We start from the raw sequence: 922,746 nt of genomic DNA, 5'->3' as shown, positions 1-922,746 counted from the left end.
CTCTCGGTCTCGTACCCGCAATTGGGTTCGTCATCACTTTATCCGCTCTAACTGATAACAAACTTTCCGGCGAAGAACCGAGTACAACGTAATCTTGAAAGTCGATATAAAACATATATGGTGATGGATTTGCAATTCGAAGTTTCCGGTATAATGCAAATGGATCTCCAATACATTCACTTTGCAAACGCTGGGATAATACAACTTGGAAAATATCTCCGGCCCGAATGTATTCTTTCGCTGTTTCTACCATTGCACAAAATTCTTTTTCAGTTATTGAAGAAGTGAATGATAATATTGATTGTATTTCATTTACTTCCGCTTCTTCTCCCTTTAGCACTTCCTCTTTGTATACTTGCAATCTTTCGTATACTTCTTCATAAGAAGCTGAATCGTCTTCCCTGCATACATATACAAATGACAACTTTTGGCGTAAATGATCGTAAACGGTAAACTCACGATATAGTAAAAGGTGTACTTCTGGAATATTTAATGGATCGTGTAAATCTGCTCCAATGTTTTCATACTGCCGAATGACGTCATAACCAATATAACCAACTGCTCCTCCGCAAAATGGGAATGGACTCTCTACTAGCGATGGTGCGATTACCTCTTCTAACACTTGCAATACGTTACCTTGCAACTTTTCTGTTTGCCCATACATCGTTCGTTCTACTTCTATACCGACGCTTTTCACTTCTCCATATGGATTACACCCTAAGTAAGAATAGCGCCCTTTATCTGGATGAAGCTGTGAGCTTTCTAATAAAAACTTTTTCTTTCCCTTCATACGTCTATATAAAGAAATTGGCGTAATGCTATCTCCTTCTTCTTCAGCGATTACTAAAAATGTTTTTCTTTGTTCTTTTTGCTTCATAAATTCCTCTTTTGTCATCATGCCTTTCACCTCACTCTGAAAAATAAAAAAGTCCCCTACATATCGAAATATGTAGAGGACGATAAATTTACCGTGGTACCACCTCAGGTTGGACGCAAAAGCATCCCGCTTTATTCAGGTACAAAATATATACCTTATCCTTGTAACGGCGGAACCCGGGTTGCCTACTGAAAATAATTGTTCAGCATACCTCTCGTAAGCCCATTCCGTATATGGCACCGCACCGGGCTCCCACCTGTCCCCGGCTCTCTGAAACGTCTCCAATATACGTACTCTTCTTACTTAAACGATTTAACATATTTAATTTTTTGTACACAAAAAGGGAGTACTCATCCTATAGAAAGGACGGGTACTCCCGTGGTGCCACCTTAATTCGTTACGAATGTAACGCACTTTGCCGTATCAAAAAATAATACGTGTCTCTTGTATCGATGAGATCATGTCGCCAAAGCCTACTTCTTTCGTTTCGGTTTGGAAGCTCCGAAGCCCATTCCACATCAATTCCATACTGATTCGCACCAACCATCAGCTCTCTGACATGTTCATCATGTGTACTCTTCTTCATCAACGCTTGCATTTTTTTAAGTTGCACTCATTATAGACCTAACTTTTTTCACAAGTCAATACTTTTTAAAAAAAAATTATTTCTCCCTTCTTTCAATATTATATTGACAAAACAACGTGTTTTTATGTAAATATAATAAATACTCTATTAAAATTAAGGTTTTTTCGTCTGAAATTTATATATTTAAAAAGTAAAACGATGTCAAAAAACGCTTACATTTCTGAAAATTCATATTTGTATATGGATTTTTCAGAATAATCATGATAGATTATAAATATGCAAAATGCATCAAAAGACATGACAAAAGGAAGGGGAACTACATGAGTACGCAGATGTTAACTTTAACTTCTATCTCTATTTACATGCTCGGGATGTTAGTAATCGGCTATTTCGCCTACAAACGAACGTCCAACTTAACAGATTATATGCTTGGCGGGCGTACACTAGGCCCCGCAGTAACAGCATTAAGTGCTGGAGCATCTGATATGAGTGGTTGGCTTTTAATGGGATTACCCGGTGCAATGTTTAGCGTTGGATTAAGTAGTAGTTGGATTGCGATCGGCCTAACACTAGGCGCATACGCAAACTGGCTTTATGTCGCTCCTCGCTTACGTACCTACTCTGAAATTGCAAACAACTCTATTACTATTCCAGAATTTTTGGAACACCGTTTCCACGACAAATCTCACATGCTACGCTTAGTATCCGGACTTGTTATTATGATTTTCTTTACTTTTTATGTAGCTTCAGGACTAGTTTCAGGCGCTGTATTATTTGAAAATTCATTTGGTATGAACTATCATATTGGATTATTCATTGTAGCAGGCGTTGTTGTAGCTTACACATTATTTGGTGGTTTCTTAGCTGTAAGTTGGACAGACTTCGTGCAAGGAATCATTATGGTAGTTGCTCTTATTCTTGTTCCTATCGTAACAATTATGAATGCAAACGGACTTGGACCTGCATTTGATACAATTCGATCTGTAGATCCAACACGTTTAGATATTTTTAAAGGTGCCTCCACTTTAGGAATTGTTTCCTTATTCGCATGGGGCCTTGGTTATGTTGGACAACCTCATATTATCGTACGCTTTATGGCAATTTCTTCTGTAAAAGAACTTAAAAGCGCACGAAGAATTGGTATGAGCTGGATGATTTTCTCTGTTGTCGGAGCTATGTTTACTGGTCTTATCGGTATTGCCTACTATTCACAACAAGATTTGACATTATCTAACCCAGAGACAATTTTCCTTGAGCTTGGAAAAATTTTATTCCATCCACTTATTACTGGATTTTTATTAGCAGCGATTTTAGCTGCAATTATGAGTACAATCTCATCTCAGCTTCTCGTTACTTCAAGTGCTGTAACAGAAGACTTGTATCATACATTCTTTAAACGTTCTGCTTCTGATAAAGAGCTTGTATTTGTCGGTCGTATGGCTGTTCTTGGTATCGCCTTAGTTGGGTGCGCATTAGCGTTTAAACAAAATGATACGATTTTAGCTCTTGTTGGATACGCTTGGGCTGGATTTGGTTCTTCATTCGGACCAGCTATTTTATTAAGTCTATATTGGAAACGTATGACGAAATGGGGCGCGCTTGCTGGTATGATTTCTGGTGCCGCGACTGTTATTATATGGACTCAATTTAAATTCTTAACAAACTTCTTATATGAAATGATTCCTGGTTTCACAATTAGTTTACTAGCAATCATAATCGTTAGTTTACTAACTCAACCTTCAAAAGAAGTTGAAGAGCAATTTGAGGATTTCGAAAAACAACATAGTCATAGTCTATAAAAAAGCTTTGCTGTTATCGTAACAGCAGAGCTTTTTTTATTACAGTTCGACAATCTTCTTCTCAAATTTAACAAATTCTTTATGTTTCGTTAAATTTAACATAACACTACTCCTTTATAGTATTAGTATTAGCACTTATACAGAAAGGGGACTCCAACATGTTAGCAGCTTTCCAGCAACAACACATAAGAAAATTTTCACCTATTACAAATACTTCTGCTTCTCGTTTAAACATTCAACCTAATCCACCCAAAATTTCAATTGCTCCTTCTGTTATTTCAGTTATCGGTGTTCATATGGAAAAAAATAAGTTAAAAATAAAAACTGGGCAAAGTACTGAGTTATCAGCTTCCGTTTTACCAATGCAAGCGACGAATAAAGAACTTATTTGGACCAATATGAATTCTGATGTCATCACAATATATCCAAAAGGTGAAACTGTGACGATTACTGGACAAAGTGCGGGAAGAGCAGTCGTAATTGTTACAACTGCTGAAGGAAAATTTCGTGACCTATGCGTCATTCATGTACAACCTTATATGACAAATCCAAAGTAAAAGAGTGGCTTCGTAGCCACTCTTTTACTTTATTTCAATGTGCGGATTTTTACTTTTCACAAGATTAATAAATTGTTCTTTATTTTTAGGAGAAATAATCTCTGTTTCATATGATCCGTAAACAATTTCTAATCGATCGAATGATAACGCATAAGCCGCTATTGGATTTTTTGTATTGGAAATTCGTTTTATGTCTCGTATAAATATACGCTTTTTAACCGGACCTGATGTAATCATAATTATTTCTTCCTTAACGATATATTTTGTTGAAAACCAACTCCAACTAAACAGTATAGCCAACGGAATTGTAAAAAATAAAAGAAAATATTCTCTCCCTGCAAATATGGGAGCAAAACACGCTCCAATGACAACGAAAAAAATCGGATATAACCATACATCTTTTTTTGATGGAAATTCCACTAAACTTCCTCTCCCTTGATTTAAGTCAATGAATCTCCTCCTCTTCCCTATTACAATGAAAACAACATTAGAATAGGAGGACGTATTATGACTGAGCGAAATTTTGCCTTATTTGCAGGCACTTCTCTTCTTATCATGGCATTCACTGCATTTTTTTCTTACGGTTTTGTTCACGGAAATCTCGTTGTACCAAGTAATGCGAGCACGACACTCCATAATATTCAAACTTCAAGTTCACTTTTCAAAGCAGAAATTTTCGGATGGATTATCATTTTTATTACGGATATTATCGCCTCGTGGGCTCTTTATTTCTTTCTAAAACCTATCCATACTAGCCTCTCATTACTAGCTGCCTGTCTTCGTCTTATGTATACAGCTATACTTGGGATTGCTATATTCAATTTAACATTTGTATTACTTCTTTCCAAAAGCACAGTTGCTAATTCAGAAGCATATACAATGTTATTTCTAGAAGCTTTTGAATACATTTGGTCTGTAGGATTAATCATTTTCGGCTTACATCTTCTCACCTTAGGATACGTAACCTTTCAATCTAAAAACATACCGAAAACTATTAGTATATTACTGCTCATTGCTGCAATCGGCTATATCATCATTAACGTAATGAATACGATGTTTTCACAATATGATGCGATTATTTCCATTCTTAACGTTGTCTTTCAACTACCGATGATCGCAGGTGAACTAGGATTTAGTATATGGCTATTGCTTAGAGGTGGAAAAAACTCTACTGTTTGAGTCGTTTCTTAATTCTACTTAATGATTCTGGCGTAATACCAAGATAGCTCGCTAGCTGATATTGCGGAACACGATCGATTAAATACGGTCGTTTTTGTAATAATGCTTTATATCGTTCTTCTGGTGTCGATGCAATAAATAACGTAAGCTCTTCTTGTACTTCACCAAAATTGTATTCAATCATTTGGCGCGTCATTTCTTCTAACTGTGAATATTTCTTATACATGTCCTTTTCACTATACAGATCGCCAACTACAACTAGACAATCTTCTAGGCACGTTAACGTATGTGGGGATAATTTATCTTGTTTATGATGATTGAAATTTGCGATTGCTTGTTCTTCTGTATAAAAATTTGATGTAACTTCTTTTCCAGATTCATCTATACAATGTTGCCTCACGCATCCTTTTAATACAAAATAACATTTAGACGGAACATCTCCTTGTCTTAAGAGCACTGTTCCTTTTTTATACTCTTCAATTTGTAATTCTTCTACGATCATGCGCTGCTGCTCTTCACTTAATGTTGTAAGATTTGTCATGTATTTCATTAAAATCTCTTTCATTTGGTCTCTCCTTCCCCCACTATATATTATCTTTTTTCATGCTACATGGCGGGAATTCCCCCTATTAATCTGTTTTCTTTTCTGCATGGAACAAAAAAAGAGAAGTTACCAATAACTTCTCTTTTCGTATATTAGAATAAACTCGTTATAATTCCTGTGTATAAGCCGGTTCGTTCACCACATTTTTTGCTGTTCGCTTTTGTTGCTGTAGTAAGAAAACAGATACACCAAACAATACGAGCATGCTACCGATAATTTGCATTGCATTTAATTTTTCTCCAAGTAAGAAGAACGCTAGTATAGATGCCCCAACTGGTTCTCCTAAAATGCTCATTGAAATCGTTGTTGCATTTACGTAATTTAATAACCAATTATTAATGACGTGTGACACTGTCGGTACAATCGCAAGTAAAAGAAAAATACTCCAATCCCACTTCGTATAGCCTGTAAATGGCACTTGAAGTATAACGTTATAAATCGCTATAAATATACCAGCGAAGGCAAATACAGTAAAACTATAAATCCAATGAGATACTTTCTTTACTGTCGTTTGTCCGATAAATAAATAACCGACAACTGCTATTACACTTAAAAAGGATAATATATCCCCATAAATTGCTTGCTCACTTAGCCCTAAATCTCCCCAGCCAATACACATTACGCCTAGTATCGCAATTCCCATCGTCGCAATTGCTGAATAGGTTGTTCTTTCTTTAAATAAGAAAAAACCTCCCACTAAAGATACGATCGGTTGAAGTGCTAAAATAATCGTCGAACTAGCAACTGTCGTATGCTTTAAGGATTCAAACCATAGAAGAAAATGAAGAGCTAAAAAGAAACCAGATCCAATTAAAAATCCCCAATCTTTTATTTGAATCCTACTAAACTCTTCCCGTTTTTTCCAAACGATCGGCAGCATAATAAGTACGATAATCCATAATCGATACATACTTAAAACGGAAGATGGTGCTGAGGACATCTTTGCAAAAACAGCTGCGAATGAAATTGCTATAATGGAAATTGCTAGTGGTAGTGCGATTGATCTTTCTTGTTTCAAATCCTGTCTCCCCTCTCACCTGTAAAAAATCCCACTTCATTATATCCGTTTTCTTTCACAACTTAAATACTAATTTTTTAGATTCTTCGTACCATTATGGTAAAATAGAAATTAAGGCACCTATTAGTGATTATTTCTTTCCTTTTCACTACAAGCGTCGCTCTTACAATCATTACAGTAAATTTTTATTTAGGGGGATATACATGAATCAAACAATAGGGAGAATTGAAGAAATTTCATTTTTTAGTACATCACTTCAAGAGGAGCTTATACTTCTTGTTTATTTACCAGTAAATTACACACCTCTCCATAAGCATACGGTTGTTATTGCACAAGATGGTAGAGATTATTTTCAGCTTGGTAAAGCGCACCGTGTAATTGAGCGCCTTCGCGAAACTGAAGAAATTGACCGCACAATTATTGTCGGTATTCCATATAAAAATGTACACGATCGTAAGGAAAAATATTTCCCAAATGATGTAAAGAATGCTGCTTACATTCGCTTCCTTGCTCACGAGCTTGCTCCATATATTGATGCAAATTATCCAACGTATCAAATGGGTAAAGGACGCGTTTTAATTGGAGATTCTCTCGGCGGTACAGTTTCCTTCATGACCGCACTTATGTATCCGCATACATTTGGTAAGGTCGTTATGCAATCACCATTTGTTGATGAAACAGTCATGAACTTAGCAAAAGATTTCAAAAATCCGGGGGCGCTAGATCTTTATCACGTAATTGGGACCGAAGAAACAGCTGTCAAGCGTACAGACGGACAAGTATCTGATTTCGTAGAACCAAATCGCGAGTTAAATAAACTACTTACAGATAGAAATTTCATCACGCATTATGAAGAGTTTGAAGGGAATCACACATGGAAATATTGGCAAGCAGATTTACCAAAAGCATTTTCTCATATTCTATCAATGAAATAATAGAGAGCGGTATTCAGAATAATTTGATATAATAGATAAAGAGATTTATTCTCAAAATCTAACTAGACTTGCAAAGGGAGGAATTGGAACATGAAATTAGGAATTGTAATTTTCCCATCAAAAATGATTCAAGATAAAGCGAACGGATTACGTAAACGTTATGATCCGCATTACGCATTAGTTCCGCCACATATTACATTGAAAACACCCTTTGAGACGCAAGATGAACAATTAGAATCGATTGTGAATGAGTTACATACAATCGCAAATAAAACGAACCCTTTCACCCTTCATGTTGGGAAAGTCGGTTCATTCGCACCTGTTAATAATGTTCTTTATTTTAAAGTAGAAAAAACACCTGAACTTACTTTCTTAAATGAAGAAATGCATAATGGTTTCTTTACACAAGAGCGCGAGTACTCTTTCGTACCTCATTTAACAATCGGTCAAGACTTATCAGACGCAGAGCACGCTGATGTATTAGGTCGATTACGTATGAAAGATTTCTATTATGAGCAACCAATCGATCGTTTCCACCTTCTATACCAATTAGAAAATGGAACGTGGACTGTACATGAAACATTCCACCTCGGAAAGGAGAACAACTAATTTGCACGCACAAATCGTACAAACGGACGAACAACTAAGTGATGCATTCTCTGTACGTAAGCAAGTATTTGTAAATGAACAACAGGTTTCTGCAGAAGAAGAGTATGATGAGTTTGAAGAGATTTCAACACACGTTGTTATATATGATAATGATGTTCCAGTTGGTGCTGGTCGCTTCCGCATCGTTGATGGAATAGGAAAAATGGAGCGCATTTGCGTACTAGCTTCCCATCGCCAAAAAGGCATTGGCAAAATCATTATGGATGCACTTGAAGCGCATGCAAAAGAAGAGTCTCTACCGAAATTGAAACTCCATGCTCAAACACATGCTGAAGTTTTCTATAAGAAGCTAGGATACGTGACGGCTTCTGATGTGTTTATGGAAGCAAATATCCCGCACGTCGTAATGATAAAAGAATTATAATTTTGTAGCAGGAGGTAGCCCCTCCTGTTTTTTACATTGCTATTTTCTTTTTCTTCCGCTAAAGTTAAATGTTGATGCTATAGTTTTGAAGGTGAATATATGACACAAGAAAAATTTTCACAAAAACCGTTAACACACGCTGGCATTCCGCAAGCGGCGTATCATATTCCGAAAACATCTACCCATTTAATTATGGAAGAAGATGCAGATGCGGCGTATTTCCGCGCTTTAGAACAGCAAGGTGTTTATTTAAATGAAAAACAGTTAGAAGCAGTGCAAACGACAGAAGGACCTGTCCTTACACTAGCTGGTGCTGGAAGTGGTAAAACATCTGTTTTAACAACTCGCGTTGGTTATTTAGTTAATGTAAAACATGTCCATCCGCGAAATATTTTGCTGCTGACGTTTACACAAAAAGCAGCTGAAGAAATTCGAAGCCGTGTAGCGAATTTACCTGGTATGAATCATGCCGCAAGTAGCTATGTCGTTGCTGGTACATTCCACTCTGTCTTTTTAAAATTGCTTCGTAGTCAAGGATATAATCAGCAAATTTTAGCAAATGAAAAACATAAACAAATTATGATAAAGAAAATTTTGAAAGAATTGCGCTTAAAAGACGATTATGATGCCGAAACGATACTCGCTATGATTTCACTTGAGAAAAACAAATTGAATCGTCCGAAAGATGTAAAAGCGAAAACACCGGTTGAACAAGAGTTCAAAGAAGTATACGAACGTTTCGAAGAGGTAAAACAACGACACAATTATATCGATTTTGACGACATCTTATTAGAAATGTATTATATGTTAGAAAATAACGCTCCCCTGCTTACTCAATTACAAGAGCGTTTTCATTACATTGAAGTAGATGAGTTTCAAGATACGTCGTATGCACAATATGAAATTGTAAAATTGTTAGCCACGCCGAGAAATAATTTATTTATCGCAGGTGATGACGATCAAGCGATTTACGGCTGGCGAGGGGCAAGTCACCAAATTATTTTATCTTTTCCAAAGGAATTTGATAATACTACGATTATCGCACTTAATACGAATTATCGATCTAATCCATTTATCGTAGGACTTGGAAATGAAGTTATTAAGCTCAATCAAGAACGTTTTGATAAAGAGCTATATTCTGTTCGTAACGATGGCATACAGCCGTTTTATGCACGACCTGCGACAACTCTTGATGAAGCAAATCAAATTTTGCAACTCATTCAGGAAAAAGTAGATAGTGGTGAACGAAATTATAAAGATTTTTGTTTATTATATCGTACACATTCTGTAAGCCGTTCTTTACTTGATCAGCTTACAATTCATAAGATTCCATTTATTAAACATGGAGCGAGCCAATCGTTCTACGAACATTCTTTAATTAGGCCCGTATTAGATCACTTACGACTCGTGCTTGAACCGTTCCGCCTCGAATCACTTTCAAATATATTACCAACAATGTATATTGGCCGTGATGAGTGCATTTCATTTATTGAACGTGAACAATGGAAATATGGTGAGGGCCGTTTCCCTTCTCTTCTTCATTTTCTATTACTAAACCCAAGCTTGAAACCTTTTCAAGTTAAAAAAGTAAATGAGCGAATCGATTTTATTAAGTTTATAAAAGAACTTGAACCTAAAAAAGCATTGAAAGAAATTATTCATGGTAAAGGAAAGTATTTAGAGTACTTACAAAGTAATGATCGTTCTTCCTTTACGATGCATAAGGACATACAAGAAGAAATGTTAGAAGAATTAATGGAATCAGCAACTCGCTTTACGGATATTCCAGCTTACTTACAATTTATTAACGAGGCCATTCAAGGTCAAAAAGAAATGGAAGCATTAAAAACAATGCCGCAAAAAGATGCTGTATCGCTTATGTCAATTCATAACGCGAAAGGCCTTGAGTTTCCATGCGTCTTTTTACTCGGAGCAAGCGATGGTATATTGCCGCATACTTCTTCTTTAAAAGATGCAAATGACCGTGTGACGGAGACTTCTGAAGCATTAGAAGAAGAACGACGATTACTCTATGTCGCCATTACACGCGCAAAAGAAGAACTTTACATTTCCTCCCCGCAATTTTTCAGAGGAAAGAAACTAGATATATCTCGTTTTCTATATACTACGCAAAAAGATTTACCTGAAAAGACATCCATTAAATAATGGGTGTCTTTTTCCATATCACGATATGTACATCCCCTCTATATAAATTCCCTGTTTCTATCCTGAGAATTAACGTAATATCAACCATATCCCGTTCATATTGTAATAGTGTATGTCAGAACTCACGATAAGGAGTGAACATAATGAGCTGCAATTGTAATGAAGATCATCAACACCATGATTGTGATTTCAACTGTGTATCTAATGTCGTTCGTTTTATACATGAACTACAAGAATGTGCAACCACAACATGTGGATCTGGTTGCGAAGTTCCATTTTTAGGAGCACATAACACTGCATCAGTAGCGAATACACGTCCTTTTATTTTATACACAAAAGCTGGAACACCTTTTGAAGCATTTGCACCATCTGCAAGCCTTACTAGCTGCCAATCTCCAATTTTCCGTGTAGAGAGTATAGATGATGATGACTGTGCTGTATTGCGTGTATTAACTGTAGTTTTAGGTGATGGTACCTCTGTACCACCTGGTGACGATCCAATCTGTACATTTTTAGCTGTACCAAATGCAAGATTAGTATCAACCTCCTCTTGTATTACTGTTGATTTAAGTTGCTTCTGCGCTATTCAATGCTTACGCGATGTTTCTATATAAAACTGAATACTAATTTAAGCATGGATTGGGTGGCAGATGATTCTGCCACCCAATCCATGCTTAAAAGGTATTATTATGTATTTTTTATAAAATTGGGAACTTGTCTAGAACATAGAACCTGTCCTTTTCATTAACTAAAAGTAGAAACAGATAAAGGAGTGAAAAACATGTTCTCTTCTGATTGCGAATTTAATAACATTGATTGTGAGGCGAAACCAGCTAGTACACTACCTGCCTTCGGTTTTGCTTTCAACGCTTCTGCACCTCAGTTCGCTTCACTATTCACACCACTACTATTACCTAGCGTAAGTCCAAACCCAAATATTACTGTTCCTGTGATAAATAATACAGTAAGTGTCGGAGACGGTATTCGAATTCAAGTAGCTGGTATTTATCAAATCAGTTATACATTAACGATCAGTCTTGATAACGTTCCTACTGCACCAGAAGCTGGTCGTTTCTTCTTATCATTAGGTACACCAGCTAACATTATTCCTGGATCAGGTACAGCGGTTCGCTCTAACGTTATTGGTACTGGTGAAGTAGACGTATCCAGTGGTGTTATTCTTATTAACTTAAACCCTGGTGACTTAATTCAAATTGTACCAGTTGAACTGCTTGGAACTGTAGACATCCGTGCTGCAGCATTAACAGTTGCACAAATTAGCTAGTAAAAAGCGGTATTTCTTAATTGAAATACCGCTTTTTATTTTTACAATAAAAAACACTCACCGTAACATGAGTGTTTCATTCTTCATATTGTTTTATTGTATTCTTCTTTTTCCCACAGTTGCATCCCTTTTTTTTCACAAACCCTTGTTGCTGTAACTGTTCTTGATATGCCTGTTGGTGTGCTTGTTGCTGTTGCTGTATGTTATACCACTGCTGTAGATCATATGAATTTTGCCTTGGATTATTGCTCACAGCAAACATCTCCTCTACTGTCAATTCTGTCTATTTACTATATGAACAACTCTTTATTTCCGTTCCCGCATCCTCTTAAACTCCGCTTTTTCTAACATCATGAAGATTTATCCCGATTGGTGCGGGCTGATAATTAGCGAGGGATGCCCCACACTGATTAAACTTTCACTTTATTATTCTCCCATAAAATATCCTGTAATTGTTTCAATGATCGCTGCTGCACCTGCAATGGCTAATAATGCTAGTACAGGCTCTGCAACAATAGGAATCCATTTATATAAAACTAATAAAAAAGCACTAACCCACACACCTGTACACCAATAGCAGCTTAATAATTCTCCAATCCACTTTCTTAATCCTTTCCCTTTCACCTTTGTAAAAGTCGATACACTTCCATCAGGCTCTGTAATCTCTAACTCATCAATAAACGGTCTTCGCAAAAAAGCTGTAATTTTATCATAAACAATAAGACGAGTTAACCTAAATGCAGCTAGCGCAAAAATAAAAAATAAAAGCCAGCTTGTAAATAACATAATTCCACCTTCCCTATCCTCTTTAGCCTATTTAAAAAAAAAGGTCTTAAGATTGTGACCAAATCTCCCCCACTCCAATATCTTATTAATGTAAATACAAACAAGAAGATAAGGAGTGACATTAATGAGTTGTAACGAAAATAAACACCATAGCTCTTCTCACTGCGTAGTTGACGTCGTAAAATTCATCAATGAACTACAAGATTGCTCTAGTTCAACATGTGGTTCTGGTTGTGAAATTCCATTTTTAGGAGCACACAATACAGCAGCAGTAGCAAATACACGCCCTTTTATTTTATACACAAAAGCTGGAACGCCATTTGAAGCATTTGCACCATCTTCAAGCCTTACTAGCTGCCAATCTCCAATTTTCCGTGTAGAAAGCGTAGATGACGATAGCTGTGCTGTCCTACGTGTGTTAACTGTAGTATTAGGTGATGGGTCTCCTGTACCACCTGGCGACGATCCAATTTGTACGTTTTTAGCTATACCAAATGCAAGATTAATCTCGACATCTACTTGCATTACTGTTGATTTAAGCTGCTTCTGTGCTATTCAGTGCTTACGCGACGTTTCTATAGTTAAGTAAACTAAAAAACTATTGGGGTGGTAGAAGCTTTCTACCACCTTTACATATTTAAAAGCCGGCCATATCAATCGATTTGATGTCTTCTATAGATAATCGAATATCTCTCATACTATTTGGTGGCATAATGGATACAATGCCATTACGGTAAGATATAATCGATCCTATATATGAGACGGTCGTCGTTCTTATTCTACATCTTATTTTTGGAATGTAATGAGGACGATTTAATAAAAAATGAATTTTTTCTTCATTATTCATATCCTTAAAGGATTTATTGTAAGGGACCGTTCTCACTTGCTCTTCCTCTACTTTTTCTTCCACCTCCACTTGAGGCTCCTCTCGTGGTTCTTGTTTCTCTTGTTCTACCACTTCTTCCACAGCACTACTTACAATACTTTCATTTCTATTACTTTGCTCTTTTTGATCCTCATCTTCGAAATTCGTTAAAATAATTCTTTTTATTTTCGGTGCAGCGAGTTCTAAATTTACTTGTGCAATATATAACAACGGTTTTCCAACTGTTGAACTTTTATTTTTATTCTTCACACTCGTCCCTCCCACTTCCATACGTAGCTGGATAAATCGTGTACTATTATAGTTATATTCATAACGTGGCTAGAACTTTCGTTAAAAATCGTTCTTTCTGGGAACAATTAAAAAGGACAGTCTCAACGTTTAGAGACTGTCCTTTTTAAACTTTAATTCCTATTATATTTATCCTAAAATATGATATCCTGAATCAACATGAATGTTTTCACCTGTTACTCCGCGTGCTAAATCACTGAATAAGAATACTGCTGTATCTCCAACTTCTTCTGGAGTCGTCGCACGACGAAGTGGTGCGCGTTCCTCAATTTCTTTTAAGATTGAGTTAAAGTCGCCTACACCTTTCGCAGATAACGTACGAATTGGTCCTGCAGAAATAGCGTTAACGCGAATGCCATGTTGTCCTAAATCGTTCGCTAAATATTTCACGCTAGCTTCTAACGAAGCTTTCGCAACACCCATAACGTTATAGTTTTTCACAACGCGCTCGCCGCCAAGGTATGTTAAAGTTAAAATATTTCCGCCTTCTGTCATCACTTTCTTCGCTTCTCTTGCTACAGCTGTTAAAGAGAATGCACTAATATTTTGTGCAAGTAAAAATCCATCGCGAGAAGTATCTACAAATTCGCCTTTTAAATCATCACGATTTGCAAAAGCAATACAGTGAGCAACACCGTGAATTGTACCAACTTCTTGCTTAATAGTTTCAAAGCAAGCTGTAAGTTCTTCATCATTCGTTACATCACAAGGTAATACAAGTGATTCTTGTCCTTCTAATGTTTCCGCTAGTTCACGAACGTTTCTTTCTAAACGCTCTCCTGCATATGTGAATATTAATTTTGCACCTGCATTATGCAAAGAGCGAGCAATTCCCCATGCAATACTTCTTTGGTTTGCAACGCCCATAACAACAAATGTTTTCCCTTGTAATAGTTCCATGATATATCCTCCCAGAAATACTTATACTTGTTATTAGTACCTGATACTATAATTATAGTACCATAAAACCTCTTAAAGGCAAACAAAAAAGTCACTAACATAAATTTGTTAATGACTTTTTGTTTCTATAAAAAACCTTTCTAATCCTTCTTCCCAAGTAGGCATTTGTAAAAAACCATTTAATCGTAGCATGTTATGTTGAAAGATAGAATATTTTGGTCTCGCAGCCGCCGATCCGAATTCTTCAGTTGAAACAGGTAATACATTCACTTTCATATTTGCATACGAAAATATTCTTTGGGCAAATTCAAACCAAGAACATGATCCTCTATTGGATACGTGATACGTACCGTATAAAGAAGTGTGAATGAGCTTATTAATCATCATATTTAAATCTGCCACGTACGTAGGAGAGCCAATTTGATCCGCTACAACAGATATGTTTTCTCTCTCTTTTCCTAATCGTAGCATCGTTTTCACAAAATTATTTCCATACTTACCATACAACCACGATGTACGAACTATAAAATATTTATTATGTAACTCTTTTACGAACTGCTCTCCTGCAAATTTAGAAGCTCCATATATATTTATCGGTGCTGGATTATGAAATTCATGATAGCCATCCGGTTTGTCACCTGGAAATACATAATCGGTACTGACATACACTAACTTAGCCCCTACTAATTGTGAAGCAACCGCTACATTTCGAGCTCCAATCGCATTTATTAAGTAAGCAAGATCCTGTTCTTTCTCAGCACCATCTACCTTCGTATACGCTGCACAATGAACAATTGTATGTGGCTTTATTTCTTGTACCACTTGCTTAATTCGGGATATATTTGTTACATCTAATAACTTTTTATCAAATGGATATATGTCATATTCCTCAGAATTCAACTCTTCTTGTAGTTGCTTCCCTAGCTGACCGTTCGCTCCCGTTATGATAATCCGTTCTTTCATCTACATGCCCCTTACTTTTCTTTTAGTGGTTTCCACCAGTCTACATTGTTTTTATACCATTCCACCGTTTCTTTTAATCCTTGTTCGAACGTATACTTCGGTTCCCATTCAAACTCATTCTTCATTTTTTGTGCATCAATCGCATAACGACGGTCGTGACCTAAACGGTCTGTTACAAATTCAATATCTTTTTTCGTTTTTCCTAAAAGTTTTATAATTTGTTCCACAACATCTACATTTGTTTTTTCGTTATTTCCGCCGATATTATACACCTCTCCTACACATCCCTTATGCAAAACGGTGTCAATTGCACTACAATGATCCGTTACATGCAGCCAATCCCTTACATTCAATCCATCACCATATAATGGTAGTTTCTTTCCTTCAAGCGCATTCGTAACCATTAACGGAATTAATTTCTCAGGATATTGGTACGGTCCGTAGTTATTAGAACAACGCGTTATAATAACCGGTAATTGATACGTTTCATAATAAGATAAGGCTATCATGTCGCTACTCGCTTTACTTGAAGAATATGGACTATTAGGAGCTAGCGGGGTTTCCTCGGTAAACTTTCCTGTTTTCCCTAAAGAACCGTATACTTCATCTGTTGATACTTGCACGAGTTTAATATGTGAATATTTTTTCACTAACTCCAACAGCGTGACTGTACCTATTACATTCGTATCATAAAAAGGAATTGGGTTTTCAATACTACGATCCACATGTGATTCAGCTGCGAAATTTACAATTACTTGCACGTCACGTTCCTTAACAACATGTTCCAGCAGCTCTCCATTTTGGATTTTCCCTTTTACAAATGAGTAGTTAGGATTTTCTTGAATAGACTTTACATTATTTAAATTCCCGCTATATGTTAATGCATCGTAATTAATGATTTTATATGTTTCATAGTTTTTTAACATATAGTGAATGAAATTACTTCCAATAAATCCAGCTCCACCTGTAACTAATATATTCATAAACAACTCTCCTACTTAAAAACTATCTTCATATTCCTGAAGTAATGGTAATATTCGATCCTTATCGGACAAGATAGGATTTGTTACCGGCCATGGAATTGATAATTCTTTATCTTCCCAAAGCAAACCGGAATCGTGATCAGCACTATAATACTCATCTACTTTATACATAACAATTGTATGAGGTACAAGTGTACAAAAACCATGAGCAAATCCTTTCGGCACTAATAATTGCCTATGATTATCCGCACTTAAAATATAACCTCTCCACTTTTTAAATGTAGGTGAATCTTTTCGCAAATCAACGATAACATCATATATTGCACCTTGCATAACTTGAATGAGTTTCGTTTGTGCTTTCGGATTTTTTTGAAAGTGTAGCCCTCGAATCGTCCCCGAATGCGCTGAATAAGATACGTTATCTTGCAGAAATGAATGCGTAATCCCTAACGATTCTAGCATCTTCTTATTATAACTTTCAGTAAAAAAACCTCGCTCGTCTTCAAACAATCTCGGTTCTAACAATTTCGCATCGGTAAAATTTGTTTCTACAACTTTCATATTTTCACCTATTCTCCATTAAACTGTTTCCCAAAGTTTATATCCCGCGCTAACGTATTCGCTCTTTGAAGAGAAGCATGCGTTCCCGCATCAGTCCACCAGCCGCTCATTTCATTATAAGTAAGTACTCCTCGTTTTAAATACCAATTATTTATATCTGTAATTTCAAGTTCCCCTCTTGCGGAAGGTTTTAATTCTTTTATATAAGAAAAGACTTTCGAATCATACAAATAAATTCCCGTAACAGCATAAGAACTTTTCGGCTCATTCGGCTTTTCTTCAATTCCAATTATTTTTCGGCCTTGAATATGCGCTACACCAAATCGCTCGGGATCTTCTACAGATTGAAGCAGCACTTTAGCCCCTTCTTTTTGACTTGTAAACTCTTCAACATACGGGCAAATATCATCTGAAAAGATATTATCTCCTAATATAACTACCATCCGATCATTTCCTACGAAATCTTCACAAAGTCCTAGTGCCTGCGCAATCCCACCCGCCTTATCTTGCACACGATACGTAAAGGATACACCAAACTCTTGACCACTTCCTAGAAAGCTCACAACATCTCCCATATGCTCTTTACCGGTAATAATCATAATATCTGTAATTTCACATCGCTTCAGCTTATATACCGCATGATAAATCATCGGATACCGCCCAACGGGAAGTAAATGTTTATTCGTTACTTTCGTTATTGGATATAATCTCGATCCTGTCCCGCCTGCTAAAATAATCCCTTTCATCCTTCATCTCTCCCTTATGATGGAGATAGCACCTCTTTATAATGTTCCACAAAAATTTCCCGGTATTTCTCATATGTATCCGCATCAAACTCATCTCCGTTGTAATGAATACACCATAGATTTGCTTGATTAGGGATACCAATTAAATATCCAGCCTTTTGAAATTCTAAAGACTGTGACACATCATAGAAATGAAATCCTTGAAACAAATCCTCTCGCCACGGAATATCATACTGCGTTGCCATGAGTAAACCATCGATTGCTTGCACTGACATAAAAGATTGATTTCCATAAAAACCTAGATCCAAATTTAATAATTGATAATTCTGTCTTCTGTACTCAATCACTTTCCCTACTAAATTTTTCCCTTCCCACCATATCCCGTTACTCGGTAAAAACTGAGCACCAGCTACTCCAATTAAACCAAGCTTTTCATTTTCTTTAAAAAGAGAAATGAGGGTACAAAACATATCACGATTAATAAGGTAAGTATCTTGATGTATATATACTTTATATTTCGCCGGATATGAAAGTGCTCGATTGTACGCACTTGCCATACTTTTCGCATCTCGTATCGAAAAAATTTGCACTACATAGCCAGGGGGAACAACAATGTTTCTTATTTGCCTTTCGCATTGCTCGAAAAGCTCTTCATTATTTACACAAACAACAACTAATATTGTATGATCTTTCATTTTGTAGCCCTCTATTCTTCCTTATTCACATCTGACATATAGTTCTCTACAAATACTTTTCTATACTTTTCATAGTTCGTCATATTTACATCGAAATGATAATGAATACACCAAGCATCACGCTGCACAGGGACACCGACTGTATACCCAGCTTTTTTAAATTCAAAAGATTGGGATACATCATAAAAATCAAACCCATCAAATAAGTCCTCTCGCCACGGAATATCATATTGTGTCGCCATCAATAAACCGTCAATACATTCCGCAGGAATAAATGTTTTCGATTCATGAAATGGTTGCTCTAAACTTGCCATATAAAACAAATCGTTCATATAACCAATGACTTTCCCGACAATCCCACGCCCTTCGTTCCATACACCATTTGGAGGAACATATTGGGATCCAACCATCCCAATCATCCCAAGATGTTCATGCTCCTCAAATAATTGAATTAATCCGTATAGAAAGGCTCCATTTATAATAAAGACATCTTGGTGTAAATACACTTTATACTTCGCTGGATGTGAAATGGCTTGATTGTATCCGCTCGTCATACTTTTTGCATTTCGAATCGGCATAAATTGTATAGTATACCCAGGAGGTACTGCCAATTTCAATATATGTCGCGCACATTGTGCATACAATTTCCGATCATTTATACATGTAACAAATAGTATTGTTTTTTCTGCAGCACTCATAATTGTGATTTTTCTGCTTCAATAATATATTGAAATACAACTGTCTCAGCCATGAAGCCACTTCCAAGACGATACTTTTTACAAATTCCATATAACTCTTCAATAAGTGGCTCATATATTTTATGATCAACATATACACGATCTACTTTACTAATAGAATATCCTGCTTTTAAAAACATTCTTAGCATTTCATTAAAAGTAAAGAAACGAATATGCGTTTTATCTAATAATCCATATTCTGTATACGTCCAATTTCCAGCGAGTAAGGGAGCTAATACTGAAATGTGCGCAACGTTTGGTATGCTAGCTAAAATCACACCATTTTCTTTTATATATGGCTTTACTTTCTTTATAACAGCCCACGGATCAAATAAATGCTCTAATACATCCCCGAATATGACACAATCAAATTGTTCCTTCTCATAAGGAAGATCCACTGTTTCTATATCACCTAAAATAACATGATCTAGTTTTTCTTTCGCTTTTTCGGCAGCCTCTGGGAACGCCTCAATTCCTGATACACGTGCTCCATTTTCTTTTATAGCCGCTCCTAATGCACCGCTCGAGCAACCAATATCAAGAACTTCTTGCCATTCCTTTTTTATATGCTTGAATAAATTAGGGTTTATCGCATTATAATAATGTTCAGATTTTTCTTCGTATAAAGAACTTTTCTCCCGATTCATTTCACACACTCCTTATGCAAATTGAATTTGAAATATAAACAAAAGATATTCTACAAAGGATGCCATCTCTATTGGTTGCATTACCGATAATCTAATATATAGCCATTCTACTATCATTAGAATAGCGACAAGTCATTTCCTAAAAATAGAACAAATTACATTTTATATTGTTTATCATAGATGCCTCTAAAATATTTACGGTTATATTCAATCGCAGCATTATTCGGAACATAAGAAGCTGCCAATTCATTATAATAATAAGCTTTATCTTGATCTCCTAATCTGCTATAACAAATACACATTTGTAAATATGGAATCCACGTATAACTAGCCGGACTGTGAAAAGGACTATCCTCTGCTAGCGGCACTTCAGTTGCTAGCTTAAACCAAAATATCGCTTCATTATACTTTTGTTGTTCCATATATATATATCCTATTCTTGTACAATTCTCTCCTCTAGGAATACCATAACGAAACGACTTCGTACAAGTTTCAACTGCCTTCTCCCAGTCTCCTAACTTCGCATAACAATCTCCTAACTTACCACATGCATAAATTTTCTCTTCATGCCATCCTTCCTCTTGATTAAGAAATGTTTCATACAGAAGAACCGCATCGTCGTATTTTTGATTATCCATAGATTCATTACCGTAATAAAATAAATCTCTCGGGCTTAATTCTTCTCCAGCTGCTACAGCATTTTGAAAAATTTTCAAATTACGATTCGTTATTTCTTTTTCTTTCTTATGTGTAATGGCGACATTACTATTGTAAATCTCACCAGAAACAGCTAAATACTCATGCACCTTTCCAAACCATTGAAATTGTTTTTCACGCTTTACAAGTCGATATCTTCTTGTGCAATATAAAGGTTTCCCATTAGAATCCATTACAAGATAATAAGGCATAGAAACAGCGTCAACTTTACCATCTAACTCTCGTTTTAATGTTTTCAGTGATTCTTGAGCTTCCTCTAATAACACATCATCAGCATCTAACCATAATATATATTCTTGCGTTGCTTTTGAAAACGCAAAATTTCTAGCTGCCGCAAAATCATCAACCCACGGAAAATCGTGTATGTTAGAAGTGTATTTTGCTACAATTTCCTTCGTTCGATCAGTGGATCCTGTATCAACTACAATAATTTCATCAACAATTTTTTCTACCGCGTCCAAACATCGATCTATTGTATTTTCCTCATCGCGAACAATCATACATAGACTAATTGTAATTCCTTGCTTGTTCAACATAATCACCCTCTTCCAACTCAATCATATGTTATACATACAATAAACTTTCCATTTTTTTAACTTGTTCAAGCTATTTAAGATTTCTTTTTAATAATTCAAATGTCCGTGTCATTTTCTTGTGATTTTGCATCTACTATATAATGAAAGCTTTATGGAGGTGAATTTATGTCAAATAATAATTATTCAGATGGCTTAAATCCTGATGAATTCTTATCAGCTAGTGCATTTGATCCTAATCTTGTAGGTCCAACTTTACCACCAATACCACCGTTTACACTTCCAACCGGGCCGACTGGACCTACTGGGCCGACTGGACCTACTGGACCTACCGTACCTACTGGGCCGACTGGACCTACTGGGCCGACTGGGCCGACTGGGCCGACTGGGCCGACTGGAGACACTGGCGCAACTGGACCTACCGGGCCGACTGGAGACACTGGCGCAACTGGACCGACTGGGCCGACTGGAGACACTGGTGCAACTGGACCGACTGGGCCGACTGGAGACACTGGCGCAACTGGACCTACTGGGCCGACTGGAGACACTGGCGCAACTGGACCTACCGGGCCGACTGGAGACACTGGTGCGACTGGACCGACTGGGCCGACTGGGCCGACTGGGCCGACTGGGCCGACTGGGCCGACTGGGCCATCTGGATTAGGACTTCCAGCAGGATTGTATGCATTTAACTCTGCTACAGTTTCTTTAGCTCTTGGAATTAATGATCCTGTACCGTTTAACACGGTTGGATCTCAGTTTGGTACAGCAATTTCTCAATTAGACGCTGATACTTTCATCATAAGTGAAACTGGATTCTATAAAATTACTGTTATCGCATATACTGCAGCAGTAAGTATATTAGGTAGCCTTGCAATTCAAGTGAACGGCGTTAATATACCTGGCGCTGGAACAAGTTTAATCTCACTTGGAGCGCCTCTCGTTATCCAGGCAATTACACAAATTACAATAACGCCATCAATGGTTGAAGCTGTCGTTACAGGACTTGGATTATCTCTAGCTCTTGGTACAAGTGCATCCATTATTATTGAAAAAATCGCTTAATTTTTTTACTTAGCAGTAAAACTGATATCAGTTTTACTGCTTTTTCAATTATGAATTCAAGCATGAAACTTTCACTATCTACATAATCATATTGTTGTATGACATTTTGCAGGAGGCACAAATATGGAAAATAAATTTGCTGTTCAGCTTTATCTCGAGTTGTTAAAGAAAACAATTTTATTTGAAATATGGCTAGAGTATGAGCCATACTTACCTGCTTCATTACATATTTCTAAGGAACTTCCATATGAACCAGTTACCGTACCACTTCCTTTATTCATTAAGCAATATGCTGAAAACCATAACTTGAAAATTGTGAAACCAGATGTTTTAAAAAGTGAACGTCAAGATGGGATGGATTGGCCAAGAGCAGCACACAGTATGATCGGCCGGGAACGAATGAATCAATTACATGAAGCACTAGAAACAGTTGTCCGTGAAAATATAGAAGGTGATTTTATTGAAACAGGTGTGTGGCGCGGGGGATCGTGCATTTTTATGAATGGTTTTTTACAGGCAAATAACATTACTGATCGTAATGTGTGGGTTGCAGATTCATTTGAAGGTTTGCCAACACCGAATTTAGAACACTATCCGAAAGATTACGGAGATTATTTACACTCTTTCGATTATTTACGCGTTTCTTTAGAACAAGTACAAGAGAATTTTAGAAAATATGATTTATTAAATGATCAAGTAAAATTTTTAAAAGGCTGGTTTAAAGATACTTTACCAACAGCACCAATAGAAAAAATTGCAATTGCACGCCTTGACGGTGATATGTATGAATCCACAATGGATGGTCTCGTGAACTTATACGATAAAGTTTCTAAGGGTGGCTATATTATTATCGATGACTATGGACTACCAGCTTGCGCAGAGGCCGTGACAGACTTTAGAAATCAAAGAAACTTAAAAGCCCCTATTACTAAAGTCGATGTATTTGGTGTTTATTGGAGAAAAGAATAAGAGAAATTGCAATCGACAGGAGGTTCCATTTACACTCATTATCCTCTCTCACTTCTAACACAATAAAGTAGTCGTTTTAGGAATCTCCTTACATATAACAATCATTTGCTTATTATTCTCTCACTACAAAATGAAATTTCAATTAATAGAGAGACAACAAATAACTGGATAAAACAAATACTGTTCACTTAATTTTCCATCACAAGAAAGGAGTGTACTTATGAGCGAACTTGAAAAAGAACTGACTTTACTTCCCCCTCCCGAACTCGTCCAATATGTAGGTGGCGATTTCAAAAAAGTTGGAAAAGAGTTTCTGCAGCATTTTATTCAAATTGGCGCTTTACAATCAAATGAAAAAGTATTAGATGTAGGCTGCGGTGTCGGACGAATGGCTGTTCCATTAATGAATTATTTAAACGAAGATGGTGCCTATTATGGATTTGATTTGTTTAAAGAGGGTATCACATGGTGCAAAAATAATATTTCAACCATCCGTAACAATTTTCACTTTGAACATATCGACATATACAACCAATTCTACAACCCAAACGGAAAAGAAGATGCTGCCCAATATCGTTTTCCATATGAGGATGAATCATTTGATTTTATTTTCTTAACTTCGGTATTTACACACCTACTCCCAAAAGAATTAGAACATTATGTATCAGAAATCGTACGGGTTCTAAAAAAAGATGGTCGCTGCTTTATTACCTTCTTTTTAATCAATCCAGAATCATCTTATTACTTAAATTCTGGTCTAAGCACTTTAGCATTTCACCATCAAATTGAGAATTGTTATGTTGCCAATAAAGATATTCCTAATTTCGCTGTCGCCTATGCCGAAAAAAATGTTCACACTCTTTTAAATAAGTATGATTTGGAATTAACAAATCAACCTCATTATGGTTCATGGTGTGGCAGAACGGATTCTACGAGTTATCAAGATATTGTTCTCCTAAAAAAACAAACAAAAAAGGAGGGATAACGTGAATTCTTCTCTCGTGTCAATACTTATCCCAACCTTTAATCGCCCACACTATTTACAGATTGCTTTAGAAAGTGCTCTTAAGCAAACGTACCCAAATATGGAAATCATTATAGGAGACGATAGTACAAACGATAAAACAGAAAGATTAATCCATGAACAGTACTTGCCAAACTATTCTAATATAAAATACATACGGAATAGTACCACTTTAGGACAATTCCATAATGATCTTATGCTCTTAAAACAATCTGGTGGAGAGTACATAAATTTCTTAATGGATGATGATTTATTTTATAGCAATAAAATTGAAAGAATGATGACCTATTTCCAACAAGATTTAAATAAAAAACTTGCGCTAGTAACTTCATATCGCAACTGGATTGATGATCATGGAAACCCGACTGAAAGCAATGCTTCGATAAAAGAGTTATATAAAGAAGACACAATTGTAAATGGGAAAGATTTCGGAAATCGTATGCTTATTTCTGGGCAAAACATTATCGGAGAGCCTACCACCGTACTATTTCGAAAAGAATTATTAACGGAATCTTTCGGCACCTTAAATGGCAGAAATTATAATTGCAGTGTTGATATGGCCTCTTGGATTGCCTTACTTTCAAAAGGTGACGCAATGTATATTGCATCGCCTTTAAGCTCATTTCGATTTCATACTGGTCAACAAGTACATCATAAGCTACTTGAAGGAAGTGAAGATTTTCTCCACCTCGTTTTAACAGCAAAAGAGTACGGTTTTTTACAAGATGAAGTCGATTATAGAACAAGTTTATTAAAAGCATATGAATGGTGTATAGGCTCTTTAGAATTTTACAAACAATACCCTAATCTCATTCCAGATGCACATGTTCGTCTTTCACATTGCTTGAATATAATTATAAAAAAGCTAAATACACAATAGCCCAGCATAAGGGAGGAGCTATTCCTCCCTGTTATGTATGACTTCCCACAAATAGTGGAATAAATGTATGAACAGTCTGCTTACATATTATTTTTACAATCAGATCATCACCATACTTATTAGGAGATAGAAAGGAATTCATACAGTGAAAGATCCGAACACTCAATATCAAATAGACTACATATTAATATTCATTTTATTTGCCATTGGGATTGTTAGTTGCTTTGCTATCGCAAGTGCACAAGCTTCTTTACCACCATTTTTACAAAACGTAAATTTTGTATTAAAACAAATCCAATGGTATGCCATTGGATTTATCGCCATTGGTGTTATTATGGTTATTGATTTCGATCGCTATAAACAAATTGCTTGGTATTTATATAGCTTTGCACTCATACTTCTAATTGGCCTAGAACTTCAAGTTCCTGGCGCCGTTACAATTAAAGGGGCTACCGCGTGGTACAGACTTCCAGGAATCGGAAACTTTCAGCCTTCTGAAATTATGAAATTATTTTTGATTATCGTCGTTGGACGAATTATAGTGAATCATAATGAAAAATACCTTTTTCGGACAAGTCGTGAAGATTTCATTTTACTTTTTAAAATATTTGTAGCCAGTTTACCTCCACTACTTCTAATCGCAAAAGAACCTGATTTAGGAAACACAATGGTCATTTCAGCGATGCTTGTAACAATGGTTTTAGTTTCTGGTATACGTTGGCGCTTTATCCTTGGATTAACCTCCGGTATTTTCGCCATAGGCTCTACCTTAACATATATTTATTTCACGCATACAGAATTCTTTAAAGAGCACATTCTAAAAGAATATCAATTAAATCGCTTCTATGGTTGGCTTGCACCTTATGAATATGACGCACAAGGATATCAATTAAGACAAGCATTTTTAGCTACTGGATCAGGAGAGATGCAAGGAAAAGGATGGGAAAATAGACAAGTATATTTTCCAGAGCCACATACAGATTTTATTTTTACAAATATCGCTGAACAATTCGGTTTTTTAGGAGCAAGTGTTATTATTTCATTTTTTTTCTTACTCATTTACCGAATGATCCATATCGCTTTAGAAAGCAATGAACCTTTCGGTAGTTATATTTGCGCTGGTACAATTGGAATGTTTACGTTCCAAGTATTCCAAAATATTGGGATGACAATTGGTTTACTCCCTATTACAGGAATAACGTTACCGCTTATGAGCTACGGCGGGAGTTCACTGCTCACATATATGGTTGCTATTGGATTTATTTTAAACGTACGCTCAAGAACTAAAATCTTTATGTTTAAATGAACCATATCGAAAAACGGTATGGTTTTTTTCTATGTCCATTTTAGATATACTAATGAAAAAATGAGCTGGAGGTTTAAATATGAAATATGACATTATAGGTGATATTCACGGATGCTTCCAAGAGTTTCAAGATTTAACAACGAAACTAGGGTATAGCTGGGATAGTGGTATCCCAATTCATAACGCAAAACGAAGGCTTGCATTCGTTGGTGATATTACAGACCGAGGTCCTCATTCATTACGGATGATTGAAATTGTATGGGAGCTCGTAATAAATAGAAAAGATGCTTATTATGCTCCAGGGAATCACTGTAATAAACTGTATCGTTTCTTCCTTGGACGTAATGTTACAATCGCTCATGGGCTCGAAACAACTGTTGCAGAATATGAAGCATTGCCTTCTAATAAGCAACAAATAATAAAAGAAAAATTCATTACTCTTTACGAACAATCACCGCTATATCACATACTGGATGAAAAAAAATTAACCGTCTGTCACGCTGGTATTCGGCAAGATTACATAGGAAGACAAGATAAAAAAGTAGAAACCTTTGTATTATATGGTGATATTACAGGCGAAAAACACCCTGACGGCTCACCTGTCCGCCAAGATTGGGCGAAAGAGTATAAGGGTGAAACATGGATTGTTTATGGACATACACCTGTCAATGAACCTCGCTTTGTGAATCATACAGTCAATATTGATACTGGTGCTGTATTTGGTGGTAAACTAACTGGACTACGTTACCCTGAGTTGGAGACCGTTTCTGTCCCTTCTTCCCTACCTTTTGTCCCTGAAAAGTTCCGCCCAATTTCATAAAGTGAAACTTTAATCAGTGGGGGTTTTGTTCATCCCCCACTGATTATTAGCCCGCACCAATCGGGATAAATACCTCTACTTAATACAATTCACGATTTGCAGAGGATCATGGTGTTTTCTAGACATATTCCACACTAAAACTAGATAAAGCAATTAAAAAAAGATGTAATAAAGTGCATCTTTTTTTAATTGCACGGCATATACTGTCGCAGGAGGTGACGGAATGAAGAAAAAATCTTCTAAACAAAAAAGAAAATTCCACCCTTTATACCATCCCATGTATGGAATTAACAACTGGTGCAGTATTCGAGCGGCAGCTATAGAAGAAATAGAAGAACAAGAGTCATCAAAAAAAAGCAAACCGAGAGAAAAATATATCTCTTTAGAAAATGCTGTTATGAGGCGAATTATAGATAGCAGGAAAATAAAAGCAAAACAAAAAAAGAAGCTCGCTTCTAATAATGATGAACCTGTGCTTAATTCGGAAAAGATACAAGAAAATATAGAAGAAAACATTCCTGCAGCAATAAAGGAAAAAGTACAACCAGAAATTCCAGCTACTATTATAAATCAAGTAAAAAAAATAAAAGAAGCATTAATCTCGGGCAACGATGTACAAATAGAAAGATCCGCCCCTATTCAGGCTCCTGTACCTACACCTATAAAAAAAGAAAATAACAAAGGAGCTCGTCACGCATATAAAGAAGGACTTCAATCTAAAGCTGATGGAATCGCTTCACATGCAGAAGGGCTTCTTACACATGCAACGGGTCCCTTTTCTCATGCAGAAGGCACAAAAACAAAGGCAACTGGACATAGTTCGCATAGCGAAGGAAGTGAAACGACAGCAGGCGGCTCTTATTCTCATGCAGAAGGAAAACATGCAATTGCTTTGGGCGAAGCAGCACATGCAGAAGGAACCGCAACTATCGCTAACGGATTCTCATCTCATGCGGAAGGAAATCATACATCAACAGCTAATTTTGCAGGCAGCCATATTATGGGGAAATTTGGTACAGCAGAAGAAGCTTATTCCTGGTTTATCGCAAATGGGACAAATGACACTGATTATAATATAGGTGCCAAATGGCTTGCCCATAACGGAGAAATGTATATCGATGGTGCTTCTTACAATGCAGGTGGTACTGATTTTGCACAAATGTTTGAGGCAGCAGATCATAGCCCTATTGATATCGGCTATTTCATTACATTTAGTAGCGAAGAAAAAATTCGAAAAGCTACTTCAAATGATACATTCATATTAGGCATATCCAGCGCTACGCCTGCTCTCATAGGAAATAGCGGTGCTTTAAGTTGGCAAAAACGCTATAAAACAGATAGCTTCGGAAAACGTCAATATACGCGTACGGATACGCAAGAAATACGACCTCTTTTAAATACAGAATGGGATCCAGCTTGTAAGTATATATCAAGAAGAGACCGTACTGAGTGGCTTCCTGTCGGATTAATTGGACAAATGTTAGTACGTGATGACGGCACTTGCGAAACACACGGATATTGTCGTCCGAATGATGACGGCATTGCCACGAAAGCTGAAAGTGGCTTTTTCGTTATAAAACGTACTGGTGAAAATCAAATTTTAATATTATTTCGCTAAAAAAAGGGAACAAAATTCTTTTTATGATAAGAATTTTGTTCCCTTTTAATTGTTATGTAAAGCGTATTGCATATCCTCTGGGATACTTACGGTAAAAGTCATTCCCTTTTCTAAAATAGGATGATAAAACGTCAAAGATGTACTATGCAGCGCTTGACGTTTTATCACATCTCTTCGGCCACCGTATAGATCATCCCCAAGTAGCGGATTTCCTATATATGCCATATGTACACGAATTTGATGTGTTCTTCCCGTCTCGAGCTCAAGCGCTACATGCGTCTTATCGGAAGAACTCTCCATCACTCTAAAATGAGTAACAGCTCTTTGACCATCTTCACAGACAGTTCGCTCGATAATACTATCCGCTTTTCGTCCGATTGGCGCGTCAATCGTTCCTACTTCTTCTAAAATAGTCCCATGAACGATTGCCTCATACGTTCGTTTCACCCCTTTTTGTTGATGCTGCTTCGATAAAAGGTGGTGAACGAATCTATTTTTCGCAATTAACATAAGCCCTGAAGTATCACGGTCTAACCTCGTCACAATGTGCACCGTACTTGCAAGATTTTGTTTATCATAATGATATAAAAGAGCGTTTGCAATACTTCCTGACGGGTGCTCCCTAGACGGAATCGTCGACATATTTGCTTCTTTATTTATAACAAGAACCGCATCATCTTCATATACGATACATAAAGGGATATCTTCCACTTCCATCCCTTCACTTCTTTCCTCCACTGGAAAAAAGATTTGTAACTCTTCACCAGCTTGTAACTTGTGACGAACACTTGTGTGTTGACCGTTTACTTCAATTGCTCCCCCGCGGAACTTTATATCCGTTAAAGCAGCTTTCGAAATCCCTTTTGTTTTCAAAAATTCTCTAACTAAAGTTCCCTCTTCAGCCAGCCCTATATCCCATTTCAATGTAAATCTGTTCAAATATATAAACCCTCTCTATTTATCTGCAACAAACGAGTCACGAACACGTTTCCAGAATGGGAACGGACGGAAACGAACAAATCGTACTTTCTCGTTTGCAACGCGATACTGAATTGATTTCACATCTTGATGAACCATCGTCAAATGATCCACGGTAATTTGCATGTTCATTCCTGCAGCCGGCTTTAAAACGCATGTATGATGCTTCGGCAGTACGAGCGGCGAACCTACCGTACGAAATACACGATTGTTGATAGATGCCATTTCTGCAATTTGAATCGCTTCAATAGAAGGGTGAATAATTGCTCCGCCAAGCGCCTTATTATACGCGGTACTTCCTGAAGGAGTAGAAATACAAAGACCATCTCCGCGAAACGTTTCGAAATACTCTCCGCGTATTTCCACTTCTGTTACTAATGTACCTTCTGCACTTTTTACAGTCGCTTCATTCATCGCCAAATACTGCGACTCTTTACTACCATTCACATAGCGAATAATCACTTCTAAAAGTGGATATTCAACCACTTGGAACGGTGTTTTAGCGATTGCAATCACCAACTTCTCTACTTCCGTCGGTAACCAATCTGCATAGAAACCTAAATGCCCTGTATGTACACCAACAAATGCGGTTTCATCTAATCGATTATAGTAACGATGGAATGCATATAAAAGCGTTCCATCTCCCCCAACAGAAATTACAATATCAGGTTCCTTTTCATCCATTGTAAACCCAAAATCTAACAAGTATTCTTTCATCGTACTTGCTAGTGTATCTGATGATTGATCTCCCTTTGACATAATTGTAAATTTCATCGCCCAACACCCTTTAGTTTATGATTCAGAATCTTTCGTTTCCTGCTTTCGTGAAAAGACCTTTTGCGCTTCTTGAATTTCAAGACGAATGGAAGACATTTCTTCATCTAATAAAAACGCCGCTTCCGCTGCACGTTGTAAGCGTATTTTAATATCTTCAGGAAAACGTCCACTATATTTGTAATTTAAAGAATGCTCAATCGTTGCCCAAAAATTCATTGCTAACGTGCGAATTTGAATTTCAACTAACACTTTTTTCTCCCCCTGTATCGTTTGAACAGGATAACTAATGACAACGTGGTAAGAGCGATAGCCGCTATCTTTCTTTTGCGTTACATAATCACGTTCTTCTACAATGTCAAAATCATTTCGTTTTCGAAGATATTCTACAACAGGCTTAATCTCATCTACGAATTGACACATCATTCGAAGGCCCGCGATGTCCTGCATATCTTCTCTAATTCGGTCTAGCGGTACATTTCTCTTCTCCGCTTTATCAATAATACTTGCAACCGACTTTACCCTTCCTGTTACAAACTCAATTGGAGAATGCTCCGTTAACATTGCAAATTGAGTACGCATTCCTTTTAGTTTCACTTTCAGCTCCGCCACCGCTTGGTGATACGGTGCTAAAAATTCTTCCCAATTACGATTCATTTCAACCACCACCAAAATCAATCCATTTGCTTATAGAAACACTTTTTCTACAGCAGTTACTAGTTCTTCTCCGTAATTTGCATTACCTTCAATATTTTCAACTAAATATTCTACTTCTTCTTTTAATCCTTCTAATTCTATTTCAACATCATTCACGCGAATAAACATCGCTGTATCTTTATTCATCGCTTCATGCATTGCTTCCCAGCATGTATGCGGAATACTTACATAAATGAAAGATGATTCATTTTCTAAGATATATAAAAATGATAAATTGTCTGAGTCTACAAGTACGTGATTACGCGCACTTAACTCCTTTACCTCTATTTCAGTATTTTCCGCACAAAAAATAAGCGCATTCTCTCTCGTTTCTACGCTCTTAACTTGAATTTTATTTTGCATACTCGAACTCCTCCATCTCAACTTCCTGTCTTACTTAACAGTATTATTGTATCATAACATGGACGCAAACAAATAAAACATTGAACCAAATTTGCGAAAAAGCGATAATGTGGAAAGAATTATTTTTCAAAAGGAGCGCATACAATGACACAAGAAATTGAAATTGAATTTAAAAATATGGTTACAGAGGAAGAATTCCAAACATTATGCAAATCTTTTTCTATTGAAGCATTTACAAAACAAGTAAATCACTACTTTGAAACGCCTCACTTCTCTTTAAAAGATGCAGGCTCTGCACTTCGTATTCGTCATAAAGATGGAACTTATACATTAACATTAAAACAACCTGCTGAAATTGGTTTATTAGAAACTCATCAGTCTATAACAGAAAAAGAAGCACAACTTATGATGGAAACAAACACAATCATTCAAGGAACTGTAATGGGTCAGCTACACCAATTACAAATTCCCGTTTCCTCTTTAACTTATATGGGTAGTTTAACAACAGAAAGAGCTGAAATATTATTTGAAGGCGGAACGCTTGTCTTTGATCATAGTTTCTATTACAATCACGATGATTATGAAATTGAATACGAAGTGCAAGATGAAAAGACCGGTAAAGCAGCATTTATAAGGTTATTAAAGCAACATAACGTACCAGTTCGTCATACAAACAACAAAGTAAAACGCTTTTTCCTTGCCAAACAAAACGAAGAGCGCTAAAGTAAAATTTCCATCAGTGAAGAAGAGCTGTACTTACGGCTACATTTCACCTTTTTGAAAAGCAAAAGATTTATTAGCAACATATAGAATAAGTAAAGAATGTTATGAAGGCTGTTTAGTTGCTCTTCATAACATTCCATTGCTACAATAGATATACATTTCATGGAAAAAGGGGTTTATAAAGGATGAGCAAGCAACCGATGACACCATTTGAAGCAATCGGCGGTGAACAATGCATTGCAACATTAGTGGATACATTTTATTCCTATGTCAGTGAACACCCTGACTTATCTCCGATCTTCCCGGATGATTTAACAGAAACTGCTAGGAAGCAGAAACAATTTTTAACACAATATTTAGGTGGTCCTAATTTATACACTGAAGAACATGGGCATCCTATGCTAAGAGCACGCCATCTTCCGTTTGAGATTACTCCAAAACGCGCAGAAGCTTGGCTGTCATGTATGGAGCAAGCAATGGATGATACAGGAGTGCACGGTCATATAAGAGAGTTTGTTTTTGAACGTTTAGCATTAACTGCTCAACATATGGTCAATACTCCAAATGAAACAGGTGAAGTGTAATGGATAAGCAGGAAGCAAAGCATATAAATATGCCTTCTCCTTCCACATGCGAGCATAAATCTGTAGAAGCATATTTATTTATTGATCCACTTTGTAAAGATTGCTGGGATATCGAGCCATTTATTATTAAACTATGGCTTGAGTATGGGAAATACTTCTCTATTCGTCATATAGTAACAGGAAAAGTGGACGGGGCAAACGCTTCCTCACACAAATGGAATAAACCTGCTAATATTCGATTTGTGTGGGAAAAGACAACAAGTTTACAAGGTTTTTCATGTGATGGAAAAGTACATATGCAAGAGGCGTCGTCAACACCGTATTTAGTTTCGATGGCAATTAAGGCGGCGGAGTTGCAAGGCCGAAAAGCAGGTTCGAAGTTTTTGCGAAAACTCCAAGAATACATTTTTCTTGAAAATGTATCAAACCCTGACTGTGAATTATTGCTTACATGTGCTAAAGATAGTGGCATTGATGTAGAGGAATTTAAAAAAGACCTACACTCAGTTAGCGCAAAAAAAGCTTTCCAATGCGACCTAAAATTCACAAATGAGATGCATATTACAGAAATACCTTCCCTCCTATTTTTTCATGCAAATTCAGATGAGGAAGGTATTAAAATCACAGGGATTTATTCCTATGATGTATACGTACAGCTATTAAAAGAACTGGTAAAATGCGAAATTGAGCCAGAACCATTACCTCCTTTAGAAGCATTACTAGAAGCAACACAATTTATTTCTTCAAAGGAAATCTCTTTTATATATGACTGCCCTCAGCAAGAAATAGAGCGTGAACTAAAAAAATTACAACTAAAACGAAAAGTACAAATGATTGAAGTGAAGTGCGAGCGTTATTGGAAATGGATAGCAACAGAAAAAGACCTGGTGTAAACACCAGGTCTTTTTCTTTACGGCTTATAAAAATATTAAAGGGGATGGGAGAAATTTTCACGTTCAAACAAAGGGGTATATGTTTGTATGTGAATTCGTTCACGCTTATTATATTACAAGATTCGACGTCAGATGACAACCCCTTTTGTCGAATTTCACATTTTTGTCACATTCTAAACGTTTTCATTCTTGAATAAGCTATAAAAAAAGCAATTTAGGAGGTTTCCTTATGAAAAAATCTCATATTTTTCTTATCTTTCTATGTGTTATTGTTTCTTTTTTCTTGTATATCCTCTCTCTATTACAAGCTTTCCCTAAAATTATTGCCTTTCCTCTTTTATTCGGAGTTATCGTCATCGCTGTCTCTTATTTCAACTATAGAAAACGATTTAAAGGATTTTAATTACAAAAATCAACTGTAAAACTGCCTTCTAATTTAGAAAAAGTAAGGAAATCCTCCTTATTTTATCGACAAATATCGACAAAAACATTTTCAAACAAAAAAGACGAGGATAAAATCCCTCGTCTTTTCTCATTACTTTTCTTCAAATAATAACGCTTCTAATTCATTTAATTTCTCTTCAAATACTTGAAGTGCCTCTTTCACTGGTTCAGGAGATGCCATATCAACTCCTGCTTTTTTCAACACTTCAATTGGATAATCGGAGCTTCCCGCTTTTAAGAATTCGTTAATGTAACGTTCTACTGCTGGTTGCCCTTCTTCTAAAATTTGTTTAGATAACGCAGTCGCTGCACTAAATCCTGTTGCGTATTGATATACGTAATAGTTGTAATAGAAGTGCGGAATACGAGACCATTCTAAACCGATTTCTTTATCGATTACTAAAGCATCCCCGAAATATTTCTTATTTAAATCGTAGTAGATCTCCGTTAACATATCTGGCGTAACCGCATGTCCTTCTTGTACTTTTTTATGAATGATATGCTCGAACTCTGCAAACATTGTTTGACGGAATACAGTACCACGGAATCCTTCTAAATAATGATTTAATAAATATAGACGCTCTTTTTTATCTTCTGTCGTTTTTAATAAATAATCATTTAGAAGCGCTTCATTACAAGTTGATGCTACCTCTGCAACGAAGATTGAATAATCACCGTATACGTGTGGCTGTGTCTTTCTTGTGTAATAACTATGCACCGAATGACCAAACTCATGAGCAAGTGTATATAAATTATTTACATTATCATGCCAGTTCATTAAAATATACGGATTTGTTCCGTATGCACCAGATGAATATGCTCCGCTTCGTTTGCCTTTATTCTCGTACACATCTACCCAGCGATTTTCATATGCTTCTTTTAAAATTTCAACATATTCATCACCAAGTACGTTTAAAGATTTTAATAACAGGTCTTGCGCTTCTTCATACTTCACATTCATTTTCACTTCTTGTACAAGTGGTGTATATAAATCGTACATATGAAGCTCATCAAGTCCTAGTGCACGCTTACGAATATCAATGTAACGGTGTAATAAATGTAAGTTGTCATTTACCGTTTCAACGAGTTGATCGTATACTGCTTCAGGAATATTATTATTGCTTAATGCTGCTTGGCGAGCAGAGTCATATTTACGAATACGTGCATTGAAATTATTACGTTTCACTGCCCCGCTTAACGTACTTGCAAATGTGTTCTTAAATTTCCCATACGTTTCAAATACAGCTTTGAATGCATCTTCGCGAACACGACGATCATCACTTTCTAAAAACTGAATGTAACGGCCATGTGTTATTTCTACCTCTTCTCCATCCTCACCTTTAATAGATGGGAATTTCAAATCCGCATTATTCAACATACCGAATGTATTACTTGATGCACTCATCACTTCAGATGCTTCTGCTAATAACGCTTCCTCTGCCTCAGATAATACGTGCGGGCGTTGACGTGTAATTTCTTCTAATGCATGCTCATATACACTTAGTTCTCGATTTTCTTGTAAAAATGTTTGCAATGTATCTTCTGAAATAGATAAAATTTCAGGTACGATATACGCTGTGCTACTAGATACTTGTGAGTATAAATTTGTTGCGCGATCATTCAGTGCTTGATACACAGAGTTTGTTGTATCTTGATCGTAACGCATATGTGCATATGTATATAGCTTACCTAATCGCATTGAAATTTCATCTTCATATTGCAATGCCTCAAGCAAATTGTCTGCAGAGTCGCCAAGCTTCCCTTTAAATTCAGTTAACTTTGGCAATAGCTCTTTAATAGCTTGGAATTCTTTTTCCCATTCTGCATCTGTTTGGAAAATATCTTCTAATCGCCATGTGCTTGCTTCTTCAATCTCATTGCGATCTGGTAATGTTTTTGCTTTATTTTGTTCAGACATTCTGTAAGCCCTCCTTTAAATATCTCTACTTAAGTACAATTCTGTTTTTCTTATGTAATTCCTTCACGTTCATTCTTTATTATATCCCCTTTTTCTTCTCTCATGTTGAACTTTGTCTCAAATAGAGATAGCGCATAAGTTAGGCAAATCTCATCATATTTCCTAACTTCCTCCTCCGCCTGTAACATAACTATATTCTTCATTTTTCGGTACGTATAAGTCCCTACTTTATGCAACACGCCTACAAAACATAAAAAAGTCATATATTCAGTAACCGCTACTTTCCATATATGTTGTGAAAAGTACGGAAGTAAGCGCATTTCCGTATTTTTTTTTACATAACTACACACATATTGAAGGGAAATACAATTCCCTACCGCAAGCTCACCTATACACTTCATGTATAGAAAAGCTTGCCATGTAAATGGATTTGTTTGAAAAGCAAACGCGGATGGGAGCGGAACACCGATTTCAGAAGGAAAGCTCGCTGGGGTACATTTATATTGATATAAGAGGCGGAGTAGTGACTTATGATTATAATTCCAGATAGATAGAGCGTTTTGCCGAAAATGGTTCTTTTTTCTCTTCCATTCTTGTCCTAATACCTCTTTTTGGAAAGGAACAGAGGAAAAGAGCATGTCAACAGTAGTCGTATCAGTTGGTAAATAAATAGTATGTGAGAAAGAGACATTTGTAGAAAACGGAGTGATAAATGCGCATTTCATAAACGATTTTTGTTTCGGACAGAAGAAAATAAGAAATGGCTGAGGATAAGATTGTAAGGAGAAAGCCAGAAGTGAGGAAAATTTCATCCAATATGCAGATTGCTTTTTTAATTGATTTCCACCAATGATCCAGATGACCTGTATACCAGCTTGCCAATACGAGTATGTTCGTTTAGAAAGCTGCTCTACGGAGAGATTTGCACATTGATATTCAATCGCAATTTTTCGATCTGCTCTCTCTACGTAAATATCTGGCCGTTGCTTGATTACTGGCAGATAATGCTCTATATCGACATGAAAATCTTGATGTTTTAACCATCTATATAACAATTCTTTACCGTGCATATGATACATAGATTCTGCTTCATAAAAAGTAAGACATGAATCCACTTTCTTATGAGCAAAATGCCAGCTCTTTTGTGTTCCTAATTTCATTTGCACTTCTTTTCCGCAAGCTGTACAAAAGAATTTTTCTCGTTTACGCATTTCGCGTAAACGCTCTTCATCCCGGTTATATAATAGATGAATTTTCTCTCCGTTTTCTCTCCTTGCAATAAACATCCACCATCACACCCTTTCAACTTCTTGTATTCTACAATTTACTACAAATTCCTCTCAAAAAAAGAGATGTCCTAAATTAGGACATCTCTTTCTATAATAAAGGTGATAATAACCGATACGTCGATTCAACAATCCGCCTATGAAGACGTCTCTTATGAAATCGGTCAACATGAATTTCACTGGATTCTTCTAAATCGTCTTTAAAATCTTGAACGAGCTTTCGAATGCTACCTGTATCATATAAAAAGGCATTTACTTCAAAGTTTAAATGAAAACTTCTCATATCCATATTAGCTGTCCCAATTGATGCGAGATCAGAATCCACGATGACAACTTTACTATGAAGAAAACCTTTTTCATATTCATATATTTTTACTCCTGCATCTAATAACTCCGGAAAGTACGATCTTGATGCATAAAAGACAGTCCGCTTATCTGGCTTACTTGGCATTAACAAACGAACATCAATACCAGCAAGTGCAGCTACTTTTAATGCAGATAAAATATCATCATCTGGGATAAAGTATGGTGTTGCAATCCAAATCGATTTCCTAGCTGAAGCAATCATTGCAAAATATAAATGTTTAATTGTTTCCCATTTATTATCCGGTCCACCTCCAACAAGTTGGACTCCGCCCCAATGATCACCCTCAACTGCTTCCGCTTGTAAATATTCAGGTGCTAATACCGCCTCACCAGTCATATAAAACCAGTCTTGAAGGAAAATTAGCTGTAAACTTTGAACTGCTTCACCGCGTAAATATAAATGCGTGTCTCGCCAAAAACCGAAATATTTATCCTTCCCTAAATACTCATCACCAATATTTAATCCACCTACAAACCCTTCATTTCCATCTATAATAACGATTTTTCGGTGGTTTCGATAATTAATTTTATCGTTTAAAATTGGAAAGCGCACAGGGAAAAATGGAATCATTTCTACTCCTGCATCATTCAATTCTTCAATATACGAATTTGATAATTTAAAGCTTCCAACCGCGTCGTATAAAAAACGAACGACAACGCCTTCTTTTGATTTTTTTATTAAAATATCTTTAATTTCTGTACCGAGCTTGTCATCACGCACAATGTAATACTCCATATGAATGTGGTGTTTCGCTCGATTTAACCCATCTAAAATTGCCTGAAACGTTTCGTCTCCATTTGTTAATGTCCTCGTTTCAGTTTGAAATGAAATATTTAAAGCACCTAGTCGATCTGCTAAACGAAATAACAATTCTTGATGCTTATGATTTCGTAAAATCCGTTCTTCGTAATCTTCGTGTCCCTTATATTGTAAAAATGCCTGTTCATCGAGTAATGCCTTCTTTTGGAACATTCTTTTTCTACGAAAATTTTGTCCAAATAAAAGATAAGCAAAGAAACCGAACACCGGAAAAATACCTAGTACGATTAACCACGTAAGTGTTTTAGACGGATGGCGGTTTTCTAAGAAAATAACACATCCAATTAAAAATGCGGAAACCGTAAATAAAATACTAATAATACCTAAAATAGAAACATCCTTTATCCCAATGACATCCGAATAAAATGCTACATCAATAAACATGCGTAATGAAACAAATAATGCGAACAATAGTAGAAAAAAGAAAAGTAGTTTTAACGTGTTTTTCATCTCTTACCTCCTTACTAAGAAAGCCTTCCTATTCTTCATAAAAAAAGCCGATTTCATACTATAGAAATCGGCCTACATTTTAGGAGGGAAATTGTTGCGAATTGTCTCAAGCGCACGCTCTTTCACAACCTGTTTCCCATACTCACTTACACGGTGAATCGTTAAAGTAGATTCTTCTCCATATTCTAAAACAATACTTAAAATACGATCAATTTCTTCTTCATCATGTAGCACTTCATCGAATTCCACATATACATAATATCGGTCCTCAAATGAATGTAATTCATCTTTTATATCTTCAAAGATAAGACGATGACTTAATGAAATAACATCTTCAAAATCATTAAACTTAATTAAAAAGCCAAACGTACCATCTTCATTAAAGTTTGTTCCTACTTGTTCTTCTACCTCTTCCACTAATTCTTGCTGGAATAATGATTCGATGCCTTCATCTAGAGGAATGTCTATAATTTTGTCTACACCTATTGGTAGTTCCAGCTTTTGTCCATCCTTTGAAAGCTCCGCTTTCGTTACAAGTACTTCAATCCCTTTATCGACTGCTTGCACTTGGATCCATAACGGCCCATCGATAAAGAAATCATCATGATCACGAGCTTCGTCCATCATCTCCCAAAAGAGCTCTTCACTTCGTTCGCGATCATACCAAATTTCTTCACGATTAAACCCTCTATCCTCTATATCAATGTACGTAATAAAAAATTTCATCGTATGGTCATTAATTCTTTCAATATCCAAAATACAACGCTCCCTTCCTGCTTAGAATTGTTATGAAGGGATTCCCCACTCATATGACAAAACAATAGATTCTTGTACTCTCATTTTATGATAAGATTCTCCAGAAGGGAAATAAAATCGATTTATTTTACAAAAATAGTTATATACCTATCTGTATTCGACTTTTTACATAAAGTGAAACAATAATCAGTATTTTTTTCATCCTCCACTGATTATTAGCTCGCACCAATCGGAATAAATATACCATTATACTAATTCACTGCTCGCAAAAAATTTGGACATACATTCCCATATTCCCTCGTACACTGTAATAAAGTGAAACTTCTATTAGAGGTGATTATTTTGTCCCTGGGAGCGCGGGATCAAAACTAGACAAACTTTCTTCACCACATACATATATTTCGCTTATTAAAACATCATAAATGGAGGCAGACGAATGGACTTAGAGTTTTTAACATCTGTACTACTGATTGTCGGTATCGATGTTGTACTAGGTGGCGATAACGCAATTGTCATCGCACTAGCTAGCCGAAATTTACCTGAAGCAAAACGAAATAAAGCCATTTTGATTGGTACTATGTTAGCAATTGTGCTACGAATTCTCCTCACGATACTAGCTGTCTATTTACTTGATATCCCATTTTTACAACTCACCGGCGGAATTTTACTTACATTAATTGCGGTCAATTTACTCACTGATAATAACAACGATCTTTCTTCTATCAAAGGAAAAACGACTTTATTCCAAGCTGTGCGTACAATTGTATTCGCGGATCTCGTTATGGGGTTTGACAATGTTATTGCCATTGCAGGAGCAGCTCACGGAAGACTTTCACTCGTAATTATCGGTTTATTCATTTCTATCCCGATTATCATTTGGGGAAGCAAACTTATTTTAATACTCATGGAACGCTTTCCATTTCTCATTTATTGCGGAGCAGCAGTTCTCGCCTATACAGCAGGAAAAATGATTACACATGAAGACAGACTTGCAACGTTTTTTCATCATAATCCTAGTTTTGCCACAAGTATCCCTTATTTGTTCATTTTCACCATTTTATGCATAGGCTTTATCGTTCAACAAGTGCGATTACGTAATGTTAAACAGTAAAAAAAAACCTTCTACTCTATAATAGGTAGAAGGTTTTCATATTATTATAATTAATTTACAAGACGCTGTGCTTCACGTAATTGGAACGTTCTTACTGTACGTGGTAAGAAACGACGGATTTCATCTTCGTTGTAACCTACTTGAAGGCGTTTTTCGTCAATCATAATTGGACGACGTAAAATACCTGGATAGTCACGAATCATCTTATATAAATCTTGAAGTGGTAAAGACTCTAAGTTCACATTCAATTCTTGGAAAACTTTTGAACGAGTAGAAATAATCTCATCCGTTCCGCTTTCTGTCATACGTAAAATCTCTTTAATCTCATCAATCGTTAATGGATCTGAGAAAATATTACGTTCTGTATAAGGAATATGATTTTCCTCTAGCCATAATTTCGCCTTTCTACAAGACGTACAGCTTGGAGAACTATATAATGTTACCATACAAAGCTCACTCTCCTTAAAGAGTACAAATTCTGTACTAATTACAGTTTAAATTTCTAACTTCCGCAATTTTTCGCGATAACTTGTCTTATAGCAAAGTAAAAAATCGCAATTCATGTAAGCAACAATAATTACTTTTAATAAGTAACTTCTATAATCATTATACAATAGTTTTTGCAAGAAATATACAGTGAATTTACTGCTAGTTGAGAAAATTTCTCCGTGTACTCCACTGCTATGCAACATGATTATACTCAGTAAAACTGTCCTTTAACAACGGTCTTCAACCCTTTTGATACTTACTTTCTACAATAATCTTCACTTGATATACAATTACAGTTTCATAATCTTCCCCATTAAAAAGAGAGCGTTTTCTTACCTTTTCCCAACAAAACAATTGAGAAATGTAAGACTCTAAAGGTTAGAAACAAAAAGGAACATTTGTTCTTATTTTAACAAATCTCTTCGCTCATGTCTATATGCTTTCTAAAGTAAATCGAATATTTTTCTGACATTTCTTTCTTTTTTACCATTTATCTCATACAATAAAAATACAGACAGACAAAGGGGGAATTTGCATATGATCGCTTTTTTTACTGATTTTATCATTGTTGCTACCCTCATCATCGGAATAACAGCATTGATTGGTGTCATTACAAATAGCATCGGTGAAAAACTCTTTGGTGGGAAAGAAAAAATGAAGTTTGTTAACAAAAGTTTAGATGTACAATCTGGCTGGAACCAAGTTGGCGGAAAAGGCATTTATAAAAAACGTACGTACTAAAAAAAGCAGGTAATTACCTGCTTTTTTTTGTTATTTTCCTACTGATGCCCATTTGAAGCTTACTTCGCCACCATACTTATGGTTGTACATATCTTTAATTGTTTCTCTTTGTAAATATGCTCTACCACGTTGATATACTGGAACAATCGCAGCGTCATCAAGTAACATTTTTTCTGCTTCAAGTAAGTTTTTCCAACGAGCATTTACGTCGCTTCCATCTTTCTTCGCTTTCATAATAATCTCATCGTACTTCGGATTAGAATACTTCATTTTATTTTGTGCCCCATCAGTTACGAACATATCAAGATATGTAACTGGATCTGGGAAGTCTGCACTCCATCCAGAGAATGACATTACAAAGTCGCCCGCATCTTCTAATTTTAGTTTTTGCGCGAATGGTTGTTGTTTAATTTTCACTGTTAAACCTGGTAAATTCTTTTCTAACTCACCTTTTAAATATTCACCAGTTTTCTTCGATAATTCAACGTCTTCATTTAATAGCTCTAATTCAATTTCGTTTTTACCAAGCTCTTTTTTACCAGCTTCCCAATACTTTTTCGCTTCTTTTACATTTGGTTTTACAATATCTCCATTTTCAACACGGAAATCTTTTTTATCCGGTCCTTTAATGAAATTGTCAGGAATTAATCCCGTCGCTGGCTTAGAACCGTTATTTAATAATGTATCAACGAATGGTTTACGGTCAAAACCAAGAGAAATTGCTTTACGAATATTTTTATTTGCTAAAGCTGGGTCTTTTTGATTTAAGCGAAGGAAGAATACAGATGTATCTTCTACCGTTTTGAAATCTGGTTTTCCTTTATATTTATCGATGAACTCTGCTAATAACGTCGCTCGATCGACTGCGTTTGTTTCATATAAATTAATTGGCGTAGACGTATCTTTTACAATATTAAAGTTTACTTCCTCAAGCTTCACTTCTTTATTGTCCCAATATGATGAGCTCTTTGTCATTTTGAAGCTACGTTCATGTTGCCAATCACTTAATGTAAATGGTCCGTTATAAAGTGTTGTATTTGCTTCTAAACCAAACTTCGCCCCTTGCTCTTTCACATACTTTTCATTAACAGGATAGAAGATCGGATAGACCATTAAATCAACAAGATATGGAATAGAATTATCTAATTCTACTTCTAGTGTATGATCATCAATCGCTTTTACACCTAATTGGTCTGGACTCATCTCTTTTTTATTAATTTTCTCAGCATTTTTTATATCGTACATAATGTACGCCGATTTCGCAGCTGTATCTGGATTAATTGCTCTTTGCCATGCATACACGAAATCTTTCGCCGTTACAGGTTCACCATTTGACCATTTTGCATCTTCACGTAATTTAAATGTATACTTTTTACCGTCTTCTGACTTTTGGAATTCCTTCGCTACACCTGGAACTAATTTATCGTCTTTCCCAAGGCGGTATAGGCCTTCCATCGTATTGTTCATTACTTTTGAAGAAACTGCATCAGCTGATAACGCTGGGTCCATCGTTGGAATTTCTTGTGTTTCAATTAAGTTAATAACTTGCTTCGCACCGCTTTTCCCGCTATCCCCTTTTGCGTTCGCTTGCGGTTCATCTTTTTGGTAGCCACATGCCCCTAAAATCATGCTCATTGCTACTGTTGATGCTACAAAAACTGGTATCTTTTTTTTCATACTTCCACCCTCCAAAAAAAATGTTAGCCCTTTCATTTTCAAACAGAAAGAAATATATATATGTTCTAATAATTCGTATTATACACACAAATATATTCTTTGTATATTTATATTTCTATTTTATTAAAATTTTCTGTTAACACCACGTGCATTTGTAAACGTTTCACACTGCGTTTTTATTGAACTAAAGTGTTAAAAATGACCATTTTTATACTTTTCTAAATTATCAGAGAAAAATAAATTTTATATTCTATAATATCTTGTGCATAATTATTCCTCCTTTTTTGTCATAAAATGAAGGTTTATTCATATTGAAAATATGTAGGCTAAAATAAGTGCAAAGGATATGAAAGTGTGTTACGATACACTTTGCTAAAAATAGATATCGGTAAAGAGGGGACGGACATGACAGCAATTCGCTCAAAAAACGGGCCAACAGAGAAATTAAGTTTATTCTTATTAACATGGCCTATTTTTCTAGAAGTTTTTCTTTTTATGCTGATGGGGATCGCTGATACTTTCATGTTAAGTGCATTATCAGACGATGCTGTATCTGGGGTTGGTGCAGCGAATCAATACCTTCATATCGCGATTTTAGTACTAGAAGTCATAGGAAATGGTGCAGCTATCGTTGTATCCCAATACCTCGGTTCTAAACGCTTTATGGAAGCATCAAAAATATCAGCATTAGCCGTCACATTAAATTTAGTGGTCGGACTCATTATAAGCGCTGGTTTTCTTTTATTTTCAAAACATATGATGATGGCAATGAATTTACAAGGCGATGTACTAACGTATGCACAAAGCTATCTATCCATCGTCGGAGGAGCTATTTTCCTTCAAGCTATTATTAACTCATTAGCCGCAATTATCCGCGTTCACGGCTTTACAAAGCAAGCGATGTTTGTTTCGCTTGGAATGAATATTATTCATATCGCCGGAAACTACGTACTTATTTTCGGGAAATTCGGTTTCCCTGAACTTGGTGTGCAAGGAGCCGCGATTTCTTCCGCTGTCAGCCGGTTAATCGCACTTATCGTTTTCTTCTGGTTACTGTACCGCGTTATGGAATACCGTGTGAAATTACAATATTACTTCACTTTATCAAAAGAATACGTTGGCAAAATTTTAAAGATCGGCATTCCATCTGCATTCGAACAAGTCATGTATCAAGCTTGTCAAATTGTCTTCTTATATTACGCAACATACTTAGGTACGGAATCGTTAGCTGCAAGACAATACGCTACTAACATTTCCATGTTCACTTATTTATTCGCCATTGCTATCGGTATGGGAACAGCTATTATCGTTGGACGCCTAGTTGGCGGAAATGAAAAGGATGAAGCTTACACACGCGTATGGAAAAGTGTACAATGGGCGATTGGTGTAACTTTATTTATGGTCATGCTCGTTGTTACATTCCGCACACAATTAATGGGACTATTTACGGATAATCCTCATATTATCGCTCTAGGGGCAAGCGTTCTTTTACTAAGTGTACTACTTGAAACAGGACGGACGATGAACATCGTCATCATTAATTCACTTCGTGCAGCTGGCGATGCAAAATACCCTGTTTTAATCGGCGCATTCTCCATGGTGTTAATGAGCTTACCACTCGGTTACTTTTTCGCCTTCCATTTAGACATGGGGCTCGTTGGTATTTGGCTAGCGATCGCTATCGATGAATGGACGCGGGCGATTATTATGTTCTTCCGATGGAGAAGTAGATCGTGGGAAAGTTATGCACTTGTTAAACCTGATGAGCAAGATAAGAGCGTTTCTGTTCAAGCGCAATAAAATAAAAGTGTTTCTAAATGAAGAAAAGGCGGCTGATTTCAGTCGCCTTTTTCTTCATTCTCGGAAACTCTTACTTCGCTGTCTTTAAACAGAAAAAGAACTTGGATAAAATCGCTTTATACTAACTTAAGTTTAACTAGTATAAAAAAATAGAGCCATCCTTCTGTAATAGAAGAATGGCTCTACTTTTTTATTGATAGATTTCTTTATATTTCTTATACTCTGCTTCAGAACATAATACAAAATGTCCTGGGCGAATTTCGCGCATTGTTGGCACTTCACTACCATAATCATGCTGCGATGGGTCGTATACGATACGTTTACGATTGCGCTCATAATCTGGATCTGGAAGTGGAATTGCTGATAGTAGTGATTTTGTATATGGATGCATTGGATTCGCATATAACTCTTCACTTGTTGTCAGCTCAACGATTTGACCACGGTACATTACACCAATGCGATCACTAATGTATTTTACCATCGATAAATCATGGGCGATGAATAAGTATGTTAAACCTTTTTCTCTTTGTAACTGTTTCAGTAAGTTTACAACTTGCGCCTGAATCGATACGTCAAGTGCTGAGATTGGTTCATCAGCAATGATAAATTCAGGTTCTACAGCTAGCGCACGAGCGATACCGATACGTTGACGTTGTCCGCCTGAGAATTCATGCGGGAAACGATTCGCGTGCTCTTTATTTAAACCAACTGTATTTAACAGCTCGTGAACACGGTCCATACGCTCTTTTTTACCTTTTGCTAGTCCGTGAATATCAATACCTTCTGCGATAATATCCCCTACTGTCATACGAGGATTTAATGATGCATATGGATCTTGGAAAATCATTTGCATTTTACGGTTGAACTTCTTAAGTTCTGCGCGTGATTTTTTCCCATGTACATTTTCACCATCGAACAACACTTCACCGGCAGTTGCATCGTATAAACGAATGATCGTTCTTCCAGTTGTTGACTTACCACAACCAGATTCTCCTACAAGTCCAAATGTTTCACCGCGGTAAATATCAAATGAAATATCATTAACTGCTTTAACAACACCACCACTCACATCAAAGTGTTGTTTCACATTTTTTACTTCAATTAATTTCTCACGTTGTTTAGTCATGTTGTTCACCTGCTTTCATTTGAAGAATACGTTTTTCAACAACTGCTGGTGGTTTTACTTCTGGCGCTTGCTCATGAAGTAACCAAGTTGCCGCATAATGTGTATCACTTACTTTAAATAAAGGTGGTTCCATTTCAAAATCAATTTTCAGTGCCTGTGGGTTACGTGGTGCAAAAGCATCACCCTTTGGCGGTTTTAATAAGTCTGGAGGCGTTCCTGGAATCGCATATAGCTCGTCCTCTGAACCATCTAAGCTTGGCATAGATGCGATTAAGCCCCATGTGTATGGATGTTGTGGATTGTAGAAAATTTCATCAACAGTTCCAATTTCAACAACTTTACCAGCGTACATAACCGCAACTCGGTCTGCAACGTTTGCCACTACACCTAAGTCATGCGTAATGAAAATGATTGCTGCTTCTGTTTTTTGCTGAATGTCCTTCATAAGCTCTAAAATTTGCGCCTGAATTGTAACGTCTAGAGCCGTTGTCGGCTCATCGGCAATTAATAATTTCGGATTACAAGCTAACGCCATAGCAATAACTACACGCTGTCTCATACCACCTGAGAATTGGTGAGGATATTGTTTTAAACGAGCTTCTGGATTTGGAATACCTACAAGGTCAATTAATTCTAAAGCGACTTTACGTGCATCCGCTTTACTCATCCCTTGGTGTTTAATAAGACCTTCCATAATTTGATTTCCAATTGTCATCGTTGGGTTTAATGATGTCATTGGATCTTGGAAAATCATCGCAATATCTTTACCGCGTACTTGCTGCATTTCTTTTTCCGTTAATTTCGTTAAATCACGACCGTCAAATACAATCTCTCCATTTTTAATACGGCCTGGAGGATTCGGGATTAATCCCATTAGCGCTTTAGAAGTAACTGATTTCCCAGAACCAGACTCTCCTACAATCGCTAATGTTTCCCCTTTTTTCAAATCAAAAGTAACTCCGCGCACTGCTTGTACTTCACCTGCATGTGTATCAAAGGAGACTTGTAAATCTTTTACCTCTAACAATGTTTTCATTTTTACTTCTCCCTCCTCGTTTACTTACGCATTTTTGGATCTAACGCATCGCGTAATCCATCTGCCATTAAGTTGAATGCTAGAATTAACATACTGATGACAACCGCAGGGATGAACATCATGTGTGGATACGTTTGAATTGATTTATATCCATCATTTACAAGAGAACCAAGTGATGCGAATGGTGGCTGAATTCCTAAACCGATGAAGCTTAAGAATGCCTCACCAAACACCGCTGATGGAATTGTAAACATTGTCATTACGATAATTGGTCCCATAACGTTTGGAATTAAGTGTTTCACAATTAATTGTGTATTTGTTGCACCTAATGTACGAGACGCTAATACATACTCTTGGTTTTTTAACTTTAAGATTTGTCCACGAACAATCCGCGACATCCCTATCCAACCTGTAATCGCCATTGCGAGTGTGATTGACCAAATACCAGATCCCATAATGATTACCATTAAAATAACGATGATTAAGTATGGAATACCATTAATAATCTCCATAATACGTTGCATAATATTATCTACTCTACCGCCGTAGAATGCTGAAATACCCCCGTATGCAACCCCAATTACTAGGTCAATTGCTGCTGCTAAAAGAGCGATATATAATGATACGCGTGTACCTTCCCATGTTCTTGTCCATAAGTCACGGCCAAGATCATCTGTACCAAACCAGAAGTACTCTTTAATATCACGTTTTGCATATTGGTCAACACCATATTGATCTGTGCCGTCAAATGGTAACCAATGAATATTTTCAATCACTGGAATTTTCGGTGGCATTTTCGCACGACCTAAATCCTGCTCTTTATAAGAATGTTTACTTACCATCGGTCCAAAAATTGCTAGTAGTACAATAATGCTCAATAATACTAAACCCAACATCGCGCCTTTATGTTGGAACAAGCGTCTTCGTACATCTTGCCAAAACGTTAAGCTTGGACGGGCAATGACTTCATTATCAACATTATTTTGATTGGCTTGTTGAAATAAATCTGGAGATAATTTTTGTACATCTTTCATCATTTTTTCCCTCCCGCTAAACGAATACGAGGATCAATAATTCCGTATAAAATATCGACAATGAAAATAACTACGATGAAGATCGCACTATAGAAAATTGTAGTTCCCATAATAACTGTATAGTCATTCACTGTAATAGATTTAACGAACTGTTCCCCAAGTCCTGGTACAGCATAAATTTGCTCGATAACAAGTGTTCCTGTAATTAATGCAGCAACCATTGGTCCTAAAATTGTTACAACTGGAATTAACGCGTTACGAAGTGCGTGTTTGACAATGATAACGCCTTGACTAATTCCTTTTGCTTTCGCTGTTAAAATATAATCAGACTGCATAACTTCAATTAATTCTGCACGAGAGAAACGTGCGATTGTTGCGATAACTCCCATCGATAATGCAATTGTAGGCATTACTGTAAACTCTGGTCCTTTCCAGAACGCTACTGGGAACCAGCCAAGTTTTACCCCTACGAAATATTGTAGTAATGCGGCGAATACGAACGATGGTACCGACATCCCGAGTACCGAAATAACTGTTGCACTATAATCGACCCACGTATTATTACGAAGTGCCGCAACAATTCCTAAAAGTAAACCGATAAATGTTCCTAATATAATCGCTTGTAAACCAAGTTGTGCTGATGGTCCAATGCGATCCACAATCATGTCTGTTACTGGGCGGTTATCATATTGGAATGATACCCCTAAATCACCTTGCGCTAAGTTACCTAAGTAACGTGCATATTGAACTGGTACTGGATCATTTAATCCATATTTTTCAAGAATGATTTCTTTTTGTGCCGGTGATAGCTTCTCCTGGTTTTTAAGCGGAGAACCCGGTAGTAATTTCATCAAAAAGAAAGTCAGTGTAGTAATTAAAAATAATGTCAAAGCCATGTACACGAAACGTTTTAATACATAACGTCCCATAGTCAAGCACCTCCCCGTTTTTCTCAAAAGCAATAAGATAGTTTAAAATATTCTTACTTTTATTTTTTAAAATAAGAGCATATGCCCATCATAGGCATATACCCTTGTAAACGATGGAAAAAAGATTATTTTTGTTCAACAGATGCCCATTTGTAAGTTAATCTACCACCATAGTTAATTGGGATAATATCTTTTACGGCACCTTTTACCACATATGCTGAACCTTTTTGGAAGATCGGAGTAATAACTGCATCCTCTTTAATTAATATTTTCTCTACTTCTAAAAGGTTGTTCCAGCGAGCTTGTAAATCTTTTGTATCTGTTTTTGCTTTTAGAATTAGCTCATCATATTTCGGATTAGAATATCCTGTTTTATTTTGTGAACCATTCGTAACAAACATATCTAAATATGAGACTGGATCTGGGAAGTCTGGACCCCAAATACCAAACGCCATATCATATTCTTGAGAGTCTTCTAACTTATTTTTTTGTGCGAATGGCTGCTGTTTAATTTTGATCGTTAAACCAGGTAAGTTCTTTTCCATCTCACCTTTTAAGAATTCGCCAATTTTTTTCGCATCTTCATTATCGAAGCTTAAGAATTCTAGTTCAATTTTATCAGTGCCAAGCTCTTTCTTTGCTGTTTCCCAAAGTTTTTTCGCTTCTTTTGAATCCGTTTCAACTAGATTTCCATTTTCAGCACGGAAGTCTTTTTTATTCGGACCTTCAGCGAAATCTTTTCCAACAAATCCGTAAGCACCGATTGCGCCGTTGTTTAAAATAACTTTTGCAATGTTATCACGGTCAAAGGACATTGAAATTGCTTTTCTTAAGTTTTTATTACTCAAATACTTATTATTTTGATTAAATCTTAAGTAGGCAACTCCAGCTTCTTTTCGTGTTTGGAACTCTGGAGTTTGTCTAAATTTATCAACAAATTCCGATGTTAGAGCCGCACGATCAATCGAATTTGTCTCATATAAATTTACATCAGTCGATGTATTTTTCACAATATTGAAATTTATCTCTTCGATTTTAACCGTCTTGTTATCCCAATATGATGGGTTCTTCTTAAATTGGAAGCTTTGTTCATGTTTCCAATCACTCATAACGAATGGCCCGTTATATAATGTTGTATTTGCCTCTAAACCAAACTTATCACCTTGTGATTTCACAAAGTTCTCATTTAGTGGGTAGAACACCGGATAAACCGTTAAATCAATAAAGTAAGGAACGGGATTGTCTAATTCCACTTCTAATGTATAATCATCAATCGCCTTTACACCTAATTGGTCAGCAGGTAATTCTTTTTTATGAATTTTTTCTGCATTTTTAATATCGAACATAATGTATGAATACGTCGCTTTTGTATCTGGATTTACTGCTCTTTTCCATGAATACACAAAGTCTTTCGCTGTTACAGGTTCCCCATTCGACCATTTCGCATCTTTTCTTAACTTAAATATGTATTTCTTCCCATCATCTAGCTTTTGGACATCTTCAGCAATCCCAGGCATTCTCTTTTGATCTTTGCCAGTACGATATAAACCTTCCATCGTATTATTTAATGCTGTTGAAGATGCAGAATCTGATGCTAACGATGCATCCATTGATGGAATTTCAGATAACTCTGTTAAATTAAGAATCTGTTTTCCGTTACTACTACTAGTAGTGTTTTCTTTTCCTTTTGCTTTAGCGTCCTCTTTCTGGTAGCTACACGCGCCAAGCAACATACTTGCCGTTAAAGTTGATGCAAGTATTAACGGTATCTTTTTCTTCATGTTGTGTTGCCTCCCCTAATTGCACTTACTGTACCCTCACTTGTAGAAAAGTAGAATTGAAAGAATAATCTCCAAGTTTCTACAATTTTCATTATACATATAATATGACGATTGTGAATATAGTTTTTTGTTTTTTTGTTAAAATTTTTAATAAAATGTTTATATTTTAAATTTTTTGTAAAGGGATACGGTAACATTGCTACCATCATCTTGAAATTAGAACCTCAATTGCGTATAATTTTCAAAAAATTATTTATATTACTTATTATAACTTTTATAGTATAATAATTCTAGTAATATTTTGACGGAGGGGAATATTTTGAATAAAGTTTTTTTTCATACTTGTATACTATTTTTGGTTGCGATAATCGCTTCTAGTGTGGGCGCATTCCTCGTTTCATCTCATTTTTTGTTGAATTTTGTCAACATCTCATTCTATATTGCATTGTTTTTTATTCTTATAGGTGGTTTTTTATTCATATTTCAAAACGGATTTTTTAACGTAACAATTTACGCATTCCAAAGAGTATTTGGTACGAATAAAAAAATTGACTCTTTAATTGAAGAAGCAGAGGAACCTATCGATAAGAAAGAACGTATTTATAAAACATATTCATTCAAATGGACGTATCCGATTTGTATTACCGGTATCGTACTTGGGTTGTTCTCGATCCTCATTAGCTTTACTATTTTGATGTAGTTTGCAAACACTATTCCATATGATATAATAATCAGCAAAACATTTTGTTATAAAACTTTAGTCCTTTCATATAAAAGGGCTCAGTTAACAATAAATAAATTTATATGTATGCGATGATAAAGAAGAGTACATATTGGGGCAATTTCAGAGAGCTTGTGGCTGGTGTGAACAAGTAATTGTACAGTATGGAATGGGCTTTTGAGCACCAAACCGAACCGAAAGTAGTAGGCTTTGGCGTTATATCCAGACGTTATTATGGATCTTGAGAGATTTCACAGCTGTGAAATAATTAGGGTGGTACCGCGGTCCATTCGTCCCTATGTAATTTGGGATGAATGGGCTTTTTTGTATGCCTTCTCTTCCCCATCGCACATTCAATTTTAGGAGGAATTACTTATGTCAGTTATCTTTTCTGGTATTCAGCCAAGCGGAACAATTACACTTGGAAACTATTTAGGAGCTATGAAGCAATTTACAGAGCTTCAAAATGAACACGACTGTTATTTCTGTATTGTAAACCAACATGCGATTACAGTACCTCAAGATCCCGTACAACTTCGTAAAAACATTCGCAGTCTTGCTGCACTTTATGTAGCATGTGGCATCGATCCTGAAAAAGCTACTTTATTTGTACAATCAGAAGTACCAGCACACGCTCAACTAGGATGGATTATGCAATCAGTTGCTTACGTTGGAGAATTAGAGCGTATGACGCAATATAAAGATAAATCTTCTGGTAGAGATTCAGTTCCAGCTGGATTACTAACGTATCCACCATTAATGGCTGCTGATATTTTACTTTACAACACTGAAATCGTACCTGTTGGTGATGATCAAAAACAACATATGGAATTAACACGCGACCTAGCAGAGCGTTTCAACAAACGCTTCCGTGAAGTGTTCACTGTTCCTGAAATTCGTATTCCAAAAGTAGGAGCTCGCGTTATGTCATTAACAGAACCTACGAAAAAAATGAGTAAATCTGATCCGAATCCAAAAGCAATGATCAGTATGCTTGATGAACCAAAAACAATTGAAAAGAAAATTAAAAGTGCTGTAACTGATTCTGAAGGTATCGTGAAATTTGATAAAGAAAACAAACCTGGAATCTCTAACTTATTAACAATCTACTCTTCATTCTCTGGAAAAACAGTTGAAGAAATAGAAGCAATGTACGAAGGAAAAGGATACGGAGACTTCAAAGGCGACCTAGCACAAGTAGTCGTAGAAGCAATTCGTCCAATCCAAGACAAATATAACGAACTAATCAACTCACCAGAACTAGACGAAATTCTAGACAAAGGTGCAGAAAAAGCAAACCGCGTTGCATTCAAACAACTACGCAAAGTAGAAAACGCAATGGGATTAAGTAGAAAACGTAGGTAACTTATAAAGCGGAGGCAGCTCGTTCAGCTCTGACTGGCTAAGGTTCTTTCGCATAGAAGACGCTTTTTGTCTTCTTATGCGGAAGGTTCTTAGACACGAAGAGCTTGCCGCTGGAGCTAAGTTACAACAAATTAAAAAAACCGCCAATTGGCGGTTTTTTTAATTTACCTTCTGCTCATTTTCCATTTCCCATAACTTTTCAAAAAACGGCTGTCCTTTTACAAGGCGCTCACATAATTGCTCGTGCTTCTCAGACCATCCAGTTTTCGCTTCATCATAAAGTTTAGCCCAAACATCTTCAAACTCCATATGTTGGACCATTCCGTACGCTGATGGATCCCACTCTGTGAACCAATAGCGAATTTCAGCTGGATTTTTCGTTGTATGTAATTGATCTAATGCCATAAATAATAATTGTTTTAACTGTCTTTCTTTACGAGTTAGGCCGTTCATAATGAAAGGCGACGGCGATAAAATATGATGTTCTTTTTCAATCTCTTCCACTTGGAACTCATACTTTTCTGCTTGCACATTCTCTACCATCTCATATACCATCTGTTCTTGACGCGGTATAAGCCTACTTTTTCTAATTGGCACATTATAGCCGATTGAATCAATCGCAATAATTCCTTTTCCATCTGTAACTACAAAACAATATTCTTGTTGCAAACGTTCGTGATTTTTACGAATATAAGCCTTATGATATACGTCTTCCAATAATTTTTGCGGAAGCTCTAATAATTCGTTCTCGATGTAATGATATAATGTGGCATCTACTTTTAATAATGGCACTTGATCTAATAGCTCAATCGTATCATCTTTCCGCCATTCGTAAAAATGACAAACGTTATACCCATTCTCTTCACCTTCAAACCAATTTACCCATACATCATGTAGATATAACATTCACTACCCCTCACTTCACTACTGTTTGTACCAATCATTATGTTCAGTTTTGCTTAACTTTATTCCACTTGAGGAAATATATTCTAATTATTATTTTTTCTTCTATAATATTAAAAAAACAGGAGATAGCTCCCCTGTTTTTCATGAAACATGAAATGTATTTGCTTTATTCAATATTTCTTTCGCATCTATAGATAATAAAGAAAGTGTATTTTCTCCTTCAAATGCTACACAATCTTTCACAATATGAAATCCAAGTGCATAGCCAAGCATTTTCGGATACGAGTGCAGTCCATTTAATAAAACATCATGCTCCCTCGTACCTCTCTTTACGCCTATTCGTTCTTGTATTGAATTCCTCCAATAATAAATAGCATCTTCTTTTGAAATGTAAGTAGTCCACGGTGCACATCTTTTTTCTGTATACCTTTCATACACAGCTTGCTCAGCTAACCCTTCCATAATCATCGTATCAAGTAATGTATACTCTGTTTCTTTCGTCTCAATTTGATGTAACCTACATATATGATGGTATTCATGCGTTAATAAAGCTTTTAGTTCCTCTACTGAATTACGTCCACATACGAATAAGAAAATAACGTGACGCATAGATAAGCCAGCCTTCCCGTTATATTCCTCTTGTACAGTTCGATTGTATGAATCTGATAATAAAATAAAGATAGGGACATCTGGACCTTTTAGCCAACCTTTCAATTTTTCATACTCCATGCTAAGTTCTTTCCAAATTTCTTTCTTCTCTAACTCTTTAATTTCCTGCTCCCCCCGCATTACTGGGCGATACATACCTTTAGAGATTAAAAAGCGATACAGCCTCTCTTTTGGCAATGGAATATACTTTGTAAATTTCTCACAAAGCTTCTCTGGACGTCCATAATACAGATGTAACCATTCTGCCGTTTCAACAACCCCCAACCTTCATCCCTCCTTTTCTTATGTATATGCAAAAAAGAAAGGAACGTAAAGGTGATTAAAAATAAATAAGGTGTCTTTTCGTAATACTTTACGAAAAGACACCTTATTGTACATATTATTTATATGCTTTAAATACTAATACTGCGTTATGACCACCGAATCCTAATGAATTACTTAATACAGCTCGCACTTCTTGATGCCTCGCTGTATTTGGTACGTAATCTAAATCACATTCTGGATCTGGTGTTTCATAGTTAATCGTCGGAGGAATTACTCCGTCTGTAATTGATTTAATAGAGAAGATCGCTTCAACAGCACCAGCTGCTCCTAATAAATGACCTGTCATTGATTTCGTTGAGCTAATCGCTACTTTATATGCATGCTCACCGAAAGTTTCTTTAATTGCCATCGTTTCATACTTTTCATTTGCATCTGTACTTGTACCATGTGCATTAATGTAATCAATATCTTTTGGCTCTAGACCTGCATCAGCTAAAGCTTGACGCATCGCACGAACTCCGCCTTCACCGCCAGGAGCAGGCATTGTAATATGGAACGCATCACCAGTTGCACCGTAACCAGCAATTTCCGCATAAATGTGAGCACCACGTGCTAATGCGTGCTCTAATTCTTCAAGAATAAGAATTCCTGATCCTTCACCCATTACGAAACCGCTACGATTTTTATCGAATGGGCGGCAAGCCGTTGCTGGATCTTCATTGAATGTTAATGCTTTCGCTGAGCTAAACCCAGCGAATGCCATACTTGTTAATGGCGCTTCTGCTCCGCCTGTTATCATCGCATCAGCATCACCGCGCTGGATTACTTTAAACGCATCACCAATTGAGTTTGCTCCAGATGCACAAGCTGTTACAGAGCAAGTATTAATTCCTTTCGCTCCTGTAGCGATTGACACTTGACCTGCTGCCATATCTGGAATCATCATTGGTACGAAGAATGGGCTCACGCGGCGCGGACCTTTTTCAGTAAAAATCTTAAATTGTTCTTCGTATGTTTCCATACCACCAATACCAGAACCAACCCATACACCAATGCGTGGTGCATTTTCTTCTGTAATTTCAAGCTTCGCATCCGCAACTGCCATTTTCGCTGCTGCTACTGCATATTGCGTAAAGCGGTCCATACGGCGCGCTTCTTTTTTATCTATATATTTTTCGACTTCAAAGTCGTTAATTTCTGCTGCTACTTTTGCAGGAATTTGTTCTGAATCTATTCTTGTAAGTCGTCCGATTCCGGATACACCGTTTTTAATGTTTTCCCAAGCTGTTTCAACATCTGTTCCGATCGGTGTAACAGCTCCTAGCCCTGTAATTACGACCCTCTTTTTTTCCATACAAAATACACTCCTTTTTTTCTCTCAGTCCTTATTTACCCCAACGAAGAGCTACTGCTCCCCATGTTAACCCGCCGCCAAAACCGACTAGTATAATTAAATCACCATCTTGAATACGTCCATTTTGCAATTCCTCTACCATTGCAATTGGAATTGAAGAAGCCGATGTATTACCGAACTTTTCAATTGTCATACTCATTTTTTCTTTCGGTAAATTTAATCTTTCTCTTGCAGATTCCATAATACGAATATTCGCTTGATGTGGTACTAAGAAGTCCACATCCTCTTTCGTAAGTCCCGCTTTTTCTAACACGCGAAGACAGGAATCACCAAGTTGGCGAACAGCAAATTTAAAGACTTCTCTGCCGTTCATCATAACATACTCGTCTTGATAAAGATGCTTACCGCCACTTCCGTCCGCTCCTAATTCAAAAGAAAGTACACCTTTTCCTTCCGAAACAGCTCCCATTACGATAGCACCTGCTCCGTCCCCAAATAGTACTGCTGTATTTCGATCGTTCCAGTCTACAATTTTCGATAGTTTGTCACTACCAACTACTAATACATTTTTATAAGTTCCCGTTTGAATAAATTGCTGCGCTGTAATCATTCCGTACATAAAGCCAGCACATGCTGCACTTAAATCCATTGCTGCTGCGTGTTTTGCGCCAATTGCTTCTTGGATTACACAAGCTACTGCTGGGAATGCGCGATCTGGCGTTACTGTTGCCACTAAAATAAGATCGATATCCTCTCCGCTAATCCCGGCATCTTCAAGTGCTTTTTTAGAAGCCTCTACCGCCATATATGAAGTATCTATTGTATCATCGGCAATGCGTCTTTCTGCAATTCCCGTTCTCGTACGAATCCATTCATCAGATGTATCTACGATTTTCTCTAAATCGTGATTTGTGACTACTTTTTCTGGCACATATCTTCCGATCCCTAAAATGCCCACGTTCACATCGCAGCCCTCCGTTTTATATCAATTATTATGACTTGGTACTAATTTTAAAACATAAATGTACTTTTGTCTAGAATATATTTCAGCTAAAAAAATAAGACAGCGTATTACTAACTTTATTTTTCATTAAAAGAAACAGAAAAATCCCTATCCTTTCAAAAGATAAACTTCCCAATACTTTTGACCTTACTCCGCTCGCAACAAAAAAGCCCTTACCGCTTCTATCCACAGCTCGAGCCTCTCTCCCATCAAAAAAGAAGGATTTGGTTTTATTCTTTATCTGCTTTCCCTTCAAAACTAAGACCTTCTCCTCATAACCTTTCCCTTTAACCTCATCATCTCTCTGGTCTTACCTCGCTCGAAATAAAAAAAGGCCCTTACCGCTTCTATCCACGGTTCGAGCCTCTCTTCCATCAAAAAAGAAGGGTTTGGTTTTATTCTTTATCTGCTTTCCCAAGCTCATATGCTTCGCCCATTACTTTCATCAATAGCTCTAACACCGGCTGTGCTTTCTCCATATCAAGTGCAATTCCATTAGAATCTAAAATTGCCTTTGCTTCTGGTAAATGCTTCATTGCGATTTGTAAAAATTGCATACTTTTTTCGTTCATGTAATCTCTTCCTCTCCATTAAAGCTTTTCAATCAATTATCCATACAATAGTGTAACATGCATGCTACCCTTCGTATAACTCTTTATATTTTTTCATATGTGCCAATTGTTTATTTAAACCGAATTCTACTGGTGTATTTTTTTGAATAGAAATAACCTCTACAGCTTCATCCCTTACTTCCATATTTTTGTTATTTACTTTATCATCTGCATGTAAAAGACTCATACCTTTTTCCCATAACTCTTCTTTTCCACTAAGTAAATTATATATACCGAGGTGTTTTACATTCATTCCATTTTCCCATAAATATTCACATACATCTTCAACGTAAAGTAAATCACTTCCTTTTTCTCCATTTATACAACGGCACTCTTTTTCATCAAGTTCTGATAAAATAAGCTGATGATACATCATAAACGACGGTTGCCACGGCCCATATAATGTAGGAACTCGATATGCACTATATTGTAATTCGCCTTTTTTCAACCCTTCTTCCACTTTCGAAAATAGATGTTTGTTTTCGGATTCTTCAGTGCTTCCTATTTCAATAGAAGAAATTAGATTTAACTTTACTTTATTTTTTTCACACATCCTTACGATTCGTTTTAAATATTGTAATATGACCCTTTCATTCCGAAATCCACTTTGCTGATTCGGCTCATACAAGCAAAAATAAACTGTATCGAAACTCTCTTCCTCTACCGATCGCCATCCATCTTCATCCCTTATAGAATAGTACGTAAATAACGCATTCCGCCCAATCAACAATAATTTCTCTTCATTAATTTTTGTCATACTATCAAATTCATCAAAATCAAGACCATATACTTCTACTTCTTCTGCAATCATTTTATTCACAAGGTGATAACCTACAAACGTAAGTGCACCTATAATCAGCACGCGTTTCATACCACCAACCCTTTCCCCTTGAAACAAATAGCTCCTCATTTATGTATATGGGAGCTTCACAATTCTTCTTCATATTTTTTAAAGAAATCAGTCGTTTGTCTAACCATTTTATATTTCACATCTTGCAGATGGAATAAAACAGAAGTATCGCATTGATTGAATTGCCTCATTTTCTCGTATTTACGTAACAATTGTTTTCTTCCTCTTTTTTCCTGTGTTGAGACAAAAACTTTAACAGGTACACAAGACGGCAGAAGCGCAAATGATTTCTTATTTATTTTTGATTCTAATTCTTCTTCTTTGGAATCATACGCCAAACTTAATTCCTTCACTAATCTTTTGTAAAAAAACTTATGCTCTTTCTCAAAATCCACATATTCTGGTAAATCTAAACACGGATTTAACATAACGACAGAACGTATACATTCAGGGTATTTGTTCATCATCTCCAGTGCTACAAGCGCTCCCATACCATCTGCCATAATGTGCATTTTCGCATTCAACGTCTCTTTTCTTAGAACGACATCATACAAACGTTTTGCAAGACGAACAGCTCGATCGTTTCCCCAATGCCTTCCGTATAAGTTAGATGAAAAGACCGTATAGCCTTTTTCAATAAGGCCCTGTAAAAAATAAGCTCTCCCTGCATGCTGTGTCCATAAACTTGTACCATTCTCAATAAAATAGTTATAATCTCCTAGGAGCATAACAGAAAATCCATTTGGCTTTTCCGGTAAATAAATTACACATGGTTCTTTTTCTAAGTAAAAAAAACGTTCCGTAATACTCATTTTTCCCCCGCCTTATTTTCTAAACGTATAAAAGTACTCTTTTATAATGTATGAACAGAATGCAAATTTGCGTTGAAAAATCTACAAATATTTTTCTATATTCTTTTTTCAATTGTGTTACAATAAGGACAGATTGAACGAATAGAGGTGTAAAATATGCGTTTCATTTGGGCATTAATTTGGTCGTTCGCACTTGTACATATGATGAGCTATGTAATCGGCTCTATGACTGGCGGTACATACGATTTTAACCAAGCGTCTATTTTCTCAGTTGTTCTTGCGGTATTAGTATTAGCGATTGCAGCTGCGATTCCAAACGAGCCAGTAGAACAACACTAAAAAAAGAGTCCGGATTTTATCCGAACTCTTTTTTTACTTCACGCGCACGACTAATTCGTTATTTTCTACATCAACCACTACGTGACTATTGTCAGTAATCACTCCTGCAATTAATTCTCTCGCTAATTTCGTCTCAACTTGACGCTGTACGTATCGTTTTAACGGACGAGCTCCGTACAGCGGATCGAATCCAGCTTCTACAACAAATTCTTTTGCAGATTCCGTCAATTCTAATGATATGTGGCGATCTGCTAAACGCCCTTGTAATTCTTGTACAATCTTATCAACAATACCTTTAATTTCATTCCTTGTAAGAGGTTTGAATAAAATAATTTCATCGACACGGTTTAAGAATTCTGGTCGGAAATGTCCTCTTAATTGTCCCATTACAAGTTCTCTTGACTCTTCTTTAATAGAACCATCTTCTTCTAGCCCTTCTAATAAGTGAGCAGATCCAATATTTGAAGTCATAATAATAACCGTATTTTTAAAGTCTACTGTACGTCCTTGTGAATCTGTAATGCGTCCATCGTCTAACATTTGTAATAAAATGTTGAATACTTCTGGATGTGCTTTTTCGATTTCATCTAACAAAATAACAGAATATGGTTTACGTCTTACTGCTTCTGTTAATTGACCACCTTCTTCATATCCAACATATCCAGGAGGCGCTCCAATTAAGCGTGACACTGCGTGTTTCTCCATATACTCAGACATATCGATACGAATCATTTGCTCTTCACTGTCAAATAATGTTTGCGCTAACGTTTTTGCAAGCTCAGTTTTACCAACACCTGTAGGGCCTAAGAAAATAAATGAACCAATTGGACGATTCGGATCTTTAATACCAGCGCGAGCACGAAGTACTGCGTCTGATACAAGGCTTACCGCTTCCTCTTGACCGATAACACGCTCTGATAAAATTTGTTCAAGACGTAATAATTTCTCACGTTCACCTTCAACGAGTTTTGCGACAGGAATACCAGTCCACCTTGAAACAATGTCTGCAATTTCTTCTTCACTTACTTCCTCGCGTAATAAACGATTCTCTTGTTTATTATGTGCACCCATCTCTTCCGCTTCTTTTAACTCTTTTTCGATAGCTGGAATTTTCCCGTGGCGAAGCTCAGCTGCTTTATTTAAATCGTAATTTCCTTCTGCTTCTTCTAACTCACGGCGCAAGCGCTCTAAATGTTCACGTAAGTCACGCACTTTATGAATGTCTTCTTTTTCTTTCTCCCATTTCGCTCTCATACTACTTGCAACTTCTTTTAAATCCGATAATTCACGTTGCAATGTTTTTAGGCGCTCTTGACTACCTAAGTCCTTTTCTTTCCCAAGAGCAGCTTCTTCAATTTCCAGCTGCATAATGCGGCGCGTTACTTCATCTAGTTCTGTTGGCATAGAATCAATTTCTGTTCGAATTGTTGCACAAGCTTCATCAACAAGATCAATTGCTTTATCGGGCAAGAAACGATCCGAAATATATCGATCTGATAAAACAGATGCCGCTACAATCGCGCGATCATGAATATTTACACCGTGATAAATTTCAAAACGCTCTTTTAAACCACGTAAAATGGAAATTGTATCCTCAACAGTTGGCTCTTCTGCTAACACTTGTTGGAAACGTCTTTCTAACGCTGGATCTTTCTCAATATATTTACGGTATTCATCTAATGTCGTTGCCCCGATACAATGCAGTTCACCACGCGCTAGCATTGGTTTTAACATATTTCCCGCATCCATCGCTCCTTCTGTTTTACCAGCGCCGACGATTGTATGAAGTTCATCAATGAATAATAAAATGCGACCTTCACTCTTTTTAATTTCATTTAATACAGCTTGCAGACGTTCTTCAAACTCACCGCGGAATTTTGCTCCGGCCACAAGTGCACTCATATCTAAAGCGAAAATTGTTCTATCTTTTAATCCTTCTGGGACATCTTTTTTCACAATACGCTGCGCTAATCCTTCAACGATTGCTGTTTTACCAACACCTGGCTCTCCGATTAAAACGGGGTTATTTTTCGTTTTGCGTGAAAGAATGCGGATCACGCGGCGAATTTCACTATCTCTGCCAATTACAGGATCAATTTTCCCCGCTCTTACTTCAGCCACTAAATCACGGCCATATTTTTCTAACGCTTCATAAGTTGCTTCTGGATTTTGACTAGTCACTCTTTGATTCCCCCGAACTGTCATTAAAGACTGTAATAAGTTATCTTTCGTAATATAAAATTTTGCGAATAATTGATTTATATCGCCTTTTTCTTCAGAAAAAGCAAGTAATACATGTTCGATTGAAATGTAGTCATCTCGCAATTTCTCCGCTTCTTTTCCTGCTCTTACAAGCAGTTGTTGCAAAGCACCTGTTACATATAATTTCCCTGCCTCTGCCCCGCTTCCAGTTACAGAAGGCTTCTTCTTAATTAAACTTTCTACACCTTGCTTTAACGCTTCTATATCGACATTCATTTTTTGAAAAATACGTACTGTTAATCCGTCTTGCTGCTCTAATAACGTAAGCAATAGATGAACAGTATCTACTTCTTGATGATGATGAGATACCGCTAAAGATTGAGCACTCATAATCGCTTCCTGTGTTTTCGTTGTCATTTGATTTAAGTCCATCTTTACAGCCCTCCAAATGTTTGACTTTCTTTGACCTTTGATTTGATTATACGCCAACTGACTTTTTTATACAATAATTTTGCTTATGTAGTTCAAACTTATTATTGGAAAAAGAAAAAAGTAACATTCATTTTCCTAATCAAAAAAGCCGCAATAACGATTGCGGCTTCTGTTACGGTTTTCTTTTATATGTCCACTGACGGTTATGATTCGTGTTATCTGGAAACTTTTCACCGGCAGTTAATTGTACCATTTGCGGATTTTTCACCATACTTCCCGTTTCACCAATTTCTACGTAAATGCCATCATTTGGCGCCTTTTGCCCTGAACGAAACCTGCGATTTTGTCCCATTTCCATTCTCCTTCCATGACGTCTTGCCTCATTAGTATATCCATTTTAAAAGAAAGCTTTTCTGTCATGTTTAGGAAACAAGTACTACGGTTTACCCATGTACATATATATAATTACACAAGCTTAAGCAGGAATTATTGGCATATTTGTTGAAAAAAAAGAAACCAACCTACTTTAGGCCAGTTTCAAAGGAGAGTCAAACATATACGAGAAGATTACATGTTCATTATAAGTCGCATCATTCAAACAATGTAACCCTTTTCACAAATTGTACATAATGAAAGAAACATTGTTTGAACTTTCTAAAAAGATATTGACTTTTCCTAATTTCCAACGAGAAATAGTAGACACCACAGCGCTTCGCGACGTAAGATGGATATATAGTGAAACTTTCATCTACAGTAGTTTCACCCAGTCTAACCTCTTATTTCTGCATATAAAAAACGGAAATACAGATAGAATCAAAAAATTTATTATAAGAGGTGAAATTATGAACAAACAACATTTAATCGCATTAGACTTAGACGGAACTTTATTAACAGACAACAAAATAATTTCTCCAAGAACGAAAAACACAATTGCAAAAGCAAAAGAACAAGGACATATTGTCGTTATTTCAACAGGGCGTCCATTCCGCGCTAGTTACGATTATTATAAAGAACTTAGCCTTAACACACCAATCGTAAACTTTAATGGAGCTTACGTGCATCACCCTCTTGATTCAAGTTGGGGAACACATCACTCTCCTCTTGAACTTTCAACAGCGCAAGAAATCGTCCGAGCTTGCTTTGATTTCGGCGTGAAAAATGTCTATGCTGAAGTCATCGATGATGTGTATGTCCGTGAAATTGATGAAGATAAAAAACATATTTTTGAATTCGGTTCTCCAAAGATTTTCACAGGAGATTTATTAAATATTTTAAACGACCATCCAACTTGCTTATTAATCGATGCACATGACGAGCATTCTGCTGCAATTCGCCAACATTTAACAGATATGCATGCTGAAGTCATCGACCATAGAAAATGGGGTGCGCCTTGGCCAATTATTGAAATTGTAAAAAGCGGATTAAATAAAGCTGTCGGATTACAAAAAATTTCAGGCCATTATAATATTCCTAAAGAGCGAATTATCGCTTTTGGTGATGAGGATAACGACTTTGAAATGATCGAATTTGCTGGTCATGGAATCGCAATGGGTAATGCGATTCCTGAATTAAAATCACTTGCAAATCATACGACATTAACGAATGAAGAAGATGGTATCGCTCTATATTTAGAAGAGGTTCTTGGATTGTAATCTAAAAATTCCCTGCTTATAGTTTCTCGCCAAACGCTCATACTATTATTAGACGCAAGAGAAAGCGCGTCAATTGTTTTCAGCTAAATAAAGGGGGTTTTTCGAATGGGTAAAAAGAACAAATCAAAGCGTTTTATCCAGCAAGGAGCCGATGCTGTTATGAAGCATGATGCAAGATTCCCGTACAGAGGTACATTAGCTGAGGCAGAAAAAGCGAGAAGTAACTCTTCATTTGGAGGGGTTTAAATGGGGAACTTACTATTCCAACAAGCTAGAGACGCTGTTTCAAGTGCCGTTTCTTGTTCAAGTGGCGCTGAACAACAGGAACTCGTTTATAGAGCAAAAAACTCTTTGCACTCTGCTTATGCAAACTCTTCAACTGCTGAAAAAGTTCAGCTACGTGAAATGCAGGAGCAATTGCAAAACATTACGAATTCGCATTAAAAAAGGAGGACCAGCTTTGGTCCTCCTTAATCTTTTCTAAACAATCCAAACACACCGACCGTTTGCAGTATATTTGTAAATGCACCTGGGTCCACTTGTTTAATAACCCTCTCTAATTCGTACAACTCGTAACGAGTAATAACAATCATTAACATTTCTTTATTTTCATTTGTATAAGCACCTGTTGCTGGTATAGTTGTAATCCCCCTCACTAAGCGAGAGTGAATCGCTTTTCGCACATCTGCCCCGTTCTTTGTAACAATTAATGCCGTAATCTTCACATGACGGGTATGAATCGCATCAATAATTCTCGTTGATACATACAAAGTGACTAAAGTATATAATGCCTTCTCCCATCCATACACGTAGCCAGCAGCGATAATGATAAGTGCATTAAAGAAGAAAAAATACGTGCCGACAGGCTTATCTTTTATTTTTGATAAAATCATAGCAATAATATCTAGACCACCTGTAGAAGCCCCCCACTTTAAAGCAACCCCTACCCCAATCGCTGAAATAATCCCACCAAAAATCGCATTCAATATAATATCGTGCGAAACCGCTCTAACTGGGATAATTTCTAAAAACAAAGTCATAAATACAACACAAAGAAAACTAAAAAATGTAAAGGCCTTCCCAACCTTTTTCCACGCTAAAATAACGACAGGAATATTAAACAAACTAAACAATACCCCCGTAGATATATGAATAGATAAAAAGTCACCTAATATTTGTGACAATAATTGAGACAATCCAGCAAAACCACTCGCATACACTTTCGCTGGTGTTAAAAATAAATTCATCCCAATCGCATTTAATAAACCCGCAATAATTACAACGACTAACTTCTTAATAAGTTCAGTATAATTCAGCTTCAAATCCATTTCTAATCCACCTTTAGTATTCATAAATGCACCGCTATACATAGTCTTTACGAAAAAGGAAATGATAAACATACAACGTTTAGAAATGGAGTTGATACATATGCCACATACTAGCGATAACGACAAAAAAGCACGCGACAATAATGCAAAGCGCACTCAAAAAAATGAACAAGAGCAAAAAAATATTCAGCAAGGAAAACGTGCATATTCTAAGAAAACCGATCACCTTTGATTACATCGTACATCAACGTTAATGTTGATGTACTTTTTTACATTTTACAGGGAAAAAACATTAAAAATTCACTTCATGTTCACTTCTATATTCTACAATAGCGATAACATATTCGGATGAGGTGTTAGCATGAAAGGAAAAAGTACATTCATTATCACTGCACTAATAAGTATATTAATGCTATCTGCTTGCGGACAAAAAAATGACTCGGCCACAATCGCTACAACAACAAACTCAACCATTACGAAGAGCGATTTCGAAAAACAATTGAAAGATCGATACGGAAAAGACACGCTATACGAAATGGTAGCACAAGATGTTATTACTAAAAAATATAAAGTATCTGATGATGCAGTAGATAAAGAAGTAGAAAAAGCAAAAGATCAATATGGAGAACAATTCAAAGCAACACTAGAAAATAATCGTTTAAAAGATGAAGAAGATTTCAAAAATCAAATTAAATTCAAACTTGCATTGAATGAAGCGATTAAACAAAGCGTTACAGAAAAAGATGTGAAAGACCACTATAAACCAGAAATTAAAGCTAGTCACATTTTAGTAAGTAACGAAAATGAAGCGAAAGAGATAAAGAAGAAATTAGATACCGGCACTTCATTTGAAGAATTAGCAAAACAAGAATCTCAAGATTTAGCATCAAAAGATAATGGCGGAGACCTCGGATACTTCGGGGCAGGAAAAATGACACCTGAATTTGAAAAAGCTGCCTACAAATTAAAGCCCGGCCAAATTAGCAATCCCGTAAAATCACCAAACGGCTATCACATTATTAAACTAACTGATAAAAAAGATTTACAACCTTACGATAAAGTGAAAGACTCTATACGTAAAGACTTAGAAGAAGAACGTCTTGCCGACCCTTCCTTCGGTCAAAAATTATTACAAGATGAATTAAAAAAGGCGGATATTAAAATAAACGATAGTGACTTGAAAGATACATTTTCTCATCTTTTTGGGAAAGAGAACTAAAATAAAGCACAATCTTATTTTTTCAAATAAGGTCGTGCTTTTTCTTCAGACTTTTATAATGCCAATTGATGTGATCTAGTTCTGCCTCTACTTCGATTAATATATCTATTAAGTCGTCTTTATTTTACTGAACGCAAAAAGAACTACCTCCTCCCTAATAAACTTAGAGAAAAAATAGTTCTTTTTCATTTATCTTATTTCTTAAAGTAAGTCCAGCCTTCTTCTTGGTAAATCTTTTCTTCTTTCATCAGTTTACCAAGTGCGCGCTTAAAGGCAGCTTTACTCATATTGAAACGTTCTTTAATGTCTTCTGGGTTGCTCTTATCCCAAAACGGCATCGCTCCGCCTCGTTCTTCCATATATGCATAAAGTACTGCTGCATCATCTTCCATTCCTTCTTCTTTACGAGGAAGAAGTGAAATGTTAATTGTACCGTCATCTTTTACGTCAATAATACGACCTGTTACGCGCTCACCGATGCGGACTTGTTCTTTTCTTTCTGTATGGTGTAAGAAAGCACGGAAATGCTCGTCAGTTAGTATGAATGAACCAACTTGAAGTGAGCGATACACACGTCCATTTACGTTTTTATTACGCATAGATGGCGTTGCATCTACGATAATTTCTTGCATATCACTGTCTCTTGCCGGAAGAGCGATTAAACGATCACGATTCGTTAATTTTAACGTACAATATAATTCGTCGCCTTCTTGAGGCCATACTGGCATATAAATTGGAAACTCATCAAGTGGAATTAGTATATCTTTTGATACACCAATATCAACAAACACACCTAAACTAGGAATAACTTCTACAACCTTTACCCAATTCCAATCATGTGTTGTAATAATTGGTTCCTTCATTGTTGCTGAAATACGATTTTGGTGATCAAGGTATAAGAATACATCAATCGTATCGCCTTCTGCAATTTCTCCAGCTAGTTCGTTTTTATGTAGGAAGATTTCTTCCTCTTCGTTTCCAACCATATATCCGATTTCCGTTTCGCGTAAAACAGTTACCTGTTCAATCGATCCTAATTGCAAATACATATTTTTTAATTCCCTTCTCTATATATAAAGTTATCTTTTTTATCATTCCAAACAAAAGTTAATTATAACACGATTTTTCCTTTATTTGTCCAACTGCCCAAAATTCACTATAATTAAATAAAGACTGTATCTATAGGACTATATTCCCCTACGGATGATCCGTCAAAACACTTAAGTTGCAACACTCTATCTAATCGATGTATTTTCCGCTATACTTTAATATGTATATTACATAGCCTATTTAGGTGCATGAAAAGATAGAAATTTATTTGGAGGTGCTAACTATGGCAAAAGAGAGTTCTTTTGACATCGTTTCGAAAGTAGAATTACCTGAAGTAACAAACGCAATTAACATCGCATTAAAGGAAATCCAAAACCGATATGACTTTAAAGGTAGTAAAAGTGATATTAAATTAGAAAAAGAAGTACTTGTTTTAACTTCTGATGACGAGTTCAAATTAGACCAAGTAAAAGACGTTCTAATTTCTAAGCTTGTAAAACGTAACGTTCCAATTAAAAACTTGGACTACGGAAAAGTTGAAACTGCATCTGGTAATACTGTTCGCCAACGTGCAACTCTGCAACAAGGTATCGATAAAGATAACGCGAAAAAAATTAACAACATCATTAAAGAAATGAAATTAAAAGTAAAAACGCAAGTACAAGATGACCAAGTACGCGTAACAGCGAAAAGCCGTGATGACTTACAAGCAGTAATCGCAGCCGTTCGCAGCGTCGACTTACCAATCGACGTACAGTTCATTAACTACCGCTAAGAAAAAAGATCCTCTATCTATACAGAGGATCTTTTCTTTTTAACCGCAATTAAAAAAGCAATAAATAATACGTTCACACCGACTATTAAGGAGATAAACAACCAATTCACACCTGTTTCTTCGCTAACTTTATACACATTCGACTCTTCGCGCTTTAAAACAAGATAAAACTTTCCGTTTTCTTCTCTTATAATTTCGTCTTCTAACAATCCTCTTAACTCTTGTTTTTCACCAATTGCACTTACAGGTAAGGAAACCTTTTTCGTCTCTTTCGTATTATTAATCGCTACTAGTGTTACTTCATCTTTATACTTTCGTTTTAATATACTCATTCCATCTTTATCATATAGAAGTTCAAACGTACCACGTCGTAAAGATGGTCTCGCTTGTCTAAGTTCACCTAGCTTCGTTATGTGCTGCATAAACTTCTCATCAGATTTGAAATCCATTAATCGTCTATTATCTGGAGCATCTCCCCCATCTAATGCGATTTCAGTTCCGTAATAAAAATTCGGTATCCCCGGGGATGTTAATAAGTAAGTGATCGCTAGTTTTAAACGAGACGGTGGGTAATACATATTTTCTTTTGCAATACGTGCAAATCTCTTTGTTTCTTGATTATCTAAAAACGTAGCGAATTCCTCTTCTTTTCCGCTCACATCATATAAAGGTTTCACAGACATATCTGCTTTTGAAAATGACTCTACTATTTTTTTATAGTACTCATTATCTTCCTTTGTCATAATGCGAAAATCTTTCTTTACCTTCTGCAAATCCTTTTGCACTTCATCCCAAAAAGCACGCGGCTTTTTTTCACTATGTATCACATAACTTCCGTCTAAATCAACTTCTTTTATCCACCATTTCATCGAGTCTATTAATTGTTGCTCATTTTCTGCATACGGAAATTGAAAGACAACTTTCATTCCTTTTTGATGAGCCACTTTTACAAGTTCTTTCACATCATTTTCTGTTCCGAAATGTTCATTTACTTTTTGAAAGTTTCGAACGCCTAATCCATCATACTTTTCACTTTCAAAAAGCGGCGAAAGCATAATAGTAGTAAATCCCATTTCTTTTATGTAGTCCAATCTTTTTATAATCCCTCTTATATCTCCGCCCTGATACCCTTCTAAATTACCAACGTCTAACTGTTTGTCATTTTTCGGTTCTCCGTTATTAAAGCGATCAATCATAATGGAATATATAACTTCATCTCGCCATTCCCTTTTTTCTTCCGCAAAAGTATGTACTGGTACAAACAAAATAACAGCTAAACAAAAACAAATGAATAGTTCCTTAGTCCATATTTTTTTCACACGCATCCCCCAAACTTCTAATTGTAAGAATATTATACCAATTATTAGAACAAATCGCATACGTTGATTTTATCCATCCAAAATACCTAATGTTAGATTTTCTAACATCACTTAAAAAGTTTTCTGAATTTTTAGTTGATTTTTCTTTTTATTTCGAATATGATATGAAACATAACAAGACGATGTTATTTTTTCTAACATCATAGGAGGAGAGAGAATGAATACGGGAGATACAGTTTTTATGTTTGTAACGACAGTAATGGTCATGTTGATGACACCAGGATTGGCACTTTTTTACGGGGGCATGGTTCGCAGTAAAAACGTACTCAGCACGACAATGCATAGTTATAGCGCAATGGCTATCGTTTCGATTCAATGGATTGTTATCGGCTATTCTTTATCATTCGGACCAGATTGGCACGGACTTATCGGCAATCTCGATTGGTTCGCTCTAAACGGAGTTACCTACGCACCAAATCCAGACTACTCATCTACTATTCCTCACAATTTATTTATGATGTTCCAACTCATGTTCGCTATTTTAACTCCCGCTTTAATTTCAGGTGCATTCGCCGAAAGAATGCGATTTTCTGCCTTTCTTATTTTCATCCTTCTTTGGACAACAATCGTTTACAATCCTGTCGCTCATTGGGTATGGGGCGTTGGCGGATGGCTGAGAGAACTCGGCGCGTTAGACTTCGCTGGCGGTAATGTCGTTCATATCACATCTGGTGTTGCCGGTCTTGTATTAGCTATTTTCCTAGGAAAACGAAAAAACATAAGCGGCACCTCTCCTCATCATTTACCATTTACAATGTTAGGCGCAGGCTTACTCTGGTTCGGCTGGTTCGGTTTTAACGTCGGTAGTGCATTATCTTTAAATGACGTAGCTTTAACTGCATTTATTAATACAAATATAGCCGCCGCTGCCTCAGCTCTAACTTGGATGCTTTCTGAATGGTTCTTCCAATCGAAGCCGACTGCGATGGGAGCTGCTTGTGGGGTTGTTTCTGGTTTAGTCGCAATTACGCCGGCTTGCGGATTCGTTACACCTTTCTCCGCTCTTCTTATCGGAGCAATTGGCGGTATATTATGCTTTGGCGCTGTCTTCTTCTTAAAAACGAAGTTCGGATACGACGATACACTCGATGCATTTGGATGCCACGGCATCGGAGGAACTTGGGGTGGTATTGCAACTGGACTATTTGCAACCACTACTGTAAACGGTGATGGCGCTAACGGATTATTTTACGGAAACGCAGCTCTCCTTTTCAAACAACTTGTAGCAATAGGAGCAACATATGCATTCACAATCATAATGACGTATGCCATTATTAAAGCGATCAACTTCTTCCTCCCTGTTCGAGTCGATGAGCATGAGGAACATATGGGGCTTGATATTTCGATGCATGGTGAGAAAGCTTATGAGTATACTGAGCGAGTGAACTAAAAAAAGAGAGGCAATCTATTGGTAGTAGATTGCCTCTCTTTTTATTGTACAGGGCGGCAGCATACCCCGCCTTGTATTTTCGTAAATATATCAACGTTTTTTTCAAATATATCGATTTACCAACAAATTCCGACATAACTAAAACGAAAAATACCCTGCATGATTTTACACAAAAAAGACGACCGTTTAACAGTCGTCTTTTCCTATTTATTTCGGAGTATTCCCTACATATTGCGTAATATCAACATTTAAAGCTTGCGCTAAGCGTATTCCATACTCTTGATCTGCACGGAAGAAATTACAAACAGCTAATAATTTCGTGCGCTCATTTACGTCTTTTAAGTCATTTGTTAAGTTTGCAATTAAGTTTTCTTGCTCTTCTTTAGAGAATGAACGGTAACGCTCACCCGCTTGCTTGAAATCATTTGGTTTGTCAATTTTTTCACGAGATACGTAGCCTTCTACTTTCATAGTTGAATCGCGGTAAGTTGGGTCTTCAACTGGATTTTCAGTATGACGGCTCGGTTCGTAGTTTATTGTAGATGGGTTTTGATCCACTTGCATCGCACCATCACGTTGTTGATTACGAACAGCTGCGTATGGGCAGTTTACAGGAATTTGTAAATAGTTTGCACCAAGGCGGTAACGCTGTGTATCTGGGTAAGAGAATAAACGACCTTGCAATAATTTATCTTCAGATGGTTCAATACCATTTACAGTTGCACTTGGAGAGAACGCCACTTGTTCTACTTCCGCAAAGAAGTTTTTCGGGTTACGATTTAACGTCATCGTCCCTACTTCAATTAATGGGAAACGATCTTCTGGCCATACTTTCGTCGGATCTAATGGATCGAAATCTAAAGAATCCGTTTCTTCTAGTTGCATCACTTGTACGTGTAAATCCCACTTCGGATAATTTCCTTTTTCGATTGCATCGAATAAATCACGAGTTGCATGATTGAAGTCTTTTCCTTGCACTTGCTCGACTTCTTTTGCACTTAAGTTACGCACACCTTGCTGTGGCTTCCAATGATATTTAATGTAAACAATTTTACCTTCTGCATTAATCCATTTAAATGAATGTACGCCGAATCCTTCCATTTCACGGTAGTTTGCCGGTGTACCATAATCAGAAAATACCCACGTCATCATATGTGTAGATTCTGGAGTTAACGTCATGAAATCCCAGTAACGATCTGGTGTTTGAACATTTGTATCAGGTGCTGGCTTTAATGAATGCACCATGTCAGGGAATTTAATTGCATCACGAATGAAGAAAACTGGTAAATGGTTACCTACGATATCGTAGTTTCCTTCTTCTGTATAAAATTTAACAGCGAACCCACGCGGATCACGAGCTGTCTCTGGAGAACCTTGGCCATGAATAACCGTTGAGAAACGAACGAATACAGGTGTTTCAGTTCCTTCATTTTGTAAAAACGCTGCTTTCGTATATTGCTTCATGCTGTTTTTCGTTACGAATACGCCGTGAGCACCTGCACCACGTGCATGCACAACACGCTCAGGAATACGTTCACGATCAAAGTGAGCAAGTTTTTCTACTAAATGATAGTCTTCTAACAATACTGGTCCACGGCGACCAGCTGTACGAGAATTTTGGTTATCTCCAACTGGAGCACCTTGATTTGTTGTTAAGCGATTATTTGGATTCATCAGGGGGATCCTCCTCTTTCTTTCATAGTAATTATTATTTATTTAAAATTATTATAAACTAATTATTATTCAAAATTAAATCCTTGTCAACTATTTCCTTTATTTTTTTGGAAGCAATTTCAGCTAAACAATCAATAAATACAGATTGTGAATTGGGCATATTTAGTCTAAAATATGTGCCATTTAATTCATCAGTTACAACTTTACATTCATAATCGGTGTCATATAAAACTTCTAAATCGAGCAATGTGTTTTAAACCTAAGTAACAAACAAATTCATACTCTGTAAACATTTTATTCATTGAATCTGTTAATTTATGCGCCTGCTCTTTCATTATTTTCCCAAGCGGTGAAATTCCACTAATTGCTTTATACCGTCCGATTAAATTTTGGAGCGCTTCTTCAGAGATGGCTTACGCCCATGACGAATGTGAGTATAATAAGCTTCTACATCATCTAATGACTCCGGTGTTCCATATGCCATTACAAGCAAACCTATTTTCTTCTTCGTCATCTATATAGCACCTCAATTTTGGAAATGAGAATCTTTTTCAAGAACATTTGTTTCCAATTATAACAAACAATAATAATTATGTCAAAATAATAATTCTAAATAAGTATTATTTCTAATATGATTCCGAATTTTATATGACAATTTATTTAAGAAAAAGAGCGGCTCACATAAATATAAGCCGCTCTTTCCCTATTCCTTAATATTCACCCCATACTCTTTAAACCAAACATGAATTTGTGCTAAATGAGCTAAAAGTTGAGGACCTGTCATTAATTGACCGAACCACGGTTTTTGAAATGCACTGCCGCCAGACTGGATCAATCCGCTCAATTGCTCCTTATCGAACAATTCATGCAAAATTGAGCCTTTATCCGTTAATAAATCTTGGAGCCATACTGTGACTGCTTTCGTATAGTGCGGGTTATGCGTTTTCGGATACGGACTTTTCTTTCTATACAATATATCATTTGGAAGTAATCCTTCTAAAGCCTTACGCAATAGACCTTTTTCGCGGTTTTTATACATTTTCATTTCCCAAGGAATATTCCACGCATATTCGACAAGTCGGTGGTCCGCAAATGGAACGCGTACTTCTAAGCTTGCCCCCATACTCATACGGTCTTTTCTGTCTAATAATGTTGTCATAAACCATACCATGTTTAAATAAAATAATTGTCGTCTCTTCGCTTCTAATGGGCTTTCTCCCTCTAAAATAGGAACTTCTTGAATGGATTCTTCATAGCGTTGTTGTACATATTGTTGTAAATTTAATTTATTTCTCCATTCTTTCTTCAGAAGTTGTTCACGCGCTTCTGTAGAACGCATCCACGGAAATGCACTTGATTGTAAATCATCTTCTCTATAAAACCACGGATAACCGCCGAATATTTCATCTGCACATTCTCCAGATAAACCGACGACAAAATCTTGTTTTATTTCACGGCAAAACCATAATAATGAAGAATCAATATCTGCCATACCAGGCAAATCGCGAACGAGTACTGCTTCTGTTAAATACTGTGCTAGTTGTTCATTAGAAATGACGCAGCGATGATGAATTGTTTGAAATGTCTCTGTCATTAAATTAATAAATGGTGCATCTGAATTCGGCTGAAACGCATTCGCTTTAAAATATTTGTCGTTATCTTCATAGTCAACAGAATACGTGTGCAATTGACCTTTCCCTGATCTTTCATACTCTTTCGCGGCAATTGCTGTGATAGCACTTGAATCTACACCTCCTGATAAAAAAGTGCATAGTGGTACGTCAGAAACTAATTGTCTCGTAATCGCATCTTGTAATAAAAAACGAGTTTTCTCTACTGTTTCTTCAAATGAATCTTCATGTTTTTTACTTTCTACATTCCAATATCTCCATATGCATAAACCGTCTTTTGAGAACGTCATTGCATGACCCGGACGCAGTTCTTGAATACCAGCATATACACCGTGACCAGGCGTTCTAGATGGTCCGAGGCCAAATATTTCTGACAACCCTTCTAACGTTACTTCCGCCTTCACATCTGGATGCACTAGTATCGCTTTTAACTCTGAACCAAATAATAATCGTCCGCTATCATATTTATAAAAAAGCGGTTTTACACCTAATCGATCTCTGGCAATAAAGACTCGTTCATTTTTCTCATCCCATACTGCAAACGCATATATACCGTTTAAATGATCGACACATTCTTCTTTCCATTCAATATAAGATGCCAATAGTACTTCTGTATCGGAATGCCCTTTAAATGTATAACCTCTTCTTAATAACTCTTTGCGAATATCTTCTGTATTGTAGAGCTCTCCGTTATAGCAAATCGCATAACTCGTTTCGTTTTTTAAACAAGTCATGGGTTGTTTACCACCTTCAGGATCTACAACGATTAACCGTTTATGCCCAAATGCGACGTTCCCTTTAATCCAAACTTTATTATCATCTGGACCGCGTTTCGCTAGCGTTTCCGCCATCTTCGTCACGATGTCCCTTTCCCCTTCTAATGAGCGTTTATAATCCACCCATCCTGTAATCCCGCACATAAGAATCATCCTTCCTAATCTAATATCTGTTTCTGAACGTGCAGTAATCCCCACCCTATGAGTGCGGATACATAAAAACAACAAACTTGACGATAACTAACTATCCATATATGGAATAGCAGTTTCACAGTGTAAAGCGTGTTTTATTGTATGCCCATCTATCTTTAGGTGTGTCTAGTTATAAAGAACGTACGAACTGTCCATAACAAGAATAACTATTTCTATAAAAGGAGAAATGAACTATGATACAACGCAAACATATTTTGTATAACCAACCGCGCGCTCATACAGTCGGTAATGTAGAATATATAAACAAAGAATGGGTATTCTTTGATGATGAAAATGATGAGGCTTTTCTATTAGAAGATATTGCTGAAGATGGTTTTGAAATTTTATATAACAACAATTGGCTACCAGCTCGTTTTTATGAACAAGACATATTACAAATTGCAAATGAACAACATTCTCTCCAAAACGGAGAAATGATACGAATTCGTAAAAAATTACTTCTTAGCTATAATGAATGGCTTGAGGAATTACCTGACTCTGTCTTTACATTATTAACTGAGGCATTACAATCGCTTCATTACTCTTTATATGATTGCATGTATTGTCATAATTATTTATCCTTCTTGCCAAAAGAGGAAGCATGCGAAGGAGTAAATATTCTTTTATTCGATAACGACGAAATGATTTGTACATTGCAGCATCATTTTGTACGCCACTCTTCCTCTAATAAAAATATTTTGCGATTTACGAAAGTAAACGGAGAAGAGTTGCATATTGATGCGACATAAAATAAAAACCACCTTATCTCCCAAATATTTGAGATCATAAGGTGGTTTTATTTTTTATTAGAATACTTGCCAACCAATCGGTAATTTCAGTCCAAGGTAAAATACCGCTACTAGTGCAACAATAAATAATCCCCAAAATGCCCCTGTTGCTTTGTTCTTGCTCATTTTCACAAGAACCATTTCCATTCCAGCGATTACTAATATACCAGCTAGCATTTTCATGCCGTACCACATGTGCATGCTACCTGTTGCCGTCTTCACAATACTCATGTACAACATGAAACCTGTCACAATAATGATGATATACATAAGGCGAAGCCCCATATGTACACCTTTACCTTTTCTTCCTGCTGAATAAAGTGAATACGCAACGAAGAATAAAATTAATCCTAACGCCCATGCTGTAATATGCATATGTACCATCGTATCCCTGCCTCCTCTTTTTCACACTTTTTCACTCTATATGATAACATGTTCATATATTTTCAGGAAATGTTTCGCTTTTTTATATTTAAATGCTATAATATTTAGAGTATTTACAAACTTCTTGTAATAACAAAAGGGGGAACAATCATGATTCAAACTAAGGATATTATCGAACTTACAGACACATACGGGGCAAATAACTACCATCCACTTCCAATCGTTATTTCTAAAGCAGAAGGCGTTTGGGTAGAAGATCCTGAAGGAAACCGCTATATGGACTTATTAAGTGCATATTCTGCAGTAAACCAAGGTCATCGTCATCCAAAAATCATTAACGCTTTAATTGACCAAGCTAATCGAGTGACGTTAACTTCTCGTGCTTTCCATAGCGATCAATTAGGTCCTTGGTACGAAAAAGTTGCGAAACTAACAAATAAAAATATGGTACTTCCTATGAATACAGGCGCAGAGGCTGTTGAAACTGCAATTAAAACAGCTCGTCGCTGGGCTTATGATGTGAAAAAGGTAGAAGCAAACCGTGCAGAAATCATCGTTTGTGAAGATAACTTCCACGGACGTACAATGGGTGCTGTTTCTATGTCATCAAACGAAGAGTACAAGCGCGGCTTCGGTCCAATGCTTCCTGGCATTATTGTAATTCCTTATGGTGATTTAGAAGCGTTAAAAGCTGCGATTACACCAAATACAGCTGCATTCATTTTAGAGCCAATCCAAGGTGAAGCAGGAATTAACATTCCACCAGCTGGTTTCTTACAAGAAGCTTTTGAAGTATGTAAAAAAGAAAACGTTTTATTCGTAGCAGATGAAATCCAAACAGGCTTAGGCCGTACGGGTAAAGTATTTGCTTGTGACTGGGACAATGTAACTCCTGACATGTACATACTTGGTAAAGCACTTGGCGGCGGCGTATTCCCAATCTCTTGTGTTGCAGCAAACAGCGACATTTTAGGTGTATTCGAGCCAGGTTCTCACGGTTCTACATTCGGTGGTAACCCACTTGCATGTGCTGTTTCTATTGCAGCTCTTGAAGTATTAGAAGAAGAAAAATTAACAGAGCGTTCTCTTCAATTAGGAGAAAAACTAGTTGGGCAATTAAAAGAAATTGATAACCCAATGATTACTGACATTCGCGGTAAAGGTTTATTCATCGGTATCGAATTAAACGAGCCAGCTCGTCCTTACTGTGAACAACTAAAAGCAGCTGGGCTATTATGTAAAGAAACACACGAAAACGTAATTCGTATTGCACCACCTCTAGTAATCTCTGAAGAAGATTTAGAGTGGGCGTTCCAAAAAATTAAAGCTGTACTATCTTAATCATAGTGAGGTTGTCCTAAATATAGGACAACCTCTTTCTTTTTTTAGTAGTTTATCGTAAAATAAAATTGAATATTCTGTTTTTGTTAAAAAGGGGGTAACTGTATGCTATTGAAATACGGTAAACACATTAACAATTTAGCTACAATTTTTATTTCTATGACATTCATCGGCTTCATATTATCTACAACTTTACTCAGTCATTATTCAACTCCTAATACATTCACACTACTCAAAACATCATTTTGGGCTGCTGTTTTCCTTACAATTATCGGTTTTGGCCGTGAGAGAAGCGCACTTGCAGTTATGCTAATTGGAATTTGTACTTTAGCATTAATCGGATTGTATATTTTCGCCATCATAGATTACTCCGTTAATCCACGCCCATAGAAAAGAGCTATCTTTTCACAAGATAGCTCTTTTTTCATTTCACTATATTTTTTAACGTACCAATTCCCTCTACTGTAATAACAACTTCATCACCAGCATGTAAAAATTTCGGTGGTGTAAAACCTTTACCAACACCAGCTGGTGTCCCTGTTGCAATGATATCTCCTGGCTCTAATGTCATGCCTTTACTTATAGTTGAAATAATTTCTTCTACTGAAAAAATCATTTCTCTCGTATTTGAAGTTTGCCTTACTTCTCCATTTACCACTGTTTCAATGTGTAATGCATTCGGCGTTCTAACCATCGATTTATGAATTAAATACGGTCCCATCGGACAAAATGTATCGAAACTTTTCCCTAGGAAAAATTGTTTATGTTTTCTTTGAATATCCCGAGCAGTTACATCATTTATAACTGTATATCCAAAAACATGATCAAGAGCTTTTTCTATTTTTATTTGTTTCCCTCGCTTACCGATAACGATTGCTAGTTCACCTTCATAATCAAGTTCATTCGTCGCGTGAGGGTGACCATTAATTTGCTCATCAATTCCAATCACTGTTGTTGGCGCCTTTGTAAAAATCATTATATTTTCAGGGATAGACTCTACTCCGCCCATTTCTACCGCATGCTCACGATAGTTCTTTCCAACACAAAGAATATTTTTTCTCGGCCTTGGAATCGGTGCTAATATTTTCACCTCTGCTAACGGATAATACGCCGATCCCGCATTTTCCTTCGCCCAATTTACAATATCGTACACTTTCTCAAGACATTCGCTTCCTCTTTCAATACACTCTAACATGGTAATTGGGATAGTAACCTTTTCCCCTTTTTGTCTTTGCGCTTCTCTTAAATGTAATACCTTTTCTTCCTCTTCATCCACAATACCTACAAATACTTTTTCTTCTTTCTTCGCCGTTACAAAACGCAACATTTCCACTCTCCATCCTAAAACTCATACCCTATAATTGTATTCGCATCCTTAAGAAAAAAACCTTCTTACACACGCTAATTTTTACAATATTCAACCATTCTTACATTTGTTCCTCATCCGTTATTTGACATAAAATGTAGAAATTATACTTTTTTTAGCGAAGATGTTTCTTTTTTATGGGATTTTTGTATAATATGTACTACATATATACATAAAATTTATTGAGAGATGGAGCCGATTTCAATGTTTGAGCAAGCTATCGAAAAAAAACGCGAAAAAATGATCTATTTTGCTGAACGCTACGGAATGACTTCTCAAAAAACAGTAGATTGTAGCCAGGAATTGGACAGGCTCTTAAATGTTGTTTGGCCTATACATACAGATTGCACACATACTCAAATGTTCGAAACACATACGCAATAACGTATGTGTTTCTTTTATTTCGAAAAAATACACATTTTATTGAAAACGCCCATACAATAGTAGAAAAGAAAATTTTAAAAACGAAAGGTGTTTTGTATGCCAGCTATGGTCGGACATATTCGTATCGTTAATATTGGATCAAGTGGTATTTTTCATATTGGAGATGTATTTGCGATTAGGCCTATTAGTTATTCACGCGCTTTTGCCGGAGCCGGTTCATTTAATGTTGGGGATAACGTCTCTGTCTACAATTATCAAAGCTCAACGACCGTCAATGATTCAGATGTAATTGATCAAGCAATAATTGGTTCGAACTAAAGGGGGCGATTGCATTGAATTTTTATGTGAACCAAAGTATCATCATTAACAGCATTAAAATCGATAGCATTACGACCTCTTCCGTTTTTCAAATTGGAACTGCAGGTAGTATTAAGGCTCTTTCTAAATTCTCAAATTCTGGCGGATTTACAGAACCGCTTCGCCCTTTACATGCGAAAGGACAAATTATTTCCATCAAACCATCAACTAGTTCTTCTTAAGGTATCCTTGTCATAAATATATAGCAGGAATATATTTCCCCTCCCTATTGAAAAGGAGGTTTCACAAATGAATCAAGATATATATACTTACCTACACCAACTTCAACAAGCTCTCCAAATACAGCAGCAAACTATTCTAAACCTTGAAGAGCAAGTTCGCCTACTACAAGAAGAGCTTAATGAGTTAAAAAGTCGTCCCTCCTCTTCTATAGGAAAAGTGGAATATAAATTCGATCAATTAAAAGTAGAAAATTTAAACGGCACTTTAAATATTGGCTTGAATCCATTTTCAACAAAAGGGCAACAAATTGAAGATTTTCAAGTGGATACAGAAACATTAAAAGTAAATCCTGAAACAGAAACAAATCCAGACTTTTATCAAGGTATCCTCCAAGAAATGCATCGCTATTTAGATGAAGAAGCATATAGTCGAATTCTCCATTTTGAACAAGAAGAGAGAACGCCGCTTGATGAGATGTATCGACAAATGATGGTGGATGACATAAAAAAACAGATGGAACATAGACTTCCATATTATTTATCACAAGTTCAATCGTATGAGGGTATTTCCACAGATCCCGATTATTTACGAGACATCATTATTCAAGCGATGAAACAAGATATTGACAAGGCGTTCCTTTCCTTTATTCAACACATACCGGGCAATTTCCGAAAGGAGTGAGTATGCATGAATTTAAATGTTGTAAACCGCGAGTTAAAAGTAGGCCAGATTAAAATGAACGGGGTTTCTTCTTCCGCATTATTTTTAATTGGAGATGCAAACCTTCTCATCCTTTCTTCTATTCTTGATACGCCATTCGAATCTGTTACAGAGGGACCATTTGTACCATTAGTAACAGATGTCCCTCCGACTCCAGGTTGAGGAGAGGAAAAATTATGCTCCGTCATACTTCAATTGTACAAAATGTTTCTATCGTTTCTATGGGGGTTGCAGCTGTCTTCCAGGCCGGGGATTCTAATCAAATAGAATTAAAAAATAGAGCACTTATCGTTCATCGAGAAATCCCTTGTTATATAAAAGGTGAAGGTCGTTTTGATGCGTTTGAAATCTTTACAGATGAGTACATTACAATTCCAAAGCGAACGACAGATGTAAAACTAAATATTGTAAATGAGTGCCCTTTTATTGAAGTAAATGATGTTCACTTGCGAACCCTTTTAAATTCCGCGTGCTTCCAAATCGGCAATGTTGACTATGTTTTTAATAATTCTCGCACGCTACAAATCCGCCAATTTATTACTGATGAACCTTCCTCTAAATAATTCATATAGTAATTAAAAAGCTTAGTAAAGTAGGTGGATGGTATGCCTTCGGTTGTAGGAAATCTTGTCGTTCAAAACAGTAACGGCTCTTTCAACTTAGGAGATTTTTATAACGTGTCTCCGAAAGAAAATACGAAAGCTTATAACGGCTCTGGGGCTTCCAATGTCGGATTTGTCGTCAACACTTTTAGCGGCGTTAGCGCAACAAATACATTTGATTCGGACGTTGCAGACCAAGATCAAATTGGAACAGCGTAAAAAAGAAACAGCTTTAGCTCTATTTTGTGTAGAGCTAGGGCTGTTTCTTTTAATTTTAACATCTTACATATTTACGTTTGAATCCGAGTCTTCCTCTATCAAGTTCTTTATGAATACTTTCGTAAGCATTTAGAAAACTACTTTTCTTGTTATCCCGTTTTAGTTCTACTATGCCTACTTCCTTTGCGGTTTCAACTGCCTTTTCATGTAGCGGCACATATGAAATCCCCACAGTGTTTAGAAAATTATTCATAGCGGATTTCGTACGTTCTGGCGCATCATAAATTGTATTTTTTACAACTTCTAGCATATTGGCAATCTTACTTTCGGAAAATTCATGGTCTTTTCGATTCCCTAAAAGCCAGCAGTAGCAACTCCATCCCGCTGACATTCTTAGTTCGTCACCACTTGCAATCCATTTATCAGCAACGTCTTGTGCAAAATCTGACTCTGATAAAGTTACTGCTACCACATAATCGGACAGCATATAAAAGTACGCCCCATCCATCCAACGATCAAAATCCGATTCTTTCATAGTTTTTGGATCTGCAATAATGCCTGCAAAGTACATCGCATCATAGTTACCTGTAGCATAAAGCTCTTCAGCTAAACTTTGATTGATTTTTATTTTCTTCGCGATTGGTTTCATAGCACCTGTAGCTACGCCAAAAAGTGGCTCCTTTGCACCATTGGATATGTATATTTTTTTAGTTCGTTCCTTGCCGAGAGTTTCAAGCTCTTGCATTACTGTTTCAAAATCCATCGTGTTGCACTTCCTTCCTTAATATTATAATCAATCCGCTTATATTCTTGATCCATCTTTTAAATCGTTTTGTCCATCGATTTACGATTTTCAAAATGGGATTTCGTTATACGCGTTTATCTAGCTAATTAATACCGATTATAAAAACTAATCATTAATGAAGATGCTACTCCCTGCTAATGATTAGTTTTTTTATTTAAATGATAATCCCTTATCTTCTAAAGCCGCTCTCAATTTAGGTAAAGATGCTGGTCCTATACCGTGCAGTTTCAAAATTTCTTTTTCACTATACTTTGAAAGTTCTGCTTCAGTCGTTATTCCATAGTGCTCTAACGCTCGCCTTGCTGGTGCTGAAAGAAGAGAAAGAAAGCCTTCTTTTGGCTTTCTCTCTTTCTCACAGGTTGGGCAAGTTGGACAATCGCTACTTTTGTAGTACTCGTGTCCTTGATCACAAGTTCTTAACGTCGCCATAATCCATAACCCCTTTCTAAGCTCTATTCGTCAATATTTACAACATGATTTCCATCAAAGAAATATAAACATTTCTCTTTCACAGGATGTTTTAAGCTTTTCTCGAGTGCTTTTGCATATAGTGAAAGCTGTACTTTGTATCGGTCTTCTAAAATTGGTTTCGCTTGATCAAATCCGCCTGGGAACTTTCCTTCAATCGTATCTGTTTTAAAGTCGATTAAAGTAATTCCGTCTTCCTCTTCGATCATGCAGTCGATAACCCCTTGGACAAGTATTGATTCGCCTTTCTTCCCTTGCCAATCTTGATACGCTTCTTCTGCTGAAAGCATCATCGTAAATGGTACTTCGCGCTCAACACTTTTTGCTGCTAATACCCTTTTACCTAAGTCACTGTCAAAGAATGAAATTACCTTTTCAATCGCTATTTCTTCAGCTTGTTCAAATGTTAATAGTTCTTTATTTACCATTCTTGCAATTTGTTCTTGAAGAACTTCAATCGTAATTGGTTTCTTCAAATCTACATGCTGCATAACGGCATGGACTGCTGTCCCTCGCTCTGCGTATGTTAGCCCTTTTTTCTCCATAAAGCGCGGACGTGTTTTAATTGGTGCACGAAGTTTTTTAATAAAGGCGTTATCGCTACCTTCTTCAGATTGATAATTTCTCTTTATTTCTGTAACAGACTGTTTCGCACGGTGAGATGTCGCGTCCGCATACCCGTATTCCCACATCAATCTGTCATACACTTCTTCTTTCCGTTCACTTTCTAACGGAACAGCTTTTTTATCGCGAAGCGCTTCTAATAACTCTTGTTTCTCTTCTTGAACCGGTTCTGGTGCAAGTAAATCTTTTCCTTCAACAACTTCCACTTTCCAGCTAGCACTATATTCATAAATTTCGCCTGGAATATTTCCTTGTCCTAATTCAAGAAGCATTTCACTATCACGGTGTCTATATAAGGAAGGTGCAATCCAGTCTAAGTAGCAAGACGCTCCGGCACGAATATGGTCTGGTAATAACCATTCACTATGCTCTCTTGCATCGAGCCATTTTTCCATTTCTTTATTGGCATCTTTAACTGTTCCAATTAAAATTAACTTCTCTTTTGCACGTGTTAACGCTACGTATAGTACGCGCATTTCTTCCGCAATTAATTCCATCTTCATTTTACGCTTAATCGCTAGTTGCGATAATGTCGTATATTTAATTCGTTTACGAGGATCGATAAATTGTGAACCGAAACCGAAATCTTTATGAAGTAAGAAACGCTTCATTAAATCTTGTGTATTAAAACGGCGACCAAGTCCAGCTACAAATACGACTGGGAACTCTAGCCCTTTACTTTTATGAATCGTCATAATGCGAACAACATCTTCTTGTTCTCCGAGGGCTCTCGCCGTTCCCATATCATCTCCGCGTTCTAAAATACGCTCAATAAAGCGCAAGAAGCGGAATAATCCTCTAAACGATGTTGCTTCATATTGTCTTGCACGGTCATATAGTACGCGTAAGTTTGCCTGCCTTTGCTTTCCGGCTGGTAAACCGCCGACAAAGTCGTAATAGCCTGTCTCACCGTACACTTTCCAAATTAAATCAGAAAGAGATTGTTGACGCGCAAATTCACGCCACCCTTGCAGTAAGTTATAAAACCACTCTAATTTATCATGCAGTTCTTGTTCTTCTTCAAGCGGCGCTCCCTTTAAGAATGAGCTCATCACTTCATAAAACGAGCCTTTCTTTCCATGAGCACGAAGCGTCGCAAGTTCTTCGTCATTTAGTCCAACGATCGGTGAACGAAGTACAGCTGCAAGCGGAATATCTTGCATCGGGTTATCAATGACGCGGAATACGTTCATCATAATATTTACTTCTGTCGCTTCAAAGTAACCAGTCGCAAGGTCAGCATATACCGGAATTCCTTGTAGTTTTAACTCTTCCATAATTTGCGGCGCCCATGGCATCGAGCGAAGTAAAATAACGAAATCACGATATTGCACTGGGCGCATACTATCAGTTTTACGATCATACACTTCATAGCCTGAATCGACCATTGCTTTAATACGCTGCGCCATAAGACGAGCTTCAAGCTGCGCTTTTTCTACTTCGGCACCTTCTTCACCGTCTTGCACTTCTTCCTCAGTTTGCTGAATACATAATAGCTCTGCCGCTACATCTTCACCTTCTGGATAGCTAGCACCTAGCTTTAATTCAGCGTCAGCATCATAATCGATTTCGCCGACTTCTTCGCCCATAATTTGTTTGAAAATAAAGTTCGTACCTGCTAGCACTTCATGACGGCTACGGAAGTTTTTCGCTAAGTCAATCTTCATTCCGCCGCCCGATCCTTCTTGTGTGAAACGTTTATATTTTCCTAAGAATAAACCAGGCTCTGCTAGTCGGAAACGATAGATTGACTGTTTTACGTCACCAACCATGAACAAGTTTCCTTCACTCTCAGAATCTTTCGTTACGAATTTAATAATTGATTCCTGTACGAAGTTCGTATCTTGATATTCATCAACTAGTACTTCAGCAAATTTATTACGATATTGAAGTGCTACTGCTGACGGCTTCATTTCACCGCCTTCACTTTGCTCGCTTAAAATTTGCAAACAGAAATGCTCTAAATCTGTGAAATCGACCATTCCTTTATCTCGCTTAATCGCTTGGAAACGCTCTGTAAATACTTTTACAAGCTTCACGAGTTTTTCTAATACAGGATGCATATCTTGAAAATCTCGTAAGAAACTTTCGGGTCTGCGGCTAAATAGCTCTTCTTGTAATTTCTTCACTTCATCTTTCGCTTTATTACGAAGAGAATCTACTTGTTTTACAACATCTTCGTTGTAATCACTTTTTTTAATACGCTTTAACGTTTGCCACGATACATTTTGCATCGCTTCATAAACGCTTGTCCACGATCCACGAGCTGCTGAGGATAACGTTCCAAGTAAAGCTAAATCCGCTTGTAAAGTTTCAACGCGAGGCGCTGGACCATCAGGAAGCATTGCGAGTTCAGTCGCCTTACGAATATGCTTTTCCGCTGTTTCAAGCTGAAACTTCACATCTTCTAATAAGTAAGAAGCGTACACTAAATCTTCAATCGTCTTTCCTTCAACGTCGTATGCTTCTACTAATTTATCAAGCCACTTCTCCGGGTTTGGATGCGCTCTTGATTCTGTATGAAGCGCTAAAATCATTCGTTGTAAGTCATCGTCACTACGGTCACTCGTATAACGATCAACTAGTTCAAAGAAAATACTATTATCTTCGATTCCATATTCTTCTTCTAATATGTCATCTAGCACTTCTTCTTTTAATAACTCATTTTCTGTTTGGTTCGCAATACGAAAACGAGGATCGACATCAAGCATGTAATAATATCCTCTAATAACTTGTAAACAAAATGAATGAATTGTAGAAATGGAAGCTTTATTTAATAAGCTAAGCTGCTTTCTTATATGCTGTGAACCTGGCCCATCAATTAATACTTTTTCTAACGCTTCCCCAATTCGATTTTTCATTTCTTGCGCTGCTGCATTCGTAAATGTTACAACGAGCAGGCGGTCGACATCGACTGGATTTTCCTCACTTATAATCTTTTTAATAATACGTTCAACTAATACCGCTGTTTTCCCTGATCCAGCTGCCGCTGCGACTAAAATATCACGTCCGTTCGCTACAACCGCTTTCCACTGGTCATCTGTCCATTGACTACCTTCTGGTTTCTGAGGCCAATTTTCTATCATTCTCCGCCAACCTCCTCTCTAATTTTCTCCATCGCTTCGCTATCTTTCATATCTTTTAACGTACGGAATTGGTTATCTTCAAGTGATTCATCAAATTGACAAACAGATTTGAAGTTACAGAACGTACATGCCGCTTTATTCCCCTTTTTGTAAGGAGCAATATCAATAACACCTTCTGTAATGTCTTTTCCGATATTTTCAAACGAGTGGTGTACATATTTTTGAAGTACGTTAAACTCTTGTTCACTTGCAATGCTAGAACGCGCACTAAAACTACCATCTTTTTTCAGACCAGCAGAAATAATATCAGAGCTTCCTGTTGAAAGTTTATTATCCATTAAACGCACAACGTCAGCATCTCCTAGTACGAGACCTTTCATTTTAAATTTCTTTAAAATTTCTTTCTCAATTTCTTCTTCAGATGCATCGCCTTTCATCTCAACAATCGGGTTATGAATATGGAAATACAATACACCCGCCGGTGATGCAGTACTGCCCTTTTTCATCCACGTATGTGCATTTGAAGTAACAACATCTAAATACGTTAACATTTGAAGTGCGAGTCCGTAATACACTTCTGTTAAATCTAACGCTTTCGAACTTGATTTATAATCAATAATACGAAGGAACGTACCACTCTCATCTTCCGCCTTATCAACACGGTCAATACGGCCAACTACTTCCATCTTCACACCATTTGGCAACGCAAATTCCATTGGCGGAAGAGATCCAGTCCCGCCCATACCGAACGGTACTTCTAAATCAACTGGTACAAATCCACTCGACTTCGCATGTTCACGAAGAATAAGTGACGTACGGAAAATGATTTGTTGTAGTTTTTGCTTTAAATAGAAATGACGGTTCGAACTTAATAAAATTTGTCTTTGTAATAACGGTGCAATTTCTTCTATTACTAAAGCAGAAAGGTGTTCACACTCTTTTATTGATAAATCCGCCCAAGTCCGATTTTCACGTAATAGCTTGTCTGCAATTCTCTTCAGCGCTGCATGGAATAATTCACCGATATCTGGCGCATCAAGTTTGAAAATATCACGCTCTCTTAGCGATAAACCGTGCTGGGCAAAATGAGCGTACGCACAACGGTTAAATAGTTCCATACGAGAAACGCTTCCCTTAATTGTATCTCCATATAAATCCCTACTTACATCTGTACTTAGTTTCTGTGCACGATTTCGGTAGAATAAACTTGATAACACACGGCTACTTTTTTGCTTCCATTCATCTGAAGTAACGTAGAAGTTATATACGTCCCACCAAAAGTCTAAATTCCCTTCAAATCCGTATCGCTTCCACGTTTGCAGTTGCTGCATGACATAAGACAAAGTTACTTCTGGCGTTGCTACGTATGAAATTTGTTCCGAACGCGATAAGTCATTTACATCATTCGTAATAAACGATTCTTTCACATCAGGGAACATTCTTTTTATTTTCTTAATAAAGCTAGACGCAAGTAACGTCTTTCCTTCTTCATCCGCAAGCGGACAAGAAATGTATAACTTCTCAGATGCTCTCGTCACCATTTGATACATAACGAACTGTTCTTCTAATAAAGTTTGTCTCGTCGTTGGTGCTAATTCGATACCTGCAGCGGTGAGAACATTTCTTTCCTCATCAGAAAGCATACCTTCATCCATAGGCGCTGCTGGAATCACACCTTCGTTTACTCCAATAATGAATGTCGCTTTAATATCTGATAATCTAGAATGATCAATATTAGCAACTAACACTTGATCTAGTGACGGCGGAATGTTCGCAAATTGAAGTGCCTCAAGACCTGTCGACATAACCTCCGTAAACATTGAAAGGGACATCTTCTCTTCGCCAAGCATCTCAACGAACGTATCAAGAAGATTCATCACTTCTTCCCATACTTGCTCATGGTCTGTCGCAAATAAGAAATCTCCATTTTCTTCTGCACGAACACGTAATTCTTCTAGTTTTTTCGGAACGTCAAGCTCCTCTAAAAATAAATATACCGCTTCGCACATTTGCATAACTGTTCCAGCACGCTTCAGTCTTTTTTGCATACGAATAACTGGCGTTCTTACAACGTCGCGAAGTCGATTTATTTTCTCTTCCATTTCACGCTCACTGTCTGTTATCATTTCGCTCGCATCATCAAGAGAACGATAACGACGATACATCCACGGATCTTCAGAAGTCCATCTCTTCCCTTGTACACCGTACGCTAAACAGTAGTTTTCAAACTCATCCATCTCTTCGCGCATCGCTTCTTTTCTTGCATCTAATGGATATAAAAGCTCTGTTTTCACGCAGCGGAATACTGCATCATAACGCCAATTCCCGCTAATAATCTCGAGTGCAGAACGAATACATTCTACTAGCGGATGATGTGACATTGGGCGTTTTTCATCGATGAAATGCGGGATATTATAATCCGTAAATAACGTTCGCATTACGTCGTAATAACTTTCTCCGTTACGAAGAAGGACTGCGATATCTCGGTAACGATAGTCTTCATCCGCCACAAGTCTTCTAATTTCACGAGCTACACCTTCTACTTCAGCTCGTAAATTAGCTGCTGTACTAATTGTTACACTCGCTTCACCATGATACTTTTCATTCGGACGCGCTTCATAATGCGTTTCTAAATGAGCTAATGCTGGAGAATGAAAACGCGGTTGTTCCATAAGTGGAATTGTTTTTTCAATTTCTATTTTCTCTTCACGCGCTACTTGTTTTATTTTTTCATACGTTAACGTCGTTTCATAAAATAAATCTAGTTCATTCACTGGCTGCGCTAACGTTTTTTCATCTATCGTTAATGTTATTGTTACTCTTGTTCCTAATCTCATTAGCCCTCTAACGATTTCTAGCTCTTGAGGAGAAAATGAATGGAATCCATCTATATAAATTTCCGCGCCTTTTACATACTCAGAGTCTGAAAGCTTCTCAATTAATAATTGTAAGTAGTCTTCTGAATCTAAATACTTTCCGATTAAAGCACGTTCAAAATCATCATATAATAACTGTAAATCATACACTTTATTCGCTAGTAGCTTTTGCTCTGCACTACTGCTATGCGTGTCTAATTGTTGCCACATTTCATATACGTTAGACGGCGTCACATTGTAACGTTTAAACTCAGCAATCATACTACCAAGATGTTCAAAGAAACCGTTTTGCTCCGCTGCTTTTTGAAACACAGATAGTCCATCTTTACGAGATTCTACAATTTTACGAAGCAACATATGTACACCAGCTTCATCAATATGAAGACGACTCGCTCCACCAACTTCTTGCAGCACCTTCCACGCTAATCGCGAAAAACTAAAAACTTGTGCCCGAATAGAACCTCTTACATCTTCGCTCCCAATTAACGCCTGCTGCGTTTGGAATGTCATCTGTTCTGGCACAAGATATAATATTGTTTTCCCTCTTGGGCGCTGTTTTAACTCTTCTTGCACTTCGTGTAAACAAAGTGTACTTTTTCCACTTCCAGCTCTACCAATCACAAATCGAAGTGACATGAAACCCCCACCTTTCACTTACATAACGAACGTTAGTTTGCTATCACAATTGTATTATAGGACGATAAAAAAGACAAACATACTCGTTTGTCTTTTCCTTATACTTCATTTTATTATATCAGCCTTTTGAGAAATTCGTTTGTACCTCTTGAATCGGCCAATATCGTAAATCAACTTTACCGACAACTGTATCAGCTTTCACAAAGCCGAAGTGCCTACTATCCCAGCTACCAAGGCGGTTGTCACCAACTACAAAAATAGAACCGGGTGGTACAAACTTTTCTTTCGTTAACTCTTCTAGTTTAAAATCGCCTGTTAATTGCCGTCCATTTGTCTCTTTCTTATACGTCTCTAAATAAGGTTCATCCACGAATTGTCCGTTTATATATAATTTATCATGCTTATATTCGATATGATCCCCAGGTAAACCGATAATTCGCTTTACATAGTCCTCTTTTTTATTCGCATGAAAAACGACGACATCAAATCGATTCAAGTCCCCTACTTGATAACTCACCTTATTCACAACGAGCATATTTCCATCTTGCAATGTCGGCATCATTGACTTCCCCTCTACAACGTACGTTGAAAAGAAAAACGTTCGAAAAAATACAGCTAATAGTACACCAATTAAAATTGTTCTTACCCACTCTAGCCCTTCTTTTTTCAAAGTTTTCTTCATTCGCTTCTCCCCTCGCCCTTTAATGATGAAGCTTGCATTTATAAAGTGAAACTTAATCGGTGGGGGTTTTGTTCATCCCCCACCGATTATTAGCCCGCACCAATCGGGCATTTACGGGCAGTTTGATCTCCCACCTAACTTCTTTGCTTCAGTCGAATTTTTTGGTGGGAGTTTTACTGCCCTCAAATAGCGGGACAAAGAAGACTTTTCCTAATGTAGTTCTAACTTTACTTCAATTTTTTTACCGACATACCATAAAATAAAAATAACAACGCCCACAATAACCGATTTCACCGGCTTATGAATAAATGACACTAAATCATGACCGATATACGTTAAAATAAAGATCATAACAAGCTTTCCAAATGCTAATGCTAGTCCAAACTGTTTTACGCTAATGCGAGATAAACCAGCTACAACGTTTATAAGCGCAGATGGTGTGAACGGAAAACAAAATATAACAAAGATTGGCGCGAACCCTTTTCTTTCAATCCATCCCATCGCTTTTCGCACTCTCTCATGCTTATTTACAAAAGAAAAGAAACGACTTCTTCCAAAGCTACGAATAATGAAAAATACAAGCATTGCACCAATTACTGACCCAATCCATGAATAAAGAAAACCGAACCAAAAACCAAATGCAACAGCATTCGCCAACACAAACACAATGAGTGGCAATGCTGGAATAAGCGCCTCTATCATCGGTAAGCCAATACCGAGAAGCGGTCCGAACGCACGATAACTTTCAACAATATGATCCATATTTTCTGGTGAAAAATACTCTTTGATCGTTTGAAAATCCATTCTACACTTTACCCCTTTACTCTAATTACTACCTCTACTGTATCATTGCTTAAATGAAAGAGGAAATGGTAGATACGACATATGGAGATGTATTTATTAAAGTTTCCATATCATTCGCTAGAATTCCTTCATTATTATGCTATGATAATCTTTCAATATTCGACAAGGTTTGTTGTACGTTTGGTTGTTTGAGGAACAATATTTTTTGATGATTTTTTCGGTAAATGAAATTACACCGGTGATTTTCTGAATACATCGACCACAATTTGATTTTTATCGACTTTCCGACAAAAACAGACAAATAAAAAGGATGAGTCTCCCCATCCTTTCCCTCTCACACTTCGCCTTCCTTCACAAAATACACTTTCTCATATGCTGGTGTTAATTTAGATTCTTCATTTTTATCAATCTCTTTAAAGCAAGGATTTCCTTGTTTTTTCTTACGATCTTCATACTCTGTCCGTAATTTCGCTGTACGATTTTGCTGATTTTCAAAGCTACTTTTTGACATTTCTAGTTTCACAGCGAAACCATTTATAAATCTAATAATAAGATTTCCATCTTTTAATTCTTTATTATCTTCAATATGAAAATGAGATAACCACGCACACTCTTTTCGAGAATAAGAATACGTAGGGAAAAAATAAAGTTGATCTGTCGGGCTAATTGCGATAGGAGCTTTATGTGTAATACGCGTTAACTCCTTCGTTCCTTCTTTTCTTCCAAAGAAACTAGAACCATGCTTCCGGCAACTTCTCTCTATAATATCAAGAGGCTTTTGAAATACGAAAAAAGAATCTTCCATTTCTACAATCCGCGTAACAACTTTCTTTTCTCCTAGAACAACAGGAAGTAAGGCCATTGTATTTTTGCTTACAACATAGTTTTCGACATAACGTTCTACTTTACTTTCCATAGTCTACTGTCTGCTACTACAAATATAGGAAAATGTATATCCTTAGAGTATGTAGTTTTTGCACGCTAAGAATACTTTTATCTATACTCGCTCTTTTGTTAGTAACAGATTTTTCACCTCTCTTTTTTTAATTTTCGATTGCTATTTAATTTCCCTTCTTCATTTCCCTTTTATAGTAGCACCTACGAAAAGGAAATGGTTTACATTCCACGATTCTTTACAAATACTTATAATAAATCAAATATAATATAAATTTGTTAATAATGATATATGAATATTAAAGGAATAATCTGTATAAAAAAAGGATTCTATATACGAAAAAAGAATTTATATCATTTGTAATATGTTTAACACATTCCCCTTTTCATATAATTACAGCAATTAATTTTGCTATAATTAAAATATAAATCAAATATACGAAGGTCTCTCATGGAAGAAAAGCAAGATCATCCAACAATTCAAATGAAAAATAGTAGCATTGTTATCGTAAAAAATTCAGCGAGTATTATATTCGGTTTATTTTTTATTTTACTGTTCTTCGCGAAGCCTTTTCGTAAATCTAAATGTCCAGAATGCAAGAAACGTGAAAAGAAAAAAGCTGTGAAAGAACACTAAAAGGCCTTCCTTTACGGAAAGCCCTTTTACATACTGATTGCCATTTCCTTCATTCTTCTTCATCCTCAAAAAACCTACTATTTTTTCTTCCAAGATTCTCTGTATCTCTTTCAACCTGTAATATGGTTCTTGATCTAAATACCGAGAATGAGACTTCCTCAAATCAATTACCGTCACTTTATCATTTTCATAAGTTTTCGAGTACGCCTTTATTTCTTCAATCGTACTTTTTAGGCTGTCTTTATTACTAATATAAATATCGTATATCTCAACAACAAAAAAAGGATGGCATAAGCCATCCTTTTTTCTATAATAAACTATAAAATTATAGTTTGATTACGTTTTTAGCTTGAGGTCCACGGTTGCCATCTTCGATTTCGAAGCTAACTTTTTGGCCTTCTTCTAAAGATTTGAAACCATCAGTTTCGATTGCAGAGAAATGTACGAATACATCGTTTTCGCCTGGAACTTCGATGAAACCGAAGCCTTTTTCGTTGTTAAACCATTTTACTTGTCCTGTAACTGTCATAATTATTTCCTCCTACGAAAATACATTTTATTTAGTCTTCATGTATAAAAAAAGAATCCACACATTATCAAATTCGAAAAATAAACTAGTTCTCACATACTTTTTCCCGTTTGTTTTCGGCATTTGATAATATATGGATTGCTTAATTTAATTATTCAACTGGTATTATCATAACATACTTAAAATAGAATGTACAATCCTTTTTAAAAATAAAATTTCTAAATTTTATTATTTCTTATAAAATATAACCACACCTATTCTAATAAGGAGGCGTGTATGACAGAAATAATCCCTAAAAAAACATTAAAGAGAATTGAAAAAGATATTGAAAATAACAACCTTGGAAAAGCAAGAGATAGATTACACGGATTAATCACTACTTATCCGAATGAATTAGCACTTAGGAAAAAACTCGGTGACATTTACTTTACATTACAATACCCAGAAATGGCTGGACGGTATTGGTATCTTGAAAAAGAGAAAACAGATGTTATGCACGCGGCATGTCTACAATTTGAAAAATCGATGGGAAACGACTCTTATCATATTGTACGTGCTTTAAAATTCAAAGGAGATCGTAACATTATTACAGGACTACACACCGAACGTCCCTTACAGCCATTGCAGAAAAAAGTGATAGAGGAACTAATTGATGATTATGAAGAAACATGGAAAGACAAACTATTTACATGGGGCTGTCTATCATTATTCGCATTCCTTCTTTTTACTGCTATCGTTGGTATATTCACTATATTGGATTGGATATTTTAAATAGAAGTGAACGTCCCACAATACGACGACAAATAAAATTACATCAACTTTCCGACAAAGTTTAACAATGTCAGCGACGTAATAATAAATAAGAAAAGTGCCCCAAAAATATTTTTTGGGGCACCTACTTATACCTTTATTTCGTAAACTGTTCTTCTTCTGTGGATCCCTTTAGAGCAGTCGTTGATGAAGTACCGCCTGTAATCACTTGTGCTACTTCATCAAAGTATCCTGTTCCTACTTCGCGTTGATGGCGCGTTGCAGAGTAACCGTATTTCTCTGCTGCGAACTCTGCTTGTTGTAATTCAGAGTACGCTGCCATGCCGCGCTCTTTATAACCACGCGCTAATTCAAACATGCCGTAATTTAATGAATGGAATCCAGCAAGCGTTACGAACTGGAATTTATAACCGTACGATGCAATTTCTTTTTGGAAGCTTGCAATCGTTTTTTCATCTAATTTTTGTTTCCAGTTAAAAGAAGGGGAACAGTTGTAAGCAAGTAGCTTCCCTGGATATTTCTTATGAATTGCGTCCGCAAAGCGTTTTGCATCTTCTAAATTTGGCTCCGACGTTTCACACCAAACGAGATCTGCATACGGCGCATACGCTAAACCACGTGCAATTGCTTGATCAAGACCTGCTTTCGTATGATAAAACCCTTCTGGCGTTCTTTCACCTGTAATAAACTCTTGATCAACTGGATCGATATCGCTCGTAATTAAATCTGCCGCATCTGCATCTGTTCTTGCGACGATAATTGTTGGTACACCCATTACATCCGCAGCAAGACGTGCCGAAATTAAATTACGCACCGCTGTTTGCGTCGGTAATAATACTTTTCCGCCTAAATGCCCGCATTTTTTCTCTGAAGATAATTGGTCTTCAAAGTGCACGCCAGATGCACCCGCTTCAATCATCCCTTTCATTAATTCAAATACGTTTAACTGTCCACCAAACCCAGCTTCAGCATCCGCCACAATTGGAACGAAATAATCCGTATCACCGCTACCCTCCATATGCTGAATTTGATCAGCACGTTGAAGTGTTTGGTTAATTCGTTTTACAACAGCTGGCACACTGTTCGCTGGGTATAAGCTTTGGTCAGGATACATATGTCCAGAAAGGTTCGCATCTGCCGCTACTTGCCAACCGCTTAAATAAATTGCTTTTAATCCAGCCTTCACTTGTTGCATCGCTTGGTTTCCTGTTAATGCCCCAAGTGCATTAATATAATCTTCTGTATGAAGTGATTTCCAAAGCTTCTCTGCACCGCAGCGCGCTAACGTATGTTCAATATCAATCGATCCGCGCAGACGAATTACATCTTCAGCTGTATATGGACGTGTTATCCCTTTCCAGCGCGTATCTAATTCCCAGCTTTCCTGCAATTTATCAATTCTTTCGTTTTTCATATGTTCCATCCCCTTTTCTTGTTTCTTATAAAATTTCATAACCCGGTAATGTTAAAAACGGCATGAACTCGTTATTACGAACAAGGTTTGTAAACAGTTTTGTAGCTTCTTCAAATCTCCCCTTATTAAATGCTTCCTTACCAATCTCTCTTTCTATTTTTGCTAGTTCTTCTTCTTTCAATTCTTCCATTAATTTAAAAGTGATATTACGGCCATCACTTAGCTTTCCACCCTCATGACGAATCCACTGCCATACTTGTGCTCTTGATATTTCCGCTGTTGCTGCATCTTCCATTAAGTTATAAATTGGAGCTGCTCCCCGCCCGCTTAACCAAGATGCAATATATTGAATACCGACGTTAATATTCGTGCGAAGACCACCTTCTGTAATCGTTCCCATCGGTACTTCTAATAAATCCTTTTCTGTTACACGTATTCCTTCACGCTTTCTAAAAATTTGATTTGGCGTTTTCATTATGTGATTAAATACTTCCATTGCAACCGGTACAAGTCCCGGGTGGGCAACCCAAGTCCCATCATGACCGTCTAAAGCTTCGCGCTCCTTATCAGCACGCACTTTCTCGAAAGCTGCCTCATTTGCTTCTGGGTCATTTTTAATTGGGATTTGCGCCGCCATCCCTCCGATTGCTGGCGCGTTACGACGATGACACGTTTGAATAACTTTCAAAGAATACGCGCGCATAAACGGCGCTGTCATCGTGACTTGCGCTCTATCCGGAAGTAAAAATTCATTATGATTACGGAAGCTCTTTAAGAAACTAAATATATAATCCCATCGTCCGCAGTTTAAACCAGCAGAATGATCTCTTAGTTCATACAAAATTTCATCCATTTCAAATGAAGCGTGAATCGTTTCTATTAACACAGTCGCTTTAATCGTTCCGTTCGGAATACCGATATACTTTTGAGCGAATACGAAAACGTCATTCCATAATCTTGCCTCTAAGTAACTTTCCATTTTCGGTAAGTAAAAGTATGGGCCACTTCCTTTTGCTAAAAGCGTCTTCGCATTATGGAAAAAGTACAAACCAAAATCTACTAAACTGCCAGACATGTTCTTGCCGTCAACTTGCATATGTTTTTCTTCTAAATGCCACCCTCTCGGACGCACAATTAATACAGCTGTTTTACTATTTAAACGATATTCTTTTCCGTTTTCATTTTTATGTGAGATCGTTCCCTTACTCGCATCTCGTAAGTTAATTTGACCTTCGACAGCATTTCTCCAAGTTGGCGCATTCGAATCTTCAAAGTCTGCCATAAAAAGATGTGCTCCTGAATTTAAAGCGTTAATGACCATCTTTCTATCCACCGGACCAGTAATCTCCACGCGGCGATCCTCTAAATTTTTCGGAAGCTGGGCGATTGTCCAATCCCCTTCACGTATATGCTTTGTTTCTTCTAAAAACGTAGGAAACTCCCCTGCATCAATTCTTTTTTGTTTCTCCACACGCTTTTTTAAAAGTTTCGTGCGGCGTTCATTGAAATTTTCATGCAGTTCCTTTAAAAAACTAAGCGCCTCAGGTGTCAATATTTCGTTGTACGCTGGTAACATTTCTCCGGCCAGTGTAACCCGTGAAGTTTGCGTCGACATATTAGCATCCCCTTTTTAAACTGTCTTATAACAGATTTGATTTTATGTTTTATATTATATAACAAATCTTCGGAAAAGGAAGTTTTTTTTGAAAATTTAATAATTTTTTTACAAAACTGTGTTTATCCATTATGATTTCAAGCAAAAAAAGAGCCAGTGTTATATAACACTGGCTCTTTTTTATAAAGTGAAACTAATAATCAGTGGGGGGGTTGTTCATCCCCCACTGATTATTGGCTCTCACCAATCGGGCTTTTACGGGCAGTTGATCTCCCACCTAACTCCCTCACATTCGCCGAATTTTGAGGTGGGAGTCTTACTGCCCTCAAATAGGGGGATAAATTATTGTTGCTGATCATTTAAAATTGCTTTGTATAGGAACTGTGCATATTGTTCACGTGTTACTTTCATACCTGGCGCAAAGTTACCTGAACCATCACCTGCTGAAATGCCATTTGAACCTACTGCATTAATTGCTTTAGCTGCCCAATGTCCTGCTGGTACATCTTTAAATCCTGGTGTACTTTTCACTTGTAACTCAAATGTTTCCGTTAAAATTTGTGCCATTTCTGCACGTGTTAACGTATCTTTTGGTCTGAAGTTTCCACTACCATCACCTTTAAAGATTTCTAATTCTGTTAATGCTAAAATTTCAATTGGGAACATTGTTGAGTTATCATCAACGATATCTTTATATGTACTTACAAACTCATGATCTTCATCAAAGTATTGGTCCCCATCAATTGTACGGTAAATTAACGCCGCTACTTGCTCACGTGTTACATTATCACCAAAACCGAATCTTCCATCTCCGTAACCAGCAATAATTCCCCAATCTGCTAGATTTTGGATCGCTCCATAAGACCAATGCCCTTTCGGTACATCTTTAAATGTAACAGGAGCAGCTTGTTGTTGTTTCACAGCTACTTCAGCATTTGCTGTAGTACCTTGTCCGCTTAATCCAATTCCACCCATAATTGTTAAAGCTGTTGCTACTTTTAAAATCTTTTTCTTCACTGTATTCTCTCCCTAAAAAAAACATATTTTTTTCTAATATAAAGAATTTATGGAAAAGTAACAATACACTTATCCATATAATGTTTGTCTAATTTGTGAACTGTATTTCACATACTTATCTTTATACTTAATTAACAATAAAGTTACTAAATCGTACTTTTTTCCTATAAAAAGTAACTATAATTAACCTTTTTTTTCCATAAATACTAACCACCGAACTATGAACAGCAGAATAAATATACAGATAAACAATTTAAAATAAGAAAAAAGCGCGTAATTTCCGCGCTTTTTTTAAAGAAATACGCTATATTAATATAATTTTATTTTTCTTGTACTATATTTTTAAAAACTTCCGTTTCATGTTATTCATCTTTCAAATGAAAATTAATAATAGCTTTATTTAAAAATGTTGCATATTGCTCACGTGTTACAACTTTATTTGGTTCAAACTTTCCATTCCCTGTTCCTACTATGACATTATTAGCTTGCAGAGCACTAATTGCATTTTTTGCCCAGTAATTATTTGGTACATCTTTAAATGTATGCTGTTGCTTCGCTTCAAAGGAATATGTCTGTGTAAGAACTTGCGCTACTTCTGCACGTGTTATTGTTTCTCTAGGTCTAAAGTTCCCCTTCTCATCACCTTTAAAAATACCGCGCTCTGTTAATGCTAAAATTTCATTTGGAAACATTGTTGATCTTTCAGAAATATCCTTATAAGGATTTTTTAATGGGCCTTCATGTTTTATATTAAGTGCGCGATACAGTATTGCCGCCACTTGTTCACGGGTTACATTATCACCTACACCAAACTTTCCATTTCCATAACCTAGCATAACTTTATGATACGCCACTTCTATAATATATTCATATGCCCAATGGTCTACTGGAACATCATCAAATACAATCATTTCTGGATATTCTTCTGCTTTTATATTAGGAACATTTGCGCTTACCAATACTCCACCCATAATAGTCGCTGCCGCCATTATACGGAACATTTTTTTCTTCATTGTCCTCTCTCCTTCATTTCCACTTTATTAAAAGTGGAAAATAATAGACTAAATTCTTTTCCCATATTACATATGCTGCATTTGCAAACCGTATGTAATATATTGCATTTTTAACATCTATTATTTTGAAGATTACTAGGTGAGCCAATTCGCTCTCAATTCCAATTGGTATTCTGAATTGCATGCAAATCATTTGAAGAAATATTCTTATCTTTGCGCTCTAGTTTCTCTATTTAATTTTCAAAAAGGATAAACAAAAGCTTTTGCAAAGATGTTATATATACAATATTCTACTATCTACTAATCAAGTCCTTCACTTATAAAAATTTCACTTTATAGACAAAAAAAGCGCAAATATCATATTTGCGCTTTTTTCGAGCTTCATAGATTAATCGTTTACGTAGAATCTATGAAGTGCATTATTTAAGAACTTCGCATACTGTTCACGGGTTACAAGTTTTTCTGGTTCGAATAAAGTGAAACTTTAATCAGTTGGGGTTTTGTTCATCCCCCACTGATTATTAGCTCTCACCAATCGGGCGTTTACGGGCAGCAGGGCTTCCACCTAACTTCTTTGCTCCATCTAAATTTTGAGGTGGGAGTTTTATTGCCCACAAATAGCGGGATAAACCATTACCAGTTCCAACTATAGCTTTATTAGATTGTAAGGTGCTTACCGCATCTTTAGCCCAATGGTTTTCTGGTATTTCAGTAAATGTATGTTTTTCTTTCACTTAGAAAACCTTTATTTCTAAAAACTTCACCTTTCAGACAAAAAAGTACAAGTATAATCTACTTGTACTTTTTTATACTCTTATTTATTCCCATTTCCCTGGTGAATTATAAATTGCTTGTTGTAGAAACTTAGCGAATTGCCCACGTGTAACGAGCATTTCAGGCTCGAACTTACCATCTCCGGTTCCTACTACGACTTTATTAGACTGCAATGCACTAATTGCATCTCTTGCCCAATAGTTTTCTAGTATATCTGTAAATGTATGCGGATGCTTTGCTTTTAACGTATATGCTTTCGTTAAAATTTGTGCTAATTCTGCACGAGTCAATGTTGCTTTCGGACGGAAATTCCCATTTTCGTCTCCTTTAAAAATACCAAGGCTTGTTAAATGTAAAATTTCGTAAGGGAACATTGTTGATTTCCCACTAATATCTCCATATGGATTCTCTTCAAATGGACTTCTTTTTAAATTGAGTGCGCGATGTAGTACTGCTGCTGCTTGTTCACGTGTTATATTATCTTCTACCCCAAACTTACCGTTTCCATATCCATACATAATACGGTGATATACTAAATTCATAATTTCATTATAAGCCCAATGATCATTTGCTAAATCATCAAATTCTAGCATAATATCAGGTGGAGGTGGAGATTGTTGAATTCCATCTGTATTTGCTGAAACAATATTACCGCTAACAAATATCCCCCCTATTAAAGTTAATGATGTCGCTATCTTTAATAACTTTTTCATCTCTCTCATCCGCCTCTTCCTTTATTTTCCTACTTTTATATTGTACAAAAAATAAGAAAATTCTCAATACGTTAGGAGGTAATTTTTTACACTTCATAATACGTATTTTCTTTTACCACCACTTTTTCATCCTTCGTTTTTCGAAAAGTAAACGCCATTCCTACAAATATAAGAATAATCCCTACAATTTGCATACTAGTCGGTCTAAAACCGGTAAAGACCGTATCTAACAAAATTGCAACCGCAGGATCTAAAAACACTAATACCGAAATTAATCTCGTCGATAAACCTCTTAAACTGTCAAAAAACAAGTAATATACAAATCCCGTATGTATAAGTCCTGTCGCTGTGATCATCATCCAGTTCATCTCTGTTAATCCTTGAAACTTCCCGAAGTCTACGAATGGTAGCAATAAAAATATACCCAAAAAAGTTTGTAAAAATGTCATCGCATATGCACTCGTATGCTTAATTCCTTTTCCGAGCAACGTTGTAAATGCATAAAATAAAGCTGCAAGAAGCGCCCACACCATTCCAGACGACATAAGTTTCTCAAGCGACATACTTCCATCTACCCCAGCTACTAAAACTGTACCGATGAAACATATGGTAATGGACAGAACCGCAAATGCTGTTAACCTCTCTTTAAATACAATACTACCAATCATTAATACGATGATCGGTGCAAGATGATATACAGAAATCGCAATTGTAATCGACATGACTTCAAACGCTTTAAATAAAAACACCCAGTTAAAAACGAGAAATACGCCACACGCTAATATTTGCACAATTTCTTTTTTATTCCATTTCTCATTTTTATATTGTCCCGTTGCAAACCAACATAGCGTTAAAAATAAAGTCGCACAAATACAACGAATAAATACTAATTCAAAAGATGGTAAACCCGTTTGGACAGAAAAAAATCCAATCGATCCGAAAATAGACATCGAAAGGATCATTTTTATAGCCGGCATTGATTTTGAATGAAACAAAATATTAACCTCCTAAATATTTAACTGAATATTCTACGTATTATACACTATAATTTTCCAAAACTCGAATCATCCACAATAAAAAGAAGCAGTACACTACTGCTTCTTCTGTTTTTCATATTGTTCAAACGTATGAATTCTTTCGAAAATTGGCGGATGTGTGTATAAGAAAAATTTCACTAACGCAGGTGGATTTACTTGGCTTAAACTTGTTTTTGATAAGTATTGAAAAGTTTTCACACCTGAATTTCCATCTTTCGTCATATCTAAAGCGTATTGATCTGCCGCTCGTTCTTCTATACGAGAGACGTAGTTTGTTGCTGGTTGTGACGCAAAGGATAGTACAGAAGAAATTAAGAAAAATAAAGGTAAAATCGAGAAACATGCCATTTTGGAAATTTGCAGCGTATCTCCCCATTTTCGAATACACATATTTAAAATACGACTAATTAAATACATACCTATAAACGATATGAAAATATAACTCGCAACGCCCCAATATATATGTTTCATTACGTAATGTCCCATTTCATGGGCCATAATAAATAAAATCTCTTTATCTTTTAATTGCTGAAGTGTTGTATCCCACATTACAATACGAAGGTTTTTTCCAATTCCTGTTACATATGCATTTAACGCATTCGTTTTTTCCGACATATTTACTTCATATACATGTTCAGATGGAATATCAGCTTTATCTGCGATCGCTAAAATTTTCGTTTCTAATTCCTTATTTTTCAGCGTTGAAAAATCATTATAAAGTGGATCAATTACAACAGGTTGCACAAACGTTAAGAAAATCGTAAACGGAACAGAGAGCGCCCATCCTGCTAGCCACCATCTCTTCGGAAATTTACGGATGAGCCATAACAGAACCGAAACAATGAGTAACATAGTCGCATAGTTCACCCAAAAATCGATGACATGATCTTTTATCCAGCTTTGTGTGCTTTGCGTAGATATTCCGTAATCAACGGATACTTTACGCCCAATCCATTGCATCGGTAATGCAAGAACTGTTGTTAGTAGTGATAAATAAAAGAAATAAATCGCAACTTGTAAGACATTTATTTTGGTCGTTTCCTTCGACCATTTCTCAAACTTTTTTGAAATACCGAGCACAAGTACAAACAATAAAATAATCCATTCAAGAGGCGTCGCTAAAAAGAACAGTAAGTTTTTCACGCGCGAATAATCTTGGCTTAGCGTAAGCTCCCTCGCATTCATAAAAGTTTCTGGATCTGCACTCGTTCCTTTATACATGTCCGGAATGAGTTCATGATTCCATCCAAATAAATACCAATATATAAGTAACGCAAACCCAACGTACAAAAAAAACGACCACCCAATAACTTTCCTCACGCTATTCCCTCCTCTATGCTGCCTGTCTATTATTATTGTAAGTTCGTACATGCTAAATTAGAACAAGCTTATTATGAGAATTGCTCGAGAGCCTTCTACTTACATAAAAAAACTCTTCTACATAAGAAGAGTTTCACCTACCTTTAGACACTTTATTCGGTTCATGGGATAAGAAATGCACTGGCAAACCGCCTTTTAGATAAAATAAAGAGCCTCTCCTTAAGGAAGTACATCTATTAACAAACTAAAATCTTGCAAAGAAAAAGAACTATATTTCATAATACCTTGTACAGTTAGAAGTAAAATAAGACCCATCACACACATATAATTAATACTTTCTTCATGCTTTTTCTCAGCAACTACTCCGCCCGTTATGCATAAAATCCCTAATAAATGGAGCGCTAAATACATAAAAAAGTAAGCTTCCTCCCAGCGAAGAACAACATTTACTGTCGTAATCAATACTAAACTCAGTACAATCAAATAAAAAAACTTATTTGATGATATTGTTTCATTCATATAATTTTATACATCCCTTTCAAATTTCGAATTAATAATGATTTAGTTTTCATAAAATAAAAGTCCCCATCACTTTCTCAAACATTTTATGAGCCCTAACATAATTCACTTCATTTTTTACATACTGTCTGAAGATGCGCTTCATCATTTCTTCTATAATAAAGCTGACTATTATTAATGTCCCTAACACGATAAAAAGAAAAATAATATTTCCTGTATCATTATTGATGGAAAAGTACTTATATCTAATAGAAGTACAATAATCTATCATTTCCTTCAATATTTTCTCAAACATCTTCTCTACCTTACTTATCTCCTGCTATACTCGAAAAGCTCTTTTCCTTCTCCGCATATATAACAGGCACTTCTTTACTCCAATATTTGCGATTCACAAATAAAAAGATGAGCACTAAGTTTAATCCTGTCATAAAAATAATTAATCCTGGAAAGAATGTCGTATAGTTCGAAAAATCGGCAAAACTCATTATCTTTTCTCTACTTACTAAAAAAGAAGAACTAAGCACAAGCGCATTGTTTAACATATGAATAGCAATTGGCATGAGCAAGCTTTTCGTACGAATATATACGATTGATAGTACGATGCTAAACACAACTGCACCAAGGAAATCAACATGTAAGCAAGCAAATAAAAGTGCTACAACGACCATTGCTATACTAGTACCCCATTTTGCTGCAAAACGCTGCAGTAAAAACCCTCGAAAAACAAACTCTCCGACAATAGGCGCGATAAATACAACCCTAATAAATTGAAATACATATCCCCCAGTACTATCTATAATCGGTTCATGCAAGGCATTCATAATAAAATCTGGTGTAATCCATGCAAAGCTGTACATATATAAAATAAGATAGCCGTAACTAAACATACAAAGCATAATCGCGATGTACAAAACTTGCACTAGGTTAAATGTTTCGTTTCTATTAATAAATAATGAAAATGAAACACGATGCTTTCTATATCCGTAAAAAAGCCATATTATTGGAAGGATATAAAATATAAGCATATTTATAAAAGATGAATTCTGTATATGAAATGTATTTTCTAGCACTTCATTACTACTTTGTGCTATTAAAATTAGTAATGCAAATACAATTAAAAAATATCTAGCTCGCATCGTTTGAAACGGATTCACATTCATCTCCTCCCCATGTTACTTTTATCATATCATTTGAATCTTAATTTTTTGTGAAAGAAAACCTTAAAATTTCCTTAAAAATTCCATAAGTTACAAAAAGATGATATGATATTCGAGGAAATTAGGAGGGATTCATATGTATCACGCAAATATTCTACTCATTGATGATGAAACAGCAATTTTACAATTACTAACTACCATTCTTGAAAAAGAAGGTTTTTCTCATATTACAACTGCAACATCTGCGGAAATAGCCTTATCTCTCACCGAGCAAAACAATTACGATTTAATTATTTTAGATGTAATGCTTCCTGGACAATCCGGTTTTGACATTTGTCCAATCCTTCGCCAAAAAACGGATTGCCCTATCTTCTTCCTAACAGCAAAAACATCTGATGTAGATAAAATTTCCGGATTTTCATACGGTGCGGATGATTACATTACGAAACCATTTAATCCACTAGAAGTAGTCGCTCGTATGAAAGCTCAACTCCGAAGACATATGAAACAAAACATACAAGAACAAAGAATATACTCCTTTTCTTTTGGGAGATTTGAAATTGATCAACATTCTGCGGAACTAACAGTAGATGGAAACGTTGTCGAATGTTCCGCTCAACTCTTTCAACTACTACTATTCTTTTGTGAGAATCCGAACTACGTATTTTCGAAGGAAGAATTATATGAAAAAGTTTGGGGAGCACCTGCCTATAATGGAGATGATAATACTGTTATGGTTCACATTCGAAAACTACGTGAAAAAATTGAACAAGATCCAAGTAAACCAGAATACATAAAAACAGTTCGTGGACTTGGCTATAAGTTCATTACAAAGTAGGTTAAAGATATGAATTTTAATAAACGACTTATAATCCAGTTTATTTTACAACACGTTTTTGTCTTAGTTACGTTACTTATCGCAGTAATTGCTTCTTTTTCTTATTTAATTTTTCTTCTTAATAGTACTTTATATGAACCTAATATTTCTGATTATGATACCTTTACAATCTCCGAATATATTTCTTCTGAAGACAATAACATTACTTTAAAATCTAAGGTAAAAGATTTAATAACAGAAAAGAGTGATTGGCTTCAAATTGTAGATGAAGATGGAAAGGTCCTTTACAACTTTAATACGCCTAACGATGTTCCGACCTCTTACACAAAGACATCCTTACTTACGTATTTACAGAATAGTAACAACAATATTTATAAATTTAACTATTGGGAAATTAAATTAGAAAAGAAACCAGTGATCGTTATTTACGGTGCCAAACTAAAAAGTAATGCATTACTAAAAACGATACAACAAGGACACCCTTCTTTATCATTAAATGAATTTGCATTAACTGAACAAGAAAAACAATTACTTTCTAAAGAAAAAGCAACACTGCAAATATTTAATAACAATGGCGAAGAAGTTTTTTCCTATCCAACTGGGAAGAAAAAAACATTTTCGGCTATAAAAACGGCTCTTAATGAAAAAGAACCGTGGAATTATAAAGAAAATACATCTAGTTTTTACGATTCAAATAGCGGTCATCTCGTCGTTGTATCCGCCCCAAACGCTCATTATTATCCAGATGATGAATTAGATGATATATTTACCAAGAAACTTCTAATCGGATGCAGCCTAATCCTCCTTATTGTGTTTGCTTATTTAGTCATTCTTTCAATTTGGTATGGAAATAAGTTTGGAAAGCCTTTATTACACACGATGCGCTGGCTTAAAAACATAGCCGGAGGAAAATATGAAGAACCTGTTAGTAAAAAAGGCAAACCTGTTCGGTTTCGGCGCTCCGGTAAAGAAAAATGGTCGTTCCGCATATTTAAAGATGTTACAAACTCACTAGAGCACCTTTCTATTACTTTGAAAAAGAACGATGCAATGAGAAAAGTACTGCAACAAACACGTGAAGAGTGGATTACCGGCCTGACGCATGATCTAAAAACACCGCTTAGCTCTATATACGGCTATGCATTATTACTAGAATCGAAGCAATATAATTGGACGGATCAAGACATTCAACAATTTGGCCATGTAATGAAAGAAAAATCTCAATATATGACTACATTAATTGACGACTTAAGCTTAACATATCAATTAAAAAATGATACTCTGCCTGCGCAACACGTAAATGTTGAAATTAATCAGTTCGTCCGAAAAGTACTATTACAATTTATTAATAACCCGACACTACAAAATCAAAACATTGAATTCGTGCCAAGTTCAAGCAAAATCCAATATTTTATTGAAGAAAAATGGTTCCAACGTATTATCGAAAACTTACTCGCAAACGCTGTAAAACATAATAATGAAACGACAAACGTAATCGTAAAACTTTCGCAAAATGCAAATTCATTTACACTATCTATTTCAGATAATGGAAAAGGTATGGATGATAAAACGAAAGAACTTCTATTCGAGCGATATTACAGAGGAACGAATACAGAAGAAAGCAACATCGGAACTGGACTTGGTCTCGCCATTACAAAACAGCTCGTTCATGCCCATAACGGAACGATTTTCATTGATAGTGAAGTTGGAAAAGGAACGACGATTATACTTGTGTTTCCATTTAGTTCGTAGGAAAAGGTGCTTTTATAAAGCACCTTTCTCTTTTCGGAACAGCGCGCTAGTAAATGAAATTATATCGACTTAACTATAAAATACAACAATAGTAGCAACCTATTAATAAAAGAAGACCGTCCAAAAATACCTTTTGAACGGTCTTTCTTTCTATTATTTCTTCTTCACCGGTATCCAAAGTTCAATTTGAGCGAACTCACTTTTATCTGCATGGGAACGTTCATCGTATAGCTCAAACTCATTAACGCCGCAATGTTCGTATCCTGAATGCGGGAACCATTCTGAGAATACTGCATTCCACGTTTGGTGAATAGATGATACCATTTCTTCATGAGGAACTTTCGGCGTTGTAAATACTGCATATGTCGCCGCTGGGAATGTACGCTTTGCAACTGCATTTGGTACATTTTCAAAGTCTGTAACTTCCATTCCGATAATATAAGTGAAGTCCCCTGTTTCTAAATTAAAATCAGTACATAATCCAAGTTCTACCCATTGGCTCGTATCTTTACGATTCGGAATCGTCGTTCCAAGATCTTTTTGTAAATATTCTTGCCAAAATGCTGGAATGTCTTGGTGGTTTTTTCCTTCTTTACTTGTCGTCTTCAGCTCATAACCCGCCATTAAAAATTCTGGTTTATTTACAATACGATATTCCATTTGTATGCCCCCTAAATATGGATTTAATTTTCTTTGTTTTACATTCACTCTATAATACATTGGTGTTTCGATTTCTTGTTTTCGATATTCACTTGGTGTCATTTGAAATAATTTTTTAAAGGCTCTCGTGAACGTTTCGTGAGATTGAAAGCCATGCTCAAATGCGATATCAATAACTTTTTCATCCGTATGAGAAAGTTGATAAGCTGCCCGGGCTAACCTCCTCTTTCGAACATACTCCATTACTGTATCGCCTACTAACGCCTGGAATACACGATGAAAATGCGACTCAGAAAAACCTGCAACACGTGCTAAATTACGTAGCGTTTGTTTTTCCATTACATCTTCCTCAATATAATCAATTGACCTTTGAATTTGTGTTTCATAGCTTTCCATCTCTGTTCACCCGCCTTATATGTATTATGATAAAAGAGAATCCTATCCAATTCTTGACGTTTTTTACTATAATTCCATAAAAATTGTAACTTTTTTATATGTATTTCGTTGTTATGTATGAAGGGAGGGAAATGTAGTGAAACGCAAACAATCATTAGAAGAAATTTACTCCGAGCATATGCAAGATTTATTTCGCTATCTTCTCTCCCTAACCGGAGATTCTCATAGTGCTGAAGATCTCATGCAAGAAACATTTTACCGAATGCTCGTCCATATTGACTATTATAAAGGAGAAGAAATTAGGCCGTGGTTATTTACAATCGCCTACAACGCCTTTATCGATTGGTACCGAAAAGAAAAGAAGTATAAAACAACGCAAATTGAAGAATTCCATTTACCAAACGTGCCAAGTACAGAACACTCTTATTTCGTAAAACATGAGATTACTAGTTGGTTACAAAGTATATCCTCTCTTCCGCTCGAAAGACGAAATGTGTTACTACTACGAGATTACTACGGATTCTCTTATAAGGAAATAGCAGAAATGACTGGTCTCTCGTTAGCAAAAGTAAAAATTGAATTACACCGAGGACGAAAAGAAACGAAAAGCATAAAGGAGTGATACAGATGGGTTGTGCAGAGTTTAAAAAACTGTGGACGAAATACGAAAAAGGAACGCTCACACATGACGAACAAGAACAGTTAGAAAGTCATATAGAAACTTGTGCAGAATGTGAAGCTCATTTAGATGAATTGCTTGCGAAAAGTGAACCCGTAAAGAAAAAATTACCGCCAAAAGATCTTAAAGTTCCTTTTTGGAGAATTAAGTGGAAACATCGGTTACAAACGTTTGGTTTTATATTATCCATTTGCATCGTTATATATATAATCGGCGGGGTATTATCAGCCTTTTATTTTCAAGCTAATAATGATAAAAGGCTAGAAGAAATTAGAGAAGTTCCTTCGCTTGCACTTGAAGCAACTATCCCAAATAGCCGTGTTATGGGGGGCGGAACAAGTGTAGAAGCTTTTTTCCGTACGAACAGCAGCTTCGATTTAGTAAGAACCGTCGGTAAAAAAGAAATGCCACTCGGTACAGTAGAAACAAAAAGCTTCTTATCATCTGTAGATGTCACGAAACAAACTTGGATGAATCCGTTCTATCAACCAAAACTCTTCTTTGTTCATCCCAAAACAAAGCAGGGTGATTATTTAAAGGATTCCTCAAAAAAAGTATGGGATACACTTGCAAAAGTACATGATGGAACAGTTGCAGAAGTAGCAATTTCTTTTGATAAAACTTACACTTTAAAAGAATTAGAACCGCTTTTATATAGCATATTCGAAGCACAAGAACTCCCTCCAACTCCTGTATGGTACGCTTTAGATACAGGACAAGAAAGAAAAAATGTAGATGACTATATCTTACATGGCGGAGAAGCTATAGGATTTCCAGAACATGTAAGATTTCTAGATAGTAACGCAGACAAGTACAAAACGCCAGAAGATCAAGTAATCGAAATGATGCACGTCCTTTCTATCCATAAAAAAACGGTAAGTAAAATAGCAGCACTTCCTGAGAAAGAACTAAACTTAGATAAAGGTTATAAATATGTAAAAGATAACGGCGTAAAAGTATACGGCATTGTCATTACGGGGCCGTCGAAAGAATTATTAAAATTACAAAACTCCCCGCACGTACGTTATGCGACTCTTGGAGATATTGAGGTTTGGAATTGGTTTGATTAGTGAAAATGAAAAGGTTGTGCAGAAAATAGCAGCTATTTTCTACACAACCTTTTTAATAATTTAAAACCTATATTTCACTAACAGAATCCGTGAATAAAGCGTGGAATACGTTAACTTCCCCCATACGTAAACATTCCGTTTCTATATCAGGAATTGCAGTTCTAGCAACCTCTCGTTCTACTCTTACAAATCCTTTTGTATTCATTAGTTTCTCAAATTCACAAATGGTATCCATTTCTACATCAATTGTTTCAAAAGTCCATTCCCTTACATCTTCATCATATGTTGTTTTTAATACGTAGTAATAATAATATTTATCAAGTAAGCTAACAAAAACCCCTAAATCAAGGCGCTCGCCTCTTGATTTTCGTATCCAATCAATATCATCATTTAACATCGGTTCTTTTCCATTTAGTAACACATTATATTCTAGACAATTATATAGGTTTAAATCTGTATAGTCTGACACGTGATAATCACAAAATGTTGACTCGATTAAAGACAAAATTTCCTTTTGAGAGCTTTCGTTTTTTATAAAACTCTCTTTCAAGTCTACAAACTTTTTATGCTCTTTGGACTCCTCGTACAATCCTTCTTCTTTCACAATATTTTTCGGAAAGAATTTGTAAACTGTTTCTTTTAATTCATTCATCATTTCAGGTTTTGCCGTTTTAACCATTCTGTAAATCCTCCTATGCTAAAAAGAATTCTCACCGCAATAAAGAATCATACCCTAAATATGTTATTAATTAACAAATAAGTTATATTAAAATAAGCAATATGATTCAATTCTGTTTTTTTAAAATTTTTCTGTTATAATGGCTGATTCCGAACATTATATTTATCATAATATAAAAATTACAACAAAAAACGACAAAAACCTTTAAATCCCCTTAAAAAAATAACAATACATATATAAAGAACGAAAGATTCTAAAGCGATTATTGAAAAATATATTATTTTTGTCACATTAAAAATTAGTACTTTTTTCACAAATTATTTTTGATGGAAAACTTTATAAAATTTATTTTTTACTATAAAAGGTCTTTCTCTGGTAAAATATTATAGTCTCGTAAAAATGTAACACATTTCCATACGAACAACCCTTTAAAGCGAAAAGGTGTCATCATAATTGATGACACCTTTTCCTATTACAAATAAACTAATTAGAAATCACTTTCACATACATCCCTCTTATCGCCTTTTCATAAGCGATATCGCTCATCTGTCTTATTTTTTCCGATACAACAGACGATCGAACAACTTCACCTTCACGAAGTAATGGAGGATCAATAAGACGCACTTTATTTTTCTGATGTAGATCATACTCATTTCTATCTTCTTTTACTTCTATACTTGGATGAACTTTTCTTAATAAAGCATCTACTTCTTGATCTTTACATAGCCGCAATTTCGTAATAAGCTCATGATCTTCAAGAAGAAAATCATCTGGATGGATTATCTTTTTATGAAGAGCTAATTTTAACGTTTTAGCTAACATATCGTTTCCATAAATATTCATTGGTTTCATAAAGAAATCAATTACTTCTTTGTAATACGTCTTCGTAAACCATTCTGCAATTTCAATATTTTGAAGAACCATTTTCCCATCTACTTCGATTAAATCCTCTAAAAAACTATGAACTTCTTCTAAAGAAATATATCCATATGTAAACATATCCCGTAATGTGTAATCCACTCGGTCTGCACATAATTCTGGCGCAGATTTTTCAAGTAATGTCCACTTCGAATCATCTAACAAAATATCTTCATAGTTATAACCATGTTTTGAAAGAATCGCCGGGATTTCCGAGTTTTTCACGACAGAACTAAATATTTCTTCATGATAACTTTCGTTTTCGTTATCAAAAACGTAATCGATCACATGGGAAAAAGCAGTATGCGATACATCATGTAGTAAGCCAGCAATCTGTTCTTCTACTGAACCACCAAGTTTTTTAATTAACAACATAGCACCAACTGAATGATCAAAACGTGTTACATTCCATTTCTCATTCATTAAGTAACTTGCTCCGGCCTGATGAACCCCTTTCAGCCTTTGCACAGGTTTACTTAAAATTAATTCTTCTAACACTTTATCCACTTTAAACTCACCGTATATGACATCTAATATGATCACTTAAAATCCCCCTTTTCAAGCAGAGTCTTCTTATAGTATCTCTTTTTCCAGAGAGTAAATAAAGAACCTCAATCGAATATTTTGTACCTTTAAATAAAAAATAGAGAGCACTCAGCTCTCTATTTCACAACCCTATTCAAATGTAACTTCAACCTGCACAATCTCAGATCTACTTCCCAGTCTAAGCGGTGGTCCCCAGAATCCAAATCCAGAAGAAACAATTGCGTGGAATGCACCTTTTTGTGCGTATCCCCAGTCTAGTTCGTACATTCTTCTCGTCACAATATGGTTCGGCGCCATTTGTCCGCGGTGCGTGTGACCGGATAATAATAAATCAACGCCGGCGTCCGCTGCTTGTTTTAATTCAAATGGTTGGTGATCCATTGCGATAACAGGAAGCGATTTATCTACCGTACTCATTAGATTTTCAAAGCTTTGACGATCTCGCTCTGTTTTATCCCTTCTTCCGACGAGATAAAAATCATCTTCAATTGTAATGACTTCATCTAAAAGAATACGAATATCAATCTTATCCATCTCTTGTAAAAACTCAGGAACAGCTCTGCCGTAATATTCATGATTTCCTAACACACCATATACGCCTAATGGAGCTTTCATCTGTTTCATGATTGGCCCCATATTTTTTTGAATGAACACACCTGGATGATCATCGATAATATCACCAGGCAGTAAAATAATATCGGGTTTTATTTCATTTACATGACGAACGAGTCTCTTTAAATGAGCAACTCCAGACAGTTTACCGAGATGCATATCAGAGGCCATCGCAATGCGTAAACTTTTACGCCCTCCTACTTTTTTCGGTATGTGCACTTCGTACTTTCTTACTACTGGACTATATGCGTTGAATACTCCATATGCAAAGATAAAGATGAATACGAGTAAAACGACCGTTCCTGTCCAAATAATTGCCGTCTCTTTCTCCACTGAAAACTGTAATAATAAGACGGCAATATCGGCTAACGGCAATAACATAAGCGCGTATTGTATAACCGCAAACCAAATTGAACCGACCGTTCGCAGGAAAGGAAGAAATTTAAACACTTGTACGAGAATGTACGCATATGAAATAAATCCGACTATGAAAGCGTAATATCCCCAAGATTCCCAGCCGAACACCGTACTGAGCCAAACCCATCCGTTCCAGCCGATGTAAAACATGAGTAGTGTGTATACAATTAAAATAGTGAATATATTGAGATAACGAAAATTTTTCACTGCTAGCCTCCTTATTGATTTCTTCTATTATAACTTGTTCTGTGCCTAGAACGTAAATAGTAAGCAAATCAAAGTTATTTTCCTCTTACTTGTGATCCTCATATTCTCTGTGCAAATGTGGATATTTTAGCTGTAACGATGTAATAGGTGATTCTAAAGATTCTTATAACATAGCATTTAAGAAAGTCGTAAGAATATCTTCGTTACCACTCGTACCAAATAACTGTTTAAAGGCAAAATCAATGCGCAAATTTACTAATTGTTTGGACATGGCATTCCTCTCCTTTTATATCTATAACCAGCTCTCGTCTACATTGTACATAAGAATAAGACATTCAAGTAAACAAAGAGATGCGGCCCCTATACATACTCATATAGGGACCGCACCTTATTATTAAATAACAAAATCCTCTGGAATAAACACTTTCACTTCTCTCGGATGTACGTATACAAACTCACCTGTTTGAATGCCTAGCTGTCTAAACTGTTCTTTACTAATTTCTGCTTCTAGATACTCATCTGTTCCGTCGCGCTTCAATTCTACATATACGACAGGGCCAACTGCATGTGAGTATGTTACTTTCGCCGGGATGGCATCTATACTTTGTTTCGTACGATCGATTGATAAGTGATGTGGTCTTACGTATCCCACTCCGTCTACGTTTGAAACGTGCTTATGCTCTGGTGCTTCTAGTTCCACCGATCCTACATTTAGTTTACCTTTATGAACGCGGCCGTGAAATAAATTCACGTTTCCTAAAAAGTCATATACGAACGGACTTGCTGGTTTTTCATATACTTCTTCCGGCGTTCCCATTTGTTCAATGCGTCCTTCATTCATTACAACGATGCGGTCCGCAACGTCTAACGCTTCTTCTTGGTCATGCGTTACGAATACGCTCGTAATTTGAAATTCGTCATGTAGTTTCCGGAGCCATCTTCGCAATTCTTTCCGTACTTTTGCATCAAGTGCACCAAACGGTTCATCTAGCAATAAAATTTTCGGTTCGACTGCAAGTGCCCGGGCTAGTGCGATACGTTGGCGTTGTCCGCCAGATAATTGCGCTGGATAACGTTTTGCGAAACCATCCATTTTTACTAGTTTCAATAGTTCTGTTACTTTTTCTTTTATTACTTCAGCTGAAGGTCGTAAGTTTTTCTTTCTTACTTTTAAACCGAAAGCGACATTTTCAAATACATTCATATGTTTAAAAAGTGCATAGTGCTGGAAGACGAAACCGACTTGCCGGTTTTTCACGTGAATATCAGTTAAATCTTCCCCATCAAAAGAAATCGAACCTCCATCCGCTTCTTCTAGTCCTGCAATAATTCGTAATAACGTCGTTTTCCCAGAACCTGATGGGCCTAATAAGGCAACAAGTTCTCCTTTTGGAATATCTAAATGAATGTCTGTCAGCGCTTGAAATGTACCATATTGTTTTGATACATTTTGAATTTGAATACTCACCGCACTCACTCCTTATTGTCGTTTTTCCATTCTCCATTCAATCCAGTTTTTTATAACGAGCGTAAAAACTGCGATGAGTGACATTAAAGTCGCCACAGCGAACGCTGCTGAAAATTGATATTCATTGTACAAAATTTCAATGTGAAGCGGCATCGTATTTGTAACGCCGCGCACGTGACCAGATACAACGGAAACGGCGCCGAATTCACCAATGGCCCGGGCATTACATAAAATCATGCCGTATAAAAGGCCCCATTTTATATTCGGAAGCGTAACGTGCCAAAACATTTTCCAGCCGCTTGCGCCAAGTGATAGCGCCGCTTCTTCTTCACTTTTCCCTTGCGCCTGCATAACTGGGATTAATTCACGCGCAACGAATGGAAACGTAACAAATATCGTCGCAATGATAATGCCAGGAACAGAGAAGATGAGCTTTATCCCGTGTTCCATTAACCATCCGCCAAGAGCAGCACGAGGTGTGAAAAGTAAAACGAATACTAATCCTGCGATAACTGGTGATACAGCAAACGGCAGTTCAATAAGAGATAATAATACTTGCTTTCCTTTAAACTGAAACTTCGTAATAAGCCAAGCTGCTGCTATTCCGAATATCGTATTCAGCGGTACAACAATTAATGCAACGAGAAGTGTTAACCTGATTGCCAAAAATGCTTCTTGATCTGTTACAGCGGCAATATATACATCAATTCCTCGTTCGAACGCTTTCATAAAAATTGTCACGAGCGGCAGTAATAGAAAGAGAGATAAAAATAAAATTGTTATCGTAATGAATAGAATTGGTACAAATTTAGATTCTTTTTTAACTGATACGCTTTTTACTATTTTCTTTTCTAATAATGTTGGTTCCATTTTCTCCCCTCCTATTCACTTTTCAGTTCATGCCTTCTGCTCCAAGTTTGAATCATATTAATAAATAGTAGGAAAAGGAGAGAAATAATAAGCATCACAGCCGCTACAGCTGTTGCGCCTGCATAATCATATTGTTCTAGTTTCGTCATAATCATAAGCGGTGCGATTTCTGTTTTCATCGGCATATTACCTGCAATGAACACGACAGATCCATATTCCCCTAACGCCCGAGCAAAGGCGAGTGAAAAACCAGCAAGTAGAGCCGGGAATATTTCTGGCAAAATAATTTTCACAAATATTTGAAAGCGTGATGCCCCTAAACTAGAAGCTGCTTCTTCTACTTCTTTATCAATACTTTGCAGCACTGGTTGCACCATTCGAACGACAAATGGTAAGCCAATAAACGTAAGCGCCACAATAATGCCGAGCTGGGTAAAAGCTACTTTTATATGAAACACACTAAATATTTTTCCAATAAAGCCATTTTCCGCATAAAGCGTCGTAAGTGTAATACCAGCTACAGCAGTCGGAAGAGCGAATGGTAAATCGATTAGTCCGTCTAATAACCGCTTCCCTGGAAATGTGTAGCGAACGAGTACCCAAGCAATTAATAAACCAAAAATGGCATTTACGATTGCCGCTGCAAGTGAAGTTGTGAAACTTACTTGATAGGAATGCAACACACGCTCACTCGTTATAACTTGTGCGAACTTCTTCCAGCCTAGCTGCGAAGTTTGAATAAATACGATAGAAAGTGGTATAAGTACGAATAAGCTCATATACAGCATTGTAAATCCAAGAGATAATCCAAACCCTGGTAAGACACGCTTCTTCCTCATATAACGTCACCTCATCCCCCCTTATTTTTTATACATTTGATCGAATACGCCGCCATCATTAAAATGCTTTTCTTGTGCTTTTTTCCATCCTCCAAATAGTTCATCAACTGTAAATAATTGAACTTTCGGAAATTGTGATGCGTACTTTTCTGCTACTTTTTCATTACGAGGGCGATAAAAGTTTTTCGCCGCAATTTCTTGCCCTTTTTCTGAATACAAATATTCAAGATATCCTTCTGCTACTTTTTTCGTTCCTTTTTTATCAACGACTTTGTCTACAACTGCTACTGGCGGCTCGGCAAGTATACTAATCGAAGGTGTTACAATTTCGAATTTATCTTTTCCAAGTTCTTTTTGTGATAATAACGCTTCATTTTCCCAAGCGATTAACACATCACCAATTCCTTTTTCAACGAAAGTCGTCGTTGCCCCGCGTGCTCCTGAATCTAGTACTTCTACGTTTTTATAAATTTGACCGACAAACTCTTTCGCTTTCTCTTCACTATTGTTATATTTCTTCAGTGCGTATCCCCACGCCCCTAAATAGTTCCACCGTGCTCCTCCAGATGTTTTTGGATTCGGTGTAATGACAGACACACCTTTTTTCGTCAAATCATCCCAATCTTTAATTCCTTTCGGGTTTCCTTTTCTCACAAGAAATACAATCGTTGATGTATACGGAGTAGAATTATCCGCAAGTCGCTTCTGCCAATCTTCTGCTAGTTGTTTCTTCTTACTAATCGCGTCAATATCATAAGCGAGCGCTAATGTTACAACATCTGCTTCTAAGCCGTCAATAACGGAGCGTGCCTGACTTCCAGATCCCCCGTGTGATTGCTTTACATTTACTGTTTGACCATGCTTCTCTTTCCAATACTTCGCAAAGTCTTTATTGAAATCTTGATATAACTCACGCGTTGGATCATATGAAACATTTAAAAGTTCGACTGTCTTCTTATCTGTACTTCCTTCAGAATTGTTAGTGGATGTTGCCGAACCACACCCTGACAAAAGGACAAATGCTGATAATAAAACACCTGTACTTTTCATTAATGCTGTCTTACTCCACTGTTTCATATATAAAGCCCCCTTAGTTTGTACAATAGAAAAAGGCACACAATCTATTCACAAAAGTGAACGTTGTGCGCCTTCAGTTTCTCTGATGAGCTTCTATTGTATTCTGTTTGATTTCTTTCCATTTTAATTCCGTAATTCACATGTGTCAACTTGGAATTCGGAATTATTATATAAGAAACTTCATACAAGCTAAAAATCAGCGGGAATAGAATCCCACTGATTTTAGTTTCGATTTATTTCTTTAACTTATCTGTCTTTGCAATAAATTGAGCTGCTTCTGCGCGGCTTACCGATTTATCTGGAGCCCATCCATTATCTGTTCCAACTGAAATATTTTCTTGGATTAAAATGTTCGCATACTTCGTACCCCAATGATCTTTTAAATCAGCAAATTCTTTTGGTAGTTTAATATTTTCATTTCTTTCTAATTTATATGCATTCACAAGCATAGAAGCCATTGATGCACGGTTAATTAGCCCGCTCGGATTAAAGTTACCCTTATCATCACCTTTTACAATGCCAGCTTTTTCAACTGCTGCGATGTATGGTGTAGCCCAATGATTTTGCGCGTCAGAGAATGATGGCTTCGCATCTTTATTAATTTCTAATCCTAAAACAGTAGCTAATATTTTTGCTGCTGAACCACGATCGATATTTTCAGCTGGTGCAAATGTACCATCTGGCTTACCGTGTACTGCCTCTTTGTCTACTAAATATTGAACTGACTCTTGTGCCCAAGTTGGTACATCTGAGAACTTAGATTTCTGTTCAATTGCACTCGCATCGATTTCAAACTGCACTTGATATTTATGATCATATTTAATTGCTGGAATTAATATATGCATTTGCATATTATATTTTTTCGAGAACTCATCGATTTCAAATTGAACAACCTTCGTACCATTATTTGTTTTATCTTCAGAGATCACTTTCACATCATGGAATGTCCCTACTTTATTAGTATCTTCTACTCTAAGGTACTGGAAATAGCTACTATCTTGAATTGTTAACGTAACGATTTTTTTGTCACCTTGAATTGTTACTTTTGCATTTTTTAAATACGTAGAAGCAACAGATGTTTCATTCGTTTGATCTTTATAAGTTTTTAAAATAACGTCATATGTACCATCTGCAAGTTTGCTATTTGCTTTCATTTCAACCGCTGCATCTGCTTTCGCAATAGGTACCATGATACCGCTAAATGGAACTGCTAAAGTTGCTGCTATAACGAATGCATTAATATATTTTTTCTTAATCATTATCAATATGACATCTCCCTTTATATGAATATACCCAACATAACTATCATATTGATAATGATTATCAATGTCAAATAAAAAATTAAACGAATAATACCTATTTATTACACAAATATGCTTTCCGATCATTTTTAAACAATAAATAATGAGCAGTATGCACTTTTCTCTCTAAATAATCTAATGAATACGTACCCGATGGATCCACTAAATCCCCAATCGCCCCTGAAAGGTGATCAATTACCTTTTGCAATGTTTCTAAGTTCTTCTTTTCACTCTCCATATTCATTTCATCCATAATGTCACAAATAAGATATTGTACTTTCCGTAAGCGTAATTCCTTCTGCTCCACGTATATCTCCTCCTTATTAGCAATATTACGTTTTAAATATATGGGCTTATAGCTTAACCAATTCTAAAAAATAACGTGAAACTTTAATGAGTAAGAATTTTGTCCATCCAAACTAATCCAGCTTTTTGGGACAAAAAGATATCCATCTCTAAACATGTAGTCATAGAGATGGATATCTTTATTTTTACACTTGCAATGCCTTCTCTCTCAGAGCTCTTCGTAACAACTTACCAGTTGTATTCTTCGGCAATTCTGTTAAAAACTCAATGCTCATTGGCACTTTATATTTCGCTAAATGTAACGTGCAGTAATGCATAAGCTCTTCTTCTGTTACGCTCGTTTGTTTCAGAACGACGTAAGCTCGCACTGCTTCTCCTAAGTTTTCATCAGGAACACCGATTACGACAACTTCAGCTACCGAATCGTGAGTGTATAATACTTCCTCCACTTCACGAGGATATACGTTATAACCACCAACTAAAACAATATCTTTTTTGCGATCGACGATATAGAAGTAACCTTCTTCATCCATTTTCGCTAAGTCTCCTGTATATAGCCAGCCATCTTTAATTGTCGCCGCAGTATCTTCTGGCGCATTATAGTAACCTTTCATAACGTTAGGGCCGCGAACAATTAACTCCCCAACTGCACCAACAGGTACTTCTTCCCCAAGTTCGTTCACAATTTTATTTTCTACGTGCCAAATATTCGTGCCAATAGATCCTGGTTTACGAGGACGGTCTAACGGGTTAAAACAAGTAACTGGTGATGCTTCTGATAAACCGTATCCTTCTGAAACGATAACGTCAAAACGTTTTTCAAAGTTTTGCAGAAGGGCAACAGGCATTGATGCACCACCTGAAATACAAAGGCGAAGTGTCTTCACATCTTCTGCGCTCGCTTCTTCAAATAAATATAAGTAATTGTACATGGTCGGTACACCCGCAAAAATCGTTGGTTCATACGTGCGACAAATACGGAATACTTCTTTCGGACTAAATTTCGGTAACATTAAAATAGTCGCCCCGTTCACAATCGGCGCATTGACCGCCACTGTTAAGCAAAATACATGGAACATCGGCAGTGCCGCAACGACGCGATCGTCCGCAGTATATTGTAAATACGACGCCACATCGCTTGCATTACTATATAAATTTTTATGTGTTAACATAGCGCCTTTTGGCTTTCCAGTTGTACCTGAGGTGTATAAAATAACAGCTACATCTTCTTCATCTAGTTCAGGACCTTCGTAAGTTACATCTCCAGTTCCTATACAACTAGTAAACGTTTTCATTTTTTCAGTTTCTGTATGAGTAAAATCTGATGAGGTCTCGCATATGATGATATTTTCAAGTGAAGGAAGTCTTGTTGTAAGAGATTGTATAACAGGTAGAAGGACGTCGAGTACGATGATTGTTTTTACATCTCCATTTTGTAATATGTAATGTATTTCGTCTGCTGTATAAATTGGATTAATCGGAATGACAGTTGCTCCGGCTTTCATCGTTCCGTATAAACCTACTAAAAAATGTGGTGAATTGCCTACAGCTAATGCGACATTGTCCCCTTTTCCAACGCCCATTTTTGCTAAATTACTAGAAAACCTAGTGACCACTTTGTTTAATTGGTCATAAGAGACCGACTGATCCATAAATATGTACGCCGGTTTATCCCCCTTCTTTTTTGCCGTTTCAGCCAAAGATTGAACGAGATTCACACAAACCCCACCTTTATAAAATTTAGAATATTTAAAAATTCTAAATTAATTATATTAAAAGAAAATTAAAGTAGCAAGTGATATTCTATTAATCGAATATACATAAACCACTTTCTTCCAGAATACTTTAGTACGATACGAGAATTATATGTGAAAGAAACAGGTACAAACATATAGTTAAACTGTAGCTAAAATCATTGTAGGATAATATGCACTCATCTTTCCCCTAAGTTTTTCACCTTCCTCTTTATTTAAAGCCGTATACTCTCCATACAAATTGAGAGCGTCCGCTCCATTTTCATGCAAGTAGACTGTAACATATAGTGTCGGTAATCCTTTATTGTCTTCATCTATCGACAAGACAACATCTGGCGTTTTACCAACGCTACTAAACGTTTCATTTCTTTTCCATTTCTTATTTTGAAACATAGTTTGTATATCATTTATTTTTTGTTTGTTATTTGTATGCGTATAATATATGACATTATCCTTCGCTGGCTTTCCAATAGACAAAGTCGTACGGTTTGAAGAAGTTTCATCGTTACAAGCTGTCATTCCAATAACGAAGCTGATCAATAATATAAAGTGTATTATCCTTTTCATTTCGATCATCCTCCTTTAATTATATATACTTCCTTTATAATAAAAGAATGTCCTGCTAGTAGATGTTTTTAGGGACGCTTTTAACGGTAAATGAATTCATAATAAAAAAAGCCATCCCAAAAGATATTTCGGGATGGCTTCTTCTTTTAGAAGAATAAATGCAAGAAATCTTCTGTTGTAATATTACCGAAATAGCGTACGATATCTACGCCTTCTAAAGCTACAGTGAATGCATCTTTATCAAATTGTACACCTGTTAGACGCTCTTCAATGTCATGGACATCTAGTGATCCGAAGAAGTCACCGTAAATTTTACATTCTGTTACTGTTCCTTTTTTCACTTCAAGACGAACGTCAACTTGTCCAACTGGGAAGCGGTGTGAATGTTGTAAGTTGAACTTCGGAGATTTTCCGTAGTTCCAATCCCAATTTTGGTAGCGCTCTTCAGAAAGTTTATGGATTTCTTTCCAATCATTTTCTGTTAATTCGTACGTTGGAATTTCTGTTTCACCTTCGAAAATTGTTTCTAGAAGAAGTTGTCTAAACTCTTCTGTCGTCATTTTTTCGTTTAAGAACTCTGTAATATTCGCAACGCGGCTACGGATTGATTTAATTCCTTTTGATTGAATTTTATCCATTTTCACTTTTAGTGCTGATACAACGTGATCGATTTCAGAGTCAAATAGTAACGTACCGTGACTAAACATACGACCTTTCGTTGAGAACTGCGCGTTACCTGAAATTTTTCTACCTTCAGCTAAAATATCGTTACGACCACTTAGTTCTGCATTTACGCCTAATTTACCAAGCGCTTTCGTTACAGGCTCTGTGAACTTTTTGAAGTTGCTGAAACTATCTCCATCATCTTTCGTAATAAAGCTGAAGTTTAAGTTTCCTAAATCATGATATACTGCGCCTCCGCCTGATAGACGACGAACAACATGAATACCTTGTTCTTTTACGTAATCTGCATTAATTTCTTCTACTGTGTTTTGGTTTTTACCAATGATAATGGAAGGTTTGTTAATGTAGAACAGTAAATATGTTTCGTTAATATCTAAATTCTTCACACAATATTCTTCAATTGCTAAGTTTATTCTAGGATCTGTAATCCCTTTATTATCAATAAATAACATCGTATCACCTCATGAGTTCCAAATGTAACCACTATGCGCTAGCGTAATATGGCCACTGAAAATTTGTTTTGCTTCTGTTACTAAATCAGATGGGTTTCCTGTATGCGGTAAGTGCGTTAATAAAAGTTCTTTTACATTTGCATCTTTCGCAATACTTGCCACTTCTGTACTATTCATATGCCCTGCTTTTGCAGCCTCTTGATGTGCATACATATTACACTCACAAATGAAAAGATCAGCATCTTTCGTGAACGGAATAAATTCAGGAATATAACTTGAATCTGCACTGTATACAACAACATCATCGCCAGCTGTAATACGCATCGCAAAGCATGTAACAGGATGAACAGTTTTTAAAAATGAAATGGAGAACGGTCCAATTTGAAGTGTTTCTTCTGGATTGTACGCGATTCCTTTCGTATGCGGTGCATGCGTTAAAGAATGGAATCCATTCTCGTCAAACGTATGACCGTATATTGGTAGTTCCGGTAGTTGCCCCTTTGTCGCACTCGTAATTAATCTTGCATATTGCAGCACCCCAATGTCTGCAACATGATCATGATGATAGTGCGACAATACAACTGCATCTATATGAGATGGTGTTATATATTTTTGAATCTGTGCTAGTACACCACTACCACAGTCTACAAGTAAACGAAAACCATCGTGTTCAAACAAATACCCCGACGTTGCTTCTCCCGCTTCTGGAAAGCCGCCCCAAAAGCCGACAACAGTCATTTTCATATGTATCCATCCTTTCTAAAACCGAGTAGGAATGCTGGTTTTCTCCGTACTTGAGAAAGTTTTTTACTTACATCCTACATTGTTAACTATAATCCATTTCCTAAACTTTTTCATTAATTTTCAACTTTGTTATAAAACAGTTGTTGACTTTTGTTTTTTGTACTAATACAATGATAGTAAGAAATGGAAATGGAGGGATTGACATGATCGATCAACCAATGGAGTTTTTCCGAAATTTACCGACGAAAACTTGTGCTCATTGCGGGAAGGAAATTGATGAGCAGCACGAAGCATACCATAACAAATGTGACGATTGCGTTCACGAAGAATAGTAGTTTGTAAACATAAAAAAACCTAGCAGACATAGTCTACTAGGCTAATAACATCGTATCCTTCATCGTTGAACCTTTCACCAAGAGCTCCAGTTCAAACTCATACAATTCTTTTTGTCGATAATTTTTCGTATGGATTTTATCCATCATTAAGTCGACAACTTTTCGGGCCATCTCGTCGATTGGTTGTTCAATTGTCGTAATACCTGGCTCTGTAATCTGCGCTAAAATTTGATTATCAAAACCGATCACAGCGAGATCTTCTGGAATACTCCAACCATGGCGTTTCGCCTCTGAGATAATTCCAGCTGCAACCTCGTCGCCTCCTGCCAAAATCGCGGTAGGATTTTTTTTGTCCTTTAATACTTCATTGAATATTCGTTTTCCATCATCCCAGGAGAAAGCGTTTTCAAGAAAATCGATCGCTTCCACTTCTCTACTCTTTTCAGTAATAGCGCGTAAAAAGCCCATTTTTCGCTGTTGGCTCACTACTTTCGTTTCGTTGCCACGGCAAAAAATCAGATTACGATATCCTTGTTCTAATACATGATTGGCAGCTATGTATGCACCCTGTGCATGATCGAACTTCACTGTTGGAACATTTGCTTCCTCAATATATTCATTACATAACACGATTGGACCGTGTTGCAAGTATGGCTCCACATTCTCCCATGGATTTTCTAGTGAACATAGAATAATCCCATCTACTTGTTTCGTAGATAATAATTGTAAATACTCCATCTCTTTTTCCGGTAAATATCTTGTTTGACAAATAATCAGTTTATATTTATGTTCAGAAGCAGCAATCTCGATTGCTTCAATAAATCTACTAAAAAAAGGATTTGTAATCCTTGGAACAAGCACCGCAATTGTTTCTGTTTTTTGTTTACGAAGCCTTCTCGCCGCAGAATTAGGAACGAAGCCTAAATGCTTCATTGCTAATTGAACCCTTTTCTTCTTCTCATCTGAAACATATGGATGATTATTGATCACCCTAGAAACCGTTGTCCTTGATAACCCCGCTAATTTCGCCACGTCCTCGATAGTCGACACGAAATTTCCCCCTTTGCATGAAAACGTTTTCTTATCCTGATTATATAGTATATTATTGGAAACTGCAATATAGGTTCTTATGATTTTACTATATTAATATTATACATAGGAAAAAGTCTGTTAATGGCAGGGAATTACATACTACTTTTAGAAGTTCACAATAAGAATATTTATAAAATAAAGGATGATATTTCATGAATCGGACGGATCGTTTATTAGCTATATTAATTGAATTACAAAGAAAACAAACCGTTACAGCACAAAGCTTAGCTGAAAAATTTGAGACAAGTATACGCACTATTTATCGAGATATGGACGCACTCAGCGAATCCGGCGTTCCCATTTTTTCAATGCCTGGTCACGGCTATTCATTAATGGATGGTTATTTCTTGCCACCCATTCAGCTTACGCCGGAAGAGGCTGTTACTCTTTTATTAGGCGGTGATTATATCGAGAAAACTTTCACTTCTTCTTTTTCTGTACATGCGCAATCGGCAAAAGAGAAACTTGAGGTTGTCCTCTCTACTGATCAAAAAAAGAAAGTTGAAGAGCTGCGAGGAACTTTCCGTTTCCTTTCTCCTATATTTTCGCATCAGCAACCCGAGCGAGAACAACTAGAAAACCAACTTTTCTTATTGCAAGAATCTATTCAAAAAGAACAAGCTATCTCTTTTTCTTATCGTAAACCAAGAGAAACTACAAAAATAAAACGGACCGTTCATCCTTACGGTTTAGTCAATATTTCAGGAATTTGGTACATCGTTGCTCATTGCTTACTTCGAAAACAAATACGTAATTTTCGTTTAGACCGTATGGATACATTACAGCAAGAACAAGAATTCTTTACAAAACCGAAAGACTTTTCTTTACAAGACTATCAACCTGAAAACAATCGAACTGTTACGATCCATTTATTATTCCCATCCCATATTGCACATAAAATTGTTGAGTCACGATACTTTTTTATAGATTCATACGAGCATAAAGATAATGGTTTTCATGTCTTTTTGAAATCAAGAAGTATAGATGAAGTATTTCAATGGGTATTAAGCTGGGGGAGCCAAGTGCAAGTACTAGAGCCAAAAATTCTTTCTGAGAAAATATATGATGAAGTAAAAAAAATGTTAAAACTTTAATTTTTTATTTTACTACTGACATAATGTTGTCAGCATCCCTCCTTTATTGTAGGTATTAACAAATACATTTTCTTAAAAAGGGGATACCAATATGAACAGTACTGTTATGTTAGAGAAATTCGAAAGTTTAGCAACGTGTTATGTGAAGGAATTAGACAAATATACGATTGAACAATTTAGAAAAAAACCTTCTGAAGAAGAATGGTCGCTCGGTCAAATGTATAACCATCTGCTAGCTGCTACATATATGCAATTAGATGCAATTGAGAAATGTAAAACTGAAACACCATCTGTAGCTAACAAAAAAACGGATATGGGTGAAAAAGTATATACAATGGGTGCTTTCCCTCCTATACAAATAAAAGTGCCAAATCGCTCTGGATACACACCTGAAAATCCATCATGCAAAGAAGAGATACAGGAGCGTTTTCTAAAATTAATTACAGCTGTAAAAAACATTGAACCAATGCTTGCTTCTATTCCAAATGATTGTAAAGTGGAGCATCCTGGACTTGGGTACTTAAATGCTCCAGAGTGGTTCCAGCTCATTTCTATGCATTTTTCACATCATCTTCTTCAGAAAGAAAGATTGGATCACAGTATTTCATAATTTACCATAAAGAATGAAAGAAGGTGGTTTGGCACATAGCCAAACCACCTTTCTTCATACAAATGAATAAAAATATAATCCAATATACTTTTATTGTAATTTAGATATTTCTTGCATAAATCCAGATATACTTGCTAATGCACTAGTAAAAACGAAAAGCACAATAATGAGAGTGACAAGTTTATTTTCATTTAAATTCGTAATTGTTTTTAAGCCTATTCCTAATAAAACGTAATACCAAATATTAAATATATCTATCCTTTGAGCGATTGCATGTAAAACCATATTATCTGTTGCTATCGCACCTAAACCTGTATAGGACAACTCATATCCACCAAGGGAGAACGCAATCAATCCGTTTAAAAGCATCCCTAATTTTAATACAAAAGATGCATAGATAATGATAGGAAATGTTTCCTTGTAGTTAATATCGACTCCAAAAAAAATCATAATGTTTTTATAGAATATAGGCGCAAAAAATATAGCTACTATTCCACTTACTGTAGAAATTCCAAATGAAGTAAAGAAAGTTATGTATTTTGGAACAGTAAATCCAGTTTTATCATGAAACATACTAAGTGCAGGGTTATGTAAAGAATTCCAGGAAATTAAGGCGCTTGAAATGATAATAAGTAAAATTAAAAGAGTTAATGGGAGGAATATATTTCTTTGATTCCTCATCCTTTTGAATTGTAATGTCGGTGAAGTGAAAATCCCAAAAACCGATGGCTTCCTCGAAAATTCTTCATGCATAAGACTGCTAGCTTGCAAGACAATCCCTCCTTTATCGCTACATTCATCATTTTAATACAGCAAAGATATGAAAACAGGTTCTTACACAATTAGAGCTCTCTATAACATCTCCCACCTCGTCCACTCTTCCCTCGCATTCACACTATAAATATTGTCTTCTCTGTCCATAAACCCATGTATAACAAATTCTCTTCTTATCGTACAAAAATCATCATGATACTGTTTTACGAACGCATTAATTTCTTCTTCTGTATATTGGTTTCCAGCATCCAGCTTTCTAATCAAATGTTCCAATAAGACTAACTTTTTCTTTTTTTGACCTGGAATCGATTTTAAGCGGTCCTCTTTATCAAAAAAGTTGCGAATGGTCGTATCACGAAATTTCATTTGGCTTTCGGTCATTTCGTTCTCCTCCATCAGTTTTTATATTATTAAACTTTACCGTTTTTCTTTATTCTTTTACTTAAAAAATCAATAAAGTAATATCCACCAATTAAAATATAATAGGTTACAATCATTCCCACTATGTCTTTCATACTCGTATATTCTTTTTTATGAAACAAAATCGGAGATAGTGTATAAACTAAGAAGCAGACTAGCGGATATATGATGAAATAGAAGCGAGATTTTTGTCTCATACTATCAACTCCCCTGTAATATGATTCTATTCAAATTGTTGTGATTCCTTTCTTTCGTTTAGGCTACACATAAAATATAGTAAAATTAAGGAAAAGATGCTCTTTGGAAAGTAAGAACCATTCTGAATAATATTCGAAAGACCATACACCAAATATGCAATGTTACATATTTGGTGTATGGTCTTTCTTGCTATAATAATATCCATATAGATTGTATTTTAAATAAAAAAGGATTATATGCAATGAATCAAATTTTAGAGGATGCAAAACAACTATTACATCATGAAGAAAATATTTTATCCACTTTAAGATGTTCACTTACTGGCTATATTATTACACATAATGTCCCTCGTTCCGGAGTGTTACTTGCCACTAATAGGAGGGTTATTTTTTATGGACAATCATTCAAATGTTGTAAAAATGCATTGATTGTGGAATTTGAATATAAAAAAATTCTATCCATAGAGACGAAAAGAACATTCTTTGATAAAAAACTAATATTTTACTATGAAGACGAATATATAACGGTGGGCCAAATTTTAAGCTCGAATATTGAGGGTTTTTTAAATGTAATACAGAGAAAAGAATTCAATAAAGTGAAACTTTAATCCGTGGGGGATTTTGTTCATCCCCCACGGATTATTAGCCTACACCAATTGGGATTTTACGGAATAAAATACTTTTCATCTAAAAGAGAAGTACAGTTCACCTTTCTTACAACTGTATTTCTCTTTCATTTTTACTTCTCTCATCCACACTTCTCTTAATTTACTTATCACTCTCATTCCTGTAACCTATTATTCAAATTGAAAATTTTATATGGAAAATTATGTTACAATTAACTTATACATATTTTGGAGGGAAAATAGTGAAAAAAGCTATTATAGTATTAAGCATCCTATATCTTATTTTAACCGTACATACGGGAGCTGTTCTTTTAGGAAAAGAAGATTATAGAGGTGCTATCAATACATTAAAAGAAACGAAGGAGGTCTCTTCATTTCAATCTGCAAAAGACGGTGTGATTTTATTAAAAGGAACATTAACTACCGCGCAACCTATTACAGAGGAAAAACTTCAAAATAAAGAATTTGCACTTCTTGAAATTAATACGTATAAACGACGAAAAGCAAATTGGAAAAACATTGATACCGAGCAGCATATTGCAAAGCAGCTCTTACTAAACAATGAGGCTCTTCCTGCATTAAAAGAAATCCGTTTTTCGATGGAACCAATTACACTGTCAGGAAAAGATATTTCCACCGAAGATTACTCACTAAAAAAGGATGATACTCAATTAACAATTAAAGGTAAAGGATACCGATATACAGGAATAGAAAACAAATCAGACACTCTTATTTTTGGTATAAAAAAAGGAGATACACTTGAAGGGTATAGTGGTTCTGAAATTCTAATAGGAAAAACAAAAGAGGACATTGCCAGCAACATGAAACTATATACTTTTGCTGAAAGATATGGTCCATTTGTTTGGATTGTAGCTACAATTATTCTTATAAGTATTGTTATATACTTGTTCCGTAAAAATAGAAAAACAAATGAACTTTCTCATCCAATAAAACAAGACCAATAAAAAAGGCACCATTTCGGTGCCTTTTTTATGTTCCTTATTTACGCTTCAACCGATTGATTTTCAGCAACATTTCTAAATTGTCGCTTATGCATCCAAGTTAATGAAGCAATTGTTCCAAGTGATAATACAACGATAAAGATCATGAGTATCCCAATATTTTGCCACATGAAGTTAAAGTCTCCGCTTGATACGACTGCTTTCAATCCTGATACAGAATATGTCATCGGTAACCAAGCATTAAATGGTTGTAAATACTTCGGAATCAACTCTAGTGGGAATGTTCCAGCACTTGTTGTAAGCTGAATAATTAATGTGATGATGGCGATGAAACGCCCTGCATCACCGAATGCTGTTACTAAACATTGAATTAATGAAATAAACGCTAAGCTCGTAACAATACTAAAGAGTATAAAGTATGGAATACTTTGTACTTCTACACCTAACCAGAATAGTAATATGACATCTGCTACTATTGCTTGAATAATACCGACTGATAGTAAAACACCAAACTTACTAATAAACCAACTAAATCCTGATTTTGGAACGCCAACTGTATCACGTAATGGATATACGATTGATAATAGTAATGCCCCAACAAATAAACCGAGTGATAAGAAATACGGTGTAAATCCAGTTCCGTAGTTTGGAACTTCCGCCATTTTCTCCGTCTTCACTTTTACAGGACTTGCAAACATATCATACGTTTTATCCGTACCTTTTACTTCTCCTGTTTTTTCTGCACCTTCACCAAGTTTCTCAGCCAGTTCACCTGAACCGTCGTTTACTTTTACGAGTCCGTCAGTCACTTTTCCAGAGCCGTCTGCTAGTTTATTTACGCCGTCGATTAGCTGTGTTGAGCCAGTTGACATTTTATTTAGACCACCATTTAGAGTACCTATGCCTGTTGTTACTTGACTTGAGCCATCCTCTAATTGCGTTATTCCTCCTGTCATTTGGCTTGCTCCTACAGATAATGTACCTAAACCGCCTGTTACTTGACTTGAGCCATCTGCTAATTGAGTTACTCCATCAATTAATTGACCTGACCCGTTATTTAATTTATCTACACCTACTTTGGCATTACTTAATCCTTCACCAAATCCATGAAATTTGCTTACAAATTCGTTTTGCGCATTCAGTAATTTCTTAATACCCTCCGTTAAAGATTGCAATTTCGCTGTATTCGGTAGTTTGTTTTGCGCATCACTTGTTGTTTGAGTTATTTCACCTTTTAATTGTTTTACTTCTTCATTTAATTTATTTGTTCCACCTGCTACTCCAATAGCTTTCTGCTGAACTGTCGCTGTACTTTTCGCCGCATTTGTTATATATGGTTGTAACTTCTCTTGATATTCTTTTGGTAAACTCTCGATTTGCTTTTGCAAATTAGCTACATCTTGCGCTGCAGTTTTTGCATCTCCTGCTGTTGATTGAGTAAATTCATTTAACTGATTTACGTTTTCTGCAGCTCCGTTCATTTTCTCATTTACAGTATTTAATATAGAAGGAACTTTCGCCTGCATTTCCTCTAAACCTACAACAGAATGCTTTACTGTACTATTTAAATCTTGCAAACCATTTTCAATTTTTTGAGAACCTTCTTCTAATTGACTTTGTCCTCCAACAAGCTTTTCCATACCGTTCGCTAATTCATTCGTTCCTGTTTTTAATTCACCTGATTTATTTGCTAATGTATTCAAACCATCAGTTACTTTCTGAGACCCATCTTGCAATTTCCCTATACCTATCTGCATTTCACCCGTTTTGCTATTTAACGTATTTAAACCTGTTGTTACTTTTCCTGACCCATCTACTAATTTATTAGATCCATCTGCTAATTTCTGAACTCCATCCTTCATCTCCCCAGACTTCCCTTGAAGTGTATGGAGTCCATCCGTCACTTTACTTGATCCATCATGCAACTCACTAGCTCCATCATGTAACTTATTTGCTCCGTCCGCTCCATCTGCTAATCCTTTTGAGACGTCCTTAATGGAATCAAACATTTTCTCTGCATATGTTTTCGTTAACGTGCTTGATACTTCACCTTTAATTTTTTCAATTGCTGTTCCGCCAATTTGTGAAGATAAGAAGTTTAAACTTTCATTTGGAATGTATTCTAAGTTTAATGGTTTCGGATCGTCTTTTAATAACGTTGTAGCGTTACTTGAGAAGTCATCTGGAATACGTACTAACATGTAATACTTTCTGCCTTCCATTCCCTCTTTCGCTTCTCTTTCACTTACAAATTCCCATTTAAAACTTTTATTATCTTTTAAGTTATCAACGAGCCCTTTCCCGACCTCAATTGGTTTCCCATCAAGTTCTGCACCTTTATCTAAATTGACTACCGCAACTGGCAAGTCATCTAGCTGTTCATACGGATCCCAAAAGGCCCATAAAAACATACCCGCATATAAAATCGGTACAAATAAAACCGCAATGATTGGGATTAATATTTTTTTACTTTTTATAATCTCTGCAAATTCTTTACTAAGCAGCTTATGCCATTTCATAATTTATCCCCCTTTTTTAAAATGACCAAAATTCATTTATGGTCATTTTTACCCAAATAAAAAGGCTATATCTGTTCATACATATGCCTTATCCCCGAATTTATACTATGCACATTTTCATCTACATGATTATATTTAACCATCCTCCTTATACGATTGACCAATTTGTTCAATTAGTCATTTTTTATAATAATAAAAGGATTATCTTAATTTGACAATCCTTTTAGTAAATAAAGTTCGAATAATTCTGAGATTTTTTCTTTTTCTAACGGTTCATGATTTTTTTCCCAATCAAAAATAAGCGATACGTATAGGCGAAGCATAATAAACGCTGTAATTTCTGGATCACATTTGCTAATTTCACCTTTTTCAATTGCAATCTCTAAATAAGATTGAATAACAGAAACGATTTCCACATCTACTTGTTGCATCACTTCTTGTACTTCTTTCGTTCCCATATCGCGCTCTTCTTGAATTAATTTAATCATGAGCTGATGTTCTTTTCTAAATTCTAATATGCTATATAATGCTCTATGTACATTTTCAAAAAATGAAATATCTGAACGAATTGCGTCTTTTGCGACTTGCTTCATTTCTGTAATTAAATTAGAAATAATTTCACCAAATAGTTCTTCTTTATTTTTGAAAAAAGTATAAATCGTTCCTTTTCCTACATTCGCTAACTTCGCTACTTGATCCATCGTTGTTGCTTTATAACCGAACGCTGAAAAAGACTTTGTTGCAGCTTCAATAATAGAGCGTTTTCGATCTATCGCCACATCGTCACCTCCAAAAATGACCAATTGGATAATATAGTCAATCAGTACATCTTTGATATTACCACACGCTTACATTCTAGACAAGTTCTCTTTTTTATTATTTCCAGTATAAAAAAATTCCAGTCAAGTTATATAATACTGTCATAGTGTATCAGAAGAAAAGAGAAAAAGAAAAGGTGTTCTTAAGATATATGATTAAACCTTACTTAACGACAACAAATTTCCCTTTTTTCAAATAATCAAATAAAAAAACAAGAAAATCTTTACATTTAATAGTAATATAGAAAATAGACAAGTTTATCAAAATAGTGGAGGCTTTTTCAGTCATGATGCGTGCGCTTCGTTTAAATATAAAGCAAGCTTTTTGTAGTCGTATTTCTTTAATTATTATGTTTAGTGGATTCGTTCTTATTTGTATTTATCACTATTACTATGTAATTCGTTATTTAGGAGACGCAGCGAGTGGACCTATTTCAACAGATATAAAATGGATCGGATTTCGCGACAATGAAATGGATGTTTATTTATTATTAATGCCAGTTATTGCGAGTTTCCCCTTTAGTACAAGTTACAATTCGGATAAGTCAGATGGTTTTAAACCGTTTGTGAGTAAGGGGATTTCTTTATTTCCTTATTCATTAATGAAATATATCGTTACGTTTTTTTGCGGAGGATTACTTTATACATTTCCATTCATCTTATCGTTATTATTTTGCAAATTAACCATTCCAGACGGAACACCTACGATTGGTTCAGGCATCATAAATGCTGATGGAATGTTCGCAAACCTATATTTCGATGCGCCTCTCACTTACATTACTGTATATATCGGAATTAATTTTTTATTTGCAGGTTTAATGGCTCTTTTAGGACTTGCTGCATCTGTATGGTCACAAAAGGACTATATGGCAATTCTCTTTCCATTTGCAGTTGCCTCCATTCCTTACGTCCTGCTAAATACAATATTTCCTTCAATAGGCGGAGCACCTATTCATTTATATGATCCGAAACAACCATTGCAAGGCATGTCACCGTACATTTTAACGATGCAATGTGCTTTCTTCCTTCTCGTTAGCTTATTTATGTATATACAAGGAGTAAAGCGGGATAGAAAAAAATATAGAAGAAGACTGCAAAAAAGAGATCGGTGTAGAAAAGCGTTTCAAGCAATTTCGGACTAAATAATTGAACGAATAAGAGCGTAATTCCCTAAGTTAGCTTAGAGAATTACGCTCTTATTATCATTTACATTTATCAATCTTATATTTTCAATACTCATATAATCCTCTCCCCTTTACGGCGTACCTGCCAATCCCCATAAAATAACGATCGCCGCAAAATAAATCGCTTTAATAGCTACCACTAAACATAATGCAATAATTGCATATTTACTTAATTCTCTTCTTGCACCGATTAAAGTAAAAATAACCGCCAAACTAAACGTTATATAGGAAGTTGCGGTATTCATTAAATAATACATACTATCTAGAGTCTGTGTAAGCCCTGTTATATCAGCTACAAACTGAAGCATGACGATCGTACTAAAAAAAATTGCAAGCTGATTCATTAATTTCCCGTTTATTCGGGCTACCATATGTCTACACCTCCCTGCATCAAAGAATGAATATTCAATCTATTTTACCATAAAAATCCCTAATAATGGAAAAGAACGCTTAGTATATTTCTAAGCGTTCTTTCTCGACTATTTAAGAAGCCTTCTTCAAATCAATTTGAACAAGTACTGGATCGTGGTCACTTACACGTCCATGCTCTTTCATAATGTTTGAGTTTAAGTGCACTGGATCTACAATTGTGTATGGTGCGATGTTGTTTGTTACTAAAATATGATCTAACACTTGTGCATTTCCTTCATGAATGTACGTGTAGCGGTTCTCTTTCGGCACTGTGTTTAACATATTTTTCAAGATTGTTCCTTCTAGTGCTTTTAGTGGTTTAGCGAACTCAAAATCGTTCATATCCCCTAACACAACAACTGGTGCATTCGTGTTCTTTTTCTGAATTCCTTGTACGAAGTGATTTACTTCTTGCGCTAACTGAATTCGTTTTTCTTCACTCTTTAATACGAGCGGCTGCACTTTTCCAAATGGCGTTGCATCTCCTATTTTTGAGTTTAAGTGATTTGCAACGACAACAACGTTTTGTCCTTGGAACGTAAATTCTGCTGCAAGCGGTTTACGTGTACTTTCAAATAATGAACTTTCGTCTCCAATGCGAACAACATTTTTATCAAGTAACTTCGGTACTGCTGCTAATTTCACGCGTGATGGGTTGTAGAAGAAACCGACACGAATATTAGCTCCTGGTGCTCCTCCGTCTAGATTATTATTCGGAGCAATTTCTACATACTCATACTTTGGTCCACGAATTTCTAGAACTGCATCAATGATACGTTTTGCACTTAATGAAGCATCTGTTGTACCGTCATTAATTGATCCATTGTTATCTTGCATTTCCTCTACACCGATAATATCTGGCATTTTTAAATTGTATTTAATAGAATACGCTAACGCTTTTACTTTTTCATCTGTTGTTTCTTTTTTATTCGCCGAGAAATTTTCAATGTTATATGTAGCAACTGTTAACTTATCAAGACGAGGCTGAATATTTGCCCCTACTTGCTTAAATCCGCCGTCCACTACAGATGGTAATTCCGTTATTGGCGCAATGCGGAACGAACCGTAATCATATCCGACTACCCCTGTTATATCTCCAGTAAAAGTATCTCCTACTTTTGCTACATAATCACGAGGTACTTTTACAGAAAGACGTTCTGGGTTTAATTGATTTTCATCTAATACAGGTGTGCCATATTTCGTTACGACTTTATTCCCGCCATTTTCTACTGTTACATATAAATTCCCGTTTTTCTGAGGGGCAATAATTTTTGGCGTTGGCATCGTAACGCGCATACCTTCTACACTTTCATAAAAGTCGATTGCATCTTCATTTGGATCAAATAAACCGAATGCATCATTATCGATAATTTGATCAGGAATTTTCACACCGTTTTCTCCAAGTACAATCGGCGCTGGTAAAGGTTGATCTTTTGCGATGACAGCAACGCGGCTCGCTTTAATTTCCGTCGTCGTTAAATCTGTGTCAAACCTTTCTGCATATCCAGGCCCAACATATTCTTCTACTTCTCCATCAACTTGGACAAGATCTCCTACTGCTACATTCACATCTTTTTTGTATACGTAAATACCTTCAGAAGTAGCTGGATCATTATCCGGCTGATTATCTTCTATATAAAAACCATTTTTATCAAGCACTGTGACAACGCCTTCCACATTGTTTACTTTCTTCCCATTGTAAGGAGAAATATGTGATTTCCCTTGAATATCATGAATACGAACTGGTTCATTTGTTACGATTATAAATGAAAATGTCGAAACTGCTGAAGAAGTAAGCCCTTCTTTTTCAGCGATTGCTTTCACTACACTATTTTCATTCACTACAATTTGTCCGTTATAACGAACACTTTTGTTTGTAGGATTAGAGCCATCTAACGTATAGTAGATTGTTGCTCCTTCTGTATTCGTTGTTAATGTTACTGCTGTTCCTTTTGCAACTTCCCCACCATTTGGTGATGCCACTACATCGCTAACGCGGTTTTGTTCTTCTCCTTGAAACTTATGAGCTGTTACTGATTTTAAACCTGGGCTACCGAAATATAACTCAAGCGTCCCTGTCAACCTAACTTTCTTCCCGATATTTTCAGGATGGTCTTTCACATTTACTGCCAATCTCACATCGCCTTTTGGCAATTGAACAGGCATGATTTTGTCTGGATTCGTTTCGTTTGGCGAATCGGCAATTGCCACGTTTGTGTCGTCAAACTTAGCCGGATCTTTCGTGTATTTAGAAGGACTTTGCGTATACCCAACGATATATCCTTCCACTATCCCCTTCGTTTTCCCTTGCTGCTTAAATACTTGAATTGCTTTTTCTACTGACATAGAAGTAGTTTCTTCCGCCTGCGCTAAAGTTCCAGTAAATGAAAGCAATAACATCAATGATAAAAAGACACTTAATAATTTCTTCACAGCCATTTCCCTCTCCCTATTTCATATTTTCTCAACATTTCTATCATATCAAATGATTCGTTATATAGAACTATATTTCGACAAGTTTTACACAAAATTTATTTAATTTACAAGTTTTCAAACTATAATACAAAATAACTTATATAGGTTTATTGACTAAAGGTATTTTATCCAATAAACAAAACGCCTTCAATATAATTGAAGGCGTTTTGTTTGAAATATTTTAATGTGCGACTAATTTAGTCTCCATTACTTTCTCTAAATGAAATAACACACGTTTCGCCGCTAACTCACCTTGCTCAATACAAGCCGGAAGACCAGAACCAGAGTAAGAACTACCTGCCAAATACACACCTGGCAATTCTTCCTCCATAAATGTTGTGAGCTTTTTCATTCGCTCTTTATGGCCTACTGTATATTGAGGCATCGCTTCTTTCCAGCGGCTTACAATTGTAAACTCTGGATCCTCTGTAATATCCATTGTCTTTTGTAAGTCTTCGAGTACGAGCTGCACAATTTCTTCGTCAGTTTGTTCGACAATCGCTTCATCACCTGGGCGTCCGACGTAACAGCGAAGAAGCGTTTTTCCTTCTGGCGTTGTATGTGGCCATTTTTTGTGTGTCCACGTACACGCTGTAATTGTATAATCACTATTTCTTGATACGACAAATCCGGTACCATCAATATCACGCTGAATTGCAGACTTTTGGAAAGCAAGTGCCACGTTTGCAACTGATGTAGACGGAATGTTACGGAAGAAACGAAACTGCTTATACTGCGCAAACATAGATGGCAATACTTTATGCGGCGTCGTAACTACAATCGCGTCTGCTTCCATTTCTTTTCCGTTACTAAGCGTAATCGTATAACTATCACCAAGTTTTGCAACCTTTTCGATACGAGTGCCCTTCATTATCATATCATTAGGAATCTTCGTTTCAAGAGATTCTACTATAGATTCTAAACCGGTTTTCACAGTTTTAAATATTCCTTTTTTCAATTCAGCCTTCTCTTGCTTTGGAGCGAGCGTACGCATACCGAGTGAAATACTACGGTGCTCCTGTTCAATTTGATAAATTTGAGGGCATGTTGACATTAAACTCATTTCATCAATATCCCCTGCATAAATACCAGATAATAATGGCTCAATTAAATTTTCAACGACTTCATTTCCAAGACGATGCCTGAAAAACTGCCCGAGTGATTGATCAGAAACTGGTTTTGATCTAGGCATTAATAAGTCAAAACCAGCTCTTAGTTTACCAATTGGGGAGAACAATCCGGAAAATAGAAACGGCGTAATTTGCGTTGGAATTCCCATCATTGAACCGCTCGGCATTTTATGTAACCGATTGTTTACGAGAACGAACGATTGACCGGCCTTATTATTTACAAGTTCATCGCCAAGTCCTAATTCTTTCACTAATTTAGCTGCACTCTCTTTTCTTGCTAAGAAAGAATCAGGGCCACGTTCAATTGTAAATCCATCTTTTTGAACGGTTTCAATTTTCCCGCCAAGTTTACCGGACGCTTCTATAAGCAATGCATCTATCGGCAAGTTTTTTTCACGAATTTCTTTTTGTAAGTTATACATTGTTGTTAATCCTGTGATGCCACCGCCGATGATCACAACTTTTTTCCTCAAGTAAGCTCCCCCTTTCTACTTACATTACAGATTCTTTTTTCTTTAATACTACATCTGCTAAACAGTCGATAAATGCGTCCGACGCATTAGGCATTTCGGGACGATAATATTTCGCGCCAATTTCATCCGTTACAACTTTACACTCAAAGTCATTGTCATATAAAACTTCTAAATGTTCCGCAACAAATCCAACTGGTGCATATACGAATGAACTGTAGCCGTATTTTTCATTTAGTTCTCTCGTTAAATCTTGTACATCTGGACCAATCCAAGGGTCTGGTGTATTTCCGGCACTTTGCCAACCTACTGCATAATTTGCTACTTCAGCACCACGTGCAATATAGTCAGCTGTTTCGTTTAATTGATCCGGGTATGGATCGCCGAGTGCGATAATTTTTTCTGGTAAGCTATGTGCAGATACGATTAACACTGCTTTTTCACGTTCTGCTTCTGACATACCGTTATATATACCTTTCACTGCATCGACCCAATACTGAATAAATTTCGGTTCTTTATACCAGCTATCGATGCCGTGAATTGTTAAGTTTCCAAGTTTTCCTGCTTCTTCTTGCGCTCGTCCTACATACGACTTCACGCTAAAAGTAGAATAGTGAGGGGCAAGAACGAGTGCAATTGCATCTTCTATTCCATCTTTATGCATAGCTTGTACTGCATCTTCAATGAACGGTTCAATATGTTTTAAACCAAGATACATGTGGTACTCTACTTCATCTTGTATTTCATTTAAACGTGTCTCTAACTTTTTAGCTTGCTCTAATGTAATAGTAGCTAAAGGAGAAATACCACCAATTGCACGGTAACGCTCTGTTAAATCTTCTAGCATTTCAGGACTTGGCTTTCTTCCTCTGCGAATATGTGTATAGTAACGTTCAATATCTTCTTCTTTATATGGCGTTCCGTATGCCATTACAAGCAAACCAATTTTCTTTTTCATACAGACAATCTCCTTTACTTCGCTAACTGTTCTTTAGAGTACTCATGAATAAATGTAGTTAAGCGTTTTAATGTATCTGGATTTACTTCTGGGAATACGCCGTGACCTAAGTTAAAGATATAACCTGGCTGCTTCATCCCTTGATCTAAAATACCTTTTACATGTTCTTCAATAACAGACCAAGGTGCTAATAAGAATGAAGGATCCATATTTCCTTGTACCGCCTTGTGAACACCACGTGCGCGTGCTTCTTCAATCGGTAAGCGCCAATCTAAACCTACTACATCAAGCGGTAAGTCGTGCCATTCATTCACTAAATGTGCAGCACCTACGCCGTGCATAATCATTGGAACACCCATCGGGCGAACTTCTGCAAAAATACGCTCCATCGCTGGTTTAATAAATATACGGTAATCCGCTACATTTACTGCTCCAACCCAAGAATCGAAAATTTGAACCGCTTTTACTCCTGCGTTAATTTGCGCTTTTAAATATGTAATAACCATATCTGCAAGCTTATCCATTAAAGCGAACCAAGCTTTCGGCTCTGCATACATAAACGCTTTCGTATTATGATAGTTACGAGAAGGACCGCCTTCAATCATATAGCTCGCTAACGTAAATGGAGCTCCTGAAAAACCGATTAACGGTACATCTAACATTTCTGTCGTTAATAAACGAATTGTATCTAGTATGTAAGGTACGTCATCTTCTGGATTGATTTCCCCTAATTTTTCTACATCTTGTAAAGAACGGATTGGACTATCGATAACTGGACCAATGCCAGATTTAATTTCCACATCAACACCAATTGCAGGTAGTGGTGACATAATATCTTTATAAAGAATTGCTGCGTCTACGTTATATTGATCAACTGGCAACTTTGTAACGTAAGCGCACAACTCTGGATTATGTGTAATTTCAAATAAGGAATATTTCTCTTTTATCTTTCTATATTCCGGCTGTGAACGACCTGCTTGACGCATATACCATGCTGGTACATACTCTGTACGTTCCCCCCTACATGCTTTTAAAAATGTCTCATTTATAGTTCTTACCAAGACCCTAGCTCCCTTCCTTACCAATGCTTTTTCTTTAAATATGCTCTATTCCGATATTTATCTTTTTTTACTATACAGCTTGTAAAAACAAAATGCATAACATTATGTACGTTGTTCATTAAATTGACACAAACGTTCGTAAAAACGTTTACTATTTTCACAACATTCTTATTATAGCACAGAGAAAAACTACGGTTTAGCTACTTTTGACTTTTCTCCTTCACGGTTCGTTTGTGTGTTATATGGTACAACGTAAAAACTTGGTTTTGAGAATATATTAATAAACTTCTCCTCATATTTCCCCGTTCCTTTTGCCGTTCCAACGTGAGTATGAATTCCTTTTTCAACTTTATAAATCCGATACATAATTCGCTCATCAGGAAGCGGCGTCCAGCTTAGTTTCATTGCAAATAAACCGAAAGGACTAAATGCTAGTTTTGCTTCCACGTTTTGAATCTTATCTAAACGAATTGGCAGTCCAATTGTTTCAACACCTTTTGGCCTATGAAAACTCGCTTTATCTTGTATGTTTGCTTTCGTTAAAATCTTTTTAAATAACATCGTTGCAGATGCATTTCCATCTTGTAATTGATGCTCTTTATCGGTGCGGTCATAGCCAATCCAAACTGCACCTACTAAATTCGGTGTATATCCAACGAACCACATATCACGCGCACCATTGTCATCATTCGGCAATGAAGTTGTGCCTGTTTTTCCAGCTAAAGCTCCATTATATACGCCAGCTTTCGCCGTACCTTCTTTCACAACTCCTTCAAGCATCTTTGTCATATACCATGCCGTTTGCTTCGAAAAGACTTTCGTTTCAGCTTTTGATGATTCTCCAATAACCGCCCCGTGTCTATTTAATACTTTATCGATAACGTGCGGTTCGATAATATTCCCGTTTGCTAAAAAAGATCGGTACATTTTGACAAGATCAAATGGAGACACACCATTTTTTAGCCCGCCAAGTGCTGTGCTTAAACCTGAGTCCGCAATATGAACATTCCCTTTCTCTAAATATTGCTTTCCCTCATCTACCCCTAATTCATTTAATAAAGATACAGCTGGCACATTTGCTGATTCTAATACCGCATCGTACATCGTCATCTCTTTCGTATACTCATGATTATAATTTCGAGGTTCATAACCTTCAAACGAACTTTTTTCATTCGTTAATAAAGAATATGGATTATATTTCTTCGTCTCAAGTGCAGGTCCATATACGATAAGCGGCTTTAAAACAGAACCAGGCTGCCGCTTTGCAAAAACGCGATTAAGCCCTCTCGGAACATACTCTCTTCCGCCAATCGCGGCTTTAATTCCGCCAGTCTGATTATCCATTAATAAAAATGCACCTTGCGCCCCGTTTTCTTTACCAGGGAAATTTCTCGCATCTTGAAACTGGTTATATGCTACCTTTTGAACTTTTTCATCCATCGGTACGACAAACGTATATCCTCCGCGCAGTACTTCTTGATGCGATAAACCATATAAACGCGCCGCTTCATCTATAACCATATCGATATACGGCATATATGCGAGTTCACGTTCATCTGAATTTTTATAAAGAGCTATTGTTTTCCCTTGGTAACGAACACTATCTTCCGCTGTTAAATAGCCTTGTTTATGCATAAGTGACAAAACAAGATCACGGCGCCCTTTACTCTTTTCTAGGGATAAGTACGGTGAATAGCCATTTGGCGCTTTCGGAAGCCCTGCAAGCATAGCTCCCTCTTCCACTGTTAAATCTTCTACATTTTTATTAAAATACAACTTTGCTGCCGCTTGAATACCATATGCCCCATGACCGAAATAAATATGGTTCATATACATTTCAAGAATTTGCTGCTTCGTATATTTTTGCTCTAATTGAAGAGAAATTGCGACCTCTTTCAATTTGCGCGTAAATGTTTTTTCGCGAGTTAAAAAGACGTTTTTAGCTAGTTGCTGCGTAATCGTACTACCGCCTTCTACCTTCTCTCCAGCTAACGCGTCTTTATAAAGCGCCCGAAATATAGAAGGGTAATCAATTCCTTGATGCTCATAAAAACGAGAATCTTCCACAGCAATAAATGCTTGCTGCACGTACTTTGGAATTTCTTCAATCGGCACGAGCTCTCTATTTTCTACATATAACTTCGTAATTTCTTTTCCTTTCTGGTCAACGATACGTGATGAAGAGTGGAAAACAAGCTGCTTTTCATCCATCATATAGCCACCAGTTAACACAATAAGTTTATAGAGTACAATCGCTACTACGAACGTTGCTACCCCGCCTAATAAAGTCCACTTTGCTTTCTTCATACATCGGCCTTCTTTCCAAATGATGGTACATTTATTATTTGAAAAAGAAGTATCTTTATGTATATAATCTTCGAAGTTTTTTAAGAGAATTGATATAATAGAGACAAACCATAAAGGGGGCATTAAAATGAAGGCTATTATTTCATACGAAACACCTCTAGAACAAGCACATTTCACTGCAAAAAATAACGAAAAAGATATGTTTTATAAAGAAAATACTGAAGAATCTGTAGAATCAACACTTCAGTATGACGTATTAGACGCTGTTGGAGAATTTAAAGGACAATCTGGCTACATCGTTTGTAACAACATTTCTGTAACAGACGAAGGTCGCCCTGTATTTGAAAACCGTTTTAAAAACCGTGCTGGTCTAATCGAAAATGAGCCTGGCTTCCAAGCAATCCGTGTTCTTCGCCCATTAAGTAATGATACATATGTCATCTTAACGATGTGGGAAACTGAGCAAAACTTTAAAGATTGGACAGAATCACGTTCATTCGAAAACGCTCATAAAAAACGCCCTGCACAAGCAGAAGGACAAGCACAGGCTCAGGCGCATCCACATGCAGAACAGCAAAAAAGCATTTTCTCTCGCCCGTCGTTCGTGACTACTTTTGATGTGTTAGTTTAATTTTCGGAGTTCGGAGTCAACGGTATGTGAAATTATATAGGCGATTTTTCGAATATATCGGCGCAACTCGAAATATATCGACTTATCGACAAATGACGACACACAAAAAAGGAAACACCATTACACACCGGTGTTTCCTTTTTCTTTATACCAATTATATATGCGAAGCGCGTCTTCTTTTCGCATATGCTTCACTTCATAACCATGTCCCGCCACCGCTACAGCAGCTGTACATAACTCGTCTTTCTTTTGAAAATAAGATTGATTGTATCCGACCACTTGAATATGCCTTCTTCGCATGATCCCTGTATATTTCGCGAGACCTCGGTGCACCATTACTAACTGATTGTCTCGTATCATATATCCACCACTTTTATATCTAGCGTATGCAAGTATTGTAAATACAATAAATAGCGGTATAAGAACGAACAACGCAGTATGTTGTTTAAAATATATACTCGCACCAGCGATTGGCACAGCGAGCACAGCACTTGTAATCCAGCCCATTACGACGTAACGGCGTAATGCAGCCTTCGGTAAATGAACGATTTCCTCTTCTATTTCATACGGCAACTGTAAATAGGCAAGTAGCTGCTGTACATCTTTTTTCTTCATAAAAGGATGTAACATCACTTCATTCCCTGCGGCTTCTATACTTTGAATGACTTCCACTTCGACAGAGCAATAACCGAAAGGCTGGCGGAGAATTCCTTCTTTCACAGTAATTGCTTGAATGCGGTGGAGCTTTAAGACAAACTCTTTCTTATCAAATAACCCTTGCACAATACGAATTTCATTTCCGTTTCGCTCTATTTTAAAGTTCGCATATTTTAGCGCATAACCAGCTGTCGAAACGACCCACGAAACCGCCATTAAAATCGCGGCCATAACGATTAATTCATATACACCGTTATCCATCACATACGCTTCCACTTTATTTATGAGCCATTCTGGAAGAAATTGATTAAACTCTGTGTAAATAAGAAGTAATCCAGAAAACACTAATCCGAATCTACCAGACGTAATGGAAGCTACTAAAATCTCTTTCATCGTTAACTGATAAATCGTCTTACTTTCTTCTGCCATGGGTACTTCTTCACTCGCAGCGCTTCTTTTTTTATTTAATAAGGCAATCAGTTCCTTCGCTTCATCTTCTTTAATACCAGCTAACATCACTTCCGGCTCACTACCGCCGCCCGCTACTTCTATATTTAATTTCGTAAGCCCAAGCATTTGATAAATGACATTAGAAGATGTACTAATGTTTTGCACACGATCTTTATTTAAATAACTTTCCTTCTTCACAAAAACACCGTGTTTTATATGTAAAATATTATTTTCAACCCAGTATACTTTGAAATACCATTTTACAGCTGAAAAAATAGCCATAATAAATAATACAAACAAAAGAACAAGATGTAAGAAATACCAAGGTTTTACTTCACCATCTGAACGAAATAAAACAAGAAAAATAAAAGGCAACAAAGTCGCAATTCGAATACCTAACAATATCGTGATCGGATGTTGCCTCTTATACACCCTCATCACTCACTTTCGCAAGCTCTCCAATTTGTCTTTTCAACTGTTCTGCTTCTTCTTTCGTTAAACCTGGAATACTATGAGAAGTTGCCGCTGTTGAAATATGTAATTCTGCTAAATTATACTTTCTCATAATTGGTCCTTGCTCAATCGTTACGTGCTGCACACGAATCATCGGAATAAGTACGCGCTTCACAACGAACATTCCCTTTTGAATCTCAATCTCTTCTTCATTTAATCTGTAACTATAATAACGTTGACGTAAATTTGGAAATACAAAATAGTCGAGTGGTATGTATATAACTGCTCCTGTCACTAACAATCCAAACAACCAGCCCCACCAGTTAAAGTTAATCATAAAAAAGAAATACGCAATTACGACTGCTAGTATAACCGCCGCCCCAATTAAAGCATGAATTCTCCACACTTTTAGCATATTAGAATGAATCTCCCTCTCTAACGGCTGCATCTCATCACTCCAATTATATGAATTTATTAATTATATATTAGTTGTTATATACAGTTTTGTAAAATTATAGTTTCTTACATTGTGTCGAGCATTTCTTTAAAATTCCCTTCATTAATGGAATACACCTGAAACTGAATGTAATCTATCTCATTCGTATTAGGGCGAGCGTATGGCAAAATGTTAAATTTAGAAGCAGTTCTTCCTAACATATCTATAATCATTAGAGAAACGTCAATATATTCGAAGTCTACACGGAATACTACTGCTTCTCCCGTAAATTCATACTCTTTAATCGCATCATAAGACTTATTCGCACTTATAAGCGTCACTTTTAATAGTTGGTTTAAATTTTCTGGTTTGAAATTAATCATTTATACAACTCCTTTTTTAATAAAACACTATAAAAATAGTGTAATCTTTTACTTTCATAGCCTCACACATTCATTATATTAAAAATAAAGCTAGTTTTTTATAATTTTTTTGATATAATTACTTACGGGAAAAGGGAAGAATTTTGTCTTCCCTTGTGTTTTTATTTGCATCTAGTACTTTTGCTAGATGCTTTTTTTTATGCTAAAAAGGTACCCTCAAATACTTTGAGGATACCTTTTTCATCAATTTAGTGCATTTCAACAATTGTACCATCTTCGAACACCTTGAATACTCCAGTAAATCCTGCTCCAGCTGCACCTTCTATTTTATATGTCGTACGCACTCTAATTTGATAATATTTCTTTCCATTTTCTACTTGCGTATCCTCTAGCGTGTAATTATATTCTTCTTTATATTCTTTTTTGATATATTCTTTAGCTTTCTCAAAAGTAAATGCATCTTGATTCTTTCCTGTCTCTACCTTTTGATTCTTTTCTGTCTCTACTTTTTGGTTCTTTTCTGTTACTACCTTCTGATTCTTTTCTGTCTCTGTTTTTTGGTTCTTTTCTGTTACTGCCTTTTGATTTTTTTCTGTCTCTGCTTTTTGGTTCTTTTCTGTCGCTACCTTTTGACTCGTTACTGCATCATTTTTTTGTGCCTTCGCTGCTGTCGTTACACTCTTTGCAGTTTTTTCCTCTTCACCAATTTTAGTGATTAATCCTAAAGCCTTTTTATTATATTCTTCAAGGTTCTTGTTATCTTTTGTTTCTGAAACTACCTTATTTAACATCTCTTTCGCTTCTGCATAATTTTTCTTACTTATTAACTCTTCGCTTTTTGTCAGTTGCTCTTCATACTTCTTTTTTTGTTCTAAGATCGCTACTAATGCTGTTCGTTCTTCCTTGGCTTGTTTTATAAGCGTATTATTTCCATTCTTCATGTTCTCTACTTTTCCAAATGACTTGATTGATTCTTCTACCTTTGTTTCTTCTTTTAACTTCACTGCTTCAATCATTACTTTCGTTTGTTCTACAAGCACTGTTGCATCTGAATCATCTTTTTTCTCATCTAATGCTCGTTCAAATGATGATAAAGCATTTTTATATTCTTTATTCGTTAACGCGGTCTTCCCTTCATCCATTGCTTTGTCAAAATCCCCATTACTACATCCAGCTAGCATTAAAAACGTAAGTCCAATTACCGTTAATAACTTTCTCATTTTCTCTCCCCCTATATATAACTAAAACAATAACATCATATGTATAAAAGTCTGTGTAGTAATTAGACTGAAAGTAAATATGTACTGTACATTTCATTTACTATCATTACTTAAAACTCCTAAATAGTTGGTAGTTGGTTTTCTTCTTCTTTTAAGACAGAAAGGAATTTTAATAAAGCCCTTACTCAGAATCTTTACTACACACACTCTTATACACATAGAAAAATCATTTTTCGTTTATAGTTTGCTATTTCTTCAGCTTTAAACATCCTCAGCTAATTGGAATACAAACTATAATCTGTAACATACCGAAAAACAAAAGAAAACAACCCGTAACAAAAGTCACGATTCGTAACTCTTTTGTAACACAAATGTAACATAAGGTTTTTAAACATACAATAGTTTTTTACATTATTTTCCGACATCTATATTTTAAGCGTCAATAAGATACCAATCCTTAGTGTAAATACGGATTCTCCATAAAAGCATACAGGGGATCTTTCCTCATTGTCATCCAGTTGAAAAGTAAACAGTACTCTGAAACGAGAATTTCATACGCTAATAAAAAAAGCCTACTAATTAAAGTAGACTTAAAATAATGCTACCTTTTCGTGCAATTGGTTATCACGAAAAGATGACATGAAAATCTTTAAAGTTATCAAATTAATAGTTTGTCAGTTCACTTTCAGGAGTTTGAATAATAACAGGGTTTTTCCCTGGATCAATCCATCTTAAAATATCAATAACATTTTGTTTATCTACACCTGTACACCCTTCTGTCCATGAAGTAGAAACATGGAAGAAGATTGCGCTTCCTTTGTATGGTGTACGTGATTCAGTATTATAATTAATTACGAATCCATAATCATATGCTGGAATATACATATTTTCAGCTGATTTCCATCTACCTCTTACAGGCTTTTCCTGTAAAGTATTATAGTATGGAGATGTCGAATCATCTACCCAAACGTGATTTTGCGTTAAATTAATAAAGGGAAGTTTCGTACCAGGATTCCCTTGTCTACCGAAAGCTGCACCAATTGTGTATTTTCCTCTTGGCGAACTCATACCACTTTCACTCATCTCAACTGCAAAACCTTTTTTCCCAATATATCCACTTATATTCTTTTGCTCTCTCCATTTCCCATTTGAATTTTCAAATGTACGAACTTGAGCTTGATCCGTATTATAGCCTTTTGTTGTAACTAAAATAACCTGTTGATTATTTTGGATTGTTTTTAAGTTATCAATAACTGTTCGAGATTCATTCATATTCATCCATTGTAGACCTGAACCAGTTCTTATACGCAACCACGTACCTCTTTCTTCAACTACTGTTACCGTTTGCGATGTATATTTTACAAGTACATTCGCTGAGTCCGCTGGATAATCATATGTGAAAAAGTCTCTATTAATATGAATTCTTTTCTCGTTTAATAAGATCCATTTGAACCCTTGATATGTATGGATTTTAACCCAGCCATCTCCTCTTTCTTCATACACTGTGACAGTTTGCGGGGCACCTTCAAAAGCGATTCCTGAAGATAATGATGCATCATGATAAGCAAAGAAATTTTTGGACATCTGAATTTGTTTACGCTTGAACTCTTTATCTTTTGAAGTATCTGTTCGAGCGACTAAACTTACAGTTTCAGCACGAGTAATCGTTTGATCAGGCTTCCAATTATCATTACCATATCCACTTGAAATACCTAATTCAACTAAAATATTTACATATTTCTCGCTCCAATGCTCTTTTAAGTCGTTAAATATTGTTGGAGGATTCACTGTCACTTTCTCTTGTAATTTGTATGCATTTACTAACATAGAAGCCATCGCGCCTCTCGTTAACTTTCCAGTAGGATTGAACTTCCCGTTCCCATCTCCTTTAATAACACCCACTTTTTCTATAGCCGCAATATACGGAGCTGCCCAATGCTTTTTTGAGTCATCAAAAGTAGGCGCTGCCGATTGATCGACAGGAAGGTTCAATATTTTCGCCATCATTTTTGCGGCTGAGCCTCTATCTATCTCTAAATTTGGTGAAAACGTGCCATCAGGCATACCTGACAATACATTTTTATTTATAAGATAATCTACTGATGGCTTTACCCACCCCGGAACATCAGGGAAACTACTTGGAGCTGCTTGTGCTTCATTCTTAGTTACATTTTCCATTTCAGCTAAAGAACTTGAAGAAATAGAAAGAGATCCTACTGCAATCATACCTATCGTTGCTATTTTTATAAGCTTCATATTTATACATGTTCCCCTCTTCTTAATTAAACTAAATTGTAGTACCACGACCTTTTGTGATTCATTTCACAAAATCTATCGTAATCATAAATCGATAAATGTTAATTATAACCTTTTATCCTAAATATTCCAATAGGTGATTTAAAAAGAAAGAATGTACTACCAGTTTACTGTTTATATTAGAAGCGAAAAAATAAGCTAGTTTTTTATATACTTGATATAATTACATATAGGAAACGGAAGATTTTCATTTGTGTCTAGTTCTATTGCTACATGCCATTTTATATTATTTTACATAGTCTCGGGGGATAATAATGAAGAGATTTACTGTTAGCTATATAGCATGTTTACTAGTTTTCTCTATTGTTATGAATGTTTTACCATATGCACGCATTCCAAATTATGCAGATTCATGGGGATCGATTTTGGTATCTATTATTACGGTTTCAATTCTTGGAAGCATCCCTGTTCTTATCGGTTGTTTATTAGGCGAGTTTTGTTATAGAAAAATAAAAAGAAGTCACGAATTAAAGATCGGAGTTCCTTTATTTATATTGTTAGGTATTTCTTACAATCATTTACTCTTTATGTGGTTTAACAACAGAGATTTTCTATCCTTTTATTTAGAAGCTTTTCTGGATACTGGCCTTCCTATTACTGTATCATCTTTATTGTTTTATCTTATAAGACGGCGTTAATTCTCTCATCATTACATAAAAAAATAACCCTCTATGATAAAACATAGAGGGGAGAATTTCTATATAAAAACCTATACCTTATCCTGAAGTGAACCCGAAAACAGAACACATATCAAAACACCTAAACCGTCTGTTCCCTATATTCTTTAGGGGACAAGTGGTTTAGGTGGTTTATTAGAAGCTAGTACCTTCTTTTTTATAATATTCTTTTGAAATCTCTTCATAAAATGCTGCCGATGTCGCGTAGAAATAAGGTGCAGACCATAAGAAACCGATTCCTAAAGTAAGAATACTTAAAATGAACCAGCCAAGGAAACTTAAGCATAGTAAAAAGTAATCCATTTTATGTCCATTCATCATACGGCGACTTTCGGTAATTGCTTGATTCGCTGTGTATTCTGGACGATCATTCAAAATAAAATACGTCATAGAATAAGAAAATGATTTAATAATACCCGGAATAATAAGAAGTAATGTCCATAGCATCAAGTATACATACATTAGTAAATATGTTAAAAACGACTTCATAAGCTTACTTCCATCGCTAAACCATCTAAATAAATCACCAATGCGAGCACTAGTCTCACGGATTACATTTAAAACAAGATAGTAGGCGCCTATTGTTAACGGACCAATAACAAGCATTGCAATAATACTTACTATAAGCGAATCACTTGCTTCTTCCCAACCCCAAAACATCGAGAAAACACCTGTAATTAGAAGTTCAACAGCTCCAATAAGGATTCCAAGTAATAAGGTTGCCCCTACCGCTAATCCCCATTTTCCTTTTAATGCATCAAGTGCTTCTCTTTTCAACTGACTTATCATATATAACCTCCTAATATTATTTCTATATTAGTATACCATTTATATCAAAAATTTCACGAATTTCCCTGAAATAGAAAGGTACTACTTTTTTTCTGATACGTATTGAGAAATGTGAGCTGTATTTGCACCCATATATGAATCAAACTACTCATTTCTCCATAACAAAAAAGCCTGCCTTTCATAATAGGCAAGCTTTTTTAAATTAATCCTCACTTATTCTCTTCTTATACCAATCCTGCATTCTCTCCGCATCTTCTACTCTCGTATGCTCTAGTTTATAATTCGATGATGCACTAGAAAACGTATACGTACATAAACCCGCTCGGCGCTGGAAATATGATTGTGTTTTTTCAATTGATTGGACGTGTCTTCTTCTTACAAGCCCTGTATGTTTCCCAATACTACGATGTATAATCGTAATTTGTTCTCCGTTTACACCGTAACCATTTGTTTTAAATGTTGCGTATCCAAGTGTAAAGATGAGGATAGCTAGCGGTAACAACGCCCACATGATGAAATACTTTTCAAAGTATATGCTTATCCCAGTAAGCGGGACTGCTAGCATTGCGAAGAAAATGAAACTATCAATTAAATAACGGCGCAAGGCTGCTTTTGGTAATGCAGTAATATTTGTATTCAGTTCATATGGCAATTGTAAATGAGCGAGTAACTCTTGCACACGATCTTTTCGAATAATCGGATGCAGCGTAACTTTGTCTTTCTCTTCTCCCAATCCCTTACTTTGAATGACTTCGACTTGCACAGCACAATAACCGAACATCTGACGGAAAATACCTTCTTTTATCGTAATCCCTTGAATGCGGTGTAACTTTAGTACAAGTTCTTTCCTTTCAAGTAATCCTTGAGAAATACGCACTTCATCGTTTTTTCGATTTACTGTGAAATTACCATGTTTTAACGCGTAACCAATTGTAGATATAATCCAAGAAAGGACGAGTAAAATAGCTACCATGTAAATCCAGCCGTATATATCATGATCCATTACATACGACTCTACGCTATTTTTTATCCATTTCGGAATGTACTCATCTACTTGGTGATACACGAAAAAGATTAATGAGAATAATAATCCAAATTGACCGGATGTAACAGATGCTAATAAAATTTCTTTCAAAGTTAATTTGTACTCTGTCGCTTGCTTTTCCTCTGTCATAACTTCTTTTTCTACTACTTCTTCTGATGTTTCTTCTGCTTTCACTTCTGGAGTTGGCTCATTTAGTAAGGAAATAAGCTCCTTCGCCTCATCTTCCGTAATACCAGCTAAGCTAACTTCGGCATCATCACCTCCGCCAGCTGTTTCGATTTGAATTTTCTTTAAACCGAGCATTTGATATAACACGTTTGAACTTGTATTAATCGTTTGAACACGTTCTTTATTTAAGTAGCTCTCCTTCTTCACAAAGAGCCCTTGTTTAACATGTAATACGTTATTTTCAACCCAGTATGTTGTGTAATACCATTTTTCAAACGCTGAAAAAATAGTAAGTAAACCGAATCCAGCGGGAATTAAATACCAAAATGGGAACTTTCCATTTAAACTAAACATGAAAATAAGTAATGGTATAAAGTCTGTTATTTTTAATTCTAATAACATCGTAATGGGATGCTGCCTCTTATACATCCTCATCACTCACTTTCGCTAATTCTGCGATTCTCGTTTTTAACATTTCTGCTTCATACATCGTTAAGCCTGGAATGCTGTGAGAAGTTGCTGCCGTTGCAATATGTAATTCTGCTAATCCATGTTTTCTCATAATTGGCCCTTGTTCAATTGTCACGTGCTGTACACGAATCATCGGTACTAATACGCGCTTTACTACGAAAAGACCGTGCTGAATTTCAAGCTCTTCTTCATTTAATTGATAGCTATAATAACGCTGACGTAGTTTCGGGAATACAAAATACGAAAATGGTGCTAGCGCAACTGTTAACCCAACCATCACATACAAAATCCACGCCCACCAATCAAACTTTATCATAAGGAACAGGTAAGCTAAAATGACGAGAATACCGATCCCTTCTTCAATTACAGCACGAACTTTCCACACCTTGACCATGTCAGGATGAATTTCATTTTTCAATGGATCCATGTAACCACTCCAAATCTATTAATCTAATATATGAATTGTCTCAATCTATATTTTACATAACTTTACATAAAATTGAAAATTTATTATTTATCCGTTTTTTTCTCAGGAATAAAATATCCGAACCAAAGGAGCCAAACTAAACTAATTAATGCGAGCCAACCTTTATCCGCTTGGAAAGCTTCAATCATACCTGGAATTTTATACACTCCCACAAATCCAAGGAAACCGAGCCACCAGTTTTTCTGCATTTTCATTTTTATTCCCCCTCCTTCATTACGTTTTTCACATTTTGAATCCAAATTTCTTTATACTTTAACTGGAATCCTATTAATATGTAATTACTCATATTATCAATAACGAGCGCTAACGTATGCGCGTTTTCTTCAGTTGCATGTTGTGACACAACACCAAGTTCCACACCTTTCTTTAATAAATCGTGGAATCCATTTAAGAAATCTTCTTGTATTTCAAATAAGCGTTTCTGGTACTTTTCATTTCGCGTCGCAGTTACGATGAATTCATTTATAACGCGTAATATGCCTTCTTGACCTCTATACTCCGATAACATATGTAAACCATCTGCGATTAACTTTTCTGCAAAGTTTTCTTTCGTATATTGTTCTTTATCGAAGTAATTGACGAAATAATATCCAGAAAAAATCTCTTCAAATAAAAAATCAACTAGCGCTTCTTTAGACGGAAAATGATAATAAATAGCTGGCTTTGATATACCTACTTCTTTCGCAATCATTGAAAGACTCATCTTCTCAATGCCGTGCTCTGCCATTAGTTTAAATGATGCATCTACAATGTGCTGCGATGTTTGTAAATTTTTTGTCATACTGTACCTCTTCTATTTTTACTTACCGGTCGGTAAATAAATTGTAAAATGAAAATGAATGATTTGCAAGTTAATTAGAGTTTTAAAAGGAACTTCTTCATGAACCTAGAAAAATATAAAGTAAAAACAATGTATAACGATAAGGAGGATTTTCATATGGGATCTGGCGGTAAAGGTGGTAGCGGCGGCGGTGAAGATGGCAAAGATGGTAAGAGCGGTAGTAGTGGGCTTTTATTAATCATTCTGCTCTTTATCGTATTCATTATAATTGGAGCTAGTTATAGTGTGTTTAGCTTCTAAGAAAAGACACAATTCAGTTAGTTATAGTAGCGTAGAAAACTGAAACAGAGATTAAAATTTTCCTTCTTAAGGTTTCTTCACCAGTAAGGGCACACAAAATAGAAAGCCCCGGTTATATTTAACAGCCAGCGCTTTCTATTTTCAGTATTCTTATAATGCTTCATCTATATTTCCAACTCGCACACGTAAATCGTTATTGATCATCCACAATAATATACGCTGTTCGGATTGGCCCATGCACACCTACGACAAGGTTCATTTCAATATCCGCGCTATTTGACGGACCAGAAACGAAGTTCACACAAGCCGGCAAGTTTTCTCCCGCTTTATTTTGATCATGAATCAGTTTTGTAGCTTGGGTTAATCTTGGTACAATCGTACTTTTAGGAACGATTGCAATATATGACTCCGGAAGAAGACTCACATGTCTTCCTTTTAACCCGTCATTAAATAGTACAACGGTTCCTGATTCTGCCAAAGTCATATCACTGAACGTAATGCCAAGGTCAGCAGCTTTCGCAAATGCTATGTCCTCTTCTTTATGTTCTAATCCCCATGTACGAAAATGTGTTGTACCTTTATTGCTGAAACATGGCGTAAGACCATACTCATTAAAGCGCTCATCATTCGAACATATAACAGATTTGATATTCCAACCTTTTATAAAAGACCCCAATGTTTCAACAAGATTTCCCTTTGTTGTTCGCTTTACTTCTGTATGAATGACTTCGCAGTGCTCTATTAACTTTAATACAAGTTCGTCTTGCGCCAGTCCGTCAAAAACAGTCCACTGCGGGGAAAAAGACCAGTTCGGTTTTTCCACTGCTTCTGGACGTTTCCTACCAAGCTTTTCTGATAACTGGAGTAAAAATTCCTCACGATTTTGGATGGCCATCATTGTTCTCCTTTTCGTGTTTTTCAAACCACTCTCGAAACGGTTGTTTTTTCGGAACTGGAAAATCTCTCGCATCCGTCCAAGCTTTTAACGGCCCAATTCCACGCTCGATCTTATCCCCTTTTGCAAGAGGTTTTAATGCATACGGAGCGCTCTTCGCTGCAAAAGAAAATAGTCTAGGACTCTTCACCGCTTTTTCAAAACCTTTCATAGCCACGTTCCAAGCTACAGGTGATTGTTTTTCTTCTACAATGCGGCTGCGATGTTTAATTAATAAGTCATGTAACGGGATTTTCACTGGACACGCTTCTGTACAAGCACCACAAAGGCTAGATGCGTATGGTAAATCCTTATATTCATCATATCCCCCTAAAAGCGGTGTCAACACAGCTCCAATTGGTCCTGGATAAATAGAGCCATATGCATGTCCACCAATATGCCTGTATACAGGACACACATTAATACATGCCGCGCAACGAATGCACTGAAGAACACTTTGGAATTCTGTTCCTACAATATCGGAACGACCATTATCAACAATAACTAAATGAAATTCCTCAGGTCCATCTGTTCCGCCAGGCTCAGTTAATCCTGTAATATAACTTGTTAACTTTTGTCCTACAGAACTTCGGCATAGAAGTGTTACTAAAACATCAAGTTCTTCCCATGTCGGAACAATACGTTCCATCCCCATAACTGTAATCAACGTTTTCGGAAGTGTCGTAGTAAGTCTTGCATTTCCTTCGTTTGCTACGATAGAAATTGACCCAGACTCTGCAACAGCAAAGTTACATCCAGTCACCCCTATATCCGCTGCAAAAAAATCATCACGTAAATACGATCTTACAAACCTCGCCATTTCCGTAGGATCAGATGTTCCAGTATAATCTAACTTTGTTTTAAATATTTCACAAATGTGTTCTTTATCCTTGTGAAGACACGGAACAACAATGTGTGATGGAGGATCGTGGTCGTTCACTTGTAGAATAAATTCAGCAAGATCTGTTTCTAACACTTCCGCTCCAGCTTCTTCAATCGCTTCATTTAAACTAATCTCTTCCGTTACCATCGATTTTGATTTCACAATTTTTTTCGCGTTTTTCTTTTTTACAATCTCTTTTACATATTCCCTTGCGTCTTCTGCAGTCTTTGCGAAATAAACGAAACCACCGTTTTTCTCAATATTTTCACTCAGCTCATATAAATAATAATCAAGGTTTTCTAATGTATGCTTTCGAATTTCTTCTCCTAAAGCTCGCCATTCTTCCCAGTTCCCAAGACTCTCAGTAGCTTTTAATTTCTTGATTCTCAGACCATCTTGCGCTTTCCTGACAGCCTGTCGCATAAATTGATCCCCAATGCCTGTTTTAGTACGCTTATGAAAGGGATCGTTCCCAATTTTCATTCCCATCTCTATATCCCCCCTTGTTTTCGATCTTCATTTAATACTTGAGCAATATGTTTTACATCAATTGGATAACCATTACGTGTTAAACGTCCTTTTATATTCATTAAGCAGCTACAATCCATCCCAATTAACAATTCCGCACCGGTTTCCATAATATGCTTTACTTTTTCCTCAACCATTTGCTCAGAGATTTCTGGCATTTTCACCGAGAATGTCCCTCCAAATCCGCAACAATCATAATTATGCGGCAATGAAACAACTTCCAGTCCCTTTACACACTTTAATAGTTTTTGCGGTGGTTCCTTAATCCCCATTAATCGGCTCATATGACAAGATGTATGAACCGTTGCTTTTTTATGAAGCTCTGCACCTAAGTCTTCTTTCCCTAATACTTCCACAAGAAATTGTGTGAATTCATATGTTTTATTTCCAAGTTCAGTAGCTTTTTTCTTCCACTCCGCTTCACTTTCAGAAAATAAGGTAGAAAACTCGTGAACCATCATCGCGCACGAACCCGATGGTGCCACAACATATTCTGAACTAGCAAAGGTTTCAATCATATGTTTTGCCGCTGTTTTCGTTTCTTTCAAATACCCGCTATTATAGGCAGGTTGGCCGCAGCAAGTTTGGCTTTTAGGAAAATCAACTTCACAGCCTAAATCTTCAAGAATTTCGACGACATCACTTCCGACCTCTGGATAAAAAACATCTGCCACACAAGTGATAAAAATTGATACTTTCATATTTGCACCCCTAAATACAGTAAAGTAATCTCAAGTAACTCTATTTGTATATTATTGGTAAAAAGATGAAAAATATGAATAAAAATAACAAAAAGCACCCTAAATTACACATGTAGGGTGCTTTCTTTTTAATTTCTATTCAGCAATCGCATACGATAACAATTCATCGTCACTTCTCCGAGTCTTTGCAGTAATTGATAGTTCGCATATGCGCCGACTGGGGCACCGATGATTGGAACGAGTTGAAGCATTTTTGCTAAATCGATATAGTCTCGGTATTCTGTTTGGAACTTTTCCCAGTCCATATGATTTTCTTCTTCTGTATCCCACGTTTCAATCGCTTTCCATACTTCTTTTCGGTGATCGTCACTTGAAAAAGCAAGTTGGAAAACGTGAAGAATAAAAAGGCGCTCTTCTTTTTTACTCGTATCAAATCCGTACAATGTTGCTGCATCAAATAAAAATTTTATTTTAATAGTAAGTAATAACGGGAAATCGGCAAGGCCAAGGAGAATACCACCTGCTCCTGTTCCTGCCCCTTCTGCCGCTGCAACTTTTTTGTACTCATCCATTTTTTTACGTACTTCATCATCTCTTCTTTGCAGTGACCAGTTCGTTTCTTTTAGCTTCGGTTTTATGAAGTTTGATCCAGCGCTAATTGTTTGCACCATCATCCGAATCGTTTCTGTTAGTACCTTTTGCACTTTCGCGGGCACTAGTTGTTGCACTTTCACCTGCACTTTTTTAGAGAACCGTGTCATCATAGAAGAATCTTTCATGAATGTAGCTTTCCACTGCTCCAATTCTTTTCTAACCTTCTCTTCATATGTAATCATAGGTTCATTCCTTTCAGTTTAAACGCTCAATTCGTTTCGCCCCGTACTGGTAAACGAAACCGATACTAAATAATATGCTTACGACAAATAAAATGCCGGTCATTATGAAATCTTTCGTCGCAAGTGCAAATATAATTGTAAATACAACGCTACCAATGATAAGAATCGCATTTAATAAAGTAAGGAAATCTCTCTTCTTCTCGTCTCCCCCTACCGGATATAAATCAAGCCAAACTTTCATACGGTGATGTTTCCAAAGGGTTAAGAGCTGGTAGCCGATTAAGTATAAGAAAACAAGGCTTACGATAAAACGTCCATATAAAAATGGGATAAAGTAAAGAATAATTCCCCCAAGAACGAGTAAACGCATATATAATCCGAAATAGTTACCCGATCTTAAAAATGTTCTCGTATATAAGTATAAATATGTACGTTTCTCACCGATCATCGAAAGAATGAAATCAAGCCATTTCCTACGTGATACTCTCTCTTTTAACGCTGGTACATCAACGAACATATTCGCAATGCGGTACAGCAGCATCATTTTTTTACCCTCTTCAGAAATTAAATACTCCCAGTTTAGCGGCTTTCCTTTCACCTTTTGATGCATAACAGCAAGGTATAGCGCCATTAAAAAGACAATTACACCGGTAAAAATGACTGAAGTACGTTCTACAAGGAAGTACACAAATAAGCCGTTTAAGATAAAGCGAATGAACCAATCTGCTTTTTGAACGCTTTGATCTGTTAAAAATGATTTTTCCCACGCTACGAATAAATTCCACGCTTTTACAATGACAAACGCGATTACAATCCATATGTAATTGGCACCTGTTTGTTTCATTTGCTGGAAGTATAACGGGGCAAGCGCAGCTGCTACCATTGCGATTATGTATAACTGAATCATAAACGTAAAGAGAAATGCCTTCGTAAAATAAGGCTTTAACTTTTCTTCAACTGGCAGCAAATACACGAGGTCTGCTTCTTTTAATAACGTTTGGATTGACCCAGCTGTTAATACGAGGCCAAGTAAGACTGCCATAACAATCGCTGTCGGAAACGAAGGTGTTAACGTTTGTAACCATTGCTGGTAATAATACGCTCCTGCTCCGATGATAAATACGAAAATAAATTTCAAATGATCATTAAATACGTATTTACTATATGTACGAACTTCTTTTAGAAAGTGCCGAAATCGTTCTTTCCATAACGCTGTGCTATTCATAATCTTCTTCCTTCGTTAACGCAATATAAATATCATCAAGCGTTGCACCAGGCATATTAAACCCGGATTGAAGTTCTGATAATGTTCCCATCGCTCTCACTTCACCTTGATGCAAAATAATGAATGAATCACAATAGCGCTCTGCTGTCGCTAAAATATGTGTACTCATTAAGATGCCCGCACCACTCTTTTTCATTTGATCCATCATTTGAAGAAGTGATTGAATCGCTAACGGATCAAGCCCAACGAAAGGTTCGTCCACAATGTAAAGTGATGGTTCAACTAAAAATGCACTCATAATCATCACTTTTTGTTTCATCCCTTTTGAGAAATGAGACGGAAACCATTTCAAACGATTTTTCATGCGAAACTCTTGTAATAGTTGTCCTACGCGTTCTTCATATTGTTTTTCATCTACACCGTACGCCATCGCTGTTAATTTCAAATGCTCTTCTAACGTTAACTCATCATATAATACTGGCGTTTCTGGAATGAAGGAGAAACTAGAACGGTACGCTGTCATATCATCACGAATTGTTTTCCCATTAATTGTGACAGTTCCTTTTTTCGGCTCCATTAAACCGATGATATGTTTAATTGTCGTACTTTTCCCGGCTCCATTTAAACCGATCAAGCCAACAAGTTCGCCTTTATTAACAGAGAACGAAACATTTTGCAGTACAGGTCGTTTCGTATATCCTCCTGTAACATTTTCTACACGCAATAACTCGCTCATACGACACCACTTTCTTCATTTATATTCATTCACTTTTGTAAGAAATGTATATATTCATCTTACCAAAAATCATGGTGCACTACATAGTATCGATGCCTTCAAAAAAAAAATTAAATTTCTTGGCATATATTTTTACGAAAGCGGACATCATAATTAGTGAAGAAGGAACACATTGAAAAAGCAACCACCAATTGATGAGTACAACAACATAGTGAAGTCATCATGAAATGGGGTGTCCAAGTTGGACAATGAAATTTACACATAACCAGATAATTTGTTTCATTTTCGAAACGGGGTGTCTCCGAAAGAGCATATACTGTTTTTTAAAATAAACAATTTCATTTTAAAAAAAGATTGCAATTCATTTCACTTGAAAATGGGGTGTCTACGGCAGAAACTTTAGCCGATTTACCGTGCATTTCTTAAATAAATGAGGTGTCTGCGAACCGTAAATTATAAAAAATGCTTTTTCAATCCCTCTTCAGAAAACAGGAAGCTGAGTCAGCTTCCTGTTTTTCGTGTTTGTTCTCCTATGTAATTATGGTAAAATACGGCTAAGACTATTTGAAAGGATGAGATCGATGAATCATACAGCGGACAATTGTATTTTTTGTAAAATCATTGACGGGCAAATCCCTTGCTCAAAAGTATACGAAGATGAACATGTACTTGCATTTTTAGATATTAGTCAAGTAACAAAAGGACATACTCTTGTTATTCCAAAAGTACACAAACAAGACATTTTTGCGTTAACGCCAGAAATCGCATCACATATTTTTGCTGTCGTTCCAAAAATCGCAAATGCAATGAAAGCAGAATTTAATCCAGTTGGTTTCAACCTACTTAACAATAACGGCGAGAAAGCTGGACAAACTGTATTCCACTTCCACCTTCATTTAATTCCACGCTACGGTGAAAACGATGGTTTCGGTGCTGTTTGGAAATCACACCAAAATGAATACACAATGGAAAATTTACAAAACATCGCAAGTACAATTGCAAATAGTGTGAAATAGTGCCACTATAATAAGAAGTAATACATAATAAGCCTATTCCTCTGGCATTTATTGTATGGCTTCTTTCTTCACAAAAAATGCCGGGGGTATGATTTTTTTGTGCATAGCATGTACAAGAGAGAAAAGCTCGCTTTTCTTCCCCTTGTCTTAAAGATATGCACACTTTTATACATCATGAATACGAACGAAAAATAAGGAGGTTTCCTTTTATGTCAAAAGCTAAATCCTTTATTACAGGTGTACTTTGCGGCGGAGCAGTTGCTGGACTAGCCGTTCTTTTCTCAACTCCTTCTTCTGGTAAAGCTATGCGCGGTAAGCTGAAAGAAAAAGGAACTGATATTAAAAAAACATTAGCTGATATTACAGCTGATACGAAGTTATTAAAGCGTCAAATCGTTGAAACTGCTTCAGAAGGTAAAGAAGTATTCCAAGAACTAAAAGACGATATGCATGACACGCTTTCTAACTGGAAACAAGATATTTCTCAAAACAAACGACATATCGAAAAAGAAATTTTAGACATTCAAAAGTCAATTGAGAAACTACAAGAAGCCGTTCCAGAAAAAGCGTAAACATATTCCTGCTTAGTTTTTTGCATATAACAAATATTTTTCATACGAATTGACCTTAACACGGCATATCACATAGATATGCCGTGTTTTTATGCATTTACAATATATGTTATCCCTTAACATGTAAAGACAACACATGTATTCTCGACTCATAAAACGCTTCCATAGTTATGCATGATTTGTATAGAATGTTATTTTTCCGAAAAATTTTCACAATTCTCACAAAAAGACTTTATTAATTTTTATTTTACTGGCATAATAGATAATAATGAAAAAAGAATGTTAAAGTGGGTGAGTAAATGAAAAGTGGAGAAAAAAATTACTCGGTAAAAGAAGCGATGATTTTCAGCCAACGTATTGCTCAATTATCGAAAGCGTTATGGAAATGCGTAGAGAAAGATTGGCAACAATGGATTAAACCTTACGATTTAAACATTAACGAGCATCATATTTTATCAATCGCTTATCATTTAAAAGGGGCTTCTATTTCTGAGATTGCTAAGTTTGGAGTTATGCACGTATCAACGGCGTTTAACTTCTCTAAAAAGCTAGAAGAACGCGGCTATCTTGTATTCTCTAAAAAAGAAGATGATAAACGAAATACGTACATTGAAATTACAGACAAAGGGGAAGAATTACTACTTCGCTTAATGGAGGAGTATGACCCTGAAAATAATTCTGTTTTTAATGGGGCACTTGAACTTCGTAATTTTTACGGTAAGTTCCCAGAAAATATCGAACTTATTGCGATCCTTCGCAATATTTACGGACAGGACTTCATCGATATTTTTGAGAAATCATTAGAGAATATTGAGGAGAACTTTACGGAGACCGATCAAAAATTAGTTAAGAAATAATCTATTTATCCTTTCGCAATCATGCGTAAGAATTCATTCATAAGTGGCACAAATAAGCCCTGCTTTGCTAGCGCTTCCGCAGTTTCGTGTACTTCGAGCTGATGTGGAAGCGCTTTTTCAAATTGATCTAATAGCGCATCAAACAATAGAAGGCCTTCTGCTTTCTCCACTACATATTGTTCGTTCAGTCTTTCACAAAGTTTTAGTATACGTTCAATGTCTTTTTTACGAGCTTTTTTCTTTATGATTAAAGAATAAAATGGACACTTTTCTTCATCAATCATTTTAAATAGTAGGTCTACGTAGTATTCAGCTTGTTCTAGTCTTCTTACAACGTCCATTTTCTCCCTCGCTTCCTAACACAAAGTCTTCTATTTCTGAATTTTGTAACACGAACAAAATATCGTATGATACAATATATAAAGTATATGTATTTTAGCCAAAAGGAGGTCTCGCCTCATGACTCTTATAACCGTTGTTTTTGTTGCATTCGCACTTCTTGTTATATTTTACACGAATTTCATGACACATACACTGTGTGAGCGAAAACAAATATCTGCGAGCCGCCAGCCCGGTGTCTTTCGAGTTATTAATGTATGTATTACCATTCTATTAATTTCTAGTTATGTAGAAATTATATTTCATGGAAAGTGAGGAAGGAAGCCCCTTCCTCATTTTTTTCCTCTATAAGCAAATTATACCTACTATAACTAATAAAATAAACAGTACAAGTAATAAAATAAGTTTTGAATTCATCCCCCATCCCCTCCTCTTTTCTGTATATGCGACATGCGCCCAATATGGTACCCTTTCAAAATCTGACACAAACTGGTTAAAATTTCTTTATCAATAGGAAAACCCGTCGAAATATGATATATTAAATTTTGTACATATTGCTTATACTATGAAATAAACGACACGCATCTAAACTTTATCCTAAAGCCTCGGTAAGCCCTGTTAAGCGTGCTTTTACATATAAAAAAAGCAAAGACATCAGTGAGACTTAATCAGGTTCTTATGAACGAAAATAACCTATCATAAGGCGTTTCTTCATTCGTATGGGATAAATTAAAAATACATAATAGTAGGAGTGTTTATTGAATGAAGAAAGCTATGCTTGCCTTAGCCGCAACAAGTGTAATCGCATTATCAGCATGTGGAACATCATCATCAGACAAAATTGTTACATCTAAAGCTGGTGACATCACTAAAGAAGAGTTCTACAATCAAATGAAGACACAAGCTGGTAAACAAGTACTAAATAACATGGTTATGGAAAAAGTACTTATTAAAAACTACAAAGTCGATGACAAAGAAGTAGACAAAAAGTTCGATGAAATGAAAAAGCAAGTCGGTGACCAATTCGATACACTAATGAAACAACAAGGCCTTAAAGAAGAAACAGTTAAAAATGGCGTTCGCGCTTCATTAGCTCAAGAACAAGCGATTGAAAAAGCAATTACTGATAAAGACTTAAAAGCAAAATTTGAGGACTATAAGCAAGAAATTAAAGCCAGCCATATTCTTGTAAAAGATGAAGAGACTGCTAAAAAAGTGAAAGAAGAACTTGCACAAGGTAAATCTTTCGAAGAGTTAGCGAAAAAGTACTCTGAAGATCCAGGTTCAAAAGAAAAAGGTGGCGACTTAGGATTCTTCGGACCAGATAAAATGGTAAAAGAATTCGATGAAGCTGCTCGTAAGCTGAAAAAAGATGAAGTAAGTGAACCAGTAAAAACACAGCATGGTTACCATATCATTAAAGTAACTGAGACTCATGCTGACGCAACTTTCGATAAAGCAAAAGCTGACATCAAAAAAGAAGTAGTTCAAGAAAAAACACAAGATGCTCAATTTATGAATGATCTTATGATGAAAGAAATCAAAAAAGCTGACGTAAAAGTTGACGATAAAGATTTGAAAGATCTTTTCGAAGAGCCAAAAGCTGACGCTAAAAAAGACGAAAAGAAATAATGAAGTGAAAAAAGCTTGGGTAGCCCCAAGCTTTTTTATTTTGTAGTAGTTTTTTTGCCGATAAATCGATATACTCCCTCACCTTACTCCATTCAACACAAAAAAACCTTGGTTTCGTGCAACACGAAACCAAGGTTTATCTTATTATCATTGATTAAATTAAAAAACTATGGTAAATTAGTACAGAAACGCATTCGTTTAAAATAAAAGAATGTATTTATCCGTATCTTAATTGTACACCAAAACACATCTTCAGTCAACCTCTATTTTCACTTTTAAAGGAGTGCTTACCGTATGAACAAAAAACTTGATCAAGAGCAAAAACGATTGGATAACGTAATAGAAACGATTACGGAGCAAATTGATAAACTGGAAAGCGAAACTGGCAGACGCCGGGCAGAAGTAATCAACATTCGCAAACACTTCTGGGATGATGTTAAAGTTAACACTGATACTTTTGACGATTATCTTGAAACAGTTATCAACTTAAGACAACAAGCTCAGTCACTAGCCGTAACACAAATTACCCATAAGCACACCTTTAATCGACTTGCCGCACTACGCCGTATGCATAAAGCACCTTACTTCGGACGAATTGATTTCAAAGAAGAAGGCGAATCTGGCGCAGAACAAATTTATATCGGGGTGGCTACACTTACCGATGCAAGTGGAGAAAACTTTCTTATATACGATTGGCGCGCACCAATTTCAAGTGTTTACTACGATTATCCACCAGGACCGGCTGAATACAGCACACCAGGAGGCGTAATCTGCGGCAATGTGGAGAAGAAATTACAATATATTATTCAGAATGGCGAGATTGATTCCATGTTCGATACGAGCCTCACAATTGGAGATGAAATTCTGCAACAAGCGCTCGGAAAAGGAACAAACAAACATATGCAAAGTATCGTTGCTACTATTCAGCGCGAGCAAAATGAAATTATCCGTCACGATGAAGGGCGACTACTTATCGTTCAAGGAGCTGCTGGTAGCGGTAAAACGTCAGCTGCCCTGCAGCGAATCGCCTACTTACTATATAAATATCGCGAATGGTTAAAAGCAGATCAAATTATTCTCTTCTCCCCTAACTCTATGTTCAACAGCTACGTTTCTAACGTACTACCTGAACTCGGTGAAGAAAATATGCAGCAAGTTACATTCCAAGAATATTTAAACCATAGACTAAGTAAGTCATTTGATGTTGAGGATCCTTACGAGCAATTAGAATATATGCTAACTGAAACGAATAGCGCAAATTATAAAACTCGAAATGCGAGCATTCGATTTAAAGCATCTACTCAATTTTTCGAGATGATTAGAGCATACAGACAATCTCTTGAATCTTCAGGCATGCTATTTAGAGGAATGAAATTTAGAGGAAAACTGATTGCCTCTGCTAAAGAAATTACAGAGCAATTTTATAATACTGATTCCTCCCTCCGCTTCCATAATCGAATTGAAAAGTTAACAGATTGGCTAAATAAACAAATAGATGCAATTGAAAAAACAGAACTGAAAAAGCCTTGGGTAGAAGAGGAAATTGAATTACTTAGTAAAGATGAATACCAAAAGGCTTATAAATATTTACAGAAAAAAGGCGAGTTTGAAGACAACTCCTTTCATGATTTTGAGAAAGAAACGAAAGTACTTGGACGGATGATTGTCCGTAAAAAATTGAAGCCGCTTCGTAAAGGCGTTCAAACATTGCGCTTCATCAATTTCACAGGCATATATAAACAACTCTTCACAGATGCATCATGGGTTACTGGGGAAAAACCGAAAGAGTGGGATGACATTTGCTCATTAACAGTAAACATGCTCGATGAAGGAAAGCTATATTATGAGGATGCGACTCCATTTTTACTTTTAAAAGAATTAATTGAAGGCTTCCAAACGAATAGATCGATTAAACACGTACTCGTAGACGAAGCGCAAGATTATTCTCCGTTTCAGTTCGAGTTTTTAAAACGTCTCTTTCCTGCCGCAAAAATGACTGTACTCGGAGACTTTAACCAAGCGATATTTGCCCATGCGAGTGAAGCAGTGAATTTCAATACACTTACTAGCTTATACGGACCAGATGAAACGAACGGTATCAACCTAACTCGTAGCTATCGCTCAACAAAACCGATTATTGAATTTACACGTGCTCTCGTACCGGAAGGAGAGAACATTCACGCCTTTGAACGTGACGGTGAGAAACCTACAGTGACGAAAGTTTCTGATTATAGCGAACTGCATGATCGTATCACTTCTAAAGTTGCTGAACTACAAAAACAACAGCACAATACGATCGCAATTATATGTAAATCCGCAGCTGAAAGTGCCGCTGCATACGAGGCACTCAGTCATATCGAGAATATTAAACTTGTGAAAAGTAACTCAGCCGAGTACGAACAAGGCATCGTCGTTATCCCTGCTTATTTAGCGAAGGGTATCGAATTTGATGCTGTTATTATTTACGATGCTTCTAAAGATGTATACAGCGATGAGAGCCTACGTAGATTGTTCTACACTGCTTGTACACGCGCGATGCATGAATTGCAGCTTTATAGCGTTGGTGAGGTTAGTCCTTTTGTAACAGGGGCTGCTTCGGAGAGTTTTGAATGTATAACGAAAACACCTTGATTTTTATCAAGGTGTTTTTTTCATTCTAAATGAAATATCTTTACGTCGATATACACTTAGCACGATCCCCATTAAAAGCGCATGAAATAAAGTTGGTGTTAATCCATAACTAATAAAAGGCAATGATATAGCAGCAATCGGTAATAAGCCTAGGATCATGCCCACGTTATAAATGAACTGAACTACAAAAAGAGTCATTCCTCCAACGAGAAGCAATTTACCATACCGATCATTTATTTTATAAGATATGATTACTAACCTTGCTACAAAAAGAGAAAGAATTAAAACAAGGACCAAGGCAAGGAAATACCCGTAATAGTAAGTCAAACTTGCAAACACAAAGTCAGTATCTGGAGCAGGGATGAACTTTGTATCTCCAGATGTACCAAACCAACCTGCTGACGACATTACCTCTTTTAAACGTACATACATAAACCCTGCGCCCCCTGCATCACGCTCTGGGTTTAAATATCCTAAAAATCTATCCAAATGATATCCTTTTACTGAGGACCAGGAAAAGGATACCCTTATAATCAATAAACAAATTGGTACAATTGTAATAATCAATACCTTTTTCTTTCCTAAATTACTCCACCAAAGCATAACGAATACCATCGTGATATAGATAAAAACCGTTGAAAGAGTTGCTACAGTTAAGAATAAACACAAAGAAAATAAATATAAAACCACAAGATGCATAACCTTTATCCTACTACCATTGAAAATGGAAGCCCAAGCTAGAAAAAAGAACGGCACTGCCATTAAACAGTCAATTGCAATGGGACCAATTTTTATTAACGGTTCGCCAGCCATCGAAGCGTTTGGAAAACAGTATAGCATTAACAGGATAAGTACTCCGATTGTATAAAACAGCCCTCCGAGTCTTTCTAACTTCCGATAATCAATCAGCATCATCCCAAGAGCTGCTACAACACCCAGAATAACAAATATCAACTTATTCATTATTACATCATTCGTATATCCAAAAGCTAAAACTGGCAAAAACCCTAACCCCATAGCAGCCACTAATAAAATAATTAAGAACCAATCAACCTTTGGCTTATGAAGTTTGTTAAGCTCCCGCCCTAATTTAATCGGACTTCCCATTTGTTCCACCGCTTTATTTTCAGCAACTTCCTCACTTAACCCTTTTTCTATCCATGTGCTCTTCGCCTGTTTTAAGTGAAAATCTAGTTCAGTTGCTACAAAGCTCTTTGCTTCTTTTGATTTAATGTGATTGGTAACTTCACTTAAAAAACGCTCCCCTTTTTTGTTCAATTTTATCTCACTCCTGTACTAATCCTTTTAATATAAACCGTGCCTTCGTAGAATCTTTTTCTGCCTTTCGCAGCATCTTGTTTCCTTTATCATTTAATTGATAATATTTCGCTCCTGCATGATCCCAACTCGATTGGATAAAACGATTCTGTTCTAGACGATGTAATACAGTATATAAAAAACCTTCATTTCCTTCGAATTTTCGAATCCCTCTCCCTCGTAGTAGCTGTGACAATTCGTATCCTGTTTTTTCATTACTGAGGAGTTGTAAAATGGCTAACGAGATGTCCTCTTCCTTTTCGTGTGATGCATTGATTTTTTCGCGCACCCGCTTTCGGTGTTGATCAGAAAAACTCAAATGTTTAAACGTTGTATTCTCCATTGATTTTCGCAGGCCTTTTAATCGATCTTCCATTTGATTATTCCTCCAATCCTTTCTTCAAAAGCTCCTTCGCTTTTTTCAGTCTCGTTTTTATCGTGTTTTCTTTCACTTCTATTACAATAGCAATCTCTTTAATTGATAGTTCTTCATAATAAAATAGATAAATGACTTCTCGATATTTTATCGGTAAATTCATTACTGCAGAAGCCAGTTCACGGTCCTTCGCATTTTGAATAACAGTTTGTTCGACACTATCATTTTGAACCCCAATATAAGCAGCTTCATCCTCTGTCACGATCACCTTTTTGTTATACCAACTTTTTATGTAGTCCTTACATTGATTAATCGCAATTCTCCACAACCACGTTTTCACATTCGATTTCCCATTGTATGTATGAAGAGATTTATAACATTTCACAAATATATCTTGCGTTAAATCCTCAGCGACTTCTTTATTATTCACATATGAATACACAAGCTGTAAGACTTCTTGTCCATACTTGTTCATTATTTCATCGATAAGGAGTTCCTTATCTTCTATTTCAAACGCTTCTACCGTTAATTCATCCACATCATTTCCTCCTTCCCATTTATTAGACGACGCACGCCATGGAAAAGTTTTATAAATTCATAAAAAAACGGTTGGAAATGTCCATACCGTTTTGTTCATCCTCTACTATTTAATTTTTTCTAAAACAAAACTTTTAATATTCCCCGCACTTTTTATAGCTTGCGATACGTCTGTTTTATTAAGTTCTTCAAAATAAGGATATTGTAGAAGCAAATTAATAAATTGATTCATTTCAACTCCAATACACTACTACAATTGTTAAGTTATTCAAACGGTATAATAATACTTATTATACCTTTCGTATTCATATCCTGTTAAGCAACAAAAATCTACACTCAGTTAATTTCAGTACACTCTATACAAATATAATAAAACAAAAAACCGCACGAGGGCTCTCCCTCACGCGGTTTATTTTTAAGCTAAAGCAGCTGCTTGCTCTTGTTGATCTACAGGAATGACAGCGTCTGTTAACGCTTTTTCTAATTCAGCTGTGTATTTCATTTGCTCTTCTTTGCTCCAGCCTAGTTTCGCAGCCATGTAGTTGATTACTGCTTCTTTCCACTCGTATACCCAGTGGATGTTGAAGAATACAGCGCCTCTGCGGCGTACGAAGAAGTCAACTGGTTTCACTGTCATTTCGTAATCCATTGCGTATACAAGTGGGATTAGAACGTCTAGCGGCATGTTGTATTCTTTCGCTTCGTCTTTATGTTTTTTCGCTAAGTCAAACAGTACGTCAACGTTAGAGCCGTAGAATTTCGCGAATTTTTCCGCTTGTGCTGTCGTTAAACCATATTTCGTACCTTCGCCTGCTTTTTTCGCAACAAATGCCGGGAATCCGTGTGAACCACTTACATGACCACCAGAGATTGGCATATGTTTCGTATCACTCTTCTTATATGCGCTATGGCCTTCTTTTTGTAATAGATTCGTTACGTAGTCTACTACCATTTCAGCCATTTTGCGGTATCCTGTTAATTTACCGCCCGCGATTGTAATTAAACCAGATTCAGAAGTCCAAATTTCATCTTTACGAGAAATTTCAGATGCATTCTTACCTTCTTCATAAATTAGCGGACGTACACCAGCCCAGCTTGATTCCACATCTTTTTCTGTAATTTTCACGCTTGGGAACATGTAATTAATCGCATTAATGATATATGTGCGATCTTCTGTTGTCATGTGCGGTACAGCTGCGTCTTTATCATAGAACGTATCTGTTGTACCTACGTACGTTTTTCCTTCGCGAGGAATCGCGAACACCATACGTTTATCTGGTGTATCAAAGTAAATTGCTTGCCCTAATGGGAAACGTTTTTGGTCAATTACTAAATGCACACCTTTTGATAACTGAAGTACTTTCCCTTTTTTAGAGTTATCTTTTTCACGAAGTGTATCTACCCAAGGACCAGCTGCGTTTACAATTTTCTTACCGTAAACTTCATACACTTCTCCGTCTAGTAAATCGATTACACGTACACCGCATACTTTTCCATCTTTATATAAGAAACTGTCTACTTTTGCGTAGTTAACAGCTTTCGCACCATGTTCAATCGCTTCTTTCATTACTTCAATTGTAAGACGCGCATCGTCTGTACGATATTCTACGTAGTAACCGCCGCCTTTTAATCCTTCTTGTTTTACAAGAGGCTCTTTATTTAGCGTTTCTTCACGGTTAAACATCTTTCTGCGCTCGCTTCGTTTTACACCTGCTAAGAAGTCGTATACACGAAGACCAATTGATGTACTGAATGACCCGAACGTGCCGCCTGTATGGAACGGAAGTAACATCCACTCCGGTGTTGTTACATGGGGACCGTTCTCATATACGATCGCACGCTCTTTCCCCACCTCTGCTACCATTTTTACTTCAAGTTGTTTTAAATAACGTAAACCGCCGTGTACAAGTTTCGTTGAACGACTTGATGTACCTGCTGCAAAGTCCTGCATTTCAAACACAATCGTTGATAAACCGCGTGTTGCCCCATCTAATGCAATACCAGAACCAGTAATACCTCCACCAATTACGATCACATCTAACTCTTGTTTATTTACTCCATTTAATACGTCTTTACGTTGTTTACTTGAAAATTTCATGGTAATTCCTCCCTTTGATAACGAAAAAAGAGACCACAAGCTCCGCTATAGATTTCGCCTCTATAGCGTGTTGTGGTCTCTCCAAATCTCCTACCGAATTATTAACTTGTCATCATTATAACACTGTTTATGATTATTTGAAAGCTTTAGTTGCTTCAATTGCTTTTTTCCATCCAGCATATAGCTCTTCGCTTGTTTCCGCTTCCATCGTTGGTTCAAAGCGTTTGTCCATATGCCACTGTGCTTTAATTTCGTCTTGGTTTTTCCAGTATCCAACCGCAAGACCTGCTAAGTATGCTGCACCTAAAGCTGTCGTTTCATTGATCACTGGACGCTCTACAGGAACGTCTAACATATCACTTTGGAACTGCATTAAGAAGTTATTCTTAACTGCCCCGCCATCAACGCGTAATGTGTTCAGTTCAATACCTGAATCTGCTTCCATTGCGCATAGTACATCTTTCGTTTGGTATGCTAAAGATTCTAGCGTTGCACGAATGAAATGCTCTTTCGTCGTACCGCGCGTTACACCAAACATAGCGCCGCGTACTTCACTATCCCAGTACGGTGTACCTAATCCTACGAATGCTGGTACAACGTATACGCCGTCAGTTGATTCAACGCGAGAAGCGTACACTTCACTCTCACTTGCATCTTTAAACATGCGCATTCCGTCACGTAACCATTGAATTGCAGAACCTGCTACGAAAATACTTCCTTCTAATGCGTAATTTACTTTACCATCTAAACCCCATGCAATTGTTGTTAATAGGCCATGCTCAGAAGCTACTGCTTTTTCGCCTGTGTTCATTAACATGAAACAACCAGTTCCGTAAGTGTTCTTCGCCATACCTTCACCGAAACAAGCTTGTCCAAATAATGCTGCTTGCTGGTCACCAGCTACACCTGCGATCGGTACATTTTGACCGAAGAAGTGATAATCAATTGTTTCTCCATATATTTCAGATGATTGACGTACTTCTGGAAGCATGCTCTTTGGTACTGTTAACATGTCTAGAAGCTCATCATCCCACTGTAAGTCGTGAATGTTAAACATTAATGTGCGTGATGCATTTGAGTAATCTGTTATGTGCGCTTTACCGCCAGACAATTTCCATACAAGCCATGTATCAATTGTTCCGAATAATAACTCGCCGTTTTCTGCTTTTTCTCTTGCACCTTCAACGTTATCTAAAATCCATTTTACTTTCGTACCAGAGAAGTATGCATCAATTAAAAGACCTGTTTTTTCGCGAACCATCTCGCTATAACCTTTTTCTTTTAACTCATCACAAATTTCAACTGTTTGACGAGATTGCCATACGATTGCGTTATAAATTGGTTTTCCAGTCGTTTTATCCCATACAACCGCTGTTTCACGTTGGTTCGTAATACCGATACCAGCGATTTGTTCTGGCTTCACATCTGCTTCACTTAAGCAAGTTGCGATAACTGCTAAAATAGATCCCCAAATTTCTTGTGCATTATGCTCAACCCAGCCTGGCTTTGGAAAATGTTGTGTAAACTCTTTTTGAGCTGAATGAACGATTTTTCCTTCTTTATTGAAAAGAATTGCGCGTGAGCTTGTTGTTCCTTGGTCTAATGAAAGAATATATTTTTTCATATCAGTTTCCCCCTATGCTACTTTTCTACTATTTGTAGTAGCTCCACTTTTTTTACTTGTCATATAAGAGATTGCTAGTACAATCACAGTTGTAATAATCACATAAATAAGTGCTGAATTTTGTTTTCCTTCAAATACAACTTGATGGAATAATCCTGCAAGTGATCCACCTAAAATTGGACCAACTACTGGGATCCATGCATACTTCCAGTTTGAACCGCCCTTTCCTGCAATCGGAAGGAAGAAGTGTGCAATACGCGGACCTAAATCACGAGCCGGGTTGATTGCGTATCCTGTTGTTCCACCTAATGATAAACCAATACTTACAATTAAGAAACCTACGATAAATGGATTTAAACCATCTGCAAATTTATTTGCTCCAATTGCTAATATACCAAATACTAAAACGAATGTTCCAATCATTTCACTTAAAAGGTTTGTAAATGTGTTCGGAATTGCTGGACCTGTTGCAAATACACCTAACTTTGTTCCTGGATCTTCTGTTTCTTTCCAGTGTGGTAAGTAATGTAAATATACAAGAACTGCCCCGATAATTGCCCCAATCATTTGTGCTGCGATATACATAGGTACATCACTCCATGGGAACGCTCCCTTAAAAGCAAGTCCTATCGTTAAAGCCGGATTCAAATGTGCCCCACTAATTGATCCAACTGCATACGCTGCCATAGCAACCGCTAGACCCCAACCCATTGTAATTACAATCCAACCAGAATCTTTCGCAAACGATTTCTTTAAACTTACACCAGCGCAAACACCGCCACCAAGTAAGATTAACAACGCAGTCCCTATTAATTCCCCTAAAAATGCTGACATAAAATCCCTCCACAATCAATTTAAATGCTTTCGAAAAGTGATAGAGGTAAAATGAATGGCCATTCGTTTTTTTCAAAAGAAAAAGATCCACAGCTTACATGCTTCTATATAATATATATAGAAACAATAAAATGTGGATCTCTTCTTTTCTCCGTCACGTTTATTAACTTGTCTATAATGTTAACCCTTAATGAAAGCGGTGTCAACAGAATTTTTTCACATTTTCGTCACTTTTTTTGGTAATGTTTCCATAATTCTTTTTTCGATGTCGTAATTGCTGTCGCACCAGCATTTAACGCTCTTTCAACGTCTTCTACCGTTCGAATAAAACCACCTGCTAAAATTGGTACACCTGTACGCTCTTTCACCTCAGCAATGACACCCGTTAACGCACCAGGAAGCACCTCTATATAATCCGGCTTCGTCTTTTCTAGCAAATTACAGCTCTTTTCCATTGCGCTAGAATCAATTAAAAAGATGCGTTGAATGGAGACGACACCTTTTTGCTTCGCCTTCATAATTACGCTCGCCTTTGTCGATAATAACCCGTACGGTTTATATTCTTGGCATAAAAACTCCGTCGCATGCCCATCACTTTGTAATCCATGGATCAAATCCACATGTAAAAATACTTTTTTATTATGCTGCTTCGCGAGCGACACAACACTCTTCAATTGACCGACATGAATATCTAAAATAACAATATACTCATACGAACTATGTAATAGCTTCTCCAAATCTTTAATTTGCCTCACTGCCGGCAAAATCTTTTGCTCATGAAATTCCATTCTAAACGTCCCCTTCCTATCTATCCTTTATAGTACACAATTTAAGTGGAAAGAACAGCTAGTGTGGGGGATTTCTTACAAATCTTTCTCTTATCTATATATTTTCTTCAACTTATCAGAAGCCATGCCACCTACAACCATTAATAGGAGCGGTAAAAAATTCATTACATATGGTGCATCTGCGACAATTGTAATGCTTGCTCCTGCAAACTTATTTAACGCCCATACAACGATTTTTGTAATAAATAAAAATACGCCCATCATAAATAGACTATCGAAAAACACCTTCCATTTCGGATACGCTAATTGCTTACTATCCTCAATTACTTTCTGCGTCAACTCTTCATCACTCCTCAATAACTCATCAATTGTAATACCGAACAGATCACTTAAATGAATAATAATTTCAATGCTCGGATAGTTCTTTCCCGTCTCCCATTTCGAAACAGACTGCCTACTTACATGAATTTTTTCAGCCAAATCATTTTGCGACCAATTTCTTTTTTCCCTTTCTTCTTTTAAACGTTCACTAAAAATCATACTGTGTTTATCACCTCTCTATGTCTAGTATGGTCAAATAAATGATGAAGAGTAAAGCTAGTTATCGTTGCATAGGTTGTGCAACTTGTGCGTTACATCTAAAAATGACGCTATGTATCATGTCGATTTCATATGCTTTTCTTCTATAATAATTTCCCGAACAATAATCGTGCTTCTTAACATTGTCGCTTTGTGTCGGTAAGTCGATATCCTATGTCGAATTGTTAATATATTTTAGGAAATAAAAAAGTGGATAACAATACGTTATCCACTATCCTCTAATTATAATAACACCGAATCCTTATCATTCTCCAAAAAGAAAATCGTTTTGTTAATTTCTCAACTTATACTAATATGGATAGCACCAGGGAAATTAATGAAGAAATACAATTAGAACGAACAAAAAACCCTGTAAAATTTATTACAGAGTTTTTTGCCAACTATTTATTGTTTTGCATATCGAATACGAACGTTATCATCCATATGATAAATTTGTAATGTGTTTCCATCATAGTTTTGTAATTTATACATCATACTATCATTTGTTAGCTTTACTTCTTGACCGTCTTTAACTGCTTTTGTTACTTTTAAGGATAACTGGAATGATGGAACATCTACCGCATATGTTCCTGTTAAATAGTTATCTTTATTCGGATAAGAACCGTTCGCATAGGACTCAAATGTTTTATCACCTTTTAGTACTAACGTAGTTTTTATGCCACTACCGTAATCAATACCCCAGTTACCAATAATCTCAGTCCCATCTTTGATGTTCTTCTCCATGTTTCCATAACTAATTCCTAACTCTTCACTTGTACCAACTGTACCTACAAATACCCCCGTTTTAGCTTGGCTTTTATCTGTTTGAGCCTGACTATCAGTAGTTGGGCTTGTCGATGTAGAACTACTTGTTGTACTAGTAGATTTTTCTGTGGCTGTATCACCTTTTGTTTCGGATCTTAACTTATCGAATGTAGGTTTCCAAATACGTTTTGCTTCCTCTAGTTTTGTATTTGCTTTATTTAAGATTTCCTTATCGGTCTCTAAGTTGAAGCCTTTATCGTTGAATAACTTCTCTATTTCACCGAATGTTTCTCTTAGTTTACCTGTCGCTTTTTCAATCTCTTTTTGTTCTTCTTTATGTTTTTGCGGTGCGTAAATCTTCTCTATCTTATCAAATACTTTATAGATGTCTTTAATACTATCTAATACCTCAGCTTTTGATTTACTTCCATTTCTCAAATCTCTTACAGAAGCATCATAGTAATCAAATCGTCTTAACATATCCTGTTCAATATCTAATAAATATTGTGCATAATCTTCATCTAAAACTCGAACCTTTTGAACATCTTTACTTTCTTCTTTCGAATTAGTTGATTTTTCTTTCGTTTCAGCAGCCTTAGATTTACTTGTTTCTTCTGTCTTTTCTTCTTTATTTGCCGAATCTTTTACTGTAACACAACCACTTAATAATATGGCAACTGGAACTGCAGCAGCTATTAGTTTTTTCACTTTCATACCTCATACCCCTTTAAGTAATTTATTCTTAGTTAGTTTTGCTACCGATACTCTTCGCTGCTTCTTCAAACAGTTTTGAGCCTTCTTGTGCTTTACTTAATGATTGATGCATTTTACTCTCGTCTTCTTGGTCTAATGCATCAAAAAGAAGTTGAAAACAATCCGCATACAGTTCCATCGATTGCTTTATCTTCGCTTGTTCTCCCTGTAATTCAGGAGGCGCTTGTAGATTCTTCACTTTCGTTGCAGTTGCCTTTGCTCCACCTAAACTCAGTTGTACTTCACTTTTCTTTTGTTTGTATGATTTTACGTCTGAATCTGCTATTCCTTCAATTAATTTCATTGTATCTTCAATTTGAGTGGCACTGTTTATAATATCTGCCTTGTATCTTTCAACATCTGAACCAGTTACCTTACCAGTTGAAGAATTAGAAGAAGTAGAATTATTTGAAGAAGAACTTTGTTGACTACTTGATGAACTACTGTTTGTATCTTCACCTTTCGCTACAGATAAGCTATCCTCTTTCTTGCTATCAGTTGACTTACTCTCTTTCTCTACCTTTTGCGTTTCTTCTTTCTTTGGTTCGGCTTTCTTACCATCAGTTTCAATTGTAATACAACCACTCAATAACATAACTGGTAACGCTAAACTTACTAATTTCTTTGCTTTCATGATTACTAATACCCCTTTATATGTAAAATTCAGTGCAAACAAGTTAATATACTTAACTAATAAATCCCCCCGAATAATTTATTAGAATCTACTATCCATAGATTTCCTGTATATTCATAATCTTTCCATATATATTATTTTACAGAGAATTACATATTTGGTCAAAGGGATTTATGTAGTCTTCACAGGGAAATTTACTAAACGAAAAGAAATTTTAATCACAAAGAAAAGAAGCTAACAATAAATTGTTAACTTCTCAGCCGAAAGTAAAATATTATCTTTCCTTATCTTCTAATATCTAGGTTGGGATTGAATATTTGTAAGATGAACATCAAACATATCAATGATTTCAAGAAATCTATCAGCTTCACGGAAAACATGGTCTGCTAATAATGGATGAATGATACTCTTTATTTTACATTGCTCAATTAAATCACGTGCTGTTTTCTTAAAATCCCGAAGAGATGTAACCGACACACGATTTTGATCTAAAAATTGATCTAAAAGAGGGACTGTTTGGGATTGTGGTTTCATAGATTCTAAGTCAATTGCTTGATACATCAATTCATCAAAATCATTGCTAAAATTCCGTGCTGTGTCTACAAGTTTTCTTTCCGATGGATCAAGAAGATGACCAATAAATTTAGCATGGTCTGCCATAATCCTTAAAAAGAAAACATTTTCTTTAATAATAGCATCAGGAAGGGCATCTAATTTCCCTTCATTTAATTGTATTAAACGTTTTCTAAAATAGTCAGCTTCCCTACTTGTATGGTCAACTAACAGTGGAAAGTTATTTTGTCCTGGCAATTTACATGTGAGAATTAATCCTAAAATTTTTCTTTTAAATCCCCAAATATTAGTTGCGGCTTGTTGTACTTCTGAATTAAATCTTTTTATTTGCTCAGGATCTGTTTCATTTGTATAGGAATGCGCTATTTGTTCGATATGTTCAAACAATCGATAAAATTGATTAGCCTCTTCAATTAGTTGAGTATCCTCGCATCTAAACCCTAAGCGAAGAAAAAAAGAATGCTCCTTCATGATTCTAGACCAAAAACGAATTTCATTTAATGAACGCTCAACAAACATTACAGATGTAACACCTGTATCAGGATGTAATGATGTTTCATCCCTATGCATTGTTAATCCCCCCTGTAGATACTGCGCTATTTCCATTCTTATGATTGAACATATATATAAATACCATCAATAAAGTTTCATGATGAATATCATATACATGTAAAATTAAGCTTATATAAGCTTAGCTTGATGAACATATACTGCTCCAAAAAAGAAAAAAGGCTACCACCTAGATATAAAGTTCTCCTAGTTGGTAGCCTTTCAAAATTTCTATTAAAGCAACACCGAATCCTTATCACTATCCTGATTCCGTTTCTCTCGTTCTTCTTCTAAGCGCTTCATATATACTTCGCCTTCTTTTTCGATAAAATCATTATCCATCTCTTGCTCTTTTTTCGAAGTATATAAAACCATGTAGCCACTCAATACGATCCCAATGATTACAAGATAAATCCACCATGGTAAAGTTTCCACTTTCGTTCATCCCTTTCCTTAGACAAGCCTTATTAGTTTCACTTTATGAGGAAAGAAGTGGATTTATGCTTAAAATTTTATTGTGGATTCTTCGCGAAGAACGCTTGTACATATTCCATAAACTCGATTGGCTCCTGGCGAAACGGTGCGTGGTATCCTTTTTCAATGATATGGAACGTACTATTTGCAAATAGCTCATGATACAGTTCACCATTTTTCCAAGAAACACTCTTATCGTGTCGTCCCCATATAATTAAAGTCGGTACCTTAATTTTATCTGCTTCCATCGCAATGCGGCGCTCTCTCATTTTCGTAAGCTGATCATAATGCTCTTTATCATCGCGACTATTTTTCACTTCATTTTTATTATAATCCGTAATCTCTGTTACAGTTTGTAAGTCTGTCGATAGTGGCGGCACTTCATAACTTTCTTTTTGCTGGAAAGACTCTATTCCTGTAGAATCCGCTAAAACGAGATGCGTTACTGCATCCGGATATAAATACGCTAAATTTAGAGACATCTCTCCGCCCATCGAATGACCAAGTACTGCGAATTGATCGTATCCGAGTTTCTTCATTAACTTATAATATAAATTCACTTGCGTGGGAAACGAATACTGAAAATCAATTGGTTTAGAAGAACGCCCAAACCCTAAAATATCAACCGCAATAATCGTATGGTCCTTTACAAGTTCCGGATAAATATCACTAAACCCATCTGAAGAACCACCGAACCCGTGAAGCATAAGTAAAGGCGGCTTCCCCTCACCAATTTGCTTAAAGTATATCGTCTGTCCATCAATCTGCGCCATACTCTCTTTCGTATTCAGCCTCATCATCACAGTATCTTTCACTTCTTCAACCTTCGCAATCGGCTTATCAACGAAGTTACATACTATTAATAAAACAAGAACAATACCGCTAATCATATAAAACTTAAACCGTTTCAAAATTCCCGTCTCCTTTCTCTTGTTGCTATTTAAAGTTTTTACATTATTTGGTTGTTTTATGATTGTTTTTAATTGTAACCACTTTAGTTACAATTATATTAAAAAATATAACTCATTTCTATTAATGATGGTTATTTTGTAACTATTATAGTTACATATTTAAAGTAAGTCAATTCTTTTCTCTACATGCTCTAATAACAAAGAAAGAGACTTCATGTTGAAGTCCCTTTCTTTGTTATTAGAGTTGGCTTACTCCGCCGTCGCCTCTATTATCTGCGGGTGCTCCACCTGTATCTCCTATATTAATGTAGTCTGGTCTTGCTGGTGCTCCTCCCGTGTCCCCTATATTAACGTAGTCTGGTCTTGCTGGTGCTCCTCCGTCACCAATATTAACTGCTTGCTGTGTAGTAGTAGAAAAATTAAATCCAAATGAAAGAACCCCTGCAAAAATTAACCCTTTTGCTATTACGCCTACTTTTTTCATTATTTCAACGCCCCTTTTTTTAAATGTTTTTTCTGTGCTTGGTTATTTATATAAAAATATTTACTTGCCTTTACATGGTTTTCTTCTTTATAAAATTGCATAGCTAAAATCTCAGTATACTCTTGAATACACTCCAACAAGCCTTCTTTCTCAAAATATGAAATCCCATTTAAAATAGTGGATTCTAATGATACACTAGACGTCTTTTGATTCATTTCCTTTAAAATTACAAAACGATGCTGAAATTCTTTATTTTGTATCTTATTACATATATCTAATCCTTCTTCAATTAATTCAGCGGCAGTATCGATTTGTCCAATTTTGTAATATTCACGTGCTAATACAAACATTGCTTTGAAATGTTTTGGATTACTTTTTATTACTTCTACTAAATGGCGAATTGCTAAACTCGAAAGGTTTTGATTTGCATATAACCATGCTAAATTATGACGAACCATTGTAATAAATCTTTTATTATCTATCTTTTGAAATACATCTAATGCCAAATCAAACTTCTCTTCGGCTTGCTCATATTGCTTTAAATCAATACAAGCCATTGCAAAAATATTCTCACATAAAGCAATACAAGCTTCATAACCAGGATGTTTTTCATATTCATTTTTTGCTAAACGTATTTGATCAATCGCCATCAATGGTTTATACGTTTGATAAGATAGATATGCAAATCTATAATTAAATTCAGCATGTTCCAACGAAGATGTTATATGTTTAAGTGATTTCCCAGCCTCTTCAAAGTGATTTTGTGACTCAATATAATTTGATATATACATTGCATGAATACCTTTGAATAAGTAATAATAATGTGTTAAAAGTGCGTCATCAGGAAGTATAAGAGTATCAATTTCATCAAAACTATTCTTTGTAATACTCAAACTATCAATTAGCACATGATAACGGAATTTTAATAATGCATGATAAAATGCTGCATACTGATCTTCTTTAATATAGATAACCTTGGACTCTATTTCTTCATTTAGCACTTTTGCTTTAACAACATCTTGTTTTAACATTGAATGATACCAATCATCCAATAAGTGTTTCATTTGCTCCTTCGTTACTACATCTGTTCCCATACCTTCGCATCCCCTTTTCTCCAAACTTACAAAATTAGGATATTTATACAATTATCCAAATTGTATATCACCACCCCTTTTCTATGTATTGAAAAATAATTGTCAGAAAATTTATAATTTAAATGAATTATACCAAATATTTCTATTTAAAAAACTTGAGAAACATTTTTCAGAAAATTTTATAGCCCAAATAAAAAAGCAAGCAATTCCAGCGATTCGCTAAAACTACTTGCTCTTCTACTTATTATTTCTATCTTTACTCTTTAATAAATTCCTTCGTACTTCTCACTGTATCAATCGGACGAACTAATTTTTCGATTTCTTCACGCTTTGGCTCTAAGAACGGAGGTAAAGATAATTTCTCTCCAAGCGTTTCATAAGGCTCATCTCCCATAAAACCAGGGCCATCTGTTGCAAACTCGAATAAAATTTGCGGCGCAACTCTTGCATATAATGACTCAAAGAAGTGACGATTTACATAACCAGATGAAGGGAGTCCAACTCGACTTAGTCGCTCAATCCACTCTTCTAATACAGCGCGATCCTCTACACGGAATGCTGCATGATGCACTGTACCAAAACCTTGTTGCGCTTCTGGAAGAACTGTATTATGTTCTACAATGACTGAGGCACCATTTCCACCTTCGTTTACTTCAAACAAGTAGAATTCTCCTTCTTGAGCAATCTCTTTAAATAATAGAACTTTTTCTAGTACTTCTTTGAAATAACTGAAATTCGCGATACGGATAAATACAGGTCCTAAGCCAGTAATTGCATATTCTAATGGAACTGGCCCGTCTTGCCAAGGTGTACCTGATTCCACCCCTTTATCAAATTCATCTGAGATTAATTGATAGTGTTGATCATCAAAATCAGCGAAAGAAAGAGTTTTCTTACCAAATTGCTCTTTAATTCCTGTATGTTCTACTTCAAGACGGTCAAAACGTTTCACCCAATACTCTAGTGCTGCGTCAGTCGGAACGCGGAATGAAGTTTTTGAAATTTCATTTGTACCGTGTACTCCTTTTGGAACACCTGGGAAGTCAAAGAATGTCATATCTGTTCCTGCACTACCTTTATCATCTGCAAAGAATAAATGATACGTTTGAATATCATCTTGGTTTACTGTTTTTTTAACTAAACGCATTCCTAAAACGTGAGTGAAAAATTCATAGTTCTTTTCTGCACTACTTGTAATTGCTGTAACGTGGTGTATTCCTTTTAATTGGTTCATTTTATATTCCTCCAATAGTTTTAATTTATATTTAACTGTTTTATTTTTGCTCGCTGGTCAACGTAGCATTTGTTTATAAAAGTAATCATTCATTTTACTAGTCAAGTGATAGTTAAAAAAATAATTCACTGTGTAAAACGATTCGTTCGAAAGTAATAATTCCTTTCGTTACTATCACTTTACAACTCAAGTGATTAAAAAGCAAGTAAATTATCTTGAATTCGAGATATTTTTTAATATCTCAGTATTAGTTTAAAATGCTATATGTTTTGTGGCGTAATTATTTTCATATCTACTGGTAATAAAACCTTTTCACTCGCCAAAATAAATAGCCTACAATCAATGAACTAATCATAGGCTATTAAAATTCTTTAATAGTCAAATATCCTTACAATAAATTGTAATTTTAGCGAATAATTAATATTAGTAATTCTCTGTTTCATTAAATGATTTATTTTATATATTCCAAAAATCACTATTTATATCACTGTTATATTTATAATCAACCTTTTCTTTACCACATTTTTCGCACTTATAAATATTAGCTGTCCCAATCTGCCCTGTTTTAAAATTTTCACTATCCTGAGTTTTAATAAATTTATAATTGTGTATACATCTAGGTTCTCTTACTTTATCCATCCATTTTCCTAGCATAAAGTAATCACTCTCCTTAAAAGAATATTCCTAATACAACTCTATATTTAGAATACTCTACAAAAGATTTTCAATCAACGAACACGTTCTCTTGCCTCCCTTGCATCACATGATATGCAAAAGGGTTGTTTTGTTTAAGATCCGTTTTTTTATTGACAACAGATCCTCATCCATTAGCTTTACACGAGCTAATGGAATATAAATTTGCCGTATGATTTACATCTTTTTCTCTCATTATTTCTTTCCTCATCAAGGAATAAATAATGGTTTTTAAAGCTATTTGCAGTGTCTTCCCTTATCAGGGCAATAAAAGATGGTGTGAAAACTTAATTTCACACCATCTTTTTAAACAATTTTATTGTCATGCCACACTTAATGAGGCCATTCTATTCACAATCTTAATTATGGAAAGTTGGCTTATAGAACGAACGATTATCAAGCGCAAAGACACGTTCTGTGTATTCGCCTGGTTTTGTGCGTCCTAATGCGCGGTCCATCATGTTCATTTTTGCATCTAAGTTATCGATGTAGTGCAGAATTTCTGCTTCTTTCACTAATGGTGGTTTTGGGCTACCCCATTCTGCTTTTCCGTGATGGGAAAGGACGATGTGCTGAAGGATTAATACTTCCTCTGCATCGATTTGTAGTTCCTCTGCTGCTTTACCAATTTCGTTCACCATGATAGAAATGTGGCCTAGTAAATTTCCTTCTAACGTATACGTCGTAGAAATTGGTCCAGATAGCTCAAATACTTTACCAAGATCGTGTAAAATAACGCCCGCATATAGTAAGTCTTTATCTAACGATGGGTACAGAGCCGAGATAGCTTTCGCTAAATCTAACATCGATACAACGTGATAAGCTAGTCCAGATACGAACTCGTGATGGTTCTTTGTCGCTGCTGGATATTCTAAAAATTCATTTTGATGCTTATTTAACAAATGTCTTGTTAGACGCTGTATGTTCGGGTTTCTCATTTCAAATATGTATTGCGTAATTTTCTCAACCATATCTTCTTTTTTTATTGGAGCTTTTTCTACAAAGTCTGAGATGTCTGTTACTTCATTCTCATTCGCAACACGAATTTGTTTCACACGTAATTGAATACGTCCTTTATAGTTTAGAATATCTCCAGCTACTTTAACGATTGTTTCCGCTACATATTGTTTCTCAACTTCTGGCGATACGTCCCATAGCTTTGCTTCAATATCTCCACTTGGATCTTGTAAGATTACTGTTAAAAACGGCTTGCCATTGCTTGCGAGACCTTTTGTCGCTGTTTTAATTAACAAGAAAACATCGACTTGTTCACCAACTTCATATTCTACAATTTTCTTTTTCATTCGAATTCCTCCACCAAATCAGTTACTTTTAGTATAGCATACTACAACTCATTTTCTTTACGCTTACGTGTTAATTTTATAATCTCATTTTCTGTAAAATACGTTAATAAATGCGCATGGCATGTAAAGAAGATAACTTGTCTATCTTTCGCAATTTCTTTTATAAGTTCAATCGTTCGATTCGTCCTTACCGCATCAAAATGTACGAAGCTATCATCAATAATAAATGGATAGTCATGCTCAAACGTTTTCGCTAGCGCGAATCGCAATGATAAATATAACTGCTCCGCTGTCGCTTGGCTTAGTTCATGACTGTAAAAACGCATACCATCGTTACGTTCGACAATGAACGGTTCCGCTTCTGACGGTGAGAATATTTTACTATATCTCCCGCCTGTTAAATACACGAAATACTCTTCGGATTTTTGTAAAATACGCGGCAAATGCACTTCATGATAATATTGCTTCGTTTTCGTTAATACTGTCTTTGCGGCCGCATATGCAGCCCACTTCTTCACTTGTTCACGCACTTGCGCTTTTTTCATTTCCCACTCATGTAGTAAATCACCATACGTACTGCCTTCTTCTAAATTCGCAATTTCTATTCGATGCTTCGCAATACGCTCTGTCAGTTCTTTCTCTTGCGCCAGACAGTTTTGCGCGGCTGTAATTTCTTGCTTTAATTTTTCATCATAACCGTCAGCCTCATAATGCTCAGCTAATGACAAACTCGTTAAGCGCTGTTCTAACAAATCAATTTGAGGTAATAAACGCCCCACTTGCTTATCCGCGTCTTCACGTTTCTCTGCCAATTTTCCTGCTTCTAAAAACATCTCTTCATCTGTAGATTCTGCGATATGCCATAACCCATCTCGCTCTACTAGTAGTTGTTTTAATTGCTGCTGCATGAGCTCATATTCTTCTTGCCATTCCGCCAGCTTCTCTTTCAGCTGCTTACAAGTTTGACGCTTCTCTTTTTCATTTTGCATACGACTTTGCGCCTCATGCAAATTACTATACTCTTTACTACCGATAACAGTTTCTAGTTTATGCTCAAAGTGCGAAATCATTTCATACAATGAAGATTTCCGCTCGCCTTGTTTATCTAGCTCACGATATAATTGCTGCATTTTTTCAATACGCTCAAACGCTGGCAATATGTGTGCATACGTATAAAATTCAGGGAACATATAGCGCGTTTTATACGCACCTACTTGTTCTCCTATTTGGAACGTTTCTCTCTCCCATTCCTCATAGGATGAAACGACTTTATCATACGCTCGCTCCATTTGCTGCAACTTATACGACTCACGCTCAAATAGCTTACGAATCTCTTCATCTTTTTCTAACTGATAACGAACAGACATCGCTTCTTCACTTTGTCGTCCGCCAGCACTTTGCTGAAGAGTGAGAAGCTCTTCTTGTAATCCACCCGAAGGATCTTTATATAAAACGAGTGCTAAAACAATCCCTACAAAAACAATCACACTAATAAATAACAGCACGCGGTTATCTATAAATAGACTCGTGAATAAAACAAGCGTGTTAATAAGAAGTAACAGAAGACAAATTCTTTGCCACTGTTTTTTCTTTTGCATAGCCGCCCCTGCTTTTTCCTCATACTTGCGCTTCATTCTCTCTGCGCCCATTCCTAAAAATGCCGCATCCTGAAATGATTTTTCTTTCTCAACTAACGTATTTTTTTCTTCATCAGCTAACATTTGCTGGCCGATTTGTCTTATATTTTCTTCTTGCTCTTCTAATTGCTCCTGAGCCGTTTTAAAACGTTCATCTAGTTGTGCTTTTTGCGATTCTAATTCACGCGCCTTTTGCACAGTTTGCATAATTAATTCTTTCGTCGCTAAACTTATATCAAATGAAAGAACAGTCTCTTGTTCAAAAGTAGCGCCAATTTGTTGCTGTAGTTCTGCGATTTCTTCTTTTATATTCACAATACTTCCCGTCATATCACGCATTTCTTGGCGTGCATTTTCATAAGACATGTGCTGCATACGAAGTTCTTCTACATAATTTTCTTTTTGTAAAAATGCTTCATCTATTTCTGTGGAATCAATTTCTGATTGCACTGTTTCTATCTTTTTTTGAAGTGAATCTACTTGTACTTGCAGCGGTTCTATCTTTGCTTTTACCGCCTCATAGCGCGCCATTCCGTTTACAGGAAACTGCCCGTTCTCGCTTTTCAACACTTTCTCGTGCGCACTCTTTTCAATAACGAGAGGCTCAAGCGCCACTAATATTTCATAGTCTTGCTTTCGTCTTTCGGCTGACTCTTTTTCCGCACGAACAGAAGCAAGTTTCTCTTCACTTTCTTTTAACTGCTCGACTTGTTTTTCATACGTGCCAATTTTCCCTTGCCATTCTTTCATCTTTTCCTCAATTTTCTTCATCTCTTGCAGTGACACGTTAATTTCAGGATTACGACCACTCGGCTTAAAGCGCTGATTCATTTCTTTTTCTAATTTTTTATCTAACTGCAATAACGCATCACTTCCGACTGCGCTGGCCGAAAATAAATAATTGCCGATATCCGCTTCGCCGAGCTGATGAATATTTTGAAGACCATGCATATCAAATGAAAAAACAGAATCAAATAAGCTTTCATTCACACCGCTTAATATATCGTTTAAAATATCTTCGCCGCCAGTTTTCCCGCCTTCAAAATAAACGGTCACCGCGCCTACTGCCGTCTTTGGCAATCGTTCAATTTTCAAACGGCCGTACTTCTCTGTTTGAACAGTCATCGCTCCGCCGTACTTCCCGCCTTCTTTCGGCTCATAACGGCGCTGTCCTCTCGTCGGAAAACCGAATAAAATACTTTTCATAAACGAGCGAATTGTCGATTTCCCCGCTTCATTTTCACCGTACAGTACCGTCAGCATTGACAGATCCATTTCCACATTTTCTAGTTTTCCATAGCCATAAATATGGAGTTTTTCAATTCTCATTTTTCATCCCTCTCTTGCTGGAATAATTGCTCTAAAATAATATTTTCCGCTTCCTTTTGAATCTCTTTCTTCTCTTCTTCCGTAAAAGCTTCAATGCTATTACGCGCTACAGGAGATGTCCAAATGGTGCGCAACACTCCGTCCATATTTGTGAAAGCTTCTAACTCTTTCAGCACACTACCGACGAAATGATTTTCTTCTTTCAAACGTTCAATTTCCGCAAAAGAAACCGTCTCGTTTTTCCACTTCATCGCATATACAAAGTCTTTTCGCTCTTCTCCCGCTGCTAAAATATGAAAAATCTCTTCCACGCGCTTGTCTTCACGCAAATAAGGAGCAAGTGGTCCCTGTCCTGTAAATATGACAGTTAAAAGCGTACCTTCCTCTTCTCTTCTGCATTCATTCATCGCACTTGACGCGCTCGTCATAAGATCATCAACAGTTTCAAGTCCATCAATATTCACTTCTATCTCATCCCACACAACATCCGCCGTATGGAAAAATGAACACTGCGATCCTTGTTTCGTGAGTTCAATAAGGTACGCACCCTTCTCGCCCGTCTCCTTACGATGACGCCCTTGTATATTACCTGGATAAATAATGTACGGCTCTTCTGATAAAATTTCACGTTTATGTATATGGCCAAGAGCCCAATAATCAAACTGCTTTTCCTTCAGCTCACGAATTTGAAACGGTGCATAGCGATTATGCTCTGCATCCCCTTCCACACTTCCGTGAAGCATTCCAATATGAAAAGGCGCATCACTCATTTTCGTATACTGCGCTGTCATATTATCCGTTACCGCTTGCTGCAAATAACTAAACCCGTAAATAGAAGCTACAAGCTCACCATTTTTATAAAATGACTTCTCTTCCACATAAGGCTCCGTAAACACGTGAACATTTTCCGGAAACTCAATCGCTGCCCAGCTTCCCCCTAAATGATCGTGGTTACCATGAATAATAAAAACGGGAATATCGTACTGCGAAAGTCTCTTCATTTGCTCACGCACAAACACTTGCGCCCTCAAACTTCTCGTCTCCGCATCATACAAATCCCCGGCTAGTAATACGAAATCAACGCGCTCTTGAATCGCTTTATCAACAATACGCTCGAACGATTCAAACGTACTCTGCTTCATTCTCTCCCAAACAGACTGTGGTACATTCATCTCCATCCCTTTAAACGGACTATCCAAATGCAAATCAGCCGCATGTATAAACTTCACTTGTTTCACAAATAACGATCCTTTCTATAGTTCAAAAGTTTCATCTTATCCGCATGAACACAAACAATAAATGCTCAATTGGCGAAAACTAGTAATAAGCAGGAAATAAAAAATCCCCCACTGATTAAAGTTTCACTTTACCCCGTATTAACGGGCAGTAGGCAAAGAAGCCAATCTGAAAGTAAACTGCCCATAAATACCCGATTGGTGAAGGCTAATAACTAGTGGGGATGAAAAGACTCCCCACTAGTTAAAGTTTCACTTTATTGTAACACGCAATGTCATATATTTCTTTGCATATTCTAGTGATTTATGCCAAAATAGTTATAAGATTCTGATTTTTATTATTGGAGGGAATTTTCATGGGAGTATACGTTCTAACAGTCTTTGAAAAAGATGGTTCAAAAGCATTAGACGAATCATTCGAGGCAGCAACTGAAAAAGAAGCGAAAGCAAAAGGTGAATCTATTTTACAAGAAAAAGGATTGTATGAAAAAACACATCGCTGCACATCTTCTGCAGGTAAGCTCGTTTTATTCCAGCGCTAAAAAAAAGAAGCGTCATCCGCTTCTTTTTCACTCTACTATATCTTCGTCACACCACGTAAACACCACATCTAGAATGCGATTACCGATACGTACGCGTTTATTCCATTTACCTGTTTGGATCTGATGTTGCAATTCCGCTTTCATCTTTTCCGTCCAGTCGTGAATCGTGTCACTACGGTCGTACGGATATACGCCCGGAAACTCTTCCTGCAGAAGATGCAAGCTCTCTGCATCAAAATGAAAATGGAAGAAGTAGTTTGCTGTAAGCGATGGTTCTTGCAATCGTAAAAAATGATCATCAACTTGCTTTCTATTTCTATAGAAAGTAAAGATATTCACTTTACCGCTCGTAATTTGGTCAATTTGAATTTCGTGCTTCTCTATAATCACGTCTTGCCCACCTCATTATATACTACCCTTAGTATATATGTCTTTTGCAACAAAGTTAACCATTTTCGCGCGAAATTCATTTCCTTCATTATATTACCCGTACCTCCAAGTACAATCAGGACAAATAAACAAAGTTGAAGGGGAGCGATCACATGTATTTCGGAAGCAAAGGTTGGTATGTAAAAGAACTTAAAAAATTAGGGATTCGTACTTACGAAGGTAAAAAACTAGAATCTTATCGTACACATATTTTATCTAGTTTACTTGAGAGAATGAAGAAAGCTTCGGCTTAATAGATGTAGGAAGCGACTACGGTTGCTTCCTTTTTATTTACTAAATAAAAAGGAAATCATCATCCCTTAACTTTACCGTTATACTTCCTTGATAGAAACCGCCCATTATCAACTGAATTTCTAGTACCAAATACTCTTCCAGATAATCATTTGTATATATTTTAAATTCTCCATACTTATTAACTCGTCCGCTTCCAACATACATATCACTACTTGTTATGACAATTGTTGAATGGGGTTCTGCACGGCCCAATATACGATTATTACTATAGTCCAAAGCATCCACATTTATTTTTTGATGAATATTATTAACTGAATCTCTACATTTATTTTCACACAAATTAACATTGCTTTCTTCAGCCCTCGATAGCGCTCGATTCCTACTAGTCTTTTCTGAAGAGAAAGCAACATTCCCCAGCCAACTAAACCTATCAAATGTAGTAATAGGTAGAAACATCTACGTTAACTCCCCCATTCTTCCAATACTTCCATCTCATTTTTTATCAACTACGGTCTTTTAATGAACTTACAGCAATACGTTTTATGTTGGGGTAAAAGAAAATAGCTTTGGTTTTCCATTCAATTTCGCACTGTTAATTTGTACAGAACACATAGAATACTGTTTTTCACCCCAGATGTAATGACAACACCACACAAAAGAAACCACGATCCATTAAATGTAAATCCACCTTCAAATATATTAATAATAATTATGTTGCCAATTATTAAGAGAATCCATGAAATGGAATACTGTTTTCCATTTGTAATATATAAAATTTCATCCTCATAACAGACTGTAATTCCCCCACCTTGCCAAATACCAATAGCGAAAGAAATAAGCGTAACTGCCAGTAACTCTGCTTGTAAATCCCTAGTCATTTGTTGCGGCGCCGTATAAGTAATAATCCCTATCATCATGAGAAAAGTTATAATATCTATCCAGTTTAATTTTCTTTGTTTGCTTTGCAGCCAAATAAAGAAAATTAATACAGGAATTAAAAACAAAGTTTCCATTTAATTATTCTTCTTCCTTTCCTACATTAGAAACGTCTATAATTGTAATGCAATTAGATTGTTCTTAAATCTCTCATACTTTCTGAAGCATAACATGAGAAAGAAATAAAAAAATCGTACAAAAGGGCAAGCCTATAATGTACGATTGGGCATATATAATGTTTTAAAAATGAATTAACTTCCTTTCAATAGATACAGCTACTGCTTCTGACCGTGAATTAACACCTAATTTATTGTATATATTTGTTAAATATGCTTTTACCGTTCGCTCAGCTATTCCCATATCAAATGCAATTTCTTTATTCTTATATCCGCGCGCAATAGCTTTCAGCACAAACAATTCTTTAACCGTTAAGTTATTTTCTGCAACCTTATCAGCATGTACTTCTTTCCTTTTATACTTCACTATCTTTTCCATAATATTTGGTTGTAGTAAAATCTCACCTCGAATAGCCGCTTCCAATGTTCGAAACAAATTCTCTCGATCCGTATCTTTTAGCAAATATCCTTTTGCCCCTAACTCAATTCCCTTTAACATTAATTCATCTTCGTTATAAGTAGTTAATATAATAATCGGCGTATGGTTTTGTTTTTCATTCAAAGCCTCAATTGTTTCTAAACCACTCATTTTAGGCATATTCAAATCCATTAAAATGACATCAGGTTTCTTCTTTTCTATGAAAGAAAGGGCTTCTTCTCCGTTTGCAGCCTCACCTATAATTTGAAATGAATCACTCGTTTCTATTATTAATTTCAGACCTTCTCTTACAACGAAATGATCATCTACAATTAATACGTTATGTTTCATGGCTATCTCCTTCTTTATTTATAGGCACTTGAATATACACTTTCGTACCTTTCATCTTTTCACTCAATATATGTATTTCTCCCTTAATCAATCGAACACGCTCATTTAGACCAATTAAACCATAATGTCCAGGATTCTTACCGATATATCTAGTGTCAAAACCAATTCCATTATCTTCAACTTCAATAGTAAGTTTTTCAAGATCATCGATATATTCAACATTTAAATTTACATCTGCTGCCTGCGAATGTTTTGCGATATTCGTTAAACATTCACTAATTACATATAAGCAGTGCTCTTTTACTACGCTTGAAATATACGGTGGACTTTGGATAGTAAATCTCACATGTATAGACGTAGCTTCAGAAAAACGTTGAATCTCTTCTTTTACTGCTCCATTAAATGAATTAGTAGTATGACGCAAATCATCAATAACCAACCTTGCATCATGTAAAGTTTGTCTCGCTCTTATCATAGTTTGTTTCATAATCTCTTGAGATCGTCCTGTATTCCCTTTTTGCATATGGGCATCTATCGCTTCCAATTGCATAATTAAGCTTGCTAAACCTTGCGCTAACGTATCATGTAAATCTCTTGCCATACGCTGCCTTTCATTAGCTAATGTCAATTCTTCCACTCTCATATATGCAGACTCTAACTCTTGAATATAGCTCTGTATACGATTACGTGCATCAAATTGCTGCTTATTAATATAAGAAAAAGGAATAATAATTGCTAACACTAAAAGAAACATAGAGATAAGAATAGCTAATTTATTCACACCATAATTGATACTAATTGCAGCACAAAATATTGCATACATAAGAGTAAAAACTGCCATTACTTTAAATATATTGTTATAAACATATAAACTTTGGGCGATTAAAATAGGAGTTAATCCAACAAAAATCGCTATCGAAGCATTTGTTGCAATAAACGCAGCCAAAAACACAATGAAAAGTTGTACAAAAAAGAAGTACAACAATTGCCTATTTTTTAATGAACTCGCATACCAATGAAAAATAGTATGAATAACAATGACTATTGTAAAGAAAAAACTATCCATAGAGAAAATATTATTACGAAACTCTAAAAGTACTGAAGCTATATATACGAGTGTAATCCATAAAACAATAAACCTTCTTGGAATAAATACCGCTTCCAATACATTTTTATCCAAATCTATATTTGAATTTATTTTTTTCATATTCGACCTCCACCATTATATTATACAAGATACAGCTTACATTTTGATAAAGTGAAGGCTTTTACATACAGCCCGACTCCCACAAATAGCGGGATAAGTCACTTATTCCTCTTCATCCTCATTACCAAATACAAATATGAATTATTGCATATCGAAATGCATTGATGTTTTTGTAAGCGCTTACTATAATGAATTTATAAAGATTTATTACATCTTACTACTAAAGGAGGCAATCATATGGAAATCGCAATGGCAGTTTTAAACTTTGTAGGTGGAGTAATTCCATTAGTTCAAGAGCTTTTAAAAGCATTCATGTAAGGTTATCATTCAGCAATTATTTATAAGAATTATCATACAAATGATCTGTATATCAAAAACACATTGATACACAGATCATTTGTGTGAGAAAACTTTATACGAGAACTATGTCACCTAGCAGAACAATAATGATACATCTATCTCAAGTTGGAAAAAGACGCTCACAAGGGCGTCTTTTTCTTATATTACTATGTATTCAGGAGAAATCGATTTTTTCAAAATAGATTTTTTATGTCTTATAAACCCTATTGTAGTATCCCAGCTTCAACTACCTAAAAAATAACATTGTCAACCGAACTTAAATTGGTTATTATAAAAGCGAATATAACAGGAGATGAGCAGATGAATATGAACGAAAAGAAATCTTTTTCAAAAGTTTCTCGGCGGAAATTAGTCGATGAAGTGCTAGAACGTCTACAAGAAAAAATCTTTTCTGGCGAGTATGAAGTTGGTGATCGCCTCCCTACAGAGCCGCAATTAATGGAAGAGTTAGGAGTAGGACGTTCAACATTGCGAGAAAGCATAAAGATATTAGTACATGCTGGCATATTAGAAGTTCGACAAGGACAAGGTACTCGTATTGTCTCACTCAATACAACGCAAGATTCATTTGAAAAACGATTGCAAGCAGCTAATATAAATCATGTGTATGAAGCACGAAATATGCTAGATAAAGAAGTAGCGATGTTAGCGGCACAGCGCCGAAGCGACGAGGATCTTTTATACTTAAAAGGACATTTGAATAAAAGAAAACATGCCCTTCAAGAAGGTAATTATGTAGCATACATAGATGCAGACATTCAGTTTCATTTAGCAATTGCAAAGGCGAGCAAAAACGAAGTTCTACTCGATTTGTATCAATCTTTCGTACCTGCCCTTCGCCACATTTTAAGCCAATTCATATTAAATACAGTGGACTATGAAGATAACTCTGACATTCATGAAAAGTTATTCCAAGCTATTTTTAAACAAAATACCGAAGAGGCACGAACATACGCCGTTCAAAATTTGGAGCTGAAATAAGCTCCTTATCTATTACACACAAACATCAGATGATATACTGAATAACATCTGATGTTTAAGAGAGGAGAAAATGAAATTGAAGCATCAAGAACGAACTTATTTGTATATACTAGCACTATTTTTTGTTTCTATTAATTTACGTATCGGAATTACATCTGTTTCACCTGTATTAGAAACAATCCGACAAGACTTAAATATAAGCAATTTTTCCGTTAGCTTTTTAACAGCTATTCCTGTTTTTTGTATGGGGACATTCGCCTTACTGACTGGGAAGGTAATTAGGAAATACGGGGCAGAAAAATCAATTATGGCTTGTCTTATTTTAATCGGCTTTGCAACATGTATGAGAGCTTTTACCTTTTCCATTTCCACATTATTCGCGAGCTCTTTATTTATCGGTATTGGAATTGCACTTGCAGGTCCGTTACTATCAGGTTTTATTAAAGAAAAATCCCCTACGAAAATCGGCTTAATGATTGGCATATATTCAGTAGGTATGGGAACTGGTGCTTCTTTAAGTGCAGGATTAACGATTCCTTTACAACATGTATTAAAAGACGATTGGAATATGGCACTCGCTTTTTGGGGTGTGCTTACTATTATCGCTATTATATTTTGGTATCCCGTTATGAAACGAAAAAAGAATACGAGTACACAAAATAAAAAGAATAATAGCTTGCCTTTAAGAAATAAAAAAGCATGGTTGTTTACAATCTTTTTCGGACTACAATCAGGAATATTTTACTCTATTACAACTTGGCTTGCGCCGGCAAATCAAAGTATGGGTGTGAGTAGCGAACAAGCGGGGACTCTTATAACTGTTTTTACAGTGATTCAAATGATATGCAGTTTTTTAATTCCAACATTAGCGGATATTTATAAAAACAGAGCACTTTGGTTATTAGGAAGTATATGCTTTGTACTCGTAGGTTTATCGCTTATGATTTACCCATTAACCACACCATGGGTCCCTTCTATTTTACTAGGTATCGGGCTCGGCGGCATATTTCCACTCGCTCTCATGCTACCGCTATATGAAACAAAAACTTCAGAAGATGCGAGTGCATGGACTGCTATGATGCAGTCAGGAGGATATATTATGGGCGGATTCATTCCTGTCCTAGCAGGAATCGCTCGTGATTATTTTAATAGTTATACGCAAGTTTTTATTATAATGGCACTTTTAAGCTTCATTTTATTCCTATTAACTTTAGTCATGAATAAAAGGAAAAGAAATGCAGAAGATCTTGTCTCCGCTTAAATTCAAAATGTTAATATATGGTATAATTTAATTAAAAACGAAAGGAGCTTCTAACATGTGGTTCATTTCGGCAATCGCGCCTGTTGTAATAGTTGGTGGAATTGTAGTATTTGTAATTAAAAGATTGGAACATAAATATAAGAACGGAAAATTAGGTAAGAAAAAATCTCAAAAAGCTCAACTGTTATTAGATAGTTTCATACCTATGGGAATGCTTGTTGGCTGTATGATCGGTTTGATTTTCGGTATGTTTTTCCCGGACTTCTCCCTGCTTTCAGTTAGTTTAGGGGCCGGAATAGGCTATTTATTTGGTTATTTCGCCTATGAAATTTATAGTAAGACAGGAGATAATTTTTCATAATCCAAAAAGAATAATCAGGACAGTACATAGTAGTCATATACAATATGTACTGTCCTTTATTTTTGCATCAATGCTATCACCTTGCCTTTCACATCCTATACACCTTTTTTATTGATTTTCCTCTCCTCCCTCTTTTGTATATCCACTTTTTTATTTTCATTGTAAATTCCTCTTAACCACCTTTAAAGTTATCCATATCACTCATTCTCTCCTTACCCCAAATAACAATTTTATTATTTATCATAAAGTTAACACTCTCGTTAAACATATATAAAGATTGTTGTATTTCTTACTTTTCTCCTTGAAAACAATATATACTACATTTGAAATAAGTGGGTACGTCTGCTTATTATCTAAATTCCCGTGCAATACCCCCTCACGAAATGCTAGGAGCAATCCTAGCATTTTTTACAATAACGTTTTGCTTATTTTAAACATATGTACAGTATAGTTTTTTCAGCTTATCCTTTAAGCGGTTATATCATTTTAGCGAGCCAGTACATTCGCCATCATCTTATTTTTTGTACTTACAATACGCCATCAACTCTTCTTCATTTTAACTTTAATCACGAAACAAAAAAATCCCCTTAAAGCATGAGCTTCAAGGGGTGAGCCTGTATTTTTACTTACTTATATACGTACAGCTGTACCACTTACAGCAACCATTAACATTCCATCACGAACAACTTCGTAATCTACGTCAATACCAACGATAGCGTTCGCACCTTTTTGTTTTGCAAGTTCTTTCATTTCATCCATTGCGATATCACGAGCTTCTTTTAGCTTGCTTTCGTAAGAACCAGCACGACCACCGACAACATCACGAACGGAAGCGAATAAGTCGCGGACAATATTTGCACCCATAATAGCTTCACCATTTACAATATCAATATACTCAATAATTTCTTTACCTTGAATTCCAGACGTTGTTGTTACAATCATGACTGACACTCTCCTATAACTTATAATTTTTGATTAGCTTTCTTATGTCTTTATTATGACATGGAACAAGCAACTAATCTATTGAATTACCTTACAGGAGTGTGACAATTTTGTAATAATAAAGCGCCTATTCTATTTAACGAATTCTCCTTCCTCAAGTGTGTGAAGGGCATAGCCCAATGATAGGTGGGAGATGAATTTCGGTTTGGCGTAGCCAAAAGGCTTTGCCTTTTATTGTCACCTTGTATTGGTCGTGAAATACAGAAGAAATGTATTTGATGATGATATGTCGGACTATGCAAAAGACATTTTTGTCCGACTATCTGAAAACTATAACATCACATTAGTTGAATGGAATCATGATGTAGACCATGTACATATCTTATTCAAGGCACATCCGAATACAGAAATGACAAAGTTCATTAATGCTTATAAAAGTGCAAGTTCTCGACTAATCAAGAGAGACTTTCCACATGTGAGAAAGAAACTTTGGAAAGAAATGTTTTGGTCAAAAAGCTTTTGCTTGATTACTACGGGTGGTTCACCGATAGATGTAGTAAAGAAATATATTGAAAATCAAGGAAAAAGTGAGGTGTAGGAAATGTTAAAATCATACAAATATCGTATCTATCCAAATAAAGAACAACAAATGTTTTTCTCAAAAACATTTGGATGTGTTCGATTTGTATACAACAAGATGCTTGCAGATAGAATCAAATCTTATCAAGAATCACAGGATAAACTTGATAAATCTGTTAAATATCCTACGCCTGCACAATATAAGGCTGAATTTCCATTCCTAAAGGAAGTCGATAGTCTTGCGTTGGCGAATGCTCAAATGAAGGACGTTAAGTTGTGAGTAGTTCACTAAAGCGCTTTAACATTAGGATACATAAATGATTCTCTATTTTCTTTCCAATCCTTTTCTACTTCTTTAAAAGTTGGTCGCCCTAACTCTTCCTTGTTTTTCTGTTTATGAAACCATTTCTTTACATACTTCTCCCCATTTTGATTTTGAACTGTACAAAGGAAACTATTACTACTATCCTTTAATATTTTTACAATCACGAAAAGACACCTCTTCCCTTTTTAATATCATAATAGAACTTGATCTTTTACTATAAGCCCTTCCTCTCTTATAGTCATACGACTCCTCGGCCGCGCCAAAGTTGTAAGATCAAAAAACGATATTCACTATGTTTACATTTTGCATAATTGATATGTGAAGTAAATATTATTTAAAGAAATCAGAGTTATAAGCATTATGTTTATCAAATATTTTATAGATTTCTAACTTATCATCTAATTTTGCATCTACTAAAATTAATATATTTCCATCGTAAATGTATTCTTCATATTTCTTAGCATGTTCTTCGGGAATTCCTAATCCGATAAATGCTCCTATTAAACTTCCAGCTCCTCCGCCAATACCGGCTCCTCCAATAGCTGCTGCGATAGGTCCCGCTGCTACGATTGGACCCATTCCAGAAACAGCAAGTATACCAAGACCTGTTAATAAACCACCGAGTCCGCCTGCTACTCCTCCTGCCACAAACCCTGTCGCTGAAAAGATATCCGCTTTATGTGCCGTTTCACTATTCACTTTTTCACCCGATTTTTCTTCCAGATGTTCAATTTCCTTTTGATCCTTCGCAATAGCTGAAATGTTACCCGCCGAGTATCCTTTATCTTTTAATTCATTAATAACGAATGCCGCATCATCAATTGTTCTAAAAATACCTACTATTTTTCTATCTACATCCATAACTATTAACCTCCTAAAGTTTTATATAATGTATCTTTATCTTTCTTCATTTCTGTATACACTAACCTTCTTATTAACATAACCATTTACGAAAAAAGCGAATAGTAAAAGCATTACAAGCGAACTACTTAACAAGTAAATTAAATCAAATGTAATATCAACCATCATTTCATTCATGTATACCAGACTCCTTTTTATTTAAAGTAAAAGTATATTTTTATAGACTAGAAATCTTATAATTCATCTTCAGTCAATCTCTTTGTAGTATATGTATACCCTTCATAACCCTTTCTAAACCTAAAAAACTATAATTATATTTTTTCTTATTTATATGTTTAACATTTTTTAAAACGGGTATGTTTATATTGTTATGCTTACTATACAGAAAGGAATATTTCGATGAATGCAATCCAATCTACTACTATTCTTTATAATGAAACACCTACAATAACGCAGATTCATCATTTTTATGCTTTAATGACAACATTTCAAACTAATCTATTTATAAGTAAACACGGAACACTTACTTCTATTAAAAGCTTAAGCACATTAATATCCTTTTTCCTTACTGTAAAAAAGAGAGAGCTTGTATTATTTATCTTTGAAGGAATAGATGCAAAAAAAGCTTTAAGCACACTCTTTCCTTCTTAAAAGTTTTATTATCCCCCTATTCCCTCGATCGTTACTTTTCATATATGTTTTTATATTTCAAAATGATTTCCTCTATTCAAAACGAGACCCCCTAATACAATAGGGGGATTTCTAGTTTGGCCTTATGAAAACTGATATAATATATATTACGTTTTTCATTCTTTACAATAGAAAACTTTTAATAATCTTGAAGGTAGGAATTTTTAATGAAATCGAAAGCAAAATTTAGTATTCGCTACAAAATTATGGCTGGTTATTTAGTTATGATTTTGTTCTTACTTATTTCTTTCATTATGTTAAACAATGAGATTTCCAATTTACAAAAATCTCGTAATTTTATTATTGATCACGATTTTAAAGTTCTTAATTTAACGAATCAAGTGGAGAAAGAATTGCTAACAATTGAAAATAAAGCGAAAGGATTTATTACTTCTAATAACGCAAATTACGTGCAATCCCTTAACACTGCGGAAAAGGATTACGAAAAACATTATCAAGATCTTTTGGCTCTATTAGAGGATAACCCCTCTCAGCAAGAAAAATTAAAACAGATTAACGAAAATATTAATAGTTGGATTAATAAAGAGATTCATCCATTAATTACAAATCATAATAGTAATAACATACAAGCAATCGACACGACTCAAATTCAGTCATTACAATCGCAGCTAACTAACTTCCGTGGTGTAGAGGAGCAACTAACGAAAAAAAGAGCTGCACAATTAGATACTGAAAATAATAAATTAGAGATTTGGTTATACAGTTTATTGTTCTTACTTTCTTGTATTTCTATTATCATTTCACTCTATATTTCGAATTCCATTACAAAAACGATTAAAAACGTAATTCAAGCTATTAAATCCATTTCTTCTAAAGAAAAAATTACTGAAAGAATTCATGTAAACACGCGGGATGAAATAAAAGAGCTTGCTCATACAACGAACCACCTACTAGACGAAATATCTAAAAGAGAGTGGTTACAAACCGAGCTTGCAGAATTAATTTTAATGTATCAAGGTGTACCTTCTATTGAGATGTTAGGTAAAAAAATTCTTAGTGGAATTATACAAAAAACGCAAACCTCTTGCGGTGCATTCTATGCACGTGAAGAAGTTGAAGAAACTGTCTACTATGTGAAGAAAGCTTCTTTCGCCGATCAAGGTTCTGATATTGGAAAACAATCCATTAAAATGGGTGAAGGTTTAATTGGGCAATGTGCTTTAGAAAAACAAAGCTTTATTCTTCGAGAAATACCAGAAGAATTTCGTTATGTCACTAGCGGTTTATTAGAAATACGCCCTCAAAACCTACTAGTCATCCCTATCTTATTTGAAGATGAAGTGATCGCAGTAATGGAGTTAGTAAGTGTAACTGAGATTTCAGACTTACATCAAGATTTAATTCAACAAACCGTTGATAACCTAGGTCTAACAATCCATAGTATTATGGGACGTATGCGAATTCAAACGCTTTTACATGAATCACAAGCAATGACGGAGGAGTTACAAGTTCAATCAGAAGAATTGCAAACGCAAGCTGAAGAACTACAAATGCAAGCCGAAGAATTACGAACAACTAATGAACAACTAGAGTCTAGAACTGAAGAGGCTGAACAAAAGACAACTGATTTAGAAATTACTAAATCAGAATTAGAAGAAAAAGCAAGCGAAATATTACGTAGTTCAAAATACAAATCAGAATTCCTAGCAAATATGTCCCATGAATTACGAACACCGTTAAATAGTATTTTACTATTATCTGAAATGTTAAGAGAAAATCATGATAACCATTTATCCGATGATGAAATTGAATTAGCAACCGTCATTCATTCATCAGGAAAAGATTTACTTACTCTAATTAATGACATACTAGATTTATCTAAAGTAGAAGCCGGAAAACTAGACGTCATTTTTGAAGCAACGAACATAAGTGACATGGCAGCAAATATGCAGCAAAACTTTTTACATATTGCTGCACAAAAAAATGTCGAACTTACTATTGCAGACAGTGATATTATTCCTGATTTATTTTATACAGATGCAAAACGGATTGAACAAATTATTAAAAACTTATTATCCAATGCATTTAAATTCACGGAAAAAGGATCCGTCTCTTTACATTTCGATTCGATAGAAACAACCAATTTGAGTCATGATATGCAGTCTATAAGTAAAGATTGGATGACAATTTCAGTAAAAGATACTGGTATTGGTATCGCTACAGAACAGCATCAACTCATTTTCGAAGCCTTTCAACAGGCAGATGGCGCAACGATTCGGAAATATGGTGGTACAGGCTTAGGATTATCTATCTGTAAAGAGTTTGCTAGATTATTAGGCGGTTGGATTACGTTAGAGAGTAATTTAGGAGAAGGCAGTACTTTCACAGTATATATTCCTAACCTTCCAAATGGGTTAAATGATATACAGTTATCCAATTTAGAAGTCGCAGCAACGATAGAAGATGTTATTCCTGCTGAAGTTATTGAGGCAACTATAGTTACTCCAGAAACAAATAACGTCTTCCAAGAGAAAACTATTTTAATTGTCGATGATGATCATCGAAATATATTTGCATTACAAAATGCATTAGAAAAACAACATGCCAACATTATTACTGCACAAAACGGCATAGAGTGTTTAGAAATACTAAAAAGCAATACAAATATTGACCTTATCTTAATGGATATTATGATGCCAAATATGGACGGTTATGAAACGATGGAACATATCCGAATGAATTTAGGGTTACATGAAATACCTATTATCGCATTAACTGCTAAAGCAATGCCAAATGATAAAGAAAAATGTTTATCTGCTGGCGCTTCAGATTATATAAGTAAACCATTAAATTTACATCAACTCTATTCGGTAATGAGTGTATGGTTAATAAAATAAGTGAGGTTTAGTTTAAGTGGAAAATAAGTATTATAATTTTGATCCATCCGTAGATATGGATAAGCGTACGAACTTAGAAATTGAATTACTATTGGAAGCGGTATTTAAACTGTCAGGATTTGATTTTCGCCAATATGCTCGCACATCTATTTATAGAAGAATTTGTAATAGAATGCAGCTCTCTAATATCCCTACCATTTCAAAATTAATTGAAAAAGTAATTCATGAGGAAGGGTTTTTAGAACAGTTATTAAATGATTTCTCCATTAATGTAACTGAAATGTTCCGTAACCCTACTTTTTTTAAAGCGTTAAGAGAGCATGTTATTCCTGAATTAAAAAAGTATCCTGAAATTAGAATTTGGCATGCTGGATGCGCAACTGGTGAAGAAGTGTTATCAATGTCCATCTTACTTCACGAAGAAGGATTAAGTGAAAAAGCTGTTATTTACGCAACAGATATGAATACAAATGTATTAGAAAAAGCAAAACAAGGCATCCTTCCGTTAAATAAAATGCAAACTTATACGAAAAACTATTTACAAGCTGGAGGTACACAAGCATTTTCTAACTATTATTCAACAGATAATCGTTTTGCTTATTTTAATCCATCCCTTTTACAAAACATTATTTTTGCACAGCATAATTTAGTAACCGATCAATCTTTTAACGAATTTCATATTATACTTTGCCGTAACGTTTTAATTTACTTTACGAGTAAACTTCAAAACCAAGTACAGCAACTATTTTATGAAAGTTTAGGCCACAATGGATTCCTATGTTTAGGAAATAAAGAAACTCTTCGTTTTTCAGATATAATGCCGCATTATATCCAATTTAATCCTAACGAACAAATCTATCAAAAAATACAATAAAAAGCGTATGAAATCCTATGTTTGGATTTCATACGCTTTTTATTTCGCATTCGTTTGTATCATAATTAGACACATATCATCTGATTGTGTTTTCTTCTGTTCTTCCTTATAAAATCCTTCTATCTCTTCTTCTAAATCTCCCCATTTTCTTTCTGTAAAAGTACGCAACTTCTCTTCAGACTCAAATTCATCATTTGCAATTGATTCAAGAACACCATCTGTAAACAATAATATTTGAGCATTTTTCTCAAAAGGTATGACTGTCTTCTCGACTTTTATTTCATCAAAAAATCCTACCGCACAACTCCCACGATCTAGTTCAATTATATTCTCTTCATCAACTAAAACGTATCCCGAAGGATGTCCTGCATTTACATATTCAATTGTTCTATTTTCTGTATTAACTACTAAGTATATTGCTGTAAAATAATATGGAATATTGTCATTCTCATTATGTAAAAGAGTCATATATTTATTTAAGTCTTTAATGACGAGTTCTGGATCGATTAAACATTTAATCGTTTCACGTAATACAGACGAAATAAACATACAAACTAATGAAGCAGATACACCATGTCCCATCACATCTAATAATATAATACCGTAGCGGTTTTCATCGATTTTATACCAATAATACATATCTCCAGCTAGTTTGAATGAAGGTAAGTAACTTGCTTCAATTTTTATATGATCTTCTCTTAATGGGCTACTTAATAAGTTTCTTTGTACTTGTGTAGCTAAATCTAATTCATTACGAAGATTTTCCTCTTGTTCTTTATGCCAATTTAATTCCGATTTCAAGCGTAATGCCACACGCATACGGGCTAACAATTCAACTTTATTTATAGGTTTCGTAATATAATCCATTGCACCTATATCAAGCGCTTCAGCTAATTTATTCGCATCTTCTAAAGCTGTTACAAAAATAATAGGAATATCTTTAAACTTCTCCTCGTTTTGTAATCGCCTACAAACTTCAAGTCCATCAATCTCAGGCATCATGATATCTAATAGTATTAAATCAATTTCATTATGCCTGGAAGAATCTTTTCCAAAATGGATGTATTCGAAAAGCTCTTGTGCAGAATTAAGCGATACAAGATCCTGATATCCGGCTTGTTTTAAAATTTTTTCAATTACAAAGATGTTAACCGGATTATCATCGACAATTAAAATGGACACAAGTTATTTCCCCTTTTCTTATTTAAAATGTAAATCTATTATCATTTTCTATTTTTCTAGTATTACATACTCAGTTATAAAATAAAAATTTCCTACTCATACGTATCTATACAGCAAAAGAACAAACCCCCTAGAAATGAGAGTTTGTTCTTTCACTCTATAAATTTCCACTATTAATTTAACACCATCGCTTTGTCTTTTAAAAGACGATCTAATTCTTCCATATGATTTGTTTCATCTGCAATCATATCTTCTAACTTTACAACTAACTCTGTCATATTTAATTTCGCTGCCTGTTCTTTTCTCGTTTCATAACGCTTAATTGTTTCATATTCTGATTGTCTAGCGTATTCTAACATTTCTCTAACATCTTTTACTTGTTTCACTGGTAAAGGGATCGTAGTAGGTGTACCACCTAGCGTCTTAATTTTCTCCGCTAAATATAGGGCATGTCCTTGTTCATCACTAATTTCAGATTCAAAGAAAGGTTTTAACACTTGTCTATATATACCAGAAACTGTAGCTGCATTATGGTTGTACATAATAATTGCCGAGTATTCTCCTGCTAAATCTTCATTCAATCCTTCGATTAGTTCTTTCACATCGTGTGACATTTTTATATCTCCTCCTATACTTAATAACTACCCCTTTTCTCATATTTTAAACATAATTATTTAAAATTTTTATGTATCTAAAAACGCTGCTTGCTTCAATTTACTTATCGCTTGTCTTTTAATACGAGAAACGTGCATTTGTGAAATACCTAACCGTTCCCCTGTATCCTTTTGATTTAAATTTTCACCAAATATATAATGAATAACACTCTTTTCCGTATCATTTAATACGTTAAAAATATCCTTTAAAACGAGACGTCTTTCTGTCTCTTCATATCCTTGCTCTACTTCACCTACAGATTCAATTCTCGCTACCGAACTTCCGTCAGATGAATTTTCAACTACATCATCTAAGGAAGATACTCGATAATTATTTTTCGCATCCATAATTTCTAGCACTTCCTCTTCGGATAGTCCTAAATGATCCGCAATCTCTATAATCTTCGGTGAACGTTGCAGTTGATCTGTTAGCTCCTCTATCGCAAGTTTAATTTTCCCGCCTAAATCTTTAATTCGCCTTGGAACATGAATACCCCAAGTTTTATCACGTAAATACTTTTTTATTTCCCCTACTATCGTAGGTATTGCAAACGGCTCAAAAGCATTCCCTATCGAATAATCATACCTTCTTATTGCGCCTAAGAGTCCTAACATTCCTACTTGTATAATATCCTCATGCATCGGCCCACCTTTTGAATAGCGATATGCAATGGAATATACGAGATTTTTATAATGATTAACCAATCTTTCCTGCGCTTCATCACATTGTTTTTGTTGGAATTCTGCAATTAGTTTAATAACGTCTTCTTTAGTAAGATTTGTAGGTTGAGATTGGATTTCCATCATTCTCCACCTGCTCTCTTTGTATATATTTTGTCATTAAAACTGTCATGCCCTCATCATGCATAATTTGTATATCATCCATTAACGTATTTATTAAATATAAACCTAAACCATTTTCCGGCAAATGTTCTACTGGTTTATTAATATCATACGGACCAACTTTACTTTTTAAGGTGCTAAAATCAAAGCTAACTCCATTATCCGCAACCATAATTTCTAATCGATCTTCATATAGACCAAAGACAATTGTAATTTCTCCAACGTCTTCTTTATATGCATGTTGTACAATGTTTGTACATGCTTCACTAATAGCAATTTTCATATCTTCTATATCGTCATAAGCAAAGCCCATTCGATTCGCAACACCAGCCATTGTTAAACGAATAATAGCCACATATTCTGCTTTTGCAGGAATTTTCATTTCTATCTTTTCAAATTTCTCCATCATCCCTAGTCACCTTCTTTCTACTTTTTCAAAATCGGAATTCAAATTTAATATTTCTGTTAGTCCTGTAATATCAAATAATCTTTTTAGTCTTTTAGATACACCAATAAACTCTAATTTTCCATCATTTTTCTTAATTGCTTTTAATAGCGCTATAAAAACGCCTAAACCTGTACTATCCATATAATCTACCTTATTAAAATCTACTACTATATAAACCTCTTTCTCACTTGCAATAGGCATTACCTTATTTTTTAAATCTGATGCCGTATACGCATCAATCTCACCATTAAGTTGTACTGTATAACCTAAATCATTTTGCAAAATATTTATTGCCAAATTCATCATTTCCGCCCCCTTATCTCAAACTACTACTATTTAATTACCCATAAAAATTAGTTTTAAACATATTTTTTCATTTTAATTATAAATAAATTTTCTACACCTTTCTCAGCTTAACACTAAAAAAAATACTACCAAATGTTTAAACCTTATAAATTTGTGTATGTATAATGTATAAACATTATTTTTAGGGGGATCTATCTATGGAAGAGCACAGCTTTAAAAAGGGAGATTTTGTTCAATTTTCTTATCGACACGATCATGCTACAAAATTAATTGGTTCCATTATTAACATACTAACGAATACAATTGTAGTTGATATAGGTAATAGCGAGGACTTATCTCATATAGAACCGAGGCAGGTCGTAAGAATAAATAATTGTAAAAAAGTAACGATAGCTTAATATGTAATCTCAATCAGTGGGGACATCCTCACTGATTCCTATGTAAAATACATAAAAAAGCATCCAAATTATTTTAATTGGATGCTTTTTTATGTATTTTTATCAGTTTATTAACTTTATAGCTACATATAATAAACTTAAGATTACTATTCATTATCATACTTACGCTTTCCGTAGCATTCTAGAAAAGAATGTAACGATTAAAATAAAGACGATTGCACCTAATAAAGCTGGAAGAATAAAGATGCCTCCCCATTCAGGGCCCCAGTGACCAAATAAAGCACTACCTACCCAAGATCCGATTAATCCGGCAATAACATTACCAACTATACCTAAAGGAAAGTCTTTTCCTGTAATCATTCCAGCTAACATACCAATAAGTCCACCTACAATACACGTAATAATAAGTCCCACAATTAGACCTCCTATATATTTTTATAATGGATTTATCAAGCTTTGGCGTTTAACCAAAGCTTGATAAACATGTATTATTCTTTGTTATCCAATCCATCATTTATCTTTTGTTTCACTTTTCCGACTTTTTCTTTTACAGTTCCCTTCGTCTTCTCCCACTTCCCTTCATTTTTCAACTCTCTATCTTCTGTAACTTCACCAATTCCTTCTTTTACTTGCCCCTTTTTCTTTTCAACTTTACCAGTAATTTGTTCTTTTAGCCCGCTCTCACTCATATTTCCAATCTCCTTTTCGTAATAGATTTGTAGATTTAAAGAGTATGAATTTAAATAGAATACGTGCATCTTCTTTCTTGTAACCATTCACCGACTCTTTCTAAATCCTTAACGAATAACAAGATTTTCCCTTCATCCAGTTTTTCTTCATAAAAGTTAGCTTCTTCCTCATTAAGTCCTAACTCTTGCATCTTATTTCTTAACTGATCTCCCGTTTTTTGAAAAACATTAATAATACTTGTCCCAAGTCCCTCTTCTTTTATTCCAATTGTATTCACGTCTGCATTGTCTGCGATTCTATCTGTCCTTTCTTTCTCATGTGTTAATACGTAAATATCTTTTTGGTCTATTCCTTTCTTCACTAGATCATTCGCTGCATTCATGACCTCTTTCTCCGTAATAAATTCATATACAAAAGGTTTACTATACTTCGTTTCCATCTTTAACTTCCTCCTCTAAAATGAATTATTTGTTATATTATATGTAATACACCCATTTTCGAAATGTTAAACATAAAATATGAAAAAAATTATGTGAATTATGATTTTGATAGAGAATGAACCGCATATTTTTCATATATACGCTTCATATTATTCATACGAACATCATTAAAACTAGTAAACATGTCTCCCTATGATTTACAAAATTATCTCCTTACAATAACTACCTAAAATAACAGAAAATTGTTATAATTAAACGTGAGGAGGGATACTATGAAAAAAATCATATCTATATGCGCTCTAACCGCTCTATCTTTCACTTTAATAGGCTGTACAAGCACTTCTACTACAAATAATACTCCAACAACTAAGCAAGAAAATACGAAAAATGCCATTCAATTAAACTCTGCAGACATTACCAACATTGAGATGCTTAGAACAACAAGTAATACTAGTTCCAAATCTCAAACAGATAACGAGGAAATGATACAATCAATCGCTTCAGCAGTCCAAAAAGGAACACCGAAAACAATCACACTAGATCAAAAAAAGAAACAATCTGCGCATTCTACTATAACCGTTACATATAAAGATGACTCAAAAGAAGAGTTTCTTGTGTGGGTTGATAATACGGAACAAATTACGATTGCTAAAGATGAGAAGAAAGATAAAGTAGAAGCTGTAACGGTGAATATTAAAGGCGCTAAGCTAATGAAGGATTTTTTTAAAAATGATAAAACATAAAAGGATCCCCATCAACTTAAGGATTCAAATTTAGCAAAAAATTTTGTTCAGAAATACTATAAAATTCCAGCCTAATAGGTAAGTGGCGAGACCGTATATTATTAAACTTAAAATGTTTCAAATCGAAGGAAGACACCTTATAAGGTGTCTTTTCTTTATTTACAAAAGGACCTGCTCCATTCATAAATGCATAAAGTAAATTGAATCCGTTAAAACACATGAGTGAACCTTTGTTTTCCCCCTCCTATCTAAAGGAGGAACTATTATGGGCTTTGGTGGTAGTTGTGGCGGCTGTGGCTTCGCTGGAGGATTTGCTTTATTAGTTGTATTGTTTATTTTATTAATCATCGTTGGAGCTGCTTGCTTCTGCTAAAAAACTATCGGAAAAGATCCCCGTGCTAAACAAAAAATAAAATAAGCTGTCCATATGGACAGCTTATTTACATAATTATCGTTCTCGGAAGTAAAGTTTTAAAAGTAATTTATCCATAGTGATATTAAAATTACTACTAACAGGGGGAGCACCACATTGCCATCAACCTAAGCTTTTGAGATACCCCCCATAACGAAATTTTCACCTTTTTACAGTTATTTATGAGAATTCAGCTCATTTTTTCGTTTTGGGGAACAATCAATTTCTTAAGTTGATGGGTATGTGATAATGCTTCCATTTGAACAAATTTTCCTTTTCCATACCGATCACACACCTTTTGTAGAGTAATAGTATCAGCATATCCCAGTTTAAGAGGTTACTTACAAAATATTTAGAATTTTTTTGCGAGAATCCTCCGAAATGTAATACGGACTTTAAATATTTTCATTTATAATTCTCTATTTGTCTATACTTTTCATACCGCTGTTGTATAAGCTCTTCCGAGGATAATAGTATCAATTTTTTTAGAGATGATTCGATTACAGATTCAATCACTTTTGCCTGTGATTTTATATCATTTTGTGCTCCACCTTTAATTTCAGGAATGATTTCATCAATAATTCCTAAATGTTTTAAATCTTTTGCTGAAATTTTCATATGTTCAGCAGCTTCTGGAGCATACTTAGCATCCTTCCATAGGATAGATGCTGCTCCTTCTGGCGAAATTACCGAGTACCATGAATACTCTAACATATGGATATGGTTACCGACACTAATGCCAAGAGCTCCACCACTTGATGCCTCTCCAATTACAATACAAACAATTGGCACTTTAAGTGTAGCCATTTCAAATAGATTTCGAGCTATCGCTTCAGAAATTCCACGTTCTTCAGACCCTTTCCCTGGATAGGCGCCTATTGTATCAATAAATGTAATAATAGGGCGATTAAATTTATCAGCTTGTTTCATAAGTCTTAGCGCTTTTCTATAACCTTCTGGATGTGCCATTCCAAAATTTCTTTCTATATTTTCCTTTGTATTTCTACCTCTTTGATGACCAATAACCGTAACGGGCATCCCTTTAAATTTTGCAATACCACCTATCATTGCTTTATCATCACCATATAATCGATCACCATGAAGTTCGAGAAAGTTTGTAAACAATAAAGGTATATAGTCCAATGTCGTGGGCCGGTTACGTAGCCTTGCAATTTGAACTCGTTGAAAAGGTGTAATATTAGAATAAATTTTATCTTGCATTTTATTTAAACGTTTTTCTAATACATGAATTTCTGGCGATAAATCTACATTATTTTCTTTCATAATTTTCTTTAATTCATCAAATTTCTCTTTTAATTCAATAATAGGACGTTCAAAATCCAAACTCATTTTACCCTCCAAATGTTATGATTTACCTCACTCTAATCAAAAGGCTTAGAAATAGAATCAATAAATAATTCAAAACCATCCACAACTATTTTTTGTTCTGATTCTGATAAATTATTGAGAATACTTTGATAAAATGTAATGGATTGCTCTCTTAAGCAATTAACAGTTATGTGACCTTTTTCTGTGAGGTGCAGAAAAAGTTCTCTTCTATTTTTTTCATTTACTTCACGATAAATAAGCCCCTTTTTTACTAACTTATCTACCAATCTACTTACAGTTGAAGTCTCTAATCTAAGTTTATTGGATAGTTGCCAAACAGTTAATTTTTCCACCTCTAGTTCCTCTAACGCCATCATTTGAGAAGTTGGTAAAGGTTTTTCAAATGGTCCATTGGGCAAATTTTGAGATTCAAAAACCCCAGTTATTATAATCATTTTCTTAATATCTGTTCTTAGTTTTAAGGCATCTTCTCTTTTCAAAAAGGTCACCCTCCTACAATTAATGTATCATACATCAATTGTATTATACATGAATATGTTTTTTTCACAAGCTTAACGTAAGCCAATATTACAACATGGACGAGATATTTCTTCTTGTTAAAATGATATAAGTGGATTGTTTTCTACAAATGGCAGAACATCAATTATGTATCAGGGGCCTTTATGGGGTACCGCTCATCGCAATCAAGCTAAGAAAATAAAACTACCCAAAAAACGAAAATTTTGTGATAACTTGTAACAAAAAACTCATAATTTTTTGGGGGAGTTCTGAATTCTTAAGTTGATGGGCATGGGGGAGCACCAACAAAACGCGAATTTCGTACGCTAAGAGATCATCGGTTTCTTACTGTTTAGTTGTTTCTAGTGGTTGTAGAGAGTCTACTGGTGCACTTTCTCTTTTGCTAAATCGGTATTCTCCTAGAAAGTTAATGTGTTCCCACCTTACTGGAGAACTATGTTTTAATAATTCTTCATCAAATTGTTCTTTTTTCTTCAAAGCTTTTATTGCTTCACTTAAATAAATAATATTCCACATACTAATTGCATTAATTAAGAGGTTTAGTGCACTACTTCTTTGAAGTTGATCTTGTAGCACTCTTTCTCGTAATTCACTATGTTTTTCAAAGAAAATAGCGAAAGGCAAGACGATGAATACATTTACAAAGTGACAAAACTGTAAGAATGCACGAATGTTTGTAAGAAAGTTCGATGTTTTCCTTTTTCATTTTTTATTATAGTGAAAAAGAAGAACGAAATATTCTCTTATGTAGGAAGGAAGATAATAATGATTGATCTATTAAATAAATGGATGTTAGAAAGTACAGGCAATTTCAATATCGTTGTAGGACTTACAGCACTTCTATTTTTGGGTTCAGTAATTGCACTTATTATTATTTACAAAAAAATTGGTAAACCATATGAAAGAACAAATCCTATTTATTTAAAAATTACTTCTCGTATGTTTACTACTCAAATTCTAATGAATGCTATATTTATTTCTTTAGTTGGTAAAGATATTGAGAATTTCCGTCAAATCTTTATATTATTTGAAGCCTTTGTATTCTTCGTTGGAGCTATTTATTCGTTTAAATTATATAGACAAGAATTTAAATAATTTACATTTTTAGTTAATTGTATATTCTATACATATGAGGTTAACATAACGTCTCATTATCGGGATTCAATGTATTTAGAAGACTATTAAAAGTCCTCCAGATTGTTTAACTGGAGGACTTTAGTGTTCACATAATTTTTGTTATTAGAAGTTGATTAATATTAGCTTATTTGTCTTATAAGTTAAATTGAGAACAATTAGATCCCCAAATATTCCAGTTCTTTTTGTATGTTATTTAAAGCAAACCTCTCTTGTTTTTGAAAGGAGTTATTTGGTTCGTTTGAAGATAATCTCCAAAGAACTCGTGTATCCTGCCATTGTTAGAGTAAGGACTTGAACAAATTCCCAACCATCTTCAGCATGTTCGGTAATAATACGTTTATAATCTTCTTTAGGTTGCCCTTTCCATCCACCAATTTCGACTTTCACGAATTTGTAATCGTACATATTCTCCCCCCCTTTTCCTAATTGTACCATTTAGAAGAAGCGATGTATTGTACCTTTTTGACTGTATACTCTATACATGTGAGGTTGACATAACGTAACATTATCAGTAGCAAGAATAAGGAGGAACCCTAATCTCACAAGTAAATCTCCTTTTTTTGTTCTATGGATCTATGCATTTTTTTATACATTCCTATCCTGGCGCGGGTTTTCGGGTTCTCGTTTGTTATTGGATTAGCCGAAAAACTGTATAAAATCTTGCATGCTCTTAGCGGGGTGCCGCCAACAAAACGCGATTTCGTACGCTAAGAAAAAAGCCTTGCTACATAGGTAATGTAGCAAAGCTTTTTTAAGTTGTTTAATTCTCGCTCCACTATCGGCTTTGTTAACTAACACTTTAATTATTTTAACAGCCTTTTGTTTAATTCCCACAAAGCCGTTTTGTTACTATCCCATTTTAAAAGCGTTACGGCTTCCTCAAAGCACAGCCATTTATAATTGAAGTGTTCTTTAGATAATTTAATATTTTTTGTAGGAACTTTAACTCCAAAAGAAAATTCTTTTATTACATAAACATCTTCGCCCCAAAGAAATTCACCAACTACATCCTCTACTGGTAGTGAAGACACAGAATCTAGTTTTATATATGGACTTTCTCTTGTAATACCAGCCTCTTCAAATGCTTCCCGTTTTGCTGATTCAATAGGAGTCTCACCATCTTCTCCACCACCAGCTATTCCTTGCCAATAACCATAATCACTTCGATTAAAAATGGCATATTGAATGGAATCGTCAGTTTTTATATAAGGAAATATCAATACTTGATACGGTGCTCTCATTGCTTAACCTCCTTCCGAAAAAATATGAACAATTTATTCACTAACTTGCTATTTTAGTAAATAAAGTATTTGCATTTAAACTTTATAAAACTCAAATGTATTTTTTTCTAAACATATTGTTTCATTGGAATTTTTGATAATAATATCAAAACGTTGACTATATGGATGCATAAACACTTCATACTGAATCCGACGTTCTTCATGAGACTTCCTTAAGTAATTAATATCGGCTCCTCTTTCAATAATATCACGGCTAGACCTTCTCATTAATTCTGTTTCTCCATCTGTATAGAAGTAAATTTTCAAATCAAATAAATTTGGATTAATAAATGCGACACTCATTCCTTCTACAATCGTCACCTTATTTTTCGTAGAAATTAACTCACTTTTTATATAATGTGTATCCATTGTATAAAAATCTAAACCAGCTCTTACCATTTGAACATCTCTTTCTAACGCAGACAAATGATGGGCTGATGGATGACAAGCTGTCATTTTATCATAATGATTTTCATTCTGATATGTATAGTGGATATTTGTATACTTTCGTACATTTGAACTAACAATGTATGGATCTGTATTAATATAACTCACTTTATTTTGATTTAATTGGTTTATGAGCTTATTGGCGAACGTTGTTTTTCCGGCAGCACCGTGTCCTGAAATGCCAATAACAATCTGTTCATCGGTCATACTAATCCAATTTATAATTTCTTGTAATAACTTTTTCATTATTCTCCCCCTGTTACTAATATACCCCCTTATTTACATCATCTTAATATAGAGGTATCCTACTGTAAAATCATGCATGAAGTGAAAAAAATGGTATGATTATCCATCATATCATCTCTATTTTTAAAAAACTATATTAATTTTCAAAGGATTTTATTGTTATTTGGTGTAGTACCACACGTCCATCAAGCTAATATTTTGAAGTGTCCCCAAAACGAAAATTTTATTATTTTACAGTTGTTTATAAGAACTTAGCTTATTTTCTTTGTTTTGGAGAACTACCAATTTCTTAAGTTGACGGATGTGTAAGGCTGCCTCACAAAGAACAATGTAAAAGTAACATCCATAATTTTGCACTCACCCTATTTTACATTTACTCTGATTCTGTCATTTCATCTATATGAATCTGTTTTCCTGTGAATAGTTTGTAAAACAGATGTGTGCGAATATCTAACAATTTATGTAGCGCATGCCATTGGCTCCAATGGTGTGCGTTTTGATTATATATATGTTTGGAGTGCCGGTGGCACTTTTTCTTTATATCCTAATCAAAAAAACGTAGGCTCATGCATACCGATATTCACCTCCTACCTAAAATTGGTATTTCACACCTTCACATTTTTGAGGAATGAGTCTTTTGTCGGAAAACAATAAAATCTTATTAATTTTTATAATTAGTAGAATTTTTATAGAAATAATCTTCTTAATCTATTAAAATTATATCGATTGATGTCAGATTGTATCGTATGATGTCAGATTGTAATAAGGGGAGAGAAAATTTTATGTTGAAAAAAATCATTCCAGTTGCTTTAGCATTAAGTACAGTTACTTTTTCAAGTGTATTTGCTGCGCCTCCAGCTCAAGCAACTACAGAACCAAACCGCTACATAGATGTACAAATGCTCGGTATTAACGATTTTCATGGGCAACTAGACACTGTAAAGAAAATTAACAATAAAGATGCAGGGGGAATCGAGTACTTAGCGGCTTATTTACGTGATCATGAAAAACAAAATCCGAATACATTAAAGGTTCATGCTGGCGATGTTGTTGGAGCAAGTCCTCCTGTTTCAGCATTATTACAAGACGAACCCACGATTGAATTTCTAAATGATTTAAAATTTGATGTTGGAACCATAGGAAATCATGAATTTGATGAAGGTATTGAAGAAATGCACCGCCTTATTTATGGTGGATACCATGAAAAAACAGGGAATTTTAAAGGAGCAAAATTCCCATATGTTGCCGCAAATTTCTATAATAAATCCACCGGTCGTCTATTTTTACCACCATTTACTATAAAAAAGGTACAAGGAGTTCCTGTTGGCTTTATCGGAGTCGTAACAACAGATGTTCCTAACCTTGTTATGCCCACTATGCTAAAGAATGTAGAAATTACAGATGAAGTTGAAGCCATTAACAAATCCGTAAAGAAATTAAAAGACCTTGGCGTTAAATCTATCGTTGTTCTTGCACATAACGGAGGTACAACAGATGAGAACGGCGTAACAAATGGTGATCTCGTCCGACTAGCAAATGAGACTGATCCAGAAGTCGATGTTATTTTTGGGGGGCATAGCCACACCTATGTAAATGGAACTGTTAATAATAAACTTGTCGTACAAGCAAATTCTTATGGAATGGCTTTTGCTGATGTTGATGTAAAGATTGATCGTAAGACAAAAGATATTGTTGAGAAAAAAGCAGAAATTATTACAACCTACCATGAAGGCATAGAGCCTGATAAAAAAATAAAGAAAAAGATGGAGAAATATCAAGAAAAAATCGCACCTCTTGTCAATGAGGTTGTTGGTAAATCTACAGCTCCACTAGATCGAAAACAAAATACGGCCGGCGAATCTACTCTCGGCAATTTAATCACTGATGCTCAGCGTGCAACAATGCAATCCCAAATTGCTCTTATGAACCCTGGTGGTATTCGTAATGACTTAGATGCTGGTGATATTACATGGGGAGAGGTATATGGCATTCAACCATTCGGAAATCAATTAATAAAAGTTAATTTAACGGGTCAAGACATTCGTGATATTTTAAATCAACAATGGCAAAAAGACATAACAAGAATGCTTCAAATTTCAGGGATTCAATACACTTGGGATGCGAACAAGCCAAATGGAGAAAAAGTCACAAGTATTCGCTTAACAAATGGAGAAGAAATTATTCCTTCTAAAACTTACAGCGTCGTTGCGAACGCATTTCTAGCTTCAGGTGGAGATGGATTTGTGTCATTTAAAAATGGGAAAGATGCTGAAACAGGACCAACTGATTTTGAAGCATTAGTAGATTATATAAAACAAGCAAAAGAACCAATTCAGCCTATTATTGATGGAAGAATTCAAAAAATAAATTAGCTTTTCATTAATCTCAAAATACCTAGATTACCTGTTCGCTATACTTTTTAGTGTGCAGGTAATCTAATTTTTCTTGTGTGGGTTTGAAATAAAGTCCTACCGTGGTCAACGGATTTACCATCGATATGCAAAGTACCGAAAAAAAGTAAAGCCAACAAAAAATAACCCCAAAATCAACTTTTATTGTTTATTTTGGGGTTATTTGACGTTTACATTAATTTGGACCGATTTGAATTATCTGGATATACTTTCCACCTACAATACTATATAGCTCTCACATGTTCAGAAAAACGGCTTTTTCTTTTAAAAACTTTGCTTAACGTACGAAATTCGCGTTTTGTTGGCGCTACACCATCCGCCATCAAGCTAAAATTTTATAGTACCCTCAGAACGAAAAACGTGTACATTTCGCCCGCTTTTTATTGTTTTGGGGGCGTTATAAAATTTTTAAGTTGCTGTGTATGGGGTAGCACCAATTAAGCCTTTACGGGTAGTACTACTCCCTTATAATAAGGATATAATAGGACTCTCAACTTTATTTTCTTTTATTGATGAGATCGCTCATTTAAAATTGCATTATATAAAAACTGTGCATACTGTTCACGTGTTACTTTCATATCCGGAGCAAATTTCCCTTCGCCAACTCCTGCTGCAATTTGGTTCGATTGTACGGCACTAATCGCATCTTTTGCCCATGAGTTCTCTGGAACATCGTTGAAATTATGTGGAGCCTTCACATCTAGTCTAAAAGCTTTCGTAATAACTTGAGCCATTTCTGCACGTGTTAATGTAGCTCTCGGTCTAAAGTTTCCTTGATCATCTCCTTGGAAAACCCCTAGCTTAGTTAAAGCTAGTATTTCCTCAGGAAACATTGTTGAATTTTTATCGATATCTCCGTATGGATTTTCATATTTATCTTGTTTTTCTATATGCAAAGTACGGTAAATTAATGCAGCTACTTGTTCACGTGTTACATTATCACCCATACCAAATATTCCATTCCCATAACCTGCAATAATTCCTTCATTAGCTAAATCATGAATTGCATTAAATGCCCAGTGTCCTTGTGGGACATCCTTAAATATATTTCTATTTACTCCCGCATCAATTGTTAAATCATCATGTAAAAGAGTAATAGCATCTGTTACCCCAGTCTCACTTACATTAGAGTCAACTGTCATATCTTGTCCACTTTGCTTTTGCATGAAGACATACCCGGCAGGCTTCTTTACTTGTACACGATATGTGTTTTCTATTAATCCATCAAACAAGTAATGGCCTTCTTTATCTGTTTTTACTTCTTTTAATCCATTCCCATCTTTATTTAACAGTTGAACACGAACGCCTTCCATTCCTTTTTCACTTTGATCTTGAATACCATTTTGGTTACTATCTTTCCATACTCGGCCACCTAATTTGAGCACATTCGCTTTAATAGGCTTAGAATCAGTTGCTTCCCAAATAGGAGCGGTTAATATTGGATAGTTCAAAGCTTCTATTTTTTGCCGCATTTCTTGCGATGCTTTCAGTCCCCATTGATCAAAAAACGGAAGTACATTTTGTTTCGCTACTTTTGATGTATTATAAATAAATGCTTGTATTTTCTCATCATCCGTCTTTGGAAGTTGATCCTTTGGTAACTCTCGATATAGTTTGTGAAGATTTGGATAAAAATCTTCACCATATGCTAAATGAAGTTGCCAAATCATCACAAGTTTTACAAACAAGTCATCAATATTTTTATAGTCTTTGTCTGTTTGTTTTAAGTACGCGAAAGCTTTATCGTAAACCCTCTCTCGTTCTAAACGTGTTGGTTGATTCGGAAATAATTTCTTTTCTGCAGCTAAAGAGTATAAGTTAACTGTAACTTCAGTCATTCCTCTCAAATCATGATTCCACGTCCATGGGTATTGTTGTCTTGCGTGTCCTGCTTCATGCAGTTGTCCCCATTCAAACTTATTTACATCTAAAGCACTTACAATTGCGCCATTATCAGTAGGAAATACGGCTCCATCCAGACTTGCATACATGTACCCACCCGATGTGTTGTTATGAGGATTTTCTACAAAAGCCCAAATGCGGTGAGTTGGACGATGTAACGGATTAGAGTCTGTTTCAGATAATCCTGATATTTTATCTTGTGCTCGAATCATTTCATCATATTTTTTTAATAGAGGAACAGGATCTTGATCCACGATATATTTCTTGGCACTTTCCTGCGTAACAGTAAGTACTGCTTTCTCTGATTTAAGTTGGACAGCATGTGCATCCGGATACTTGTCCATCATCGCAATCCAATCTGCTTTCGTATGCTTTCCTAATTCGAAGAATGGAACAGGGCTCCCACCTTGTGTTACTTTGACCTTAACTGTCCCTGTATCTTGATGGTTATCAAACCCTAATAAACCACCGTTTGGAGAAGAAATCTTATTCATACCAGGAGAAAGATCAATTTCTTTTCCCCATTCTTTATCATATTGATGTGTTCCAATAATCGCTCTAATATTTTTGGTTCCCAATACTTCAATTGTAACCTCTTCATTCGGTTTTACATAAATTCCTGTTGGCATAAATGTTTTTTGCGCACTTCTTCTTTCTCTATCCGCTTCACTCCCAAAATTACCTACACCTGGAAGATCAAACTCTCTCTGTTCATATTTGTTTGTAGTCTGTTCAGCAACTGTTTCAGCATGGGCAGTCAAGCCACTTGTCATTATAGGTGAAAATAATGTAGTTGTCACAATAGCAGACGTCACAAATACTTTCATAGTTTTTTGAAACATGTAATAATTCCTTTTCTGCATATAAATAACCCTTTCCTTTTCAATTCGTTTCATTAAATTTCTTTCGCTGAATGAATGTAATTGATTTCGATTCCGTTTTTTTCTGAATATTAAATAAATTAATATCTGACCGTTCGCAAACCTTTCTATAGTTTGATAAATATAAAACATACCCGAAGGAATACATTCCCATCCTTGATCATAATAAATAATTACGAAAGTTAGAATTTAGGAATGAAACGAACCCCTTTCATTTTTGCTTATTACTACGAACTTAACATCAAAACAGGTCGTATAGCAATAAAAACCTGACAATTTCTGCTATTTTTCGACATTATTCTTTTCAAATTACTAAAATAGTAGTCTGTGTACAACACGTCTATCAACTAAAAAATTTTGAAATCAGTAAAGCGAAAAATGAGGTTCCTTTGCAAAGTTTTATAAGGGGTAGCACCCCATCGCTATCAAGCTAACAAAACAAAATCCCCACTAAAATGAAAAAATACGCTATCCTTTCTGTAGAATCATAGGAAAGGATGGCGTTTTTGTATGTCTATTTCTGTATCTGATGAATTACAACTATTTGCTCAAGAAATTCAAAGCTTCTTATCTCCGAATTTCTTACGAGATCTTGCTAGAGATGTTGGTTTTGTACAACGAACCAGTAAGTACCAAGCAAAAGATTTAGTCGCTTTATGTGTATGGATTAGTCAAAATGTCGCTAAAACCTCTTTAACTCAGTTATGTAGCTGTTTAGAAGCATCAACAGAAGTGCTCATCAGTCCTGAAGGACTGAATCAACGGTTTAATGCCACAGCCGTGCAATTTCTACAACAAGTGCTAGCTGAACTTCTCAACCAAAAGTTATCTTCAACTAAGCTGCTCACTTTTTCATACGCTTCTATTTTCAAGCGTATTCGTATCCTAGATTCAACTGCATTTCAACTTCCTGATGTATTTTCATCTGTTTATCCAGGTGCAGGAGGATGCAGCCATACAGCGGGGGTGAAGATTCAGCTTGAGTATGATCTATTAAGTGGACAGTTCCTACATATTCATACAGGTCCAGGTAAACAACATGATCGAACTTATGGTTCTCTATGTGCCCCAACTGTGACAGCGAATGATTTATGTATCCGTGATTTAGGTTATTTTCACTTGAAAGATCTTCAACATATACAAGATAAAAAGGCTTACTATATCTCTCGTATTAAATCAAATACACGTATTTATCAAAAAAATCCCACCCCTGATTATTTTCAAGATGGAAGAATCAAGAAAGGTACAGAGTATATACAGATAGATATGGAGGTCTTAATGAACTCTCTTCACCCAGGACAAACATGTGAAATATCCGACGCCTATGTAGGAATGATTGATAAAGTACCAACTCGTGTGATTGTTCATCGGCTAACGAAAGAACAACAACAAAAACGATTACAAGATCAAACTATAAGAGAAAAAAAGAAAGGAATGAAGTATTCTCCTCGTAGTAAACGACTCAGTGGCATCAATGTATATATGACAAACACCCCTACAGACATTGTCCCGATGGGACAAGTACATGATTGGTATTCTTTACGTTGGCAAATCGAAATTTTATTTAAAACGTGGAAGTCATTCTTTCAAATTCATCAGTGTAAAAAGATAAAACCAGAAAGATGGGAGTGCCATTTGTATGGACAGTTGATTGCCATTCTACTCTGTTCTTCTATCATGTTTCAAATGTGGCAATTACTTCTTATGAAAAAGAAACGAGAACTGAGTGAGTATAAGGCCATATATATGATTAAAGATTATTTTCTTCTTCTTTTCCAAGCTATACAGAAAGACACCCAAGATCTATCAAAGGTTCTATTTCGCCTATTCAACCTCCTACAGCAAAACGGGCGAAAATCTCATCGATATGAGAAGAAAACAGTCTTTGATATATTAGGTGTCGTTTACAATTGTACCATGTCTGATAATCAAGCGGCTTAATTCAAAAAAGGGAGATTTACTTATGAGATTAGGGCTCCTCCTTATTCTTGCTACTGATAATGAGACGTTATGTTAACTAGACGTGTATGAGATATACAATCAAACAAAATTTTTTCCATTTTTATTCTTATTTTAAAATAGATGCACAATCAAAATTCCACCAACAAATAAGATTGAAAATCCTACGACTATATATAATCCGTTTTTTTGTATTCCTAATATAATTGCAAGATAACTAAAAGAAAAAGCCCATTATGCTAAAACTATGATTTCTAACATCTTCTTTTTCATTAAAAGTTAAGCACCCCAAATCCCCTTAAAAAAGTTGTATTCGGAATATTGTAAAAAAATAAAAAAAAGACCCTACAAGAGGGTCTTTCATCAGCTAATATTAAGCTTTTTGAACATTAGTAGCTTGTAGGCCACGTTGTCCTTTTTCTACTTCAAATGTTACACTTTGTCCTTCGTCTAAAGATTTGAAACCGTCGATTTGGATAGCTGAGAAATGTACGAATACGTCTTCTCCACCTTCACGCTCGATGAATCCAAAACCTTTGTCTGCATTAAACCATTTTACTTTACCTTGTTCCATAATTGTTGCCTCCTAGTGTGGATACCCACACATATGTTACTACCCTTGCTCAAATACCTTAGACGAAAAACAAAATTTATTCTTAATCTCAAACCGAACAAAAATAGGTCTTTCTTAAATTAACATACTTTCTAAAAAATAGCAAATTTCAAAAATAAGCCCTTATGGTAATTAGCTACTAATAGTTGTTACTGGAGAAAAAGTCACTATGATAGTCATCACAGCAAGAAATTTCCAAAGGATCTCAACAATATCATTGGTTTGATTTTTTTCAGACATTCAACAACTGATAAAATTAGCTATTTTCGAGTTAAATTTCACTTCTGATAACGGTAATTATGTAAATGAGCTGTCCATATGGACAGCTTATTGTATTTTTGCTTAGCGTGTTTTTTTTGATGCATGTTGATCGTTTTTATCGTTTTGGAGTAACTCGTCCTTGTTAGCTTGATGGATATGGGGTATTTGCATTTCTTATCTTGATGGCAATGTGAAACTATCCCTAATATAAAAATACTTTGTCTTTACAAATAATACTCAAACATTTTTGCAACCTTTTCTTTCATTTTTTCTTTTATAGATAATTGATTGACGTCAGAGGATGTTACTTGCTTTGAATTTTGTAAGTCTGCATTAATCACTGGTTTTATTCTCGAAATATAGATAGGGTCATGAATATAACAGTTCATTTCTTCATTTAAATGAAACGAGCGTGAATCAAAATTCACGGTCCCAACCATCAATACTTTTTCATCAATCAAAAATACTTTACCGTGTAACACCCCATTTTTATAACCATATACTTCCATCCCTTGTTTTAATGCTTTTCGGATATATGGATATGCTGCTTCTTTAACTAATAGTGCATCCGAATGAGGTGAGAATAGAATTTTGACACGGACTCCCCTCTTTCTTGCATCTACTAATGCGTTCCAAATAGTTCTGTCTTTTGGTATAAAATAAGGTGTTAATATAATGATGGATTCTTTTGCTTGTTGAAACAGCATTGCATAATCTTGCCCAAGTTTTTCTCCACTATAATATGCAGTAAATCGTTGCGAGGTTGCTCCCTTTTCCTTTACCGCATTGTGTATCGGAATCGGTTTCTCTGAGTTTTTATTCCAGTCTAATACAAATTGGTGTTCTAAATCTTGAACTCCTTCTCCTCGTATTTGAAGATGATAATCTCTCCAATAACCAAGTTTTTCTTTTTCCCCCAAATACTTCTTTCCAATGTTGAATCCGCCAATGTAACCAACCTTTCCATCAATAACTGAAATACGACGATGATTCCGATGATCCAAAGAAGAAAAAAGATAAGGGAAAACAGGTTTATTGTAATATGTAAAATGAACTCCTTTTTTAACTAATAATTCTCTTTCCTTTTTCTTTAGTAAAATTCCACCTAACCTGTCCACTGCATAGTATACTTCTACACCTTCCTGACTTTTTTTCCGCAATAGCTCTAGAAACTGATGACTTACTTTATCATCAGCAATAGAAAAAAAGTTAATATGCACGTAATGCTTTGCTTTCTCTATATCTGAGAATAATTGATTGTTTAACTGTTTCCCATCTGTATACATAGTAATATCACTTTGACGCATAGGGTATTGACTAGAATTCTGGCTAAATACCCCATTTTTTTCGGCTATTGTTCTGTCAATTTCCCCCCAAACAAACAGAACTAAACATCCACCGATAAATAAAAAGAGGAATGCTCGGAAAATTCTTCCTATCTTTTTCAGCATATTTAATCTCCTTTATATATTATCGTTTTATTTCTGTTAGTTTTTGTTATTGGGACAAAACTATTCCATGCATCTATTAGCTAAAAAATTCTCCTTTGAATGATTAACTATACAATTTCTCATTCGTATATCCCTAAAATTGGAAATCGTACTTTGATAACAAAATAGGCATTCTATATTTTGAAATACATTTACAAGGAGGAATACTACATGACAGTAAGTACTAAACTTAAACAAACTATCGCTGGATTAAAGAGTGCTCAAGCATGCCTAGAAGGATTTGTTCTTGATACTGATAACAAGCAAGCAAAACAATTATATAAAGGTGCAGCACAACAAACTCAAGAAATTATTGAATCTTTAAATCCTCGTCTTCAACAAATTGAACATGAAGAGCCTCAGTACAAGTAATAACATAATACCTTTCACATAGAATATCGTCCCCATGGAAGAGTGCCCAGCTTAAATAACGATTATCATAATGCTGATTACGATTAAAGGGTATCGCCATATGCCCATCAACTTAAGAAACGGAATACACAATCTGCGTATGCTTTTATGAAACGACTCGTTCAAACTTTTGGAGAACCAACGGTTCTGACAACAGATAAGGCCCTTTCTTTACTTTGTTCACTCAAAAAATTAAAGGTGAATGACTTTTATAAAAGTACTACTCATTCTACAATCAAACATTTCAATAATTACATAGAACAAGATCATCGCTATGTAAAGCGCCGGTTTGCTAAATCCTCAGGATTCTAACACTTCGCATAAATCTGTCCTTATAGGTCAAAATATGTAAGGTATTGTGCTGGAATGCACTTGCCTATTCTAAATAAGGAGTGAGATGAGTGGCTGATAAAAACGAACGTAACCGTGTTGATAATGATACTGGCGAAGCGGTAGGAACTGGTGTCGGTGCTGTCGCTGGAGCTGCTTTGGGTTCTGTTCTTGGTCCACTTGGTACCGTTGCAGGAGCTGTTGCAGGAGGAGCGATGGGTAACAAAGTCGGCGAAGGTGCCGATGAGGCTAATGACAGTGTTGCGAACCGAGAAGATTAGACTTTAACCAAAGTGACACTGAATGAATTGGATTCCCAAAAAGGGAGTCCTTTTTTTTATTAAGTTAATTCAGCTTTTTTAGGTAAATTCCCAGTAAGATTGTGAATCAATTCACTTAAAGTAACGTGTGCGTTAGTTCAACAAGCTATAAGCAGCAATCATAATCATTTTCTTGGTCTTCCGCAATCGGGCGCTATTGCTGAATAAACCTTAGATTATCAATCGACTTTATTGTTATATTTTTGAGTACAGTGAAGTATCTTATATCGGAAATTAAACAACTATATTTTAACCCCGTCCTAAATTTAGAACGGGGTTATGCTTGTTTTAGCTTTTTAAATTTAATAGCACCACCTAAATGGAAGTTTTATCTCGAAACGAAGAGGTAACTCCAATTCTAAAAGAAGGGCCTGAAGTGTTTTGGAGTTTGTAGAGTTGATAGATGCTTTAAAATATGTTTCACCAAGTCGTGATAAACCTTTTACAGCTTATAAGCATATTACTGAAAATTGGGATGATAACTGGGATAGTGTAAATTCACAGTGGAAAAATATAATTGGATGATTATCAATTTCTAGTGTCCAAGGTGAAGCATTCAAGGAAGTTACTAGTACCATAGAAGGTTTCTTTAAGGAACAGGAATGACTATTAAGTCATTCCTGTTTGTTTTTTTGCGGTATCAAGTTAAGAAGCACATTCTTCCCCAAAAATCATAAAAATGAACTTCGGTGCTATAAAAAAATTCCATTTAGGGGGTACTTTAATATCCTAAAATAAAAAATGAGCTAAATCCTCCTAAATAGCTATATAGAGATAAAGTTGTTATTACAACATATTTTCCACTTTCAACTTGGTTGTCATTAGAGTGTTTTTCTACAAAATCAAGGATCCGGACATTAACTTCGTTAGAGAACTCACCATTGATTGCGTGAGATGCATTTTTCCAGTTAACTATATCGATATCTTTAACGTATTTTTTCCCAGTTGCAACTGCTTTTACGGAATTGTGCATTGTACTTTTTTCAGCCATTAATGCAAGCACTGGAACATTGATATTTTTCAAGTCTTCTTTACTAAATAGATCAGGTGCTGGTGTTTTAAGTTTATAGTTACGCATACCCGACTCGATTAACTTAGCGATAGGCTCATCGTCATTTGTTTCTGCTCCTCCAGATACATAGCTTAACATCTTTTGTCTTATAAACTTAGGTACAATAGGGACGGCAGCTGGAATAGATGCAAGAATCATCTTTATGGGCATTTGCGCAAATACAAAGACTGGGTCCAATAAACTAGCCGTAGCAATATGCTCTGAATTATATCTGGCCAAATTCATTGTTGTCCAACCTCCAATGGAGACACCCACGATATGCACTTTTTCTAAACTTAATTCTTCAATTACTTCATTTAACCATTCTGCTTGTTGTTTTTGGTTTTCAATCACCTTCGTTTGCACACTCATTCCAGGTTCACCGAGTAAATCTATCGTGTAAACAGGCCTTTTCTCCCTTAGCCCTTCTAAATTGGGTACCCACATTGGAGTAGATGCACCACGTCCAGGGAGTAAGAGTATTGGCTCCTTATGTTTGTTTTCCTCTTTAGTAAAGTAATAAGCACGAATTGTGCCGTATTTAGTTTTTATATCTTTCGTATCGTTAGGTTTTGGAAGAAGTGCCATTGATTCATCGTAGGCAATTTGAAAGTCTTCCTTTCCTTTTTCAGATGTAAAGTGACCAATCCTATTATCATCTCTATTCACTTGAATTCCTCCTTTCTACAAATATATTGATGAACTTTATCAATATATTCATGACAATAATCCGTTGAAAATTTATCTTCTTTAAGCCAAAATTCTCATTTAGAAAAAAGAAAAGACACCCTAAGGTGCCTTTCTCCGACTTGAACCATCTTAATTTTAATAATATATATTGGACTCCCATCCAATTTTCATTTCACCGTATTTATCCATATTTTTGATCAGGAAAATATGAACAACATAGTATCTTATTACTGCTTGTTCATAGCTTTTATCTGTTCTTCATACACATATTTAGTAGTCATGAAGTCGTTAGGGAAGTCGCTGATTGCATTCTTCATAACGTTTAGTTCTTCCTGGGATTTAAGTTCAATACCATTTAAATGGTCAAACGCCTTAGCTTGTTCCTCTGCTACGTAGTTCTGTGTCATGTAATCATCTGGGAAGTCTTTCTTTGCTTTTTCTTTGACGGCATTCATAGCAGCTGTTTTATCGATATTTTTTACAGGATTTGTAAATCCCGATGCAGATTGTTGAACATCTTGTTTAGGCTGTTCTTTCTTTTCTGGTTGAGCTTGAATATCTTGTTTAGGTTGTTCTTTCTTTTCTGGTTGAGCTTGAATATCTTGTTTAGGTTGTTCTTTCTTTTCTGGTTGAGCTTGAATATCTTGTTTAGGTTGTTCTTTCTTTTCTGGTTGAGCTTGAATATCTTGTTTAGGTTGTTCTTGTTTTATTTCTTTTTTCGGTTCGGCGGGAGCTGTTGTAGCTTCTTCTTTGTTATTTTTCCCTCCAACAACAACAATTACGACAACGGCAATGATAAACCAAAACCACCACTTTGTATAAAACGAGTTTTGCATAATTCGCTTCCTCCGATTATAGGGAATGTAGAATTTCTCATCCAAGCATAACAAAAACGGTTATAACTATTATATCGAATTCTGTCGAACTAAAATAAAAAAAAGAGCGCTTGCTCTCGTCGGGGGAATGGTAAAAGAATTAGTAAGTAATTATCGTGAAGGAGAAGCCGCAGTGGAAGTTCTGGTGAGGTTTTTTACTAAACTACGCATAGGTAGAAAAGTAGATATATATACTTCTCTACCTACCTTAACGTTACTTGATAAGTACTTGTTTTAATTATATATACAAGGAAATTAAACCGGATATAACAATCAATAGAAGGATTACTGCAAGTTTATTTTTAGAGGAACACGCTTGTCTGGGACACCTGGATGGATAACAAAAGCAAGTAAAACCACGATTCCTATAAACACAGCAAAAATCTTCTTTTTATTCATTACTAATCCTCCAAAATGTAAAATTCCCAAAGTTATCATAACAGATGCAATTATGTTCCGTTATCACATTATGTCGAACTAAAATAATAAAAAAGCATCTGAAATAGATGCTTTTTTCATTATCAATACATAAACGTAATCGTCACTAAAGAATATCCTTCTTTCGCATTATACGGCTCAGCTTTATAAGAAACACGGTTCGCTCCTTGCGGATAACCGATTTCTCCAATTACTTTTTTCACATCTTGCAATGCGCCATCCATTGATTGTTTATAAAGAATTTCAATCTTTTCTGACTTTGTGCTATAACGTTGCTGCATTTTATTTTTGAATTCATTATAGTTATTTGCGATATATTCATTTCCTAAATAATTTAACTTTGTATCTTTTAATATTTGCTGATATGCAGGTGTTTTCGTACCACCTGTCGCAATTTTATTTGTTAATGTACTATAATAGTTTGTTGTAGCTTGCGGATAGTCCCCTCGGTTCCACACGTGATTCTTCGCAATTTGCTCATCTGATAAGTTGAAATATGAATACGTTACGCGGCCTTGTACATCTGGCACTGGATCATCAAATGTTGTATCAAGATGGTACCATTTGTTATCGATTTTCACTAAATTCCAAGCATGAGGCTGACCGTCTCCAGTTCCTACTACAAAATGATTCTCAATTCCAGCTTCTTTTAATAATTGATAGGTTAATAGTGTGTAACCTTGGCAAACGGCAGAACGATTCGCGAGTGCCTCATATGCTGTATACGCTTTATAAGACGTATCGTAAGAAACATGTTTTACAACATAATCATGAATCGCCTTCACTTTTTCATGATCATCCATCCCGACTTGAATAATAGAAGAAACGATCGCTTTCGCTTGTTTCATCACATATTCTGTTTGTTCTTTCGTTTCACGATATGTAATATTTAGCGTAAACGTATAATTCCCTGGCGATCCAGATAGTGAGTATGAAACATTCGATCTATTATAATTTGTATACTCATTTTTACTTGCGACTTCTTTATATGCGGTGAAAAGTGTATTCATCACTTCTTCTGTATTACTATTTTTCGTTTTATATGGAAGTGTAATGTTCGTTTCGTACGTATTAATACGTGTTTGCACTTCATTTTTGAATGCTGTTAATAATGTCGCATCTCCTGTATCTTGCACCGCAACCTCAGGCTTTTTATATTTCAATGCATTATATAAAAACTGTGCATACTGTTCACGCGTTACCGTTTTAGCTGGTTCAAATTTCCCGTCTCCTGTACCAGATGCAATCCCGTTTGACTGCACCGCACTAATCGCATTTTCTGCCCAAAATCCATTTGGAACATCATTAAATGTATGTTTTTGTTTAGCTGAAACTTGGAACGCATTTTTAATAATTTGCGCCATTTCTGCGCGGCTAACAGAATCTTTCGGTCTAAAACCGCCATTTCCATCACCTTTAAAAATCCCCAATTTCGTTAACGTTAAAACCTCTTCCGGAAACATTGTAGAACCTAAGCGAATATCTCCATACGGATTATTTAAAGTAGACCCATCTTGTAATACATAACGAGCACCATCATTACTAAACGTACCGCCTTGCTTATTCGGTACTAACACACGATAAATTAAAGCTGCAACTTGCTCCCTCGTCGCAACATCACCAAAACCAAACTTTCCATTTCCATAGCCTGAAATAATATTTTTACTCGCTAAGTCTTTAATCGCAGGATAGGACCAGTGCGATGTAGGTACATCCGAAAAAGTACCCGTTTCAGCAGCTTTCACATCACTGCCATTTGTATATAATAAAGCACCACCAATAAGTGATAATGATGTAATTGATTTTAATAGTTTTATGTACATAATGCATTCTCCCAATACGTCTTCTATTTTTGTTATTTTTTGTCGAAAAATCTAAAAAGAATATGACAAAAGACATTATACAATTAAAAGTTTTCGAAGGATATAATAAATTTTAAAATATGCAAAAACTCATATTGTTATATTTTTCCGTATTAATATTACGCTATTTTACTTACGAATATATAAATAAAAAGGAAAATACTAACGTAACATTCATTATACATAGCGCTTTTTGAGATTTTATCGAAAATGAATTTTATATCTTCCTTTTCTACAATAAAAAGAGAGCTGTCCATAAGTCGGTTTCACCAACTTACGGGGTAGCTCCCTCATAATTTCACCTTATTCTATCGATGAATCCAAACTGCACCTGCAGATTTGTCTTCAGCTTGACCTACTACTTCAAACTTCAATCCTAGTTTCGGCAACTTACGTCCTGCATCTGGAATAGCGCTGTTGATGTACTGCTTAGAATCATCAAATTTTGCAACTCCTGGTAATCCTTTATAGTCAAAGATACCGCGAGTTGGCGAGTCTACTCTCCATGCTGGCGCTTGATCAAATGAGAATGCCGCATCGGCAATTTGATAACGCGTACTGCTCTTCACAGTCGGTTGTCCGTTTAATGTACCTACGATTGCCTCTGGATGAGAATCTACTACTCCTAAGAATCCTTCACCTGGATGAACACCTACCCAGTTATCTGTAAAGCTTTGATCCGCATACCATACAACCATTCCTGTATTAAAGACTGGACCACGCGCATGTTTTAACGCCGTGTCAGAACCAGCGTAATTTCTCCACTCTACGTAGTAGTTATTTTTTTTCTGTTCCAATCCGTTAGATACAGTAAATCCTTTTAACGTCATTGCTGGCCCGCCTTCTGCATCATCTGAGAAAACAACTTTGCCATCTACAGTTAATGCAGCATTATCTAACGCAAATCCTTTATAAGCTACTGCAATATCTGTTAAATACTCAAATTGCAGTTTTACTTTTTTCCCTTTGAATTGGCTTAAATCGTATGATTTATCAACCCACTTACCATCAGTTGTATCCACGCCGCCTTTTACATCTTTTTCGCCCATTCTATCAATACGTGTCTTCGTTCCATCTTCTGCAATCGCATATACGTCAAGGAAATCATACTTCGCTTCAAGTTCATAGAATGCCTTATAATCGAACTTAGCATCCTTTGCATTTGTTAAGTCAAATACTGGTGTCTCAAGTGTTGTATGAATGTCATTTCCTTTTGTACTGTAATAAAACTTCTTACCAAATGCTGACTCGATATTTTTAATATCTTTGTCTGGTAAGTTAACACGAACGATTCCTGGTCGTTTTGATTTTGTAACACTTTGATCTAAATACGTTGCAACACCGACTCCCGTGCGAAGTTTATCATAATCTACCTCAACGATATTCGCCCAGTTACCCTTCATATTCTTTTGGAAAAACTCTTTATTTTGTGGTGAGAAACTTGTTGGCTCTGTTCCTGCAATTTTTCCAGCCCAGCTGCCGCCGCTCATAATAGACCATGACTCAACAGGTTCACCTTGTCCTGAATACTTTGTATCGTACTCATCTGGTAAGCCTAAATCATGACCATACTCATGCGCAAACACACCAACCGCTCCATCTTCAGGCTCGATTGTATAATCGTATGCAGCCATCTTTCCGCCCCAATTTGAAACAGAAGATTTTGTGCCATCAATCGCATATGGTTTTGACCCAAGTTTTGAACGATGAGACCAAATCGCATCATCTTTCAATTTACCGCCGCCAGCTTCTTGACCAACGCCCGCATGTACAACCATTAAATGATCAATAATGCCATCTGGCTCGTTTTTATTTCCATCACCATTTTGATCGTATTGATCAAATTGATCATAATCTGCTAAATTAATTCCTTTTGCTACCGCTGCTTTTAATGCTTCTTTCACAAAATCACGTGGCCCTAAAGGACCCTTATTATCATGGCCAGTTCCTGCATCCGCACCATAATCTGAAGCTTTTCCTGGAACAGTAAGCCATTCCGTTACAGTTCCATCCACTGTGTAGCTGCCGCCAGATTGTTCTTCATAATATTGTTTAAATGTGTTAATCTTCGATCCATCAAATAACGTAAATGGTTCATTACCAAATAACATTTTTTGATAATGTTCACGATTGAAGTCCTTAGAATACATGTATCCTGGCTCTTGATCAATATTGTTATGCTTAAAATCGCTAAATTCTACAAGTAAAACAAGTACTTTATCTTTTCGAACAGCACCGTTGTACTCTTCTTGCTTCGCTGGTGCAGTAGGTACTTTTCCATTTAATTTACTAGAATTCAATCCTGCACCTTGTCCAGCTACTGGCCCTACTGTTGGCTGCTGTGCCTGTTCATTTTCCTTCATTTTTGCATCTTTTACTTTTTTCATAAAATCAGAAGCTTCTTGCGTAAGACTATCTCCTGTCAAGATTTCTTTACCAGGGTTTTCCCCTTTCTTTTTCTCAACATATTTTTCGACAGCCTTTGACGTCTCAGCTTGTGATGCAGATTGATCAATTACACCCCGTTGTTTTAGTGCTTCCGCCAAACGCTCATCCGGTATTAAATGCTCATCTATTGGTAGAGATGGTGTTGGTGTATCAGCATACGCTGCATGACTTCCAAAAGCAAAACTACTACTTAGTACTGCTGCTGTTGCTAAAACTGATAATGGTTTTAACTTCTTATTCTTTTTCAATGCATTTCCTCCCCAGTGTCTGCGAATTATCGTTTTTTTTGCCGATAGCAACATAATATTCTCTTTATAGAGAATATTCAATGTTTTTCAACAATTAAATGTTGAGAAATATTTTTTTGTGCAGGGTGGGATACGTAGGATAAAAAATACAACATAAAAACTGATACTTTTCTTGCTGGTGCAAAAACTCTAAAAACCTTGTAAGTACGCTCTTAAACTTGGACATACTGATACTATTAATTTAGCAAAGGTTTGCACCAGAACCTTATTTTTTAATCAACATTATTTAACTGACTCTACTTGTTTTTCTAATTTTATTCCAAGGAATTTAGCAAGCTCAAGCATACCAAATTGATTAGCTACAGACTCTGCGTCAGAATTATAGTTTGTGTTTGTATTAATATCATACGTATAAATTGTTCCATCCGAACTGCGAATAAATTCAATACCAGCGACAGTAATTTCATTTTCTTTCAAAAATTCTTTGTATTGTTCAATAATTGGCTCTTGGAAGTCCGATATAATTTCAAATTTTGTTGACGACTCTTTCTTACTCTCTTCTCCTACTGGGCAAAAAGCATCGTGAATAGAGCAAGCATCTGCTGGACAAAGCTCAAATCCTTCTGATGTATCTACTTTAACTGCATATACAAACTGACCGCCTACAAACTCACAACGTGTAATATATGGTTCTGGCGCTTCAATATATTGCTGGATTAAAGTAATTCCATCAATGGGTTCTTCAAATGTCGGACCATCCAAATATTGTTCTAAAGTATCAATAGAATGAAAAAGTTGAACACCAAGGCCTTTACCTGCACGGTTATGTTTTGTAATGAATGGCACTTCCCCTAACTCCTTTGCTGCTTTTACTATATTATCACGGCCAACAGCACCAATTGTTTTCGGCACTTGTATCCCAAAATTTCTTAATGCTGCATATTGATTCAATTTACTTACTTCAAGGCGTAATGCACGAGACCCATTAAATACTGTTCGTCCGTATCCCTCTAGCCAAGCAAGAACTCCTTCAGTCAACTCAGGTGCATATCGATGCCCTCTCGTATGTGAAGAAGCACTCATACGGCTATAAAAAACACCTTGGGGAGGTTCTTTTTCTAACGAAAGTGTTCCTTCATTTAAAAACCATTCCTCATAAGGTAACTCCAGTTCTTCCAATCTTTTCACCAAATGATCCGTCCATTCCTTATTCTCATGTAATATGTAAATTTTACTCATTTGTAATCAATTCCTTTCTTTTTGCTTCAACTAATGGCATCACTTTTTCAGAAAATCGTTTCATCTCTTCAAGCTGTGGAGAAAATTGTAAAAGTAATAACGTAACACCCACTTTTTCAAAAGCAAGTATCCTTTCTGCAATTTGTTCTGGTGTTCCGATTAAATTAGGACGTAATCCACGATTAGATACGGAATAATCATTGAGCTTCACTTGCTGTTCCAAATGCGACTTACTAATAAAATCTTGGTAACCCGCATAACCTAAAGCATCGTCTTTCACATCCGTTATACGTCTCCATTCTTCTAATGCCTCTTCTTCTGTATCACGACAAATGACGTAAGCCGCGAGCCCGAATGACTGCAATGGCTCCTCTGTAACTTTCTTTCTACGATTCTTCATATCTTCTATTTTCACAAATACTTCTTCCACTGTTCCCCCATGCATTACATATGCATCCGCGTGATTTACAATGACCTCTTTTCCTCTCTCACTCTCACCACCTGCATAAAGCTTAATTCCTTGTTTCTGCACAGGTTTTGGACTTAAATGTGTATGATGAAGCTCATAAAAGTTCCCTTTATAAGAAAACTCTTCTTCTTTCCAAAGCTCTTTCAAAACTGTTACAAATTCCTCTGTGCGATCATACCGTTCATCATGTGCGGTAAATACCCCGCCGTACTGCTTCGCTTCTTCTTCCCACCATGCTGAAACTACATTTAATGTAAAACGGCCATTACTTAATTGATCGATATTTGCTGCCATTTTCGCTGTAACTGCTGGATTGTGGAAGCCAGGTCTTACAGCTGTCATAATCTCTAATCGATCCGTTACCGCAGCAAGTGCTGCCGCAGTTGTCCACGCTTCTAAACTTGGTGCTGAAACACCTTTTATATCATTTAAATTTAATTCTGCTATAAGTGTTGTTGAAAAACCTAATTGTTCTGCCGCTTGCGCTGTTTGTTTTGCATACTCAAACGTAGGCGGCATAGATTCATCATCTACATTTCGAAGCCATCCCCCAAAAATCGGCAACCAAAAACCATACTCCACTACCTATTCCCCCTTTATCTTTTAACCATAAAAAAAGCTACTCTTAACGAAATAAGAGTAGCCTTCTTGACTAAATGAACCGCCCTTATCTTTCAGGTGTTTTTCACCTGCAGGATTTGGCACCTTTCGTCTAAAACGAGGTTGCCGAAGTTTCATAGGGCCCGTCCCTCCACTTCTCAACATAAGAATTGTTTGATTTCCATTTATTATAATCATCAGAATAATAAAAATCAATCGTTTAATACTTATTTTTCCGATAAACATTAAATGATATATGAAACATCATATTGTTATAGAGATTTATAGGGTATTATGTTGTTTTACTTGCGGATATATAAAGGGCTATGTTGTATCATGTCGAAAACATCATTTATAACCAAGTTGCTTTACTTCTATCTTAAAAACACAGAAAAATAAATATCAATCAAATGAGGTGTTAGTAACATGAAAAATAAACGATGCGAGAATTGTGGTTCTACTACATTTAAAGAAGGAAGGATTGGATCTGCTTATCATGCATATGTTTGTGAGGATGAATCTAGTAGATTCTTTTCAGGAGGGAAACGTTCCAAACTATTAACCACATTTTGTTTAGAGTGCGGTGAGGTGCAATCATTTAGAGTTGAAAAACCGGAGATATTTAAAGAATAAAATAATACTAATTACATATTTACAGTAGGAATGATAACAACGGACGATTTCGCTACAACTAGAGTAAATACACCAATCATATTAATAAAAAACAAGAATAAGGTGTCTAAAGGACCCCCTATTTTGAGCCAATAATGAGACATTATGTTAATCTTATATGTATAGTTGCACAAAATTGAGAAACTTAAGGAGACAGATCAATTTTATGAGAAAATCATTCATATTACTTACTTTAATTCTAGTATTAGTCAGTGTTACGGCTGCTTGTACACAAGATAAAAAAGATAGTGCCGTTGAAAATGGTCCAATAGAAGAACCAACCGCAAAAAATGAAAATGAAGAATTAATAAATTTTGAAGAAAAAGAAGATATGAGCCGCTTGGAACAAGGTATTTTATTAGTTGGTGAGAGTGTTAAAGGAGGCTATTACTTGGCCACCGTTCAAAGTGCATATTTAAATGCTAACAACGATTCCGTCGTTGTTAATGTCTCTGTAAAAAATGTACGAGGTCAAACGATTGGACTATCAGAATTAAAATATAACCTAAAAGATGAAAAAGACGGAAAGGCCTATGAAGGCAAGGTGCTTGACCAAAACCCTTCTGATATACAAGTTAAACCAAATGAAACAGTAGAATTGAAAATAGCTTTTGAAGTACCAAGTACCACAGATGAATATATGTTCTATATTGAAAGCTCTTTAGACCCTCTAGAAACAAACTGGAAAATTGATAAGCTGCAATCACAAAAAAACTAAATCTAAAATACAATATAAAAGTCCCTCTACCTAAGGCAGAGGGACTTTCTAATTACTATCTCAAACTACCCGCAATCTCCGTAAAGATAACTCCAAGTGCATGTGCACCTGCATCTGGATAGCCTAAGCTTCTTTCACCAACTGTACCAGCGCGACCCATACGAGCTACGATTTCTTTCGTATACTCTGCTCCTTTAACCGCTGCTTCTGCTCCTTTTTCAAAGGCAGTTTTCACGTCTACTTCGTTTGAAGCGCTAGCTAACCAAGAATCTACACATGGAGCAAGTGCATCAACAAGCGTTTTATCACCAACTACCGCTCCTCTACCGAATGATCTTTCACCGATAGATTGTATGCCTTGAAGTGCTGCTTGCAGCATTTCAGCGAACTCTTTAGCTGTTAGCTCACGTTTTTCGCCTGCCGCTTTACTAGCTGCGCGGAATGCTCCGCCCCAAATTGGACCAGAAGCGCCGCCGCAATGTTCCATAATAATCATTGAACAACCGTCAAGGAATGATCCAATCGTTACATTCTCTTGTCCTAAAATAGAATGCCACTCACGCTTTAATTGCTTAAATCCTTTTGCAACACTCATTCCGAAGTCGCCGTCACCTGCATGTGTATCTAACTCACAGAACGGTACTTCATTTTTAATAATAATGTCACTCATTTTATCAACGAGATAGATCATGTTATTTAATGTAATGACATTATTTTTAATAACAGCGTGCTCTTCCGCTGTTTCTATTTCGAAGGAAACTTCCTTCTCTTCTACATCTTCAAGCACATTCACGTACTCTACACTTTCAACTGGTCCATCTACTTTAAACGCTGGTGTATTACACTCTTTCGATAACAACGTTTTTAGCTCGTCATCTAACTTCATCACTGTTAAAGACATACCAGCCATATCGATACTCGTCATATAATTACCGACGAATACTCTATTAATTTTAATGTTTCTATCAGCTAATTCTCTCGTAACTGCATTGTTAAATAGGTAAAGTTCTTGCAGTGGTGTTCCGCCAAAACCATTTACTAGAAGCGCGATTTCCTCACCATCTTTTACTCCTAAATCTTTTATTAAATCATTTGTCATACGGTTAGCTAATTCATCTGCTGACAGCGTTTTTTCACGTTTAATACCTGGTTCACCGTGAATACCTACGCCGTATTCCATTTCATCTTCTTCAAGTGTAAAAGTAGGTGATCCGCTCGCTGGAACTGTACAAGAAGTTAATGCTAAACCGATTGTACGCACGTTAGCCGCTGCTTTTTCCGCTACAGCTTTCACCGCTCCTAAATCCATTCCTGCTTCCGCTGCTGCGCCGGCAATTTTATGCACTAAAATAACTCCCGCAACACCGCGGCGTCCTACTGTATACAGGCTATCTTCTACCGCAATATCATCGTCTACTTTTACGTAGTCGACTTCAATTCCATCTTCAGTCGCTAAATGTGCACCGTTTTTGAAATTCATAATATCGCCGCTATAATTTTTAATAATTAATAATGTACCTTTTTTACTAGCTGTTTCTTTAATTGCTTGATAGACCTGAATTTGCGAAGGAGAAGCAAACACATCTCCGCACACTGCCGCATCTAACATTCCTTTTCCGACTAACCCTGCATGCGCTGGCTCATGACCACTACCGCCACCGCTAATTAACGTTACTTTATTTTCATTCATTTCTTTCTTCTTAATAACTTTATATTTTTTCAAAAGCTCAAGCTCTGGATGAGCCATAACCATTCCGTTACACATTTCCATTACTAATGTTTCTGGTTTGTTTATAATCTTTTTCATTGTAGTTCTCCCTCAATTCCTTTAATATATTGTGATATATTTGAAATCTTCTTCTTACTACTCATGTTAAAATGAAAGCGTTTTATAGTAAACGGACAAAATGGACAATCTGTCTAAAGACACCGCTCTCATTTGTAGGTAGGATTTTCATATTACTAACATTCTAGGGATGATTCAGATGACCTCTTCTATAATTTCTAAAAAGATAATCGCGAATTCATTGAAGTATTTAATGGAAACAGAGTCGTTTCATAAAATATCAGTGAGCGATATTATGTTACACTGTCAAATGCGTAGACAAACTTTTTATTATCATTTTAAAGATAAATTCGAACTATTAAGCTGGATTTATAAAGAAGAAACGAAAGAAAATATTATAGACTTTCTTGATTATGAAACATGGGAAAACATTTTCGATTTATTATTTGATTACTTTTATGAAAATCAAAAATTTTACCGAAATGCCTTTAAAGTCATTGAGCAAAATTCGTTTAATCACTATTTATTTGAGCATACGAAAAACTTATATATGAAGATTATTGATGAACTATCCATGAGCTGTAGATTCAGCCTTTCGAATGAGACAAAAAATACGATTGCCTCTTTTTATAGTCACGGCTTCGTTGGGACGATAAAAGATTGGATTGAAAGCAAATGTGAAGTAGATCCATCCATTATGTCTTCTCTCATGAAAAATATGATAAACAATCAATTACTACTATTACTCGAGCAATCAGCAAAGTAATTAAAGGGTGGCAAAAGCAATGAAAAAGATTATGAATGATGTAGAAAATATTGTTCAAGATATGCTGCATGGCTTTTATTTTGAACATAACGAAAAAGTAAATTACGACGAAACACATAACATCATTTATGTAAAAGATATCGCAGAAATGAAACAAAATGTCGCCATTATAAGCGGCGGTGGTAGCGGACACGAACCAGCCGATATTGGCTATGTAGGAAAAGGTATGCTTACAGCGGCAGTAAACGGCAGTATCTTCACTCCCCCTACAGTGGAACAAATTGTGGCGGCAACTCGCTTAATGCCAAAAGATAAAAGTATTTTATTCATCATAAAAAACTTTAAAGATGACGTAGAAAACTTTTTAGCGGCAGAACAAATCGCAAAAGAAGAAGGAAGACAAATTGACCACATCATCGTAAATGACGACGTTTCAATTGAAGATGATGCTTCTTTTAACAAAAGAAGACGCGGCGTCGCTGGTACTGTTTTCATTCAAAAAATAGTAGGCGCGGCCGCTGAGAGCGGTCATTCTTTAGAAGAACTAACAGCACTTGGCCAATCTGTCATCCAAAACTTACACACATTAGGAGTCGCCCTTTCACCTGCAAACGATCCAGTACAAGGAAAAGCTTCATTCACATTAAACGACGATGAAGTCTTTTACGGCGTTGGTATTCATGGCGAAAAAGGTTACCGCAAAGAAGCACTATCCTCTTCTGAAATATTAGCGATTGAACTTATGAACAAACTAAAAAGCATTTATCGCTGGAGAAAAGGTGACAACTTTGCCATCCTCATTAACGGACTCGGTGCGACACCATTAATGGAACAATACATTTTCGCAAACGATATTCGCCGTTTATGTGAGCTGGAAGGCTTACATGTGAAGCTCGTAAAGGTTGGTACCCTTCTCACTTCTTTAGATATGAAAGGTGTTTCGCTCAGTTTGCTTAAAATAGAAGATTCGGATTGGGTGAAGTGGTTGAAGGCGGATGTTAGAGCGAGTGGTTGGTAACAATAAACTAAACATTATGATGATTGAACGTTTAGTAATCAAAAGTACTGACTTATATGAAGAATGTATAAACCTTAGGTATCTGTAAATAAATCGAAGCATACATACTATTTGCAAGTTATCCGCCAGTTTCGAAATGCGGTTATCCAGTCGGAGAAAGGCACCTTAATGTGTCTTTTTTTTATTTTCAAAAGGACCTGCTCAATTATTGCGTAAAAAACATAAAGTAAATTGAATCCGTTAAAATACATGAGTGACCCCTTGTTTTCCCCTCTTATTAAAGGAGGAACTATTATGGGATTTGGTGGTAGTTGTGGCGGCTGTGGATTTTCTGGCGGCTTTGCTTTATTAGTAGTATTGTTTATTTTATTAATCATAGTTGGAGCTTCTTGCTTCTGCTAAACAAACTATCGGAAAAGACACTCTTATATGGGTGTCTTTTCTTTGTAAACTAAAAAGAATGAGAATGAAAGCCTTTGGTCATAATTACGACTAAAGGCTTTTTCTATATAAAAAATGAAACATAGTAAAAATAAAGTACTTACTTAAATTGTTTTTCACTTTACAAACTATATCCAAAAAGTTGGATAGTTCCTTTTACTACTCATATTATTAATAAATAAAGCAATAACTACAATAACAACGGAACCAACTAAAACCGGCGTTACTAAATAACTCCAACTATTTGCTCCTAAAATAACGACAATTGGATCAGCCCCTGCCGGAGGATGCGTTGTTCTTGTTAACATCATAATAGCAATCGACACCCCGACTGCTAAAGCAATTGTCCAATATTCATTCCCAAACAAATGATATATTGATAGACCAATGAAAGTTGAAATCAAATGTCCTCCAATAATATTACGCGGCTGAGATAGCGGTGCATTCCAAACTCCAAACGCTAATACACAACTCGCTCCAAATGGAGCCATTAGTAATTCTGTAGAAGTTATACTCGTTAAATATGTTAAGGTGAGAATTGTTAAAAATCCCCCCAGTAGTCCCGTTAAAGAATCCTTTATATTTACTTGTAATGGACTTCTCCCTTTCCCTTTCATTTTTGCAAAATATCGTACACTTATTGGTTGAGCCTCTTTCTGCTTAGCTGCTGTTATATTATCCATCGTTTTCCTCCTTTATCGCGCTATTCGCAGGGATGGACATCCCACTGACTAAAGTCTCACTTTATTTACCAATAATTATAACCCGAATTAACTAACCTGTAAATATTCATTTTAGAGGTTAGTTAAAAGATACAAAAAAAAAGAATCAACTGCTATAAGCTGATTCCTAAACCTCTTCAGATTTTCGAACCTGAAATTTTGCTACTTTTTTCCGGTTCCCACATATTTTCATAGAACACCATTTTCGTTTTCCACTTTTATCTATAAATAATAAAACACAGTCGGAGTTTGAACACCTTTTAAGAGAAATAAGCTTATTTTCTGCTATTAACGTTAAAGCATCAAATGCAATTAACGATACAAGTACATCCTCAATTTCTCCAACTGGGATAGGTACTAGACGCTGTTCAATGACTTTATATGTAAATGGTGCCTTCTCAATTTGTTTTTCTAAATACGCAATAAAATCATTAGAAATTTCGTGCAGATCAGCAATTGCCTCAAACTGTTTTCTCAGTACTTCTCTTACCTCTAATATGCTAGATGTAACTTGATTCACTCGCTCTTGAATTCCTATAAGTGTTTTTTCATTCCAAAAAGGAAGATTAGCCTTTATTACATGTAGCCATTCTAATACATCTTCATCTGTTATTAATAAATCATAACGTTGTCCACGCCTAACTAACTCTGTATTCACTAAATCTAATGAGAGATTTCCAGATATAAGCGGGAATTGTTTTGTTTCCTGCATGTACTCATCACCTACTCTTTAACCAATCATATTCTAAAGCAATATGACGGTGCAACTTTTTATAAATTCACATCCAGAAAAAAGCCCTATTACTAGAACATCTCATCCACATTTAAAGGAATCTACATATGCCTTCTCCCCTTAAAATCACCAAAACCCATTTACAAATCTATAAAAGTAGATATAATATCCTTATGGAACCTTTATTAATTTATAAAGCATTGTCAAATGAAACAAGATGTCAAATTTTATCATGGTTGAAAAATCCAGAAAACCATTTCGATGAAAAACCTTATCTAGAGCAAGGCCTTAACTTTCAAGTTGGAGTATGTGTAGGAGATATCCAGCTTAAAACTGGCTTAGCCCAATCGGTTATTTCTAGTTATTTATTAACTATGAAAAAAGCAGGACTACTAGACTCTGACCGAATTGGAAAATGGACATACTATCGCCGAAATGAAAAAACAATACGAGAGTTTTCTGAATACGTTCAAAACGAATTATAAAATGAAAGCTAATAATCAATCTGCATACTAATTGATTATTAGCTTTCATACATTCTGCTTTTTTACAGGCAGCAATTATTTTTTTATAAAATTGCACTACCTATAAAGCAAGAAACATAGAAAGGAGAAAATTTTTTAACATATCATATCTAGTTATTTAGATATCTGTTATTGTATTTCAAATTACATAGTCCTGATAATATTGGCATCCAATCATACTTGTAATAATGCTTCTTTGTTAATGAATTTACTTTCAAAATACTGATACGAATGGAGAGTTTTATAAATGAAAAAAGTAAATCCTTTACTTATTCTGACACTCGCAATAGGTGTGTTCGGAATTATTACTACCGAGATGGGTATTGTCGGCGTATTACCACAAATCACTCAAAAATTTGGAATTTCAACTACACAAGCTGGATTTTTAGTAAGTATATTTGCACTAGTTGTTGCTATTTCTGGTCCGTTTTTAATTCTGCTCGTCTCTAGTATTAATCGCAAAATAATTTTATTATCAGCAATTTTCATATTTGTTATTTCAAATATAATCTACGCTTATACAACACAATTTGAAATCATGCTTATTTTTCGTATTTTACCGGCAGCACTTCACCCACTCTTCTTTTCAATTGCTCTTGTAACAGCTGCTAAACTTGTCCCTCCAGAAAAGAGCGGTCAAGCGGTTACAAAAGTTTTCATGGGAATTACTGTTGGCTTTGCTTTAGGTGTACCACTAACCTCTTACCTTGCAGACCAATTTTCACTCGAAATTGCTTTCTTATTCGGAGCGCTTGTTAACACTCTTGCATTCATTGGAATACTAATCCTACTTCCTTCTATGCCTGTTAAAGAAAAAATGTCATTCGGCAAACAAATTCGTATACTCGGCAAACCAGGATTATGGTTGAATATTTTAACCGTCACATTCCTTTTTGCAGCCATGTTTTCCGTATACAGCTACTTCGCCGAGTACCTTGCAAAAGTAACTTCCATGAACGGATCTCTCATCAGTATCATGCTATTCATATTTGGTATCGTTATGATTTTAGGCAATCATTTATTTGGTAGTCTCCTGCAAAAAAGTATAGTAAATACAGTAATATTATTCCCTATCCTATATTCTATTGTTTACATATTGGTTTATTATTTAGGTTCCTACCTTGTTCCAATGATTTTTATCGTATTCATTTGGGGAATCGTACATGCTGGTGGATTAATTGTTGGTCAAACATGGTTAATAAGCGAAGCAAAAGAAGCGCCTGAATTTGGTAATAGTCTATTCGTTTCGTTCTCCAATCTCGGAATTACTTTAGGAACAACTATTGGAGGCTGGTTCATTTCAAACTTAGGTATTCACCAGCTTATTTGGAGCGGATTCATTTTCACACTACTCTCATTTCTGTTAATTATAATAAAACTAAAATTTTTCAATTCTAATAGCCAGGCTTCATTATCAAGTTAGTACATTTTCAGTTTCAAATTTTATAAACTAAAAAGTATAATGATCAAAGCCTTTAGCCATAATTACGACTAAAGGCTTTTTTGTATATAAAGTGAAACTTTACTCAGCGGGGGTTTTGTTCATCCCCCCACTGAGTATTAGCCTTCACCAATCGGGCGTTTACGGGCAGCAGGGCTCCCACCTAACTTCTTTGCTCCAGCTGAATTTTGAGGTGGGAGTTTTACTGCCCGCAAATAGCGGGATAAAAATAAATCTAAAAGGAGCTAATTTTATGGAACATAATCAAAATGGAGTACTTGCTTTAATTGTTTTGTTTTTAGGATTAGTGTTTTTTGTTAGTGGAATGGTTTATCATTTATGGGGTTCTTATTAATTTCAACTTTTAAATAAATAAATAAATAATTCAAAAACTAAAACGTGTATTGTATCGATATGGCATATTCCCAAAAACAACTTAACATGGTAAAATAATATTCGGACGGGAGTCCAATATTATTAAAATTAAGATGGTTCAAGTCGGAGAAAGGCACCTTAGGGTGTCTTTTCTTTTTTGTTAATTAATAGATTTTTCTCTTCTAGGTAACTCTTTAAAATATAAATTTTAATAAAAAAGACGCATTTAGATTGATGCGTCTTTTGGCGATGTCTCTTTTGTGAAATCATATAAAGCTATTGCACCTAAAATAACAAGTATGCTTTCAGGAGCATCTATCAAAATAGTTTTCCAAATTTCTGGTATTACCCATTTAATATCTGCTGCTGTTTCAAGATATGTTTGAAAATAACTGATTGTAAAATTAATTACAGATAAACATACAAATAATGTTAGACAAAATCGAATTAATTTCTTATTTTTAAACATGTAACACCTCTCAAAATTCATTGGATATTCCTACTTTTGGTTTGTTATATACTTACATCCTCATATTTTATTTTAACATACAAAAACCCAAATAAATACAATATGTATATTTGCATATTTTTATATCATATTTACGGTATTCAATTAAATAAGAATTCGCTTTTCCATTCAGGATCCTTTCTATCCTCTTCATTATAATCAAGAAGACACTCTTTCATTATTTTTGTATCTCTCGGTAACCTTTTTTCAAACTTTGACCATCCGTCGAAGATCATTTTGTTTGGCAAAGGACACACAAATCCTGTAATACAATCCCAAAAAGCATCCCAGTTTTCCACGTACAAATCAGGAAACTCAAGCTTCTCTTTAAGAAGTAAATGCAATTCTTTTGCATTATAAATGTTGCTTACATCTATGACAATAATTGATTCATGTTCATTACTCAATTATATATATAAATCATACTTAGTTAAATTGGGTTGATTTTATAAGGAGTCAAAAACCTCTAAATGTTTATTTTATAATTATATAAATAATCCTAACATCTTCAAAAATTGATATAATGATACAGTTATTTATAGCAATCAGGGAGATGTACAACATGAACTATACACATATGCCAAAAGAAATAGGAATGATTAAGCGGACTCCATTCGCTTCAATACCGAAGAAATTCATCGGTATTGGTAATATTGTTAAAAAACAAACAAAAGTGGAGCGCCCTAAATTAGCCCAAGACAAACAAGAAATTATTGAAAACAAGTTACTATGTTCATTTCTTTCTGAAGAGAAGGTATTGATTACTTATTATAGAGATGGTCATTTACTTACTAGATATGTGACTGTAACTGACATAAATCCGATAAAGAATTTAATAACTTGCACTGATGCATCTTATAACAGAGTTTTCCTTAAATTTATAGATGTAATTGATTTGAGATAAAAAACATACAGTTTTTCAAATATATCCAGGAATAAAAATGAAAGAATCTTGTATTCTAGGTTAAATACAGATAGAGAAAAAGTGTAAGTTCTTGTGAGAATTAGCAAGATAAAGGCTGTTTGTTTAGGTTTTGGACTGTCTGTTATGGTTATCGAATTTACAAATACAAAAGAGGAACAGAACACAATAGAGAAAACTAAAGAAGCATTTAGATAATAGTTGAAAACGCCCGATTAAGGACGGCTTCAACTATTATCTAACTTTGATATATTCATACCACCATTTACCACCTGATCAAGTATCCACCAAGTAATCTTATCTAACTCTGTATTAGGTAGGACATCGGTTTGGATATAACATAGTCCAGAAAGTGAATCAACATTAACGCTACCTTTTATTCCTCGTTCTGCCATAGCTTGAATAGCTTCATCTAAGGAGTTAGTATCGAATCCACCTGACTTAACGTATTGATATCCACATTAGAACCGCCGTTTCCTTCACAATTCCCAACAGTTTGTCCCGTTAGAGCGTATAGTCATACCCCCTCCTTATGGTAATTCCTTTTGTAAATCTTTTTATTTAAATGTATAATTGTATGAAAAGTTCTAAAACTTTGAATCGAGGTGAAAAGCATGAGAAGTTTTGGCTCATTAATGATCTCTACTATCTGCTCAATAATCCTTATAATTTGGAATGCCTATTCCTTCTATGATGGATTCACGATGGGACATACGTATTACTGGGTTAATGGCATCGCAGCTGTTATCTTCTTTCTATTCTTTATCGTAAACATGCGAGAGATCTGCAAGAAAAACTATAGAACCTCAGAACAATAGGAGTTGATACATATGTGGAAAAAAATTAAGAATTATAGATTGAGCTTAAAAGATTTAAAGTTCATGTTATGGCTGTTCGGTATTACATGCTTTATATACAGCTACAATTTCATTGTAGGACTTGCTTTTGTCCACAAATTCCAAGTTTATGATTTAGGTGGTGCTATAGCGACATTCGCCGCATTTATGGATACTAGAAATAGGATTAAAAATAAAAATTATAAAGCAGCTTAATATAAAAAGGATCCTTTGCGGTTTCCTTTTTTCTATGTAAAATAAAAAAGCATCGAATTCGCTACTTTAATTGTTTGTTGTTTTCTTCTATTTCTTCTTCATTAAATGATTTTTGTACATTTCTTTTTAAATCCAATCCTTTATAAACAAGTTCCTTGAAATCTTTCATAGATAATGGATCATTCAATACTTCCCATAATCCTATCAATTCTGTATATTTAGGTGCCTCCGTAACATACTCGTGTGATTTAACTGTTTCGAAGTGTCTATGGAATTCCCAATGACATTCTTCGCATAAATAGTAGAACCCGGAACACCTGTCATTTACACTCAAACTATTTTCTGTTCTATGGTTTCCTAGCCCCATTGTTATTCCTCGCTTTCTACTTGTAAATTTCTATTTCAATTGAATATGCAATATTTCATATTTCATTATTGTAATATTTCTTTATTAACTATCACTTTCTAGTTCATCATTAATATCCATTGATAAATCAACGTTTGTAATTTAATTCCTTATATTAAACCCCGACAAGATACTTTTAAACACTTTATTCAAATAATTATATTGGAATTTCTTGTTCTACAAATCTATACGTGTTTTGTGTATTATATAGCAGAAGAGTAAGGTAAGAGTTACTCTTTGCCATTTTAGAAAAGGTTCTGTTGGAGACAACAGGACCTTTTTTGTTCGAATTTCAATAAAACAATTCTTAAATTCCATCTCATTGGAAATAACTATATAATGAAACTGATTAAATATTAGGAGTGCTATTAATGTCTGATATAATCCGTCTCTTAATTATCATGATGATTGCAACCTTTTTATTTTCTTCCATAATAATGGAGTTTAAAAAACCTCAAAAAAGCATGTTTTGGTTCTCAATTGAAGTCTTGTCTCTCCTCGGAGTTTTACTGCTAATAAAGGAATTTTTTATCAATCATATAACATAGTCCCCTGAATAAAATTCAATATTCCGTCAATACTGTAGACAACCGATTAAGTTACTTTCTCCTTGTTCCCCCTTGGAGAACCGAGCAGTTAGCTTTTGCTGACTGTTCTTTTGTTTGAAATTAAAATAGCGTTTTTGTTCCAAATGATGCCCTCATTAATTCGGACACATTTACCATTATTTTTAACAAAAAATTCATGATATCGTTAATTAGTCGAGTACGTCATTACTTGACGATTACTCTTAGGAGCCCCGCAGACAATCGGGGTTTCTTTTATTTAAAGTCATTTTCTCTTTTAGGGTGATATAGTCCTTAAGATCTTGTTAAACCAGTGTAATTACGGTTGGAACTTCATTCTGTTTGACACATATCCCCAGGCTATCTGGACATGATAAAAGATGAGGTGACTGACATGAAGGATAAAATATTAGAATTAGTACCAGGATCGGTAAAAAAATTACTCCAGAAAAAAGTTAAAGATGGAAACCGATGCATCATTGATTTGGTTGTGGATGATGCAACTGCTTATGGATTTGAACCGGAGCAAGTAATCCCCTGTATCATGGCGGGTTATTATGTTTATGAATCTACCACCTATCCCAGTGAAATGGAGGAAGAATTGAAGCTAAACTTGGTTTTTCATGCGGCCAATCGCTCGGCAATGAAGCTTCTGTCTTATGGGAAGTATAAAGCGAAACAATCTGAAAGTGGATGGATGAGATATACAAATCCATAAGGTTTACTTAACATACACTAACTAGCTTGGTGAGCATGAGGCAACGCCACATGCCCATCGACTTGAGATCTTGAAATACCCCAAAGTATTTTGGTGAAAAAAAGCAACATTTAAGTTCCTTATGACATTTTTCTAATATAAGTTGTAACATTGCCTAAACAACAACTACCTTGTGGATTGTTTACTTCACAACCACATCGATTTTCTCTTATGTTTTCGCGAATATGCTCTACTGGATTAGGAGTAAGTCCATTTTCTACATATTGTTTGATTTTTTCTTTTGTCCAATCAAAACAATAGCAAATTGGTGTAGTTGCTGAGTCATCTTTTTGATTTACAGCTACCTTTATGTCCGATACAAAGTATTTTTTATTATTCGTATCAAAATAGACTACATCACAATCTTCGTTTGAACAAAAATAGTGATTTTCTTTAGCATTTAATGTTTCTAATGCCGATGGTTTAAGCAATGATTTTAGTGTAATCAACTTTACATTCTTAGCTTTATTTTTACATGATGGACAATGACCATTATTTTCAATTTTTATTCCTTTAAGGTTACTACAACAATCTTCCATTATTCTCCCACCTTTACAATTTATTATTTTTATAAATATTCTTCTACTTTCTTTTCTGAATCTATTAAAGTTTCGATAATAAGATATTGCATCTGTCTCACCTCATATAAAGTATAAACCCTGTGCCATAGTACAGGGTCAAGGAAAGTATTATTTACTATATTATCGATTTACTTTCTTAAAATAAACTGTCATTATTCAATAAGCCTTTTTCAGCAATATACTCCGATTGCGAAATTCTAAAACTACATTTAGGGCGATTAACCTTTATCACCTCGTAACTCTTTACTACAACGTTTTACAAAAAATACTGTTATTAAAATAATAATTCCTATACTCAAAACAAGTAATTGATCGAGTGCAATCACATCACGAAAAATCCAACGAGAAACAAAACCGAAGCTAGACATGCACACACATATAAAACCAAAATAATTTAACCATCTATGTACATTTTTCATTCTTCCCCCTCCTTAAACTTGCATTTTATCATTCCATCCTGTTTTTAGGTGTGAGTGCTGGCTAGTCGTGTGGTGATACCTCTATATAGGGCTTTTTCTTTTTTCTCAATGACCAATATTATTAAAATTAAGATGGTTCAAGTCGGAGAAAGGCACCTTAGGGTGTCTTTTCTTTATTTTCAAAAGGACCTGCTCAATTATTGCGTAAAAAACATAAAGTAAATTGAATCCGTTAAAATACATGAGTGACCCCTTGTTTTCCCCTCTTATTAAAGGAGGAACTATTATGGGATTTGGTGGTAGTTGTAGTAGTTGTGGCGGCGGCTTTGCTTTACTAGTTGTATTGTTTATTTTATTGATCATTGTTGGAGCTTCTTGCTTCTGCTAAAAAACTATCGGAAAAGACACTCTTATATGGGTGTCTTTTCTCTATAATAAAAAAGCTCTCCATAAAGGAAAGTTTTTAGGTTTTTAGGTTTATACATTCAAGTCATCCAGATTAGTTATTTACACAACACTTTATCACTTTCGGTCTTTAGTGTGAAATACAAATAATCCTTCCGCTACACAAAGCTGCTCAACTAACTTTAATTCCTTAAGTTCAAAACTTATATAGTTAAAAAAGCCGATTAGTGTGTGTTGATTAAAGTTTCACTTTATTTCTTCGCATCTTTCATGCTGTAATATCCTAAATTAATAATAATTAAGAAATACCCACCCATAATTCCAGCAGCAAATGTCCACATGAAATCATGGTGTTCAATTTCATACATAATAATCGCACCGAGTATCGCGGCTGCAAATCGATTCATCATTCCAAGCATCGGTGCTTTTTCTTTTTTTACAATGCTATCTCCGAACTTTTCAATACGCCTCCCTAAAATCCATACGCAGTACATACTAACTAGAAGGCCAATGCTTATCCCTACAAAATGGGCTGAGAAAGGTGTCATAAACCAGCCCAATAACATCACGCCTAGCAAACAATATATTTGTATGTTAAATGATCTTAGTGCCATACGAATCATGTTACGCTCCTTATCTTTCTCATTATATTTCCGTATCATCAATCCCATCTTTCGGACTTCAAGCTTTCCGATATATCTTTTTTAAAATGAGGGAATTTTATTTTACTCACCATTAAATAAGCGAGTATGCATGTGCCAAACGCCACGGAAACTGGATTATTCAAAAAGCATAAAATGAGAAGACACATTGCCGCAAATGGAATGGGCATTCCGATAAATGTCGGAAGTTTGCTTTGTTGCGTGTTAAATCTCGCAAGTCGAAGCATGCCACAAACGCTGTAAGCAAGCGCACATAACATCCCGATGGACTGCAAATCTTTTAAAGCGACACTATATGCAAGAATAGACGGTGCTACACCAAAAGTAACTAAATCCGCAAATGAGTCTAACTCTCCACCTATTTCCGAAACAGCATCAAGTTTCCGAGCGACCATGCCATCAAAAAAATCAAATAACATTCCTGTAATAATAAAAACTGCTCCCAAATACATATCGTGAACGAAAACAGCATAAATAGCCAAAAGCCCACATACAAAATTTGCTATCGTGATCATATTTGGTATGTAACTCATAACAGGATTTTCCTCCTTTCTACTAATCCCTTCATGTAGACTTTCTTACTCATTAGAATCAATAGCCTTCTGTTTTTCTTCCAATATAACTTTATTTATTTTCATTAACGTATCAGTCATTTGCTCTAAAGCATTTATATCGATTTTAGAAAAGTATTTCTCAATTAATACGTCATCTAACTCAGACAACCGCTCTATATACTTACTACCGTTTGGACCAAGTGTAAGGAAATACTCCCGTTTATTATTAGGGTTTACTTGTTTCGAAATCATCTTCTGTTTTTCCAATTTCGATAAAACTTGGCTCACAGCACTTTTCGATATATTAAAAGTACTCGCAATGTTATTTGCTGTCGTGTTTTCATTTAAATTGATATAAAATAGCATGCTCTCTTGCTGCCCTGTAAGACCGAACTCATCCTTTAACTCCTGAAATAGTAAAATGTAGAAGTCATTGTAGGCTCGATTCATTTCATTAATTACTTCTTTATACGATCTAGTCATAGCATTCTTCCTCCAGTCATGCTGTTATTTTATTTCGTTTCAGAATATAGTTTAGTTAACTTAACTAAACTATATTATACCTTTATGTTCGTGTAAAGGGAAATATCGCTCCATCCTTCACTTACCATCTTACAAAAAAGAAGACATCTTAATTGATGTCTTCTTTTTACATGTGACTTTACCCACAAAGTTGCCACTAAAGAAAGCATATCTTTGCCGTGGATTAGTTATTAACCCATAAGCTTGCCGTGAATGCTGTTGGTTTGTAATAAAGTTTGATTAAAATGCTTGGGGTTATTTATTGTTTGTGAATAATTTTTTTAAAAGTTTACTCCTTTTTCTACCTGTGTTTGCCCAACAATCTCGCCCTATTGTTGAATAAGGTTCAATTTCAAACAAATAAAGCCATTAATATTAAATCTTGATAGTCGCCATCCAATTTTACACCCTTTACTTTTCTACCCTCTTCAAAAAAGCCTAGATTCTTATATAACTGGATTGCCCCTAAATTATCCTCCATTACCTCAAGAGAAATTTTTTCAATCTTACTGTTATTTTTAGCCCAATTGATTAGCGTTTCTAGAAGAGCTCTTCCAATACCATAATTTCGATATTCAGGTAGTATGGTCATCGCAAAAGCCCCTTGATGACTAATTTTTTCTTTGTTTCCGTTCTTAAAATCGATTGCACCGACTAACTTACCATCAACTTCAGCAATAAACTTTACATAATTTGGATTTTCATAATAAGCTTTTAACGTTTTTTGAATAGCATCAACACTCGTCTTTTTTACATCCTCAACCGTACTTAGCATGTATGGAGCGTTTATTAAAGCTTTTGAAGCAGAATCTAGCATTCTTTCTGCATCCTGTTCTTTAGCTTCTCTAATTGTTACTGTTTTTCCATCTTTAGATTTATAAGTAAAAACGTTAGTTGATAATATATTACACACACCCTTTCGGAATATAATTAATCGGATTTTTTAACTATTCCAGAATTCTTAAGTAAGAGAAAGTCGTATCACCTTTTTCTGCAATCGATCTCCTTCAACCTAATAACAATTATTTCAAATATTTTCAATTTTGACAAGAATCCATTCCATTATATGGCCCTTTAGTGGAGTAACTTTATTGCTACTCAACAGTTCCTTAATCCGCCTTTCAGTCCAGACCTTCTTTTCACTATAAAAACATCTCTTTAGATAAACAGATTCAAAAGGACAAAACATCACGTCTTTTTTATAAACACCGTGACTTTATTTAAAAGCGGCATTAAAAATATTCTTCAAATCCTAGAAGCATAAGTTTGCCGCAACCAAAAAACATAAGCTTGCCGTTTCGGCAAACTTATGTTCATATCACATTATACTTAAGACTCCAAACTCTCACCATTCGTCTCAATTACTTCTTTATACCAATTGAAACTGTTCTTTTTCAATCTTTTTAATGAACCTTTTCCTTCATTATCTTTATCAACGTATACATATCCGTAACGTTTTTTCATTTCTCCAGTAGAGGCACTTACAAGATCAATCGGTCCCCAGCTTGTATATCCGATAATATCTACCCCGTCTTGGATTGCTTCTGACATTTCCGTCATATGTTTTTGCAAGTAATCAATACGGTATTCATCATTCACTTCGTCTTCACCATTTAATTGATCAATTGCACCAAGACCATTTTCAACGACAAATAAAGGTTTTTGGTAACGATCGTAAAGCTGGTTCGCTGTAATACGGAAGCCTGTCGGATCGATTGTCCATCCCCACTCTGATTTTTCAAGATATGGGTTTTCAACAGAACCAAATACATTTCCGCTCGTTATACTTTTTAACACTTCGGGATCCGTACTTGTTACTCGGCTTGAATAGTAGCTAAAGCCAATATAATCAACGGTATACTCTTTCAAAATGGACTCATCTTCTTTTTCCATTTCAATCGTTAAACTATTATCTTTAAAGAATCGTTTCGCATATCCAGGATATTCTCCTCTTGCTTGTACATCAATGAAGAAGAATGATTCACGGTCTTGCTCCATCGCGCGTAGAACATCATCTGGATTACATGTATATGGATACGTCGCACCTGCAGCAAGCATACAACCAATCTTCGCATCTGGAATAATTTCATGACACGCTTTCACAGCTAAAGCACTTGCGACAAGTTGGTGATGCGCTGCTTGATATTGAATTTGTTTTTTGTTCTCACCTTCTTTAAATGCTAGCCCTGCTCCCATGAAAGGTAAATGCAAAAGCATATTAATTTCATTAAATGTCATCCAATATTTCACTTTATCTTTATATCTATTAAAAATCGTTTTTGCATACGTCTCAAAGAAATTGACAAGCTTTCTACTTCTCCAGCTTCCATACGTTTCTACTAAATGAACAGGAACATCAAAGTGAGCCATCGTAACGACTGGTTCAATGCCATACTTCAACAGTTCATCAAATAAATTATCATAAAACTTTAATCCTGCTTCATTTGGCTTTTCATCATCACCATTTGGGAAAATACGTGTCCATGCAATAGATACGCGTAACGCTTTAAATCCCATTTCTGCAAACAGCGCAATATCTTCTTTATAACGATGATAAAAATCAATTGCTTCATGTGATGGATAAAACTCCCCTTCTACCGGTGTAAATGAATGAATGTTTCCTTTCATAATGTCCCAACGGTTTTCACCAGTTGGTAATAGATCCACCGTCGTTAACCCTTTCCCGTCTTCTAAATATGCGCCTTCCGCTTGATTGGCTGCGATTGCTCCACCCCATAAAAATCCTTTAGGAAAAATAACTTTAGACATATAGAAAAACTCCTTTATATAAGAATTAACGAGGAAAGGCATTGCAAGTTTTAAAGAATACCTTTCTTCGTTTGAACCTGTATGAAATGTAACTACTATTTAACTGCTAACTCTAGTAAAGAATCTCCTGCTTGAATCTTTTCTACTTCAGTTTTTTTAATGCTATATTTATCATAATTTGTAACAACAACTGGTGTTGTCACAATATAACCCGCCTTTTGAATTTCAGCTATATTAAATTCAATAAGTAATTGCCCTTTTTCTACTCTTACTCCTTGTTCAATATGAGAAGAGAAAAATTCGCCATTTAATTTCACAGTATCCATACCAATATGGATTAAAATTTCAGCACCTGAATCCGCCGTAATTCCTACTGCATGATTTGTTGGGAAAAGTGCAGAAATCGTACCTGAAACTGGTGAAAATAACTTTCCTTCTGAAGGCTCAATTGCAACCCCTTCACCTAACGCACCTGATGCAAATGCAGCATCATCAATATGTTGGAGTGGCTTAACTACACCATGAAAAGGACTAAAGATTATTTCATCATCGTTTGATGCAGCAATTTTACCAATTGTTTCAGCTGTTTTTGTAGATGTTTGCTTTTTAGTAAAACCAAATAAGTAAGTAAGAATAAAACCTAATATTAAGGAAACAACCATCGCAATAATTGCGCCCCAAAATCCAGCTGTGATACCTTCTTTCGGACTAATAAATGTTGGAAGCGCAAATATCCCAAGACCACCTGTCATATAAGCTTGCGTACCGAATACGCCAAGTATTCCGCCGCCAATTCCTCCCGCAATACAGCTCATAATAAACGGCTTTTTAAGAGGAAGTGTAATACCATAAATCGCCGGCTCTGTAACTCCGAAAATACCTGAAATAAAAGCTGGAATACTGAGCGTTTTTATTTTCTGGTCTTTCGTTTTCATCCAAACTCCAAGAACAGCCCCAATTTGAGCAAATGAAGTAGCAAATATAAGCGCTAATATAGGATCAATACCATGCACTGCTAAATTATTATAGCCAATCGGGACAATTCCCCAATGAAGTCCGAAAATAACGAGCACTTGCCAGAAAGCACCAAGTACTATCCCTGCTACTAATGGACTTAAATTATAAACCCAAAGTGTAGCCTGTCCTAAAAATTGACCTGCCCACGTCGCAATCGGGCCAATCACAAGAAATGTAACTGGTACAACGATAAGTAATGTGAAAAATGGTACTAAAAATGTTTTCACAACATCCGGAATGACTTTCTTTAAAGACTTTTCTACTTTCGATCCAAAATAAGTAGCGAGAATAATTGGAATAACAGATGACGCATAATTCATTAAAATAACTGGTATTCCTAAAAACGTAATATGAATTGGTGATTCAAACATCGTTCCAGCAAATAGCGTATATAATGGCTCACTTGCTTTTAAACCTGATAAAGCTGGATAAACTAAAGCTCCCCCAATTGCCATACCAATGAAAGGCGATCCTCCAAATTTCTTACTTGCTGTATATCCTAGGAAGATTGGGAAGAAATAAAATAACGAATCCCCAACCCCGTTTAATATTTGATACGTTCCTGACTGCGTACTTAACCAACCTAACGCTACAAATAGTGCATTAAATCCTTTAATCATCCCTGTTGCAGCTAGTACTCCTAAAATAGGAGTGAAAATGCTAGAAAGAATATCTATAAGACTACTCTTTTTCTTCTCACCCGCATTTTCTTCCTCTGTTTCTTGAAACCCTCCAGCAGCAATAACCGCTTTATACACGTCGGATACATGGTTACCAATAACAACTTGATATTGTCCACCGCTTTTCATAACAGTTACAACATCTTCCATACTCTTCAGTATTTCCGTATTCGCTTTACCTTCATCTTTTAACTGAAACCGTAAACGAGTTATACAATGTACAACGCTATTTATATTTTCTCTCCCGCCAACATTTTTCAGTATGTCTTTTGCCAATTGTTCATACTTCATAGTAGTTCCCCTCCTTACAATCATCCCATTTATCATTTATAAAAGAAAAAACCTAAACTAACTCTAATAACGTGATACATACGAATCACTCAATTAGAAGTCAATTTAGGTTTTGCCTGCCAAACAGTAACAATCCCGTCTATTCAATTACATAGTTCATTGCGCTTCGTTACACGATGAATGTGCAACGTTACATACACTTTTTCATCTTTTGAAAGATGACTATTATGTGCTTTTCGTAAGTATGCTTCTATTTTTTCTGTACAACTATATGCTTCATGATACTTACTTCTCACTTGCTCATATAAAAAATCATCTTCGGCCGAATTCAATTCCTTCTGCATTAAACGCTGGGCAAAATATCGTAAATGTGTTACAAACCGACTATAATTAAATGAATTTTCATCTAAGTTCATCTTATAGTGGTACTTTACAATATTTAAAATATCTTGGACGATTTTCGTCATCGCCACCGTTTGCTGCATCGCCGGCTCTCCTTGCTGCGCATTAACGAAATGTAGTGCAATTGACCCTGCTTCATCTTCAGAAAGTCTAAACCCAGTCTCTTCTTCAATCATATTCAAAGCTTGTAGACCAATTTCAAACTCTTTCTGATAAAACCTCTTAATCTCCCAAAGCAAAGTATTTTTGAGATCCATTCCTTCTTTATGCCGCGTTAAGGCGAAACTTAAGTGATCCGTTAATGTAAGATAAATATAATCACTTAAAGCCCCTGGCAAAACTGTCTTAGCAAACTGAATAATTCTCTCTGTAATTTCTAAATTCTGCACAGGAATTTCAGTTAACAATCTAGCAAGTTTCTCTGATAATTCTTTTGTTTCTAAAACAAAGGTTTTTTCTATTTTAGATTCATCAATTGTATCGCCTACTTTTTTCTGAAACCCCAAACCTCTGCCCATAAGTACAACTTCTGTCTCATTATCCTTCATCGTACAAATAACATTGTTATTTAAGATTTTATGGATTCTCATATTGTTCCGCCTTCTTTTTCTTAAAATCACAAAAGGTAATAAAAAAACCTAAACTGATTCCAAAAAACTACATATGTAGCCTCCTTGGATCAATTTAGGTTTTGCCTGCCGAACAGTAACAATCCTTGTAATTATTAACTTACCTTTATTATACACAAGGGGTAAGCGTTTGCAATAATAAATTATTGAAATTTTTTTTACAAAGGAAAAAATGCCTAATCATTTTTCAATTCCTCATTAAATTCCATATAGACCCATTACTGGTTAAAATGTTATAATTAAAACACCCTACATAGTTACTCATGTTCAGGATGAGAAACTAGCGTCTTATTAAGTAATGCGCATAACTTAAATAAACAAGACACTGCAAAGTGTCTTGTTTATTTGCATCAAGTTTCCTTTTTATCCCAAAATCAATATAATAAAATGTAACATTTAATACATATAAAGAAAAATATAGATTTATTAAATCATTATGGCACCCATGAAAGTACTTTTATTTTGGAGGAACAAACTATGAACAAAAAGTTATTAACATCATTATTATGTAGCTCATTCTTATTTGGATTATCAGCTTGCAGTTCACATGATACATCTAGCAGTAACACGAAAAACGAACAGGAGACTTCTAAAGAAACAAAGAATGATGAACTTAGCAACAAGGATCCTCAAAAAGAACTTCCCACCCATGGAGATTCTTCTGATGTATACATATCAATACACTCTGCCGATTCATTAGATGTTATAGGTAATGGAGAAGTTAAAGCACAAGGTGTATTTAAAGTATTAGACGTCGCAGTTTATAATCGTCAAGAGGAACCCATTACACTAAATAACAATAACTTTAAATTAATTGACGGAACCGGAAGAGAATATCACATTTCTAATGAATCTCAATTAGTACTTAAAGCTGCAAATACTGCTACATTTAAATTTGGTGTTCTTAATCCTAATGAAAATTCGGAAGGGAACATTGTATTCGATGTTCCGAAAAATACGCAAGGATTAACTTTGAAAATTAATGGAGATATGCTGGATGAAGGGATCGAGTTAAAGGTGGAATAGTCAAAGAAAATACAAACCGCCTATCACAACTTATACTAACATAACAAAAAGTACAGCCTCTGTATTAACTACAGTAGACTGTACTTTTTCATTTGTGATTTTGTATAACTCACTATAATAGGATTCCTTAGTTCTTTTGAGAAGATGCTCTCCAATCACGAAAAGATGTTGGAAACCCAGAATGTCCACGTTGCTTTGTAACAACTGGTTTCTCTTGAAGAGTAGTTGATTTCTCTTCAGGAATAGTTGGTTTTTCTTCAAGAATACTCAAAGCTGTTTGCATTTTCTCCAGCTGTTCTTTTAAAGCTTGCTGCTCAATCTTTAAATCCGTAAGTAAACGTAATATCATCTCAGAATTAGCCATAACGATCTCCTTTCCCCCAATGCACAGAATAAAATACCATATGTAATAAGCGGAATACTCGTGACAAAAATAAGTTCGTCAACTCTTTTAAAATACCGAGTACTTTTATTTTTTCAAAAGGACCTGCTCAAGTTTATCCGTAAAAACATAAAGTGATATAAATCCATTAATATATGGAGTTTATGGAAGGAGGAGTTAATATGGGCTATGGTGGTAGTTGTGGAGGCTATGGTGGTAGTTGTGGTGGAGGCTGTGGTTTTGGCGGTGGATTCGCCTTACTTGTTGTGCTCTTTATCTTATTAATCATCGTTGGAGCTAGCTGTTGGGGCGGCGGATTCGGCTGCTAATAAGAGGCACTCTTGAGAGTGTCTTTTTTTTATTTCTCAATATAGGGCTAACATATATGTGTTACTATCAAAAGGCGAGATTCCCTAAGCGTAATATAGTAGTTTACCAACTATGAAAGCCACTGTCACAAGAAAACAGTAGGCTTTTATTTTGTTATTTAACAAGATTAAAACATGAATTGCCATTTCTCCTCAGTAACATTTTTAAATTGACATAGCACTTCATGCACCATATACTGTTAACAACAGTATACTGTCATTAACAGTATATATTCCAATTCATTCTAGGAGGTATATTCATGAAGCATACAGGAAGACATACAGGTGCATTTCTTTTGTTATTTTTAGCAGAAGGTGATAACTATGGCGGGCAGCTACTTCAGAAATGTGACGAAGAACTTCCGGTCAATCCAATCGATAGTGCCATCCTTTACCGCACGCTGAAGAAATTAGAAAACGAAGGTGCTATTGAATCTTATGTAAGTACATCAGTTCCAGATAAGCCGAGAAAGATGTACAAAATTACTACAGCCGGAAAAGAACAATTAGCGGATTTTCAAATGGATATTGAGGAAAAAATGAAAAACTTATCATTTTTCTTAGACAAATATAAAGACTTAAAGGAATCTAATCATGATTAATGGCGCTATCCTTTACACTTTGGCCATTATTCTTACGGGGATTTCTTTTATGAAGGATCGGAATAAAACGAAATTTGCCCTATTAAAATCATGGAAAATATTTCGAAACCTCCTCCCTGCCATGCTCTCCATTATGCTTTTCGTTGGACTATCACTTTCTATCTTAACGCCGTCCTTCATCTCTTCCATCATTGGAGAACAGTCCGGGTTCATAGGTATTATTTATTCAGCAATACTCGGCTCCGTTGCACTCATTCCAAGCTTTGTCGTGTTCCCACTTGGTAATACGTTAGTACAGCACGGCGCAGGTCTTCCTCAAGTTGCGGCACTCATGTCTACACTAATGTCAGTAGGAATTACAACCTTGCCGATGGAACAAAAGATATTCGGACGAAGCTTTGCTTACGCTCGTAATGCATCTGCATTACTCATGTCACTCCTATTCTCCTATATCATTTGGGTGGTGATGGTATGAAGGAACTAAAAAGATATCGCTTCTTTTTCATTTTGCTGATTGGACTTATCATTCTAACTTTTATAAACCAATCTTTAGGATGGAGCGCATTACAATTAACAGGGAATAGCATTTTAGATATGTTGTTTCTACTCCCCCCTGTCCTAGTATTTGTAGGGTTACTTGATCAGTGGGTGAAGAAAGAAACACTAATGAAATACATGGGAGAAAAGTCCGGCATATATGGAATATTATTCTCTCTATTATTAGGCGGAATTGCAGCTGGTCCCCTCTATGTTGCCTTTCCGATTGCAGCACTACTATTAAAAAAAGGCGCCAGCATTAGGTACATCGTATTTTTCTTAGGTGTTTGGACAACTGCGAAATTACCGATTATGGTCTATGAATTTTCTTCATTCGGAGCTACCTTTACGCTCATTCACATTTGCTTCGGTCTGTTGTTCTTCTACGTAATGGGCATCGTTTTTGAGAAGTTTTATGATCAACGGCAGTTGTTGCAGTATGATATTACGAAAGAAATGTAAAAAGACATCTTTATCTTGTAAAGATGTCTTTTTAATATGAACCTTAATTTTCGTTCTGTAAAACCCTCGCTGCCTTTACTTCCTTTTTCTCTTCTTTTAAGAACAACGATACGATAAAAGCAATAATGATAAAGATTAATCCAAGTGTAAATGCACCTTGGAATCCTGATGTTAAGCCATTTAACTTCTCTACTGGGTCCATTGGATTTGCGGAGCTTTCCATATACTTAGTTGTTCCTGAAGACATTTTCGAAATAAAGATAGCCGTACCAATTGCGCCAGCTACTTGCTGTAACGTATTAAACAGTGCTGTTCCGTGCGGATATAAATCTGGTGTTAATTGATTTAATCCATATGTTTGTGCTGTCATTACAAACATGAGTCCGACCATTAATACGCTATGCATGACAATAATTTGTACCATTGATGTATCAGGAGTAATGCCTTTAAATAAGAACATTGCAATACCTACTAACACAATACCGGGAACGATAACAACTTTCGGGCTAAATTTATCAAATAGTTTACCTGCGATTGGTCCCATTATGGCGCTAATAATACTTCCTGGAAGCATTATTAGTCCTGATTTAAATGCTGTAACGAGTAAAACTGTTTGTAGGAACATCGGTAATAAAGTCATCGTTGAAAATAACGACATCATCACAATGACGATTAATCCAACTGATATTGTAAACATCGGAACTTTAAATGCTCGTAATTCTAAAATCGGATTCTCAATTTTCAATTGTCGAACGACAAAAATACATAATGAGATAAGCCCAACAAGTAAAGTGCCATACACTTTCGCATCAGACCATCCTACATCACCCGATGCACTAAAGCTATACACAAGCCCTCCAAATCCTAATGTCGATAAAAGGATAGATGGATAATCCACTTTTGGCCTTGTTAACTCTGAAACATTTTGAATGTACTTCATCCCAATCATAATTGAAATGATCACGATAGGAATAACAATATAGAATAACCAGCGCCAATTTAATGAATCCACAATTACTCCAGATAATGTAGGACCAATTGCAGGAGCAGACATCATCACAAGTGCGATTAATCCCATTGTGGCACCACGTTTTTCAGGCGGACAAATAAGTAAAATCGTATTCATTAATAACGGTGAAATTAACCCCGTCGCTACAGCTTGGACGATACGGCCAACTAATAAAATAGAAAATGTCGGTGCGAATCCCGCAATTAATGTACCGACTAAAAACGTTACCATAGCGATCAAAAACATTTGTCTCGTTGTGAGCCATTGCTGAAGTAACGCTGTAATCGGGACTAAAACCCCAACTACTAACATGTAAGCTGTAGAAAGCCATTGAATCGTTGAAGCTGTTACGTCGAATTCTTTCATTAATACAGTTAACGCATTACCAAGTAATGTTTCGTTTAATAATGCAACCATTGCCCCTAAAAGTAATGCAATTAAAATCGGGGTATGTTTCATATTAGAAGTATCAACTTTGCCACTTGCAGGGCTCTTAGTTGTTATATTCATGTATTGATTCTCCTCCTGTTTTTTACTTGAAAATCTTTAAATACACCGGAACACATGTAATATAATATACATATGTAGATTAAAAAGGGAGAATCAATTTAAAGCCATTGTATATTTAATCTACAAAAAAGGAGAATTGTAGATGAACGATAATGAAAAACAGCTTGATTTACGTATTAGACGTACACATAAATTATTGTGGGATTCCTTATTTGAATTAATGACGCAATCAAAACAGAAATATAGTACTATCACGATTAACCAAATTTGTGATCGTGCAATGGTACACCGAACAACTTTTTATAAACACTTTGAAGATAAAGATGCTTTATTAGCATTTGGATTTAAACGCTACAGCAAGATGATTGCTGAAATACCGATTTCAGATCGATTAAGTAAACCATTTCAAGTGATGGAACAATTTCTACACCATGAAGAAATCGGTAAAATATTAGAGACGCAAATGTCTGATGAACAATTTATTAGCCGTACACAGTATTTAAGTCACGAAACGAGAAAACAAGAAATAGAAGCGTTAAATCAACTTTGCAAAAACCATACGATGCCAAATGATTTAATCATTGAATTTTATTCAGGGGCAATCACCTCATTAAGTGCATGGTGGTTTAAAAATGAAAGAAGCGTTTCTGCTGCTGAAATGGATAGGTATCTCCACCAACTTATTAACCGGAATATTTTTCAGTTTGAAGAAGAATAACTTCACCATCAAAAAAACGCCTATATGAAATAGGCGTTTTTTACATACTATTACTTACCGATTTTCTTCAAATCCGAACTTTCTATAATTGAATGAGAATATCCATCTTTCCCAACTCGCACCATAGCTCTTCCCAACTGCTCAGAAGTTATCACACTGCCGAATCGCTTCAACAGAGGATTAAAGGACTTCATCACATCATACATCAATTGATATGATTTCGTTTTTGATTTCACACCATTTGCCGGAATGATCAATCCTGGTCTAAACATATACGCAGATTTGAAAGGTAAACGTAATAACTCATTTTCCGTTCTCGCCCATATCGTACGTCCTGATTCTGTACTATCTGTTCCGCTACCGGATACGTAAATGAATGTCATGTTTGGATTTAACTTCGCTAATGTTTTTGCGGTAGATAACGTTAATTCGTACGTAACTAAAAACGTCGATAAATTTTCGTTCCAAATATTCAGAATTAATATTAAAATAAACAATGGGGATAGGGGTATGGAATCATAAATTATACATAACGAGGGAATAGAAATGAAAATTCAATTAAAAGCTGATTTAATGCTACTACTAGTTACATTTTTTTGGGGTGCATCCATCCTACTTACAAAGCTTGGACTTGATGGCATAGAAGAATATAATTTAATCGCATTACGATTTATTATTGCCTTTCTTTTATCAGGTTTAATATTTTACAAACATTTATTCAAAGTCGATTTTAAAACTGTAAAATATGCTTTTATACTAGCTTCCGTTTTATTTATCGTCTATATTTTCGCGACATTCGGTACAAAGTATACAAGTGTGTCTAATGCTGGTTTCTTACTATGTCTCACAGTCATTTTTATTCCGATATTATCAGCTATATTTTTAAAACACATTCCTGACAAGAAAGTTATATTAGGAATTGTGTTAACGATAATAGGAATTGGCTTATTAACATTAACTAGTGAATTCAAGATCGGTAACGGCGATATATTTTGCATATTGTCTGCCTTATTTTATGCGATTCACGTCATCATTACTGGAAACGTAACAAAACATGTGAATTCAATTGCACTTGGGGTAGTACAACTCGGTTTCGTCGGCCTATTTAGTCTTATTTTTTCATTAGTGATGGAAACCCCAAAACTTCCTAGCACGATCAACTCATGGCTAATCATATTAGCCTTAAGCATATTTTGTACCGCGGTCGCATTCATCGTACAAGTTATCGCCCAGCAATACACGACGCCAACACATACGGGACTTATCTTTTCATTAGAACCTGTCTTTTCAGCAGGATTTGCCTTTGTTTTCACAGGTGAAACGCTCACAGGAAAAGGGTATTTAGGGGCGACGCTTATATTATTGAGTGTGTTGATTGCTGAGATAGATTTTAAGGGGTTGTTGCGGGTTAATTATAAGAAGAATATAGAGTAAACATTTCACTATGATCAATAAACATACCCCAGAAAAATATGAGTTTATATCATTCTCTTCACTTAGATTTTCTTTTAAATGAGACTTTTTTAGATGCTATCTTCGAATAAGGTAGCATCTAAAAAATGTTAAAATAAATTTGCCCCTAGTATCTTCTTATATTTTATGTAGCCTTCATATTTGACCTTTTCTACGTTCTTTGAAGTGAAGATGTTCAAAATTACTTACTGAATATAGTCATACAGATTTTTCGCTAACAATAAACAAGTTACTGTAATGAAAAGAGCACGAACATACCCGCTTCCTTTTTTTATAGCAAATTTGGAGCCAACAATCCCTCCAGCAATTTGAGCAATCCCCATTATAAAACCATACGCATAGTTTACTTGCCCTACATACATAAATATCAACAATGCACCAACATTACTTCCTAAATTAAGAAGCTTCGCATTACCTGCTGCTTTTAAAAAATCATACCCAATAAATAAAAGAGCAAACATTAAAAACGAACCTGTGCCAGGACCTAGAAATCCATCATAAAAACCAATAGCAAAAACAAAAAAAGTAAAGATAATGACGTGTCGACCAGACAATTTTTTACGAGTGGAAATACTACCCCAATCCTTTTTGAATATCGTATAAATAGCAACCGCACCAAGCATGATCAGCATCAATGGCTTCAGTACTTCTGGGTTCATTAAATGAACGGTCCATGCCCCTATTATGGAACCTATGAAAGTGAGTGGAAATAATTTAAACGCCGATTTCAAATCAAGATTACCAGAACGATAAAACACAATATTACTAGTTGCACACCCCATTGTCGACGCTAGTTTATTCGTAGCTACTGCACTTGCTGGATTCAGTCCTGTAAATAATAAAGCGGGTAAGGCAATGAGTCCTCCACCACCTACAACTGAATCAATAAATGCAGCTAAAAATCCAAAAGCAATCAAAATAATTAATACTGATGGGTCTAAATAAAAATCCATACTATTAGCCTCCCCTTTAGTCACTATCAGAATAGTAACTAATAATTTGCTAAATGTAAACAGTTATTGTAACGTTGAAATATAAAAGCAAACATCGGAGGACGAAAAAAGTGGACTACATAGTGCAACAGCTTAAAAAAATTGGTTTTAATGAATATGAAGCTAAATCTTATGTATCTCTTGTTAAACAGGGGCCTGTCACAGCCTACCAAGTGAGTAAGGATTCGGGTATCCCAAGAGCGCGAATTTATGAGATTTTGGGTAACCTTGTAGAAAAAGGAATTGTCATGAAGGAAGAAGTAAATGACACCACTCGCTATTCACCTCTACCGGTTGAAGTCTTTTTACAGAAGGCTCAATCAGAATGGCAGTCTACTTATGAAGTAATCAGTGATTCATTAAAAAAACTAGAAACTTCCGAGGAAAAAACGGATAATCGAGTGATTACTTTAAAAGACAATAAAACAATAATTAGCTACTGTCAGGCATTAATAAAAAAAGCTCAAAAACGTATTGTCATTTCAATGTGGGATGAGATGTATGAAGCGTTAAAAGAGGAACTATCTGAGGTAGCTGATAAAGTTACAGTACAAGGTATTACCCTGCATGTTGAAAATCCCATTAAAAATCTAGAAGCCCATCGTATAACACCTTATACAGAAACTCTGTCTACAGAACATTGGTTTATTTTATCGATAGATTCTAAAGAGATGATTTATGGACCATCACTTGAGGAGCGTAATATTGCTTTTTATACAGATGATCCCGTTCATATATACCTATTAGAGGATTATGTATGGCATGATGTTTTAGTAAATCGACTTGTCCGACGTAGCCAAGATGATTTGGAGCAATGGATTACTACAGAGAGAAAATCCTTCTTTATGGAAAAATAAGAAATATATTCAAAGAATCAAAGAATAAAGCATAAGTTAATGAAATGGAACACTTATGCTTTATTTTATTTGCAAAGTGATACTCCAGTCTTTTAACTATTTCCCTTCCTCAAACCGCCCAAACTCCTTCAAAAATCTCAGCTTAAAACTACCCACAGGCCCATTCCGATGCTTCGCCACATGGATCTCCGTCATCTCTTTCTGCATCGTTTCCTTATCATAATAATCTTCACGATACATAAGCATAATGACATCCGCATCTTGCTCAATTTGTCCCGTCTCTCTTAAATCAGATAAAAGAGGACGCTTATCTTGACGTGACTCTACGGAACGAGACAATTGTGACAATGCTACTATACAAACATTTAAATCACGCGCTAATAACTTAAGCTTACGAGAAATTTCACTAATCTCTTGAAATCGATTGCCCTTATGCTTTGGATCGCCCGTAATAAGCTGCAAATAATCCACAATGACTAAAAGCTTTTTATCCCCATGCTTCCTCTTTAACTTACGAGTCTGCATCCAAATATCCTGCATTGTAACACCTGCTTTATCATAAATCTCAAGCGGTAATTCACCGATCTCCGCAAACGCCTTACTCACCTTTTCCCAGTCTTCCATCGCAAAACGGTGCTTCGGATTTTTCAGCCTGCCTCCTGACACTTCACCTACGCAAGACGCCAGCCTTTTTAACAATTGCTTACTACTCATCTCTAATGAAAACAGCCCAACTGCCGCTCCAGACTTCGCCGCATGCAGTCCAACATTTAACGCAAATGCAGTCTTTCCCATAGAAGGACGCGCTCCAAGAACGACAAAATCACCTTCCTGCAATCCGCACGTCATCTTATTTAACGATGTATAACCAGTCTCAATACCAGTATTCTCTTTCGTATCTTGATGAAGCTCTTCATACAAACCAACTAACGCATCCTTCAAATCAAACTCACATACACAGTCCTTTTCCTCTAACTCACAAAGTTCCGTAATCGTCTCACCAATAATTTTCTCATTCTTCTCCGCAATAAGACGCTCTCCCATCTTGCGCCCAAGAACGCCAGCCTGATACATTTTCCATGCACCTCGAACAAGCCCCTCATAATAAGAGAAGTTGGCAGTTGTAGGCACACCCTCTATTAATGCTATAAAATACTCCATCCCCCCGATATTCTCCAAAAAATTTGGATTCATCCGAGAAACGAGCGTCACAAGATCAATTGGTTGCCCTTCATCTTCAATTTTTCGCATTAACCGAAATATAGACTTATGCACCGGCATAGAAAAATAATGCTCCGTCAAACGGCACTCCTTAATAAGCTCTCCATCAATTAAAAGAGAACCTAACACCGTCTTTTCCGCCTCCACATTTTGAATACTCATGGACGCCACCCGCGTTCAGTTAAGAACCGCTGCAACTCTTCCTCTGACAGCGCATTCTTCTCCCACTCCTCGCACCTCGTCAAAAACTCCTCCGTCTCCCCAGTACTAACAGACGACTCCTTCTTCCTAAACTGAGCAGTATCCGCCTCAACCTCAGACACTTTCGTAAATCCTTTCCCGTGCCACCCTCTCAAAATCCCCTTCACATAAGCAACCGTCCGCTTATTATTCTCATACGCAATTTGAAGAGCCTTCAGCACAAGCTCCTCTGATAAATCAACCATCCACGCACTCAGTTCCTCCACAGTATGAGGAGACAAACTACCGAAATGTTGCTCATAAAAAGAAAACACGCGACTTCCCGTCTCTTCCTCTATAACCTCTTCTTCCGCCTCTTCACAAACCGCATCTGGATCCACATCAACAGCCAAATCACTCGGCATACCGAAATGTGCTAAAAGCATCGGAACATTCAGCTCCTCCTCTACGCACTTCTGAAGAAACATATGTACAAACTCCTTATTCTTCACACCCTTCAGCTCACGAAGCACACACTTCTCCACATTCGTATTCGTCACCGGATTATAACGAAGCCAATTCAAAACGAATAACTCCCGAGTATTCGCATCATAAAGAATCTTCCCATAATCAATGAAGCGCTGCACAAGCTTATCAACAGTCTCCCGATTATAACCCGTCTCCATCTCAGCTAACCGCTTCGGAAAAGGAAAAATCCCACACTGCGTCGTCTTCGAACAAGTCAACAAATACACATAAAAATACCGCTCCTCCGGCGTCAAATCCAAAACAAAATCATCCTGCCAAAAATTCACCTGCACATTACGATACACCGCCATCCCAATTCCTCCCATTCTCATTCAAAAATGAAAAATTCCTCTTTGTACTATATATAGGAAGGAGGGGTGGGTTTTTGGCGTGTTATTTCAAAAAAAATTTTTGACTACTACTACGGTGTTTGTTGTTGTTTTTGTTTTGTTGTGTTTTTTCTTAGTGATTTATTACTTGGTAGGGGCTTGGAAGGGGTATGGGAGGGGCTAGTTGTCGGTTACTTCGATTAGGAAGACTCGATCTGAGAAGCCGCCTCGTTCTTTTGCTTTCTTTTTTCGGATGTTGTTGATTTCTTCTAGTGTTGTGCCTTCGTGTTCGGCTAGGGCGTTTATTAGTTCTAGTAGGTCGGATAGTTCTTCTAGTTTATGAGGTTTTGTTTTTGCTTCGATGTATTCTGTTAGTTCTTCTTGTGTTTTTTTGCAGAGTTCCTCTATGTATTCATCTTCTTTTAGGATTCTTGTTGTGGGTGTTTTTCCGTTAGCTTTTATTATTTGTGGGATTTTGTTTCGGATTAGTTTGTTGTAGGTTGGCATGGGATTCTCCTCCGTTTGGTTTTTCTTCTATTATAATGGAAAAGCAGTTTAACTAGGTGTTAAACTGCTGCATTGCTTCTTTTATATAGTTCTCTTCTTCAGTTGTGAAGAGGGTTGGGAATTCAGATAGTGGGATGTTTGATTATACTTTCTACCTCACTTTGAGATGCATAAAATTGATCCGTTATCTCTTTTATAAAACAATAAATACTTATGCGATTAAATTCTTTTTACACTCCACAAATGTAATTTATTGACGAGAAATATAAATATCAAGCAAAAAACACATTATTTTCTTACTTTGAATTTACAAATCTACTCTCTCTACCTTACAACTAGCATATTCTCTTGCAACCTTTTCGATTGATTGTTCATAATATACATAAGATTCAAGTCTTTTCGTCACTTCAGTAGGTCCTTTAATAAGGTATCTAAGTTTGTCTTGAATAGTAGCCTCTCCTTTAACAAAAGAAATAATTCTATCAATAAAATCATGATTAGAAAACTTGATATTAAACTCTTCTTCCCATGTTTCCCACTGAATCTCTGTTTTTAATTTTTCTTTTGTAATTTCATATTGCTTTGCATGCGCTAATTCATGAGCTATTGTATTCAATATAAAACCTTTGTCATTCCAATATCTCTCATTGATGTCAATAATATTTCCTTTTGGATAAAAAGCTCCTGCAATCCTATTATTATCATTGAAATAACATAGTTTGGGTGATTCTTTGATTTGTAATTCCTGTGAAATGAGTTTAGCTATTTCCTTTAGAATACTCTTTCTTTCTCCATTAGACCAATCATCCAATAATTCTTTAATTTTCAAATCGTTTTGAACAGTACCTAAATTATTCAATTGATAAAAGATACTTTTTTGAAGATTGTTTTGATAGTTTTGCACCAAGTTATCCCAAAATTTTGTAGACATTTTGTTCACTCCTTATTCTTAATTAAAAATTCAACATCTGCAAAAACGTCTATATTCCTACCAAAATGCATTTTATAATCTTTGCCAATATACTTTTAAAACTTTCGATAAGCTCATGCTCTTTTTGTTCTCTTACCACCATTTACTTTCCATACATAAATTTAATCTCTTAAGTTAGACTCATCACTAAGCCTTCGATTCACTTCTAACATTTTCTCATCATCTTTTTCTCTTCTCATCCAATATAACTTATTAGGAATAAGCGCAGCACTTGATCTATTATAAATATATATTGCATCTTGATATTGTCGGCAAAGGTTTATATCTATTTTTATCTGATTGAATGAAAATTTCTTACAGTCAATTCTTATTTCCTCTCCAAGCTCATAAATTTTCTTACTTTGTTTTCTTAATTCCCACCATGTGCTTATTGTATACAGTAAAACCGAGAAAGATGGTAGAAGGAATACCAACAAATAACTTTGTAATGATATATTAATCATGCATGCTAGAACCATTGTACCTATTAAATAAAGCATAGAAACCACTAAAATGAAGTTCGAAAAGTTCTTTTTTAAAGAAACTGCCCACATTAAATTACTTCTTTGGGCTAAAAGCACATTTATCAAATAATGATTTGAATTCATTCCACCATACCAATTGAATAAGGATGATTCGTCTTCTTTATAACCTTTAGCAGATTCTAGAATGTCTTCTGGAGAAATTCTCGAACCTACTAAAGCTTTATTCCATGCAAGATTAAATACATTAGTATCAAACTCTTCTTGAATTTTTGCACCTTTTTCAATATAGTTAATTTCCATTTGCTGAAGGTAATAAAAAATTAGCAGCCAAATTAAGCCTATTACTGAAAACAGAGAAGAAAAGTCCTCCATTCCCCCGTATTGGTTTAATAACGAAAATACTATAGAAATAATAGGGATAAAAATCCCTATTATCATTCTTACTCCATAATATTTCTTTGCCTGATTATAAGTTTGTCTCATCGCTTTTAATAAAAGAATATTTCTCTCTTCATTCTGCCTTTTAAGCATTAAATCACTCCTAATCTTCATACCCTGGGAATTCATCACCAAATACTTTACGCCATTTATCAACCGCTTCTTTATGATCACCTTTTTTTTCTAATTCTATTGCTTCACACACATAATCATAGCAAATGCCCGCTTGATTACTTATTTTCGACTTAGTATCGAAATCTAAATTATTCAAATCACCTTGAATTCCCTTTGGATCATAATGAGCACAATAAATTGACGTTTTCAAATCCCAAAAAAAGTCTCTTATTTCTTCTTTTCTACCTGTCCATGAATATTTACTATCAAAATAATCCAATATAATATTCTCCATTAAATACGACGAAATTTTAGGTGCAGTTGAATTGCAATTCCAGTATTTAATCAGCCTAACAAACCCTAAAACATTACCCCCAAAACTTTGATTCGCATTTTTTGTTCTTTCATTATCAATTCTAGGATCAGTTTTCTTCCATTTCCCACTACCATTTGGAATTATATAGTAGGTTTTACCTTGACTATCTTCGGATGTTATAAAAGCTGGTACTATATCAAAATTCCAATCATAAGATGTCATTTTCAATGTAGCAGCTTCTTGTCTTCTATGAATTTCCGCTTTCTGATACTGTGGAATATTAGATAGAGATTTTTTTATTTTTTCAACAACCTTTATAGAATTTAATTTATTATCAGCATTACATAGCTGTCTTAACTTTTCTATTGATTCAGGAACATTTAATTCTATTTCATCTACTGAGTATTCAGTATAAGTAGTTCCTTCACCTGAGAAAACTAGCAGAAAATCAATATCATCTAAAGGACGTATTTTGGTTCGACGTCTAAAGGAACCAAACCCTTTTGTCTCCTTTCCACTGTAAAGATTCGGGAAATTATCAACACTAGCAGGAAATCCTTTTAATTGTTCGTATAACCAATCCCTACTTGAACGCGCTTTTTCGGTATTATCTTTGTCTAAATCAACAAAATCCTTAATAAAAGTATCAAACCCTATATTTACTGTTTTTACAGCCATAAATAACTCCTCCTAAAAAGACATGAGTATGTCGAGTATAATAATTTTCATAAAATATTTATTGTAAGAAGCTCATTTCCCACTATCCATTCTTCTTGTTTTATTTCAGTGTCTGCTACACGTTTTTATAAACTGGATAGATAATCATACCTTTTGAACAGTCATTTTACAGCCACTCGTATATTGCATGGACACTTTTATTTTTTTCTGCTTAATATAATTGGACAAATCTTTATATCACAAATAATTAAGTATATTAAAAAAACAAAATATTCCACGATTCACTTACACCTTTATGTAACTCTAATCTATAGCCTGCTCATCCAATAAAAGCACTAGTAACTTACAGTACATTTAATCACTCATGCCTTTTGAATAGCTTCAAGAATTATAAGTTATACTTTTTCAAGAAACTGCTATGTAGTTCTTTTAATTTGATACTCTTTATCAAATTAAAAAGTATATTTAATACAAACCGGTTTCGATTCCTTAGCTATACCTTCCAAATTATCAAATGGATTGTTCACAATACGAATATCACCCGTATTGGAATTTACGAGGTACAAATAATAATCTTCTTTAAGTATTTCGGAAGTCTTTAATTCATTTTCACTAAGATAAAAGTGGTTATGAGTGAATGATTTCACTTCAATAAAAGCATCATCAACTTCCGAATTAACTTCCTGAAACGATTTAATATCATATCCTGCAGTTACATCTGACTTTGCAATCAATTTAACCTTTTTTGCTAGATCAGGGCGTCCTATCATTGTTAATCTATTTTTTTCAAATTCTAATGCTATCTTTTCAGCTTTATCACCTAATTGCTTATTCTTCTCTAATACTTTGAAAAGCTCTTCTTCCGTCATCCCTTTGTTAATGAAGTTTTTTAGAAGACTAGTGTATTCTTTATTTAAATAAACTAAATCTTTTTCTTGACTGGCAACGGCTAGTTCAATCATATCTTCTGTAAATTGTTGTAGAGATAAATTAATCACCTCTCTTTTAAAATAAAGGGTACCAAGTGAAAAAAGTGCAAACCAATTTCTTGCTATTGACATATTTTTATCAATATAAATTTTGGCAGCAAATTTCTTTTGCGCAACGGATAATTCATATCTATCCGTTGCATCACTCATCATTTCATCTCCGAATTCGGTTAACCTAATTCCTTCATTTTCTACAGTAATAAAACCATAATCTAGCATATTTAACACAATATCATTATCACTACTAACCACACTATCTCCTAAAATTTTTTCTAAATATAGCCTACTAATGTGCAGGCCATATTTAGAATTGTACCTCCTTATTTCATTTAATCCCCAATTAATTTCCTTAAATAACCTCATATTATTCCCACACCTTTAATTTTGGTAATGTGCTTTAATACCGCATTAAAGTCATCATCCTCACCAAAATCTTTCCCGTTAAATTCACCAGTTGCAACAGGAACATCGTTACTTAATATTTGATTCATTATTTCCTCTTTTATATTCAATCTTTCATCGATTACCTCATCAATCGAATCTTGATTTTCAATAATATAGTATTCTGTCCTAATATTTTCCGGAAGCCCTACACGATGAATACGATCTTTAGATTGCATCCAATGTGCACAATTAAAACTCCTATCCAAATAAATAGCAACGTGACATTCTTGATGCAATGAAACAGCTTCAGCCATAGTTTGTGGATTAGCAATTAAAACGCTAGCTTCTGTTTCTTTAAATGCTGCTATTTGCCCTTCACGTGTCATTTCATCCCCTACATCGTCCGTAGATTCTTTGGGAATTTCACCATATACCTTGAACGTTTTAATTCCATAGCTAGAAAAAAACTTTTCAAGATAAATAATGTTATCAACAAACTCGGTCCAAATTAGAACCCTTCTCCTCTTTCGTAATGTATCGAGTGTTATCTCAACGGTTTTCTTAATTTTTCCAGACATTTCATTTTCATTGTAGTTTTGAATTAAATCGGTTAAAAAATTATCAGAATTTGACATATCTTTATAACTTAATTCCACTAAACTTCCTCTGAGCAATGATGGGTTTGATGAGATTTGTCTTAACCTTGTCATTTTCGCTTTTCGCCAAGATAAATACAGTTGTGAATCTGTATTACTCATAGCAAGAATTTCTTCACTTATATCACCAGTCACCATATCATAGATTTTCTTTTGAATAGGCGACATTTCAACTTTTATTGTTTGAATTGAAAAGGGTGGTAGTCCTAAATCATCTTTTGTTACTCGATGGCTTAGTGCATTAATAATAGCCATCATTTCCCTTTTGCTACCATCATTATGTAATTCTTCAGAATATCGTTTTCTATTTCCTAAGATATGTTCTCCCCCTAATAAAAAAGTGAATTGACTCCAAAAGTCTTTTTCATTATTTGGAGCAGGTGTCCCGGAAGATATCATACGAATCTTCGCGTACTCTGATATTTTCAATACCGAAGATGCCCAAGTCGCTTCCTCTGAAAAGTTCTTTACATAATGACTTTCATCTAATACAACCATAAATTTATGACGCTTAAGCAGTCCTATTACTTTATCAACGTCATTACTTAATGTTGAATGATTTATCGTAAATAGCTCTATTCCTTCAGACTGTCTATAACCGTTATGTCTATTAGAGCCATTTAAGCGAAAAACATATGGCGTAACCCCAAAACAGCCCTTATATTCTGTTTCCCAAGCTTCGAATGCATTAATAGGACAAACAACTAAGATTTTGTCTACTTCTTTCTCCACATACTTCCAATGAGCATACGTAGCATATATCATCGTTGTTTTACCTGAACCAGGACATGAAAAATTAGCACCATGTTTTACAGCTATTGTATGCTTTACTACATTTTCTTGGAAATCCTTTAATTGTCGAGTAAAATACGGAATTTTAATTTGTGTAATTGTAGGATTTTTCTTTATTTCCCTTCCTATATCGATACGCTTCTTATCATCTTCAATGGATTTAGTAGCATTCTCAGCACAAGTAAAAACACCATCAACGTCACAAACTTCGTATCCCCTTTGGTTCAATCTATCTCTAAGCTTTATTAAACTCGGCTTTTTAATAAAATTAAAATCCCCTGTATAAACACCCGTTTTTCTATCAAGCTTAAATCCAGCACTCTTGAACATACTAACAAATAGACCTTTTGATATTTCTGGATACTGATTAGCATCCAGAAATATCAAGTCTTTATTCAGATTTATCGTTAAAACGTTCTTCTGCAACGTCCTGCACCTCCACAACAAACTTATTTGTGGTATCTACTAACTTCTCTAAACCTTGAAGTATTTTTCCATGTCCGTTATCTTCAAAATCAAAAAACGATTGTTGCACATTTACACCTTTAATTTGGCCAATCAGCTTGTTTATAGTTTTTAAAATACTATCATTATCTTTACGAGCTTTAGCTAATTCTTTTGCTATAGATAGATCCAGAAGTAAATCTGTTTCTGATACTTCACCATTATCAATATTTCTTGTTAAAGCTTCATTTACCTTTGCATCAAAACTAGCATAGTAAAGAGTATCACGTATATCTCTGTGTGCAACGACATTATTCTTTTTGTCTAAATTCATTTCCATTAATTTAAAAAACACTTGTTCAGCTTCAAAAGTATCGCCATCTACTTTTTCAATCTTCTTTAATTCCTTAACAAAATCCTTAAAGTGTTCAAGCATATTGGAAACAAGACTATACTCACCTTCTCTCCCGCAATATTCAAGAAACAAATTAATTTTTTCAATAATCAACAAAGAATCTCGTATTTCAGCAGGAGTAACACCATGCTCATCCTTCATTTCTTTTTCGGTTTTGCCGACCTTAATTCCCTGCTCAATCATAAATAAACGGTCAATTCCTTTATATTCCTTTTTAAGGTCATCTGCTATCTGTAAGCCAAATTCAATATCATATAATTCCTTTGGACTTAAAGTTGATGGCAATATTGATACCCTAATAGTCCTTTGGTTTAAAATCATTTTAATTGCACGACGCCTATTCGCATTAATTATTTTTCCGTCCGGCATAATCAATCCTGCATTAAGCTGTCCCTTAATTTTCAGATCATTTTTTAAATCAGTGGTAGCCCCCTCATCAGGAAGTAGCATTTCAATAAAATGTTTTTCATGCTTTGGATTTTTGCTGTCCAGTTTAAAACCAAGCTGTTTTTCAACAGCCAGTTTTTCTGTGAAAATACGACCATTATTTTCATTGAAATATAATCTATTCACCGGTAACTCATATACCGGCATCTCAACGATTTCATTTAAAATCCGATGACGCTCCGTTCCAACTAAAGCAGTTGGATTCTCATCAATATACCGCGCAATCTGATCCATCCGTTCATAACTAAGAATTTTTGATACCATTTTTCATCGCCACCTTACAATATAGTAAATACCTTTTAAACCCATTTTGTCAAATACTATATTTGACTTTGTTTTGTTAAATAGAGTATATGACATTTACACTTCCGAGTCAAATGCTTTTTTATATCTTTCAAAAATTTCTACTCTGGAGGAGAAATCTCGAATATTTTTTGATGGTTTAGTATCATAAAGTGATATTGTTATAGAAAATACTTTTATTAATAATCAAATAGGTTATTTTACATCAAATTACCTTTTTATTAATATATATTTATTTTAAATTAACATACTTTATGATATTTAAAACTGAATTACACGAATTGGAATAGTGTTCAGAATTTAAAGTGATAAAAAACAAAAAAAGCCAGGTGAAAAAACTCTTTTCACCTGACCTTATTTAAAACTTGTATTTATAACTCCCTAACAATTTCTTCATCCAGTATCTCTTTCCTTTTTTTCCAATCCGGCATCAATGCGTAAAGCATTTGATAGAAATTTTCACTATGGTCATTATATTTAAAATGGATTAACTCATGTAAAATAACGTAATCAATACAATATTTAGGTGCCTTGATAAGTTCAGAATTTAATAATATCGTATTCTTATCAATTAAAGCTGAACCCCAACGTGCTTTCATAGTACGAAGTTCCATAAATGGCTTCTTAACACCGTATTTCTGCACAAACGGAAACATCTTGTTAAGAGATTCATAAAATATTTTACGAGCCTTTTGACGATACCATTGATTCATAAGTTTTTCTTTTCTATTAAGATTGTTTGTATCTTTAACAAAAATATAGATAAAGCCGCGAAAATATTTAACCGTCTCTTTTTCTTCAACCGGTTGAACACGTAAGCGATATTGTTTTCCAAGGTACTTAAAAGATTCTCCGCTTATATATTCTCGTTCACTTTGTTTATAAGTTTGTACATTTTCAAAACTCTTTATATTCCTTAAAATCCAAGAACCTTTGCTTTTTACAAAATCATATATAAAATTCAGCGGGACTCTATCATGCGCAGAAACCTCTATAGACATATCAGGTTTAATATTAAGATTTACATTTTTTACATTTTTTCGCCGAATAGTAAATTCAATTATTTTGTTAGCGTACTGCATTTGATGTCTTTCCATGTTGTTCACAACCTTAATAACGTCTTAATGCGACCGTTTTAATTTGCTCAATGATTTTATCAACTGTATCATAATCCATTTCTAAATTGTGTTCCTCTGCAAAATCGAAAAGAAGGTCATCCAAGTCCTGAGCAATACGATTGTGAATTTCAATATTATTATGCCAATCTACTTTCTGGTGTTCTTTAATCACTTGATCCATTTTTATAGCTAAATCTCCAAGAGGATCTACCCCATAACTTGAGGATGTTTCAGTTACTTCACTTATAATATCTTTTGTCACACCATAAAATGCTTGAGCATTTCGATTTTCTTTTATAACTTCTGGATAATCAGCCGTTGATTCACCTTTACGGTAATCTTTCATGATGTTCTTCATTTTGTTCAAATACTCAGCTTCCGAAATTCGTTTATCTTTATATTCCTGAATTGCTTCTTGTATACGTTCAGAAAACTTTTTATAAAAAGCAGGGTTTTCATCCCATTTTGCACTAACACTCTTCGTTAAGCGAGTACGAATAGCGTCTGCTTTCGCTCTTTTTGAATCTAAACGTTCCAATTCTTCTTCAAATGCCTTTTCATTTAGAATATCAACGGGATTTGTAATACGGATAATCTCTTCTGCAGAAATATAATTATCCATTAATTTCTGCATTTTTGCTTCATATTCTTTATGATCAATTGTATCTGAATAACGAAGCTTTACACTTTTACGTAACTCCTGAAAAAACTTCAAATCCTTTTTGTATTTCTGAAGTTCCTCTGGTGGTAAAGCATTATAAACTTTTTCTGATTCTAGGGTAATACCAAGATTTTTACCAAAGTTACTTAAAACACCATAAAATCCTTCTCGACGCTCTTCATCTTCTAACCACACCTCGTATTCTTCAACATCTTGTTTGTTTTTAATAAAGGTAAAAATTTGAAGTAAGTCAGAATGGTATTGTCTTAATGAACCAATAACACTAATCACATCATGTATGGCACCTTCTAAATCTTTTGGATCAAAGTTTTCTAATCCTGCACCTGAGTACATTTGCATTGCTTGATCAAGTTTATCTAGTAAACCTCTGTAATCAACAATAAAACCATAATCCTTCCCCTCATATAAGCGGTTTACCCTTGCAATCGCTTGAAGAAGGGTGTGTTCTTTCATTGGCTTATCTACATAAAAAACAGTAGCCCTTGGAGCATCAAAACCTGTAAGTAACTTATCAACGACAATTAATAAGTCAATTTCATCACCATTAATAAATTCATCTTTGATTGCATCTTCATACTCCTCCGGTGTTCCATAACGCTCCATCATTCTTTTCCAAAAACGTTGTATCTTATCTTTCGACTCTCCATCAACTACTTCATGTCCCTCACGCTGGTCAGGAGGAGAGATGACAACTGCACAATTCAAATCATCAAGTTCCTCAAACGATTCTAGATAACGAATTGCTTCTATTTTACTATTAGTAGCTAACATAGCTTTAAAATTGCTTCCTTGCGTCTTATAATTCTTAAAAAAATGCTCATTAATATCAAAAGCAATCATACTAATTCTCTGATTAGAAGATGCAATTCGTTCAAATTGACTCCACTTTTTCTTCACTTCTTCTTTTTGCTTCTCATTTAGATTGCGAGTGATCATCTTTAACCTGTTATCAATCGCACGCCGATTAACAGATTGATCGACCATTTTCCCTTCATATAAAAGAGGAACAATTGCCTTATCTCGAACACCATCTGCAATCGTATAAGTGTGTATCAGTTTTCCAAATTTAATCATCGTACTCTTTTCTTTTTTCATTAATGGCGTTCCTGTAAATCCTAAGTAACATGCATTAGGGAAAACCTTTTTCATTTTTATATGAAGCTCTCCATATTGGGTTCTGTGCGATTCATCAACTAAAATAAAAATGTCCCTAGATTCAACAGAGGTTTGTTTTGTAGATGCCGTATCGAATTTATGCACTAATGATGTCACAATATCAGTGTTGCTATCATTGATTAGTTCTACCAAATGGCTTCCAGTTGTTGCTCGCATTGCTTTTAACCTTGTATGACGAAAGGTCTTATGAATTTGTTTGTCTAACTCAATTCGGTCTGTGACTACAACCACTTTCGGATTATATTCAAAAAACTCAGAGAGTATGTATTTTGTTAACATCACCATTGTAAGTGATTTTCCCGATCCTTGTGTATGCCAAATAACACCACTTTGGCGATTTCTATTTTCATCTTTTTCTTGAATCGTTTTAATGATTTCTTTTATCGCAAAATATTGTTGATAACGAGCCACTTTTTTTACATCTTTATCAAATAATATAAAAAATTTCATAAACTCTAATAGACGCTCCGGATGGAACAATGAAACGATGTTCTTATCTTGCATGGTTGGCAATCTGCCCTCAATTGCTTTATCTAACCAAGACTCTAACCAATCTTTTTTTTCCTCCTTCCAAACAGACCAAAATTTTTTCGGAGTATTACAAGTCGCATACTTTGTTTCGTTTTTATTTGTAGACATAACAATCTGAATAAACTTAAACAATTGTGGAGCGTAATCTTTTCCTTGGTTACGAATCATTTGACTAATTCCTTGCTCCATTGAGATAGAGGCTTTTTTACACTCGATCACAACAAAAGGAATTCCATTTATAAAAAGTACAATGTCAGGTCTAACTGTTCCACGACCATCCATTCGCTCCACATCAAATTCTTCCACTACATGAAATACGTTATTTTTAATATTATTCCAATCAATAAACTGAATTGTAAATGACTTTTTAGAACCATCTGGTAAAAACTCAGAATAAGTTCTTCCCTTCATTAACGTTTCATAAATAGATTCATTCGTTTTTATTACTCCATTTGTCAGTGGTTCATCCAAATCACGAATGGCTTGTTGAATATTGGAGTCACTAAATTTATAAACTTTCCCTTTGTACTCATAGAAATTAAATAATCTCAATTTTTCTTCCAAAACATCTCTAAGCAACACATTATATAAATTCCCACGTACTCGTTCCGCTTCTTCTGATGAAAGGTATTGATAACCTAATTTTTGCAGCACTTCAATCGCAGGAATTTGACTAATATATCGCTCGTCATAACTCTTTTCCCTTGCCATTCCCACACCTCCTGTTAAAAACATAGAGAAAGAGTAAAGACATTACATCTTTACTCGAATTTTCCCTGTTAAAAGTAATTGCATAAGACCTTTTTTTTGTAAATTTAAATCCTCAAGCTTTTTTTCTAAATATTTTATTTCTTTAATAGACGTTAGTAATATGGACATAATTTTTTCTTGCTCTTTCATTGATGGTACAGGTACTTGAATTTTAGAAAAAGCATTCCATCTCAAGCTCCCTCTTCTATCTACTGAAGCTGACATCATTGTTTCATAAATCCTTCTATAGTTTTCGGTCTTCAATAAAGCAAATAGAAACTCATTATTAATATTACTTTTAGACTTAAATACTGTATACATAGGACTCACTAATCCAAAATCATAGCTCCTTTGCAACCCTATTGATCCTTCTTCAATATGATTAGTTGCATATGCAAATTCATTTTTCGAAACTACTTTATATTTTGATAAATCCGAACTAAAAACTTGTTTCCCAAAATATTTTAAAGAATCTACTAAACCGTCATACTTTGTACATGAAAGAACTATATATTTGTTATTATCCTTATTTACATTAGATACTTGCTGAGCTATTTCTCCGATTTTTAGAAATTCCCAATCCTTAGGGATAATAAACCTTTTAACTTTCTGATACCCTTCAGGTGGTATCCCCTGAATAATCAAGCTATCTCTTTCATTTAATTCCTGATCAGAATACCCCCTTTCGATATCATTCCACCGAACATGTCCCCATAACAACTTTTGTATTAAGCCTTTTCTTTGCTCTTTTTTCTGCTCAATTAGCTTTTCTTCTAGTTCAATTGCCTTGTCCCATGTAGAAAGGATAGAAACAATTTTTTGTTGTTCTTTTAGTGGTGGAACAGCTAGTTTAATCTTCTTGACAATACTGGAGCTTAACCCACTCATTATTCCTCCAACAGATTGTTGTTGAATTTGCTTTATCGTTGGAAAATAGTCTTTAAATTGATGGATAAATAATTCTTTATTAATGACATTTTCATTCAATCTGATTCTTAGTAAATGAGAATCCATAATTCCCCTTTGAATATCCTGTGGAACAATCATTGACTTTCCAATAGTGCCCATCATACTCATTACAATATCACCAGGTTTTATCTCACTACTCTTTAGTAATTCAAATCTTTCCTCATCTACAAATCTGTCACCGATTTGAAAATTCCCTTCAATAATATTTTCCTGACCATACACTTTATATCCATTTTTTGTTAAATACTCTTTTTTTAGGCTACTTCCAAAAGGACCAATTTTAATAGCTCTTTTATCTTTTTCTATAAGCTCCTCAACTGTTGAATATTCCCAATCACTTGGGATAGAACTATTTGAATCGGATCTCTTTATTGCATTTATTATCATTTTTCCACCTACAGTCCCAATTCTTTCAAATACTTTTCCATCTCTGCTTCCACTTCTTGAAGTTCATACTTAATATTGTTTATATTTTCTTTTACTAAATCCATGTCCACTAACTCTTCTTCTTCAAATGTATCAACATAGCGAGGAATATTTAAATTGTAATCATTCTCTTTAACTTCATCTAATGTCGCGACGTAAGAGTATTTATCTACTGTTTCTCTCTTCTCAAACGTTTGAACAATTGTTTCAATATCTTGTTCTCTTAATTTGTTCTGATTTTTCCCTTTTTCATAATTTCTTTCACCAGAAGCATCAATGAATAGAATATCTTTTCGATTTCGATCTTTTTTAAAAAACATGATACACGCAGGGATTCCTGTACCAAAGAATAATCCTTCTGGTAAACCAATAATCGTATCTAATAAATTCATTTCAATAATTTGTTGGCGGATTTTCCCTTCACTTGCCCCTCGGAACAATACACCATGTGGAAGAATTGTGGCCATACGGCCGTTTTCAGCGAGTGAATATAACATATGTTGTACAAAGGCATAGTCTCCCTTTGAACTTGGTGGTACCCCCCATTCAAATCTGCGGAACGAATCCAGACTTGCTTCCATTTTAAATTTCTTATCGTTTGTTCCTTCTCCTGCAAACCCCATTGCCCACTTATCTAAAGAAAATGGGGGATTAGCAACAATTGCTTGAAATTTCATCAACCTTCCATCCTCCAGATGTAAGGGATTTGCTAATGTATCTCCCCATTCAATCTTTGCATCATCTATCCCATGCAGATACATATTCATAAGAGCTAATGAATGCGTAGCACCATTTCGTTCCTGGCCATAGATTGCTACTTTGCTACTTGAAACCTGTTGTGCAACCTTAATTAATAAAGAACCCGAACCACATGTTGGATCATAAATACGGTCGTTTTCTTGAGGTTTTACCAAACGTGCTAATAATTCCGAAACCTCTGCTGGTGTGTAGAACTCTCCTCCCTTTTTTCCTGCATCGGAAGCAAAAAGTCCAATCATATATTGATATGCATTTCCTACAATATCTTCATTCCCTATCTGCGACGGTTTAAGCGATAGTTTATTAAAATCTTCTAATAATGAGCGAAGCATCGCATTTCTTTCACTCGCTCTCCCAAGAATCGCTTCACTGTTAAAGTCAATATTGCGAAAAACATCTCGAAGCTTCCCTGAATTTTCGTTTTCAATATGTTCCAATGCTTTATTAATAATCTCGCCAATTTCAGGATCGTTTCTTTTGCTATATAAATAATCAAATGTAGATTGTTCATCCAGTACAAATCGTTCTCGTGATAAGGCACGCTCAATACGTCTTGCATCCCCATTATATTTTTTTGTATATTCTTCTAAATGCTCTTTATAAGTATCACTTAAATACTTGATGAACAGCATAGTTAAAATATAATCTTTGTACGTAGATGAATCGACCTTCCCCCTAAACGTATCAGCTGCTTGCCACAATACACTATTAATTTTATCTTGTGTTGTTTGTTCAACCATTCCTATTTCCTCCTAATTTGAACCGTTCAATATTTGCTGAGAAATCCCTTGAAACAGTAACTCTTTTTCTTGTATTAACTCCATATAAAGTCTTTTTTCTTTTTGATGAAGCCTGTTTAATTCTATTAATACGTTCTGTTTTGATATAGATACCCTGGCAACAGGGAGTGTTTTAATTACATTTTGATTAGTACTTGGAATACGACTGCCTGACTGAGAGCGCTCTAACTCTTTTTTCACTATAACCGAGTTTAAATACCACGCAAGGTACTCTGGAAGAAACTTTGTCTGATCTACTTTAATAATGGCGAAATATGATGGAATTAACAGCCCACTATGTTGTTTATCAATAAAAACCACCGTATGCGGATGACTTAACCGCATTAATACGTCTCCTTCTTTTGTAAAATAGTGATTGTCTAATTCATCATTACTGACAAACTCTTCGTATATATCATTGTCGATTAGCCCATTATCCGTAATATTTTTTAGAGTAATGAGCTTATATTTTTCCTTTGCATTATAATTAACTTCAGCCTTTTTTCTGCTTAATACAAGTCCTGTCTTTATCTTTGCAATATCACCAAGTTGCACTATTACACCTCCTATCACGAGAAAATCAACCACTTAATCATTGTCAAATACAGTATATAACATTGCTTTTCGGATGTCTATTTCTCATTATTTATAAATACTTTCCTATTAATACGTAAAAACTAAAGGATGACATTTTTATTTTTTATCACTTGTTCTGTAGAATCCAGGTCTTTTTTGATGTATATTTTATCATTTTCAATATATTTATAAACTAACAAATCTCATTTCTTCGACTAGAAATTTAACAAGACAGTGGCCTATTATTCTAGTCTAGTTTTATTTTTCCAATCACTATCAAGTGTATTCATATTTGTATAATTTCCATTAACTCTTCCATCAGCTGACGTTGCCATTCAATATCCGTTCAAATATTATTTCTTTAAAAGTTCTATATTAACAAATTAAAATTATTTACTAACAAAAAAGAGCATATACCCTATATGCTCTTTTTGTGTAACAATACACTTTATCCAACGAATATTTGTCTAATCTATTTTACAATTACATCAACTACTGAATATCCATCATTTTCAAAAAATTCTCCACTTCACCTAAAACTTCCATCGTTCCAGAAATATTAATTATCCCTTCTTCACCCTCCACTCTATAATCCCTCACCACAGCAACAGTCATATACTTCCCATTACCAAATCTAGGTTTCTCTACATTGAAAGAATAATTATGACTTCGTTCGATTAGCGCTTTACTCCACTTATCCCTAAGGTCTTTTCTTCTATCCTTATCGGCAACATGTATTTTAAAACATAAACGTCCTTCTTCTAACTGCAAATACTGCTTACAATTATTATCTTCTTGTTCACTCCACCATAACGCATAGAACCCACCATTCGGATTAGCTACATATCCATATTGACCTTTGATCCCGCGTTGCTTTAACTCCTCATAAAATCCTTCCCAAGCTTCACCTTTCCACTCGCTTAACGGAAGTATATTATATGAATCATATTTTTGATCTATTTCTCTTAAATACAAATAGTAATCTAAAAATATTTGATCTTGAACTCCTCTATCTATATTCTCTTGTAAAAATTCAAGCATATGTTTTCTTGTAAATAACATATATTTTGCGTCAATTACTGTTGAATAATCACTTTGATTCCCTATTTTATAATAGATAGGCAACAGGTCATTTTCTTCATATTTTTTAAATTTTATCATATCTTCATAATAACGTTTCAGTTGATTAGAATGCTCTTTTGTATACGTTTTATCTTCAATTAAAATAGCCTGATTACCATTAATTTCAATGAGTATATCTAAACCTTTAAATTGTTTCGTAATCTTAATTCCTTTAATAACGGCTGGAAAGGTCTTTTTATGTAAGTCATATATTCTTCTAATAAAACCTATACCGGCTTCATGTAAACATTCATCGGTTTCTTTATAGATTGGGTTTGCCCACTCTGCTAGCCAACAAATAAAAGCATCTTGCGACAACTCACTTGTTCCATGTGAAAATAAATTCGGTCTCTTATCCATTATTTAATCCCCTTTGTATCTAAACTCTATTCCCCAACATTCAATACTTCTAAAACTTCCCTAAACAACACCGATCCCCTACCAATAACCAACTCCAAAGGCACCTCTTTAACCACCCCATCTCTCCCTACCATAACAACCCCATTCTCATAATCAACCCAAATCTGAACATCCTGTACATAATAACTCTTAACAGAAGAAGCCTCATCTAAATTACGATGATCCAACTCAACCTTAACTTGCTTCGTAAAACGACGCAGCGTTTTCCAAAGAGTTCGTTCTTCTTTTGATTTCATAAATAGTTCTGGGAGTTCTTGTACTTCTTTTAATAGCGACATAGTTGTTATTGTGTATGTTTGAATACCATATCCTACCGGGCGGATGAGGTGGTCTAGTTTTTTCCATGGATCTAGTTCGAAATGTACATACTCATCGTGCTGTTGCATTTGAATGTGTTTGATTTTTGCCACGTATTGAATACCGCCTTTTTCTCCGTGCCATTTTTTCGGTGCATATAATGCTATGTACTTCGCTTCTTGCCATCCTGGTTTTAGCTGTGTGACTGGTAACTGATATAAACCTTCTTTCCTATATGTTTCATAGTCACTTTCAGTTTTCACGCTGCCCACTAATACTTTTTCTTCTAGTGAGGAGTGCCATTCTTCTTTTGTTCCTCTTGGAAGAATGCCTTCTCTTATAATTTCTTCTGGACTCTTTTCAATGAGATGATCTAAAAATTGTTCAACTAGCCTTGTTGCGTTTGGTAAGAACGGGAAGCCACCGATATTTACTTTTTCTATACTTTTATAAAATGGATGATTCTCATATGCTTCCTCTTGGTTCCATGGGAACAGTACGTACGCCCCGTAAGCAGTTCGTTCAAATGGTCCTTCTTGTTCTACTACTAGTGCATCTCTGTAACGATGCATTGTGTTAATGTCTTCTTCCATCGGGCCAGGGGCGCCATACTTCCTTTTATAATGAGAGCTTTCAGCAAAATCAATTCGATATTTCGCATCAAAAATGTATTGATATTGATAGTTCTTTCCCTTTTTCTCAATAGCGAGCATCGTATCTGGCTTTTGTGTAACTGTTGGTAACCCACTGTTTCTTTTCTGGAAGTAAAGTTCTATTACCTCGTCTGTTTCTGGATGTTTGAACGTTCTTTTTGCAGTTTTACTTTCATCTAGCGTTACATATAAACCATCTTGTTTCACTTGAATAACATCTTGATGGAGCGGTATATATTTTTTTGATAGAATTTGTCCGAGTTTTAAATATGTCCAGTATTCGTATAACCTTGCGACATCTTTTACCGACATTTTAAAGATTTGTCCCCGTAATGTTAAACCTCGCGATAGCATTAGGAAGATTTGATACGCATCTCTATAGCCTGCCGCCATTTGGATAACGAGTGAACAGACTGAGCGATCCAATTTTCCGATTTCTCTCCAAAATGGATCGTTCAATTCATTTTTCATTCGATACTTCATATTTTTCACACGTTCTAGTAAATCTTCATCAGTTACACCACGTGTATATCTAGACTTTGGCTCTAGCGCCTTAAGTAGATCATCTATTTTATGTACGACTCTTTGAATCATCCATTTAACAAATCGATTTTCCAGCGTATCATAAGACACTTCCTTATAAGCTGTAATACCTTTAGTTGGTATACCGTTTTCACCTTGCAACAAGTGTGGTCGCTTTCGTAAATAGTTCATTCCGACAGAATCCAATTTACGAATTTTTTCTCCTCGTACAAGTTGATGCCTAGTCATGAGCGTATGATGCGGTTGTCTTTTAATATGAGAGATCGACTTCATAAATCGCTCAAAGGAATCATTTAAAATACGGTAGAATTCACTCTTCGATGGATTTGTAGCGTAAATTGCAGACGCTCCTAAGTAAGTTCTTTTCAATAGATGAAACGCTAAATTATAAATCTCATCATTTACTTCTTCTAATAAAGCTCTGTAATCATCCTTATAATCAAGTTTTGATGGGAAAACTTCAAATGTAACTGTTAATAAAGTATCTTGATTATCTTTAATTTCAAATGTTGTATTTCCTACTTCATTTGGAAATGAAAGATTCCCCATTAACACATGAAGTGACCCCATTTGAATGGAACTAACTTGCTTTCGAAAGCCCGGATGTTCATGATAAAAGGAAAGCTGTTGGTTATTTTTCGGAACAACAACAAGTTGATAACTTCTATTCTCAAAAAAGATTGGCGGATGTTCATTCCATTCATCTAACCTTTGCAGTCTCGCATCAAATACAGAAACGGATTCAGCCTTCCCATCTACATGAAAATACATCATTTCATCTGCGTTCATAGCGTGATATTCTTTTAAACTCTCGTATTTTTCATGATAAGGATTTCCTTTAATCGTCAATGATAGCTCCTCTGTTTCAATCTTAACTAGCTCTATTTCATTATTAGATCCAGAAAGAGGTGAAACCATCATACTCGAACCTCCTTAACATATGAGACAACTTGTTAGCTGAACGAGGATACTTAGCATATGAAGTGTCACTATTGCCACTATCATATTCTTCATTTGCACATAATACATACAACTGCTTTAATACCTCTTCTGTTCTGCCGTCACTCCCTGCAAGACGCGGTAGAATCTTTTGATATATTTGATAATCAAGTGCTTCATCGAATGACAATAACTTCCCTTGTTCGTTGTATGCCATATAGAAACAAATTTCATCTCGTATACGGTATCCAACTTGAGCACCCACTGATTCCAGTATTTTATTTATTTCTATTAAAATGGTCGATATATTTCTCACTAGATATTCGTTTTCTTTAAAACATTCCTTCAGATGAAGATACTCAGTTTCTAAAGAGCGATTTGAAGCAATTTCAGCTTCCTTCTCTTCTACATCCATTAAGAAATTAAAATAATCTAAGTAAACTGTATTAAACTCAATTGTATTCGCACGATCTAATACTTTCTTACTCAACGGATGTGTCGTTTCATCCATATTGACAGTTCCAATAATGTATACATTTGATGGAATCGTAATATGCTTATTCGTAATTGATTCTGGAAGTACTAGTGATGTAACAATCTTTCCATCTTTCCATTTACGACTTTCAATTACACTTAAAAAATCACTAAAGTAGTACTCCACTCGAGCTAAGTTCATCTCGTCCAACACTACAAAATACGGCCGATTTGGATTTGCATCTGCATTTTCAAGAACTTTAATTAACGGTCTTTCTTGAAACTCCCCTTGAAGATTCACATAGCCAAGCAAATCAGAACTATCACTCCAATCAGGTCGAACCGGAATAAGCGTAAATTGTCCATTCTCTTCCGTTGCCCCTAAACTCTCCGCAAACCACTGAACAATTTTCGTCTTCCCTGTACCTGAAATACCTGATAAAATTACAAACGGCTTCGTCTTTAATGAAAGGAAGAAATTAATAAGATCCTTTTTCTCATAATAGAAACCTTTACTTTGAATATAAGAAGACACATGATCGATAATTGATTGTTGATCTAAATACACTTCTTTCCTCTCATAAACCATTTCATATTTCGTTCCTTCCTCTTTATAAGCAATAAATCCCTCATAATAGCGAAGCATTTCTTCTAGATCCTCTACTAACTCATTTTCACTTGGCATTTTATTAGAATCGTACGAAATATAAGCCGCTGTCGAATTCGCATATCCTTTTGCTTTTGGGCTTGTCCCTAGGGAAATCTCATCATCTTTTTTCACCTTTTGGGACATATGTATTTGCTCGCGAATCTCTTCTTTAATTTTATCCAATTCATCTTTATCCGTTTTAGTTACCCCTTGTGCTATCGTTAAATATAATCGCTCCATATCTTCACTAAATAAATAAACGATATAATAACCACTCTGCGTAGATTTCGTAATGTCTTTATTCATGATCGCAAGCCACGGAACAGCAGCCCAATTTCCTTGTCCAACTGATCCTGTGACAACGTACTGACCATGATCAATAAATGGTAATCTCGTTATTTCGGTTGTCATTTCATTTCTAACAACTGATCCCATTTTATGACCCGCAAATCTTTCTGTTCTTGCCTGTAAATACTCATTCATAACCGTTAAAAACTTTTCACGCAAATTACTGTTCATACTACCGCCCTTTTCCCCATCATCTTTTACATATTGTTCAACAGGAATCCATTCATCATTAATTATTCCTACTTGCTCAAGCCAATCTAATAAGTTCCCTGTACGCCGCTTCGCTACTGATTCAACCATCAAATTATCCCCTAATGAATTTCGGACAATCGTCATTCCAAAATCAACTAGAGCTTCTTTCTTTTCACCCTTTGAATACTTCTCTAACAATCCAAGAACAAATAAAGCATGTCGGAAATATTCTTGTTTTAAAACTAGCTGAGCAATGTAAGCATTCTTATCCTTCGATTGAACATATTCGCTTAGTAGAAGCTTATTCATTTCATGGGATTCATTCAAAAAGCCCAACAACCTTAAATCCTGGCGCGCATTAGATTTCACTCTATATAAACTTTCATCTGTTTGTTCACGTAAAGTACTTGGATTATATGTACCATTCATTATCTCTTCTAAAAAGAGCATGACTTTATCGTATTTTTCGCTTGGTAGGTTATCGGTTTGGAATTCTTCAAATGTAATAGCCTTTTCTCCATTAATCGTTGTTACCATTACAAAAGGTAATACTGCAAATAGCGATATAAGAAAAGCATTCCGTTCCTCTTCTCGTACAAAATCGTTAACATTAACTAATTGAACATTTATTAAATCTCGCCAAAATTGTTGGATCTCTTCCTCATTCACACTAAACTCTAGATCCAACTCTTCTTCTATTCCAATTTCTCTTTCTACATGTACTTCATTATTTTTTATCGTCGCAATCCAATTACATTTACTATCAATGATAGGAGTAATTCGCTGTTTTACTTTAATAAATTCAATCATTATTTTATCTAGCATCTTTATCCCCCGTAACTACAATTAATTACAATTACTGTTATTTTATCAAACTATCAACAAGTAAAAAACATATGACTAAAACGATATCGATTATTCAATGAATCTATCCAAAATAAAAAAGAACCCCTTACCACGCACACTACAGGCATAATAAGAGGTTCTCACATCTTCCATAATAAGGTTTTTGAATTCTTCATTCTTTAAAATCTTTATAAATAATTTTTCACTACTATCCATGCATTCAATAATCCATAACTATCAATCGTATATTATCAAACGCCAGCAACAAATACTACCATTTCCCCTATACCATTATAAGTTTCAAATAATAGCTTCCTGATCTTTTTTACCTACTAATATTAATATTTTCGCTGTTTATACATTTCAGGAATTTCTACATTTTTATTAGAACGTATAACTTTTTTATCCCAAAAATCAATAAGATTTGGAGCGTATCTCTTTCCTAACTTTCTAGCAAAAGAATTTCTTTGTTTTCTTAATCCACTAATATTAGCTCCTATAATCATTAGAAGACCATAGAGCATAATAGTACATATAAGAATTAAAATTGATACTGAGATCATGCCTTTAGGGAATTGACCTATAAAGAGATAATCCCAAATAGAAAGATATACAAAAAGCATAGCAACAAATACAACAAATTGGATTGCTTGAAATAAAATATAGATGAGCTCATGCCATATTCTAACGAAAATATTTGCTGTTAAAGTTCTTTGAAACCAACGGTACTCACCATATAAAGAATCAAAGTTTTTTTCATATTCATACCCTAACATGACTTTTAGACCATATAATTGTTTCCAGTATTCTTCCCAGTCTCCTAGTTCCCTACTCTTTTTGAACTTGTTATAAAGATTTTCAGTTTCAATGAACCAATCAATAATAAATTTATTCCCCAACTTATAAAGATTTGGATTTAATGTAGAAAATTCTTCAAAGAATTGGTCCGTATATTCCTCTCGCTTTTGCGCATCTTCAATTTCAAATACTCGCTTTAGGCTAAAATACATTGGTCCACATACTTCTTTAAGATTAATATCAACTTGCTGAAAAAAACGATTGATCTTCCCACTTCTTTGGCCAGTAACATACCCCAAGGAAGCTGCAATTATAGCTATAACTAATGGCAAATATGAAAGATACTCTTTCATGTGACTCTCCTCTTTCAATAGTTACTTTATACAGTTTCTCCCCCTAAAACGGAACCCCCTCAACCAACTCCAAAACATACCCAGCCATCAACTTCTCCAGCTCTTCCTCTCTACCTGAATGCAAGGAATACTCCCCACCTTCTAGTTTGATCGCAACGCTTGAGAACGGTCCTTCAATTAGAAAACGAAATCCAGCATCCGCATATTTTTCTGCTTCGGCGAACATTTCTCTTTCTTCTGTTAGTTGTTTTGTTTTATTGTAGATGAGTGATTGTAAAATTGTTTTTTCGTATGTTGTGAATGTGTAGGCTTGGCATAGTTCGATTCCTTTGTAGGATTCGTCTATTTTGCCTAGTCGTTCTCCTACACATGCACATAGTGTGAAGAAGGAGCTGTGTTGTTCAAATATATGTTTTGTTCGTAAGTCTTTAAAGAATGGTAAGTACTCTTTGCGTACTTTGACACGTAATGACGTTTTTGTTTCTTCCATATAACTCCCTCCTCCTTATGAATGTTGCGGGATGAACATTGGATGTTCGATAATTTTTGTTACGCTCGGTTCGACGCTGCGAAGTTCGTAATATTTGCCCCAGCATCCTTTTTCTAAGAACATAGCTCTTTCGCGATCGCCAAATTCTCGATCTGTTACGAGTAGTATCCATTGTGAACATACTTCTGGTAAGAAGCTTAATAAGTTCAGTTCATGTTTTGAAGATAAACGACCGAACGGCGTGTCCATGAATAATGGCATTTCTAAGGAAGCATGTCCTCCTGCAACTTGCGCTAGTGCGGTAATAAAGCTTAAGGATAATACTTGTCGCTGTCCTTGTGAAATATTCGCTAGGAAAGAGTGACCGTAGCTGTTTAATACTTCTAATGAATAATCTTTTTTAATTCTTACTTCTTGAATATTCATATTCCCGCTATCATCTAGTAGCTGCTGAAGATTATTTGTTGTTACTTTTTCTAGGTCGGCAATAATAATTTTTTCAAATTCTTTTATCATTTGATTAATTGCCTTTACAGCTTTTCCTGTTTCTTCTTGCTTTTTAGCAAGTTTCGCGTGTACGCCACTTTTCACTTTTAAATCGCGCAGAGCTAGTTCTAATTGCTCTTCTTTACGTTCAAGCTCTTCTATGCTTTCACGTAATTGTTTCATATGCACATCTAACTGTACTTGTTGTTTATGTACATCATTTCGCTCTTTATTTAAAGTAGCTAAATCTTCAATACCTGTATCTGACAGTTGTTTATTTAAGCTTTCAACTTGTTGGCGAATCGTTTCTAATTCGTACTCTTTTTTACTCACTTCATCAAGTTTATATTTTAAGTCGTTTTCTTTATCTTCAAGGAAACCGATTAATTGTATAACGTGTGTTAACAGTTCATAAAAAGCTTTCTTTCCAACGTTACGAATTGCAACTTTTTCTAGTCTCATAATGGATTCGTACTCTTTAGATCCTTCTTGCAGAGCAGTACCACACATACATTTTAAATCGCTCAGTAAGTTTTGAATAAACTCTAAACCGATATCCATTTTTTCTGTTTGATAATCGAGTACGATCTCTAGCTTTGTTTTAACAGAATGAAGAATATCTTTCGCTAATAATAAAGATAGCGTATTGTTAAAACCGACTAAATGTTGCATTGCAGCTCGCTGTTCCATCTGCTTCGTTTGAAGAAGTTCTTCTTGTTGTTTTAATTCTTTAATTTTCTGTGCTTCTTCCTGGAATTGCTCTAATTGCGTAGTTAAATGCTCCAAACGTTGTTCAGCTTCATCTAATTGTACGCCAGTTGTTTCTAGTTCTAGCTTAGCCTTTTCTTTCGCTTCATCATTTTCTAGTTTTTCTTTTAACTTCTTTTGATAATCACCAGAAGAATGTTTTTGTAATTCTTTTAGCACTTGTTTATCAAGAGCTTGTAATACCTCTTGTGATTTAAGTAAGTCATCAATTTTTAATAAATTTTTTATACCTTTTGCGATTTCTTTACGTTGCTGTTCTGACGCTCTTGTAAGGCGCTCGATACGTTCTCCGTCAAAGAAGAAATAGTTTTTCACACGCTCATCTAATATTTCATTTACAAATTGCTGAATTTCTTCTTTATCTGTAATGACACTTCCGTTCGTTACATTTTTTAACTCAGCAGCATGTAATCGCTCAATTTTTTCACCTTTATCATTTTGCACCGCAAATATGGAACGGCTAATAGAAAATTCATTTTGATTATGAAGAAAATCAATTGTTACTGTACAAGTAACACCTTTTTTCTCACCGTCATAATCTTCTTGCAATGCTTTTGTATTCGTTAAAACAATATCGTCTTTTCCATCAGCATCTTGATCTAAATACATATCTCCATATAAACCGAAGAGAAGACCACGGTAAATACCTGTTTTGCCGCGACCATTTTCACCTAAAATGACTGTAACAAGCCCTTCACTATTTACTCCTGCAAACGTAATGCTTTGCGTGTCGTAAAACTGTCTAAAATGATGAAAGGTGATTTTTTGAATTAACATGCTTTACACCTCCTGTATGTCACACTTATATTAAACTATCAATATCTCTATCTAACTTTTTCACTAAAGCTTGTGTAGATAATTTTTTGCGCGTACTCACTAACTCTACCGTCTTCAGCACAATTTTCTTCGTTATATCTTCTTCTTTTTGTAAATACGGTTCAATCTTTTCTTTTAAGTCCTGCTGCAACTTTTACACCTCCACTAAGTGCTTAGAGATAAGCTCATCACCTATTTGAACGAAAGGAGCTTTTCCTTCGGCTAGTAACGTTTCTGTCTCAAATAGCAACTCTCCATCCGCTGAGAATCCGTATTGCATTAGCTTTTTCTTTACATCGCGCATTTTCGCTGATCCACCAAATTCTTTTGCTAATACATATTGGATAAAATCTGTCTCTGATTGAATAGAGCTTGTACGAGGTACGATAATTATTCCTCTTGAACCTAGTAAAATAAACTCTTCATCTCGTTTTAAACAATCTACGAATAAATCAACTGTCCAAGATAAACCTTCATCTAATTCTGGAAGATTTTCGGATAGACATTGTTCTACTAATATAAAGTTTTTATCATTTATTTGCTGTTCTCTCGCTAATACGTCTAATACCGTATTTTTTAATATAAGTTGCTTTTCTGCATTCCATCCAATTGTCTCTTCATGTATATACTCAGCATACATCCCTCTCGTATAGTACAAAATACATTCAGATTTTTGTAGTGCAACATCTAATGCGTTTTCTCGAGCGCCAACTTCATTAATAAGCCAGTCCAATACTTCTTCTCTCGAAACTTCATAACCTTGTTCCAAAATATATTCCTCTACTAATGATGTGACGCTAATGTCATTCAAATCACTAGCATGTTTTACAATATGCGGATAGCGTGGGAATACAAAACGTTCTTCATAACGCGCACGAAGTAAATGATATAATTCATAGCTTGTATGAATCCCATTCGCAATACAATATGATTCAAACTCTTTAAACAATCCACTTATTTGTATATGGTTAAGATTATTCATTTTCCCTTCTATCTGCAGCCCAATTGGTTCTAGGACATTTTCAGAAATATGATCATAGAATTCTAGCAATGTACAGTAACCATGATCACTTTGAATAATATCTTGTGTAGTAGATAAAGTGAAGTCCACCGTAAATGGCTTCCAACCACGATTTACCATAAACTCATCTCTTAGTTCTTTCGCGCTCACTTCATGACCTTTACTTCTAATGAAGTCTCGAAGTAAATCTGCATTTCTTATACTTCCTGTGTTCCCTATTTGAATAATTTTTGGGAACTTTGGTAGTGCAATATAGTCAGAACCATATTGTCTTAATAATGTGTACAACGCATATTCTGTTGGAACGTCATTTTCTAGTAGTACATCTTCATATTGATCGAACAAATATGTAACCGTAATAACCGGCTTTTTCTCTAATTTATCAGCTGCTTCTTTTGCAATTGTCTCGATTAATTCTATATTCGGCTTAACGAAGCTACTGTGAATATAAATACCTCTGCCCCATAAATAAATCGTATCTGAAGCTTCATCTCTCGTACAAATAGCAGGAAAATCTCTTTCGCCATGGAATGAATTTGGCATTATTTCATTTGCCTTCTCATTTAACATCTCATACTCTTTATATACTTCAGCACCATTCGGGAACTGTCTCAATACAATCTCAGCTACATCAATTTTCTTCGCTTTTGCTAATACATATTGATTTTGATCTGTCTGGCGCATTATTTCATTACAAGTATTCCTTACAATAAACGGAGACACTTCTAATTCCGTTGCAACATTCTCGATCATTTCCTCATATTGCTCTTCTTCTAACAATTTCCCTTTTAATCGTTCAGAGAAAATATTAGAAATTTGTCTATCAAATTCTTGTAACTCAGCTTTCGTTAAAGTAGTGAAAAATTGATTATCAAAACAAAGGTATATATCCTCTAACTCTAACATTTCTAAAACTAAGTACTCGTAAAAAGTGTTCTCTGTGAAAATGTCATTTTCCATAAAGTTTCTGTTAGCTTCTAATTTATTTCGGAATAATTGAAACCATACTTCCGCTTTCATTTTAATCTTTCCGACTGAATTTTTAACAATTTGTCGGATTCTTTCACGCGTTACATCATGATTTTGCGCTGTTTCTTCTAATGTTGGGCGCTTTCCATTTAATGTTCCTTCATACCGTTCGTGCATAATCGCAAGAGCTTTCTCGTTTATCTTCAGCTTAGTATGAATACTTCCTGTTTCTATCATTTCTTGCAGCATTTCTTTTAACTGATCTGTTTCGTACTGCACTCTCTCTTCTGGCGTCATAGTTTCGTAAAAACTTTCTTCTAGTTCTCTCTTTTCAGCAACTTCTGCTTTTTCTTTTAAGTGTTGTAAAAATTTCTTCAAACCTAACTCGCCTACACCTTGAAACTTTTTCAGCTCCATTAAATCAAGAGGAAGTTGCTTGTACTGATGAATACCTGCTTCATGCAATTTTTCTATAAGTGATGGACAACTTAAAAAATCTCCGTATTCTAATGATTCTTCCTGTAATGAAGACGGAATTACGACTCGTTCTCCATTTAATAGTACTTCTTCTCCTTGTGTCCCTATTGGCTCAACGACAACCTCGATTTTTTTAGGGCGTCCCATCTGTCCTAACTGACTAAAAAATTTCTCCATCATTTTAGGGCCAACATTACGCATTTGTTCCCGTAAAGGGAGTATATCTTTTGGAAGATCTCCTATCACATGAATCCCCATATTTTTTCGCAATTGTTTAACAAGGGTATTACAGCCTGAAATCAGTTCTAGCGTAATTTCAATATTTCTCATAGAAGCAGGAATTTCTACACATTCCGTTCCCATACAAACTATAAATTCGTCCTCATTTTGTAACTCTTCTTCAAATTTGTGCTGACTTTGTATATTCTCTTCTACGCCACTACTGGGACTGTCGTCATCTGCACCAGACTCCTCCTGCTTTAAACATCCTAAGAATTCATCAAATGCTTCAGCTGTAAGCCAGCGAACTGCAAACACTGGCAGTCCATGTAATTGCTTTATGTTTCGTACACCAAATTTAGCAAATAACTCTGTTAAGAGTTGTGGAAGCTTCTCGCTTAATGCTTCATTTTGTGTAGCATTTATTTCTATTAATACTCGTTCTTGTTCATGAGGCAAGTTTACAAGCTTCGCTAAATTCCCTTGATACTCACAACCTAAAAACCATAACTGAACTGCTAAATCATAAAAAGCTTGTTTATCTATTCGATACCAATCACGTAAATGATCTTCTTTTATCTCTCCAAAAGTGTCTAAATGAAAATGTTCACCAAATGTATAAACTGGGCTCCCTTCATATTCATTCATACGCAATTCAAATAATCGAGAAGGAACAAGCAACTGCTGATCATTCACTTCTCTTTTTTCTACTACTTGCTGCACGACTTCTTTTTCTTTCTCTTGCTCAATTTCTTTCGGCACATCCACTTGCTTCGGTTCTTCTACTTCCTTTTCAGGAGTACTTTCCTTTTTCTTAGGACCATCACTATGATTCCCCATTAAAAACCAAGCTGGCTTACGCTTTGTCACGCGCCCACCTTTAGCTGTGTAACGGAAATAAATTTTACGTAGTTTTAATGGATCTAATACCTCTTTTAATTCCCAACCACCAATTAACCAAAGAGATCCTCCAGCAGCACGTTTATCAATGATTTCTATATCATGACTTTGCAAATAGCTCATTAACTCAAAGTCTTCTTCTAAAATTTCCGTATCAGTTGTTTCTGCTTTTTCTTTAATAACTGGCTCCTGTACTGCTTCCTTTGCAGGTATCTCTTCCTCAATAACCGGCTCTTTTACTTCTTCCTTTACAGGCATCTTTTCTTCAATAACCGGCTCTTTTACTTCTTCCTTTACAGGTATCTCTTCTTCAATAATCGGTTCTTGCTCTTTTGGTTCAGTTACAACTTGTTGTATGACTTCTTTCTCTTTTTGCTGTCCCTGCGTTAACTTGAGTAATGTCTCCTGCATTTCACGGAACTTGGCTTCAAGTGTTTTTTCTACTGTTTCTGCTACAGTTTGTTTAATATCATCTGTATTAACTGTCTGCTCTGTAACAACTTTTGGGCTTGCATATGCTGGTGCCTTAAAATTAACATCTCCGTATAATTCCATGAACCAAACTGCCAAGTCATATGTTAATTTATGAGCTTTTAATGCATCTTCTACACTTCCAAAATTCGCTTCATGAACCGCTTTATTTCCCATCTTGCGAATCCATTCAAATCGGAAATGCATCTCTTCATTTAAAATCCCTTCCCGATACAACTTATGCACAACTTCTACGTGCTTCATTTCGTAATATACTTGAATATCTTCCATTTCCATTACATACTTCGCTAGTTTTTCTGCAAAAAGCCTCGCTTTTGATAGTGCAGACGGAACATCGTTATATACTTGTTTCTCTAATGCTTCTGCAACATCAGCCAACTTCTTATACTTTGGCTGTAAAAAAGAAAATAAAAATCCATTGCTCATATACTCTATCCTTTCTACTTAAAAGTAACTGTTAATTCTTTATATATTTATAAAGGAAAGTCCAATTTCAAGGACCATATACTAAACTATAATTATAGTAATTAAATGTATCTACTATCCTTTTACATTCTATTCCATTATAACATTAAAACCAGCACTAATAACGTCACTTTCAACTGCACATTCTTCCAAAAATATAACAATTTTATTATTATATTTTAATATAATAATAAAAATATTAACGAGCATACAACTCCAACAACTTCCTACCCTCCTCAACAACCTCTTCCCTCAAGCCCCTAGGTTCCATCACTCTAACCGAGGCTCCCATACCCAGAATCCACTTCTTAATCGACTCTTTCCCACTCATCGTTGCGCGAAAGAGGATACTGCCATCATTATTATGTTCTATCTTTTGATTTTCTCCCCAAATGGATTCTGGTACAGATGCAGCGAATGGCGGATAGATGAGCAACTCTACTTCTAATGGTTCTTTCATAAGGCCGAATTTCGGAAATTCTTCTCGAATATCGAAATTATCGGATATTTTATATGTATCATATAAAATTCTAATATCTTTCATTCGAGATAGTTTAAACATACGTTTTTCCTTTTTATCATTACACATAGCTAAGCAATAAAAGAATTCGTTGTAGTGTACAAAGCCGTACGGATCAATAATTCGTTCTGATCTTTCACCAAATCGTTTTTCATATTGAATTTTCACCTTACGCCTTGTAAATAACGCTTCTTGTAGTTGTACATATTTTTGATTTTCATTAGAAAACTCATAATTTGGCTTAGATCTTTGAACAAAATAAATATGACGATCTTTATTCGTTTCAACTTTCCGAACTGCATTCAATTTATCTAACGCTACTTGTGCGTCCTTTGAATAAATATCATTACCTTTTGAAACTAGTTTTTGAATAGAGAATGTTAACGCATCCATCTCTTGCTGAGACATATTTTTAATAGGAAATAACGATGTATTTGAAAGAGAATAACCACCGTCCCTTCCTTTAGTTGTATCAATTTTAATACCTGCCATTTCAATATCATCACGATAAATGCGGACCATCCGCTCTTTTACTTCTAACAACTCCGCTAATTCACTAATCTTCATTTTCCCTCTCGCATGCAGGAGTTCAATCATATATAGACAGTTGCTTAATTTGCTCATATAATTCCTCGTTTCTATTCAGCTATCCTCATTCAAGTATAAAAGAATAGAATCATCTTTTAAATTCTTTCTATATATTCCCCTAAAATATCAATATATTACCCCAAAATGTACACTAGCACATCCCTGACATACACCATCCCTATCAAGATGTTCTGGCAAAGTCTTTGTATTACAAAACTCACACTGCTGATACCGCCTTTTTCTAAAATCAGCAACCATAATAATACTCTCTTGAATTTCCACCGCTTTCTCACTGTCACTTAATTCCTCTAGATGTTCCCATAATAATATATGATGCGTAACCCCTGTCATATCTGGTAAGACAGGACTATTCCATACCAATCTATAAAACCCTATTTCTAGCCCCATTTCTCCTGCACGAATAAACATGTTCGGATCAAAATCCAGCCCTCGAACTGCGAAATCGACATCTAGTTCTTTTAACTCACTAAGCTCCAATTGTTTTGATATAAATTGTTGTATCTCTGTTTTTGCTAATTTCATTAATGAGCAATCTCCTTTATTAAATTAAAACAATTGCCAAGTACATCCCTCTGCACTTGGCAATGCTTTTTAAATATGAACTCCCTCTTCAGCAATGTTTATTAACATTTGAATAACATTTTGACAGTCCGTATCATTAAATAACTCGTTCATAGCCTGTATAACAACATCTTCATCCGACCAATTACTTATATTACTTGTATTTGTGTAAATTCTTGTATACGACGCTTCCGGCCTTTTCGCTGCTTCACTTATTTTTCTCCCTTTACTTTCAAGCCTTGTTAATAGCGCTAATCTCTTTTGTGATTCTAGTGGTCCAATTTCTAGCGTCAGTTTCAATCTATTATCCTTCAAACGTTCAAACCACATAATCGCACAGTTATTTAACCACCAATTCCATTTCGGTGTTCCAAATTGTTCTTCTAGCTTGCGGAACTCCGGCATAATAAATGATGGTAGTCGGTGATGAATATTGTAAAAGCCTTCTTGGAACTTTTGTTCATGGACAAATAATTGAAAAGCATTAGCTAAAGTATCCGCGTCTTCTGTTTGGCTACTCTCTACCGCAACAATTTCAGAAGAATCTTCTTCCCCGTATACAAGCCCTTTTATAGTATCGCCTATAGCTGCCACCACTTGATTAAAATCAGCATTGTTATACATATCATTCATCACACGGAGAATTTCATCTTGATCTGCCCAATCACTTATATTTTCATATCCAGCATAAATTCTTGTATACTTGGATCCAGCTTCTTTTGATTTTTCTTTAATAGTAATTCCATTTTCCTCTAACTTGCATAATAACTTTAATCTCTGTTTGTATTCTAACGGCCCAACTTCAACGATAAGTTTCATACGCCCATCTATTTTTCTTTCGAACCAAGTTATAAGAGCATTATTTAGCCACCACTCATGATTTGGAACTCCAACAATCTCATCAAATTGTTTCCATTCTTCGAAAAGGAAAGATGGAATGCGAATGTGTTCATGGTAGCAATCTTCTTGTATTTGATTTTTCTCTACAAACTGTAAAAATGCCTCTCTCATGATGCTATTTCCAGCTCCATGTATAAAGCGAAGCGTTTCAGCATACTTCTTATAAATCTTACAAAGATCTTCTTTCTCTTCAGCATTCAATTTCTTAACAGCACGTAACAACTCTTTATTAACAAACTTTCCAACTACTTTTCCGTTACCATTTAAGCATAGAAAATCAACAGCGGCCTTATGGCTCTTATACACTGTTAACGCTAGTTCAATGTCTTCCTCATCACGAACAAGTTCCCCCTCTAATATATCAATATAGTAGGAAAGGAAATCTTTTATCGTACTAGACGTATACTCACTATAAATCTCCAATTGCCCTTTTAGGATATTTAATATATCCCCATAATCTAAAGTAAGATACGACTTATGACTTGGCGCGCTACCATCTAAACTTAAAAAGATTGGAATGATCGTATATCCTTCATATTTCTCGCTAACAAAGTTTATGTAATTTTGTAATTGGCCATCCGATTCAGATGACTTATATTTATTTTCAATCAAAATGGCAACCTTTTGCACCTCTGATATTGCCAAAATATCAATTCGTTTATTATTTTTCGTTTGTACTTCGCGGAACACTTCTAAATCTTGAAGAGACTGCTTATGTAACTTAATAAAATTATATTGACCAATTAATTCCTCATTCTCTGCTTTTACAAACGTTTTAGAAAGTATTTTATTTACAAACATAGAACTTAAATGATGATTCTCCATCGGATCCAGCAACCAAGCAATCATATTAGAATGCCTAATCTCAAACTTATCTACCTTCAATATTTTAAAAGGATTAAAACGATTAAATTTACTATGTAACTTCTCAAACTCAATTGAATTATCTAACAGTGATAAAATCTCAAAATTATAATCCATTCCCCACACCGCCGTTTATAAATTTGTGAATCAATTCTCCTGAATAATCATTTTAATAAATTGTTATAAGTAAATTATAACTTATAATGTGGCATTATTTATGTCACATATCCTATTTCTTACAAATGAACATGCATTAATCATTAAATTTAACCATCTCCCCATATTCCCTAACACATTCCTCCAAAAACACCCTACTCTCCCCACTCCCCTTATAAAAACTCTCCCAACCCCGTTCCCTCAAAATCCCCTTCCAACTATCACTCTCAACCATTCTCTTAATAACATCATCCCAATAAGCAACCTCTTCCTCCGTCATATCTTTAGGTCCCATAATCCCTTTCCAGTGCTGGAAGACGACGTCGATTCCTTGTTCTTTCCACGTTGGGATTTCTGGTAGTCGGTCTAGCCGTTTTGGTGCTGATACGGCTAGTATTTTTATTTTGCCGGCTTTGTATTGTTTTTCGGCTTCAGATAGGGTCATGGTTGCGGCGCCTATTTGTTTGTTCGTTAGGGCGTTTATGATTTTTTCTTTGTTTTCGTAGACAAAGAATTCCAGTTCGGCTGGGTTTAGGCCGAATGCTTTGCTTACTTGTACGAAGGATAGGTGGTCGTCGTTTCCTAGGCCGGGGGCAACGCCGATTTTGAAGTTTTTCTTATCCTGTTTTAGTTGTTCCATTAGTTGTTTTGCATTTTCTATGTTTGAGTCTTTTGATACGACAACGACTTCCCAGTCTGACGCGAGTGTTGCAAGCGGTGTGAAGTCTTTATATGTCAGTTTACTGTGGCCTAGTAGGTTGTTCGTTATGAGTAAGCTTGAGTTAATCGCCAGTACGTGACCGCCTTTTTGTTTCGTATATTTCCATCCGACATCACCGCTGCCACCTACTTTGTTTATGACAGTGATTGGTTTTGTGAAGATTTTTTCTTCTGTGAGTGTTTTTTGCATCGCTCGTGCTGTTAAGTCCCATCCTGCTCCTTGAACGTTTGGCGCAACGATTTCTACTTTGTCGATGTTCACTTTATTTGTGTGAGGTTTTTCTGAGGAACAGCCAGCTATTACTGCTGTCATGATCCATATACATAGTAATAATCGTTTTTTCATAACCCCCGTCCTATTCGATACTTTCGTTCTGGTCGTCCGATAATGCCGTATGTGTACTCTACTGTGCATTCGTTTGTCGCTACTAAGTATTCTAAATATCTTCTTGCGGTTGTTCTGGAAGCCCCCATTTGTTCTCCCATTTCTTCTATTGTAATTCCCTCTTCGAATCCTTTTATAATTCCTTTCACTTTTTGCAGTGTTAACGGATCAACACCTGTCGGTAAGTTTTTCATATCTTGTGTTTGCGAAGTGCCGAAGAAGTTATCAATTAGTGCTTGATTTACTTCATTGTTACTATGTAATAATTGCTTCTTTCTTTTATAGTCTTCAATTGTGCGAACAAATTTGTCTAACGTGACCGGTTTTATAAGGTAGTTACTTACGCCATTTCGAATTGCTTTTTCTAGCATATGGTTTTCATTCGCCGCTGTAACCATAATGACGTCAACGTTTGGAAAGTCAGCGTGGATTTTCGGCAATAAGTCTGTACCAATTCCATCTGGTAAATAATTATCTAATAGAAGTAAATCGATTTCTTCCTTTTGTAGTAGTTCCATCGTTTCTTTTGCGTTCAATGCTTTTCCGATCACTTTTACGTCCTTTATTTTTGATAAAAACTCCTCTTGAATTTGCGCTACGCGGAAATCATCTTCTGCAATTGCAACCTTCAACATATGCCCATCCCCCTGTTTGTCATGTACTTTCTCTCAATGTTTTTGGAAGGTAAATTGTAAAAATAGCTCCCCCATTTTTCTCGTTTTGAAATTCAATTGTTCCTTCTAGTAGATCTACCATTTCTTTCACGTTTGCTAGCCCGTAACCACGATCATTTCCTTTCGTTGAAAATCCTTTTTGAAAAATAGTTGCGATTTTTTCTGTCGGTACTCCCGCTCCACTATCTATCACTTCAAACACAATATCGTATCCAATATCCGTAACAAAGAAGGAAACACTCTTTCCCTCTCGTTCACTCACCGCATCAAATGCATTGTCGATTATGTTTCCAAGGATCGTAATAAGGTGTGAAACTTTTATATGGTCTGGTAACGGTTGAAGCGCACTATCTCCTTCAATATGAAAATCAATTTTCTTCTCAGATGCTGTTCCGATTTTCCCTAATAAAATAGCTTGTACTTTCGCATCATGAATTTGATGGAATAAAATATGGTTTTGGCTTTGATGAACATTAGATTCTTGTTGGATAAATTCAATCGCTTCTTTGTAATGTCCTAACTGGAGTAATCCTGATAAGACGAAAAGTTTATTTGTAAATTCATGTGTTTGAGCGCGTAAGTCCTCTGAATACTTTCTTACCTCAGATATTGTGTTAACAAGGTTTTGCAATTCTGTTTTATCTCTAAAACTACATACAACGCCTACCGTACTGTTATTTTCGAGTATTGGTGTCATGTTTAAAATAAACACTTTATCTTGAAACCCGATTTCTTGATCGTTTTCTAGCACTCTCTCCATATTAAACTCCGGTAAAACTTTTGAAATGTGCTGCTGCATATAATCATCATTTACATGTAGCATCTCTTCTGCCGACGTGTTCATCATCGTAATAAAACCGTTTTGATCGATAGCGATAATTCCTTCTTTTATAGATAGTAGTATTGCGCTTCGTTCCCGGTATAGCGCTGCAATTTCATTCGGCTCTAAACCGAGTGTATCTTTACGTATACTACGTGCTAAAAGAATGCCACCAACAATGCCTGCTAATAATACAGCTAAGGAAAAGAGTATAATTTCTTTCGTTCTGCTCAGTATGTTAGATTCAATACCTTTTATTAAAAACTCTACTGTAACGACGCCTACTACTTGATCGTAATCTCCGTTATGAACAATAATGGGTGCCTTCGCCATTAAAGCCGGACCACTTTCACCATTTCCTTCGAGTGTATAATAGCCACCAAAAGTGAGTGCTTCATAGTTATATGGATTGTTACTCTTTGTACCAATCAACTCCGAATTAGAATGTGAATACATAACGCCATAACGATCTTCTATAATTACATAATCTGCACCAGCTTGCTCACGAACTTGTTCCGCAATGGATTGAATGGTACTTTTATGCTCGTTATATTGAAAAGCATCTTTTATAGCTGGCATAAAAGAAAGGGATTTAGCTGTTTGCAGTGCTAACTGCTCCACTTGCCGCTTCGTATCAACGGACTGAATGTAAACAAATATTCCCGCTAATAGAAGAACGACAAATAAAATTAATGTAATAATTAAGCTTACTATTTTCGTTTGTAATGACACTTTACGTGATTTCTTCATACTCCATATCCTTTGATAAAATATTCAAAACTATCAATCTCCTTTTTTCTATTATTATGACAAAACTAATAATGAAGCAACTATTAAAACTCTCCATGTACATAAAGTACAAAAAGAATAAAATTGTCATAATATTGAGATTTCAATTAAAGAACAGTACAATTCAACTACATTGAACGCGCTTTCATAATTATCATTTTATTTATAAGTAAGAGGAGGAATTATTATGGCTCAAGCAAAATCTAACCGAGTCGCCGGCAATATCTTTAAAGGTTCCGTCGGCAATTTAATTGAATGGTACGACTGGTACGTTTACTCTGCTTTTGCTGTTTATTTTTCAGCAGAGTTCTTTCCTAAAGGCGATCCAACGAGCCAATTACTGAACACAGCCGCTATTTTCGCAGTTGGATTTTTAATGCGCCCTATCGGAAGTTTATTAATGGGACGTTATGCAGATCGGCACGGTCGCCGGGCAGCATTAACGCTTTCCATTACAGTTATGGCCGGTGGTTCTTTAATTATCGCCTGTACACCTAGTTACGAAAGCATCGGTATTATGGCACCAATTATTTTAGTTCTTGCCCGTTTACTTCAAGGGTTGTCACTTGGCGGAGAGTATGGAACTTCCGCAACATATTTATCTGAGATGGCTAGTAGTGGACGCCGTGGTTTTTATTCAAGTTTTCAATATGTAACGCTCGTTGCTGGACAGATGGTTGCGTTAGGTGTTCAAATTGTTCTTCAGCAATTACTAAGCGAACCAGATATGAAAGCTTGGGGATGGCGTATTCCATTCATTATTGGTGCGATGGGAGCAGTAGCTGTATTATGGCTTCGACGTACAATGGATGAATCGGAGCAGTTCTCAAATATGGAATCGAAAAACCGCGAAAGCGCAGGAACCGTTCGCGCTCTTATGAAACACCCGAAAGCAGTATTAACAGTAGTCGGCCTAACACTAGGAGGCACTGTCGCATTCTATACGTACACAACATATTTACAAAAATTCATGGTAAACACAGTCGGTCTCCCGAAAGAAGTTGTAAGCTGGATTAACTTTGCCGCACTACTTATATTCGTTGTACTTCAACCAATTGCAGGGCTATTATCCGATAAAATTGGACGCCGCCCACTATTAATGGCTTTCGGTATTCTCGGAACGTTACTAACAGCACCAATCTTCTTCTTTATGGAAAAAACGACAGACCCAATGGTAGCATTTTTACTCATGATGGTCGGCCTCATTATCGTTACTGGTTACACTTCCATTAACGCAATTGTAAAAGCCGAACTCTTCCCAACTGAAATTCGCGCACTAGGCGTAGGTTTACCGTATGCACTAACTGTTGCGATATTTGGCGGAACAGCCGAGTTCATCGCATTATGGCTAAAAAGTATCGGAATGGAATCACTATTTTACTTCTACGTAGCTGGATGTATCGCGATAAGCTTTATTACGTATTGGCGTATGGATGAGTCATCGAAAACTTCGCAGATTGAGGCGGAGCTTAGTGGTGGAGATAAACTAGCTAATAATAAATCTAGTTAAAATTATGTATTCTATGTTCTTCGTTTACCCGAACTCGATTTGCTTTATTTAAAAAAGCATAATTCATTAATATACAATTTAAAAACCTCTACTTATATGTAGAGGTTTTTGTATGACGAAAAAACACATAGTTCCATTGTTATTTTACAAACCCCAAATTCTTCCTCATCTTAAAGTGGAACAAATTTATTACTTAGAGTGTCTAATAAGTGTATTTCTAATATTAGTTGTCCAGATTGGATACAACATATCCCGTTTGACATCTATTTTTATGTATTACAAAAAAGAAAGGACTTATTATTCCCAAAAGTAAAAAATATGTATTGTAATACTACGGTTAAGTATTACAAGTTTAATACTTTTACAGGTGAAGCATTACAAGTAGCAACAAAAAAGAAACACCCCAAACCGTGATTTATCAATCATATAAACGTTTTGGATGTCCTTTAACCTGTGAAATTTTAGCTGCAGTAGTATTGTTACCCTATGCCATCTTTAATTGCATTGGTATTTAGAATACCTAGACAAAATCCATATATTCTTGAAAGAGGTTGAAAATTTATGTTCGTTTTAAACAAGTTCTTTAACATTTTACATTACAAAAAGATTGTGCCTGTAGTATTACTTTCATGTGTATCACTTATAGGCTGTTCCAATAGTAACACTCAATCTGAACCACCTAAACAAACGAATCAAGCTAATCAAATTAAACAAGAAAATACAGGTAATCAATCTTTCGCTAAACTTGAAAAAGAATATGATGCTAAGCTTGGTATTTATGCACTGGACACAGGTACGAATCAAACTGTTGCTTATCATTCAGATGATCGTTTTGCATTTGCATCTACATCTAAATCATTAGCTGTGGGCGCTCTTTTACGCAAGAACTCATTAGAAGCTCTTGATCAAAGGATTACGTATACTCATGAAGATCTTTCTAATTATAATCCAATTACTGAAAAGCATGTTGATACAGGAATGACGTTAAAAGAACTTGCAGATGCTTCTGTTCGATATAGTGACAGCACAGCGCATAATTTGATTCTTAAACAGTTAGGGGGGCCCTCTGAATTTGAAAAAATCTTGAGAGAAATGGGAGATACTGTTACTACTTCAGAACGATTTGAACCTGAATTAAATGAAGTGCATCCAGGAGAAACACATGATACCAGTACACCAGAAGCGATAGCTAAGACACTTCAATCATTTACATTAGGAACTGCACTTCCAATAGAAAAACGTGAACTATTAGTAGATTGGATGAAGAGAAATACAACTGGAGATAAATTGATTCGTGCGGGCGTACCAAAAGGATGGGAAGTAGCTGATAAAACAGGCGCGGGATCTTACGGAACAAGAAATGATATCGCAATTATTTGGCCACCAAATAAAAAGCCGATTGTTCTTGCTATACTTTCTAATCATGATAAAGAATATGCTAAATACGATGATAAACTTATTGCAGACGCAACCAAAGTCGTGTTAAATACCTTAAAAGCTACGGAATAAATGATAATAGGTTAAAAGTTTTCTATTTTAGGCGGGTGTTTTCATCAACTAAAAATTTAATAGTGTCCCAAAAACGAAATTTGGTGCTAACTTGTAATAAAAGGATCATTTTTATTGTTTGGGGATAAATCGTTCTTTAAGCTTGATGGCGATTTGGTGCTATCCCTAAAACATCTGGACTGTAATAGCCAACTAAAAAATGCAAACAAAAAGACCTTTAATCAGTCGTTTTGTTTGCATTTCCTTTTTCTAGAACCACAGAAAAGATAAGTACTATAGTTAACACCATAATAAACCTTACTTCACTTCCATCACTTACAAAAAATGAATACAAAGTATACATTAAAATTAATATTCCATAAATAATTTTGTTCAATGTACTCCCTCCTTTTTGCCTTATATATTTTAGTATAAAAGTTTGATTCAAGCCCTATATCCAAATGAAAATCACCTGTTATATACACAAAGTACTCTTCTCTTGTTAATTTATCTATTTTCACTATATTTATCTATTTTCTTTTTATAACTCAAACTTCTTCGAATCGTACTTTTCTAGAGTTTGCTGCAATTCATTTTGTTCATATGGAATATGTTGATCTGTCTGTACATCTTCAACATTTTCTCCACCTATTAATAATTTCCTGTACTTAAAAGAGTGCCCTGTTAATACTGTTGTAATCATTTTGTATTGCCCTCCTTTTGTTTGATTACTTGTATCATAAAACAAGTATCTGAAGTTGATATGTAGTCTATCTAGAGTGTATGTAAATTTAAAAAATCTCTAATAAAATGTTTATGTTGTAACGTTACCACCAAAACTAGTGCTTCAAACACCATGATTTGAAGAGATAGTCCCTCATGTTCTAGCCTCAATTCCTCCTACAGTTCTATATTCAGTAAAACTAGTTAATCCCTATAATATAAAAAGAGCACCACTTTTTGGATGCTCTTCGTTATAACTATATATTATTTAATTTCCTTCTTTTGTTGGTACCATTTTTCCTTCTTGAGAGTCTGTGCCCTCTGTTCTTTCAACAGTTTTTGCATGCTCTGGTTTTTCAGGGGCTCCCATTTCAAATCCAGGTTGAGAATCTGTACCTTCTTTTGTCGGTACCATTTTTCCTTCTTGAGAGTCTGTACCCTCTGTTCTTTCAACAGTTTTTGCATGCTCTGGTTTTTCAGGGGCTCCCATTTCAAATCCAGGTTGAGAATCTGTACCTTCTTTTGTTGGTACCATTTTTCCTTCTTGAGAACCTGTACCTTCTGTTCTTTCAACAGTTTTTGCGTCTCCTTTAGGAGTTGCTGGCACTGCATCTTTAGGTAAATCAAAGTTTTGTGAGAAAGACGTTGTTCCATCTGCACTTTGTGTAATTACTTGATTTGAACTATCTTCATTTGACTTTAAATTGTCCATTTTCGCATCATCTGCACCTACTGCACCTCCCGCTACCAATCCTGTACTTAAAAGTGCTCCTGCTAATAATGTTTTAATCATTTTTCATTACCTCCTGTTTATTTGTAATATTCATCAAAAAAGTATCTAGAGTTAATGTTTTAGTCATTATCTTTATCTACTTGCTTTTTGATTACATTTAGCATAAGACAAGAATCTATAGTTGATATGGACTGTATCTGGAGATTATGTAAAGAAAAATGGATGATCAATTGTATATCCTAATGGATACTTAGACAAGATTGAAACTTTATATGAGCTTGAACAATTGAGTTCCCCTTTGTTTTTAGGTGTGAGGTTTTTAGCTGGAGTGGAGTGAGGGACTAACCTTTTCTAATTTGAAAGCAAACTTTTATTATTAGTTCACATTCAAAACACTGTAAATAAAGATGTTAAAAATCCGTGAACAAAAAACCACATCTCATTGATGTCCACCCCCTCAGAAATAAAGAACAGATTGAAGATATGAAATGGGTTCTCAAACGTCATTATTCTGAACGAGACTATATTCTCTCCCTTATTGGGATCCATACAGGATTCAGTGTCAGCGATTTACTCCAAATTCAAACAGAACCATAGTAAAGTTAAAACGGAAAAAGAGAAAAGAATTCAAAATCAAAGAGGGGGAAACGAAGAAAGAATGCATGATTAATCTTACTTCTATTTTTGATGAAGTCTATTCGTATACCAAACTCTAGAAAATACCTGGTTATTCCCATCCCGAAAAAGAGATCCATCCATTAGTAAGATCCAGGCTTATCGGCAATTACAAAAAGCCGGAGATTTTGCCGATATAGAATCCATCTGGACTCACACCTGCGGAAAACCTTCGGCTATTGGTTTTATAAACAAACATAAGAAACGTTCAATTAAAAGTTCGTTTTTTTCATGTAAAAAAACATTAGTAATTGGAATAGAACCATTATATTTTTTCAAAAAATCTATAAAATCAGTTGGTAATTTTATCTCACAATATTCCTCAAATGATTCAATTAATTCATCATTTGGTGATTGAAGTTTACTACCATTTTTAATCTTCATTTTGAATTTCATTCCAATATTCAGGAAAAAAACGAAGATTTCGCTTGTTTTGGAAGACCCCTACTTTTAACTTCTGCAACATATACTCCTACAGAATTTGGTTTCCTAATAATGTGAACTATCTCTCCACCCATCATCATATCTAAATACCTTTAGATTCTTTTGCAATGACTATTGCTGATAATTATCTAGGAAAAAAGACTTTAAAACCTGAGATAATGGGAGAAATATGAAATAATAGATAGAGCTGACTTCTATAAGAAGTCAGCTCTATCTATTATTTCAATTCTTTATTTTTTCCTTTTTTAAATTCTTTTTGTTTATCTAGCCAAATATGAATTAAATCTACTAATTCAATCGTTTCTATCTCACAAAAATCTCCCTTACCATCTTCAGCCAAATTGTCTAGGACAGTAGTTGTATCTTTCCGAATTTCTAAACCGCAAATGTTTCCATTTACTACTACGTAATTTTCTTTCCCATTTAAAACACTATGTATTTCTTCTAAAATCCAATCTCCAAACGCAGAAACTTCAACGCCTAAAAAAGTCTCAATAAGTTTAATTTCTTGAGGAAGCCTCATAACTAGTTTTCCATTGGTAAGTACTTCAAAGCTATATGGATATTTCATTACTATTGTACTCCTTTATACTAAAGATAAAATTTATTCCGATGGGAAAGCAGAGATAATTTTCCCATTCCCATCTATATACATGCTAATCCTTATACCCTCTGAACCTATTCCAGAATATGTGTTACCAAATTCATACGTTCTATTATTATATGCTTCATTTATATTATCTACAATCTTTTGTGGGCTCCAATCTTTAGGGAAAAATGTGGAAAATCCTCTATTTCCAGTTTTAGGGGTTCCATTTACTTCTACCCTAGCTTTATAGATGCCTTGATCATTTAATATCTCTTCTGTTCCGCTAATTATTTTTCCAGGTGTATTCTCCAATACTTCAGTATGATAACCCATTGCGTCACCACGCCAATTTATTTCACCCTCTAGGATATGTTTGAGTGTATTTGGTCTAAATTTTTCTGTATGTTGTAAATTAGATATAATTTCCCTATTAGAAAGTGAAGATGTATGATTTTCATCAACAAAATTACTCCCACCGGAATCACTTTCACCCCTAGCAAACTGATAGGTCGACAGTTTTTCTTCAGCTTTTTTAAAATCAGGCGTATCAGATCTAAATCGCAAACTATTTCCACCAGCAAAAGCAAAGCGATCTCCCAATTGTAAATTACTTGTAATATGTGAAATAGCTTGCGGAATCTTATTTTTTGCTAGTTTGGTCACTTTACCCGCTTGACCTAATTTACTTGCTTTACTTAATCCTTTATCACCAATAAGTCCTACTCCAACTTGTGTTAAAGCATAACTTCCCCACTTTGCCCGACTTTCTGCGTCTCCATTTATTACATCATTAATAAATGAATCCGATAATGCATTATACATGGTACTAAGGGTATCAATAGGGTGCAAAGCAGCGTTCCCCATGTTTTCCCACGTTTCCCAATCTCCTAAAGCTTCTATTCCGTCTATTGTATCGCTAACTGCTTGTCCCGTCCCATCTACAATACCGTCCCAAATTTTTTCACCAGTAGATTTTTCAGGTAGCTTACCACACATTTCACCTTTAATTTCTTTTAAAATATATATCAACCTATTAAAAAGCAAATAAAAGAAGACTAAAAAGCAAATAGTAGTCTTCTTTTTCTAATTAAAATATTAAAAACCAAAAAACTAGCTTTTTTGTGACCAATTAGCACAAAATCTCGTTCTGGGGGTACAATAAAATTTTAGCTTGATGGCAATGTGGCGGTAACCCTTTTATAATGATTTTGGGTAAGTTATAAATAGTCTCTACCTATTAATATTGTATAATTCAATAAATTTGTTAAGACTGTCTTCTAATCTCTTAATTGTGTTTGGATACTTTTTCGAATAACCCTCACACATTTTTTTTAAATAATGATAAAGTGTTCGATAATCAATTATTACCTCATCACCACTGTATAATGCAAATTCTACTCCTTCAAATGAATCTCCATTGGCAATATCATACTCATCCAAATCTCCTGGAAAAGTACATGCGCCATATTCCTCTCCAAATCCTACTCCTTCACAAACTGAATTGATTACCTTTAAAAATCTTTCATCATCTACCATATTAAACACTGCTTGTATAGGGAAATGAGTTAAATCTAGTAAATCCTCATCTTTTAATCTAAATTCTCTTTGCATACATATCTCTCCTCGTATATCTTTAATTTATTCTGGAAAAAAAGAAGAGATTTCTCCATCTTTATGGTATCCTCTCCAAGTTATCTCTTTACTGTCAACACCTGTCCATTCTCTTGAAAGAACTCCATCACTAGTTTTTAATTTAGCGTCATTAGCTGCTTCAATTCCACGGTTAATAAATTCCTTATCACTTATAATTTTAGGATCATAAATGGTTTTTGTGAATACTTTATTTCCATACTCTCCTGTAGGAGTGCCATCCATATTTAACTTAGGCATATTGTATTCTACTGTTTTTACACCTGGAATTTTTGAAGGTGATTCACTGACTATTTTTATATCGTTTTTAAAGAACTCTTCACTGTTGTGTGCTCCACCAATACCTCTCCTTCTTGGAACAGAGGGGTCTATGTTTTTAATATGATTTTCTAATTTAGGAGTCGCTTTAAAGGTATTATCGACTTCTTTTTTAACTCCACCACTAGATCCATTAGAAGAAGACTGGAATTTTTGAAGAGTATCCTTACTATTTTGAATTGCATTACGCCCAACAAATACACCATGTCCAACAAGACTAACTCCAGCCGTTGTAGCAGCTGCATCAAATGTAATAGCAATTGGTGATGCTAATCCACCAGTTCCTACTGTTGCGACTAGAGTTAAAAAATTAGAGCCGCCTATGACGGTAAGACCTTCTAGAATTTCTATAATGGATGCCGCTCCTGCTATAACATTTCCCGTGAACCTTCCCGCTTGATAAGTTAACTTGCTTTCTAATTCATCATTATCAGGTGATTCTAGTCCAATAACGCTTTCGAAAGCCGCGCTGCCAGCGCCTTGAAAAAATTCTTTCATAAATTCCCAAGTACTGATAGCTGTTTTTTCATACCATGGTCTATTTGCTTCTTGTTCTCGTAAAGCAATTGCTTTTTCAATTTGTGCTTTACGAGCTTTACTTTCTGTAATTGCTTGAATTGAAGTTGTCCATTCCATATTCAACCCTTGTGTACTAAATGTACCACTTGCAGGACTAAAACCTTTTCCACTTTGTACCTCTGCTAAACCTTGTGCGATACTAGCAGCTAGTTGAAGTGCTGTATCATAATTACTACTAGAAGTATAATTAAATTCATATAGATGTTCTAATTTTTCTTGCAGTTTTTTCCTCATGACAGTAAAAAGATTTACCATAGCATCCATACCCGGGATTGGCATAGCTTGACTAATGGCTTCCATACTTGCTTTCATTCGGTCAATGTCCCGAATCTGTTCTAATATTTCTTGTTCAATGACATCAGTTGAAGCTACCTTTGATTGAAATTGACTTGGAAAAGCATCATTCTGACGGATTAATTCTTCACATAAATAAATGATTCCTTGCGCTAAAGGACGAAAGGTTTGAACAAAAAATGCTTTTGCACTACTATATGTTTGCCCTTGTAACACAGTATCAACTGCAAAAGCGTCAATCGACTGAATGGCTTGTTCCATGCCTTGAATGGTAGCGGTACATACAGCATTCATGCTTTGAGTTTGGCTTTGTACTTCTCCCAAATACATATTTAAACTCATGCATTGACCTCCCTTGCTAATTTTTGTTGTTGATAAGAAAGGTCGTTTTCTAAATCACTAAGGTCTCGTCTTTCTTTAAGCAGCGTTTCTTTTTTGTTTTCCAATTCAAATGTGACTTTTCTTTCAATATGTTTTGCATCTTGATATGTATTCATAAAAAACTGAGACATTTCTCTATCATCATGCCAAGTTCCTAAAATTCGATCAAACAAACGATGGCTTCGACCTCTCCATTCATAAAAATCTGCTTCCGCTTGCTCCTGAATGTGAATCGCGGATTGATTTCGGTCTTGTTCTTCAAATACACTTCTTAACTTTTGATTTACTTGATTGATTTGTTTTTCAATATCTTGACTCATCATATTCCTCCTACCATTTTACCTTTATGTAGGTTGTCACATTAGCGAAAAGTATTGTGAAGTTCGTTATCCATTCTCTCAAACTCTTGGGCTACTGAATGAATATTATCGACCGCTTGTTGAAAGGCAGTAGAAAATTGTTTCGTAAAATCTAACATTTGTTGATTCGCTTCTTGTGCTTTGGAATTAACAGATAATGTTGTACGCGTAGCCTTTGTTATGGAACGACTTGTTGCACTTTGAATCCTATCAGAGGCTGATCCCATTTTCGTAGCAATTTGCGTTGCTGTTTGTAAATTACTTTGAAATTGTCCCATTCTTTCAAACCCTTTCTATAAGTTTTCCAAATGCATCAAAGAAATCTCATTAAATATATATCCCTATCAATATCACTCGCTCTAGGCATGCAATCAAATGAGCCATACAATATAAGCTGTATGGCTCATTTAAAATGCTTGTTATATAGAGTAAAGCAATTTTTATTTCAAACCGAAATTACGTGATAATTCTTCATCATGAGAAGCAACAGCCTCTGCAGTTTTATTCAGCTGCATATTAATTTCTTGCAATAGCTGTGCAAAGTTTTGTACTTTTGGCTTTAATTCATTGAACTGTTGATCAAAACCTTCGAAAGCACGACCTTCCCATTCTCCTCTTAATTCATTTTGTAAGTTTTGTAATTGACGTAAAATATCCTCAATTTGATTTGCACCTTGTCCATATCGAGCCGCTTTCGATTTAAGCTCCTCTGGTGACATACGAATTTGTCCAGCCATTTTCATTTCCCCTTTAATACATAATGAGCAAAATATATATTGGTTAATTTTACTAAATATATTATAATGTATTATTCTGAACTTTTAAATGTTTTATCTTTCTATTGAATATTAGAATATTATCAATTTTAATCATTAAATATTCTACTTTTTCTCGCTTTAATAATTTCCAAAATATAGAAAATAATCCCTAGATCAAATATCTTTTCAGCGTTAGAGATATTATTCCCGAATTTAATAATATAGGTGCATTTAATCCAAATCTTTCATTCTATTAATTAATCTTAATACCCAATCACCCTTTAAATATATTAAGGACGGAATATATAATCTAACATGTCATTAAAATTATATTTGAATATAAGGGGAATTATATGATAAGACATGCAAATATAGACAGTCGCTGACCATTAGTCTACAACCAATCCCACTCTCTACAAAAATATATCAACGATTATTCAATTATATCGATCGTAACTTCGAATATATCAACGTTTCGGCACAACATATCGATTTACTGACAAATTCCGCAAAATTCAGCGCCAAAACCACCAATCAATCCCCCATCGCCCTCAAGCTAAGAAAAGCAAATACCCCAAAACGAAAAAACTGCCGACTTTTCAAAGTAACTAACTCTAGAGAAAGAAAATTTTCATTTTGGGGGTACTTCAAAATTTTATCTCGATGGCATTTGGCGATACCCCTGTTAGCAATGCGTATGTGAATGTAAATTAAGAAGAAGAAAAGACCGCCTACTATAAGCGGTCGATTTTCACTAAGTATTTTTTAATGCTTGTTTTAATGTTTCACCTGTTTGTTCAAGCCATTCTAGGGGAGCTAGTTTTAAAGCAGGAAAATAAATATCTGTATAATATTCAATGAATTCTTCTTTTTTTTCCGTGGATAGATCACTGTTTAAAAATGCAGTTATGTAATTTATAGTATTTTCTATACAAATTTTGTGAGCTTCTTCTATAAATTCGTGTAAGGCTTTTTCTGGTGTTCCCATATCTTGATGGAATGTTCCATCTAAAAAATCACTTAATTCTTCATAAATATAATCTTTATCATTCATAAATAGCCTCCTAAATTTCTATCTGATGGGGAATCCTGTTCTAATATAACTTCCTTCTCCATCTTTTTTTAAGACAATTTTAGCGTTCGTTACCTCTAAAACATCTTCAGATGTTCTTAATATAGATCGACCAATAATTTCATCACCTCTATACCTTAACGCTAAAGTTGGTGGGCTGTATGGATCAGCTAGCCACCTTTCTATTTTACGTATATTTTGAGGATTAGTTAATACTGCATCAGCAACTTTTTGGGCTTTTTCTAAATCATTAAAAGATGAAGACCCAGTGATGTTCTGATCATCTATTAATCGTTGAGCCAATGCCTCATCAGGTATTTCAACATGTCTTTCTATTGAATATTAGAATATTATCAATTTTAATCATTAAATATTCTACTTTTTCTTGCTTTACAAAATTTCATGCAAAAAAGACTACCAAAAGGCAGTCCCTCAAAACGAAATTTTGTGTTAACTTGTAACAAAAAAAGAGGAGTCATCTCCTCTTAATAAATAAACACTATTTAATTTGTTCCTTATACTCATGGTTAACAAGTACATACCATTTTCCTGTATCAAATTTTTCTTTATTAATCACGTAAACTTTATTTTGTCTCTTTACCTCCCCTGGTTTTAATTCCTTAGTAATAGTAGAGGTCTCACCTTTTTCAACCTCATAACTACTAGCTGCCCACACATCACTTTGGTAAGCATTATCATTTTCATCCACTAAATCCACTGATGGTAAAACGGCTAATTTCATCGATTCGTCTGTGATATTTTTCCCTTCTACTTCTACAACAATAAAGACATGTCCATTTTCAGGTTCTTGGAATCCTATACTTTCTTTACCAACCTTATCTCTTTCTACAACTCTTTTTACAGTTACATCAAATTTAGGTGTATGAAAATTCTTGTTTACAGTATACTCTTTTTCTTTTACTTTTGATTTCTCTTTTGTTTGTTCTGTATTTTTCTGCTTTGTATTCTCTTTCGTTTTCGCCTCATCAGTTGTTTGCACTTTCTTTTCTTCTTGTTTAGAATTGGTTTCTTTAGATTCTGAAGAAGTTTTGTCGGATGTATTGCCGCAACCAGATAAATTGAATACTAAAGCGCCACCTAAAATACATGTAGTAAATTTTTTCAACATCTCTTTTTATCCCCCAATAACACGATATGTAAATTCCTTACTTATCATAGCAAAAAATACCATCTTAAATTGTTGCATCTTGTCGAATGATTAAGAATAATCAATTGTTTTTATTGCATATAAAAAAACATGATCTTGATGTAGTACCAAGATCATGTTTTACGTTGATGTTATTTATAAAATACTTTATCCACATTATACTTCGCTTGAAATTCGTTAATCATATATGTTTCGTAAATTTCTCTTTCCATCGGATTTTCTACAATACATACATCAATACGATACACTTCATCACGATGATTTTTAATTGGTGATACATTATCTTCAAAATGCTTTTTAATACGTTGTCTTACTTTGCGTGCTTTCCCAACAAAAAGAAGTTCGTCATTCAAATTATAGTTGAAAAATAAAGAGAAGTATATGATAGGAGATACAAATATAAACAGTCACTGACCATTAGTCTACAACCAATCCCACACCCCCACACAAAAGAAAAAAGCACTAGGTCCCCCTAGTGCTTTCCCCTAAAACAAATGACAAGCTACCTGATGCCCTTTTGCAATCGCGACCATCTTCGGTACTTCCTGCGCGCATTTTTCAGTGGCGAATTTGCACCTCGTTCTGAATTTGCAGCCGGATGGTGAGTTGAGTGGGCTTGGTACTTCTCCCTCTAGGATGATCCGTTCTTTGCCTGTGTTTGTTGGATCTGGTTCTGGCATGGATGAGAGTAGTGCTTGTGTGTATGGATGTGCCGGTTTTGTGTATAGGTCTTCGCTGTCGGCAATTTCTACTATGTTTCCTAAGTACATGACTCCAATTCGGTCTGATATGTGTCTTACCATGGATAGGTCATGTGCGATGAATAAGTATGTGACGCCTGTTTCTTCTTGAATGTCCTGCAGCATGTTTACGACTTGTGCTTGGACTGAGACGTCTAGTGCTGAGATTGGTTCGTCACATAGGATGAAGTCTGGTTTTACAGATAGTGCACGCGCGATGCTGATGCGCTGTCTTTGTCCTCCGCTAAATTCGTGCGGATAGCGATATAAGTGTTCTTCTTTTAGGCCTACTTTTTTGAGAAGGTCTAGAATGATTTCTTTTTGTTCTTCTTTTTCGTAAGAGCCATGAATGTTCATCGGTTCGCTAATAATTTGGAATACGTTCATTGTCGGGTTTAATGATGCGTATGGGTCTTGGAAAATGATTTGCATTCTTTTTCTATATTCTTTTAGTTCACTTTCCTTTAGATCCGCGATATCTTTTCCGTCGAATAGAATGTTACCTGAAGTTACATCGTGTAAGCGAATGATACTTCTTCCTGTCGTTGATTTTCCGCAGCCCGATTCTCCTACCAGCCCGAATGTTTCACCCTTTTTTATTGTGAAGCTTAGGTCATCGACTGCTTTTAATTGCTCTGTTTTTCTGCCGAATAGTCCTTTTTTAATAGGAAAATACTTTTTTAAGTTCCGAACTTCAATTAAGTTTTCTTCATGCATGGGAATCACCTACCGCCCTATCGTTTAGCCAGCACATAGAGCGTCTTCCGTTTCCGATTTCAAAATATGGTGGACGTTCTTTTTCACAAATGTCCATTTTATGTGGGCAACGCTCTGCGAATGGGCACCCTTTCGGCGGGTGTAGTAAGTTTGGTGTTACACCTTGAATTGGAGCTAGTCTTTCTTTTACTCCGTTCGATATTTTTGGCAGAGAGTTTAATAGCCCTTTCGTATATGGATGATTCGGCGATTGGAAAATATCAAGTACCTGTCCTTCTTCCATAATAAGTCCACCGTACATAACGATAACGCGTGTACAGTTTTGCGCAACAATTCCAAGATCATGTGTAATAAGAAGTAACGACATATTCGTTTCGTTTTTTAAGTTTTTCATTAAATCTAGTATTTGCGCTTGTATCGTTACATCAAGTGCTGTCGTCGGTTCGTCCGCAATGAGAAGGTCTGGGTTACAAGACATTGCCATCGCGATCATAACCCGCTGTTTCATTCCGCCGCTTAGTTCATGTGGATATTGTTTTACCCTTTCTTCCGGTGAAGAAAGACCAACTTGTTTTAGCAAATTGACCGCGATATTTTGTGCTTCTTTCTTTTTCACTTTTTGATGCCGAATAATTACTTCCGTCATTTGCTTACCAATTTTCACAACTGGGTTTAATGCCGACATTGGATCTTGGGATATAAGTGAAATTTGATTTCCTCTAATAGAGCGTAATTCTTTCTCCGATTTAGAAAGTACGTTTTCATTTTGAAAAAGAATCTCTCCTTCTTTCACTTTCCCCGGAGGCGTAACGAGAGCCATAACGGATTTCGCCATAACACTCTTTCCGCTTCCCGATTCGCCAACAATCCCAACGACTTCACCCTTTTTCAAACTAAATGAAACGCCGCGAACAGCTTCTACTTCGCCGTCTTCTATGAAAAAAGAAGTCTTTAAGTTTTTTACTTCTAATAGTTTTTCAGACACGCTTTTCACTCCCCCCTCACTTAAAGCATTAGTTCTCATGATGAGCCCCTTTTGGTGCGAAAGCTTTTTTCAATGCTTCACCGATTACGTTAAAACTTAGTACAGTTAATAGAATAAGGAACCCTGGGAAGAGTGTTAAATACCAAGCTTCACCTATATACCCTTGCGCATTATTTAGCATGCTGCCCCAAGAAGAATCTGGTTCTCTAATACCTAATCCTAAGAAGCTAAGTGATGATTCCATTAAAATCGATGTCGCAATTGTTAATGTCGCTGCGATTATAATGGTTGATAAAATGTTAGGAATGATGTGTCTTACAATAATCATGAGTGATTTTTGTCCAGATACTTTTGCGTATAACACGTACTCACGCTCTTTTACAGATAACGTTTCTGCCCTTACGATACGCGCGGTATCCATCCACGTTAATAGTCCGATAATAAGAACAAGCGTTGTAATTCCTGGTTTTAAATAAGCATTTAATAACAGCATTAAAAAGAATGATGGAATTGACATTAAAACTTCAACAATTCGCATTAAGAAGTTGTCTAACTTTCCGCCAAAATATCCGCTAATTGTTCCTACTGCGGTCCCGATTGTAATGGAAACAACCATCGCTAGAAAACCAACAGCAAGGGAAACTCGTCCGCCATATAACGCTCTCGTTAAGTAATCCCTTCCGTAATCGTCTGTGCCGAAAGGATGACTTAAACTCGGTTCTTGTAAACGATCTGGAATCGACATTTTACTAGGATCGTACGGTGATACGAATGCGAAAAGAGACGCGATTGTTAAAACACCCAGTATAATAACTCCCATTACTACAAACTTATTTTTTGTAAAACTATTTTTTATCGTTTGAAATCTCCTATTGTTCATTCCAAATCACCCCCTCATTCGAATGCGCGGATCTACTACGCCATATAAAATATCAGCAATTAAATTACCGAGAATTAACATGAACGATGATAATAATGTGATTGCCATAATAATTGGATAATCAAATCTAAAAATAGCATTTACCCCGAGTGAACCAAGTCCCGGCCATGAGAATACTGTTTCCGTAATGAACGCTCCGCCTACTAAACTTGGAATGGATAATCCGAAGATTGTAATGATCGGTATTAATACGTTTCGAAGTACGTGATTAAATAAAACTGTTTTCTGTGAAGCACCGTACGCATATTGAATTTGTACGTAATCTTCCTCTAATTGCTGGATGGTACTTGAGCGAATATATCTCATATAAACAGAGATGTTTTGGAACGCTAGCACCATGCAAGGTAAAATGCCGTGCTGGACAATATCCCAGAAGGAATCTTGACCGACTGTGCGCATACCCATACTCGGAAGCATGTTCAATTTTAAAGAGAATAAATAGATTAATAGTAACGCGAACCAAAAGACTGGCATTGAGATTCCCACATAGGAGATGAAGTTCACAATGCGGTCAAAGAACGAGTTCTTTTTCACACCTGTAAATAATCCAAGCGGTATTGCGATTACAAATGAGACGAGTAAAGATGATCCCATTAACCCGATTGTTGCGGGTAATCTTTCTGTAATAAGTTCTAAAACAGGACGATAGTTTTGAAGTGAGTATCCAAAATTCCCTGTTAAAATATTTTTTAACCATAAAAAATATTGCACGTAAATCGGCTGATCTAGTCCTAAACTTTTGCGAATACGTTCAACGTCAATCGGACTCATATTCGGCGTTACAAAGTTTCGAACGGGATCGCCCGGCGCTAGTTTTATTAATAGAAAAGAAATAATAGAAATAACAAATAAAAGCGGAATCGCATTTAAAAGCCTCTTTGCAATTACTTTATACACAAACTTCCCCCCTCAAGATAAAGTGAAACTTTAATCAGTGGGGGGTTCATCCCCACTGATTATTAGTTGAACCAATCGGGCATTTACAGGCAGTTGATCTCCCACCTCACTTCTTTGCCTCAGTTGACTTTCGAGGTGGGAGTCTTACTGCCCGTTAATGCGGGATAAAGTGAAACTTTAATCAGTGGGGGTTTTGTCCATCCTCACTGATTATTAGCCCATTAAAGCGGGATAAAGAAGCTGATTTCCACCAGCTTCTTTACTGTTTCTTATTTCACTTCATAGATTTTCGATAGATCTTCAAACATTGTGACAGGAATTGCTTTTGCTTCTTTTAATCCATTAAACTTTTTATCTACTGCAATAACTGCTTTCGGATATGCGATTGGTAGATAAGGTAAGTCTTCTCTAGCTGTCTCTTGAATTTTATGGTATAGTTCTGCGCGTTTCGTTTTATCTGTTTCAACTGCAGCTTCTTCCCATAATTTATCGAAATCAGCGTTTTTATAACGTGCGTAATTGTATTCAGCATTACTTAAGAATAAGCTCTTATATGAATCTGGCTCTGGTCCCATTATGTAACCACCGAATGTAATGTCATATTCTTTATTTTCTTTATCTAAGCTCTTCTCACTTGCCGCACTAGCATCTAATGCATTCAGTTCAACTTGTAAGCCAACTTCTTGTAATTTTTGTTGTGTATAAAGCGCTAAGCTTTCCATAATTTTATTATTCGTTACATACATAACGCGTACTTTTTCTTTATCTTTCACGCCAGCTTTCGCTAATAAATCTTTCGCTTCTTTTTTATCATACTTATAATCTTTAATGTCTTTTGCATAATACATAGCGTCTGGCGTTAAGATTGAATTTGCTGGTTCTGCGAATTGACTAGAAACGAATGCTGAGTTAATCATTTCTTTCTTATCTAACGCATGCGCAATTGCTTGGCGCACTTCTTTTTTCTTCATAAGATCTGTATTTTGGTTATAAGATAAGTAGAATAATCTACCTTCAGGGAATGTCACCATTGAGAAGTTCCCAGTGCTATCTAATTTCTTAAAGTCTTGCGGTTCGATCATCTTCATATTAATTTGACCATTTTGCAATGAAACGTTTGCTGTATTACGGTCTTTTACAACGCGGTACACGACAGAATCTAATTTCGCTTTACCAGCAAAATAATCATCGAATCGCTCTAACGCAACATATTCATCTGATTTAAACTCTTTTAACTTAAATGGACCTGATCCTACAGGTTGTAGGTTTTTCTTACTCTTCACTAAATCTGCTTCACCTTCAAATACATGTTTCGGAATTGGGAAGAAATCGTTCATAACCCCTTCGAAAGATGCACTTACTTGTGGTAATACAAATTGAGTCGTTAGCTCATCCACTTTTTTCACCTCAAGCGGCTTTCCTTTAAAAATAAAGTTTTCACGGCTTGAACTATTTTGCTTCTCATCTAGAATAGATTTGAATGTAAATACAATATCATCTGATGTAATTTTCTTACCATCATGCCATTTCAAATTATCCTTTAATTTTAAAGTCCATGTTAATTGATCCTCTGAAGGCGTAAAGCTCTCAGCAAGAACAAACTTTTTCTTACCGTCTTCCATATGATACAGCGGTGCATATAAAGCTTGCTGTATCGTTAATGACACTCGATCATTCGCATAAAGCGGGTTCATCGTATCTGGATTATCACTAACACCAACTGTTAACGTTCCTCCATCTTTCGGAGTCCCTGATTTACTAGTTCCTGCTTGCTTCGAAGAATCTTTCTCCCCTGAGCAAGCCGCTAATGCAATAAGTAATAGTAGGACAAATGGTAATGCAAACAACTTCTTCTTCATATTTCGACCCCTCTCGACTATTTACACCTATAAGAAAACTCGGAATTAATACCGAGTTTTCTTATAGGTTTTAAATTACCACTACCCGTATGTATTGTCAAACTTTTTTGCAAAGATAGACAGTTTGAAATCTATTAATGAATTCTTGCGATAAAATATATTTATGCGGGGGAGAAAATAAAAAGACCTCGAATAGATGGCCTCGTAAAATGCGTTGAAAAACTAGCAACCTACAGAAAGTTTCTCTGAAATGGTTGTTATATATAATTGAAAATGTAGAATGGGATTAAAGATAAAAAACACTTTTAGGAGGCTCTTATGACATTTGATGAATTGAAAAAAAACAAACCCACAACCCCATGGATTGAGAATGATGAAGATGGCGAGTTTTTCACTGAAGAAAATATAAGTGCAACAAATAAAGTTCTCGACACTTACATTAACAATTTAGAGCTATTGGGAGAGAATCCAACCGAAGTCAAAATAATGCAAGTCGTTAAAGAAGTAGTTGTTAATATAAATGAATTAAATGACGAACATGACTATTTTATCGAAACAATGGAAAGAGAAGATCTCTATGAATTTATCGATACAGCAGCACGAATAGCTGGCTTAGAATCCGAAGAAGATATAACAGAAGAATGGCGGGAATGGTAAAAAAATCTGCATACTTGATATCTAAATTTACTCCTTCATAAAACTTTGTCCCTTATTCTCCAATTGGAAAATAAGGGACAAACAAAGCTAATCAAATACTGATATACATTAAAATCTCCATTCATTTCCCATTACTTTAAAATACAGTTTTTCAAACCCACTAAAATACTTACTATAAATACTTAACATTTCAATATATGTATGAATAACTTGACTTAAATCAAAATGAACACCATCTTTAGCTAAGTCATAGCTATCGTCTAGACTATACAATTCAAAGTATTCCGCCTCCCAATGCACCCCCCTGTTGACTAAAAGTCTAGTGGTGCATTTAATTGATTCTTCAATCGTCAGTTCATGTTTTTTTAGTTTTTCATGAATGACGGAAAGAGTTAACTTAACAGTGTATTCTTCATCAACTGTGCTACTAAACTCAAATAACTTCCCTTCAATATCATCTATCTTTGCTTTAGACATTAAGGATATCTCAATTATTTCATATGGCGGGCTGTCACTTGCTTCAATCAATTTATCACACCATTGAATTACTTCAGCTTTACTCCACAACCCACAGCAAAGCCCTAAGCCATAAATACGAGTTAATTTTCGAACTAAATCCAAGGTTTCTCACCTGCAATTTCTTATATGCATTTTTGTTTAATTTTAACAGAATATATAATACATCACATAATTTCTTTGCAAACACTACACATTACAATCGAGATGCATACGCGCATTATAAACAAAAAGACCACCCAAAGGCAGCCTCACAACTGAATCGTAGTACCCATTCCACACTCCACCGCTTTCTCATACAAATACTTCGCAACGATAATATCCACTACCGCCAAACCAACCGATTTAAAAATAGTAATCTCTTCATCGTTCTCTCTACCAGCTTTTTCTCCGCTTATAATCTGACCAAGTTCGGCGTGGATGTCGCTCGCCTCAAATAACCCTTCTTTTATAGGAACTTGAAGGTCACCTGTTTCTTCTAGTGCTGCTTCTTTTGATTCGACTACTACTTTGTTTGCATTCGCGATGGCGTGGGATGGTAGTTCTTGCATGCTCGGTCTAAATGAACCGACGGCGTTTATGTGGACGCCTTTTTGTAGTTTTTCTGAGAAGACTGGTGTGGATGCATTCGTTGTTGTGATGATGATGTCTGCTTCGCTTATTGCTTCATTTGGATTTGTGTAAACGTAAGCCGGTTTGCCTAATTTCTCTTGTATATATTGCGCGAATGCATAGGCTTTTTCTTCCGTTCGGTTATATAGAATGATTTTTTCGATATCCCTAACGGCGAGTACAGCTTCTGCAATTCCTTTCGCTTGTTCACCTGTACCGATAATGCATAAGTTTTTTGCGTTATGACGAGCTAAATGTTTTGTCGCTACTCCTGATAAGGCACCTGTTCGAATCATCGTTAAGTACGATCCTTCTAAAAGCGCAAGCGGTTCTCCCGTTTTAAAGTCTGATAGCATAACGATCCCGTTTATCGTTTTCTTTCCTATCTTTTTATTATGCGGAGCTACCGTTACTACTTTTAAACCGAGCGCTTCGAGTCCTTCCGCTACTGAAGGCATAATTAATGCGGTATTTTGCTCGTTCGCAAATGGTAATGAGCCACGAATTGGTGTAATCGTTCTTTCTGCTGAAAATTCTTTTAAAGCAAGCGCCGCGTATTCAATGACTTCCTTCATATTTACTAAGTTTCGTTGTTCGTTCGCGCTTATGACTAGCATATCTTTCCACCTCCTCCTCTTATCCTAACAAAAATCCCCGATTCAAATCATCCCTCGGATCTACAACGAACTGATGAAATCCTGTAATAAATGCATTCCCCGTTACTTTCGGAACGACAGCTTCATATGTATCTACCGCTGTTACCGACAATACTTCTCCCTCAAATTGGCCGTCAGTAATGCATTCGTGGATGAACATCTCTCTTTTTTGTAAGGCATCTTTTTCAAAAAGAGTCGCGATTCTTGCGGATGTTCCTGTACCGCAAGGGGAACGGTCTACTTGCCCATCAGCAAAGATCGTTACATTTCGTAAAGTAGCGTCTTTTCCTTTCGGTTCATCTGAGAAAATAACTCCGTATATTCCTTTTAAATCTTCTTCAAGTGGATGTTTTACTTCCATTTGACTTTCAATGTAGTGTTTAATTTTACCGCCCCACGTTTGAATTGCAGCTAAATCTTTAAAATCGACTTTCAAACCAAACTCTTTACTATCCACTACAGCGTAGAATGCTCCGCCAAACGCGATATCTACTTGAAATTCATAGTCATCTATTTTGATAGGAACGTCTTTTTTGTATACGAACGAAGGAACGTTTTCAAATGATACTGACTCTACTTCGCTCCCGTTAAATGTTGCGTACGCAATGACTTCCCCAGCAGGGCTATCAATAATAAATTTTTGTTTTTCACCTGTCACTTCAAACATACCTGTTTCAATTCCAACTGTAATAACAGCGATAATTCCGTGACCACACATCGTACTCCAGCCTTCATTGTGCATAAATAATACGCCAAAATCAGCATGAGGACTTGCGGGCGGAGTAATGATACAACCGTACATGCCGTGATGTCCTCTCGGTTCATACATAAGAACCTCACGAAGATGATCCAAATGTTCCATGCAGTATGCGCGTCTTTCTAATTGCGTTTCTCCCTTTACCTCTGGCACTCCGCCCGTAATAATTCGAAGCGGTTCCCCAGCTACGTGAGCATCAATTGTTGTGTATATTTTACTAACCTTCATTTCTATCTCTCCCCTATATGTTAATACTATTTTCATTGCAAGTATCATGCCAACGCATAGAGTATAAAGTGAAACTTTAATCAGTGGGGGGCTTCATCCCCCACTGATTATTAGCCCACGCCAATCGGGCTTTTACGGGCAGTTAATGCGGAATAAATCTGTATACATTTTTTGAAAAATACACACTACTGTCTACTTTTTTATACAGTAGGTGATTATTAGCCCCAAAACAAAAAAATCCCCCGAAAACTCAGGGGATGATTTAAGCCATAGATTTACGGGATTTGAGTTAAAAATCGAATTTATTCTTCACTCCCCAAGCTTTCCCACTCACTCAAATACATGACATCTTGTTTTACTTTTTTCTTTTCAGGAAGTAAACATAGAAATTCTAAAGAATTGCCGTCAGGATCGTAAAAATAAAGATTTGCACTAGGTGTCCAAGTTTGAACCATAGGCTCGGAAGGTTCAAGACCGAAAGCAGCCCTTGGGTTTATTCCTTTATTAAGAAGCCATTCTCTTGCATGAATGATTTCTTCATAGTTAACCTTGAATGCGAAGTGACTTGTATGGAATGCTTCTTCCGATACTTCCCAAATGCCCAGCATTTGTTCCTTCTTATTTTCTTTATCAAACCAAAAGAAAGCTACACGGCGTTCTTCAATAGTGCGAGCATGAAATAATCCCAGTTTAGTATAAAACTCTTTTGCCACTTCTAAATTTTTTGTTTTAACATGTGTTTCATATAAAGTACCTGGAAACAAAGCATATCCCTCCTTTATATTTTTAGAAATCCTTACTATAAAGCCTACTTTAATAAACTAGAAATAGAAGTGATATCGTATTTTCTTTAAATATTTTTCAATTTCGTAGCCCTAATGCTGAAGAAAAACCATCACTGATTAAAGTTTTACTTTATAAGAAGGGGTTCTTCAAATTCATGATTTACGGTAATATTATCGTTCAAAGTGAGGCGGATTTATGACTCAAATCACTCGGAGGACCCATTACCCATCAAACCCTAACCGCCACCACATCTGGCACTTGCTTAGCAATTTCCTCACCTATCTTTATACTAGCCGTTGCAGCCGGAGACGGTGCATTGCAAATATGCAGAGAATTTACACCAGGGATAATGCAGAAGTCATCAACCATATTTCCGTTTGATAAAATGGCTTGTGCCCTTACTCCTGCATGGGTTGGCACGATATCTTTCTCTGTAAGCTCTGGTATTAAGCGCTGTAAGCTTTTTAGGAATGATTGTTTACTAAATGAGCGCACCATTTCTTTTATGCCTTCTTTCATATTTGGCATCGCCATTTTCCAAAATCCTGTGTATGTCATTGTTTCCATGAAGTCTTTTATGTTGAAGTCTGTTTTCGTATAGCCTTCGCGTTTGAAGCTTAATACGGCGTTTGGTCCTGCATGTACGTCTCCGTTTATCATTCTTGTGAAATGAACACCTAAAAACGGAAATTCTGGATTTGGAACTGGATAGATTAAATGTTTTACGAGATGGCGTTTTTCTGGGACAAGTTCATAATATTCACCACGAAACGGAACAATTTTCATATCTGTTAATATCCCTGTCTTTTTCGCAATACGGTCACTATGTAAGCCAGCGCAGTTAATGAGAAATTTCGTTTTAAATACACCTTGATTTGTCTCAATTGTTACAGCGTCTTTCTTCTCAGTAATACGCTCCGCTGTTGTTCCTAAATGTATTTCTCCGCCGCTTTCTTGAATTAAGCGAGCAAATGCATAACTTACTCCTCTATAATCAGCAATCCCGCAAGATGGAACACGGATTGCCCCAAGTCCCTTTACATGAGGTTCAATTTCAGCTAATTCTTCCTTACCTATCTTTTCAATATGTAAATCGTTTTGTAAGCCTCTTTCATATAAGTTATGTAAAAGAGGAAGTTCGTCCTTTTCTGTAGCGACAATTACTTTTCCGCACATGTCATAAGCGATGTCATTTTCTTCACAAAATTGAACCATAGCTGCATTTCCTTCTTTGGCAAACTTTGCTTTATAACTCCCTGGTTTATAGTAAATTCCAGAGTGAATTACTCCGCTATTATGTCCAGTTTGATGATGTGCAAGTTCCTTTTCTTTTTCAATGATCGCGATTTTCGCACGAGGGAATTTTTTCGTTAAAGCCATTCCCGTTGAAAGCCCAACAATTCCTCCGCCAATAATTATAAAGTCATACATCCTACTTCCCCCTTAATATGATGAAAGGCAGGCCTTTTTTAAGACCCGCCGTACAAACTTATTTAGAAAAACAACCACGTTGACGCATTAGTTCTCTATATAAATCTTTATTTTTTTCAAATGCAGCTCTTCCGTGCATCCAAAATAAGTTATTTAAAAGAACTAAGTCACCAATTGGTAATTTCAATGCATGTGTTGCTGGTGAGTTTTCAACAGAATATGATAAGTCTTTCAAATAGTTTGCTTGTTCAATATTATCTGGATAGGCAAACTGATCAATAAAACAAATACATGGTGCGTTATTCACATCAAAAAATGTTTCACGATAGACGATTTCTTGCGCATTTTTACTTGGTGGTGCTTTATACGTAACCTTAACAGATGCGAGCGAATGATTTCTAAATTTCTGAAGGTCTTCCCAATCGTCTAAATGTAGTAAACGAGATTCTCCGCCTACTGCATTTTGCTCTTCAATTTTCATCATAAGAAGCCAATCTGTCGGCTCATCAACGAATGTACCGTCTGTATGCAGTGTAAACAATCGGTACGCTTGACGAAGGTAAGAATCACTACTATCCGTATCTTTCACATTAAACCTAGCATAATACGTTCCTGTCATTGCATCAAAGTTTGGCTCCCCGATTAAATGTGTTAATGCTGTTGCAAATTTCACGTAGTCTGCTGGATCTGCCGTTTCACCTTGCACCCCAATTGTAAATCCGCCCGTTTCACGGTCATGAACAATGCCGCGAATGTTATCCATAAATGATTGCCCAAAAATCTTTCTCATTCCATCCGCAAGATTAAATCGAGAATAGGGAATGTATTGCAGTAACTGCTCTGAATGCTCTTTTACCTCTTCAAAAAACTGCTTAAGCAATTGCTGTTTTAGCGTAATATGATATAAACGTTTATGCTCTGGATGAGGAGCAATTTCATACCCCTCATATTTCTTTGCAAATTTCATCTTCGTACTTTGTTCTGTAATAATCGACATTTCAATTCCTCCCTAATTTAAATATGAAGAACTTATTGACGTTTTTTACAGACAGTTATCCTTATCTTCTTATGCTGAGATTCGGTCTTACTGCCCTAACATCGAAAAAGCCAGTCATACGCATCCACGACATAAAATCGTAGAAACGTACAACTGGCTCATAATTACGAGTGTTCTTTAATCTCTTAAAGTACAATAATAATAGACAGTTTGTATGAAAATATTTGTAAAACAGGAAAGCAAGATCGAATATAGAGAAGGCTAATTTCTCGTATGGATCTTGTTAATTAAATAATAATTCAAAATTTTCTAACTGTCAATTCGTTTTTTTCTCTACATACTTTACATACTTTACACATTTCACAAATCCCCTTACTTTCCGCACATCCTCTTTTTTTCTTCTCTTGTTTCACAGCTTGAACTTCACTTAATTTTTTCATATTACTTGCCTCCTCAATATAAAAAGCCAGTCGTATCCCGTTAACGGAAATACAACTGGCTCTCGTTTATGGTTGTAAACTAGATAGTTTTTATGGTGTTGTTTCCTCGTACTCTCCTCTAGGCTGTTCATCATTTAAATAACTTACGTATTGGCGATGTAAATCTTTCACCGCACTGACGATAGCATTTTGCGCTTTTCCTTGATAATGGTCCGTAATATCTTGAACGATTTCCTCAATACCATCTTGCAAACTATGTCCTCTCAACATTTGAGCGACGAAGTCTCTACCATGCTCTGTCGCAAGCGTACATGACGCTTCAATAATGACATGATATTTATGATCTGCCTCAATTGTAATTGTTAATGTTTCATACATACTGCGAACAGCCATACCTTTCGGAAGTCTCGAATGTCCTGCCATAAAAAAAGTCCCTTTACGCATATTTCATCCTCCGTTACTATGTTAAGAGCCAGAAAAACAATGTACACATTTGCATTGAATTTTACTACCCTTATCCTTATAGCTCGTACTTCTGCTAAAGAAGCTCAAGTGGAAAGAAGTTTACACTCTTCATTTTCAAACATAAATCTGGGCTTACAGCGGGGCTAATCACTGTCATCCGATAATAAGTTAATCATAATAAAAATAAACTGAATATTCAATGTTTAATTCCGCGAATTTCATGAATAAAAAAAGAAAATTCTCTCGCCCCGGCACATATACTGTTCAAAAGAAAAAAGGAAGTGGTCTCATGTATTACGGAACGAAAGGCTGGTACGTAGCTGAGCTAAAAAAATTAGGTGTTCGCTATCATGAGGGACGAAAACTAGAAAGTTACCGCGCACACGTATTACGCAATTTATTAATCGCACAACAAGAGACAACGAAAGAAGAGTAATTTACTAACAAAACAACTCTCGAGATATATCGTCTATTCAACAAATCCCGTCAAATCTCCCATCTAAACTACCAACTAATCACACATTGATACAAACCAAAAAAAGGTCACCTACACAGGCATGCCCATCAACTTAAGAATTCAGAATCACCACAAAATGAAAAAATAAGCTTTTTTGTCACAAGTGTAGCTTTGTAAAAAAGATTGATTAAAAACATCAAACCTCTATAGATTTCTTAGAGGTTTGATGTTTTCTTGTTGGATATTTATGTTAATCTAACGATAAACATTGTGAAGAAATGTACTTCAACTAACGGGGCAGGTTAGTTGAAGATTGCTTTGACCTTTGTTCAACAATTGGGCCATTTAGTTGAAGATCTCATCAAATAAGTAATGATATTTAAAGGAATAATTCATTCTGATAAAGAACATTAAAAAACGTGATGATAAGGAGGCGATTGTATGGCAAATCATGTAGAAAATCTATATAACTATCATGTATGGGCAAATCAACGGATTATTGATCATCTTAAGACACTTTCTCCTGAGAAATATCAAAAGGAAATGAAAAGTGTCTTTTCTTCTGTTTCAAAGGTTTTATCTCATCTCTATTTGGTGGAATATGGATGGCTTCATACCCTTGAGGGTCAGAGTATGAATGAAGCAATGCAATCTTCATTTCAAATTCAAGAAAAGATTGAGAAACTGCCCATTGAAGACTTAGAAACGGAATTTCATACTTTAACATCCCGGTTTAAAACCTTTTTGAACAGACAGGAAGATATGGAAAAGAGAATAATGTTGGATAATCCATGGGCAGGATTAAGAGAAACAAGTATATCTGAAATGGTCTTACACGTTGTGAATCATGGAACCTATCATAGAGGGAATATTTCAGCTATGTTACATCAGTTGGGTGATTCTTCAGTTATGACTGATTATGCTTTTTATTGGTATTCTTGAAATGTTATTCATTAAGGCTCAGTAAAATAATCAAACTTTTTTATAAAAATCTCATACTTAGCTAAAAAGGGTAACTCCATTTTGATCAATCTTTATTCAAAATGGAGTTTTTGTATTTGTTGTTAAATAAAAAAGGATAATCAGCCTCATAATGGACTAACTATCCTGTAATTTAATAAACGGGTGACCTTTCCTATTCACAAACAAGAATTTGTCTAGAAAATGATCCTTTTCTTGTGATACAGCGATCTGTAATTTCAAATCCTGCTTCATGGATCATGTCGTCCATTGTTTCCATCGTAACAACGACTACCCTTTTTGCAATGCGGCGTGCACTTGAAAGAATGGAGAACTGGTCTTCTGGTGTTGCATGCGTAAATAAGTCGTAGGGCATATCGATAATTGCAACGTCGTAGTTCTCAGTAATTTCCTCGATTGGACCTTTTGTTACTGTTCCTTCAAACCCGAAATGTGCGATGTTTTTTCTCGTTCCAAGAACCACAAGTGGATTTATATCTCTACCAACGATGTTAATCCCCATAGAAAGTGCTTCTACTACTACTGTTCCAATACCGCAGCACGGGTCAATAGCTCGTACTCCCTCTGGGTTTGGTACAGCGATATTTGCGACAGCTCTAGCAACACGTGTGCTCAATGATGTCGAATAACTATGCGGTTTTTTTATGTGATGATACCAAACTGGATCACTTTCTACATAGTGTCCGAAGTACCAGCGTCCTCCAAGAGGAACAATCCCGAATACACGCTCTGGATTACGAACATCCGCTTCTCCTTCAATATGCATACCGAGGTCTCGTTCAATAAGGCGTCTTTCTCCATATTCAATTTTATTTTCTTTACCAAGATCATTGATTTTAACGAAGATAACTTTGAATGTCGCTCCCGCTAAATCAATTTGTTCCACTTGTTCTAAAATGCTTTCTAAGTCGTCCCCTTCATACATAACCTCGACGCGCTCTTTAATAAACGGACTTCTACTCGGAGCAATCTTGACTTCACTTTTTAAAATATTAACGTGAGACTCCATTCCAAAGAACGAGCGCATTTCCAAGTAACATAAAGCACGCTCCTCTTCGCGAAATGCATACGTATATATACATGCAGGTGTTTTACTATGATTACTCAATCTATTATCATCCTTTATCGTTTAAAATTGTTATGATTACAATTACTCGAATACTTTTTCACGTAAAATTAAATGATATCACATGCCCGAAATAAAGAGAAACCTTTATAATTTGTTTTATAAATAAAAAGAGACTGCCTATGGCAATCTCTTTTATTTATTAACGGAAAGAAGATACGTTGTTACCCATTGCTTCGTAGTAATCTAAAATCCCTTGATAAATAGCTTCTGCTGCACTTTGTCTCTGTTCTGGTGTAGCAATTTTATCAGCATCGCTTTTATTATCTACAAATGCTAATTCTGCTAATACAGCTGGCATTGTATTTTCTCTAGTTACGTATAAGTCCTGATGTTTCGCACCACGATCTTTTGTTCCAAGTGCATTCACAAGACGTTTTTGAATTTTTTCTGCTAATAAACGACTCTCTTCTACATTTGGATTCGTTGCTCTTGCTCGTGCTGAATCATAATATAATGTTTCTGTGCCTTGTCCATTTTTCAAGTCAGAACCATTAGCATGGATACTTACAAAAATATCTCCATTATTTTGCTGTGCAAATTCTACACGTTTTTTTAAAGAATCAGGACCACTTGTTCCTGGACGTGTATCATCTGTACGAGTGAATAACACAGTAAACGGTGTCTTTTTCTCAAATATTTTCTGTAATCGTAATGATACATCTAATACGGTTTTACTTTCTTTCTCATAATAACCAGGGTTCCCCGAATCAATTCCACCATGACCTGGATCAATAATAATCGCTTTACCTTCTAGGAAGTTACCTTGCTTCACTGGGTTTAATTGATTTTTATCCACCCATTGGAAACCAGCCCCCATACGGATACGAATCCAGCTATCTTTTTCTTCAATAACAGTTACTTGTTGTGCTTTATGTGTGCCTGCCACTGTAGACGTATGTGAAGCTTCTTGATATGTAGTGAATTCTTGATTAATAGACTCTGTTTTTTCTTGTAATGGTGTCCACTTCTCACCTTTACTTGTTACAACCTTCAACCAACCGTCCGCTCTTTGCTCTTTCACTTCAATCATTTGTGGCTTATGTTGAACGTCAGTAATACCAGATGATAACGATGCTTGATGATATGTAATAAAGTTTCTATTCATATACATTCTTTTCGATGTATTTGTTTTATTTTTATCTGCCATTGCGATGAACTGAGCTGCTTCAGCACGAGTTACAGTACCGTCAGGATTCCAGCCATTTCCTGTACCCATTGAAATCTCTAAAGCTACTAAAATATTAGCTTGTTTCTTACCCCAATGAGGTTCCAAATCTTTAAACTGCGTTGGAAGTTCTCCAATAATTTTCTTATCTAATGAATATGCTTGTACAAGCATAGATGCCATTGATGCACGGTTAATTTGGCTTGATGGATTGAATTTTCCAGTACCATCTCCATTAATTACACCTGCTTTTTCTACCGCAGCAATATATGGTGCTGCCCAATGATCTTGCGAATCTTTAAAAGATGGTTTCGCTTTTGGATCAATTGGTAAGCCAAGAACTGCTGCTAATATTTTTGCAGCTGATCCTTTATCTACTGCTTCCGATGGAGAAAACGTTCCGTCTGGTTTTCCATCAAGCGCTTTTTTCCCTACTAAATAGTCAACCGATTCCTGCGCCCATGTAGGAACATCCGAAAACTTTTTCCCTGCTGCGAAACTACTTACTGGAGATGATAATAAACTTGCGGCTAAAATACCAGCCGCGACTGCACGATACTTCATAAAAAATAATACTCCTCTCAAAAACCATTTATAATAACGCGTAATCTTAATATGCAAATCATAATAAATCCGAACAAAAAAAATTAGTGCGCCTCTATCATTTTATAATACTAGAATTCTGTAGTAAACCTACTTTCTTAATATTGTAAAATAAAATACAATTTAAGTAGTTTTTATACACAAAAAAGTGGCTGATTCATAGAATCAACCACCCTCTCACTATTCTACTATCATTTCTGATAACACATATGCATAAACAAGCGCTTCTGTATGTGCAATCGAGCTTTCATGCGTACGCTCAAATGCGTGAGAAGAATCAATACCAGCTCCAATTAATGCATGTTTCACATCAAATCCAGCGTGAATCGCAGCTGATGCGTCTGATCCGTAGTATGGATAAATATCCACTTTATATTCAATAGCGTTCGCTTTCGCCAGTTCAACTAAATGTTTACGTAAAGCGTAATGGTATGGACCGCTAGAGTCTTTCGCACAAATGGATACTGTATATTCATCAGATGCTTGTCCATCACCTAACGCTCCCATATCAACTGCTAAATATTCTACCGTTTCCTCTGGAATATTTGAGTTTCCACCGTACCCAATTTCTTCATTATTAGAAATTAAGAAATGTGTTGTATATGGCAATGTTACCTTTTCATCTTGCAATCTTTTAATTAATTTTAATAGAATTGCAACACTTACTTTATCGTCTAAATGACGTGATTTTATGTATCCACTCTCTGTAATTTGAACGCGTGGATCAAATGAAACGAAGTCTCCTACTTCAATTCCTAACTCACGTACTTCATCTGCTGAAAAGACACGCTCATCAATACGCACTTCAATATTTTTCTCATCGCGCTTCGCTTCCCCTGCATCTTTGTACACATGGACAGAAGTTTGATGCATTAAAATTGTACCTGTATATTTCTTACCGCTTGACGTTTCAATTTCGCAATATTCTCCTTCTACAGAGTTCCAGCGAAATCCACCAATCATAGATAGACGAAGACGACCGTCAGGCTTAATTTCTTTCACCATCGCACCTAACGTATCAACGTGTGCAGTTAATAAACGATGCTGCTCATCATTCTTTCCTTTAACCGTTAAAATAAGAGCACCTTTATTATTACGCTTCGTCTCTACATTCCACTCACTTACATAATTTTCAATAAAACTAATAATTTTCGCCGTGTTTCCAGATGGACTTGGAATAGAGACAAGCTCCTTAATAAGTTCCATCGTTTCTTTCGTATGATGTGCCATTGTCGTTTCCTCCTCATTTTCTCTACTATTTAGTATAGCGAAATTACGATAAAACCTCTACTCATATAGTTTAATTTTCTAAATTATAATAAAATTCACTTTATCCTAATCTCAATGACAAAAAAGCACCGCATTATCTCCATTAACACTGTGCTTTTTCTATAAAGTGAAACTTTAATCAGCCCGCATCAATCGGGCTTTTACGGGCAGCCCGACTCCCTCGCATTCGCCGAATTTTGAGTTTGGGGTCTTACTGCCCGCAAATAGCGGGATAAAACTACTCTTCCGAAACGTCCATCAAATAAATCCCTCTTGTAAATCCGCCGCGCTCTTCTTCTTTCTGCTTACGAATAAGCTCTACATCTTCCATTGTTGCACCTTCTGCACGCGCTAATGAAATAATAATTTCAAGTGCATCTGCAAGTGAATCTAGCGCATGTTCACGCTCTTTCATCGAAGCAAATTCACGAATTTCTTCTGTACCAATTTTCGCTAACGCTTGTATGTAAGCTTGCCCTGTTAATTTTTGTGCTGTATATGTTTTTCCAGACATCAAAATTTTCTCCGGGACACGATCTCTTACTAACCTGTTATAAGTTGACATCACTTTTCCTCCCACTTTTAATAACACCCAAGCTCTGCTTTATAGAAAAACCACTCTTTTTTCACACAAGCACTTAACATATCAATTCCTGATCCGTGCGCCTTTACTACCGGAAAGAAGTAATGCTCTGGTTCTTCTTTCTTATCGCCGTATAAGGTTTGGTACTCATCAGGAATCGCCTCTTTTTTCACATCCCGTTCTTTCTTCACTTCACCAGAGAAAGCAACAGTTGGATGTCCCTCAAAGAATAATGCAGTCCGTACCGCAAGAGATGGTGTACTATGCAAAGCATAATATGTTAGTAAAATAATAACGATAACACCGATAATTTTCTTCATTTATTACTCCTAAAAAAAGTGCTAACACAATTATACTAAAATGTGTTAGCACTTTCTTCCCTTTATCTCGAATTAACGGGCAGTAAGACTAATAATCCGCGGGGGATAAACAAATCCCCACGGATTAAAGTTTCACTTTATTCCCCTTTAAATGCTGGTAAACGTTTTTCTAGAAAAGCAGCAATACCTTCTTTATGGTCCGCTGTTTGTCTCATCGCATATTGACCACGCTTTTCGAGCTGAAGCGTTTGTTCTAAATTAGAACGATTTACTTCACATAAAATTTGTTTCGTTTGAATCATTGCCTTGATTGGTTTTTGTAACCATTCATTAATTTTTTGCTTCACAGCCGTTTGGAAATCCTCACCGATTACTTCGTCAATTAAACCGATATCTAGCGCTTCTGTCGCTGATAATTTCTTCCCTTCCCAAATGATTTTCTTCGTCATATTTTCACCAACGCGCTTTTGAAGGAAGAAATGGCCGCCACCATCTGGAATTAAAGCGATTCCAATAAAGTTCATCGCAATAACTGATGATATATCTGCCATGACATAATCAGCTGTTAATGCAATACTTAATCCAAGTCCAGCAGTCGGCCCATGAATTGCACTAATAACAAGCTTTGACATCGTATATAACGTCACAACGATTTCAGAAATTGTATTCATGATGCCTTCAAACTTACTTTCATCATTACTTGAAAGCATTGATTTAATATCTCCACCCGCAGAAAAACCACGGCCACTTCCGCACAACACAACAACGTGAACAGAACTTTCCGCCACTTCTTTCAACTTTTGTAATAACTCTTTTAACGTTGGTTCATCTAATGCATTTAAAACCTCTGGACGATTGACCATAACCGTTGCTACGCGCCCTTCATATTTCACAACAACAGATTCTGTTTTACTTGTTACTTCCATTATATATACCCCTCTTTTCAACATAAAGATTATACTTATATAATTATAGAAAGCATGTTAAAAATCCTTCTTTTTTTCTCAATTTTCTGTCTAATAACCTCATAATTTGTATATATCTCCGTATAAAACATACAATTTCGTTAAAAAATATAGAAATTAAAGTCGGTTTATCAATGCTTTTCATCTATTTACCATTACAATGAAATGGTGTATTCTTAAGTTTGATGCAAAAAAACAAATATTGAAATTCATTCGCCTTATTATGTAAATAAGGCTTTTATCCCCATCTCTTGGGTATTGAACTAAAGGAATGAAGAAATGGAGGAATATATGGTTAATAAGTTGAAACAAACGGATAACTACTTCCCGCATTTCCTATTGCTATTCATTGTGTTTCAACCAATTTTAGATTTATTAACGTCTTTTTCAATCTATGTATTACACATGAGCGCAACAGTTGGAATCGTAGTCCGTTTCGCCTTTATGCTTCTTGCATTAGGTTATCTACTTCTTCATAGAAATCAACATGGAGCGAGAAAGTACATTCTCTATTTATGCCTACTCGGTATCGTACTAGCAATTGGTCTTGTAAATAATATGATGATTAAATCCCCAGTTTCATTTGGCGAAGAAGTGAAATTCATTTTAAAGAGCATATATCCAATTGTACTACTGTTTGGATATATTATCGTCTTTAAAGAGTTAAAAAATAAAGAATATGCATTTCATAAAATCATTACATATTTCTTATATGCAACTTTAATTTTAAGCATCACACTGATTATTGCAATGCAAACTGGTACAGATTTCCCAAGCTACCCTCACTCAAAGATCGGTTCAAGAGGTTGGTTCTTTGCTGGAAATGATTTAAGTTCTATTTTTGCAATTATGTTCCCAATCGTAGTGCTCTATTCGATTCATAAAACAACTTCTTTCTCGAAAATCTATTACTGGATTCCAACAATACTTGCGATGTATGCAAGTATTATGGTCGGAACAAAAGTAGGATATGGTGCAATTGTTCTAACGCTTGGCGTGGCACTTTTATTCTCATTCATTGAATATATGGTTCATCGCAAAAAAGAAGGAAAAGGATTCACATATCTCGTAAATACAGTTGTTGCCGCTATTATACTAGGAGGTTTAATTGCCCTTACACCGCATACTCCTATCGCAAAAAATATGGGCATCCACATGCAAATATACGAATACAAAAAATCAGTACAAGAAGAAAAGGATAGAAAAGAAGGAAAAATAATTAAAGAAGATCCTGACGCAGAGAAAAAACATGCAAAAGGTGAACTAACAGACTCTGAGGTCAAAAGTTTAATTTACAGTGATCGCGATAAGTTTTTAAAAGTATACAAACAATACTATAAAGACGCACCACTATCACAAAAATTATTCGGAATGGGCTATGCTGGTAACTATACGGTTAAAATTAAATTAATCGAAATGGACTTCCACGATCTATTCTTCGCATTCGGAATCGTCGGTTTCCTTATTTACTTCATACCATTCCTTTACTTCGGTATTAAATTATTACTCAGCATCATAACAAACTTTAAGAAAATATTAACTGTGAAATATATGCTATTAGCTAGCACCGTTGTACTATCACTTGGAATCGGCTTTATGTCCGGCCACGTATTAACAGCGCCGTCCGTTAGTATTTTCTTCGTTGTTATACTCGCTTACTTAATTGTTGATTTAGAGGCGGAATAAAAAAAGCAGCATCCAAATGGATGCTGCTTTTTCTTTTGAAAGTAATACATGAAATTATATTAATGATTCTACAGAAGATATCGATTTACCGACAAAGTTTGATAAAGCAGCAATCTACAAAAAAAGACTAGATCACATTATGATCTAGCTTTTCAAAATTTCCCTATTGAAAAGACGCCCGAATCTCCTCCAACACCTCATCAATATTATCCTTCGTAATAATAATACCGAAGTCTTTCGGGACGTTGCTATCTTCCTCATTTACAACTTTATGCGCAATCAACTTTCCAACTTCCGGTCTGAAATGATGCCCATCCATATAGTTATCTAAATTCGTTGTAACGGAATTAAGATACATGAAATGGTGCACTTCTCCAAATACATCTACAGCGTCATGAAGCCATTTTTTATAATCTTCCCATCGCCCTGATTGAATCATCGTACGGAACAGAGGCTCTGAAACAGGCGTTGTAAAAATATAAAACTTCGTGTTCGGATTATGAGCCTTTACTGTTCCTAATATTTCTTTCATATTTTGATACTCATAATTCCCACCATAAATCTCTTTACTAAACTTATCTACTTGCGCCGCTATTTGCGCATCACGTTCTTCTTTCGTATAATCGCGCATCGATTTTATATTCTCTCGATTGTAACGGTCAAGATTCGTACTATGATGGGTGGAATTTGCAATTGTATTCTTTGAATAAGTAATCCCGTCCATACTTACATACGATTTAATCGGATACAATAAACTTTGCGCCTGATTAATATACGCTTCTGGTTTATCAAAACCAATTTCCCTATTTTTGTTCGTTCCAAGGAAATCTAAACCAAGTACAATAGACTCGAGTCCACTACCTTTTTGTTCTTTTGCATATTCAATATATGCATCATACTCACGCGGATCTGTACTGCTTACCGCATAATTAAATGCGTTTAACCCGGTGAAGTCATTCTCGTTAATAAAAGTCGTTCTACTACTTCCAAGTATAACTCCATCATATGTAAACGGACGGTACGTTATATAATTTGTTTTCTGTTGTCTCTCGTTAAACCCGTACTGAACATCATTCCACTTATTTTTATGCGGGAATAACCAAAGTGAATCTATATAGCTATTAAATATCCCGACACCTGCCAGAGGAACAAAAACACATACAAAAACGAAAATAAGCCAATGTTTGTTTTTCATATTCTCCACCTAGAAATTAAAGTATAAAAACTCACTAATACTCGTTAAATGTAACACGCTATATACGAGCAATACTGCAGTAAATAAAGCAGTCCATACATTCGGACGGAATGAATCTTTTAACTGAATTGAATTTTTTAAGAAGAAACTAATACATAACGCTCCGAAAATATACGCTACCATTTTTGGATCTAATAAAGAGACATGGTACCCTTCACTAAATGAAACACCGTACTCTTTTAAAAATTGCAGCTTCTCTATTATAAATGCTGGGAATACGCTATTTGCTAATTCGATTCCATTTAGTCCGAACATTCCTTTTAACACTTTCACCGCATCATGCATAGATGTTGCCCTAAAGAATACCCACGTTATATTGATGAAGAAAAACGTAACGAACCAACCAGCAAAGGCTGGCATGCGCCCTCCTGCTTTACTCCATAGGCGATGAATAACAGAAGCCAAACCGTGCAAGAATCCCCAAAAAACAAATGTCCAACCAGCTCCGTGCCAAAGTCCACTTATTAAAAATACAATCATAATATTTACGTATGTACGCGTAATTCCTTTTCGATTTCCTCCTAGAGAAATGTATACGTACTTCGTTAAAAACTGGCTAAGCGTCATATGCCAACGATGCCAAAAATCTTGTATATTCACTGCTTTATAAGGTGAATTAAAGTTTTGAGGTAATTTAATATTAAACATTAAAGCGATTCCAATTGCCATATCACTATATCCACTAAAATCAAAATACAATTGGAACGTAAACGCTAACGATGAAAGCCATGCTTCGACAAATGTTAATGATTGCTGCACATCAAACCCTTCATGTACAAGGGGAGATAATACATCTGCAATACCTACCTTTTTGAAAATACCAACTGCAAATACAAATATACCAAGAACGATATACTTCGATTGCCAGCGCTTTTTACTATCGTCAGCAAACTGCGGCATAATTTGCGCATGATGCACAATCGGCCCTGCAATAAGCTGCGGAAAAAACGTTACAAACAATGCGTAATCAAGAAAATGACATGCCTTCGTTTCACCACGATACGTATCTACTAAAAATGCAATCTTTTGAAACGTATAGAAACTAATCGCAAGTGGTAACGTTAAAGATAATAATGTAAACTGAGTTCCAAATAATGAATTCACATTTTGTAAGAAGAAATCATAATACTTGAAATAACTAAGCATTCCTATATTAAATATTAACCCTACCGTTAAAAGAAGTTTACTCTTATGTTTTACGAGCCTCATTCCGATAAAGTAGTTCACAATGAGTGACACTAACATAAGCGGTAAATATTTCACATTCCAATAACTATAGAAAAATAAAGAGGCCGCAACAAGCCAAGCCTTCGCTAATGTAGCATGTCCAAATTTATTTAATAGAAAATATAAAAGAAATGCTATCGGTAAAAATAAAAAAATAAACTCAAATGAGTTAAATAACACACCATCTCTTCCCTTCCAAACAAATCACACCTTATTCATCTTATCTTATCCAAATAGTGAGTGTCAAAAGGATTCCGCTCCCCTTTTCTTCTATTATATATAATAATCATTTTAATCGAATTATTAACATGATAAAATATTAAAGGCGCTTTTATTTAAAAGAATATATAATAGAAATGTCGGTTTTTTGCACGAAATGTATTTTTGAAAAAAGTGAGGAGAGTCCTTTGGTATTTAGTAGTTCTGTTTTCTTATTTATCTTTTTACCTCTCGTATTATTTTTCTATTTTATAGTGCGTGCCGAGCTACGTAATTTCGTATTACTTGCATTTAGTTTAATTTTCTATGCATGGGGAGAACCTCGATTCGTCCTCTTAATGCTCTTTTCTATTATATTAAACTACTGCTTCGGCCTACTCGTGCATCATTATGATAAACGAAAAAATATGAAATTCACATTTTTAATTATGGCTGTGGTCGGAAATATTTTATTACTTTCTTATTTTAAATATATTTCATTTTTCACAGACATTTTAAACAACGCTTTACATTTATCTATCCAGGTGGAACCTATTCCACTACCAATTGGGATTTCATTTTATACATTCCAAGCGATGTCCTATGTCATCGACATATATCGTAAAGACGGGGATGTTCAAAAGAATCCACTTAACTTAGCACTATATATATCAATTTTCCCGCAGCTTATTGCCGGACCAATCGTTCGTTACAATATCGTTGCTGATCAAATCAAAACGCGCATCCATTCTTTTGAACGATTTACAGAAGGTATCCAAATTTTCGTTTTAGGATTAGCGAAAAAAATGTTAATCGCCAATCAAGTTGGATTTGTCGCAGATAAAATCTTTGCCTTACCACCATCTGAAATGAGCGCTGGAACGGCTTGGATTGGTATTATCGCCTATACACTTCAAATCTATTTCGATTTCTCAGGATACTCTGATATGGCAATTGGACTTGGAAAAATGTTCGGATTTGATTTCCCGAAAAACTTCAATTATCCGTACATCTCGAAATCCATCTCAGAATTTTGGAGAAGATGGCATATTACACTAGGCTCTTGGTTCCGCGACTATATATACATTCCGCTCGGCGGAAACCGTGTATCCAAACTAGCAAATTACCGTAACCTCTTCATCGTATGGGGATTAACCGGTTTATGGCACGGGGCAAGCTGGACATTTATCGCCTGGGGATTATATTACGGCTTTATTATCTCGATTGAAAAAGCTGGATTCGAGAAAATATTAAATAAGCTATGGAAGCCGCTGCAACATGCATATGTACTAATCATCGTTATGATTGGTTGGGTCTTCTTCCGAGCTGATAACTTCGCCTACTCGTTCCAATATTTAAAAGCGATGTTTGGCATAGGGAGGCAATCTTTCATCGATGACAACACAATGCTCTATATACATGAATACATTGTCATATTTATCATCGCCTTTATCGCAGCGACACCAATTTTGAAACGTGTTAAAAACATATTAGAACTTGCACCCAAAACGTATATATTCACGATGCAAGTTGTACGTCCTATATTATTACTAACATTATTTATGGTTTCGATTATGTATTTAATTAATTCGACGTATAATCCATTTATTTACTTCAGGTTTTAACTTATCCCGCTATTTTCCGGGCAGTAAGACCCCCACCTCAAAATTCAGCGAAAGCAAAGAAGTTAGGTTGGGGTCGGGCTGCCCGGAAAAGCCCGATTGGTTAAGGCTGATAATCAGTGGGGGATGAACAAAACCCCCACTGATTAAAGTTTCACTTTATGTAGGAAGGAAAAGTTATTATGAAAAAATTGGGGAACATCGTCCTATTTATCGGTTTTCTCACCATTATCTTTTCATTTGGCATATTATCGCTTCTCAAAACTGACCGAGCAGTTTCGCCCGTTGAAAATCGTCCGCTCGCTCAAAAACCAGCTCTTACAAAAGAAGTTGCCTTAAATGGTAGTTTCTTTAAAGACTTTGAGACATATACAAACGATCAATTAATCGGAAGAGATGATCTCATAAAAAACTATACACTTACCCAAATTAAAATGGGCAAGTCTCTCATTAACGATATTATTCTAACTGATGATAAATGGCTTCTGAAAAACCCTGCTTGGACTACAAAATATAATGAGGTTGACCAAGCTATGCCAGCTGTAAACGACTTATCTCAGTTTTTAAAAGAACAAAACATTGAGTTTTACTTTGCCTTACCACCGTCCAAAACGAATGCATTATCATTTAAATTACCTTCTCATATTCACACATATGCGCAGGAAAATTTAAATTATTTTCTAAATAAACTTCCAGCGGACGTAAAGCCAATTAAACTCATGGAACATTTTAAGAAAAACTATACAAATGAAGAAATACAAAGTATGTACTTTAAAACAGACCATCACTGGAATATGGATGGTGCCTTCTTAGGCTATCAATATATAATGAACACAATCGCGCAACAATCTTCTATATATAAAGGAAAAGAAATAAAAACAGAAGATTACACTCGTACGTGTGCTCCAAATACACATCTAGTCGGAAGCTTTAACAACCAGCTTTACCAACTGATCGATGCGACTGGAGAAAAACTATGCTACTACACACCGAAAGACGGTTTCAACTTTACGAGCGTAGCCGCAAAAGATGTAAATGGCACAGTATATCGCACATTAGATGAACTATACGGCGTAGAAAAACAAAATGATACAACATCGTACGCAGGCTATTATGCAAATGACTATCCAGAAATCGTCATCGAAAATAACAATGCACCAAATGATGTACGAGCTTTAGTCCTAAAAGACTCATTCGCAAACGCAATCGTGCCTCACTTAGCACAAAGCTTCAAACACACATCCATCCTCGACCTTCGTCACTATCACGAAAAGGATGTATATCAATACATTAAAGACAACAACATTAACATGGTATTGTTCGTGTATAGTGATTCGAATTTGAGCGGTGAGATGTTTAAGTTTAAGAAATAATTATTAAAAATAGGTCTCTTTAGAATCCTCTAAAGAGACCTATTTTTTTCGAAACCAAAAACAATCCCCATGTCATAATGACATGGGGATTGCAAATCTAATTATTAGATTTTTTCTTTAATAACGTTGATTGTTACAGCTTTTGTACCATACTCAGTAGTTGGTGCAAGTCTGTCTTTCACAACTTTAAAGATTACTGTACCTTTATCTCCAAACGCAGTTGTTACACCTTTGAAGACATCATTTTTCTCAGTAACAGTTTCGTCAGTTAAGAAGCTAAATAGTTCGTTTCCTTCTTTAGATACTGTATCATTTGATTTAACAGCTGTTACATAACCAAGCGCAACATCGTTACCGTCAAATGTAGCATTGTCGTTACGATCTAGGTAAACTTTACCTTGCTCTGTACCTTCATCAACGATACGTACTTTATGTTCTGTTGAGATGTTTAATTTGATGCCATTTAGAACATCATCTTTATCACTCTTCACAACGTCTAGTACTCTGTCGATATTAACTTTGCGGTTTTCGAATTGCTCAACTTCTACATCTTTAAATTTAACAGATGTAATTTGGATGTTTTCTTGTGTAACAGTAATTGTTGCGTGTCCAGCTGTAGCGCCATCTTTAGTTAAGATAACATCTGTAACACCTGCTTTTTTACCTGTTACTTTTAATGTTTTTCCTTCGATTTTCGCTGAAGCGATACCTTCATTACCTACTCTTAATTCATATCCTGCTAAATCAGCTGCATCAGCATATACGCCTTCTGTAGTGTAATTAGATAATTGATAGTTTACTGTATTTCCAGCACCAAGTGTAGTGTCAGCAGCTTCACCTTTTTGACCAGCTTTAGAAACAAGCTCTAAGCGTGGAGCTTCATGACCGATGTTGCTCTTCGTAACTTCAACATGAAGTGATCCGTAACCTTCACCACTTGCATTTGGATTTTGGAAGTGGATTGTACCAGCTCCAACTTTCGCACCTTTAACTTTAATAGAAGATGTACCGATAGAACCTTCATTTGTCGTAATAACCTCTAATGCAGTTACAGCGCCTGTTTGTGGGAATACTTCTTTAATAGCACCTTCATTCGCACCAAATGGATCGCCGTATTGGTCAGTTGTTACGAATGTCACTGGTAATTCTTTACCATCTACAACTTTTAATTGATCTGGGTTAGCTTTTACAGTTGTAAGTTTACGAGTATCCGTTTTTACAACGAAATCAAATGATTTTGTTACATCGCCCACTTTAACAGTAATTGTTGCAGAACCAGCTGCTTCTGCTTTAATTTCACCGTTTTTAACAGAGATAACACCTGGGTTAGATGATTTTAAGATAATCGCGCTAGGATCAACAACTTTGTTCTCTTTGTTAATTTGAGCAACAACTTTATGGATACCTGCTTTTTCACCAGCAACTAATGTTTTGCTGTTTAATGTGAAGTCTGTTCCACTTAAAGCTTTAGCATAATTTACACCAGCTTTATCTGTATCTACCGCAAATACAACATCTTTAATTGCTGTTGCTTCTGCATCAAGATTTTTCACTTCGATGATACCAGTGTTAGAAACTGTGATGCCGCCACGTTTTGTCACTTGTACTTCAACTTTGTATTTACCTTCGTCGATACCAACTGCTAGTTTACCAGTTGTTGACTCTGCAGTACCACCTTCAAAGATATTTGCTGGAGTACCATCTAATTTATTCGCAACAAATTTCACATCATGACCAGCGATATCTAAATACTCGATATCAGCATTGCCTTTTTCTTCATTTAATTTGAAGACAACTGCTTGGTCTGCACGATCGTCATCGAATGTAAGTTGTTCTACGCGTAATTTTTTCACTTCGTATACATACTTCACATTAAATGAATCGCCTTTTACTTTAACAGGAAGCTCTTTATTTGGAGCGATTTTTCCGCTTAACGTTACAACTGCAGATTTTCCATCTTTACTCGCTTCAAGTGCGATCGCTTTATTTCCTTCAAGCGTAACATCTTCAGCAGTAAGATTGTTTAACCCTGTACCAGTTAACGTTAATTGTGTTGGCTCAGTAGCAGTAACGTTTGTTACTTTCGCAACACTGTTATCTGATTTTGCATATTTTTTATCTGTTACTGCGATAAATTGAGCTGCTTCTGCACGAGATACAGTTTTATTTGGCTCCCATTTGCCACCAGTACCTACAGAGATTCCAAGATTAATTAGGATGTTTGCTTTTTCTTCACCCCAATGTCCTCTTAAATCATCAAATGTTGTAACTAATGTGCCATCTACTTTTTCTTTTAAGTTATAAGCACCTACTAGCATAGATGCGAAAGAAGCACGGTCGATTTTTCCTTCTGGATAGAAGTTATCTTTACCGTCACCTTTAACGATACCTGCTTTTTCAACTGCTGCGATATATTTAGCAGCCCATGTATTTTTAGCATCTTTGAAAGATGGCTGAGCATTTTCATCAACTGGTAATCCTAAAATTTGAGTGAAAATTACAGCTGCAGAAGCGCGATCAATTGCTTCAGCTGGGCCATATGTACCGTCTGGCTTACCTTTGATTGCACCTTTATCTACTAAGTAGTTGATAGAATCTAATGCCCAATGATCAGCTGGAACATCCGGGAATGATTTACCTGCTGCTGCTACTGGAGATACAACTCCTGCTACCATTGCTGCTGTCATTGTACCTGCGATTACTTTTTTGTAAGAGTTAGTCTTTGCCATTTTATTATTTTCCTCCTTTAGGACTATGTGCTACTAGTTTCATATCATATGTAATTTGAAAACTAGTTACTTAAAAAGCCATAAAACAATAAAAATACAAAATATCATGCGAAAAGTAGTTCACATAATAAAATGATACAAACCGTTAAATGTAAATATAAGGTTTAAATACCATTTTTTGAAACAAGTTCATCATACTATACAAAACTATTCGTTATCAAGAACTTTCTCAAAAGAAGATTCGACACATTCTGATAATTCAGTCTTTTTATTGTATTATTAAGATATTAATAATACTAAAATATAGAAATGAACAAACTTTTTTCCTAAAAACTACTATCACCGCGCTTCGTATATTTTTCATATCAAATACACAATTGGAATTATAGCACATATTTCCACTTCATCACCTAAATGTTTTTTACAATAAATACAATTTTCAGACTACATTCGACTTAAATTATCGTAATTCGACATTTTCCACTTCTTTTCGAATGTTTTTTTAACGAAAAAAGGTGTTAATTTACAAAAAATTTACATATTAGTGGGGTATTTTTCTATTTTTGAAAACGCTGTCATTTTATTTCTCAATAAACTAACTATCAATCTTCAAAATATGATCACTTTTTCACAGATTGTTTTATATGAAAATTAGACCATAAAAAAAGAGCCCACATAATGTGGACTCTTTCCATTGAAATAAATTTCAATTAGCGAGCTACTGTTACTGGTTTGAAAGCAACAAGTTTGTTAGCTGCTGTATCAACTGTATTTAAAGTTGCATTATCTTTAAGTTCTTTAGTTTTAAGTGTTAATGTACCAGTTGCTAAGTTAACATCTGTTGGAGCTGTTACTTTAAGTACTACTTCTTTAGCTGCTTTGTCATCAGCTTTTGCTACTGTTAACGCTACACCATTTAGGTCAATAACAAAGTCAGTTGCATCAACGTTCACAGCTTCAGAGAATGTTAAAGTAATTTCTTTAGCGTCAACTTTTGTAATTTTAGCTGACTGGAATTCAGGAGCTTTTGTATCTACAACGTTTAATAATAGGTTTTTCGTACCCATTTTCACTCCGTCTTTGTTTGCAACATTAGCTACTGTAAATTTAACTGTTTCTGATTTTTCGAAAGTAAATGTAGATGGTAACTCAATAACTGCATTTGTACCGTCTAATACGATTAGAGCACCTTCTGGTAATTTAGCACCAGCTAATGTGTAATTGTTTACATTAGAAGCTGATTCAGCTACTTGGCCACCTTTTACTTCTTTATCAAAGTTTACTGTAATTTTATTTGTAGCTTTATCAAAAGCCACGCCTGTTACTGCTGGAGCTACTTTATCTGTTTCTTTTTCAGATTCTTTTTCTACAACTTTCACTTCTTTAGTAAATGCTGCAGACTCATTACCAGCTGCATCTTTTACAAGACCTTTTGTAGCAGCTACTTTGTAGTTACCTTTTGCTGGGAATGTTAATGTAATACCTTTGCTGTTGTCTTTTGCTGCTTCGATTTTCACTTCACCAGTTACATCTCTGCTTGTATCTAAATTGATTACACGAATTTTTCCGTCTTGTTTAGTTACATCTTTATCAAAAGTAAATGTAGCTTCTTTATTTTGATCTGCCACAACTTTAACTAAGTTAGGAGCTACAACATCTTTTGTAACTTTTACTGCTTTAGATACTTTAGTACCTACATTGTTTGCTAAATCTTTGTAGCCAACAAATTCAACTGTAAGATCTGCAGCTGTTTCTTTATCTGTAAGAGCACCCGGTACTGTAACAAGCGCTTTTGTTTTATCTTGATCAAGAGCAATTGTAGCCTCTTTTACTACTGTATTACCTTTTTTCACAACTACTGTACCTTGTGCAGAAAGTTCTTCTGTAAATGTAGCTTCTAATGTAGCTGTACCATTAGCAAGGTCTTTTACTTTAATTTCTTTTACTTCTGGAGCTGTAACGTCTTTTTCTACTTTGTAAGTAGCTTTTCCTTCGTACATTTCCATTGCGTTACCTGATAAATCTTGAGCACCCGTTACGATAACTGAGAATTCTTTACCGTTCTCAAGGTTTAAAGTGTTAGTAGAAGTGAAAGTATTATTTTCAACTTTTCCGTCTACTTTTTGACCATTAACGATTACAGTTACAGCTTTTGCTGTATCTAATTTTTCACTAAATACTACTTTAACTTTTCCGTCTGGAGTAGATACTGTAGATACAGTTGGAGCTACTTCGTCATTAAAGAAGATAACTTCTAATGCTTTTGGAATTTCTTTACCATCAGCAGCTTTTAAGCCTTCAACAGTTAGAACGTAAGCTTCTTTATTTTTAAGTTTTGCATCTCCATCTAAAGTTACGATTACAGATTTTTTATCTTCACCGATTTTTGTAGTAACTGCTGTTGCGTTAGTTCCTTGAGAAAGAGTGAATTTCGCGTTCTTCACATCTTCTTCTTTCACTGTAGCGCCAAGTTTAACTTCGATCTCTTTAGCATTGATTGCTTTAATAGACTCAACTTTAGCTTCTTCTTTTTGTCCGAACTGCTTGTCAGTCTTAGCAATAAATTGAGCTGCTTCTGCTTTAGTTACAGATTTATTTGGCTCCCATTTGCCGCCAGTACCTACAGAGATTCCTAATTCAACTAGGATGTTAGCTTTGTCTTTACCCCAGCTATCTTGTAAGTCGTCGAATTTAGTTTCTGGAGTACCAGTTACTTTAGTGTCTAATTTGAAAGCTGGTACAAGCATTGCTGCCATAGAAACGCGGTCGATTTTTCCGTCTGGATCGAATTTACCTTCACCTTTACCTTTAACTACGCCAGCTTTTTCAACTGCTGCGATGATTGAAGTAGCCCAGTGGTCTTGAGAATCAGTGTAAGATGGTTTAGCATCTTTCTCGATTGGTAAGTTTAAGATTTTAGCCATCATTGTAGCTGCTTCTGCACGAGTGATTTCTTTTTCAGGCTCGAACATTCCTGTGCCATTACCTGCAATTGCGCCTTTTTCTGTTAAGTAGTTAATAGAATCAATTCCCCAGTGATCAGCTGGAACGTCTGGGAATGATTTTCCTGCTGCTGCTACTGGAGATACAACACCTGCTACCATTGCTGCTGTCATTGTACCAGCGATTAATTTTTTGTAAGAGTTAGTCTTTGCCATTTTATATATTTCCTCCTTCAGGAATGTAATACTAGTTCCATAATGTTTTAAATAGATATTCTATTTAATGTTGAAACTAGTAAATATAAATGTAGTTAAGATCCTATATATAGAAATGATTCCATAATACAGAATAATAAACATATTACACCATATTTATCTGAATTTAAATCCTTAAATTCGACAAAAAAGTGAATTTTCGTAATTCTAATGTTCATTTTTTTCGACTTTTATTTTAAATAATCAGATTATAAAATCAGAATATTTAAAATGGACGAAACATTGCGTCAGAACTACGTTTGTACAATATTTATATAACCATTTACAACTATAGCAGAAAAACGCTTGCAATTTCAATATCTAACTATGAAGATATTACGACATTAATCGACAAGACGTTTTTATAACTTTCGACATTATTCTTAAATTCATTTTTTGAACAAAACCGACATCATTATCCAATTATTTTCATGTAAAACGTATTATATCAATATTCTTTATATGCTAATGTTAAGATTTTAAGATAAAAACATACCTACTCCGGAACAACCAAACCTTTAATCTGTTATTTTTTTCGACATCATTCTACATTTTTATGTTTTTTGTCGACATTTTATTTTTTCTTCAATACGCTTCTCTTTCAAACTTTTACTTACATAGCAAAAAAGAACAGGTGATCCCTGTTCTTTTTTCTACTCAATTATTGAATAAAAAGAGGAATGGCCTCTATTCCATTCCTCTTTTTATAGACTCTTTTGCATGTAAGTCATTAATAATATATTTGGACGCTATGGAAATTTGCTCTCGCAATTCCTCTACCCTTTGTCCTAACGTTTCCTGTACATATTCTGTCTGCTCTAATTGCTTAATCGCCATACTATGTAATGTTTCTGTCGTCCAGTCTCCATCCACATTCCCAATAATCGGCTGATTTACTTGTTGTAAAAACGAATCGATCTTTGGATCATATGAAATTCCAATCATAGGCGTGTTTGCAACTGCCGATAATATAAGAGCATGCAGTCTCATTCCTATTAAAAGAGAGCATTCTGATAAAATAGAGATTTTCTCATGAATATCCATTTTATAAGGGAGCATGTGTGCTTCTTCTCCCATCAAATTAATGATATCCCTTGATGCATTTTGATCAAATGGTCCATGCATCGGTACAAATAAAATATGGTATCCCTCTTGCTTAAGCTTTTTCAGCGTATCTGCTAACTTCTTCATATAATCTTCTTTTGCATCCCAGTACCTTACACTAACCGCAACGACCTTTCCTTGCAGCGCATGTTTTTGAAGCCAATCGGATTTCTTTTCTTCTGGCTGACAAGCTAATACTGGATCTGGAACAAGTTCGATGTCTTTCTTAATACCAATTTCTTTTAAGTACAAAAAAGAGTCTTCATCACGTACTGATATATATTCAGCCTTTGATACATGCCATTTCACTAATAAACGATTTTGCTTCTTCGTGATAGGCCCGATTCCTTGGGCGTAAATATAATACGGCTTTTTCAAAAAACGGGCAAGCCGCATAATACCCGTATAGTATAAAATACTCTTAATACTCGTCTTATCTTGTAAGAGACTTCCGCCTCCGCTAATTAAACCATTACTTCTCTTTATTTCTCGGTAAATCGCTCTTATATCCCATCGGTTTACTGCTTCTACACCGTACATTTTTCTTGTATAGTCGGGGTCATTTGAAAGTACAACAAGCTCAAGAGTAGGATCCTCTTCATGTAGCGCTTTAATAATTGATTGCAAAATTGCTTCGTCCCCAACATTATAAAAACCATAATATCCTGATAAAACTAACCGCACTCTTAATCTCCTCCAACATTTCGCAATCAACTCTTTTTGTAATTAAACAAATTGTTATCCATTCCTTGCCGAGAAAGGTTTGATAACTTCAAATTGATTTCTTTCACAAACATCTAACAAGTCATACCCATGTATAATACTGTTCATTTTCTATAATCAACGATTTTATTTACGTAAAAATGGAATTTGTTCTTTCGATATCCAGTTTAGTTTCAATGCACATATGCCATATAACACTGAAGCTATACTTAGCGCTACAGCACTATATATCATTGCTAAAATCCTGGAATCTGTCACATTGATTAATGTAGACCCAAAGTATAATGCTATACCTAAAATACTAGATACTCCAATCACAGCCAAAAATTTCCCTATAGCTATTGGATAGGAAAGATCTTTTCTAATATAAATATGATTTGCGATACAAATCATTATATAAATAATTAGAGTACTATACGCTGCTCCATTTATACCGAATTGGTTTACTAGCGCTATATTTAATACAATTTTTACAAAACTTACACCGATGACAATCCATGCTGCTTGCATCGAACGATTAATCCCTTGCAAGATTCCTATTGATAATACCATAAGTGATGTGAAATACGAGCTACCAATTAAAATAGCTAACATGCCACTTCCTTTTGTATCTGTAAATAATGCAACATTAAGCGGTACTGCAAGCGCCATAAGCCATATCGTTATCGGCATTGTTAAAACGTGCGCAAATTCATTTGTACGTTTTACTGTCAGTTTAGCTAAAGCTATATCTTTTTTTGTTAAAGCAGCTGTTAATAATGGAATTAACGGAAATACTATCGCACTTGCAAATACAACAATTAATTGCGTAAATGCAAAACCACGGCTATATATACCAAATTGTTCCTGAATAGTTGCAGAAGATTCATGTAGCACATGTGGAATTGTTACAGAATCAACTAAATTTAAAACAGGCATCGATAACGCTCCGATTGCAATTGGAATTGAAACACGAAGTATGTTTTTCGCGTTTGTCTTAAAATCTTGTAATGAATATGTTTCGCTCTTATAGCGATACGTGCTTTTCACATATTTCATTCGCAAATATATGAGTGACGTAATAACACCAAAACAAGAACCAATCATTGCTCCGCCTGTTATGATATCACTAGCTTTATTCCAATATACAAATATATAGGCTATTGTTAGCATAAAGAATACGCGTATCAACTGTTCAATTACTTGTGATACACCAGTAGGTATCATATCTCCGAACCCTTGGAAATATCCACGGTACACTGCCATATACGGTGCGATTAATAAAGCAAACGAAGTAACAATTAATGCTAGCCTCGTCTCTTGCCCACCAAGCATATTTGCAATGCCACTCGATCCAATGATAATAATTAAAAATCCGAGCACCCCAAATATAACACCGATAATAGATGCGGACGTAAACAATTTAGCTATTCCGTCACGATCATTCTTTTCATGAAGATCAGCTATTAACTGGGATATTGCTAGCGGGACTCCCGCTACTGATAAAGTTAAGGCTATCATATATACAGGAAAAACAAGGCGAAAAATTCCAAGTACTTCATCCCCTGCTATATTTTGCAATGGAATTTGAAAAAAACTCCCCACTACTTTCGATATAAACGTTGTAACGGTTAAAATCGCAGCGCCTTTTACAAACTTTTTATTCATCTTCTATCTCTTTTCTTTCAATATATAATCTACATAAAATATTAAATCCATATTATTCATTCAACTTGAGAATCATCACTTTATCTCATTTAGTTATCATACCAAATTTCTTATATATTGAATACTCTCTTTCTTTTTATGTTTTAAATATAATATGTGCCATATATATGTTTTTTTATCCAGTATTTTCTTCAATTTACTACTTCTACTTGTTCAGGATAAACATGTGCTATAATGTAGCTATTGTCAGTAAGAGGAGTGTTTACAACATGCTGAATTCGGTAAAGAAATTGTTAGGAGATTCTCAAAAAAGAAAGCTAAAAAAATATGAACAACTCGTTCAAGATATTAATGATTTGGAAAAACAAATGGCTGATTTACCTGACGAAGAATTACGTCACAAAACTGTCACATTCAAAAGTATGCTTAAGGATGGTAAAACAGTTGATGACATAAAAGTAGAAGCATTCGCTGTTGTACGCGAAGCCGCAAAACGTGTGCTTGGATTACGCCATTACGATGTGCAGTTAATCGGAGGACTTGTATTACTAGAAGGTAATATTGCGGAGATGCCAACTGGTGAAGGGAAAACATTAGTTTCCTCTCTCCCAACATATGTACGTGCCCTTGAAGGAAAAGGCGTTCATGTTATTACTGTAAACGATTACTTAGCGAAGCGTGATAAAGAGTTAATTGGCCAAGTCCATGAATTTCTAGGCTTACAAGTTGGATTAAATATTCCTCAAATCGATCCTTCTGAAAAGAAACTTGCGTACAAAGCTGATATTACATACGGTATTGGAACAGAGTTTGGCTTTGACTATCTTCGCGATAATATGGCTGCTTCACAAAATGATCAAGTTCAGCGCCCCTATCACTTTGCTATTATCGATGAGATTGATAGCGTTTTAATTGATGAGGCGAAAACGCCACTTATCATTGCTGGGAAGAAATCAGGTAGCTCTGATTTGCATTATTTATGTGCAAAAGTTATCAAATCATTCCAAGATACCCTTCACTATACATACGATGCAGAATCGAAATCAGCTAGTTTTACAGAAGACGGTATTACAAAAATAGAAGATTTATTTGACATCGATAACTTATATGATTTAGAGCATCAAACTCTATACCATTATATGATTCAATCATTACGTGCCAATGTCGCTTTCCAGCTTGACGTTGACTATATTGTGCATGATGAAAAAATACTACTTGTAGATATTTTCACAGGACGTGTTATGGATGGTCGCTCTTTAAGTGACGGCTTACATCAAGCACTAGAAGCAAAAGAAGGTTTAGAAATTACAGAAGAAAACCAAACACAAGCTTCTATTACAATTCAAAACTTCTTCCGTATGTATCCGGCATTATCAGGTATGACAGGTACCGCAAAAACGGAAGAAAAAGAATTCAACCGTGTATATAATATGGAAGTTATTCCAATTCCAACGAACCGTCCTATTCTTCGTGAAGATAAAAATGACGTAGTATATGTAACAGCTGATGATAAATATAAAGCTGTGCGTGAAGAAGTTCTAAAACAGCATAAGCAAGGACGCCCTATTTTAATTGGGACGATGTCTATCTTGCAATCTGAAACTGTTGCTCGTTATTTAGATGAAGCAAACATAAAGTATCAATTATTAAACGCTAAAAGTGCAGAGCAAGAAGCAGACTTAATTGCAACTGCTGGGCAAAAAGGTCAAATTACAATCGCTACCAATATGGCAGGCCGAGGTACTGATATTTTACTAGGTGAAGGTGTCCACGCCCTTGGTGGATTACATGTAATTGGAACAGAACGTCATGAATCTCGCCGCGTTGATAACCAGCTTAAAGGACGAGCTGGTCGCCAAGGTGATCCGGGAAGCTCTCAATTTTTCCTATCTTTAGAAGATGAGATGCTAAAGCGCTTTGCTCATGAAGAAGTAGAAAAGTTGGAGAAATCACTGAAACCTGACAAAACGGGGCTTATTAATACATCTAAAGTTCATGATTTCATTAACCGTACACAATTAATTTGTGAAGGTGGTCATTTCTCAATGCGTGAATATAATTTAAAATTAGATGACGTAATTAATGATCAACGTAATGTTATATACACACTACGTAACAACCTTCTAAAAGAAGAAACAAATATGATAGAACTTGTTATTCCAATGATTGAACACTCTGTGGATGCAATTGCTAAGCAGCACCTTTTCGAAGGAATGCTTCCTGAAGAATGGGATTTCACTAGTTTAACAGCATCTATTAAAGAAGTTTTAGCGGTTGAAACTTTGCCGCCATTATCTGCGAACGACGTACATTCGCCTGAGGATTTACAAATCGTTTTAAAAGATACAATTTCTAGCTATATCGAACGTGTACAAGAATTAAATGACCATGCGGATTTACAACAATCACTGCGCTACGTTGGTTTACACTTCCTAGATCAAAACTGGGTAAATCACTTAGATGCAATGACTCACTTGAAAGAAGGTATTGGCTTAAGACAATATCAACAAGAAGATCCAACTCGCCTTTACCAAAAAGAAGGTTTGGATATTTTCTTATACACTTACGGTAATTTTGAAAAAGAAATGTGCCGATATATCGCGAGACATTTAGCAGTTCCAGAAAACGTACAATCATGAGGTGAAAATTTATGTTATCATTCCTGAAAAAGGCAAAGAAAAAAGGAAAAGATACTACTGTTTCTAGTAATCAATTATTTGGACAAGAAGAAACTACTTCTCAAAACAAAACGGTAAAGCCAGTTCTTTACTTCCATCCTAGCTGGGGTGACGTAGCACAAGAACAAAAATACATTTATCAATTTTTACATAAAGAATTACCACGTTTACAAGAATATCAAATTTCTTTATCAGGAATTGAAATTGAAAAACGTGATGGCGCATACGATGTAGCTGCATTCATTCGCAGCAGTGTCCCAAAACCAATTTCTTTCGAAGAAGTTACATTACTTCTATTAAACAAAGATAAAAAGCTGTGCGCACGTAAAACATTTAACTTATCTGCACTTGGCGATATTCCTGAAAACGTGAATATGCCTTTCGTATTTACATTTGAGCAAGAAACAATAACGGAAGCTGAACTATCTCAATCAGATTGGGAATTAGCTTTCGAACTTGAAAGTAAGCATCAACTAGATTTAGATCCATCTTGGGAATCTCAGTTACCTGAAGCAAGCAAAGATGCTTTACGTAATTTTGTAGACAATTTAACACCTCCAAATGAAGGTGAAATTAACTTCCTAGGTTTACAAGCCGCACTGAAAGAGAACGGCGATTTACATACAACACTTCTAATTCGTAACGGCTGTAAAGATAACATTCAACTAGAACAACTTCCTCTTCATATTGAAGATGCTTCTGGAGAAGTCGTTGTTAAAGGTGCTTTCACGTTACCGAATCTTGAAATTAAAGCGAATACTACAAAACCGTGGTCATTTGTTTTCCCTGCTTCATCCATCTTGAAACAAAACATGGATTTATCTAGCTGGAAAGCATTTGTACCACAAGACTAATATACAAAAAAGCCTATCCTAAAAGATGGTCATCACACCTTTAGGATAGGCTCTATTTTTTATGTAAAATCTACTTCGTTACTAATAAACGTTCAATATGATACTCAGCTTCTAGTTTACACATTTCATCTACATGCTTTACTTCGCTCTTGTTTAACAGCTCTAATTGTTCTTCGCTCGGCTGCTCACTAATAAGCTCATTAATTTTTTCATTTACTTTCATCGCTAATGCTTGATGGAAATCTGGATGTCCTTTCAACTCGTCATCTACTTTATTAATCCAAGTTGATTTTGTGTATAAATATTGTTTCCACTGTTCAACAAATTGCTGCATATCAAATTTTTCTTCATTCCATTCAATTTCTTTCATATATCTCTCAAAAGAAACAACAATTGATCGTGTAATCCCGATCTTCACTCCATGTGGTAACTGTTTGTACATCAAATATTCCCTCCAGCTTAAAGCTCTTCCTTCTGAATATAAAGGAATCTCAAAATTCATATACTTTCTTATAATAGCACATTGCTAATCTAAGATGTTACTATACTGTGTAGAAAATCAATTGTCAACAGACGTATAACATTTAAATATAATGATTTTATACATAGTAAGCACATATACAAATAATAAGAACCTTCACACTCTATAACGCAATTCATGTGAAGGTTCTTATTGTTATATTGCCTTAACTTTTAAAAACTGCAGTTTCTCTTTTTGCTCATCATTCGCCATCATTACTATCGTCTTTTCAACATGCGGATGTACATGTTCAAGTGTCACACGCACTCCTGCTTTATCCGATTGCTCAACAAAGTTTAATAACGCCATAGCTCCTGATACATCCATATAACGTACATCTTTCATACGCAAACTAACTGGTGACTTCACATCTTGTAAAGAAGCAAAAATACGATCTACTGATAGAAATGAAAGTGGTCCCTGAATCGTATACGTCGCTTCTTTTTCTTTTATAATAGAAGCTTTACGTTCTTTACACTTCACCATGTATATAATGAAGGAAAGAATAATGCCAAACGCAACAGCAACCATTAAATCGAATTTCACTGTCACAACCATCGTCACGAACATAACAATCACATCACCTCTTGGTGCTACATGTGCTTTCTTCATGCTTTCCCAATCAAACATCCCTATGCCAGTTAAAATTAAAATACCTGATAATACAGCAAGCGGAATATATTGTACCACTGAACCGAGTCCCATAATGAAAATAAATAATATGACACTATGCATACAAGCCGACAGTGCCGTCTTCCCCCCGCTTCTTATATTGACGATAGATCTAACAGTTGCACCTGCTCCTGCTAATCCACCGAACAAACCACTCGCAATATTGCCAATACCTTGTCCGATTAACTCTTTATTACTTTTATGACGTGTCCCCGTCACATTATCCATTACGACAGACGTTAATAACGAGTCAATTGATCCTAGTAAAGCAATACTAAGTGCTGGTAATACAAGTGCTAACATGCCATTTGCGTCTAAATTCGGTACGTGAAGAGATGGCATCGCCTCTGGAATTGCACCTATTTTTTCAATCATCTTATTTAAAGAAAGAGTTCCTACAACTGGTAAGTTTACCGTAATTCCTTGTAGCATAGAAGAAAATAACGGCAACGTTACTGTAACACCTACTAATGCTACTAAACTTGATGGAATGGCCTTAATCCATTTTCCAGAAACAATCATTACAATGATCGTTAATAACACAAGCAGAAAGCTATTTTGTACGTGCTTCATTTCACCTAAAATAATAATCAGTGCAATCCCATTCATAAACCCTGAAACAACAGGATACGGAATGTAACGAACGTAAGAGCCGAGCTTACATACACCAAATAAAATTTGAAATAACCCCGCCATCATAAATGCAATAAAACTTGCTTCTAATCCGTGAGTTGCAATAACGCCCGTTGCAATTACTGTAATCGGCCCAGTAGGACCCGTTACTTGCCCCGGTGTACCGCCAAATAACGCCGCAAACAAACCTGCAAAAATTGCACCATACAATCCGACCAGTGCTCCCTCAGACGTTCCCGTTGCAGCAATACCAAATGCAATCGCTAGCGGCAAGGCAACAATCGCAACAGTAAACCCTGCTAAACATTCCTTTGCTATTTTTTGAAACATATAAATAACCACCTTCTTATAAAGTCCATGTTCCATTGTACATCTAAAACAAATCATTCGTTAGCGTATTTATAAAAAACTCTTTACAGTCTCGTGAAGTAAACGTCTACATTTACAAATAGCCTTCCCAAGTCAAACTAAAAAACAGCAATATGACGAATCTACCTTTGGAAACAAACTTGACTATGCTATAATGAACAAATTAAATCTTTTACTATATACTTGGAGGCACTATGCTAACTTTTGAAGAAAAATTATCAATTATTGAATCTTTCCCGGAATTAGAAAGAAAGAACGTATCATTAAAACGCGTAAACTTTCACTTTGAAGAAAGTCGTTTAGATAAAAAGAACGTTGTATATCATTTACACCCAAATGGAAACGGATTTGTATATGCAAACTTCATTAAAGGTTATAGAACAGATGATAAAGGCATGATTAACATCCGCGAGTTTTCAGAAGAAGAACTGCGTTCATTAATTGAAAAAGTAATTGAACGTCTATCACAGGAGCAAGAGGAAATTGTAGCACCAATGGAACCTGCTGCGGAAGAAGAATGGCGTAACGAAGACGGCCATATCCTAACTCTTATTCAAGAGGATGACATGTGGAACGTTTACGCTGGCGTAAACTTAGACGGTACATTCAACTCTTATCCAGAAGCTGCGGAATACCTTGATGAAGAAGGTTTCTCACGCAAGTAATAAAAATGCCTTTCCGAATTTGGAAAGGCATTTTTTCATTATTTTTTCATACCTTTTAACGACTCTCTCAGCACAAATTTTTGCAACTTCCCACTCGCATTACGAGGAAGTTCATCTGCAAATAAGTAATGACGCGGACGTTTATAGTCTGCTAATTCATCACTTTCTTTGCAATACGTTTCTAAATCAGCTTCTGTAATATTTTCATCTTTCTTTACAACAACCGCAACGACACGCTCTCCCCATAGTTCATCGGGCTCACCAAGTACCGCAACATCTAATACACCAGGGTGACTATGAAGAAAATCTTCAATTTCACGTGGATAAATATTAACGCCTCCGCTAATTACCATATCATCCACACGATCTGCGACGAATAAATAGCCATCTTTATCGAAATAACCTAAATCACCCGAGTGATACCATCCTTTATACATCGATTTTGCATTTGCTTCTTCTCGATTATGATAACCAGCCATCATAGTTGGACCGCGCAAAATAATTTCCCCTACTTCATAAGGAGGCAACGTATCATCTGGCTCTGCTGGTCCATCTTCGTTCGGTTTCACAATTCGAATTTCATGGCTAAAGCACGGCGTTCCTGCTGAACCAGCTTTCGTAATTTGATCCTCTTCTACGAGAAACGCAACAACTGGTCCCATTTCTGTCATTCCGTAAATTTGGACAAGATCAATATAAAGACGCTCTTTACATTCCTTCACTAACGCCGGAGCCATCGCAGCCCCGCCATATACACCGATTTTCATCGAAGTTAAATCATACTTAGTTAGATCTTTTTGCAGTAACATATTCCACATCGTCGGTGCTGCAAAAAACGTCGTAATCTTCTCTTCTTGAATGGTATGTAATACTCTATCCGTATCAAAATGATGTAAAATAACATTCTTTCCGCCAACTTGAATGCGCGGTATGATTCCAGCGTTTAACTCGCCGCAATGATATAAAGGCGCTACCACAAGACCGGCGCTATCCCTGTTATATTTTATGAAATACGTACAAATCATACTATGCTCAGCCATATCACGATGGCGATGTAGTACGCCTTTCGGATGACCAGTCGTTCCGCTCGTATAAAGCATAGAACAAAAGTCCATTTCATCGACTACAATATCTACTTTTTCAGCTGATGCTTCATTTACTTTTTCATGGTAAGAACTAGCATAGGAAGGTGCATCGTCTTCCACGTACCAAAAAGACGAATTTGGAAAATCTCGTTCAATCATAGTAACTGTTGATTCGACTGCTTTTTCAAAGACGACTACTTTCGAGGCTGCATCTTGGAGGATATACGATAATTCTTTTGCTTTTAAGCGGAAATTAATTGGATTGAAGATCGCGCCAATTTTCGCACAGGCTAAGTAAACGTTTACAAATTCACGACAGTTATATAGGTAAACAGATACACAATCTCCCTTTCTTACTCCTTCTTTCAATAGAGCTTGCGCCGTTTTATTTATTTGCTCATCCCACTGTTTATATGTCCAACGAATATTTTTTTCTGGTTCTACTAACGCCTCTTTATTCGGATACTTGCCAACTGTCAAATCAAAAATTCTCCCTATCGTCATGTACATGCCAACAATTTCCCCCTTTTCTCTTTCATAAATCTATCATTTCGTCTATAAGTAGACATTGTCCTCTAATAATCTGACTAATTTTTCTGATTATTATCGACATAGTTTTACATATGGACCGTTTGATGGTAAATGAAATTATATCGGCGATTTTTTGAATATATCGAACGCAACTCAATTTATATCAGCTATTTTTCGAATATATCGACTTACCGACAAAAACTGACAATATAAAAAGAGGCTGTTCCAAATCGGAACAACCCCCTTCTTCTTACACGAATAGCTCTTCTAAAATTTTCAGTTTATCTTCTGTATATTTCACGAAGCCATCGTTATATGATTTTGGATCTTTCGGATTCGCAAAGTGTGTAATTGCTCCTGTTTGTGGGTGAACAAATTTACTTGATGCCCCGCAACCAAGTCCGATAATCGATTGTACTTCTTCCATAATAACAATATTGTAGATACTTTCTTGCGTCGGTATTGCATACCCAACGTTTTCTAAGTTACCTAAAATATTTTTTTGACGATATAAATAGTATGGCACGTAATTATGGTTCTTCGTCCACTCTTCCGCCTCATGCATCATCGCAGTAATTTCTTCGCGACCTGCTACTTTATATTTACGTTTGTTTTGCGTCATTTCAGAAGCACGTTTAAATGATAACGTATGAACTGTTAAAGATTCTGGCATTAACTTTTCTGTTTCATCTAACGTGTGCTTGAAGATGTCTAATCCTTCACCAGGAAGACCAATAATTAAATCCATATTAATATTGTTCATTCCCATTTCACGTGCTAAATGATACTTCTCAATCGTTTCTTCTACAGTGTGATGACGTCCAATTGCTTTTAGTGTTTCTTGGTGGTATGACTGCGGATTAATACTAATACGGTCAATATTCCATTTATTTAACACTTCTAGCTTTGCTGGTGTGATCGTATCTGGGCGACCTGCCTCAACTGTTACTTCACGTACATCTTTCACATCAGGGAAAGCTTGGTACATTTCTTCATACAACATATCCATCTCTTCTGCTGTAATACTCGTCGGTGTACCGCCGCCGTAATAAATCGTCGTAACTGTAACACCTTTTTCTTTTAAAAACTTACCAATTTCACGAACTTCATAATGTAACCCGCCTAAGAACGAATCAACTGATCCTTGGCGTCCGTTAATTGCATAAGCTGGGAACGTACAGTACGCACATTTTGTAGGACAAAACGGAATACCGATGTAAATACTTACTTCTTCTTTCAAACGGTATAAATCCGGAACAACCGCTAATTGGCAATCAACAATACGCTGAAGAAGTTCAATTTTCTCTTCATGAATTAAATAACTTTCACGAAGTTCTTTATGCGCTTCTTCTTTTGACATACCATTTTGAAGCAGTTTGTGAAGAAGTTTCGTTGGGCGTACCCCAGTTAATATTCCCCAGCTCTGTTCAAGTCCAGTTAGCTGTTGAAGTACAGAAAGATATACGTAAGAAACAACATGTTTCACTTGCTTCATACGTTCTTTTTCTTCTGTGAAAGCAGATAAATCTTTTGCGAATGTTTCTTCATATACATTTCCGGTTGCAACATCTGTTAAACGAGCCGATGCTGTCACATTACCTTCTATCTGTATATCAACGATAAGATTTGCTTCTTCTTTCTCAAACCCTATCGTGCTCTCTTCAAAAAATAAACCGCCAATATTTTGTAGCGGACGTAAAAAACGATCATCTTGTAACGTTTTAATTGAAATTAACAACATTATCACCTTTTCATTTGCAAACTCTCTTTAGTTTACTTGAAGGGCGTTTGAAGGTCAATACAGAAGGTTTTACCTTATTTCTTCTATTAAAAACTTAAAGGCATAAGAGATAACATTTCTCTTATGCCTTTTATAAACCTATTAGCTATTTTTAATCATAAATCTTAAACGTATTCCTAATAACACCAGAATTACACCTATAAATGGAAGGTAATCCGTATTATGCCCTGTAGCTGGAAGTTTTTGATTATTAGAACCGCCTTGTTCTTTTTCTGGTAAGTTAGGCTTTTCTACTTCTTCGCCTGGGCTTTCTGTTCCTTCACCTGGCTTTTCTATTCCTTCACCTGGTGTTTCTGTCTCTCCACCTGGTGTTTCTGTCTCTCCACCTGGTGTTTCTGTCTCTCCACCTGGTGCTTCTATCTCTCCACCTGGTGTTTCTGTCCCTCCACCTGGTGTTTCTGTCTCTCCACCTGGCTTTTCTGTCTCTCCACCTGGTGTTTCTGTCTCTCCACCTGGTGTTTCTGTCTCTCCACCTGGTGTTTCTGTCTCTCCACCTGGTGTTTCTGTCTCTCCACCTGGTGTTTCTGTCTCTCCACCTGGTGTTTCTGTCTCTCCACCTGGTGTTTCTGTCTCTCCACCTGGTGTTTCTGTCTCTCCACCTGGTGTTTCTGTCTCTCCACCTGGTGTTTCTGTCTCTCCACCTGGTGTTTCTGTCTCTCCACCTGGTGTTTCTGTCTCTCCACCTGGTGTTTCTGTCTCTCCACCTGGTGTTTCTGTCTCTCCACCTGGTTTCTCTGGACCTTTTCCTGTTTCTTTTTCATTGGTAATTTGAAGCTTTATAACTTCTACTTTCTCATTAGAAATCGTAAATTCAATTCCCTTATCAGATAAATTATATCCTTCTGGAGCCTGGACTTCTTTTAAAACGTAATCTCCTGGTTCCAGTTTCTTCGAAGTTGCTTTACCATTTTTATCTGATGTTAATGTGTCTATTTTTATTCCGTCTTTCAGAATTTCAAACACTGCACCTTCTAATTTTTTATCTGTATCATTAGCATCTATCTTTGTAATTTCTACTTGACCTGTGATTTTTTCTTTCACTTTTTCATTCAATACTTCTTGTTTTGCTACTTCATTTGCTACAACATTTACTTTTACTGTAACTTCTACCGCTTTGTAGCCTTCTGGCGCTTTCGTTTCTTCTAACGTATACTTACCTGGCACTAAGTTTTCGAATGTCACAACACCATCTTTATTCGTTGTTTTCGCTTCTCCAACTACTTGACCATTTTCGTTTTTTAGTCTGAATTCTGCGCCTTCTAGAACTTTTCCACTCTCTGCATCCTTTTTGATTACTTGTAAGCTTCCTAATTCTTTCGCATTTTCTACTTGTACTTGTACTACTTTGTTCGCTTCCACAACGACTTCAATTTCTTCTTTTAGTAATTTATATCCTTTTGGTGCTTTCGTTTCTTTTAACGTGTATTTTCCTGGTTCTAATTTTCCAGAGATGACTTTACCTGTTTTATCTGTTTGTAACATCTCTACTTTCTTACCATCTTTATACACTTCAAATTCTGCGTCTGATAAAAGCTTCGTTTTATCGTTTGCATCTACTTTTACGATTTCAAATTGACCAAGGCTCTTACTATTCGTTACTTTTACATCAACAACTTTTTCACCGTTGACTGTTACATGAATTACTTGTTTTGTTAACTCATAACCTTCTGGTGCTTTTGTTTCTTCTAACGTATACTCACCCGGTACTAGTCCTTCTACTTTAACCGTTCCAGACTTATCTGTTGTAATTTTTTCTTTTACAACATTTCCTTTAGCATCTTTCAATGTAAATACTGCGCCTGCTAAACGTTCCGCTTGATCTTTATCATCTGTTTTAATAATTTGTAGAGAGCCCAAGAGTTTTTCATTTTCTGCCTCTACTTTTACTACTTCTTTCTCATTTTGAATTGTTACTTTCCATTCTTTATTTGAAATCTTGTAACCTGCTGGTGCTTTCGTTTCTTTCACTGTGTATTCACCTAATGGTAATTTCGGTAACATCGCTTTTCCACTCTCATCAGTTTTCAACTCTGCTACCTTTTTACCATCTTTATACACAGTAAATTCTGCATCTGATAATAGCTTCGTTTTATCATTCGCATCTACTTTTACGATTTCAAATTGACCCAGAACTTTTTCGTTCATTACTTCCTGTTTTACTACTTCATTTGCTACAACATTTACTTCCACTTTTAATTCTACCGCTTTGTAGCCTTCTGGCGCTTTCGTTTCTTCTAGCGTATACTTACCTGGCACTAAGTTTTCGAATGTCACAACACCATCTTTATTTGTTGTTTTCGCTTCTCTAACTACTTGACCATTTTCGTTTTTCAGTCTGAATTCTGCGCCTTCTAGAACTTTTCCACTCTCTGCATCCTTTTTGATTACTTGTAAGCTTCCTAGTTCTTTCGCATTTTCTACTTGTACTTGTACTACTTTGTTTGCTTCCACAACGACTTCAATTTCTTCTTTTAGTAATTTATATCCTTTTGGTGCTTTCGTTTCTTTTAACGTGTATTTTCCTGGTTCTAATTTCTTAGAGATTACTTTACCTGTTTTATCTGTTCGTAATGTATCTATTTTTTCACCATCTTTATACACTTCAAACTCTGCGTCCGATAATAGCTTCGTTTTATCATTCGCATCTACTTTTACGATTTCAAATTGGCCTGTAGCTTTTTCAGCGATTTTTTTATTCAACACATCTACAGTCACTGTTTTATTAGCAGCTACATCAACACGAACTGAGCTAGATGATAGTTCATAACCTTTTGGTGCTTCAACTTCTTTTAATGTATATGTTCCAACTGGAAGTTGTTTTGATAAAGCTGCACCTTTACCATCTGTAATAATTGTTTCAACAACATTTCCATCTTTATCTATAACATCAAATTTTGCACCTGGTAGAAGTTGACCAGATTCACTATCTTTTTTCAACAATTTAAATTGACCATTCTCTACTTTTTTCGTATTCTTCATAACAATTTCAATTACGTTTGTACCATTAATTGTTACTTTTACTGGTGTATCAACTTTTATATATCCTTCTGGTGCACTTATTTCTTTTACAAAATAGTCACCAAGTGGTAAATCCTTGACTTCAGCAATACCCTTTTCATTCGTTGTAACAGTAGCTACAACATTATTGTCTTTGTCTATAACATCAAATTTTGCATCTTTTAAAACAATGTTTTCATCGTTTGCATCAACTTTTTTAATTTGTAAATTTCCTTTTTCAACTGATGGATTTTTCCATTTCGGCCAGTTAAATTTAAAATTGTGAACCTCAAACCCATCTCTTTGGTGTAATCCCCCAACATAGGCTTGTCCATTAATAGAACCACCCTTTGTCTCTACAACAGCATTTGGAGCAAATACACTTCCTACTACGCCATATCCTTTTGTTGATATTTTTGTAGCATTCGGAAACGCCCAAATTACTTTACTAGCTAACTCAGTAAAAGGTGAATTAGGATCATATGCTTGTGATGTATTAATTAAGTCTGTTGCCATCCCAGTATTTTTCGTATCGTACAAAATTGCACCGCTACCAAAATTCACTTCTTCTGCGTCTGAATAAATAACAATAAAGTCTTTGTTATTTACATTCGGAAGATAAACATCTTTTACATCAAATGTTTTCTTTCCTGTTAAGCCTGAAGAAACATAAATATTAGGATTGTTTACATCCTCTCCGATGCCAAAACTCATATTAGGTTTTGGTTTATCAGTATGTAATTGACTCGCATTTCCAATTACACCATCAACGTCTTTTCTAAATTCTTTGAACTTGGCATCAATCTCTGCTTGCTCTTTATAAGAGATACGGTCATAAGATGACTTCATTGCACCTTCTGGGTCACCATCTTTTGTCATCGCCACTGTTCCATCTTGAATGATTACTTGTCCTGCTCCCGCTTTCGTAAATTGACCACCTAGTAATAATGATGGATATCCTTCATCTTTCCATGTTGCTCCAGCTAAGTTGTTTGCTCCAGTTGCAGCCGCTACGACTGTATAACTTGATGCGTTCATGTTCTTTTGAACAGCCATCGCACCCTCAATATCCGCACTCGTTGCACTATGATCACCAAAAATGATTGCGTTATAATAAGATGTATCGCCTAAACCTTTTAATTCTGTTGTAGCTGCCTCCGCTTTATACGGTAAATGGATTAAAAAATTCATACATACTAACAATATAATTATAAAACTACTGCATATCTTTTTTACTTTTTGACTTAATGATTTCCTCAAGAAATTCATTCCCCCTTTTCAAATTTCAAAAACTTATAACAAGAAGTACATTTCAGATGTACTTAAAACCTATTCATACTAATTTACAAATAATCCATTTAAATAAAACAAAGAAGCTCTACAACTAATTGGCGAAACTACTACAATTCATTTTTGAGATAATACGTGAACTAAACTAACATGCTGAAGTGTTTTTACGTACGGGAGCTCAATAAAATTAACTCGAAGAATATTTCATGTGGTGTAACTATTTTGGCAACATCATCCACTCTACAACAGTTTTCTAAAGTATTCAAGTGAATTGTATGGATTACAGACACAATTCCTCACCTGAAACGCTTTCATTTCTTATTGGAATATTGATTTAAACTTTTCAAATAAAGTCGACAAAAAAACGTAGCCAAAAAGCTACGTTTTTCTTTCATCGTTTCGGTGTATGTTTATGATTCTTTAAAAAAGGAAGCGGGAATTGCTTACGAAAATGCTCTTTAATCATGTACTCTACGCCGTTCTCAGTATTAGAACGTGTAATCCAGTCTGCGGCCTGCTTTAATTCTACAGGAGCGTTCCCCATTGCTACCCCAAGCCCAACATTTTCAATTACCTCTAAGTCTTCTACGCTATCTCCAATCGCAACCATTTCACTAAGGTTAATATTTAAATGCTCCCCAAGTAATTGTAAACCACGTAGTTTTGATACATTTTGAGGGAGAATTTCTATATGTCTTTCATCACACTCGACGTACTCTACATCTTGAAATGCCTTTTTTAACGTATTCATCCCTCTTTCTTTTTCACCTTTCGTATGGAAAACAATATCAATTTTTGGCGCAGCTACTGGATGATCACGCAGTGCATCCCCTAGCGAATCTACAAATTGAACTGGATAAAATAACGGATCTGCGCTTGATAATACAGTACGCGCAATTAAGTTTGGTGTATTTCTCTCACGATTCCCAATTGAATATCGTTCATGAGAAATGCGAACATTACAATCAAAATGCTCTAACACTTGCACAATATTAAAGGTTTTCTCTTCAGATAATCTCCTTTGAGCGAACGGCTTATCTAACGATGCTGAAACGAAAGCACCGCCATGCGTAACTAATATAGAATCTAATTTTAACGCCTTCGCTATTTTATGAGCAGATTGAAAATTACGATTCGTAAATAATGTAACGTATACATCTTTTCTTTTCACAAAGTCAATTGTTTCTCGTATCCCTTTTGCGATTTTTCCGTTGTTGTATAGTAGTGTCCCATCTATATTAAGAGCTAGTAAGCGATAAATCATGTCGCACTCCCCCTCTTCGCTGTTGTACTCTATCCATAATTTATGAAATAAATTTAGTAAATAGAACGAGTTAGAATTACTACTGAAAATTTGGTTTACTATATACATATACAACTGGCAAAGGAGATAGTACAATGCAGGCACCACCTTCTTTTTATGAAGGCGATACATTAGTGGTCGCAAAGAAGTTACTCGGACATAAACTCGTTCATATTGTAGACGGCATAAAGCGGAGCGGAATTATTGTAGAAGTAGAAGCATACAAAGGTCCAGATGATAAGGCCGCTCATAGTTACGGAGGCAGACGGACTGATCGAACAGAAGTAATGTTCGGCGCACCAGGACATGCTTACGTATATTTAATTTACGGCATGTATCATTGCTTTAACGTAATTACAGCAACAATCGGCACCCCGCAAGGAGTTCTCATTCGTGCTCTTGAACCTGTAGATGGAATCGAAGACATGAAACTAGCGCGCTACAACAAAACTGACATTACGAAAGCTCAGTATAAAAACTTAACAAATGGCCCCGGAAAACTATGCCGCGCGCTCGGAATCACTTTAGAAGAGCGCGGCGTATCACTTCAAAGTGATACGTTACATATTGAATTAGTTCCTGAAGAAGACCATTTATCATCCACACATAACATAATAGCTGGCCCTCGTATTAATATTGATTATGCAGAAGAAGCCGTTCACTATCCATGGCGGTTTTATTATGAAAAGCATCCGTTTGTTTCAAAATAAAGAAGCTATCCTATAAGTAAGTGAAACCAACTTATAGGATAGCTCTTTTTTCGTAATTCATCACACGTCGAAAAGCCGAAATCCGGGCTCGGATTTCGGTTTTGTTTCTATAAAAGAAACCGTTGTTCCTCCAACATTGCCAAATACAGCTCATCTCCAAAGAGAAAATCTTAAAAGCATTATTTTTTTAATGCATAATAATTATCCAAATTGAATTTCGACATAATGAAAGTTCCTGTTGGCGTTAAAAGTTGTGACATAGATTGTATGACCTGCGGTAATTTCGCTGGCTCAATAGGATGTGATAACAAAATGTACTGGAATTTTTCATCTGTAAATACCTCATGTAACTTGTCATACTCAGCAGAAGTTGTAGGAGCTACCCTATTTGCAAGAGCTGCTGCTTTTTCATTAATTTCTGCTCCAAATATGGAAACTGCCGGGTAACGCCTTTTCATTTCTAATAAAGTTGCACCACATCCAGCTCCTATATGAAGAATATTCACTTTATCAGGCGCAAATCGATCTACAATTGCTAGTAAATCATAATGAATGTATAAACTTTCACCATAAAACCCCCATTTTTCATACAATTTTATATTATTTTCATGTAAAACTACAGAAAATTTCATACTATCTTCTTTCCATGAGACACTTCCGTAGTGATGAATAAATGTATCTTTACATAAATACAGTTTATATCCTTTTTCAAACATTCTTAGTGACAAATCATCATCTTCATAATTCCCCGGTGTAAATCGTTCATCTAATAATCCAACTTCATCTAACACTGATTTTTTTATAAGCATACAGAATCCGATTAATTTCATACGTTCTTCCCATTTATTTTTATCACTTTGATTATATAAAGTTGCAAACTTCTGCATTCCTTCAATATCTTTATAAAAGGTTGGTATAGCAGTATAGTAAGCGGCATTATTAGTTATGGGCCCTACCGCTCCAGTATCCTTACTTTCATATAAACACCGAATTAAGTTGCTTAGCCAATTTTCAGTTACGACCACATCATTATTCAATAATAGAATATTGTCACCTTTTGCCTCTTTAATTCCCTGATTGCATCCCTTTGGAAAACCCATATTCTCCGCATTTTCCACTAGCATAATATCCGATTGTTTTTGTAACCATTCTACAGTACCATCTGTTGACGCGTTGTCCACAACTATTAACTCATACTCTTGTTCCACTGTATAAGTTCTAATACTTTGGATGCATTCTTTTGTATACTGTAATTGATTATGAGTCAATATAATTATACTTGTGAGCATGAATCAAACTCCTCTCAGCAGCCAAAATGATTATCTAGTATTATTAAATATTATTTTTCCGATAAACTATCAAAATATTTTCTATTATATTCAATGCTCGGATTATTAGGTATGAACAGTGCAGCTTGTTCGTTATGATAAATTGCCTTTTCATATTCTTTTATTCGATCATAACAAATACATAGTTGAATATGCGGCAACCATGTATGACACTCTTCTCGGACAAACGGCGAATCCTTTGGTCGTGGCCCGTCAATTGCTGCATGGTACCAATATATCGCTTTAGAATATTCCCCTTGTTGCAAAAATACACGTCCTAAGTGGCAACAAAGTTCTCCTCTAGGCGTGTCATACGTAAATGATTGCAAACAAGACTGTATAGATTTTTTTAAGTCCCCCAATTCTAAATAACATTCGGCTCTTTTTAAACATGCTTGAATGTTATCTTCAACCCAACCCTTTTCTTCATCTAAAAACCTAGAATACCCCTTAACAGCCTTATCAAATAATCTGTGATCCTTACATTCATTTGCATAATAGTACACATCGCGGGGGCTAAACTCTTTTCCACTCTCAAGATGTTTTTCATATATTTTCAAATTACGATTAGTATATGCTTTTTCCTTTTTATGACTTACCCCTACGTCACTATTTATAAGATTTCCATACACCTCTAAATATTCATGAACAAATCCATACCATTGAAAATTTTTACTTCTGTTGACTAATCGATATCTCCTTAAAGAATGTGTTGGATTTCCTTCTATATCAAAAGTTAAATAATATTTCATAGATACTGCATCCGTACTACGATCTAACGTATGTTTTAACTGCAACAATTTCTTTATATCTTCCGTATCTATTATGTCATCTGCGTCTAGCCAAAGAATATATTCTTTTGTAGCTTTAGAAAACGCAAAGTTTCGTGCCGCTGAAAAATCTTCAATCCATTGAAAATCATAAACTTTCGCGTCGTACTTCTTCACAATTTCTTTTGTAGCATCTGTGGAACCTGTATCTACAATAATAATTTCATCCACAACACTTTTAACCGATTCTAAGCATTTTGATATAGTTTGTTCTTCATCTTTTACAATCATGCATAAACTAATAGTAATGGAGTTTTCCATCATATCCCCCCTATCCTTTTGATGTATATGTTTGGAGAGAAATTTATATTTCTTTTGCTTCAAAATTGAGTTTTCATTTTACAAAAGAAACATAATGAGGCGGTGCAGTGAAATTGGATAGGGGAATTTCACTCGAAGATTGCAAATCAATGAAAAAAACCGAAGCCTGAACAAGACTTCGGTTCTTTATATAGAGAATACATAATTTCGATTCCTTTTTACTCCGCACCTTCCGCGGTCGCAATATCATTCTCTAAGTTTTCTCTTGATAATTCCGCCGCCATAAAATCAGCTGTTTCAGGAAGTGCTAAATGCATATGAGCTTTTTGACAAATTTGGATCGTACAGTTTTCTACAACATAGTCGAAAACATGTCCTCCCCCGCTTCTTTCATCATCAATATAATGTAAGTGGAAACCAGCTACACCAATACCTTGCGCATAATCTGGTGTCCAAAATCCAGCTAGCGTACCTTCTGTATCTTTAAACGAAAAAATCGGTTGTGATTTCGTCACTTCAACGAGCGGCGTATACGGTTTTTCTTGTCTTGGAACAGTTCTCGTTCTAACTTCACGGAACGTTCCATCCATTCGAATACCATAAAATAAGTTTTTACTTGGCATTAACTCATGTAATAATGCTTCCACTTCTTCACGATTCATCGGATGCTCTACCGTATAACTCATTTCTTTTTCAAAAAACGTTACAGTCGCAAAAGGTGTTGTTTCTTCCGGTTCTACTTTTTCCGCTGAACCGTCTGAACGTAAATGGTAAAACTCATTATCAAACGCAATCATTTCACCATCTAATTGATCAAATGTACCGATGCCAAAATCGCCACGTTCTTTCAGTTCCTCAAAGTTAATAACACCATCGTATATACCATCTAATAGCGCAAGCATTGTAGATGTTTGATATACTTCATTACTCATTTTCGTTCTTTTTGCATCAATATCAATTAATTGCGCAACAGTCATCTCACTCATGCCCCCATCAGTTTAATTGGTTTGGTAATAATTTTTCGCTTAATTTAATGTTGTCACGGTAGTCAATTGGAATATCAATAATGACAGGACCTTCTGCTTCTAACGCTTCTCTCAATACACCTTCTAATTCGTCTGGTGTATTGACACGAAGACCTATTGCTCCAAAACTTTCTGCATATTTCACAAGATCAACATCGCCAAACTCTGTAGCTGATGTTCTACCGTATTTCATCATTTGTTGGAACGCAACCATATCATATGTACCGTCTCTCCAAACGAGATGTACAACCGGTGCATTTAAACGTACCGCTGTTTCTAACTCCATCGAAGAGAATAAGAAACCACCATCACCTGACACTGAAACAACTTTTTTACCCGGCTCAACTAAAGTAGCAGCAATTGCCCAAGGAAGTGCAACACCTAACGTTTGCATACCGTTACTAAATAATAGTCTACGTGGTTCATAAGAACGGAAACATCTTGCCATCCAAATAGAATGGGAACCGATGTCACATGTAACGGTTGTATCGTCACTAATTAAAGAACGAAGTGTACGAATGACTTGAAGTGGATGCGTAACACCTTCTGAAGCACGATTTGGAACTTCTGCTTGCTCTGATAATTTCGAGCGTAATCGTTCTAAAACTGCTTCAGATTTCGTATTTAATACAAGCTTCGGTAATTTCTCCGCAATGCTATTTACAGTTAAAGCGATATCGCCAATTAATTCACGCTCTGGTTGGTAATCATGGTCGATATCTGCTTGGTGATCATCAAGGTGAATAATTGTTCTATCGCCAAGTTTATTCCAGAATTTCGGATCATACTCAATTGGGTCATAGCCGATAGATAAAACAAAATCCGCTTCTTCTAGTAAAATATCACCTGGTTGGTTACGGAATAATCCAACGCGGCCGAAGAAATGATCTTCTAACTCACGTGAAATTGCACCAGCTGCTTGATACGTTTCAACAACAGGAAGTTCTGTACCAGCAATTAACTCACGAACTGCTTTCGTTACTTCATTGGTGCTTGCTCTCATACCGAGTAAAATAACTGGTAATTTTGCTGATTTTATTTTTTCTACTACGTATTCAATATGATTTGTGGGAGCGATTCCAAGCTGTGGCTTAGAAAGCGCACCGATAGATTCTACTGTCGTTTCCGCAGTCATAACGTCTTGCGGAAGACTTACAAGTGTTGCTCCTGGATTTGTAGAAGTAGCACTTCGAAATGCATTAGTAAGTGCTTCTGGTACATTATCAGGATGCTCGACTTCTACGCTATATTTAGTGATTGGTTCGAATAATGCAGCATTATCCATAGATTGATGCGTACGTTTTAATCGATCTGTACGCGGAACTGCACCAGCTAAAGCAACAACGGGATCACTCTCCGCATTCGCAGTAACAAGACCTGTCGCTAAATTTGATGTCCCTGGTCCTGAAGTTACAAGACATACGCCCGGTTTCCCTGTTAATCTACCAATAGCAGCTGCCATAAATGCTGCATTTTGTTCATGACGACAAACAATTAACTCTGGTCCTCTTTCTTGCAGTACATCAAATACAGAATCAATCTTCGCTCCTGGAATACCGAAAACATGTGTAACACCTTGTTTAATTAAACAATCAACAACAAGATCTGCTCCTTTTGTTTTTGTTTTCACGTCGTTTGCTTTTACACCTGTACTCAAACTAATCATCCCTTTATTTCATAATGTGTGTAATAAAGATTTTTAATTTCACCTAGTTAATTAACGTAGTGAAGTATTGTTTATCATTATATTACAAATGCATTATTTTTCCAACGATATGAATTTGACAGTTTTTTGACAACCTCTAAGGAATACGCTTACAACCCTTTGTTTATCCTAAAATAATATTTTTATATCTCCTCTAAAAATGCACGAAAAAATTCCATCTAATCACAGTATTAATAAGATTATAGTACCTTGCAAAGAACACTACTAAATGATATATTTGTAAATATTGGAATACCCAGTAATTGGAACGCACCTTATAATTCGTATCCCCCTTTTCAAAAGATAGGATTCTCAGCTGTAATTCATCATTTTATAAAGGAAAGTGATTGTTATGAACAAAAGTGAATTTTTGGAACAACTTAGTTCTTCCCTGCCGAATATGCCTAGTTTAGAAAAGAAAGATATTATTTCAGAGTATGAAACTCATTTTATCAGTGCTAAACAGGATGGGAAATCTGAAGAAGAAATTTCCAGGAAACTAGGAGACCCTAAAACTATTGCTAAAGAACTTAATGTTTCCTATGCAATACAAAACGCGGACAATAAACGAAGCTTCAAAAATATGATAACCGCACTATTTTCTGTTATGAGCTTAAGTTTTTTAAACTTTATATTTATCATTATCGCCTTTTTCTTATTACTCTTTCTATTACCGATTCTTCTAGCACTTATAATTGCCACTCCATTCTTAATCATTTCACCTATTTTATTAATAGGGTTAGGATTTTTTAACTGGTTTCATCAAATCAGTTATTCCAATGTCTATAATGTATTCATAGCTTTTTGCATCGGCTTACTCATATCCGTAATATCTTACCAAATGATAAAACATGTATACTCACTTTTAGTAAAGTATTTAAAATGGAATTTAGCCGTTTTACAAAGATACTAATGAATGAAAAAGGAGATTAAAATGAAGAAATATACTTTATATTCACTCATGTTACTTACAATTTTATTTCTATCAGCTTGTTCAAACAGTGCACAACCTAAGGAAGAAAACGATGTGCAATCTATTAAAGATGTAACGATAAAAATTCCAGAAACTATATTCACTTCCTCAAAAAAGAATGAAACGATTAACGAAAACGAAATGAAACAAAATATAAAAACTTATTTAGATTATAGCGGAGAGTTAGACGAAAACATCGTTCCACTTTCATCATCTATGTCTGACGAGAATGTCACGGAATCCGACCGAGAGAAATTAAAGCAACTAGTAGATTTAGCGCAACAAAATGATGCGAATTTCCATGATTTTATTAGTAACAATACGATCCCTGATGATTACAAAAAACCTTCGAAAGAAATGTATGAATTCATTTCAGCATCTACGGCACTTTCAGTAGAACTAGAGCACGAATTAGACAAAATCGCGCAAGATGGTAACTTATTCAAAACTGATTTTTCTTTTACAAAACGCTTTGAGAAAGTTAATGGTAGGAAGCAAAAAGAAATTGAAAAGTTTTTGAAAGAAAAAAATATTAGAACTGAGTATTTCAACAAGTAATTATATATGTAAAAGAGAAATTGAAAGATACATCATATATCCCCTTCAAAACAGTCACTAACACATGGCTATTTTGAAGGGGATTTTTTTGTGGAAGGACTATCAAATTTCCTACACAAAAAAACGCCCCCATACTAGGAGCGTCTTCTATCATTACGCTTGTTGCGCGCTATATAATTCTTCAAGTGGCTTCATGATAATTTTGTTAACGTCAGTGATAACGATGTTTAAACGTTGCTCAGTTTCCATTAACTTTGTGATTTTTGCATCTTGTTGAATGCGAGCTACAACTTCTTGTGCTTTTTGATTGTCTTCTTCAGTGATTTCTTGGCCTTGCATCATTTTTTGTTGTAAGCCAAGTTGCATCGCGCGGAACTCTTCGAATAAGTTCTTTGACTCTGCATCTCCTTGTACTGCTGCGTAGCTTGCTTTTAATGTTTGGAAATCTTCGTTTTCAGCGATTGTTTTTTGTAATTCATATGCAACATCATGAATGTTTTTTGTCATTTTATTTTTCCTCCTTTAGAAGGCTAGCGCTTTTCGCTCGCACTGCCTTTTAAGTGCGTTTACATACGCACCTCTTCCTACCATATCAAACTATGCAAGAGATGGGAAGAAATTTCACTTTTATTTCTATGCACCCATCTTTATTACTTAAGGAACAAGAGTAACAACCCTTGAATAAATCCAATTGTTCCTCCTAATAACGCCCCTAAATATGTAATCATTTTTAACTCATTTTTTGTAATGGACAATACGAGATCTTCTAGTCTCTCTGTTGAAAATGTAGATACTTCTTGCTGGACAATTTCCGCAAGCTGTAGATTTCCCAATATACTTCCCACATTTTCTGTCCCCCACTTCAAGCCTTTCTCTACTGCGCTAGGGACCACTTTTCCAACGATTGTTTCTCGCACTGGCTCACATACTTGCTGAACAGACTGATTTAAAAATCTACTCACTGTTTCCTCTACTTTAACCGCTGACAATATGGAGTTCACAATCATTTCTTTCTCTACGAACGTTTCTAATTCTTTTACGTCTCTTCCTTTTAACTTTTCCCACTCTTTTTGCAGTACATCAGTTAACAGACGCTCTGTTCCATCTTGTCCTAAAAACTTAATGACTTCCGGCTGCACGCGATCAACTAAACTTACATTCCCTAAAAACATACCAACTAAGTTAAGCAGCGTTCCCCTGGAAGCGAAAAAGTCATCAATCATTTTTGAAAGGCGTTCCTTTCCTTCTTCACTTTCCAAAAAGCTAATTCCTCTTTTTAAAATAAAAGATGCTACATTCGGAATCGCATTCTCTACTTTTTCATGAACAGAATGAGGTAACGCCTGTTCCCATGTATATGTATAGTACTCTGCTAAAAATGCATGAATTTTTTCTGTAATAACATGTTCGATTTTCCCGATCGCCTCTTCTTCTACATGTTCTAAATTCCATTTTTCTAACATATCCCGTAACGACTGTTCATTTGTAATTACTTTATCAACTTCCACTTGTGTCCAGCGAATTAAACTGGTTTGAAAATCTTTATTTGTTAGTTTTTTTCCGATTCCTTCTGGTGTTAACAAATGGTCTACAACCATTTTACCTAATTGAACAGCAAGCTCATCGCGGCGCTTCGGAATTAACCCTGGCGTAAATGGAACCTGAAACTTCCCAATATAAATCGGACGATGAGGACGAAATAACATTTTTATCGCTAAATGATTTGTGTATCCTCCAATAATTGCCCCGAGCCCTGTCGTCATTAACATATTTAACCATATATTCATCACAATCAACCTTTCACTTCTCCAAAACTATAGCATATCATCATACGGACAAAAGTATAATGGTATAAAAACGTATTTGCAATATATAGCTTCGCCTATAATGCAAACATCTTATTACTAAAGGAGTGATTTCGTTGGTTCTTGGTCTTTTAACTTCCGGGCTCCATCACGAGCAAACGTATTACACCGAAATCGCTAAGCGAGCTCGTCTTTATCATAACGTCGTTGCCCAATTCACACCGTTTAGCATTGATTCAAAGACAGATCTTGTTTCTGGTCTTATTTACGATACAGATACAGGAAATTGGATAGATCAAACCTTTCCCATTCCTTCATATATATATGATCGTTGTCATTTCAAAGAGGATGAGGAATTCCAACAAGCAAATGCGATTATTCATTCATTACACAAACGTTCTTCCACTACCTTTTTAAACAACACACTTATTAACCCAAGCGATTTACACAATCTTTTTCTTACTAATAAACGTCTTTCCCCTTACGTACCAAAAATAATAAAAGGAACAGTACAAGGAATTTTTAAATTACTACTAGAAACAAGAGATATTATTATAAGACCAATCAATATACACTCCAATGAAAATTTATATCGGGCCACTTACAAAAATAAAACATTTCATATCGATACAATAAATGAACAACATCATACTTCTACTCAATTCAAACGAACAGATAAATTTATATCATGGTGCAAATCGAACATACACTCATTCCGTTATATGATTCATCCAATGTTACAACCTCCAAATCAACTATCATATCCGATTCATATTCGAACCATTATGCAAAAAAATAAAGAACAGAATTGGAAAGTGCTCGGTCAATTTATACAAAAATCTTCATTCCCAGCACAATTTTTACTTTCAGCAACAGAACGTTCTATGTTACATCCATTTTCTAAAATTAAATATTTACTTTCTCCAACTGGCGTTCAATTATTAAAAGATGCTTTACATGATGTTGTAAATGAAGTGTTTAAAACACTCGATCAGTCCTATTCTTCATTATTTGAACTAGAGCTTTCTACCATTATGGATCAAAAAGGTGCCATTTGGCTTATGTACGTCAATACGATGCCATCTTACGATGTTTATACTAGGTACAACGACGAACTGGCTGAACAAATTTTTCATGGTCCATTAAAGTTTAGCCGATTTACACCATAACGAAAGGAGGAAATCCCCGTTGAAAGAGCACATATATACATTAAGTATTTCAGATGAGCATCCAAATAGTATTACTTTACCTTACGTTTTTTCTATTACACCACCAATTACATCCTTTTTCTTTGGCTTACGTTATATTACATGTGAGAATATTAAAATTCATTATTCATTCACGCGAGAAATTATTATTGGCGAACAGATTGCAGCCGATCTTTTACTACCGCATTCAGCAACAATCCATGCCTTCTTACACAATCAAACCATTGTTTTCGGCCCATTAATCGGGATTTTCACAACTGGCTTTAACGATGATTTTAATTCTCCTTTAGGAAGTCGTTCCATCTCTCTCAGTGAGTTATTAACACCACCATTCACATTGCAGCCATTTGTATTTGTCTTTGGCATTCAACATATAAACTGGGAAGAGGAAACAATTGAAGGGTACTTCTTTCAAGAAGGAAAATGGGTAAAAAACAAAGTCCCTTTACCAAATGTCATTTACGACCGATTACCAAATCGGCAAGCAGAAAATTACAAACCTATCGTAAGAGCAAAAAAACGTTTAGAAAGCGACTATGGGATTCCGTGGTTTAATCCGGGATTTTTCAATAAATGGGAAGTGCATCAACTTTTAATGAAAGAAGATTCAATTAAACCATTCTTACCAAATACAGAAGTATTTCAACATTTTGAACAAGTAGAACGACTTCTCGGTACGTATAAGTACATTTATATGAAACCGATACACGGTAGCTTCGGAAGAAATATTCATCAAATACTCTATTCTCAAACTGATAATTGCTACTATTGTCGTTATCGTGAAAATGAACAAAACAAACTAAGAAAGTATCAATCATTAGAAGCCCTTCTTAACCATGTGTTAAAAGGACATGATTTAAAAAAGTTTATCGTACAACAAGGTATCTCACTGCTCCGCTTCGAAGGGCAACCCGTCGATTTTCGCATTCATACAAATAAAAACCATTTTGGTAATTGGGTAGTCAGTGCAATCGTCGCAAAAATCGCCGGCAAAGGTAGCTTAACAACTCATGTAAATAGCGGCGGTGATACGAAATTACTTCAGGAACTATTTCCTGATTCAACAAAGCAAGTTCAAATTGAAAATAAACTAAAACAAACAGCCTTACAAATCAGTTATGCACTTGATGGGCAAGTAACCGGGAACATTGGAGAAATTGGTTTTGACATTGGTTTAGACACCACGGAAAACCCGTGGCTATTTGAAGCAAATTCTAAACCGGGGCGAACTGTATTCCAAGATGAAAAGTTAAAAGAACAAAGTGAACTTACGCGCCAATTATTTTATGAATATGCCATCTATTTAACTGAACACTCTTTGCGCGACACGAAAGAAAAAATGTCACAAATAAAATCAGGTCCTTCGTCACATACCGAAAACATCCCTTCCCCTATGATTAACTCACAAATACAAAAACAAAAACTTCCACCTCCTTCATAAGGTGGAAGTTTTTTATTTAAACGAGCTTCACTACAACTTCTGTTTCCACATTACATACTCCGCAATAAAAAACATGATTGCAATACTCCTGTGAATTATTATGTGTTAAACCGTCTACTGCACTTAATAATTCTTGATCCATATATGCACTGTAATCGTCTATGTAATCTACAGTTTTCCCATAATCTTGGAGTATACCTTGGCAATTTTGACAAGAATATGTTTGTAATTCTAGCGCGTTGCAAAGCGGGCAAATTCCCATCATGATTCCTCCATACGTTATCGTTTAAAAACAATTAAAAAGCCCTTTTTTTAGATTGAAGAGAGCATCTAGCCGTGCATAGACGCGGTCAGTTCCTTTTTCTGCCCCATCCTGGGTTAAAACAGAACTATGTAGTTGCTCCCGATTTAATTTTCATTTTACTAAGCTTTAATTTTTCTCACTTTAATTACATTTTCGTTTAAAAGCCTCTTTTTTAGATTAAAGAGAGCATCTAGCCGTGCATAGACGCGGTCAGTTCCTTTTTCTGCCCCATCCTGGGTTAAAACAGAACTATGTAGTTGCTCCCAATTTAAATTTCATTTTACTAAACTGGAATTTGTCTCACTTTAACAAATCATAAGTTAAGTAAGCCAAGCTGGTTATACAAAGAAAAAAACGCATATGATTTCGCTCTTAGTTTAGCCTTCTTTCTTAAAAATACAACGATTACTCTTATTTCATAATTTACGAAATGATGAAATATTTTTTACAAAATTTACAAATTATTTTTTTGTATATCTTTCTAGGTAACATCCATACTATGAGTACAAACTTAATTACCGATGGATTAGCGCCAAACGGGGCGATAATCTGGTTCAAATCCAGCTAGTCCAACCAAAAAAATTTTTATAACTCTAAGGAGGATATATTCCTATGGCAAACCAAAGTTCTTACAATCAATTAGTAGTACCAGGTGCAACAGCAGCAATCGATCAAATGAAGTACGAAATCGCTCAAGAATTTGGTGTACAATTAGGAGCAGATTCTACGGCTCGCGCTAACGGTTCTGTTGGTGGAGAAATTACAAAACGTTTAGTTGCAATGGCTGAGCAAAGCCTTGGCGGATTCCAAAAATAAATATATATGGCAAAAAGGTCTCAGGGCATATGCCCTGAGACCTTCCTTAATTTATTGCAACATTTGTAAAAACTTCTTCGTTCGTTCTTCTTTTGGATTTGTAAATACATCTTCCGGTGTACCTTGTTCGACAACGACACCGCCATCCATGAAAATAACACGGTTCGCAATTTGATGAGCAAAGCGCATTTCATGTGTTACAATGACCATCGTCATTCCTTCTTTAGCAAGTTCTTTCATAACCTTTAAAACTTCTTGAACTAGCTCAGGATCAAGTGCTGACGTTGGCTCATCAAATAGTAAAACTTCCGGCTCCATCGCAAGCGCACGAGCGATTCCAACGCGCTGTTGTTGTCCACCTGATAATTGGAACGGATATAAGTCTACTTTATCCGCAAGACCAACTTTTTCAAGGAAATAGTTTGCTTTTTTCTTCGCTTCTTCTTTCCCCATCTTTTTCACTGTAACGAGCCCTTCCATTACATTGTGAATTGCTGTTAAATGAGGAAATAGATTATGGTGCTGGAATACCATACCTGTTTGCGTACGAAGATTTACAATATCTTTCTTCGATACTTTTTGAGAGAAATCGAGCTCTTTATTGCCGATACGAATGTTACCAGCGTTCGGCGTTTCTAACACGTTGAGACAACGTAAGAATGTCGTCTTACCAGATCCAGATGGCCCGATAATAACAACCACTTCGCCCTTCTCAACTGATAAGTCTATATGTTTTAATACGGTATTATCTCCGAAACTTTTTTGTAAATGTTGAATTGAAATCATAAAAACAAAAACTCCTTTTATGAAAGGGTTATTTTAGAGTATAACGTTCTGAACGTTTTTCTAATATTTGTTGCACGATAGATAATAAGAAGCAAATTACCCAATAAATTAGACCTGCTTCAAAATAAACAATTAAAAACTCATAGTTCATTGCCGCAATTTCCTGCGCTTTTCGGAACATTTCTGTTACTAAAATTAACGACGCTAATGACGTATCCTTCACTAAACTAATAAATGTATTCGAAAGCGGCGGAATTGATACGCGTGTTGCTTGTGGTAAAATAACACGTTTCAATGCTTGCGGGTATGTCATCCCAATTGTGTAAGCCGCTTCCCACTGTCCTTTCGGGATTGAAAGGATAGAAGCACGAATAATTTCAGATGCATATGCACCTACATTTAATGAAAATCCAATAACTGCTGCTGTATATGGCTCAACTTCAATATTAAGAGTTGGAAGACCATAGAAAATAATAAATAACTGTACAAGAAGTGGCGTTCCGCGAATGATAGATACATAGATACGAGCAATCCATTGTAAAATACGACTACCTGAAATACGTGCGAGCGCTGTTAACGTCGCAAGTATAATACCGATAATAAATGTAATAAGCGTTAACGGAATTGTCGTAAAGACAGCTTCCTTCAGCATAGGCGCGAAGGAAGTCTGCATAATATCTATCCAAGTAGACAATCGATCTGACATCAATGCGCTACTTAGATACATTTTCACCGAACCATTTTTTCGTTATTTTATCGTACGTACCATCTTTTTTCATATCTTCTAACGCTTTATTTACTTCTTGTACAAGTTTGTCGCTACCTTTACGGAATAAGAATCCACTTTGTGACGCTTCTTTTTCTGTATCTACAATTTTAATTTTTGCATCTTTTTTCGTTTCTAAATAGTTTAACACTGATAATTTATCATTGATTGTAAAATCAACGCGGCCAGAACTTAATAATTCTGCTGCTTGGCTAAATCCTTCTACACCTGTGATTTCCGCACCATTTTTCTTAGCAATATCTGCGTAGTTACTCGTTAAAGATTGCGCTGCTTTTAATCCTTTTACGTCAGCAAATGTAGCAGGTTTATCTTTATCTTTCGCAACAACTAATGCTGCTGAAGAAGAAATGTATGGACTAGAGAAGTCATATTTCTTTTGGCGATCTTCACGAATACCAACTTCGTTCGCAACCATGTCGAAACGTTTTGCATCTATTCCTGCAAGTAAGCTATCCCATTGTGTTTCTTTAAATACAGGCTTTACACCTAAACGTTTTGCAACTTCTTCTGCTAATTCAACGTCAAACCCAGTTAATTTATCGTTTGTATCGTGGAACGTAAATGGTGGATATGTACCTTCTGTACCAATTACAAGCTCACCGCTTTGTTTTATCTTCTGTAATGCATCTTGATTAGCTGTATCTTTTTTCTCTTCTTTACCGCAGCCCGCTACAATCCCAATCGCTAATGTAGTTACTGCAAGCACTGAAAATAATTTTTTCATGATAGTAGTCCTCCAAGTATTCTGATAGGAATTTAAAAACTATATTGATTGTATGCAATTTCGAACAATTTTTCAATGAAAATGTTCTTATTTAGTTTAACCTTTTTCTTCATAATCAAACAAAATGGAAAAATAGCGCTACATACAAAAAATAAGTAACATTTTTTAATATAGCATTTATAAAGAAAAAGGTAAAACAATACCTACTTATTTATAAGTTTTTCAGCCGGTGAAATATATTAACTTCTAAGCGGACAATCCGATCAAAAAAGAACTTGCGAAAATCGCAAGTTCTTCTAAAAATTAAGCACTCTGGTTTCCTTCCATTTGCGTTTTATACATATCGTAATAACGCCCGCGCTTTTTCATTAATTCATCATGGGAACCTTTTTCCAAAATCGTTCCTCTATCAAGCACAATAATTTGATCAGCGCTCTTAATTGTTGAAAGACGATGAGCGATAATAAACGTCGTTCGTCCTTTCTTCACAACTTCTAGTGCTTGTTGAATCATCGCTTCTGTTTCTGTATCAATACTGGAAGTCGCTTCATCTAAAATTAAAATAGCAGGATCAAAAGCAAGTGCCCTAGCAAACGATATAAGCTGACGTTCTCCGGTTGAAAGTGTACTTCCTTTCTCCGTAATTTTTTCATCTATATTGTTCGCAAACCTTTCCGCACCAACATCACGTAACGCCTTCACGATGCGATCTTTTGAAATTTTTTCATTTTCTAAGCTTACATTGGATGCCACTGTCCCGCTAAATAAAAACGGATCTTGCAATACAATTCCCATATGTTCACGTGTTGCTTGTTTCGGCATCTCTGTTACATCATGACCATCAATCGTAAGCTTCCCTTTTTGAAATTCATAAAACTGAAAGAGCACATTCATAATGGAACTTTTTCCTGATCCAGTATGACCGACAAGTGCCACTGTCTCCCCTTGTTTCGCTTCAAAAGAAATATTTTTTAATACTTCATCTTTTCCATTGTAAGAAAACGAAACATTATCGAATTTCACATTTCCGGTTAAGCGAGGCATACGTTCTTCTTCTACTGCCTCTCCCTTTTCCTCTAGCAATTCAAAGACGCGCTCTGATGCAACACGCGATTGCTCTAAGTTAGCAAGTTGGTTCACCATGTTCGTAATTGGCGAGAACAATCTCGTTAAATAATCGACGAAAGCATACAGTATCCCTAGAGAAAGGAGGCCAGAAGCACTTAATGAAGCACCACCGAAATACCAAATTACACCTGTAAAAGCGATGTTTCTTAATACAGACACTAAATTATGCGAAGTTGCTGCATTTAAATTTAAAATTTTATTTTGATATTTAAAATAATCACCATTTAACTCTTCAAATTCCTTCTTCGTTTCATGTTCTTGACGAAATGCTTGAATAATTGGCATCCCTTGAATTGATTCATTCACTGTTCCGTTAATATCCGATAAACGCGAACGCATTTTATGATTGTATACAGACGCATACTTTCTATACATAATCGCCCAAACAATTAAAATTGGGATGATGAGTAAGCATAGTGCCGCCAGTTTTACATCAAGTAAAAATAGCGCAGCGAAAATCCCGATAATATAGATGATACTAGAGACGAATGTCGCAAGCACTGTTACATATAAATCACGAATCGCTTCTGTATCATTCGTTACACGCGAAACAATTTTCCCTGCTGGTAAATGGTCAAAATAACGAATTGGCAACGTTTGAATATGAGAAAAGACGTCTTCCCTCATAATTTGAATAATTTTGTTTGCCGCCTTCTGTAAGAAGAACTGCTTTCCGTATGCAAATAATGATACGACTACTAATAAAGCGAAATATCCACCGCCAAGTAGTAATAACCTATTTATTTCTGGTTTATAAAACGCAAATACTTCTTCTTTCGTTAAGGCTTTCGATTTATACACTTGCACTGCCTTACCACTTTGTACTGTAAGCACATCACCCTTAACAGAACGAGTTCCTTCAAGCGTTATTTTATTCGGTACAAAATAGTACTGAAAACCAACTTGAATCACTCGGACTTCTTTCCCTTTTTGCTCACCTTGTTCAAAGCGATCACTTCGCTTATAAAAGGCGCCATTATATGAAACAGCATCCTCACTCTTTTCTGTTTCATACCAGGGTCTCTCTATTCCAACGATATGCTCATCGATCATCGTTTTTGCGACGAAAGGACCCGCGAGTTCTGCAATAACGAAAACAAATAGCATCGCCATCGCTGCAAAAATCGGCCCTTTTACTTTCATCGCGTATTGAAACAATCGTTTTGAAACACTCATATTTTCACCCCACTATCCGTACTTTCACTTTCACCTTGTTGTCTTTCGAACTGCTCTGCATACCAGCCCCCATTTCGAACGAGCGCTTCATGCGAGCCTTCTTCAATAACCTCACCGTTATCCATAACGAGAATCCAATCAGCATGCTGCACTGCTGACAAACGATGCGTTGTTATAATCGTCGTCTTCCCGCTTCTTTCTGTTCGTATGTTTTCAATAATTGCCGCTTCAGTACGAGCATCAACAGCTGATAAAGAATCGTCCAAAATTAAAATTTCCGGATTTTGAATAACAGCCCTCGCAATCGAAATCCTTTGCTTTTGCCCACCTGATAAAGAAACACCTTTCTCTCCAACGAGCGTTTCTAAACCTTCCGGTAAAAACTCTAAATCCTTTTTAAACGCAGCTATTTCAATCGCTTTTTCAAGTTCTTCTTCAGTCGCTTCTCTATTTCCGAATAAAATATTTTCCTTCGCTGTTTTTGAGAACAAAATGTGTTCCTGAGGTACATACCCAATCCAGCCAAGTACGTTATCATTCGTAATTTTATCTAGCTTCACATCAGAAACCGCAATATCCCCTTCCCCAAGTGGATATTGACGAAGAAGCTGACGAACGAGCGTCGTTTTCCCGCTTCCTGTTTTCCCAACAACTCCAAGTGTCTCTCCTTGTTTTAATGAGAATGAAACATTTTTTAAATTTGTTTCAATTGATGAAGGATATGAAAAAGTAACATTATCAAATTGAATGTAATCTGGCTCTTGTACAACCTTTGGATCTTTCGGATTCTTTACATCCGGTTCATAAGCTAACGTTTCATTTACACGGTCGAGCGACGCATTTCCTCTTTGCATAACATTAATCAATTCACCAATTGCAAACATCGGCCAAATCATCATCCCTAAATAGACGTTAAAAGAAACGAGCTCACCAAGTGTCACCTTTGATTGGAATACGAGATATGCACCGTACACTAAACCAATTAAATAACTAAGACCGACGAGCATTTTTACAGTTGGCTGGAATAATGCATCGATTCTTGCTACTCTCATATTTTTCTCGTATACGTCATCTCCTAAATGATGAAACCTTTCTTGATCAGCGTTCTCCTGTACATACGCACGAATAACGCGTACACCCGCAATTGATTCAAGTACTTTATCGTTCATATCCCCGAACGCATCTTGCGCGACTGTAAATCTTTCATGCAACTTCTTTCCGTATCTATTCATCGCATATGCCATAATCGGAAGCGGTATAAGCGCAGCAAATGTTAACTGCCAACTAATTGAGAAGCCCATCATACAAACGATTGTAAGCATATATAGACTAGAATCAACGAGCGTTAATATACCAAAACCAGCTGTCATCGAGATTGCTTTTAAATCATTTGTCGCTCTCGCCATTAAATCGCCAGTACGATTTTTTTGATAAAACGTCGGTGTCATCTTAAGTAAATGCCCCATAAATTTTGAACGCATCGTTTTCTCGAGTACGAACGCACCGCCAAATAGTTGGTGCTGCCAAATGAAAGTAAGTACATACCCACCAATCGTTACCCCAAGTAAAATAAGAATATATTGCATAATCGCCTCATTCGTTAAGGCTCCCGTTTTAATATTATCAATTGTAATCCCTAACACTTTCGGTGGAATTACCTCTATCACGTTTACAATTAAAAGTACCCCAATTGCAATACTATACCTTTTCCAATGCTCTCTAAAAAACCAGCTTAACTTTAGTAATACTGAAAACAATATAACCTCTCCTTTCTCTTTCTCGTTTGATTCACATTTCTTTATCCGCTATCCAAACCCATCACATTTACATTTCGTAAGCCATACAATTTCATCACATTTTTCCACCTTCCAAATTCTGATTTTTTATAGTAACCACGCAAACAAGGAAAATAAAGTGAAACTTTAATCAGTGGGGGTTTTGTTCATTCCCCACTGATTATTAGCCCGCAAATAGCGGGATAAACAAAAAAAAGCATACCGCCGCTTGACGATATGCAAAGAATGCATAAAAGCGTACGTTACGATATACGCAACGTACGCTTCTCATAAGACGCAAAGGTCCTATATATCCGCACGGGTTGCGTAATGATATGAATGTTTTCCGCCATTTAACAGAGCTAAGCCCATTACATTTACGATTACAATCATTACGCACACCCCCTTCATTTATTTTCCATTTATAATCTTACAACTTTATTGAGTATTCTGTCAATTGTTTTTTTCGCTTTAGAATAAAATAATCTTTTATCACAAAAAATGAAAGTGATGCATTCTACTTATAATTCAGTTTGAAATAAGGGAATCTTCTGTAAGAAAGGGCATACAAAACAAAAAAATAATAAGAAATCGTTTTCACAAACATTTCATTTGAAAAATATTATCAAACCACCTACAATCACCTTATACTCACTCTTACAAGTTGCTATTTTAGGAGGACTAATCATGACAACTAGCAATACGTACAAATTTTATTTAAACGGAGAATGGAGAGAAAGCTCTTCAGGTCAAACAATCGACATTCCATCTCCATACTTACACGAAGTAATTGGGCAAGTACAAGCAATTACTCAAGGAGAAGTAGATGAAGCAATTGCATCTGCAAAAGAAGCTCAAAAATCATGGGCTGAAGCTTCTCTACAAGATCGCGCAAAATATTTATATAAATGGGCTGATGAGCTCGTAAATATGCAAGATGAAATTGCCGATATCATTATGAAAGAAGTCGGTAAAGGATATAAAGATGCGAAAAAAGAAGTTGTTCGTACAGCTGACTTCATTCGTTACACTATTGAAGAAGCTCTTCATATGCACGGAGAAAGCATGATGGGCGATAGCTTCCCTGGCGGAACGAAATCTAAACTTGCGATTATCCAACGCGCACCACTTGGTGTTGTATTAGCAATCGCACCATTTAACTACCCAGTAAACTTATCTGCTGCAAAACTTGCACCAGCATTAATTATGGGTAACGCTGTTATTTTCAAACCAGCAACTCAAGGTGCAATTAGTGGTATTAAAATGGTTGAAGCACTTCATAAAGCTGGCCTTCCAAAAGGACTTGTAAACGTAGCTACAGGACGCGGTTCTGTAATTGGTGACTACTTAGTAGAACACGAAGGTATCAATATGGTATCGTTCACAGGTGGTACAAACACAGGTAAACATTTAGCGAAAAAAGCTGCAATGATTCCCCTTGTATTAGAACTTGGTGGTAAAGACCCTGGTATCGTTCGTGAAGATGCTGACTTACAAGATGCTGCAAACCATATCGTAAGCGGTGCATTCTCTTACTCTGGTCAACGTTGTACAGCTATTAAACGTGTACTTGTACACGAAAACGTAGCGGACGAGCTTGTTGGATTATTAAAAGCGCAAGTAGCTAAATTATCAGTTGGATCTCCAGAACAAGACAGCACAATCGTCCCATTAATCGACGACAAATCTGCTGACTTCGTTCAAGGCTTAGTTGATGATGCTGTAGAAAAAGGTGCAACAATCGTTATCGGTAACAAACGTGAGCGTAACTTAATTTACCCAACATTAATCGACCACGTAACAGAAGAAATGAAAGTTGCTTGGGAAGAGCCATTCGGCCCAATCCTTCCAATCATCCGTGTTTCTTCAGATGAGCAAGCAATTGAGATTGCTAACAAATCAGAGTTCGGTCTACAAGCAAGTGTCTTCACAAAAGACATTAACAAAGCATTTGCAATTGCTAACAAAATCGACACTGGTTCTGTTCAAATTAACGGACGCACAGAGCGCGGTCCTGACCACTTCCCATTCATCGGTATAAAAGGTTCAGGTATGGGCGCACAAGGTATTCATAAGAGCCTTGAGTCTATGACACGTGAAAAAGTAACTGTATTAAACTTAGTTTAATCTTATATGTAGCAGCTGATCTAATATTTAGGTCAGCTGCTTTTTAGTTAAAACCCTCCAGGACCTAATAACGAATTCTTCTCTATAATCTGATTATTACTATATCCATTGACGTATAAAAATACATTTGTTACTCTTAAACATGTTAATTTAATACATAAATCCTCATTCGTATCTCGGTGAGGTAGAGGTTGCAGTCATTAAGAGTATCATTTCAGGAGATGTAGTGGCATTGATGAAGAAATGAGAAAGGAATGATTGCCGAAGTAAGTCGTGTCCACCATACACGCTTGCTGGGTCTGCATTTAATAAGTGCAGAACTGTCACAAACGTTTCGTTTGTGGAGAGCTATCGAGAGGTATGTCGTGGGTTTCTTATAAGATAGAAAGCATGTAGCGGCAGATTACGTGCTTTTTTTGTTTTGTTTGGACCTTCTCTTCCTTATCAGGAAGACATACATATCTCCTCGCTTGACTTGGTTATACTAACTTTGGAGGTATTTTCTATGCAACAAAAAAAATGGGGCTTTTGGGTATTAACAGCTTTCGTTGTCGGTAACATGGTTGGCGCTGGTATTTTCATGGTGCCAAGTACGTTAGCACAAACAGCAAGCCCACTCGGTGTCACTTTAGCTTGGTTAACAACAGGGTTTGGTGTTTTAATGCTAGCTCTTGTTTTCGGTAATTTAGCAATTCGTCGTCCTGATTTAACGACAGGACCACAAAGTCATGCATATGCTTTATTCTCAACACCAAAAAGAAAGAAAATGGCTGGTTTCAGCATGGTATGGGGATATTGGGTTGCAAACTGGGCAAGTAACGTTGCCATTATTACATCTTTCGCGGGATATTTATCGCTCTTCTTCCCAATTATGAAAGATACACGACTACTATTTTCAATTGGCTCTTTCAATATAGAAGTTGGAAAACTAATTACATTTACTATTTGTTCTGTCTTACTTTGGGGAACACATTTAATTTTAACAAACGGTGTAAGCGGAGCTGGGAAGCTAAACTTCTTAGCAACAACAACGAAAGTGACTGGATTCCTTCTATTCATCGTCGTTACGTTATTTGCGTTCGAAGCTTCAAAGTTTGGACAATGGTACACACCAATGATCGATAAAGAAGGCGTATCACACGGTCTACTTTCACAAGTAAACTTAGCTGCTCTTACAACACTTTGGGCATTTATCGGGATTGAATCAGCCGTTCTTTTATCAAACCGAGCTACCTCTCCAAAAACGGTAAAACGCGCAACTGTTGCAGGATTACTTATCACAGTTGCAATTTACTTAGGAATTACAATTTTAACAATGGGTGTACTTCACGTTGATAAATTACAAGCTTCTGAACGTCCATTAGCAGATGCATTAAACGCTGCAATGGGTCATGGCGGCGGGAAACTTATGGCATTACTTGCTCTTACTTCCCTATTCGGTTCAATATTAGGCTGGATTTTATTAAGCTCAGAAGTACCTTATCAAGCAGCAAAAGAAGGTTTCTTCCCTTCCTTCTTCGCAAAAACGAATAAAAAAGGAAGTCCAATTCATTCACTACGATTAACAAACATTATGTCGCAAGTGTTCTTATTCTCAACATTATCAGGAACAATTGCGGAAGCTTATACATTCGTTATTACCGTATCAACACTGGCCTACCTCATTCCATATCTCGTTTCACCAATCTTCCAGTTAAAACTAGTCGCAACTGGTGAAACATATAAGAATGAAATGGGTTCAAGAATTATGGATGGTGTAGTTGCAGTTATCGCACTTTGCTATGCACTATGGGTTATTAAAACCGGCGCATCCGATATAAAAACATTTCTTCTCGGAATTGGTTTATTCGGAATTGGCTTTGCCTTCTATCCATTAATGAATCGTGATCAGAAAAAAAATAAAGAAAAGAAAAACGAGCAAGTTGCGTAACGCAATTTGCTCGTTTTTTACTTTATAAAACATATATAATAGAAAAAAGAGGTGAAAAACATGTCAATCGAATCACTATGGAGCTCTCGCTTTCAACAACATATTCAAAATGCCATCACATACTTTGCACGTATGATTAACGGTTTACTATATAGCTTCATCTTCGTCTCATGTGTAGGTGCATATTATTACGCTAAGTTTCTTAAAACGGATCCTTCTAAAGGAATATCTTTATTACTCATCACGATCGTACTTACACTCATTATAACGAGATGCCAAGTTCGCACATTTATTCAAAAACCGGACGCTGTCTATTTACTTGCATTAGAAGAGAAATTAACATCTTATTTTAAAAAATCTCTTCTATATAATTACATCATTCAGCTTTTCCCGCTTATATTTACGTTCCTTGTTATCGTACCGCTTGCCATGCAATCATTACAACTAACCGTACCTTTCTTATGTACAATCTTTATAATTTTAATGATTCTAAAGGGCTGGAACATATACATACATTGGATGTGGCGTGATAGTTATGAAAAAAGCATATGGTTTATCATTCGCATTGCTTGTAACGCCCTGATCATTTACATGCTGTTTTATACTGCAAATGTGATCGTGTTAGGCGGACTACTCTTACTTCTTGCTTTCCTGCTTCTATACACGAAGAAACAACCTACAAAACGAATACCGTGGGATTACATAATCGAACAAGAAGAAAAAATGGACGTTCGTTTCTATCAATTTGCTAGCATTTTCACCGATGTTCCGCAACTGAATAAGCAAGTAAATAAAAGAAAATGGCTTACAAATTGGATTGAACCTTTATTACATAAAAAACGAGCAACTTTCTTCTATTTACATACACTAGCATTTTTACGCGGTAATGATTATTTCGGTATATATATTCGCTTAGGGTTGATCGGTGCTTTCGCTCTATATTTTATTCCGAATATATATGTAAAAGGTGCTATCGCTTATATCGTCCTATATATGATTTCTATGCAGCTCCGTTCCCTGTGGAAATATTTTTCAGGAAATATTATTGTAGCATTATATCCAATTGATACTGAAGAACGAATGAGTCAATTTCTTAGCTTAATTTTCATATTGCTAAGTATTCAACTCATTGTATTTTCAAGTGTTATACTCATTGCCACAGGGCAATTTTCACATAGTCTTATCATTATGATTATCGGGTTAATCTGGATCAAATTTATTATTGTACCAAAAACGAAGCAACGCGTTTCTTCGTTTTAACGAAAAGAATTATCTTAAAAGCCAAGGAGAAAATAAATTATCTCCTTGGCTTTTTTATTTTTCTTCCTCAAACAAGAATCATTGAAACAACCGATATTTTATGATTTTTACATACAAAAACGATAATACATGTTTACGTCCTAATAAAAAGGGTAGTTATTAAATTAACAGGGCAAAGGAACTGGAGGGAATGAAAAAATATGAATTAAAGTTTCACTTTATAAAAGGCGTTGCTCAAGGACGATTCTGGAACCGATTATATAATATAAGGAGCTGATTGCAATGAGTAAAAAAATTGCTATTTTAATAACGGATTATTTCGAGGACACAGAATACACAGAGCCAGTAGAAGCTTTTAATCAAAAGGGATACGAATTAACAACTATTGAAATGGAAAAAGGTAAAACGGTACACGGTAAACAAGGAAAAAGTGAAGTCGTAATTGATAAAAGTATTGATGATGTTTCTCCAGAGAACTTTGATGCCCTCTTTATACCAGGCGGATTTTCCCCAGATATACTTCGTGCAGATGAACGTTTTGTTCGCTTTAGCAAAGCATTTATGGATGCGAAAAAACCTGTTTTTGCTATTTGTCACGGCCCCCAATTACTCATCACTGCACAAGCACTTGAAGGACGCGATGTGACTGGATATAAATCCATTGAGGTCGATTTGAAAAATGCCGGTGGAAATTTTCATGATAAAGAAGTGGTTGTATGCCAACATCAGCTAGTAACAAGTAGACAACCGGAGGACATCCCAGTGTTTATTGAAGAATCATTGCGTATATTAGGGTAGTTATTAGAGGTTAACCTTTTTATTTGTAAAAAACAAAATTAACACCATATGAAACATTTCTTCATCTTTAATGATTTTTTGAGACAGCCTCTTTTCTCGTCCCAAAATTTCTAATCACTTTTCATAGGCAGTTCTCATATAGTGAAAATGACTATACAATTCCTATCCATAAGTTAAATAATGATTTTACACATATAAATAAAAAAGATAGGAGCTCTATTATGAACAACAATCCGCCTGCAACGCCCCAAAACAACTCAGAAGAAAATAGCCGTGACATTAAATTGCAAACATTACGGGTCATCGGACTCATCGTCCTTATTAGTGGTTATATTCTCGTCGCTCTCTCAGAAGTAGGTGAGCTGAAAACCTTATTAACAAACCCTAACGCCAATCCTGATTTAGCTGAAGTTGATCCGTTTTAAAAATTATATAAAAAGCGAGTCCCAGTATAACTGGTTCGCTTTTATATAGTTTCATCCAATCTGAGAAACATTTCCTTCATTCTGATACTTCTCTTTCCCTATCGCCTTCATAAATAATAAAATACTGCTCATACCAACGATGAAATATAGAGCGCTCATGCCCCAAGATGCAATAAACGAGCCTAGCATAACACCTAATGCCCCATTCATTTTTGCCACTTGAAAGACCATTCCGTTAATCGCCATATATGAACCTCTTGCCTCATCCGGCACCATGTCCGCCATTATAGATTGACGAACCGGCACATACATCATCTCTCCTACAGTTTGGAAAAGCCCTGCAATTAATAAGATCCATAAACTATTGCTCGTTCCGAGTATTGTAAATCCAATTGTGTAAATGAATAAACCTACATATAAAATTTTCAAATCGTTGAAGCTTTTCAGCATTTTAATAAGAAGCGCTGAACATAACACAACTAAAATTGTATTCTCTGCCGATATCCAGCTGAGCATTCGAATACCTGTTAAATCGAATGTAAAACCATTCCCGAAGAAAAAGTGCACCGTTTCAAATTCCTTCTGTAAACGTATCCCTAAATAATTATTAATTTGAAACTCTAACGATAGTGTACATATACTTGCTGCACAAAAAATTAAAAACGCTCTATCTTTCATCACGACTTTATAACTATCTGCCATATCTTTTAATACATTTTTCTTCTCCACCGTTTTTCGTGCCACATACACTTCTTCCATATATACAGCCATCACATATAAAGTAATAACTGCAATAACTGTTAATCCGATAAACAATTGCAATCTATAGTTCTCAAATAGTAATCCGCCAAATATTGCTCCAATCGCAATTGATAAGTTAATAACCCAGTAGTTAATGCTGTACATCACTTTTCGATTTTCAGGTGTACTCACATCTATTAACATCGCTTCCGTCGCTGGATTCATAAGTCCAGATCCTAAACTATTCACTAACATAAACACAAATGTTAGCCACGGTGAATCTACATAATCTGAGTTCGCAACTCCCATACAAGCTATGGAAACGACTTGTATACTTTGGCCGATGATCATTACTTTTTTACGACCGAGCCGATCTCCAACATACCCACCATATAAACCGATAATTAATGCAGCTAGCACATTGATGAGTAATAAAGCACCAGCAATCGCACTACCTAACTTTATTGAAAAGTAAATTGCCATAAATGGAAAAATCATTGTGGATACAGTGCGTGTTAAAAACGAAGTTATAATTCTGATTTTTATATTTCGGTGCATACTCCAAAATCCCATTGTTTCCCCCTCCTTATGCTTATTCATTTTACTTTGAAAAAGAGGAAGAAAAAGGTTAGAATATTCTAAAGAGTTTCCCCTTTTATCCCGCATTAACGGGCAGTAGGACCCCCACTGATTAAAGTTTCACTTTATTATAGAAGGAAGTGTATATATGAAAATTATGGACTATTACATTCGTTTAAGATTACATGCACAAGACCAACAACATATACGAAATAGCTTACAAGAATTAGCGGATGTTTTATATTGCAGTACGAAAAACGTAAAGATTTTATTAAAGAAAATGAACGAGGATCAATTCATTAAGTGGACACCAGGGCGTGGTCGCGGAAATAAAACAGAAATTATATTTGCACATACTTTAGCAGAAGCGATTGAATCCTATACAGATGAACTGTTAACCCAAGAAAAATTAAAAGATGTCTTTCTTCTTTTAAAAGAGCCCCTTCCTCTTGCAATTCAAAAAAAGATAGAAAATAAACTACATCATCATTTTGGATACGAACCTTCAAATGATATGTATGACATATTGAAGATCCCTATATCAAGAAAGATATTACCATTAGATCCCGCTTTTACGGCTGTAACAACAGAGGGTCATCTTATTAACCAAATTTTTGATACATTAGTCATTTATAACGATATTACAGAAAAAATGGAACCACACATTGCACATACGTGGGAATTAAGCGAAGACGGGCTTACGTGGACGTTTCATTTAAGAAAAGATATATATTTTCATAACGAAACTGTTCTAACTTCTAAAGATGTACAATTTTCATTTGAAAGATTGCAGCAAGCTCAATCTCCTTACGCATGGTTAACACAGGAAATTGTTCAAATTGAAACACCATCACCACTGCAAATACGATTTCATTTAGCAAAACCTAACGTTTTTTTCTTACGTTATGTGAGTTCCATGCAACTCGCAATTTTACCGCATGATGCAGTTATTCAAAATCATCACTACATAGGTACTGGACCTTTTAAACTTACTCATTACTCTGAAGACAATATCGTACTCGAAGCGTTCACCCATTATTTTAAAGAGCGTGCGTTATTAGACCGTATTGAATTTTGGGGTATTCCTGATCATTTGCAAATAGATGCTGATTATGAACTACCAAATGAAGAGGAAAATGAAAGGCATGATATACAAATAGAAGAAATAGGTTGTATTTATGCTAGCTTCAACTTTACAAAACCTGGTCCTCATCACGACATTCACTTTCGAAAGGCTTGGAGAGAACTATATGACGTTGAAACGATACTTCATAGCATAGAGGGTAGACGAACAATTGCTGCATCAAGCTTTTTTCCTGAAAGAAGCCGTCAAGTTCCTAACAGGTCCTACTCTTTAGAAAAAGCGAAAGACTATTTAAAAAAGAGCACCTATAATGGAGAAACGATACATATTTATTTCTTCGCATTTAAAGATAGTGCAAATGATGCACATTTCCTAAAAGAACGCTGCGAACAATTAGGAGTACACGTAGAACTTCACCCATTTCTCGTTTCAGATTATATGGATCGTTCTATTGATAAACATGCGGATATTATTTTCATGGGGGAAGTATTTGCTACCGATCATGAAATTGCATTTTTAAATGTATTTAAAAATAAAAGTTGCTTCGTAAATCGATTCATGGACCCACACTATGCAAAACAAATTAATTGTTTACTTGATACCTTTTTATTAGAAGACAATAAAGAAAAACGGTATAAGCTCATGTATGAGATTGAAGAGTTTTTACAAGCTGAAAAAATCATTTTATTTAACTATCACGTTTTAAAAAGAAAAACATATCCTTCTTCTTTAAAAAACGTAACAATTGATTCATTCGGTTGGGCAAATTTTGCAAAGTTATGGATACAGCCATCCCCGCATTAAATACGGGGATGACTGTAATTATTGAATGACTTCTTCTAAATGGTTCTTCAAGTTCTCTAAATACTTCTCAACAGTAGGATTTTTCACCACATCATAACAAGCAAAACTCTTTAACGGACTCATACCAAGAAACTTCTGCACACGATGTAAATGACTAAGTGCTGATTCTAAACTTTCTCCTTCAAAGAACTTCGTCTTATCTCCGAATGCTTTTTCAGGTGCATTCCAAGTTGTAGAAAACATATACTGCTTCTCTTTTAATAAACCACCTGTTCCATATTCATCTGCACCTTTAAAGAACAAACCGTATTCATACACTTCATCCATATATGTTTTAAATAATCCCGGTACACTAAACCAGTAAATAGGTGTTTGATAAATTACAACATCAGCCCATAGAAATTTATCTTGTTCTTCTTTCATACTATATCCATCTTGAATCGTCGTTGTTTTCACATAATGATTCTCACTTAATACAGTTATCATATAATCAACTAACGTTCTATTTAATCGACCTTCTTTCGTACCGTATTTTTCATGTCCATTTATAATAAATATATTTTTCATCACTTTTCTCTCCCTTATTTTATTCCTCAGCTATTAACCCAAGTTGTTGTTTCAGCGTAAGATTATCTTCTAAATGCCAATCTTCCGTTATCTTGCCATCCTTCACATGCAAAATATCAATTGCAAAAAAATTGATTTTCTTATCATTATGAGTTCCTGTAAAAGAAAGACGAGCTGTTACTTTATCACCAACGACTAATAAATCTTCAATCTCGCAATGTATATCAGGAACTACTTTACGAAAGTTTTGCGCCGCAAGCTTTAATCCTTCAGTGCCTTGTGGTCGACCTTTCGGCAGTGTGTTATCGAAAAAATTTTCAGTAACCGTCTGCGGAATAAGCTCCTCTTTACCTGTATCCCAAAATGCATAAAAACGCTGAGCTGCATGCACGATTTCTGTCGCTTCCTTTTTACTTAATGAAGAATCAATTGTCATTGCTTTTGGCTTCGGCATTTCTTTTAATAACTGAATTTCAGTTTTTTGCTCACCACTACATGCTACAAGCACAATACAAATGACAAAAAAACTAAGAAACATAAACAACTTTTTCATACCCATGGAAATCACCTCCTCTTCATACAAACCCTTTGTATTTCGTATTGCTATTGTATATGCACTAACTTCCTATATGGAAGTAGTGATATTTTTTTCATATAGTTACCAAAAAGATAGTTTTGTGATACGATAAGGCAAATTCATTCAAAAAATTTTTATGGAGGCTATTTCCATGAGCAATATAGATCCAGTTGTATTAACGAAAGGTTTACCTGGTATACCTTGTCCTATCGCTAAAACGCTTGACGTAATTAGTACAAAATGGACGTTTTTAATCATTCGTGACCTTCTTATCGAAGGAACTTTACGCTTTAGTAATTTACAAAAATCAATGGATGGGATTAGTCCGAAAACTTTATCGCTTCGCCTAAAAGAATTGGAAACGCAAGGGATTATAACGCGAAAAGTATATCCAGAGGTTCCACCTCGCGTAGAGTACACGTTAACGGATAAAGGAAAGCAATTAGAGGGGATATTTATTGAATTAAAGCGGTTTGGATTAAGTTTATAAACGAAAAGCCCCTTACCATAAAAATAGTAAGAGGCTTTTCGTTATTCACTACATTACTTCGCAAAACTTTGAGCTAGTTGTTTCTCTCTCCACATAAATGTAATGCCGAGACCAACGATTAAAACAACACCTGAAAATGCATATGGATAATTAATGTTTATATCAAATAATATTCCGCCCATCGCTGGTCCTGCGATATTTCCTAAACTCGTATACGTTGAGTTCATACCAGCAACGAATCCTTGCTCTTTTCCAGCTGCTTTTGATAAAAACGTCGTTAAAGCTGGACGAAGCAAATCAAATGCTAGGAAAATAAAGCAAGTAACGAGAAGTACAATCCAATAATTAAAGACTACAGTTGAGACGAATGCTAATACTGCACCTACAATTAAACATATTTGAATTAATACTTTCTCACCGAACATGTCAACCAATTTGCCAAACATAAATACTTGCACAACTACCCCAAAGATGGAGCTAATCGTAATAATTGCAGCAATATCTTTCGGTGTGAAACCAAACTTATGATCAGAGAACAGGCTAAACACAGTTTCATATGCTGATAATCCAAATGCGAGTACAAATACAATAATAAATGCGATTGCATACATTGGATTTAATGATTTCTTTAAATCTCCGATAAAGCTAGATTCTTTCGTATTAGCAGAAATCTCTGCAAGTTCTTCTTTCGTTAACGGCTCTTTCAAAATAAATATAGAAATCACGCATGCAACAAAGGCAATCACTGCTGCCACAAAGAACGGCACACGTATACCGTATTCTGCAATAAACCCGCCGATTCCAGGCCCTATAATAAATCCGGTACTAATAGCCGCTGAAAGATATCCCATCGCCTTTGGACGTTCTTGAATAGAAGTAATATCAGCAACATATGCCGTAACACCCGGCATAATAAACGCGGCACTAATTCCGCCTAACACCCTCGCTGCATAAAGCATCCACACATCTGTACCTAATCCAAAAAGAAGCTCTGAAACACCAAAAATAAATAATCCAATGATTATCATTTTCTTCCTACCGTAAATGTCGACCCAACGACCCGTAATAGGTGAAGTAATAAGCTGCGCCATTGCAAACACTGCAACGAGATAACCCATCGTCTTTCCTGTTAAATTCATATCATTCATAAAGGACGGCATAACCGGAATGATTAATCCAATCCCTAAAAAAGCGATAAATATATTACTCAAAAGAATGATCAATACCATCTTTTGTTCTTTTATCGGTTTCTTCAATTTTTAACACCTCTCCCCGCAGTTCCTCTCAAAAATAATGCCCAAGAAGCTTTTTCTTTATCCTGCTATTTGTGGGCTCACACTGAGTAAAGATGTCCCCACTCATTAGAATTTCACTCTATCCTTCCACACATACATAAACACAGGGTGAATGACTATCATTCAGTTTCCCGCAGAAATGAACCTACCTTTTCAGACAGGTTCATCTTACTACTTCTTTATATGTAGTGCATGTGTTAAAAAATCTAGTACTTCTGCCTTTTGTAGCTCGACTTGCTCATCATCTTTATGATCATATAAATAAACTTGTTCCGCTGCTGATTCAACAAGAGCGATAAATAACTTCGCTGTTCGCTCAGCGTGAACCGAATCACGAATTTCACCTGATTCTTTTGCCTCACTTAAAAAGTCACTTAGCCATATATAAAGAGGCTCATATACAGCTTCCCATTCTTTTATATGTTCAGTTGATGCAAGGCCCGCATACATTAATGCTTGTATTTCACGATATTCAGCTATAAAGGTAAATACTGCATCTATTACTTGCTCAACTTTACTTGAAAAAGGTGAATCGTTCTGTACTTTTTCTTTCACTGCAAGTATCATCTTCTCAACCATCACTTCTGCTATTGCAGGCATAACAGATAACTTAGAAGGAAAATATAAATAGAAAGTTCCTTGTGCAATGCCAGCCAATTTCACGATATCAGAAATCTTCGTTTTTTCAACGCCCTTTTCCTGAAACACTTCAATAGCTGCATAGACAATTTTTTCTTTTTTATTCATCATCTAAACCCTTTCACACGCGTATTGAATGACTGTCACTCATTTTATAAAATAACTAGCTGTACTGTCAATCATCGTGCACTTTTCATAATAAAAATCTCCCAACAAATCGTTAGGAGATTTAACTTTAATATCCTTTACTTATGAAAGAGCCTTTAATCCCGTAACTCCACATACGATAAGAGCTACACTAATCAAACGTGCCTTACTTTTCGATTCACCAAACAGAAACATATTTAATAAAACAGCTCCTGCTGTTCCAATGCCAATCCAAACCGCATAAGCTACACTTACTTGTAAGAACAAGAAAGATGTGTATAAGAATGCAAAGGAAGTTGCAAATCCACCTATATAAATCGCTCCATTTGTTAACGTCTTATCTTTACTATACATTTTAAGGCCTATCACACCGACTATTTCACTAATTGCAGCAAAAAATACGAAAATCCAACCCATTTTTAAGCAGCTCCTTTCACAATTTCTTCCGCGGTTTCTTCTTTATTATCAGCTAATTTTAAACCGATCACGCCCGCTACGACCATTACGATAAAGAATAGCTTTCCTAAACTGAAACTGCCGCCGAAAAGGAATACATCCATTAGGAAAGTACCAACCGTACCAGCTCCGGCAAACACAGCATATACAGTCCCTGTTGCAAGATGTTCGCACGCTTTCGATAGGAAGTAAAAATCAACAGCGATAACTCCTACAATAATGACCCAATGCCACCAAGTATGAGCTGTATTAAAACCAAACACCCAAAAAATTTCAAAGATACATGTTAATATGACATATAACCAAGCTTTATTTTTCATATCTCTCACCTTCTATTATTTACTGACTGACCGTCAGTCATTTTTAATTTAAAAAATATAATCTCACTCTAACTACTATTTAAAAAACCAATATCATCCTCATTTATCCTTATATTTGTTCCGTTATTAAGCTAACTACATATAAAAGTTGCTTATCTACACCCTTTCACAGAAAAAATGACTGAATGTCATTCATAAACATTCTACATGACCAATTGATAAAGTGTCAACACCCGGATTCTATTAACCAAAAAATATTTTGAATTTTTTAAATCCACATGTATATTTCTTAATAATCTGTCAATAATGGTAGTAACATAATATTTTCTCCATTCCCCCCTTGGAGATCCCTTTGAATCGAGCAGTTGCTTTTAGCTAACTGCTCTTTTTTAATTTATCGGCACATTATAATTAAATACTCATAGATAAATTCCAAAACAAAGACCTGTACTCCCTTTTCAACATGCAACAAAGAACGAAATATTTTGTACGCTATTTACTTTTCAACGAGTCTTTGTATGCAATAATTTTATTTTCGAGCATCTTCTCTGTAACTTCTAAATTTTCTCTTTGAATCTGAATAGATTTCCTATGATCTTCTAAGAGCTGTAAACGAGCTTCGGTTGTATGCTCCCCTTCTAAATATAATCTAGCATATTCTCTTATTTTCGCTATCGGCATTTGTGTTTGTTTTAACTTCATTACAAACTGCAACCACTTTATATGTGACTCTTCATACAATCTATTCCCATTTGCATCGCGATTTGCAATTAATATGTTCTCCTTTTCATAATAACGTAATGTATGTGTGCTCACTCCTAATAATTTAGCTACCTCGCTAATTGTATACATAACCATACTCCCTCCGCACGCCATTTACTCTCATATATTTTACTGCCTTATCCAAATTATAAAAAACATTTGACTTAGAGTATACTCTAACAAATACAATCTAACCATGATAAATTAATTTGAATTTAGGAGGCTTTTATATGAAATATACTGTTATTACTGGTGCTAGTTCAGGAATTGGCTATGAATCCGCTTTAGCCTTTGCATCTCGCGGAAAAAACTTAATACTTGTAGCTCGAAGACAAACAGAATTAGAAGAATTAAAATTGAAAATTAACGAAATGCATCCGGAATTGGATGTTGTCATTCGAAGAACTGATTTATCAGTCACTGAAGAAGTTTATAAATTTTATGAAAGTCTACAAAGTTTTCAAATTGAAACGTGGATTAACAACGCAGGTTTTGGTAATTTCGCCTCAATTGCTGAACAAAATTTAAACAAGATAGAAACGATGTTGCATGTAAATATAGAAGCACTAACAATACTATCTTCCCTTTTCGTTCGAGATTATTCAATGACCGAAGGAACACAGCTTATTAACGTTTCATCAGGCGGTGGATACACGATTGTTGCCAATGCTGTTACGTATTGCGCTACGAAATTTTATGTAAGTGCATTTACAGAAGGACTATCTCACGAACTGAAAGAACAAGGTGCAAAACTACAAGCAAAAGTTTTAGCTCCTGGTGCAACTGAAACAGAATTCGCAAAACGTTCATTTAATATTGATGAGTTCCAATACGATAATGTTGTACCGAAATTCCACACTGCAAAACAAATGGCACAATTTATGCTCGACCTTTATGATAGCGATAAAGTTGTAGGACTTGTCGATGGTTCTACTTATAACTATGAGCTTAAAAATCCCATTTTTAATTTTGCAGTAAGACAAACGAATTCAAATTCTTAACAACATCTCATTTCTGATTAAAATATAGATACCCACTATTTCTTAAATAATAGTGGGCCTTTTTTCTCTCTAAAAATTTCATCCAACATACCGTATCATCGCCACCTCATCACAATAATTGACTTTTGGACAATGTCTACAATCAACCCATACTTTCTCTGGCAGCAATTCTTTATTTACAAAATCAAATCCACACTTTTGAAAAAATACTGTTTCATACGTTAAAGAAATCACTCTTTTTACATTTATTTTCGTCGCTTCCTCCATCACATGACTCACGAGCATACGCCCTATCCCTTTTCCTGCATATGTATGCGAAACTACTAACGATCGTACTTCTGCAAGATCCTCTCCTAACACATGTAAACCAGCAACTCCAACGACTTCCTCTCCTTCTTTCATAACATATAAACATTGTAAATATTGATAGAGAGACAAAAGAGAACGCGGCAAAACAACTCCTTCTTTTGCATACATTTCAATGAGATTATAAATTTCTTTCACATCACTTGTAACCGCATTAAAGATTTTCATATTATATCCCCTTGCCCCCAGCATTAATATTTATAACAATGAATGAATTTTAATTCATAATTTCATATAATAATACATCTCTCTTTTCTCTCCGTCAATCACTTTTCTGAATTTTACATAAACAAAAAACCAAGCAACTTAATCGATGCTCGGTTCCTCATTCCGTATCGGCAATACCGTCGAATATTTAATTTCACGAAGTGCTAAACTCGTCTGTATCCGTGTAATCCCTAATTTATTTAGTTTCCTAATAAAAAGCTCTAGTTCCTTACGATCACGATTCGCAACTTTTAATAAATAATCATACTCTCCTGTTAAACAGTGACATTCTAACACTTCAGGCATAGATTCTAATTCTCGTTCTAACACTTCCAGCTTTTCATACTGATGAATATTCGTACTCATAAAAATGAAACATAATAAATCAAATCCAAGCTTTTCTTGATTTAAAATTGCTACTTGCTTATCAATAAAACCTTCCCCATCTAACCTTTTTATTCGTGCATGCATCGCAGCTGGAGATAAATTAACACGGCGTGCAAGCTCTGCATTACTTACTTGTGATTCTTTCTGCAATATATCTAAAATTTTCACATCCAAATCATCAAGCACTTTAATAACAGATGACTCCATCAAAATTCCCCCTTTTTTCTTACCGACGATTATTCGAAGAAACATCTCATAACTTATATAAAACTGAATGTTTTTCTGCAAATAAGATTTCTAACGAAACATTTTATCGAGTTTTTACCATTATACAAAAGAATATATTAGATAATAAAGAAAAATGCTAAAATTATTTACAGTTCATTCTTATTTCAACAAAGGGGTTTTTAGTATGCCTTATTTTTACGTCTTTTTACTATTATTAACAAGCTTATTATGGGGAGGAAATTTTGTCGTTGGGAAATCACTTGTCGATCATGCGTCTCCGATGACACTGACAAGTTTAAGATGGATGATTGCGATTGTTTGTTTATTACCACTCGTATGGTTTAAAGAGAAGAAAATTATTCCACCGCGTGCTGCTATAATCCCGTTAGTAATTATGGGAATTACAGGCGTCGCTCTTTTCAACATTTTTCAATTTTTAGCATTAGAAAAAACATCCGCAACGAATGTAGGTCTTATTTCTACATTGAACGCTATTTCAATTGCATTATTTTCTGTGCTGTTTCTAAAAGAAAAAGTAAATACGCTTCAAATTCTTTCTATGATTCTTTCATTTTTTGGGGTCATCCTCGTTCTTTTAAAGGGAAACTTTGCTCTTTTATTTTCACTACATTTTAATAGCGGGGATTTATGGATGATTGCAGCAGTTTGTATTTGGGGCATTTATTCTGTTTGTAGTAAATGGGCGACAAAAACAGTTACACCGCTAATGGCTACATTATATTCTGGTATTTTCGGCGTTATTTTATTGCTTCCATTTAACATAGGTAGCTTCACTGTTTCCAATATCAACTCTTCCTTCATAACATCACTTTTATATACAGGACTCATTTCAACAGTACTTTGTATGGTGTTTTGGAATATTGGTGTACAGAAATTAGGCGCTACTACATCGGGGATTTTTCTAAATTTCAATCCAATTTTCACAGCTATTTTAGCATTTATTTTCCTTGGAGAAGAACTAACATGGATTCAAATTTTCGGGACAATTATCGTCGTTACAGGGTGCTATTTATTCTCTCATTTTAAAACTGTTTCTCCTCAGACGACTAGAGCTTTAGTACGAAAGCATTCTTAATGAAAAAGCATCGCCACCAAAGTGGCGATGTTTTTATTTACCTTTCATTTCTTTCACATACTGCTTTTCTTCTTCTGGCGATAAACGTTCTGTTGCCTTTCCGGTATCACCACCTTGAATTTCCCACAAAAAGTTATGATCCTCAACCGTTTGTGAAAAGTCTCCTTTCTCCCAACGCTCCAAAGTAGAAAGTAGCTTTGCTTTATATTTAAAATTTGTACTGCTTTCTACTGCGTTCTTCGCACTACGAATTTCCTTATTTGTCATTTCGATAAATCCCCATTTATCAGATGATTTCACTTTTTGATGTACCATCCTATGCATTGTAGAAATAATTTCATCCTCACTAAATTGTGGCTTCTCTTCCGCAACTTTCTTGTCCTGTTGGCTCATCACTTTTTGTGTTTTAAGACTCTTCTCCTCTTCCTCTATATAATTAAGAAGTTTAGTAACACCGAATACAGCTCCTATCGCAATTACAATCATTGTAATTGCCCCTATTATCCATTTTTTCATATTATGTACTCCCCATTCCCCTAATAATTACATAAACAAATGGAATCGCCTGCGCACAGCCGATTCCATTTGTTTCCTTATTTCATTTTAAACCTTCATCGCTTCTCGTACAATGTAACTGTCCACATATTGTTTAAATTTCACTATTTTTCCATTTTCAAGCTGCCATACATGAACAAATTCCGCCTCAAATGATTTTCCCGTCTCTTTATAAACTCCTGAGTAAACACCTTCAGCAATAATCACATCTTTTCCGTTTACTTCATGGTACGTATTTACACTCGCTTTATAATCATCCCATTCTGATCCTAAACGACTAAATACATTTTCCATTATAGCTTCTGTACCTATATACGTTCCGCCGTACGGAAAACCTGCTGCCTCTGTCCACTCTACTTTTTCAGAGAAAGCTTCCGCTAAATGTTTTGCATTTGAAGAAGATGGTCCTTCATATGTGCTTCGAACAATTTCTAAATTTGTTTTTTGCTTCATTATTTTTTCACCCCAAACGCGTTTGCCGCTAAAACAAGTCCAATTTCTAACGCTTTAACGTGCGGGAACCGCTCCTTTATTGCCGTTTGAATTTCTTCATTTGAAGGATTTCCTGCAAGAACTTCATCAAATGCAACTAAATATTTACGAGTATGTTTAATCGCGTCTGCTGTATTTGGTACGTCATAATCACGATGACCCGCTACAACAATTTCAGGATGAAGATTTTCAAGTTCACTTAATGTTTCTAACCATTTATGACGAGCTTCAGCATCTGTTTCTAACGTCCATACGAAAGTATTGTTATAAACGATATCGCCTGTAACAACGGCTTTTAATGATGGAATCCATACATAACTATTATTCGGTGTATCACCTTGCAAACCACCTTTAATGATTAAATCATTTCCCTCTAAAATCAATTTCTCTTCTGTTAATTCCTCTGGAACAATTGGTTGATGAGGAACATTATGCCCAATAGATGGTTTCCACTGTTCCACTTTCTTCTCAAATGTGTTACGAATATCTTCAACAGTATTCCGTAATGCAACAATCTTCGCTTCTGGAAATGCTTCATGTAATACATTTAATCCAAAATAGTGATCTGGATGGAAATGAGTCACATAAATATGAGTTAAATTCTTTCCTGTTTCAATAATTTGAGCTGCTAAACGGTGCGCATCACTTAATAAAAATTGTGCATCGATAAGAATTGCATCTTTTTCTCCGTATACAATTGTGGATGTAACTTGAAATGCTTGCTCAGATCCTGTAAAAACCTCTAAATGTAATTTTGACATGTTATTTCCTCCACTTTTTATTTACTCTTTTATATTCCTTTATTCTTTAAGCTTTATTCTAGTTGTAACTAAGTTAGTTACAACTAGAATAAAAAAATATACGAATCATTTTATTACTAATCGACTTGATGTAATCATTATAGTTACACCAAGTCGTCAAGTCAACACTAAAAAAATAAAATTTACTTCGTTTTCATTACTTTCTCTTTTAAGAAGCGCTCTACATATCCTTCTGCTTTTACAACGAATAAATACGCACCCATTGATAATAATGCAAGATCTAATTCATATCCCGGATTCTTTCCATCTCCTAATAAGCCTGCTGCTCCATTTACCTTTACGATAGCTCCAGCCAAAATAAGAGCGAATAACAATCCTACATACCTCACGCCTAAACCGATAATTAATAATATACCACCAACTAATTCAACTGTTGCTACGCCATATGCAAGACCACCTGGTAAACCGATGCTTGTAAACCATCCTGCTACGTTATCTATACCTGATTGAAACTTTGCTAAACCGTGTGCAAAAAAAGTAACTCCTAATACGATACGAATAATTAAATTACCAATATATTGATTCATTCTGAACTCTCCTTTTTTGTTTTGTTATGGTGAACATTTATTCACAAGACAAAACAATACGGTATTTCTTTTCATTCGTCAAATGCTTTTTTAAAGAAACCAAAAAACATTATCCTTTTTGCAGATAATGTTTTTTATAAAATAGTGCTAATTCAAGCTTTCGCTCTATTACTTAGAAAAAGTTGAAAATTTTTCCCAGCACCTATATAAGACAATAAAGACACATCTTCTTCCATCACCATTCCAACAACATTCACTTTCCTATCTTCAGGTAAATCATTTATAACTATTTGCATTTCACCAGCATATCTACCGTACAATTCATTATCAATTGTAATACTGCCTCGTTTTCTTGAAATTGTATTCATCGGTTGTAATGCAACTTTATTTTCTTCTCTTGATTCGACAGAGCGAATGACATCACGTGCTGGATCTAATCTATTCGTATGCACTTTCTCTACCACTTTTAATACTTCATTTTCATTTATAAATGGCTCATATCCCAGCGGAATAATCCCTCTACTCGCACTTGCTATTTCTTGTACACTTTCTAAACTCCCGCTTATATCGCCAATTAAAACTTTATCAACAGCACAATCTTGCACAAGTTCTAAATATGCTTGAAGCGGGCGCATACTGCGATGTTTTTCTAAAGTTGGTAAACCCTCATATAACGGACCGCGTTTTTCACCATCTCCCGGAATAAATGCCATCGTTTTTATTCCGCACTCATGTAAATATTTATTTTGTTTTTGCAAAAACGACTTTGCTAGTCCTGTTTCTGGACGTGGATAAAAATTATGCCACGCTTCTACACGATCTACTCGTATATTTTCCGCAAGTAACTCTTTCCAAAATGGTTCTGTAATCGTACTCGCATTTAAAGCTACCTTCATCTTATGAGATACACGTGCGATTTCTTTTGGCGTAATACCGTAATCCATTCGTAAACCAGTAATGCCAAAGTCTAATAACTCTTCCACATTTTCATACGTCATCCCTAAATGGTTTAACGATTTTGGAGAGACATCAACCATTAATTCCATTTCATTTTCGAGAGCTTGTTTCCCAAGTATTTGAATTAACTCCTTATACGTATTCGGATCATCTTCTGGAATGTGAAGAGATGTAAAAACAGATGAAAATCCGTTTTCTTTCGCTAGTTTTAACCATGCTTCTTGTTTCTCTACTCGCTCTTTTGAAAGATAAATTGAAACTCCTATCATATAAATCTCTCCTTCTATTAATATAAAAAAAAGAGAAAGGAATCCCTTTCTCTATATGTTTTCTGCCATTTCTTCTTTAAAGCCGAAGAAGTACGTAAAGATGAATCCGAAAATATATGCAACTACTAATCCAAGGAAATATAATAAATATTTATTATCAGCAATTAACGGAATTAATGATAATCCTGATACACCTATTCCGAGTGAAGCCGTTTTCATAACAGCTTGGAATGCACCACCGACAGCCGCTCCTAAACAAGCAGTAATAAACGGTTTCCCAAGTGGCAATGTAACCCCGTATAATAGCGGTTCGCCAATTCCTAAAAATCCTACTGGTAATCCACCTTTAATCACATTACGAAGGCGTTTATTTTTTGTTTTCACATAAATCGCAATTGCTGCTCCTACTTGCCCAGCGCCAGCCATTGCTAATACTGGTAATAAAGGCGTTACGTGCGTTTGATTAATAAATTCCATATGAATCGGTGTTAAACCGTGATGTAATCCGACCATTACGAGAGGTAAAAATGTTCCGGCAAGCACAGCTCCAGCAAATGCTCCGCCAACATTTAAAATTGCATTAATACCGCTTGTAATACCATCAGATAAGAAGCCTGCTACTGGCTGAATCGCTAACATCGTTACTATACTTACAGCTAATACAGTAATGAGTGGTGTCACAATAATATCAACTGCATTTGGCACAGCTTTTCGCACTCGTCTCTCAACTACAACCATAAGCCATGCTGCAAAAATAACTGCAAATAATCCGCCCCGTCCGGGTACGAGCGCTTCACCGAATAATTTTACATTCGCCATCGCTGGGTTGAAAATTAAAATACCTGCAATTGCCCCAAGAACTGGTGTCCCGCCAAATTCTTTCGCTGTATTCCAACCGACTAAAATTCCTAAGAATGTAAAGATACCGCCGCCAATAAGTAGTAGCATTTGTAGCCACGTTGCATTCGGGTCAGCACCTGCGTTTTTCGCAAAGTTAGCAACCCCATTTATAATTCCTGACGCAACAAGTCCCGGAATTAGCGGAATGAAAATACTTCCTATTTTTCTTAAAAAGTTTTTCACTGGTGTATTATTTTTCTTCTTAATCTCTGACTTCATCTCTTGCCCAAGATCTTCAAGGTGGTGATCTGCCACCTCACCAATTCGCAGTCCCGTTAAATCTTCCATCTCAGCTGCTACTTTATTTACTGTCCCTGGCCCAACAACAACTTGAAGCGTTTCATCTTCAATCACTCCCATAACACCTTCAACCTTTTTTAAAAGGTCCATGTTCACTTTACTTTCATCATGAAGCGTTAATCGTAACCTCGTCATACAATGAGCAATGCCACGAATATTTTTTACTCCCCCAAGCTGCTCTGAAATTTCTTTGGCCATTCTCTCTTCTTTCTTCATAATAGAATCCCCCTCCCCAAAGTTTAAAGTGCTTTCTTCACAAATCCTTTCGCACCTTTTAATTTTTCTAGTGCTTCCCCATATTCACACTGTAGTAATATCATAACGATTGCAGCTTTCACATTTCGATCTGCTTTCTCATAACACTCTGTAGCTACTTCATAACTAGCGCCTGTCGCTTCAACAATAATTCGTTTTGAGCGTTCTACCAATTTTTCATTTGTAGATTGAACATCTACCATTAAGTTTTTATATACTTTCCCTACACCAATCATAGACGCTGTAGAAATCATATTGAGTACTAACTTTTGCGCTGTGCCAGCCTTCAACCGTGTTGAGCCTGTTAATATTTCTGCGCCTGTTTCCACTTCCACATTTAGTTTTGCATATTTACTTATTTCAGCATTTTTATTACAGGAAATACTAGCTGTACTTGCTCCCATGCTACTTGCATATTTCAATCCGCCAATTACATAGGGTGTTCTACCACTTGCTGCAATTCCAATAACCGTATCTTTCTCGTTTAATCCAATACTTTTTAAATCTTCTTTTGCTAACTCTTCACGATCTTCGGCACCTTCCACCGCCTTAGTAAACGCTTTCAATCCACCTGCTATAAATCCTTGAACCATGTTATCATCTGTTCCAAATGTCGGGGGACATTCTACTGCGTCTAAAATGCCTAAACGGCCACTCGTACCAGCCCCAATATAAATTAAACGGCCTTCTTCTTCAAAAGACTTAGTAACAATTTGTACAACCTTTTCAATTTCTTCTATTTCATTTTCAACTGCTAACGCAACAGTTCGATCTTCTTCATTCATACTTTGTAAAACTTCTTTTATACTCATCTCATCTAGATTCATCGTTTTCTCATTACGGTGTTCTGTCGATAAATTCTCTAACATATTGCCACCCTCTTCGAAATTATATTTCACACTTTTATTATAACTTTAAGAAACTAAAAATCAATAACTCTTTCTTATTTTATGAAATAAAATTTCACAACATGACATATTTGTGTCAAAGATAATAAAAAAGATGAGTCTCCCCATCTTTTCTTCTACTTCAATTTCCGTAACCGTAATGCTTCTTCTCTCGTCTCCATAAATTGATCTAATACTTTATTACCAATTCGATTGAAAGTAATCACATATAAAGCATCAATCATATTCAGTTGCGTCATTCTCGAAGCAATACTCGCAATGCGATGGTCTTGCTCTACATCTGGCATACAAAGGCGAATGTCTGCCGCTTTATATAACGGAGATGATTGGTCTAGCTTCGTAATCGCAATAACTGTAGCCCCTCGCTTCTTCGCATATTGCGCCATTTCGAGCACATCTTTCGTCCGCCCAGAAGTTGAAATCGCCACAAATATATCTCCCTCTTTTAAATTCGTGACGAGTGGCAACATCATATGAAAATCAGATAGCATCATCGCTGTAAATCCGAGTCGTGTAAATTTATAAGCCCCGTCCATCGCTGGAGTAGCTGAACCACCTACTCCGTAAAATATAACTTTATCCGCATTTACAATACGATCTGCAGCTCTCTCAAGTTCCTTCTTATCTATCGCCGTGACGCTCGCCTCAATTGCAGCTTTATTCACATATGTAACTTTATTAAACAAGTCGTACGGTCCATCTTCCGTATTCATCACTGAAAAATCATTAATATTATAATCAGCAATCGTTAATTCACGAACGAGCGCGATTTTAAATGATTTAAAGCTCCCAATCCCAATCGACTTACAAAAGCGAACAACACTTGCCTCACTTGCGCCTGCATTCGTTGACACTTCTTTCGTCGTTAAGTTCGGAACAATTTCTGCATTCTCCATTATGTACATGGCAACCTTCTTTTCGGCTGGTGAAAATTGATCCATATTACTTTCAATTTTAAATAGTAATGTTGAAGCTTTCACTATTTAACCTCCACTTCTCACGGTTGCGTTCTCTTATTTTCTCTTGCTTCAAGGAGGTAAAAACCATCATCGCCAGGAGGATGAAACACATTTACAATGCGATTTCCTTTTTGATAAACAGTTCTTTCCCCTTCTGTCCACTTCTTTTCCCAACCGTTCATCCAAATCGCAACATTAGGTAAAAAAGCAGTATATTTCAGCTTTTGATCGTACTCACCATCTGCTTCTTCTGAAAAAATAGAAACCGGAAAATCTTTCACTTTTGATTCTTTCCATGCAGTAAATGGTATGCACAATAAAAGGAGTATAATTACACCTATAACCTTCTCCTTAGTAATCTTCACACATTTCTCTCCTCGCCCTAGCATATACGTAGATTTTACCATAATTACAAACCATTCACGCTACATGACTATTGCTTTTTGCGATAAAAAAAGAGCTTACCTACATCAGATAAGCCCTTCCTCCCTATACAAAATACTTCTTCAAAAGTGGCGGCGTAATAATTGTTGTCAATATAACAACAATGACAATAGCTGTGAAATTTTCTTTCGCTAATAAATTTGCCGTAAGTCCATTTGCTGCGATAATAAGCGCTACTTCCCCGCGCGACACCATCCCCGCACCAATACTAATAGAAGATTGTAAGTTAAATCCTGTTAGTCTTGCTCCTAAACCTGATCCAATTAACTTTGTGAAAATTGCGATGAGCGTCATAATGATAATGAACCAAAGCTGGCTTCCGATACCTTGAAATGTAATTTCCATTCCAATACTTACGAAGAAAACTGGTACAAATATCGCATACGCAATCGGTTCAATTTTATGTTCTACTTCATGCTTATACTCTGTTTGAGAAATGGCAATTCCAGCTGCGAATGCTCCAATAATACCTGCAATCCCCATCATTTCACTGTAATACGAAAAAGAGAAACAAATAATAAGAGCTGCACTAATTAATGCTTCTGTTACGCGAAGTGGTACGAGCATTTTCATAATCCATGGAACAACTTTCCAAGAGATGAAAACAATACTTACAAAAAAGATAATTTTCTTTGCAATGACTAGCGTTACATTTACATCTTGTGTACCTAAAAAACTCATCACAAATGCTAATAAAATAACGACAATTACATCATCAAATACAGCTGCACCTAAAATCGTCGTACTTTCTCTCGTATTCATTTTCCCTAAATCTCTTAGTGTTTGAACAGAAATACTAACCGAAGTGGCACAAAGTAATAACCCTAAAAAGATCGCATGCGACTGTAACATTCCAAACGCAAGTCCTGCTAAATACCCACCAAGGAATGGGAAAATAATTCCTCCCATCGCTACTGCGAATGCAGATTTTAAATTACGATTTAACTCTTCTAAATCAGTTTCGAGTCCTGCCATAAACATAAGTAGCAAAACACCAATTTCGCTAAGCTCATCAATAAGTTCTGAACTATTAATAATACCTAGCAAAGCCGGACCGATAATAATACCAACGATTAATTTACCGAGTACAGAAGGCTGGCCAAGTCTAACGCTAATATCACCAGCTAATTTCGTACAAAGTAAAATGACGACAAGTTCAAAATAAAATAACATAGCATCTTCTCCTACTATATAAAGTAAATCTTTTTGTTCCTGCATCTATTTCTGCACATAGTTTCTCCTTACAAGCAGCATTTTATTTGTTAAAGTTTTATTTGACAAAATATTCTGAATTGTAATAAAATTAATCCAGAAATTTCAAAAAACTACATACCATAACTGTACCTTCATTCACTCACGTACTCTTTTCCAATTGGTTCACACTATTCGCAGTTATGGAGATGAAAAATGGGGGGAGAGTCCAAAGTGAAGTCATTATTACGAAAAAAAGCGCTTAGTACTGAATCACCACGGCAGCTAGATCGAACATTAACGGCACTCGATTTAACGTTTTTAGGAATCGGCGCCGTAATTGGGACAGGGATTTTTGTATTAACAGGTATTGTAGCGGCGAAACATTCTGGTCCTGGTATTATGCTATCATTCCTTATTGCTGCATTTACTTGTGCTTGTGTAGCCTTTTGTTATGCCGAATTCGCTTCTTCTATACCAGTCTCAGGAAGTGTTTACACTTATGCATACATGACCGTCGGAGAAGTTGTCGCCTTCATCGTTGGTTGGTGTTTAATGCTCGAATATTTACTCGCAGTTGCAGCGGTAGCTGTTGGCTGGTCTGGATATTTACAATCATTGCTTCAAGGGTTCAATATACACCTTCCCGCCATTATTTCCTCGGCCCCCGGAACGGGAAAAGGTGGTCTCATTGATTTACCCGCTGTTTGTATTTTACTTCTCATTACTGGTCTTTTAAGTTTTGGTATACGCGAAAGCGCACGCATTAATAATATTATGGTCCTTATAAAATTAGCAGTTATTATCGCCTTTATCGTAGCAGGCGCAAAATATGTAAAACCTGAAAATTGGACACCGTTCATTCCATTCGGGTACGACGGTATTATTACTGGCGCTGCTACTGTCTTCTTCGCCTTTTTAGGTTTTGATGCAATCGCAACTGCGGCAGAAGAAACGAAAAAACCGCAGCGTGATTTACCAATTGGCATTATCGGTTCCCTTCTTATTTGTACAGTTTTATACATGATCGTATCTTTCGTTTTAACAGGTATGGTTCCTTATACGCAATTAGACGTTTCTGACCCTGTTGCATTTGCACTACATTTCGTTGGCGAAGATACTATTGCAGGGCTACTTGCAGTTGGTGCGATGACAGGAATGACAACCGTTCTTTTAGTCGTTATGTATGGACAAGTTCGTGTTTCTTATGCAATGAGCCGAGACGGCTTACTCCCAAAAGCGTTATCACGCGTAAATAAAAAAGTTAAAATCCCTTTACTAAACACATGGATTACTGGGGTATTTGCAGCTTTATTAGCAGGACTTTTAGACCTACATTTACTAGCGAATTTAGTAAATATCGGTACGTTAACAGCCTTCGCATTCGTTTGCTTTGCTGTACTTATTTTACGGAAAACTCATCCTGACTTAAAACGCGGATTCCGTACACCTTTCGTACCTGTATTGCCAGTTGTCGCGATTCTTTGCTGTTTATATTTAATGATCAATTTGTCTACAACGACATGGATTAGCTTCGCAGTTTGGCTTATAGTCGGCTTATGCTTCTATTTCTTCTACTCTAGAAAACATAGTCATTTAGCTACTGAAAAAACAAATGATGAGACGAAAAAAGCATAACAAAATAGCTCGCCGATGAAACGGCGAGCTATTTTCATGTTTTATCCCGATTGGTGAGGGCTAATAATCAATGGGGGATGAACACCCCCCACTGATTAAAGTTTCACCTTATTATATTTTTGCGTTAACGATTGTAAAATGGTGAATATACAGATGCAAGCTGTAAATCATGCCCAATTCCCTATCAGTGTAGCGTATTAAAAAACTCCAATACCTACAAATAATAGGAAAATAATGACCTGATATATGAGCTTCTACTTTTGCATAGCCTCCCCCTTTACTTCGTCTCCTTCTTTTTTTTCTTCCACGCATTTACACTATCAAAGAAGAAATTAATAAATAACGTGCCTAAACCCGCTAATAAAAATGTCATTAAAAATAGAACCCATATACTTTTCTCTTTTAAGAAATAATATCCTACAAGGAGCACAACCGCGATCCATACATATTCAAGAATTCTTTTTATCTTTTTCTGTTCCAAATTATTCGCTCCCTTTTTCCATGCTATTTTTAGTATAACAAAAAAGAAGCCTATCATGATAAGCTTCTTTTCTTCTACCTTATTTGTTTATGCTTTTCTCAACAAGTGAAATCGCATGCTCTATCGTACGATTCATCGTTTCTACCTGTGCATCTTTTACTTTCACATCTTTTAACACAGTTTCTGCAACTGTAATTTTTTGACTCAATGATTTCACTGAACCATCCGTTACGTTTGCAGATTGGGCTTTCTTCACTAAAGCTTTGGCTGATTCAATATTGATTTGTAATTTTTCTTTCGGTGTTTTTGGTTGTTCTTCTGCCACTTTTGATTGTACGAATGTTTGGTTTGCTGTTTTTAATTCATTATACATTTGAACAACTTGCTCACCTGTACTTGTCATATTCCCAAACACTTTCTTAGCATTGTCATAGTTTTTTTGTAATTCTTTGAAAGCTTCTTGTGAATATTGGCCTGGTTTTTCACCAAATTCATAAGTACCTGCCAATACTTCTTTCACTTTTCCAATCTCTTCATATAACGTATTTACTTGCTCTAATTTTGTACGATTAGAAAACTCGTTATACGCTGCTACTACTTCTGAAGAACTTAATGCTTTACTATATAATTTTGCTAACGCAATTTGTCCATTTAACGGAATCCCCCCATTTCCGTTGCTGTCTGGATCTGCACCAAGTGCAAATGGTACGTTCGGGTGATATACTTTCCCTTGAGCTGGCTGACTATTTACTTTTTTACCATCTACATAAATTGCTACTTCACTTCCGTTATACGTTCCTGTTAAATGATACGTTTTGTTTGCTGCTAATTGAACGCCAACACGTTTATAGCTTCCGCCAATATGAGCCCATAATTCTACATATCCATTTCCTGTAGATTCAAAACCAATTCCGCCGCTCTCTGTATTTTGTAAAATTCCTTGTCCACGAATTTCATTCATCGAAAATACAGTTTCTAACGTAAATGAATTTGCTACTTTTTCTTTTTGTGCTGCTGAAAATGGAAGATAACCAAATGTATTTGCTTTTCCATTTAATTTCATTACATTTGTTTTCAACGCTTTATCATATTCAATAGATACATTCCCTTTCACATCACCTTTTGTTCCAAACGGTGAGTTATCTTTAAATGTACCATCTAAGAAATTCACATCAAAAATGTCTGCCTTTGGTACTTTCACATTCGGATCAATATTATCTTTTTTCGTAGTAATTTCTGCCGTTAACGGCTGCGCGCTTTCATTGCCAAACGAATCAATCGCAACTACTTCAAGTGTATATGTTTTCCCACCATCTAATCCTGCTAGCGTAAATGTAAGTTCTTTCGGCACTGGATCCCGATAAAACTCTGAGAATGCTAACAACTTATTTTTAATTTCTCCTGTTTGTTTATCCTTCGCCTGTACACGATAAGAGTGAACAAGAAGGTTGTCCACTGCTTGCGGGAATGTTACTGTTGCTGCGTTTTCCGTTACATTTGATACTGATACTTTCGCATCTTTCGCAAAAGATGGCTTTTCTTTATCACGGTCTTCTACATGCGTAAATGTTTCTTTCTTTGATGGCAACTGAATTTTCCATGGCTCGCCTGTCCAAGAATTCGTATGGAAATCACGACGATTAATTGTTACTTCCTTATCATCTACCTCTACTAATAAGCCTTGGCTTAATGCACGAGATTCTGAAGGGATATTCCCTTGCACTTTACCACCTTCAACTTCCATATAACTTACAGAAGATGTGCCAACAGATGTAAAGTCTTTTTGATGAATCGATCTTGGATCATCTAATGGATAATGTGAATGACCTGAAAACGTAATGACTTGTGGGTACTCTTTTAACACTGCATTAATTTTTGCACTATCTTGTGTTCCCCATTCATGACTACCGTACACTGTATCTTTAATATGTTGATGTAAAAACACAAAAATCGGTTTTTCTGGATCATCTTTTTGTGCCTTTGCCATTTCTTCTTTTAACCAATTAATTTGCTTGTCCGAATAATAGCCATGTGTTGTCCCATCCTCTGGAGACATAACAAGGAAATGATACCCTTTTACCACCTTATGATAATAAACCGATTCCATTCCTGTCTTTTCTAAGAAACGCTTCTGTGCTCCCTCTACAGATAAGCCGTTCCAATAATCATGATTACCTAGAGAATTCATTCGTACCGCATCTTTATTTGCATTTTCGTTATACACTTGCATGAAACGATCATATTGCTTTACTGAACCCGAATCAGTAAAATCACCTACAATGACAAACGCATCTTGCTTTGGTGCAAGCGTATTAAATTGCTCAATCGCTCTTTTCCAGCGGAACGTATCATCTGTTCCACTATCTTTAATATGCACATCACTTACAACTGGGAAAACGATTTTCTTCTCACTTGGTGCCTTTTCTTGCTTTTTCTCTTCCGCTTTAACCGACGTACTCCACGGTAATGATACAAATGCCAATACAAATACCATTAATAATCCAATAAGACCTTTTACTTTTCGTAAAGCAGTTCTTTCCACGTGAATCCTCCTCATAATAATTGATTCATTACAAGGGCTATTTTATCTTAAACATATTAATATCGTTTAAATAACAAATGAATTTTATTAGATTTTTGTAAATATACAGTTAATTAAGCATTAAGTCCAACATTACTCGTACTATTGTATACAACCACCTTTTGTCTAAAAGAGTCTGATCATTCTTTTCCCATGTCTATTCACATATAATCTTTTCTATAACATTAATGGTAAGTTAAGCTGTAAGCCTATTAGACAATCTTAATTTTAAAAATTTTCTTCTTTTCTTAACACATCGGCCATGCTTCTACATTTAATAGTAGTAAAAGACAACTTAAAAAGGAGGGGTTGTATTGAAGAACAAAAAAAATATTGGCTGTTTCGCTCCTTTATCTATCATTTGTCCAGACCCTTGTCCACCGCCCCCTCCTCCAAATCCAAGTTGTGAGCGAGTAACAAATGAATTTGCAGGGAATTTCCTCATAACTAACAACACCATTCCCTCTACCAAAGATGCACTACAATCAATGATACTGTGGCAAAGTGATGGGATACTGCTTATATCAGGTACTGTCTCGGTTTACAATAGTACTAGCAGCACTGAAGCAATTACAATTCAAATCATTGGAGCAGTAACCAATATTTTCACTGTGTTTCCTGGCAATACAATATCTTACACAGGTAAAGATTTAAAATCCGTTAGTATTATTAATATACAAAATAATCCTTCACTATATTTAGAAGGCAAGTACTGTTGCCAATTTACATGTTGCTTATAGAATACCAATTTTATTACTTCCTCAATTTAAAAAAGCATACCATTTACGGTATGCTTTTTTTATGAAATTGGATAACGTACTGTAATACAAAACTCGCCTTGATTAACAGTTGTTCCTGTCGTTGTAATTCGAACAGTAGTAAAGTGCCTCACTGTGAAAGTACCACTACTTTGCGGTTGTACAGTAATCGTATCGACTACTGTAGCACCTACTAAAAAATCCACTGTAATCGGATTTGCACCTGTATCATATTTTACATAACCTGAACCGTATATTTCTTGTGTAAGATTATTCGTATAGACAATTTGAGTACCCGCACCTGTAATTGACCAGTCTGCACATACTTGATCTTGCACAAGCGTTTTATTAGAACAACAAGACAAACTGGAACTTCTCATTCCCATTTCAACCCTCTCCTATTCTTCTACGAAAGTGAATAGCGTGTCGTAATACAAAATTCTCCCTGATACGTTCCAGCAGGTGTTGCAGGTAACACAACTTGTATACTATCAAAGCGGCGATACGTAAAAGCAATACTCGTTCCTGGGTTTAATGTTTGTGTATCAATTGTAGCCCCAGCAGAATCAAGTGCTTCTACAGTAATCGGGCCTGGTCCAACATCATATTTAACAAAACCAGTACCAATTACGTTTTGGTTAATATTATTTGTATAGAGAACATTATCAATTGCTGTTGCAACTACAGTAGCAGACCACGGACTACACACTTTATCTTGCACATAATTTTTATCTGGACAGCAAGTTAATGCTGACCCTGAGCACTCACAAGACATAGTTGTTTCCCCTCTCTCTTTTATATTCCCTATATGTGTATGTCCTTCAGAGTCTTTTGCCTGTACTATTCATCTATTTCCAAAAATAAGCACATCATAATTCAAAGTAAAACTCCCACCTCAATACTTTGCTTTACAGCTAAGTTTTGAGGTGGGAATCTTACTGCCCGTTAATGCGAAATAAACTAAATAGATTCAGTTTTGTTTCGTTTTTTCATAAATTTATAGATAAAGATACTAGCCACGATAAGAAGAACGCCTCCTAATATCGGTAACATATATTGTCCAACAACGCCCGCCGCTTTTTCCCAATGCGGACCTAATTTCATTCCAAAATAAATATACAAAGTCGTTAATGGGAACATTGCTACAAATGTATATATGCTAAATTTCCATATGTTCATTTTTGCCATACCACACGGTACAGAAATAAGTGTTCGAACTCCTGGTACGAAGCGTCCAACAAATGCCACAACTGGACCATACTTCGCAAAGAAATCATCTGCTTTTTGAATTTGTTCTTCTTTAATAAAGAAGTATTTCCCGTATTTTATTAATAGAGGGCGACCACCGTAATAACCGAGTGCATATAACGTTAACGGTCCTGTAGTTCCGCCAAGTGTCCCTGCTAATACAGCTAGCCAAAAATTCATATCTCCCTCATATACCCAATACCCAACCATGGGCAAAACTACTTCTGCTGGAATAAATTCAAACGTTAATGCTAACACAACTCCAAAATAAGAAAACTGCTTTAAAAACTCGATTATATCTAAAATAATTTGCTCCATATTTTCAACTCCTATCCTACGTTTACGTTATGCTTTTCTTGTAATTGCACTGGCGCCATCTTTACAATTCGATTCAAAATAAATAACACAATTCCAATATCATCTAAAATACCAATAAACGGTAGGAAGTCTGGAATTAAATCGAGCGGCATCGCTACATAACCAACTAAAAAAGCAATAGATAAAATTTTCTTCTTTATTGAAACCTCTTTTGAAGTAAAAAAGTCAAATAGGAATGGAACAAAACGGCGGACATGGAATACAACTCTTAATCTACTAAAAAGTTTTTTCATTTTCTAGCTCCTCTCTTTGTATACAAAAAGGACCCTACCAAATATGGTAAGGGTCCTAAAAAAGACAATAAGGGGCCTTTACCATTGCTGGTAAAGGTCTCACTAACAACGAAACGTTGCCAATAAAGCCGAGGGTTTCTCCCTGTAATGACGACTTTACTGTAATAAGTTACTCCCCTTTAGATACACAATTTTATACAATCACATTAAGATATTTGGAGGGGCTTGTCAATATTTTTTTCATAATGAAACCTGTTCACATACTTCTATCACTTTTAAAATTTGTCTGCTTGATCTTCCCTACAATCTATTTTTAAAGCGGATTACATTTCGGTATCTCTAACCCTGAGGATTGTGCTAACTTCAATAAATAGTAACACTCCTCCCTCGCCATATGATCCGCCATCCTGGCTGATAATGAACTTAATATTTGCTCAGACAACTCTAATTCTTCTACTTCTCGAAGGAAATGCGAGAATAACTTTAGCTCTAGTGAAACGTCTTTTGTAAACTTCTTCAAAGCTGGAAAATGTTTCAGTTCTGCCCGTAAATAACCTGTCATTTCAACTGCTTTTAAATAAAATTGTTCAAAATGTTTAGCAAACAAATCACTTTTCTCCTTCAATCCTTTTTCCACAACATCTAATCCGCCTGAAATAGAACCAGCATGCCCTGCTGCATCCGTTAACCACGCGAGATGATAGTGTAGTTCATGAAAAACGGGCGGGACTTCTCCCCTCCCTAAGTATTCTAATACTGTTATATATTCCTCCACTTCATTTACCATATGATTAATAAAAGTCGGAGTAAAATGAATCACAATTTTACCTTCCAATTGCTTTTGTATAATATTTAATTTAAATGCTCGAATCTCCTCTGCAGCTTGTTCTGCATCTTTTGAAAATGCAATAAAATTTACAGTATGAATTTCATTTAAAAAGTTCGTGAATTTTTCTACAAAATAGGTGGCTTTCTGTATATCTTCTTTCTCCTGTGGAGCTAAAGCATCTAGTAAAAACTGAGCATGATCCCCGAGAACTTTGAGCCAAAATTTATGTTCAAACAGTGCGCTTTCTTCATACATTCTATCCACGCTATCCCCCCTATGGTTACTCATGCCTCTGATGAAATTTGAAGCTTATAGCAATCTGGATCATAAAGAGTAATTACCACCCCATCCGCATGCTGTTCTTCCGCAAAAGATATTTTGTAAAACTGTAATTTTCTCTTTACTTTTTCCATATCAGAAATTGAAAAGGTTATTAATTCACACGAAGAATTAGCAACCTTCTCACGCCCTCGTAAATTCCGATTTACTACAAAACAAATTCTCGTTAAACCAACGTCATACCAAACACCTGTTACATGTAGTTGAGGTCTCTCCTTGCTTGGTTTAAAGCCTAAAATCCCTTCATAAAAATACAATGTTTCCTTTAAATTTTTTGATTCTAATACGATACATGTTGTAATGCCTTCCATCCTCAACTCCCCCTGTCTCTATTAGTTTTTTATATGAGTCATAAATGACAATTATGTACGAATACAATACATAATAATGGATATTTCATTTATAAAGGAGGGTTGTAACATGGATAAATTCATGAAATCCTACATACCTTATCATGGTCCAAACGATCCTTGTCCTCCAATTGGAAAGAAATATTACTCAACTCCCCCGCACTTATATATGGGTTTTCAACCAACTAATTTACCCCAATTCACACCAAAAGAAGCTTTAAGAAAAGGGACTTTATGGCCTGCTTTTTATGATTATTATGAAAATCCTTACAAAAAAGGAAGGTGAATAAAAACGTGACACAAACATTGCCTGATGAATATTACAAATGGATTGAAGAACTGCAAGAATTAGACTTTGTATTAGTTGAACTTACTCTCTATTTAGATACGCATCCCGACGATACTGCAGCTATAAATCAATTCAACGATTTTTCTTATAAACGAAGAGTATTAAAACAAAAAATTGAAGAAAGATACGGACCACTTCAGCAGTTTGGAAACAGTTATTCTAACGCCCCATGGGAATGGAGCAAAGGACCGTGGCCATGGCAAATATAAAGGAGAGAAACTATGTGGATTTATGAAAAAAAATTACAATATCCTGTTAAAGTGAGTACTTGTAATCCAGCACTCGCAAAATTATTAGTTGAACAGTACGGTGGTGCGGACGGCGAACTGGCTGCTGCTCTTCGCTACTTAAATCAACGTTATACAATTCCTGATAAAGTCGTTGGCTTACTAACCGATATTGGTACAGAAGAGTTCGCACATTTAGAAATGATTGCTACAATGATTTATAAATTAACAAAAGATGCAACACCTGAACAAATGAAAGCTGCCGGATTAGACGCGCATTATGCGAATCATGATAGCGCCTTGTTTTACCATAATGCAGGTGGTGTTCCTTTTACTGCCACTTACATTCAAGCGAAAGGAGATCCTATCGCAGATTTATACGAGGATATTGCAGCTGAAGAAAAAGCACGAGCGACTTATCAATGGCTAATTGATTTATCAGACGATCCCGATATAAATGATAGCTTACGCTTTTTACGCGAACGAGAAATTGTCCATTCTCAACGTTTCCGAGAGGCTGTAGAAATTTTAAAAGAAGAACGTGATAGGCAAATTTATTTTTAATACACATATCCTAGCGATATGTGTTTTTTTACGTTATAAGTGAAATTCTTCCTGCATTAACATATAAATAGTATATTTATTCAATTTTACGCATTATTTTAAAATATTTTTAAAATTCCCTCTTGCTTTCTAGTCATCAGACCTTTAAAATAATAACAGTCAATCGACAAATTATTTGAATTTTCGACAAAAAAACGCTCATTAGGAGGCTTTTCTTTATATGCGTACAACTTTAAAACCAGCGCAAATACTTTCGATTAGTTTATTACTATTCGCAGTTTTCTTCGGTGCTGGTAATATGATTTTCCCGCCTCTTCTCGGTCTTTCTTCCGGAGAAAATATGTGGGTTTCCATTACAGGATTTATTATTACAGATGTCGGTTTATCTTTACTAGCTATCGTCGCTGTTGCCCTTGCTGGTGGTAGTTTTAATACTTTAGCGAGCCGTGTTCACCCAAAATTCGCAGCAGTATTCGCTATCATTATTTATCTTTCCATCGGCCCACTATTTGTTATTCCACGAACTGGAACTGTATCTTATGAAATTGGGATTGCACCACTTTTCCCAGATCAATGGTACTCTATGTTAGTTTTTAGTGCGATTTTCTTTATAGTCGTCTACTTCTTATCGTTAAATCCATCCAAATTAGTAGATCATATCGGAAAAATATTAACGCCAATTTTGCTTGGAATTATTGCAATTATGGCAACAAAAGCGATTCTTTCACCAGGATCATTTGCAGAACCTGTTGGTGACTATAAAGAAATTCCATTTTTCAAAGGATTTCTTGAAGGCTTTTTAACATTAGATGCAATCGGAGCACTCGTATTATCAACGATTGTTGTAAATGCAATTCGTCAAAACGGGATACAAGATAAGAAATCCATTGCGAAATATACAATTATTTGCGGAAGCATTGCGGCTCTTTTCTTAACAATTGTTTACTTCTTACTCGGTTATATCGGCGCTTCAAACGGAAACTTAGGACAATTTGAAAATGGCGGTCAACTATTAGCAACTATTATGTATCAATTTTTTGGGACAAGCGGTAATGTTTTATTAAGTATCGCAATTATCTTTGCTTGTTTAACGACTGCAATCGGTGTTGTAAGTGCATTCGCCAACTATTTCACAACAGTATTAACAAATGTTTCATATAAGAAGCTTGTACTATACGTTTGTATTTTTAGCTTCGTTATTTCAAACTTAGGATTAAGTTTATTAATCAAAATTACATTACCTGTATTAATTATTTTATATCCAATTACAATCATTTTAATTTCCGTATCCTTTATTGATAAATATACGAAACGTAAACCTTCTGTCTATATCGGAGCGATGATTGCAGCATTCCTTATTAGCTGTATTCATGCACTTGATAATGTGGGAATGATACCAAGTTTTATCGCTAATATCGTACACACAATTCCTTTTTACAACTTAGGAATCGGCTGGATCGTTCCAGCAATAATTGGTGGTATAATCGGATACTTTATTCCTCAAACAGCAGCTGAAGGTGAAGTTTCTACAAAATAAAGAAAAGAAGCAAGCATTGATTATGCTTGCTTCTTCTTTATTTTCAAATCGTATGTTTAAAAGTAAATAATTCTTCTTTTGACTGCACAGCAGGTTGTTCCTTTTCTACATCTGTCTTCTTTATCACTCCGCCTAACCTTACTTTCATCATCGCTTCTTCTATGCTTTTTACAATCATATTTCCTGAAAAAATAGTAAGTCCAAAAAATGTAATTGGGACGAGAGGAATCCATGGATGCACTGTTAAAGATCTAAAGTATACTCCAATTAAACCTGACCATTCATGCGTGTAAGAGTCTATTTCTTCTACCGGTCCTAAAAACTTAACAGTTCCGCCAAAGAATACTTCCAGTAACCCTAAGTGGAGTAAAATAGTAAGAGTCTGCGTAAATTGCTGAAGAAATACAAGTATAAACGTCATATAGAGATGTGGAAAAAGATGCTTTATAACAATGTGTCTTCTTGATCCACCTAATATACACGCAGCCTCAATGAATTCTTCGGTTCTCAATTTACGAACTTCCTTCGCAACATACAGTGCAATAACTGGCATCACAAGCATTACAAGTAATACAACTTGAAACGAAGCCCTTTCAAAAAAAGTTGTTGTTTCCTCTCCACTTCCAAAGGTATTCACAGATTGGAGAAAGAAATACGCAATCATAACTGTTGGAATAACTGTAAAACTATCAAAAAAAGCCTCGATTTTTGAAAACCCTCTTTTTATGTACGTTCCGAGTACAACACCAAAAAATACACCTATTACCATTCTAAGTGCCGCAATTAAAATAGATATACCAATCGTCCACTTCGCGCCTTCAATGACTAAATGTAACAGGTCATATCCTTTCCGGTCTGTCCCGAGTAAAAATTGTAATGAAGGTGAAAACGGTGGTACTTCTGGATTTCCATCCGCATCATATTGCAGTGTAACTTGTCTAATGTGCCCACCATTCCATATCGTATTTCCGATGCTCAAAAGAACTAATATGAGAAGAAACCCAATGCTTATCCAAAATCTTTTATCGCGTTTTATATACGTCCACATATTATAATCTCTCCTTCATCGCAGCTGGAATGAGATAATGAAACAATTTGAATAAAATAAAAATCGGAATATAAATAAGCAGCACACTAACGATGAAAACCTCAACCCTAATACCTTCATAAGATTTCAAAAACATAAAAATACCACCCGTATTAAAAATCCATTCTATAATATATAAATTGGATAACATAAAAAAGATATTCGTTTTCGCAAAGAAAAGTGTACTAAGTAACACATTTCGTAAAATATGACGATTTAAAATATGAAAGCGATTCAGCCCTTTCGCCTTAGCAAATAGTACATAATCTTTTTCTAGCTCATTTTCAAAACGAAGCACTAACATTTTTACAAACATAATCGTAGTCGGTATACTCAAACAAAATATTGGCAATCCTCTAATCGACTCGCCTCCAATTGACGCAATTTGAAAAGGTAAAAAACCTGTTTGTTTAAAAAACCATATAACTAAAATTTGTGATACTAAAATAAGAAGAATGTCTGGAATGGATTCTAGGAAGATGAGAAATGATTTAATTCGATGTTGTATACGCGGTGAACTACTCATAATCATATAAACGATACAAAATGCTACAAATAATGAAATGAAAAAAGCGGCCAAAAAAATAACAATCGTTTCTTTATAATGGACAAACAACTGTGGGAATAAAAATTTATCTCTCACATATTGCAAATTGGAGAGATCCATTAAGTTCGCAAATACTTCTTTTAAACTCTTTATGTACTCTGATACATGCAGCTCAAATCCATAAAACAACTTCGGCAGTGCCCCTAAACAAATAATACCCAAAATCGAAATAATAAATTGAATCGTCACTTCCATCCCATTCAAAAAAACTTTTTTGACCACGTTTTCCCTTCTCTCTATATGTAATTTACCCTCTAATTTTATTCTTAATTTTCTGAATTGTAAATATTTATAAGATAAAAAATCACTAGGTTATGATCCTAGTGATTCTTTATGCGCATGCCCTTCTCTTTTCACAAACGGCATATACAAAATAAAACATCCCATAAGCGCAGCTATTTCTAATGAAATGATATAGTAAGGATGCGGCCCTAACATATCGAGTAATGAAGCAGTTTCTGGCTTACGAGCTAAAAACATATAATTACCGCCTGTTTTGTAATTCACAAACGAAACAATTGGAATCAATATATTTAAAAATACCATCGTACGCTTAATAGATTGTAATGTCGGACGATATCCTTCCACCCATGTCATAAAGAGTGGTGCCCAAATGAGCAATATATGTGCGATAAAGAATTCTATAAAGCGAAAATGCGGAAAAGCATATTGCACGTTCGGTGTTAAAATAGCTTGCGATGCACCAATAATCCCTGTAAAAAACACAATCTCATATATTCGATAGCTTTTCGTTACAATCATAATCGATGCTAACAATAAACTAATCGTACATAACTCAAATGGTAATGAAGTGCCTAGCTCAAAAATCCCAGCTTTCCATTCCCACATATGAAGTCCAATCTCACTTCCTATAAATAGAAATGCAATTGCATATCGAACCGTTATATTCCACTCACTTTGACGCAATAAATCTTGGTATTGATACAGAAAAAATATCCCCACCAACATAATAAATAATATAATGACATGTTGCCTCGAGTACGGAATAAATGGTTTTAATGGATGCGCACTAAAATAAGCTTCCATCTTCCTTCCTCCTCTCCTTCATACAATATTATTGTTAGAAAGAAACAACGAGTCAATTCATTTGCTTAAACTAGCTAGGACAACCTCTACCTTACATTTAGATATTCATACCTTACAAAACTGTAAGGTTATTGTAAGCTAAAACGATTTGTCAGATTCTTCACCTCTTTTATACTTAATGTAGATACTAAAACGAACGAAAAGGTGATAAATAGATGAAGAAGAAAAATAAAGTGTTAATTACTAGTGTAGTAGCAATCGGAATTGCAGCTGGATCATATTTTGCATTTGCTGGCGGTAGTTCAGAAGTAGCAATGGCATATAGCGGTTATAAAATTACGGAAAAACAAATTGAAAATGCACAAAAATTTGGCGGCGAAGTTATTCCAAATGGTATTGAAACAATTTCATTCGATCCAACAAAAGGTACGTATGAATTAGCTGTTAAAAAAGGTGATGAAGTGAAAAAAGGTCAGCTTCTATTTAAATATAATGACCCTACTGCTAAACAAGGTGTAACAGAAGCAGAAATGCAAAAGAAAATCGCACAAAAAGAAGTAACATTGTTCCAAAAACAAATTGATGCAGCGAAACAAAAATTACAAAAAGATAAAAATGCAGGCCTTCCCGCTGAAGCATTAAAAGCATCAGAAATTGAAGTTGGGCAATTAGAATCACAACTTGAAATGAAGAAGTTTGAAGTAGAAAAAGCTGATGAAATGATTAAAGTAGCAAAAGAGAAAGTAAACACACTTTCTGTAACGAGTCCAGCCGACGGTGTAATTGATGATATCGTAAAAACTGCTGATGAAAAAACAGGTATGAGTGGCATTACACTTCGTCACGCTGGTCAATTTAAAGTAAAAGGTCAACTTTCTGAATATGAACTTGCTAGTATGAAAGTTGGGCAAGAAGTAACTGTTTCATCAAAAACTGTCGCTGGTAAGACTTGGACAGGAAAAGTAACAGAAATCGGTTCTACACCATTAAAGAGCATGGACGAAAATAAAACTGTTTCTAATTATCAATTCACTGTCACATTAGATAATAGTGAAGAATTACAAAACGGCTTCCATGTTTACGTAACAAGTAAATCTGGCGAAGCAACTGGTACGATTGTTCCGAAAAGTAGCATTGTGAAAAAAGGTGACAAAAATGTTGTCTTCGTTGTAAAAGACGGTAAAGCGAAAGAACAAGCAGTTACTGTTGAATTTGAGACAGATAGCGAAGCAAAAGTTTCTGGAGTGAAAAAAGGAGAGGAAATTATCTCTAAACCTGAAAAAGACTTAAAAGACGGTATGGAGGTTGTCACTCAATGATTAACTTAAAAGGCATCACGAAATCTTTCCAAAATGGTGCAGAGTCCGTTCAAATATTACACGGAATTGATGTAACACTAAACCAAGGAGAATTCACTTCTATTATGGGACCATCTGGTTCTGGTAAATCAACATTAATGAACATTATCGGTTGCTTAGATAAACCAACGACAGGTGCGTACGAACTAGCTGGTCAAAACATTTCAAACATGTCTGAAACAGAACTTGCACATGTTCGTAATAAAGAGATCGGATTCATATTCCAAAACTTTATGTTATTACCGAGACTTACAGCACTTCAAAATGTAGAACTACCTCTTATTTACGCTGGAGTCGATAAAAAAGAAAGACGTGAGCGCTCATTAGCAGCTTTAACAAAAGTCAGTTTAGCTGATCGTGCTACTCACTTACCAAATGAATTGTCAGGTGGACAAAAGCAGCGTGTCGCAGTCGCACGTGCAATCGTAAATAACCCGAAATTTCTCTTAGCAGATGAACCGACGGGTGCACTTGATACGAAAACAAGTACACAAATTATGGATCTCTTTTACGAATTAAACAAACAAGGCTCAACAATCATTATGATTACCCACGATCGTGAAATTGGGGAAGCGGCAGCACGTCAAATTGTAATTCGTGACGGAAATATCGTCCAAGATTGGAGAGGTTAATTTTGAACACGAGTGAAAATATACGCATGGCCCTTTCCTCTATCTTTGCTCATAAAATGCGTTCTATATTAACAATGCTAGGTATTATTATCGGTATTAGCGCCATTATTACTATCATTTCAATGGGTGATGGTACAAATGCAAAGTTTAAAAAAGAGTTAGGCCAAGGAAAAGATACTGAAGTAACGATTTACTACAACAACCCTGATTATGGAACTGATAGTGCCAAAATCACACCTGATATGCTAAAACGTCTTCAAACTGTACCAGGCGTTAAAGATGTTTATCCAGATGTAAGTATGAAAGTAAAAGCATCTTCTGGTTCAAAAGATGTCTCTCTTGATTTAAAAGGTGGAACAGGCGCCTTTATGACAGATTCGAAAATAAAATTAGTTCACGGTCGTGAATTAAACGACAGTGAATTAAACCAAGCAATTCCTGCTGTTATATTAAATGAAGAAGCTTTCAACAAATTATTTAGTGGTTGGGAATCAAATCTATACACAGATGTAAAAGGAAAGCCGTATAAAATAGTCGGTGTATACGAAACGAAAAACGAATTTGGAATGGCTATGCCTGAAGGTTATACATCTCTTGAAAACGCGCCTGTCATTTCAGGAGTAAATGAGTATGACTCTGTAAAATTAACAATGACCTCTCCAACAGAACGTAAAAGTGTAGAAAAACAAGCTGTTTCTGTTTTAAACGACATGAAAGCTCCTAAATTCGAGCACAAATTCGAAGCACAGGACTTAGGTGAATTTACGAAGCAATTAGACGAATCCATCGGTATGATGAAAATGGTATTCGGTGGCATTGCCGCTATCTCCTTACTTGTTGGTGGTATCGGTGTAATGAACATCATGCTTGTATCTGTAACAGAACGTACACGTGAGATCGGTATTCGTAAAGCACTTGGTGCAACGCGCGGTAAAGTATTAACACAATTCTTAATTGAATCTTGTATTTTAACAGGACTCGGTGGTTTCATCGGATTCATGCTTGGTATTTTCTTCGCTTGGATCGTCTCAATCTTTGCCGGATGGCCACTCGTTATCTCAAAAGAACTTGGACTTCTTTCAGTAGGTATCTCAATGCTAATCGGTATTGCATTCGGTTTACTACCAGCAAACAAAGCTGCTAAACTTGATCCAATTGAATGTTTACGATATGAGTAAATAAAAAAACGTAGGAGTTTACACTCCTACGTTTTTTATTTTGTTGAAGGCAAATGTAATTTCATCGACGTTTTGACAAAAATAAGAACCTCTAACTTCTATTATATAAAGTGAAACTATAATCAGTGGGGGTTTTGTTCATCCCCCACTGATTATTAGCCTTCACCAATCGGGCTTTTACGGGCAGTTAATCTCCCACCTAACTTCTTTGCTTCAGCCGAATTTTGAGGTGAGGGTTTTACTGCCCGCCAATAGCGGGATAATTCTACTGCAACTCGCGAACCAACTCATAACGATATCATCCCTTTAAATCATGTTTCTTCTATTATATATGTTTCATGTTGCGATTATCTTTTTATCCTTGCAACTTTCATTTCGCATTACCACTATCCTACAATCCTATTATTGCAAAAATAATATGTAAAAGAACAAATTCAAGGCGTAATTTTTTCCATACTACAACTTATTTTGTAACAATTATATCTCTATTTCATTAAAATCCCCCCTATATATACGACTTCACACACAAGAAGATTATATTTTCATAACTACATTACGATTCAAATAGTTAAATACCCCTTTTTTGTAACGTTATAGAAACATTCAAGTAACACTACTGATACATTATTAATCTATTAGTAATTAAAAAAGTGTTGATTTTATGAATCGTATGTTCTAATCCCCTCAAAAACGCAAAGGAAACGCTATCAGGATATTAATGGAATTATTACAGAATATTAATGCCTCGTTACGAATGCTTTGTAGTTTTGTGTTTTCCGCAAATAAGAAAATAATGGTTGCTATAATGAGGTCAACGAAAACAAATGCAATGGAGGCTATTATGAAAAAATTTATGGGTATAGCAACAGCAGCGGTTTTTGGTCTTGGGATTTTCACAACATCTGCTAAAGCAGAAACAATCGTAACGACTGATGTACTAAATGTACGAGAAAACCCAACTACTGAATCACAAGTTGTCGGAAAGTTATTAGATGGATATAAAGTTAACGTTTTACATACAGAAAACGGATGGTCAAAAGTTAAATTAAATAGTGGTAAAGAGGCTTTCATAAGCGCTGACTACACAAAAGATACTTACTACGTAACAGCAAACGTATTAAACGTACGTGCTGGAGCAAATACAGATTCAGCGATTCTTGGTAAATTGAAAAAAGATGATGTAATCGAAACAACACACCAAGTACAAAATGATTGGATCCAATTTGAATATAACGGCCAAACAGCTTATGTACACATTCCTTACTTAACAGGAAAAGCACCAGTTAAAGTTCAGCCAGTAGTTAAAGCTGAAAAAGTAACTAACGTTCAAGATACAGCTAAAGTTCGTGAAGCAGTTAAAGCCGGGGAAGTAGCTGAAACTCAAGCAAAAGCTAAGGCTCAAGAAGCAACTAAAGCTCGTGAAGCAGCTGAAACTCAAGCAGAAGCTAAGGCTCAAGAAGCGGCTAAAGCTCGTGAAGCAGCTAAAGCTCAAGAAGCAACTGAAGCAGCTAAAGCTCAAGCAGAAGCTAAAGCTCAAGAAGCAGCTAAAGCTCGTGAAGCAGCTAAAGCTCAGGCAGAAGCTGAAGCTCAAGCAGAAGCTAAGGCTCAAGAGGCAGCTAAAGCTCGTGAAGCGGCTAAAGCTCAAGAAGCAGCTAAGGCTCGTGAAGCGGCTAAAGCCGAGGAAGCAGCTGAAGCTCGTGAAGCAGCTAAGGCTCAAGAGGCAGCTAAAGCTCGTGAAGCGGCTAAAGCTCAAAAACCAGCTACACAACAACCTGTTGCAAAAGAAACTGAAACAAGTGCACCATCTTCTTCTCGTGAATTAAGAGTTCAAGCAACAGCTTACACAGCGGATCCACTTGAAAATGGTTACAAAGCAGGAGACCAAGTAAAATCAGCTATGGGTCATAACTTAACAGCTAATCCAAACATGAAACTAATTGCAGTTGATCCAAGTGTCATTCCATTAGGTTCAAAAGTATGGGTTGAAGGTTACGGAGTAGCAATCGCTGGTGATACTGGTGGAGCTATTAAAGGAAATAAAATCGATGTTTTAATGCCAGATAAAGGTACATCAAGTAACTGGGGACGTAAAACAGTTACAGTGAAAATTTTAAACTAATTATTAAAAAAAGAGTTAGTCTCATTATTGAGGCTAACTCTTTTTTTATGATTCTTACACTCTTTCTTTCTCTTGAAAGTAACTAATATTATCCCGAATCCATTTTCTCTCTGACAAAAACAAGTTTCCTCGTTTTTTATATACTTTATCAAACGTCTTTAAAACTTCTTCATGAGTAGCAAACTTATGTAAGAAACGAAGAGCAATGACGATCTCTGATTCATCAGTAGGCTCTACTTCATTTTTACGTCTTCTAGAAACAACTTTAGTTACACGTTCGCTAATTGGTTGAATCGCCATTTCATCTCCATATGCATAAATAGCTCGAACAGCTTCGTATTTCACCATAACATTTCTATCCTTTAAAGCTTCAATATAAACTATTTGTAAGTCCGCTCCCCCTATTTTCGCTAAAACCTCAATAACAGTTGAACGAACATAAGCACTATCGCAATGTAAAAGCTTTGTTAAAGGTAAGATTGATCGCTTTGTTCCAATCTCATATAAAGTGGCACATATATTTACAATATCATCTCGATTCTCTTCCACTGTAAGTAACTTCAATAAAGCATCTTCTGCTTCCAACGATTTACACAACTTTAAAGCGATGACAGCAGAATAACGAACTCCACTATTTTTATGATATATGTAAGGAATAATTTTATGTGCATTGCTTGCTTCAGATAATTTACTTAAATCTATGAGCATGCTATCTAACACCATCCTGCTTTCTTCACTTTCTAACCGATCTATCAAATAATCTGCAATATACATCTCTTTAGTATTTATTGCCAGTCGTGTAATTAAAAAATAAAGATTTGTTTTTATATATACTTTTCGTGCTTCCATTACTTTCTCTTGGAAACAAGAAAAAAGCGATACATCATTTAACTGCCTCGCTTCTTCATACGCACATTGCCGAATACCTGCTTCTTCATCCGCCATCCGCCTTAATAAATCATCTATATACTCTTCCATCTCCTTCTCCCCCGTCCAAGTTAAATCTATCCCTTTGAATTCTATATACGATAGACTACTATTTCAACAGAAAAAAGAGGATGCTATAGCATCCTCTCTTACCTTCCCTATTCCACACAAGTAAACTGTGTCCAAGCTCCTACATAATCTAGTAAGAATAACTCTTCTTCTGCAATTGTACCGACAATATTTTTCCGTTCATCTATTGGCATTTCTTTCAGAATGATTTGTAGTTCACCTTTATACTTTCCAAATAGGTTATTACCAATTACAACTTGCCCTCTTTCCTGTCGTACACTTTCGCGCACTGGGAAGTCATAGTCTTTGTACTTTTTACGTACTTCTGTAGAACGTACCATATACTCTGTTATGTCACCGCGTCTTACGTGTAATTCTTGCAGTGTCGCTCTCTTCTCTACTTCAGTCGCTTCGTCTACAAATTGTACCTTTAGCTGTAACATGTAACGATTTAAGTTTCCTAGTTTCTCTAACTCTTCTTCACTCGCATAAGCATTTCCGATAATAACATCATCAATAAACCCTGTTGCCCATAAATGTTTCGCTTGTACTTCAATTGGTAAGTTACGATGTTGTTCTAACGTACATAATCCGTCATTAATATCCCATGGACCGATGTCAGCTGCATGCGATGTAATAAAGGCTGCACTGCGAATACCATGCTTTTTGAAGCGTTCACTACAGCGAATGAAATAATCATACGGAAGACCAGTAAATTTTTGCGGATAAAAATTGTGGCAACCAATTAAAGCTGATTTATTCGCTTGATGCGAAAGGATATTTTCTAAATAGGCAATATCATTACTTACATTCAGCTCAATTTTTAAGCCATATGGATTATTCGTCATTTTCGCTTCTGTTAACCCGTCAAACCCTACATCTAAACGAATTCCATCTGCACCTAACTCTGCAAAGAATGATAGATCACTATAACTAATACCAAGTTGATCGAATACAGCCGGAGCTACATCTAAAATAACTTCCATATTATACTCTTTTGCATGCCCAATAATTTCTTTAAATTCAGCTACAATTTCCTCTTTTGGACGATTAACAGACAGTAAACAAGTGAATATTCTTGAAAAACCGTGGCGTGCCGCTGTCGAAATGTATGCCATATCTTGTTCTTTCGTTGAATGCTCTGGATAAAGTGAAATTCCTAATTTACGCTCCATGCTTTTGCATCTCCTTCACACGTTGTATTAATGCCATGCTCGTAAATCTATATTTTGCAGATAAACATGTTGCACATAAAATCGTTGGTACGATGATAAAGTACGGTGATTCTAAACTAAATGCCACATAAGCCCCCATTGAACATCCAATAAATAATATCGACACAAGTAGTAAAACTAATAGCGATTTACTTTGTACCCACTTTGAATAATGTGCAATACACTGCCCCGCCACGAATGTAATTAAGATGATAATTGCTCCGAGCATTCTGTTTTCTCCTCTCCTGCTAATTGTTGCTTCTCATACATTTTGAAGAATGGATAGTAAATAACGAATGAGATAACAAAGTTAACAAGTACAAGTACACCAGCCATAATTGTCCAGTCCGTACTAATAATCGCTGCAATTGGCGCTAACATCGTAAATGGCAGCTTCGCCATCATGAGCGGAATCATACCTGAAACAACTGCGAAATATGATACCGTCGTTGTAACTAACGGTGTAATAACGAACGGAATAATTAAGATTGGATTCATTACAATTGGTGCCCCGAAAATAATTGGCTCGTTAATATTGAATAAACCTGGTACGAATGATAATCTACCTAACTCTTTTAAGAACTTAGATTTAGAGAACATAAACATAATTACTAAAGCTAACGTTGAGCCTGATCCACCAATCCATACGAACCATTGAATAAATTGCTCTGTAAATAAGTTTGGTAACTGATGTGCATTTCCTGTAGCCGTGAATACTTCCATATTTTCAAGAATTGCTGAATCCCACATCGGACGGATGATTGGTCCTAAAATCGCTGGGCCATGTATACCGAACGACCAGAAGAACACGATTAAGAATACTGTTAATAAACCGCCGAATAAATTATTTCCTACTAATACTGATTTTAATGGTGCGATTAAATATGTGATTGTTGTGTTTACATCAAATTTCAAACCGTAACGAATACCCCAGAATAAAAGAATAACTACTAAAGTTGGAATTAATGCTGCAAACGAGTTTGCAACTGCTGGTGGTACACTATCTGGTAATTTAATCGAAATATTATGCTTAATCATAAAGTGATAAATTTCTACTGCAATTAATGCTGTCACAATAGCTCCAAATAAAGACGTAGCACTTAATGTCCCTACTGAAATATATCTTCCTGCATCAATAACACCTGGTACAGCTTTTGTTATTTGAATTGGTTCAACTGATGCTAGTAAAAAGGCGAGTACAGATAATAATCCTGCACTTAATTGATTGAGCTGATAAAAGTTCGCGAGTGAGGCCCCTACCCCAAATGCTGCGTATAAAGCCATTAAGCCTACTGTAAATCGGAATGGAATATCTAAAATATGACGAAACGGTGCAATCCACTCCATATATGCATCAATTGGTAAGTTTAAAAAGATAACGAAAAATGACCCGACAATCGTTAACGGTAATGTAGAAATAACTCCATTTCGAATTGCTAATAAATGTCGTTGCCCCGCAATCTTTTGCGTTGTTGGCATAATCTTCTGTTCCATAAAACTCATAAAACCATTCATCGATAACCCTCCCTATGTTCAATCTGACAAAAGTAAAAGTTATAACATTATAATGTTTATATTTAAAAAAATATAATTACGCTAAAACTAATTGTTCAGCTTGCTTAAGTACTTTCAAACCATCACACATACCATAATCTCGCTGCTCTATAATTGCAACTGGTATATCGTATGACTTTGCAAGAAACTCTACCGCTGGAAACAAATACTTCACCTGTGGTCCAATTAAAACAACATCAGCATTTTTTATTTCCAGTTTCACAAGTTCCGAATCAACTGCTTTAATTTTATAATCCTTCCCTTGTTTCTTTGCCTCTTCTTGCATTTTTCTTACAACCATACTCGTTGACATGCCTGCTGCACAACATAATAAAATGTACATATTATACTGTCACTTTCTCTTCCACTCGTTTATGAAGAGTAATAAATTCCTCAGCAAGTTCTTTCACTGTAATGGCATTCATTAAATGATCTTGTGCATGCACTAATAATAAACTTATTTCTGCATGATTGCCTCTTGCTTCCTCTTGAATTAAATCGGTTTGAATACGATGAGCGGATGATATTTCCTCACTAGCAAGTTCCATCTTTTCACTCGCATTCTGGAAATCTCCTTGTCTTGCAAAAGCAATTGCTTCAAGTGCCGCGCTTCTCGCGTTACCACCATGTAAAATTAACGCAAATGGAGTTTGCATATCAGTCATTTTAAATTCCTCCAAGCTATGTTTTTTCTATATTTTCATCTTATTATGAAAACGCATACAATTAAACATAAAAAACTTCCGTTATGTAACGGAAGTTTTAATATACTTTTTCATAATGATAGTAAGATTTCTTGAAAATCATCAACAGCTTGAGCCTGATGCAATTTTTCTATTATAGTTTGATTAGACATAATATCATATAAAAAATCATAAAGCTTTTGTAAATCTTCATTATTATTGCGCTTCACACTAAATAAAATAATAACTTGTACTTTTTTATCTCCCCAGTCAATCGCCTTATCGAGTGTACAAAACATCAAAAATGTCGTATCGCTTAATAATTGCATCGGATGCGGAATTGCCACTAAGTTTCCAACCGCTGTAGGAGATGTGTTCTCTCTCTCCATAACAGAAGCATAAAAGTTTGCGGGTACATAGTTTTTCTCAGCAGCTTTCTCACATAAAAACTGAATAACCTCTTCTTTCGTAGAAGCACTACGATTTAAGAAGATCAAATCTTCCTTAATATATTGCTGCATACTATCATTCACATGTGTAAATAACTGCTTACCAATTGATTTAATCTCTTTATCATCAAATATTGAGTTTACCTTTATAACCGGAACAGGCAAACCACTCGGTATATGAATCGTACTAATAATACAATCTATTTTATCTTTATAAAGATCTTCCACTTTCAATTGATAGTACCCTGTAATACCTACAATCTCTAGTTTATCTCGGAAATGTGATAGAATTTTATATTTCAGTAGTTGTGCACTCCCTTGACCAGTTGCACAAACTAATAAACATCTTTTCTTTTGATTATTTTCCTGCAAGCGGCTCATCGCCCCACCAAAGTGAATGGCAATATAACCAATCTCACTCTCTGGAATGGATTCACCCGTATATTCACCAATTATATCTCCAACGAGAACTGCAATTTCAAAAGCATATGGATAATTTTTTTTCACTTCTGCCAAAAGAGGATTCCTCGTATTTAACTTATATCTCAAACGATTTAATAACGTTTTTAAATGAACACCAAAACCAAATAATAATTCTTCATCGTAATAAAAAGTAAGATTCCGTTCTTCCGCTACTTTGAAAAGAATATGCTGCATGAATGCATATACGTCTTTCCCTAATAGCTCTTCTACATTTTCATAGCGATCTCTCGCTGTAACAGCAGTACTTAATAAATGCATCGTCACATATAAAATTTCTTCTTCTGGAAATTGAAGCTTTAGCTCTGCCCCTAAATTCCCTAAAATCTGTTTCGCAATTTTATATTCTTTCTTTATTATAAGTTCAGATTCCTCTACATGCAGTGCTTGAATGTAATGATCATCCCTGCATCTCTTTAAAGCAATCGCAATATGAATTGATAAATTATCAATTTCTATATCTGATAAATATATCGTTCCTCCCTCGATATACTTTAGTATAACTGAGCGGATGAGAGAAATATGGGGTAACGATAAATATGTGTCCGTCTGCTCATAGTTCTCATGAAACGGAGTATGTTCATACCGCGGTAAACCATATTGTGATAAACAAGAACGAATATTAAATTCTTCTCCTACAATACGTATACCATAATATGGTCTTTTTTCAATTTGTAACTCATAGCGACTACAAATATCCGTAACATCTTTCATAATTAAGTTTACAGTAGATTTACTCACATAAATCTCTTCCGCTAGCTGTGAAAGCTTCACATACCCATCTGTCGTTAAAATACGGTGTAAAATATAAGCTACTCTTTCTTCATAAGAAGTTGGAATCTTTTCTGTCTGTTTTTGAAATACATTTACGCAAAAATCTTCAAACTTCTTAGTTTGTATAATTTCTAGTTCGTACCCATTCCCTCTTTGTGATTCAATTTTCGCTCCGTGTTCTTCCAATATATCATTTAATAATTTTATATCCTTTTGAATCGTCTTCGTTGATACGTGTAAACGGCTCGCTAAAAAAGCTCGATTTAACATCGATTTCTCTTCTAAAAACTCCTCTAAAATGGAAATTAATCGCTGATGCACTTTTGTCATAGCTCTTCCTCTCGCTCTTTATATAAAAGGGAAAAAGCCACTGAAATCAGTAGTTTTTTCCCTTTTATCCCACGTTCATTATTTCTTTAGCGTAAATCCAAACTTATCCCAAGCTTGTAAATAATCTAATAAGAAAATTTCTTCCTCTATAATTCGGCCAACTACATTTGTTTTTCCTGTATTCACCATATCTTTTAAAGCAATTTGCAATTCACCTTTATATTGGCCATATTGCTCATTATCAATTAAAAGATCGCCACGCTTAATTTCACGCGTATTATGCGGTTTAAACTCTTCTTTTTTATATTTCACACGACTTTGTGTAGAACGAATCATATATTCAGATACATCCCCGCGATAAAAATGAGGTTCTTCTAATACGATAATTCTTTCTAAATCTGTTGTTGTATCGTATAGTTCTATATCAAATGTTTGTTTCTCTTTATTTAACGCACCTAGTGCTTGTAATTCTTCTTCTGAAGCATAAGCATTCGCAATAATAACATCATCAATTAATTCTGTTGCAAACAAATGCTTCGCCTGTGTTGTCATCGGTAATTCGCGATGCTGCTCTAACGTACATAACCCTTCTGTTACTGGCCAAGGTCCATATGTTGCATCGAATGATGAAATAAAAGCAGCTGTTCTCATACCGTAATCTTTAAATTGTTTCGAGCATTTAATGAAATGATCGTATGATAATCCTGAATAACGATGCGGATAGAAATTATGACAGCCAATTAAATTTTCACGATTTGGTCTATGACTCATAATGTTATCTACATACTTCGTACCGTTACTCATATTAATCTCAATTTTTAAACCGTATGGATTGTACGTCATAATCGATTCTTCTAATCCTGAGAAACCAACATCTAAACGAATACCGTAAGCACCTAGTTCATGGAAAAACGATAAATCATTATAAGAAATACCTAGTTGCTCAAAAACAGACGGACTAATATCAACCAATACTTGGAATCCTAATGCATTCGCATGAGAAATTATTTCTTTAAACTCTTCTACAATTTTCTCTTTTTCGCCATCTACAGATAATAAACATGTGAATACACGTGTAAATCCGTATTTACTTGCTAATGTTACATACTCTTTATCTTTCTCTACTGTCGAATGTTCTGGATAAATAGAAATACCTAATCGTCTCATATGTACACGCCTCTTTCTTCATCATATTGTAAACCCTTTCAAATATATGTAGCGAAAAAGTATGTATCCCCTTCTCTTCCACTACAATTTGAATCCGCTTTCTTTAAAGAAAAAACAATTTCTATCATTCATAACAACTACTAGTCTATACATCTATACTTTACATCTTTTTTTCATAGTTGTGTAGTCTTTCCACAAATTTGTCAGTTTTTTTGCCTTGAAAATTGTTATACGTTTTCAAGGCACCTTCCTTGACTGTTACGTTGACCACTACATATACTCGAAAGAACAGAGATAAAGTGAAACTTTAATCAGTGGGGGTATTGTTCATCCCCCACTGATTATTAGCCTTCACCAATCGGGCGTTTACGGACAGCAGGGCTCCCACCTAACTTCTTTGCTCCAACCAAATTTTGAGGTGAGAGTCTTACTGCCCGTTAACGCGGGAAAACTTTTATATAGGGGATGAATATATGGGAGAGGCAGTACTCGTAAAACGAGAACCGTTATGGACAAAAGAGTTTATTGCGCTAATTCTAGCAAACTTATGTATGTTTTTAGGATTTCAAATGTTAATTCCAACTTTACCTGTTTATGTGAAAGAAATTGGGGGCACAAGTTCAAATATCGGATTCGTTGTCGGCATGTTTACCGTTGCAGCACTTTTTATTAGGCCGCTAACTGGAAATGCCTTGCAGAAATTCAACAAAAAAATCATTTTAATGATCGGTACCGCTATTTGTTTACTCGCTATGGGCAGTTATCTTTTCGCTTCAACCGTTTTCCTATTGCTTGCCGTTCGAATTTTACACGGAGCTGGTTTTGGTATTACAACGACTACATACGGAACTGTCGTTTCAGATTTAATTCCGCAAGCTCGCCGCGGTGAAGGCATGGGATATTTCGGTCTTTCTGGAACTATCGCCATGGCGCTCGGTCCGCTTATCGGACTTTGGCTTATGCAAGCATATAACTTCACGATTCTTTTTTTATGTGCACTTTCATGCACAATAGTTTCATTAATATTAACGAAACTACTTCAAATCAAAAAATCGCCGCAACCACCACAGCAAACATCTGGTACCTTTCTCGATGGATTTATTGAGCGTAAAGCTTTACTTCCTTCATTATTAATATTATGTATTACATTAATGTACGGGGGAATTGGGAGCTTTATCACATTATTTGCTACGGAAGTCGGGATTGCTGATATCAGTCTCTTCTTTTTATTTAACGCACTTGCAATCGCTGTAACTCGCCCGTTTTCTGGAAGATTATATGATACGAAAGGCCATACATTCGTCATCATTCCAGGAGTTATTATTACGTTTACAGGTATTATCTTGCTGTCGTATACAACTACAATTCCGAGTTTAATTATTGCCGCAGCGTGCTACGGCAGTGGTTTCGGAGCAATTCAACCGGCACTACAAGCATGGATGATTGACCGAGTAGCACCGCACCGGAGAGGAGTAGCAACAGCAACATTCTTCTCAGCATTTGATCTTGGAATTGGTGCTGGAGCGATTATTTTTGGATTCATTGCACACTTTACCAACTATGCAACTGTATATCGATATTCCTCTCTATTACTTATCGCTTTTCTTTTCATTTACATCACAAGCTTACGGAAGCAAAAACAGGGGGATAAAACAAAAGAAAAAGCCGTTGGGTAATGCTAATTGGTTCTTTTTCGAAGTACTTGGACCAAAAAATCATGTATACACATTTGTAAAAAGCAGTGGATTCCTAAAAAAATCACACTGCTTTTTGCATTGTATTGAAGAGTGAACCGCTGTTCTATTTATTCATGTTGTTCGTATGATATTAATATAGAACGAATTGGAGGAAATATTAATGAAAGCAATAGTGTACACAAAATACGGTCTCCCCGACGTTCTTCAACTGAAAGAGATAGAAAAACCTGCTCCTAAGGACAATGAAATACTAGTAAAAATAAAAGCGACAACCGTAACAGCAGGAGATATTCGCTCACGAAGTTTTACGGTTCCCTCTTCTGTTTGGCTACCCGCTCGAATCGCACTTGGCTTTAAGCAACCGAAAAAACAAATACTCGGAATGGAATTGGCTGGTGAAGTTGAATCGGTAGGAAAAGACGTCACACGATTTAAAAAAGGAGATCAAGTTTTTGCAGCTACCCAAGTAAATTTTGGTTCTTATGCTGAGTATATTTGTCTACCTGAAGGTGGAGCAGTGTGCATGAAGCCCTCCAATATATCCTATGAAGAAGCCGCAGCCATCCCAATTGGAGCACGTACAGCTTTGTTTTTCCTTAGGAAAGCTAACGTTCAAAGCGGTCAAAACATTCTTATTTACGGAGCTTCTGGAAGTGTCGGAAGTTATGCAGTACAAATTTCCAAGTATTTCGGCGCAACAGTTACAGGTGTGTGCAGTAGCTCCAATTTAGAATTGGTCAAATCTCTAGGAGCTGACGAAGTAATTGATTACACCACAAAAAATTTTTCTACTACAGACGAAACTTATGATGTTATCTTTGAAGCGGTAAACAAGAGCTCCTTTTCAGAGTGTATTAAAATGTTAAAGGAAGGTGGTACCTATATAAATATCGTTGAACCGTTACCAAGTGCTCAAATGCTCTGGACTAAATTGACAAGTCGCATGAAACTCATATTAAGTCAAAACGCACCTGAAACTTCCGAAGCATTAAATTTCCTTAAAGAACTTGTTGAGAACGATAAAATAAAAGTGGTCATTGATAGGCAATACACTTTTGAAGAAATTATTGAAGCTCACATATATGTTGAAAAAGGACATAAGAAGGGGAATGTCGTCATAACTATGGAGCATAATGACGATTCTAAATAAAGAAAAAACTTTCGGTGCTTTGCATAATTGTTAAAATGCAAAGCACCGAAAGTTTTTAACATAAAAAAGCAGAGCAAATTCATATGCGAATTGCTCTTTTTTATTGTTGCGAGCATCTCAAAAGAAAACAGTTTAAAATAATTTAATCGTTTTTTACTTTCATTAAATAAATCCATTTCAAACCTCCCCCGTTTCCCTACATATTTTTCTAACTTTAATCAAAAAATATGCAAAGAACCATCATCATAACAAAATAAAATTCCAATCCGCATACCCAGTTGGGTAGTTTCCCTTCACCTATTTTTACTATCAATAAATAGTGTGATAAATGTGACTTCTTCACAAAATAGTCATATACCATGCATGAAAACCAATTAAATCCAGGTGTTTCTTTAAAGAATTGTAAACTTTTTATCACTTTGTAAATTTAGTGTAAATTTTACAGACAAACCGTTTACAGTGCCTCAAGGTTTAGTTAATAATTACATCGTACATGAAATTTAAGGAGTGGAATCCGTGGAATACAATATTCAAGATATGATCTTCCAGTTCATTGGTGGATTAGGTATTTTCTTATTCGGGATTAAATACATGGGCGATGGACTGCAACAAGCAGCTGGAGATCGTCTTCGCGATATTCTAGATCGTTTTACAACAAATCCTCTTATGGGTGTACTAGCAGGTATGTTAGTTACTGTATTAATTCAATCAAGTTCAGGAACAACCGCTTTAACAGTCGGACTTGTAAGTGCCGGATTTATGACATTAAGACAAGCAATTGGTGTTATTATGGGTGCGAACATCGGAACGACAGTTACTGCATTTATTATCGGAATTAAAATCGGAGAATACGCTCTCCCAATTATGGCAGTTGGAGCAATCTTACTATTCTTCTTTAAAAATAAAAAAGTACATTCTGTAGGTCAAGTTGTATTCGGTTTTGGTATGTTATTCTTCGGTTTAGAATTAATGAGCGCAGGTATGAAACCTCTTCGTTCTTTAGAGTCATTCCAAGAGTTAATGGTTAGCATGAGTGATAATCCAATTTTAGGAATTGTTGTTGGTACAGTCTTCACTTTAATTGTACAAAGTTCAAGTGCGACAATCGGTATTTTGCAAGAACTATTCGGTCAAGGTGCAATCGATTTACAAGCTGCTCTTCCTGTATTGTTCGGTGATAACATCGGTACGACAATTACAGCCGTATTAGCAGCAATCGGTACTTCAATTGCAGCAAGACGTGCAGCATTAGTTCACGTTATCTTTAATATTATCGGTACCATTATCTTTACGATTATATTGATACCATTTACAAGTTTAATTCAATATTTCCAAACGTCATTAAACTTGAATCCAGAAATGACAATTGCATTTGCACATGGAACATTTAACGTAACGAATACAATCATTCAGTTCCCATTCATTGCTGTATTAGCCTGGATTGTAACAAAAATTATTCGTGGTGAAGATGCATCTATTAACTTCAAACCACAACATTTAAATCCAATCTTTATTGAACAATCTCCAGCTATTGCTTTAACAGAAGCTCAAAAAGAGATTATCCGTATGGCGGAGTTTTCATTAGATGGATTAAAAGAAGCAAACCAATTTTTAAATACACAAGACAAAAAACACGCGAACATGGCTACTCAATTAGAAGGCGCTATTAACAATTTAGATAAAAAAATTACCGAGTATTTAGTTTTATTATCAGAAAAACCACTTTCATCAGCAGATTCTGAGAAGCATTCTGTTTTGGCTGGTGTTGTTGGAGATATTGAACGTGTCGGTGATCATGTAGAAAACCTTGTAGAACTTGTAGATTTCCAAATTTCAAACCGCGTTTCACTATCAGATGAAGCACTAGCTGAATTAAATGAAATGCTTGAATTAACAATTTCAACATTACAAGATGCAATCAATGCTTTAACAAACTTCGATACTGAACTAGCACAAACGGTTATTGCAAAAGAACGTAAAATTGACCAAATGGAACGTGTTCTACGTAAACGTCACGTATTACGTCTGAACGAACGTAGCTGTTCAGGTGATGCAAGCATCATCTACGTTGATATGGTAAGTAACTTAGAGCGTATCGGTGATCACGCTGTAAATATCGCTGATGGTGTTTTAGGTGAACAAGGAAAAGTAAATTTAAAACAATCATTATAATAGGAAAGAGACGCTAATTTAAGCGTCTCTTTTTTCATTTCATCTTTACAACCGTTCTTCCTTTTAACTTTCCTTGCAGTATAAGTGCAAACTTCTCATCTAATTCTTTTAATGTACATTCTTCTGTATAAGATAATAGCTCTGAATTTTTCCACTCACCTGCTAGCAATGCCCACACGTCTCTTCTCACATCTACTGGACATTGAACTGAATCTATTCCTAAAAGGCTAATCCCTCGTAATATGAATGGGTATACACTTGTATTTAATTCATGCCCTGCTACGTTACCACACGTTGTTACACAGCCTCCATACTTAACTACCTTTAAAGAACTTTCTAACATGCTTCCGCCTACAGTATCGACAACCCCAGCGTATATTCCTTTAAGCATCGGTCTTCCTGATTCATCACTCAACTCCGCGCGATGAATCATCTTTTTTGCACCTAAACGTAGCAGCATCTGTTCCTCTTCTATTTTCCCAGTTGATCCTACTACGTTATATCCTAGCTTCGCTAAAATGCTAACTGCTACACTGCCTACTCCGCCCGTAGCACCCGTTACTAAAACATCTCCCATACTAGGCGTAATTCCCGCTCTAATGAGCTTATATACCGATAAGGCAGCTGTAAAACCGGCTGTCCCGTACATCATACTTTCCTTCAAAGACATTTCTTTCGGTAAAGGAACAACCCAAGATGATGGCACGCGAATATATTCTCCGAAACCACCAGAAGTATTCATACCTAAATCATATCCAGTTACAATAACTTGATCGCCTTCCTGAAAGGCGTTATTTTCACTACTAACTACCTCTCCCGCTGCATCGATACCTGGTGTATGAGGATATGTTCTCGTTACACCTTTATTACCAGTAGCTGAAAGGGCATCTTTATAATTTAATGAAGAATAATAAACACGTATTAATACGTCTCCTTCAGGTAAACTATTAATTTCTCTCTCAACAAGATTTCTTTCAAATTGATTATTTTCTTTTTCGTTCACGACAATTGCTCGGAATGATGTATGATTCATTATGCTCTCTCCTTCATCCGTAAAATCTTTCTTTATTATATAAGAAGTATATATACAGCTAATCACATCTTCTTGGCTATATTTCAACAAATCTTACTTCTCTATCACTTTCTCACATTACATATTTTCATTTCTACTAAAACACATTATACTTGTTCTACATCTTAAAAATAAAATATAGAAAATCTGACTTTTTATAAATAAATTGAATTTTTACGAAATGTAAATGATTTGTAATGTTTTTTTTCGCTAAATTTCATTATAATAAGTGGATATGAGTGTCGTATTTCAATTCAAATGAAGGAGTACAAGAAATGGAGCAAAACCCATCTTTGCAAGAAAATACACGCAATAAACCGAAAAAAAGTAAGAAAAAAACAAAAATTATTATAAGCGTCATTCTATTCTTTTTAATAGTAGGTGGCGGTTATACATGGTTTTTAGTAAATAAAGCATCTTCTGCTGTTCGAAATGCCGCTCACGATTTAGCGCGCGGTGATAAATCTGATTTACGTGATAAAGCTGTAAAACCTATTACAAATAACGTCTCTGTCTTAATAATGGGTGTTGATGAAAGCGATGTCCGTGGGAAAGAATATGGTGAAGCTATAAGAACGGATGCACTATTACTTGCAACGTTTAATAAAGATAGCAAAACTGTAAAGCTATTAAGTATTCCACGTGACACGTATACTTATATTCCAGTAGAAAAGAAAAAAGATAAAATTACACACGCTCATGCATTTGGTTCTACTAAAAACGGAAAAGATGGTGGACCACAAGCTAGTATTGATGCAGTTGAAAAATTAATGAATGTTCCCGTCGATTACTTTGTAAAATTCAACTTTAAATCATTCATGAAAATCGTTGATGATTTAGGCGGCATTGAAGTTGACGTACCAGTTGAATTTACTGAACAAGATAGTAATGATAACGCCGATGCAATTCACCTGAAAAAAGGTGTTCAAAAGTTAAATAGTGAAGAAGCTCTTGCTCTTGCTAGAACACGACACGTTGATAGTGATGCGATGCGTGGACAACGTCAGCAACTCGTTATTGAAGCAATTTTAAAGAAACTAACAAGCGTCGGATCCGTAACAAAAGTTGGTAACATCATTGATGATATTAACGGACAATTCGTTACAAACTTAACATTCGATGATATGCTTTCATTCTATAAATATGGAGCAGATTCTTCAATTGAGAAATTACAAATTGAAGGTGAAGATTGTTACATGGCAAAAGGTGATGATACATGTAGTAAGTCAGCTGGTGGTGGCCGAACTTACTACTACAATCCAGATAAAAAAGAATTAGCTAATGTTACAAACGAACTTCGTAGTCACCTTGGACTACCTGCATATACAAAATCTGATTCTGATTCTGATTCGAAAAAAACAAACTCAGAGAAAACAAAAGAATCTAAGTCTGCAAATACGAGTGAACGCGAATCAAGTAACAATGAAACAAATAATAAGAATAACAGTGAAGATACAGAAACATCGTCTAATGACAATGAATAAAGTGAAGCAGTGCTCTATGGAGGTAGAGCACTGCTTCTTTTTAATGCTTTCAAAACAAAAAAATCAGAACTTTCCAACTATCTTTTTTAATATTTTTAAATTATAATAAATAATAGTAATCTATTCCAATTATCAGGGGGCTCATACATATGAAAGCTGCAGTAAAACATAACATTTCAGATTTTAAAGAGTACTTAAAATCAAACGATATATACATGGAAGAAAATATAGATGAAAATGATGGTTCTGTACATTTTTCAGTAGGATTAGAAACAGAAGCTGGCGCAAAAATTCAACTTATCGCTGCTTTCCAAAGCGAACATCCTGCTGTGGATATATACTGCTTCAATGTTGCTCTTGTACCTGATTCAACATCAAAAAATGATATTTTACATGTCATCAATGAATTAAACACATCTTATCGATTTGCAAAATTCACGCTAAACAAACAAAATGCAATTGATATTTCAACATCTCTTGCATTCTCAGAACCAAACTTTAATCCCGCACTTGTCTTTGAACATACGAGAATGCTATATAAACTGGCAAACGATGAGTATAAGAACTTAATGAAAGTTATTTGGGCGTAAATAAAAAGATGGTGCTACAAGAGCACCATCTTTTTATTTCGATATCATATCAACCCACATCTTTATCGCAGTTCCTACAATTAAAGTAGACAATACGTATTGCAAAACTTTTTGATTCACTCTCTTCCCTACTCTCACTCCAAGAGGAGCGGCAAATAAACTTGCTATCGCAACGATAAGAGCCGGAATAACAACTATTTGTCCAGTAATCACTTTCCCAGTAGTAATTCCTATCGAGGAAATAAAAGTAATAGCGATAGATGTTGCTATTGTTGTACGTATCGGTAGTTTTAAAACAACTAGCATAATCGGTACTAAAAGAAATGCACCACCAGCCCCAATAATGCCGGAAACACTTCCTACAATAAACGCTAGCAAACTAGCGAGCCACTTATTGTACGTAATTCCTTCTGTCCCCTTACGATTGCTTCGCTTCGGTATAAACATCATAATAGACGCAATAGTAGCTAGTAATGTGTAAACAACGTTTACAGCATGCTCATTTAATAGATTCGCACTAAAGCTACCTACAAAGCTTCCTATTAATATACTAGCTCCCATATACACAACTAAAGTTTTATCCATATCGTTACTTTTCCTATACGCCCACGCGCCTGCAAAAGTTGCAAAGAATACTTGAATCGCTGTAATACCACTCACTTCATGTGATGTATATCCAGCAAATCCTAGCAATACTGGAATGTATAAGATCATCGGATAATTAATAATTGCACCGCCAATCCCAACCATTCCTGAAATAAATGACCCTATAAACCCAATAATAAAAAGCAGTACTGTTAAACTCATATTGTATCCCCCGCCTTCTAAAAAGAAGGTGATTTAAATAAATAAATTCACATTCCCATCCGAAGCATCTGCTAAATATGCACCTACTCCTGCAAACTCTACCCCTTCCATAATCTCTTCCTCTTTTAACCCTAATAAATCTACTGTCATTTGACAAGCTACAAGTTTAACTCCCTGTTCTTTCGCCAAATCAATTAAATCTGGTAAAGGCATCGCATTATGTTTTTTCATAATACCTTTAATCATTTTTGGCCCCATACCAGCAAAATTCATTTTTGATAATCCCATCTTATCAGCGCCGCGCGGCATCATTTTTCCAAATACTTTTTCTATGAACGTTTTCTTTACTTTCACATGCTCATCTTTCCTAAGGGCATTTAAGCCCCAGAAAGTATGAAAAATAGTCACCTCTTGATCATACGCCGCTGCACCATTTGCAATAATATAAGCTGCCATCGCCTTATCATAATCTCCACTAAATAAAACAATCGTCGTTTTCTTCTGTTGTTCCATGTTGTTCTCCTCCTAATTACCTATGGGGGTATTTAAAAAATTGTGAAATGGCTCAAATTATCTAGCTACACCCGATACTAATTTCCCCTTACAAAGCGTTCATACCGCCTGAAACATTTATAATGCGCTGAAATCCTAATTTCTTTAATACTTTTGCTGCTTGCTTACTTCTCATCCCGCTCTGACAAATAACAATCACTTCCTTATTTTTATCTAATTGATTTGCTCTACTAGCTAACTCATTTAGTGGGATATTCTGAAATCCCTTCATATGATTTCCTCTATATTCACCTACTGTACGAACATCGACAAATTGTTTTCCCTGTTTTCCCACTATACTCTTTAATTCTTTTCCATTTATATTTTGAACACCTTTCACCGGTAAAAAACGCGAAATAACAAACCATGCAGCAAGTACAATGAAAAGCGTACTTAATATTGTATTCATATAACCAACCTCTCCGCCTTTACAAAACTAGTTCTTCACTACGCCTTCTTAATCCAAAACTTCAGTACATCGTCCTCTATATTATGCTTTACTATTTCATGACCGCCTGTTTTTGACCATGCTGGAATATCTTTTACTGATCCTTTATCTGTTACATGTACTTCTAACACTTCTCCAGTTTGTAAAGCATCCATCGCTCTCTTCGTTCTTACAATTGGCATTGGACATGCTAAACCTTTCGCATCTAATACTTGTTTTACATTCATCATCTATTCCTCCAGTTTGTTATTTTATAATGAATCATGAACTGCACAACGATTTGGGCCAATCTCCATTTCACGCTCTTCTTCCACACTCGGATAAATCTTACCCATATTCGTTTGACGAATTTCTTCATAAGCATTCGGCTGAGACGGTAAGTTCTCTGTCACATTTTTACGAAACTCTCCCTCATCAACAATATTTAACCCTACATTCTCCTTAAATAAATCTTGTAAATGCGCACTCACAATGCCTCTGTCGTCCATTTCACTTATTTTTGAATAATGAGCCGGTAAAACAATTAAATCTTGAGACAGTTCCTTATAAAGTTTATATAACGTATTTCGTAAATCACTCACCCAATCTTCAGCCTTCCCAGCAAGATCTGGACGGCCAATTGAATCTACAAATAAAATATCACCTGATAATAAATAGGAATCATCTACAATAAATGATGTACTTCCAATCGTATGCCCCGGTGAGTATAATGCGTCAATTTCAATTTTGGTACCCCCCACCGTAATAACAGATCCTTCAACAAGCGGTTTATATGAGAAAACGACTTCCTCCGCATCTTTTGGAGGTAACCAATACGTACCACCTACTTTTTCAGCTAACCTACGTCCTCCAGAAATATGGTCTGCATGTAAATGTGTATCCATGACATTCGTAATAGTAACACCATGCTCTTCCGCAAAATCTTCATATGCTTCAACCGTTCTGACTGCATCAATAACTGCTGCTTCACCGTTTGAGACGATCATATAAGATAAACAGCCTTTTCCAAGACGGTTAAATTGATATACACTTCCTCCGCCCTGTACATCTCCTACTTTTAACGGCTTTACATATTCACTCCAAGCTTTCATACCACCAGCTAAATAATAAACATTATTGAAACCAGCATCCAACAATTGCTCCGCAACAAACTGCGAAGAACCTTCTTTCGCACATACGACTAAAATCTCTTTCTCTCTCGGCAATTCATCTACAATATGATCTACACCATCTAACAAGTCAAAATAAGGTTTATTTATAGAAGAAACTTGTTTCCCTTCAATTTTCCAATCTTCATAATCCGTCTCATTACGAACATCTAAAATAAACAAATCTCCGAATAAAACTTTCTCTGCAACATCTTTTGCTTGTAACATCTTAATGCCCATTTAATTACCCCCTGAGGTATATTTATATTTAAAAAATTTTATTTTTCTATATTTCCTTGCCACTCTAACATACCTGGAATGACATTTTTCACGTTTGAAAAACCTCTCTCTTTCAACACTTGGCAAGCTACATCACTACGGTTACCAGTTCGGCAAACGACATAAATTGGTTTCGCACTGTCTAACATAGCACTATCTAATTCACCTAACGGCACCGAAATTGCGGATGGAATATGACCAAAGACGAATTCCGCTTCTTCACGAACATCTAATACAGTGCACTCTTCACCACTTAATAATATATTTTGCAATTCCCCATTCGTAATTGTATGAGGATACTTCACAACTTCATTTACTTCATGTTCATGGGATTTTCGTACATAATGCTTTAATATATCTCCCTCTTGTTTCGTTCCAATATATTGATGCCCTACTTTATTTGACCAACTTTGTATATCTAACGTCGATCCTTTATCCGTCGCCTCTATTTCAATAACTTGTCCTGATGCCAATCCTTCCATCGCCTTTTTTGTCTTCACAATTGGCATCGGACAAGCCAAGCCTTTACAGTCTAAATTCATATCAACTTTTATACTCATAATCATTTCCTCCCTAACTATTATACATATACCTGTAGGGGTATAATAAAATGTTTTTGAAAATCTGTCAACACATATGTTTGACAGATTATCGGCTTTTTACAAGTAATTGAACAGCTTCTTTAATTAACTCTTCATTTGAACCATTACCTGTTTCAAACTGCTCGCGCAAACATTGCTCTAAATTTGTTCCAACAACGAGTCCAATTGTACGATCAAGTGCAGAACGGGATGCAGTTAACTGTGTAATAACATCTCGGCAATCTTTTCCCTCTTCCATCATGCGAAGCACACCACGAACTTGACCTTCAATACGTTTCAATCTATTTTTCATATCTTGATTATATTCCACTGTAGATCACCTCCGTAATTATAACTATATTATACATTACTTTGTAACTTTGTATAATATCATATACCCTTAAGGGTATATTGTAAAGTGGTTTATTTTTTTGAAATCTCCTAGAGTATAGTAAAAATGCAAAAGCCACTGATTTTATTGGCTTTTGCATTTCTCAACTACACTGCTTGGTAGTCCAACTAATTCATTTCATTTACGAATCAAGGAATCAACCGTTTTATTATCCTACTTCTTATAACCTCTTTGTAAAACTATAATCCATTTCTCCACCTAACGCTTCAGGTGTATCACCAGTTTCTCTAAAATCATGTGTATAAATTTGTTCAAATGAACCGAAATCTACTTGCTTATAAAATTCGAAACAAGGGAATCCATCATGTTCTCCTTGAATATCGATACTACCATCCTTGTTCACACATACAGTTAATAAATAGTCCACAGGAGGGGCATACACATTTAACGGATTACTAGCGCTTGCACTCATTTTGAATTGCACACCATCAGAATTCCATGAAATATCCGTACACACAATATTTTCAGTACTCGCTTTTCCTGTTCTTTTATTCACAGAACCATCTGGATTTGTGACCTTCTCTGTCGTAATACCCGTGTTTGCATATGAAAACACTTCTTCTTTATAAAAGTCCACTACTACCTCTTGCTCAACTCTAGAGCGCATAGTATTTACCGCATGTGGTGTAAACTCACGTGAATCACCTTCGAATTGGATTACTTTCCCTGTTTGTACATCCTTCCGCGGTTCTGTCCAAGACACTGGAATAAATACACTGGCTCTAATTTTAACGATATTCGTCATAAGAAACACCCCTGTAATTCTAATTTTATATACTGCATACTATTGAATAAAATAGACCACAATTTCAATCCTAGAACCAATAGCTTTCTCTTTTACGTTTGCTACTTCCTTCTAAAAAATAGCGCTATATTTATATCTAGATTTTCGTTTTAAAGCTATATTCCATTTCTCCAGCTAGTGCTGCTGGGGTATCATCCGTTTTCCTGAAATCATGTGTATATATTAATTCAAATGAACCAAAGTCGATTTGTTTATAAAATTCATAGCAAGGAAAACCATCATGTAAACCTTCAACATGCACAGTACCACTTTCATTAACTCGTATAGTCAAAAAATAATCAGCTGCAGGTGCTGCCGCGTTTAACGGATTACTTGCACTTGCTCTCATTTCAAATGAAACTTCATCTTCACTCCATACAATATTTGTACATGCAATGTTTTCTGTACTTGTTTCTCCTTTTTGATACTCAATTGAGCCATCTGGATTTGTAATTTTCACAGTAACGATACAAGCATCTGCATATGTGAAAATTTCTCTTTTATAAAAATCAACAACCACTTCTTGTTCTAATCTTGAACGCTTTGTGTTCACAGCGTATGGTGTAAATTCACGTGCATCTCCGGCATATTCAAACACTCTTCCTGTTGCAGGATCTTTAATAGGTTCCAGCGATGCATATGGTGCAAATATACTCCCTCTAATTTTAACGATATTAACCATGTGAAACCTCCATAATTCATTGATTTTATTTAGATAAATCATTATTTTTTCTATTACCATTATATAGTCAATTTGATTGACTATATCCTGTATAGTACAATAGATTCTACTTATAGTCAATTTAATTGACTATAAGTAAGGAGGTTATATACATGACTCATCAAACACTTAACGAACTAGATCTTACTTCACTTTTATCACTATCCTTCAGTACATTAATTACTGAACTACACGACAAATTAAGTGAATTGGGATTTGAAGATATTAGGCCCGCACACGGTTTTATGTTCAAACGTATCCTTCCTAATGGAGCAACCGGTATAGAACTAGCTGAATATTTAGGGGTTTCAAAACAAGCCATAAGTAAAATGGTAGATTCTCTTGAGAACAGTGGTTATGTCACGCGCCAAACGCATCCTACTGATAAAAGAGGTAAAATTATTGTTTTAACCGAGCGTGGTTTAGCAGTAATGAAAGCAAAAGAAGAAATAGTAGCTGAAATAGAACAACGATGGATTGCAAACATAGGTGCAGAACGAATGCAAATGCTTAAAGAGGATTTAACAACATTCGTTACTAAAGAAAATACAGGAAAATTATCATCGAGCATACGACCTGTTTGGTAAACAAAAACTCCATATAATAAAAAAGAACGGACATAGCATTTCTATGTCCGTTCTTTCCATCACACATACTTCCGATGCACCATCTTCCCATCATAAGAAAACACAACGCCCTTACTCTCCACAATTGATTCCATATGCACTGTTCTTCCCCATAGCTGATGAAGATACGGTAATACTTTTTCTAAGTATTTTAAATCTAACTCAATTCCTTCATAGCTATGTTTAATGTACAATTCCCCATTCTTTAAGTAGTCTCCATCTTCTACTACTAAGTACGGGAAACCTCCATTTGTGCGCATATTTACGAGTTGATCGCGTACATGCTCCCATTCTTTATCAATTACTTTATATTCTTTTCCTTGGCGCTGGAATAAGTACATATCTTCTCTCATTACAAGTTTTTTATTTAAATAGTTTCTTAGGAACGATACATCCCATTCAATTTCCCGTACTTCAAAGATTTTGTCACGACCAGAACCAGGTTTCACACCGCGTCGTTTCATTTCTTCTGTCGGGTTGTTATAGCGCTCTTCAATATCTTCGAACATTTTAATACCGAGGTAGTATGGATTAATACTTGTTTTTGATGGCTGTACGACACCTGCGTTAAGCTTCGCGAATTCGATTGCTTCAGAAGATGTTAAGTCCATTTCACGAAGTATGCGTTGATGCCAGAAGGAAGCCCAACCTTCATTCATAATCTTCGTTTCAAGCTGTGGCCAGAAGTATAACATTTCTTCACGCATCATCGTTAATATGTCGCGCTGCCACTCTTCTAGCTCACGGCTATATTCTTCAATAAAGAGGAGTAAATCTTTTTCTGGCTGCGGTGGGATTTTCTTCTTTTTATGCATATTAGGTCGTTCTCTCTTTTTGTTTCGATCATCTAAATTCCATAAATCATCGTACTGTGATATCTTTTTCTTTTCTACATCCTCTTCTAAATCTTCAATACTCCATGCAAGTTTCGGACGCATAAGCGATGGATCAATATGTTCTTGAATGGCAAGTACGGCATCTAAAAATGTTTCTACCTCTTCTCTTCCATACTTATGTTCATACGCCTTCACACGATCTGCTGTCGCTGCCATACTCTCCACCATATCGCGCTTCGTATTAGAAAAACGAATATTATTTTTGAAGAAATCACAATGTGCTAAAACGTGCGCCACGATTAATTTATTTTGAATTAAAGAATTCGTATCTAATAAAAAGGCGTAACATGGATTAGAGTTAATAACGAGTTCATAAATTTTACTAAGTCCTAAATCGTATTGTAATTTCATTCTGAAAAATTGCTTTCCAAAACTCCAATGCGAAAACCTCGTCGGCATCCCATATGCACCAAATGTATAGATAATTTCCGCTGGACATACTTCATAGCGCATCGGATAAAAATCAAGACCAAATCCAGTCGCAATTTCCGTAATTTCAGCAATCGCATATTGTAGTGCTTTATCATCACTTGCTCTCATTATTTTCCCTCCTTACACTTTCCCTTAAGAAAGTGTATGATAAGGAACAAGCTTTCATGAGGATTGATTGCATAATAAAAAGACACCCTCTAAAAAAACGAGAATGCCTCTTTCTAATTAACCTTCAATGATCTCCATCTTCTCCGTAATCGGTGTACGAGCTTTTCCTTCTGGTGCTTTATCGAAATAGCCGATATGAAGAATTCCAATGATGCGTTGACCTCTTGTTAAACCAATTCCTTCTATAAATAGTGGATTGTAGTTTAATCCACCTGATTTCCAAACGCAGCCTAATCCGCGTTCCCAAGCAAGTAATTGGAAGTTTTGCATAAATGCACATGTTGCAGCGTAATCTTCGTCACGTTGAATTTGACGCGGATCTTCATTAATGTAAACAACGATTTGTGCAGGTGTGCTTAAGAAACGATCAGATAAAGTTTTGCCGCGTTTTGCTCTTTCTTCTTCTGTGAAAGAGTTTAGTACTGCGTCTACTAATTTCTGACGGCCTTCTCCAATGTATAATTTACAATTCCATGGTTCACGGTGTTTATGATTCGGTGCCCATGTTGCGTCGTTCAATAGTTCAATTAATAGCTCTTTTTCTACTGCTTTATTTGTAAATGTACGAACAGAACGTCTTTCTTTAATAACGTTTGCGATGGAAGTATATGTAGTCATATTTTTCTCTCCCTTATTTTTATCTATATGTATAAATCCGTCATTGATATTGATTTTCAATTTCGATTATAACCTAGTTTTTCACTATTAATCAATGTTTTATGTTGGAAAACCATGAAAAACTTCTTTTTATACTGTGAATAAAAAAACTTAACTTGTTCACAAGTTTTTCACATTTTATGGAAATGATATGTGTAAGTTTTCCACATTACCCATCTAGGAGGAGTTTATATGTACAAGAAAATCGCAGTAAGTATGACTATGGCAGCATTATTGTGCGGGATATCTGTCTTTCCTGCTTCCGCTGCCACGCCAAAAGAAGTAACAATGCACCATCATAAGCCTATTTCAGAAGAAGAAATGCAGTCGCTCGAAAAACTCGGCTATAATAAACATGAAATTTGGAAAGCTGCCCACATTGCAAGAATAAGTAAAAAAGAAATTAAGGACGTTTTAGCTTACTATAAGCAAAATAAATCTTGGGAGAAAACAGCCGAGCATTTCGGTGTAGACCCAAGTAAATTGAAAAAGCATCATATGAATAAAGAAACGAAAAAAGCACTACTGCAAAAATTAGCAAATATGCAAAAGTCCACACCAGATGGACTGAAACAAAAAATGAAAGAATATAACATCGGCTTACGCCAACTTACCGTGTTAACAATCATCTCTCAAAAAAGTAATACCCCTCTTGACGATGTACTAAAAATGAAAAAAGATGGGATGGATATTAAACAAATTGCGGAAAAATTAAATGTTAAAAAAGAAGATATACGGGCAGAAATGATTAAATTAGTGAAGTCTATTAAAGAAAAGAAAACAAATTAGCCTGTCAAAAAGGAAGAGATATTCAATACTCTTCCTTTTCTTTATGAACTTTCAATTTTCAAGTATAAATTCCCGTCTTTCCCAAAAACTAACATAAGAAAATGATGTAGTAAGGGGTGAGAAAATGTTTCGTTTATCGTCTAAAAAGAAGAAAAAAACAATCTGTTCCATTCCAGAGTTTATCCATACTATGAAAGAATCGAGTGATTTCGTTTCTTATAACATCGTAGAAGATGGGACATTATGTTTGTTTTACTATAAATCTACGGCTGAATCACTCCTCATTAATCGATTCATTTTAACACCTATAAAAAGAGAATTAGATCACATTGAAAATATAAGTGATATAGCAAATATCGTCACACTTGAGGAGATTATCACTGGCCCTACTATTGATGACATTCGTGAAAAATTATTAAGTGGATATGTACTTATACAACTAAAAAATGATTCTCAAATCGCAGAATATGCACTTATTCGTGCTGAAAGTTCCGTTTTAGGTACACGGCTATATAACGATACTGAAAATGAATATAGTGTCATCGGTCCAAAAGTCGGATTTGTTGAGAATATCGATACAAATATACACTTACTTCGGCGAAATATCGTCACAGAACAATTAGTTTTCAAAGAAGTTATAGTTGGTTCTATATCAAAAACAAAAGTCGTAGTTGCTTACATCGAAGATATTACGAATGAGCAGCACGTTAATACTGCGATGCAGCGCCTACAAGACATTGACTTTGATGTTCCTTTCGATGCAACTATGATTGAACAGTTTATTAGTGATAACAGCAACTCTCCCTTCCCTGTTTTACTTCCTACAGAGCGTTTAGATCGCTCCGTTTATGCATTATTGAATGGAGGAGTCGTCATTTTAACAGACGGTTCACCTTACGCATTAGCTGGACCAGCGACATTACTCGATTTCTTCGTCTCTCCAGAAGATTATTATTTACCATGGATAGCAGGCTCATTTCTTCGAATGGTTCGCTTTTTCGGAGCAGCATTCTCGCTATTTTCATCAGCTATTTATACAGCTGTATTAACGTATCACTATCAAATGATTCCTGCGGATTTACTAGGTCCGATTATTTTTTCAAGAGCTAATGTACCCTTTCCGCCCATTTTAGAAGCACTTTTTTTAGAAATCACAATCGAATTGCTCCGTGAAGCTGGAGCACGATTACCTACAAAAGTTGGACAAACAATCGGCATCGTTGGCGGGATTGTAATTGGCCAAGCATCTGTTCAGGCTGCTTTAACGAGTACCATTTTATTAATTGCAGTTGCTTTATCAGCACTCGCTTCTTTTACAACACCAACTGTAAAAATGTCTTCTACTATCCGGATACTACGATTTCCACTTATTCTTTTAGCTGGTGCATTTGGGGGCTTAGGTCTCATTGTAGGATTCGTACTCATATTAGCTCATTTAATTCGCTTAAAATCACTTGGATCACCTTATTTATTACCTCTATATCCATTTCGCGGTTTAGGAACGGCAGAAGGTCTCTTTCGCTTGCCATTTAGTCAAACTGCAGGACGTGCCTCTTTTCTAAGACCAAAAAAGAAATGGCGCTATGATCCAAACAAAGCGAAAGAAAAACATGATGGTGAAGAGAAATGAAAAATACTTTATTATGCTTTTCCATTATCATTTTAATTTTCCAATCCGGCTGTACACAACCGAATATAGTAGACACACAGCGAATGATTCATATAGGTGGATTTGATATAACGAAAGATAAAAAATTTCGCGGGACAATCTTATATCCCGATTACACAAAAGGCGTTCAATCAAAACCAGAAACTCAGTCAACTACCGCAGATACAATTGAAACAATTTCTTCACTTCTAAACGCCAAATCACCACATACGATCGCTGTAGGTCAAATGCGTGTTGTCCTATTTGGAAAATCATTTGGTGAACGTGGAATTGGGGATGTTATTAACAACTTACAACGTGATCCTAATATTGGCCGAGATGTGCAACTAGCGCTTGTAGATGGTTCAACAGAAGAATTACTTAAACATGTCAAAACGAATGGATCGCTATATCTATCTGATTTACTGGAGCAAAATATAGAAACCGAGACAATCCCTCGGACAGCTTTAAATATTTTTTTATATAACTTTTATTCATCTGGATGCGATCCATTTCTTCCTTATATTAAAGTTGATGAAGACAAGTCTGCTTCCATTAAAGGAATTGCTTTTTTAAAAAAGGATAAAGTGGTTATGTACACAGATAAAAAAGGATCTTTTTTATTAAAACTACTCATTAATCCAACTAAAAATGGTCGTTACGAAGTTCCGATACGTCAAGGTAAGCATAAAGGATTGATCGCTACTCAAAACTTATCCGGGAAAAGTTTTTGTTCTCTTTCCCAAAACGGTGACATTCCGAAAGTTAACATCCACTTAAAGTTAAACGGACTTATAAAAAATGCTCCCGACTGGCTCGATTTAGCAAAGCACGAAAATATAACTTACGTAAAAAAACATGTAGAAAAAACGCTTGAGAAGCATTTAAACGAATTAATAAAACAATTCCAAGAAAAAGAAATCGATCCGATAGGTATACAAGAAGAAATTCGTAGTCATTCAAGAAAATGGACTATAAAACAAATTCAAGAAATGTACCCTAATGTAGACGTTGCTGTTCATGTGCAAATCAATGTCGTGCAATCTGGTATCGGAGAATAGTGAGGTGCTGTAATGGCTGGACAAGATAAAACACATACTGTTTCCCCTTATTTCACATTTCTTTTATTACACTCCCTTCAAATTGGAGTAGGTGTGTTAGGATACCAAAGGATTATTGCGCAATATGCCGGTTATGATTCTTGGATTTCTCTTATTGTTGCGGGCATTGCAACTCATATCGTGCTATTTTGCATGCTTAAAATGTTAGAAAAAGATAATGATTTAATGAATATTCATACGACATGTTTCGGAAAGTGGATTGGAACATTTTTGTCCGTATGCTTTGCTGCATACCTTCTATTATTTTGCCTTACTGTCCTTCGTACATATATTGAAGTCATTCAAGTTTGGGTCTTCCCTACAATTAAACCGTGGAAATTAACTTTATTATTTTTACTTGTGACTTACTACGTAATTAAAGGTGGTTTTCGCTCTGTAACAGGAATATGTTTTTGGGGCGTCGTAATACCGATTTTCGTCCTATTTTTCTTAGTTTTCCCAATGAAATACGCGCATGTCCGTAACATTCTCCCAATTCTAACTCATTCACCTTTAGAAATTCTAACTGCAGCGAAATCATCTGCATTAGAATTTCTTGGATTTGAAGCAATTCTTGTTTTTTATCCATTTATAAAAAAAAAAAAATCATTAAATAAATGGGCGCACGGTGGTATTGCTTTTACAACAATTCTATACGTAATACTAGCCATTGTTTCCCTTATGTACTATAGCCAAGGACAACTACATCATACAATTTGGCCAACATTAACAATGCTAAAAATCATAAAGATTCCTTTTATCCAAAGGTTTGAGTACATCATTATTTTCATGTGGTATCTTATTATTTTACCTAATCTTTGTTTAACAATTTGGTCTTCTTGTTGCATTAGTAAAAGGTCTTTTCACGTACCATTTAAAATTACACTTCCATTTTTTATTGCAGCTATATTTATTTCATCCTTATTTTTCACAAACCGTGAAAGTATCAATACATTAAATACAGTACTGTCTCAAGCTGGTTTATATATTGTATACGCTTATATCCCAATTTTATTTCTATTCCATTCACTACGATGGCGCTTCAAAAATCAGTCGAAAAAATCTTCACCCGACACACCATGATATTTGATACAATTTGGTTAATACATTTGTAAAGGGGACAAGCGAATGAAAAAGTATGTATTTTCTTTACTTGCAGTACTGAGCCTAATTCTTGTTGGATGCGGGAGTACTAGTACAAATGACAAAAAATCTTCTGAATCAAAAGAAGAGCATGACCACGCATCACATACTCAGCAAGCTGATATTCAAGAAAAGACAAAAGGAGTCGACACACTCCCTACCTTCCTAGACAAGCTTGATCCGCAAATGAAAGATATCTACACTGTCGCTGGACAAAATGCAGAGCTATTAGATTGGATTCCATGTTACTGCGGTTGCGGTGAGAGTGTAGGACATAAAAACAATAAAAACTGCTTTATTCGTGAAATTAAAAAGAATGGTGAAGTTGTTTGGGATTCCCACGCAACAACTTGTGTCAACTGCCTAGAAATCGCGGTTGAATCGGCTTCCATGAAACAAAAAGGAAAATCAACGCTCGAAATTCGTAACTATATCGACAATAAATACAAAGAAGGGTATGGCAAGCCAACACCTACGCCAATGCCAAAAGCATAAAAACGAGGAAATCCCTCGTTTTTCTCTTTTCATTCACCTTTTTTCTTAACAAATTCTTTCAAGTGTATTTCTCCTTACTTGTCACACACTATATATAACTCCTCGGTAAGGAGGGTACACAGTGCAAACATATAACGACTATGATAAAGCTCTCTATTACACGTATTGCTGTAATTGGGATAAATTACTCGTTCTCATGGTTCAAACGAACGATCAATTATTTTCTAAGCGTATTGAGCATTTTTTACACGCTTATCAATACAGTAAAGAACTACCAGAAGTTGATAAACAATTGCAGCTCCTATTTCAATATATTGACCACGCATCCCAAAAGTCACATGTAGAAGAAGTAGAGCAAATTCAAATGTAAAATATAGCGCTATTCTCTTTATGAGAATAGCGCTTTTTTAAAATGTTTATATCAATAAAAGTTTCTCCTTATAAAACTTTTATTGATAAACATATTTTTTCTTTCTTTTCCCTACCACTTCATACTATAATTTAGTATGTAACTATTATAAGTGAGGTATAAAATATGGGACGAGAAAAAAAGCAAGAGTATGCTTTATTTGCTGCATGGGGAGCTTCGTTTATTGCTACATTAGGAAGTCTATACTTTTCCGAAATTATGAAATTTGAGCCTTGTGTCCTTTGTTGGTATCAACGTATTTTTATGTATCCATTTGTTTTATGGCTCGGTATCGCTGTAGTAAAGAAAGACTATCGCATTGCAAGTTATTCTTTACCAATCGCAAGTATTGGTGCTTGTATTTCTTTATATCACTATGCAATTCAAAAAATCGCAGCATTTTCAGCTGCTGGGGCAGCTTGCGGCCGCGTACCTTGTACGGGAGAATACATAAACTGGTTCGGCTTTGTGACAATCCCGTTTTTAGCACTTATCGGCTTTATCACAATCGCTGTTTGTAGCTTCATCGTAATTAAAAACAAATAAGGAGATGAAAGAATGAAAAAAATGCTTATATTTGGCGGTATTATTATCGCCTTGTTTGCAGCAATTTTCGCTGTAACACAAATGGAAGAAAAAAATGCTTCAACAAGCCAAAAAATTGATAATGCTACTAGTCAAACAGATGGTTCTGACTACTACACAAATAAAATCTCTCTTTCAGATCTCCAAAAGAATTTAAAAGAGAAAAAAGAAGAAACAGTATACTTTTATCAAACATCTTGCGTTCATTGCCAAAAATTATCTCCTATCGTAGTACCAATGGCTAAAGACTTGAATGTTGATATGAAAGTTATGGATATTGAAAAATTAGATGCTCCTTGGGATGAATATAAAATTAAAGGAACTCCAACAATCATTCATTTTAAAGACGGTAAAGAAGTGAGCCGTATTAGCGGCGAACAACCGGAAGACAAATTAAAAGAGTGGCTTGAGCAAACGAAAAAATAATAAGAAAAGGAAACTCCTTCTATACATGAAATGGGCGTAAAATCCCACACTAATGTATGAGGAGGGGGTTTTATGCCAGAAGTGAAATGCTCTGTTTCCAATTGCTCATTTTGGGGACAAGGTAACCTTTGTCAAGCAAGTGCAATCGTTGTTCAACCTGATGCACAAGAAGCAGGTCAAATTGAAAACAGTTCATATACAAACGCTACTTTAACAAACGAGACGCTTGAAAGTTCTGTAACAACGAGTGTAGAAACGTGTTGTCATACATTTAAACCGAAATATTAACACTTATTCCACCTCATATACGTGAGGTGGTTTTTCTTCTTCTCTTCTTGTTTACGTAACCTTTAATTCTCCCTATAATAAAATTAAAAGTTTTTTATGAATATGAAGGTGGAATACTATGGCTAAAACAATTGTAGATATCGCCAAATTAGCTGGGGTTGCAAAAAGTACTGTCTCTCGTTACTTAAATGGTGGCTATGTAAGTAATAAAACAAAAAAGAAAATTGAAGGTATTATTCAAGAAACGAATTTCTCTCCAAATACATTTGCGCAAAGTTTAAAAGCGAAAACAACAAATTTAATTGGCGTTATTATCCCCCGATTAGACTCCTTTGCTACAACAAAAACACTTATTGGTATTGATAATGCTTTACAGGAAAATAACTACCAGATGCTTGTTGCAAATGCGAATCAAAAAATTGAAACAGAAATTCAAGCAATGGAAAACTTTATAAAGCAAAAAGTAGCTGGCATAATTTTATTAACAAAAACTTTAACAAAAGAGCATAAACACATCATCGCTAATTCTACTACCCCTATTTTATTTGTTGGTCAAGAATATGAGAATCAATATTGCCTCGTTCACGATGATTTTGACGCTGCTTATGAGCTAGGAGCATACGTATTATCACAAGGACACCGCCATATCGCTTATTTAGGAGTAGAAAAAGATGATATTTCTGTTGGTGTAAATCGAAAAAATGGTTTTCAAAAAGCCATTGAAAATTTAGAACCTACTTGCATCGCTTCTTACTACGAAACAACTTTCAAAATAGAAGATGCGATGAAACAAGTACAACATATTTTAGATAACAACCGTCCTACTATTATCGTATGTGCTACAGATAATATCGCTCTTGGAGCCATGAAAGTAATTCATTCTAACCACCTTTCCATACCAAATCATATATCTGTAGTAGGATTCGGTGGATATGATATTTCTGAAATGGTACACCCTAGCTTAACGACAATCGCATTTGACTATGAGCATGCTGGTAAGCTTGCTGCTACTTCCCTTTCGCAGCTTGTTGAAAATAAAACAATCCCTAAAATATTACATTCTCGCTATACATTAAAAATTCAAGAAAGCGTTGACAAAATTTAAAGGCGCTTTATAATAAAATTAAAACCGGTTCCACATTTAAAAAACAGGATTTTCACATCACGTCCCTGTTTTTTATTTTAACCAAAAACGGAACCGGTTCCACAAAATCGAAGTATATAGTAAGGGGGAATTTTTATGGATATGAAACAAATTGCAGCTCAAGTCTTACAGAACATCGGAGGAACAGAAAACATTATTCGTGCTACTCATTGCGCTACTCGCCTTCGTCTTGTACTAAAAGATGAAACAAAAATAAACACGTCAGAAATCGAAAACATTGATGGGGTTAAAGGTGCTTTCGCAACGAATGAGCAATACCAAATTATTTTTGGCACTGGCGTAGTAAACAAAGTGTATGATGAGTTTTCAAAACTAATCGGAATAACTGAACTTGATTCTACGGCATCAAACGATCTTCCTAAGAAAAAAATGAATCCGATTACTCGCCTAGCAAAAACGTTATCCAATATTTTCGTTCCAATTATTCCAGCCATCGTTGCAAGTGGTTTACTTATGGGACTACTCGGAATGTTGAAAGCGTTTAAATTAGTTCCTAGCGATCACCCACTTATCCAATTACTTGATATGTTCTCAAGTGCAGCTTTCGTTATTTTACCTATTTTAATCGGTGTTAGTGCAGCCAAGGAATTTGGAGGAAATATTTTCTTAGGTGCCGTTATTGGTGGTATATTAACTCACCCAAACTTAACGAATCCTTGGACTCTTGCAAACGCAAAACCAACTGTTTTACATTTCCTCGGTATGGATATTGATATGATTGGCTATCAAGGCACTGTTTTACCTATTTTATTATGCGTATACGTTATGAGTACAATTGAAAAAGAACTCCGCAAACGAGTTCCGAACTCTTTAGATTTATTAGTTACACCGTTCTTAACAATTATTATAACTGGCTTTTTATCACTTATTATTATCGGACCAATTGGATATAAAATCGGTGACGGTATTACGTACCTTTTAAATACTATTTATCAATTTGCAGGACCAGTGGCTGGTCTTATATTCGGTGGTCTATATTCAACAATCGTTCTTACTGGCTTACACCATAGCTTCCACGCTATTGAAGCTGGCTTACTTGCTAATAAAGATATCGGTGTCAATTTCTTACTCCCTATTTGGTCAATGGCTAACGTCGCCCAAGGCGGAGCTACTTTAGCAGTTTATTTCAAAACAAAAAACAAAAAAACGAAAGAAATCGCAATTCCAGCAGCAGCGTCAGCATTTTTAGGAATTACAGAACCAGCTATTTTTGGTGTCAATTTAAAACTTGGTAAACCATTTATTGCAGCTGCTATTGGTGGCGCAATTGGAGGCGCTTACGTTGTTTGGATGCAAGTCGCAGCCAATGCATACGGTTTAACAGGTATTCCAATGCTTACAATTGTTGCACCGCTTGGCATGATGAATGTAATTCATTATGTAATCGGCTTCGCTATTGCAGTTATTACTGCTTTTGTTGCCACTCTCATTTTATATAAAGAAAGTAAATAACAACGAGGTAAAAACCTATGTCGAAATATAAAACAATACTGCAATCCAATAAAGAAGAATTACATTCTTTATATACAATTGCAAATCAAGATTCATGGAAACCGATTTATCATATTCATCCGCCATATGGATTAATGAATGATCCTAACGGTGTATCATACTACAATGATGAATATCATGTTTTTTATCAGTGGTATCCATTTGGCCCGATTCACGGAATGAAACATTGGGGGCATGTAAAATCAAAAGATCTTATTAACTGGGAACGAATGCCTGTAGCCATTATCCCTACCGAAAGCTATGAGTCACATGGCGCATATTCTGGTAGCTCTATTATAAAAGATGGGCTTCTTCACTTATTGTATACAGGGAATATAAAGAAACCTAATGATTCTCGGGATGCTAAACAATGTATGGTAACGATGGATTCTCAATATACGATGACTAAGTATAGTAATAATCCTGTTATTGATATGATTCCTGACGGATATACGAAGCATGTACGTGACCCCAAAGTATGGAAAAATAACGATACGTACTATATGTTACTCGGAGCACAACGTGAAAATAAAACGGGTACTCTATTATTATATAAGTCACTAGACCTATACAGTTGGAATTTCCAAGGCGAGGTTAAAACAAATTTAAAAGAGTTCGGATTTATGTGGGAGTGCCCCGACTATTTCCAATTATCAGGGAAAGATATATTACTCTTTTCGCCACAAGGAATCGAAAAAGACGAGGGGAATTTTCAAAATGTATATAATGTCATATATGCAATCGGAAATTTCGATATTGAAAATTTATATTTCCATATTGATTCGTATTACGAAGTTGATAAAGGTTTCGACTTTTATGCCCCTCAAACTTTAGAAGATCAATCTGGACGCCGCCTTTTATTTGCTTGGGCGGGCTCAAGCGAAATAACATACCCTTCTGATGATTATATGTGGGCTCATTGTTTAACACTTCCACGAGAACTAACGTTAGAAAATAATATATTAAAACAAAAACCAGTTTCAGAACTAAAAAAACTAAGAACAACAAAAAAAGAGATTTCAGGTGACATATCAACTGGATTAAACGTACTGGCGACCCTTGGCCATGAATGCTCATATGAATTAATTGTAACTCTTAAAACAGATGATGCGAATAACTTTGGCCTTTCTCTCTTCCATAATGAAGAAGATTCTTTCCCGATTATATTTAACCGTGAAAAAGGAACTGTTTCCATAGACCGAAGCAACTTCCATCACCAATTTGGCGGAGAATATGGATATGAACGCTGTGAAAAAATTGATATTCAAGATACGATAGACCTCAGAATATTTGTAGATAATAGCATCGTAGAAATCTTCTTATATGATGGTTCCACTGTCTTTACGTCTAGAGTATTTCCGCGAAAAGACATTACACATCATATCGCAATCTTTTCAGATGCAAAACTAAACTTTACAATTACACAATATAAACTTAAAAGAGGGATTATATGAGAAATGTTTTTTGTATAGGTGAATTATTAATTGATTTCGTTTGCCGAAACTCCAATGTTTCTTTAGTAGATGGTACTGATTTCGAAAAGAAAGCTGGTGGAGCTCCCGCTAACGTTGCCGCTGCTATTACAAAATTAGATGGACATGCTACATTTATGGGGCAAGTAGGAAATGATCCATTTGGTGATTTTCTAGAACAAACTTTACAACGTGCTCATGTTGACACTTCAATGCTCATAAAAGATAAACAAACAACGCTTGCTTTCGTATCTATCGATAAAGATGGTGAACGTGATTTTATTTTTATGCGTGGGGCTGATGGTCAATACACCTTTAATAAAATTAATTTAGCAAAAATAAAAAGTAATGATCTAATACATTTCGGTTCGGCAACTGCCTTATTATCAAGTCCATTAAAAGAAACATACTTTCAACTATTACAATATGCAAAAGACAATAATCACTTTATTTCTTTTGATCCAAATTATCGAGATGCACTTATTACAGATGTAGAACAATTTTCTCAAGATTGCCTATCCTTTATAAAACACGCACATTTCGTAAAAGTAAGCCAAGAAGAAGCAACGATGCTTTCTAAAGAAACTAATCTACAACAATCAGCACTAAAATTATTAAATTACGGGGCTAAAGTTGTAGCTATCACACTTGGAAAAGACGGTACTCTTCTCGCGACAAAAGAAGCTCAAATCATTGTACCTTCTATTTCAATTAAACAAGTAGATACAACTGGTGCTGGTGATGCTTTCGTCGGAGCGATGTTGTATCAAATTTCTAAAAATGAACAAACGCTTCCTCAAAAATTCACAGATTTAGCCGAGTTTGTCTCTTTTGCAAATAAAGTAGGTGCCATAACATGTACAAACTACGGAGCAATCGCTTCACTTCCATCATTGGCAGAGGTAAAAGCATACGATTAGTCGTATGCTTTTTTACATTCCTTTCCAAACATCATGCATCATAAAAAAGTACAAAATAACGAGAAGGACCGTCCCGCATAAAGTAATGCGCCGATATACACTCTTCTCCCCTTCCCTCGCTTTAACAAATGCCCAAATAAATCCAACGAACAATATTAAATCAATATATGGAACATAAAAGGAGAAGACGAGTAACGCATATAAATACACGATAAATAAACAAGTCGTGATTAAGAAAATTTTAAATGCAAATTCACTTTTCATAATGTGACCGCCCCCCAGTCTGTACTGTATTATATTCAGCAAAACATAATAGTTGCTGTTTCAATTTTTTTATCTCACTATTTACAGGCGCGCGATTGGTATGAAATCATTAAAACCAACTAAACTTCATCACAAATAAGCTACCGCCTATACACGGTAGCTATTATGGAACATTATATTTCTTTTTATATATGTTACTTAAAATCGAATAAGGTAATTGCTCATAACGAATTTTTTCTCCCGTTACATCTACAATATACAAATTGTTTCCTATATAATAGGTTCCATCTTTTCGTTTTGAATACACTGTATATTTTTCATTTGGCAATACCGTTTTTACTTTCGTCAATTGTCCATTTGGTTCTTGCCAATATATATTTACACGATCTACTAACGTAAGCATTCCAATTTGTTCTTCTTCTACTTTACGACCATTCCAACTCACAACCCGATAACCAAGCTTATACGCTTCATATTCGGGACTCGTATGAAAACGAGAAATAATTACTTTCGTCTGTAATTGTACCCGGTCGTATAACCATTGTATGTCCCGATCGTGCATGCGAATACAACCATTCGACTCCCTGCTTCCAATCGTCCATTCCCGATTTGTTCCATGAATTGCATATTCCTTTTTATCTAGACCTAACCACCTCGTACCGAGAGGGTTATTCGGAGCACCCCCAGCTATTTTTTTACGATGGTATTCTTTATTTTTATATTTAGTTATAATACAAAAATTACCCTCAGGCGTCGGGGTCCTGTCTTTTCCTGTCGTTATCGGAAATGTCTTAGTATAGTTTCCATCTTCAAAAAAAGACAGCTGATTCGTCGTAAGGTTAACTAATATTAAATGATCTGTATTAGCAAAAACGCTAGCTGGCAGGCAGAAAAATAGGATTACGATAAACCATACTTTCTTCATCTAAATCCTCCCTAGCACTAACATCATAATAAAGTGAAACTTTACTCGTTGGGGGATTTTGTCCATCCCCACTGAGGATTAGCCTTCACCAATCGAGCATTTACGGACATTTATCTCCCACCTAACTTCCTTGTATTCACCGAATTGTTAGGTAGGAGTCTTACTGCCCGCAAATAGCGGGATAAATACAATTAACTTTACTTTGCTCTTATAAATGAAAACTATCCATTCACAATTACTCCACCATTTACATGCATCATCTGTCCCGTTACATATGCCGAATCACTAGACGCTAAATATACATATGCAGGCGCTAATTCATACGGCTGACCAGGCCTTTGCATAGGAACATTACTCCCAAACTGTGATACTTTTTTCTCATCAAAACTGGATGGAATAAGCGGTGTCCAAATTGGGCCTGGTGCAACACCATTTACACGAATTCCCTTTTGTACTAACGACTGAGATAGCGATCTTGTAAAAGCGACAATCGCTCCTTTCGTTGCAGAATAATCAATCAACGTTTCATTTCCTTCATACGCAACGATAGATGCCGTGTTTATAATTACATCCCCTTGCTTTAAATGAGAGAGGGCTGCTTTTGTAACATGAAAATAAGAAAAAATATTAATACGGAACGTTTTTTCTAGCTGTTCCGCTGTAATATACTCTAGTCCTTGCTGCGGATATTGCTGTGCGACGTTATTCACAAGAACATTTAGCCCCCCTAGCTGCTGGGCGGTCTCTTCTACAATCTCTTTACAATGTTGTTCATTACTCAAATCTCCCGGCAATAATACACAATTCACGCCTTCTTTTTCCACAAGTTGTTTCGTCTCAGTTGCATCTTCGTCCTCATCTAAATAAGCAATCGCAATATTTGCTCCCTCTTTTGCAAAAGCGATAGAAACAGCTCTTCCAATCCCGCTATCTCCTCCTGTAATTAATACATTCTTTCCTTTTAACTTTTCACTTCCTTTATAATTTGGATCTTCAAACTTTGGAAGAGGATTCATTAACGATTCAATACCAGGTTGTTTATTTTGATGTTGTGCTGGCATTGTTAAAAAGTTTTTTTGCTGCGGCATAACTTCCTTCAACTCCTTTCCCCTTATAATGCGCACAATAAAAAAAACTACTTACACATTAAAGAACCGCAATGCACACACAGTTTTACGATTAATATTCGAATTTACGACATAAAATATGAGTTGTTCTAAAGTTTTTATGCAAAACTATTGCAAAATAGTTAAAAAACGAATATTATATATAACTGTTGTGAAAATTATTCGTAAAAAGAAAGGATGTTTATATGTTTAACCTTTCAAAACATAAAACTTCTATTAAAACTGAAATTATGGCAGGTATTATTACCTTTTTAACAATGGCATATATCATTGTCGTAAACCCTGTCATCCTTGGGGATGCAGGTGTTCCGTTTGAACAAGCATTTACAGCTACAATTATCGCTGCTGTTGTCGGAACATTATTTATGGCGATCTTTACTAATTTACCAATCGCAATTGCACCAGGTATGGGATTAAATGCTTACTTCTCTTATTCTGTTGTAAAAGCCCATGAAGGCATGACTTTCGCAATTGCATTCTCTGCTGTATTCGTAGCAGGTATGATTTTAATTTTGTTATCATTCACATCTTTCCGTACGAAATTAATGGAAGTAATTCCTGAGAACTTAAAACATGCACTTACTGCTGGTATCGGTCTTTTTATTGCTTTTATCGGTTTGCGCTTAACGGGAATTGTTACAAAAAATGATGCAAACTTAGTTGGGCTTGGCGATCTTCACTCTGCTCCAGTTCTACTAGCATTAGCTGGCCTTGGAATTACAATTATCCTTATGTCTTTAAATATAAACGGGGCACTATTTATCGGAATGTTATTAACTGGTATTATCGCTTACTTCACAGGTCAATTAACATTCTCAAGCGGCGTTACATCAATGCCTGGATTACCAGAAGGAATTATCGTTTCAAATCCAATTACTGCTGTATCTGATGTAATTAACTACGGATTATACGGCGTTGTCTTCTCATTCTTCCTTGTTACACTATTTGATACAACAGGTACACTACTTGGCGTTGCACAACAAGGTGGATTTATGAAAGATGGAAAGCTTCCAAAAGCAGGACGAGCTCTTCTATCTGACTCATTCTCAGCAACAATTGGAGCTATGTTCGGAACAACACCATCAACAGCTTACATTGAATCATCTGCTGGTGTTGCAGCTGGTGGTCGTACTGGTTTAACAACTGTTACAGTAGCTGTTCTATTTGCATTAGCAGCATTCTTCGGACCGTTAGTGAGCGCTGTTTCTGGCGTTTCAGCTATTACAGCACCATCACTAATTATCGTTGGTAGTCTTATGATGGGCTCAGTTCGCCACATCGATTGGGATACATTCGATGAAGCATTCCCAGCATTTTTAGTAATCTTAAGCATGCCACTTACATCAAGTATCTCAACAGGTATTGCACTTGGATTTATTTCATACCCACTTATGAAAGTGGCAAAAGGACAATTCCGTGCTGTTCACCCACTTGTGTATTTATTCGGGATCTTGTTCGCTTATCAATTAGTTTTCTTACCACATTAAAATCCCTCGTTGTGAGGGATTTTTTATTTACAAAAAAACATTTGACAACAGCATACACTTATGGAATAATTCGAAATAGTTAAATATTCGATGTCTTATCAAGAGCAGGTGGAGGGATGAGCCCTACGAAGCCCGGCAACCGACCCATTTATGGGCACGGTGCTAATTCTTACAACACATTGTGTTGAAAGATAAGAGTAATATGATAAGACGTCTTTTCTATATGAAAAGACGTTTTTATTTTCACTCCCTCCTCTCTTTTCTTAATTTAGGAGGGATTTTTTTATGAAAAAATTATGTTCCACCGTACTCATTATTCTCTTACTCGCATTAACAGCTTGCACAAATGAACAAGATGCTATCTCTTCACAAAAGCAACAAACGGTGAAGAAAGAAACTACTACAGCAGCAAATCATTTACAAACAGAAATTCCAAGCCAAGTAAAAAAGCCATTAAAAATCGCATTAATTATGCAAATGTCCATCGGAACTTTTTCCTCTCAATATATTGAGGGTGTCAAAAAACAAGTCGAGCTATTCGGCGGCAGTGTGCAAGTCTACAATTCTGATAATGATTTAGCAAAAATGGCAGCAAATCTAGATACTGCTATTAATTCAAAAGTTGATGGTATTTTAATTGATCACGGTCGCTCTGAAGCACTAAAACCCGGAGTAGAAAAAGCATTACAAGCGAATATTCCTGTAGTTGCATTTGATAACGACCTACGCTTACCAGGCGTAACGATTATTGATCAAGATGACTATAGTCTTGCATGGAAATCATTAAAAACGTTAGCGGAAGATCTGAATGGACAAGGGAATATCGCCGTCGTATGGGTTGGCGGATTTGCTCCAATGGAACGTCGCAATGTTATCATTGATGCTTTTTATAAACGTTATCCAAATATAAAAGAAGTTGCACGCTTTGGTACCGCTAGTAATAACACACCACTTGATACGCAAACACAAGTAGAGGCTTTACTAAAAAAATATCCGAAAAAAGGTGATTTACAAGCTATTTTCGCTTCGTGGGATGAGTTTGCTAAGGGGGCCGTCAAAGCACTCGAACAAGCTGGTCGTACAGATATAAAAGTATACAGCATTGACTTAAGTAATGAAGATTTACAACTCATGCAAAAAGAAAATTCACCTTGGACTGCTACGGCTGCAACCGATCCAGCTGAAGTCGGTAAAGTTCAAGTGCGTTTCTTATACAAGAAAATCGCTGGTGAACAAACGCCAGATATTTATTCACTAGAACCTTATTTAGTAAAGAAAAATAGTTTGCCACAAGAAAATATAACGATGGATCAATTATCAAAACATATAAACGGTTGGGGAGACTCGAAAGATGCATATTCACCTTGGATGAAAAAATTAGAGAAGGAGAAAAAATGATGACATTCTCTCTTCAAAACATTACACATTCTTATCACATCTCTACCCCTGTACTAGAAAATGTTTCTATTAACATACAAAAAGGAAAAGTTCACGCTTTACTAGGAATGAATGGTGCAGGAAAAAGTACTTTACTAAAAATAGCAACTGGTGAAATTCAACCAGTTGCTGGGAATATAAAAATTGATAATCAGTCTATTTCCTTTACTTCACCACGCGATGCAAAAAAACATGGTATTTCTTTCGTAACACAAGAAGTGGATCACGGACTTATTCCTGGATTATCTGTATTAGAAAATGTACTAATCGATCATTTAGCAATGCAAAATAAAGTACTATTTTCAAAGTCAAAATTAGTCTCACTCGCTAAACAACATTTGCAAACTGTACAGGCTGATTTAAATGTTTCGGAAGATGTTTCAAACTGCTCATTACATGAAAAACAATTACTTCTTATCGCAAGAGCTTTATCCAACAATACAAATTATCTTTTATTAGATGAGCCTACTTCTTCTCTTGGACCGAAAGAAGTTGAAACCTTCGGGCAACTATTAAAAGATTTAACATTGAAAGGAATTGGCATCATCTTAATTTCTCATCGTTTATCAGAGATTCGAAATTTCGCGGATGATGTAACCGTATTACATAACGGTAAAGTTGCACTTTCTGAAGCGATCACAAAGGTTACAGATCAACAAATTGTGGAAGCGATGACTGGAAAACAACTTACACTTCCTATTAATACAGCGCCAAAACGAGGGAGCGAAGAATTATTTAAAGTACAAGAACTTCCATTACACAAAGACCATTCTCCCCTTTCTCTCACCGTACGGAAAGGTGAAACTGTTGTGATATACGGATTAATTGGCAGTGGCAAAACAACACTTGCTGAAACGTTATTTGGTACTCGTCATACTTATCACGCAGAAATAGATGGTCAAACAATAACAATTAAAACACCGCGAGATGCGATTAAAGCAAAGATCGCACTTGTACCAGAGGAAAGAAGAAAACAAGGCGTATTTCTTTCGGAAGATATTATAAGCCACACTAATTTACACCAATCAGGTTGGAGACGAAAGCAAACCGAAGTAAATAATGCTACTACAGCAATTTCTTCTTTCAGCATTTCACCCAATGACCCAAAAGCATTTATTCATTCACTTAGCGGTGGAAACCAGCAAAAAGTCTCCATTGCAAAGTGGCATGGATTCAAACCGAATCTATTTCTTTTGGACGAGCCAACTAAAGGTGTAGACATAGCTGCAAAACAAGACATTTTTCAATTCATTCGTAACATTACTGAAAACGGAAGTTCCGTAATTTACTTCACAGGAGAACAAGATGAAGCACTACATATCGCTGATCGCATTCTTATACTCGCAAACGGAGAATTTGTAGGTGAATACTTACCAGACGAACTATCTCCTGAACAGCTTTTACATTTATCTGAAGGGAGTTATTCCATTGAATCTCGTTCATAAAACAAAAACTAAGAAACTATATTTACCTACTCATCTTTTTTATCAATTTAGTACGATTGCTATCATTATAGGTGTTACAATTTTCTTCTCTATCGTCAACGATTCTTTTTTAACATACAACAATATTAGTGATATTTTACGTTCCATTTCTATCGTAACGTTACTTGCAATTGGTGTTACCTTTACATTAATTGTAGATGGATTTGATTTATCAGTCGGCTCTACCGCTAGTTTAGCAACCATTGCCGCTGCTTCCTGCCTCATTTTATATCGACAAGAACTATTAGTCACACTCCTTGTTCCTATTCTTTGTGGGCTATTAGTTGGATTATTAAATGCACTACTCGTTATCCGAATTAAACTACCAGATTTACTAGCTACATTAAGTATCATGTATATCGTGAATGGACTACACTTAACATTTTCAAAAGGATCTTCTATTTATGAAGGAATGTCTGGTGCCAAAGGACATTTTATTCCATCCTTTTTATTTATCGGTCAAGGTTCTGTGTTAGGAATTCCAGTCCCTGTCATTATCATGCTTATCGTCGTTTTAATTGCATATGTATTTTTAGAAAAAACAACGTACGGTCGTTTCTTTTATATGACAGGTGGGAATCGAGAAGCTGCTAGACTAGCTGGTATTCCTACTGATCGTTACCGTGTATATGCTTATATGATTAGCGGTTTACTTGCCTCTATTGGCGGTATTATTCTATGTAGCCGCGTTGGAACAGGACAAGTTTCAGCTGGCGCCCCATTATTAATGGATGCAGTTGCAGCTGCCTATATCGGTTATGCAATGTTCGGTGCTAAGAAACCAAATGTCATCGGAACATTTCTTGGTTCCGTATTAATTGGAATCATATTAAACGGCCTTACAATGATGAACGTTCCTTATTATGCGCAAGATATCATTAAAGGCAGTATTTTAATTGCAGCTTTAGCCTTTTCATTTATTAAAAAGAAGCGTAAATAAAAAAGTAGCGCATCGAATTCCGATGCGCTACTTTCCTTTTGCAACAATCACACGAACTACTTTCAACGCAAAAAGCAAAAGACCGTTCGCTATTGCTGTAACACCTAAGAAGATTGCTATCATAAGCTCTCCCATTCCGTTATTAAATATAAAAATAATAGAAGAAATGAAAGCCAAAATAAACAAAATGAACGCTGGTATATATTTAATAAAAGGCTTCTCAAATGATCTTTTAGAAAGAAGAAATGTAATTAACAATGTCATAATAAAAACAAAATATACCGCAAATAAAAAAGTCATATGAAAGCCTCCTCTACGACCAAACTACTTAAAAGAGGTTAGAAACCTTTAATATTTCTCATTTACCTGCAATTCTTTACTATACTTTTGAATGAACACTGATGAAATAACCATTACCATTCCTATACTAAAACCAATAAGCTGATCTAATAACATTTCATCATGAATGAACCAGCGCAGTAGAAATACGCCACCAAAAATAAGCAACATTGTAAATCCAGTATGTCTAAGCCCTTTATATACATTTTCCATATGTATCACCTCTCTACATACTTTTATCCATATTATACCATAATCCCAAAATGTATATAACCAACATTCGGTATTGAAACCAATAATAAAAAAGGCTGCAGAGAACTCCTTCTCCACAGCCTAATTATTATTTTTGCAAAAACGCCTGTAAATCTGCAAATTGTCTCTTTGCATCTTCATAGCCTTGCTCATATAAACTTTGTAATTTAGCCGTATCCTTTTCCATACGATCTACTTGAAGCGGCACTTCTGGGCGAATAACAAATAAATTACCAGCTTGCTCTTCTTTTTCAATGTAGTGAAGTGTTTCATTATACACTTCATAACGATTCAGCATCGTATTTACAAGGTTTGGATACTTCTTATAAGCCTTTGCTGCAATCCAACCAAATTTTGATTTTTTCTTCGCGTAACCATGATTTCTCGTCAAAATAACGACTGATTTTTTAAATCCATCTTCCTGTGCTTTACGAACTGGAATCGGATCTGAAATCCCGCCATCTAACAATTGCTTACCTCGGTAGTTTACTGCCGGTGCAATGAAAGGTAATGAACTAGATGCTTGCAATAAATTTAGTGCATCATCATTCGTTCCCTCTTTTTCAAAATAAACAGACTGTCCTGTTTCACAATCAGTTGTTCCTACAAGGAAACGCTCTGGACTATTAAAGTATGTTTCAAAATCAAACGGTACATGCTTTTCTGGAATTTCATGAAAAATGAATTCCATATCAAATAGCTGACGTTTTTTCCACAAGTTTTTATACGATAAATACTGCGGATGTGATGCATAATCAATATTTACTGTTTTATTTCTATTTCTTTGTCTGGAAAGATACGACGCTGCATGACAAGCACCAGCTGATACACCAATTACATATGGAAAATATAAATCTTGTTCCATAAAATATTCTAATATCCCGCCCGTATATACACCACGCATACCGCCGCCTTCTAATACTAACCCCGTATTTTCAAGCATGTTATTCTCTCCTCTTTATATATATTGACTCTTTAATTATTCACTATGTTAAGTATCTTTTTCTATTATATATGAGTTCTTTCAGAAATTATATTGAAAAGGCTTGAAATGGAGGGGGTTTTTCTTCCAATTATATTTCCAAATGACCAGAGACATCCTTTATAAGCCTTTGAATAAAATCTTGCTCTTCTTTCGTATATCCATCTAAAAGTAACAGCCACTTTTCTTCAGCTTGTTTATGCAATTTTTCATGAGCTTTATATATTTCATTTCCTCTTTCCGTTAAGCGGAAGAAAATTTCTTTTTGATTATCTAACATTTGCATTTTCTCAACGAATTGCTTTTGAAACAACTTTGTACAAATTTTAGAGATTGCGCCTTTCGTCATTCCCATTTCTGTTGCAATAGCAGTTACATTCATCAGACCATTTTTTCCGATACACTCGATAACATGTAACTCAGATAAAGACATACCACTTACACCTGTCTCACGAAGAAACTTCTCATTATTTTCTTTCAAATGCTCTTCTTTTTTATGAAAAAGTGTACGAATATCCGAAAGTATTTCCATTTGTTTCGCTGTACGTTCCAATCCATTCGCCTCCTAAGTTTCCAAAGAAACAATTTAACTATATACCATTTTAAAATCATTTTTTCATCTTTACAAGTGAGAAAATCATGTTAAAATTAATTTAGTTTCCAAGGAAACCAAATGACAAGGAGGTTAACATTATGGAAAAAACCAAACTGAATTTCATTTTATATGTTGTCTGTATGAGTGCCTTACTCGGTTCCTTCGCTCAAAATATTTATACACCTATCTTGCCGATGATTCAAAATTCGTTTCATACTTCTCTTTATCTTGTAAATTTAACCGTTTCACTTTTCACATTCGTTCTTGCGGTTATGCAGCTCATATACGGACCTTTAATTGATACAAAGGGAAGAAAATCTGTCCTTATCCCTAGTTTAATCATTAGTACAATCGGCTCAATTGGTTGTGCTTTCTCACCAAACATTTACTTATTTCTATTTTTTAGAGCTGTTCAAGCTATAGGAATAGCGGCTATACCTGTAGTTGCAGCAACGATTATCGGTGATTTATTTGAAGGAAAAGAACGCGGAGAAGCGATGAGCCTTTATCAAATGTTACTTGCTCTCGCACCTGCAATCGGTCCTCTCATAGGTGGCTATCTCGGCAGTATAAATGGCCACTTATCTGTATTTCTTTTTTTATCTACAATTGGCATCATCTTATTAATTATAAACATTTCACTACTTCCAGAAACAAAACCAAATGTAATTGAGAAACCTAAAGCAAAAAAGAATTACTGGCTTATCTTAAAAAATAAAACTGGATTTTCCATTACACTTATTGGCTTTATTCAATTTTGTATATATTTCTGTTTCCTCGTTTTTTTACCTAGCATATTAACAAATATATTTCATCTAAGCGCAAGTGAAATTGGTCTTATGTTTGTACCGATGTCACTTTCTCTTATGTTAGGAAGCTATTGCTACAAATTTTTGCAAAAACATTTCACAACAAAGCAGGCTTTCTTCATCACTAGTTTCTTCAACATTATATGTGTCACTTTATTCTCTTTCACATATAGCATCAATATCCCATCCGTAATTATCGTTACCTCTTTATACGGTTTTAGTATGGGACTTTCTATGCCGACTCACACTACTTTATTAACGGAAGAATTCGTACAAGAACGCGCAACTGCCATCGGTATGTACAACTTCATTCGCTATCTTGGTATGGGTACAGGGCCTATTGTAGGTGGGTTTCTTTTATTTAATCAAAATTACTTTTGGATTTTCTTCCTAGGGGCAATTATATTTCTACTTATAGTTTTACACGCAATGAAAATGCTACATTCCCATGCTGCACAAAGAGCTTAAGAGACCTATAGATGGTCTCTTAAGCTCTTTGATCAGCAACGATATGAATATCAATATACTTCGTTTGTCTCATAATTTCATTTACAATAGAACCTTTTCGTATTTCTTCCCACCGTGTTCTCGCCGATTGCCCGAGTAAAACTTGTGTCACCTGTAGTCTTTTTGCAACTTCAATAATAACATCAGCGGGCTTTCTTCCCTTTGCTTCTTCTAATACAAAGCTCGCATCAAATTGATTCGTTAGCGATTTCCATTCTTCAATCGTTTGCTTTTTGCCAGCTGAAATAGAATCTATATTTTCTCTTTCAACGTTTAACACATACAATTCAGCATTTAGCCGATCAGCCATGCGCCAACCTCTCCGTATTAATTTCTCTGCTGTTGAACTGTATTGTACACAAACGAGAATTTTTTCTTTCACACCGATCGGTTCTATTACTGTTTGGCTAATTTTCTCATCCATATCATCTGCAACTTCTCGAAGTGATAACTCTCTTAATGCCCCTAAATTATTTATCGTAAAGAAGTTTTGTAAGCTTTGTTGAATTTTTTCTTCCTTATATATCTTTCCATCTATTAATCTCTTCCGGAGTACCTCAGGTGTTGCATCAACAAGCTGAATTTCATTTGCTTTTTGTAAAATAAAGTCTGGAATACGCTCTCGTACTTTGACATTCGTAATTTGAGCTACAATATCATGAACGCTTTCTAAATGTTGAATATTAAACGCTGATAATACAGATATACCGGCATCTAACAATTCCTGCACATCCATGTAACGTTTCTTATTTTTCGACCCGGGAATATTACTATGCGCAAGTTCATCCACAACAACAATTTGTGGTGCCCGCTTTATAATTTCTTCTACATCAAGTTCATAAAATACTTTCCCTTTATAATCTATTTCTTTTAAAGGAACTTTTTCTAAATCAGCAATTGCTTCTTCCGTCTCTTTTCTACCGTGTGTTTCAATTAAACCAACTACAATATCAATACCGTCTTTTTTCATCTCTCTTGCATCAAATAGCATTTTATAACTTTTCCCAACTCCAGGTGCAGCCCCTACGTATAGCTTTAACTTTCCGCGATTTTGCTGCCGAATATATTCTAAATACTCTTCTGGCGTTCGCCTTTGAAACGTCGGTTTATAGTCATCCGCATACAAAACACTCACAACCTTTCTTTCGAAACAACGCTACCTCAATCCGTTAGATTGAGGTAGCACTGTTACTATTTCATTAGTTTCTGTAATTCTAAATTTAACTTTAAGACGTTCACGCGATCTTCTCCAAACAAGCCAAGCGCTGCACCTTCCGTTTGATCCTTAATCAATTGATCTAGCTTTTCTTTCGGAATATTCGTTAATTTCGAGATGCGATCTACCTGTACAGAAGCCGCCTTCGGACTAATGTCAGGATCAAGCCCTGAACCTGAATTCGTCACTAAATCTATTGGTACTTCTGTAACTGGAATGGCCCGGTTTTGTTTCTTCCAGTCATCAATACTTTTCTCAACTCGTTTTGCTAAATCTGGATTAGACGGTGCATAGTTATTTGAACCAGATGCTTCTGCTTTATATTCTATACTAGAGACACGTCCATGAAAATAACGTGGATCTGTGAAATTTTGACCGATTAATTTTGAACCAACTACTTCATCTTTATCATTATATATAAGACTTCCATCCGCATTATCCTTCATTACCGCTTGCGCAATACCAGTTACAATAAGCGGGTATACGAGGCCGCACAAAACTAGAAATGTAAAAGTAATACGAATAATTGGTGAAAGTATACTTTGTTTTTTCGCCATCTTTTTTCCCCTCTTCCTTATATGAACAAGCCGACAATCATATCAATTACTTTAATTCCAATGAATGGAACGATAACTCCACCAAGCCCATAAATGAGTAAGTTTCGGCTAAGCAATGCATTAGAACTCATCGGTTTATACGCAATACCTTTCATCGCTAACGGAATTAGTAGTGGAATAATAACTGCATTAAATATTAATGCTGATAAAATCGCTGAAAGTGGCGATGTTAATTTCATAATGTTCAATGCTTCCATTTGCGGAATTGCTAATGTAAACATCGCTGGAATGATTGCAAAGTATTTTGCTATATCGTTTGCAATACTAAACGTTGTTAACGCACCACGCGTCATTAACAATTGCTTACCAATTCCTACAACCTCAATGATTTTTGTTGGATTCGAATCTAGATCAATCATATTCGCTGCTTCTTTCGCAGCTGTCGTACCACTATTCATCGCTAATCCAACATCCGCCTGCGCTAATGCCGGGGCATCATTTGTACCATCACCTGTCATCGCTACAAGTTTCCCTTTGTCTTGCTCTGCTTTAATAACCGCAATTTTATCTTCTGGTTTACACTCAGCAACGAATTCATCTACTCCTGCTTCCTTTGCAATTGTTGCTGCTGTTAACGGATTATCACCTGTACACATAACCGTTTTAATCCCCATTTGGCGCAATTGTTCAAAACGTTCACGCATACCAGGTTTCACTGTATCCTTTAAATATATTAAACCGTAAATACGATTGTCTACTGCAACTACAAGTGGTGTTCCGCCTTCTTTTGAAATCAAATCTGCTTTTTGATTCACATCTTTTGGAATCATCCCGCCTTGCGATTGAACCCATTCAATCACGGCACCAACAGCACCTTTTCTCACTTTCGTTCCATCCTGTAAATCAACACCGCTCATTCTTGTTTCTGCTTTAAATGGAACAAATTCACCTTGTTCTGCAATTTCTCTATTATATGATATAGATTTCGTTTGTACATATTCTATAACAGATCGACCTTCTGGTGTTTCATCTAAAACTGAGCTAATCGCAGCCCATTTTCCTACTTGCTCAATCGTTTCATTTCCTACTGGTAGCAGTGTATGTGCCATCCGGTTCCCGAAAGTAATCGTACCTGTTTTATCTAAAATAATCGTATTAATATCGCCCGCAGCTTCTACTGCTTTCCCTGACATCGCTAATACATTAAACTTTGTTACGCGGTCCATCCCAGCAATACCAATCGCTGATAATAACCCACCAATTGTCGTTGGAATTAAACAAACTAACAATGCTACAAGTACAGCTGTATCAATTTGAAACCCTAAATAGTTTGTAAAAATCGGCAACGTCACAACGACAATTAAGAAAATTAGAGTTAAACTCGTTAATACTGTGTTTAAGGCAATTTCATTCGGCGTTTTTTGACGCGCAGCTCCTTCTACTAAAGAAATCATTTTATCAATAAATGATTCGCCAGGGTTACTCGTAATTACAATCGTAATCTCATCACTTACGACCATCGTACCGCCTGTTACTGAACAAAAATCACCACCCGCTTCTTTTATAACAGGAGCTGATTCTCCTGTTATTGCAGATTCATCTACAGACGCTAATCCTTTAATTACTTCACCATCATTCGGAATCATTTCTCCTTGTTTTACAATAACAACGTCACCTTTTCTCAGATCAGTTGCTGAAACTTGAACAATGTCTCCATTTTCTTTTACAACGTTTGCAAACACATCTTTCTTCGATTGTTTTAAAGAATCGGCTTGCGCTTTACCACGACCTTCAGCCAACGCTTCTGCAAAGTTAGCAAATAAAACTGTAAATAATAGAATAAGAGAAACTGTTATATTAAACCATCCTGGTACACTACTAGAAATACTTGGAAGAAAGGATAAAATTAACGTAATGATAAATCCAATTTCCACAACAAACATAATCGGATTCTTTATCATTACTTTCGGGTTCAATTTCGCAAAGGATTGTTTCATCGCATGTGTCACGATATCACGATCCATCGTTTTCGCTTGTCTAACTTCATCTTCTACAGCATGTATTTGTGACTGATTTACTTGTTTTTCTTTTACTACTACCGGTCTCATCATTTACCCTCCATTACTTCAATATAAGAAATTCTGCAATTGGGCCGAGTACTAACATCGGGAAAAATGTTAACGCACCAACAATTACAATCGTTCCAATAAAGATTCCTCCAAATAAACCATTATCCGTACGGAACGTTCCGACTGTTTCTGGTACTACCGTCTTCTCTTTCAATGAAGCTGCCACAGCTAGCATCGTAATTAAACTGAAATAACGTCCTAAAAACATAACTAAACCAGTCGTAATATTCCAAAACGGTGTATTATCTGCTAATCCTTCAAATCCAGATCCGTTATTCGCAGCTGACGATGTGTATTCATATACAACTTGCGTTAAACCGTGAAAACCGGAGTGAGAAATCGCATCCGTTCCTAAACTTGTTGAAAGAGCTAATGCTGAAAATCCTAAAATAAGTAATGGATGAAATAGAATCGTTACTGCAATTAATTTCATTTCCTTACCTTCAATCTTTTTACCTAAAAACTCTGGTGTCCTTCCGACCATTAATCCAGATATAAAGACTGCAATAATTGCATACATAATAATATTAATAAAGCCCGCTCCAACACCACCGTATACTGTATTCAACATCATATTTACGAGTGGTACTAATCCGCCAATTGGTGTTAACGTATCATGCATCGTATTAACGGCCCCTGTTTCAGCAGCTGTCGTTACTGTTGCGTATAGTGAAGAAAATACTGTTCCAAATCGCACTTCTTTTCCTTCTGTACTTCCTTGTACATGTTCGATACCCATTCCATTTAATGCCGGATTACCATTTAATTCAGATGTAGTAATCGTTATAAATCCGAGTAAAAACACCATAAATAGTGAAACGAAAAGGATACGTCCTTGTTTTTTATTTCCTACCATTCTTCCGTACGTAAATGGAAGTGCTGTTGGCAATAACATCATAAGCATCATTTGCAAAATATTACTCATTTGCCCTGGATTTTCGAAAGGATGTGTAGAGTTTGCTCCGAAAAATCCTCCGCCGTTATTTCCAAGTTCCTTAATGGAAACGAATGATGCAACTGGACCACGTAAAATACTTTGCTTCGCACCATCAATTGTTTGTGCTGTAACCGCCCCATCTAACGTTTGTGGTACACCAAGTGCGACAAAGACTAACGCCGCAATAAATGCGATAGGAAGAAAAACTCTCGTTAACGCTCTCGTAAAATCAACGAAAAAGTTACCAAGTTCTTTTCCAGCGAGCCCTCTTATAAATGCCATAACGATGGCTAACGTCGTTGCTGGTGCCGCAAACATTAAAAATGTAATCCCGATTAATTGTGATAAATAAGATAAACCATTTTCACCGCTGTAATGTTGTAAGTTTGTATCAGCCATAAAACTAATCGCTGTATTAAAAGCGAGCGTAGGCTCCATCCCTTCAATATGCGCTGGATTTAATGGCAATACACCTTGTAATCTGAAAATGAAATATACGACGACAATCATAAATCCATTGAGTAGAACTAATGATAATGCATACTGTTTCCACGTTTGATTGTATCCTTTTACACCTGTAATTTTAAAAATAAGTTTCTCAAAAGGCCCGAATACTTTATCTAGCTTCTTGCTACCTTGAAAGGCTTTCTCTAAATAAATCCCCGTTGGCTTTGCTACTAAAATAAACAAGAGCATTGTAATAACGACTGCAACCCAAATCATAATGAATGATTCCCCCTAATTAAAACTTTTCTGGATTTAATAATGCGTATACTAAGTACACCGTAATCGCTGCAACAATAACCGATAAGGCAATCATCATGATTGCTTCCCTTCTTTCACAACTTTATCTGACCAACTTGCAAGACTTGCCATCGATGCGACTAACCCAACAAAAATACCGATCATTACAACATCTAACATAACTACCCCTCACTTTTGTTAATTTTTACCATCTAGTTATCAAAAAAAGAACACTAAGCTCTACTTAGTGTTCGAAACGAACAACACAAAGTAAACCTCCTCTCTAAACGCTTACGAGGTTAGCTGTCGGATTCGGGCCTAAAGAGTAGCCCTACTTTCAAAATTGAAAGATTCACCCCAAGTGACAATGCACAAAATTGGTTCCCCCGCTCCATTTCTGGAACTCAGCGATTTTAGGTTTTTTTTGGAAATTTTATGAATGATTTATGAGAGTAAATATACTCCTCTAAATTTAACTTGTAAAGGGGTAAATTACTGAAAATAAGAAAATATCCATCTATTTAAGCGTTTACATTAGTTGTTATTAATATTTTTTCATCTGTTTTCTCGTCTTTCCTTTCTTTTTCACAGAAATGATCTTTTAAATACGAAATAAAAAGAGCGAATTACATGAAGTGCATAGCTTGTTGCACTCAGCATTCGCTCTTTTTTCATTCAACCTTTATTCTCCACGCAAAAAAGCACGCAAATTTCTCCCTCGAATATAAACTTGTGATAATTCCGCATGTAACTGCTCATATTCGGTAATATCCGCCTCTAAATACAAAACATCTTTTGATGGTAATATAATATATGGACCTGGAAAAAGAGGATCGAGCACTACCAATTCGTGAACTCTCTCTACCGATATCGCCCAACGATTCGCTATATCTCCTAGTAACAACACTTTCATCTTCATTTCCCCCACCTTATTCAAAAAATAAAAAAGAAATATTATCACAGTTCGTAAACACTACAAATTTAGCTCCAATTGTTTCATAGAGCCTGGCCGGATAGCGTTTATTCTTTGTAACAACAGTAATAGGCGCTTGAAAAGAAAAACGAATGTGTTCTGTGAAGAAACTAACTATCGGAAGCTCATCCCCTAGTAAAATCACCTTCTTAATACGTGTGCAAATACTAGTAAAATCCTTCTCCTTATTACAGCTATAAGCTGATTCAAACCCATACTCTCTAACTTCAGCCGCTATCTCTTCATTGGCTGTAAAAATAATTAACTCATGCTGAAATGCTACTAGCTCTCTTAAACTCTTTACCTTGTTTTTTTCTCCAACACAAATAAGTGTTAGTTCCATGTACCTCATCCTCCTTAGCATAAAAGAACTCAAACATAGATTGATATTCTCCTATACTAATCAGACCGATGAAGTGATGTATCCATCATGGCACCGTCCTCTCTCAAGACGCTTACGAAGTTAGCTGTCGGATTCGGACTTTGAGAGTAGCCCTACTTTCAACATTGAAAGATTCACCCCTAGTGACGACGCACAAATTGGTTCCTCCGCTCCATACATTTGGACTCAGCGTATTACAAAAAATGTATTCTGGCTGATATATTACTCCTGTATTTGGAAAAAGTAAACACAAAAAAAGCCAGTTAACAAACTGGCTTCTCGTATCTTTATACATGCGTCTTATTCAATTTATATGCAAAATGATTCGTCGGCCCATGACCACTTCCAATATTCAATGGCTCTTCAATTGCTATACTAATAAATCGTTTTGCTTCTTGAACTGCCTCTTCCATCAAGTAGCCTTTCGCAAGTCCTGCTGTAACCGCTGAAGCAAATGTACACCCACTTCCGTGCGTTTGCTTCGAAGGAATTCGTTCACTTCTAAATTCAATAAACTGCTCACCATCAAAGAGTAAATCAATTACTTCATTACCTTGATATTCTGCATGTCCGCCCTTCATAAGCACATATTTAGCCCCTAATTCATGCAATACTTTTGCAGCTTCCTTACTATCTTCTACATTATGAATCTCCATTCCAGTTAACACTTCTGCTTCAGGAACATTCGGTGTGACAACAGTTGCTACTGGCAATAAATATTCTTTTAATGCTTGTACTGCTTCTTGTTGTAATAATGACGCACCGCCTTTAGCAATCATAACAGGATCTAGCACAATATTATTCCAGCCAAATTTCTTAATATGCTCTGCCACAATTTGAATAATTTCACTACTAAATAACATTCCCAGTTTCACAGCATCTGGCGTTAAATCCGTACCAATTGAATTCAGCTGCTCCGTAATCCCTTCTAAAGAAACAGGATATACCCCTTGAACGCCAAGCGTATTTTGAGCAGTAATTGCTGTAATAGCCGTCATTCCATACACACCAAGCTCTTGGAATGTTTTTAAATCCGCCTGAATCCCAGCGCCGCCTCCGCTATCAGACCCTGCAATTGTTAAAGCTTTATTCACTTTCATCCCACTCATCCTTTTCTACCCAAAATAGCGATGATAAATTGTTTTCGCTTCGCTTATATCTTTCGTGCCATGTACAAGTACACGGCCATCTTTAAAAGCAACTAATCTCTTTTCTTCAACCGAAAATGATAATAAATATGGATTTACATTCAAATCATTCACGCGATCATTCAGCAATTTTTTATATTGTTCAAAATCCATTTCCTCTTTATGAGGTGGTCTAATTTGAACTGTATTTCTCCCGCATAACACTGCTGTTTTTGAAGTGTTTTCCTTATTTAAATATGGATATACTGCCTGTTCACCACACGATAGACAATTATGTTTACGAAGCTTTCGCACATTCATACATGAATATTCATTTTTCCATACATCAAATGATACAAGCCCATCTCGAAGCGAGTCATAATCTTCTACTAACAGTTTAAGTGTTTCCGTTACTTGATGAGAAACGACAAGAGACACAGCAGGCGATATAATCCCCGCTGTATCACATGTCGCTCCCCCAAGCGGAATCGATTGTAATAAACAAGATAAACATGGCGTTTTTCCTGGAAGAATAGTATAAGAAAGACCGTAACTCCCTACACATGCCCCATAAACCCATGGAATAGAATATTTTTGCGATATATCATTCACAATGAAACGTGTTTCGAAATTGTCAGTCGCATCGATGATTACATCAACATTTGTAACGAGTTCTTCCAACTCTTCAGCCGTTACATCCTGAACGAGAGCTTCTACTCTTACTTCACTATTAACCTCTTCTAGACGTTTTTTTGCCGCTACAGCCTTCGGAAGATTATTCTCTACATCACTCTCTGCATACAATTGTTGTCTTTGCAAATTACTCCAATCGACATAATCACGGTCAACAATTGTTACTTGACCAACGCCTGCTCTTACAAACATCTCTGCGTTTGCACTACCTAATGCGCCTGCACCGATAATAAGTACATGCTTTGTCCTTATCTTTTGTTGCCCTTCTTCCCCAATTGGAGAAAATAGCTCTTGGCGAGAATATCGATTATTCAACTACGCTCATTCCTTCTAAAGGACTACTTGCTGTTGCACAACGTTTACGTGCAATACGACCTGCTTCAAACCCTAATCGTCCTGCCTCAATACCTAATTTCATTGCATATGCCATTTTAATAGGATCGTTCGCTCCAGATACTGCAGTATTTAATAACACACCATCTGCTCCTAATTCCATTGCAAATGCTGCATCAGCTGGACTACCAATACCAGCGTCAACGATAACTGGTACTGTCGCTTGTTCAATAATGAAACTTAAATTTAATGGATTTACAATACCAAGCCCTGAACCAATCGGTGATGCTCCTGGCATAATCGCGTGTACACCAAGTTCTTGTAATTTACGAGCTAATACAACATCATCAGATGTGTATGGTAGAACGATAAATCCTTCTTCTAGTAACATTTCAGATGCCTTTAACGTTTCTACTGGATCAGGTAATAACGTTCTATCATCACCAATAACTTCTACTTTTATCATGTCACAAAGTCCAGACGCTTTTGCTAATTTTGCAATACGAACAGCTTCTTCAGCATTTTTTGCTCCTGCTGTATTCGGTAATAACGTATATTTTTTCACATCAAGTTTCTCTAATAAATTAGGCTGCTTCGCATCGAATATATCCATACGACGTACTGCGAATGTTAAAATCTCAGCCTCAGAAACATCAATTGCCTTTTGCTGCACATCAAAATCAGGGAATTTCCCTGTTCCTAATAAAAGTCTAGAATGAAATGAAAATTGTCCAATGTTTAACATAATCAACCGCCTCCTACGAAAGTTACAATCTCAATTTGGTCCCCATCAAAAACAGATGTATCGTTATGATCATCTTTTTGTAAAATATCTTTATTACGTTCTACTACAACAATTCTGTTATCTAACTCTAAATGTGTAAGTAGCCCAGCTACTGTTTTCACACTCTCTGGTACTTCAATTTGGTTACCATTAATTTTTAAATTCAAACTTCCATCCCCTTTCTAAACCGTTTTAGAAAGCAATGAATCTAGCAAGTGATTCTCCTGCTTTCCTTCTATTAAATCAGCCATATACTGACCAGAAACAGGACTTAATAAAATGCCGTTTCGATAATGTCCAGTACAAGCATATAAACCTTTTATTTCTTCATGCTCTCCCATATAAGGAGCTTCATGATTAGACTGCGGTCTTAACCCAGCCCACGTACTTTCCCATTCTGCTTCTTTTAAAGCAGGCAATATTGTATACGCACGCTCTAATATGGAAGTAATACTTTCTGGTTGTACAGATTTATTAAATGTATGAGGCTTCATCGTTGCCCCAATCACATAACGGCCACCGCGCTTCGGCGTAATATAAAACCTCTCCTGGAAAATAGGAGCTTTCAACAGAGGTTTCCTGCTTCTTACTGCAACAACCTCCCCCTTAACAGGATATGTACCCCAATCACTCTGAAAATAATGTAGCAATTTCGTACTCCATGATCCTCCGGCGATAACGACTTTTTCACATGTGATTACACCTTCGCTTGTCACAATTCCAGTCACTTTATTATTTTCAATACGAATATCAAACACTTCTGTTTGTTCATATATATCAGCTCCGGAAATTGCTGCAGAATGTGCGAATGCTTTCGTAAGCTCTGGTGCAATAACTTGACCATCTTTCGGATAATACACCGCCCCTATAATTGACTCGGAAAGAAACGGCTCTTTTTCCCGTAAATGGTCCCCCGTTAGAAATCGGGAATCTTCACCTGTTTTCTGCTGCCAATCCATAATATGAAGAATTCTTTTCTTCTCATCTTCATTTTGAGCGATGCGATAAATGCCCTTTTCTTCATACCCAATATCGATGCCTGTTTTTTCACGTAAAACTGCTGCAAGTTGTGGAAATATAGCACGGCTTTCTCTAGCAAGCTCAAACAACGGATCATATGCATCCCATTCTGCCTGAACACCGAGCAAACCAGCAGCTGCTTTCGAAGCTTCAGATGCGATTCTTTGCTTCTCTACAATCGCTACTTTATGCCCTCTTTCTGCTAGAAAGTGTGCAACTGAACTACCAATTACACCTCCGCCAATAATCGCTACATCATACTTCTTACACATGTTTTTCCGCCCACTTTCTTATTGATTCCTTATAAGATTTCGCCTTGCTATACGGATTACTACTGCTTATAATCCCGGACATAACAGCAATGCCACTTACACCATTTGCAAGAACATCACCTGTATTTTCAGGGGTAATCCCACCAATTGCAGTTATTGGTATGGATAAACAACTTGCCATATGAGCAATTTCTTCTAATCCTCTCGCTGGCACACCTTTTTTACAATCTGTCGGAAATACATGACCATAAACGAGTGAATCTGCTCCATTTTTAAATGCTACTATCGCTTCATCTAGCGAATGTACTGAATAACCGACATGCAAATAAGAAAACTTTTCTTTTACTAACCTTACATCTGCGCTTCGATATCCTAGCTGAACACGCGGAATATTTAATAGAATAGCAATATCAATTCGATCATTTATCACTATCTTCGATGCTGGAAAGCCTTTCCCCAAAAGACTTTCCACACCTTCATACAATTCCTTCGTACTTTTCTCACGCTCACGAATATGCAAATAATCGATCTCACTCTCAATTTGCATCGCTACATTCACTAACTCTTCGAATGGCATATGGCCATTTGAGATTACATGGAGCTCATTTTTCATATTCATTCGCCTACTTTAAAATGTTTTCAAATAATTCATCGGCTGGAACGATTTCTTTCGTCATTCCTTTGTCTTTCAACCATTTGTTTTGTTTCTCCCATGACTCTTTTGAATCCGATAAGAATGGCTCATCTTTCGTTTCCATCTTCTCTAATAAAATTTTCATACTTTCTTTTTCAACTTCTGGTACAAGCGGGAAGTTTTCTTTTTCTTGATGATTTAATAAAATATTTAATGCTTCATCGGGTTTTTTCTTCATAAAGTCATACCCTTTTTGTGCCCCACGTAAAAAGGCTTGCAATGCTTCTTTATCTTTTTTCAACGTTTTATCACCCGTTACAAACACAAGCTCATGATAGTTCGGTACACCATAATCTGCTGGATTAAAGTATGCTGGTTCATGACCTTCATGACGCATAACAGGTACTTCATGGTTAATGTATGCCCCTGTTACCGCATCCACTTTTTTCGTAATTAATGCTGGTACTAAATCAAAGCCAACATCGACTACTTTCACTGTATCTGGATTACCACCAGCTTCTTTTACCATCGTTTTTAAATACATCTCACTTAAAGGTGTTCCAGAATATCCAACTGTTTTCCCCTCTAAATCTTTTGGCGATTGAATGCCTGCTGATTTCAGTGATACAACATGATTTAACGGTGAACGTACGACAGCTCCAATTGATTTCACTGGAATTTGTTCATTTGCTTTTGCCATGACAACATCTGGTTGATAATACAAACCAACTGTCACTTTCCCTGCTGCCGCTAGCGTTAATGGATCAGTCGGATTAGAAGGGAATTTAATATTCACCTTCACTCCTTCTTCTTTAAAGTATCCTTTTTCAATTGCCGTATAAATAAAGCTATGTACCGCATTCGGGTACCAATCAAGCATTACTGTTATTTCTTTTTCTGATTTATTCTTATCTGATGCCGAGTTACTCGAACATCCTGCAATCATTGCAACTAATAATGTAAACACAAAGATGCGTTTTAATAATTTCATGAATGTTTCCTCCAACTAATAAATTTCTTTTCCAATATGGAAATAAGTATGACGAAGAAAATAGCTAATAATGATAACAATACAATTGGTGCAAATACACCAGCTCCGTCTAACTGCGTCATCATTCTTTTACTGAAATATCCAAGCCCAGCTTGTGCACCGAGCCATTCACCAATCGCTGCCCCAATAACGCTAAGTGGTACCGCAATTTTTAACGCTGAAAAAAAGTAAGGAAGAGCAGATGGCAACTTTAGCTTTAGAAAAACATCTTTTTTCGTTGCACCATATGTAACTAATAGCTCCTCCCATTCTTTTTTCGTACTGCGCAGTCCATCATACGTATTGACCGCAATTGGGAAAAACGTAATTAAAACGGTAACAACAACCTTACTCCAGATGGTATATCCAAACCATAAAACGAAGAGCGGCGCAAGCGCAGTAATCGGGATGGTTTGTGAAGCAACTAATAACGGATAAAATGCTCTTTCCATCCACGTACTCGCATTCATTAACATTGCTAGCCCTACGCCCAGTACGATAGAAATAACAACGCCTATTAAAACGACGTACAACGTTGCAGGTAAATGAACCGTAAATAATATATCTTTCAGCGCCCATATCTTCATTACAATTGCAGAAGGTGATGGCAAAATGTACATCTCATCTACAATTCTTGCTCCTACTTCCCACAGAGCAAGTAAAATTCCACTTAATATTAGGGCAGGTAATAACTCCTTCAAGCGATTCATCATACGAGTACCTGCCTTTGTAACATACTAAGGAGCTCTTCTTTAAGCGCTAACACTTCAGGCTTATATAAATCTTTTCTTGTTCGGTTACGATCAAGCGGCACAATTCGCTCAGTTAAAGTTGCTATCGGTTGATTTTCTACAACCAAAATTCGATTAGAAAGAAACAATGCTTCTTCAACATCATGAGTGATAAATAAAATTGTTTTTTCCCACTCTTTCCATTGTTCAAACAACCATTCTTGCAAAGATGCCTTCGTTAAAGCGTCCAATGCGCTAAACGGTTCATCTAACAATAATATCTCCCCGCCTGTTAATAAAGTTCGGATAAAAGATACGCGTTGCCTCATACCACCAGATAAATCTTTCGGATATTTTTTCTCGTACCCTTGTAAACCAAATTTATGTAACAGTTCTTTCGCTTTTACTTGCGCTTCTTTCTTCTGCACACCTTGGCACTCTAGCGGCAGGGCAGCATTCTCAATAATCGTCCTCCACGGCAAGAGCATATCTTTTTGGGGCATATACCCTACAGGATGACTCTTTGTTTTTGTCAGCTCTATCTGTCCAGTACTTGCCTCTTCTAAGCCTGAAATAAGGCGAAATAAAGTACTTTTCCCGCATCCACTCGGCCCGATAATACTTACAAACTCTTTATCTTGTATAGAAGCATTTAATTCATTGATGATTGGTTTCTCATCATAATGAAAGGAAACATTATGAAACTGTAGTATGTTCTTGCTCCTCAAAACCCCACATCTCCTTACGATAAGCCATATCCCAGAATAAATATTCAAATCGGCTGGAATATAAGAAAATCTCCTCTAATCGGTCTAGCTCTTTCTCTGACTTTCCAACTGCCATTTCATTTAATAAATCTATTAACCAAATACAAAGGTTACCGTATTCTTCAGAACAATATCCTTGAATCCACTCTCCAAAGAACTCATGATCGCTTGCTCCAGGAATATCATTTAAACGCTTTCCGATCTCCCAATAGCTCCACATACATGGAAGTAAAGCTGATATTAATTCTGCAAGTGTGCCATTTTGAGATACAGACATCATGTAATTTGTATAGGCTAAATTTTTAGCAGATGGTTTCGCAGATTCTATCTCCTCTACAGTAATGCCAAGTTTATTTGCATACTGTTTATGGATCGTCATTTCTCCATTTAAAATCCCATCAATTTGCTCTGCAAATTTTGCCATAACTTGTGGATTCGTTGCCTTTACAACCCCAATTGCATATAGCTTTGCATAATCTAACAAATATAAATAATCTTGAATAATATAGTACTGGAATTTGTCTTTTTCCAACGTACCATCCCCCATACCTACTACAAACGGATGATTATGACTTTTCTCCCAAACAGGCTGCACCGTATCAAATAATCTTTCACAAAATTTCATTAATAATTCCCCTTCCTATATATCTATTTATCTCAATAAAAAAACCACTTCTGTATATAAGAAGTGGTTACAGCAAATAAAATTATAATTTATTCGTTGTTCCACTTCCCTTCGCTAGTATTATCTAGATCAGGTGTTGTAAGGGTTAAGGATTATTCCTCTCTCAGCACGAAAAGCACCCCTAGTGGTGTTAATATGAAATTTTCAAATAAAAAAGCCCCGTTTCTATACGCAAAGAAACGGGGACTCATTGTTAATGTCCGAATTGCTTCCCTACGCTAGCATAATCTAGATCAGGTAATAAAAAGGATCAAAGGCTTATGGCCCTACTCTCAGCTGGCAACACCAGCCCTCCTAGCAAACTATAAAATTATCACTGTCAGTATAACATCGCCATAAGACATCATCAACTGTTTTAATTTTCTTAATTAAGAATTAATTCTTAACGTGTTAAACAAATATAAATGCGACCTCACAAATGATATATACAATATTTATATACGAATCTCTCTTCTGACATTATTTTTATTGATTTCATATTACATTTATGTGAATACGACCAATATATTATATCTTTATACTATAATAAAATTACAACTATACAACTAGAGGAGGTCTTTATTACATGAATATGAAAGCCACAGCTTTAACAGCAACTACTATCGCAATTGCTTCTTTACTTCCTTCTATGGGAGAATCCGATATACAAACAGCGGCTGCTAAGCAACCATCTACAGTAAAAACTGGATATGTAAAAATTGACAACGTTGCACTACATCAAAATAGCCATACAGACAGTGCAATAGTTGATACCATTCGATTTAATAGCCCGGTTACTATTCTTGAAACAGTTCAAGATTGGTATAAAGTATCTGTTAACAACAAAACAGGCTATATGAAAAAAGATGCAATTCTATTCAAAAAAAATGTTCAACCAAAGTCTCAATATATCGTAAATGCAAACGCATTAAACGTTCGTTCTGAACCTAATACAGAGTCTTCTATTCTAGATATATTACCAAATGGTCAATTCATTACCATTCAAGGTGAACAAGGAGATTGGTACAAAATATTACATAACGGTCAAATTGGTTACGTACAAAAAACATTTGTATCTAATGGATCCACACCTCTAGTAAAAGGTGTAACAGTACAAGGTTCTCCTTCTTATACTGTTGCAACACCAAAATTAAATGTGCGTAGCAATGCTAGCACAAGTGGCACTCTACTTGGCTCATTACAAAATGGTACACAAGTACAAGTAGTAGAAACGGTAGGTACTTGGTATAAAATTCGTTTTGGCACAGGATACGGATATGTAGCAAAACACTATGTAGTGCAAAATCAACCACAAGCTAAAACAGCTCAACCTGCATCAATTCCAGCAGTTTTCAAATTCCCTACTCAAGGGAAAATCAGCTCCACTTTTGATATGCGCTGGGAGCAAATGCATTATGGTATAGATATAGCAGCACAAGGAAATGTCTCTATTCAAGCTGCTGCTGCAGGTAAGGTTGTGAAATCTTATTATTCGGCTAGCTACGGCAATGTCGTGTTCATCGCCCATCAAATAAATGGGAAATTATATACAACAGTTTATGCTCATATGAAGGATCGCACTGTACAAGCTGGTGATCAAGTACAAACTGGACAATTAGTAGGTCATATGGGAAACACAGGTCATTCATACGGGCAACATCTCCATTTTGAATTACATAATGGGGAATGGAATTTTGAAAAAACAAATGCAGTAAACCCACTGCCATATTTAGTTAGGTAAATTATATGCCACGCAATATACCTCTCTTTATTGAATACCTGGCCTTTTTAGGTTTAATCTGTTGTTTAATCATTTATAATACGAACACTGTATTTTTATCTATTATTATTGCTTTTGTTGCTTTAGAAATCATTATGGAAGCATTACAAATGCGGCTAAAACAAAAAATTGCCCATATTTATAATGTAATTTTTCTTTTAAGTGCTCTTATAACAAATATAATTAGTAATGGTTTTTATTTATCTACCGTACTTCCTGTATTCTTTATAGGTGTTTTATTATTCATAGCTAGATACGTTCATGTTCCTAATAACCAAAAACATGAACAAGAAGCTTAGAAAGAGGAGACACTGTGTACCAATCTTTCAAAGATAATCCAATGAAATATATATTGAATTTATATGAAAAAATGAATACTTTTTTTGGTATACAAGGAAGTTATACTGCACAATTTCTCCTTTATGGAATGTTATTTCTTATCTTAGGTACTTTCTCCTTGCTTTACTAACAAAAAAAGGATCTCACATAAACTTGAGATCCTTTTTAATTTATATTAATTTTTAATATGAAAAATATGGTTTATCCACAAGCATATTTTTCATAAATGAAACTAAGATTATATTTTTTCTCTAAGCTCATTCTTTGTTCATCGTCGCACCAATAGAAAAGAATATCATGAATCGTTGCATAACGCTTATTTTTAAGAAATAGTTTAAAGAATGATGGTAAACAATCATGTAATTGTATAAATATATAATTGCGTAGTATTTCTTCTTTGTATTCAATTCCCTTACAAATATACAGTAATTCTTCACAGTAATATGCATGCTGTGGAACTTGGATCATTTCGAAAAATGGTACATATGATAGTAGCTTTCCAATAAAATGACCATACCGATCCATTACCCCTATCGTCATATGCTCCATCATTTCTTTCATCACATATAAATAATCATCTACATGAGTTGTCTTTAAAGGGTCTAATCGATCGGAAATTTGTGAAAGTACAGCTCTTTGACAAGCTAAAACCGCTTGACTAGGTCCATAATATGATAGGAAGTCTGTACACTTACGATACTTCCGTAATAAGTCATGTGTATATAAATCATACACAAAAGTATTACAATACATTGCCAGACTCATCATATCACTATTTAATTGCTCTTTTGACAGTAGCTTAGCTCGCTTACACATATAAAAGAATGTAAATTCCAATACTTCTTTATGAGATAATAGATGTTTGCAATCTGTTATACATTTCTCATTAAATTTAACTCGATCCCAAATTTCTACATCCTCAGCTGTTAATTCACCAATACGATATTTAATAATTAAATAGTTTAAAGCAACTGCTTTCGTCAAAAGATCCCATGTTTCATACTCCAATGAAGTTCGGACAAATTCATCTAGCCCTTGGGTTATCATAAAAGCATTTGCCTCTTCATACCAACCAATCTCTTGACATAAACGAAGAATACGTACTAGAGTTGGAATTTCATCTTTATGAAACTGCGGTAAATTCTTTACTTTATTCATGCCATATACGATAAATGGCGCTAAATTTTCTTCTTTATAAAATTCTTTTTCTTTCCATACTAATATAGTTCGCTCTTTCCCTTCACCTTTTGGATGACAAGGTACAAGCAAAGAAAATAACTCAGCGAAATCATTTGGTTCTATATATGTATCTGTAACCAAATTCCAATTTGGATCGCCCTGTACAGCCCTCATATAATTCCCCTTCCCTTTTTATCCCGCTATTTGCGGGCAGTAAGACTCCCACCTCAAAATTCTGCGAATGCGAGGAAGTTAGGTAGGAGATAAAACTGCCCATAAAAGCCCGATTGGTTCAACTAATAATTATTTTGGGATGGACACCCCCCAATAATTAAAGTTTCACTTTATCTATGTAGGAAATATTAATTCATTATTACATCATTAACGATGAATATTGTTATATTCAAAATCTATCATAATACTTATATCTCTCAGTATATCATTTTTTCTCTTATTAAAAATCAGGAATGACAAATTAAAAAAAACTGTCAAAAATATTGACGCTATACTTATTATATAATGTCTCAGATACATCACGCTAACATATTAGTTTAATCCGTATATACTAGAATAATGTATCTGATCTTTATAAATAGTTTATTCCGTATGCTCTGAGATTTCACTTAAAGCAAACCCTGCTTGATCATCTGCTGATTTTCTTATAGCTAAATCACCTAGTGCTAGCATCCCAACAAGTTGACCGCTCTCAACAACCGGTAACCGTCTAATTTGATATTGTGCCATTAATTCTGTAGCTTTTTCAATAGAATCATCTGGAGAAACTGAAACAATGTTTGTTGTCATTACATTTGTAATTTGATTAGATCCAGGATGTTTTTCAGCAATCCCACGAACAACTAAGTCTCGATCAGTAACAAGCCCAACAACTTGTTTATTTTCAATAACAGGAATCAATCCAACCGATTCTTCCTTCATTTTTACAGCCGCCTCATATACATTGTCTAATGGTGTACAATGTACGATATGAGTACTCATAAGTTCTCTAACTTGCGTCATTTTTCATCTCCTCCTTTTAATACATACCATAGCTTTTCCTAAATCCCTTTATTTATTTCAGAAAAATAAGGTGATAAAAAGAGGCTTATACATAATAAAAAAGAGTCAGCAATATGCTGACTCTTTTTTTATGACCCGTACGGGATTCGAACCCGTGTTACCGCCGTGAAAGGGCGGTGTCTTAACCACTTGACCAACGGGCCATGGCTCCGCAGGTAGGACTCGAACCTACGACCGATCGGTTAACAGCCGATAGCTCTACCACTGAGCTACTGCGGAATATATATGGTGGGCCTAAATGGACTCGAACCATCGACCTCACGCTTATCAGGCGTGCGCTCTAACCAGCTGAGCTATAGGCCCATACTTTACAGGGGCAGTAGGAATTGAACCCACACTGGAGGTTTTGGAGACCTCAGTTCTACCTTTAAACTATGCCCCTAAATGATGCCGGCTAGAGGACTTGAACCCCCAACCTACTGATTACAAGTCAGTTGCTCTACCAATTGAGCTAAGCCGGCATAAAAAAAAACAAAAAAATGGTGGCTCGGGACGGAATCGAACCGCCGACACGAGGATTTTCAGTCCTCTGCTCTACCGACTGAGCTACCGAGCCAACATAAAATGGCGGTCCCGACCGGGGTCGAACCGGCGATCTCCTGCGTGACAGGCAGGCATGTTAACCACTACACCACGGGACCATTGGTTGCGGGGACAGGATTTGAACCTGCGACCTTCGGATTATGAGCCCGACGAGCTACCGTACTGCTCCACCCCGCGACGATATTATGTTTTAAAAATAAATGGAGGAGGTAGAGGGATTCGAACCCCCGCGCGACTCTCGCCGCCTGTCGGTTTTCAAGACCGATCCCTTCAGCCGAACTTGGGTATACCTCCATGAAGGAAAAATTAATATCTTATTCATTTTTATATGTAACTAAACCACTTTTTAAAAAAATGGAGGAGGTAGAGGGATTCGAACCCCCGCGCGACTCTCGCCGCCTGTCGGTTTTCAAGACCGATCCCTTCAGCCGAACTTGGGTATACCTCCGACATATAAAAAATAAAGTGGAGCCTAGCGGGATCGAACCGCTGACCTCCTGCGTGCAAGGCAGGCGCTCTCCCAGCTGAGCTAAGGCCCCATGTTTTTGGGAAAATCGGGAAGACAGGATTTGAACCTGCGACCCCCTGGTCCCAAACCAGGTGCTCTACCAAGCTGAGCCACTTCCCGTTAATAAAAGCGCGCCCGAGAGGAGTCGAACCCCTAACCTCTTGATCCGTAGTCAAACGCTCTATCCAATTGAGCTACGGGCGCATATGGTGCCGAGGGCGGGGGTCGAACCCGCACGGTGGTCACCCACCGCAGGATTTTAAGTCCTGTGCGTCTGCCTGTTCCGCCACCCCGGCATGTCATACTGAAAATTGGAGCGGAAGACGGGATTCGAACCCGCGACCCCAACCTTGGCAAGGTTGTATTCTACCACTGAACTACTTCCGCAAGACATGTTTGAGTTATTTTATTAAAAGTGCGGGTGAAGGGAGTCGAACCCCCACGCCAAAGGCGCTAGATCCTAAGTCTAGTGCGTCTGCCAATTCCGCCACACCCGCATATTTTTTAAGAAAATGGTGAGCCATGAAGGATTCGAACCTTCGACCCTCTGATTAAAAGTCAGATGCTCTACCAACTGAGCTAATGGCTCTTAATGGCTGGGCTAGCTGGATTCGAACCAGCGCATGACGGAGTCAAAGTCCGTTGCCTTACCGCTTGGCTATAGCCCAATAATTAAGAAATGGTGGAGGGGGGCAGATTCGAACTGCCGAACCCGAAGGAGCGGATTTACAGTCCGCCGCGTTTAGCCACTTCGCTACCCCTCCGACATATATGGTGGAGGATGACGGGATCGAACCGCCGACCCCCTGCTTGTAAGGCAGGTGCTCTCCCAGCTGAGCTAATCCTCCATTTTGCCTGGCAACGTCCTACTCTCGCAGGGACAAGGTCCCAACTACCATTGGCGCTAGAGAGCTTAACTTCCGTGTTCGGTATGGGAACGGGTGTGACCTCTCTGCCATCATTACCAGACTATATTCGATTGAGACAAACATTATTATACTTGATTCACTTAGAAAGTCAATAAGTTTTTTATATTCTCTCAAAACTAGATAACGTTGCTTCATATTATATGGTTAAGTCCTCGATCTATTAGTATTCGTCAGCTCCACATGTCACCATGCTTCCACCTCGAACCTATCAACCTGATCATCTTTCAGGGATCTTACTAGCTTACGCTATGGGAAATCTCATCTTGAGGGGGGCTTCATGCTTAGATGCTTTCAGCACTTATCCCTTCCGCACATAGCTACCCAGCTATGCCCTTGGCAGAACAACTGGTACACCAGCGGTGCGTCCATCCCGGTCCTCTCGTACTAAGGACAGCTCCTCTCAAATTTCCTGCGCCCACGACGGATAGGGACCGAACTGTCTCACGACGTTCTGAACCCAGCTCGCGTACCGCTTTAATGGGCGAACAGCCCAACCCTTGGGACCGACTACAGCCCCAGGATGCGATGAGCCGACATCGAGGTGCCAAACCTCCCCGTCGATGTGGACTCTTGGGGGAGATAAGCCTGTTATCCCCGGGGTAGCTTTTATCCGTTGAGCGATGGCCCTTCCATGCGGAACCACCGGATCACTAAGCCCGACTTTCGTCCCTGCTCGACTTGTAGGTCTCGCAGTCAAGCTCCCTTATGCCTTTGCACTCTACGAATGATTTCCAACCATTCTGAGGGAACCTTTGGGCGCCTCCGTTACACTTTAGGAGGCGACCGCCCCAGTCAAACTGCCCACCTGACACTGTCTCCCGGGTCGATGAGACCCGTAGGTTAGAATTTCAATACAGTCAGGGCGGTATCCCACCAGCGCCTCCACCGAAGCTAGCGCTCCGGTTTCAATGGCTCCCGCCTATCCTGTACAAACTGTACCAAAATTCAATATCAGGCTACAGTAAAGCTCCACGGGGTCTTTCCGTCCTGTCGCGGGTAACCTGCATCTTCACAGGTACTATAATTTCACCGAGTCTCTGGTTGAGACAGTGCCCAAATCGTTACACCTTTCGTGCGGGTCGGAACTTACCCGACAAGGAATTTCGCTACCTTAGGACCGTTATAGTTACGGCCGCCGTTTACTGGGGCTTCAGTTCAGAGCTTCGCTTACGCTAACCCCTCTCCTTAACCTTCCAGCACCGGGCAGGTGTCAGCCCCTATACTTCGCCTTACGGCTTCGCAGAGACCTGTGTTTTTGCTAAACAGTCGCTTGGGCCTATTCACTGCGGCTTTCCGTTAAGAAAGCACCCCTTCTCCCGAAGTTACGGGGTCATTTTGCCGAGTTCCTTAACCAGAGTTCTCTCGCACACCTTAGGATTCTCTCCTCGCCTACCTGTGTCGGTTTGCGGTACAGGCACCTTTTATCTCGCTAGAAGCTTTTCTTGGCAGCGGGGAATCAAAGACTTCGCTCCATAAGGAGCTTCCCCATCACAGCTCAGCCTTCACGATAAGCGGATTTGCCTACTTATCAGCCTAACTGCTTGGACGTGCACAACCAATCGCACGCTTCTTCTATCCTTCTGCGTCCCTCCATTGCTCAAACGATAAAGAGGTGGTACAGGAATATCAACCTGTTGTCCATCGCCTACGCCTGTCGGCCTCGGCTTAGGTCCTGACTAACCCTGAGCGGACGAGCCTTCCTCAGGAAACCTTAGGCATTCGGTGGACGGGATTCTCACCCGTCTTTCGCTACTCATACCGGCATTCTCACTTCTAAGCGCTCCACCAGTCCTTCCGGTCTGACTTCACTGCACTTAGAACGCTCCCCTACCACTGATACCATTGGTATCAATTCGCAGCTTCGGTGGTGTATTTAGCCCCGGTACATTTTCGGCGCAGAGTCACTCGACTAGTGAGCTATTACGCACTCTTTAAATGGTGGCTGCTTCTGAGCCAACATCCTAGTTGTCTAAGCAACTCCACATCCTTTTCCACTTAATACACACTTTGGGACCTTAGCTGGCGATCTGGGCTGTTTCCCTCTTGACTACGGATCTTATCACTCGCAGTCTGACTCCTAAGGATAAGTCATTGGCATTCGGAGTTTGACTGAATTCGGTAATCCGATGAGGACCCCTAGTTCAATCAGTGCTCTACCTCCAAGACTCTTACACTTAAGGCTAGCCCTAAAGCTATTTCGGGGAGAACCAGCTATCTCCAGGTTCGATTGGAATTTCTCCGCTACCCACACCTCATCCCCGCACTTTTCAACGTGCGTGGGTTCGGGCCTCCATTCAGTGTTACCTGAACTTCACCCTGGACATGGGTAGATCACCTGGTTTCGGGTCTACGACCACGTACTAAACGCCCTATTCAGACTCGCTTTCGCTGCGGCTCCGCCTCTTCAGCTTAACCTCGCACGGGATCGTAACTCGCCGGTTCATTCTACAAAAGGCACGCCATCACCCATTAACGGGCTCTGACTATTTGTAGGCACACGGTTTCAGGATCTCTTTCACTCCCCTTCCGGGGTGCTTTTCACCTTTCCCTCACGGTACTGGTTCACTATCGATCACTAGGGAGTATTTAGCCTTGGGAGATGGTCCTCCCAGATTCCGACGGAATTTCACGTGTTCCGCCGTACTCAGGATACATTCAAGAGAGAACGAAGTTTCGACTACGGGGTTGTTACCCTCTGTGACGGACCTTTCCAGGTCGCTTCGTCTACCTCGTTCCTTTGTAACTCCGTATAGAATGTCCTACAACCCCAAGAGGCAAGCCTCTTGGTTTGGGCTAGATTCCGTTTCGCTCGCCGCTACTCAGGAAATCGCATTTGCTTTCTCTTCCTCCAGGTACTTAGATGTTTCAGTTCCCTGGGTCTGTCTTCCATACCCTATGTATTCAGGTAAGGATACCATACCATTACTAGTATAGTGGGTTTCCCCATTCGGAAATCTTCGGATCAAAGCTTACTTACAGCTCCCCGAAGCATATCGGCGTTAGTCCCGTCCTTCATCGACTCCTAGTGTCAAGGCATCCACCGTGCGCCCTTTCTAACTTAACCAAACTAAAATTAAAAAAATATGAGCTACACTGTTATCTAGTTTTCAAAGAACATACATTTAAACTTGAGAGATAGTTCTCTCAAAACTGAACGAAACAAAACAAGTCAACGTTTATTGATGAACTGCGTTCATCAATTCTCCATAGAAAGGAGGTGATCCAGCCGCACCTTCCGATACGGCTACCTTGTTACGACTTCACCCCAATCATCTGTCCCACCTTAGGCGGCTGGCTCCATAAAGGTTACCCCACCGACTTCGGGTGTTACAAACTCTCGTGGTGTGACGGGCGGTGTGTACAAGGCCCGGGAACGTATTCACCGCGGCATGCTGATCCGCGATTACTAGCGATTCCAGCTTCATGTAGGCGAGTTGCAGCCTACAATCCGAACTGAGAACGGTTTTATGAGATTAGCTCCACCTCGCGGTCTTGCAGCTCTTTGTACCGTCCATTGTAGCACGTGTGTAGCCCAGGTCATAAGGGGCATGATGATTTGACGTCATCCCCACCTTCCTCCGGTTTGTCACCGGCAGTCACCTTAGAGTGCCCAACTTAATGATGGCAACTAAGATCAAGGGTTGCGCTCGTTGCGGGACTTAACCCAACATCTCACGACACGAGCTGACGACAACCATGCACCACCTGTCACTCTGCTCCCGAAGGAGAAGCTCTATCTCTAGAGTTTTCAGAGGATGTCAAGACCTGGTAAGGTTCTTCGCGTTGCTTCGAATTAAACCACATGCTCCACCGCTTGTGCGGGCCCCCGTCAATTCCTTTGAGTTTCAGCCTTGCGGCCGTACTCCCCAGGCGGAGTGCTTAATGCGTTAACTTCAGCACTAAAGGGCGGAAACCCTCTAACACTTAGCACTCATCGTTTACGGCGTGGACTACCAGGGTATCTAATCCTGTTTGCTCCCCACGCTTTCGCGCCTCAGTGTCAGTTACAGACCAGAAAGTCGCCTTCGCCACTGGTGTTCCTCCATATCTCTACGCATTTCACCGCTACACATGGAATTCCACTTTCCTCTTCTGCACTCAAGTCTCCCAGTTTCCAATGACCCTCCACGGTTGAGCCGTGGGCTTTCACATCAGACTTAAGAAACCACCTGCGCGCGCTTTACGCCCAATAATTCCGGATAACGCTTGCCACCTACGTATTACCGCGGCTGCTGGCACGTAGTTAGCCGTGGCTTTCTGGTTAGGTACCGTCAAGGTGCCAGCTTATTCAACTAGCACTTGTTCTTCCCTAACAACAGAGTTTTACGACCCGAAAGCCTTCATCACTCACGCGGCGTTGCTCCGTCAGACTTTCGTCCATTGCGGAAGATTCCCTACTGCTGCCTCCCGTAGGAGTCTGGGCCGTGTCTCAGTCCCAGTGTGGCCGATCACCCTCTCAGGTCGGCTACGCATCGTCGCCTTGGTGAGCCGTTACCTCACCAACTAGCTAATGCGACGCGGGTCCATCCATAAGTGACAGCCGAAGCCGCCTTTCAATTTCGAACTATGCAGTTCAAAATATTATCCGGTATTAGCCCCGGTTTCCCGGAGTTATCCCAGTCTTATGGGTAGGTTACCCACGTGTTACTCACCCGTCCGCCGCTAACTTCATAAGAGCAAGCTCTTAATCCATTCGCTCGACTTGCATGTATTAGGCACGCCGCCAGCGTTCATCCTGAGCCAGGATCAAACTCTCCAATAAAGTTAGTTTGTCTAGCATCTAAAAATAAAAATTGACGTTCACGTTGTTTGTTTCGTTCAGTTTTCAAAGAACTTGTCTGCCGCTTCAAAAGCGACTTCATCATATTAACATCTTCATTTTTCGATGTCAACTATGTTTTGAATTTCTTTTTTGTCGTTTTCTGCGTTTCCGCATCAGCGACGTTTATTAATATACCATCATGGTTTTTAAATAACAAGTATTTTTTATAAAAAAAATACAAAAAGTTATCTATCCTACTTTCTTCTATAGAAAGAACCCTTATCCTTTCTACTAAAAACATTCATTTTGATTGTATACAAGTTACTATACACTATCATCAACCAGGCAGTATTTCACAATAACTTCCTAACCTTTAGTCTTCTTCTTTTTTAATTTTATAATTACCATAGTTCTGCTTAAGAAGGACAAATAATCATTTAAATGTAGAGTAACAAAAAACGTGGCCACTATACTAGAGCAAAACTTTAATTCCTGATTTTTCTCTCCAATCAGGAATTTTGCTTCCACAAATAACAAACTTCCCCTCGAAATATTAAATTAAGATTATTGTTAGAATTTTTTTACATTTAATTAATGAAAGATATCCAATTTTTGTTATATAGTAAGAAAGTGCCCACAAAACTATAAATAAACTAATGGAGGAATTATTTTATGGATAGGTTAACAAAATTTTCATTAAAAAACCGAGCCGCTATTATTATCATGGTTTTTCTCATTTCCATACTCGGTGTTTATTCCGGCTCTAAATTACCTATGGAATTTTTACCAAGCATCGATAACCCTGCAATAACTGTTACGACATTATCTCAAGGGCTCGATGCTGAAACGATGACCAAGGACGTAACTGATCCCCTTGAAAAACAATTTCGTAATTTAGAACATATCGATGGCATCACTTCTTCCACACATGAGGGATTATCACGCATCGACATTGCATATACATCCAAGGCAAATATGAAAGATGCGGCACGCGAAGTCGAAAAAACAATTAATACGATTAAATTACCTAAAGATGTAACTAAACCTGTTGTTAGTCAATTAAACACTTCTATGATTCCACTCGCTCAAATTACCATCCAGAAGCAAAACGGATTTTCAAAAGCTGACGAAAAACAAATTGAGAAAGAAATCGTACCACAACTCGAAAGCATTGATGGTGTTGCCAATGTTATGTTTTTCGGAAAATCAACTTCCGAATTATCCATCGTACTTGATCCTAACCAACTAAAAGATAAAAACGTAACATCACAGCAAGTATTAACAGTTTTACAAGGAAAAGAAACGTCCACCCCAGCCGGAGCAATTACCGTTAATAAGGAAGAATACAATCTTCGTGTCATCGGAGATATAAAAAATGTAAATGACATTAAAAATATTACCGTTACACCTCAAGTAAAGTTACAAGATGTCGCTCAAATTGAATTAAAACAACATTACGATACAATCTCGCACATAAACGGGGAAGAAGGAACAGGATTAATCATCATGAAAGAGCCGAGTAAAAATGCGGTTGCAATCGGAAAAGAGATTGATAAAAAGATTAAAGATATAAGCAAGCAATATAAAGATCAATTCTCTATTAAACTTTTAGCTTCAACTCATGAGCAAGTTGAAAATGCTGTTACTAGTATGGGAAAAGAAGTAATCCTTGGGGCAATTGCTGCAACTCTCATTATCTTAATCTTTTTACGCAGCTTTCGAACAACGCTCATCGCTGTCGTTAGTATTCCATTATCTATTTTATTAACACTATTTTTACTCCACCAATCTAACATCACACTTAACATTTTAACTCTAGGTGGCTTAGCCGTTGCAGTTGGACGTCTCGTCGATGATAGTATCGTTGTCATCGAGAATATTTTCCGTCGTTTACAAAAAGAATCTTTCTCTAAAGATATTATTCTCGATGCAACAAAAGAGGTCGCCGTCGCAATTACCTCTTCTACTTTAACAACAGTCGCCGTTTTTTTACCTATCGGTCTCGTATCGGGAGTAATCGGAAAACTAATGTTACCTATGGTGTTAGCAGTTGTATATTCTATACTTTCTTCCTTAATTGTGGCATTAACAGTCGTTCCACTTATGGCTTTTTTACTGCTCAAAAAAACAAAACGTCGCAATTCACATTCTTCACCGCGATATGTCGCTACATTAAAGTGGGCTCTTTCTCATAAGTTTATCATTCTACTCACTTCTTTTTTATTATTTGCAGGATCAATCGCAGCCTACATACTACTTCCGAAAGCGAACATAAAGTCTGAGGATGATACAATGCTTTCCGTTAACATGACATTTCCAGCTGGTTATGATTCTGAAGCTAAAAAACAAAAAGCCTTTGATTTCGAAAAGAAACTACTCTCTAATTCTGATGTAACAGATGTTATTTTGCGAATGGGATCTAGCGCAGAAGATGCACAATGGGGACAGACAACTCAAAACAACCTTGCAACTATATTTGTAGTCTTTAAAAAAGGTTCTGACATCGATCAATATATTAAAGAATTAAAAAAGGATCATACAGCTTTCGAACCAGCTGAACTTGATTATATAAAAACGAGTTACTCTGAATCCGGAGGCGGAAACAACTTACAATTTAATGTAACAGCTACTAACGAAACAAATTTACAAAAGGCCGCTAACATCGTCGAAACAAAACTAAAAAGCATGGATTCTCTTTCCAAAGTAAAAACAAATATAGAAGAATCTAAAAAAGAATGGCAAATTCATATCGATCAAACAAAGGCTGAGCAACTAGGTTTAACACCAGAAGTAGCAGCACAACAAGTATCATTCCTTATGAAGAAATCTCCTATTGGGGAAATCTCAATCAATAATGAAAAAACAACTATTATGATAGAACATAAAAAGGCATCCATTAACAAACAAGAAGATATTTTAAACACAAACATACTATCACCTATTAACGGACCAATTCCTTTAAAAGACATTGCAACTATTTCAGAAAAACAACTTCAAACGGAAATCTTCCATAAAGATGGGAAAGAAACGATTCAAATTACCGCAGAAGCTTCAAGTGAAGATTTAAGCAAAGTAAGCGCAGAAGTAAACAAGGCGATAGCCGACTTAGATTTACCTAACGGAGCAAAAGTAAATGTCGCAGGCGCTACTGAATCTATGCAAGAGAACTTCACAGATTTATTCAAAATTATGGGGATCGCAATCGGGATTGTATATTTAATTATGGTTATCACATTCGGGCAAGCACGTGCTCCTTTCGCGATTTTATTCTCTTTACCATTAGCTGCTGTCGGCGGTATTTTAGGATTAATCATTTCAAGAACACCTGTTGACGTAAATTCATTAATCGGCGCATTAATGTTAATCGGGATTGTCGTTACAAATGCTATTGTATTAATAGAAAGAGTGCAACAAAATCGGGAAAACGGTATGGAAACAAGAGAAGCCTTACTAGAAGCAGGATCTACTAGATTACGCCCAATTATTATGACAGCTATAACAACAATCGTCGCTATGCTACCACTCCTCTTCGGGCAATCTCAAGCAGGAAGTATGGTATCGAAAAGTCTGGCCGTCGTTGTAATCGGTGGTTTGGCAGTCTCAACCGTTCTTACATTAGTAGTCGTTCCCGTTATGTATGAACTATTAGATAAAATCGGGAGAAAAAGACGCTCCCGCAGAAAAATAAGCACTTCTATAGAAACACCTGATATTTAAACCAAAAGGCGTTATCTTCAATTATGAAGATAACGCCTTTTTTATCCCTCTATCTATCCATAATATAATCCATCACTTTTTTACCATACTTCTCTAGCGGCTCTCCAGAATCCACAATAAGATATTCACCATGTAAAGGCCTTTTACTGCCAGCCAGACATTTTTTAAATGCTACCTCTGATTCTACTTTTGTAATTTGACTTATCTTACGTTCACGCGTTTGTAACCTACGATTAATTTCTTCTATATTATTAAGATAACATTCAATATATTTATATGTAGCACCATGTTTCTGACATAAATCTATTCCTTTTTTAACCATCCCTTCATAGAGACATGGACTATCTAATATCACACTGCGCTCTTGTTCCAACAAAAAAACTATCAGTTTCCACTCAATATCATAGGAGACTCCCCCAACAACTGTCGATTCACTCCCTCTTACCGTTAATGATTTTAATAAATGTCCGTAAAAAAACTCCCTGTTTATAAACAGAGAGTTCTTTTACGGACATTTATGCCGCTTTTACCTTCTTCGTCGTTTTACGACTTTTTTTCGCTCCTGTAAAACGCTTGTGTAATACAGATGCTACGAAACGAGAAATGATATTAAAGAGTAATACCATAATAATTAATACAGCTGCAGATTTTGTTGCAATTAACTTCGCATCCGGGATAATCCCTTCAGAGTTTAATTTCCAAATGTGAACAGCTAACGTTTCAGCTGGTCTAAATGGATTTAAAGGATGCGAGGGGCTCGAGAAGTCCGCTGCTGAATTTAAAATAGGTGATGTTAAACCCGCTGTATAAATTAACGCCGCAGCTTCACCGAATATACGGCCTGCCGCTAAAATAATACCTGTAATGATTTGTGGTAACGAAGACGGGATAATGATGCGGGCAATTGTTTGCCATTTCGTTGCACCTAGTCCAAGACTCGCCTCTTTTACATTATGAGGAACTTCAGAAATCGCATTTTCACAAACACGTGTTAAACCAGGCAAATTCAAAATAGTTAAAGCAAGAGCTCCACCCATTACTGTATATCCCCAGCCTGTCATGGTAACAAATACTAATAAGCCAAATAGTCCAACAACAATAGAAGGTAAAGACGCCATTGTTTCAATACATAAACGAACAAAACTTAAAAAACGACCTTGTTTTGCATACTCCGCTAAATATATTCCAGCCCCTAGTCCAAGAGGAATAGATATAATAAGTGTTATAACAAGCATGTAGAAAGAATTGAATAACTGTGGACCAATTCCCCCACCAGCTCTTGTATTGCTTGGTTCTCCGAATAAGAAACTAGGATCCCAAAATCCCCATCCCTTTTGCAGAATTTCGTACATTAAAAAAGCCAGCAAAGCTACAACTAAAGCTGCAACCCCATAAAAGATACCTGTCCAAACTTTATTTACCGTTCTTGCATTCATTATTATCGCTCACCTCTTTGACCAATCGCTCGAATTACTAAAATAAACAGGAATGAAATAACAAGTAAAATCATTGCTAACGTCCATAGCGCATTGTTCCAAGCTGTTCCGTTCAATGTATTCGTCATATCCATTGTCAGAATACCTGTTAACGTTGCTGTTGGACTATATATTCCTTCCGGTAATTTAATCGTGTTCCCGATTACCATTTGAACCGCTAACGCTTCACCAAAAGCACGCGCTAACCCTAAAACTATACCTGTTAAAATTCCTTGTTTTGCAGCAGGAACAATAACTCGGCTAATCGCTTGCCATTTCGTCGATCCTAGACCGTAAGAAGCTTCCAAGTAATCAAACGGAACAGAGCGTATTGCATCAGAGGCAATACTAGCAATAGTAGGTAAAATCATAATACTCAGGACAATAATACCCGCAATTAAACTAAATCCCACTCCACCGAACGAATCCCGTAATAGAGGAACCAAGATCGTAACCCCTAATAATCCGTATACAACTGATGGAATACCAACTAATAATTCTAAAACAGGCTTTAATACTTTATTCCCAAACTTCGGCGAAATTAAATTCATGAATATAGCAAGAGCTATAGCAATTGGTGCACTAATGACAACAGCACCTAACGACACAAGCGTCGAACCGACAATAAAGATGACAGCACCATACGTACCTTGATCAGCATTTGGATTCCATTTTGTCGAAGTTAACACCTCAGAAAACGAGATACCACTTTGCGTGAAAGATTGAATTCCTTTGCCGCAAATAAACGCAATAATAGCTAATGTAATAAAAACAATAAAGATACCGCAAAACGTAACAAGTGATCTACCTATATATTCACTCTTTACGTAATTAATTTGTTTTTTCCCCTTCATCACAGGACAGACCCCACTTCATAGATTGCATTGAACAGGACTGGCCTTGCAGCCAGCCCCATAAAATTTTATTACTTATTTAATTTAGACATTGGGATGTAACCCATATCTTCTACTTGTTTTTCGAAATCTTTACCTTTTACATAGTCAATGTAAGCTTTTGTCGCTTCTTTTGCCTCACCTTTAGTTACCATGTACTCGTAAGACCAGAATGGATATTTACCAGCAGAAATATTTTCAACTTTCGGTTCAGATCCATCAATTTTAACCGTTTGTAACGCACCTTTTTTCTCACCAACCATGTAAGACATTGCTAAGTAACTAACTGAACCTGGAGTAGAGTTAATCGCTTGCTCTACAGCACCATTAGAATCTTGTGTTGTACCAGTTCCATCATTAATCTTCGCGTCTTTCATCACTGTCTTTTCAAAAGTAGCACGTGTACCAGATGAAGCCGGTCGGTTAATTACATTGATTTTTCCATCTTTTCCGCCTACTTCTTTCCAGTTCGTTACTTTTCCAGTGAAGATATCTTGCACTTGTTTTACTGTTAAGTTATCAACTTTTACATCTTTATTTACGACAAGTGCGAATGCGATACCCGCAACTTTGTTATCTACTAATTCTTTTGCTTTTTCAGCATCTTTTATTTTATCTCCAGCTGGAACATCTGAGTTACCAATTTGTACCGCACCAGATGCTACTTGGTTGATCCCAGTTCCACTACCGCCACCTTGAACTTGAATAGAAACTTTTGAATTTTTCTCCATGAATTTCTTTCCAGCTTCCTCCGCAAGAGGTTGAAGAGCTGTAGAGCCAGCCGCTGCAATCGTACCTGATAATTCTTGTTTTGCATCGCTACCTTTAGCAGCTTCCTTATTATCCGTACTTTCTGCTTTTCCACATCCAACTAATGCACCTGCAACAACTAAAGCCGCTAAAGAAAATTTAATACCCTTTTTCATAACCATGTCTTGTACCCCCATTTGGATTATCACTTTTCGAATTCATCTTCTTTCGAACACAAATTCATTGTAGGACAACAATATTATGTGAGTGTTAAGCAATTTTTAAGTTTAAGTAAATAGAGATAACATCCCCTAAAAGCTAGACATTCCAACATTTACAGTTGAAAAAGCCAACAAAACCCACACTAAACACGTAGTATTGTAAATTTAATCTTAACAATGTAAATTCAATGTAAATGATTTTCTGTATTTTTCCCTTTAGGTTAAAACTACATTTACAATTCCCCTATATTTTTAAGCTTTTACACTCTTACTTTAAGAAGAATTCCAGTAATATTTTTCGGTACAACTAAATAAATTGGAACAATTCTAAAAATATTCGAATATTTTTAAAGTACTAATTGACAGCATCATTAAATGTAGTCTACTATATTAGTATCAAAAAGTTTACCTAAGGAAACTTTTTAAACTAAAACTAAAAATATAGAGATGAGGTAACTTTTATGGTATCGGCTAATACTAAACCCCTTTCCGAATTCAGAACAGGGGAATTTGTACAAATTGAGAAGATACAATTAGAAGGAACTATGAAACGACGTTTATTAGATTTAGGCTTTTTTCCTGGAGCGACAATTAAAGTATTACAACGCAGCCCACTTGGAGACCCAGTCGCTTATCAAGTAAGCAACACAACTATTGCACTGCGTAGTGAAGAAAGCTCCCTTATTTTCGGGGTATTAATAGGAGATGATTTCAGATGAGTAACCATCGCATTGCGTTAGCTGGTAACCCGAATACCGGGAAAAGTACATTATTTAATACTTTAACAGGCTTAAAACAACATACTGGAAACTGGACGGGGAAAACTGTTTTAAAGGCTGAAGGGGAATATAAGCATGGCGGAAATATATATACAATAATAGATTTACCTGGAACTTACTCACTGTATTCAAATTCGGCAGATGAAGAAGTAGCACGAGATTATATTATATTTGAAAAACCAGAAGTAACTGTAGTTGTTATAGATGCAACTGCAATGGAGAGAAATTTAAATTTAGCACTCCAAGTGATGGAAATGACAAACGATGTGGTCATTTGTATTAACTTAATTGATGAAGCGGAGAAAAAAGGAATCATTATTGACGAAAAGAAATTAGCAAAATCACTCGGTGTACCTGTAGTGAAGATTTCTGCTCGCAACCGAGTAGGCATTGGTCATTTGCTAAATGTCATCGCTAAAGTAGCAAATAAAAAACTAATTCCAACACCAATTAAAATTACTTATAACGATAAAATCGAAAATATGATTCAGGAATTAGAACCACAAATTTATAAAGTATTCGGTGATACGTATCCAGCACGTTGGATTGCATTACGTATATTAGATGGAGATAAGAATTTCTTAACTACACTTCAAAAACACCATAATGAACCACTTGTAAGGGAGGTTATAATCAATGGAATCTCACTCAGCCAGTAAAGCTCTTCCACTGGACTATATTGTTCAACATGCACAAACACTTTCAAAAGAAGATATACGAGATGATATTGTCGGAGATATTTATCGAACCTCCGCAAGTATATGTAAAGAAGCTGTTCAATATACAAATACCGATAAATTGTATCGTTCTGAAAAACTAGATAAAATTTTCACATCTCCAATCTGGGGATTCCCAATTATGCTCGGTATTTTATCTATTATTTTTTATCTTACAATTGCAGGCGCTAACGTACCTTCTGATATGATCGCTAAGTTCTTTGGCTGGGTAGAAGGATATTTAACATCTTGGTTCCAAGCAATGCATGCACCAGAATGGCTACATGGCATTTTAATACTTGGTTTATTCCGCGGTATCGGTGCTGTTATTAGCGTTATGTTACCACCTATGGCAATCTTTTTCCCTATGTTCGCGCTATTAGAAAACTACGGATATTTACCACGTGTCGCATTTAACATGGACCGCTTATTCAAACGATCTGGTGCACATGGCAAGCAATCTTTAACAATGGCAATGGGATTCGGTTGTAATGCAGCTGCCATCATGTCAACACGTATTATTGAATCACCACGTGAACGTATGCTTGCAATCTTAACAAACAACTTCGTTCCTTGTAACGGTCGCTGGCCTATGTTAATTTTAATGGCTTCATTATTTATGGCTGCTGGTTATACAGGTAGTATGCAAACACTTGTTACTGCTGGCGTTGTAGTTGGAATGGTTGTAATTGGTGTCATTATGACATTAACCGTTTCTTGGGTACTATCAAAAACAGCTTTAAAAGGTGTTCCGACTCACTACACACTTGAGTTACCACCGTACCGTAAGCCAAAAGTTTGGAATACAATTGTACGCGCAACACTCGATAAATCAATATATGTTTTAAAACGAGCTGTAGTTGTAGCTGCCCCTGCAGCTGCATTAACTTGGTTACTTGCTAATATTTTCATCGGTGACACAAGCTTACTTATGTATTTTGTAAACTTCCTAGATCCATTTGCTAAAATGTTAGGACTTGACGGATTTATTCTAGCAGCGTTTATTCTTGGACTACCAGCTAATGAAATTGTTATTCCGATTTTATTAATGTCTTACTTATCAACTGGTGCTTTAACTGAAATAGATGATTTTAATCAAATTAAAAATCTATTCTTAGAACACGGTTGGACTTGGTTAACCGCGTTAAACACAATGTTGTTCTCTCTTCTTCATTTCCCATGTGGAACAACACTAGTTAACATATATAAAGAAACAAAAAGTGCAAAATGGACATTCTTATCGTTCGCAATCCCTACTGTTATTGCCATTGTTGTTACATTCCTCTCTACACAATTGGTACATTGGTTAGGACTTGTATAAAAAACAAAGCATACATAGAAGGTATCCCCCTTCACATATGCTTTGCGCAAAAGAAACCTGAAATTATTCAGGTTTCTTTTTTTCTTTCCACGGCTGCGCTCCATACGTTGTAATTTTTTTATGAATGAAGTATATGGCTCCCGGAAGAACCGCCATTAATATCGTGCAACTAATTCCCAATCCAGTAAACAACTTACATCACCTTATTTCACTCTCTTCGGTAAAGCTGAACCTGAATGTGCAATCGTTGGATGAACATGAACAGTAATTTCAGCATTACTAAAGTATTTTTCACCTTGATCCCAATTCTTATCTATCTTCTTCCACTCTTTATAATTATGTCGCTTATATACTTCCCCTAATGCTAATACATCTACCTTATATTTTTTTTGAACAAGCTTAATCGATTTTTGGATGCGTTTCTCCATTTCCTCCGAAATATCCTTCTCTAAACGCTTTTCATTCAAAACCTTTTTATGATCACTAAAGTGCAACTCGGCCAATGTACCTTCCAGAGATAAGTGAATATTAAACTTTGGTTTTGTAGCATCCGTTGTAGATACTTTAATTTTTCGATGCAGCTTATGAATTTCATATGTAATAAGTTGATTCTTTTTACGGATAGTAAAAAAACCTCCAATTTTTTTACCTATTATATAATTCATTCCTAACGTTTCTTCCCCATTCAAAATGCCTACACACTTATTATCCTTCCCGCGAAACAACGCCGCTCCGTTCATTTGTACCCCTTGTTTTGTTAGTTCGAGAATAGGTAATACGAAACTCTGGTTAGAAATCATCTTTTCCTGTACTTCACCAATTCTTGCAGCCTCAATCATTTGGGCATTTTTCGGAGGATGTTCAGCTAACATATCGATATACTGCGCTGGCAAATTTTCAGGCTTGGCACTCTGCTTTAAAATAGCTTCTGCATTTTTCTTAGAAACGAACAAACGAATATTTCTTCTCATTTCATGATCGCGAATATATACATCTAACGTATTTTGTAAAACATATGGATTCGCTAGTAAATCTTTAGAAAAAATTATCACTTGTATATGCGGAAAGAATAATGAGCGACTAATTTTTTTAGCGATAATTCGTATTTGCTCAAAGACACTATCTGCTTTCGCACTAACATTAATATAATTTTCGCTATCTCCATCCCCTTGTCCACCTTGTTGCGACAATTTACTTGGGAGCACCATCTGATACGTCCCTTTCATAATTGGATTCGATTGTTTTTCCTTCACGATATCGTAAGCCGCCCCTACTACAAATCCCCTTTCTTCTATCTCCTCCAGCTCAGAGCACCCACTAATAGATCCAGCTAAAAACATAATTATTATAATTTTAAGAAGGTGTTTCATTTCCACCATTCCTTCTTTTTATTTTATATACAATAAAAACTAGCAAAGGTGCTGACACAACAAACCCCATATCTATCCAAGCTAAATAAGTCCCATAACTTGATAAATCATTCGAATTGCCAGGTATCATATTCACCATAAAAATAATAGGAGCACTCACAAAAATAAATACGTGTTTCTTCACTTTTGGAAACATAGCACAAAACAATAAAGATGCGACGTCATAATACATTGCTGTAGTGTTATAAATAGTAATAATCCAAGTGGTAAAAAAAATCGCATCAAATCTCTCTAAAAATCCTCCACCAATTTCAATTTCTTTCCCTAGTTCAATTGTTGGAAATGTCAATCCACGTGTTGTCATATACGAAAAAACACTAATACAAGTTACATAAATTAAAATGTATGACAAAACGTTTACTATCACCGCTTTTGCAACTGCCATTGGCGCTTTTTTCGCTGTCTTATCGTTCAACATCACGGCATAAAACAGAGCTACCTCAAATCCGATAAATGTGAAAATAGAATTTTTAACTCCTACAGCATATTGACTGACGTCCGTTTGAAAAGCCGGTAGTAAATTATCTATTTCCATTAAGTTCACATTCAATAAAGAAAGCAGTACGATTGCAATTAAAACGATAGGTAAGAATAAAACGTTTAACCTTAATAGAGCCGCTCTCGACCCCGCTATTCCATAAATAACAACTAATAGGAAAAAGAACGACAATAGTTGTACTGGTGTATCACTAAACAAATACGTTTGTGAAATAATTGCAATCATTCGCGATTCATATGCTGTCAAAGCAGCAAACGTTAATACTAAAATGCTACTAATTGTGTATGCAACAGGCTTCGTCAAATGTGCACTCGTATATTGAACAAAGTTTTGTTTTGGGAATAAAATAGCTACCCTCGTTACAAACCAACCTAAAATTGCACATATCAATCCACCCAAAAGCAAAATAATCCAACCGTCCGAAAATAAAGTTTGCGTAGCAATATCTCGCGGCATAGATAATGCACCTATACCGATAATTGTTGACGATACCGCAAAACCAAGTTCCCGAGATCCAATTTCTTCATCCCCATATTCAAATGGCTTCAATTACTCTCGCTCCTTTGGACGTATTGTAGAATCTTTCGTTTGTAAGTACTCTGGTCTTTCTTTCAACATTGATTTTGGCAAGCGGATCATTTCTTCTTCCCAATCTTTATAAAATGCAGGAGCAATAGGCGTTGTATATGGCACCCCAACACTCTTTAAATTCGTAATATGAATCGCAAGTGCAATAAGAGCTAAAATGATTCCGTACAATCCAAAAGCAGTCGCCGCTAACACAAAGACAAAAAGTAAAATCCGGAACGTAATTGTAATGCTATATACAGGCAGTGAAAATGTAGCAATTGCGGTAACCGCAATAATAATTACTAAAAACGGATTTACAATCCCCGCATTTACTGCCGCTTCTCCAATTACAAGACCGCCTACGATGCCAATTGTTTGTCCCATCGGTTTCGGAAGCCTAATCCCGGCTTCTCGTATTAATTCCATCGTTAATGCCATCATTAACGTTTCTATATAAGCAGGAAACGGTACTCCTTCTCTCGCTCCCGCAATGGAATAAGCTAGTTTAGATGGAATAAGCCCTTGATGATACGATACAAGCGCTACGTACATGGCAGGTAATAAAACAGCAGCGATACCTGATCCCATACGTAACATTCTTAATAACGTTCCAATTATCCAACGCTCATAATGATCTTCTACAGATTGAAAAATATCAACAAACACTAGTGGAGCTATAAGAGCAAATGGTGACCCATCTACTAAAATGGCCGCTTTCCCTTTCGCCAATGCAGCCACTATATTATCTGGTCTTTCTGTATTTAAAAACTGCGGAAACGGCGATAAATTATTATCTTGAATTAATTGCTCAATCGTTCCTGTCTCAAAAATGACATCTGTCACTATTGATTGAAGACGCCGATCTAGCTCGTTTACGATGTAAGGGTTAATAATATCCTCTATATATACTAGGGTTACTTCTTTCTGCGATCGTTTCCCCATAATATAAGATTGAAACCGTAACTTCGGATCACGTAAACCACGGCGAATTAGCATTTTGTTCACATTAATATCTTCATTTAATCCAACTCTCGGTCCACGTATTAAATCTTCTGTCACTGGAGGCTCTAGACTTCTTTTCTCCCAAGCTCTACTATTAACAACAATAGCCGTTTGAATATTATCAATTAATATAACTGTATCTCCCGCTAAAATCGCATTTATAATATCAGGAAACGTTGTTTTCATACCAACTTCTGCGATAGAAATAAAACAATCTAATAACGTTTGAACAATAGCTGCTTCTTTTTGTATTTCTTCATATTGAAGCGTACGAACTACATATTTATAAACATTATCCTTATCTGTTAACCCACATAAAAAAATAACAGCACAGCGGGTTAAACTACCAGCAAGAGCAACTTCTCTAATTGTTAAATCATTAGGTGAACCTAACTCATCTCTAATTTCCTTCATAACTTCAAACAAGTTACCTTTTAGCTCTAACAATTTCCCCACCTAACTTCCTTTTCAACAAGTTTTTAGTTAGATTCCGCTAATAGAAGAAAATATATACAAAAAAGAGCTATCTCTTTTCGAAGATAGCTCTAACATACGAATTACTTTTCTACTATTATATTGTCGGTCTTTACAGATACATTTCTTGTGAATCCACTAACGATAAACATCACAATCATATTCATTAACAATGCGACTATACCTACATTTAAATCTTTTATATATTGCGGAAAACTCGGAAACATCGTAGCTATAGTTGAACCAGATAAGGTAATATATGCGACAATTAACAACCCAATCCCCATTCCTGCAATCGCTCCTTGCTTCGTAATAATTTGACGTGGAAACAAACTACATACAAGTGCAGGGAAAAGTTGCGTAACTATACTGTACCCCATTAAAAGAAGAGCCCCTATCGTTTCTCCCCCTTTAAATGTAAACAATACTGCAACAAGCGTTACAACAGGTACAAATAACTTAGCTACTTTTGCAACTTGTCTATCTGAAGCAGATGGCACCATTGTTCGGTAAATATTTTTTGCTAACAACGTAGATGCCGCCATAACAAGCATGGAACCTGGAACTAATGCCGTTAACACTCCTGCACTACCAATAATACCAATAAACCATGGATCAAACGTTTGAAGAGCCAGACGGAATAATGAAAGATCTACATCCGCTCCCTTTAACCCTGGAACTTGCAAGATAGCAGCAAAACCTGCAAAGAACACAAAAAGCAAAACTAAAGAATAGAGAGGCATAATTGCTGCATTTTTCCTAAATACTTTTTCACTTTTCGCTGAGAAAGCTGAGGCAAATGTATGAGGCCACATATAAAAACCGAGAGCCGTTAATATAATAGTAGAAACAAACCAAGAAATACTCATTCCCTTTTCAGGTAAAGATAAAAAACCTGGTTTTGCAGCTTCTACAGCTTCAAACATCGGTTGAAATCCTCCGTAATAGTGATACGGTAAATATATACCTAAAAACATAACGATAAATAGTATCATAATGTCCTTCAAAGCAGCTGTCCAAGCCGATCCATGTATACCTGAAACCATTACATAAATAGTTATAACAATAGCACCAATCCATACCGCAATAACAGGTGTCACTCTTCCATAGGAAGCTTCCGAAACGATAATTCCTAATCCCTTTAATTGCAAAACAAGATACGGGATAATCGAAATAACACCAATAATTGAAACAATTACCCCAAGCGTCTTACTCCTGTATTTCTTCGCAAAGAAATCTGATTGTGAAATGAGGTTATGTTCTTTTGCATACTTCCAAATTGGAGGCAATAAGAAATACGATAAAATATAAGCTAATGCACCATACCCTAAAATATAAAATGTAGGAGCTCCTTTACTATAAGCCCAGCCACTTCCTCCTAAAAATGTGAACGTCGTATAAATTTCCCCTGCCATAAGGAGAAAAACGAAAATAGTTCCAAATCCTCTTCCTCCAACTGACCATTGTTCTAAATTCATATCTTTTCCATGTTGTGCCCGAATTCCTAAAAATAGTGCGAGAAACAAAAATATAATAATGATAAATAATGCAGTCATTTTACGTCCCCCTTATTAGCAGGATCGAATACGTACACAAGACCCATACAAAGAGACGTAATGAGCACTGATAATAGTACCCAAAATAATAAAAATGGCATCCCCCATACGTAAGGAGTGACCGAATTTGCAAATACTGGTCCAACTACTAAACAAAGAACTGGAATAAGTGCTAGCACGTGTATTTTTTTCATCTCATTCTCCTTTACTTATAAAATTCATAATGGATGATACAAAGACTTCCACTCCAATTGGTAATGCGTCTTCGTCAATTGTAAAACGAGGGTGATGATGCGGATATATAATTCCCTTCTCTTCATTTCCTGCCCCTATAAAAAAGAACGTCCCTGGTGCCTTTTGTAAAAATGCTGAAAAATCTTCCCCTGCCATCGTTGGCTGTAAACGAACAACTCTTTCTCTTCCATACAGCTGTAATGCTGTATGTTCAATAAGCTCTGTAACTTCATAATCGTTCACAACTGGGCGATATCCATATTCATAAGAAAATGTATACTTAGCACCGTAGGATTCTGTAATATGTTTTACAATCCTTTCAAGCTTCTTCTTTGTTTCTTCTCTTAATTCATGCCTTAAACTTCTCACTGTCCCTTCAACCTCCGCTTGTTCCGGGATAACATTATGAGTTGTCCCAGAATGAAATTGCGTAACAGATACTACGAGAGAATCTAACGGATTCGTGAGGCGAGATACAATTTGCTGAATTTGCGAAACTACTTGCGCACCAATGGCGATACTATCAACTGTTTCATGCGGAATTCCAGCATGCCCACCTTTTCCCTCTATCGTAATTTTAAAAACGTCCGGCGCCGCCATCGCAGGACCATAAATTACACCTACTTTTCCAACCTCTAATGACGCCCAAAGATGAGCACCAATAATGTAATCCACACCTGTCATCACTCCCGCTGCGACCATTTCCTCTGCACCGCCTGGAAAGTTTTCTTCTGCATGTTGAAATAAAAAGCGAATCTCTCCTTTAACTTTCTCTCTTTCCTCTACCAACTTATGTACTACACCAAGCAATATTGCCATGTGACCATCGTGACCACACGCATGCATCACACCTGGATATATAGAAATAAAATCAAACTTATTTTCTTCATGAATAGGAAGAGCATCCATATCAGCACGAACCGCGATAGTTTTACCAGGCTGCCTACCAATTAACCTTGCCATTACACTATATTTAGTAGGCCTTGAGACTTCTAAATACGGGATTTCCCGAAGTATGTCGAATACAAATTGAGATGTTTTTTCCTCTTGAAAAGATAACTCTGGATACTTATGAAAATGCCTTCTCCACTCAATCAACTGATTCTTTGATAAAACAAGTTCCTTTGCGACATCCATTTCTCTTCTCCCCTTCTTTACCAAGTTAAATGTTATTATAGCGTGAATCGTTAACTTCTGAAAGAATTTTCAGAATTTTCTATAATGAATATTCAAAAAGAAAAAGCCATCTCAAGATGACTTTTCATTTTATAAAATAGTAATTGCTTGTTTCCCCATTTGCTCCCATGCCTTTTCAAATTCAGCACGAGGAACAGCTTTTCGTGGATTGTTTGCAAGAGGATCATTTACGTATACAAAGTTTTGATCATATCCAATTACTACAACACTATGCTCATAATATGTAATTTTCACTTTACCTGAACTCGTATTCCATGTTTCAAAACTACTTTCGGCTAATGGTTTAAACGTTGTATTAATAATTACCCATACTGGAGAACCAGAACTAATTACTTTATATAGATCTTGCACGTCTCTACCCGTTAAATTAATTACTTTTTCAGGAACATACTTTTCTGCTAAATTAAAAATCGGTTGATTATATACACCGTATCCCGGCTCAGCTTTCGTGTAAATATTTCCAACGAATCCCTCATACGGATTTCCATGCAAACCATCTTGTTTAAATGGAACGCGATGAATTTCACTAGCAAGTTGCATCTTATCTACTTGTACACCTTTATGTTGTAGTAGCATAGTTAAACTTGTCACTTCACAACCTCTAGGTAATTCAGGTAACTGTCTAATAAACGGAACCTCTGTAATCATTGCACTTTCTTTCATCTCAGAGAAAAGGTCTAACCGAAATTCTTGTGCCTTTTTCATAATTTTATCTTTCTCGAAAAAGAACACGACAGCAAATATAATACCGAAAATAAAAATATATTTTAACTTTTTCATCATAAACCAAACTCCATTATATCAATTATTTTAAAGGCACAACTCCTATCATTGTACCTTTCTTCTTACTAGTTTGCTAGAAAGATTCTGTGAATTATTATTCACAAATACCTTTTTTAAAATTCCGATTGTTTGAAATAGAAAGAAAAAATTATATTTTTTCAGAATTTTTTACTAAAAAACAAAATTATTAACCTAGTGAAAGAATCACGTTTCCTTCACTAGGTTAATAAACATTCTAAGGTATTTAGTCATAGTTAGTTTTTCCTTTACATACTCAGTTCACAACAAAATAAACCAAGTATGTTTTTCACCCCCACTAATGATTAAAAGCACCGAATAAAATCTAGTTAAAACATACAAAAAAATATGGGGGGAGGGACATATGAATCAACAAGTAGAACAAGCAGAATTAAAATACCGCACACCACTTTATCCAATAGTTCCAATCGTAGCTTTCTCACTCAATTTCCTTACATTTGTTAGTTTAGCTTTCATTCCAGATCAGAGAATTGCTCTTTATTGCTGGGTTCCATTTATGATCATTTGTTACATTTTATACCGAGTTAAAGTTTCGGAAAGTTGTCACATTTGAGCAAAAAAGAAATATAACTTAGGTAACAAACTGAATATATTAAAAATTCAGTATTTTTCCTTATGATAAGATAATTTTTTTCTATTTATTGGGTATGTTGGTATAACTTTATTTATCTTAAAATTCCCACAATCACGTTTTTATCTGGAAAATAGTTTACAATGTTATCAAGTTACAAATGATATTCACCTTAAAAAGCGTGCATTTGTGTCTATTTTTTAACAATATAACAAAAACTATTGCCATCTATAAATTAATAGGTTTATATTGTTTTATTGGCATAGTTTCAATCCAAGGAGAAAGGAGATTTTCAATCGTGCAACTAAAGAAAGCATTTTGGAAGTTGGCTTCGCTTCTTCCGTTATCATTACTTCTGTTCCTCGGTGGCTGTGATAAAAAACTCGCAGTATTAAATCCGCAAGGACCTGTTGCAAAAGCACAGTATGATTTAATTGTTTGGTCATTCTTGCTTATGTCATTAATTATCGCAATTGTATTCATCTTGTTTACAGTCATCTTGATTCGTTATCGTGAAAAACCAGAGAATATGGACTATGAGCCACCTGATCAACATGGTAACACATTATTAGAAATCATTTGGACAATTATTCCTGTTATTATCGTTATCGCATTATCGATTCCAACAGTTAAAGCAACTTATGCTTCGGAAGAGGTTCCGCAAGAGTCCAAACATATTAAACCAGTTGAAATTTATGTTACATCTGCAAACTGGAAATGGTTATTTAGTTACCCGGAGGAAAAAATTGAAACCGTTAACTATTTAAACATCCCAGCTGGTGTACCAATTCAATTTAAACTGACTTCTGTAGGTCCAATGAATGCTTTCTGGGTACCAGAACTTGGTGGTATGAAGTATACAATGGATGGCATGATCATGGACTTATATTTACAAGCTGACAAACCAGGTTCTTACCTAGGTCGTAGCTCGAACTTCTCTGGTGAAGGATTTACTCACATGGAATTCGAAGTTGAAGCAAAAACTAAAGAGAAATATGATAAGTGGGTAAAAGAAGTACAAGAAACTGCCCCTAAATTATCAGAAAAGAAATATAACGAAATTATTAAACCTGGTGTAGTGGGGCGTATGACGTTCTCTAGTCACCACTTAAGTTATGTAGATCCAAAATCACTTGAATATTGTGATTACAACTACTACAAAAACAAAAAATAATAGCTATTATTCCAACAGATTGGAGTGAACACAGTGAAGCTTGATGAATTTTTTGTCACAGGTGACCCGATTATTTACGGAGCTGACGCTTCTATCGTTCTTGTGACATTAGCGATTCTTTTCGTACTAACAAAGTACAAAAAATGGAGATGGCTTTGGGATGAGTGGTTGACAACTGTTGACCATAAAAAAATAGGGACCATGTATATTATCTCTGCCGTTATAATGTTATTCCGTGGTGGTATGGATGGTTTAATGATTCGTGCCCAGTTAACATTCCCGGAAACAACTTATTTAAACGCTGAACACTATAACGGAATCTTTACAACACATGGTACGGTAATGATTCTTTTCATGGCAATGCCATTCGTTATGGGATTAATGAACCTTGTAGTACCATTACAAATTGGTGCTCGTGACGTTGCATATCCGTTCTTAAATGCTTTAAGTTTCTGGTTATTCTTTGTCGGAGCAATGTTATTCAACATCGCTTTCGTAATCGGTGGTTCTCCAGACGCTGGGTGGACTTCTTACTTCCCAATGGCAGGTACAGAGTTTACTTCTGGTGTAGGAAATAACTACTACGCAATTGCATTACAGATTTCAGGTCTCGGTACGCTGATGACGGGTATTAACTTCCTTGTTACTATCTTAAAAATGCGTACACCTGGTATGAAATTAATGAGAATGCCAATGTTTACTTGGTCAATCTTAATTACAACAATTATCATTATTTTCGCTTTCCCAGTATTAACAGTTGCTCTTGCATTAATGACATTTGACCGTCTATTCGATGCTCACTTCTTTACGATGGCGAGCGGCGGTATGCCAATGTTATGGGCCAACCTATTCTGGGTATGGGGTCACCCTGAAGTATATATTGTTATTTTACCGGCATTCGGTATTTTCTCTGAAATCATTAGTACATTCTCACGTAAACGTCTATTCGGTTACAGTGCGATGGTGTACTCGATGGTTGCAATTTCTTTACTAAGTTTCGTCGTATGGCTTCACCATTTCTTCACTATGGGTGCAGGTCCAGCGGTTAACTCATTCTTCTCGATTTCGACAATGGCGATTTCGATTCCAACCGGTGTTAAGATCTTTAACTGGTTGTTTACACTGTATAAAGGACGTATTCGTTTTACAGTTCCAATGCTTTGGTCATTGGCATTTATTCCAAACTTCGTAGTTGGTGGAGTTACAGGGGTTATGCTTGGAATGGCAGCAGCTGATTATCAATACCATAACAGCTACTTCCTAATTGCTCACTTCCACTACGTATTAATCGCAGGTACAGTATTCGCTATGCTTGCTGGATTCACATACTGGTATCCAAAAATGACAGGTCATATGTTAAATGAACGCCTAGGTAAATGGACATTCTGGATCTTTATGAGCGGATTTAACATCTGTTTCTTCCCAATGTACTTCTTAGGTTTAGACGGTATGACTCGTCGTATGTACACTTACTCTGAAAGTCTTGGATGGGGCTGGCTAAACCAAATCGCATCTGTTGGTGCTGTAATGATGGCTATTGGCTTCCTAATCCTTTGCTATAACGTAATTTGGAGTGCACGTCACGGTGAGCGTGACACAACTGGAGATCCATGGGACGGCCGTACACTTGAATGGGCAACTCAATCTCCTGTACAACATTACAACTTCGCGAAACTTCCTGAAATTAAAGAAGCTGATGCTTTCTGGTTCATGAAAAAACGTGGAGAAACAATTACACCAACAGCAGATGAATTAAAACCAATTCACATGCCAAGTAATTCTGGTGTGCCTATTATTGCGTCTTTATTCTTCGGTCTTGCAGGTTTTGCATTAGTATTTAGCTGGTTCTGGATTGCAGCAATCGGTGGTATTGGTATTTTAGGTTGCTTAATCTATCGTTCATTCGATTATGATGATGGCTACTACGTAAGCGTTGATGAAATTAAAGAAACAGAACATATAGCATGAGAGGTGAAATGACATGGCGGCTTTAGATAAAAGCTTACCTTTGGAATATCAATCCGAGCAAAGCAGATTGAATATCCTAGGATTCTGGATTTTTCTTGGGGCTGAAATTATGCTGTTCGCAACACTTTTCGCCTCTTATCTAGTCCTTGCTGGTCGTACGGCTGATGGCCCAACACCAGCGCAATTGTTTGAAGTTAAAACACTTTTAATTCAAACACTGTTACTTTTAACAAGTAGCTTTACATGTGGGATCGCAATTCACGAAATGCGTAAACACAATCAAAAAGGAATGTTAGCTTGGTTTATCCTGACTTTACTTTTAGGTGCAGGCTTCCTATTCTTTGAAATTGAAGAATTCATTTTGTACGTTGGTGAAGGTGCAACGATTCAAACAAGTGCTTTCTTATCGGCATTCTTCGTTCTTCTTGGAACGCATGGTGCCCACGTAACAGGTGGTATCATCTGGGCAACTTGTGTTATTATCCAAATTTTAAAACGAGGTTTAACACCAGTTACAGCTCGTAAAGTATTTATTATCAGCTTATACTGGCATTTCCTTGATCTTGTTTGGGTCTTTATTTACACACTAGTTTACTTGAACGGGATGGTGGCGTAAATGGGTCAAAATAACAACCAAGCAAACGGGCATGGGCATAGCGGATTCCCATGGTCACACGTTTTCGGATTTATTTTATCGCTTGCACTAACGTTTCTAGCGTTATACGTGGCACTTTACACAAACCTGCCACTTTCAACGATATTAACAACTATCATCATAATGGCAGTTGCGCAAGCGTTATTACAATTAATTATGTTCATGCACTTAAAAGAAGGAGAAGGAAGAATTCAAGTTCTTACAATGATATACAGTTTCTTCGTTGCAGCTGCAACAGTTGGACTTACTGTATGGATCTTCTTCTCAATGTAATTTGCATGAAAAGACTGCTGGGATTCCTCAGCAGTCTTTTTTTATCCCCTATTAACGAGCAGTAAGACCCCCACTGATTAAAGTTTCACTTTATCCCCTCCCCCTATTACATCCACATTACGGAATTAACAACAAAATCATGAAAAATATACTTATTATGACAAATGTTAAGAAAACTCTTTCTTTATGAAATCGAAACCATATCCGTTGCTTTTCTTCCTATTATATGGCTAAATAGTTACTATATTTATTTGAAGGGAGAGAACGCAATGGAACATCATTCTTCTGTTCTATCACTTATGGTTGTCGTCGCAATCGCGTTTTTCGTTCCCCTTTTGTTACAGCGCTTTAAATTAAAAGCACTTCCTGTCGTTGTTGCAGAAATTATCGCAGGAATCTTTGTAGGTAAAAGTGGATTTAACATCATTGAGCCCGATATGTGGCTTCAAGTCTTATCAACACTAGGGTTTATCTTCCTAATGTTTTTAAGTGGTTTAGAAATTGACTTTTCGATCTTTAAACAAAAAGGGAAAAAGAATACGACAAACGAACCGAACACATTCCAAGCAGCAAGCATTATCTTCTTGTTTATTTTCATTTTATCTTATGCCCTATCATTAATATTCGTATGGCTAGGATTCGTAGACAATGCAATGTTCATGACTTTAATTATTTCAACTATTTCTTTAGGTGTTGTCGTACCAACATTGAAAGAAAATAACTTAGGAAAAACCGCAATCGGGCAAATCATTTTATTAGTCGCTGTTATTGCAGACTTAGTTACAATGATTTTACTCGCTATATTCGTCGGATTAAATTCCGAAAGTGGCCAAAGCATGTGGCTTCTACTTCTTCTATTCGGTGCTGGTATTGTAATTTACTTTGTCGCAAGACGGTTTAAAAATATTCCATACCTAGAAAGCTTAAAAGCCGGTAGTGTACAAATTGATACACGAGCTGTTTTTGCACTCATCTTAATATTAGTTGGATTATCTGAATCTGTTGGGGCAGAAAATATTTTGGGAGCCTTTTTAGCAGGTGTACTCGTATCTTTATTATCACCAAATGAAGATATGGTTGAAAAACTTGATTCCATCGGATATGGCTTCTTCATTCCTATTTTCTTCGTAATGGTTGGTGTAAATCTAGAAGTATGGTCTATTTTTAACGAGCCTTCTAGTATGCTAATGATCCCAATTCTAATTGTGGGACTCTTTATTTCAAAACTGTTGCCATCACTCGTCTTACGAAAATGGTACCCACGCAATATCGTACTCGGAAGTGCTATTTTGTTAACATCAACACTTTCTTTAGTTATTGCGGCTGCACAAATCGGTGAAAAGCTAGGCATCATTAGCCCAAGTTTATCAGCATCTCTTATTTTAAGTGCAGTTATTACTTGTATTTTTGCACCTATATTATTTAAAAAGATGTTTCCAAAAGTGGAAACACCAAAACCGAAAGTATCTATTATTGGTGCAAGCAGAATTACCCTTCCGTTATCACTTGATTTAAAACGTGAAGATTATGACGTAACACTATATATGATACGTCAAAATAAAATAAATGATGAGGAAGCGAAATCTCATGACTTCCCTATTGTAAAATTAGATGAGATTACTATTCAATCTTTAATGGAGCAACAAGCTTTCGAAGCAGACCGTGTTGTTGTTGCGACAAGTGATGATGAACAAAACTTATTATTAGCAGAACACGCAAAAGAATTAGGTGTTGAACACGTCATCGCAAGTGTAGAAGATCCCCTTCTACAAGAAAAAGCGACTCAAGAACATATCGCTGTATTCTCGACTATTAACTCTACACGTATTTTATTACGTGCACTTATTGATAAACCGAGTCTCGTTCGCTTGATTACAACAGCAAATGAAACGGTGCGTGAGGTTGAACTACGAAGTAATAAATATAACGGCTTAGCACTTCGTCGCCTTCCGTTTCTAGGTGATGTACTTGTCATTCAAATTTACCGTGGTAATAAAGCATTAATACCACATGGTGATACGAAGTTACAGCATGGCGATACTTTACTTGTAACGGGTTCAAAAGAACATATTGATACAATGAAAAACATATTAGAATAGAAAATGCCCCTCACATAAATGAGGGGCATTTTTTCAATTTCATATGGTAAAATGTTACTATCACATATTATGGGGATGAATCACATTATGTCTATTTCAACTTTAGCTCTCTTATTATTAGCAGAAGTACTCGTCGCCATTATTCTCATCGGTATTAGCATTGAAATTTGTAGTTATGGATGGAAAAAATCGAATGGAATTAAGTACTTTTGTCTCTTAATTTCACTCCTTCTCGGAACAGCTAGCATACTAGGACTTCTCGTTGCACCCGCATATTTCTTCTTACAACTTATAGAAAAAGGCTTATAAGAAAGGATGATATTATGATTACAGTGAAACATATTGATGCATCTGAAACATACTTATTACGTCAAAAGGTTTTGCGTCCCAATCAATCATTAGAAGATTGTAAATACGATTCAGATTACGAAACAGACGCCTTTCATTTAGGTGCATTTTTATATGATGAACTTGTTAGTATCGCCTCTTTCTCTAAAGAAATACATCCTGATTTACAAGCTGGTACCCACTATCGTCTACGAGAAATGGCAACATTACCTAATTTCCGAAACCAGCATGCTGGCAGCTCCTTAATCCGTAAAGCTGAACAAGTCCTCCAAGAACGCGAAGCAAATATTCTATGGTGTAATGCGCGGATTATTACAAACGATTAGGTTTCCATGAGCATGGTGAAATCTTCGAGATTGATCCAATAGGACTACATAAAGTAATGTATAAAGAAATATAAGAAAAGCTTTCTGCATATTGCAGAAAGCTTTTCTTATATTTCATTTTCACTTTTTATTTTTTTCATATATATGTATATAAACAAACTAGGAATTAAAAAGCAAACAAAGATAATAAGTCCTGTTATACTAATTTCCTTTATCGAAATACCTGGTGTTACAATGATACAAATAGCTAACAGTCCAATAACAATCCCTACTGGAATTAATAATAGTTTCATGAAATAACTACGCGATACTCCACCTGTATGCTCATACACTTCCACCGAATTTTTTAAGTTTAAAAAGTTAATAACTATTATCCCGCCCATAAATACCATTAATAAATCCGAAACACTTTCATACCCTGCCCCTTGCAAGACGTAACGGTAAAAAACAATGCCTAGTATGACGACATTTTGTAAGATGAAAGCCAATCTAATATGTTTTAATCCCTCAATCATTAAACGTTCATCTTTCACGATTTTCACCCTATCACTCCTTTTCCTCCCAAAACAAATCATTCAATGTTTTATCTACCGCATAACAAATTTTCAAACATAAATCTAAAGACGGGTTGTATTTCCCCTTCTCAATTAAACTAATCGTTTGCCTTGTAACACCTACTTTTTCTGCTAATTGTTGTTGTGTTAAATCTAACTGAACACGTGCGACTTTTATTTTACTTACAGCCATTCATGTTCCTCCTCTGCCTTTATTGTAACATATATATTCCATTAAGTAATTTATATTTTACGTAATTGATTTGTTTTTTTCACTTTATTATACACAAAAAAGGAGCCTCTCATAAGAAGCCCCCTTTCCTATCTCTATACTATAAGAATAAATGACATCCAAATAAAATTGTAAATAAATATAGTAACGGATGTACTTCCATCCCTTTCCCCTTCACAATTTTTAATACTGGATACACTAAAAATCCAATTGCAATTCCATTTGCAATACTAGACGTTAACGGAATACCAACGAAAATTAAAAATGCTGGTAATGCATCTTCAAATTCATTCCAATTAATATCACGAATGCTTTGTGCCATTAAACTACCTACAATAATTAATGAAGGAGCTGTAATAGCAGCTACACTTGATAAAGACGCGATAACAGGGCTGAAAAATGCCGTTATAATCGTTAGACCAACAACTACAATACCTGTTAATCCAGTTTTACCACCTGCAGCAATACCAGCTGACGATTCAATCGTTGCTGCTGTTGGGCTTGTTCCGAAGATAGAACCTGTCGTTCCGCCAATCGCATCTGCAATAAACGCTTTGCCAAAACGTTTCTCTGTATTATCTGTAATTAAACCAGCTTGTTTAATTAAACCGAGTAATGCACCTGTCGTATCAAATAAAAGTACAAGTAAAAATGAAAATACAACACCATATAATCCATACTGAATTACATCTGAAAAAGCATTGATTGGATTTGAAACGATAATACCCTCTGGTAAATGAGGCATCGCTACAATTTTATCCTCAAACTTCAGTTGCCCCGTAAAGAAGGCGATAATTCCTGTCACAATCATACTAATAAATAATGCACCACTCACACGTAATACCATTAATACTGCCGCTAAAATTAAACCAATTAAAGTTAAAATAACGGCTGGAGAATGAAAATCACCAATCGTAACTAAGTTAGATGGATGATCCACGATAATTCCAGATAGACGTAATCCAATAAAAGCAATAAATAGTCCAATTCCACCTGCAATTGCATGTTTTAAACTGTCAGGAATTGCGATAATTAGCTTTTGCCTAAATGAAGTGAAAGATAATAAAAGAAAAATGATACCTGTTACAAATACTGCCGAAAACGCAATGACATACGTAATCCCCTCTGCCTGTTGAACGACAGAATAAGCAAAATATGCATTCATCCCCATAGCTGGAGCAATAACAATTGGATAGTTAGCTAAAAACGCCATACATAGCGTCCCAATAACTGTCGCAATAATAGTTGCCGTAAACGCTTGATCAAATGGTACACCTGCATCAGATAATATTTTCGGATTGATGACAAGAATATACGCAAATGTAAAAAAAGTTGTGATGCCCGCTAAAAGCTCTCGCTTCACAGAAGTGTTATATTTTTGTAATTGAAACATGGCTATGTACCCTTCCTACACCTGAATTATTATCACACATTCTTTTCTTACTAGTATGTGAGAAAATATAATACTTAATCTTAACAATCAATAAAAAGAAGAGTCAATAAATTCTCTAATAGTGAGAATTTTAAGTTTAAGTCCGACAAGTTCAGATGTAGTACAGTTCATTTTGATTATTTTTGTAGCATAACAGATAGAAATGTTTTATAATTTGAAATAGTTAAATATTTAGGTAGCTCATTCTACAAGGGGGATTCTTCTTATGCAGCACACAAACAAATCTGGAACTTTAAATCGAGGTTTAAAAGAACGACATATTACTTTAATGTCACTCGGTTCGGCTATTGGCGTTGGGCTATTTTTAGGATCTGCTTCTGCTATTAAACTAGCTGGTCCTTCCATCTTACTAGGTTATATGATCGCTGGACTCGTTATTTTTTTCATTATGCGAGCGCTCGGAGAAATGGCAATTGAACAACCGGTTGCCGGCTCTTTTAGTAAATATGCTAATGATTATATCGGCCCACTTGCTGGCTATATTACTGGTTGGAACTACTGGTTCTTATGGGTTGTTACTTGTATGGCTGAAATTACGGCGGCTGGAATTTACATGCAGTACTGGTTCCCAGATATCCCGCGCTGGACTTGGGCACTACTCGCTCTATTATTAATGAGCGCTTTCAACTTCTTATCAGTAAAAGTATTTGGAGAACTTGAGTTTTGGTTTGCTCTCATTAAAATTGTCACAATTATCTGTATGATAGTGATTGGCTTTGGTATTATTCTATTCGGATTTGGAAATGGCGGCGTTGCAACTGGTATTTCAAATCTTTGGGAACATGGGGGCTGGTTCCCAAATGGCTTCTCTGGATTATTGCTTTCCTTACAAATGGTATTATTCGCTTATCTAGGCGTTGAACTAATTGGTGTTACAGCTGGTGAAGCTCAAAACCCGAAGAAAACACTCGCAAAAGCTATCGATAACGTATTTTGGAGAATCCTAATCTTTTACGTCGGGGCATTATTCGTTATGATGGCAATTTATCCATGGAACGAACTTGGCGAGAAAGGAAGTCCATTCGTATTAACATTCCAACAAATCGGCATTGCAAAAGCAGCAGGTATTATTAACTTTGTTGTATTAACAGCTGCACTTTCTTCTTGTAACGGTGGTTTATTTAGTACAGGGCGTATGCTATTTACACTAGCACAACAAAAGAAAGCACCTGAACGATTTGGACGTTTAAATAAAAATGGCATTCCAAGTCAAGGTATTATAGCAACTGCGATTGTTTTACTCGTTGGCGTTATATTAAACTATCTCGTTCCTGCAAAAGTGTTTACATGGCTAACTAGTATTTCAACTTTCGGGGCAATTTGGACTTGGGGTATAATATTAGTCGCTCAAATTAAATTCCGTAAAGGATTACCAACTGAGAAAAAAGACAAGCTAACGTATAAAATGCCTTTACATCCATTAAGCTCTTACTTCTCACTTGGCTTCCTCGCACTTGTACTAGGTATTATGGCGTATTCAGAAGATACACGAATTGCATTAATCATTGGCCCAATTTGGCTTATCGGCTTAGCTATCGTGTATTACATGAAAGGGTTTCATAAGATCGATGAAACACCTAATTCAAAAATTAGTTAAACAAGCTATCCCTTCCTTATTAATTGGAAGGGATTTTTTATTGCCTATATAAATATTTCTCAACAAAATTCACGGTATTTTTACAATTTTTTAATATTTTTTACGTTTTCTGTCTTTATTTTTTCAGAAAAATAAATTACATTATTAAAGCACATATATTTATTATTAGGGGGATTCTTCTATGAAGAATAAAAAATGGATTACATTTTCTTTAGCAACAGCAATTACACTTAGTATGGGGAGTTCGTTCATACCGTCTACTTATGCCGAAAGCTCTGTAGACCCAGCTCCTGAAATTGCTGCAAAGGTTGTAAATCAAAACAATGGGAAGAAAGTATTATTTGATAATACGCACGGTCAAACTGCTGGGACAGCTGACTGGGTTATTGATGGCGGCTTTTCTGATTTCGGAAACGGCATTGCCCAAAACGGATATCATGTAAAAGAACTTCGTAAATCAACACCTATTACATACGACGACTTAAAAAATTACAACGTGTTTATCGTTCCAGAGGCAAATATTCCTTACAAAAAATCTGAACAAGACGCAATGTTACAATACGTGAAAAATGGCGGCAGTATTTTCTTCATTGCCGATCATTATAATGCAGATCGTAATAAAAACCGCTGGGACTCCTCAGAAGTGTTCAATGGATATAGACGCGGGGCATGGGATAATCCAGCAAAGGGAATGTCTAATGAAGAAACAACTTCACAAGCTATGCAAGGAGTAGAAAGCTCTGATTGGCTATCCGATAATTTCGGTATTCGCTTCCGTTACAATGCACTTGGTGATGTTTCAGCTAAAAATATTGTCTCACCTGTGCAATCATTCGGAATTACAACTGGCGTTTCATCTGTAGCAATGCATGCCGGCTCTACCCTTGCGATTACAAATCCAAAACTAGCGAAAGGCCTTGTATATCTTCCAGAAAATCCATCAAAATGGAATAACGCTGTTGATAGCGGCGTTTATAACGGTGGTGGCGTTGCAGAGGGGCCTTATGCTGCTATTTCGAAAGTTGGTCTTGGAAAAGCTGCCTTTATTGGTGATTCTTCTCCTGTTGAAGATGCTTCGCCAAAATATGTTCGCGAAGACTCAGGTCAAACAAAGAAAACTTATGATGGTTATAAAGAAGAAAACGATGCTGTTCTATTAGAAAACATCGTGAATTGGTTAGCGAAACAAGAAACATTTACAAGCTTAGATCAAGTGAGTGGTTTACAGCTTGATGCACCTACAGCTCTACAAACATTTGAACAACCAAGTTTATCAACAGAACCACAACCAGAACCTTGGAGCGCACCAAGTCAAGGTTACCAGTGGTTCAATACAAATACTTTCAAACCAGGTTCATACGGCTATAACGGTGCAGTGACAACGAGTGATTACGTAATTACGCACCCTAGCATTCTACCAAACAATGAAGTGTTCCAAATGAAGATTCAAGTAAATAACTTATTACCAAATACAACGTACAATAATTATTCTTTAGGTATCTTCACAACTGGCGGAACACAGGTGGCAAAAGTTCAAAATACAAATGGCACTTGGCCATCTTCTTTCGGATATAGCAGTGCATTCTCTTTCATCACAAATAACCAAGGATCTGCTGAAAAAATTGTGAATGTACAACTTGATCCAAATACAACTGGACAAGCAACACTTCGTCTACGTCAAAATACGACAGCGAAATATAGTGAAACTGTAACGATTAATAAAAAATAATGAAAAAGGCAATCCGAATATGGATTGCCTTCTTTTCACTTCTCTTCTTTTGAGAAAAACATTCTTGAAATAACGATACCTATACTACCTACGATTAAGAATAACACCGCTCTAATCATCATCGACACCTCTGGTAGGTCGAGAAGGAATAACTTCCCTACTGTTACTACTAATACGACTAATCCAGCATATAATATTTCGTTCATCTGTCTATAACGGCCAAACCAAACTGCAAATAAAGCATATACCATCCATAATAATGATACAGATACGCTAATTATACTTCCATCTGTAGAAAGAACTTCACCGATCCTAGTAATTGTAATAAATACAATAACCATTAACGAGTAGAGCGCTATAGAATAAACATATTTACCTAAACTCGCTAACACTTCTTTTGCTTGTATCATGCAATAATAGAACGTTCCTATTAAAATAATATGAGCGACAAACCCTGCTGAAATGAACTCATCAAACGGGCTAAAAATCGTCTGTACCATTCCAATCGCATAAATCGTTGCACCTACATACAACTTAATATTTTGCTTTACTTTAATAGCAGTAACCATACCGAGGAAACCTTGTAACAATAATACGATCGCTGCATTCACCAAACTATACTCGTATAAAATCGCTAAACTAAATGATCCCATTGCAAAGCCAAATATTAGATTTGAAAATACAGAATGTTTATTCTTCCTATATTCAAGTACAAACATAACAGCATGCACAAATGCACTTATAACTAATCCCCACGTTGTAAATTCAGGAATTTGAGAAATGGCTAAAATAAAGAAAACTGCATTCGCACTAAATATCGCCAATCGTGCTTCTTGTATAAAACTTCTCTCCGAAAACATATGCCAAAATAATAGTAAATGAATTGCACCGTATACAACTGTTAACTGTACTTGCACATTCTCTACTAATATTGACATAACAACAAAGAAGACAAATAGGACAATTGCCGCAACAACATAAGAAATCATATACAAGTACTTATAAAGGTTTCTCAATGCATACCATAATAGGCTAATTGTTAATATCGTCTCATAACTAAAGAAAATATACGTATTAGGAGTCGTACTATTTAACAAGAAAGGAACAAAAAATGCTCCCACCGCCACGAAAATAGCGAGATATTCCGATCTATATCTTTTCGCTAAATAAATCCCTAAAACAACCCATATAATGTTGCAAACAAACGCAATACTTGCAGGAATAAACTCATATAAATAATGTGCCGCAAACGTTGTTAAAATAATTCCCGTAATACTTCCTCCAGCTAATACTAACCCTAACGCTTGCCGCTCTCTTTTAATTTGTATATCTCCTACGTAATACAAACCGGCAGATAGTACTATACCAAACACAACTCGTATCGCTGGTGTCAATAATCCGGCATCTACCCCTGCTTTGAATAACCAAATAACGCCAAGTAGCATAATACCGACAAATATGCGTGGTAACCACGTTTGACAAAACTTTATAATATTAAATGGTTCTGGTTTAAATGCAGATATATCTACTTGTTTCACCTCTGGCTCTTGCATGGACTTCCTCGTCTTAACTACATCTTCTTGTAACTTTTCATTACTTACCGCTTCAATATATTCTTTCTTTTCCTTATTAACATTTTGTTGAACTTTATCTACTTCTATTTTTCTTTGTTTCGCTTTCAATTCATAAAGTGCCTCTTGCATCGTTTCAATTGCCGTTTCGAGTGCTTCTATTTTCTTATTCAAATCCTCCTTCATACGCTCCCCCCTCATCATTCATGTAAAACCTATATATTACCAATTACCTTTATCATACTCTTAGTCTATTCATTTTCAATACTATTTTTCCCAAAAAAGAAAGGTGTTTTCCGAAATAGGAAAACACCTCTTACTTATTTATTCTTATTTATAGCAATACTAACAATTACACCGAGGCAGACACCTACAAATGCCGGAACAATCCAACCTACACCTTCTGAATAAAACGGAAGCATTTTTAGTAGTGGTGTCCATTTATTCATCAGTACACTTTTGTTTAAAATATCAATCGCACTAAATACCGCTACGAGTCCAATCGTTACCGAATATACGTATACATACTTTCCAATATACTTATGGAATAACCCTAAAATAATAAGCGTTAGTGCAACTGGATAAATAAATCCAAGAATCGGTACCGATACTTTTAAAATTTGCGTTAATCCTAAATTAGCTAAAACCATACTAACAAAACTTAATATAAATGCCCAAACTTTATAAGATACTTTCGGAAATACACTTGCGAAAAATTGACTACAAGACGTAACAAGTCCGATGGAAACGCATAGACAAGCGACAGTAAAAATAAGACCTAATAAAACTAACCCACCTTGTCCAAATAATGTAGTCATAACTTGTGCTAACACTTTCGCACCGTTATCAAATGTACCCAATGAACCACTAATTGAACCAACATATCCAAGAATGACATAAATAATAGTTAGTAATAGTCCTGCTCCAATACCAGCAATACTCATATATTTCGCTAAACCTTTATCATCCGCTACACCTTTTGCACGCAGAGCATTTGCAATAACAATCCCAAATATTAAAGCTGCTAACGCATCCATCGTTAAATATCCATCTAAAAATCCTTGGAACATAGGAGCTTGTCCATAATTTCCTGCAGGCTCTTTCACACCGCCTACTGATGTAAACATACTTTTTATAAATATAATAGCAATCATACATAATAATAAAGGCGTTAACACCTTTCCAAACAAGCCCATTAATTTAGACGGTGATAAACTTAACCAGTAAACAATACTAAAGAAAATAGCCGTGTACAATAACAAAACTACGCTACCCGCTTCTGGGAACAACTGACCTGGTCCCATTTCAAAAGCTAAACTTCCTGCACGTGGTATACCAAGACCTGGTCCAATAAATAAGTACACAATACACGGAAAAATAATTGCAAATGAAGAATGAACCCTGCCCGCTAACGTTTGAAAACTCCCTGCTTTCGCAATAGCGATAACACCTAATATAGGAAGCCCTGTTGCTGATATAATAAAACCTAACAATGCAATCCATACATGTTCTCCTGCTTCATATCCAAGGAAAGGTGGAAATATAAGATTTCCGGCCCCAAAGAACATAGAGAATAACATAAGACTAATAAGCAAAATTTCTTTTTTCTGTAACAATTTCATTTCTTTCTCCTTCTTCAATTTCACCTTACATGAAATCAATTCCACAAATAAAAAAATGCGGTAATCCGCTTCCTTACAAAGAAAACATAGTCCATAGTCTATCACAAAAGAAACACCCATTCTATAGCTATTTCCCTTTTCAAATTTCTTCTGAAAAATCAACCTTTATTGACTTATAATAGTTAATAAGGTAAAATATTAATCATACAATACTATTAACTTTGTTTTTTGCTTGTGTCAGGAGGAAAATATTATGGAATCAGCGATACAACTAGAAAGAGAACAACAAAGAAAAAAGAAACATCCTCCAGGTTTATACTTACTCTTCTTTACAGAAATGTGGGAAAGATTTAGTTACTATGGATTACGAGGATTATTAACATTATATTTAACAACAGCTTTAGTAAGTGGTGGTCTTGGGTTTAGTCCCGCTTGGGCACTCTCTATTTACGGATTTTATACTGGTGCTTGTTATTTCACACCATTGATCGGTGGATACTTAACGGACCGTTTTCTAGGCAAACGAAAAGCCATCACAATTGGTGGTATAACAATGGCAATCGGTAACCTTACACTATTTGCCTTGCAAAACCAAGTCGGTCTATACCTCGGATTAGCGCTTATTATTATCGGTAATGGATTCTTCAAACCGAATATCTCTACACTTGTTGGAGAATTATACGAAGAAAATGATCCAAAACGTGATAGTGCATTTACAATTTTCTATATGGGTATTAACGTCGGTTCATTTTTAGCTCCACTCGTTTGCGGATTTTTATCAGAAAATTTATTCAAAACAACAGTAGATGGCGTTGCTCATTTCGGATTCCGTTACGGTTTCTTAGCCGCTTCAATCGGAATGATCATTGGACAAATTTTATTTACAACACTATCAAATCGCTTCCTTGGTGATATCGGTAAAAAACCAACTCGCGATTTGCAAACGGATGCTGGACAACAAACAATAGGAAATACACCGTTAACAAAAAAAGAAAAACAACGTACAACAGTTATCGTCATTTTAACATGCTTTGTTGTCTTCTTCTGGGCTGGATTTGAACAAGCTGGTAGTTCGTTAACATTATATACAAACAAATTTGTAGACCGCTCTGTGTTCGGATGGGAAGTTCCAACATCTTGGTTCCAATCGGTCAATCCGTTATTTATTATTTTACTTGCACCAGCTATTTCAGCATTATGGGCGAAACTGGCAACTAGAAAAAATGGTGACATGAAAATCCCAACAAAAATGGGACTTGGTATGATCTTACTCGGTATCGGTTATATTGTTCTTGTTATCGCTACATTAAAAACAGGCAGTGACGAACATAACATTACAGAAAAAGCAAACTTACTATTTATCGTCTTTACGTATCTTTTCCATACGTTAGGTGAGCTATTCTTATCACCTGTCGGGCTATCAATGGTTAGTGCTCTCGCTCCAGTAAAACTAGCCTCTTTATTAATGGGCGTATGGTTAGCAAGCTCAGGTATTGCTAATATTTTAGGCGGACAGCTTGCAAGCTTCACAACTTCACTTGGATATGCTGAAGTATTCACAGTTATTGGCGCTGTGGCGATCGTTTTAGGTTGTGTTTTATTATCAATTTCTAAGAAATTAGTGAAATGGATGGATTAAAAAAAGATGAGGAAAATTCCTCATCTTTTTTTACGCTTTCTTTCCCTTTTCTATTGCTTGTTCATACAAGCCTTTATGTTCTTTATATTCACTTGGCACGAAACTCTTATAGAAGAACGAAAGCCAGCTGTCTCCTTTTTTATATCCTTCTTCTCGAATTTCCGCTGCCTTTTTATTTGATTTAAATCCTTCAGTAAACCATTTCTTTAATGTTTCATTCTTTTCATACTTAGCAGGAACTTTTAAGTCGTAGTTTTCAAATGCATATGTATATCCAGCTTTTTCCGCTGCCTTTTTAGCAGCCTTATATCCCTTTTCATACGCGGTTTCATATACTTTCACATATGTATCCTTTTCAGTATTTCCAGGTTTCTTTTCAGCTAATTCTTTACCAGCCTTTTCACCAAGTTCCGCTTGTTCTTTTTCAATCTTTTCGGTTCTCTCTTTATTACCTACTTGGAAACCTTCTGCAAAGTTCACCTTAAACTCAGGAGTAATTTGACTATCGTCCATTGCTTCTTGTGTTAACCCTTGCTCTTTACCTTTTTCAAAATGTGCTTTTTTCTGTTCTTCTAAAGACCACGTCGCAGCATACGCAGTTGTGAATGCTTGTTTATATGCGTCTGACTTTCCAGCTACATGTCCTTCTGCATTATTCTTTCCTGCTTTAAAATCTGTCTCTCCACTTTTTTGACCTTCAGCTTGTCCCTTTTCAGCCTCAGCTTTACGCTGCGCTTCCTCTGCCTTACGTGCTTCTTCTGCTTTGCGTTGTTCTTCTGCAGCACGCTGTCTCTCTTCCTCTACTTTGCGCTGTTCTTCTGCAGCACGTTGTCTCTCTTCTTCTGCTTTACGTTGTTCTTCTGCAGCTCTTTGTTTCTCTGCCTCAGCCTTACGCTGTGCTTCTGCTTGTTTCTCTGCTTCTACAGCACCATTATTATTTTGACTAGGCGCAGGACTCGTTGTACCACTATTAGAAGCTGGTTTATTGTGATAATGATATTCCCCGTACTGCAATCCCCATTTTTCACAATTTGTACGACACGTATGTCCACCATTAGCATCTGTACGTCCTGGATGTGCATAAGCAGAAATTGGCGCTACCAATAACGCTACACTTGTTGTTAAAAGAAGTTTTTTTACTTGCTGTTTCACTTTTGTTCCTCCCAAAATCTAGAATCATTACTTTATTATATAAAAATAGAAAAATATTTAAATACCAACTGAAATATTCTTTTATTTCTCAACATTGGATAAAAAAAGAAGGTTCACTCTTTAAAGAGTGAACCTTCTTTTTTCTTTATTTCTTAGCCTTTGTTCCTACTAAATCACCCGTAATAACAAAACGCTTAGAATTATCCTTAACAGATACACATGTAATAAGTGTTATCTCATCTTTCCCATGATCCTCTACAACTTCCCATTTATCAGGAGTCACTTCAGATACACCGGTAACAGTATACTCATACTCATTTGCATTGTCATACAAATAAATTTTATCGTTCTTCTTTAAAGTTGATACATCACTAAATAAAACACCTTTTTTTGACATATTATGCCCTGCAAGTGCATAATTCCCTTGTCCCATTACTTGATTTTCTCTTACAGTTGCCGCACCTGATAATAAATTCTTTTCAGTCGACGCTTTTAAAACAGGAAGTTCTAATGAGATGCTCGGAATTGAAATACGACCGATTACTTGTTTTTTATCTAACGATGCACTCGCTACTTCTGCCAAGTCTGGTTGATTAATTTTTGAAGCATCTACAAATTCTGTATCATGCTTTTCATATTCCATCTTTTGAACAGCTTGTACATTCGCTGTCTGCTTCTTCTCTGCATTATATCCATCATAAAATGGCTTTCCGATTAATACACCACCTACAACAAATAGAAGGATTGCTACTATACTATAAATTCTTTGCTTATTCATATACAATTCCTTTCCGTTACAAAATCTTACTCTATATAAAATGATAAGATAATATTGCTGTATGTACAAGTGTAAGCTGAAAAGAAACCTTCTTGCTTATGCAAGAAGGTTTCTTTTAAACTAACTTATTTCTGTATAGGGATACGTGAAAGACCGTCATTTGAATAAAGAAAATAGAGAATATAATATACAGTGGGTACCCAGGAAGATAGTCATTAATAATAGGCGAAAAAGTTAAAAACCCGACTGCACAAGGTAACACATACCATAACGAAACAAAAGTTGTTCGACAGGCTTTATCCGTAATCGCTTTTTCACGTTCATCTTCTAGTGGAAATAATAATGGATACATCCAAAAAGATAAATTCTTGTATTTTTTCTTTTGAATTCTATAAAAAATTGTAACTATAATAGCTCCAATAAATAATAAAATGAATGGTGCTCCATTAAACCATACTTCAAATGGGAACTTCTCGTTTTTAATTATATCTGCTAACTCTGTAATAACACTATAAAATTCAACAAATGTCCAGCAGGCTAGCGCAGTATAAAGCACGTTTACGATATAAGAAACCCCAATTCTATTCATCCTCTTCCCCCTCCTTATTTAAAACAAATACATCTTCCATCTTTAACTCGAATACATCACAAATCGTCAATGCTAGTAATAATGAAGGAACGTAATCCCCTTTTTCAATTGCTGCAATTGTTTGTCTCGTCACTCCGACTTTTTCCGCTAATACACTTTGTGTAAAATTAAAACGAGCTCTTAATTCCTTCACTCTATTTAAAATGGTAAAATTTACCACCTCTCACTATTATTGTATGATATCCTTAACAAAATGTAAACTCAACTTAACATTATTTTTATAAAAAAATCCAACTTTACGTTTTGTAAAGTTGGATTACGTTTTAGTTTAAAATTGTAACTTTAACACTTCTTCTGCCCCAATTATTAGCTGTAGCTGAATCTGGCATTAATAAATCAATTATATGACCTTTAATCGCACTACCAGTATCTCCAGCAATCGCCGTACCATAATTTTCCACATATACAGTAGAACCTAATGGAATCACAGCTGGATCTACAGCAATTAGTTTCATGTTTGGATTTGCAGTCAAATTATGTCCTAACTTAGACTTTACAATTTCACCCGGTTTATAGCCATTTTCAGATGGATCAGCTGTATAAGCAGTTGCTGTTACATAAAATTCTTTTCCACCTTGAGCTGGTTTTGGATCCGGCTTAGTTGGTGTTGTATCTTTAGCTACAGGCTCTGCCGGCTTAGCTGCCTGTTCTTCTTTTTGCTTAGCTGCTGCTGCCTTCGCTTTTGCCAACTCTTCTTGCTCAGCCTTTGCAGCTGCTTCAGCTTTTGCGCGCTCTTCTGCTGCAATTCTTGCTGCTTCTTGTTCACGAGCAATTGTTTCTTGTACTGCTTTCATATTTGCTTCAACTTTTGCTTTCTCTTCCGCTGCTAAATTAAGTTGGCTTGCAATCTGATTATATTTAGCTTGAACTGTTTGTAAGTTATCTTGACGTTTTTTCAAGTTATCTTGCAAATCCGCTTGTGCTTTTGCTAATTTTTGCTTATCTACTACTAAAGATGCTTCTTTTTCGTCAATTGCTTTTTTATCTTCTTCAATTTGACGAAGATCTTGTTCTTGTAGACGTAAAATTTCTTTATCTGCTTCTAGAATAGTAGTAACTGCGTTCATACGTTGTATGAAATCTGCAAAGTTTTTTGATTCTACAACAACTTCTACTACTAAACTCGTATTTGAGCTATTTTGAACAGAAACCATACGTTTTTTCATAATATCCTTACGAGCAAGGACTTTATCTTCTAAAACGATAATATCTGCTTTTTTTTGTTCAATCTGCTTATGTGTTTCATCGATTTTACGTTGAATAGCAGCTTGATCCTCTTTATTTTTTGCAATTGTATTATTTAAATTATGTAGTTCATTTTCGATACCTTGAATTTCTTTACTAACAGCTTGCTTCTCTTGCTCTTTCTTCTGCATATCTGCATCGTTTTGCTGCAATTGCTGTTGCATGTTGTTAAGTTTCTCGTCGTTTGACTCTGCTTTTACAGCGACTGTACTAGAAAGAACGATAATTCCTGCTAATACTAGACTACTGATTCGCTTAAAATAGTTCATAATCCGACTCCCTTCTTATACAGTTATACATGATTTATTTTACAGTTTGTTTACAGAACCATTAAATACAGTTTATTTTTCATGACAAAAAAAGAGAATTGTGAACAAAATGTAATAGATTCTTAAATATTTAACAATTCCTATATTTAAAAATTATAAAAGATGCTAAAATCCAAATATAGAGAAATTAAAAATCCTAAAGGCGGTTGAATTAAATAAAATGTTTACTCAAAAGAAATCACTCCAACATAAAATTGATCAACTAGAAACTCATATACATGAACTAGAAGCAGAATTAAAACAAAAAGATGTGGAAAAACAAGAAATTATATCTTCTATCCATAATCGTGTAAAAAGCGTTATGCAAGAGCACGAACTTGTAAATAGCCAACATCATACACTCCAAAACTTAATTCAACAATTGAACGCATGCTTTGAAAATGTTTCTACGCGTACTACACATTCCAACGAATTAAATAACGAAATGCTACAAAAAGAGCAAAACTTAATTCAATCTATTGAAGAAATTATCGATTGCTCTAATGAAGGAAAAGAATCCGTTCATCGCTTACTCATTGTAATTAATAGATTAGGTGAACAATCTCAACGTACTTCTAATAGTATGAATCATTTAAGCGAACGCTCTAAAGAAATTGAACAAATTGTAGAAGTGATTCAAAACATTGCAGCACAAACAAATTTACTAGCGTTGAATGCAAGTATTGAAGCTGCACGTGCTGGAGAACACGGTAAAGGATTTGCTGTTGTTGCTAATGAAGTAAGAAAACTAGCTGAAAGTACAGCTGAAAGTACAAAAAACATCGGTAACTTAACGAAAAAAATTCAAGAAGAAATTGAAAAAGCATACGATAACACAAAAGATAATTTGCATTTAGTTGATGAAGGTGTAGAAATGAGCGCCGATACTAACGCTAGAATTGAAAATATTTTAATAATGATTCAAACATTACAAAGTGGCGCTACAAATGTTATTAAAGCTATCGAAAACCAAAAATCTTGTAATGATGATATATTACGAGAATTTGCAAATACACAGCAAATGTTCCAAAAATTAAATACTACTATTATGAATCATATTCATGATGCTGAAAAAGTCGATGTTCAATTATCAAAAAGTCTTCAAGAAGCAGTAGCTTCTCATTAATAATAAAAATCCCTTATACCGGTATAAGGGATTTTTATTATATTTCGAATATTTATTTCTTCTCAATATTCATCCTCTCTTTTGCTATAATGGAAAAGTTGTTTCTTTCGACTAATAAACAAGGAGGTTATTATGGAACAATTTTACTACATTTTAAAATATTTAATTCTTGGTCTGTTCCAAGGGCTAACAGAGCCAATTCCGATTTCTTCAAGCGGTCACCTCGTTTTAGCACAGCATTTGCTAGGACTAAAAATAGAAGGGTTTAGCTTTGAGCTACTTGTTAATTCAGCTTCATTATTAGCTGTATTACTTATTTATAGAAATGATTTAATTCGTCTAACAAAGAATGGTCTATCTTATATATTCACAAGAGCAGAAGATGCAAAATCAGATTTCTTCTTTATTATTTACCTTGTTATTGCAACCATTCCAGCAGGTGTAATTGGAGTTTTATTTAAAGATTATATCGACCACTATTTAAAAGGTGTTAAAATGGTTGGGATTTCCCTTCTTATTACTGCTATCGGCCTTTGGATTATTCGAAACTTGCGTGGACGTAAAAATGATGGCGACCTTTCTATGAAAGATGCAATCATTATTGGTCTAGCACAAGCTTGCGCACTAATTCCTGGTATAAGCAGATCAGGTGCTACAATCGTGGCAGCAATGTTACTTGGTATGAAGCAAGAAACAGCTCTTCGCTTCTCATTCTTACTATACATTCCTGTTAGCTTAGGTGGTTTATTGTTAAGTATTACAGACATTGCAAACGATCCAAATTTAGATACATTATTTGTACCTTATATTGTTGCTTTCATCGCAACATTTGTCATGACATATATTTCATTAAAATGGTTTATGAACATTATGGCAAAAGGAAATTTAAAATACTTCTCTTTCTACTGTATTATCGTAGGTGTGCTAACTATCATTTTCTTATAAAATGAAACTTTAATCAGTGGGGGTTTTGTTCATCCCTCCTGATTATTAGCCCTCACCAATCGGGCTTTTACCGACAGCAGGGCTCCCACCTAACTTCTTTGCTCCACCTGAATTTTGAGGTGGGAGTTTTACTGCCCACAAATAGCGGGATAAAAAACCACTTACTGCCCTCATACAGTAAGTGGTTTTTCCTTATGCATAAACTTTCTTTTCCTGACAATACAAGCGAATAGCATGTGAATTTTTTTGAAATAAATCATGTGTTAAGCGAATAATAATAAAATTTCGTTTTGTATTATCATCATGAACAAAAATCTGTTCCCCCTCTTGAAAACGCCATGTGCTTTCAAAAGTTGTAATATGATCCCCGCTTACCGAAAAAAGCTCATATTGCATATCTAGTACCCTCTCTCAACTTATATAATCACAATATCCTTATATTAGATTTAGTATAACTTAATTCCGATAAAATTTGTAATTCTTTCTATTTCGAAATATTTTAACTTTGTTTTAAACTCCTTTTAGCGCTATAATGATAAACGAATTTTCATTGAAAGGAGCTTCATTTTGACTGCATATTTATTTCCAGTAAAAACAGCTTTTATTTTATTTCCTATTTTAGCAATGTTTCTCTTAATTCCTTTTTTAATATTTAATTATCGAAAATACGGTTATTTAAATAAATGGCGCTCATTTATTTTATACTCATTATTACTCTACTTATTAAATGCCTATTTTCTTGTTATTTTGCCATTACCACAAACGTATGATACTTGTAGCCTACAACCGGCTAATACACAGCACATGCAACTCTCACCATTTTATTTCATACAAGAGATTAGTAATCATACATCGGCAATTTTAACGAAACCTACTACTTATTTCTTGTTATTAAAAGAATCTGCATTTTTACAAGTTGCTTTTAACGTTCTATTAACCGTTCCATTCGGTATTTACTTACGTTATTATTTCCGACGTAGTTTCTTACAGACTATTTGTATTTCTTTTTGTCTTTCACTATTTTTCGAGCTAACACAAGTGACTGGACTATATGGTATTTATAATTGTGCATATCGCTTATTTGATATCGATGATTTGTTTTTAAATACACTAGGTGGCGTAATTGGTTTTATCATTGCACCAATATTTACGTACTTCCTTCCGAAAGCAAACGAGTTAGATAGTCGTATTGATTTGGAAACGAAACCAGTCGGATTCGTTCGTCGCCTTATCGCGATGCAAATTGATTGGATTTTCTTATCTATCGTTGTACCTGTCATTAAAAACAAAGGAAATTCTTTCTTCATTTCTAATATCCAATCTTACACAAATGTATACGAACTCCTTTTCATTACATGTTCAATCTTAATTTACTTTATTATCATCCCATATTTTACAAATGGAAGAACAATAGGGAAAGCGTTGCTTCGCATTTACATTAAAGGACAAGCAGAGCGTATTACACTAAAAGAATTATTCATTCGTTACGGTATATTCTATTTCATTTTAGGTGGAATCAATTACATTCTTTCTAGTAGCTCTATTTTAAATCATACAGAGCCTTTAGTATTACTAGTTATACTGTTATTCCAATTTGTAATTAACGGGCTATTTATTATTCATGTTTTATTACATGTATTTAGCAGTGATAAATTACTATTTTACGAGCGTATTAGTCATACAAGAAATGCAATTACACTTAAAAAAGCTGACAAATACTAATTTGTCAGCTTTTTTTCATAATCGTAAATAACTTTTCTGTATAAGGGCTTAAAAATATTCCTGTTTCATCTAGTGACTTCCTCACTTTTAGAAACGAATGCAATTCTGGATATATATTTTGCAATTTTTCGTACGTTAACGTATGCATTTTCCCCCAATGTGGGCGCCCTTCATACTTTAAAAAAATTTTCTCCACTTCACCAAAATAAGCGGCATACTTCATACCTTTATACATATGAACAGCTATATACGCTGAATCTCTTCCATATGCTGGACTGAGCCATATATCATCACCTCTCACGTAGCGGCATTCAATCGGGAAGTGCACCTTATACTTTTTCTTTTCAATAAGATTTGAAATTTCTTCTACAACAGCCCTCATATACTTTGAAGGGACACTGTACTCCATTTCATAAAATGGAACTGTACGTGATGTAGCGAACACTTCATAGCTTGGTCCAATTATTTTCGTGTTCGGTACAGCCTTAGCTGATAATCGGCTTACTCCTTTACTTATAGAAGGAAACCATTTACACCCTTTAGATAATAAAGAGAACATCCTATTTTCAAGTAACTCCACCTTTAGTTTATGCCATTTCAAATCACTTTCTTTACTCGTTGTTTCGTTTGTAAATTTCACTTGTACTTCATCTGAATAAGGAAAAACGAAAAATTCAAAATGACGATTCTTCTTATATTCTTCTAGTTTGTTCATTACAGTAGACAATGATTGTTTTTCACTTTCATAAACAAGCGAATACGCTGGGATAACCTTCAATTTTATCTTTACAATGATACCTAGCATTCCAAGCGACAACTGAAATGCTTTCCAATATTCGGCGTTCTCGGTTTCTGAACAAACTATACTCTCACCTGTTGATAAAACTGCCGTGATCTCTATAACTTGTGTTGATAAACTCCCAAATGTAACACCCGTCCCATGAGTTCCCGTACTAATCGCTCCTGCAATAGATTGTGAATCAATATCTCCTAAATTTTCTTGCGCATAACCTTTTTCCTGAAGTAACTTCCCTAAATCATGTAGCTTTGTTCCCGCCCATACTTCGGCAACCTTCTTCTCTGCATCAATATTTGCAATGCCCTTCAATTCATCTAAAGAAACTAAAATTTCTTCCGTTTGCACAAGAGGTGTAAAAGAATGCCCTGAACCGACAACACGAATTTTCTTTCCTTTTTTTCGTGCAAGCCCCACAACTTCTACTACATCTTGTATACTTTTTGGATACATCGTATAATGCGGTGTTCCTTCTACATTCCCTGTCCAATTTCTCCATTTTTGTCCCTTTATAGAAAGCATTGTCCATCCCCCCGATATGTTGAATACTCTCCAACGATTTCCCCTTGTTTAATGCGATACAAAACAGGAAAACGCTCACATAACTCTCCAGCTTTACTATGACGAAACAAGATAGAATCTCCTATCGCTACTCGTTCCTCACCGTCATAAAAAATTGGCGTTTGCACTTCACCAGCACCTTCTAACGCTAATAGTCTTGCACCACCCGGCCTCCAAATCTCAGGCTCTTTATCTTTACCAACTGCACCTGAGGCAATATATCCGCCACCTAGGCAAGTATAAATAAAAGGAGCCGGTTTGCGTACAACTGGTAAAGCAAATCCGGCAGCTGGCTGAAATTTTACTTCTTTATAATAGTCAAACAGTTTAGGAGAGTAAAAGGCGGATCCTACAGTAATCTCTGAAACTGAGTTATCTTGCTCAGTTGTTTTTATACTTCCTGTTCCTCCCCCATTTACAAATCTTAGTTCAATACCAAGGTTTTGTATTTCTTTTACGATACGTTCTCTTCTTTCTTTAACCTCTAACACTGATTTCTTCTTTAAATACGAAACAGCTTTACTTTTCATCCATTGATTCGGTATATGATCCCCCACCCCGGCAATTTGAGCTTCATATCCCATTACACCATCTAGTATTAAATATGATGAGCCCTTCACCTTTTCTACTATTTTCAAAGCGCTCTGCACATCTTTTACCGGGGATCTTTTTACACCAAAATGAAATTTCAAAAAACGACTACTCATATCAATATCCAAACAAACGCGAAAACACCCTTTAGACTTCTCAGCAATTTTTTCTAAATAAGTAATATGGTCTTCACAATCCACCATACAAGTTATAATGTGCCCTTGCTTTGTCAGCAAACTAATTTCATGTAAAGCTCTTTCATCATAAACAGGATATCCGAGCAATAAATCATTAAATCCTTGTTCAATTAAAAACAAAGCTTCTCTAGGAGAAAAACACATAATACCTTGAAAGCGATTATTTGCAGCCAAAATCTTTTTTATAATTGGAACAGAGCGTAATGATTTACTCGCTATACGAATCTTCTTATCTCCACTTAACTCTATAATCGATTGAATGTTCCTCTCTAAAGCCACTTCATCTAAAAATGCACACGGTAATGGAACTTCCTTAAAAATTCCTCTATCCACAGTTTTCTCTCCTCTTCTATATATGTCTTATACATATTGGAAAGAAAGAATGATTTTCCTGTTTTCAAATAAAAAAAGTTTCTTCTTTACGAAGAAACTTTTTCAAGGCTACTCTACTTCATAGAAATAGTCGCCTCTACTGGATAATGATCCGAGTAATCATTATATGTATATTCTTTGAGCCATGACGTAACAGTCCATTGTGGCGATTTCGACTGTAACACCTTATTCTCTATATACGATGGATTAGCATGGTCCTTACTTGTAATAATATAATCTAAATACTCGGCAGGGCTATCGGGGAAGTTATATTTCGCAATACTGTTTGTCGTCGCATCCCAAGTTGCAGTATGTCCAGTATAAGATGGAATAGAAGCGTGCAATGTTTTGAACATGGATGCGTACTCTGAGTCACTATTATTCTCAGCATTTATTTTATTCACATTCATATCACCACCAATTAACACATACTCGTTATTTGGTATATTTTTATTTTTAATAAACTCTTGAATTTCTTGTAGCTGTTTTGTACGTACAGATGCTGGCGAAGTTTGTCCACACATATTATCTTCAGCTTGTAAATGTGTCCCAATTACATGAACGAAACGATCATTTTTCTTAACTTTTGTGTATACAAATCCTTTATTTGATAAGTTATCTGGCCCACATCCTTTTTCAAATACATATTGAATCTTTTCAACAATTGGCCATTTACTCACAATAGCTACACCGCCATCTTCAGGGGTCGAAGATGAATAGTTACCTAATGTTTTATCCCATTCGTTTCCGTTACTACGACCTAATACTGCCGTTTGATTTGGATATTCTTTCTTCAAATTTCCTAATAAGCGATTTGAAGCGTTATTATCAAATACTTCATTTAATATAACAACATCTTGATTTTTCATATAATCCGCTGCCCCAATTAAATCAGCACGCTCATTTTGTCCCCAGTTCGGATATAAGTTCGTTGATAGCATGTACACATTATGCGTCATCACTTTTAATGTATTATTTTGATTTATAGACATTTCTGCTTGAGCTGAAGATCCACTATATAAAGCTCCTAAACCAATCCCAAAGCTAAGTACACCTTTTAGCAATTTACCTTTCACGTTTCATACCTCCATGTACTGTGTAGTGATAAAAAGGCCAAATACTCTATTCTGAGATTTGACCTTTTTCAAATATTTAACGATTTCCGTACGTATCAAACCAAAGCTGGATGTATCCAGCAGTAACACGTTGTGCATCCATTAATCGCGTACCTGTCATTGGTGTAACTTCAGCGCGCCATTTATCTGCATATTCTTGTGATACAGCTGCTTTCACGAACCAATCTTTCGTATTATCATTTACAATGCCAGAGTAATCTTGTTTCGCAGCTACTGCCGCTCCATGAATCCAATCTTCTGGATTTGTACCTTTCCAGTTCCAATATCCATTTCCATCCGTTACTTTATAATTATCTTTTATCGTATCTACAAAGTTTTCATATTTAGAATGGAACCCTTGTGGATACGAAAGATTTGTAAAGTTTGCCGCATGCATCGGTTGATTTACATCCCCTAAGTAATGAAGAGATAACCCCAAATAGAAGAATGCTTGTTTCATATCTTTATTTTTGTATGACTCACCTGCTAATTTGAAATATTTAGCTCCAGTTTCCTTTGCCTGCTTTGCAAATGGAATATAAGTTTTTCCATTGTCAGGGTCATAGAAGTGTGAAGCAAATGTGCTATTATCATAATAAGGATTTTCATAGTCAGCAGCATAAATACCGTTCTCTAACTCCGTACGCCATTCATTTAATAGTGCAACTTGATCTTGTTTTACAAGTGTTGTATTACGAGACATAATATCCATTGCACGGTTTACAATCCATAAATGAGAGTTTACGCCTTCTTTATGCTTATCTTCAGCAGACCAGCGGTGAACTATATTTATTCTACTTCCCCCATCATTTTCATGAGCAAATGCAACACTTTGTAACGGAGCTACTAATGTAATAGCTGCTGCTAAAGCAAGAACTTTCTTTTTCATCTGAAATCCTCCATTTTATAATTGAATTATTTTTCATATTTTGTTAGGATCCTACGATGTCTTCCGGTTAACCTATGACTAGAATATCCCACCTTTCACAAAATTTCTATCAATAAATTAAAATATGCAAATGTTCATATCATTATAACTTTATACATAGTGAATATAATGAATGAATACACTTACATTGTAATAAAATATTGTTAAGCTACTGCAAATACTTGTCTAAACTAATGTAAAAAAAGAGTAAAGCGATTAACCGCTTTACTCTTTTTTTCTTTTCGATAATATACTTGGCAGTTGCACATTAACTGCCAATTTATGAATAAATCCAAACACTAATCCAATCCCAATAAATATGTATAAGATTGTAAATACCTTTCCGAAATCAGTTTGCGGACTAAAATTCCCATCACCGACAGTCGTCAACGTAACCACACTAAAATATAGAGCGTCAAGAGGACGTAATCCTTCAACTGTACTATAAAAAATCGTACCAGATGTTAATGTTAAAAATGTTAATACGAATAATACTTGAAATTCTTTATCTTTCCACGCTCGTAAACAAGCTTTTAGCATCCGTTTCAATGTCAACATAAATGAAAGCATTAGACTTCCCCTTCCAAACAAAATACCTGTAGTTAAAGGAAAGTCTATCACCTTTCTGTATAGAAAAAAAGTAGCCCTCTTCTATTTCTAGAAAAGGGCTACTTTTTACTATTCTCTATTATTTAGGTGAAACAAGAATTTTCACTTGTGTTTTATCTTTTACAAGTGCTTCAAATCCTTCTTCAACAACTTGATCTACTGTGATTTTTTTCGTAATTAATTTCTCTGCTTGAATTTGGCCAGAGCTAATTAATTTAATAACAGCTGGGAAGATATGACGGTATCCAAGAATACCGATAACTTCTTTTTCTTTTAGTACAAGATTGTTTGGCGTAATTGTCGCATCTTTTTCCCACACACTAACAATTACAGTTTGTCCTTCAAAGCTTGTACTTTCAATCGCTTGACGAAGTACTACTTCGACACCTGTTACTTCAAAGCTCACATTTACACCTAAACCATTTGTTAAGTTACGAATTTCTGCTAGTACATCTTGAGTAGCTGGATTTAATACATAATCCGCACCTGCTAATTTTGCTAACTCTTGACGTTCTTTAGAAAGTTCTACTGCAATAACAGGAGTTGCTCCTGCTGCTTTAGCTGCTTGAATGACAAGAAGTCCAATTGGACCACAACCAAATACTGCTACAGCTTCCCCTTCTTTTAATTTACTTTGACGTACTGCATGAACTGCTACCGCTGCTGGTTCTACAAGTGCACCTTGTTCATACGTCATTTCATCAGGAATATGGTGGACCATATCTTCTGGTACTACTGTATATTCAGAGAAACCGCCGCCTTCTCCGCCAAGACCGTGGAAAACAAGTTGTTCACAAACATTGTAATGTCCATGTTTACAAGCTTCACATTTACCACAAGAATAAATTGGTTCTACAACGACGCGATCTCCCACTTTATGAGAAGTAACGCCTTCACCGATTTCAACTACCTCACCACTAAACTCATGACCTAAAATAACCGGTGCTTTTACGTGTGTTAATGGGTGCTCTTCTGTTGGAATAAAAATAGGTCCTGCTAAATATTCATGCAAGTCTGTTCCGCAGATACCACACCATTTCACTTTAATCTTAACTGCTCCTGGTCTTACAGTTGGTTCTGGTACTTCTTCTACTCGTACATCGCGTTGATTATGCCAAAGTAATGCTTTCATTTTATACATCCCTCTCTACGTATATACTTAACCTGGTGAAGTTTACCAATCTATTATAATACTTCTATCCATATATTTCAAAAAAACAATCTCAATTCCACTAAATTTTAACAAATAACGTTCAATATTTTGTCACTTTGTACTTTTTTCCACATCTGTTAATGCTAATTTCATTGCGGTTGAAATTAGCATTATGCCATAATAGCATAGGAGAGGTGAATATCGCTTGAAATATTTTATTTACTTTATTGTTATCGTAGCGTTTTTAGATACATTTTCACAATTACCTATTATGAGTACGTTCGCTCAAAGTCTTGGAGGATCTCCTCTTATTATTGGGCTAGTTGTCGGTATGTACTCATTCGCTAATATGATCGGTAATATTATTGCTGGCGCTGCTGTCGATAAATTTGGTGCAAAAAAAATACTTTATATAAGCATGGGACTTACGAGTTTCATAGTCTTGTTATACACCGTTGTTCAAAGTGGTGAACAACTATTAGTTGTGCGCTTTATGCACGGCTTTAGTGACGGATTTTTAATTCCTGCTGCCTTTACGTTTTTATCAAAACAAACAAATTCAGCAAGACAAGGTAAGGCAATGGCTCTATCTGGTGCTGCTGTTGGAACAGCGGCAATTGTAGGACCGGCTTTCAGTGGAATTATGAAAGCAACTGCTGGTATAGAGTGGGTGTTCATCACCATTTCTATTTTAATGGTCCTTGGTACAATCGTATCTCTATTCTTCTTACCAAATAACGTATCAAGAAAAGATACCTCAAGAACACAAATGATGAACAAAGAAGATATGATTGAACTATTGAAATCAGAACCGTTATTGCAAGCATATATTGGTGCTTTCACACTAATGTTCTCACAAGGAATTGTCACTTATATGCTACCAGTGAAAGTTGAGGCATTAGCGCTTAAAGCATCTACAACAGGCATGATGTTAAGTGTATTCGGAATTACCGCTATCCTCTTCTTCTTGCTACCAACAAACCGTATTTACGATCGATTTAATCGTTCCAAACTCATGCTAATTGGGATTGCAGTAATGGCATTCGCGTTATCTTTACTTGGATTATTCGCAACAAAAGGTATGCTCTTTATCGTTATGATGATTTATGGCATTGGATTCGCTATCCTTTTCCCATCGATAAATGCATTACTTGTTGAAAATACGACAGATGATAAGCGCGGAAAAGCATTCGGATTGTTTTATGCTTTCTTCTCATTAGGAGTTGTTGCTGGCTCCTTTACAGTCGGAGCAATCGGGGCATCGCCTAGCGTCAGCTTCGTTATCGGAACTGCATTCTTGTTAACATTTGCTGGAATGATTTTTGTAAGAAGCAAAGTAAAAAAGACAATGATGGGTTAATTCCATCATTGTCTTTTTTTAAAATGCATATTGATATAATCCGTAATATAATGGCAGCGTTGGGATAATACCAATTAATTTGAATATAAAAGGTAGCGGTTCATCCTTCTCTTCATATAAACGTAAAACAAAAACGGCACTCAAAGTCCAAATAACACTAAACAGGAAGATGCATTTCCAAACGAGTGGGGTTACTATCTCTACATCAAAGACAAAACCAAATAGCCCAATCCACGTGATTATAGTCACCACAAAATCAAACTTTTGAATTAGTGTTTGAAACATGCCTCTTACTAGCGAAGTTATAGTTAATATCGCTATAATTACTAAATAAACTTTCCACAACATAATGATAAGCTCCTATTCAACTTTTGACTTTCAACAAGCCGTATTTAATAAACAATATGGCATTATATTTTTCATAAAGATAATACAACGGATAACAAAATAAGAAGAAAATAAGTACAGTTGGTACATCATCTATAATAGAAAAATATTTTACTAGTAATTCCTTAATACTCTCTCCAATCATAATAAACAGTGGAATTATACAAATTGCCGCTAATATTAAACATGGTGTGATCCTCATTTCTTTTAATTTCACCTTACAGTGTGGACACCTGAATGAAAAAGGATGCGGGAGATCAATAATATGTTGTGCAGTAATATTCCCTTCACACTGTGGACATTCAATTATTTCTTTCATTTAGTTCACTCCTTTCTATCCATAAAAAAGAGCCCTATCGAATAGAGCTCTTTGATTGCCGAATATATCACTTTTGTGTATAGCCAAATAACAATGTAAATAAATTAAACTGTAAAGGCAATATTACATTTCTTCTTCTACAAAGAAAGTGTATAAATACCGACGATACTTCGACAATTTCCTCGGAAATATTTCCTTTACCCACATAATTTGATACACTACATATGAACAGACAATTGTATTACATAAGCTAAAATAATAACTTAATGTACAAATTAAAAAGCACACTCTTCATATGAAGAATGTGCTTTTATGTTATTAACGTTTAATCCAAACAGCGCCTGCCGATTTATCCTCTGCCTGTCCAACAACTTGGAATTTAAGTCCAAGGTTTGGAACTTTTCTTCCCGCGTCTGCAATTTGTTTGTTACTATATACTTTTGAATCATCAAAAGTTGTAACACCTTGTAATCCAGAATAGTTAAACTGTCCACGTGTTAATGAATTTGCACTCCATGCGGGTGTTTGATCAAATGAAAAGGCAGCGTCTGCAATTTGCATGCCTGTATTACCATACGCTGGTTTCCCGTTTAAATTACCAACAAACGCTTCTGGATGAGAGTCTACAACACCAAGGAAGCCTTCACCTGGATGTACCCCAACCCAGTTATCTTTGAAACTATCATCTGCATACCAAACGACAAGACCAGTATTATACACCGGACCTTTTCCTGCTTTTAATCCATTATCTGATCCAGCATAGTTTCTCCACTCTAAATAATAATAATGTTGTTTCTTCTCTGTCCCATCAGAAACAACGAATCCATTTAACTGCATTTTAGATGTTCCTTCTGCATCATCAGAAAATACTACTTGTCCATCAACTGTTACATTTACATTATCCATCGCGAAACCTTTATATGTTAAAGCTGGATCTGTAATATAGTCGAATTGTAGTTTCACTTTCTTCCCTTTAAATTGACTTAAATCGTATGATTTATCAATCCATTTTCCATCTGTCGTGTCTTTATCTCCTTGTACTACTTTTTCTCCAACTCTATCAATTAACGTCTTCGTTCCATCTTCTGTTACAGCATGTACTTCGATGAAATCACACTCTGCTTCTAACTCATAATTTGCTTTATAATCGAATTTTGCATTTGTTCCTTTTGTTAAATCAAAGAATGGTGTTTCTAATGTTGTATGCATATCATCTCCTCTTGTACTATAATATGCATGCTTTCCAAACTCCGGTTTAATTGTTTCAACACTTTTACCTGGTAAGTTAACACGTACAACGCCTGGACGATTGGATTTCGTAACACTTTGATCAATATATGTAGGAACTCCTACACCACGCTTAATTTTATCGTAATCTACTTCTAAAATTTTTGCCCAGTTACCACCCATATTTTTTTGTAAGAAATCTTTATTTTGTGGTGAGAAACTAGTTGGCTCTGTTCCTGCGATTTTTCCTGTCCAGCTACCTCCACTCATTAATGACCACGCTTCAACAGGTGAACCAGTTCCAGTATATTTCGTGTCATATTCATCCGGTAAACCAAGGTCATGTCCAAATTCATGCGCAAATACACCTACTGCTCCATCTTCTGGTTCAATTGTGTAATCATGCGCTGCTACTTTTCCACCAAAGTAATCTACATTTGATTTTGTACCTTCAATCGCTACTGGATCTATTGCTAATTTTGAACGATGTGACCAAATTGCATCATCACCTAATTTACCGCCACCAGCTTCTTGACCAACACCAGCATGGATTACCATTAAATGATCAATTACACCATCAGGTTCATTTGGATTTCCATCACCATTTGTATCATATCTATCAAATTGATCAAATTGAGATAAATCTAACCCTTTCTCAGCAGCTGCATGTAAAGCTTCTTTCACTAAATCACGTGCGCCTTTTGGTCCTTTATTATCGTGACCACTACTACCATCAGCACCGTAGTCAGACGCTTTCCCTGGCACAGTTAGCCATTCGGTTACATATCCATCCGTCGTATAACTACCGCCAGACTGCTCTTCATAATATTGTTTAAACGTTTTTACTTTCGAACCATCAAATAGCTTGTACGGCTCATTACCAAATAACATTTTTTGATAATGCTCTCTACTAAAGTCTTTCGAATACATATACCCTGGCGTTTGATCAATATTATTATGTTTATAATCACTAAATTCAACGAGTAATACTAATACTTTATCATTTCGAACCGGTCCATTATATGGCGCTTGCTTTGCTTTAGAAGTTGGAACTTGCCCATTCAATTGATTTTTATTTGGTTCCGGTTTTTGCTCAGGGCTAACATTTTTTTCAGGTTTCTTTACTTTCTCCTTTTCTTCCATTTTTTTCTCTTTTACTTTTTTCACAAAATCAGATGCCTCTTTAGCAGTATCCGCTGGAAGAATTTCTTTATTTGCCTGATCCCCTTGTTTCTTTTCAATATATTTCTCTACAGCCTTTTTCGTCTCTTCTTTAGAAGATGCTGGATTAATTGTTCCTCTTTCCTTCAGTGCTTCCGCTAAACGATCTTCTTGAATTAAATTGTAATCAATTGGTGTTGTAGACACACTTTCTTTTGCTGGCGTTTCTGCGTATGCTAACGGAGCACTCATTACAGCTGAGCATCCGATGATTGTCGCGATCGTTAACGATGACAACACTTTAAATGGCGCTTTTTTTCTCATCTTACTCATCCCCTTGTATCAATCTTAAACTTCAGATAAAAATACGTAATCTATCCTCCCTTGTATAATAAAAGACATGATTCTATAAGCAATAAGCTTTCTGTTATAGAATCATGTCCTCCAGTTTTCTGGTCAGACCCTCTATCTTTTTATGTCGAAATGTGAAAAATAAAGAGTGATTTGTATATATTAAATAGCTTATATTAAAAATTTAAAAGACAATATGCACAATTGCATGAAAATTCTTTCAAACAAAAAAAAGAACCCAAGTTAATTAAACTTGGGTTCTCCATTTCGTATTATTTCTCTTGTGTTTTTTCCCAATCAGCTAAGAATTTCTCAATTCCTTGATCTGTTAATGGGTGCTTCACTAATGAAGCGATTACGTTTGCTGGGATTGTTGCAATATGTGAACCGTTTAATGCTGCTTCTGTTACATGAACACTGTGACGGACAGATGCTGCAATGATTTCTGTTTCAATGCCGTGAATTGCAAAGATTTCTGCGATTTGGCGAATTAAGTCCATACCGTTATGACCGATATCATCTAGGCGACCTAAGAACGGTGAAACGTATGTCGCACCAGCGCGAGCTGCAAGTAATGCCTGCACCGCTGAGAATACTAATGTAACGTTCGTACGAATTCCTAAATCTGAGAATGCTTTTACTGCTTTTAAGCCTTCTGTTGTCATTGGAACTTTTACAACAACGTTTGGAGCGATTTTTGCTAACTCTTTTCCTTCTTCAATCATTTTATCAGCTTCTAAGCTAATTACTTCTGCGCTTACAGGTCCTTCAATAAAGCTGCAAATTTCACGAATACGCTCATGGAAATCTACGCCTTCTTTTGCTACAAGTGATGGATTTGTCGTTACTCCAGCTACTACACCTAATGCATTTGCCTCTTTAATTTCGTTAATGTTTGCTGTATCAATAAAAAATTTCATTTGTTATTCTTCCTTCCTAATTTTCATTTTATATTTATTTATTTTTTCTTAATAAGCTCTAATTCAATCGGAATAAATTTGTCCACTTTTTTACCTTGTGTTATCTCTTTCGCTGTTTCCATCGCCTTCTCTCCGATTAATTCTGGTTTTTGAGCGACTGTTGCTGCCATACGCCCATCTTTAACCGCTTTTACAGCATCATCTGTTGCATCAAATCCAACAACAACCACATCTGTTTTACCAGCAGATTTCAATGCCTCAATTGCGCCTAATGCCATTTCATCGTTATGAGCAAACACTGCTTTTATATCGCTATTTGCTTGCAAAATATTTTCCATAACGGATAATCCTTTTGCACGATCGAAATCAGCTGCTTGTTTTGCTACTACTTTTAAAGACTTATCAGCTACGTTATGGAATCCTTTCCCACGCTCACGAGCAGCAGACGATCCAGGGATTCCTTCTAACTCAGCAACATTTGTTCCTTCACCAACTAACTCCCGAATGTAATCACTAGCCATTTGACCACCTTCTATATTGTTGGAAGCAATATGAGAAACAACTTTACCTGAATTCGCAACCCGGTCTACTGTAATAACAGGAACATTGGCTGCATTAGCTGCACTTACCGCTGAAGCAACAGCATCTGAATCGGTTGGATTAATAACAATTACATCGACACCTTTTTGAATTAAATCTTCAACATCATTTGTTTGCTTCGCCGCATCATTTTGTGCATCAACAGCAATTAATTCAATGCCGCTATCTTTTGCCTTCTTTTCTGCACCTTTTTTCAACGTGACGAAAAATGGATTATTTAAAGTTGAAACAGAAAATCCAACTTTAATAGTTTTATTTCGACCTTTATCGCTAGAATCCTTTGCCCATTCTGGTGGTTCCATTGAACAACCAGCAGTAACTACCATGATGCATGCAACGAGTATCAGTAACCATTTTTTCATGAATTGTCCCTCCATTACGCTTCTTTTCGACGATCAATTAGTACAGCTAGTAAGATTACAAGTCCTTTTACAACTTGTTGGAAGAAAGAAGATACACCTAATAAATTTAAACCGTTATTTAGTACACCAATAATAAGCACACCGATGAATGTACCAACAATCCATCCTCTTCCACCTGAAAGACTCGTTCCTCCTAACACAACTGCAGCAATTGCATCCAATTCGTAAGAAGTACCAGCAGTCGGCTGTGCAGAATCTAACCTTGATGTTAAGATAATACCTGCAAGCGCTGCCAAAATTCCGGAAAGACCGTAAATCATTACTTTAATTCTCGTAACATTAATACCTGATAAAGCTGCCGCTTCTTCATTTCCACCAATCGCAAACGTACGGCGACCAAACGTTGTTTTCTTTAAAATAAAGTACAATACTGCAAAAGCAATCATCATTGTAACGGCTGGCACAGGAATACCAAGGAAATAACCACGGCCAAACATTTGGAACATTAAATGATCACCAAGACCAGTGATCGGACGTCCGTCCATATAAACAAGCGTCAACCCGCGAAAAATAGTCATTGTTGCTAAAGTTGCAATAAACGGAGCTACTTTTCCCTTCGCAATAATGATACCGTTTACAATCCCCATTGCAAGACCTGCTAATAATCCAACTACCATTGCAAGGAACGGATCCATGCCACTTGCCATCATTCCGGCAACAAGTGCACTTGATAATGCTAAAATAGAACCTACCGATAAGTCAATACCCCCTGTTAAAATAACGAAGGTCATTCCAAATGCAATGAGTGCATTAATCGATACTTGGCGCAGTATATTAAATAAATTTGGAATTTCAATAAATGCTGGATTTAAAGCTGTAATTACTACGATAATTAATACTAATCCAATTAAAGAACCAAGTTGTTGTAATACATTCCCCTTCTTAGCCATATCTTACTCTCCCCCTGTAGCTAGTGCCATAATAGACTCTTGCGATGCCTGATCTTTCTCTAAAATACCACCGATTTTCCCTTCATGAATGACGAGAACTCGATCACTCATTCCTAAAACTTCTGGAAGCTCAGACGATACCATAATAACGGCATCTCCTTGCTCGGTAAGCTTATTCATAATAGAGTAAATTTCTTTTTTAGCCCCAACATCTACACCTCTCGTTGGTTCATCTAAAATGAGTAACTGCGGATGAATACCTAACCATTTTGCAATTACAATCTTTTGCTGATTTCCACCAGAAAGAGATTTGACAGCTTGCTCTCCGTTTGCTGCTTTCACATTAAGAAGCTTCATCATATCCTCTGTAAATTGCCGTTCTAAACCTTTATTAACCACGCTTCCCTTTGAAAGACTTTCTAAATTTGGTAAAGCTAAATTTTCACGAATCGAAAAATCTAACACAAGCCCTTCAGATTTTCTATCCTCTGTAATAAAGGCAATTCGTTGTCTAATCGCATCAATTGGACTATCAATTTTTACTTCTTGTCCATTCATGAAAATTTTTCCTGAATCGAGCGGTTCATATCCAAATATTGCTTTCATAATATCCGTGCGACCAGCTCCCATCAAGCCCGCAACACCAAGGATTTCACCTTTTCTAACTTGAAACGAAACATTTTCAAATTTTCCTTTTTTCGTTCCGTTTCGCATTTCAAAAATCACTTCGCCAATTTGACTATTTCGTTCTGGATAACGTTCACCAATACTGCGGCCCACCATCATGCTAACTACTTCATCAAATGACGTTTCTGGAATTAATCTTTTCCCTACATATTCTCCATCACGCAAAATCGTAATAGCATCACATATTGAAAAAATTTCTTCCATCCGGTGTGAAATATAAACGAATGAAACGCCCTCTTTACGCAATTTATTAATAACAATAAACAGAGTTTCAATTTCGCGATCTGTTAATGCTGCTGTAGGTTCATCCATAATAATAACGCTCGCCTTTGTCATTAATGCTTTAGCAATTTCAATAATTTGCTGTTGTCCAACTGATAATTCACCTGCTAGCATAGCACCTCTCACATGTAGACCAAGATCTGCTAATTGTTGCTGGGCAATCGCATTCATTTGACGCGTACGTAAAATGCCCGTTTTCCCATACATTAACTCTTTTCCAAGAAACATATTTTCAGCTACCGTTAAATTCGGTAATATGTTCAACTCTTGATGGATAAATGCAATACCATACTCTTCAGCTTCTTTCGCACTTTTAAAAGTTCGTTCTTTCCCATCAATCATGACTGTTCCACTGTCTTTTTTATATACACCTGTTAAAATCTTCATGAGCGTCGATTTCCCCGCTCCATTTTCCCCCATCAATGCATGGACTTCTCCTGTTTCAATCATAAACTGTGCGTTTTTTAGAACAGGATTACCACTGAACGCTTTTGAAATGTTCTTCATTTCAATATGCATTCTCATCACATCCCTTTATTAAAAAATCACGCCTGCATGTAAAATAACATTCGCATAAGGCGTTGCTTCTCCTGTACGAATAATCGCCTTCGCTCTCTTTGTATGCTCTTTAAATTCCTTATGAGACACATATTCAAATGCTGGCTCTATTAATCGCATCTCAACTTCTTTATTTACCTCTGCATTATTTATAATAACTTCTTCTGCTAACATCACTTTTTCAATTGCCATATCATCAGCAACTACTTGTAATACGTCTAAAAAGCTAGGCTTTCCGATTTCAACTGCTAAATCAATTCGTTTTACTCCATCAGGAATAGGTAACCCGCAATCAGCAATTACAATCGTATCTGTATGTCCAAGTGAAGCAAGGACTGCCGCAATTTCGCTATTTAATACACCGTGCTTTTTCATCCGACAATCACCTGCACTTCACGTACTCTATCTCTCGTTGGCATACCGCCCTGTGCCCCAAGTTTCGTTACAGAAAGACCACCAGCAATATTTGCAAAACGAATTGCCTTTTGAAGTGTTGCTCCTTCAGAAAGCGCAACTGCTAACGCACCGTTAAATGTATCACCTGCTCCAGTCGTATCTACTACGTCTACAGCAATACTTGGAACTTGAACAACTTCCGTTCCGTTATGGAAACGAACACCATTAGACCCTTCCGTCATCAATAGCTTATTTGGATATTTCGCAAGTAACTCTTCAATTGGTGATGTGAAATCATTTAATACGATGCGACATTCATGTTCATTCGGCGTAATATAAGTCGCTTTTTCTAAAATATCTTCTGATAAAAATTGTGCTGGAGCCGGATTCAACATAACTGGAATTTTATGCTCCTCACAAATAGACAGAACGTATTTTACTGTTTCAAGCGGAATCTCTAGTTGAAGAACAACCATATCAGCTTTTACAAGAAGGTCTTTTGAACGATCTACAATCGACTCATTTACAAGAGCATTGGCTCCTTGTACGACAACAATACTGTTATCCTCTTCTGCTAAAACGATATGAGCGATTCCTGTCGTCCTATCTGTAACCGGTACCACATAGTCGATAAAAATGCGTTCGTTCTCCAAATTTTTTCTAACTACTGTTCCGTAATCATCATTTCCTACTGCACCAACCATCGCTACATTTGCTCCTAATCTAGCTGCAGCAACTGCTTGGTTGGCCCCTTTTCCTCCTGGTATCGTATGAAACGCTTCACCAATTACTGTTTCTCCTGCTTTCGGCCGTATTTTTGAAACAGCCACTAAGTCCATTGAAATGCTACCTACTACTGCAATATTTGGCATCTGTCTCATCTCCTTACTTCGTTGTATTTCGTTCTATAATTTCAATCGGTAAACGATAGTGTTTCTCTTCTAATGGATTTCCTTCCATCTGCTCTAACAACAATTCTGTTGCAATTTTCCCCATTTCATAAATTGGCTGTGCAACAGTCGTAATAGATGGATACATCATTTCAGTTAAAGAAATTCCATCGAATCCAATAATTTGTAAATCGTCTGGAATAGAAATTCCCTTTTGAAGTGCAGCCTTTACAACGCCGATTGCAATTAAATCATTCCCAGCAACAATTCCATCAATATGCGGATATTCTTCTAATAATTCCACCGCTACCCGTTCACTATTAGCTGGATCGAATGTACTCTCTGCAATCATATAAGAAAGATTATTTTGCGTAATAACGTCTACAAAACCTTCAAAACGTTCATTAGCTGTGCTCACATCACGCGGTCCACGAATATGTGCAATATGTTTACACCCTTTGTCTATTAATAACTTTGTCGCCGCCTGGCTCCCTGCATAGTTATCTGCATATACAGTAGGAATGCGCTCATTAAACATACGGTCAATCGCAACAACTGGAATAGACAAATTCATGTAATTAACACTATTTTGTGGATTCGTTGCTACAATAAATCCGTCCACATTATTTTGTCTAAGCACATCAATGTATTGCTTCTCTTTTTCTAAATTTTCATCAGAGTTACAAAGTACAACTGTGTAACCTTGCTTATGTGCTACATCTTCTACAGCACGTGCAACTTCCGGAAAGAATGGATTCACGATATTTGGAACAACTAAGCCAATTAAACGAGACTTTTTATTATATAAAGAACGCGCTACTGTACTAGGCTTATAATCTAGCATTTCAATTGCTCGCTCTACTTTCTTTAATGTATCCTCATGGACATATCCATTTTTATTTAACACTCTGGAAACGGTCGCAACAGATACCTCTGCTAATTTTGCAACGTCTTTAATCGTACTCATTCTCTTTTCTCCTCATTTCATGTAACCGTTTACAGAAAATAATATAACGCATTTATAAAAATACGTCAATCATTTCTAACTAAAAAGCTTTTAAGGTTATACTCAAAAAAAGCATCGCCATAAGGCGATGCTTTTTATTACGAATATGATACAGTTTTTTCCTTTTCTTCTACAGCAGGCTCTTCAGCATCTTTTTTACGATCAGACAGTTTAATTTTCTGTAAGAAAATCGTAAAGATAGCACCTACTACGATAAATACCAATCCTGTTAAGAATACAGTATGAAGTGAGTCCACTAAAGAGCTTTTCAAAATTGGTACGATGCTATTAGAAAATGCTTCTGGCATTTGTTTTAATGCCTCTGGACTAAATAGCATAGAATATAAACTTTGTGGATCTGTATGAATCATATCTTTAAATTTTGTTACCATTTGTCCCGCTTCTTTTGGGAATGTGTCTAATACAGGTACTAATTTATTTGTTAACGTTGTGCCTGAAGTATTATTCATAATTGATCCTAAAATTGTAATCCCAAACGTTCCACCGATTTGACGGAAGAATTGACTTGATGATGTTACAACGCCAAGATCTTTTTTCGGGAAGCTTTCTTGTAATGCTAATGTTAATATCGGCATAACAAGACCCATTCCTAAACCGATAACCATCATATAAGAAGTAGCGGTAAGCTTAGTTGTGTGCATATCCATCGTTGTTAATAACCAGAAACCACTAGCCATAATAAGCATCCCTGTAATAATTTGTGGTTTCACACCAATTTTTAATACAAGCTGACCACCAATAATACTCATAACGATCATTGTAATCATCATCGGTGTCATAATCGTTCCTGATTCAGCAGCACTTACGCCTACAATTCCTTGCATAAAGAACGGTACGAACATAATTGCTCCAAACATTCCGATACTCATAAAGAAACCGATCGCATTCAGTAGTGTAAATGTGCGGTTTTTAAAGAAGTGCATCGGTAAAATTGGTTCTTCAGCCTTCGTTTCAACGATAATAAAGCTAACAATACCAATGGCAGCTAGTGCAAATAACCCGATAATTTGCCAAGAACCCCATGCATAATCTTTTCCGCCAAACGTTAACGCAAGTAATAAACTTACAACACCGAGAATCATCGTGAAGATTCCAGCGATATCAATTTTAATTGGTCCTGTTTGTTTATGTGCTTTTAATCCCATTGCAATGAAGATTGTCGCTAAAATACCAACTGGTAAGTTAATATAGAATACCCATCTCCAGTTCACTGCGTCTACAATCCAACCACCAACTTGTGGTCCAATTACAGAGGCAAGACCGTATAGAGCTCCAAAAATACCTTGCCATTTAGCACGTTCTTTTCCCGTGAACATATCTCCGATAATAATCATAGCCATTGGCATCATAATGCCGCCACCAAGACCTTGAATACCACGGAAAATAATTAATTCTGTCATACCGTTTGCCATACCACATAACGCTGAACCAACCATAAAGATAATTAATCCTGCTATATATACGTTACGACGCCCAAGTAAATCCGCTAATTTACCTGCAATCGGTACAACCGTTGTTGATGTTAACATGTAAGCTGTTGTTAACCATGTCATTAAACTTAATCCACCTAGTTCACCGACGATACGCGGCATTGCTGTACCAACGATTGTTCCGTCCAATGCAGCAAATAGCATTGCGATTACTAAACCGATTAACAACAACTTTCTATTCTGATTTTCTTGTTGCTCCATGTAATCTCCTCAATTCCTCTTAGTTTTTCTCTTTTTTCTCTGGTTTCCCGCAAATAATTGTTTCTAGCTTTTCAAAGAGGCGCAACAAATCTTCCCTCTCTTGTAATTCTAAGTGTGAGAAGTACTTTGCAATATGCTCATTACGAGCCGCCATCGCTTCTTCTACTGTAGCTTTCCCCTTCTTCGTTAGCTCAATGACAACAACGCGGCGATCATTATCGTCGTGATAGCGCTCTACTAACCCATGATCAATTAAACGATCAGTCATTACTGTAATCGCGCTCGGTTTCACGTACATTTTCTCCGCCAATTGTGTCGCTCTTGAAGCTCCGTAATGATCTAAAATCTTTAAAATATAAAACTGCGGTGGTGTAAGTCCTGATGCTTGCATTTGTTCTAATAGCTCTGTTTGCATTTTCTTTCCTATAGCGAATGTAAGAGCTTGAATCTTATCAATATGAGTCATATCATTTGGCATGTTATCCACCTCTTATTTAAGCAATAAAATATTTAACGTATTTAAATATTAATCCCACAAACAAAATACGTCAACAACTTTCTTTATAAAAACGTTTACATTCTTGTCACAAAGTTGTATAATTTTCGTCGAAGTTAATATTGACAGTCACGGAGAATCGGAGTATATGGCTATGAATCATAAAGAAGGGAACTTTTTTATATTTCATAGCCTTTTTGTATTCTCTCTGTCTTAAAACGCTTCCAATTAATTAGGGGAGGATTTTCATTTTATGTTTTTCACACAATTATTTAAACCTGCGCCCCACGCAGAACGCTTACCAGCTGATCGCACTGATAGCGAATACCGCAAATTGCGTTTGCAAGTATTCTTAGGCATCTTCATCGGTTATGCGGGTTACTACTTTGTTCGAAAAAACTTTTCACTCGCAATGCCATACTTAATCGAACAAGGCTTTAGTAAAGGGGAACTTGGGGTTATCCTTTCAGCAGTATCTATCGCTTACGGATTAAGTAAATTTCTTATGGGTATCGTATCCGATCGTTGTAATCCTCGCTACTTTTTAGCAGCTGGGCTATTTTTATCCGGTATCATTAATATTATTTTCGGCTCATTTTCTTTCATTACAACGAGCATTATACTTATGTTTGTACTTCAGTTTTTAAATGGATGGGTACAAGGTATGGGATGGCCTCCTTGTGGTCGTACGATGGTTCACTGGTTCTCCATTAGTGAACGTGGTACAAAAATGTCTATTTGGAACGTCGCTCATAATGTCGGCGGCGCGCTTATGCCTTCTCTCGTTACATTAGGCTTATATTTCTTTGCAAATGACTGGAAAAGTATATTTTACTTCCCAGGTATTCTTTCAATTTTGGTGGGGATTTATGTATTAATTACGATGAGAGATACACCTCAATCTTGCGGATTACCTTCTATTGAAGAACATACTGGGGAATATCCATCAGATGAAAAAGTAGCGGACCGTGAACGCGAACTTTCGGTAAAGGAAATTTTATTTACATACATATTAAACAATAAGTTTTTATGGTACATCGCTATCGCTAATGTCTTTGTTTATTTCGTTCGTTACGGCGTTGTAGACTGGGCTCCTACTTATTTAGTAGAAGAAAAAAGCTTTACTCACAGTAGCTCACGTACAGCTTATGCTCTATACGAATGGGCTGGTATTCCAGGTACACTTCTTTGCGGATGGATGAGTGATAAACTATTTAAAGGGCGCCGCGCACCTGCTGGCATTCTATTTATGGTCGGTGTATTCATTGCCGTTCTTGTTTACTGGCTAAATCCTGCTGGGCATCCAATCATTGATAGTATCGCACTTGTTTCCATTGGATTTTTAATTTACGGACCTGTTATGCTAATTGGTCTTCACGCGCTTGACTTAGCACCCAAAAAAGCTGCTGGAACTGCCGCTGGGTTAACTGGGTTCTTCGGTTACCTAGGGGGGGCTACTTTTGCTAGCGCAGCTATGGGCTTTATTGTAGATGGATTCGGATGGGACGGCGGATTCATTTTGCTCCTTGCTTCTTGTGTGCTTGCAATGTTCTTCCTTGCTCTTACTTTAAATACAGGATCTGCTAAATCAAAAGAAGTTTAAACAAAATATAATGTGTAGAAAAATAAACATAAAAATAGCTCTCAGCATTTACTTACATGCTAAGAGCTATTTTTTATTTATCGTTCTTCTCTTGCTATTTATATTAATCATTTCCCTTCTATTCATACGATTAAAACATTTGCTGAAACATCTTTATTAAAACAGCTAACATAACAGATCCAGCAAATCCACCTAAACAAATTAAACTTACCCCTTGGCTATAAGACAAATTTTGAAATGATTTCATACCTTCCATCCTCCCTATATCCCCTTTGATATTCTTATTGTATCAATGGGAAAAATTTCATAACATCGATTTCGCTGACAGCTAACTTACAAATTTGTAAGTTAACATTTTTTTAAACTTATATATATTCTGTCCACATTCTCCCTCTTAATACATCAAAAAAGACCTCGAATTATATCAAGGTCCTGCTTACACTACAGAATATCTCACTTTATTTTATAATCATAACCGGGCATTTCACACGCTTTGCTATTTTATGACTTACACTACCAAGCACCATCTCTTGCAGTGTATTTAGCCCTCTACTCCCAGCAATAATAAGATCTATATCTCCTGTATTTACATATTGAACAATCGTATCTCCTGGATCGCCATGTAGAATCGTAATTTTGTAGGAAATGTTCTCTTTCTTTAATAAACCCTCAATCTCTTTTAATTTATCTTTTCGACTAGCTGATATTGTTTCTAAATCCGTTTGTCCTTGTATAATATCTGACTTTGCCGTTCTATTATCTACTACGTACACAACTTCAACATGTGTTTCTTCGTTAAATTTCGCAATATATGTTGCATGCTCGGCTGCTCGAAGTGCATGTTCAGAACCATCGCATGCTAATAAAATTTGTTTGTACATATGCTGAATCCCCTTTTCGTTATCCTACCCGTATTATATAATAAAGCCCCCTAAAAAGGAGGCTTCTAACTAGCAATTCTCTTATTATAAGTAGCTAAATTCGCAACGAGCTTCGAGCTACGTTCATTTAACCCTGTGATCCTTACTTTCACACCGTTCTGTTCATACTTCATTATAACTTTATCAATTGCCGCTACTGCTGAATCATCCCATACGTGTGCGTTAGTAAAGTTCATCTCAATTTCTTTCACATCTTCATTGTATGAAAAAGCATTTATATACTCTGCCGTAGATGCGAAGAATAGTTGGCCGTGAATTTCGTATATTTTCTTATTTTCAATATACAAATGTTTCACGTGAATCTTTGCCATATTGAATGCAAATAAAACTGCACTAATTATCGTTCCGATAATTACACCTAATCCTAAATTATGTGTAATTAGGACAATCACAACTGTTACGATCATAACAAATGCGTTTCCTTTTGGTACTTTATGAATCGTCGCTACAGAGTTCCAATCAAACGTCCCAATCGAAACCATAATCATAACTGCAACTAAAGCTGCCATCGGAATATGAACAACGTAATCACCTAAAACAAATAGCAATACGATTAAAAAACCACCGGCTACAAACGTCGATAATCTCCCGCGACCACCTGATTTAATGTTAATAACAGATTGTCCAATCATTGCACATCCTGCCATTCCTCCGAAGAAACCAGCAACAACGTTCGCAATCCCTTGTCCACGTGCCTCTTTATGCTTATTACTTTCCGTATGTGTCATATCGTCTAAAACCGACGCCGTTAATAATGACTCTAGTAAACCTATAACCGCTAGCATAACTGAATACGGTAAAATAATTGCTAATGTCTCAAGTGTAAATGGAACATCAGGAATACTAAAGAACGGTAATTCTTTCGGTAAGCTTCCCATATCCCCTACTGTTTTTAACTGTAATCCGCTCATAAGTGCAATGCTTGTCACAATAATAATTGAAATAAGTGTAGACGGAACAGCCGTCGTAATACGTGGAAATAAATATATAATTGCAAGTCCTAATGCGACAAGTGCATACATTTGCCAAGTTGCATTTTTAAAATGCGGCAATTGCGCTGTAAAAACTAAAATTCCAAGTGAATTTAAAAAACCACTCATAACGGATTTAGGAACAAACTTCATAAATGAGCTCAGCTTGAACACTCCAAAAATAATTTGAACAATACCTGTTACTATTGTCACAGCAAATAAATATTGCAAACCGTGATCCTTCACAAGAGTGACCATTAATAATGCCATCGCACCCGTTGCCGCCGAGATCATCCCTGGTCTTCCGCCGACAAACGAAATTGTAACCGCAATACAAAAGGCCGCGTACAATCCAACCGTCGGATCTACACCTGCAATAACAGAAAAAGCTATCGCTTCAGGAATTAATGCTAAAGCAACAACAACCCCTGATAGCACGTCCCCTCTCATATTTGAGAACCATTCATTTTTTATAGTTTGAAACAAAGTAACACTCCTCCACTCTTTTATCATTTGATTTTCTCCATAAGAAAATCAAGGCCGACTGCACGAAGGCTATTATATAACGAGCAAAGGATGTTGTGCTATGTAAAAGTTTCCTAAAGAAAAGACGCTACCTTAGCAGCGTCTTTTCTCATTTCATTAATGTCCACCGTGACCTTGACCACTTTCCTGAACAATTTCTAACCTCTCATCCAATATACCTTGTGTTTCAAATGAAACATCACTACTACTTCCTAATAGGAAACCATGGTTATATGGTCCAAGTGTTGGATCATCTTTAAACTTCGGCTGAATAGTAGCAAGGAAGTCATAAACTGGTTGTGAAGCTTTTCCTTCCTCAAGCAAAACAACAGGGGCATGTTTACCCATATGTGAAAACGGTGCTCCCGCAATTGCTAAGTCTGGTGTTTTGCTTGAAACAAATGACAAACCGTGACCTGGTTTTGTGAATCCCCAGCCAAATTTCGTTTTTTCATCTTTAAATTTCGCAAATGCAACCGAATTTTCTGTTGGAGTCTCCCCACTAATACGCGTTACTTTCCCATATTTACTTAACTCTTTTTCTACTTCTTTCGAAACGATTTTTTCTGGTCCTAACACATATATATTCGCTTTATCTTTTCTCGTCTTTAATGCCTCTATTGTCGCTTCTGGCACTTTATTTTTTTCAGTATATAGAAGAGGTTCTGGCATATGAGAAATCCAATTTACAGCTGGTGTTGTATATAAACGTCCTTCTTCTTCAGACGAACCGATAATAACGCTATTTGGATAATTTCCTGTTATATCGGCATATTCTTTATCAACATCTTTAGCAAATTTAGCTGGGTCCGTTTCTTTTATTTGCTTTACTTTATATTCTTTTAATTGCTCTAGGCTAGATGCCCCTATATCCCCCATCACCATAATTTGCGTTCCATCTTTCGTTCCGAGCGGATTTAATCGTTTTATTTCTTTTAACGTCATTTCGGGTACCTTTTCTTTTTCTATAAATAAAATCGGTCCGTTATTCGGGTGATGAATAAGATCCGCACTTGCAATACCTAATTGCCACTCGTTCACTGGCACTAAAATAATAGCGCCTGGCTGATTCTCTTTATGCGTTGCTGGCCATATCGTTTGCGAAGTTAATACTGCCATTTGCAGAGGATCATTTGTATTTAATCTCGTTACATTTTTTAAACTTGTCGTTAATAAATCATTCGATGCACCTTGATTCATTTTTTTCGGTGCAGTTACCTCCTGATTCATTTTCATTTCCTTTTGCTCTGTTTTCTTCTCTTCTGTAGATTCATGATTTTTATGATCTGTACTCGTTTGTCCGCATGCCGCAAGACCGACTGCTGCAATTATTGTTATCCCCAAAATTCGGATCATCTTTTTCACTATATCGCCTCCGTATTATTCGTTTTCGAGCCAATATTATTACCTAAAATGGAATTTCAACTTTACAATAACAAGCAATTCTGAAGAAATTATGCAGATGCATTATAATCTGCACCATTTCTTCATGATTTTGACTTACAATTTAAGTAATAACTACAAATGCGGAGGTACTCTATGATCGATATACTACTCGTAGATGATGAACCGAGAATGCTTGAATTATTAACGCTTTATCTTACTCCAATCGGATATAACTGCGTATGTGCAGTATCCGGAGAAGAAGCTATTTCACATCTAGAAAATCGAAACTTCAAATTTATTTTACTCGATATTATGATGCCAAAGATGGATGGGTGGGAAACTTGCAAAAGAATTCGATCATTTAGTAACGTTCCTATCATTATGGTAACTGCTCGTGATCAAACGGTAGATGTCGTTCAAGGGTTAAAACTTGGAGCAGATGATTACGTGACGAAACCATTCCACGAAGAGGAGCTCTTCGCAAGAATTGAAGCTGTTTTACGCCGAACCAATCAACATGCACAAATCCAATATCACGGCATTTTATGGGATGAGGCCAAGCATTTCATTTCTGTCCATAATGAAGAACTTCTTCTCACCCCAATCGAATTCTCTTTACTCGGATTATTTTTACGTCATGTGAACTACGTATTAAGCCGTGATCAGCTCATTGAACGAATTTGGGGATTAAATACAAATACAGAAGATAGAACAGTCGATTCACATATTCGTAATTTACGTGATAAATTACGAAAAGTAAATTTCCCCATTGATCACCATTTAAAAACTGTTTACGGAGTAGGATATCGATGGATTGATATTGAAAACTAAGGAGCAAAACGATGAAGCGAATTTCTATTCAACTCGGATTTTATTTTCTAATTGTTACACTTTTAATCGAAAGTGTTCTATTTGTCTTGCTCTATTATAGCCTTGTAAACAATAGAGTGAATGAAGAAATGACTGCTTTATTAAAGCGTGGAAATAGTCACCGAGATGTCCTTGAAAAATATTTTGACAGGCAAACAATCTCCCATGTTGCTTTAATGGAATCCGAAGCTGAAACAACTGTTATTATTACAAATGCAAATAAGGAAATACTAGCTAAATCCAATGAAATAAATACTACTATAAAAAAACATATTGAAGGAATGCAAACACGAACAGATCATGATGGAGCAATTATAGAGAATCATTGGAAAACATCTAATTATATATGTACAGTTAGCCCAATTGTAGTGGCAGGAAAAACGGAAGGCTATGTATATATGTTTCTCGGGACGGAATCAATCGAAGAAATGGTTAACGGGCTCACACGGCAATTCATTATCGCTGGAGTCATTACTTTCCTATTAACAGCCATCACCATTTTTCTATTATCACGTTTGTTAACAAAACCATTGTTACACATGAAACAAGCGACTGAAAAAATGAGTAAGGGCGATTTATCCGTTTCATTAACAACTACTCGAAATGACGAAATTGGTGAACTAGCACAATCTATCCAAACTCTCGCAAATGATTTACATTATATGAAAACGGAGCGAAGTGAATTTCTAGCAAGTGTTGCTCACGAATTACGAACACCATTAACGTACGTAAGAGGTTATGCTGACATTGCATCAAAAGAAAACACACCCCCAGAGCAACGTTTACGATACTTATCCATTATAAAAGACGAGTCTGATTATATTACAAGCTTAGTCCAAGATTTATTTTCACTCGCTCAAATGGAAAAGCATAACTTTTTCATTCAAGTACAGGAAGTGCATTTACACATCTTCCTTACTCGCATCACTGAAAAAATAAATGTGATGTACGGAGAAAAACAAATTAAAGTTGTTTTCACATGTCCTTCCTCACTCTTAGTAAAGCTAGATGAGCAACGCTTTGAACAAGTTATGGCTAACATTTTAAATAACGCGTATAGACATTCAAAAGAACATTCTCATATAAATATTTCTGTTACAGAAGAACATAAACGTATTTCCATTACAATTGAAGATGAAGGCGAAGGTATTCCGCCTGAAGACCTCCCTCACATTTTCGATCGCTTTTACCGTGTTGATAAAGCGCGCTCTAGAGCTACAGGAGGCACTGGTTTAGGGCTCTCCATCGTAAAAGAAATCGTAGAACTACACGGCGGGCATATTACTGTCACAAGTGAAATTGATCACGGATCTTGCTTTACAATTTCATTGCCATCTATATAGAAACACGACTATCATCAATAGTCGTGTTTTCTTATCCTTTAGGACTTTACTTTATAATATAAATTTACGAATTGGCCAAAACGTTTCGTATCCGTTAAAGTTAAATTAATTTCTGGATTCTTTTCTTTAAATAACGGAACTCCAGAACCTAATATGTGAGGTGTAATCGTAACAACATATTCATCAATTAAATTATTCTTAAAGAACTCTCTCAGTAGACTCCCTCCACCGACCATCCATATTTTAGATCCTTCCTGCTCTTTCAACCTTTTTGTAAACTCTAATACATCTTCATTTACAAACTCTACATGTTCGTTTGAACCTTTTTCTGAATTAGAAAAAACATAACATTTTTTATCTAGGTACGGGAATGTTTCCGTATGCTCTATCACATAATCGTACGTTCTCTTTCCCATAATTATCGTATCAATTGTTTCGTACATTTCTGTATAACCGTTGTCTCCCTCACCTTCTGTTTCCATTAACCACTCTAAATCATCATCTTCTTTCGCGATAAATCCATCTAAGCTCGCTGCAATAAATAAAACAATTTCACGTGACATATCTTTTCCTCCTTACAGCTTCTATTGATAAAATCATCTTATAAGCACTATACTAACCATAAAACATGACAACTTATGTCATGTTAAAAAAGAAAAAGGTGATATCCTTGTCAAAAGCAAAACGTTTACTAGACATTCTTATATTTGCTTCTACGAAAAAAACATTTACAGCTCAAGAAATAGCTGATGAATTTAATATTTCCGTTCGTACGGTCCATAGATATATTTTAGATTTAAGTGATATGGGATTACCCATTTACGCTGAACAAGGTCGTAACGGAGGATATAAAGTATTAACAAGCAGCATGCTTCCCCCCATTTTATTTACCGAAGAAGAAGCGGTCTCCATCTTTTTTGCTTTTCAGTCTTTAAGCTACTACAGAGACTTGCCTTTTAACACAGGAATCAATTCCGTTACGCATAAACTGTATAGCTCCCTACAACATGATGCGAAAGCGAAAGTTGATAAAATACGATCTTATATCTCTTTTTGGAATCCGAAGAGAACAATTGATACACCTCTTTTAAACGAAGTATTAACCGCGGCTATTGAAAATAAAAATTTACACTTTCAATACGAATCTAAATCAGGGATTAAAACAAAACATGTTCATCCTATCGGTGTATATGCTCACGATGGTTTATGGTATTTGCCATCCTATGAATTTAGTAGAAAAAAAGTATTACTTTATCGTGTTGATCGCATTCTTTCTATATTATCAACGGAAGAAAATGAAGATACATTCATGAATTTAGAAGAGTGGTTTGCCTCTAACTCTAACGTAGTACACAGTCCTACTCAGTTACATGTTTTACTGACAACAGAAGGCGTACGTCAATGTAAAAGCGTTCCTTACCTTGAAGAGTTCGTTGTAGTAACGGAAGACGGGACAGGACATATACATTCAACAATTGATAAAGGAGAAATCCATTTTATTACGCCTTTATTTTATAGACTTGGAAAAGATGCAAAAGTTTTAGAACCGAAAGAATTAATAGATGGTTTACGCATACGTGCGAAAGAAGTTTTACATATGTATGAAGACTAAAAAATCCCTCTTTTAAAAACATAAAAACGTGAGCGCCCTATTCTCACGTTTTTATGTTTCACTTTACTAATTCAATTGTTTCTGTAACTTTTATACTATCCTTTACAGATTGAACAATTGTGCAATTTTTCACTGCAAGTTGCAGCGCCTTGTCTAATTGTTCTTCTGTAATGTTTTGCGCTTTAATTTTATAGTGCAAATGAAAACTTTCAACTGGTTTTGATAAAGCTTCACTTCTACCAATTTCAGTTTCAATTGTAAACGTATCGTATGTAATACGTTTCTTTTCTAAAATTGTTCGGAAGACAATTGCACTACATCCTGCGATAGAAGACACGAGTAATTGTAACGGTGAATATCCGTTTTCTTTTCCAATCGCTAATTGACCATACGATAAATCCGCCTGTATATCATCGTGTTTGATTGTTAGTTTCATTTGGTGTCTCCATCTCCACTTTCATCGGTTTCTGCCGTTTCTTATTTATATAATAATATATGTAGCAGAAAATGATAAATGGAATACCACAATATAACGCCATTCGTTGTTCTGGAATAAACGCTAAACTAATAACAACGATGCTATTTGTAATTAAAGCTAAAATTGGAACAAGCGGGTATAGTGGTGTTCTATACTTTAAGTCCTCTAATTTTCCTCCGCCTTTTAAATACTGACTTCTAAAGCGAAGTTGTGATAAAGCAATAATGATCCAACTTGAAACAGCCGATAAACCAGCTATAGATAATAAATACATATATACTGTATCTTCTGCAAGGAAACTTGTTAATAAAGATAACGCCGCTACAGCAATCGTTACGACTAACGCTGTAATCGGAATACCACGTTTATTTACTTTCTTGAAAGAAGTTGGTGCCATTCCTTCATTTGCAAGTGACCATAGTATACGCGTTGCTGCATATAACCCTGAGTTCGCTACAGATAGAAGAGCTGTAATAATAACGAAGTTCATAATATCAGCTGCATATGGAATACCGATTTTATCAAATACAACTACGAATGGGCTTTCAATTATCCCTGCTTCTTTCCAAGAAATTAACCCTACTAAAATTGTCATTGTTAAAATGAAGAATAACATAATGCGCCATACTGTATTACGAATCGCACGTGGAATTGTTTTTTCAGGATTCTGACTCTCTCCTGCTGCAATCCCGATTAACTCTGTTCCTTGGAAGGAAAAGTTAACTGTAATCATCGTAAGAAGCACTGCAGCTAGTCCATTTGGGAATAGCCCACCATCACTTACAAAGTTAGAGAAAAGAGGCGCTGCTTCTTTTCCATCGTATGGTAAGAATCCTAGTAATGCGCTACCACCAAGTAAAATGAATGCAATAATTGTAACTACTTTAATACTAGAGAACCAAAACTCTAATTCAGCATAACTCTTCGCTGATATTGCATTTGAAGCATATAAAATAACTCCGAATACGAGACACCATACCCAAACATCAACATTCGGAAACCATCTTTTCATCATTAAACCGATCGATGTTAATTCTAATCCTACTGTTACTGCCCATCCAATCCAGTATAGCCAACCGATCATAAATCCAGTTCCTGGTCCAATAAACTTCGTCGCATACTTTTGGAAAGATCCTGAAACTGGCATTGCTACCGTTAGCTCTCCAAGACAAAGCATTGTTAAATACATAATAAATCCGCCCACTAAATATGAAAGGATCGCTCCCCCTGGTCCAGCCTGATTAATGGTGTAACCTGAACCTAGAAAAAAACCAGTTCCGATTACACCACCTAGTGCGATCATAAATAAATGTCTACTCTTCATCGTACGATGTAATTGCTCATTCGTTGTTTGCTGCATCTTAATCCTCCCCCTACAAGTACCCCTATCTCTTTTTAAAATTTTCTGATAATAAAAATATACACGAAAGCGATTACAATTTCTATATAAAATTAAAACTTTTCTGATAAAACAATATAAAAATTCAAATATTAAGAGCTCGCAATACTAATTTGAGGAAAAAAAGGATTTATAAGGAAAAAACTCTTACATTTTTTTGTAAGAGTTAACGTATTTCTAATCTTCTAGATAAAATTGATAAACCGTAGTTTACAACAAAATACATACAGGCTGCTAGTATAAATGTCGGAATCATATAATTTACATTCTGCCCGCTAATAATTTGAGCATTATGCATAAGCTCTGGCAATGATATAACAACCGCTAATGACGTATCTTTTAACAATGAAATAAATTGACTAACAAGCGGGGGGACCATTCTTCTTAATGCTTGCGGCAAAATAATATGCCAAAGCGCTTGCACATACGTTAATCCAGAAGACCTTGCAGCCTCAATCTGCCCTTTTTCGATAGATAATAGACCGCTTCGAACAATTTCAGATATCATTGCCGCTTCAAATATTGTTAAAGCAACAATTGCAGCTGTTATAATTTCTAACTTCAATCCCGCTTCCGGAAGTGCAAAATACGTAAAAAATATAATTAAAAGTAGCGGTAAATTTCGAATGACTTCCACGATAAAGCCTAATATTTGTGAGACGACAGGTATTTTCGTATAGCGCAATATTCCTATTACACTACCAATAATAAAGCTAAGTACAATTGCTATGAGCGCTACCTCTAACGTTATGAGTAATCCTTTTAATAAAAAGAGGATATGATCACCTGTTATCGCTCCTTTAAAATCCATTTATACCGCCTCCTTTGCTAAGCGTTTTTCTAAATAACGCACTAGCATACTTAGCGGAATTGTTAATACTAAATAAAACATCCCGACAAATATATATACATCAAACGTAACGAACGTCTTCGTTGAAATTAAGTCTCCTTGATACATTAAATCCGTTCCAGCAATAATTCCGAGTATTGAAGAGTTTTTTACTAAATTGAGAAATTGATTTCCTAGAGGAGGAATGACGATTTTCATCGCTTGAGGTAAGACGACATGATACATCGCTTGCGTATAAGTTAATCCTGAAGAACGTGCTGCTTCCATTTGACCTTTCGCGACTGATAAAATACCAGCACGAATTACTTCCGCAATAAAAGCCGCTGTATAAACTGTAAGCGCAACTGTCCCTGCTACAAAACCGTTGAAAGTAATTCCTATTACAGGCAAAGCAAAATAGAAAATGAATGCAATTAATACGAGTGGAATATTTCTAACAAACTCTACATAGGCAGAGCCAATCCAATTCAAAATACGAATAGGTGAAATTCGCATCACTGCCATAACAATTCCTAAAACAAAACTTCCTATTAGTGCAACTACACTAGACATAACCGTATATTTAAATCCTTCTAAATACATATCAATGTTATTCGTTAATATAGAAAAATCAGGCACATATTCTCCCCTCTTTCTTTACAAGAAGAGGATGAGTACTCTCATCCTCTCACTCTTACTATTTATCACGAGAAATAAAGTTTCATTTTACTTCTCTTGTTTTTGACCAATCCATTTTTCATACAATTTATCGTATTCTCCATTCGCTTTCATATCTTTTAATAAACTATTAATCTCTTTCGTTAAATCGTCTGCACCTTTTTGTACTGCAATTCCATACGGTTCATCCGTGAAAATTTCCCCTACAACTTCATAATTAGAATCTTGTTTTGCCATTCCGTAAAGAATCGCATTATCTGTAGTTAAAACATCGCCTTTACCTGCTTTTAACGCTGTAAATGCCTCACTATAATTCTCAAACTCTAATACTGTTGCTTCTGGTGATTTTTGGCGAATGTTATTTGTAGATGTTGATCCTTTTACAGCTAATACTTTAACGCCTTGTTTTATATCATCAATGCTCTTAATATTGCTTCCTTTTTTCACAAGTAACGATTGTCCTGCTTTAAAATATACATCTGAGAAATCTACTTCTTTTTTGCGTTCTTCCGTAATTGTCATTGTCGCAATAATTGCATCAATATCACCATTTTTCAGCATCGGAATACGTGTTTTAGACGTTACTTCTTTCAGCTCTAGTTTCTTTTCATCACCAAGAATTTTTTTCGCAAGTGCCTTCGCGATATCAATATCGAATCCTTCTACTTGCCCTGTTGAAGGGTTTTTCAATCCAAATAAATTCGTATCATTCTTCACTCCAACTACTAACTTCCCTCGCTTCTTAATTTGCTCAACAGCTCCGCCTTGCTTCGTATTCGTTTCTTTCGCCTCGTCTTTTTTCCCCCCGCACCCAGCAACAATAAACACGAATAAACATGAGAATACGATTAGGGTAAACAACTTTTTCATCTTAAGCATGAAATTCCTCCTTTAATGATTTAATACCCGGCTTAAAAATAGACGTGCTCTTTCTTGTTCAGGATTTGCAAAAAATTGTGATGGTGTTGTATCTTCGATAATTTGACCGTCATCCATAAATAAAATTCTATCTGCTACCTCACGTGCAAATCCCATCTCATGTGTGACGACGACCATCGTCATTCCTTCTTTAGCCAGCGCTTTCATAACATCAAGCACCTCTCCGATCATCTCTGGATCAAGAGCGGACGTAGGCTCATCAAATAGCATAATTTTCGGTTGCATCGCGAGCCCTCTAGCAATAGCTACCCTTTGCTGTTGACCTCCGGATAATTGATGAGGATATACACCTGCCTTCTCCGGGATTCCTACTTTCTCTAAATAAACCATCGCTGTTTTTTCTGCTTCTTCTTTTGAAGTTTTATTTACTTTAATTGGTGCTAGTGTAATATTTTGCAGAACTGTTTTATGTGGGTATAAGTAAAAATGCTGGAAGACCATACCAATATTTCGGCGTAATTCATTCATATCTGTTTTTTTATTGTGTACATCTGTATTTTGTACGATTAACTCTCCATCAGTAATCGCCTCTAACTGATTTATACACCGAAGCAATGTACTTTTTCCTGATCCTGAAGGACCAACAACTACTACCACTTCACCTTTTTTCACTTGCACATTAATATTTTTCAAAACTTGGAAGTTACCATAATATTTATTTACATTACGAAACTCTATCACCATACTCCCCCCTCTCCTAAACAAAGCATGTACATTCTTTTTATATTCAAAAATAGGCAAAAAAATAACTTTCATCTTCATTTTGTCCATAAAAAAGAGCAAAGGGATTTCCCTTTGCTCCTTCATTTCTATTCTCTTAAGATACTTCTTCTTTCTTGTCTTTCCCGTATTCATGCTCCCAGAAATCAGCATTTTTAATTCCTAATTTCTGCGGATCGAATACTGGATCTTTTCCTTCTTTTTTCTGCTTTTCATAATCCTTTAATGCAATCAATGCCGGCTTTTGTAATAATAGAATCGCAATAATGTTAACCCATGCCATAATTCCTACACCAATATCTCCTAAAGCCCACGCTGTTGCTGCTGTTTTTACACAACCGTAGAATACAACTCCTAAGAATACAAACTTTAGTACGATAGACATCCAAGGGCGGTCTTTATCACGATTTAAGTAAGCGATATTCGTTTCTGCGATGTAGTAATAAGCCATAATTGTTGTAAATGCGAAGAATAGTAGAGAGATTGCCACGAAACCGTTTCCAAATCCAGGGAAAACAGATTCTACCGCAGCCTGTGTATAACCAGGACCTGGTTGTGCACCATTTAATTTATTGACGATAAAGTTTTTTCCGCTTGCATCAAATACGTTATACATGCCTGTAATAATCATCATAAATGCTGTTGCTGAACAAACAAATAATGTATCAATGTAAACGGAAAATGCTTGTACTAACCCTTGTTTAGCTGGATGCGATACTTCAGCTGCTGCTGCTGCATGGGCCCCAGTTCCTTGCCCTGCTTCGTTTGAATAAATACCACGTTTTACACCCCAAGAAATTGCTAAACCGATAATCCCGCCAAAAGCCGCTTCTAATGCAAATGCACTTTTTAAAATTAACATGAAAGCGTCTGGTAATTTTTCAATATTCATAGCTACAATTACACAGGCTACTAAAATATAGCCAAGCGCCATAAACGGTACTACAACTTGCGCTACGTTAACAATTCGCTTAACTCCACCAAATATAATAAGTGCTAATGCCGCTACTAATACCGCTCCTGATACAGAAGTATTAATACCAAAAGCTGTTTCTAGACTTACAGCAATACTATTCGCCTGAACACCCGGTAACAGCATCCCCGTCGCAAGAATTGTCGCTGCAACGAATACTAAAGCATACCATTTAACACCTAGTCCTTTTTCAATGTAATAAGCAGGACCACCGCGGAATTGCCCTTGATGCTTCGTCTTATATATTTGTGCAAGCGTCGATTCTACATATGCAGAACCAGCTCCTAGAAAGGCTACCGCCCACATCCAAAATACAGCCCCTGGACCACCAAAGGCAACAGCCGTTGCAACACCTGCAATATTTCCTGTTCCAACGCGCCCTGATAATGAAAGTGCTAAAGCTTGGAATGAAGAAACACCCGCATCCGATTTTTCCCCTTGAAATGTAAGTTTCACCATTTCTCCTACATGTCTTACTTGTAAAAACCTTGTTCGAATGGAAAAATATAGACCTACTCCTAAACATAAATAGACAAGTGCTGGACTCCAAACAATATTATTTATCCAACTTACGATAGCTTCCAACTTTCCCCCTCCTTCTTTATAAAGAATATTCAGAATATATATAAAATTATAAGTGTATACCGAATCTATAACAATATTATTTTAATAAAGTAAACATATTTTTGTATAAAAAAACAAAGTATATATTTATTTTATATACTTTGTTCCCTTATCTCTGTATTATGTATTCACTATTGCCTCTTGCTTTATAATTCTTTCATACAACTCATCTGATAACTTTTGAAAATCCCCTGGCATATCTTTCCCCTTAAATTTCTTTTGAATCGTACCGTATAGGCCTATATCACGTAACCGTAAAAATAACGGTAACGATTCATACCAACTATCCGCCAGCCTGTGCTCATATTCGTACCCCTTTCTTAACACTTGTAACTGTTTACGAGCAAATTCCGTCTTTTTCTCCAATGTCCACGGTGTAAAAAGAACAGAGTAATAAAGAACCATTGCCAAATCATGAATGAAGTAATTATAGGCAGCGTCATCAAAATCAAAGATTGTTAGCCCTTTTCCATCATAATGAAAATTACCTGGATGAATATCGCCATGCATAAGGCCAAACGTTTCTCTTTCGATTGGAAGAGCCTTTATTTCATCCATTAATACAGTAGCAATCCCTTTCACCTTCTCATCTTCTAATCCATTAACAATGCTACTTTCATCCTCTTCCCACGTATCACGGTAGTCTGTTTTAGGATAATCCATTGTAAGGCGGTGCAGTTGTCCAATCGCTTTTCCCCACGCTTCAAAGTAAGCATCTCCCCAATAAGGCGATCCTTCTCCTTTTACTTGCTCACCTTGTGCATATGTAAATAAAGACGCGAAAAAGAAAGTGCCATCTTCCGCTCCAATTTCTTCTACAAGGTTTTGAGATATTGAATTACGAGGTCCCGCCACTTTTGCCCCATGCTCTGCAACATACCGTAAAAAATCTAGTTCGGCCTCTACCTCTTTTTTAGACCGATGAGAAGAATGGGTTAAGCGTAATACGTAATCTTCATTATTTTTATCCTTCGCCTTAAAAATATAATTTTCAAAATCACCAAGTGGCTTTTCTTCCACCGTTACATGATATGCCTTTGCTGCTCTTGCTAAAATTTCATTCGTAAAAACACGTTCTACCGCTATTTCCATTTGTATCCCTCCTATATATCTTCTTAATTCGACATAAATGTAAGAAGTACTGCTATGAAATTAAATAGTGCGTGTGCAATCATAGCCGATAAAATAGAATTTGTTTTTTCATATAACCACGCGAATACTACACCGCTTAAAAAATTCACCGGTAATGTGTTATATGTTGGAATATGAACAACGGTAAATATTATTGAACTTATAAGCACACCGCCCCATATGCCATATCTATCACGAAAAAACGTATAAAAAACACCTCGATATAAAATTTCTTCATAGATTGGTGATATAACTGCTGCTCCAATTACCGCGATACAGAACGCATATATTGATTTATCATTTTGGATCGTCTCCGTTTTACTATTTTCGAAAGAAATCCCCAGTTTCTCCATTATCATTAATACTCCAACACTCACTACAATCAAAGAAATAACCGCTACAAATGTCCACAATAAATCTTTCCATGAAAGCTTCCGAATTCCAATATCTTTCCACGACAGTTTATATCTTTTTATGCAAAAAAGATAAACTAAAAATGTAAATATCACTGCCATTATAAGTCCCATTAATACTCCAGCATATAATGAGTTCCCTATTATTTTTAAAGCATAATCATAAAAAAGAGATTCAACCATTACTGGTACAATCAGAAATACAAAAACAAATAAATATAAAATTTCTTTCCATCCCCACATACATTTTAAAGTCATCTACACCATCCCCCTATATCCTATTTTCTTTAGTATAAAAGATGACGTAACGTAACTTTCAAGCTACTTTTTTTCAAATAATCTAAGCATAATTTTCTCACAAAATAAAAAAAGGTTGATTCACTCAATCAACCTTTACACTATTAAAAATTCTATTCCTCAATTCTTCATCAATTCATTCTCATATATAATATTTATCTTTATTTCTCTTCACCTTTTGTCTGCATTGAGTTGAAGGTCCAATTTAACTTCAATGAATCCCCTTGAAATACATTTTGCTCTTCATCGTTATCTACAAATGTGAACATTACGTAGAAAGTATCATCATCACCAGGAGCAAGTCCATTTCCTTCTCGGTCTACAACACCTTTTTGTACAAGATCAGGAATACTTCCGTTTTGCGTAGCTACCTTTAATTCAGATAATGTAGTAGACCAAATTGGAACCTCATTTTTATCCAAATTCCACAAGAAATCAACACGGATATGATCACCAAAATCAGCATTTCCATTATCTCCTTTAGCATCGATTACACTGTAATCTGTCAGAAGTTTCACATCTCCTATTGCTAAGGTTCCTTTGTTTACTAATTGAAAACCACGCTCCATTTCATCACCTGGTTTAATATTGTCGACATTAATAACAACTTCAGGATTAACACTCAAATCTAAAGTACCGGCTGCAAACGTGTTTTGTGATACTTCCTTATCACTAAAATACGCATATGTTCCCCCACTAATTAAAGATAAGCCAAGCGCTGCAGTTACAACACCCATACCAAGTTTTTTCTTAATACTCATTTCACAAGTCCCCCTATTTTTAAAGTTTAAACTACAAACCTTATTTCCAGCTCACAAACAATAATAATTAAGCAACTACCTTGTCCCACAACGAAAGCGAACTAACTTTAAGCTAGTTACTTCATGTACCCAAACGACTATTACTTTTAAAATAACCGGTAATGTTACCGTAAATCATTACCGGTTATTTGTTAGCCAATCTCATTTAATTTTATATTCATTGTCTTATTGCTTTATTTACTCTAGAAGTTTGCCCACTTATTTTTTTGGCTCTAATCCAATGGAACGTAAGATTTTATCTAACGTCACTGGCCCTACATTTTCTTTCGGTTTCTGATTTTCTTTGGCATCTGGACCCTTTTTCAAGAAATTCTTCTCAATAAAACGAATATCTGTTTCATTTACAACACCATCTTGATTGACATCTCCATCTTTTACAGCCACTTTTCCTTTTTCATATGAAAGAGCTGCTATTCTAGCATCTTGAATATCTACCATTTTATCGCCGTTTACATCACCTGCAAGGCTGTCATCCATATCAGCTCTAAAGTTTTGTCCCACTAATTCTCCATCCTGCATTTTCCCTATTTTTGTAGTTAATTTACTATTTAAATGACCTGGCATTTCTACGAAAATGTTATATTCTGTATCACTTACTGGAACACTATGAATTTCAAATTGCCCATTATCATCAACCGTTCCTGTATATTTCTTTCCATCCTTACCAACTGCATACACTTTTGCTCCTAGTTTTGTGTAGTCATTCTTACCTAAATACCCCTCTTCAGTTAAGAACGCTTCTGGTCCAATATATCCTGTAACCATTGCATGTTTCGAAATAATAGAAAAGGATTTATCTTTAAACACAGGAATCTCAACGCCTTCTGATGCACCTGTTTTTGTATAAGAGAATTTATCTACTCCAAATGCTGTTAAATTATTAAAATACTCGTCACTCGTCATCTCGAATGTAACATCTACAAATGGTGCGTCTCCATCTAGACCTTTAAATTCTGTTCCTTCTAAAGATGCACCAACTTTCACCTTGTTTTCCCAGTTTCCTTCTTCATTTATCACTGGATCTTCTAATTTAATATTTAATCCATGTTGTTTTGCATATTCTGCAAGTGCTGGATTTGGTTTAACATCTACAAATTTAAACAACTGTTTACTATAAGGAATCTCAAATGTACCTGACATAAGTTGTTTCACATTATTAAGATTTAAAGTTAATGTAATTTTTTCTCCTAGTTTAACTTTATCCTTGTCATAGCTTGGGACAGCGTATTCCGTTCCCTCTTTAACAAAGACATAGTCTTTAAATCCATTTGCCATATTTGATGCAGTTGCAAGATCATATCCAAATAACCTTAAATTAAGCGGTTCATTGATTTCCTCTGGAAGTACACCAAATTTAAAATCACCATTGGCTTGAATTGTATTCAACCAACCTGACGGAAAAGCAGAGTTTTGGTAATATACAATTTCATTAGTTTTTTGGTCATACTGAAGGCCTTTTGCCTTTAATACATCTATCGTAGAATCATAAATGTTACCATGTACCCATAATGCACGCTGACCATCTTCTTCTTTGAACATAGATTCATTTACCTCATGAACGCCAGGTTTTACATCGGTAAATTTCATTTCAGGTTTGATATTATCAATAATTACGCTATCTCCTTTTGTATAAGGTTTCCCTTCTTTGTCATATCCAATGAAATCAAGTTGGTAATCTCCATCAGGCAACGTAACTCGCTTGTCTCCAATTGGATGATTTGGATCTCCTGTAAACGGGAATACATAGCCACCCATACCATCGAACATGATATATTCAATATTTGGTGTTAGACTGCTAGCATTAATTGTCCCCACAATTCCTAATGCCTTTCCTGTTTTTCGATCCTTCACCACTGCATCGATAGTTTCAAGTGGACTGTTCAATTTAAATGTCAGCGGTGAACTCGGCCTTTCCATAAATGGATGGAAGTTAGATGTATCTGTTGCCATTGCATCTCTCAGCAAATCTACAGATTCAATTCCTTTTTCTGTGAATTTAACTGCAAATGGCACTTGATATACTTCTTTTTCATTTTTTTTATTTGAAATATGAATATATCCCTCATATCTACCAAATTCAGCGTTTTCTGGAATGATAATTTCAGGGCTAATTTCCCCTGATGTACTAGGAGCTACTTTAATAGAATCTTGTACGTTCAGCTTCACACCATTCTTCGCTGCATCTTGCACACCTACACTTGTTGGTGAAAACTCTACTTCTAATTTAAACTCTTTCTCGTCTGTTTTATTGCTGTTCTTAATTAAGACCTTTCGACTATCTTTAATAGGTCCATTTCCCAATTGGTTTTTATACCCGAATGCAATAGACCCTGTTTTTTCTTCAATTTCTACTTCTTCATCATTTACAACGTTTGATGTTTTATCGATAACCTCGATAGCTGTATCTGCATGAACTGCACGATACGCATCAATTCGGCCTGATCCTACCTCAAATACAGAGCGTGCCTCTTTTAAGTCAACTGCAGTATTCATAAGCGCTTCTTTTACTTCAAACGGACTATAGTTTGGATGTTCTTGTAAAATGAGTGCCGCCACCCCCGCTGTATGAGGAGTTGCCATAGATGTACCTGACATACGTCCATACGCTACCGGATAATTTTCTCCATCCTTTGGATCATTAATATATTCAGGAACAGTTGAGAAAATAGAAACACCTGGCGCTACAATATCCGGCTTAATATCATCTGTTTTACTTGCAGGACCGCGAGAGCTGAAATCAGCTAAGTGATCTCCTTCTGTTTTTGTGTTACTCAGTTCTCCAAATGTTAAAGAGACATCTCCTTGGACAGCTTTTGCTTGCAATTTCTCACCATCTGCCTTTGTTAAGCGGAACGATGGAATAGATGAAGTACTTTCCCCAAGGTAACTTGTAATTTCACCATCTACATTGTTATATACAATTACCGCCTTTGCACCTGCTTCCTTAGCATTTTTAATTTTTTCATCGAATGTAATCTCACCGCGCTGGATGAGCGCTAACTTTCCTTGTACATCTTTCCCTTTAAAATCATCTATTTTCCCAAGACCTGTATATACAACAGATAATGATTGACCTTTCAAATCTTCAATCTTATCAGTAAAGCTTTTTCCAAGTAGCATCATTTTATCCACATGTAAATCAGCTGCATCGGCGGAAAATGTCGGGATAGTCATCGCAGCGTCACTTGCTCCAACTGTAATTGGAAGTGCTGCTGCACTAGGTGATCCAAGGGTACCTTCTTCTGGACCACTATTACCTGCCGCTACTACTGTAACAACACCAGCTAACATCGCATTGTTTACTGCAATAGAAGTAGGATATAAAGGATCATTAATAGACGCACCTAATGATAAATTGATAACGTCCATATCGTCTTTCACTGCTTTATCAATCGCAGCAAGAATACCGCTTGTTTGTCCACTTCCATATGGACCTAATACACGATATGAATATAAATCTACATCCGGAGCGACTCCCGTAACTGCATAATCCACACTATTCTTTTTGTCTGCAGCAATTGTCCCAGCTACATGAGTACCGTGGGATGTATAGTATGCACTTCCATCATAAATTTCAGGATATCCTCCAGAATTTTGCCAATCCTTATACGTTGTCTCCATTGGATCAGCATCATTATTAACAAAATCCCATCCTTTTATTGAGTTCGGATCTATTTTGCTTGCATCTTCACCTTGCTTTGCACGATACCCTTTATAAGCATCTTTTAAATCAGGGTGGTTATAATCAATACCTGTGTCCAGTACACCTACCTTAATTCCTTTTCCTGTTATTTTTTCATCATGCAGCTTGTCCACACCAATTTGTGGTACACTATCTGCCATTTTGGGTTCGGCAGCCGTCTTAGCTGTTTCTTTCGGTAAATCAATTTTGACCTCACTATCTTCCCATACGCGCTTAACAATACCAGTGCGAACTAAGTCTTCAATCATATTCGCAGGTAACGAAATCGCTACACCATTAAAAGCATTCTTATATTCTCTTGTTATTTTGGCAGATTTAAAATTCGTCCCTTTATCTTTATTCTTTTGAAGCTGCTCAAACTCTGATTTAAATTCTTTATGAGATGCTTCTACCTTTTGTTCCGCAGTTGAAAGGGCTATTTTTTTCCCCTTAGCTGCTTGTTTTAACATCTCGATTTTGCTAGGTGCTTGCTTAAACTCTACAATCACATTCACATTATCAGGACTTGCTGTATTGATGCCTGGTGAAATAACAAAACCTGGTTTTGTATTTAACGTTTTTAAGGCATTACGTTGTTCCTTTGTAAGACCTTTCAATATAGCATTTGCATCATCAATCCCAGTTAAAGTAGTTGTATTTACCTCTTCGGCCAATACGTTATATGGAATTCCTTGAGACATTAACATACCAACAGTTAGCGTTCCGATAAGTATTTTTCCGAATTTCCCCTTCTTCATAGCGCATCTCCTTATTATTAAAATTATTTTTTCTAAAATAAATCCTCTGATCTCCTATTTAGCATTGGCAATTCTATCAACCTTGAATCTATTTAAAACAATCGAGAATCTCCAACACTACTAATCTTCTTTCTATAAAAGCCCCCATAAATTGTTTCCAACTACAACGATTTACAACATGAATTATTAGTAGCGTTAAGCAATAATTCTATTTTTATTATTTCACATTTTGATTTTTCTGAATATTGAACAAAAGGAGTAATTTTTTTCTAATGATTCTATGCCCAAATAGTACAAAAGAACTACCTTGCCCTTTATTCTTTGTAATATAGAATAAAGAAACACGATAGTTCTTTTAAACATCTCTTATTTAATCCAACGGAACCAATTGATTTCGAACAGCATAAATCACCGCTTGCGATCGACTTTTTACATTTAGTTTTTTAAAAATTTTATTGATGTGAATTTTAACTGTTTTATCACTAATATATAGAGCTTCAGCAATTTCTTTATTACTAAGTCCTTTTACTAATTCAAAAAGAATTTCCTTTTCACGTTCCGTCAGTTCATTTTCATTTGATTCTAATTTCATTTTTTGCTGATGATATGTAATTAATTTTTTAGTCATACGCGGATGAATAACTGAATCGCCTCGATATAACATTCGAATTGCTGCTATTACCTGCTCCGATGATGAATCCTTCAATAAATAACCATCAGCACCAGCCTGAAGTGCATCCATTAAATACTCATCATGTTCATACATTGTAAACACAAGCACTCGGCAATTTGGATAATTTTTTTTTACTAACTCTGTGGCTTCAATCCCATTTTTCCCTGGAAGATTAATATCCATCAAAATACAATCTGGTCTGCATTCTTCTACTTTTCCCAATACTCCGTCCCCAGAGCTAGCTTCTCCAACCACTTTCATATCAGATTCATCCTCTAGTATGCTCCGAATTGCGTCTCGTAAAAAAGCATGATCATCCACTACTAATATTTTAATCATTTTACGCACCCCTTGTTTGTGAATCTGGAATTAATAGTGTAATTTCTGTCCCTTTCCCTACAGAACTATCAATCTGTAAAGTAGCCCCTAATTGTTCAGCTTGTTCATTCATATGTAATATACCATAATGTGGCTCATTCTTCGTTTTAACCATAGACTCAAATAGTGAAAAGCCGACTCCATTATCCTTAACCCTTAAAAGCACGTGCTCACTTTGATAGCTAAGTAAAACATCAGTCTTTTCTGCTTGTGCATGTTTTACAATGTTTTGCAAACTCTCTTGTAATGTATCAAAAATAACTCTTTCTTTTGAAAAGCTGAGTGCACGTGCATGACCTCTTTCATGATATGTAATATCTAGTTCATATTCTTGTTTTAAAGATTTTATTTTACTTGCTATCGCCTGCTTAAGCCCTAATTGTTGTGTCGGATATGGTTTTAAAGCATAAATAGAATAACGAACTTCTCCTAGGCTTCCTCTTAAATCTTTTATACTTTTCTCTACTATTTGCTGCATATCTATTGGTTTATCACGGTATTTTTTCTGCGCGGATTCTAGTTGGTATATCACCCCGGCCAATGTTTGTGCAATACCATCGTGAATTTCGCGTGCGATTCTATTTCTTTCTTCTAAAATCATTCTTTTTTCCTGTTCAGAAATCAATATTCTTGTTTTAACTACGTTAGCTAATTGGTTAGAAAACGTAGCTAACGACTGTACATCTTCCGGAAAAAAACCCGCAGTTCTACTTTTCCCTGCAACAAACATTCCGATTAGTTCATCATTTACAATAAGAGGAAAATATACAAGCGAGCGTATGACGCTATCAAATATTTCATCTCCAGGAGCCGTACCAGTTTTCCAATCATGAAACACAAGATTTTTAGAGATTCCCTCAAACGCCTTGGATATTTCTGAATGATCAGAAATATCCAGACGAACTTTCCCATCTTTCAATAGAAGATTCCAGTTCCCATCATCTTTTGTCCATATTACATATGCTTGTATGCCAAAAAAGCCTTTAAGTGCTTGTTTAATATGTTTCAGGTTCCCTCCGGTTAGTCCACGACTAATTTCTGTCGTAATAAGAAACAGCTCATATAATCGTTCCTTCTCCATCCTTATCCGTACAGAAAAAGAGCTAATAACTGAAATTGCTACAAGTGGAAAAAAGAAAAACAGTACTGTAATCTCGTTTATTTCCACACTATATGTACTAATTAATACATGCATCAGGGCCGCATAAGAGAAACCAAAAGTTTCGCAAAGAAATACCGTTACAGTTTTTTTATACCACTGATAGATTGAATATGGCTGCGGAAGAATTATCATTAACAAATCGTAAAAGCGGTTGTTGAAGAAGCCAAAAAACACGCAAAATAACAACAAAGATATTAAATTTTCATATAGAACTGACATATCTATCTTGTTAATTAATAAAGACATACATTTATTTGAAAACCATTCGGCCAAGATCAAACTAAGCGCATGCTGAGTACTATTAAATAACATTCTTTGTATCGGTGAACGACGATGCAGGTGAATAATTAGCGTTACGAGTACAATAGCAATAATAGTCATATGGATTCCAAACTGCCAACTCATAGCGTAAATTATCGGAAAGGTAAGCGAGCTAGTTCCTCTCCAAAATCGTACAGGAAAATACTCTGCAATCCCCATAAATATTAATAACAATATTAATATCGTTGGATAAGAAGGGATTTTAATATCAAGTAAAGATATGGTTATAGTAATCAAGCCAAGAAAAGAAATAAAATAAAGATAAGAACTAGCAATCTTTTCTCTCATAAAGATAGAATTTACATCCTTCAAAACAACCCCTTCTTTCTTTATAAAACTTCATTTTCTCTATTATCCAACAAAAAACCGGCACTGGCAAAATGGAAAAACCTCCACTAGCCAATCACCGGCTGTGTACTACACCTAAAAAGGCAAGACACAATATTAGTATAAATCGATTCTCATAAATTTCCTATTCATCAAACGATGTAATTATGCATACCGCTAGGCTTATCCTCTATAGTACAAAAGATATATATTAATATCGCTAATCTAATATACGCTTTCTTTCCATCCCTTATATCCTATTTTCTTTAGTATAAAAGATGATGTAACGTAACCTTCAAGCTACTTTTTTCAAATAATCCAAGCATAATTTTCTCACAAACAACAAAAATTAACAGAAACAATTTCAATGTAAAGGAGATGGAAATTATGGCCGAACAGAAAAATTCACAACAAGATAATAAAAAAAAGCATATGTTTCCATCACTTCCGGAAAATATTAATTACATTGAAAATAAGCTCTGTCATTCAGATGATATAAAAAAATTAGATGTCCCTTTCCAAAATGGAAAAGGAACAATTATATATATCGAATCTTTAGCAGACCCAAATTTAATTCATCAATTAGCTCTTGAACCATTATTAACTCGATCGGATCTGTCTTTAGATAAAGCTTTTGCCACATTAAATATGAAAAAAGAAACAAATTTAAATTATGGTGTGCAGCTTTTATTACAAGGTAAATCTTTATATTTTCATGAACACGTCGACAGTTTTTGTATTTTCGAAACAGCTCTATCTTTAAAGAGAGATATAACAGAACCTGATAATGAAGGGATTGTCCGTGGACCGCATACTGGTTTAGTAGAAGATTTAGCAACCAATTTAGCTTCTATTCGTAAACTCATAAAAAGTCCACATGTCGTCGTTAAATATTTCACACTCGGTGAAGAAATGCATACGAAAGTGGCAATTGCTTATATGCAAAACATAGCTAATGACGATCTAGTTACAGAAGTAAAAAGAAGGTTAGAAACGATTAAGACAGATGCACTTATGCCTCCAGGATATATACAAGAATTTATAGAGGATACGTCTTTCTCACCCTTTCCGCAACAATTAAATACAGAGCGTCCAGATAGAGTCGCAGCAAATTTAATGGAAGGACGAGTTGCTATTTTATCTGATGGAGATCCAACTGCACTTATCGTTCCTGTTACGTTATTTGCTTTCTATCAATCACCAGATGATTATAATAACCGCTGGATTGTCGGTTCTTTCATCCGAATGATTCGCTTAGTCAGTTTCTTGATTGCCTTTCTCTTGCCCGCTATATATATCGCAACAGTTGCTTTTCATCCTGATGTGTTGCCGCTCGAACTTGTTTATACGATTAAAGCTTCATTAGAAAAAGTGCCACTTCCTCCTATTTTTGAAGCTCTCTTAATGGAATTAATCTTTGAATTATTACGGGAAGCTGGTATTCGCTTGCCAAGCCGAGTTGGACAAACAATCGGTATTGTAGGTGGTTTAGTAATTGGTGATGCAATTGTAAAAGCCGGTCTCGTTTCTTATACAATGATTATCGTTGTAGCTTTAACTGCAATCTCATCTTTTCTTGTTCCATCAAATGATATGAGTTCCGCAGTTCGGATTCTTCGTTTTCCGTTAATGCTCCTTGCTGCCATATTCGGCTATGTAGGAATATCATTCGGTCTCATTATAACTTTCGTTCATTTATGCCAGTTACATTCATTTCATACCCCCTATCTTTCTCCTGTTGCTCCGATGCGGATAAAAGATATGAAAGACTCTTTTGTACGACTACCAATTTGGTCGTTTTGGGAACGACCACATGATTCAAAACCGAAAAAAATGCAACGACAACATGTAACGAGAGAGGATGAGAACGGTGACAAACACGCAAAGTAAAATTTCACTTGTTCAATTTACCTTTTTCGTTATTCAATGCCAAATCGGAGTTGGTATACTTTCTCTACCAAACCGTCTTCACCCAATAGCGAAAGGTGGCGGATGGATTTCTGCTCTCATCGCTGGTCTTGCAATTCAACTTATTATTTTACTTATGTGGCTTTTCTTAAAACGATTTCCTGATGCAGATATGTATGAAAGTGTTTGTATGCTATTTGGGAATAAGTTTGGAAAACTATTAGGTTTTGCTTATGTTTTTTATTTTACCCTTATCGGTATGACGGTTATGTTAAATGCTTGTAATGTCATTAAAGTTTGGATATTACAAGCAACTCCTTGGTATGCCACCCTCATGCTATTTACAATAGCTTGTTGTTACATAGCTTATAATACGTTCAAAGTCATCGTACGGTTTTACGTCATGGCTTCTATTCTCATTTTACCAATGGCTCTTTTAATTGCCCTAGGGCTTACACGAGCTGATTTTTCTTACATTTTTCCAATTACAGAAGCCGGATGGTGGAATATTATTCAAGCATCAAAAGAAACCATTACAGCTATGTATGGTTTTGAGATTATTCTTATCGCTTTCCCAAAAGTAAACGGGAGTTCTGTGGCAAAACTGAAAGCAATTTCTATCGCTAATGGATTTGTAACTCTTTTTTATACTTTTACTGTTTGGATTTGCTTTATCGTATTTAGTCCAAAACAAGTTGAACTTATTCCAGAGCCAGTTGCTTACTTATTGCGTTCTCTGCATATTGGGATTATAGACCGAACCGATTTACTATTCATCCCAATATGGATGATAACTGTTGTAGCTTCTATTGCTAGTTATTACTGTGCTGCTTCTATAGGAATTGGACATATCTTCAATCTGGCTAATCATAAAAAGGCTGTTCCAATCGTTGGTATTATTGCTTTTAGTGTAGCCCTATTTATAGATACACCTGAAGAATTAAAAGTAATTGCAACTTTTACTGATAAGTTCACGTATATTTTCATAGTTGTCCTCCCTCTTTTATTTCTACTTTATTCAGTAATAAGGAATAAGAAAGGAGAACAGTATGTTCCAAAAAAGAGTTAAATTACTTTTTATATTATGTACTAGTGCATTCCTTTCTGGCTGTTGGGATCAAGAACCATTAAGAGAAGCGAGATTAGCTTATAGCATTGGATATGATATTACGGAAGAAAATAAACTTCAGCAAACGCTTGAACTCGTAAAAAGTTCAAGCGGAGAGCAATCTTCATTCGAGAATGAAATACATTCAGCAAACGGGCATAACATAAGGGATACAAGCGATGCCCTAAAAAAAAATGTGACTGGTAATATTCGCTATTTTAAATATGGTGTTCAATTACTAGGAACCAAAATTCTAAAAAAAGGTATACTCCCCTATTTAGATGTCAGCTTTCGGGACCCAACAAACCCAACTGCTTTAGTAAAACTTATTGCAGTAGATGGTGAAACATCCGAGATACTAGAAAAAAAGAAGGTAGGAAATTTACTAATTGGAGATTTTCTAAAGAAAAAAGTGAAAAGCTTAGAAGATATGAGTGTATTTCCAAAAGAAACTTTAGAAACAGCTGCTACAAAAATGTTAGATCCCGGTAAAGACTTTACCCTCCCTTCTATAAAAATAAAAGGAAAAGAAGTAATTACAAACGGGTTAGCTTTATTTAACAATGATAAATTAACTGGGCATTTACCTTTGAAACAATCTGTTTTATTCGTATTATTAACCGGAAAAATGGGAACAAGTGCCCGTATAACCCAAAAACTTACTAGCGATGAATCAGAGAAGACATCTGATTATTTAACAATGGAAGTTAGTAATCGAAAGTTAAAGCGAGACTTAAAAATAACAACAGATAGAAAAGGAAATGTATATGCTCACATTAAGCTTCAACTAAAAGTTATAGCCCTTGAGGCTCCAAGAGATAATATTTACAAAATGGAAGAAAGAAAAAAATTAAATGAAAAATTATCTAAACAACTTACAAAAGAAGCAAAACAAATAACGAACAGGTTACAAAAAGCAAATTGTGATGCTTTCGGTATAGGTAGAAATCTTATCGCTTATCATCCAGAGTTATGGAAGAAAAAGAATTGGAATAAAGATTATGCAAAGGTAAAATTTAAACCGGAAGTAGAAGTAAAGATTTTATATAGTGGCGTCTTAAAATAAAAAGGTTGGACGCCCGCCGGCATCCAACCTTTTATTTCATATAACGATATACAATTGACTCATACGGTCTTAAGTTAAGATTGGTAATATCTTTACTTGAATCTTTGTAATTTGATAATAATACTTCTTGTTTCATACCATCTAATTGAACATGAACTGGTACAGAATACGTTATTTCTTCTCCATAGAAGTTATTTATAACAAGTAATACTTCATTATTTACAGTACGTGTATACGCCCAAATGCTAGGATGATTTCCATCTAAAATAGCATATTTCCCTTCTGTAATTACATCATACGTTTTTCTAAGTTCTATTAACTTTTTATAATGATAAAATACAGACTCTTTATCTTCTAATGCTTTTTCTACGTTTATTTCTGTAAAGTTTTCAGCCACTGAAATCCAAGGTGTACTTGTTGTAAAACCACTGTTCATCTCTTCATTCCACTGCATCAGAGTACGGGAATTATCACGAGATTTTTGTTTTAAAATCCCGATAATATCTTCTTTTGATAATCCTTCTTCCAGCTTTATATCATATATATTTAACGATTCCACATCGCGATATTGCTCGATGGACTCGAATTTAGGATTCGTCATACCGATTTCTTCGCCTTGATAAATGTAAGGTGTGCCCTGCAACATATGCATAGCTGTCGCTAGCATTTTCGCAGATTCATTTCGGTACTTTCTATCATCACCGAAGCGTGACACAATACGAGGTTGGTCATGATTACACCAGAACAACGCATTCCATCCTCCGCCCTTTTGCATTTCAATTTGCCAATTAGACATAATCTCTTTTAATTTAATGAAATCAAAATTAGCTTGCGTCCACTTATCTCCATTCGGATAATCTACTTTTAAATGATGGAAACTAAACGTCATACTTAATTCATTACGCTCAGGGTTTGAATATTTGATACAATTATCAATTGTCGTAGATGACATTTCTCCAACTGTAATTACATCTTTCCCTTCAAAAACATTTCGGTTCATCTCTTGTAAATATTCATGAACGCGCGGGCCATCTGTGTAATATTTACGCCCATCACTTGTAGCAGTGGTGCCTTCATCACTTAAAAATCTTTGATCTTTTGAAATTAAGTTAATAACATCAAGGCGGAATCCTTTTACACCTTTCTCCAACCAAAAGCGCATCATATCGTACACTTCTTCACGAAGCTTTTCATTTTCCCAGTTTAAATCAGCTTGCGTCTCATCAAATAGATGTAAAAAATATTGCCCTGTTTTCTCATCATATTTCCAAGCAGATCCTCCAAATTTAGACTGCCAATTATTCTTTTCATCACGCCAAATATAATAATTTCGATACGGACTATTCTTATCTTCTTTTGCTTCTTTAAACCACTTATGCTCCGTTGAACTATGATTTACAACGATATCAAGCATGATTTCAATGTCACGTACTTTCGCTTCTTTTAAAAGCTCTTCAAACTCTTCCATCGTCCCGTAAGATGGATCAATGCTGTAATAATCACTTACATCGTATCCATTGTCATTTTGTGGTGATCGGTATATCGGTGTTAACCAAATATAATCCACTCCAAGTTCCTTTAAATAATCTAATTTCTCTGTAACTCCCTTTATATCACCGGTTTCTTTATTATAGTAACTATTAAAGCTCTTCGGATAAATTTGATAGACTACACTTTTATGCCAATCTTTCATGCTTAATTTCCTCCTACTTCTGTTTTACTCGTTTCGCAAATAACCATGTTAATGTAAATGGAATTACTACTGCGATTATCATCCCTACAATAAACATTGGAATCGATTTCGGAATGATAGAAATAAATGCTGGCAATCCGCCAATTCCGATTGCTGGTGCTAATACACCATTTAATGTAATAAATATCGCTGCTATAGCAGACCCAATAATCGCTGCATAGAACGGGAATTTATTTCTTAAATTCACACCGAACATCGCTGGCTCTGTAATACCGAAGTACGCTGAGATTGCTGATGTTGATGCCATACTTTTATCATTTTGATTTTTAGAAATCCAGAACATCGCTAGTGCCGCACTACCTTGTGCAATGTTAGAAAGAGCAATCATCGGCCAAATAAATGTACCGCCGTGCTGTGCAATTAGCTGTAAATCAATTGCAATAAACATATGATGCATTCCTGTAATTACGAGCGGTGCATATAATGCTCCAAATAATACTGCTCCAAGTACTGGTACCGTTTCATATACGCCAACTAATCCAGCCGTTAATAAATCGCCAATATGACGTGTAACTGGACCGATAATTCCTAACGCTAACACACCCGTTACAACGATTGTTGTAATTGGTACAACTAATAATTGAATTGCGTTTGGCACATGTTTCTTTAAGAAGATTTCAACTTTACTTAATACGAATGCTGCTACTAAAATGGGTAAAATTTGACCTTGATACCCTACCTTTTCAATTTGGAATAGCCCTAAAATATCGAAGTACTCAATCTTTTGTCCCTCTAAACCAGTCGCTGCTTTTCCATAATCCCACGCGTTTAATAAGGCCGGATGCACAAGCATTAATCCCATAACAATCCCTAGTATTGGACTACCACCAAAGCGCTTCGTTGCTGACCAACCAACAAGTGCCGGTAAGAATACGAATGCTGTATTGGCCATCATATTAATTAAATCCCAAAGCCCACCTAAGTTCGGATATACTTCTAATAAATTTTTCCCATCAAAAAATAAGTCCTTTGCCCCTAACAGGTTATTAATCCCCATTAGTAAACCTGCCGTAATAATTGCTGGCAAAATCGGCATAAATACATCTGAAAATACTTTTACAAACTTTTGAACTGGATTTAATTTTTTATCCCCTGAACCTTTTACGTCAGCTACTGTCGATTCTTCCATACCTGCAAGCGTTATCAATTCAGCGTATACTCGATCGACATCACCTGGACCAATTACAATTTGAAATACCCCAGCGTTATGAAACGCTCCCTTTACTAATGAAACAGACTGTAATTTATCATTATCTATTTTATTTTCATCTTTTAAAGCGATACGTAGCCTCGTTACACAGTGCGCAGCTTGTTCAATATTGTCTTTCCCACCAATATACTGCAACACTTCTTTTGCTGTTTTACGATAGTCTTTCCCCATATTCCCGTCCCTCTTTTCTTTTTTTGATACCGTTTACACTTACATATTAACTCGTATATATAAGTTAGTCAACACTCATATATATAAGTTGGTGATTTTTTATAAATAAAGAGATGGAACGATTATTTCGCTCCATCTCTTTATTTTCTTCGCGCCACATCCGAAAAGTGAAAAATATCTAAACGGTGACGTGATTCCGTATATTCGAACTGACTCCCATCGTATAAATAAGTAAAGTTTTTTACAACGACAACATAGTCTGTTCCATTTAAATCCAAATACTTTCGGTCATCCTCTGTACATGGTTGCACTTCAATTACCCGCTGTGAATAGCTAATATGTAGCCCTAATTCTTTCTCAATATATTTATAAATCGATGCAGTTGCAATTTCTCTCGTTAATCCTGGAATATATTCCGATACAAAATGGTTTATATCTAAAATTACTTTTTCTCCATCAATATTTCGTACACGTTTAATATGATTTATTTCCGTTTTTTCTTTCACGTTTAATAACTTTGCTACATCTTGTGTCGCTTTCATTTTCTCTATTTCCACGACTTCTGTAATACAATGACGTCCTAGACGTTCATTTTCTTCTTGGAAACTTACAATACCACCAAAGTTAAATTCAATGTTTTTGCGCTTTAATACAAAAACACCTTTTCCATGTATTTTTTGAACATATCCACGCTCTTGCAATAAATCTACAGCTTTTCTTACAGTACCCCTACTTGCCTCATACTGCTTCATTAATTCCGTTTCTGATGGGATTTTACATCCTTCTTTTAATTGTTTATTATCAATAGACTTGCTGATTTCTGTATAAATTTGTTCATACTTACTCATCATCTACAATAGCCCCTTGTCACCTTCTAGTTCTATATGTATTATACCACGCTATACTCTTCTGCCAATCTCTCACTTATTTTCCAGTACAAGAAAACTATAGGTAAATTTTTAGTCTCTAAAACGTATTTTTATAAATTTTTCTTTTCTTTCAAAAAAACATGTAGTATACTAACTTCAAAATCAGAGGAGAAAGGGAGCAAAGAACTATGCTTACTTATACAACAATTGTAGTTACATTTGCACAAAAACATCATCATCATACTTAACCCTTGAAACCTAGCGGAAAAATTACGCGTAGGTACAAGGGTTATTCCCGTTGTACCTACGCTTTGGCAAAGAGCCATGTAGGTATTTTTTATCTACATGGCTCTTTTTTTATTGCCAAAAATGCTAGTAAAAAATGATGTTTAAGCAAAACTTACTACAAAGGAGTTAACAAAAATGGAAACGAAAAAATGGGGATTATGGATTTTAACAGCTTTTGTTATCGGGAATATGGTTGGCGGTGGCGTATTTATGCTCCCAGCAAATTTAGCACACGTATCAGGTCCAATGGGATCTACACTGGCATGGAGTATTACAGGACTTGGTGTATTTATGATTGCACTCGTATTTGGAAATTTAGCAATTCGTAAACCAGAATTAAAAGCAGGACCACAAAGTTACGCCCAAGCAATGTTTACTTCCCAAAAGACAGGTAAAGTTGCAGGATATAGTATGGCTTGGGGATACTGGGCTGCTAACTGGGCTGCTACAGCATCTGTTATTATTTCCTTTGCTGGATATTTATCAACATTTTTTCCAGTTTTACAAAGTAAGCAAATTCTCTTTTCAATAAATGGATTTTCACTAGAACTAGGAAAAGGGTTAACTTTTCTAGTATGTAGCCTTATGTTATGGGGAATTCAATATATTCTTTCTCAAAATATTGATCGAGCTGGAAATATGAATCTTCTTGCTACCATTGCAAAAATTATCGGATTTACAATGTTTATTGTGATTACATTATTCATTTTCAACGCCTCTAATTTCGGAGACGGTCAAACATTTATGAATGAAGCTGGACAACCTATTTCGTTGGGTGGACAAATAAATTCCGCTGCTATTGCAACACTTTGGGCGTTTATCGGTATTGAGTCAGCAGTTATGCTCTCTAACCGTGCAAAATCTCAGCACGATGTTAAGAAAGCTACGATTTTCGGATTAATCATCGCTCTTCTTATTTACATGGCAATTACTCTACTAACAATGGGCGCTCTTCCACAAGACGCTTTAAAAGAGTCTCAAAAACCATTAGTAGATGCATTAAATTTAGCAATTGGTACTAAAGGTGCTTATATAATGGCCTTACTTGCACTCGTATCTTTATTCGGCTCTACTGTAGGATGGATCGTTGTTAGCTCAGAAGTACCTTACCAGGCTGCTAAAAATGGACTTTTCCCTAAGTTTTTCAGTAAAACAAATAAAAAAGGTAGTCCTTCAAAATCATTATTTATTACAAATGTGATGACGCAAATTTTCTTATTCTCAACGATTTCTGGTACTGTTTCAGAAGCATATAATTTCGCTATTGTTGTAGCGACATTAGCATATTTAATCCCGTACCTTGTTTCTACCTTGTATCAGTTAAAATTAGTTATTACGGGGGAAACGTATGATATAATGCCGGGATCTCGAATAAAAGATGGAATCATTACTGCATTAGCATTTTTATATTCCATATGGGTTATTAAAACGGGAACTGCTGATTTAAAAACATTCTTCTTAGGCATTGGTTTGTTTGTATTAGGTCTTATTCTTTATCCAGTTTTAATGAAAGATTCACAAAAAAAACAATAAAAAAGAGAAGCTTTTCGCTTCTCTTTTTTTATTAAAAATCAGTTAATAACTTTTCTTTTAGTTCCCCTATATCTAACGGTTTCGCATAATAAAAACCTTGTACAAAGTCGCAACTCATTGATTTTAATAAACTTTCTTGTTCTACCGTTTCTACCCCTTCAGCAACCACTAATAAATTTAAACTATGGGCGATTTCAATAACCGATTTTACAATCGTTCGCTCTGGTTGTGCATGATCATAATGAAACTCACGAATAAAATTACGATCAATTTTCACAATATCAAGTGGTAGTTGTTTTAAATAATATAATGAGGAATACCCTGTTCCGAAATCGTCTAAAGCGATTAAAATTCCCATACTTCTTAATTCTTGTAATGTAGCGATAATATAATCAAAATGGCGAACAGCAATACTTTCCGTTATTTCTAAAATTAAACGATTCGGAGGAAAACCAGTTCTCCTTAAGATGCTACGTACAGACAAAATAAAACGCTTCTGCATTAATTGTTGTATGGATAAATTCACAGATAACCTTAATCCTTCTTGGTAATCCGGTAATGTTTTAAACAGGCGACACGATTTTTCTAATACCCAATCTCCTAATTTTATAATAAGTCCAGATTCTTCAGCTATTGGAATAAATTCGCTTGGTGAAATAGGCCCTTCTTCTGTCATACAGCGCACTAAAGCCTCAATGCCAGTATATTTCTTCGTTTTCAAATCAATGATAGGTTGTAATGCCACATCTAATTCTTCATCACGAATTGCCTTTTGCAAAGCAAACTCGATTTTCATTCTACGATTTATTTTTGCACGTAACTCATCTGTAAAGAAACACGCCGCATTTCTTCCCTGTTCTTTCGCACTATACATAGCTAAATCCGAATTTTTCAATAGTGTTTCCACGTCTTGTCCATCTTGTGGATATGAACAAAGTCCTAGACTAGCTGAAATATATACTTCATGACCTTCAAGCATAAATGGTGCCTGAAAACATGACAATACCGATGTCGCTAACTGCCGCATCTCATCTTGTGTATGTTCTTTTGTTAACAGCACAAATTCGTCGCCACCTAGCCTAGCCAGAACATCTTTCTCTCCTAACACATAATGCAACCGTGAAGCAACTTCGCTTAAAAGTAAATCTCCTATCATATGACCTAACGTATCATTCACTAATTTAAAACGATCTAAATCAAAGTAAATCATGCCAAACTCTATTTTTTCTGCAATCATCTTATTTACAGTCGTAATTAACTGTAAACGGTTCGGTAAACTTGTTAACGCATCATGATAAGCAAGTTCCCTATAACGACTTTCGCTTAATCGTAATCTTTGTTCTGCTTCTTTCCTACTACTTATATCATTTCGAATTGCAATAAATTGATAAGGTTCTCCCTTTTCATTTAAAAATGGAACAATTGTTGTTTTAACCCAATAATACGTACCATCTTTTGCTTGATTTCGAATTTCCCCCGTCCAGACTTTTCCACTCAAAATACGCTTCCATAGGATTTGAAAAAATGCTTTCGGATGATATCCAGAATTTAAAATGCGGTGATCTTTTCCTATTAGCTCTTCTCTTTTATATTTTGAGATTTTACAAAATTTATCATTCACATATGTAATAAGACCATTTCGGTCTGTAATAGCAACAATTGAAGACTCATCTAATGCTAATTTTAAATCTTGCAATGAAGAGTCATATAATGCATGACCTCTTTGTTCTAGCATGCGCACCTCTCCTTGCTTCCTATCTGACTAAAACACAACTCGTTTCTCTTCATAGAAATAGAGATATTTCATTTTCTAACAATACGCCTTTACATAAAATGAAACTTTAATCAGTGGGGGGGGGTTGTCCATCCCCCACTGATTATTAGCCTTCACCAATCGGGCTTTTATCTCCCACCTAACTTCCTCACATTCACCGAATTTTGAGGTGGGAGTCTTACTGCCCGTTAATGCGGGATAAATCACAATTTTTTTCTAAATAGGCCGATTAAAATAACATAATATTATTTATAAAAAAAAGCAATATGGTGCTGTTTTAATTATAGTAGAAGCTTCTCATCTCTCTACTTATCTAAGCTTATTATACAGTATTCTCTTAAATTCTTTGAATTTGTAAAGTGACAATTTCATCACTATTAGCCCCTGCTCCCTACTAATACGACCTCACACCTAACCTCTTTTATTTCATTAAATGTTAAGATGTAAATCTAACTGCCGATACATAATGAAATAGAGATTAATATACAAAATGCAACGATTCACGAATAATAATATAAAGTGAAACTTTAATCAGTGGGGGTTTTGTTCACCCCAACTGATCACCAATCGGGCTTTTACGGGTAGCAGGGCTTCCACCTAACTTCTTTGTTCCAGCTGAATTTTGAGGTGGGGGTTTTACTGCCCACAAATAGCGGGATAAAGCCAAAATTTGCATTTAACATATTGAATCATAATAACAAAATATTAACATATTTTCACCTTGTTTTTGGAAATATTTTATAAATAAATTATTAAACTAAAAAAGAGGATATCCTCTTTTTTAGTTTAATACTGATATGGTATTTGCTGATAACCCGGGTATGGCATTGGATATGGTGCTGGGTATGTTACTGGGTACGGTGCTGGATAGTAGCCTCCACCTGCCGCACCCGTTAATGCGCCAGCTGTAAGCCCACCTAACATGCCTCCAGCAAAACTTCCTGGGAAAAATCCTCCGCCCCACGAGCCGCCACCCCAGCCCCATCCACCACCGTGATGATGATGATGATCATAATGATTGTGTCCTCCATGGTGATTATGCCCTCCATGGTGATTATGCCCTCCCCCACCATGATGATTACGATAATATCCTCCGTGATTTAGCATATAGTTCATTTCTCTTCCTCTCCTTTTCAATTTCCCTACTTTAATATGTGTTGTATGAATAGTAAGGATACTGTTAATAATCCGTATAGTATGGATAGCAATATCCGCCATAACCAAACGCAGGACTAAGTAAAGCCCCTTCCAGGAAAGAATCCTCCTCCTAAAAATGGAGAATGTACAAACCCACCAAATGGAAGATCGTACATTTTATTCATCCCCTTTTCTATATAAAAATGTAATAATATACTGTATGTAGGACAAATGCGGAAAGCATGGGGGAAATGTCTATATTTTGTAAAAAAAACAAAACACTTTATAATAAGAATGTCAGATTACACCTTTTATATAAGAAGTCTATATTTAAGAAAGATTTGAGGAATTTTATAGAAATGAAGAAACCTATCGTTCAATTATTATTAATATTTACAATCGTATCTATCGTTCTTTTCCTATTAAATACATCGGTTATTTCGTTATATACGTTTGTTGGTGCTCTATGGTCCATCACAATCGTAGGAATTTCATTCGTTATTTTTATCGAAAATAGATCACCCCAAAGTACCTTAGCGTGGTTTTTAGTATTAGCACTTCTTCCTGTTGTAGGTGTACTTTTATACTCTATTTTCGGGCGTAGCCGTTGGAGAAGAAAAAAACATCTTCATCGTTCAGAAGAACAAAGAAAGTTATTCCGCGAAATATTAGAAGGAAGACGACTAGAATTATCACTCACAGTCCCATTACATGAACGTTCTATACATTTAACAGAAGTCCTACAAAAATTCGGAGGCGGGCCTGCCGCAGATAGAACGACAACAAAACTTTTAACAAACGGTGATCAAACCTTTTCAGAAATTTTGAACGCAATCGAGAATGCAAAACATCACATACATATTCAATACTATATTTATAAATCTGATGAGATTGGTACAAAAGTACGAGATGCTTTAATACAAAAAGCAAAAGATGGTGTTATTGTACGCTTCCTTTATGATGGACTCGGAAGTAATACGTTAAGACGACGATTTTTACAACCTATGAAAAAAGCTGGAATTGAAATTGTCGAATTTGACCCTATTTTTTCAGCTTGGTTACTCGAGACAGTTAATTATCGTAATCACCGTAAAATCGTCATTGTAGATGGAGAAATTGGTTTTACCGGCGGGCTCAACGTCGGTGATGAATATCTTGGTCGCTCAAAAAAATTCCCTGTTTGGCGTGATAGTCATTTAAAAATAGAAGGAAAAGCATTGTATAAATTACAAGCCATCTTTCTAGAAGATTGGCTTTATGCGTCTAGTGGATTGAATACTTATTCTTGGGATCAATTTATGAATAGACACTACTTCCCAGGAAAAGAAATTCCGGATGCAGAAGGTGCGGTGCAAATTGTAGCAAGTGGACCAAGCTCAGATGATAAAAGTATTCGTAATACATTACTAGCTGTTATGGGCTCAGCCAAAAAATCTATTTGGATCGCTACACCATACTTTATTCCGGATCAAGAAACTTTAACATTATTACGCTTAAGTGCAATATCTGGCATAGATGTACGCATTTTATATCCTGGTAAGAGTGATAGTATTATTAGCGATCAAGCATCTCAATCCTATTTCACTCCACTTTTAAAAGCTGGTGCTTCTATTTACAGTTATAAAGATGGATTTATGCACGCAAAGATTGTACTCGTTGACGATAAAATTGCAACAATCGGAACAGCAAATATGGATGTACGTAGCTTTGAATTGAATTATGAAATTATTAGCGTACTATATGAATCAGAAACCGTTCATGATATTAAACGCGATTTTGAAGAAGACTTTAAACACTCCACTGAAATTAAATGGAACTCGTTCCAAAAAAGAAGTATCAAAAAACGAATATTAGAGTCCTTTATGCGACTCATTTCTCCTTTACTATAAGCAATCAATGTGATATTGATTGCTTTTTCTTTTATATTTCCCCCTTCTCCTTTTCTTTGCATACCATATTAAAACAAGTTATCATAAGATGTATTACTTTATGAAAATAATGTTAGGTGGGAAATACATGTTAGAACAATTTCATATACATTCTGATTTAAAACAGCAGCTTTCTACAATTCATGAAAAGAATAAACAAGAAGCTGGTGAAAATGCACATTTAATTGGCAAGAAAATATATAAAGCATCTGATAATAGCATTATTGAAGATGCCATTACAGCACTTTTACTTGGTAAAAACATTCTATTAAAAGGGCCAACTGGTAGTGGTAAAACAGTACTAGCGGAAACTCTTTCTTCTTTATTCCAAAAACCAATGCATAGCATTAACTGTTCTGTCGACTTAGATGTAGAAGGTATTTTAGGATACAACACATTACAAACAAAAGACGGCGCATCTGAAGTTACGTTCGTTAACGGTCCTCTTATGAAGGCAATGAAAAACGGTCATTTCCTTTATATTGATGAAATCAATATGGCAAAACCTGAAACGTTACCACTTCTTCATGGTGCGTTAGATTACCGTAAAATGATTACAAACCCATTTACACAAGAAGTTGTATACGGTGATGACGAATATCGCGTAATTGCTGCGATTAACGAAGGTTATGTTGGGACAAGTGAACTAAACGAAGCGTTAAAAAACCGTTTCGTTATTATTGAAGTTCCTTACATTCAAGGTGATACATTAAAAGAACTATTACTATCTGAATCAAAATTAAATGATGTTGCAACAATTGAAAAGTTCGTTGCATTCGCAAGCGATCTTATGCCTTTAGCTCGTGATGGGCGCGTAAGTGAAGAAGCAGCTAGTATTCGTGGCATTATCGATGCATGTGATTTAGGTGTATATATTCCTGTTATGCGTGCAATTGAACGTAGTATTATCGCAAAATTAAACGATGAAACAGAACAAATGACTGTCCGTGAATTAGCAGAAAGTTATTTCTTTGAGGGATAATTCATGAGACAAATTTTTAGTGACAAAAAAATTGATGCGTCGCTGTTTCTACAAATGGAAAACTTAATGTATGCTCTTCTAAAAGAAGACGATGCCTATCTTGAGTATGGCTATAAAGCATACTACGACGAAATTGAAAAAAAGGTTGTCATTAGTCACTTTTGGGATGATCGAAAAGAAGAGGATACAGTAATCGGATTAAAAAGCGAAGTGTTCTTAAAGGCACTTGGTAATAAACATTACTCGGACATGACTTTAATTCGTTCTTATGCGATTGAGTTACAAGAATCGCCGCTAAAAAAGTTTTTAACACAATTATTTGTTCTATTAGAAGATTTACGTGTTGAGGAAATCGTCAAAAATTTACGTCCTGGCACAAAACATATTTTTAAACGCCGAAAAGAAATGTATCGCAATTACTTTGGCTCACAAAATGAAATAAATCGTGTTCGTAACTATCACGGTGATCGTCTATTTTGTCTATGCTATCTTTCATTAACGAGTGATAAATATGAAATGTTTAATAATGAATATTTCGAGCAAATTGAATCAATTTTGCATGAAACATTCCAAGCTCGTAATACGGAAGATATTATGTATATTGTTGAGAAAATTCGCTATCGTTTAGAAGGACTTCTTGAAAGTGATATGCTTAATAATTATTTCGGACATGCACCGCTTTATTTATCTGTGATTGCAGATGAGAAAGACAGTCGCGCTGAAAAATTAGCAAATGATGATACGCAGCTCCTAGATGACGATGATAACAAAAACAAAATGGATGAAAGCTTCTCGACATGGCACCGTGAAAATAAAAACAATGAAAACGAGAACTTTTTACGCTTTGATTTAGAAAGCGGAACAAAAACAAATATGATGGGTGATACTGCTCGTGAATCAGAAGATGGTGACCAAGCACTTGGTTCTGTACAAGGTACTTCCCAAAAAAGTACACAATCTAACTTTGATGGTGCTGATACAGAGGAAGCAAGAGCGTCTCATGCTTCTAGCCAAAACGACGGTGCATACGGCAAGTATAATGTGGGAGCTTCTCATACATTTAAAGAAGCTCGCAAATCGAATCCTGATGAGAAAAAAGATTACCAAGCTATCAAATCAGTCGTTAATAAAGATGTAAAAGAATTAAAGAAAATTATCGAAAAAACAATTGAAAACAAAACGAATGCAAACAGTGATAAATATTACGGAAGGCTTCGTAAGAAATTCCTTCGTATTTATACTGAAAAGCAGCCGCGTATGTTTTATAAAAAAGGACAAGAATCACAAGAGCTCGACGTTGCATTCCAACTATTAGTGGACTGCTCTGGTTCTATGTATAACAAAATGGAAGAAACGAAGAAGAGTGTGGTCCTATTCCATGAAGCTTTAAAATCTTTAAAAATCCCGCACGCTATTAGTGGATTTTGGGAAGATGCTTCTAGTGCTAAACCTGAAGATAAACCGAACGTTATCCATGAAGTTGTTACGTATAAAAACTCAACGTTACCAAACGTCGGTCCAGAAATTATGCAACTTCGCGAAGAAGAAGATAACCGCGACGGGTATATTATTCGTATCGTTTCCGAAAAGCTTGCGAAAAGACCAGAAAAACATAAATTCTTACTTGTCTTTACAGACGGTGAACCTTCTGCACTAGACTATCAACAAGACGGAATTTTAGATACGCACGAAGCAGTCAAACTTGCTCGTAAAAGTGGTATGGAAGTAATCGGCATCTTTATCGAAGAAGGCGAAGCGAAAGAAGCGACTTATCAACTAATGAAAAACATTTATAACCATCACTTCTTAGTTGCAAATCATGCTGAAGATTTACGCCTGAAGATTAAACCATTGTTGAAGAAACTATTACTGAAGACGATTGAATAGAAAAACAGGAGCCCCGAGGCCCCTGTTTTTCTTCGTTAACTTACTTTGTTTCTGGTTGAAACTTGTATGGAATGGAAACTTCTAATAATAATTCGAACCCTCCATCGTAGTATGGGAATCGCTCATTCGCGATTTTTCTATCTACCCACTCGATTGCGGAAATTTCTCCTTCATCTTCTGCACGAAGTTCACCTGTTACTACATTTGCTCGGAATGTAAAAAATAATGCATGATGTCCTTTCTCTTCAAAAAACTTCTCATTTAATGCGACAAGTCCACTGAGTGCGGCAGTTAAACCTGTCTCTTCTTTCACTTCTCTTACTAGTGCTTCCTCTAGTATTTCACCTTTTTCAACAGCCCCGCCTGGCAATGACCAAACGTTTTGTTCTATATTATGTACCATTAATATTTTATCTTTTTCGCTATCGTGTATTAATGCATATACAACATCAACTCTTTGCATGTTGCTTTTCTCCCTTCCTAAAATAATTAAGAGCCAATTCCTAAGAATCGGCTCTTCCTATTAATTCATTACTAACTCAGATGCGAGCTTTTTTTTTAACTTAGCCAGCATATCAGTTGTCATTCTGTCTAAATCATATTCTGCTTTAAAGCCCCACTCTTTCATTGCTGCTGTTGCATCAATAGAGTTCGGCCAGCTATCAGCGATTGTTTGACGAGCTGGATCTACTGCGTAATCCATTGTAAAGTTCGGAATGTGTTTACGGATTGATGCTGCAATTTGCTCTGGTTCAAAGCTCATTGCTGTAATGTTAAACGCATTTCTATGAACTAGTTTATTTGGATCAGCTTCCATTAATGAGATGATTGCTTGTAAAGCATCTGGCATATACATCATGTCCATGTATGTTCCTTCTGCAATGTATGAGGTGTATGTACCTTTTTTAATCGCCTCATAATAAATTTCAACTGCATAGTCAGTTGTTCCGCCTCCTGGAGGAGCTACGTAAGAAATTAAGCCTGGGAAACGTACACCGCGCGTATCAACGCCAAACTTTTGATGATAATAATCACATAGTAATTCTCCTGCTACTTTGTTTACCCCATACATCGTAGTAGGACGCTGAATTGTATCTTGTGGTGTATTATCTTTTGGCGTTGATGGACCAAATGCACCGATAGAACTTGGCGTGAAAAACTTACAGTTTAATTCACGTGCTGCTTCTAATGCATTTACAAGTCCGCCCATATTTAAATTCCAAGCAAATAACGGATTTTTTTCTGCAGTTGCTGAAAGTAAAGCCGCTAAATGAATAATTGTATCTACTTCATTACGCTTTGCAATATCATGTAATTTTTGTCCATCCGTTACATCTAACGTTTCAAATGGACCAGACGTTACTACTTCACTGTCTGTTTCACGAATATCTGTTGCAATAACATTTGATGCGCCGTATACATCACGAAGTTTCATTACTAGTTCAGAACCAATTTGCCCTAAAGAACCGGTTACTAGAATTTTTTTCATTTTTCCCACTCCCCATTTGCAAGCTATTCAAAAGATGTCGTTACTTAAATGATACCCATTTCTTTCCCTACTTTTTCATACTTACGAATTGCTTCATCTAGCATTTCTTTCGTATGAGCTGCTGTAGGCATATTACGAACGCGTCCCATTCCTTTTGCTACGGTTGGGAATACGATAGATTTTGCGTAAACGCCTTCTTCATTTAGACGTTTACTAAATTCTTGTGTTAATACTTCATCACCAATAATACAAGGTGTAATTGGTGTTTCACTTTCTCCAATGTTAAAGCCAAGTTCTTTTAACCCTTGTTTTAAATAGCGACCATTTTCCCATAAACGATCGTGTAACTCTGTGCTTTCCATTAGAATTTCAATTGATCTCATACAAGCAGCTGCATCAGCTGGTGTTAAAGCTGTTGAGAATAAGAATGGACGTGAACGCACTTTTAACCAATCGATTAAGTTTTGTTTCCCAGCTACATATCCACCAATTACCCCAATTGCTTTTGATAATGTACCAATTTGAAAATCAACTTTATCAGAAAGGCCGAAATGTTTTACAGTACCTGCACCTTTGCCAAGTACACCTGAACCGTGTGCATCATCTACATATGTCATTAAATCCAGCTCTTCTGCAATTTCAACAATCTCTGGTAATTTTGCAATATCTCCATCCATTGAGAAAACACCGTCTGTAATAACCATTAATTTATTATAAAGACCTGATTCTTTTGCCTCGATTGCTTTTTTGCGTAAATCTTCCATATCAGAATGCTTATAAACGATGATTTTCGCTCTTGATAGACGACTACCATCAATAATAGATGCATGGTTTAATTCATCTGAAAGAATCGCATCATTTTTATCCATAACAGCTGAAATCGCTGCCATATTACAGTTAAATCCTGATTGATAAGCAATTGCTGCTTCTGTATGTTTAAACTTTGCAATTGTTTCTTCTAATTTAATATGCAAATCTAAAGTACCGTTAATTGTACGAACAGCTCCTGCTCCAACACCGTACTTATGAATTGCACCAATTGCTGCTTCTTGTAAGCGATTATCAGTCGCTAATCCAAGGTAGTTGTTTGAAGATAAGTTAATATATTCTTTTCCGCCAATTGTAATAATCGGTCCATTTGGACTTTCAAGCGGATCAATTACGTTATAAAGCCCCTTTGATTTTAAATCCTCTAAATTTTCTTCTAAAAAGTTTGCAAGTGTTTTACTAGACATCGTGAAGCCTCCCATCGTTCATGTAAGCGGATTATTATCTTAATAGTTCTAATAATCCCTCTACTAGCTTAACACGTTTTCAGAATTTATTATAGAAAAATAGTTTAAAGAAACCGCTTACAATTTTAAATTATAAATGATTCATTACAAGAAATCTATCATTTACTTTTCATATTTGATAGAATTAAAAAAATATTTAGGAGGCTTTTAAAATGGCATTTACTGAATCTGATGTATATAATAACGAATCGTTTTTAGAGCAATATATGCAGCGAAGATATCGAGAAAATAGTCCAAACGAATCCCTTGAAAAACCAGCATTCTTTCAGCTCATTGGCAATGTAACAGGAAAACAAATCCTCGATTTAGGTTGTGGTGATGCTAAATTCGGCGAAAAATTATTAGAACATGGATGCCACTCTTACACTGGTATTGAAGGCTCCGAGCTTATGTATGAAAAAGCTAAAAAACAACTAGAAAATAAAAATGGCACCGTTCATTTTTTAAACCTCAAAGACTACACATACCCTCCTTCTACTTTTGATTTAGTAACATCTAGACTCGCCTTACATTATATTGAACACCTTGATATCATTTTTCAAAATGTGTTTCAAACTTTAAAAACAAACGGAACCTTCACCTTTAGCGTTCAACATCCCGTTATTACCTCTTCATTTGAAAGCTTGCAAACGAGTGGTAAAAGAACTAGTTGGCTCGTCGATGATTATTTCGAAACAGGAAAACGAGTTGAGCCATGGATTGATCAAGAAGTTATTAAATATCACCGGACTACGGAAGAATATTTTACATTATTACAACAAGCCGGATTTACGATTATAAGCTTAAAAGAAGCTACACCAAATCGAAACTGTTTTCAAGATGAAGAAGAATATGAACGACGTTTACGTATTCCCCTTTTTCTATTATTTTCTTGCCGAAAATAAAGTGAAACTTTAATCAGTGGGGGATGTTCATCCCCCACTGATTATTAGCCCGCACCAATCGGGCTTTTACGGGCAGTTGATCCCCCAACCAGCTTCTTTGCTTTCGCTGGATTTTGAGATGGGGATCTTACTGCCCGTTAATGCGGGGTAAAAAAGACGATGAATCCTCATCGTCTTTTTTCGTTATCTCATCGCCTGAACAGCCTCTTTAAGTACACGTCTTCCTCTTCCATGCGGGATACAGAGCGGTGTCCCAAATAACGGATCAGCGCTTATTTGACACTCCATACGGAATACATCCCGAACTAACTTCTGGTCAATAACTTCTTCTGGTTTACCTTGCGCATATATTTGTTTATCTTGAATAGCTACAATGTTGTCTGCATAACGACATGCCAAATTTAAATCGTGCAATACCATAACAATCGTTCTTTGCTCTGTTTCATTTAATTCGAATAATAAATCTAACACTTCAATTTGGTGCGTCATATCTAAATATGTAGTCGGCTCATCAAGCAAAATAATATCTGTATCTTGTGCAAGGGTCATTGCAATCCAAGCACGTTGACGTTGTCCACCTGAAAGGGCATGAACATCACGCTCAGCAAATTCTGTCATACCCGTTGCAGCAAGCGCTTTTTGTACCATTTCCTCATCTTTTTCGGACCATTGCTTCAGCCATGTTTGATATGGATAACGTCCTTGCTTTACAAGTTGTAATACCGTAAGTCCTTCCGGTGCTTGTGGCCCTTGCGGTAAAATCGCCATTTGACGAGCGATTTGCTTCGTTTGCATACTTTGAATTGCTTGATTATCTAACAAAATGTCACCGGTTGTTGGCTTTAATAATCTAGCTAGTGAACGTAATAAAGTTGATTTCCCACAACCGTTAGAACCGATGAAGATTGTAATTTCCCCTTTTGGAATTTCTAAATTCAGCTCATCAATAATAATCGTTTCACCATACGACAGCGTCAAGCGTTTCGTCTCCAATGCTTTTTGCATATTCATCTCCCTTTATGAATTCCGACTTTTATAAAGTAAATAAATAAAATAAGGTGCACCAATTGCTGATGTAAATACCCCTGCTGGAATTTCAAGTGGTGTGAAAACTGTACGCCCAATTAAATCTGCAGCGAGTACTAGAATTGCACCGATAATCGCCGCAACTGGGAGCAATGCACCGTAGAAAGAACCAACTAATCTTCGCGAAATATGAGGTGCCATTAAACCAACAAATCCAATTCCTCCTGCAAAGGCAACTGCCCCGCCAATTAAAGCTGTACTAAGTAACAACATAAATACACGCGACTTCGTTAAAGGAACACCAAGTCCCACTGCTATATCATCCCCTAGCTCTTGTGCATTTAAATGTCTCGCAGCGATAAATGATATTGTCGTTAAAATGAGAACCCACGGCGCAAGTACCATAACATTTTGCCACGAAGAGCCATAAACAGTACCTGTGATCCATACATTCGCTTGACTTGCTTGATAAATTGGTGCTAACAACATAAATAAAGTTGTTGCTGCTTTCGTTAATGCCCAAAATCCAACACCAATTAAAACAAGACTAATCGGTGATAATCCATCATTTTTCCAGGCAAATAAATATACAAAAAACGCTACAATTGTTGCCCCAGCAAAAGCTGCTAGCGGCATATAATGAATGCTTACTGTTAACGCATTGTTTTTATCACTAAATATAGCTAAAAAGAGTACAACTGCAACACTTGCCCCGCCCGTAATTCCGATGATATCAGGAGAAGCAAGTGGGTTTCGAACGAGCCCTTGTAAAATACAGCCCGCTACCGCAAGCGCAATTCCTACGAGGATAGCAATTAAAATACGCGGCATACGAAATTTATTTACAACCATATTTGACATCGCATCACCATTTCCGGTAATCGCTTGCCATACATCATAAGGAGCAATTTTCATATCCCCCATACCTGCACTCGCAAAAAATAATCCTATTAAAACAACTAGTAAACTCAATAAGACGAGACAAGCTCGTTTATACATTAAAAACGAGAGCTCGCCTTTTCCAATACGAAACGGAATATACTTCTTCATTTGCTAAGCCCTCTCTTACGTGCAATATAAATAAAGAATGGGGCCCCGATAAATGCTGTCATAACCCCTACTGGTACTTCTTGTGGCATAATGACATATCTTGCTGCTATATCAGCCAAGATTAATAGTATTGCACCTAACAATCCGCTATAGGGTACTCTCCATCTGTGATCTACCCCAACAAGAGCTCTTGCGAAATGAGGAGTAACGATGCCAATAAATCCAATTGGACCAGCAACCGCAACTGAACCACCAGACAACAGTACAATAATAAGTAACACGAATGATTTCATTAAAATCGTTCGTTGTCCGAGCCCCTTTGCAACATCTTCCCCCATCATTAATGTATTTACTTTCCCTGCCATCATAAAAGATGCAATCCAGCCTATTAATAAATACGGGAATACTGATTGTAAAATCTCTAACTTTCTTCCTTGCACAGATCCGGCAAGCCAAAATAACACTTCTTCAAATGCTTTTTCATTTAATACAAGTAACCCTTGTGTTAATGATGAAAATAAAGCGCTTATCGCTACACCTGCTAATGTTAACTTAAGAGGCGTTGTCCCTTCTTTTCCTAAAGAACTAGAGGCAAATACAAGTACTGCTGCAACTGCCGCTCCTAAAAAGGCAATCCATGTGAAAGCTGATAATGATGTCACGGAAAAGAGTACAATTGCTACAACTATAAAGAACGCAGCGCCTGAATTTAATCCAATAAAATCTGGAGAAGCAAGCGGATTCTTTGTTAAAGTTTGCATTAAACAACCTGCAATGGCTAAACTAGCACCAACACTTGCTGCAATTAACGCCCTTGGTAGACGCACATTTTGAATAATAATATGCTCATTTGAACCATTAAAATGGAAAAAAGCATCTAAAGCTAATTTCCAGCTCGTATTTGTATATCCGAAAATAATGCTTCCCCAAATACAAATAACGACTGCAATGATTCCAACAAGTAATCCAATCCATTTTGCTTGATTTGTTTTTAATAACATGCAGCGTTTCCCCTTCAATGTATAATGATACGTTGTAAGTGTATTTCAACTTAATTCTCATTGTCAACGATAATGAGAACTATTTTCAGTAATATATATTGACAATCCAAAGATAAAGGCTTAATATCATGCTTGCTATTGAAAAATATTCTCAACATGCAGGGGGTACATAATGAATTTCATGCAAAAGAAATCGTTTACAGTATTTGTATTTTTACTAGCTTTTTCACTTCTTTTAAGTGCTTGTGGAAAATCAAATAACAAAGAAGAATCAACAAAAGAAGATAATAAAAAAGAAATGATTACGGTTGAGCACGCAATGGGTAAAACAGAAGTTCCTGCCAATCCAAAACGTGTAGTTATTTTAACTAATGAAGGAACTGAAGCTTTACTCGAATTAGGTGTAAAACCAGTTGGGGCTGTAAAGTCTTGGACGGGTGACCCATGGTATCCGCATATTAAGGATAAAATGAAAGATGTAAAAGTTGTTGGCGATGAAGGACAAGTTAACGTTGAAACTATCGCTTCTTTAAAACCAGACTTAATTATCGGTAACAAAATGCGCCACGAAAAAGTGTATGAGCAATTAAAAGCTATTGCACCTACTGTTTTCTCGGAAACATTACGTGGTGAATGGAAAGATAACTTCAAATTTTATGCAAAAGCTTTAAATAAGGAAAAAGAAGGTCAAAAAGTTTTAGCTGATTACGGAAAACGTATGGAAGATTTAAAAGGCAAACTTGGTGATACAGTAAATCAAGAAATTTCTATGGTACGCTTTATGCCTGGTGATGTTCGTATTTATCATGGCGATACATTCTCTGGTGTTATTTTAAAAGAACTTGGATTTAAACGTCCTGGAGATCAAAACAAAGATGATTTCGCAGAACGTAACGTATCTAAAGAGCGTATTTCGGCAATGGATGGCGATGTATTATTCTACTTCACATTCGATAAAGGCAATGAGAAAAAAGGTTCTGAACTAGAAAAAGAATATATAAACGACCCTCTCTTTAAAAACTTAAATGCAGTAAAGAACGGAAAAGCATACAAGGTTGACGACGTTATTTGGAATACAGCTGGCGGTGTAATGGCTGCTAACTTACTACTAGACGACATTGAAAAACGCTTTGTTAAATAATTTCATTGTAACCAGCTCCCTCTTTTATGGAGCTGGTTTTTTCATTTCACTGAAGTGTCACATTATTTCATTTTGTATTTTTATTCCCGATATGTTATATTATAAAAGTAAATATAGTATATTTTCTCTATATCAGAATAAATATTTTAATCTAAATTTTCTGATTTATCACTATTTTACTTTATTTTAGAATTCAATTACTACATTTGAAAACGCTTATTATCTTGTTTTCAGGGAAAAATATAATAACGGTTGAAGAAAAATAGATTTTTTCATAAATTTTCTTGCTATTTCCATATAATTCTATTGACTTCTAAATATTTTGTGAATTAAAATAATTACATAAATATCCGTTATACAGGATTAGGGGGAAACAAACATGGATGCAGCTTTAAAATTAGACAAAGCTGGAGAGCAACAATCACCAAAAAAACATCCACCAGGATTATATTTGTTGTTCTTTACAGAGGCATGGGAAAGATTTAGTTATTACGGAATGCGTGGCTTATTAGTTCTTTATTTAACAACGAGCTTAGTAAGTGGCGGTTTAGGCTTTGATAAAGCAGTTGCTGTACAGATTTACGGTATTTTCACAATGTTAGTATACTTCACACCGATTATTGGTGGTTGGCTAACTGACCATTTCATTACGAAACGACACGCCATTACCATCGGTGGTATCATTATGGCACTTGGTAACTTTGTACTATTTTCCATGAACACTAAAACTGGACTTTTCTTAGGCTTAGGATTATTAGTTATCGGTAACGGATTCTTCAAACCAAATATTTCGACTTTATTAGGTCAATTATATAGCGAAAATGATTCTCGTCGTGATAGTGCCTTCACTATCTTCTACATGGGAATTAACTTAGGAGCTTTTATCGCTCCATTCATTTGCGGTTATTTCACAGATTATAAATACGGATTCTTAACAGCTTGTATCGGTATGATCATTGGTCAGATTGCCTTTAATTTCTTAGCGCCTCGTTACTTAGGTACAATCGGAACAACTGTTGTCGGTAAACAATCTAAAGAGCAAAACGCAAAAGTAATTGAGAAAAAACCTTTAACACCACAAGAGAAAAAACGTACAGCTGCAATTTTAATTTTAACTTGTTTCGTTGTATTCTTCTGGGCAGGATTTGAACAAGCTGGTAGTTCTTTAACACTTTATACAGATAAATTCGTAGATCGTACAATTGGTGGATTTACAATTCCAACACCTTGGTTCCAATCTGTAAACCCATTGTTCATCATCTTATTAGCATTACCTGTTTCTGCATTATGGATTAAACTTTCAAAAACAAAAAATGGTGATTTAAAAATCCCAACAAAAATGGCATTAGGTATGATTTTACTAGGAGTTGGATATTTAATTCTAACTTTAGCTGTTTTAAAAACTGGTAGCGATGAAGGTAACATTACAATGAAAGCAAACTTACTGTTCATTGTGTTCACTTACATGTTCCATACAATTGGTGAATTATTCTTATCACCAATCGGATTATCTATGGTAAGTGCAATCGCTCCTCTTAAATTAGCATCTTTATTAATGGGTGTATGGTTAGCTGGTACTGGCTGTGCAAACTTATTAGCAGGACAATTAGCTGCTTTCACTCAATCTTTAGGATATTTAGAAGTATTCGCAAGCATCGGTGTTATCGTAATCTTGCTAGGATTAGTACTTCTTATGTTCTCTAAGAAAATTGCACATATGATGGAATAGTAAATAAAAAAGACGCTTCTACAATTAGAAGCGTCTTTTCTATTACATCTCTTCTAAAGCCGTGACATCCACGTGAACGCTCTCTCCTGGGTTGGATACGTCATACACTTGAGCACTACCCTTCTGCTCATCACAGCTCTCAATCCATACGGGGACTCCCTCGTATGTAACATCAATTCTACTTGAAGAAGATAATATCTGTTTCACACGTTTTACATCCATTATATTATTCCTCCTTTGGCTTACAACACTCCTTTCTATCTTTTCATATCCCTTCAGAATATATTCCGTCAATTTAGCACTTCAACCGATAGTTTGTTTCTTTCTAACGCGCTAATATATACGCTCTCAAATCTTCCTATTATTAGATCCTTTCCAAATAAAAAAAGACGTATATTTCACACGTCTTCTTTCCATAATATTCAAAAATTAAGAAAATAATGTTTTTACTACTTCACTTACTTTATCGTTATGAATTTGATAGTACACTTCTAACCCGCGTCTCTCAAAGCGTACTACTTTATTTTGTTTTAATTTCGTTAAATGCTGCGAAACAGTTGATTGCGGAATTTCTAATACCTCTTGTAATTGTGTTACATTACATGTTCCACGCTGCATCAGTTCCATTACTAAACGTAGACGAAGTGGATGAGCTAATGCTCTTAACATCTGTACGTCTTCTTCTGAAATACGACAGTCAAATTGGTTTTGGTTCATAAAATTCCCCTCATTTTCATTTTTTATTTTCTCTTTATTTATTTATATATCTGTTCTTATATTTCCTGTTACGACATAACTTTATCAACCTATAATGCTGAGAAAATTTTCCGACTTTTATCAGCACACAGTTCAAGAAAAAATCCCACCTGATTTTGAATATTATACTATATGATACAATAAAAAAGCAAAACAAAGGGCTAGCAATACTTTGCTTACAAACGTTGTTTTATCAGGCTTTTTGTTATATTTTCACCTTACTGAAATGTACAGTAATGATATTGTAAAATATCGTCCATAATTGATAACCTATCGTAAAGTAATTTGACCATATTTAACCACTTTGTTACGATAAAAAGGAAATTTAAGTAAGGAGGATGATGTAATATTAAAAAATGGTTTATTTTTGCGTTAATTAGCATTGCGGTTGGCTGGACCATTATCAATCACTTCCTATACAAAAAAGAAGATATAGCTTCAAAATCAAACATCCCCATTGGAACTGAAGTTGGCAATGCTGCCCTCGATTTCCTTCTGGAAACAACCACTGGTCAAGAAGTTCGTCTTACAGACTATAAAGGAAAAAAAGTAATATTGAATTTTTGGGCAAGCTGGTGTGGTCCATGCAAAATAGAAATGCCTGATATGGAAAAGTTTTATCACGATACTAAAGATATGGGGATTGAAATTGTTGCTGTAAATGCGACAGCTACTGAAAAAGACCCGAATAATGTAAAACAATTTCTTGAAGAAAACAAATATACCTTCCCCGTCCTATTAGATCAGAAAGGCCAGGCAAGTGCCACATATCAAATCATCAGCATTCCAACATCTTTTGTCATCGATACAAACGGTGTCATTCAATATAAGCATGTAGGACCAATGACATATGAAAAAATGAAAGAATATGTAAATAATTTATAGAAGCGTAATCAAATCAATTTGATTACGCTTTTTGTCTACTTTATGAACAAAATGTTACTTTTAATACTATTATGGAATAATTATACTTTTTCACGTTGACAATAGTGTTGAAGGAGAATATACTAAGCATGTAAGTTGATTGTGAATAGTTTCACAAATAATGTGAATTTCTTCACATATAATGGATAGGAGTTGTCATTATTATGAGTACTTGGACACAAATTTATGACCCATTAAACAATATTTGGTTATCTGCACTAATCGCAGCACTCCCAATTTTTTGCTTCATTATTTGTTTAGTGGGATTCAAAATGAAAGGTTACATGGCTGGGCTTTATAGTGTGATCGTCGCTATTATTCTTGCTATATTTGTTTATAAAATGCCCGCAACTGTAGCTGTAGCATCTGCCGGATTCGGTGTTTTATCTGGATTTTATCCAATTTGTACTATCGTTATCGCAGCTATCTTCCTTTACAAATTAACTGTTAAAACAGAACAATTCAATGTCATTCGTGATAGCATTTCAAGTATTACAAATGATCAGCGTTTACAAGTATTATTAATCGCTTATTCTTTCGGTGCTTTCTTAGAAGGCGCAGCTGGTTTCGGTGTTCCAGTTGCTATTACAGCTGCATTACTTGTAGGTATGGGCTTTAATCCATTAAAAGCAGCAGGTATTTGCTTAGTAGCTAATATCGCTGGTGGTGCTATGGGTGCTATGGGTATTCCAGTTACAGTACCTGCACAATTAACTGGGCTAGATGCATTAACTGTCGGTCGTCAAGCTGTTTACATTTTGCCATTCATTAGCATTGTTTTACCGTTCTTACTTGTTTCAATGGTAGATGGATTTAAAGGCATTAAAGAAACTTGGCAAGGTATTCTTGTAAGTGGTGTTTCTTTCGCAATTACTCAGTTCCTTGTGACTTACTTCTTAGGCGCTGAACTTACTAATATTTTCGCAGCAGTCGTAAGTATGGTCGCTCTTACATTATTCTTACGTGTTTGGCAACCAAAATCTTCTGATAAAGAAGAAAAACAAGAAGAAAAAGAATCTCATACATTCAATCAAATTTTATATGCTTGGTCCCCATTCGTATTCTTAACTGCATTTGTAACAATCTTTAATTTAAAACCAATTAAAGCTTTATTTGCTCCGGATGGTCCATTGGCAAACTTAGTATTTAACATTCAATTCCCTGGTCTTCATAATGCGGTTATGAAAACTGCACCAATTACAAAGGCTGATACACCTTTCGCAGCGATTTTCAAACTAGATGTATTCTCTTCTACAACTACTGCGATTGTATTAGCAATCATCGTTTCACTTATCGTCTACCGTGTAAACGGCAAAATGATTAAAGAATTAATGATCGAAACAATAAAAGAACTAAAAGTTCCAGTATATACAATTTGTAGCGTTATCGCTTTAGCTTACGTAGAAAACTACTCTGGTATGTCATCTACACTTGGACTTGCATTCTCTTCTACTGGTAATGCATTCCCAGTTCTTTCTCCAATCTTAGGATGGATTGGCGTATTCATTACAGGTTCAGTCGTATCAAGTGGTTCATTATTCGCACCACTTCAAGCAGTAACTGCCGATCAGTTAAACATCGTACCATCTACTCTCGTTTCATTAAACGTAGTTGGTGGTACAATCGCAAAAATGGTTTCACCACAATCTGTAGCAGTTGCTTGTGCAGCAGTTGGACTAGTTGGTCAAGAATCTGCTCTATTTAAAATAGTAATGAAATATAGTTTAATCTTCTTAGCTATTATTAGCTTACTTCAACTCAACTCTGTATTTAATATCTTCTAAAAAAAAGCACCGATCCATTTGGATCGGTGCTTTTTACATTACATTTTTTTAGTCTTTAATAAAGAAGCACCAGCAATTTCAGGATGCGTCATTTCGTATGGGTCCAAAATAATATCAAGCTCTTCTGCTGTAAGTACACCATGTTCTAAACATAGCTCCCTAACAGATTTTCCTGTCGCAATTGCTTCACGTGCAATGCGAGAAGCTGCTTCATAACCAATATGAGGATTCACTGCTGTAATAACTCCAACACTTTTTTCAACATATTGCTTAAGCAACTCTTCATTCGCTGTAATTCCCTTTATACAGTATTCACGGAATACACGGAAACCGTTATTCATAATACTGATGGATTGAATTAAATTAAATACTAATACCGGCTCCATTACATTTAACTCTAATTGTCCAGCTTCTGACGCTAAGCAAATTGTATGGTCATTTCCAATTACTTGGAAAGCAACTTGGTTAATTACTTCTGCCATAACTGGATTTACTTTCCCCGGCATAATAGATGAACCTGGTTGACGAGCTGGTAATTGAATTTCCGCCAACCCAACACGTGGACCAGACGCCATAATACGAAGGTCATTTGCAATTTTAGACATATTCATCATACATACTTTTAGTGCTGCAGATACTTCTGTATATGCATCTGTGTTTTGCGTCGCATCAACTAAGTGCTCTGCACCAACAAGAGGGAAACCACTAAAAGTTCGTAAATGCTTCACAACTTGTTCTATATAAGTAGGGTTTGCATTTAATCCCGTACCGACAGCTGTCGCACCCATATTAACTTCGTATAAATGTTGACGAGACTGTTTAATTCTTTTTATATCACGCTCTAGCACTCTGCTATATGCTTCAAATTCTTGTCCAAGGCGAATTGGAACTGCATCTTGCAAATGCGTACGCCCCATTTTAATAACGTGATCGAACTCTTTTGCTTTATCATGAAAAGCAGAGTGAAGTTCTTCCATTGTAACAAGAAGTTCTTCCAGCATCATAAGAGTTGCTATATGAATCCCAGTTGGAAACGCATCATTTGTTGATTGGGCCATGTTCACATGAGTGTTTGGGCTAATTTTCGCATATTCACCTTTTTCGTATCCCATACGTTCTAGCGCTCTATTAGCAATTACTTCATTAGTATTCATATTAATTGAAGTACCTGCTCCGCCTTGAATCGGGTCTACGATAAATTGATCATGGAACTTTCCATCAACAATCTCTTGTGCCGCTTCTGCAATTTCTTGTCCGATATCTTTAGCTAAGTAACCTGTATCTATATTCGCAAGCGCTGCCGCTTTTTTTACAATTGCCATTGCCGTAATGAGTGACGGATGAATGCGGTATCCTGTAATAGGAAAGTTTTCTACGGCACGTAATGTTTGTACACCATAATAAGCTACACTCGGTACTTCCTTTTCACCTAAAAAATCTTTTTCTATACGTATATCCTTCGTTGCTATCATTTTTCATCACCTATACTTTTCATTCTAAATCCTTATCTAAAGAATTCGCCCTATAAAATACGAGTATCATTAAATGAATTCTTCAGTATCCACTTTCACTATATAGCACCTTTTTTGAAAGCGCAAACATTTATTTTTCTATATATACTTTTTATTAAAGTTTATATAATAGAAAATCCATTCATTCTTCTACTTTCTTTATTTCAACTCGCTTAATTTGATGCATATCCTTTTCAAGAACTTTAAAAGAAAAGCCGTGTTTCTCAATAATATCCCCCTCAGCAACGATCTGTTTTTGTACCATAATCCAACCACCAATTGTATCAACATCATCAGCGACCAAATGTATGCCAAATAAATCATTTACTTCGCTAATAAGCACTTTCCCCTCTACAATTTTACACACTTCACTTATATGTTCTATAGGTGGATGCTCATCTTCATCGTATTCATCTCGGATTTCTCCAACAATTTCTTCTAAAATATCTTCTAGTGTAACGATCCCCGCTGTACCACCATATTCATCATATAATACAGCTAATGGAATTCGTTTTCTTTGCATTTGTAATAGCAAATCATGAATAGGGATATTTTCTAACACTTCAATAACTGGCCTTGTATATGGCGTAATCGAGCACCCCTCTTCTCGATTACCATCCATATAACGAATAAATAAATCCTTTACATTAACCATCCCAATAATTTCATCTTTATCTTCACCAAATACGGGATATCTCGTGTACTTTTCTTGTGCGATTATTTTAATATGTGTTTCAAATGGTTCGTCCTCATATAAACCTACAACTTCCGTACGAGGTACCATAATTTCCTTTGCGACTCTATTATCGAATTCAAAAATATTATTTACATATTTAAATTCCCTTTGATTAATCTCTCCACTCTCATAACTCTCAGATAAGATTAATCGTAATTCTTCCTCCGAATGAGCTACTTCATGTTCAGAAGCCGGATGTAATCCGAATAACCCTGTTACAAGCCTTGCAGAACCATTTAAAGCCCAAATAAACGGATACATTACTCGGTAAAAGTAAATAATTGGCTTCGATAATAATAAGCTAACTTGCTCTGCCCTTTGTATAGCGAGCGTCTTCGGAGCAAGTTCACCAATGACAACATGTAAAAACGTAATAACTGCAAAGGCAATAATAAATGAAACTGTACTTGCAATTGCAGGAGATAGGTGTAGTTTTAAAAACAACGGCTCGAGTATATGTTTTATAGTGGGCTCTCCTAACCACCCAAGCCCTAAAGCAGTAATTGTAATACCTAACTGACATGCTGATAAATACTCATCTAAATTCGAAGTTACTTTTTTAGCTGCCAATGCTCCTCGTCGTTTTTCACTAACGAGTTGATCAATACGACTGCTACGCACCTTAATAATTGCAAACTCAACAGCCACAAAAAATGCTGTTAACGCAATAAGGATGGCTACCATCAGTAATTTTAAAATATCCACATATGTCCTTTAGCTTTCTTAGCTAAAGTTACACCTCCTTTAAAAAAGAAGTTTCACTTTAGTTTCTTCATTTATTTGAAAGCAACCCTATATAAAATTCACCAATTTCAAGCCTCATACAATTCTAAAGGCAAGCCATCAGGATCTTGGAAAAAGACAAATTTTTTATCCGTAATTTCATCCATACGTATCGCTTCAGTCTCCACACCGCATTGTTTTAAATGGTTTACAGCTTCTTCTATATTTGTAACAGCAAATGCTAAATGTCTAAGTCCAGCTGCTTCTGGAAAACTTGGGCGCTCAGGTGGACTAGGAAATGAAAATAATTCAATTTGATACTCTTCCCCTACACATAAATCTAACTTATAAGAATCTCGTTCTTTTCTATATACTTCATTTATCGCTTTAAAACCTAATATCCGAGTATAAAAATCCTTTGACAGTTCATAATTCGAACAAATAATTGCAACGTGGTGCACTCTACATATATTCATGCTCTCTCTATTCCTTTCTTTACCAAAGATGCATATTCTCCCTTGAAATGAAAAACATATATAGCAGAATATCTCTTTTAGGGGGCTTACTATGAAATTTATTACTTTTTTCGTGGGACTTATCGTTGTTTTCTTCCTTGCTTATATTGCTAGCAACAATAAGAAACATATTAAATTTAAACCAATTTTTATCATGCTTATTATACAATTAATTTTAACCTATTTATTATTAAATACAGAAATTGGTCTCATACTTATTACGGTAATTTCTAGCCTGTTTACGAGGCTACTTGAGTATGCTGCCAGTGGTATAAACTTTGTATTTGGCGGTCTTGCAAATAAAGGGGAAATGCCATTTTTCCTTAACGTATTATTACCGATTGTCTTTATCTCCGTCTTAATTGGTATATTACAACATTTCAAAATACTACCATTCTTTATTCGTTGGATTGGTTTCTTTCTTAGTAAAATAAACGGTCTTGGGAAATTAGAATCTTACAACGCCATCGCTTCCGCTATTGTCGGCCAATCAGAAGTTTTTATTACGGTTAAAAAACAATTAGCCCAAATTCCAAAACATCGACTATATACACTTTGCGCCTCTGCTATGTCAACAGTATCTATGTCCATTGTCGGTGCCTATATGACAATGATTGAACCAAAATATGTAGTAACCGCACTCGTTCTCAATTTATTTAGTGGTTTTATTATCGTACTCATTATTAACCCTTACGACGTTAACGATGATGAAGACATTTTGGTAATAAAAGGGGGAAAACAAAGTTTCTTTGAAATGCTTGGAGAATACATTCTTGATGGTTTTCGTGTAGCAATTGTCGTCGGTGCTATGCTCATTGGATTCGTCGCATTAATGAGTTGCATTAATGACCTATTCCTCATTATATTCGGCATTACTTTCCAACAATTAATAGGCTATGTATTCGCCCCTATTGCATTTCTTATCGGCGTACCAAGTTCTGAAATTGTCACAGCGGGTAGCATTATGGCAACAAAGCTTGTAACAAATGAATTTGTAGCAATGATGGATCTTAGTAAAATTTCCAGCACTCTCTCTATCCGTACAGTTGGTATTATTTCTGTCTTCCTCGTTTCTTTTGCCAACTTTTCTTCCATTGGAATTATTTCCGGTGCGGTAAAAGGGTTAAACGAAGAACAAGGAAATGTTGTTGCCCGCTTCGGCCTAAAATTACTATACGGCGCTACTCTTGTTAGTATTTTATCTGCGATTATTGTAAGTATTATGCTTTAATTAGGTAAAATTTTATCATTTTCTTATCCCTGTCTTTTGTATACAATAACGAATAGATGTCTTATAAATAATCAATACATCTATTTTTTATACATGTACAATACCTTTTATTTAGCGTAAAATATTTTTTATGTGTTTTAATACGCTTCTAAATGTATACACTTTGATTGTTTTAAAGGAGAAAAAATGATGAAATCCGACATTAACAACGAAACTCGAGCCAAAAAAGGACGCTCAAAGAAAAAGCGCCTACTTTGGTTCATTCTTATTCCCTTACTTATTGTAGCAATGGGAGCAGGAGGCTATTCCTTCCATATATACAGTAAAGCAAAATCCGTCTTAAGCAACGCTTATTCTGAACTCGGCCGAGGAGATAAATCCAGCAAACGTGAAAAAGCTGTTAAACCTATGACTGATAATATTTCTGTCCTGATCATGGGTGTTGATGAAAGTGATATCAGGGAAAAAGGTTACGGAAAAGCGACTCGTACAGATGCATTACTACTTGCAACAATTAATAAAAATGATAAATCTGTTAAACTAGTCAGCATTCCACGTGATTCACGCGTCTTCATTAAATCACGTGATAAATATGATAAAATTACACATGCACATGTATTTGGTGGTGTAGACAGCACAATTGATACAGTAGAAAAATTTTTAGATGTACCAGTTGATTACTATGTAAAATTTAATTTCAAATCCTTTATCAAGATTGTTGATTCTCTAGGTGGTATAACTGTCGACGTTCCAGTTGAGTTCACAGAACAAAATAGTAGCGACGAAGCAGATGCAATTCACCTAAAAAAAGGGCGTCAACATTTAAATGGAGAAGAAGCACTTGCACTAGCTAGAACGCGTCATATTGATAGTGATTATATGCGTGGTCAACGACAACAACTTGTTTTAGAGGCTATTGCTGAAAAAGCCCTATCTCTCAATTCCATTAATAAAATCGGAAGCCTATTAGATGCTGTCGATACAGACTTAAAAACAAATTTAACTTTTGATGATATGATGACTATTGCAAAAAATTCAATGGATTCAAATTTAAAAATGGATAAATTGCAAGTGGAAGGTACTGATAAATATATAGGTGGTATTTATTATTACGTTCCAAACGAAAAGAGTGTTAATGATATATCGACAACACTTCAAGAACATCTCGGTGTTACGAATAAAAATGAGCATAAAAAATTATAATAAAAAGGCTGCTAGATTTTTCTAAGCAGCCTTTTTATTATAATTTTCAACATATTTCTCATGCATATTGTGACAAAAAGAGACAATTATTACAGCAGTGTAACATTTTTTATGAAAACATTACACACGTAGTGAAAATAATAGTATACTAGGACGTACATAATGTTATTTTCATCATTTTTATACAAAAAATGTAATACATATATTTATAAAAATTTTTCTGGGGGGAAATAAATGAAGCTAAGCAAAATACTGATTGGTTCCGCTATTGCTGGTGGCATATTACTTTGTGTTGGCGGTATTGGTGGATATCAATATGTATCCAAATTAAATAATCAACTAAATACAACTGCACTACCAAACACTACATTTGAAGGTATTTCTCTTGATGGAAAAAATAAAGCAGATATTCAAGCCCTTGTTAATCAAAAGATGAATGAATTAAATCAAAAATCTCTTAACTACGTATTCCAAAATGATAAGCAAAATTACACGTGGAAAGATTTAGGAGTAGATTATAAAGAGAAGGATATTGTCGACAATATCTTTAAAGAACAAGAAGGGAACGTAATGAATCGTTACAACATGCGTAAGCAAGCTGAAAACGGTGAAGTAAAACGTGACTATAAATTAACACCACAATTAAATACAACAACTTATGAAACCTTTATAAAGGATAAATATAATGAAACATTAAAAAATCCTGTCAACGCCGAATTAAGTGTTGAAGGCTCTACAGTAAATATTAGCCAAAGTCAAAATGGAGAAAAAATTGATAAAGGAAAATTAACCGATTTAACAAGCGCAGCTATTACTTCTGGCGCACCCGATGTTGTATTACCAGTTACACTAATAAAACCTGAACGTTCTACAGAAGATATACAACAAATGGGGATTAAAGAAGTGATTGCTGAATATTCTACCCCAATGGCTGGCCGTAATGGAAATCAATCCTATAACGTAAATAAGTCAGCTAATACGTTAAGTGGAGTTATTGTAGCACCTGATGAAACGTTTAGTTTTAATGGCCGTGTTGGCGTAACTGATGCTGCACATGGTTATAAATCCGCAGCAGTATATTCACAAGGTAAAGTTATACAAAGTGCAGGCGGAGGCGTTTGCCAAGTAAGTAGTACTTTATACAGCGCAGCTTTAAGGGCAGATTTAGGAATTGTTTCTCGAAGCAATCATTCTATGCCCGTAAATTATTTACCACTTGGGCAGGATGCAGCAGTGGCAGATTATGGTCCGGATTTAAAATTTAAAAACAATACAGGTAAGCATATTTACATTCAAGCATTTTCAAATGGCGGTAGTATTACTACACGTATTTTCGGTACAAATACTGGTAAAAATGTTGAAGTTTCTTCTCAAGTAATTAGTAATACTGGTGATAAAATAACAGCGGTTACGTATAAAAAAGTAACACAAAACGGTGAAGTACTCTCAAATGGACAAATTTCAAAAAGCGTATATAAAAGTGCCCCAAAACAATGAGATAATATCAAACGGACAAATTTCAAAAAGCGTATACAAAAAGGCGTGATCTACTCACGCCTTTTTCTTTTGCAATAATAGTAAAAAAATTTCCAGATGATCTTTCGTTTCTTCTAAAGACCACACACGATTGCCTTGCTTCGCAGCTAATACGCACGCTTCTTCCCACGCGTTCTTTTTCTTCATATTTACTAATTCATCGCGTAATTTCAAAACAATCTCTTCGTCCTCTTGCTCTATAAACTCTTCCATTACGCTTACTATTTCATCCTCATGAATACTTAACGTACAGTACGATTTAAGAAAGTATTGTAATGTTGGATACATATATACTCCCCCCTTTATTTATCTGATGGATAAGAAGTAATAATCTTAAATCCTAGATTTCCTGATTTATCTCTCGCTAAAACAGTAACAGTCTTTACTAGTTTGTCTTTTACATTCATATTTTTCTTTATTACTGTTTTTCCAACTGGGAATGAATGAGTTGTATTCAATACAAGACGAGCCTCTTTAGAGTTTTTCAACCAATCCTGAATTTCTTTATCATGTTGTTTTAAACTATCTTTCACAGCCTTTGTCGCTGTTTCCTTATCATAGTATGTACTTGCCGCTGAAACTTTATCTGTCTTCAAACGATTCTTCAAATCCTCTTCTGATTTGCCTACATGCCTTTCAATCGTATGACCATTTTTAGGTGGCCCTTCCATTTCATCTAAAATATTATCACTAATTTTTTCTACTGATGTAGAATGATCCTCTTTTGGTTTTTCTGTTTTTTGTTCTTTTCCTGCACATCCACTTAAAATCAGCATTAGTGCCAATAAACTACTCAAGAAAAGACTACTTAATCGTTTCATCGTATCACCTCTTCCATGATTATTATCGTAACTCCACTAAAAGTCAATTTCACAAAGAAAAAATGTATACAGTTTTAAAATCCTCATTCATTTTGCTATATTTTCCACCCCCCTTTCATCAAATCACTGTTTTTCGCCCTTTTTAAAATATCCCCCCATGTTTTTATAATTATTTCCCTGATGAAAACACCAATCAAAACACTCCATAAACCCTTTAAATACAGGATTTATGGAGTGTTTTTTAAACAAACTAAATATACCCCTACTTTCATATACCCAATACCTATATAAGGTATAAAAATCCCTTTCTATCAACTGTTTTCTACATTATGTAAATTTGCACTTGCCTATACAATGTAAATATGGTGTAATGCAAAAAAAGATAAAGGATTTTAAAGAATGGCTGAAACAATTCAAAACTTCTTAACAGACTATTATTCAATCGCAATTCCACTTAGTATCTTAATCAACATCATCATCAGTCTTTTAGGTTTTATCCCTAGTATTTTTTTGACCGTCATTAATATACAGCTCTTCGGTGTAACAAATGGCACAATCATTTCGATCGCAGGTGAGGCATTAGGGGCTATTATCTCGTTTTATATTTATCGTATAGGCCTTCAAAAGTTCACTCACGATAAAGTAAATACGTATCCAAAGGTAGAACGCCTTCTTTACGTAGAAGGCAGAGAGGCATTTCTACTCGTCCTATCTTTTCGTTTTATTCCTTTCATTCCGTCCAGTATCGTTACTTTATTTGCAGCTCTAGGCAAAATGTCATTACTCTCTTTCAGTATTGCCAGCACAATAGGGAAAATACCGGCTTTATTGATTGAAGTATATTCTGCATATCATGTCATTAACGGAACAAATGAAGCGAAATGGATTATTACAATCGCAGGTTGTGTTGGATTATTTTATTTGTGGAAAAAATGGAAAAAAAATAAAGAAGGAGCATAGGCTCCTTCTTTATTTTTGAGGTATTTTATTAATAACTATCCCTTAAAGCCTTAGTTTACACCAACAGCACTAAATGATTGCTTAACTGCTGCTACTTCTGCAGAGCTAGCACCATATAAATCAGCTGCAGCTTGTACTGCACCAGCACGTGCTTGACTAAATGTAGTAGATTGCGTGAAATACTGTGTATTTGCACGGTAGTAAATCGCACCTAATTTATCTTTACCGATACCAGTTACAGTTACACCAGAATGCGTACCACCATTTGCTAATAAATAAGCTTGTTTGTTAATAATACCACTGTTTGTATGAACGCCACCGTTATCACTTGAACCAGTGTAACGCTTAGAATAATGGTCTGGGTCACCATATTTCGCTGGATCACTCATAGAACGAAGTGCATCTCCCGCCTGACCAGGTGTATAAATATCTTCACCAATCTCCCAATCTGGGTTACGGTTATCATAGAATTCTACTAAAGTACCAAAAATATCAGAAATTGCTTCATTTAACGCTCCTGATTCATTTTGATAAATTAAATCCGAGCTATTTTCCGTAACAGCATGTGTTAATTCATGGCCAATTACATCAATGCCACCAGATAATGAAGTGAATGTTACACCATCACCATCTCCGTATACCATTTGTGAGCCGTTCCAGAATGCATTATTATACTTACTTCCGTAATGAACTGTTGATTTTAATGGTGCTCCTGCATCATTAATAGAGTTTCTGTTAAATGTAGCTTTATAGTAATCATATGTTTTACCTGCATAGTAATGAGCATCTACTGCCGCTGCATCATACGCTGCATTGAAAACATTATCTGCATCTGCCCATAATGTTCCTGGTAATGTTGAGCGGTTTTTCGCATCATATGTGAAAATTGTTGCTCCGCGCGTATTATCTTGTAAATAGTAAGATGATCCAGATAACGTTGTATTAAGCGATTTCGTATCTCCTAATACACCTTTACCAGTTCCCACTTTATTCGTTCCTGTTACAGGCTTTACAACCGCTTTCGCTTCCTGTTTAGGAGCATCTTGCTTAACTGGTGACTTATCATCATTCGTTACATGATCAAGTTTATTATATTTATTTAACACTTTACCGCTTTCCGCTTCAATGAAATAGTAATAGTTTCCTGGATTGGGCTCTAAGAAGTTTAAATTCACAACGTATGCATATGTCGTTTCTTCACCATTTTGATATACATATAAATCCGCTTTTGGATCCACTTCGTATTTAGGTGTTACTCCTAAATCTTGTTGCGCAATTTCAATTGCTTTTGCGCCTTCAATCTTATTTTTGTTTTTTAACTTTTCCTTCTTGTCTAAATCAGGCGCAACTGTTCCAGACAATACTTTTAAAGAACCATCTTTACTTACGTGAGCTACTTGAGTAGACCCCCATACAGGTACTCCCTCGTAAACTTGTTGCATACGTACTACTGTTGAATCAGTTACAGCATCTTTTTTCACTTGTTTCACTTTGAAAGAATCTTGCGCACTCTTTTCCCCTAGCTTATAATCACCTTTTGCTGCGTTTAAGTAATCAAACACCACAGATTCCGCTTTCTTACCAGTCGCTCCAGTTAGATCACCAGAAATAAACTCAGGTGACTGTACCGTCTCATTGTACTTCTTAGTAGAGAGTACATTTTTAGAATCCGCAAATGCAGAGCCTGTCCCTCCGAACGTAGTAACTGCCATTCCTGTCGCTAACACTAACGCTAAACTCTTTCTTTTCATATAACCTTCCCCCTAATAAAAAATTTTTGAAAAGAGTAGTTTCATATTAGCATTATGTTTTCACTATTAATATACTAAAAATTCAATTAATTTCTTTCTCAAGTGTTGTAGAATTTTGAGGAACAAATATTGAAAAAAACCCTTTCCGTTGGGAAAGGGTTTTTTTTATAAATTAATTTGTTCAACTGTTTTAGCTTCTTGCCCTAGAGTATCCGGCTTCCAAGCATACTGAATATCCAATACTACAGCTGCAATTGCCATAACCACAAATGTTCCTGCAATTAACTTTTTCATACTATCCCTCCTCTTTACTCTTCTAATAAAGTAATCGCTAATTTATAATAGCGATTACTTTCTTTAAAATCTGAGCATTCTTCTAAGTATTCAGCTAGTTCTAAGTATACTTTCTTTAAATCTTTTATATTTTCCTCTGTTTTAAAGAAAGGAACTACTTCTGTTTCTAGAAATTTTTTATAGAGGTCTCTTTCTTCAAAATATTTATATCTTAAATTTAACAATAAATATAACATCCCTTTGTATCTATCATCTTTCCTTGCAGCAAGGATACCTTTTTCAATCCATTCAGCCGCTTCCTCAAGTTCTCCTAATTGAATACACTGTAATGAGAGCTCATACATGGCATCAATATAATTCATATCCTCTTCTTTTTTATACTTTAAGCATTCTATATAATACTCTTTCGCCTTGGCATAATTTTTTTGTCGGTAGTATAGATAACCAATATTATTTAAAGCAATAGAAAGAATATTATCTTTATCAGCAAAAGAAGTTGCTTCTCTTATGATATGATTATAGATTTCCATAGCTTCATTATATTGTTTTTTTCTAGTATAACTAAACGCAATTAAAAACTTACAATTAATTATATTTCTAAATTTATATTCACTTTTAAAACCTTCTAATGCCACATTAGCAAAATATAATGTCATATGGTCTATTTCCATCTGACTATATGTCAATGCCAAATTATAATATATTCCTGTTTCATAATATCCTAACTCTTTCGCCATCGATTCCGTCTTTAACAGATATTCTAATGCTTGCGTATATTTGTACTGCACAGAATATAATAATGCCTTATTATACGTATATAACATCTTCTGAAAAGGCGAGTATTTCTTATACACTTTCTTCAATCCGTCCAATTCTTCTTCAACAGCAGGGAGATCCCGCTTCATCATTAAATAACGTGTATACAGCAGTTTATAATAATTTATAATTTCAAAATCCAACACATGCTTCATTTCACCTTGCAACTCTTCGTATATGCGCTCTACTTGTTGCTTGTCCAAATGAACTAATGCATTCAACCACTCGTCCAACTTCACTTTCACATCTTCTTCTACATCTCTCAAATCCGTCACAGCAATTTCTAGTCTTGTGCAGAGCAATTGTAGAATTTCTTCTGATGCTTCAATCTTTCCATTTTCGATCTTACTTAAGTATGAGACAGAACAAATGCCCTGACATAATTCTTCTTGTGTCATTTTTTGCTGTAGCCGTTTATAAAAAACTTGCTTGCCTATTTTTTCTAATGTTTGTTGCATTGTCCTCCTCCATTCTCATTACCCCACTACTCTAATAATACATAAAATCTAGAGAAATATAAATTGATAAATGTAAATTTTCTAAAAAATATGCATTATTTCATTTTTTTCTCTCTTGACTTCAATCCCCTATTACTTCTTTGCTACGAAAGGGGAAAAATTGGTATACTATAATCAAATTACGGAGGTGTTTTCGCAATGAATCATTATAAAGACGATAGTTACGCCTTACATACAGATTTATATCAAATCAACATGGCTTATACATATTGGAAAGATGGTATTCATACTCGCCGTTCTGTTTTTGATCTATACTTTCGAAAGCTTCCATTCGAAAACGGCTATGCTGTTTTTGCTGGTCTTGAAAAAATTGTAGAGTACATAGAAAATTTCAGCTTTACCGAAAGTGACATCGCTTATTTAGCAGAGCTGCAATTTGAAGAAGACTTCCTTCATTATTTACAAAACATGAAATTTACTGGCACGATTCGTAGTATGCAAGAAGGCGAAGTTGTTTTTAATAACGAACCATTATTACGTGTTGATGCACCGCTTGGCGAGGCACAAATAATTGAAACCGCCCTCTTAAATATTGTAAATTACCAAACATTAATTGCTACAAAAGCTGCACGTATGAAGCATGCTGCAAATAATGATGAGCTTTTAGAGTTCGGTACAAGACGAGCTCATGAGTTTGATGCTGCCCTTTGGGGAACACGAGCTGCCTTTATTGGTGGTTTTTCATCTACAAGTAACGTTCGCGCAGGGAAACGATTTGGCATCCCTGTAGCTGGCACACATGCCCATTCTTTCGTTCAAGCATATCGCGATGAATATGTTGCATTTAAAAAATATGCTGAAACACATAAAAAATGTGTATTTCTTGTCGATACATACGACACATTAAAATCTGGTGTTCCAAATGCGATTCGTGTTGCAAAAGAGTTCGGGGATCGTATCGATTTTTATGGCATTCGCCTTGATAGTGGTGATATGGCATATTTATCAAAGGAGGCCAGAAAACAACTTGATGCAGCTGGATTTACAAACACAAAAATTATCGCTTCTAGCGATTTAGATGAATATACGATTATGCACTTGAAATCTCAAGGGGCAAAAATTGATGTATGGGGTGTTGGTACAAAGCTGATTACATCCTTTGAGCAGCCAGCATTAGGGGCTGTTTATAAACTAGTCGCTATTGAAGATACTGACGGAAAATTAAATGATACGATTAAGATTTCATCTAATCCTGAAAAAATTACAACCCCAGGACTTAAACGAGTTTATCGTATTATTAACCGTGTTAACGATCATGCAGAGGGCGATTATATTGCTTTAGAGTCAGAAGAACCCGGAAAAGAAGAGCGTTTAAAAATGTTTCATCCAGTTCATACATATATAAGTAAATTCGTAACAAGCTTTGAAGCACGCGAACTACATCAAGATATTTTCATTAACGGTAAAAGAGCGTATGAATTACCTAATATATTAGATATTCAAAAGTATAATGAACGCAGCCTCTCACTATTTTGGGAAGAGTATATGCGAACTTTAAACCCAGAAGAGTACCCTGTCGATTTAAGCCAAGAATGTTGGGATCATAAAATGAATTATATTCAAACTGTTCGAGAACAGGTTGAAAAAAACATACAAAAATAAAGTGAAGTTTTAATCAGTGGGGTTTTGTCCCTCCCCCACTTCTCCATTTTTCAATACTATATGGATATTTGTAAAAAATATATTAAAATAATAGGAAGAATATTATATTTTTTGTAAATTTATATATTAAATTATTTAAAAACAAAATAATATTTGATATTATTTTCTTGAGTCAATTTCAACAAAATAACCAATAAAAAAGAGGACGCAATTGCGTCCTCTTTTTTATAAATCTTTTACTCGTAGTACACGCATTGCATTTAATACTGCAAGTAACGTCACACCAACATCTGAGAAGACTGCTTCCCACATTGTTGCAATACCAAAGGCGCCGAGTAATAACACTAACCCTTTTACCCCTAATGCAAATATAATATTTTGCCATACGATGCTACGTGTACGTTTTGCAATTTTTACTGCTGTCACAATTTTTGAAGGCTCATCAGTCATAATAACGATGTCAGCAGCTTCAATTGCTGCATCTGACCCTAAGCCGCCCATCGCAATACCAACGTCTGCCCTTGCTAGTACTGGCGTATCATTAATACCATCACCGACGAATGCAATCTTTTCTTTACCGCGTTTTGCTGCATCAATTTTTTCGATTTCTTCTACTTTTTGGTGTGGTAATAATTCGGCATGAACTTCATCTAAACCTAATTCTTTACCAACAGCTTCCCCGACTGATTTTGCATCACCAGTTAACATGACTGTCTTCTTAATACCTAGTTCTTTTAACTTTTGAATTGCTTGTTTTGAATCCTCTTTTACCTCATCAGAGATAACAATATACCCTGCATATTTACCATCTACAGCAACATGAACTAGTGTACCTACTGTATTCGGTTGCTTAAATTTAATGTTTTCTTTGCTCATTAATTTAGCATTACCTGCGAAAATTTCTTTTCCTTGTACTTTTACAACCGTACCATGACCAGAAATTTCACTATAGTCTTCAATAGCATTTTCATCGATTGATTTTCCATATGCATTTCGAATAGATTGTGCAATCGGATGATTTGAATATACTTCTGCAAATGCTGCATATTCTAATAGCTCTTCAGCTGTGATACCTTCACTAGGCTCCATCTTCGTAACTTTAAAGACACCTTTTGTTAATGTTCCTGTTTTATCAAAAACGATATATTTCACATCATTCAATGCTTCTAAATAGTTACTTCCTTTTACTAAAATACCACTTTTAGATGCCCCACCAATACCGCCAAAGAATCCAAGAGGAATCGATACAACGAGCGCACATGGACAAGAGATTACTAAGAACACTAAAGCTCTATAAATCCAATCGGAGAATGTAGCACCCTCTAAAATAAGTGGTGGAATAAATGCCATTATTGCTGCTGTTATAACTACAACAGGAGTATAATAACGTGCAAACTTTGTAATAAAGTTTTCTGTTGGCGCTTTTTTGCTACTTGCATTTTGTACTAAGTCTAAAATTTTCGATACAGTGGATTCACCAAACTCTTTTGTAACTTCGACAATTAATACACCATTTTGGTTTACAAAACCACTTAATACGTCATTACCAACTTCTACTTCCCTCGGTACAGACTCACCTGTTAACGCTGAAGTATCCATCATTGATGTTCCCTCAACTACTTTCCCGTCTAACGGTACTTTTTCACCTGGTTTTACGATAATATACTCACCAATTTGCACATCTTCTGGTGATACTTGTTTCGTTTCGTTTCCAACTTTCACATTCGCATAGTCAGGACGAATATCCATTAATGACGTAATTGATTTTCGAGAACGATTTACTGCAATACTTTGGAACAGTTCCCCTACTTGGTAAAATAGCATAACTGCTACCGCTTCTGGATATTGTTGAATCGCGAAAGCTCCTAAAGTTGCAATTGCCATTAAAAAGTTTTCATCGAACACTTGGCCGCGAGTTATGTTTCTTACCGCTCTCCAAACGATATCTCCACCTATTAATAAATAAGCAAGGACGAATAATGGAATTGTTATCATTTGCGGTAATCCGGCTAACGCAGCAATTCCTGTCAAAATTCCACCGACTACTAATCGTCCTATCATCTTTTTCACATTTCCATCACCATGATCATGGTCGTGTCCTTTTTCCTCTTCACGAACAACTTTTACATCAGGCTCTAACTTTTGAACAACATTTTTTATATTTTGTACAGTCGATTCAAGTTCTCGTTTATTTGCAACTTCTACTCGTAATTTCTTTGATACGAAATCAACAGTCGCTTCTGAAATTGTTGGCATTTCCTTTACCTTATTTTCAATCTTCATTGCACAATTTGCACAGTCTAAGCCTTCTAATACAAATACTTCTTTTACTGATTTTGTTTTTTGCTCTTCTTGCACTTTAATATGTGGCTCTAATTTTGTAACAAGTTGCTTCGCTTCCGTAACAACTTGATTTTCTTTATTTTGCGGTGTTTCTAAAAGCATCGTTTTTGTTGCAAAGTTTACGGAACAAGATGTTACCCCTTCTATATTCCCAACACCTTTTTCAATTTTCATTGCACAATTTGCACAATCTAAACCTTCTAGCATAAGTTTCTTTTTCACTAATGCTTCTGCCATCGTTCTCCCTCCTCGCTTTTTTATTCTTCCTCGTTTACGTGTTCAAACGCTTGCTCGAAGATATGAATTACGTGTTGATCAGCTAATGAGTAATAAACTACCTTTCCTTCTTTACGGTTCTTTACAAGCTTCGCTTGCTTTAATACACGAAGCTGATGTGAGATTGAAGATTGCGTCATTCCTAATAAATAAGCTAAATCACAAACACACATTTCAGCTTCAAATAATGCATGTAATATTCTCGTACGTGTACGGTCACCTAATACTTTAAATAATTCTGCTACTTTACTTAAACTTTCATCAGTCGGAATTGTTTGTTTTACTTGATCCACGATTTCCTCGTGAATTACCGTTTGAGAACATGCTTCCTGTTGCGTTTCTACTTTATTTTCAGCCATCACAGCTCACCTCTTTATTTGAACATATGAACAACTATTCATATGTCTTATACCTTTATTATATGAGCGTCCATTCATATGTGTCAATGAATTCTCATACATTTTTTAAACATTTCGTTCATATTTCAAAATAAACATATAAATATTCTCCGCATCTATCATGCCCTTCATACAAAAAGGATGCACGAAAACTACCGTGCATCCCTTCTTATTTATCCCGCATTAACAGGCAGTAAGACTCCCACCTCAAAATGCAGCTGGAACAAAGAAGTTAGGTGGGAGATTAACTGCCCGTAAAAGCCCGATTGGTGAGGGCTAATAATCAGTGGGGGATGAAGCCCCCCACTGATTAAAGTTTCACTTTATTAACTTTCACTGCATCCACAATTAACGAAGCAAATCCTAATTTACCATCTTGATTTCTATGATCAAAACGTTTCGATCGATAAATAAATCCACCGTTCTCTTCCCAATCACTATAATGAAACTGGCCATTCTCATCACAGTATTCTAAAAGCTTTACTTGAAAACCTGCTGCTTCAAACATAGATATAATCGTTTTGTAGTTATGTACAATTTTATGACTTGCAGCTGGATGATCTAACGGGCCAGGTCCTCCCACTTGCACACCACGCTGATACTCTTCATTTTGGAAAAATGCATCCGGCACTGCACAGCGAATATATCCACTATCTTCTAAAAACTCATAACAAACTTTAGCTGCTTCTATACCTTCTTCATACGATAAATGCTCCCATACGTGCTCAGCCAAAATTACTGATAAAGAATTAGGCTGAAATTTATTAAGCCACGTTTCTCTTTTTAATAAATGTAATTCTTTTTCATTCGTATGTAACCACCCTGGGTTATTATTATATCCCTCTGCTCCAACGACAACTTTCGTCTCCATCTTTCCACCCCTTCTTATATTCCGACATAAAAATTCGACAACATAACATTGGTCTCCTTTATTTCCCCAAAAGAAAAAGCCTTGCGCGCTCCCTAGACGCACAAGGCTTACTAACTTTATATCCCTTTAATTAGCTTTTTCTAAACTATCTTGCGAACTTCCATCGTCTTTTAAATGACTATGTTTTTTCGAATAAACAAAGTATACAACCACTCCGATTGCTAACCAAACACCGAAGTATATCCATGTTTTTAACGGTAGATTTACCATTAAGAATAGACAGCTTGCAACTGAAATAATCGGTAAGATTGGTACAAGTGGTACCATAAATCCACGTTGTAATTTCGGATGCGTTTTACGAAGAATGATGACAGTTACACCAACCATCGCAAATGTTAATAACGCTCCAATATTCGCTAAATTCGACAATTCTTTTAAATCGATAAATCCGGCAATTAAAGCACTACCAATTCCTGTTAACCAAACTGAAAATGTTGGTGCTTCTGTCTTCTTGTTAATTTTCGCAAAAGATTTTGGCAATAAACCGTCACGGCTCATAGCGAAGAATACACGTGTCGTAGCGTAGATGTATGCGAAAATTACAGCCATAATACCAATTACAGCTCCAATAGCGATTACACCAGCCACTTTATCTTGTCCTACAACTTCTAATACATAGGCCATCGCTTCAGGTACATCTAATTCCTTATAAGAAACCATACCTGTCATAACGAGACAAACTACAACATAAATGATTGTACAAATGACTAATGAAGCAATAATACCAATCGGCAAATCACGTTGTGGATTTTTCACTTCTTCAGCAGAAGTTGCTAATGCATCAAATCCTAAGAAAGCGAAGAATACTGCTGCTCCTCCGGCAAAGACTCCACTTAAGCCATACGGTGCAAATGGTATCCAGTTTTCTGGTTTCACGTAGAATACACCAACTGCAATGAATAAAACAACAATACCAATTTTAATTAATACCATTATGTTATTCACACGCTTACTTTCTTTTGTACCTCGCGATAATAACCAAGTTATCACCAACGTAACGATAACTGCGGGTAAGTTCACCATACCACCTTGCGATGGAATCGTTAACAACGCTTTTGGAATTTCAAGTCCCAATCCACTCACTAAATTATTGAAATAACCTGTCCATCCGCCAGCTACTGCGGCAGTCGTTACGACATATACGGATAGCAATGTCCATCCCATTAAATGGGCAACAAACTCACCAATTGTTGCATATGAATATGTGTACACACTACCTGAAACAGGAAGTGCAGATGCAACCTCTGCATAACATAAAGCTGCAAATCCACAAACAATTGCTGCAATCATAAATGAAAAAATAACTGCTGGACCAGCATCTCTTGCTGCTACTAATCCAGTTAATACTAGAACTCCTGTACCAATTATCGCACCAATCCCTAGCATTGTTAGGTCAAATGCCCCTAGCGTTTTCGTCAAAGTTTTACTTTTACTTTCCCCTAACAATTGCGTAACGGATTTCTTTTTAAATAGGTTGGCCACGATGAATGCCCCCTTTTACCAAGAAGAGCTAAGAGGTATTATCTCTTAGCTCTTATCATGTTGTTTTATATATTGTTCGATTTTGTTTTGTATAATGCTTCTATTAGCAAGATACTGTTTCTGCTTCTAATAATTCTTTAGCACCCTTGTACTCTACACCGTGAGCTTCTGCAACTGCTTCGAATGTTACATAGCCTTCTAATGTATTAATACCTTTTAATAATGCAGTGTTGCCTAGGCAAGCTTCTTTGTAGCCTTTGTTAGCAATTTGTACTGCATATGGTACTGTTACGTTTGTTAATGCAAGAGTTGATGTACGTGGAACCGCACCTGGCATGTTTGCAACTGCATAATGAACAACGCCGTGTTTTTCATAAGTTGGGTTATCATGAGTTGTAATACGGTCAGTTGTTTCGAAAATACCACCTTGGTCAATCGCGATATCTACAACAACAGAACCTTGTTCCATTGATTTAATCATTTCTTCTGTTACAAGTTTTGGAGCCTTTGCACCTGGGATTAATACTGCACCGATTACAAGATCAGATTCTTTTACAGCTTCTGCAATATTGTAAGGATTAGACATTAAAGTTTTTACTTGGTTTCCGAAAATGTCATCTAATTGACGAAGACGTTCTGCACTTAAGTCGATGATTGTTACATCCGCACCTAGTCCAACTGCAATTTTAGCAGCATTTGTACCAGCTTGTCCACCACCGATAATTGTTACTTTACCACGTTTAACTCCTGGAACACCTGCAAGTAAGATACCTTTACCGCCTTTGTTTTTCTCAAGGAATTGCGCACCGATTTGTGCAGCCATACGACCAGCTACTTCACTCATAGGTGCAAGTAATGGTAAAGAACGGTTTTCTAATTGTACTGTTTCATATGCGATAGCAACAACTTTCTTTTCAATTAACGCTTTTGTTAATTCTGGTTCTGGAGCTAAGTGTAAGTATGTGAATAAGATTAAACCTTCGCTGAAGTGTTTGTATTCGCTTTCAACTGGTTCCTTAACTTTCATAACCATTTCCATGTTCCAAGCTTCTTCAGCCGTATCAACAATTTTCGCTCCCGCTTCAACATACTGAGCATCTGTGAAACCAGATCCTACACCTGCGTCCTTTTGAATGAATACTTCGTGATTGTTACGAACTAAATGTACAACACCTGCTGGTGTCATTGCCACACGGTTTTCGTTGTTTTTAATTTCTGCTGGTACCCCAATACGCATAATGAAATGCCCCCTTATAATTAACAGAAAAAAGGAATTCTTTTTTCTTTTTGTAATAATTAATAACTTATGTCCTTATTCTAGCATAACTTAAAAATTATGAAAACGCTAACATACCATTTTTTAAAAGTTTATATATTTAGAATAGTGTAAATATACGAAACATTGATTCCATTGGGTTATTTGTACCATCTCATTATCTACTCTATTTACATTATATCCATTCAAAACGCATAGTAATTATTTATTATTTGACAATAATGTAACAATGCAAAAAAACTAAGTAGTTACGTATACATATACACTTATTACTTTGTACAATACTTTAGAAATATATTCTTTCCATAAAAAAAACAGCTACTAGCATTTAGCCAGCAGCTGGATAGATCATAAATAACTTTGAAAATAGATCTTCTGTCGTCTCGGTAATTTTATCAAACATATCACTTTCACGATCTTCTTGCTCTTTTAACATCTTAATTGTTTCACGTGCGTCTTCAGGATAATCGGTAATGATACCATCCACGTTTAACTTATAATATGCCTTTAAACTTTCCATATCATTTACTGTCCATACGTAAATTGGTTTGTTTAGCTTCCTTGCTTCTTTTACTAATTTCTTATTTAACATGTATTCTTCTGCTACATAAAAATCAACCTTCACATTCTTTAAGTTAGCTCTACTCGCATACAGTATGTATCCTACTTTTATATTTGGATTTGCACGTTTAAACTCTTTAATAAGCGGATAGTGTAACGTTTGAATGACACATTGCTTCTCAAATTCATTATCTTTAATCGCTTTTAATACTTTGTTTACGAAATCTTTTTCGCCACCATGGAGCTTCACTTCAATATTAAGTTTGATTTTTCCTTTTGCCAGCTTAATGATCTCATCAAGTGTACTTATTTGTCCTGAAAACCCATCTTGACTAAGGGTAAGCTGTCTTAACTCCTCCATCGTTAAATCTGACACGTGAACATTAGCATTCGCAAGACGTTTTAGCTTCAAATCATGTATAACTGCTAGTTCACCGTCTTTTGTTTGCAGTACATCAATTTCAGCGTAGTCTGCTTTGGCATCAATAGCCCCCTGCAGAGCTTCTTTCGTATTCTCTACACCTTTTGAAATATAACCACGATGAGCCATAATAATTGGTTCTTTATATGAATTTGAAATAAACGTTACAATGAAGGCAACGACCATTCCGGCAGTAATAATTCCTACAATATATACACCAATAAATTTCCAACGATGTTTTTGGAAGAAACATTTATCTGCTTTTGTTTTCGAATAATCTAATCCTTCTTCTAATAAAACATCTTCAACCGGAACCTTTTGTAAATACAATCGTGTTATTGCCATAATATAAAATGGCGTCACGATAAAACTAAATAAATACAATGTACTCGTTAAAAATACAGACATTGTTGATTCTGCTAATAATGCAAATGTTCCCTGTGGATTTGTAAATTCATACATGCCCCATAGACACAATAAATACATTCCAAAAAATACCCCGTACACAATCCCTATTGAAATAAAAAATCCTACTAAAAAGAATAGTACTTTAAAAAAACTTTCTTTTACTAACGTTGCACTTTTACGTGCTGCTGTGCGAAACGGCTTTTGCTCTAAAACAACAATAGGTAGAACAAAAATCCAGCGAAGGTTCAAATACGCAACTACAGCAAAGAACGTGTAATAACCAACTTGTCCCATCGTTGTCTTAAACAGTTCTCCTGTAATAAAGTTAGGAATTTGAATTTGCGGAATTAATGCCGTTTCATATCCAAGATTTAAAAGAGGTAACAATACGACAGCATATAAAATAAATCCTGGTAAGCAATATGTGAAAAGAGTAGGTAAATACGTTACGGTTTTATATAAAATCGGACGTAATTTCACCTTTTGTCTTTTATGAGCGAAGTACGAAATGATAATAAGCACCGCAAATTCCGTAAAGATAAGAAACAGTGCTAACAATGATAAAATTACGATTGCCAAAATGCCGTATGGTGTCTTTAAAAACGCTAATAATTCATCATTCGTCGCATTTGCATAACCACCAAAATACAATAACTTATTAAAAATGATCCCAAATAGCGGGACAAATACAATCGCTGCTAATAATTTATAAGCAAGTTGAAAGGTTAATACATTCCAAAAAGCAAATCTAACTGTTTGAAAGGAATGTCCCATTACCCCTGGTATAGATAGTCTTTTACGGTGTTGCATATATTCCTCCACATTCTAAAACGATATTTGAGATGGATTCCATATTTCCATTTCCAACCCATCTTTTTAATAATAATATATTCCACTTAACATGAACACTCTTATACATACAATGAAAAAGTGATGGCTACTTGCCATCACTTTTTCATTTACTCTATTTTTTCTCTAACCCTTGACCAAATGCTTTCAAGAAGCTAAAACCGAATGTAATTGCTCTATTGATATCTGGATCTTTTAACACTTTAAAGAAATCCATCACTTTTGTTTTTTTACCACTATTTAATTCCTCTGTTGCAAATTGTAATCCAGTGACTAAACTAGATGTTATTTGTTTCGTTATTTCTGGGTCCACTGAAGATAATGCCTCTCCTGCCCCCATCATATTGTTTAATGCGTTTTTTACTGGTTCACGATTCAATTGTTCAACAGCTATTTTGGAAACATCTTCTTTTGCAGCAAGTAAACTAATTGCTGCATCTAAAATTCCTGCTTTTTGCAACTGCGCTAATAGCCGCATCGTCTCTTCTACTGCTTCTCTATTCTCAGCTAGATCATTTAACAACTCATCTGTTACTTGCTGTTTTTTTTCTTCTTCTGTTACAATCTTCTTTTTAATTAAAGTAATCTCTTTTGCCATTATCTCCGCCCCCTAATTCTGGTCCACAAGTGATACGTATTGTTTTCTTTGCCACTTTCGCTCGATTTCAACACCATTTTGCGGATGACGTTTTTTATCTCTCGGGTTTGAAGATGGTAACGGACGATTTCCTTTTTCACGTAATACGCGCAGTTTCACCATTGTTTGTTTATAAGCTGGTGTACACGTATAAATGTCTGTTGCTGTTCCTGTTAAAATATTGATTGCCTCTTCATTTACTGTCGCATGCATCGGCAAATACAACTCATTTCCAGTTACACGATCTGTAACAAGCGCTTGTACTTTGATTTTTCCAAATGGTGATGCTAACTCTACAAGACCACCATCTTTCACATTGCGTTCTTTAGCAAGTTCAGGTGAAATTTCAACAAATACTTCAGACACTTTAGATAAAATACCAGCCGACTTATTCGTCATATTCCCTTCATGGAAATGCTCTAGCATACGGCCATTATTTAATAGTAAATCATACTCATCTGGTGCTATAACTGGCGGAACCCATTCATCTAGTGATAAACGTGCTAGTTTGTCTGGGAAGTTAAATCCATCTACATATAATAATGGCGTATCACTACCATCATGGCTACCCCAACATAAACTATTCCAGCCTTCTAGACGGTCGTACGTCGCTTGAGAGTATAACGGTGCAAGCGATGCAATTTCGTCCATAATTTCACTTGGACTTCCATAATTCCAGTCTCCGCCCAGTGCACGAGCTACTTTTTGTAAAATCCACCAATCTGGTTTTGAATCACCAAGCGGTTTCAATACTTCGTATAATCTTTGAATACGGCGCTCTGTATTCGTAAACGTTCCTTCTTTTTCTAAGCTTGGTGCTGCTGGTAAAATAACATCGGCGAAACGAGCTGTTTTCGATAAGAACATATCTTGAACAACAAGGAAGTCTAAATTCGCTAAAATATGTTGTACATGGTTGGCATTTGAATCTACTAAAGCCATTTCTTCTCCCATAACATACATACCACGTAGTTTTCCTTCTTCGGCCGCAAGTAACATTGCGATATTATTTAATCCCGGTTCTTTCGGAATGGTAGTACCGTATGCTTTTTCAAATTTCGCACGATGCACATCATCTGAAACAGCTTGGTAACCCGGAAGCCAGTTCGGTAATGTCGCCATATCACAAGCACCTTGTACGTTATTATGCCCGCGTAACGGATACGCACCGGCACCAGGACGACGGTAGTTACCTGTAACGAGAAGTAAATTTGAAATTGCTGCTGACGTTGTACTTCCTCCTGTATTTTGAGTTACACCCATTCCCCAAAGTACACAAGTACCATCTGCTTCATATACCATACGAGCCATTTCTTTTAACTGAGCTTTAGAAATCCCTGTAATTCCCTCAGTATAATCAAGCGTATATTTTTCTAGCATTTTGCTATATTCATCAAAATTCTTTACATTTTCAGCTATGAACTTTTTATCGTGCCAATCTTGATCAATAATGTATTTCGTTATCCCAGCAAGCCATACATAATCCGTCCCTTGACTCGGGTGAACAAATATATCAGCACGCTCCGCCATTTCATGTTTACGAAGGTCTGCGACAATTAGTTTTTGTTCATGTAATTTATGAGCACGCTTCACTCTAGTTGCAAGTACAGGATGTCCTTCTGTTGGATTTGCCCCAACAATAATAACAAGACCTGCCTCAGCAATATCTTTCACTGTTCCAGCATCTCCGCCCATACCGACAGTTTTAAATAAACCGTCTGTTGCTGGAGATTGGCAATAACGGGAACAGTTATCTACATTATTTGTTCCATATATTTGACGAGCTAGTTTTTGCATAAGATAGTTTTCTTCATTTGTTACTTTCGAAGAAGAAATAAACCCAAACGCATCGCTACCATACTCTGATTTAATATGTTGCATATTAGATGCAACAACTTCAAGAGCCTCTTCCCATGAAGCCTCAACAAACATATCCCCTTGGCGAATTAACGGCTTTGTAATACGCTCTTCACTGTTCACAAAGTCCCATCCGAATTTTCCTTTTACACATGTGGAAATACCATTAACCGGTGCATCTGAAACAGGTTGCACTTTTAAAATTTGACGATCTTTCGTCCATACTTCAAATGAACAACCTACACCACAAAATGTACAAACTGTTTTTGTCTTATTAATTTTCGTCTTACGCATCGCGGACTCTACTTCTGAAACTGCTAAAATACTGCTATATCCAGGCTCTACATCTTTTACAAAATCAATCATTGGATTTAGCACATCTGGTTTTAAACCAGTCATAAATCCAGCTTCTCCTAGCATCGTTTTTTCCATTAATGCATTACAAGGACAAACTGTTACACATTGCCCACAGCTAACACAAGACGAGTCATTTATACTCACACCATTGTCCCAAATAACACGTGGACGGTCTAAACTCCAATCAATCGATAAAGTTTCATTTACTTGTAAATTTTGGCATACTTCTACACACTGCCCACAAGCAATACATTGATTTGGATCGTATCGATAGAATGGATGCGACGTATCCACTTCGCATGCACTTACTTTCGGTTCATATGGATATTTCTGTTCTTCAATCTCCATCATATGTACTGTATTATGGACTTTACAGTTACCATTATTGTTATCACATACTGTACAATACAATAAATGATTCTCTAATATTCGATCCATCGCTTCAGTTTGTGCTTCCTTTGCACGTTCCGATTGCCTCTCAATATGCATGCCATCTTCCAACTTCGTCGAACAGGCACGTAGTAAACTTCCATTCACTTCTACAATACATGTATCACAAGTTTGAATAGGATCTACCTCTGGTACATGACAAATTTGAGGATGTTCTAAATTACTTTCGTTAAACAATTGGAGTATCGTCTTTTCACCTGATACGAAAAATTCTTTACCATCAACGGTTACACGGACTGTCTGTTCTGTCATAGTTTCCCCTCTCCTTACAACTAACTGTACAACACAATTATGAATCCGTTTTCATAATTGTGTTGTACATATTTTTGAAGCGCCCTGTTGAAATACTTTCCTTTGGAAGTCGATTCTAGATGTTATAAGGTATAACTACGAAAGCTTGAAAATGTCGCTATTCTACAAATCTATTATATCGTACATATACAATAATAACCAAAATAATCTGCCATCTTCTTGTTAGTAGATGCTTTTGTTTTTTCGATGTTTTATGATAAATATGGGGAAAAATACATATAAAGGGGAATTTAATATGGGGCCTATTCAAGAAACATATACAATTGTACGTTATCAATCTGGTACATTTTCAAAACAAACCGATGAGGTTGTTACGGAATCTCCCATTACAATTAAATTAAATAGCGAAGAATACGTAACAGTTGTATGCACTCCTAATTACATTGAAGATATGGTAACCGGTTTTTTAATTTCTGAAGGAATTATTTCTTCTTATAAAGATATTGAAGAATTATGGATCCAAAAAGAAAACGGAATTGTCCATGTAAAATCATCAAAAATTAATCCGCTCTATCAAACTTTATATAATAAAAGGTACGTAACTTCTTGTTGCGGGAAAAGTAGACAAGGTTTTGTTTTCGTCAACGATGCAGCAAAAGCAAAAAAGTTACATGATATACATATAACTATTACTCCGGAAGAATGTTTTCACCTAATGACTTCCTTACAACAATCTTCAACTACATTTCGCCAAACGGGTGGTGTGCATAATACCGCTTTATGTGATCGAAATAACATTCTTTTATCAAGAATGGATATCGGAAGACATAATGCGCTAGATAAAATATACGGTCATTGTTTACGAAACAATATCTCTGTTCAAGGGAAAATCATTGCGTTTAGCGGACGCATCTCATCTGAAATCTTGTTAAAGGTTTCAAAAATAGGTTGCGAAATTGTTCTATCTAAATCAGCTCCAACTAAACTAGCTCTGCAACTCGCCCACGATTTAGGTATTACCGTAGTAGGATTTATTCGAAATGGATCTTGCAATATTTATACACATCCGGAACGAATCGATGGCTACAAAATAAACGATTGAATACGTAAAAGAAAGTGAAAATTTAATCAGTGGAGGTTTTTTCCCTCCTCACTGATTATTAGCCCAACTAATCGGGCTTTTACGGGCAATCTGACTCCCACGAATAGTTGGATAAAAATGACTCCTTTACAAAGCGGGAATTTTAGTTATAAAAATGTAACATATTAAAACCTTGAATAGTTAATAAAGTTAATATATAATTTCATTACATAAAGTGAAACTATAATCAGTGGGGGGTGTTCATCCCCCACTGATTATTAGCCTTCACCAATCGGGCTTTTACGGGCAGCCCGACTCCCACCTAACTTCTTTGCTCCAGCCGAATTTCGAGGTAGGAGTTTTACTGCCCACAAATAGCGGGATAAATAAAATGAAAACATAGTAGCATAATCTTTTCATTCTTTTACAAATTAAGAAAGAATAGTCACAGAATACATTTAACTAAACTTAATCTTACAAAGTTAATGAATTAAATTTGAATCAATCTAGGAGGTTACAACTATGGAAATTCGCTTATTAACAACAGAGGACGCAGAAATTTATTTGAAAGTTTGTATGGAAGGTTTAACGAAAAACCCTGAGGCTTTTAGCTCTTCTTATGAAGATGTTCTTAAACATGAAAACCCTGTCGCTGCTATGGCAAAGCGATTAAGCAATCCGGATAAGTATACTCTAGGTGTCTTCAAAGATAATGATTTAGTCGGTATTGCTACTCTAGAAACAAAGCCATTTATTAAGCAAGAGCATAAGGCAAAAATCGGCTCCGTTTTTGTTTCTCCAAAAGCGCGTGGTCTCGGTGCAGGACGAGCTTTAATTAAAGCGATTATTGAAAATGCCGATAAATTACATGTAGAACAGCTCATGCTTGATGTTGTTGCTGATAACACTGCTGCAAAAAAATTATATGAGTCCCTCGGCTTCCAAACTTACGGCGTGCAAGAACGGTCCTTAAAACATAATGGCCAATATTGGGACGAAGAGCATATGGTTTTATTCTTAAATAATTAACATTTAAATATAATTTTTCAAAAGCATCTTCTTATTAATTAAGATGCTTTTTTCATTACAACAATGTAATCTTCATGTCACCTTTATCGATCGTTCCAATCCTTTCCATTCGTTATACTAAAAATATAAAGTGAAACTTTACTCAGCGAGGAGGATCCATCTCCCGCTAATTATTAAGTAAACGTATAGCAAGCAATTGATATGTAGAGGAGAATGTAACATGAAACAAAACAAACAAGCTATCTTTTTAATATTTGCTACAGCAATTGTAACTTCTGGATTAGCAATTTTACCTTGGTTTATTATATAGAATACATAAAAAAAGCTTATTGCTTCTTAAGAAGCAATAAGCTTTTTTTCTATTATAAAATCCCGAAAAATTTATTTACACAACTTATCATAATAAGCATAGATACCGCAACACACATTACAACCGCATTACGATCTTGCTTTTCTTTTTGTAAATGCTCTACTTTTTTACTCATGTGTACAATCCCCTTTTAAAAAAAGTGTGAGATAGGAAATTTTTCTTATCCGATGCGAGGTGAATACGAAAACCCTCTCTATCTCACATACACAATAGAATGGAATTGTCATTTTATAAATAAAATGACATGACGTTATGTCGCAACATAGGGTATTTGTGTCGCTACGTTTTCCATTATAAAAAATAGTTGTGCAAAACTAGTGCATTTTTTATGTCAATTGCCCTGATTGAAAAAATCAGCCATCCATTCAATCACATAAAAAGAGTTTTTTATTATTTTCATGTAAACTATACAAGTAGAATGAATAGTTTGGGGTGCACAAGATTATGGTGAAAATTTTATTAGTAGACGATGAAGAACGTATGTTACGATTGTTAGATCTGTTCTTAAGCCCTCGCGGCTATTTTTGTATGAAAGCTACTTCTGGCCTTGAAGCACTAGAATTAATCGAACAAAAGGACTTCGATATTATTTTATTAGATGTTATGATGCCGAATATGGATGGGTGGGATACTTGCTATCAAATCCGTCAAATTTCCAACGTTCCAATTATTATGCTAACAGCTCGCAACCAAAATTATGATATGGTCAAAGGTCTGACTATGGGAGCAGATGACTACATTACAAAACCATTCGATGAGCATGTATTAGTCGCGCGAATCGAGGCTATATTACGCCGTACGAAGAAAGATGGCTTTGTTAGCTTCAATGGTATTGAGTGGGATAAAACGAAACATACTGTTACAGTTTATAATGAAAAAATCTCACTAACTCCTATTGAATTTTCGTTGCTCGGACTATTTTTACAAAATACAAACCGTGCCTACAGCCGAGACGATTTAATCGAAAAGATTTGGGGCTATCAAACAGACATCGAATACAGAACTATCGATTCACATATTCGTAATATACGGGATAAGTTACGCAAAAAAGGATTTCCAGTTGAAGATTACTTAGAAACAGTCTATAAAGTAGGATATAAATGGAAAAGTGAATAATTAATTTGGTCAGTGGACAATAGTTGACCACTGGCCCTTTATATGAAATAAGGTATGGTGAGAAAATGAGCAAACTTTCCCTTAAAGTTGGGACATACTTTTTAATATTAGCTTTATGTATTGAGACAATCGCTTTCGTATCTTTTTATAAGAACCTTTCAAACATACGCATTGAAGAGGAAACTCTTGCTCTTTTAGAGAAAGGAAATCGCTATAGTAAAATGATTAAAAACCGCGCGAAGTGGGGTGCATATTCTAAAGAAAGGCAACTCACAGAAAGCGCTGAACACAGTAAACGACCTAAACGTGCTGTGTACCCCGAGTTTGATATCAACACTGAGGCTGAACACTTAGTTGAATCAGAATTAATTGCTAACTCTGATATAGCTATCATTATAACAGACAATAACGGCAAAATTATTTCTACCTCAGAACCCGTAACGAAAGAAATGCAAAAACAACTTACTTGTAAAACTGAGACTATCCCAGAAGGTGGATTAATCGTTGAAAAAAACTGGAAAAAATCAAAATTCATCTCAACAGTAAGCCCGCTGGAAATTCAAGGATTTCAAGGTAAGTTATATATGTTATTAAAGACATCTTTCTTAGAAAATATGTTACTTAAACTCATGAATCAATTTCTTATCATTAGTGTTTTGACAATTATTTTAACTACTATTTCTGTCTTTGTTTTTTCTCGTGTTATTACAGAACCGCTTATAAAAATGAAGCGGGCGACAGAAAAAATGTCAAAATTAAATAAGCCGATTCAATTAGGAATTAAACGAAATGATGAACTTGGAAGCTTAGCAAAAACGATTGAAGATTTATCTAGTGAACTTACGTATATGAAAAAAGAACGAAACGAATTTCTCGCTAGTGTAGCGCATGAATTACTAACTCCATTAACCTATATGAAAGGTTATGCAAAGGTAGCAAAAAGAGATTCTCTAACGAAAGAAGAACGTGAAGAATACTTACAAATCATTGAAGACGAAACGGATAGTGTAACCGATCTCGTACAAGATTTATTTATGCTTGTACAATTAGAGCAACACCAGTTTGTTATAAAAAAACAAAAAGTAATTCTTAAACCATTTTTAGAACGAATGGTTGAAAAAACAAAAACAACATTAACAAACAAACAAATGCAACTCCATGTACATTGCAAAGATGATTTAGAAGTTTGCATAGACGAAAGACGTATGGAACAAGTTATGTTAAATTTATTACACAATGCTTATCAACATTCACCAGAAAACACTTCTATAATAATACGTGTACTAACCAGTGCGAATACTTTTACAATAAGTGTACAAGATGAAGGTGAAGGTATTCCAAAAGAAGATATCCCACATGTTTTTGATCGCTTTTACCGTGTCGATAAATCCAGAACACGAGCTACAGGTGGAAAAGGTATCGGACTGGCTGTTGCAAAAGAAATTGTAGAACTTCATAATGGTTCTATTGAAGTTAAAAGCGAATTAGAAGTCGGAACAGAATTTATAATTGAATTACCATTTGTATAATATATGCGTGAAATCACCAGTAGTAGTCAACACTACTGGTGCTATTTTATTTATAAAACCAACTATTATAAGCTAAGCTTTTGAAATTATTCTTATTTCAATATAAAATATAGGTACAACTGTCAAAGATTTGGAGGGTGATATAATTGGATATCCATGTATTAACAAAAGACGAAGCAGAAATTTACTTAGAACTTCGAGTAGAAGGGTTAAAACAAAACCCGGAAGCTTTCAGCTCTTCTTATGAAGATATTATTAATAAAGAGTGTGCTATTGAATATAAAGCCCAAAAATTAGCACAAGATGAGAACTATACACTAGGTGCATTTAAAGATGGAGAATTAATCGGAGTTGCAACACTGGAAACGAAACCATATGTAAAACAAGAACATAAAGCGAAAATTGGTTCAGTATACGTGTCTCCAAAAGCACGCGGACTTGGAGCGGGAAAAGCACTTATTAAAGAATGTCTTGAGCTTGCTAAATCTTTAGAAGTAGAGCAAGTTATGCTTGATGTTGTTGTTGGCAACGATGGTGCAAAAAAACTTTACGAGTCATTAGGGTTTAAAACATTTGGTGTGCAAGAACGTTCATTAAAATATAACGGACAATATTGGGATGAAGAGCATATGGTTCTTTTCCTAGATGAAGAAAAATAATAAAAAACATCCTCGCATTTATGAGGATGTTTTTTACTTTTTTATAAACCATGCCTTATTTAATAATTGAATCGCTTTCGCAATTTCTTCTTCTGATAAAATCGCAAATCCAAGTAGCACTATATTTTCAGGTGCAGTACCGTCTTTATAGTACGTAGACACAGGGTATATTTTGATACTATGTTTCGCAGCTTCTTTAATTAATTCTTCTTCCCGCATTCCATTATGCACCTTTAATAAAATGTGCAATCCTGAATCTTCTCCTATCACTTCAACACGATTTGAGAAGTACTTTTCTAGTTCAAAAACAAGTCGATCTCTCTTCTTTCGATAGACGACACGCATTTTATGAATATGTTTTTCCCAATACCCTTCACTTAAAAACCTTCTAATCACTTCTTGATCCATTCTTGAAACACTTTGTGTATAAAATAAATATTGTTGTTGATACTTTTTAATCAATTTCTTTGGTAACACCATATAGCTCATCCGTAATGATGGCAACAATGCTTTAGATAGCGTCCCCATATAAATTACTTTCCCGTCTGTATCTAACCCTTGCAGTGCCGGTATAGGTTTTCCCGAATAACGAAATTCACTATCGTAATCATCTTCAATAATATACCTACCTTCTTCTTTCTTCGCCCATTGTAAAAGCTGCATCCTTCTCGTGATAGGCATAATCATTCCGTACGGAAACTGATGGGAAGGAGTAACAAATACAACGTTCGCATCACTATTCTCTAAATCTACAATACAAATTCCATCTCTATCCAAAGATAACATTTGAGCTCTTTTTTCTCCCTGTTCAAAAACAACCATTTTTCTATGATATCCTGGATTTTCAACTGCATAATTACTTCCCTTTAATAATTGAAACAGTAGTTTCACTAATATTTGTGTTCCCGCTCCTAATACGATTTGACTAGCTGCACAACGCACACCTCTAGATTCATACAAATAGTTCGCAATTTCTTCTCTTAAGCTCCATTCTCCTTGTGGGTGACCAAGAAAGAGCAACTCATTATTATGAGGCTGCCATACGTCATTTATAATTTTCCGATACATATTGAACGGAAAAGCATTTGTATCGACTCCTGTTTGTGTGAAATCAAATTTATAATCCCTCTCCTGAAAGGATACTTCTTCTATTCTCTCTTCGTTTTCTTCTACATGAACCATTTGCTCAACCTTACATACAAAATAACCTTTTCTCGAAATTGACTCAATATAACCTTCTGCAAGTAATTGCTCGTAAGCCGCCTCTACTGTATTTTTACTTACTTGTAAATGTGTTGCTAACTTTCGCTTAGCCGGTAATTTCGTAAAAGATAGAATCGTTCCATCTTTAATTTCTTTTTTTATATACTCATACAACTGCACATACAATGCCTTCTTACTATTCATATTTAAATTAGGCGTTAATTCTAACATAATATCTGACCCCTTAATAAAACTAAAATCTGATACTTTTTACAGTACCAGATTTTATATATAATTCCTTTTATCATGTCACACATAAAAAATCAAATACTAAAGAGGAGATGCATGATCATGAACAAAAGTAGACGTATCGGACTCATTATGATTATTACAGGAGCCACATTATGGGGATTATCTGGACCGATGATTCAATGGCTATTTCAACATACGAACGTATCATCAATTGATTTTTTAACAATTCGCTTGTTGCTTGCAGGAGTATTTATTTTGTCTTTCTTACTAATAAAGAAACAAAACATATTTCAAATTTGGAAACACCCTAGACATTCTATACAGCTTATTATTTTCTCTATTCTTGGCATGCTCGGTGCGCAATACGCCTTTATCGAAACAGTTCATATTAGTAATGCCGTAACGGCAACACTATTTCAATTTCTAGGTCCTGTTCTTATTACAATTTACGTTGCGTTTGAGCAAAAGAAATTCCCTGCTTCTATGCAAATACTCGCAATTATAACTGCTCTAACAGGGACATACTTTATTATTACAAACGGTTCAATTGAAAATATTGTTTTATCTAAAGCAGCTATTACTTTCGGCCTATTAACAGCGATTGGTTTTGCGTTTTATACCCTTCATCCGGCTTCCCTTATTAAAGAATGCGGAACAACTATAGTAATTGGCTGGGGGATGTTAATTGGAGGGATTGCACTGCTTATTTGTAATCGTTCTTTTGGGTGGAGTCAGATTTCGCAAACTTTCACACTTCAAACTTTTTCTATGCTTATTCTTATCATTATAAGTGGCACTCTTTCTTTCCTTCTTTATATCGGGAGTCTTAAATATTTAGCAGCAACAGAAACAAGTATTTTATCTAGCATTGAACCACTTGTAGCTGCCATCGTTTCAATCGCTTGGCTTAATGAATCTTTTGGAGCATATCAATTATTAGGCGGAGTATGTATCGTCCTTTCTGTTATTTTCTTAACAATGCCTCAAAAAGAGAGAGAACCAACCTTTTCAACTGAACAAATATAAAGTGAAACTTTAATCAGTGGGGGGTTCCATCCCCCACTGATTATTAGCCCTCACCAATTGGGATAGAAAATGTCAAAAGAGGTCGTACAAAACTTACGACCTCTTTTTATGATTTAAAGGAATTGTCTCGTCTTCTAGCAAATACAATTACACTAACAATAAAAATTAGGAGTGTGGCACCATGAAAAAAATCGGAACTATGCTACTTTTCTCCTTCCTCATTACTGGCTGCGCGCAATCGCAACCCGATTCAAATGTACCTAAAAAAGAAGTAATAGAAACGTCATCCTCTCAAATTAACGCACCTTCCTTTTTTCACCTTAGTGTCTTAAAAGATGTAAATTGGGAAGAAGCACCATCATTCGTAGAAGGAAAAATACCGTTAAAAGGCATTGAAAGAAAAATTGCAATGGCTGATAGCTCTATTATCGCAAATGAGCAAAATGAAATAATGTGGTTCTTCCTGGATCCTGAAATGCCAACTGGAAAACTATCTATTATCGCGTTAAAACAAGGAACTACAACTCCAACACCAGTACTCTTTCAAAAAGAAACCTCCAAACAAACTTGGACTACTTCAAATACAGTCGATACAACCGTAAAGGAACTCCCTCTCGTAATGTCACTACCTTCATCTGGATTATGGGTATTAAACATATATGTGAATGAAAGATATTATGATCAATTTGTAATCAATGCCGAATAAAGTGACAAAACTGAAACACTTCCTTACAACAATGTAATTTCTACGTCACGTACTTCGATAGGTGGATTATCTCTCTTCTCTTATACTTAAAGTAAGAAATGACGCGAGGAGAGATGAGAGATGAAAAAAATGATAGAAGTGATCGTAGCAGTAACTGAGGTTTTAATAAATGGTAAACAAGTTGCAATGGAGTTAAATAAATAATGAACGGGGCTTGAATAAATTTACACTTCTTCATTATTTTGATTTCTTATCTCAAAAAAAGCAGTGCCTTTTTAAGGCGCTGCTTTTGACTATTTATAACTTGGCATTTTCGTAATCTGTGCCACACCTGAATCAATGGCTGCTTTCGCTACTACTTCTGCAACACTTGGAACAACTCTTTTATCTAATGGATTGGGAATTACATAATTCGCATTACGCTCTTCGTCCGTAATTATGTTAGCGATCCCATATGCTGCTGCTAATTTCATCTCTTCTGTAATATCAGTCGCGCGTACGTCTAATGCACCACGGAATATACCAGGGAACGCTAATACATTATTTACTTGATTTGAATAATCAGAACGACCAGTTCCAACTACAGCAGCTCCAGCTGCTAATGCGTCCTCTGGGAATATTTCTGGGATTGGATTCGCCATTGCAAAAACAATTTGTTTCTCGTTCATCGTCTGTATAAGTTCTTTCGTTAATACGTTTGGAGCAGATACACCGATGAAAATATCAGCTTGATGAATCGCTTCCTTTAATGTTCCACGTACATATTCTCGATTGGTCTTCTTTGAAACTTCGATTTGCGCTTCGTTCATCCATGTTTCACCTTCACAAACAATACCTTCTAAACTAACTAACGTAATGTATTTTGCGCCAGCTTTTAATAATAATTTTCCAATTGCAATTCCTGCCGAACCCGCACCGTTAATAACAATTTTCACATCGTCCATTTGTTTACTTACAACTTTTAATGCATTAATAACAGCTGCTAAAACAACAATAGCCGTCCCATGCTGATCATCATGAAATACAGGAATATTCGTTTCTTCTTTTAATCGTCTTTCAATTTCAAAGCAACGTGGTGCTGCAATATCCTCTAAATTAATTCCTGCAAATGTAGGCTCTAAATTTTTAACAAGGGTAACGATTTCATCCACATCAGTCGTCCCTAAACATAACGGGAAAGCATCTACATTCGCAAATGTCTTAAATAAAATACTTTTCCCTTCCATAACAGGCATAGCCGCTTTCGGTCCAATATTCCCTAAACCAAGTACTGCAGTTCCATCTGAAACAACTGCAACCATATTACCACGTGCTGTATAGTCATAAGCTGTTTCCTCATCTGCCGCAATTGCTTTACAAGACTCTGCTACCCCCGGTGTATAAGTCAAACTTAAATCGTCCGCTGTATTCACTTCTACTTTACTTGTAATTTCAATTTTTCCTACTAATTCTTTATGCAATAACAATGATCTTTCATTAATTTGTTTTTCTAACATACTTATAATCTCCCCTTAATTTGACAAGCTAGCTATATGAATATAGCTAGCTTGTTTGATCATGAAAACATTTTTAATAAAATTGTCGCTGTTACGACCATTGCAGCCCCACCTAAACGCGTTGAAATTTGTGCGAACGGCATTAATTCCATACGATTTGAAGCTGATAAAATAGCAACATCTCCAGTTCCACCTAAACCACTATGACATCCAGTTACAATCGCTGATTCAACTGGATACATTTTCATCACTTTCCCTACAAGAAAACCTGACGCTACCATTGTAAGAACAACCGATGCGCACACAACAACATATCCTACCGAAAGAACTGCTGCTACGTCTTTTAACGGAATATATAGCAATCCTAAACCGACCATTAATGGCCATGTTAAATTCTTTGAAATGAATTTATATAAATGGAATGCTCCTTGCTCCATTTTTGCTGGCATTAGATTAAAGTACTTCACAATTGCCGCTGAAAAAATCATAATGATTGCTCCTGGAATACCGATAAACTTAGAAGCGAATCCTCCGAAAATAAAGAATGTACATGCAATCAATAATCCTGCTCCCATTAATGAGAAATCAATTGGTTTTTCTGTATTTTGCTCCTTTAATAAATCTGCTTGATTGTCTGTTTTTACTAATACACCGTTACCACTAAGCTCAGGTCTCTTCTCACCTAAACGCTTCATATACCCTGCACTCACGATTGCAAACATATTCCCAATAATAGCTGCCGGAATAAGCTGTGATACAAACGTTGCTGATGATTCATTTAAAATATCACTATAAGCTAGCGACAATGGTAAAATCCCTTCTCCGATACCACCACTCACAATTGGTACGATGATAAAGAAAAATGTCTGCTTCATTTCAAATCCAAATAGTGAACCGACTAATAAGCCCACTGCTACAGAAGCTAACGTTCCTACTACTAAAGGAATAAACATACGAACGAAACCCTGCACTAACACTTTACGGTTCATTCCTAAAATACTTCCAACTACTAAACAAGAAATATATAAATATAAAAAGTTCGATTTTTTCATTAACATAGTCGCAGCTTCCATTGAAGCTGGATTCATCCAGTTAAAAAATACAAGTAACGATGGAATAAATAATGAGAGAATTGCTGGACCACCGATATTTTTTAATATTGGAATTCTCATTCCAATATCACCTAAGAAAATACCCATGATCATAATAACTGCAAAACCACCAATCATATCTGCTGGTAATTTATTATATACAGATGCTCCATAAATAATAGCAGCCAATACTACATATAACGGTAAAGGTATAACACCGATTTTAACGTTCATAATTTTAGAAGCGAAAGATTCACTTTTCAATTCATTGCCTTCAGAAAATGATACCGCTTCCACATTTTTTTGAATTCCCATATGGCACCCCCTTGTTTTCTTAATAACAATATTAAAACGCTTTCAATAGTAAAAATAGTTTTTGTAAGTTTTGTAATTGGTTTTGTAATTAAAAAAAGTATAAGCGACTTATAATAAGCCGCTTATACGTAAAAGTCTATTTTATTCCGGTCAATACACCTTAATTTACTCACCGGTCTTCCCACATTTTGATACACCATTTCATTCTCTAATACTCCGATTTCAGTCAAAAACATTACATACTTTCGAATAGAAACTCTCGAAACCCCTACTAATTGCGCCATTTCATCAGTTGTAAATGCTTGTCCATTAAGCGATTCGATTTTCTGCCAAATGAGTTGCAATGTTTGCTTTGTTAATCCTTTCGGAAGCTCTTTATAGTCAAAGGACTCTCTTTTTTCTTTTTGTAAAATTAACGAATCTAATTCCGATTGACTAATTTTTTGTTGTTCTTTCATGAAAGTAAATTTTTCTCGATACACCGTTAATGCTTCCTTAAAGCGTTCAAATGTAAATGGTTTAATTAGATAGTCTACAACTCCATATTGTAATGCTTTTTTAATACTTCCCATATCATGTACAGCTGAAATCATCATAATATCAATTTCTTTTTCTTGGTTGCGAATATACATTAAAAGCTCAAATCCAGTTTCTTCAGGCATAAAAATATCAAGTAATACTAAATCTACTCGTGATTCCTCTAATACTTCTATCGCTGCTTTAACTGAGTTAACTGCATGGACAAGTTCAAACCCTCCCACTTGCTCTAAATAATGCGTATTTAACATCGCAACCATCGGATCATCTTCTACAATTAAAACTTTAATCATATTTGCTTCTCATCCCTACCTTTAGGTATTTCAATTGTTATCGTTGTTCCCTCTCCTAATAAGGAGGAGATGTGAATCTCCCCATTTATTCGCTGTATACTTTCTTTTACAAGATACAAACCATAACCGCGATTATCCCCTTTTGTGGAATAACCTTTTGTAAATAATGCATCCACTGCGTCTTCTTCTATACCTTTCCCCGTATCTTGCACTGTAATAGTTAATGCATTCTGATATTGTATCCCAACTTCAACTTGTTTCTTTTTGCAATGTATCACTGCCTCTAATGCATTATCTATTAAGTTCCCTACAATCGTAATAAGTTCATGAGTAATACTTTCATCATATATTTCCGGCAAGTAAGAATCTTCACTTATAATTAACTTTATATTTTTCTCCCTAGCATAGCTAAGTTTACCTAGTAAAAAACCAGCAAATACTGGACTTTTTATTCTTTTCATAACCCCACCAATTTCATATTGATGCTCTGATACCATACTACTTACATATTTCTGCAATTCTTCATACTGTTTCATATGTGTGAGCCCTAATACGACATGCATTTTATTCATAAATTCATGAGATTGTGCCCGTAACGCTTCCGCATATAGCCTAATACCAGTTAGTTCCTCTGCTAATTTTCTAATTTCTGTTTTATCACGAAATGTTGCGATCGCGCCAACTATTTCTCCTTTTACATATAAAGGAACACGATTTGTGACAATCGTAATTCCGTAAATATTTTGTTCTTCGTTTAATTGTACCTCGCCTGTTTGCAACACTTCTTTTATACGTGAATTTGGCATATACAATTCAACATCTTTACCAATAAAGTCTTCTTCCAGTCCACTTTTTTTAAATAGCCGTTTCGCTTCATTATTTATTAAAGTTACATTCGCCTCTTTATCTACAGCAATAATACCTTCTTTCACCGAAAGCAACATCGTATTTCTTTCTTCAAGAATTTTTGCTATCCTATGCGGCTCAAGACCAAATAAACTTTTCTTTATATGTCTAGCTAGCAATATTGCTCCTATAATCCCAACTAATACTCCAACTCCGACACCAATATAAATAATATGTCTACTTTGCTTAACTCTTTCTTTTACATTATCTGCTGAAATACCGACAGCTACTGCTCCAAGCTGTTCCCCTGTTTCAGAAAATATTGGTACAAACACTCGCATTGAAATACCTAAAGTTCCTTCTGCTAGCGATACATGTTCCTTCCCTTTCAATGCAGGTCCTTCATCTCCCCCAATAAAATGATGACCTATTTTTTGAGGATTTGGATGAGATTTTCTTATTCCATCCATATCCATAACTACAATAAATTGAACACCTGTATTTTTTAATATCCTATTTGTATACGTTTGGATTGCTGAAGTATCTGCTTTCCCAATCAAACCATTGATTACAACTGAATCATTCGCCACAATATGTGCAATTGTTTTCGCTTTCTCTGCCTGGCTATCCTCCGTTGTCCGCTCTACATTATGACTAATTAATATATCTGTAACAAGTAAAGAAAAAATTACAACCGTACAAACTAACAATGTAATCGTTTTCCATAAATCCCATAGTCTTTTTCTTTTTTTCATCCCGTTAATGACTCCCCTAATTACTGAATATAAAAATAAGTAAGGTGATATTATTTTCACCTTACTTATTTGCTGTTATTATACTTTAAATTTACTAGTCATTGCTTGTAGTTCTTCGGCCATCTCAGCTAAGTTTTGCGAAGCCGAACTAATTTCTTCCATCGAATTTACTTGTTCTTCTGTTGAAGCTGCAACACTTTGCATACTAGCTGTATTTTCTTCTGCCGCCGCTGCAATTTCATCAATAGCATTTGTTACTTCGTTTGCATCTCCAGCTATACTCTTCGTTGTTTCTACCATTTGATTAACTTGAGAAACAATATGAGTAGTAGAACTTAAAATTTCTGTAAAACTTACTTTCGTTTTTGTTACAACATCTAAGCCTTGTTGAACTTCCCCACTCACATTATCCATTGCCTTAACAGTATGTTCAATATCAGCCTTAATTTCCGTAATTAAATTCGCGATTTCTCCGGATGACTCTCCTGATTGCTCTGCTAACTTTCTTACTTCATCTGCTACAATAGCAAAGCCTCGGCCCTGTTCCCCTGCTCTTGCCGCTTCAATAGCTGCATTTAAAGCTAATAAGTTCGTTTGAGTAGCAATGTTTTGAATTGCTTCAGAAATAGCTCCTACCTGCTTTGATTTCTCATCAAGAAGTTTAATAATAGCATCTGACTGGGATACCGACCTAGAAATAGACTGCATTTGTTTTGCGGTTTGTTCAACTAAATCTTCTCCCTCTTCAGCTCTTTCTCGCGCATGTAATGAGGAAATAGAAATTGACTCTGCGCTTCCAGTTACATCTTGAATTGCTGTATTTACTTGTTGTAATGTAGCCGCGCCTTCTTCAACACCTTGGCTTTGTGATTCAGCCCCACCTGATACTTGTTCCATTGCAATTGTAATTTGATCTGTCGCATCATTCGCTTGCTGTACGCTCGCTGTTAACTCTTCTGCCGATGCTGCAACATGTTCTGCTGAAAAGCTAATTTGGGTGATCACATCTTGTAAAGACGTAGACATTTCATTAAATGCATTCCCTAGTTTCCCTATATCATCCTTGGAATGGATTGTAATTTTTTCTGTTAAATCTCCCTTACTAATTTTATGTGCCGATTCAGCTATTTGTCGTAATGGCCTTGTAATAGAATTTGTAATGAAATAAATTAATACACTACCAAATGCAATAGCGATAGCTATGACAATCAAAGTCTTATAAAACACTGGACTGGCAGCTTGCATAATTTCTTCGTCAAACATAACTCCAACTATTTTCCATCCTATTTTCTCATTTGTTGTAAAGATTAAATTCTTTTTATCATCTTGTTCTGTATAAGATACATTTCCTTGTTTGTCTTCATAAATTGGTTTAATCCAAGGATCAGTAACCTTTGAACCTGGCTTTCTAGACGGATGACTAACAATTTGCTTATTTTGATCTAAAATAACTGCATAGCCTTTTTCACCAATATTAATCATTTTTGAAACCTTGAGGATGTTATCCAAATTCAAGTTAATACCTATAACACCTTTACCATCTTTTACTTCTTTAGCAATTGTCACTACCATATTTTTTGTAGATGCTGATTGATACGGTGCAGTAACAATTACCTTTCCCTTATTTTCATGCGCTTCTTTATACCATGATCTATCTGTTGGGTTATAGCCATCAGACATTTGAATAAATGGTTCTCTTATAAACTTACCCGTCTGCGTTCCAATATAAATACCTTCTACTTCTGGATGAAGCTTTATATATTGTGCTAACTTCGTTCTTACTATTTCTTCTTGTCCATTTGGATATGTATCCTCTGTTAAGATGTCTGAAAAGTACGTCGCATCAACAAATTTCTCTTCTATATTTTGAGAAATAACAGTATTTAAAACTGAAATATTCTCCTTTGCTTTATCGGTCATTTGATGTTCAAAATTTGTTTTGGCAGTTTGATATGAAACACCACCGATAATAAGTCCTGGTATAGTTAAAATAATAAAAAATGAAATGATTAATTTTTTCTTGATACTCATACTTTTAACCCAGTTAAATATATTTTGCATAATAAGCCTCCTTTATGTAATAGAACACTTGTGTAATTTTATACAATCAACATGTATAAAACAATATATAATGATAACATGTAATTTTTTCGTCAATTATGCATTTTTACATATCCACTTCTCCTAAACATTTTAATCCTAAAAAACAAGAGAACTTTAGCATATATAATAAGCTAAAGTTCTCTTGTTTTTTAACAGCTTCTCTTACAATTCCTTAAATCTTTATCCTTCACCTTATAGTTATATAGTTCATGCTCTTCTTCCTAATTTATTTGGGGTTATTTACATAGCTAATTGCCTGACTCCCCATCTGCACCCATGCCTGTTCAAATTTTCCTCTTGGCACTTTTACATCTAAGCTATCATCGAGGGGATCTCGAATATATACAGATTCCTTATCGTACCCAACAAGTACAACACAATGTTCATTATACGTAATAGAAACATCCCCACTATTTGTTTCCCATGTAGTAAATTCATCTTCATCTAAAGGAGCATATGTTGCATTCGTAATCATGACTACCGGGTGCCCTGCTTTTACACTCTTATAAATTTCTTCTATACTCTTCCCTGTTAAGTCCACAGCTTTATTCGGTAAATATTTTTTTGCTAACTGAAAAAGTGGTCCGTGATATACACCGTATCCGGATTCAGAAAAGGTATAAATATTCCCTACAAATCCTTCATTCGGATTCCCACGTACACCATCTTCCATAAAATTAACTTTTTTTATTTCATTTGCTAATTTCATCTTATCTACAGAAACACCTGCGTATTGTAACATCATCGCTAAACTTGTTACTTCGCAGCCTCTATCTAACTCTGGTAATTGCTGAATTAAAGGCACATTTGATAACATGACTTTTTCATCGTTATTACTAAACTCTATTCGTTTTTGACTTTGTACACTTGAAAATAGTACCCCCTTTACTTTCTCCACATACTTTGTAATTCCATTTGTATATGCACCCCATACCCCTATACATAGTAAGGCCATACATATATACCACTTCCATTTTCGTATCACTCTCACGCCCTTTTTAATTCGTTAAATACGAATAAAACGCATCAGCATCTGTTTGAACCATAGGAACAAACTTAAGCTCTTTTCCCTTTTCAGGTTGTTCAAGATTTATCTTCTCCGCTAAATCTTGAATCTTCAAATTCGTTCTATCCATACCTAGCTCATCTGCTATTTCTATTACCTTTTGCTCATTTATTTCTCTTAATACTTGATATATATCTTTGCCATATAAATCAATATGATATTTTTTTGCTTCTTCCTGTACTTTTTGTTCGTACACTTCTTGTGCTAACTCTTCCATCTCTTTTCCTTGTTGAGCAATACCTAGCTTTTCTGCTTCTTCTCTAACTTTCGTTCCGTAGATTTCTTCCTCAATCTCTTCTATTTCTTTTCCTTCAGTTGAAACACCAAGCTTTTCTGCTTCATTATTAATTTTAATCTTATTAATTTGATCAATTAAACTTACAATCGACGTATTCTCTATAGATATTCCTAGTTTCAACGCTTCTTTCCTCACTTTTGTTTCATAAATTTCTTCTGAAAGAATTCCAACATCTTTCCCTTCTGCCGAGATACCTAATTGATTAGCTTCTCTTCCTACTTCCGTCTCATGAATTTCTTTTTCTAACGTAATTTGTTCTTTCCCATCCGTTTCAATGCCTAACTTTTCCGCTTTTTCTTCCGTATGCATTGCATGTATTTTCCCATCATTTAATTGTTCTTTACTACGCTGCGTGTAATCTGTCTTTCCTTTTGTCATTCCAGAAGGGGAGGCACCCCCTAATATACTTAAACTCATTACTCCAATAGTGAATACCATCATCATTTTCTTTTTCAAGACTTCTTCCTCCCTCTCACGCTTTCTTTTTCCAGCTTTCCCATAATTTTTTTTTATACTATACATAAACTTCATCTCTGTTAGAAATAACCTTATGATTTATCCAGTTCATTCAAAAAAACTTACATCTTTTCTTTCCATCACAAGTTTCCATTATGTAATACATGCTACAAGTTATTCCTTAACTTTCCCTTAAAAAAGACGACCTTGTAAAAACAAGGTCGTCTTCTCACTTATAATCTTTGATTTTTTGGGAAAATCACTTCAAAACAAGTTCCTTCTCCCCATTTGCTCTCTACCGATATTTTTCCATAATGCTTTTCTACAATCCAATTAGCGATTGAAAGACCTAACCCAGCTCCTTCTGACATACTTCTTGCTTTGTCTCCTTGATAAAAACGATCAAATAAATTTGGAATATCTTCTTCTTTAACTCCTATCCCATTATCTTTCACCCGTATACGAATTGAATTACTCGTTTGTGTGCAATCAATTTGAATATGCCCATCTTCATTCGTATACTTCATCGCATTATCTAACAATATGACCATCATTTGATGGATTCTCTCTCTATCACCCATAAACGTTATATCATGTTCTACTTTTAATATCATCGCTTTTTCTTGATAAGAGGCAATTTCTTTATATGGATTTATAATTTCTTCTAACAACTTATCCAGTTCAAATGTTTTCTTATCCATCTCAATTTGATTAGAATCCGAACGTGCTAACAACAATAAATTGCTAACGAGTTTCGATAGCCGCCTACATTCTTTTGAAATTGTAGAGATATCCACGGCTTTTTCTTCTATCGTAGCGGATGGGGACTGGAATAATACATCCGTTTTTGATTGAATAACTGCAAGCGGTGTTCTTAATTCATGTGATGCATCGGAAACGAATTGCTGCTGTTTCTCCCATGAATTTTGAATAGGTATGAGTGCCCTGCCAGCTAGGAAAAAACCGATACCTATTGCACATAGACTGCCTATGCTACAACCTATTATGAGAATTAAAAATAAAGTATTTAGCATTTCTTCTTCAGCTGTTGTATCACGTACAATTTGAACTATTTTTCCATCTTCTTGAAACGCAAACATTCTAAAATATCGTCCTTGCACTTCAATATCTTGCAAATCCCCTACCTTTTTTGGAGAAAACTTTTCCAAATCCCCTTCAAAGTTAGAGCGAAATTTATGGTTATCGCCTTCTATCTCCACTATTTTTCCATTCCAAGTTATTATAGTTATCCGTGGGTCTCGAATTTTGATATTCTCTATACGTTTTCTTGGTGGTGGCATTTTAACATCAAATTTTTCTCTATACTGAGTTATCATTTTTATAGATTGATCCACTTCATTATAAGTACGCTTGTATGTGTACGAATAAATAATACTACCTAATACACCTATTAATAGGATAAATACTAACGAATTCAATATAGTTAGACGAATACGTGTCTTTTGAAACATGCTTCCCTTTCTCATTGTTCTTTTAATATATATCCAATACCACGAACGGTTTGAATATCTTTCTGATAACCGAATGGTTCTAATTTTTTACGTAAATGATGTACATACACTTCTACAATTGCTACTGTCGTATCAGAATCAAATCCCCAAACACGATCAAAAATTTGTTCACGCATTAAAATCTTCCCGCTATTTTGAATGAGATACTCTAGTAGCTCATATTGTTTTAATGTCAGCTTAATACCTTGTCCATCTACTTGAATGTCTTTATCTTTTCCGAACAATTCAATCCCTTTATAGCGAATGGTCTGCTGTGTTGTTAAACTACCACTTCTGCGTAGTAATGCACGAATTCTCGCTTTTAATTCAGGGGCCTGAAACGGTTTAACAATATAATCATCTCCACCAAAGTCCAATCCTTTCACTCGATCTTCTAAAGAATCCCTCGCTGTCAAAAACAGGACTGGCGTTTCAATCTTTTCATCACGTATTTTTTGAATCACTTCAAATCCGTCCATTTCTGGCATCATCACATCAAGCAAAATTGCATCATAAATGTTTTGCAGCGCCAAAAACAAGCCGTCTTCCCCATTCATTGCCGTATCCACTTCAAATTCATCACGTAAAATTTGTACGATAGACTCTAATAACGAGGCATTATCTTCTACTACAAGTAAGCGCATATTCTCACCTTCCACAATCTATTTCAACTCTCTTTATTATTGCATCTCTTCTCTTCATAACGAAATAATGTAATCATATTATGTAATTTCATTTTCAACTATTTCCTTCTAAAGTTTTGCTCGATATAAAATTTTGAACCTTTATTATAAAGGCTCTTTCTTAAATTTTGCTTAATAAAAAATTGAAAGAAATAAGATTCCTCTTATCTCTTTCAATTTTTTACTACATATACCTTTTTACTTGGCAACTCCAAACAATTTAACTGACCACCATACACAGCCCCACCATCAATTCCAATAATACGATTACTACCAAAATACACTCCGCAATTCTCACTACCATGAAGCATTTTTGTTTCCGTATGGCCAAATACAACAACCTTTTCGCCGCTATATCCATTATGAAATTCATTACGGATCCACATTAATGTATATGGTTCAGATTCAGAAACTCGGTTCATCGGCTCAACACCAGCATGTACAAAGATATACTCTTCTGTTTCAATGTAATGATCTAATTCTTGAATAAACGTTACATGTTCCTCTAATATATGAGATTGTAAAATCGGTTTTTGGAAGTTTTCCTCATTAACCGCAATGTCTTCTTCTACAAATCCATAGCTATATAACGTTTTATCTCCACCATTCCTTTTTACCCAATGGTTCCATGAACGTTCCTCATCAGTCGTTAACGCCTTGATCATCATATCTTCATGATTGCCCTTTAGAACGAGGGCTCCCGCTTCTTTTAACTCTTTTACCTTTTCAATTACTGCACGCGCATTTGGACCACGATCTATATAATCCCCTAATAAAATCAATTGATCCTGTCCTGCATCGTATTGAGCTTCTTCCAATAACTGTTCGAACTTTTCTATTTCTCCATGAATATCACTAATAACAAGTATTCTCTTCATTTCTTCCCCTTCTTTCTAAACCATTCTCTTTCTAATTATAGATTAAAACGACAGAAACTTCTGAATCATAATTCGAAATAGCATTTATTACAAATAAAACTATTATCCTTACAACACTGTAAGTCTCTTGTCATCCAATTCGATAGTTGCAATTACTATATTTCTTTATACTAAAAGTAAGAAATGAAACAAAAAACAAGGAGAGATGAGATATGAAAAAAGTGATGGAAGTTGTAGTAGCAGTGGCAGAGGTTTTCGTAAATGGTAAACAAGTTGCAATGGAGTTAAACAAATAATGAAAAGGACAATATTCTTTCTAGACCCTTTACTCATATAAAAGAGATAAGACTTCATCATTTCTTTGATCCCTTATCTCCCAATAGAGAAAGCCGCATCCTGAAAAAGGATGCGGCTTTCTCTTATTTTTGACTCGTACGAGCTGAAATACTAATTGCTCTATCTGTTGTTTTTGCAGCTTCATCTAACGCTTCTTTACTATTTTTCCCGTCATACATTGCTTCTAATGCTTTTACGACTGCATCTCTTGATTCTGGGAATACACTAATTAATGCACCTTGAGTTGCTGGAGATTGCTTCGTTGCTTGTAATTGCTCTACCGTTACTTTTAACTGCGGATACTTTTCATACTGCTCTTTTACTAACGGCTCATTATATGCATCTGGATTAATTGAGAAATATCCTGTTGCAGTATGCCATTTTGCTTGTACATCTGGCTTCGTTAAATATTTCATAAAGTCCCAAGCACCTTGCTGCGTTTCTTCTGAAACCATATTCGTCATCCATAATGATGCACCGCCAATAACAACACCATTTTGTTTCGAATCTTCTGGATACGGAATATACGAAACGCCTACATTAAACTTAGATGCATCAATTAAATCACGAACACCAGCTGAAGAATCTAAATACATAGCAACTTGTCCAGACTGGAACGCAGCACGAATATCATCCCAACTTGCTCCATACTTTCCAAGTGCACCAGCTTTATTTAATTCATCTAACATCCCAAACACTTTTTGACCTTCTTTTCCGTTAAATACCGCTTTCTTTGCAGCATCTTTACGGCCGTTTTCGTTGTCTACATATAAAGCACCTTGTGTCGCTAACAACTCTTCAAAGAACCAACCATAATTCAGCATTGAAAATCCATACTGCTTTACATTTCCGCCTTCTTTAATCGTTAACTTTTTCGCCGCTTCTTTTAACTCATCATATGTTTGCGGAGCTTTCTCTGGATCTAATCCAGCCTTCGCGAAAGCATCCTTATTATAAATTAATACTGGTGTAGATGAATTAAACGGCATAGAATACATTTTTTCATCAACTGAATAATAGTTCGTAATTGCTTTTTCTAATTTTGATGTATCGTACTTATCTTTTTTAATCCAGCTATCGATAGGCGTAATCTTTTTGCTATCAATCATATACTTCGTTGTAATTTCACTCGATTGAACAAGAGCTGGCGCTTCTTTCGTTGCAGACATCGTTTTAAATTTCGTTAAAGACTCTTCGTATGTTCCTTGGAACTCTGCCTTTATCTCGTATTTATTCTGCGACTTATTATAGTCTGCAACAAGCCCATCTAGTACACCTTGTGTTTTTCCACCCATTGCATGCCAGAAACGAATTACAGTTTTATCACCATTCTTTTCAACTGGAGCTACTTTTGCCTGTGCTTCAGGTTTCCCCTCTGTTTTACTATTTGAACAAGCTGCGCCGGTTAATGCCATTGTGGCTGCCATTAAAAGAGCAGCACTTTTTTTCAATAAACTCATCTCAATCCCACCTTTTCCTATGTATGCTTATTTAATTGCACCTTTTGTTAATCCTTTTTGTAATTGCTTTTGCCCTAAAAATAGTAAAATCAACGTTGGAATGACGATAACCGTAACACCGGCCATTACACTGCCCCAATCAGTTGCAACTTCTTGAGATTGAAGCTGCTTTACACCAATTTGAACCGTTCTTACTTTTTCATCAGTGGTTACTAAGAGCGGCCACAAATACATATTCCACGTTGTTAAAAAGCTATATACTCCAAGCGTAATAAAACTCGTTTTACAATACGGAATTACAACACTGAATAAAAACCTTACATTTCCAATCCCTTCAATAAAAGCAGCTTCTTTCAGTTCATTCGGAAGTGTCATAAAATGTTGACGTAGTAAGAAAATACCGAAAGCTGTTGCAAAAAACGGCACCGTCATCCCAGCAAAACTATTAATCCATCCGAAGTTTTGAATCGTTAAAAAGTTCGGTACCATCGTTGCTTCCCACGGAATAAGCATTGTTGAAATAAACAAGAAGAAAATTAAGTTTCTACCTTTAAACTGAAGAAAAACAAAAGCATAAGCTGCTAAACTGGATACGATAAGTTGTCCAAGCATAACAACTGTCGATACAATTAAACTGTTATATAAGTATGTAAAAAGAGGTACTTTTTGAAAAATATTAATGAAATTATCAAAAGTAAATTGAGTTGGAAATAACCTTCTCATTTGAATATCGTCTGGTGTCATAAAGCTTATTAAAAACGCATACAGTACAGGAAAAAACACCATTACTGCACTAATAATGAGCAGCATGTATAATAGGAAATTTTGTTTCCACTGTTTAACGATCATTTATAATGCACCTTTCTCTCAGCAAACTTAAATTGAATCAATGTAGCAATAAAAATGAAAATAAATAATACCATCGCTTGTGCACTTGCTGTTCCAAATTGATGATTTACAAATGCCTCTTTATAAATCGAGTACACAATTAAATTCGTTGCATCATTCGGTCCACCGTGCGTTAAAATATCAATTTGTCCAAAGCTTTGGAATGCACTAATTAACGTTACTGTCACGATAAAAAATAAAGTTGGTGATAGCATCGGTAATGTGACGCGGCGAAGCTTATGTAAATAACTAGCACCATCTATAGATGCACTCTCATATAAAGACGTATCAATATTTTGTAAACCACCTAATATAACTAAAAATGCAAATCCTGTATTCACCCAAACCGTTGTAACCGATACAGAAAACAGTGCCCAGTCCGGACTCGTTAACCATGCGATTGCCGGAAGATTCATAGAGGCTAATATATTATTAAATAACCCTACACTTGGATGAAATAAAAATAGCCAAATCACTGCACTAGCAGCTACTGATATTCCCATCGTTGAAGAAAACAGTACTCGGAATAACCCGATCCCTCTTACTTTTTCATTTGCAATTAATGCAAGAAATAAGGCGAATACAATACTAGTAGGCACTGTATATAAAACAAATAATAAAGTTGACTTTATACTTTTATAGAAAGCAGGATCCGAAAATAAATATTGATAATTTTCTAAGCCAACGAAAAGATTAGCTTCTCCGTGTATATCTGTTAAATAAAAGCTATAGTAGATCGTCCTAAACAATGGATAGAAAAGAAAAATTGAAAATAACAAAATAGATGGCGCCAAAAACAATAATCCTATTCTTAAATCTTTCGTTCTGCCCCATAAACTCTTCTTTTTTGACACTGTTGTTTGAACTGGTAACTTACCTACTTCAATCATTATTTCGCCACCACTTTCAACTCTTCTTCAGCCACCACTTTTAATCGTTCATTCGTATTTTGGTGAAAGAAGCATAGTTTTTCTTGCGAGAATAATAATTTTACTTTGTCACCTTTGTTCAGGAGTAACTGTCCGATGACTTTCGCACTCCAAGTTGTTCCATTTACCGCAAAGTTTAATATAGATTCATTCCCTAATACTTCTACAGATTGTAGCGTAACTTCTTGTCCTTCCTCAGACAATGCAATATGCTCAGGACGCATGCCGATTCGAATTATTCCTTCTGGTAATTGCTTTAACTGTCCAATAGATAATGGAATTTGCAATTGCCCTATATGTAATATGCCTTTTTCTTTATCCACTTCCCCATCATTTATATTCATAGAAGGAGAACCTATAAAACTTGCAACAAATTCGTTTGCTGGTTCGTTATATATATCAAGCGGTGTTCCAACTTGTTGTATACTTCCTTTATTTAAAACCATAATACGATCTCCCATAGTCATTGCTTCTATTTGATCGTGAGTAACGTAAATCATCGTAATTCCTAATCGTTGCTGAATTTCTCTAATTTCAATCCTCATCTGTGCACGTAATTTCGCATCTAAATTCGAAAGTGGTTCATCCATTAAACAAATCGGTGCTTGACTGACGATGGCCCTAGCAAGTGCAACACGCTGTCTTTGTCCACCTGATAGTTGCCCAGGCTTCATTTTGACATATTCCTTCAACCCTACCATCTCAACAGCTTCCATCAATCGTTTTTGTCGTTCTTCTTTCTGTACTTTTCTTACCTTAAGTCCAAATAAAATATTTTCTTCTACAGATAAATGTGGGTATAGCGCATAATTTTGAAATACCATTGATAGATTACGATCTTTTGGCTCTAAATCATTTGCAACATGTTCATTAATAATTAAATCTCCCGAAGAAATTTCTTCTAAACCAGCCAGCATTCGTAATAATGTACTTTTTCCACATCCCGAAGGTCCAACTAAAACAAAAAATTCTCCTCTTTTAATATGAACTGATACGTCTTTAACTGCTGTCTCTTCCGCATTTTTATATACCTTTGAAACATTTTTCAATTCAATCACAAGGTTGCACTCCTTTTTTCTTCTTGTATCCACACTTCATAATGACTCGTTGAAATTGCACTTGCTCCTGCACGAATTGCGATTTCTGCATCCTCTCGCGTTTGAATCAGCCCACCTGCAATAATAGGGAATTTTATTTCCTCCGCTAGCTGTTTAATAATAGAAGGCATAATGCCAGGCATAATCTCTACTGCATTCGGTTTAGTCGTTTTACAATTTTCAATTGATTTTGTAAGAGATAAAGTATCAACAATAAAAATGCGTTGAATCGTTTTCAATCCAATTTTATTGGCATTTCGAATTGTCGATCCCTTTGTCGAAATAATACCTTGTGCTCCGATAACATCTTGAATATATAAAAGTGCTTCCTCTGTGTTCGTATTTAAGCCTTGTATAAAATCACAATGAAGAAATACATCGTGTCCATGTTTCTGTAGTTCATATACACGCTCTGGTAACTCCAGCATTGAACCAGTCATAAGAAAAACTGTTTCCGGTAATTTTTTGTATGTTTTGTACCCTTCCCAATCCTTTATCATCGCAATATAAGGTTCTTTAAACATTTATTCCACCTAGCTTTTCTATTTTTATCCAAACTAAAAACACCTACTTACATAGAACACCTTTCTCCTTATTTGAACTCTAGGGAATAGAGCACACTTAAGAAAGCGGCACGTTATATGTAAGCGGGTGTTCTCAAATGTTCTCTACCCTAGTTATTTTGTTACCTTTACTATATTACGCATTTATTAAGTCAGTTTTGATAAATTGTTAATTAGATGTTAATCGAATGTTAATATTCACCATATTACTTTTACAATAATCTAGATATACGAATAAATCCCAACAGAACACAACAATGTTTAAAATTCAATCAATATGTAAATTCATTCCATAGTTAATGAGTTTTAGTTTTCTCGCCACTGCTTGCGAAGCAAAGTTATCCCAAGAAGTACTATAAAGCGGAATGCGCTTTTCCTCTTGTATTGATAGTGCCCAGGCTGTAACGACATCAGCACCATATCCATTCCCTTGAAACTCCACTAAAGTTTCCACACTTGCCTCAGCAGCTACGGGCGTACTTCTGGCACTGCAACATATAGAAACTACCTTTTCATTTTTTACAATTGCAAAATAAGGTCGCCTCCATTCCATCTGTTCTATTAGATTAGAAAAATTTTCTCGCAAAAGCTCTTTATTCTTCTCTGTTATTTGTATTGTTCTAGTTGGCTTATGTAAATTATTAGGAAACATGAAAGCAGGACCCACCCAAATATTCTCCACCGTTCTCTCTTCATTTAATACTTTAATGATCTTTGCTATCTCAATGTGATTTGAGCATTCTCGAATTAATTTCTCAATCTTACTTATCATTTCACCATGCAGTTTATAATGATACCTCGTTATATTGCCTTCACGAGTTCTGCTAAGAAAAAAACGTGGTGCTTTCAGATTTCCATTTTCATTTACACACTTTATTCTTCCTACTTGATTATGAACAAATAAAACTTCTGCCTGAATTGCTATTAACTCAAGTTCTGAAAATCGCATTTATACCCTCCTTAATTACTATTTGTAGCCTTCTCGATATAGCATCCATCCATTTTTTCAAAACAAAAATCCCATTTAAATACACATTACTGAATCCATCATACTAAAATGACTTCTTCATTCTGTCTATCTAAATGGGATTATTTCGTGCTTTTTATTTCTTCAGCTTGTTATTCCGCCAGTTGTGGTTGCGGCTGTACTACTTCATTCGCTCCAGCTATCCTCAACATATTCGCAATATCTTTAAAACCTCTTTTTTCAGCATATTGCAGCGGCGTAATATTTTCCTTATTGGCCATATTTACATCTGCCCCGTGGTCAATAAGCATTTGAATTACTTTCTTATGACTTTCACTACCATTTCCTAATACAATTACTTCTAATAAAGCTGTTCCACCACGTTCATTCTTATAATTCACATCAATATCTGTATGCTCTAATAATTCTTTAACAACCTCTACATGGCCACGCTCAGATGCAGAAATAAGTGCTGTTCCACCTGACTTAGTCGTTTCCTTCGTATTAACTCCTGCATTAATTAATACTTTTACAATATCCGTATATCCTTCTCTACTTGCATAAAGAAATGGATTACTTTGTTTTTCGTCTTGAATTTCAATATCAGCACCCGCATCAATTAATGCTTTAACTGTCTCTACATGATTTTGATACGTCGCTGCAAGGACAGGCGTTTCTCCGTTGTCACCTTCTACATTGATATTCGCTCCATCTTGGATCAGCTTCATAGCTGTTTCTGTGTCTCCAAGCGTCGCAGAAAGTAGCAACTGTTTGTCCATTAAATTTATACTTTTTTCTTCTTTAGATTCTTCCTGTTCTTTATGCTTTTCTTTTTTCTTTTCGTTTTTCACATGAACCGGTTTTGATTCTGGCTCCTCTTGCTTATCGCAAGCCACTACCGTCATTAAAAGTCCTAATAACATACATAATAAAATTTTTTGTTTTCTCACAACTACAGCTCCTATGAAAGATAATGTTTTCTTAACCATTCCTCCATCACATACAATAACTCTTCTTGAGTACATTTATCCATAAGCCCTTTAGATTCCTTCTTTAATCGGATTATCTTAAACTTATACTATGTTTCTCAACCTATTGGAATGATACGCCTGATGGCCTCATCATTAACATTATGAAGCAATTAGTTTAGCACGTTTTTACCGCATTTGTATATATTTCTAAAAAGTACATAAATGATTGCTTTAGGTTACTATATTCCATTGTAACCGTTCTTCTAAAATTTTTACACCTTTTCTATATTTGCACCTGAGTAATAATAGAAAAAGACAACTATATAGTTGTCTTTTTCTATTATTAATGATGCCCACCGTGATTCCCTGTTTTCGGTTTTCCCATCATCTCTTTATTCATTTCCCATTTATGCTCTGATAGCTCTTTATACGAAAGAACTTTCCCCTTATAGTTAGATACAAAACTCTCTGCATCTTTTTTATTTTTAAATGAAATGACATTATAAGCCATCGGTGTCGTTATTGTTTTATCATATACGTAAGTAGCATCTTCTAACGAAACCCAATCTTTCGAATCATAATCTCGAACAAATTTTTCTTTCGTCTTTTCACCTGAATTGATCTCCATCCATTTATACATGCAGCCAATATCATCAAATTTTAATGCTTTTCCACTCTCCAAAATAATTTCTGTTGTGAATTGATTATCCATTACCCCTATTTGACAAATATCACACTTATCGTTTTTCTCATCAACTGCAACAACTTCTATTTCCTTTTTTCCACACCCTACTATTGTAAATACGAAACATAAACATATAACAAGTACGACATATTTTATCCTCATCAATATTCCTCCCTAAAAACCGTTTACTCCACGAAAAGAATATCAAAAGGTTGTGTGAGATTTGTGAAAAAACAATGTTTTTTTTGTAATATATGGAACAAAAAAGAGATGTGCAGTTACTTCTACACATCTCTCATCATTCACAACCAGTAATTAATAAATCATCTTCCAGCTTAACTAATAATGTGTCCGCATCAATGTTCTGTCCAACTTCTACATTTACTAATCTTATATTTCCACTGATGCCTACTGCGATTTTTTCAATCTCACCGTCATTTTTTCGGATCATCATTAATTTCTCCCATTCATATACGTAAGAGGATTCATTAATACAAATCTCTTCTACTATTCCTGTACATGAACTATAAATCTCTTCTATTCTTGTTTCCATTCAAAATCTACTCCCTACTTCACGCGCTTCTCTTTTTCACCTTATTCTACCATTCTTGTATACAGGTATTTATCTTTTTAAAAATTCAAAATTACCTCGTGAACAAAATGATCAAAATAAAGATTATGCTTCTAATGATGTTATTTCTTTAATTATTTACCATTCGAATTGAACCTTTTATTATAAATAAAAAACCTTTTATCTGAATTTTCGTTTTATATTGAAAGCGCAATCATTTTTTGAGGGGGAGATTACATGGTAGCATTACTTGGATTTGCAATGGTATTCGTCTTTATGTTTTTGATTATGACTAAACGTATGTCAGCCTTAGTAGCATTAATATTAATTCCAATTACTTTCGCATTAATTGGTGGCTTTTATGCCAATATGGGCCCGATGATGTTAGAAGGAATTCAAAAGCTAGCACCTACTGGTATTATGCTTATGTTCGCCATTTTATATTTCGGAATTATGATTGATAGCGGTTTATTCGATCCTGTTATTAGTAAAATTTTAAAATTTGTAAAAGGTGATCCTTTAAAAATTGTTGTTGGTACAGCTATTCTTACTATTATCGTTTCATTAGATGGTGACGGAACAACAACATATATGATTACAGTTTCCGCAATGTATCCACTATATAAACGTCTTGGAATGAATCCACTTATATTAGCTGGGGTTGTTATGTTAGGAGCAGGTGTGACAAATCTTACACCTTGGGGTGGACCAACTGCTCGGGTTATGAGTGCTCTTGGACTTGATGCCTCAGAACTCTTCACACCACTTATACCAGGAATGATTGCTGGTGCAATTTGGGTAGTTTTCGTTGCCTATTATCTTGGAAAAAAAGAAAGAAAACGTTTAGGAATTATGGATGTACAATATTTAAAACAAATGCAAACAATGGATGAGCAAGCTGCGACAGTTGAAGCTGAAATACATAAACGCCCGAAACTGCTATGGATTAACTTTTTATTAACTGCTTCCCTCCTCGTTTGTCTCATACTAGAGATTATGCCGTTACCTGTTTTATTTACAGTCGCTTTTGCTATTGCTGTTATGATTAACTATCCTAACTTAGAACAACAAAAAGAGCGTATTGCGTCTCACGCTGGAAACGTATTAGCGGTTGTTTCTCTCGTCTTTGCTGCTGGAATTTTCACAGGTATTCTATCTGGAACAAAAATGGTAGATGCAATGGCTCAAAGTGTTGTTACTCTTATACCAGATGCACTTGGCCCCCAACTTCCAATTATTACAGCTTTACTAAGTATGCCGTTCACATTTTTCATGTCTAATGATGCCTTTTACTTCGGTGTATTACCTATTTTAACGAAAGCTGCTGCCGCTTACGGAATTAGTGCAGCAGAAATGGGACGTGCTTCGTTACTCGGTCAACCTGTTCACTTACTGAGTCCCCTCGTTGCTTCCACTTATTTATTAGTCGGAATGGCCAAGGTTGATTTTGGTGAACACCAACGATTCACTTTACTTTGGGCTGTTGGAACGACAATGGTTATGTTGATTACTGGAATTGTAATTGGAATTATTCCAATATAAGATGAAACTAGAAAAAACAGTAGAGGAAATGTAATAATCCTCTACTGTTTTTATTGTTGTAAAAATCCCCTATGAAGAAACGCGGAAATACCTTCTTTCTGGCCTTCCCACACTTCCATATATAAGCTCCGCATGCACTTTCTTTCCAGAGATCAAATACTCTAAATAGCGCCTAGCAGTTGATCGGCTTACACCTACCATTGAACTTAGTATCTCTGCAGTAATTCCCTCTTCATTAATAGTTAGCATATGCTTTTTTATTTTTGCTAACGTTAAAGGGTCGATTCCTTTTGGTGCATATTCTACTTGATTTGCCTGCACCCCTCTTTGGGACCATAGATGTTCAATCTGTTCTGAAGATAATTGAGTATTTTTCTTTAACTTCGTAATCTTCTTTTGATAACTTTCTAAACTTGTTTTAAACCGATCAAATGTAAGTGGCTTTACAATATAATCTGTTACTCCGCCTCGTAAAGCATGTCGCACTACATCCGTCTCTGATGCGGCTGTAATCATAATAATATCTGTATCATGCAAATTATGCCTAATATATGTGACGAGTTCAGTCCCTTGCATGTCAGGTAAATATACATCTAATAAAACGAGTTGTGGCTTTACAAACTCTAACCATTCTTTCGCCTGTTCCCCAGTCGTTGCTGTTCCAATTACTTTAAACCCTTCAATTTTTTCAGTAAAACGACGATGAATTTCCGCAATCCGAATATCATCTTCTACAATCAATACTTCAATCCCCTCATTCATTACAATTCGCCTCTCTCTTTCGGTAATGCAATGATAAATAAAGCACCACCTAAATCCCCTTTTTCAATCGCAATACTTCCATTTAAATCTTCCACTAACTCTTTCACTTTCGCTAATCCATATCCACGTTTTTCGCCCACTTTCGTCGAAAAACCTTTATAGAATATACTTGTAATTATTTCATCATGAACACCTTGTCCTGAATCTTCTACTTCAATTAATATTTCTTCCCCAATGTCTGTTACAAACATTCTTACTTTCTTATTATGCTCGTGATTTCTTTCAATTGCTTCAAATGCATTCGTAATCAAATTCCCTAAAATAGAAACAACGTAATTACTCTCAATATGCGGACTTAACTCTTCTAAACTACTTTCCCGATCTAACATAAAATCAATCTTCAACTCTCGCGCCCTATTATAAAATCCAATTAAAATCCCACCTAACCATGGATTTTGAATTCGTTTCATAATAAATTGAACGAACTCTTGATATACTGCCGTTTCCTTATGAATAAGCTCTAAAGCATCTTCATAAGACTCTAATTGAATAAGACCTGAAAGCGTATACAATAAATTGTTATATTCGTGTGTTTGCGCCCGTAATGCCTCTGTATATTGCCGTGTTTGAGATAATTCCGCTGTTAATTGATCCATCTCAGATTTCAAGCGCAAGCTGGATACTACACCAGTTACTTTATTATTAACTTTAATAGGTAGGCGATTGGCAATAACATCCTGCCCCTTTATATTTAATTGGCGATCAAATTGTTCTTCTCCAGTTTGAAGTACATCCAGTATCGATGAATTAGGAATAACATCTAAAATAAATTTCCCTATTATATTTTGTTGTTTATCTAAAGAAAGGATATCGTATGCCGCTTGATTTACTAAACTAACCATACCATTTTTATCGATTACTACAATTCCTTCACGTACAGATTGAATAACTGTACTATGCTCCTCGTATAAAGATGAAATTTCTTCTGGCTCCATTCCAAACATCATCCGCTTAATACTTTTAGCTAAATATACAGAGCCAATTATCCCAATTAACAGACCTGTTATTGTAATCCAAAACACACGCTTTCCATACACTTCTATCGCTCCATGAATATCATCCATTGAAAAACCGACAGATACTACACCAATAATTTCATTATCCTGATTACGAATCGGGACTTTTCCGCGTAGTGAAGGCCCTAATGATCCCGTTGCTTTCGAAACATAAGATTCCCCTTCTAATAGAACCCCTTCATTATCTCCGCCAACCATTCTCTCTCCTATTTTATCTCGCTTAGGATGCGCATAACGAATACCATCTTTATTTCCAACTACAATAAAATCAGCATCTGTTTCGATTCGAATTTTTTCTGCAATTGGCTGAATAATAGAAGCTGGATTTTCTTTTTGAAAAGCTTCCCCGATTTCCGGTATAGCAGCAACTGTTTTCGCAACATACAGCGCTCTTTTTCCGATTTGGTCTTCTACTGTTTCAGATAATATGTAGTAAAATAAATAACTCGTTAACAGCAGTACAACAAGAATAAGTGTACTAATAGTTAATGTAATTCTCGGTTGCAGTTTCAATTTCTTCAATTTCAAAATCATTCCCCTAACATCAATGAAGATAGAATTTAAAGAAAATACAGTCTTTTGTTTTCGTATTTAATCATAACACGATTACTATATATTTCTTCACTTTATCTCATTACCGTTGCCATAAAAAAGAAACGAAGTAAAATGATTACCTCGTTTCTTAACACTTGCCTCTTATACTTTAAACTTGCCAATCATCCCTTGTAATTCTTCCGCCATTTGCGATAGATGAACTGCTGCTGCATTTATTTCATCTACTGAAGCTAATTGCTCTTCAGAAGAGCCCGCGATATTTTGGACGCTTGCTGCGTTTTCTTCAATCGTTGCTGCAATTTCATTAATAGATGCACTTACTTGTTTTGCATCTACCGTCATTTGCTTCGCTACTTCTACCATACTATCAATTTGTACTACTGTATCATTTGTAGATTTCAATATTTCTACAAAGCTTTTCTTCGTTTCATTTGCAACTACAAGCCCTGATTGTACCTCTGTCCCAACTTGATTCATAGAGCTTACTGTTTCTTTTATATCAAATTGTATCTCTTTCACTAGCTTATCAATTTCCGTAGAAGATTGTCCCGATTGTTCTGCTAATTTCCGTACTTCATCGGCTACAATTGCAAAACCTCTTCCTTGTTCCCCAGCTCTTGCAGCCTCAATTGCAGCATTTAATGCTAATAAGTTTGTCTGCTCTGCAATATGTTGAATCACTTCAAGGATTGCTCCAATTTGTTTCGACTTATCATCTAATAAAACAATGACTTTATCTGACTTTGAAACAGACTCATGAATTAATTGCATTTGATTCACAGTTTGCTCAACTAACTTTCCACCATCTTCAGCTTTTTTCTTCGTATACATAGAGGCTGTAGATACTAATGAAGAACTATCTGCAACACGCTGAACTCCTTCTGTAACTTCTTCTAATAATGTTGCTCCTTCTTCAACTTCTCTCGTTTGTATTTCAGCCCCACTCGATACTTGCTCTATCGCCTGTGTAATTTGTTCCGTTGCTTCACTTGTCTGCTTCATGCTAGCTGTTAATTCTTCTGAAGATGCTGCTACATGACTTGCTGAAATATTTATATTTGAAATGACATTATGTAATGATAATGCCATCTCGTTAAAGCTTTCTCCTAACTGCCCAATTTCATCTTTAGAATGAACTGTAATTGATTCTGTTAAATCACCTTCACTAATTTTTTTCGATGATATTACAAGTTGTTTTAACGGTTTAATAATAGAAGCAATTATAAAGTAAATTAAAACCCCGCCGATCATTAATGAAATACCAATAACAGTTATCGTTTTATAGAAAATAGGCTCCGCCGCTTGAATAATTTCTTTTGAAGGCATAATTCCTGCTATTTTCCATCCAGTTTTCTTACTCGTTTTAAAAGTAATATTACGATCTTCACCATCTAATGAATAATGAAAATCACCAGCTTCCTGTTTATAAAATTCCTTACTAAGTTTCTCTTCTAATTTCTCTCCTGGCTTCAGTGTCGGGTGTGCGACTACATTTTTATCTTGATCAAATATCGCTACATACCCTTCCTTACCGATATTAACCATCTTAGAAGTAGTTACAATATCATTGATAATTAAGTCAATCCCGAGAACACCACTTTTATCTTCGTTTTGTTTTGCTAGTGTAATAACAATATTCCCTGTCGTTTTTGACTTATATGGAGCAGTTACAATCACTTCTCCGCTTTTTTTCACTGCCTCTTTATACCAATCTCTTTCTGTAGGATTATATCCTTCGGGCATTTGAATAGCTGGTGATTGAATAAATTGTCCATTACTAGATCCTGTATAGATCGCTTCCATTTCTGGATGTAATTTATTATATTCTTCTAGTTTATTTTGGATGTTTTGAATTTGATCCGCTTGGTAACTTGATTGTGTAAATAATTTCGTAAAATAAGTTGCATCTACTTTTTTACTATCCAATTCCTTATTAATTACATTATCCAAAATTTTTATATTATCTTTCGCCGATTTTAAAATCGTTTCATTAAAATTTGTTTTCGCCTGCTGATAAGACGTCCAACCAATTACAATACTTGGAAGAATTAAAATAATAATAAATGACACAAGTAACTTTGTTTTTAAACTACTACTCCTTAATTTCCTTTGAAACATATTCCTACCCCTTCATACCGTTTTACATGCAATAACTTACGATTAATCTATTTATAAAAATTATAAGATATAAATACGTTAATGAGACTCTTTATTTCTCTTTACTCATCTTTCTAAATTTAAAAGATTATTGCATACATACTTCATTCTATAAAAATTTAATAATTAAAACAATGTATAAAAATGTATATTATTCGAAAGATTATAATTCACAGAAGAACCTCTAGTATCCCACTTACTAGAGGTTCTTTCCATCTTACTATTCTTTAGTTTTTTCTACTTCTTTTTCCTTATCTTCTACTACAGATACAACAGGTTTATCATTTGCTAATTGTTGTACTGCCCCTTTTCCTGCAAACCCTTCTAATAACTCTTTTAAATCAATACCAGAAGAAGCTTTTAGTGTTTCCTGCATTGTTGCCATTAAATCAGTCGCATAGCCTGCAACCTTCCCGGCACCGCTATTCTTACCACCGCCACCTGTATCAACAACTGTAATTTTATCAATATTGCTAAGTGGACTTGCAATTTCTTTCGCATAACTTGGAAGCATTTTAAGAACCATATCCATAATTGCCGCTTGACCATATAGTTCAAATGCCTCTGCAATTTTTTGTTTCGCTTCCGCTTCTGCTAAACCTTTTAATCTGATAACATCTGCTTCTGCTGTACCTTGCGCTTTTTGTACTTCCGCTTTCGCTTGACCTTGCGCTTTTTCAATTTCTGCTTTTGCTAAACCTTCTACACGTACTTCTTCTGCACGTGCTCTTGCTTCTGCTTCAATTTTATATTGATCCGCATCTGCTTTTTTCATTTGTTTTACTTTTTCCGCTTCGGCTGATTGTTCAACAGCATAGCGATCTGCATCTGCCTTTTTCTTTACTTCTGCATCGTATTGCTTTTCACGACGCGCAATCTCTTTTTCTTCTAACTCAATTTGCTTTTCACGCTCAATGATTTTAACTCGCATTTGCTCTTCTGTAACACCTTGTTGCGCTTTCGCTTGTTGTAATTCGTAAGAAAGATCTGCATCTGCACGAGCTTGTTCCTGGTCTCTCTTATAAGATTGTACTTTTAATTCCTTATGTTTTTCAGCTTCAGCGATTTGTGCATCACGCTGGTACTCTGCTTCTTTCGCTTCTTTCTCAGCACGAGCTTTTTCAATTCGTGCCTCTTTTTCACGCTCTGCATTCGCAACTGTTGCATCACGCTTAACCATTGCAATTTGCGGCTGACCAAGTGCATCTAGGTAGCCGTTTTTATCCATTATTTCTTTAATTGTAAAGGAAACGATACGAAGACCCATCTTCTTCAGATCAGTAGAAGCTACTTCATGTACCTTTTGTGCGAATTGCTCTCTATTACTATACGCATCTTCTACTGTCATAGAAGATAAAATAGCACGTAAATGCCCTTCTAAAACTTCTTTTGCTTCTATTTTCAACTCTTCTGTTTCTTTTCCTAAATATTGTTCAGCCGCTGTAGAAACTTCTTCAATTGTCGATCCTACTTTAATAATAGAAACACCGTTTACTGTAATCGGTACACCCTGCTTCGTATACGTATCACGTGTACCAACTTCTAATTTGTAGTTTAGTAAGCTAAGAGGTTCTCCCCTTTGCATAATTGGAACTACGAAAGTACCGCCACCGCGAATAATCTTAATCTTCTTTCCGTCATCAGTGATAACAACATTCTTTCCACCACCAAGCCAGTTCCCTGTCACAATTAATGCTTCATCTGGGCCAACTGTTCGATACTTCGTAATGAATACTAAAATAAGTAGAATTAAAATTGCGAGTAAAACTCCACCGATAATTAATGGAATCGTCATGTAAATTCCCCCTTATAATTTTGGTTTTTTTAAAGAATAAGCGATGTTCTGTACAAGTAAAACACCATCTTGAACTCCCTCAATAATGACCTCGGTTCCTTGTGAAATATCTTTCTTTCCAATTGTTTTCGCTGGTATTGCATTACTTCCAAATGGAGAGGAGATTAACACTTCTCCAAATCCTTCTGTAGGAATTGTCGTAATGACTTCTCCCTTGCGACCAATGAATTCATCCATACGTTGCACCGTATTTTGTTCTGCTTCTGCAATCGGTTTTAAAATTAATATTTTCATTATGAAAACACCGATAAAAGATATAGCAAATGAACCAGCAAAAATAATAGTACTATTAAAGGAAAATAAATATTCTCCTATATAACTAAGTCCACATAACATGGCGAAGAAACTAAGTAGTAAAGTAACAACGGATACAGATCCGCCCCCAAAACTAAATATTGATTCAAATATATCTCCAAAGAAAATATAAATAACAGTGAGTATAGTAGCAATAATAAATCCATATAAATAAATTGTTTCAAGTGGATAACCAAACAAGACCATTTCTTATCCCCCTTTCTTAAACAATCCCTTTTTTTGTTATATGTATGCCCCACCTCTTTCAAAGATTATTGTTCTTAATTTTCAGTTATTTATCTTTTAAAGAAAAGCCTGTAAGACAGGCCTCTAAAAAAGAACAGGAGAAACCTATTGTGACAGGCTCCTCCTAGTAAATAACCGATATATTGTATATCTATATAATATACTATTTTCCACAAAAAGTAAAGTTAAACATACATTGGAAAAGCACTTATTTTACTGATAATGCGTACGCTCCATCGCCATTATCATATTTATATACATACAAGTAATACTTACCTGGTTTTGCATTAAATTTTGCTTCTATATGATTTCCATTAGCTTGACCGTAAGCTGCGTAATTTTGCATATTTGATTCATGGTGAAGTACCCATGTCATCCCGATTCCATGCTCATTTAAAACAGAAATATCGATATCTTTCGCTGATGCCACATTAAATGTATAAACATCGGTGTGATCCCCGCCGATAAGGCTACCTTTTATAGTAGTATTTAGCCCGATACGATTTGCTTCCTCTGGACGATTATTTGGTTCTGATTCTGTTAAACTTCCATCTGTAATCGTAACAGTTGTTTCATTTCTACTCTCTTTACCTTTATCGTCTTTTACTCTTAAGGCTACTTTATAAGTTCCTTCTCTTTCATATGCATGTACTGGATTAACTTCTGTACTTGTACTTCCATCCCCGAAGTCCCATAAATAAGAAACGATTTTTCCATCTTCATCGTTTGATCCATCACTTTTGAATTGAATGCCTTCTTTTACAAGCCCGTTATAAGGTCCGTTTACATTAACCGTCGGGGCTTTATTTTCTCCGTCATCTTTTGCGATACCGTGGAAGACTACATCATATTCAAATTGATTAGAGCTATTCACACGGTAATTGACGAAATATGCTGTAACAGTTTTGTAGCCACTCCATTCTTTTTGCGCCAATTGTTCTAAAGCTTCATTTACTCTTTTACTCATTGCTTTCCAGTCTTCTGACTCACCTTTTGTTACACTACCTGTAAACGTACCTTCTAATGTAAATGTATTAAAGAATTGAGATGTATGCTTTGTCATTTTTGTATCTTTCATAGACAACGTTTCACTAATTTCTTTCTTCACTTCTGTTAGTGCTTTTGGTGCATGTTCAGCTAAATAATCATCTGCTACTTCCGGCACATTGTACTTATCTTGATTATCAATTAACTGCTGCATATACTCTTGATACTCTTTATTTAACTTAGAATCTTTACTTAAAGTCTCACGATACGTATCATAATTTCCCACATCATTCGCACGAATTAAATCTTGAATTTTATCAAACGTTTCAAATTGATGAGTATATAAGTAAGACTGCAATGCGAACGAGTAGTTATAGAAATCCCAAGAACCATATTTAGCAAATAGTGTACGCTCTGCTGTATAACGGCTTGCAGGATCAGATGATAATCCACTAATGATGCTCTTTCTTGGTACAACGTTATTTGTACGAGTAGATCCTGCGAAAAATTCTGCATTCCCTTCTTGGAACCAAGTTAATCTTTCATTTTGATACATATCTCCTCTTCCAAATAAACCGGGAACTTCATATCTCCCTTGAAGATAATGAGTAAACTCATGACGGAATAACTCTTCTAAACTATAAATACTTTGCTCTGGCGTACGCTCATATGTAAAGAATGTCCCTGTCTCTTCAATATAAATTCCACCGTTGTTTGTTTCATATCCATACAATTGTCTATTTAACTGGTATTCGTCTGGAGTATTATAGATTACTATCGTTAATACGTCGTCTGCATTACCTTGTTCTAAAGCTTTGTCATTTCCGATCACACGGTGATATTGCGCTTTTACTTCCTTCGCAGCCCAATATAATCTCTTAATTTTTTCTTCTGACACTTTATCCCCAGTTTTAAATACAATAGATCCATCATCGAATGTATACGTTTTTGGTAAGTATTGCTCTTTTCCTTCTTTACGTATCTTCTCTAAATCTACCGTATTCCCGCTATAATCTTTCCCATTATAGTTTGTTGTAATTTGTTCTACTGCAACAAAATACGACTCACTTAAACGCGGGTACATATGCATTGCCTGTGTAACAACCTCTAATCCTTTATTTGGATTACTATGAAACTTACCTAAACGACTAGCAAAATAAATTCCATTATTAACGAGCCACTTATTTTCTGGCGTTACTTCATTTAAAAGAGCAATACGATTTATTTCATTAATAAACCCATCTACTTTTCCATACCACATCGTTTCATTCGCTTCTTTACGAGCCTCATTTAAGTAAGACTGTATATCATAATCAATGCCTTGCATCATATCGTATACAGCTTGTCCCTTCATACGATCGTCTACATATGCATTAAAATTATCATTATATTGTTTTAAAATATTCGATGCGTATTGCACCGTTTCAACATCACTTGATGCATTACTAATTAATTTTCCGTATGCAGATACGACTGTATCTTGCTCATTTGTTCCAAGCTTAAAGTTGGGATTTTTCGCAATAGCTTTTAACGCTGGTAAACATTTGTCCTGGAAGCTTCTTTCATTTAAGTCGCTTAATTCATTATTATAAAATGCAAGATAAAAAGCTGAACGTAACACTTCAGTAAACGTTTGAATTCCTTTTGAATCATCTTTCGTAAATGTACTACCTCTATGAGCTAATTCGTCTATAATTACTTGCATTTTTCCGTTATCTTTATAAAAGGCTTTTGCATCTTCATTAAACTGGAATAAGTCTGTAATTTGGTGCCACTTAATACTGCCTAACGTTTCAATTAATTCTTGATCATTCATTTTGTTTAAATCAGCCATTGAATAGCTTTCTTTAGCTTGCTTTACTGCCGAGTTCTTCGTAATAGATGCTGGTCGCTGTGAAAAATCTCCTACTTTTAAACGTTCTTGAAATGATAATGTTTCCTCGGCTTTAGAAGCGTGTCCAATCTCATCTACTGGTTTTTCAATTCCAACTGGTTTCGAATGCAATACATTATACGGTACCTTTTCTTCTGCTGATACATTCGTTTGAATTGCTCCGAGCGATAGCGCCATTGTACTAATACTAAGCAACACTTTATTGATCTTTGATTGCTTGTTCATATTATTGCCCCCTATTTATATATTCCATTCAAGAAATTAACATATTATCTAGATGAAATGATATAAAATGCAATATTTCATATTATTTCTTCATACATTTTGAACATATAGTGAACGAAAGGGACTTACAGTTTCCGCTACAGTTGCTCCATTATTTAAGCAATCGAAACATCCTCGTATTAATATCCTTCCCCTATTCAAAAAGCCCTTATCATAAGCATATTTCAACATGAAATTGCTATAATAAGGGCTTCTCAAAAACTTATATAATCATTTTATATAATAATAAGATAAAACGTTATTTATTTCTTAAATAATCTCTTTCTAAATACAAACATACTTAATGCTGAAAGAACAAGTGCTAATCCAGAAAGTAAGGTCGGTGTGTTAGCTTGACCACCAGTTGCTGCTAAAGACTTCTGATTTTCCTCTTGCTTATTAGCATGTTGTTTATTTGAATCTTTTTCTTTCGCACTCTCTTGTCCTACCACTTTTACTGGACCAACTTGATTATTCCCTTTTTGCTCTTGATCCAATCCAGTTGCTGATTCTTTTACCTCTTCTTTTGTACCTGCAACTTCTTTCGCCGGCTCTTTTACTTCTTCTTTTGTTTCTTCAACTTCTTTTATCGGCTCTTTTACTTCATCTTTTGTTTCTTCAATTTCTTTTACCGGCTCTTTTACTTCGTCTTTTGTTTCTTCAACTTCTTTTATCGGCTCTTTTACTTCGTCTTTTATTTCTTCAACTTCTTTTACCGGCTCTTTTACTTCGTCTTTTGTTTCTTCAATTTCTTTTACCGGCTCTTTTACTTCGTCTTTTTCAACTATATTCTGGATAACTGTTCCGTTAAAGCTTATACTAGTTTCATCCGAATCTAAATCAAATTTATATACCTTTTCACCTGGAGTACTCCATTTCATTACTCCGTTATTAAACGTTCCACCCTCACTTGTTAGTTTAATATTCTCAATAGTTTCTCCTTCTAAGTCATATACCGGAACTTGAATCTCTTCATTTACTTTCGCTTCATTTAAAATGATTTTTTGTCTTCCAGCATCAATTGAAAACCATTGACCTAATTGTATTAACGGCCTTACATCACGAATCTCATTTCCAGCTAATTTTAAACTGAGTAGGTCTAACATTGAGCCAAGAACTGATACATCTTTAATATGATTATCCGCAAGGTTTAACCACTGTAAATTTTCCAGTGAAGATAACGGCGTTATATCTTCAATTTTATTATGAGATACATTCACGTCTTTCAATTGTTTCAAGTTTGAAATGAACTCAATATTTTTCAACCCTACTCCTTCTAAAGTGAGATTTTCTAAGTTCGTCATGTATTCTAAACCAGTTAGATCTTTTATCTCTTTTCCTTTTTCTTTTTCTTTTTCTTTAAGTATCTCTAATGTTTTAATCTGTAATAAATCTTCTTTTGTTATAGGGGCATTTAGATTCTCTCTACCAAAATTCTTTTTATTAATATGTTGTTGTAAATTTTTATCAAGAATTACATTTTTACTTTCTGTTTGTTTTTCAACTATACTTTGTATAACCGTCCCATTAAATCTTATTTTACTTTCAGCAGGATTTGTATCTAGTTTAAATTCATATATTTTTTCTCCAGGACTATTCCATTTTATAAATCCGTTACTCAGCGTAGCCCCCTCACTTTTCAATTTAATATTTTGAAGTGGCTCTCCTTTAAAATTGTATACTGGAATTTTTATTTCTTCATCTACGCTTGCTTCATCTAAAAAGATTTTTTGTCTTTGAATATCTATTGAAGTTCGCTTACCCAATTCCTCAACAGACTTTATGTCAGAAATTTCATTCGCTCCAAGATTTATCTCATGTAAATTTGTTAAATTACTCAGTGGCGATATATCAGAGATATAATTCTCTTCTAAATTCAATACTTGTATTTTTACTAATTTAGATAATGATGATATATCTTTTATTTCACTATCAGCAATTTCTAGTTCAATAAGATTACTCATTTTACTAATAGGCTCAACATCACTAATTTTATTATTTCCTATCCATAATAGATTCACATTCTTTAACTTCTCAATACCCGAAAGATTACTAATTTGATTATTTGCTAAGTATACTTCTTCTAACGATAACACTGTAAATAATGGTGTAAGATCCTTTATATTATTACCAATTAAATCTAATATTTTAATCTTTTTCATTTGACTTAACGGTGTAAGATCTGCAATTTTGTTATCTCTTAAAAAGAGCATGTCAAGATTCTCTAGCTTAGAAACGGGTTGAATGCTTTCAATTGGACTAGAGGATAAATCTAAATATTTCAAATGTCTCAATCCCGAGATAACAGATATGTCTGTTACATTAGACTCTCTTAATGTCAACTTCTCTAAGTTTGTCATATATTCTAAACCAGCTATTTCATTTATCCCCTCACCTGAGTATATGGATAATGTTTTAATTTGTAATAAATCTTCCTTCGTTATAGGTTCATTTATATTTTTTCTCTCTAAGTTATATTTATTAATATGCATTTGCAATTGCTTATCTACTATTACATTTCCATCTTGTTGATCCACTGTATCCTCTTTATTTTCCTTTTGATCTTTTGGAACATTGTTTTCTAGATTTAACGCATTTACTTCAAACTGCACCTGGTACTTATTATCATAGGCCATTGTCGGAATATAAATATGCATTTGCATATTATATCTTTTTCCTAATTCTCCAACTTCAAATTGAATAACCTTCGTCCCATTTTTCTTTTTATCCTCTGATATGACTTTTACATCATGGAATACACCAGGAGTATCAATATCCTCTGTTTTCAAGTATTCGAAGAAATCACTATCACTTAACGTTGCCGTTACAATTTTCTTCCCATTCTCAATAGTTAATTTAGGATTTTTTATATAAACAGCTGCCATAGACTCTTCATTCGTTTTATCTTTATACGCTTTAATAACAGCATCATATGTACCATCTTCTAAAGCATGTCCAGTTTTGTTCGCCTCAATTGCTACAGCTGCTAAAGCAGGCGTTGAATACGTAGCAAATGGAAGTGATAACGCCGCAGCGATAATCATCGCATTTATATGTTTTCTTTTAGTTTTTTTCAACTTTACATCTCCTCCAAAATATATAAATCGAAATGTAATCATTTCTCGAATAAATGATAATGATTTTCATTATCGTTGTCAACTAAAAAAATAAAAAGTTTACAAAAAAATAACCCCTTTACAAGGGGTTATGCCATTTTTTCTCCTGATTCTTCTTTAAAAAAGCTCTTCATCGCATGAAATACATCTGCTTTTTGCTTTAAAATATAATATCTGAAATTCTCGTCTTTAATATTTTTATATGCTGACATAAGCGTACTGTGGCGGTTGTACTGATTCACTTCCCCATACCCAAACATATTACATTTTTTCATCAACTCTTCCACAAGCTTTACGCATCTAGCATTATCCGAAGTTAAATTATCACCGTCTGAAAAATGGAATGGATAAATATTATAACGGTCTGGTGAATATTTATTATCGATTAACTCAAGTGCTTTTTTGTATACGGAAGAACAGATCGTTCCACCACTTTCCCCTTTTGAGAAAAACTCTTCTTCTGTGACGACCTTCGCTTCCGTATGGTGAGCAATAAACTCAATGTCTACGGTTTCATACTTTGTGCGTAAAAATCTTGTCATCCAGAAAAAGAAGCTACGTGCCATATACTTCTCCCATATCCCCATCGATCCACTCGTATCCATCATCGCTAATACAACAGCTTTTGAATCTGGCTTTAACACTTCATTCCAAGTACGGAACTTTAAATCTTCTTGGTGAATTGGATGGAAAGATGCTTTACCACGCATTGCATTTCGTTTATATGCAGATATCATCGTCCGTTTCTTATCAATATTTCCCCATAATCCTGTTTTTCTAATATCATTAAATTCAATATGTTCAATCCGGTTTTCATCCATTTCTTTTCTCTTTAAATTAGGCAGCTCTAACTCTTTGAAAAACGCTTGCTCCAATTCTAAAATTGAGACTTCTGCTTCATAATAATCTTCTCCAGCTGCATCTCCTGCCCCTTGCCCTTTTCCTGGTCCCTTCTGCTTTTGACCGCCTGATCCATCTCTTGCAACAACATCACCAACTTTGCTGTCACCGTTTCCTTGCCCAACGTGTTTGTTTTTATCATAATTGTATCTAATCTTATATTCATCTAAAGAACGAATCGGTATTTTCACAACATCCTTGCCATTAGACATAACTATACTTTCTTCTGTTACAAGGTCTGGTAAATTATTTTTGATTGCCTCCTGCACTTTTTCTTGATGGCGTTGTTGGTCGTCATATCCTTTGCGATGGAGGGACCAGTTTTCCTGTGAAATCGTGTAATTTGGTTGGTTTTCTTCGCTCATTCCTTTCCCTCCTTACTGTAATTGTCTTCCCCTATGAACAGCAATCTATAATTTTGTTTTCTAGTGTGCGTAACTAGAATATTTGAAAAATAACTGTTCATCGAAAATCATCCCATAAACATATATAGCGTTTTTCATACAATACTCCGAGCATCCTAAACAAAATTTTGCCACTCACATAATAAGAAAGAAACATTCAGCCGTTGATAAGAAAGAAACACAATGCATTGTTGCACACATTTTCGTTTTGCAACATATTGTATTGTGTTGGCTTTTTTGTATGAATGGTTGGTTACTCTATCATATGCATATTGTAAAAATAATTGACAAGAAATTCATAAAATCGCATCTTAATTTATTATATTCGGACAAGCTATGACATTTTTTACAAATATCAATAGATAACAAAACGCCGCCCCAAGAATAAGAGACAGCGTTTTGTTATCAAACTATCGATTTAACAAACTACCTACATATCGTAACAATTCATTCGCAGATGAAGAATTATAGCCATGCTCATCAATTAAGCGTGCAACAACATCATTGATTTTCTTAAGCTGATTTTCGTCTGGTGTTTTCGTTGATGTTGTAATTTTCACTATATCTTTTAAATCGGCAAATAATTTTTTCTGAATCGCTTCACGAAGACGTTCGTGTGAATTATAATCAAAGCGTTTCCCTTTACGTGCGTAAGCAGAAATGCGAATTAAAATTTCTTCACGGAATGCCTTTTTAGCATTTTCTGAAATTCCAATTTGCTCTTCAATCGAACGCATAAGTTTTTCATCTGGGCTCATTTCTTCACCAGTTAACGGATCACGTAATTTTGATTTATTGCAGTATGCTTCGACGTTATCTAAGTAATTATCCATAAGTGTCTTAGCTGATTCTTCGTATGAATAAACAAATGCTTTTTGTACTTCTTTCTTAGCAATTTCATCGTATTCTTTTCTCGCTAATGAGATGAAATTCATATAGCGCTCTCGGTCCTCACTACTAATTGACGGGTGCTGATCCAATCCGTCTTTTAACGATCTCAGTACATCTAGTGCATTAATAGATGGTACCTCTTTTCGAATAATTGTAGAAGAAATTCGGTTAATGACATAACGAGGGTCAATCCCCTTCATACCTTCATCTTGATATTCGCGTTGCAGTTCCTCTACATCAATCGTATTATATCCTTCTACCGTTTCTCCATCATATAAACGCATCTTTTTAATTAAATCAATATCTGGACGCTTCGGGTCTTTTAAACGAGTTAAAATAGTGAACATTGCTGCAACGCGAAGTGTATGCGGTGCAATATGAACATTGGACACATCACTTTCACGAATCATTTTTTCATAAATATGTTCTTCTTCACTAACCCGTAAATTATATGGAACCGGCATTACAATAATTCGTGAATGCAATGCTTCATTTTTCTTATTTGCTATGAAGGAACGATACTCTGTTTCATTTGTATGCGCTACAATTAATTCATCTGCTGAAATAAGCGCAAATCTTCCTGCTTTAAAATTCCCTTCTTGTGTAAGCGATAGTAAATGCCATAAAAATTTCTCATCACATTTTAACATCTCTTGGAATTCCATCATGCCGCGGTTCGCCTTATTTAATTCTCCATCAAATCGATATGCACGAGGATCTGATTCCGAACCGTATTCTGCAATTGTAGAAAAGTCTAGACTACCTGTTAAATCGGCAATATCTTGTGATTTTGGATCAGAAGGACTAAATGTACCAATTCCTGTACGGCGATCTTCAGAGAAGAAAATACGCTCTACAACTACATCCTCAATTCTTGCCCCATATTCTTGCTCTAGACGCATAACATTTAATGGTGATAAATTCCCTTCAATCCTTACTCCATATTCATCAAAGAAATCATTCCGTAAATGTTGCGGAATTAAATGAAGTGGATCTTCATGCATTGGGCATCCTTTTATTGCAAAAATCGCTCCACGATCTGTTCGTGAATATGTTTCTAATCCTCGTTTCAACATCGTAACTAATGTTGATTTCCCCCCACTAACAGGCCCCATTAATAACAAAATACGTTTCCTAACATCTAATCGTTTTGCAGATGGATGAAAATATTCTTCCACAAGGCGTTCTAAAGCATCCTCTAATCCAAATAGCTGATTACTAAAGAAGTTATATTTTCTTCTACCATCAACTTCTTCAATTCCAGCATCTTTTATCATATTGTAAATGCGAGAGTGTGCTGTTTGAGCCACCCATGGTCTTTCTTTCACAAGCTCCAAATACTCCGCAAACGTACCTTCCCATTGTAAACGTTCTTCTGCTTCCCGATATTGTTCAATTTTCTTTAGAATATCCATTATAGCTCCTCCCCCATCTCCTTGTTCAATCGGATTATTATAAAAGGTATGCTAGGATGTCCTTAAACATTCTTTAAATCAAAACGAAATATATAATAGCGCTATAAAATTCTCTCCAAAATTCAAAGAAAATTCTGTATAATAAAGGTATTAAAGTTTTCACGCTGCTATTCATTGTAAATAAATTCTTTTCTTCTGGGAACCTTACATACATTTCGATTCACAAATAGGATTCGTAAACCGAAAAAGTAAGGGGGAAATTAGTATGAAGTTATTATTAATTTTAGGTGTATCACTCACATTTCTTACAGCTATTTTTACATCTGGTTATAACGATAAGCCAGGTACACAAAAAAAGTGATGTGCTTTTCAGCACATCACTTTTTTTCTTGTTTTTTATACACTATTTAAAATAAATATTTTCCACATCGTATATCGATAAAGGGCGATTATAAAAATAACCTTGTACGATTTTCACATTCTTTTCCTTTAAGAACTGTATTTGTTCCGCCTTTTCTACTCCTTCTGCAATTACATTTAACCCTAGAGTATGTGCTAAATGAATAATTGCAGCCGTAATATTCGTATCTCTTTCATCTTTATATATACCTTCCATAAAAGAACGATCAATTTTTAACGTATCAATCGGATATGTTTTTAAATAACTTAAAGATGAATATCCCGTTCCAAAGTCATCTAAATGAATCTTTAAATTTTGTTCTTTTAACTGCAGTAACACTCTTTTTGATACATCTTTATGTATAAGAGCCCCTTCTGTAACTTCTATTGCTAATAAATGAGGGGGAACGTTGTACTTATTTAAAGCACGTGTAATCATCTCTATTAATGTAATAGAACGAAAATGTCTAGCTGAAATATTAACTGCGATTGGTACAACCTCATATCCTTTATTTAACCATTCACGTATCTGTTCACAAACTTGATGTACTACCCATTCATCAAGTTTAATAATAAACCCTGTTCTTTCAGCAAGTGGGATAAATTGATTTGGCGAGACAAAACCTAGCTCCTTATTCTCCCACCTTATTAAGGCTTCCATACTGGCCATCTTTCCCGTTTCAATATTAATTTGAGGTTGATAATAGAGGGAAAATTCATTTTTCTCTATAGCACGATGTAACTGATTTTCTATTATAAACCTTTGTTCACGTTCACAATCTAATCCACTACAATAAAAATGATAATACCCTTTTCCTTTTTCCTTTGCTTTTTCCAAAGCTGCGTCGACTCTTTGGAAAAGCATTTTTTCATCCATTCCATCTTCTGGGGCCATTACAATCCCAATTGATGCACTCAAATAAACATCCTCTTCTTCTATTACAAAATGCCCACTAATTTTTTTTAATATTGTTTGTGCAACTTCCTCTACGTATTCTCTCGTTATATTTTCTATTAACATAACAAATTGATCATCATGTTCTCTAAATAAATGCATATCTTCTATTTTTAGGTCTCGTAAGCATTCAGTAACTTTTTTTAAGACTTGATCCCCTTCTTTATGACCAAATGTATCATTAATAAGGTGAAATTCATCCAAATCTATAAAAACCAATGCGAATTCTTTATTCTCAGCTAAAAATTCATTTAGCTTATTTGTACATGATATTCTATTCATTAACCCCGTTAACTGATCAAAGTAAGCTAAATATTCTGTTTTCATCTCATTTAATACTTGCCTCGTAACATCCCTCGTAACAATGTACACCCCGACGATTTCACTATTCACAATAATGGGGATTGTCCTCACGGAAATATAAAGTTCATATCCTTCTTTATGAATATATTTCTTTGCAACAATTTGTTTTGCTCTTCCCTGTAAAGCATTTTTAAATATAATTTGAAAAGTTTTTTCATATTCTTTATTTATAAACTGACAAATAAATTGGTCCTTTAACTCTTCATATCGATACCCAAAAATTTCATAAGTCGCTGGATTTGCATATGTAATTCTTCCAATAGAATCTACAGATATAATGGAATCATTATTATATTCTAGTAATGACTTAAATAACATTTGTTTTTCTTCTACTTCCACTTTTTTCTTAACCTGTGCTGTAATATCTCTAGTAATACAAATAATAAACTGACATGTTCCATTTACATCGCATACTGGATTAAGTGAAGATTCATAATGTATATCACCAGTTGGCAAACTAATTACATCACAAAATGTAATTGCTCTCGCTTCTCTCATTACTTTTGCATAGTGTCCTTGCAATAACCTTGCCGTATCTTCTGGTAATACTTCTGCAAAAGTTTTCCCATAACATTCTTTCCCTAGCCTGGCGTGATTCATTCCTATTTTATTCACATAAATATATTTAAAAGTTTCATCATCAATAACTTTCACAATAAACACTAAATCTTGAATAGCATGTAACAATCCCTGTCTTACTAAATCCATATCTATCATACTTAAAAAGGTATTTTGATTATTATATTGTTCCTTCATATTTATCTCAACCCGTCTTATCTATTTTTATTCATATATCTCATTCTATATGAATATGTACCTTTTTTAAAATGTATGATTACATATTTTTTTAAAAAATAAAAAAGCCGCCAAATGGCGACTTTTAATACACGATTTCTAAATCTAATCCTGGATAATTTTGTTGACGGAACGCTTCATAAATTAAAATTGCTGCTGTATTAGATAAATTTAATGAACGTACTTTATCCGTCATTGGAATACGTAAACAATGATCGAAGTTTTCTTCAATTACATTAGCTGGTAATCCATTTGTTTCTCTTCCAAATACGAAATAGTAATCCTTCTCACGTTTGCTATAATCAAATGCTGTATGAGCTTTCTCGCCATACTTTGTTAAATAAAAGAATTCACCATCTTTATTTTTTTCATAAAATTCTTCGATTGAATCATAATACGTAACTTTTACGTGCTGCCAATAATCTAATCCTGCACGCTTTAACATTTTGTCATCCGTTGAAAATCCAAGCGGTCTAATCAAATGTAATTCTGTTCCAGTTGCTGCACAAGTACGTGCAATATTTCCTGTATTTGCTGGAATTTCTGGTTGATATAAAACAACATGTACTCCCACGCGATATTCACCTCTATTTTTTATCTACTACGTATTATACCACTTGAACGAAAAATCTCTACCCATTAATAATATGAAAGAATTTATATTTCATTTGTGGTGTATATTTACTAGAATCTTCATAGTTCCAATAACGCCTGCGGCTATTCGCTGAATGTGCATTTACAAGCGGCATACCATCTGCGTCTTTTGCTACTACAATTGTCGTATGATTCCACCTACCATCATCCTCAAAATCATACGCAATTACATCGCCAAGAATAAGGTCTTCTGGCCTTTCTACTGCTTCTGCTCGAAGCCCTGTTGTAGCACCTGACAAATACCAATAAAAAGAGTGTGCTACAGCCCAGCTCCAACTCCACTGGTTTCCCCTTTGCCACCACCCTTTACGAATGTTAGGATGTCCATTCATCGGTACTTCTCCAGTGTGCAGACATTGTGAAATGAAATTTGTACAATTATCCGGAAAATTACGGTATGCAGAATTGCGATCATCCCACCAACGCTCTGCATATTTCACTGCCTCTAAACGATTATATTGATATGAACCGTATTTTTCTTTCGTGACTTCCCGTTCTAACGTTTCACCTATTCCTATTTCTTCTGACACTTCAAGAGCATAATCATCTATTATACAACTATTTTTTAAACAAACTCGTCGTTTTAATTGTTCCTCTTCGATATAAAATAATTCTTTATGCTTAATTAAATATTTCAAGTGTATTTGATAATCAATTTCTTGATGCTCATTACTATTTAATTGTCTAACGAAAGAAATATCTGCAGTTGCTTTCACTATATGTGCACTACGCTTTTGAAACAATTGTTTCTTTCTCTGTACCATTTGTAACAAATCTACTGCAATACCATCTACATCTGTTCGTTTCTCTGTTATATATGCTAAAAACTGTTGCACTTGCTTTTCAATATTCGCTTTTACAACCATTTCGTTTCCCTCCCATATTACAATATGAAAAAGGGAGATATTATCTACTCTTTTTTCTGTGCTAACAATTCAAGTCCACGATTCATTTCATGAAGAACCTCTTCATCTTTCTCACGTTCCATCGCTTTTTCAATCGCTTCTCCTACTCCATCTCCACCAATTTTCCCAAGTGCCCATGCTGCTGTTCCTCGAAGTACTGGTCTTGGATCATCTTTCATAACACCGATTAAATCAGGAATTGCTGCTGTTTCTTTGAAATGTGCAAGTGCTAAAATAGCATTTCGTTGCAATGGTTTTTTACCTCTCCATGAACCAGACATAATTCCATACTTCTCTTTAAAATCACGATTACTAATTGTTAAAAGTGGTGTTAATAACGGTTTAACTAACTCAGGGTCAGGCTCCATTTCAGGATGGTTATGAAAATCCATTCCTTTATTTTTCGGACAAACAGTCTGACACGTATCACATCCATATATACGGTTTCCTATTTTATCGCGATATTCTTCAGGCAGAAACCCTTTTGTCTGTGTTAAAAATGCAATACATTTCTTCGAGTCCAACTGCCCGCCTTGTACTAAAGCACCTGTAGGACAAATATCAATACATTTCGTACAACTTCCACATTGATCTTCTATTGGCCGATCAGGAGGGAATGGAACATTCGTAATCATTTCTCCTAAGTATACATACGAACCAAATTCCGGCGTAATAATAGCGCAGTTCTTACCACTCCATCCAATACCGGCACGCTCTGAAACAGCTCGATCACTTAGCTCCCCTGTATCAACCATTGATTTCACTTCTATATCCGGCAGCTTTTCGATTAAATACGCCTCTAACTTTTGCAAACGATCTCGTAGAACAAGGTGATAATCTTGGCCCCAAGAAGCACGGCAAAAAATCCCACGTCGTTCCCCTCGTTTACTTAATGGTGCATTTTTTAATTTTGAAGGGTATGCTAAAGCAATCGCAATAATTGATTTCGCACCAGGTAACAATAGCTGTGGATTCGTTCTCTTCTCTATATCAGGCTCTTCGAATCCAGACTGATAATTCAATTGTTGTTGCTGGATTAGACGCTGCTTTAATTCCTCAAATGGTGAAGCACTGGCAAAACCTATTTTATCTATACCAATCGTTTTACTATACGCAATTACATCTTGCTTTAATTGTTCAAAGTCCATTTTCAATCGCCTCCACCGATGAATCCATCCCTTATGTAACGACTATATTGGTTATCAATTCACTTTTGGAATAATATTCTTCACTTCTATTTTCGCATACAATTATGATTTTCAAACATTAAAAAACGCAATGCTTCGTTTATCTTAGAAACGAAACACTGCGTTGATCACAATTTATTAGAAAAACATTAAATAAAATTTGGAGCGGGTGAAGAGAATCGAACTCTCGACCAGAGCTTGGAAGGCTCTTGTTTTACCACTAAACTACACCCGCAAATATGAAAAAAATATAAGATATTGAAATAACTTATGTAAAGTAGTATAGCATGTAAAAAAAATCGAAGCAAGAAATTTATCGAAAAAAGTCGAAAAAGTGATGAGATACCTCATCACTTTTTCAATTCTTTATCAATCGCCTTCTTCATACTATCGAAATCAGGGTTTGCAAGATTCCCATTTATATATACTGAAGGAGCACCTTGAACTTTTAATTTTTGAGCACGATCTGAATCTTTACGTACTTTGTCTTTCATTTCTTTACTGTGTAAATCTTTTTTAAACTGTTCTACATTAATTTTCGGAAGCTTTTCTTTCACAATATTAAGAAGTAATTCTTCTGTAATCCATTCTTCCGTATCTTTCTTTTGATTTTGATAAATCTCATCATAGAAAATCCAGAATGAATCTTGATCTTGTTTATAAATTGCTTCACCGGCAGCTGCACCTAAATCAGAGTCTTTTCCGATAAACGGGAAGTTAATAAAATATAACTGCACTTTACCTTTATCAATATACTCTTCTTTTAATCGTGGTAATACTGTTACATCCCAAGTACGACAAGCTGGACATTTAAAGTCTCCAAATTCAACTACCTTAACTGGAGCATCATCTTTCCCTAAAGATTGTTGCGTAGAATAAGCAAACATCTCATTCCCTTTATCTTTCTTGTCATTTATGATGCTATACACAATCGTCCCGATTACAATCAATACTGCGATAGAAAAAACTATACCAAGAGCCATGAGTTTGTTTGATGATTTCATATACATTCCTCTTTAATTTCATATTCTGTATACATCATTGTACACAATACACATAATATCAATACTTACATAGGTCACGCAATGAACACGCTCACATAAATTACAAAAATACAACGTTTGTGACAATATTGTGTCGCCTTTTGTCACAAATTATTAAAAAAAGAAGCTCCTATGTAGGAACTTCTTTTAACTTACTGCTTTTTCACGGGCATTTTTTAACATGGATTGCTCTGTTTTTATATCATGGCGAATTACTAATTTCTCACTAACTGCTTGCACATATTCATCATGATTTATATACCCTTCTTTCTCCATTAGCCTTAAAACTACATTCCGTCTCTCAACTGCTTTATCATAATTTTGTGCAGGTGAGTAATAAGCCGGTGCTTTTACTATAGCAGCCATCATTGCACTTTCAGCCAGTGTTAATTGATCCACTTTTTTACCGAAGTAAAGGTTTGCTGCTTTTTCAATCCCCCATGCGCCTTCTCCGTAGTAAATATTACTTACATACAATTTTAATATCTCATCCTTTGTGAATGTACGTTCAATCTTTTTCGTATAAAAAATTTCTTTCCACTTACGGGAAAATGTACGTTCATTAGATAAGAAAGCATTTTTAGATAACTGCTGTGTAATCGTGCTTCCTCCTTGCACAACACCACCAGCTTTTATATTTTCAATAGACGCCCTGATAATCGCTATATAGTCTAAACCGTTATGATGATAAAACCTTTTATCTTCCGTCGCAATAAATGCGTGTGTTAATGATTCTGGCACCTCTAACTTAGCGGGTACATGTAATTTACTAATATCACTTCGCTCAATCATTACATTTCCAACGAATAATAATGCAAAACTTAACAATAATAATAATATAATGGCTTTATAAAGAAATTTAGTTAATGGATTTAATGCAACTTTTTGATGATAATTCACTCTAGATAATACTCGTTCTTTCATCTCGAACACCTCTTTTCCACACAGCATATAACTCTTAATTTAAGAATACCTTGTTATAAAAGAATATCCCATCGATTTCTCTTACACCTACCTTACAACATTGTAAGGTGTAAAAATGTATTGTATCACAGTCCCTTTTTATCTACTATTCATATGAAATGTTGAATATACATTTATTTATCACACTATTTATAGGAAGTAGGACTCTCCTTAATTTCACTTTATTCTTTTATTATATCAGTTTATACATTTATACTTTTAAACATCTAGCAATCTAATTATATACGATATATCACTATTATACAGAACTAACGTTCTGCAAATCAATACTAGCTTTCGGATTATCTCGCTATTTGTGTGCAGTAAGAATTCTCCCTCAAAACTTGGCTAAAGCTAGGAAATTAGGTGGTAGTTCTGCTTCCTCCACCAATTATTAGCCTACACTTTATTATTGTGACCTTTTTCTGAAACAGTATACATAAAGAAAAGGTTAGCAATTTGAGCTGTCCTCAAATAACTAACCTTTTCTTTACAACCTTCCTATAAGATTATATGGCTGAACTTCCCATGTTTCGTATGGAATAAAATGCATTGCTTTCATCGCATCAAGTGTCCTTGATTTCATATGAGGACGCGTTATATACTCATCAATGTTCTCTTCGTTTAAAGCAACAAATTTAGCCTCTTGTATTTCTTCAGATTGAATTTTTATTTCACCACTAACATATGCTACTTTAAAAACAACAGCTACAATATGCATAGAAGCATTATAATAAATCCCTGTAACTCCGATAGGCTTCACAGTTAATCCTGTTTCCTCCATTATTTCTCTGCAAACAGCTTGATCGAGCGCTTCCCCTTCTTCTACCTGTCCTCCAGGCATTTCCCACGTATCTGCTCGCCAGTGCACTTTCGTTAAAAGCACCTCATTCTTTTCATTTGTTAAATAACCTGCTACGGCAACAATATGCTTTGGTGTTTTATGCTCCACAGAAATACCTCCTGAAATATGATTATTTAAAATACAAACCTATAACCATATTCCCTAGCAGCTACAAAATACCTTTAATACTTTACCACCTTAATTAACTCCATAAAAAAAGACCCTATCCGTTAAAGGAAAGGGTCTTCTGTCTTATATTATTCCCCTAAGTCTACGTTGTGGTAAACTTGCTGTACATCTTCTAAATCTTCTAATGCATCAACCATTTTTTCAAATTGCACTTGAGCATCTTCAGGAAGTTCTACATCACTTTGTGCAAGCATTGTTAATTCTGCAACTGTAAATTCTTCAACACCAGCACCTTTAAGTGCAGATTGTACTGAATGGAACTGATCAGGTTCAGCATAAACGATAACAGAATCTTCTTCTTCTAGAATGTCACGTGCATCTACATCTGCTTCCATTAAGATTTCAAGAACTTCATCTGATGTTTTACCTTCAAGACCTATAACAGCTGTCGCATCAAACATGTAAGCGACAGAACCGTTTACACCCATGTTACCACTGTTTTTGCTAAATGCAGCACGTACATCTGCTGCAGTACGGTTTACGTTATTTGTCAGTGTATCTACAATTACCATAGATCCGTTTGGTCCAAAGCCTTCATAACGAAGCTCGTCATAGTTTTCTTCTGAACCGCCTTTTGCCTTTTCAATCGCACGGTCAATAATTGTTCTTGGCACGTTGTATGTTTTCGCACGTTCTAATACAACTCTTAACGTTTGGTTTGATTCTGGATCTGGCTCGCCTTGTTTTGCTGCCACATAAATTTCACGTCCAAATTTCGCGTATATACGGCTTGTATTTGCATCTTTTGATGCTTTTTTTTCTTTAATATTGTTCCATTTACGGCCCATACTTTCCACTCTCTTTCCCATTTTAAATCTACATAAAAATATTAATATGAAATATAATGTGTATTCAACACATTTTTAAAAGAAATATAAAAAGTTCATTTTTGATTCATATTACAGACATAATATAAATCACTATCATTTTGTTCTTTCGACAAGTTATATTATACATGAATTCCTAAGTTTATTACGAATTTTAGAATCACATAGCATAATTTAACAAAAAAAACCCTAACATTTCTGTTAGGGTCTTTTTAGGTGACATTTATATAGAGTGCTACCCTTAAAATCCTTTATTTTAAAGCATTTTAAAAATTTTGAGCTTCTTTAAACATGATAAATTAAAATGAAACGGACCAAAATGGAATCATATTAAATAACTGACACCTTTTACTTTCATTTCTCTCCCTTGATTAAATTTATCATATTTCATTTATTACTGTGATGATTTATTTTATTATTTCTCGCTAAACAATAAGAAACAGGGCAAAGCTGCCATGTCCTTTTAAAGATTTGTTATGTAGTATGTTATGAACTATTCATTATCAAACTAAAGTTATTCCTTTTCATTCCTCTACTAATCCCATAATATTTCCTTAATTACTTTCTATTGCTGTATAATTAAAATAGGAAAAAATTTGAAGAAAAGATGGAGGGAGAATTATGACACATTCAAATGAGAAAAAATCACATGGTTTTAAAGGAATAGGAGAGAAGTTAAACCCCAACTATCTATCAAGTGAGATTCATAAAATTGGATGGTCCAATTCAATTTGATTCGTTCCCTAAATTAAAGGAATTAGGGGACTGGTTGAGTACTTCAACGCAAATATGGTCGTGTCACTCAACTATGTACAAGTACAACAGAGAAGAGTTTGAAAAGAAGTTTTTTGAAATTACGAAATTACCAGCTGATAATGTGGTAATTTCAACTGGTGGTATCGGATTTAACTTCATGTCACCAGGGTGGAGAGATTCTCTCTAGAGTGCTCGAAAAAATTCTTGTATATGTAATATTCTACTGAAATTTTATCCTTTTAATACTTCATAGTTTCTTCCAACTGTATCTAAAGTTCGTCACTTACTCACCGCACACTACCCCAACGCACTATTAGTGCTTATTTTGTAGTGTAAAAAAAACACAAAAAAACTCTACACAATTAGTGTAGAGCCTTGATGTTACGCCGTTCGTGATACCGATGGTCGGGGTCGAACCGACACTCCCGAAGGAACACGATTTTGAGTCGTGCGCGTCTGCCAATTCCGCCACATCGGCATAAAAGAAAGGCGGCAACCGGATTTGAACCGGTGGTAAAGGTTTTGCAGACCTCTGCCTTACCACTTGGCTATGCCGCCATATGAAGTTAAAATGGAGCGGAAGACGGGATTCGAACCCGCGACCCCAACCTTGGCAAGGTTGTATTCTACCACTGAACTACTTCCGCAAAAATGGCTGGGCTAGCTGGATTCGAACCAGCGCATGACGGAGTCAAAGTCCGTTGCCTTACCGCTTGGCTATAGCCCACCGAAGTTTTACTTAATTATATGTAAGTATCCATTAATTTATTTGTAATTTTTAAAAAATAAAAATGGGGCGACTGATGGGAATTGAACCCACGAATGCCGGAGCCACAATCCGGTGCGTTAACCACTTCGCCACAACCGCCATGTTGTGTTTATATATTTGGCAGGGGCAGTAGGAATTGAACCCACACTGGAGGTTTTGGAGACCTCAGTTCTACCTTTAAACTATGCCCCTATGTAAAATGGTGGAGGGGGGCAGATTCGAACTGCCGAACCCGAAGGAGCGGATTTACAGTCCGCCGCGTTTAGCCACTTCGCTACCCCTCCGAAACTTACATGGTGCCGGCTAGAGGACTTGAACCCCCAACCTACTGATTACAAGTCAGTTGCTCTACCAATTGAGCTAAGCCGGCATATTTTATTAAAATGGTGGCTCGGGACGGAATCGAACCGCCGACACGAGGATTTTCAGTCCTCTGCTCTACCGACTGAGCTACCGAGCCTTATTAAAATGGCGGTCCCGACCGGGGTCGAACCGGCGATCTCCTGCGTGACAGGCAGGCATGTTAACCACTACACCACGGGACCATTTGGTTGCGGGGACAGGATTTGAACCTGCGACCTTCGGGTTATGAGCCCGACGAGCTACCGTACTGCTCCACCCCGCGATAATATTATTTATATAATTATATGATAAGTGTTAGCAACCACATTACGAGAATGTTTGGTTGCGGGGACAGGATTTGAACCTGCGACCTTCGGGTTATGAGCCCGACGAGCTACCGTACTGCTCCACCCCGCGACAATATTATTCATATAATTTATATGGTGGAGGATGACGGGATCGAACCGCCGACCCCCTGCTTGTAAGGCAGGTGCTCTCCCAGCTGAGCTAATCCTCCAAAAGTGGTGACCCGTACGGGATTCGAACCCGTGTTACCGCCGTGAAAGGGCGGTGTCTTAACCACTTGACCAACGGGCCAAATATTATAAATTCCTTATGGCGGAGAGCAAGGGATTCGAACCCTTGATACGCTTGTGACGTATACACGATTTCCAATCGTGCTCCTTCGGCCAACTCGGACAGCTCTCCAATGGCTCCGCAGGTAGGAATCGAACCTACGACCGATCGGTTAACAGCCGATAGCTCTACCGCTGAGCTACTGCGGAATAATATTGCCTGGCAACGTCCTACTCTCACAGGGACAAGGTCCCAACTACCATCGGCGCTAGAGAGCTTAACTTCCGTGTTCGGTATGGGAACGGGTGTGACCTCTCTGCCATCATTACCAGACATTATTCTTTTGAGACAATCATTATTATAACTTATTCACCCTGAAAGTCAATAAGTTTTTTATATTCTCTCAAAACTAGATAACGTTGCTTCATATTATATGGTTAAGTCCTCGATCTATTAGTATTCGTCAGCTCCACATGTCACCATGCTTCCACCTCGAACCTATCAACCTGATCATCTTTCAGGGATCTTACTAGCTTACGCTATGGGAAATCTCATCTTGAGGGGGGCTTCATGCTTAGATGCTTTCAGCACTTATCCCTTCCGCACATAGCTACCCAGCTATGCCCTTGGCAGAACAACTGGTACACCAGCGGTGCGTCCATCCCGGTCCTCTCGTACTAAGGACAGCTCCTCTCAAATTTCCTGCGCCCACGACGGATAGGGACCGAACTGTCTCACGACGTTCTGAACCCAGCTCGCGTACCGCTTTAATGGGCGAACAGCCCAACCCTTGGGACCGACTACAGCCCCAGGATGCGATGAGCCGACATCGAGGTGCCAAACCTCCCCGTCGATGTGGACTCTTGGGGGAGATAAGCCTGTTATCCCCGGGGTAGCTTTTATCCGTTGAGCGATGGCCCTTCCATGCGGAACCACCGGATCACTAAGCCCGACTTTCGTCCCTGCTCGACTTGTAGGTCTCGCAGTCAAGCTCCCTTATGCCTTTGCACTCTACGAATGATTTCCAACCATTCTGAGGGAACCTTTGGGCGCCTCCGTTACACTTTAGGAGGCGACCGCCCCAGTCAAACTGCCCACCTGACACTGTCTCCCGGGTCGATAAGACCCGTAGGTTAGAATTTCAATACAGTCAGGGCGGTATCCCACCAGCGCCTCCACCGAAGCTAGCGCTCCGGTCTCAATGGCTCCCGCCTATCCTGTACAAACTGTACCAAAATTCAATATCAGGCTACAGTAAAGCTCCACGGGGTCTTTCCGTCCTGTCGCGGGTAACCTGCATCTTCACAGGTACTATAATTTCACCGAGTCTCTGGTTGAGACAGTGCCCAAATCGTTACACCTTTCGTGCGGGTCGGAACTTACCCGACAAGGAATTTCGCTACCTTAGGACCGTTATAGTTACGGCCGCCGTTTACTGGGGCTTCAGTTCAGAGCTTCGCTTACGCTAACCCCTCTCCTTAACCTTCCAGCACCGGGCAGGTGTCAGCCCCTATACTTCGCCTTACGGCTTCGCAGAGACCTGTGTTTTTGCTAAACAGTCGCTTGGGCCTATTCACTGCGGCTTTCCGTTAAGAAAGCACCCCTTCTCCCGAAGTTACGGGGTCATTTTGCCGAGTTCCTTAACCAGAGTTCTCTCGCACACCTTAGGATTCTCTCCTCGCCTACCTGTGTCGGTTTGCGGTACAGGCACCTTTTATCTCGCTAGAAGCTTTTCTTGGCAGCGGGGAATCAAAGACTTCGCTCCATAAGGAGCTTCCCCATCACAGCTCAGCCTTCACGATAAGCGGATTTGCCTACTTATCAGCCTAACTGCTTGGACGTGCACAACCAATCGCACGCTTCTTCTATCCTTCTGCGTCCCTCCATTGCTCAAACGATAAAGAGGTGGTACAGGAATATCAACCTGTTGTCCATCGCCTACGCCTGTCGGCCTCGGCTTAGGTCCTGACTAACCCTGAGCGGACGAGCCTTCCTCAGGAAACCTTAGGCATTCGGTGGACGGGATTCTCACCCGTCTTTCGCTACTCATACCGGCATTCTCACTTCTAAGCGCTCCACCAGTCCTTCCGGTCTGACTTCACTGCACTTAGAACGCTCCCCTACCACTGATACCATTGGTATCAATTCGCAGCTTCGGTGGTGTATTTAGCCCCGGTACATTTTCGGCGCAGAGTCACTCGACTAGTGAGCTATTACGCACTCTTTAAATGGTGGCTGCTTCTGAGCCAACATCCTAGTTGTCTAAGCAACTCCACATCCTTTTCCACTTAATACACACTTTGGGACCTTAGCTGGCGATCTGGGCTGTTTCCCTCTTGACTACGGATCTTATCACTCGCAGTCTGACTCCTAAGGATAAGTCATTGGCATTCGGAGTTTGACTGAATTCGGTAATCCGATGAGGACCCCTAGTTCAATCAGTGCTCTACCTCCAAGACTCTTACACTTAAGGCTAGCCCTAAAGCTATTTCGGGGAGAACCAGCTATCTCCAGGTTCGATTGGAATTTCTCCGCTACCCACACCTCATCCCCGCACTTTTCAACGTGCGTGGGTTCGGGCCTCCATTCAGTGTTACCTGAACTTCACCCTGGACATGGGTAGATCACCTGGTTTCGGGTCTACGACCACGTACTAAACGCCCTATTCAGACTCGCTTTCGCTGCGGCTCCGCCTCTTCAGCTTAACCTCGCACGGGATCGTAACTCGCCGGTTCATTCTACAAAAGGCACGCCATCACCCATTAACGGGCTCTGACTATTTGTAGGCACACGGTTTCAGGATCTCTTTCACTCCCCTTCCGGGGTGCTTTTCACCTTTCCCTCACGGTACTGGTTCACTATCGATCACTAGGGAGTATTTAGCCTTGGGAGATGGTCCTCCCAGATTCCGACGGAATTTCACGTGTTCCGCCGTACTCAGGATACATTCAAGAGAGAACGAAGTTTCGACTACGGGGTTATTACCCTCTGTGACGGACCTTTCCAGGTCGCTTCGTCTACCTCGTTCCTTTGTAACTCCGTATAGAATGTCCTACAACCCCAAGAGGCAAGCCTCTTGGTTTGGGCTAGATTCCGTTTCGCTCGCCGCTACTCAGGAAATCGCATTTGCTTTCTCTTCCTCCAGGTACTTAGATGTTTCAGTTCCCTGGGTCTGTCTTCCATACCCTATGTATTCAGGTAAGGATACCATACCATTACGTATAGTGGGTTTCCCCATTCGGAAATCTTCGGATCAAAGCTTACTTACAGCTCCCCGAAGCATATCGGCGTTAGTCCCGTCCTTCATCGACTCCTAGTGTCAAGGCATCCACCGTGCGCCCTTTCTAACTTAACCAAACTAAAATTAAAAAAATATGAGCTACACTGTTATCTAGTTTTCAAAGAACATACATTTAAACTTGAGAGATAGTTCTCTCAAAACTGAACGAAACAAAACAAGTCAACGTTTATTGATGAACTGCGTTCATCAATTCTCCATAGAAAGGAGGTGATCCAGCCGCACCTTCCGATACGGCTACCTTGTTACGACTTCACCCCAATCATCTGTCCCACCTTAGGCGGCTGGCTCCATAAAGGTTACCCCACCGACTTCGGGTGTTACAAACTCTCGTGGTGTGACGGGCGGTGTGTACAAGGCCCGGGAACGTATTCACCGCGGCATGCTGATCCGCGATTACTAGCGATTCCAGCTTCATGTAGGCGAGTTGCAGCCTACAATCCGAACTGAGAACGGTTTTATGAGATTAGCTCCACCTCGCGGTCTTGCAGCTCTTTGTACCGTCCATTGTAGCACGTGTGTAGCCCAGGTCATAAGGGGCATGATGATTTGACGTCATCCCCACCTTCCTCCGGTTTGTCACCGGCAGTCACCTTAGAGTGCCCAACTTAATGATGGCAACTAAGATCAAGGGTTGCGCTCGTTGCGGGACTTAACCCAACATCTCACGACACGAGCTGACGACAACCATGCACCACCTGTCACTCTGCTCCCGAAGGAGAAGCTCTATCTCTAGAGTTTTCAGAGGATGTCAAGACCTGGTAAGGTTCTTCGCGTTGCTTCGAATTAAACCACATGCTCCACCGCTTGTGCGGGCCCCCGTCAATTCCTTTGAGTTTCAGCCTTGCGGCCGTACTCCCCAGGCGGAGTGCTTAATGCGTTAACTTCAGCACTAAAGGGCGGAAACCCTCTAACACTTAGCACTCATCGTTTACGGCGTGGACTACCAGGGTATCTAATCCTGTTTGCTCCCCACGCTTTCGCGCCTCAGTGTCAGTTACAGACCAGAAAGTCGCCTTCGCCACTGGTGTTCCTCCATATCTCTACGCATTTCACCGCTACACATGGAATTCCACTTTCCTCTTCTGCACTCAAGTCTCCCAGTTTCCAATGACCCTCCACGGTTGAGCCGTGGGCTTTCACATCAGACTTAAGAAACCACCTGCGCGCGCTTTACGCCCAATAATTCCGGATAACGCTTGCCACCTACGTATTACCGCGGCTGCTGGCACGTAGTTAGCCGTGGCTTTCTGGTTAGGTACCGTCAAGGTGCCAGCTTATTCAACTAGCACTTGTTCTTCCCTAACAACAGAGTTTTACGACCCGAAAGCCTTCATCACTCACGCGGCGTTGCTCCGTCAGACTTTCGTCCATTGCGGAAGATTCCCTACTGCTGCCTCCCGTAGGAGTCTGGGCCGTGTCTCAGTCCCAGTGTGGCCGATCACCCTCTCAGGTCGGCTACGCATCGTCGCCTTGGTGAGCCGTTACCTCACCAACTAGCTAATGCGACGCGGGTCCATCCATAAGTGACAGCCGAAGCCGCCTTTCAATTTCGAACTATGCAGTTCAAAATATTATCCGGTATTAGCCCCGGTTTCCCGGAGTTATCCCAGTCTTATGGGTAGGTTACCCACGTGTTACTCACCCGTCCGCCGCTAACTTCATAAGAGCAAGCTCTTAATCCATTCGCTCGACTTGCATGTATTAGGCACGCCGCCAGCGTTCATCCTGAGCCAGGATCAAACTCTCCAATAAAGTTAGTTTGTCTAGCATCTAAAAATAAAAATTGACGTTCACGTTGTTTGTTTCGTTCAGTTTTCAAAGAACTACTTCGTCACTCAATTGCGACTTCCTTATGTTAACATCTTCGTTTTTCGATGTCAACTAAGTTTTTTAAATTTCTTTTTTGTCGTTTACTGCGTTTCCGCATCAGCGACGTTTATTAATATATCACGCAGTATATATAGGGTCAATACTTTTTCTGAAAAAATTTCACATCCCGTTAAAAAACTAAATTAACTATAGAAAAAAATTACTACTCCTCTTTTATAGACATGCTCCTTCCACCTAATCTCTTTCTGTATTTCATCTTAAAAGAAAGCACTACTGTTCTTTAATAAGTGATAAATTTAATCATCACCTTCGTTTTCATAAAATATTCTAAATTGTGTGTTATATTATTCCTATAGGAGTGTGGTGGGAATGGGTATTAAATATTCGAACAAAATTAATAAAATCCGAACCTTTGCATTGAGTTTAGTATTTATCGGCCTCTTCATTGCATACTTAGGTGTCTTTTTTCGCGAAAACATCATTATTATGACAACCTTTATGATGGTTGGTTTTTTAGCTGTCATCGCTAGCACTGTTGTTTACTTTTGGATTGGTATGTTATCTACAAAAACGATACAAATTATTTGTCCAAGCTGCGATAAACCAACAAAAATGCTCGGTCGTGTCGACGCATGTATGCATTGCAATCAACCTTTAACACTTGATCGAAATCTAGAAGGAAAAGAATTTGATGAGAAATATAATAAGAAGAGTTATAAATCATAGGTATATGGAGCTTACAAAACTAAAGAAGTTTCATCTCATTAAAAAGGTGATTTCTTAACTAAGAAATCACCTCTTGTATTTGTTCTTATTAAATTTGATTCTTCACTTAACATTTTAAATCCTCATGAGTCTAACACGATTCCCATATATAATAAAGAAAGAGGTCGACGTATAGCCGTCAGCCTCTTTCTTTATTATATATTACGCCTTATGACACTCTGGACAAACGCCATAAATTTCTAAGCGATGACTATTAATAACGAAGCCTGTCGTTTTTGCAGCTTCCTCTTCAAGCTGTTCCAATCCTCCATAAGGAAAATCAACAATCTTACCACATTTTTCGCAAATCACATGATAATGTTGACTTGTAACATAATCAAATCTACTTGAAGCATCCCCATAAGTTAATTCCTTTACAAGTCCAACTTCTTTAAACACACGTAAGTTATTATAGACAGTTGCAACACTCATATTTGGAAACTTACCTTCTAATGCTTTATAAATGTCATCCGCTGTTGGGTGCGTCATAGATTCCACAAGGTACTCTAAAATAGCATGACGCTGTGGAGTAATGCGTACACCCGTATTTTTCAGCATTTCTAGCGCTTCTTTTAATTCTTCTTTGACCACCGTCATGCACCCCGATTCTATACGGATTATTATTTTATAATTCTTATAAAGAGTGTACTCTTTTTCTTATAAATCGTCAATATTTCTACTATAAGTATGTGGTTTATTTTCGTATATAGCCTTATTCTTATGTATCTTCCCCCATTCCCTATACATTTACATAGAAAAAAGTGCGACATAATCGCACTTGGAATACTATCATCTGAGGAGGTATGCCCTACACTTTCACTTTATGTATCGCAAGAAAATATGTATAGACGCATGCCTTACATATGTATTTTTTCTCCTCATTAATATAGATTTATTTTATATAAGAAAGAACATCCTCAATATGCCCTTTCACTTTCACTTTACGCCACTCATTTACAAGCTCACCGTCTTTATTAATAAGGAATGTAGAACGCTCAATTCCCATGTACTCTTTTCCGAAGTTCTTTTTCAGCTTCCAAACATCGTACAATTCTGCTACTTTATGATCTTCGTCTACTAAAAGTACAAATGGAAGCTCATGCTTCTCAATGAATTTCATATGTCTATTTGCTGAATCTGGACTTACACCAAGTATAACCGTATCCTTCTCTTGAAATAATCCATATGCATCACGAAAATCACATGCTTCAGTTGTACATCCCGGAGTCATATCTTTCGGATAAAAATATAGGACTACATTTTTACCGCGAAAGTCAGCTAAGCGAATTTGTTCTCCGTTACTTCCTTCTAATGTAAATTCTGGTGCCATTTCTCCTACTGTAATCATTGTTATCACTCCTTCTCTTTTCTTTTACTATATCAAATGCGACCTTATTTTTCATTGTCTATTACAGATCTCATCACAAAGGCAAACGGTAATGTATATCCAATTAGCGCTTCTCCAATTGCAATCCATCTTCCGATTCCAATCGGAGCTATATCACCATATCCAACGGACAATAAAGTAACCGCGCTAAAATATAAACATATTTCAACGAGCTGAAAGGAATGAGCACTTAACCTATCCCCATCTTCTTTCAAAACTGCAAAACCCATTTCCTCTAGCACAACATAACTTAATCCAAACGCAATCAGTACCGTTGTATAAATCAAAAACAACGTAGCTAAATTGTACAGCGAAAAGAAACGATTGGAATTTGAATATGAACTCCATAATAATTGGACACTTCTCAAAATAGCGATTGCTGCAATTAATAGAATAAATCCCCATAACATGTCCTCCACCTCGTTTTATATGTATGAGGACTGTAGCTGATTTATCCCTTAGAAACGAACAAGCTTCTATAATTAATTTCCTGCACCACGATATCGTTTAACCCCTTGATTCCAGAGGGTAATTGCAATAGTAAAACAGATAACACCAACAATTGGAGTTGCGAAAGCATAGCTATTCCACTCTGTTTTTCTTAAAAAGTATGCTGCTGGATATACCCCAACAAATGCAAACGGTAAAACAAACGTTAAAACAAAGCGAATAACACGGTTATAAATATCAACAGGGTAGCGTCCATAATTCCCTATGTTATACATAAGCGGCATAATGGAACTTTTCGCATCCGACCAAAAGCCAAAACTTGCAAGCGTAACAAATATCCCGCCGTATACAAGTGCCCCTCCCCCTACCATGAGTAGGAATAAGAAGAAATCATACCAGTAAAAAGATAATTGCAGCTCCATTGCTGCATAACCCATCACAATAATCCCCGTAATAGCTCCAATTAAAGATTCAAGTTCCATTCTTTCTAATATAATTTGAAATAAACTATGAATCGGTCTCGTTAATATACGGTCCATTTCTCCTTTAATAATGTAACGATCATTAAAGTCCCATATATTAAAGAAAGCTGAAAAAATGGCAAACGGTACTAAAAAGAACCCATAAATAAAGATCACTTCTTCTCGGCTCCACCCTTTTAGTGCTTGGGTATGCCCAAACACAACGAGAATGAAGATTAAATTAACAGCTTGTAGTGATAAATCTGAAAGTAATCCGACGATAAAATCGCCACGATACTCCAATTTTGTTTTTATATATTGACTTGCATATTGCAAAAATAATTTTATATATATCATCTCGTCATCCCCCTTGTACGATTAGACGTTTTCTCGCCGTTTTCCACATCAGTACAATTGGAATAATAAGTATAATTGCCCAAATCACTTGAAATAACAAAGCTTCATATAACTTACTTCCTTGTATACCTTCAGAGAAAATCATACTCGGAATATAACTAATTGCTTGAAACGGTAAAAACACCATTGCTTTTTGGGCCCATAATGGATAAAAACTAATCGGTAATAATAAACCAGAAAATAAATCAATCACAACACGTTTTGCATACATAATTCCACTATTATTAAATAAGAAGAATGTAAGCATTCCCGTCATTAAATTTATTTGTGTATTAATGATAAAGCTAAATATTAACGATAAGAAGAAATATAACCACGTTTGAAAATTCGTTGTAATTTGTAATGAAAATAACAATGTAACGATGATCATACCTGGGATTGAAAAGAATGCAAAACGAAATATCCCTTCACCAAGACCTTGCATAACTTTCATTCCTAAATAATTATATGGACGAATTAGTTCTACCGCCACACGTCCTTCTTGAATCTCCATCGCAATTTCTCTATCTATATTATTGAAATAGAAAGCACGTGCCATCCATGCGATCGCAATATACGTAGTCATTTGCGAAATAGATAAACTTTCAATATTCTCTTTCCCGCTATAAATCGCTTGCCATAAAAAATAATACGCACCGATATTAATTGTATAAATTAATATCCCGCTGTAATAATTTGTACGATAAGCAAGCATCATTAAAAAACGAATGCGAATCATTTCAATATACTTACCCATGCTTAATACCTTCTTCATAAATGTTACGAATAATTTCCTCTGTAGACACTTCGTTAATTTTTAAATCTTTAATTTGAAAAGCTTGTACTACTTTAGAAATAAGCATTGAAATAATAATTTCTTCATTCGGGATTTTTGCAACCCACGCATTTTCCTCTTTCGCTTTTGACCAAACGACTTGACTATCTGGCATAACCATCGATAACATCTGATAAGAAACTGGAGCGACAAATTGAAAATGGATTTCCTTCTCTGCTCCCCACTGTGTGCGAAGGTTATTTAACGAACCGTCATACATAATATTTCCTTCATCCAGCATGATAACGCGCTCACATAAAGCTTCAATGTCAGTAATATCATGTGTTGTTAATAAAATTGTTGTTTTATAACGTTCATTCATCTCTTTTAAGAATTCACGTATTTTCAATTTCACAAGAACATCTAGCCCAATTGTTGGCTCATCTAAAAATAATAACGGTGGATTATGAATTAATGCTGCCGCTAATTCACAGCGCATTCTTTGGCCAAGAGATAACTTTCGGACCGGCTTATCTAATAAAGGACCAATATCTAACGTTTCGATTACGTGCTCCATATGTTCCTTATACTGAGCGTCTGAAACACCGTACACTTTCTTCAATAAACGAAATGATTCTTGTACCGCAATATCCCACCAAAGCTGAGAGCGCTGACCAAAAACAACACCAATTGTTCTCACAAATTCTTCTCTTTGTTTATGTGGATTCATTCCGTTCACCGTGATTTGTCCTGAAGTCGGAGTCAAAATCCCTGTAAGCATTTTAATCGTCGTTGATTTACCAGCACCATTCTCACCAATATAACCAACCATTTCACCTTGCTTCACAGTAAAAGACACATCATTTACTGCTGGTACTATTTTATAATTACGATTTAATAAATCGCGAAATGCACCCTTTAATCCCGGACGACTTGAATAGGCTGTAAACTCTTTACGTAACCCTTGTACCTCAATTACCGATTTCATAATCGGACCCCCTTCCTAAATGTCACAACGAATAGTTTACCCAACTGCTCCTTCTATCACAAACAATACGTCTTTTCTAAAAACATGTTAGAATAATACATAGATTTTTGTAAGGAGATGAATTGTAGTGAATTTCACGAAATCAGAAGCATTACATAAAGAAGCTTTAGAACATATCGTTGGTGGTGTTAATAGTCCTTCTCGTTCTTTCAAAGCAGTTGGAGGCGGTTCTCCCGTTGCAATGGAACGTGGAAAAGGTGCTTATTTCTGGGATGTAGATGGAAATAAATATATCGATTATTTAGCAGCATACGGTCCTATTATTACTGGACATGCTCACCCGCATATAACAAAAGCAATTACAACAGCTGCTGAAAATGGTGTACTATACGGAACGCCAACAGCACTAGAAGTAAAATTTGCAAAAATGTTAAAAGAAGCAATGCCTGCATTAGATAAAGTCCGCTTCGTAAACTCTGGTACAGAATCCGTTATGACAACCATTCGTGTTGCCCGCGCTTACACTGGTCGCACAAAAATTATGAAATTCGCTGGTTGTTACCACGGTCATTCCGATTTAGTACTTGTAGCAGCTGGTTCTGGTCCTTCTACTCTTGGAACTCCTGATTCAGCTGGTGTGCCACAAAGTATTGCACAAGAAGTTATTACCGTTCCCTTTAATAATGTAGAAACCTTAAAAGAAGCGTTAGATAAATGGGGACATGAAGTAGCAGCTATCCTTGTAGAGCCAATCGTTGGAAACTTCGGTATTGTAGAGCCTAAACCAGGATTCCTTGAAAAAGTAAACGAACTTGTTCACGAAGCTGGCGCATTAGTAATTTATGATGAAGTTATTACTGCTTTCCGCTTTATGTACGGTGGTGCTCAAGACTTACTTGGTGTAACACCAGACTTAACTGCACTTGGTAAAGTTATTGGCGGCGGACTTCCAATTGGCGCTTACGGTGGTAAGAAAGAAATTATGGAACAAGTTGCCCCGCTAGGACCTGCATACCAAGCAGGTACAATGGCAGGAAACCCTGCTTCTATGGCATCAGGTATCGCTTGCTTAGAAGTACTTCAACAAAAAGGCGTATACGAGAAATTAGATGAACTTGGCGCAATGCTTGAAAAAGGAATTTTAGAGCAAGCTACAAAACATAACATCGATATTACAGTAAACCGCCTAAAGGGTGCATTAACTGTATACTTCACGACAAATACAATTGAAGATTACGATGCAGCCAAAAATACAGATGGTGAAATGTTCGGTAGATTCTTCAAACTTATGCTTCAAGAAGGTATTAATTTAGCACCATCTAAATATGAAGCATGGTTCTTAACGACAGAACATACAAAAGAAGATATCGAATATACAATTGAAGCTGTTGGAAGAGCATTTGCTGCTTTAGCAGACAATAAATAATACTGTCATTACAAGGAAAAAAGAAAGCTTACCTTTCTTTTTTCCTTTTTTCTATTTCATAAATCCCACATTAATAGTATAATTATTCATAATTATCTGTTTTATATTCTTTTAGATCGTTATTATCTCTGTGTACAAGGTGATTTACACCTTAAATAGTAAGATTATTCAATCTTTTAAAAGAGGGGGGATTGACGGATGCTCAATAAAAAAAATACATGGACACCGTCTTTATTTCGAGATTATAGAAATGCAGAACATGATGCGTGTGGAATCGTTTCCGTTATGGAAAAAAGAAGAATTCCTACAAAAGAAAACATCGATCTTTGTATACAATCGCTAGTCAAAATGAATCATAGAGCTGGTTTCATTAATGGCGAAGGAGATGGTATCGGAATTCATATCGACATGCCAAAAGCACTTTGGAATGAAAAACTGAAAAGTAGCGGATATAATCCAACGATTGTGGATCATCCCCACTTTATCGTTGGACATTTTTTTCTAAACAAAAAAGAAAACATTGCTGAGTTAAAAGATTACATTCGTACGCAACTAAACAATGAAAGCTTTACAATTGTTCTCGAAAATGATGATGTAATAAACTCAGATGCACTCGGTCCGCTTGGTAAACAAGAAGAACCTTTATTTTGGCAAATTGCCCTTATCGCCGAAAGTGAAGTTAAAAATATTGAACAAACATTATTTGCTGTAACGATAAAAATAGAGGAAAACGAAGCGATTCACGTTGCTTCATTAAGTCGTGATCATGTTGTATATAAAGTTCTAGGTGCTGGAGATACACTTGTTGCCTATTACAACGATTTACAACACCCACTTATCGCTTCAACTATGACACTAGGACATAATCGCTATTCTACTAATACATTATCTAATTTTTTTCGTGTACAACCATTTAGCATTCTCGGACATAATGGTGAAATTAATACAATTGCCAAATTACGTGATCAAGCCGAAATGATTCATGTACCATTAACTGCAGGGGGAAGTGACTCCCAAGATTTAAACCGCACCTTAGAGACTCTTCTTGTTCAATATAACTACAGCTTATTTGAAGCGATGGATATACTATTCCCACCAATTATTAATGAAATAAAACTATACGAAACAAACTTACAAAACTTATACACTTATATAAGAGAAGCTTGGGGACACTTCGCACAAGGACCAGCTGGCATTGTTTCACGCTATAAAGATGAAGCTGTATTCAGCGTCGATTCCCTTGGCCTACGACCAGTATGGAAAGTAGAAACAGAAAGCTCTTATATTTTCTCTTCTGAACCTGGAGTTGTATCACCAACCGAATATGTAGAAGAACCGAAACCACTCGCTCCTGGAGAAAAGGTCGGATTAAAATGGAATAAACATGATGAACTTGTTCTTTATGAATACGACAAATACCAAATTGAAGTATATAATCGTTTCCAAAAACGAATCGATGTTAGCAATTATCATTTAAACTTATCTATCCCTGAAACAAAAGAAATCCAGGGATTATGTGATTCTGTTCAAGTTGAAACGAAACAGTACGTTTCTTTCGGGTGGGATCGAGAGCATATTCAGCTCCTTGAACAGATGGCAACAAAAGGAGTTGAGCCAATTCGCTCACTTGGTCATGACTCGCCACTTGCTGCACTCGATACGGATAGACGAAATATTGCTGACTTTATTAAAGAAAGTGTAGCTGTTGTTACAAACCCAGCAATTGACCGTGACCGTGAAATTGAACACTTCTCTACACGTACTGTACTTGGAGAGCGTCCAAGTTTATCAAGTAAGATGAAACAGCCATTTGTAGTTGAGATGCTTTCACCAATTATTTTAGAAGGAAGTGTTGCACAATCTATTGCAGAGGAATTGCACACAATTACGTACGAACAACTTATACAGTTGTTCGTTACACATAGCTCTATCGCTACAATTTCTGCTACCTTCAGTCCGTCAGAAACTTTACAATGCGCATTAAATCGAATTAGTTCCGAAGCGATAGCTGCCGTTAACAATGGTGCTTCCCTACTATTATTAGATGACACAAAAGCTCATCAAAATGAACAGTTATGGATGGATCCACATTTAGTTACCGCTAAAGTACATCAAGTATTAAGTGAAAATAAATTACGCCGAAACTGTTCTCTCGTTATACGTTCTGGTGCTCTTCGCTCCTTACACGATATCGTCACGCTATATGGATTAGGAGCAGACAGTATTAATCCATATTTATTGTTCGCGACCGTAAATGATGGATCAAAAACACCAATTACGAATCTGTATAATGCACTTAATAAAGGACTAGAGAAAGTCATTTCAACAATTGGAATTCATGAGTTACGTGGTTACGGCCGCCTCTATTCCTCTATCGGATTACATGAGGAAATCGCAAATATATTACAAATTACGAATTTCTTCGGTTCAAATGATTTAGCTTTTTCACTTGAATCGCTTGCTAAAGATGCAAAATCGCGGGCAGATGATTATAACAACCCTAAAATTAGAATGCGAAAATCATTTCATATATTCCCGCGGATTTGGAAAGCAATTGGAGATGTTGCAAAAGGAAATTCTTATGATGATTACCGCGACAAGTTAAGTGAATTAGAAGACAATAATCCGATTGCAATCAGACACCTTGTTCAAACGAAACAAACAAAGCATGTCGTTCCAGCTGAAGAAGTGTCTATTAGCATTCAAAATCATGATTTACCGTTTATTATTAGTTCCATGTCATTCGGTTCTCAAAATGAAATCGCCTTTCGTGCATATGCAGAAGCTGCCGATCAGCTAAATATGATTAGTTTGAACGGTGAAGGCGGCGAAATTAAAGATATGATTGGCAAATACCCAAATACACGTGGACAACAAGTTGCATCTGGCCGATTTGGAGTAAACGCTGAACTACTAAATTCATCAAATTTAATTGAAATAAAAATCGGTCAAGGCGCAAAACCTGGCGAAGGCGGACATTTACCAGGTTCTAAAGTAACCGCAAAAATTGCTGAGGCACGTAATGCTACAATTGGATCAGATTTAATTTCGCCTTCTAACAACCATGATATTTATTCGATTGAAGATTTAGCTCAAATGATTACAGAAATTAAAACGGCTAATCAACTTGCAAAAGTAGCCGTAAAAGTCCCTGTCGTTCCTAACATCGGAACAATTGCTGTCGGTATCGCAAAAGCTGGCGCTGATTTTATTAACATTAGCGGATTTGACGGCGGAACAGGTGCTGCACGTATTCATGCATTACAACATGTAGGTCTTCCAGTAGAAATCGGTGTTAAAGCTGCTCACAACGCTCTACTAGAATCGGGTATGAGACATAAAGTAGAGATTTGGGCCGATGGTGGTATTCGAAGTGTAAATGACGCCTTAAAAATCATGCTTCTTGGAGCAAACCGTATTGGGTTTGGCACATTATCAATGATTGCAATCGGCTGTACAACTTGCCGTGGTTGTCATCTAGATACTTGCCATGTTGGAATTGCAACACAAATTGAATCTGAAGCACAAGCGAAAGAGCATGGATTACGCCGCTTCGTCCCGCGCGAATTAGAAAGCGCAGTTGCTGGCCTATTAAATTTATTCACCACTTTCGGTGTAGAATTGAAACGGTTAACAGGGCAACTCGGTTATACAAATTTACAAGAAATTGTCGGGCGTTCCGATTTATTAGAACAAGTTCGAGGTCAAGATTTGTTAGAGTTATGTAATTTACTGCAAACAATAGAAAATCCAACTGTTACAACAACAGTATCTGTAAAAGAAAAACAATTTGAAACAGTGCATTCTCCTCACTCAAAAGAATTAGTAGGAGTTGGCGTAGAACAACGAGTTATGGGCGGTTTAGAATCTTGTTATCGCGTTCGCAGTAAATTATATGAAGATACAAAGCTTGAACCACTTACATTAAAGTATACAAATGGCTCTGTTCCTGGAAATGGATTAGGTGCTTACAATAGCGAAAACTTATTTATACACGTAAATGGCGGTGCGCAAGATGGTATCGGTAAAACTTCATTTGGCGGTGGCATTTATATAACGAAAGCAAAAGGTAAAAATGGAACATATTATAACGGATCTGTCGGAAAAGGATTTGGATACGGCGCTCAAAAAGGTGCATTATACGTGCAAGGTAACGCTGATGCTCGTGCTGGCATTCGCCTTTCTGGAGCAGATATGATAATTGGAGGCAGAATTACAAAACCACTCCGCGAAAAAGAACAAGGAAATATCGGAGTATATTCTAATATAAAAGGATTTGCTTTTGAATATATGACAAATGGTCGCGCTCTTGTTTTAGGAGATCCTGGTCCATGGATTTGTGCCGGCATGACTGGTGGTGTTGTTTATTTACATCATGAGCCAAACTTAGGTTTAACAGAACACGCTTTAAAAAGAAGAATTGCTAAAGGTGCAAATGTAACATTGCAGCCAATTAGTAAAAATGGTTTGCAAGATGTGAATGAATTATTATTAGACTACATTCGTGTATTAAATGAGCACGAACAATATGAAGAAGTCGCTTTGTTAACGCCATTATTAGATGATATCCAGCTTCACTTCTATGAAATTATCCCGAAAAAAGAACAGGCGGATCCATCTATTTCAACTGAATGACATGTACAATATTTATTTTCATAAAAAAATTGACGAAGCGAACATCGCATAGTAATCTAGAATAACAATTTGAAACCTGCTGAAATTCAGCAGGTTTTTTTATTAAAGAATAGATGTTTAAAGAGAATTTGGAGAAATTATAAATTGATTGTAATTTATTTATTAAACTTTTTAACGTCACTAAAATATCACTTGCTAACATATTGTAATGAATGTATAGTATCATGTTGTACATTCATTATGACAAGAGAAAGGATATCAATAAGGGTATGAAACTTGGTGCTCGCATTTTAAAAACGGGTATTGCCATTACATTAGCTTTATTTGCTTGTATTTTACTTCAATTACCGAGTCCTGTATTTGCGGGAATCTCAGCTATCTTTGCTGTTCAACCGTCTGTATACCGCTCGTATTTAACTGCTCTTGAGCAAATTCAAGCAAACGTAATTGGTGCTGTATTCGCTATCGTATTTGCTACTGCTTTTGGACATAATCCTTTTATTATTGGATTAACGTGTATATTAGTAATTGCTCTTACTTTACAATTACGCTTAGAAAAAACAATATCACTCGCTTTAGTAACAGTTATCGCCATTATGGAGTATCAAGGCGAAGATTTCTTTAATTTTGCCTTACTTCGATTCGCGACGATTATGATTGGAATTATTGCGGCTTCGCTTGTAAATTTAGTATTTATGCCGCCAAAATATGAAACAAAACTTTACCATCGCATCGTTGATAATACAGAGGAAATTGTTAAATGGATTCGTATGAACAGTAGGCAAGCTTCTGATTTTACAACGCTAAAAACCGATATTGATCGCATGAAAGAAAAAATGATTAAACTAAATCATTACTATTTGCTGTATAAAGAAGAAAGAAGCTATACGAAAAAAATACAATTCGCGAAAATTCGTAAGCTCGTTTTATTCAGACAAATGTTAGCGACAACAAGCCGCGCTTTAAGCACGTTAAAATCATTACATCGCACCGAAAATGAACTGCGCTATATGCCAGAAGAGTTTCAGGAATCTATTCAAAACGAACTTGATTCATTAACGCATTATCACGAACAAGTGTTATTAAAATTTATTGGTAAAGCAAAGAAACAACAATCCGTTGAGATGCTTGATGAAGTTGAAACCGGTAAACAAGAATTGATTGATATCTTTATGGATTATCAAAATAAAGACGATGAGGAAGCATATAAAATATGGTTACACCTCTTCCCTCTTATTTCTTCAATTATTAACTACAGTGAGGAAGTAGAGCATTTAGATTTACTTGTGGATAGCTTCTACACATACCATAAACCAGAAAGCGAACTCCAAATCGAAGATAAAAAAGAAGACGAATAAAAAAACAGCTCCTTTTACGCTAAAGGAGCTGTTTCTGTTATATGCTGAAGTTGATATAGATTGTAATAAAACCCCCTCTTTTTCATTAACTCTTCATGAGAACCCTTTTCTTTTATTTCACCATCTTCAACATAAATAATTGTATCAACATGCGTAATCGTCGCTAATCGATGTGCAATAATAATTGTTGTCCGATCTGCAGCTAACGTTTGCAGTGCCTCTTGAATATATCGTTCATTTTCTAAATCTAAAGCGGAAGTTGCTTCATCTAATATAAGTAAAGACGGATTCTTTAGAAAAACCCGTGCGATTGCTACACGCTGTCTTTGTCCACCAGATAATTTCACACCACGTTCCCCAACGACAGTATCATAGCCCTCTGGCAACTCTGTAATAAAATTATGAATTTGTGCAGCTTTGGCAGCTGAAATCACTTCCGCCTCTGTAGCTTTCGGATTGCCATATAAAATATTAGCCCCGATTGTATCGCTAAATAATAAATTATCTTGTAGCACAATTCCAATATGACTACGTAAATTTCTCATATTATACTTTCTTACATCTATCCCGTCTATATAAACTGCACCTTCAGAAACATCGTAAAAACGCGGAATTAAACTAGCAAGAGATGACTTTCCTCCTCCACTTGCCCCTACAAGCGCAACCTTCTCTCCCGGGCGCATAGTTAATGACAGATTATGCAATATTTCTTTTTCATCCGCATTATAACGAAAAGAAACATTATCAAATATAACTTCCCCATCTAGCCTTTTCGCTTGCACCGCATTTGGCACATTAACAATATCGTATTTTTCATCCAACAATTCAAACACTCGATCCATCGAAGCGAAAGACTGTGTTAATGTTGTAGATGAATTAACAAGGCGACGAAGCGGACTATATAAACTATCCATATATCCAACAAAAGCAACCATCGTACCCAGTGTTAACGACCCTTGAATTACCTCATATGCCGCAAAACCAATAACAAGTAACGGCCCTAAATCCGTTAACGTATTCACTACCGAAAACGTTCTCGCCGTCCAACTCGTATGAGTTAGTGCTTTCGTTAAAAATTCATTGTTTCTCTTTTCAAACTGTCCTCTTTCATACTCTTCTAATGCAAAACTACGTGTCACTTGCATCCCTTGAATACGTTCATGTAAATACCCTTGCATAGTTGCTAACGCTTGCGAGCGCTCTTTCGTCAATTTTCGAAGGCGCCCGAAAAAATATTTCACTGCAACTACATAAATAGGTAAGATTAATAAAGCAACAAAGGTTAATTTTATATTCATAGAAAACATAACGATAATGGCAATAACAATTGTTGCAGTATCTAACCAGACATTCATAAGACCAGTAATTACAAAGTCCTTCGTTTGTTCTACATCATGGATTACACGTGAAATAAGCTCCCCTGTTTTTGTGTTCGAATAATAACGTAAGCTCAATTTTTGCAAGTGCCCAAAAATGTATTTTCGTAAATCGTATAGTATTGTATTGGCAATGCGCTGCGCGAAATATTGACGATAATATTCTATCGGCGGTCTTACTACTGCAAAAATAAAAAAAGCAATCCCAATTGCGGTTATTAATTGAGACGTTTTTTCTTGAAGCGATCCCGTGCCTTGAATAACATCATCAATAATATACTTTAATAACCATGGCATAATAAGCGGGATACCGAACTTCACAAGACCAATAATAATTGTAATAGCAATAAGCCATCGATATGGTTTAACAAATTGTAAATATCTTTTTATACCTTGCACATAATCCCCCCTCTAATAGGACAAACCTGCCGGGAAATTCCCTGCAGGTTTGTTTTAATTTCTGTACATTAAATATCTTTCGTACCACATATCTACGAAATCCGGTGCGAATGGACCTTTTCTTTGATGAATCCACTGTGTTAAATGTGCTACATTTCGTTTTAAAATTGTATCAATAACAGGTGGATACTGCATGATTTGACTATGCTTTTCATACTCATCTTCATCCAAAAGTGTATATGTCATATCTGGATACACTTTAATGTCTAAGTCGTAATCAATATACTTTAATGCTTCAGAGTCATATGCAAAAGGAGAACTTAAATTACAATAATAATATACTCCTTCTTCTCTCAGCATTCCAATTACATTAAACCAATAATTAGCATGGAAGTAACAAATCGCAGGTTCGCGAGTAACCCATGTTCGACCATCTGATTCCGTAACTACTGTACGATCATTTGCTCCGATCACAAGGCTCTGCGTCCCTTTTAAAATTGTTGTCTCTTCCCACATTCTATGAATGGAGCCATTATGTTTATAACTATGTATTTGTACCTTTTCTCCTTCTTTGGGAAATCCCATATATGCTCCCTTCTTTCAACCGCAAATGCTTTTCTTAAGTTGTCTTAACTACCCCTTGAACTGCATTCACTTTTTTTCTATTATAACTTTTTTGTCAAAATTTTAAAACTAAAGCGATAGGACACTTGTTTTCATGAGGAATATAATGAAGTTTGTATTATTGAATACCACATCACTAACCCTTTTAACGAAGGAACATTTCCTATGAATTAGCAATACGTATTTTAGAAGATTAAACGAAGGTATAACAAAAAGAAAAGCCCCCTCACCTCTGTTTAAGAAAGGACTTTTCACCTAAAATCAACAACATATCTCACCCTTAATTTGAAATTATTTTTTCGGTTTCAAAAGATTGAATCACATTATTCGTTTGCTGTTCAAATTTTTCATGCAAAAGTTTTAATGCTATTTCTGTTCTATATATTTCTTGACGGATAAAATGCAATTCTTTTTTATCGCACGTATCCCTTCCACTCATTTCAATTTGCTGATACTTCTCTAAATGTGATTGTAACTTTAAAAGCTCATCCATCGTTTCCAACTGCTCTCCTACCAACTTATCAAAATCGTTCATCACTTACCCCCTTTTTGATTCATTCGCCAGTTATAATTCCTATTACATATTTTCTAATCGTGAACTTCTTTCTCCTTTGACTATATTTGTTGACTTATTAGAAGTTATGTCGTTCCCTTTATTTTCATTACAGTGACACGCACACAAAGAAAACACTTCTCTCGAATTGGAGAAGTGTTTTTCTTTCATTACTCGTTTGAACTAGAAGATTGTGATTGTTTTGCAGCTGATTGTGCATTTTGTTTTTTCACTGCATGCACATCTGTTTCAGTTGCAAACTCTGTACCATAACTAGCATTTGCACTTTGAGCAGCAGAAGCTTGTGCTTTCTGTGCCTCTGATTGTGCGTTCGCTTGTTTTACTGCTTGTACATTCGTTTCAGTTGCAAACTCTGTACCATAGCTAGCATTTGTACTTTGAATGCTAGCACCAGAAGTTGCCTTATTATAACCTTGTTGTTTTTTACTCATCTTTCTCACCTCCACAATCAATAATGTAACCAATTCACTTAGAAGTTATCCCTAATTTTCTTTTTAAAAATTCACGTATATATCTCTTATCACTCATTCAAACTACATATGATGGAGGTGGGAATATGTATACTGGACGTGATATGACTGAGCTAACTATGATTTCCAAAAATGAATGGAAAGAGGATGAATTAGCTTATTTTCATCATTCATTTCAGCAAATTATGCCTTATCTAAATGTAGAGGGACAAACGATTTATAAAGAAGTTGTGAAAGAAATCGAGTCACGGGGCGGATTATAAACGCGTGGATTTTCAACCTCAAAATACAAATTTATTTTCAATATAAAAAAACGTGTTCCAAAGTTCTGGAACACGTTTTTATTATTTATCCCGCTATTCGCCGGGCAGTAAGACCCCACATCAAAATGCAGCGAAAGCAAAGAAGTTAGGTTGGGGTCGGGCTGCCCATAAAAGCCCGATTGGTGAGGGCTAATAATCAGTGGGGGATGAAGAACCCCCCCCACTGATTAAAGTTTCACTTTACTGCATTGTAATTTTCTCAACACACTTTTCGTAAATTGTACGATGTGATTTCGAGAAAGGTAACTGTTCAAACGCTTCTTTCGATACAAACTTTAATGTATCCGTTTCGACAATATTACCTGTTACTTTTCCGTAAAATATGAAGATATCCCAAGTACGATGTGTAAAAGTATGTTGTACATTCATCGCGTATTCATCAATAGAAACTGAGAGATCAAAGCTCTCCTTCATATAATCCGTAAGCTGTTGTTTTTGATTACGAATACCTTCACTTAGTTCAATATTCGGGAACTCCCACATATTAGCCAGTAATCCCGTACTTGGGCGTTTATTAATTACGTAACGGCCATCTTCAGTTTGAAGTACTCCCGCAACGAGCGGTACCATTGTAGGTGCTTTCGCTTTACTCTTCACTGGTAGTTCTTTTTGAACACCTTCAGCATACCCTCTGCAATGTTCACGTACAGGACAAAGTAAACAAGATGGATTTTTCGGTATACAAATTAATGCCCCTAATTCCATCAAACCTTGGTTAAAATAAGATGGATTTTCTATAGAAATAATTTCACGCACAATCTCTTCAAAAACTTTTCTCGTTTTCGGTTTTGCAATATCATCCCACACTGATAAAATACGAGATAATACGCGCATAACATTTCCATCAACCGCTGGCTCTGGTATGCCATATGCAATACTTAAAATGGCACCTTTTGTATATGGTCCCACTCCTTTTAATTTTTCAATTTTCTTTACATCGCTCGGTACTGTCCCGCCGTATACTTCTTTTACCTCTTTTACTGCAGCATGTAAATTTCGTGCTCTAGAATAATAACCTAAGCCTTCCCATGCTTTTAATACTTCTTCATCATCGGCAGTTGCTAGCGCTTCAAGCGTAGGAAACTTCCCCATAAAATTTGCGTAATATGGTTTTACAGCCTCTACCCTTGTTTGCTGTAACATAATTTCTGAAACCCAAACACGGTATGGATCTTTATTTTTTCGCCACGGTAAATCACGTTGTTCTTTTTCAAACCAACCAATTAAATCATTTTGAAACTGTTCTATGTTAAACTCATTTAATATTTCAAGTGTCAAACTTGATCCCCCTCATTTTTTTGCATATACGTACTATTATAAAGATTTTAGGAAAAAATTTAAGTAAGATGACATAGGAAATAGAAGGCAAAGGACTTGAGGTATCGAATAAAAAGAGTTACATTAATAAAAAACGGAGGTGGATTTCTATGGACACAGCCACTCACCTTGTTATGGGCGTTACTCTAGGCAGTTTGGCAACATTAGATCCAGCTATAGCACAAAGTGATATTGGGCCACAAGCAGTGATGCTTGCAACAATTGCCGGTTCCAATATTCCTGACATCGATACAGTTTTAAAATTGCGTAATAACGCTAAATATATAAGAAATCATCGCGGGATTACTCATTCCATCCCTGCAGTGATCCTTTGGTCACTCCTTATAAGTGGCATCTCTTTCGCCTTCTTTTCAGACGCTCCCTATCTGCATCTACTACTTTGGTCATTTATTGCCGTCTTTCTTCATGTCTTTGTGGATATTTTCAATGCCTATGGTACACAGGCATTAAGGCCCTTCACAAAAAAATGGGTAGCGCTCGGCATAATTAATACGTTTGATACTGTCATTTTCTTTATCCATATACTTGCTATCGCCTGTATGCTTGTCGGAGCACATAAAGGGTATACTGCTTTAGCAGCGTATATATTAATGTTTGTTTACTATATCGGCCGCATTATGATGCATCGAAATATTAAAAGTGTAGTATACAAACGTTTCAAAAATGTAGAGAAAGTAATTATTTCTCCTTCTTACAAATTTTATCATTATCATTTAGCCGTCGTTACAACTGAACATTACTACGTAGCAAGATGGCACCGCGGTAACATCCTTGTATACGATAAATTTAATCGCGTACCGTTCCCGAATACCGCCATTATGCAAGCCGCTGTGCGAGATGAAAATATATCTGCTTTCTTATCTTTCTCGCCTGTATATCGCTGGGATATTTTCGATTATGATAACTATTATGAAGTTCGATTTATTGATTTGCGGTATCGAAGTAAAGATTATTATCCATTCGTCGCAATCGTTCAGCTCGATCAAAATTTAAATATTATTAGTTCATATACAGGATGGATTTTCAGCGAAGAGAAACTTCGAAAGAAACTGGAATTGCTTCCACATTAAAAAAAGCGACCTACGTCGCTTTTTTTAATGTTTCAAATGATCTTCTTGATTGATTAAATGGCTATACTTCGGATTATTTGTACGCATTTCATGAAGGCGCCCTCCATGATTATTAACCCATGTTCGTACCACTTGTTCAGTCATTTCCTCACCTTGGTAACGACCTGATTTAGCATAAGTTGTTCGGAAGTCTTCCCACAGTAATTCAACCCATGCACGAGCTTGTGCGTAAGAAAGGTTGTCATTTTTATCTAATAATTCTTTCGTTAATGTTTCATAAATATCATTCATGTTCTATTCTCCTTTTACCTATTTATTCCCTTAATTTCTAAAGGATAGTTTCTTCTATTTTGCACATTCTATAAGTGATACTTCTTAAAGAGGTATCAACTGATAATGAGGGGGCGTTCTTAATGGGTAGACAAGCCGAATTTTGGTCTGAGTCAAAAAACAACAGCAAAATCGACAGTCAACCGAAAGCGAAATCACGCTTCGCTTCGAAACGACCTAACGGCACAATTAACACGCACCCACAAGAGCGTATGCGTGCTGCAAATCAGCAGGAAGAGTAGTACAAATTAAATTCCTACACGAGGTGATAAAGATGAGCTACCGTGACCATTTAGATCGTCGTTCTGAATTATTTAACCATACGTGGACTCGTCCAAAACATGCGAAGGCGCAAGTTAACGGACAGACGCAACAAACCCAGTCTCTCATTATACTGGCAAACGAATGTAAAAAACGCCAATTTTAGAATCTCCTATCTCCTTTAACGCCTACCAAAGATGAAAACCAGAGAGATTCGCTCTCTGGTTTTTATTTTTCTTGTAGCAAGGAAATTGGTATTCCAATCTCTTCATTATCATGTTGCTTATATCCCCAAGCAAATACCCCATTGAAATACGTAATTTTAAATACCACACCAGGTTCTTCTACTAATTCATATGTCTCACCAATATGGAATTTATTTATATCTATCATATAAGCACGAGCCATAGCCATTTTTCTCATTAATACATCGAATTCATTTACAATTCCAAGTTGCTCAGCCTTTACTGCTTGCTCCTTCAAAACCCCAATTTCTTCCCTTAGCTCATGTGGTGTCATTTCACTGTAGCGTTTTGGCGTACCCATCTTATTTCCTCATCCCTCTTCACGTTTCATTTGTAAAAATATATCTATCTCATCAATAGAGAACCCTTTTCGATATAACGCTTGCTTCACCTTATTTTCGAATGTCCAACCATCATACTTCTTATATTTCTCATAATATTTATTCCCATGATAGTGTAACGCTTCTTCTTGCTGTTCGTCATCTTTTTCGTCTTTCAATTCTTCCAAGCAAATTTGAATCACATCTCTAGAATATCCTTTACGAACAAGCATTTCATCTAACTTTAGCTTCATTTGTAAAAATGAATGCTTTTGATAAGATTTTTTCTTCTTTTCTATAAGAAACAAAGCATTCTCCATTTGCTTCTCCTTTGGATACTCTTGTAAACTATGTGTAATGATTAAATCCTGAACACCTTTACTTAATAGCCCTCTCCTAATAACAGTTGGACCTTTTTGATTCACATTACTTTGCGTTCGCACGTATGAAATAGCGTACTCTTTATCATTAATATATCGATCATGTAATAATTTCGAAACGACTTCAGAGATGATGGCCTGTCCCACTTCTTTTTTTCGTAAGAAATCTTCTATTTCTTGTTTTGTTCTCATTTGATAGGATAAATAGGAAATCGCTTGTAAATATGCTTTTTGTACCTCTTCATTGTACAAAATATTCCCTAACGCTACTTCATCAATTTCTAAGCCTTTTTGTAACCCATGTTTCATTAAGATTGATTGATTCACACTAAACCCGTACTCTTCGCCTTGACCTTTATCAATATAAATATTAAATCGTTCTTTCGATCGTTTTTGCACTTCTATTTTTGTAATGACAGTCATACTCTCACCTCTCTATTATTTTAACATAGTCAAGGAACGTTTTTTCTTTTCAAGAATATATATAATGAGGAGGAAATGATTGTGAAAATCGCAATTTCTGGTGGCTCTGGCTTTATAGGCAAATCCCTTTCTAGTTTTTTTATTCAAAAGGGATTTACTGTTTACATTCTTACTCGAAAAAAAATTGCTGAAACTTCACACACTAACCTTCAATACGTACAGTGGACACCGGATTTACAGACCTTCCCTCTCTCCTCTATCGATGTAGTTATTAATCTAGCCGGAGAATCTATTAATAGTAGATGGACAAAAAAACAAAAAGAATCAATTTTAAACAGTAGAATTCAAACAACAAAAGGACTCATTAAACAATTACAAACACTTGAAACAAAGCCACACACATTTATTAATGCAAGTGCCATTGGATACTATGGGACATCTGAAACCGAATCTTTTACAGAACAGCAAGAGACTCCAGGAGATGACTTTTTAGCAAACACAGTATATTTGTGGGAGCAAGAAGCATCTAAAGCCCGCTCCATTGGAATAAGAACTGTCTACACAAGATTTGGAGTCGTATTAGGCGCAGATGGAGGAGCTCTTCCAAAAATGCTACTTCCCTATCAATTATATATCGGCGGTACACTTGGATCTGGAAACCAATGGTTATCATGGATTCATATAGACGATGTCGTTCGCATGATTGATTTCATCATTCACAAAAAAGAAATTGACGGAACTTTTAATATTACAGCGCCAACGCCAATACGGATGAAAGAGTTCGGTGAAATTATTGCCACTATAACTAGGCGACCTCATTGGCTACCTGTTCCTTCATTTGTACTTCGCGCTTTACTCGGTGAGATGAGTATACTTGTATTAGAAGGGCAACATGTATTACCCAATAAAGCTATTAAACATGGATATCAATACACATTTCCAACAGTTAACCATGCATTACAAAATATCCTCTTGCATACAATGTAGTACTTTTAAAATACAGTTTTACGGGTAGTCTATCTCCTCCAAGACTTCTTACTTTTTAAACACCGGAGCATTACTACACGAAAAACCTTTCAGTTACTTTGTCTAAACCTATTCTACACATTACAAGGTGACGGAAATGAGGTCTCTATGAAAATATTGCTCAAACAAGCCATTGTATATCCTATTACATCCCAAAAGTTTCAAGGAGATGTACTCGTTATAGGAGAACGCATTGCCGCGGTCAAACCTCATATTGATACTACTCAGGATATGACCGTTATAGATGCACGAGCTCTTCATCTCTTGCCTGGATTTATTGATGTTCATACTCACCTTGGCCTCTACGATGAAGGTACTGGTTGGGCTGGTAATGATGCAAATGAAACATCCGAAGTTTCAACACCACATATCCGTTCTTTAGACGGGATTCATCCTTTTGATATTGCATTTCAAGACGCTGTACAAAATGGTGTTACGACTGTTCACGTGATGCCCGGAAGCCAAAACATTATCGGCGGTACTACTTGCGTAATAAAAACTGCTGGAACTTGTATAGATCATATGATTATTCAGGAACCTGCTGGTTTAAAAATTGCCTTTGGAGAAAACCCTAAAAAGTTCCATAGTAACGGTACAAAAGAATCAATAACACGTATGGGAATTATGGGGTTACTTCGTGAATCATTCTATGACGCACAACACTACGGGCATGAAGCTGATTTTCGAATGCTACCTATTTTAAAAGCACTCCGCCGAGAAATACCGGTACGTATCCACGCTCACCGCGCAGATGATATCACTTCAGCTTTACGCTTTGCGACAGAATTCAATCTTGATTTACGTATTGAACATTGTACAGAAGGACACTTTATTGTTGAAGAGCTTTCGAAACACAATTTAAAAGTTTCAGTTGGACCTACTCTTACGCGACGTTCGAAAATCGAACTTAAAAACAAAACGTGGGATACTTATCATATTTTATCGAAAAATGGAGTAGAAGTTTCTATTACAACCGACCACCCTTATACACCAATTCAATATTTAAATGTTTGCGCTGCCATTGCAGTAAGAGAAGGATTAGATGAGAAAACAGCGTTGGAAGGAATCACTATTTTCCCAGCTCGAAATTTACGTTTGGAGGATAGAATTGGAAGCATTGATGTTGGAAAAGATGCTGACCTCGTGTTATGGACACATCATCCTTTCCATTATTTAGCCAAGCCTGTACTCACTATGATTGACGGAAAAATAATTTACAAAAAAAATAAAAAAAACTAGTTTATTTTTTTGACTAGATACAGTATTATACGATTATAAACTGAATGAAACCATAATCAATTTGTGTCGTGATTATCATTTTCAAATTGATGAATGGGGAAGGCAAATGGTGCGCCACCAGCGTTAGAAACTGGTTCTAGTGGGTTCGATTCCCACCCCGAAATTTTTTAAAGATTGATATAAAAATTTCGAGGGTGGGTGCTTTTTCGTCATGCTACCCTCGTGTGAGGAGGAGTTAGTGTGTTGAAAAAACGCGACTTACACGACAGCCACGTTCTATACGAATTAATGGTGGATCCTGCTGTCTTCCCTTTTGTGCGTCAAAAGGCCTATTCTTATGAAGAATATTTATTTTTAACGAAACAAACAATCGAAGCCGAAGAGCGTGGAGAATTAATCTCACGCACAATTTTAGATGAATGGGGTAACCCCATCGGCACAATTACTTTATTTGATGTGCAAGAAAAAGCTGGATTCCTCGGAACTTGGCTTGGCAAACCATATCATGGTAAAGGATATAATAAATTGGCGAAAGATTCATTTTTTAGCGAACTTTTCTATGAATTAGATATTGAAACGATTTTTATGCGTATTCGTAAAATAAATATTCGGTCTATTAAAGCTGCCGAAAAACTACAATATGTAAATCTAGCAAACGAAACAAGAAAAGCCGTTTATGATGAAATTAACGCGCATGAAGAAGTATATAATTTATATGAAATTCCAAAAGATCAGTATACACTTGCAACAATGCGAGATACAACATTCCAAGAAGCACACCAATTAAAAGAAGCGTAATCTAAAAATTCAGAAATAATAATCAATCATTACTAGTTTGACATATATGTATATCACCCCATGTCTTTGGAAACGATAGATAGTGACTTTAGGACACGAGGTGATTTGTAATGGATAAAAAGAAACGTGATAAAGCAAAAAACACATTATCTAGTACACAAGAAGTTCTCTATCAGCGAGAATTTCGAAAAGCAGATCGTGCAGCGGGCTATCGCTCAAAAAGTATTTAAAGTGAAACTGAATAATTAGAAGGTTTCCCCCCTAATTATTCAGTTTCATTACATAAGATTTTCCAATGAATTAGCAAAAAAGGTTCCTTATTTATAAGGAACCTTTTTTGTGGACAACCTTATCCACAAAAACCGTAGAATTGTGCATAAATTACAAAAGTATTTTACGAATTCATTTATTTAAATGAATTCTAAACGTGAGAATTGTGGATAATTTTCTAAAAATTGTGGATTATGTGGATATAGCTGTTAATATTCCGATTTTACTGTCTAATGAAAGCGTAATCCTTTGTGGATAAAGTGAAACTTTAATCAGTGGGAGTTTTGTTTATCCACACTGATTATTAGCCCTCACCAATCGGGCTTTTGCGGGCAGTTAATCCCCACCTAACTTCTTTGCTTTCGCTGAATTTTGAGGTAGGGGTCTTACTGCCCACAAATAGCGGGATAAGTTAATAATTCACGTTTATTTTTTTTACAACAATAAAAAAAACCCTCTTTAAATGCTTAAAAGAGGGTTTCATATTAAGTAAAAGATTCGGCAAGAACTGGTGATTTAATAGGTATATGATTCGGCTCTGCATGATTTTCTGCCAAAATTGTATCCACAATATGACCAGCTGGCTCAGGACGATAAATACTTTTCATGGCTTCTTTCATCTGAAGAAGCTTCATATCATCTTGTAATAACGCCTCTGTTTTTGCAAAAACTTCACTATCATCACGAATTACAACTGCAGCCCCTTTTTTTTCAAAATACAACGCATTTTCATTCTCTTGTCCTGGGACAGGTTTATATAAAATGACAGGTACTTGTAATGCAGCTGCTTCGCTTAATGTAATACCACCTGGCTTCGTAATCATACAAGAAGTAACACGGAACAATTCATCAATGTTTTCAACATAACCAAATACTTTTAAAGCATCAGAACCTTGTTCCTGTAGTTCCATTAAATCCTGCTTTAAAGCTTCGTTTTTCCCACAAACGACAACTACTTGTAAGTTTGGTACTGACATAAATGACTGGCATAGCTCTTTTACACTCCCTAGCACACCATGAGCACCTGCTACAATTAGTAACATCTTTTTATCCTTACATAACTGATATTTATTATATATAATTGCTGGATTTATCTTTAGCTCAAAACTGCTACGAATCGGAATCCCTGTTTCAACAATTTGTTCTGCAGGTACACCGATATCAACCATCACTTTTTTCACATGATCGGTTGCTACAAAATAACGATCTACTTCTCGATGGATCCATATTTTATGCACGCAAAAATCCGTTAATACGTTATAAACAGGAATAGAAATACCTATTTGCTTTTTCAATTCTGGTACAGCGATGATTGGAAAGGTATTAATAACAATATCCGGTTTCTCCACCTGTAATAGCGTCTTCAAACGCTTTCTCCCAAAATTCGCATACCAAGATGCTATTTTTTTATCATAAATTTTCTCTACACCATAATAAAACAAACGATATAATTCTTTTCCTACCGTATAGCTTTTTAAATATAAATATTTTGTAATATCGGTTATAACTGGATGTGATTCTCCAAACAAGTCGCATACAATTACATCTTCGATTCCTTTTTTGCGAAATGTTTGTTCTAATGTTTTTGCCACTTGCACATGACCGTTACCGTAATGTGCAGTTAATATTAAAACCTTGGGGTTTTTTATCAAACAAATCCACTCCTAGCTTTTTGTTTCTCCATATTGCATATACGACAATAGGAAAAACATTTTCCTTAAAAACTACATACTCGGATTCTAATACTTTCCTGTTAGCTATGTATCTGTCGTGGATATGCAAAGCATATAAGATTGACCCCTTAATCCTATCTGTGCTCATATCTTTACATTATACTTTCCTATAAGAGCTTTCGCAATAACTTACAAATGTTCTATATTCCATAATACTCACTCTTTTACTTCTTAATTCTTTTTACTATTTTGATTTCCCTTTACAATTATGTAAATTTCTCCGCTTATTCTTTACAAAAATATGGATATTCCCTTTTCAGTATACTCTTTTCTAAATATATACTCTAGATTTTATTATGAAGAAACAAAAAGCCTAACCAAATGTTTAGGTTAGACTGCTTGTAAAATATGTTTTGCATGTTCAACATTTTCTTCTGTCGGTGGATTCACATCCGCAAGTGGATACTTATGTCCAAGTGCCTCCCATTTATAAACACCGAGCTTATGATATGGCAGCACTTCCACTTTCTTAACATTAGATAGACTTTGAATAAAGTTTGATAATTTTTGCAAATCCTCTTCACCATCGGTAACACCGGGAACCAATACATGTCTTACCCAAATTGGTTTCTTTCTATCCGATAAATAACGAGCAAATTGTAAAATGTGTTCATTTGGTTTCCCTGTTAATTTACGATGTTTCTTTGAATCAATATGCTTCAAATCCAATAAAACTAAATCTGTATACTCCATTAAAATATCTAGCTTATTTTGGAATTCTGGTTCTTCAGAATAACAACCGCCAGAAGAATCGATTGTTGTATGGATACCAGCTTCTTTGCACTTTTTAAACAACTGGGTTAAGAAGTCTAGCTGTAATAGTGGCTCTCCACCGCTAACTGTTATACCGCCTCCAGAAGCTTCAATAAATGGAAGGTAACATGTCACATCCTGCATCACTTCTTCAACTGTTATTTCTTTACCTTTACCGATTTCCCATGTATCAGCATTATGACAATATTGACAACGTAATAAACACCCTTGTGTAAATATGACATAACGAATCCCTGGGCCATCAACAGTACCACAAGACTCTACAGAATGTATTCTTCCTTTTACCATGTTACTTCCTCCTTTATTGAAACAGCCTCCCTCCGCTATATATTAAAAGCGGAGGGACACTTTTTTCACTTACATGCTTTCATGCATTGTACGGTTTATTACATCAATTTGTTGTTCACGAGTTAATTTAATAAAGTTAACAGCGTAACCAGATACACGAATTGTTAATTGTGGATATTTTTCAGGATGCTCCATTGCATCCATTAATGTTTCACGGTTAAATACGTTAATATTTAAGTGGTGTCCTTCTTTTATTGCATATCCATCAAGCATAGATACTAAGTTGCGTACTTGTACATCATCTTCTTTACCAAGTGCTTTTGGAATAATAGAGAATGTATTTGAAATACCATCTTGTGCATCTTCATATGGTAATTTAGCTACAGATAATAATGATGCTAATGCACCTTTTGTATCACGGCCATGCATTGGGTTTGCGCCCGGTGCAAATGGTTCTCCAGTACGACGTCCATCTGGAGTGTTACCAGTTTTCTTACCGTATACAACGTTAGATGTGATTGTTAAGATTGACATTGTATGAACAGAATTACGGTATGTTTTATGTTTGCGAATCTTGTTCATAAATGTTTTCACAAGATTTACTGCGATTTCATCTACACGATCATCATTGTTACCGTATTTAGGGAAATCTCCCTCAATTTCGAAATCAACTGCAATACCATTTTCATCACGAATTGGTTTTACTTGTGCATATTTAATTGCACTTAAAGAGTCTGCTACTACAGATAATCCAGCGATACCTGTTGCCATTGTACGAAGAACATTTGTATCGTGAAGTGCCATTTCAATACGTTCATAGCTATATTTATCGTGCATATAGTGAATTACATTTAATGTATTTAAGTATAGACCAGCTAACCATTCCATTGTCATATCGAATTTACGCATAACTTCTTCATAATCTAATACTTCAGAAGTAATTGGTGCGTATTCAGGACCAACTTGTGCTTTTGACTTTTCATCTTTACCACCGTTAACCGCATATAGTAATGCTTTCGCTAAGTTTGCACGTGCTCCGAAGAACTGCATTTGTTTACCAATTCTCATTGCTGATACACAACAAGCAATACCGTAGTCATCACCGTAGTCAGCACGCATAATGTCATCATTTTCGTATTGAATTGCTGATGTTTTAATAGACATTTTTGCACAGTAGTTTTTAAAGTTCTCTGGTAATTGTTTAGACCAAAGAACTGTTAAGTTTGGTTCTGGTGCTGGTCCTAAATTATCTAATGTATGCAAGAAACGGAATGAGTTTTTTGTTACTAACGGACGACCGTCTAACGCCATACCACCGATAGATTCAGTTACCCAAGTTGGATCTCCAGAGAATAGTTCATTATAATCAGGTGTTCTTGCAAATTTCACAAGACGTAATTTCATAATGAAATGGTCAACAATTTCTTGTGCTTTTTCTTCTGTTAAAGTACCATTTGCTAAATCTCTTTCAATGTAAACATCTAAGAATGTAGAGGTACGTCCAAGGCTCATTGCTGCCCCGTTTTGCTCTTTAATTGCTGCAAGATAAGCAAAGTATAACCATTGGAAGGCCTCTTGTGCATTTGTAGCTGGCTTAGAAATATCGAATCCATGAGAAGCAGCCATCTGTTTTAACTCTTGAAGTGCACGCATTTGCTCAGATAATTCTTCACGTAAACGCATTGTATCTTCGCTCATTACACCGCCAGTTAAATTATAATCAGCTTTTTTCGCTTCAATTAAATGATCTATACCATATAGCGCTACGCGGCGATAGTCACCGATAATACGTCCACGTCCATACGCATCTGGAAGACCAGTAATAACACCTGATTTACGAGCCGCTTTCATTTCTGGTGTGTATGCATCAAATACACCTTGATTATGAGTTTTACGCCAGTCTCTGAAAATCTTGCTAAGTTCTTTATCCATTTCATATCCATACGCTTCACAAGCTTGTTCTGCCATACGAATACCACCATATGGTTGTAAAGAACGTTTAAATGGTTTATCAGTTTGGAAACCGACCACTTTTTCAATATCTTTATTTAAATATCCTGGTTCATGTGATGTAATAGAAGAAACAATTTTTGTATCCATATCAAGAACGCCACCGTTTTCACGTTCCTTTGTTGTTAAATCCATTACTTGATCCCAAAGTTGTTTCGTTGCTTCAGTTGCTTCCGCTAAGAAAGAGTCTTCTCCCTCGTAAACGTTTACATTATTTAAAATGAAATCGCGAACATCAATCTCTGCTTTCCATTTTTCACCTTTAAAGTTTTCCCACGCGCTTTTTACATTTTCTAATACTTGAGTCATCCTAATCTCCTCCATTTTTGATTAGTACAGGACTACGTTTTTTTATATAACAGCTTACACACTTAGAATACTACTTTTTTTCGGAAGTGGACGAAATAGTTGTGACATGTTTGTGAAATGTTGAGCAAACTACTACGTACATAGTGTTAACCTCATATAAAACTCTTTAGAATTAACCCTTTCTTTAATTGTATTTTTTTGGTATTCTTATATACGAGTCCTATTTTGTAATATAAGAACGATACCCATTGTAGAGCTGTAATACTCTTATCTCCTAATCTGTTATAGTTTTTATAACAGAGCAAAAAAGTGTACATACGTTGTACACTTTTTTTGTTACCACTATAAAACATCTCTTTTTCTATTTCCATCGTAAAATCCACCACGACTGTTTGTTAATGCAATTAATTGCTCTAATCCTTCTATATGATCACCAATAATTCGAAGGACAGCTGGAGGATGACCTATTTTTGCGAAATGTTCACTGGGACGAATACGGTTCATCTTATCAACATCGACACGACTTACACAAGCGATTTCAAAACCTGAAAGTACAGCTTTCACTTGTGCTACACAAGGTGACAATAATGATTTATACCCTATTTCCTTCAAACAAGTACGACTAAACGCATTAGGTACAGCAATAAGAGAGCCTACTCCTAAATCTTTTCTATCACAAGCTAAATTTACTGCATATTTAAATGCTGTTACAAGATGAAGTGGTACTCTCAAATCTAAATAATGATTTAAATCATTTAATGCGACATCCGTTCCATCTGCAATAGCTTTTGCAAAGGGATATAGCTCACTAGCTGGAATAACAAAGTCACCGTCTATAAATAAAACAATTTCTCCTTTTGCAAAATAAGTTCCAAGCGAACGCCCCACATCGTTTCCAAGTGCTTCTTTATACACAATTGTTGTTGCTCCCTTGTCTTTTGCAATTGTTGCCGTTTTATCGGACGAACCATTTACAACAACGATGATTTCAAAAGGTTCAATTTTGCGAAGCTCTTCTATAACGTTTCCAATTGTTTTCTCTTCATTTTGCACAGGAATAATTACCGATAATTGCTCTCCTTTATACAAATTAGATGTAACGCCCCATCCTTGATAAAAATCTTCAAAATTTAGAGTATGATAGACACTCTCTCTTTTCCTATTTCCATCATAATATCCTCCGCGCCCATCGCTGCCTAATATCCGCTCTGCTACAGCTTCTATATGATCACCTATCATTCGTTTTTCAGATTGAGAAAGATCCGTGCCATATGCAGCATGCTCGAATGGACGAAATTTATTTGGCGTAATAACGTCAATTGCACAATGACGACTAATTCTCCATTTACTTTGTGCTAGGCGTAGATGAGCCACAATAGGATTAACAAAACATTCGTCTCCAATACTTTGCACAACTTCCTTCGTCAGCGCATGAGGTACAGATAATAAAGAATCAATTTTTAATTCTTCACGCTCTAACATTGCATTTAATATTTGGCGCCATACTGTCACGGAGTGCGGTTTTTGTTTCTTTAAAAATAATGCGTCCAAATTATTTAAAACGATGTCCGCCTGATCATGTAAAATCGGATTAAGGAATAATTGTAATTTTGAAGTTTGAATAGCAAAATCTCCATCTACAAACAGTAATACATCACCTATCGCATGTTTTGCACCAACTGCGCGTCCAACGTCGTTACCAAGTGACTCTTTATGCTGGATTACTGTACATCCTAAGCTCTCAGCAATCGCTTCTGTACCATCATTACAACCATTTGCTACTACAATAATCTCTACTGGATTCAATGGTTTTACCGATTGAACCACATCTGAAATCGTATCCACTTCATTACATACGGGAATAATAACTGATAACGACTTAGCCATTGTTTTCTTCACGAAACCATTTAATAGTTTCTTTCAATCCTTGTTCCCACGTTACTTTCGCTTGAAACTGAACAAGTTCTCTTAATTTCGTTACGTCTGGTCTTCTATTTGGAATCTCTTCAAATCCATGTGGATATACTTTCTCAAATGGAACGTGCACAATTTTGGAAATAGACTTCGTTAATTTTTTTATATCTTCCGCTACTACCCTTATATTTTTTTCATTCTCAGAACCTATATTAATAATTTCACCATTTACCTTCTCATCCATTGCACGAATTGTTGCCTCGACCGCATCACTTACATACGTAAAGCAGCGTGTCTGCTTTCCATCTCCATACACGAGAATATCGTCACCTTGCAAAGCCGCACGAATAAATCGTGGAATTACTCCTGCGTACGGACCATCTTTCGCTCTTGGACCATAAATATTAAAATAACGAACAATCGTTACAGGTAAACCTTCTAATGCGTACCCTAAACATAATGTTTCCTCTAACGTTTTACAAATTGCATAACTCCAACGTATTTTGGAAGTTGCACCGTATAAACGATCTCCTTCTTCAGAGAATGGCGGCTCTCCCTTTCCATATACTTCAGAAGTAGATGCAAATACTACTTTCTTCTTCCCTTTTAACGCTGCTTGTAAAATATTTCTCGTTCCATCGAAATTTGTTTCAATAAGCTCTACACTTTTTTCCATTGTAGTTTTGACTCCCAAAATTGCAGCTAAATGAAACACCACATCATGTTGATTCACTAATTCATAAATTGAATTTTTATCTAAAACGCTTATTGAAATAACCCGGAGCTCTTTCATTAACTCATTATGATATTTATTTTTTCCTTTATAGAAGTTATCCACAATAGTAACTTCATAACCTCTTTTCACCAACTCTTCAGCTAAATGCGAACCAATAAATCCTGCTCCACCTGTAATTAAACATTTTTCACTCATACACTCACCTTCTTTACGATTCCACGTGTATCTATTAATCGCTCAATCCCTTTAAAAAGATTCCAATCGATGCTAGAGTGATCCGTTACAATTAAAATACAATTTGCTTGTTTAATTCTTTGTTCATCTAATGGAACAGATTGATATAGTGTATCTCCAATTTTCGCTGTAGAAATATACGGATCATGATATTCTATCTTGTATCCTTCTTTTATTAATAATTGAATAATTGGCAACGCCGGTGATTCTCTCAAATCATTTACATCTTTCTTATATGCAATCCCTACTATTAAAACCGTTGCGGGTGATTGCACCACACCTTTTACTTTCCCGATTATTTTCGCTGGCATTTCTTCATTAATTACATGTGCTGCCTCAATTAATTGACTAATTGCTCCAGCCTTTCTTATTCTCCATTGAAAATATAAAGGATCTACCGGAATACAGTGTCCTCCTATTCCTGGTCCTGGCCAATACGGAGTAAATCCAAACGGTTTTGTAGATGCCGCTTCAAGCACCTCATAAAAATTAATATTCAAACTTTCACAAAGTATATTTAACTCATTTACTAATGAAATATTAACTAAGCGCTGAATATTTTCAAATAGCTTACACATCTCGGCCACTTTCGGAGAGCTAACTGGAACGACTACATCAAATATAGTGCTATACAAATCCTGTACTTTTTGTTTACACTGCTCGGTTTGTCCACTAATAACTTTTGGAATTGTTTCAACTGAATACTGGCTATTCGCTGGATCAATTCGCTCTGGAGAATACCCAATATAATAATCTTCTCCTACCTTTTTACCTGTTTGAGAAATAATCGGAATGATAACTTCCTCCAGTGTACCTGGATATGTGGAGCTTTCAAAAATGAAGGTTTGTCCTTCTTGAAGGTGTTGTTGTATATAATGGGAGGCTGAAACGAGTGCACTTAAATCGGGTTCTTTATTCTCATTAATTGGCGTTGGCACAGTCACAATAACATACTCACTATTTTGGAACTCCGCAACACCTTTATCTGGTGTATTTACTATTAATTTTCTCTCGTTCAATAAATTTTGTAATACGTTAGAAGAAACATCAGGAATATAACTTTCTCCTTTAATTATTGATTCTATCTTCCTAGTATCTTTATCTAATCCAAGTACAGCATGTCCTCTTTCTGCAAAAAGGACCGCTAAAGGAAGGCCAACATATCCTAATCCAATAATGGTGACTTTACTACTAGCACTCATCTATATTCTCTTCTTCCCTTCTCAATTGTAGTATTATATCTCTATCCCTTTCTCCGTCTGTAAAACTCCCGCGCCCATTCGTATGTTGTAATAAATAAGCAATCGCCTCAAGCTGATCACCGAAAATACGATCGAATGCAGGAATTCTTCCATTTACAAACCCATGTTGCTCTGGACGTACTCGATTTGTTTTTATAACATCTACAAATTCCACTGCTGTAATAGAGCATTCTTCTAAAATAGCTTTCATTTGAGCTAATGGTGGAATGATAAGGGAATCATATCCAATTTTCTCTATTACCTTTTTATGCATAGCATGTGGCACTGCCGTTAATGAATTGTTCCATAAATCTGGTCGTTTCGCTACCAAATTCACGAAATATTTCCCCATACTAATTGGATCTGCCGGGTGAAACATATCTAACAAACATTGCAAATCATTTAACGCCACATCATTTCCGTCTTCAATAGCATGCAAAAATGGAATTAGCTTTTTTGCCGGAATAGCAAAATCACCATCAACAAATAAACAAATATCTGCCGTAGCATGCATAGCCCCTATCGCTCGTGCTACATTATGTCCAAGTGCCTTCGCGAATTCAACTACAATAACATTCTCTAGCTTTGCTTGTTTAATTGTCTCGGCATCTGCTCCATTCGCAACAACTATAATTTCATCTACACCTGCCTTTTTCACTTCCTGTATGACAGATCTTATAGTCATTTTTTCTTCTGATACGGGTATAATAGCACTGTATTTCGCTTTTTCCTTTTGTAATAAAACTGGTTTATACTTCCCTATAAACTCTCTATCCCTGTTTCCCTCCGAAAAACCGCCACGTTTACCATATGTTTCGATTGCGTATTGCAAAGCACACAAATGATCACCCATAATACGACTAGTCGCCTTCGGATAAGGAGAACCAGGTGATGTACCCGTATGCACAGGACGAACCTTATTCGTGTGAATTACATCGACCGAAGCCATATCGGCAATATCTACTCCTCTAGACATCGCCATCGCTTGAAATAGTGCTGGATCTGCTAAATTCCACCACCCAAGATTCTCAATAACATCCCGATTCATCGCATGTGGAATTGCGATTAAAGAACCAACAACAAGCTCTTTTTTATTCAAATAACGATTCAACATGAATTTTCCAACTGTCGTATAGTGTGGTCTCATCTTTAAATAAACAGACCATGTTAAATTATTCACAACAATTTGGTGCCCTTGCTGAACTCCTTTCACGAAACGTTGTAGCTCTTTACTCTCAATAACGATGTCACCATCTAAAAACAATACAATTTCACCTTTTGCTTCTCTAGCTCCAATTGCCCTTCCTACATCATTACCAAGAGAATGTTTATAATAAATTACATGGCAACTATGCTGTAATGCGACTTCATTCGTTCCATCTGTCGATCCATTATCTACTACAATAATTTCATACGGCTTCAGCTTCTCCACTTCTACTAAAACTTGTGATAAAGTACTTGCTTCATTATGCGCTGGAATAACAACTGATATTCTCATACTTGTATCACTCTTACCCTTCCAAGCGAACATAAGCAATAATAGGAATACGCACAAGTACATCTTCAGGTGGTCCATAAGAAGGAGATGTACGAACACTTACTGCCCCGTCCGTAACAGATAAAAGAATACCTGCAACAATTTCAACAGCTGTCACAACTTGCACTAATTCACCAACATGGTTACGCAATTCATCAGTAAATAACATATATAAGTCTCCTTTCTTACACTTCTTTCATTGATATAATACTTGTAAATGGTAATAAAACTTCAGTTCCTATTCCTTCTTGCAGCGTTAAGAAATCGTCACCAACTGCTACAATAACACCTATTAACTGTCCAACTGTCACAGTAATTTCTACGTTTTTACCTAAATATTGCTTTGCAATTTCCTTAAAAGGTGATGTATTGCATTCTTTTAAAATGTTACAAATAATAGATTGAAATTGACTTGATTCTATAAACTCTTCCGTAGCTTGCTTAGAATTTCTTTGAATAAATCTCGCAAAGTTTTGTGAAAATAAAAGTCGTTCCACAGCAGGCAGTAACTTGTCATCTAAAAAATAGCCTAATTGTCTATTAAACAGTCTGGATAATTTATGCCAATATTTTCTGAACAGACACATATGCTTCTCCTCCTATTATTTTTAAAGTATAAAAATTTACATCCATACATCTTAATTTATACAAAGCAGACTTTTTTTGTGATAGGTAAGGCATACATTTTCTAAAAGAAATAATTGTTTCAGAGCATAAAAAAAGATCGATAGTTTCCCATCTGTCTTTATATATATATTAATTTTCAATTGTCACAATGGCAGCTACGCCGTAATATACAAAATTCGTTTCGCATTGCGTGCATGATGCTTATGTATACTCATAAACCTCCCATTTTCCATTTATTTCATCATCGAACCGCACATATATTTCCTCAATACAAAAAAGACTATCCAAAAGGATAGCCTCTTACACTTCAATATTCCGCAACATCGTATAAATGTCGTTATTCACTTTACCAAATGATTTAATGTTATTTTGAATGTTAGATAATAAAACCACATATACACTACCATTTTTACTAAAACCATTTAAGCAATTCCAACCTGGCATTACACCGTGATTTGAATAGCTTCCTGGATCTACATACCAGCCAAATCCGTAATCCTTTTTCACAGCTGTAAACATTTGATCATAACTCTCTTTTGAAATTAATTTTCCAGAAAAGAGTGCTTCATTAAATAAATATAAATCATGCGCGCTTGTATATATATCACCGCAACCATATAGTTGTGACATGCTCGGAATGTTAGGTGTTGTCATGTTATTATTCACTATTTTATAACCTGTCGATGGAAACCTTGTTTGCTCTAACGCTTTACCGAAACCAGAATGCTTCATACCAGCAGTAGCAAAAATATGTTGTTTAATATATTCTTCTAATGGTTGTCCACTTACCTTCTCAGCAATGTAAGCAAGTATAGAGTAGTTCGAATCTGAATACTTCCATTTCTCTCCTGGTCCTGCAATACGCTTTTGGTTTCCTATTCGTTTTATCAACTCTTCATGAGAAATATCTTCTTTTCCCTGCTCATATTCCGGAATGCCTGATGTATGTGTTAATAGATGTTTTAACTGAATGCTATTACCTTGAGGAAAGTCTGGAATATACTTTGCAACTGTATCCTCTACTTGTAACTTATTTTGATCTTTTAATTGCATAATAGCAGTCGCCACAAATGCTTTTGAAATAGAACCAATATAAAAGGTCGTCTCTGAATTATTCGGCACTTGCTTCTCTTTATTAGCCATGCCGTATCCTTTATTCACAAGAACTTTCCCATTCTTCACAATAACAGCTGTCCCACTAAATCCCATGCTCTGTAAATATTGATCCAATTGAGCGTTTTCATTAATTTCTTGAGGCGGTCCTTCAGCAGGTTTCTCTATAACTTGCGCCTGTTTTATCTGTTCTTCCTGTTCTTTTTGTTTTCTTTGTTTTTCAGCTTCTTGCCTTTTCACTTCTTCTATCTTTTTTATCTCTTCTCGCTTCTTCATTTCTGCTGCTGCTTTTAAAGTTTCTTCTTTTTTATTATGCGCAACAATTTTTGTATACATGAAATATACAAGTGAAAATAGTAGGACGAGAATGATTGTTCTTTTTATGTATACAATCGGACGACGTACTTTCCCATTAACAGTATTTTTTTCCTGATCCATGATTACCTTTTTCCCCTTATTTACCGATAATTTAATTCATCTACACAAGACTTTCTCCAAATCATTTCAGTAGATTATAGACATTCCATTCTATGTCATCCCTACTTTATCATGCGCTGAACATATTACCAACCTATATGTATAAAAAAGAAAAAGAAAATTTACAAAAGTAAGATTCCCTTTAAAATTTCAACATAATAAAAGAGGATATCCTGTAAAAGACTGGTGTTATCAATCTTTTTGGATATCCTCTTATCTAACTATTTATACGTGTTTTTTCATATCATCGGCAACAGATTCAACATTTGTACCTACGATAACTTGTACACTTGTGTTACTTAATTTCATAACGCCTTTTGCACCTGCGCGTTTTAATGCTGGTTCATTTACTAAACCTGCATCTTTCACTTGTAAGCGTAAACGCGTTGCACAGTTATCAATAACTGTTAAGTTTTCTTTTCCGCCTAAAGCTGCTACGTAAGTTTCACCAATTGAACCTGCAACTGGTGCATCACCCTCTTCAGCTAACTCATCGTCATCTTCACGACCAGGAGTTTTTAAGTCGAACTTCTTAATTAAGAAGTAGAATACTACGAAGTAAATTGCTGCGTAAATTAAACCGATTCCTGCTAGTAACACTGGTTTTGTTGCAATACCAAAGTTTAAGAAGTAATCAATTGCACCGGCACTAAATGTGAAACCATCGTGAATGCCAAGTGATGTTGTTACGAATAAAGATATACCTGTTAACACGGCATGAATACCATATAATAATGGTGATAAGAACATGAATGAGAATTCAATAGGTTCTGTAATACCAGTTAAGAATGAAGTTAATGCTAGGCCACCTAACATACCTGTAACCATTTTACGTTTTTCTGGTTTAGCAGCTGCAATCATTGCAAAACATGCTGCTGGTAAACCGAACATCATAACTGGGAAGAAACCAGTCATAAACATACCTGCTGTTTTATCCCCTGCAAGGAAGCGAGCGATATCACCATTTACAACATTACCTGCTGCATTTGTAAAGTCACCAAATACGAACCAGAAATATGTGTTCATTACATGGTGTAAACCAATTGGGATTAATAGACGGTTTAATAAACCAAATAGACCTGAACCAACTGCACCTAAATTAACAATTCCATGAGCTAATGCATCGATACCATTTTGAATTGCTGGCCAAATTTGTGCGAATAGAATTCCTAATATTAGCATTACAACCGATGTAACAATCGGAACAAAACGTTTTCCAGCAAAGAAACCTAACCATTCTGGAAGTTTAATTTTATGGAATTTATTATAAAGGAATCCTGCTATAACACCGACAATAATACCACCTAAAACTTTCATATCCACTTTAGTCGATAATTCGGCTGCCTTAGATACTTGTGTCATTGTATCTGCAAGCTTAGATGGATCTACATTTGCGCTATTTCCTATTAAATCTTGGACTTTACCTAATTTATCTTGTAATTCTGCAGTAGAATATCCCTTACTAAGTGCATCAATACTGTTTTTCATAACTAGATAACCAATTGCACCTGCAAGACCTGCTGCACCACTACCATCAACTGAAAGACCGATTGCAATACCAATTGCAAAAATAAGTGCTAAATTATCAAAAACCGCTGCGCCGGCCTGTGCCATAACAGGAATATTAAATACATCTGGTTGCCCTAAACGAAGCAATAATCCTGCTGCTGGTAGTACGGCGATTGGAAGCATTAACGCTTTACCAATACGTTGTAAAAACTGCAACATCTTAATTCCCCCTATCAAATTTATGAAATCGTTATCATTATAAGTACGCTTTAGAAAACGCTTTCTATTACATAACCATAATAACATATAGTTGTATAGATGTGTAGTTTTTATTTCCGAACTTTTTATGGATAAATCTCCTATTTCCAAACTGTTATATAAAAGGAAAATTTTCCTTTTATAACACGGAATAATCGAAACTGAAGACTCACTATAGAACATTCAACTTTCGTTTTATCATTCCACTTTTTCATGTTATTATTTATTTCCGAGCATATCGGGAAAAGTAAACTTAGCTAATTCTAAATAGGAGCGTTGGTACTATGCAGTGCATTGAAACAAACAACTTACAGCAGTTGTTAGAACAAGTAAAACCATATACGAAAAAAGGAAAACTTGCTACTTATATCCCCGAACTAGGAAATGCAAATCCAAATGATCTAGGGATTGCCATTTTCCATAAAGAAACAGAATATATCCATGCTGGTAACTCACAAACACTATTTACTCTTCAAAGTATTTCTAAAGTAATTACACTTGCTCTTGCCCTTTTAGACCGTGGTGAAGAATATGTATTTTCTAAAGTTGGAATGGAACCAACTGGTGACCCATTTAATTCTATTATTAAGCTTGAAACAACAAGTTCTTCCAAGCCTCTTAATCCAATGATTAATGCGGGTGCATTAGCTATTACAAGTATGCTAGCTGGTAATGATAACGAGGAGAAGATGGAACGCATTCTTCAATTTGTGCGTGATATAACAGACAATCCTACTATTAGTTATTCTTCTAAAGTTGCCACTTCTGAATTAGAAACAGCTTACTTAAACCGTTCTCTTTGTTACTATATGAAACAAAATGGCATCATCGATAACGATATTGAAGAACTTATGGATTTATATACGCGTCAATGTGCAATTGAGGTTAACTGTATCGACCTAGCACGTATTGGTTTAATCTTTGCAATGGATGGATATGATCCTTATAAAAAGAAACAGATCATCCCTAAACATATTACGAAAATTTGTAAAACATTTATGGTTACTTGCGGGATGTATAATGAATCTGGTGAATTTGCAATTCGTGTTGGAATCCCTGCAAAAAGTGGTGTAGCGGGCGGCATTTTCGGCTGCGTAAAAGGCGAAATGGGAATCGGTATTTTCGGACCAGCTTTAGATGCAAACGGAAATAGTATCGCTGGTTTTAAAATTCTTGAATTACTTTCTGCCCAAGAAGGTTGGAGTATGTTTTAATTTAGAAGTTATCCTGCTATATTGGCAGGATTTTTTATTTCACAAAAAATCCGTTCTACTAGGCATCAACACAATTCAAAAAAACAGTAATAAAAGTTCTCTTTATTATGCATATTTGCTCCCCCCTCCTGAATAATATAGTACAACCTAGCGCTGTATGTGGAGGTGTAAAAGATGAAACTCATATTTCAAATGGAGAAACAACCTGTTCTCGAAAAAACAATTCTTCTTTTTATATTGAGTATTGTAGAAAGTTTGAAACTAAAAGTTGTTTCACTCGATGAATCTCACCGATACATATTCAATTTAGAAGTGCTTGAACTATTAATGGATCGGAACATCGATGATCAAGTATTAGAACTTATTCATTTCGGAATGGGACTTGAAGACATTTACCATGTACTTCCCGAAGAACTTGAGCATAGTATTGAAGAACTGAAATGGCTTTGTATTCAAGTTTTAAGTGAGTACAGTATGCATGATGAAGAATGTGCACAACTAATTGAAGATATACGCTAAAAAGCACCTATGCAGGTGCTTTTACTTTTTTAAACCTTTTTACACCAAAGATTTGTATAATACTTACAATCTTTCATTACCGTGAAAAGATTTCACGTCGATATATGCAATTTTTTAGTGTATTTCCAAGGAAATACTCGAATACTGTTTTCCCTATCCTTCTTACAACAATTGATCAATTCCAATAAGAATTAATAACACACCTGCAATTATAGTTGCCCATTTCCCTAAGTATTCAGCTAAAAATCTTTTACCAACATACGTAAAACCACTAATACAAATAAAACTAAAAACTCCAGAAATACATGCCGTAAGCCAAAGATTTAAATTTGTTACTCCAGCATCAAATCCACCTGCAATATTGTTTATGGACAATGCAACTCCTAAAACAATTGCTTCAGAAAAACTAATTGTTTTAGAACCATCAAAATCTGCTTTTTCTGGATCACGTAAAACCCCCATAAGTACACTACTATCTTTAGATTCTACGGTATCTTTTTGACTCAAGAAAGGCTGACATAAAATAAACACCCCGATTATTCCTAAAACGACTGCTCCAATAATGTTTGCTGTGAACTCTGAAATAAATAATGCGATCCAATTCCCAAAAAATCCAGCTAGTAAAGTAAATAAAAATCCAAAAAATGCGATGATAAAATTGTTAAGCCACGAAATTCGAATTTTACGAATGCCATATGCAATCCCAACACCTGCATTATCTAAATTAGACGCAATCCCGATTAAAAAAATTGAAAATAAACCTGCCGTACTCATCGTACAGTCACCCCTTTTCTCACTTTTCGTTGCATATTATGAAAATGTTGAGCAACTGTGCCTGTCTGTTTCATATACTTGTAATAAATGCTCAACATTTTTTCAACGATAGACAATAGAAAAGGAGTGCCTACATTATGCCCAATGGAAATCCAAATGAGCGGCTCGGTAAATTAATAAAGAAACTGTTAAAGGAGCGTGCTCTATCTATGCGCCAACTAGGAACACTTACAAATATTGATCCTGCAACAATTTCAAGAATAATTAATGGCAAACAACAACCGAAGCAAAACCATTTACAAAAATTCGCAAACTGTCTACAAGTTCCACCGCAATTATTACTTGATGAAATGTACCCTAACTCTCCACACATAAATAAGGAAAAAGCAGATATGTACACATCTCTCGATACAATTCAACAAACATTACAATCCTCTAACCTATTCGACTTCGAATACACAACAACTCGTGTAAAACAAGAACTTGAAAATTACGAGCGCTATGCTCAAACTACTGAAGGCGAAAAACGTATTCACGAGAGTTTCAAAAGTAAAATAGAACAAATTGATAGTGCTGGTCCTTTCATTGAGCAATTAACAAATATGTACCAACAATTTTGTACAGAAACCATTTCAACCGAAGAGCGTGCAATTATTGGGGGTGCCTTACTATATTTCATTTTATCAACAGACATTATCCCCGATTATCTTTTTCCAATCGGCTATTTAGATGATGCGATTGCCGTTGAATTAGCTAAAGAGAAATTAATTGAAATAAAACGAAAAACATAGAAAAATAAAGAACTATTTCAGTTGTTTATGTTCAACTCTGAAATAGTTCACTAAAAAAGCGTACAAGTACATACCTGTACAATTTCAATATACTAATCTATTTTTTTGTATGACACCATTCATATATGAACGCTGTTATTACTTTTGTAAATTCAATTAACTGCTCAACTTCAACTTTCTCATTTATTGAATGAGCTTCTTCTAATGTACCTGGTCCGTAAATAACAGCTGGAATGTTAAACTCACTAAACCATCCGCCATCAGTTACCGTTGCTGACATATCTAAAATTGCATTTTTAGATAAAATAGATTCATGTACTGAACTTAGCGTTTTGACAGCAACATGTTCGCTATCTACTTCTAAAGAAGGAAAAATTTCGCCACGATCCACAATCATTGATTCTCCGCCCCACTTAAATTGTGGTGGGTTCTCTCTTAACCATGGATCTGCTGCTGCCACTTTTCCTAAATACTCTTCTATTTCTTCTATTATTTGTTCATGCGTTTCATTTGGATAAAAATGTACGGTTATCCACAATCGGCACTCATCCGCAATAAATGCCGCATGACGTCCTCCTTCAATAACAGCTGGATTAATTGTTGTTGTTCCAGATGGATAGCCTTCATATGTTTTCATGACTGCCCAATGACGCTCTAATTCTTGTAAGCTTTGGACAATCTTCATCATTTTCTCAATCGCACTCGCTCCAAATAGACGTCCTCCAGCATGGATCATTTGTCTACGTGTTGCATCATGAAACGTTTGCGGGCTTTTCACTGTAATCCATCCAGTAATTACGCCGCCCTGCCCTTGCATATGTAAATTACTTGTATCAACTACTACTGCAAAATCAGCATCATAACCACGCTTACAACATTGAAGTGTCCCTGCTTCTCCTACTTCTTCGCCAATTACCGATTGAAAAATTAAATCTCCAGGTAATTCAATCCCCACTTCTTCTAAAAGCTGAATAGCAAATAAGGCTCCAGCTAGTCCACCTTTCATATCTGCCGCGCCTCTCCCAACTAACCAACCATCTTTTATAAACGGCTCAAACGGCTTTGTTTCCCACGGTTCGTCCTTTGATACTTCTGCAACATCTATATGTCCATTAATAATGAGACTTTTATGTGACTCACTTGCTGTCCCCTTTTTCACTCCAACAACATTCGGATCATTTGGATATACATCCCATTTATCAATACTAAAATTTCGTTTTTTTAGAAACTCCGCTACAAATTCTTGCGCCCCATTTGTATTTCTTGCTGGTGGTGCTGGTGTTTCAAAACGAATTAAAGTTTTTGTAAGTTCTAGTAGCTCCTCTTTTCGTAAATCAATCTGTTCTAATAGCTGTGAAACTTCTCGATTCATTGCTAATTCCCCTTTGCATACGTAGTATGTTTCCAGCTTTATTTTTACAAAAAAAGAGACTGTTTACAATCTTACAGTCTCCAAATTAATCACTATTATAAACTTTCTAATTCGGTTGTATTTGTCTTTTCAGTATGTTCTACTTTACTTCTCTTATTTCTAGTAGCACGATAAAACAGTAAACAAACAATCATAAATGGAATACCACAATACAATGCCATTCTTTGTTCTGGAATAAAAGCCATAGCTACAATTACTGTTAAATTTAACACTAAAGCAAGAATTGGAACAAATGGATACAGTGGTGTTTTAAATTTCAAATCCTTAATATCTCCCCCTTGCTTCACGTATGTCCTTCTAGCTAATAGGTTAGATAAAGCAATAGATGCCCAAACTAATATCGCTCCAAACCCAGCAATAGAAAGAAGCCATAAATAAACTGTATCTTCCGCATAAATACCTGATAGTAATGAGAGACACCCTACAAACGTACTTACAATCAATGCATAAATAGGAACACCGTTTTTAGATAACTTACCAAAAATCGGGCTAATCATTCCTTGATTAGACATAGACCATAGCATACGGGAAGTTGCATATAATCCTGAATTCGCAACTGATAGTACAGCTGTAATAATAACGAAATTTATAATATCAGCCGCATAAGGAATACCAATTTTATCAAATACAACTACGAATGGACTTTCTATCACTCCTGCTTGCTGCCAAGGAAATAGTCCCGCAAGAATAAAAATAGATAGTACAAAGAAAATAAGTATGCGCCAAACTGTATTATTAATTGCCTTTGGGATAGTTTTCTCTGGATTTTCACTCTCACCAGCTGCAATACCAACTAGTTCTGTTCCTTGGAAGGAAAAATTAACTGCAATCATCGTAATTAAAATGGCTGATAACCCATTTGGGAACAATCCACCATAATCAGTAAAGCTAGAAAACATCGGCGCTGGTTCATTTCCTTTCATATCTAAAAAACCAAACATTGCTGCCCCGCCCAAAATGATAAATGCAATAATTGTAATTACTTTAATACTTGCAAACCAGAATTCAACCTCCGCAAAACTTCTTGAAGATAACGCATTAATAACAAAGAGCAATACGGCAAACACTACGCACCAAATCCATGATGATACATCTGGAAACCAACGTTTCATTAATATACTAACTGCAATTAATTCAATGCCTATCGTAGCCGTCCAGTTTAGCCACGACATCCATCCCACTACATAACCCGCTGCAGGTGAAATATGTTTTGTAGCATATGTTTGATACGATCCTGCATCAGGCATCGCAACCGCTAACTCTCCAAGACAGAGCATCGTTAAATACATAACAAATCCACCGACAAGATACGCTACAATCGCTCCTCCAGGTCCAGCTTCATGAATTGTATAACTGGATCCTAAAAAAAGCCCAGTACCAATAACCCCTCCGAGTGCAATCATAAATATGTGCCGACTTTTCAATTCTCTTTTTAATCCCTGGTTTTGATCCATCATATAAATCCCCCCTTTTCACTTTGCAAACCCATTTAATGTAAGCGTTTTTAAAATTCTTCATAGTAAAAATAATTATTTAAAAGAGCAAAAATACATACTACTTATATTAATCACTACCTGTTATTAAAAGGTCATCCCTCACTGTTATTAATAGTTTTTGATCAGCGATAGCTTGTCCTTCTACCACTTCTAATGATTCGATATAACCACTGATTCCCACTTTAATTTCCACCTGCTGCTTATCTATTGTTTCAATTAACGCTAATTTTTCCCACTCATATACGTAAGAACTTTCAGTAACAAATAATTTCTCTACTTTCCCGTAACAAGGACTATACACGCCTTCTATAACCGTCTTCACTTTATAAATTCCTCCCTCTTATTAATTGAAACTGAAACGTTGCATACACTATAAAGATTCATAATCCCCCTACTCTTTAAATTTAGAGATCTTAACTACTATTCATGCAAAATACGTACCAACCTCAATACCTATGTAAAATTAGTATTTCTTACGAAAAAAATCTGCATAACCGCAAAAATTTTCTATCATTTGAAAATTTTTAAGAGAAAATAGCAAAAAAATTTTGCGATTTTATGAGAATTTTAATAAAATTATAAAAAGTCAGTCTTCATAGGGTATAACGAGGAGAAGATAATACATGCATACAGAAGAAATCAATTTTAAAAAGATTATTGAAATGAATGTGCTATACGAAACTTTACTCAATGAACTAGATATTGGGATCCATATTATTAATGAGGAAAGTAAAACGATTATCTATAACCGTAAAATGATGGAAATTGAATCAATGGATCGCTTAGATGTGCTAGATAAAAATCCTTTAGAAGTATTTGCATTTGAAGAAAATAAAAATAGTACTCTTATAGAGGCTTTAAAACTTGGAAAAACAAACAAAAATATAAAACAAACGTATTTTAACAATAAAGGACAAGAGATTACGACGATTAACGATACTTTTCCTATAATAGAAAATGGAAAAATTAAAGGCGCTATTGAAATTTCAAAAGAGATTAGTCATTTAAAGCAAACAATGAAAACGAACCTTTCTCGAAAACAAAATACTAAGTTTACCTTTGATCACATAATTGGTGATTCTAGAGCTATTCAATCGGTCATTACAGAAGCAAAGAGAGTAATACGTACGCCATCCTCCATACTTATCATCGGGGAAACAGGGACCGGTAAAGAGCTATTTGCGCAAAGCATCCATAATGAAAGCCAGCGTTCAACAAAACCATTTATTTCGCAAAACTGTGCCGCTATACCAGAAACCTTAATGGAAAGTTTACTATTTGGTACAAATCGAGGTGCTTTTACAGGAGCAATAGATAAACCTGGTTTATTTGAAGAGGCAAATGGGGGAACTTTGTTATTAGATGAAATCAACTCATTAAGCCCAGCACTTCAAGCTAAATTGCTGCGGGCTATACAAGAAAAAACAATACGAAGAATCGGAGGCACACAAGAAAAAGAAATTGATGTTCGTATTATAGCAACTATTAATGAAGATCCTCTTGAAGCCATAGCACACAATCGATTAAGACAAGACTTATATTACCGATTAAGCGTTGTTACTTTATGTCTTCCACCTTTACGGGAACGAAAAGAAGATATTGCATATCTTGTTCAACACTTTATTGAAAAATACAATATCCAATTTGATCTTAGCGTAAAAGATGTAGATTTAAACGTAAATAACTTCTTCTATAAATACGATTGGCCTGGTAATGTGAGAGAACTAGAACATATAATTGAAGGCTCCATGAACTTAATAGAAGATGAAGATATCATTACAGCGTTCCATATGCCAACGCACTTTCGCGAACTAGCAAAAAAGGAACTGAATATGCAGACTCCGCTAACTAGTCACAATACTGATACGCCACAAACTTTAAAACGTATAATCGAAGAAGTGGAAAAGAAATATATCCATCAAATTCTTAAAGAAAATAAAGGTAATATCTCACAAGCCGCAAAATTTTTAGGATTGAGTAGACAAAACTTACAATATCGAATTAAAAAATTGCACTTACACATATGAAATGAATCTTTCTCCAAGCGCAAAGAAACTGGTAAAATATGTTATAATAAACGTATAATATGCTAGAAAGGGGCAATGTATATGAGTAATGATAAGAAGTTGAAGTTATTACACTACTTAGGTCTTTTCCCTACCATTCTATGTATAATACTATTCATTGATATGAGCAGCTTTCCTCATGCAAAGCTCTTAGGCACAATTAGCGGCTCCTTTGCAGCTATTATGCTTGCTGCTTTTTGGAATTTGAAGCTACGTATGAAGAAAGAGAAATCTTCTTAATTTCAGAGTGCAAAAAAATCGAGCCTTATCAGCTCGATTTTTTTTACTTATTATTAAAATTCAACATTCTCCAAATACAATCCACTCGCCTCAGCAAGACAATTAATTTGATTACGTTGTTTTTCCTCTAAAATGTTTGGAATTGCGTCCGCCTCTAATTGCCCTAATCCAACTTCAATTAATGCTCCAACAATTTTCCGCACCATGTTATGAAGGAATCCGTTACCACTTACTCTAATTTGTACAAATCCTGATTCTTCGGAAACATCAAGTGTATACACTTCTCGAACCATAGATTTTTTCTTAGACTTTGCATTTGAAAAGGCAGTGAAGTCATGTGAACCAACTAAATGTTTCGCAGCTTCTTTCATGCTTTTCACATTTAATTGTTTATTCACGTGCATGCTGTATTTACGCATAAATGGGTTCGTATGCTCTTCATTCCAAATTTTATAAAGATATGTTTTTGCTTTAGAATTGTAACGAGCATGGAAACGATCTGGTACTTCTTCTACACTCGTAATACTAATATCATTTGGTAAATATTGATTTAAATACTTTTTCACTTTATGTTCTACTAACTTCTCATCACTTTGAAAGTTAGCTACTTGATTCAAAGCGTGTACACCAGCATCCGTTCTACTACAGCCGATAATTTCAATTTCTTTTCCGACCATTTCAGATATTATACTTTCGATTTTCCCCTGAATCGTATTGTCATTATTACCAAGACGTTGCCACCCTTTATAACGCGCACCATCATATTGAATCGTCAATTTATAATTGTTCATTATATTCTCCTTACTTCCATTCGCTAAATAAAATATACCCTCACATAGCTCCTGCTTTGTGAGGGACATATCCTTATTGAATGTTACTTTCTAACAAGTTTCACTACATTTTCTACATGCGCAGTATGCGGGAACATATCAACTGGTTGTACATACTCCACTTCATAGCTCTCCATTAATGTTTCCACATCACGTGCTAATGAGGAAGGGTTACAAGACACGTAAACAACTTGTTTCGGTTTCACTTTTAAAATCGTTTCAAGTAATTTATCATCACAACCTGTACGCGGTGGGTCGACAACAATGACATCTGGACGCCAGCCTTCTTTTACCCACTTTGGTAACCATTGTTCCGCTTTACCAGCTTCATACTTTGCATTTGTGAATCCGTGGCGTTTTGCATTTTTCTTTGCATCTTCAATCGCTTCTGGAATTACATCCATACCACGTACTTCCGCTGCATCATTCGCAAGCCAAAGTCCAATCGTACCGACACCACAATACGCATCCACAATCTTCTCGTTTCCTGTTAAAGCAGCTGCTTTTTTCGCTTCATCGTATAAAACAACTGTTTGTTCTGGATTTAATTGGAAGAATGCGCGTGCTGATAATTCAAATGATAAATCACCTAGTGTTTCTTGAATTACTTCTTTTCCAGCTAATTTAAATGTTTTATCACCGAAAATAACAGATGTTTTACGCCAGTTTACGTTTTGCATAATTGATTTAACACTTGGCATTTGTTTTTGCACTTCTGCGATAAATTGATCTTTATTTGGTAATTCTTCTTTTGTTGTAATAAGTGTGACTTGCACTTCCCCTGTTTGAACTGCAGTACGTGTCACAATTGTGCGTACTAAACCTTTTTGTTTTTTCTCATTGTAAATAGAAACATTTAATTTTTCTAATATACGTCTTACAACTTTTGTCGCTTCATTCGTTGCTTTATGCTGAATCATGCAATGAGAAATATCAATTAACTGATGTGAGTTTTGCTTATATAACCCTGTAATAACCTTTTCGTCTTTACGCCCCACTTGCAATTGACTTTTATTACGATAATGCCATGGATTTTCCATACCAAGCGTCGGACGAATTTTCTCTTCCAGACTGTTATTCATGTACTTCTCAAATGCTTGTACAACGATATCACGCTTTTGATTTAATTGTTCTTTATAATCTAAATGCTGCAATTGACAGCCACCACACTCCTCATATACTGAACATGGTGCTTTCACACGATGTGGTGAGGATTTACGAACTTTTTTCACTTTCGCTTCAGCGAAGCCACGCTGAATTTTCGTTGCTTCAGCAACAACTTCTTCTCCTGGTAATGCCCCTGGAATGAAAACAACTTGTCTCTTAAAATAACCAACGCCTTCTCCGTTAATCCCAAGACGTTTAATTGTCACAGGAAACGTTTGACCAACTTCCAACTTACTCTCTTGTTGCTTTTGTATCATTATTACACCTCTACTCTATACTTTTCCATAAATATAACGCTGCATAACTGCAATATGGTTCACACTCTTGTTTCACTTTTTCTAAAAATGCATCATCAGGCTTATTATCTAATTGAAATACACCTTGCACTGCGCGCTGAATTCCAATGTCTGCTTTTGGAAACATATTTTTCCGACCAAGCCCAAACATTAAAAAGTTTTGCACTGTCCATGCTCCAATACCCCTTATTGGTAACAATTGTGCCGATACTTCTTCTTCTGTTTCGTTTTGTATCCTTGCTAAATCTAATTTACCGCCTACAATATGTTTTGCTAATCCTACTATATATTCGGCTTTTCGCTGACTAAACTTCTGCTCTCTCAATTCTTCTATTGAAATGTTTGCTACTCTTTCTGGTGTTGGGAAAAAGAAAACGCCGTTCTTCTCTGTCCCATATCGTTTTACAAATTGATCTGTTAGCACAGTAGCAAATTTCAAATTTATTTGTTGATGAATAATACAGCGAAGAAGACAAGCGAAATAATCAAATTCTAAAATAATTGGAGTATAAGCATATGTTTCAAATAGTGGACGTAATGATGTGTTTAAAAAATGATTTTGTATATTTTGAAACGGTTCATTCCAGTGAAAAATGGATCTCATTCGTTTCATTACTTTCTCTTGATCTCCTGCCTGACTAGAGATCCAAAACTGTGGATTTTGAACAGTACCAATCCCTTGCAAACGAACAACAATCTGTTCTTCGTCTATAAAAAGCGGGACATAAATTACTTTCTCGTCTAATTGAATAACGTTTAACGGGTCGAAAGATAAACGCTTTAGTACTTCCTCAAAATGGTACGGATATTCTAACGTAACATGTTCGCTCCACATACGTTTCCCCATCCTTTTTACACATCATTATAGCATGAGAAAACCGCAAGCATACATGCTTACGGTTGATTGCTTTTTACTAAATCATCTAGGCTTTTAAAATGATACCCTTTCTCGCGCAAATCATCAATGATTTTCGCAAGTGCTTCTGCATTATCTTTTGATATTGCATGAAGTAACAAAACAGATCCTGGATGAATCATAGTCATTACATTATTATGAGCGTATTGCCATCCTCTTTGCTGATCTACTTTCCAATCAAGAAATGCAAGCGACCAAAACACGTTATAATATCCCATGTCTTTCGTAAGCGCTAGCGTTCTTTCACTAAACACGCCTCGCGGAGGGCGTACATATTTCACTTCTTTTTGCCCAGTAACTTTTTTAATCTCTTCCGTTACGCTCGTTAATTCTTCACGAAGTTTTGCATCATTTACTGTTGTAAAATCTGGATGACTCCAAGAATGATTACCAATAATATGTCCTTCATTTTTCATTCTTAATAATAAATCTTTTTGTGTTTTTATATAATGTCCCGTCACAAAGAAAGTTGCTGGTACTTTTTTCTCCTTCAGTACATCTAAAATCTTTCCTGTATATCCATTTTCGTATCCATTATCAAATGTTAAATAAATATCTTTTTTCTTCGTATCTCCTAAATAAAACCCACCATTTTTTTGTAGTAATTCTGTATATAGTTTCCCTGCATCTGGCACCGTTTCATTTTTAGGACGTGGGATTCCCCAGTTATGTGGTGTATTCGTATAAGCAAATGTTGAAACTGGAACAAGTGCCATCATAATTGAAAAAATGAGACCTATATATAACCATTTATATTTCATAAATAGTCTCCTTTCCATATATAATCGTACCTGTAGTTTCTGTTTCCCTGCTTTCTTTCATGCTGAACATGTTTTTCTATATATACCAAAAAAATGCACCTCGAATAATTCGAGATGCACTTCTCTTTACTTAAATACAGGTTCTTTAAAGCTCGCCAATTTTTCAAGTGATGTTTTATCAACATCAGCATGTAGACTTTTACCATGAGAATCCATCGTTACAACTGCTTTAAAACCATCGATACGTAAATGCCACATTGCCTCTGGGATACCGAATTGTAAGAAATCAACATCTTTCACTTCTTTAATACATTCAGCATAATATTGCGCTGCACCACCAATTGCATTTAAGTACACACCACCGTGTTCTTCTAAAGCTGCTAATGTTTTAGCACCCATACCACCTTTACCAATTACAGCACGAATACCGAACTTTTTCATAATATCGCCTTGATATGGCTCTTCACGAATACTTGTCGTTGGACCTGCCGCTTTAATTTGCCAATTATCATTTTCATCTTTCACTACAACTGGACCACAATGATAAATAATTTGTCCCTTTAAATCTACTGGACAATCGTTATCCATTAAATGTTTATGAATCGCATCACGTCCTGTATACATCATGCCGTTAATTGTAACAACATCACCAACACGAAGTTCACGAATTTGCTCTTCTGTAATTGGAGCTTGTAATACGATTTCACGCTGCTCTGTTTGTTCTTGCGCAGCATCTTGCTGAAGTGTATCTTCACCTTCCTGGTACAACCAATCCATAATTTCACCTGTTTCAGGATGAATTGTTACACCAAGACGACGATATGCCCAACAATTATACGCAACAGATACGTAGAAGCTCGCTGGCAAACGATTATATACTCCAACTTTGCAACCTAATAAAGTTGTTTCTCCGCCAAATCCCATCGTACCAATGCCAAGCTTATTCGCATTCTCTAATACGTACTCTTCAAGTTTGTGTAATTCTGGAACTGGATTTACATCATCTAATGTACGGAATAATTGATTTTTTGCTAATTCGTAACCTGATGTGCGGTCTCCCCCGATACCGACGCCGATTACTCCTGCGCTACACCCTTGACCTTGCGCTTGATATACTGCATGAAGAAGGCATTTACGAATTCCTTCTAAATCACGCCCAGCTCGTCCAAGTCCTTCTATTTCACAAGGCAGGCTATATTGAATATTTTTATTCTCACAACCGCCGCCCTTTAAAATTAAACGTGCATCAATGTAATCTTTTTCCCATTGTTCAAACTTAATAACAGGTGTACCTGGTCCTAAATTGTTTCCGCTATTGTCTCCAAAAAGAGAATCAACAGAGTTTGGACGAAGTTTACCATCTTTTGTCGCCCGCTCAAGCGCACTATAGATAGCTTCCTTCACTTTTAATTGATTCACACCAACTGGTGTATAAATTTTAAACGTTGGCATCCCTGTATCTTGACAAATTGGCGAGATATTATCATCTGCCATTTTAATGTTATTCGTAATTGTGCCAAGTGCCATCGCTGAACGAGTTCCTGCATTTTCTCGCTCTTTCGCTTGTTGAATCGCACGACGAACATCTTTCGGTAAGTTCGTTGACGTTTCAACAATTAGTTGATACATGCTTTCTTGAAGCTTTTCCATTGTTACTTCCCCCTCAATTGTGAACGCTACCAAAACGTTATGAAATGAAAATTCCATTGTTATACTCTTCAGCTGTTTATTTATTTCACGCCATTAAAGGTTAAATGAAATTTTTCACAACTTGATTATACCTTTTTTTCTATATTCCTTCTATTATCCGTACAGAAAAAGGCTGCCAATTTTGTAGTGGCAGCCTTTTTAATATATTATTCGTCTTTTTTAAATTGCTCACATTTCAGTTCTAATTCATCTAACATTGCAAGAAGACGATCTACATCTTCTAATTCTACCTCTTCTGGTTCAATCGTATCAATTACTTCAATGAACATATTTAAACGTTCTTTCAAATATACTAGTTGTGAATCTTTACCTTGAATTGCTTTTCCCATGAAGGCACTCTCCTTTTAATTCGAGTTGCTTTTATTATACCGCAAAAATGATTGCTATGGGCATGTAATTTCATCAATTTCGTCACAGTAATTCATTATAATGTAAGCCCTCTCTCTTTTTTCACAAAAAAGTTTCACTTTATAAAAAGCACATATTCTTCTATTATAGAGAATGGACAAATTGTTATTTCAATAGTCAAAGGAGTATTTCATATGACGATATCACAAATAATGAAGCCGATTACTCCTTCTTACGATCCATGGGAAGCGTATATGGACCTTGAAGAGTACGGCAAACTACTATTAACAAACGTTGAGTTTACAACGACGACGTTATGCAATATGCGTTGCGAGCATTGCGCTGTTGGTTACACATTACAGCCGAAAGATCCAAACCCGCTTCCGATGGAGCTTTTATTAAAACGATTAGATGAGATTCCTCATTTACGTTCTTTAAGTATTACAGGCGGAGAACCTATGCTTTCAAAAAAATCCGTCGACAACTATGTAACACCACTCTTAAAATACGCCCATGAACGAGGCGTTCGCACTCAAATCAACTCAAACTTAACTATAGATTTAGCACGTTACGAACAAATTATTCCCTACTTAGATGTATTGCACATTTCACATAACTGGGGAACAATCGATGACTTCGTTGAAGGCGGATTTGCAATGATGGAGCGTAAGCCTACTTATGAACAGCGCGCTAAATTATTTGAAAGAATGATTACAAATAGTAAAGCTCTATCAGAGGCAGGTGTACTCGTATCAGCCGAAACTATGTTAAACAAACGAACTCTACCACATATTGAACATATTCACCGTCAAATCGTTGAAGAAATGGGCTGTAAACGTCATGAAGTTCACCCGATGTATCCGAGTGACTTCGCTAGCACACTTGAAATTTTAACAAAAGAAGAAATTCGAAATGCAGTTGAACATTTATTAGAGATCCGTGATGAAAATGTGTGGATGTTATTCGGAACATTACCTTTCTATGCATGTAGTGATAATGAACACGATTTAGCTACACTAAAGAAATTACATGAAAGTAAAAATGTAACTGTCCGCAATGATCCAGATGGTCGTTCTCGTTTGAACGTAAATATTTTCGATGGAAATATTATCGTGACCGACTTCGGTGATGTCCCGCTTCTAGGTAATGTACAAACAAATACACTACAAGAAGCTTACGACAAATGGTGTGACTCAAAAACAGCAAAATCATTAAGTTGCCATTGTCCTGCCGTGAAATGCCTTGGACCAAACGTTCTTGTAAAAAATAGCTACTATCCAAAAGAAGATTTCTTATCAAAAACATCAAACATTATGTTATAAAGTGAAACTTTAATCAGTGGTTGTTTTGTTCATCCCCCACTGATTATTAGCCCACACCAATCGGGAGTTTACGGGCAGCAGGGCCTCCCACCTAACTTCTTTGCTCCAGCCGAATTTTGAGGTGGGAGTTTTACTGCCCGCAAATAGCGGGATAAATAAAAAACGTCAGCTTATAGGCTGACGTTTTTTATTTCATTGTGCATGCGATGAAGAAACAAATTTAAAAAATAAATGATCATGAATTGGAATAGCGGCTCCGATTCCTTGAGATGTAATATTTTTCACGACAAGCTTTTTTTGATTCCCTTTTAACACAAGGTAGACTTCTCCAAATGTTACTTTTCCTTTTTCATTTACTGCTGGTGTATACGCATATAAATATCCAAGTTGACTTGGACTAATATTATAAACACGCTCATGTCCGGTACCATAACCAATGGTTGTTTTAAATGAAAGTGGCAATTGTACTTTTTCAAGCGCTTTTAGAAGCATCATTTTTTTCACATCTGTAGTATCTTTCATATCTGCTGTTAAATCACCTTCGATTGTCTTTTGGGTTTCTTGCTTATAGCGAAGTGGGTATAAGCGATCCCCTCCGCGATTATCATATACATTTCGATTTACTTGCTTATATTCCCAATTAATCGATGTGTCTATTGACTCATAATTTAATGCCCATTGCCCTAAATAAATTTTCGCTCGGTACCCTACTGCAAGCGGTGCATTCGAAATTGTCGTTTCATTAAACATTCGAATTAAATCTGGGTTTTCAATTTTGATATTTGCTGTTTTCAATAGTTCTTGCGCAAACTTACTTGGCTGTAAACGCGGTAAATCTTGTGCGTCATTTGGAAATGTATTATCCTTTGAAATATTTAAAACAGATGAAGGCATTTTTACTTCTACCGTTGTCTTTGCAAAACTACTGTTAGGAAATAATAAAATAAACGAGACCATGGTTGAAAGACATATGCTGTATACTCGTTTCACCTGTCTGGCTCCTTCCTACGTAAAGGTATATAAATTACTGTATTTAGTGTTTTCCCTCTGAAGCATTGTTATCCCTATTTTTCATAATAAATAAAAACCAATTCCCATAATGACATACGCAGCTAATAAAGTGCCTCCTTCAAACCAGTTTGTATCCCCATCATTTGAAATGGCGATAGTTAAGAAAACAGCTGTAATCATAGAAACAAGTTCTGGTATTGTAAATACTAGAGGCATCTTTTGTGCAAAAAGCATCGAAAGAAGTACTAATACAGGAGCAACAAACATAGCGATTTGTAATGTAGAACCTACTGCAATTTCAACGGCGATATTCACTTTATTTTTATACGCCATAATAATTGCAGATGCATGTTCTGCTGCATTACCAACAATCGCAACGATGATAACCCCTATAAATAACTCTGACCAGCCAAACGACTTTGCAACCGTTTCAAAAGTATGTACGAGTGCCTCTGACACATAAGCAACTGCAAGTGTTGCTATCGCTAAAATGAGTAGCGCTTTAGCTTTGGACCACTCTGGCTCTTCCTCATGCGCTACTTCATCACTTTTATGTTGATATACACCACGGTGCGTAACTAACTTAAATAGCAATGCAGCAAGATACATAATGATCATGATAATAGAAACACCAATACTTAATTGATACGTCTTTCCAGCATCCATCTTCATTGAAAAAATCTCTGGAATAACAAAGGCTACGACAACAGCAAATATTAATAAAGCTGAATTATGTCTTGCATCATAAACATTGAAACTTTGTCTTTTATACTTAAGGCCACCTATAAAGAAGGATAACCCTCCTACCAGTAATAAGTTTCCAAGTACAGAACCAGTTAAGGAAGCTAAAACAACTTCTGTTAATCCTGCCTGGAGTGCAAAAATTGAAATGATAAGTTCCACGGCATTACCGAAAGTTGCATTTAATAAACCACCTATCCGAGGCCCAGAAACAATTGCTAAACTTTCTGTCGCCCTCCCCATAAAACCAGCTAATGCAATAATAGTAATGCAGTATACAGCAAACATAATAGTTTGTGGCCAATGAAGTGTTTTTCCGATTACAGAAAGTGGTACACCTATAAGCGCTACTATGAGAAATATTTTATTAAACATGCTTTTCATCCTTCCATCGTATGTATTTCTCCTCGATATTATTATTATTCATCTCCTAACTTGTCCGATTTCATCACAATTACGTTTAAAAAATCGGATTGAAGAAAACAGTATGAAAGATATTTAAATTATCTTGTCCAGACAGAAAAAATTATGAATTATGAAAAGAGGCTAAAAATATGCACTTAAAAGAAAAAATCGCAACTATTATTCAAGGTCAACGCACTGGTGTATTATCTACTGTACGTAACGATAAGCCACATAGCGCCTTTATGATGTTTTTCCACGAAGATTTTGTACTATATGTTGCAACAGATCGAAATTCAAAAAAGATAACAGATATTGAAAAAAACCCCAATGTACATGTACTACTTGGACGTGAAGGAAAGAAATTAGATGAGGATTACATTGAAGTTGAAGGTATAGCTTCCATCGAAGAAGATCAAACATTAAAAAACAAATTTTGGACTAATAGCTTAAAACGCTGGTTACTCGGTGCGGAAGACCCTAATTACGTACTAATAAAAATCAATCCCGATACAATTTATTACATCGATGGTGCTGGTACGACCGAGCCCGAGTTTTTACGACTATAAAATAAAAACAAGCCCCCTTAGGTGGGCTTGTTTTGTCGAAAGATTCTTCTGAAAAAAACAATAAAATAGGTGGAACTTTCTAAAGATTCTGTTATATAATAGCAGTAACTTAAATAAACTGTATTAAAACAGATTGAGGGGAGAAATTAAAATTGATGAAAAGAGAAGAACGAAAAAACATGATTGAGTTTATTGAAAAGAAAAAAGGGATTGAACGTGACGAATTATTATTTATGACGGATGATGAAGTAGAGCATATTTATAATGTAACGTACTTTTTATATGAAGAAATAGCAGAGTAGTATAATAAACCCCCACCTTATTAAAAATATAGGGCGGGGGTTTATTTCGTTTTTATACATGAGAATGATTTTCATGTATAATAATGTAAGATTGGAGGAGTTTCACTATGAGTTCATGGCTATTATTCGCACTATTATCAGCAATTGCTGCTGCCCTCGTATCTATTTTCGGAAAGATTGGCTTAGATGGAATCGATGCCAACGTCGCAACAACGGTTCGCTCTATTATTATGGCATTATTTATGGTAGGAGTTATTATTATACAAGGTAAATTTCAAAATATCGGTGATGTCCTCCTAAATAAAAAAGCACTGCTATTTATCACATTAAGTGGAATCGCTGGTGCTTCGTCATGGCTATTTTATTTTCTTGCGTTAAAAACAGGAAAAGTTTCACAAGTAGCACCTATCGATAAATTAAGTGTAGTATTTTCCATTATTCTCGCGATGATTATATTAGGTGAAAAGTTAAACTTTATGACCGGTATTGGTGTAGTCTTTATTACAGCTGGTGTATTATTTATTGCTTTCAGCTAAAAAAACCGCTATTATTAGCGGTTTTTTCTTTTCCTTATGTAAATCCACACAATCAATATTACAATTGCCGAAACTAATAAAATCCATATTCCATAATGATGTAAACTATATTCAACAAAGCGCCACTTTTCTCCCAGTTTCCAACCTAAGCCAATAAAAACACTTATCCAAATTAGTGCACCACCGTAAGCATACAAACAAAATCGCCACAATGTTAAATTTGAAACTCCAGCAAAATATGCTGTTAAATGACGTACTCCCGGTATAAAGTAGCCAATCATTAAAAGAAATGGACCGTATTTTTCAAATAAAATATGTGTTTTTTCAATATGATGTTCCTTAATTCTAACTTTCGGACCATATTTTTTTAAAACAGGGAGCCCAAGTTTTAAACCTAATATGTAACTTAATGTAATGCCAAGCATTGCACCTGCCATTCCACTTAAAAAAGCAGCTGTTCCTGACATAACTCCTTTTGAAATGTTATATCCAATAAAAGTCAATAAAAACTCATCCGGTATAGGTAATCCAACAATCCCGCCAGCTAAAGCTATAATAATTCCAAAATATCCATAATGTGCGATTAACTCGCCAATATGTTGTTCCATTCGGAAGACACATCCTATACACGATCGTTATCCCATATTGTGCCCATTCTATCTTTAAGACAAACATGGTATACATATTCACTATACATTGTTTTTATAATGAACTCTACTTCTATTCCATTCCTTAAATAGAGATTTAATCGGTGGTTTTTTATCCATCCCCACTGATTATTAGCCTGAACCAATCGGGATTTTACGGGCAGCAGGTCTCCCACTTAACTTCCTTGCATTCGCTCAATTTTGGAGTAGGAGTCTTACTGCCTATAAATAGCGAGATAAAAAAATAAAAATTCATAGGCTTATTTTTTTGTTACAATAAAGGGAAGTTACTTTTTGCAACGGTTTAACTCTCAAGAAAAATGATATATCTAGCAAAAACATAGTTTGGTCTATATAATGCAACTTCTACCTATTAGAGTAACATGCACCCTTTTACATACAACATCATTTTTCTAAATTATACAGGGGGAACGAACATGACCATTGAAAAACAATTTATCCAAAAGATTTACTATAAAACATTTTTAACAGAAGACTCTTCCATTCCGGTAGCGGAAGTACTCGGTGAAGCATATATAAATGAATCAAAAAATGAATTCTCCAATATATCTAATATTCGCTTTGCACAAGGTGAAGTTTATTTTCAAACTAACGACTTTGAAGCCGCTATATTCAAATGGGAGAAAGTAAATAATGAACTTGCTCTCTGGGCTATGAAGAATATTGCAGATGCTTATTTCGAATTAGATTTCTTGCCAAAAGCAGAAGAAATTTATACATCTATCCAAACAGAAGATACAACTCTTACAATGGAAGTTTCCCTACAACTTCTTTCCCTTTATATAGAGCAAAATCGTTTAGGACTAGCATTTAAGACGATTAGCGAGGCTGTTGCATTTCAACCAGACTATCCAAATATTACTGCAATCGCTCGATCGTTCTATGAAAAACAAGAAGATTGGAATAATGCTATTGAACTCGCTGTTCAAGAAGGAATTCGAACAAAATCATTACACTGGTTCGATACTTTAATCAATTATGTGAACAGAGGCTTTACTAAAAAAATTAAACCTGAGTATTTCTATGAATCTTTAAAAGCCTTATATACAATTGATCAAGTTCAATTTAAAGAGCTTGTTATCTCACTTTGGAACAGCTATGAAAATGAATCATTCCATCTCCCTTGGATTCAAACAATAAATCACCTATTCTTACATGTTGAAGTAGATGCTCATGACGATTGGAATGAAATTTCTACTCGCTATCAAGAGACGTACTTCGAATTGATCACTGGACAACATTTCATGCACGAATTACAAGGACTTGTACCAGATTTATTAACAAATTGGTTTAGTTTAATGAGAGCGGAAGATTCTTTACTTGTCTCCGCAGCAGTATTAGCATGGAATGAAGTTTCACCGACAACTCTAGAATCATTACTCGTAAAAAGCGCAGGTGCCTTACTTTCAAATGCATCAGCTCATGCAAATGTTGATATGGCAGACGTATCAGCATTATTTGAAACGATTGCTGTATGGGCTGAGAAGAATGATGTAGATTTAGGTCATCAATTCACACTACTTGTTCGTGAGTTATACGATTTAACTGTTACACAACTTCTAGTAGCAGGAGCTAGCGATTATGATAAATCAGCCTTTATTAACTCTATACTAGGAGAAAATATATTAAATGAGGCTATAACAACTTCAATTACATTTAAAGATGATAGTCAAACTGAAATAACTGAGCTTACAGAACTAGATATACGAAATATACCAAACTTTGACGAACTTCATAACATACTAGCGGTACCTTCTCAGTCAAAACTAGAAAGAAAATGTATTGAAGTTAAATTACCAAGTAGATTTTTACGAAAAAATAAGTTTTCATTCCTTGTCACACCTACTGTGCATGGACAACTTGACAAAAACAGCTCTCACTTTGAATACTTACAGGCAGCAGATAGTCTCATCTATGTCCTAAATTCAGCTTCACCATTACATGATGAAGAGCTCGATACATTATTATATATTCGTGAGCAAGTACCAAATTTACAAATTAAATTCGTCTTACAAACAATTGATACGAATACTAGTGAAAATATCACGAACAGCATTAAAAAGAAAATACTCGTACATTTCCCAGAAGCACACTTTTTCCCTTACTCTCCTTCACAAGAGAGTAGTGAACAGCTAGGTAACGTAACAGACTCTATTCTTTCTAACCTTACTAAGCGTAACGTGGAAAAAGAACGCATTGAAAAATTATTATGGTTTATCCAAAAAACAATTGCATACCTTGTAAATGAGCGTGTGGAATTAGAAAATACGTTAGTGAAATCCGTTCGCTGGAATAAACATATTTTAGTAAAACTTGATGGTTTTATTAATAATCTTACTGCCATTCAAAAAGATAAAATTCGTTCTATTACAGAATCTTATCTCTTAACGAAAGAAGAGATTACGCAGGATATACATTCTCAAATTCCTGAATTGTTGCAGAGTTGCTCTGACCTCGTTCAAGAAGATAGTGATTTCAAACTGGTCCATGAAGAACTAAATGTAGCAATGAATGAAAGAATTCAAAAACATGTACAGCAAGTGCTTCTTCCTAAATTTACTGGGTCTATTCAAGAATGGATTGAAACTGCTCATAATGAATTCATTCAAGCTCAAGCTTATTTAGATGAAATGAGCGATACCTTTAATAAGCTCTATGAGGAAGAGCGTATTAAACTTCCTTGTGATTTCAAATTACTAGATGACTGGGATAGAGATGTTGCAAGAATGACGAATAGAATTACAGTAGCTAACATCAATATTTTATTACGCTTTACACCGACACAATTTTTCTTAAAGAGTGCAGGGAAATTATTCGGTAATATGCAAAAAAATCAATCTATGCTATCAAATAAATATAAACAATATATTGAAACAGAAGATTATACAGAAGTTGCTCAGATGATTTCAAAACAATTCTTCCTTCAATTTGAAGTATTTGAAGGTGCGCTAGAACGGGATATCATGATGTTCTTTAAAGACCCTCTTAGCATATTGAAACAAACCGTAGAAGCGGCCCAACTTGAAATACAAGAAGATGAGCAAACATTAACAAAGCTAAGAACAAACCCAGAAACTTATCATGATCCTTTAACACTCTTTAAATTGCAATTGTTACAACGAAAATTCATGTTAAATATCGACCAAAATAATGAACATATTGCTTCACAAGAAACAATAAATAAAACACCAACTGTTTAAATAAGAAAAACCAAGCAACTAATTCGCTTGGTTTTTCTTATTTTTAATCTACAATTTTCACATGTTCAAATGGATAATATATCGCCATGAACTTTCCTAATACTTCTGTTCTATCAATGAGCCCTAAGCCGTTCCTACTATCCCTACTAACTAAACGATTATCTCCCATCACAAAAATTTTATTTTTAGGAATTGTAATCGGTCCAAAATCTTCAGTTAAATTGATAAGTAATTTTTCTGCCTGTTTTTTATTATTCTTTAAATACTCTTCATTTTTCACTTGATGATTAACATATAATTGATCATTCTTCATCTCAATTACATCTCCTGGTAATCCAATAACTCTCTTCACATAGAAATTATCTGTCTTCACGACAATAATATCCTCTCTCTCATAACTTTCAAATCTCTTTGCAAGTTTATTAATAATTACTTTATCTCCATCTTGTAACGTCGGCCTCATCGATGCTCCTTTTACAGTCGTAGGGAAAAACAAAAAGATTTTTGCCAAAAACACTAATAAACATGCAATTGCAATTATTTCAAAGAATTCACGCAAACATTTTTTCTTTTGCATCATTCCACCATCTCATCATCTTTTTATTTTTATTATAAGTACTCCGACTGGTTAATTTCCACAAAATTCTGAATTATAACATTAGAATATTACAAATATAAAATAATAATCCCTATAAATTCACTATTTTTATATACTATATTTTCCATCTATCAAACAGGACTTTTCCTATGAAATTTATGCTTAGAAAGTATAAGATACTGCACAAATTAAACAAACAAATATAATAGCATAGCAATAAAAAAGATACTCTCAAAATAGTCTATCAACTATTTTTGAGAGTATCTTTTTATAATCCTACATATACAATACACATCTGCGCTGCGACATATGTAAACCAAATCCAAAGCGGTTCATACTTCAGTTTGCGCCCTCCGATATCTGTCACGCCGATAATAAAATCAGAAATCACAAACAGTAAACCACCAAGTGCTGGTATCCACCATATTCCTATATTCTCGTAATATAAGGCGAATGCAAAACATGCCATTCCTCCAACCCACAAACCGTAAATTAGAGCGCCTATTGTAAAAAGTTTGTCTTGTTTTTCATTTCGAATAAAGAAAAACCACCCTATAATTAGAAAGAGTCCGTATACGAATAAACCGATCCAAAAACCATTCCATGAAATACCTGTTTGTAAAAATGCTTTCACATAGAAACAATGTGCAAGAGCGAAAGTAACCATTCCTCCAATTAATCGATGACCAATTGGAATTAATCCTGCCATAAATAAATCCCCTACAGTTGATAAAGTCATACCGAGTGCAACCCACGTACTGTACTCAGCCGATGGATCTTGTAACCATATCCAAATTGCACTTCCTGTTAAAGAAAAACTAAGAATAAGACGAACTGCTAAAGGTAACGGCATATTATTTCTCGTTCTCTTCGTCTGTCCTATTGCATAAATTGCTCCCATTAAAAAAAGAATAATTTGCCCGACTAACACAATGTAAAGTACATTCATAATATGTTCTCCTCAATAAATGCTTTATTCTATACTTTTTTCGTTACATATATCACGTTCTCCTTTTTCTATGTAAAAAAAGAAGAACAATACTGTTCTTCCATTTTAATCGTTTTTCTGTTCTCTATGCTACTTGTTTTTTTTGCTCAACTTTCTTTTTAACCGGGTTACGATTTACTACAATAATTCCCGCTGCGACACATGCTAAACCAAATAGTACAAAGGAATGGATTGCTTCCCCTAAAATTAGACTTGATAGTAGCACACCAAACACTGGTATAAAGAACATATACATCGAGACTTTCCCTACTTTGTTATACTTCATAATTGTATTCCATATACAGAATCCGGCTGCTGATAAGAACGATAAATATAAGAGCATAAGTATTGCATGTAGATTAAATGTGAATGGCATCATTCCAACTTGAAATGCACCTATACATAGCAACCCAATTGATCCGAAAATCATCTGATATGCTGTCATATACCCAATATCTAATGTTTTACTACCTTCTTTCGCTAATATGTTTCCATACGAATACATCATGGCTGCCCCAAGAAGTAATAAGCTACCTATTCCAAAATGAAATGATAAACTTCCATCACTCGGTACATTCACTAAAATCACACCGCAAAAACCGATAGCTACTCCAATTACTTTTCGCCTATTTAGAGCATCATCTTTATATAAAAAGTGTGCGAGTAAAATTTGAAAGAATGATGATGTTCCTGAAATAATCGCTCCTTCAATTCCTGAGCTGTAACTCATTCCAATATAAAAACATATATATTGAAGAAAAGTTTGAAACAAGCCAATTTGAACTAACTGCTTTCCTGTTCCTTTTTTGAACTTCATATCTTTTCCTAACGCTTTAAAAAATAATAAGAGCATTACACCAGATAAGAAAAAGCGATAGCCAGCAAATAATATTTGTTCCCCGACTTCTTGTGGCTGAATTCCAAGTTCAGCATAGCTTAATTTAATAAAGGGAAATGCGCTTCCCCATAAAAATGTTGCTACTATTGCAGCAATAAACACGCCAATCGGATGGGTAAAAAATTTCTCTGTCTTCAACTTGATGTCTTCCTTTCCGACCTTTTTATGAACAATATTCATATATACCAAAGGAAATGCGAAAACACAAGTTTTCAGTTTATCCCGCTATTCGCCGGGCAGTAAAAGCCCGATTGGCGAGGGCTAATAATCAGCGTGGGATGAACAAAACCCCCACTAATTAAAGTTTCACTTTATACTAAAACAAAAACATATCATCTAAGAAAAACATATGCTATACTATAGAATAACTACAACATAATAACTATTAAAATCAGATTCAACAGAAATGCTGCTATCCATTATGGATGGCAGCTTTCGTCGTTTTATAGGGGTTTCGATTTTGATTCTTTTTCTCAATAAGAATTCGGAAGGAGCGAGTATTAATGAACGCAGAAGTAAAAACATTACAAGCACAAAAAGATATTTCTCATCCCTCTTTATGGGATACATTAAAGAAACATTATGAACTTATATTTGCAATCACATCTGGTATTTTTATTTTAGCTGGTTGGTTATTCACAAAAAATGATGCAATAAGTGCAGGTATTACTTTCTATATCCTTGCTTATGTAATTGGAGGATTTGCAAAAGCGAAAGAAGGTATTGAAGACACAATTGAAGAGAAAGAGCTAAATGTTGAAATGCTCATGATTTTTGCAGCTATCGGTGCCGCAGTTATCGGTTACTGGGCAGAAGGTGCTATTTTAATCTTCATCTTTGCATTAAGCGGTGCAATGGAATCTTATACATTAAGTAAAAGCCAAAAAGAAATTTCAGCGCTTCTTAATCTACAACCGGAAGAAGCATTACGTATTTCAACTGGAACCGAGGAACGTATTCCAGTTGGACAATTACAAATTAACGATATTATTTTAATTAAGCCAGGTGAGCGTGTTCCTGCTGATGGCACAATTCATAATGGTGAAACAAATATTGATGAAGCAGCTATTACAGGAGAACCTATTCCGAATGAGAAAAAATTCGGCGATGAAGTATTTGCCGGCACTGTAAATTTACGTGGTGCTATCGAAGTTAAAATTACGAAGCCGAGCGATCAAACATTATTCCAAAAGATTATTCGTCTCGTTCAAAGTGCACAAAGCGAAAAATCACCATCACAACTATTCATCGAAAAATTTGAAGGAACATACGTAAAAGGTGTGCTGCTCGTTGTTGCGCTTATGATGTTCGTTCCTCATTTCTTACTTGATTGGAGTTGGAATGAAACGTTTTATCGCGCTATGATCTTACTTGTAGTCGCTTCTCCTTGTGCTCTAGTTGCAGCTATTACACCAGCAACTTTATCAGCAATTTCAAACGGAGCGAGAAACGGTATTCTCTTTAAAGGTGGTATTCATTTAGAACGTCTAGCTTCAGTAAAGGCGATTGCCTTTGATAAAACGGGAACATTAACACAAGGAAAACCTACTGTAACAGATGTATATGTTCGAGAAGGCATAGCAGAAAGTGAAGTACTTTCTATTACAGCAGCGATTGAAAGTCACTCTACACACCCTTTAGCAGAAGCGATTGTTAAATATGCAAAACATGCTTACGACATTACGATAAAAAAACCAGAAAACGTTGAAGATGTAACTGGTTTTGGATTAAAAGGAATATTAGAAAACAAAGCTTATAAAATTGGTAAAGCTGATTTTATCGGAGAAGAAATAAAAACATTTCATAATGGCATTTCTGCTTCACTTGAAAAAGAGGGGAAAACTGTCGTTTATATTAGTGATGAGGATGGTATTCTTGGACTGATTGCTTTAAAAGATACCCTTCGCCAAGAAACGATAGCGGCTATTCGTGATTTGCAAAGCATTGGTGTCGAAGCAATCATGATTACTGGTGATAATGAAGAAACAGCAAAAGCAATTGCCAATGAAAGTAATATAAAAGAATATTACTCATCATGTTTACCGGAAACAAAAGTTGAAACGATAAAGCAGTTAAAAGAAAAGTACGGCATAGTCGCCATGGTTGGAGATGGTATAAACGATGCACCTGCCCTCGCTACTGCTAGTATTGGTGTTGCAATGGGTGAAGGAACAGACGTGGCATTAGAGACTGCAGACGTTGTTCTTATGAAAAACGAATTATCTCGTCTCTCTCAAGCAATCCGTTTATCAAAACGAATGAACCGTATTGTGAAGCAAAACGTTATCTTCTCTTTAGCTGTCATTGCAATGCTGATTTGTTCAAATTTTTTACAGTTTTTAGCGCTTCCCTTCGGTGTTATTGGACATGAAGGAAGTACCATTCTTGTAATTTTGAATGGCTTACGATTATTAAAAGGAAATAATTAAAACGGGTCCCTCATAAAGGACCCGCTTTTTTTAATGGTAGCTATTGTGACCGTTCGCACTGCTGCTCGTTTTATGCTTTGGATGCGAACTGCTCTTTTGTTTGTTATTTTTATTATTGTGGTTCTTTTTATTATTACTCATGAAATATCCCCCCTGTTCCCTTTTATTATGGAACAAGAGCTCATTTTTCATTACGGGAATTATTGTCACCCGTTCTATAATGATGGAGTAAACCATTAATTTCACCGCCAAGTAAAATTACCCATCCAGTTAAGTAAAACCATAACATTAAAATAATAATACCACCGAGACCACCATATGTATTAGCGTAATTTGCAAATTTATCTACATAATAGGCAAATGAGTACGATACCACAATCCATCCTATAGTAGCAAATAACGCCCCTGAAACAACTTCTCTTCTCTTTAACTTACGATCAGGCGCAAATGTATATAAAAAGCTAAACAAAGCGATTAAAACGAAGAAACTTGCTACTAAACGTGTAATGCTCCAAACATAAGAAAAACTATCCGATAAACCAATTGCTTTAAACACGGCTGCCCCAATCACTTGTCCAAATACTGGGACGATTAGTGCAAACACGATCATAAAAATTATTGCTAACGTGAACACGATAGATAAAGCTCTTGTTTTAATAAAGGAGCGTGTTTCTGTTACATCATAAGCGCGGTTAAAAGCATTCATAACCGCATTAACACCATTTGAGGCAAACCATAACATCGATAATAGACCAAATGATAATAAACCACCATTTTGCTGATTTACAACTTTATCTACATTTACCTCAATTAAGTTCATCGCATCATCTGGTACATAAACCTCTAATAAACTAAGCACATCCTCTGTTTGAATGGGAATAAAGCCAAGAAGCGTAATTAAGAAAACAAGCCCAGGGAAAATCGCAAGCAAGAAGAAATAAGCGAGCTGTGCTGCTAAGCCCGCTACATCATCGCGCATCGTCCGGTCATATAAATCTTTCCCAAACGAAAAAGTGCGATTTCTTTTTGCTTTTTCTAGAAATTTTCTCATATTTTTTAGACGCTTTTCTTCTCTTCTTTATTTTGCTTTAGCTCAATGTATGCTTCAGTTTTTTTTTCCTCTGCATTTGAGTCCTTCATAAATAATTCACGCGCTTCTTTCATACCACCATCTTCAGCTACCACTGGCTCTTCTTCTGCTTTAAGCTCATCTACCTTTGGAGATACAGCTTGAATTTCAATCGTTTCCGGCTTTTCTACTGGCACAATCTTTTTCTTACTAAACATTTCTTTCGTTTCTTTTAACGTTTCTACAACAGACGGCGTCAATTTTTTAATTTCTGCTACTTTCGCTTTCACTACATTGAAATCAGCAAGTTCGCGTCCTTTATCTGTAACAGTTTGCACTTTTTCTTTTATCTTCGCATTTTCACCAATCTCAATCATCTTTGTTTTTGCTTTTTCTGCCGTATTTTTTACTTTTTCACGGTTTTCTTTCTTTAACATAGATACAGCTACACCTGCAGCTACACCAATCGCAATGTTTCGAGCAATATTATTTTTCTTTGCCATATTCCTTCACCCTTTCATTTCTTATATTAGAAAGTATTACTTTCTAAGCTTCCTCATATTCCTTGTTCATTTCGAATGAAAGCTAATAGCTTTACACACCCTTCTGTTACAAGGTCATACACTTCTTGGAAGTTCCCTGTAAAGTAAGGGTCAGGAACGTCTGTCCAGCCACCGTCTGGAACAAAATCGGACAGCCTACCAATATAGCCTCCAGTTTTACCAAAACTTTTTAAATCCGCTATATTCTTGTTGTCCATGGCAATAATATAATCAAACTTTGTTAAGTCTTCTTTTTCTACTTGCCGTGCTTTAATTCCTTCAAAAGAGACTTCATTTTCTTTTAAAATTTTTTGTGTTCCTTTATGTGGTGGATGACCAATATGCCAATCTCCAGTTCCTGCAGAATCAATGACAATTTTCTCTTCGAGTCCCTCTTTTACGACAAAATCTCGAAAAATTGCTTCTGCCATTGGAGAACGACAAATGTTCCCAAGACAAACAAACAATACTCGGACCATATTTTTGTTTCTTCCCTTCTTGGTGCATTTCTTAATATATATCTATAGTATAAGCAACCAATTATTAATTATAAAGGAAATCCCTACTAATTTAATAGGATTGAAAAGTTTCATTAACGAAAATGATAAAAAAATGTTAAGATAACCTTATGTTATTTTAAAGGGGGACACTTCGGTGGATTTATCCGTGAAATCAGAAGCAAACGTTGAATATATGGTAGAAGCTATTAAAGAAAAATTACGCATGGTTAATGCTGGAGCAATGAGAGCTGCTAGTTTTAACGAAGAAATGTACGAGGACTTACGTGACATTTATGAGCATGTTATGAAACGTGAAACATTCAGTATTAGTGAAATGCAAGCTATTACTGAGGAACTAGGTACATTAATTAAAAAATAACAAAGAGCCTCACGTATGCGAGGCTCTTTTAATTTCAACAAATTCATGACAACTCTTCTCTTTTCCTCATCACATTCTAAAATACTGTACAATGAAAGTAGAATCTCACCTTAGATTTTTTCTCCATACATACTACTCTAAAAAAATTGCCACACTACCATTGCTAACTGTTTTTACTGGGGGTGCTTACTTATGAGCAATTGGTACAGTAAGACGAAAAATCAAACATTAATCGACCTAGAAACAAATGAACAACACGGTTTAACAGATGAAATCGTAAATGAACGTTTAAAGCAATATGGTTATAATGAATTAGCTACCAAACAAAAACGTACTTTATGGCAACGCGTTTTCGCCCAAATTAATGACGTCCTCGTATATGTCCTTATTATCGCTGCCCTTATTTCCGCCTTTGTAGGTGAATGGGCTGATGCAAGTATTATCGCGCTCGTTGTAGTTTTAAATGCCGTTATCGGTGTAATCCAAGAATCGAAAGCAGAACAGGCTTTAGAATCATTGAAAAAGATGGCAACACCTAAAGCTATCGTAAAGCGAGATGGTGAACTAAAAGAAATTCCATCTGAGCACGTCGTTCCAGGTGATATCGTTATGCTTGATGCTGGGCGGTATATCCCCTGCGATTTACGCCTTATCGAAACTGCAAATTTAAAAGTTGAAGAATCTGCTCTAACTGGTGAATCCGTCCCTGTCGATAAAGATGCAGTCTACCACCCTTCCATGCAAAGTGATGAGCAAGTACCATTAGGCGATCAAAAAAACATGGCATTTATGTCGACGTTAGTAACGTATGGACGTGGCGCTGGTGTTGCTGTTGAAACTGGGATGAACTCACAAATTGGCAAGATTGCTACCCTTTTACATGAAGCAGACGATGATATGACACCACTTCAAAAAAGCTTAGCACAAGTAGGAAAATATTTAGGTTTTGTCGCTGTAGCTATTTGCGCTATTATGTTTCTCATCGGTTTTTTACAAGGACGAGATACTTTGGAAATGTTTATGACTGCAATTAGTTTAGCTGTTGCAGCCATTCCAGAAGGCTTACCAGCTATTGTTTCCATCGTTCTTGCAATTGGTGTTCAGCGTATGATTAAACAAAACGTTATCATTCGTAAACTACCAGCTGTTGAAGCTCTCGGTTCTGTCACAATTATTTGTTCAGATAAAACAGGTACATTAACTCAAAATAAAATGACCGTTACTCACTTTTATAGTGATCGCACATACGACCAGCTAGAAAATTTGAATATAAATAATGATGTACACCGTCTATTATTAGAAAATATGGTTTTATGCAACGATGCCTCTTACAGTACCGACTCACAAACAGGGGATCCTACAGAAATTGCCCTTCTTGTTGCCGGAAGCTCTTTTAACATTCAAAAAGATCATTTAGAAAATAAACATGAACGTGTTAACGAATTACCTTTCGAGTCTGATCGTAAAATGATGTCAACTGTACATACGTACGATGAAAGCTACTATAGCATGACGAAAGGTGCAATTGATAAACTTTTACCTCACTGTACCCATATCTTTATAAATAATAAAATTGAGATCTTAACAGATTCTGATAAAAATCAAATATTAGAAGCTGCCGGGTCAATGTCACAAGAAGCCTTAAGAGTACTTTCATTCGCATATAAAAGATACGATTCAAACGATGTGAATATAAATCACCTCGAAGAAAATCTTATCTTTATCGGTCTTGTCGGTATGATTGATCCACCACGCACAGAAGTAAAAGATTCAATTACAGAATGTCAAAAAGCTGGTATTCGCACAGTTATGATTACTGGTGATCATAAGGATACCGCCTTTGCAATTGCCAAAGAACTTGGTATTGCTGAAGAAAAATCTGAAATTATGATTGGAACTGAATTAGATACCATTTCAGATACAGAACTAGCAAGTAAAATTAATCACTTAAATGTATTCGCTAGGGTCTCTCCAGAACATAAAGTGAAGATTGTAAAAGCATTACGTGCTGAAGGAAATATCGTTTCCATGACTGGTGACGGTGTAAATGATGCTCCTTCTTTAAAGCAAGCAGATGTTGGAGTAGCAATGGGAATTACAGGAACAGATGTCGCAAAAGGCGCAGCAGATGTAGTTTTAACAGATGATAACTTCTCATCTATTGTGAAAGCTGTTGAAGAAGGAAGAAATATTTATCGTAATATTAAAAAGTCTATTCTCTTCCTACTTTCTTGTAATTTCGGCGAAATTATAGCTCTCTTTTTAGCTATTTTACTCGGCTGGGCAACACCACTACGCCCGATTCACATTTTGTGGGTAAATTTAATCACAGATACACTGCCTGCATTATCACTCGGTGTTGATCCTGAAGATCCAGATGTGATGAAGGAAAAACCACGGCATGCGAAAGAAAGCTTATTTAGCGGTAGCGTTCCTTTTCTTATTTTCAATGGGGTTGTAATTGGACTTCTTACTTTAACAGCCTTTATCGTTGGGGCAAAGCTCTATACAGGAGATACAAATTTATTTCCTCTCTTCCCAGACCAAATTGATGAAGACGCGCTATTACACGCTCAAACGATGGCATTTGTCGTTCTTAGTTTCTCTCAACTCGTTCATTCATTTAACTTACGTTCAAGAACGAAATCAATTTTTTCAATTGGGATATTTACAAATAAATATTTAGTCTTCTCACTTCTAATCGGTGTTCTTATGCAAGTGTGTATTATCTCCATCCCACCTCTTGCCAATATATTTGGTGTGCATGCATTAACAATGCGAGATTGGGGATTTGTTCTCTTATTAAGTATCATTCCGCTTGTTGTAAATGAAATCATTAAATTATTTAAGAAAAAATAAAAGGCAATGAGGACTGTTCCTCATTGCCTTTTATTTTATTCCGCTATTTGCCGTGCAGTAAAACTCCCACCTCAAAATTCGGCTGGAGCAAAAAAGTTAGGTGGGAGCCCTGCTATCCGTAAACGCCCGATTGGTGTGGGCTAATAATCAGCGAGAGATGAACACCCCCCACTGATTAAAGTTTCACTTTATCCTTGTAATTCTTTTTTGATGTTCTCTGTTAATGTAGCCATGCGCTTGCGGCTTTCTTCACGCTCACGTTTATTTTGCTCTTCAATTTGTTGTGTTTCTTGCATACCTCTTGAAATAATGTTCCAAGTTTCCTCAAGTGTTTCCATCTTAATACTAGAAGAACCTGATAATCTCGCTACTTCCACACTTTGAGTTGCGATATTTTGTGCATTTTTCTTAAGTAATTCATTTGTACGGCGATCAAGTTCAGCCATAGAGTCCGCAACAAGCTTTTGACGTTTCGCATTTACCGCTTGAATGATACCATTTTTAAAGATAGGAATCGTTGTAATAAATGCTGTATTGATTTTACCGATTAATTTATTGTTACCGCGTTGAATCATACGAATTTGTGGTGCTGTTAATAGAGCAACCATACGTGCTTTTTCTAAATCATCAATACGTTGTTCTAAAATTTCAACAGAGTTTTTAAGCGATTCTAATTCAATACCCGCTAACTGATCATTATTACGTATGCGCTCTTCGTACATCGGAACTAACTCTGTATTTAAACGCTCTAATAACATTTCCCCTGCTACTACGTATTTTTCTAAGTCTAAATAATACTTTAAGTTTTGCTCATATAAACCATCTAACGTACCAATTGATTTTTTCATTTCATCTTGATACTTCGTAATTTCTACGTATACTTTATCCATTTCGCGACCCATCGTCTGATACTTACTAAAGATTTGTTCAATCATTTTATCTGCTTTTTTGAACATACGTGAGAAGAAACCACTTTTCTCTTCCGCAAAGTCTTTACTATCAAATCTATCCATAATTTTACCAAGCTGTTTTAATAATTCACCAGAGTCTTCTACTTTCGATAAAGACATTGTATGTAAAATTTGATCAGCGAAACGTGAAATTTCCATAGAAGGTTCTTTTCCGAGTTCAATTAATTCTAATTGATCTTTAATGTCTACTGCGTTATAAATACGTTGCACTTCTGCATCTTGTCTAAGTTGCAAGCGAACATCTTGTGCGGTTTGCTCATTCAATTCTGTTTTCGAATCTAGTACGACTGGGTTATTCATATGGTAGTCTCCCTTTCCTTATAAAAATGGACGAAATAGTCCTTTTATTGTTTGTGATAAATTTTTATAGGCTGATGAACCATGAAATTCAAGATCGAAATTAACTTCTTCAAGCCAATGTGAATCAAATGCTCCTGATTCAATATACGGTTCAATATCGTTTCTCCCCGTTGGATTAAAGTGGAATACATCTACTCCAATTTGATTTAAAAATAGTAATAACACAGCATCAGAACGACTTAATTCTCCGCTCTTCTCATTATTAAATATAACAATTTTCGGTACTTCTTGCGAATAATCAAATTTCTCAAGCTGCTCTAAAATGTTCGGTGGTATTTGAGAGAGTTGTGCGAAAACATACAGTGCTACATCTTGTTTCGTCTCTTTCGCAATTGGTTTACACATTTCACTTTCACACGTATGGATGATTGCTTCTGCAATACCATGTTGTAATCCTTCTGGTAATCGCTTATGTGGCCACCAATGGCTGTTCATAATTAAATCCGGATGTAACTTCCCTGCGCGGTCCAATGCATCTCGATAATGATATTGGAAATTCGCTTTTTGTTCTTTCGTAAACGGGAATGTATTAATCAAGAAACTGTTATCAAATGATGTAACAGCCTTTAATCGCTGAAAATATTCTTTATCATTCTTTGAAACACCTGATATTTTTGCAAATAAAGAAGGAATATAAATATGCTTATTTTCAACAAAGAATGTTGGACGTACAAATGCCTTTTCTTTCGTAATTAAAAAGAGTTCATCGTACGTCGTTTTGAGCGTACGGGCTACAGGTGTATACGAACGGAATTGCCACGGTTTGTATAATAATGAATTATCGTGGTGAAGTACTTGCTCGATTTCTTTTGAAGCTTGATAAGCTACCGTTGCGACGCGTTCACGACGCCGATCAGGAAATGGTTCCAATGAAATACGGCCTGAATGAGATACGACAAAGGTCTTTCCTTCCTCATCTACACTCTCAAATCCATCTTTTCCTTCTGGGTGATAATAAAGCACATCGCAGCCGAGCATAATAAGAAAGTATAAGAAATATATACGACTCTCCGTCGCATCACCGTACCAAACGATACGCGGCATTTGTTTCTTATAATTAATCGTAGAGAACCACTTCGCTACGTAATTTTCACTTAATTTAATCATATCGATTAAGAAACGCCGGAATCCTTCTGTTTTTAAAGATTGATTATGTTGTTTCTCATACAATTTCAATACAGAAATAAACGTCGTATGTATATAATGCTGTAAATCAGGATTGTCTACTTGCGGTAATAGTTGTTTTCCAGACAAATGTGCTACAAGCCTATTTACTGTAAGTCCATTCGGCGCTTCTTGATGTAATGCAAAAACTTCTTGAATATGGCGCAGTTTTTCGGGATCAATCACCTTATTTAAATTTTGTTCATGCAAAACCTCGATCCCTTTTGCTTCATTATAATCAAATAGTTCATTGAAATATTCATCTACATCATTCGGAACACCAAGAATGCGACTTGCTATATAACTAAATTTCATCTCATTCTCTGTCAGTTCATATTGTGGGCGTTTTTCTAAATGCGCTTCAAATTGCTTTAAATCTGATTCATCTTTTAATGCACATGGTTGAAGTGTAAAACGTGAAAACACAACAGTTCACCTCCAAAAACATTTACGTTTTTTATAAAGTCTCTCTTCTATTATAAACTATTTTTAGTTATAAAAAATGGGCGCTCGCATAACGAGCAAACCCATTTCAATTATTTATGTTCATTTTTAGTAGCTGCAACTTCTTCTTTAGCTTGTCCAGAATTCTTCATGTAGTGAAGTATAAATGTTGCTCCAAACGCTATAACTAAAATAATAAAGAACAGCGTATGACTTACTTCAATATGAATGACAGACAGTAGCATTTTTGCTGCAATAATTAAGATTAAAATATATGCTGTCGTTTCAAGTTCTGGAATACGCTCTAACAATTTTAAGAATACGCCAGCAATACCGCGCATCATTAAAATACCGAGCATTCCACCTAATAGTAAAATCCAAACTTCATTCGATACACCAAATGCAGCAAGTACACTATCTACAGAGAATGCGATATCCATTAATTCAACCATCGCAACTGTCCCCCAGAAGACACCGAACATTCTGAAGAGAATACCATTTTGGTTCATACCATGAGCTTCCTCTTCTTCTGCATTACCTTTTCTTTTATCAATGAAGTATTTAACTGAAAGCCAAGCTAAGTAAAGTGCACCTAACACTTTTACCCACCATAATTTAATTAAGAACATTCCGATTCCAATTGCAATAAAACGGAATACATAAGCTCCAATAAGTCCATAGAATAATGCTTTTTTTCGTTTTTCTTCTGGAAGATGTTTTACCATTACCGCTAACACAAGTGCATTGTCAGCAGATAATAACCCTTCAAGTACAACAAGTGTACCTATTAACCCCCAAGATACTGGATCTTGTAACACTTTAATCCACATGTCCAAGTCGAAAAACTGAGCATACGTATCAAGGATTCCTTGCAAAATACTCATCTTACCTTTATCCCCTATTCTTTGCTAGATTTATAGAAAGGTCAAAAAAAGGAAACGAATACCGTTTCCCTTCTTATGCATCCAAGCCATACGCTCTTACAAGCGCACCTAATCCACCTTGGAATCCACTTCCTACTGCACTAAACTTCCACTGTCCATTATGACGATATAATTCACAAAAGACAACTGCTGTTTCAATGGAGAAATCTTCCCCTAAATCAAAACGAAGAACTTCTTCGTTTGTTTCTTCATTTGCTAAACGCACGAATGCATTTGCAACCTGTCCAAAGTTTTGATTACGGCCTTCTCCATCATAAATTGTAACTGTAATAGCAATTTTATGAACATCTGCTGGAACCTTTTTCAAATCGACAACAAGTTGCTCATCATCACCGTCACCTGCACCTGTACGGTTATCTCCTGTATGTAAAACTGATTCACAAGGAGACTGTAAATTATTATAGAAAATAAAATCAGTTTCCTTCGTACATTTCCCGTTCGCATCTAATAAAAAGGCAGATGCGTCTAAATCGAAATCAGATCCACCATCATAAGATTTAATATCCCATCCAAGACCAATTACTGCTCTTGATAAACCTGGGCTTGTTTTAGCTAAATCTATTTTCTGTCCTTTTTGCAATTGAATAACCATATATTTTCACCTCTATATTTTAATTTCAAAAAATATATCCATCAGTAAATACGCGTTTCACCGATGGATATATAAATCTATTACTCTACATCTAAACCAAAGTTATTACATAGAGAACCTAATCCACCTTGGAATCCACTTCCGATTGCATTGAATTTCCATTCACCTGCGTGACGGTATAATTCACTTACTACTACTGCAGTTTCAATAGAGAAATCTTCTCCTAAATCGTAACGAATTAATTCTGCATTCTTTTCTTCATCCATAATGCGTACGAAAGAGTTAGAAACTTGTCCGAAGTTTTGGCTACGGCCTTCTCCATCATAAATTGTGATTGTGAAGCAAATACGCTCGATATGTGCAGGAACATTTTTTAAGTCTATTTTAATTGTTTCATCGTCGCCTTCACCTGCACCTGTACGGTTATCTCCTAAATGCTCTACAGCACCATTCGCACCTTTTGGATTATTATAGAAAACGAAATCCTCTGCTCCTGAAACTTTACCGTTAGCACCTACTAAGAAGATACTAACATCTAAATCGAAATCGCTCTGTCCGTCATAACGATTCGTATCCCAACCAAGTCCTACAAGAACTTTCGAAAGACCTGGATTTGTTTTTGTTAAGTCTACCTTTTGTCCTTTTTTCAATGAAATTGATGCCATATACAATTCCTCCTTGGTTTATCTTATTGGTAACGTGATACAATCTCACTTAAGTTTTTATCTTGTGTTCCTTCTCCAACTGCTGAAAACTTCCATTCGTTTCCGTCTCGATACATTTCCCCTGCAATTAAAGTCATTTTGCCAGCGTAATTATCTGACAAGTTATAACGTGCTAATTCTTCACCTGTTTGTGGGTTTTGAATACGAATATATGCATTGCGAATCATCCCAAAATCTTGACGACGATTTACACAGTCATAAATATTTACAACGAATACTAAACGATTAATACGGCTCGGAACTTTATGTAATTCTACGAAAATTGTTTCGTCGTCACCAGCGCCTTCACCTGTTAAATTATCTCCTGAATGAATGATACTACCACAAGTAGAAAGTTTGTTGCCGAAGTAAACTAGATCATTTTTGTTTAAAAAACGATCCCCTTCTAACATAACAACAGATGCATCACAATCTACACTTGGTTTACTTCCAAATAAAGAAGACAGAAACCCACCTGATTGCCCAATTGGATCCCAGCCTAAGCCAACCTGCAGTTTCGCTACTCTCGGTTGTCCTTTTGTTAAATCAATCTTTTGTCCTTTTTCTAAAATAATAGGCATGAAGTTTCTTCCTTTCTACAAAGCATTTTCCAAATCGGAAAACATTGTATTCTCCTCTTATATTGTAGCATTATTTATCTAATGAGAAAAAGGATAAATTCTCAATTATATGAAAACAGATACTATATTTATTTATACTGATGTAATAAGTGGTAAATAGAACCAATCATTCCTGCACAATTGCCGCTTTGCGCAAGTTTAATCTCACAATTACTATAAATATCTTGATTTAAGTATGTTCCTATCTCTTCCTTCACTTCATTTAAAAAATCATCTCCTCTTTCAGTAATTCCCCCACCAATAATAATCATTTTCGGATTAAAAATATAAGCAAGGTTACTAATTCCAATCGCCAAATGTTTAAAGAAAATCTTCACGGCTTGAATAACACTGCTATCACCCTTATCATATAATTCGAAAATTGTTTTACCATCCCACTCCTTTTCACCTTTATATCTTCGTACGAGATGAATTAATCCCGAAATTGAGGCAACCTCCTCAAAAGTATTCCCTTCTATTAACATGCTCCCCCATTCCCCAGCGCCAAACGAATGTCCACGGTATAACTCCCCATTTATAACAATTGCTCCACCAATGCCCGTTCCAAGCGTAAGCATAATAAAATCGCTTTCTCCCCTCCCTGTACCTTTCCATTTCTCGCCTAAGGCCGCACAATTAACATCATTTTCAATAGATACAGGAACTTTTAATACTTCTTGTAGTCTCTCAACAATAGAAATATTAGCATAACGCGGAATATGATCCACACCTCCCGTTATAACTCCTTTATCAATATCAACAATTCCCGCTGTACTAATACCAATTCCGGAAATAGTATGTTCAGTCATTAACTTTTTTGATAAATATATAAGCTTTTGAACAATTTGTTCCCCGCCCAAGTGAATTTCTGTTGGGACCTTTTTATGTATTAGTACTACCCCTATTTCTGAAACAATTCCATATTTAATTTGCGTACCACCAATATCAAATGCAATATACTCTTTCATCCGTTACCACTTCCTCTACTATTATGAGTGTAAATTCTCCATCACTCTACTATATTCACATTAACTCTTTTCTCCCTTTAGAAATACACCTCCTTTTTCTTATGAAGTGGACTTGTTCAGTGCCCTCCCTTTTTCTATATATAGTTTTTTTGCATAAAACTCTTTTTCCTATGAAATATTACAAAGGGGTGTATTTTAGATGGAACAATAATTTTTTCTTCAGGAGGAAAACAATGACAAAAATCTTCATTTTAGCATCAACACTTTCTTTATCCTTTTTTAGCGGCTTAAATATTGGTAATGCTGCAACTGAAAACTTCAATCCAATAACAAACGCTATTGTACAAAATAACGATAATTTAGCAGAAGGTAATTCAAAAGATAATAATAAACCTCCAGGAAACAATGGTTCTCAGGACGATAGTGGTTCTGACGGCAATGGTTCTGGTGGCAACGGTTCTGGTGGCAGTGGTTCTGGTGGCAACGGTTCTGGTGGCAATGGCTCTGGTGGCAGTGGTTCTGGTGGCAATGGCTCTGGTGGCAGTGGTTCTGGTGGCAACGGTTCTGGTGGCAGTGGTTCTGGTGGCAATGGCTCTGGTGGCAGTGGTTCTGGTGGCAACGGTTCTGACGGCAATGGTTCTGGTGGCAACGGTTCTGGTGGCAACGGTTCTGGTGGCAGTGGTTCTGGTGGCAGTGGTTCTGGTGGCAACGGTTCTGACGGCAGTGGCTCTGGTGGCAGTGGTTCTGGTGGTAACGGTTCTGACGGCAATGGCTCTGGTGGTAGTGGCTCTGGTGGTAACGGTTCTGGTGGCAACGGTTCTGACGGCAATGGTTCTGGTGGCAACGGTTCTGGTGGCAATGGTTCTGGTGGCAACGGTTCTGGTGGCAACGGTTCTGACGGCAATGGTTCTGGTGGCAATGGTTCTGGTGGCAACGGTTCTGGTGGCAGTGGTTCTGGTGGCAACGGTTCTGGTGGCAATGGCTCTGGTGGCAGTGGTTCTGGTGGCAATGGCTCTGGTGGCAGTGGTTCTGGTGGCAACGGTTCTGGTGGCAGTGGTTCTGGTGGCAATGGCTCTGGTGGCAGTGGTTCTGGTGGCAGTGGTTCTGGTGGCAGTGGTTCTGGCGGCAACGGTTCTGGTGGCAGTGGTTCTGGTGGCAGTGGTTCTGGTGGCAGTGGCTCTCAGGGAGGCAACCGTGTTAAAGGCGACAGCAGTTCTCAAGGTGGCAATGGCTCTCAGGGAGGCAACCGTGTTAAAGGCGACAGCAGTTCTCAAGGTGGCAATGGCTCTCAGGGAGGCAACCGTGTTAAAGGCGATAGCGGCTCTCAAAGCGGTAACGCAAAAGATAATGCAACAAAACAAGGCAATAAATTGCCTAATACTGCAACGCATTATCCTGCATCTATTTTAATTGGTCTTTCGACATTCCTAATTGGTGTGTTACTATTTATTCGTCGTAAAAACGCAAAATAAAAAAATCATCCTTCCATCTAAAAATACATGAAACAGATTATAAAGTGAAACTTTAATCAGTGGGGATTTTGTTCATCCCCCACTGATTATTAACCTTCACCAATCGGGCTTTTACGGGCAGCAGGGCTCCCACCTAACTTCTTTGCTCCAGCCGAATTTTGAAGTGGGAGTTTTACTGCCTGGCAAATAGCGGGATAAAACTAAAAAGGACTTTGATTGCATTTTATTATGCAATCAAAGTCCTTTTTGCCATCTAGTAGAAAGAGCATTAATACGCTTTTCCCCAATACACCATCTGCTTCGCTTTTTTACTACAGCAAATACATTCGTCAGCTAAACTTTCTTGTTCGAACGGAATACAACGTGAAGATACTCCAACTTCTTCTTTTAATTTTTCTTCACAAGCTAGTTCTCCACACCACATCGCTTTAATAAATCCTTGCTTTTCATCAGCCGCTTTTTTCATCTCTTCGAAATTCGTCACACTATACGTATTCTCATCGCGAAATACTTTTGCTTTGCTAAATAAAGAATTGTGAATTTCCTCAAGTAGTACTGGAATGCGTTCTTCTAATTGATCCATTGATATAAACTCTTTTTCTTTCGTATCTCGCCTTACAAGTACAACTTGATTCTTTTCAATATCCTTTGGACCAACTTCTAATCTAATTGGAACACCCTTCATTTCATACTCATTAAATTTCCAGCCAGGTGTTTTATTGCTAGCATCTATTTTTACACGTGCAACCTTCTGAATACGTCCTTGCAACTCTGTTGCTTTTTCTAACACACCTTCTTTGTGCTGAGCAATAGGAACGATAACAACTTGTACTGGAGCGACTTTTGGCGGCATTACAAGTCCGTTATTATCGCTATGAACCATAATAAGTCCACCTATCATTCTTGTTGATACACCCCAAGATGTTTGATGTACGTATTGCCATTTACCGTTACGGTCTAAAAACTTAATATCAAATGCTTCAGAGAAATTCGTTCCAAAGTTATGAGATGTTCCTGTTTGAAGTGCTTTTCCATCATGCATTAAACTTTCAATCGTATAAGTTGCCTTCGCTCCTGCAAACTTTTCTTTTTCTGTTTTTTGCCCTTTAATAACCGGAATCGCTAAATACTCTTCACAAAAAGCAGCATATAGATTTAAAATATTTAATGTTTCAATTTGAGATTCTTCTGCCGTTTCATGAATCGTATGACCTTCTTGCCATAAAAATTCAGTTGTACGAAGGAATGGTCTCGTCGTCTTCTCCCAACGAACTACTGAACACCACTGGTTATATAACTTTGGTAAATCATTATATGATTGAACAATTTTTGAAAAATGCTCACAGAATAGAGTTTCAGATGTAGGACGTATACAAAGTCTTTCCGCCAATTTCTCATCTCCGCCATGAGTAACCCATGCTACTTCAGGAGCAAATCCTTCAACATGATCTTTCTCTTTTTGTAATAAACTCTCTGGAATAAACATTGGCATGTACACATTTTCATGACCAGATTCTTTTAATTTTTCATCCATCACTTTCTGCATATTTTCCCATAATGCATAACCGTATGGACGTAAAATCATACAACCTTTCACACTTGAATAATCAACAAGCTCCGCTTTTTTTACAATATCGGTATACCACTGAGCAAAGTCTTCTTCCATTTTCGTAATGGCTTGTACTTGTTCTTTTACCATAGTTATTCTTCCTCCTTTAGAAAATAGAAAAAGCCCGCGTCCCCAAATAGGGACCGAGCTTTGTCGGCGTTACCACCCTGATTCATACACAAAAAAATTGAGTATGCTCTCTTTTTGATAACGGGAATTTCCCGCTGCATATGCAGAACTCAAAGGTAGGTTCCATATCGCCTCTTTAAGAATCTTCCAGCCAAAAGGATTCTCTCTCTGCAAAAAGGTAAGACATGTACTATTCCTTTTTCATCGTTATAACAAAATAAATTTGTTGAATATCATAATATAAATTTTATTTCAAAACAAGAGCCAATTTTCTTATTTTTATACATTATTTTCAATTATCACTGTTTTATACGTAACTTTTCCGAACTATTTTTACAAGTTGATGAGCAACCATACCAATTAGTGTACCAATTAAAACGAAGAAACAAATAAATCCGTATCCCATTCCTTCCCAACCACCAATAGCGATCATTGTTACAGGAAAGAAAGCTAAACAAAGAAGTACTAAACTAAGTGCAAATATAATATCAAACTGTTTGTCTGGAAAACGTTTCTTTAGTAAATATGACATAAAAAATACAAGGAGAACGGTGACTCCACCAATGATGTAAAAGATACCAAATCCATCTAGCCAATCCATAGTATTCCCTCCTTCCATTCATTCCCTTATACTTATTATATGTTTAATTTTTCTGAAAATAAATAACAAAATTTTATTCAAAAATATATTTTTATTACCAGGTATTAATAGTAATATATAAGAATAGGTTTTATATAATCAGGAGGGAAACTTTATGGATAAAGCATTAACAAATCGCGTCATTATTTTATCTTTTGACTGCTTATCAGCTTTAGATTTTCCTATATTACAAAAACTACCTAATTTCCAAACTTTAATAAAAAGGGGCGCAATTGCGAAAAAAGTGGAGCCAATTTATCCTTCTGTAACATATCCAAGCCACTCAACAATCGTAACCGGTAATTATCCTAATAAGCATGGCGTTGTCAGCAATACATTACTTCAACCAGGACGTGAGTCACCAGATTGGCATTGGTACCGAAAGTCCATTAACGGGACAACTTTATATGATGAAGCACGCAAAGCAAATTTAACGACAGCAGCCCTTCTATGGCCTGTTACTGGAAGAGCAAATATCGATTACAATTTACCAGAAATTTTTCCAAATAGACCGTGGCAAAATCAAATTTTAGTTTCATTATTTAGCGGTAGCCCGCTATATCAATTAGATTTAAATCGTCGTTTCGGCCATATACGAAATGGATTGTCACAGCCTGAGCTTGATAATTTCGTCCTTGCTTCTGCCGTACATACAATTCAGACGAAAAAGCCTAATGTTATGTTTGTACATTTTACTGATTTAGATACTCAAAGACATTACCATGGCTTCGAGTCTGAGGAAACAGTAGCTGCAATCCACAGACACGACGAACGCCTCGGAAAAATTATCCATACATTAAAAGAAAGTGGTATATACGAAGAAAGTACAATTATTGCACTTGGTGACCATAGCGCTTTAAGTGAAAACAAAGCAATCCAATTAAATGTCCTATTCTGTCAAAAAGGGCTTATATCCGTAAATAAACGTGGAAAAATACACGATTGGAAAGCTTATTGCCAAAGCTGTGATGGATCTGCCTACGTACATGTAAAGGATAAAAATGATACTGAAACGATTAAAGAGATTCAACTTCTTCTTGAAGAGCTTCTTCAGGATAAACAAAATGGAATTGAATTTATTCTGCACGATGAAGATGCAAAAGAACGTGGCGCTGATGGTAATTGCTTATTTATGCTAGAGGCCATGGAAGGTTATTACTTCATTGAAAATTATACAGGTGATTTCATAAAAGAAATTAATAAAGAAGATGTTAATTCTAGTAAGAAATATACATTTGGAACACATGGATATTCCCCAACAAAACCTAACTATGAAACAATTTTTATGGCTGCTGGGAAAGGCATTCAAAGCGGCGTTACAATTCCGTATATGAGACTGATTGATGAAGGTCCGACTATCGCTAGGTTACTCGGTTTGCACTTAGGTGAAACAGACGGCGCAATTGTAGAGGATTTACTTCAATTGTAAAGAACTGTGTATATATGTAAAAGTTATGTAAAAATCATCACTGTTTCTCTTTTTATAATTTTTATTTTTGTACACTGTTAGTAGAAGAAATTTAAGGGGGAACATTATATGAAAAAAATGTCCAGACAAGAAAAAAGCTGGATATTGTACGATTGGGCGAACTCGGTATATTCGCTCGTCATTACAACTGCATTATTTCCAATTTACTTTAAAGCAGCTGCAAAAGAAGCTGGACTATCTGGCGCAACTTCAACAGCCTATTGGGGATATGCAAACTCGGTCGCTACACTTTTAATTTCTATACTCGCTCCTATTCTCGGCACAGTTGCTGATTATAAGGGATTTAAAAAACGATTTTTCACATTCTTCTTTGGACTCGGTATCGTATTTACAAGTATGCTAGCAATTGTTCCAACATCTCAGTGGTACTTATTACTAGGATGCTATATGCTCGCATTAGTTGGCTTTGCTGGAGCAAATATTTTTTATGATGCATTTCTAGTAGATGTTACCTCTGGAGATAGAATGGACCGAATTTCTACGCGAGGTTTTGCATTAGGTTACATTGGGAGCACAATTCCTTTTATCGGTTGTATTGCTCTTATTATTCTTGCTCAAAAAGGAACTATCCCCTTATCAGTCGGAATTGCTAGTCAAATTTCCTTTGCAATAACAGCTCTTTGGTGGGGACTATTTACGATACCAATGCTAAAAAATGTAGAGCAAACACACTATATTGAACGTCATCCAAGACCAATTGCAATGAGCTTCAAGCGCCTTGCTAATACGTTTAAAAATATTAAAGAATATAAAACTGTATTTATGTTCCTAATAGCTTACTTTTTCTACATTGATGGGGTAGATACAATTATCACTATGTCTACTGCTTACGGAACAGATCTCGGTATTAGTGCAACCAATCTATTAATCATCTTATTTGTAACACAAATTGTCGCTTGTCCATTTGCTTTATTATATGGAAAACTATCGGAAACATTTACCGGTAAAAAAATGCTATATGTCGGCATTATCATTTATATCATTATTTGCACATATGCTTATTTCTTAAAAACGACGTTTGATTTCTGGATTTTAGCAATGTTAGTTGCTACTTCTCAGGGCGGGATTCAAGCACTTAGCCGTTCTTATTTCGCAAAACTAGTACCGAAAGAATCTGCAAATGAATTCTTCGGATTTTATAATATCTTTGGTAAATTCGCAGCAATTATGGGTCCGGTATTAGTAGGTGTCACAACACAATTAACAGGAAAAACAAACGCTGGTGTCCTTAGTATTATTGTCCTATTTATTATCGGTGGATTCTTATTAACTAGAGTACCTGAAAATGATACGTCCGTTACACCACCTAATCCGAAAACTAAAACAATATAAGAGAAAGATCCCCTTCACACAAGAAGGGGATCTTTCTCTTATATTTTTAACGATAACGCCCTACAATTAAAAACTCTAAAGCTTGTACAAAAATAGTTTATCGACAGTTGTTCCTAATACTTCTGCTAACCGGAATGCTAGTGCTAAGCTTGGATCATATTTATTATTCTCAATTGCATTTATCGTCTGTCTTGATACGTTACACTTATCCGCTAATACACCTTGTGAAATATTATTTGCAGTGCGCAATTCATAGATTTGATTTTTCACACCGTTTCCTAACCTGTAAAATCGTTTTTACATCATCAGTATATAGTTGGGGCATGTCATTGTCAAAAGATTGCCACAAGAAAAGGGAGCAATTCTGCTCCCTTACAATAGCTATTTCGAAACTAATCAATTCGTCATTTCCTCTCGATTCACAATATCTTCTTTCTTTATTTGCATACGTAAAACCGGACCTATCGCAAATAAAATAAGTGCCATTGCTATACAAAATACAGTAACTAGTGAGGTCATCTCCTTCAATCCTCCAGCTAGTGAAGTTCCAATTAACATTGCCCCCATGAACAGTGGTAAAATCGTTCCATTTACTCTGCCAATCATATTTTCTGGTACAAGTTGAATCATAAGCGTACCGACAACGATATTGACACAGGCTAAACAAATACCTGTTCCAAATCTCATGAAACTAGTAATCCAAAATGATGTAGATAACCCTTCTACTAAAAATGACATCGCTAATATGCTCATACCGAATACAAACATCTTTTTCGGATTCACTTTTGAAGCGAAAACTGCAGCAACAATACCACCAATTAACATACCGATTCCATCAGCTGCGGCTAAATATTGAACGGCTTCTTTTTCCATTCCAAGCCGTTCTATTACAAGAAACACTTCTAATGGATTCGTTAGTCCAACAGCTAAGCCCATAATGGTGAAAGTGATCGTAATCATACGTAAATTTTTCGTATGAAGAACGTATTTCCAACCTTCTTTTATATCATTTTTTAATGAACCTCTCGCCACTTGCTCTTGTTCCACCCATTTTGGTAAAAATGAAAGAGCGATAGCAGATAACAAAAATAAAATAATTAAGCTATATAGTGACGTAAATAAACCAAGTTGTGTGTACACAAGCGATCCTACCACTGGTCCAAAAATCATAAATAGCGACTGTAATGTTTGATTAAATGCAATCGCATTTGCTACCTGTTCTTCTTTTACATAGCGTTTAAATATACGCGAAGATGATGGCTGAGAAAACTGACCTACAATCGCGGAAATGAGTGTTGCAAAAAATATAGCCTGCCAATAATCCAGCTTTAACAACAAGACAATTCCTACAATAGACAGTACACTTAATACATCTCCAGCAACCATCGTTCTTTTCGGATTCCAGCGATCAGCTAGCGCCCCACCGATAAACGAGAAAATAAAAATAGGTGCATATTCCATAACCGATAATAAAGAAACTGAAACTGGATCATTATTCGTTCGCTCCATTATGAAATACAAAAGAGCCATATTTCTGATCCAAATTGCAAATTGTTGTAAAATATCAGATGCCATAACGAGCATAAATGCTCGGTTTTTAAATAAAGCGTTCATTTTCATTCCCCTTTCATAAACCGACCGTTCGGTCTAATTTATTTTGTAAGAAAAGCAACTGACCTATTATTCAGCTGCCATTCCTTTTAACAATACATCTATTGCCTTTTTATAAATACGTTTCAGCTCTTTATAATCTAACTCGTAGTAAAGTACTCCAAGCCCCGATAATAATCCATTCACAATATACATAAGATCACGCGTATCATCTTCTTGAAACTCTCCAGACTGTATACCTGCTTCAATTAATTTCTCAACCATAACATATGATTCTCTAGTTAAAGCTAACAGTTCATCCAGAATTTCTTTACTTACAACTTGGCTCATAGAGAATTCCTCTATTGCATTTGAAATGGGTTGCTGTATGTCCTCTACATAATATTCCGCGAGACCATATAGTTTTTCAGTACTAGTACTATACAACTTCTCTTTTTCATTCCATTTTTCAAGCCAATCATACGTATGCTGTTTCACTACAAATAAAAATAATTCTTCTTTACTTTTAAAGTGATAATAAATGCTTCCTTTACTTCTCTCTGTAATTTCACAAATCTCTTCCATAGATGTAGCTGCATAGCCCTTCTGTGAAAACAGACTTTCTGCTTTATAGGCAATTTCTTTCTTTATCTCTTCTGCGCTTCTTCTCATATTCACACCTCTTTAAACCGACCGTTCAGTCTAATAATAACAAATAAAAAACCTCTATCGCAAGAGGCTATACTCCTTATTTAAGAAAACGTACTTTCAAACCACATTCGAATCATATGTATTATTCCAAATTTAAATCCTCATTTAGTAAGAAATACGGTTCCCTTTTCATTTCCCCTAGCATGTTAAAAATATTTAATCAAACGTTTGTTTAACTGTTTTTATGCATATGTAAGCCAACTAATCAAACGTTTGTTTAAAAAGAAATACGCCCCCTATAAGGCGTATTCTCATCAATCACCACCGCCTCCACCACCGCAGCTACCTCCACTATCTCCACCAAAAGAACCTCCGCAATCATGTGAACCGCCATCGTGCGAGCTATCATTATCCGATCCAGCAAAGAAAAATAATGGTGATGAGCTGTTGGATGAATTATGAATGTTATTTTGTTTTGTAAGATTTACCTTCTTTTTGTTTGATCGAACTGCTGTTACGATCGTTCCAACTACAACAAATAATAGTATGACAATAATAAATTCCATATAAAAGCCTCCCTTAATCTTCGAATAATTGAATGGTTCTCTCTAAATTTTCAAGTGAAATGAAGCGCGATTCACGAAGGATCTCTTTTCCATTATAAAATAATAAAACTGTTGGCCCTGTAAATACTGCATATCGCCCCGCAATCTCTTGCATGTCTTGTAGTAATATTTCTACTTTCTCTACGTAATCATAATTCTCTAATACGCAATTTACTTTTCTTAACATAACATCACAAACACCACAATTTTCCGTTTTAATAAACAGCAGTACTAATTGTTGTCCTTCAATATATGTCGCTAATTCTTCTATCGTTTCAAATGTATTCATCTTATCCCTCTTAGCGTAATTTACGAAATACTTTACCCTGATACATACGAAAAGCTGAACTATCTTTAATCTTTCTCTTTTCCATTACCTGCTGAAAACGCAGCGTTTTTGCTGTTAACTCTTCTTGTAATTCTTTTCTCTCTACTTCATCATAACAGCACGCAATTAAGTCTTCTATTTTTAATATATCTTTTTGTAGTTCCATTTCTGGTGGAATCATACCTGCATTTTTCAAGATTTTATAACTCATTCTAAGTTCTGGAGGTACCATTGAAAGGTCTTCTAATTGTAGTGGTTTTCCTTTCCCCGGAATATGATCGAGATCACCATTCCGTATTGCTTGTCGAATTTTTTCTTCAGCAATGTTCAAAAAGACATCCACACCATTCGCTCCTTTACATATTTTTACTATTATTTTACATGATATTTTCTCATCTTGCTACGCTATTACAAATTGACTTTATACAATTTTTTCTCAAATTTAATTACAAGGAGCCTTTTCCTCCCTAATCAATATTTTATTTTCATGTGTAGTCTGTATTAGAGCCATTTAATATTGAGAAAATCTTTGTGAATCCAATAAAGCGTTTACACCAAATCTTGCATTTGCTACGATTTAATCACCCCCAGCTCCCTTGTATAGACTTCGTGATGTCTGATCATTTTTATCTAGACGTTTCATACGTCTAGATTCACTTTGGTTTATTGGCGCATGCCTTTAAATATATCTTTTATTTTGAAAGGAGAAATGACTATGAGATCAAAAAAATTCACGCTGCTATTACTATCCCTACTACTTTTCTTACCTCTTTTTCTCACAAACTTTATTACTCCAAATTTCGCATTAGCAGATTCACCAAAGCAAGGTCAAAAAATTGTTGGGTATTTTCCTTCATGGGGCGTTTACGGACGTAATTATCAAGTTGCAGACATTGATGCATCAAAGCTAACTCATTTAAACTATGCTTTCGCTGATATTTGCTGGAATGGAAAACATGGAAACCCTTCTACTCACCCCGATAATCCAAATAAACAAACGTGGAACTGTAAAGAATCTGGTGTACCACTGCAAAATAAAGAGGTCCCTAATGGCACTCTCGTACTCGGTGAACCATGGGCTGATGTCACAAAATCTTATCCGGGATCGGGTACAACTTGGGAAGATTGTGATAAATATGCCCGCTGTGGAAATTTCGGAGAACTGAAACGATTAAAAGCTAAGTATCCTCACTTAAAAACAATTATTTCAGTTGGTGGCTGGACTTGGTCTAACCGCTTTTCTGATATGGCCGCTGATGAAAAAACAAGAAAAGTGTTCGCTGAATCTACAGTAGCTTTTCTTCGCGAATATGGATTTGACGGCGTTGATTTAGACTGGGAATACCCGGGTGTTGAAACGATTCCTGGTGGTAGTTATCGTCCTGAAGATAAACAAAACTTCACCCTTCTGCTTCAAGATGTTCGAAATGCATTAACGAAAGCTGGTGCAGAAGATGGTAAACAATATTTACTAACAATCGCGTCAGGTGCAAGCCAACGTTATGCGGATCATACAGAGCTAAAGAAGATTTCTCAAATACTGGATTGGATTAATATTATGACATACGATTTCCACGGTGGATGGGAAGCTACTTCTAACCATAATGCTGCACTATACAAAGATCCAAATGACCCCGCAGCGGATACGAAATTTTACGTAGATGGTGCGATAGACATTTATACAAATGAAGGGGTTCCAGCGGATAAACTCGTATTAGGTGTACCTTTTTACGGACGTGGATGGAAAAGTTGCGGAAAAGAAAATAATGGGCAATACCAACCTTGTAAACCAGGTAGTGACGGAAAGCTCGCTTCTAAAGGTACTTGGGATGATTATTCTACCGGTGACACAGGTGTGTACGATTATGGTGATTTAGCATCTAATTATGTGAATAAAAATGGTTTTGTTCGCGGATGGAACGATGTAGCGAAAGTACCTTATTTATATAATACGACTACAGGAACCTTTATTAGCTATGATGACAATGAATCTATGAAATATAAAACAGACTATATAAAGACAAAGGGTTTAAGTGGCGCAATGTTTTGGGAACTAAGCGGGGATTGCCGTACAAGTCCAAAATATAGTTGTAGTGGACCAAAATTACTTGATACGCTAGTAAAAGAATTACTTGGTGGACCTATTACTCAAAAAGATACTGAACCACCAACAAACGTAAAAAATATTGCTGTTACAAATAAAAATTCAAACTCAGTTCAATTAAACTGGACTGCATCTACTGATAACGTAGGCGTTACTGAATATGAAATTACTGCCGGAGAAGAGAAATGGAGTACAACAACAAATAGCATTACAATTAAAAACTTGAAACCTAATACAGAATACACATTTTCAGTATTAGCAAAAGATGCTGCTGGTAACAAATCACAACCTACTTCTATTCTTATAAAAACAGATGATGCTAACACAACACCTCCTGGTGGAAATGGCAATGCTACCTTTTCAGTCACTTCAAATTGGGGAAGTGGTTACAACTTCTCAATTATAATTAAAAATAGCGGAACGACCCCTATTAAAAACTGGAAATTAGAATTTGATTATAACGGCAATTTAACACAAGTTTGGGATTCTAAAATTAGTAGTAAAATAAATAATCATTACGTAATTACGAATGCAGGATGGAATGGTGAAATTCCTCCTGGTGGATCAGTTACAATCGGAGGGGCAGGAACAGGCAATCCCGCCGAACTTGTAAATGCATCCATTAACGAAAACTAAACGTAACCTCCATTAATTATTTCACTAAAGTTTGAATTTAGGTTTGAGTGCTCTATCCTAAATTCAAACTTTTAATTTTATGAAAAATCACAATTCATATTACAATAACCTATTATAATTATATTTAGTTTCTAATATGAAGTTCGCGTGAAGTTCATCTGAATTTTACATGAATTTCCTTTAAGTTCTATTGTCTTCCCATACTAATCACATTATCCTTTACATATAGGAATCATTTCCATTCCATTTCAAACTATCTATATATATAAAAAAGATAGTAGCCTATTAGGGAAAGGCATCTAGTATTATTATAAATATAACCAAAGAAAAAGAACTCTTATGGTGCGCTTATAAGCGCACCATAAGAGTTCTTTTTCATACAATTCTCATTTGAGAGTTCTCGAAAATCATGTTAATCACAAAGAAAAGGCATTAACTCATAAAAGCTAATGCCTTTTCTTTGTGATTATTGTTAAACGTTCCATTTTTCGATATTCCATATTTTCGTTATCCATGCTTCATAGAAAGAGGGCTCATGTGAAACAATTAAAACTGTACCTTTATATTGTTTTAACGCTTCCTGTAAATCCGTCTTAGTCTCTGTATCCAAATGGTTAGTTGGTTCATCTAAAATTAAAACATTGCTTTTAGTTACGATAAGTTCGCATAATCGTACTTTTGTTTGTTCTCCTCCACTTAATAACTGGATAGGTTTTAATACATGTTCTTCTTTCAATCCGCACTTTGCTAATGCTTGTCGGATTTCTTTTCTTGTCATATCTGGTCTCCCTGCCCATACTCTTTCTAGTGCAGTTATTTCTGAGGAAAATTCCTCTTGTGCAAAATAAGCGGGTTTTACTCGTTCCCCAACAGAAACTGAGCCGCCTAACGGTTTTATTTGTCCTAGTAATGTTTTTAACATTGTTGTTTTTCCAATCCCATTATGACCAATAATCGCAATCTTTTCCCCTTTTTTCACTTGAAAATCCAATTCCGGAAATAACGGTTCACCATAACCAATTTTCAGTTTCTCTACCTGTAATATACGGCTCACTGGCTCAGTATAAACATTAAAATCAAAACGGGCGCGAGGTACATCGTTAACCTTTTCAACCTTTTTCATTTTCTCTAATACTTTTTCACGACTTTTCGCTTGTTTCGCTTTACGAATTTTATTTTTTTGAATAAAACCCTCTAAATGTACAATTTCTTTTTGTTGTTTCGCATACGCCGCTTGTAATTGTTTCCTTTGTAATTGATAACTTTGCAAAAAGGTTTCATAATCTCCCGCATAGCGCTTAACCTTTCGTTCGTCTAGATGATAAATAACATTCGTAATATTGTTCAAAAATATTTCATCATGCGAAATGATAATATAAGCTTTTTCATACATTTGTAAATATGATTGCAACCATTCTATATGTGCTGTATCTAAATAGTTAGTTGGCTCATCTAATAATAAAACATCCGCTTTTTCTAAAAGGAGTTTCCCAAGTAACAACTTTGTCCGCTGACCACCACTTAACTTTGAAACATCCTTTTCCAATCCTATTTCAAACAAGCCTAAGCCTGTTGCTACTTCCTCAATTTCTGTATGAATTTGATAAAAATTAGAATTCTCCAATATAGTTTGTAACTCTCCATACCTTACTAACAATTTCGCTACTTCTCCTGCTCCAGCCATCTCTTCTGTAAGTTTTAACATGTCACGTTCCAACTCATACAGGTTAGAAAACGCACTTTGCAAGTATTCTTCAATTGTTATGCCTTCTTGTAAATCTATATGCTGTTGCAAAAAGCCAATCTTCACATGTGGAAACCATTCAATTTTCCCATCATCATGTATAAGTTCTCCCGTTAACAAGCGTAATAATGTTGATTTTCCAATTCCATTTTTCCCTACTAGCCCAACATGTTCGCCCTTTAATAATCGAAAGCACGTATTATATAAAATGGTTTTCTCACCATATGAATGACTTACATTTTCTACTGTTAATATACTCATCTTTTCTCTCTCCTTTTCTTATGATCCATAAGCTAAATAGAGAGAACAACAGTATAAAGCCTTATTTAGTTATACATATAAAAATGGGTAAGGTGAATACACCTTACCCATTACATATTATCGTAAGAAAGGATTAAGGTTCTTTACCTGCTGTCTTCAATTTAGCTTCATCTTTAAAAATGGGCAGACTTCTCCCGTATCAAGCTAAAACCATTTGAAGAACAGTTGATAAAGTCATTTTATCCTTTCACTCCTTTAACGTTTGTTATATTAAGAGTATAAATCACTCTGTTATATTCTATTCTCTACTTTTTCTTTTGTTCCTTCTTCCAATTTATCCGATGTTAATGAACCCACTATTTCCCCTATAGATTTCATCTTTCTCCTTCAATAGAAAAAAGCCTCTTAACAGCAATTATACAAAAAACTGTTAAAAGACTTTTTTCTATTTTTTCATGTAAGGAGCCAATACTCTTAAAATTTCTTCCTTATCCTTCTTTAACTCAAGAGATGTTAACATATCCATCGTTCGCGGCCTAGGTAATTCCACTTGGACCTCGCCAACTATTGATGCTGGTCTTTGAGATAAAATAAATACGCGATCAGAAAGTAAAATTGCCTCATCTAAGTCATGTGTAACCATAACAATTGTTTGCTTTTCTTGATGCCAAGAATTTAAAAGCCAACTGTGTACTTCCATTTTTGTAAATGCATCTAATTTTCCAAAAGGCTCATCCAGCAGCATAATTGGCTTTTCACATAAATACGTACGAAGGAAACTAATTCTTTGACGCATTCCACCTGATAACTCATCTGGATAATGATCTGCGTATTCATCTAGCTCAAATTGCTTTAATGCTTCCATTCCTTCTGTCAGCCTTTGTCTTTTAGGCTTCCCTTCGATTTCCAATGGAAGAACGATATTTTGCAAAGCCGATCGCCACGGTAGTAATAAATCTTGTTGCGGCATATAACTAACAACATCTTGTTTTTTTACATACTCCTCGTTATAAAACACTTCTCCGCTCGTTGGCTCTTCAACACTTGCAATCATATTTAATAATGTACTTTTTCCACAACCACTCGGACCTACAAAAGAGACAAACTCTCCCTCTTGTATAGACGCACTAATATTTGCTAATACATTCTTTCCATCGAAAGCTTTTACAATATCTTTTATTTGTAATCCACTCATTTTTCACTTGGAAGGAATTCATTTGTAAAGGCATCTTTTACATCGATTTTCTTTTTAATAACTTTGTTGTCATATAAGAAATTCATGTAATTCGTCCAAATCTCTTCCTTCTGTACTCCCCACGCTTTTGCATCATCTTGATACTTTGTACTTAACCACTTTTGGCTTTCTTGTACTAATTCTTTATTCACATCTGGAACAGCTTTAATTAAAATATCCGCAGCTTCTTTCGGTTCTTTAATTGCAAAATCATAACCTTCTGTCGTTGCCGTCATAAATTTTTTCACAAAATCTTTATCTTGCTTCGTATGTTTTTCACTTGTAATAATAACAGGACTATAGAAATCAAGCGCTGGATCTAAGTCTTTTACCATAATTGTATTTAACTCTTTTCCTTGACGCTTCGCTTCAATTCCATCCCATCCATAATAAATCCATTCAAAGTCTGCATCACGACCGATTGATTTAAAGAAATCTGTTTGTCCAAGAATAATTTTTTCAACTTTATTAAAATCAGCTTGATGTTTCTCCATAATCGTCTTTAACGTCGCTTCTTCTGCTGGTCCCCCCCAGCCGCCATAACGTTTACCTTCAAAATCTTTCGGTGACGTCATATTATCTTTTTTTAGAGATGCAAAAGCAGAGGTATTATGCTGAATAATTGCACCAACAGAAACAACTGGGATTCCTTCAACACGAGCTAATGTTACATTTTCTTGTGCGCTTATCGCAAAGTCTGCTTTCCCAGAAGCAATCATCTGCTCTGCCGTTACATTATCACCAGGCTGGATAATTTCTACATCAAGCCCTTGCTTTTTGTAATAATCTGTCGTTTGCGCTACATATAAGCCAGTATGATTCGTATTTGGAAACCAATCTAAAACGACTTTTACTTTTTTATCTTTACTTGAACTTTCTTCTTTCTTCGCCGGATTACATCCAGCAACAGTTACTGCTAATAATGCAGCTAACATAATTTTTAAACCTTTTTTCATTTTCTGCCGCCCTTTCTGTATATCCATGGTGCTGTTATTCTTGCCATAAATTCAACAATAAAGTACAGACATAATGTCACCATGACGATAATCGCTGCAACACCAAATACTCGAGCCGTTAAAAAGGATTTTGTTGCTCTTGTAAGCATAACTCCTAATCCTTCGCTGGCACCAAGCCATTCCCCAATAATCGCCCCCATCACACTATATGTAACAGCAATTTTTAAACCTGAGAAGAAGTATGGGAGTACTGCTGGAAACTTTACTTTCTGGTAAACTTGCCATTTCGTTGCCTTCATTGTTTGTAACAGTTTCAGCATATTTTTATCTACCGTTTGGAAACCTTCTAAAATGCTAAGCGCAATTGGGAAGAAACAAACAAGAATAACAACCATTACTTTTGGCAACATTCCGTATCCAAACCAAATAATAAATAATGGTGCGAGCACAACGATTGGAATTGTTTGCGAAATAACGAGCAATGGATTCATTAAAATCCGAAATAAAGGGATGACATCCATAATGATAGCAATACTCGTCCCAAGTAAAATTGCAAAAAACAACCCAATTATTACTTCCTGTAACGTTTGCACTGTATTCGGTAATAGTAAATCTTTCATTCCAATTAACTCTTGCACAATTGCAGACGGCTTCGGTAAAATCCACGGCTCAATTTTAAATAATGAAACAGATCCTTCCCATATAGCAATGAGAAGGATAAGCCAAATTGTTGTGATTATTTTAGATCGCTTCTGGTTTTGCATATTCATCACGGTACTTCCAAACTTTTTCGTCAATCGTTACGCCTGTACTTGGACGATAGTGAATTTTAATAGAAGTGATTACTTCTTCTGCTCCAGCATCGACGCAAGCTTGTTGCGCGCGTTTAATGACGTCAAGAAGTACATCTAATTCTCCTTCCAACGTTGTTTCCATTGCCCCTACTTCATAACGAACTCCCGACTGTTGTACAACTTCAATTGCTTTATCAACAACGGAATACACATCTTTGTTCTTCGCTTGTGGTACTACTGAAAATGAAATTGTAACTTGTTGTGACATAATAAAACCCCCCTTACAAAATATGGTTTCAAAAAAAGAAAAGGCTTTCCTACCATGTAGGAAAGCCTTGTATACAAGTTATTCTATAATAACTTATGCTACATCACTTTAAAGTAACTCCCTACGCTGGCATTATCCAGATCAGGTTGAGGGTCGATGTATACTTACATCCTCTCAGCCAATTGGCTCCCCGGTTCTTAATTCGTTTTCATTGTAGCATGATTTATTTTATTGAACAAACAAAAGCATGCATAATCACTTCATTTAACTTTTGAATTCCCCAATTAACTCTTGTAACTCCTGTGAAAGCCAACTTAAAGAACTAGCTAATTCAGCAATATCTTGTACAGACATTTCCTGTTCTTTCATACTTTCTTGAACATTACTACTACTATTCGCATACTTATTTGCGATAAGTGATAGTTCATTTACAACACGAACAATATTTTGGCTATTTTGCAATATATCACTTGAATTGCTAGAAACAGCTCTAACTTGATTGGTAACAGTTTGTGCTGATTTCGAAATTTTTTCAAAGAAAGCACCACTACTTTCAACAAGTTTAATTCCTGATTCTACTTCTTTTGAAGCTTTTTGCATTGAAACAACAGCTTCTTCCGTTCCAGCTTGTGTTTCCCCAATTAATTTTGCTATATCTTTTGCTGATGCTTCCGTCTGCTCTGCTAATTTACGCACTTCATCAGCAACAACGGCAAATCCCTCTCCAGTTTCCTCAGCACGTGAAGCTTCAATAGTAGCATGTAAAGCTAGCGAATTAGTTTGATTTGAAATACCTGTAATTTCAGTTACAATATCACTAATTTCTTTTGATCTTGCTTCCAAAGAATAAATAATAGAAGATAAATCTTGTACTGCATTTTGTATTATGTTCATTTGATTAATCGCCTGTTTAATAACACCATTTCCTTTTCCTGAATGATGCTCTATACCTTCAGACTCTTTCACCATTTGTTTTGCAGCATTCGTTATCTCCTCCATCTTATCTTCCATTTCATATACAATACCTAAATACTGTGGTACTGAAGTTTCTTGTGACTGGGCGCCAGCTCTTAACTCAACCATAGAACTTACGATTTCTTGAACTGCCATGCTATTCTCTTTCGTACTCACTGACAATTCTTTTGAAGATGAGGAAACCTGTTCTGCTGTCTGCTTCACTTTATCTATAATTCCTTTAAACTTCTCGATGGTATTATTAAAATACGCATTAATAATACCAATATCATCTGGTCTTTCCTCTAATTTAATACTTAAATCACCTTCACCGACTTTGCGCAACCCTTCACGTAAATCCCGCAATGGAGCAAGTGCGTTACGTACGATTAAGAATTGAATAACAGTTGCAATTAAAACAGAAATACAAATAAACATTAAACCTTGTATAATGAATTTTCCCTTTGTAATAGGAACAATAGAGGCATCTACATCGGTTGCAACAATTGCCACAATATTATCTTCTCCATCTTTAATTGGCTCTAATATCGTTACCCATGATCCTAATGCGTCTTCATATACTACTGTCATGTTTGCTTTTTTCGTGCTCATTACCTTATCATATGCTTTCATCCAAAGATCTGGTTGTTTATAATAGTCCCCTGGCTTTACTTCAACAACATTTGCTAAGTCTGTAGACAAGTCGACGATTTGTAACTCACCTTTTTCATTTTCTTTTGCTCCAACAATATACGTTTGTCCAACACTGTTCAATTCTTCCGTTGATTCATCTAATTTCTCTGTTAACTTCTCTCTCTTTTCTCTTTCTGCCGTTGGATCTTTTGCAACATCTCTCACTATTTCTGCGTCTAATTTATGTAATACCGTATCTCCTGTTTCAAAAGAATGCCTTTCAAATATAGACATCATACTATTTTGAAACATGTTAAAACTTAACGCCCCCATACTACCAACAAGCGTCAAAATAACTAATACAGTTAACAATACATTTTTTTGAAGAAATGATAGCTTGTGCCAATACTTTCCCATTAACATCACCTTTCTAAATTAACTTAGTATAAAGTAAAACTATTAAAATATAAACCTCATCAACAAATGATAACAATTCTCATTTGTTTACAAATAAAAAAAAGACCAATGAAAAAGCATTGGTCAAAACCAACCCTATCCGTCCGGTAACTGGCTAGCATAGTCATTTGACCTTAGCCCCTGTAGTTTTGCGCCCTCATGTTTCCATCAGTTTGCCTTTCTCGCTGAACGAGTTGAACGATATGGGAGTTCTATGAGAATTTAAATATTCTCTTTCAAAGATTACAACATAAAAATTAAAATGTCCACTTATTTAGAGATTTAAATATGAAGTTTTAATGTATTATTTTTTCGAAATAATTTAACAAAGTTCGTGAATGTTACATTTCTTGTGTTATATAATAAAAAACGTATACAACACAAGGATTATTCCGGATATTAATTTAATTTTCTTTCAAATTAAATTATTCGAATATATCTTAACTTACGAATTTCGGAGGTAGTTTATCATGTTTTGGCTACAATTTCTTACGTTACTACTCTGCATTTTTATTGGTGCACGCTTAGGCGGAGTTGGTCTAGGAGTAATGGGTGGCGTTGGTATGGCAATACTTGTTTTCGTCTTCCACTTACAACCTACAGCTCCTCCTATTGATGTAATGCTTATGATTTTAGCCGTAATTACAGCTGCCGGTGCTTTGCAAGCTGCTGGAGGAATGGATTACCTTGTCTACCTTGCTGAGAAAGCATTACGAAAAAATCCAAAGCGTATTACATTTTTTGCTCCTATTGTTACTTATTTATTCACGCTATGCGCGGGAACTGGTCATGTCGCTTATTCTGTACTTCCCGTTATCGCCGAAGTATCTCGCGAATCAGGAATTAGACCTGAACGACCAATGTCAATTGCCGTTATCGCTTCCCAGCAGGCAATTACAGCTAGTCCAATATCGGCTGCAACAGTTGCACTTTTAGCAATGTTAGCCGACTATAAAATCACCTTGTTAGATATTTTAAAAGTCAGTATCCCTTCTACTTTTATTGCTTGTATGGTAGCTGCATTCGTTGCTAGTAAAATGGGAAAAGAATTAAATGAAGACCCTGAATACTTGAAGCGATTAAAAGAGGGAATGATCCCTAAACTTGAAGAGAAAAAAGAATTTGCGGGTGTAAAAGGCGCTAAATTATCAGTTATCCTTTTCCTAGTAGGAACTTTCCTTGTCGTACTTCTTGGTTCATTTGAAGCCCTTCGTCCGGGATGGATGGTTGACGGGAAGTTAGCTCGTCTTTCCATGCCAAACACAATTGAAATGGTCATGTTAACCATTGCTGCTCTCATTATTATTTTCTGTAAACCAAATGTGGAAAGCATTGTAACTGGTAACGTCTTTAAAGCAGGCGCAACAGCAGTTGTTGCTATTTTTGGTATCGCTTGGATGGGAGATACTTTCTTCAACGGAAACTTAAATATAATTCAAGGATCAATTCAACACTTAGTGACAAGTGCACCATGGCTATTTGCTATTGCACTATTCATTCTATCTATTTTACTGTATAGCCAAGCAGCAACAGTTCGTGCTTTAGTGCCACTCGGACTATCACTTGGTATTCCGCCGGCATTACTTATTGCGATGTTCCCTGCAGTAAATGGATATTTCTTCATTCCAAACTACGGGACAATCGTTGCTGCAATTAACTTTGACCGTACTGGTACAACAGGAATTGGTAAATATGTTTTAAATCATAGCTTTATGATTCCGGGCCTGATCGCAACCTTTACTTCTATCGGAATTGGAATGCTCTTAATTTCAATTATGTTTTAAATAAAGTGAAACTTTAATCAGTGGGGGGTTTTGTTCTTCCCCCACTGATTATTAGCCCGCACCAATCGGGCTTTTACCGGCGTAAGACTCCCACAAATAGCAGGATAAACGAAACAACTCATTTTGCGACTCTACAAACTCTTATTTACTTCCTCAACTAATTTCTTCGTACCTTCATACGCAGATTCCGCTAAGCTAATCGCTGAAATAACTGAAACACCATCCGCACCCGCTTCTATAACAGAAGCTGTATTTTCAATTGTAATCCCACCAATCCCAACGATCGGTATTGTAATCTCTTGTTCCCTAAAATACTTTAGACCTTCCGTTCCTTGAACCGCTTTTGTATCTTTTTTCGTACTCGTCGGGAAAATTGGACCAACTCCTAAATAATCAGCTCCATTTTCAATCGCCCAGCGTGCTTCTTCAATTGTATGTGTAGATACACCAACAATTTTATCACCCATTTTTTCACGAACAGAAGTAATTCCTTCATCATCTTGTCCAACATGCACGCCATCTGCATCTAACTCGAGGGCTAGTTCCACATCATCATTTACGATGAATGGTACACCGTACTCCTTGCAAAGCGCTTGTAGTTCTTTCGCAAAATCAATACGTTTCTCTCCCGTTAAAGCCCCTTCTCCCTTTTCACGAAGTTGAAAAATTGTTATACCACCTTCTAGTGCATCTCTCAATACTTGTAGTGGCTCCTTCGTACAATTGTTACTTCCCATAATAAAATATACTGGTAATAACCTAGACATTTCATCCATTGTAATGCGCGACATCTAGTTCCTCTCCTTACTGTATAACCTCAATCTTTCCATACTTCTCAATATCATCTGAAGTTGTATTCGCTAACTGATTTAAAAATTCAATTTGAAAGCTTCCTGGTCCATTCTCTACTGTTTTCGAAGCCGCTACTTCTGCTGCTACTCCATAGAATGTTAATGCGGCTACTGCTGCCTTTACATAATCCTTTTCTACCGCTACAAATGCTCCTATTACAGAAGTTAGTAAACAACCTGTTCCAGTAACTTTCGTTAAAATAGGATGGCCATTTCGAATAAGAATAGTTCGCTCTCCATCTGTAACAACATCTTCTTGTCCAGTAATTATCGCAACTGTATTTAATTCATCCGCTGCCTGTTTTGCAATATTTAAAACATTACCGTTTCCAGTACCAGCATCTACACCTTTAATTTCCCATTTCTCATTAATAACGTTAGCTATTTCAGCCGCATTTCCGCGGATAACAGCTAAATCGATTTCAGCTGGAATATATCTCGCAACTTCTGTTCGATAAGAAGTTGCTCCTGCCCCAACTGGATCAAACAATACTGGTACATCATTCTTATTTGCTGATTTACCAGCAAGTAACATCGCTTCTACCTCTTCAGGACGAAGTGTACCCATATTTAAAACAAGGGCTCCCGCAATGCTAGCCATTTCTGCTACTTCTTCTTTTGCATACGCCATTATAGGTGATGCTCCTAATGCTAACAAACCGTTTGCTGTAAAATTTGTTACAACAACATTTGTAATATTATGCACGAGTGGATTAGACTCTCTCACCAAATCCACTACTTTACTAATTTCTTTCATATTCATCCTTTTCATCTCCTAACTATAGTAATGGGAGATACACAAAAAGGCACTTTGCGCGTACGCAAAGTGCCTGAACATGTGCTTTTACACTCTCCCTACGCTGGCATTATCCAACAGGTTCAAATGGTCAATGACGGACTAGTCATACTCTCAGTTTGCATCCACAAACTCCCATGTGTTTATTATTCATCTACTTCAAAGTCTACTCTTATTCTAGTAAAATAACAAGTTCTTTACTTTTATAGAATGATAGAGATCAGAACTCTCCTGGTTCAACCATTCTTCGCCTTTATATAAGTAAAACTCTCACACGTATATTTCACCACAAATAACTCAAACCGTCAGCAAGACTGAATAGAACAAAGATGTATGCTATATTTAACGTATGGAAATTTGAAAGGATGTTTTTAAATATGGCAAAAAGTATTGTAATTGCTGAAAAACCTTCTGTTGCACGTGATATCGCACGTGTACTGAAATGTGATAAAAAAGGGAACGGCTATCTTGAAGGTAGTAAATATATTGTTACTTGGGCTTTAGGTCATCTCGTTACATTAGCTGATCCAGAAAGCTATGATGTGAAATATAAACAGTGGAATTTAGAAGATTTACCAATGCTACCGGAGCGTTTAAAACTAACCGTTATTAAACAAACAGGGAAACAGTTTAACGCTGTAAAAAGTCAGCTTCTTAGAAAAGATGTAAATGAAATCATTATAGCTACTGACGCCGGTCGTGAGGGCGAGTTGGTCGCACGCTGGATTATCGATAAAGTTAAAATGCAGAAACCGATTAAACGTCTATGGATTTCATCTGTTACCGATAAAGCAATTAAAGATGGCTTCGCAAATTTAAAACCAGGAAAAGCATATGACAATCTATACGCTTCAGCTGTCGCACGTTCAGAGGCTGACTGGTATATCGGACTTAATGCGACTCGAGCATTAACTACTCGCTTTAATGCCCAACTAAATTGTGGTCGTGTTCAAACACCTACTGTAGCCATGATTGCAAGCCGTGAAGATGAAATCAAACATTTCAAAGCTCAAACTTACTATGGTATCGAAGCTCAAACAGCTGAGAGATTAAAGCTAACTTGGCAAGATACAAAAGGAAATAGCCGTAGCTTTAATAAAGAAAAAACTGATGCAATCGTGAACAAAATTAGTAAGCAAAATGCTACTGTTGTAGACATTGATAAAAAACAAAAGAAATCGTTCGCCCCTGGTCTTTACGATTTAACTGAGCTACAACGTGATGCGAATAAAATATTTGGTTACTCTGCGAAAGAAACATTAAACATTATGCAAAAATTATATGAACAGCATAAAGTTTTAACGTACCCTCGTACAGATTCACGCTATATTTCATCTGATATTGTCGGAACACTTCCAGAGCGTCTGAAGGCTTGCGGAGTTGGAGAATACCGTCCTTTAGCACATAAAGTATTGCAGAAACCTGTAAAATCTAATAAATCATTTGTTGATGATAGTAAAGTAAGTGATCATCACGCAATTATTCCAACAGAGAGCTATGTAAACTTCTCAGCTTTCACAGATAAAGAACGTAAAATTTATGACTTAGTTGTAAAACGTTTCTTAGCTGTTTTATTCCCGGCCTTTGAATATGAACAACTAACATTGCGCACGAAAATTGGTGACGAAACGTTCATCGCACGCGGAAAAACGATTTTACATGCTGGTTGGAAAGAGGTTTATGAAAATCGATTTGAAGATGATGATGTAAGCGATGATGTAAAAGAACAAATCTTACCTCGCATCGAAAAAGGCGATACATTAAACATAAAACTAATTGTCCAAACATCAGGTCAAACGAAAGCACCTGCACGTTTTAATGAAGCAACATTACTTTCAGCGATGGAAAACCCAACAAAATACATGGATACGCAAAACAAACAACTTGCTGACACGTTAAAGTCAACTGGTGGATTAGGTACTGTAGCTACACGAGCTGATATTATCGACAAGTTATTCAATTCGTTCTTGCTTGAAAAACGTGGTAAAGATATTCACATTACTTCAAAAGGCCGTCAGTTACTTGATTTAGTGCCAGAAGAACTGAAATCTCCTACACTAACTGGTGAATGGGAGCAAAAGTTAGAAGCTATCGCTAAAGGAAAATTAAAGAAAGAAGTATTCATTTCAGAAATGAAGAACTATACGAAAGAAATTGTTGCTGAAATTAAATCGAGTGATAAGAAATATAAACACGACAACATTTCAACGAAGTCTTGTCCAGACTGTGGTAAACCAATGTTAGAAGTAAACGGTAAAAAAGGTAAAATGCTTGTATGCCAAGATCGCGAATGTGGTCACCGTAAAAATGTATCCCGCACTACAAATGCACGCTGTCCTCAGTGTAAAAAGAAACTAGAACTTCGTGGTGAAGGAGCAGGCCAAATTTTCGCATGTAAATGTGGCTATCGTGAGAAACTTTCTACATTCCAAGAGAGACGTAAAAAAGAATCCGGCAGCAAAGCTGATAAACGCGACGTTCAAAAATATATGAAACAGCAGAACAAAGAAGAAGAACCATTAAACAATCCATTCGCAGAAGCATTAAAGAAATTAAAATTTGATTAAACAAAAAGGTTCCTACCACTATCGGTAGGAACCTTTTATTTTTAATGAATAATTTTACTTCCTTTTGCGTTCTCAACAAACTTTTCACTTGATTTGTTAATTGGTGTTTTCAGTAATAACGCAGCCACAATCATAACTACTACGAAAACACTTAACACAAGTAAATCTCTAGTTACTATATCCCAAAGCATTCCGCCAACTGTTTCACGAATTGCACTAATTGCATATGTGAATGGTAAGAACGGATAAATTGCTTGGAAGAACGGTGGTGTCATTTGAATTGGGAATGTTCCGCCTGATCCCGCTACTTGCAGTACAAGTAAAATGATCGCCATCGATTTCCCAACGTTTCCGAAAATAGAAACGAGTGAGTATACGATACAAACAAAGACTCCCCCAATAAATAAACTAAATAACACAAACCAGAACTTATCGACTACGTACGTACCGAGTAAGAATATATCTCCCATTGATACGATAAACGCTTGTGAAAGACCTATCGTTAAGAATGTTAATAAACGTCCGAAGTAAACTTCATGGCTCTTATAATTCGCGCCCTCTTCGTGTACTTCTACCGTTAATAATGAAACCATTAATAATGCGCCTACCCATAATGCAAGCACTGTATAGAATGGTGACATTGCTGAACCGTAGTTCGGCATTGCAAATAATTTATTCTCTTTTAAATTTACTGGATTTGCAAAGTAGTCACTTTGCTTTTCAACATCATTCTTTAATAAGCGTATGATGTCTTTTATATCCTCTTCAGATTCAAAATCACGAATTTTATCTGCTAATTCTTTAATCTTTTTCTCAGTCTCCGGCATTTCAGCTTTAATGTCTGCTAATTTCTTTCTACCGTCTACTAAGCCTTTGGATGAATCTTCTAGTAATTTTTTAACATCTGGAAGCTTTTTGTCTGCATCATTTAAAATTTGAGTTGTATTTTTCGACATCTCTTTTGTACGAGCAATTGCTGTGTTGAAGCCTGGTACAATTTCTGCATCATACGTCGATAATACATCTGCTAATTGAGCTGATCCGCCTTTCGCAGCATTGTTAATACTTTCAATTACATCTTTTGTCGGTTTCTGGCCATTGTTAAGAAGTGTAATCCCCTTATTCGTTGCCTCTACACCTTTTTGTAAGCTGCTTTTCGCTTTGTTTAATTTTGTAATTCCATTATTAAGGTTTTTATCACTATTTACATCCGCTAAAACCTTATTTGTACTTTCTAGAACTGGAATCATATCATCAATCAAACCAATTCCAGATTGGAATTGACCATTTAAGCTATTTAAAGCTACTTTCGTTGAATCTAAACCGTTAACACCTCTATTTTGTACATCTTCTTTCGCTTTTTGTAAATCTGCTTTTGCACCTTCAAGGCCATTTTTTGCTTTATCGTAATCTGCTTTTGCATTGTCATATGCTGCATTTGCATCAACTTTAGCTTGATCTACTGTACTAACTGCTTTTTGATAATCTGCTACAAATGTTTCATTATAATCTTTTTCAGCTCGATCGATTAAAGCATTTGTTTCATTTAGTTTCTGATTGATTCCATCTCGTACATCTTGTTTTACTTCTTGACCTGTGCTAATCAAATCATTTAAACGTTTAAATCGATTATTTAAATCTTGTTGTCCATCTTTAATAGCTGTTAAATGCTCTTTTCTTGTTTTAAAGAAATTTTGCCCAAACTCAGTTTGAGCTCCTTGCTCTAAACGAGCCATAACATCAATTACATAAGAGAGATTGTCAATATGCGTTTGAAGATTATTAGATATAGTTGAAATATTTTTCTTAGCTATCTCTGGGTCAACGCTCCCATTTTGCAATCCATCCATAACACTTTGTGCATAAGCTGTTCCTGCACGGGATGAACTTAAAACATTATTGACTGTTTGATTAATATTTTGCGCTATATTTTTATAACCATCACTATTCAACTTAGAAAGGTCCGGTCTTGCAGGGAATTCAGGTAATCCATTCATTCCAGACAAATCAGGAATATTTAAGTCTACACCTGGATTCATTAAAAAGTCAGTAAATGCAGCTGCACTATCCATAACGCCTTTTGCTACTACTAAATCATTTCTTATCGTTCCTGGAGCATTCTTTAATGTTTGATCTTGTCTTGCAAAGAACTTATCTAAATTTGCCAACGCTTCTTGCCCATCATTTATTACACTCTCTACAACAGGTAGATCTTTTTGTGCTACTTTCACGATATCTTCCGCTCGAGTTGCATCATCTAACGCCTTATCCATAAGTGTATTCATTTCTGGGAACTGCGCTTCTAACTTAAATACAAGATCTTTTACCTTCTCGATACTTGGTAAGTTAGTTTCTAAATCGATTCCAAGGTCATTGAAGATTTTAAAAATCTCACCGTTTGCTGTTTTAACAAAGTTTTTACTAACCTCTTCTGTAAGACCCGATGCACCTTTAGCTGTAATCTTCGGTGCAATGGCATTCACCTTTTCATTTACATAGTAATCAATTTCCGGCTTCTGTGGATTTTCATTCAAGACTGTTGCAATCTTTTCAGAAAAATCTTTTGGAATAGTAATACTTGCGGAATAATCTCCACGCTCTACTCCATAAATTGCTTGCTTTTCATCAACAAACTTCCACCCGAAATTTTTGTCCTTCTTAAGTGAATCTACAATTTCTTTCCCGATGTTAATATCTTTCCCTCTTAAATTTGATCCAACATCTTGGTTAGAAACTGCAATCTGGATTCCTTTCGTATTTCCGTAAGGATCCCAAGAAGCTTTGATGTTAAACCATGCATATAACGATGGTAAAATCATTAACCCTAAAACAATAACAATTGCAGCCCAATGTTTGGCTACATTCCGTAAATCTGTCTTATAAATACGCCAAATCTGTTTCATATAAGCAATCACCTAATTATATATTTTTCTTTCTTTGGAAAATGATACATACATTTTGCAATTATATCACTTTCTACAGCGTGGATTAAACGAAAACATACTATTTTTCCCATTAAATATTTCACTTACTTCATTATATAACGAAGTAAAAAAAGTATGCATACAAAATGACCAAATTAGTTTTACATTCAATAATAACAAATATATAGGAAATGTCATAAAAAATACAAGTATTTTCTCTTGGGAATACTTGTATTTATCAAAAAACCCTCCCAGCTTTTCATTATCTGTGAGGGTTTCTTCTATTATATATCTAATTGTACTTCTACACCGAAATGATCAGAAATTACATTTCGATTTGTTCCATTAAAAATGACTTTTGAAGAATTAACTGTTTTACTTCGATTGCTTAATATTAGGTCGATTCGTAAGTTTTGTTTATTTTCATCCCAACCAGCAATCTCTCCTTGGACAGTTGTTCCTTCATCCTTCTCTATCGCTAGTTCATATGTGTCATATAAACCTTTTTGCATCGTATACTCATAACCCTCTCCTTCCAAACGAGCATTGTTATTAAAATCACCCATTAAGAAGGAAAGTTCATTGCTATTTACACGCTCCATTAAACGATCAACTTGGTCTTTGAATGATTCTTCTTCATCATTCCACCAACCGAGATGGCAAGAATAAAACGTTATATTCTTATCATTATAAGCAATTGTTGCACTTACAATTTTGCGTGTTTTCCAATACGTTGTATCCTTATTTTCTGAGACAAAGAACGTATCTTCCTTTACAATGTTATGCTTTGTTATAATTGCTAATCCTTCTTCGTACACATCATATCCAATATGAGAGAAATCCCAAATAATATTGTATTCTTTTACATTTAATGCTCTTAACTCTTCTAGCAGTAAAAGCCCAAAATTATCTTTTTTCTTGTTACCGCATACATTTTCAGCTTGTATAGACTGACTTACTTCTTGCAATGCGATCACATCATAATCTTCTTCTTGAATTGCTTTAGCAAGATACTTTATTTTTTCAATTTGATTCTCTTCTTGCCAAGAGTGACAATTTAAAGTTAGCAATTTCATATTATTACGCACCTAACATATCTTGAATGTCTGACTTTAATACGTCAGCTTTCGGGCCATATACGGCTTGTACACCTTTATCTTTAACAATAAGTCCTAAAGCACCATTTTGTTTCCATTGTGCTTCTGGTGCAACAACATCTAAATCTTTTACTGTTATACGTAAACGTGTCATACAAGCATCTACGTCAGCAATATTATCTTTTCCGCCCAATAAATCAATAACTTTTGTTGCTAATGAACCATCTTGTACATTTCCTGTTCCTTCTGTTGACTCATCTTCATTATCAATATAGTTACCTGCACGCCCTGGCGTTGGTAAATTGAATTTTTTAATTAAGAAGTTGAATAACGTAAAGTTAAGGCCGAAGAACACTAATGAAACAATGACAAAGTTGATTAAATCTCTCGTTAAACCTGCATTGATCATCATTGGTGTACGTGTAATTAACTCAATAAATCCAAATGCATGAACACGTAAATTAATTAAATCCGCTAATGCGAATGCAAGTCCTGTTGTAATTGCATACACAACATATAATACTGGTGCAATAAACATGAACATGAATTCAATTGGTTCTGTTACACCTGTTAAGAATACTGCTAATGCAGCTGATAAGAACATTGGTTTATATTTTGCACGTTTTTCTTTATCAACATTACGGAACATCGCAAACGCAATCCCCATTAACGCTGCCGTTGAGCCGATAACTTGTCCAGCTTTGAAACGAGCTGGTACAACGTTATTTAATAAATCGTTATATGCTTTCGTATCTCCATTTGCTAATAAGTTATTTAAATCTGTAATCCATGCAAGCCATAACGGATCTTGTCCCGCTACAATTTGTCCAACCTTTGAGCCAGTTAACATCGTATATGTTCCGCCTAGCTCTGTGTAGTTCATCGGAATTGTTAACATATGATGTAATCCAAATGGTAATAATAAACGTTCTAACGTTCCATATACAAACGGTGCAATAACTGGTGCACTATCTTTAGATGCTGCAATCCAGCGACCAAATTCATTTAATCCACTTTGGATAAATGGCCATACAAGTGATAATACAATCGCAGTGACTGTAGACCAAACAATTACAACGAATGGTACGAATCGTTTTCCATTAAAGAATGCTAATGCCTGTGGCAGTTTATTATAATTGTAGTATTTGTTATATAAAGTAGCTCCTAAGAAACCTGTGATAATCCCTACGAAAACTCCCATGTTTAATGCTGGTGCACCAAGTACAGAAGTAAAGTAATCTTTTACAAGTAAATCTCCTGCTAAAAATGAAGAAACTGTCGCTTTTGAATCCGTTAACATTTGAGCGTTTACGCCAAATATAGCTCCTGTAATTCTGTTTGTTAAAACGAATGCTAATAGTGCTGCAAATGCACCACCTGCTCGATCCTTCGCCCAAGATCCCCCAATTGCTACTGCGAATAAGATGTGTAGATTTGTAATAATTGCCCAACCGATGTCTTCCATTACTCGAGCAATGGTATGAACTGCGTTAACATCCCCAGCAGACATCCCAATTAACTTACCGATGGAAATCATTAAACCAGCTGCTGGCATTACAGCTACAACAACTAGTAACGCTTTCCCGAACTTTTGCCAAAAATCAAAAGACGTAATTTTCATCTGTTTTTCCTCCCCTTTATTTATAACAACATAATGATTTAAATTATAATTTCTGTTCCTCTTATGAAAACGATTCCTTATATCCCTTTTTCTCTTTTCCTTTTGTTACGCAACCGTTTTCATAAATCTATTTTAATAAAAGCGTTTTCACATTGCAATAGAAATTTATTTTTTTTCATAAAAAAAGATGCTCAAGGAGCATCCTTTTTTATTATAAAATGCGATAAACCCTTGTTTCATAAGGTTTTAACGTGATTGTAGTTACTTTTTCATGTTCCGCAACTTCATAGTTATTTAAAAGCAAACGTTTGCGTTCTAGTGCGAATAAAGGCTCATTATACACAACTTCCTCTTTTGAGATATTACTAATTACAATGACTTTTTCATCCTGTAACGTACGTGTATATGCATAAATTTGTGGATCGTCTTCTAATAGTAAATCGTACGTACCGTAGTTCAGTACATCGTGCTCTTTTTTCAAGGCAATCATTTTCTTATAGAAATTGAAAATAGACTTTTCTTCATTTTTTTGCTTTTCAACATTAATTTCTTTGTAATTTGGATTCATGCTAAACCAAGGTGTACTTGTTGTGAAGCCAGCATTCATTTCATCGTTCCACTGCATAGGTGTACGTGAATTATCGCGGCAAGAAGCCCATATAATTTCCATCATATCTTGATGTGATACGCCCTCTGCAATTTTCTCACGATATAAATTTTTAATTGCTACATCATCGTAATCTTCAATATTTGGGAACTGAACATTTGTCATACCAATTTCTTGTCCTTGATAAATAAACGGTGTGCCGTGCATAAAGAAATACATCGCTCCTAAAGCCGTTGCACTTTCACGCCAATATTCTTTATCATTTCCCCAAGTAGACACAATACGTGGCTTATCATGATTTTCAATATATAAAGCATTCCATCCCTTATTTTCTAAACCTTTTTGCCACTTTGTTAATACTTTTTTCAACTCAACAACATCAAGATCTTTCTTCTTTTCTGCATCCCATAAGCTTAAATGCTCAAATTGGAATACCATATTGAATTTACCATTCTCTTCTCCAACCCAAAGATCAGCATCTTCAACTTTCACACCATTTGCTTCTCCAACAGTCATAATATCGTATTTAGCAAATGTGTTTTCTTTTAATTCTTCTAGTAATGGCTGAATACCATTTACATTCATATGTTTGTCAAAAGAAGGCACATACTTTAACCCTTTTGGGTTTGGCATATCCTTGAGGCCATCTTCTTTTTTTATATGACTAATCGCATCGACGCGGAAACCATCAATACCTTTATCAAGCCACCAATTAACAGTATCATATAAAACTTCACGAACTTCTTTATTCTCCCAGTTCAAATCTGGTTGTTTACGCGAGAATAAATGTAAATAATATTGCTCTGTCACTTCATCATATTCCCATGCAGAACCATTAAAGATACTTTCCCAATTGTTTGGTTCCGCGCCGTCTTTACCATCCTGCCAAATATACCAATCACGCTTCGGATTGTCTTTAGAAGAACTTGATTCAATAAACCATGGATGTTCATCACTTGTATGATTAATAACTAAATCAATAATAAGCTTCATGTCACGCTTATGAACTTCATCTAGTAGCATATCAAAATCTTCCATCGTACCAAATTCATCCATAATATCTTGATAGTCACTAATATCATAACCATTATCGTCATTAGGTGATTTATACATTGGACAAATCCAAATTACATCTATACCTAAATCTTTTAAATAATCCAGCTTTGCAATAATCCCCTGTAAATCTCCAATACCATCACCATTTGAATCCATAAAGCTACGTGGATAAATTTGATAAGCGACAGCTTCTTTCCACCATGTCTTATTCATACTAATTCTCTCCTTTTGCATCCCATCGGATTTTTTATGCAAACGTTTTCGTAACACTATCATAACAAAATATGAATAGTTTGCAACTGTTTTCATTGAACTCTATGTAGTTTCCTTATTCTTATGCCTTATTTATTTCTCACAAAGATAAAGTGAAACTTTAATCGTTAAGGAGATGTCCATTCCCCGCTGATTATTAGCCCTTACCAATCGAGCTTTTACGAGCAGCCCTATCTTCTTTGTTTCAGCCGGATTGTCTTACTGCTCGCAAATAACGGGATAAATCTAACCCTTCTCTTCTTCTCGTCCCGTCCATGCGTGTTAAATACACTCTTCATATACTAATACAAGCTCATATTATTTCAGAAAGGAGATATAAATTGAAACAAACAAAATTAACTGGTCGTATCGTCGTTCCCTCGGATCCTAGGTATGACATAGCCCGAATAAATTTAAATTTAAGCATTCCAAAATTTCCTTGTATTATTGTTTTTTGTCAAAATAAAAATGATGTGTGTAACGCCTTAAAATGGGCACGTGAGCGTCATATACCATTTCGCTTAAGAAGTGGACGACATAGCTACGAAAATTTCTCTCTTTTAAATGGCGGGCTTATTATTGATGTGAATGAAATGAAGCAAATTACGGTTAGTACAGGAAAATTAACAGCAACAATTGAAGCGGGTGCAAATCTTGGCACTGTGTATAAAGAACTTTGGAAATATGGTGTTACAATACCAGCTGGCACAAGTGCAAGTGTCGGAATTGTGGGGTTAACACTCGGCGGTGGCATTGGCATGCTTTCACGCTTATTTGGACTAACATGTGATCAATTAGTAGAAGTCGAAATGGTACAAGCGTGCGGGAAATTTGGTGCAAAAATCATTCGTGCAAATGAACAAGAAAACCCTAACCTATTTTGGGCATGCCGTGGCGGTGGCGGTGGAAATTTCGGGATTATTACTTCCTTAACCTTTCGAGTCCACCCTATTAAAAACGTATCAATTTTCTCACTTACATGGGAATGGAAAGACTTTATTGCTGCATTTCAAGCTTGGCAAAACTGGGCACCTTATATAGATGAACGTCTCACTTCATCAATTGAATTATTCTCTAAACAACGAAATAAAATCGAGGTGAAAGGTGAATTTGTCGGCTCTCCTTCTGAACTCTATCCTCTATTATCTCCTCTTCTTGAAACTGGTAATCCTTCTCTCTTTATAGATGAAGTCCCGTATATAAAGGCTGTTCAATTCTTTAATAGCGGCAATATTCCTGAAAAATTCAAACGCTCTGGTTCCTACGTATATAAACCTATCCCTCTTAAAGGTATTCAAATCTTACAATATTTTCTTTCTCATGCACCAAATAAAGATGCGAGTATTTGGCACCAATCACTCGTAGGTGCTGTAGAAAACATTTCGCCTAATGAAACAGCTTATTTCCACCGCAAGGCAATTATTGCTCAAGAATATATTACTTCTTGGAAATGCAACGATGAAGAAAACCGAAATATACGCTGGGTTAAAGATTTACGGGAAAGCTTAGATCCTTACACACTGGGAGACTATGTCAATTGGCCCGATATCGACATAAAAAATTGGCAAACTAGTTATTATGGCTCTAATTTTCAAAGGTTGCGTAAAGTGAAGACAGCATATGATCCTTGTAATGTTTTTCGTTTTCAACAAAGCATTCCTCCTTTCCATACGTAAAAAGGAAGAACAGAATTCTGTTCTTCCTTTTTACATTGAAAATCGTTCAATTGTTTGTTTTAAATCCGCTGATTGCTTCTCTAAGTCTTTTAATAATTGATCGATTGCTATCATATTTTTAGACTGTTGTAATGTCACACGTGCCACTTCTTGTGAACCAGCTGACGTTTCTTCCGCAATTGCTGCTACAGCCTTTGTTTGTGCTCCTGTTTGATGAATGTGACTCGCTTGTTCATTCATATAACTACTAATTTGCTTAGTTGCATCGGCTACTTCCATAACACTTGATGACATTTCTTTTAAAATTAATTCTGTAGCTTCTCCGCGTTTCGCCTCTTCTTTAGCTGTCTTCACCTGCTCTGTCATTTTCAATGCGACTTGCTGTACTTCATCTTGCATATCCCGTAATAACTGCGATATATTTCTTGCGGAATGATCACTTTCATCAGCAAGTTTACGTACTTCTTCTGCTACAACCGCAAAGCCCCTTCCATGCTCTCCTGCACGAGCTGCCTCAATAGAAGCGTTGAGTGCTAATAAATTCGTTTGACTAGCAATCTCACTCACAACAGAAACAATATGTTCAACTTGTTTCATTCGCTCTTCTAATTTCTGTACATTTTCCATCGAATCTTCATTTTCTCTCGCCAATGTTTGAATACCTTGAATTAAAGAAGTAAAGACACGTGTACTTTGTCCTAAAGCTTGAACCATTTCTGAAGACAACTCGTCAGACTGTTTTGCTTTTCCTTCTACTTCATTTGCAATAGAAGTCGTTGTATCAACAGTAGAAACGATCGCTTGAATCGATGCTGCTGATTGCTCGGCACCGGAAGAAATCTCCGCAAGAGTTTCAGACACACCTTGTGCTTGCTTTGTCGCTTCACCTGTTTGTTTTCTAATTTGCTGAACTTGATTATTTGTATACGAAAATGTAGTATCGATATTTTTTACCATGCCCCTTAAGTTCCCTAGCATCATATTAAATGCAACACTTAAAGATTTAATCTCATCATCGGTCTTTGGCAATGGGACATCTTCACGAATATCACCTTCAGCCGCTTTCCTTGCTGCTTCTTCCAACTTTCGAAGTGGTTTAATTAAAAATATTGCTGCCCCATACGCTAAAATTCCAGACCATACTACACCTAATAACATAACGATAATATTATAAACAGTTTGACTTACATAACTTTGAAAGTAATCATATATAACGTAAATGAAAATTAAACTTGTTGAATATGTAATGAAAGCTAAAACTGTAGTAAATAACATAAGCTGTATACGCAAGCCAAAGGAAAATGTTTTTCTTTCTTTTCCCATCTCTTCTTTCCCCCTTCTTATAAGCAATATAAGTACTACCTATATATTATTATCCATATTTTCGTTATAGAAAGATATAAGGATTTTAAAAATCATTATTTCTTTGAATATTAAATCCCCCTGAAAAAAATAAAGGATTCTGACAATTTATGACTAATAACAGAAATAAGGGGCAACATTTGTAAAATATATTTTTGACTGGGGGTTTTGTATGATTCAAGTTCGAAATCTAGTAAAATCATTTGGCTCACTTGATGTTTTAAAAGGAATTGATTTAGAAGTAAAAGAAAAAGAAGTTGTTGTTTTAATCGGTGCCAGTGGTTCCGGCAAAAGTACATTACTTCGCTGTCTTAACTTTTTAGAAATGTACGATGAAGGTGAAATTCACTTACAAGGTGAACGAATTGATCCGAAGCATTCAAATTTAAACAAAGTCCGTGAAAATGTCGGTATGGTTTTTCAACACTTTAACCTCTTTCCTCATATGACCTCACTAGAAAACATCATAGAAGCACCTATTCACGTAAAAAAATTGGAGACAGCAGACGCGAAGGATGTTGGGAATCAACTCCTACAAAAAGTCGGCCTACAAGATAAGGCGGATGTAACTCCTCACCTACTTTCAGGTGGTCAAAAACAACGCGTTGCGATTGCACGAGCTCTTGCTATGAACCCTAAAATTATGCTATTTGATGAACCTACCTCAGCCTTAGACCCTGAACTCGTTGGAGAAGTATTGCAAGTTATGAAAGAACTTGCCGAAGAAGGAATGACAATGGTTATTGTTACTCATGAAATGAATTTCGCAAGAGATGTAGCTGACCGTGTCATCTTTATGGATGACGGGAAAATTGTAGAGGATGCTTCGCCAGCGCAATTTTTTTCCGCTCCATCGCATGAACGGGCAAAGCAATTCTTACGCAACGTTTTATAATGTAACTTCTGTTTCAAACGTAAAGAAATACATTCATACGGTGCACAACTAATTGTCCAAATAAAATATCTCCATAACATATTGAAAACCATCCGTATGATCAATATATAGGAGGGGTTTTATGAAAAGAAAACTATTAACCATTGTTGCGAGTATTACATTATTTACATCCTTCATACTAGGAGCCTGTAGTAAGGAAAGCTCTACTACTTCATCTAATAGTAAAAAGGAATTTCGTTATGCTATGAGTGGTTTATACAAACCTTTTAACTATAAAGAAAATGACGGGAAACTTGTCGGTTTTGATGTAGAAATAGGTGAAGCTCTCGGGAAAAAGATGGGAATGAAACCTGTTCCTGTTACAAATCCTTGGGAAACATTGATTCAAGGACTACAATCAAAAAAATATGATGTGATATTAGGAAGTATGGCTATTACAGAAGAGCGATTAAAAGCCGTGAATTTCTCAAATCCATATTATCGCTCTGGTGCACAAATTTTTGTAGCTAAAAAGAATACATCTATCTCTTCTCCAGAGGACTTGAAAGGTAAAAAAATAGGTGTTGTAAAAGCAAGTACTTTCAAAACCCTTGTTGCAAAATATACAGATCAAATTACAGAATATGATAGTGATATTACTGCACTTATGGACTTAGAACCAGGACGTGTAGACGCAGTTATTACTGATCAAATGGTTGGTCTTCGTATGATTAAAGAAGGTAAATCCAATATAAAAGAAGCTGGAAAACCGTTAAACCTTGATGAAATGGGAATTGCTATTCATAAAGACAATAAAGACATGGTCGAAAAGGTAAATAAAGCGCTAGATGAAATCATTAAAGACGGCACGTATGAAAAAATCAGTAAAAAATGGTTTGGGCGTAATATTCTTGGAGAAGAAGCAAAAACGAAGTAAGTTATCTCTTCAAAGTTTCAATAAATCATGCCCCACTAATTAAAGTTTCACTTTATGTGGGGTATTTCATTCTCTACTAAAATCCATCCAATATGAGGTGACACACATGTTTGAAATCTTTATCTCTACCTATCCGACACTCTTAAAGGCTACTATTGTCACATTACAATTAACATTAACCTCCCTAGTATTCGGTTCATTAATTGGATTATTATTCGCGTTCTTTCGAATCTCTAACAATAAAATTTTAAATAGTATTGCTCATGTATACATCGCCATTATTCGTGGTACACCTTTAATTGTTCAAATTGCTATTCTCTATTTTGGGATTACATCCGTTGTTGTTTTCACCCCTTTTTGGGCAGGAGCAATTGCTTTAGCAATTCATAACGGTGCATATATTACCGAAATTTTCCGTGGATCTATTCAATCCGTTGACCGGGGACAATTGGAAGCTGCTCGCTCTTTAGGTATGCCTTATCCTTTAGCGATGCGCCGGATTATATTACCACAAGCATTTCGCCTATCTCTTCCCCCTCTAGGGAACCAATTTATTATTGGATTAAAAGATTCTTCACTTGTCGCTTATGTAGGAATGTCCGAATTATGGGGATCTGGTTTATCAATTGCCGCAGGTAACTTCCAGCAATTAGATACATATATCATTGTTGGTGTATACTATCTCGCACTAGTTCTTCTATTTACTTATCTTGTTAGTCTTCTAGAAAAACGACTACAACGAAAAGAAAATAACTCTGTCCACGTCAAGACTAAGAACAAGAAAGAAGTCTCTTTATAACAAAAAGCAAGCTCTAAGAGAGCTTGCTTTTTCATCGTAAGATATGTCTATTATTGATTTACTTTTTTTATAGTCTCTTTTTCCTCTATATGTTCCTCACGATATGAAATATTATGAGGATCCAATCCATTTCCTAAAGAACCATAGAAATGCTCCCTATGCGGATCAACTAATTCACTTCCGTGATAATACACACGTGGTGTATTCCAAAGTGCTGCCAAAGCTTTTGTCATCGGCATTTCGTGATAGCGTTCCGGCCACATTTCTTTAATTTTATCTTTTACTAATGGATAGTATTTAGAACTCATAGCAGGAAACAGATGATGTTCTGTATGGTATGAGAAATTGAAATGTAAAACGTCTACCCAGCGCGGTACTGTTACTGATAAACAGTTTGCTAAAGGATCATTTACTGGAACAATAGGATTTAAGCGGTGATTTGTTGCGATATACGCCATTACAATAAAGTTAGCAATTAACAACGGAATCACGTATGCAAAGAACCACTTTGTAGGTCCCATAATAAACAATAAACTAATCCAAACTGTCCAGGGCAAAAGAAGTTGAAGCCATACAGATTTTTGATTGGATGACTTAAATTCTTTTATAAAATGAAAGAACATTCGAGTCGAATGTAACGTAAATTGAATTGTTAGTGACAGGAAACTAAAGAATGAACGTACATGAAGAGGCATGCGATATACCCAACTCAAAAACTTACTCTTTTTCAGTTTCTCAAATGTCGGCCATGCATCTGGATCATTCTCTTCATGCTGTGTGTGAACATGATGCGTTGCATTATGCCACTTTCTCCAAAGTTTTGGGCCAGTTGATAATGGCATAAATGCTATCGCACCTAAAAAATCACGAAGCCATGCCTTTCTTACAACTGTTCCATGTAAAATTTCATGTCCTAAAAATCCAAGTGAAGCAAAACATAATCCAAGAACAATTGCAATTCCTAGATTTGCCCACACATTCAATTCAAATACACCGATTGTTATTAAACCAGCCAATGCCACAAGTAAATAAGCCAGTCCACCAAATAATCGATTAGGAACTGGTTTAAATGCTTTTTTCGGCAAATGTGGTGCTACACGTGCTGCATACCACCCAAACGTATGAAGCTCCTTCATCCTTTTGCCCCTTTCTTATGCCGCGCCCCGCGCAACTTGCATATATCAATTCTTGCTTCCAGATTGATTTTACTACGTGATCCAAAAAGCATTTATCATAAGGAAAATATACTCACTCTATCGTCACTTAATTTTCGCTTTTATTATCAATGAAAAACATTTCTCTTTTTACTCTCTATCAACCTTTCCACATGATGAATCATAACAATAGAATTTCTATATTGTCAACAACTTTTATGACCTAGTAATAAAAGTTGGTTATATTTTTATAATTATACTTTATTTCACTAAAGAAAAAGCATAGATTTCATAAGGCTTTATCAGGTATATATACATATCCACTTAAACAACATAGACTCTATCTTATTCAAGAACTCTCTATGTAATCAACAAATGGAATCACTTGAATTTAGCTTTATATAAATCCTACTTCTTCATACTGCCCCAATAAAATAATTATATTAAAATATTTTTTCTTTCGTTTAGTAAGAATAGAACGCTACGAAAACAACATACATGAATTCCATATAATATGGAAATATTAAAAGGAAAATTGTTCTAATTTGGAGGTTTTCAAAATGACAGATGACACATTTCCGCAGTTACCATCATCCTATTGGATTGAATCTACTCAATTTCCTACTTTTCCTCATTTATCCGAAAATATAAAGACAGAAGTTGCTGTTATCGGAGCTGGTATTACAGGCATTACCACCGCCTATTTACTCGCTAAAGAAGGAATGAAAGTCGTTTTAATTGATTCTGGTTCTGTTTTAAATGGAACAACTGGGCATACAACCGCAAAAGTAACAGCTCAACATGATCTTATTTATGATGAATTAATAAACAATTTTGGTGTCGAAAAAGCCAGGCTTTACTACGAATCAAATAGTAAAGCTCTACAATTCATAAACGAGACTGTACAAACATATAAAATCGACTGTAATTTCACAAATGAAGATTCGTATTTATATACAACTACCAATAATGGCCTGCGAAATTTAACGAAAGAATATGAAGCCTATCAAAAATTAAATATTCCTTGTGACTATGTTCAATCCCTGTCGATTCCTATTCCCGTACAATCTGCACTTGTGATGAAAAATCAAGCGCAATTCCATCCCCTCCTTTATTTAAAAACACTTTTAGAAAAGTTTGTGGAAATGGGCGGAAAAGTTTATGAGCAAACAACAGCCATTGATGTGGAAAAAGGAGATTATCCACAAGTTATTACAAAGGGTGACCATCGCATCACTTGTAAATATATTGTCTCTTGTTCACATTTTCCTTTTTATGATGCTAATAGCTTTTTCTTTACGCGAATGTACGCAGAACGCTCCTATGCCCTCGCAATAAAAGCAAAAACGGATTATCCAGGGGGCATGTATTTAAGTATCGATGATCCAAAACGCTCCATACGTTATACGACAAGCAATGGAGAAAGGTTGATATTGATTGGCGGAGAGAGCCATAAAACAGGCCAAGGAATTAATACGATGCTTCATTATGATGCACTATATTCCTTTGCTGAATCTACTTTTGGAGTAGATGAAATTCCTTATAGATGGTCAGCGCAAGATTTAATCACGCTAGATAAACTCCCTTATATCGGACATATTAACGAAAGGAATCCAAATATATTTGTGGCAACTGGATATCGTAAATGGGGAATGACGACTGGAACTGCAGCAGCTCATTTACTGAAGGACTCCATTCTAAAAGTCCACAGCCCATATAAAGAACTGTTTGCACCATCACGCTTTCATGCAAATCCGGATATAAAAACTTTCCTCTCTCAGAACATTGATGTTGCTAAACACTTAATTGAAGGAAAAATTGAAACCGCATTACGTAAGCCAGAAAATCTTGAAGTTGGCGAAGGTTCTGTTGTACATGTCAACGGTAAACGAGCAGGTGCTTATAAAGATAAAGAAGGAAAATTACATATCGTCGATACAACTTGCACACACCTCGGCTGTGAAGTTGAATGGAATAGCGGTGATTGTACTTGGGATTGCCCTTGTCACGGTTCCCGTTTTTCAATTGATGGGGATGTTATGGAAGGTCCAGCAGATCAACCATTAAAGCGAGTTGATAACGAATAAAAAACAAAGAAGTTCAACGGGAATCCTGTTGAACTTTTTTATTTTTCATGACACCTTTTCATATAAATTTCGACATACGCAGGGAAATATTAACATTAAATAAAATAATATATTCATCTACAAATAAAAGGAGTGAATACTATGCAACCTTCTGCTCCACCTCATCTAGAATCTACAGAAACTATCTTTTCAAGTTCTATTACAAAACTTGTTGTTTTTATTTGTTGGCTAGCCATTCTAGCTGACGGATATGATTTAGGTATTTACGGCGCCGTTCTGCCAAAGCTCCTAGAAGACAAAAGCTGGGCACTATCACCAGCCCACGCTGGAACAATTGCCAGCTATGCTTTATTTGGGATGTTTATTGGTGCTATTCTAGTTGGAACCATTACAGATCTAATTGGACGAAAATGGACACTTATATGCTGTTTAGCCCTTTTTTCTATCACAATGGGCTTAGCTGCAATTGCTCCTTCTCCTGAATTATTTGGGTTATCTCGATTTATCGGAGGAATCGGATTAGGCGGTGTTATCCCAACGGCTTCAGCACTTACTGTTGAATATTCACCAAAAAAACGGCAATCTTTTATTTATGCTCTTATGTTTACCGGCTATCCTTTAGGTATCGTGTTAGGCGCTATTTTATCCATGTTTATGCTAGAAGATTTCGGATGGAGAATTATGTTTGGCATCGGAATGATTCCGCTACTCCTCATTCCTTTCATTATTCGTTATTTACCTGAGTCCATTCAATTTTTATTATCGCGAAATCGACAAGAAGAAGTGAATAAAATTCTTAATCGCTTTCAAATTGAATTCCATGTAAAAGATGAAATTCCTGAAACACCATCTAATATACAAAAGAAAAATGGATTTCTTACGTTATTCTCAAAAGATTACATAAAAGCAACACTACTTTTTTGGCTCACTTATATAATGGGAATGTTTTTAATATACGGTTTAAATACTTGGCTACCACAGATGATGCGCCAGGCAGGATACCCTCTTGGATCTAGTTTATCATTTCTACTTATACTAAATATTACTGCAGCTATCGGTGCATTATTTGCTGGGGCGATTGCCGATCGTATAGGAGCAAAAATTGTTATTAGTATCTCCTATCTTATGGCAGCCATATGTATTGGACTATTAACAATTAAACCATCTGTTACAATCATTTATCTTTTAATTGGTCTTGCTGGAATTGGATCAGTCGGTATTACTCAAATATTAAATGCTTATGTAACACAATACTTCCCATCACATATACGAGCTACCTCCTTAGGCTGGGGACTTGGACTTGGCCGAGTTGGTGCGATTGCTGGCCCTATTCTTGTCGGTATTATTATGACAATGCAATATGACTTGGCGTGGAATTTTTACTTATTCTCCTTTGCAGGTCTTATCGCAGCTATATCTGTTTTCTTTATTCCTACAAAATAAAGTGAAACTTTAATCAGCCCTTACCAATCGGGCGTTTACGGGCAGTTGACCTCCCACCTAACTTCTTCGCTCCAGCCGAATCTTGAGGTGGGAGTCTTACTGCCCGTTAATGCGGGATAAAAAAGAGCACAAACTCATTTGTGCTCTTTTTCATATACTTCAAACAATATATCTCGAAATAATGTATTCAAACTCTCAATATCAATCCCTAATCCCTTTTCAATCCCTTTCACGTATTGCTGATAATAATCAATTTGTTCTTCTAAAAATTGATTTAACGCCTGAACTTTCAATCCAACATCTAATTCCGTACCCGCTTTTTTCTTTACTAACAACTTCTCAATCTCATTCAATACACTACGTTCTATAGATAGTTCTATAAGTAATCGGTCAAATTCTACTGGAGGTAATGTCCCTTTCTCTTCTAGCCACTGACAAGCTAAAATAGGACGTAATACATAAAAGTACTTTTTCAACTTTACATTTTCACCTTGCAAAAATTCACGATAATTTTTTGAAGCCATATGTAAGTAATGATATATCGTTGCTTTTGGATCAAAATTCTTTTCACTCTTTTGCTGAAGCTGCTCTGGAAAGTTAGAGTTTTTCGAATAAAAAATTGGTGATCGAATCCACTCAAGTAAAGCTGGATTTGACTTCGCGAATAGTTGCAATGCCTTTTTAATATCCCAACCACTTATGTCTAAATCATCACTAATTGGATATTCGATTACATCACGCTTATCATGGATTGATAAATACCATTCTACAGGGTGTATATAAACAAACCTAACATCATAATCACTATCTTTCGATGGAAACCCCCACGCCCGACTCCCTGATTCCACAGCGAATAAAATTTTCACACCATTCTCTTTTTCAATTCGCTCTAGTTCTAATTCAATTTTCTCTCTCATTTCATACCATCTCCATTTTTTGATTATTTCCCTGGGAATTCGACAAATATACGACTAATTTTACTATATACCAAAACAGCTGTCAGACAATTTCTGACAGCTCAATAAAGCACTTATTTTTTCTTTTCAATTACAGTAGCAGTAATTCGTTCAAACTCTTTTTGAATTTCCTCTTTATATGCATCCACTTTTGAAAAATCCATAGCAGCAATATAAATTCGTTCTAATTTATCACGAACTGATTTTGCTTTTGCTAAGAAAGACATTGCCTCATTCATTTTTGCTTTATATTGAATGGAAACGTCACGAATTTCTGTAGCATACTTCTCATCCGTCCCTGGTTTAACAATAAGAGTATACATATCTATAATCTCATCACCTTCGCGACTTGGAAAATATTCATGTGGTGCGGTACTATCAAAAATTGCAAATCCTAATTCTCTTACGATAACCATATCAAGACTATTCGGGTCAAACCCGCAATGATATACTTCAACGTCAAAACCTTTTTCTTCTGCTGCCTTCGATAACTTTTTAAGCATTGTTGATTTTCCAGAACCCGGGCGTCCTTTTATAAAATAACGATGTGGTAATCCTTCTGTTAAATTAGGAACAAAATCAACTGCTCCTTTCGGTGTAGCAGCTCCTAAAAAACGATGTTTCACAATCGATTGTTCTCCCTTTTTATCTGCAAATAATTTCTGAATTAGCTGTTCTGTTAGTTCATTTGCTTTATTAAAATCAATGTTATTAATATATATTTTCTCCCACTCATCATGTATAACTAACGCCTCTTTAAAACATCCGTAAGCAGATTTGAAAGCCTTGCCCGCTTCTAATACAAACCGTTCAATTTCTAACTTCTGCTTTCTTAATTTATCTGAGTCCCAAGCAACTCCTAAATTTATATACTCTTCAATAACTCCTGGCATTTTCGGCTCAATAACATGCGGTGATGTTCCATCAACAATTCCTACTTTTAATTTCGGAATAATCACCCCATCAACTGACTTATTATCAGAAGAACAATGCAAAAGTTCAATATCATATCCTTTTTCAACCCATTCACGCCCTATTGCCTTTATTAAAGAAGATTTTCCCGTTCCTGGGCCTCCCTTTAAAATAAACAACCTGCCTAGCCCCTTCAAATTCTCTTCGTATAAGCTGTGAAATCCTCTAGCTGTATTTCCACCGGCATAATAATTTAATACATTCCCTGTCACTGCACTCACTCCTTCGCAACAGTCTACTTACATAAGCTACAATATGCGAGCAACTTTATTTGGGTGAACACCTAATTTGTATTGCACGAAAAAAGGAAATGAATTACAATTTAAATATCACAAATATTGCGAATTTAAAACCGAATAAACCTTTATCAAGAGAGGCAGAGGGACCGGTCCTTCGAAGCCCAGCAACCTCAGTTTATGCAAACTGAATAGGTGCTAATTCCTGCAAAATGCATTGCATTTTGGAAGATAAAACTCAACTAGTATGTAAAGCTCATCTTTCTTGATTATGAAGGATGGGCTTTTTATTATTTGAAAAAAATATATTGGAGGTATGTAAAATGAAAGTAATTGATCTATCACAAACGTTTGAAAATAATATGTCTCAATTTCCTGGAACACCAAAAATCCAACTAGAAGCCATTACAAGCGTTGAAGAAACAGGTTATCAAGTTACGAATTTTCATTCTGTCGTTCATGTTGGTACGCATTGTGATGCGCCTGCTCATTTCATTTCAGGCGCAACCACTATTGATCAATTACCCCTAAATCAATTTGTAGGCGAAGCTGTTCTTATCGATGTGACTCATGTTCAAGAGCGAAAATTACCTAAGGAAGTATTACATACTGTCGACATAAAAGAAGGCGATATTGTCATTTTCCATTCCAATCTATCTAATAAATGGAATACCGAAGCTTATGAGAAAGAAGCGTTTTATCTTTCCGAAGAATTAGCTGAAGAACTAGTTCAATTAAAAGTAAAATCTGTCGGTTTAGATTTTATTTCTCCTGATGAGGTAACGACAGAAACATCACCGATTCATCACATACTGTTAGGAAATAATATTTACTTAATTGAAAACTTAACAAACTTAGATGCCATTAAAGCGAAACGATTCTTTTTCTCAGCAGCACCTTTAAAAATTAAAAATAGTGACGGTGCTTTCGCAAGGGCATTCGCTGTTATTTTTTAAACATGGTCTACAAAAAAAGCAAAGATCACTTTTGACCTTTGCTTTTATATTTTTTATTTAAGTTAAAAAAGAATTGCTCCACCCTTGGGCGTATCCAAGCTAAATAATCTTTATCTTTCTTCTTTGTACAAGCTATCTCTTCTCCATCTACCATTTCGACAAGTTCTAGCTCTAACAGTTGCCTCGTAAATGCTACCATATTTACTTCTTCTGCTGGATATTCTTCTTTTAATTTCTCCTCAATTTCTCCCAATAAAAAACCGTCACGCATCATTGCTAGTGCATCAATCCAAAGTGGCGGCATTTCATATGTCTCTCCTGTAATCGTATCTTTTACAATATAGTTCTTTTGCTCTTTTCGAAATTGAATCGTGTGTAAACATACAGTCGAATTTAATGTTAATTCCATCATACCACCCCTTTCATCATATCCGCATAGAAAAAAGGATGCGCGTGCACCCCTTCTTTTCTTTTCATAACACTACTGAACCGTTACATGAGCTAAAAGCTCTATGTCGATATTTTCCTCCATTATAAACGAAGTTTTTTATAAAAAAAACCCTTCTTGAAACATTTTATAAAATGTTTATATTTACACAACAAGAACACTTTTCTGAAAAGTAATTTCGTCTAATGCACTACACTGTTGGTAAATAAATTTCCACTTTCGTTCCTATCCCCATACTACTTTCAATCGCGATACTCCCTTGATGTTCTTCAATAATTTTATATGTAATCATTAATCCAAGACCTGTACCATTCTCTTTTGTTGTATAAAAAGCTTTTCCGATCTTTTCTATTTTCTCATTTTCTATCCCAAGACCTTGATCTTCAACAGAAATACACAAGTTCTCTCCAGCTTTTTCATATGCCAGAATCTGAATATTCCCGCCTCCTGGCATCGATTCAATTCCATTTTTGATGATGTTTAACAACACTTGTTTTAATTGCTTATCATCACCATTTATAACGGGTAAATTTCCATCTACTTGCAAATTAAATTTCACTTTATATTGAGTCGCATAGCTTTCCATTAACTGTACAACATATAAAAGGATTTCCCCTATATTACACCATTCATAATTTGTTGGTTTCGGTTTTCCTAATAACATCAATTCACTAACAAACCCATTAATTCTCTCAATTTCTTGCAGCATAATCTCATAGCTCATCGTATCTTCAGGATTTCTTTCTTTTTGAATTTGTGTAAATCCTTTTAAAGCTGTTAATGGATTTCGAATTTCATGAGCGATTGTTGTAGACATAGTCCCAATAACCGCTAAATTTTCTGTCTCTTCCATACTGTTCATCATCTCAACAACTGTCCTTACATAAGATTGAAATCTCTTTAATAAAGAATGCGAAATGATGAAAAAGAATATACATAATACAAGCGGAATCACAACTTTTACATCTTGTAATATCAAAGTAAAAAATACATATTTTCCAATTACACTACAGGACACGAAATAAAAATATTTTCTGTTCACGAAAATCGGTGCAAATAAAATTAAAAATATTTCAACCATATTTCCATTTTCAAAAACACGATCACTGTGTAAATAAATCATTAAGTTATTAATAAGATCAATAAGCATATACCCAATTAAAAATAAGTATTTCACAAAATATACATAACCTTGTTTTTGAAGATATATTGAAATAGGAAATAAAGATATTACTAATATATATACACCTATTCCCATACCACCTTCTGGCCACCCTACCCTTGCTTCATTAATATTCATAGCGGGATAAATAAAATAATAGATAACGTCATATAAAAATAATATAATATAGAATAATAATATAAATACTTTTAAAGCTTCTCTTTCTTCATAAATCAAGCTCTTGTATTTGTTCATATAAAAACTCCTCTTGATCAATACAAAAAAACATTTCAAGTATTATCTCTTTAAATTATAATTATGAAATTGCTTTCAGGGCAACATGTAACCTTCTAATACTAAAAGGAAGGAGATACATCTCCTTCCTTTTCAGTTACAATTTATATCCATCTTACCCTATCATTTAGCAATCCATCTGTGAAATTATTATGTCCTACTACAAAATCCTTCATATATAAATTTAAATATTCCCCATACTTACTTTCAGTATTTAATAATAATTCTTCTACATAATAAGCGCCTTGTCCAAAAGTATCTAACAGTAAACTACATAAGCCAGCATAAATTCCACACCCTACTTGGAAGTACGTCGCATTTGTTTTATATTTTTGAAAAACTTGGCTACTATTCATTACATTATACATGTATGTCTCATTATGTTCATAAACGAGTAACACACCGACTAAATCTTCTCCTATAATATCATCTTCTGCTGGATTAAATACTTTACGATTCCAATTCCATAAATCTTCCACTTTGTCTAAGTTCTGTCTAATTAAGTTTGTTGTATACTCATTGATCCGATAAAGAAAACCCACTTCCATATTAAAAGATTTCCCTAAAATTAAAACTTCTTCATGTGGCATTAAGCAACCATAAAATTCTTTTTCACCTAACTTTACTTTATACTCTGAAGCATATACATCCTCATAAAAGTAAAGTGGACGATGATGACTCATATACATAGGATAACTCCATATCGCTTCATCAAGAAAACGCTCAACTGCCCATGATGCATAAAGTGTATGAGGTTTTATAAGCTCTTTATCATTCAAAAATGAATTATCATGTTCTACAATATAGCATGCTCGCGGCTTTTCATTTGGACGTTCTTTCATAAGCTCAACAACCATCCATTGAACAACACCAGGATTCATACCTGAGCCTATAATCGCTCTTGTATTTGTAAATGTTTCTTTCTCCTTCTCAAACCTCGTATACCTTTCCGTAAGCTGAAAACCAAGTAAACTATCGTCTTGATCTACTGCCTCATTTTCCAAAGCCGAATTAATATAACAAATGCCAAGGTCATTACAACAACTCAGTACCCTAATTGTATCTGCACCTGAAACATCAATAACAACCTTCGTTCTTTTTTCCTTTAAATGATGTTTAAATTTGACTACATCTTGAAGGTTTATTTCATATAAAAAAAATTGCTCTTTCAAATTTGGAAACAACTCATCATAATAACTTTTATCTTTTTGTTTTATATCCACCAAATGGAAGTTCACATTCTTTATCACTTCATAAATTGGATCTTTTTCATTTACTACCGCTTGATTCAAAATTGCTAACACTGCTTTTGCTGCTCCACCCGCACTGCCAAGTAATGTAATCGAAAACGAATCTGGAAACTGCTCCACAAACAAAACCCCTTTAATAAAGTAGTTGAGCAGCACTTCCTCAAAAGTGAGTTGAATACACAAAAAGGTAGCTCGTACACCTTTAGTACAAGATTGCCCCTTCAAAGATCACACTAACATACCTATATGATATTCAATTCATTTTCCCCCTCATATCCAAATCGAATTAAACAAATAGGCTCGACCTTTTCTTCCCTATATATAAAAGAAAAAGCCAGCCCTCTCAACTAGTCTACGGACAATGGACAGATTTTACATGTTGAATATTTACATACATTTTTGCATCACGTGCTTTTAATATTTCAATATGCCCTTCATCAATTTTCGCCATCTTTCCGATTTTGTTAGATTCTTCACCTAAATCAAACACCATAATTTTCCCAGACATTTTAATAAGCTGTTCTTCGAACGTTCTCGCTAAAGTAATATTTAATGGATTTACGGGGAGTTCATTTTTATTGAGGGAATAAGGGACTTGGTTCTCTTTATAAGGAATTAGCCATTTCAAATGCTTTAAAGATATATATACCGTTTTATAAACTGGACTATAAAAAACAATATAATCGTTCATTACACTTGTAACATAACCGTGTATCGGAACATTTCCTGCCACATAAATTTCTGTAAAAATCCCTTTAGATGTGATTAATACTTTTCTCAAAGAAATTGAAGGTGATTCCCTCTTAATTACAGAGTCCACACCAGGCTTTAATATTTCTTCATCATGCTCTCTTAAAAATTTATAATATTGGATATGGTATAAAGATATATATACATAGTCTTGTCCATTGTAAAGAACAACAATATCATTCCCTACATCAATTAATATACCTCTAAACTTTCTTTCACCGATTAATTTAACGTATATATTTTCCCCAATGTTCTTGTTTAACTCATTCATCTATATCCTCCTTTCTATGAAATTGCGCTTTTCTGTCTTCCATTTCAAAAAAATAATCAGGGGCAATGTTCCGTCTTTTAATAGTAAGAATTCTTTTTCATATACCGCGAAATTATTGCAGCAAAATATGAAATCGTTCTTCACTTTCAATCATAATGCCCCTTTTATTTATTAAACATTATTCTTCTTCATTCTTTTTGTTTTTAACTATTTGACTCACACTCTTAATATGAGAATTAATTATATAAATGACCTCATCACCGTTTACTAGTGTAATACTTCCATCATGTATATCACTTAATAAACCTTCCACACACTCTGGTCCACCACGATTAATCTTTATCCATTTATACTTCAAGTCATTTAATACATCTAAAAAAGTATCTTCATCAGCATAGAAATATGAACCATATTCTCCCGGTGCTTCTTTCACTTTCCTAACTAGACTCTTCACATGTTTCAACTGGTAATATACTAATTCTCCAAGAGGCAATTGTAGTGTAAGGTAATCTTTTCCTAATGATACGAGTACACCTACTCTACTTTCTGGTCCGCGAAGATTTACTTTTACATTTTCACCGACTAAACCTTTAATTTGATCACAGCATAATACACTCTCCAATTTTGTACCCTCCTTTCTTATTATCTTCCTCTACTTGATTGTCTTTGTGCACGAGCGCGACTTGAATTATTACTGTTTTCATTACTTTTCTCATCGCTACTCTCATCACTATTCTCTCCACTTACTGGTGCATTATAATTAACACTCTTAATATGAGATAGTGCAATTAATACCACTTCTTCTTTTATAATTAACGTTACATAATCGCAAGAAACGTCTTGTAAAATACCTTCAACTTTCTCTGGACCACCACGATTAATTTTCACCCAGCGGTATTTGAAGCCTTGAAGTAGCGTTTCAAAGTCTTCTGCACTGTCTTCTTCCGACCATACAGAATCACCTATCCCACCATCTTTCGTATTTTTTGTAATGCTTTTCAGATGGCGAAGCTGGTAGTAATGGTACTCTCCTTTTTCATTCTGTAATACGACGTAGTCCGTACATACTGACACTATTATTCCTTTTTGAGATTCCGGTCCACCTCTGTTTACTCTTACATAAGATCCAATTAATTCTTTCAAAAAATCCCAATGAAATAAACTCACGAGAAAACCCCTTCCATTAATTTATAAGCTTTTGCACTGATAGTATATGTATCTGTACAGGTTACGTTCTCTATGTTTGTCCCCTGTATAAAAAAATATGCTTTTAACTAATAGTACTAATCCCTATAAAATCTTCTTTCCCTTAAAGTAACTCTGGGATTTCGGATGACTTTTTCATCCCTTAATATAAAAAGCCCCCGTATTAAGATACATTTCTGCATATCTTAATACGGGGGCTTTTATAAATTTAATCTTCGTCTTTAACATCCATATCTTCTGGAATTGGTTCGTTTAATATTTCTTCCACTAACTGCTTATATTTCTCCATTTGTTCTAAATGTGTATTAAACTGTTCCTTGTTTATTAAATATTGCTCTCCATCAAACAGTGCACGAATTTTCTTTTGCTGAATTAAGTCTTCAACATACGATTTTGGTAATTTCAAATACTCCGCAGCCTCTTCTATCGTTATATACAATGTGTTCATTCCTTTATTATTTTTTCATATATATACTGTATCTTACTTTATTTTTGTAAACAAATAAAAAAGATTTTGTAAATACAAATTAAAAAGCAGGTAGATGCATTCCATATATTGTATAATAGTATAGTAAGTATTTTTTTAAATATAGAATGGTATTACCCATTTACACAAAGGAGAGTTAACATATGGCTACTCGTCACATCATTACAATGTTAGAAAAAACATTACAAGTTGAAACAGAAAACACAATTTCTCATCTATCTAATTCTTTATCCGATCGTATTCTTTCACAAAGTGCAGCAGTACATGAAAACAATTGCTATCATACAATTGGCGAATGGTACAAAAATCATTTCTTATTCCAACAAGATGATTTCCTTTGGGCTAAATACGTTTTCTATGACGCATATTGTGAGTCTATAAAAAAACAGGGTCATCTTACAAAACGCGTTCGTCAAATATTAGAATCATTAGCTCGAAAACATGGAAAACAATACATTGCGTCTATACTAAATATTCCATTTCCTAATGAACAGGAAAAAGGGACAGCATAATTTAATAATGGTCCGCACAAACCAACTATAGATTCATTGTTCCCTGGAAATATTTACAAATAAAATGTTCAAGTCTTTGTGTTCCCTTTTTATAGAAATACATTCATATGACATGAACTAATGAAAACGGTGTCATGAAAATGATTGAAAATATAGTAAACAGGAAAAACCCCATTTGTATCTCTCGTCCATAGAAATAGAGATGTAAATGGGGGTATACTTGTTCCTTTATTATTTCATCATCTGCTTAATCAATTCTCGATTTCTCTTCTTAAATACTTCATTATGGGAAGAAACCATTCCGTACTCACTTGCATCAGGTTGAATAAATTGTTTCGCTTTATTCACAGCGTTTCCAGCATCTTGGAATGCCCCTGCAATTAAATGTAATTTCCCGTCATGCTTTAAAATATCTCCAGCAGCATATAATCCATCTACAGACGACTCACTATTTGCATTACCTGCAATATAAAAATTATCTATAATTGCAACATCTAGCTCACTATTTTCTAATAATGTTATATCACGTTCATATCCATGATTAATAATAACTTCATCGATAGATAAATGAGAAATCTCTCCTGTTTCATGATTTGTTAATTCTACATATTCAATCGCTTCATGGTTATCACCAGCAATTAATTTTGTAATCGATGTATTAAAGAAACATTCTGCCGAACTGTTCATAAGTTGTTTTACTTGTGCTTCATGACCAGATAATTCTTCTTTTCTATATGTTAAATAAACTTTTTTCGCAATCGGTTCTAATTCATTTGCCCAATCAATTGCAGAGTTCCCTCCGCCTGAAATAATTACCGTTTTATCTTTGAAACGTTTTAACGATTTAACTGTATAATTTAAATTTGAGACTTCGAATCTCTCAGCACCTTCAATTGATAACTTTTGTGGATTCAATATACCACTCCCAGTTGCGACGATCACTGTTTTTGAAAAATGTTCTTCCCCAGAGCTTGTTTTCAACGTAAAAATACCCTCTTCATTACGAATAATTGATTCTATTTTTGTATTCAATACAACTTCAGGCTGAAATGTTAATCCTTGTTGTACAAGTTGCTCAATTAATTTCTCACCAGTGACCGGTAATAATCCGCCAATATCCCAAATCATTTTCTCCGGATAAACATGTATTTTTCCACCTAACTGTGGTTGAAATTCTATTATTTTCGTTTTCATCTCTCTTAGTCCACTATAAAAAGCTGAATAAAGCCCTGCAGGTCCTCCGCCTATCACAGTTACATCAAACAATTCTTCTTGATTCATTCGTGTCACTCCTCAGCTACTAATAATTGATTATCATTCTCAATAAAATATAACTTGTTTTTATAAATTTTACAATCAAAATCACTATTGACAATACACCTATATAAAATTATAGTATTTAAAGAATCAATAGTGATAATCATTATCAATTTGTTAATTATTAGCAACTGTGAGATTACATCTTCTTCTATTACTATGGTGAATACTACATGGTAAAATCTCAAGTTCAAGATTGTTAATAAGACTTTTGTATTACCACTAACTTTTCAAAAGATCAAAGCTAAACAATTTATTGTATATCACATATCATCTATCAAAAGGAGAAAGACGATGAAAAAATTATTTATTTCACTAACAGTTCTGTTCGTCCTTGTTATGAGTGCTTGTAGCAACGGTTCAACAGACAAGAAGAACGACGCAAAAGGTAAGAAATCAGAAACAATTACATACCAATCTGAAAATGGTAAAGTAGAAGTTCCAGCAAATCCACAACGTGTTGTTGTCCTATCATCATTCGCTGGTAACGTAATGTCATTAGGTGTAAATCTTGTTGGGGTAGATTCATGGTCTAAACAAAACCCACGTTTCGATAGCAAACTGAAAAATGTCGCTGAAGTATCAGATGAAAATGTTGAAAAGATTGCAGAATTAAATCCAGATTTAATCATTGGTTTATCAAATATTAAAAATGTTGATAAGTTAAAGAAAATCGCTCCTACTGTAACATACACTTACGGAAAAGTTGATTACTTAACACAACACTTAGAAATCGGTAAATTATTAAATAAAGAAAAAGAAGCAAAAACTTGGGTTGATGATTTCAAGAAACGCGCACAAACAGCTGGAAAAGACATTAAAGCGAAGATTGGTGAAGATGCAACAGTTTCTGTTGTTGAAAACTTCAACAAACAGCTTTACGTATACGGCGAAAACTGGGGCCGCGGAACAGAAATTCTTTACCAAGAAATGAAATTAAAAATGCCTGAAAAAGTAAAAGAAAAAGCTTTAAAAGAAGGATACTACGCATTATCTACTGAGGTATTACCTGAGTTTGCTGGTGATTACTTAATCGTAAGTAAAAACAAAGATACTGATAACTCATTCCAAGAGACAGAATCATATAAAAACATTCCAGCAGTAAAAAATAATCGTGTATATGAAGCAAACATGATGGAATTCTATTTCAATGATCCACTTACATTAGATTTCCAACTAGACTTCTTCAAGAAGAGCTTTCTTGGTCAATAATACAAACATGAGGAATTCTTAATTTAAGAATTCCTCTTCCTTTATTCTATGAAAAGAAAAGATGTGAAACGAATGAAAAAAGAGCAAGACAACCTACGTTCCAACGCTTTTACATACAAATTAATTTTGAGTATCATTGCATTCTTTCTTATTTTTATGTTTGCAATGGTGTTAGGCGCTGCAGATACTTCTATAAAAGACGTATGGTTAGCACTTACTTCCTCTGCTAAAGGAGATAAGCTATCCATCCTTCGTGAAATACGTTTACCACGTGAAGTTGCTGCTATTTTTGTAGGGGCTGGACTCGCTGTTTCTGGTGCAATTATGCAAGGATTAACGCGAAACCCACTTGCCGATCCTGGATTACTTGGCCTAACTGGTGGCGCAAATGCTGCACTTGCACTAACACTTGCCTTCAATCCTTCTATAAGCTACCTTTACTTAACACTAGCTTGCTTTATCGGTGCTGCAATTGGCGCTATTATGGTATTTGGAATTGGCATGGTGAAAAAGGGCGGACTTTCCCCTCTTCGAATTGTATTAGCTGGTGCTGCTGTTTCAGCATTTCTACTTGCAATCTCAGAAGGTGTTGGCATTTACTTTAAAATTTCACAAGATGTATCAATGTGGACGGCTGGGGGCGTAATTGGAACGAGTTGGAGCCAATTAAAAATTATTATTCCGGTTATTTCAATAAGTATATTTATCGCTATCTTACTTGCAAAGAAATTAACAGTTCTTAGTTTCAGTGAAGAAGTTGCTGTTGGACTCGGTCAAAAGATTATCGTCATTAAAACAATTTTATTTATCATTATTATCTTGCTTGCAGGTGCTTCTGTAGCGCTTGTCGGAAACATGGCATTTATCGGCTTAATGATACCTCATATGGTTCGTCCAATCGTTGGACCAGATTACCGTTTTGTTATACCGATGTCAGCGATCGCTGGTGCTTCCTTTATGCTGCTCGCAGATACAATCGGACGTACAATTAACGCTCCGTATGAAACACCAGTTGCTGCAATCGTCGCAATTGTAGGATTACCATTCTTCCTATTTATTGTACGTAAAGGAGGAAGAACTTTCTCATGATGCAATCTATTCTAAAGAAACAACGCCTTATCATACTTGCATTACTCATACTTACCATCACAACAATTGTAATTGGAATGGGACTCGGTTCTGCCGCTCTCTCCTATGACAGATTAATCCCAACACTTATGGGACAAGGTTCATTTAAAGAAGAATTCGTTTTATATTCTTTAAGGCTACCTAGAATCGTCATTACATTATTAGCCGGTATGGCACTCGCTTTATCAGGTGCTATATTACAAGGTATTACCCGAAACGATTTAGCTGAACCTGGTATTCTCGGCATTAACGCTGGTGCTGGGGTTGCAGTTTCTGTTTTCTTTCTATACTTCCCGATAGACGTAGGTTCATTTCTTTACCTACTACCAGTCGTTGGATTTATCGGTGCGTTTCTAACAGCTGTTCTAATTTACGTATTTTCATATAGCAAATCCACAGGCCTTCAGCCAATAAGATTAACATTAACCGGCATCGGTTTTTCCTTTGCACTATCTGGCGCGATGATTGTACTTATTTCATCTGCAGATCGTATGAAAGTAGACTTTATCGCTAAATGGATTGCCGGAAACATTTGGGGAGATGACTGGACATTTGTTTTAGCAATGCTTCCTTGGCTAATCGTATTAATCCCATTTGTTTTCTATAAGGCAAATAGATTAAATATACTAGCATTAAACGAGCCAGTAGCAATCGGTGTTGGAATTGAAATTGAAAAAGAACGAAGATACTTATTAATCGCAGCCGTTGCACTTGCTGCCGCTGCTGTTTCCGTAACAGGAGGCATTAGCTTTATCGGACTTATGGCTCCTCACATCGCCAAATCTTTAGTAGGTCCAAGGCATCAAATATTCATCCCTATCGCCGTTTTAATCGGCGGATGGTTATTACTACTAGCGGATACCATTGGACGAAATATCGTCGAACCTAGCGGTATTCCAGCTGGTATTGTCGTTGCTTTAATTGGTGCACCTTACTTTATGTATTTGTTATTGAAGAAGGCATAGAGAAACACCCTCAAGATTTTTTTCTTGAGGGTGTTTTCATTTCATTTTACTGCTGCCCATACCCTTCAAACTTCTTCGCCAAATTCTCCATCTCGTCTTCTGGCAGTAATTTCGGTTCTCCGACACTTTTCGTTTGATAATAAATTTGAGCACAAAACTCTATTTCTTCTGCAATAGTAAACGCCATTTTTATATTATTCGCTCCGGCCATTAAACCATGGTTCGCAAGTAAAACTGCACGGCGATCAATCATGCCCTCGAAAGCAGCCTCTGCTAATTGCTCCGTACCAAATGTTTCATACGGTGCACAGCGTACATTCGGGCCTGCAAAAGCAATTAAATACGATACTGCAGGAAGTTCCCACCCTAATGATGCGATTGTCTTCGCATAAGGAGAATGTGTATGCACAAGCGCATTTATATCTTCACGATTTCTATAATAGATAAGGTGCATATCTAATTCGCTTGATGGTTTTCTCTCTCCTTCTATCACTTCACCATCTAAATTCAATATAACTACATCTTCAGGCGTCGTTTCATAATAATCTAGACCACTTGGGCTAATTGCAACAAGACCTTGTTCACGATTGAAAATACTAATATTACCGCCAGTCCCCTTTGTTAAACCACTAGAAATCATTTTCTTTCCGTACGCTACAACTTCTTCTCTTTCTTTTTGCAGTAACATATACATCCCCCTAGTAAGAAACTTATGATGACTATTTTTCTAAAAACTATCTACTTATTGAAATAACTTTTTTAAATTCTCCATAAACGGTGCTCTCACAATTCCTTTTTCCGTAATAATCGCTGTTACATTTTCATATGGCGTGACATCAAATGCCGGATTGTATACTTTACTTTCTTGAGGAGCAGAGTATTGTCCGAAACGATTGATCACTTCAGAAGCATCCCTTTCTTCAATTGGAATTTCTTTTCCTGTCAGTGTTTTCAAATCAATTGTCGGCGTTGGTGCTGCTACATAAAACGGAATGTTATAATATTTAGCCAAAATCGAAACACCTAATGTTCCAATTTTATTTGCTACATCCCCGTTTGCTGCTACACGATCACATCCAACGATTACTGCATCGATTTTCCCTTGTGACATGACCATTGCCGCCATATTATCTGTAATGACCGTTACATCAATTCCCGCTCGCTGCAGTTCTAATGCCGTTAACGTTGAACCTTGTAATCTAGGGCGTGTTTCATCGGAATAGATTTTTAAGTCCCATCCTTTTTCTTTCGCTAAGTACATTGGAGCTGTCGCAGTTCCATACTTAGTCGTTGCTAACGCACCTGCATTACAATGCGTTAATACCCCCATGCCATCATGGAATAATGTTAATGCATGTTCTCCAATTTGACGGTTAATTTCTTCATCTTCTCTATGAATCTCTTTTGCTTCTTCTAATAATCTATCTTTCAACTGCGCAATTGATAAGTGAGCATTCTCTTTCGCGACACTTTCCATTCTTTCAAGCGCCCAAAATAAATTTACTGCCGTCGGTCTTGATGTCGCTAAGTATGCACATACCTTTTTTACTTCCGCTATGAATTCTTCCGCCGAACTTTCCGCAACTTCCTTTACTCCTAAATACACACCGTAGGCTGCTGAAACACCTATTGCCGGCGCTCCTCGTACTTTCATTACTTGAATCGCATCCCACACACCCTCAGCCGTTTTAAAAGATTCATAGACTACTTCGTTCGGTAATACCGTTTGATCCAATAACACTAAAGCATCATCTTTCCACTGAATTGGTATTAATTGCTCTGCCATCATCTTCTCCCCTTATTTCGCACTATGCATTGACTGTTTTTTTAACGTTTCTACAAAGCTGCTACCTGTTTTATATTGATTCGCTTGTAAAATAAACTTCTTCGCTGTCTGAAGACAAATTCGCTCCGCTCTAGCACGCGCCTCTTCATTCTCAATACAAGTCATATCCTTTACCTTCGCTAGACCAACAATACGACGAATTAACTCAAGACCCGTCACTGCAGCTGTATCCTCTAATACAGATTGTAAATAAACTCGGTTAAAGCCTTCTTCCTTCGCCATAATCTCTGTCACATGAATATCCCAAGCGTCTAAAAACTTCTTCTTAAATAAATCAATTACATCTAGCATGGTAGATTCTATCCAGTTCATATATGTATCTTTCTCAATACCAGATTGCATCACTGCATCTGCATTCACCCATGCAAACATTAAATTCGCCATTATATTCCCAACGTCATATCCCATAGGTCCATAAAAAGCAAATTCAGGATCAATAACCTTTGTAGAATCACTTTTTACAAAAACAGAACCAGTATGTAAATCACCGTGAAGTAGCGCTTGTGCATTCGTCATAAACGAAAACTTAAGTTTTGCTACTTCCATACGAAGCTCTTTATCACTATAAATATGCTCCCTAATCCATCCTTCATTTAATTGAAACAATTCGTTGCGTTTATTATGGTTTGTGAATGGCTCTGAATATACGAGGTCCTCTGTAATCTCACATAACTCAGGATTTATATAATTCTTCACGAGTTCCTTCTTCTCTTTATGATTCATTACAACATCTGATGTTAATAGAAGGGTATTTACCATAAAAGTAGTTAAATCATCAGCAAGCCTCGGAAACATTTGATGATTTATGAGTGCTGTACGCAATATTGTGTGATCTGATAAATCTTCCATCACGCAACAATTCATCACACTATCAAACAAATATACATTTGGCACGAGTCCAGATGCTAACTCTCCTTCTAATCGCAAAACATCTGATTCTATACGGATTCGATTCGTCGACAACTTAAACTCATCTGAAATACGCGCTGTATCCCCAGCTTGCTTTACAATGACAGAAATGTTCTTCTGTTCATCCCAAACGCGGAACACATAATTTAAATTACCATCACCTATTTCTTTACACTTTAGCCCCTTTGCATGCTCGAACTTAGGTAATTTCTCTTGCACATATGCAATCACATCTTTAGCTTCCATTAAAAAATACTTCGTGAACTTAGACATGGTTTCCCCTCCACACTAAATGTAAACGTTTTCTAAAAGCCGTAAAAAATAATAGACTGAAACTTTTTCAATCTATACTATATCTTCTCTATTGCAATACATATCTCGCTTTTATTATATCTTGTTAGAAATGAGCGTCAATGTTTCTATTTCTCATTGCAATATACTTCTTATTATATATATTTATGATGACAATAATTGTTCACAAAGATTCCGATACATTTTGTTTTATTTATTGCACAATTCTTTGTAAAATAGAAGTAAGCAGTTCCTTTTCAAATCCACAACTTCTAAGAAATATTTCCTTCCTAAGAATTTATACTTACACCATGTCTCTAACATACACACTACTCTTTCAAACACTCATTGAAAATTTATGACTTGAAAATTACCTTTTAATTCCCTAGCAGCCTTAATTGAGAATAAATATTAATTAAATTGGTATAAAGTTGGTTTATTCTCTTGACAAAATAACCACTTCTATATGATAATTAATATCGAATTAGAATTATTATAGTTAATTAAAAAATATATTTTATGAGCAAACTAATTTCCGATGCTCAAAACCAACCTTTAGGAGGAATTTTAATATGTTATTAATCGGCACAGAAGTAAAACCGTTTAAAGCTAATGCTTACCATAATGGAGAATTTATCCAAGTTACTGACGAAAGTTTAAAAGGAAAATGGAGCGTAGTTTGTTTCTATCCAGCAGACTTCACATTCGTTTGTCCAACTGAACTTGAAGACTTACAAAACCAATACGCAACTCTAAAAGACTTAGGCGTTGAAGTATACTCTGTATCTACAGACACTCACTTCACTCACAAAGCATGGCATGATAGCTCAGAAACTATCGGCAAAATCGAATACATTATGATTGGTGACCCAACTCGCACAATCACTACAAACTTCAACGTTTTAATGGAAGAAGAAGGTCTTGCTGCTCGTGGTACATTCATCATCGATCCAGACGGCGTTATCCAATCTATGGAAATCAATGCTGACGGTATCGGCCGTGACGCAAGCATCCTTGTTAACAAAATTAAAGCAGCTCAATACGTACGTAACAACCCAGGTGAAGTTTGCCCAGCTAAATGGCAAGAGGGTTCTGCAACACTTAAACCAAGCCTTGACCTTGTAGGCAAAATCTAAGGAGTTCGATCAAAATGATACTAGATGCAGATATAAAAACACAACTATCCCAATACCTTCAGTTAATGGAGAACGATATTTTACTTAAAGTAAGCGCAGGAGACGATAACGTATCTAAAGATATGTTATCTCTAGTAGATGAATTAGCTACTATGTCATCTAAGATTACAGTAGAAAAAGTTGAACTAGAGAGAACACCAAGCTTTAGCGTAAATCGCCCTGGTGAAGACACTGGTGTCGTATTCGCTGGTATTCCATTAGGACACGAATTTACTTCATTAGTGTTAGCTTTACTACAAGTTAGTGGACGTGCTCCAAAAGTTGAACAAAAATTAATCGATCAAATCAAAAACATTCAAGGCGAATATCATTTTGAATCTTATATCAGCCTAAGTTGTCATAACTGTCCTGATGTTGTACAAGCTCTTAACGTGATGAGCGTTCTAAACTCTGGTATTACACATACTATGATTGATGGCGCTGCATTTAAAGAGGAAGTAGAAAGTAAAGACATCATGGCAGTACCAACTGTTTACCTAAATGGCGAATCTTTCGGAAGCGGTCGTATGACACTTGAAGAAATTTTAGCTAAAATGGGTAACGGTCCAGATGCATCAGAGCTTTCTGATAAAGATCCATACGATGTTCTTGTTGTTGGTGGCGGCCCAGCTGGTGCAAGTGCAGCAATTTATGCAGCACGTAAAGGCATCCGCACTGGTATCGTTGCTGAGCGCTTCGGTGGTCAAGTAATGGATACTATGGGTATTGAGAACTTCATCAGCGTAAAACGCACTGAAGGTCCTAAGCTAGTAGCAAGCCTTGAAGAGCACGTAAAAGAATACGACATCGATGTAATGAATCTACAACGTGCGAAACGTTTAGAGAAAAAAGAACTTATTGAAGTGGAACTTGAAAACGGCGCTATTCTGAAAAGTAAGAGCGTAATCGTTTCAACAGGTGCTCGCTGGCGTAATGTTGGCGTACCGGGTGAAGCTGAGTTCAAAAACAAAGGTGTAGCATACTGCCCACACTGTGACGGTCCATTATTCATCGGAAAAGATGTAGCAGTTATCGGCGGTGGTAACTCTGGTATTGAAGCAGCTATCGACTTAGCAGGTATTGTTAATCACGTAACTGTTCTTGAATTCATGCCAGAATTAAAAGCTGATGCTGTATTACAAGAACGTCTTAACAGCTTACCAAACGTAACTGTTCTGAAAAACGTTCAAACGAAAGAAATCACTGGTACTGATAAAGTAAACGGTATTTCTTACATCGATCGTGAAACTGAAGAAGTACACCATGTTGAATTACAAGGTGTATTCGTTCAAATCGGTCTTGTGCCAAACACAGACTGGTTAGGCGAAACAGTTGAACGCGTTCGCGGTGAAATCGTAACAGACAAGCACGGCGCTACAAACGTACCAGGAGTGTTTGGTGCAGGTGACTGTACAAATAATCCGTACAAACAAATCATCATCTCTATGGGTTCAGGTGCGAATGCAGCTTTAGGTGCATTTGATTACTTAATCCGTAACTAATTATATAGACGTGAGTTTTAAAAAAGCAGGTGCCAAGGCACCTGCTTTTTTTATAATCCTAATGTATAAACTAAAAATCTCTCATTCCCATTCTTCTCATAAGCACCCGGCAATCTAACCTCTCTCTTCAATTCAAACGCAGTCTGGTTCTCTAAGAAGAAAATATAATCTTCAGAAGGATAGTATAAAATAATATCCACTTCCCTCTCTATTTCCTCTACCGAAAGCAAAATGTTATTCACTACGTTCATAAACACTTGTACAGAAAATGGATTGAAGAAATAAAACCGGTTATCACGTGGATCAATCTCATATTCCTGCGCTAAACAACATTCAAACCGAATTTTATCTTTACTGTTTCTCACTTTTCGCGCATAACGATCACGATTATCCATTGCTTCTTTATAAAACTCTTCATTCATTTCAATTCCAACCGCTAATGCATCGCACTTATGGTGCATGTAAAAATTCAATCTCCCTTTTCCGCACCCAAAGTCTACAATTCGATCGCTACTTGTTATTTCATATTGATTCAATAACTCATCTAATCCGCTATATGGCGTCGGTTCATAACGGTGATAATGCATAGACTTATTAAATCCTTTTTGCTCGCCGACAGTTTTTATATTTAATACAGCATCGTAATATTGTTCGTTCATTCGTTTGCTCCTATTAAGAAATATTACTATTATTATACACCACGTACTGAATGCTCATTTTTATCAAATTAATTGGTACGTGAAATTATATTATCGCGAAATCGAATATATCGACTTAACAACAAATTCCTACCAAAAAAACAGGAGCTTTCTAGCCCCTGTCTTCTAATACTTTCAATACAGTTTGTTTCAATATTTCTACTCCATCCATTATACAGCTATGATCAAACTTCATATACGGATGGTGTAATCCAGGTTGTAAGTTCGCCCCTAGTCCAAGCATGACAGCTTTTAAATGGGGTCTCTTCACTGTATAGTAATGGAAATCATCGCTTCCTGTCGTATACAGTGGTCCAGTACATCCCTCTTCCCCGTACACTTCAAGAATGCCTTTCCGCATGAAACGCTCAGCTTCTTCTGACACTTCAGCTCCTGGTGCGAGATCAATCCACTCATAAGAAAGTTTAGATCCCATTGATTCAGCTGACTGAATTACTTGCTCTATTTTTCGCTTCAATTCATCTAGTAATATGTTATTTTCTGCTCTTACATCTAAACTAAAGTGCCCGTTACCTGGAATAATATTTAGATTATCACCACCAGCTTGGCATCTCGTCATCTTAACAGAATAAGACGTCTGCGGCGGTAACCATATATTTTTCAATCCAATATTGATCATCGAAATGACATCAATTGCATTTATACCTTGATGTGGGCGTGCCCCGTGTGCATCATCTCCATGAATCATCCCTTCTAAAAATGCTGCAGCTCCGTGACGAATAGATGGGGCTGCTTGTTTCAAAGGCAGTTCTTCAATCGGCCTTAAATGAACACCAAATAAGAAATCAGCATCATCCACGGCGCCCTTCTCTACCATCTTTAAGGAACCATTTCCTTTTTCCTCTGCCGGCTGAAAAATAAATCTAACAGTACCACTATCCCATCTCATATTTTTCAATTGTAAAATAAGGCCCATCACAATTGTCATATGAGCATCGTGGCCGCACGAGTGATTCGCTTTAAATTCTCCGTCTACTTCTTGCCATAGTGCATCCATATCAGCACGAATCGCGATAACTGGATTCCCTCTTCCGATTTCAGCAATCACGCCAGGGCAATCATCAAATATTTTATATGAAATTCCTTCTTCTTTTAGAAAGTTAGTAATATAAGCTGTCGTTTCATATTCCTTCCAGCTTACTTCAGGGTTTTCATGTAAATGCTGAAAAATTTCAGTTAAACGCTCTTGTAGTTCTAATGTTTTCAAAGCTTCATTCTCCTTCCCCTAATTACAAACCATTCAGATTAATTATACTTATGAAAAACAGATGTTTTTATGAACATATTGAATTTTAAGAAAAAAGTCAATTGTTTATTTTTCAATACCGTTAATACCCGATTTCAACTCATCTTATAAAGATATCCATACAAATAGAAGATTCGATATTTTCTGTTTTTATATTGACGCTTACATCTATTTTTAGTTATTATAACTTAATAACGTCTATTTTGCGACAATTCTAAAAATACAAACATACATAATGAGGAGGCAGTTTATGAAAAGAGAAATACCTTTTGGCATAGCAATAATCCCTATTATCATTACAGTTGCAGTTATGATGGTTACAATTGTTGTATTAGAACAAAGCCCTCACGTCCCACTTATTATCGGTACAACCGTTGCTTCGATCGTCGCTTGGCGGTACGGTTACAAATGGAATGACATTGAAGAATCGATGTATAAAGGAATTCGCCTTGCATTACCCGCTATCGTTATCATTATTCTTGTAGGTTTAACGATCGGTGCTTGGATTGGCGGCGGAATCGTCGCTACTATGATTTATTACGGCTTAAAACTTTTAACTCCATCACTATTTTTAGTTTCAATTACAATTATTTGTTCTATCGTTGCATTAGCAATCGGTAGCTCTTGGTCTACAATGGGAACAATCGGTGTTGCTGGAATGGGAATTGGCCTAAGTATGGGAATCCCAGCTCCAATGGTTGCCGGTGCTATAATTTCCGGTTCTTATTTTGGCGATAAAATGTCACCGCTTTCAGACACGACAAACTTAGCCGCAGGATTAACAAATACAGATTTATTCACACATATTCGTCACATGTTATTTACCACAATTCCAGGTTTAATTATTACTCTTATCGTCTATGCTTTCTTAGGAAGAAGCTTCGGCGATAACAATATCGATGCAAAAAGCATCGATCAAACGTTACAAGTATTGCAACAAAACTTTGTTATTTCGCCTTTCCTATTAATTATACCCGTAGTCGTTATGGTATTGGTCGCTAAAAAAGTCCCTGCTATACCAGCTATTCTCGTAGGTGTTATTTTAGGATTCTTATCACAAGTCTTTATTCAAGGTGGCTCTGTCTCATCAGCTGTCGGTGCACTCCAAAGTGGATTTGTCATAGACACTGGAAACAAGCTAGTAGATGAACTATTTAACCGTGGTGGCTTAAGCTCTATGATGAATACAGTTTCTATGACAATTGTCGCTATGACTTTCGGCGGAGTACTAGAACATACTGGCATTCTTCGCTCAATTGTAAATCAAATTTTAAAATTAGCGACATCATCAAAAGGACTTATCGCTTCTACCATCGCATCTTGCTTTGCAACGAATCTTACTTGCTCTGAACAATATATTTCGATTGTTGTTCCTTCAAGAATGTATGCAAATGCGTACACAGAAAAAGGACTACATTCTAAAAATTTATCCAGAGCATTAGAAGATGGTGGAACATTAACTTCTGTTTTCGTACCTTGGAATACATGTGGTGTATTTATACTCGCAACACTTGGAGTCGGTGCATTCGAATATGCTCCTTATGCTATATTGAATTTCATCGTACCTATTATCTCAATCATTTATGGTATAACTGGATTCACAATTACGAAGCTATCTGATATTGAAAAAGCAGACCTACTGAAAAAACAAAAAGCACAACTAGAAGCTTAAAATTTTTGAAACGAATACAACGGTAAATTCAGCTCATATATTGCACGAGGGCGCCCTTGTTGATAGGGCATTTCCTCGCCGCAAATATTGGCATATCTGTAATCAACTAATTTCTTTAACAGCCTTTCCGTCGATCGCCGAGTCACTTGTAAGTACTCAGAAAGATCCGCCGCTGTAAATTTCAATGATGGATGCGATTGACTAAACTGAATAATTTTTGACAAGTTTGCAGGACTAAGCTTCGTTTCCTTCGCTATTTTCATTAATTCAGGATTATCGTTTTTTAAACTTTGTACTCTCTGTTCTTTCGGGAACGGACCAAATAATTCTTTATCACTTGTTAGTATATAAAAGCAGCTTTCTATCGGATTATTCTTTGCGAAACCTCGAGCGATTTTTGCATTTTGTTCCGCTTCATTTACTGTTTTTCCGTAACCAAATCCAATAGATACTGCGCCTTCTATATTCATAAATAAACGGTCTATCGTATTTGTTTTTATACTCAATTCAATATCACCACGAGTTGTATACAAAATAAAAGTCATTTCATCAACTTGTTTAAATGAACCACGTAATTCTTTTGAAATTACATTTAATTGTTCAAGCGAGCTTTCTTGTAACTCTATAAAGGATATAATACAAGCACCAACAGTAGCTGAATGGCTTTTTGCTAACTCAGCTTTTATTTTTGCATCTTTTAACCCATGTATAATTGATTGCGTTGGATCTATCATACGCTCTGAAGGAATGCCTATTTTTTGAAGTTCGTCGTAGACAGCGTGAATACTAGTTAAAGCTAAATCAACCTCTCCAGATTGATATTTAGCTAAATGAAAATCAATGATTCTCTTAATTTCATCATTACTCCATAACATATTTTCATAATCCATCACTTGCGGCGTTTCTTGTAGACCGATGTCATGGAACACATTTGTAATAAACGAACGATCTACTAAATCAATTGAAATTTTATGAGGTTGAATACTTTGATGGTATATTATAGAAAGGAGTGAAGATGCGACAGTTGTCTCGTCTTGCTGCAAATATACACTTGGAATTGGTAATTGTTCTCTTATTTCTTTTGCCATATAATAAGGTAGGGCACCCGAGAAAAAGATAGCATCACAAGGTTTTAAACGCTTTAATAGTTCAGAAGATTCTGCCGGATGAAGGTAAATATATGGATCAATCTCTATTTCTTCTAGTTTATGAGCAATAGGTAAAAGATTCTCCATAAACTCTTTTGAACCGACAACTGCAATTTTTATCATCATTTTCTCTAACTCCTTATCATTAATTAACGACTATTTAACGTCAACTATATCAAATGTACAAAACCATTGTAAACAGGAAGGGGTCTTTATTCAATGAAAATTACAGCTATTCATCTTTACGCAATTCGTTTACCACTTCGCGATCCGTTTGTTATTAGTTATGGTTCTTATTCTGATATGCCTTCTATTATCGTCAAAATGGAAACAGATGAAGGCATTATCGGTTACGGTGAAGGCGTTGCTGATGATCACGTTACAGGTGAATCATGGGAAAGTACTTTCCATGTTTTAAAACATACACTAGCTCCTGCTCTAATTGGGAAAAATCCAATGAATATCGAAAAAATACACGATATGATGGACAATACAATTTACGGTATTCCTACTGCGAAAGCTGCGATTGATATCGCTTGTTTTGATATACTGGGTAAAAAACTAAATCAACCTGTATATCAATTAATTGGAGGACGCTACCATGAAGACTTTCCTGTCACTCACGTCTTAAGTATTGCAGATCCAGAAGACATGGCTGAAGAAGCTGCCTCTATGATTCTAAAAGGTTACCAATCTTTCAAAATGAAAGTCGGTACAAATGTAAAAGAAGATGTAAAACGAATTGAAGCTGTACGTGAACGTGTAGGAAATGATATCGCGATTCGTGTTGATGTAAACCAAGGATGGAAAAATAGCGCAAACACATTAACAGCACTTCGTTCATTAGGTCATTTAAACATCGACTGGATTGAACAACCTGTTGTAGCGGATGATATTGATGCAATGGCTCATATTCGTTCGAAAACAGATCTTCCGCTTATGATTGATGAAGGACTAAAAGGCTCTCGTGAAATGCGCCAAATTATTAAATTAGACGCAGCTGATAAAGTGAATATAAAACTAATGAAATGCGGCGGCATATATCCAGCTGTAAAACTCGCTCATCAAGCTGAAATGGCAGGCATTGAATGCCAAGTTGGATCCATGGTCGAATCATCTGTTGCCTCTTCCGCAGGATTCCATGTCGCTTTCTCAAAAAAAATCATTACTAGCGTCGAGCTAACGGGACCATTAAAATTCACGAAAGACATCGGAAACTTACATTACGACGTACCATTTATTCGCTTAAACGAAAAGCCGGGACTTGGCATTGAAATAAACGAAAATATATTACAAGAACTAACCGTCTTTCAAGACGTTGTACGCTAAAGGAGGACTAACGCATGACGATTCTTTACGAAGGAAAATTAAAACAAAACAACGATTCATTTCACGTTACATTACTATCTTTAGAACATATGGAACAAATTTTATCATTACAAAACGTTATAGTTGAAGCGCTAGAAGATAAAGGTCGTTTACAACCACTCTCGCTAGAAGAATTTCAATACATTCTAGAAGGAAACGGCATGATGATCGGGGCGTTTATACAAAACGAGCTCATCGCATTTCGTGCCCTACTAGTCCCTCCTATCGACGATGAACATTTAGGGCTTGATATTGGTCTACCAGAAAGTCAGCTACACCGCGTCATCTATCAAGAAATCTCAAACGTTCATCCAAACTGTCGAGGAAATGGCATGCAAAAAATATTAGCCACAGTCATCATGGATGAATTACAAAAAGAAGACAGCCAGTACGACTATGTTTGTTGCACCGTTGCACCTTTTAACATTCCGAGTTTAAAAGATAAATTTGCGCAAGGGATGGAAATTGCTGCACTGAAGGAGAAGTATGGCGGTAGTATGCGGTATGTTTTTGTGAAGGAATTGCGTAAGGACACAGAAAGAGATTGGACGAATGTTAAAAGTGTTCCGATGAGTGATGTTAGTGAAAAGCAAGCGTTACTTTCAGAGGGGTATCGTGGGTATGCGATGGAGAGAATAGACGATACTTTCACTGTGAAGTTTGGACGATAATCTATGTACAAAGAGAACCCTAATTCATTAGGGTTCTACTTTATTTCATTCCACAATCTAAAGTAATAACTAAACCGTCATCTTCCAACTAGATAACGCTAACCAGTTTTCCATTTCCTTATAATCAGGCATTATCTTCCCGACAAGACGCCAAAAAGAGCGATCATGATTTAAATGAACCATATGACACATTTCATGAACAACTACATAATCAATTACCCTTTGAGGTGCCATTGCTAGCTTCCAATTAAACGTTAACTGTAGATTTGAATCACAAGTTCCCCACGTACGACTACTATCTGTAATACGAATAGAACGTGGTTTTGTTTTAAAATTACTTTGATGCGCTTTAATACTCTTCTCTACTAATGCTTTGCACTGCTTATAGTAAAATCGTTTTAAAGCCTGCTGGATTTTCTCATCCTTAAGCTCATTCACATAAATGTGTAGCTTATCCCCTTCAAAAACTGCATTGTCTTGCGTAATACTTGCATCTTGAGAAATCTGTATCGGATACGTATTCCCTAAATACAGAAAGCCCTCGCCTTGATCATAATCCTTTTCCTGTGGACCAAGCGCTCGCTCCTGCATTTCCTTACGTGTTTTCTGAATCCAATCCCATTTCTCCTCTAGCAGCTGGACTAAGTATTCAACAGGTGTTCCCTTTGGAGCTTGCACTTCCACATTTCCGTACGAATCTACAAAAAGACGCACCGACTTTTTCTTCTTATAAGTTATATGAAAATTAATTGTCTCACCTAAATATGTATGTACCATTTCATCACCTAGTGTATTATTTTACAAATAAAAAAGAATAGGACACAAACGCCCTACTCTATCTATTATATCATTTACTGCTTTAACAAACTTATTATCCTCTATACTTTACAGCCAATCCCTTAATGAAATTCCTTGCGTATCTATCGCCGCACTCTTTGTAATGCTTATGGCCTTTCTTTCTTAATAAAGCGCCTAATTCTCCTTTTGTTACGATAACTCCTACGCTGTCTAATATATCAAGCACATCTTCACTCGTTAAAGATAGTGCTATTTTCATTTTCTTTAAAAGAAGGTTATTGGCACTCTCCTTGCTCTGTACAGGTGCCGGTTGCCCTGGTTTCGGATCTTGCTTCCCTCTTTTTAAAGTAATAAATCCATTTAAAAATGCCTCTAGCATCATCATGTCGCATGTTAATACGTACTCATCTTCGATTACATCATCATTTTCAGCTTCATGTTGTGGACTTCTCTTTACTTTTGTAAGCATATCAAGTACGTCCTCTTTCGTTACTTCCATCCCGCCAAGTTCAAAGATTTCTACCATATCTATATCTCTTATATCTAAAGCGTATCTTACTCTTTTTAATATATCGTTGTTGCTCATTGCCATTGTATTTCCTCCTGAAATGTTGATTATAGTAATGCTTTTAGCATGTATAAATTAATATCGTTAAGTTATTACTTTAACATTTTAGAGGTAGGTTTTGTAGTCTTAGGTGGATTAATGCTTTTGGGGATGATTTTAAAACAGCAAAAAAGGATGGGATAATCGCGCAAAATTACGGATGGGGATTTACTATTAATTAACACACTTAAAAATGGACTAACCTGATATAGGTTAGTCCATTTTTATGCAACTCTAATTTAGTGGGCAACTCAAACATGAATGTTACGCAAAATTCAGGTGAAATATATTGATTGTGTTTACTTAGGTTTTCCATTTTTATTTGTGGTACGGTTCACCGTAACTAATCTAAATGAGGTTATTGTTCATTATTTTCATAATTAAATTTAACAAAAAAGGTAGTGCCTTCCGAGCCTGTTTGAATTTCTATTTTCGCATTATGCCGGGTAGCAATAGCATAACATACGCCTAATCCCAATCCAGTTCCATTATCTTTGGTCGTGTAAAATGGAGTACCCAGTTTCTCTAATACTTCAGGCCTGATACCTTTTCCTTGATCCCGCACTGCAAGCACCACACAATTTTGACATTCCTTGTAGGTGCTAATGGTTAGAATTTTCCCTGTGCTCATCGCTTCTAAGCCATTACGGTATAGGTTTATTAATAATTGCCGTATCTCATTACGATTTAAAAGTAATTCTGGAATGTCATTTGTATCGACTTGAATATATTTATTTTGATTATACGTATCAATCTTTATTAAAGGAATAATATCGTGGATAATTGAATTTAAATCTAACATCTGCAAATCCGATTTCTTTGTATTACCCATTGAGAGAAATTCAGTAATAATAGAATTGGCACGGTCAAGTTCTTCAATCATTAATTTAAAGTACTTATTATGTTTCTCATAGGTGTGCTCTTCTTTTAATAACTGCAAAAACCCTCGTACTGTTGTCATTGGATTTCTGATCTCATGGCTGATACCTGCTGCCATTTGTCCTATTAAATCTATGTTGGATAACCTTTTCAATTCCTGCTCATATTGCTTTTTTTCCGTTATGTTTTTAAAAATACAACAAATACCATCATCATACGGGTATGCAATAACTTCGTGCCAATATTCATCAGAGATAGAAAAAAATTCGAAATGAACTGTAATTCGCTCTGACATTGCACGATGAAATTCCTTATACATAACTGCGTCGACGCTACTCGGGAAGACCTCCCATATATTCTTACCTAATACATCTTTTGCTGTTTTTCTTTGTGGAAAATATTGATGCTTATTTACGTACGTGAATTCCCATTTATTATTCAAAGTAAAGAATCCATCCGTAATAATTTCAATCACACTTGTAACTTTTTCATTAGCAGCAGCTAGTTCCCTCGTTCGCTCTTCCACCATGCTTTCAAGTTGATCCATATATAACAAGTTTGAAAACGTAGGAGCTGTGGCATCAACGATAGATTTTGCCAGTTGAATTTGGGAATTATCGTAATTGTGAGCTTTTCCCTCTTTGCCCACGACGATTACCCCTAATACTTCTCCCATTGAAACCAATGGAATCATCAGTAGACCCTTACTATCTATATTTTTTGTTTGAATAACCTCTTGGATCTTGGCTTCATAGCTTTTCTCCATCCAATCCGCTTCTGTCCAATCACAGTCCTTGCTTAACTTCGTTGTTTTAATCGTTGTTTTGTCTATCGGGTCTAAAAGGTGGGCAGCCATGTTTTTACTCTCTAAAATCTGTCCTAAGTAAAAAAAACATTTATCAAAACTCTCCTGTATCGAGGAACACATTGATAACTCACGGGTAACATCTAGTAACAGCTGCTTCTCGGCAATAAGGTTTTCCTTTTGTCTTAAATTATTTGCGTTTTGAATTGCGACCGCAGCCATATTTACATAAGCTTCAACACTTTGAATTTCTGAATCTGTTAAGTTCATTGGAGCTCCATAATCAAATAAAAAAACCAGACCAAATAACTCTTGCCCAAATGAGATAGGCAGGGCTAATAAGGACTTAATTTTGAACGCATCAACTGGTCTCGGATCCGGCCGATGATCCTTTGAGGTATCAGGGATAGAGATGGTTTTTTTGGTTTCAATAACTTCTTTTGCCAGTAAGTCTATTTCAGGATCAATTACCTGAGTATCGAGCGTTACGCCATTTATGGTCTCTGGTTTTCCTGCAAACCCTCTAAATGTTCCATCTTCCTGGGGTAAATAAATTCCAACAGCGTTGCACCTAACAATCTCCTCTGATATCGCCATTGTTACACGCTGCAATACTTCACGTAGTTCTAATTTTGTATTTATTATTTTTGTTATATTCGCGAGCCTAGAATATCTCGTCTGATCACTTAACATTCACATAGCCTCCAAGTTATAGGCATAATAAAATAAACATGATAATATCAGTGAAAATCAAGACCAACCTGCCATTTTCAATTTTCTCCTGTATTCTTTTCTTACCCTTGTTTTACATAGAATACCTCACTTACTTATGATACGGTTCACCTTAATTAAAATGGAACAAACACTCATAAAATCGCTACACCCTATCCCCTCTAACTTTCAAAAGTTACACTGTTTCACTATCTCCATCCTTATCAACACTCGCCTCAAACTTATCAAGCAACGCACGCACTTCATCAGTTGATTTCGTGTTCATCAATTGATTTCTTAGTTCAGCAGCTCCAGGGAATCCTTTTACATAAATTTTGAAGAAGCGATGAAGCCCTGTGATTGAACGTGGTAGTACTTCTGCATATTGATCTTGAAGGTCAAGCTGCAGTCTTAAAAGGTCAAGGTGTTCTTGACTGCTATGCTCTCTCGGTTCTTTTTCAAAGGCAAACGGATTTTTAAAGATTCCTCGTCCAATCATAACGCCATCAATACCGTATTTTTCTGCAAGTTCCATTCCAGTTTGACGGTCAGGAATGTCTCCATTGATTGTTATTAGCGTATTTGGTGCGATACGGTCACGTAATTTTTTAATTTCCGGAATTAGTTCCCAGTGCGCATCTACTTGGCTCATTTCTTCTCTTGTACGTAAATGAATAGAAAGGTTTGCAATATCTTGTTTAAAAATGTGCGTTAACCAATCCTCCCACTCGCTTAACCCTTTAAAGCCAAGTCGTGTTTTTACGCTGACAGGTAGTCCGCCCGCTTTTGCTGCTTGAATAAGTTCTGCCGCAACGTCTGGACGTAGAATAAGACCACTACCTTTTCCTCTTGATGCTACGTTCGGTACAGGGCAGCCCATATTAATATCAATACCTTTAAATCCTAACTCTGCCATACCAATACTCATTTGACGGAAATATTCAGGATTATCTCCCCAAATATGCGCCACTATCGGTTGCTCATCTTCTGTAAAAATTAAACGGCCACGTACACTTTTCATACCTTCTGGATGACAATAGCTATCCGAGTTTGTAAACTCTGTGAAGAATACATCTGGGCTACCAGCTTCACTTACTACGTGACGGAAAACAACGTCTGTCACATCTTCCATTGGTGCAAGTACGAAAAATGGTCGTGGTAAATCATTCCAAAAATTATCTATCATTTCAAATTCAAATCCTCTCAATATGAATACAATTTCAAACTCTCAATTTAAAAATATAAAGCCAAATAGCAAAAGTACATTTGGACATTTATATTTTGTGAAAATCAGCAATATTCATTTTAACTAAAATCGTTGCTGAATGGTATTTTTATAAACCAAAAAGCAGATGGTATAGATTTTTCTATATCAACTGCTTTTTTATTATACCAACTTAAGCCAAGTCACACACTCTACATGAGTCGTATGCGGGAACATATCAACAGGCTGTACTTCCTGTGTTTTATATCCGCCTTCTTCTAGCACTTTTAAGTCGCGTGCTAATGTTGCTGGGTTACACGATACATATACGACGCGCTTTGGCTTCATGTCGATGATTGTGTTTAGTAATGCTTCATCACAGCCTTTACGCGGTGGGTCTACGACCATTGTGTCGGCGATTACGCCTTCTTTGTACCATTTTGGAATGACTACTTCTGCTTCTCCTACGCCAAATTCAGCGTTTGTCATGTTGTTTAGTGCTGCGTTTCGGTTTGCGTCTTCGATTGCTTCTGGGACGATTTCAACGCCGTACACTTTTTTCGCTTTTTGTGCTAGGAATAAGGAGATTGATCCAATTCCGCAATAGGCATCAATTACTGTTTCGTTACCATTTAATTTTGCGTATTCTAACGTTTTATCGTATAGCACTTTCGTTTGTTCTGGGTTTACTTGATAGAATGAACGTGCTGAAATCGCGAATTTAATGTCACCGATAAAGTCATAAATATATTCTGATCCGTACAGTACTGTCGTTTTGTCTCCGAAAATAACGTTTGTACGTTTCGTGTTTACGTTTTGAACGATTGATTTTACTTCTGGGAATTTCGCTGCGATTTCTTCAATGATTGCTTCTTTATTTGGCAATTCAGCTGTACGTGTAATAAAGACAAGCATAATTTCCCCTGTTACTTGTCCGTAGCGAGCCATTACGTGGCGAAGTGTTCCTTTGTTACGCTCTTCATTATAAGCCGAAATACCGTGCTTTTCACAAATACGTTTTACTTCTTGAATTAATGTATCGTTTTCTTCCGCCTGAATTAAGCATGATTCCATATTAATGATGTCATGCGTTCCTTGACGATAGAAACCAGCTACAAGTCCACCTTCACGTTCTCCAATTGGCACTTGTGCTTTATTGCGGTATACCCACGGGTTTTTCATTCCAAGTACAGGATGAACAGGAACATCACTTAATCCACCGATGCGCTGCATAACGTCACGTACTTGTTTTTCTTTCGCTTTTAATTGTCCTTCATATGTTAAGTGCTGAAGTTGACAACCTCCGCACTCGTTGTACACGGGGCATTCTGCATCTTTACGATATGGACTTTCTTGATGAAGCTTCATTAAACGACCAAACGCGAAATTTTTCTTCACTTTAATAATTTTAATTTGCGCTTCCTCACCTGGTAATCCGTTTTTTACGAAAATAGGATATCCCTTCACTTTCGCAACACCGGCACCATCATGTGTTAAATCTTCAAACACTACATCTATAAACTCGTTTTTTTCAACTGGTGGCGTCATTTTTATACTCATTTTCCGACCTCTCTTTTTCATAACACTGCGTTACATTTTATCATACTTATATGGTCTATTTCTATTGGAAGAAAAAAAGCTATTGACGATAGTTCTCTAGTAATGTTACGCTACTACTAATTTAATACGGACGATGTTACCTCATATATAGTCGATAATATGGATCGAGAGTTTCTACCCGGCAACCTTAAATTGCTGGACTATGGGGAAAACTAATGAATATTAGCCTATGTATAAAAAAGACTCCTATTGATTAGCTTTCTCTCATAGATGAAAGTGAATCCATAGGGGTCTTTTTTTATTTTTCAAAAAGGTCAGACATCTTACGTATGACATGAAACTTCCATTACTTTATTTTTAGTAATATAACGAGCGTTTTATGTAAAAACTTTATACGAACTTCTGAAAGGGGCAACTACATGCAATATGTAATGAGCATTATCGGTATTCTTGTCGTTTTAGGTTTATGCTTTGCTTTGTCAAACAACAAAAGTAAAATCAACTTCCGTGCAATTGCTATTATGATTGGTTTCCAAATTTTAATCGGTTGGTTTATGTTTGGCACAAAAATTGGTCAACAAATTATCATCTTCATTAGTAAAGTTTTCAACAAACTAATTAAACTTGGTACGACAGGTGTCGATTTTCTCTTTAATGGAATTCAAAGAGATTTTGTCTTTTTCTTAAATGTATTATTAATTATCGTATTTTTCTCAGCACTACTTTCTATCTTTAGTTATTTAGGTGTTTTACCATTCATCGTTCGCGTTGTCGGCGGTGCAATTTCAAAAATTACTGGTTTACCACGCGTTGAATCATTCCACGCAGTAAACTCTGTATTCTTCGGTTCAAGTGAAGCGTTAATCGTTATTAAAAACGATTTACAGCATTTTAATAAAAACCGTATGTTTATCATTTGTTGTTCTGCGATGAGCTCAGTTTCTGCTTCTGTTACAGCATCATACGTAATGATGTTAGATGCGAAATATGTACTAGCAGCTCTTCCACTAAACTTATTCTCAAGCTTAATCGTTTGTTCGTTATTAACACCAGTTGATACGAAAAAGGAAGATGAAGTGATTCAAAAATTTGATAGAACTCTATTCGGAGACAGCTTTATCGGCGCAATGATTAACGGTGCGCTTGATGGTTTAAAAGTAGCTGGTATCGTTGCCGCATTAATGATCGCCTTTATCGGTGTTATGGAAGTTGTAAACTACGTAATTAGCGCTGCTTCAGGTGCAATGGGATATGCTGTTACTTTACAACAAATCTTCGGTTATATACTTGCTCCATTCGCATTCTTAATGGGTATCCCAACTCATGATATTATCCCAGCTGGTGGTATTATGGGTACGAAGATTGTATTAAACGAGTTTGTAGCAATCCTTGATTTAAAAGGCGCTGCTGCAACATTAGATCCACGTACAGTTGGAATCGTTACTGTATTCTTAATTAGCTTTGCAAGTATTAGCCAAATTGGTGCAATCGTTGGTACAATCCGTGCCCTTTCTGAAAAGCAAGGAAGCATCGTATCAAAATTCGGTTGGAAAATGCTATTTGCATCGACACTTGCTTCTATTTTATCTGCAACAATCGCTGGATTGTTTATTTAATAAAAAATCACCTTACTTGTTTAAGTAAGGTGATTTTTTGATTCTTTATGAAACCGAGTGAAATTCGACCGCTTCTTCTGTATTGATAATCCTATCTTTATATATACCTTTTATTGAAATATAAATGATAGATTTGTTTATGTTTTTTAACTTTCCTAATGAAAAATGATAAAGTAATCCATCGCTTTTTAAGGTCCACATCTTCCCACTCCATGGCCCAGTAGCTTTTTGTTCATCCGATGCCTTTATTTCACCTTCATATTCACACTCTCCAAAAGGAGTTTTAATTGTATTCTTCTCTGTATCAATTCGAATATTTTTAATTAGTTTCAAATTCTCATCAGAGAGAATTTGAATTTCATGGTCTTTCTTTTTAAAAAAGAGTTTTCCGTCTTTTGTATTTATATATTCTGCATTATTCATTTCATCTATCATAAAATCATATTCTTCTTTTGTAATACCCAAGTTTTGATGATAAGGAAAAGTTTTTTTCGGGATAATTTCTTCTTCTGCATACTTCAAATACCAATCTAAATTATTTGTAATGCTAGCGCTCATCTTATTTCCGATTTTCTCCAATTTCTCTTTTATCCCATAAGGAAATTCTAGCGTCATAATATCCGCCGTAACTTCCGCATTCATAAGGCGTGATGGAATATACTCCTCCACACTATTCGCTTTACTCACTTCACTTTGACAACCGACTATGAATAGCGATATGAAAAGGATATATACTAGTTTTTTATATTTCATTTCTGTTCTCCACTCCGTACATCATTCTTACTTACATTTATAGCGGTTCTTATTATAGTCCAAGATCCTGATATTTTAATAGAAACTACTCTACATATGCAAAATTGCATATTAATAAACCTTTCTCTTACTTTAAAATTAACTTGAATCATTTACCAAAATATACAAATCACAAATGAACAATGTTATAATTTGTAAAAAATATATTGGAGGATATTATGAAAGCTCACGCCCTTTTCGACTTCTTACACTTACTAGTTTTAAGCATGAAAAGCTATTATGTATGGGGAATGCCAATCTATGTATTCATTATCCCTCTTATTTTTGTAGTAGGTTATATCATTATCAAATCAAATAAGAAACGCAAGAATACCTCTATTCAAAGTCACTAACCTACCATTCACCTAAAAATGATATGATGAACAAGGGTATATCCCCACCTCTCTTATAGCGGTGGGGATTTTAATGTAAGCATGCAACATAATACACAATAGAAGGTGATTTTATGAGAAAATACGCAGCGATTGCTTTATGTACATCTGCTATTCTAGTAGGCTGTAATACTAGCAATGTAAGCCAAGAACCTAAAAAAGAGAAAAAGGTACAAGAGTTCAAAAAACAAGAAGAGACGGTGCGGGAACAAGGTAAAATTTCTTATAATCCAATTACGCACGAATCTACAAACGCAAATATTCATATTACAGACATAAAAGATTCTTTAACCGAAGTACAATATAAAATTTGGCGCACTGCTGATGGAAAGGAAAGTGCTAAATCCTTTTCTTCTAAAGAGAAAAATCAACAATTTACACTTCCCTTTGATATAAAAGAATTTGAAGGAAAACGCGGTGAATATCAAATTGAAGCTACAGGAACAACAGAGGGCGGAAAAACTATTCCACTTACGAAATCTACTATTACTTTCGAGCAAAAAGTTCCTGTTCTTATGTACCACGCAATTGATGATTATCATGGACAAGGTATTAAAGATTTATTCGTATCACCTGCTAACTTTGAAGCACAAATGAAGTATTTAAAAGAAAATGGTTATACTTTGTTAACGTTTGAACGCTGGGGCGATATAAATAAAGTAAACAAGCCGATTTTCGTTACATTTGATGACGGTATGAAAAATAATATGAATGCATTTCATGTTTTACAAAAACTAAAAGACGATACATTTAAACCAGCGGCAACAGAATATATGATTGTTGATAACGTTGATGTAGAAGGAGCTCTTTCTACATCTGAAATAAAAGAAATGGTTGATTCAGGTATTTTTTCTGTACAATCTCACACAGCAACACACGCAGACTTGCCGAAAATTACAAACTATGATGAAGAGTTAAAAGGATCAAAAGAAAAGCTAGAGAAAATAACAGGTAAGCCTGTTATCGCAATTGCTTATCCATTCGGTCATGTAGATGATAAAGTTGTCGCAGAAACAAAGAAACACTATCAATTTGCAACAACAACGAAGCCTGGACAATTCATTACGAAAGGTGAACCTGATGAATTGTTAAAAATGAAGCGTGTTCGCATACACCATACAACGACTGTAGAACAATTTGCTTCTTCGATTAAATAACTATCAGAGCTCAATACATTTTGAGCTCTCTTTTTACGTTATATTTATATATATTTTTAGAATTTTCTTGTATTATATATAGTAAGAAATCTTTCAAACTAAAGGAGATTATACATATGTCATTTGAACAAACGTTAGAGAAATATGCTGCCCTTGCAGTCAATGTTGGTGTTAATATTCAACCCGGACAAACTTTATCAATCAGTGCACCTCTTGAGGCTGTACAGTTTGTACGCCTCGTTACAGAAAAAGCATATAAATCTGGTGCAAAACACGTATATGTTGATTGGAATGATGAGACGTTAACACGCTTAAAGTTCGATCTAGCTCCTGAAGAAGCTTTCTCTGAATTCCCTTCTTGGAAAGCACATGCTCGTGAAGAATTAGCAAAAGAAGGCGCTGCATTTATGTCCATCTATGCAGAGAATCCTGATTTATTAAAAGGTGTAGAACCAAAGAAAATTGCAACAGCTCATAAAGTAGCTGGAGAAGCGATGAAAGTATACCGTGATTATGTACAAGCAGATAAAGTAAGCTGGTGCGTAATTTCTGTTCCTACGAAAGAATGGGCTGCAAAAGTATTCCCTGACGTAGCGCCAGAAGAACAAGAAACAAAGCTATGGGATGCTATCTTCAAAGCTACTCGTGCTGATTTAGAAAATCCTGTGGAAGCATGGAAAGAACATGATGAAACACTACATACAAAAGTAGATTACTTAAACGAAAAACATTATAAAGCTCTTCACTATACAGGCCCTGGAACAGACTTAACAATCGAACTTCCAGAGAAGCATGTATGGGCTGGTGCTGGTAGCTTAAATGAAAAGAACGTAGCATTTATGGCTAACATTCCAACTGAAGAAGTATTTACAATGCCTCTTAAAACAGGTGTGAACGGCCAAGTATCTAGCACAAAACCGTTAGCATTTGCAGGTAACATTATTGATAACTTCACGTTAACATTTGAAAACGGACGTATCGTAGACTATAAAGCTGAATCTGGTGAAGAGGCTTTAAAACATTTAGTAGAAACAGATGAAGGTTCTCACTTCTTAGGCGAAGTAGCTTTAGTACCTCATGATTCACCAATTTCAAACACAAATATTTTATTCTACAATACGCTATTTGATGAAAATGCATCTTGCCACCTTGCAATCGGAAATGCTTATGCATTTAACTTAGTTGGCGGAAAAACAATGTCTAAAGAAGAACTTGCTGAAAATGGCGCAAACGCTAGTATTACACACGAAGACTTCATGATTGGATCAGCTGAGCTTGATATCGACGGCATTACAGCTGATGGAAGACATGAGCCGATCTTCCGTAAAGGTAACTGGGCGTTTTAATAAAAATAAAAGGCTATCTTCCACGCCGGAAGATAGCCTTTTATGATGCCGATGACACTTTCAGTCCAATTACTCCTAAAACAATAAAGAGAATACAAAATGCTTGGAATAAATTAATATGCTCTTTAAAAAAGTACACACTAATGATTGTAATAAGTAGCGTTCCCACACCAGACCAAATTGCATAAGCAATGCTTAAATTAATCTTTTTAACAACGATAGCAAACACGCTGAAACAAATTCCATAGAATACGAAAATAAGTACACTTGGAACAAGCTTTGTTAAACCGTTCGATAACTTCATCGCAATCGTTCCAGCTACTTCAAAAATAATTGTTACGAGTAATAATAGCCAATATACCATACTAGAATCTCCTTCTCTGTTACCTTATAGAGATTCTAGTATACTACTTATAGTCCTAACGAAATATATTTAATTTCTAAATATTCCTCGATACCGAAATGGCCTCCTTCACGGCCGATACCACTTTCTTTAAAGCCTCCAAATGGTGCTTGTGCAACTGATGGAAGGCCATCGTTTAAGCCGATAATTCCGTACTCTAACGCTTCACTAATTTGGAATGCTTGGCTAATATCTTTTGTGAAAATATAAGCAGCCAAGCCATATGGTGTATTATTTGCTCGTTCGATTACTTCTTCAACTGTTTTAAATTTCGCAACTGGTGCAACCGGTCCAAATGTTTCTTCATTCATACAAAGCATCTTGTCATTTGCCAATCCAATTACTGTTGGCTGAATGAAATAACCATCTAACTCTGCAAATTTATGGCCACCGTATAAAACTTCTCCGCCCTTTTGAATTGCATCTTCAATATGTTCTTGTACTTTCGAAACTGCATTCGCATCAATAAGTGGACCTACAGTTGTTCCTTCGCCGAATCCATCTCCGACTTTAAGCTGCTCTACAGCTGTTGTGAACTTCCCTGCAAATTCTTCATAGACTTCTTCTTGAACAAAGATGCGGTTTGTACATATACACGTTTGTCCTGCGTTACGGAATTTCGAACCAATTACCGCTTCTACCGCCTTATCTAAATCAGCATCATTCATAACAATAAATGGAGCGTGACCACCTAATTCAAGCGAAACCTTTTTCATCGTTTGCGCAGCGCTAGCCATTAATTCTTTTCCAATTTCAGTTGATCCTGTAAAGGAAACTTTTCGAACGCGCTCATCTTCCATCCACGTATCAGCAATTGCTTTTGCACTACCTGTTACAATATTTATTACACCTTTTGGAATATCTGCTTCATGTGCTAATTCAACTAACTTCAATGCAGTTAATGGCGTTTGACTCGCTGGTTTCACAACTGCCGTACAGCCTGCTGCAAGTGCTGGAGCTACCTTTCTCGTAATCATAGCAGCCGGGAAATTCCAAGGCGTAATAGCTGCCATAACCCCAACTGGTTGCTTCATAACTAAAATACGCTTATTCGGATGAGAAGCAGGAATCATTTCACCGTATATTCGCTTTCCTTCTTCTGCGTACCATTCAACAAAACTATTTGCATAATTCACTTCACCAAGTGCTTCTGCAAACGGCTTCCCTTGCTCTCTCGTCATGATTGCTGCGATTTCTTCTTTATTTTCATCAATGAGCGTGAACCATTTTTTTAACTTTACTGCGCGATCCGCTGCCGTTAATTTTGACCATAATTTAAAAGCCTCATGTGCAGCATCAACTGCTTGCTTTGCCTCTGTAATCCCGCCCTTTGGTACAGTTGCAAATACTTCCTTTGTCGCTGGATTATTCACTTCGATTTGTTCTTGCAGTGTAATCCACTCACCATTTATATACATCGCTTTTTTCTCTAAGTTTACGAACGTCGCTTTTTTATCCAATGTTTTCTTCCTCCTCTATGAACTTCTTAATCTTCCTAGTAGCAGCAGATTGACTTATTTGTAAAAACTCAGCCACTTTATAACTTGATCCATACGTTTTATACGCTTTAAGAATAATATTTCTCTCTACCTCTTCCAGCATTCTATAAAGACTTTGTCCAGATTGTTCAACTGTTGCCTCTTGCATAGATAGTGGCAAATCTTCTACCGTTACAAAATCATCAGCAGTGATAACAATTCGTTCAATTACATTTTCAATCTCTCTATTATTTCCTTCCCAAGGGTACCCTACAAACATTTGTAACGTACTAGGAGCTAACTTTACATCCCGTCCGTACTTTTTATTAAAATGCTGTAAATAATGATAGATGAGCGGCAAAATGTCTTCTGTTCTCTCCCGAAGTGGTGGAATTGAAATTGGAATGACATTCAGACGATAGTATAAATCTTTCCGGAATGTTCCTTGTTTCACCATCGTACTTAAATCTCTATTTGTTGCCGCTACAATTCTAACGTCCACCTTTTTTAATTCTCTTCCGCCTATAGGACGAAACGTTTTTTCTTGCAATACTTGCAAAAGCTTCGCTTGAATTTCAAGCGGCATTTCACCAATTTCATCTAAGAAAAGGGTTCCTTTATGCGCTGATTCTAATAGCCCTTTTTTCCCTTCACGATTTGCACCTGTAAAAGACCCACCTGAATATCCAAAAAGCTCAGATTCGATTAAATTCGTCGGCAATGCCGCACAATTAATTTCATAGAAACTTTCATTCTTCCGGTGACTCACTTCATGCAAATGGCGTACTAATCGGCTTTTCCCCACTCCAGTCTCACCTAATACGAGAACAGTACTATCTACTACTGATACTTTTTTTATTGTTTCGATTATTTTTTGCATAGCGATACTTTTAAAAATAAGTCCTTCGTGTTCATATGTTTCTCTTAATTCTTTTTTATATGTTTTTAACTGATTATCCATTTCCTCTACCTTTTGACGTAATTGATAGAGTTCTGTAAGATCACGAGAATAACTAATCACTCTTCTTAAATTTCCCTCATCATCAAAAACAGGCCTTGTACGAACATGCAAATACTCTCCTGATTTCGTTGTTTGAACAAGTTCAACTGGCCTTTTCTTTTCAATTACTTCTAACGTTGCAGACGGATAAAAAATCCCTTCTTTTTGTAGTTCTTTTACATGCTTTCCTACTAATTCCTTAGCAGAGAGCTGGTAATGTCTTTCACACATGCTATTTACACGTACAACGATTCCTTTATCATCCGTAACAAAAATTTCGTCAAATGCATATTCAAATACATCTTGTAAATCCATCAACACTCGTTCCTTTTCTGCAACCATCCTAGCCACCCCTTACTTTAAATCCATCGATTCACTTCACTACCTTTAGTATAAAGTGAATTTTCTGCATTTTATATAGAGTAAGCTAGAATGTTTTCAATTTGTTATTTATACAAATCTATTTATATTTTTCAACACATAATTCGCTGCCTTGAAAAATACAGAATGCCATCGCAACCACACCCTCACTTTGTTTTAGCTTGGCATGGGGCAGGAAAAGGGGCTGATCGATTCTATATATGACCAGATGCTCTCTTCCGCCTAAAAAGAAAAGCTTTATGCCCTTTTTTAAGTTATCCCAATTCTTTAAACACGAGCGATATTTGCTTGCTCATAACAAGCTTGCAATGATTCTTCAATTATTGTTAAACCTTCCTCAAGTTGCTCATCTGTAATCACTAATGGCATTAAAACACGAATAACATTTCCATATGTTCCTGCTGATAGTAGAAGTAATCCATGCTTATTTGCTTCTGCACATAAATTAGACGCTAGTGTTTTATCAGGCGCTTTCGTCTTGCGATCTTGAACGAGCTCGAATGCACACATTGCCCCTAAGCCGCGCACATCACCGATGCAATTATATTTGTTTTTCATCTCTTGGAATCGGTTCATTACGACTTTCCCTACTTCTATCGCTCTATCATTTAATTTCTCTTTTTCTATTACATCAAGCACAGCTAATGCAGCCGCACATCCTAGTGGGCTTCCTGCATATGTTCCGCCCAGTTCTCCCGGTGCAGACTCATTCATAATTTCTTTACGCCCAATGACACCACTTATCGGTACACCAGCACCTAATGATTTAGATACCGTAATTAAGTCTGGAACGACATCATAATGATCAATTGCAAAGTATTTTCCGGTACGACTAAAGCCTGTTTGAATTTCATCAGCTACAAATAAAATACCGTGCTCTGAACAAATGCTGCGTACTTCTTGAACGAATTTCTTACTTGGAACGATAAATCCGCCTTCCCCTTGAACAGGTTCCATTACAACTGCTGCAATTGTTTCTGGTGCTACTTCTGATATAAAGAAGTTCTTAAACTCTTCAATGATAAAATCATCATATTGCTCTTCTGTTAACCCTTCTGGGCGACGGTATTCATATGGGAATGGCGCTTTATATACTTCTGGAGCAAATGGGCCAAATCCAAATTTATATGGTTTTACTTTACTTGTCATCGTCATTGTCATTAATGTACGCCCATGAAATCCTTTAGAAAATGCGATAATTCCAGGTCTCTTCGTATATTTACGAGCAATCTTCACTGCATTTTCAACCGCTTCTGCCCCACTATTTAAAAACAGCACTTGTTTATCGAAATTACCTGGCGCTAATGCGGCCAGCTTTTCTGCCAATTCAATATATGGCTCATACATCATCACATTAAATCCAGTATGAATATATTGATCTACTTGTTTATGAAGCGCTTCTTTAACAGCTGGATGACAGTGTCCTACATTAATTGTTCCAATTGCTCCTGCGAAATCAATGTACTGATTTCCATCCACATCTGTTACGAGTGCACCATTTGCAGACTGTACAAATGTTGGAATACCATTACTTACTCCTTTTGGTACTATATTTTGGCGGCGTTCTAATAAAGACGCTGCTTTCGGTCCTGGAATTTGTTCATTTACTTTAGCAAATTTTTTTGTGTTCACTGTGTACCCCATCCTTTTCTATACAATGTTTTCTCTTTATATTGCAAGATGTATGCCAACTTCCTCTTTCTAGTATTCATCCCATTCTCTTACTATCTCGGCATAAAAAATAAGTCTATAAAGACTCATATAGAGTCCTTATAGACTTATTCATTTATACATTAGACTTTCCTTGTTCCCAAATAAACTCACCTGAATGAGAAATTAAATCTTCAACAGATTGTAATACTAAATCTGCAAGTGGTTCTAGCGTTTGACGATCACCCGTACCAGATAGTACGCCAATCGCATAACAGTCGCCACCATTTTTCGCTAAATATAAATCCGTCGGTGTATCCCCGATGACTGCTACTTCACATGTCTCTAAATTAAATCTCTCACAAAACGATTCTACAATTTTTTTATCTGGCTTCTGTGCTGGAAACGTATCTGAAGCTACAACATAATCAAAAAAAGACTCTAATTGATACTGTTTTAAAAATAATTCTGTCGGTGCGAAATCATCAGCTGTAACAACACCTAAAATAAATCCTTTATCCTTTAAACCTTGTAAAATTCTCGGTAAATCCGCAGTCATTTTCATATAGGAACGATGCTCGTACATAAGAGCAAACAACTTTTCACTCACCCATTGATGCATCTCTTCTTCTCTAGATGATGCAATATACTTACAAAGCCCCTTGGCCACATCAAGACTCGTTCCAGCAGCGAGCGCACTACGCGGATGAACAAATGCTCCATCTACGCCAATCTCTTTTAATAAAGCCTGCTGCATTGATTCTGGTAATTGATATAAATTTATACATTCTGCAACAAGCTCTTCAGCTACTTTTATCCAAATTGAATGAAAATCCATTAATGTCCCATCTTTATCAAATAATATTGCTTTTACCTTCTCCATAGCACCCTACCTCTCATTTCTTATCTCTTCCAGTGTATCAATAAAATATGGATATAAAATAAACGGATTGTAAAAATACCATAAAAATCAAACTAACTTACAATTTACAATTCATCTGCACATAGAGAAACTTTAATCAGTGGGGGAATCTTATTGCTCGCAAATAGTGAGGTGAAAGCAAAAAAAAGATGCCTTTACAGGGCATCCTCTTGATGTTCAGGAACAAATAGTTCCAGACAATGATATATATTTTCAAATTCCATTGGTGCATCTCCGCCATATTCACCATCTAAGTTGATCATTAATTTATCAGGTGAATGCACTTTAATACGATTCGCTTGTGTATATAGCACTTTCGGATTGTTAATATGTTCCCCACGCTGTGCTTGTGTTGCTGCTTTAATTAAATCAGCGATAGAACCTTTTTTCAGTACTAATAAATCAAATAATCCATCGTTAATAGATGCATATGGTGCTACTTTTTCGAATCCACCAACTGAACGAGTATTCGTAATTAAAAACATCGTAATTTCTTCTTGTAGCAACTTCCCATCATACTCAATTTCAACATATGTTGGATGTAATGATGGTAACATTTCGATTCCTTTTAAATAGTAAGCAAGTTGGCCTAATACCGTTTTTAGCTTGCTTGGTACTTCATATGTTAATTCTGTGATACGGCCGCCACCAGCGATATTAATGAAATATGTATCATTTGCTCTACCAAGATCTAACGGTACCGTTGTTCCTTCACAAATAATATCCGCAGCCTCTTCAATAACACGAGGTACACCGATCGCACGCGCAAAATCATTTGTCGTTCCAACTGGAATAATTCCAAACTTTGGACGATGCTCATGTCCTACTAAACCGTTCACTACTTCATTTAACGTACCATCACCACCAGCTGCGATAACAACATCAAACTTACGATCCGCAGCTTGCCTCGCTGCCACAGTCGCATCTCCAGGACCAGTTGTCGCATGACAAGACGCTTCATATCCAGCTTGTTCTAATTTTTGTAATACTTCTGGTAAGCTCTTCTTAAATAGCTCGCGCCCAGAAGTAGGATTATAAATAATTCTTGCTCGCTTCATCATTTATTAGCACAGGAAATTCCTTATTCATTGAAAAACGAATACACCGAACCCTTATTCAGTATCCCTATGCTTACCTCCTCTCATCTTCCTATCCTTCTTTAATTCCGCTCAAACAGGCAGTAAGAACCCGATTCGTGTAGCTCATCAAAAGTAACTATTCACTCCTGATAGTTTTGCTTTATTTAACCAAGAAATTTATCCCGCTATTTGCAGGCAGTAAAACTCCCACTGATTAAAGTTTCACTTTATGTCTATCCATTCTCTCACATCAATTTACATATAATGAATAATAATTATCTATTATTTCATGAGATGAAAAACTCTCTATGTCTAGATTTATCATTATTCCCACCTTTTTGCAACTATCATACCATAGTTGCTATACAAACATTTTTTCACTTTTGACAGTTAATCAAACGTTTGTTTAAATTATTTTTCACCATTTAAACAAACGTTTGATTAACTCAGAAAAAACACCCAAATACGGGTGTTTTTTCTGTTTAATCTTTAAGAATCTATACTATTTTAGCGTTCAAAAATAAGAATTCTTCTCTTTTTTTAGCGCTTATTAATCTCTTCAAGTAAGATTTTATTAACAAGCGGTGGATTTGCTTGTCCTTTTGTAGCTTTCATAATTTGACCAACTAAGAAGCCAATTGCACGGTCTTTACCGTTTTTAAAGTCTTCAATAGATTGCTCATTATTATCAAGAATTTCTGTTACAACCTTACGAAGTGTTCCTTCGTCAGAAATTTGAACCAGACCTTTCGCTTTAACGATTTCTTCTGGGTCTCCACCTTTTTCAATTAATTCATTAAATACTTTCTTCGCGATTTTAGAAGAAATTGTACCTTTTTCAATTAATTGAACCATTTTAGCTAAGCCAGCTGGCGTTAATGCAACTTCTTTTAATTCTTTTTGTTGTTTGTTTAAGTATGCAAGTACTTCACCCATTAACCAGTTTGATGTTAATTTCGCATCAGCACCGTCTGCAACTGTTGCTTCAAAGAAATCAGACATCTCTTTCGTTAATGTCAATACATGCGCATCATAAGCTGGTAAGCCAACTTCTTCAACATAGCGAGCTTTACGTGCATCTGGAAGTTCTGGAATAGAAGCACGAATTTCTTCTTTCCACTCATCGTCGATGTAAAGTTCAACTAAGTCTGGCTCTGGGAAGTAACGGTAATCGTCAGATCCTTCTTTTATACGCATTAAGATTGTTTTCTTCGTTGCTTCGTCATAACGACGTGTTTCTTGTTGGATGATACCACCAGATAATAATTCTTTTTCTTGGCGCACTTGCTCATGCTCAAGACCTTTTTGCACGTAAGTGAAAGAGTTTAAGTTTTTCAGTTCTGCTTTTGTACCGAACTTCTCTTGTCCAACTGGACGAAGTGAAATATTCGCATCACAACGAAGAGAACCTTCTTCCATCTTACAATCAGATACACCTGTATATTGAATGATTGATTTTAACTTCTCTAAGTACGCATATGCTTCTTCTGGAGTACGCATATCTGGCTCAGATACGATCTCGATTAAAGGCATCCCTTGACGGTTGTAGTCTACTAATGAACCGTCAGCTGCATGCGTTGATTTACCAGCATCTTCTTCTAAATGAAGACGTGTAATACCGATACGTTTCTTTTTACCGTCTACTTCGATTTCAATCCAACCATTTTCACCAATTGGCTTATCAAATTGAGAGATTTGGTAAGCTTTCGGATTATCTGGGTAGAAATAGTTTTTACGGTCGAACTTCGTTTCCGTTGCGATTTCACAGTTTAATGCCATTGCGGCTTTCATTGCAAAGTTAACTGCTTCCTTATTTAAAGTAGGAAGTACCCCTGGGTATCCTAAGTCAATTACACTTGTTTGTGTATTTGGCTCCGCTCCGAATTCTGTTGGACTCGCAGAGAAAATTTTCGAATTTGTTTTTAACTCAACGTGAACCTCTAAACCAATAATTGTTTCTAAATTCATCTATGCTCGCCTCCTTACAGACTTGCTTTTTTTGTATGATAGTCTGTTGCTTGCTCAAACGCATGTGCAACGCGGTAAATCGTCGTTTCATCGAAGTGTTTACCAATGATTTGTAGACCAAGTGGCATGTTGTTAGCACCGAATCCACATGGAACAGAAATCGCTGGAACACCCGCTAAGTTTACTGGAATTGTTAAAATGTCATTTGCATACATTGTCATTGGATCGTCCACTTTTTCGCCCACTTTAAATGCTGGAGTTGGCGTTGTTGGTCCAATAATAACATCGTATTTAGCAAATACATTTTCAAAGTCATTTTTAATTAATGTACGTACTTGTTGTGCTTTTTTGTAATATGCATCATAGTAACCAGAGCTAAGAGCAAATGTACCAAGCATAATACGACGTTTTACTTCATCACCGAAACCTTCGCTACGTGTGTTTTTGTAAAGATCTAATAAGTTATTTACATTATCAGAACGAACACCGTAACGTACGCCATCAAAGCGTGAAAGGTTCGCAGATGCTTCAGAAGAAGATAATAAGTAATACGTTGCTAGAGCGTATTTAGAGTGCGGAAGAGATACTTCCTCCCAAGTTGCGCCCATACCTTCTAATACTTTTAAAGCAGCTAGTACTGACTCACGAGCTTCTTCGCCAACACCTTCGCCTAAGTATTCTTTCGGTACAGCAATACGTAAACCTTTAACATCACCTGTTAAACCAGCTAAGTAGTTTCCTACTTCAACGTTTGCAGAAGTTGCATCCATACGGTCAATACCTGAAATAGCTTGTAATAAGTATGCATTGTCTTCTACTGTACGTGTAATCGGTCCGATTTGGTCAAGTGAAGATGCGAATGCTACTAATCCGTAACGAGATACGCGTCCGTAAGTTGGTTTTAAACCTACAACGCCACAATATGCAGCTGGCTGACGGATAGAACCACCCGTATCAGAACCTAGAGAGAATAATACTTCTCCTGCTGCTACTGCTGCTGCAGAACCACCACTAGATCCGCCTGGAACGTAATCTAAGTTCCATGGATTTTTTGTAGCGTAGAAGCCTGAGTTTTCATTTGAAGAACCCATTGCGAACTCGTCCATATTTAATTTACCGATTGTAACTGTGTCAGCAGCTTTTAGCTTTTGTACAACTGTCGCATCGTAAATTGGATCGAAGTTTGCTAATATTTTGCTCGCACAAGTTGTACGAAGACCGTTAGTTACAATGTTATCTTTTACACCAATTGGCATACCGAATAATAAACCATTATCCTCAGCACCAATCTTTGCATCTAATTCTTTCGCTTTCGCGCGTGCATTTTCTTCATCTAATGTAAGAAAAGCTTTTACGTTATCTTCAACATCCGAAATACGTTTGTAAGATTCTTCTACTAAATCCGTAACGGAAATTTCTTTGTTGTTTAACTTCTTATGTAACTCTGATACAGAATGATCAAATAATGACATCGAAATTCCCTCCTCTATTCTAATACTGCTGGAACACGGATTTGATTATCTTTGTGATCCGGTGCATTTTTTAATACTTCTTCTACTGGTAAACCTTTTTCTGGCACATCTTCACGCATAACATTTTTCATAGTTAATACATGAGTTGTTGGTTTTACATCAGTTGTATCTAATTCATTTAACTGTTCTGCAAATGTAACAATTGCATCTAGTTGTTTTTGAAATTTTTCTGCTTCTTGATCAGTAATTGCAAGACGTGCTAAATGTGCTACGTGCTTTACATTCTCAACGGAAATTCTTGACACGGCTAGGCCACCTCCATAATATATCGTTCAATCTACAATACTATTGATGATACCAAATTTTCAGTACTTCAAGCAAGTCAACACACGGCACTTACGGCATTTTTACATAAAAAAAGAAAGGCAAGTGCCTTTCTTTACAATTTACTCTTTATCTAACGATTTATTTTTCGGAAATCTTTCATTATCTTCCTCATTATCACGAATTGTTTTTTGTAATACAAAACAAGACATCGTTAAAAATAATGTTCCGATTAAATAGTACCCTTTTACACTAAGCGTTTCATCTAACGTGTAAATCCCAATTAGCATTCCTGAAAGCGCACAAACAAATGAAGTCCATGCTAAAAACGTGAACGCTTGCGTATTTCGTCTTCTCATCGTTCTCCCCCTCGTTAGCTGTACACCTATTATAGATAAATATATTTATCACAATGGTTTTTTATGTAAAATCATTTTTCTATTTATTAATCTATCACAAAAAATTTCTATTTTGAAGATAATTTTCTTTCTAATCTGAAAAAACAGTTAAAAACATTGACATTTATTTCAATTCCACATAAAATAAAAACAAATATTACGAACCTCGAAATATACGGGAGTGGAAATAATTGTTACAATATGAACATTTTTTAGACTTACTGCTAGATAACGCCAAGAAACTTTTCTATCCTGAAGAATGGGTAAGTCTTGATTTAACACTTTCCAAGACAGAAGTATTTTGTTTACTTTGGATGGAGCGAAATACGGATATTACAATGACAAAAATTGCTGATCTTCTTGATATACCGATGAGTACAACAACGGGCGTTGTAAATCGCCTTGTAAAAAAGGGATATATTGAACGCTACCGGAATGAAAGCGATCGACGCATTGTATTAATTCGTTTAACAGAAAACGGCGTAATGCTCGTTCAAGAAGTAAAACAAAATGCGGCCCATTACTTTAGCCTAGTGACAGATTCATTGTCAGAAGAAGAAAAAGCATTCTTACTACAAATATTCCAAAAGATCATGAATCACATTGCTACGTCACAGCAAAAAACAGAAGAAAAGGTTTCTACACCTAAAATGAAAAACATTCCGATTGAATAAGACCCTAGTTGGGTTTTTATTCAATTAAATATTTCGACACTCGTAATATTCGATATTCGAAACAAAGGGGATATTAATGATGAGAATTATTCTGTATACAGGTAAAGGCGGCGTTGGAAAAACTAGCATTTCAGCAGCAACAGCAATCCAAAGTGCAAAACAAGGATTAAAAACATTAGTAATGAGTACAGATCCTGCTCATAGTTTAGGGGATTCATTTGGCATAAAACTATCTTCTGAGCCACTAGAAATTCGCGAAAACTTGTGGGCACAAGAAATTAACACTATTTATGAAATGGAAAAAAGCTGGGGGAAATTGCAGAAATATATTACACTACTCTTCACTTCCAAAGCAGCTGATGATATTACAACAGAAGAATTAACGATGTTCCCTGGTATGGAAGATTTAATTAGCTTACTTCGAGTACTCGATTACTATAAACACAACACTTACGACGTCATCATTATTGATTGCGCACCGACTGGAGAAACTTTAGCAATGCTTAGCTTTCCAGACATGCTCGGCTGGTGGATGGAAAAACTCTTTCCTATTAAAAGGAAGATTTTAAAAGTTGTTCGTCCTGTAGCTCAACCACTTCTTGGTGTCCCCCTTCCAACTGATGATATTATGGACGAATTAACGAATACGCTTGAACAACTTGGAGAAATGAGAGATATTTTATCAAACCGAGAAGTAACGAGTATTCGCGTTGTTGTAAATCCTGAAAAAATGGTCATTAAAGAAGCTCAGCGTAGTTTTACTTATTTAAACTTATACGATTATAACGTAGATGCCATTATGATTAACCGCGTCATCCCTAACACTGTTACCGACCCTTACTTTCAGGCATGGAAAGATACACAAAAGAAATATAAGGCGTTAATTAAAGATAGTTTTCAGCCACTTCCTATTTACGAAGCTCCCATGTTTGAACAAGAAGTTGTTGGTTTACCTATGTTAGAGCGTGTAGGAAATGCTTTATTTAAATCAGACCCCTCTCCTACTGAAGTGAAATTTAATGGCCGCACACAATATGTAAAAAAAGATGGCGATGAGTATATTTTCGTACTGTCCATTCCCTTCTCAAACAAAAGTGAACTTTCATTAAATCAAAAAGGTGATGAACTTATTATTCGAGCCGGCTCTATGAAGCGAAATATCACCTTACCAAAAACATTAACACACCTTTCTATTCAAGGAGCTAAGTTTGAAGATGATGTACTAAACATTCGGTTTGGAGGTGTAGTACATGCATGATGAATTACTAAGAAAGGTAATTCGTACAAAAATAAAAATCGGTATGCGTATATTAGAAGAGCTACCGAATCCGATTCAGCAATCAGCTAAGCACGCACTAAATATTTTGCAAGAGGAGCTCTCCTCTTATGCTGAAGAACAACCGCAACCTGAGAGTAATTTAAAAAGCATCATAATTGAATAACTATACCCTTGTAGAAAGCCTTTTCTTATAGGCTTTCTATCCCTTTATTGGAGCTGATATAAGTTGATAAAAACATCTTCAACAAGACATTTCACCACTAATACAATCTGGCTAATCCCCCTTCTATTCTTTTTTCATAACCTTGAAGAAGCTTTCCAAATGCCACAATATATCGCTAATCGATTTTCGATCCATTTTATAACTAACAAACAATTTTTCATTGCAATTTCCATATTAACAACCTTCGTCTTACTCATAGTCATTCTATATCAATTAAGCATCATATCTTCTATTTATTTGATCATTTTTATACAGGGCTGTATCTTCTTTAACGCCGTTCAGCATATTATCTTGTATTTCATTTATCGTTCTTATAATCCAGGAGTAATCTCAGCATCTATCATTATCCTATTTTCTCTTTTCTTATTTTCATCAAAGAAACTATTAATCCCTAAAAAGAAATTAGCAAGTACACTCATTTTTAGTTTAATCTCTTACCCAATCATAATTTGGATTTCCTTATTATTAGCCAGCTGCTTTAATTAAAAAAAGACCAGGAAAACTCCTGGTCCATCACTCTACTTAACAAACATTGGATTCTATGTTATACAAAATTAGAAGGTACAGAATTAGGGTTTTGTTTGTTAAGTAGATTATATGTTGAACGAGCTAACAGCGGAGGGGTTCCTACTGTTAGTCGTTAAACTCAATAATTATTTTACGATTTTTTCAAGCTCATCAAGTGAAAGATCTACTGAAATTGAACCATCATTTGTTTCTTTCTTAATTGCATCTGTTACTTCTTTTGAATGGTATAACTCAATTACTTTTTTCAGTGTTGGATCATTTTTATCTTTCGTACGAGCTGCGAAAATATTAATATAGGCCTTTGCATTTTCATTATTTGGATCTTCTAAGAAAATTGGATCCTTCGCTGGGTCTAATCCAGCTTGACCAGCAACACCGTTATTAATAACTGAAGCCGCTACATCTTTTAACACACGAGGTGTTTGCTGTGCGATAACCGGTGTAACTTTTAGCTTCTTTGGATTTTCAGCGATACCACTTGGATCCCCAAATAGACCAAAATCTTTCTTAAGCTTTAATAATCCAGCTGCATCAAGAAGTTTTAATGCACGTGCTTGGTTCGTTGGATCATTCGGAATAGCAATTTCCGAACCATCTGGGATTTCATTTGCTTTCTTATATTTTTCAGAGTATAAGCCCATCGGTGCAATTTGCGTTGTACCAACAGCTGTAATATCTAACTTATGCTCCTTTTTAAATTGCTCTAAGAAAGCAATGTGCTGGAATGAGTTTAGTTCAATATCTCCATCAGCTAACGCTTTGTTGGGTGTTGTGTAATCAGAGAACTCAACCAGTTTAATTTTAATCCCTTCTTTTTCAGCTTTTTTCTTTAAAATTTCCCAAACGTCTCCATCTGTTCCAGTTACACCGACGCGAACTACTTTCTCTTTCGCTCCTGCACCTGTGTCTCCACCTGAGCAGCCGCTTAATGCTGTAATTCCTACGATCGCTGATAATGCAAATGCTAAAATTTTCTTCATTTTCTTTTCCCCTCTTCCTTTTTATGATCTGCGTAAAAAGACTTTCGCAAAGTAGTTCCCTAAATTTTGAGCCACCTGTACAAGAATAATAAGTAAAACGACCGTTACAAACATAACTGACGTATCAAAGCGTTGATAACCATATGTCATTGCTAAGTCACCAAGACCGCCACCACCGACAAGTCCTGCGACTGCAGAAAATTCAATTAAACCGACCGTCATAAACGTGACACCTAGGATCAATGGTGCTAAAGCTTCTGGTACGAGGATTTCAAAAACAATTCTAAGTGGTGAAGCGCCCATTGCTTGTGCTGCTTCAATTACTCCTTTCGGAACAGAAACAAGATTGGTTTCAACCATTCTAGCAATACCAATTGATGCAACTAACGTCATTGGGAAGATTGCTGCAGCCGTTCCAATCGTCGTTCCAATAACACTTCTTGTTAGTGGGCTTAAAGCTACTAAAAAGATAATGAATGGAACCGGACGAATTGTATTAATTATGATATTAAGAATAGAAAAGACCCATTTATTTTCTAAAAAATTTCCTTTTCTCGTTACATACAACAGTAAACCTAGAGGTATACCGAGAATTGTAGCAAATATAAGGGTTACAATTACCATTAAGAGGGTATCCCCCGTCGCATCTAATATGCGAGGCCAAAATATACTCCAATCAACTCGCATGAGCTTCTACCTCCTTCAGCTGCACTTGCAGTCTTAGATGTTGTAATGCTTTTTGAATTTCTTTCTGTTCACCTTGTAGTTCTACAAGAAGATTTCCAAATAGCACATTTTGGAGTTCAATAATATTTCCATAAAGAACATTTACATCGACGTTATAGTTTTTCGCAATATATGATAGTACAGGCTGCCCTGTCTCTTCCCCAGTAAAAGTCAGGCGATAAATCTGACCTCCGTTTTGAATTTTCGCTAGAACACTTTCTGGTAAGTGATCATTAATAACAGAGCGTACAAAATTTTGAGTTGTCTTTGTTTTTGGTTGTGTGAAAACGTCAAACAGTTTTCCTTCTTCAATTACTTTTCCTTTTTCCATAACGGCTACACGGTGACAAATTTCTTTCACAACGTGCATTTCATGTGTAATAAGTAGAATCGTTAAATTGTACTCTCTATTTACTTTCTTTAATAAATTTAAGATTTCTGTTGTTGTTTCCGGATCTAAAGCTGATGTTGCCTCATCACATATGAGAATATCGGGTGATGTCGCAAGTGCTCTTGCAATCCCAACACGCTGCTTTTGCCCACCTGATAACTGTTCTGGATAATAGTTCGCTTTATCTTCTAAACCAACAAATTTTAGTAGTTCATTCACTCTTTCTTTTATCTCATTCTTTGGCAATTTCGCTAACCTTAATGGATAAGCAATGTTCCCAAACACCGTTCTTGAATTAAATAGATTGAAACTTTGGAAAATCATCCCAATTCTTTGTCTTAGTGTCCGCAATTCTTTCGCCGATAATGATGTAATATCTTTATCATCTATTGAAATTGTTCCTGCAGTTGGTCTTTCTAACATATTTACTAAACGTAATAGCGTACTCTTTCCAGCACCACTAAATCCGATAATGCCAAAAATTTCGCCCTTTTCAACTGACAGCGTTACATCCTCAACCGCATGAACAGATTGCCCACCTGATTCATATACTTTACTTACATTGTTAAAAGAAATCATTTTCTTCCCTCCTATATGCTGTAAAACTTGAAGTAGAGCTTTCGAGGTAAAATAAAAAGTGCTCTCCTCCTTATCAGTAATAAAAGATAAGAAGGAGAGCACTTTTATATGTACTCATTCACATCTTCTCATCTTCCAAGCCTTTATAGGCTTGCTGGAGTTAGCACGGTATTAAAAAAACCCGTTGCTGAGGTATCGTAGGGCCAGTCCCTCCACCTCTCTGGATAAGAGTGTATCGATTTAATTGTCGTTTAATTAAGTCTTATTATAGAACTCAGAATAATGAGAGTCAATACATTTTTCGGAAAAATATTAATTATTTCTCTATTTAAATTTTTAAATAAGAAGTAACAATACAATAGTGATTTTTAAAGTTATGTAAAATCCTTCTCACTCATACTTTTAAAAAGGAGAATCTTCTCTATTCATTGAATAACATTATTTGAATATGAAATCGGAGGAAGATAGATATATGAAAACAGCTCTTTTGCTCGTCGACATTCAAAATGATTATTTTCCAAGCGGAATGATGGAATTACGTAATCCAGTAGAAGCAAGTGAATATGCTAGTCAGCTACTACAACATTTTAGAATAAGAAACGAACCTATTTTTCATATCCAACATGTAGCTATAAAAGATAGCGCTACTTTTTTCCTACCCAATACAGAAGGTGTCCATATTCACGAAAATGTCCGTCCACTTAGAGAGGAAACCGTTATCCTTAAACATTATCCAAATAGCTTCCGAGAAACTGATCTTCTAGAACAATTACAACGTTCAGGAATTGAGCACGTCGTAATATGCGGGATGATGACCCATATGTGTATTGATGCTACAGTAAGAGCTGCTTTTGATTTTGGTCTTCACTGTACCGTAATACACGATGCTTGTGCTACAAAAGATCTTTCATTTAAGAATGCTACTATACCAGCTGTTTATATTCATAATACAATTTTGGCGAGTTTAAATGGAGTATACGCAAATATAATGAGTACAGAAGAGTTTTTAGCGACCTAAAAAAAACACTCCTTTCAGTTAGCAAAGCCGAAAGGAGTGTTCTCTTGTCTAACCATAGATTTTCTTTCAAATTGTATTATACAGGAAATCCTCAAAATGAATACTAAAAAATATGACTAATAAGTCAATTTTTCTCGCTGTTTTGTTTCTATTTTCATGTTTATCCCGATATTAACAAGGTTTAACTAATCCAAAAGAAAAAATAGTAATATTTAGAAACCTTTCTTGATTGAAATTAACTAGCTTCTATTATAGAGAGTTTCTCAAAAAGAAAAGATCTTCACAGTCTGTGAAGATCTTTTCTACTATTTCTTATAAAGTTTCAGAAGTAGTTTTTGCTTGCATGTGAAGCGCTAAGTAATCAGGGCCACCAGCTTTAGAGTCTGTACCAGACATGTTAAAGCCACCGAATGGTTGGTAACCTACGATTGCACCAGTACATCCACGGTTGAAGTATAAGTTACCAACGTGGAAGTCTTCACGTGCTTTTTCAATATGGTCACGGTTGTTAGTAACAACTGCTCCTGTTAAACCGTATTCTGTATTGTTTGCAATTGCAAGTGCATGATCAAAGTCTTTTGCTTTACAGAATGCTACTACTGGTCCGAAGATTTCTTCTTTCATTAAGCGAGCATCTTCTGCAACATCAGCAACGATTGTTGGTTGGATGAACCAGCCTTTAGAATCGTCTCCTTCGCCACCTGATACGATTTTACCTTCTTCTTTACCAATTGCAACATAGCTCATTACTTTATCGAATGCAGCTTGGTCATTAACAGGTCCCATGTTAATATCTTTTGCATCTGGGTTACCTACTGTTAATTCTTTTGTTAATTCAACAGCACGATTTAATACATGATCGTATACATCTTCATGGATTACTGCACGAGAACATGCAGAACATTTTTGTCCTGAGAATCCGAATGCTGATGCAACGATAGATTTAGCTGCTAATTCAAGATCTGCCTCTTTATCAACAACGATTGTATCTTTACCGCCCATTTCAGCGATAACACGTTTTAACCAAATTTGTCCTGGGTTTACTTTTGCTGCACGTTCGTAAATACGAATACCTACATCGCGAGATCCAGTGAAGCTAACGAAACGTGTACGAGGGTGATCTACTAAATAGTCACCAACTTCAGAACCATTACCTGGAACGAAGTTTACTACGCCAGCTGGTAAACCAGCTTCTTCTAATACTTCCATAAATTTCGCTGCTACTACAGGAGTTGTACTAGCTGGTTTTAGTAATACTGTGTTACCAGAAACTACGGCAGCTGTTGTCATACCTGCCATAATTGCGAATGGGAAATTCCAAGGAGAAATGATAACACCTACTCCTAATGGAATGTAAGAGAAACGATTATATTCAATTGGACGGCTTTCTACTGGAATACCGTCTTTTAATTTCAACATTTGACGAGCATAATATTCCATAAAATCGATTGCTTCTGCTGTATCAGCATCTGCCTCATTCCATGGTTTACCTGCTTCTTTTACAAGAATAGCAGAGAACTCATGTTTTCTACGACGAACGATTGCTGCAGCACGGAATAAAATATCTGCACGCATTTCTGGTTTTGACTTTCTCCAAGTTTGGAATGTTGCATCCGCTACTTGCATTGCTTTTTCAGCTAATTCACGGCTTGCTTTTGAAACACGACCAACAAGTTCCTCTTTATTTGCAGGGTTTACAGAAACAATTTTATCTTCTGTAGTGATTTTTTCTCCCCCGATAATTAATGGATAGTCTTGTCCAAGATAAGATTCTACTTTCTTTAAACCCTCTTCAAACGCTAATTTGTTAGCCTCTACTGAAAAATCTGTAAATGGCTCATGTTTGTATGCTACTACCATCTTTTTAGCCTCCCCTTAGAAAAACGTTTACATTTTACAACATTATTCTACACGATAATTTAGATTTATTCAAATATTCCTAGACTTATATTTTAAAAATTAATAAATTTTTAAAATATAATAAAAAAAAGAGATTCATACATACGTATGAATCTACAAAATATGAGTATATTCCAAAACATTTTTCCCGATTAATAAAATAGTAACTAATAAAAATAAAGTCCTTACATATCCAACACCTTTTTGAACCGCAAACTTCGATCCAAAATAAGCACCTAAAATCATTGATAAGCCCATAATTATACCGTATTCAAAATGAATCACATCTAAAAATAAAAAAGTAATTAAAGATACGATATTACTAACGAAGTTCAAAAGTTTTCCAGATGCTGCCGCTTGAATAAAATCCAAACCAATTAATAAAAATGCAAAAATTAAAAAGGATCCTGTCCCTGGTCCAAAAAATCCATCATAAAATCCTATCATTAAAATAACAAAGAAAAACATTAATGTTTTTCCTTTTGTCATCTTTTTATAGGTAGATGCACTTCCCCAATCTTTTTTCGCAATAATATAAATGGCAATAAAAACCAACATTACGAGTACTAGTGGACGCAAAATATCAGGCGGAATAAACTTTACTACTAAAGCCCCTGCGACTGCTCCAATAATAGTTAACGGGATTAACTTTCCTACAATCCGAAAATTCACCTTACCTGATCGAATAAAATAAATTGTGCTCGTAAGCGTCCCCATCGTTGCAGCTAATTTATTCGTTGCGATTGCCGAAGCTGGTGATAAACCAACAAACATAAGTGCAGGAAGCGAAATTAATCCTCCCCCTCCAACAACCGAATCAATAAAAGCTGCTAAAAACCCGAATGCAATTAATAAAATAATGACTTGAAAGCTTAGTTCTTCCATGACTTTGCCCCTTACCCCTTTATTTGTAACATTTAAAATTATAACAAAATTTTTCAAGAAAAAAAGCTGCTCCTTTATGGAACAGCTCTCATCTTTAATCTAAAATTTTCACAAACGGTTCATCTTGCTTCGCTTCACGTATAATAATTGCTTCTGGGCGTTCTACAGATTTAATTGTTACTTGTACTTTCATATAATTCGGGAAGTATTCCATAACAAGTCCAGCTACATATTGTGTAAAACCAATCACTTCAGCTTTCCCATTGAATTGGACAGGAATATCGAGCTTCATTTCTCTTAATTCATCATCTCTATACATTCCAGTACCGATAACAGCTGTATAATCTCCTTGGAAATACTCACTTAATTTTGCTTTAAAGTTTGACACCCTCGCAAGATCTTCACGTTTATTATCCGCTTTCGCTTGTTCAGATGGGAATAAATAGTATTTCTCATTGATCGGCTTCCAATCCTCAACCGTTTCACTGCCTTTTTCTACCTTAGCATAAGAAACAAAATTCCCTGGTACAAGCGAAGACTTTGGACCTTGACGATAAATCGCAAATGTAACCGGAATATTTTTTATTTCAGGCTTTTTTTGCTGCATTACTTTCAAGATTTCTTGGGCCATCCTTTTCCCTTCAGCTAACATTTTCACATCTGGAATTGCAGCCTCACGCGGATAACCATGCTCTTCCTCATAATATTGAACAGAATTCATCGCTAATCCAACTACAATGCCATCAGGTTCATTATCGTTCCCACCTTTTTGCACGTAGTAATCATGCTCTAAAATGTTTGAGATATACATTGGATGTTTTTTATTTTTCACTTCTAGTGACTCCGAACCTTCACTTAAGGCTGGATTCAGTCCGATATTTGGAAATTTAACTGCATCTTTTTTCAACTTATCCTCTAGCTCTTTTTGTTCAGCATCTGTACGCTTTCTTTTTACAAGCATTTGTATATCTTGAGCCTCTAGAAACTTTCCGCCTTTAAAGAAATAATCTTTCGTACTAAACGATTCTTTGGCAATGCGCATTAATCCTGTTTCAAATTCATCTACATCTAGACGACTATTTAAACCTTGTACAACTAAACCACGTGCCTTACCTGGATCAAATTGAACCGTTGTCTTATAATATTCATCCGAAATGGAGTATTTCGGGATAACTGCTTGTTCTTTCGCTTTCCCCGATTTCTCAACTGCTTTTTCATCTTTATTGGAACCCATACTACACCCACTTACAAGTAGGCTAAGACTTAATACCGCTAACGCTATTTTTTTCATCGTAAGTTTGCACCTCTTACTTATTCAGCTCTTGTAAGAACCTCTCTTCATTCCAAACTTCAACATTGTGCTTCTCTGCTTGCGCTAATTTCGAGCCTGCAGCTTCACCAGCAACAAGTAAATCCGTACTTTTACTAACACTTCCTGTTACTTTTCCACCTAATGCCTCAATTTTCTTCTTCGCTTCACTGCGGCCCATAACTTCTAATTTCCCTGTTAAGACGACAGTTTTTCCTGCGAAGTACGATTCAACATTTTGTAAATCAGCAATTTTTATACCTTTGTATGCCATGTTCACGCCATACTCTTTAAATTGTTGTAATAGCTCTAATACGTCTTCATTATCGAAATACGTTACAACGGATTGAGCCATTTTTTCACCAATCTCATTAATTGTTTTTAATTCTTCTTCCGTCGCTTTCACAAGCTCATCCATCGTTTCGAAATGCTCAGCAAATGTACGTGCCGCTTTCGCACCGACATGACGAATACCAAGACCGAATAATAATCGCTCTAATGAGTTTTCCTTAGAATTCTCAATTGCTTGGACTAAATTTGTTGCTGATTTTTCACCGAAACGTTCTAGTTCTAATAATTGCTCTTTCGTCAATGAATATAAATCAGCAAACGTACGAATATAATCCGCATCAAAGAGTTGTGTAATTACACGTTCTCCAAGTCCATCAATATTCATTGCATTTCTTGAAACGAAATGGATTAATCCTTCACGAATTTGAGCTGGGCAAGTCGGATTTATACATCGAAGTGCTACTTCTTCTTCTAAACGAACAAGTTCACTCTCACATGCTGGACAATGCGTTGGCATATGATATTCTTCTTCCTCACCAGTACGCTTATCAAAAATAACGTTCACAACTTCAGGAATAATATCTCCAGCCTTTTTCACAACAACGTAGTCACCAATTCGAATATCCTTTTCACGAATTAAATCTTCGTTATGTAAAGAAGCACGACGGACAATAGTTCCGGCTACTCGCACTGGCTCCAGCTCTGCAGTTGGTGTTACAACTCCTGTGCGGCCGACACTTAATTCAATCCCTGTTAATCTCGTCACAACTTCTTCAGCTGGGAATTTATAAGCTATTGCCCATCTTGGACTCTTTGCTGTAGTTCCTAAGCTTTCTTGAATAGCAACATCGTCTACTTTTATAACGATTCCGTCAATCTCATAATCAAGATGCGGGCGTTTTTCTTGCCACTCTTCTACATAGGCTATTACGTCTTCAATTGTTTCACATGTACGACGATTTGGATTCGTCTTAAATCCAAGCTCACCTAAGAAATCCAGTGATTCACTGTGGGATGGAATTGTTTTTTCTTCTACATTAGCAAGACCATACACAAACATAGATAAGTTACGCTTCGCTGCAATTTTCGGATCAAGTTGGCGTATCGATCCTGCTGCCGCATTACGTGGATTCGCAAATACATCTTCACCATTTTGCTCTTTTTCTTCATTTAATTTAACGAATGAACGCTTCGGCATATAAGCCTCGCCTCGTGCTTCTAACGTTACTTCTTCATTTAAACGCAGCGGGATAGCTTTAATCGTTTTTAAGTTTTGGGTAATATCTTCACCCGTTATACCATCACCACGTGTTGCTCCTTGAATGAAGCGTCCTTTTTCATAATGAAGTGAAACAGCAAGTCCGTCAATTTTTAATTCGCATATATATCTTACATTCGCATCATCAATTCCCTGATGTACTCTTCGATCAAAATCACGCAAATCTCCTTCATTAAACGCGTTTCCTAAACTTAACATTGGTGATTTATGCGTTACCTTTTCAAATATATCAAGAACAGTCCCCCCAACGCGAATGGAGGGAGAGTCTTCACTCATAAACTCTGGGTTCTCTGCTTCTAATTTTATAAGCTCCTGCATATCACGGTCATATTCCGCATCAGAAACAGAAGGATTGTCTAATACGTGATATTGATAGTTAAATGTATTTAACAAATCACGCAGTTCTTCTATACGTTTTTTGGCTATCTCTTTTGACATATCCTCAGTCCTTTCCTATTGTTTCGTCACAGGTGCAAATTTTGCTAATAAACGTTTAATACCAATTGGGCTTGGGAACGCAATATCTAATTCTTTTGAATCTCCTTCACCCTTTACACTTACAACTGTACCGACTCCCCACTTCTGGTGAGCAGCTTTATCGCCTATTCCCCAGCCAATTTGCTCGCCACCCGTCGTCTTAACAGCCGGACGCGCGAAAGCTGAACGAGAGCGTGTTGTAGTTGCGCTTGTCGTTCTTCCTTTTGCACCAAACGAAGTTTCACGCTTCGGTGCTGTTTCGTTTAATGGTTCTACTAATTCTGCCGGAATTTCTGTAATAAATCGAGATGCTGCATTCATACTTGTTCTACCAAATAAAGTACGCATTTGAGCATTAGATAAGTATAGCTCTTCTTCTGCACGAGTAATACCTACATAGGCAAGACGACGCTCTTCTTGCATTTCATCCTCTTCCATAAGAGAACGAGTATGCGGGAATATCCCTTCCTCTAAGCCAACAATAAAGACAACTGGGAACTCTAATCCTTTTGCTGAGTGCATCGTCATTAAAATAACTTCTTCACCAGCAGTTGGATCTTCATCTACACGATCAATATCCGCAACAAGAGCTAAGTCTGTTAAGAATGCAACAAGGCTCTTATCTTCGCTTTGGGATTCAAATGTTTGTGTAACAGATAAAAACTCGTCTAAGTTTTCTAAACGACCTTCTGCTTCTAAAGAACGCTCATTTTTCAACATATCGCGATAGCCTGTCTTCTCAATAACTTCTTCTACTAATTCTGTAACAGATAAATACTCTTGCATATTTACCCAGTTGTGTAATAAACTTGCGAATTCTTTTACTGCTTTTGTTATTTTTGCACTTACACCAACATGCTCAATCTCATCAAATACAGCAGTTAATGAGATTCCGTTTTGCACACCATAATTAATAATTTTATCTATAGAAGTCGCACCAATCCCGCGCTTTGGCATGTTTATAATACGTGCAAAACTAATCTCATCATCTGGATTCCCAATTAAACGTAAGTACGCCAAAATGTCTTTAATCTCTTTACGGTCGTAGAACTTAGTACCTCCGACGATTTTGTAAGGGATATTAGATTTCAGGAAAATCTCCTCGACCATACGAGACTGGGCATTTGTACGATATAACACTGCAAAATCAGTATATTTTCGTTTCCCCATTTGAATATCATCACGAATTTTTTTCGCAACAAAATACGCTTCGTCCTTTTCAGTTGCAGCACGATAATACGAGATTTTGCTTCCAATTTGATTGTCTGTCCATAATTTCTTCGGTTTACGGTTTGAATTTTTTTCAATTACAGCATTCGCTGCATTTAAAATATTTTGTGACGAACGATAATTTTGTTCTAACAAGATAACTTGCGCATTCTCATAGTCTTTTTCGAATGACAAAATGTTAGAAATGTCAGCCCCGCGCCAGCGGTAAATAGACTGATCAGAATCACCTACAACGCAAAGATTTTTAAAACGTGCTGCTAAATGTTTAACAAGAAGGTACTGAGCTTTGTTCGTATCTTGATACTCATCAACGTGAATATATTGGAACTTACGCTGATAAAACTCTAGTACTTCTGGAACACGTTCAAATAGCTGAATCGTTGTCATAATTAAATCATCAAAGTCTAATGAGTTATTTTTCAAAAGACGTTTTTGATATTCTGTATATACATCGCTCGTTAATTTTTCATATGGGTCAGCGATTGTAATTTTTTTTGCATATTTATCTGCAGATAACAGTTCATTTTTCGCATTACTAATACCGGCTAAAATAGAGCGCGGCTCAAATTTCTTCGGATCAATATTGCGCTCTTTCATAATTTTTTTGACTACAGTTAACTGATCGCCTGAATCTAAGATTGTAAAGTTACGATTAATACCAATACGATCGATATCACGTCGTAAAATACGTACACACATAGAGTGGAACGTAGAAATCCAAATATCTTCTGCTTCTGGTCCAACAAGTTTATCAATACGCTCACGCATTTCACGAGCAGCTTTATTTGTAAAGGTAATTGCTAGTACATTCCATGGCGCCACACCTTTTTCACCAAGTAAATATGCAATACGGTGTGTTAACACACGTGTTTTCCCACTACCTGCGCCTGCCATTAATAGAAGTGGTCCATTTGTTGTTTGTACTGCTTTTTGTTGCTGCGGATTTAAACCATTTAATAACTTATCTGTCGTACTCATATGCGCCTGCACCTACTCTCCTTTTACTGCTTTAACTGTTTTTAATGCCGATTTTATATCATCATAAATAATATTTCCAACAACTACTGTATCAGCATACTGCGCCATTTCTTTCGCTTGTTCTGCATTAGAAATACCACCGCCATAATATAGCTTAGCTTGTTTCAATTCTGCTTTTACATTTTTAACAAGCTCAATGTCTCCATACGTCCCGCTATATTCTAAATAGAATATCGGTAAATGTAATAGCTTGTCTGCTAAACGCGCATATGCAATAACATCATCTTCTGTTAAATCACATTTTGCATCTGTAAGCTGGGCTACTTTCGCTTCTGGGTTTAAAACACAATACCCTTCCATGTAAATTTCGTCCCAGTCCATAATATCCCCAAATTCTTTCAATGCCTCATGATGAACACCTGTTACCCATTCTACTTTTCGGCTATTTAAAACACTTGGGATGTAATAAAAATCAAATCCTGGTGTAATTGCCTCCACATCAGAAACCTCTAACACACAAGGCACTGCATATCTACGAATGCTAACTAGCATGTGTAATACGTTATCAATTGTCACTCCATCACTTCCGCCTACAATAACAGCATCCGTTCCAGATTCACAAATCATTTCTAAATGTTCGTCACTTAACTCCTTATTTGGATCAAGCTTAAATACATGTTTCCATTTGGAAATATCGTACATGAAAACACCCTTTCTTTTCTCTAGTTATATAATTTCTGTTCAAAATAACAGTTAATTTTTATCAAGATTTTTTACATTCCTTGCTATATCTTTACCAGACTTTTTGAACTTCCTTACTATATTTGTTCAAAAAGGAGGATATAGAGAGCCGAGCAGGTCGAGGCGCATTCGCCAGGAGGAACGGAATGTAGTTTTCCCTACATGAGTACCGGACTGGCGTATGTAACGATGAAATGCGACAGCTATCTTTACCGGACTTTTTGAACTTCCCTACTATATTTGTTCAAAAAGGAGGATATAGAGAGCCGAGCAGGTCGAGGCGCATTCGCCAGGAGGAACGGTATGTGTTTTCCCTACATGAGTACCGGACTGGCGTATGTAACGATGAAATGCGACAGCTATCTTTACCGGACTTTTTGAACTTCCCTACTATATTTGTTCAAAAAGGAGGATATAGAGAGCCGAGCAGGTCGAGGCGCATTCGCCAGGAGGAACGGAATGTAGTTTTCCCTACATGAGTACCGGACTGGCGTATGCAACGATGCAATGCGACAGCTATCTTTACCGGACTTTTTGAACTTCCTTTTACGCATTCTTTCATTATAACAAAAAAAGCTACCTACACACACGCCCAATCCAACATCTTTTTCAACGTCAAATGTTGGATTACATATCAAAAAACTTATACGGAATACTAACAAATGAAATAGTATTTTCTATTTCGAAGTTAATTAAAAAGGAGTGTTTTTCTAATGAAGCAAAACATCGGCACAATTAGTGCTCTAATTCGAATTACACTCGGACTCATCCTCTTCGGTTGTAGTACAGCTAAACTCGTACGTAAACCTTGGTGCACTTGGTCTAAAGTTTTGCTATGGATTGGTGCCATGAAAATTGCGGAGGGAATCGTTCGTTTCTGCCCTATTGTTGAAGCCTGTAAGTTTGGAAAATATATGAATATGAGCGCATTTAAAATGCCTAGCATGAATTTCACTGAAAAAGGACATAATAAAGAAGAAGTTAATTCAGCTTCCAGTCATGACAAGCCAAAGTCAAAGTCAGATGGAAGTTATGACACTTCTGACAAAGAGATTGAGTCAGCGATTGAAGAATTAATCCTGGCAAAACCGCTTTGAATCATTTGTCACGATGCAAGATGCTCTCAAAGGGACTTAGCTGCTGCAGTGGGCAGCTAAGTCTTCTTTATTTTACCACGAAACAGAACGTACATTCTTGTTTTCACCCTTAAAACGTACATAAAAGATATCAAACAATAAAATTCAGAAAATTAGGTGTAACCCTCTTGCATGTAATGATATAAAAGTGATATCATTTTTATATCAAGGAGGCGATCATATGAAAGAAAAACAAGTATTTTATGTTAATGGATTTCTCGGCGTTATTGGAATTTTAGTTTTAGCCGCTATCGGTGTATTTTGCCTTGTACAAGAAATGTTTGTAATAGCTATTTTAGCTCTCATATTAGCATCTGTTTTAGCTACAGGTATCGGTATCGTTCAACCGAATCAAGCGAAAGTTATTACGTTTTTCGGTAGTTATTTAGGAACAATTCGTCAAAATGGTTTATTTTTAACAATTCCATTCGCGTTTCGTCAAACTGTATCTTTACGTGTTGAAAACTTTAACAGTAAGAAATTAAAAGTAAACGATGTTGAGGGCAATCCAATTGAAATTGCAGCCGTTATCGTATATAAAGTTGTTGATTCCGCAAAAGCAATGTTTGGTGTTGAGCATTACGATCGATTCGTAGAAATTCAAAGCGAAACAGCAATCCGCCACGTTGCTACAAAATATCCTTATGATAATTTCCAAGATGAAACTTGTATCACGTTACGAGGAAATACTGAAGAAATCTCTGAAGAATTAAAGCGTGAGTTAGAAGCACGCCTTGAAATCGCTGGCGTAGAAGTATTAGAAACTCGTTTAACGCATTTAGCTTACGCAACAGAAATTGCCCATGCAATGCTCCAACGTCAACAAGCAAAAGCAGTATTAGCTGCTAGAAAAGAGATTGTTGAAGGTGCTGTGAAGATGGCGAAAGATTCAATCCATATGTTAGATGAAGAAGGCGTACTGGAACTCGATGACGAGCGTAAAGCAAATATGGTGAACAATTTATTAGTTGCCATCGTTTCAGATAAAGGTGCGCAACCAGTTATTAATACAGGAAGCCTATACTAAAGGTTGTAAGTGATTATGGCCAAAAAGAAAAGCTTTCCATTACGTATTGATCCTGAATTACACGCAGTCATCGAAAAATGGGCGAATGATGAGTTTCGTAGCGTCAATGCACACATCGAGTATTTACTTCGAGAAATGGCAAAGCAAAAAGGAAAATTAAAAAAAAATAAAGATGCATAAAAATCCCGCTGAGAAATCAGCGGGATTTTTATATATTAGCTTTTCGTCATCTCATGCCCAATTGCACGATATCCTATATCACTTCGGTAAAATAAACCATCACTCTCAATTTTACCGATTTCTTTATAGACCTTATCTTTCGCTTCTTGTAAACTATTCGCCTTACAAGCAACAAATAATACACGGCCACCGTTTGTTACAAAGTCACCATGTTTCATCGCTGTACCCGCATGGAAAACTATTACATCTTGCAGTGCATCTAATCCGTTAATAATTTCACCTTTTTTATATGCTTCTGGATATCCTTTCGAAGCAAGTACGACACCAATAACTGCTTCCTTTGACCATTGTAACGTTAATTCACTTTCATCTAATACAGCGTTACATACATCAACTAAATCATTTTCTAAGCGTGGTAATACAACTTCCGTTTCAGGATCGCCAAAGCGTGCATTGAACTCAATTACCTTTGGACCATCATTCGTTAAAATAAGCCCCGCATATAAAATTCCTGTAAACGAACGATTTTCTTGGATCATCGCTTTAGCAGTTGGATGTAATACTGTTTGAATCGCTTCTTGAACCGCTGATTCCGGAATTTGTGGTACTGGGGAATATGCACCCATTCCGCCTGTATTAGGACCTTTATCACCATCAAAAGCTCGTTTATGATCTTGAGCAATTACCATTGGATACACAGTTGTTCCATTTACAAATGCCATTAATGAAAATTCTTGTCCATCTAAAAACTCTTCAATAACGACCTTCTTGCTTGCTGCGCCGAATTTCACATCTTGTAGCATTTCTTTCACAGCTTGTAATGCCTCTTCAAGCGTCATTGCTACCGTTACACCTTTACCAGCAGCTAACCCATCTGCCTTAATTACGATCGGTGCACCAACTTTCTGAATGTACTTTACTGCCTCTTCATAGTCTGTAAAAGTTTCATATGCCGCAGTTGGAATATCATACTTTTTCATCAATTCTTTCGTAAAAGCTTTACTACCTTCAATAACAGCAGCCGCTTTATTAGGTCCAAATACACGAAGTCCCTCTTCCTTAAAGCGATCAACGATTCCATTCATAAGTGGAATTTCTGGTCCAACGAAAGTTAAGCCTACATTGTTTTCTTTTGCGAATAAGACTAATGCATCAAAATCATTCTCATCAATATCAACTGGTGTTGCAACGTCTCGCATACCTTCATTACCTGGCGCTACATATATTTTTTCTACCTTTTCAGATTGTGCAAACTTCCAAGCTAAAGCATGCTCACGTCCACCACGGCCAATTACTAAAACATTCATATTTCATCCCCCAATAATTAAATAAGTACAAACTAGAAGCTATGCTCCTAGTTTGTTTTCATATCAATAAAAGTTTAAAAAGGAGGATCAAGAGAACCGAGCAGGTCAAGGCGCATTTGCCAGGAGGACACGGAGTGTAGCTTTCATACATGAGTACCGCACTGGCTATGCAACGACGACATGCGACAGTTATCTTGACCGGACTTTTTTAACATCCTCTATTAGTGTTTGAAATGACGTACGCCAGTGAACACCATAGTAATCCCATACGCATCTGCCATTTTAATAGAATCTTCATCACGAATCGATCCGCCTGGTTGGATGATTGCTGTAATTCCAGCTTTTGCTGCTTCTTCTACTGTATCTGGCATTGGGAAGAAAGCATCAGATGCAAGTGCGCTACCTTGTGCTTTTTCGCCAGCTTGTGTGATTGCGATTTTTGCAGAACCTACACGGTTCATCTGTCCCGCGCCTACACCAACTGTCATGTTATCATTCGCTAAAACAATTGCATTTGATTTCACATGTTTTACAACTTTCCAAGCTAGTTTTAAATCTTTCCATTCTTGCTCTGATGGTTCACGTTTCGTTGGAATTGAAATTGCGTCCTCATCTAATGATAACGTATCTTCTTCTTGAACAAGAAGACCACCTTGTACAGAAGTTAGTTTTTTGCTTGCACTTGTCGCTTTTTCAATATTTACAGTTAGTAAGCGTAAGTTCTTCTTACTTTGCAACACTTCTAAAGCTTCTTGCGAGAACGAAGGAGCGATAACAATTTCTAAGAAAATTTCGTGTAACTTTTCTGCTGTAGCTTTATCAATTTCACGATTTGCTGCAATAATACCGCCGAAGATTGATACTGGATCCGCTTCATAAGCACGAGTATATGCTTCATGAATATCAGTTCCTACTCCAACACCACATGGATTCATATGTTTTACCGCTACTACTGCTGGTTCTGTAAATTCTTTCACGATGCTAAGTGCTGCATCCGCATCGTTGATATTGTTATAAGATAATTCTTTACCATGTAATTGTTCTGCGTATGCAACAGAAGACGTTGCTGCGAATGGCGCTTTATAGAACGTTGCTTTTTGATGTGGATTTTCGCCATAGCGTAAATCTTGTTTTTTCTCAAATGTCACTGTTAATGTTTCTGGGCTTTCTTCGCCCATTTGCTCTGTTAAGTAGTTAGAAATTAACGCATCATATGCCGCTGTATGACGGAATACTTTCGCTGCTAATTTACGTTTCGTTCCCTCTGTTACTTCACCGTTCTCTTTCAGTTCTGCTAATACAACATCATAATCTACTGGATCTACAACTACCGATACAAATTTATGATTTTTCGCAGCAGAGCGAATCATTGTTGGGCCACCGATATCAATATTTTCAATTGCATCAGCAAATGTTACATCAGGCTTAGCGATTGTTTCTTTAAATGGGTATAAGTTAACAACAACAAAGTCAATTGGTTGAATACCTAATTCATTCATTTGCGCTACATGCATTTCATTATCACGAACTGCTAATAGACCACCATGAATATTTGGATGTAATGTTTTTACACGACCATCCATAATTTCTGGGAAACCAGTTACTTCAGAAATACCAATTACTTGCAAGCCGTTTTCTTCTAATAATTTTTTCGTACCACCTGTTGAAATAACTTCAATCCCTTGTTCAAGTAAACCTTTAACAAATTCTACTACTCCTGTTTTATCTGAAACACTTACTAATGCACGCTTTTTCATTTATCCTTCACCCCTGGTTGTATGTTAGTTAACAGTTGGTTTTTTCACAGACTGAACAATTTGATTCACTGTATTTACGTATAATTTATGTTCAACTTGTTGAATTTTCTTTTGTAAGCTTTCTCTCGTATCCCCTTCAGAAACAACTACTGCTTCTTGCGCAATAATTGGACCTGTATCCATACCTGCATCTACATAGTGAATCGTTACTCCGGTTACTTTCACACCCGCTTCTAACGCTTGACCAACAGCATCTTTCCCTGGAAAACTCGGTAGTAGTGATGGATGAATATTAATAATTTTCCCGCCGTACGCTTCTAGTAAAGTCGTTCCAATTAAACGCATATATCCAGCTAAAATAACATAATCAATTTCATACTCTTCTAGTTTTTTTAATATCTCTTTTTCAAATGCTTCTTTTGACTCATATGCTTTCGCTGAAAAGGAAAAACACGGAATATGGTGATAGTGTGCCCGTCCAATAGCGCGTGCCTCTGGTTTATCACATACTAATAAACTAATATCTGCATCCAATATTTTGTCTTCTACCGCATTAATGAGAGATTGAAAGTTAGAGCCGCTCCCAGAAGCAAAAACTGCTAATCTACTCATACTTCAGTTCCCTCAATAAAGGTAACACCAGACCCTTGTACAGTGTGTCCAATAATATGAGCTTTCTCGCCTTGTTCCTCAAGAAGACGAACAATATCTTTTGCCTCTTCTTCCTTTACTGCTACTACCATACCAATACCCATGTTAAAAATATTGAACATTTCTTTCTCTTCTAGTTTTCCGACTTCTTGAAGTAAACTGAAGATCGGTTGAACTTGCCAAGATCCTAATTCAATTTCCGCACCGATTCCTTCTGGCAACATACGTGGAATATTTTCAATGAACCCGCCACCTGTAATATGCGCCATACCGTATACTTCATGTTTCTTCAATAGTTCTAAAATAGGTTTGACATAAATTTTCGTTGGTTTTAATAATTCTTCACCAAGAGGTAGTTCTAGGCGGCCGTAAATACGGTCTAAAGATAGTTCTCCATCTTCTAGTAATACTTTTCGTACTAAAGAATAACCGTTACTATGAATACCGCTAGATGCTAAGCCAATTAATACGTGACCAGCTTCAATTTTTTCACCTGTTACAATTTTCTTTTTATCAACAATTCCAACTGTAAAACCAGCTAAATCGTATTCTTCCGTAGAATACATTCCTGGCATTTCAGCTGTTTCTCCACCAATTAATGCACAACCAGCTTGGCGACAGCCCTCTGATATACCTTTGACGATGTTTTCAATTTTACTAGGTTCAGCTTTACCACAAGCAATATAATCAAGGAAGAAAAGCGGCTCTGCTCCTTGGACAACAATATCATTTACACACATTGCTACTGCATCAATACCAATTGTGTCATGTTTATCTGCCATAAAAGCGAGCATCAATTTCGTTCCCACGCCATCTGTTCCAGATACTAATACAGGTTCTTCTAATGCAAATTTTGATAGATCAAACATACCTCCAAAACCGCCTAAACCGCCTAGCACTTCTTTTCTCATAGTTGTTTGTACGTGTTTTTTCATGCGAGATACCGCTTCATATCCAGCTTCAATATCTACTCCTGCTTGCTTATATGCATTCGCCATCGTTTTTTACACCTCGTCTTTTAATTTCTCCCCATCCAGGGCGGCCGTTTTAAGAAAGAAGCTAGCTTCTACATCAAAAGAAGTAGAAGCTTTTTTCTTCTTATTTCATACTTTCTAAAAGCTCTTGCTCATAATCATAAAGAGCTGTTGGATAGTCTCCATTGAAGTAAGCCATACATAGACCACCGTATTTTCCTTCATATGGGCGTCCAATTGCATCTACTAATCCATCTTCACTTAAAAATGTTAGTGAATCTGCTCCGATGATTTGACGGATTTCTTCTATTGAATTATTTGCTGCGATTAATTCTTTTCTCGTTTGAATATCAATGCCATAGAAGCATGGATACTTAAGAGGTGGTGAAGCAATTCTTACATGGACTTCTGTCGCTCCAGCCTCGCGAAGCATACGAACAATTCGTTTACTTGTCGTTCCTCTTACGATAGAATCGTCAATCATAACAACTCGTTTTCCTTCAACTACGCCTCTTACTGCTGAAAGCTTCATCTTAACCCCTTGCTCACGCAGTTCTTGAGAAGGTTGAATAAACGTACGTCCAACGTAACGATTTTTAATTAACCCTAACTCATACGGAATTCCTGTCGCCTCCGCATAACCAATTGCTGCTGAAATACTAGAGTCTGGTACACCAGTAACAACATCAGCTTCAATAGGAGCTTCCGCCGCTAAACGTTTCCCCATGTTTTTACGTGCTGCATGAACATTAATACCAGCTATATTAGAATCTGGACGTGCAAAGTAAATGTATTCCATACTGCAAATCGCATGGTCTACTTCATTTGTAAAACGATCTACGTGAATTCCTTCATCATTGATAATAAGCAATTCACCAGGTTCTACATCACGAATGTATGTTGCACCAACTACATCGAAAGCACATGTTTCCGATGCTACAACGTAAGCATCCCCCATCTTTCCAATTGAAAGAGGACGGAATCCATTTGGATCTAGCGCAACGATCATTTCATTTCCAGTTAGTAAAAGATATGCAAACGCACCTTTCACTTTATTTAGAGCCTCTTTTACACTATCAATTAAAGAATCTTTTGTACTACGCTTAATGAGGTGTAAAAGTACTTCTGTATCTGAACTTGTTTGAAAAATACTTCCCTCTGCCTCTAATTCACGACGAAGCATTTTTGCATTAATTAAATTTCCGTTATGAGCTAACGCCATGCTATGATCGGAAAAACGGAATAATAATGGTTGAACGTTAGCAACTTCACTTCCACCAGCTGTTGCATATCGTACGTGTCCAATTGCTGATTTCCCGTTTAATCCCTCTAGCTCACCTCTTGAAAACACTTCTGATATTAAACCTAACCCTTTGTGACCGATGATTTTTTCCCCATTATTTACAACAATGCCTGCGCCCTCTTGCCCACGGTGCTGCAAACTGTGCAATCCGTAGTACGAAACTTGTGCTGCATTTTCATGCCCCCAAATTCCAAAAACGCCACATTCTTCATTTAACCCCTTTATTTCAGCAAGCATGGGATTGCCCCTTTCCAAGCCTTTCTCATTTCATCTACATTTGCTGTAAGTAATACTTCATTTTCTTCATTATGAATTGTTACTTCATTTGTATTTGTCACTTCTCCAACTTGAATTGCTTCAACCACTTTCTCAAATGCTTCTTTATTTTCACGTTTTACGGTTATAACGAAGCGCGATTGTGATTCTGCAAATAATACTGCTGTTGCTTCTCCGTCTAATTTCACAGTAGCACCTAAACCGTTAGCACCAATTGCACTTTCAGTAATTGCAACTGCTAAACCACCTTCTGCAACATCATGTGCAGATTGAACAAGGCCAGCTTGAATTGCTGCTAGTACTTGCTTTTGGCGTTTTAATTCTACATCTAGATCGATGCTTGGTGATTGACCGAAAATTTTTCCGTAGATCATTTTCTGTAATTCACTTCCACCAAACTCAGCTTTCGTCTCTCCAATTACATAAACTAAATCGCCAGCTTGTTTAAATTCTTGTGTTGTTACGTGTTTTAAATCGTGTACAAGTCCAACCATCCCAACAGTTGGTGTTGGATATACAGCTTCACCACTACGCTCGTTATACATTGATACATTCCCGCCGATAACTGGTGTTTGTAACTTGCGGCAAGCTTCACTCATACCGTCTACTGATTTCTCAATTTGCCAGAAGATCTCTGGTTTTTCTGGGTTACCGAAGTTTAAGCAATCTGTAATTGCAAGTGGCTCCCCGCCAGAACATACGATATTACGTGCTGCCTCTGCTACTGCAATTTTACCGCCCACTTCTGGATCTAAATAAATGTAGCGAGAGTTACAATCTGTCGTCATTGCTAATCCTTTTTCTGTGCCGCGTACGCGTATAACCGCTGCATCTGAACCTGGTGTAACGATTGTGCTAGTGCGCACTTGATAATCATATTGATCATATACCCACTCTTTACTTGCAATCGTTGGTTGTTGTAATAAAGATAATAACGTTTCTTTATAATCTTCTACTTTTGGTGTTTCCATTTTCATCTGCTGGAACTCAGCAAAGTATGCTGCTTCTTTTGACGGTTTATGATAAATTGGTGCTTCTTCTGCAAGAGCATCCGCCGGTACTTCAGCTACCATTTCGTCTTTATGGAATAGGCGAAGCATTTTATCTTCAGTTACTTTCCCCATCGTAACTGCTGCAAGACCATACTTTTCAAATAAATCTACTATTTCTTGCTCTCTACCTTTTTTCACAACGATTAACATACGCTCTTGTGATTCAGATAACATCATTTCATATGGAGTCATTCCAGTTTCACGCTGCGGTACATCATCTAAGTACATTTCAATACCCATACCTGCTTTACTTGCCATTTCTGCAGAAGATGATGTTAAACCAGCAGCTCCCATATCTTGAATTCCAACAAGTGCATCAGACTGAATAAGTTCTAAACATGCTTCAATAAGAAGTTTCTCCATAAATGGATCCCCTACTTGAACTGCCGGACGCTTCGCTTCTGAGCTTTCAGATAACTCTTCAGATGCGAATGTTGCACCGTGAATACCATCACGACCAGTTGATGCTCCTACGTACATTACTGTATTACCAGCACCATGTGCTTGCCCTTTTTTTATATCTTCATGATTAATTAGGCCTACACACATTGCATTTACAAGTGGATTTCCTTCATAACATGGATCAAACTGTACTTCTCCACCAACAGTAGGAATACCGATGCAGTTACCGTATCCTGCGATTCCTGCTACCACTTCTTCGAATAAATATTTCACACGTGGTGATTGTAATTCACCGAAACGAAGTGAGTTTAATAGAGCTACCGGACGTGCGCCCATAGAGAATACATCGCGAATAATACCACCGACACCTGTTGCTGCCCCTTGATATGGCTCAATTGCA

850 protein-coding genes, 37 tRNA genes, 6 rRNA genes, 25 pseudogenes, 13 riboswitches and 4 other annotated features (2 of these 935 cut by a window edge) are annotated in these 922,746 nt (G+C 35.8%); of the genes and pseudogenes, 276 read left to right on the top strand and 642 right to left on the bottom strand.

What is annotated here, in order from left to right:
• On the bottom strand, positions 1-898 hold the 5' portion of the coding sequence (gene trpE / locus LCF45_RS06325; RefSeq protein WP_078202967.1) for an anthranilate synthase component I. 521 nt of this gene lie to the left of the window's left edge; only the first 898 of its 1,419 coding nucleotides appear in the window; it begins with the start codon at positions 896-898; its stop codon lies off the left edge, out of view.
• 51 nt (positions 899-949) lie between these two features.
• Positions 950-1,194, bottom strand: a binding site (T-box leader).
• A 42-nt stretch (positions 1,195-1,236) separates the two neighbouring features.
• Positions 1,237-1,475 (bottom strand) — a binding site (T-box leader).
• Between the two features lie 308 nt (positions 1,476-1,783).
• Here trpE and putP point away from each other — a divergent pair.
• Positions 1,784-3,262, top strand: a complete 1,479-nt coding sequence (putP, locus tag LCF45_RS06320; RefSeq protein WP_002125993.1) for a sodium/proline symporter PutP — start codon at positions 1,784-1,786, stop codon at positions 3,260-3,262.
• A 158-nt stretch (positions 3,263-3,420) separates the two neighbouring features.
• Positions 3,421-3,819: an Ig-like domain-containing protein gene (locus tag LCF45_RS06315; RefSeq protein ID WP_002125992.1), complete on the top strand. Its 399-nt coding sequence runs from the start codon at positions 3,421-3,423 to the stop codon at positions 3,817-3,819.
• A gap of 24 nt (positions 3,820-3,843) precedes the next feature.
• On the opposite strand, the gene LCF45_RS06310 is transcribed toward LCF45_RS06315, so the two are convergent.
• Positions 3,844-4,239 carry a PH domain-containing protein gene (locus LCF45_RS06310; RefSeq protein WP_002186408.1) on the bottom strand — a complete coding sequence of 132 codons (396 nt, stop codon included), beginning with the start codon at positions 4,237-4,239 and terminating at the stop codon, positions 3,844-3,846.
• Positions 4,240-4,326: 87 nt separating this feature from the next.
• On the opposite strand from LCF45_RS06310, the gene LCF45_RS06305 reads away from it, so the two are divergent.
• The gene (locus LCF45_RS06305) at positions 4,327-4,998 is read left to right on the top strand and encodes a DUF4386 domain-containing protein (protein ID WP_078202966.1); all 672 of its coding nucleotides are present in this window, start codon (positions 4,327-4,329) and stop codon (positions 4,996-4,998) included.
• On the opposite strand, the gene LCF45_RS06300 is transcribed toward LCF45_RS06305, so the two are convergent.
• A complete protein-coding gene (locus tag LCF45_RS06300; RefSeq protein ID WP_002125984.1) occupies positions 4,988-5,563 on the bottom strand; it encodes a Crp/Fnr family transcriptional regulator in 576 nt (191 codons plus the stop codon). The two genes, LCF45_RS06305 and LCF45_RS06300, sit on opposite strands and share 11 nt — an antisense overlap.
• A 145-nt stretch (positions 5,564-5,708) precedes the next feature.
• Positions 5,709-6,620: a DMT family transporter gene (locus LCF45_RS06295; RefSeq protein ID WP_002030492.1), complete on the bottom strand. Its 912-nt coding sequence runs from the start codon at positions 6,618-6,620 to the stop codon at positions 5,709-5,711.
• Between the two features lie 203 nt (positions 6,621-6,823).
• Here LCF45_RS06295 and LCF45_RS06290 point away from each other — a divergent pair, with 203 nt between their 5' ends.
• The 6 genes from LCF45_RS06290 to exsF all read left to right on the top strand — a co-directional run bounded on the left by LCF45_RS06290 (position 6,824) and on the right by exsF (position 12,039).
• Positions 6,824-7,555, top strand: coding sequence for an alpha/beta hydrolase (locus LCF45_RS06290; protein WP_078206346.1), 732 nt, complete (start codon positions 6,824-6,826; stop codon positions 7,553-7,555).
• A gap of 90 nt (positions 7,556-7,645) precedes the next feature.
• Positions 7,646-8,164, top strand: a complete 519-nt coding sequence (locus LCF45_RS06285; RefSeq protein ID WP_002011397.1) for a YjcG family protein — start codon at positions 7,646-7,648, stop codon at positions 8,162-8,164.
• A 1-nt stretch (position 8,165) separates the two neighbouring features.
• Positions 8,166-8,588 carry a GNAT family N-acetyltransferase gene (locus LCF45_RS06280; protein WP_002125981.1) on the top strand — a complete coding sequence of 141 codons (423 nt, stop codon included), beginning with the start codon at positions 8,166-8,168 and terminating at the stop codon, positions 8,586-8,588.
• A 99-nt stretch (positions 8,589-8,687) separates the two neighbouring features.
• Positions 8,688-10,754: an ATP-dependent helicase gene (locus LCF45_RS06275; protein WP_002125980.1), complete on the top strand. Its 2,067-nt coding sequence runs from the start codon at positions 8,688-8,690 to the stop codon at positions 10,752-10,754.
• Between the two features lie 143 nt (positions 10,755-10,897).
• Complete coding sequence (cotY, locus tag LCF45_RS06270; protein ID WP_002011392.1) at positions 10,898-11,368, top strand: spore coat protein CotY; 471 nt, start codon at positions 10,898-10,900, stop codon at positions 11,366-11,368.
• A 167-nt stretch (positions 11,369-11,535) separates the two neighbouring features.
• On the top strand, positions 11,536-12,039 hold the full coding sequence (gene exsF, locus LCF45_RS06265; RefSeq protein WP_002011391.1) for an exosporium protein ExsF: 504 nt from the start codon (positions 11,536-11,538) through the stop codon (positions 12,037-12,039).
• Positions 12,040-12,115: 76 nt separating this feature from the next.
• Here exsF and LCF45_RS06260 read toward each other — a convergent pair whose 3' ends face one another.
• Together LCF45_RS06260 and LCF45_RS06255 are read right to left on the bottom strand one after the other, a co-directional pair.
• Positions 12,116-12,301, bottom strand: a complete 186-nt coding sequence (locus LCF45_RS06260; protein WP_033708144.1) for a hypothetical protein — start codon at positions 12,299-12,301, stop codon at positions 12,116-12,118.
• A 164-nt stretch (positions 12,302-12,465) separates the two neighbouring features.
• Positions 12,466-12,825 carry a DUF1360 domain-containing protein gene (locus LCF45_RS06255; protein ID WP_000899658.1) on the bottom strand — a complete coding sequence of 120 codons (360 nt, stop codon included), beginning with the start codon at positions 12,823-12,825 and terminating at the stop codon, positions 12,466-12,468.
• A gap of 124 nt (positions 12,826-12,949) precedes the next feature.
• On the opposite strand from LCF45_RS06255, the gene exsY reads away from it, so the two are divergent.
• On the top strand, positions 12,950-13,414 hold the full coding sequence (gene exsY / locus LCF45_RS06250; RefSeq protein ID WP_002125979.1) for an exosporium assembly protein ExsY: 465 nt from the start codon (positions 12,950-12,952) through the stop codon (positions 13,412-13,414).
• Between the two features lie 48 nt (positions 13,415-13,462).
• On the opposite strand, the gene LCF45_RS06245 is transcribed toward exsY, so the two are convergent.
• The 10 genes from LCF45_RS06245 to LCF45_RS06200 form a co-directional block, all read right to left on the bottom strand.
• A complete protein-coding gene (locus LCF45_RS06245) occupies positions 13,463-13,981 on the bottom strand; it encodes a CotO family spore coat protein (RefSeq protein WP_002030408.1) in 519 nt (172 codons plus the stop codon).
• A 147-nt stretch (positions 13,982-14,128) separates the two neighbouring features.
• The gene (gene fabI / locus LCF45_RS06240) at positions 14,129-14,899 is read right to left on the bottom strand and encodes an enoyl-ACP reductase FabI (RefSeq protein ID WP_002011384.1); all 771 of its coding nucleotides are present in this window, start codon (positions 14,897-14,899) and stop codon (positions 14,129-14,131) included.
• A gap of 108 nt (positions 14,900-15,007) precedes the next feature.
• Positions 15,008-15,862, bottom strand: coding sequence for a dTDP-4-dehydrorhamnose reductase (rfbD, locus tag LCF45_RS06235; RefSeq protein WP_002125974.1), 855 nt, complete (start codon positions 15,860-15,862; stop codon positions 15,008-15,010).
• A gap of 11 nt (positions 15,863-15,873) precedes the next feature.
• A complete protein-coding gene (gene rfbB, locus LCF45_RS06230; RefSeq protein WP_002125972.1) occupies positions 15,874-16,845 on the bottom strand; it encodes a dTDP-glucose 4,6-dehydratase in 972 nt (323 codons plus the stop codon).
• A gap of 15 nt (positions 16,846-16,860) precedes the next feature.
• Entirely contained in the window at positions 16,861-17,406 is a 546-nt protein-coding gene (rfbC, locus tag LCF45_RS06225) for a dTDP-4-dehydrorhamnose 3,5-epimerase (RefSeq protein WP_002011381.1), read from the bottom strand.
• Between the two features lie 8 nt (positions 17,407-17,414).
• The gene (locus tag LCF45_RS06220; protein WP_002030415.1) at positions 17,415-18,152 is read right to left on the bottom strand and encodes a sugar phosphate nucleotidyltransferase; all 738 of its coding nucleotides are present in this window, start codon (positions 18,150-18,152) and stop codon (positions 17,415-17,417) included.
• A 14-nt stretch (positions 18,153-18,166) separates the two neighbouring features.
• Positions 18,167-18,847, bottom strand: a complete 681-nt coding sequence (locus LCF45_RS06215) for a glycosyltransferase family protein (protein ID WP_263894710.1) — start codon at positions 18,845-18,847, stop codon at positions 18,167-18,169.
• 11 nt (positions 18,848-18,858) lie between these two features.
• Positions 18,859-19,545 carry a glycosyltransferase family protein gene (locus tag LCF45_RS06210; protein WP_002125967.1) on the bottom strand — a complete coding sequence of 229 codons (687 nt, stop codon included), beginning with the start codon at positions 19,543-19,545 and terminating at the stop codon, positions 18,859-18,861.
• Positions 19,542-20,231, bottom strand: a complete 690-nt coding sequence (locus tag LCF45_RS06205; RefSeq protein ID WP_263894709.1) for a class I SAM-dependent methyltransferase — start codon at positions 20,229-20,231, stop codon at positions 19,542-19,544. The genes LCF45_RS06210 and LCF45_RS06205 overlap by 4 nt, the downstream gene beginning before the upstream one ends.
• 155 nt (positions 20,232-20,386) lie before the next feature.
• Positions 20,387-21,484 carry a tetratricopeptide repeat-containing glycosyltransferase family 2 protein gene (locus LCF45_RS06200; protein WP_002125963.1) on the bottom strand — a complete coding sequence of 366 codons (1,098 nt, stop codon included), beginning with the start codon at positions 21,482-21,484 and terminating at the stop codon, positions 20,387-20,389.
• 165 nt (positions 21,485-21,649) lie between these two features.
• On the opposite strand from LCF45_RS06200, the gene LCF45_RS06195 reads away from it, so the two are divergent.
• From LCF45_RS06195 to LCF45_RS06165, 7 genes are all read left to right on the top strand, one after another.
• Positions 21,650-22,546: a BclA C-terminal domain-containing protein gene (locus LCF45_RS06195; RefSeq protein WP_263894708.1), complete on the top strand. Its 897-nt coding sequence runs from the start codon at positions 21,650-21,652 to the stop codon at positions 22,544-22,546.
• Positions 22,547-22,669: 123 nt separating this feature from the next.
• Entirely contained in the window at positions 22,670-23,515 is an 846-nt protein-coding gene (locus LCF45_RS06190) for a TylF/MycF family methyltransferase (RefSeq protein ID WP_078202962.1), read from the top strand.
• A 220-nt stretch (positions 23,516-23,735) separates the two neighbouring features.
• Complete coding sequence (locus tag LCF45_RS06185) at positions 23,736-24,500, top strand: class I SAM-dependent methyltransferase (RefSeq protein ID WP_078202961.1); 765 nt, start codon at positions 23,736-23,738, stop codon at positions 24,498-24,500.
• A 1-nt stretch (position 24,501) separates the two neighbouring features.
• Positions 24,502-25,419 (top strand): glycosyltransferase family 2 protein, encoded by a 918-nt coding sequence (locus tag LCF45_RS06180; RefSeq protein ID WP_078202960.1) that lies wholly within the window; start codon positions 24,502-24,504, stop codon positions 25,417-25,419.
• A gap of 145 nt (positions 25,420-25,564) precedes the next feature.
• On the top strand, positions 25,565-26,725 hold the full coding sequence (locus LCF45_RS06175) for an FtsW/RodA/SpoVE family cell cycle protein (protein WP_078202959.1): 1,161 nt from the start codon (positions 25,565-25,567) through the stop codon (positions 26,723-26,725).
• A gap of 79 nt (positions 26,726-26,804) precedes the next feature.
• Complete coding sequence (gene prpE, locus LCF45_RS06170; protein ID WP_002125956.1) at positions 26,805-27,545, top strand: bis(5'-nucleosyl)-tetraphosphatase PrpE; 741 nt, start codon at positions 26,805-26,807, stop codon at positions 27,543-27,545.
• Between the two features lie 223 nt (positions 27,546-27,768).
• Complete coding sequence (locus LCF45_RS06165) at positions 27,769-29,163, top strand: peptidase G2 autoproteolytic cleavage domain-containing protein (RefSeq protein ID WP_078206353.1); 1,395 nt, start codon at positions 27,769-27,771, stop codon at positions 29,161-29,163.
• A gap of 45 nt (positions 29,164-29,208) precedes the next feature.
• Here the strand turns inward: LCF45_RS06165 and LCF45_RS06160 are convergent, their stop codons facing one another.
• From LCF45_RS06160 to LCF45_RS06145, 4 genes are read right to left on the bottom strand one after another with little or no spacing between them, the layout of a single operon-like run.
• Entirely contained in the window at positions 29,209-30,102 is an 894-nt protein-coding gene (locus tag LCF45_RS06160) for an RluA family pseudouridine synthase (protein ID WP_002125954.1), read from the bottom strand.
• Positions 30,103-30,117: 15 nt separating this feature from the next.
• On the bottom strand, positions 30,118-30,915 hold the full coding sequence (locus tag LCF45_RS06155) for an NAD kinase (protein WP_002011365.1): 798 nt from the start codon (positions 30,913-30,915) through the stop codon (positions 30,118-30,120).
• An 18-nt stretch (positions 30,916-30,933) separates the two neighbouring features.
• Positions 30,934-31,572 (bottom strand): GTP diphosphokinase, encoded by a 639-nt coding sequence (locus LCF45_RS06150; protein WP_002125951.1) that lies wholly within the window; start codon positions 31,570-31,572, stop codon positions 30,934-30,936.
• Between the two features lie 30 nt (positions 31,573-31,602).
• Entirely contained in the window at positions 31,603-31,974 is a 372-nt protein-coding gene (locus LCF45_RS06145; protein WP_002011362.1) for a UPF0738 family protein, read from the bottom strand.
• 144 nt (positions 31,975-32,118) lie between these two features.
• Here LCF45_RS06145 and LCF45_RS06140 point away from each other — a divergent pair, with 144 nt between their 5' ends.
• The 4 genes from LCF45_RS06140 (at position 32,119) to LCF45_RS06125 (ending at position 34,577) form a co-directional block, all read left to right on the top strand.
• On the top strand, positions 32,119-32,697 hold the full coding sequence (locus LCF45_RS06140) for a CYTH domain-containing protein (protein WP_002011360.1): 579 nt from the start codon (positions 32,119-32,121) through the stop codon (positions 32,695-32,697).
• A gap of 185 nt (positions 32,698-32,882) precedes the next feature.
• Positions 32,883-33,281: a globin domain-containing protein gene (locus LCF45_RS06135; RefSeq protein WP_000043388.1), complete on the top strand. Its 399-nt coding sequence runs from the start codon at positions 32,883-32,885 to the stop codon at positions 33,279-33,281.
• Complete coding sequence (locus LCF45_RS06130) at positions 33,281-34,174, top strand: ClpXP adapter SpxH family protein (RefSeq protein ID WP_002125944.1); 894 nt, start codon at positions 33,281-33,283, stop codon at positions 34,172-34,174. The genes LCF45_RS06135 and LCF45_RS06130 overlap by 1 nt, the downstream gene beginning before the upstream one ends.
• Before the next feature lie 229 nt (positions 34,175-34,403).
• A complete protein-coding gene (locus LCF45_RS06125) occupies positions 34,404-34,577 on the top strand; it encodes a hypothetical protein (protein WP_000748141.1) in 174 nt (57 codons plus the stop codon).
• 132 nt (positions 34,578-34,709) lie between these two features.
• Here LCF45_RS06125 and pepF read toward each other — a convergent pair whose 3' ends face one another.
• The 4 genes from pepF to mecA form a co-directional block, all read right to left on the bottom strand.
• Complete coding sequence (gene pepF / locus LCF45_RS06120) at positions 34,710-36,536, bottom strand: oligoendopeptidase F (RefSeq protein WP_002134970.1); 1,827 nt, start codon at positions 36,534-36,536, stop codon at positions 34,710-34,712.
• A gap of 50 nt (positions 36,537-36,586) precedes the next feature.
• The gene (locus tag LCF45_RS06115; RefSeq protein ID WP_263894707.1) at positions 36,587-37,822 is read right to left on the bottom strand and encodes a competence protein CoiA; all 1,236 of its coding nucleotides are present in this window, start codon (positions 37,820-37,822) and stop codon (positions 36,587-36,589) included.
• A 91-nt stretch (positions 37,823-37,913) separates the two neighbouring features.
• Positions 37,914-39,458: a cardiolipin synthase gene (locus tag LCF45_RS06110; RefSeq protein WP_002064255.1), complete on the bottom strand. Its 1,545-nt coding sequence runs from the start codon at positions 39,456-39,458 to the stop codon at positions 37,914-37,916.
• A gap of 72 nt (positions 39,459-39,530) precedes the next feature.
• On the bottom strand, positions 39,531-40,214 hold the full coding sequence (gene mecA, locus LCF45_RS06105) for an adaptor protein MecA (protein ID WP_002011351.1): 684 nt from the start codon (positions 40,212-40,214) through the stop codon (positions 39,531-39,533).
• A gap of 436 nt (positions 40,215-40,650) precedes the next feature.
• On the opposite strand from mecA, the gene LCF45_RS06100 reads away from it, so the two are divergent.
• Complete coding sequence (locus LCF45_RS06100; RefSeq protein ID WP_002030376.1) at positions 40,651-41,325, top strand: TerC family protein; 675 nt, start codon at positions 40,651-40,653, stop codon at positions 41,323-41,325.
• A gap of 50 nt (positions 41,326-41,375) precedes the next feature.
• On the opposite strand, the gene spx is transcribed toward LCF45_RS06100, so the two are convergent.
• Positions 41,376-41,771, bottom strand: coding sequence for a transcriptional regulator Spx (gene spx / locus LCF45_RS06095; protein WP_002011348.1), 396 nt, complete (start codon positions 41,769-41,771; stop codon positions 41,376-41,378).
• A 580-nt stretch (positions 41,772-42,351) separates the two neighbouring features.
• Here spx and LCF45_RS06090 point away from each other — a divergent pair.
• Positions 42,352-42,555 carry a hypothetical protein gene (locus LCF45_RS06090; protein ID WP_000559981.1) on the top strand — a complete coding sequence of 68 codons (204 nt, stop codon included), beginning with the start codon at positions 42,352-42,354 and terminating at the stop codon, positions 42,553-42,555.
• A gap of 30 nt (positions 42,556-42,585) precedes the next feature.
• Here the strand turns inward: LCF45_RS06090 and LCF45_RS06085 are convergent, their stop codons facing one another.
• Positions 42,586-44,232: a peptide ABC transporter substrate-binding protein gene (locus LCF45_RS06085; RefSeq protein WP_002125935.1), complete on the bottom strand. Its 1,647-nt coding sequence runs from the start codon at positions 44,230-44,232 to the stop codon at positions 42,586-42,588.
• Between the two features lie 354 nt (positions 44,233-44,586).
• On the opposite strand from LCF45_RS06085, the gene LCF45_RS06080 reads away from it, so the two are divergent.
• Positions 44,587-46,032: an MATE family efflux transporter gene (locus tag LCF45_RS06080; protein ID WP_002125933.1), complete on the top strand. Its 1,446-nt coding sequence runs from the start codon at positions 44,587-44,589 to the stop codon at positions 46,030-46,032.
• 190 nt (positions 46,033-46,222) lie between these two features.
• Here the strand turns inward: LCF45_RS06080 and LCF45_RS06075 are convergent, their stop codons facing one another.
• The 5 genes from LCF45_RS06075 to LCF45_RS06055 all read right to left on the bottom strand — a co-directional run bounded on the left by LCF45_RS06075 (position 46,223) and on the right by LCF45_RS06055 (position 51,938).
• On the bottom strand, positions 46,223-47,158 hold the full coding sequence (locus tag LCF45_RS06075) for an ABC transporter ATP-binding protein (protein WP_002125930.1): 936 nt from the start codon (positions 47,156-47,158) through the stop codon (positions 46,223-46,225).
• A complete protein-coding gene (locus LCF45_RS06070) occupies positions 47,151-48,194 on the bottom strand; it encodes an ABC transporter ATP-binding protein (RefSeq protein ID WP_002125928.1) in 1,044 nt (347 codons plus the stop codon). Before LCF45_RS06070 ends, LCF45_RS06075 begins: the two co-directional genes overlap by 8 nt.
• 20 nt (positions 48,195-48,214) lie before the next feature.
• Positions 48,215-49,231 carry an oligopeptide ABC transporter permease gene (gene opp3C, locus LCF45_RS06065; RefSeq protein WP_000974104.1) on the bottom strand — a complete coding sequence of 339 codons (1,017 nt, stop codon included), beginning with the start codon at positions 49,229-49,231 and terminating at the stop codon, positions 48,215-48,217.
• The gene (gene opp3b / locus LCF45_RS06060; protein ID WP_063226144.1) at positions 49,228-50,157 is read right to left on the bottom strand and encodes an oligopeptide ABC transporter permease; all 930 of its coding nucleotides are present in this window, start codon (positions 50,155-50,157) and stop codon (positions 49,228-49,230) included. Before opp3b ends, opp3C begins: the two co-directional genes overlap by 4 nt.
• Before the next feature lie 125 nt (positions 50,158-50,282).
• Positions 50,283-51,938 (bottom strand): peptide ABC transporter substrate-binding protein, encoded by a 1,656-nt coding sequence (locus tag LCF45_RS06055; protein ID WP_063226145.1) that lies wholly within the window; start codon positions 51,936-51,938, stop codon positions 50,283-50,285.
• 319 nt (positions 51,939-52,257) lie between these two features.
• Here LCF45_RS06055 and LCF45_RS06050 point away from each other — a divergent pair, with 319 nt between their 5' ends.
• Complete coding sequence (locus LCF45_RS06050) at positions 52,258-52,638, top strand: DUF3899 domain-containing protein (RefSeq protein WP_002125921.1); 381 nt, start codon at positions 52,258-52,260, stop codon at positions 52,636-52,638.
• 104 nt (positions 52,639-52,742) lie between these two features.
• Positions 52,743-52,960 (top strand) — a binding site (T-box leader).
• Positions 52,961-53,034: 74 nt separating this feature from the next.
• Positions 53,035-54,024: a tryptophan--tRNA ligase gene (trpS, locus tag LCF45_RS06045; protein ID WP_000110999.1), complete on the top strand. Its 990-nt coding sequence runs from the start codon at positions 53,035-53,037 to the stop codon at positions 54,022-54,024.
• Between the two features lie 159 nt (positions 54,025-54,183).
• Here the strand turns inward: trpS and LCF45_RS06040 are convergent, their stop codons facing one another.
• From LCF45_RS06040 to LCF45_RS06010, 7 genes are all read right to left on the bottom strand, one after another.
• On the bottom strand, positions 54,184-54,930 hold the full coding sequence (locus tag LCF45_RS06040) for a YjbA family protein (RefSeq protein WP_002030367.1): 747 nt from the start codon (positions 54,928-54,930) through the stop codon (positions 54,184-54,186).
• A gap of 141 nt (positions 54,931-55,071) precedes the next feature.
• Positions 55,072-55,863, bottom strand: a complete 792-nt coding sequence (locus tag LCF45_RS06035) for a DUF2268 domain-containing putative Zn-dependent protease (protein ID WP_002030365.1) — start codon at positions 55,861-55,863, stop codon at positions 55,072-55,074.
• Between the two features lie 115 nt (positions 55,864-55,978).
• Positions 55,979-57,217: a beta-ketoacyl-ACP synthase II gene (fabF, locus tag LCF45_RS06030; RefSeq protein ID WP_002030364.1), complete on the bottom strand. Its 1,239-nt coding sequence runs from the start codon at positions 57,215-57,217 to the stop codon at positions 55,979-55,981.
• A 31-nt stretch (positions 57,218-57,248) separates the two neighbouring features.
• A complete protein-coding gene (fabH, locus tag LCF45_RS06025) occupies positions 57,249-58,181 on the bottom strand; it encodes a beta-ketoacyl-ACP synthase III (RefSeq protein ID WP_001100550.1) in 933 nt (310 codons plus the stop codon).
• Between the two features lie 434 nt (positions 58,182-58,615).
• Positions 58,616-58,792, bottom strand: coding sequence for a ComZ family protein (locus LCF45_RS06020; protein ID WP_002011319.1), 177 nt, complete (start codon positions 58,790-58,792; stop codon positions 58,616-58,618).
• 64 nt (positions 58,793-58,856) lie between these two features.
• The gene (locus LCF45_RS06015) at positions 58,857-59,729 is read right to left on the bottom strand and encodes an NAD-dependent epimerase/dehydratase family protein (protein WP_263894706.1); all 873 of its coding nucleotides are present in this window, start codon (positions 59,727-59,729) and stop codon (positions 58,857-58,859) included.
• A gap of 29 nt (positions 59,730-59,758) precedes the next feature.
• Positions 59,759-60,493, bottom strand: coding sequence for a lipase family protein (locus tag LCF45_RS06010; RefSeq protein ID WP_002030268.1), 735 nt, complete (start codon positions 60,491-60,493; stop codon positions 59,759-59,761).
• Between the two features lie 156 nt (positions 60,494-60,649).
• Between LCF45_RS06010 and LCF45_RS06005 the strand changes: the two genes are divergently transcribed.
• Positions 60,650-60,832: a YjzD family protein gene (locus LCF45_RS06005; RefSeq protein WP_001211111.1), complete on the top strand. Its 183-nt coding sequence runs from the start codon at positions 60,650-60,652 to the stop codon at positions 60,830-60,832.
• Positions 60,833-60,865: 33 nt separating this feature from the next.
• Here the strand turns inward: LCF45_RS06005 and clpB are convergent, their stop codons facing one another.
• Together clpB and LCF45_RS05995 are read right to left on the bottom strand one after the other, a co-directional pair.
• A complete protein-coding gene (gene clpB / locus LCF45_RS06000) occupies positions 60,866-63,466 on the bottom strand; it encodes an ATP-dependent chaperone ClpB (RefSeq protein WP_003187936.1) in 2,601 nt (866 codons plus the stop codon).
• Between the two features lie 172 nt (positions 63,467-63,638).
• A complete protein-coding gene (locus LCF45_RS05995) occupies positions 63,639-63,818 on the bottom strand; it encodes a YjzC family protein (protein WP_000531422.1) in 180 nt (59 codons plus the stop codon).
• A gap of 490 nt (positions 63,819-64,308) precedes the next feature.
• Here LCF45_RS05995 and LCF45_RS05990 point away from each other — a divergent pair, with 490 nt between their 5' ends.
• The 3 genes from LCF45_RS05990 to LCF45_RS05980 all read left to right on the top strand — a co-directional run bounded on the left by LCF45_RS05990 (position 64,309) and on the right by LCF45_RS05980 (position 65,562).
• Positions 64,309-65,118 (top strand): Cof-type HAD-IIB family hydrolase, encoded by an 810-nt coding sequence (locus LCF45_RS05990; RefSeq protein ID WP_002030271.1) that lies wholly within the window; start codon positions 64,309-64,311, stop codon positions 65,116-65,118.
• A 105-nt stretch (positions 65,119-65,223) separates the two neighbouring features.
• A complete protein-coding gene (locus tag LCF45_RS05985) occupies positions 65,224-65,364 on the top strand; it encodes a hypothetical protein (RefSeq protein ID WP_000516816.1) in 141 nt (46 codons plus the stop codon).
• On the top strand, positions 65,365-65,562 hold the full coding sequence (locus LCF45_RS05980) for a DUF3813 domain-containing protein (protein ID WP_002011309.1): 198 nt from the start codon (positions 65,365-65,367) through the stop codon (positions 65,560-65,562).
• 26 nt (positions 65,563-65,588) lie between these two features.
• On the opposite strand, the gene LCF45_RS05975 is transcribed toward LCF45_RS05980, so the two are convergent.
• Positions 65,589-66,446 carry a YitT family protein gene (locus LCF45_RS05975; RefSeq protein WP_002125914.1) on the bottom strand — a complete coding sequence of 286 codons (858 nt, stop codon included), beginning with the start codon at positions 66,444-66,446 and terminating at the stop codon, positions 65,589-65,591.
• A gap of 100 nt (positions 66,447-66,546) precedes the next feature.
• Between LCF45_RS05975 and LCF45_RS05970 the strand changes: the two genes are divergently transcribed.
• Both LCF45_RS05970 and prsA (LCF45_RS05965) read left to right on the top strand, forming a co-directional pair.
• Positions 66,547-66,678 (top strand): DUF3941 domain-containing protein, encoded by a 132-nt coding sequence (locus LCF45_RS05970; protein WP_001120851.1) that lies wholly within the window; start codon positions 66,547-66,549, stop codon positions 66,676-66,678.
• Positions 66,679-66,807: 129 nt separating this feature from the next.
• Positions 66,808-67,665: a peptidylprolyl isomerase PrsA gene (gene prsA / locus LCF45_RS05965; RefSeq protein ID WP_002011303.1), complete on the top strand. Its 858-nt coding sequence runs from the start codon at positions 66,808-66,810 to the stop codon at positions 67,663-67,665.
• 194 nt (positions 67,666-67,859) lie between these two features.
• On the opposite strand, the gene LCF45_RS05960 is transcribed toward prsA (LCF45_RS05965), so the two are convergent.
• A complete protein-coding gene (locus tag LCF45_RS05960) occupies positions 67,860-68,714 on the bottom strand; it encodes a CvfB family protein (RefSeq protein ID WP_002011240.1) in 855 nt (284 codons plus the stop codon).
• A 284-nt stretch (positions 68,715-68,998) separates the two neighbouring features.
• Here LCF45_RS05960 and LCF45_RS05955 point away from each other — a divergent pair, with 284 nt between their 5' ends.
• A complete protein-coding gene (locus tag LCF45_RS05955; RefSeq protein WP_002030284.1) occupies positions 68,999-69,490 on the top strand; it encodes a YajQ family cyclic di-GMP-binding protein in 492 nt (163 codons plus the stop codon).
• A gap of 17 nt (positions 69,491-69,507) precedes the next feature.
• Here LCF45_RS05955 and LCF45_RS05950 read toward each other — a convergent pair whose 3' ends face one another.
• Positions 69,508-70,869, bottom strand: coding sequence for an alpha-amylase family glycosyl hydrolase (locus LCF45_RS05950; protein WP_002125908.1), 1,362 nt, complete (start codon positions 70,867-70,869; stop codon positions 69,508-69,510).
• A gap of 157 nt (positions 70,870-71,026) precedes the next feature.
• On the opposite strand from LCF45_RS05950, the gene LCF45_RS05945 reads away from it, so the two are divergent.
• On the top strand, positions 71,027-72,259 hold the full coding sequence (locus tag LCF45_RS05945) for an ammonium transporter (protein ID WP_003187921.1): 1,233 nt from the start codon (positions 71,027-71,029) through the stop codon (positions 72,257-72,259).
• A 207-nt stretch (positions 72,260-72,466) separates the two neighbouring features.
• Here LCF45_RS05945 and katB read toward each other — a convergent pair whose 3' ends face one another.
• The 3 genes and pseudogenes from katB to asnB all read right to left on the bottom strand — a co-directional run bounded on the left by katB (position 72,467) and on the right by asnB (position 76,484).
• Positions 72,467-73,933, bottom strand: coding sequence for a catalase KatB (gene katB, locus LCF45_RS05940; protein ID WP_078202957.1), 1,467 nt, complete (start codon positions 73,931-73,933; stop codon positions 72,467-72,469).
• A 58-nt stretch (positions 73,934-73,991) separates the two neighbouring features.
• Positions 73,992-74,447, bottom strand: a pseudogene (locus LCF45_RS05935) (ferrochelatase).
• 189 nt (positions 74,448-74,636) lie between these two features.
• Positions 74,637-76,484 carry an asparagine synthase (glutamine-hydrolyzing) gene (asnB, locus tag LCF45_RS05930; RefSeq protein ID WP_002125901.1) on the bottom strand — a complete coding sequence of 616 codons (1,848 nt, stop codon included), beginning with the start codon at positions 76,482-76,484 and terminating at the stop codon, positions 74,637-74,639.
• 242 nt (positions 76,485-76,726) lie between these two features.
• Here asnB and LCF45_RS05925 point away from each other — a divergent pair, with 242 nt between their 5' ends.
• Positions 76,727-77,281 (top strand): DUF2777 domain-containing protein, encoded by a 555-nt coding sequence (locus tag LCF45_RS05925; protein WP_002125899.1) that lies wholly within the window; start codon positions 76,727-76,729, stop codon positions 77,279-77,281.
• Between the two features lie 57 nt (positions 77,282-77,338).
• Here the strand turns inward: LCF45_RS05925 and LCF45_RS05920 are convergent, their stop codons facing one another.
• Complete coding sequence (locus tag LCF45_RS05920; RefSeq protein WP_000233497.1) at positions 77,339-77,704, bottom strand: YisL family protein; 366 nt, start codon at positions 77,702-77,704, stop codon at positions 77,339-77,341.
• 150 nt (positions 77,705-77,854) lie between these two features.
• On the opposite strand from LCF45_RS05920, the gene rocD reads away from it, so the two are divergent.
• Together rocD and LCF45_RS05910 are read left to right on the top strand one after the other, a co-directional pair.
• Entirely contained in the window at positions 77,855-79,045 is a 1,191-nt protein-coding gene (gene rocD, locus LCF45_RS05915; RefSeq protein WP_000616665.1) for an ornithine aminotransferase, read from the top strand.
• 105 nt (positions 79,046-79,150) lie between these two features.
• Entirely contained in the window at positions 79,151-79,435 is a 285-nt protein-coding gene (locus LCF45_RS05910; RefSeq protein WP_000925332.1) for a hypothetical protein, read from the top strand.
• A 34-nt stretch (positions 79,436-79,469) separates the two neighbouring features.
• On the opposite strand, the gene LCF45_RS05905 is transcribed toward LCF45_RS05910, so the two are convergent.
• Positions 79,470-80,372: a fumarylacetoacetate hydrolase family protein gene (locus LCF45_RS05905; protein ID WP_078206356.1), complete on the bottom strand. Its 903-nt coding sequence runs from the start codon at positions 80,370-80,372 to the stop codon at positions 79,470-79,472.
• 243 nt (positions 80,373-80,615) lie between these two features.
• Here LCF45_RS05905 and LCF45_RS05900 point away from each other — a divergent pair, with 243 nt between their 5' ends.
• From LCF45_RS05900 to gerPF, 7 genes are all read left to right on the top strand, one after another.
• Positions 80,616-80,795 (top strand): aspartyl-phosphate phosphatase Spo0E family protein, encoded by a 180-nt coding sequence (locus LCF45_RS05900; protein WP_002087032.1) that lies wholly within the window; start codon positions 80,616-80,618, stop codon positions 80,793-80,795.
• Positions 80,796-80,891: 96 nt separating this feature from the next.
• Positions 80,892-81,113: a spore germination protein GerPA gene (gene gerPA / locus LCF45_RS05895; RefSeq protein ID WP_001111190.1), complete on the top strand. Its 222-nt coding sequence runs from the start codon at positions 80,892-80,894 to the stop codon at positions 81,111-81,113.
• A 14-nt stretch (positions 81,114-81,127) separates the two neighbouring features.
• Positions 81,128-81,334 carry a spore germination protein GerPB gene (gene gerPB / locus LCF45_RS05890; protein WP_001012505.1) on the top strand — a complete coding sequence of 69 codons (207 nt, stop codon included), beginning with the start codon at positions 81,128-81,130 and terminating at the stop codon, positions 81,332-81,334.
• A gap of 67 nt (positions 81,335-81,401) precedes the next feature.
• Positions 81,402-82,016, top strand: coding sequence for a spore germination protein GerPC (gerPC, locus tag LCF45_RS05885; protein WP_001070757.1), 615 nt, complete (start codon positions 81,402-81,404; stop codon positions 82,014-82,016).
• Positions 82,017-82,022: 6 nt separating this feature from the next.
• Positions 82,023-82,217 (top strand): spore germination protein GerPD, encoded by a 195-nt coding sequence (gene gerPD, locus LCF45_RS05880; protein ID WP_001052805.1) that lies wholly within the window; start codon positions 82,023-82,025, stop codon positions 82,215-82,217.
• A 14-nt stretch (positions 82,218-82,231) separates the two neighbouring features.
• Positions 82,232-82,618: a spore germination protein GerPE gene (locus tag LCF45_RS05875; protein ID WP_002125894.1), complete on the top strand. Its 387-nt coding sequence runs from the start codon at positions 82,232-82,234 to the stop codon at positions 82,616-82,618.
• A 42-nt stretch (positions 82,619-82,660) separates the two neighbouring features.
• On the top strand, positions 82,661-82,876 hold the full coding sequence (gerPF, locus tag LCF45_RS05870; RefSeq protein WP_001141570.1) for a spore germination protein GerPF: 216 nt from the start codon (positions 82,661-82,663) through the stop codon (positions 82,874-82,876).
• A gap of 55 nt (positions 82,877-82,931) precedes the next feature.
• Here gerPF and LCF45_RS05865 read toward each other — a convergent pair whose 3' ends face one another.
• From LCF45_RS05865 to LCF45_RS27120, 8 genes and pseudogenes are all read right to left on the bottom strand, one after another.
• Positions 82,932-83,639, bottom strand: a complete 708-nt coding sequence (locus tag LCF45_RS05865; RefSeq protein WP_002011269.1) for a DNA alkylation repair protein — start codon at positions 83,637-83,639, stop codon at positions 82,932-82,934.
• 192 nt (positions 83,640-83,831) lie between these two features.
• Positions 83,832-84,110 carry an RNA polymerase alpha subunit C-terminal domain-containing protein gene (locus LCF45_RS05860; protein WP_061675287.1) on the bottom strand — a complete coding sequence of 93 codons (279 nt, stop codon included), beginning with the start codon at positions 84,108-84,110 and terminating at the stop codon, positions 83,832-83,834.
• Positions 84,111-84,133: 23 nt separating this feature from the next.
• Positions 84,134-87,859, bottom strand: a complete 3,726-nt coding sequence (addA, locus tag LCF45_RS05855) for a helicase-exonuclease AddAB subunit AddA (protein WP_002125881.1) — start codon at positions 87,857-87,859, stop codon at positions 84,134-84,136.
• Positions 87,856-91,371, bottom strand: coding sequence for a helicase-exonuclease AddAB subunit AddB (gene addB, locus LCF45_RS05850; protein WP_002125879.1), 3,516 nt, complete (start codon positions 91,369-91,371; stop codon positions 87,856-87,858). The genes addA and addB overlap by 4 nt, the downstream gene beginning before the upstream one ends.
• A 118-nt stretch (positions 91,372-91,489) precedes the next feature.
• Positions 91,490-92,053, bottom strand: coding sequence for a signal peptidase I (lepB, locus tag LCF45_RS05845; RefSeq protein WP_002011277.1), 564 nt, complete (start codon positions 92,051-92,053; stop codon positions 91,490-91,492).
• 210 nt (positions 92,054-92,263) lie between these two features.
• Positions 92,264-92,857 (bottom strand): TVP38/TMEM64 family protein, encoded by a 594-nt coding sequence (locus LCF45_RS05840; protein WP_002011278.1) that lies wholly within the window; start codon positions 92,855-92,857, stop codon positions 92,264-92,266.
• Positions 92,858-93,191: 334 nt separating this feature from the next.
• Positions 93,192-93,773 carry a competence protein ComK gene (locus tag LCF45_RS05835; protein ID WP_002011279.1) on the bottom strand — a complete coding sequence of 194 codons (582 nt, stop codon included), beginning with the start codon at positions 93,771-93,773 and terminating at the stop codon, positions 93,192-93,194.
• A 49-nt stretch (positions 93,774-93,822) separates the two neighbouring features.
• Positions 93,823-93,900, bottom strand: a pseudogene (locus tag LCF45_RS27120) (RNA-guided endonuclease TnpB family protein); the annotation flags it as partial.
• 302 nt (positions 93,901-94,202) lie between these two features.
• On the opposite strand from LCF45_RS27120, the gene LCF45_RS05830 reads away from it, so the two are divergent.
• Positions 94,203-94,388, top strand: a complete 186-nt coding sequence (locus tag LCF45_RS05830) for a hypothetical protein (RefSeq protein WP_002011281.1) — start codon at positions 94,203-94,205, stop codon at positions 94,386-94,388.
• Positions 94,389-94,437: 49 nt separating this feature from the next.
• Here the strand turns inward: LCF45_RS05830 and LCF45_RS05825 are convergent.
• A pseudogene (locus LCF45_RS05825) lies at positions 94,438-94,655 on the bottom strand (hypothetical protein).
• A gap of 58 nt (positions 94,656-94,713) precedes the next feature.
• On the bottom strand, positions 94,714-94,917 hold the full coding sequence (gene cspA / locus LCF45_RS05820; protein ID WP_002011282.1) for an RNA chaperone/antiterminator CspA: 204 nt from the start codon (positions 94,915-94,917) through the stop codon (positions 94,714-94,716).
• Between the two features lie 276 nt (positions 94,918-95,193).
• On the opposite strand from cspA, the gene LCF45_RS05815 reads away from it, so the two are divergent.
• Positions 95,194-95,688 (top strand): DUF6584 family protein, encoded by a 495-nt coding sequence (locus LCF45_RS05815; protein ID WP_002011284.1) that lies wholly within the window; start codon positions 95,194-95,196, stop codon positions 95,686-95,688.
• A 136-nt stretch (positions 95,689-95,824) separates the two neighbouring features.
• Here LCF45_RS05815 and aceA read toward each other — a convergent pair whose 3' ends face one another.
• From aceA to LCF45_RS05765, 11 genes are all read right to left on the bottom strand, one after another.
• Positions 95,825-97,102, bottom strand: coding sequence for an isocitrate lyase (gene aceA / locus LCF45_RS05810; RefSeq protein ID WP_002125874.1), 1,278 nt, complete (start codon positions 97,100-97,102; stop codon positions 95,825-95,827).
• 25 nt (positions 97,103-97,127) lie between these two features.
• Positions 97,128-98,717 carry a malate synthase A gene (aceB, locus tag LCF45_RS05805; RefSeq protein ID WP_078177024.1) on the bottom strand — a complete coding sequence of 530 codons (1,590 nt, stop codon included), beginning with the start codon at positions 98,715-98,717 and terminating at the stop codon, positions 97,128-97,130.
• 342 nt (positions 98,718-99,059) lie between these two features.
• Positions 99,060-99,734, bottom strand: a complete 675-nt coding sequence (locus LCF45_RS05800) for an S-layer homology domain-containing protein (RefSeq protein ID WP_002064191.1) — start codon at positions 99,732-99,734, stop codon at positions 99,060-99,062.
• 362 nt (positions 99,735-100,096) lie between these two features.
• Positions 100,097-100,747, bottom strand: a complete 651-nt coding sequence (locus tag LCF45_RS05795; protein WP_002125869.1) for an S-layer homology domain-containing protein — start codon at positions 100,745-100,747, stop codon at positions 100,097-100,099.
• A 521-nt stretch (positions 100,748-101,268) separates the two neighbouring features.
• Positions 101,269-101,481, bottom strand: a complete 213-nt coding sequence (locus tag LCF45_RS27115; protein WP_078206360.1) for a hypothetical protein — start codon at positions 101,479-101,481, stop codon at positions 101,269-101,271.
• Between the two features lie 84 nt (positions 101,482-101,565).
• Positions 101,566-102,243: an S-layer homology domain-containing protein gene (locus tag LCF45_RS05785; protein WP_002011235.1), complete on the bottom strand. Its 678-nt coding sequence runs from the start codon at positions 102,241-102,243 to the stop codon at positions 101,566-101,568.
• A 77-nt stretch (positions 102,244-102,320) separates the two neighbouring features.
• Positions 102,321-103,229: a DMT family transporter gene (locus LCF45_RS05780; RefSeq protein ID WP_002125864.1), complete on the bottom strand. Its 909-nt coding sequence runs from the start codon at positions 103,227-103,229 to the stop codon at positions 102,321-102,323.
• Positions 103,230-103,325: 96 nt separating this feature from the next.
• The gene (locus LCF45_RS05775) at positions 103,326-104,591 is read right to left on the bottom strand and encodes a M48 family metallopeptidase (protein WP_002186445.1); all 1,266 of its coding nucleotides are present in this window, start codon (positions 104,589-104,591) and stop codon (positions 103,326-103,328) included.
• A 219-nt stretch (positions 104,592-104,810) separates the two neighbouring features.
• Complete coding sequence (locus LCF45_RS05770; RefSeq protein WP_001006056.1) at positions 104,811-105,110, bottom strand: hypothetical protein; 300 nt, start codon at positions 105,108-105,110, stop codon at positions 104,811-104,813.
• Positions 105,111-105,159: 49 nt separating this feature from the next.
• The gene (locus LCF45_RS27025) at positions 105,160-105,405 is read right to left on the bottom strand and encodes a hypothetical protein (protein WP_002125861.1); all 246 of its coding nucleotides are present in this window, start codon (positions 105,403-105,405) and stop codon (positions 105,160-105,162) included.
• 10 nt (positions 105,406-105,415) lie between these two features.
• Positions 105,416-106,264, bottom strand: coding sequence for a CPBP family intramembrane glutamic endopeptidase (locus LCF45_RS05765; RefSeq protein WP_002125860.1), 849 nt, complete (start codon positions 106,262-106,264; stop codon positions 105,416-105,418).
• A gap of 139 nt (positions 106,265-106,403) precedes the next feature.
• On the opposite strand from LCF45_RS05765, the gene LCF45_RS05760 reads away from it, so the two are divergent.
• Positions 106,404-107,105 (top strand): response regulator transcription factor, encoded by a 702-nt coding sequence (locus LCF45_RS05760; RefSeq protein ID WP_002011226.1) that lies wholly within the window; start codon positions 106,404-106,406, stop codon positions 107,103-107,105.
• Positions 107,106-107,114: 9 nt separating this feature from the next.
• Positions 107,115-108,857, top strand: a complete 1,743-nt coding sequence (locus LCF45_RS05755) for an ATP-binding response regulator (RefSeq protein WP_002168919.1) — start codon at positions 107,115-107,117, stop codon at positions 108,855-108,857.
• Positions 108,858-109,010: 153 nt separating this feature from the next.
• Here the strand turns inward: LCF45_RS05755 and LCF45_RS05750 are convergent, their stop codons facing one another.
• Complete coding sequence (locus LCF45_RS05750; RefSeq protein ID WP_002030329.1) at positions 109,011-109,913, bottom strand: AraC family transcriptional regulator; 903 nt, start codon at positions 109,911-109,913, stop codon at positions 109,011-109,013.
• A 136-nt stretch (positions 109,914-110,049) separates the two neighbouring features.
• Here LCF45_RS05750 and LCF45_RS05745 point away from each other — a divergent pair, with 136 nt between their 5' ends.
• Positions 110,050-110,535, top strand: coding sequence for an RNA polymerase sigma factor (locus LCF45_RS05745; protein ID WP_002168921.1), 486 nt, complete (start codon positions 110,050-110,052; stop codon positions 110,533-110,535).
• 5 nt (positions 110,536-110,540) lie between these two features.
• Positions 110,541-111,662, top strand: a complete 1,122-nt coding sequence (locus LCF45_RS05740; RefSeq protein WP_263894673.1) for an anti-sigma factor — start codon at positions 110,541-110,543, stop codon at positions 111,660-111,662.
• Positions 111,663-111,729: 67 nt separating this feature from the next.
• Here the strand turns inward: LCF45_RS05740 and LCF45_RS05735 are convergent, their stop codons facing one another.
• From LCF45_RS05735 to LCF45_RS05670, 14 genes and pseudogenes are all read right to left on the bottom strand, one after another.
• The gene (locus LCF45_RS05735) at positions 111,730-112,341 is read right to left on the bottom strand and encodes a hypothetical protein (protein ID WP_061674920.1); all 612 of its coding nucleotides are present in this window, start codon (positions 112,339-112,341) and stop codon (positions 111,730-111,732) included.
• Positions 112,342-112,824: 483 nt separating this feature from the next.
• The gene (locus LCF45_RS05730) at positions 112,825-113,802 is read right to left on the bottom strand and encodes an HD domain-containing protein (protein WP_002125846.1); all 978 of its coding nucleotides are present in this window, start codon (positions 113,800-113,802) and stop codon (positions 112,825-112,827) included.
• Between the two features lie 132 nt (positions 113,803-113,934).
• Positions 113,935-115,041, bottom strand: coding sequence for a metallophosphoesterase (locus LCF45_RS05725; protein WP_263894672.1), 1,107 nt, complete (start codon positions 115,039-115,041; stop codon positions 113,935-113,937).
• Between the two features lie 88 nt (positions 115,042-115,129).
• Positions 115,130-115,312: pseudogene (locus tag LCF45_RS05720) on the bottom strand (PD-(D/E)XK nuclease family transposase); the annotation flags it as partial.
• 123 nt (positions 115,313-115,435) lie between these two features.
• Positions 115,436-116,509, bottom strand: coding sequence for a sulfate/molybdate ABC transporter ATP-binding protein (locus LCF45_RS05715; protein ID WP_002125843.1), 1,074 nt, complete (start codon positions 116,507-116,509; stop codon positions 115,436-115,438).
• A 12-nt stretch (positions 116,510-116,521) separates the two neighbouring features.
• A complete protein-coding gene (gene cysW / locus LCF45_RS05710; protein ID WP_003187851.1) occupies positions 116,522-117,379 on the bottom strand; it encodes a sulfate ABC transporter permease subunit CysW in 858 nt (285 codons plus the stop codon).
• An 11-nt stretch (positions 117,380-117,390) separates the two neighbouring features.
• Complete coding sequence (gene cysT / locus LCF45_RS05705) at positions 117,391-118,218, bottom strand: sulfate ABC transporter permease subunit CysT (RefSeq protein ID WP_002168928.1); 828 nt, start codon at positions 118,216-118,218, stop codon at positions 117,391-117,393.
• Positions 118,219-118,239: 21 nt separating this feature from the next.
• Positions 118,240-119,295 carry a sulfate ABC transporter substrate-binding protein gene (locus tag LCF45_RS05700; RefSeq protein WP_263894671.1) on the bottom strand — a complete coding sequence of 352 codons (1,056 nt, stop codon included), beginning with the start codon at positions 119,293-119,295 and terminating at the stop codon, positions 118,240-118,242.
• Positions 119,296-119,528: 233 nt separating this feature from the next.
• Positions 119,529-120,554, bottom strand: a complete 1,026-nt coding sequence (locus tag LCF45_RS05695) for an S-layer homology domain-containing protein (RefSeq protein WP_043331655.1) — start codon at positions 120,552-120,554, stop codon at positions 119,529-119,531.
• A 97-nt stretch (positions 120,555-120,651) separates the two neighbouring features.
• Positions 120,652-120,903: a hypothetical protein gene (locus LCF45_RS05690; protein WP_000435463.1), complete on the bottom strand. Its 252-nt coding sequence runs from the start codon at positions 120,901-120,903 to the stop codon at positions 120,652-120,654.
• A gap of 184 nt (positions 120,904-121,087) precedes the next feature.
• Positions 121,088-122,620: a fatty acid--CoA ligase family protein gene (locus LCF45_RS05685; RefSeq protein WP_002011193.1), complete on the bottom strand. Its 1,533-nt coding sequence runs from the start codon at positions 122,618-122,620 to the stop codon at positions 121,088-121,090.
• A gap of 177 nt (positions 122,621-122,797) precedes the next feature.
• The gene (locus LCF45_RS05680; protein ID WP_002140761.1) at positions 122,798-123,223 is read right to left on the bottom strand and encodes a hypothetical protein; all 426 of its coding nucleotides are present in this window, start codon (positions 123,221-123,223) and stop codon (positions 122,798-122,800) included.
• 146 nt (positions 123,224-123,369) lie between these two features.
• Entirely contained in the window at positions 123,370-124,359 is a 990-nt protein-coding gene (locus tag LCF45_RS05675; protein WP_002030357.1) for a lipoate--protein ligase, read from the bottom strand.
• A 9-nt stretch (positions 124,360-124,368) separates the two neighbouring features.
• Positions 124,369-125,103, bottom strand: a complete 735-nt coding sequence (locus LCF45_RS05670; protein WP_263894670.1) for an MBL fold metallo-hydrolase — start codon at positions 125,101-125,103, stop codon at positions 124,369-124,371.
• 203 nt (positions 125,104-125,306) lie between these two features.
• Here LCF45_RS05670 and yhfH point away from each other — a divergent pair, with 203 nt between their 5' ends.
• Entirely contained in the window at positions 125,307-125,435 is a 129-nt protein-coding gene (yhfH, locus tag LCF45_RS05665) for a protein YhfH (protein ID WP_000567010.1), read from the top strand.
• A gap of 39 nt (positions 125,436-125,474) precedes the next feature.
• Here yhfH and LCF45_RS05660 read toward each other — a convergent pair whose 3' ends face one another.
• Complete coding sequence (locus LCF45_RS05660; RefSeq protein ID WP_002087115.1) at positions 125,475-126,488, bottom strand: LacI family DNA-binding transcriptional regulator; 1,014 nt, start codon at positions 126,486-126,488, stop codon at positions 125,475-125,477.
• A gap of 194 nt (positions 126,489-126,682) precedes the next feature.
• Between LCF45_RS05660 and LCF45_RS05655 the strand changes: the two genes are divergently transcribed.
• Positions 126,683-127,624 (top strand): helix-turn-helix transcriptional regulator, encoded by a 942-nt coding sequence (locus tag LCF45_RS05655; RefSeq protein WP_002168933.1) that lies wholly within the window; start codon positions 126,683-126,685, stop codon positions 127,622-127,624.
• Between the two features lie 91 nt (positions 127,625-127,715).
• A complete protein-coding gene (locus tag LCF45_RS05650; RefSeq protein ID WP_002168934.1) occupies positions 127,716-128,234 on the top strand; it encodes a DinB family protein in 519 nt (172 codons plus the stop codon).
• Positions 128,235-128,324: 90 nt separating this feature from the next.
• On the opposite strand, the gene LCF45_RS05645 is transcribed toward LCF45_RS05650, so the two are convergent.
• The 3 genes from LCF45_RS05645 to LCF45_RS05635 all read right to left on the bottom strand — a co-directional run bounded on the left by LCF45_RS05645 (position 128,325) and on the right by LCF45_RS05635 (position 129,625).
• Entirely contained in the window at positions 128,325-129,005 is a 681-nt protein-coding gene (locus tag LCF45_RS05645) for a YknW family membrane protein (protein WP_002168935.1), read from the bottom strand.
• Between the two features lie 81 nt (positions 129,006-129,086).
• On the bottom strand, positions 129,087-129,389 hold the full coding sequence (locus LCF45_RS05640; protein WP_002168936.1) for a DUF2087 domain-containing protein: 303 nt from the start codon (positions 129,387-129,389) through the stop codon (positions 129,087-129,089).
• A 29-nt stretch (positions 129,390-129,418) separates the two neighbouring features.
• Positions 129,419-129,625, bottom strand: a complete 207-nt coding sequence (locus tag LCF45_RS05635; protein WP_002125823.1) for a hypothetical protein — start codon at positions 129,623-129,625, stop codon at positions 129,419-129,421.
• A 242-nt stretch (positions 129,626-129,867) separates the two neighbouring features.
• Here LCF45_RS05635 and LCF45_RS05630 point away from each other — a divergent pair, with 242 nt between their 5' ends.
• Positions 129,868-130,233 (top strand): PH domain-containing protein, encoded by a 366-nt coding sequence (locus LCF45_RS05630; protein ID WP_002168937.1) that lies wholly within the window; start codon positions 129,868-129,870, stop codon positions 130,231-130,233.
• Between the two features lie 221 nt (positions 130,234-130,454).
• Positions 130,455-131,216 carry a hypothetical protein gene (locus LCF45_RS05625; RefSeq protein WP_002168938.1) on the top strand — a complete coding sequence of 254 codons (762 nt, stop codon included), beginning with the start codon at positions 130,455-130,457 and terminating at the stop codon, positions 131,214-131,216.
• A gap of 38 nt (positions 131,217-131,254) precedes the next feature.
• Here LCF45_RS05625 and LCF45_RS05620 read toward each other — a convergent pair whose 3' ends face one another.
• On the bottom strand, positions 131,255-133,732 hold the full coding sequence (locus LCF45_RS05620) for a YhgE/Pip domain-containing protein (RefSeq protein ID WP_263894664.1): 2,478 nt from the start codon (positions 133,730-133,732) through the stop codon (positions 131,255-131,257).
• A gap of 206 nt (positions 133,733-133,938) precedes the next feature.
• Positions 133,939-134,511 carry a TetR/AcrR family transcriptional regulator gene (locus tag LCF45_RS05615; RefSeq protein WP_002168940.1) on the bottom strand — a complete coding sequence of 191 codons (573 nt, stop codon included), beginning with the start codon at positions 134,509-134,511 and terminating at the stop codon, positions 133,939-133,941.
• A 326-nt stretch (positions 134,512-134,837) separates the two neighbouring features.
• On the opposite strand from LCF45_RS05615, the gene LCF45_RS05610 reads away from it, so the two are divergent.
• The gene (locus LCF45_RS05610; RefSeq protein WP_002168943.1) at positions 134,838-135,692 is read left to right on the top strand and encodes a hypothetical protein; all 855 of its coding nucleotides are present in this window, start codon (positions 134,838-134,840) and stop codon (positions 135,690-135,692) included.
• A 113-nt stretch (positions 135,693-135,805) separates the two neighbouring features.
• Here LCF45_RS05610 and LCF45_RS05605 read toward each other — a convergent pair whose 3' ends face one another.
• From LCF45_RS05605 to LCF45_RS05580, 6 genes are all read right to left on the bottom strand, one after another.
• Positions 135,806-136,105, bottom strand: coding sequence for a hypothetical protein (locus tag LCF45_RS05605; RefSeq protein ID WP_263894663.1), 300 nt, complete (start codon positions 136,103-136,105; stop codon positions 135,806-135,808).
• 112 nt (positions 136,106-136,217) lie between these two features.
• Entirely contained in the window at positions 136,218-138,584 is a 2,367-nt protein-coding gene (locus LCF45_RS05600) for a DUF6359 domain-containing protein (RefSeq protein WP_263894662.1), read from the bottom strand.
• Between the two features lie 217 nt (positions 138,585-138,801).
• A complete protein-coding gene (hemY, locus tag LCF45_RS05595; RefSeq protein ID WP_263894661.1) occupies positions 138,802-140,223 on the bottom strand; it encodes a protoporphyrinogen oxidase in 1,422 nt (473 codons plus the stop codon).
• Positions 140,224-140,242: 19 nt separating this feature from the next.
• Positions 140,243-141,178: a ferrochelatase gene (hemH, locus tag LCF45_RS05590; RefSeq protein WP_002134839.1), complete on the bottom strand. Its 936-nt coding sequence runs from the start codon at positions 141,176-141,178 to the stop codon at positions 140,243-140,245.
• A 14-nt stretch (positions 141,179-141,192) separates the two neighbouring features.
• Positions 141,193-142,239: a uroporphyrinogen decarboxylase gene (hemE, locus tag LCF45_RS05585; RefSeq protein ID WP_002168947.1), complete on the bottom strand. Its 1,047-nt coding sequence runs from the start codon at positions 142,237-142,239 to the stop codon at positions 141,193-141,195.
• A 189-nt stretch (positions 142,240-142,428) separates the two neighbouring features.
• Complete coding sequence (locus tag LCF45_RS05580) at positions 142,429-144,546, bottom strand: transglycosylase domain-containing protein (RefSeq protein ID WP_002011154.1); 2,118 nt, start codon at positions 144,544-144,546, stop codon at positions 142,429-142,431.
• 127 nt (positions 144,547-144,673) lie between these two features.
• Between LCF45_RS05580 and hmoB the strand changes: the two genes are divergently transcribed.
• Positions 144,674-145,177, top strand: coding sequence for a heme-degrading monooxygenase HmoB (hmoB, locus tag LCF45_RS05575; protein ID WP_002011151.1), 504 nt, complete (start codon positions 144,674-144,676; stop codon positions 145,175-145,177).
• 120 nt (positions 145,178-145,297) lie between these two features.
• On the opposite strand, the gene LCF45_RS05570 is transcribed toward hmoB, so the two are convergent.
• From LCF45_RS05570 to LCF45_RS05550, 5 genes are all read right to left on the bottom strand, one after another.
• Positions 145,298-146,716 carry a PH domain-containing protein gene (locus LCF45_RS05570; RefSeq protein WP_016126675.1) on the bottom strand — a complete coding sequence of 473 codons (1,419 nt, stop codon included), beginning with the start codon at positions 146,714-146,716 and terminating at the stop codon, positions 145,298-145,300.
• The gene (locus tag LCF45_RS05565) at positions 146,709-147,185 is read right to left on the bottom strand and encodes a PH domain-containing protein (RefSeq protein WP_002186468.1); all 477 of its coding nucleotides are present in this window, start codon (positions 147,183-147,185) and stop codon (positions 146,709-146,711) included. Before LCF45_RS05565 ends, LCF45_RS05570 begins: the two co-directional genes overlap by 8 nt.
• 74 nt (positions 147,186-147,259) lie before the next feature.
• A complete protein-coding gene (locus tag LCF45_RS05560) occupies positions 147,260-147,556 on the bottom strand; it encodes a hypothetical protein (protein ID WP_003187801.1) in 297 nt (98 codons plus the stop codon).
• A 248-nt stretch (positions 147,557-147,804) separates the two neighbouring features.
• On the bottom strand, positions 147,805-148,776 hold the full coding sequence (locus LCF45_RS05555; RefSeq protein ID WP_016119773.1) for a hypothetical protein: 972 nt from the start codon (positions 148,774-148,776) through the stop codon (positions 147,805-147,807).
• Positions 148,777-149,439: 663 nt separating this feature from the next.
• Positions 149,440-151,032 (bottom strand): S-layer homology domain-containing protein, encoded by a 1,593-nt coding sequence (locus tag LCF45_RS05550; protein ID WP_263894660.1) that lies wholly within the window; start codon positions 151,030-151,032, stop codon positions 149,440-149,442.
• A gap of 314 nt (positions 151,033-151,346) precedes the next feature.
• On the opposite strand from LCF45_RS05550, the gene LCF45_RS05545 reads away from it, so the two are divergent.
• Positions 151,347-151,730: a hypothetical protein gene (locus LCF45_RS05545; RefSeq protein ID WP_002125795.1), complete on the top strand. Its 384-nt coding sequence runs from the start codon at positions 151,347-151,349 to the stop codon at positions 151,728-151,730.
• A 174-nt stretch (positions 151,731-151,904) separates the two neighbouring features.
• Here the strand turns inward: LCF45_RS05545 and LCF45_RS05540 are convergent, their stop codons facing one another.
• From LCF45_RS05540 to LCF45_RS05520, 5 genes are all read right to left on the bottom strand, one after another.
• On the bottom strand, positions 151,905-152,558 hold the full coding sequence (locus LCF45_RS05540) for a DUF975 family protein (RefSeq protein ID WP_003187807.1): 654 nt from the start codon (positions 152,556-152,558) through the stop codon (positions 151,905-151,907).
• A 202-nt stretch (positions 152,559-152,760) separates the two neighbouring features.
• The gene (locus LCF45_RS05535; protein ID WP_078202944.1) at positions 152,761-154,200 is read right to left on the bottom strand and encodes a PH domain-containing protein; all 1,440 of its coding nucleotides are present in this window, start codon (positions 154,198-154,200) and stop codon (positions 152,761-152,763) included.
• Positions 154,193-154,669 carry a PH domain-containing protein gene (locus LCF45_RS05530; RefSeq protein ID WP_002030228.1) on the bottom strand — a complete coding sequence of 159 codons (477 nt, stop codon included), beginning with the start codon at positions 154,667-154,669 and terminating at the stop codon, positions 154,193-154,195. The genes LCF45_RS05535 and LCF45_RS05530 overlap by 8 nt, the downstream gene beginning before the upstream one ends.
• A gap of 83 nt (positions 154,670-154,752) precedes the next feature.
• A complete protein-coding gene (locus tag LCF45_RS05525) occupies positions 154,753-154,923 on the bottom strand; it encodes a hypothetical protein (RefSeq protein WP_002011131.1) in 171 nt (56 codons plus the stop codon).
• A 2-nt stretch (positions 154,924-154,925) separates the two neighbouring features.
• The gene (locus LCF45_RS05520) at positions 154,926-155,510 is read right to left on the bottom strand and encodes a TetR/AcrR family transcriptional regulator (RefSeq protein ID WP_002011130.1); all 585 of its coding nucleotides are present in this window, start codon (positions 155,508-155,510) and stop codon (positions 154,926-154,928) included.
• A gap of 156 nt (positions 155,511-155,666) precedes the next feature.
• Here LCF45_RS05520 and LCF45_RS05515 point away from each other — a divergent pair, with 156 nt between their 5' ends.
• Positions 155,667-155,810 (top strand): sporulation protein YjcZ, encoded by a 144-nt coding sequence (locus tag LCF45_RS05515; RefSeq protein ID WP_103458299.1) that lies wholly within the window; start codon positions 155,667-155,669, stop codon positions 155,808-155,810.
• A gap of 193 nt (positions 155,811-156,003) precedes the next feature.
• On the opposite strand, the gene LCF45_RS05510 is transcribed toward LCF45_RS05515, so the two are convergent.
• The 6 genes from LCF45_RS05510 to ecsA form a co-directional block, all read right to left on the bottom strand.
• Positions 156,004-156,705 (bottom strand): LutC/YkgG family protein, encoded by a 702-nt coding sequence (locus tag LCF45_RS05510; RefSeq protein ID WP_263894659.1) that lies wholly within the window; start codon positions 156,703-156,705, stop codon positions 156,004-156,006.
• Complete coding sequence (locus LCF45_RS05505; protein ID WP_078178133.1) at positions 156,686-158,116, bottom strand: LutB/LldF family L-lactate oxidation iron-sulfur protein; 1,431 nt, start codon at positions 158,114-158,116, stop codon at positions 156,686-156,688. Before LCF45_RS05505 ends, LCF45_RS05510 begins: the two co-directional genes overlap by 20 nt.
• A 2-nt stretch (positions 158,117-158,118) precedes the next feature.
• Positions 158,119-158,856: a (Fe-S)-binding protein gene (locus tag LCF45_RS05500; RefSeq protein ID WP_078202943.1), complete on the bottom strand. Its 738-nt coding sequence runs from the start codon at positions 158,854-158,856 to the stop codon at positions 158,119-158,121.
• A 128-nt stretch (positions 158,857-158,984) separates the two neighbouring features.
• Positions 158,985-159,692, bottom strand: coding sequence for an ecs operon protein EcsC (gene ecsC / locus LCF45_RS05495; RefSeq protein WP_002186484.1), 708 nt, complete (start codon positions 159,690-159,692; stop codon positions 158,985-158,987).
• A gap of 13 nt (positions 159,693-159,705) precedes the next feature.
• On the bottom strand, positions 159,706-160,917 hold the full coding sequence (locus tag LCF45_RS05490) for an ABC transporter permease (RefSeq protein WP_263894658.1): 1,212 nt from the start codon (positions 160,915-160,917) through the stop codon (positions 159,706-159,708).
• Positions 160,910-161,653 (bottom strand): ABC transporter ATP-binding protein EcsA, encoded by a 744-nt coding sequence (ecsA, locus tag LCF45_RS05485; protein WP_001292616.1) that lies wholly within the window; start codon positions 161,651-161,653, stop codon positions 160,910-160,912. The genes LCF45_RS05490 and ecsA overlap by 8 nt, the downstream gene beginning before the upstream one ends.
• Positions 161,654-162,234: 581 nt before the next feature.
• Between ecsA and LCF45_RS05480 the strand changes: the two genes are divergently transcribed.
• From LCF45_RS05480 to LCF45_RS05470, 3 genes are all read left to right on the top strand, one after another.
• A complete protein-coding gene (locus tag LCF45_RS05480; RefSeq protein WP_001016832.1) occupies positions 162,235-162,669 on the top strand; it encodes an HIT family protein in 435 nt (144 codons plus the stop codon).
• Positions 162,670-162,878: 209 nt separating this feature from the next.
• Positions 162,879-163,241, top strand: a complete 363-nt coding sequence (locus LCF45_RS05475; protein ID WP_002011120.1) for a YtxH domain-containing protein — start codon at positions 162,879-162,881, stop codon at positions 163,239-163,241.
• 299 nt (positions 163,242-163,540) lie between these two features.
• Positions 163,541-164,098, top strand: coding sequence for an HTH-type transcriptional regulator Hpr (locus tag LCF45_RS05470; RefSeq protein ID WP_002011118.1), 558 nt, complete (start codon positions 163,541-163,543; stop codon positions 164,096-164,098).
• A gap of 5 nt (positions 164,099-164,103) precedes the next feature.
• Here the strand turns inward: LCF45_RS05470 and LCF45_RS05465 are convergent, their stop codons facing one another.
• Entirely contained in the window at positions 164,104-164,439 is a 336-nt protein-coding gene (locus LCF45_RS05465) for a YhaI family protein (RefSeq protein WP_002087170.1), read from the bottom strand.
• A gap of 118 nt (positions 164,440-164,557) precedes the next feature.
• Here LCF45_RS05465 and LCF45_RS05460 point away from each other — a divergent pair, with 118 nt between their 5' ends.
• The 3 genes from LCF45_RS05460 (at position 164,558) to helD (ending at position 168,700) form a co-directional block, all read left to right on the top strand.
• Positions 164,558-164,752 carry a hypothetical protein gene (locus tag LCF45_RS05460; protein WP_000172693.1) on the top strand — a complete coding sequence of 65 codons (195 nt, stop codon included), beginning with the start codon at positions 164,558-164,560 and terminating at the stop codon, positions 164,750-164,752.
• Between the two features lie 447 nt (positions 164,753-165,199).
• Positions 165,200-166,069 carry a peptidylprolyl isomerase PrsA gene (gene prsA, locus LCF45_RS05455; RefSeq protein WP_263894657.1) on the top strand — a complete coding sequence of 290 codons (870 nt, stop codon included), beginning with the start codon at positions 165,200-165,202 and terminating at the stop codon, positions 166,067-166,069.
• Between the two features lie 294 nt (positions 166,070-166,363).
• The gene (gene helD / locus LCF45_RS05450) at positions 166,364-168,700 is read left to right on the top strand and encodes an RNA polymerase recycling motor HelD (protein WP_263894656.1); all 2,337 of its coding nucleotides are present in this window, start codon (positions 166,364-166,366) and stop codon (positions 168,698-168,700) included.
• A gap of 6 nt (positions 168,701-168,706) precedes the next feature.
• On the opposite strand, the gene LCF45_RS05445 is transcribed toward helD, so the two are convergent.
• The 20 genes from LCF45_RS05445 to LCF45_RS05350 all read right to left on the bottom strand — a co-directional run bounded on the left by LCF45_RS05445 (position 168,707) and on the right by LCF45_RS05350 (position 190,525).
• A complete protein-coding gene (locus tag LCF45_RS05445; RefSeq protein ID WP_002186492.1) occupies positions 168,707-169,978 on the bottom strand; it encodes an FtsW/RodA/SpoVE family cell cycle protein in 1,272 nt (423 codons plus the stop codon).
• A gap of 7 nt (positions 169,979-169,985) precedes the next feature.
• Positions 169,986-170,393 carry a PadR family transcriptional regulator gene (locus LCF45_RS05440; RefSeq protein WP_002125765.1) on the bottom strand — a complete coding sequence of 136 codons (408 nt, stop codon included), beginning with the start codon at positions 170,391-170,393 and terminating at the stop codon, positions 169,986-169,988.
• 4 nt (positions 170,394-170,397) lie between these two features.
• Positions 170,398-170,931 (bottom strand): sigma-70 family RNA polymerase sigma factor, encoded by a 534-nt coding sequence (locus LCF45_RS05435; protein WP_263894655.1) that lies wholly within the window; start codon positions 170,929-170,931, stop codon positions 170,398-170,400.
• Positions 170,932-171,345: 414 nt separating this feature from the next.
• Positions 171,346-173,028 carry an aerobic glycerol-3-phosphate dehydrogenase gene (gene glpD, locus LCF45_RS05430; protein WP_050001277.1) on the bottom strand — a complete coding sequence of 561 codons (1,683 nt, stop codon included), beginning with the start codon at positions 173,026-173,028 and terminating at the stop codon, positions 171,346-171,348.
• 133 nt (positions 173,029-173,161) lie between these two features.
• Positions 173,162-174,652: a glycerol kinase GlpK gene (gene glpK / locus LCF45_RS05425; protein ID WP_078202939.1), complete on the bottom strand. Its 1,491-nt coding sequence runs from the start codon at positions 174,650-174,652 to the stop codon at positions 173,162-173,164.
• A gap of 12 nt (positions 174,653-174,664) precedes the next feature.
• Positions 174,665-175,486 carry a glycerol uptake facilitator protein GlpF gene (gene glpF, locus LCF45_RS05420; RefSeq protein ID WP_002030197.1) on the bottom strand — a complete coding sequence of 274 codons (822 nt, stop codon included), beginning with the start codon at positions 175,484-175,486 and terminating at the stop codon, positions 174,665-174,667.
• A gap of 227 nt (positions 175,487-175,713) precedes the next feature.
• A complete protein-coding gene (gene glpP, locus LCF45_RS05415) occupies positions 175,714-176,274 on the bottom strand; it encodes a glycerol uptake operon antiterminator GlpP (RefSeq protein WP_000394293.1) in 561 nt (186 codons plus the stop codon).
• A gap of 90 nt (positions 176,275-176,364) precedes the next feature.
• Entirely contained in the window at positions 176,365-176,814 is a 450-nt protein-coding gene (locus LCF45_RS05410; RefSeq protein ID WP_002125754.1) for a helix-turn-helix domain-containing protein, read from the bottom strand.
• A 444-nt stretch (positions 176,815-177,258) separates the two neighbouring features.
• Positions 177,259-178,332 carry a DUF3994 domain-containing protein gene (locus LCF45_RS05405; protein ID WP_033730928.1) on the bottom strand — a complete coding sequence of 358 codons (1,074 nt, stop codon included), beginning with the start codon at positions 178,330-178,332 and terminating at the stop codon, positions 177,259-177,261.
• A gap of 28 nt (positions 178,333-178,360) precedes the next feature.
• A complete protein-coding gene (locus LCF45_RS05400; RefSeq protein WP_263894654.1) occupies positions 178,361-179,005 on the bottom strand; it encodes a DUF7018 domain-containing (lipo)protein in 645 nt (214 codons plus the stop codon).
• 291 nt (positions 179,006-179,296) lie between these two features.
• Complete coding sequence (locus tag LCF45_RS05395) at positions 179,297-180,148, bottom strand: DUF2935 domain-containing protein (protein WP_000554485.1); 852 nt, start codon at positions 180,146-180,148, stop codon at positions 179,297-179,299.
• A 213-nt stretch (positions 180,149-180,361) separates the two neighbouring features.
• Positions 180,362-180,562: a sporulation YhaL family protein gene (locus LCF45_RS05390; RefSeq protein ID WP_002087191.1), complete on the bottom strand. Its 201-nt coding sequence runs from the start codon at positions 180,560-180,562 to the stop codon at positions 180,362-180,364.
• A 77-nt stretch (positions 180,563-180,639) separates the two neighbouring features.
• Complete coding sequence (locus tag LCF45_RS05385) at positions 180,640-181,512, bottom strand: alpha/beta fold hydrolase (protein WP_012260501.1); 873 nt, start codon at positions 181,510-181,512, stop codon at positions 180,640-180,642.
• Positions 181,513-181,750: 238 nt separating this feature from the next.
• Positions 181,751-181,996 carry a Phr family secreted Rap phosphatase inhibitor gene (locus LCF45_RS05380; RefSeq protein ID WP_016119758.1) on the bottom strand — a complete coding sequence of 82 codons (246 nt, stop codon included), beginning with the start codon at positions 181,994-181,996 and terminating at the stop codon, positions 181,751-181,753.
• Positions 181,996-183,090, bottom strand: a complete 1,095-nt coding sequence (locus tag LCF45_RS05375; RefSeq protein ID WP_016119757.1) for a response regulator aspartate phosphatase — start codon at positions 183,088-183,090, stop codon at positions 181,996-181,998. The genes LCF45_RS05380 and LCF45_RS05375 overlap by 1 nt, the downstream gene beginning before the upstream one ends.
• Positions 183,091-183,346: 256 nt before the next feature.
• Positions 183,347-184,324 carry a ring-cleaving dioxygenase gene (locus tag LCF45_RS05370; protein ID WP_002125749.1) on the bottom strand — a complete coding sequence of 326 codons (978 nt, stop codon included), beginning with the start codon at positions 184,322-184,324 and terminating at the stop codon, positions 183,347-183,349.
• Positions 184,325-184,780: 456 nt separating this feature from the next.
• Positions 184,781-184,978 carry a hypothetical protein gene (locus tag LCF45_RS05365; protein WP_002150116.1) on the bottom strand — a complete coding sequence of 66 codons (198 nt, stop codon included), beginning with the start codon at positions 184,976-184,978 and terminating at the stop codon, positions 184,781-184,783.
• Between the two features lie 398 nt (positions 184,979-185,376).
• Positions 185,377-186,321, bottom strand: a complete 945-nt coding sequence (gene yhaM, locus LCF45_RS05360) for a 3'-5' exoribonuclease YhaM (protein ID WP_002030183.1) — start codon at positions 186,319-186,321, stop codon at positions 185,377-185,379.
• Between the two features lie 41 nt (positions 186,322-186,362).
• Positions 186,363-189,287, bottom strand: a complete 2,925-nt coding sequence (locus tag LCF45_RS05355; protein ID WP_263894653.1) for an ATP-binding protein — start codon at positions 189,285-189,287, stop codon at positions 186,363-186,365.
• Positions 189,284-190,525, bottom strand: coding sequence for a metallophosphoesterase family protein (locus tag LCF45_RS05350; protein WP_078202935.1), 1,242 nt, complete (start codon positions 190,523-190,525; stop codon positions 189,284-189,286). The genes LCF45_RS05355 and LCF45_RS05350 overlap by 4 nt, the downstream gene beginning before the upstream one ends.
• 353 nt (positions 190,526-190,878) lie before the next feature.
• Here LCF45_RS05350 and LCF45_RS05345 point away from each other — a divergent pair, with 353 nt between their 5' ends.
• Entirely contained in the window at positions 190,879-191,064 is a 186-nt protein-coding gene (locus LCF45_RS05345) for a YhzD family protein (RefSeq protein ID WP_000539551.1), read from the top strand.
• A 27-nt stretch (positions 191,065-191,091) separates the two neighbouring features.
• On the opposite strand, the gene LCF45_RS05340 is transcribed toward LCF45_RS05345, so the two are convergent.
• On the bottom strand, positions 191,092-191,454 hold the full coding sequence (locus LCF45_RS05340) for a hypothetical protein (RefSeq protein ID WP_002064091.1): 363 nt from the start codon (positions 191,452-191,454) through the stop codon (positions 191,092-191,094).
• Positions 191,455-191,606: 152 nt separating this feature from the next.
• Here LCF45_RS05340 and LCF45_RS05335 point away from each other — a divergent pair, with 152 nt between their 5' ends.
• Complete coding sequence (locus LCF45_RS05335; RefSeq protein WP_000273535.1) at positions 191,607-191,747, top strand: YflJ family protein; 141 nt, start codon at positions 191,607-191,609, stop codon at positions 191,745-191,747.
• A 40-nt stretch (positions 191,748-191,787) separates the two neighbouring features.
• On the opposite strand, the gene LCF45_RS05330 is transcribed toward LCF45_RS05335, so the two are convergent.
• The 4 genes from LCF45_RS05330 to LCF45_RS05315 all read right to left on the bottom strand — a co-directional run bounded on the left by LCF45_RS05330 (position 191,788) and on the right by LCF45_RS05315 (position 194,776).
• Complete coding sequence (locus LCF45_RS05330) at positions 191,788-192,204, bottom strand: hypothetical protein (protein ID WP_002168977.1); 417 nt, start codon at positions 192,202-192,204, stop codon at positions 191,788-191,790.
• Positions 192,205-192,326: 122 nt separating this feature from the next.
• Entirely contained in the window at positions 192,327-192,761 is a 435-nt protein-coding gene (locus tag LCF45_RS05325) for a hypothetical protein (RefSeq protein ID WP_078202934.1), read from the bottom strand.
• Between the two features lie 163 nt (positions 192,762-192,924).
• Positions 192,925-193,569 carry a response regulator gene (locus LCF45_RS05320; protein ID WP_002087211.1) on the bottom strand — a complete coding sequence of 215 codons (645 nt, stop codon included), beginning with the start codon at positions 193,567-193,569 and terminating at the stop codon, positions 192,925-192,927.
• Positions 193,559-194,776 (bottom strand): sensor histidine kinase, encoded by a 1,218-nt coding sequence (locus LCF45_RS05315; protein WP_002168979.1) that lies wholly within the window; start codon positions 194,774-194,776, stop codon positions 193,559-193,561. The genes LCF45_RS05320 and LCF45_RS05315 overlap by 11 nt, the downstream gene beginning before the upstream one ends.
• Positions 194,777-194,912: 136 nt before the next feature.
• Between LCF45_RS05315 and LCF45_RS27020 the strand changes: the two are divergent.
• The 4 genes and pseudogenes from LCF45_RS27020 to LCF45_RS05300 all read left to right on the top strand — a co-directional run bounded on the left by LCF45_RS27020 (position 194,913) and on the right by LCF45_RS05300 (position 197,739).
• Positions 194,913-195,094, top strand: a pseudogene (locus LCF45_RS27020) (hypothetical protein).
• A 342-nt stretch (positions 195,095-195,436) separates the two neighbouring features.
• Entirely contained in the window at positions 195,437-196,117 is a 681-nt protein-coding gene (locus LCF45_RS05310; protein ID WP_002168980.1) for a FadR/GntR family transcriptional regulator, read from the top strand.
• A gap of 70 nt (positions 196,118-196,187) precedes the next feature.
• Complete coding sequence (locus tag LCF45_RS05305) at positions 196,188-197,378, top strand: MFS transporter (RefSeq protein WP_078202933.1); 1,191 nt, start codon at positions 196,188-196,190, stop codon at positions 197,376-197,378.
• Between the two features lie 55 nt (positions 197,379-197,433).
• Complete coding sequence (locus LCF45_RS05300; RefSeq protein ID WP_002186510.1) at positions 197,434-197,739, top strand: hypothetical protein; 306 nt, start codon at positions 197,434-197,436, stop codon at positions 197,737-197,739.
• 630 nt (positions 197,740-198,369) lie between these two features.
• Here LCF45_RS05300 and LCF45_RS05295 read toward each other — a convergent pair.
• Positions 198,370-198,681 (bottom strand): YbjQ family protein, encoded by a 312-nt coding sequence (locus tag LCF45_RS05295; protein WP_000637510.1) that lies wholly within the window; start codon positions 198,679-198,681, stop codon positions 198,370-198,372.
• A gap of 223 nt (positions 198,682-198,904) precedes the next feature.
• On the opposite strand from LCF45_RS05295, the pseudogene tnpA reads away from it, so the two are divergent.
• Positions 198,905-199,279 (top strand): annotated as a pseudogene (gene tnpA, locus LCF45_RS05290) (IS200/IS605 family transposase); the annotation flags it as partial.
• A gap of 3 nt (positions 199,280-199,282) precedes the next feature.
• Positions 199,283-199,522 (top strand): annotated as a pseudogene (locus tag LCF45_RS05285) (helix-turn-helix domain-containing protein); the annotation flags it as partial.
• A 26-nt stretch (positions 199,523-199,548) separates the two neighbouring features.
• Here LCF45_RS05285 and LCF45_RS05280 read toward each other — a convergent pair.
• The 3 genes from LCF45_RS05280 to LCF45_RS05270 form a co-directional block, all read right to left on the bottom strand.
• Positions 199,549-199,749 (bottom strand): DUF4028 family protein, encoded by a 201-nt coding sequence (locus LCF45_RS05280; protein ID WP_002186515.1) that lies wholly within the window; start codon positions 199,747-199,749, stop codon positions 199,549-199,551.
• 166 nt (positions 199,750-199,915) lie between these two features.
• Positions 199,916-200,446 carry a general stress protein gene (locus tag LCF45_RS05275; protein WP_002186517.1) on the bottom strand — a complete coding sequence of 177 codons (531 nt, stop codon included), beginning with the start codon at positions 200,444-200,446 and terminating at the stop codon, positions 199,916-199,918.
• A 36-nt stretch (positions 200,447-200,482) separates the two neighbouring features.
• Positions 200,483-200,623: a hypothetical protein gene (locus LCF45_RS05270; protein WP_002186518.1), complete on the bottom strand. Its 141-nt coding sequence runs from the start codon at positions 200,621-200,623 to the stop codon at positions 200,483-200,485.
• A 222-nt stretch (positions 200,624-200,845) separates the two neighbouring features.
• On the opposite strand from LCF45_RS05270, the gene LCF45_RS05265 reads away from it, so the two are divergent.
• From LCF45_RS05265 to LCF45_RS05255, 3 genes are all read left to right on the top strand, one after another.
• Positions 200,846-201,097 carry a hypothetical protein gene (locus LCF45_RS05265; protein WP_002011075.1) on the top strand — a complete coding sequence of 84 codons (252 nt, stop codon included), beginning with the start codon at positions 200,846-200,848 and terminating at the stop codon, positions 201,095-201,097.
• A gap of 206 nt (positions 201,098-201,303) precedes the next feature.
• Complete coding sequence (locus LCF45_RS05260) at positions 201,304-203,994, top strand: response regulator (RefSeq protein WP_263894652.1); 2,691 nt, start codon at positions 201,304-201,306, stop codon at positions 203,992-203,994.
• Positions 203,995-204,010: 16 nt separating this feature from the next.
• Complete coding sequence (locus LCF45_RS05255) at positions 204,011-204,868, top strand: CheR family methyltransferase (protein ID WP_002168988.1); 858 nt, start codon at positions 204,011-204,013, stop codon at positions 204,866-204,868.
• 39 nt (positions 204,869-204,907) lie between these two features.
• Here the strand turns inward: LCF45_RS05255 and LCF45_RS05250 are convergent, their stop codons facing one another.
• From LCF45_RS05250 to rsbV, 5 genes are all read right to left on the bottom strand, one after another.
• Positions 204,908-206,050, bottom strand: coding sequence for a fused response regulator/phosphatase (locus LCF45_RS05250; protein WP_002186520.1), 1,143 nt, complete (start codon positions 206,048-206,050; stop codon positions 204,908-204,910).
• Positions 206,051-206,223: 173 nt separating this feature from the next.
• Positions 206,224-206,664, bottom strand: a complete 441-nt coding sequence (locus LCF45_RS05245) for a ferritin-like domain-containing protein (protein WP_243514405.1) — start codon at positions 206,662-206,664, stop codon at positions 206,224-206,226.
• Positions 206,665-206,733: 69 nt separating this feature from the next.
• A complete protein-coding gene (sigB, locus tag LCF45_RS05240; protein WP_078422053.1) occupies positions 206,734-207,510 on the bottom strand; it encodes an RNA polymerase sigma factor SigB in 777 nt (258 codons plus the stop codon).
• On the bottom strand, positions 207,473-207,955 hold the full coding sequence (rsbW, locus tag LCF45_RS05235; RefSeq protein ID WP_000970215.1) for an anti-sigma B factor RsbW: 483 nt from the start codon (positions 207,953-207,955) through the stop codon (positions 207,473-207,475). The genes sigB and rsbW overlap by 38 nt, the downstream gene beginning before the upstream one ends.
• 6 nt (positions 207,956-207,961) lie before the next feature.
• Positions 207,962-208,300: an anti sigma b factor antagonist RsbV gene (gene rsbV / locus LCF45_RS05230; protein WP_002011067.1), complete on the bottom strand. Its 339-nt coding sequence runs from the start codon at positions 208,298-208,300 to the stop codon at positions 207,962-207,964.
• A 197-nt stretch (positions 208,301-208,497) separates the two neighbouring features.
• Here rsbV and LCF45_RS05225 point away from each other — a divergent pair, with 197 nt between their 5' ends.
• Positions 208,498-208,698: a methyltransferase gene (locus tag LCF45_RS05225; protein WP_002140674.1), complete on the top strand. Its 201-nt coding sequence runs from the start codon at positions 208,498-208,500 to the stop codon at positions 208,696-208,698.
• 162 nt (positions 208,699-208,860) lie between these two features.
• Here the strand turns inward: LCF45_RS05225 and LCF45_RS05220 are convergent, their stop codons facing one another.
• From LCF45_RS05220 to LCF45_RS05210, 3 genes are all read right to left on the bottom strand, one after another.
• Positions 208,861-209,112 carry a GlsB/YeaQ/YmgE family stress response membrane protein gene (locus LCF45_RS05220; protein ID WP_000522906.1) on the bottom strand — a complete coding sequence of 84 codons (252 nt, stop codon included), beginning with the start codon at positions 209,110-209,112 and terminating at the stop codon, positions 208,861-208,863.
• Positions 209,113-209,186: 74 nt separating this feature from the next.
• Positions 209,187-209,387 carry a CsbD family protein gene (locus LCF45_RS05215; RefSeq protein WP_078202930.1) on the bottom strand — a complete coding sequence of 67 codons (201 nt, stop codon included), beginning with the start codon at positions 209,385-209,387 and terminating at the stop codon, positions 209,187-209,189.
• A gap of 50 nt (positions 209,388-209,437) precedes the next feature.
• Positions 209,438-209,827 (bottom strand): YflT domain-containing protein, encoded by a 390-nt coding sequence (locus tag LCF45_RS05210; RefSeq protein ID WP_000448809.1) that lies wholly within the window; start codon positions 209,825-209,827, stop codon positions 209,438-209,440.
• 273 nt (positions 209,828-210,100) lie between these two features.
• Between LCF45_RS05210 and LCF45_RS05205 the strand changes: the two genes are divergently transcribed.
• Both LCF45_RS05205 and LCF45_RS05200 read left to right on the top strand, forming a co-directional pair.
• Complete coding sequence (locus LCF45_RS05205; RefSeq protein WP_016126667.1) at positions 210,101-210,571, top strand: hypothetical protein; 471 nt, start codon at positions 210,101-210,103, stop codon at positions 210,569-210,571.
• A 265-nt stretch (positions 210,572-210,836) separates the two neighbouring features.
• Complete coding sequence (locus tag LCF45_RS05200; protein WP_000505670.1) at positions 210,837-210,944, top strand: YjcZ family sporulation protein; 108 nt, start codon at positions 210,837-210,839, stop codon at positions 210,942-210,944.
• A gap of 444 nt (positions 210,945-211,388) precedes the next feature.
• Here the strand turns inward: LCF45_RS05200 and LCF45_RS05195 are convergent, their stop codons facing one another.
• From LCF45_RS05195 to LCF45_RS05185, 3 genes and pseudogenes are all read right to left on the bottom strand, one after another.
• Complete coding sequence (locus tag LCF45_RS05195; protein WP_000050726.1) at positions 211,389-212,333, bottom strand: acetyl-CoA carboxylase carboxyltransferase subunit alpha; 945 nt, start codon at positions 212,331-212,333, stop codon at positions 211,389-211,391.
• Positions 212,334-212,365: 32 nt separating this feature from the next.
• Entirely contained in the window at positions 212,366-212,812 is a 447-nt protein-coding gene (locus LCF45_RS05190) for a MarR family winged helix-turn-helix transcriptional regulator (RefSeq protein ID WP_000817662.1), read from the bottom strand.
• A 364-nt stretch (positions 212,813-213,176) separates the two neighbouring features.
• Positions 213,177-213,467 (bottom strand): annotated as a pseudogene (locus LCF45_RS05185) (Tn3 family transposase); the annotation flags it as partial.
• A 150-nt stretch (positions 213,468-213,617) separates the two neighbouring features.
• Here LCF45_RS05185 and LCF45_RS05180 point away from each other — a divergent pair.
• Positions 213,618-213,947, top strand: a complete 330-nt coding sequence (locus LCF45_RS05180; RefSeq protein ID WP_002186526.1) for a hypothetical protein — start codon at positions 213,618-213,620, stop codon at positions 213,945-213,947.
• Between the two features lie 267 nt (positions 213,948-214,214).
• On the opposite strand, the gene LCF45_RS05175 is transcribed toward LCF45_RS05180, so the two are convergent.
• The 3 genes from LCF45_RS05175 to LCF45_RS05165 form a co-directional block, all read right to left on the bottom strand.
• The gene (locus LCF45_RS05175) at positions 214,215-214,394 is read right to left on the bottom strand and encodes a DUF4177 domain-containing protein (protein WP_002186527.1); all 180 of its coding nucleotides are present in this window, start codon (positions 214,392-214,394) and stop codon (positions 214,215-214,217) included.
• Positions 214,395-214,792: 398 nt separating this feature from the next.
• Positions 214,793-215,230 carry an NUDIX hydrolase gene (locus LCF45_RS05170; RefSeq protein WP_001202613.1) on the bottom strand — a complete coding sequence of 146 codons (438 nt, stop codon included), beginning with the start codon at positions 215,228-215,230 and terminating at the stop codon, positions 214,793-214,795.
• A 75-nt stretch (positions 215,231-215,305) separates the two neighbouring features.
• The gene (locus LCF45_RS05165) at positions 215,306-215,962 is read right to left on the bottom strand and encodes a uridine kinase family protein (protein WP_003193613.1); all 657 of its coding nucleotides are present in this window, start codon (positions 215,960-215,962) and stop codon (positions 215,306-215,308) included.
• Positions 215,963-216,744: 782 nt separating this feature from the next.
• Between LCF45_RS05165 and LCF45_RS05160 the strand changes: the two genes are divergently transcribed.
• Complete coding sequence (locus tag LCF45_RS05160; RefSeq protein WP_263894638.1) at positions 216,745-218,334, top strand: bifunctional metallophosphatase/5'-nucleotidase; 1,590 nt, start codon at positions 216,745-216,747, stop codon at positions 218,332-218,334.
• Positions 218,335-218,879: 545 nt separating this feature from the next.
• Here LCF45_RS05160 and LCF45_RS05155 read toward each other — a convergent pair.
• Positions 218,880-221,171 carry a M60 family metallopeptidase gene (locus LCF45_RS05155; protein WP_263894637.1) on the bottom strand — a complete coding sequence of 764 codons (2,292 nt, stop codon included), beginning with the start codon at positions 221,169-221,171 and terminating at the stop codon, positions 218,880-218,882.
• 495 nt (positions 221,172-221,666) lie between these two features.
• Between LCF45_RS05155 and LCF45_RS05150 the strand changes: the two genes are divergently transcribed.
• The gene (locus LCF45_RS05150) at positions 221,667-223,097 is read left to right on the top strand and encodes an IS4 family transposase (protein WP_263894636.1); all 1,431 of its coding nucleotides are present in this window, start codon (positions 221,667-221,669) and stop codon (positions 223,095-223,097) included.
• Positions 223,098-223,488: 391 nt separating this feature from the next.
• Here the strand turns inward: LCF45_RS05150 and LCF45_RS05145 are convergent, their stop codons facing one another.
• Together LCF45_RS05145 and LCF45_RS05140 are read right to left on the bottom strand one after the other, a co-directional pair.
• The gene (locus LCF45_RS05145; protein ID WP_000434816.1) at positions 223,489-223,689 is read right to left on the bottom strand and encodes a cold-shock protein; all 201 of its coding nucleotides are present in this window, start codon (positions 223,687-223,689) and stop codon (positions 223,489-223,491) included.
• A 524-nt stretch (positions 223,690-224,213) separates the two neighbouring features.
• Entirely contained in the window at positions 224,214-225,440 is a 1,227-nt protein-coding gene (locus tag LCF45_RS05140; protein ID WP_016126658.1) for a phospholipase D-like domain-containing protein, read from the bottom strand.
• A gap of 210 nt (positions 225,441-225,650) precedes the next feature.
• Here LCF45_RS05140 and LCF45_RS05135 point away from each other — a divergent pair, with 210 nt between their 5' ends.
• From LCF45_RS05135 to LCF45_RS27015, 4 genes and pseudogenes are all read left to right on the top strand, one after another.
• A complete protein-coding gene (locus LCF45_RS05135; protein WP_000218933.1) occupies positions 225,651-225,851 on the top strand; it encodes a DUF1657 domain-containing protein in 201 nt (66 codons plus the stop codon).
• A gap of 114 nt (positions 225,852-225,965) precedes the next feature.
• Positions 225,966-226,199, top strand: a pseudogene (locus LCF45_RS05130) (DDE-type integrase/transposase/recombinase); the annotation flags it as partial.
• A gap of 92 nt (positions 226,200-226,291) precedes the next feature.
• The gene (locus LCF45_RS05125) at positions 226,292-226,501 is read left to right on the top strand and encodes a glycine zipper domain-containing protein (protein ID WP_000764047.1); all 210 of its coding nucleotides are present in this window, start codon (positions 226,292-226,294) and stop codon (positions 226,499-226,501) included.
• Between the two features lie 435 nt (positions 226,502-226,936).
• A pseudogene (locus tag LCF45_RS27015) lies at positions 226,937-227,146 on the top strand (hypothetical protein).
• A gap of 208 nt (positions 227,147-227,354) precedes the next feature.
• Here the strand turns inward: LCF45_RS27015 and LCF45_RS05115 are convergent.
• From LCF45_RS05115 to LCF45_RS05090, 6 genes and pseudogenes are all read right to left on the bottom strand, one after another.
• A pseudogene (locus tag LCF45_RS05115) lies at positions 227,355-228,260 on the bottom strand (alpha/beta fold hydrolase); the annotation flags it as partial.
• Positions 228,261-228,508: 248 nt separating this feature from the next.
• Positions 228,509-229,117 carry a hypothetical protein gene (locus tag LCF45_RS05110; RefSeq protein WP_243514383.1) on the bottom strand — a complete coding sequence of 203 codons (609 nt, stop codon included), beginning with the start codon at positions 229,115-229,117 and terminating at the stop codon, positions 228,509-228,511.
• A 560-nt stretch (positions 229,118-229,677) separates the two neighbouring features.
• Entirely contained in the window at positions 229,678-231,417 is a 1,740-nt protein-coding gene (locus LCF45_RS05105; RefSeq protein ID WP_263894634.1) for an S-layer homology domain-containing protein, read from the bottom strand.
• Positions 231,418-231,764: 347 nt separating this feature from the next.
• Positions 231,765-234,152 carry an immune inhibitor A domain-containing protein gene (locus LCF45_RS05100; RefSeq protein WP_198957799.1) on the bottom strand — a complete coding sequence of 796 codons (2,388 nt, stop codon included), beginning with the start codon at positions 234,150-234,152 and terminating at the stop codon, positions 231,765-231,767.
• Positions 234,153-234,434: 282 nt separating this feature from the next.
• Complete coding sequence (locus LCF45_RS05095; RefSeq protein ID WP_263894632.1) at positions 234,435-235,391, bottom strand: ATP-grasp domain-containing protein; 957 nt, start codon at positions 235,389-235,391, stop codon at positions 234,435-234,437.
• A complete protein-coding gene (locus LCF45_RS05090) occupies positions 235,384-236,442 on the bottom strand; it encodes an LLM class flavin-dependent oxidoreductase (RefSeq protein WP_002186537.1) in 1,059 nt (352 codons plus the stop codon). Before LCF45_RS05090 ends, LCF45_RS05095 begins: the two co-directional genes overlap by 8 nt.
• Before the next feature lie 82 nt (positions 236,443-236,524).
• Positions 236,525-236,630, bottom strand: a riboswitch (SAM riboswitch).
• A 256-nt stretch (positions 236,631-236,886) separates the two neighbouring features.
• Between LCF45_RS05090 and LCF45_RS05085 the strand changes: the two genes are divergently transcribed.
• Together LCF45_RS05085 and LCF45_RS05080 are read left to right on the top strand one after the other, a co-directional pair.
• Positions 236,887-237,093, top strand: a complete 207-nt coding sequence (locus LCF45_RS05085) for a hypothetical protein (RefSeq protein WP_002186538.1) — start codon at positions 236,887-236,889, stop codon at positions 237,091-237,093.
• A gap of 205 nt (positions 237,094-237,298) precedes the next feature.
• Positions 237,299-237,850 carry a DUF4352 domain-containing protein gene (locus LCF45_RS05080; RefSeq protein ID WP_016119733.1) on the top strand — a complete coding sequence of 184 codons (552 nt, stop codon included), beginning with the start codon at positions 237,299-237,301 and terminating at the stop codon, positions 237,848-237,850.
• A 55-nt stretch (positions 237,851-237,905) separates the two neighbouring features.
• On the opposite strand, the gene dhaK is transcribed toward LCF45_RS05080, so the two are convergent.
• On the bottom strand, positions 237,906-239,657 hold the full coding sequence (gene dhaK / locus LCF45_RS05075; RefSeq protein WP_263894631.1) for a dihydroxyacetone kinase subunit DhaK: 1,752 nt from the start codon (positions 239,655-239,657) through the stop codon (positions 237,906-237,908).
• Positions 239,658-239,835: 178 nt separating this feature from the next.
• Here dhaK and dhaS point away from each other — a divergent pair, with 178 nt between their 5' ends.
• The 3 genes from dhaS (at position 239,836) to LCF45_RS05060 (ending at position 241,822) form a co-directional block, all read left to right on the top strand.
• Positions 239,836-240,402 (top strand): dihydroxyacetone kinase transcriptional activator DhaS, encoded by a 567-nt coding sequence (gene dhaS / locus LCF45_RS05070; RefSeq protein WP_002125695.1) that lies wholly within the window; start codon positions 239,836-239,838, stop codon positions 240,400-240,402.
• 19 nt (positions 240,403-240,421) lie between these two features.
• Positions 240,422-241,420 (top strand): DhaKLM operon coactivator DhaQ, encoded by a 999-nt coding sequence (dhaQ, locus tag LCF45_RS05065; RefSeq protein ID WP_088045982.1) that lies wholly within the window; start codon positions 240,422-240,424, stop codon positions 241,418-241,420.
• 294 nt (positions 241,421-241,714) lie between these two features.
• Positions 241,715-241,822: a YjcZ family sporulation protein gene (locus tag LCF45_RS05060; protein WP_000505673.1), complete on the top strand. Its 108-nt coding sequence runs from the start codon at positions 241,715-241,717 to the stop codon at positions 241,820-241,822.
• Positions 241,823-241,989: 167 nt separating this feature from the next.
• Here LCF45_RS05060 and LCF45_RS05055 read toward each other — a convergent pair whose 3' ends face one another.
• Entirely contained in the window at positions 241,990-242,544 is a 555-nt protein-coding gene (locus LCF45_RS05055; protein ID WP_002125693.1) for an HPP family protein, read from the bottom strand.
• Positions 242,545-242,710: 166 nt separating this feature from the next.
• A complete protein-coding gene (locus tag LCF45_RS05050; RefSeq protein ID WP_263894630.1) occupies positions 242,711-243,295 on the bottom strand; it encodes a CGNR zinc finger domain-containing protein in 585 nt (194 codons plus the stop codon).
• Between the two features lie 194 nt (positions 243,296-243,489).
• Between LCF45_RS05050 and LCF45_RS05045 the strand changes: the two genes are divergently transcribed.
• Positions 243,490-243,801, top strand: coding sequence for an ArsR/SmtB family transcription factor (locus LCF45_RS05045; RefSeq protein WP_002011018.1), 312 nt, complete (start codon positions 243,490-243,492; stop codon positions 243,799-243,801).
• Between the two features lie 286 nt (positions 243,802-244,087).
• Positions 244,088-245,263 (top strand): MFS transporter, encoded by a 1,176-nt coding sequence (locus LCF45_RS05040; protein WP_002125689.1) that lies wholly within the window; start codon positions 244,088-244,090, stop codon positions 245,261-245,263.
• Positions 245,264-245,882: 619 nt separating this feature from the next.
• Here the strand turns inward: LCF45_RS05040 and LCF45_RS05035 are convergent.
• A complete protein-coding gene (locus tag LCF45_RS05035; protein ID WP_002169007.1) occupies positions 245,883-246,146 on the bottom strand; it encodes a DUF3937 family protein in 264 nt (87 codons plus the stop codon).
• 119 nt (positions 246,147-246,265) lie between these two features.
• Complete coding sequence (locus LCF45_RS05030; protein WP_002064072.1) at positions 246,266-246,571, bottom strand: barstar family protein; 306 nt, start codon at positions 246,569-246,571, stop codon at positions 246,266-246,268.
• A gap of 155 nt (positions 246,572-246,726) precedes the next feature.
• Between LCF45_RS05030 and LCF45_RS05025 the strand changes: the two genes are divergently transcribed.
• A complete protein-coding gene (locus LCF45_RS05025; RefSeq protein WP_002125679.1) occupies positions 246,727-247,068 on the top strand; it encodes a YolD-like family protein in 342 nt (113 codons plus the stop codon).
• Between the two features lie 252 nt (positions 247,069-247,320).
• Here LCF45_RS05025 and LCF45_RS05020 read toward each other — a convergent pair.
• Positions 247,321-247,603: pseudogene (locus LCF45_RS05020) on the bottom strand (N-acetylmuramoyl-L-alanine amidase C-terminal domain-containing protein); the annotation flags it as partial.
• A gap of 97 nt (positions 247,604-247,700) precedes the next feature.
• On the opposite strand from LCF45_RS05020, the gene LCF45_RS05015 reads away from it, so the two are divergent.
• Positions 247,701-247,904: a hypothetical protein gene (locus LCF45_RS05015; protein ID WP_078176431.1), complete on the top strand. Its 204-nt coding sequence runs from the start codon at positions 247,701-247,703 to the stop codon at positions 247,902-247,904.
• Positions 247,905-247,916: 12 nt separating this feature from the next.
• Positions 247,917-248,138: a hypothetical protein gene (locus tag LCF45_RS05010; RefSeq protein WP_002125677.1), complete on the top strand. Its 222-nt coding sequence runs from the start codon at positions 247,917-247,919 to the stop codon at positions 248,136-248,138.
• 61 nt (positions 248,139-248,199) lie between these two features.
• Here the strand turns inward: LCF45_RS05010 and LCF45_RS05005 are convergent, their stop codons facing one another.
• On the bottom strand, positions 248,200-248,505 hold the full coding sequence (locus LCF45_RS05005; RefSeq protein WP_002125676.1) for a hypothetical protein: 306 nt from the start codon (positions 248,503-248,505) through the stop codon (positions 248,200-248,202).
• A gap of 999 nt (positions 248,506-249,504) precedes the next feature.
• Between LCF45_RS05005 and LCF45_RS05000 the strand changes: the two genes are divergently transcribed.
• On the top strand, positions 249,505-249,828 hold the full coding sequence (locus LCF45_RS05000) for a hypothetical protein (RefSeq protein ID WP_002064068.1): 324 nt from the start codon (positions 249,505-249,507) through the stop codon (positions 249,826-249,828).
• A gap of 119 nt (positions 249,829-249,947) precedes the next feature.
• Here the strand turns inward: LCF45_RS05000 and LCF45_RS04995 are convergent, their stop codons facing one another.
• Together LCF45_RS04995 and LCF45_RS04990 are read right to left on the bottom strand one after the other, a co-directional pair.
• Positions 249,948-250,406, bottom strand: a complete 459-nt coding sequence (locus LCF45_RS04995) for a putative iron-sulfur cluster-binding metallochaperone (protein WP_000389113.1) — start codon at positions 250,404-250,406, stop codon at positions 249,948-249,950.
• 260 nt (positions 250,407-250,666) lie between these two features.
• Positions 250,667-250,867: a hypothetical protein gene (locus LCF45_RS04990; RefSeq protein WP_002087259.1), complete on the bottom strand. Its 201-nt coding sequence runs from the start codon at positions 250,865-250,867 to the stop codon at positions 250,667-250,669.
• A 286-nt stretch (positions 250,868-251,153) separates the two neighbouring features.
• Here LCF45_RS04990 and LCF45_RS04985 point away from each other — a divergent pair, with 286 nt between their 5' ends.
• Positions 251,154-251,255: a YjcZ family sporulation protein gene (locus LCF45_RS04985; RefSeq protein WP_000505688.1), complete on the top strand. Its 102-nt coding sequence runs from the start codon at positions 251,154-251,156 to the stop codon at positions 251,253-251,255.
• A gap of 268 nt (positions 251,256-251,523) precedes the next feature.
• Here LCF45_RS04985 and LCF45_RS04980 read toward each other — a convergent pair whose 3' ends face one another.
• The 7 genes from LCF45_RS04980 to licT form a co-directional block, all read right to left on the bottom strand.
• Positions 251,524-251,895 (bottom strand): ATP synthase subunit I, encoded by a 372-nt coding sequence (locus LCF45_RS04980; protein WP_002125670.1) that lies wholly within the window; start codon positions 251,893-251,895, stop codon positions 251,524-251,526.
• 38 nt (positions 251,896-251,933) lie between these two features.
• A complete protein-coding gene (gene pssA / locus LCF45_RS04975) occupies positions 251,934-252,467 on the bottom strand; it encodes a CDP-diacylglycerol--serine O-phosphatidyltransferase (RefSeq protein ID WP_002125668.1) in 534 nt (177 codons plus the stop codon).
• Positions 252,468-252,512: 45 nt separating this feature from the next.
• Positions 252,513-252,971 (bottom strand): MarR family winged helix-turn-helix transcriptional regulator, encoded by a 459-nt coding sequence (locus LCF45_RS04970; protein ID WP_002125665.1) that lies wholly within the window; start codon positions 252,969-252,971, stop codon positions 252,513-252,515.
• Between the two features lie 391 nt (positions 252,972-253,362).
• Positions 253,363-253,923 (bottom strand): GNAT family N-acetyltransferase, encoded by a 561-nt coding sequence (locus tag LCF45_RS04965; protein ID WP_002125663.1) that lies wholly within the window; start codon positions 253,921-253,923, stop codon positions 253,363-253,365.
• A 416-nt stretch (positions 253,924-254,339) separates the two neighbouring features.
• Positions 254,340-255,779 carry a 6-phospho-beta-glucosidase gene (locus LCF45_RS04960; RefSeq protein WP_002125662.1) on the bottom strand — a complete coding sequence of 480 codons (1,440 nt, stop codon included), beginning with the start codon at positions 255,777-255,779 and terminating at the stop codon, positions 254,340-254,342.
• 95 nt (positions 255,780-255,874) lie between these two features.
• Complete coding sequence (locus tag LCF45_RS04955) at positions 255,875-257,767, bottom strand: beta-glucoside-specific PTS transporter subunit IIABC (protein ID WP_088265663.1); 1,893 nt, start codon at positions 257,765-257,767, stop codon at positions 255,875-255,877.
• 143 nt (positions 257,768-257,910) lie between these two features.
• Entirely contained in the window at positions 257,911-258,759 is an 849-nt protein-coding gene (gene licT, locus LCF45_RS04950) for a BglG family transcription antiterminator LicT (protein WP_002130869.1), read from the bottom strand.
• Between the two features lie 516 nt (positions 258,760-259,275).
• Here licT and LCF45_RS04945 point away from each other — a divergent pair.
• The gene (locus tag LCF45_RS04945) at positions 259,276-259,824 is read left to right on the top strand and encodes a DUF4352 domain-containing protein (RefSeq protein WP_002169011.1); all 549 of its coding nucleotides are present in this window, start codon (positions 259,276-259,278) and stop codon (positions 259,822-259,824) included.
• Positions 259,825-259,951: 127 nt separating this feature from the next.
• On the opposite strand, the gene LCF45_RS04940 is transcribed toward LCF45_RS04945, so the two are convergent.
• Positions 259,952-260,188: a hypothetical protein gene (locus LCF45_RS04940; protein ID WP_002140614.1), complete on the bottom strand. Its 237-nt coding sequence runs from the start codon at positions 260,186-260,188 to the stop codon at positions 259,952-259,954.
• A 200-nt stretch (positions 260,189-260,388) separates the two neighbouring features.
• Here LCF45_RS04940 and LCF45_RS04935 point away from each other — a divergent pair, with 200 nt between their 5' ends.
• The 4 genes from LCF45_RS04935 (at position 260,389) to LCF45_RS04920 (ending at position 262,175) form a co-directional block, all read left to right on the top strand.
• Positions 260,389-260,535 (top strand): YjcZ family sporulation protein, encoded by a 147-nt coding sequence (locus tag LCF45_RS04935; RefSeq protein WP_000540380.1) that lies wholly within the window; start codon positions 260,389-260,391, stop codon positions 260,533-260,535.
• 299 nt (positions 260,536-260,834) lie between these two features.
• On the top strand, positions 260,835-261,176 hold the full coding sequence (locus LCF45_RS04930; RefSeq protein WP_002169012.1) for a PadR family transcriptional regulator: 342 nt from the start codon (positions 260,835-260,837) through the stop codon (positions 261,174-261,176).
• Positions 261,169-261,651, top strand: a complete 483-nt coding sequence (locus LCF45_RS04925) for a hypothetical protein (protein WP_078203489.1) — start codon at positions 261,169-261,171, stop codon at positions 261,649-261,651. Before LCF45_RS04930 ends, LCF45_RS04925 begins: the two co-directional genes overlap by 8 nt.
• Complete coding sequence (locus LCF45_RS04920) at positions 261,648-262,175, top strand: permease (RefSeq protein WP_002188537.1); 528 nt, start codon at positions 261,648-261,650, stop codon at positions 262,173-262,175. Before LCF45_RS04925 ends, LCF45_RS04920 begins: the two co-directional genes overlap by 4 nt.
• A 43-nt stretch (positions 262,176-262,218) precedes the next feature.
• On the opposite strand, the gene LCF45_RS04915 is transcribed toward LCF45_RS04920, so the two are convergent.
• The gene (locus LCF45_RS04915) at positions 262,219-263,694 is read right to left on the bottom strand and encodes an MDR family MFS transporter (protein ID WP_098168906.1); all 1,476 of its coding nucleotides are present in this window, start codon (positions 263,692-263,694) and stop codon (positions 262,219-262,221) included.
• 142 nt (positions 263,695-263,836) lie between these two features.
• Between LCF45_RS04915 and LCF45_RS04910 the strand changes: the two genes are divergently transcribed.
• Positions 263,837-264,412, top strand: coding sequence for a TetR/AcrR family transcriptional regulator (locus LCF45_RS04910; RefSeq protein ID WP_002186556.1), 576 nt, complete (start codon positions 263,837-263,839; stop codon positions 264,410-264,412).
• Between the two features lie 50 nt (positions 264,413-264,462).
• Here LCF45_RS04910 and LCF45_RS04905 read toward each other — a convergent pair whose 3' ends face one another.
• Positions 264,463-264,909: a Rossmann-fold NAD(P)-binding domain-containing protein gene (locus LCF45_RS04905; RefSeq protein WP_050000897.1), complete on the bottom strand. Its 447-nt coding sequence runs from the start codon at positions 264,907-264,909 to the stop codon at positions 264,463-264,465.
• A 49-nt stretch (positions 264,910-264,958) separates the two neighbouring features.
• Between LCF45_RS04905 and LCF45_RS04900 the strand changes: the two genes are divergently transcribed.
• Positions 264,959-265,846, top strand: coding sequence for a DMT family transporter (locus LCF45_RS04900; protein WP_263894629.1), 888 nt, complete (start codon positions 264,959-264,961; stop codon positions 265,844-265,846).
• A 224-nt stretch (positions 265,847-266,070) separates the two neighbouring features.
• Here the strand turns inward: LCF45_RS04900 and LCF45_RS04895 are convergent, their stop codons facing one another.
• A complete protein-coding gene (locus tag LCF45_RS04895; RefSeq protein WP_263894628.1) occupies positions 266,071-266,838 on the bottom strand; it encodes a TSUP family transporter in 768 nt (255 codons plus the stop codon).
• Between the two features lie 110 nt (positions 266,839-266,948).
• Here LCF45_RS04895 and LCF45_RS04890 point away from each other — a divergent pair, with 110 nt between their 5' ends.
• A complete protein-coding gene (locus tag LCF45_RS04890) occupies positions 266,949-267,734 on the top strand; it encodes a TrmB family transcriptional regulator (protein WP_263894627.1) in 786 nt (261 codons plus the stop codon).
• A gap of 96 nt (positions 267,735-267,830) precedes the next feature.
• Here LCF45_RS04890 and dnaB read toward each other — a convergent pair whose 3' ends face one another.
• The 29 genes and pseudogenes from dnaB to LCF45_RS04745 form a co-directional block, all read right to left on the bottom strand.
• Positions 267,831-269,117, bottom strand: coding sequence for a replicative DNA helicase (gene dnaB, locus LCF45_RS04885; RefSeq protein WP_263894626.1), 1,287 nt, complete (start codon positions 269,115-269,117; stop codon positions 267,831-267,833).
• Entirely contained in the window at positions 269,114-269,974 is an 861-nt protein-coding gene (locus LCF45_RS04880; RefSeq protein ID WP_263894624.1) for a DnaD domain-containing protein, read from the bottom strand. The genes dnaB and LCF45_RS04880 overlap by 4 nt, the downstream gene beginning before the upstream one ends.
• Before the next feature lie 198 nt (positions 269,975-270,172).
• Positions 270,173-270,499: a nucleoside triphosphate pyrophosphohydrolase gene (locus LCF45_RS04875; RefSeq protein WP_263894623.1), complete on the bottom strand. Its 327-nt coding sequence runs from the start codon at positions 270,497-270,499 to the stop codon at positions 270,173-270,175.
• 52 nt (positions 270,500-270,551) lie between these two features.
• Positions 270,552-270,696: pseudogene (locus LCF45_RS04870) on the bottom strand (MerR family transcriptional regulator); the annotation flags it as partial.
• A gap of 110 nt (positions 270,697-270,806) precedes the next feature.
• Entirely contained in the window at positions 270,807-271,430 is a 624-nt protein-coding gene (locus tag LCF45_RS04865) for a SprT-like domain-containing protein (protein WP_263894622.1), read from the bottom strand.
• A 161-nt stretch (positions 271,431-271,591) separates the two neighbouring features.
• Entirely contained in the window at positions 271,592-272,485 is an 894-nt protein-coding gene (locus LCF45_RS04860; protein ID WP_263894621.1) for an S-4TM family putative pore-forming effector, read from the bottom strand.
• A gap of 10 nt (positions 272,486-272,495) precedes the next feature.
• Positions 272,496-273,500 (bottom strand): nucleotidyltransferase family protein, encoded by a 1,005-nt coding sequence (locus LCF45_RS04855; protein ID WP_263894620.1) that lies wholly within the window; start codon positions 273,498-273,500, stop codon positions 272,496-272,498.
• A gap of 452 nt (positions 273,501-273,952) precedes the next feature.
• Entirely contained in the window at positions 273,953-274,852 is a 900-nt protein-coding gene (locus LCF45_RS04850; RefSeq protein WP_263894619.1) for a protein NO VEIN domain-containing protein, read from the bottom strand.
• Positions 274,849-276,747: a DEAD/DEAH box helicase gene (locus LCF45_RS04845; RefSeq protein WP_263894618.1), complete on the bottom strand. Its 1,899-nt coding sequence runs from the start codon at positions 276,745-276,747 to the stop codon at positions 274,849-274,851. Before LCF45_RS04845 ends, LCF45_RS04850 begins: the two co-directional genes overlap by 4 nt.
• Positions 276,713-277,891, bottom strand: coding sequence for a hypothetical protein (locus LCF45_RS04840; RefSeq protein WP_263894617.1), 1,179 nt, complete (start codon positions 277,889-277,891; stop codon positions 276,713-276,715). Before LCF45_RS04840 ends, LCF45_RS04845 begins: the two co-directional genes overlap by 35 nt.
• 410 nt (positions 277,892-278,301) lie before the next feature.
• Positions 278,302-279,027, bottom strand: a complete 726-nt coding sequence (locus LCF45_RS04835) for a M48 family metallopeptidase (RefSeq protein ID WP_263894616.1) — start codon at positions 279,025-279,027, stop codon at positions 278,302-278,304.
• A 13-nt stretch (positions 279,028-279,040) separates the two neighbouring features.
• The gene (locus LCF45_RS04830; RefSeq protein ID WP_263894615.1) at positions 279,041-282,148 is read right to left on the bottom strand and encodes a type I restriction endonuclease subunit R; all 3,108 of its coding nucleotides are present in this window, start codon (positions 282,146-282,148) and stop codon (positions 279,041-279,043) included.
• Positions 282,149-282,190: 42 nt separating this feature from the next.
• On the bottom strand, positions 282,191-283,543 hold the full coding sequence (locus tag LCF45_RS04825) for a restriction endonuclease subunit S (RefSeq protein ID WP_263894614.1): 1,353 nt from the start codon (positions 283,541-283,543) through the stop codon (positions 282,191-282,193).
• 8 nt (positions 283,544-283,551) lie between these two features.
• Positions 283,552-285,081, bottom strand: a complete 1,530-nt coding sequence (locus LCF45_RS04820; RefSeq protein ID WP_263894613.1) for a type I restriction-modification system subunit M — start codon at positions 285,079-285,081, stop codon at positions 283,552-283,554.
• Positions 285,082-285,093: 12 nt separating this feature from the next.
• A complete protein-coding gene (locus LCF45_RS04815; protein ID WP_263894612.1) occupies positions 285,094-285,675 on the bottom strand; it encodes a restriction endonuclease subunit S domain-containing protein in 582 nt (193 codons plus the stop codon).
• A 513-nt stretch (positions 285,676-286,188) separates the two neighbouring features.
• Positions 286,189-287,178: a PD-(D/E)XK nuclease family protein gene (locus LCF45_RS04810; RefSeq protein WP_263894611.1), complete on the bottom strand. Its 990-nt coding sequence runs from the start codon at positions 287,176-287,178 to the stop codon at positions 286,189-286,191.
• Positions 287,179-287,204: 26 nt separating this feature from the next.
• Entirely contained in the window at positions 287,205-289,649 is a 2,445-nt protein-coding gene (locus LCF45_RS04805; protein ID WP_263894883.1) for a restriction endonuclease-like protein, read from the bottom strand.
• Positions 289,624-292,158 (bottom strand): MrcB family domain-containing protein, encoded by a 2,535-nt coding sequence (locus tag LCF45_RS04800; protein WP_263894610.1) that lies wholly within the window; start codon positions 292,156-292,158, stop codon positions 289,624-289,626. Before LCF45_RS04800 ends, LCF45_RS04805 begins: the two co-directional genes overlap by 26 nt.
• Before the next feature lie 359 nt (positions 292,159-292,517).
• Entirely contained in the window at positions 292,518-293,330 is an 813-nt protein-coding gene (locus tag LCF45_RS04795; protein ID WP_263894609.1) for a hypothetical protein, read from the bottom strand.
• A 43-nt stretch (positions 293,331-293,373) separates the two neighbouring features.
• Positions 293,374-293,820 (bottom strand): hypothetical protein, encoded by a 447-nt coding sequence (locus tag LCF45_RS04790; RefSeq protein ID WP_263894608.1) that lies wholly within the window; start codon positions 293,818-293,820, stop codon positions 293,374-293,376.
• Between the two features lie 15 nt (positions 293,821-293,835).
• Entirely contained in the window at positions 293,836-295,851 is a 2,016-nt protein-coding gene (locus LCF45_RS04785; RefSeq protein WP_263894607.1) for an AAA family ATPase, read from the bottom strand.
• Positions 295,852-295,876: 25 nt separating this feature from the next.
• Entirely contained in the window at positions 295,877-296,041 is a 165-nt protein-coding gene (locus LCF45_RS04780; RefSeq protein ID WP_170952767.1) for a hypothetical protein, read from the bottom strand.
• Positions 296,042-296,044: 3 nt separating this feature from the next.
• Entirely contained in the window at positions 296,045-300,394 is a 4,350-nt protein-coding gene (locus LCF45_RS04775) for a sigma factor-like helix-turn-helix DNA-binding protein (RefSeq protein WP_263894606.1), read from the bottom strand.
• 238 nt (positions 300,395-300,632) lie between these two features.
• Entirely contained in the window at positions 300,633-301,577 is a 945-nt protein-coding gene (locus LCF45_RS04770; protein ID WP_263894605.1) for a helix-turn-helix transcriptional regulator, read from the bottom strand.
• Between the two features lie 90 nt (positions 301,578-301,667).
• On the bottom strand, positions 301,668-302,084 hold the full coding sequence (locus LCF45_RS04765; protein WP_033730887.1) for a hypothetical protein: 417 nt from the start codon (positions 302,082-302,084) through the stop codon (positions 301,668-301,670).
• A 69-nt stretch (positions 302,085-302,153) separates the two neighbouring features.
• Complete coding sequence (locus LCF45_RS04760) at positions 302,154-304,004, bottom strand: PDDEXK-like family protein (protein WP_263894604.1); 1,851 nt, start codon at positions 304,002-304,004, stop codon at positions 302,154-302,156.
• Positions 304,005-304,140: 136 nt separating this feature from the next.
• Positions 304,141-305,109: a tripartite tricarboxylate transporter substrate binding protein gene (locus tag LCF45_RS04755; RefSeq protein WP_263894603.1), complete on the bottom strand. Its 969-nt coding sequence runs from the start codon at positions 305,107-305,109 to the stop codon at positions 304,141-304,143.
• Entirely contained in the window at positions 305,106-305,783 is a 678-nt protein-coding gene (locus LCF45_RS04750) for a response regulator (RefSeq protein ID WP_263894602.1), read from the bottom strand. Before LCF45_RS04750 ends, LCF45_RS04755 begins: the two co-directional genes overlap by 4 nt.
• 19 nt (positions 305,784-305,802) lie before the next feature.
• On the bottom strand, positions 305,803-307,392 hold the full coding sequence (locus tag LCF45_RS04745; RefSeq protein ID WP_263894601.1) for an ATP-binding protein: 1,590 nt from the start codon (positions 307,390-307,392) through the stop codon (positions 305,803-305,805).
• Between the two features lie 226 nt (positions 307,393-307,618).
• Here LCF45_RS04745 and LCF45_RS04740 point away from each other — a divergent pair, with 226 nt between their 5' ends.
• Together LCF45_RS04740 and blaIII are read left to right on the top strand one after the other, a co-directional pair.
• Entirely contained in the window at positions 307,619-308,941 is a 1,323-nt protein-coding gene (locus LCF45_RS04740) for an MFS transporter (protein WP_000035845.1), read from the top strand.
• A gap of 561 nt (positions 308,942-309,502) precedes the next feature.
• Positions 309,503-310,450, top strand: a complete 948-nt coding sequence (gene blaIII, locus LCF45_RS04735) for a class A beta-lactamase BlaIII (RefSeq protein ID WP_263894600.1) — start codon at positions 309,503-309,505, stop codon at positions 310,448-310,450.
• A gap of 217 nt (positions 310,451-310,667) precedes the next feature.
• Here the strand turns inward: blaIII and LCF45_RS04730 are convergent, their stop codons facing one another.
• From LCF45_RS04730 to LCF45_RS04720, 3 genes are all read right to left on the bottom strand, one after another.
• The gene (locus LCF45_RS04730; RefSeq protein WP_016119701.1) at positions 310,668-310,826 is read right to left on the bottom strand and encodes a hypothetical protein; all 159 of its coding nucleotides are present in this window, start codon (positions 310,824-310,826) and stop codon (positions 310,668-310,670) included.
• Between the two features lie 144 nt (positions 310,827-310,970).
• The gene (locus tag LCF45_RS04725; RefSeq protein WP_198529355.1) at positions 310,971-311,132 is read right to left on the bottom strand and encodes a hypothetical protein; all 162 of its coding nucleotides are present in this window, start codon (positions 311,130-311,132) and stop codon (positions 310,971-310,973) included.
• A gap of 288 nt (positions 311,133-311,420) precedes the next feature.
• Positions 311,421-311,945 carry a hypothetical protein gene (locus LCF45_RS04720; protein ID WP_016126628.1) on the bottom strand — a complete coding sequence of 175 codons (525 nt, stop codon included), beginning with the start codon at positions 311,943-311,945 and terminating at the stop codon, positions 311,421-311,423.
• 360 nt (positions 311,946-312,305) lie between these two features.
• Between LCF45_RS04720 and LCF45_RS04715 the strand changes: the two are divergent.
• Positions 312,306-312,758: pseudogene (locus LCF45_RS04715) on the top strand (tyrosine-type recombinase/integrase); the annotation flags it as partial.
• A gap of 51 nt (positions 312,759-312,809) precedes the next feature.
• On the opposite strand, the pseudogene LCF45_RS04710 reads toward LCF45_RS04715, so the two are convergent.
• The 17 genes and pseudogenes from LCF45_RS04710 to LCF45_RS04630 form a co-directional block, all read right to left on the bottom strand.
• A pseudogene (locus LCF45_RS04710) lies at positions 312,810-312,944 on the bottom strand (SMI1/KNR4 family protein); the annotation flags it as partial.
• A gap of 277 nt (positions 312,945-313,221) precedes the next feature.
• On the bottom strand, positions 313,222-313,575 hold the full coding sequence (locus tag LCF45_RS04705) for a type II toxin-antitoxin system toxin (protein WP_000877044.1): 354 nt from the start codon (positions 313,573-313,575) through the stop codon (positions 313,222-313,224).
• Positions 313,576-313,608: 33 nt separating this feature from the next.
• Positions 313,609-314,598: pseudogene (locus LCF45_RS04700) on the bottom strand (ribonuclease); the annotation flags it as partial.
• Between the two features lie 225 nt (positions 314,599-314,823).
• Entirely contained in the window at positions 314,824-315,204 is a 381-nt protein-coding gene (cdiI, locus tag LCF45_RS04695; protein ID WP_002114737.1) for a ribonuclease toxin immunity protein CdiI, read from the bottom strand.
• Between the two features lie 27 nt (positions 315,205-315,231).
• A complete protein-coding gene (locus LCF45_RS04690; RefSeq protein ID WP_263894599.1) occupies positions 315,232-316,776 on the bottom strand; it encodes a T7SS effector LXG polymorphic toxin in 1,545 nt (514 codons plus the stop codon).
• A complete protein-coding gene (locus LCF45_RS04685; RefSeq protein WP_263894598.1) occupies positions 316,773-317,135 on the bottom strand; it encodes a DUF3958 family protein in 363 nt (120 codons plus the stop codon). Before LCF45_RS04685 ends, LCF45_RS04690 begins: the two co-directional genes overlap by 4 nt.
• 41 nt (positions 317,136-317,176) lie before the next feature.
• On the bottom strand, positions 317,177-317,452 hold the full coding sequence (locus tag LCF45_RS04680; RefSeq protein WP_097953089.1) for a TIGR04197 family type VII secretion effector: 276 nt from the start codon (positions 317,450-317,452) through the stop codon (positions 317,177-317,179).
• Between the two features lie 162 nt (positions 317,453-317,614).
• Positions 317,615-317,911: a WXG100 family type VII secretion target gene (locus LCF45_RS04675; protein ID WP_070138818.1), complete on the bottom strand. Its 297-nt coding sequence runs from the start codon at positions 317,909-317,911 to the stop codon at positions 317,615-317,617.
• 775 nt (positions 317,912-318,686) lie between these two features.
• Positions 318,687-318,986: a contact-dependent growth inhibition system immunity protein gene (locus LCF45_RS04670; RefSeq protein WP_016101713.1), complete on the bottom strand. Its 300-nt coding sequence runs from the start codon at positions 318,984-318,986 to the stop codon at positions 318,687-318,689.
• A gap of 18 nt (positions 318,987-319,004) precedes the next feature.
• Positions 319,005-319,340 (bottom strand): annotated as a pseudogene (locus LCF45_RS04665) (RNase A-like domain-containing protein); the annotation flags it as partial.
• A 163-nt stretch (positions 319,341-319,503) separates the two neighbouring features.
• Positions 319,504-320,133, bottom strand: coding sequence for a DUF4352 domain-containing protein (locus LCF45_RS04660; protein WP_215585811.1), 630 nt, complete (start codon positions 320,131-320,133; stop codon positions 319,504-319,506).
• Between the two features lie 170 nt (positions 320,134-320,303).
• Positions 320,304-320,543 (bottom strand): annotated as a pseudogene (locus LCF45_RS04655) (nucleotide excision repair endonuclease); the annotation flags it as partial.
• Between the two features lie 114 nt (positions 320,544-320,657).
• On the bottom strand, positions 320,658-321,629 hold the full coding sequence (locus LCF45_RS04650) for an ABC transporter ATP-binding protein (protein ID WP_263894882.1): 972 nt from the start codon (positions 321,627-321,629) through the stop codon (positions 320,658-320,660).
• Positions 321,622-322,614: an ABC transporter ATP-binding protein gene (locus tag LCF45_RS04645; protein WP_002114755.1), complete on the bottom strand. Its 993-nt coding sequence runs from the start codon at positions 322,612-322,614 to the stop codon at positions 321,622-321,624. The genes LCF45_RS04650 and LCF45_RS04645 overlap by 8 nt, the downstream gene beginning before the upstream one ends.
• A gap of 28 nt (positions 322,615-322,642) precedes the next feature.
• Complete coding sequence (locus LCF45_RS04640; protein ID WP_002186601.1) at positions 322,643-323,494, bottom strand: ABC transporter permease; 852 nt, start codon at positions 323,492-323,494, stop codon at positions 322,643-322,645.
• 6 nt (positions 323,495-323,500) lie between these two features.
• On the bottom strand, positions 323,501-324,451 hold the full coding sequence (locus LCF45_RS04635; protein WP_263894597.1) for an ABC transporter permease: 951 nt from the start codon (positions 324,449-324,451) through the stop codon (positions 323,501-323,503).
• A 269-nt stretch (positions 324,452-324,720) separates the two neighbouring features.
• Complete coding sequence (locus tag LCF45_RS04630; protein ID WP_215560926.1) at positions 324,721-326,310, bottom strand: ABC transporter substrate-binding protein; 1,590 nt, start codon at positions 326,308-326,310, stop codon at positions 324,721-324,723.
• A gap of 318 nt (positions 326,311-326,628) precedes the next feature.
• Between LCF45_RS04630 and LCF45_RS04625 the strand changes: the two genes are divergently transcribed.
• Positions 326,629-326,967, top strand: a complete 339-nt coding sequence (locus LCF45_RS04625) for a hypothetical protein (RefSeq protein ID WP_002125589.1) — start codon at positions 326,629-326,631, stop codon at positions 326,965-326,967.
• Positions 326,968-327,075: 108 nt separating this feature from the next.
• Here LCF45_RS04625 and LCF45_RS04620 read toward each other — a convergent pair whose 3' ends face one another.
• The 8 genes from LCF45_RS04620 to LCF45_RS04585 all read right to left on the bottom strand — a co-directional run bounded on the left by LCF45_RS04620 (position 327,076) and on the right by LCF45_RS04585 (position 333,834).
• Complete coding sequence (locus LCF45_RS04620) at positions 327,076-327,588, bottom strand: hypothetical protein (RefSeq protein ID WP_002030070.1); 513 nt, start codon at positions 327,586-327,588, stop codon at positions 327,076-327,078.
• A 146-nt stretch (positions 327,589-327,734) separates the two neighbouring features.
• On the bottom strand, positions 327,735-328,712 hold the full coding sequence (locus LCF45_RS04615; RefSeq protein ID WP_144512674.1) for an ornithine cyclodeaminase family protein: 978 nt from the start codon (positions 328,710-328,712) through the stop codon (positions 327,735-327,737).
• A 19-nt stretch (positions 328,713-328,731) separates the two neighbouring features.
• Entirely contained in the window at positions 328,732-329,784 is a 1,053-nt protein-coding gene (locus LCF45_RS04610) for a proline racemase family protein (protein WP_088004571.1), read from the bottom strand.
• A 254-nt stretch (positions 329,785-330,038) separates the two neighbouring features.
• The gene (locus LCF45_RS04605; RefSeq protein WP_002010888.1) at positions 330,039-330,500 is read right to left on the bottom strand and encodes a VOC family protein; all 462 of its coding nucleotides are present in this window, start codon (positions 330,498-330,500) and stop codon (positions 330,039-330,041) included.
• A 250-nt stretch (positions 330,501-330,750) separates the two neighbouring features.
• Complete coding sequence (lhgO, locus tag LCF45_RS04600) at positions 330,751-331,953, bottom strand: L-2-hydroxyglutarate oxidase (RefSeq protein ID WP_087996534.1); 1,203 nt, start codon at positions 331,951-331,953, stop codon at positions 330,751-330,753.
• Between the two features lie 58 nt (positions 331,954-332,011).
• Complete coding sequence (gene glaH / locus LCF45_RS04595; RefSeq protein WP_263894596.1) at positions 332,012-332,950, bottom strand: glutarate dioxygenase GlaH; 939 nt, start codon at positions 332,948-332,950, stop codon at positions 332,012-332,014.
• 299 nt (positions 332,951-333,249) lie between these two features.
• Entirely contained in the window at positions 333,250-333,390 is a 141-nt protein-coding gene (locus tag LCF45_RS04590) for a hypothetical protein (protein ID WP_263894595.1), read from the bottom strand.
• 90 nt (positions 333,391-333,480) lie between these two features.
• Complete coding sequence (locus LCF45_RS04585; RefSeq protein WP_001225455.1) at positions 333,481-333,834, bottom strand: DUF3870 domain-containing protein; 354 nt, start codon at positions 333,832-333,834, stop codon at positions 333,481-333,483.
• Between the two features lie 241 nt (positions 333,835-334,075).
• Between LCF45_RS04585 and LCF45_RS04580 the strand changes: the two genes are divergently transcribed.
• Entirely contained in the window at positions 334,076-334,291 is a 216-nt protein-coding gene (locus tag LCF45_RS04580) for a YflJ family protein (RefSeq protein ID WP_003187606.1), read from the top strand.
• Positions 334,292-334,753: 462 nt separating this feature from the next.
• Positions 334,754-335,254, top strand: a complete 501-nt coding sequence (locus tag LCF45_RS04575; RefSeq protein ID WP_001273686.1) for a DinB family protein — start codon at positions 334,754-334,756, stop codon at positions 335,252-335,254.
• Between the two features lie 193 nt (positions 335,255-335,447).
• On the opposite strand, the gene LCF45_RS04570 is transcribed toward LCF45_RS04575, so the two are convergent.
• The 6 genes from LCF45_RS04570 to LCF45_RS04545 all read right to left on the bottom strand — a co-directional run bounded on the left by LCF45_RS04570 (position 335,448) and on the right by LCF45_RS04545 (position 341,288).
• Entirely contained in the window at positions 335,448-336,401 is a 954-nt protein-coding gene (locus tag LCF45_RS04570) for a TRM11 family SAM-dependent methyltransferase (protein ID WP_002169062.1), read from the bottom strand.
• 160 nt (positions 336,402-336,561) lie between these two features.
• Complete coding sequence (locus LCF45_RS04565; protein ID WP_002125569.1) at positions 336,562-338,151, bottom strand: N-acetylmuramoyl-L-alanine amidase; 1,590 nt, start codon at positions 338,149-338,151, stop codon at positions 336,562-336,564.
• Between the two features lie 219 nt (positions 338,152-338,370).
• A complete protein-coding gene (locus LCF45_RS04560) occupies positions 338,371-339,420 on the bottom strand; it encodes a M42 family metallopeptidase (protein WP_003187600.1) in 1,050 nt (349 codons plus the stop codon).
• 277 nt (positions 339,421-339,697) lie between these two features.
• On the bottom strand, positions 339,698-340,024 hold the full coding sequence (locus LCF45_RS04555) for a nucleoside triphosphate pyrophosphohydrolase (RefSeq protein WP_002125566.1): 327 nt from the start codon (positions 340,022-340,024) through the stop codon (positions 339,698-339,700).
• Positions 340,025-340,041: 17 nt separating this feature from the next.
• On the bottom strand, positions 340,042-340,362 hold the full coding sequence (locus tag LCF45_RS04550; protein ID WP_002010902.1) for a hypothetical protein: 321 nt from the start codon (positions 340,360-340,362) through the stop codon (positions 340,042-340,044).
• 137 nt (positions 340,363-340,499) lie between these two features.
• Positions 340,500-341,288 carry an enoyl-CoA hydratase gene (locus LCF45_RS04545; protein WP_263894594.1) on the bottom strand — a complete coding sequence of 263 codons (789 nt, stop codon included), beginning with the start codon at positions 341,286-341,288 and terminating at the stop codon, positions 340,500-340,502.
• Between the two features lie 330 nt (positions 341,289-341,618).
• Between LCF45_RS04545 and LCF45_RS04540 the strand changes: the two genes are divergently transcribed.
• Entirely contained in the window at positions 341,619-343,013 is a 1,395-nt protein-coding gene (locus LCF45_RS04540) for an O-antigen ligase family protein (protein WP_078203460.1), read from the top strand.
• A gap of 163 nt (positions 343,014-343,176) precedes the next feature.
• Here the strand turns inward: LCF45_RS04540 and LCF45_RS04535 are convergent, their stop codons facing one another.
• Positions 343,177-344,208, bottom strand: coding sequence for a hypothetical protein (locus LCF45_RS04535; protein ID WP_263894593.1), 1,032 nt, complete (start codon positions 344,206-344,208; stop codon positions 343,177-343,179).
• 9 nt (positions 344,209-344,217) lie between these two features.
• Positions 344,218-345,675 carry an MBOAT family O-acyltransferase gene (locus LCF45_RS04530; RefSeq protein ID WP_002188488.1) on the bottom strand — a complete coding sequence of 486 codons (1,458 nt, stop codon included), beginning with the start codon at positions 345,673-345,675 and terminating at the stop codon, positions 344,218-344,220.
• 227 nt (positions 345,676-345,902) lie between these two features.
• Between LCF45_RS04530 and LCF45_RS04525 the strand changes: the two genes are divergently transcribed.
• Both LCF45_RS04525 and patB1 read left to right on the top strand, forming a co-directional pair.
• Positions 345,903-347,318: an MBOAT family O-acyltransferase gene (locus tag LCF45_RS04525; protein ID WP_078203457.1), complete on the top strand. Its 1,416-nt coding sequence runs from the start codon at positions 345,903-345,905 to the stop codon at positions 347,316-347,318.
• Positions 347,319-347,497: 179 nt separating this feature from the next.
• Positions 347,498-348,688, top strand: coding sequence for a secondary cell wall polysaccharide O-acetyltransferase PatB1 (patB1, locus tag LCF45_RS04520; protein WP_078203456.1), 1,191 nt, complete (start codon positions 347,498-347,500; stop codon positions 348,686-348,688).
• Between the two features lie 104 nt (positions 348,689-348,792).
• Here the strand turns inward: patB1 and LCF45_RS04515 are convergent, their stop codons facing one another.
• The 4 genes from LCF45_RS04515 to LCF45_RS04500 form a co-directional block, all read right to left on the bottom strand.
• Positions 348,793-351,417 (bottom strand): S-layer homology domain-containing protein, encoded by a 2,625-nt coding sequence (locus tag LCF45_RS04515; protein WP_050000867.1) that lies wholly within the window; start codon positions 351,415-351,417, stop codon positions 348,793-348,795.
• Positions 351,418-352,127: 710 nt separating this feature from the next.
• On the bottom strand, positions 352,128-354,575 hold the full coding sequence (locus LCF45_RS04510; RefSeq protein ID WP_263894592.1) for an S-layer homology domain-containing protein: 2,448 nt from the start codon (positions 354,573-354,575) through the stop codon (positions 352,128-352,130).
• Between the two features lie 726 nt (positions 354,576-355,301).
• Positions 355,302-356,402 carry a polysaccharide pyruvyl transferase CsaB gene (gene csaB / locus LCF45_RS04505; protein ID WP_002125544.1) on the bottom strand — a complete coding sequence of 367 codons (1,101 nt, stop codon included), beginning with the start codon at positions 356,400-356,402 and terminating at the stop codon, positions 355,302-355,304.
• Positions 356,403-356,567: 165 nt separating this feature from the next.
• A complete protein-coding gene (locus LCF45_RS04500; protein ID WP_002169071.1) occupies positions 356,568-358,088 on the bottom strand; it encodes a putative polysaccharide biosynthesis protein in 1,521 nt (506 codons plus the stop codon).
• 269 nt (positions 358,089-358,357) lie between these two features.
• Between LCF45_RS04500 and secA2 the strand changes: the two genes are divergently transcribed.
• Positions 358,358-360,727 carry an accessory Sec system translocase SecA2 gene (secA2, locus tag LCF45_RS04495; protein WP_088046038.1) on the top strand — a complete coding sequence of 790 codons (2,370 nt, stop codon included), beginning with the start codon at positions 358,358-358,360 and terminating at the stop codon, positions 360,725-360,727.
• An 11-nt stretch (positions 360,728-360,738) separates the two neighbouring features.
• Positions 360,739-361,620 (top strand): accessory Sec system S-layer assembly protein, encoded by an 882-nt coding sequence (locus LCF45_RS04490; RefSeq protein WP_002030040.1) that lies wholly within the window; start codon positions 360,739-360,741, stop codon positions 361,618-361,620.
• Positions 361,621-361,690: 70 nt separating this feature from the next.
• Here the strand turns inward: LCF45_RS04490 and LCF45_RS04485 are convergent, their stop codons facing one another.
• Together LCF45_RS04485 and LCF45_RS04480 are read right to left on the bottom strand one after the other, a co-directional pair.
• Positions 361,691-362,062, bottom strand: coding sequence for a hypothetical protein (locus tag LCF45_RS04485; protein ID WP_002125538.1), 372 nt, complete (start codon positions 362,060-362,062; stop codon positions 361,691-361,693).
• Between the two features lie 234 nt (positions 362,063-362,296).
• Positions 362,297-363,775: a SulP family inorganic anion transporter gene (locus tag LCF45_RS04480; protein ID WP_002125536.1), complete on the bottom strand. Its 1,479-nt coding sequence runs from the start codon at positions 363,773-363,775 to the stop codon at positions 362,297-362,299.
• Positions 363,776-364,008: 233 nt separating this feature from the next.
• Between LCF45_RS04480 and LCF45_RS04475 the strand changes: the two genes are divergently transcribed.
• Positions 364,009-364,479 carry a hypothetical protein gene (locus LCF45_RS04475; RefSeq protein WP_002010927.1) on the top strand — a complete coding sequence of 157 codons (471 nt, stop codon included), beginning with the start codon at positions 364,009-364,011 and terminating at the stop codon, positions 364,477-364,479.
• 38 nt (positions 364,480-364,517) lie between these two features.
• Here the strand turns inward: LCF45_RS04475 and LCF45_RS04470 are convergent, their stop codons facing one another.
• The 4 genes from LCF45_RS04470 to LCF45_RS04455 all read right to left on the bottom strand — a co-directional run bounded on the left by LCF45_RS04470 (position 364,518) and on the right by LCF45_RS04455 (position 373,447).
• Positions 364,518-366,074: a fatty acid--CoA ligase gene (locus tag LCF45_RS04470; RefSeq protein ID WP_033730860.1), complete on the bottom strand. Its 1,557-nt coding sequence runs from the start codon at positions 366,072-366,074 to the stop codon at positions 364,518-364,520.
• A 271-nt stretch (positions 366,075-366,345) separates the two neighbouring features.
• Complete coding sequence (locus LCF45_RS04465) at positions 366,346-367,836, bottom strand: coproporphyrinogen III oxidase (RefSeq protein WP_002010930.1); 1,491 nt, start codon at positions 367,834-367,836, stop codon at positions 366,346-366,348.
• A gap of 141 nt (positions 367,837-367,977) precedes the next feature.
• Complete coding sequence (locus tag LCF45_RS04460) at positions 367,978-372,153, bottom strand: SpaA isopeptide-forming pilin-related protein (RefSeq protein ID WP_263894590.1); 4,176 nt, start codon at positions 372,151-372,153, stop codon at positions 367,978-367,980.
• A gap of 421 nt (positions 372,154-372,574) precedes the next feature.
• Positions 372,575-373,447, bottom strand: coding sequence for a Cof-type HAD-IIB family hydrolase (locus LCF45_RS04455; protein ID WP_000640394.1), 873 nt, complete (start codon positions 373,445-373,447; stop codon positions 372,575-372,577).
• A 134-nt stretch (positions 373,448-373,581) separates the two neighbouring features.
• On the opposite strand from LCF45_RS04455, the gene LCF45_RS04450 reads away from it, so the two are divergent.
• Positions 373,582-374,196: a DNA-3-methyladenine glycosylase gene (locus tag LCF45_RS04450; protein ID WP_002186642.1), complete on the top strand. Its 615-nt coding sequence runs from the start codon at positions 373,582-373,584 to the stop codon at positions 374,194-374,196.
• Positions 374,197-374,375: 179 nt separating this feature from the next.
• Here the strand turns inward: LCF45_RS04450 and LCF45_RS04445 are convergent, their stop codons facing one another.
• The 4 genes from LCF45_RS04445 to alsS form a co-directional block, all read right to left on the bottom strand.
• Positions 374,376-375,485: a glycosyltransferase gene (locus tag LCF45_RS04445; protein WP_087996581.1), complete on the bottom strand. Its 1,110-nt coding sequence runs from the start codon at positions 375,483-375,485 to the stop codon at positions 374,376-374,378.
• Between the two features lie 50 nt (positions 375,486-375,535).
• Positions 375,536-376,615 (bottom strand): glycosyltransferase, encoded by a 1,080-nt coding sequence (locus LCF45_RS04440; protein ID WP_002125520.1) that lies wholly within the window; start codon positions 376,613-376,615, stop codon positions 375,536-375,538.
• Positions 376,616-376,833: 218 nt separating this feature from the next.
• The gene (gene alsD / locus LCF45_RS04435; protein ID WP_002125519.1) at positions 376,834-377,592 is read right to left on the bottom strand and encodes an alpha-acetolactate decarboxylase; all 759 of its coding nucleotides are present in this window, start codon (positions 377,590-377,592) and stop codon (positions 376,834-376,836) included.
• Positions 377,593-377,608: 16 nt separating this feature from the next.
• Positions 377,609-379,297: an acetolactate synthase AlsS gene (gene alsS / locus LCF45_RS04430; RefSeq protein WP_002125517.1), complete on the bottom strand. Its 1,689-nt coding sequence runs from the start codon at positions 379,295-379,297 to the stop codon at positions 377,609-377,611.
• A 400-nt stretch (positions 379,298-379,697) separates the two neighbouring features.
• Between alsS and LCF45_RS04425 the strand changes: the two genes are divergently transcribed.
• Together LCF45_RS04425 and LCF45_RS04420 are read left to right on the top strand one after the other, a co-directional pair.
• Positions 379,698-380,258, top strand: a complete 561-nt coding sequence (locus tag LCF45_RS04425; protein ID WP_215564002.1) for an HAAS signaling domain-containing protein — start codon at positions 379,698-379,700, stop codon at positions 380,256-380,258.
• Between the two features lie 21 nt (positions 380,259-380,279).
• Positions 380,280-380,876 (top strand): NDxxF motif lipoprotein, encoded by a 597-nt coding sequence (locus tag LCF45_RS04420; protein WP_002169078.1) that lies wholly within the window; start codon positions 380,280-380,282, stop codon positions 380,874-380,876.
• A 153-nt stretch (positions 380,877-381,029) separates the two neighbouring features.
• Here LCF45_RS04420 and LCF45_RS04415 read toward each other — a convergent pair whose 3' ends face one another.
• The gene (locus LCF45_RS04415) at positions 381,030-381,383 is read right to left on the bottom strand and encodes a YlbF/YmcA family competence regulator (RefSeq protein WP_002125511.1); all 354 of its coding nucleotides are present in this window, start codon (positions 381,381-381,383) and stop codon (positions 381,030-381,032) included.
• 143 nt (positions 381,384-381,526) lie between these two features.
• Positions 381,527-382,672: a DUF445 domain-containing protein gene (locus LCF45_RS04410; RefSeq protein ID WP_002125510.1), complete on the bottom strand. Its 1,146-nt coding sequence runs from the start codon at positions 382,670-382,672 to the stop codon at positions 381,527-381,529.
• 125 nt (positions 382,673-382,797) lie between these two features.
• Between LCF45_RS04410 and LCF45_RS04405 the strand changes: the two genes are divergently transcribed.
• Positions 382,798-383,850: a YheC/YheD family protein gene (locus LCF45_RS04405; protein ID WP_002010850.1), complete on the top strand. Its 1,053-nt coding sequence runs from the start codon at positions 382,798-382,800 to the stop codon at positions 383,848-383,850.
• A 19-nt stretch (positions 383,851-383,869) separates the two neighbouring features.
• A complete protein-coding gene (locus LCF45_RS04400) occupies positions 383,870-385,330 on the top strand; it encodes a YheC/YheD family endospore coat-associated protein (protein WP_050000858.1) in 1,461 nt (486 codons plus the stop codon).
• Between the two features lie 16 nt (positions 385,331-385,346).
• Here the strand turns inward: LCF45_RS04400 and LCF45_RS04395 are convergent, their stop codons facing one another.
• On the bottom strand, positions 385,347-385,592 hold the full coding sequence (locus LCF45_RS04395; RefSeq protein WP_002186650.1) for a hypothetical protein: 246 nt from the start codon (positions 385,590-385,592) through the stop codon (positions 385,347-385,349).
• 654 nt (positions 385,593-386,246) lie between these two features.
• Between LCF45_RS04395 and sasP the strand changes: the two genes are divergently transcribed.
• Positions 386,247-386,450, top strand: coding sequence for a small acid-soluble spore protein, SasP family (gene sasP, locus LCF45_RS04390; RefSeq protein ID WP_000013349.1), 204 nt, complete (start codon positions 386,247-386,249; stop codon positions 386,448-386,450).
• Positions 386,451-386,501: 51 nt separating this feature from the next.
• On the opposite strand, the gene LCF45_RS04385 is transcribed toward sasP, so the two are convergent.
• From LCF45_RS04385 to LCF45_RS04365, 5 genes are all read right to left on the bottom strand, one after another.
• On the bottom strand, positions 386,502-387,236 hold the full coding sequence (locus tag LCF45_RS04385; RefSeq protein ID WP_002010843.1) for an amino acid ABC transporter ATP-binding protein: 735 nt from the start codon (positions 387,234-387,236) through the stop codon (positions 386,502-386,504).
• A 28-nt stretch (positions 387,237-387,264) separates the two neighbouring features.
• Positions 387,265-387,963, bottom strand: coding sequence for an amino acid ABC transporter permease (locus LCF45_RS04380; protein WP_033706449.1), 699 nt, complete (start codon positions 387,961-387,963; stop codon positions 387,265-387,267).
• Complete coding sequence (locus tag LCF45_RS04375) at positions 387,950-388,747, bottom strand: amino acid ABC transporter substrate-binding protein (protein ID WP_002010840.1); 798 nt, start codon at positions 388,745-388,747, stop codon at positions 387,950-387,952. Before LCF45_RS04375 ends, LCF45_RS04380 begins: the two co-directional genes overlap by 14 nt.
• Positions 388,748-389,050: 303 nt before the next feature.
• Positions 389,051-391,051, bottom strand: coding sequence for an ABC transporter ATP-binding protein (locus LCF45_RS04370; RefSeq protein WP_002140515.1), 2,001 nt, complete (start codon positions 391,049-391,051; stop codon positions 389,051-389,053).
• Positions 391,048-392,808 (bottom strand): ABC transporter ATP-binding protein, encoded by a 1,761-nt coding sequence (locus LCF45_RS04365; protein ID WP_002169080.1) that lies wholly within the window; start codon positions 392,806-392,808, stop codon positions 391,048-391,050. The genes LCF45_RS04370 and LCF45_RS04365 overlap by 4 nt, the downstream gene beginning before the upstream one ends.
• Before the next feature lie 705 nt (positions 392,809-393,513).
• On the opposite strand from LCF45_RS04365, the gene gapN reads away from it, so the two are divergent.
• The 5 genes from gapN (at position 393,514) to LCF45_RS04340 (ending at position 399,366) form a co-directional block, all read left to right on the top strand.
• Complete coding sequence (gene gapN, locus LCF45_RS04360; RefSeq protein ID WP_098632401.1) at positions 393,514-394,953, top strand: NADP-dependent glyceraldehyde-3-phosphate dehydrogenase; 1,440 nt, start codon at positions 393,514-393,516, stop codon at positions 394,951-394,953.
• Between the two features lie 177 nt (positions 394,954-395,130).
• Positions 395,131-395,312: riboswitch (Lysine riboswitch) on the top strand.
• 146 nt (positions 395,313-395,458) lie between these two features.
• Entirely contained in the window at positions 395,459-396,883 is a 1,425-nt protein-coding gene (locus LCF45_RS04355) for an amino acid permease (RefSeq protein ID WP_002125494.1), read from the top strand.
• 60 nt (positions 396,884-396,943) lie between these two features.
• The gene (locus LCF45_RS04350) at positions 396,944-398,143 is read left to right on the top strand and encodes an ABC transporter permease (protein WP_002169081.1); all 1,200 of its coding nucleotides are present in this window, start codon (positions 396,944-396,946) and stop codon (positions 398,141-398,143) included.
• A gap of 282 nt (positions 398,144-398,425) precedes the next feature.
• Positions 398,426-398,941, top strand: coding sequence for a type 1 glutamine amidotransferase domain-containing protein (locus tag LCF45_RS04345; protein WP_002169082.1), 516 nt, complete (start codon positions 398,426-398,428; stop codon positions 398,939-398,941).
• A 221-nt stretch (positions 398,942-399,162) separates the two neighbouring features.
• Entirely contained in the window at positions 399,163-399,366 is a 204-nt protein-coding gene (locus tag LCF45_RS04340) for a hypothetical protein (protein WP_002010828.1), read from the top strand.
• A gap of 51 nt (positions 399,367-399,417) precedes the next feature.
• Here the strand turns inward: LCF45_RS04340 and LCF45_RS04335 are convergent, their stop codons facing one another.
• Positions 399,418-400,680 carry an MDR family MFS transporter gene (locus LCF45_RS04335; RefSeq protein WP_088291170.1) on the bottom strand — a complete coding sequence of 421 codons (1,263 nt, stop codon included), beginning with the start codon at positions 400,678-400,680 and terminating at the stop codon, positions 399,418-399,420.
• Positions 400,681-400,834: 154 nt separating this feature from the next.
• On the opposite strand from LCF45_RS04335, the gene LCF45_RS04330 reads away from it, so the two are divergent.
• Positions 400,835-402,574 carry an SgrR family transcriptional regulator gene (locus tag LCF45_RS04330; RefSeq protein WP_002169084.1) on the top strand — a complete coding sequence of 580 codons (1,740 nt, stop codon included), beginning with the start codon at positions 400,835-400,837 and terminating at the stop codon, positions 402,572-402,574.
• Between the two features lie 18 nt (positions 402,575-402,592).
• On the opposite strand, the gene LCF45_RS04325 is transcribed toward LCF45_RS04330, so the two are convergent.
• Both LCF45_RS04325 and LCF45_RS04320 read right to left on the bottom strand, forming a co-directional pair.
• Positions 402,593-403,141, bottom strand: a complete 549-nt coding sequence (locus LCF45_RS04325; protein WP_002125484.1) for an NAD(P)H-dependent oxidoreductase — start codon at positions 403,139-403,141, stop codon at positions 402,593-402,595.
• A gap of 19 nt (positions 403,142-403,160) precedes the next feature.
• Positions 403,161-403,700 (bottom strand): ester cyclase, encoded by a 540-nt coding sequence (locus LCF45_RS04320; RefSeq protein WP_002125482.1) that lies wholly within the window; start codon positions 403,698-403,700, stop codon positions 403,161-403,163.
• A gap of 169 nt (positions 403,701-403,869) precedes the next feature.
• Here LCF45_RS04320 and LCF45_RS04315 point away from each other — a divergent pair, with 169 nt between their 5' ends.
• A complete protein-coding gene (locus LCF45_RS04315; RefSeq protein ID WP_002087382.1) occupies positions 403,870-404,208 on the top strand; it encodes a winged helix-turn-helix transcriptional regulator in 339 nt (112 codons plus the stop codon).
• Positions 404,209-404,261: 53 nt separating this feature from the next.
• Here LCF45_RS04315 and LCF45_RS04310 read toward each other — a convergent pair whose 3' ends face one another.
• The 5 genes from LCF45_RS04310 to LCF45_RS04290 all read right to left on the bottom strand — a co-directional run bounded on the left by LCF45_RS04310 (position 404,262) and on the right by LCF45_RS04290 (position 407,917).
• On the bottom strand, positions 404,262-405,464 hold the full coding sequence (locus LCF45_RS04310) for an MFS transporter (RefSeq protein WP_002125479.1): 1,203 nt from the start codon (positions 405,462-405,464) through the stop codon (positions 404,262-404,264).
• 210 nt (positions 405,465-405,674) lie between these two features.
• Positions 405,675-406,253: a TetR/AcrR family transcriptional regulator gene (locus tag LCF45_RS04305; RefSeq protein WP_002063960.1), complete on the bottom strand. Its 579-nt coding sequence runs from the start codon at positions 406,251-406,253 to the stop codon at positions 405,675-405,677.
• Positions 406,254-406,391: 138 nt separating this feature from the next.
• Entirely contained in the window at positions 406,392-406,706 is a 315-nt protein-coding gene (locus LCF45_RS04300) for a DMT family transporter (RefSeq protein WP_002063959.1), read from the bottom strand.
• Between the two features lie 2 nt (positions 406,707-406,708).
• The gene (locus tag LCF45_RS04295) at positions 406,709-407,065 is read right to left on the bottom strand and encodes a DMT family transporter (RefSeq protein ID WP_002125474.1); all 357 of its coding nucleotides are present in this window, start codon (positions 407,063-407,065) and stop codon (positions 406,709-406,711) included.
• 492 nt (positions 407,066-407,557) lie between these two features.
• Positions 407,558-407,917 carry a MerR family transcriptional regulator gene (locus tag LCF45_RS04290; RefSeq protein WP_002188427.1) on the bottom strand — a complete coding sequence of 120 codons (360 nt, stop codon included), beginning with the start codon at positions 407,915-407,917 and terminating at the stop codon, positions 407,558-407,560.
• Positions 407,918-408,057: 140 nt separating this feature from the next.
• On the opposite strand from LCF45_RS04290, the gene LCF45_RS04285 reads away from it, so the two are divergent.
• A complete protein-coding gene (locus tag LCF45_RS04285) occupies positions 408,058-408,828 on the top strand; it encodes an SDR family NAD(P)-dependent oxidoreductase (RefSeq protein WP_063226083.1) in 771 nt (256 codons plus the stop codon).
• A 78-nt stretch (positions 408,829-408,906) separates the two neighbouring features.
• Here LCF45_RS04285 and LCF45_RS04280 read toward each other — a convergent pair whose 3' ends face one another.
• Positions 408,907-409,362: an N-acetyltransferase gene (locus tag LCF45_RS04280; protein WP_002166324.1), complete on the bottom strand. Its 456-nt coding sequence runs from the start codon at positions 409,360-409,362 to the stop codon at positions 408,907-408,909.
• A 138-nt stretch (positions 409,363-409,500) separates the two neighbouring features.
• Positions 409,501-409,995 (bottom strand): Lrp/AsnC family transcriptional regulator, encoded by a 495-nt coding sequence (locus tag LCF45_RS04275; RefSeq protein WP_002125468.1) that lies wholly within the window; start codon positions 409,993-409,995, stop codon positions 409,501-409,503.
• A 205-nt stretch (positions 409,996-410,200) separates the two neighbouring features.
• Here LCF45_RS04275 and LCF45_RS04270 point away from each other — a divergent pair, with 205 nt between their 5' ends.
• Positions 410,201-411,112 (top strand): DMT family transporter, encoded by a 912-nt coding sequence (locus LCF45_RS04270; RefSeq protein ID WP_002140497.1) that lies wholly within the window; start codon positions 410,201-410,203, stop codon positions 411,110-411,112.
• 33 nt (positions 411,113-411,145) lie between these two features.
• On the opposite strand, the gene LCF45_RS04265 is transcribed toward LCF45_RS04270, so the two are convergent.
• The 10 genes from LCF45_RS04265 to LCF45_RS04220 form a co-directional block, all read right to left on the bottom strand.
• Positions 411,146-411,628 carry a PRK06770 family protein gene (locus tag LCF45_RS04265; protein WP_002125464.1) on the bottom strand — a complete coding sequence of 161 codons (483 nt, stop codon included), beginning with the start codon at positions 411,626-411,628 and terminating at the stop codon, positions 411,146-411,148.
• 87 nt (positions 411,629-411,715) lie between these two features.
• Positions 411,716-412,120 carry a nuclear transport factor 2 family protein gene (locus LCF45_RS04260; protein ID WP_033729782.1) on the bottom strand — a complete coding sequence of 135 codons (405 nt, stop codon included), beginning with the start codon at positions 412,118-412,120 and terminating at the stop codon, positions 411,716-411,718.
• Complete coding sequence (locus LCF45_RS04255; RefSeq protein ID WP_033729780.1) at positions 412,120-412,920, bottom strand: MBL fold metallo-hydrolase; 801 nt, start codon at positions 412,918-412,920, stop codon at positions 412,120-412,122. Before LCF45_RS04255 ends, LCF45_RS04260 begins: the two co-directional genes overlap by 1 nt.
• Before the next feature lie 182 nt (positions 412,921-413,102).
• Positions 413,103-413,507: a DoxX family protein gene (locus LCF45_RS04250; RefSeq protein ID WP_078203445.1), complete on the bottom strand. Its 405-nt coding sequence runs from the start codon at positions 413,505-413,507 to the stop codon at positions 413,103-413,105.
• 152 nt (positions 413,508-413,659) lie between these two features.
• Positions 413,660-414,733: a DUF871 domain-containing protein gene (locus LCF45_RS04245; RefSeq protein ID WP_002169091.1), complete on the bottom strand. Its 1,074-nt coding sequence runs from the start codon at positions 414,731-414,733 to the stop codon at positions 413,660-413,662.
• 51 nt (positions 414,734-414,784) lie between these two features.
• On the bottom strand, positions 414,785-416,149 hold the full coding sequence (locus LCF45_RS04240) for a PTS transporter subunit EIIC (protein ID WP_002125455.1): 1,365 nt from the start codon (positions 416,147-416,149) through the stop codon (positions 414,785-414,787).
• A 23-nt stretch (positions 416,150-416,172) separates the two neighbouring features.
• Positions 416,173-417,057 carry an N-acetylmuramic acid 6-phosphate etherase gene (gene murQ, locus LCF45_RS04235; RefSeq protein ID WP_002125454.1) on the bottom strand — a complete coding sequence of 295 codons (885 nt, stop codon included), beginning with the start codon at positions 417,055-417,057 and terminating at the stop codon, positions 416,173-416,175.
• A 155-nt stretch (positions 417,058-417,212) separates the two neighbouring features.
• Positions 417,213-418,076, bottom strand: a complete 864-nt coding sequence (locus LCF45_RS04230) for a MurR/RpiR family transcriptional regulator (RefSeq protein WP_002186671.1) — start codon at positions 418,074-418,076, stop codon at positions 417,213-417,215.
• A gap of 17 nt (positions 418,077-418,093) precedes the next feature.
• Positions 418,094-418,420, bottom strand: a complete 327-nt coding sequence (locus LCF45_RS04225; RefSeq protein ID WP_002125452.1) for a hypothetical protein — start codon at positions 418,418-418,420, stop codon at positions 418,094-418,096.
• Positions 418,421-418,544: 124 nt separating this feature from the next.
• Positions 418,545-419,717: a cation:proton antiporter gene (locus tag LCF45_RS04220; RefSeq protein WP_263894588.1), complete on the bottom strand. Its 1,173-nt coding sequence runs from the start codon at positions 419,715-419,717 to the stop codon at positions 418,545-418,547.
• Positions 419,718-419,906: 189 nt separating this feature from the next.
• Between LCF45_RS04220 and LCF45_RS04215 the strand changes: the two genes are divergently transcribed.
• Complete coding sequence (locus tag LCF45_RS04215; RefSeq protein ID WP_002125450.1) at positions 419,907-421,328, top strand: branched-chain amino acid transporter BcaP; 1,422 nt, start codon at positions 419,907-419,909, stop codon at positions 421,326-421,328.
• 95 nt (positions 421,329-421,423) lie between these two features.
• Here the strand turns inward: LCF45_RS04215 and LCF45_RS27010 are convergent.
• The 3 genes and pseudogenes from LCF45_RS27010 to LCF45_RS04205 form a co-directional block, all read right to left on the bottom strand.
• Positions 421,424-421,576, bottom strand: a pseudogene (locus LCF45_RS27010) (RpiR family transcriptional regulator).
• Between the two features lie 29 nt (positions 421,577-421,605).
• Complete coding sequence (locus LCF45_RS04210) at positions 421,606-421,809, bottom strand: hypothetical protein (protein WP_002169093.1); 204 nt, start codon at positions 421,807-421,809, stop codon at positions 421,606-421,608.
• A 79-nt stretch (positions 421,810-421,888) separates the two neighbouring features.
• Positions 421,889-424,351 carry a LamG-like jellyroll fold domain-containing protein gene (locus LCF45_RS04205; RefSeq protein WP_050000851.1) on the bottom strand — a complete coding sequence of 821 codons (2,463 nt, stop codon included), beginning with the start codon at positions 424,349-424,351 and terminating at the stop codon, positions 421,889-421,891.
• 353 nt (positions 424,352-424,704) lie between these two features.
• On the opposite strand from LCF45_RS04205, the gene LCF45_RS04200 reads away from it, so the two are divergent.
• Positions 424,705-425,130 (top strand): S-Ena type endospore appendage, encoded by a 426-nt coding sequence (locus LCF45_RS04200; RefSeq protein ID WP_002087412.1) that lies wholly within the window; start codon positions 424,705-424,707, stop codon positions 425,128-425,130.
• Positions 425,131-425,189: 59 nt separating this feature from the next.
• On the opposite strand, the gene LCF45_RS04195 is transcribed toward LCF45_RS04200, so the two are convergent.
• The 6 genes from LCF45_RS04195 to LCF45_RS04170 all read right to left on the bottom strand — a co-directional run bounded on the left by LCF45_RS04195 (position 425,190) and on the right by LCF45_RS04170 (position 428,486).
• Positions 425,190-425,534 (bottom strand): DUF3992 domain-containing protein, encoded by a 345-nt coding sequence (locus LCF45_RS04195; protein WP_002125443.1) that lies wholly within the window; start codon positions 425,532-425,534, stop codon positions 425,190-425,192.
• Between the two features lie 20 nt (positions 425,535-425,554).
• Entirely contained in the window at positions 425,555-425,923 is a 369-nt protein-coding gene (locus LCF45_RS04190; protein ID WP_002116435.1) for a DUF3992 domain-containing protein, read from the bottom strand.
• A 185-nt stretch (positions 425,924-426,108) separates the two neighbouring features.
• Positions 426,109-426,714, bottom strand: a complete 606-nt coding sequence (locus tag LCF45_RS04185) for a DedA family protein (RefSeq protein WP_000435001.1) — start codon at positions 426,712-426,714, stop codon at positions 426,109-426,111.
• Positions 426,715-426,725: 11 nt separating this feature from the next.
• Positions 426,726-427,007, bottom strand: a complete 282-nt coding sequence (locus tag LCF45_RS04180) for a YkvA family protein (protein ID WP_002125440.1) — start codon at positions 427,005-427,007, stop codon at positions 426,726-426,728.
• Between the two features lie 313 nt (positions 427,008-427,320).
• The gene (locus LCF45_RS04175; protein ID WP_000375642.1) at positions 427,321-428,100 is read right to left on the bottom strand and encodes a DUF2935 domain-containing protein; all 780 of its coding nucleotides are present in this window, start codon (positions 428,098-428,100) and stop codon (positions 427,321-427,323) included.
• A 20-nt stretch (positions 428,101-428,120) separates the two neighbouring features.
• Positions 428,121-428,486 (bottom strand): VOC family protein, encoded by a 366-nt coding sequence (locus tag LCF45_RS04170; protein ID WP_000398543.1) that lies wholly within the window; start codon positions 428,484-428,486, stop codon positions 428,121-428,123.
• 109 nt (positions 428,487-428,595) lie between these two features.
• Here LCF45_RS04170 and LCF45_RS04165 point away from each other — a divergent pair, with 109 nt between their 5' ends.
• The 4 genes from LCF45_RS04165 (at position 428,596) to brnQ2 (ending at position 431,202) form a co-directional block, all read left to right on the top strand.
• Positions 428,596-428,811, top strand: a complete 216-nt coding sequence (locus tag LCF45_RS04165; RefSeq protein WP_000357172.1) for a spore coat associated protein CotJA — start codon at positions 428,596-428,598, stop codon at positions 428,809-428,811.
• Between the two features lie 8 nt (positions 428,812-428,819).
• Positions 428,820-429,083, top strand: coding sequence for a spore coat protein CotJB (locus LCF45_RS04160; RefSeq protein ID WP_000194952.1), 264 nt, complete (start codon positions 428,820-428,822; stop codon positions 429,081-429,083).
• 12 nt (positions 429,084-429,095) lie between these two features.
• Positions 429,096-429,665, top strand: a complete 570-nt coding sequence (gene cotJC / locus LCF45_RS04155; protein WP_002010774.1) for a spore coat protein CotJC — start codon at positions 429,096-429,098, stop codon at positions 429,663-429,665.
• 220 nt (positions 429,666-429,885) lie between these two features.
• Positions 429,886-431,202, top strand: coding sequence for a branched-chain amino acid transport system II carrier protein BrnQ2 (brnQ2, locus tag LCF45_RS04150; RefSeq protein ID WP_002169098.1), 1,317 nt, complete (start codon positions 429,886-429,888; stop codon positions 431,200-431,202).
• A gap of 43 nt (positions 431,203-431,245) precedes the next feature.
• Here the strand turns inward: brnQ2 and LCF45_RS04145 are convergent, their stop codons facing one another.
• From LCF45_RS04145 to LCF45_RS04135, 3 genes are all read right to left on the bottom strand, one after another.
• A complete protein-coding gene (locus LCF45_RS04145; protein WP_033729758.1) occupies positions 431,246-432,250 on the bottom strand; it encodes an ABC transporter permease in 1,005 nt (334 codons plus the stop codon).
• Between the two features lies 1 nt (position 432,251).
• Positions 432,252-433,118 (bottom strand): ABC transporter permease subunit, encoded by an 867-nt coding sequence (locus tag LCF45_RS04140; protein ID WP_016119638.1) that lies wholly within the window; start codon positions 433,116-433,118, stop codon positions 432,252-432,254.
• Between the two features lie 90 nt (positions 433,119-433,208).
• On the bottom strand, positions 433,209-433,943 hold the full coding sequence (locus LCF45_RS04135) for a YwaF family protein (RefSeq protein ID WP_002125428.1): 735 nt from the start codon (positions 433,941-433,943) through the stop codon (positions 433,209-433,211).
• 215 nt (positions 433,944-434,158) lie between these two features.
• Between LCF45_RS04135 and LCF45_RS04130 the strand changes: the two genes are divergently transcribed.
• The 4 genes from LCF45_RS04130 (at position 434,159) to entC (ending at position 439,230) form a co-directional block, all read left to right on the top strand.
• Entirely contained in the window at positions 434,159-435,262 is a 1,104-nt protein-coding gene (locus LCF45_RS04130) for an efflux RND transporter periplasmic adaptor subunit (RefSeq protein ID WP_002186682.1), read from the top strand.
• Complete coding sequence (locus LCF45_RS04125; protein ID WP_002087431.1) at positions 435,259-435,933, top strand: ABC transporter ATP-binding protein; 675 nt, start codon at positions 435,259-435,261, stop codon at positions 435,931-435,933. Before LCF45_RS04130 ends, LCF45_RS04125 begins: the two co-directional genes overlap by 4 nt.
• A gap of 26 nt (positions 435,934-435,959) precedes the next feature.
• Positions 435,960-437,111, top strand: a complete 1,152-nt coding sequence (locus LCF45_RS04120; RefSeq protein WP_002029935.1) for an ABC transporter permease — start codon at positions 435,960-435,962, stop codon at positions 437,109-437,111.
• Between the two features lie 718 nt (positions 437,112-437,829).
• Positions 437,830-439,230: a cell wall-binding protein EntC gene (gene entC / locus LCF45_RS04115; RefSeq protein ID WP_088291177.1), complete on the top strand. Its 1,401-nt coding sequence runs from the start codon at positions 437,830-437,832 to the stop codon at positions 439,228-439,230.
• Positions 439,231-439,284: 54 nt separating this feature from the next.
• On the opposite strand, the gene LCF45_RS04110 is transcribed toward entC, so the two are convergent.
• The 8 genes from LCF45_RS04110 to LCF45_RS04075 all read right to left on the bottom strand — a co-directional run bounded on the left by LCF45_RS04110 (position 439,285) and on the right by LCF45_RS04075 (position 446,877).
• Complete coding sequence (locus tag LCF45_RS04110; RefSeq protein WP_016126599.1) at positions 439,285-440,208, bottom strand: HEAT repeat domain-containing protein; 924 nt, start codon at positions 440,206-440,208, stop codon at positions 439,285-439,287.
• A gap of 107 nt (positions 440,209-440,315) precedes the next feature.
• Positions 440,316-441,401, bottom strand: a complete 1,086-nt coding sequence (locus tag LCF45_RS04105; protein WP_050001263.1) for a DUF871 domain-containing protein — start codon at positions 441,399-441,401, stop codon at positions 440,316-440,318.
• Complete coding sequence (locus LCF45_RS04100) at positions 441,391-441,669, bottom strand: hypothetical protein (protein WP_002087437.1); 279 nt, start codon at positions 441,667-441,669, stop codon at positions 441,391-441,393. Before LCF45_RS04100 ends, LCF45_RS04105 begins: the two co-directional genes overlap by 11 nt.
• Positions 441,645-442,955, bottom strand: coding sequence for a PTS sugar transporter subunit IIC (locus LCF45_RS04095; protein WP_001013048.1), 1,311 nt, complete (start codon positions 442,953-442,955; stop codon positions 441,645-441,647). Before LCF45_RS04095 ends, LCF45_RS04100 begins: the two co-directional genes overlap by 25 nt.
• Before the next feature lie 76 nt (positions 442,956-443,031).
• Positions 443,032-443,337 carry a PTS sugar transporter subunit IIB gene (locus LCF45_RS04090; RefSeq protein ID WP_002087440.1) on the bottom strand — a complete coding sequence of 102 codons (306 nt, stop codon included), beginning with the start codon at positions 443,335-443,337 and terminating at the stop codon, positions 443,032-443,034.
• A gap of 1 nt (position 443,338) precedes the next feature.
• On the bottom strand, positions 443,339-443,659 hold the full coding sequence (locus LCF45_RS04085) for a PTS lactose/cellobiose transporter subunit IIA (protein WP_002125414.1): 321 nt from the start codon (positions 443,657-443,659) through the stop codon (positions 443,339-443,341).
• A gap of 110 nt (positions 443,660-443,769) precedes the next feature.
• Positions 443,770-445,710, bottom strand: a complete 1,941-nt coding sequence (locus LCF45_RS04080) for a BglG family transcription antiterminator (RefSeq protein ID WP_002125412.1) — start codon at positions 445,708-445,710, stop codon at positions 443,770-443,772.
• A gap of 78 nt (positions 445,711-445,788) precedes the next feature.
• Positions 445,789-446,877 carry a DUF871 domain-containing protein gene (locus LCF45_RS04075; RefSeq protein ID WP_002125409.1) on the bottom strand — a complete coding sequence of 363 codons (1,089 nt, stop codon included), beginning with the start codon at positions 446,875-446,877 and terminating at the stop codon, positions 445,789-445,791.
• 473 nt (positions 446,878-447,350) lie between these two features.
• On the opposite strand from LCF45_RS04075, the gene LCF45_RS04070 reads away from it, so the two are divergent.
• The 3 genes from LCF45_RS04070 (at position 447,351) to LCF45_RS04060 (ending at position 451,896) form a co-directional block, all read left to right on the top strand.
• A complete protein-coding gene (locus LCF45_RS04070; RefSeq protein WP_002029919.1) occupies positions 447,351-448,553 on the top strand; it encodes an MFS transporter in 1,203 nt (400 codons plus the stop codon).
• A gap of 181 nt (positions 448,554-448,734) precedes the next feature.
• Complete coding sequence (locus tag LCF45_RS04065) at positions 448,735-449,724, top strand: NAD(P)-dependent alcohol dehydrogenase (protein ID WP_002125405.1); 990 nt, start codon at positions 448,735-448,737, stop codon at positions 449,722-449,724.
• Positions 449,725-450,240: 516 nt separating this feature from the next.
• The gene (locus tag LCF45_RS04060) at positions 450,241-451,896 is read left to right on the top strand and encodes a Na/Pi cotransporter family protein (protein WP_002125402.1); all 1,656 of its coding nucleotides are present in this window, start codon (positions 450,241-450,243) and stop codon (positions 451,894-451,896) included.
• 34 nt (positions 451,897-451,930) lie between these two features.
• On the opposite strand, the gene LCF45_RS04055 is transcribed toward LCF45_RS04060, so the two are convergent.
• Positions 451,931-452,929: a YhdH/YhfP family quinone oxidoreductase gene (locus tag LCF45_RS04055; RefSeq protein WP_016126594.1), complete on the bottom strand. Its 999-nt coding sequence runs from the start codon at positions 452,927-452,929 to the stop codon at positions 451,931-451,933.
• Between the two features lie 314 nt (positions 452,930-453,243).
• Here LCF45_RS04055 and LCF45_RS04050 point away from each other — a divergent pair, with 314 nt between their 5' ends.
• Both LCF45_RS04050 and LCF45_RS04045 read left to right on the top strand, forming a co-directional pair.
• Positions 453,244-454,452 carry an LCP family protein gene (locus LCF45_RS04050; RefSeq protein WP_002125398.1) on the top strand — a complete coding sequence of 403 codons (1,209 nt, stop codon included), beginning with the start codon at positions 453,244-453,246 and terminating at the stop codon, positions 454,450-454,452.
• A gap of 149 nt (positions 454,453-454,601) precedes the next feature.
• Positions 454,602-455,042, top strand: a complete 441-nt coding sequence (locus tag LCF45_RS04045; RefSeq protein ID WP_002010734.1) for a hypothetical protein — start codon at positions 454,602-454,604, stop codon at positions 455,040-455,042.
• Positions 455,043-455,075: 33 nt separating this feature from the next.
• On the opposite strand, the gene LCF45_RS04040 is transcribed toward LCF45_RS04045, so the two are convergent.
• From LCF45_RS04040 to LCF45_RS04000, 9 genes are all read right to left on the bottom strand, one after another.
• Entirely contained in the window at positions 455,076-455,849 is a 774-nt protein-coding gene (locus LCF45_RS04040) for a sulfite exporter TauE/SafE family protein (protein ID WP_002169110.1), read from the bottom strand.
• A 33-nt stretch (positions 455,850-455,882) separates the two neighbouring features.
• Positions 455,883-456,362: a DsrE/DsrF/DrsH-like family protein gene (locus LCF45_RS04035; RefSeq protein WP_002029908.1), complete on the bottom strand. Its 480-nt coding sequence runs from the start codon at positions 456,360-456,362 to the stop codon at positions 455,883-455,885.
• A gap of 88 nt (positions 456,363-456,450) precedes the next feature.
• A complete protein-coding gene (locus LCF45_RS04030) occupies positions 456,451-456,810 on the bottom strand; it encodes a rhodanese-like domain-containing protein (protein ID WP_002169111.1) in 360 nt (119 codons plus the stop codon).
• Positions 456,811-456,848: 38 nt separating this feature from the next.
• Complete coding sequence (locus LCF45_RS04025) at positions 456,849-457,079, bottom strand: sulfurtransferase TusA family protein (protein ID WP_002125390.1); 231 nt, start codon at positions 457,077-457,079, stop codon at positions 456,849-456,851.
• Between the two features lie 21 nt (positions 457,080-457,100).
• Positions 457,101-458,237: an MBL fold metallo-hydrolase gene (locus LCF45_RS04020; RefSeq protein ID WP_199626969.1), complete on the bottom strand. Its 1,137-nt coding sequence runs from the start codon at positions 458,235-458,237 to the stop codon at positions 457,101-457,103.
• Between the two features lie 38 nt (positions 458,238-458,275).
• Complete coding sequence (locus LCF45_RS04015; RefSeq protein WP_002125386.1) at positions 458,276-458,836, bottom strand: sulfurtransferase TusA family protein; 561 nt, start codon at positions 458,834-458,836, stop codon at positions 458,276-458,278.
• Positions 458,837-458,924: 88 nt separating this feature from the next.
• Positions 458,925-459,188: a metal-sensitive transcriptional regulator gene (locus tag LCF45_RS04010; protein ID WP_000456201.1), complete on the bottom strand. Its 264-nt coding sequence runs from the start codon at positions 459,186-459,188 to the stop codon at positions 458,925-458,927.
• A 241-nt stretch (positions 459,189-459,429) separates the two neighbouring features.
• Positions 459,430-460,014 carry a DUF3238 domain-containing protein gene (locus tag LCF45_RS04005; protein WP_002169114.1) on the bottom strand — a complete coding sequence of 195 codons (585 nt, stop codon included), beginning with the start codon at positions 460,012-460,014 and terminating at the stop codon, positions 459,430-459,432.
• Between the two features lie 136 nt (positions 460,015-460,150).
• Positions 460,151-460,735, bottom strand: a complete 585-nt coding sequence (locus LCF45_RS04000) for a DUF3238 domain-containing protein (RefSeq protein ID WP_263894581.1) — start codon at positions 460,733-460,735, stop codon at positions 460,151-460,153.
• A gap of 152 nt (positions 460,736-460,887) precedes the next feature.
• On the opposite strand from LCF45_RS04000, the gene LCF45_RS03995 reads away from it, so the two are divergent.
• Positions 460,888-461,361, top strand: a complete 474-nt coding sequence (locus LCF45_RS03995) for a MarR family winged helix-turn-helix transcriptional regulator (RefSeq protein WP_002087475.1) — start codon at positions 460,888-460,890, stop codon at positions 461,359-461,361.
• A 59-nt stretch (positions 461,362-461,420) separates the two neighbouring features.
• On the opposite strand, the gene spoVR is transcribed toward LCF45_RS03995, so the two are convergent.
• A complete protein-coding gene (spoVR, locus tag LCF45_RS03990; protein WP_002125381.1) occupies positions 461,421-462,836 on the bottom strand; it encodes a stage V sporulation protein SpoVR in 1,416 nt (471 codons plus the stop codon).
• 117 nt (positions 462,837-462,953) lie between these two features.
• Positions 462,954-463,514 carry a nitroreductase family protein gene (locus LCF45_RS03985; protein ID WP_002125380.1) on the bottom strand — a complete coding sequence of 187 codons (561 nt, stop codon included), beginning with the start codon at positions 463,512-463,514 and terminating at the stop codon, positions 462,954-462,956.
• 231 nt (positions 463,515-463,745) lie between these two features.
• On the opposite strand from LCF45_RS03985, the gene LCF45_RS03980 reads away from it, so the two are divergent.
• The 13 genes from LCF45_RS03980 to LCF45_RS03920 all read left to right on the top strand — a co-directional run bounded on the left by LCF45_RS03980 (position 463,746) and on the right by LCF45_RS03920 (position 475,484).
• A complete protein-coding gene (locus tag LCF45_RS03980) occupies positions 463,746-464,342 on the top strand; it encodes a hypothetical protein (protein ID WP_002087481.1) in 597 nt (198 codons plus the stop codon).
• Positions 464,343-464,466: 124 nt separating this feature from the next.
• Positions 464,467-465,972 (top strand): spore germination protein, encoded by a 1,506-nt coding sequence (locus LCF45_RS03975; protein WP_033729732.1) that lies wholly within the window; start codon positions 464,467-464,469, stop codon positions 465,970-465,972.
• Entirely contained in the window at positions 465,969-467,051 is a 1,083-nt protein-coding gene (locus LCF45_RS03970; RefSeq protein WP_002140451.1) for a spore germination protein GerYC, read from the top strand. The genes LCF45_RS03975 and LCF45_RS03970 overlap by 4 nt, the downstream gene beginning before the upstream one ends.
• 12 nt (positions 467,052-467,063) lie before the next feature.
• Positions 467,064-468,173 carry a GerAB/ArcD/ProY family transporter gene (locus tag LCF45_RS03965; protein ID WP_263894579.1) on the top strand — a complete coding sequence of 370 codons (1,110 nt, stop codon included), beginning with the start codon at positions 467,064-467,066 and terminating at the stop codon, positions 468,171-468,173.
• A 45-nt stretch (positions 468,174-468,218) separates the two neighbouring features.
• Positions 468,219-468,728 carry a PCYCGC domain-containing protein gene (locus LCF45_RS03960; protein WP_002125374.1) on the top strand — a complete coding sequence of 170 codons (510 nt, stop codon included), beginning with the start codon at positions 468,219-468,221 and terminating at the stop codon, positions 468,726-468,728.
• A gap of 121 nt (positions 468,729-468,849) precedes the next feature.
• Positions 468,850-469,098 carry a YhdB family protein gene (locus LCF45_RS03955; protein ID WP_001195459.1) on the top strand — a complete coding sequence of 83 codons (249 nt, stop codon included), beginning with the start codon at positions 468,850-468,852 and terminating at the stop codon, positions 469,096-469,098.
• A 165-nt stretch (positions 469,099-469,263) separates the two neighbouring features.
• Positions 469,264-469,683 (top strand): disulfide formation protein C, encoded by a 420-nt coding sequence (locus LCF45_RS03950; RefSeq protein ID WP_002125372.1) that lies wholly within the window; start codon positions 469,264-469,266, stop codon positions 469,681-469,683.
• A gap of 12 nt (positions 469,684-469,695) precedes the next feature.
• Positions 469,696-470,148 (top strand): thioredoxin family protein, encoded by a 453-nt coding sequence (locus LCF45_RS03945; RefSeq protein ID WP_002029885.1) that lies wholly within the window; start codon positions 469,696-469,698, stop codon positions 470,146-470,148.
• 72 nt (positions 470,149-470,220) lie between these two features.
• Positions 470,221-470,436, top strand: coding sequence for a DUF1540 domain-containing protein (locus LCF45_RS03940; RefSeq protein WP_002029883.1), 216 nt, complete (start codon positions 470,221-470,223; stop codon positions 470,434-470,436).
• A gap of 118 nt (positions 470,437-470,554) precedes the next feature.
• Entirely contained in the window at positions 470,555-471,541 is a 987-nt protein-coding gene (locus LCF45_RS03935) for a LacI family DNA-binding transcriptional regulator (RefSeq protein WP_002125369.1), read from the top strand.
• A gap of 135 nt (positions 471,542-471,676) precedes the next feature.
• Positions 471,677-473,053, top strand: a complete 1,377-nt coding sequence (locus LCF45_RS03930) for a sucrose-specific PTS transporter subunit IIBC (RefSeq protein ID WP_002125367.1) — start codon at positions 471,677-471,679, stop codon at positions 473,051-473,053.
• Between the two features lie 17 nt (positions 473,054-473,070).
• On the top strand, positions 473,071-474,546 hold the full coding sequence (locus LCF45_RS03925; protein WP_078206444.1) for a glycoside hydrolase family 32 protein: 1,476 nt from the start codon (positions 473,071-473,073) through the stop codon (positions 474,544-474,546).
• Complete coding sequence (locus LCF45_RS03920) at positions 474,543-475,484, top strand: carbohydrate kinase family protein (protein WP_002125364.1); 942 nt, start codon at positions 474,543-474,545, stop codon at positions 475,482-475,484. Before LCF45_RS03925 ends, LCF45_RS03920 begins: the two co-directional genes overlap by 4 nt.
• Before the next feature lie 12 nt (positions 475,485-475,496).
• Here LCF45_RS03920 and LCF45_RS03915 read toward each other — a convergent pair whose 3' ends face one another.
• The 3 genes from LCF45_RS03915 to LCF45_RS03905 all read right to left on the bottom strand — a co-directional run bounded on the left by LCF45_RS03915 (position 475,497) and on the right by LCF45_RS03905 (position 477,761).
• On the bottom strand, positions 475,497-475,748 hold the full coding sequence (locus tag LCF45_RS03915; RefSeq protein WP_002125363.1) for a hypothetical protein: 252 nt from the start codon (positions 475,746-475,748) through the stop codon (positions 475,497-475,499).
• 163 nt (positions 475,749-475,911) lie between these two features.
• A complete protein-coding gene (locus LCF45_RS03910) occupies positions 475,912-476,673 on the bottom strand; it encodes a L,D-transpeptidase (protein WP_002125360.1) in 762 nt (253 codons plus the stop codon).
• 221 nt (positions 476,674-476,894) lie between these two features.
• Positions 476,895-477,761, bottom strand: coding sequence for an SDR family oxidoreductase (locus tag LCF45_RS03905; RefSeq protein ID WP_002087502.1), 867 nt, complete (start codon positions 477,759-477,761; stop codon positions 476,895-476,897).
• Between the two features lie 224 nt (positions 477,762-477,985).
• Between LCF45_RS03905 and LCF45_RS03900 the strand changes: the two genes are divergently transcribed.
• The 4 genes from LCF45_RS03900 (at position 477,986) to LCF45_RS03885 (ending at position 483,148) form a co-directional block, all read left to right on the top strand.
• Complete coding sequence (locus tag LCF45_RS03900) at positions 477,986-479,287, top strand: NCS2 family permease (protein WP_002029878.1); 1,302 nt, start codon at positions 477,986-477,988, stop codon at positions 479,285-479,287.
• Positions 479,288-479,379: 92 nt separating this feature from the next.
• A riboswitch (SAM riboswitch) is annotated at positions 479,380-479,485 on the top strand.
• A gap of 87 nt (positions 479,486-479,572) precedes the next feature.
• Positions 479,573-480,685 carry a sugar ABC transporter substrate-binding protein gene (locus LCF45_RS03895; protein WP_002125355.1) on the top strand — a complete coding sequence of 371 codons (1,113 nt, stop codon included), beginning with the start codon at positions 479,573-479,575 and terminating at the stop codon, positions 480,683-480,685.
• Positions 480,682-482,169, top strand: a complete 1,488-nt coding sequence (locus tag LCF45_RS03890; RefSeq protein ID WP_002125354.1) for a sugar ABC transporter ATP-binding protein — start codon at positions 480,682-480,684, stop codon at positions 482,167-482,169. Before LCF45_RS03895 ends, LCF45_RS03890 begins: the two co-directional genes overlap by 4 nt.
• A complete protein-coding gene (locus LCF45_RS03885) occupies positions 482,153-483,148 on the top strand; it encodes an ABC transporter permease (RefSeq protein ID WP_001054974.1) in 996 nt (331 codons plus the stop codon). The genes LCF45_RS03890 and LCF45_RS03885 overlap by 17 nt, the downstream gene beginning before the upstream one ends.
• A gap of 27 nt (positions 483,149-483,175) precedes the next feature.
• Here LCF45_RS03885 and LCF45_RS03880 read toward each other — a convergent pair whose 3' ends face one another.
• The 4 genes from LCF45_RS03880 to LCF45_RS03865 all read right to left on the bottom strand — a co-directional run bounded on the left by LCF45_RS03880 (position 483,176) and on the right by LCF45_RS03865 (position 485,274).
• On the bottom strand, positions 483,176-483,448 hold the full coding sequence (locus LCF45_RS03880; RefSeq protein ID WP_000143386.1) for a hypothetical protein: 273 nt from the start codon (positions 483,446-483,448) through the stop codon (positions 483,176-483,178).
• A 48-nt stretch (positions 483,449-483,496) separates the two neighbouring features.
• Positions 483,497-483,700, bottom strand: a complete 204-nt coding sequence (locus LCF45_RS03875) for a hypothetical protein (RefSeq protein WP_000432819.1) — start codon at positions 483,698-483,700, stop codon at positions 483,497-483,499.
• Positions 483,701-483,827: 127 nt separating this feature from the next.
• On the bottom strand, positions 483,828-484,682 hold the full coding sequence (locus tag LCF45_RS03870; RefSeq protein ID WP_002140445.1) for a patatin-like phospholipase family protein: 855 nt from the start codon (positions 484,680-484,682) through the stop codon (positions 483,828-483,830).
• Positions 484,683-484,812: 130 nt separating this feature from the next.
• Complete coding sequence (locus tag LCF45_RS03865; protein WP_078203439.1) at positions 484,813-485,274, bottom strand: MarR family transcriptional regulator; 462 nt, start codon at positions 485,272-485,274, stop codon at positions 484,813-484,815.
• Positions 485,275-485,414: 140 nt separating this feature from the next.
• Here LCF45_RS03865 and LCF45_RS03860 point away from each other — a divergent pair, with 140 nt between their 5' ends.
• Positions 485,415-486,593: an MFS transporter gene (locus LCF45_RS03860; protein WP_002186749.1), complete on the top strand. Its 1,179-nt coding sequence runs from the start codon at positions 485,415-485,417 to the stop codon at positions 486,591-486,593.
• A gap of 19 nt (positions 486,594-486,612) precedes the next feature.
• On the opposite strand, the gene kdpDN is transcribed toward LCF45_RS03860, so the two are convergent.
• The 18 genes from kdpDN to tenA all read right to left on the bottom strand — a co-directional run bounded on the left by kdpDN (position 486,613) and on the right by tenA (position 501,586).
• On the bottom strand, positions 486,613-487,767 hold the full coding sequence (gene kdpDN, locus LCF45_RS03855; protein ID WP_087946251.1) for a KdpD-like non-kinase potassium sensor: 1,155 nt from the start codon (positions 487,765-487,767) through the stop codon (positions 486,613-486,615).
• Between the two features lie 56 nt (positions 487,768-487,823).
• On the bottom strand, positions 487,824-488,405 hold the full coding sequence (gene kdpC, locus LCF45_RS03850) for a K(+)-transporting ATPase subunit C (protein WP_002125346.1): 582 nt from the start codon (positions 488,403-488,405) through the stop codon (positions 487,824-487,826).
• A gap of 17 nt (positions 488,406-488,422) precedes the next feature.
• Positions 488,423-490,513 (bottom strand): potassium-transporting ATPase subunit KdpB, encoded by a 2,091-nt coding sequence (gene kdpB / locus LCF45_RS03845; protein WP_002125344.1) that lies wholly within the window; start codon positions 490,511-490,513, stop codon positions 488,423-488,425.
• A 13-nt stretch (positions 490,514-490,526) separates the two neighbouring features.
• Positions 490,527-492,194: a potassium-transporting ATPase subunit KdpA gene (gene kdpA, locus LCF45_RS03840; RefSeq protein WP_263894552.1), complete on the bottom strand. Its 1,668-nt coding sequence runs from the start codon at positions 492,192-492,194 to the stop codon at positions 490,527-490,529.
• 19 nt (positions 492,195-492,213) lie between these two features.
• Positions 492,214-492,294, bottom strand: coding sequence for a K(+)-transporting ATPase subunit F (kdpF, locus tag LCF45_RS03835; RefSeq protein WP_000972378.1), 81 nt, complete (start codon positions 492,292-492,294; stop codon positions 492,214-492,216).
• A complete protein-coding gene (locus tag LCF45_RS03830) occupies positions 492,291-492,395 on the bottom strand; it encodes a SipW-dependent-type signal peptide-containing protein (protein WP_000887888.1) in 105 nt (34 codons plus the stop codon). Before LCF45_RS03830 ends, kdpF begins: the two co-directional genes overlap by 4 nt.
• 94 nt (positions 492,396-492,489) lie before the next feature.
• A riboswitch (cyclic di-AMP (ydaO/yuaA leader) is annotated at positions 492,490-492,635 on the bottom strand.
• 262 nt (positions 492,636-492,897) lie between these two features.
• Complete coding sequence (locus tag LCF45_RS03825) at positions 492,898-493,128, bottom strand: hypothetical protein (protein WP_016101779.1); 231 nt, start codon at positions 493,126-493,128, stop codon at positions 492,898-492,900.
• 16 nt (positions 493,129-493,144) lie between these two features.
• Positions 493,145-493,531 carry a hypothetical protein gene (locus LCF45_RS03820; RefSeq protein ID WP_002010661.1) on the bottom strand — a complete coding sequence of 129 codons (387 nt, stop codon included), beginning with the start codon at positions 493,529-493,531 and terminating at the stop codon, positions 493,145-493,147.
• Between the two features lie 93 nt (positions 493,532-493,624).
• Positions 493,625-493,772: riboswitch (cyclic di-AMP (ydaO/yuaA leader) on the bottom strand.
• Positions 493,773-493,857: 85 nt separating this feature from the next.
• Positions 493,858-494,670 (bottom strand): bifunctional hydroxymethylpyrimidine kinase/phosphomethylpyrimidine kinase, encoded by an 813-nt coding sequence (thiD, locus tag LCF45_RS03815; protein WP_002125335.1) that lies wholly within the window; start codon positions 494,668-494,670, stop codon positions 493,858-493,860.
• 15 nt (positions 494,671-494,685) lie between these two features.
• Positions 494,686-495,705 (bottom strand): thiazole biosynthesis adenylyltransferase ThiF, encoded by a 1,020-nt coding sequence (locus tag LCF45_RS03810; protein ID WP_002125334.1) that lies wholly within the window; start codon positions 495,703-495,705, stop codon positions 494,686-494,688.
• Positions 495,698-496,468, bottom strand: coding sequence for a thiazole synthase (gene thiG / locus LCF45_RS03805; RefSeq protein ID WP_002186754.1), 771 nt, complete (start codon positions 496,466-496,468; stop codon positions 495,698-495,700). The genes LCF45_RS03810 and thiG overlap by 8 nt, the downstream gene beginning before the upstream one ends.
• Positions 496,469-496,470: 2 nt before the next feature.
• The gene (gene thiS, locus LCF45_RS03800; protein WP_001049509.1) at positions 496,471-496,674 is read right to left on the bottom strand and encodes a sulfur carrier protein ThiS; all 204 of its coding nucleotides are present in this window, start codon (positions 496,672-496,674) and stop codon (positions 496,471-496,473) included.
• 15 nt (positions 496,675-496,689) lie between these two features.
• Complete coding sequence (gene thiO / locus LCF45_RS03795) at positions 496,690-497,799, bottom strand: glycine oxidase ThiO (RefSeq protein ID WP_002186756.1); 1,110 nt, start codon at positions 497,797-497,799, stop codon at positions 496,690-496,692.
• Entirely contained in the window at positions 497,792-498,412 is a 621-nt protein-coding gene (gene tenI / locus LCF45_RS03790) for a thiazole tautomerase TenI (protein WP_016101785.1), read from the bottom strand. The genes thiO and tenI overlap by 8 nt, the downstream gene beginning before the upstream one ends.
• A gap of 10 nt (positions 498,413-498,422) precedes the next feature.
• Positions 498,423-499,424, bottom strand: a complete 1,002-nt coding sequence (locus LCF45_RS03785; RefSeq protein WP_002125329.1) for an ABC transporter substrate-binding protein — start codon at positions 499,422-499,424, stop codon at positions 498,423-498,425.
• The gene (locus tag LCF45_RS03780; RefSeq protein WP_033708231.1) at positions 499,421-500,173 is read right to left on the bottom strand and encodes an ABC transporter permease; all 753 of its coding nucleotides are present in this window, start codon (positions 500,171-500,173) and stop codon (positions 499,421-499,423) included. Before LCF45_RS03780 ends, LCF45_RS03785 begins: the two co-directional genes overlap by 4 nt.
• A complete protein-coding gene (locus LCF45_RS03775; RefSeq protein WP_078203437.1) occupies positions 500,173-500,922 on the bottom strand; it encodes an ABC transporter ATP-binding protein in 750 nt (249 codons plus the stop codon). The genes LCF45_RS03780 and LCF45_RS03775 overlap by 1 nt, the downstream gene beginning before the upstream one ends.
• The gene (tenA, locus tag LCF45_RS03770) at positions 500,891-501,586 is read right to left on the bottom strand and encodes a thiaminase II (protein ID WP_002125324.1); all 696 of its coding nucleotides are present in this window, start codon (positions 501,584-501,586) and stop codon (positions 500,891-500,893) included. Before tenA ends, LCF45_RS03775 begins: the two co-directional genes overlap by 32 nt.
• Positions 501,587-501,675: 89 nt before the next feature.
• Positions 501,676-501,779, bottom strand: a riboswitch (TPP riboswitch).
• Between the two features lie 60 nt (positions 501,780-501,839).
• Positions 501,840-501,952, bottom strand: a riboswitch (TPP riboswitch).
• 259 nt (positions 501,953-502,211) lie between these two features.
• On the opposite strand from tenA, the gene LCF45_RS03765 reads away from it, so the two are divergent.
• The gene (locus tag LCF45_RS03765; protein ID WP_002125323.1) at positions 502,212-503,366 is read left to right on the top strand and encodes an SH3 domain-containing protein; all 1,155 of its coding nucleotides are present in this window, start codon (positions 502,212-502,214) and stop codon (positions 503,364-503,366) included.
• 5 nt (positions 503,367-503,371) lie between these two features.
• Positions 503,372-503,704, top strand: coding sequence for a hypothetical protein (locus tag LCF45_RS03760; RefSeq protein WP_002010638.1), 333 nt, complete (start codon positions 503,372-503,374; stop codon positions 503,702-503,704).
• Between the two features lie 241 nt (positions 503,705-503,945).
• Here LCF45_RS03760 and LCF45_RS03755 read toward each other — a convergent pair whose 3' ends face one another.
• The 25 genes from LCF45_RS03755 to LCF45_RS03635 form a co-directional block, all read right to left on the bottom strand.
• Entirely contained in the window at positions 503,946-505,097 is a 1,152-nt protein-coding gene (locus tag LCF45_RS03755) for a DUF3965 domain-containing protein (RefSeq protein WP_002125318.1), read from the bottom strand.
• A gap of 423 nt (positions 505,098-505,520) precedes the next feature.
• The gene (locus tag LCF45_RS03750; RefSeq protein ID WP_002125317.1) at positions 505,521-505,940 is read right to left on the bottom strand and encodes a CBS domain-containing protein; all 420 of its coding nucleotides are present in this window, start codon (positions 505,938-505,940) and stop codon (positions 505,521-505,523) included.
• Between the two features lie 131 nt (positions 505,941-506,071).
• Positions 506,072-506,143 (bottom strand) — tRNA-Glu (locus LCF45_RS03745).
• Between the two features lies 1 nt (position 506,144).
• Positions 506,145-506,219, bottom strand: a tRNA-Asn gene (locus LCF45_RS03740).
• 7 nt (positions 506,220-506,226) lie between these two features.
• Positions 506,227-506,303 (bottom strand) — tRNA-Ile (locus tag LCF45_RS03735).
• An 8-nt stretch (positions 506,304-506,311) separates the two neighbouring features.
• A tRNA-Trp gene (locus tag LCF45_RS03730) sits at positions 506,312-506,382 on the bottom strand.
• A 6-nt stretch (positions 506,383-506,388) separates the two neighbouring features.
• Positions 506,389-506,461 (bottom strand) — tRNA-Thr (locus LCF45_RS03725).
• A 19-nt stretch (positions 506,462-506,480) separates the two neighbouring features.
• Positions 506,481-506,556 (bottom strand) — tRNA-Phe (locus LCF45_RS03720).
• Positions 506,557-506,565: 9 nt separating this feature from the next.
• Positions 506,566-506,641, bottom strand: a tRNA-Asp gene (locus LCF45_RS03715).
• 2 nt (positions 506,642-506,643) lie between these two features.
• A tRNA-Met gene (locus LCF45_RS03710) sits at positions 506,644-506,720 on the bottom strand.
• Between the two features lie 24 nt (positions 506,721-506,744).
• Positions 506,745-506,837 (bottom strand) — tRNA-Ser (locus LCF45_RS03705).
• A 61-nt stretch (positions 506,838-506,898) separates the two neighbouring features.
• Positions 506,899-506,991, bottom strand: a tRNA-Ser gene (locus LCF45_RS03700).
• A gap of 18 nt (positions 506,992-507,009) precedes the next feature.
• Positions 507,010-507,082, bottom strand: a tRNA-Ala gene (locus tag LCF45_RS03695).
• A 15-nt stretch (positions 507,083-507,097) separates the two neighbouring features.
• Positions 507,098-507,171: transfer RNA gene (locus LCF45_RS03690), tRNA-Pro, on the bottom strand.
• Positions 507,172-507,181: 10 nt separating this feature from the next.
• Positions 507,182-507,255 (bottom strand) — tRNA-Arg (locus LCF45_RS03685).
• A gap of 3 nt (positions 507,256-507,258) precedes the next feature.
• Positions 507,259-507,347, bottom strand: a tRNA-Leu gene (locus tag LCF45_RS03680).
• Positions 507,348-507,363: 16 nt separating this feature from the next.
• Positions 507,364-507,438: transfer RNA gene (locus LCF45_RS03675), tRNA-Gly, on the bottom strand.
• Between the two features lie 29 nt (positions 507,439-507,467).
• Positions 507,468-507,548: transfer RNA gene (locus LCF45_RS03670), tRNA-Leu, on the bottom strand.
• Between the two features lie 16 nt (positions 507,549-507,564).
• Positions 507,565-507,640: transfer RNA gene (locus LCF45_RS03665), tRNA-Lys, on the bottom strand.
• 4 nt (positions 507,641-507,644) lie between these two features.
• A tRNA-Gln gene (locus LCF45_RS03660) sits at positions 507,645-507,719 on the bottom strand.
• Between the two features lie 12 nt (positions 507,720-507,731).
• A tRNA-Tyr gene (locus LCF45_RS03655) sits at positions 507,732-507,815 on the bottom strand.
• 8 nt (positions 507,816-507,823) lie between these two features.
• Positions 507,824-507,899, bottom strand: a tRNA-Val gene (locus LCF45_RS03650).
• Between the two features lie 5 nt (positions 507,900-507,904).
• A 5S ribosomal RNA gene (gene rrf / locus LCF45_RS03645) occupies positions 507,905-508,020 on the bottom strand.
• A gap of 100 nt (positions 508,021-508,120) precedes the next feature.
• Positions 508,121-511,044: ribosomal RNA gene (locus tag LCF45_RS03640) — 23S ribosomal RNA — on the bottom strand.
• 146 nt (positions 511,045-511,190) lie between these two features.
• Positions 511,191-512,742, bottom strand: a 16S ribosomal RNA gene (locus LCF45_RS03635).
• Together the 16S, 23S and 5S rRNA genes with 20 tRNA genes alongside form the textbook arrangement of a ribosomal RNA operon.
• A gap of 672 nt (positions 512,743-513,414) precedes the next feature.
• Between LCF45_RS03635 and LCF45_RS03630 the strand changes: the two genes are divergently transcribed.
• Entirely contained in the window at positions 513,415-516,459 is a 3,045-nt protein-coding gene (locus tag LCF45_RS03630) for an efflux RND transporter permease subunit (RefSeq protein WP_078203681.1), read from the top strand.
• A gap of 49 nt (positions 516,460-516,508) precedes the next feature.
• On the opposite strand, the pseudogene LCF45_RS03625 reads toward LCF45_RS03630, so the two are convergent.
• The 4 genes and pseudogenes from LCF45_RS03625 to LCF45_RS03610 form a co-directional block, all read right to left on the bottom strand.
• Positions 516,509-516,925, bottom strand: a pseudogene (locus tag LCF45_RS03625) (AAA family ATPase); the annotation flags it as partial.
• Between the two features lie 49 nt (positions 516,926-516,974).
• On the bottom strand, positions 516,975-517,895 hold the full coding sequence (pstA, locus tag LCF45_RS03620) for a phosphate ABC transporter permease PstA (protein ID WP_002010630.1): 921 nt from the start codon (positions 517,893-517,895) through the stop codon (positions 516,975-516,977).
• A gap of 2 nt (positions 517,896-517,897) precedes the next feature.
• A complete protein-coding gene (gene pstC, locus LCF45_RS03615) occupies positions 517,898-518,788 on the bottom strand; it encodes a phosphate ABC transporter permease subunit PstC (RefSeq protein ID WP_002090872.1) in 891 nt (296 codons plus the stop codon).
• Positions 518,789-518,859: 71 nt separating this feature from the next.
• A complete protein-coding gene (locus tag LCF45_RS03610) occupies positions 518,860-519,759 on the bottom strand; it encodes a phosphate ABC transporter substrate-binding protein PstS family protein (protein ID WP_263894548.1) in 900 nt (299 codons plus the stop codon).
• A gap of 500 nt (positions 519,760-520,259) precedes the next feature.
• Here LCF45_RS03610 and LCF45_RS03605 point away from each other — a divergent pair, with 500 nt between their 5' ends.
• Genes LCF45_RS03605 through LCF45_RS03595 form a run of 3 tightly spaced genes read left to right on the top strand, consistent with a single transcriptional unit; the run spans position 520,260 to position 522,614 of the window.
• Positions 520,260-520,517 carry a FeoA family protein gene (locus LCF45_RS03605; protein ID WP_002090873.1) on the top strand — a complete coding sequence of 86 codons (258 nt, stop codon included), beginning with the start codon at positions 520,260-520,262 and terminating at the stop codon, positions 520,515-520,517.
• Positions 520,514-521,236, top strand: coding sequence for a FeoB small GTPase domain-containing protein (locus tag LCF45_RS03600; RefSeq protein WP_002010621.1), 723 nt, complete (start codon positions 520,514-520,516; stop codon positions 521,234-521,236). The genes LCF45_RS03605 and LCF45_RS03600 overlap by 4 nt, the downstream gene beginning before the upstream one ends.
• Complete coding sequence (locus LCF45_RS03595) at positions 521,214-522,614, top strand: nucleoside recognition domain-containing protein (RefSeq protein ID WP_002125307.1); 1,401 nt, start codon at positions 521,214-521,216, stop codon at positions 522,612-522,614. The genes LCF45_RS03600 and LCF45_RS03595 overlap by 23 nt, the downstream gene beginning before the upstream one ends.
• A 63-nt stretch (positions 522,615-522,677) precedes the next feature.
• Here the strand turns inward: LCF45_RS03595 and LCF45_RS03590 are convergent, their stop codons facing one another.
• The 8 genes from LCF45_RS03590 to LCF45_RS03555 form a co-directional block, all read right to left on the bottom strand.
• Positions 522,678-522,806 (bottom strand): hypothetical protein, encoded by a 129-nt coding sequence (locus LCF45_RS03590; RefSeq protein ID WP_002029830.1) that lies wholly within the window; start codon positions 522,804-522,806, stop codon positions 522,678-522,680.
• 11 nt (positions 522,807-522,817) lie between these two features.
• Positions 522,818-523,984, bottom strand: coding sequence for a Ger(x)C family spore germination protein (locus tag LCF45_RS03585; RefSeq protein WP_002186981.1), 1,167 nt, complete (start codon positions 523,982-523,984; stop codon positions 522,818-522,820).
• Complete coding sequence (locus LCF45_RS03580) at positions 523,968-525,092, bottom strand: endospore germination permease (RefSeq protein ID WP_002169135.1); 1,125 nt, start codon at positions 525,090-525,092, stop codon at positions 523,968-523,970. Before LCF45_RS03580 ends, LCF45_RS03585 begins: the two co-directional genes overlap by 17 nt.
• Positions 525,093-526,571: a spore germination protein GerLA gene (gene gerLA / locus LCF45_RS03575; protein WP_003187400.1), complete on the bottom strand. Its 1,479-nt coding sequence runs from the start codon at positions 526,569-526,571 to the stop codon at positions 525,093-525,095. It lies immediately after the preceding gene.
• 101 nt (positions 526,572-526,672) lie between these two features.
• The gene (locus LCF45_RS03570; RefSeq protein ID WP_002125303.1) at positions 526,673-528,145 is read right to left on the bottom strand and encodes a sodium:solute symporter family protein; all 1,473 of its coding nucleotides are present in this window, start codon (positions 528,143-528,145) and stop codon (positions 526,673-526,675) included.
• Positions 528,142-528,339: a DUF3311 domain-containing protein gene (locus LCF45_RS03565; protein ID WP_002029838.1), complete on the bottom strand. Its 198-nt coding sequence runs from the start codon at positions 528,337-528,339 to the stop codon at positions 528,142-528,144. The genes LCF45_RS03570 and LCF45_RS03565 overlap by 4 nt, the downstream gene beginning before the upstream one ends.
• Position 528,340: 1 nt before the next feature.
• Positions 528,341-529,516: an amidohydrolase gene (locus LCF45_RS03560; RefSeq protein WP_002125300.1), complete on the bottom strand. Its 1,176-nt coding sequence runs from the start codon at positions 529,514-529,516 to the stop codon at positions 528,341-528,343.
• Between the two features lie 129 nt (positions 529,517-529,645).
• On the bottom strand, positions 529,646-530,356 hold the full coding sequence (locus tag LCF45_RS03555; RefSeq protein WP_033708232.1) for a C39 family peptidase: 711 nt from the start codon (positions 530,354-530,356) through the stop codon (positions 529,646-529,648).
• A 409-nt stretch (positions 530,357-530,765) separates the two neighbouring features.
• Here LCF45_RS03555 and LCF45_RS03550 point away from each other — a divergent pair.
• The 8 genes and pseudogenes from LCF45_RS03550 to LCF45_RS03515 all read left to right on the top strand — a co-directional run.
• Positions 530,766-530,973: pseudogene (locus LCF45_RS03550) on the top strand (amino acid permease); the annotation flags it as partial.
• 294 nt (positions 530,974-531,267) lie between these two features.
• On the top strand, positions 531,268-532,143 hold the full coding sequence (locus LCF45_RS03545) for a cytochrome aa3 quinol oxidase subunit II (protein ID WP_002010605.1): 876 nt from the start codon (positions 531,268-531,270) through the stop codon (positions 532,141-532,143).
• Between the two features lie 33 nt (positions 532,144-532,176).
• Positions 532,177-534,111: a cytochrome aa3 quinol oxidase subunit I gene (gene qoxB / locus LCF45_RS03540; protein WP_002063826.1), complete on the top strand. Its 1,935-nt coding sequence runs from the start codon at positions 532,177-532,179 to the stop codon at positions 534,109-534,111.
• A 13-nt stretch (positions 534,112-534,124) separates the two neighbouring features.
• The gene (gene qoxC, locus LCF45_RS03535) at positions 534,125-534,727 is read left to right on the top strand and encodes a cytochrome aa3 quinol oxidase subunit III (RefSeq protein WP_002029841.1); all 603 of its coding nucleotides are present in this window, start codon (positions 534,125-534,127) and stop codon (positions 534,725-534,727) included.
• Positions 534,728-535,039 (top strand): cytochrome aa3 quinol oxidase subunit IV, encoded by a 312-nt coding sequence (gene qoxD / locus LCF45_RS03530; protein ID WP_078203679.1) that lies wholly within the window; start codon positions 534,728-534,730, stop codon positions 535,037-535,039.
• Positions 535,040-535,308: 269 nt separating this feature from the next.
• A complete protein-coding gene (locus LCF45_RS03525) occupies positions 535,309-537,138 on the top strand; it encodes a monovalent cation:proton antiporter family protein (protein ID WP_002169140.1) in 1,830 nt (609 codons plus the stop codon).
• An 18-nt stretch (positions 537,139-537,156) separates the two neighbouring features.
• Positions 537,157-537,447, top strand: coding sequence for a DUF4022 family protein (locus LCF45_RS03520; protein ID WP_002090894.1), 291 nt, complete (start codon positions 537,157-537,159; stop codon positions 537,445-537,447).
• 14 nt (positions 537,448-537,461) lie between these two features.
• A pseudogene (locus tag LCF45_RS03515) lies at positions 537,462-537,886 on the top strand (GNAT family N-acetyltransferase).
• Between the two features lie 33 nt (positions 537,887-537,919).
• On the opposite strand, the gene LCF45_RS03510 reads toward LCF45_RS03515, so the two are convergent.
• The 3 genes from LCF45_RS03510 to LCF45_RS03500 all read right to left on the bottom strand — a co-directional run bounded on the left by LCF45_RS03510 (position 537,920) and on the right by LCF45_RS03500 (position 539,991).
• A complete protein-coding gene (locus LCF45_RS03510; RefSeq protein WP_002125294.1) occupies positions 537,920-538,354 on the bottom strand; it encodes a hypothetical protein in 435 nt (144 codons plus the stop codon).
• Positions 538,355-538,358: 4 nt separating this feature from the next.
• A complete protein-coding gene (locus tag LCF45_RS03505) occupies positions 538,359-538,559 on the bottom strand; it encodes a helix-turn-helix transcriptional regulator (RefSeq protein ID WP_000301182.1) in 201 nt (66 codons plus the stop codon).
• A 139-nt stretch (positions 538,560-538,698) separates the two neighbouring features.
• Positions 538,699-539,991, bottom strand: a complete 1,293-nt coding sequence (locus LCF45_RS03500) for an NCS2 family permease (protein ID WP_002010534.1) — start codon at positions 539,989-539,991, stop codon at positions 538,699-538,701.
• 265 nt (positions 539,992-540,256) lie between these two features.
• Here LCF45_RS03500 and LCF45_RS03495 point away from each other — a divergent pair, with 265 nt between their 5' ends.
• Positions 540,257-541,648, top strand: coding sequence for an amino acid permease (locus LCF45_RS03495; RefSeq protein ID WP_002125290.1), 1,392 nt, complete (start codon positions 540,257-540,259; stop codon positions 541,646-541,648).
• A 181-nt stretch (positions 541,649-541,829) separates the two neighbouring features.
• The gene (locus LCF45_RS03490) at positions 541,830-543,377 is read left to right on the top strand and encodes a hypothetical protein (protein WP_002169142.1); all 1,548 of its coding nucleotides are present in this window, start codon (positions 541,830-541,832) and stop codon (positions 543,375-543,377) included.
• 35 nt (positions 543,378-543,412) lie between these two features.
• On the opposite strand, the gene LCF45_RS03485 is transcribed toward LCF45_RS03490, so the two are convergent.
• Complete coding sequence (locus LCF45_RS03485) at positions 543,413-545,134, bottom strand: DUF2339 domain-containing protein (RefSeq protein WP_078203677.1); 1,722 nt, start codon at positions 545,132-545,134, stop codon at positions 543,413-543,415.
• 134 nt (positions 545,135-545,268) lie between these two features.
• Positions 545,269-546,570, bottom strand: coding sequence for a branched-chain amino acid transport system II carrier protein BrnQ1 (brnQ1, locus tag LCF45_RS03480; protein ID WP_404468342.1), 1,302 nt, complete (start codon positions 546,568-546,570; stop codon positions 545,269-545,271).
• 253 nt (positions 546,571-546,823) lie between these two features.
• Between brnQ1 and LCF45_RS03475 the strand changes: the two genes are divergently transcribed.
• Positions 546,824-548,209 carry a peptide MFS transporter gene (locus LCF45_RS03475; protein WP_002090906.1) on the top strand — a complete coding sequence of 462 codons (1,386 nt, stop codon included), beginning with the start codon at positions 546,824-546,826 and terminating at the stop codon, positions 548,207-548,209.
• A gap of 30 nt (positions 548,210-548,239) precedes the next feature.
• On the opposite strand, the gene LCF45_RS03470 is transcribed toward LCF45_RS03475, so the two are convergent.
• The 5 genes from LCF45_RS03470 to LCF45_RS03450 all read right to left on the bottom strand — a co-directional run bounded on the left by LCF45_RS03470 (position 548,240) and on the right by LCF45_RS03450 (position 552,302).
• The gene (locus LCF45_RS03470) at positions 548,240-549,361 is read right to left on the bottom strand and encodes a YHYH domain-containing protein (RefSeq protein ID WP_002186972.1); all 1,122 of its coding nucleotides are present in this window, start codon (positions 549,359-549,361) and stop codon (positions 548,240-548,242) included.
• 145 nt (positions 549,362-549,506) lie between these two features.
• Entirely contained in the window at positions 549,507-550,139 is a 633-nt protein-coding gene (locus LCF45_RS03465) for a class A sortase (protein WP_002186970.1), read from the bottom strand.
• Between the two features lie 115 nt (positions 550,140-550,254).
• Positions 550,255-550,728 carry a DUF2178 domain-containing protein gene (locus LCF45_RS03460; protein ID WP_002090909.1) on the bottom strand — a complete coding sequence of 158 codons (474 nt, stop codon included), beginning with the start codon at positions 550,726-550,728 and terminating at the stop codon, positions 550,255-550,257.
• Positions 550,721-550,948 (bottom strand): helix-turn-helix transcriptional regulator, encoded by a 228-nt coding sequence (locus LCF45_RS03455; RefSeq protein WP_098218877.1) that lies wholly within the window; start codon positions 550,946-550,948, stop codon positions 550,721-550,723. Before LCF45_RS03455 ends, LCF45_RS03460 begins: the two co-directional genes overlap by 8 nt.
• Positions 550,949-551,051: 103 nt before the next feature.
• Positions 551,052-552,302 (bottom strand): 3D domain-containing protein, encoded by a 1,251-nt coding sequence (locus LCF45_RS03450; protein WP_002186966.1) that lies wholly within the window; start codon positions 552,300-552,302, stop codon positions 551,052-551,054.
• Positions 552,303-552,963: 661 nt separating this feature from the next.
• Here LCF45_RS03450 and LCF45_RS27110 point away from each other — a divergent pair.
• A pseudogene (locus tag LCF45_RS27110) lies at positions 552,964-553,467 on the top strand (methyl-accepting chemotaxis protein); the annotation flags it as partial.
• A 132-nt stretch (positions 553,468-553,599) separates the two neighbouring features.
• A complete protein-coding gene (locus LCF45_RS03440; protein WP_002010553.1) occupies positions 553,600-554,412 on the top strand; it encodes an undecaprenyl-diphosphate phosphatase in 813 nt (270 codons plus the stop codon).
• Positions 554,413-554,604: 192 nt separating this feature from the next.
• Here LCF45_RS03440 and LCF45_RS03435 read toward each other — a convergent pair whose 3' ends face one another.
• Positions 554,605-554,808 (bottom strand): hypothetical protein, encoded by a 204-nt coding sequence (locus LCF45_RS03435; RefSeq protein ID WP_002125270.1) that lies wholly within the window; start codon positions 554,806-554,808, stop codon positions 554,605-554,607.
• A 171-nt stretch (positions 554,809-554,979) separates the two neighbouring features.
• On the opposite strand from LCF45_RS03435, the gene LCF45_RS03430 reads away from it, so the two are divergent.
• On the top strand, positions 554,980-556,134 hold the full coding sequence (locus LCF45_RS03430) for a VanZ family protein (protein WP_002188324.1): 1,155 nt from the start codon (positions 554,980-554,982) through the stop codon (positions 556,132-556,134).
• A 4-nt stretch (positions 556,135-556,138) separates the two neighbouring features.
• Here the strand turns inward: LCF45_RS03430 and LCF45_RS03425 are convergent, their stop codons facing one another.
• From LCF45_RS03425 to bdhA, 6 genes are all read right to left on the bottom strand, one after another.
• Positions 556,139-557,452: a D-arabinono-1,4-lactone oxidase gene (locus LCF45_RS03425; protein WP_002125266.1), complete on the bottom strand. Its 1,314-nt coding sequence runs from the start codon at positions 557,450-557,452 to the stop codon at positions 556,139-556,141.
• A complete protein-coding gene (locus LCF45_RS03420) occupies positions 557,440-558,612 on the bottom strand; it encodes an amino acid deaminase/aldolase (RefSeq protein WP_263894533.1) in 1,173 nt (390 codons plus the stop codon). The genes LCF45_RS03425 and LCF45_RS03420 overlap by 13 nt, the downstream gene beginning before the upstream one ends.
• 113 nt (positions 558,613-558,725) lie before the next feature.
• Entirely contained in the window at positions 558,726-559,727 is a 1,002-nt protein-coding gene (sph, locus tag LCF45_RS03415) for a sphingomyelinase C (RefSeq protein ID WP_003187254.1), read from the bottom strand.
• Between the two features lie 76 nt (positions 559,728-559,803).
• A complete protein-coding gene (gene cerA / locus LCF45_RS03410) occupies positions 559,804-560,655 on the bottom strand; it encodes a phospholipase CerA (RefSeq protein WP_002029789.1) in 852 nt (283 codons plus the stop codon).
• A gap of 264 nt (positions 560,656-560,919) precedes the next feature.
• A complete protein-coding gene (locus LCF45_RS03405) occupies positions 560,920-561,264 on the bottom strand; it encodes a potassium channel family protein (RefSeq protein ID WP_000948238.1) in 345 nt (114 codons plus the stop codon).
• A gap of 118 nt (positions 561,265-561,382) precedes the next feature.
• Positions 561,383-562,435: a (R,R)-butanediol dehydrogenase gene (gene bdhA, locus LCF45_RS03400; protein WP_000645834.1), complete on the bottom strand. Its 1,053-nt coding sequence runs from the start codon at positions 562,433-562,435 to the stop codon at positions 561,383-561,385.
• A gap of 226 nt (positions 562,436-562,661) precedes the next feature.
• Here bdhA and LCF45_RS03395 point away from each other — a divergent pair, with 226 nt between their 5' ends.
• A complete protein-coding gene (locus tag LCF45_RS03395) occupies positions 562,662-563,816 on the top strand; it encodes an MFS transporter (RefSeq protein WP_002125260.1) in 1,155 nt (384 codons plus the stop codon).
• Positions 563,817-563,834: 18 nt separating this feature from the next.
• Here LCF45_RS03395 and LCF45_RS03390 read toward each other — a convergent pair whose 3' ends face one another.
• From LCF45_RS03390 to LCF45_RS03335, 12 genes are all read right to left on the bottom strand, one after another.
• Positions 563,835-564,164 carry a hypothetical protein gene (locus LCF45_RS03390; RefSeq protein WP_033733756.1) on the bottom strand — a complete coding sequence of 110 codons (330 nt, stop codon included), beginning with the start codon at positions 564,162-564,164 and terminating at the stop codon, positions 563,835-563,837.
• Positions 564,165-564,180: 16 nt separating this feature from the next.
• Positions 564,181-564,522 carry a hypothetical protein gene (locus LCF45_RS03385; RefSeq protein WP_002125258.1) on the bottom strand — a complete coding sequence of 114 codons (342 nt, stop codon included), beginning with the start codon at positions 564,520-564,522 and terminating at the stop codon, positions 564,181-564,183.
• Positions 564,523-564,840: 318 nt separating this feature from the next.
• A complete protein-coding gene (gene inhA2, locus LCF45_RS03380; protein WP_002125257.1) occupies positions 564,841-567,234 on the bottom strand; it encodes a M6 family metalloprotease immune inhibitor InhA2 in 2,394 nt (797 codons plus the stop codon).
• Positions 567,235-567,533: 299 nt separating this feature from the next.
• Positions 567,534-568,181, bottom strand: a complete 648-nt coding sequence (gene fsa, locus LCF45_RS03375) for a fructose-6-phosphate aldolase (RefSeq protein ID WP_000667669.1) — start codon at positions 568,179-568,181, stop codon at positions 567,534-567,536.
• Between the two features lie 38 nt (positions 568,182-568,219).
• Positions 568,220-569,143: a ribose ABC transporter substrate-binding protein RbsB gene (gene rbsB / locus LCF45_RS03370; protein WP_002125255.1), complete on the bottom strand. Its 924-nt coding sequence runs from the start codon at positions 569,141-569,143 to the stop codon at positions 568,220-568,222.
• 14 nt (positions 569,144-569,157) lie between these two features.
• Positions 569,158-570,093, bottom strand: coding sequence for an ABC transporter permease subunit (locus LCF45_RS03365; RefSeq protein WP_263894532.1), 936 nt, complete (start codon positions 570,091-570,093; stop codon positions 569,158-569,160).
• 3 nt (positions 570,094-570,096) lie between these two features.
• Positions 570,097-571,581 carry a ribose ABC transporter ATP-binding protein RbsA gene (gene rbsA / locus LCF45_RS03360; protein WP_002125250.1) on the bottom strand — a complete coding sequence of 495 codons (1,485 nt, stop codon included), beginning with the start codon at positions 571,579-571,581 and terminating at the stop codon, positions 570,097-570,099.
• A gap of 18 nt (positions 571,582-571,599) precedes the next feature.
• Positions 571,600-571,995: a D-ribose pyranase gene (rbsD, locus tag LCF45_RS03355; RefSeq protein ID WP_002125248.1), complete on the bottom strand. Its 396-nt coding sequence runs from the start codon at positions 571,993-571,995 to the stop codon at positions 571,600-571,602.
• Positions 571,992-572,888: a ribokinase gene (gene rbsK / locus LCF45_RS03350; RefSeq protein ID WP_002010585.1), complete on the bottom strand. Its 897-nt coding sequence runs from the start codon at positions 572,886-572,888 to the stop codon at positions 571,992-571,994. The genes rbsD and rbsK overlap by 4 nt, the downstream gene beginning before the upstream one ends.
• 13 nt (positions 572,889-572,901) lie before the next feature.
• Positions 572,902-573,873: a ribose operon transcriptional repressor RbsR gene (gene rbsR, locus LCF45_RS03345; RefSeq protein WP_263894531.1), complete on the bottom strand. Its 972-nt coding sequence runs from the start codon at positions 573,871-573,873 to the stop codon at positions 572,902-572,904.
• 137 nt (positions 573,874-574,010) lie between these two features.
• Positions 574,011-575,624: an MDR family MFS transporter gene (locus LCF45_RS03340; protein WP_002125243.1), complete on the bottom strand. Its 1,614-nt coding sequence runs from the start codon at positions 575,622-575,624 to the stop codon at positions 574,011-574,013.
• 19 nt (positions 575,625-575,643) lie between these two features.
• Positions 575,644-576,102 (bottom strand): MarR family winged helix-turn-helix transcriptional regulator, encoded by a 459-nt coding sequence (locus tag LCF45_RS03335; protein ID WP_002125240.1) that lies wholly within the window; start codon positions 576,100-576,102, stop codon positions 575,644-575,646.
• Between the two features lie 271 nt (positions 576,103-576,373).
• Between LCF45_RS03335 and glpT the strand changes: the two genes are divergently transcribed.
• A complete protein-coding gene (gene glpT, locus LCF45_RS03330) occupies positions 576,374-577,723 on the top strand; it encodes a glycerol-3-phosphate transporter (protein ID WP_002125238.1) in 1,350 nt (449 codons plus the stop codon).
• A 130-nt stretch (positions 577,724-577,853) separates the two neighbouring features.
• Here glpT and LCF45_RS03325 read toward each other — a convergent pair whose 3' ends face one another.
• The 4 genes from LCF45_RS03325 to LCF45_RS03310 all read right to left on the bottom strand — a co-directional run bounded on the left by LCF45_RS03325 (position 577,854) and on the right by LCF45_RS03310 (position 581,525).
• A complete protein-coding gene (locus LCF45_RS03325) occupies positions 577,854-577,970 on the bottom strand; it encodes a DUF4027 family protein (RefSeq protein WP_002125236.1) in 117 nt (38 codons plus the stop codon).
• A 211-nt stretch (positions 577,971-578,181) separates the two neighbouring features.
• Positions 578,182-578,604 (bottom strand): universal stress protein, encoded by a 423-nt coding sequence (locus tag LCF45_RS03320; RefSeq protein WP_002010593.1) that lies wholly within the window; start codon positions 578,602-578,604, stop codon positions 578,182-578,184.
• Positions 578,605-578,669: 65 nt separating this feature from the next.
• Positions 578,670-580,121: a SulP family inorganic anion transporter gene (locus tag LCF45_RS03315; protein WP_002125233.1), complete on the bottom strand. Its 1,452-nt coding sequence runs from the start codon at positions 580,119-580,121 to the stop codon at positions 578,670-578,672.
• 156 nt (positions 580,122-580,277) lie between these two features.
• Positions 580,278-581,525, bottom strand: a complete 1,248-nt coding sequence (locus tag LCF45_RS03310) for a cell wall-binding repeat-containing protein (protein WP_002125231.1) — start codon at positions 581,523-581,525, stop codon at positions 580,278-580,280.
• 174 nt (positions 581,526-581,699) lie between these two features.
• Here LCF45_RS03310 and LCF45_RS03305 point away from each other — a divergent pair, with 174 nt between their 5' ends.
• Positions 581,700-582,377, top strand: coding sequence for a response regulator transcription factor (locus tag LCF45_RS03305; protein WP_002125228.1), 678 nt, complete (start codon positions 581,700-581,702; stop codon positions 582,375-582,377).
• 11 nt (positions 582,378-582,388) lie between these two features.
• Positions 582,389-583,759, top strand: a complete 1,371-nt coding sequence (locus tag LCF45_RS03300) for a sensor histidine kinase (protein WP_002125226.1) — start codon at positions 582,389-582,391, stop codon at positions 583,757-583,759.
• Positions 583,760-583,797: 38 nt separating this feature from the next.
• Here the strand turns inward: LCF45_RS03300 and LCF45_RS03295 are convergent, their stop codons facing one another.
• Positions 583,798-584,322, bottom strand: a complete 525-nt coding sequence (locus LCF45_RS03295; protein ID WP_002125224.1) for a dihydrofolate reductase family protein — start codon at positions 584,320-584,322, stop codon at positions 583,798-583,800.
• Between the two features lie 65 nt (positions 584,323-584,387).
• On the opposite strand from LCF45_RS03295, the gene LCF45_RS03290 reads away from it, so the two are divergent.
• The gene (locus LCF45_RS03290; protein ID WP_170935220.1) at positions 584,388-585,371 is read left to right on the top strand and encodes a helix-turn-helix transcriptional regulator; all 984 of its coding nucleotides are present in this window, start codon (positions 584,388-584,390) and stop codon (positions 585,369-585,371) included.
• A 58-nt stretch (positions 585,372-585,429) separates the two neighbouring features.
• Here the strand turns inward: LCF45_RS03290 and LCF45_RS03285 are convergent, their stop codons facing one another.
• The 13 genes from LCF45_RS03285 to LCF45_RS03225 form a co-directional block, all read right to left on the bottom strand.
• Positions 585,430-585,807: an OsmC family protein gene (locus LCF45_RS03285; protein ID WP_263894530.1), complete on the bottom strand. Its 378-nt coding sequence runs from the start codon at positions 585,805-585,807 to the stop codon at positions 585,430-585,432.
• Positions 585,782-587,209 (bottom strand): amino acid permease, encoded by a 1,428-nt coding sequence (locus tag LCF45_RS03280; protein WP_002125217.1) that lies wholly within the window; start codon positions 587,207-587,209, stop codon positions 585,782-585,784. The genes LCF45_RS03285 and LCF45_RS03280 overlap by 26 nt, the downstream gene beginning before the upstream one ends.
• 205 nt (positions 587,210-587,414) lie before the next feature.
• Positions 587,415-588,059: an amino acid ABC transporter permease gene (locus LCF45_RS03275; protein WP_002134376.1), complete on the bottom strand. Its 645-nt coding sequence runs from the start codon at positions 588,057-588,059 to the stop codon at positions 587,415-587,417.
• A complete protein-coding gene (locus tag LCF45_RS03270; RefSeq protein WP_002090963.1) occupies positions 588,060-588,716 on the bottom strand; it encodes an amino acid ABC transporter permease in 657 nt (218 codons plus the stop codon).
• A gap of 87 nt (positions 588,717-588,803) precedes the next feature.
• Entirely contained in the window at positions 588,804-589,634 is an 831-nt protein-coding gene (glnH, locus tag LCF45_RS03265; protein ID WP_263894529.1) for a glutamine ABC transporter substrate-binding protein GlnH, read from the bottom strand.
• Positions 589,635-589,646: 12 nt separating this feature from the next.
• Entirely contained in the window at positions 589,647-590,501 is an 855-nt protein-coding gene (locus LCF45_RS03260; protein ID WP_307838809.1) for an amino acid ABC transporter ATP-binding protein, read from the bottom strand.
• 10 nt (positions 590,502-590,511) lie between these two features.
• A complete protein-coding gene (locus tag LCF45_RS03255) occupies positions 590,512-591,972 on the bottom strand; it encodes an alanine/glycine:cation symporter family protein (RefSeq protein WP_002125208.1) in 1,461 nt (486 codons plus the stop codon).
• 159 nt (positions 591,973-592,131) lie between these two features.
• Positions 592,132-593,103: a phosphotransferase enzyme family protein gene (locus LCF45_RS03250; RefSeq protein ID WP_078203673.1), complete on the bottom strand. Its 972-nt coding sequence runs from the start codon at positions 593,101-593,103 to the stop codon at positions 592,132-592,134.
• Between the two features lie 23 nt (positions 593,104-593,126).
• Positions 593,127-593,813: a CPBP family intramembrane glutamic endopeptidase gene (locus tag LCF45_RS03245; RefSeq protein WP_002125203.1), complete on the bottom strand. Its 687-nt coding sequence runs from the start codon at positions 593,811-593,813 to the stop codon at positions 593,127-593,129.
• A gap of 200 nt (positions 593,814-594,013) precedes the next feature.
• Positions 594,014-594,613: a TasA family protein gene (locus LCF45_RS03240; RefSeq protein ID WP_000023369.1), complete on the bottom strand. Its 600-nt coding sequence runs from the start codon at positions 594,611-594,613 to the stop codon at positions 594,014-594,016.
• A gap of 258 nt (positions 594,614-594,871) precedes the next feature.
• The gene (locus tag LCF45_RS03235) at positions 594,872-599,113 is read right to left on the bottom strand and encodes a S8 family serine peptidase (protein WP_002125200.1); all 4,242 of its coding nucleotides are present in this window, start codon (positions 599,111-599,113) and stop codon (positions 594,872-594,874) included.
• A 370-nt stretch (positions 599,114-599,483) separates the two neighbouring features.
• Positions 599,484-600,125 carry a response regulator gene (locus LCF45_RS03230; protein WP_002035350.1) on the bottom strand — a complete coding sequence of 214 codons (642 nt, stop codon included), beginning with the start codon at positions 600,123-600,125 and terminating at the stop codon, positions 599,484-599,486.
• A 1-nt stretch (position 600,126) separates the two neighbouring features.
• A complete protein-coding gene (locus LCF45_RS03225; protein ID WP_263894528.1) occupies positions 600,127-601,959 on the bottom strand; it encodes a GAF domain-containing sensor histidine kinase in 1,833 nt (610 codons plus the stop codon).
• 402 nt (positions 601,960-602,361) lie between these two features.
• Between LCF45_RS03225 and gerKA the strand changes: the two genes are divergently transcribed.
• Genes gerKA through gerKC form a run of 3 tightly spaced genes read left to right on the top strand, consistent with a single transcriptional unit; the run spans position 602,362 to position 606,056 of the window.
• The gene (gene gerKA / locus LCF45_RS03220; RefSeq protein WP_002125193.1) at positions 602,362-603,864 is read left to right on the top strand and encodes a spore germination protein GerKA; all 1,503 of its coding nucleotides are present in this window, start codon (positions 602,362-602,364) and stop codon (positions 603,862-603,864) included.
• Positions 603,845-604,951, top strand: coding sequence for a GerAB/ArcD/ProY family transporter (locus LCF45_RS03215; RefSeq protein ID WP_000185782.1), 1,107 nt, complete (start codon positions 603,845-603,847; stop codon positions 604,949-604,951). The genes gerKA and LCF45_RS03215 overlap by 20 nt, the downstream gene beginning before the upstream one ends.
• The gene (gene gerKC / locus LCF45_RS03210; protein ID WP_002125191.1) at positions 604,932-606,056 is read left to right on the top strand and encodes a spore germination protein GerKC; all 1,125 of its coding nucleotides are present in this window, start codon (positions 604,932-604,934) and stop codon (positions 606,054-606,056) included. The genes LCF45_RS03215 and gerKC overlap by 20 nt, the downstream gene beginning before the upstream one ends.
• A 31-nt stretch (positions 606,057-606,087) precedes the next feature.
• Here the strand turns inward: gerKC and treC are convergent, their stop codons facing one another.
• From treC to treR, 3 genes are all read right to left on the bottom strand, one after another.
• Positions 606,088-607,749 carry an alpha,alpha-phosphotrehalase gene (gene treC, locus LCF45_RS03205; protein WP_263894527.1) on the bottom strand — a complete coding sequence of 554 codons (1,662 nt, stop codon included), beginning with the start codon at positions 607,747-607,749 and terminating at the stop codon, positions 606,088-606,090.
• Between the two features lie 13 nt (positions 607,750-607,762).
• Positions 607,763-609,190 carry a PTS system trehalose-specific EIIBC component gene (gene treP / locus LCF45_RS03200; protein WP_002010521.1) on the bottom strand — a complete coding sequence of 476 codons (1,428 nt, stop codon included), beginning with the start codon at positions 609,188-609,190 and terminating at the stop codon, positions 607,763-607,765.
• Positions 609,191-609,330: 140 nt separating this feature from the next.
• Complete coding sequence (gene treR, locus LCF45_RS03195; RefSeq protein ID WP_002125187.1) at positions 609,331-610,041, bottom strand: trehalose operon repressor; 711 nt, start codon at positions 610,039-610,041, stop codon at positions 609,331-609,333.
• A 441-nt stretch (positions 610,042-610,482) separates the two neighbouring features.
• On the opposite strand from treR, the gene LCF45_RS03190 reads away from it, so the two are divergent.
• Entirely contained in the window at positions 610,483-611,880 is a 1,398-nt protein-coding gene (locus LCF45_RS03190; protein ID WP_002125185.1) for an amino acid permease, read from the top strand.
• A gap of 31 nt (positions 611,881-611,911) precedes the next feature.
• Here the strand turns inward: LCF45_RS03190 and LCF45_RS03185 are convergent, their stop codons facing one another.
• Complete coding sequence (locus LCF45_RS03185) at positions 611,912-613,615, bottom strand: putative bifunctional diguanylate cyclase/phosphodiesterase (RefSeq protein WP_002125184.1); 1,704 nt, start codon at positions 613,613-613,615, stop codon at positions 611,912-611,914.
• Positions 613,616-614,440: 825 nt separating this feature from the next.
• Entirely contained in the window at positions 614,441-614,770 is a 330-nt protein-coding gene (locus tag LCF45_RS03180; protein ID WP_002125182.1) for a hypothetical protein, read from the bottom strand.
• A gap of 380 nt (positions 614,771-615,150) precedes the next feature.
• Here LCF45_RS03180 and LCF45_RS03175 point away from each other — a divergent pair, with 380 nt between their 5' ends.
• The 3 genes from LCF45_RS03175 (at position 615,151) to LCF45_RS03165 (ending at position 619,588) form a co-directional block, all read left to right on the top strand.
• Positions 615,151-616,680: a cardiolipin synthase gene (locus LCF45_RS03175; protein ID WP_002169170.1), complete on the top strand. Its 1,530-nt coding sequence runs from the start codon at positions 615,151-615,153 to the stop codon at positions 616,678-616,680.
• A 127-nt stretch (positions 616,681-616,807) separates the two neighbouring features.
• Positions 616,808-617,701: an ATP-binding protein gene (locus LCF45_RS03170; RefSeq protein ID WP_000892986.1), complete on the top strand. Its 894-nt coding sequence runs from the start codon at positions 616,808-616,810 to the stop codon at positions 617,699-617,701.
• 3 nt (positions 617,702-617,704) lie between these two features.
• Positions 617,705-619,588, top strand: coding sequence for a vWA domain-containing protein (locus LCF45_RS03165; protein WP_002029726.1), 1,884 nt, complete (start codon positions 617,705-617,707; stop codon positions 619,586-619,588).
• A gap of 40 nt (positions 619,589-619,628) precedes the next feature.
• On the opposite strand, the gene LCF45_RS03160 is transcribed toward LCF45_RS03165, so the two are convergent.
• Genes LCF45_RS03160 through LCF45_RS03150 form a run of 3 tightly spaced genes read right to left on the bottom strand, consistent with a single transcriptional unit; the run spans position 619,629 to position 622,312 of the window.
• A complete protein-coding gene (locus LCF45_RS03160) occupies positions 619,629-620,051 on the bottom strand; it encodes an NUDIX hydrolase (protein ID WP_002090992.1) in 423 nt (140 codons plus the stop codon).
• A gap of 60 nt (positions 620,052-620,111) precedes the next feature.
• Positions 620,112-621,077 carry an L-threonine 3-dehydrogenase gene (locus tag LCF45_RS03155; RefSeq protein WP_002125175.1) on the bottom strand — a complete coding sequence of 322 codons (966 nt, stop codon included), beginning with the start codon at positions 621,075-621,077 and terminating at the stop codon, positions 620,112-620,114.
• 44 nt (positions 621,078-621,121) lie between these two features.
• Positions 621,122-622,312 (bottom strand): glycine C-acetyltransferase, encoded by a 1,191-nt coding sequence (locus tag LCF45_RS03150; RefSeq protein WP_000095918.1) that lies wholly within the window; start codon positions 622,310-622,312, stop codon positions 621,122-621,124.
• Positions 622,313-622,524: 212 nt separating this feature from the next.
• Between LCF45_RS03150 and LCF45_RS03145 the strand changes: the two genes are divergently transcribed.
• Positions 622,525-623,256: a class I SAM-dependent DNA methyltransferase gene (locus tag LCF45_RS03145; RefSeq protein WP_002125173.1), complete on the top strand. Its 732-nt coding sequence runs from the start codon at positions 622,525-622,527 to the stop codon at positions 623,254-623,256.
• Between the two features lie 183 nt (positions 623,257-623,439).
• Here LCF45_RS03145 and LCF45_RS03140 read toward each other — a convergent pair whose 3' ends face one another.
• Genes LCF45_RS03140 through LCF45_RS03130 form a run of 3 tightly spaced genes read right to left on the bottom strand, consistent with a single transcriptional unit; the run spans position 623,440 to position 626,333 of the window.
• Positions 623,440-624,261 carry an ABC transporter ATP-binding protein gene (locus tag LCF45_RS03140; protein ID WP_002167083.1) on the bottom strand — a complete coding sequence of 274 codons (822 nt, stop codon included), beginning with the start codon at positions 624,259-624,261 and terminating at the stop codon, positions 623,440-623,442.
• A 12-nt stretch (positions 624,262-624,273) separates the two neighbouring features.
• Positions 624,274-625,332 (bottom strand): FecCD family ABC transporter permease, encoded by a 1,059-nt coding sequence (locus tag LCF45_RS03135; RefSeq protein ID WP_002125167.1) that lies wholly within the window; start codon positions 625,330-625,332, stop codon positions 624,274-624,276.
• Entirely contained in the window at positions 625,329-626,333 is a 1,005-nt protein-coding gene (locus LCF45_RS03130; RefSeq protein ID WP_002029732.1) for a FecCD family ABC transporter permease, read from the bottom strand. The genes LCF45_RS03135 and LCF45_RS03130 overlap by 4 nt, the downstream gene beginning before the upstream one ends.
• A gap of 172 nt (positions 626,334-626,505) precedes the next feature.
• Here LCF45_RS03130 and LCF45_RS03125 point away from each other — a divergent pair, with 172 nt between their 5' ends.
• Both LCF45_RS03125 and LCF45_RS03120 read left to right on the top strand, forming a co-directional pair.
• Entirely contained in the window at positions 626,506-627,474 is a 969-nt protein-coding gene (locus tag LCF45_RS03125) for an ABC transporter substrate-binding protein (protein WP_002125165.1), read from the top strand.
• 379 nt (positions 627,475-627,853) lie between these two features.
• Positions 627,854-629,203 carry a peptide MFS transporter gene (locus tag LCF45_RS03120; RefSeq protein WP_002125164.1) on the top strand — a complete coding sequence of 450 codons (1,350 nt, stop codon included), beginning with the start codon at positions 627,854-627,856 and terminating at the stop codon, positions 629,201-629,203.
• A gap of 42 nt (positions 629,204-629,245) precedes the next feature.
• On the opposite strand, the gene LCF45_RS03115 is transcribed toward LCF45_RS03120, so the two are convergent.
• Positions 629,246-629,425: an acid-soluble spore protein H gene (locus tag LCF45_RS03115; protein WP_002010492.1), complete on the bottom strand. Its 180-nt coding sequence runs from the start codon at positions 629,423-629,425 to the stop codon at positions 629,246-629,248.
• 207 nt (positions 629,426-629,632) lie between these two features.
• Complete coding sequence (locus LCF45_RS03110) at positions 629,633-629,920, bottom strand: ArsR/SmtB family transcription factor (protein WP_001075217.1); 288 nt, start codon at positions 629,918-629,920, stop codon at positions 629,633-629,635.
• Between the two features lie 387 nt (positions 629,921-630,307).
• Here LCF45_RS03110 and LCF45_RS03105 point away from each other — a divergent pair, with 387 nt between their 5' ends.
• Complete coding sequence (locus LCF45_RS03105) at positions 630,308-630,844, top strand: redoxin domain-containing protein (protein ID WP_307838409.1); 537 nt, start codon at positions 630,308-630,310, stop codon at positions 630,842-630,844.
• Positions 630,845-631,047: 203 nt separating this feature from the next.
• Positions 631,048-632,667: an L-lactate permease gene (locus tag LCF45_RS03100; RefSeq protein ID WP_078203670.1), complete on the top strand. Its 1,620-nt coding sequence runs from the start codon at positions 631,048-631,050 to the stop codon at positions 632,665-632,667.
• Between the two features lie 38 nt (positions 632,668-632,705).
• On the opposite strand, the gene aspA is transcribed toward LCF45_RS03100, so the two are convergent.
• The 3 genes from aspA to LCF45_RS03085 all read right to left on the bottom strand — a co-directional run bounded on the left by aspA (position 632,706) and on the right by LCF45_RS03085 (position 636,113).
• Complete coding sequence (gene aspA, locus LCF45_RS03095; RefSeq protein WP_002029742.1) at positions 632,706-634,139, bottom strand: aspartate ammonia-lyase; 1,434 nt, start codon at positions 634,137-634,139, stop codon at positions 632,706-632,708.
• 181 nt (positions 634,140-634,320) lie between these two features.
• A complete protein-coding gene (locus tag LCF45_RS03090; protein WP_002125161.1) occupies positions 634,321-635,619 on the bottom strand; it encodes a hemolysin family protein in 1,299 nt (432 codons plus the stop codon).
• A 107-nt stretch (positions 635,620-635,726) separates the two neighbouring features.
• Positions 635,727-636,113 carry an SMU1112c/YaeR family gloxylase I-like metalloprotein gene (locus LCF45_RS03085; protein ID WP_001017670.1) on the bottom strand — a complete coding sequence of 129 codons (387 nt, stop codon included), beginning with the start codon at positions 636,111-636,113 and terminating at the stop codon, positions 635,727-635,729.
• A 91-nt stretch (positions 636,114-636,204) separates the two neighbouring features.
• Here LCF45_RS03085 and LCF45_RS03080 point away from each other — a divergent pair, with 91 nt between their 5' ends.
• The 3 genes from LCF45_RS03080 (at position 636,205) to LCF45_RS03070 (ending at position 640,083) form a co-directional block, all read left to right on the top strand.
• On the top strand, positions 636,205-637,383 hold the full coding sequence (locus LCF45_RS03080; protein ID WP_002091009.1) for a NupC/NupG family nucleoside CNT transporter: 1,179 nt from the start codon (positions 636,205-636,207) through the stop codon (positions 637,381-637,383).
• 186 nt (positions 637,384-637,569) lie between these two features.
• Positions 637,570-638,586, top strand: a complete 1,017-nt coding sequence (locus LCF45_RS03075) for an LCP family glycopolymer transferase (RefSeq protein WP_002029713.1) — start codon at positions 637,570-637,572, stop codon at positions 638,584-638,586.
• Between the two features lie 234 nt (positions 638,587-638,820).
• Positions 638,821-640,083, top strand: a complete 1,263-nt coding sequence (locus LCF45_RS03070; RefSeq protein WP_002125159.1) for a VanW family protein — start codon at positions 638,821-638,823, stop codon at positions 640,081-640,083.
• 54 nt (positions 640,084-640,137) lie between these two features.
• Here LCF45_RS03070 and LCF45_RS03065 read toward each other — a convergent pair whose 3' ends face one another.
• Together LCF45_RS03065 and LCF45_RS03060 are read right to left on the bottom strand one after the other, a co-directional pair.
• Positions 640,138-640,410: a hypothetical protein gene (locus tag LCF45_RS03065; protein ID WP_002091014.1), complete on the bottom strand. Its 273-nt coding sequence runs from the start codon at positions 640,408-640,410 to the stop codon at positions 640,138-640,140.
• 14 nt (positions 640,411-640,424) lie between these two features.
• Positions 640,425-640,943, bottom strand: coding sequence for an RNase A-like domain-containing lipoprotein (locus tag LCF45_RS03060; RefSeq protein WP_002125157.1), 519 nt, complete (start codon positions 640,941-640,943; stop codon positions 640,425-640,427).
• A 399-nt stretch (positions 640,944-641,342) separates the two neighbouring features.
• On the opposite strand from LCF45_RS03060, the gene LCF45_RS03055 reads away from it, so the two are divergent.
• A complete protein-coding gene (locus LCF45_RS03055) occupies positions 641,343-641,903 on the top strand; it encodes a TVP38/TMEM64 family protein (protein WP_002169182.1) in 561 nt (186 codons plus the stop codon).
• A gap of 50 nt (positions 641,904-641,953) precedes the next feature.
• Here LCF45_RS03055 and LCF45_RS03050 read toward each other — a convergent pair whose 3' ends face one another.
• The 3 genes from LCF45_RS03050 to LCF45_RS03040 form a co-directional block, all read right to left on the bottom strand.
• Positions 641,954-643,654: a M4 family metallopeptidase gene (locus LCF45_RS03050; protein ID WP_002186923.1), complete on the bottom strand. Its 1,701-nt coding sequence runs from the start codon at positions 643,652-643,654 to the stop codon at positions 641,954-641,956.
• 165 nt (positions 643,655-643,819) lie between these two features.
• Positions 643,820-643,948: an NprX family peptide pheromone gene (locus LCF45_RS03045; RefSeq protein ID WP_000733136.1), complete on the bottom strand. Its 129-nt coding sequence runs from the start codon at positions 643,946-643,948 to the stop codon at positions 643,820-643,822.
• A 14-nt stretch (positions 643,949-643,962) separates the two neighbouring features.
• Positions 643,963-645,222: a tetratricopeptide repeat protein gene (locus LCF45_RS03040; RefSeq protein ID WP_002010467.1), complete on the bottom strand. Its 1,260-nt coding sequence runs from the start codon at positions 645,220-645,222 to the stop codon at positions 643,963-643,965.
• Positions 645,223-645,420: 198 nt separating this feature from the next.
• Here LCF45_RS03040 and LCF45_RS03035 point away from each other — a divergent pair, with 198 nt between their 5' ends.
• A complete protein-coding gene (locus LCF45_RS03035; RefSeq protein ID WP_002169184.1) occupies positions 645,421-646,884 on the top strand; it encodes a nicotinate phosphoribosyltransferase in 1,464 nt (487 codons plus the stop codon).
• Positions 646,885-647,109: 225 nt separating this feature from the next.
• On the opposite strand, the gene LCF45_RS03030 is transcribed toward LCF45_RS03035, so the two are convergent.
• From LCF45_RS03030 to fdhF, 8 genes are all read right to left on the bottom strand, one after another.
• Complete coding sequence (locus LCF45_RS03030) at positions 647,110-649,464, bottom strand: heavy metal translocating P-type ATPase (protein ID WP_078213711.1); 2,355 nt, start codon at positions 649,462-649,464, stop codon at positions 647,110-647,112.
• Between the two features lie 20 nt (positions 649,465-649,484).
• Positions 649,485-649,862 carry an ArsR/SmtB family transcription factor gene (locus tag LCF45_RS03025; protein WP_002010461.1) on the bottom strand — a complete coding sequence of 126 codons (378 nt, stop codon included), beginning with the start codon at positions 649,860-649,862 and terminating at the stop codon, positions 649,485-649,487.
• Positions 649,863-650,211: 349 nt separating this feature from the next.
• Positions 650,212-650,772, bottom strand: coding sequence for a class I SAM-dependent methyltransferase (locus LCF45_RS03020; protein ID WP_002186918.1), 561 nt, complete (start codon positions 650,770-650,772; stop codon positions 650,212-650,214).
• A 126-nt stretch (positions 650,773-650,898) separates the two neighbouring features.
• Entirely contained in the window at positions 650,899-652,314 is a 1,416-nt protein-coding gene (locus LCF45_RS03015) for an amino acid permease (RefSeq protein WP_002063741.1), read from the bottom strand.
• A 103-nt stretch (positions 652,315-652,417) separates the two neighbouring features.
• The gene (gene ald / locus LCF45_RS03010) at positions 652,418-653,551 is read right to left on the bottom strand and encodes an alanine dehydrogenase (RefSeq protein ID WP_002010453.1); all 1,134 of its coding nucleotides are present in this window, start codon (positions 653,549-653,551) and stop codon (positions 652,418-652,420) included.
• Positions 653,552-653,918: 367 nt separating this feature from the next.
• A complete protein-coding gene (locus LCF45_RS03005) occupies positions 653,919-655,790 on the bottom strand; it encodes a glycerophosphodiester phosphodiesterase (protein WP_263894525.1) in 1,872 nt (623 codons plus the stop codon).
• Between the two features lie 154 nt (positions 655,791-655,944).
• Positions 655,945-656,427, bottom strand: coding sequence for a helical membrane plugin domain-containing protein (locus LCF45_RS03000; protein ID WP_002169188.1), 483 nt, complete (start codon positions 656,425-656,427; stop codon positions 655,945-655,947).
• A gap of 12 nt (positions 656,428-656,439) precedes the next feature.
• Entirely contained in the window at positions 656,440-659,382 is a 2,943-nt protein-coding gene (gene fdhF, locus LCF45_RS02995; RefSeq protein ID WP_002010447.1) for a formate dehydrogenase subunit alpha, read from the bottom strand.
• Between the two features lie 295 nt (positions 659,383-659,677).
• On the opposite strand from fdhF, the gene fdhD reads away from it, so the two are divergent.
• The gene (fdhD, locus tag LCF45_RS02990; protein ID WP_002125147.1) at positions 659,678-660,484 is read left to right on the top strand and encodes a formate dehydrogenase accessory sulfurtransferase FdhD; all 807 of its coding nucleotides are present in this window, start codon (positions 659,678-659,680) and stop codon (positions 660,482-660,484) included.
• Between the two features lie 501 nt (positions 660,485-660,985).
• On the top strand, positions 660,986-661,492 hold the full coding sequence (locus LCF45_RS02985; protein ID WP_000405886.1) for a GNAT family N-acetyltransferase: 507 nt from the start codon (positions 660,986-660,988) through the stop codon (positions 661,490-661,492).
• A gap of 362 nt (positions 661,493-661,854) precedes the next feature.
• Here LCF45_RS02985 and LCF45_RS02980 read toward each other — a convergent pair whose 3' ends face one another.
• Entirely contained in the window at positions 661,855-661,977 is a 123-nt protein-coding gene (locus tag LCF45_RS02980; protein WP_002125145.1) for a hypothetical protein, read from the bottom strand.
• Positions 661,978-662,306: 329 nt separating this feature from the next.
• Here LCF45_RS02980 and LCF45_RS02975 point away from each other — a divergent pair, with 329 nt between their 5' ends.
• The 3 genes from LCF45_RS02975 (at position 662,307) to LCF45_RS02965 (ending at position 665,166) form a co-directional block, all read left to right on the top strand.
• Complete coding sequence (locus LCF45_RS02975) at positions 662,307-662,978, top strand: response regulator transcription factor (protein WP_000238947.1); 672 nt, start codon at positions 662,307-662,309, stop codon at positions 662,976-662,978.
• 65 nt (positions 662,979-663,043) lie between these two features.
• A complete protein-coding gene (locus tag LCF45_RS02970; protein WP_002188251.1) occupies positions 663,044-664,507 on the top strand; it encodes a sensor histidine kinase in 1,464 nt (487 codons plus the stop codon).
• 146 nt (positions 664,508-664,653) lie between these two features.
• Positions 664,654-665,166, top strand: coding sequence for a GNAT family N-acetyltransferase (locus tag LCF45_RS02965; RefSeq protein ID WP_000351210.1), 513 nt, complete (start codon positions 664,654-664,656; stop codon positions 665,164-665,166).
• A 33-nt stretch (positions 665,167-665,199) separates the two neighbouring features.
• Here LCF45_RS02965 and LCF45_RS02960 read toward each other — a convergent pair whose 3' ends face one another.
• A complete protein-coding gene (locus LCF45_RS02960) occupies positions 665,200-666,600 on the bottom strand; it encodes a MocR-like pyridoxine biosynthesis transcription factor PdxR (RefSeq protein ID WP_263894523.1) in 1,401 nt (466 codons plus the stop codon).
• 120 nt (positions 666,601-666,720) lie between these two features.
• Here LCF45_RS02960 and LCF45_RS02955 point away from each other — a divergent pair, with 120 nt between their 5' ends.
• Positions 666,721-667,647 carry a DMT family transporter gene (locus LCF45_RS02955; protein ID WP_002125137.1) on the top strand — a complete coding sequence of 309 codons (927 nt, stop codon included), beginning with the start codon at positions 666,721-666,723 and terminating at the stop codon, positions 667,645-667,647.
• Between the two features lie 181 nt (positions 667,648-667,828).
• Entirely contained in the window at positions 667,829-668,353 is a 525-nt protein-coding gene (locus tag LCF45_RS02950) for a DUF4871 domain-containing protein (RefSeq protein ID WP_002010428.1), read from the top strand.
• A gap of 293 nt (positions 668,354-668,646) precedes the next feature.
• Here LCF45_RS02950 and LCF45_RS02945 read toward each other — a convergent pair whose 3' ends face one another.
• The 19 genes from LCF45_RS02945 to LCF45_RS02855 all read right to left on the bottom strand — a co-directional run bounded on the left by LCF45_RS02945 (position 668,647) and on the right by LCF45_RS02855 (position 689,130).
• Complete coding sequence (locus LCF45_RS02945) at positions 668,647-669,849, bottom strand: NAD(P)-dependent malic enzyme (RefSeq protein WP_002125135.1); 1,203 nt, start codon at positions 669,847-669,849, stop codon at positions 668,647-668,649.
• A gap of 59 nt (positions 669,850-669,908) precedes the next feature.
• Positions 669,909-671,255 (bottom strand): 2-hydroxycarboxylate transporter family protein, encoded by a 1,347-nt coding sequence (locus LCF45_RS02940; protein ID WP_002125134.1) that lies wholly within the window; start codon positions 671,253-671,255, stop codon positions 669,909-669,911.
• A gap of 122 nt (positions 671,256-671,377) precedes the next feature.
• Complete coding sequence (locus LCF45_RS02935; RefSeq protein ID WP_078203665.1) at positions 671,378-672,085, bottom strand: response regulator; 708 nt, start codon at positions 672,083-672,085, stop codon at positions 671,378-671,380.
• Complete coding sequence (locus LCF45_RS02930; RefSeq protein WP_263894522.1) at positions 672,082-673,686, bottom strand: sensor histidine kinase; 1,605 nt, start codon at positions 673,684-673,686, stop codon at positions 672,082-672,084. Before LCF45_RS02930 ends, LCF45_RS02935 begins: the two co-directional genes overlap by 4 nt.
• A 78-nt stretch (positions 673,687-673,764) precedes the next feature.
• Positions 673,765-675,606, bottom strand: coding sequence for a methyl-accepting chemotaxis protein (locus tag LCF45_RS02925; protein WP_373688952.1), 1,842 nt, complete (start codon positions 675,604-675,606; stop codon positions 673,765-673,767).
• A gap of 409 nt (positions 675,607-676,015) precedes the next feature.
• Positions 676,016-676,744, bottom strand: coding sequence for a C39 family peptidase (locus LCF45_RS02920; protein WP_003187235.1), 729 nt, complete (start codon positions 676,742-676,744; stop codon positions 676,016-676,018).
• 43 nt (positions 676,745-676,787) lie between these two features.
• Positions 676,788-677,609, bottom strand: a complete 822-nt coding sequence (locus tag LCF45_RS02915; protein WP_003187233.1) for a hypothetical protein — start codon at positions 677,607-677,609, stop codon at positions 676,788-676,790.
• Positions 677,610-677,842: 233 nt separating this feature from the next.
• A complete protein-coding gene (locus tag LCF45_RS02910) occupies positions 677,843-679,081 on the bottom strand; it encodes a sensor histidine kinase (RefSeq protein ID WP_002125123.1) in 1,239 nt (412 codons plus the stop codon).
• 11 nt (positions 679,082-679,092) lie between these two features.
• On the bottom strand, positions 679,093-679,764 hold the full coding sequence (locus LCF45_RS02905; RefSeq protein WP_002091066.1) for a response regulator transcription factor: 672 nt from the start codon (positions 679,762-679,764) through the stop codon (positions 679,093-679,095).
• 212 nt (positions 679,765-679,976) lie between these two features.
• Positions 679,977-680,681, bottom strand: a complete 705-nt coding sequence (locus LCF45_RS02900; RefSeq protein WP_002125121.1) for a metallophosphoesterase family protein — start codon at positions 680,679-680,681, stop codon at positions 679,977-679,979.
• A gap of 419 nt (positions 680,682-681,100) precedes the next feature.
• Positions 681,101-682,477 carry an ABC transporter substrate-binding protein gene (locus LCF45_RS02895; RefSeq protein ID WP_002134301.1) on the bottom strand — a complete coding sequence of 459 codons (1,377 nt, stop codon included), beginning with the start codon at positions 682,475-682,477 and terminating at the stop codon, positions 681,101-681,103.
• A gap of 27 nt (positions 682,478-682,504) precedes the next feature.
• Entirely contained in the window at positions 682,505-683,326 is an 822-nt protein-coding gene (locus LCF45_RS02890) for a carbohydrate ABC transporter permease (protein WP_002125118.1), read from the bottom strand.
• A complete protein-coding gene (locus LCF45_RS02885) occupies positions 683,323-684,255 on the bottom strand; it encodes a carbohydrate ABC transporter permease (protein ID WP_002125116.1) in 933 nt (310 codons plus the stop codon). The genes LCF45_RS02890 and LCF45_RS02885 overlap by 4 nt, the downstream gene beginning before the upstream one ends.
• On the bottom strand, positions 684,255-685,352 hold the full coding sequence (locus tag LCF45_RS02880; protein ID WP_002169198.1) for an ABC transporter ATP-binding protein: 1,098 nt from the start codon (positions 685,350-685,352) through the stop codon (positions 684,255-684,257). The genes LCF45_RS02885 and LCF45_RS02880 overlap by 1 nt, the downstream gene beginning before the upstream one ends.
• The gene (locus tag LCF45_RS02875; RefSeq protein WP_002186908.1) at positions 685,349-685,915 is read right to left on the bottom strand and encodes a glycerol-3-phosphate responsive antiterminator; all 567 of its coding nucleotides are present in this window, start codon (positions 685,913-685,915) and stop codon (positions 685,349-685,351) included. Before LCF45_RS02875 ends, LCF45_RS02880 begins: the two co-directional genes overlap by 4 nt.
• A gap of 307 nt (positions 685,916-686,222) precedes the next feature.
• Complete coding sequence (locus tag LCF45_RS02870; RefSeq protein WP_002125110.1) at positions 686,223-686,903, bottom strand: GNAT family N-acetyltransferase; 681 nt, start codon at positions 686,901-686,903, stop codon at positions 686,223-686,225.
• A gap of 170 nt (positions 686,904-687,073) precedes the next feature.
• Positions 687,074-687,946: an ankyrin repeat domain-containing protein gene (locus LCF45_RS02865; protein WP_002125108.1), complete on the bottom strand. Its 873-nt coding sequence runs from the start codon at positions 687,944-687,946 to the stop codon at positions 687,074-687,076.
• 289 nt (positions 687,947-688,235) lie between these two features.
• Positions 688,236-688,739, bottom strand: a complete 504-nt coding sequence (locus tag LCF45_RS02860) for a nitrous oxide reductase accessory protein NosL (protein ID WP_002125106.1) — start codon at positions 688,737-688,739, stop codon at positions 688,236-688,238.
• Between the two features lie 136 nt (positions 688,740-688,875).
• Positions 688,876-689,130, bottom strand: a complete 255-nt coding sequence (locus tag LCF45_RS02855) for a hypothetical protein (protein WP_002169200.1) — start codon at positions 689,128-689,130, stop codon at positions 688,876-688,878.
• 255 nt (positions 689,131-689,385) lie between these two features.
• On the opposite strand from LCF45_RS02855, the gene LCF45_RS02850 reads away from it, so the two are divergent.
• Positions 689,386-690,690 (top strand): CitMHS family transporter, encoded by a 1,305-nt coding sequence (locus tag LCF45_RS02850; RefSeq protein ID WP_002091080.1) that lies wholly within the window; start codon positions 689,386-689,388, stop codon positions 690,688-690,690.
• Between the two features lie 69 nt (positions 690,691-690,759).
• Here the strand turns inward: LCF45_RS02850 and LCF45_RS02845 are convergent, their stop codons facing one another.
• The 19 genes and pseudogenes from LCF45_RS02845 to LCF45_RS02760 all read right to left on the bottom strand — a co-directional run bounded on the left by LCF45_RS02845 (position 690,760) and on the right by LCF45_RS02760 (position 716,591).
• Positions 690,760-691,452 (bottom strand): response regulator, encoded by a 693-nt coding sequence (locus tag LCF45_RS02845; RefSeq protein ID WP_078206592.1) that lies wholly within the window; start codon positions 691,450-691,452, stop codon positions 690,760-690,762.
• Positions 691,452-693,062 carry an ATP-binding protein gene (locus LCF45_RS02840; RefSeq protein ID WP_078206593.1) on the bottom strand — a complete coding sequence of 537 codons (1,611 nt, stop codon included), beginning with the start codon at positions 693,060-693,062 and terminating at the stop codon, positions 691,452-691,454. Before LCF45_RS02840 ends, LCF45_RS02845 begins: the two co-directional genes overlap by 1 nt.
• Before the next feature lie 162 nt (positions 693,063-693,224).
• Entirely contained in the window at positions 693,225-694,085 is an 861-nt protein-coding gene (locus LCF45_RS27105) for a methyl-accepting chemotaxis protein (RefSeq protein WP_372361859.1), read from the bottom strand.
• Between the two features lie 81 nt (positions 694,086-694,166).
• Positions 694,167-695,201 (bottom strand): annotated as a pseudogene (locus LCF45_RS27100) (cache domain-containing protein); the annotation flags it as partial.
• Positions 695,202-695,460: 259 nt separating this feature from the next.
• The gene (locus tag LCF45_RS02830; protein WP_002169205.1) at positions 695,461-697,035 is read right to left on the bottom strand and encodes a flotillin lipid rafts scaffold protein FloT; all 1,575 of its coding nucleotides are present in this window, start codon (positions 697,033-697,035) and stop codon (positions 695,461-695,463) included.
• 12 nt (positions 697,036-697,047) lie between these two features.
• Positions 697,048-697,596, bottom strand: a complete 549-nt coding sequence (locus LCF45_RS02825; RefSeq protein WP_002134284.1) for an NfeD family protein — start codon at positions 697,594-697,596, stop codon at positions 697,048-697,050.
• 247 nt (positions 697,597-697,843) lie between these two features.
• Entirely contained in the window at positions 697,844-700,741 is a 2,898-nt protein-coding gene (colA, locus tag LCF45_RS02820) for a collagenase ColA (protein ID WP_002169206.1), read from the bottom strand.
• Between the two features lie 302 nt (positions 700,742-701,043).
• Complete coding sequence (locus LCF45_RS02815) at positions 701,044-703,857, bottom strand: leucine-rich repeat domain-containing protein (protein WP_263894521.1); 2,814 nt, start codon at positions 703,855-703,857, stop codon at positions 701,044-701,046.
• A gap of 128 nt (positions 703,858-703,985) precedes the next feature.
• Positions 703,986-705,161, bottom strand: coding sequence for a sporulation protein YhbH (gene yhbH, locus LCF45_RS02810; RefSeq protein WP_002010376.1), 1,176 nt, complete (start codon positions 705,159-705,161; stop codon positions 703,986-703,988).
• 449 nt (positions 705,162-705,610) lie between these two features.
• Complete coding sequence (locus tag LCF45_RS02805; protein WP_002125087.1) at positions 705,611-707,506, bottom strand: PrkA family serine protein kinase; 1,896 nt, start codon at positions 707,504-707,506, stop codon at positions 705,611-705,613.
• Positions 707,507-707,909: 403 nt separating this feature from the next.
• Entirely contained in the window at positions 707,910-709,979 is a 2,070-nt protein-coding gene (locus LCF45_RS02800) for a sensor domain-containing protein (RefSeq protein WP_002125085.1), read from the bottom strand.
• A gap of 124 nt (positions 709,980-710,103) precedes the next feature.
• Positions 710,104-710,592 (bottom strand): tRNA (uridine(34)/cytosine(34)/5-carboxymethylaminomethyluridine(34)-2'-O)-methyltransferase TrmL, encoded by a 489-nt coding sequence (trmL, locus tag LCF45_RS02795; RefSeq protein WP_000538149.1) that lies wholly within the window; start codon positions 710,590-710,592, stop codon positions 710,104-710,106.
• 58 nt (positions 710,593-710,650) lie between these two features.
• Entirely contained in the window at positions 710,651-711,538 is an 888-nt protein-coding gene (locus tag LCF45_RS02790) for an amidase domain-containing protein (RefSeq protein ID WP_002029655.1), read from the bottom strand.
• A gap of 44 nt (positions 711,539-711,582) precedes the next feature.
• Positions 711,583-712,725: a tRNA epoxyqueuosine(34) reductase QueG gene (gene queG / locus LCF45_RS02785; protein ID WP_002115986.1), complete on the bottom strand. Its 1,143-nt coding sequence runs from the start codon at positions 712,723-712,725 to the stop codon at positions 711,583-711,585.
• Between the two features lie 200 nt (positions 712,726-712,925).
• A tRNA-Gly gene (locus LCF45_RS02780) sits at positions 712,926-712,999 on the bottom strand.
• A gap of 115 nt (positions 713,000-713,114) precedes the next feature.
• On the bottom strand, positions 713,115-713,768 hold the full coding sequence (locus LCF45_RS02775) for a DsbA family protein (RefSeq protein ID WP_002091101.1): 654 nt from the start codon (positions 713,766-713,768) through the stop codon (positions 713,115-713,117).
• Positions 713,769-713,954: 186 nt separating this feature from the next.
• The gene (locus LCF45_RS02770; RefSeq protein WP_002091102.1) at positions 713,955-714,731 is read right to left on the bottom strand and encodes a transglycosylase domain-containing protein; all 777 of its coding nucleotides are present in this window, start codon (positions 714,729-714,731) and stop codon (positions 713,955-713,957) included.
• A gap of 529 nt (positions 714,732-715,260) precedes the next feature.
• Positions 715,261-715,722 carry an NUDIX hydrolase gene (locus LCF45_RS02765; RefSeq protein ID WP_002010362.1) on the bottom strand — a complete coding sequence of 154 codons (462 nt, stop codon included), beginning with the start codon at positions 715,720-715,722 and terminating at the stop codon, positions 715,261-715,263.
• A gap of 149 nt (positions 715,723-715,871) precedes the next feature.
• Positions 715,872-716,591, bottom strand: a complete 720-nt coding sequence (locus LCF45_RS02760; protein WP_002113875.1) for a YebC/PmpR family DNA-binding transcriptional regulator — start codon at positions 716,589-716,591, stop codon at positions 715,872-715,874.
• Positions 716,592-717,251: 660 nt separating this feature from the next.
• Here LCF45_RS02760 and LCF45_RS02755 point away from each other — a divergent pair.
• Positions 717,252-717,573 (top strand): annotated as a pseudogene (locus LCF45_RS02755) (DUF3884 family protein).
• Between the two features lie 209 nt (positions 717,574-717,782).
• Here the strand turns inward: LCF45_RS02755 and LCF45_RS02750 are convergent.
• The 19 genes from LCF45_RS02750 to LCF45_RS02660 all read right to left on the bottom strand — a co-directional run bounded on the left by LCF45_RS02750 (position 717,783) and on the right by LCF45_RS02660 (position 724,126).
• Positions 717,783-717,864, bottom strand: a tRNA-Leu gene (locus LCF45_RS02750).
• Between the two features lie 9 nt (positions 717,865-717,873).
• Positions 717,874-717,944 (bottom strand) — tRNA-Cys (locus LCF45_RS02745).
• Positions 717,945-717,958: 14 nt separating this feature from the next.
• Positions 717,959-718,033, bottom strand: a tRNA-Gly gene (locus LCF45_RS02740).
• A gap of 5 nt (positions 718,034-718,038) precedes the next feature.
• Positions 718,039-718,113: transfer RNA gene (locus tag LCF45_RS02735), tRNA-Gln, on the bottom strand.
• A gap of 65 nt (positions 718,114-718,178) precedes the next feature.
• Positions 718,179-718,254, bottom strand: a tRNA-His gene (locus LCF45_RS02730).
• Between the two features lie 19 nt (positions 718,255-718,273).
• A tRNA-Trp gene (locus LCF45_RS02725) sits at positions 718,274-718,347 on the bottom strand.
• An 8-nt stretch (positions 718,348-718,355) separates the two neighbouring features.
• Positions 718,356-718,439, bottom strand: a tRNA-Tyr gene (locus LCF45_RS02720).
• Positions 718,440-718,449: 10 nt separating this feature from the next.
• Positions 718,450-718,525 (bottom strand) — tRNA-Thr (locus LCF45_RS02715).
• 14 nt (positions 718,526-718,539) lie between these two features.
• Positions 718,540-718,615, bottom strand: a tRNA-Phe gene (locus LCF45_RS02710).
• Between the two features lie 9 nt (positions 718,616-718,624).
• Positions 718,625-718,700: transfer RNA gene (locus tag LCF45_RS02705), tRNA-Asp, on the bottom strand.
• Between the two features lie 3 nt (positions 718,701-718,703).
• Positions 718,704-718,780 (bottom strand) — tRNA-Met (locus LCF45_RS02700).
• 57 nt (positions 718,781-718,837) lie between these two features.
• A tRNA-Met gene (locus LCF45_RS02695) sits at positions 718,838-718,914 on the bottom strand.
• A 24-nt stretch (positions 718,915-718,938) separates the two neighbouring features.
• Positions 718,939-719,014 (bottom strand) — tRNA-Val (locus tag LCF45_RS02690).
• Positions 719,015-719,019: 5 nt separating this feature from the next.
• A tRNA-Glu gene (locus LCF45_RS02685) sits at positions 719,020-719,094 on the bottom strand.
• A gap of 19 nt (positions 719,095-719,113) precedes the next feature.
• Positions 719,114-719,205 (bottom strand) — tRNA-Ser (locus LCF45_RS02680).
• 2 nt (positions 719,206-719,207) lie between these two features.
• Positions 719,208-719,282 (bottom strand) — tRNA-Asn (locus tag LCF45_RS02675).
• An 8-nt stretch (positions 719,283-719,290) separates the two neighbouring features.
• Positions 719,291-719,406, bottom strand: a 5S ribosomal RNA gene (gene rrf / locus LCF45_RS02670).
• A gap of 100 nt (positions 719,407-719,506) precedes the next feature.
• Positions 719,507-722,428: ribosomal RNA gene (locus LCF45_RS02665) — 23S ribosomal RNA — on the bottom strand.
• Positions 722,429-722,574: 146 nt separating this feature from the next.
• A 16S ribosomal RNA gene (locus LCF45_RS02660) occupies positions 722,575-724,126 on the bottom strand.
• Positions 724,127-724,573: 447 nt separating this feature from the next.
• On the opposite strand from LCF45_RS02660, the gene LCF45_RS02655 reads away from it, so the two are divergent.
• Positions 724,574-724,930, top strand: a complete 357-nt coding sequence (locus LCF45_RS02655) for a YgzB family protein (protein ID WP_002125074.1) — start codon at positions 724,574-724,576, stop codon at positions 724,928-724,930.
• A 201-nt stretch (positions 724,931-725,131) separates the two neighbouring features.
• Here the strand turns inward: LCF45_RS02655 and perR are convergent, their stop codons facing one another.
• The 6 genes from perR to LCF45_RS02625 all read right to left on the bottom strand — a co-directional run bounded on the left by perR (position 725,132) and on the right by LCF45_RS02625 (position 729,426).
• Entirely contained in the window at positions 725,132-725,560 is a 429-nt protein-coding gene (perR, locus tag LCF45_RS02650) for a peroxide-responsive transcriptional repressor PerR (protein ID WP_000237831.1), read from the bottom strand.
• A gap of 301 nt (positions 725,561-725,861) precedes the next feature.
• The gene (gene bcp / locus LCF45_RS02645) at positions 725,862-726,317 is read right to left on the bottom strand and encodes a thioredoxin-dependent thiol peroxidase (RefSeq protein ID WP_002029647.1); all 456 of its coding nucleotides are present in this window, start codon (positions 726,315-726,317) and stop codon (positions 725,862-725,864) included.
• A gap of 44 nt (positions 726,318-726,361) precedes the next feature.
• Complete coding sequence (locus LCF45_RS02640; RefSeq protein WP_002125072.1) at positions 726,362-726,766, bottom strand: potassium channel family protein; 405 nt, start codon at positions 726,764-726,766, stop codon at positions 726,362-726,364.
• 72 nt (positions 726,767-726,838) lie between these two features.
• Positions 726,839-727,624 (bottom strand): ABC transporter permease, encoded by a 786-nt coding sequence (locus LCF45_RS02635; protein ID WP_002125070.1) that lies wholly within the window; start codon positions 727,622-727,624, stop codon positions 726,839-726,841.
• Positions 727,625-727,628: 4 nt separating this feature from the next.
• Entirely contained in the window at positions 727,629-728,420 is a 792-nt protein-coding gene (locus LCF45_RS02630) for an ABC transporter permease (protein WP_002125069.1), read from the bottom strand.
• A complete protein-coding gene (locus tag LCF45_RS02625; RefSeq protein WP_000843656.1) occupies positions 728,413-729,426 on the bottom strand; it encodes an ABC transporter ATP-binding protein in 1,014 nt (337 codons plus the stop codon). The genes LCF45_RS02630 and LCF45_RS02625 overlap by 8 nt, the downstream gene beginning before the upstream one ends.
• 127 nt (positions 729,427-729,553) lie before the next feature.
• Between LCF45_RS02625 and hemL the strand changes: the two genes are divergently transcribed.
• The 3 genes from hemL to LCF45_RS02610 all read left to right on the top strand — a co-directional run bounded on the left by hemL (position 729,554) and on the right by LCF45_RS02610 (position 736,845).
• A complete protein-coding gene (gene hemL / locus LCF45_RS02620) occupies positions 729,554-730,852 on the top strand; it encodes a glutamate-1-semialdehyde-2,1-aminomutase (protein ID WP_002125067.1) in 1,299 nt (432 codons plus the stop codon).
• A 198-nt stretch (positions 730,853-731,050) separates the two neighbouring features.
• The gene (locus tag LCF45_RS02615) at positions 731,051-735,487 is read left to right on the top strand and encodes a glutamate synthase-related protein (RefSeq protein ID WP_002186879.1); all 4,437 of its coding nucleotides are present in this window, start codon (positions 731,051-731,053) and stop codon (positions 735,485-735,487) included.
• A 269-nt stretch (positions 735,488-735,756) separates the two neighbouring features.
• On the top strand, positions 735,757-736,845 hold the full coding sequence (locus LCF45_RS02610) for an aromatic acid exporter family protein (RefSeq protein ID WP_002063696.1): 1,089 nt from the start codon (positions 735,757-735,759) through the stop codon (positions 736,843-736,845).
• A 14-nt stretch (positions 736,846-736,859) separates the two neighbouring features.
• Here the strand turns inward: LCF45_RS02610 and LCF45_RS02605 are convergent, their stop codons facing one another.
• The 4 genes from LCF45_RS02605 to LCF45_RS02590 all read right to left on the bottom strand — a co-directional run bounded on the left by LCF45_RS02605 (position 736,860) and on the right by LCF45_RS02590 (position 740,249).
• On the bottom strand, positions 736,860-738,620 hold the full coding sequence (locus LCF45_RS02605; RefSeq protein ID WP_002169212.1) for an ABC transporter ATP-binding protein: 1,761 nt from the start codon (positions 738,618-738,620) through the stop codon (positions 736,860-736,862).
• A 54-nt stretch (positions 738,621-738,674) separates the two neighbouring features.
• A complete protein-coding gene (locus LCF45_RS02600; RefSeq protein ID WP_000506630.1) occupies positions 738,675-739,205 on the bottom strand; it encodes a nucleoside tri-diphosphate phosphatase in 531 nt (176 codons plus the stop codon).
• A 319-nt stretch (positions 739,206-739,524) separates the two neighbouring features.
• Positions 739,525-739,779 (bottom strand): YgaB family protein, encoded by a 255-nt coding sequence (locus LCF45_RS02595; RefSeq protein WP_002010338.1) that lies wholly within the window; start codon positions 739,777-739,779, stop codon positions 739,525-739,527.
• Between the two features lie 188 nt (positions 739,780-739,967).
• Positions 739,968-740,249, bottom strand: coding sequence for a gamma-type small acid-soluble spore protein (locus LCF45_RS02590; RefSeq protein WP_002125062.1), 282 nt, complete (start codon positions 740,247-740,249; stop codon positions 739,968-739,970).
• 125 nt (positions 740,250-740,374) lie between these two features.
• Here LCF45_RS02590 and LCF45_RS02585 point away from each other — a divergent pair, with 125 nt between their 5' ends.
• Positions 740,375-740,551, top strand: a complete 177-nt coding sequence (locus LCF45_RS02585; protein WP_002091123.1) for a hypothetical protein — start codon at positions 740,375-740,377, stop codon at positions 740,549-740,551.
• Positions 740,552-740,791: 240 nt separating this feature from the next.
• Here the strand turns inward: LCF45_RS02585 and mutY are convergent, their stop codons facing one another.
• Positions 740,792-741,889 carry an A/G-specific adenine glycosylase gene (gene mutY / locus LCF45_RS02580; protein WP_002091125.1) on the bottom strand — a complete coding sequence of 366 codons (1,098 nt, stop codon included), beginning with the start codon at positions 741,887-741,889 and terminating at the stop codon, positions 740,792-740,794.
• Positions 741,890-742,038: 149 nt separating this feature from the next.
• Here mutY and LCF45_RS02575 point away from each other — a divergent pair, with 149 nt between their 5' ends.
• A complete protein-coding gene (locus tag LCF45_RS02575; RefSeq protein WP_002125060.1) occupies positions 742,039-743,019 on the top strand; it encodes a metal-dependent hydrolase in 981 nt (326 codons plus the stop codon).
• A 24-nt stretch (positions 743,020-743,043) separates the two neighbouring features.
• Here the strand turns inward: LCF45_RS02575 and LCF45_RS02570 are convergent, their stop codons facing one another.
• Positions 743,044-743,310, bottom strand: coding sequence for a YfhJ family protein (locus LCF45_RS02570; protein ID WP_002010328.1), 267 nt, complete (start codon positions 743,308-743,310; stop codon positions 743,044-743,046).
• A gap of 122 nt (positions 743,311-743,432) precedes the next feature.
• Here LCF45_RS02570 and LCF45_RS02565 point away from each other — a divergent pair, with 122 nt between their 5' ends.
• Both LCF45_RS02565 and LCF45_RS02560 read left to right on the top strand, forming a co-directional pair.
• On the top strand, positions 743,433-743,591 hold the full coding sequence (locus tag LCF45_RS02565) for a small, acid-soluble spore protein K (protein WP_002125059.1): 159 nt from the start codon (positions 743,433-743,435) through the stop codon (positions 743,589-743,591).
• A 32-nt stretch (positions 743,592-743,623) separates the two neighbouring features.
• A complete protein-coding gene (locus tag LCF45_RS02560; RefSeq protein ID WP_002010325.1) occupies positions 743,624-743,776 on the top strand; it encodes a YpzG family protein in 153 nt (50 codons plus the stop codon).
• A 62-nt stretch (positions 743,777-743,838) separates the two neighbouring features.
• On the opposite strand, the gene LCF45_RS02555 is transcribed toward LCF45_RS02560, so the two are convergent.
• Positions 743,839-744,156: a YfhH family protein gene (locus LCF45_RS02555; RefSeq protein ID WP_002010323.1), complete on the bottom strand. Its 318-nt coding sequence runs from the start codon at positions 744,154-744,156 to the stop codon at positions 743,839-743,841.
• A 9-nt stretch (positions 744,157-744,165) separates the two neighbouring features.
• Positions 744,166-744,978 carry a recombination regulator RecX gene (gene recX, locus LCF45_RS02550; protein WP_002125056.1) on the bottom strand — a complete coding sequence of 271 codons (813 nt, stop codon included), beginning with the start codon at positions 744,976-744,978 and terminating at the stop codon, positions 744,166-744,168.
• Between the two features lie 81 nt (positions 744,979-745,059).
• Between recX and LCF45_RS02545 the strand changes: the two genes are divergently transcribed.
• The 4 genes from LCF45_RS02545 to LCF45_RS02530 all read left to right on the top strand — a co-directional run bounded on the left by LCF45_RS02545 (position 745,060) and on the right by LCF45_RS02530 (position 748,271).
• Positions 745,060-745,965, top strand: a complete 906-nt coding sequence (locus LCF45_RS02545; RefSeq protein ID WP_217700530.1) for a TIGR01777 family oxidoreductase — start codon at positions 745,060-745,062, stop codon at positions 745,963-745,965.
• 147 nt (positions 745,966-746,112) lie between these two features.
• Positions 746,113-747,243 carry an amidohydrolase gene (locus LCF45_RS02540; RefSeq protein WP_002010318.1) on the top strand — a complete coding sequence of 377 codons (1,131 nt, stop codon included), beginning with the start codon at positions 746,113-746,115 and terminating at the stop codon, positions 747,241-747,243.
• Between the two features lie 240 nt (positions 747,244-747,483).
• Positions 747,484-748,041, top strand: coding sequence for a GNAT family N-acetyltransferase (locus LCF45_RS02535; protein ID WP_002091129.1), 558 nt, complete (start codon positions 747,484-747,486; stop codon positions 748,039-748,041).
• A gap of 110 nt (positions 748,042-748,151) precedes the next feature.
• Positions 748,152-748,271 carry a YfhE family protein gene (locus LCF45_RS02530; protein ID WP_000358484.1) on the top strand — a complete coding sequence of 40 codons (120 nt, stop codon included), beginning with the start codon at positions 748,152-748,154 and terminating at the stop codon, positions 748,269-748,271.
• Between the two features lie 525 nt (positions 748,272-748,796).
• On the opposite strand, the gene LCF45_RS02525 is transcribed toward LCF45_RS02530, so the two are convergent.
• The 12 genes from LCF45_RS02525 to nagE all read right to left on the bottom strand — a co-directional run bounded on the left by LCF45_RS02525 (position 748,797) and on the right by nagE (position 763,032).
• Positions 748,797-749,963 carry a diglucosyl diacylglycerol synthase gene (locus tag LCF45_RS02525; protein ID WP_078206597.1) on the bottom strand — a complete coding sequence of 389 codons (1,167 nt, stop codon included), beginning with the start codon at positions 749,961-749,963 and terminating at the stop codon, positions 748,797-748,799.
• 411 nt (positions 749,964-750,374) lie between these two features.
• Complete coding sequence (pflA, locus tag LCF45_RS02520) at positions 750,375-751,106, bottom strand: pyruvate formate-lyase-activating protein (protein WP_002010313.1); 732 nt, start codon at positions 751,104-751,106, stop codon at positions 750,375-750,377.
• A 69-nt stretch (positions 751,107-751,175) separates the two neighbouring features.
• Positions 751,176-753,425, bottom strand: a complete 2,250-nt coding sequence (pflB, locus tag LCF45_RS02515) for a formate C-acetyltransferase (RefSeq protein ID WP_002029623.1) — start codon at positions 753,423-753,425, stop codon at positions 751,176-751,178.
• 152 nt (positions 753,426-753,577) lie between these two features.
• Positions 753,578-753,796: a hypothetical protein gene (locus tag LCF45_RS02510; RefSeq protein ID WP_002125049.1), complete on the bottom strand. Its 219-nt coding sequence runs from the start codon at positions 753,794-753,796 to the stop codon at positions 753,578-753,580.
• Positions 753,768-755,312: a glycosyltransferase family 2 protein gene (locus LCF45_RS02505; RefSeq protein WP_002125047.1), complete on the bottom strand. Its 1,545-nt coding sequence runs from the start codon at positions 755,310-755,312 to the stop codon at positions 753,768-753,770. Before LCF45_RS02505 ends, LCF45_RS02510 begins: the two co-directional genes overlap by 29 nt.
• Entirely contained in the window at positions 755,305-756,270 is a 966-nt protein-coding gene (locus LCF45_RS02500) for an NAD-dependent epimerase/dehydratase family protein (RefSeq protein WP_078203974.1), read from the bottom strand. The genes LCF45_RS02505 and LCF45_RS02500 overlap by 8 nt, the downstream gene beginning before the upstream one ends.
• Entirely contained in the window at positions 756,267-757,511 is a 1,245-nt protein-coding gene (locus LCF45_RS02495) for a nucleotide sugar dehydrogenase (RefSeq protein ID WP_002186867.1), read from the bottom strand. The genes LCF45_RS02500 and LCF45_RS02495 overlap by 4 nt, the downstream gene beginning before the upstream one ends.
• Positions 757,501-759,048 carry a glycosyltransferase family 2 protein gene (locus tag LCF45_RS02490; RefSeq protein WP_003187210.1) on the bottom strand — a complete coding sequence of 516 codons (1,548 nt, stop codon included), beginning with the start codon at positions 759,046-759,048 and terminating at the stop codon, positions 757,501-757,503. Before LCF45_RS02490 ends, LCF45_RS02495 begins: the two co-directional genes overlap by 11 nt.
• 13 nt (positions 759,049-759,061) lie before the next feature.
• Complete coding sequence (locus LCF45_RS02485) at positions 759,062-759,256, bottom strand: LSm family protein (RefSeq protein ID WP_002029614.1); 195 nt, start codon at positions 759,254-759,256, stop codon at positions 759,062-759,064.
• Between the two features lie 16 nt (positions 759,257-759,272).
• Positions 759,273-759,674, bottom strand: coding sequence for an LSm family protein (locus tag LCF45_RS02480; RefSeq protein WP_002125041.1), 402 nt, complete (start codon positions 759,672-759,674; stop codon positions 759,273-759,275).
• Positions 759,675-760,014: 340 nt separating this feature from the next.
• Complete coding sequence (locus LCF45_RS02475; RefSeq protein ID WP_002132176.1) at positions 760,015-761,265, bottom strand: serine hydrolase domain-containing protein; 1,251 nt, start codon at positions 761,263-761,265, stop codon at positions 760,015-760,017.
• A 264-nt stretch (positions 761,266-761,529) separates the two neighbouring features.
• Entirely contained in the window at positions 761,530-763,032 is a 1,503-nt protein-coding gene (gene nagE, locus LCF45_RS02470; RefSeq protein ID WP_003187209.1) for an N-acetylglucosamine-specific PTS transporter subunit IIBC, read from the bottom strand.
• A gap of 323 nt (positions 763,033-763,355) precedes the next feature.
• Between nagE and glsA the strand changes: the two genes are divergently transcribed.
• Together glsA and LCF45_RS02460 are read left to right on the top strand one after the other, a co-directional pair.
• Positions 763,356-764,285, top strand: a complete 930-nt coding sequence (gene glsA, locus LCF45_RS02465; protein WP_002029606.1) for a glutaminase A — start codon at positions 763,356-763,358, stop codon at positions 764,283-764,285.
• Between the two features lie 174 nt (positions 764,286-764,459).
• The gene (locus LCF45_RS02460) at positions 764,460-764,804 is read left to right on the top strand and encodes a DUF3969 family protein (RefSeq protein WP_002125038.1); all 345 of its coding nucleotides are present in this window, start codon (positions 764,460-764,462) and stop codon (positions 764,802-764,804) included.
• A gap of 162 nt (positions 764,805-764,966) precedes the next feature.
• Here LCF45_RS02460 and ytaF read toward each other — a convergent pair whose 3' ends face one another.
• Entirely contained in the window at positions 764,967-765,578 is a 612-nt protein-coding gene (gene ytaF / locus LCF45_RS02455; RefSeq protein ID WP_002125037.1) for a sporulation membrane protein YtaF, read from the bottom strand.
• Between the two features lie 137 nt (positions 765,579-765,715).
• Between ytaF and LCF45_RS02450 the strand changes: the two genes are divergently transcribed.
• Complete coding sequence (locus LCF45_RS02450; RefSeq protein ID WP_002029602.1) at positions 765,716-766,369, top strand: helix-turn-helix domain-containing protein; 654 nt, start codon at positions 765,716-765,718, stop codon at positions 766,367-766,369.
• 97 nt (positions 766,370-766,466) lie between these two features.
• Here LCF45_RS02450 and LCF45_RS02445 read toward each other — a convergent pair whose 3' ends face one another.
• The 3 genes from LCF45_RS02445 to LCF45_RS02435 all read right to left on the bottom strand — a co-directional run bounded on the left by LCF45_RS02445 (position 766,467) and on the right by LCF45_RS02435 (position 769,619).
• The gene (locus tag LCF45_RS02445) at positions 766,467-767,741 is read right to left on the bottom strand and encodes an acetylornithine deacetylase (protein ID WP_002169222.1); all 1,275 of its coding nucleotides are present in this window, start codon (positions 767,739-767,741) and stop codon (positions 766,467-766,469) included.
• 95 nt (positions 767,742-767,836) lie between these two features.
• Entirely contained in the window at positions 767,837-769,258 is a 1,422-nt protein-coding gene (locus LCF45_RS02440) for an amino acid permease (RefSeq protein WP_002125032.1), read from the bottom strand.
• Between the two features lie 106 nt (positions 769,259-769,364).
• The gene (locus LCF45_RS02435) at positions 769,365-769,619 is read right to left on the bottom strand and encodes a biotin/lipoyl attachment domain-containing protein (protein ID WP_002010281.1); all 255 of its coding nucleotides are present in this window, start codon (positions 769,617-769,619) and stop codon (positions 769,365-769,367) included.
• Positions 769,620-769,920: 301 nt separating this feature from the next.
• Between LCF45_RS02435 and LCF45_RS02430 the strand changes: the two genes are divergently transcribed.
• Complete coding sequence (locus tag LCF45_RS02430) at positions 769,921-771,324, top strand: sigma-54 interaction domain-containing protein (RefSeq protein ID WP_002186862.1); 1,404 nt, start codon at positions 769,921-769,923, stop codon at positions 771,322-771,324.
• Between the two features lie 81 nt (positions 771,325-771,405).
• Positions 771,406-771,603, top strand: a complete 198-nt coding sequence (locus LCF45_RS02425; protein WP_002125029.1) for a hypothetical protein — start codon at positions 771,406-771,408, stop codon at positions 771,601-771,603.
• Positions 771,604-771,656: 53 nt separating this feature from the next.
• Here the strand turns inward: LCF45_RS02425 and truA are convergent, their stop codons facing one another.
• From truA to LCF45_RS02395, 6 genes are all read right to left on the bottom strand, one after another.
• Positions 771,657-772,394 (bottom strand): tRNA pseudouridine(38-40) synthase TruA, encoded by a 738-nt coding sequence (gene truA / locus LCF45_RS02420; protein ID WP_002125027.1) that lies wholly within the window; start codon positions 772,392-772,394, stop codon positions 771,657-771,659.
• Positions 772,395-772,477: 83 nt separating this feature from the next.
• Entirely contained in the window at positions 772,478-773,857 is a 1,380-nt protein-coding gene (gene rlmD, locus LCF45_RS02415; RefSeq protein WP_002029595.1) for a 23S rRNA (uracil(1939)-C(5))-methyltransferase RlmD, read from the bottom strand.
• A 10-nt stretch (positions 773,858-773,867) separates the two neighbouring features.
• Positions 773,868-774,731, bottom strand: coding sequence for a DNA-3-methyladenine glycosylase family protein (locus tag LCF45_RS02410; RefSeq protein ID WP_002125025.1), 864 nt, complete (start codon positions 774,729-774,731; stop codon positions 773,868-773,870).
• Positions 774,732-774,790: 59 nt separating this feature from the next.
• On the bottom strand, positions 774,791-775,573 hold the full coding sequence (gene pdaA / locus LCF45_RS02405) for a delta-lactam-biosynthetic de-N-acetylase (RefSeq protein WP_002029593.1): 783 nt from the start codon (positions 775,571-775,573) through the stop codon (positions 774,791-774,793).
• A gap of 126 nt (positions 775,574-775,699) precedes the next feature.
• Positions 775,700-777,223 (bottom strand): class I fumarate hydratase, encoded by a 1,524-nt coding sequence (gene fumA, locus LCF45_RS02400; protein ID WP_085960607.1) that lies wholly within the window; start codon positions 777,221-777,223, stop codon positions 775,700-775,702.
• Positions 777,224-777,429: 206 nt separating this feature from the next.
• On the bottom strand, positions 777,430-777,612 hold the full coding sequence (locus LCF45_RS02395; protein WP_002010264.1) for an SE1561 family protein: 183 nt from the start codon (positions 777,610-777,612) through the stop codon (positions 777,430-777,432).
• 213 nt (positions 777,613-777,825) lie between these two features.
• On the opposite strand from LCF45_RS02395, the gene yfkAB reads away from it, so the two are divergent.
• Entirely contained in the window at positions 777,826-778,953 is a 1,128-nt protein-coding gene (yfkAB, locus tag LCF45_RS02390; RefSeq protein WP_002125019.1) for a radical SAM/CxCxxxxC motif protein YfkAB, read from the top strand.
• 192 nt (positions 778,954-779,145) lie between these two features.
• Here yfkAB and LCF45_RS02385 read toward each other — a convergent pair whose 3' ends face one another.
• Both LCF45_RS02385 and cax read right to left on the bottom strand, forming a co-directional pair.
• Positions 779,146-779,943 (bottom strand): YfkD famly protein, encoded by a 798-nt coding sequence (locus LCF45_RS02385; RefSeq protein WP_002125017.1) that lies wholly within the window; start codon positions 779,941-779,943, stop codon positions 779,146-779,148.
• An 81-nt stretch (positions 779,944-780,024) separates the two neighbouring features.
• Positions 780,025-781,080, bottom strand: coding sequence for a calcium/proton exchanger (gene cax / locus LCF45_RS02380; RefSeq protein WP_002169228.1), 1,056 nt, complete (start codon positions 781,078-781,080; stop codon positions 780,025-780,027).
• 179 nt (positions 781,081-781,259) lie between these two features.
• Between cax and LCF45_RS02375 the strand changes: the two genes are divergently transcribed.
• The 3 genes from LCF45_RS02375 (at position 781,260) to LCF45_RS02365 (ending at position 782,514) form a co-directional block, all read left to right on the top strand.
• Positions 781,260-781,676: a pyridoxamine 5'-phosphate oxidase family protein gene (locus LCF45_RS02375; RefSeq protein WP_002125015.1), complete on the top strand. Its 417-nt coding sequence runs from the start codon at positions 781,260-781,262 to the stop codon at positions 781,674-781,676.
• A 155-nt stretch (positions 781,677-781,831) separates the two neighbouring features.
• Positions 781,832-781,978 carry a BH0509 family protein gene (locus tag LCF45_RS02370; RefSeq protein ID WP_000817786.1) on the top strand — a complete coding sequence of 49 codons (147 nt, stop codon included), beginning with the start codon at positions 781,832-781,834 and terminating at the stop codon, positions 781,976-781,978.
• A 107-nt stretch (positions 781,979-782,085) separates the two neighbouring features.
• Complete coding sequence (locus LCF45_RS02365) at positions 782,086-782,514, top strand: EamA family transporter (protein ID WP_002029573.1); 429 nt, start codon at positions 782,086-782,088, stop codon at positions 782,512-782,514.
• 14 nt (positions 782,515-782,528) lie between these two features.
• Here LCF45_RS02365 and LCF45_RS02360 read toward each other — a convergent pair whose 3' ends face one another.
• Positions 782,529-783,122, bottom strand: a complete 594-nt coding sequence (locus tag LCF45_RS02360; RefSeq protein ID WP_002029574.1) for a DedA family protein — start codon at positions 783,120-783,122, stop codon at positions 782,529-782,531.
• Positions 783,123-783,598: 476 nt separating this feature from the next.
• On the opposite strand from LCF45_RS02360, the gene LCF45_RS02355 reads away from it, so the two are divergent.
• A complete protein-coding gene (locus tag LCF45_RS02355) occupies positions 783,599-786,382 on the top strand; it encodes a tetratricopeptide repeat protein (protein WP_002125014.1) in 2,784 nt (927 codons plus the stop codon).
• Between the two features lie 43 nt (positions 786,383-786,425).
• Here the strand turns inward: LCF45_RS02355 and lepB (LCF45_RS02350) are convergent, their stop codons facing one another.
• From lepB (LCF45_RS02350) to LCF45_RS02340, 3 genes are all read right to left on the bottom strand, one after another.
• On the bottom strand, positions 786,426-786,962 hold the full coding sequence (gene lepB, locus LCF45_RS02350; RefSeq protein WP_002029576.1) for a signal peptidase I: 537 nt from the start codon (positions 786,960-786,962) through the stop codon (positions 786,426-786,428).
• 286 nt (positions 786,963-787,248) lie between these two features.
• The gene (locus LCF45_RS02345) at positions 787,249-787,929 is read right to left on the bottom strand and encodes a lysoplasmalogenase (protein ID WP_002029577.1); all 681 of its coding nucleotides are present in this window, start codon (positions 787,927-787,929) and stop codon (positions 787,249-787,251) included.
• A gap of 124 nt (positions 787,930-788,053) precedes the next feature.
• A complete protein-coding gene (locus LCF45_RS02340) occupies positions 788,054-789,004 on the bottom strand; it encodes a DMT family transporter (RefSeq protein ID WP_263894504.1) in 951 nt (316 codons plus the stop codon).
• A gap of 365 nt (positions 789,005-789,369) precedes the next feature.
• Here LCF45_RS02340 and LCF45_RS02335 point away from each other — a divergent pair, with 365 nt between their 5' ends.
• Complete coding sequence (locus LCF45_RS02335) at positions 789,370-791,295, top strand: heavy metal translocating P-type ATPase (protein WP_263894503.1); 1,926 nt, start codon at positions 789,370-789,372, stop codon at positions 791,293-791,295.
• Positions 791,296-791,476: 181 nt separating this feature from the next.
• Here LCF45_RS02335 and LCF45_RS02330 read toward each other — a convergent pair whose 3' ends face one another.
• From LCF45_RS02330 to LCF45_RS02320, 3 genes are read right to left on the bottom strand one after another with little or no spacing between them, the layout of a single operon-like run.
• On the bottom strand, positions 791,477-792,346 hold the full coding sequence (locus LCF45_RS02330; protein WP_002125008.1) for a YihY/virulence factor BrkB family protein: 870 nt from the start codon (positions 792,344-792,346) through the stop codon (positions 791,477-791,479).
• Between the two features lie 5 nt (positions 792,347-792,351).
• On the bottom strand, positions 792,352-792,867 hold the full coding sequence (locus tag LCF45_RS02325; RefSeq protein WP_002125007.1) for a DUF4075 domain-containing protein: 516 nt from the start codon (positions 792,865-792,867) through the stop codon (positions 792,352-792,354).
• Positions 792,868-792,920: 53 nt separating this feature from the next.
• Entirely contained in the window at positions 792,921-793,385 is a 465-nt protein-coding gene (locus tag LCF45_RS02320) for a low molecular weight protein-tyrosine-phosphatase (RefSeq protein ID WP_002125006.1), read from the bottom strand.
• Positions 793,386-793,560: 175 nt separating this feature from the next.
• Here LCF45_RS02320 and LCF45_RS02315 point away from each other — a divergent pair, with 175 nt between their 5' ends.
• Together LCF45_RS02315 and LCF45_RS02310 are read left to right on the top strand one after the other, a co-directional pair.
• Complete coding sequence (locus tag LCF45_RS02315; RefSeq protein ID WP_002010236.1) at positions 793,561-793,785, top strand: DUF1128 domain-containing protein; 225 nt, start codon at positions 793,561-793,563, stop codon at positions 793,783-793,785.
• 192 nt (positions 793,786-793,977) lie between these two features.
• Positions 793,978-796,644 (top strand): cation-translocating P-type ATPase, encoded by a 2,667-nt coding sequence (locus LCF45_RS02310; RefSeq protein ID WP_078203968.1) that lies wholly within the window; start codon positions 793,978-793,980, stop codon positions 796,642-796,644.
• A gap of 188 nt (positions 796,645-796,832) precedes the next feature.
• Here the strand turns inward: LCF45_RS02310 and LCF45_RS02305 are convergent, their stop codons facing one another.
• The 7 genes from LCF45_RS02305 to LCF45_RS02275 form a co-directional block, all read right to left on the bottom strand.
• Positions 796,833-797,915, bottom strand: a complete 1,083-nt coding sequence (locus LCF45_RS02305; RefSeq protein WP_002029585.1) for a toxic anion resistance protein — start codon at positions 797,913-797,915, stop codon at positions 796,833-796,835.
• 18 nt (positions 797,916-797,933) lie between these two features.
• Entirely contained in the window at positions 797,934-799,565 is a 1,632-nt protein-coding gene (locus tag LCF45_RS02300; protein WP_016121411.1) for a YceG family protein, read from the bottom strand.
• 110 nt (positions 799,566-799,675) lie between these two features.
• Positions 799,676-800,467 carry a TerC family protein gene (locus LCF45_RS02295; RefSeq protein WP_059037950.1) on the bottom strand — a complete coding sequence of 264 codons (792 nt, stop codon included), beginning with the start codon at positions 800,465-800,467 and terminating at the stop codon, positions 799,676-799,678.
• Positions 800,468-800,540: 73 nt separating this feature from the next.
• Positions 800,541-801,119, bottom strand: a complete 579-nt coding sequence (locus tag LCF45_RS02290; RefSeq protein ID WP_002010227.1) for a TerD family protein — start codon at positions 801,117-801,119, stop codon at positions 800,541-800,543.
• An 80-nt stretch (positions 801,120-801,199) separates the two neighbouring features.
• Positions 801,200-801,784 carry a TerD family protein gene (locus LCF45_RS02285; RefSeq protein ID WP_002124998.1) on the bottom strand — a complete coding sequence of 195 codons (585 nt, stop codon included), beginning with the start codon at positions 801,782-801,784 and terminating at the stop codon, positions 801,200-801,202.
• 23 nt (positions 801,785-801,807) lie between these two features.
• Positions 801,808-802,404 carry a TerD family protein gene (locus LCF45_RS02280; RefSeq protein ID WP_002029589.1) on the bottom strand — a complete coding sequence of 199 codons (597 nt, stop codon included), beginning with the start codon at positions 802,402-802,404 and terminating at the stop codon, positions 801,808-801,810.
• Between the two features lie 128 nt (positions 802,405-802,532).
• On the bottom strand, positions 802,533-803,411 hold the full coding sequence (locus LCF45_RS02275) for an ROK family protein (protein ID WP_002124997.1): 879 nt from the start codon (positions 803,409-803,411) through the stop codon (positions 802,533-802,535).
• 233 nt (positions 803,412-803,644) lie between these two features.
• Here LCF45_RS02275 and LCF45_RS02270 point away from each other — a divergent pair, with 233 nt between their 5' ends.
• Positions 803,645-804,883, top strand: coding sequence for a cell wall anchor protein (locus LCF45_RS02270; RefSeq protein WP_263894499.1), 1,239 nt, complete (start codon positions 803,645-803,647; stop codon positions 804,881-804,883).
• 268 nt (positions 804,884-805,151) lie between these two features.
• Here the strand turns inward: LCF45_RS02270 and proS are convergent, their stop codons facing one another.
• Positions 805,152-806,582: a proline--tRNA ligase gene (gene proS, locus LCF45_RS02265; protein WP_263894498.1), complete on the bottom strand. Its 1,431-nt coding sequence runs from the start codon at positions 806,580-806,582 to the stop codon at positions 805,152-805,154.
• Between the two features lie 45 nt (positions 806,583-806,627).
• Positions 806,628-806,835, bottom strand: a binding site (T-box leader).
• A gap of 93 nt (positions 806,836-806,928) precedes the next feature.
• On the bottom strand, positions 806,929-807,222 hold the full coding sequence (locus LCF45_RS02260; RefSeq protein ID WP_002124993.1) for a YesK-like family protein: 294 nt from the start codon (positions 807,220-807,222) through the stop codon (positions 806,929-806,931).
• A gap of 154 nt (positions 807,223-807,376) precedes the next feature.
• Here LCF45_RS02260 and LCF45_RS02255 point away from each other — a divergent pair, with 154 nt between their 5' ends.
• Together LCF45_RS02255 and LCF45_RS02250 are read left to right on the top strand one after the other, a co-directional pair.
• Entirely contained in the window at positions 807,377-808,690 is a 1,314-nt protein-coding gene (locus LCF45_RS02255; protein WP_002124992.1) for an alkaline phosphatase family protein, read from the top strand.
• Between the two features lie 108 nt (positions 808,691-808,798).
• Positions 808,799-810,082 carry an MFS transporter gene (locus tag LCF45_RS02250; protein WP_002169236.1) on the top strand — a complete coding sequence of 428 codons (1,284 nt, stop codon included), beginning with the start codon at positions 808,799-808,801 and terminating at the stop codon, positions 810,080-810,082.
• Between the two features lie 75 nt (positions 810,083-810,157).
• Here LCF45_RS02250 and LCF45_RS02245 read toward each other — a convergent pair whose 3' ends face one another.
• From LCF45_RS02245 to LCF45_RS02215, 6 genes are all read right to left on the bottom strand, one after another.
• The gene (locus LCF45_RS02245) at positions 810,158-810,352 is read right to left on the bottom strand and encodes a helix-turn-helix transcriptional regulator (protein WP_059038048.1); all 195 of its coding nucleotides are present in this window, start codon (positions 810,350-810,352) and stop codon (positions 810,158-810,160) included.
• 126 nt (positions 810,353-810,478) lie between these two features.
• Entirely contained in the window at positions 810,479-811,696 is a 1,218-nt protein-coding gene (locus LCF45_RS02240) for an MFS transporter (RefSeq protein WP_002124988.1), read from the bottom strand.
• 66 nt (positions 811,697-811,762) lie between these two features.
• Positions 811,763-812,344, bottom strand: a complete 582-nt coding sequence (locus LCF45_RS02235; protein WP_002124986.1) for a TetR/AcrR family transcriptional regulator — start codon at positions 812,342-812,344, stop codon at positions 811,763-811,765.
• A gap of 293 nt (positions 812,345-812,637) precedes the next feature.
• Positions 812,638-812,889 carry a hypothetical protein gene (locus tag LCF45_RS02225; RefSeq protein ID WP_000394370.1) on the bottom strand — a complete coding sequence of 84 codons (252 nt, stop codon included), beginning with the start codon at positions 812,887-812,889 and terminating at the stop codon, positions 812,638-812,640.
• 13 nt (positions 812,890-812,902) lie between these two features.
• Positions 812,903-813,217 (bottom strand): thioredoxin family protein, encoded by a 315-nt coding sequence (locus LCF45_RS02220; protein ID WP_002063639.1) that lies wholly within the window; start codon positions 813,215-813,217, stop codon positions 812,903-812,905.
• Positions 813,218-813,227: 10 nt separating this feature from the next.
• A complete protein-coding gene (locus LCF45_RS02215; RefSeq protein ID WP_002010200.1) occupies positions 813,228-813,599 on the bottom strand; it encodes a DnaJ family domain-containing protein in 372 nt (123 codons plus the stop codon).
• Positions 813,600-813,971: 372 nt separating this feature from the next.
• On the opposite strand from LCF45_RS02215, the gene LCF45_RS02210 reads away from it, so the two are divergent.
• Entirely contained in the window at positions 813,972-815,996 is a 2,025-nt protein-coding gene (locus tag LCF45_RS02210; protein ID WP_078203785.1) for a glycosyl hydrolase family 18 protein, read from the top strand.
• A gap of 472 nt (positions 815,997-816,468) precedes the next feature.
• Here the strand turns inward: LCF45_RS02210 and LCF45_RS02205 are convergent, their stop codons facing one another.
• The 6 genes from LCF45_RS02205 to LCF45_RS02180 form a co-directional block, all read right to left on the bottom strand.
• Entirely contained in the window at positions 816,469-818,001 is a 1,533-nt protein-coding gene (locus LCF45_RS02205; RefSeq protein ID WP_263894497.1) for an ABC-F family ATP-binding cassette domain-containing protein, read from the bottom strand.
• Between the two features lie 445 nt (positions 818,002-818,446).
• Positions 818,447-819,196 (bottom strand): ABC transporter ATP-binding protein, encoded by a 750-nt coding sequence (locus LCF45_RS02200; RefSeq protein ID WP_002124980.1) that lies wholly within the window; start codon positions 819,194-819,196, stop codon positions 818,447-818,449.
• The gene (locus LCF45_RS02195; RefSeq protein ID WP_263894496.1) at positions 819,193-820,191 is read right to left on the bottom strand and encodes an ABC transporter substrate-binding protein; all 999 of its coding nucleotides are present in this window, start codon (positions 820,189-820,191) and stop codon (positions 819,193-819,195) included. Before LCF45_RS02195 ends, LCF45_RS02200 begins: the two co-directional genes overlap by 4 nt.
• Positions 820,188-820,961, bottom strand: a complete 774-nt coding sequence (locus LCF45_RS02190) for an ABC transporter permease (protein WP_002091231.1) — start codon at positions 820,959-820,961, stop codon at positions 820,188-820,190. The genes LCF45_RS02195 and LCF45_RS02190 overlap by 4 nt, the downstream gene beginning before the upstream one ends.
• Positions 820,933-821,253 (bottom strand): MTH1187 family thiamine-binding protein, encoded by a 321-nt coding sequence (locus tag LCF45_RS02185; protein WP_000082898.1) that lies wholly within the window; start codon positions 821,251-821,253, stop codon positions 820,933-820,935. Before LCF45_RS02185 ends, LCF45_RS02190 begins: the two co-directional genes overlap by 29 nt.
• Before the next feature lie 101 nt (positions 821,254-821,354).
• Positions 821,355-821,456, bottom strand: a riboswitch (TPP riboswitch).
• Between the two features lie 61 nt (positions 821,457-821,517).
• Entirely contained in the window at positions 821,518-823,257 is a 1,740-nt protein-coding gene (locus LCF45_RS02180) for a methyl-accepting chemotaxis protein (protein ID WP_263894495.1), read from the bottom strand.
• A gap of 142 nt (positions 823,258-823,399) precedes the next feature.
• Positions 823,400-823,484, bottom strand: a riboswitch (cyclic di-GMP riboswitch).
• A 282-nt stretch (positions 823,485-823,766) separates the two neighbouring features.
• On the opposite strand from LCF45_RS02180, the gene LCF45_RS02175 reads away from it, so the two are divergent.
• Entirely contained in the window at positions 823,767-825,080 is a 1,314-nt protein-coding gene (locus tag LCF45_RS02175) for an anaerobic C4-dicarboxylate transporter family protein (RefSeq protein WP_002029556.1), read from the top strand.
• A gap of 131 nt (positions 825,081-825,211) precedes the next feature.
• Here the strand turns inward: LCF45_RS02175 and thiE are convergent, their stop codons facing one another.
• Both thiE and thiM read right to left on the bottom strand, forming a co-directional pair.
• Entirely contained in the window at positions 825,212-825,871 is a 660-nt protein-coding gene (gene thiE, locus LCF45_RS02170) for a thiamine phosphate synthase (protein ID WP_002124975.1), read from the bottom strand.
• Between the two features lie 13 nt (positions 825,872-825,884).
• Positions 825,885-826,694, bottom strand: coding sequence for a hydroxyethylthiazole kinase (thiM, locus tag LCF45_RS02165; protein WP_002124973.1), 810 nt, complete (start codon positions 826,692-826,694; stop codon positions 825,885-825,887).
• Between the two features lie 72 nt (positions 826,695-826,766).
• Positions 826,767-826,876, bottom strand: a riboswitch (TPP riboswitch).
• A gap of 228 nt (positions 826,877-827,104) precedes the next feature.
• Between thiM and topB the strand changes: the two genes are divergently transcribed.
• Positions 827,105-829,294 (top strand): DNA topoisomerase III, encoded by a 2,190-nt coding sequence (topB, locus tag LCF45_RS02160; protein ID WP_078206600.1) that lies wholly within the window; start codon positions 827,105-827,107, stop codon positions 829,292-829,294.
• 41 nt (positions 829,295-829,335) lie between these two features.
• On the opposite strand, the gene LCF45_RS02155 is transcribed toward topB, so the two are convergent.
• From LCF45_RS02155 to LCF45_RS02140, 4 genes are all read right to left on the bottom strand, one after another.
• Positions 829,336-832,197, bottom strand: coding sequence for a YhgE/Pip domain-containing protein (locus LCF45_RS02155; RefSeq protein WP_002124969.1), 2,862 nt, complete (start codon positions 832,195-832,197; stop codon positions 829,336-829,338).
• Between the two features lie 305 nt (positions 832,198-832,502).
• Positions 832,503-833,294 (bottom strand): endonuclease/exonuclease/phosphatase family protein, encoded by a 792-nt coding sequence (locus LCF45_RS02150; protein ID WP_002029550.1) that lies wholly within the window; start codon positions 833,292-833,294, stop codon positions 832,503-832,505.
• Positions 833,295-833,298: 4 nt separating this feature from the next.
• Entirely contained in the window at positions 833,299-834,936 is a 1,638-nt protein-coding gene (locus LCF45_RS02145) for a PTS transporter subunit IIBC (RefSeq protein WP_002029549.1), read from the bottom strand.
• A 211-nt stretch (positions 834,937-835,147) separates the two neighbouring features.
• A complete protein-coding gene (locus tag LCF45_RS02140; RefSeq protein ID WP_002124962.1) occupies positions 835,148-836,812 on the bottom strand; it encodes a glycoside hydrolase family 13 protein in 1,665 nt (554 codons plus the stop codon).
• Positions 836,813-837,192: 380 nt separating this feature from the next.
• Between LCF45_RS02140 and LCF45_RS02135 the strand changes: the two genes are divergently transcribed.
• On the top strand, positions 837,193-838,527 hold the full coding sequence (locus LCF45_RS02135) for an FAD-binding oxidoreductase (RefSeq protein ID WP_063226360.1): 1,335 nt from the start codon (positions 837,193-837,195) through the stop codon (positions 838,525-838,527).
• A gap of 30 nt (positions 838,528-838,557) precedes the next feature.
• On the opposite strand, the gene LCF45_RS02130 is transcribed toward LCF45_RS02135, so the two are convergent.
• Positions 838,558-839,850 (bottom strand): methyl-accepting chemotaxis protein, encoded by a 1,293-nt coding sequence (locus LCF45_RS02130; protein WP_002124958.1) that lies wholly within the window; start codon positions 839,848-839,850, stop codon positions 838,558-838,560.
• A 211-nt stretch (positions 839,851-840,061) separates the two neighbouring features.
• Between LCF45_RS02130 and LCF45_RS02125 the strand changes: the two genes are divergently transcribed.
• From LCF45_RS02125 to LCF45_RS02115, 3 genes are all read left to right on the top strand, one after another.
• A complete protein-coding gene (locus LCF45_RS02125) occupies positions 840,062-840,784 on the top strand; it encodes an amino acid ABC transporter ATP-binding protein (protein ID WP_002124956.1) in 723 nt (240 codons plus the stop codon).
• Between the two features lie 121 nt (positions 840,785-840,905).
• Positions 840,906-841,700: an ABC transporter substrate-binding protein gene (locus LCF45_RS02120; protein ID WP_263894492.1), complete on the top strand. Its 795-nt coding sequence runs from the start codon at positions 840,906-840,908 to the stop codon at positions 841,698-841,700.
• A gap of 106 nt (positions 841,701-841,806) precedes the next feature.
• Positions 841,807-842,499, top strand: a complete 693-nt coding sequence (locus LCF45_RS02115) for an amino acid ABC transporter permease (protein WP_002124951.1) — start codon at positions 841,807-841,809, stop codon at positions 842,497-842,499.
• Positions 842,500-842,549: 50 nt separating this feature from the next.
• Here the strand turns inward: LCF45_RS02115 and LCF45_RS02110 are convergent, their stop codons facing one another.
• Entirely contained in the window at positions 842,550-843,635 is a 1,086-nt protein-coding gene (locus LCF45_RS02110; RefSeq protein ID WP_002091268.1) for a Delta(10) desaturase DesB, read from the bottom strand.
• Between the two features lie 578 nt (positions 843,636-844,213).
• Here LCF45_RS02110 and LCF45_RS02105 point away from each other — a divergent pair.
• Positions 844,214-845,740, top strand: coding sequence for an FAD-dependent oxidoreductase (locus LCF45_RS02105; RefSeq protein WP_059037272.1), 1,527 nt, complete (start codon positions 844,214-844,216; stop codon positions 845,738-845,740).
• A gap of 141 nt (positions 845,741-845,881) precedes the next feature.
• Entirely contained in the window at positions 845,882-847,183 is a 1,302-nt protein-coding gene (locus LCF45_RS02100; protein WP_002016702.1) for an MFS transporter, read from the top strand.
• 134 nt (positions 847,184-847,317) lie between these two features.
• Here the strand turns inward: LCF45_RS02100 and LCF45_RS02095 are convergent, their stop codons facing one another.
• The gene (locus tag LCF45_RS02095; RefSeq protein ID WP_002124948.1) at positions 847,318-848,100 is read right to left on the bottom strand and encodes a nucleotidyltransferase domain-containing protein; all 783 of its coding nucleotides are present in this window, start codon (positions 848,098-848,100) and stop codon (positions 847,318-847,320) included.
• Positions 848,101-848,213: 113 nt separating this feature from the next.
• Positions 848,214-849,323 (bottom strand): PRK06851 family protein, encoded by a 1,110-nt coding sequence (locus LCF45_RS02090; RefSeq protein ID WP_002124946.1) that lies wholly within the window; start codon positions 849,321-849,323, stop codon positions 848,214-848,216.
• Positions 849,324-849,472: 149 nt separating this feature from the next.
• Positions 849,473-849,585: riboswitch (SAM riboswitch) on the top strand.
• A gap of 85 nt (positions 849,586-849,670) precedes the next feature.
• Between LCF45_RS02090 and LCF45_RS02085 the strand changes: the two genes are divergently transcribed.
• Positions 849,671-850,303 carry a cyclase family protein gene (locus LCF45_RS02085; protein WP_002091277.1) on the top strand — a complete coding sequence of 211 codons (633 nt, stop codon included), beginning with the start codon at positions 849,671-849,673 and terminating at the stop codon, positions 850,301-850,303.
• A gap of 25 nt (positions 850,304-850,328) precedes the next feature.
• On the opposite strand, the gene LCF45_RS02080 is transcribed toward LCF45_RS02085, so the two are convergent.
• The 7 genes from LCF45_RS02080 to LCF45_RS02050 form a co-directional block, all read right to left on the bottom strand.
• Positions 850,329-850,712, bottom strand: a complete 384-nt coding sequence (locus tag LCF45_RS02080) for a hypothetical protein (protein WP_033708170.1) — start codon at positions 850,710-850,712, stop codon at positions 850,329-850,331.
• A gap of 229 nt (positions 850,713-850,941) precedes the next feature.
• A complete protein-coding gene (locus tag LCF45_RS02075) occupies positions 850,942-852,168 on the bottom strand; it encodes an ATP-binding protein (RefSeq protein WP_002186822.1) in 1,227 nt (408 codons plus the stop codon).
• 143 nt (positions 852,169-852,311) lie between these two features.
• A complete protein-coding gene (locus LCF45_RS02070; protein WP_002016709.1) occupies positions 852,312-853,577 on the bottom strand; it encodes a hypothetical protein in 1,266 nt (421 codons plus the stop codon).
• Between the two features lie 232 nt (positions 853,578-853,809).
• The gene (locus LCF45_RS02065) at positions 853,810-854,478 is read right to left on the bottom strand and encodes an LSm family protein (RefSeq protein ID WP_002029528.1); all 669 of its coding nucleotides are present in this window, start codon (positions 854,476-854,478) and stop codon (positions 853,810-853,812) included.
• A 178-nt stretch (positions 854,479-854,656) separates the two neighbouring features.
• Positions 854,657-855,100 (bottom strand): hypothetical protein, encoded by a 444-nt coding sequence (locus tag LCF45_RS02060; protein WP_002029527.1) that lies wholly within the window; start codon positions 855,098-855,100, stop codon positions 854,657-854,659.
• A gap of 20 nt (positions 855,101-855,120) precedes the next feature.
• The gene (locus LCF45_RS02055; protein ID WP_002029525.1) at positions 855,121-855,645 is read right to left on the bottom strand and encodes a hypothetical protein; all 525 of its coding nucleotides are present in this window, start codon (positions 855,643-855,645) and stop codon (positions 855,121-855,123) included.
• Between the two features lie 247 nt (positions 855,646-855,892).
• Positions 855,893-856,132 (bottom strand): helix-turn-helix domain-containing protein, encoded by a 240-nt coding sequence (locus tag LCF45_RS02050; RefSeq protein ID WP_002029523.1) that lies wholly within the window; start codon positions 856,130-856,132, stop codon positions 855,893-855,895.
• 182 nt (positions 856,133-856,314) lie between these two features.
• Between LCF45_RS02050 and LCF45_RS02045 the strand changes: the two genes are divergently transcribed.
• Positions 856,315-856,683: a hypothetical protein gene (locus LCF45_RS02045; protein WP_002029521.1), complete on the top strand. Its 369-nt coding sequence runs from the start codon at positions 856,315-856,317 to the stop codon at positions 856,681-856,683.
• Positions 856,684-856,914: 231 nt separating this feature from the next.
• Here LCF45_RS02045 and LCF45_RS02040 read toward each other — a convergent pair whose 3' ends face one another.
• Complete coding sequence (locus LCF45_RS02040) at positions 856,915-857,964, bottom strand: NAD(P)/FAD-dependent oxidoreductase (protein WP_002124939.1); 1,050 nt, start codon at positions 857,962-857,964, stop codon at positions 856,915-856,917.
• A 330-nt stretch (positions 857,965-858,294) separates the two neighbouring features.
• Between LCF45_RS02040 and LCF45_RS02035 the strand changes: the two genes are divergently transcribed.
• Genes LCF45_RS02035 through LCF45_RS02025 form a run of 3 tightly spaced genes read left to right on the top strand, consistent with a single transcriptional unit; the run spans position 858,295 to position 861,305 of the window.
• On the top strand, positions 858,295-859,212 hold the full coding sequence (locus tag LCF45_RS02035) for an iron-hydroxamate ABC transporter substrate-binding protein (RefSeq protein WP_000732562.1): 918 nt from the start codon (positions 858,295-858,297) through the stop codon (positions 859,210-859,212).
• A gap of 48 nt (positions 859,213-859,260) precedes the next feature.
• Positions 859,261-860,301 (top strand): FecCD family ABC transporter permease, encoded by a 1,041-nt coding sequence (locus tag LCF45_RS02030; protein ID WP_002124938.1) that lies wholly within the window; start codon positions 859,261-859,263, stop codon positions 860,299-860,301.
• Positions 860,298-861,305, top strand: coding sequence for a FecCD family ABC transporter permease (locus tag LCF45_RS02025; RefSeq protein ID WP_016121392.1), 1,008 nt, complete (start codon positions 860,298-860,300; stop codon positions 861,303-861,305). Before LCF45_RS02030 ends, LCF45_RS02025 begins: the two co-directional genes overlap by 4 nt.
• 46 nt (positions 861,306-861,351) lie before the next feature.
• Here the strand turns inward: LCF45_RS02025 and LCF45_RS02020 are convergent, their stop codons facing one another.
• The 3 genes from LCF45_RS02020 to mtnK are packed head-to-tail and all read right to left on the bottom strand — an operon-like array spanning position 861,352 to position 864,333.
• Positions 861,352-861,993 carry an L-fuculose-phosphate aldolase gene (locus LCF45_RS02020; RefSeq protein WP_002029515.1) on the bottom strand — a complete coding sequence of 214 codons (642 nt, stop codon included), beginning with the start codon at positions 861,991-861,993 and terminating at the stop codon, positions 861,352-861,354.
• 54 nt (positions 861,994-862,047) lie between these two features.
• Positions 862,048-863,091 carry an S-methyl-5-thioribose-1-phosphate isomerase gene (mtnA, locus tag LCF45_RS02015; protein WP_002124936.1) on the bottom strand — a complete coding sequence of 348 codons (1,044 nt, stop codon included), beginning with the start codon at positions 863,089-863,091 and terminating at the stop codon, positions 862,048-862,050.
• A 12-nt stretch (positions 863,092-863,103) separates the two neighbouring features.
• Positions 863,104-864,333 carry an S-methyl-5-thioribose kinase gene (gene mtnK, locus LCF45_RS02010; protein WP_263894490.1) on the bottom strand — a complete coding sequence of 410 codons (1,230 nt, stop codon included), beginning with the start codon at positions 864,331-864,333 and terminating at the stop codon, positions 863,104-863,106.
• A 590-nt stretch (positions 864,334-864,923) separates the two neighbouring features.
• Here mtnK and ahpC point away from each other — a divergent pair.
• Both ahpC and ahpF read left to right on the top strand, forming a co-directional pair.
• A complete protein-coding gene (ahpC, locus tag LCF45_RS02005; protein ID WP_000924420.1) occupies positions 864,924-865,487 on the top strand; it encodes an alkyl hydroperoxide reductase subunit C in 564 nt (187 codons plus the stop codon).
• Between the two features lie 14 nt (positions 865,488-865,501).
• Positions 865,502-867,028, top strand: coding sequence for an alkyl hydroperoxide reductase subunit F (gene ahpF, locus LCF45_RS02000; protein ID WP_002186821.1), 1,527 nt, complete (start codon positions 865,502-865,504; stop codon positions 867,026-867,028).
• A gap of 50 nt (positions 867,029-867,078) precedes the next feature.
• On the opposite strand, the gene LCF45_RS01995 is transcribed toward ahpF, so the two are convergent.
• Positions 867,079-867,687 (bottom strand): SAM-dependent methyltransferase, encoded by a 609-nt coding sequence (locus LCF45_RS01995; protein WP_002169275.1) that lies wholly within the window; start codon positions 867,685-867,687, stop codon positions 867,079-867,081.
• A gap of 151 nt (positions 867,688-867,838) precedes the next feature.
• The gene (locus LCF45_RS01990) at positions 867,839-868,954 is read right to left on the bottom strand and encodes a M20 peptidase aminoacylase family protein (RefSeq protein WP_002124929.1); all 1,116 of its coding nucleotides are present in this window, start codon (positions 868,952-868,954) and stop codon (positions 867,839-867,841) included.
• Positions 868,955-869,243: 289 nt separating this feature from the next.
• Here LCF45_RS01990 and nhaC point away from each other — a divergent pair, with 289 nt between their 5' ends.
• A complete protein-coding gene (gene nhaC / locus LCF45_RS01985; protein ID WP_002010164.1) occupies positions 869,244-870,665 on the top strand; it encodes a Na+/H+ antiporter NhaC in 1,422 nt (473 codons plus the stop codon).
• On the opposite strand, the gene LCF45_RS01980 is transcribed toward nhaC, so the two are convergent.
• Entirely contained in the window at positions 870,662-871,939 is a 1,278-nt protein-coding gene (locus LCF45_RS01980) for a hypothetical protein (RefSeq protein WP_002124924.1), read from the bottom strand. The genes nhaC and LCF45_RS01980 overlap by 4 nt on opposite strands.
• Before the next feature lie 93 nt (positions 871,940-872,032).
• Here LCF45_RS01980 and LCF45_RS01975 point away from each other — a divergent pair, with 93 nt between their 5' ends.
• Together LCF45_RS01975 and LCF45_RS01970 are read left to right on the top strand one after the other, a co-directional pair.
• A complete protein-coding gene (locus LCF45_RS01975; protein ID WP_078203774.1) occupies positions 872,033-873,142 on the top strand; it encodes a mandelate racemase/muconate lactonizing enzyme family protein in 1,110 nt (369 codons plus the stop codon).
• Between the two features lie 14 nt (positions 873,143-873,156).
• Positions 873,157-873,852, top strand: coding sequence for a hypothetical protein (locus LCF45_RS01970; protein WP_002124919.1), 696 nt, complete (start codon positions 873,157-873,159; stop codon positions 873,850-873,852).
• Between the two features lie 69 nt (positions 873,853-873,921).
• Here LCF45_RS01970 and LCF45_RS01965 read toward each other — a convergent pair whose 3' ends face one another.
• The 5 genes from LCF45_RS01965 to rlmD (LCF45_RS01945) all read right to left on the bottom strand — a co-directional run bounded on the left by LCF45_RS01965 (position 873,922) and on the right by rlmD (LCF45_RS01945) (position 880,416).
• Positions 873,922-874,629, bottom strand: coding sequence for a M48 family metallopeptidase (locus LCF45_RS01965; RefSeq protein WP_050000819.1), 708 nt, complete (start codon positions 874,627-874,629; stop codon positions 873,922-873,924).
• Positions 874,630-874,723: 94 nt separating this feature from the next.
• On the bottom strand, positions 874,724-875,242 hold the full coding sequence (locus LCF45_RS01960; RefSeq protein ID WP_003187106.1) for a YehS family protein: 519 nt from the start codon (positions 875,240-875,242) through the stop codon (positions 874,724-874,726).
• A 373-nt stretch (positions 875,243-875,615) separates the two neighbouring features.
• A complete protein-coding gene (locus LCF45_RS01955; protein WP_263894487.1) occupies positions 875,616-877,634 on the bottom strand; it encodes a GAF domain-containing sensor histidine kinase in 2,019 nt (672 codons plus the stop codon).
• A gap of 214 nt (positions 877,635-877,848) precedes the next feature.
• On the bottom strand, positions 877,849-878,838 hold the full coding sequence (locus LCF45_RS01950) for a tRNA dihydrouridine synthase (RefSeq protein ID WP_263894486.1): 990 nt from the start codon (positions 878,836-878,838) through the stop codon (positions 877,849-877,851).
• Between the two features lie 201 nt (positions 878,839-879,039).
• Positions 879,040-880,416 carry a 23S rRNA (uracil(1939)-C(5))-methyltransferase RlmD gene (gene rlmD / locus LCF45_RS01945; protein ID WP_002124913.1) on the bottom strand — a complete coding sequence of 459 codons (1,377 nt, stop codon included), beginning with the start codon at positions 880,414-880,416 and terminating at the stop codon, positions 879,040-879,042.
• A 121-nt stretch (positions 880,417-880,537) separates the two neighbouring features.
• A riboswitch (purine riboswitch) is annotated at positions 880,538-880,639 on the top strand.
• Positions 880,640-880,835: 196 nt separating this feature from the next.
• Here rlmD (LCF45_RS01945) and LCF45_RS01940 point away from each other — a divergent pair.
• Positions 880,836-882,032, top strand: a complete 1,197-nt coding sequence (locus tag LCF45_RS01940) for a NupC/NupG family nucleoside CNT transporter (RefSeq protein WP_002063580.1) — start codon at positions 880,836-880,838, stop codon at positions 882,030-882,032.
• Between the two features lie 45 nt (positions 882,033-882,077).
• Here LCF45_RS01940 and LCF45_RS01935 read toward each other — a convergent pair whose 3' ends face one another.
• Positions 882,078-882,785, bottom strand: a complete 708-nt coding sequence (locus tag LCF45_RS01935; RefSeq protein WP_002124912.1) for a hypothetical protein — start codon at positions 882,783-882,785, stop codon at positions 882,078-882,080.
• A gap of 505 nt (positions 882,786-883,290) precedes the next feature.
• Between LCF45_RS01935 and LCF45_RS01930 the strand changes: the two genes are divergently transcribed.
• Positions 883,291-884,373 (top strand): polysaccharide deacetylase family protein, encoded by a 1,083-nt coding sequence (locus LCF45_RS01930; RefSeq protein WP_263894485.1) that lies wholly within the window; start codon positions 883,291-883,293, stop codon positions 884,371-884,373.
• A 116-nt stretch (positions 884,374-884,489) separates the two neighbouring features.
• The gene (locus LCF45_RS01925; RefSeq protein WP_002010058.1) at positions 884,490-885,719 is read left to right on the top strand and encodes an aminopeptidase; all 1,230 of its coding nucleotides are present in this window, start codon (positions 884,490-884,492) and stop codon (positions 885,717-885,719) included.
• Positions 885,720-885,759: 40 nt separating this feature from the next.
• On the opposite strand, the gene LCF45_RS01920 is transcribed toward LCF45_RS01925, so the two are convergent.
• The 10 genes from LCF45_RS01920 to LCF45_RS01875 all read right to left on the bottom strand — a co-directional run bounded on the left by LCF45_RS01920 (position 885,760) and on the right by LCF45_RS01875 (position 896,755).
• The gene (locus LCF45_RS01920; RefSeq protein ID WP_002029495.1) at positions 885,760-886,083 is read right to left on the bottom strand and encodes a DMT family transporter; all 324 of its coding nucleotides are present in this window, start codon (positions 886,081-886,083) and stop codon (positions 885,760-885,762) included.
• A gap of 47 nt (positions 886,084-886,130) precedes the next feature.
• Positions 886,131-887,582: an NADP-dependent succinate-semialdehyde dehydrogenase gene (gene gabD, locus LCF45_RS01915; RefSeq protein WP_002191777.1), complete on the bottom strand. Its 1,452-nt coding sequence runs from the start codon at positions 887,580-887,582 to the stop codon at positions 886,131-886,133.
• Complete coding sequence (locus LCF45_RS01910; protein WP_002029493.1) at positions 887,575-888,942, bottom strand: sigma-54 interaction domain-containing protein; 1,368 nt, start codon at positions 888,940-888,942, stop codon at positions 887,575-887,577. Before LCF45_RS01910 ends, gabD begins: the two co-directional genes overlap by 8 nt.
• 306 nt (positions 888,943-889,248) lie before the next feature.
• Positions 889,249-890,613, bottom strand: a complete 1,365-nt coding sequence (gabT, locus tag LCF45_RS01905; RefSeq protein WP_002124901.1) for a 4-aminobutyrate--2-oxoglutarate transaminase — start codon at positions 890,611-890,613, stop codon at positions 889,249-889,251.
• Between the two features lie 154 nt (positions 890,614-890,767).
• The gene (locus LCF45_RS01900) at positions 890,768-891,514 is read right to left on the bottom strand and encodes an HAD family hydrolase (protein ID WP_078178030.1); all 747 of its coding nucleotides are present in this window, start codon (positions 891,512-891,514) and stop codon (positions 890,768-890,770) included.
• 194 nt (positions 891,515-891,708) lie between these two features.
• Entirely contained in the window at positions 891,709-892,614 is a 906-nt protein-coding gene (locus LCF45_RS01895; RefSeq protein WP_002010051.1) for a diacylglycerol kinase, read from the bottom strand.
• Positions 892,615-893,172: 558 nt separating this feature from the next.
• Positions 893,173-894,600 carry an Asp-tRNA(Asn)/Glu-tRNA(Gln) amidotransferase subunit GatB gene (gene gatB, locus LCF45_RS01890; RefSeq protein ID WP_263894482.1) on the bottom strand — a complete coding sequence of 476 codons (1,428 nt, stop codon included), beginning with the start codon at positions 894,598-894,600 and terminating at the stop codon, positions 893,173-893,175.
• A gap of 14 nt (positions 894,601-894,614) precedes the next feature.
• Positions 894,615-896,072: an Asp-tRNA(Asn)/Glu-tRNA(Gln) amidotransferase subunit GatA gene (gatA, locus tag LCF45_RS01885; RefSeq protein ID WP_263894481.1), complete on the bottom strand. Its 1,458-nt coding sequence runs from the start codon at positions 896,070-896,072 to the stop codon at positions 894,615-894,617.
• A 14-nt stretch (positions 896,073-896,086) separates the two neighbouring features.
• On the bottom strand, positions 896,087-896,377 hold the full coding sequence (gatC, locus tag LCF45_RS01880) for an Asp-tRNA(Asn)/Glu-tRNA(Gln) amidotransferase subunit GatC (protein ID WP_000086999.1): 291 nt from the start codon (positions 896,375-896,377) through the stop codon (positions 896,087-896,089).
• Between the two features lie 141 nt (positions 896,378-896,518).
• Entirely contained in the window at positions 896,519-896,755 is a 237-nt protein-coding gene (locus tag LCF45_RS01875) for a YiaA/YiaB family inner membrane protein (protein WP_002029490.1), read from the bottom strand.
• Positions 896,756-896,985: 230 nt separating this feature from the next.
• On the opposite strand from LCF45_RS01875, the gene LCF45_RS01870 reads away from it, so the two are divergent.
• The 4 genes from LCF45_RS01870 to LCF45_RS01855 all read left to right on the top strand — a co-directional run bounded on the left by LCF45_RS01870 (position 896,986) and on the right by LCF45_RS01855 (position 899,456).
• A complete protein-coding gene (locus tag LCF45_RS01870; protein ID WP_263894471.1) occupies positions 896,986-897,468 on the top strand; it encodes a MarR family winged helix-turn-helix transcriptional regulator in 483 nt (160 codons plus the stop codon).
• 76 nt (positions 897,469-897,544) lie between these two features.
• Positions 897,545-898,726, top strand: a complete 1,182-nt coding sequence (locus tag LCF45_RS01865; protein WP_263894470.1) for an ArsA family ATPase — start codon at positions 897,545-897,547, stop codon at positions 898,724-898,726.
• The gene (locus tag LCF45_RS01860; RefSeq protein ID WP_002091335.1) at positions 898,719-898,910 is read left to right on the top strand and encodes a DUF3926 domain-containing protein; all 192 of its coding nucleotides are present in this window, start codon (positions 898,719-898,721) and stop codon (positions 898,908-898,910) included. Before LCF45_RS01865 ends, LCF45_RS01860 begins: the two co-directional genes overlap by 8 nt.
• 63 nt (positions 898,911-898,973) lie before the next feature.
• Positions 898,974-899,456, top strand: coding sequence for an HXXEE domain-containing protein (locus LCF45_RS01855; RefSeq protein ID WP_002091337.1), 483 nt, complete (start codon positions 898,974-898,976; stop codon positions 899,454-899,456).
• A 167-nt stretch (positions 899,457-899,623) separates the two neighbouring features.
• On the opposite strand, the gene LCF45_RS01850 is transcribed toward LCF45_RS01855, so the two are convergent.
• The 3 genes from LCF45_RS01850 to LCF45_RS01840 are packed head-to-tail and all read right to left on the bottom strand — an operon-like array spanning position 899,624 to position 902,174.
• Complete coding sequence (locus tag LCF45_RS01850) at positions 899,624-900,478, bottom strand: MetQ/NlpA family ABC transporter substrate-binding protein (protein ID WP_002029488.1); 855 nt, start codon at positions 900,476-900,478, stop codon at positions 899,624-899,626.
• A 21-nt stretch (positions 900,479-900,499) separates the two neighbouring features.
• Positions 900,500-901,165 (bottom strand): methionine ABC transporter permease, encoded by a 666-nt coding sequence (locus LCF45_RS01845; protein WP_002091343.1) that lies wholly within the window; start codon positions 901,163-901,165, stop codon positions 900,500-900,502.
• Positions 901,155-902,174: a methionine ABC transporter ATP-binding protein gene (locus LCF45_RS01840; RefSeq protein WP_002010037.1), complete on the bottom strand. Its 1,020-nt coding sequence runs from the start codon at positions 902,172-902,174 to the stop codon at positions 901,155-901,157. The genes LCF45_RS01845 and LCF45_RS01840 overlap by 11 nt, the downstream gene beginning before the upstream one ends.
• 125 nt (positions 902,175-902,299) lie before the next feature.
• A riboswitch (SAM riboswitch) is annotated at positions 902,300-902,405 on the bottom strand.
• Between the two features lie 241 nt (positions 902,406-902,646).
• On the opposite strand from LCF45_RS01840, the gene LCF45_RS01835 reads away from it, so the two are divergent.
• Complete coding sequence (locus LCF45_RS01835; RefSeq protein ID WP_002091344.1) at positions 902,647-903,192, top strand: cysteine hydrolase family protein; 546 nt, start codon at positions 902,647-902,649, stop codon at positions 903,190-903,192.
• Between the two features lie 312 nt (positions 903,193-903,504).
• Here the strand turns inward: LCF45_RS01835 and pruA are convergent, their stop codons facing one another.
• From pruA to LCF45_RS01805, 6 genes are all read right to left on the bottom strand, one after another.
• Positions 903,505-905,052, bottom strand: coding sequence for an L-glutamate gamma-semialdehyde dehydrogenase (gene pruA, locus LCF45_RS01830; RefSeq protein WP_002124887.1), 1,548 nt, complete (start codon positions 905,050-905,052; stop codon positions 903,505-903,507).
• Between the two features lie 153 nt (positions 905,053-905,205).
• Positions 905,206-905,976 (bottom strand): TSUP family transporter, encoded by a 771-nt coding sequence (locus LCF45_RS01825; RefSeq protein ID WP_002029466.1) that lies wholly within the window; start codon positions 905,974-905,976, stop codon positions 905,206-905,208.
• Between the two features lie 94 nt (positions 905,977-906,070).
• Positions 906,071-907,267 (bottom strand): CamS family sex pheromone protein, encoded by a 1,197-nt coding sequence (locus LCF45_RS01820; protein ID WP_016121375.1) that lies wholly within the window; start codon positions 907,265-907,267, stop codon positions 906,071-906,073.
• Between the two features lie 16 nt (positions 907,268-907,283).
• Positions 907,284-909,293 carry an NAD-dependent DNA ligase LigA gene (gene ligA, locus LCF45_RS01815; RefSeq protein ID WP_002010032.1) on the bottom strand — a complete coding sequence of 670 codons (2,010 nt, stop codon included), beginning with the start codon at positions 909,291-909,293 and terminating at the stop codon, positions 907,284-907,286.
• A gap of 15 nt (positions 909,294-909,308) precedes the next feature.
• A complete protein-coding gene (pcrA, locus tag LCF45_RS01810) occupies positions 909,309-911,540 on the bottom strand; it encodes a DNA helicase PcrA (RefSeq protein ID WP_002169288.1) in 2,232 nt (743 codons plus the stop codon).
• 12 nt (positions 911,541-911,552) lie between these two features.
• Complete coding sequence (locus tag LCF45_RS01805) at positions 911,553-912,242, bottom strand: heptaprenylglyceryl phosphate synthase (protein WP_002124878.1); 690 nt, start codon at positions 912,240-912,242, stop codon at positions 911,553-911,555.
• 752 nt (positions 912,243-912,994) lie between these two features.
• Here LCF45_RS01805 and LCF45_RS01800 point away from each other — a divergent pair.
• The 3 genes from LCF45_RS01800 to LCF45_RS01790 all read left to right on the top strand — a co-directional run bounded on the left by LCF45_RS01800 (position 912,995) and on the right by LCF45_RS01790 (position 914,624).
• Positions 912,995-913,378, top strand: a complete 384-nt coding sequence (locus tag LCF45_RS01800; protein WP_002124877.1) for a YgaP family membrane protein — start codon at positions 912,995-912,997, stop codon at positions 913,376-913,378.
• A gap of 220 nt (positions 913,379-913,598) precedes the next feature.
• A complete protein-coding gene (locus LCF45_RS01795) occupies positions 913,599-914,444 on the top strand; it encodes an SPFH domain-containing protein (protein WP_002063557.1) in 846 nt (281 codons plus the stop codon).
• A 15-nt stretch (positions 914,445-914,459) separates the two neighbouring features.
• Positions 914,460-914,624: a type II toxin-antitoxin system antitoxin gene (locus tag LCF45_RS01790; RefSeq protein ID WP_002063556.1), complete on the top strand. Its 165-nt coding sequence runs from the start codon at positions 914,460-914,462 to the stop codon at positions 914,622-914,624.
• Positions 914,625-914,659: 35 nt separating this feature from the next.
• On the opposite strand, the gene purD is transcribed toward LCF45_RS01790, so the two are convergent.
• The 6 genes from purD to purL form a co-directional block, all read right to left on the bottom strand.
• Complete coding sequence (purD, locus tag LCF45_RS01785; protein ID WP_002124874.1) at positions 914,660-915,931, bottom strand: phosphoribosylamine--glycine ligase; 1,272 nt, start codon at positions 915,929-915,931, stop codon at positions 914,660-914,662.
• A gap of 221 nt (positions 915,932-916,152) precedes the next feature.
• Entirely contained in the window at positions 916,153-917,688 is a 1,536-nt protein-coding gene (gene purH, locus LCF45_RS01780; RefSeq protein ID WP_002124873.1) for a bifunctional phosphoribosylaminoimidazolecarboxamide formyltransferase/IMP cyclohydrolase, read from the bottom strand.
• A 24-nt stretch (positions 917,689-917,712) separates the two neighbouring features.
• The gene (purN, locus tag LCF45_RS01775) at positions 917,713-918,300 is read right to left on the bottom strand and encodes a phosphoribosylglycinamide formyltransferase (protein ID WP_002124872.1); all 588 of its coding nucleotides are present in this window, start codon (positions 918,298-918,300) and stop codon (positions 917,713-917,715) included.
• On the bottom strand, positions 918,297-919,337 hold the full coding sequence (purM, locus tag LCF45_RS01770) for a phosphoribosylformylglycinamidine cyclo-ligase (protein ID WP_002010019.1): 1,041 nt from the start codon (positions 919,335-919,337) through the stop codon (positions 918,297-918,299). The genes purN and purM overlap by 4 nt, the downstream gene beginning before the upstream one ends.
• Before the next feature lie 100 nt (positions 919,338-919,437).
• Positions 919,438-920,853, bottom strand: coding sequence for an amidophosphoribosyltransferase (gene purF, locus LCF45_RS01765; RefSeq protein WP_002124870.1), 1,416 nt, complete (start codon positions 920,851-920,853; stop codon positions 919,438-919,440).
• On the bottom strand, positions 920,838-922,746 hold the 3' portion of the coding sequence (gene purL / locus LCF45_RS01760; RefSeq protein ID WP_002124868.1) for a phosphoribosylformylglycinamidine synthase II. 311 nt of this gene lie beyond the right edge of the window; the window shows 1,909 of its 2,220 coding nt (coding positions 312-2,220); its start codon lies beyond the right edge, outside the window — the gene reads right to left on this strand; its stop codon occupies positions 920,838-920,840. The genes purF and purL overlap by 16 nt, the downstream gene beginning before the upstream one ends.

Source organism: Bacillus sp. 41-22, assembly GCF_025809295.1.
GTDB lineage: Bacteria > Bacillota > Bacilli > Bacillales > Bacillaceae_G > Bacillus_A > Bacillus_A mycoides.
The sequence above is the reverse complement of the archived record's forward strand: the minus strand, read 5'-3'. Positions and strand labels throughout refer to the sequence as shown.

Excerpts from the sequence above, each read along its gene's own strand:
- putP (WP_002125993.1), top strand. The coding sequence starts at position 1,784 with ATGAGTACGCAGATGTTAACTTTAACTTCTATCTCTATTTACATGCTC.
- LCF45_RS06315 (WP_002125992.1), top strand. The coding sequence starts at position 3,421 with ATGTTAGCAGCTTTCCAGCAACAACACATAAGAAAATTTTCACCTATT.
- LCF45_RS06305 (WP_078202966.1), top strand. The coding sequence starts at position 4,327 with ATGACTGAGCGAAATTTTGCCTTATTTGCAGGCACTTCTCTTCTTATC.
- LCF45_RS06300 (WP_002125984.1), bottom strand. The coding sequence starts at position 5,563 with ATGAAAGAGATTTTAATGAAATACATGACAAATCTTACAACATTAAGT.
- LCF45_RS06290 (WP_078206346.1), top strand. The coding sequence starts at position 6,824 with ATGAATCAAACAATAGGGAGAATTGAAGAAATTTCATTTTTTAGTACA.
- LCF45_RS06285 (WP_002011397.1), top strand. The coding sequence starts at position 7,646 with ATGAAATTAGGAATTGTAATTTTCCCATCAAAAATGATTCAAGATAAA.
- LCF45_RS06275 (WP_002125980.1), top strand. The coding sequence starts at position 8,688 with ATGACACAAGAAAAATTTTCACAAAAACCGTTAACACACGCTGGCATT.
- cotY (WP_002011392.1), top strand. The coding sequence starts at position 10,898 with ATGAGCTGCAATTGTAATGAAGATCATCAACACCATGATTGTGATTTC.
- exsF (WP_002011391.1), top strand. The coding sequence starts at position 11,536 with ATGTTCTCTTCTGATTGCGAATTTAATAACATTGATTGTGAGGCGAAA.
- LCF45_RS06260 (WP_033708144.1), bottom strand. The coding sequence starts at position 12,301 with ATGTTTGCTGTGAGCAATAATCCAAGGCAAAATTCATATGATCTACAG.
- LCF45_RS06255 (WP_000899658.1), bottom strand. The coding sequence starts at position 12,825 with ATGTTATTTACAAGCTGGCTTTTATTTTTTATTTTTGCGCTAGCTGCA.
- exsY (WP_002125979.1), top strand. The coding sequence starts at position 12,950 with ATGAGTTGTAACGAAAATAAACACCATAGCTCTTCTCACTGCGTAGTT.
- LCF45_RS06245 (WP_002030408.1), bottom strand. The coding sequence starts at position 13,981 with ATGGAAGTGGGAGGGACGAGTGTGAAGAATAAAAATAAAAGTTCAACA.
- fabI (WP_002011384.1), bottom strand. The coding sequence starts at position 14,899 with ATGGAACTATTACAAGGGAAAACATTTGTTGTTATGGGCGTTGCAAAC.
- rfbD (WP_002125974.1), bottom strand. The coding sequence starts at position 15,862 with ATGAAAGAACGGATTATCATAACGGGAGCGAACGGTCAGCTAGGGAAG.
- rfbB (WP_002125972.1), bottom strand. The coding sequence starts at position 16,845 with ATGAATATATTAGTTACAGGTGGAGCTGGATTTATTGGAAGTAATTTC.
- rfbC (WP_002011381.1), bottom strand. The coding sequence starts at position 17,406 with ATGAAAGTTGTAGAAACAAATTTTACCGATGCGAAATTGTTAGAACCG.
- LCF45_RS06220 (WP_002030415.1), bottom strand. The coding sequence starts at position 18,152 with ATGAAAGGGATTATTTTAGCAGGCGGGACAGGATCGAGATTATATCCA.
- LCF45_RS06215 (WP_263894710.1), bottom strand. The coding sequence starts at position 18,847 with ATGAAAGATCATACAATATTAGTTGTTGTTTGTGTAAATAATGAAGAG.
- LCF45_RS06210 (WP_002125967.1), bottom strand. The coding sequence starts at position 19,545 with ATGAGTGCTGCAGAAAAAACAATACTATTTGTTACATGTATAAATGAT.
- LCF45_RS06205 (WP_263894709.1), bottom strand. The coding sequence starts at position 20,231 with ATGAATCGGGAGAAAAGTTCTTTATACGAAGAAAAATCTGAACATTAT.
- LCF45_RS06200 (WP_002125963.1), bottom strand. The coding sequence starts at position 21,484 with ATGTTGAACAAGCAAGGAATTACAATTAGTCTATGTATGATTGTTCGC.
- LCF45_RS06195 (WP_263894708.1), top strand. The coding sequence starts at position 21,650 with ATGTCAAATAATAATTATTCAGATGGCTTAAATCCTGATGAATTCTTA.
- LCF45_RS06190 (WP_078202962.1), top strand. The coding sequence starts at position 22,670 with ATGGAAAATAAATTTGCTGTTCAGCTTTATCTCGAGTTGTTAAAGAAA.
- LCF45_RS06185 (WP_078202961.1), top strand. The coding sequence starts at position 23,736 with ATGAGCGAACTTGAAAAAGAACTGACTTTACTTCCCCCTCCCGAACTC.
- prpE (WP_002125956.1), top strand. The coding sequence starts at position 26,805 with ATGAAATATGACATTATAGGTGATATTCACGGATGCTTCCAAGAGTTT.
- LCF45_RS06165 (WP_078206353.1), top strand. The coding sequence starts at position 27,769 with ATGAAGAAAAAATCTTCTAAACAAAAAAGAAAATTCCACCCTTTATAC.
- LCF45_RS06155 (WP_002011365.1), bottom strand. The coding sequence starts at position 30,915 with ATGAAATTTACAATTATGTCAAAGGGAGATCAATCATCAGATACACTA.
- LCF45_RS06150 (WP_002125951.1), bottom strand. The coding sequence starts at position 31,572 with ATGAATCGTAATTGGGAAGAATTTTTAGCACCGTATCACCAAGCGGTG.
- LCF45_RS06145 (WP_002011362.1), bottom strand. The coding sequence starts at position 31,974 with ATGCAAAATAAAATTCAAGTTAAGAGCGTAGAAACGAGAGAGAATGCG.
- LCF45_RS06140 (WP_002011360.1), top strand. The coding sequence starts at position 32,119 with ATGACACAAGAAATTGAAATTGAATTTAAAAATATGGTTACAGAGGAA.
- LCF45_RS06135 (WP_000043388.1), top strand. The coding sequence starts at position 32,883 with ATGAGCAAGCAACCGATGACACCATTTGAAGCAATCGGCGGTGAACAA.
- LCF45_RS06130 (WP_002125944.1), top strand. The coding sequence starts at position 33,281 with ATGGATAAGCAGGAAGCAAAGCATATAAATATGCCTTCTCCTTCCACA.
- LCF45_RS06125 (WP_000748141.1), top strand. The coding sequence starts at position 34,404 with ATGAAAAAATCTCATATTTTTCTTATCTTTCTATGTGTTATTGTTTCT.
- pepF (WP_002134970.1), bottom strand. The coding sequence starts at position 36,536 with ATGTCTGAACAAAATAAAGCAAAAACATTACCAGATCGCAATGAGATT.
- LCF45_RS06115 (WP_263894707.1), bottom strand. The coding sequence starts at position 37,822 with ATGTTTATTGCAAGGAGAGAAAACGGAGAGAAAATTCATCTATTATAT.
- LCF45_RS06110 (WP_002064255.1), bottom strand. The coding sequence starts at position 39,458 with ATGAAAAACACGTTAAAACTACTTTTCTTTTTTCTACTATTGTTCGCA.
- LCF45_RS06100 (WP_002030376.1), top strand. The coding sequence starts at position 40,651 with ATGGACTTAGAGTTTTTAACATCTGTACTACTGATTGTCGGTATCGAT.
- spx (WP_002011348.1), bottom strand. The coding sequence starts at position 41,771 with ATGGTAACATTATATAGTTCTCCAAGCTGTACGTCTTGTAGAAAGGCG.
- LCF45_RS06090 (WP_000559981.1), top strand. The coding sequence starts at position 42,352 with ATGATCGCTTTTTTTACTGATTTTATCATTGTTGCTACCCTCATCATC.
- LCF45_RS06085 (WP_002125935.1), bottom strand. The coding sequence starts at position 44,232 with ATGAAAAAAAAGATACCAGTTTTTGTAGCATCAACAGTAGCAATGAGC.
- LCF45_RS06075 (WP_002125930.1), bottom strand. The coding sequence starts at position 47,158 with ATGACTAAACAACGTGAGAAATTAATTGAAGTAAAAAATGTGAAACAA.
- LCF45_RS06070 (WP_002125928.1), bottom strand. The coding sequence starts at position 48,194 with ATGAAAACATTGTTAGAGGTAAAAGATTTACAAGTCTCCTTTGATACA.
- opp3C (WP_000974104.1), bottom strand. The coding sequence starts at position 49,231 with ATGATGAAAGATGTACAAAAATTATCTCCAGATTTATTTCAACAAGCC.
- opp3b (WP_063226144.1), bottom strand. The coding sequence starts at position 50,157 with ATGGGACGTTATGTATTAAAACGTTTCGTGTACATGGCTTTGACATTA.
- LCF45_RS06055 (WP_063226145.1), bottom strand. The coding sequence starts at position 51,938 with ATGAAGAAAAAGATACCGTTAATACTTGCATCAACTTTAACGGCAAGT.
- trpS (WP_000110999.1), top strand. The coding sequence starts at position 53,035 with ATGTCAGTTATCTTTTCTGGTATTCAGCCAAGCGGAACAATTACACTT.
- LCF45_RS06040 (WP_002030367.1), bottom strand. The coding sequence starts at position 54,930 with ATGTTATATCTACATGATGTATGGGTAAATTGGTTTGAAGGTGAAGAG.
- fabF (WP_002030364.1), bottom strand. The coding sequence starts at position 57,217 with ATGGAAAAAAAGAGGGTCGTAATTACAGGGCTAGGAGCTGTTACACCG.
- LCF45_RS06020 (WP_002011319.1), bottom strand. The coding sequence starts at position 58,792 with ATGAACGAAAAAAGTATGCAATTTTTACAAATCGCAATGAAGCATTTA.
- LCF45_RS06010 (WP_002030268.1), bottom strand. The coding sequence starts at position 60,493 with ATGAGTATTACGGAACGTTTTTTTTACTTAGAAAAAGAACCATGTGTA.
- LCF45_RS06005 (WP_001211111.1), top strand. The coding sequence starts at position 60,650 with ATGCGTTTCATTTGGGCATTAATTTGGTCGTTCGCACTTGTACATATG.
- clpB (WP_003187936.1), bottom strand. The coding sequence starts at position 63,466 with ATGGACTTAAATCAAATGACAACGAAAACACAGGAAGCGATTATGAGT.
- LCF45_RS05995 (WP_000531422.1), bottom strand. The coding sequence starts at position 63,818 with ATGGGACAAAATCGCAGGTTTCGTTCAGGGCAAAAGGCGCCAAATGAT.
- LCF45_RS05990 (WP_002030271.1), top strand. The coding sequence starts at position 64,309 with ATGAACAAACAACATTTAATCGCATTAGACTTAGACGGAACTTTATTA.
- LCF45_RS05985 (WP_000516816.1), top strand. The coding sequence starts at position 65,224 with ATGGGTAAAAAGAACAAATCAAAGCGTTTTATCCAGCAAGGAGCCGAT.
- LCF45_RS05980 (WP_002011309.1), top strand. The coding sequence starts at position 65,365 with ATGGGGAACTTACTATTCCAACAAGCTAGAGACGCTGTTTCAAGTGCC.
- LCF45_RS05975 (WP_002125914.1), bottom strand. The coding sequence starts at position 66,446 with ATGGATTTGAAGCTGAATTATACTGAACTTATTAAGAAGTTAGTCGTT.
- LCF45_RS05970 (WP_001120851.1), top strand. The coding sequence starts at position 66,547 with ATGCCACATACTAGCGATAACGACAAAAAAGCACGCGACAATAATGCA.
- prsA (WP_002011303.1), top strand. The coding sequence starts at position 66,808 with ATGAAAGGAAAAAGTACATTCATTATCACTGCACTAATAAGTATATTA.
- LCF45_RS05960 (WP_002011240.1), bottom strand. The coding sequence starts at position 68,714 with ATGTATTTGCAATTAGGATCGATTGAACAGGTAACTGTTTTACGCGAA.
- LCF45_RS05955 (WP_002030284.1), top strand. The coding sequence starts at position 68,999 with ATGGCAAAAGAGAGTTCTTTTGACATCGTTTCGAAAGTAGAATTACCT.
- LCF45_RS05950 (WP_002125908.1), bottom strand. The coding sequence starts at position 70,869 with ATGCGATTTGTTCTAATAATTGGTATAATATTCTTACAATTAGAAGTT.
- LCF45_RS05945 (WP_003187921.1), top strand. The coding sequence starts at position 71,027 with ATGAATACGGGAGATACAGTTTTTATGTTTGTAACGACAGTAATGGTC.
- katB (WP_078202957.1), bottom strand. The coding sequence starts at position 73,933 with ATGAATCCAAATAATCGCTTAACAACAAATCAAGGTGCTCCAGTTGGA.
- asnB (WP_002125901.1), bottom strand. The coding sequence starts at position 76,484 with ATGTGCGGGATTACAGGATGGGTGGATTATAAACGCTCATTAGAAGGG.
- LCF45_RS05925 (WP_002125899.1), top strand. The coding sequence starts at position 76,727 with ATGATACAACGCAAACATATTTTGTATAACCAACCGCGCGCTCATACA.
- LCF45_RS05920 (WP_000233497.1), bottom strand. The coding sequence starts at position 77,704 with ATGGTACATATGCATATTACAGCATGGGCGTTAGGATTAATTTTATTC.
- rocD (WP_000616665.1), top strand. The coding sequence starts at position 77,855 with ATGATTCAAACTAAGGATATTATCGAACTTACAGACACATACGGGGCA.
- LCF45_RS05910 (WP_000925332.1), top strand. The coding sequence starts at position 79,151 with ATGCTATTGAAATACGGTAAACACATTAACAATTTAGCTACAATTTTT.
- LCF45_RS05905 (WP_078206356.1), bottom strand. The coding sequence starts at position 80,372 with ATGTTGCGTTTTGTAACGGCGAAGAAAGAAGAAAAAGTATTTGTAGGT.
- LCF45_RS05900 (WP_002087032.1), top strand. The coding sequence starts at position 80,616 with ATGTTTGAGCAAGCTATCGAAAAAAAACGCGAAAAAATGATCTATTTT.
- gerPA (WP_001111190.1), top strand. The coding sequence starts at position 80,892 with ATGCCAGCTATGGTCGGACATATTCGTATCGTTAATATTGGATCAAGT.
- gerPC (WP_001070757.1), top strand. The coding sequence starts at position 81,402 with ATGAATCAAGATATATATACTTACCTACACCAACTTCAACAAGCTCTC.
- gerPD (WP_001052805.1), top strand. The coding sequence starts at position 82,023 with ATGAATTTAAATGTTGTAAACCGCGAGTTAAAAGTAGGCCAGATTAAA.
- LCF45_RS05875 (WP_002125894.1), top strand. The coding sequence starts at position 82,232 with ATGCTCCGTCATACTTCAATTGTACAAAATGTTTCTATCGTTTCTATG.
- gerPF (WP_001141570.1), top strand. The coding sequence starts at position 82,661 with ATGCCTTCGGTTGTAGGAAATCTTGTCGTTCAAAACAGTAACGGCTCT.
- LCF45_RS05865 (WP_002011269.1), bottom strand. The coding sequence starts at position 83,639 with ATGGATTTTGAAACAGTAATGCAAGAGCTTGAAACTCTCGGCAAGGAA.
- LCF45_RS05860 (WP_061675287.1), bottom strand. The coding sequence starts at position 84,110 with ATGGCGACGTTAAGAACTTGTGATCAAGGACACGAGTACTACAAAAGT.
- addA (WP_002125881.1), bottom strand. The coding sequence starts at position 87,859 with ATGATAGAAAATTGGCCTCAGAAACCAGAAGGTAGTCAATGGACAGAT.
- addB (WP_002125879.1), bottom strand. The coding sequence starts at position 91,371 with ATGTCACTTCGATTTGTGATTGGTAGAGCTGGAAGTGGAAAAAGTACA.
- lepB (WP_002011277.1), bottom strand. The coding sequence starts at position 92,053 with ATGAAGAAAACTTTGAAAAAAGAAGGGCTAGAGTGGGTAAGAACAATT.
- LCF45_RS05840 (WP_002011278.1), bottom strand. The coding sequence starts at position 92,857 with ATGGATTTTCAAACGATCAAAGAGTATTTTTCACCAGAAAATATGGAT.
- LCF45_RS05835 (WP_002011279.1), bottom strand. The coding sequence starts at position 93,773 with ATGGAAAGTAAAGTAGAACGTTATGTCGAAAACTATGTTGTAAGCAAA.
- LCF45_RS05830 (WP_002011281.1), top strand. The coding sequence starts at position 94,203 with ATGGAAGAAAAGCAAGATCATCCAACAATTCAAATGAAAAATAGTAGC.
- cspA (WP_002011282.1), bottom strand. The coding sequence starts at position 94,917 with ATGACAGTTACAGGACAAGTAAAATGGTTTAACAACGAAAAAGGCTTC.
- LCF45_RS05815 (WP_002011284.1), top strand. The coding sequence starts at position 95,194 with ATGACAGAAATAATCCCTAAAAAAACATTAAAGAGAATTGAAAAAGAT.
- aceA (WP_002125874.1), bottom strand. The coding sequence starts at position 97,102 with ATGAAAAACGAAAGAATTGATAAATTGCAGGAAAGCTGGGAATTAGAT.
- aceB (WP_078177024.1), bottom strand. The coding sequence starts at position 98,717 with ATGTCGACGCAAACTTCACGGGTTACACTGGCCGGAGAAATGTTACCA.
- LCF45_RS05795 (WP_002125869.1), bottom strand. The coding sequence starts at position 100,747 with ATGAAGAAAAAAATGTTCCGTATAATGGCGGCAGCGACTATTATGGGT.
- LCF45_RS05785 (WP_002011235.1), bottom strand. The coding sequence starts at position 102,243 with ATGAGAGAGATGAAAAAGTTATTAAAGATAGCGACATCATTAACTTTA.
- LCF45_RS05770 (WP_001006056.1), bottom strand. The coding sequence starts at position 105,110 with ATGAATGAAACAATATCATCAAATAAGTTTTTTTATTTGATTGTACTG.
- LCF45_RS27025 (WP_002125861.1), bottom strand. The coding sequence starts at position 105,405 with ATGTTTGAGAAAATATTGAAGGAAATGATAGATTATTGTACTTCTATT.
- LCF45_RS05760 (WP_002011226.1), top strand. The coding sequence starts at position 106,404 with ATGTATCACGCAAATATTCTACTCATTGATGATGAAACAGCAATTTTA.
- LCF45_RS05755 (WP_002168919.1), top strand. The coding sequence starts at position 107,115 with ATGAATTTTAATAAACGACTTATAATCCAGTTTATTTTACAACACGTT.
- LCF45_RS05750 (WP_002030329.1), bottom strand. The coding sequence starts at position 109,913 with ATGGAAAGCTATGAAACACAAATTCAAAGGTCAATTGATTATATTGAG.
- LCF45_RS05740 (WP_263894673.1), top strand. The coding sequence starts at position 110,541 with ATGGGTTGTGCAGAGTTTAAAAAACTGTGGACGAAATACGAAAAAGGA.
- LCF45_RS05735 (WP_061674920.1), bottom strand. The coding sequence starts at position 112,341 with ATGGTTAAAACGGCAAAACCTGAAATGATGAATGAATTAAAAGAAACA.
- cysW (WP_003187851.1), bottom strand. The coding sequence starts at position 117,379 with ATGGAACCAACATTATTAGAAAAGAAAATAGTAAAAAGCGTATCAGTT.
- cysT (WP_002168928.1), bottom strand. The coding sequence starts at position 118,218 with ATGAGGAAGAAGCGTGTCTTACCAGGGTTTGGATTATCTCTTGGATTT.
- LCF45_RS05700 (WP_263894671.1), bottom strand. The coding sequence starts at position 119,295 with ATGAAACAGTGGAGTAAGACAGCATTAATGAAAAGTACAGGTGTTTTA.
- LCF45_RS05695 (WP_043331655.1), bottom strand. The coding sequence starts at position 120,554 with ATGATTAAGAAAAAATATATTAATGCATTCGTTATAGCAGCAACTTTA.
- LCF45_RS05680 (WP_002140761.1), bottom strand. The coding sequence starts at position 123,223 with ATGAAAAGGATAATACACTTTATATTATTGATCAGCTTCGTTATTGGA.
- LCF45_RS05675 (WP_002030357.1), bottom strand. The coding sequence starts at position 124,359 with ATGTTATTTATTGATAATAAAGGGATTACAGATCCTAGAATAAACTTA.
- LCF45_RS05670 (WP_263894670.1), bottom strand. The coding sequence starts at position 125,103 with ATGAAAATGACTGTTGTCGGCTTTTGGGGCGGCTTTCCAGAAGCGGGA.
- yhfH (WP_000567010.1), top strand. The coding sequence starts at position 125,307 with ATGATCGATCAACCAATGGAGTTTTTCCGAAATTTACCGACGAAAACT.
- LCF45_RS05655 (WP_002168933.1), top strand. The coding sequence starts at position 126,683 with ATGAATCGGACGGATCGTTTATTAGCTATATTAATTGAATTACAAAGA.
- LCF45_RS05650 (WP_002168934.1), top strand. The coding sequence starts at position 127,716 with ATGAACAGTACTGTTATGTTAGAGAAATTCGAAAGTTTAGCAACGTGT.
- LCF45_RS05640 (WP_002168936.1), bottom strand. The coding sequence starts at position 129,389 with ATGACCGAAAGCCAAATGAAATTTCGTGATACGACCATTCGCAACTTT.
- LCF45_RS05635 (WP_002125823.1), bottom strand. The coding sequence starts at position 129,625 with ATGAGACAAAAATCTCGCTTCTATTTCATCATATATCCGCTAGTCTGC.
- LCF45_RS05630 (WP_002168937.1), top strand. The coding sequence starts at position 129,868 with ATGAATCAAATTTTAGAGGATGCAAAACAACTATTACATCATGAAGAA.
- LCF45_RS05625 (WP_002168938.1), top strand. The coding sequence starts at position 130,455 with ATGTTACAATTAACTTATACATATTTTGGAGGGAAAATAGTGAAAAAA.
- LCF45_RS05620 (WP_263894664.1), bottom strand. The coding sequence starts at position 133,732 with ATGAAATGGCATAAGCTGCTTAGTAAAGAATTTGCAGAGATTATAAAA.
- LCF45_RS05610 (WP_002168943.1), top strand. The coding sequence starts at position 134,838 with ATGATGCGTGCGCTTCGTTTAAATATAAAGCAAGCTTTTTGTAGTCGT.
- LCF45_RS05605 (WP_263894663.1), bottom strand. The coding sequence starts at position 136,105 with ATGGTAGCCCGAATAAACGGGAAATTAATGAATCAGCTTGCAATTTTT.
- LCF45_RS05600 (WP_263894662.1), bottom strand. The coding sequence starts at position 138,584 with ATGGCTGTGAAGAAATTATTAAGTGTCTTTTTATCATTGATGTTATTG.
- hemH (WP_002134839.1), bottom strand. The coding sequence starts at position 141,178 with ATGAAAAAGAAAATTGGTTTGCTTGTAATGGCATACGGAACGCCATAT.
- LCF45_RS05580 (WP_002011154.1), bottom strand. The coding sequence starts at position 144,546 with ATGAAGAAAGCAAAGTGGACTTTATTAGGCGGGGTAGCAACGTTCGTA.
- hmoB (WP_002011151.1), top strand. The coding sequence starts at position 144,674 with ATGAAGGCTATTATTTCATACGAAACACCTCTAGAACAAGCACATTTC.
- LCF45_RS05565 (WP_002186468.1), bottom strand. The coding sequence starts at position 147,185 with ATGCAGCCGTTAGAGAGGGAGATTCATTCTAATATGCTAAAAGTGTGG.
- LCF45_RS05560 (WP_003187801.1), bottom strand. The coding sequence starts at position 147,556 with ATGATTAATTTCAAACCAGAAAATTTAAACCAACTATTAAAAGTGACG.
- LCF45_RS05555 (WP_016119773.1), bottom strand. The coding sequence starts at position 148,776 with ATGAGAAAGTTATTAACGGTAATTGGACTTACGTTTTTAATGCTAGCT.
- LCF45_RS05550 (WP_263894660.1), bottom strand. The coding sequence starts at position 151,032 with ATGAAGCTTATAAAAATAGCAACGATAGGTATGATTGCAGTAGGATCT.
- LCF45_RS05545 (WP_002125795.1), top strand. The coding sequence starts at position 151,347 with ATGAAGAGATTTACTGTTAGCTATATAGCATGTTTACTAGTTTTCTCT.
- LCF45_RS05540 (WP_003187807.1), bottom strand. The coding sequence starts at position 152,558 with ATGATAAGTCAGTTGAAAAGAGAAGCACTTGATGCATTAAAAGGAAAA.
- LCF45_RS05535 (WP_078202944.1), bottom strand. The coding sequence starts at position 154,200 with ATGTATAAGAGGCAGCATCCCATTACGATGTTATTAGAATTAAAAATA.
- LCF45_RS05530 (WP_002030228.1), bottom strand. The coding sequence starts at position 154,669 with ATGGATCCATTGAAAAATGAAATTCATCCTGACATGGTCAAGGTGTGG.
- LCF45_RS05525 (WP_002011131.1), bottom strand. The coding sequence starts at position 154,923 with ATGAAAATGCAGAAAAACTGGTGGCTCGGTTTCCTTGGATTTGTGGGA.
- LCF45_RS05520 (WP_002011130.1), bottom strand. The coding sequence starts at position 155,510 with ATGACAAAAAATTTACAAACATCGCAGCACATTGTAGATGCATCATTT.
- LCF45_RS05515 (WP_103458299.1), top strand. The coding sequence starts at position 155,667 with ATGGGATCTGGCGGTAAAGGTGGTAGCGGCGGCGGTGAAGATGGCAAA.
- LCF45_RS05510 (WP_263894659.1), bottom strand. The coding sequence starts at position 156,705 with ATGGCCATCCAAAATCGTGAGGAATTTTTACTCCAGTTATCAGAAAAG.
- LCF45_RS05505 (WP_078178133.1), bottom strand. The coding sequence starts at position 158,116 with ATGGGAATGAAAATTGGGAACGATCCCTTTCATAAGCGTACTAAAACA.
- LCF45_RS05500 (WP_078202943.1), bottom strand. The coding sequence starts at position 158,856 with ATGAAAGTATCAATTTTTATCACTTGTGTGGCAGATGTTTTTTATCCA.
- ecsC (WP_002186484.1), bottom strand. The coding sequence starts at position 159,692 with ATGATTACATATGAAGAGAAGGTTAGAAAAGAATTGGAGCAGTGGAAA.
- LCF45_RS05490 (WP_263894658.1), bottom strand. The coding sequence starts at position 160,917 with ATGAATAGCACAGCGTTATGGAAAGAACGATTTCGGCACTTTCTAAAA.
- ecsA (WP_001292616.1), bottom strand. The coding sequence starts at position 161,653 with ATGAGCGAGTTATTGCGTGTAGAAAATGTTACAGGAGGATATACGAAA.
- LCF45_RS05480 (WP_001016832.1), top strand. The coding sequence starts at position 162,235 with ATGAATCATACAGCGGACAATTGTATTTTTTGTAAAATCATTGACGGG.
- LCF45_RS05475 (WP_002011120.1), top strand. The coding sequence starts at position 162,879 with ATGTCAAAAGCTAAATCCTTTATTACAGGTGTACTTTGCGGCGGAGCA.
- LCF45_RS05470 (WP_002011118.1), top strand. The coding sequence starts at position 163,541 with ATGAAAAGTGGAGAAAAAAATTACTCGGTAAAAGAAGCGATGATTTTC.
- LCF45_RS05465 (WP_002087170.1), bottom strand. The coding sequence starts at position 164,439 with ATGGACGTTGTAAGAAGACTAGAACAAGCTGAATACTACGTAGACCTA.
- LCF45_RS05460 (WP_000172693.1), top strand. The coding sequence starts at position 164,558 with ATGACTCTTATAACCGTTGTTTTTGTTGCATTCGCACTTCTTGTTATA.
- prsA (WP_263894657.1), top strand. The coding sequence starts at position 165,200 with ATGAAGAAAGCTATGCTTGCCTTAGCCGCAACAAGTGTAATCGCATTA.
- helD (WP_263894656.1), top strand. The coding sequence starts at position 166,364 with ATGAACAAAAAACTTGATCAAGAGCAAAAACGATTGGATAACGTAATA.
- LCF45_RS05440 (WP_002125765.1), bottom strand. The coding sequence starts at position 170,393 with ATGGAAGATCGATTAAAAGGCCTGCGAAAATCAATGGAGAATACAACG.
- glpD (WP_050001277.1), bottom strand. The coding sequence starts at position 173,028 with ATGAAATTTTCAAGTAAACAACGTAAAGACGTATTAAATGGAGTAAAT.
- glpK (WP_078202939.1), bottom strand. The coding sequence starts at position 174,652 with ATGAAAAAATATATTCTTTCATTAGACCAAGGAACAACAAGCTCACGC.
- glpF (WP_002030197.1), bottom strand. The coding sequence starts at position 175,486 with ATGTCAGCATTTTTAGGGGAATTAATAGGGACTGCGTTGTTAATCTTA.
- glpP (WP_000394293.1), bottom strand. The coding sequence starts at position 176,274 with ATGGAATTTCATGAGCAAAAGATTTTGCCGGCAGTGAGGCAAATTAAA.
- LCF45_RS05410 (WP_002125754.1), bottom strand. The coding sequence starts at position 176,814 with ATGATTTTTAGTGAACGTTTAAAAGAAGAAAGGGAAAAAAGAAATTGG.
- LCF45_RS05405 (WP_033730928.1), bottom strand. The coding sequence starts at position 178,332 with ATGAAAGTGAAAAAACTAATAGCTGCTGCAGTTCCAGTTGCCATATTA.
- LCF45_RS05400 (WP_263894654.1), bottom strand. The coding sequence starts at position 179,005 with ATGAAAGCAAAGAAATTAGTAAGTTTAGCGTTACCAGTTATGTTATTG.
- LCF45_RS05395 (WP_000554485.1), bottom strand. The coding sequence starts at position 180,148 with ATGCATAGGGATGAAACATCATTACATCCTGATACAGGTGTTACATCT.
- LCF45_RS05380 (WP_016119758.1), bottom strand. The coding sequence starts at position 181,996 with ATGAAAAAAGTAGGCGTAATAGCAAAAGGGTTAATTTTTGCAGGGGTT.
- LCF45_RS05375 (WP_016119757.1), bottom strand. The coding sequence starts at position 183,090 with ATGGGAACAGATGTAGTAACGAAGGAGCAAATGAAACACTTATTGGAT.
- LCF45_RS05370 (WP_002125749.1), bottom strand. The coding sequence starts at position 184,324 with ATGAACCAATTAAAAGGAATACACCACGTTACAGCAATTACAAGTAGT.
- LCF45_RS05365 (WP_002150116.1), bottom strand. The coding sequence starts at position 184,978 with ATGCTAGGAAAATGGATGGATAAAGTAAGAGAACCTAGATGTATACAC.
- yhaM (WP_002030183.1), bottom strand. The coding sequence starts at position 186,321 with ATGAAAAAGAAAATTGTAGAATATGAAGTTGGTGAACAAGTCGATGTT.
- LCF45_RS05355 (WP_263894653.1), bottom strand. The coding sequence starts at position 189,287 with ATGAGAATTGAAAAACTCCATATTTATGGCTATGGAAAACTAGAAAAT.
- LCF45_RS05345 (WP_000539551.1), top strand. The coding sequence starts at position 190,879 with ATGGGAGTATACGTTCTAACAGTCTTTGAAAAAGATGGTTCAAAAGCA.
- LCF45_RS05335 (WP_000273535.1), top strand. The coding sequence starts at position 191,607 with ATGTATTTCGGAAGCAAAGGTTGGTATGTAAAAGAACTTAAAAAATTA.
- LCF45_RS05330 (WP_002168977.1), bottom strand. The coding sequence starts at position 192,204 with ATGTTTCTACCTATTACTACATTTGATAGGTTTAGTTGGCTGGGGAAT.
- LCF45_RS05325 (WP_078202934.1), bottom strand. The coding sequence starts at position 192,761 with ATGGAAACTTTGTTTTTAATTCCTGTATTAATTTTCTTTATTTGGCTG.
- LCF45_RS05320 (WP_002087211.1), bottom strand. The coding sequence starts at position 193,569 with ATGAAACATAACGTATTAATTGTAGATGATCATTTCGTTGTAAGAGAA.
- LCF45_RS05315 (WP_002168979.1), bottom strand. The coding sequence starts at position 194,776 with ATGAAAAAAATAAATTCAAATATAGATTTGGATAAAAATGTATTGGAA.
- LCF45_RS05310 (WP_002168980.1), top strand. The coding sequence starts at position 195,437 with ATGAATATGAACGAAAAGAAATCTTTTTCAAAAGTTTCTCGGCGGAAA.
- LCF45_RS05305 (WP_078202933.1), top strand. The coding sequence starts at position 196,188 with ATGAAATTGAAGCATCAAGAACGAACTTATTTGTATATACTAGCACTA.
- LCF45_RS05300 (WP_002186510.1), top strand. The coding sequence starts at position 197,434 with ATGTGGTTCATTTCGGCAATCGCGCCTGTTGTAATAGTTGGTGGAATT.
- LCF45_RS05295 (WP_000637510.1), bottom strand. The coding sequence starts at position 198,681 with ATGATTGTAACAACAACGTCTGGAATTCAAGGTAAAGAAATTATTGAG.
- LCF45_RS05275 (WP_002186517.1), bottom strand. The coding sequence starts at position 200,446 with ATGGATGTAGATAGAAAAATAGTAGGTATTTTTAGAACAATTGATGAT.
- LCF45_RS05270 (WP_002186518.1), bottom strand. The coding sequence starts at position 200,623 with ATGAATGAAATGATGGTTGATATTACATTTGATTTAATTTACTTGTTA.
- LCF45_RS05265 (WP_002011075.1), top strand. The coding sequence starts at position 200,846 with ATGAATGCAATCCAATCTACTACTATTCTTTATAATGAAACACCTACA.
- LCF45_RS05260 (WP_263894652.1), top strand. The coding sequence starts at position 201,304 with ATGAAATCGAAAGCAAAATTTAGTATTCGCTACAAAATTATGGCTGGT.
- LCF45_RS05245 (WP_243514405.1), bottom strand. The coding sequence starts at position 206,664 with ATGTCACACGATGTGAAAGAACTAATCGAAGGATTGAATGAAGATTTA.
- sigB (WP_078422053.1), bottom strand. The coding sequence starts at position 207,510 with ATGATGGAAATCCAATCTCAACCTACAAATCTTACTAAAGAAGACGTT.
- rsbW (WP_000970215.1), bottom strand. The coding sequence starts at position 207,955 with ATGATGGAGAAATTTGAAAAGATAGAAATGAAAATTCCTGCAAAAGCA.
- rsbV (WP_002011067.1), bottom strand. The coding sequence starts at position 208,300 with ATGATGAATTTGGCAATAAATATTTTGCAAAATGATTTAGGTTATACA.
- LCF45_RS05225 (WP_002140674.1), top strand. The coding sequence starts at position 208,498 with ATGGAAGAGCACAGCTTTAAAAAGGGAGATTTTGTTCAATTTTCTTAT.
- LCF45_RS05215 (WP_078202930.1), bottom strand. The coding sequence starts at position 209,387 with ATGAGTGAGAGCGGGCTAAAAGAACAAATTACTGGTAAAGTTGAAAAG.
- LCF45_RS05210 (WP_000448809.1), bottom strand. The coding sequence starts at position 209,827 with ATGGAAACGAAGTATAGTAAACCTTTTGTATATGAATTTATTACGGAG.
- LCF45_RS05205 (WP_016126667.1), top strand. The coding sequence starts at position 210,101 with ATGAAAAAAATCATATCTATATGCGCTCTAACCGCTCTATCTTTCACT.
- LCF45_RS05200 (WP_000505670.1), top strand. The coding sequence starts at position 210,837 with ATGGGCTTTGGTGGTAGTTGTGGCGGCTGTGGCTTCGCTGGAGGATTT.
- LCF45_RS05195 (WP_000050726.1), bottom strand. The coding sequence starts at position 212,333 with ATGAGTTTGGATTTTGAACGTCCTATTATTGAATTAAAAGAGAAATTT.
- LCF45_RS05180 (WP_002186526.1), top strand. The coding sequence starts at position 213,618 with ATGATTGATCTATTAAATAAATGGATGTTAGAAAGTACAGGCAATTTC.
- LCF45_RS05175 (WP_002186527.1), bottom strand. The coding sequence starts at position 214,394 with ATGTACGATTACAAATTCGTGAAAGTCGAAATTGGTGGATGGAAAGGG.
- LCF45_RS05170 (WP_001202613.1), bottom strand. The coding sequence starts at position 215,230 with ATGAGAGCACCGTATCAAGTATTGATATTTCCTTATATAAAAACTGAC.
- LCF45_RS05165 (WP_003193613.1), bottom strand. The coding sequence starts at position 215,962 with ATGAAAAAGTTATTACAAGAAATTATAAATTGGATTAGTATGACCGAT.
- LCF45_RS05160 (WP_263894638.1), top strand. The coding sequence starts at position 216,745 with ATGTTGAAAAAAATCATTCCAGTTGCTTTAGCATTAAGTACAGTTACT.
- LCF45_RS05155 (WP_263894637.1), bottom strand. The coding sequence starts at position 221,171 with ATGAAACGAATTGAAAAGGAAAGGGTTATTTATATGCAGAAAAGGAAT.
- LCF45_RS05150 (WP_263894636.1), top strand. The coding sequence starts at position 221,667 with ATGTCTATTTCTGTATCTGATGAATTACAACTATTTGCTCAAGAAATT.
- LCF45_RS05145 (WP_000434816.1), bottom strand. The coding sequence starts at position 223,689 with ATGGAACAAGGTAAAGTAAAATGGTTTAATGCAGACAAAGGTTTTGGA.
- LCF45_RS05140 (WP_016126658.1), bottom strand. The coding sequence starts at position 225,440 with ATGCTGAAAAAGATAGGAAGAATTTTCCGAGCATTCCTCTTTTTATTT.
- LCF45_RS05135 (WP_000218933.1), top strand. The coding sequence starts at position 225,651 with ATGACAGTAAGTACTAAACTTAAACAAACTATCGCTGGATTAAAGAGT.
- LCF45_RS05110 (WP_243514383.1), bottom strand. The coding sequence starts at position 229,117 with ATGCAAAACTCGTTTTATACAAAGTGGTGGTTTTGGTTTATCATTGCC.
- LCF45_RS05105 (WP_263894634.1), bottom strand. The coding sequence starts at position 231,417 with ATGTACATAAAACTATTAAAATCAATTACATCATTATCACTTATTGGT.
- LCF45_RS05095 (WP_263894632.1), bottom strand. The coding sequence starts at position 235,391 with ATGAGTAAAATTTACATATTACATGAGAATAAGGAATGGACGGATCAT.
- LCF45_RS05085 (WP_002186538.1), top strand. The coding sequence starts at position 236,887 with ATGAAAAATAAACGATGCGAGAATTGTGGTTCTACTACATTTAAAGAA.
- LCF45_RS05080 (WP_016119733.1), top strand. The coding sequence starts at position 237,299 with ATGAGAAAATCATTCATATTACTTACTTTAATTCTAGTATTAGTCAGT.
- dhaK (WP_263894631.1), bottom strand. The coding sequence starts at position 239,657 with ATGAAAAAGATTATAAACAAACCAGAAACATTAGTAATGGAAATGTGT.
- dhaS (WP_002125695.1), top strand. The coding sequence starts at position 239,836 with ATGACCTCTTCTATAATTTCTAAAAAGATAATCGCGAATTCATTGAAG.
- dhaQ (WP_088045982.1), top strand. The coding sequence starts at position 240,422 with ATGAAAAAGATTATGAATGATGTAGAAAATATTGTTCAAGATATGCTG.
- LCF45_RS05060 (WP_000505673.1), top strand. The coding sequence starts at position 241,715 with ATGGGATTTGGTGGTAGTTGTGGCGGCTGTGGATTTTCTGGCGGCTTT.
- LCF45_RS05055 (WP_002125693.1), bottom strand. The coding sequence starts at position 242,544 with ATGGATAATATAACAGCAGCTAAGCAGAAAGAGGCTCAACCAATAAGT.
- LCF45_RS05050 (WP_263894630.1), bottom strand. The coding sequence starts at position 243,295 with ATGCAGGAAACAAAACAATTCCCGCTTATATCTGGAAATCTCTCATTA.
- LCF45_RS05045 (WP_002011018.1), top strand. The coding sequence starts at position 243,490 with ATGGAACCTTTATTAATTTATAAAGCATTGTCAAATGAAACAAGATGT.
- LCF45_RS05040 (WP_002125689.1), top strand. The coding sequence starts at position 244,088 with ATGAAAAAAGTAAATCCTTTACTTATTCTGACACTCGCAATAGGTGTG.
- LCF45_RS05035 (WP_002169007.1), bottom strand. The coding sequence starts at position 246,146 with ATGAATTTTGAGAGGTGTTACATGTTTAAAAATAAGAAATTAATTCGA.
- LCF45_RS05025 (WP_002125679.1), top strand. The coding sequence starts at position 246,727 with ATGAACTATACACATATGCCAAAAGAAATAGGAATGATTAAGCGGACT.
- LCF45_RS05015 (WP_078176431.1), top strand. The coding sequence starts at position 247,701 with ATGAGAAGTTTTGGCTCATTAATGATCTCTACTATCTGCTCAATAATC.
- LCF45_RS05010 (WP_002125677.1), top strand. The coding sequence starts at position 247,917 with ATGTGGAAAAAAATTAAGAATTATAGATTGAGCTTAAAAGATTTAAAG.
- LCF45_RS05005 (WP_002125676.1), bottom strand. The coding sequence starts at position 248,505 with ATGGGGCTAGGAAACCATAGAACAGAAAATAGTTTGAGTGTAAATGAC.
- LCF45_RS05000 (WP_002064068.1), top strand. The coding sequence starts at position 249,505 with ATGAAGGATAAAATATTAGAATTAGTACCAGGATCGGTAAAAAAATTA.
- LCF45_RS04995 (WP_000389113.1), bottom strand. The coding sequence starts at position 250,406 with ATGGAAGATTGTTGTAGTAACCTTAAAGGAATAAAAATTGAAAATAAT.
- LCF45_RS04990 (WP_002087259.1), bottom strand. The coding sequence starts at position 250,867 with ATGAAAAATGTACATAGATGGTTAAATTATTTTGGTTTTATATGTGTG.
- LCF45_RS04985 (WP_000505688.1), top strand. The coding sequence starts at position 251,154 with ATGGGATTTGGTGGTAGTTGTAGTAGTTGTGGCGGCGGCTTTGCTTTA.
- LCF45_RS04980 (WP_002125670.1), bottom strand. The coding sequence starts at position 251,895 with ATGATTCGTATGGCACTAAGATCATTTAACATACAAATATATTGTTTG.
- pssA (WP_002125668.1), bottom strand. The coding sequence starts at position 252,467 with ATGAGTTACATACCAAATATGATCACGATAGCAAATTTTGTATGTGGG.
- LCF45_RS04970 (WP_002125665.1), bottom strand. The coding sequence starts at position 252,971 with ATGACTAGATCGTATAAAGAAGTAATTAATGAAATGAATCGAGCCTAC.
- LCF45_RS04960 (WP_002125662.1), bottom strand. The coding sequence starts at position 255,779 with ATGTCTAAAGTTATTTTTCCTAAAGGATTTTTATGGGGTGGAGCAATC.
- LCF45_RS04955 (WP_088265663.1), bottom strand. The coding sequence starts at position 257,767 with ATGAAGTATGAACAATTGGCAAAAGACATACTGAAAAATGTTGGCGGG.
- licT (WP_002130869.1), bottom strand. The coding sequence starts at position 258,759 with ATGAGAATCCATAAAATCTTAAATAACAATGTTATTTGTACGATGAAG.
- LCF45_RS04945 (WP_002169011.1), top strand. The coding sequence starts at position 259,276 with ATGAACAAAAAGTTATTAACATCATTATTATGTAGCTCATTCTTATTT.
- LCF45_RS04940 (WP_002140614.1), bottom strand. The coding sequence starts at position 260,188 with ATGGCTAATTCTGAGATGATATTACGTTTACTTACGGATTTAAAGATT.
- LCF45_RS04935 (WP_000540380.1), top strand. The coding sequence starts at position 260,389 with ATGGGCTATGGTGGTAGTTGTGGAGGCTATGGTGGTAGTTGTGGTGGA.
- LCF45_RS04930 (WP_002169012.1), top strand. The coding sequence starts at position 260,835 with ATGAAGCATACAGGAAGACATACAGGTGCATTTCTTTTGTTATTTTTA.
- LCF45_RS04925 (WP_078203489.1), top strand. The coding sequence starts at position 261,169 with ATGATTAATGGCGCTATCCTTTACACTTTGGCCATTATTCTTACGGGG.
- LCF45_RS04920 (WP_002188537.1), top strand. The coding sequence starts at position 261,648 with ATGAAGGAACTAAAAAGATATCGCTTCTTTTTCATTTTGCTGATTGGA.
- LCF45_RS04915 (WP_098168906.1), bottom strand. The coding sequence starts at position 263,694 with ATGAATATAACAACTAAGAGCCCTGCAAGTGGCAAAGTTGATACTTCT.
- LCF45_RS04910 (WP_002186556.1), top strand. The coding sequence starts at position 263,837 with ATGAACGATAATGAAAAACAGCTTGATTTACGTATTAGACGTACACAT.
- LCF45_RS04900 (WP_263894629.1), top strand. The coding sequence starts at position 264,959 with ATGAAAATTCAATTAAAAGCTGATTTAATGCTACTACTAGTTACATTT.
- LCF45_RS04895 (WP_263894628.1), bottom strand. The coding sequence starts at position 266,838 with ATGGATTTTTATTTAGACCCATCAGTATTAATTATTTTGATTGCTTTT.
- dnaB (WP_263894626.1), bottom strand. The coding sequence starts at position 269,117 with ATGAGTATTCAAAATGTGGAGGCGGAAAAGACGGTGTTAGGTTCTCTT.
- LCF45_RS04880 (WP_263894624.1), bottom strand. The coding sequence starts at position 269,974 with ATGGCGGTGTATCGTAATGTGCAGGTGAATTTTTGGCAGGATGATTTT.
- LCF45_RS04875 (WP_263894623.1), bottom strand. The coding sequence starts at position 270,499 with ATGCCAACCTACAACAAACTAATCCGAAACAAAATCCCACAAATAATA.
- LCF45_RS04865 (WP_263894622.1), bottom strand. The coding sequence starts at position 271,430 with ATGTCTACAAAATTTTGGGATAACTTGGTGCAAAACTATCAAAACAAT.
- LCF45_RS04860 (WP_263894621.1), bottom strand. The coding sequence starts at position 272,485 with ATGCTTAAAAGGCAGAATGAAGAGAGAAATATTCTTTTATTAAAAGCG.
- LCF45_RS04855 (WP_263894620.1), bottom strand. The coding sequence starts at position 273,500 with ATGGCTGTAAAAACAGTAAATATAGGGTTTGATACTTTTATTAAGGAT.
- LCF45_RS04850 (WP_263894619.1), bottom strand. The coding sequence starts at position 274,852 with ATGAGGTTATTTAAGGAAATTAATTGGGGATTAAATGAAATAAGGAGG.
- LCF45_RS04840 (WP_263894617.1), bottom strand. The coding sequence starts at position 277,891 with ATGGTATCAAAAATTCTTAGTTATGAACGGATGGATCAGATTGCGCGG.
- LCF45_RS04835 (WP_263894616.1), bottom strand. The coding sequence starts at position 279,027 with ATGGAAAGACATCAAATGCAGTACGCTAACAAAATAATTGAATTTACT.
- LCF45_RS04830 (WP_263894615.1), bottom strand. The coding sequence starts at position 282,148 with ATGGCAAGGGAAAAGAGTTATGACGAGCGATATATTAGTCAAATTCCT.
- LCF45_RS04825 (WP_263894614.1), bottom strand. The coding sequence starts at position 283,543 with ATGATAATAAATGCAATAAAGAGATCCGATTCAAATAGTTCTATCCCA.
- LCF45_RS04820 (WP_263894613.1), bottom strand. The coding sequence starts at position 285,081 with ATGGTTGAACAAACAACACAAGATAAAATTAATAGTGTATTGTGGCAA.
- LCF45_RS04810 (WP_263894611.1), bottom strand. The coding sequence starts at position 287,178 with ATGGATAAGAGACCGAATTTATTTTCACATGGAACAAGTGAGTTGTCG.
- LCF45_RS04805 (WP_263894883.1), bottom strand. The coding sequence starts at position 289,649 with ATGGTTTCACCTCTTTCTGGATCTAATAATGAAATAGAGCTAGTTAAG.
- LCF45_RS04800 (WP_263894610.1), bottom strand. The coding sequence starts at position 292,158 with ATGCTAGATAAAATAATGATTGAATTTATTAAAGTAAAACAGCGAATT.
- LCF45_RS04795 (WP_263894609.1), bottom strand. The coding sequence starts at position 293,330 with ATGAAAGAGTATCTTTCATATTTGCCATTAGTTATAGCTATAATTGCA.
- LCF45_RS04790 (WP_263894608.1), bottom strand. The coding sequence starts at position 293,820 with ATGGAAGAAACAAAAACGTCATTACGTGTCAAAGTACGCAAAGAGTAC.
- LCF45_RS04785 (WP_263894607.1), bottom strand. The coding sequence starts at position 295,851 with ATGTTAATTCAAAAAATCACCTTTCATCATTTTAGACAGTTTTACGAC.
- LCF45_RS04775 (WP_263894606.1), bottom strand. The coding sequence starts at position 300,394 with ATGAGCAATGGATTTTTATTTTCTTTTTTACAGCCAAAGTATAAGAAG.
- LCF45_RS04770 (WP_263894605.1), bottom strand. The coding sequence starts at position 301,577 with ATGAGCAAATTAAGCAACTGTCTATATATGATTGAACTCCTGCATGCG.
- LCF45_RS04765 (WP_033730887.1), bottom strand. The coding sequence starts at position 302,084 with ATGAAATTAGCAAAAACAGAGATACAACAATTTATATCAAAACAATTG.
- LCF45_RS04760 (WP_263894604.1), bottom strand. The coding sequence starts at position 304,004 with ATGGATTATAATTTTGAGATTTTATCACTGTTAGATAATTCAATTGAG.
- LCF45_RS04755 (WP_263894603.1), bottom strand. The coding sequence starts at position 305,109 with ATGAAAAAACGATTATTACTATGTATATGGATCATGACAGCAGTAATA.
- LCF45_RS04750 (WP_263894602.1), bottom strand. The coding sequence starts at position 305,783 with ATGTTGAAGGTTGCAATTGCAGAAGATGATTTCCGCGTAGCGCAAATT.
- LCF45_RS04745 (WP_263894601.1), bottom strand. The coding sequence starts at position 307,392 with ATGAAGAAATCACGTAAAGTGTCATTACAAACGAAAATAGTAAGCTTA.
- LCF45_RS04740 (WP_000035845.1), top strand. The coding sequence starts at position 307,619 with ATGGCTCAAGCAAAATCTAACCGAGTCGCCGGCAATATCTTTAAAGGT.
- blaIII (WP_263894600.1), top strand. The coding sequence starts at position 309,503 with ATGTTCGTTTTAAACAAGTTCTTTAACATTTTACATTACAAAAAGATT.
- LCF45_RS04725 (WP_198529355.1), bottom strand. The coding sequence starts at position 311,132 with ATGATTACAACAGTATTAACAGGGCACTCTTTTAAGTACAGGAAATTA.
- LCF45_RS04720 (WP_016126628.1), bottom strand. The coding sequence starts at position 311,945 with ATGATTAAAACATTATTAGCAGGAGCACTTTTAAGTACAGGATTGGTA.
- LCF45_RS04705 (WP_000877044.1), bottom strand. The coding sequence starts at position 313,575 with ATGAAATATCCATATAGCTTTGAAGTACTTACCAATGGAAAACTAGTT.
- cdiI (WP_002114737.1), bottom strand. The coding sequence starts at position 315,204 with ATGCAAAGAGAATTTAGATTAAAAGATGAGGATTTACTAGATTTAACT.
- LCF45_RS04690 (WP_263894599.1), bottom strand. The coding sequence starts at position 316,776 with ATGAGTTTAAATATGTATTTGGGAGAAGTACAAAGCCAAACTCAAAGC.
- LCF45_RS04685 (WP_263894598.1), bottom strand. The coding sequence starts at position 317,135 with ATGAGTCAAGATATTGAAAAACAAATCAATCAAGTAAATCAAAAGTTA.
- LCF45_RS04680 (WP_097953089.1), bottom strand. The coding sequence starts at position 317,452 with ATGGGACAATTTCAAAGTAATTTACAAACAGCAACGCAAATTGCTACG.
- LCF45_RS04675 (WP_070138818.1), bottom strand. The coding sequence starts at position 317,911 with ATGGCTGGACAAATTCGTATGTCACCAGAGGAGCTTAAATCGAAAGCG.
- LCF45_RS04670 (WP_016101713.1), bottom strand. The coding sequence starts at position 318,986 with ATGAATGATAAAGATTATATTTATGAAGAATTAAGTGATTTTTTAGAT.
- LCF45_RS04660 (WP_215585811.1), bottom strand. The coding sequence starts at position 320,133 with ATGTTGAAAAAATTTACTACATGTATTTTAGGTGGCGCTTTAGTATTC.
- LCF45_RS04650 (WP_263894882.1), bottom strand. The coding sequence starts at position 321,629 with ATGCATGAAGAAAACTTAATTGAAGTTCGGAACTTAAAAAAGTATTTT.
- LCF45_RS04640 (WP_002186601.1), bottom strand. The coding sequence starts at position 323,494 with ATGAACAATAGGAGATTTCAAACGATAAAAAATAGTTTTACAAAAAAT.
- LCF45_RS04630 (WP_215560926.1), bottom strand. The coding sequence starts at position 326,310 with ATGAAGAAGAAGTTGTTTGCATTACCATTTGTCCTACTATTACTTATT.
- LCF45_RS04625 (WP_002125589.1), top strand. The coding sequence starts at position 326,629 with ATGACATTTGATGAATTGAAAAAAAACAAACCCACAACCCCATGGATT.
- LCF45_RS04615 (WP_144512674.1), bottom strand. The coding sequence starts at position 328,712 with ATGCTAGTCATAAGCGCGAACGAACAACGAAACTTAGTAAATATGAAG.
- LCF45_RS04610 (WP_088004571.1), bottom strand. The coding sequence starts at position 329,784 with ATGATACTTGCAATGAAAATAGTATTAACATATAGGGGAGAGATAGAA.
- lhgO (WP_087996534.1), bottom strand. The coding sequence starts at position 331,953 with ATGTATGACTTTATAATTATTGGCGGAGGAATTGTTGGGCTTTCAACG.
- glaH (WP_263894596.1), bottom strand. The coding sequence starts at position 332,950 with ATGTCGATTATTACAGAACAAAGTACGAAGATGAAATTTGCAAAGAAA.
- LCF45_RS04590 (WP_263894595.1), bottom strand. The coding sequence starts at position 333,390 with ATGAAAAAATTAAGTGAAGTTCAAGCTGTGAAACAAGAGAAGAAAAAA.
- LCF45_RS04585 (WP_001225455.1), bottom strand. The coding sequence starts at position 333,834 with ATGCGTAAAGGGACTTTTTTTATGGCAGGACATTCGAGACTTCCGAAA.
- LCF45_RS04580 (WP_003187606.1), top strand. The coding sequence starts at position 334,076 with ATGAATAAAAAAAGAAAATTCTCTCGCCCCGGCACATATACTGTTCAA.
- LCF45_RS04575 (WP_001273686.1), top strand. The coding sequence starts at position 334,754 with ATGGCAAATCATGTAGAAAATCTATATAACTATCATGTATGGGCAAAT.
- LCF45_RS04565 (WP_002125569.1), bottom strand. The coding sequence starts at position 338,151 with ATGAAGTATCGTGCAGTCGCGGCTGGTATTTTAGCCGCAAGTTTATTA.
- LCF45_RS04560 (WP_003187600.1), bottom strand. The coding sequence starts at position 339,420 with ATGGCACATCATACGAAAGAAACGATGGAACTTATTAAGGAGCTTGTC.
- LCF45_RS04555 (WP_002125566.1), bottom strand. The coding sequence starts at position 340,024 with ATGTCAACTTATAACAGGTTAGTAAGAGATCGTGTCCCGGAGAAAATT.
- LCF45_RS04550 (WP_002010902.1), bottom strand. The coding sequence starts at position 340,362 with ATGAAGAAAATTATCGGTGTTATCGTTATTATTTTACTAACATATTAT.
- LCF45_RS04545 (WP_263894594.1), bottom strand. The coding sequence starts at position 341,288 with ATGGAAGTAACAAGTAAAACAGAATCTGTTGTTGTGAAATATGAAGGG.
- LCF45_RS04540 (WP_078203460.1), top strand. The coding sequence starts at position 341,619 with ATGGTTAATAAGTTGAAACAAACGGATAACTACTTCCCGCATTTCCTA.
- LCF45_RS04535 (WP_263894593.1), bottom strand. The coding sequence starts at position 344,208 with ATGAAAAACAAACATTGGCTTATTTTCGTTTTTGTATGTGTTTTTGTT.
- patB1 (WP_078203456.1), top strand. The coding sequence starts at position 347,498 with ATGAAAAAATTGGGGAACATCGTCCTATTTATCGGTTTTCTCACCATT.
- LCF45_RS04515 (WP_050000867.1), bottom strand. The coding sequence starts at position 351,417 with ATGGCAAAGACTAACTCTTACAAAAAAGTAATCGCAGGTACAATGACA.
- LCF45_RS04510 (WP_263894592.1), bottom strand. The coding sequence starts at position 354,575 with ATGGCAAAGACTAACTCTTACAAAAAATTAATCGCTGGTACAATGACA.
- LCF45_RS04500 (WP_002169071.1), bottom strand. The coding sequence starts at position 358,088 with ATGAATAAAAAGTTTGTAAAAGGCGCTGCGATTTTAACCGTTACAACG.
- secA2 (WP_088046038.1), top strand. The coding sequence starts at position 358,358 with ATGCTGAATTCGGTAAAGAAATTGTTAGGAGATTCTCAAAAAAGAAAG.
- LCF45_RS04490 (WP_002030040.1), top strand. The coding sequence starts at position 360,739 with ATGTTATCATTCCTGAAAAAGGCAAAGAAAAAAGGAAAAGATACTACT.
- LCF45_RS04485 (WP_002125538.1), bottom strand. The coding sequence starts at position 362,062 with ATGTACAAACAGTTACCACATGGAGTGAAGATCGGGATTACACGATCA.
- LCF45_RS04480 (WP_002125536.1), bottom strand. The coding sequence starts at position 363,775 with ATGTTTCAAAAAATAGCAAAGGAATGTTTAGCAGGGTTTACTGTTGCG.
- LCF45_RS04475 (WP_002010927.1), top strand. The coding sequence starts at position 364,009 with ATGCTAACTTTTGAAGAAAAATTATCAATTATTGAATCTTTCCCGGAA.
- LCF45_RS04470 (WP_033730860.1), bottom strand. The coding sequence starts at position 366,074 with ATGTACATGACGATAGGGAGAATTTTTGATTTGACAGTTGGCAAGTAT.
- LCF45_RS04465 (WP_002010930.1), bottom strand. The coding sequence starts at position 367,836 with ATGTTGTTAATTTCAATTAAAACGTTACAAGATGATCGTTTTTTACGT.
- LCF45_RS04455 (WP_000640394.1), bottom strand. The coding sequence starts at position 373,447 with ATGATTTATCGCTTACTAGCTCTTAATATAGATGGGACACTACTATAC.
- LCF45_RS04450 (WP_002186642.1), top strand. The coding sequence starts at position 373,582 with ATGCAGGCACCACCTTCTTTTTATGAAGGCGATACATTAGTGGTCGCA.
- LCF45_RS04445 (WP_087996581.1), bottom strand. The coding sequence starts at position 375,485 with ATGCTCACAAGTATAATTATATTGACTCATAATCAATTACAGTATACA.
- LCF45_RS04440 (WP_002125520.1), bottom strand. The coding sequence starts at position 376,615 with ATGGAAAACTCCATTACTATTAGTTTATGCATGATTGTAAAAGATGAA.
- alsD (WP_002125519.1), bottom strand. The coding sequence starts at position 377,592 with ATGACTGTTGCGCAATTAATTGATATTGATGCAAAAAGAACGAAAATG.
- LCF45_RS04425 (WP_215564002.1), top strand. The coding sequence starts at position 379,698 with ATGAACAAAAGTGAATTTTTGGAACAACTTAGTTCTTCCCTGCCGAAT.
- LCF45_RS04420 (WP_002169078.1), top strand. The coding sequence starts at position 380,280 with ATGAAGAAATATACTTTATATTCACTCATGTTACTTACAATTTTATTT.
- LCF45_RS04415 (WP_002125511.1), bottom strand. The coding sequence starts at position 381,383 with ATGACAAAAAACATTCATGATGTTGCATATGAATTACAAAAAACAATC.
- LCF45_RS04395 (WP_002186650.1), bottom strand. The coding sequence starts at position 385,592 with ATGGGAATTTGCCCGCTTTGCAACGCGCTAGAATTACAAACATATTCT.
- sasP (WP_000013349.1), top strand. The coding sequence starts at position 386,247 with ATGGCAAACCAAAGTTCTTACAATCAATTAGTAGTACCAGGTGCAACA.
- LCF45_RS04385 (WP_002010843.1), bottom strand. The coding sequence starts at position 387,236 with ATGATTTCAATTCAACATTTACAAAAAAGTTTCGGAGATAATACCGTA.
- LCF45_RS04380 (WP_033706449.1), bottom strand. The coding sequence starts at position 387,963 with ATGTATCTAAGTAGCGCATTGATGTCAGATCGATTGTCTACTTGGATA.
- LCF45_RS04375 (WP_002010840.1), bottom strand. The coding sequence starts at position 388,747 with ATGAAAAAATTATTTTCAGTGCTTGCAGTAACTACATTAGCGATTGGG.
- LCF45_RS04370 (WP_002140515.1), bottom strand. The coding sequence starts at position 391,051 with ATGAGTGTTTCAAAACGATTGTTTCAATACGCGATGAAAGTAAAAGGG.
- gapN (WP_098632401.1), top strand. The coding sequence starts at position 393,514 with ATGACAACTAGCAATACGTACAAATTTTATTTAAACGGAGAATGGAGA.
- LCF45_RS04355 (WP_002125494.1), top strand. The coding sequence starts at position 395,459 with ATGCAACAAAAAAAATGGGGCTTTTGGGTATTAACAGCTTTCGTTGTC.
- LCF45_RS04350 (WP_002169081.1), top strand. The coding sequence starts at position 396,944 with ATGTCAATCGAATCACTATGGAGCTCTCGCTTTCAACAACATATTCAA.
- LCF45_RS04345 (WP_002169082.1), top strand. The coding sequence starts at position 398,426 with ATGAGTAAAAAAATTGCTATTTTAATAACGGATTATTTCGAGGACACA.
- LCF45_RS04340 (WP_002010828.1), top strand. The coding sequence starts at position 399,163 with ATGAACAACAATCCGCCTGCAACGCCCCAAAACAACTCAGAAGAAAAT.
- LCF45_RS04335 (WP_088291170.1), bottom strand. The coding sequence starts at position 400,680 with ATGGGATTTTGGAGTATGCACCGAAATATAAAAATCAGAATTATAACT.
- LCF45_RS04330 (WP_002169084.1), top strand. The coding sequence starts at position 400,835 with ATGAAAATTATGGACTATTACATTCGTTTAAGATTACATGCACAAGAC.
- LCF45_RS04325 (WP_002125484.1), bottom strand. The coding sequence starts at position 403,141 with ATGAAAAATATATTTATTATAAATGGACATGAAAAATACGGTACGAAA.
- LCF45_RS04320 (WP_002125482.1), bottom strand. The coding sequence starts at position 403,700 with ATGGGTATGAAAAAGTTGTTTATGTTTCTTAGTTTTTTTGTCATTTGT.
- LCF45_RS04315 (WP_002087382.1), top strand. The coding sequence starts at position 403,870 with ATGAGCAATATAGATCCAGTTGTATTAACGAAAGGTTTACCTGGTATA.
- LCF45_RS04305 (WP_002063960.1), bottom strand. The coding sequence starts at position 406,253 with ATGATGAATAAAAAAGAAAAAATTGTCTATGCAGCTATTGAAGTGTTT.
- LCF45_RS04300 (WP_002063959.1), bottom strand. The coding sequence starts at position 406,706 with ATGGGTTGGATTTTCGTATTTTTTGCTGCAATTAGTGAAATAGTCGGT.
- LCF45_RS04295 (WP_002125474.1), bottom strand. The coding sequence starts at position 407,065 with ATGAAAAATAAAGCTTGGTTATATGTCATATTAACATGTATCTTTGAA.
- LCF45_RS04290 (WP_002188427.1), bottom strand. The coding sequence starts at position 407,917 with ATGTATACAATTAGCGAGGTAGCTAAATTATTAGGAGTGAGCACACAT.
- LCF45_RS04285 (WP_063226083.1), top strand. The coding sequence starts at position 408,058 with ATGAAATATACTGTTATTACTGGTGCTAGTTCAGGAATTGGCTATGAA.
- LCF45_RS04280 (WP_002166324.1), bottom strand. The coding sequence starts at position 409,362 with ATGAAAATCTTTAATGCGGTTACAAGTGATGTGAAAGAAATTTATAAT.
- LCF45_RS04275 (WP_002125468.1), bottom strand. The coding sequence starts at position 409,995 with ATGGAGTCATCTGTTATTAAAGTGCTTGATGATTTGGATGTGAAAATT.
- LCF45_RS04270 (WP_002140497.1), top strand. The coding sequence starts at position 410,201 with ATGCCTTATTTTTACGTCTTTTTACTATTATTAACAAGCTTATTATGG.
- LCF45_RS04265 (WP_002125464.1), bottom strand. The coding sequence starts at position 411,628 with ATGAAAAAATGGATAATAGGGGCAATTACAATGATTGTAATTGCGATA.
- LCF45_RS04260 (WP_033729782.1), bottom strand. The coding sequence starts at position 412,120 with ATGAAGCAAAAAACAAATTTAGAAATTGTTCGAAGCACATATGAAGGA.
- LCF45_RS04255 (WP_033729780.1), bottom strand. The coding sequence starts at position 412,920 with ATGTCAAAATTACATTTAGAGGTTTTTACAGGATCTGAGCAAGCATTT.
- LCF45_RS04250 (WP_078203445.1), bottom strand. The coding sequence starts at position 413,507 with ATGAATCAATATATTGGTAATTTAATTATTCGTATCGTATTAGGAGTT.
- LCF45_RS04245 (WP_002169091.1), bottom strand. The coding sequence starts at position 414,733 with ATGATAGGAGTTTCAATTTATCTTTCAAAAGAGCGAGTAGAGAAACAA.
- LCF45_RS04240 (WP_002125455.1), bottom strand. The coding sequence starts at position 416,149 with ATGAAGAAAGAAGAGAGAATGGCCAAAGAAATTTCAGAGCAGCTTGGG.
- murQ (WP_002125454.1), bottom strand. The coding sequence starts at position 417,057 with ATGTTAGAGAATTTATCGACAGAACACCGTAATGAGAAAACGATGAAT.
- LCF45_RS04220 (WP_263894588.1), bottom strand. The coding sequence starts at position 419,717 with ATGCAGGAACAAAAAGATTTACTTTATATAGTAGGAGAAGATGCTATG.
- LCF45_RS04215 (WP_002125450.1), top strand. The coding sequence starts at position 419,907 with ATGGGGGGAGAGTCCAAAGTGAAGTCATTATTACGAAAAAAAGCGCTT.
- LCF45_RS04195 (WP_002125443.1), bottom strand. The coding sequence starts at position 425,534 with ATGGGAATGAGAAGTTCCAGTTTGTCTTGTTGTTCTAATAAAACGCTT.
- LCF45_RS04190 (WP_002116435.1), bottom strand. The coding sequence starts at position 425,923 with ATGTCTTGTGAGTGCTCAGGGTCAGCATTAACTTGCTGTCCAGATAAA.
- LCF45_RS04185 (WP_000435001.1), bottom strand. The coding sequence starts at position 426,714 with ATGGAGCAAATTATTTTAGATATAATCGAGTTTTTAAAGCAGTTTTCT.
- LCF45_RS04180 (WP_002125440.1), bottom strand. The coding sequence starts at position 427,007 with ATGAAAAAACTTTTTAGTAGATTAAGAGTTGTATTCCATGTCCGCCGT.
- LCF45_RS04170 (WP_000398543.1), bottom strand. The coding sequence starts at position 428,486 with ATGGAAGGCATTACAACATGTATCGTATTAGAATCAAAAAATTTAAAG.
- LCF45_RS04165 (WP_000357172.1), top strand. The coding sequence starts at position 428,596 with ATGGATAAATTCATGAAATCCTACATACCTTATCATGGTCCAAACGAT.
- cotJC (WP_002010774.1), top strand. The coding sequence starts at position 429,096 with ATGTGGATTTATGAAAAAAAATTACAATATCCTGTTAAAGTGAGTACT.
- brnQ2 (WP_002169098.1), top strand. The coding sequence starts at position 429,886 with ATGCGTACAACTTTAAAACCAGCGCAAATACTTTCGATTAGTTTATTA.
- LCF45_RS04145 (WP_033729758.1), bottom strand. The coding sequence starts at position 432,250 with ATGTGGACGTATATAAAACGCGATAAAAGATTTTGGATAAGCATTGGG.
- LCF45_RS04135 (WP_002125428.1), bottom strand. The coding sequence starts at position 433,943 with ATGGAAGCTTATTTTAGTGCGCATCCATTAAAACCATTTATTCCGTAC.
- LCF45_RS04130 (WP_002186682.1), top strand. The coding sequence starts at position 434,159 with ATGAAGAAGAAAAATAAAGTGTTAATTACTAGTGTAGTAGCAATCGGA.
- LCF45_RS04125 (WP_002087431.1), top strand. The coding sequence starts at position 435,259 with ATGATTAACTTAAAAGGCATCACGAAATCTTTCCAAAATGGTGCAGAG.
- LCF45_RS04120 (WP_002029935.1), top strand. The coding sequence starts at position 435,960 with ATGGCCCTTTCCTCTATCTTTGCTCATAAAATGCGTTCTATATTAACA.
- entC (WP_088291177.1), top strand. The coding sequence starts at position 437,830 with ATGGAATTATTACAGAATATTAATGCCTCGTTACGAATGCTTTGTAGT.
- LCF45_RS04110 (WP_016126599.1), bottom strand. The coding sequence starts at position 440,208 with ATGGAAGAGTATATAGATGATTTATTAAGGCGGATGGCGGATGAAGAA.
- LCF45_RS04105 (WP_050001263.1), bottom strand. The coding sequence starts at position 441,401 with ATGGAGCGTAAATTAGGAATTTCACTTTATCCAGAGCATTCAACGAAA.
- LCF45_RS04100 (WP_002087437.1), bottom strand. The coding sequence starts at position 441,669 with ATGCTCGGAGCAATTATCATCTTAATTACATTCGTGGCGGGGCAGTGT.
- LCF45_RS04095 (WP_001013048.1), bottom strand. The coding sequence starts at position 442,955 with ATGAATGGTTTTATGAGTTTTATGGAACAGAAGATTATGCCAACAACG.
- LCF45_RS04090 (WP_002087440.1), bottom strand. The coding sequence starts at position 443,337 with ATGTACATTTTATTATGTTGTGCAGCAGGCATGTCAACGAGTATGGTT.
- LCF45_RS04085 (WP_002125414.1), bottom strand. The coding sequence starts at position 443,659 with ATGACTGATATGCAAACTCCATTTGCGTTAATTTTACATGGTGGTAAC.
- LCF45_RS04080 (WP_002125412.1), bottom strand. The coding sequence starts at position 445,710 with ATGACAAAAGTGCATCAGCGATTAATTTCCATTTTAGAGGAGTTTTTA.
- LCF45_RS04075 (WP_002125409.1), bottom strand. The coding sequence starts at position 446,877 with ATGAGACGATTAGGTATTTCTATTTATCCAGAACATTCGACAGTAGAG.
- LCF45_RS04070 (WP_002029919.1), top strand. The coding sequence starts at position 447,351 with ATGGGAGAGGCAGTACTCGTAAAACGAGAACCGTTATGGACAAAAGAG.
- LCF45_RS04065 (WP_002125405.1), top strand. The coding sequence starts at position 448,735 with ATGAAAGCAATAGTGTACACAAAATACGGTCTCCCCGACGTTCTTCAA.
- LCF45_RS04055 (WP_016126594.1), bottom strand. The coding sequence starts at position 452,929 with ATGAATCATACATCATTCCGAGCAATTGTCGTGAACGAAAAAGAAAAT.
- LCF45_RS04050 (WP_002125398.1), top strand. The coding sequence starts at position 453,244 with ATGGAGCAAAACCCATCTTTGCAAGAAAATACACGCAATAAACCGAAA.
- LCF45_RS04045 (WP_002010734.1), top strand. The coding sequence starts at position 454,602 with ATGAAAGCTGCAGTAAAACATAACATTTCAGATTTTAAAGAGTACTTA.
- LCF45_RS04040 (WP_002169110.1), bottom strand. The coding sequence starts at position 455,849 with ATGAGTTTAACAGTACTGCTTTTTATTATTGGGTTTATAGGGTCATTT.
- LCF45_RS04035 (WP_002029908.1), bottom strand. The coding sequence starts at position 456,362 with ATGGAACAACAGAAGAAAACGACGATTGTTTTATTTAGTGGAGATTAT.
- LCF45_RS04030 (WP_002169111.1), bottom strand. The coding sequence starts at position 456,810 with ATGAATACAATATTAAGTACGCTTTTCATTGTACTTGCTGCATGGTTT.
- LCF45_RS04025 (WP_002125390.1), bottom strand. The coding sequence starts at position 457,079 with ATGATGAATGTAAAACAAGTATTAGATGCGAAAGGTTTAGCATGTCCA.
- LCF45_RS04020 (WP_199626969.1), bottom strand. The coding sequence starts at position 458,237 with ATGGGCATTAAGATGTTACAAGCAAAAGATGTTGCAGAGAAAGTTTTA.
- LCF45_RS04015 (WP_002125386.1), bottom strand. The coding sequence starts at position 458,836 with ATGAGTATAAAAGTTGATATGAATTTAGACTGTAAAGGCTTGGCTTGT.
- LCF45_RS04005 (WP_002169114.1), bottom strand. The coding sequence starts at position 460,014 with ATGACGAATATCGTTAAAATTAGAGCCAGTGTATTTATTCCAGTGTCT.
- LCF45_RS04000 (WP_263894581.1), bottom strand. The coding sequence starts at position 460,735 with ATGGTTAATATCGTTAAAATTAGAGGGAGTATATTTGCACCATATGCA.
- LCF45_RS03995 (WP_002087475.1), top strand. The coding sequence starts at position 460,888 with ATGACTCATCAAACACTTAACGAACTAGATCTTACTTCACTTTTATCA.
- spoVR (WP_002125381.1), bottom strand. The coding sequence starts at position 462,836 with ATGAGAGCAAGTGATGATAAAGCACTACAATATGCGATTGCTGAAATT.
- LCF45_RS03985 (WP_002125380.1), bottom strand. The coding sequence starts at position 463,514 with ATGACTACATATACTTCCATCGCAAACGTTATTAAAGAAAGACGTTCT.
- LCF45_RS03980 (WP_002087481.1), top strand. The coding sequence starts at position 463,746 with ATGTACAAGAAAATCGCAGTAAGTATGACTATGGCAGCATTATTGTGC.
- LCF45_RS03975 (WP_033729732.1), top strand. The coding sequence starts at position 464,467 with ATGTTTCGTTTATCGTCTAAAAAGAAGAAAAAAACAATCTGTTCCATT.
- LCF45_RS03970 (WP_002140451.1), top strand. The coding sequence starts at position 465,969 with ATGAAAAATACTTTATTATGCTTTTCCATTATCATTTTAATTTTCCAA.
- LCF45_RS03965 (WP_263894579.1), top strand. The coding sequence starts at position 467,064 with ATGGCTGGACAAGATAAAACACATACTGTTTCCCCTTATTTCACATTT.
- LCF45_RS03960 (WP_002125374.1), top strand. The coding sequence starts at position 468,219 with ATGAAAAAGTATGTATTTTCTTTACTTGCAGTACTGAGCCTAATTCTT.
- LCF45_RS03950 (WP_002125372.1), top strand. The coding sequence starts at position 469,264 with ATGGGACGAGAAAAAAAGCAAGAGTATGCTTTATTTGCTGCATGGGGA.
- LCF45_RS03945 (WP_002029885.1), top strand. The coding sequence starts at position 469,696 with ATGAAAAAAATGCTTATATTTGGCGGTATTATTATCGCCTTGTTTGCA.
- LCF45_RS03940 (WP_002029883.1), top strand. The coding sequence starts at position 470,221 with ATGCCAGAAGTGAAATGCTCTGTTTCCAATTGCTCATTTTGGGGACAA.
- LCF45_RS03935 (WP_002125369.1), top strand. The coding sequence starts at position 470,555 with ATGGCTAAAACAATTGTAGATATCGCCAAATTAGCTGGGGTTGCAAAA.
- LCF45_RS03930 (WP_002125367.1), top strand. The coding sequence starts at position 471,677 with ATGGATATGAAACAAATTGCAGCTCAAGTCTTACAGAACATCGGAGGA.
- LCF45_RS03925 (WP_078206444.1), top strand. The coding sequence starts at position 473,071 with ATGTCGAAATATAAAACAATACTGCAATCCAATAAAGAAGAATTACAT.
- LCF45_RS03920 (WP_002125364.1), top strand. The coding sequence starts at position 474,543 with ATGAGAAATGTTTTTTGTATAGGTGAATTATTAATTGATTTCGTTTGC.
- LCF45_RS03915 (WP_002125363.1), bottom strand. The coding sequence starts at position 475,748 with ATGAAAAGTGAATTTGCATTTAAAATTTTCTTAATCACGACTTGTTTA.
- LCF45_RS03910 (WP_002125360.1), bottom strand. The coding sequence starts at position 476,673 with ATGAAGAAAGTATGGTTTATCGTAATCCTATTTTTCTGCCTGCCAGCT.
- LCF45_RS03905 (WP_002087502.1), bottom strand. The coding sequence starts at position 477,761 with ATGCCGCAGCAAAAAAACTTTTTAACAATGCCAGCACAACATCAAAAT.
- LCF45_RS03900 (WP_002029878.1), top strand. The coding sequence starts at position 477,986 with ATGTTTAACCTTTCAAAACATAAAACTTCTATTAAAACTGAAATTATG.
- LCF45_RS03895 (WP_002125355.1), top strand. The coding sequence starts at position 479,573 with ATGAAAAAATTATGTTCCACCGTACTCATTATTCTCTTACTCGCATTA.
- LCF45_RS03890 (WP_002125354.1), top strand. The coding sequence starts at position 480,682 with ATGATGACATTCTCTCTTCAAAACATTACACATTCTTATCACATCTCT.
- LCF45_RS03880 (WP_000143386.1), bottom strand. The coding sequence starts at position 483,448 with ATGACTTTTTTATTTGCGGTATATTTTGTTTTTATTATGACATTGTTA.
- LCF45_RS03875 (WP_000432819.1), bottom strand. The coding sequence starts at position 483,700 with ATGGAAAATGTATATAAAGGGCTTAGACATACTGGATTTACAATGTTG.
- LCF45_RS03870 (WP_002140445.1), bottom strand. The coding sequence starts at position 484,682 with ATGCTTGAAAATACGGGGTTAGTATTAGAAGGCGGCGGTATGCGTGGT.
- LCF45_RS03860 (WP_002186749.1), top strand. The coding sequence starts at position 485,415 with ATGGAAAAAACCAAACTGAATTTCATTTTATATGTTGTCTGTATGAGT.
- kdpC (WP_002125346.1), bottom strand. The coding sequence starts at position 488,405 with ATGGCGAAAAAACAAAGTATACTTTCACCAATTATTCGTATTACTTTT.
- kdpB (WP_002125344.1), bottom strand. The coding sequence starts at position 490,513 with ATGAGACCGGTAGTAGTAAAAGAAAAACAAGTAAATCAGTCACAAATA.
- kdpA (WP_263894552.1), bottom strand. The coding sequence starts at position 492,194 with ATGATTTGGGTTGCAGTCGTTATTACAATGCTCTTGTTTATTTTAGTA.
- kdpF (WP_000972378.1), bottom strand. The coding sequence starts at position 492,294 with ATGATGATTGCCTTATCGGTTATTGTTGCAGCGATTACGGTGTACTTA.
- LCF45_RS03830 (WP_000887888.1), bottom strand. The coding sequence starts at position 492,395 with ATGTTAGATGTTGTAATGATCGGTATTTTTGTTGGGTTAGTCGCATCG.
- LCF45_RS03825 (WP_016101779.1), bottom strand. The coding sequence starts at position 493,128 with ATGAAAGTGTTGTTACTAGGAGATATAGCGAATCGTTGGGCGATATCG.
- LCF45_RS03820 (WP_002010661.1), bottom strand. The coding sequence starts at position 493,531 with ATGGAACTAACACTTATTTGTGTTGGAGAAAAAAACAAGGTAAAGAGT.
- thiD (WP_002125335.1), bottom strand. The coding sequence starts at position 494,670 with ATGAAAGTGAATAAAGCTTTAACAATTGCAGGGTCTGATAGCGGAGGC.
- thiG (WP_002186754.1), bottom strand. The coding sequence starts at position 496,468 with ATGTTAAACATTGGACAATTTTCATTTCATTCTAGACTTTTATTAGGA.
- thiO (WP_002186756.1), bottom strand. The coding sequence starts at position 497,799 with ATGTGTAAGAAGTATGATGTAGCGATTATTGGCGGAGGTGTAATTGGT.
- tenI (WP_016101785.1), bottom strand. The coding sequence starts at position 498,412 with ATGAAAAATGAGCTCCATGTAATCTCAAATGGCCATATGCCATTCGAA.
- LCF45_RS03785 (WP_002125329.1), bottom strand. The coding sequence starts at position 499,424 with ATGAAATTATTAAAACGCATCTTTGTGTTTACATTATTAGTTGCAATG.
- LCF45_RS03780 (WP_033708231.1), bottom strand. The coding sequence starts at position 500,173 with ATGAATCGCTTGAAGGAGTTATTACCTGCCCTAATATTAAGTGGAATT.
- tenA (WP_002125324.1), bottom strand. The coding sequence starts at position 501,586 with ATGAAATTTTGTGAAAGATTATTTGATACGGTGCAGCCTGTTTGGGAG.
- LCF45_RS03765 (WP_002125323.1), top strand. The coding sequence starts at position 502,212 with ATGAATATGAAAGCCACAGCTTTAACAGCAACTACTATCGCAATTGCT.
- LCF45_RS03760 (WP_002010638.1), top strand. The coding sequence starts at position 503,372 with ATGCCACGCAATATACCTCTCTTTATTGAATACCTGGCCTTTTTAGGT.
- LCF45_RS03755 (WP_002125318.1), bottom strand. The coding sequence starts at position 505,097 with ATGAGGGCTGTACAGGGCGATCCAAATTGGAATTTGGTTACAGATACA.
- LCF45_RS03750 (WP_002125317.1), bottom strand. The coding sequence starts at position 505,940 with ATGACGCAAGTTAGAGAACTTATGAGTACTCATATCGTACATTGTACA.
- LCF45_RS03630 (WP_078203681.1), top strand. The coding sequence starts at position 513,415 with ATGGATAGGTTAACAAAATTTTCATTAAAAAACCGAGCCGCTATTATT.
- pstA (WP_002010630.1), bottom strand. The coding sequence starts at position 517,895 with ATGAATGCAAGAACGGTAAATAAAGTTTGGACAGGTATCTTTTATGGG.
- pstC (WP_002090872.1), bottom strand. The coding sequence starts at position 518,788 with ATGAAGGGGAAAAAACAAATTAATTACGTAAAGAGTGAATATATAGGT.
- LCF45_RS03610 (WP_263894548.1), bottom strand. The coding sequence starts at position 519,759 with ATGGTTATGAAAAAGGGTATTAAATTTTCTTTAGCGGCTTTAGTTGTT.
- LCF45_RS03605 (WP_002090873.1), top strand. The coding sequence starts at position 520,260 with ATGGTATCGGCTAATACTAAACCCCTTTCCGAATTCAGAACAGGGGAA.
- LCF45_RS03600 (WP_002010621.1), top strand. The coding sequence starts at position 520,514 with ATGAGTAACCATCGCATTGCGTTAGCTGGTAACCCGAATACCGGGAAA.
- LCF45_RS03595 (WP_002125307.1), top strand. The coding sequence starts at position 521,214 with ATGGAATCTCACTCAGCCAGTAAAGCTCTTCCACTGGACTATATTGTT.
- LCF45_RS03585 (WP_002186981.1), bottom strand. The coding sequence starts at position 523,984 with ATGAAACACCTTCTTAAAATTATAATAATTATGTTTTTAGCTGGATCT.
- LCF45_RS03570 (WP_002125303.1), bottom strand. The coding sequence starts at position 528,145 with ATGACTGCATTATTTATCATTATTATATTTTTGTTTCTCGCACTATTT.
- LCF45_RS03565 (WP_002029838.1), bottom strand. The coding sequence starts at position 528,339 with ATGAAAAAAATACACGTGCTAGCACTTATTCCAGTTCTTTGTTTAGTA.
- LCF45_RS03560 (WP_002125300.1), bottom strand. The coding sequence starts at position 529,516 with ATGGATGTCGCAAAGGAACTTGTTTTATCAAAGAATCAGTTGATTGAG.
- LCF45_RS03555 (WP_033708232.1), bottom strand. The coding sequence starts at position 530,356 with ATGAAAAAGTTAAAATATATTTTTATTTTCGGTATTATATTTGCTGTC.
- qoxC (WP_002029841.1), top strand. The coding sequence starts at position 534,125 with ATGGCGGCTTTAGATAAAAGCTTACCTTTGGAATATCAATCCGAGCAA.
- qoxD (WP_078203679.1), top strand. The coding sequence starts at position 534,728 with ATGGGTCAAAATAACAACCAAGCAAACGGGCATGGGCATAGCGGATTC.
- LCF45_RS03525 (WP_002169140.1), top strand. The coding sequence starts at position 535,309 with ATGGAACATCATTCTTCTGTTCTATCACTTATGGTTGTCGTCGCAATC.
- LCF45_RS03520 (WP_002090894.1), top strand. The coding sequence starts at position 537,157 with ATGAGGGGCATTTTTTCAATTTCATATGGTAAAATGTTACTATCACAT.
- LCF45_RS03505 (WP_000301182.1), bottom strand. The coding sequence starts at position 538,559 with ATGGCTGTAAGTAAAATAAAAGTCGCACGTGTTCAGTTAGATTTAACA.
- LCF45_RS03500 (WP_002010534.1), bottom strand. The coding sequence starts at position 539,991 with ATGTTTCAATTACAAAAATATAACACTTCTGTGAAGCGAGAGCTTTTA.
- LCF45_RS03495 (WP_002125290.1), top strand. The coding sequence starts at position 540,257 with ATGCAGCACACAAACAAATCTGGAACTTTAAATCGAGGTTTAAAAGAA.
- LCF45_RS03490 (WP_002169142.1), top strand. The coding sequence starts at position 541,830 with ATGAAGAATAAAAAATGGATTACATTTTCTTTAGCAACAGCAATTACA.
- LCF45_RS03485 (WP_078203677.1), bottom strand. The coding sequence starts at position 545,134 with ATGAAGGAGGATTTGAATAAGAAAATAGAAGCACTCGAAACGGCAATT.
- brnQ1 (WP_404468342.1), bottom strand. The coding sequence starts at position 546,570 with ATGAAATTGTTACAGAAAAAAGAAATTTTGCTTATTAGTCTTATGTTA.
- LCF45_RS03475 (WP_002090906.1), top strand. The coding sequence starts at position 546,824 with ATGGAATCAGCGATACAACTAGAAAGAGAACAACAAAGAAAAAAGAAA.
- LCF45_RS03465 (WP_002186970.1), bottom strand. The coding sequence starts at position 550,139 with ATGAATAAGCAAAGAATTTATAGTATAGTAGCAATCCTTCTATTTGTT.
- LCF45_RS03460 (WP_002090909.1), bottom strand. The coding sequence starts at position 550,728 with ATGAATAGAATTGGGGTTTCTTATATCGTAAACGTGCTTTATACTGCG.
- LCF45_RS03450 (WP_002186966.1), bottom strand. The coding sequence starts at position 552,302 with ATGAACTATTTTAAGCGAATCAGTAGTCTAGTATTAGCAGGAATTATC.
- LCF45_RS03440 (WP_002010553.1), top strand. The coding sequence starts at position 553,600 with ATGGAACAATTTTACTACATTTTAAAATATTTAATTCTTGGTCTGTTC.
- LCF45_RS03435 (WP_002125270.1), bottom strand. The coding sequence starts at position 554,808 with ATGCAATATGAGCTTTTTTCGGTAAGCGGGGATCATATTACAACTTTT.
- LCF45_RS03425 (WP_002125266.1), bottom strand. The coding sequence starts at position 557,452 with ATGCTTTCTATAAAGGGACAAAAATGGAGAAATTGGACAGGGAATGTA.
- cerA (WP_002029789.1), bottom strand. The coding sequence starts at position 560,655 with ATGAAAAAGAAAGTTCTTGCTTTAGCAGCAGCTATTACATTAGTAGCT.
- LCF45_RS03405 (WP_000948238.1), bottom strand. The coding sequence starts at position 561,264 with ATGCTTTCATTTATGTTGACATTGAAACGGATGCTAAAAGCTTGTTTA.
- bdhA (WP_000645834.1), bottom strand. The coding sequence starts at position 562,435 with ATGAAAGCATTACTTTGGCATAATCAACGCGATGTACGAGTAGAAGAA.
- LCF45_RS03390 (WP_033733756.1), bottom strand. The coding sequence starts at position 564,164 with ATGTTGTGGAAAGTTTATTTAGTAATTATAGCGATATTAACTATAACT.
- LCF45_RS03385 (WP_002125258.1), bottom strand. The coding sequence starts at position 564,522 with ATGAAAGAAATAATTGAATGTCCACAGTGTGAAGGGAATATTACTGCA.
- inhA2 (WP_002125257.1), bottom strand. The coding sequence starts at position 567,234 with ATGAGAAAAAAAGCGCCATTTAAAGTGTTGTCATCGTTAACGATCGCG.
- fsa (WP_000667669.1), bottom strand. The coding sequence starts at position 568,181 with ATGAAATTTTTTATTGATACAGCAAACATTAACGAAATTAAAGAGGCA.
- rbsB (WP_002125255.1), bottom strand. The coding sequence starts at position 569,143 with ATGAAAAAATGGTTACTGATACTCGTTGCATGCATCATGGTAGTTACT.
- LCF45_RS03365 (WP_263894532.1), bottom strand. The coding sequence starts at position 570,093 with ATGGCTAAGAAGGGGAATGTATTACAACAACTTGGTTCTTTAATTGGA.
- rbsA (WP_002125250.1), bottom strand. The coding sequence starts at position 571,581 with ATGCATATTGAAATGAAGAACATTTCAAAAGCGTTCAGTGGTAATCCT.
- rbsD (WP_002125248.1), bottom strand. The coding sequence starts at position 571,995 with ATGAAAAAGCACGGTGTATTAAATAGCGAAATTGCGGCAGTCCTTGCT.
- rbsK (WP_002010585.1), bottom strand. The coding sequence starts at position 572,888 with ATGCCAAATATTGCAGTAGTAGGTAGCATTTCAATGGACTTAGTGGCT.
- rbsR (WP_263894531.1), bottom strand. The coding sequence starts at position 573,873 with ATGAGTACGATTAAAGACGTTGCAAAATTAGCAGAGGTATCTGTTGCG.
- LCF45_RS03340 (WP_002125243.1), bottom strand. The coding sequence starts at position 575,624 with ATGGAGCAACAAGAAAATCAGAATAGAAAGTTGTTGTTAATCGGTTTA.
- LCF45_RS03335 (WP_002125240.1), bottom strand. The coding sequence starts at position 576,102 with ATGCCAAATGATATGACTCATATTGATAAGATTCAAGCTCTTACATTC.
- glpT (WP_002125238.1), top strand. The coding sequence starts at position 576,374 with ATGTTTTTCACACAATTATTTAAACCTGCGCCCCACGCAGAACGCTTA.
- LCF45_RS03325 (WP_002125236.1), bottom strand. The coding sequence starts at position 577,970 with ATGAAATCATTTCAAAATTTGTCTTATAGCCAAGGGGTAAGTTTAATT.
- LCF45_RS03320 (WP_002010593.1), bottom strand. The coding sequence starts at position 578,604 with ATGTACAAACAAATTTTATTAGCATGCGATGGTTCTGAACATGCACTT.
- LCF45_RS03305 (WP_002125228.1), top strand. The coding sequence starts at position 581,700 with ATGATCGATATACTACTCGTAGATGATGAACCGAGAATGCTTGAATTA.
- LCF45_RS03300 (WP_002125226.1), top strand. The coding sequence starts at position 582,389 with ATGAAGCGAATTTCTATTCAACTCGGATTTTATTTTCTAATTGTTACA.
- LCF45_RS03295 (WP_002125224.1), bottom strand. The coding sequence starts at position 584,322 with ATGTCACGTGAAATTGTTTTATTTATTGCAGCGAGCTTAGATGGATTT.
- LCF45_RS03290 (WP_170935220.1), top strand. The coding sequence starts at position 584,388 with ATGACAACTTATGTCATGTTAAAAAAGAAAAAGGTGATATCCTTGTCA.
- LCF45_RS03285 (WP_263894530.1), bottom strand. The coding sequence starts at position 585,807 with ATGAAACTAACAATCAAACACGATGATATACAGGCGGATTTATCGTAT.
- LCF45_RS03280 (WP_002125217.1), bottom strand. The coding sequence starts at position 587,209 with ATGCAGCAAACAACGAATGAGCAATTACATCGTACGATGAAGAGTAGA.
- LCF45_RS03275 (WP_002134376.1), bottom strand. The coding sequence starts at position 588,059 with ATGGATTTTAAAGGAGCGATAACAGGTGATCATATCCTCTTTTTATTA.
- glnH (WP_263894529.1), bottom strand. The coding sequence starts at position 589,634 with ATGCTTAAGATGAAAAAGTTGTTTACCCTAATCGTATTCTCATGTTTA.
- LCF45_RS03260 (WP_307838809.1), bottom strand. The coding sequence starts at position 590,501 with ATGAAGGAGCAAAGGGAAATCCCTTTGCTCTTTTTTATGGACAAAATG.
- LCF45_RS03250 (WP_078203673.1), bottom strand. The coding sequence starts at position 593,103 with ATGGAAATAGCGGTAGAACGTGTTTTTACGAATGAAATTTTAGCAAGA.
- LCF45_RS03245 (WP_002125203.1), bottom strand. The coding sequence starts at position 593,813 with ATGACTTTAAAATGTATGTGGGGATGGAAAGAAATTTTATATTTATTT.
- LCF45_RS03240 (WP_000023369.1), bottom strand. The coding sequence starts at position 594,613 with ATGAGTATTAAGAAAAAACTTGGTATGGGTGTTGTAACTGCAGCGCTT.
- LCF45_RS03235 (WP_002125200.1), bottom strand. The coding sequence starts at position 599,113 with ATGAAGAAGGGGAAATTCGGAAAAATACTTATCGGAACGCTAACTGTT.
- LCF45_RS03230 (WP_002035350.1), bottom strand. The coding sequence starts at position 600,125 with ATGATTAAAATATTAGTAGTGGATGATCATGCTTTTTTACGAGACGCA.
- gerKA (WP_002125193.1), top strand. The coding sequence starts at position 602,362 with ATGGCCGAACAGAAAAATTCACAACAAGATAATAAAAAAAAGCATATG.
- gerKC (WP_002125191.1), top strand. The coding sequence starts at position 604,932 with ATGTTCCAAAAAAGAGTTAAATTACTTTTTATATTATGTACTAGTGCA.
- treC (WP_263894527.1), bottom strand. The coding sequence starts at position 607,749 with ATGAAAGATTGGCATAAAAGTGTAGTCTATCAAATTTATCCGAAGAGC.
- treP (WP_002010521.1), bottom strand. The coding sequence starts at position 609,190 with ATGGGGAAAGACTATCGTAAAACAGCAAAAGAAGTGTTGCAGTATATT.
- treR (WP_002125187.1), bottom strand. The coding sequence starts at position 610,041 with ATGATGAGTAAGTATGAACAAATTTATACAGAAATCAGCAAGTCTATT.
- LCF45_RS03190 (WP_002125185.1), top strand. The coding sequence starts at position 610,483 with ATGGAAACGAAAAAATGGGGATTATGGATTTTAACAGCTTTTGTTATC.
- LCF45_RS03185 (WP_002125184.1), bottom strand. The coding sequence starts at position 613,615 with ATGCTAGAACAAAGAGGTCATGCATTATATGACTCTTCATTGCAAGAT.
- LCF45_RS03180 (WP_002125182.1), bottom strand. The coding sequence starts at position 614,770 with ATGAACTATATGCTAAATCACGGAGGATATTATCGTAATCATCATGGT.
- LCF45_RS03175 (WP_002169170.1), top strand. The coding sequence starts at position 615,151 with ATGAAGAAACCTATCGTTCAATTATTATTAATATTTACAATCGTATCT.
- LCF45_RS03170 (WP_000892986.1), top strand. The coding sequence starts at position 616,808 with ATGTTAGAACAATTTCATATACATTCTGATTTAAAACAGCAGCTTTCT.
- LCF45_RS03165 (WP_002029726.1), top strand. The coding sequence starts at position 617,705 with ATGAGACAAATTTTTAGTGACAAAAAAATTGATGCGTCGCTGTTTCTA.
- LCF45_RS03160 (WP_002090992.1), bottom strand. The coding sequence starts at position 620,051 with ATGCAAAGAGTTGATGTTGTATATGCATTAATACACGATAGCGAAAAA.
- LCF45_RS03155 (WP_002125175.1), bottom strand. The coding sequence starts at position 621,077 with ATGAAAAAAATTCTAGTAACCGGTTCTTTAGGGCAAATTGGTTCTGAA.
- LCF45_RS03150 (WP_000095918.1), bottom strand. The coding sequence starts at position 622,312 with ATGTCTAGTAAAACACTTGCAAACTTTTTAGAAGAAAATTTAGAGGAT.
- LCF45_RS03145 (WP_002125173.1), top strand. The coding sequence starts at position 622,525 with ATGGCATTTACTGAATCTGATGTATATAATAACGAATCGTTTTTAGAG.
- LCF45_RS03140 (WP_002167083.1), bottom strand. The coding sequence starts at position 624,261 with ATGCAAAAAGCATTGGAGACGAAACGCTTGACGCTGTCGTATGGTGAA.
- LCF45_RS03135 (WP_002125167.1), bottom strand. The coding sequence starts at position 625,332 with ATGAAGAAGTATATTCCGTTTCGTATTGGAAAAGGCGAGCTCTCGTTT.
- LCF45_RS03130 (WP_002029732.1), bottom strand. The coding sequence starts at position 626,333 with ATGTTATTAAAAACAAATCAAGCAAAATGGATTGGATTACTTGTTGGA.
- LCF45_RS03125 (WP_002125165.1), top strand. The coding sequence starts at position 626,506 with ATGAATTTCATGCAAAAGAAATCGTTTACAGTATTTGTATTTTTACTA.
- LCF45_RS03120 (WP_002125164.1), top strand. The coding sequence starts at position 627,854 with ATGGATGCAGCTTTAAAATTAGACAAAGCTGGAGAGCAACAATCACCA.
- LCF45_RS03115 (WP_002010492.1), bottom strand. The coding sequence starts at position 629,425 with ATGGATGTAAAACGTGTGAAACAGATATTATCTTCTTCAAGTAGAATT.
- LCF45_RS03110 (WP_001075217.1), bottom strand. The coding sequence starts at position 629,920 with ATGAACCAAAACCAATTTGACTGTCGTATTTCAGAAGAAGACGTACAG.
- LCF45_RS03100 (WP_078203670.1), top strand. The coding sequence starts at position 631,048 with ATGAGTACTTGGACACAAATTTATGACCCATTAAACAATATTTGGTTA.
- aspA (WP_002029742.1), bottom strand. The coding sequence starts at position 634,139 with ATGATAGCAACGAAGGATATACGTATAGAAAAAGATTTTTTAGGTGAA.
- LCF45_RS03085 (WP_001017670.1), bottom strand. The coding sequence starts at position 636,113 with ATGAATATATGTAGAGTGCACCACGTTGCAATTATTTGTTCGAATTAT.
- LCF45_RS03080 (WP_002091009.1), top strand. The coding sequence starts at position 636,205 with ATGAAATTTATTACTTTTTTCGTGGGACTTATCGTTGTTTTCTTCCTT.
- LCF45_RS03075 (WP_002029713.1), top strand. The coding sequence starts at position 637,570 with ATGATGAAATCCGACATTAACAACGAAACTCGAGCCAAAAAAGGACGC.
- LCF45_RS03070 (WP_002125159.1), top strand. The coding sequence starts at position 638,821 with ATGAAGCTAAGCAAAATACTGATTGGTTCCGCTATTGCTGGTGGCATA.
- LCF45_RS03065 (WP_002091014.1), bottom strand. The coding sequence starts at position 640,410 with ATGTATCCAACATTACAATACTTTCTTAAATCGTACTGTACGTTAAGT.
- LCF45_RS03060 (WP_002125157.1), bottom strand. The coding sequence starts at position 640,943 with ATGAAACGATTAAGTAGTCTTTTCTTGAGTAGTTTATTGGCACTAATG.
- LCF45_RS03055 (WP_002169182.1), top strand. The coding sequence starts at position 641,343 with ATGGCTGAAACAATTCAAAACTTCTTAACAGACTATTATTCAATCGCA.
- LCF45_RS03050 (WP_002186923.1), bottom strand. The coding sequence starts at position 643,654 with ATGAAAAGAAAGAGTTTAGCGTTAGTGTTAGCGACAGGAATGGCAGTT.
- LCF45_RS03045 (WP_000733136.1), bottom strand. The coding sequence starts at position 643,948 with ATGAAAAAGTTAATTGCAGGAACATTTGTGGTTATGGCAATTGCAGCT.
- LCF45_RS03040 (WP_002010467.1), bottom strand. The coding sequence starts at position 645,222 with ATGCAACAAACATTAGAAAAAATAGGCAAGCAAGTTTTTTATAAACGG.
- LCF45_RS03035 (WP_002169184.1), top strand. The coding sequence starts at position 645,421 with ATGAATCATTATAAAGACGATAGTTACGCCTTACATACAGATTTATAT.
- LCF45_RS03030 (WP_078213711.1), bottom strand. The coding sequence starts at position 649,464 with ATGGCAGAAGCATTAGTGAAAAAGAAACTTATGCTAGAAGGTTTAGAT.
- LCF45_RS03025 (WP_002010461.1), bottom strand. The coding sequence starts at position 649,862 with ATGGCTGAAAATAAAGTAGAAACGCAACAGGAAGCATGTTCTCAAACG.
- LCF45_RS03020 (WP_002186918.1), bottom strand. The coding sequence starts at position 650,772 with ATGGAGACGAAAGTTGTCGTTGGAGCAGAGGGATATAATAATAACCCA.
- ald (WP_002010453.1), bottom strand. The coding sequence starts at position 653,551 with ATGCGTATTGGGGTACCAGCAGAAATTAAAAACAACGAAAACCGTGTG.
- LCF45_RS03005 (WP_263894525.1), bottom strand. The coding sequence starts at position 655,790 with ATGCAACACCGTAAAAGACTATCTATACCAGGGGTAATGGGACATTCC.
- LCF45_RS03000 (WP_002169188.1), bottom strand. The coding sequence starts at position 656,427 with ATGGCAAAAGAGATTACTTTAATTAAAAAGAAGATTGTAACAGAAGAA.
- fdhF (WP_002010447.1), bottom strand. The coding sequence starts at position 659,382 with ATGACAGAACAGACAGTCCGTGTAACCGTTGATGGTAAAGAATTTTTC.
- fdhD (WP_002125147.1), top strand. The coding sequence starts at position 659,678 with ATGGGGCCTATTCAAGAAACATATACAATTGTACGTTATCAATCTGGT.
- LCF45_RS02985 (WP_000405886.1), top strand. The coding sequence starts at position 660,986 with ATGGAAATTCGCTTATTAACAACAGAGGACGCAGAAATTTATTTGAAA.
- LCF45_RS02980 (WP_002125145.1), bottom strand. The coding sequence starts at position 661,977 with ATGAGTAAAAAAGTAGAGCATTTACAAAAAGAAAAGCAAGATCGTAAT.
- LCF45_RS02975 (WP_000238947.1), top strand. The coding sequence starts at position 662,307 with ATGGTGAAAATTTTATTAGTAGACGATGAAGAACGTATGTTACGATTG.
- LCF45_RS02970 (WP_002188251.1), top strand. The coding sequence starts at position 663,044 with ATGAGCAAACTTTCCCTTAAAGTTGGGACATACTTTTTAATATTAGCT.
- LCF45_RS02960 (WP_263894523.1), bottom strand. The coding sequence starts at position 666,600 with ATGTTAGAATTAACGCCTAATTTAAATATGAATAGTAAGAAGGCATTG.
- LCF45_RS02955 (WP_002125137.1), top strand. The coding sequence starts at position 666,721 with ATGAACAAAAGTAGACGTATCGGACTCATTATGATTATTACAGGAGCC.
- LCF45_RS02950 (WP_002010428.1), top strand. The coding sequence starts at position 667,829 with ATGAAAAAAATCGGAACTATGCTACTTTTCTCCTTCCTCATTACTGGC.
- LCF45_RS02945 (WP_002125135.1), bottom strand. The coding sequence starts at position 669,849 with ATGTTAGAAAAACAAATTAATGAAAGATCATTGTTATTGCATAAAGAA.
- LCF45_RS02940 (WP_002125134.1), bottom strand. The coding sequence starts at position 671,255 with ATGGGAATTCAAAAAAATGTGGAAGCGGTATCATTTTCTGAAGGCAAT.
- LCF45_RS02935 (WP_078203665.1), bottom strand. The coding sequence starts at position 672,085 with ATGATTAAAGTTTTAATTGTAGAAGATGATCCGATGGTTGCGATGTTA.
- LCF45_RS02930 (WP_263894522.1), bottom strand. The coding sequence starts at position 673,686 with ATGAAAAAAAGAAAAAGACTATGGGATTTATGGAAAACGATTACATTG.
- LCF45_RS02925 (WP_373688952.1), bottom strand. The coding sequence starts at position 675,606 with ATGACCGATAAAGCAAAGGAGAATATTTCAGTTTTAAATACTGTTATT.
- LCF45_RS02920 (WP_003187235.1), bottom strand. The coding sequence starts at position 676,744 with ATGGCCTTACTATGTATAGGGGTATGGGGTGCATATACAAATGGAATT.
- LCF45_RS02910 (WP_002125123.1), bottom strand. The coding sequence starts at position 679,081 with ATGTTTCAAAAGACACGTATTCGTCTAACTATATTGAATTCGTTAGTA.
- LCF45_RS02905 (WP_002091066.1), bottom strand. The coding sequence starts at position 679,764 with ATGCGCTTACTTGTAGTAGAAGATAATGCCTCGTTATTAGAGTCTATC.
- LCF45_RS02900 (WP_002125121.1), bottom strand. The coding sequence starts at position 680,681 with ATGAAGAGAATACTTGTTATTAGTGATATTCATGGAGAAATAGAAAAG.
- LCF45_RS02895 (WP_002134301.1), bottom strand. The coding sequence starts at position 682,477 with ATGAGTTTATTGAAAAAAAGTGCTGCTCTTTTAATGGCAGCCACAATG.
- LCF45_RS02890 (WP_002125118.1), bottom strand. The coding sequence starts at position 683,326 with ATGATCGTTAAACAGTGGAAACAAAATTTCCTATTATACATGCTGCTC.
- LCF45_RS02885 (WP_002125116.1), bottom strand. The coding sequence starts at position 684,255 with ATGATTGAAGTAGGTAAGTTACCAGTTCAAACAACAGTGTCAAAAAAG.
- LCF45_RS02875 (WP_002186908.1), bottom strand. The coding sequence starts at position 685,915 with ATGTTTAAAGAACCTTATATTGCGATGATAAAGGATTGGGAAGGGTAC.
- LCF45_RS02870 (WP_002125110.1), bottom strand. The coding sequence starts at position 686,903 with ATGCGATTTTCAGAACTTGAGTTAATAGCAATTCAGGCAGAAGTTTTA.
- LCF45_RS02865 (WP_002125108.1), bottom strand. The coding sequence starts at position 687,946 with ATGTACTCAAGAAGAGTTATTGTATGTGATGGAGGAATGGTTAAGAAA.
- LCF45_RS02860 (WP_002125106.1), bottom strand. The coding sequence starts at position 688,739 with ATGAGGATAAAATATGTCGTACTTGTTATATGTTTATGTTTCGTATTT.
- LCF45_RS02855 (WP_002169200.1), bottom strand. The coding sequence starts at position 689,130 with ATGGAAACAAGAATAGAAGAGATTTATAGTTCATGTACAGGAATAGTA.
- LCF45_RS02850 (WP_002091080.1), top strand. The coding sequence starts at position 689,386 with ATGGTAGCATTACTTGGATTTGCAATGGTATTCGTCTTTATGTTTTTG.
- LCF45_RS02845 (WP_078206592.1), bottom strand. The coding sequence starts at position 691,452 with ATGAATGAGGGGATTGAAGTATTGATTGTAGAAGATGATATTCGGATT.
- LCF45_RS02840 (WP_078206593.1), bottom strand. The coding sequence starts at position 693,062 with ATGATTTTGAAATTGAAGAAATTGAAACTGCAACCGAGAATTACATTA.
- LCF45_RS27105 (WP_372361859.1), bottom strand. The coding sequence starts at position 694,085 with ATGAAGCAGACAAGTGAAGCAACGGAACAAATTACACAGGCGATAGAG.
- LCF45_RS02830 (WP_002169205.1), bottom strand. The coding sequence starts at position 697,035 with ATGACGATTCCATTAATTATCGGTGGAGTTTTACTCGCAATTTTAATT.
- LCF45_RS02825 (WP_002134284.1), bottom strand. The coding sequence starts at position 697,596 with ATGGTCTTGTTTGGTTATCCACTTGAAACAATTTATTTATATGGATTT.
- colA (WP_002169206.1), bottom strand. The coding sequence starts at position 700,741 with ATGAACAAGCAATCAAAGATCAATAAAGTGTTGCTTAGTATTAGTACA.
- yhbH (WP_002010376.1), bottom strand. The coding sequence starts at position 705,161 with ATGAGCGAAGAAAACCAACCAAATTACACGATTTCACAGGAAAACTGG.
- LCF45_RS02805 (WP_002125087.1), bottom strand. The coding sequence starts at position 707,506 with ATGGATATTCTAAAGAAAATTGAACAATATCGGGAAGCAGAAGAACGT.
- LCF45_RS02800 (WP_002125085.1), bottom strand. The coding sequence starts at position 709,979 with ATGAAGGAACAATATAATAATCAAAATACCTTTTTAAGTATGATAGAT.
- LCF45_RS02790 (WP_002029655.1), bottom strand. The coding sequence starts at position 711,538 with ATGGTTGTAAAAGCGAATATTGAAAAGCAAGTGCAACAGTTTTTAGCA.
- queG (WP_002115986.1), bottom strand. The coding sequence starts at position 712,725 with ATGGACTTTGAACAATTAAAGCAAGATGTAATTGCGTATAGTAAAACG.
- LCF45_RS02775 (WP_002091101.1), bottom strand. The coding sequence starts at position 713,768 with ATGAAATCATCAAACAAACTCATGGCTCTTGGTATAGTTTTTTCTATC.
- LCF45_RS02770 (WP_002091102.1), bottom strand. The coding sequence starts at position 714,731 with ATGAAAGAACGAGTATTATCTAGAGTGAATTATCATCAAAAAGTTGCA.
- LCF45_RS02760 (WP_002113875.1), bottom strand. The coding sequence starts at position 716,591 with ATGGGCCGTAAATGGAACAATATTAAAGAAAAAAAAGCATCAAAAGAT.
- LCF45_RS02655 (WP_002125074.1), top strand. The coding sequence starts at position 724,574 with ATGGGTATTAAATATTCGAACAAAATTAATAAAATCCGAACCTTTGCA.
- bcp (WP_002029647.1), bottom strand. The coding sequence starts at position 726,317 with ATGATTACAGTAGGAGAAATGGCACCAGAATTTACATTAGAAGGAAGT.
- LCF45_RS02640 (WP_002125072.1), bottom strand. The coding sequence starts at position 726,766 with ATGTTATGGGGATTTATTCTATTAATTGCAGCAATCGCTATTTTGAGA.
- LCF45_RS02635 (WP_002125070.1), bottom strand. The coding sequence starts at position 727,624 with ATGATATATATAAAATTATTTTTGCAATATGCAAGTCAATATATAAAA.
- LCF45_RS02630 (WP_002125069.1), bottom strand. The coding sequence starts at position 728,420 with ATGGGTAAGTATATTGAAATGATTCGCATTCGTTTTTTAATGATGCTT.
- LCF45_RS02625 (WP_000843656.1), bottom strand. The coding sequence starts at position 729,426 with ATGAAATCGGTAATTGAGGTACAAGGGTTACGTAAAGAGTTTACAGCC.
- LCF45_RS02615 (WP_002186879.1), top strand. The coding sequence starts at position 731,051 with ATGCTCAATAAAAAAAATACATGGACACCGTCTTTATTTCGAGATTAT.
- LCF45_RS02610 (WP_002063696.1), top strand. The coding sequence starts at position 735,757 with ATGAAACTTGGTGCTCGCATTTTAAAAACGGGTATTGCCATTACATTA.
- LCF45_RS02600 (WP_000506630.1), bottom strand. The coding sequence starts at position 739,205 with ATGGGATTTCCCAAAGAAGGAGAAAAGGTACAAATACATAGTTATAAA.
- LCF45_RS02595 (WP_002010338.1), bottom strand. The coding sequence starts at position 739,779 with ATGAACGATTTTGATAAGTTGGTAGGAGAGCAGTTGGAAACGATGGAT.
- LCF45_RS02590 (WP_002125062.1), bottom strand. The coding sequence starts at position 740,249 with ATGAGTAAAAAACAACAAGGTTATAATAAGGCAACTTCTGGTGCTAGC.
- LCF45_RS02585 (WP_002091123.1), top strand. The coding sequence starts at position 740,375 with ATGTATACTGGACGTGATATGACTGAGCTAACTATGATTTCCAAAAAT.
- LCF45_RS02575 (WP_002125060.1), top strand. The coding sequence starts at position 742,039 with ATGGACACAGCCACTCACCTTGTTATGGGCGTTACTCTAGGCAGTTTG.
- LCF45_RS02570 (WP_002010328.1), bottom strand. The coding sequence starts at position 743,310 with ATGAATGATATTTATGAAACATTAACGAAAGAATTATTAGATAAAAAT.
- LCF45_RS02565 (WP_002125059.1), top strand. The coding sequence starts at position 743,433 with ATGGGTAGACAAGCCGAATTTTGGTCTGAGTCAAAAAACAACAGCAAA.
- LCF45_RS02560 (WP_002010325.1), top strand. The coding sequence starts at position 743,624 with ATGAGCTACCGTGACCATTTAGATCGTCGTTCTGAATTATTTAACCAT.
- LCF45_RS02555 (WP_002010323.1), bottom strand. The coding sequence starts at position 744,156 with ATGGGTACGCCAAAACGCTACAGTGAAATGACACCACATGAGCTAAGG.
- recX (WP_002125056.1), bottom strand. The coding sequence starts at position 744,978 with ATGACTGTCATTACAAAAATAGAAGTGCAAAAACGATCGAAAGAACGA.
- LCF45_RS02540 (WP_002010318.1), top strand. The coding sequence starts at position 746,113 with ATGAAAATATTGCTCAAACAAGCCATTGTATATCCTATTACATCCCAA.
- LCF45_RS02530 (WP_000358484.1), top strand. The coding sequence starts at position 748,152 with ATGGATAAAAAGAAACGTGATAAAGCAAAAAACACATTATCTAGTACA.
- pflA (WP_002010313.1), bottom strand. The coding sequence starts at position 751,106 with ATGGTAAAAGGAAGAATACATTCTGTAGAGTCTTGTGGTACTGTTGAT.
- pflB (WP_002029623.1), bottom strand. The coding sequence starts at position 753,425 with ATGACTCAAGTATTAGAAAATGTAAAAAGCGCGTGGGAAAACTTTAAA.
- LCF45_RS02510 (WP_002125049.1), bottom strand. The coding sequence starts at position 753,796 with ATGGAAATAGAAAAAGAGATGTTTTATAGTGGTAACAAAAAAAGTGTA.
- LCF45_RS02505 (WP_002125047.1), bottom strand. The coding sequence starts at position 755,312 with ATGGCTAAGTCGTTATCAGTTATTATTCCCGTATGTAATGAAGTGGAT.
- LCF45_RS02500 (WP_078203974.1), bottom strand. The coding sequence starts at position 756,270 with ATGAGTGAAAAATGTTTAATTACAGGTGGAGCAGGATTTATTGGTTCG.
- LCF45_RS02495 (WP_002186867.1), bottom strand. The coding sequence starts at position 757,511 with ATGAGTGCTAGTAGTAAAGTCACCATTATTGGATTAGGATATGTTGGC.
- LCF45_RS02490 (WP_003187210.1), bottom strand. The coding sequence starts at position 759,048 with ATGAGAATATCAGTTGTTATTCCAGCGCATAATGAAGCAAGTACTTTA.
- LCF45_RS02485 (WP_002029614.1), bottom strand. The coding sequence starts at position 759,256 with ATGTTATTTACTGATGAATTGCGTAACCATGTTGGTGAATTAGTGCAA.
- LCF45_RS02480 (WP_002125041.1), bottom strand. The coding sequence starts at position 759,674 with ATGTGTCTGTTCAGAAAATATTGGCATAAATTATCCAGACTGTTTAAT.
- LCF45_RS02475 (WP_002132176.1), bottom strand. The coding sequence starts at position 761,265 with ATGGATCAGGAAAAAAATACTGTTAATGGGAAAGTACGTCGTCCGATT.
- nagE (WP_003187209.1), bottom strand. The coding sequence starts at position 763,032 with ATGTTGCAGTTTTTACAACGTATTGGTAAAGCGTTAATGCTTCCAATC.
- glsA (WP_002029606.1), top strand. The coding sequence starts at position 763,356 with ATGCAGTGCATTGAAACAAACAACTTACAGCAGTTGTTAGAACAAGTA.
- LCF45_RS02460 (WP_002125038.1), top strand. The coding sequence starts at position 764,460 with ATGAAACTCATATTTCAAATGGAGAAACAACCTGTTCTCGAAAAAACA.
- ytaF (WP_002125037.1), bottom strand. The coding sequence starts at position 765,578 with ATGAGTACGGCAGGTTTATTTTCAATTTTTTTAATCGGGATTGCGTCT.
- LCF45_RS02450 (WP_002029602.1), top strand. The coding sequence starts at position 765,716 with ATGCCCAATGGAAATCCAAATGAGCGGCTCGGTAAATTAATAAAGAAA.
- LCF45_RS02445 (WP_002169222.1), bottom strand. The coding sequence starts at position 767,741 with ATGAATCGAGAAGTTTCACAGCTATTAGAACAGATTGATTTACGAAAA.
- LCF45_RS02440 (WP_002125032.1), bottom strand. The coding sequence starts at position 769,258 with ATGATGGATCAAAACCAGGGATTAAAAAGAGAATTGAAAAGTCGGCAC.
- LCF45_RS02430 (WP_002186862.1), top strand. The coding sequence starts at position 769,921 with ATGCATACAGAAGAAATCAATTTTAAAAAGATTATTGAAATGAATGTG.
- LCF45_RS02425 (WP_002125029.1), top strand. The coding sequence starts at position 771,406 with ATGAGTAATGATAAGAAGTTGAAGTTATTACACTACTTAGGTCTTTTC.
- truA (WP_002125027.1), bottom strand. The coding sequence starts at position 772,394 with ATGAACAATTATAAATTGACGATTCAATATGATGGTGCGCGTTATAAA.
- rlmD (WP_002029595.1), bottom strand. The coding sequence starts at position 773,857 with ATGATACAAAAGCAACAAGAGAGTAAGTTGGAAGTTGGTCAAACGTTT.
- LCF45_RS02410 (WP_002125025.1), bottom strand. The coding sequence starts at position 774,731 with ATGTGGAGCGAACATGTTACGTTAGAATATCCGTACCATTTTGAGGAA.
- pdaA (WP_002029593.1), bottom strand. The coding sequence starts at position 775,573 with ATGAAATATAAATGGTTATATATAGGTCTCATTTTTTCAATTATGATG.
- fumA (WP_085960607.1), bottom strand. The coding sequence starts at position 777,223 with ATGGAAAAGCTTCAAGAAAGCATGTATCAACTAATTGTTGAAACGTCA.
- LCF45_RS02395 (WP_002010264.1), bottom strand. The coding sequence starts at position 777,612 with ATGGGAAAAGCAATTCAAGGTAAAGATTCACAACTAGTATATTTGAAA.
- yfkAB (WP_002125019.1), top strand. The coding sequence starts at position 777,826 with ATGACGATATCACAAATAATGAAGCCGATTACTCCTTCTTACGATCCA.
- cax (WP_002169228.1), bottom strand. The coding sequence starts at position 781,080 with ATGTTTAATAAAATATTTCTCATAGTAGCGCTTATAGGTGTACCACTT.
- LCF45_RS02375 (WP_002125015.1), top strand. The coding sequence starts at position 781,260 with ATGCACTTAAAAGAAAAAATCGCAACTATTATTCAAGGTCAACGCACT.
- LCF45_RS02370 (WP_000817786.1), top strand. The coding sequence starts at position 781,832 with ATGAAAAGAGAAGAACGAAAAAACATGATTGAGTTTATTGAAAAGAAA.
- LCF45_RS02365 (WP_002029573.1), top strand. The coding sequence starts at position 782,086 with ATGAGTTCATGGCTATTATTCGCACTATTATCAGCAATTGCTGCTGCC.
- LCF45_RS02360 (WP_002029574.1), bottom strand. The coding sequence starts at position 783,122 with ATGGAACAACATATTGGCGAGTTAATCGCACATTATGGATATTTTGGA.
- LCF45_RS02355 (WP_002125014.1), top strand. The coding sequence starts at position 783,599 with ATGACCATTGAAAAACAATTTATCCAAAAGATTTACTATAAAACATTT.
- lepB (WP_002029576.1), bottom strand. The coding sequence starts at position 786,962 with ATGATGCAAAAGAAAAAATGTTTGCGTGAATTCTTTGAAATAATTGCA.
- LCF45_RS02345 (WP_002029577.1), bottom strand. The coding sequence starts at position 787,929 with ATGAATGTACTTTACATTGTGTTAGTCGGGCAAATTATTCTTTTTTTA.
- LCF45_RS02335 (WP_263894503.1), top strand. The coding sequence starts at position 789,370 with ATGAACGCAGAAGTAAAAACATTACAAGCACAAAAAGATATTTCTCAT.
- LCF45_RS02330 (WP_002125008.1), bottom strand. The coding sequence starts at position 792,346 with ATGAGAAAATTTCTAGAAAAAGCAAAAAGAAATCGCACTTTTTCGTTT.
- LCF45_RS02325 (WP_002125007.1), bottom strand. The coding sequence starts at position 792,867 with ATGGCAAAGAAAAATAATATTGCTCGAAACATTGCGATTGGTGTAGCT.
- LCF45_RS02320 (WP_002125006.1), bottom strand. The coding sequence starts at position 793,385 with ATGGTCCGAGTATTGTTTGTTTGTCTTGGGAACATTTGTCGTTCTCCA.
- LCF45_RS02310 (WP_078203968.1), top strand. The coding sequence starts at position 793,978 with ATGAGCAATTGGTACAGTAAGACGAAAAATCAAACATTAATCGACCTA.
- LCF45_RS02305 (WP_002029585.1), bottom strand. The coding sequence starts at position 797,915 with ATGAATAACCCAGTCGTACTAGATTCGAAAACAGAATTGAATGAGCAA.
- LCF45_RS02295 (WP_059037950.1), bottom strand. The coding sequence starts at position 800,467 with ATGAGTATTTTGCAAGGAATCCTTGATACGTATGCTCAGTTTTTCGAC.
- LCF45_RS02290 (WP_002010227.1), bottom strand. The coding sequence starts at position 801,119 with ATGGTTATTCAATTGCAAAAAGGACAGAAAATAGATTTAGCTAAAACA.
- LCF45_RS02285 (WP_002124998.1), bottom strand. The coding sequence starts at position 801,784 with ATGGCATCAATTTCATTGAAAAAAGGACAAAAGGTAGACTTAACAAAA.
- LCF45_RS02280 (WP_002029589.1), bottom strand. The coding sequence starts at position 802,404 with ATGCCTATTATTTTAGAAAAAGGACAAAAGATTGATTTAACAAAAGGA.
- LCF45_RS02275 (WP_002124997.1), bottom strand. The coding sequence starts at position 803,411 with ATGAAAGAGTATATTGCATTTGATATTGGTGGTACGCAAATTAAATAT.
- LCF45_RS02270 (WP_263894499.1), top strand. The coding sequence starts at position 803,645 with ATGACAAAAATCTTCATTTTAGCATCAACACTTTCTTTATCCTTTTTT.
- proS (WP_263894498.1), bottom strand. The coding sequence starts at position 806,582 with ATGGTAAAAGAACAAGTACAAGCCATTACGAAAATGGAAGAAGACTTT.
- LCF45_RS02260 (WP_002124993.1), bottom strand. The coding sequence starts at position 807,222 with ATGGATTGGCTAGATGGATTTGGTATCTTTTACATCATTGGTGGAGTC.
- LCF45_RS02255 (WP_002124992.1), top strand. The coding sequence starts at position 807,377 with ATGGATAAAGCATTAACAAATCGCGTCATTATTTTATCTTTTGACTGC.
- LCF45_RS02250 (WP_002169236.1), top strand. The coding sequence starts at position 808,799 with ATGAAAAAAATGTCCAGACAAGAAAAAAGCTGGATATTGTACGATTGG.
- LCF45_RS02240 (WP_002124988.1), bottom strand. The coding sequence starts at position 811,696 with ATGAACGCTTTATTTAAAAACCGAGCATTTATGCTCGTTATGGCATCT.
- LCF45_RS02235 (WP_002124986.1), bottom strand. The coding sequence starts at position 812,344 with ATGAGAAGAAGCGCAGAAGAGATAAAGAAAGAAATTGCCTATAAAGCA.
- LCF45_RS02225 (WP_000394370.1), bottom strand. The coding sequence starts at position 812,889 with ATGGAATTTATTATTGTCATACTATTATTTGTTGTAGTTGGAACGATC.
- LCF45_RS02220 (WP_002063639.1), bottom strand. The coding sequence starts at position 813,217 with ATGAATACATTTGAAACGATAGAAGAATTAGCGACATATATTGAAGGA.
- LCF45_RS02210 (WP_078203785.1), top strand. The coding sequence starts at position 813,972 with ATGAGATCAAAAAAATTCACGCTGCTATTACTATCCCTACTACTTTTC.
- LCF45_RS02205 (WP_263894497.1), bottom strand. The coding sequence starts at position 818,001 with ATGAGTATATTAACAGTAGAAAATGTAAGTCATTCATATGGTGAGAAA.
- LCF45_RS02200 (WP_002124980.1), bottom strand. The coding sequence starts at position 819,196 with ATGAGTGGATTACAAATAAAAGATATTGTAAAAGCTTTCGATGGAAAG.
- LCF45_RS02195 (WP_263894496.1), bottom strand. The coding sequence starts at position 820,191 with ATGAAAAAAGGTTTAAAAATTATGTTAGCTGCATTATTAGCAGTAACT.
- LCF45_RS02190 (WP_002091231.1), bottom strand. The coding sequence starts at position 820,961 with ATGAATATGCAAAACCAGAAGCGATCTAAAATAATCACAACAATTTGG.
- LCF45_RS02185 (WP_000082898.1), bottom strand. The coding sequence starts at position 821,253 with ATGTCACAACAAGTTACAATTTCATTTTCAGTAGTACCACAAGCGAAG.
- LCF45_RS02180 (WP_263894495.1), bottom strand. The coding sequence starts at position 823,257 with ATGGGAAAGTATTGGCACAAGCTATCATTTCTTCAAAAAAATGTATTG.
- LCF45_RS02175 (WP_002029556.1), top strand. The coding sequence starts at position 823,767 with ATGTTTTGGCTACAATTTCTTACGTTACTACTCTGCATTTTTATTGGT.
- thiE (WP_002124975.1), bottom strand. The coding sequence starts at position 825,871 with ATGTCGCGCATTACAATGGATGAAATGTCTAGGTTATTACCAGTATAT.
- thiM (WP_002124973.1), bottom strand. The coding sequence starts at position 826,694 with ATGAATATGAAAGAAATTAGTAAAGTAGTGGATTTGGTGAGAGAGTCT.
- topB (WP_078206600.1), top strand. The coding sequence starts at position 827,105 with ATGGCAAAAAGTATTGTAATTGCTGAAAAACCTTCTGTTGCACGTGAT.
- LCF45_RS02155 (WP_002124969.1), bottom strand. The coding sequence starts at position 832,197 with ATGAAACAGATTTGGCGTATTTATAAGACAGATTTACGGAATGTAGCC.
- LCF45_RS02150 (WP_002029550.1), bottom strand. The coding sequence starts at position 833,294 with ATGAAATTGCTAACTTTAAATTGTCACTCTTGGCAAGAAGAGAATCAA.
- LCF45_RS02145 (WP_002029549.1), bottom strand. The coding sequence starts at position 834,936 with ATGAAAATTACGTCTTTTGATTTTTGGCAAAAGTTCGGGAAAGCGTTA.
- LCF45_RS02140 (WP_002124962.1), bottom strand. The coding sequence starts at position 836,812 with ATGAATAAGACATGGTGGAAAGAAGCTGTCGCTTATCAAATTTATCCA.
- LCF45_RS02130 (WP_002124958.1), bottom strand. The coding sequence starts at position 839,850 with ATGGGAAAAGAAAGAAAAACATTTTCCTTTGGCTTGCGTATACAGCTT.
- LCF45_RS02125 (WP_002124956.1), top strand. The coding sequence starts at position 840,062 with ATGATTCAAGTTCGAAATCTAGTAAAATCATTTGGCTCACTTGATGTT.
- LCF45_RS02120 (WP_263894492.1), top strand. The coding sequence starts at position 840,906 with ATGAAAAGAAAACTATTAACCATTGTTGCGAGTATTACATTATTTACA.
- LCF45_RS02115 (WP_002124951.1), top strand. The coding sequence starts at position 841,807 with ATGTTTGAAATCTTTATCTCTACCTATCCGACACTCTTAAAGGCTACT.
- LCF45_RS02110 (WP_002091268.1), bottom strand. The coding sequence starts at position 843,635 with ATGAAGGAGCTTCATACGTTTGGGTGGTATGCAGCACGTGTAGCACCA.
- LCF45_RS02105 (WP_059037272.1), top strand. The coding sequence starts at position 844,214 with ATGACAGATGACACATTTCCGCAGTTACCATCATCCTATTGGATTGAA.
- LCF45_RS02100 (WP_002016702.1), top strand. The coding sequence starts at position 845,882 with ATGCAACCTTCTGCTCCACCTCATCTAGAATCTACAGAAACTATCTTT.
- LCF45_RS02095 (WP_002124948.1), bottom strand. The coding sequence starts at position 848,100 with ATGAGAGAGAAAATTGAATTAGAACTAGAGCGAATTGAAAAAGAGAAT.
- LCF45_RS02085 (WP_002091277.1), top strand. The coding sequence starts at position 849,671 with ATGAAAGTAATTGATCTATCACAAACGTTTGAAAATAATATGTCTCAA.
- LCF45_RS02080 (WP_033708170.1), bottom strand. The coding sequence starts at position 850,712 with ATGGAATTAACATTAAATTCGACTGTATGTTTACACACGATTCAATTT.
- LCF45_RS02075 (WP_002186822.1), bottom strand. The coding sequence starts at position 852,168 with ATGAACAAATACAAGAGCTTGATTTATGAAGAAAGAGAAGCTTTAAAA.
- LCF45_RS02065 (WP_002029528.1), bottom strand. The coding sequence starts at position 854,478 with ATGAATGAGTTAAACAAGAACATTGGGGAAAATATATACGTTAAATTA.
- LCF45_RS02050 (WP_002029523.1), bottom strand. The coding sequence starts at position 856,132 with ATGAACACATTGTATATAACGATAGAAGAGGCTGCGGAGTATTTGAAA.
- LCF45_RS02045 (WP_002029521.1), top strand. The coding sequence starts at position 856,315 with ATGGCTACTCGTCACATCATTACAATGTTAGAAAAAACATTACAAGTT.
- LCF45_RS02040 (WP_002124939.1), bottom strand. The coding sequence starts at position 857,964 with ATGAATCAAGAAGAATTGTTTGATGTAACTGTGATAGGCGGAGGACCT.
- LCF45_RS02035 (WP_000732562.1), top strand. The coding sequence starts at position 858,295 with ATGAAAAAATTATTTATTTCACTAACAGTTCTGTTCGTCCTTGTTATG.
- LCF45_RS02030 (WP_002124938.1), top strand. The coding sequence starts at position 859,261 with ATGAAAAGAAAAGATGTGAAACGAATGAAAAAAGAGCAAGACAACCTA.
- LCF45_RS02025 (WP_016121392.1), top strand. The coding sequence starts at position 860,298 with ATGATGCAATCTATTCTAAAGAAACAACGCCTTATCATACTTGCATTA.
- LCF45_RS02020 (WP_002029515.1), bottom strand. The coding sequence starts at position 861,993 with ATGTTACTGCAAAAAGAAAGAGAAGAAGTTGTAGCGTACGGAAAGAAA.
- mtnA (WP_002124936.1), bottom strand. The coding sequence starts at position 863,091 with ATGGCAGAGCAATTAATACCAATTCAGTGGAAAGATGATGCTTTAGTG.
- mtnK (WP_263894490.1), bottom strand. The coding sequence starts at position 864,333 with ATGTCTAAGTTCACGAAGTATTTTTTAATGGAAGCTAAAGATGTGATT.
- ahpC (WP_000924420.1), top strand. The coding sequence starts at position 864,924 with ATGTTATTAATCGGCACAGAAGTAAAACCGTTTAAAGCTAATGCTTAC.
- ahpF (WP_002186821.1), top strand. The coding sequence starts at position 865,502 with ATGATACTAGATGCAGATATAAAAACACAACTATCCCAATACCTTCAG.
- LCF45_RS01995 (WP_002169275.1), bottom strand. The coding sequence starts at position 867,687 with ATGAACGAACAATATTACGATGCTGTATTAAATATAAAAACTGTCGGC.
- nhaC (WP_002010164.1), top strand. The coding sequence starts at position 869,244 with ATGAAAAGAGAAATACCTTTTGGCATAGCAATAATCCCTATTATCATT.
- LCF45_RS01980 (WP_002124924.1), bottom strand. The coding sequence starts at position 871,939 with ATGATGATAAAAATTGCAGTTGTCGGTTCAAAAGAGTTTATGGAGAAT.
- LCF45_RS01975 (WP_078203774.1), top strand. The coding sequence starts at position 872,033 with ATGAAAATTACAGCTATTCATCTTTACGCAATTCGTTTACCACTTCGC.
- LCF45_RS01970 (WP_002124919.1), top strand. The coding sequence starts at position 873,157 with ATGACGATTCTTTACGAAGGAAAATTAAAACAAAACAACGATTCATTT.
- LCF45_RS01965 (WP_050000819.1), bottom strand. The coding sequence starts at position 874,629 with ATGGTACATACATATTTAGGTGAGACAATTAATTTTCATATAACTTAT.
- LCF45_RS01960 (WP_003187106.1), bottom strand. The coding sequence starts at position 875,242 with ATGGCAATGAGCAACAACGATATATTAAAAAGAGTAAGATACGCTTTA.
- LCF45_RS01955 (WP_263894487.1), bottom strand. The coding sequence starts at position 877,634 with ATGTTAAGTGATCAGACGAGATATTCTAGGCTCGCGAATATAACAAAA.
- LCF45_RS01950 (WP_263894486.1), bottom strand. The coding sequence starts at position 878,838 with ATGATAGATAATTTTTGGAATGATTTACCACGACCATTTTTCGTACTT.
- rlmD (WP_002124913.1), bottom strand. The coding sequence starts at position 880,416 with ATGAGTATAAAAATGACGCCACCAGTTGAAAAAAACGAGTTTATAGAT.
- LCF45_RS01940 (WP_002063580.1), top strand. The coding sequence starts at position 880,836 with ATGCAATATGTAATGAGCATTATCGGTATTCTTGTCGTTTTAGGTTTA.
- LCF45_RS01935 (WP_002124912.1), bottom strand. The coding sequence starts at position 882,785 with ATGAAATATAAAAAACTAGTATATATCCTTTTCATATCGCTATTCATA.
- LCF45_RS01930 (WP_263894485.1), top strand. The coding sequence starts at position 883,291 with ATGAGAAAATACGCAGCGATTGCTTTATGTACATCTGCTATTCTAGTA.
- LCF45_RS01925 (WP_002010058.1), top strand. The coding sequence starts at position 884,490 with ATGTCATTTGAACAAACGTTAGAGAAATATGCTGCCCTTGCAGTCAAT.
- LCF45_RS01920 (WP_002029495.1), bottom strand. The coding sequence starts at position 886,083 with ATGGTATATTGGCTATTATTACTCGTAACAATTATTTTTGAAGTAGCT.
- LCF45_RS01910 (WP_002029493.1), bottom strand. The coding sequence starts at position 888,942 with ATGGTTGCAGAAAAGGAACGAGTGTTGATGGATTTACAAGATGTATTT.
- LCF45_RS01900 (WP_078178030.1), bottom strand. The coding sequence starts at position 891,514 with ATGGAGAAGGTAAAAGCAATATTATTTGATAAAGATGGGACATTAATG.
- LCF45_RS01895 (WP_002010051.1), bottom strand. The coding sequence starts at position 892,614 with ATGATGAAGCGAGCAAGAATTATTTATAATCCTACTTCTGGGCGCGAG.
- gatB (WP_263894482.1), bottom strand. The coding sequence starts at position 894,600 with ATGAATTTAGAAACAATTATTGGTTTAGAGGTTCACGTTGAGTTAAAA.
- gatA (WP_263894481.1), bottom strand. The coding sequence starts at position 896,072 with ATGTCATTATTTGATCATTCTGTATCAGAGTTACATAAGAAGTTAAAC.
- LCF45_RS01875 (WP_002029490.1), bottom strand. The coding sequence starts at position 896,755 with ATGAGAAGACGAAATACGCAAGCGTTCACGTTTTTAGCATGGACTTCA.
- LCF45_RS01865 (WP_263894470.1), top strand. The coding sequence starts at position 897,545 with ATGATGAGAATTATTCTGTATACAGGTAAAGGCGGCGTTGGAAAAACT.
- LCF45_RS01860 (WP_002091335.1), top strand. The coding sequence starts at position 898,719 with ATGCATGATGAATTACTAAGAAAGGTAATTCGTACAAAAATAAAAATC.
- LCF45_RS01850 (WP_002029488.1), bottom strand. The coding sequence starts at position 900,478 with ATGAAGAAAATTTTAGCATTTGCATTATCAGCGATCGTAGGAATTACA.
- LCF45_RS01845 (WP_002091343.1), bottom strand. The coding sequence starts at position 901,165 with ATGCGAGTTGATTGGAGTATATTTTGGCCTCGCATATTAGATGCGACG.
- LCF45_RS01840 (WP_002010037.1), bottom strand. The coding sequence starts at position 902,174 with ATGATTTCTTTTAACAATGTAAGTAAAGTATATGAATCAGGTGGGCAA.
- LCF45_RS01835 (WP_002091344.1), top strand. The coding sequence starts at position 902,647 with ATGAAAACAGCTCTTTTGCTCGTCGACATTCAAAATGATTATTTTCCA.
- pruA (WP_002124887.1), bottom strand. The coding sequence starts at position 905,052 with ATGGTAGTAGCATACAAACATGAGCCATTTACAGATTTTTCAGTAGAG.
- LCF45_RS01825 (WP_002029466.1), bottom strand. The coding sequence starts at position 905,976 with ATGGAAGAACTAAGCTTTCAAGTCATTATTTTATTAATTGCATTCGGG.
- LCF45_RS01820 (WP_016121375.1), bottom strand. The coding sequence starts at position 907,267 with ATGAAAAAAATAGCGTTAGCGGTATTAAGTCTTAGCCTACTTGTAAGT.
- ligA (WP_002010032.1), bottom strand. The coding sequence starts at position 909,293 with ATGTCAAAAGAGATAGCCAAAAAACGTATAGAAGAACTGCGTGATTTG.
- pcrA (WP_002169288.1), bottom strand. The coding sequence starts at position 911,540 with ATGAGTACGACAGATAAGTTATTAAATGGTTTAAATCCGCAGCAACAA.
- LCF45_RS01805 (WP_002124878.1), bottom strand. The coding sequence starts at position 912,242 with ATGTACGATATTTCCAAATGGAAACATGTATTTAAGCTTGATCCAAAT.
- LCF45_RS01800 (WP_002124877.1), top strand. The coding sequence starts at position 912,995 with ATGAAGCAAAACATCGGCACAATTAGTGCTCTAATTCGAATTACACTC.
- LCF45_RS01795 (WP_002063557.1), top strand. The coding sequence starts at position 913,599 with ATGAAAGAAAAACAAGTATTTTATGTTAATGGATTTCTCGGCGTTATT.
- LCF45_RS01790 (WP_002063556.1), top strand. The coding sequence starts at position 914,460 with ATGGCCAAAAAGAAAAGCTTTCCATTACGTATTGATCCTGAATTACAC.
- purD (WP_002124874.1), bottom strand. The coding sequence starts at position 915,931 with ATGAATGTTTTAGTAATTGGCCGTGGTGGACGTGAGCATGCTTTAGCT.
- purH (WP_002124873.1), bottom strand. The coding sequence starts at position 917,688 with ATGAAAAAGCGTGCATTAGTAAGTGTTTCAGATAAAACAGGAGTAGTA.
- purN (WP_002124872.1), bottom strand. The coding sequence starts at position 918,300 with ATGAGTAGATTAGCAGTTTTTGCTTCTGGGAGCGGCTCTAACTTTCAA.
- purM (WP_002010019.1), bottom strand. The coding sequence starts at position 919,337 with ATGGCGAATGCATATAAGCAAGCAGGAGTAGATATTGAAGCTGGATAT.
- purF (WP_002124870.1), bottom strand. The coding sequence starts at position 920,853 with ATGCTTGCTGAAATAAAGGGGTTAAATGAAGAATGTGGCGTTTTTGGA.